The organism is Sphingobium salicis subsp. salicis (genome assembly GCF_049472635.1).
Classification (GTDB): domain Bacteria; phylum Pseudomonadota; class Alphaproteobacteria; order Sphingomonadales; family Sphingomonadaceae; genus Sphingobium; species Sphingobium yanoikuyae_A.
Genome location: NZ_JAYRCS010000001.1, coordinates 3,239,822 through 3,970,000 on the forward strand (window position 1 = coordinate 3,239,822; position 730,179 = coordinate 3,970,000).

Below are 730,179 nucleotides of genomic sequence, written 5' to 3' on the forward strand. Positions count from 1 at the left end.
CTGTCCCGGTCATAATGCTGGGAACAGAAGATCACGGCGCCGGCCAGCGGCTCCGTGCCGAGTTGATCCACCAGATCCGCCATCGCCTCGAACGGATCGTCGGCATGGGAGGACGCAAATCCTATCCCTGCCCTTACCCCTGCGCCTGTCGCCATTGTCTCTCCCCATCGCCCATTTTCTTATGCTTTGGGGCATTATCATGTAGCGGGTTCCGCTGGCCTGTCACGCGAAACAAGCCGGCTTTTGGCGCCGTGGATCAGGTGGAAGACCAGCAATGCGACGAATGGCATGGCAAGACCCAGCAGCAGCGTCGCGGACAGGCGCGGCCAGTGCTTTTCCACGGCCTTGAGCGGATAGGAGAGCAGGCCAAGCGCATAATAGCTGACGGCAACCGTCGACAGCCCCTCAACCAGTTGCTGAAGCTGGAGCTGCATCCGCGCGCTGCGGTCCATCGAGGCGAGCAGGCGGCCATTCTGGTTCTCGATATGGGTTTCGATCCGGGTGCGCAGCAGGGCGGTGAACTGCGCCGCGCGGCCGTTGAGCAGCGCCAGCCGATCGGTCAGCGCCGCGCAGGTGCGCACGGCAGGCCAGAGCCGCCTTTCGGTGAAGTCGGCGAGCGAGCGATGACCGGCGATCGGCACGACATCCAGTTCAGCGAGGCGACTGGCGACGATCCGGCCATAGGCGGCGGTCGCGCTCATCCGATAGGCGCAGCCGCTGTCGATCGACAATATGTCGGCGGACAACTGGATCAGTCGGCCCAGCAGCACATCGTCGCGCACCTCGCCGGCGGCCAGCGCCCGGCCGACCTGCTCCAGCGCCTGTTCCAGCCAGTCGAGATCGGCCCAGGCCGTGCGCGCGGGCGGCAGGCCGAGCAGCGCCAGATTGCGATAATTGCCCAGTTCCTGCAGCCGCTGGACGCAGCGGGCAAGATCGCCGGGCAGCAGGCCATTGGCGGCCACCACCATCCGGCCATAGCCATCATCATGGATGCGGAAATCGGTCCAGATGCGCGCGCCGCCACCGACATGGCAGGTGACGAGCTGGCCCGCCGGGAACCCGGCACTGGCCACCAGCTCAGCGGCGGCGCCCTCATCCGCGACGATCGCCAGCCGCACGGCGCGGATCACCGCACCCGGCAGATATTCGGCCCAGGCGATCGCGGCACGGGCGTCGGCCGCGTCGGGAAAATCCCAGCCGACCGGATCGTTGCCGCCGCGCACCAGGGTGACCGTGCTGGCCTCGCTATGCTGTTCCCAGTGGAGGTGGATGTCGGCGCCCAGCCGGGTTTCGCGATGGCGGCTGTCATGCCCTGGACGCAGATCGCCCGGCATGGCGGGCAAGGCCGCCAGTTCCGCCGTGCGCGCGTCCGCATCGAGCAGGCGGACAAGCTGGATCATCCGTGCCGGGACCGTCAGCCCAGGCTCGCGGCGCAACTGCATCTCGCCCACCAGCTGCGGGCGCAGCGCATGCTCGGTGAAGCGCCGCTCAGCCACCACGCGCCGGCTCTCCAGCGGCTTCCAGCAGATCGACCTCCGCATCGGTGAAGACGCGCGAGCGGACGATGAAGCGCTGCCCTTCCGGGCTTTCGAGCGACATGCCGGCGCCCCGCCCCGGCACCAGGTCGATCGTCACCTGGGTATGGCGCCAATATTCGAACTGGGCCGCGCCGATCCACACCGGCACATCGCCCGCAACATGGCCCAGCAGCACATCCTGCGGGCCGACCCGGAATTCGCCGCGCGGGAAGCACATCGGCGCCGAACCGTCGCAGCAGCCGCCCGACTGGTGGAACATCAGCGGGCCATGCTGGTCGGTCAGGCGCGCGATCAGCGCGTCGGCCGCGGGCGTGGCGAGAATGCGGGCAGGACAATCGGCCATCGATCCGATCCTTCAGAACCAAAACCGCCAAAGGCAAAACTGGCAGAAGCAAAGCTGGCGGGCATCCGGGGGAGGATGCCCGCCAAAGGTGCGGAGCGCCAAGAAAGGAGAGAGAAGGGGCGCTCCGCGGTGGATCCGTCAGAAGAAGCCCAGCGCCTTGGGGCTGTAGCTGACCAGCAGATTCTTGGTCTGCTGATAATGGTCGAGCATCATCTTGTGATTTTCGCGGCCGATGCCCGACTGCTTGTAGCCGCCAAAGGCCGCATGGGCCGGATAGGCGTGGTAGCAGTTGGTCCAGACGCGACCGGCCTGGATGCCCCGTCCCATGCGATAGGCACGGGCGCCGTCGCGGGTCCACACGCCCGCGCCCAGGCCGTAGAGCGTGTCATTGGCGATGGCGAGCGCCTCCGCCTCGTCCTTGAAGGTGGTGACGGCCAGCACCGGGCCGAAAATCTCCTCCTGGAAGATGCGCATCCTGTTATGGCCCTTGAGCACGGTGGGCGTCACATAGAAGCCATCGGCCAGTTCGCCGTCATGGGTGGCGCGATCGCCGCCGGTCAGCACTTGCGCGCCCTCTTCCTTGCCGATCGCGATGTAGGAGAGGATCTTTTCGAGCTGGTCGTTCGACGCCTGGGCGCCGATCATCGTCGAGGGATCGAGCGGGCTGCCCTGCTTGATCGCCTTCACCCGCGCGATCGCCCGTTCGATGAACTTCTCGTAGATCGATTCCTGGATCAGCGCGCGGCTGGGACAGGTGCAGACCTCGCCCTGGTTGAGCGCGAACATGGCGAAGCCTTCGAGGCATTTGTCGAAATAATCATCGTCCGCATCCATCACATCCTCGAAAAAGATGTTGGGCGACTTGCCGCCCAGTTCCAGCGTGACGGGGATCAGGTTTTCCGACGCATATTGCATGATCAGGCGGCCGGTCGTGGTCTCGCCGGTGAAGGCGATCTTGCTGATCCGCTTGTTCGACGCCAGCGGCTTGCCCGCTTCCACGCCGAAGCCGTTGACGATGTTGAGCACGCCCGGTGGCAGCAGGTCGCCGATGATCTCCGCCAGCACCAGCACCGACATCGGCGTCTGCTCGGCAGGCTTGAGCACGATGCAGTTGCCGGCGGCGAGCGCGGGCGCCAGCTTCCACACCGCCATCAGGATCGGGAAGTTCCAGGGGATGATCTGGCCGACGACGCCCAGCGGCTCGTGGAAATGATAGGCGATGGTGTCATGGTCGATCTCGCTGATCGATCCTTCCTGGGCGCGGGCGCAGCCGGCGAAATAGCGGAAATGGTCGATCGCGAGCGGAATGTCGGCATGGGTGGTTTCGCGGATCGGCTTGCCATTGTCGATCGTCTCGGCGAGCGCGATGAGGTCAAGATTGGCCTCCATGCGATCGGCCATCTTGAGCAGGATGTTGGACCGCTGCGTCGACGACATCTTGCCCCAGGCATCCTTGGCGGCATGGGCGGCGTCGAGCGCGACCTCGATATCCTCCGCCGTGCCGCGCGCGACCTGGCACACGACCTGGCCGGTGACCGGCGAGATATTGTCGAAATACTGGCCTTTGGCCGGTGCCGTCCACTGGCCGCCGATATAATTGTCGTAGCGGTCGCGGATCAGGGTCTGGCCGGCGAATTTATCCAGCGCCTGTTGCAGCATCATCTTGTCTCCTGGGTCGATTTTGTGATCGTCTTTCAGCCTTCAGAAGATGGCAAAGCAGGCCGCCGGTGCAATTGGACCTTCGGTCGGATCGCCCCGTCTGCGGGACGAGGCGGGCATGAGACGCGACCTGTGCCGCCCCCTCGACAGCGACCCGACGGGCTGCTCTATCTGGCAGGCCCCTTCCCTGCCCGGAGAGATTTCCCCCATGTTCCAAGTTTCCCACCTGGTCATCGTCGGTGGCGGGTTCAGCGGCACGCTGCTGGCGATCAACCTGCTGCGCTACGGGACGATGCGGGTGACATTGGTCGAGCGGCGGCCCGAACGGCTGGGCAAGGGTGTCGCGTTCGGCAGCGCCCTGCCCGACCATATCCTCAATGTCCGCGCCGGCAACATGAGCGCCTTTCCCGACCAGCCGGGCCATTTCGCGCAATGGCTGGCGGAGACGAGTGGCGGATCGGACGCCAGCTTCGCGACACGGGCGACCTATGGCCGCTATCTTTCCGCGCTGCTGGACAAGACCCGCGCCGAGGCAGGCGACCGGCTGGACGTGATCGATGACGCAGCGGTCGACATCCGCATGACCGGCGATGGCTGTATCGTCGAACTGGCTTCAGGCAAGACGCTGGCGGCCGATGCGGTGGCGCTGGCGCCGGGCAATCTGCCGCCGCATGACCTGCCGCCATTCCGGGATAAGACGCCCCCGCTCTATGTATCCGAACCCTGGGGCGCGGACATTGCCGAGGGGCTGAGGCCGAGCGACAAGATACTACTATTGGGCACGGGCCTGACCGCGGTGGATTGCGCGCAGACGCTGGACAGCGCGGGCTTTCGCGGATCGATCCTGGCGCTGTCGCGGCGCGGACTGGTGCCGCACAGCCATGCGCCGGCCATGCCCTTCCCCGCCCTGCGCGAGCGGCCCGCCGCCCATTGCGCCGGGCTGGTCCGCACCATCCGCCAGCGCGCCGAGGCGGTCGGCTGGCGCCGCGCGGTCGATGAACTGCGCCCCTTTACCCAGGATATATGGCGGGCGGCCTCCCCGGTCGAACGGGCGCGCTTCCTGCGCCATGCCCGGCCCTATTGGGACGTGCATCGCCACCGCATCGCGCCGCAGGTGGCCGAACGGATCGCCGCGATGCAGGCAAGCGGACGGCTGCGGATCGCGGCGGGCCGAATCATCGGCGCGCAGGACGCCGACCAGGGACTGATCGTGCAATGGCGGCCGCGCGGCGGCGAACAGGTGCAGGAAATCCGGGTGGCGCGGGTGGTCAATTGCACCGGGCCGCTGGCCGATCTGGGCCGGGCGGACGATGTGCTGCTGCGCCGGCTGGCGGATCGCGGCGCAATCCGGCCGGACGCGCTGGCGATCGGCATCGACACCAACCGGCAGGGCCATGCCATCGCACGCGACGGCAGCGCGCAAGAGCGACTGCTGGTGGTCGGGCCGATGACGCGCGGCGCCCATTGGGAAATCGTCGCCGTGCCCGATATCCGCCGCCATAGCTGGGACATGGCGCGCGCGCTGACCGGCGCGCAATGGGTGGAGGCGGAAGGGCTTTAGAGCAAATTCCGATCCGACTGCGTCAGATCGGTTGCTCTAAGTTTTTGGTTTAACGCGTTTTCCGAGTCATCAGGTGATTCCACCTGATCAGAAAACGCTCTAAACCGGCAGCTCAACCTGCGCGCGCAGCCCGCCATCGAGCGCGCGCGCCAGCGACACCTGGCCCTGATGCGCCTGCGCCGCCGACTGGACGATCGACAGGCCGAGGCCGACGCCGCCGGTGCTCCGATTGCGCGAGGGTTCGCCGCGATAGAAGCGCTCGAAGGCGCGGGCGATATCGGCCTGTTCCATGCCCGGCCCGTCATCCTCGATCGTGACGATCGCTCGCCCCTCGTCGCGCATCACCCGTACCCGCGCGCGATCGCCATATTTGATCGCATTGTCGATCAGGTTGGTGAACAACCGCTTGAGCAGGATCATGTCACCCGCGATGATGACAGGCTCCGCGCCCAGCAGGGTCACGTCGCGGCCCATGTCGGCGAAATCGTCGACCAGCCCCTCGACCAGCAGGCCAAGGTCGAGCGGTTCCTTGAGCCGGGGGCGATTTTCATTGTCGACGAAATCCAGCATCGTGCCGATCAGCGCCTCCATCTGGCGGATTTCCTCCTCGGCCGCGATCCGGACCGGCGCGGGCGCGGCGGTGAGGTGGAAATGGAGGCGCGACAGCGGCGTGCGTAGATCATGGGCGATCGCGCCGACGACCGAGGTGCGTTCGCGCACATAGCGGGCGATGCGCGCCTGCATCTCGTTGATCGATTGCGCCGCCAGCCGAATCTCGCTCGGCCCGTCGAGCGGGATCGGCTGTTCCTCCTGCCCTGCCCCCATCCGTTCGGCCGAGGCGGCGAAGGCGCGGATCGGGCGAGTCAGCCGCGCGCTGAACCAGAGGCTGAGCGGCACCACCAGTAGGATGCCGACTAGGAAGGCATATTGGCCGAGCAGCCGCCAGAGCGACCGCCCGCCCCGCGCTTCCCGCGTGATCATCCGCCATTGGCCGTCGGGCTGGCGGATCGCGGCGGTGAAGGTGCCCAGGATGAAGGGGTCGGCGACCCCATCGGGGCCATAAAGCTGCATCTCCGCCACAAACTGGCCGATGCGCTCGCGATCGCCGGGGTCGAGGCGGATGCGCGCATCGGCCGCAGGCAGAGCAAGGCGTCGGGCCAGCAGCGCGGCGATCAGCCGATCGGCCGGGTCGATCGATGCCGGCGGCGCGGCGGCCTGCCGCACCTCATGCACCACCGGCTCGTCGCGCAGCAGGGGCTGGCCATGGACGATGCGGGCAATCTCATAGACCGACAGCGGCACCCGTTCGGGCGGAATGAAATAGAGCAGCAGGGTGAGGCTGAAGGCGGTCAGCGTCAGGATCACGACCAGGGCCAGCGCCAGCAGATGGGCGTGGATCGAATTGGCCCAGCGCAGGAAACCCGCCTTCATCCGCGCTGCACCGGCGCCTGGAAGATATAGCCTTCGGACCGGACGGTGTGGATCAGTTCGCCGCGTGCGCGGGTGCCAAGCTTGCGGCGCAAGCGGCTGACCTGGGTGTCGATCGCCCGGTCGAACACATCGGCATCCTCGCCGCGCGCCAGTTCGACCAGCGCGTCGCGGTTCAATATCTGCTGGGGATGTTCGATGAAGGCGAGCAGCAGGGCGAACTCTCCCTCCGACAGGCTGATGATGATGCCGGCGGGATCGCGCAGCACCCGGCGCACCGGATCGAGCTGCCACCCTTCGAAATGATAATGGGCCAGCACCGGCTGGCGGGTGTCGGCGACCGGGCGACGGCGGCGCTGCAGCGCACGGATGCGGGCGAGCAACTCGCGCGGCGACAGCGGCTTTGGCAGATAATCGTCGGCGCCCATCTCCAGGCCGGTGATCCGGTCGCCTTCCGTCCCCAGCGCCGACACCATGATGATGCCGGCATCCTGCTGTCCCGCGAGCGAACGGGCGATCGACAGCCCGTCCTCGCCCGGCATCATGACGTCGAGGACGATGATATCGACCGGCTGATGGGCGAGGATGGCGCGCATCGCCGGGCCATCGGCCGCTTCGCTGACGACATAGCCTTCCTGCATCAGGAAAGCACGGACCAGCGCGCGCAGCGACGGATCGTCATCGACGATCAGGATATGCGTGTCGCCCGGCGCGCTGTCGCCTGTCAGCTTCGCTGTCACCCTCATCCCTCCTCTTCCCATTCCGCCCCTTCTAGCCGCCGGCCCGCGCCGGATTTTGTCAGGCCCGACACAAAGGGCGGAATAAGCGCCTGCATTCTGCGCCGATTTTGTCGGCGCTGACAAATTAATCCGCCGCCCCCCTGCTAGAAGGATCGCACAAGAGGACCGGAGCAACCGGGCCGGCAGGGAAGAGGAGTGGGCCGCATGGCGGCAAGCCATCATCATGTCCGTCACTGGAGCCGTCGATCGGCGCTGGGCCTGATCGCCTGCGTGCCGCTGGGGATGGCGAGCATCGCCCAGGCCGCCGAATGCGTCGATCCGGCCAGCCTGTCCGCCGCGCAGAAGAGCATGCGCAAGTCGCTGGGCTTTCGCACGTCGAACGATGCGACCAAGCGCTGCGGCCTGTGCGCCTTCTTCACCGCCGCCCAGCCGGGTTGCGGCAAATGCGCGCTGCTGAGCGGCGGCATCGTGCCGGCCGAGGGCGTGTGCGACAGCTGGGCGAAGAAGAGCTGATGGCGAACCATGCCCGCCAATATGTCTGGGACTTGCCCATCCGCCTGTTTCACTGGGCGCTGGTCGGCCTGATCGGCTTTTCCTGGTGGAGCGTGGAAACCTATCACATGGACTGGCATCGCCTGTCGGGTCAGGCCGTGCTGTTCCTGATTGTCTTTCGCCTGATCTGGGGCCTGATCGGGTCCGGCCCAGCGCGCTTTGCCCAGTTCCTGCGCGGGCCGCGCGCGATATTCGCCTATCTGACCGGCCGTGCGCCCGCGGCGCCCGGCCATAATCCGCTCGGTGGCTGGAGCGTGGTGGCGATGCTGCTGGCGCTGTCGGTGCAGGTCGGCACCGGCCTGTTCGCGGTCGATATCGACGGCATCGAATCCGGGCCGCTGTCGCATCTGGTCGATTTCGATCAGGGCCGGCTCGCCTCCGACATCCATGGCATCAGCTTCACCATCCTGCAGGTGCTGATCGGCCTGCATGTCCTGGCGGTGCTGTTCTACCTGCTGGTGCGACGGCGCAACCTGATCGGGCCGATGGTCAGCGGCCGGGCGAAAGTGACCGGCGAGCCGGTGGCGGTGCGGCGCGCGTCGCCTGTCGCCTTCGCCGTCGCGATCCTGCTGGCGGGCAGCCTCGCCTGGTGGGTCTTTGCCGATCCGATGCTGTGACAGACATGAAAGGGACGAGGATGAGGATGCACGATAGAGCCCGGATGAAGCGGCCGATCGCGATGCTGGCACTGCTCTGCGCGGCGCCGCTGGCGGCGGCACCCGGCGATATCGTCGCCACCCGGATCGCGGGTTTCCGCGAGGTCGGCGCGGCATTCAAGAATATCAATGACGAGCTGAAATCGGCCACGCCGCAAACCTATGTGATCCAGATTTCGGCGCGGCAGATCCGCGACTATGCCCGCCAGCAACAGGGCTGGTTCCCGGCCGGCAGCGGCCCGAAACCCGGCGTCAAGACGGCGGCCAAGCCCGAAATCTGGAGCCAGCCGGCCGCATTCAAGGCGGCGCAGGACGGCTTCACCGCGCAGGCCAACAGCTTCGCCACCGTGGCGGCGAGCGGCGGCGTGGCGAAGATGCGCGCGGCGGCCAAGACACTGGGGCAAAGCTGTGGCACCTGCCACCGCAGCTTCCGCGTCGAGGAGAAGCGCTGATGTGGCGCCGGGCGGCCGCGATCCTGTGGCTGGCGCAGCCGGCCGCGCTCTGGGCGCAGGCCGCCGACCTGCCGCCCGAGGCAGCAAGTGGCGAGCCGCTGCCGGCCGGTGTCAGCATCCGCAAGGTCGGTGACCAAAACGTCTATGTCGATGCCCATGGCCGCACCCTCTATGGCATGGATATGCGCGCGGTGACCGGGCGGACCGGGCATCAGCCGCTCTGGTGTTCGGGCGACTGCCTGACGCAATGGGCGCCGCTCGCCGCGCCCGCCAAGGCGGAGATCGTGCCCGCACCGCCCGAGTTCGGTGGCGATCGCAAGGCGCCCCGGCTGAAGCAGGACGGCCCCGACTGGATCGTGATGCAGGGGCCGAGCGGGCCGCAATGGGTCTATAAGCGGGTCAATCTGGTCTTCACCCATGTTGGTGAGCGGCCCGGCACGATCGACCATGAGGGCGAGGACGGCCTCGTCTGGAACAGCCTCAAATATATGCCGGCCGCGCCCAAGATCGACGCGCCGGCCGATGTGACGGCGCGGCTGGTGGACGGGCGCTATCTGCTGGTCGATGGCCAGGGCAATTTGCTGGTGACGCATAAGGGCAAGGCTTGCGGTTCGGCCTGCGCCAACTGGCGCGTCTTCCCGGCGGGCATGGCGCGACGGGGCATGGGCGCCTGGACCGTGCGGCCCGATGGCGACCGCGCCCAATGGGCCTATCGCGACCGGCCGGTCTTCACCATCGAGGGCGACGACCCGGCCGATATTCCGGCCGATGCCGAGCCGCTGATCCCATGATATTTCGCAAGGAGAGGATGATCGTGCAGAATCATCGCAAACTATTCCTGCTGCTGGGCGCACTGCCACTCGCGGCGTCGGTTTCGGCGCAGGGTGATGCCCCCGCGAAGTCCGCCGCCCCTGCCGCGTTGCCCGCGCCGCCGGCCAATGGCGAGATGGGCTTCGTTGTCAGCCATTTCGCGCCCGCCATCTATCAGGGCAAGGAGGATTGCCCGCAGGGCCTGGCCGCCACCCTGCGCGAAAATTATCTCCAGACCCAGCCGACGGGCGAGCGGACGCGGCTGCTGGAAAAGGCGAACGAGAAGGAACTGACCGCGCGCTGGACCGGCTATGCCTTTGGTCCCGACAATCTCAACATCTGCACCCATCCCGACAAGTTCGACCGGCCGCCCCAGCGCATGGTTCAAGGCAAGGTCGCGCAGGGGCTGAACCTGGACGATGATACGGGCGGCGCGGCGGCGGACGACAGCTGCGGCCATGCCAATTTTACCGGGCCAGCCGGCGAGCAAGGTGTCGACAACCAGATGTGGCGGGCGATGGGCTGCGTGCGGACCTGGCGCGGGGTCGATGGCACGGGCGGCGACATCGTCAAGGGCCTGACCCAGTTCCTGGTGAGCGGCGAACATAGCCAGCTGCTGTTGCTGACCGGCGTCGACAGTCTGGAGAATGATCCCGAGGTGACGGTGATCTACGCCAATACCGAGGATCGGGCGGTGGTGGATTCGCGCCAGAATTTAATCCCCGGCGCCAGCTACAGCGTCACCGCCAATGCCGCCCATCGCAATGTGCTGAAAGGGCGGATCGTCAATGGCGTGCTGACCACCGAGCCGGCCCATATCCGCCTGAAGCAGAATTGGGGCCAGGGATCGGAGCGGGACATTCGCGGCCGGCGCAACGAATATGATTTCACCAAGGCGCGGCTGCGCTTCACCTTCCAGCCGGACGGATCGATCAAGGGCATCGTCGGCGGCTATCAGCCGATCTGGAACGTGATGGCCAGCGCCTCGGTCGGTGGCGAGGGCGCGGCGACCACGGCCGGCTATGACTGCGCCGCCATGTATGCCGCCTTGAAGGCGATGGCCGATGGCGATCGCGATCCGGCGACCGGCCAGTGCCGCCGCATTTCCAGCGGCATGGAGGCCTGGGCCGTGCCCGCCTTCATCACCGACCGCCTGCCCCAGCCCAAGGTGGCGCAGCGATGAGCCGGCCGTTTCGCCACAGGGCGCGCTGGGCGCTGCTCGCCGGGTTGCTGCTGAGCGCCTGCACGGTCGAAAAGGCGCCACAGACCGCTGCCACGCCCGAAGCCAGCTTCGCCCCCTTGAAGACGCCGCTGGGTCAGGTGGCGGGGATGCGCCGCCTGACCGAAGCGCAATATCGCAACAGCATCGCCGATATCTTCGGCCCGGACATCAAGGTGGCAGGCCGGTTCGAGCCGATCGTCCGGCCAGTGCATGAGCTGATCGCGACCGGCGCCAGCGCATCGACCATCTCGCCCGCCGGGCTCGAGCAGTTCGACGCGATGGCGCGCAATATCGCCGCGCAGGTGTTCGCGCCGGATCGCCGCGCCCAGTTCATGCCCTGCGCCCCGCGCGATGCGGCCGCGCCCGACGCCGATTGCGCCGCACGGACGCTGATGCCGATCGGTCGCTACCTGTTTCGCCGGCCGATGACTCAGGAGGAGATCGGCGCCTTCGTCATGATGGCCGGCAAGGGTGCTGGCGATGGCCAGGGCTTCTATGACGGGATGCAGCTGGCGCTCGCCGCCATGCTGGTATCGCCGCAATTCCTCTACATCATCGAGAGCGCGGAGCCCGACCCGGAAGCGCCCGGCAGCCTGCGGCTCGACAATCATGCCCGCGCCGCGCGGCTGAGCTATCTGCTGTGGAACACGACGCCCAATGAGGCGCTGCTGCGCGCGGCCGATGAGGGCAAGCTCACCGATCCGGCCCAGCTCGCGGCGATCGCGCAGAAGATGGTGCGTTCGCCCCGGCTGGAGGATGGCGTGCGCGCCTTCTTCGCCGACATGCTGTTGTTCGAGAAGTTCGACGAGATGGCCAAGGACCAGATCGTCTATCCCCGCTTCAACCCCGATGTGGCGTCGGCCCTGTCCGAACAGATGCTGCGCATGATCGTCGACCAACTGGTGACGCGGCAGGGCGATTATCGCGACCTGTTCACCACCCGGCGGACCTTCATCAACCGGGCGCTGGGGCCACTCTATCAGGCCAAGGTGTCCAGCATGCAGGGCTGGGTGCCCTATGAATTTGCCGATGGCGACGATCGCGCCGGGCTGCTGGGCCAGGCCGGTTTCCTGGCGCTCTATTCCCATTCGGGGCGCAGTTCGCCGACCCTGCGCGGCCGGGCGATCCGCGAACTGCTGCTGTGTCAGCCGGTGCCCAACCCGCCGGGCAACGTCAATTTCACCGCCGTGCAGGATGTCGGCAACAAGGCGATGCCGACCGCGCGCATTCGCCTGAACGCCCATAACAGCGATCCGGTCTGTGCCGCCTGTCACAAGATCACCGATCCGCTGGGCCTGCCGCTGGAGCGGTTCGACGGCATCGGCGCCTTCCGCCGGACCGAGAATGACGCGCCGATCGATACCGCCGGCGTGTTCGAGGGCACGGCCTTCCAGGGCAATGTCGGCCTGGGCCAGGCGCTGGCGGCGAGCAAATCGACCACCGAATGCGTTGCCGGTCGCGCCTTCCAATATGCGACCGGGCGCATGCCCGAAGATGAGGAAGCGACCGCCATGGCGCTGGAACAGGGCTTTGCTGCCGACGGCTATCGCATCCAGGCGCTGTTCCTGCGGGTCGCGACCATGGCCGATGCCTATCGCGTCAGCACCCCACCGCTGGCCAAGCCGCAGGTCGCGATGATGACCAGCCCGCATATCCGTGAAGGAGACCGTCCATGAGCTTCACCCTCGATCGCCGCACCGCGCTGCGCGGCATGGTCAACGGCATGGCCGTGGCCGTCGGCCTGCCGCTGCTCGACATCTTCCTCGACGGCAACGGCACCGCCATGGCGGCGACCGGCGCGCCGATGCCGATCCGATTCGGCACCTGGTTCTGGGGGCTGGGCGTCAATCCGCCGCGCTGGTTCCCCAGCGCCGCCGGCAAGGATTATGAGCTCAAGGTCGAGCTGGCCTCGATCGAAGCGCTCAAGCACAAGGTCAATATCCTGGGCGATTTCACCCTGCCGCTCGACGGCAAGCCCAACCTACCACACATCAGCGGCGGCATCGGCATCCGCACCGGCATGGCGATCGATTCCGACCGTGGCCTGCCGGGGCCGTCCTTCGACGTGTCGATCGGCGATGTGATCGGCACCCGCACCCGCTTCCGCTCGATCGAGCTGTCGGCAACCGGCGATCCGCGCAATTCGCTGTCCGGGCGCGGCAATGGCAATCTCAACCCGGCGGAAGTGTCGCCCGCCGCCCTTTATACAAGGCTGTTCGGCGCCGGCTTCCATGATCCCAACAGCGCGACCTTCACCCCCGATCCGGCGGTCATGGCTCGGCGCAGCGTCCTGTCCGGCGTGTCCGACCAGCGGCAGGCGCTGGAGGCGCGGCTGGGCGCGGCCGACAGGCAGCGGCTCGACCAATATTTCACCTCGCTGCGGCAGCTGGAAAACCAGCTCGACGTGCAACTGACCAAGCCGGCGCCGATGCAGGCCTGTGTCGTTCCGCCCAAGGTGCCCGACCTGCCGGTCAATGCCGAGATCGAGAATGTCATGCGCAATCACGAGATCATGACCGATCTGCTGGTAATGGCGATGGCGTGCGACAATGTCCGCCTGTTCAACATGAACTTCAACAATGGCGCATCGTCGCTGACGCGGGTGGGCAGCACCATCACCCATCATCAGCTGACCCATGAGGAGGTGCTGGACAACCGGCTGGGCTATCAACCCGAAGTCACCTTCTATGTCGACAAGTGCATGGAGGCCTGGACCTATTTCATCAAGGCGATGGACGCAGTGAAGGAAGGCGACCGCACCCTGCTGGATAACAGCCTGGTCTTTGCCCATAGCGAGACCGAGTTCGCCAAATTCCACACCATCGACAATATCCCGATGATGACGGCGGGGTCGGCCGGCGGACGCATCCATACCGGCCAATATATCACCGGCGACGGATCGCCGGTCAGCCGGGTCGGCCTGACCCTGCAACAGGCGATGGGCGTGCCGGTCGACCGTTGGGGCACGGGCAGCCTGGAGACGAACAAGATCATCCCCGGACTGATCGTCTGATCCCCTACTCGACCCGCGCCGCGTAGAGGCCGTGATGCGACAGCATGAACAGGGTCTTGCCGTCCGGGCCACCGAACAGCAGCTGTAGCGGCCGTTCGGGCACGTCGATCCGACCGATCGGCTTGCCGTCGGGCGCGTAGACGAAGACCTGGCCATTGGCGACATAGACCCGCCCCTGCGCGTCGCTCACCACGCCCTCCCCGCCACGATCGGCGAAGGGCTTGAGGTCGGTCAGCGTGCCGTTGCCGGCGACCAGCGCGCTGTAGGTGCGGTTTTCCGATCCGTTGGTGACATAGATGCGCTGGCCCGGCTTGCCCTGGACGAAGCCATAGCTGTCGAGCGTGTGGGAAAAGCGCAGGCCGCGATGGTCGACAGGTCCCTGGGCAAAGACGCGCCAGGCTGGCAGGGCGATGCTGCCATCGGGTGAGACATAGGCTTGGGCATTGGACTGCGCGGCGTCGCGGGCGAACATCTCGGCAAGCGTGGTGAACGCATAAGTCTTGGGATCGATCTGGTCCCTGAACTCGCCATTCACCCACCAGTTGACCGGGAAGATGGTGGCGGCAGCGCCCTGTGCAGCAGGCGTCGCCGGGATGACGCTGATCTGCGTGTCGGGCGCGCCGGGGGTGACGCTGTAGACCGTGCCGTTGCGGCCATAGGAAGAGAGGACGAGCAGGTTGCCCGACTTGTCGATGGTCAGGTTCACCGGATCGAGCGCGGCGTCGCGGATCATCTCCAGCCGGCCCGCGTCGGACCAGCGCCAGATGCGCTGGAAGAAACGGTCGACGAAATAGAGCCGGCCCTGTGCATCCACCGCGCCACCGCCCAACCCATAGAAGCCGTCAGCGAGCTTCCGAACGCTGGCGCCGCCGAAGGTCGAGGGGGCGACCGGATCGGGTTTCGCCGACACGTCCAGCACCGCGAACTCGCGTTCGCGTACTTCCAGGCCATGGGTGATATCCTGAATGGCGTTTTCGAACGGATATTTGGTGAGGCGCAGGAAGGTGCCACAGCCATTTTCGTCGCAGGTGCCGACCCCGCTTTCCGCGTTCACATGGACGTTGCGGAAGCGGATGTCGTGCGAATTATAGAGCGACACGGCGGTCGGCGCGGGCTTGCGCGTGCGGGTGACGCGATAGCCGTGGAAATTGGCGACCAGGATATTGTGGGAATCCCGGATTTCGAGCGCGACGGCATCGCCGCTCTCGCCTGCCTCCCCCTCGGTCTGGGGCGCCAGCAATTCCCAGTTGGCGACACGGTTGAGGCCGATTTCGGTGCGGACATGATGTTCGACTGATGCCTGGATCAACCGGCCCGGCGTTTCCGTATCGGAGATCAATATGCCCGGATGACCGAATGTGCTGGGGCTCCAGATATTGGCGAAGGTGCCCCCGCCCCCCTGCGTCACCCAGAGGCTGGCATATTGGCCGCCCCAGCGGCGCGATGCGTCGGGATCGGCGGTGGCGTTGTTGTTATAGGGATTGCGCCGGCTGCCATCGAAGGCATCGGTGCCATGGCCGCCCTGGAACTTGACGTCGTTGACCATGGAACTGGCGCCGGCCTTCCACAACAGGCCGGTCGCGCGCGGATTGGCGCCATTGGTGTCGAGCGCCAGGCCGGCGACGATCGCATCGCCGCCCTGCGCGCTTTCAACGAGCGCCTTGGGTGCGCCGCCCCCCTGGAAGGCGGGCGTGCCATCGGGCAGGACGATCTGGGTCAGGCTGGGGTGGAGGCCGATCAGCACCGTGTCGGAACGCAGGCGCAGCGTGTCGCTGACCTTGTAGAAGCCGGCGGGGAGGTAGACGACACGATGGCTGTCGATCGCCTTTTGCAACACGGCGGTGTCGTCCGTGACATTGTCGCCTTTCGCCCCCAGCGCTCGAACATTCACCCATTCGGCGACGGGCGGCAGCGGGCGGATGGCCGGCGCGCCGGGCGCCGGCAGGCTGGCGATCGGCTGCGCCTGCATGTCGGTCTTGTAGTCGCCGATCCGGCCAAGCCCCGGCAGGGTCAGGCCATGGGTGAAGGAGGAGACCTTGTAAGCCTTCCCCTGTCCCGCCACCGTCCGGCCGCTTTCGCGGAAGCGGGCGAAGGTCGGGGTGTTGGCGGCCAGCACATTCTGGAAGCCGACCTGCGTATAGACATTCTTCTCGTTGGAGATGATGACGCCCGCCTTCGACACATTTTCGAAGCGGACATCCTGGCCCCAGAGCCAGTCGCCATAGCCCCGGTCGATCTCGATCCCGACCGGCACGTTGCGGAAGGCGACATTGAGCAGGGTCAGGCCCGCTTCATGCTCGCGAATGGCGGCGTCGCGCTGTCCCTCGAAGGTCGCATCGATCAGGGCGAAGGGCCAGGCCGGCGAGGTCTTTTCCGCGAGGATGCCATAGCGGCCGCCCTTGAAGTGCAGATCCTCCGCCTCGTTGGCGACATGGTAGAGGCCCGCGAGGCCCGATCCGATGTCGAAATCGACATGGCTGACGAAACTGTGCTGGGCGGAATGGAAGCGGATCGCGGTCGCCGCCGGATTGCCGTCCATGATGCGGAAATCGATATTGCCGAGCGCAGAATAGAAGGTGCCCGGATTGGCGTCGGCAATTGTCTTGTCGAACGGGACGCTGCCGGCCGGCGGGAAAGCGGCGGGCCAGCTGTCCTTGTCGGTCTGGCGCTTGCCGCCAGTGAAGATCAGCATATGGGCAACGCCGCGCTGGAAACCGGGCGTGTTGGCGCCGAGCAGGATCACCGGGCGCTGGGCGCCGATGCCGAAGATGCGCACGCCCGGCCACAGGAAAAGAGTGCGGCTGATGCGGTAGGTGCCCTGGGGCAGGAAGACGATGCCGCCGCTGGGCGTCGCGGCGGCGGCGTCGAGCGCCTGCTGAATCGCGGCGCTGTCATCGGCGCGGCCATCGCCCACGCCCTTCACCGTCACGGCCCGCGCATCGTCGGGCATGGCGGTATAGACGGACGGGGACGCGGCGGCGGGCTGTGCTGCGGCAAGGCACAGCAGGACGGATGCGCAGGCTCCGCTCAATCCACGATAGGTCAGGCCACGATACATCTATCAGGCTCCGTAAAAAGAAGATGTCCCGGCCGTGCAGGACCGGGACAAGTTTGGGGGGAGAGATGTTATGTTTTATCAGAAATTGAAGCGGACACCGGCGCGGTAGATGCGGCCCAGCGTGTCGTAGAGCGCCGGGTTGATATCGAGACCGGTGTTGGTCTGGGGCGAGGCGACCGGATCCTTGTCGAACAGATTGTCGACCTTGCCATAGAGGGACACACGGTCGCTGAACTTGAAGGTGGCGCCGATGTCGACATAGAAGGCCCCCTTCATCTTGTTGTAATCGATGGTCGGGTGGTTCGCGGTCGAGGTCGGGCAGGACGACTGGCAGACGACATATTGATTGCCGAACGTGCCGTCGCTGATCCAGCGTTCCTGCACCGTCAGGCTGAACTTGCCGCTGTCATAAGTCTGCACCGCCAGCCATTTCCAGTCGGGGGTGTTGCCGTTGTTGGCGCCGGCCTGATCGACCGGATCGACACCGGCAATGCCCGCCTCTACAATGAACTTGCGGATATGGGTGCCCAGCGCGCGGACGGTGAAGCTGCCCGGCAGGCCGAGCGGCTGCTGCCACTGATAGCTCGCCTCGATATCGAAGCCGCTGGTCCGCCAGGAGGCAAGGTTGAACGGCTGGACATTGATATAGTTGAGGCTGGGATTGGCATTGTCGAGGCTGAAGCCGCCACAGAAGGCCTGATTGCCGTCATAGCAGAACTGGACGATCTGCTGCGCCGACAGGCTGGACACGACGCCCTTCAGCTTGATGTCATAATAGTCGAACGACAGGCTGAGCCCCGGCAGCCAGGAGGGACGCGCCAGCACGATGCCGATTTCGGTGTTGCGGGCGATTTCCGGCTTCAGGTTGGGATTGCCGATGGTGTTCTGGAATGCCTGAACCGCTGCGCCCTGGAAGGGATCGCTGAAGTTCGGCAGGGTCGTGACGGTCGGCGCGGCGAACAGTTCCGACAGGTTGGGCGCCCGGACGTCGCGCGAGGTAACGGCGCGCAGGCGGATGCCGTCGAGCGGTGTGTCCCAGGTGCCGCCGACCTTCCACGCCCAGACCGTGCCCGACGTGCTGTAATGGGTGCCACGGCCCGCGGCGTTCAAATTGGCGCGGCCGACCGCTTCGCTGTCGAACAGCGGCATGTCGATTTCCACAAAGCCTTCATAGACTTCATATTTGCCACGACCGTTCTTGTAGTTGCCGGCTGCCCAGTTGCTGCCCTGTGCGCCATTGAGCAGCGGGTCGGCCGGATAATCGGCGCTGTTCGGACTGAGATCGGACACGCCCGCGCCATAGGGATCGGCGTTCACGCGGTAGAATTCGCGGCGATATTCCGCACCGAAGGCGACCGAAAGCGGCCCTGCCCACAATTCCACCGGATTGCCCGAGAAATTGAGGCTGGCGACGTCCTGGGTCAGCTTGGTGTGCTGGAACGGACCATTGTCATGCGGCGCGACATAGGCGAGCGCGGCCGCCGAGGGGGTGAAGCCGCCGAAGATGTTGATCGGCTGGCAACCCAGCGCGCGAGCGGCCGGATCGGCGCAGACGATCGCGCCGTTGAGGGTGATCGCATTGGCCGCCGCAGCATAGCGGTTCTGCAGCACGATATCCTTCACTCGGATGTCCGAGATGGTGATGCCATGTTCATAATAGGCGTCATAATTCCAGTCGGTGCCGGCCGCGCCGAACTTGCCCTTGGCACCGGCGACGAAGCGATATTGCTTGCGATCGGTATAGACCTGCGGATCGGGGAAGGCGGCGTTGGACGAACCGAAGCCGAAGGAGGTGATGCCGGCGGTGGCGCAACGATCACGCACCAGCTGCGGCAGATAGGGGTTGGAGCATTGGACGGTCAGGTTGGCGCGGCCATAGCCGGGGCTGGGCTGGTTGTTGGTCTTCACCTGCGCGACATTGACCGTGACATAGGCTTCGTTGTTGTCGGCGAAATCATAGCCGATCCGGCCATAGCCGTTGATGCGCTCCAGCGAGGATTTGAGCGAGGCGCCCGAGCCGGGCGCGGCCGACAGGTCGCCGCCCTCGCAGAAGCTGTTGCCGCGATAGCAGTTGGTGACCGCGCCGGTCCCGGTCGGCGTGCCGTTCGAGCCATAGTTGAACTGGTAGGGATTGCCATTCTGGTCGAAGGCGATGCCCTGCAACGGGCCATTATTGATCAGGCCGTAGCGGGCATATTGATAGGGCTGGGCATAATCGCGGTAATTATATTGCGGCAGGCCGTTGTTGGTCTGGCCGGTGTTCATCAGCGTGGTGGCGCGATACCAGTTGCGGCTGCCGGCCAGGTCGGTGCCGAAGTCGCCGGCGCCCACGCCGCCTTCATGGTCATATTCGCCGCTGACCACGACATGCAGGCGATCGTCCATGAAGGATTTGCCATAAGCGGCCTGGACCAGCGCGGTTTCGTCATCGCCATATTTGGTGATGCTGCCCAGGACATTGCCCTTGAAGCCTTCGAAATGGGTGTCGGTGATGAAGTTGACCACGCCGCCAACCGCATCCGAGCCGTAGGAGGCCGAGGCACCGCCGGTGACGACGTCGACGCGCTTCACCAGCAGTTGCGGGAACATCGAGATGTCGGGCACGCCGGTGACATTGGCGCCGACGACGCGCTGGCCGTCGAGCAGGGTCAGGGTGCGGATCGCGCCCAGGCCACGCAGCGAGAAGGAGCTGAGGCCCTGCTGGCCGCTGGAGGTGGAGAAGGTGCCGGTGGCGGCGCCGGTCGAACCCTGGAGCGAGGGCAACTGGGCGATGGTGTTGAAGATGTTCGGCTGGGCATTGTTGGCGATCTGCTCCTCACCGATGACGGTGGTGGGCGTCGGCGCATTGAAGCCGCTGGTGGTGATGCGCGATCCGGTGACGATGATGTCGGCGCTCTGTGCGGCAGGCGCATCGCTCGTCTGGGCCTGCGGCGCGGGTTCGGCCGCCGGTTCGGTCTGGGCCTGGGCGGTGCCGGCCAGCGCCATGATGGCGACGGCGGCCAGGCTGACGCCCGCCATATGCCGATGGATTGCGATCTGCACGTTCATTCCTCTTCCCCTCTTGTCACCAGGCGCCCTCCCGGCGTCGGCGCGCCCATGGCGGGCTATTGTGTGAGTATTAATCCCGAGCGGTCGCCACCGCACTTACGACATAGGTCGTAGGCGGCGGCGAACCGTCGCTTTTTCAGGGCTTTGCGGCGTAGAGCGCGTGGTGCGTCAGGATGAAAAGCGTGCGCTTGTCGGGACCGCCGAACAGGATCTGGAGCGGCCGGTCGGGCACGTCGATGCGGCCGGCTTCCTTGCCGTCCGCGCCATAGACGAAGATCTGGCCATTGGCGACGAACACCCGGCCCTGCCCGTCCACCGCAACGCTCTCGCCGCCGCGATTGGCGAAGGGCTTCAGCGCCGTCAGCGTACCGCCCGGCCCCACCGTTCCGCTATAGGTGATATTTTCCGACGCATTGGTGACGAACAGGCGATCGCCGATCTTGCCGGAAACGAAGCCATTGGCGTTGAGGCCATCGGACCAGCGCCAGCCGGTATGATCGATCGGCCCCTGCTGCCAGACGCGGAAGGCGGGCAGGGACAGGCTGCCGTCCGGGGAGAGATATTCCTTGGCCTTGGGCGTACCGACGTCGCGGGCGAACATCTCGGCGAGGGTAGTGAATTCATAGCTCTTATGGTCGAGCTGATCCTTGAACTCGCCATTATTCCACCAGTTGACCGGCAGCAGCGTCTTGCCCGCGCCAGTGCTGCGCACCGGGGTCGGCTGAATCAGCGTCAGCGCGTCCTTGGGGCCGGCCGGGTCGAACGAATAGGCGCCCCCCTTCGCGCCGAGCGAGGACAGGACCATGACATGGCCCGAAGCGTCGATGGCGAGATTGACCGGATCGAGCGCATGGTCGCGGACGATCTCCAGCCCCTTGCCCTCGCTCCAACGGTGGATGCGCTGGAAGCGGCGGTCGATGAAGTAGAGCTGCCCCTGTGCGTCAACAGCCGCGCCGGAGATCGACCAGAAGCCATCCTCCAGCTTCTCGACCTTCGTGCCGGACGGTGCGAGCGCCGGGACCGCGCTGCCGGCCGGGCCGATATCCAGCGCGGCGAACTCGCGTTCGCGCACCAGCAGCTTGCGGCTGACATCCTCGATCGCATTGTCGAACGGATATTTGCTGGCGCGCAGGAAGGTGCCGCAGCCTTCATCGTCGCAGGTGGCAAAGCCGCTTTCGCCATTCACATGGACGTTGCGGAAGCGGATATTGCCCGAATTGGTGATCTTCACCGCGCTCTTTTCCGGCGCATAGGTGCGAGTGACGCGATAGCCATGATAATTGGCGAACAGCAGGTTGCTGGAGTTGCGGATATCGAGCGAGATGGCGTCGGGGCCGTCATCCACTTCCTGCTCGGTCTGGGGCGCCAGGAACTCCCAGTTGCGCACATTGTCGAGCACAATCTCGTTGCGGGCATGATGTTCGACCGACATTTCATAGACATGGCCGGGCGTATCGGTGTCGGTGATGTAGAAGCCCGCCTGGGCAAAGCTGTTGGGGCTCCACACGTCAGCGAAGGTGCCGCCGCCGCCGTCCGTCACCCAGATGCTGGGATATTGGGCGTCGAGCCGGCTGTCGGTGACCGGATCGCCGGTGTTGACGCGCAGCGTGCCGAGCATCTTGCCATCGGCAGTGGGCGTGCCGCCACCGCCCATTATCTTGACGTCCTCGACCAGGCTCTGTTCGCCCGATCGCCAGAGCAGGGCGGAGGCGCGCGGGTTCACCCGGCCGGTGAAGAGGCCGAGGCCGGAGAGGATATTGTCGCCGCCCTTGCGGCTTTCGAGGATCGGCAGGACCGCGCCGAGGCCGGCATGTTTGGGGTTGTTGTCGGGGATGAAGAGCTGGGTGATGGCCGGGTGCAGGCCGATCAGGATGCTGTCCGGGCGCAGGGTCAGCCTGTCCGTCACCTTGTAGAAGCCGGTCGGGAAATAGAGAATGCGGTTGGCGTCGATCGCCTTTTGCAGCGCGGCGGTGGCGTCCGCCTTCCCGTCGCCGACCGCGCCCAGCGTGCGGACATTGACCCACTGGTCCATCGGCGGCAGGTCGCGGATCGCGGGCGCACGCGGCGCCGGCATGGCGGAGAGCGGCTGGATGTCGGCGGTGGTGGCATAGCCGCCCGTGTGGCCGAGTGCGGGGACGGCGAGGCCATAGGAGAAATTGGCGACCTTATAGGCCTTGCCCTTGCCGTCGACCGTCCTGCCGCTGTCGCGGAAGCGGGCGAAGACCGGGCTGTTGACCGCCAGCGCATTATCGAAGCCGACCTGGGTGAAGACATTCTTCTCGTTCGAGATGACGACGCCGGCCTTCGACACATTTTCGAACCGGACATCCTTGCCCCAGAGGCTGTCGCTGTAGCCGCGGTCGATCTCGATCCCGACCGGCGTGTTTTTGATCGCAACGTTGACGAGGGTAAGGTCGACCTCATGCTCGCGGATCGCCGCGTCGCGCTGGCCGTCGAAGCTGGAATCGAGCAGGGTGAACTGCCAGGCGGGCGAGGTCTTTTCGGTGACGATGCCATAGCGGCCGCCCTGAAAATGGACATTCTCGATCACGTTGCCGGCCTGATAGACGCCGGCAAAGGCGGTGCCGAGACGGAATTCCATATGGCTGAGGAAGGCATGCTGGGCCATGCGGAAGCGCACGCCGGCGGCGGCCGGATTGCCCGCGCCGATCTCGATATCGACATTGCTCATCGACGAATAGAAGGTGCCCGAATTGGCGTCGCGAACGATCTTGTCGCGCGGCACGACGGTCGGCACCGGGACCGGCACCTTGCCGACCTGATATTGATCGCCGCCAGCGAAGATCACCATGGTCGACACGCCCTGCTGGAAGCCCGGTGTGTTGGCGCCGAGCAACAGCACCGGCCGGGTCGGGCCGACACCATAGACGCGCACGCCCGCCGGCACGATCAGCGAGCGGGTGATGCGATAGGTGCCCGATGGCAGGAAGACGATGCCATGGCCGGTCGCGTCGCGGGCCTGGTCGAGCGCCTGCTGGATCGCGGCGCTGTCGTCGGCACGGCCGTCGCCGACCGCCTTTACCGTCACCGCATGGGGCTCGGCCGGCGCGACCGGGAAGACCGAGGTCGTCGCGGCGAAGGCCGGTGCCCCAAGGGTTGTTGCCGCCAGCAAAACCGCGATCATGCTGCGTCCGATCATGTCCGCCTCCCATCCTCATTTTTATAGATGGTGCATGGCTAGGGGAGCGGTCGCGGCTTGGCACTTGCGACAAAGGTCGTAGTTTTCCTGTGGGGTGGCGCGGCCTTATAGCAGGAAAACCAATCCCCCTGCCCCAGCGACCAAGGACGCCCGCTTGCCGATTTCCGCCGACCCTGCCCCCGTTTCGCCCAAAGCCGTGGGACGCGCCGTCATCGTCATGGGGGTGAGCGGCTGTGGCAAGTCGACGCTGGGCGCGATGCTGGCGCAGGCGCTGGACTGCCCCTTCCTGGAGGGCGACAGCTATCATTCGGCGGCGGCGGTGGAAAAGATGCGCGGCGGGGAAGCGCTGACCGACGCGGATCGCTGGCCCTGGCTCGACCGGCTGGGCGCGGCGATCGCGGGCACGGTGGCGGCGCAGGGCGTGGCGGTGGCTGCCTGCTCGGCATTGAAGCGCACCTATCGCGACCGGCTGCGCGCGGCGATCGGCGTGCCGGTGCATTTCATCCTGCTCGACAATGACCGCGACGAACTGCTGGCGCGGCTGGGCAATAGGCCGGGCCATTATATGCCCGCCAGCCTGCTCGACAGCCAGCTCGCCACGCTGGAACCGCCGCTGCCCGAAGAAGGGGCGATGATCCTGACCACCAATGTGCCGGCGACCGAGTTGCGCGACCGGGCGCTGGCCTGGCTGGGATAGGGTCACACCGACGCGACAGTTGAAAGTTCATAGTGTCGATAGCCAGCAATGGCGGGTCGAAAATAGGCGTAATGCGCCTGCCACGCGCCGATGAAGCGACAGTGACGCGACACTGGCGCACTTTCCAAGCGACAGTGAAACGACAGCAAGGCGACAGTTGGACCGGCACCGAGCGGCGCGCGCGACGCCGAATAGCGAACCGGCGAAAGGCGTGATGTCGGAAGAATGGCCTGTTCCATCCGACAGGATAGATCAGAGAAAGACCGAGTAGGAAAGCGCCGCCAGACGACCGCAGGCGATCAATGTCGGACATTCCTCCCCGGAACGGGGAGGTGGCAGCGCGAAGCGCTGACGGAGGGGCAGGTGCCTCTTAGTGCTGCGCTATTGGGCCTGTGCCCCTCCACCGCCTGCGGCGGTCCCCCTCCCCAAGCAAGCTTGGGGAGGAATTGGGTCGCGTACGGTTCAGCGATAGCGGCCCATCGTCACCTTGAGCCAGACTGGCTTGTCGATGATGTTGAGGCCATAATCGGTCTGGTCGCCGTTCCAGATCCGGTCGAAGACCCAGTTGTCGCCTTCGAAATGGCCTTCCTCGACCTTGACGATCATGCCGTTGGCCGGGGCGCCTTCGCGCGAGCCGAACTGGACGCGGACATGGTCGCCGGTGAAGAGAAATTCATTGGCCGACAGCTGCGCCACGACCATGCCGCCGACCATCGCCTTGTCCCAGGCCGGGGTGTCGGCATTGGGGAACCATTCGCGCTGGCCGAACTGCCACTGGCCAAAGCTGGCCGTCACCGTCCAGTCGCCCATGGTGGTGCTGAGCGGCGTGCCGTCGTCCGGCCGCGCCGCGCCCCAGGTTGGGTGGGCGAAGGCGATCTTGGCCCAGGGACGCATGGCCGCGCCGAGTACGCCGAATTTCGAGGCGAAGGCGTGGATGGTCGCGTCGTCGAAGCTCTTGGCGCCGAGCGGATAGTTGAAATAGTCGGCATCATCCATGCCGAAGGGCGAGAAGCCGATCGCGCCGCGCCCCAGCGCCGACCAGAAATAGCGGGCATATTCGGCGGCATTGCCGATTTCCGGCACCATCAGCGCGTTGTCGGGCCGGGTATAGAGGTCGAGATGCTTGAAGACGTTGCGGCTGCCCCGGTCATAAATGTCGGGCGCGGCCAAATCGAGCGAGGGGGCCGCTGCCTTCCAGATGTCGATCACGTCGCCCTGCGGCCCGCCGCTCGACACGGTCATCGGGTCGACCGGCTTATAGGGATCGGTCAGCGAAGCGTTCACATACATGGGCAGCGGCTTGATCGCCTTGCCGGCCTTGGCCAGTTCCTCGATATAGCGGGCGGTGTACCAGGTATTGAAGGTGCGATCGGCGGTGTCGCCGAACACGCTCTTCCAGTTGCCCGCCGGCTTCTTGAGGGCACGGGTCAGTTCGGCCGGGACCGGACCATCGAACAGTTTCTGCGCGGTGGCGCTGAAGTCGCGGGGATTCTGGTAGCTGCCGACCTCATTTTCGGGCTGCACCATGATGACCGTATTCTGCGCATCATGATCGCGCACATAGGTCATGAGCTTGAGGAACGCGCGCTTGTCCGCCGCCAGCGTTGCCGCGCCATGGGGCGAAAGCACGCCATGATCCTTGCCATCGGCGGTCTTCATGCGCGGGAAGCGGCGATTGTCGAGCTTCACCCAGTCGGGGGTATAGGCAAGGCCGGTATTCTTCCAGGCGCCGAACCAGAGGAGGACGATGCGCTTGTCATGGGCGCGCGCCTCGTCGAGCAGGGTCTGGACGAAGCTATAGTCGAACTGGCCTTCCTTGGGCTCAAGCTGTTCCCAGGCGACCGGCACTTCGACGGTATTGGCATGGATGCTGTCGAGCCGGTCCCAGACCTGCTTCAGGGGGGCGGCATAATTGCTGCTGTTATTGACCTGGCCACCCAGCATCAGGAAGGGCACACCATCGACGATCAGGGCGTGGCGGCCATTCTTGCTCTCGATATGCGGCACCTGTCCGCCATTCTGGGCGAGCGCGGGGGTTGCGAGCAGCATGGCGCCCGTGAGCAGGGGAAGAAGATTGCGCATCAGATCGGGTCTCTCAGGGCTGTTCGTCTAGGGAAAATATGCGGGTGGCGGCGGTCCATTTGGCGCCGGGAACGGACCAGGGCAATGGCCGCTGGACGCCGTCCATCTGCGCTTCCCAGGCCTGCACCGCCGGATCGGCGGCGTCGGCCGCCGCCTTGGCCGCCGGGTCGAAATCCGGGCCGGTCTCCATCAGCATGACCAGCCGGTTGCCGCTGCGATAGATATCCATCGCCCGGACATCGGCGGCGCGGATGCTGGCGCCGATGTCCGCCGGCAGTGCGCCGGACGCATGCCATGCCTCATATTGGGCGATGGCGGCCGCATCGTCGGCCAGGTCAATCAGCAACACATGACGCATCACATCACCCAGCCGCCGTCGATCACATGGACCGCGCCGGTGGTGAAGGCGGCATCGTCGCTGGCGAGATAGAGGACCAGGCCGGCAATCTCCTGCGCCTTGCCCAGGCGTCCCATCGGCTGGCGCGCGACGAAGGCGGTCTGGGCGGCTTCATAATCGCCGGTATCGTGCAGACGTTGTTGCAGTGAAGGCGTGTCGACGGTGCCGGGGCAGATGCAGTTGCAGCGAATGCCCTGTCCGACGAAATCGGCGGCAACCGCCTTGGTCAGGCCGATCACGCCCGCCTTGGTCGCGCCATAGGCGAAGCGGTTGGGGATGCCCTTCACCGAACTGGCGATGGAGGACATGTTGACGATCGCGCCCGCGCCCTTTTCCACCATGCCCGGCAGGAAGGCCGAAATGGTGTGATATTGGGCGGTCATGTTGAGCGCGACGGCAAAGTCCCAGTCGGACTGGCTGCATTCGAGGATATTGCCGGCATGAACGACGCCGGCGATGTTGGCGAGGATGTCGACCGGGCCGATTTCCGCGGCCAAAGCGCGCACGGCGGCGCCGTCAGTGACGTCGAGGGCAAGGCGCTCGCAGCCCTCCAGCCCGTCGAGCGCATCGAAATCGCGGTCGGTGGCGAAGACGCGAGCGCCCTCCGCCACGAAACGCTCGACCGAGGCGCGGCCGATGCCGCGGGCGGCAGCGGTGATGAGCGCGGTCTTGCCGGCGAGGCGGCCGTTCTGCAGGGCGCTCATGCGCGCGCCACCATCGGCAGACATTCGGGACCGATGGGATCGAAAGCCTTGTAGGTCAAAATAAACTCCTGATGGCCCAGTTGTTCGGAAAGGCTGCGCTCGCCCGCCGCGACGGCGAGGATGGCATCATAGATTTCCTGGCCGACCTGATCGAGGGTCGCTTCCCCCTCCAGGATGCGGCCGGCATTGACGTCCATGTCGGCGGCCAGGCGGCGGCCGGTTTCGGGATTGGCGCAGATCTTGATGACCGGCGAGATCGCCGATCCGACCACCGATCCGCGCCCGGTGGTGAACAGGGTGACATGCGCGCCGCAGGCGATCAGCTCGACGATCTCGGCATTGTCGGAGATATTGGGGAAGCCGAAGCGCGGCTCGCCATCGGGCACGACGTCGAGCAGATAGAGGCCGCCCATCGGGGGAATATCGCCCGGCTTCAATATGCCGTCGATCCGCGAGCTGCCCGACTTGCTGTAGGCGCCCATGGATTTTTCCTCCTGGGTGGTGAGGCCGCCTTCGGCATTGCCCGGCGCGAAGCTGCCAAAGCCCATGACGGTATAATAGGCCTCCGCCTTCTGCACGCAGGCCTCGATAGCGGCGGCGAGTTCGGGCGTGGCGGCGCGGTCGGCCATGATCTTCTCGCAGCCGACCAGTTCGCCGGTCTCCTCGAAGATGCAGGCCGCCCCTTCCGTCACCAGCCGGTCGAAGGCGCGGCCGACCGCCGGATTGGCGGTGATGCCGCTGGTGCCGTCCGACCCGCCGCAGATGGTGGCGACGACCAGTTCCTCGACCCCCATCGGCACGCGCTCGACCGATGCGATCTGCGCCCGCACCCGATCGACCGCTTCCAGCCCGGCGGCGATGGTGGCGGCAGTGCCACCCTTCTCCTGGATCACCAGCAGCTCGGCCGGGCGGCCGCTGGCCTCCACGACGGCGCGCAATTTCTCGCGGTTGAAGCTTTCGCAGCCGAGCGAGACGATGACCAGGCCGCCGACATTGGGATGGGTGGCGATCGCCTCCATCACCTTGGCCGCATAGGCATTGGGATAGCAGCCGGGGAAGCCGATCAGCTGGACATCGGGATCATCGGCCTTGTCGACGATGCGGCGCGCGACATGGTGCGCACATTCGACCAGATAGGCGACGGCGACGACATTGCGGATGCCCTTGCGCCCGTCGGATCGGAGCCAGCCCTGGATCATGCGCCCTGCTCCAGCGCGGTGCGGGTGTGGCTGCTGATATAATCGCTCTTCATATTGTGCATATGGACCCATTGGCCGGCGACGACCGGCGCGGTCATCGACCCGATCGGCGCGCCATATTTGATGACCTTGTCCCCCTGCGCCAGCGCCACGCGGGCGATCTTGTGGCCGATCGCGATGCCTTCGCGCGCGGGGATGGTGCCACCGGCGACGGGCAGGATATCGCCCGCTTCGATCGCGCTGACGCAGATCAGCACATTGTCGTCGGGGTGCAGCAGGATGAGGCGGCTGTCATGTTCAAGCATGGCTGTGGGCCTTGGCAAGAGGATGGGCACGGGCGGCGGCGTCGAGCGCCGGCCAGAGCGTGTCGGTTATGGGGGCGCCCAAGCGGGCGATCGTGTCATGGACCTGATCCGCGCCGACCAGGCCGGGGATGACGGCCATGACCTGCGGGTGGCGCAGCGGATATTGCAGCGCGGCGGCGGGCAGCGCGACGCCGGCATCGCGGCAGAGCGCCGCCATGGCATGAGCGCGGGCGAGGATCGCCGGGTCCGGTGCGGCATAATCGAAATGGAGCGGGCCGCTGAGATCGCGGGCGAGGATGCCGCTATTATAGGGTCCGCCGACGATGACCTGCACGTCGGCGCTGGCGCAGCGGTCGAGCAGTTCCTCCGCACCGCGATCGAGCAAGGTGTAGCGGCCGGCGATCAGGATCGCGTCCAGTTCCACCCGGTCGAGCAGTTCATTGCAGATCGCGACCTCGTTCACGCCGATGCCGATCGCGCCGATCGCGCCGGCGTCCCGCAGGTCGCGCATCGCCCGATAGCCGCCGTCGAGGAAGGCGGCGAGATGATCGGCATGCGCGTCGCCATGGGTCAGGCGGCCGATATCATGGGCGAGCAGCAGGTCGATGCGGTCGCGGCGCAGGCGCTTCTGGCTGCTCTCGAAGGAGCGCAGCACGGCATCATGACCATAGTCGAAATGCGGCTCGAACGGGTCCGCGTCGACGAAGCCATGGCGTTCGCCCTGCGCTTCGATGGGCCGCAGCAGGCGGCCGACCTTCGTCGAAACACGCGCCCTGCCGTGCGGGTCATGCTCGGCGAGCGCCGCGCCCAGACGCCGTTCGGCGAGGCCAAAGCCATAATGGGGCGCGGTGTCGAAATAGGCGATGCCGGCAGCGAAGGCGGCGTCGAGGGTCGCGCGCGCCTCCGCATCGCTGACGACGCGATAGAGATTGCCGATGGGCGCGGTGCCCATGCCCAGGGTCGGGAAATCGATCATGCGGCGGCTCCCTGCGTGACGCGATAGAGGCGTGCAGCATTGTCGGCGAAGATGGCGCGATGGGCCGCGACCGGCAGCGATGTGCGCGCGAGATCGAGCCAGGCGGCATAATCGGACGCGAGGGTCAGCACCGGCCAGTCGCTGCCCCAGAGCAGGCGATCCGGGCCGAACAGGGCGAGCAGTTCGGTGATGAAGGGAGCGGCAGCGCCCTCCCCTGCTCCCGGCGCCAGCTCTGTCAGCAGGCCCGACAGCTTGCAGGCGACATTCGGGCAAGCGGCGAGATCGGCCATGGCGGCGCGCCAGTCCGTCGGGACCGCGTCGCCGACCAGCGGTTTGGCGGCGTGATCGATGATGATGCTGAGGTCGGGCTGGCGCCGGGCCAGCCGGGCAAGCGAGGCGAGATGCTGCGGCCGCACCAATGCGTCGAGCACCAGCCCGTGGCGGGCGAGCGCCGCGAAGCCGGGCGCCAGCGCCGCATCGTCGAAACAATCGGGTGCGCGGCCCTGCATCATCGGACGGATGCCGACCAGTGGGCCGGCGACCTGCATCGCGGCGACGCGGGCAGCGACATCGCCGGTCAGGTCGACCCAGCCGACGACGCCGGCGATGCGATCGGTTTCGGCGGCGAGTGACAGCAGCCAATGGGTGTCGGCATCCGATTCCTGGCTCTGCACCAGGATCGCGGCGTCGACCTTGTTGGCATCGAGCTGCGCGAGCAGATCATCCAGCCCATAGTCGCGATGGATCGCCGGCAGGTCTTCGCCGGGCCAGCTGCAATCGTTGCGGCCGAGCTGCCAGAGATGGACATGAGCGTCGATCATGCCGCCCCGCCCTTGCCGCGCATGCGATGGGCATAGGCCGCGACCACCAGGAAGCAGAGCGCGGGCACCACCATTGCCGCGTTGATCGTGCCGGCAATGTCGGAAATCAGGCCCATGAGCGCGGTCAGCACCGCGCCGCCGATGATGGCCATGACGATCATCGACGCGCCCGGCTTGGTCAGCGGGCCGAGACCGTCGAGCGAGAGGACGAAGATGGTCGGATACATGATCGACATGAAGAAGCTGGCCGCCACCAGCGCGACGACGCCGGGCAGGCCGAGCCAGACCGAGCCGACCAGCGCGAGGCCGAGATTGACGAGCGCGAACAGCCGCATCAGCCGCGCGCCATCGAAGCGGGAGAGCAGCGCCGCACCGGCAAAGCGGCCCGCCATGAACAGGCCGAGCGACAGGGTCAGCAGCCAGGCGGCATGCTGGGCGGTGATGCCCGGCAGCGCGGCCTGCGCGTAGCGGATGAGATAGCTCCAGATGCCGACCTGGGCGCCGACATAGAAGAATTGGGCTGCGACCCCGGCCAGATAGCGCGGACGACGCAGCAACTGGCGATAGCCGGCCAGCGGCGAGGCGGCGCCGGCATGGCCCTCCACCGCCGCCTTCGGGAAAGAGGTGCGCGCGAGCAGAGCCGCCCAGGCCAGCACGACCAGCGCGATCAGCAGATAGGGCAGGCGCACGGCCGCGGCAGCAGCGGCGCCCTGTGCCGGGGCATCGGACAGGATCAGCGTCGCGCCCAGCGCCACGCCGGTGATCGAGCCGAGCGGATTGAACGCCTGGGCGAGATTGAGGCGGCGGGCGGCGCCGGCGGCATCGCCCAGCACCGCGACCATCGGGTTGGCGGCGGTTTCGAGGAAAGCCAGGCCACTGGCGATCACGAACAGGGCGAACAGGAAGAAGGGATAGCTGACCGCGGCGGAGGCCGGCAGGAACAGCAAGGCGCCAAGCGCGAACAGCAGCAGGCCCAAGATCACCGTCGCCTTGTAGCCGAAGCGCTGCGCCGTCAGCGCAGCGGGAATGGCGAAGCAGAAATAGCCGAGATAGAAGGCCGACTGGACCAGGCCCGAGGCGAAATCCGAAAGGGCGAAGGCGTGCCGGAAATGGGCGATCAGCACGTCGTTGAGATTATTGGCAAGGCCCCAGAGGAAGAAGAGGCCGATCGTCAGCATGACCGCCATCCTTGTGGCGCCGCTATCTTCCTGTCTGTCTACCCTGGCATCTGCCTGCATCACCCATCCTCTCTATTGGCGAACATGGCAGGCCCGTCCCTGTTGGGATCGGGCCTGCGCAGTCGGGGGAGGTTATACGCCTCCCATGCGGATCAGTAGGTGATCCGGGCCGTCAGGCTGATGCGACGGTCATTGACCACCACGTCACGCGGACGGCTGTCGATGCCGAAATAGGTCGCACGACGGGTATTGGTCAGGTTGGTGCCGTCCAGCGCCAGCGCGAACTGCGGCGTCACATTATAGCTGATCGACGCGTCGAGCTGACCGAAGGGCTTGTTGAAGATCGGCAAGCTGCCGGTGCCGTTGCCCGCCGTGGTCACGACATATTTGCTGCGCCAGTTATAGGCGACGCGAGCCGACAGGCCGCCCTTCTCGTAGATGCCGACGATATTGTAGTTATATTTCGACAGCAGTTCGAGCGGAACGTTGGTGACCGGGCCGCTGGTGGCGGGCGACGGTGCCTGCGAGTCCACATAGGTGAAGTTCGCCTGCATGCCGAGGCCGTCGAACGGACCGGGCAGGAAGTCGAAGAACTGCTGATAGGCGAGTTCGAAGCCCTTCACCTTGCCCTTGGCGACATTATTGTAGGACGTCACTTCATATTCATAGCTGTTGCCATTGTCGAAGGTGACGTCGCGATAGGACACGGCGGTCTGGATGTAGTTCTTGATATTCTTGTAGAAGGCAGCTGCGGTCAGCGAGCCGGTCCGCGAGAAATACCATTCCAGCGTCGCGTCCAGATTGTCCGACTTCATCGGCTTGAGATACGGATTGCCGCCGCTGGCCGTGTGGATCTGATCCTGCTGCGCGGCGCCCGGTTCGCTGATCGTCAGGCTGGGGTTGAGCTGCGTGAAGGTCGGACGCGAGATGTTCTTCGCGGCGGCGAAACGCAGCTGCAGATTGTCGGTCAGGTGAACGCGCAGGTTCAGGCTCGGCAGGACCGAGGTATAATCCTGGGACACGGCGATCGGGTTGAACACGGTCGGACCGCTGACTTCATTGCCATTTTCGTCCAGCACGATCGGGGTCTGCTGATAATAGCCCGACACGTCGAGATTGGTGCGGACCACGCGGACGCCGATATTGCCGTCGATCGGATCGGCCTTGAAGAAGGCGGTGGCATAGCCGGTGAAGGTCTTCTGCCGCTGCTGGTTGGTGCCGCTCTGGGTATAGGCCGGCGCGCTGGCAATGCCCAGCGTGTCGAGCGTGTTCTGATAGTTGCGGATGATGCCGCGGTTGAAGGCGATGATGTTGCCGAACAGGTCGGCGTCGCCACGGAAGAAGTCGCCCAGGTCAACCGTTTCCAGTTCGCTGGGGATGCCCGACAGGCCGGTATAGCGATAGCCGGTGTCGATCGTGCGGTTCTTGCGGTCGGCATAGCGGAAGCCGGCCTTGATCGACGACAGGATGCCGGCATCGAAACGATATTCGGCGTCGAGGCGGGCGGTCTTGTCCGACGCCTTCGATTCATTGAGGTTATCGAGATAGAAGGCGCTGGTGTAGGTCGCCGGGTTGGTGAGACCGGTTTCCGAACCGATGTTCACGACCGGGACCGAACCCGAAATATCCTGATAGAGGGTGTCGGCAACGCCGTTCAGGCCGAAGATCGAGCGCAGATTCTTGGTCTTGGCATCGACATACTGGCCATCGGCGGTAACGGTCAGCTGGTCCGTCGGCTTCCACTTCAGGTTCAGCGAATAGTCCGTCGTGGTCGAATGACGGGTCTGGGCGCTGGTGTTGTTGCCGACCGGCACGTCGATGAAGGTGCCGCTCTCGAAATCGCCATTGTCGGCATAGGTGAAGGCCGCGCCGGGCTGCGGAATGATCGCGCTGCCCGAGCTGTAGGCGAAGAAGCTATAGTCGTCGAAACGGAACTTATAGTCCGAACGGAAGACTTCGGCAGTCAGTTCCAGCGTATCGCTGGGGCGCCACTGGAGCGCGACATCGGTGCCGAGGCGACGACGATCGCCATAGACTTCGCCGATACCGGTACCATGCGGCAGGGTCGTGGTCTGGCCGGTGCGGCCCAGGCTCGCCAGCACTTCGGCGTCGGTCGCGTTGGTCGGATCGAGCGTATAGAAGGGCTCGGTCGAGATCGTGTCCTGACGGAAGGCGGTCTTCTGGAAGGAGACGCTGGCGAGGATGCCGATTTCACCGATGCCGGTGTCCCAGCGGTCGCTGACCATCAGCGAGGCCGAGGGCTTGAACTTGTCGGTCAGGTCGAAATAGCTCTGGGTCGCGGTGGCGGCGACCTTCAGGCCATCGAAATCGAACGGCTTGCGGGTGCGGAAGTTGATCGTGCCCGACAGCTGATCCTCGATCAGGTCGGCCGACGGATTCTTGTAGACGTCGATGCCCGACAGCAGTTCGGACGGGATGTCTTCCAGGTTGAGCTGGTTGGCGCCCGAGGCGGTGAAGATGTCGCGGCCGTTGAGTTCGGTGCGGACCTGCGTCAGGCCGCGGATCGCGACCGAGCTGCCTTCGCCATATTGGCGCTGGACCTGGATGCCGGTGATGCGCTGCAGCGCTTCGGCGACGTTCCGGTCGGGCAGCTTGCCAATGTCTTCGGCGACGATCGAGTCGACGATCACGTCGCTGTTGCGCTTGATCGACTGGGCGCTGGAAAGGCTGGCGCGGACACCGGTGACAACGATGCCATCTTCGGACGCAGGAGCATCGCTCGACTGTTCCGCAGCCAAATCCTGGGCGTGCGCCTGGACGCTGCACCCCAGCATGACGCTGGCGAGCGAGATACCGGCGAGCAATTCCGCACGCGACGGCACGTTAAAATTCTTGAACATTTGGTCCCTTCCTCTCCCCTGGCCCCTGGTCGGAGCACTGATCGATTCGGCTCCGCGATGTCGCGGCAAAAACATATTCCCCTGCCGTGATATTTCCCTATTGGGAGCGATACCAACGCGGCGCCCTATTACTCTCCGTTTCCAATTTGTGAAATATAAAAATTGATTTCACCTGTAGATGGTGTGTAGGGAAGGACCAACAGATGATGGCGCTACCAAAGGCGAGATAGCGCCCGATTGGTGAGGGGATCGGGATGGAAGGCAAGGCGCGCTACCAAGCGCCGGCCCTGAAGAAAGGGCTGGAAATTCTGGAGCTTCTGGCCGGTTCCAGCGAGCCGCTGATCATGTCCGACATCTCCGCCGCGCTCGGCCGGTCGGTCAGCGAGATTTTCCGCATGCTCCAGGTGCTGGAGGAACATGGCTATATCGCCCGCGCCGAGGATGGCTATCGCCTGACTAACCGGCTGTTCACCCTGGGCATGAGCCAGCCGCCGATTCGCGACCTTGCTTCGACTGCCCTGCCGGTCATGCAGGAACTGGCGCGGCAGGCCGGGCAAAGCTGTCATATGGCGGTGGTGTCGGGCGCGGAAATGGTCGTCATCATCGCGATCGAGGCGCCAGGCCTGTCCGGCTTTGCCGTGCGCGTGGGCTATCGCCGACCGCTGCATCGCTCCAATTCCGGCCGCATCCTGCTCGCCTTCCAGTCGCCCGAAAATCGCGAGGCGATGCTGAAGGACATCCGGGCCAGTGATCCGCAGTTCGAGGAAGACGATCTGGTCGCGCGGCTGGACGCCGCCGTCGCGACGGGCGGCGCGGTGTCGCCCAGCCCGATGCTGACCGGCATCACCGACCTGTCGGCGCCGATCCTGGTCGGCGGGATCGCCCGTGCATCGCTGACCATGCCCTTTGTCGACGGCGCCGCCAACCGGGCGAGCATCGAGCAGTGCAATGACCTGGTGCGCGCCGCCGCGCAGGCGATCGGCGCGGCCATGTCGCCGATCAAGGATGCGCCGTCCCGCGCCAACGCCATGGAGGAAGAGCAATGACCCTGCTGGATCGCCGCAGCGCGCTGATCGCCGCCGCCGGCCTTGCCGCCCTGCCCGGCCTTGCCGCCGCGCAGACGACGACGGCCGACGAGGTGATCGAACTATGGCCCGGCCCGCCGCCCGGCAACACGGGCGCGCGGATCGTCCGCAAGATCGACGATCAGTCGAAAGACCCGGCCAAGCCCGATCGCTGGGTGACGGGGATCGCCCGCCCGGTGCTGGTGGTGCGCCGCCCTGCCCGCCCCAATGGCGCGGCGATGCTGGTAGTGCCGGGCGGCGGCTATGGCTTCCTGTCCTATGACAATGAGGGCACGAGCCAGGCCGCCTGGCTCAACGAACAGGGCATCACCGCCTTCATCCTGCTCTATCGCCTGCCCGGCGAAGGCTGGGCGCAGCGACAGGATGTACCGTTGCAGGACGCCCAGCGCGCGATGCGGCTGATCCGCGCGCGGGCTGTCAACTTCGCTGTCGACAAGGGCCGCGTCGGCGTGCTCGGCTTTTCGGCCGGCGGCCATCTGGCGGGATCGCTGGCGACGCGGCATGGCGAGCGCGTCTATGCCCCGGTCGATGCCGCCGATCGCGAAAGCGCGCGCCCCGATGTCGCCGGCCTCATCTATCCGGTAGTCAGCCTCGACGCGCCGTTCACCCATGGCGGATCGCGCGACATGCTGCTGGGGGAAGGCGCCAGCGCCGATATGCGCCGGGCGCGATCGGTGGAGATGCGGGTGGACGGCGATACGTCACCCATCTTCCTGGTCCATGCCAGCGACGACGGGCTGGTGCCGCCGGCCAACAGCATCGCCCTGTTCCAGGCGATGGAAGCCGCCAGGCGGCCGGTCGCGCTCCATATCTTCGAGGATGGCGGCCATGGTTTCGGCACGCGCCTGCCCAAGACGATGCAGGCGTCGGCCTGGCCCGGCCTGTTCATGACATTCGCCGCCAAGCAGGGATTGCTGGCGCAATGAAGACAGCGCTGTCGATAGGCCTGCTCGCGCTTGTCGCCAGCGCTGCGTCCGCGGCACCGGACTCCTATCAAAGTTCGCCCGAACGCCGCACCGTCGCGGAAAAGGATTGGGGGCCATGGCTCGGCCCGTTCCGCGCCAGGCTGGTGCCCAGCCTGATGCAGGATTTTGGCGAACGCTATCTCTACGCCCCGGCCAATGCCGCCCTGCCCGCGCCAAAGCCGGGCGAGCAGCGTGTCGTGTTCCTGGGCGATTCCATCACCGATCGCTGGAACCTGGCCGCCAGCTTCCCCGGCAAGCCCTATGTCAATCGCGGCATCGGCAGCCAGGTGACGGCGCAGATGCTGCTGCGCTTCCATCAGGATGTCGTGGCGCTGAAGCCGAAGGTGGTGGTGATCCTGTCGGGCATCAATGATGTCCAGGGCTTCCTGCAGCAGGAAACACCTGAACAGATCGAGGCCAATTGGGAAGCGATGGCCGACATCGCCACCGCCCATCATATCAGGGTCGTGTTCGGATCGATCCTGCCGGTCAACAACTACACGGATGCGGCGAAGGATGTGGTGGCGGAGCGCAAGCCGGCCGAACTGGTCGCGCTCAACCAGTGGCTGCGCGCCTATTGCGCGCAGCATGGCCATGTCTTTGCCGATTATCATGCCGCGATGGTCGACCAGAATGGCCTGATGGCCGCCGCCTATACCCAGGACGGCGTGCATCCGCTGGACAATGGCTATGCCGTGATGGCGCCGATCGCCGCCAGGGCGATCGCGCAGGCGCTAGGAACAAGGAAATGAGGACGACGATGCTGCGTTTCACCGCCCCCCTTCTCGCCGCCGCCTGCGCAATGGCGCTGGCCGTGCCGGCCTTCGCCGAAACCAAGGTGCCGGGCGATCCGCATGCCAATGATCCGGTCGGCATCGTCGCCGATCCCTGCCCCACCCACGAGAAGCCGAGCGACGAGGCCGGCTGGAAGCTGTGGAACCTGCACATGCTGACCCGCGATTTCGGGCAACTGTGCCGCTATGCCGCCGCCAACAAGGCAATCGAGGGCCAGAAAGTGCGCGTCGTCTTCATGGGCGATTCCATCACCGACAACTGGATCAACCTGGACCCGACCATGTTCCAGAACGGGCTGGTCGATCGCGGCATCAGCGGCCAGACGACGCAGCAGATGCTGGTGCGCTTCCGCAATGACGTGATCGCGCTGAAACCGCAGGCCGTCCACATCATGGCGATGACCAATGATATCGCCGGCAATACCGGCGCGGCGACGATGGAGACGGTGCTGGGCAATATCCAGACCATGGCCGACCTTGCCCGTGCCCATGGCATCAAGGTCATCATCGCCTCCGTCCCGCCCGCCGCCGCCTTTCCCTGGAGCCCCGGCATGACGCCCGCACCGCAGGTCGCCGCGATCAACAAGTGGCTGGCCGACTATGCCCGCGCCAATGGCTTCACCTTCGTCGACTATCACAAGGCGATGGCGCAGCCCGATGGCGCGATGAAGCCGGGCCTGTCGAGCGACGGCGTCCATCCGACCAGGGAAGGCTATGCCATCATGCGTCCGCTGGCCGAGGCCGCGATCGCCAAGACTTTGGGGGAAAAGTGATGCAGGATTTCGGACGCCGATCCTTCCTGGCGGGCGCGGCTGCGCTGGGCCTGGCCAATGCTGCCCGCGCGGCCAGCCCTATGGGCACCGCCAAAGGCCCGGTGCAGGCAAGCTGGCCCTCTCTGGTCGACAATTACCGCTATCCCGACTGGTTCCGCGACGCGAAGCTGGGCATGTGGTCGCACTGGGGTCCGCAATCGGTGCCGGCGCAGGGCGACTGGTATGGCCGCTTCATGTATATGCAGGGCCACCCGATGTACGAACATCACCTCAAGACCTACGGCCATCCGTCGGTCGCGGGGATGAAGGACATCCAGAATCTGTGGACCGCCGACAAGTGGGATCCCGATGCGCTGATGGCCAAATATCAGAAGGCCGGCGCCAAATATTTCATGGCGCTGGCCTGCCATCACGACAATCTCGATTGCTATGACAGCCGCTATCACGCCTGGAACAGCCTGCGCGTCGGGCCGAAGAAGGACATCGTCGGCATCTGGGAAAAGGCGGCGCGCAAGGCCGGCCTGAAATTCGGCGTGTCGAACCATGCCGCCCATGCCTGGCACTGGTATCAGCCCGCTTACGGCTATGATCCGGTCGGCCCGCAGAAGGGCGTGCGGTATGACGCGTTCCGGCTGCGCAAGGAAGACGGCAAGGGCCAATGGTGGGACGGCCTCGACCCCCGCGAACTCTATACCGGCGGCCATGCCGTGCTGCCCGACGGCATCGACACGATCGAGGCGATGGACAAGTGGCATGACGCGAATAACGGCCAGTGGATCGAGACCGGGCCGAAGGACGATCCGGCCTATGTCACCCGCTGGCTGCTGCGCCAGACCGACCTGGTGGCGAAATACAAGCCCGACATGGTCTATATGGACGATCATGAACTGCCCTTCGGACCCGTAGGGCTGGAAGCGGCAGCGGACTATTATAACCGCTCGATCGAATGGCACGGCAAGATCGACGTGGTCATGACCGGCAAGCAGCTCAAGCCCTATGCCCGGTTCGGCATCGTCCAGGATGTCGAGCGCGGCTATACCGACCATATCTGGGACGAGCCCTGGCAGACCGACACCTGCATCGGCGACTGGTTCTACAATATCGCCCGACTGACCGACAAAAGCTACAAGAGCGCCGAACAGGTGATCCAGCGGCTGGCCGATGTCGTGTCGAAGAACGGCAATCTGATGCTGTCCATTCCGCAGCCCGGCGACGGCTCGATCGACAGCGAGGCGGAGAAGATACTGGACGCGATGGCCGGATGGATGGTGCATGGCGGCGAGGCGATCTTCGGTTCGCGCCCGTGGAAGCGCTATGGCGAAGGGCCGACCCAGGCGATCGTGGGCATGCAGAATGAGGAGAAGGCCAAGCCCTTCACCGCGCAGGACATCCGCTTCACCACCAACAAGGGCGCGCTCTATGCGCTGTTCCTGGGCAAGCCGGCCGGATCTACGACCATCCGCTCACTGGCGCGCGGCCAAGGGACTGGCACAATCGAGCGGGTAACGCTGCTCGGCGGCGGCCAGCTTGCCTTCCGTCAGGATGGCGCGGGCCTCCACTTCACCATGCCGCACGGCATCGATTTCGTCCCCGCCGTCCGCATCGACGGCCGGGGTCTGGTTTAATGCAAGTACAGGGAATGACTGGGATGATCGCAAAGGGCTTCAAGGCAAGACTGGCGGGGATCGCATTGGGTGCATCCTGCATCGCCATCGCCGCACCGGCGCTGGCCGCGCCGATGGCGCTGCTGGATCGCAATGGCAGCCGGGTCGCGATCGAACCCTATGCCCCCAATATCGTGCGCGTCACCATCGCCGTCGATCCCGATCTGGCGCAGGCGGCACCGGGCGAAGGCCCCAATGCCAAGGCCGATGCCACCGGCTGGACTCATAGCAGCGACGCGACCGGCGATATCTTCACCTCCTCGGCGATTTCGCTGACGATCGATGCCCAGCCCTGGCCCGGCGCGCCGACCCAGATGCAGCGCTATTTCGCGCCGGCCCTGCCGCCGGTCAGCCTGTCGGTGAAGGATGCCAGCGGCACCGTCCTGACCAAAATGACCGGCTGGGAAATGGCGCCCGTGACCGTCAATGGCGAGAAGACCTTCAAGGTCGGCGCCAGCTTCGACGCGCCGCTGGACGAACATTATTACGGCCTGGGCCAGAACCAGGAAGGCTATATGGATCTGCGCGGCAAGCAGATCGACTGTTCGCACAGCTATGACGCGCCGGCCGGCGAGACCGTCTGCGTCCCCTTCCTGGTCACCAACAAGGGCTATGGCATCGTCTGGGACAATCCGGCGCGCACTTTGGTGTGGCCGGGCCTGCACAATTCGACCCGCTTCCAGAGCCAGGTCGGCGAACGCGTGTCCTTCTTCGTCATCACCGGCAAGACCACCGATGACCTCTATGCCGGCTATGCCAAGCTGACCGGCGCGACGCCGCTGCCGCCCAAGGCCGGTTTCGGCCTGATCCAGAGCAAGGCGCGCTACGAGAGCCAGAAGGAGTTGCTCGACGTCGCCAATGGCTATCGCCAGCGCAATCTGCCGCTCGATATCATGGTACTCGACTGGTTCTACTGGACCCGCATGGGCCAGCTCGACATCGACCGCACCTATTATCCCGACCCCAAGGGGATGAACGACCAGCTCAACGCCATGGGCATGCGGTCGATCATCAGCGTGTGGCCGCGGTTCGAGCGCGAAGGCCGCTATTTCGAGTATCTCAAGTCCAAGGGCTGGTTCCTGAAAGACAAGGACGGCAATCCGGTCGACGGCCTGCCGATGCGGTCCGACCGGGCCGGCGCGCTGATCGACAGCACCAACCCGCAAGCGCGGGAATGGTTCTGGGGCAAGTTGCGCGACAATATCGCTAGCCAGGGCTTCGACTGGTTCTGGCTGGACGAGACCGAGCCGGATCTGGTGCCGGACGGCTATTTCTACTCGATCGGTTCGGGCGACCGCTATCATAACCTGTTCCCGCTGGTGCATACGTTGGGCGTGGCCGAAGGCTCGGAGCGCGACCGTCCCAATTTCCGCAACATGATCCTGGCGCGCGCCGCCTATCTGGGCTCGCAGCGCAATGGCGGCCTGTTCTGGTCGTCGGACATCAAGTCGACCTGGGAAGCGCTCGACCGGCAGGTGCCCGCCGGCCTCAACTTCACCGCGTCGGGCCTGGCCTATTGGGGCAGCGACATTGGCGGCTGGCAGTGGCCGAGCGGCCCCAAGGCGCAGCATCCGGTGCTGCTCGATCCGGCCGGCATGACGGCGGCGGGTGCGGACTATACCGATTATCCCGAACTGTTCGTGCGCTGGTTCGAATATAGTGTGTTCACGCCGACGCTGCGTATCCATGGCCAGCGTCCCGGCACCGCGCTGTGGGAATATGGCAAGGCGGCCGAGCCGATCCTGGCTGACTGGCTGCGCCTGCGCTACACGCTGATGCCCTATATCTATGCGCTGGGCCGTCACACCTATGACACCGGCGCGCCGTTCATGCGCGGCCTGTTCATGGACTTCCCGAACGATCCCAAGGTGTCGGACATCGGCGACCAATATATGTTCGGCCCCGCCTTCCTGGTCGCCCCGGTGACCAAGCAGGGCCAGACCAAGCGGTCGGTCTATCTGCCCGCCGGCACCGCCTGGTATGATTATTGGACCAACCAGAAATATGAGGGCGGCCAGACGATCGAGGTGGATGCGCCGATCAACCGCATGCCGCTGTTCGTGAAGGCCGGTTCGATTGTGCCGATGGGCGTGCAGGTGAAGAGCACGGCCGAGAAGCAGGCCTTGGAAAGCATCCGGGTTTATCCGGGTGCCGACGCGCGCTTCACCCTTTATGACGATGACGGCAAGACCAATGATTATCGCAAGGGTGGCATGAAGGCCGAGCTGGTCTGGGACGACAAGGCAAAGACGCTGACGAGCAAGACGAAGCTGCCCACCGGCCAGGCCATCGGCGGCCTGGTGCAGATCGTCGGTCAATAAGGAGACAAAGAAGATGACGGGTATCAATCGCCGCGAACTGGGCCTGGGCCTAGGTGCCGCCGCGCTGGGCGCGGGCCTGGCCGGCAGCACCGGCGCGAACGCGCAGGCCGCAGCCGCGGCCGCCGGCGCGCCGCAGGGCAGCCTCGCCTTCCCTTCCGACTTCCTGTGGGGCTGCGCCACCGCATCCTATCAGATCGAGGGCGCCGTGAACGCCGATGGTCGTGGTCAGACCAACTGGGACGTGTTTTCCCACACGCCCGGCAAGGTCGCCAATGGCGACACCGGCGACATCGCCTGCGACAGCTATAACCGCTATCAGGACGATATCGCCCTGCTGAAGGCGCTGGGCGTCAAGGCCTATCGCTTCTCGATCGCCTGGTCGCGCATCTTCCCCAATGGCCGGGGCAAGCCCAATGCCAAGGGGCTGGACTATTATAACCGCCTGGTCGACGGGCTGCTGGCGGCGGGCATCACCCCGCATGTCACCATGTTCCACTGGGATCTGCCCCATGCCCTGCCGGGCGGCTGGCAGAATCGCGACACCAGCTATGCTTTCGCCGACTATGCCGGCTACACCGCCGGCAAGCTGGGCGACCGCGTCAATCACTTCATGACGGTCAACGAACTGCGCTGCTTCACCGATTTGAGCTACATGACCGGCGGCAAGGCGCCGGGCCTGAAGCTGCCGATGAAGGAAGTCAATCAGGTGCGCCACCATGGCGTGCTGGCCCATGGCCTGGGCGTACAGGCGATCCGCGCCGCGACCAAGTCGGGCACGCAGGTCGGCATTGCCGACAATCCCAACATCTATGTCCCCGCGATTGAGACGCCCGAGCATATCGAGGCGGTGAAGAAGGCCGTGCGCGAAGAGAACGCCATGTTCCTGACCGCGATCATGGAAGGCCGCTATATCGACAGCTACCTGACCGCGCAGGGCAAGGATGCGCCGGTGGTCAAGGAAGGCGACATGAAGCTGATCGGCGCGCCGCTCGATTTCCTGTCGGTCAATGTCTATACCGGCAACACCGTCCGCGCCGACGAGAGCGCGCCGTCGGGCTACAAGATCCTGCCCCATCCCGGTCAGGCGCCGCGCATGCCCTCCCCCTGGCTCTATGTCACGCCGGAGGTCATTTATTGGGGGATGCGCGCCATCAGCGAAAACTGGAAGCCCAAGGGCCTCTATATCTCCGAAAATGGCTGTTCGGCGGATGACAAGGTGGCCGAAGACGGCAAGGTCTATGACACCGACCGTGTCATGTATCTGCGCAATTACCTGACCCACCTGCAGCGCGCGACCCGCGAGGGGCTGCCGGTGAAGGGCTATTTCGTCTGGAGCCTGATGGACAATTTCGAGTGGGAGGATGGCTATACCAAGCTGTTCGGCATCCACCATGTCGACTTCAAGACCCAGAAGCGCACGCCCAAGCTCAGCGCCGACTGGTATCGCGAACTGGTGCGCACCAACAAGCTGGTGTGACCCGAGCGCCGCCGCCGTCCCCTTGCGGATGGCGGCGGCGACCTAAAATTCCACGCCATATCGACATATGGCGTCGCATGGGCATTATCCCCTCGCATTGCCGGCCGCTGACTCGCGCCGCGCAATATTCAAGAGAGATAAGGAGTTACCCATGACGATGTCGCCGCTGTCCCGTGCCTCCCGCGCCGCCTGGCGGACGCTGGCCTGTGCCGGGCTGCTGTCCGCTTCCGCCCTGGCCGTGGCGGCCACGACCGCGCCGCAGTTCGACGTCGCGCGCATCGTCAACGACATCAAGATTCTGGCCAGCGACGAGTTTGAAGGCCGTGGCCCGGCGACCCGCGCCGAGACCAAGACGATCGACTATATTGCCAAGCAGATGGCGGCAGCCGGGCTGAAGCCCGCCGGCGACAAGGGCACATGGTTCCAGGACGTGCCGCTGCGCATGTCGAACATCACCGGCACGCCCAGCCTGTCGATGACCGTGGGCGGCGCGGCCCAGCCGCTGACCCAGGGCACGGAAATCGCCGTGCGCGCGGCCGAGACCGGCCAGTCGGCGGTCAAGTTCGCCAACCTGCCGCTGGTCTTCGTCGGCTATGGCGTGAAGGCGCCCGAGCGCAGCTGGGACGATTTCAAGGGCGTGGACCTCAAGGGCAAGATCATGGTCGTGCTGGTCAACGACCCCGATTTCGAGGGGGGCGAAGGCGATTTCGGCGGCAAGCTGATGACCTATTATGGCCGCTGGACCTACAAGTACGAAGAAGCCGCGCGCCAGGGCGCCGCCGGCGTGCTGGTGGTGCATGAGAGCGAGCCCGCCTCCTATGGCTGGGCGACGGTCAAGAACAGCAACACCAACACCATGTTCGACATCGTCCGCGCCGATCCCAAGAGCGCGCACACCCAGATGGAAGGCTGGATCCAGAAGGATCTGGCGGCCAAGCTGCTGGCCGCATCGGGCGTCGATTTCGAGGCGGCCAAGGCGGCCGCGCGCAAGAAGGACTTCAAGCCCATTCCCCTGAAGGCAACGATGAGCGCCGACTATGCGGTGAAGTCGGAAATCATCACCTCGCACAATGTCGCGGGCATCCTGCCGGGCAGCAAATATCCCGACGAGACCGTCATCTATTCGGCCCATTGGGACCATCTGGGCATCGGCGCGCCGGATGCGAAGGGCGACACCATCTATAATGGCGCGCGCGACAATGCGTCGGGCACCGCCGCCCTGCTGGAACTGGCCCGCGCCTATGCCAAGGGCCCCAAGCCCGAACGCAGCGTGCTGTTCCTGGCGGTGACGGCCGAGGAAAAGGGCCTGCTGGGATCGGAATATTATGCCGACAATCCACTGCGCCCGCTGGCGACCACGGCCGGCGTCATCAACATGGACGGCCCCTTCGCCGCCGAGAAGACGGTCAATTTCTCCATCTCCGGCGCGGCGAAGCTGGACCTGCTGACCCTGCTGACGCAGGAAGGCGAGAAGCTGGGCCGCCATTATACGCCGGATGCGCGCCCCGAAGCAGGCAGCTTCTACCGTTCCGACCATTTCCCGATGGCCAAGCGCGGCGTGCCCGCCATCTCGTTCAATCCGGGCCGCGAACTGGTGAATGGCGGCGCGGCGCGCGGCAAGGAACTGGGCGATATCTATACCCGCGATCGCTATCACCAGCCGGCCGACCAGTATGACGACAGCTGGAACACCAGCAGCTGGGAGGGCGACATGACCCTGCTCTACAATGTCGGTCGCCGCGTGGCCGACGGCCATGACTGGCCCAACTGGTCGAGCGACAGCGAATTCCGCGCGGCCCGCGACGCCAGCCAGGCACAGCGCAAGTAAGATGTGAGGCGTGGCGGCCGGTGCCTACCGGCCGCCATGTCATATCGGCAGTTCGTGGGTCGACTTGATTTCGGACAGGGCGACGGTCGAGTTGATTTCCTGGACGCCGGGCAGCTTGCTCAACCGTTCGAAGAAGAAGCGTTCATAGGCCTCGATATCCTTGGCCACGATGCGCAGCATGAAATCCATCGTGCCCAGCAGCACGAACGCCTCCAGCACTTCAGGAAAGCCGCCGATCGCGGCGCTAAATTCGTCCAGATTGGCGCGGCCATGGGCGTTGAGCTTTACCTGGGCGAAGACCTGGGCATTGAGGCCGACCTTGCGCCGGTCGAGCAAGGCCACCCGCTTGCGGATCAGCCCTTCCTTTTCCAGCCGGTCGATGCGGCGCCAGCAGGGCGACGGGGTCAGCCCGACCTTGTCCGCGATCTCCGCCGTGGTCTGGCTGGCATCGCGCTGCAATTCGCGGAGAATCTTCCGCTCGAAATGGTCGAGTTCGATCATATTTTCCTACATATCCCCGATGATGGGATAATTCATCCTCATATTGGCGATATCGGGCTTCAAATCAGGCAAGATTCTTCTCTGGCGACCAGCGATAAGGCGGCATCATCCCGAGGAGAAGAATATGGTTTCCCGTCCTGCCCGCCTGAACCCGCCGATGCAGTCGGTGCGGCTGCTTGATCCCGCCAGCGGGCTGGACGGCGTGATTGCCATCCACAGTACCGCGATCGGGCCGGGCGCCGGCGGCTGCCGCTTCTGGCATTATGCCGATATCGGCGCGGCGCTGGACGATGCCTGCCGCCTGGCCGAGGGCATGAGCTACAAGAATGCCATGGCCGGCCTGCCCTTCGGCGGCGCCAAGGCGGTGCTGCGCCGGCCCGAAGGCGAGTTCGACCGGGTCGCGCTGTTCCAGGCGTTCGGCCGCGCGGTCGAGGAACTGGGTGGCACCTATGTCACGGCCGAAGATGTCGGCACCAGCGTCGCCGACATGCAGGCGGTCGCCAGCCAGACCCGTCATGTTGCCGGGCTGGATGTCGCCGAGGGCGCAGCCGGTGGCGATCCGTCTCCCTGGACCGCGCTGGGCGTGTTCGAGGCGATGCAGGCGGCCGCCCGCCAGTCGCTGGGCGCCGAACTGTCCGACCTGACGGTCGCGGTGCAGGGCACCGGCTATGTCGGCGCGGCGCTGTGCCGTCGCCTGGCCGATGCCGGCGCCCGTCTGGTGATTGCCGACATCGATCCGCGCCGCCGCAACACGCTGGCCGCCGTGCTGAACGCGAATGTGGTGGACGTGGCCGACATCGCCGCGGTCGAGGCGGACATCTTTGCCCCCTGCGCGCTGGGCGGCGCGCTCGATCCGCAGAGCGTGGTGGCGATGCAGGCGCGCCTGGTCTGCGGTGCGGCCAACAACCAGCTGGCGACGCCCGATGTGGCGGAGCTGCTGCGGACGCGCGGCATCGTCTATGTGCCCGATTATGTCGCCAATGCCGGCGGCATCATCAGCGTGTCGGCCGAATATCTGGGCGAGGACCGCGCCAGCGTCGCCGCCCGCGTCGACCAGATCGGCGGCCGGGTCGCCCAGATACTGGACCAGGCCAAGCGCGAGGAGCGCTCCCCCGCGCTGGTCGCCGACGAAATGGCCGAGGCCATCATCGGCGAAGCGGAACGCCAGGCGGCGTGATTGCAAGCCGCAGTGATGCTACGCATCAGCGGCTTGATAGTCCCCCTTCCCCCCTGTGCTGCCGGTCAGTCCCGGCAGCGCAGGGTGGCGAGCGCCGCCAGCAGCATGACGGTGCCGGCAAAGGCCATGGTCCAGATCGGTTCGGTCGGGAAGAAATGGCGCATGATCGTGCCCATCACCGTCGCCACCAGCAATTGCGGGAGGACGACGAAGGCGTTGAACAGCCCCATATAGATGCCGAGCTTGGTCTGCGGCACGCTGGAGGCGAGCATCGCATAGGGCATGGCGAGGGTCGAGGCCCAGGCGATGCCGATCGCCACTTCCGACAATAGCAATGCGTGAGCGTCGCGCAGGACAAGGAAGGACAGGAAGCCGAGCGCGCCGAGCGTGAGCGCCAGCGCATGGGTCCGGGCCTGGCCGATGCGGCGGGCGAGCGGCTGGAGCAGGAAGGGCGCGGCGAAAGCGGCGACGCCATTATAGGTGGCGAAGAGGATGCCGACCCAATTGCCCCCTTCATTATAGGCGGCACTGGTCGGGTCGGCCGATCCGAACACATATTGGGCGACCACCGGCGTGGTATAGATCCACATGATGAAGAGCGCCGACCAGGTGAAGAACTGGACCAGCGCCAGCTTCTTCATCATCGCCGGCATGGTCGCGAAATTGCCGACCACATGGCTGAGCAGATTGTCGGTCCGCCCCTGCGCATGGAGGCCGCGCGCGACGATGCGGGCGATGCCATAGGCGGCGAGGAGCCCGCCCAGCAGATAGAGTTCCTTTTCCAGCGCCCAGCCCCAGACGGCGGCGATGATGGCAAGGCCGGCGACGATCCAGAGCGGACCACCGGCGGGGACCGGCGGCGCTTCCTCCCGGCTTGCCGCTTCGCTGGCCTGGGCAAAGCGGGCCATCTGCTCGGGCGAATATTCGCGGGTGGTGAGCACGGTCCACAGCACGGCGAGGAACAGCGCGGCACCGCCGATATAGAAGCTGATGTGCACCGTATCGGGGATCATGCCGGCGGGGGCGACATTGGAGACGCCCATCTGGTCGAGCAGCCAGGGGGTGGAGGAGCCGATCACCGCGCCGGTGCCGATGAAGGCGGTCTGGATCGCATAGCCGGCCATATGCTGTTCCTTCGCCAGCATGTCGCCGACAAAGGCCCGAAACGGCTCCATCGAGACATTGAGCGAGGCGTCGAGAATCCAGAGCATCAGCGCGGCGGCCATCAGGCCCGGCGCATTGGGCATGCCGAAAAGCGCAAGCGCCGCGAACAGCGCACCGGCGAAGAAATAGGGCCGGCGCCGGCCGAGGCGGCACCAGGTGCGGTCGCTATAATGGCCGATCACAGGCTGGACCAGCAGGCCGGTCAGCGGCGCGGCGATCCACAGCAAGGCGAGATTGTCGAGATTTTCCCCCAGCGACTGGAAGATGCGCGACATGTTGGCGTTCTGCAGCGCGAAGCCGATCTGGATGCCGAAGAAGCCGAAGCTGATATTCCACAGCCCCCAGAAGCCCTGGCGCGGCCGACCGTCGGACGTCGTCGCGCCCGTTTCCAGCCCCATCTCACTCATTCCGGCCATACCCATCCTTCGCCTTAACTTCGCACATTTCCCGCACATTTTGACATTAAGTTGCGAGCGCCTGATCCTATCGGAAAGTCTGCGTGCATGCGGTCACGCAGCCTATCAAGCGCTGGCGGAATAGGACAGCCGGGGGCTGTTGATCGCGCCCTTCGATCCTGCGTCATCCTGACGAAAGTCAGGATCCATTCGGCGCGACATCTGCGAGCGAGCGCTGAATGGATCCCGGATCAAGTCCGGGATGACGGTAGGAACAGAAGAGGCGTCAGCCTTCACCGCTTGCGCTTGCCGCCGCTGGCGACGAAGCGGATCGCCTGGCCGCCGCCGGGCGCTAGGTCGAGGCTGAGGACATCGCCCTTCTTCACCTGCTTCTTTTCGATCACGATCGCGTGGCGTGCCTCGGTGCGATAGTCGGCGCCGGGGCCGTCGCGGTAGATTTCGGCGGTGTAGCTGCGGCCGGCATCGAGGAAGTCGAGCGTTACCTTGGACGAGCGCGCCTGTTCATCGCCAACCGCGCCCAGATACCAGTCGTCGCTGCCCTTCGCCTTGCGCGCGATGGTGACATAGTCGCCGACCTCGCCATTCAAGGCGCGGGTATCGGACCAGTCGGTCGGCACATCCTTGATGAACTGGAATGGGCCGGGATATTTGGCGTAATTTTCCGGCGTGTCGGCCGCCATCACCACCGGCGAATAGAGGACGACATAGAGGGCAAGCTGCTTGGCGATGGTCGAGTGGATGGTGCTGCCTTCCGAACCCGACAGGCTGAGCACGCCCGGCGTGAAGTCCATCGGACCGCCCAGCAGCTGGGTGAAGACCAGGTTCGCCTCATGCTCGGGCGGGTTCTTGCCGCCGACCCAGGCATTATACTCCATGCCCCGGCCGCCTTCGCGCGCGACCCAGTTGGGATAGGTGCGGCGCAGGCCGGTGTCCTTGACCGGTTCATGGCTGTCGATGCTGACATGATATTTGGCGGCGGTCTGCACGACGCGCAGATAATGGTTCACCATCCACTGGCCTTCATGCCATTCGCGATGCTTCACGCCATCGGCATCGACCCGCTCGATCTGGCCGGCGTCGGTGACATAGCCGGTCTTCACCACCTGCTCGCCATGGTCGGCCGCCCATTTGAAGGCACTGTCGAGCTGGCCGTCATAATGGCTGGCCGATCCGCCGGTTTCATGATGGCCGATCAGGGTGACGCCCTTGGACCTGGCATAGGCGGCCAGGCCGTCTGCGTCGAAATCCTGCGTCGGCTGCGAGAAGTTCATATCCTTGCCGTTGCCGAACCAGTTGCCGTCCCAGCCGACATTCCAGCCCTCGACCAGCACGGCGGGGATGCCGCTGGCGGCGGCGAAATCGATATAGCGGCGGACATTGGCGGTGGTGGCGCCATGTTTGGGACCGCGCGCCCAGCTCCATTCGCCCTTGATCATGTTCCACCAGACGCCGACGAACTTGCCCGGCTTGATCCAGCTGGAAACATCGCCCAGCTTGTTCGGCTCGTTCAAGTTCAGGATCATGTGGTTCATGTAGAGGCCGGCGGCATCGTCGGCGACGGCGATGGTGCGCCAGGGGGTGGAGAAGCCGGCGTCGCGCGACACCTTGGGCGCGCCCGCCCCCGGCGTCAGATCGGCTCGGAACGTATTGCCCTCGGCGCGGGCGAGATTCATGCCGGCATAATCGACCAGCGCGGCTTCATGCAGGGCGACATGGGTGCCGTCGGCCAGCTTCACCGTCATCACCGTCTGGGCGGTGCCGACCGCGTCGAGCGGGGTGCGGTTGTAGAGATATTCCTCGCGGTTCCACTCATAGGCGGGCTTCCACCAGGCCGTGCCGCCCTGCGCGAAGGCGAACTGGGTCAGTTCCTCGGCGATGTTGGCGTGATGGAGATTGGCCTGATCGGGCAGGCTGTAGCGGAAGGCGACGCCATCATCGAACAGGCGGAAGGTCATATCCATCTCGCGCTGGAGATCGCCCTTTTCGCGGAAAGTGAGCTTCAACTCATTATGATGGTCGCGGATCCTGGTCCATTCGCCCCAGGGCTGGGTCCAGCTCGTGTCGCTGCTCGCTTGCTTGGCATCGGCCAGCGTCAGGTTGCGCTCGATCTTGGGCGCGTCGGTGAACATGAAGCCGAGGCGGCTATCGGCGATCAGCGGCTTGCCATTGCGCTGCACGGCATAGCTGGGGCGCCCCTCGCCATCGAGGCTGATGGTGAGGGTGATATGGCCATCGGGCGAGGCGGCCCTGGCCACCACATCGGCGCGCGCGGCGCTGGGCGCGAGCGCCAGAGCGATGAGAGGCAAGGTGAGCGCGGTCAGTCGCGTCATGGGAACGTCCTTAAACTTGGAAGGCGGCGACGAGGCCGGATGCGGGGGCGAAATTCCAGTCGGCGATGCGGCCAGTCGACAGTTCGACCTGCCAGCGGTCCGCATCGGCCGGGCGCCAGGCGACGGGGCTGGTGCCGAGGTTGAAGACGCAAAGGCGCTGCTGCCCGTCCTGCGTCCGTTCGAAAGCGAGCAGATCGTCCGGCGTATCGAGAAAGGTGATCGTGCCGCTGCGCAGCGCCGGGGTGGCGTTGCGCAGGGCCAGCACCGCGCGCGTCCAGTGGAGCAGCGAGACGGGGTCGGCTTCCTGCACATCGACGGCGAGCGGGCGATGCGCCTCCCCCACCGGCAGCCAGGGCCTGGCATCGGAGAAGCCGAGCCACGGGGCCGCGCCGGTCCAGGGCATGGGCGTGCGGGCGCCGTCGCGCGACAGGGTCAGCGGCCAGTTGGCGATCGCTTCGGGATCCTGCAAATCCTCGAACGCGATATCGACCTGCGGCAGGCCCAGTTCCTCGCCATAATAGAGGAAGATATTGCCGCGCAGGCAGGCCAGCAGCAGCATCTTCATCCGGCAATAGGCATGGGCGTCGATGTCGCCGGCCCAGCGCGAAACGGCGCGCGGCGCGTCATGATTTTCGAACGCCCAGCTCGGCCAACCAATCCCCTGCTCCGCCGGCCAGCGCGACAGCGCGTCTTTGAGGAACGGCGCGGTCAATTTGGGGGCATAGAGGAAGTCGAAGCCATAGGCGGTGTTGAGGCGATGATCGCCCTGGGTGAAGGCCTTCATTTCCGCATCGCTGTCATCCCCGCCGACTTCGGCGACGGTGAAGCGATCGGGATATTCGTCGAACACCGAACGCACCTTTTCCAGGAACAGCGGAATATCCGGGTGGCTCTGGCTGTAGCGCTTGATCTGGAAATCATAGGGGCGCGTGCGGATGCGGCCGTCTTCGGGCGCGGGCGGATTGTCGCGCAGTTGCGGGTCGGGCATCGAATGGTTGATCGCATCGATGCGGAAGCCGTCGACGCCGCGGTCGAGCCAGAAGCGGACAATATCCAGCACCGCCGCCTGCACCTTTCCATTGTGCAGGTTGATCTGTGGCTGCTCCTTCAGGAAATTGTGCATATAGTACTGGCCGCGCCGCGCGTCCCAGGTCCAGGCCGGGCCGCCAAATACCGACTGCCAGTTGTTGGGCGGCGTGCCGTCGGGCTTGGCATCGGCCCAGACATACCAGTCGGCATGGTCGTTCTGGCGGCTGGAGCGGCTTTCGATGAACCAGGGATGTTCGTCGGAGGTATGGGCCCAGACCTGATCGACGATGATGCGCAGGCCGAGGTCATGAGCGCGGGCGATCAGCGCGTCGAAATCAGCGAGCGTGCCGAAGATCGGATCGACATCGCAATAATCCGACACGTCATAGCCGAAGTCGCGCATCGGGCTCTTGAAGAAGGGCGAGAGCCAGATGGCGTCGACGCCGAGCGAGGCGACATAGGGAAGATGGGCGGTGATGCCGGCCAGATCGCCAATGCCGTCGCCATTAGAGTCGGCGAAGCTGCGCGGGTAGATCTGGTAGATGGTGGCGCCGCGCCACCAGGGAGTCAGTGCGTCGGTCATTGCGGATTAGCGCTCCGTACAGCGCAGACGCTGTAGCCAAGGGGAGGAAGGTCGAGGGCGAGGCTGCCGGGCGCGGACGCGCGCGGGGCACAGGCCGCGCCGGCGAGAGTGTCGAAGGCGGTGGAGGCGGTATCCACCTGAACCTGCGCCCTGATCGGCGCGGTCGATGTGTTGAAGGCGATCAGATATTCCGCGCCCGTGTCGGGATCGAAGCGGGAGACGGCGAACAGGCCGGGCTCGTCGCCGCGCGCGCGGATCGTCTCGCTGCCTCGGCGGAGCGCGGCATGGCCAGTGCGCAGGCGGGCGAGCGCTGAGATCTCGCGATAGAGCGGATGGGCGGGGTCGAAGCGCGCGGTGGCGGTGGTGGCAGTGCTGCCGAGCAGGCGATTGTCGTTATAGCTCGCCACCTGGCTGCCGAACATATCCTCGCGCGCGTCCTGATCGCCGCCATCGCCGACAAAACCCTGTTCATCGCCATAATAGATGGTCGGCACGCCGCGCAGCGTCAGCAGCATGGCGTTGGCGAGCATCACCCGGCGCAGCACCTCATCCTCGCCAGCCTGCGGGAAGGCGCGGCGGACGAAGGTGGCGAAACGGCCGGCGTCATGATTGCTGACGAAGGTCGGCAACTGGCGCGCGGTGGCGGCGCCACCCTGATAGAGGGCGTCGCCGGTCAGCATGCGTTCCCAGGTCGCGGTCGCCGCCTTGCCTGCGACGGTTTCCAGCGCGGCCTGGCGGAAGGCGAAGTCGAGCACGGCGGGAAAGCCGCCTGCACGGGTGTGCCAGGCGAGCGGGCCGGCATCGACCGTCTCGACATAGACTTCGCCGAAGACATGGAAATTGGGGATGCCGCGCGCTTTGGCCCGCGCCTGCATGGCGGGGACGAACTGCTGCCAGAAATGCGGGTCGACATGGCGGGCGGTGTCGATGCGAAAGCCGTCAATGCCGAAGCGGTCGATCCAGCCGCCGAAAATGTCGATCATGCCGGCGATCACGCGCGGATGTTCGGTCATCAGATCGTCGAGCCCGGCAAAATCGCCCATGGTCGCGCTCTCGCCCGAATAGGTCGTCTCGCCGCGATTATGATAATAGCGCACATCGTCGAGCCAGGCCGGGTTCTTCACCGCCTGCTCGCCCTTCGGCACGAAGGGGGTATAGGCATAGGCGGGGTCGGTGAGCTTGCCGAAATTGTCCTCGCTATGATCGGCGTCGCCGGCAAAGCCCGGATTGATCGCCGCCCCGGCCACGCCGCCGCGCCGCTGATAGGGATAGTCGGCGCGCGAGCGATAGGGACAGGGCCGGTCGGCGCATTCGCGATAGCGGATCACGTCGGCCGTATGGTTGGCGATGATGTCCATATAGACCTTCATCCCCCGGCCATGGGCGGCCTTCACCAGCGCGGCAAAATCCGCGTCGGTGCCGAAATGCAGATCGACATGCTCGAAATCGGTGATCCAATAACCGTGATAGCCGGCGCTTTCCTGCCCCTTGGGCCCCTGCACCGGCTTGTTGCGGAAGATCGGCCCGACCCAGATGGCGGTGGCGCCCAGCCCCTGAATATAGTCGAGCCGGCGGATCAGCCCCTGGATGTCGCCGCCATGGTAGAAACCCTTGGACGCGGGATCATAGCCGGTCTGGAGCCGGTCGCCCTTGAGGCCGCCCTTGTCATTGGCGGGATCGGCATTGTCGAACCGGTCGGGCAGGACGAAATAGATGACTTCATCTTCGGGCAGGCGGGCGCGGAAACCGTCATCCTGTGCCAACGCCGGAGCGGGAAGCGCGCAGAGCGCAGCCAGCAGCATTGCCGTTCGTCCGCGCATGGCCTTCATCCCTCCCATTGCCGCTTGTGCCCGATTGCCGCGGCTTGGCCCCTTCTTAGTCGGCGGGGACAGGGCGGGCCAAGGGAGCGGCATACGTATTCAGACCGGTTTCAAACCCTTCTATTCCCAATGGAGACTCGCTGGCGTAGGGTCGCGCCATGGCCGCCAACGACAAAGTGACATCCTTCGACATCGCCACGCTGGCCGGCGTGTCCCAGCCGACCGTCTCGCGCGCGCTGCGCGGCGACAAGACGGTGAGCGAGGCGACGCGGTTGCGGGTCGAGGCGATCGCCCGGCAGCTCAACTATACGGTGGACAAGAATGCGTCCTCGCTGCGGCGGGGCAAGAGCAATACGCTGGCCCTTCTCTTCTTCGAGGATCTGCTGCCCGACGAAAGCTGGATCAACCCCTTCTTCCTGTCGATGCTGGGGCCGATCCTGCAGACCTGCGCCAAGCGCGGCTATGATTTGCTGACCAGTTTCCAGCAGCTCTCGACCGACTGGCATGTCGATTATGAGGATAGCCGCAAGGCCGACGGCATCATCCTGCTGGGCTATGGCGACTATGAAATCTATCGCACCCGGCTGGAGCAGCTGGTGGCGCAGGGCACGCATTTCGTGCGCTGGGGATCGGTCGACCAGCATGCGCTGGGGATGACGATCGGCTGCGACAACCGGCGCGGCGGGCGGGACGCGGGCGCCCACCTGATCGCGCGCGGATGCAGCCGGATCGCCTTTCTGGGCGACGCATCGAGCCATTATCCCGAATTTCGCGACCGTTATGCCGGCCTGTCCGATGTGCTGCGCGAAGCCGGCCATGCGGTCGACCCCGGCCTGCATGTCGACGCGCTGTCGACCGAGCAGTCGGGTTATGAGGCGGCGAGCCGCCTGATCGCGCGCGGCGTGACGTTCGACGCGATCTTCGCCGGGTCCGACCTGATCGCGATCGGCGCGATGCGGGCGCTGGACGAACATGGGCTGTCGGTACCGGGCGACGTCGCCCTGATCGGCTTCGACGATATCCCCGCCGCCAGCCTGACGCGGCAACCGCTAACCACCGTGGCGCAGGATTATCTGCACGCGGGCGAGGTGCTGGTCGACGCGCTGATCGGCCAGATCGACCGCAAGCCGGTAACGCCGACCTTGCTGGCGCCCCGACTGATCACGCGGATGACGGCTTAATATTCTCGCCCCTCCCTCCTTCTCCCGCAGGCGGGAGAAGGATACGGAGCCTTGGCGGCGCAGCCGGCTAGGCGCAGTTGGATGAGGGCCCTGCGCTCATCGCGAAACAGACCCTCACTCTCCCACCGCTACGCGGCGGGCCCCTCCCTCTCCCGCAAGCGGGCGAGGGAATAACGGTGCCGTTTCCACTCCCTCTCCCCCAAAGAAAAACGGACCGCCCTCCCCTCTAAGGGGCGGCGGTCCGGGGAGGGGGATTACCCGCGTGCAGTCGGGCAATCCGGGGAGGAATTTCAGAACTTGCCCGACCGGCGCAAAGGCCGGTCAGAACGTGCCCGGTCGGCCGCAGGCCGATCAGAACTTGTAGGTCAGGCCCAGATAATAATCGCGGCCGTAGCGCTGATAGTCGATGACCTGGCGCTTATCGCCATTCTGATAGGTGACGAAGGGCTGGTCGGTGAGGTTCTTGCCCTGCAGCAGGATCGACAGGCCGGTGAGCGGCCCCGACTGGAATTCATAGCCGATCTGCGCGTCGAGAATGCCCTCGGCCTTGGCGGTGCGGAAGGTCGGCGCGGCCGAGAGGCCGGCGACTTCGCCCAGGAAGGAGGAGCGATAGCGATAGGAGACGCGCGCCTGGAAACCGCTCTTTTCATAATAGGCCGTGCCGCTGGCGACCCATTTGGACAGGCCCGGCAGGGTGACGACATCGGTCGGGTTGCTGCCATATTTGACTTCGCTGTGGGTGTAGGAGCCGCTGGCGAAGATGCCGAAGCCGTCGAGCGTTTCGCTAAACACCTTGAACGGCAGCGAGACGGTGCCTTCCGCACCCATGATCGTGCCCTTGCCGGTGTTGGCCGGAGCCTTCAGCAGGCCGATATAGCTGCCGTCGGCGATGATCTGGTTGCGGATGTCGGCAGGCAGCGAGGCCAGCACGTCCGAGAAATCATAGGCGATATTGTTGTTGGGATCGACGAAGTCGGTCAGATTCTTGAAATAGCCCGCGAGCGAGACATAGCCGCCGCCCGGAAAATATTTCTCGATCGACAGGTCGATATTGGTCGACTGATAGGGACGCAGCGCGATGTTGCCGCCGTTCGAGCTGAACGGGCTATATTGCGGGTCGGAGCCGAGGCCGACATTGGCCAGGTTGAAATTATACTCCTGGTTGATGCGTTCCTGGTCCATGCGCGGACGCACCATGGTCTGGGCCGCGCCCATCTTCACGAAGAAGCCGGGTTCCAGCTCGACCGAGAACTGCGCGCTGGGCAGGAAATTGGTGAAGCTTTCCTTGCCCGAGGCCGGGACGACGGTGACGACGCCGTTGGAGAAGTTGGAGATGGTGCCGGTCGACGCCTGGCGGGTGTGGATCACCTGCACGCCGATCGCGCCCTTGAGCGGCTTGCCGCCCAGATCGCCGTCCAGCGTCATCTTCGCATAGCCGGTGAAGACATCTTCCTTCACGACATTGTCGCGCACCAGCGACGAGGGACGATTGTCGAACACGGCGTCGAGCGTGTTGTTGTAGAGATAGAGCGGATCGAGCGTCAGCATCGCCGGCACGCCCAGATAGTCGAGCGAGACATTCTTGCCGAGCAGTGCTTCCTGCGGCACCGGCGCCGAACCGGGCGTGCCATTGGCGATGGTGCAATCCGTGCCGCCGGTGGGGCAGAGGAAATAGCTGGTATAGGCGCTGGTCTTCTTGCGCCGGCTGTAATTGCCGCCGACTTCCCAGTTGCTGAAGATGCTGCCGGAAATGTCGCCGACCAGGTTGGCGCGGAACGACTTCATGTCGTCGATGAACTTGGGCCGGTTGAGGAAGCCCGCCTGCACGACGGCGGTGGTGCCGTTATAGCCCCAGCCATTGGGGTCGGTCAGGCTGATGACGTTGGTGTCGGTATAGTCGAGCGTCGGCACGATGCTGAACAGGCCGTTCGACTGGCGCTCCACACGCACCGTGTCGGACACGCCCGACCGCAGATAGCCGGTGCCCGAATAGGTTTCGAGCAGGAAGTCGGTGCGCTTGGCGCGCGACCAGCTGGCGTCGACATTGAGCTTGAGGCGATCGTTCAGGCGGATGTCGTTGTTCCAGCCGAGCGAAATGGTGTCGGCCTTGCGCTTGTTATAGTCGTTGCGCTGGACGCCATAGACGTTGGAGAAGGTGGCGCCGGTGACGAAGCCATTTTCGACCGTCACGTCGCTGACGCCGACGTCCGTGCCCCAGACGAGCGGGAATTCGATGCCGCGCAGGCGCTGTTCTTCCTCGAAATGTGAGGCGAGAACATCGAAGGTCGAGTGGAAATTGTCGCTCGGCTGCCATTCCAGCGTGCCGACCATGCCGTAGCGCTTGAGCAGGTTCGACTGCACATAGGGCTTGGCACCGCCGATGATCAGATTGCCGTCGGCATCGGTGGGATAACCCCAGGCGTTGAAGCGCTCATTCTGCGACGGGGTCTGCGAGGCGGCGAAGCCCAGCGACAGGCCCAGCGTGTCGTCGGCGAACTGATCGACATAGGTGGCCGAGGCGCGATAGCCATAGCGTTCGCCATCGGGATTGAGCTTGTCCATGCCATTCATCTGGCCGCGCAGCGACACGGCGAGGATGCGGTCATTCTTGTCGAGCGGACGCAGCATGCGCAGGTCGACCGTGCCGGAGATGCCGGCGGCGATCAGCGCGGCGTCGGCGCTCTTGTAGACATTGACGTTCTGGAAGAATTCCGAGGGATACTGGTCATATTCGACGCCGCGATTGTCGCCGACAGTGACCTGTTCGCGGCCGTTGAGCAGGGTGGTCGAGAAGTCCGGGCCAAGGCCACGGATCGACAGGCGCTGGTCGCGGCCTTCGAGGCGCTGGGCGGTGACGCCGGGCAGACGGGCGAGCGAGTCCGCGATCGACACGTCGGGCAGCTTGCCGACATCTTCGGCCGAGATGGAATCGACGATCAGCACGGAATCGCGCTTCACCTTGGCGGCGGAGGCGAGCGAGGCGCGGATGCCGGTGACGACGATGCCTTCGGATTCGCCGGCGGCGGGTGCGGCGGGCGTCGCGGTTTCGGCGTCGGTCTGCGCATGGGCGACCGCGGCGAACGAGAAGGAAGCCCCTGCCAGCAGCGCAGCGCGCAGGACGGTATGACGGAATTGATGCATGACAGTGATCCTCCCCAGGACGCATCTTGAGCGTTTCTTGCCGACATGTGTCGGTCTGGTTCAAATAGCGCCGCCCCCGACCCTCTGCACAGATTCCAGCATACGTATTCAGCCATATTCACGACATGGCCGGTTACCGTAGCGGAAATGACCAAAATAGCGGGTTCAGCCGTGCGATAAGGCCGGTGACATGGGCGCTGCCGCCGACAAAAATATGCGGTTGATGCTTGAAAGGGACGCGCGCTTTCCTAGATTGGTCCTGTCACTCTTCCCCCCCTTTGGAGTGACACCTCCCTGAACCTGGCCCCGTCGTAGAGCTTGCTCCGGCGGGGTTTTCTTTTGCCCGCCAGAGCCGGTCAGGACGCGGGCAGGAAGCCGGCCCGTTGCAGCCGGGCGACCGAATCGCGCGCGACGGGGACGCTGAGCCCGCCATCCAGGGTGATGAGCCAGCTGCGCCCGGCCGGATCGCAGCGCAGGATGGCGCGATGGGCGATCCACCAGCTGCGATGCACCTGCGCGCCGGCCACCCCCTCCATCTCCGCAATCGCGTCGCGCAGCCGCATCAGCAGCAATTCGCTGCCGCCTGCGCCATGGACGCGGACATAATGATCCTCGCTCTGCAGCGCCAGGATCGGCCCGGCAAAGCCGGCCGACAGGCGATTGCGCAGGGCGGGTTCGGCCGGGGATGTGGCGGCGGCGCCTTCGGGGTGCGGGGCATCGGCGGGCGGCGGCAGGATACCTCGCTGGGCCAGCCGCCGGTCGGTCTGTTCGGCCCAGTGGGTGACGACCAGCACGGTGAGCGCGCAGAGGAAGGAAAAGGGCAGCAGGCCGGTAAAGCCGTCCAGGTCGCGAAAGGCGGTGCGGCCGACATTGCGCCAGAGGAAGGCCAACGGCACGACGCAGAGCGACACGCCGGAAAAGACGGTGATCGACACCGAAAGGTCGATCCGCAGCGCCAGCCGGCGCAGCAGCCAGATCACCGGCCGGACGAGGATATAGGCCCCCATCAGCAGCAGCCACCAATGGCCGATCCGCCCCGGCAGACCGTCGCGCATATAGGTGCCGAACGGCCCCATGAAGCCGATGATGCCGGCCAGCAGCAGCATCGCCCATAGCTCCAGCAAGATGCGTCGGTTGAAAATCGGTTATTCCCCTCTCCGTCCCGCTTGTCGCCCTGCCCGTTCGCGAAGCGCCGGCTGGAAAATGCCCGGTTTTGCGGGACATTGGCAAGCCCCCTTTCCGCGTAACGGATTGGCGCTTGCCGGCCGACGGGCTGGTGCCATCAGCAGAGTGGACGGCCGCCCGGTGCCCCTGGGCCAAGGCCGAGACGAGGAGAGAATTTGGTGACCAAGCCCCCTTCCCGCCGGCTGCCTATCTTGGCCATGCTGCCCATCCTGATTGGCGGACTGGCGCTGGATGGCGGCCCGTCCCTGGCGCGGCCCAGGGCGGATGGCGCGCTGTTCGGCCAGCCGGTGATCCGCACCCTGACATTGCCCGCCGACATGCGGCCGCAAAGCGCCACCTACACGCCGTCGGGCCGGATATTGCTGACCTATGCCAAACCGGGCGAGAGCGATCCGCGGCAGATCAACCTCGCCATCATGGACGATGATGGCAGCCATATCCGTCCGATCTTCAGCGGGACGATTCCCGCCCGGCCGAAGGATAATGGCATCCGCTACATGGTGTTTGCCGACAATAAGCGCATTTTCCTGGGCGATTTCGTGATCGAATGCCCGACCAGCCTGGACGATTGCACGCAGGCGCAACTGGTGCCCGTCACCTATCCGCCGCAGGTGGCCGATGGCGCGCATATCTGGCATCGCTGGTCGGAAATGGTGGTGGCGCCGGACAATCGCCATATCGCCTGGACGACCCTGCTCGCCAATTATTCCGCCGCGGTGCTGACCGGCGAACTGACGCGCGGCCCGGATGGCTATGTCGTCACCCGGCCGCAGATCATCAGCAGCAGCGATCCCTTCCGCCCCGATCCCGCCCATGCCGATGGCGTCATCCCGTCGCCGATCCGCGGTGGCGAGGTGAAGCAGTTCGTCCATGGCGGCAGCGCCCTGTCGCTGGTCGGCGCGGTGAAGCGCGACTTACCCGATTCGGTGGTGATGGACCTGGCGAGCGGCAAGGTGACGCCGATCACCGACACGCCGGGCTATACCGAAACGACGATCTTCTCGCCGGACGAGCGGTTGGGCATGGTGATGACCACCCGCTTTTCGCAGACCGACCCGGCGATATTGGGGCTGATGCCCCGCCCCTATCCCGACAGCCTGAACATGGGGCTGAGCATGTTCGCCTATACTTATGCCGTCACCGGCGTGCGCACGGCCCGGCCAGGCAATGTCGGGCCGGCGCTGATCGACATCGCCCGGTCGCAGCGCGAGGCGGGCTATCTGGGCGCGAACCTCAGCAGCCAGGCCGACTGGGTGTTTCATTCGCCCATGTCCTGGCATCCCGACAGCCGCCGGGCGACATGGATCGAGGGGCTGCGCGGCAGCGAGAGCAAGCGGGTCCAGATCGTCACCCTGCCCGGATACAAGGCCGGGCCGGCGGTCGCCCCGCATGCCGTGCCCGACAGCCTGCCCTACGGCGATACCGACCTGTCCACCCTGTCGGCGCTGGCGGGCAAGAGCCAGAATATCGACGTGAAGGTCTATGGCCGGCGGTCGGGCCATATCCAATATCGGCGCACGAGCGGCGCCATCGAGAAAATCTATGTCGATTTCAGCGACGACGGGAAGCAGGTCTATAGCGGGCGCGAGACGACGCAGATCAATATGCGCGGCCAGTCCAGCTACGAAGCGGACATACGCCTGACCGGTCCCAAGCCCGGCATCATGAAGCTGCAGATCACGTTCGGGCCGCTGGGCGGCCCCAAGCCTGCCGCGATCGACTTCACGCCCCAAGCCGATGGCCAGCCACGCAGCCGGGGCTTTGCCGAATATGGCGGCCAGCGCCTGAGCGTGGACCGGCTCGCGCCGTGAGGTCGAGGCGGTTTGTATTGATTTGACAGGATTGTTATCCTCTTCCCTGTCCGGTTGACTGCGTCCGGGCGGACCAACTGGCCAGGGATAGAAGATGATCGATCGCCTTTTCGCGCGCGCCTGCCGCGCGCGTGTCCATCTGCTGCTGATTGCCGGCACCGCGCTTTGCCCGACGATGCTGCGGGCGCAGGCGCCGGTCGAGACGCTGATCGGCCGGGTCGGTGCGACCGATGCGCAAGGCATGGCCGCGATCGAACTGCGCTTCCTCAACATGGGCGCGGCGCCCGCCACCATGCCGCTGCCCGACCGGGTCGAGGCGCTGGTGGAACAGGATGGCGCGGCGCGCCGGCTGTGGCTGCGCCGGGCGCCGGGCGTGCCGGAGACGGTGGAGATTGCGCCGGGCGGCTTTGCCCAGGCGCGCTATCAATTGGCCGCGAGCGACATGGCCGAGGGCGCGTTGCTGTCGATCCCGGCGTGGAATTCGCCGCAGGTGGCGCTGCATGGCGCGGCGGCCTCGCGGATGGCGGCCGCTTCGCCGGTGCCTGTCCCACCGCCGCCGCCGCCGCCCGGAACCCCGGTGCCGCCGCCGGTCGCGCCGCCGGCCGATCGCAGCGCCGGCAATGCCTTCATCGGCAATCTGGCGCCCTATGAGCCGATCTATGCGGTCTATGGCCCCGGCACCAATACCGATGCCCGGTTGCAGTTGAGCTTCGAATATCGGTTGTTCGGGTCGCGCGATGCCGCGCATTTGCCCAGTTCCTGGCGGGATGGCCTGCATTTCGCCTATACCCAGCGCATGTTCTGGGATCTGGGCGCCAATTCCATGCCCTTCCGCAACATCGATTATCAGCCCGAGATCATCTATGTGACGCCGACCCGGATGCTGAAAAACGGCATGTCGCTGGCGCTGCAGGGCGGGCTTCGGCACGAATCCAACGGCCGGGACGGCGATGCGTCGCGCAGCATCAACAGCGTCTATGTCGCACCGATGGCGGCCTTCTCGCTGGGCGAGGAGCGGCGGCTGCTGGTGGCGCCGCGCCTGACCTTCTATGTCGGCGACAAGTCCGACAATCCCGATATCGTCCGCTATCGCGGCCATGCCGGCCTGTTCCTGCAGGTCGGCGATGATGACGGGCTGCGCCTGTCCACCAATAGCCGATTCAATTTCGGATCGGGCAAGGGCGCGATCAACGCCGACCTGTCCTATCCGCTGCCGCGCCTGCTGGGCGGCGGCCCCGATCTCTATTTGTTCGCTCAGGGATTTGCCGGATATGGCGAGAACCTGTTGGACTATAATCGTTCCATAACAAGATTGCGGATCGGCTTCGCGCTGGTGCGCTGACCGCCGGGTGGCTTGCCCCCGGCCGCTCGACGCGACTGAAAGGGAAGCCGATGTCCTCTGCCCCGCCCGTTGCCTGGCATGCGCTGCCGCCCGAAGAGGCGCTGGCAACGCTGTCCGTCGAAGCGACCGGGCTGGACCAGCGCGATGCCGAGGCCCGGCTGCGGCGTTATGGCCCCAATGCCCTGCCCGAAGCGCCGCGCCAGCATCCGCTGCTGCGATTCCTGGCGCATTTCAACAGCGTGCTGATCTATTTCCTGCTGGGTGCGGCGCTGATCGCGCTGCTGCTGAATCACGGCATCGATGCTGCCGTGATCCTGGCCGTGGTGCTGGTGAACGCGGTCGTCGGCTTCATCCAGGAGGGCAAGGCCGAGGAAGCGCTGGGCGCGATCCAGGACATGATCGCGCCGCATGCCATGGTGCTGCGCAGCGGCGAACGGCGGGTGGTGGCGGTGCCCGATCTGGTGCCCGGTGACATCGTGCTGCTGGAAGCGGGTGACCGGGTGCCGGCCGACATCCGGCTGCTGCGCGCCCGCGGCCTGCTGATCGACGAGGCGGCGCTGACCGGAGAATCGGTCGCCGCGGAAAAGCATCAGACGCTGATCGCCGCCGACGCCGGCATCGCCGACCAGAGCAACATGGCCTTTTCCGGCACGCTGGTGGCCGCCGGCCAGGCGACCGGGCTGGTGGTCGAGACCGGCAACCACACCCAGATCGGCCGGATCAGCGGCATGCTGAAGGCGGTCGAGGCCGGCAAGACGCCGCTGGTGCGGCAGATCGACGATTTCGCCCGGCTGATGACCTGGTCGGTGCTGGCCGGCGCGGTGATCCTGTTCCTGTTTTCGGTGCTGGCGCGCGGCTTCCACTGGATCGATGCGCTGATCGCGATCGTCGCCCTGTCGGTCGGCGTGGTGCCGGAGGGGCTGCCGGCCGTCATCACCATCACGCTGGCGATCGGCGTGCAGCGCATGGCCGCCCGCCAGGCGGTGATCCGGCGCCTGCCGGCGGTCGAGACGCTGGGCGCCACATCGGTGATCTGCACCGACAAGACCGGCACGCTGACCCGCAACGAGATGACCGTGCGCCACCTGCTGCTGCCCGGCGGCGACCTGCATGTCAGCGGATCGGGCTATGCGCCGACGGGCACCATCAGTGTGGCCGAGGGCGGCGACGATGCCGCGGCGCTGGCTGATGCCGCGCCAATCCTGCGCTGCGGCCTGTTGTGTAACGATGCCCTGCTGCGCCAAGCGGATGACGGCTGGACCGTGCAGGGCGACCCGATGGAGGGCGCGCTGGTCGCGCTGGCGATGAAGGCGGGGCTGAGCGCTGACCATGTGCGCGACGAGTGGCCGCGGATCGACGAAATCCCGTTCGATGCCGCCTATCGCTTCATGGCGACGCTGCACCGCGCGCCCGATGGCAGCAGCGCCATCTTCATCAAGGGTGCGCCCGAAGCGGTGCTGGCGATGACCGGCGCGGATGCCGCCGCCTGGGACGCGCGGCTGTCGGCCGCCGCCGACCGGGGCGAGCGCCTGCTGGGCTTTGCCGTCAAGCGGATCGCCGGAGCGCCCGACCGGATCGGCTTCGACGATCTGAAGAGCGGGGTCGAGCTGCTGGGGCTTATGGGCTTCATCGATCCGCCACGCGACGAGGCACGCCAGGCGATCGCCCAGTGCCGGTCGGCCGGCATCGCGGTCAAGATGATCACCGGCGACCATGTCGGCACCGCCATCGCCATCGCCCGCCAACTGGCGCTGGACGATGATCCCCAGGCGATGAGCGGCGCCGAGGTCGAGGCGCTGGATGATGAGGCGCTGGCGGCGCGGGTGCGCGATGTCGACGTGTTCGCCCGCTCCTCCCCCGAGCACAAGCTGCGCATCGTCCGCGCGCTTCAGTCGCACGGGCTGGTCGTCGCCATGACCGGCGACGGCGTCAACGACGCGCCCTCGCTGAAACAGGCCGATGTCGGCACGGCGATGGGGATCAAGGGCACGGAGGCCGCCAAGGAGGCGGCCGAGATGGTGCTGCTGGACGATAATTTCGCGTCGATCGTGGCGGCCGTGCGCGAAGGGCGCACCGTCTATGACAATATCCGCAAGGTCATCAGCTGGACGCTGCCGACCAATGGCGGCGAGACGCTGGCGGTGGTGATCGCGATCATTGCCGGCTTTGCCCTGCCGATGACGGCGACGCAGATATTGTGGATCAACCTGGTGCTGACGGTGACGCTGGGGCTGGTACTGGCGTTCGAGCCGACCGAGCCGGGAACGATGGAGCGGCGACCGCGTGCCGCCGGCGCGCCGCTGCTTTCCCCCTTCCTGCTGTGGCGCATCATGCTGGTATCGGTGCTGATGGGGGCGATGGCGCTGGGGATATTCTTCTATGCCCAGCATGTCGGCCACGACATCGACACCGCCCGGACCATGGTGGTCAACATGCTGATCGTGGGCGAGATATTCTATCTGTTCAATGTCCGCTTCCTGCACATGCGATCGCTGACGCTGCGCGGCGCGATGGGCACGCCGGTCGTGCTGGCGGCGATCGTGGCGGTGGTGATCGCCCAGCTGCTCTTCACCTATGCGCCGTTCATGCACGATATTTTCGACAGCCGGCCGCTGTCGCTGACCGACGGGCTGATGATCATCGGCCTGGGCGCGGCGATGTTCGCCGTGCTGGAACTCGAAAAGCTGGCCGCCCATCGGCTCGCCTGGTTCGAGGATATCTGACCGCCATTATCCACAGTCCAACAGCCGCAGAAGAAGGAGGAAATCATGCCGACGACCATGCGAGCCGCGATTGCCAGGACGTTCAAGGCGCCGCTGACGATCGAGGAGATAGCGATACCCGAGCCGGGGCCTGGCGAGGTGCTGGTGAAGATCGTCGCCAGTGGCGTATGCCATACCGATCTGCACGCAATCGATGGCGACTGGCCGGTGAAGCCGACCCTGCCGCTGATCCCCGGCCATGAGGGCGTGGGCCATGTCGTGGCACTGGGTGCGGGTGTCACCGACCTGAAGGAAGGCGACGCCGTCGGCATCCCCTGGCTGCACGACGCCTGCCGCGCCTGCGAATATTGCGAGACCGGCTGGGAAACGCTGTGCGAGCGGCAGCATAATACCGGCTACAGCGTCAACGGCACCTATGCCGAATATGCGATCGCCAGCGCGCCCTTTGCCGGCCGCCTGCCCGACAGTGTCGATTTCGTGACGATGGCGCCGATCCTGTGCGCGGGCGTCACCGTCTACAAGGGGCTGAAGGAAACCGAGGCGAAGCCGGGTGAATGGGTGACCATTTCCGGCGTCGGCGGGCTGGGTCATGTCGCCGTGCAATATGCCAAGGCGATGGGCCTGCATGTCGTGGCGCTGGACATTGGCGAGAGCAAGCTGGAGCTGGCCCGGTCGCTGGGCGCGGACCTGGCGCTGGATGCGCGGGCCGACAATGTCGTGGCGGAAGTGCAGAATGCGACCGGCGGCGGCGCCCATGGCGTGCTGGTGACGGCGGTGTCGCCCCCCGCCTTTGCCCAGGCGATCGCCTGCGCCCGCCGGCGCGCGACCGTCAGCCTGGTCGGCCTGCCGCCGGGCGATTTCCCGACGCCGATCTTCGACGTGGTGCTCAAGCGCGTGACCGTGCGCGGATCGATCGTCGGCACCCGGCGCGACCTGGCCGAAGCGATCGCCTTCGCGGTCGAGGGCAAGGTGAAGGCGCATGTGACGCCCCGGCCGTTCGATGATGTGAACGCCGTGCTGGACGAACTGCGCGCCGGCAAGGTGGACGGGCGCATCTCGCTCACCCTGTAACGGGCGGGTGACGGCCGGGCACGGGCGGTGCATGCCGCCCGCGCCAGCGGTCAACGGCGCGCTTCGAAGATGGAGATGCGGCGCGGCTGGCGCGGCTGCACCGCCTGGCCCAGTTCGCGTTGCAACATGGCCAGCATCCAGGCGCGGTGCCGGGCCATGAATTCGGGAAAGCCCTCTGCCCTGGCCGGGTCGAACACCGGCACCTGCCAGTCGGCGGGCTGATCGAGATAGGGCGGGATCACGTCGCCCGCCGCCTCGGCCGGCAGGTCGACATGGCTGCCCCAGTAGCGATTGTCGCGGAAGCGGATAAATTGGGCCGGGGCGAAGCCCGCCTTGATGAGATAATCGGGGCCGGACCGGCCGCTCTCGCTGCCATAGCGGGCGGTGCCGGCGACCTTGAAGTCATTTTCGACGATGCGGACATCCTGTGCCCAACCATCCCAGTTGGTCGCCACCACCATCTGCACATCCATGCCCTTGCCGACATGGATCACATTCTTCTCCACCAGCACGTCGGAGACATTGCCGGCGAGCTGGAAGATGCGCAGCGCGTCGTTGCGGCTGACATTGTAGCGCGCGACGGTGCCGCGATTGCCCAGATTATCCTTGTCGTTGCGGCCGGGCGAACAGATCAGCAGGAAGCCGCCGGCATTGTCGTGGCTGTAATTGTAGAGCAATGTCGTGCGGCGCGAATTGAAGTCGCTGTCGAAGCCCTGCCCGTCATAGCGGGTGCGGGTATAGGCGGCCTCGTTGAGCTGGATCAGGCTGTTGTCGGTGCTCCACTGCCAGATGCCGGCATTATAGCCGGGTGCTCGGGCACCGGCATAGCGCACGATATTATGTTCGATCAGCGCGCCGTCGGTGCCGCGCGGGACGATGCCGTCGCCGCCAATATCCTCGACCAGATTGTCGCGGATCACGATCTTTTCGCTGGGGAACCAGTCCCTGGCGCTGATCCGGTCGGCAATGCCGGCAATGCCGGACCGGTCGACCTTCCAGACGATATTGCGTTCGATCACCAGATCCTGAAAGCGGGTCGGCAGCTTCTTGCCGGTCGCGCTGAAGACGATGCCGCCATTATCCTTGCGATCATTCACGCCGCGCACGTCGTGGATATACATGTCGCTGATGCGGATGCCGCGCGTCACGCCCCGGTCGACCGCCGAGACCAGCACGCCGAAGCGTTGGGCCGGGGCGGGATTGTCGTTGGTGACTTCCAGCCCGCTGACGCTGACATATTCGGCGTTGATGACGCCCACGCCATGGGGCGAAACGCCGCCGGCGTCGATGCGCGGCCGTGCGCCAGCGCCGAAGGCGGCAACGCTGATCAGCGCGCCGGAGCGGCCCGAGCGGGTAATGGTGAGCGGCTCCTGCCAGCGCGATCCGGCCATCAGCAGCACCTGATCGCCGGGCATCAGCGGATAGTCGCGCACCCGCGCCAGACTGCGCCAGGGCTGGTCGGCAGTGGTGCCGGCGGCGCGATCATTGCCGGTGGCGCTGTTGACATAATAGGTCGTCGCCTGCGCCGCGGATGTCGCACCCGCGGTCAGGACCAGGAAAGGCAGGAAGATTGTCAGCGCCCGGCCATGCCGGCTTTTACCCATGATCATATTGCGCGCCATTCTATCGGTCGCGCGCTGAATGCAAGGTGAAGTCGCCTCAGCCGGGCGCGCGGCAGGCCTGGCGCAGGTCGATTTCGGATGCAGGCGCGCTATCGGCGGGGAGAGCGATGCCCTGCGCCTGCGCCACCCGTTCGATGATGCCGCCGCCGCCCGGCAGGGCTTCGGCCTGGGCATAGGCCGGGTCGGCCTCCGCCTGTGCCAGCGGAATATAGCGCGCGCCGGCGGCATCGAGCCGGGCCATGACATCGGGCAGGGTGTCGGCGGTCCAGGCGCCGACATGGAGCAGCAGCACATGCGGGATCGGGCTGCCATGGACGCGCTGGGCATTGGCCTTTGCCCGCGCGATCGCCTGATCGACGACAGCCAGATAGTGACGCTTCATCGCCGCGATCATGCGATCGTCGCCCTGCGCGCGGCAGCGGGCATAGGCGTCGCTATAATCCCAGTCCTCGAAAGCCAGGCTGACGCTGGCGATGCGATAGCCGCGCTGTTTCAGGAAGGCGGCGGCGCCGTCATGGCGGGTCGCATCCTTGCCGCTCGACAGGTTGGGGAAGCGCAGCCAGTGCCAGTCCCCCTTACCCATATGCTGTTCCAGCGCCGGCTCGCCAGCGATCACGTCCGCCTGCCAGGCATCGAGCGAGGGCGCGCCGTCGAGATTGAGGTGGCTGTAGCTATGGTTGGCGAGCGGATAGCCCGCCTGGCGCCACAGCGTCAGCACCGCGTCCGACGCCGGATCCTCCGCAAGCCCGCGTGCATTGACGAAGCCATAGGCCTCCGCGACATGATGCGCCTTCAGCGTCGCCAGGAAGCGGCGGGCGATATCGGCGCGGGTGGTGCCGGGCGGCAACTGGCCATGGGCGGGCAGATCATCGACCGTGATCGCGACATCGAACCGGGGCGGATCGCCCGCCTGTGCCGCCGCTGCGCTGCCCAGCAGCAGGCAAAGGGCCATGGCCCGCTTCATCATCTCCGCCTCTCCCGCTGAATGTCCGCAGCGGTCCTAGCCCGGCCGCGCGGATCATTCGAGCAGTTTCAGCACATCCTGTTGCCGGGCATTGGCCTGGGCCAGCATCGCCGTTGCCGCCTGCGACAGGATCTGGCTCTTGGCGAGGGCGGTGGATTCGGTGGAGAAGTCCGCATCCTCGATCCGCGAGCGAGCGTCGGTGAGGTTGACGATATTGGTGTCGAGCTGGCTGGAGATGGATTCCAGCCGGCTCTGCGCCGCGCCCAGATTGACGCGGGCGGTCGAAATCTGCGCCAGCGCCGCGTCGATCACCGCCAGCCCCTGCTGCGCGGTCACGCCGATCTGGGCGTAGGATTTATAGTCGGAATCGGTGAAGGCGACATAGCCTTCCGGGTCCATCCAGCCAAATCCACCAAGATCATTGGTGCGCTCCACAGCAGCCACACCGACATCATAGTCCAGGGTCAGGTCGATATTGCTGATTCCCACGAAGCGCATCGTGCCACCAACCGACAGGTCGGTGCCCAGCAGGGTGAAATCGTCGCTGTTGCTGCGCAGGGTCGGCAGGGTGATGGCGACATTGTCCGTCGCATTGGCGCCCGCCTGGACATTGATGACGGTGCTGCCGGCACTGTGGTCGAGTTCGTTGCGATAATTGTAGGGGCCGTGGATATCGAGCAGATCGCCATCCGCATTATAATCGCGGGCTGCGACACCCTGCGCGGTGTTGGAAAACAGGTTCACGCCGTTGAACTCGCTGTTCTGCAGCAGCGCGTTGATATGGGCGACAGTCTGGTCCATTTCGGTCTGGAGCGCGGCGCGATCCTCCGGCCGGTTGACGCCATTGGCCGCCTGGAGCGTCAATTCGCGCATCCGCTGCAGGCTGTTCTGGACCTCGCCCAATATGCCTTCGGCGGTCTGGGTCAGCGATATGGCGTCGGCGGCGTTGCGCTTGGCCACTTCCATGCCGCGCAACTGGCTGGTCATGGTCTGGGCGATGGCCATGCCGGCCGCATCATCCTTGGCCGAATTGATCCGCTTGCCGGTCGACAATTTCTCGCTTGCCTGGCCCTGGGCCTTGGTGGCCGCCTCGATCGCCCGCTGCGCGCGCAGCGCCGCGCTGTTGGTTCCGATCACGCTCATGGGATGTCCTCCATCCATGCCAGGCAGGAAGATGCCGGCGTCTGTGGGGCCGGGCGACACGGGTCGCAATGCGCCGCCCGGCAACCGAAAGGCGTTGCCCCCAAACGGTCGTCCCCGTGATGGCCGCGTCACAGCGCCCGGCCTATCCGGTTAATTCCCGGATAAGATTGAAACGGCAGGGAATTTCCCGGCTTGGCAGGCGGGTGATCCAGGCTAGGACAGGGCCATGGCCACCCTGTCCCCCATGAGCGCCCGGCCGCGCCCTTTTCGCCTGGAGGCACGCGCCATCGACTGGCGGCTGGTGGCGCTGCTGCTGGCCTATCCCTTCGCGTTCAAGCTGGCGCATATGGCGGCCAGCCCGTGGGGCGGCGCCCATTTCTTCAGCCTCTGGTATCCCGCCGCCGGCGTGCGGCTGGCGCTGCTGTGGCGGATCGGCGCGCGCTTCACGCCGGTCCTGATCGTCGAGGAATGCGTGATCCAGTTGCTGACCGGCACGGTCATGTGGGGCGGTCCCGAATTTCTCAACCAGCTGGGCGGGGTGGCGCGCGCGCCCGCCGCCTATGGCCTGATGATCGCGCTGGTGCGCTTCATCGAACGGCGCAGCCGGTCCGAACTGGCGATCGCGCCGATGCCCTTCGGCCTGGCCGCGGTGCTGGCGCCGACGCTGGTGTCCTTCACCGCGGGTTTCTGGGAATGGCTGTGGCCCGGCGTGTCCGGCACCCTGCCGACCCAGCCAGTCGCCACCACCATCGCCGCCTTCCTGGTCGGCGACCTGCTGGGCGTGCTGCTGGTCGCGCCGCCCCTGCTGTGGATCGGCACCCGCCATGAAGAAGCCCGGCGGCTGATGCAGATCGGGCGCGGGCGCGCGGTCGAGGCGGCCGCCGTCTTCGTCTTTGCCTGGCTGCTCGCCTGGGGGCTGGCGCGGGTCGAACCCCAGATCGCGGTCACGCCGGTGCTGATCGGTGCGATCTGGGTGGGGCTGCGCTGCGGCCGGCTGGGCGCCTGGATCGCGATCATCCTGTCGGCCGCGATCATCCTGCCCTGGTCGGCACCATTGTCGGCCAGCGCCACCCGCTTCGCGCTGCACATGGGTCTCGCCGCCATGGCGATCGCCACCTATCTGGCCGGCAGCTTTGCCGAGGCGCAGATCCGCGCCCGCGAGGATATCGCCCGGCGCGACCGCATCCTGTTCCAGGCCGAACGGCTCAAGACGCTGCGCGCCATGTCGGTGGCAATCATTCACGAGATCAGCCAGCCGCTGTCGACGCTGGCGATCGAGACCCGGCATCTGTCCGCCCTGTCGCGCGATCCGCAGCCCGACCTGGCCGAGATGCGCGAGAGCATCGAACTGGTCGATCGCAAGGCGGCTTTGCTGGCCGACATGGTGCGGCGGTTGCGCAGCTTTGGCGGGCGCGCGGTCGACGAGCCATCGCCGATCATCGTCGGCCAGATGCTGCGCGACTGTGCCGGCATGGTCGGCGGCGAGGCGCGCAGCCTGGGCTGCACCATCAGCCTGCCGCCGATGGATGCGCGCTTGCAGGTCACCGGGCATGAGATCGAACTGACACAGATATTGCTCAACCTGCTGCGCAACGCGATGCTGGCGGCGCCCGGATCGACCATCGAAATCGCCGTGGAAAGCCGGGCCGATCAGGTGACGATCCATGTCGCCAACCCGGTCCCGTCCCCCACCCCCGACTATGGCGGCATGGGCATCGGCCTGCTGGTGGCGCGCGCCATCGCCGACGCCCATGGCGGCACGCTGACCCGCGACATCGCGCAGGGCCGCGCGCGTGCCAGCCTGTCCCTGCCCCGCACGGAGCCCAGCCATGACTGACCCGGCCGATCCCGCCATCATCCATGTGGTCGATGACGACCCTGATCTGGGCCGGGCGGTGGCGCGGCTGCTGGGCCGGCATGGCTATCGCACCCAGGCGTTCGACACGCCCCGCGCGATGCTGCGCGCCCAGGCCGACGAGCCGGCCCATTGCCTGGTCACCGACGTGATGATGGCGGACATGGACGGCTTTGCCTTTGCCGAGCGGATGCGGGCGCAGGATCCGGCGGTGGCGATCATCTTCATGACCGCCTGGCCGACCACCAGCAGCGCGGTGGATTCGGTGCGCCGCTATGGCGGGCTCGACTATCTGGAAAAGCCGATCGACGAGGGGCGGCTGCTGGCCGCCGTGGCGGAGGGCGCACGCTGGAGCCGGCAGCGGCGCGGGGCGCTGGCTCGGCTGGCTCCGCTGACCCCGCGCGAGCGCGAGGTGCTGCACTGCCTGGCCCAGGGGATGAGCAACAAGATGGTCGCCGCCGCCCTGTCGCTGAGCCCCAAGACGATCGAGGATCATCGCGCCGCGATCGTCGCCAAGACCGGCGCCAGCAGTCCCGCCGCCCTGATTGCCCTGGTGCGGGAGGCAAGCGGCACCGAGGGCTAGATTGTCTTGTTGTGCGTGGCGATGGTCGGGCTATCTAGGCCGATGATCGATCCCCGCGCGCTTCGCACCTTCCTCGCCGTCTGCCGTGCCAACTCGATCAGCGGCGGCGCCCGGCTGCTCAACATCTCCCAGCCATCGGTGTCCAATGCGATCGCGCAGCTGGAACAGTCGGTCGGCGCGGCCCTGTTCGCCCGGTCGCGCAGCGGCATCAGCCTGACGCCGGAGGGCGAGGTGCTGCTGCGCCGGGCGGAGGCGGTCGACAGCCTGATCAGCGGCGCGGAAGAGGAATTGCGGCTGGCGCGCGCGGGCGTGACCGGCCCGCTCCGCGTCGGCGGCACGCCGGGTGCGCTCGTCAGCCTGCTGCCCGACGCGGTGCGACGGCTGGAGGACAAGATGGGCCATTTCGCGCTGCATGCGGTGGAACGGCCCGACCATGACCTGGCCGACATGCTGCACCGGGGCGAGATCGAACTGGCGTTCGTCACCACGGGGCTGGAGGAGCCGCCCGAGGGGATCGAGGAAATCACCTTTGCGCAGGATCCCTTCGCGCTGGTGGTCGGGCGCCGCAACGACCATCTGCCGGCCGAGGTGTCGCTGCGCGACATGATGGCCAAGCGCTGGGTGCTGCCGGAGGCGCGGGGCGCCTTTCGCCGGCAGATCGACGCGCTGTTCATGGCGGCGGGCGTGCCGGTGCCCCAGGATGTGATCCGATGCGACTCCCTGCTGACGACCAAAGCGATGGTGCGGAACAGCAGCCGGCTGACCATATTGCCGATGAAGGTGGCGGCGGCCGAACTGTCGATCGGCGTGCTGCGCGCGATCGCGATCCGCGAAGCGACCTTCCAGCGCAGCATCGGCATCCGCAAGCTGAAGGATGCCCGCCTGTCGCGACTGGGCGAGGCGCTGCTGGACATCATGATCCATAGCTCTAAGCTATGATGTTCCCAAAAATCATTATTATTCTTGCGTATAAATTCGGCGCATAAGGGCATTCAACAAGAGACTTCGGGAGAGCCCTCGTGCGGCAGCTGATCCGCAATATTGCGATTTTCGACGGGACCGGCAGTGCGCCCTTCCCCGGCGCGGTCATGATCGAGGGCGATCGCATCGCCGACATTCTGCGCGACGAAGCCGCGATCGACGCGGCGCAGGCCGACATGGTGATCGACGGCCATGGCGCGACGCTGATGCCCGGCATGGTCGACGCCCATACCCATCTGACCTGGGGCAGCTCGGTCGAGAAAATCTATCATCAGTTCATCCTGCCGCCCGAGGAACTGAAGGTCGCCGCCTGGCGCAATGCCCGCGTGCTGCTCGACCATGGCTATACCAGTCTCTATTCGGCCGGCGCGCTGGGCGACCAGATCGAACCGGAACTCGCCCGCGCCATAGCGGCCGGCGAAACCCCCGGCCCGCGCCTGGTGCCCTCCACGCTGGAGCGCAGCCCGGAAGGCGAGGAAGGGGTCGAAACCGGCGATGTGTTCAACGGGCGGGGGCCCGAAGCGATGCGCGCCTTCGTCGCCTATTGCGCGGCGGAGGGCGTCAAGTCGCTCAAGCTGGTGATTTCGGGCGAGGATGCGCTCAAGCCCGGATCGTCGCAGGACATTCTCTACACCGACGCGGAAATGATCGCGGCCGGCGAGGCGGCGAAGGAAGCGGGCCTGTGGATCGCCACCCATGCCTATAGCCCGCGCGCCATCAATCTGGCGCTCGAAGCCGGCGCCCGCATCCTCTATCATTGCTCCTTCGCCGATGACGCGGCGGTCGACGCCATGGCGGCGAAGAAGGACGCCATCTTCTACGCCCCCGGCCCCGGCGTATCGGTCGCCGCGCTGGAGGCCAATCCGCCGCCCCATATCAATATGGCGTCGATGAAGGCGAGCGCGGCCGAGCGGCTGGAACTGGAAAAGACATTGGTGCCCAAATTGAAGGCGCGCGGCGTGCGCGTCCTGCCCGGCGGCGACTATGGCTTTCCCTTCAACCCCCATGGCCGCAACGCCCGCGACCTGGAACATTTCGTCACCTATTATGGCTTCACCCCGGCCGAGGCGCTGCATGCCGCCACCATGCTGGGCGGCGAGCTGATGGACCAGCCCGTCGGCCAGGTGAAGCCGGGCTATCTCGCCGACCTGCTGCTGGTCGAGGGTGATCCGACCAAGGACGTCCGCCTGCTGCAGGATGCGGCCAACATCAAGATGATCATGCTGGGCGGGCGGATGCACAAATCCCCCGTGCCCGAGCCCCTGACGGTCTGACCGGAAAGACGCTTTCATGTTCGACGTTGCGATCATCGGCTGCGGGCCGGTGGGGGCCTTTGCGGCCAATTTACTTGGGAAAGCGGGCGTCTCGGTCCTGGTGATCGAGCGCGAGGCCAACCCCTATCCCCTGCCCCGCGCGGTCCATCTGGACCATGAGATGATGCGCCTGTTCCAGTCGGCCGGCGTCATCGACCGGGTCGTCCCGGACATGCGCGATACCGAGGGGCATCTGCATGTCGGCGCCGATCATGGCGTGATCCGCTACATGGGCACGGTCGGCCGCCCCCGCCCCTATAGCTGGTCCAACGACTATTTCTTCTACCAGCCCGAACTGGAAGATCATCTGCGCGATGCGCTGGACGTCTATCCCAATGTCGAGCTGTCGCTGGGCACCGCGTTCGAGGCGCTGGCGCAGGACGACGAGGGCGTCACGCTGACGCTGCGGTCGGACGCCGGCGAGGAGCAGGTCCGCGCCCGCTATGTCGTCGCCTGCGACGGCGCCCGCAGCGCGGTGCGCAAGGCGCTCGACATCGGCCTGGATGATCTGGACTTCGAGGAACCCTGGCTGGTGGTCGATGCCGAGGTCGATGGCCCGGTCCGCTTCCCCGACCTGTGGGGCGTGCCGCAAGCGGCCGACCTGCAGAAATTGTCGGTGATGATGTGCGATCCCAAGCGCCCGGCCACCATCGTGCCGGGGCGCGGCAATCATCGCCGCTGGGAATTCATGCTGCTGCCCGGCGAAGACGATCAGGCGATGATGCAGCCAGACGCCGTGGCCGCGCTGGTAGCCCCTTATCTCGACGGCGTGCCGCACCAGGTGGTGCGCGCCGCCACCTATCGTTTCCATGGCCTGATCGCCGAGCGGTGGCGGCAGGGCGGCGTCTTCCTGGCCGGCGATGCCGCGCACCAGACGCCGCCCTTTTTCGGCCAGGGCATGTGCCATGGCCTGCGCGATGCCGCGAACCTGGCCTGGAAGCTGGAGCTGGTGCTGGCGGGCAAGGCGCCCGAAACGCTGCTCGACAGCTATCAGCCCGAGCGAGATCCCCATGTCCGCGCCGTCATCTCCGCCGCCGTGGGCGCGGGCCGCTATATCTGCGTGCTCGACCCCGACGCCGCCGCCGCGCGCGACCATCAACTGCGTGAAGCCGCCAAGGGCGCCCAGAGCGGCACGGCCGCCGATCTGATCCCCGCCATCGCCACCGGCATCATCGCCACCGGCACGCCGGGTGCGGGCGAGCGCTTCATCCAGCCGCGCGTCGGCGACCGGCTGCTGGACGATGTGACCGGTGATGGCTGGCGCCTGTTCACCCGCCAGCCGGTTGCGGGCGGCGACGTGACCGTCGTCGATGTGGCGGAGCTGGGCGATGACGGCCATGTCGCCGACTGGCTCGAAGCGCGCGGCGCCGAGGCGGTGCTGGTCCGCCCCGACCATTATGTCTTCGGCACTGGCGCGCCCGCAGAGCTGATCGCCCGGCGCAACGCGCTGATCGCCGGCACCGCCCGGCAGGAGATTGCCGCATGACCCTCTCGCTCGCCCAGGCCCGTGCCATCATCGACGCCGCGCTTGCCAAGGCGCGCGCCGATGGTGCCCAGCCGCTGGCCGTCGTCGTGCTCGACGCCGGCGCCCATCCGGTCGCTTTTGCCCGCGAGGATGGCGCCAGCCTGTTCCGTTTCGACATCGCGAAGGCCAAAGCCTCGGGTGCGCTGGGGATGGGCGCGGATACGCGGGTGCTGGCCACCCGCGCCGCGTCCAACCCTGTCTTTTTCCAGAGCATCGCCGCCGCCACCGGCCAGATGGCCTTCTCGCCCGGCGGCGTGCTCATCCGCGATACAGACGGCGCGCTGATCGGCGCGGTCGGCATCAGCGGCGATACCGGCGAATGCGACGAGGCCTGCGCCATCGCCGGCATTCAGGCCGCCGGACTTTTCCACGGAGACAAAAAATGAAGCTGCGCAGCATCGAACTGGCGCTGCCCCATGCGGCAGAGGCCGCCGCCTTCCTGACCGACATCTGGGGCATGGCGCCGGCGGCGATCGAAGGCGAAACCCATTATCTGCGCGGGTCGGGCAGCTATCCCTATCTGGTCGCGCTGGCGGAATCGGCCGATGCCTATGTCCGCTCGACGACCTTCGTCTGCACCGCCGAGCGGCTGGAGCAGTTGAAGCGCAGCGTCAGCGCCGCCGGCCTGCCTGCGACGCCGGTCATTTCGGAAGATCCGGGCGGCGGCCATGGCATCATCGTCGAACTGGCCGAGGGCGAATTGCTCCGCTTCCTGGTCGATGCCGAGGAAGTCGCGCCGATCGCGGGCGCCGACCTGCCGGTGAAGCTGACCCATGTCGTCTTCAACAGCGCCGATGCGGAGGCAACCGGCCATCTGGTCGAGCAGGCGCTGGGCTTTCGCGTGTCGGACCGGACCAAGGGCATGGTGTTCGTGCGCTGCAACGACTCGCACCATTCGACCGCCTTCGCCCGCGCCGGCTTTTCCAGCCTCAACCATATTGCGTTCGAAATGGCGGACATGGACGCGGTGATGCGCGGTATCGGCCGGTTGCGCGACCATGGCATGGTGCCAGCCTGGGGGCCGGGCCGCCATGGTCCGGGCGCCAATGTCTTTGCCTATTTCATCGCCCCCTTTGGCCCGGTCATCGAATTTTCGACCGCCGTGGAAAAGGTGGCCGAGGATTATCAGCCCGGCGCGCCAGAGGACTGGACCTGGCCCGAGGGCCGGATCGACCAGTGGGGCATGTCCGACAAGGATTTCGCCGGCCTGCGCGCCGCCGAAGAGAAATTCCGCCATCGCCGCGACTGGGATGCCCAATCGATAGACCTGATCAACGAGGAACAAGCCTGATGCGCTATGTCAGTTTCCGCCGTCCCGACGGCACCCCCAGCTTCGGCCGGATCGAGGGCGAGACGATCGTCGAACTGGCGACCGATGCAGCGCCGAGCCTCAAGGCCGCGCTGACCGACGGCAGCCTGTCGGGCCTGGCCGATGGCGCATCCTATGCCGCCGCCGATGTCGTGCTGCTGCCGGTGATCCCCGATCCCGCCAAGATCCTGTGCGTCGGCCTCAACTATGCCGAGCATGTCAAGGAAACCGGCCGCGAGCAGAAGGCGCATCCGGCGATCTTCGTGCGCTATGCCGACAGCCTGATCGCCGATGGCCAGCCGATGATGAAGCCGGCCGTGACCGAGCGGTTCGACTATGAGGGCGAACTGGCTGTGGTGATCGGCAAGCCCGCGCACAAGGTCGCGGCCGCCGACGCCTGGGATTATGTCGCCGGCTATGCCGCCTTCAACGATGGCAGCGCACGCGACTGGCAGCGCCACAATATCCAGTTCACGCCGGGCAAGACCTTTCCCGGCACCGGCGGCTTCGGCCCGGCGCTGGTGACGCCCGACGAGATTGACGATCTTGCCGCGCTGCGCGTCCAGACCCGCCTCAATGGCGAACTGGTGCAGGACCAGCCGGTCAGCGACATGATCTGGGATATTCCCACGGTCATCGAATATGTGACCGCCTTCACGCCCTTGAGCCCCGGCGACGTGATCGCCACCGGCACGCCCGGCGGCGTCGGCGATAAGCGCACCCCGCCACTCTACATGAAAGCCGGCGACAAGGTCGAAGTGACCGTCGGCACCATCGGCACGCTCAGCAACCGCATCATCGACGAACAATAACAATCATCAACCCGCATACCGGGGGAGGACAGACCATGCGTAACATTCACATCACCATTGCGGCCCTCGCCAGCGCGAGCGCCATCGCGATCGCCGCGCCGGCCTTCGCACAGAACGCGCCCGCGCCCGAACAGGCGGCACAGCCGGCGGACGATTCCGACATCATCGTCACCGCCCAGCGCAAGGCGGAGAAGGTGACCGAGGTGCCGATCTCCATCACCGTGGCCAATGCCGCCCAGCTGGAACGGCAGCAGGTCAACACGATGAACGACCTCAACCGCGTCGCCCCGAGCCTGGAAATCCAGTCGGCGCCGGGCCAGAATACCGGCGGCGGCGGGTCGATCCGCGGCATCGGCACCCAGACCTTCTCGTCCGGCGCCGTCGCCTCGGTCGGCGTGGTCGTCGACCAGGTGAGCCAGGGCAATGCCAATATCTCCGACCTGTTCGACGTCAGCCGGATCGAAGTGCTGAAGGGGCCGCAGGGCACGTTGTTCGGCCTCACCACATCGGCCGGCGTCATCAACATCACCACCAATGCGCCCGATCCGACCGGCTTTGCCGCCCGCGTCCGCACCGAACTGTCCGACGCCGGCACCGCCGGGTCCAAGTTCGGCAACCAGATCGTGCAGGGCATGATCAACGTGCCGCTGGCCCCCAATGCCGCGCTGCGCCTGTCGGGCGTCACCAATTTCCGCCAGGGGCCGAACCGCAACGCCACCACCGGCGACTATAACGACACCAACCGTTATGGCGTGCGCGGCCGGCTGCTGTGGGAGCCGACCGACCGGATCACCGTCAACCTCAATGGCGATTATGCCAAGAGCAAGATCGTCAACGGCGGCGACTTCTTCACTTTCGTCAAGAGCGACTTCGCCGATGAACTGTCGAGTTGCGGCGTGACCGCAGGCGAAGGCAATCGCACCTATTGCACCAGCGACCATTATGTCGGCCATTCGGAAAGCTATGGCGGCTCGTTGCAGCTCGATTATGAGGCCGATCCTTTCACCCTGACGTCGGTGACCGCCTATCGCGGATCGACCGAGACCGGTTATGGCGCCGCCAGCAACGTGTTCCGTGCCGACTCCCATGCGCTGGAAGTCTACAACTCCCCGGTGAACCGCCGCACCAGCCTGTTCACGCAGGAATTGCGCATTAGTTCGCCCGCCGACCAGTTCTTCGAATATACCGCCGGCGCCTTCTATTCGAAGCAGGTGCAGAAGCGCGATGCGGAAACCGTGACGGTCCAGCTCGACCTGCCAGACTTCATCGTCCCGATCGCCAGCACGACCACCGACGCCAACAAGGTGGTGGATGAATCGCTCGCCTTCTTCGGCCAGGGTACCTTTCACCTGTCGCCGGCACTGCGCCTGATCGCGGGCGGCCGCTACACGGTCGACCGCCTGTCCCTCGACACTTTCGGCACGGTCGGCACCAGCACCGTGCTGGATGTCGCCAAGGCATCGTGGAAGTTTGGCGCGCAATATGACCTGGCACGCAACATGATGGTCTATGCGACTGCCGCGCGCGGCTTCAAGGGCGGCCAGATCGCTACGCCAACCGGCGCCAATCCCTATGTCGTGCTGCCCGAAATCCCGACCTCCTACGAAGCGGGGCTGAAGAGCACGCTGTTCGGCGGCTGGGTCGCGGATCTCAGCATCTTCTACAGCAAGATCGACAATTTCCAGGCGCAGCAATGCACCGTCGAGGATGTCGTCATTTCCTGCGCCCAGACGAATATCGACGGCGTGAAATCGCGCGGCGCGGAAGTCAGCTTCTTCGGCAAGGTCTTTGACGGCCTGTCGCTCAACACCGGCTTCATCTATTCCAAGGCGACCTATCCGGGCGGTTATCTGGGCACCGACGGCACCAATATCGGCGGCACCCAGCTCGCCTATGCGCCCAAATACAAGTTCACCCTGTCGGGCGAATATGAAGCGCCGGTCACGAGCCGCCTGAAGGGCTTCCTGGCAGCGGATACGGTGTGGAAGTCGCGCATCCGTTATGAAGCCAATTCGCGCGAGGAAACGACGTTCCGCCCGCACTGGCTGGTCGGTGGCCGCATCGGCCTGCGCACCGATGATGATCGCTACAGCGTCGCGATCTTCGGTCGCAACCTGTTCAACGTGCATGAGCCTTCGCTGATGCAGAGCGACTTCCCGTCCGACGGCACCGCCAATATCGGCGCCATCTATGGTCCGCAGTCCTTCCGTCAGATCGGCATCAGCCTGGACGCGAAATTCTGATCCTCCTGGGGCGGGGCGCCGCTGGTGGCGTCCCGTCTTTTTTCCTAATCCTTCTGGCCAGAGGGGACATATGAAGCCGATCAGGGACGCCATCGCCGCACTGGGCACCGATCTGGGACCGGACATACTCGGCCAGTGCCGGGCGCTGTTCGATGCCGAGCAGGCGGCGCTGGCGGCGGCGGTCCCGGTGACGCAGGCGGACATCGCCTATGGCCCGGACGCCCGCCACCGGCTCGACCTCTATGCCCCCAAGGGTGATGCCCCTGCCCCCATTCTGGTCTTCGTCCATGGCGGCGGTTTTCTGAAAGGCGACAAGGGCAGCGCCGACGCCTGGCCCAATGCCAATGTAGGCCGGATGGCGACGCAGGCCGGCTTCCTGGGCGTCGTCATCAATTATCGCCTCGCCCCCGACCATGGCTGGCCGGCCGGGGCGGAAGATGTTGCGGCCGTCGTCGGCTGGCTCAAGGATCATGCCGCCGAGCATGGCGGTGACCCCGATCGCATCGTCCTGATGGGCACGTCGGCCGGCGCCGTCCATGTCGCGGGCTATCTGAAACTCGCCGGATCGGACGCCGTGCGCGCTGCCGTGCTGCTGTCGGGTCTTTACGGCTATACCCCGCTCGATCCGCGCGACATGCTCTATTATGGCGAGGCTTCGCTCTACCCGGAGCGCATGCCGCTGGAAGCCATCGCTTCGACCGAGCTGCCGCTGCTGATCGCCTGCGCCGAGTTCGACCCGCCCCGCTTCCAGGCCGAGTTCCTGAGCCTGTTGCAGGACCGGCTGGCGCGCCACGGCGCCATGCCGCGCGCCTTCATCCAGTCGGGCCATAATCATTATAGCATGGCCGTGCATCTGGGCACCGCCGACCGGCGGCTGTCGCAAGAAATCTGCGCCTTCGTGCGCGAAACCACTGCCTGACAATTATAATAGGAGAGACGGAACATGCTGGATCGCCGCACCCTTCTGGCTACCGGCGCCGCGCTGATGGCCGCCCCCGCCATCGCCGCGCGCAAGAGCGCCAACCCCAATTTCCCCAAGAGCTTCTACTGGGGCGCGGCCACCGCGCCGCATCAGGTCGAGGGCAATAATATCGCCAGCGACCTGTGGTTCGTGGAAAATCAGCAGCCGACCGTCTTCTCCCAGCCGTCGGGCGATGCCTGCAACAGTTTCGCCCTGTGGGAAACCGACCTTGATCTGGTCAAGGCCATGGGCCTCAATGCCTATCGCTTCGGCATCGAATGGGCACGGATCGAGCCGGAAAAGGGGCTCTTCTCCCAGGCGATGCTCGATCATTACAAGGCGGTGATCGACGGCTGCCATGCCCGCGGCCTGGCGCCGATCGTCACCTTCAGCCATTTCACCGCGCCACGCTGGTTCAGCGCGCAGGGCGGCTGGACCAACCCGGAAAGCGCGCAGCTTTTCGCCCGCTATTGCGACAAGGCGATGCGCGCGCTGGGCCAGGGCATCGCCAGCGCCATCACCCTCAACGAACCCAATATCCTGCTACTCCTGAAGCCCATGCTGCCGCCGCAGGTGTGGGACATCCAGAAACTGACACTGGAAACCGCGGCCAAGCGGTTGGGCGTGCCCAAATATGTCTGCGCCAATGTCGCCGGCTTCGATGATCTGCCCGCGCTCCAGACCGGCCTCGAAGCGGCGCACAAGGCAGGCAAGGCCGCGATCAAGGCGGTCCGCGGCGACCTGCCGGTCGGTTTCTCGCTGGCGCTGATGGACGATCAGGCGGTCGGCGCCCATTCGGTGCGCGATGCCATGCGCAAGCAGCTTTACGGCAACTGGCTGGAGATCGCGAAGGCCGACGATTTCATCGGCGTCCAGAATTATGAGCGCGCCCTGTGGGGCGACAAGGGCCGCCTGCCCGCGCCCAAGGGATCGGCCGTCAACTGGTCCGGCACCGAAGTCTGGGCGCCCTCGCTCGGCGGCGCAGTGCGCTTTGCCCATGAAGCGACCGGCGTGCCGATCCTGGTGTCCGAGCATGGCGTGGGCAGCGACGATGACGCGGTTCGCGCGAAGTTCATTCCCGAAGCGCTGGCGGGGCTCAAGGCCGCGATCGACGATGGCGTGCCGGTGCTGGGTTATTGCCACTGGTCGCTGCTCGACAATTTCGAGTGGATCTTCGGCTACAAGCCCAAATTCGGGCTGCACAGCGTCGATCCGGTGACCTTCGCCCGCACGGCCAAGCCCAGCGCCGCCGTCTATGGCGCGATCGCCCGCCGCAACGCGCTCTGATCGATGGCCGCGCCGTCCCTGTCGCTCGGGCGCGAAGCCGCCATCGGCTTCGCCATCAACGCCGTGCTCAGCATCGCCTTCTTCCTGGGGATCTTCGGCCTGGCCGTCCGGCCGCTCAGCTGGGCAGCGCCCGACGCGCTGGCGATCGACTTCGTGCCGCAGAGCATCGCCGTCGCTTTGATGAGCGCGCTGGTGCCCGCCCTGCTCGTCCGCAAGCGGTTGGCGCTGGCCGTTCCGGTCCGGACGATTATCTTGCGGGCGCTGGGCAGCGCCCTCGTCGGGGCGGTGCTCGGCGGCGCGCTCGCGGCGCTGGCACAGGCCGGGGGCGATGCGTCGATCGCCTGGGGCGCGGCGCTCGTGCTCAAGCTGCTCTATGGCGGCCTGCTCGGCGCCGCGATCACGACCCTGGTACTGAAAAAGACAATGAGGAGGATGGCCTGATGATCCGATCGACGATCGCGCTGCTGGCGCTGCTGGCGGCCACGTCCGCCGCCGCGCAGGATGTCCGGATGGCGCCGGTCGCCCCGGTCGATCAGGCCGATGCCATCCCGCTCTGGCCCGATCAGCCCGTCCCGGCCAAGGGCGCTGACGAACAATGGTCGACCATGCATGTCCAGATCGGCGCCAACAGCATCGACAATATCATGGTCCGCAATGTCGTGCGGCCGACCATCACCCCCTATCTGCCCGATCCCGCCAAGGCGACCGGCGCGGCGGTGATCGTCGCTCCGGGCGGCGCCTTCCTCTCGCTGTCGATGACCGGTGAAGGCAGCGACGTCGCGCGCTGGCTGGCCGACCATGGCGTGGCCGCCTTCGTCCTCAAATATCGCCTCAATGCAACGCCCCGCGACGACCGCACCTTTCTGGGCGTCATGGGCCAGCGCTTCGCCGATGCCGCAAAGCCCGGCGCACAGGCCGAGGTGAAGGAACCGCGCGCCACCCAGGATGCGCTCAAGGCATTGGACATGGTCCGCGCCGATGCCGCCCGCTTCCATGTCGATCCCGCCCGGATCGGCATGATCGGCTTTTCCGCTGGCGCGATGACCACCCTGAACGCCGTGTTGGAGGGCAAACCCGCCCAGCGCCCCGCCTTCATCGGCTATATTTACGGCCCGATGCTGGCGCCCGCCGTCCCGGCCGATGCGCCGCCGATGTTCAACGCCATCGCCATGGATGACGGCCTGTTCAAGGGGCAGGGCTTCGCCATCGTCGAAGCCTGGCGCAAGGCCGGCCGTCCGGTTGAGTTCCACGCTTATGAACGGGGCGATCATGGCTTTGGCACCGGACGGCCCGGCACCACGACCGCGCTGCTGCTGCCCGAATTCCTCGCCTGGATGGATATGCGCGGCCTGCTCGCCGCCCGCTGATTGTCTCAAGGATAGCCCATGACCTGTAAAGCCCTGCGCCTCGCCGCCCTACTCACCTGCGCCTCGCTCGCCATGCCCGCCCAGGCCGACGATCTGGCCGACGGTTTCAACAATCCGCCGCAGTCGGCCCGGCCGCGCGTGTGGTGGCACTGGCTGAACGGCAATGTGACCAAGGACGGGATCGACAAGGATCTCGACTGGCTGGCGCGCATCGGCATTGGCGGGGTGCAGAATTTCGACGCCAATCTGCAGACGCCGCAGATCGTCAAGGAACGGCTGGTCTATATGACCGACGGCTGGAAGGACGCCTTCCGCCACGCCGTCCAGACCGCCGATGCCAAGGGGCTGGAATTCGCCATCGCGGCGTCGCCGGGCTGGAGCGAGACCGGCGGCCCCTGGGTCAAGCCGCAGGATGCGATGAAGAAGCTGGTCTGGACCGAAACCGAGGTCGAGGGCGGCCAGCGAGTCAAGGGCGCCCTGCCCGCCCCGTCCAATGTGACCGGCGCGTTCCAGAGCGCGAAGTTCAGCGATCCGCTGGCGGGCGACGCGGAGATACCGGACCAGCCGCGCGCCTATGGCGAGGCGCGGGTGCTGGCCTATCCGATTGCAGCGATGCCCTTGCCGACGCCCCGCATCCTCGACGCCAATGGCCAGCCGGTCGCGGGCGCCGCCGCGCTGGGCGACAGCGATCTGGAAACCGTGGCGCAGATGGCCAAGGGCGACGAAGCGCATCCCGGCACACTGATCCTCGACTATGGCAAGCCCGTCACGGTGCGATCGGCCAGCCTGTTCGTGCCCCATGCCCGGCCGCCCTTCGGTGACCCCGCCTATCGCCCGACGATCGAGGCGGAAACGGCGCAGGGCTGGCAGCCGCTCGGTCGCTTCTCGCTGACCGAAGTCGCCTCCACCACCAGCTTCGCGCCGGTCACGGCGCAGCGCTTCCGACTGGTCCTGTCGCCCAATGACGCCGCCAAGTCGCCGGGCCTGGGCGATGGCGCGCCCGGCGCGGTGATGATCGACGTATTCGGTCGCCCGGCCAACCCGACGCTGGGCATTGGCGACCTGCGCCTGTCGGCAGAGGCGCGGATCGACCAGTTTGAAGCGAAGGCCGGCTATGCCATCGCATCCGATTATAACCGCCTGAACATGGGTCCGGCCGATGCGCCGGCGATCGATCCGGCCAAGGTGATCGACCTGACCGACCGGCTGCGCCCCGACGGCACGCTCGACTGGACCGCGCCCAAGGGCACGCGCTGGCGCATCGTCCGCATGGGCTGGTCGCTGACCGGCAAGACCAACCATCCTGCCACGCCCGAAGCCACCGGGCTGGAGGTCGACAAATATGATGCGGCCGCCGTGCGCCGCTATCTCGAAACCTATCTCGCCATGTATCGCGATGCGGTCGGCGCCGACTGGATCGGCAAGAAGGGCATCAGCGCGCTGCTGACCGACAGTATCGAGGTCGGCGCGTCCAACTGGACACCGCGCATGGTGGAAGAGTTCAAGGCGCGGCGCGGCTATGATCCCGTCCCCTTCCTGCCGACCCTGACCGGCGCAGTCGTGGGATCGGCGGCGCGCAGCGACGCCTTCCTGCATGATTATCGCCAGACCCTGGCCGACCTGCTGGCCGATGCCCATTATGGCACGGTGGCGCAGGTCGCGCATGAGCATGGCCTGACCGTCTATGGCGAGGCGCTGGAAAATGGCCGGCCGGTGCTGGGCGACGACCTGGCGATGCGGTCGCATACCGATGTGCCGATGGCGGCGATGTGGACCTTCAATCGCGGCAGCGCACCGCGCCCGACGCTGATCGGCGACATGAAGGGCGCGGCGTCGGTGGCCCATATCTATGGCCAGAATATCGTGTCGGCCGAAAGCATGACGTCGGCCTTCGCCCCCTGGGCCTTCGCGCCGGCGGACCTCAAGCGCGTGATCGACCTGGAATTCGTGTCTGGCGTCAACCGGCCGATCGTCCACACCTCCGTCCACCAGCCGGTGGATGACAAGGTGCCGGGCCTCAGCCTCATGATTTTCGGCCAATATTTCAATCGCCACGAAAGCTGGGCCAATATGGCCAAGCCCTGGGTCGATTATATGGCGCGCACTGGTTTCCTGTTGCAGCAGGGCCGCGACCATGCCGACATCGCCTATTTCTATGGCGAGGATGCGCCGATCACCGCGCTGTTCGAGCATGGCGTGCCGGCCGACCTGCCCAGCGATTATGCCTATGACTTCGTCAATGCCGAGATTTTGGCGAGCAAGGCGTCGGTGCAGGATGGCGACCTGATCGCCGGCAAGGCGCGCTACAAGGCGCTGTATCTGGGCGGATCGAGCAAGGTGATGACGCTCGCCACCCTGCAGCGCATCGCCGCGCTGGTCGAGGCTGGCGCCACCCTGATCGGCACCGCGCCCGAACGCGCGCCCGGCCTGCAGGATGATCCCGCCGCCTTCCGCGCGCTGGTGGCGAAACTGTGGAGCGGCCAGCCGGTCGGCAAGGGCAAGGTGATCGCCAGCACCGATGTCGACGCCGCGCTCGCCGGCACGGGCATCGGCGCCGATTTCCGCGTGACCGGCAGCGGCGATGCCCGTGCCTATCGCTTTCTCCACCGCGCTTTGCCCGATGGTGACCTCTATTATGTGACCAATGGCAAGGCGCAGGCCGAGCATGTCGAAGCGCGTTTCCGCGTCACTGGCCGCCAGCCGGAAATCTGGCGCGCGATCGACGGCAGCGCCGCGCCGCTGTCCTATAGGACCGAGGGCAGCGACACGGTCGTCCCGCTCGATGTCGGGCCGGAGGATGCCTTCTTCATCCTGTTCCGCAAACCGGCGCAGGCCCCCAGCCGGACGATCGCGCCGGTGGCGGTGAAGCCGGTCGCCACCCTGTCGCAGCCCTGGACCGTGCGCTTCCAGCCGGGTCGCGGCGCGCCGGCCGAGATTGCGATGCCCACACTGACGGCGCTCGACAAGAGCAGCGATCCGGGCGTGCGCTATTTCTCGGGCGAGGCGACCTATGCCAGCAGCTTTACGTTGCCCAAGGGCGCCAAAGTCGGCGCACCGCTCTGGCTTGATCTGGGCAGTGTCGGCGATGTCGCGGAGGTGAGGGTCAATGGCCAGGTCGCGGGCACAAGCTGGTTCACCCCCTATCGCCTCAACGTCGGAAAGCTGGTGAAGCCCGGCCGCAACGCGATCGAAGTGAAGGTCGCGAACCTGTGGGTCAATCGCCTGATCGGCGACCAGCAGCCCGGCGCACAGAAGATCACCTTCACCGCCGCCCCCACCTATCGCCCCGATGCGCCGCTGCGTCCGTCGGGCCTGATCGGGCCGGTTACGCTGTCGGCGGAACAATAAGCAGGGGTCGCGCGGATGCTCGCTTGAACGCGGGAAAGTCGCCGCCTATCAGGCGGTCATCATGACCGACGATCAGCAGAGCATCCGCGCCATCCTCGACCGGCTGCGCGCGCCGGCGGGCAATCCCGTGGCCCGCGCCCGCTGGCTGGTGGAACGGCAGGTGCCCGAAGCGCGGCGCGGCCCCGGCTGGGACCGGCACTGGCGCGAGCTGGAAGCCTATCTGGACAGCCCGGTCAGCTGGTCGGGCAATCGCGATGCGGACGGGATCGAAGGGTGGGACGATGACGTCTGACCGGCTGATCGACATGATGATCGCGCGGCTGGTGATCGCCCATGGCAAGAGCAAGCATCATTGGCGCAAGGCGATCGGTCCGGTCCGAATCTATAGCCGCGCCACCCATCCCCATTGCAACTGGGCCTTCACGCCGAGCGGCACGGCGGGCGAGATATCGGTAATCGAGACACTGCTCGACGATCTGCACCTGCGCCATCCGCTGATCGATCGCTAACAACAAAGGGCGCGGACGGCCTGTCGCCATCCACGCCCCCTTGCGCCCCCGAAGGGATCGGAATCAGCCGGCGAGCTGCGTTTCCAGTTCGCCCAGCACGCGATAGCAGTCGAACACCTTGGCGACCGAGCTGTTGGGTTCGCGCCCCTCGCGGATCGCGCTGATGAACTCACGGTCCTGCAACTCGATGCCATTGTTCGAGATGGCGACGCCGGCAAGGTCGATCGGCTCTTCCTTGCCGTTCACCAGATCGTCGTAGCGCGCGATATAGGTGTCGGTATCGCCGATATAGCGGAAGAAGGTGCCAAGCGGCCCGTCATTGTTGAAGCTCAGCGACAGGGTGCAGATGGCGCCGGTCTCGCTCTTCAATTGGATCGACATGTCCATGGCGATGCCCAGTTCCGGATGGATCGGCCCCTGCATCGCGTGAGCGGCGACGATCTTGCCCGCCTGATAAGCGAACAGGTCGACCGTATGCGCGGCATGATGCCACAGAAGATGGTCGGTCCACGACCGCGGCTCGCCCTTGGCATTGATGTTCTTGCGGCGGAAGAAATAGGTCTGCACGTCCATCTGCTGGACGTTGAATTCGCCCGCCTGGATGCGGTTGTGGACGAACTGGTGCGACGGGTTGAAGCGGCGGGTATGGCCGACCATGCAGACAAGGCCGGTTTCCTGCTGCTTGGCGAGCACCGCCTGCGCATCGGCCCAGCTGTCGGCGAGCGGGATTTCCACCTCGACATGCTTGCCCGCATTCATGCAGGCGATCGCCTGTTCCGCGTGCATCTGGGTCGGCGTACACAGGATCACCGCGTCGACATCGTCGCGCGCCAGCGTCTCGTTGAGGTCGGTGGTCACATGGCCGATGCCATATTTCTCGGCGACCTTCTTCGTCGCCTCCAGTTCGCGGCCGATGATCGAGGTGACGGTGACGCCATCGATATTCTTGAGGCCATCAAGATGCTTTTCGCCAAAGGCGCCGGCACCGGCGAGTGCAATACGCATGGAATTTTCTCCATCTAAAGCCCCTCCCTTCCAGGGAGGGTTGAATAGAGACACCTGTCTCTATTCAAGGGTGGGTGCCTCCGAAGGAGGCTCGCTACGCTCGCCCCCCCCCCCCCCGGCCCCTCCCTGGAAGGGAGGGGAGGCAGGAGTGCGAACCGAAATTCAGTCCGTCGGTTCGAGCACGAGGTGCCCGACCGCGGTGTTGGAAGCGGGAACATGATAATGGCGGTGCAGCGGCCGGACCTTGTCGCCCAGCGCCCCGCGCATGATCAGCCACATGACCATCTCGATCCCTTCGGACCCGGTCTCGCGCAGATATTCGATATGCTCGATCGCGCGCAGCGCCTCGCCATCGTCGCTCTGGCTCATCAGGTCGAGGAAGCGGTTATCCCACTCGGCATTGATGAGGCCGGCGCGCGGCCCCTGAAGCTGGTGGCTCATGCCGCCCGTGCCCCAGATCTGGACGTTGAGATCCTCGGGGAAGCTCTCAACCGCGCGGGCGATCGCCTCGCCCAGTCGCCAGCAGCGATTGCCCGAAGGCGGCGGATAGGTGACGACATTGACCGCGACCGGGATCACCCGGCACGGCCAGGCGTCGGGCTGGCCGAACATCAGGCTCAACGGCACGGTCAGGCCATGGTCGACATCCATTTCGTTGATGATGGTCATGTCGAATTCGTCGAGGATCAGGCTCTGGGCGATGTGCCAGGCCAGGTCCGGCTCGCCGATCACGTCGGGCACCGGGCGCGGCCCCCAGCCCTCGTCGGCCGGCTTGTAGCGTTCGCCACAGCCGATCGCGAAGGTCGGGATGATCTTCATGTCGAAGGCGGAGGCATGGTCATTATAGACCAGGATCACGACATCGGGCTTTTCCTGCACGATCCATTGCCGCGACCAGTCATAGCCGGCGAACAAAGGCTGCCAATAAGGCTCGGCGGTCTTCTTGAGGTCCATGGCAGCGCCGATGGCGGGCACATGGCTGGTGGCGACGCCGGCAGTGATGCGGGCCATCAGCGTTTCTCCTTGATGGAGCGGACGCCCTGAGGCGAGCGGCCGCCGGCGATCATCATCGCCTGATAGTCTTCCGGGCTCATCCCGGTCATGGTGCCGACCGCCTGCAGGAAGCTGAGGCCGTCGGTCGAGAACACCTTGGCGAGGAAATAGATGTTCCCGCCCAGGTCCAGGCAACGATTATAGTCGCGGTCCAGGATCGCCTGTTTCTGCGCCTCGGTCATCGGCCATTCGTCGATATAGGCGCGCTCGCCGGCCAGCCAGCGGACGCGGTTTTCCGCCTTCATCAGGCTCATCGCGAACTGGTTCATCCAATAGCCCTGACGCGCCCGCGCCGCCGTATAGACGCGGGTGCCGGGGATATCGTCGAACTCGGCGAGATATTCGTGGATATCGATGCTCATCTCATCCTCTCTTGGCATCCATCCCCCGGCCCTTCCTTCCAACAAAGGACCGGGGGATGAACGCGCCCCTCCGCGGGGATTGGTTTACAGGCCGCGCGCCTTCAATTGCGCGTCGAGCCGGGGGAAGACCCGGCGGGCATTGCCCTCGAAGATCGCGGCACGCTCGCCCTCGCTGATGTCCAGCGCATCGACATAGCGCTTGGTATCGTCGAAATAATGGCCCGTGGTGGGATCGATGCCGCGCACCGCGCCGACCATTTCCGACCCGAACAGGATATTCTTGTTGTCGATCACGTCGGCCAGCAGGTCGACGCCGGGCTGATGATAGACGCAGGTGTCGAAGAAGATGTTGTTCATCAGATGGGTCGACAGGTCGGGCTTCTTCAACATGTCGGCCAGGCCGCGATAGCGACCCCAATGATAGGGCACGGCGCCGCCGCCATGCGGGATGATGAACTTGAGGGTCGGGAAGTCCCTGAACAGGTCGCCCTCCAGCAACTGCATGAAGGCGATGGTATCGGCGGCGATATAATAGCCGCCGGTCGCGTGCATCGCCGGATTGCAGCTGCCCGACACATGGATCATCGCCGGCACGTCCAGCTCGACCATCTTCTCGTAGAAGGGATACCAGTAACGGTCGGTGAGCGGCGGATGCTGGAAATGACCGCCGCCCGGATCGGGATTGAGGTTGCAGCCGATAAAGCCCATGTCGACGCAGCGTTCCAACTCGGCAATGCTGTTGGCCATGTCCGCCTTGGGCGACTGGGGCAGCATGCACACGCCGACGAAGGTTTCGGGGAACAGGCCGACGACGCGCGCGATCAGGTCGTTGCAGCGCATCGCCCATTCCTTCGCCACCGCCGCGTCGCCGACATGGGGGGCCATGGCCGAAGCGCGCGGCGAGAAGATGGTGAGGTCGGCGCCACGTTCCTTGATCAGGCGCAGCTGGTTCGCCTCGATCGTCTCGCGGATTTCGGCATCGCTGATGTCGGGATAGGCGGGGGCAGGCACGCCCGCCTTGAATGCCGCCTTCTGCTCCTCGCGCCAGGCGTCATGCCCCTTGGGCAGCACGGTATAATGGCCGTGGCAGTCGATAATCATGGTCATGCCGCGTCGGCCTTTCCTGTCTGTTCTGCTTTTGCTTGGATGATGCTGTCGATCTTGGCGCCCAGCCCTTCGGGCGGCGTCTTGAGGCCCAGCCTGCCAATCGCCTGCTGGCGCTCGACCGTGCCGCGCGTCATCGCGGAACCGGTGCCAAGGCCATCGAGCGTCTTGACCACCTCCTCCATCTCGGCCGCGCGGCGCAGCCCGTGGACCATCATGCGGTCGAGATTATAATCGGCGCGGATGTCCCAGGGCCGCGGCTTCTCGCTGGCGTCGAGCGATCCGATCACCTCGTCCAGCACGCCCGCCGCATCGGCCGCCAGCATGCATTCGGCGGTCAGCGCCTCCAGCCCCTTGACCATCACCGACCGGATCATCTTGATCGAAGACGCCCGGCCGACGGCCTCCCCGACGACGCGGATATTGGTGAAGCCCAGCCGCGCCAGCCCTGCCCGCGCGGCATCGGCATGGGCACCGCTGACCAGCAGCGGCACGTTCAGCCGGGCCGGATCGACCGGCGCCATGACGGCAACATCGACATAATGGCCACCGGCCGCCTCGATCGCGCGGGCCGCCGCCTGCTTGGTCTGCGGCGCCACGCTGTTGAGATCGCAATAGAGCGCGCCGGGCGCGATATGGGCGGCAGCGGCCTGCGCAACGGCCAGCGCCTGGTCGGCGGTGACGAGCGACAGGATGAAGGGGACGGGCGCGACGGCATCGGCCAGCGTCGGAACCGCCCGGACGCCGGCCCTGACACAGCGCGCCAGCATCGCATCGCGGGTGGCGCCGGCATCGGTCTGGATATCATAGACGCGAGCCGCGTCGATCCAGTCCCCCGCCATCGCAAAGGTGGACCCTGCCTCGCCAAATCCGATCAGACCGATTTCCTGCTCCATGGCGGGTTGGATGACGGATCCTGTCTGATGCCGCCAATCGAATCCGCTGGATCAGTATAAGATTTTACGAATTCATATGTGCTGCAGCCTGATCGATCGCAGCCATGAACTGTTGCTGCAACCGGGTCGGGCGCCAGTCGGCCCGCGTCGTGAGGCCAATGGTCCGGCTGATCGCGCCGGGTGCCGGGCCGATATCGATCAGCAGCCCCGCCTCCAGCTCCAGCGCCAGTTGATCGTGCGACAGCAAGGTCAGATACTCGCCGCCGACCAGCAATTGCCGGATCGTCATCACCGATCCGCACTCGATCGGCACTGCCGGCAGATCGCCGCCGAGCGCCGCGAACATCGCCTGCCACAATTGCCGCAGCGGCGTGCCTTCCGGCGGCAATATCCAGGGATAGCGGCGCAGCGCATCGGCGTCCCAGCCCGCCGCCAGCGCATGGCCGCGCCGCGCCAGGATGGTCGGTCGATCCTCGAACAAGGGTCGTTGCGTCAGGTCCAGCGCCATGGCGGGATCGCGCAGCGCGCCGACCATCATGTCGATCTCGCCATCGCGCAGCGGGCCGACCAGTTCGGCATGCGATCCTTCATGGACGCTGATGTCGACCAGCGGAAAATCGGTGCGGAACCGGGCGATCGCATCGGGGATCAGGCGCGCGCGCGACAGCGGCATCGCGCCGACCAGGATGCGCCCGCCCTCCTGCCCGCGCAGGTCGGCCAGATCCTCCAGCCCCTGCCGCAATTCCGCCAGCGCCAGCCGCAGCCGCTGCGCCAGCAGCGTCCCGGCCCTGGTCAGCATCACGCCGCGCCCGCGCCGGTCGACCAGCCTTTGCCCCAGGGCCAGCCCCAGATCGCCGACCGCCCGATGCAGCGAAGGTTCGGCCACGCCGGTCGCCACCGCCGCCGCCGCATAGCTGCCGCCGCGCGCCAGGGCGACGAAGGCGCGCACCTGCGCCGCCGTCACCCGATTGCTGCCGATCAGCCGCAGCGCCGCATCGATCCGGGGTTTCAGTCGTTCCGCCGGCTCCAGCGCGACCATGCCGCCGGGCTGGCGCGCGAACAGCGGCAGGCCCAGTTGCGCTTCCAGCTTGGCGATCCCCTGGGTCACCGCCGGCTGGGTCAGGTTCACCGCGCGCGCCGCCAGGCTGACGCTGCCAAGCTCCACCACGGCCGCCATCGCGGCGAGATGACGGATATTGAACTGGTCGGGGTTCATGTCCAACACTTAGCAAAAATTTATGCACTGGTTCCAGTTCGGATTTGAGCATCGCGCTGCACCTGTCCACATCGCTGTCAACTTATGCGCTAGGAGAAGGCTTGATGTCCGGCATTGTCGTCCAGAATATCGAACGGGCGGACCTCGCCGTCATCGATGGCCTCGCCAAGGCGGGCGTCGCCACCGTCCATGAAGCCCAGGGCCGCAAGGGCCTGCTCGCCCCCTATATGCGCCCCATCTATCCGGGCGCCCGCATCGCCGGCAGCGCGGTGACGATCTCCGCCCCGCCGGGCGACAACTGGATGGTCCATGTCGCGATCGAACAGTTGAAGGAAGGCGACATATTGCTGCTCGCCCCGACCAGCCCCTGCACCGACGGCTATTTCGGCGACCTGCTCGCCACCTCTGCCCAGGCACGCGGCTGCCGCGGCCTCATCATCGACGCGGGCGTCCGCGACGTGCGCGACCTTAGCCAAATGAACTTCCCGGTCTGGTCCAAGGCGGTCCATGCCCAGGGCACGATCAAGGGCACGCTGGGATCGGTCAATATCCCGGTCGTCTGCGCCAATGCGCTGGTCAATCCGGGCGACGTGATCATCGCCGACGATGATGGCGTGTGCATCGTGCCGCGCGCCGATGCCGCCGCCGTACTGGAAAAGGCGCAGGCCCGCGAAGCCGCCGAGGAAGCCAAGCGCGTCCGCCTGGCCGCCGGGGAACTGGGCCTCGACATCTACAATATGCGCCCGCGCCTGCAGGAAATGGGCCTGAAATATGTCTGACGTCCCGACCAGCGCCCGCGTCATGTGGATGCGCGGCGGCACGTCCAAGGGCGGCTATTTCCTTTCGGAAGACCTGCCCGCCGACAGCGCCGCGCGCGACGCCTTCCTGCTGCGGGTCATGGGATCGCCCGACCCGCGCCAGATCGATGGCATGGGCGGCGCCGATCCGCTGACCAGCAAGGTCGCGGTGGTGAAGAAATCCGATCGGGAGGGCGTCGATGTCGACTATCTCTTCCTCCAGGTCTTCGTCGATCAGGCGATCGTCAGCGATGCGCAGAATTGCGGCAATATCCTCGCCGGCATCGGCCCCTTCGCGATCGAGCGTGGCCTCGTTGCCGCGCAGGACGGCGAGACCCGCGTCGCCATCTTCATGGAAAATACCGGACAGATCGCGATCGCCACGGTGCAGACGCCCGGCGGCAAGGTCCGCTATGAGGGCGAGGCGAAGATAGACGGCGTGCCCGGCAGCACCGCGCCGATCCCGCTGGAATTTCGCGATACCGCCGGCTCCTCCTGCGGCGCGCTGCTGCCGACCGGCAATGCCTTTGACGAGGTGGAGGGCGTGCGCGTCACCCTGATCGACAATGGCATGCCCTGCGTCATCATGAAGGCGCAGGATGTCGGCATCACCGGCTATGAGGACCGCGACACGCTGGACGAGGACGTGGCGCTCAAGGCCCGGATCGAGGCGATCCGATTGGCTGTCGGCGAGCGGATGAACCTGGGCGACGTCAAGGAAAAGTCCGTGCCCAAGATGATGCTGGTCGCCCCGCCGCGCGATGGCGGCGCGGTCACGGTGCGCAGCTTCATCCCGCATCGCGCCCATGCCTCGATCGGCGTGCTAGGCGCGGTCAGCGTCGCCACCGCCTGCCTGATCGACGGATCGCCCGCAGCCGAAGTCGCCTCGATACCATCGGGCAACCGCAAGACACTCTCGGTCGAACATCCCACCGGCGAGACGACCTGTGTCATGGAACTGGACGAGAGTGGCGCGGTGATCAGCGCCGCCATGCTGCGCACCGCGCGCAAGCTGATGGATGGAGAGATTTTCGCATGACCGCCCCTGAACTTGGCCGCATCATCAGCTGGCACGGCAATCCGTCCAAACCGCGCTACACGCCGCCGGCCGGCGCGATCGACGCCCATTGCCATGTGTTCGGCCCGATGGCGCAATTTCCGTTCAGCGCGAAGGCGAAATATCTGCCGGAGGATGCCGGCCCGGACATGCTGTTCGCGCTGCGCGATCATCTGGGGTTCGCCCGTAACGTCATCGTGCAGGCAAGCTGCCACGGCACCGACAATGCCGCAACGCTGGACGCCATCGCCAAGTCGAACGGCAAGGCGCGCGGCGTCGCCGTGGTCGATCCGGCCATTTCGGAGGCCGATCTCGCCGCCCTGCATGAGGGCGGAATGCGCGGCATCCGCTTCAATTTCCTCAAGCGCCTGGTCGATGACGCGCCCAAGGACAAGTTCCTCGAAGTGGCCAAGCGCCTGCCCAAGGGCTGGCATGTGGTGATCTATTTCGAGGCCGACATATTGGAGGAACTGCGCCCCTTCATGGACGCGATCCCGGTGCCGCTGGTGATCGACCATATGGGTCGTCCGGACGTGACCCAGGGGCCGGATGGCGCCGACATGAAGGCGTTCCGCGCCTTCCTCGACAGCCGTGACGACATCTGGTTCAAAGCGACCTGCCCGGATCGGCTCGATCCGACCGGTGATCCGTGGAACGCCTTTGCCGAAGCCGTCGCGCCGCTGGTCGCCGACTATCAGGATCGCGTGTTGTGGGGCACCGACTGGCCGCACCCGAACATGCAGGATGCGGTCCCCGATGACGGCCATCTGGTCGACATGATCCCGCGCATCGCCCCGACGGTTGAATTGCAGCGCAAGCTGCTGATCGATAATCCGATGCGGCTCTACTGGCCCGAGGAATTATAAGGCCACAGCCGGTTTCCAATCAGCACGCGGCCGCTCCGGCTGGGGCGGCCGGTTGCATTTGCGCAACATCCCTTTCGCAAATGCAAGTCAACAGAATTGCGAACGAATATCAATATCGCTATGGGCGCCCCATAAACGAGTCACGGGGGATCCCATATGAAGAAGTTCATCGCATTGAGCGGCGCGGCCCTGATCGCGCTGTGCCATGGCACCGCCTGGTCGGCAGAGGCGGCCGCTGCGGACGCCCCCCGCACCGACGAAGACAGCATCGTCGTCACCGCCGCGACCACCGGGTCCAAGACCGACACCGCGCTGGTCGAACTGCCCCAGCCGATCAAGGTCATCACGTCCGAACAATATCTGTCGCAGGGTGCGATCAGCATCAGCGACACGGTGAAATATGCAGCCGGCGTGCTGGCCAATCCCTATGGCCGCGATACCCGCGTCGACGGCTTCAATGTGCGTGGCCTGGACGCGCTGCAGTTCCGCGACGGCATGCGCGACATCTTCAGCTATTATGCGTCGATCACGTCGGACCCCTATAATTTCTCGCGCGTGGAAATCCTGCGCGGCCCGGCATCGGTGCTGTTCGGCCAGGGGTCGATCGGCGGCCTGGTCAACCTGGTCAGCAAGACGCCCGATTTCACCACGCGCGGCGAACTCAACCTTGTCTATGGCAGCTATGACCGCAAGGAGGCGATGGGCGACGTCAATGTCGCGCTGGCCGACAATCTGGCAGTGCGCTTCGTCGGCCGCGTCCGCGACGCCGACACCTATGTCGACCATGTCCCCGACGACCGCGTGATGTTCGCGCCCTCGATCCGCTGGCAGCCGACGCCCGATACCGACATCGTGCTGACCGGCCTCTATCAGGAGGATGATACCGGTTCGACGTCGCAGTTCCTGCCGATCGTCGGCACCTTCATGCCCAACACTGTCGCGGGCGAGCAGCTCGATCGCTACACCTTCGTCGGCAAGGCCGGCTGGGATCGCTATGATGGCCGATCGCTGCAGGGTGGCGGCTCGATCACCCACCGCTTCTCCGACAATGTGAAGCTGAGCCTCAAGGCGCGCTATATCGACAGCGACCTAGAATATAACACCCATTATGCCGACAGCTATACCAACCCGCAGGATCCCTTCTCGGTCTATGGCACCGACGGGCGCACCATCGCGCTGACGGCCGATGCCAGCGACGCGCGGATGAACGTCTTTTCGACCGACAATAACGTCCAGTTCAATTTCAACACCGGCGCCAATATCGAGCACAAGCTGCTGGTCGGCATCGACTATAGCTGGAACAAGGTGTCCAAGCGTTATGCCGGCGGCTATGAACTGGTCGACCTGTACGACATCGATTATGATGCGCTGGCAACCTATGATCCGACCGGTCCGTTCACCAGCGACAGCCAGAAGCAGCTGGGCGTCTACGTCCAGGACCAGATCCGCTTCTATGACCGGGTATCGGTCGTGCTGGGCGCCCGCCGCGACCGCGTGACCGGTTCTTCGGGCCAGAAGGACAATGCCACCACCTTCCGCGCCGGCATCATCGGCGAAATCGGCGCCGGCATCTCGCCCTTCTTCAGCTACACCGAAAGCTTCCTGCCGGTCGCCGGCCGGATCGACAATGGCGATGGCAGCTATGGCGATGCCTACAAGCCGCAGACCGGCACCCAATATGAAGCCGGCGTGAAGTGGCAGCCCGCCCCCAGTACCCTGGTCACCGCCACCGTGTTCAAGATCAAGGAGCGCAACCGCGTCCTCTATCTCGCGGCCGGCGGCACCGAACAATCGGGCGTGCTCAACACCAAGGGCTTCGAGATCGAGGCGAGCCATACCCTGCCCGGCAATTTCGAACTGCTGGCCAATTATGGCTATTCGAAGCTGAAGTCGGAAACCAACACCAGCCTCGACTATATGCCGCGCCATACCGCGTCGCTCTGGTCCACCAAGACCTTCGGCCTGGCAGACGAGGCGCAGCTGCGCCTGGGCGGCGGCGTCGTCTATAGCGGCAAGAGCGTGTCGACCAGCGCGATCTGGTCGATCGTCACGCCGTCGCGCACCACCGTCGACGCGCTGGCGGAAATCACCTGGCAGGACTGGCGCTTCGCGCTCAATGCGACCAACCTGCTCAACAAGAAATTCTACGCGTCCTGCCTGGCGCGTGGCGACTGCTTCATGGGCGCGCCGCGCAACGTCATGGGCACGGTCGGCTTCCGTTTCTGAGGAGAGAGACTATGCTGAAATGGACTAGTGCGCTGCTGGCGATCGCCTGCCTGCCCGCAATGGCGCAGGCGCATGAAGTGTGGGTAGAACGGGACGGCGCCGGCCCGGCGCGCATCTATCTGGGCGAACCGGGCGACCCGCTGCCCGAGGGTGGCGATCCCGAGTTCGAGAAGCTGAAGGCGCCCAAGCTGGTGCCCGCATCCTCCGCCGCGCAGGTGCGCAAGGCCGGCTATATCGAGGTCGCCGTGCCCGCCGGCGACGTGCGCGTGATCGACGACAGCGTGTTCGATCCCTGGGGCGAAGAAGGCAAGAAGGAAGGCGTGATCTATTATGCGCGCGCCGGCCGCAGCGAGGCCAAGGCCGGGATGCCTCTGGAAATCGTGCCGACCGCTGCAGGCGCCAACAGCTTCACGCTGGTCCGCGACGGCAAGCCGCTGGCCGGGGTCAAGGTAACCGCGATCTCGCCCGACAAATGGTCGAAGGGCTTCGTCACCGACGCCCAGGGCCGCGTGACCCTGCCGATCAAGGAAAAGGGCCGCTACATCCTGACCGCGACGCAGGAGGAAAAGGGCGACCTCAGCCTGCGCGGCGCCAAGGTGGCGACGCTCTACAACATCGCCACGCTGACCTTCGTCAATAACTGACACTGGAGCGGCGCGGGCCATCGACCCGCGCCGCCGCCTCATGCGGCGAGCGCCGCCAGATCCGCGTCCAGCGCATCGAGCGCCGCATCGGTGAACTGCGACGGGGCAAAGGGCTGTATCGCGCGGAGCGTCATGCCCCTTGCCATTGCAATGCGCTGGTCATCCGCCACGCCGGGAAAATAGCGATCGAGCAGGCTGCGCGTCTGTGGATCGGCCAGCAGCACGCCGATCTTCGTGTGCGTGGTCGACAGCATTTCGTCCTGTGGTTCCGCCTGCGCTTGCGGCGCCTGCCCTGCAACAGGGAAAGCGCCCGCCTCACCCCGATCGGCCAATGCGGTGGTCGATGGCGTCAGCGTCAGGTGCAAGTCGGCCAGCCCGCGAATGATGAAGCTCGGCTCGAAATGCAGGTCGCGGGCACCGGGCGGGCCATGGCGGGCCGGGTCGAGTTCGATCGCGCTGCTATGCTCCAGAAACTTCTCCAGGATGATCCGCACCTCGACACGGGCGAGCGGCGCGCCGGCGCAGACATGCTTGCCCCGGCCGAAGGCGACATGCTCGCGGATGCGGGGGCGATCCAGTTGCAGGTCCGCAGGCGCGTCCCAGCGCGCAGGATCGCGATTGGCCGCCGCCAGCGCCAGCAATATACAGGTGCCCGCCGGCACCGCCCGATCGCCGATCCGGGTATCGCGCCGCGCGACCCGCGCTGTCTGCTTGCTCGATCCCTCGATCCGCAGCACTTCCTCGATCAAGGCCGGGATCAGCGCCGGATCGGCGCGCAGCTGGTCCTGAAGGCCCGGCTGATCGACAATATGGCGCATGGCGTTGCCCAGCAGCTTGGCGCTGGTGTCCTGCCCGGCGCCAAACAGGAAGGTGGCGAGGTTGACGATCTCCGCCACGCTGGGCGTCGTCCCGTCGGCATATTTGGCCAACGCCAACTCGGTCAATATATCCTCGCGCGGATGACGCCGCCGATCCTCGACATAGGCGGCGAAATAGGAGCCCATGACGATCAGCGGATGCCCCTCCCCCGCATAGTCATTGTCCGCCGCGTCCAGGCTGCCGGGCGGTGGCGCCGCATCGATCACATCCATGAAGCGCTGGCGATCCTCCGCCGGCACGCCCAGCAAGTCGGCGATCACCAGCGTGACGAAGGGGGTGGCGATGTCCCGGATCAGTTCGGTCCGCCCCCGCGCCATCGCCTGGCGCACCAGATGGTCTGAATAGTCCGATATGAAACGCTCATTCGCCTTCAGGCGGGAAGGCGTGAACAGCCGGTTGACCAGCCCGCGCAACATTGTGTGAGGCATGTCGTCCAGCCCGACCAGCATCGTGCCGCCGGGAAAATCGGGCCGATGCGCCTCCAACTGCGCGCTGATGTCGCTACCCTGCGGCAGAAAGGGCAAGGGCGCCGCAGCCCCCTGCAGCGCGTTGACGGCGGAAAAATCCTGGGCATTGGCGAGGACTTCGAGCGTTTCCTCAAAGCCCGTGACGATCAGATAGTCGCGGCCCGGCGGCTGATAGACCGGTCCATGCGCCCGGACCGCCTCGAAAAAGGCATAGGGATCCTGTAATATGCCGCGATCGGTGAAATAGTCGCGCGCCTCCTGTGCCACCATCGTCTCTCTCCCATGCTGCTGTCACGCGCGCAGGAGCGATCGCGCAACCACATATGATACACAGTAGATCATATGTGGTTGCGGTCAAGTCAGGGATGTCAGGCCGCCGCGCCCTTGAGGAAGCGGATCATGGAGGAGAAATCCATGGCCCCCGCGCCGGTGTTGACGAGCGCCTGATAGAGCGATTCCGCCGCCGCGCCCATCGGCACGCTGGCATCGACGCCATGGGCGGCCTCCACCGCGAGCTTCAGATCCTTGAGCATCAACGCATTGGCGAAGCCGCCTTCATAATCGCGGTCGGCCGGCGTTTCCGGGCCGACGCCGGGCACCGGGCAATAGCTGGTCATCGACCAGCTCTGCCCCGATGCCTTGGACGAGATGTCGAAGAAGGTCTGGAGATCGAGACCCAGTTTTTCGGCGAGGGCGAAGGCTTCGCAGGTGGCGACCATGGTGGCGCCCAGCAGCATGTTGTTGACGATTTTGGCAGCCTGCCCCGCCCCGGCCGCACCGGCATGGATCACCGCCTTGCCCATCGCCTGCAAGATCGGTTCGGCGCGGGCAAAGGCGGCATCCTCGCCGCCGACCATGAAGGTCAAGGTGCCGCCATTGGCCGCCGCGATGCCGCCCGACACCGGCGCATCGACCATGGCGAGGCCGTGTTCGACCGCCTGTTCGATAACGGCGCGGGCCGATGCGACGTCGATGGTCGAACAGTCGATCAGCAGCGTGTCCGGCCCGACCGCACCCAGCAATTGCTCGCCATAGACGGCGCGGACATGCTTGCCGGCGGGCAACATGGTGACAACGATGCTGACTCCTTTAACCGCTTCCGCGGCGGACGCGGCGCGGGTGCAACCGGCCGCCTCGGCGCGGGCCAGCGCGGCTTCGGACAGGTCGAAGGCGGTGACAGCGTGGCCCGCCTTCACCAGATTGGCGGCCATGCCGCCGCCCATATTGCCCAGGCCGATGAAGCCGATGCTGCTCATGTCCATCCTCTCCTTTTATTATGTCAGAGCCTGTTTGAAAAATGCGCGGAAGAGCGCATTTTCAGAGCCGCACCGGCCCGCACCCCCACCCGACCACCCAGACATGGTACCCTGATGGGCGGTCGGGTGGGGGTGCGAGCCGGTGCGGATGCGCCAGAGGCGCATTTCCAAATACACTCTCAGACCTCGACCGCCGCCTGGGGCAGCGGGGTCCAGCGCTCGCCTTCGGGCAGCGGCGCGAAGATCGCGTCGACCAGCTGGTCGGGCACCGCCTCCACCGTCGGCGGGTTCCAGCGCGGCTGGTTGTCCTTGTCGACGATCAGCGCGCGCACGCCTTCGACAATGTCCGGCCGGGCGATGATGCGGCAGGCGAGATCATATTCCATCGCCATATTGTCGACGAAGCGGGTCAGGCGGCTGGCCTGCGCCAGTTGCCGCAGCGCGACCTTCATCGTCTGGGGCGATTTGGTGTCGAGCGCGGCAAGCTGCGCCTGCGCCCAGTCCGATCCGTCGGCACGCAACGCGGCATAGATATCCTCCAGCCGGTCGCTGGCGAACAGCCGGTCGATATCCGGCAGGCGGGCGGCGAAATCGCTGTCGGGCGGGCTGACGGCAAAACGCGCCAGCACGTCGCCGATATCGGAGGGGTCGGCGATGATTGCCGCCTTCGCCTCCTCCAGCCGGTTGCTCGGCAGATAGTCGGTGGCAAGGCCGAGCGCGATCGCATCCGCGCCGTCGATGCGGGCGCCGGTGACGGCGAGATAGCGGCCCGATCGGCCCGGCAGGCGGGAAAGATACCAGCCGCCGCCGACGTCGGGGAACAGGCCGATGCCGGTTTCCGGCATGGCATAGACGGTGCGTTCGGTCGCGACGCGATAGCGCGCTGGCTGGGCGATGCCGACGCCGCCGCCCATGGTGATGCCGTCCATGAAGGCAATCACCGGCTTCCCATAGGTGAAGAGCAGATGGTTCAGGCGATATTCGGTCGCGAAGAAATCTCGCGCCGCCAGATTGTCGCCCGCCGCGCTCTCCGCGATCAGGCGGATGTCGCCGCCAGCACAGAAGCCGCGCCCTTCGGCATGGTCGATCATCACCGCGCTGATCGCCGGATCATCCTGCCAGGCGAGCAGTGCGTCGGTCATGGTCGCGCACATCGCGCGGCTCAGCGCATGGATCGCCTTGGGCCGGTTCAACCGCAGGCGGCCGACGCCGCCCTCCACCGCAATCAGCACATCGTCGGTCATGGTCTTCCCCTTCAGGCCTTGAGCAGTTCGCGGGCGGTGATCATGCGCATGATCTCGTTCGTGCCCTCCAGGATGCGGTGGACCCGCAGGTCGCGCCAGATGCGCTCGACCGGATAGTCCATCAGATAGCCATAGCCGCCATGGAGTTGCAGCGCGCGGTCGGCCACGGCCGAACCGGTGTCGGTCGCGAAGCGCTTGGCCATGGCGGCGAATTTGGTCTTGTCGGGCGCGCCCTCGCTCACCTTGGCGGCGGCGAGATAGAGCAGCGCGCGAGCGGCCTGAAGCTCCGTCTCCATATCGGCCAGGGTGAATTGGGTATTCTGGAAATCGGCGATCGCGCGGTCGAACTGGCGCCGCTCGCGGGTATAGCCGACCGCCTCGTCCAGCGCACGCTGGGCGCCGCCGAGCGAGCAGGCGCCGATATTGAGCCGGCCCCCATCAAGCCCGGCCATGGCGATGGCGAAGCCCTGCCCCTCCGCGCCCACGCGGTTGGCGACCGGCACACGGACGCCGTCGAAATTGACCTGGGCGGTGGGCTGCGAATGCCAGCCGAGCTTGCGCTCCTGCGCGCCGAAGCTGACGCCTTCCATGTCCTTTTCGATCACCAGGCAACTGATGCCCTTGGGACCATCCTCGCCGGTGCGGACCATCACGACATAGATGTCATTTTCGCCGCCGCCCGAAATGAACGCCTTGGAACCGGTGACGACATAATGGTCGCCGTCTCGCACCGCGCGGGTACGCAGCGACGCCGCATCGGAGCCGGCAGACGGTTCGGTGAGGCAATAGGAAGCGATCGTCTCGCAGGTGACGAGCGACGGGAGATAGCGCTGCTTCACCGCATCGTCCCCGAAGCGGTCGATCATCCAGGCGGCCATATTGTGGATCGAGATGAAGGCCGATGTGGAGGGGCATCCATAGGCCATCGCTTCCATGATGAGCGCCGATTCAAGCCGACCAAGACCGATGCCGCCGCTCTCTTCCGACACATAGATGGCGCCGAAGCCCAGTTCGGCCGCCTGGCGGATGGTGTCGCGGGGGAAATGATGCTCCTCGTCCCACTTGGCCGCATGGGGCGTGATCGCATCGGCAGTGAAGCGCTGCGCCAGTTCCTGCACGGCGCGCTGCTCGTCGGTGAGGTCGAACTGGGTCATGCGTCTGTCTTTTCCTTATTGGCGTCATGCCGGACTTGATCCGGCATCCATTAGCGCGACGAGGATATGAGGCGTCAACCTGAAGCACCATGACCGGGGAGGCATCATCGCCTCCCCGCTCCTCTCACCCCATGGTCGGGATGACGAAGGCGCTGTCGCCGGTGGCGCCGCCGTCGGGCCAGCGCTGGGTGACGGTCTTCACCTTGGTGAAGAACTTCACCCCTTCCATGCCATGCTGGTTGGTGTCGCCAAAGGCGCTGCGCTTCCAGCCGCCAAACGTATGATAGGCGACCGGCACCGGGATCGGCACGTTGATGCCGACCATGCCGACATTGACCCGCGCGGCAAATTCGCGCGCGGCATGGCCGTTGCGCGTGAAGATGGCGACGCCATTGCCATATTGGTGCTCGCTCGGCAGGCGCAGCGCGTCCTCGAAACTGTCGGCGCGCACCATCTGGAGCACGGGGCCGAAAATCTCCTCCTGATAGCTGCGCATCTGCGGCGTCACCCGGTCGAACAAAGTCGGGCCGACGAAGAAGCCCTGTTCATGGCCCTGCAGCGTGAAACCGCGGCCGTCGACCACCAGTTCGGCGCCTTCATCGACGCCCATCTGGATATAGGATTCAATCTTCGCCTTGTGCGCGGCGGTGACGACCGGGCCATAATGGGCGTCCGCATCGGTCGAGACGCCGACCCGCAGCGCGTCGATCGCCGGGATCAGCTTCTCGCGCAGGGCGATCGCCGTCGCCTCGCCCACCGGCACCACCACCGGCAGCGCCATGCAGCGCTCGCCGGCCGAACCGAAGGCCGCGCCGGCGAGGTCATTCACCACCTGGTCGAGATCGGCATCGGGCATGACTATGCCATGATTCTTGGCGCCGCCCATCGCCTGGACACGCTTGCCCGCCTCGACGCCGCGGCGATAGACATAATGGGCGATGTCGGAGGAGCCGACGAAGCTGACCGCCCGGATCTCCGGATGGTCGAGGATCGCATCGACCATTTCCTTGTCGCCATGGACGACCTGCAACACGCCGTCGGGCAGGCCCGCCTCGCGCATCAGTTCGGCGAGGCGCACGGGCACGCTGGGGTCGCGCTCGCTGGGCTTGAGGATGAAGGCATTGCCACAGGCGATGGCGACGCCGAACATCCACATCGGAATCATCGCCGGGAAATTGAACGGGGTGATGCCGGCGACCACGCCGAGCGGCTGGCGCATCGAGTATACGTCGATGCCGGGGCCGGCGCCCTGGGTATATTCGCCCTTGAGCAGATGAGGGATACCGCAGGCGAACTCGATCACCTCCAGCCCGCGCTGGATATCGCCCTTGGAGTCGGCAATCACCTTGCCATGTTCGGAACTGAGCAGATGGGCGAGTTCGTCCATATTCTGTTCGACCAGCGTCTTGAACGCGAACATGACACGGGCGCGGCGTTGCGGGTTGGTCGCGGCCCAGGCCGGCTGGGCGGCAAGTGCGGCGGCCATGGCAGCGTCAAGATCGCCCTGGGTGCCGAGGCGCAGTTGCGCCTGCACGGTGCCATTATTGGGGTCGAAGACGTCGCTGGTGCGGCCGCCGTCACCTGCCGAATGACCGCTGATGACATGATCGATGATACGCATGGCCCATCCTCTCCAATATAGTTTCACCCCGCCTTGCAGGATATCAGAAATGCAGGCAAGCTGACGGATATGCATATCCACCCTGCAAAAATGCCGCACCGATGAACTGGGACGATCTGCGCCTGTTCCTGGCGGTGGCGCGCACCGAGCGGCTGAGCGCGGCGGCGGCGATGACCAGGATGGACGCCACCACCATCTCGCGGCGAATCAAGCGGCTGGAGCACGCGCTGGAGCAACGCCTGTTCGAGCATACGCCGGCCGGCCATGTGCTGACCGACCATGGCACCCGCCTGCTGGAACAGGCCGAGCGGATGGAGGCGGCGGCGCTCGGCGTGCAGCGGAGCGGCAGCGCGGCGGGCGCGCAGATGGCCGGGACGATCCGCCTGAGCGCGTCGGAGGGCTTTGGCAGCCGGGTGATCGCACCGCATCTGCGCAGCTTCACCGCCGACCATCCCCGGATCGAGATCGACCTGGTGGCGTCGAGCGGCTTCCTCAACCCCTCCCGGCGCGAGGCGGATATTGCGGTGATGCTGGCCCGGCCCAAGACCGGCCCGCTGATCACCCGCAAGCTGACCGACTATCATCTGGGCCTTTATGCCACGCCCGCCTATCTGGAGGGTGCGCCGCCATTGAAGGCCAAGGGCGACCTGCTGCGTCATGTGCTGGTCGGCTATGTCCCCGACCAGATCTATGCGCCCGAACTGCGCTATCTGGCGGAGGTCGATGCCCGGCTGGAACCGGCGATCCGGTCGAGCAGCATCAACGCCCAGGCGGAAATCATCGCCAGCGGCGCGGGCTGCGGCATATTGCCCTGCTTCATCGGCGACGCCATGCCGGGGCTGGTCCGCGTGCTGCCCGAGGCGGTCGATATCCAGCGCAGCTTCTGGCTGGTGGTGCCCCGCGACCTGCGCGGCATTGCCCGGATCGACCAGTTTGTCGGCTGGCTGGTGGCGACCAGCGAGCGCCTGCGACCGGTGATGCTGGGCGTGGGTTAGGACTGCGGGATCGCCGTGCGGCCGATCCGGGACCGCTCGAACCACCAGAGCAGGGCGCTGGCGATCAGCCAGCCGATGAACCAGGGCCAGGACGGGCCGGGAACGGCGCGCCCGGCAGTGGCAAAATCGCTCTTCTGATCGGCGCCCTGTAGCAGTGTCATGGCCTGATGCATCTGCGCGATGCGCAGGGCTGGCAGGGCATTGGCGGGATAGATGTAGAAGGCTTCGGATGCGCCATCCGTCCAGCGCAATTGGTGCCAACCTGCGCGATCAGGCCACCAGGCGGCGCAATCGCCGGTCGCCGGATCGATCGCCAAGGGCGCGCCATCGATATGGGCGCCGGGCTTCAGGCCGCACAGGTTGATCCGCTCGCCGACCCAGGCCGGGCCAGTGAAGGCGGGAACAGAACCCGGTGCCGGGCGCACGACAGCGGCCATCATCCGCCCCCACCAGCCGCCGTAAAGATCGCCCCGGCCGCTCAGCACCAGACCAAAGCTGTCGAGCCCGGTCCAGACTGCGACCCGGCCTGCGCCGAGCGCGCGCCAGGCGGCGAGTGGTGTGCCGGCGGCATCCTGCACCAGCGGAACCGCGTCACGGCCGGCCGGGACGCCATCCATGCGGGTCGCTTCGGGCAGGATATCATCGCCGATATTGAGGTCGGCGGGGAGGTCGGCGCTGCCAATGCCGGCACGGGTGCGGGCGCGATCGGCGGCAAGCGGCGCCGGCAGTGCGATCGGCGCGACGCCATTGCCACTGGACAGATCGAAACCCAGCGCGCGCCACTGGTCGCGCAGCGCGCCGTCAGCCGGGCCGCCGCCGCGCAGGATCAGGCCCATGCCGCCCCGCACCGCTTCCAGCACCGCGCCGCGTCCGCCGCCAAGGCCGGCCCAGGCGCGGTCATCGGCAACCAGCAGGTCATAGCGGCGCAGGCTGGCGGCATTGATCGCCACCGGCGCGTCGCCCAGCGCAATGCCGCCGCCCGCGCTCATGTTGACGGTGACGGCATAGCCGGCGTCGGTCGCCCAGCGGCGCAGATATTTGACCTCCGGCCCCGGCGCGCCGGCCAGGATCAGCAGCCGCGGCGCAGCATCACCCTCGACCAGCATTGGCACCACGGCCTGTTCGACCAGCCCACCATCGGCGCGGCGCAGGCGCAGGGTGAATTCGGCGGTGCCGGCGGCGCGCGCGGTCCCGGTCAGGCTGAAACGGCCGTCTCCATCCACAGGAGCGGCATCGGTGACGCGCCCGGCGGGATCGAGCAGTTCGACCTGCGCCTTGGGCAGGCCGGCAACCTGTCCGCCGACGGCGAAGGTTGCGCCCGGCGCGATCCGGTCAGGCCGGGCTAGCGCGATCAGTCCTGCGGCGGCGGCCGGCGGCGTATAATCGATCGCGAGCCCCTTAGCCGCATCGCGGTCGCGGGCGACGAGGCCCTGCCCCAGGATGACGAGGCGGCGCGTGTCGGGATAGCGGCGCAGCGCGGTCGCCAGATCCGGCACCGCCTGCGCGCCCGCCATGTCCCGCGCTTCGGGCAGCGCGACCAGATGCGCACCCTTGCCGGCCGAGGCGAAGCGCGAACTGCCCTGGGTGGCGACGGTCAGCGTGCCGCCCGCCACGGGCAACGCGGGCGGGAAGAGGCCGAAATGGAGGAGCAGCGCGACGACCGGCTGGAGCAGCAGCAGGGCCGCAAGCCGCCAGAGGTGCGCCCCCAGATCGCCGGCCGTGCGCTGCCACAACAGCAGCCTTGCCCAGCCGACCAGCACGGCGACGCTGAGGAGCAGCGCGGTGATGATCTGCGCGCTCATGGCCGTCCCCCGATCGCGCCGAGATAGCGTGCGCCGGCAGCGTCGGCCGGGCGCCGCCGCGCCACGCCGCCCTGCGGCCGCTCCATCGCCATCCACAATTGCGCGCGCAGCTTGTCACGACAGGCGGCGCAGGCCGGATCGCGCCGCACGGCGTCGATCGCGCCGCTCAACGCCAGCGGATCGGGCAGGCGCGCGGCGTTGGCCCGAGACCAGCCCTCCAGCGCGTCGAGCGGCACCGGTCCCTGCGCCAGCCCGCGCCAGGCGGCGGCGGCCGGGCCGTCATCGCCCTCGACCGCGACCAGCGGCGCGAAACTGTCTGCTATCCCTTCACGCTTGCCGGTCATGCGGCGGGCGGGGTCGATCGGCGGCAGTTCCGGGCCGACGCGCGACAGGAAGATGCGGGTCGCCTGCTGCACTTCCTTGATGAAGCGCAGCGCCTTGTAGGCGAAGGGCAAGGCCAGGTCGGGTCGGCCCTGCTTCAACTGCATTTCCGACTGCCACATCTCGTCCACCGCCTGTTTCAGGATCGCGCGGGTTTCCGGGTCCAGGCTGGAGGCGGGCGATTCATCGTGGGGATGGCCGAACTCGGCGAGCACATCCTCCTTCTCGCCAAAGACATTGGGGGCCGCGACCGGCGGGCCATGATCATGGCCGTCACCCTCGCCATGGCCATCCGCATAGGCGGTCGGCAGGCTGGGTTCGCCTTCGCTCTCGCCCCCCAAGAACTGGCTGTAGCGGCCGCGCAGGATTTTCTGGTCGTTGCCGATGCCGTTGGATTGCGAGAGATATTTGTCGGCCGCCAGGCTGCGTTTGCGCTTCAGCAGCGCCTCGGCATCGATGATGATCTGGCGCTGGCTGCGGAAATAGGCCGGCAAAGTGGTATTGACCATGCCCTGCAGGCCGCCGCTTTCGGGTGCCTTGGCCGCGGGCCAGCGCAGGATGACGCTGGGCCCGCGCACCTCCTGCGGCGATGGCGCGCGATTGTCGCGCACGATGATCTGCACCACCAAGTCGCCGCCGGCCGAAAAACCGAGCGCGCCGAAATCGAGGCGCGGGGCAAAGCGCCGATCGCGCGCCGGGCCGGAGCCGGACACGGCGATCTCGCGCTCGGTGAAGCGGATATTCTCGCCCTCGCCGATCGCCAGGGTGATGCGCAGCCGGGCGGTGGCGGCGACGCCATAATCGTCGGTCGCGGCGAAGACCGGCGTCCAACTGCGCTGGCCGGGAGTCACCATGTTGAGGCTGGCGGCGGGCGCGATCAGCTTCACCTGCGGCGGCGCATCGGCCACGCCGTCGATCCGGTGCAGCGGCGGCAGCGGCCCGCGCCCGGATGCCGGATCGACGCGATAGAGGAACGAGGCGTCGAGCATGCGGCTGGCGATCCAGTGATCGCCATCGCGGCGCAGCGCAATGCCTGCACCGCCAAGCGGCAGCAGCGCCGGCGCGCTTGCCTGCGAATCGAAGCGGAAGGTCCATTCGAGCCGTGATCCAAGCGGCGCGCGCACATCAAGCTTGGCCTCATCACGGAGCGGCAGGCCGGTGTAGGCGGGCGGAATGATGCGCAGATTCTGCGCGACCAGGCGCGGGATGCCGGGCTTTGCGGCGATGCCCTCGGAAGCGGGGGCGAGCACGACGGGCCTATCGCTGCCGCGCGGCCAGAGCAGCAGGGCGGCGATGCCGAGCAGGGCCACGGTCCAGAGTGCCAGGATCGCGCGGCGCGACCAATCCGGCGCCAGATCCTGCGGCATGCCCTGCCCCAGCCGCTGGTCGAGCCGGGCGCGTTGCAGCCGTTGCAGCGGGCCCAGTGCCTGCGGATCGGCGAAGATCAGCGCGCTGCTATCCTCCAGATCGGCGCGGCTGGCATCGAGACGGCGGACCAACCAGCGCTGATCGAAGCGCTGGGCGCGGCGGATGGCGAGGGCGCCAAGCAGGCCAGCGCCGAGCAGCAGCAGGATGGCGGCCGGCACCAGTCCGGCGAAACGCCAGACCAGCGCGCCCGCCAGCAGCAGGATCGGCAGACCGAGCAGCAGCGTGTCGAACCGCGCGCGCCGGCGACTGGGCGTCAGCCAGGTGGAGAGCAGGGCGTCGGCGCTCATGGCGCGATCGCCCGCTTGCGGCTGGTGGCGAACCAGCGTTCGACCAGCAGCAGCACCGCGATCAGCAGCGCCAGCCAAGGGCGCAGATCGGCCGGCGATTGCGGATAGGCGCGTCCGCCGCTGAGTGGCGCATAGGCGGCGGCATCCGCGCGCTGCGGCGCGATGCTGGGCGGCTGGATCAACGCGCGCAGACGGGCGGGGAAATCCGCCTCCAGCAATTGCGGCATCTGCGCGGGCTGCAACGGGCGGGTGAAGCGGAGCAGGCGGCCCTTGCCGATCGGCATGACCTCCACCAGCGGTCGGGCAAGATCATCCTGCCACAGGGGTGCGGGCGTCGTGCCCTGGGGCAGCAGCGCATCGGAGGCGACGATCGCCTGCCCGCCCTGCGCGATCCAGCGTTGCAGCGCGTCCGGCACAGTGCCGGCGCTCATCCAGAACAACGCCTTGTCCGCCGGAGGCAGTGGCGCGTTGAGCGGGCCGCTGTCGACATCGGCCGGCTTGCCTGCGGGTTGCCAGGCAAGTGCAGCAGCATTGAGGTAACGCAGGCCGGCGGCATGCCCCGCATCGGCGCGGACGGCGATCGATGGCACCTTCACCGGCATCGGCTTGCCCGCCGGCATCGCGCCGGGGACGATGCGCCAGTCGATCTTGCGCGACAGGCGGGGCCGCTCGGCATCGGCGCCCTGGAGGATCTGCGGCACGATGATGGTCAGCGGCGCGCCCTGCGGCAGCTCGGCGTCAAGCTGGCGCACCAGACTGCCAATGGGGATGGCCTCGGCCGTGATCGGCTTGCCCGGCTCGACGCGGGGATAGCCGGGCGCCAGCCAGTGCGCCCTGCCCTCGGCCAACGTCTTGTCATCCACCGCCGCCGGATCGACGCCAGGCGTCAGCGCCACATAAGCCTGCTTGCTCGCCGCGCCGAACAGCACCGGATGGGCGAGCCACAGCGCGACCAGCGCCAGCAAAGCGAGGCGCAGGGCGAGCAACAGCCATTCGTCGAAACGCAGGCGGGACCGGGGCTTGGGCTTCTGCCGCAGCCAGCGCAGCGCGGCGAAATCGGTCGGCAATTGCTCGCTGCGCCGGGCGATATGGATCGCCAGCGGGATCAGCAGCGCCAGCAGGCCAGCCAGCGCGGCGGGGAGCAGCAAGGCGGGCGTCATGAATATTCGGCCGCGTCATGGGCGCCGAACAGGCGGCGCAGCGGCAGGTCGATCGGCTCGTCCAGCACATGGGTCGCACGGCGGATGCCGACCGCATCGAGCCGGGCATGCAGCTTCGCCCGTGCCTCGCCGAAGCGGCGCAGAAATTCGGCGCGCAGTGCGGCGCCGTCGCCCAGCAGTTCCTCGCCCGTCTCCGGATCACGGAAGCGATAGCCGCCGTCGAACGGGAAATCCCGCTCGCCTACGGTCAGCATCTCGATCACCAGAACCTCGCGCCCGGCGGCTGACAATTTCTCGACCAGCTCGATCGCGCCCGGCTCGAAACAGTCGCTGAGCAGGATCACCAGATCATGGGCACCGATCCGTTCCCACAGCGGCGCCAATTGGGTTTCAGCGGCAAAGCCGCCTTCGGCCCGCAGCGGCAGCATGTCGAGCAGCAGCCGGTCGCGCTGGCGCAGGCCGGTAGCGGGTGGCAACAGCCGCAGCCCGGTGTCGGACAGCGCCATCCAGCCGAAGCGATCGCCCTGCTGCATCGCCAATTCGGCGATACTGGCGGCGATCCCCTTGGCCGCGTCGAGCCGGCTATAATCGGGCCGGATCGCATCGGTCTGCGCCATCGACGCGCTGGCATCCATCACGATCCAGACCGCGACCGGGCTTTCCCGTTCCGCCTCGCGGACGAAGAACTTGTCCGACCGGGCATAGAGTTTCCAGTCGATCTGGCGCAACTCGTCGCCCGGCTCATAGGCGCGATATTGCGCAAATTCGAGGCCCGCGCCCCGGCTGTGGCTGTGATGGAGGCCGAGGCCATGCGATCCCACCGCCCGGCGCGTGAGCAGGCGCAGGCTTTTGAGCCGGCTCCGCACATCTGGGGGGATGAAATCGGCCATGACGTCGTGTCCGGATCAGCCGAGTGGCACGGCGCGGACGAGCGCGGCGACGACATCGTCGGCACTCTTCCCTTCCGCCTCGGCGGCGAAGGACAGCAGCAGGCGGTGGCGCATCACTGGCCCGGCCAGCGCAACGATATCCTCGCGCGTCGCCGCCAGACGGCCCTGCAGCAGCGCCCGCGCCTTGGCCGCCAGGATCAGCGACTGGCCGGCGCGCGGGCCGGCGCCCCATTTCACATATTTGCGGATATCGTCCGGCGCGCCTTCGCCGGGACGGCTCGCCCGCACGATCCGCGTCACCCAGCGCAGCAGATCCTCGCCAAAATGCACGTCGCGCACCAGCTTCTGCAGCGCCAGCACCTCCTCGCCCTGCATCACCGCCGGCACCGCACCCGGCTTGGCGCCGGTGGTCTGGGCCAGAATGTCATGCTCCTCCTGCTCGGTCGGATAATCGACCCGGATATGGAGGAGGAAACGATCGAGCTGCGCCTCGGGCAGCGGATAGGTGCCGGCCTGTTCCAGCGGGTTCTGCGTCGCCAGCACGAAGAAGGGCGAGGGTAGCTGATAGGTGGTGCCGCCATAGCTGACGGTGCGCTCCTGCATCGCCTCCAGCAGCGCCGCCTGCGTCTTGGGCGGGGTCCGGTTGAGTTCGTCGGCCAGCAGCAGGTTGGTGAAGATCGGCCCCTTCTGGAATCGGAAGCTCCGATGGCCGGTGCCATGATCCTCCTCCAGCAATTCGGTGCCGAGAATGTCGCTGGGCATCAGGTCGGGAGTGAACTGTACCCGGCGGAAGTCGAGCTTGAGCGCCTCGCCGAGCGAGCGGACCAGCAATGTCTTGCCCAGGCCCGGCACCCCTTCGAGCAGGCAATGGCCACCGGCGAGCAGGCCGATCAGCAACTGCTCGACCACGGCCCCCTGCCCCACGATCGCCTGGCCGATCGCCGCGCGCAATTCGCCCAGGCGCGCCAGTTTCTGCTGGATTTCCGCTTCGCTGATATCGGTCATGATATTTCCTAGCAAATGCCGTCATCCCCGCGCAGGCGGGGATCCATCTCCGACGCTCTCCACGGGTGCGAGGTTGGGAGATGGATTCCCGCTTTCGCGGGAATGACGAAAAAAAGACGGCGGACGGCAGGCATTACGACGACAGCGCGTACATCACGATATTGACCGCGAACTTGGTATTATCCTCGGCCAGGAAGCGCTTGTTGCGCCAGTCATAGTCCCACTCGCAGCCATAATCCTTGTTGCTGTAGAGAACGCCCAAGCGCCCGTTCACCTCTATCCCCTTGAGATAGTCGTGGACCAGATCGTCGCCCCAGCCGTTCAGTTCCAGCGCGGTATTGGGCGGCCCGTCAAACTTGAAGAAGCTGCGATAGACCGGATGGGTCTTGGGCAGCGTCTTCAAGCCCTTGGGGCCGAAAATCTTGGCCATCTGCGCCTCGAACGAGCGGGCGAACAGGCCGTCTATGTCATGGTTGCAATCGTCCACCAGGACGAAGCCGCCATTGCGGACATAGCGCTCGAAATTGCGCCGCTCGGCCTCCGAAAATTCGACCAGCTTGTGCCCTGCCATGTAGCAGAAGGGCGCGGTCAGCATCTTCGGGTCCGAAAGGGCAATGACATGCTCCTTCGGATCGACCCGCAGCGTCGTATAATCGATCAGCGAGGTGATGAGGTTGGACGGCATGCGCTGGTCGACGTCCCAGTCGCCCGAGTCATAGCGCAGCCGGGTGAACCAGAAATCATAGCCTCCCGCGGCGGCAAGGGGGCGGGCCAGCATTGCGCCAGCCAGACCGCCCGCCATGAACCGAAGAAACTCGCCGCGTGTCATCACATCCAATCACATAGGGATTTGCATGATCCTCCCCTGGAAGGGGAGGTGGCTGGCGAAGCCAGACGGAGGGGTGTCCCGCTATCGATAGGGTGACACCCCTCCACCATTGCTTCGCAATGGTCCCCCTCCCCTTCACAGGGGAGGATCATGCACAGCTCAAACCGTCACACCGCGTCCGAGAGCGAGGTGAAGGTGAAGTCGCGCAGCTTCATCGGCGGCACGACGATGTTCATCGACACTTCGTCCGGCGGCACGCGGACCGGGCGACCCAGCTCTTCGACATTGTTGAGCATGATCACCGGGCTCTCGTTGAACCGGAAATTCTTGATCGGATATTTGATCTGGCCGTTCTCGACATAGAAGGTGCCGTCGCGGGTCAGGCCCGTCAGCAGCACGGTCTGCGGGTCGACCATGCGGATGTACCAGGTGCGGGTGACGAGCACGCCGCGCTCGGTCGAGCGGACCAGGTCGGCGGTGGTCTTGGTGCCGCCGGTCATCAGGATATTGCCCATCTGACCGATCGCGGGCTTGCCCTGCTTGCTCGCCCAGTAGCGGCTGTAATTGAGGTTGGTGACCTTGCCGTCCTTGACCATGTCGACGCGCTGGCGCGCGAGGCCATCATCGTCCCAGGGCAGGCAGGGCGCGACCGGATCCCACGGGTCGGTGTAGAAATTGACCTGCGGCCCGAACACCTGTTCGCCGAGCTTGTTGCCGCCGCCCTTCTTCGACAGGAAGCTGCGGCCCTCGTCCGCCTCGCGCGCGCCGAAGAAGTAGAACATGAAACCGATCAGGCCTGCGGCCGCCATCGGTTCCAGGATCACGGTATATTTGCCCGGCTCCAGCGCCTTGGCCTCGGACGAGGCCGATGCCTTGCGCATCGCGATCTGGATGTCGCTGTCCGCCTTGAAGCGGGTGGCGTCCTGCGTGTCGGTGCCGACCCAGCCCGAACCCCGGCCATCCTCGGTGCGGACGGTGCAGGTATAATCCAGCATGGTCGAGCGCTGATAGCCGAAATTGCCCTTGCTGTTGGCGATCGCGACGAAGCTCTGATTATCCTCCAGATAGCCGGCCGCGATCAGCTTCTGCGACTTGCAGGCGGTGATCGAGGTCGACGCCATCTGGGCGCGATATTCGGGCGTGATGTCGGCGGTCGACTGGGCGAAGGTCGGGCTGGCCTTATAGGCCTGTCTGTCCACCGCCGGCATGAATTCCGGATTGTCCGGGGCCAGATTGGCCAGCGTTTCGGCGCGGCGCACCACCCGTTCGAGCGAGGCGTCATCAAACTGGTTGATGGTGGCGGTGCCGACCTTCTTGCCATAGGCGACCTGGACCGCCAGCTCGATATCGTCGGTCAGGCCCGCGGTCGACACGTCGTTGCGGGCAAAGCGGATATTGCCCTGGATCTTGCCGGTTAGTTGCGCGGTGCACTCGTCGGCCTTCGACAGGGCGACGACCTTGGTCAGGATGGCCTTGGCCTGCGCTTCGGTAAGGATGCTCATTTTTCTGTCTCCCTAAGCGATCAGCCGAGCGAACGCGCGGTGTTGATGACGTTGATACCGTTGAAGCGCGCGGTCGAAGACCCGTGCGACACGGCGGAGACCTGGGCCGGCTGGCCCTTGCCGTCGAAGAAGGAGCCCCCCAGGCGATAGTCGCTCTGGTCGCAGACGCCGACGCAGGCATTCCAGAATTCCGGGGTGCGGATCTGGTAGGCGACATCCTCGATCTGCTGGGTGATCTTGCCGTTCTTGATCTCGTAGAAGAGCTGGCCGCCAAACTGGGCGTTGTAGCGCTGCTGGTCGATCGAGAAGCTGCCGTCGCCGATGATGTAGATGCCATCCTCGACACCTGCGATCATGTCGGCAACGCTCTGCTTGGTCTTGCCCGGTTCCAGGCTGACATTGGCCATGCGCTGGAACTGCACATTGGACCAGCTGTCGGCATAGGCGCAGCCGTCCGATTCCTTCTTGCCCTCGATATGGGCCTGGTCACGGATCGCCTGGTAACCGACCAGCTTGCCGTCGCGGATCAGATCCCACTTCTTGGTCTTCACGCCCTCGTCATCATAGGCGACCGCGCCCAGGCTGCCGGGCTGGACCTTGTCGGCGACGATGTTCACCTTGTCGCTGCCATATTGGAAATGGGCCTGCAGCTTGTCCATCGTGGCGAAGCTGGTGCCGGCATAATTGGCTTCATAGCCCAGCACGCGGTCCAGTTCGAGCGGATGGCCGACGGATTCATGGATGGTCAGCCAGGTGTGCGACGGGTCGAGCACCAGGTCATATTTGCCCGGCTTGACCGACGGCGCCTTGAGCTTCGCGCGCGCCTGCTTGGCGGCGGCGATCGCGTCTTCCTTCATGTCATAGCTGTTGCCATAGACGGTGACGCCATTGGGCAGCACGGTCTTGCCGCTGGCGGCGCCGTCGAGATATTCGAAGCCCAGACCCATCGGCGAGGAGAGCCCCTCGCGCGTGCGGAACTTGCCGCTGGTCTTGTCGACCGCGGTGACCGTCATCGGTGCCCAGATGCGGTGGACATCCTGGTCGATATAGCTGCCATCGGTGCTGGCGAAATATTTCTGCTCATTGACCAGGAACAGGATCGAATTGACGAAGTCGGCGCCCGCCTCCATCGCGGCGGCGTTCACGCCCATCAGCAGCTCGACCTTGTCCTTGATCGGCACGGCCATGCTGTTCTTGACGATCGGCGTCTTCCAGCTGACCTCGCCCGCGCCCTTGACCGGGGCGAGCTGGACCGGGGCGCTCTGCTGCGGCGCATTGGCCTTGGCGATGGCGACCGCCTGCTGCGCAGCCTTGGCGACCGCTTCCTTGCTCAGTTCATTGGTGGCGGCAAAGCCCCAGGCGCCATTGGCGAGAACGCGGATGCCGACACCGGTGGATTCGGTGTTGACGATATTCTCGACATTCTTTTCGCGGGTGATGACGAACTGGCGCAGATAGCGGCCGACGCGCACGTCGCAATAGCTGGCGCCGGCGCTCTTGGCCGCGTTCATCGCGGCGTCGGCCAGCCCCTTCTTGAAACCGACGTCGAGCGCGCTGTTCAGATCCTCTGCTGCAATGACCTTGCCGAAAAAGGACGGCAGGACGAGCCCGCCGACACCCATGGTGCCAAAGGCCAGGAAGTCGCGTCTATGCAAGATAGCCTCCACTGGAATGCCCGCAGATCGCGGGTCTGTCTTGTCGCGAAGGCCACCCCCTTGGCACCCTCCGCGTGGATGGCGCGGATCATTGCGAGCCGGACAGATGAGGTCAAACGGCTTTTCCGGGCGACAGGGCGTGGCATGCGGGCTTTCGACCAAAGGGCAACCAGCGCCGACGAACGACATGTGCGGCGAGCCAGCGCCTGCACGCACGGCGTGACGACTATAGATTCGCTATAATTGCCAGTTAGTTAGCCATAGGCACAAGCTGACAGCAGGCTCAGGCATCGGCCCAGCGGCGCAGCAGATTATGATAGACGCCGGTCAGGCGGATCACCTGCGCATCGTCATGGCCGCGATCAAGCGCCAGTTGCTGGATCGAACTGTCGAGATCGAACAGCATCTGCCGCGCGGCATCGTCGCGGATCATCGACTGCATCCAGAAGAAGCTGGCGACGCGCCGGCCCTGCGTCACCGGTTCGACCCGATGCAGCGAGAAGGAGGGATAGAGCACCGCCTGCCCCGCCGGCAGCTTCACCTGCTGCACGCCGAAATGGGTCTCGATCGTCAGCTCGCCGCCCTCATAGCTTTCCGGCTCCTCCAGGAAGACGGTGATCGACAGGTCGGACCGGACGCGGAAGCCGGTGCCGGCCTGGATGCGCACGGCATTGTCGACATGGGTGCCGAACGCCTGCCCCCCGGCATAGCTGTTGAACAGGGGCGGAAAGATCTTGAGCGGCAGCGCGGCGGCGATGAACAGCGGCGATCGACCGAGTGCATCGAGGATCATCTGCCCCGCCTGGCGCGCTTCCGGCGCGCTTTCGGGCAATTGCAGGTTGCGCTTGGCGAGCGCCGACTGATGGCCGGAGGTGACATTGCCATCGACCCATTGCGCCGCATCGATCAGCGCGCGGATGTGGGCGACGCCGGCGGCGTCGATCAGGTCGGGAATGACGATCAGCATGAAGGATACTCCGGGGCGGGATGGCCTGGGCCTGCGGTCGGGCGAGGCGCGCCGGTGAGGCGCTGTCTGTCAGGCCTTGTCGGTGCGGATGACGAAGGGGATTTCGACCACGCCCTTCACCCGCACGGCCTGACCGTCACGGACGATCGGGCGCCAGCGCCAATGCTTGACCGCATCGCGCGCGGCATCATCCAGTCGCGCGAAGCCGCTGCTGCGGGCGATGCCGATGCTCTCGACGCCGCCGTCGGTGCCGACCACCAGCGCCAGCACGACCGTGCCCTGCTCGCGCTTGCGCCGGCTGTCGATCGGATAGCGGGGCGGCTTGCCCGACACCATCTGCGCGCCGATATCGCCGGCCTGCACGACCGAGGGCGCCGCAGCAGCCATGACCGGCGCGGCAGGTGCCGGCGGCGATGGCGGGGCCGACACCGCGACCGGCGATGGCGCGGGGACCGGATCGGGCGTGGTAGCGATCTGCACCGGCGGGACCGGCGTCTGGACGATCGGCGGCGGCGCCACGACCTGCGGCTGGGATGGCGGCGGCGGGGGCGCTTCGGCGGCAGGCGGTGGCGGGGGTGGCGACAGGTTCACCACCGTCAGCTTCGCCTCTTCGGCCCGGACGACATGATTGCGCACCTGGATCAGCGCGCCGATCAGCAGCGCATGCACGACCAGGATGGCGGCAATGGCGGGCAGGTTCGGACCGCGCCGGGCGCCATAGCGTTCGGCTGGAACAGCGATGGCACGCCCGCTGGCAACGGGCATCGGACGATCGTCACCGACATCGGCGAAATCGGTCGCATAGACCTCCGCCCTGCCCTGTGCCGCCTGCAGCATTGCCCGTCCTCCGTCCGTCAGCCTAAGTCCGCGATACAGCGGACCATAATGCGAATCAATTTCATTCGCAGGGCCCTAGCGCATTTCGCTCGGGCGCAGAAGTGCGGAAGAAACGCTATAGCAATAAGGGAAAGCGGCGGGAGACGCTCAGCCCGGCGGCGAATCCTGTGTCCGGACGCGGGCGAAAAGCCAGCAGCGGATCGCGCTGGCCAGATTGGGGGGATCGTCGGCCGCCATCCGCGTCACGTCGATCCGGGCGATCAGCGCATTGATCGGCAATTCGGCCTCGGCAGCGGCATCGCGCAGCGCCTGCCAGAAGATCGGCTCCAGGCTGATCGCGGTCTGGTGCCCGGCAATGGTCACGCTGCGCTTGACCGGAGGGGCAAAGGGCGACGCCCCGGACGCGGCTGCGCCATCGGAAGCGTCGCCCTTGGCCATCAATACATGTGCTGGCCGCCGTTGATCGACAGCGTGCTGCCAGTCACGAAGCCGCCTTCGTCGCTGCAGAAGAAGGCAACGCCACGAGCAATTTCATGCGCCTGACCCAGACGGCCGACCGGGATCTTGGCGACGATCTTTTCCAGCACCGGTGCCGGCACGGCGGCAACCATGTCGGTGTCGATATAGCCGGGCGCGATCGCATTGACGGTGACGCCATATTTGGCGCCTTCCTGTGCCAGCGCCTTGGTGAAGCCGTGAATGCCCGACTTGGCGGCGGCATAGTTGACCTGGCCATATTGGCCGGCCTGGCCGTTGATCGAACCGATATTGACGATCCGGCCCCAGCCGCGCTCACGCATGCCGCCAAAGGTCGCCTTGGCCATGTTGAAGCAACCGCCAAGGTTGATGCGCATGACCTCGTTCCAGTCGTCGAAGCTCATCTTGGCAAGCACGCCGTCACGGGTGATGCCGGCATTGTTGACGACGATGTCGACCGGGCCGAGCGCTTCCGCCACCGCAGCGCAACCGTCCAGGCAGGCCTGATGATCGCCAACATCCCATTTGAAGCTGGCAATGCCGGTGGCGTCGGTGAAGGCCTTGGCCTTTTCCTCGTTGCCGGCATAGTTGGCGGCAACCGTATATCCCATTTCCTTGAGTGCCAGGCTGATGGCTTCCCCGATACCGCGGGTTCCGCCGGTCACGATCGCTACTCTCGACATGCGCCTGTCCTCTCCTGTGCTAGACCCTCTGGTCGACCCATCCTGAAAGCTCGCGGCCGACCAGCCGCTGGTAGAGGGTGATAGCTTCGGGGGATGCGTTTAGACAGGGCAAAAAGGCAAATTTTTCGCCACCTTCCGCTAAAAAAACTTCTTTCGCGCGAAGTCCGATTTCCTCTAGGGTTTCCAGACAATCTGCCGAAAATCCGGGTGTCACGACAGCAATGTTCCGGACACCTTCCTTCACCAATCTGGTGAGCGTCGCCTCTGTCTCCGGTTCCAGCCATTTGGCCCGGCCGAAACGCGACTGGAAGCTCATATGGACGGGCAGGTCCATCGCCGCATCGAGCAGCCGGACTGTCTCCACCGACTGGTGATAATAGGGGTCGCCCAGCTTCAGCGTCCGTTCCGGCATGCCATGGAAACTGGCGAGCAGCGCATCGGGCCTGAAGTCGAGCTGCGCCAGATGGCCGTCGATCGACGCCTTCAACGCGGCGACATAGTCGGGATCGGCATAATAAGGCGGCAGGGTGCGGATCGCCGGTTGCAGCCGCATGTCGGCCAGCGCGGCAAAGGCCTTGTCCAGCGCGGTCGCGGTCGTCGCGCCGGAATATTGCGGATAGAGCGGCGCCAGCAGGATGCGGTCGCACCCCTGCGCCGTCATCGCCTGGAGCCGGCTGGCGATCGACGGATTGCCATAGCGCATCGCCCAGTCGACGATCAGGTCCGGCCCCATCGCCTGCTGCAACGCCTCCGCCGTCTCGCGGGTATAGACCGCCAGCGGCGATCCGCCGGGCATCCACACCTGCTGATAGGCATGGGCCGACTTTTTCGGCCGCGTCGTCAGCACCGCGCCGCGCAGGATCGGCTGCCAGATGATCTGCGGAATTTCCACCACGCGCGGGTCGGACAGGAATTCCGCCAGATAACGGCGCACCGATGTGGCATCCGGCGCGTCAGGCGTGCCGAGATTGATCAGCAGCACGCCGACGCGCGATGGCGTTCGAGTGTCAACTTCGCTGTCAGGCATCAGCCATTCCCCATGATCGGCAGGCTGCGGAATCGCTGCCCGGTGACGGTGAAGAGCGCATTGGCGATCGCCGGCGCGGCAAGCGGCGCGCCAAGATCGGTGACGCCGGCCGGATCGGCCGTGCTGCGGATCAGTTCCACGCTGATCTCTCCTATGTCGCCCAGCCGCGGCAGGTTCATCCGCCCCAGCATCGCGCGCGTCGGCATGCCACCGGCATAGGGCACCGACGCCCCCATGGCGAGCGCCAGGCCATGGATCAGCCCGCTTTCCATCTGCTGCCGCGCGATATCGGGATTGACCTGATCGCCGCAATCCACTGCCGCGACCATCCGCCGGACGCTGAGCTTGCTGCCCTCGATCCCCGCCTCGACCATCACGGCGGCATAGGCACCGTTCATCATATGCGCGGCGATCCCCTGTCCGCTCCCGGCAATGCCCCCCTGCCAGCCGCCCATGGCCGCTGCCGTGGAGAGGCAATGGGCGAGGCGCGGGTTCCCGCCCAGCATCTGGATGCGGAAGGACATCGCCTCGATCCCCGCCAGATGGGCGAGTTCGTCAAGGAAGCATTCGGTAAAGAAGGCGCCATGGAGATGCGCATTGCCGCGCATGAAACCGAGCGGCAGGCCAACGTCGGCGGGATAATGATCCACCGCCCAGTTCGGAATGGCATAGGGCGGCACCATGCCGGCCACCGCCAGCCGGGTCGCCTTGTCGCCCGCTTCGGCAGCAGCCTCATGCGGCAGCTTCCCATGGGCGATGCGCGACCAGGTCTGGGTCATGGCGCAGGGAGCCGCCACCTTGGCCAGCCAGCCTTCGACCATGCCGCCACGGCCCAGCTTGGCCGCCATGCGGGCATGGGCCGGCGCGCCCGGCCGATCCTGAATCACATCCTCCAGCCGCGACCAGAGCAGTTGCACCGGACGACCGACATCGCGCGCGATCAGCGCCGCCTGCACGCCCGCCTCCCAATCCATATGCCGTCCGGTCGCGCCGCCGGCATGGAGCGGATAGAGCGTCACCGCACTGTCCGACAGGCCCAGCGCATCGGCGATCGCGGCGCGGGCCAGCACGGGCGCCTGCGTCGCCATCCAGACTTCGGTGCCCTCCTCCGTCACCCGCGCCGTCGCGCACATCGGCTCCAATGCGAGATGCAGGCCGGGATCGACCTGATATTCGCTGGCCAGGATCGTCGCCTTCTCGAACACCGGCAGCAGGTCGCCCTGCACATAGAGACGCCGGCCGGCATCCCCGGAAAAGGCATCCTCCAGCGCAGCATCGATGCGGCCGCTGTCGACTGGCGCGCCGCGCAGGGTGAAGCTGGGATCGATCAGGTCGAGCGCCCGGTTCGCCGCCCACCAGTTGGTGCCGACCGCCGCGATCCAGCGCTCGGTGCGGACCAGTTTCAGGAAGCCCGTGACCTTCTGCGCCTCGGCATCGCGCGCATCCTTGAGCACGGCGTCGCCAATCGGCCCCTGCCGGATCGAGGCGAAGACCATGTCGGGCAGGCGGATGTCGGCGGCGAAATTATGGCTGCCGTCGATCTTTGACGGGGTGTCGAGCCGCGGCAAATCCTGCCCGGTCAGCCGACCGTCATTGCCCTGACGATAGGGCAGGATGTCGGGCAGGGTGAAACCGGCAGCATCTTCCACCACATCGCCCAGCCGCAGCTTGCGCTCGGCCCCGTCGGTGATGATGCCATTCTGGATGTCGCAGCTTTCCCAGGGCACGCCCCAGCGCGCCGCCGCCGCCTTGCACAGCAGCACGCGCGCCGCCGCACCCGCCCTACGATAGGCGTCATGGAACATCGGCACCGACGTGCCCGCCCCGGTCAGCATCAGCGCGCTGCGCGTCGCATATTGGTCGATTGCCCAGGTGCCGGCATCGCCCGCCACGCGGGTCCAGTCGCTTGCCAGCCAGTCACGCGCCAGCAGGCCGTTGGCATAGAGCGGGCTGATCGGCGCGCTCTGCACCGCGACGGTGCGCCAGTCGGCGCCCAGTTCGTCCGCCAAAATCTGCGGCAGGATGGTGGTCACCCCCTGCCCCATTTCGGTTTGCGGCACGATGGCGATCACCTGCCCGGCCCGATCGATCTTGAGGAAGGCGTCGAAAACCTGTTCGCCCGGCCCGACATTGAGGTTGGGGCGATAGCTACGCGGCCAGGCCGCCCAGGCCAGAACCAGTCCCGCTGCCGCGCCACCACCGACCAGCAGCGTGCGACGGCTCACACCTGTGTCGCTCAAACCTCTGTCTTTGCGTCGTTTCAACGGTGCCCGCGCCATGGCCTTGCTGATAGAGGCGCTGGGCCGTGCTGCCTAGGGCTAATCCGCCGCGATCGGCGCAAGGCCAAGCCGCCGGATCTCGATCGCAGGGCAATAGTCCATCACGACCTTGAGCCCCGCCGCTTCGGCCCGCGCCGCGGCATCGGCATCGATCACCCCCAACTGCATCCAGACCGACTTGGCGCCAGCGGCGATCGCCTGGTCCACCACCTCGCCCGCGGCCTCGCTGCGCCGGAAGATGTCGACCATGTCGATCCGCACGCCGATGTCCGACAGCCGATCCCAGACGAATTCGCCATGGACATGCTCACCGGCGATCTGCGGATTGACCGGCAGCACCCGATAGCCATGATCCTGCAGCGTCTTCATCACGCTGTAGCTCGGCCGGTCGGGGCGATCGGAAATGCCGACCAGCGCGATCGTCCGGGTTTCGTTGAGCAGATCGGCAATATCCTGCGCGGCGGTGAGCGGCATGGCGGTCCTCCTGTTCTGGCCCCCGATATGGGCAGGGCGAAGGCGCGAACAAGGGGCCTGGCGCTGGCCGCTCCTAACCAATTCCTAAGCAGCGTCCAGCTAGGTCCGGCAATGCGCGATTCGCGCCGGCCGGTGGGGACGGGCCGTATTCAGGGGGCCTGAGATGAAGTCTGTCGTCATTACCGCGCTTGCCATCATGTCCGCGACTGCCCAGCCGCTGCTGGCACAGGCCGATGCGCCGCTGCCCGTCATGCAGCCGCCCGAGGCCAGTCCGGCCATGGTCCTGCCCGCCAACACCGCCGTCATGCTGCGCATGAACAGCGAATTGTCCAGCAAAACCGCCAAGGAAGGGTCGATGTTCGACCTGTCGGTCGCCGACCCGGTGATGGTCGATGGCTATGTCGTCATCCCGATGAACGCCCGCGCCGTGGGTGAAGTGACCTGGCTGACCGGCAAGGGCGCGTTCGGCAAGTCGGGCAAGATGAATATCGAACTGCGCTATATCGAAGTGGCCGGGCGCCGCATCCCGATCAAGGGCAGCTTCCGCCAGGAGGGCGAAGGCAATACCGCCGCGACCATCGGCGGCGTGATCGCGGCCGGCGTGTTCGCAGGCTTCATCACCGGCAAGACGGCGATCATCCCGGCCGGCCGGGAACTGCAGGCCTTCACCCAGAATGAGATCGCGCTGGCACCGCCACGGCGTCCTGCACCCATGCTGGGCCAGGCGGCACCGATCCCCGCGAGCTACACGCCCGCGCCCCGCGCCGCGCCGCTGCCGGCCGCCCGGCCAGCACCGCGTCGGTCGATGGTCGACCCGTCGCTGGAGATCAACGTCAAATAAGCCGGACTTGGCCGTGGCGCACCGCACGCGCCACGGCTAGACCCAGCCCATGTTCGATATTCGCGAAGACGATCTGAGCGGCGCACCGACCCGCGCGCTATTGGCCATCCATCTGGCTGGCATGCAGGCGGAATCGCCGCCAGAAAGCGTCTTCGCGCTCGACCTGTCAGGATTGCAGCAGCCCGACATTTGCGTCTGGACCGCCTGGGATGGCGACAGCATCGCCGGCGTCGCCGCGCTGCGCGATCTGGGCGGAGGCCAGGGCGAACTCAAATCGATGCGCACCCATCCCGATCATCTGCGCCGGGGCGTGGCCGCAGCGCTGCTGCGCCATATCATCGGGCAGGCACGGCAGCGCGGCATGACCCGGCTCAGCCTGGAAACCGGCAGCGGCCCCGCCTTCGATCCGGCGCTGACGCTGTATCGCCGGCACGGCTTCGGCAATGGCGAGGCGTTCGGCGATTATCGCGCGAGCGCCTTCAACCAGTTCCTGCACCTCAGCCTCTGATCAGGCGGCCTTCGCCAGCCAGGCCGCGACCTTTTCGGCGACGGCGCGGAAGGCATCGGCATGCGGCCCTTCGCCGGCTGCCGGCGGATCGCCCGCGTCGGAGCGCTTGCGAATGTCGATCGCCAGCGGAATGCGGCCGATGAAGGACAGGCCAAGCTCACCCGCCGCCGCTTCCGCGCCACCGCAGCCGAACGGATCGGACACTTCGCCGCAATGCGGGCAGGCATAGCCGGCCATATTCTCGACCAGGCCGATCATCGGCACCTGCGCCTGCTCGAACAGGCTGATCGCGCGGGTCGCATCCATCAGCGCCAGGTCCTGCGGCGTCGAAACGATGACGGCGCCAGCCGGCTTGTGCTTCTGGAGCATGGTCAGCTGGATATCGCCGGTGCCCGGCGGCAGATCGATGACCAGCAGGTCGGTGTCGCCCCAGTCAGCGTCGATCAACTGCCCCAACGCATTGCCGACCATCGGCCCGCGCCAGGCCAGTGCCTTGCCCGGATCGACCAGATGCGCCATCGACAGCATCGGAATGCCGAGCGGGCTTTCGACCGGGAACAGGCGCTTTTCGCGCGCCTGCGGCTTCTGGTCCTCGCTGGCGAGCAGGCGCGCCTGCGACGGGCCATAGATATCGGCATCCACCAGACCGACCTTGTGCCCCAGCCGAGACAAAGCGATGGCGAGATTGGCCGACAGGGTCGACTTGCCCACCCCGCCCTTGCCCGACGCCACGGCGATGATGCGCGGCGCGCGTCGCTCGGCCGTCATGGCGATGCGCACATCGGTGACACCCGGCAGCATCAGGCCGCCCTCGCGGATGGCGGCCGCCACGGCATCGCGCCGTTCGGGCGCCAGACCGCCCACGTCTAGCGCCAGGGTCATGATGCCATCCTTCACCCGCGGCGCGCTGGCACGGCCATCGGTCAGCGTCTTCAGGCGGGCGGCAAAATCATCGATATCGGTCATGACTGGGGCCTCTAGGCAATAATCGTCGTTAAGGGCACTGTTTTTCGCGTGCAGCCATTCCTATAGAGATGACATGAGAAGATTATTCGGGTGGATGCCCGGCATCGCGAGCGCCATGGCCCAGGGTCCCTGGGGCGGCAAGGGTGACGGGCCTGAGGGCAATGACGGACCGGGCAAGAACGGGTCCGGCGGGGGCAGTGATGGCCCGCGCAATCCCTGGACCCAGCCCGGCAAGCCGGCCGGGAGCAAATCTCCCTCCGCGATCGAGGAATTGCTGCGCAAGAGCCGCGAAAGCTTTGGTCAGGGCGGCGGCTTCGGTGGCCTGCCGCCGCGTGCGAACGGCCGGGCGCTGTGGCCGATCGCCGTCGGCATTGTCGTCGTCCTGTGGCTGGTGCTGACCAGTTTCCACCGGGTCGGCCCGCAGGAACGCGGCGTCGTCACCCTGCTCGGCAAATATAGCCGCACCCTCTCGCCCGGCATCAGCCTGACCCTGCCCGCCCCGTTCGAGGCGGTGCGCACGGTCGATGTCGAAGAAATCCGCACGATCGACATCGGATCGGCCAGCGCGGAGAGCGAAAATCTGGTGCTGACCGGCGACCAGAATATCGTCGATCTGGCCTATTCGGTGCGCTGGAACATCCGAAATCCGGAACTCTATCTGTTCCAGCTGGCCGACCCGGACGCATCGATCCGCGAAGTGGCGGAAAGCGCGATGCGCTCGGTGGTCGCCAGCGTCAGCCTGGACGATGCACTGGGTGCGGGCCGCACCGAGATCGAGCAGCAGGTCGAACAGCGGATGCAGGAGATTCTCGACGGCTACAAGTCGGGCATCCGCGTCCAGGGCGTGGCGATCAAGCAGGCCGATCCGCCGGCTGCCGTCAACGACGCCTTCAAGGAAGTGTCGGCCGCGCAGCAGACCGCCCAGACCTATCTGAACGAGGCGCGCGCCGCCGCACAGCAGGTCACGGCCAAGGCGCAGGGCGAAGCCGCAGCCTTCGACAAGGTCTATGAACAATATCGGCTGGCACCCGACGTGACCCGCCGGCGCATGTATTACGAAACCATGGAGGGCGTCCTGTCCACCGTCGACAAGACGATCGTCGAAAGCGGCAACGTCACCCCCTTCCTGCCCCTTCCCGAACTCAAGCGGCGCGCTCAGGGGACACCCCAGTCGGCTGCCAATGCGACGGAGGAAGGCCAGTGAGCTTGCGCAATCCCATCGCCCTCGCCATCGGCGCGATCATCCTGCTGATCCTGGTCGGCAGCACCGTCACCATCGTGCCGGAAACCCGACAGGGCGTGATCGTCCGCTTCGGCGAGCCCAAGCAGATCATCAACCGCTATCGCCCGAACGAGGATTTCGGCAAGACCGGCGCCGGCGTCATCCTGCGCGTGCCCTTCTTCGACCAGATCGTCTGGATCGACAAGCGCGTGCTCTCGGTCGAGATGGAGCGCCAGCAGGTGCTTTCGACCGACCAGTTGCGCCTGCAGGTCGATGCCTTTGCCCGCTACCGCATCGTCGATCCGCTGCGCATGTATATTTCCGCCGGCAGCGAGGAGAAGGTGTCGGACGCGCTGCGCCCGATCCTGGGCTCGGCGCTGCGCAACGAACTGGGCAAGCGGCCCTTCGCCGCGCTGCTCAGCCCCGAGCGCGGCCAGGTGATGCAGAATATCGAGGCCGGGCTTGACCGGGTCGCGCGCCAATATGGCGCCGAGATCGTCGACGTGCGGATCAAGCGCGCCGACCTGCCCGATGGCACGCCGCTGGAAAGCGCCTTCACCCGCATGCGCACCGCGCGCCAGCAGGAAGCGCTGACGATCCGCGCCCAGGGCCTGAAGCAGGCACAGATCATTCGCGCCGAGGCCGACGCCAATGCCGCCCGCATCTATGCGGAAAGCTTTGGCAAGGACGCGAATTTCTATGACTTCTATCGCGCCATGCAGGCCTATCGTTATACCTTCGCCCCGGATCGGGCGGGCGGCACGACGATGGTATTGTCGAAGGACAATGAGTTCCTGAAGCAGTTCCAGGGCCGCTAACAGCAGGTTTCAGGATCATTACGGAACCAGTGTCATTCAATATCGGTTAAGGCAGGGCGGCGCATCGATAAGGCTCCCCGAGAGTCCCGCCCTTCCCGCTCCCGAATTTCTGAAGAGGACCGTCACGAGTGCGTTACGCTTATGCCATCACCGGCGCCCTGCTGCTCGGCGGCACCGCCATCGCCGTCACGACCAGTTCCAATGTCGGCGCGCAGACCGCCCAGAATGAAGGCCTGCAGGCCGCTGCACCCGCCGGCGCCCCGGCAAGCCTGGCCGACATGGTCGAAAAGCTGCAGCCGGCCGTGGTCAACATCTCGACCAAGCAGCGCGTCACCGTGCAGAATCCCTTCGCCGGCACGCCCTTTGGCGACCTGTTCGGCCAGGGTGGCGGCGGCAAGCCGCAGACCCGCCAGGCCCAGTCGCTTGGCTCGGGCTTCCTGATCTCGGCCGATGGCTATATCGTGACCAACAATCACGTCGTGTCGGCCGGTGCCGAAGGCGCAAGCGTCGACAGCATCACGGTCACCATGACCAACAAGGAAGAATATCCCGCCAAGCTGGTCGGCCGCGATCCCGCAACCGACCTCGCCGTGCTGAAGATCGACGCGAAGAAGCCCCTGCCCTTCGTCAAGTTCGGCGACAGCACCAAGGCGCGCGTGGGTGACTGGGTCGTCGCGATCGGCAACCCCTTCGCCCTGTCGGGCACAGTGACCGCCGGCATCATCTCCGCCGTGCATCGCGGCACCGGCGGCACCTATGACAAGTTCATCCAGACCGACGCATCGATCAACCAGGGCAATAGCGGCGGCCCGATGTTCGACATGCGCGGCAACGTGATCGGCATCAACAGCCAGATCCTGTCGCCCTCGGGCGGCAATGTCGGCATCGGCTTCGCCATCCCCTCGGAACAGGCAGCGCCGATCGTCGACACGCTGCGCCAGGGCCAAAGCATCAAGCGCGGCTATTTGGGTGTCCAAATCAGTCCGCTGGGCGAGGACATGGCGGATTCGCTCGGCCTTGCCAAGAATCGCGGCGAGTTCGTGCAGGGCGTCGAGCCTGGCAAGGGCGCCGAAAAGGCCGGCATCAAGGCAGGCGACGTGATCGTCAGCGTCGCCGGTCAGGAAGTCACGCCGGACCAGAATCTGTCGTCGATCGTCGCCAACAGCAAGATCGGGTCGAGCGTGCCGATCGTGCTGCTGCGCAACGGCCAGCGCATGACCCTGAACGCGGTCGTGGGCGAGCGCCCGAGCGAAGACGAACTCAATAATTTCGCCCAGCAGCAGGATGATGATTTCAGCCAGCAGGGCGACCAGGGCAGCGACACCCAGGCGGCGCAGAAGTCGCTGGGCATCTCTGCCATCCCGCTGACCCCCAGCATCACCCGCCAGTTGGGCGTTGCCGGCGACACCCGCGGCATCGTCATCACCGCCGTCGACGGATCGACCGACGCCGGCGCCAAGGGCCTGCGTCGCGGCGACGTGATCCTGTCGGCCAATAACCGGCCGGTGCTGACCCAGGCGGATCTGGATGCACAGGTGAAGGCGGTGTCGGCCCAGGGTCGCAACGCCATCCTGCTGCAGGTGCTGCGTCGCGGCCAGGCGCCGTTGTTCCTGCCCATCCGCCTGCGCGACAAGTAAGTCAGCGAAAGCGACAATCGTTACGGGCCGCGCTTGCCGGATTGCCTGCCTCCCTTCTAAGAAGGAGCAGACAGTCCGGCGGGCGCGGCCCGACCCGTTTTTGAGGAGCATAAGCCCATGAGCGACGGCATCTTCCTTGGTCTGGGCGCGCCCGAAAAGAACGGCGGCATCCCCCAATATCTGAACCTGCGCCGGGCCAATCGCCACGGCCTGATCGCGGGCGCCACCGGCACCGGCAAGACGGTGACGTTGCAGGGCATCGCCGAAAGCTTCTCGGCGCTCGGCGTTCCGGTGTTCGTGGCCGATGTGAAGGGCGACCTGTCGGGCATTTCGATGGCCGGTTCGCCGACCGCCAAAAATGCCGACAAGCTGGTATCGCGCGCCAAGGAAATCGGCATCGCCGATTACAGCTATGCCGACAATCCCGCGATCTTCTGGGATCTCTATGGCGAGCAGGGCCATGCGATCCGCACCACGGTCAGCGAGATGGGGCCACTGCTGCTGGCCCGGCTGATGGGCCTCAACGACACGCAGGAAGGCGTGCTCAACATCGCCTTCAAATATGCCGATGAGGAAGGGTTGCTGCTGCTCGACCTGGGCGATTTGCAGGCGATGCTCGCCTATTGCGCGGAGAATGCCGATACGCTCTCGGCCCGCTTCGGCAATGTGACCAAAGCCAGCGTCGGCGCTATTCAGCGCCAGTTGCTCCAGCTCGAAACCCAGGGCGGCGACCATTTCTTCGGCGAGCCCGCGCTCGACATCCACGACTTCCTGAAGGTGGACGACAAGGGGCGCGGCTATGTGAACATCCTCGCCGCCGACAAGCTGATGCGGAGCCCGAAGCTCTACGCCACCTTCCTGCTCTGGCTGCTGAGCGAGTTGTTCGAGACGCTGCCTGAAGTGGGCGATCCGGAAAAGCCGGTACTGGTCTTCTTCTTCGACGAGGCCCATCTGTTGTTCGATGACGCCCCGGCGGCATTGCAGGACAAGATCGAGCAGGTGGTGCGCCTGATCCGTTCCAAGGGCGTGGGCGTCTATTTCGTCACCCAGAACCCGATCGACATTCCCGAAGCCATTGCCGGCCAGCTCGGCAACCGGGTGCAGCATGCGCTCCGTGCCTTCACCCCGCGCGACCAGAAGGCGATCAAGGCCGCAGCGGACACCTTCCGCATCAACCCCGATCTCGACATCGAGACGGCGATCACCGAACTCAAGACCGGTGAAGCGTTGGTGTCCCTGTTGCAGGAGGATGGCGCGCCCGGCGTGGTCCAGCGCACACTGATCGCTCCGCCCCGCTCGCGCCTCGGCCCGGTCGATGCCAAGGAACGCGCGATCATTCAGTCGATCTCGCCCTGCGCAGGCAAATATGACACCGCCGTCGACCGCGAATCCGCCGAGGAAATCCTCGCCGCGCGCGGCGAGGCCGCCGCTGCCGCTGCGCAGGCTGCCAAGGCCAAGGCCGAAGCCGACAAGGCCGCCGCCGCCCAGGCCAAGGTCGAGGCCAAGCAGCGCGAACAGGAGTTGAAGGAGCAGGCCCGTCGCGACGCCGCCGCCGCGCGCGAGGCGGCCAAGCCCAGCAGCCTCGACAAGGCGGTGCAGTCGGCGACCCGCTCCGCCGCCTCCTCGGTCGGCCGCCAGGTCGCCAATGAACTGGGCCGTGCCGTGTTCGGCGGATCGAGCCGCAGATCCTCGGGCGGCGGCATCGCCGGCCAGCTGGTGCGCGGCATATTGGGCAGCCTGTTCAAATAAGGATAGGCCAGTAAGGATGAACAGGGGGCCGGTCGATTATGTCCGGCCCGTTGCTATCCGCCACGGGATAAGGCTAGAGCGCGGCCATGTCTTCCTCGGCTGCTGCACCCCACCCGCTCCATTTCGGCAATTTCCGCGCCTATCTGGTCGGCCGTTTCTGCGCCACGCTGGCGCAGTACAGCATGATGATCCTGCTTGCCTGGCAGGCCTATAATGTCGCGCGGGAGACGATGAGCACGGGCGAGGCGTCGGCGCAGCTTGGCCTCATCGGCCTGGCGCAGTTCCTGCCGCTCTTCTTCCTGACGCCGGTGACCGGTTGGGTGGCCGATCATTTCGACCGGCGGATCATCACCCGGCTGACGCTGGCGCTGCTGATGCTCGCCGCAACTGTGCTGGCCTTCGCCACCTATGAGGGCTGGGTCAGCCTGCCGCTGATCTTCGGCATCGCGGTCATCGTCGGCATCGCCCGCGCCTTCAACGGCCCGGCCTATGGGGCATTGGCGCCCAACCTGGTGCCACCCGCCGTGCTGCCGACCGCCATCGCCCTGTCATCGGTCGCCTGGCAGACCGGCGACATCCTCGGCAAGGCGGTGGGCGGCTATGCCTATGCGATCGAGCCCTGGGCCGCCTATGCGCTGTCGGCCGCCTTGTTCGGCGTCGGCCTCATATCGATGATGATGATCGGGCCGGTGCCCCAGCCGCCGCGCCAGCAGGGCCGCCATCCGATCCGCCAGATGATCGACGGCTTCACCTACCTCAAGAGCAACCGGCTGGTGCTGGCGACGATCACGCTGGACCTGTTCGCGGTATTGCTGGCCGGTGCGACCGCGCTGCTGCCCGTCTATGCCCGCGACATCCTGCATGTCGGGTCGACCGGCTATGGTCATCTGGCGATCGCGCCGGGGATCGGCGCGGCGCTGACCGCGCTCTGGTTCTCCTTCCGGCCGATGAAGACGCAGGTCGGCCTCAAGATGCTGGCGGCGGTCATCCTGTTCGGCCTGGCCACGATCGCTTTCGGCTGCACCGCCTTCCTGCCGAGCGACATCGCGGTGGAGGCCGGCATCGCCGCGCTGATCGTGCTGGGCGGCGCCGACATGGTGTCGGTGTTCGTGCGCCAGTCGCTGGTGCAGCTGCACACGCCCGATGCGATGCGCGGCCGCGTTTCCAGCCTGTCGCAACTGACCATATCCGCGTCCAATGAACTGGGCGAAGCGGAATCGGGCTTCCTTGCGGCGCTCGTTGGGCCTATCGCTGCGGTCATCGGGGGTGGCGTGGGCGCCATTCTCGTCACGATATTCTGGGCGCGACTCTTTCCCGAACTGCGCCTTGCACGCACTTTCGACCCACCCGACTTAAGGGAGGCGGACATCAGCCAGGAGACGGCCCAATGAAAGCTGCCACTATTCTCGATACCATCGGCAATACCCCCCATGTCCGGGTCAACCGGCTGTTCGGGGACGCTGAAGTGTGGATCAAGTCGGAACGGTCGAACCCCGGCGGGTCGATCAAGGACCGCATCGCGCTGGCCATGATCGAGGCGGCCGAGGCATCGGGCGACCTGAAGCCGGGCGGCACGATCATCGAGCCGACGTCGGGCAATACCGGCGTGGGCCTGGCCATGGTCGCCGCGGTCAAGGGTTACAAGCTGATCCTGGTCATGCCCGAAAGCATGTCGATCGAACGCCGCCGGCTGATGCTGGCCTATGGCGCCAGTTTCGACCTGACCCCGCGCGAAAAGGGCATGAAGGGCGCGATCGAACGGGCGCTGGAACTGGTGTCGCAGACGCCCGATAGCTGGATGCCGCAGCAGTTCGAGAATCCCGCCAATATCGACGTGCATGTCCGCACCACCGCGCAGGAAATCATCGCCGATTTCGCCGACGCGCCGATCGACGTGCTGATCAGCGGCGTGGGCACGGGCGGCCATATCACCGGCACCGCCGAGGTGCTGAAGAAGCAGTGGCCGAACCTCAAGGTCTATGCGGTCGAGCCGACCCTGTCGCCGGTCATCAGCGGCGGCCAGCCCGGCCCGCACCCGATCCAGGGCATTGGCGCGGGCTTCATCCCGGCGAACCTGCACACCCAGATTCTCGATGGCGTGATCCAGGTCGATCCGGCCGATGCGAAGGACTATGCCCGTCGCGCCGCCAGCCAGGAAGGCATGCTGGTCGGCATCTCGTCGGGCGCCACGCTCGCCGCGATCGCGCAGAAGCTGAAGGAACTGCCCGCAGGCAGCCGCGTTCTGGGCTTCAATTATGACACCGGCGAACGCTATCTCTCGGTGCCCGACTTCCTGCCCGAATAAACGGACGCACGCACTAGGCATGAGCAGCAACACTCCCTTCCCCCAGCCACATCCTGCGATGTGGCTGATATGGCTGTTGCTGTTCGTCGGCCTGCCCATGGCAGTGGCTGGCTGGGAAAGCCGGCCATACGCCGGAAATGGCCTACATTCCGGCACGATGGACGCAAATAAAGCGTCCCGACGAGATCGCCCTGTTCTGCCGCCGCCGACGGTCGAACCGGTCGAGATATTTACGCTTGACGCCAATCAGGCCCGTGATCTCAACGCCAAGATCCCCTTTTCGGCCGATCCCAATCCCGCCGCTCTGCCTTTCATCTTCCGCGGATCAGCGATCGACCTTGCTCGAGCAACAGATTGCCTTGCCGCCGCGCAGTTTTATGAAGCAGGAGACGACGCGAAGGGCGAACAAGCGGTCGCCCAGGTGGTTTTGAACCGCGTTCGCCACCCCGCCTTCCCTAAGACTGTATGCGGCGTTGTGTTTCAAGGACAGGAACGGGCTACAGGCTGCCAATTCACCTTCACCTGTGACGGTGCGCTGGCCCGGACCCCCTCCACCGCAGCTTGGGAAAGGGCGCGCGAGATCGCACAAGCGGCATTGGCGGGCAAGGTATTCCAGCCGATCGGCTACGCCACCCATTATCATACCGACTGGGTCGTGCCCTATTGGAGCGGCAGCCTCGACAAGATCACAGCAGTTGGTACGCACCTTTTCTTTCGCTGGCGCGGCTGGTGGGGCACTCCCCCGGCCTTTCGTCGCGGCGATGAAGGTACTGAGCCGTTGATCGCCAAGATCGCGCGGTTCTCCCCAGCACATCTGGGCGGCGCCCTGCCCCTGCCCGGCCGGCTAACACCCGTAGGCGACAGTGCCGAGGCGATTGTAGCGCAAGCTCGCCAGGCGATCGGGCTGGACCTGATCGGCAAAAGCATTGCTGGCGTACGCCTGATCGCTCTCGCCGACGCGCGCAGTTTCCTAGTTGAACTGCCGCGTGGTAGCCGCCCCGACAGTTGGCCGATGAGTGCGCAAACCTTTTGCGCAGGTCGTCCCCAATGCCGGATCATGGGTTGGGTCGGAAGCGACGCGCCCAAGCAACTGCCGCTGTCACTCGATAATCTGATGTCGATGCGCTTTTCCTATATCCATGATGTCCAGAATGGTTTGCAGCGCGCGCTATGGAATTGCACCGCCACCCCTCGCTCCAACAAAAGCGAATGCATGCGTGATCGGTTACCCGTCGTGATGCCGCCAACAGCAACCCAACTCCCGCAGCTTAGCGGCGTGCGACGCAAAGAGCGGTTTGAGACGGTAAAAATCACGCCGCCGCCGATTTCGACAAAGAGCGAGCGGGGACCAGCGTCAGAGACAACGATCGCGACCCATCCCCTCCCTTCTGGCTCGTGACTTGAGCGGAACAAAACATCGAATGGCGTTGCGGATTCTCATCTGAATAACGTTATGGTATAAAATACCACATTGCCCGAGGATATGATGGATACGCGGCGGGACTTTCTTGGACGAGCTAGAAACGCGCTGAGCGCTACCCTTGTGGCTGGAATCGCGCTCGACGGGGCAGTAGCATCTTCCGCCACCGCCGACAGATGGCCCGACGAGGCTCCCTTCCGCTTCACCGGCGACATGACGGATTTCGAGGCGGCACAGCGCGCACTGCTGCCCCTCTATGACGTGGAGCGGGATTTCGCGACCTTCGACGCGGCCTATTATGGCGCGATGACCCGGCCGGTCGCGGCCAGCTATCGCGCCTATTCGCAATGGGTGAACCGCAACAATTCGCTGTTCCTGCGCAATGCCGCGCCCGGCCATCCGCGCGACACCGAACTGGACCGGTCGCGCGCGGCTGTGGCAAAGCTGCTCGGCGCGCAGACCGAGGAGATCGCGCTGTCGGGCGGCGGCACCGAAGCGCTCTATGCGCTGATCGCCAATTACGCGCTGCTCAAGGCCGGCGACGCGGTGATCTATGCCGATGTCGACTATGACGAGATGCAATATGCCTGCGACTATCTGGAGCAGAGCCGGGGCGCCCGCATCGTCCGCTTCAGCCTGCCCGAGCCGCATACGGAAGCGAATATCCTGGCCGCCTATGACAGGATATTGAAGGAAACGCCGCGCGCGAAGCTGCTGCTGCTCACCCATTTGTCCAACCGCAACGGGCTGGTGCCGCCGGTCAAGGCGATCGTCGCCATGGCCAAGGCACGGGGCGTCGACGTGATCCTGGACAGCGCCCAGGCGGTCGGCCACCTGCCCTTTACAGTGGACGACACGGGCGCCGACTTCATCGGCTTCTCACTGCACAAATGGCTGGCCGCGCCGCTCGGCACCGGCGGCATCTATATCCGCAAGGACCGGCTGCAGGACATTTCCCCCTGGCTCGGCAACCGCATCCATGGGCCGGAGGATATTCGCGCGCGCATCCCGACCGGCACGGTCGACTTCGCCGCCCGCCTGACCATCCCGTGCGCCATCGCGGTGCAGGATGCGATCGGACTGGAGGCGAAATATCGCCATCTCGTCCGGCTGCGCGACTATTGGGTCGAGCGGGTCCGCGACATCGCCGGACTGGAGATATTGGTGCCACAGGAGGCCGGCCGCTTCGGCGCCGTCACCGGTTTCCGCCTGCCCGGCATGAAAGGCCCGGATGGCGCCAAACAGGCGGCCAAGCTGTTCCTCGACAAATATCGCCTGCTGGTGGTGGCCAAGGCCGGACTCGCATCCGGCCCGGTGCTGCGCGTGACGCCTGCCCTGTTCAACAGCAGCGCCGAGCTGGACCGACTGGTCGCCGCGATCAGGGCGGAGCGGAAACTGTTCAGCTAAGACGGTCCGCCGCCTGTGTGAGCAGGCGCCGCGCTTCGTCCGTCACCGCTATTGCGGCGGGTGAGAGCGACCGGCCGGCCCGTCGCACCAGCGCGATCTCGCTCTGTATGGGCGGGCGGTCAACCAGATCGAGCATGACCAGCGCACCGGCCGCGATATCGGCCTGCGCCGCCGCCGGCGCCCCAACCCAGACTGCGTCCGAGCGCAGGGTCAGATCCCGCAGGATATGGAAATTGTCGCAGATGAAAGCACCGGTCATGTCCGGCAAGCCGGCCAGAACCAGATCGGACGCGCTGGCAATGGCAAAAGGGCCCAGATCCGCCCGACCAAGCCCGGTCCGCCCGGCCAGCGGGTGCCCGCTGCGCACCAGCAGTCCGACCTCGATCGCCCCGACCGTCTGCACGCTAAGCCCCTGCACATCGGCCAGCGGCCAGCTATTGCCGAAGATCAGTTCGATCTGATCGTCCATCAGCGCCTGGACCAACTGGTCGGGCGTGCGGATCATCGTCCGCAGCAGCAGGCCGGGGCGGGTGCGCTGCACATAGGCGCCAAGATCGGGCAGCAGCAGACTGGCCATCAACGGGCCAAAGCCGATCGCGACCTCTCCCGCCTCACCGCGTGCCAGGAGCCGCAGGTCGCGATCCATACCTGATGCCAGCCCGACGAGATCGCGTGCCTGATCGATGATCTGGCGGCCGATCGCGGTCGGCATCACCCCGCTGCGGCTGCGATCGAACAGCCGCACGCCATAGCGCACCTCGAACGCGGCGATCGAGCGGCTGAGCGCCGGTTGGGTGATGTTGAGCTGCTCGGCGGCTCGCGAAAAGCTGCGGGTCTGCGCGACGGTCAGGATGTGGCGAAGGCGAAGGATATCCATGCATATATGTTATCCTAATCGCATCCAATATGCATTGGACGATATGCATCGCGCACAGCACCCTGAAGCCAACCGTTCCTGAACGGACGACAGGGAGAGACCATGCACGCATTCCTCTATGCCAGCGCCGGCGCCGCTGCGCTGATGATCGCCGCCGCCAGCCCGGCGCAGACGGTGCGCACCACCCTGCCGATTCCCCCCGCGCCCTTCGACGGGGTCATTGCGCCCGATGTCGCCAATTCACGCCCGATGCCGGTGCAGCCGGTTCGCGCGACAGCCGGCGCGCCCAATGTTTTGCTGTTCATGAGCGACGATGTCGGCTTTGCCATGTCCAGCGCCTTTGGCGGCCCGGTGCCCACACCCAATTTCGAGCGGCTGGCGGCGATGGGCCAGCGGTACAACCGCTTCCATACCACGGGCATCTGCTCGCCCTCCCGCGCGGCGCTGCTGACCGGGCGCAACCATCATGCCGCGGGCAATGGCTATCTGAGCGACCTGCCGGCGGGCTTCCCTGGCTATATGGGCCGGATGGGACCGGACACCGCCACGATTGCCCAGATGCTGCGCCTCAATGGCTATAACAGCGCAATGTTCGGCAAGGACCATAATGTGCCCAAGAGCGAGCAGAGCGAGGCCGGGCCGTTCGACAACTGGCCCACGGGCCGGGGTTTCGAATATTATTATGGCTTCATCGCCGGGGATAATGATCAATATTCCCCCACCCTGTTCCGGGGGATCAGCCGGGTCGCGCCGGAGGAGAATAAGGGCGACCTGCTCGACAAGCGCCTGGCCGACGAGATCATCCGCTATGTCCACAACCAGAAGGCAGCCGCGCCCGACAAGCCCTTCCTGATCTATTATGCGCCCGGCTCCACCCATGCCCCGCATCAGGCGCCCGCCGACTATATCGCCCGCTTCAAGGGCAGGTTCGACCAGGGGTGGGACCGGATGCGGGAGGAAAGCTATCGCCGGCAACTGACCATGGGCATCCATCCCAAGGGCACGCAATTGACCGCCCGGCCGGCCGAAATTCCCGCCTGGGACAGCCTCGATCCGCAACAAAGGGCGTTTGCCGCGCGGACGATGGAGGTCGCTGCTGCGCAATTGGTCTATCAGGACGAACAGTTCGGCCGGGTGCTCGACGAACTGGAGCGCATGGGCCTGCTGGAGACGACGCTGATCAGCGTGATACTGGGCGATAATGGCGCAGCCGCCGAAGCCGGTGTCGAAGGCACCGTCAACGAGATGCAGACCGTCGGCCGCCATAATGAAAGCCCGCAATGGCTGGCATCGAATATCGACCGCATGGGCGGCCCCATGACCTATGGCACCTATCCCGCCGGCTGGGCCTGGGCGATGGACACGCCGTTCCGCTGGACCAAGCAGGTGGCGTCGATGCTGGGCGGCATTCGCAACGGCATGATCATGGCCTGGAAGGGGCATGTCGCAAAGCCGGGCAGCATCTGTGCGCAGTTCGGCCATCTCAACGATATCGTGCCCACCGTGCTGGACGCCGCCGGCCTGTCCGCACCGACGAGCGTCAACGGAATCGCGCAAAAGCCGATCGATGGGAAAAGCCTGCTCCCCAGCCTGAGCCAGTGCCACCCCAAGGCGCCGCGCACCCAATATTTCGAGATCGGGGGCAAGGCTGCCCTCTATCAGGATGGCTGGTTTGCCAGCATGGACGATGGCCGTGCGCCCTGGGCCGCGATGCCACCGGGCGGCGCCAATCCCCCCGTCACCTGGACGCTCTATGATCTGGAGCGCGACTTTTCGCAGTCAACCGACCTGTCGACCTCTCAGCCCGACCGGCTCAAGGCGATGCAGGCCACATGGCAAGCGGAAGCCGAACGCAACCAGGTCTTTCCACTGGACCACCGTTTCGGCGCCGGCCGGGCGGAAGGCATGGCGGCCTTTATCGGCGGCGGCAGGCGCCATTATGAATATTGGGGCAAGGATATCAGCCTGCCAGCGGTCGGCCAGCCTTTCCTGGTCGGTCGATCCTTCACCATCACCGCCCAGTTGCACCTCGACAAGCCGGATGCATCGGGCGCCATCATGGCGCTGGGCAGCCATTTCGGCGGCTGGAGCCTCTATCTCGACCATGGTCGCCCCAGCTTCGTCTTCGCCCGGTCGACCAAGCCCGAAGAGGTTGCACGGGTCGCAGCGGCCAAGCCTCTTCCCGCCGGCAGCACGTCGATACGGCTGCGCTTTGCCACCAGCGGCTTTGGCAAGCCGGCAGAGGTGACCCTCAGTTCCGGCGAAACACAATTGGCGCAGCTTTCGCTGCCGGTCAGCTTCCTGATGCCGGCCGGCAACGGCGAGACGCTGGACATCGGCCAGGACATTGGCGTGGCCGTCACCGACTATGTGACACCCCATGGTCGGCTGGAAGGGGATGTCCGCCATCTGACGATCGACATGGATTGATCCTGCCCCCTTCACAAAGCCGCCCCCTTTTCCTATATGGGCGGTTCGAAATCGGTCCGTTCCTGTCCTCCCCGGATGGGATGGTCCGTCCCCCTCATCGCTCGGGGTCCGGTTCGCATGGCGCACGAAACCGGCGGAATTGGGCGAGTTTGGCGGGCAACAAGACGCTGACAGTGCGGATCGGACAGTCCCGGCCCGCACTTTTTTGCGTGGAATATGGGGTGCGAATCACCCCGGATTCCAGAGCATCCGGACTGAATTTCCGTTGCAATGCGGAAAAACACGACGAACAGACGACAGGCAGGAACCGCATGGCGACCAAGGCTCTCCCAACGATCAACACCGGCGCTAAGAAGCGCATCCGCAAGGTGTTCGGCGACATCCACGAAGTGGTGCAGATGCCGAACCTGATCGAAGTTCAAAGGGAGAGCTACGAACAGTTCCTCCGTTCCAACCCCGCGATCGGCTATGTATCGGGCCTGGAAAAGACCCTGCGCAGCGTCTTCCCGATCCGCGACTTCGCCGGCACCGCCGAAATGGACTTCGTCCATTATGAGCTGGAAGATCCCAAGTTCGACGTCGAGGAATGCCGCCAGCGTGGCATCACCTATGCCGCGCCGATGCGCGTCACCCTGCGCCTGATCGTGTTCGAGGTCGATGCCGACACCGAAACCCGTTCGGTCCTCGATATCAAGGAGCAGGACGTGTACATGGGCGACATGCCGCTCATGACGCAGAACGGCACCTTCATCGTCAACGGCACCGAGCGCGTCATCGTGTCGCAGATGCACCGCTCGCCGGGCGTCCTGTTCGACCATGACCGTGGCAAGACCCATTCGTCGGGCAAGTATCTGTTCGCTGCCCGCGTCATTCCGTACCGTGGCTCGTGGCTCGACTTCGAGTTCGACGCCAAGGACATCGTCAACGTGCGTATCGACCGCAAGCGCAAGCTGCCGGTCACCGCGCTGCTGTACGCGCTCGGCCTCACCGCCGAGGAAATCCTGGGCCAGTTCTACAACAAGGTGACCTTCGTCCGTGGCGAAGGCGGCTGGCAGATCCCCTACACCGCCGAAGCCTGGCGCGGCCTGAAGCCCGCGTTCGACATCGTCGACGCCAAGTCGGGCGAAGTCGTGTTCGCCGCCGGCCACAAGATCAGCCCGCGCGCTGCCAACAAGGCGGAGAAGGATGGCCTGGCCACCCTGCTGATCCCGACCGAGGAAGTCTATGGCCGCTACAGCGCCTATGACCTGATCAACGAGAAGACCGGCGAGATCTACATCGAGGCCGGCGACGAAGTGTCGCCCGAAAACCTCGAAAAGCTGGACAAGGCGGGCATCGACCGCCTGGAACTGCTCGACATCGACCATGTCACCACCGGCCCCTGGATCCGCAATACGCTCAAGGCCGACAAGGCCGAAGAGCGCGACCAGGCCCTGAGCGACATCTATCGCGTCATGCGCCCCGGCGAGCCGCCGACGAAGGAAACCGCCGAAGCGCTGTTCGCCGGCCTGTTCTTCGATCCGGAACGCTATGACCTCTCCGCGGTCGGCCGCGTGAAGATGAACATGCGCCTCGACCTGGATGCCGAGGACACCGTCACCACCCTGCGCGTCGAGGACATCCTGGCCGTCGTCAAGGAATTGGTGAACCTGAAGGACGGCAAGGGCGAGATCGACGATATCGACAATCTCGGCAACCGTCGCGTCCGCTCGGTCGGCGAACTGCTGGAGAACCAGTATCGCGTCGGCCTGCTGCGCATGGAACGTGCGGTCAAGGAACGCATGAGCTCGGTCGACGTGTCGACCGTGATGCCGAACGACCTGATCAACGCGAAGCCCGCCGTGGCCGCGGTGCGTGAATTTTTCGGCAGCTCGCAGCTGTCGCAGTTCATGGACCAGACCAACCCGCTGTCGGAAGTCACCCACAAGCGCCGCGTGTCGGCCCTTGGGCCGGGTGGTCTGACCCGTGAGCGCGCCGGCTTCGAAGTCCGCGACGTTCACCCGACCCATTATGGCCGTATCTGCCCGATTGAAACGCCCGAAGGCCCGAACATCGGTCTGATCAACTCGCTGGCCACCTTCAGCCGCGTGAACAAGTACGGCTTCATCGAAACGCCGTATCGCAAGGTGATCGACGGCAAGGTGACCAACGACGTCGTCTATCTGTCGGCGATGGAAGAGGCCAAGCACACGATCGCGCAGGCCAACGCCGAAACCAATGCCGACGGCACGCTGGCGGAAGACCTGATCTCCGCCCGTGAAGCCGGCGAATTCCTGATGGCGCCGCGCGACAACATCACCCTGATGGACGTCAGCCCCAAGCAGCTGGTGTCGGTCGCGGCCTCGCTCATTCCGTTCCTGGAAAATGACGACGCCAACCGCGCGCTCATGGGATCGAACATGCAGCGTCAGGCGGTGCCGCTGGTCCGTGCCGAGGCGCCGTTCGTCGGCACCGGCATGGAAGGCACCGTGGCCCGTGACTCGGGCGCGGCGATCGCTGCCAAGCGCGCCGGCATCATCGACCAGGTCGACGCGACCCGTATCGTGATCCGCGCCACCGGCGATGTCGAACCCGGCCAGTCGGGCGTCGACATCTACACGCTGCAGAAGTTCCAGCGCTCCAACCAGGACACCTGCATCAACCAGCGTCCGCTGGTGAAGGTGGGCGAACTGGTGCAGGCCGGCGACGTCATCGCCGACGGCCCGTCGACCGAGTTCGGCGAGCTGGCGCTGGGCCGCAACGTGCTTGTCGCGTTCATGCCCTGGAACGGCTACAACTACGAAGACTCCATCCTGATCTCCGAGCGGATCGTGAAGGATGACGTCTTCACCTCGATCCATATCGAGGAGTTCGAGGTCATGGCCCGCGACACCAAGCTGGGTCCGGAAGACATCACCCGCGACATTCCGAATGTCGGTGAAGAAGCGCTGCGCAACCTCGACGAGGCTGGCATCGTCTACATCGGCGCCGAAGTGGAGCCGGGCGACATTCTGGTTGGCAAGATCACCCCCAAGGGTGAATCGCCGATGACCCCGGAAGAAAAGCTGCTCCGTGCCATCTTCGGTGAGAAGGCAAGCGACGTGCGCGACACCTCGCTGCGCCTGCCGCCGGGCGTTGCTGGTACGGTCGTGGAAGTCCGCGTCTTCAACCGTCATGGCATCGACAAGGACGAACGCGCCATGGCGATCGAGCGGGAAGAAATCGACCGTCTCGCCAAGGACCGTGAAGACGAACGCGGCATCCTCAACCGTGCGACCTTCAACCGTCTGCAGGAAATGCTGATCGGCCAGACCGCCACCGCCGCCCCCAAGGGCGTCAAGAAGGGCGTTGTGATCGACGAGGCTCTGCTGGGCGAAGTCGAGCGCCACGAATGGTGGAAGTTCGCGGTCGAGGACGATGTCCGTCAGACCGGCATCGAAGCCGTCAAGGCGCAGTATGACGAAGCGGTGAAGCTGATCGTCGAGAAGTTCGAGGATCGCGTCGACAAGCTGCAGCGCGGCGACGAGCTGCCGCCGGGCGTGCTGAAGATGGTCAAGGTGTTCGTCGCGGTGAAGCGCAAGCTGCAGCCGGGCGACAAGATGGCTGGCCGCCACGGTAACAAGGGTATCATCAGCCGCATCCTGCCGGCCGAAGACATGCCCTTCCTGGAAGACGGCACCCCCGTCGACTTCGTGCTGAACCCGCTGGGCGTGCCGTCGCGCATGAACGTCGGTCAGATCTTCGAAACCCATCTGGGCTGGGCCGCACGCGGCCTGGGCGCCCAGATCGGCCAGGCTCTGGACGCATGGCGTGACGCCAATCCGAACCCCGAGGCGGGCCAGCCCCCCGAGGCGGTGAAGGAACTGCTCAAGACGATCTATGGCGACAATTATGTCGCCGAAATCGAGGCGCGCAGCCCCGAGCAGATCGTCGAGCTGGCGCAGAATGTCCGTGCAGGCGTGCCGATGGCGACGCCGGTGTTCGACGGTGCCGTCGAATCCGACGTGTCGGCGATGCTGAAGCTGGCAGGCCTGGACGAATCCGGCCAGGTTTCGCTGTTCGACGGCCGTACCGGCGACGTGTTCGACCGCAAGGTGACCGTTGGCTACAAGTATGTCCTGAAGCTGCATCACCTTGTCGATGACAAGATCCACGCACGTTCCATCGGCCCCTACTCGCTCGTCACCCAGCAGCCGCTGGGCGGTAAGGCGCAGTTCGGTGGCCAGCGCTTCGGTGAAATGGAAGTGTGGGCGCTCCAGGCTTATGGCGCCGCCTACACGCTGCAGGAAATGCTGACGGTGAAGTCGGACGACGTGGTCGGCCGCACCAAGGTCTATGAGGCGATCGTCAAGGGCGACGACACGTTCGAGGCCGGCATTCCCGAAAGCTTCAACGTGCTGGTCAAGGAAATGCGTTCGCTGGGCCTTAACGTCGAACTCGCCGCGATGGACGAGATTGACGACGACGGCATGGCGGCTGCGGCGGAATAAGGGATGCGCGGGCGCTGCTCCGGCAGCGCCCCCTCCCCTGCTTCGCCCGAAAATTACACCCTCTAGAGGGACTTGAGATATGAACGAACTGACGAACTTCGCCAATCCGATCCAGAAGCCGGAAACCTTCGACCAGATCCAGATTGGCCTCGCCTCCCCGGAGCGCATCCGCAGCTGGTCCTTCGGCGAAATCAAGAAGCCGGAAACCATCAACTATCGCACGTTCAAGCCCGAGCGTGACGGCCTGTTCTGCGCCCGCATCTTTGGTCCGATCAAGGACTATGAATGCCTGTGCGGCAAGTATAAGCGCATGAAGTACAAGGGCATCGTCTGCGAAAAGTGCGGCGTGGAAGTGACCGTGTCGAAGGTCCGCCGCGAGCGCATGGGCCATATCGAACTGGCCGCGCCGGTTGCCCATATCTGGTTCCTGAAGTCGCTGCCCTCGCGCATCGGCCTGCTGCTCGACATGCAGCTCAAGCAGCTTGAGCGCGTCCTCTATTTCGAAAGCTATATCGTCACCGAGCCGGGCCTGACCCCGCTGGAGAAGTATCAGCTGCTGACCGAGGACGAACTGCTCGACGCGCAGGACGAATATGGCGAGGACGCCTTCTCGGCCGGAATCGGCGCCGAAGCCGTCAAGCAGATGCTGATGGATCTCGACCTGGAAGGCGAGAAGCAGGCGCTGCTGGACGAACTGGCCGTCACCAAGTCGGAACTGAAGCCCAAGAAGATCATCAAGCGGCTGAAGGTCGTCGAGAGCTTCCTGGAATCGGGCAACCGCCCCGAATGGATGATCCTGGACGTCGTGCCGGTCATCCCGCCGGAACTGCGCCCGCTGGTGCCGCTGGACGGTGGCCGCTTCGCGACCTCGGATCTCAACGATCTGTATCGCCGCGTCATCAACCGCAATAACCGCCTGAAGCGGCTGATGGAGCTGCGTGCACCGGACATCATCGTCCGCAACGAAAAGCGCATGCTGCAGGAAGCCGTCGACGCCCTGTTCGATAACGGCCGTCGCGGCCGTGTCATCACCGGTGCCAACAAGCGTCCGCTCAAGTCGCTGTCCGACATGCTCAAGGGCAAGCAGGGCCGCTTCCGTCAGAACCTGCTCGGCAAGCGCGTCGACTATTCGGGCCGTTCGGTCATTGTGACCGGTCCGGAACTCAAGCTGCATCAGTGCGGCCTGCCCAAGAAGATGGCGCTCGAACTGTTCAAGCCGTTCATCTACGCCCGCCTCGACGCCAAGGGTCTGTCCATGACCCTGAAGCAGGCCAAGAAGTGGGTCGAAAAGGAGCGCAAGGAAGTCTGGGACATCCTCGACGAAGTCATTCGCGAGCACCCGGTCATGCTGAACCGCGCGCCGACGCTCCACCGTCTGGGCATCCAGGCGTTCGAACCCGTGCTGATCGAAGGCAAGGCGATCCAGCTGCACCCGCTCGTCTGCTCGGCCTTCAACGCCGACTTCGACGGTGACCAGATGGCCGTCCACGTGCCGCTCTCGCTGGAAGCCCAGCTGGAAGCGCGCGTGCTGATGATGTCGACCAACAACATCCTGTCGCCCGCCAACGGCAAGCCGATCATCGTTCCCTCGCAGGACATGGTCCTGGGTATCTATTACCTGTCGATGGAACGCGAAGGCGAGCCGGGCGAAGGCATGCTGCTGTCCGACATGCAGGAGGTCCATCAGGCCCTCTATGCCAAGGCGGTCACCCTGCACTCGAAGATCATCAGCCGCGTGCCGCAGACCGACGAAAATGGTCAGCAGTATATGAAGCGCTTCGAGACCACGCCGGGTCGCATGCTGCTGGGCGAATGCCTGCCCAAGTCGCACAAGGTGCCCTTCGACGTCGTCAACCGCCTTCTGACCAAGAAGGAAATCGGTGACGTCATCGACCAGGTCTATCGTCACACCGGCCAGAAGGACACGGTGCTGTTCGCCGACGCCATCATGTCGCTGGGCTTCCGCCACGCGTTCCAGGCCGGCATCAGCTTCGGCAAGGACGACATGGTCATCCCCGACAGCAAGGTGACGATGGTCGACGAGACCAAGGCACTGGTGGCGGACTATGAGCAGCAGTATCAGGACGGTCTGATCACGCAGCAGGAAAAGTACAACAAGGTGATCGACGCCTGGAGCCGTTGCGGCGACCAGGTCGCGAACGCCATGATGGACGAGATCCGTGCCCAGCCCAAGGATCCCAAGACCGGCCGTCTGGCGCCGATCAACTCGATCTACATGATGGCACACTCGGGTGCCCGTGGTTCGCAGGCCCAGATGAAGCAGCTGGCCGGCATGCGCGGCCTGATGGCCAAGCCGTCGGGCGAGATCATCGAAACGCCGATCATCTCGAACTTCAAGGAAGGTCTGACCGTCCTTGAATACTTCAACTCGACCCACGGTGCCCGTAAGGGTCTGGCCGACACCGCGCTCAAGACGGCGAACTCGGGTTACCTGACCCGCCGTCTGGTCGACGTGTCGCAGGACTGCACCATCGTCGAGGATGATTGCGGCACCGAAAAGGCGCTGGAGATGAAGGCCATCGTACAGGGTGGTTCGGTCATCGCCTCGCTGGGCGAGCGCATTCTGGGCCGTACCACGGCGCAGGATATCGTCGATAGCAAGGATGGCACCGTCATCATCCCGATCGGCACCCTGCTGGACGAAGCCATGATCACCCAGATCGAGGCGATCGGCACGCAGGCCGTGAAGATCCGCAGCCCGCTGATCTGCGAAAGCCGCATGGGCGTTTGCGGCAAGTGCTACGGCCGTGACCTCGCCCGTGGTACGCCGGTGAACATCGGTGAAGCCGTCGGCGTCATCGCGGCGCAGTCGATCGGTGAACCGGGCACGCAGCTGACCATGCGTACCTTCCACATCGGCGGCGCGGCGAACTTCAACGAAACGTCGAACCTGGAAGCCCTGTCGGACGGCACGATCGAGCTGCGCGACATGCCGACCATCACCGACAAGAATGGTCGCCGCCTGTCGCTCGCCCGTAACGGCGAAGTCGCGATCATCGACAGCGAAGGTCGCGAACGCGAAACCCACCGCCTGCCTTATGGCGCCACCATCCTGTTCGCAGATGGCGATGCCGTGAAGAAGGGCGACCGCTTCGCCGAGTGGGATCCGTTCACCATGCCGGTCATCACGGAAAAGCCGGGTATCGTTAAGTATGTCGACCTGATCGACAACAAGACGCTGACCGAACAGACCGACGAAGCCACCGGCATCGCCCAGCGCGTCGTCATCGAGCATCGTGGTGCCGCCCGGACGAAGGAAGATCTGCGTCCGCGCCTGACCCTGATGGACGACAATAGCGGTGAAGCCGCCCGCTACATGCTGGCGGTCGGTGCGACCCTGTCGGTCGACGATGGTGCCGAGGTTCAGGCCGGTGACGTGCTGGCGCGTGTCAGCCGTGAAGCGGCCAAGACCCGCGACATCACCGGTGGTCTGCCGCGCGTTGCCGAGTTGTTCGAAGCCCGCAAGCCCAAGGACAATGCGATCATTGCCAAGGTCTCGGGCCGCGTGCAGTTCCTCAAGGATTACAAGGCGAAGCGCAAGATCGCCATCAATCCCGAGGATGGCGGCGAGCCGGTCGAATATCTGATCCCCAAGAGCAAGGTGATCGACGTTCAGGAAGGCGACTACGTGAAGCGTGGCGACAACCTGATCGGTGGTTCGCCCGATCCGCACGACATTCTGGAAGTGCTCGGCATCGAGCCGCTGGCCGAATATCTGGTCGCCGAAATCCAGGAAGTCTATCGCTTGCAGGGCGTGAAGATCAACGACAAGCACATCGAGACGATCGTTCGTCAGATGCTGCAGAAGGTCGAGATCATCGAGTCCGGCGACACCACCCTGCTGGTGGGCGAGCAGGTCGACCGCGAGGAAATGGACGAGATCAACAGCAAGCTGCAGCCGGGCTTTGCCCCTGCTGCCGGCAAGCCGGTGCTGCTCGGCATCACCAAGGCCTCGCTGCAGACCCGTTCGTTCATCTCGGCAGCGTCCTTCCAGGAAACCACCCGCGTCCTCACGGAAGCGGCGGTCCAGGGCAAGAAGGACACGCTGGTTGGCCTGAAGGAAAACGTCATCGTCGGCCGCCTCATCCCGGCGGGCACCGGTGCCGGCATGAACCGCCTGCGCGTTGCCGCCTCGTCGCGTGACGCGGCGATGCGGGCCGCGCTGCGCGCTTCGGCCCAGGTCGACCTGATCGCGCCGAAGAGCGCGGCCGAGGAACATGCGGCCGAACTGGCCCAGGGTCCGGAAGCCGCGATCGGCGACGATCCGCTGGGTGCCGTGCAGGGTGATGATTTCACCACGCAGGACATGGACTGACTTTGAAAAGGCGGGAGCCGCTTCCTACATCGGGAGCGGCTCCCAGCCCGGTTTTGAGAGAGACCGACATATTGCCCGCCGGATCAGCGATGATCCGGCGGGCTTTTCTTTGTGCGGTAAAGGCAGCCAGTCGGCGATCGGGAGGATCGACAAAAAACTACGGAAAGGCTGCACAAAGCGCTTGACCGACTCTCAATCCCCGCCTATCTGCGGCCTCCCAAGCGGGGCAAGCCCTGCTGATGATGCCCGATCCTCTAATGGTAAGAGAGCGGACTCTGACTCCGTCAATCAAGGTTCGAATCCTTGTCGGGCATCCAATTCTTCCCCCATCAGATAAAAGCTGACTAGCGATGATGTCGCGCGCCCTATGGACGCAGGCGGCCATCATCCCTATATACCGGTCGGTATGGAAATCATGGCAACACAGAGTGGCAGGGGCCGCCCGCGGGAGTTCGATCCCGAGGAAGCCCTGGCGGCTGCGCTTCAGGTCTTCTGGCGGCGCGGCTATGAAGGTGCATCGCTGGCGGAACTGACCGAAGCGATGGGCATCACCAAGCCCAGCCTCTATGCCTGCTTCGGCAACAAGGAAGCCCTTTTCCGCAAGGCGCTCGACCTCTATGAGCGCGACAAGCTCTGCTATGTGAAGTCGTCGCTGGAGGCACCGACCGCCAAGGCCGTGGCCGAGCGCATGCTGCGCGGATCGCTGGCGATCCAGACCGGCAACAAAGATCCCCAGGGATGCATGGGCGTCATCAGTTCGGTCGGCGGCACCGCCCATTCCGAATGTATCCGTGATGAGGTATTGGCCCGCCGCGCCTCGTCCGACCGCGCCCTGCTCGACCGGTTCGAACGCGCCCAGGCAGAGGGCGACCTGCCCGCCGGAGTCGAGCCGCAGGCGCTCGCCTGTTATCTCTCGACCGTGATCCAGGGCATGGCCGTTCAGGCCGGTGCCGGTGTGCCGCGTGATCGGCTGGAACAGCTGATCGACACCACCCTCACCATGTGGCCCAGCAAATAGCGGAATTTATTTCGCTTTTGCGCGCGTCCCCCCTTGAAATTGCCGCACTGCAAATAAAATACCTCCCGGTACAAAAAGACGGTTGACGGGACAGCCCCCGTTAATATATACCGCATGGTACACAATGATGCTGGGTCTGTAGCCCAGGGAGGTCATCATGCAGCAATTCCACCATCGGCGCTGTCGACGATAGCGTCACCCAAAGGGGCGGTTTCCCGGTAACGGGTTCCTCCTGATTCACCATCTTTGCGCCCTCTTCGCGACGGTTTGTGCCGTTCGCGCCGCAAGGTCGCATGCCCGCATCTTCGGGCGCTTATTTCGGGACGTGATCCGCGCTCTTCCGCGCGCGGCCGTGTGCCCGCTTCAGATAGCAGGAAGGAACAGGCCATGGCTTTCCTTGATTTCGCCCAGGCACTTGCCGGTCCGCAGATGGCGGTCGGCGCCGCCCGCCCCGCCCCCGCCGTGCCCGCCATCAGTGTCGAGGCCCAGGCAACCAGCTTTTCCGCCCAGGAATGGCAGATCGTCGACCTTGCCCGCACCGACGGGTTGCGCTCGCTGCGCGGTCCCGGCCGCTTCGCGCGTCTGCGCAAGTGGATTTGGGGCGAGGAACATAGCCCCACCTTGGCCAGCGAACGGCTGGAGGCACTGCGTCGCCTAGCCGTCGAGGCCTGGCACAAGGGCTATGCCGTGTCGCTGTCCGCCCTCGCCGCCTTCCGTGCGGCCGGCTTTTCCACCGCGCAGCTCGAATTGCTGCTCGCCACCATCAGCGCGGGCCGCACCGCCCGCGTCCCCCGGAGCTAATCCATGAACCAGTTCACCAAGATCACAGCCGACGGCACCGCGTCGGACGTTCACGCGCCACCGGGCAACCGCTGGTCGCGCAAGCATGGCGGCATCGCCGCCGTCGCGCTCATCGCCCTGTTCGGCATCGGCTGGAAGCTGGTCGACCGCCCGTCGGCCCAGGCCGCGGCCGCGCCGCTGGCGGCGGTCGGCGTATCCGCGCCGCTCGCCCGCAGCGTGACGCAATGGGACGATTATGTCGGCCGCTTCGCCCCCAGCCAGACGGTCGAGATCCGCCCTCGCGTGTCGGGCGCGGTGACCGCCATCCATTTCCGTGACGGCGACTTCGTCCGTCAGGGGCAATTGCTCTTCACCATCGACCAGCGCCCCTTCCAGGCTGCCCTGGCCGAAGCCCGCGCCAGCGTCGCCTCCGCCCGCAGCGCGCTGCTGCTGGCCCAGAATGACTATGGCCGCGTCCAGCGGCTGACCGGCGACGAAGCCGTGTCGGCCAGCGAGGTGGATTCGCTCCGTTCGCGTCTGCAGGCGGCGCAGGCTGCCCTGGCCGGCGCGCAAGCCCGCGAACGCAGCCGGGCGCTGGACGTCGAGTTCACCCAGGTACGTGCGCCGATCTCCGGCCGCGTATCGGATCGCCGCATCGACATCGGCAATCTGGTGTCGGGCGGCGAAGGCAGCACCGCGTCGCTGCTGACCACGGTCAACAAGCTCGATCCCATCTATTTCAACTTCGATGCGTCCGAAGCGCTCTACCTCAAGTCGCAGCGCGACAAGGAGAATGGCGGCGCGGTGGAAGTGCGGTTGCAGGATGAGGCGGACTATAACCACAAGGGCCGGCTCGACTTCACCGACAATGGGCTAGATCCCCGGTCGGGCACGATCCGCATCCGCGCCGTGTTCGACAATCCGGGCAATTTCCTGACCCCCGGCCTGTTCGGCAATATGCGCCTGGCCAATGGCGGCAAGGCCAATGCCCTGCTGGTCCCGGACGAGGCGATCCAGTCCGACCAGGCGCGCAAGACCGTGCTGGTGGTCGACAAGGATGACAGCGTCGCGGTGAAGCCGGTCGAGCTTGGCCCGATCGTCGACGGGCTGCGCATCATCCGCAGCGGCCTCGATCCCAAGGACCGGGTGGTCGTCAGCAACCTGCAGGCGGCAATGCCGGGTGCCAAGGTTGCGGTGAAGCCGGCCCGGATCACCCCGACCCCGGCGCCGGTCACCCCGGTCGACAGCGCTGCCCCGGTCGCTGCCCAGGCCACCTTCGCCCGGTAATTACCCTCTCCTCCGTTCGGGCTGAGCGAAGTCGAAGCCTTCCACTGAGAGCCGCAGGCGAAGTGACTTCGCTTCGCTCAGCCGGGCCCTTCGACAAGCTCAGGGCGAACGGAATGAGAGGTCGACCTGATATTCCCTGCCCGTGATCCGGCCTAGCCGGATCGCGCGGTATCCCTTTCGCCTTTCGCAAAGGATGATCCGATGCGTTTCTCCCGTTTCTTCATCGACCGGCCGATCTTCGCCGCCGTCATCGCGGTGGTCATCACCGTGGTCGGTGCGCTCGCCTTTATCGGCCTGCCGGTGTCCCAATATCCCGACATCGTGCCCCCCACGGTCACGGTTTCCGCCCAATATCCCGGCGCATCCGCCGAAACGGTCGCGTCGACCGTGGCTGCGCCGATCGAACAGGAAATCAACGGCGTTGACGACATGCTCTATCAGAGCAGCCAGTCGACCGGCGACGGCAAGGTCGTCATCACCGTCACCTTCAAGATCGGCACCGACCTGGATGCCGCGCAGGTGCTGGTGCAGAACCGCGTCGCCGTCGCCATCCCCCGACTGCCCGAGGAAGTGCAGCGGCTGGGCGTCGTGACCCGCAAGACCACGCCCGAATTCCTGATGGTTGTGAACCTGCAGTCGCCCGACGGCACCTATGACCGCGACTATATTTCCAACTATGCCCTGACCCAGGTGCGCGACAGACTGGCTCGTCTGGATGGCGTGGGCGACGTGCAGCTGTTTGGTTCGCGCGACTATGCCATGCGCATCTGGATCGATCCCGATCGCGCCGCCGCGCTGGACCTGACCGCCGGCGAGATCGTCTCGGCGCTCCGGGCACAGAATGTCCAGGTGTCGGCCGGCTCGATCGGCCAGCCCCCCTATGATCGGGGCGAAGCCTTCCAGCTTGGCGTCGAGATGCAGGGCCGCCTGACCACGCCCGATCAATTCTCCGACATCGTCATCCGTTCCGACGCCGATGGCCATCAGGTGCGCGTGCGCGATGTCGCCCGCGTCGAGCTGGGCGCGCAGGATTATGGCACCAACACTTATCTGTCGAACAAGCCGACGGTCGTCATCGCGACGATGCAGCGGCCCGGCTCCAACGCGCTCGACGCGGCGGAGAAGGTCAAGGCAGAGATGGAGCAACTGTCCAAGCGTTTCCCCAAGGGCCTGGAATATAGCATCATCTACAACCCCACCGAATTCATCAGCCAGTCGATCGACGCCGTCTATCACACGCTGTTCGAAGCGGTGATCCTCGTCGTCATCGTCATCCTCATCTTCCTGCAGAACTGGCGTGCGGCGGTCATCCCGATCATCGCGATCCCGGTCTCGCTGATCGGCACGGCGACGATGCTGGCGGCGGTCGGATACTCGCTCAACAACCTGTCGCTGTTCGGCCTGGTGCTGGCGATCGGCATCGTCGTCGACGACGCGATCGTCGTGGTCGAGAATGTCGAACGCAATATCGAAAATGGCATGAGCCCGCTGCAGGCGGCCCGCGTGTCGATGGACGAAGTGTCGACCGCGCTGATCGCGATCGTGCTGGTGTTGTGCGCCGTGTTCGTGCCGACCCTGTTCATCACCGGCATTTCCGGTGCCTTCTACCAACAGTTCGCGGTCACCATCTCGACCGCGACGGTCATCTCGCTGATCCTTTCGCTCACCCTGTCGCCGGCTGCAGCCGCCCTGCTGCTGAAGCCCAAACATGGTGCCCATGACCTCGACAATGCGCCGCGCTGGCGCCAGGTCGCGGCCAAGGCAGCGGATCGCTTCAACCAGGGCTTTGATCGGATGAGCGCGGGCTATGCGCGCCTCACCCGCTTTCTCGTCGCTCGGCCCAAGAAGATGCTGCTGACCTATGCCGGCCTGATCGCCGCCACCATCGCCCTGTTCTGGGTAACGCCCGGCGGCTTTATCCCGGCACAGGACCAGGGTTATTTCCTGGCCGTCGTCCAGCTGCCTTCGGGCGCGTCGCTCGAGCGCACCGACAAGGTGACGCGCGAGGTCGCGGCGAAGATCCTGCCGATCAAGGGCCTGCGCGGTGCGGTGATGTTCGCCGGCTTCCACGGCCCGTCGCAGACGCAGGCGCCCAACAGCGCGGCGATCTACTTCCCGTTCAAGAGCTTTGCCGAGCGCAAGGCGGAAGGCGCCACCTATGCCGGGATCATGGATCAGGCGAACAAGGCAGTCGCGGGCTATGACAAGGCGCGCATCCTGCTGGTGCCGCCGCCGCTGATCCAGGGCATCGGCTCGGCCGGTGGTTATCGTCTGATGCTGGAGGACCGGGAGGATCGCGGCTATGCGGAACTCAACAAGGTCGCCGGCGAACTGATCGGCAAGGCCAATCAGAGCCCCAGCCTGGCGCAGGTCTACACCCTGTTCGACGTCGGCACCCCGCGCATCTTCGCGGATGTCGATCGCCGCAAGGCCGACCTGCTGGGCGTGCCGCCAGAACGCGTGTTCGAAGCGATGCAGGTCTATCTCGGCTCTGCCTTCGTCAACGACTTCAACCTGCTCGGCCGCACCTATCGCGTGACTGCCCAGGCCGATGCCGACCATCGCGGCACGGTGGCCGACATCGCCAATTTGAAGACCCGGTCGAACAGCGGCCAGATGGTGCCGATCGGTTCGGTCTCCACCTTCCGCGACAAGACCGGCCCCTATCGCGTGGTCCGCTACAATCTGCTGCCCGCGGTGGAAATCGATGGCGACACGGCACCGGGCTATTCGTCGGGCCAGTCGCTCAGCACGATGGAGAAGCTCGCCGACGCGGCCCCTGCCGGCTATGCCAGCGAGTGGACCGGCGTTGCCTATCAGCAGATCAGTGCTGGCAATACCGCAGGCATCGTCTTCGGCATGGCGGTCTTCTTCGTCTTCCTGGTGCTGGCGGCGCAATATGAAAGCCTGACGCTACCGCTGTCGATCATCCTGATCGTGCCGATGTGCCTGTTCGCGGCCATGCTGGGCGTGAACCTGCGCGGGATGGACAATAATATCCTGACGCAAATCGGTCTGGTCGTGCTGATCGCGCTCGCAGCGAAGAACGCCATCCTGGTGGTCGAATTCGCCAAGCAGGCGGAAGAGGAACAGGGACTGAATCCGGTCGAAGCCGCCGTCCAGGCTGCCCAGACCCGTCTGCGCCCGATCCTGATGACCAGCTTCGCCTTCATCCTGGGGGCAGTGCCGCTGGTGATCGCCAGCGGGGCCGGTGCGGAACTGCGCCAGGCGCTGGGCACGGCAGTCTTCTTCGGCATGACCGGCGTGACGGCCTTCGGCCTGCTCTTCACCCCCACCTTCTATGTCGTGTGCCGCGCGCTGGGCGATCGTTTCGCCCGCCGCCGGCGCCCGGAGGCTGACGATGCTGCGGCATTGCAGCCGGCCGAATGAGGACAAAAGCCATGACAAGGAACCTGATTGCCCTGTTCCTCGGCGCCAGTGCGCTGACGGCCTGCGCCGCCGGGCCGGATTACAAGGCGCCCGCCACCCCGACGACAGCCGCCGCCCCCTTCATCGGGGCGGCAAGCCCGGCGGTCGCCCAGAGCGCCGCCGACGACCATTGGTGGCGGCTCTATAATGACCCGCTGCTCGACGGACTGGTCGGCGATGCGCTGAAGGCCAATACCGACATCCGCGTCGCCGTCGCCCGGCTGGAACGCGCCCGCGCCCAGTTGCGCGGCGCCCGCTCCGACCGGCTGCCCAGCACCAATATCAGCGGCTCCCCGACCTATGGCCGGGTGTCGCAGGCCCAGACCCTGCCCGGCATGGACCGGGAAAACTGGACCGTCGATATGGGGCTGGACGTCGCCTATGAGGTCGACCTGTTCGGCCGGGTGAAGCGCAGCATAGAGGCCGCGCGCGGCGATGTCGGCGCGGCTGAGGCCGACGCCGATGCCGTCCGCGTTGCGGTGGTCGCCGATACGGTGCGCGCCTATGTCGACGCCACCGCATCGGCCCAGCGGCTTGCCGTCGCGAAGGAAACGGTCGACCTGCTCGACAAGTCGATCCACATCACCAGCGCCCGCTTCGACGCCGGCCGGTCCGACCGGCTGGACGTGATCCGGGTCACCACCCTGCGCGAACAGCAGCAGGCGCTGATCCCTAATCTGGTCGCCGATCGCAATGCCGCCCTGTTCCGGCTGGCGACGCTGACCGGCCGGACGCCGCAGGAGTTGCCCGCGTCCGTCCAGAATGCGACCGTGACACCGAATGTGACACAGCCGATCCCGGTCGGCGACGGCCAGGCACTGCTGGCGCGGCGGCCGGACGTGCGCGCGGCCGAACGGCGGCTGGCGGCCGACACAGCGCGGGTCGGCGTGGCCACCGCCGACCTCTATCCGCGCATCACGCTGGGCGGATCGATCGGCACCACGGCGGTCGGCGGCGGCAATCTGTTTGGCGCCGGACCGCTCAACTTCCTGCTGGGGCCGCTGATCAGTTGGGCCTTCCCCAATCAGGAAGCCAATCGGGCAAAGATCGCGGCGGCAAAGGCGGATGGCGACGCATCGCTTGCCGCCTTTGACGGCACGGTGCTGCAGGCGCTGGAGGAAACCGAGACGGCGCTGTCCACCTACGCCAATGCGCTGGAGCGGCGGGCGACGCTGCAATCGGCGCGGGACGAGGCGGCTCGGGCTGCACGGATCAGCCTGGCGCGCCAGCGCGAGGGGCAGATCGACTTCCTGACCGTGCTGGATGCGCTACGCACCCAGGCTTCGGCCGACGCGGACCTGGCGACCGCCAACCGCTCGGTCGCCTTTGCCCAGGTGGACCTGTTCCGCGCTTTGGGCGGCGGCTGGACCACGACCTGATACAGAAAGGGCGGCGTTTCAAAAAACGCCGCCCTTTTTTTTCAGACGATGAAATTGCCCTGATGGGCGAATGTCTCGATCTCGTGCCGACTGCTCGGCGCCTCGCGCGCCTGCAGCGCTTCGGGCAGGCTCGCCTTGTCGCCCTGCCGCCCGATCGCGATCGCCGCCTCGATCCGGAAACGATCCGGCACCGCCAGTTCGGCGCGGGCCTTGTCGAAATCGACGCCGGTCATGGCATGGGTATGATAGCCAAGCCGCGTCGCCTGTAGCGCCAGCGTCGCCCACGCGGCGCCTGCGTCGAAGCTGTGGCTGTGCGAAGGCTTGTAATCTTCCGATCCCGGCGCGGCCATCAGCGTGTCGGAAATGACGAAGACCAGCGCGCCCGCATGCTGCACCCAGCCCTGGTTGAACGGAAAGAGCAGGTCGAGGAAGCGCGCCCAGTCGGCGCTGTCGCGATGGGCATAGAGGAAGCGCCAGGGCTGGTAGTTGAAGGCCGAAGGCGCCCAGCGGGCGGCATCGAACAGCGTATCGATATCTGCCTGGGGGATCGCGGAGCCGTCAAAGGCGCGGGGCGACCAGCGCTCCAGGATCAGCGGATCGACGGGACGGGTAACTTCGCGCGGGCTGGTGACCATCTGGATCTCCTTCAAGGCGATGACGCGATCGGCGCGCCATGCTGTTGGAAATCTATCTAGCGGATGTTCCGCCGCTGCGAAGAGGCGTTGGACTTTCGCCCTGGAAACACAGGGTTTCCCCGATCAGGCGCAGGCATCCTGTGGCTGGCGTTCGCGGTCGACACGCGACCCCGGAGCATTACGGTCATCGGCATCGCGCTCGAACAGCACGACGGCAGGTTCCCTGAAAAGGGCCTGCGCCAGCCGATCGCGCAGGCGCGTCAACGGTCCGTCCTGATCCTGATAGGCCATATGTGCGTCCTCTCTGCCGACTCGGGCGGCTTATCTACCGATGGTATAGAGAATCGTCCCCCAAGCAATGCTGGCCATCGCGGTAGAAAAGCTATCCGTCCCGGCCCCTTCGGAAAATCATACGCAAATACTATGCAGCCGCCCCGGCCCGCGTCTCGCATTCAAACGGAAGAGGGGCCTAATCGGGCGCTCGCTAACGACCCTGTCCGCCTCCCGCGGCGGGCGTGATGCGGGAGTTACCCCCATGCAGGATCTCTTGTGGATCGGCATCATCCTGGCGCTCACGGCGGCTAGCCTCGGCTATGTCCGGCTGTGCGGCGACGCCTGAAGGAGGGATGCCATGACCATCGACCTCTGGCTCGCGGCGATCACCGCCGCCGGGCTTCTCATCTATCTCGTTGCCGTGCTCGCACGGCCTGAACGCTTTTAAGGGGGGCCGCACATGACCTTCCAGGGATGGCTGCTGATCGCAGCCTTTGTCGGCATCTTGCTGGCGCTCACAAAACCGATGGGCCTGTGGCTGTTCGCCCTTTATGAGGGCCGCCGCACGCCGCTCCATGCCGTGTTCGGCCCGGTCGAGCGGGGCTTCTACACATTGTCGGGGATCGATCCCGACGCCGAGCAGAGCTGGCGCCGCTACGCGGTTCACATGCTGCTCTTCAACGTCGCGCTGCTGCTCTTCACCTATGCGACGCTGCGCCTGCAGGGGCTGCTGCCGCTTAATCCGCAGGGCTTTGCCGGCACCAGCAGCGACCTCGCCTTCAATACGGCGATCAGCTTCACCACCAACACCAACTGGCAAAGCTATTCGGGCGAATCGACCATGTCGAACCTGGCCCAAATGCTGGGCCTCACCATCCACAATTTCCTGTCGGCCGCTACCGGCATTGCCCTGGCCTTCGCCCTGTTCCGCGGCTTTGCCCGGCGCAGCGCATCGACGATCGGCAATTTCTGGGCCGACGTCACCCGCGTGACCATCTATCTGCTGCTGCCGATCTGCATCGTCTATGCCCTGTTCCTGATCGCGAGCGGCGTGCCGCAGACGCTGGCCGGGTCGGTCGACGTAACCACGCTGGAAGGCGTCAAGCAGACCCTGGCGCTTGGCCCCGTCGCCAGCCAGGAAGCGATCAAGATGCTGGGCACCAATGGTGGCGGCTTCTTCAACGCCAACAGCGCCCATCCCTTCGAGAATCCGACCGCGCTCACCAATCTGGTGCAAATGCTGTCGATCTTCGTGATCGGCTTTGGCCTGACCTGGACCTTCGGCAAGGCCGTCGGCAACCCGCGCCAGGGCTGGGCCATCCTCGCCGCCATGCTGGTGATCTTCCTCGCCGGCGTCACCGTCACCTATTGGCAGGAAGCGGCCGGCAATCCGGTGCTCCACAATCTGGGCGTCGCCGGTGGCAATATGGAAGGCAAGGAAGTCCGCTTCGGCATGGCTGCCTCCGCCCTGTTCGCAGTCGTCACCACGGCGGCAAGCTGCGGCGCGGTCAACGCCATGCATGACAGCTTCACCGCACTGGGCGGCATGATCCCGTTGTTCAACATCCAGCTGGGCGAAGTCGTGATCGGCGGCGTCGGCGCAGGCATATACGGCTTCCTGCTGTTCGCCATCCTGGCCGTGTTTGTCGCGGGTCTGATGGTCGGCCGCACGCCGGAATATGTCGGCAAGAAGATCGAGAGCCGCGAAGTCAAGCTGGCCGTGCTCGCCATTGCCGTGCTGCCTTTGATCATCCTGGGCTTCACCGCCATCGCCAGCGTCACCGACGCGGGCCTGGCCGGGCCGCTCAACAAGGGACCGCATGGCTTCAGCGAGATCCTCTACGCCTTCACCAGCGCCGTCGGCAACAACGGCTCGGCCTTTGCCGGCCTGTCGGCCAACAGCCCCTTCTATAACGGAATGCTGGGCGTCGCGATGTGGATCGGCCGCTTCTTCATCATCATTCCCATGCTGGCCATCGCAGGCAGCCTGGCCGCGAAGAAATATACGCCCGAAACCGCCGGCAGCTTCCCCACCACCGGGGCGCTGTGGACCGGTCTGCTGGTCGGCATCGTGCTGATCGTGGGCGGCCTGACCTTCCTGCCCAGCCTCGCCCTTGGCCCCATCGCCGATCATCTCGCGATGATCCGTGGCCAGCTTTTCTAAGGATCCATGCACATGGCCCGATCCTCCGACAAATCCGAACAAAAATCGCTCTTCACGGCGGACCTGATCGTTCCGGCGATCGGCGACGCCTTCCGCAAACTCAATCCCAAGGAACTGATCCGCAACCCGGTGATGTTCACCACCGCGATCGTCGCGGTCCTGCTGACCGTCCTGCTTCTTGTCGGGCAGGACAGCCTGGCCACCGGCTTCAAGCTGCAGCTGGTGATCTGGCTCTGGCTCACGGTCCTCTTCGGCACCTTTGCCGAGGCGCTGGCCGAAGGCCGTGGCAAGGCGCAGGCCGCCTCGCTGCGCGCCACCAAGGCGGAACTGACCGCCAAGCGGCTGAAAGGCCATGGCGAAAGCTATGAAAATGTCGCCGCCAGCGCGCTGAAGCTGGGCGACGTGGTGCTGGTCCAGACCGGCGACCTGATCCCGTCCGATGGCGAGGTCGTCTCCGGCGTCGCCTCCGTCAACGAAGCGGCCATTACCGGCGAATCCGCGCCGGTGATCCGCGAGGCGGGCGGCGACCGTTCGGCCGTGACGGCGGGCACCCGCGTCATTTCCGACGAGATCCGCGTCCGCGTCACCGTCAATCCCGGCCAGGGCTTTCTCGATCGCATGATCGCGCTGGTCGAGGGTGCGGAGCGGCAGAAGACGCCGAACGAGATCGCCCTCACCCTGTTGCTGGTGGGCCTGACCATCATCTTCCTGATCGCGGTCGGCACCATCCCCAGCTTCGCCAGCTATGCCGGCGGCGCCATTCCGGTGGCGATCCTGGCGGCGCTGCTGATCACCCTGATCCCGACCACCATCGCTGCCCTTCTGTCGGCGATCGGCATTGCCGGCATGGACCGTCTGGTGCGCTTCAACGTGCTCGCCAAGTCGGGCCGCGCGGTCGAGGCGGCGGGCGACATCGACGTGCTGCTGCTGGACAAGACCGGCACCATCACCGTGGGTGATCGTCAGGCGACCGAATTCCGTCCGGTCGGCGGTGCCACCCCGGCCCAGCTCGCGCAAGCGGCTCTGCTCGCCAGCCTGGCCGACGAGACGCCCGAGGGCCGTTCGATCGTGCTGCTGGCCCGCGAAGGCTTCAACCAGTCGGTAGACGCCCTGCCCGCCAATGCGGAGATCATTCCCTTCACCGCCCAGACCCGGATTTCCGGCGTCACCATCGATGGATCGACGATCCAGAAGGGGGCGGTGGATTCGGTGCTGAAGGCCAATCCGGGCCTGGGCTCCACTCCGGTCGCCAACGAACTGCGCCGCATCACCGACGAGATCGCCCGTGCCGGCGGCACCCCGCTGGCGGTGGCCAAGGACGGCAAGCTGCTGGGCGCGATCTTCCTCAAGGATATCGTCAAGGCGGGCATCCGGGAACGGTTCGGCGAACTGCGCCAGATGGGCATCCGCACGGTGATGATCACCGGCGACAATCCGCTGACCGCCGCCAGCATCGCGGCCGAGGCCGGGGTCGACGACTTCCTGGCGCAAGCAACGCCGGAGGACAAGCTGGCCCTGATCCGCAAGGAACAGCAAGGCGGTCGCCTGGTCGCGATGTGCGGCGACGGCACCAACGACGCCCCTGCCCTGGCGCAGGCCGATGTCGGCGTTGCCATGAACACCGGCACCCAGGCTGCCCGCGAAGCCGGCAACATGGTCGACCTGGACAGCGATCCGACCAAGCTGATCGAGGTGGTGGGTCTGGGCAAGCAGTTGCTGATGACGCGCGGCGCGCTCACGACCTTCTCGGTCGCCAATGACGTGGCCAAATATTTCGCGATCATCCCGGCCATGTTCGTGGCGCTCTATCCGGGCCTTGGCATCCTCAACGTCATGGGGCTGGCCACGCCGGAAAGCGCAATCCTGTCGGCGATCATCTTCAACGCGCTGATCATTCCCTGTCTGGTGCCGCTGGCGCTGCGGGGCGTGACCTATCGCCCGATCGGCGCCGGTCCGCTGCTGGCCCGCAACCTCGCCATCTATGGCCTGGGTGGCCTGATCGCGCCGTTCGCCGGGATCAAGCTGATCGACCTTGCCGTCAACGGCCTTGGCCTCGCCTGAGGAAGGACAAATCCATGTTTACCGATTTTAAATCCGCCCTGCGTCCGGCCCTGACCATGACGCTGCTCTTCGCCCTGCTGCTGGGCATTGCCTACCCGCTGGCGCTGACCGGCATCGGCCAGGCGGTGTTCCCGTCCCAGGCCAATGGCAGCCTGGTCGAGGACCAGGGCAAGGTCGTCGGCTCGACCATCATCGGTCAGGCCTTCACCTCGGACATCTATTTCCACAGCCGTCCGTCGGCGGCGGGCAAGGGCTATGACGGCCTTGCCTCCTCCGGCTCCAACTATGGTCCGACCAGCCAGGCGCTGGCCGACCGCGTCAAGACCGACGTCGAGACCCTTCAAGCTGCTACACCTGGTCGTTTTGTTCCGTCCGATCTGGTGACCACCTCTGCCTCGGGGCTTGACCCCCATATCAGCCCCGAGGCAGCTTTTTATCAGGTCGATCGCGTCGCCGCCGCGCGCGGGATCGATGCGGCGCGCGTCCGCAGCCTGGTAGAACAGAGCGTCGAGCAGCCCCTGCTGGGCTTCATCGGCGAACCCCGCGTCAATCTGTTCGATCTCAATCGACGGCTGGATGCAATTGACGCTAAACGGACCAAGTGAACGAACAGCATCGCCCTGATCCAGAAGCCTTCCTGCGCGCCGCTGCGCAGGAAGGCCGTGGCCGCCTGAAGGTCTTTCTCGGCGCCGCGCCGGGGGTAGGCAAGACATGGGAGATGCTGACCGAAGGACGGCAGCGGCGCGAGGCAGGCGTCGATGTCGTCGTCGGCGTGGTGGAAACCCATGGCCGGCGCGAGACCGAAGCGTTGGTCCATGGCCATGAGATCATCCCCCGCCGCACCGTCGACCATCAGGGCCACAGCCTGGGCGAGATGGACATCGACGCGATCCTGGTGCGCCATCCCCAGCTGGTGCTGGTCGACGAGCTGGCGCACAGCAATGCGCCGGGCAGTCGCCACCCCAAACGCTATCAGGATGTCGAGGAATTGCTGGCCGCCGGCATCGACGTCTATTCGACGATCAACATCCAGCATGTCGAAAGCCTCAACGACGTCGTCGCCTCCTTCACCCGCGTCCGCGTGCGGGAGACCGTGCCCGATTCGATCCTGGAACATGCCGAGATCGAAGTGGTGGACATTCCGCCCGACGAGCTGATCGAGCGGCTGAAGGACGGCAAGGTCTATATCCCGCAGGAAGCCAGCCGCGCCCTCAACCATTTCTTTTCCAAGTCGAACCTGACCGCCCTGCGCGAACTGGCGCTGCGCCGCGCCGCCCAGGCGGTCGATGCCCAGATGCTCGACTATGTCCGCGCCCATGCGCTGGCGGGCAGCTTCGCCGCCGGCGAGCGGGTGATCGTGGCGGTGAGCGAACAGCCGAGCGCCGCCGGCCTGGTCCGTTCCGCCAAGCGGCTGGCCGATGCGCTGCGCGCGCCCTGGACCGCCATCCATATCGAAACCCCGCGTGGGCCGCAGCTGTCCGACGAGGACCGGCAGCGTCTGGCCGATACGCTTGCCCTCGCCTCCCGCCTGGGCGCCGAAACCGCCTCCATCCCCGCCCCCAGCGTCGCCGACGGGCTGCGCGGTTTCGCCGCCGACGCGCGCGCCACCCAGATCGTGATCGGCAAGTCGGCGCGCAGCTGGTGGTTCGAATTGCGCCATGGGTCGGTGGTCGACCGGCTGGTGCGCGACATCGGCCCGGTCGCCGTCCATGTCATGCCCGGCGAGGAAAGCGCGCCGCGCCCGCGCGTTGCCAGCAGCGGCCATTGGGGCGATCCGATCGGCTATGTCTGGTCGATGCTGGCGGTGATCGGCATGACCCTGCTCGGCCGGCTGATGCTGGAGGTGATCGACCTCGGCAATATCGCCCTTCTCTATCTGGTGCCGGTGATGTTCGCCGCGGCCAGTCATGGCCTGCGCACGGGTCTTGCCACCGGCCTCGCCTCCAGCCTTGCCTATAATTTCTTCTTCCTGCCGCCCACGGGCACGCTGACCGTCAGCAATCCGGAAAACGTCATCTCCATCCTCGTCTTCCTGGGCGTGGCGATGGTGACCAGCCAGTTTGCCGCGCGGATGCACGCCCAGTCGGTCCTTGCCCAGTCCAGCGCCCGGCAGAATGCGACGCTGGCCGGCTTCTCGCGCCAACTCACCGCCTCTCCCAGCCTGGAGGAAATCCGCCACGCCATCTGTGCCGAGATCGCCCGGCTGTTCGACGTGCGCACCGTGCTGATGATCCCGTCGGATGAAGGGCCGCAATTGCGCGCTGCCTATCCGCCCGAGGACCGGCTGGACGAGATCGAGCGCGCCGCCGCCCGCTGGGCGATGGAGCATGGCGAGCCAGCCGGCCGCGGCTCCTCCACCCTCACCGCGTCGGACTGGCTGTTCCTGCCAGTGACCGCCAAGGACGCGGTGCTGGCCGTGATCGGCCTGGCCCGCGAGGATGCCGGCGAACCGGTCCGATCCGATCAGTTCCCGCTGCTGATGAGCCTGATCGACCAGGCGGCGATCGCGCTCGACCGCATGGCGCTGGAGGAGGCGATGCTCGAAGCCGGCCAGATTCGCGAGCGCGACCGGCTGCGCTCCGCCCTGCTCTCCTCGGTCAGCCATGATCTGCGCACGCCGCTCACCACCATCATCTCGGCCACGCGCGAGCTGCGCACCCATCCCTCGCCCGAGCTGATCGATACGCTGGATGGCGAGGCCCAGCGCCTGTCCCGCTTCGTCGCCAATCTGCTCGACATGGCGCGGGTGGAGGCCGGCGCACTGCCGATGCGGGCGGAGGCGACCGACCTGTTCGATGCGGTCGCCAGCGCCGCCCATGACAGCCGCAGCGCGCTGGCCGATCGCCAGCTCGACGTACAGATCCCACCCGACATCCCGCTGGTCCGGGTCGATCCGGTGCTGCTGCACCACATCCTCATCAACCTGCTCGACAATGCCGGCCGCTATGGCGATCCCGGCACCCCCGTGACCGTGCGCAGCCTGCGCGAGCCCGACGCCATCAGCCTGTCGGTGATCGACCAGGGGCCGGGCATTCCGGCCGGCATGGAAGCGCGGGTGTTCGACACCTTCACCCGGCTGGAAGGATCGGATCGGTCGAAGACCGGCACCGGCCTGGGCCTGGCCATCGTCAAGGCCTTTGCGGAAGCAATGGGCCTTACCGTATCGGCCCGCACGGTGTCGGAACCTGCCGGCGCCTGTTTCACCCTGCACATTCCCCAATCCCTCATCCTCACCGACATCATGGAAAAGGACATCGCATGAAGCCGCGCCACAGCCTGCTGATCGTCGATGACGAACCGCAGATCCGCCGGCTGATCCAGGCCGCCCTCGCCCGCGCCGACTATGCCACGATCGAGGCGCAGACCGCGCGCGAGGCACTGGACAAGCTGCGCAGCGAACGGCCCGACATCACCCTGCTGGACCTGGGCCTGCCCGATCGTGACGGGCTGGAACTGGTGCCGATCATCAAGAAGGAAAGCGATACGACCCTCATCATCGTGTCGGCGCGCGACGCCACCGATGAGAAGGTCGCCGCGCTGGACCTGGGCGCCGACGATTATCTGACCAAGCCGTTCGACACCGACGAACTGCTTGCCCGCGTGCGGGTGGCGCTGCGCAACCGGATGACGAGGGACGGTGGATCGACCAGGGTGACGGCCGGCGACCTGACGATCGACCTGGTCGCCCATATCGTCACGAAGGGCGGGGTCGAAGTGCATCTGACGCCCAAGGAATATGGCGTGCTGGAGCAGCTGGCGCGCTTTCCCGGCCGGGTCATCACCCACAAGCAGATCATGGACCATGTCTGGCCCAACGAACATGCCCATCATGTCGAATATCTGCGCGTGCTGGTGCGCGGCCTGCGCCAGAAGCTGGAGGCCGACCCGCAGCGACCCCAGATCATCAGCAATGAACTGGGGATCGGCTACCGCCTGAAACAGGGCGCGGACTGACATCAAAATAGAGCCTGATTCACGCCATCGGTGAAAGCGCGGAACGCTTTCGCCTCAGACGATCAGGCTCTAGATCTCGATCTGCGACCCCAGCTCGACCACGCGGTTGGTCGGCAGGTTGAAGAAAGCCATCGGGCTTTCGGCATTGCGGATCATCCAGGCGAACAGCTTTTCGCGCCACATCGCCATGCCCGGCCGTTCCGACGGGATCAGCGTCTGGCGGCTGAGGAAATAGCTGGTGTCCTTGACGCTGATCGGCCCGCCACAGTCGTGGACCGACTTCATCGCCGCCGGAATGTCGACATCCTCCATGAAGCCATGGCGCAGGATCAGCCGGTAGAAGCCCGATCCATGATCCTCCACCGTCGTGCGGCCCTGCAGCGGCAGATGCGGCACGCCCTGAGTGCGCACGGTCAGGATGATGACCCGTTCGTGCAGCACCTTGTTATGCTTCACATTGTGCAGCAATGCCGGCGGTACGCCATCGGTGGTGGAGGACAGGAAGATCGCCGTCCCCGGCACGCGCTTGAGCGAGGCCAGCGTCGATCGCACGAACAGGTCCAGCTCCATCGCCCCTTCGCGCAGATAATGGCGCATGATCCGCCGCCCGGTCGCCCAGGTGGTCAGCACGGTGAAGACCACCGCCGCGACCAGCAATGGGAACCAGCCGCCATCGGGGATCTTGGTCACGTTCGACGCGAAATAGGCGCCGTCGATGATCAGGAACAGGCCGGTGACGCCCGCCGCCGCCGGCAGTGGCCAGCGCCATACGCTGAAGGTCAGCACGCCCAGCATGCAGGCGGTGATGACCATCGTGCCGGTCACTGCGATGCCATAGGCGGCCGCCAAATTGCTGCTGTTGCCAAAGCCCAGCACCAGCAGGATGACGAAGATCAGCAGCAGCCAGTTGATGAGCGGCACATAGATTTGCCCCGCCGCCGAAGCGCTGGTGTGCAGGATACGCAGGCGCGGCAGGAACCCCAGTTGCACCGCCTGCTGCGTGACGGAGAAGGCCCCGGAGATCACCGCCTGGCTGGCGATGATCGTCGCCATGGTGGCCAGGATCACCAGCGGCAGCCGTGCCCAGTCCGGCGCCATCAGGAAGAAGGGATTTTGCGCCGCCGCCGGATTGTCGAGCAGCAGCGCCCCCTGCCCCAGATAGTTGAGCATCAAGCAGGGGAAGGCAGCATAGAGCCAGGCGATGCTGATCGCCTTGCGCCCGAAATGGCCCATGTCGGCATAGAGCGCCTCCGCCCCGGTCACCGCCAGCACGACCGAGCCGAGCGCCAGGAAGGCGAGCCTGGGGTCGATCGCGAAGAAGCGGATCGCCCAGAGCGGATTGACGATGCCGATGATTTCGGGGTGCTGCACGACATTGACGATACCGAGCGCGGCGAGCGTGATGAAATAGATCGCCATGATCGGGCCAAAGGCCATGCCTACCATCGCCGTGCCGAAGCGCTGGATCAGGAATAGTGCGATCAGGATCAGGATCGCGATCGGCAGCACCATATCCGCCAGACTCGCTTGTACGATGGTCAGGCCCTCGACCGCCGACAGCACCGAAATGGCGGGCGTGATGATCGCGTCGCCATAGAAGAGCGCCGTCGCAATCACGCCCAGCATCGCGATCGCCGGCGTCCAGCGGGTCTCGCCCAGCCGCCGGCCGATCAGCGCCAGCAGCGCCATGCTGCCGCCTTCGCCATCATTATCGGCGCGCATGACGATGAACACATATTTGACGGTGACGATCAGCGTCATCGTCCAGAAGATCAGCGAGAGGACGCCATAGATATGCAGCGGATCGACCGCCAGCGGGTGATGGCCGACGAAGCTTTCCTTGAGCGCATAGAGCGGCGAGGTGCCGATGTCGCCGAACACCACGCCCAGCGCACCGAGCGCAAGCGCAGCCGGTCGGCCATGCGGCGTGCGATCCTGGCCTGCGGCCGGATCCCCCTGTTCAGTCATCTATGCGTGCCCTTCGTCTTTCTATCGGGCCGCCATGCCATGAAAGGCCATTTGAAAACCATAGGGGTCTGCCCTCCCCGGCATAGGATTCGTATATGATTCCGGCCCGGACGGCCCGTATGCGGGTCACGTCCGTCAATGTGGTGTAATTTCGGTGCTGGCCATCGGGCTGCATTTTCAGGCGGCCTTGGGTGTAATCTGTAGCGGCTGAACCTCCTCGGTTATGGGTGTGGCAAGGGCGGCCATGCCCTCGATCTGCATGTAGCGGTGCTGGAGCTGGTATTCATCGTTCTGCTCGAGCAGGACGGCACCGACGAGGCGGATGATGCTGTCCTCGTTCGGGAAGATGCCGACAACATCGGCGCGGCGCTTCACTTCCTTGTTCAGGCGTTCCAGCGGGTTGGTGCTGTGAAGCTTGACCCGGTGCTGCTCGGGGAAGGTCATGTAGGCGAGCACGTCGTGCTCGGCATCGTCCATGCAGGCGCCGAGCTTGGGCCATCTGGCGCGCAATTGATCGGCGACCTGACGCCAGACCTGAGTTGCGGCCGCATGATCGGGCTGGAGGAAGACTTGGCGGATCGCAGCAGCAACAACCGTGTTTTGGCCCTTGGGCACGTAGGCGAGCGCGTTCCTCATGAAGTGGACGCGGCAGCGCTGCCAGGTGGCGCTGAGCACGCGGGTGATCGCTGCCTTGAGGCCCTCGTGGGCATCGGAGATGACCAGCTTCACGCCGGTCAGGCCGCGGCGGGAGAGGTCCTTGAGGAAGCTCGACCAGAAGGGCTCGGCTTCGGAAGGGCCGATGTGCAGGCCGACGATCTCGCGCTTGCCCTCAGTGTTGACGGCGACGGCGATTATCGCGGCGACACTGACGATCCGTCCCCCCTCGCGCACCTTGAGGTAGGTGGCATCTAGCCAGAGGTAGGGCCAGTCACCGGCGAGCGGGCGCTTGAGGAAGGCATGGACGCGCTCGTCGATGTCTTTGCACAGCTTTGACACGGAGGACTTGGATATCCCGGTCATGCCCATCGCCTGCACCAGCTCATCGACGCGCCGGGTGCTGACCCCGGCAATCCACGCCTCCTGGATTACTGCGACCAGCGCCTTCTCAACAGTCTTGCGCGGCTCCAGGAAGCCGGGGAAGTAGGCGCCGGTCCGCAGCTTGGGGATCTTGAGGTTGAGCGTGCCGAGCCGGGTATCGAGACTGCGGTCGCGGTAGCCATTGCGCCAGGTCGTGCGTTCGCCCGATCGTTCATGGCGGCCAGCGCCGACCAGGCCGTCGACATCGGCCTCCATAATGATCTGCAATACGCTCTCGGCGATCGTACGCAGGAAATCTCCATCTCCGGTCTTCGCCATCAGTTCGGCAAGCGGTAGTCTGTCGTCGGTCATCGGGATCAACTCCTCGGTGGGCGTGTGAAGTGTGGTAACTCCACCTTACCGATGAGCCCGGTGGCCACCGAGTTCGAAATCGCATGGGGTTGGGCATGCCCAACCCCATGCGATCACCTCAATCTACACCGGAAATTACACCACGAGCGCGGACGCTAACCGTATGCGCCTCAAATGCTATGAAATCCCTACGCAATCTGCCGGTTCCCTGTCTCGCATCCCTATGCCCGTCCGCTTAATTGCGATGCCGCCGCAACGGAGGCGGCATGCGATGCAAGATTGGCGTCCCCGCTGGACCCTGAAGATCGGCCTGCGCCTGCTCGGCCTAGCCTTGCTGGCCACGCTCTGGCCCGAAGGGCGCGCCCTGGCTGCGCTCGCCCATGGCCATCCAGCGGTCACCATCGGCCAATTGTCGCTCGCCGCGCTGGCCTTTCTATGTGCCAGCGGCGGGATGGCGCTGCTGTTGATGGGCCCCGACCTGTGGAAGCCGGTGCGCCTGGCCGATCGCTGGACCGCGCGATGAGGTTCATGACCAAGATTTCATGATGGGATCATCCGGCGGGAAGCCGGGCCGGCCTATTGCCGCGTCATCGTCGCAGAGGAGTAGCGACGCGCGGACCACAGGCCATGACCAGACCCATTTTCTTCGATCCCACCGGCCGGCGCGGCATCTGGGCGCGGCGCGCCCTCGCCGCCCTGCTGTGCGCCATCATCGCCGCCACCATTGCCTTTGCGACGACGCTGATCGCCGTTCCGTCGGAAGGCGATCTGGCGCTGCCTTTGCCCCAGCCACGCGCCGCGCATCTGACCGGCATGTCGCGGCTGCGCCATGACCTGTCCAAATGGCTGCCGCGCTGGCCCGGCCATGTCGCACAGGCCCGTCCGCTCAATGTCGGCTTCTATGTCCCCGATGACGAAAGCAGCATCGCCTCGCTGCGCCGTCATGTCGGTCAGCTCGACTGGGTCGTGCCCGCCCTCGTAACCGTGCCGGGCAGCGACCCCACGCCCCAATTCCATGCCGACCCGCGCCTGGACCAGATGATCGCCAGCATGGGCCGACCGCCCAAGCTGCTGCCGATGGTCCAGAATCTCGACGCCCATGGCTGGAACGGGGCCGGCACCGCCCGCCTGCTCGCCAATCCTGCCGCCAGCCGCCAGCTCGCCCAGCGGCTCGCCGCCTCGGTCGCGGCGCATCATGATGCCGGGCTGGTGATGGACTTTGAATCGCTGCCGTCCGGCGCGCTGCCCGCCTATCTCCATTTCCTGCGCCAGTTGCGCAGCGACCTGCCCGCCCGCGCCAAGCTGGCGGTGACCGCCCCCGCTGGCGAGGAATGGCCGCTCGCCCGCCTCGGCCAAATTGCCGACCATGTCATCTTCATGGCCTATGACCAGCATTGGCAGGGCGGCACCCCCGGCCCGATCGCCGCGCAGGACTGGTTCGCCCGCGCGGTCGAGGATGCCAGCCGCCGCGTCGGCCGCGATCGCATCATCGTCGCCTTGGGCAGCTATGCCTATGACTGGCATGATGGCGGCGCCGACGCCCTGTCGCTGGACGAGGCCTGGCTCGCCGCCCATGACAGCGACGCCCCGGTCAGCTTCGACCCCGCCAGCGGCAATGCCGGCTTCGCCTATGATGATGACGGCCATCGCCATCAGGTCTGGATGCTTGATGCCGCCGCCAGCTGGAACGAGTTGCAGGCGCTCCGTCGCCTCGGCATCCAGGGCGTGGCGCTGTGGCGGCTGGGCAGCGAGGATCCGGGCATCTGGTCCGATCTCACCGCCTTCCGCAACGGCAGCCGGCCCGACCTGCGTCAGGTCGCGAGCAAGCTCGACACCGATGTCGAGGGATCGGGCGAGATATTGCGCATCACCGCCACGCCAACCGACGGCAGCCGCTCGATCGCCTTCGGCCCGCAGGGGACGATCCTGCGCGAAACCTATCATGTCCTGCCCACCCCCTATCAGGTGCGGCGGACCGGCGGCGGCCAGGCCAAGATGCTGGCGCTGACCTTCGATGACGGCCCGGACGCGACCTGGACGCCCAAGATCCTGTCGGTGCTGGAACAGCATCATGTGCCCGGCACCTTCTTCGTCATCGGCGAAAATGCGCTGGAGCATCCCGGCCTGTTGCAGCGGATCGTCGCCGACGGCGACGAGATCGGCAACCATAGCTACAGCCATCCCAACCTTGCCACCTGGTCGGACGAGAGCACCCGGCTGGAACTCAACGCCACCCAGCGGCTGGTCCAGGCCTATACCGGGCGCAGCATGAAGCTGTTCCGCGCGCCCTATTTCGGCGACGCCGAACCGACCACGGCGGACGAACTGGGTCCGGCACTGGCCGCGCAGAAGGCGGGCTATACCGTCGTCGGCCTGCACGTCGATCCCAATGACTGGCAGCGGCCCGGCACCGATACGATCGTCCGCCAGGTGATCGACCAGGTCCATGCCGCCGATGCCGAACGGTCCGGGAATATCATCCTGCTGCACGACGGTGGCGGCGAACGGTCACAGACGGTCGCCGCCCTGCCGCAGATCATCACCACCCTGCAGAAGGAAGGCTATCGCTTCGTACCGGTGTCGCGCCTTGCCGGCCTGTCGCGCGAAGCAGCAATGCCGCCGGTCCGTGCCGGCGACCTGACCGCCGTGCGCGTCGATGTCGGCATGTTCATCACGCTCGCCGTCATCTCTGCCCTGCTCGGCTGGATCTTCTATGTCGCCATCTCGCTCGGCATTGCCCGCGCGCTGCTGATGACCTTCCTCGCCTGGTTCCAGAGCCGGCGCGACCGCCCGGCCCCGCCCGTCTATCAGCCGACCGTCTCGGTCATCATTCCCGCCTATAATGAGGCGCGGGTGATCGAGGCGTCGGTGCGCCGCGTGCTGGCCAGCGACTATCCCGCCTTGCAACTAATCGTCGCCGACGACGGGTCGAAGGACGAGACCAGCGCCATCGTCGCCCGCGCCTTTGCCGACGATCCGCGCGTCACCCTGCTGACCTTGCAGAATGGCGGCAAGGCGGCGGCCCTCAACCGCGCCCTGGTGGAGGCGACCGGCGAGATATTGATCGCGCTCGACGCCGACACCCAGTTCGAGCCGCTGACGATCGCGCGGCTGGCGCGCTGGTTTGCCGATCCCGCCATCGGCGCGGTGGCCGGCGACGCCCGTGTCGGCAACCGGGTCAATCTCGTCACCCGCTGGCAGGCGCTGGAATATATTACTGCGCAGAATCTGGAGCGGCGCGCGCTCGCCGGCTTCGACGCCATGACGGTGGTGCCCGGCGCCGTCGGTGCCTGGCGCCGGGCGGCGCTGGATGCCGTGGGCGGCTATCCCGAAGACACGCTGGCCGAGGATCAGGATCTGACCATCGCGATCCAGCGCGCCGGCTGGCGCGTCACCTTCGATCCCGAAGCGATCGCCTGGACCGAGGCGCCCGAAAGCTTCAAGGCGCTGTCGAAGCAGCGCTATCGCTGGGCGTTCGGCACGCTGCAATGCCTGTGGAAACATGCCGCCATCCTGCGCAGCCGCAAGCCGACCGGCCTTGCGCTTGTAGGGATGCCCCAAGCCTGGCTGTTCCAGATCGCCTTCGCCGCCATTTCGCCGCTGATCGATCTGGCGCTGCTGCTGTCGATCGCCGGGACGATCCTGCGCGTGCAGCAGCATGGCTGGGCCCAGACCAGCGGCGACGTCGCGACCATGGCGCTCTACTGGCTGGTCTTCACCGGCATCGACATCGCCTGTGGTTGGATGGCCTATCGGCTCGACGGCAACAAGGTGCGCTACCCCGCCCATCTGCTGGTTGCCCAGCGCTTCGTCTATCGTCAGATCATGTATTGGGTGGTCGTCCGCGCGATCGCATCGGCCATTGGCGGCTGGGTCGTGGGATGGGGCAAGCTGGAGCGGTCGGGCCGTGTCTCGGTCGCGCCGGCTGCGGCGGCCCCAGGCATGAACAAAGTGTAACATGACACGCACCCCCGCCTCGCCCATTCTACCCGCAAAGACAGCTCAGGACATGGCCAGGAACATGGAGGCCCCGCGCATAGACAAGACCGCAACCAGCCGCCTGCTGATCGGCCTGGCGCTGTGTGCGGCGTTGATGAGCGGCGCCTTCTTCCTGCATGTCCGCCGCGATGCGGAGGATCATGGCTCCGTGTCGGGCGCCAGCGCCCAATTGCTGCCGGGGCTGACGCTGGAAAATGCCGAGCCGGCCGGCACCGGCCTGGTCGTCACCAGCATGGAATCGAGCGGCCCGGCGGCCCGCGCCGGCATCGCCGTGGGCGACGACCTCATCCGTATCGACGGCACGCCGATCGCCTCGCTGGACCAGGCCAATGCCTATCTCAGCCAGCATGGCAACGCCCATCTCATATTGGGCTTGCGGCATCAGGATGCCGTCCGCATGGTGGCGCTCGACCGTTCGCCAGATTAGGGGGCCGCGCGCATGAGCCACAAGATTCTGGTGGTGGAGGATGATGCCGCCACCGCCGCCTATATCGTCAAGGGCATGACCGAGGCGGGCTTTACCGTCGATCAGGCCGATAATGGCCGTGACGGCCTGTTCCTCGCCAGCGACGGCAGCTATGGCGCGATCATCCTCGACCGGATGATGCCGGCGATGGATGGCATGGCGATGCTGAAGGCGCTGCGTGCCGCCAGCATCGAAACCCCGGTCATCTTCCTCTCCGCGCTCGGCACGCCCGAGGATCGGGTCGAAGGCCTCACCAGCGGCTCCGACGATTATCTGACCAAGCCCTTCGCCTTTGCCGAACTGCTCGCGCGCGTGCAATTGCTGCTGCGCAAGGCCGGCGGCAATGCCGCGGTCGTCACCAGCCTGCGCTATGACGATCTCGACATGGACCTGCTTGCCCGCCGGGTGAAGCGCGCCGGCAAGGCGATCGACCTGCAACCGCGCGAATTTCGCCTGCTCGAATTCTTCCTGCGCCACCCCGACCAGGTCGTCACCCGCACCATGTTGCTGGAGGGCGTGTGGGACTATCATTTCGACCCCGGCACCAATGTGATCGACGTGCATATCAGCCGCCTGCGCCGCAAGCTGGACGATGGATCGGACCGGCCGCTGCTGCATACGGTGCGTGGCATGGGCTATCGCCTGGGCCTCGATGGCTGAGGCTGGGGCGCGGGCCGGGGCTGCGGCCGGCTGGCGCGGCTTTGCCCGGTCGACCATCGGCCGTTTCGTCGGGCTCGCCTTCCTCTGCCAGTTCCTGGTGACCGGCGGCGTGCTGCTGTTCGTGCAGCAGGCAAGCCAGCGCACCGTCGTCGCCGCCGACCGCGATGCCGTCCATGACCTGCGCGACGAATTGCTGCGGGTCGCGCGGGAGCGTGGGGCGGCCGGGCTGCGGCAGGATATCGAACGGCGCCTGCCAACCGTGCGCAGCGAACGCATCGTGCTGTTGCTGACCGATGCGCAGGGCCGGATCGTCGCCGGCAATCTGGGCGCCTGGCCGACGACAATTCCCGACAATACCCCCTGGCGCACGATCGAGTTGTACCGCATCGGCGGAGAGCAGCCCGAGCCGATCGGCGTCAGCACATCCCGCCTGCCCGATGGCGGCCGCCTGCTCGCCGGCATCGTCACGTCCCACAGCCTGCAACTGACCCGCATCTATGAGGAGGCGCTGACCATCGCCTTCCTGATGAGCCTGCTGCTCACCCTCATCATCGCGATCCTGCTCGGCCGGGTGCTGACGCGCCAGATTTCCGCGATCGCCGACACCGCCAATGCGGTCGCCGTCGGCGCCTTCCATCGCCGGGTCGCCACCGACGGCAGCGGCGACGCCTTCGATCGGCTGGGCCTGTCGATCAACGCCATGCTGGAACGGATCGACGCGCTGGTCAGCCAGTTGCGGATGATGACCGATGGCTTGGCCCATGACCTCAAATCCCCCGTCACCCGCCTGCTCTCGGTGGTCGAACAGGCCAGCACCCAGACCCGCGACGACCAGGCGCTCGACGCGCTGGAAAAGGTCCATCGCGAGGCGCAGACGCTGCAGGGGATGCTCTCGACCGCCCTGCTCATCAGCCGCACCGAGGCCGGTTTCGGCAGCGACCGGATGCGCGACACGACGATCGCCGAACTGCTGGAGGATCTGGCCGAAGTCTATGGCCCGCTGATCGAGGATAGCGGCTTCACCCTCCATGTCGCGGCGCCCGTCGGTCTCACCTTCCCGCTCCACCGCGAACTGGTTAGCCAGGCGATCGCCAATCTGATCGAGAATGCGCTGAAATATGCCGAGGGCGGCGATCGTATCGCGCTTGAAGCCGCGATGGATGGCGACGCGCTGACCATCAGCGTCAGCGACAATGGGCCGGGCATTCCCGCCGACCAGCATGAGGCGGCGATGAAACGCTTCGGCCGACTCGACCCGTCGCGCACCAAGCCCGGATCGGGACTGGGCCTGTCGCTGGTCGAGGCCGTGGCGCGGCTCCATCATGGCGCGCTGCTGCTGGGTGATGCCGCCCCTGGCCTGCGCGCGACATTGCGCCTGCGCCGCCCCGCCTGAGCGGCGCCCGATTTTCCAGCGATTTCAGGGGAAAGGCACATCCCGGCCGACAGCGTAGCGCGTGCAGTCGCCGGCCATCGACCGGGATGAAGCATTGCCACCCTTTTGGAGAGGGGAGTGACAACGTTGTCCTGCGCATTAGCGCGTAGCCGCAGGGGTTGCAACAGCGATTTGCCACGGCTCGTCGCAGGACATGAAAAAAGCCGCCAAGCCCTTGCAGGCCGGCGGCTTATTTCTGTCGGTCGGCTTGTATCAGCCGGCGTAGAGATTGGTCGGCAGGCCCTTCACGCCGCATTCCACCTCGAAAAAGGCGCCGTCATAGTCGGATTCGGGCAGACCGATCGCGGCCGAGCTGACAAACATGCGGTCGAGGTCGGGACCGGCGAAGGTGATGTTGGTCACTTGCTTGGCTGGCAATTCGATCGCCCGATCGAGCTTACCCTCGGGCGAAAAGCGGCTGATCCGCGAACCGCCCCAATGGGCTACCCACAAATAGCCGTCGGCATCCACCGTCATGCCGTCGGGATGGCCATCGGCTTCGGTGAAGGTGATGAAGGGCTGGCGATCGTGAATCGCGCCATCCGCGCCGCGGCGGAAGCGATACATGATCCGGCGGCCGGTATCGCTATGATAGAGATACTCGCCGCAGGCCGAGAAGGCCGGGCCGTTGGGCACGCGATAGCCATCGTCCATCACCGTGACCGAACCATCGGGATCGAGGCGATAGAGCGCGCCGACATCCTGCCCTTCAGCCATGTCCATCGTGCCGCACCAGATGCGGCCATCCTTGTCCGCCTTGCCATCGTTCATGCGATTGCCGGGCAGATGCGGTTCGGGATCATGGATCGGCGTGATCGCCAGCGGGTCCAGCGTGAAGCTGGCAAAGCCGCTCTGGAAACCGCCGATGAAGCCGCCCCGCGCCCGCTCGGCCACCCAGCCAAGCGGTTCGGGCATGGCCCAGCGCGACACCTGGCCATCGTCGAGCGACAGCCGGTTGAGCGCCGGGGCCAGGATATCGACCCAATAGACCGCATTTTCACGGGCGGACCAGAGCGTCCCCTCCCCCAGCGTGTCGCGGATCTCGCCGCGTTCGATCTTGCGCCAGGCGGTCATGTCAGCGCTTCACCGACAGGCGATAGACCATCTGATGATGATAGGGCTTGCCCGGATCGACCCGCGCCGAAACGAAGCTCGGCTGATTGGGCGAGTCGGGGAATTTCTGCGGTTCCAGCGCGATGCCGTCGCCCATGCGATACACATGGCTGTTCTTGCCGATGAAGGTGCCGTCCAGGAAATTGCCGGTATAGAATTGCACGCCCGGCTCGGTGGTCAGCACTTCGAGCACGCGGCCCGATGCCGGATCTTCCAGACGCGCGGCCAGGCCCGGCGTCTTGGTCAGCCCCTTATCGAGCGCGAAATTATGGTCATAGCCGCGGCCCGCGATGATCTGTGCATCATGGCCATCGCGGATGCCGTCGGCGACGCGGCGACCGTTGCGGAAGTCGAACACGCCACCTTCCACCGGCTTCAGTTCGCCGGTCGGGATCAGATTGGCATCGACCGGGGTATAGGCCTTGGCCGGAATCGTCAGCACATGGCCCAGCGCGCCGTCGGTCGAGCCTTCGCCGCCCAGGTCGAAGATCGCATGGTTGGTCATGTTGACGATGGTCGGCTTGTCGGTCTTCGCGTCAAACGCGATGCCCAGATTGCCGCTCTCGTCCAGCGTGTAGGTGACGGTGACGTCCAGCTTGCCTGGATAGCCCGAATCGCCATCGGGGCTGACCAGCGACAGCACCAGCGTCGCGATCGGGCCACTCTTGACCGACACGACCTTCCACACCTGCTTGTCGAAGCCCTTGCCGCCGCCATGCAGCGAATTGACCTTGTCGTTGAGCGGCAGCTGATAGGCCTTGCCATCAAGGCTGAACTTGCCGCCGGCGATGCGATTGGCATAGCGGCCCACGGTCACGCCGAAGAAGTTGGGATGGTCGACATAGCCGGCCAGATCGTCATAGCCCAGCAGCACGTCGGCGCTCTTGCCGTCCTTGTCCGGGCCGGACAGCGACTGGAGCGTCGCGCCATAGCTCAGGATCTTGGCCGACACGCCATGGCTGTTGCTCAGCGTGATCGTCTCGATCGCGGTGCCGTCCGCCAGCTTGCCGGCCGGCGCGCGGCTGGCATCCGCCGCCATCGCCGTGCCGCTTGCGAGCGACAGGGCCAGTGCGTATGACAGCGCTGTTTTCAAATCGACGACCTTTCGCATGGACTTCCTCTCGTGAAACCTACGCCCATTGACGGGCGGTTACGGGGGATATACTCCGACAAAATAAGCGGACGCAACCCTAGATCGGTCTCGTCAGCTAGTGGAACTGCACTGGAGAAGGATGAATGGCAGGACCGATTTCCTCAGGCGCTGCGCCGGTCGCAACGCATAACCCCGGCACGCGTTATGGGCCCGCGCTCGCGCTGCTGGCCAGCCTCTTCTTCATGTGGGGCTTCATCACCGTCATCAACAACACGCTGCTGCCGCATCTGCGCAGCGTGTTCGAGTTGAGCTATACCCAGACGACCTTGATCGAATCGGTCTGGTTCATCGCCTATTTCGTCGCCTCGATTCCCTCGGCCAAGCTGATCGAGCGGGTCGGCTATCAGAAGTCGCTGGTGATCGGCCTGCTGATCATGGCCGCCGGCGCGCTAGGCATGACGGTCGCCGCCTCCATCCCCTCCTATGGCGTGACCCTGGTCATGCTGTTCGTGATCGCCAGCGGCATCACCCTGCTGCAGGTCGCCGCCAACCCCTATGTCGCGGTCGTCGGCAAGCCGGAAACAGCCTCGTCGCGCCTCAACCTGGTGCAGGCGATGAACTCCGCCGGCACGATGCTGGCCCCGATGTTCGGCGCCTATCTGATCCTCGGCCGGTCGAAGGCCGGCACGGCGCAGGGTGAAGTCGTCCTGACCCAGGCCGAACGCCTGGCCGACGCCCAGTCGGTGATCCTGCCTTATGTGCTGGTCGCGATCGTGCTGGTGGTGCTGGCCTTCGTCATCGCCCGCTTCCCCCTGCCCGCCATGGGCAGCGCAACCTCGCGCCTCGCCAAGGAAGAGCGCAAGAAGCATTCGCTCTGGTCGCACCGCAACCTGGTGTTCGGCATCCCGGCGATCTTCATCTATCTGATCGCGGAAATCGGCGTCGCCAACCTGTTCGTCAATTTCGTCAGCCAGCCCACCATCGCCAACCTGACCCATGAGCAGGCCGGCAATTATCTGTCGCTGCTGTGGGGCGGCATGATGGTCGGCCGCTTCGCCGGTTCGGCGATCATGCAGAAGTTCGACGCGGGCCATGTCCTCGCCGCCTTCTCGGTCGGCGCCTTCATCGTGATGATGGTCACCGTCTTCACCACCGGCCCGGTCGCCATGTGGTCGCTGATCCTGGTCGGCCTGTTCCACTCGATCATGTTCCCGACCATCTTCACCCTGGGCATCAAGGGCCTTGGCCCGCTGACCGAAGAAGGTTCGGGCCTGCTGGTGATGGCGATTGCCGGTGGCGCACTGATCGTGGTGCAGGGCTGGATGGCCGACCATTATGGCCTGCAGACCAGCTTCCTGCTGACCGCCGCCTGCGAACTCTATGTCCTCTTCTACGCCCTGTGGGGATCGAAGACGACGCAGGCGCTGCCGGAGCCGGAACTGCACTAAGCGTCAGGCTTGGACCCAAACAGAAAAGGCCGGGGTGGTGATCCACCCCGGCCTTTTTCTTTGGGTTGTTTTGTTAGGCGCCTACGGCGCTTCCCCCTCAGCGCCCCATCGTGCTGGCCGTGTCCTCCAGCGCCAGGTCGACCAGCACGCCCATCGCCTCGGCCGCCGCGACCGGATCGCCGGCCGCGATCGCATCATAGACGCGCACATGATCGGGAATCGGGTTGCGCGGCAGGGCGCGGGCGCGCTGCTTGAACTGGGTGGTCCAGTTGACCGCCGCGCCGATGCTGGCAGTCAGCGTCAGCAAGGCATCATTGCGCGTCGCGTTCAGGATCGCATTGTGGAAATCGCGGTCGGCCGCGCGCCCTGCCTCGGTCGCCAGCGTATGGCGGCGCATCGCGGTCAGCGCATCCTTCATGATGCGCAGATCCTCCTTGTCGCGCCGCATCGCCGCCAGCCGTGCCGCTGCCGGCTCGACGATGGCGCGCAGCTCGAACAGGTCGCGCACGAACTGGATGTCGGGTTCGCCGGCAAAGGCCCAGGCCAGCACTTCGGGGTCCAGCAGGTTCCAGCGATTGCGCGGCAGCACGCGGGTGCCCGCCTTGGGCCGGCTTTCCACCAGCCCCTTGGCGGTCAGCACCTGGATCGCCTCGCGATAGGCGCTGCGCGATACTTCCAGTTCCTCGGCAAAGGCGACTTCGCCCGACAGCGTGTCGCCGGGCTGATATTGGCCGGACAAGATCGCCATGCCCAGCTTGTGTGCGATCGCGCCATGCAGCCGGCGACCGGGGCCACGCGTCGGCTTGGCCGCCCCTCCGCCATTGTCCGCCCCTGCCCCATTTCCGGGCGGCTTCCCCTGTTCCATTCACGCTCCTCTCGGCCTGCCCCTCATCAGGCATGGCTCTTCTTAAAAGACAATCATTGCCATTACCATCTTCCTGTAATATGTCGGAGTAATTAAGGGATGGAAAGGGAAAAGGCGGCCGCCATTCGGCTGATTGCCCGACCTTTCCAGGCAGCGCGCCAGCTTGGCGCAAAGCGGGATTGTCTAGCCAATACCAGCGCCATGGATCGGCGCGCGGGAGGAGAGTTTTTCATGACATTGCGTCTGTTGCAGCACCGCGCCGAAAACGGCGTCCGGTCCGTGATCGCGGCCGAAGGTGAAACCGCCCATTTCGTTCCCGGTTTCGACAGCATCCGCGCGCTCGCGCTGCATGCCATCGACCGCAAGATCAGCCTGGCCGAAGCGGTCGCCGCCGCAGGCAAGGGTGATGCTGTCAACATCGGTGTCGCTTTCGAGGCCGGCGAACTGCTCGCCCCGATCGACCATGAGGATGGCGCCCATATCCAGCTGACCGGCACCGGCCTCACCCATCTTGGCTCGGCCGAAGGTCGCGACAAGATGCACCGCGAAGCGGCCGCTGCCGAAAAGCAGACCGATTCGATGCGCATGTTCCTGGAAGGGCTGGAGGGCGGCAAGCCCGCCGCCGGCCAGACCGGCCAGCAGCCCGAATGGTTCTACAAGGGTGACGGCTCGCAGCTCGTCGGCCCGACCGATCCGCTGACCATGCCCGCCTTTGCCAAGGATGGTGGTGAGGAACCGGAAATCGCCGGCATCTACATCATCGGCCCCGACGGCATGCCCTATCGCCTCGGCCTCGCGCTCGCCAACGAGTTCAGCGACCATGTGACCGAGCGCCACAATTATCTGTGGCTTGCCCACTCCAAGCTGCGCCAGGCCTCGCTCGGCCCGGAACTGCTGGTCGGCACCCCGCCCGAGCATATCGAGGGCACCAGCCGCATCCTGCGCGACGGCCAGACCATCTGGGAAAAGCCGTTCCTGTCGGGCGAAGGCAATATGTCGCACAGCTTCGCCAACCTGGAACATCATCATTTCAAATATGACCTGTTCCGCCGACCCGGCGACGTCCATGTCCATTTCTTCGGCACCGCCACCCTGTCCTTCAGCGACGGCGTGCAGACGCAGGAAGGCGACGTGTTCGAAATCATCGCCGCGCCCTTCACCCTGCCGGTGCGCAATGCGCTCAAGCGCGCCGAACCTGTCGAAGTGACCGTACAGGCGCTCTGAAGCGATGGACCCGATCCGCATCGCGATCATCGGCATCGGCAAGATTGCACGCGACCAGCATGTCCCCGCCATCCGTGGGAACAGCGCGTTCAGTCTTGCCGCGACGGTCAGCCCGCATGATGCCGGGCTGGACGGCGTGCCGCACCATGCCAGCCTGGACGAATTGCTGGAACAGGGGCCGGCCGTCGATGCGGTCGCGCTCTGCACCCCGCCCCAGGTCCGTTACGACCTGGCGGCGCAGGCCCTGGCCAAGGGCATCCATGTCTTCCTGGAAAAGCCGCCCGGCGCGACCCTGGCCGAAGTGGCCGCGCTCAGCGCCCGTGCCGACAAGGTCGGGGCCAGCCTGTTCGCTGCCTGGCATTCGCGCTTTGCCGCCGGCGTCGCTCCGGCCCGCGCCTGGCTCGCCGAACGGCGGATCGACAAGGTGTCGATCATCTGGCGTGAGGATGTCCGCGTCTGGCATCCGGGCCAGGCCTGGATCTGGCAGCCCGGCGGCCTCGGCGTGTTCGACCCCGGCATCAACGCCCTGTCGATCGCAACCCATATCCTGCCGCGTCCCTTCTTCCTGAAGGACGCGACCCTGGTGCTGCCGGAAAACCGCGCAGCGCCGATCGCCGCCGACATGCTGTTCCGCGACACCGCCGGCGCCGAGATCCACATGGATCTCGACTGGCGCCAGACCGGCCCGCAAAGCTGGGACATCATCGTCGAGACCGATGCCGGCCCCTTGAAGCTCAGCCATGGCGGCGCCGTGCTGTCGCTGCCCAGCGGCACCGAGCATGGCGAGGATATCGAATATGCCGGCCTTTACAGCCGCTTCGCCACATTGATCCGCGGCGGCCGCAGCGATGTCGACACCGACCCGCTGCGCCTGGTTGCCGACGCCTTCCTGCGCGGCAAGCGGGAAACCACCGACGCATTTCACGACTGACATTCGAGAGGAGAGAGGAATGTTGAAAGCCCTGCGCCGTACCACGGCTGCGCTGCTGCTGTGCGCCACCGCGCTCGCGCCGGCCGCGCATGCCCAGACCGGCGGCAAGCCGACCACGGCAACGATCCACGCCGACCAGCCCGGCGCCGTCTATGACAAGCGCGTCTTCACCCAGTTTGCCGAACATCTGGGCAATGGCATCTATGGCGGCCTGTGGGTCGGCAACGACAAGTCCATCCCCAACACCAACGGTTTCCGCAACGACGTGGTCGCCGCGCTGCGCAACCTAGCGGTGCCGGTGATCCGCTGGCCCGGCGGCTGCTTCGCCGACGAATATCACTGGCGTGAAGGCATCGGCCCCAAGAAGGACCGCCCGGTCAAGGTCAACACCCATTGGGGCGGCGTGACCGAACCCAACACCGTCGGCACCCACGAATTTTTCGAGCTGCTGCGCCAGGTCGGCGCCGAAGCCTATATCGCCGGCAATGTCGGCAATGGCACGCCGCAGGAAATGGCCGAATGGGTCGAATATATGACCGCGCCCGCCGGCAGCCTTGCCGAACTGCGCGCCAAGAACGGGCATAAGGAACCCTGGGCCGTTCCCTATTTCGGCATCGGCAACGAGCTGTGGGGCTGCGGTGGCAACATGCGCCCCGAATTCGCCGCCGACGAAACCCGTCGCTACGCCACCTTCGTCAAGGCGCCTGCCGGCACCAAGATTATGAAGGTCGCCGCCGGCGCCAATGTCGACGACTATAACTGGACCGAAACCATGATGCGCGTCGCGGGCGACAAGCTCGATGGCGTCTCGCTCCATTATTATGTCCACCCCGCCGGTGGATGGCCGCCGCGCGCGCCCGCCGTCGACTTCGACGAAAATGGCTGGGCCGACGCGCTCAACGGCGCGATGCACATGGACGAACTGATCACCAAGCACAGCGCGATCATGGACAAATACGATCCCAAGAAGCGCGTCTTCCTGGCGGTCGACGAATGGGGCAGCTGGTATGCCCAGGATCCGGGCACGCATCCCGGCTTCCTGCGCCAGCAGAACACGCTGCGCGACGCGCTGATCGCCTCGATCCATCTCGACATCTTCGCCAAGCATGCCGACCGCGTCCGCATGACCGCGATCGCGCAGATGGTGAACGTGCTGCAGGCGATGATCCTGACCGACGGCAAGAAGATGGTGCTGACGCCCACCTATCATGTCTTCGAGATGTACAAGCCCTGGCAGGACGCCACCGTGCTGCCGATCGACATCCAGACCCCCTGGTATGCGAAGGATCAGTACACCATGCCGGCGGTCAGCGGCTCGGCGGTCAAGGGCAAGGACGGCAAGGTCCATGTCGGCCTGTCGAACCTCGACCCGAACCAGACCAACACCGTCACCGTGAAGCTCGATGGCCTGAGCGCCAGCGGCGTCACCGGTCGTATCCTGACGGCGTCGGCGATCAATTCGCACAACACGTTCGACGCGCCCGAAACCGTCAAGCCCGTCGCCTTCACCGGCGCACAGGTCAGCGGCGGCACGCTGACCGTCGCACTGCCGCCCAAGTCGGTGGTCGTGCTCGAACTGCAATAAGGCTTTTCGCCAACTGGGTGGGCGGCTCCTCGGGGCTGCCCACCCATTTTTCGTTTCCGATAATTTGGGGAGAGGCCGGCAGATGCGGCAGACCATCATCACCTTGGCAAGCCTTGCCCTGCTGGCCGGCAGCGCGATCGCGCAAGCGCCAACCGAGCAGCCCGCGACCACGCTCAACGATCGCCTGACCGGCGACCTCGTCCCCACCCATGACCCGGTCATCATTCGCGAAGGCAGCACCTATCATGTCTTCAGCACCGGCCATGGCGACCGGCTGATCGAGACGCGGACCTCGCCCGACCTTGTCCACTGGACCGCCGGCAAGCCCGTCTTCACCGCCCTGCCCGACTGGGCCAAGCAGGCGATCCCCGGCAGCAACGGCATGTGGGCGCCCGACATCAGCTTCGTGAACGGCCGCTACCGCCTCTATTATTCGGTTTCGACCTTCGGCTCGAACCGCTCGGCCATCGGCCTTGCCACCAGCCCGACGCTGGACCCCAAGGCGAAGAATTTCGGCTGGCGCGACGAGGGGCTGGTCGTCATGTCGACCAGGGAGGATGATTATAACGCGATCGATCCCAATTTCATCATCGACCGCGATGGTCGCCACTGGCTGAGCCTGGGCAGCTTCTGGACCGGGATCAAGCTGTTCGAGCTGGATCCCAGGACCGGCAAGCCCAAGGATCCCGAGGCCACGCCCTATTCGATCGCGCGTCGCCCGGCCCCCGCCGGCGGCCCGGCGCCGGTGGAAGCGCCCTTCATCGTCGACCATGGCGGCTATTATTGGCTGATGGTCAGCTATGACTATTGCTGCAAGGGCGTGAACAGCACCTATTACACCGTGATGGGCCGCTCCAAGGACATCACTGGCCCCTATCTGGGCAAGGACGGCAGCCCGCTGATGGAAGGCGGCGGCAGCATCTTCCTGCGCGCCGACCTGCAGGAAAAGCAGCGCTTCCGCGGCCCCGGCCATGCCGGCTGGCTGCATGATCGCGATGGCAAGGACTATGTCATCTACCATGCCTATGACAAACAGGCGAACGGCGCCCCGACCCTGCGCATCGCCCCGGTGCGCTGGGGGGCTGACGGCTGGCCGCAAGCCGATTATTGATCCAATTGTCTGACTATCGCCGCGTCCCGCCGCGGCATCAGGAGAGAGAAGAATGAATTTCGCCCTGTCCCGCCGTGGCTTCCTTGCCAGCACCGCCGCCTTGTCGGCCGCGCCGATCGCCGCCCGCGCCGGTGCCGCCGCTCCGGCCGTTGCCGCCCCGGTTCCGGTCAATCCGCTGGTCAAGCAGCGCGCCGACGCGCAGGTCTTCCTGCACGATGACGGCTATTATTACATGACCGGATCGGTGCCCGAATATGACCGTCTGGTGCTGCGCCGCTCCAAGACGCTGGCCGGTCTCGCCACGGCCGAGGAAGCGGTGCTGTGGCGCCATGAGGCAAGCGGCCCGCGCTCCGGCTTCATCTGGGCGCCCGAACTCCACCAGATCGACGGCAAATGGTATATGTATTTCGCCGCCGGCCCGAGCGGCGGTGGCGACGACGTGTTCCGCATCCGCACCTATGCCGTGGTGTGCGACGGCGCCGATCCGATGACCGGCAAATGGAGCGTGCTGGGTGAGTTCCAGGCCCCCTGGGACAGTTTCAACCTCGATTCCACCAGCTTCGTCCACAAGGGCGTGCGCTATTTCGCCTGGGCCCAGAAGGAACCGGGCATCAACACCAACAGCAACCTTTACATCGCCAAGCTCGAATCGCCGCTGAAGCTGGCCGGCAAGGCGACCCGCCTGACCGTGCCCACGCTCGACTGGGAAGTGCGCGGCTACAAGGTGGCCGAAGCCCCCGCCGTCCTGCATCGCAATGGCCGCCTGTTCATGACCTATTCGGCCAGCGCCACCGACGCGCGCTATTGCCTGGGCATGCTGACCGCGGACGAAAATGCCGACCTGCTCGATCCCAAGAGCTGGACCAAGTCCCCCCAGCCGGTGTTCAAGACCTGCACCGAAACCAGCGTCTATGGCCCCGGCCACAACAGCTTCACCGTGGACGAGAAGGGCCGCGACATCCTCGTCTATCATGGCCGCGACTATGAGGCGATCCAGGGCGACCCGCTGTTCAACCCGGACCGTCACACCCGCGTCCAGCGCCTCTATTTCCAGGCCGACGGCACACCGGACTTCGGCGTGCCCGTAGGCAACGGCGCCATGCCCGAACGGTTCGTCTCGGCTGCCGATCCCAAGGCGCTGCTGGCCCATCAGGGCACGGAGCTGATCGCGGGCAATCCCGCGCTCGCCCAGACCCAGTTCCGCCAGTCGCCCGGCCGCGCCGGCGCGAAGAGCGTGATGCTCTCCCCCATCCTGCTGCCCGATCATTATCTGGTCGCGGCGAAGGACGGCACGGTCAGCCTGATGAAGGATGATCGCAGTGCCGATTTCGCGCTGCGTAGCCAGTTCGTCCGGTTCGAGGATGCGGCCCAGGGAACGGTGCGCTTTGCGACCATCGCCGTCGCCGGCAAGCATCTCGCCGCAATCGACGGGCGCATCGGCCTCGCGCGCAGCAAGGACCCGCGCACGCAATGGTACGCCGACTGAGCGCGACTCGCCGAGTCTGACAAATAGGGCCATGGGCTCGCGCCGCCAAAAGCCGCGCAAGCCCATGGCCTTTCGGCTTTTTATGGCCTGAAACGCCCGAAAAACCGGGCAAGAATCGCTGCGGCAAATTTGCAACATGGGTGCCACGTAGCGCAACCCCGACCCAATATTTCACTTGCGCTTCTCAGCATGTGGAAATAATTAGTCCGAGTAATTCGTGGGCATGGCAACGGGCCAGCCCCTTGGGGAGGACTTGAAAATGGCTATCCGGCCGATCGCACTCTGTTCTGCGTCGCTTGTCGCGCTGACCCTGTCGGGCGCCGCCTTCGCGCAGACCGACGTCGCTCCGCAGACCGTTACTCAGGAAGCACCGACCGAAGATATCGTCGTCACCGGCGTGCGCGCATCGATCGTCGGCGCGCTGAACGTCCGCAAGAACTCGACCCAGATCGTCGACTCGATCGTCTCGGAAGATGTCGGCAAGTTGCCGGACAATAACGTCATCGAAGCGCTGCAGCGCGTGACCGGCATCCAGGTCACCAACCGCGCTGGCGGCGAAGCTGCCGGCATCTCGATCCGCGGCCTGCCCGACGCGCTGACCACCCTCAACGGTCGCAACATCTTCACCGCTGCCGGCCAGTCCTTCTCGCTGCAGGATATCTCGGCCAACCTCGTCAACCGCGTCGACGTCTACAAGACCCGCTCTGCCGACCAGATCGAAACCGGCCTTGCCGGTCAGGTCGACGTCCAGACCCGTCGCCCGTTCGATTTCGACGGCTTCGCCATTTCGGGCCTGGCCCGCGGCATCTATAACGAGCAGGCCGACACCTATAATCCGAACGTCGCACTGCTGGTCAGCGATCGCTGGGAAACCGGCATCGGCGACATCGGCATTCTGGTGAACGGCAGCTACACCCGCACCAAATATCGCGACCAGACCGTCACGGCCGGCGCGCTGGTGCCGTTCGCCGCCGAAGCCGGCAACGGCTTCTCGCGTCTGGAACGCATCTTCCCCGGCCCGGACAATGTGAACTGGCAGCCCGGCCTAGACCGCGGTCTGCCCACCGCCGCCGGCTCGACGCTCGACATCAACGGCGCGCAGGTTCCCTATCTCCTGTCGCGCGACGCCGTGTTCAGCTCCGACCTCTATGGCAAGCGCGAGCGCCCGTCCTTCAACGTCGCCCTGCAGTGGGCACCGAACAGCAGCTCGGTCTACACCGCCGAAGTCTTCTATGCCGGCTATCGCGGCGAAACCTTCAACAGCCTGCAGTTCAGCTTCGTCGACTGGTGGGGTAACCCCGGCACCGTCGAAACCTATGAAGGCACCAACATCGTCAAGTCGCGCACCGGCGTGGCCGACGTCTATGGCTTCAACAGCGGCGACTTCAACAAGTCGAAGACCGACAGCTTCGTCTATGCCCTGAACGGCAAGTGGGATCTGGGCGATCGCGGCAAGATCGTCGGCGACCTCGCCTACCAGACCAGCAAGGTGAAGTCGTCCTTCATCGCGATGCGCACCGACCGCGTCGCCAGCTCGATCGACGTCGATTTCAACGCTGGTGGCGGCATCCCCTCCTACCACTTCAGTGACGACAGCCTGCTGAACGACCCCAGCATCTGGAACGTCGTGCAGATGTACGACAATGCCAACCGCGACAAGGGCAGCGCCATCACCGGCACGCTCGATGGCTATTACACCTGGGACGAAGGCTTCATCCGCCAGCTGAAGGCTGGCATTCGTATCGACCAGCGCAAGGCATCGAACGCCGTGCGCACGCAGGATCGTGGCGCACCGCTGGTGGCGACCACCCTGGCCGATCTGGGCGAAGGCGCCGCCTTCACCAACAAGGACTTCTACCAGGGCCGCGCCGACGTGCCGTCCAGTTGGACGCTCGCCAACGGCTATTGGCTGCATGACAATGCAGATCTAGTGCGTGGCCTCTATGGCCTGCCGACCTCGGACCAGTTGTCGCTGCAGAAGACCTTCGACATCGATGAAAGCACCATCGCCATGTATGTGCAGGCCGATGGCGAGGTCTCGATCTTCGGCCGTCCGCTCAAGCTGCAGGCTGGTGTTCGCTACGTGACGGTCGACACCGACTACAACTTCTTCGACCGCTATAATGGTGGCGCGCATACTGGCGTGTCGCAGGGCTCGGACAAGTGGCTGCCCAGCTTCACCGCCCGCTACGAAATCTTCGACAATCTGCGCCTGCGCTTCAACTATGGCGAAACGCTGCGTCGTCCCAATTTCGGCGATATCAATCCGAACTATAACCTGACCGGTGACCTCACTAATGTCGGCTATGGCAGCGGCAGCGCCGGCACGGCCAGCCTGGCGCCGACCCATTCGAAAAATTTCGACCTGGCGCTGGAATGGTATTTCGAACGCAACAGCGCGATCACGCTGACGGGCTTCCGCCGCGAGATCAGCGGCCTGGTCGTTCCGCTGACCGTCATGGAATATATCCCGAACAACGGCATCGAAGCCGGCGCAACGGACTATTTCGCCATCACCCGCCCGGTCAATGCGTCGGACGGCGTGCTCAAGGGGCTGGAACTGGGCCTGACCTATTTCCCCAACTATCTGCCTGGCCCGCTCAACGGCCTGGGCTTCGTGGGCAGCGTCACGGTCCTCGACTCCAAGCAGAATATCCCGCTCACCAATTCGGCCGGCGAAGTGACCGGTCAGGCAAGCTCGTCCTTCTTCGGCGTGTCTGACCTCAGCTACAACGCCACCCTGGCCTACGACAACGGCCCGATCGGCGCGCGCCTGTCCTATATCTGGCGCAAGGAATTCCTCGCCAACAACGAGGCACGCCTGTTCGCCAACCCGATCGGCGTGTGGCGCAATCCCGAGGAAAGCCTGGACTTCCAGCTGACTTGGAACGTCAATGATCGCCTGGGTGTGACCTTCGACGCGGTGAACCTCACCAAGTCGAAGCAGCAGACCTACTATAAGTTCGAAGATGTCGGCGGCCCGGATCAGTTCAACCTGGGCACCACCCTGTTGTCGCGCACCTTTGCGCTGGGTGTCCGTTACACCTTCAAATAAGTGCCCGATGGGGCGTGGCGTCTCCTCGCTGCGCCCCATTTTCATGGCGGTCGTTCCGGGAAACCTCTCCAACTCCCCGGAACGGCCGCCATATTTGTTTCAGGATACAGGGAGACGGACGATGCACGCGATGAGGATGCTTCTGCTGGCAGGGGCTGCCATGATCGGCATGGGCGCCGCCTCTCCCCCTCCCCACTCCGCCGACCTCGATACCCATGCGATCGCGGTGCAGCGCTTCGGCAATGACGCGCCCTGGTATCAGGATCGCATCCCCTTCTTCGAATCCGCCGACCCGAAGATCGACGCCGTCTATTATTATCGCTGGCAGATCTTTCGCGGCCATCAGCGCGACCTGGGCGAAGAAGGCTATATCACCACCGAATTTTTCGACGATGTCGACTGGCAGCGCCATCCCTATGCCAGCCTCAACGACGCGACTGGTTTTCATCTGGCCGAAGGACGCTGGCTGAACGACCGGCGCTTTGCCGACGATTATATCCGCTTCATGTATCGCGGCGGCAATGACCGCCACTTCACCGACTATATGGCGGACTCGGTCTGGGGCCGGTACCTGATCGATGGCGACAAGGCGGGCGTGCTCGAACATCTGCCGGTGATGCGCCACATCTATCGCCTGTGGGACGAGAAGTTCGACTTCGACAAGGGGCTCTATTTCGTAGAACCCTTGCTCGACGCCACCGAATATACCGTCTCCTCGATCGACGCGTCGGGCGGCAAGGACGGGTTCCGTGGCGGCGACGCCTTCCGCCCCTCGGTCAACAGCTACATGTATGCCAATGCCCGCGCGCTGGCGAAGATGGCGACCATGGCCGGCGACACCGCCATGGCGCAGGAATATGAGGCCCGCGCGCAGGCGCTGAAGGATCATGTCCTGGCCGACCTGTGGAGCGAGAAGCTCGGCCATTTCATCGACCGGCACCAGAGCCGCAAGAATCCGCACGTCAAATATTGGGATCCGATCCGCAACCGCGAACTGGTCGGCTACCTCCCCTGGATGTTCGATCTGGTCCCGGACGAGGCGAAATATGCCGGCGCCTGGGCGCATCTGCTCGACCCCGCCTCGCTCGCCGGCAAGGCGGGCATGCGCACGGTCGAGGCCAATTACGAATATTATATGCGGCAATATCGCTATCTGGGCGACGCGCCCGAATGCCAGTGGAACGGCCCGATCTGGCCCTATCAGACGACTCAGGTGCTGATCGCCATGGCCAATCTGCTCGATCATCATGCCCAGCAGGGCCCGGTGACCCGCAGCGACTATATGCGCCTGCTGCGCCAATATACCGCGCTCCACTATCAGGGCGACCGGCTCGATCTGGAGGAGGATTATCATCCCGAAACCGGCAAGCCGATCGTCGGCCTGGACCGCAGCCATCATTATTTCCATTCGGGCTATAATGACCTGATCCTGGGCGGTCTGGTCGGCATCCGCCCCCGCGCCGACGACGTGCTGGAGGTGAACCCGCTGCTGCCCGACGCCGGCGATCCGCAGGCGCTGGCCTGGTTCCGGGCGCAGGACGTGCCCTATCATGGCCATCGCATCGCCGTGACCTGGGACGCGGACGGCAGCCATTATGGCCGGGGCAAGGGCCTGTCAGTCGAGGTCGACGGCAAGGAAGTCGCCCGGCGCGAAACGCTGGGCCGGATCGAACTGCCGGTGGCGCGCGTCGCCAATGCGCCGGTCGCCCGGCCGATCAACCGCGCCGTGCAACTGGTGCGCAGCCAGCTCCCGATGGGCAGCGCATCCAGCAACAGCGATCCTGAAAATGTCCATGACGCGATCGACGGCCGCACCTGGTTCTTCCCCGAACTGCCCAATGGCTGGTCTTCCGCCCCCGGCCAAGCCAACCAATGGTATGCCGTTGACCTGGGCAAGCCAGTATCCATCGGCCGCGCCGAACTCGCGTTCTTCGCCGACGGCAAGCAGTTTGCCGTGCCGCAATCCTATCGCCTGCAGGCCATGGTCGATGGCCAGTGGCGCGATGTCGCGACACCAAAGGGCGCGCCACTCGCCAATGGCGTGACCGACCTGCGCTTTGCGGGCCGCGCCGCGCGCCAGTGGCGGGTGCTGATGCGCCAGCCCCAGGGCAAGGCGATCCGGCTGGCGGAGATCAAGCTGTTCGACCGCTGAATTGGCTATGGCCCTGGATCGTGACGCAGCCTAAACGGACCGTCGCCCTGTTCAGCAAGCTGTGTTAGGGCGGATCGATCGGCGGCCCGGCACTGCAGGCCGCCAGCAATAAAGGGCATGATGGTGACAGCGGCTGGCGAGCTTCGGTTTCGCTTTCAATTGCTCGGCGATTTCCGCCTGATCGACGAGGCGGACGGACGCGACCATAGCCCGCGCAGCCGCAAGGCCTGTGCCCTGCTCGCCCATCTTGCGCTGGAGCCCGACCGCCGCGCCAGTCGCGACCGGCTGGTCGGCCTTCTATGGAGCGACCGGGGCGAGGTGCAGGCCCGCGCCAGCCTGCGCCAGGCGCTGACCGACCTGCGCGCGCATCCGGCCGCCCCGCTCATCCAAATCGAACGGCGCGACCTGCATCTGGCGGAGGGCGGCTTTTCCAGCGACCTGGGCGAGATACTGGCCTGCGCCGCCGCCAACGACCTGGCCGGACTGGCCCGTATCCTAGATGGCGCGGGCAGCGCGATACTGGATGGGCTGGAGGGGCTGGATCGTAGCTTCGACGACTGGCTGATGATCGAGCGGCAGCGCTGGCGCGAGCGCATCGTCCAGGATGTGCTGCACGCCGTCGAGCGCAATAGCCAGGACGATCTGCTCGACCTGCGCCGTGCGATCCTGACCCAGTTGCAGCGGCTCGACACCGGCGATGAACGGATCGCCCGGCTCGGCATGGCGCTCGACCAGAAGGCCGGCGACCATGTCGCGCTCCACCGCCGCTATCGCCAGTTGGAGACCGGGCTGCAACGCGATCTGGATGCCCGCGTGTCGCCCGACACCGAAAGGCTGCTGCGCGAACTGACGACGGTCGGATCGGTGATCGGCGCCGCCCCGCGCGCGGCCGCCGTGCCCGCTGTCGCCACCATCCCGCAGGCCAATGTCGAGCCGCCGATCCTGGTGATCGCCCCGTTCAGCCTGATCGGGGATGGCGGCCCGGACGGCGCCCTGCTCACCAGTATCTGCCATGACGATCTGCAGACCGCCCTGGGCGGCATGCGCGACCTGCGCATCCTGTCGGTCGACGCGCCATCAGCCGAGCGGATGAAGGCGGCCGCCCCCGCATCGATCGCCAGCTATGCGCTGGACGGGTCGGTTCGCGCCGACGGCGATGGCTGGCGCATCAACCTGCGCATGACGCGGATCGACAGCGGCTTCCTGGTCTGGACGCGCCAGTTGACCGTGCGCCAGGGCGAATTGCTCGCCGCGATCGACGATCTGGTCGCCCGGATCGCCGGCGCCATCCTGCCGGTGGTCGAACGCGATGTCGGCAAGCTGATGGAAGGACGCGTGCCCAGCGGGTCGGACGCCTATCCGCTCTATTTCACCGCCCGTGCCAAGATATTGGCCGCCGCCAGCCTGGTCGAGGTGCAGGAAGGTGCCAACCTGCTGGAGCGCGCGATCCTGCTGGAGCCGCGCCTGACCAACGCCTATCTGCAACTAGCGCGCCTCTACAACACCGATTTCATGCAATTGATGGCGGACCATGACGCCGCGCCGCTGCGCGCCCGCGCCTTCGATCTCTGCACCCGCGCGGTCGCGCTGGAACCCACCCATGGCGGCGTGCAGTCGCGCCTGGCCTGGTGCTATTTGCGCCGCGGCGACATGAAGCAGGCGATGCAGGGCTTCATGACCGCGCTCGACCTGACGCCCTTTCACGCCGATGGCATCAACGAGATCGGCTTCGGCCTCGTCCATCTGGGCGAGATGAAGGAAGCGCAGCGCCTGATCGCCCGCGCGTTCGAGCTGAACCCCTTCCCGTCGGACGAATATTTTTCCGATCTCGCAGTGCTCTACGCCCTGTCGGGCGAGCATGAGGCGGCGGAAACCCAGTTCGAGATCGGCCGCAATCGATCGATCCATTATCTGGCGGTGCGGGGCGCCAATCTGGGCATGCTGGGCGGCGCAAAGCGGGCCGCGCCGGTGATCGACGAGCTGCGCGAGCGTTTCGCCAGCCTGTGGCGGGGCGATGCCCCTGCCCGCGACGCCGATCTGGTCGACACCATGATCCAGTTCCTGCCGCTGCAGGGGCCGGCCGAACGCAGCCTGTTCCTGACCGGGCTGGAACAGGCCGGATTGCGCATCACGCCGCGCTGATCTCCGCGCGCAGGCTGCGCAGGAAGAAGCTTTGCGGCGGCGGCGCGACACGCGGCGCGACCACCGGGCCCGCAATCGTCCACAGCAACAGCTCCGCATCCTTGCGCTTGAGGCTAAGCCACTGATCGATCGGTGGCAGGTCGCGCCCGGTCGCCTGCCGGAAGGCGTCGCCGATCAGCGCCCAGCTGCGATCGCGGAAACTCATCCGCCGCGCCAGCCGCAGCAGAAGCGCACGGTCATCTGCCGCCATCTCCACCTGCGCGATCGCATGCTCGGCATCGACCAGCGCCAGCGTCATCGCGCGATGTCCCAATTCCGCCGGCGCATGGCTGACCATCACCGCATCGTCCCGCTCGATCTGCCCTGTCCTGTAAGCCTGCGCGATCGCGCCGATGCCGATCATGCCGAACGGCGCCAGTTCCGCCGCGCGCAATGCGCCCAGGCTGGCCGCACCGTAGACGGCGATCCCATCGGCCATCACCTGGATGATTTCCTTGTGCCAGACCGACGGCGTGGTTTCGAACAGTCCGTCGATCAGGCCGATCGCGGCCGGTCGTTCGATCGCGGCGCGCAGCACGTCGCCGCGCCGCGCCGGTCCGCGCAACGCGACGCCATCGGGCAAGGCCATCGTGGAACCGCCCAGGCTCGGCCCGGCAAAGACGATCGCATGCAGGCTCATGCCGGCTCCATCGCCGCCTGCATCGTGCCTGTGCGCGATGGCCGGTCATGATCGCCAAAGGCCGGCACCAGCAGCTTCACCACATCGATGCCGAGGTCGGGCCGGGTCAGGTCATGACAGGCGACCGGCCCTGCCCCCACCATCGCACAGCGATCGAGCAGCCAGGCCAGATCATCTTCCGCCCCGTCATGGGCAACGGAGGGGACCGCCGACCAGGGCCGGGTTGCCGGCGCGAAATCGAGCATCGCCAGCAGGAAGCCCTGCCGCTGCTGCCCGGCATCGCGATAGCGCGCCGGATCGATATCGTCGCGCGCGCCGGCGATCAGCGCGGCGCGGGTCTGCGCCGCCTCGCAAATGGCGCGGGCGAGTGCGACGCCGGCATCGAGATGGCATCCCGCCCCCATTGCCGGCGGCAATTGTACGCTGCGGGCGGCGCCGCGTTCCGTGATGGCGCAGCCGATCACCGCCGCGCCGATCGAACCAGTCATGTCCCACAAGGATAGCGACAGGCCCGCACGCCGCACCCGCGCGATCAGGCTGCGGCCCAGCCGGTCGGTCACGCTGTCCAGATCGATCGCGCTTGCCCGGCGCGCGCGCAGCCCCTGTTCCAGCCAGCGGGCATGATCCTCACGCTCGATCAGTTCGCACAGCGCCGAACATCGCGCCTCGGCCGGAGTGTTGCCGGATGCCAGCCCATTGCTGTTGGGCCACAGATCGGGTTCGGCCGGCACGGTGAAATCCATCGTCACCAGCCCATGGGGTATCCGCATGGGCCGGCCGCTCAGCAGGTCGATCGCCTCGACCCAGCCGCGTGGTCGGACCGGATCGAAGGAAGCGCCCTGCTGGTCGGCCCGCGCCATCTGGCTCCAGAGCTGGGCCTCTCCGGCATCCGCCACGCCATGACTGCTGGCGGAACAGGTTTCAGCATGATGCAGTTCGATCGCTTCCATCAGCGCGGAGACGCGCGCGGCATCGGGCGTGGCGCCCTTGCCCTGCGACACGGACAGCGACAGTGACAGGGGACGGACCGCCTGGAATACGGGGATGCCGATGCGATCCAGGCCGGTCACATCGGCAAGCCGCGTGACACCCAGCGCACGGGCGACAGGCGCGATCCGTGCGAGGGTGTCGGCAGGACGGCGGGAGCGATGCGCCCCGCGCCGGAACATCTTCATGGGCGCGATCGGCCTCAGGCGAAGTCGGCCTTGCCCGACCCAATCTCGGCAAAATAGGCGCGGGTGGCGCGCTGCTGTCCCGGCAGGGCGACCGCGTCCAGAACCGGACCGTCGGTGAACAGGCCGGCCACGCCGGCGATCGCCGCCTTGGCATCATCGCTGTCATCGTCGGCGGCCAGATAATGGACCTGCTCGACAAAGGCATAGCCAACGACCTTGGCCGGGTCGGCCGGGTCGGTCAGCTTGATGACATAATTGGCGTCGGTGTCGTAGGATTCAGCCATATATACCCCCATAGTTCGTGATGGATCAAAAGTAGGTTGCGGGACCGTAATGACAAGCAGGGCGAGGACAATGAGGGAAAACCCTATCAACGCCGCACGGAGCATATCAGACATAAGCGAAGGGCTCGACTGAGCGCTTCACATACATGGCCTTGCCGTTCGGGCTGACCGACACGCCCCAATAGCATGCCTCGCCCATCCCCGGCTCAATCGAGATGCGCACATCCTTGCTCGGCAATTCCACCTGCACCGGATCATTGCCGGCCGGCAGGCTGAGCTCCAGCGTGTGGGCGACGCCGATCTTGGCGCGGGTCTTCACATGGTCGAGCCAATGCACCAGCCGATCGCCGATCGAGATACGGACGCTGTCATCCTTGAATCCTTGTTCGAGTGCGATGGTGATTTTGCGAAATTCCGACATTGTTGGTCCCCTTTCGGAATGATGGGGCGCACCGCCATGACAGGCGATGCGCCTGCATGGATCAGATACTGAGGCCGTTCGCCTTGAGGGCCAGCATGCGCTGCATGTCCTGGCCGAGGTTAAAGCCAGCGATGACATCGCCCGCCCGCACCGCGTCGAAGCCCAGCCCCGTCTGGCGCAGCGCCGGGGCAACCCCGCCATCCAGCGCGCGAGCCAGCTTGCGCGCCTCGCGCAGGAAGCGGGTATGGCCAACGGCATTGACGGCGGCATCGGCGCTGCCCTCGGTCGCGATCGCCAGCAGGTGGCGTGCTTCCTTGAGATCGGCGTCATAGACCTCGATGCGGCGGGCGGCCGCAGCAGGGGTCTCACCGGGCCGTGCCCGCTCATCCACCTGCAGCAGCTTATACTCGTCGGCCAGCGGACCGGCGAGCGCGATCGCCGCCTGGCGCGCGAGCGGATGCTGGCGCATCCGCGTGGCCGCCCGCAGCGCATCGACCGCCGATTGGACGCCGCGCGTGCCGTTGACGGCCAGCACCTGGCCGACTTCCGGGGTGAAGATATCCTGCGCCAGCCGCTCTTCCTCGCGGCTTTCGGGCGGCTCCACCTTCACCTCCAGCGGGTTGGAAATGACGGCCCGGCCATCGACAACCAGCATCGCCTGGATGGTGTAGCGGCCCGGTTCGGTCATGTCCCAGCCATTGCGGCCGGCGCCGACCAGCACGCTGTCATACAGCGCCTCACCCTGACCCAGAATGATTTCCAGGCTCTCGCCGCAATGGCGCGAATAGGGCGACCATTGGCGCGCGGGCCGGCCATCCTTGCTGATGATCAGGGTCAGGCCGGCCCGTTCCGACAGGCGCGCCGCCGATGCCAGCTTGGGCCGGCCGCTGCGGTTGACCAGTGCCATCTCGACCACCGGCGGCAACAGATAGGGCAGGCGATTGTCGCGGGCATTGACCGACAGGGTCAGGCCGAACTCCTCATTGGGGTCCAACGCCACCTGCGAGAAGCCATGCTGGTCGAACCAGTCGGCATTGCCCATCTGCACGAAGCGTTCGGGGCCATGGCGCATGAACAGCAGTTCGGGATCGGAAAAGCGGAAGTCGAAATCGGCAAAGAAGGCCGCCTGGCCGCCCGCCACCGCATAGGGATAGTTCATGAAGCTGCGCGCTTCGGGATCGTCGGCCAGCGGAATCCAGGGCGTGCCCAGCGACTTCTGCCAGCTATGCGCCAGGTTGAAGGCGTGGCCGACCTCATGCGCGGCGGTCCAGAAGCGCATCCGCCGGACCCAGGCGTCGGGATCGGCATCGCCCGCCGGCGGATGGGCGATGAAGGCATCGGTGAAGATCGCCGTCCCCTGGCGATGGTTCGACCCGATATCGTCGAACATGATGCCACCCAGGCTGCTGCCCTGCACATGGAGCGAGGCGAACAGCACCCACAGCGACCATTGCGGCTTGTCGGCGAAGCGCGACCAGTAGATCTGCATCGCATCATGCATTTCCTGGTCGGTCCAGCGCTGGTCGGCGCCGGCCGCACCGAGCGGGATGGCGCCATTGCCGGGCGCATCGCTGACGTTAAAGCCCGCCCGCCGATAGACGCTATCCAGGCTCAGCGTCTCGCTGGCCATGGTCGCGGGATGATTGGGATGATCGTGCGTGCCGATTTCCGTCACGCGGGTCGCACCGGCCACCGTGTCATATTCGAACTCGGCCGGACGGAAGCTCGAAGAGCTGAAAATATAGGTGCGCACGAAGCTCGCTGCGCCGCCGCCGCTGAAGGTCGCCTCCACCTTGCGCTGGGCGGCGAGCAGGCTCTTCGTCACCTTCAGGCTGATCTGGGTATGGGGGATGGCGCCGACCTGGCCATCCTTGAACCAGATCTGGCCGCTATAATGATTGGCCCCGGTCCGGGTCACCGTCGCGACCCAGCTGACCACCGGCCCCAGCGGGCCGGCGCGCGTGCCGCTGACCGTCATCTGCGGATAGCGGCCATCGACGTCCAGCCGCAATTCCTCGCGCGTGTAGAGCGTCAGCGCATTGATATCGTCGTCGAAGCGATCGACCGCACCGGGCAGCGCGCGCGGCATCGGGAAGCGCGGCGAGCGCACGAAATTGTAGCGGCCACTGGCCTGTACCAACAGCGGCAGGTGCCGCACCGGCCGCAGCTTGGGGTCGATGTCGAAGCCGGCCATGTCGGTATCGAGCGCGCTGTCGCCGTCAAAATCGGCGGGATCGAAATCGGCAGTCATCATTCCCTCCTGTCGGCGCGCGTCGGATGCCCGCGCTCGCAGCATGGGGAATGGCATGGCCAGTGTGAGGCCAGGCGTCGGTCGAACGTGAAAAAAGCGTCAATCCGACCGGAAAATCGCTTTCCGTAGCGTCAATATCAGGAAAATCGCGCCACATCCCGCCGCAATCCCGGCATGCAGCAGCCAGAAGGCGGTCGCCGGCATGCGGGCGTAGAAGCCCCCCACCCAGCCGACCAGAATATTGCCCAGGAAGAAGACGAGATAATAGAGGCCGATCGCCAGCCCGGCCTGACGCGGCGGCGCGGCGCGGGTGAACAGCGACAGGCTGACCGGCAATATATGGGCGAAGCCGATGCCGTTCAGCAGATGGAAGGCGATCGCCCAGCCCAGCCCCGTCCTGCCGTCCGCACCCGCCAGCGCCGATCCGAGTGCCAGGCAGAGCATGCCTCCGGTCGCAAAGAGCGACCCGATCGTCAGCTTGGCAAGGTCGCCGGGCTCGGGCCGGTGGCGCGCATAGCGGCGATAGACGAAAGGCAGGGCGGCAAGGATGGTCAGCCCCAGCCCCGCGTCGAGGGTGATGAGCCAGCTCGTCGGCACGCGTAGCCCGCCCAGCGTCAGCTCCAGATGCGCGTCGCCCCAGATCAGATAGGCGTTGAATATCTGATTGTTGGGCAACAGCGCCACCGCCAGCAGCGGGATCAGCAGGACGATGCCCAGCAGGCCACGCAGATCCTGCCCGGTCATGCGCCCGCGTCCTTTCGATCTGGGGCGATAATCGTCAACCGGCAGATGCCTGCGTCCGGCAAGGTAGATGATCGTGGCGATCGCCATGCCGACCCCGGCGACGGCAAAGCCGACATGCCAGCCGCGCGTTTCCGCCAGCGTGCCGATCACCAGCGGCGCGGCGATCAGGCCGATATTGATGCCCAGATAATAAAGCTGGAACGCGCCGTCGCGGCGCGGATCGTCACGACCATAGAGCGCGCCGATCTGGCTGGCGAGATTGCCCTTGAACAGGCCGCTGCCCAGCACCAGCAAGCCGAGCGCGGGCAGGAAGGCGGCCTGGACCGCCATCAGGAAATGGCCCGCCATCATCGTCAATGCGCCCAGCAGCACCGTGCGATGCCGGCCAAGCAGCCGGTCCGCGACCAGCCCACCCAGGATCGGTGTCACATAGACGCTGGCAAAATAGGTGCCGACAATGGCGGAGGCGAGCGGCTGGCCGTCGAGCCCGCCATAGAGCTGGCGAAAGGCATCGAAGAAAAGCAGGCCGTCGGCCTGTCCCGGCTGCAGCAGATGCTTGACCAGATAGAGGGCCAGCAGCGACTGCATGCCATAATAGGAGAAACGCTCCCACGCTTCGGTGAACAGCAGATAGGCGAGGCCCCGCGGATGGCCCAGAAAAGCGCGATCGCCCTGGTTCATGGCTGCGCGCCCGGCCCCTTGTAGATGACGCCGTCCTTCATCACGAAGCCGACCTGGCGCAGCGCGTCGATGCTACGGGTCGGATCGCCCTCGACCGCGACCAGATCGGCCAGCAGGCCCGGCTTCACCGCGCCCAGCCGGTCGGCAATGCCGAACAGTGCCGCATTGCCGCTTGTCGCCGCGACCAGCACGTCGCGGGGCGCCATGCCGGCGGCCGCCATCAACTCCGCCTCGCGGGCATTGTCGCCATGGGCGAACACGCCGACATCCCCGCCCAGACAGATGGCGACGCCCGCCGCCCGCGCGCGATCCAGCGCCTGGCGCGCCTGCGTCACCGCCGCCGGCGCCGGTTCCGCCCCGGTCCAGCCACGATATCGCGCGGTGGCATCGGACGCCGCCAGGGTCGGGCAATAGCCGACATTGTGCGCCTTCATCAGCGCGAAGGTCGCGGCACTGCCCTCATAGCCATGCTCGATCGTGTCGATCCCGGCCAGGATCGCCCGGCGCATCCCTTCGTCGGTGGCGGCATGGGCCGCGACCTTGCGCCCGGCGCTGTGCGCAGCCTCCACTGCCGCTGCCATTTCCGCTTGGGTGAAGGTCGGGCGGCTCGGCTCGCCCTTGCCCCAGCGATAATCGGCATAGAGCTTCACGACATCGGCGCCGGCCGCGATCTGTCGCCGCACCGCCGTCACCAGATCGGGACCGCCGGCTTCCTCCGCGCCCAGCGGCACGGCGACGCCCGGCTCGAAACCACGCGGGCCATAAGCGCCGGGCGCCACCAGCGCGCGGGTCGCCACCAGCATGCGTGGCCCGGCGATGATACCCTGCTCGATCGCCTGCTTCAGGCCGACATCGGCATAGCCAGCCCCTTCGGTGCCCAGATCGCGCACGGTGGTGAAGCCCGCCATCAGCGTCGCCCGCGCCGACACCGTGGCCCGCACGGTGCGCAGCGCCAGCGGCTCGTGCAGCACCTGATCGTCCCAGCTCGTCTCGTTATAGGGGTGCAGGAAGAGGTGCGAATGACCCTCGATCAGGCCGGGGAGCAGGGTCTTGCCGGGCAGGTCGATCACCCTTGCCCCAGACGGCACCGCGATCCCCGGTCCCGCCGCCTCGATCCGGTTGCCACGCACCAGCACCGCCCATCCGCGATGCGACGTCGCGCCGTCGAACACCGCATCGGGGCGCAGCAGATAGAGCGTCGGCGCGGCCTCCTGCGCCCCGGTCGGCATCGGTGCGACGAACAGAAAGGCCAGCAGGATCAAAAGCCTGTGCATCGATATCTTCCCCCCTTGACGGAGGTTGCTTGCGCCGCCCCGCCCCCTTCATTACTCCCCCTCTCTATGACGAAATTCCTGCCGCGCGCCACCTCCCTTGCGGGGGCATTGGTCGCTCTTGCCGCCTGCCCTGCCCTTGCCCAATCGCCGACCGCGCTCTCGCCGGCCAAGGTCACCATCACCCGCGACCAGTGGGGCATCGCCCATGTCCATGGTGCGACCGACGCCGATGCCGTGTTCGGCATGGTCTATGCCCAGGCCGAAGACGACTTCAACCGGATCGAGACCAATTATCTGGTCAATCTCGGCCGCCTCGCCGAAGCCGAGGGCGAGAAGGCGATCTGGCAGGATCTGCGCCAGCGCCTGTTCATCGATCCTGCCCGGCTGCAGGCCGACTATGCCCGCAGCCCGGCCTGGCTCAAGAAGCTGATGCAGGCCTGGGCCGATGGCCTGAATTATTATCTATCGACCCATCCGATGGTGAAGCCGCGCGTCATCACCCGGTTCGAGCCCTGGATGGCGCTGAGCTTTACCGAAGGCAGCATCGGCGGCGATATCGAGCGGGTGCCGCTGACCCAGCTACAGGCCTTTTACGAGAAGAAGCCGGTGGCGCTGACCATGCTGGAACAGGGCCTCGTCTATCGCGAGCCGCAGGGGTCGAACGGCTTTGCCATCGCGCCGTCGCGGACGGAAGGCGGCCATGCGCTGCTGATGATCAACCCGCACACCAGCTTCTTCTTCCGATCCGAACTGCAGATGAGCAGCGACGAGGGGCTGGACGCCTATGGCGCGGTCACCTGGGGGCAATTCTTCATCTATCAGGGCTTCAACCGCCATATCGGCTGGATGCACACGTCGAGCGGCATCGACAATGTCGACGAATTTGCCGAAACGATCGTGCCGCAGGGTGATCGCCTCTTCTACCGCTATGGCAAGGAACTGCGCCCGGTCACCGAAAAGACCATCGCCATTTCCTACCGTACCGAAGACGGCAAGCTCGCCCAGCGCGCCTTCACCGGCTACTCCACCCATCATGGCCCGATCGTGCGGACCGAAGGCGACAAGTGGATCGCCTTCGCGCTGATGAACAAGCCGGTGCCGGCGCTGGAACAAAGCTATCTGCGCACCAAGACCAGCGATTATGCGAGCTTCCTCAAGGTCGCGGAGAATAAGGCGAACAGCAGCAACAACACGCTGCTGGCCGACGACAAGGGCGAGATCGCCTATCTCCACCCGCAATTCGTGCCGATCCGCGACGATCGCTTCGACTATACGAAGCCGGTGGACGGCAGCGATCCGGCGACCGACTGGCGCGGCCTGCATGACCTGTCCAGCCTGCCCCAGGCGGTGAACCCGAAGGGCGGCTGGGCGATGAACACCAATAACTGGCCCTGGACGGCGGCCGGCGCGGACAGCCCGCAGCGCGCGGCCTTCCCCCGCTACATGGACCAGGCCGGTGAAAATCCGCGCGGTCCCCATGCCCAGATCGTGCTGTCGGCCAATGCGCATTTCACCCTCGATGGCCTGATCGGCGCGGCCTATGATCCCTATCTGACCGGCTTCGCCCGGCTGATGCCCGGTCTGATCGCGGCCCAGGACAAGACCCCTGATCCGGCGCTGGCCGATGCGGTGCAGAGCCTGCGCGGCTGGGACTATAAATGGAGCCTGACCTCGACCCAGACCTCGCTCGCGGTCTTCTGGGGCGAGGCGCTGTGGAAGGCGGTGGCTCCGGCCGCCAAGGAAGCGGGCCTGTCCACCATCGACTATATGGCGACCCGCGCGACCGACGCGCAGAAGCTGGCGGCGCTGCGCGAGGCGGTCGAGCGGCTGACCGCCGATTTCGGCAGCATCGCCGTGCCCTGGGGCGAGATCAACCGCTATCAGCGCAATGACGGCGCGATCGTCCAGACCTTCGACGACGCCAAGCCCAGCACGCCCATTCCCTTCGCCTCGTCGCAATGGGGATCGCTCGCGGCCTTCGGCGCGGCGCGCTATCCGGGGACCAAGCGCTATTATGGCACGAAGGGCAACAGCTTCGTCGCAGCGGTCGAGTTCGGGCCGAAGGTCGTTGCCCGCGCGGTCAGCGCCGGCGGCGAGAGCGGCGATCCCCACTCGCCCCATTTCGCCGATCAGGTCGATCGCTATGCCAAGGGCGATCTGCGCCCGGTCTATTTCTACCCCGAAGACATAAAGGCCCATGCCGTGCGCACCTACCGGCCCGGCGAATAAGGATAGATGATGAGAAGCGCCCGCCTTGCTGCCCTGATCGCCTGCGCCCTGCCCTTCGCCACCTTCGCCCAGCCGCCCAAAGCGACGGAGGAAGTGGTGCTCTATAGCAGCGCGACCGTCATCGACGGCACCGGCGCGGCACCGCGCGGCAATCAGGACATGCTGGTGCGCGGCGAGCGGATCGTCGCGCTGGCGCCGCATGGCAGCCTGCCCGCCGCCGATGTCGCGGGCGCCAAGAAGGTCGATCTGGCCGGCCGCTATGTCATCCCCGGCCTGATCGACAGCCATGTCCATATGGCAACCCCGCCCAACGCCGTGCAGGCCAAGGCGATGCTGCGCCGCAATCTCTATGGCGGGGTGACGGCGGTGCGCGACATGGCCGACGATCTGCGCTCGGTCGGCGAGCTGGCGCGCGAGGCGCGCATGGCGGAAATCCCTGCGCCCGACATTTATTATGCCGCGATCATGGCCGGCCGCCCCTTCTTCGCCGATCCGCGCGTCGCCGCCGCCAGCCAGGGGGTGACGCCGGGCACCGCACCCTGGATGCAGGCGATCGACGACAGGACCGACCTCAAGGAAGCCATCACCCTGGCGCGTGGCACATCGGCCAGCGCGATCAAGGTCTATGCCGACCTCACTCCGCGGCAGGTCAAAGCCGTGACCGCCGCCGCCCATCGCCAGCATATGCTGGTCTGGGCGCATAGTTCGGTCTTCCCTACCCGCCCGGCCGACGTGATCGCCGCCGGGCCGGACGCGATCAGCCATGTCTGCTATCTCGCCTATCAGCGCGAGCCGGTGATGCTGGCGGCGTATGAAGACCGGACGCCGGTGCATGAAAATCTGCTGGCACCGGGCGACGATGACCCGGTGATAGCCGACCTGTTCCGCGCGATGCTGAAACAGGGAACGATCCTCGACGCGACCGGCGCGCTGTTCGTGAAATATGAGGCCAAGCGCAAGGCCGATCCCAAGGCGAAGCCGCTGCGCTGCACTGGCGACCTCACAACCCGCCTCACCCGTCAGGCGTGGAAGATGGGCGTTCCCATCTCCACCGGCACCGATTTCGTCGGTGAGGTCGAGGATCAGTGGCCCGCGGTTCATGAGGAACTGCTGTTCCTTGCCCGCAATGTCGGCATGCCCCCGGTCGAGGTGATCCGGTCCGCCACGCTGGTCGGCGCGCAGGCGGCGGGTCAGGGCAAGGAAATGGGCTCGATCGAACCGGGCAAGCTTGCCAATTTCGTGGTGCTGAAAGGCGATCCGGTCGCCGACATCGCCAATATCCAGACGATCGAGACGGTGGTGAAGCGCGGCAAGGCCTATGCCCGCACCGCCTATGTGCCGGTGACGAAGGAAGAAATGGGGGACGACAAATGAAGCTGGACCGGCGCAATTTCATGGGCGTGTCGGCCGCGATGCTGGCGGTAAGCAGCGCGCGGGCAGCGGGCGTTGACGCCGATCCAATCAAGGACATGATCGTCATCAATGCGCTGGGTGGCCTCGGCGATCCCAACCAGCCGGCCGATTCCCTTGTTCCGCAGTTCAGCCCACGCGTGCTGGCCGAAGCCCATGCCTCGGGCCTCACCGCCGTCAACATCACCATCGGCTATGTCTCCGGGTCGGACGACCCGTTCGTACAGAGCGTGCGCGAAGTCGCCGAGACCGATGCGCAGGTGCGCGCCAACAGCCGCGACCTGATGAAGATCCTGACCGCCGCCGACATAAGCCGCGCCAAGGCGGAGGGCAAGACCGGGCTGATCTACGGCTTCCAGAATGGCGCGATGATGGGCCAGGATGCCAGCCGGGTCGACATCTTCGCCAATCTGGGCGTGCGCATCTTCCAGCTGACCTATAATCCCGCCAATCAACTGGGCGACGGATCGATGGCACCGGGCAATCGCGGCCTGACCCCGTTCGGGCGCGAGGTGGTGGCGCGCTGCAATGCCCAGAGGGTGATGGTCGACCTGTCGCATAGCGGCGAGCAGACCTGCCTGGAGGCGGCGCGTATCTCGAAACAGCCGATCTCGATCAACCATACCGGTTGCCGCGCGGTCACCAACCTGCCGCGCAACAAGACCGATGCGGAACTCAAGCTGGTCGCAGATCGCGGCGGCTTCATCGGCATCTATTTCATGCCCTTCCTCGACATGTCCGGCCATGCCCGCGCCGAACATGTCGTCGCCCATATCGACCATGCGGTGAAGCTGTGCGGCGAGGATCATGTCGGCATCGGCACCGACGGCACGGCGACCCAGATCGACGACCTCAAGGCCTATGAGGCGGTGCTGGCCAAGGAAATCGCCGCGCGCCAGGCGGCTGGCATCAGCGCCAAGGGCGAACGGCCCGACACCTATCCCTTCGTCGTCGACCTGCGCGGCCCGGATCAGTTCCGCAAGCTGGCGACGTTACTGCGCGCCAAGGGCTATTCGACGGCCCGCATCGAGAAGATATTGGGCGGCAATTTCCTTGCCTATGCCGAGATGATCTGGGGAGCATGAACCAATGCTGGCAGGCGTAGAACTGGGCGGCACCAAGTGCATCTGCATCCTGGGCACCGGGCCGGACGATATCCAGGCGCAGGTGGAAATTCCGACCACCACGCCTGCCGAGACCCTGTCAGCGGTGGCCGCGACATTGGCCGGATGGGATTTCGCCGCGCTGGGCCTCGGCAGCTTCGGACCGCTTGATCTTGATCCGGCGTCGGCCAGCTTCGGCTCGATCGTCAGCACGCCCAAGCCGGGCTGGAGCGGGACGGACATCACCCACCTCGCGGCCGGACGCCCCTTCATGGTCGATACCGATGTCAATGGCGCGGCGCTGGCCGAGGGGCGCTGGGGCGCGGCGCAGGGGTTAACCAGTTGGGCCTATGTCACGGTCGGCACCGGCATCGGCGTGGGCAGCATCGTGTCCGGCATGCCCGTGCGCGGACTGGGCCATAGCGAGGCCGGGCATATGCGCGTGCCGCGCGCCGCCGGAGACGATTTTGCAGGCAATTGCCCCTTCCACGGCGATTGCCTGGAGGGACTGGCCAATGGTCCCGCGATCGAGGCGCGGACCGGCCAGCGCGGACGCGACGTGTCCGCTGATGATCCGCAATGGTCGTTCGTCGCCCATGCCCTGGCGGCGATGTGCCATAATCTGGCGCTGACCAGCCTGCCCCAGCGTATCCTGATCGGCGGTGGCGTCGCCATGGGCCAGCCCCAGTTGATGCCGATGATCCGCGATGGACTGACCGCCAGCCTGGCGGCCTATGGCGCGGCTGCGACGATTGCATCGATGGACGACTATGTCGCCCACCCGGCACTGGGCGACCGCGCCGGGCCGCTCGGGACGATCGCCCTTGCCGACATGGCCCTGGCGGCATCGCAGCGCTGATCGCCACACGGATGCTGCGCCCCTGGACCCTGCCGCTCAAGGAACGGGTGCGGATCGCGCCGGACAGCCCGCGCTACATGCAGATCGCCCATGGGCTGATCCACGAGATCGAGCGCGGCCGGCTGTTGCCCGGCGAGTTCCTGCCAAGCAGCCGGGAACTGGCGGTCGCGCTGGAGGTCAACCGCAAGACCATCGTCACCGCCTATGAGGAACTGATTGCGCAGGGCTGGCTGGTGAGCGCGGGCACGCGTGGCACGATCGTGTCGACCTCCCTGCCCAGCAGCGAGGATACCCCTGCCCCGCCGATCGCCCCCGACACCCGCCAGCCGGACGAAACCGAATATCCCTTCCTGGCCGCACCCGACCGGCTGATCGCCATCCCGGCGGGCAAATGGCGCAAGCTGGACGAGGGCGTCGCCGACGGACGCCTGTTTCCCGCCGACCTCCTCGCCCGCGCCTATCGCAAGGCGGCGGAAGGGGCCTCGCGGGCCAATGCGCTCCACTATCGCGATCCGCGCGGGTCGCCACGGCTGCGGCAGGAGATCGCCAGCATGTTGCGGCGCCAGCGCGGGCTGATGGTCGGCGCGGAAAATATCTGCATCACCCGCGGCAGCCAGATGGGCGTGTTCCTGACCGCGCGCATCCTGATCCGGCCGGGCGACGCGGTGCTGGTCGAACGGCTGACCTATGAGCCGGCGGTCGCTGCCTTCCGCGCCTGCGGCGCCAAGATCGTCACGGTCGGCCTGGACGAGGATGGGGTCGATGTCGCCGATGTCGAGCGCGCCTGCCGCAAGCATCGCGTCCGCGCCATCTTCGTGACGCCGCATCACCAGTTTCCGACCACCGTGTCGATGCGGCCCGAACGGCGGCTGCGCCTGCTGGAACTGGCACGGCAATTCGCCTTCGCGATCATCGAGGATGATTATGACCATGAGTTCCACTTCGGCGCGCAGCCGCTGCTGCCGATGGCGAGCTACGCCCCGGCGCGGGTGATCTATGCCGGGTCGATGTCCAAGCTGCTCGTGCCGGCGCTGCGCATCGGCTATATCGCCGCCGCGCCCAAGGTGGTCGACGCGCTGGCCTATCAGATCTCGCTGATCGACGGCATGGGCAATACCGTGACGGAGGAGGCCGCTGCCGAACTGCTGGAGAGCGGCGAGGTGCGGCGCCATGTGCGCAAGACCGCGCAGATCTACGCCCGGCGGCGCGACGCCTTCGCGCGCAATCTTGACAGCGAAATGGACAGGTTGATCGACTATCGCCTGCCCGATGGCGGCCTCGCCTTCTGGTTGCAGTTCAAGGACATGGCGGCGCTCGACCGGCTGGAAGCGCGGGCGCCCGAGATCGGCCTCAGCTTCGCCTCCTCGCACAGCTATGCGGCCGAGGAAGGGACCGAGCGGGGGCTGCGCATCGGCTTTGCCAGCCTGACCGAGGAGGAGGCGAAAGAGGTGTTGCAGGCGTTGCGCCGCTGCGCCGAACCCTGATCCTTACTTGGACCTCTTCACTTTCCTGAATTGGATGTTTCGGGCGGGTCCAATGCCGGCGCAGTGTCATGCATATGAAATATGCGCCCCGCTCCCCGGACGACATCGTCACCCTGATCGGCGACCATCCGCTCTGCTGGATCGTCTCCCATAGCGAAGCCGGCTTCGGCGCGACGCCGCTGCCGCTGCTGGCCGAATGCGACGCGGACGGCGCGCTGGTGTCGCTGCTGGGCCATTTTGCCCTGTCCAACCCGCAGGTCGCGCAACTGCGCACGGCTCCCCGCGCCACCGTGCTGGTGAACGGGCCGCAGGCCTATATCTCCCCCGAAATGCAGTCGAACCCGACATGGGTGCCGACCTGGAACTATGCGATGGCGGTGCTGACCGTCGATGTCGAGCTGTTGCCGGAAGCCACCCGCGAATCGATCGAGACGCTGACCGACCGGATGGAAGCGGGCCGCGCCGTCCCCTGGCATATCGACGATGCCGGCGCGCGGCTGGAACCGATGATGAAGCATATCATCGGCTTTCGCGCCCATGTCCGCGCGATCGACGGCCGGTTCAAGCTGGGCCGCGACGAAAGCCGCCAGGGCATCAACGAGATTGTTGGCAGCCTGGCCCCCGGCGGGCTGCGCGACTGGATGCAGATCTACAATGAGGACCGGCTGGACGAGACCAGCCACGAGGGAGCAGAGCAATGATGTTCAGCCGACGCGAAATGCTGGCCGGGGGTGCGACCGGCCTGGCCGGACTGGCATTGAGCAGCAGCCTTTGGGCGAAGGGACAGGTGCTCGACACCGCCTATGTCAACGCGACGGTCTGGACCGGCGAAGGCATGCCGACGGCGCGATCTGCGATCGGCATCGCCAGCGGACGCATCGCCGCGATCGGCGCGGCGGCGGTCAAGGCGCAGTCGGGCAAGACCACCCGCATCATCGATCTGGGCGGCGCCTTCATCATGCCCGGCTTCACCGACGCGCACACCCATTTCCTCACCGGATCCTATCTGCTGAGCCAGCCCAATCTGCGCGAGGCGAAGAGCCCGCAGGAATTTGCCCGCATCGTCGGCGAGGCGGCCAAGAGCCTGAAGCCCGGCCAATGGTTGCAGGGCGGCAGCTGGGACGCGGAACTATGGGGCGGCGAACTGCCCGATCGCAGCTGGATGGACCCGGTGACGCCCAATACCCCGGTCGCGGTACAGCGGCTGGACCTGCACATGCTGGCGCTCAATTCGCTGGCGCTGAAACTGGCCGGGATCGACCGCAACACGCCCGACGTGGCCGACGGCATGATCGTGCGCGACAAGGATGGCAACCCGACCGGAATCCTGAAGGATGCGGCGATGGATCTGGTCAAGCGCGCCATCCCCGCGCCGACCGACGCCGACAAGGAGGATGCCGCGCGCCAGGGCATCGCCCATGGCCTGTCCAAGGGCGTGGTGCAGGTCCACACCACCGAACTGGACTGGATCACCCATGACACGCTGCGCCGCCTGCGTGCCAAGGGCGAGACCGACATGCGCTTCTATTCCTTCGTGCCCCTGCAGGACTGGGCGAAGCTCAAGGCGCTGATCGAGGCCGAAGGGCGAGGCGACGACTGGGTGCGCTGGGGTGGCCTCAAGCTGCAATATGACGGCTCGCTGGGGTCGCGCACGGCGATGTTCTATCGCCCCTATGACGACGCGCCCGACAATGAAGGCTTCCCGATCCACAAGCGCGCGGATGTTCAGCAATGGACCAATGATGCCGATGCGGCGGGCCTGCAGATCACCATCCACGGCATCGGCGACAGGGCGAATGACGAGGCGCTGGACATCTTTGCCGCCGCTGCCGCGAAGAATGGCAAGCGCGACCGCCGTTTCCGCATCGAACATGCCCAGCATCTCGCGCCGGCCGCGATCCCTCGCTTCGCGCAGCAGCAAGTCATCGCGTCGGTCCAGCCCTATCATGCGATCGACGACGGACGCTGGGCGATCCAGCGCGTCGGCGCCGAACGGCTGAAGGGCACCTATGCGTTCAGGTCGCTGCTCGATGCCGGGGCGAAGGTCGCCTTCGGATCGGACTGGCCAGTGGCGCCGCTCGATCCGTTGACCGGGGTCGCCGCCGCCGTGCTGCGCCAGACGATCGACGGCGCAAACCCTGGCGGCTGGCTGCCCGAGCAGAAGATCAGCATGCTCCAGGCGCTGCACGCCTATACCGCGACCAACGCCTTTGCCGGTTTCAGCGATGACCGGATGGGCCTGCTGAAGCCCGGCATGCTGGCCGATTTCGCGGTGCTGGACGCCGATCTGTTCGCGATCAATCCGGCCAGGATCGGCGCGACCAAGGTGTTGCGCACGATCGTCGGCGGTCGCCAGCGCTTTGGCGAAGGGAGCGACATCTAACAACAGAGCAAGGGAGAAAGCCGGCCGGAACAAGGCCGGTTCTCACATTATAAGGGGAATGACAATGAACAGACTGACGCATCTCAAGACTGTGAGTTTCACCGCTATGGCGGCCGCGACGATCTTGTCCGGCACCGCCCTTGCCCAGGCCCCGGCCGCCAGCGACAGCGAGACGATCATCGTCACCGCCGGCAAGCGCGACGAGGATATCCGCCAGGTCGCCCTGCCGATCAGCGCCGTCACCGGCGAGCAGCTCAAGAAGATGAACGCCAACAGCCTGTCGGACTATATCGTCCGCCTGCCCGGCGTCGTGTTCAACGATTACCAGCCCGGCATTTCCGAAGTCGTGATCCGCGGCGTCGCCGCCACCACCTATCATGAGCAGGGCCAGACCACGGTCGGCTATTATCTCAACGAAGTGCCGGTGGTGGAGCCGGGCTTCCCGATCGGCATTCCCGACGTCGACACGTTCGACCTGCAGCGCGTCGAAGTGCTGCGTGGGCCGCAGGGCACGCTGTTCGGCTCCTCGACGCTGGGCGGCCTCGTCAACTATGTCGCCAATGTCGCCGATCCTTCCAAGGTCGACGCCGCCGCATCGGGCCTGGTCGGCACGACCAAGAATGCCTCGGGCGAACTCAACTATGCCGCCAAGGCGATGATCAATATCCCGCTGGTCGCCGATCAGCTGGCGCTGCGCCTGGTCGCGCTGCAGCGGTCGGACGCCGGCTATCTCGACAATCCCGGCATCGGCGTGAATGGCTCCAACGATTATCGCACCCGCGGCCTGCGCGGATCGATCGTCGCCAATCTGGGCGAGACGACCAAGGTCACCTATCTGTCTAGCTGGCAGGACAGCAAGCTGGACGACCAGACCTATCTCGACCTGCCAAATCCCTATGTCCGCAACCTGCCGCGCGCCGAAACCCAGAAGACGAAATTCTGGATGAACAGCCTGCGGCTGGACCAGGAAGTCAGCGACATCGCCAATCTGACCGTGCTGGGGTCGATCACCAAGAAGACCAACACCACCATCTTCTCCTACCCCTATGCCTATGTGACCGGCGTCACCACCGGCGACGGCGCCGCCTATTCGCTGGGCGAGGCCGACGCGCTCATCAAGACGGTGGAGGCCCGCCTCGCCTCGGCCGGCGACGGTCCGTTCAAATGGCTGGTCGGCGTCAGCTATTTGCAGGCCAAGAAGAACAGCTATGACCAGATCTTCCAGGCCGGTGCCGCCGACTATATCGACGCCAATCCCGACCTGTTCGGTGGCTATTCCGGTGCGCAGCTGACGCCGGGCGACCGCCTCTATGGCTATTTCACCAAGAGCACGAACGAGGATTTCGGCATCTTCGGCGAACTGTCCTACAAGCCGGTGGAGCAGATCGAGATCACGCTGGGCGGTCGCTATTATGACACCACCGCCAAGGCCGACGTGTTGAACCAGGCCGGTGCGCTGGGCGGCTATGAAGGCGGCTATACGCCGACCGACAGCAGCGGCAGCGTCAACCAGAAGGAAGACGGCTTCCTGCCCAAAGCGACGATCGCCTGGCGCCCATCGAAGGATGTCATGGTCTATGCCACCTATTCGCAGGGTTATCGCGTCGGCGGCATCAACCCCAATGCCGGCCTGCTGCCCAGCATTCCGGAGGCCTATGAGAGCGACAAGGTCAAGAATTACGAAATCGGCGTGAAGGCACAGACGCCCGACGGCCGCTTCGCCATCGACCTGACCGGCTTCCACCTCGACTGGAACAATATCCAGGCGCGTCTGTTCGGCCCGGCGCCCTCCTATTATTCCTATGTCGTCAATGCTGGCGGCGCGCGCGTCAACGGCGTGGAATTCTCCGGCACGGTGAATGTCAACAAGATCGTCCACTTCACCACCAACGTCACCTGGCAGGATGCGGAACTGACCGAATTCCTGCCCTATCCGTTCGACGTTGCGGGGCTGGGCGGCTATGCCAAGGGCACGACGCTGCCGGGTTCGTCCAAATGGTCGATCGCCAATAATCTGACGCTCAGCTTCGCCGATGTGACCGGCGCGCCCAGCTTCGACATCGCCCATCGCTACCTGTCGTCGGCGCCGACCAGCTTCGACGATGTCTCGCGCCGTGGCGATTTCAACGTGTTCGACCTGCGCGCCTCGGTCAGCCTGGGCGAGAAGGTCCGGCTGATGGCCTTCGCCAACAATGTGTTCGACAAATATGGCGTGCTGAACGCCCCGTTCGCGAACGATGCGGCGACGCCGCAGGGCTCGATCATCCGGCCGCGCACCATCGGCCTGCGCGCCGACTGGAGCCTCTAACCGCCTTGAAGAACGGGGCCGCATCCGCAAGGCTGCGGCCCCGTTCCCTATCTGCCTTCCTAGCCCCTGACCGAAAGGCCGCAATGCGTTCTCTTGCCTCCCTGCTGCTGGGTGCGTCCCTGCTTTGTGCCCATCCCGCGCTGGCGCAGGACAGCAAGGGGCTGAGCCTGACGCCCACGCGGACGCTGCGCTATGACGCGCATGAGGCGACGTGGATGCAGCCGGACATGTCGCCCGATGGCCGGACGATCCTGTTCGACCTGCTGGGCGACATCTATGCGCTGGACGCAGGCGGCGGCACGGCGCAGCCACTGCTGACCGGCATGGCGTTCGAGCGCAATCCGGTCTTCTCGCCCGACGGCAAGCAGTTCGCCTTCCTCTCCGACCGGTCGGGCGTCACCAATCTCTGGATCGCCAATGCCGATGGCACCGGCCTCAAGCAGCTGTCGCAGGACCAGTCGCTCGCCATCTATTCCTCGCCGGCCTGGTCGCCCGATGGCCGCTCTGTCTATGTCTCGCGCACGGTCCATTCGATCCTGGCGTTCGAGCTGTTCATGTATGACCGTGACGGCGGCAGCGGCATCCAGATTACCAAGGCAGGATCGCCCGACAATTGGGACGCGAAGATGAACGCCATGGGCGCGGTCGCGACGCCCGACGGCCGCTATCTCTATTATGCGACCAAGCGCGGCCATACCTGGACCGAGAATGACCTGCCCAACTGGTCGATCGCCCGCCGCGATCTCAAGAACGGGCAGGACGAGACGATCATCCAGTCGGCCGGCGGGGCGATGCGCCCGGCGCTGTCGCATGACGGCAAGCTGCTCGCTTATGCCAGCCGGCAGGGCCAGAAGGACGGCCTCAGGCTCCGCAATCTGGAGACCGGCGAGGACAAATGGATCGCCTTCCCGATTGATCGGGACGGCCAGGATGGTGGCTATTATGCCGACCTGCTGCCGCGCTTCAGCTTCATGCCGGGCGACAAGGCGATGCTGATGAGCGTCGGCGGCGGGATCCGGCGGCTCGACATTGCGTCGGGCAAGATCAGCGACATCCCCTTCACCGCGCCGGTGCAACTGGGCCTGGGCCCGCTGACCCGTGTGCGGCAGACGGAAGAGACCGGGCCGGTGCGCGTCCGCGTGGTGCAGGCGCCGCGCCAGTCGCCCGATGGCGGCAGCGTTGCCTTCACCGCTCTGGGCGGGCTGTATGTCCAGAAGCTGACAGCGAACATGACACCCAAACGCATTGTCGCGGCCGATGCCTTCCAGCCGAGCTGGTCGCCCGACGGCAAGAGCATCGCCTATGTCAGCTGGACCGCCAAGGATGGCGGGCATGTCTGGACGATCCCGGCGACGGGCGGCACGCCGCGCCGGCTGACCCAGTTCCCGGCCTTTTATAGCCAGCCCGTCTTTACCCCCGATGGCAAGGGCGTGGTGGCGTTGCGCGCGAACCAGTATGACCGGCTGCGCACCGCGTCGGAGATCGATCCTGCGCGCCCGACCGACATCATCCACATGCCCGTCGGCGGCGGCGCAGCGCGGCTTATCACCCATGCCATGGGCGCGCGCCAGCCGCAGTTCGGCAGCGAAAGTGACACCCTCTATTTCTATGGCGCCGGCGGCTTGTCGTCGGTGCCGCTGGCGGGGGGCGATCCGCAGCCGCTGCTGCGCGTGCTGGCCCATGGGCTGGGCCAATATTTCCCCGGCCCGGCGCCGGTCGAGGACGTGCGGATCAGCCCGGACGGCAGCCGCGCGCTCATCAAGTCGTTCAGCCAGGCCTATCTGGTGGATATCCCGCCGGCCAATGGCGGTGAGCCGGCGACCGTCAATCTCGACACGCCGGCGGTGGCGCGGCGCAAGCTGACACGGGTCGGCGCCGACTTCATCGACTGGGCCGACAAGGGCGCGACCGTCACCTGGTCGGTCGGATCGACCTTCCGCCGCTTGCCGATCGATCAGGCATTGAACGCGGCACCGGGCGCGGCCGAGACGGCGGCGCAGAGCTTCGCCCTGCCGGTCGAGCTGCCGCGCGATGTGCCCCACGGCAGCGTCGTGCTGCGCGGCGCGACCGTCATGCCGATGACCGGCGGACAGGATGTGATCCGCAATGCCGATATCGTCATCACCGACAATCGCATCGTCGCGGTCGGCGCCAGCGGATCGGTCGCCGTGCCGCAGGGCGCGACGATCCGCGATGTCGGCGGCAAATATATCGTCCCCGGCTTCGTCGACACCCATGCCCACTGGTTCGAGATACGACGCGGCATCCAGGAGCGCGGCCATTGGGACTTTGCCGCAAACCTCGCCTTCGGCGTCACGTCGGCGCTCGACCCGCAGCCCTTCACCACCGACATCTTCGCCTATCAGGACATGATCGATGCCGGGATGATGCGGGGGCCGCGCGCCTGGTCGACAGGGCCGGGCGTGTTCGTGAACGCGGAAATCCACAGCAAGCAGGATGCGGTCGACGTCCTCTCCCGCTATCGCGACCATTATCGCACCCGGAACATCAAGAGCTACATGATCGGCGACCGGGCCCAGCGCCAATATATGGTCGAGGCAGCGGCCGAGCTAGGCATGATGCCCACGACCGAGGGTGCGAGCGACATGGTGCTGAATCTGACCCACGCGATCGATGGCTTTTCCGGCAATGAGCACAGCATCCCGGTGTCGCCGCTGCGCGAGGATATCGTCCGCCTGTTCGCGCAGAGCCGCACCAGTTACACGCCGACCATCCTGGTCGCCTATGGCACCACCCCGGCGCTGTTCGACTTCATCATCAACAAGCGGCCGCAGGACGATGCGAAATGGGCCCATTTCGTGCCGGCCGGCATCGTCAGCGACAAGCTGCGCAACCGCCACTGGATGCCGCCCGAAGCGCAGAGCTGGCAGCAGATCGCGGCGGACGCGGTGAAGGTCCAGCGCGCCGGCAGCCTCGTCGGCCTTGGCAGCCATGGCGAGATCCAGGGGCTTGGCTATCAGTGGGAATTGCAGGCCTTTGCCGCTGGCGGCGCGACGCCGATGGAAGCGCTGAAGGCCGCGACGATCGGGTCGGCCGAGGTAATCGGCCATAGCGACGATGTCGGCAGCCTGGCGCCGGGCAAGTTTGCCGACCTGCTGATCCTGGACGCCGATCCGCTGGCCGACATCGCCAATGCGCAGAAGATCGGCGCGGTGATGAAGAATGGCCGGATTTACGATCCCGCCACGCTGGATGAAATCTGGCCGACGCCCGCGAGGCTGGACGAACCCTGGTTCGCGCAGGATGGTGCCACCCCGACGCCCTGAGCCATGTCAGCGCGCCGGGCTGTCTTCCAGCACGGTCGCGCGGAACGCCTCGGCCGGGGGCGACAAAGTGCGATGATGGATCATCCATAGCGAACTGGTGACGGGCGAGGTGAAGCGGCGGTTGACGACATTGTCGACATGCAGCCGCGCCATTGACCGCGCGATCACGGTCGGGCCGAAGCCGGCGGAAACGAGCCCCAGCAAGGTCGCCAGGCTGCGCGCCTCATGCGCGATCCGCGGCACGAACCCCGCCGCCTCGCACTGGGCGAAGAAATGCTCGGTAAAGCCCGCGCCGTTGGGCGCGCCATAGAGGACCAGCGGCTCGCCAGCGAGATCGGTGATGCTGGGATCTTCCGTGCGCAGCGCCAGCGGATGATCGTCGCGCAGCGCCAGCAGCATGTCCTCCGTCAACAGGCAGTGCGACACCATGTCCTCCGGCAGGACCGGCGGCAGGAAGTCGCGCACCAGGCCGATATCGAGCTGGCGGTTGCGCACATTCTCGATCTGCTCGTCGCGCCCCTGTTCGCGCAGGATCAGTTCGACATGGGGATAGGTCTGGCGAAAGCGATAGAGGGCGCTGGCGATCTGCGGCACGAACGGACCGGACGCGGTGAAGCCCAGGCCCAGATGGCCGATCTCGCCACGCTGCGCCCGGCGCGCGGTCTGGCTGGCACGATCCGCCTGCACCAATGTCGCCCGCGCCTCCGGCTCGAACAGCCGCCCCGCTTCGGTCAGGCGGACGCGGCGGCTGGTGCGGTCAAACAGGCGCACGCCCAGTTCCTCTTCCAGCGCCCTGATCTGCTGGCTGAGCGGCGGTTGCGATATGCCCAGGCGCAGCGCAGCCCGGCCGAAATGCATTTCCTCGGCAACAGTCAGGAAATAGCGGAGATGGCGGAGATCCATTGATCCATTCGTTAGAAATATCGATTATGCCATATTATATATTAGACGCAGAATGTCCAAGGGCGCATGGCCCATCGCGGATGTGGCGGTGGTCCTCATCGTCCCATGGCATTGTGCGCGGATTCGCCCCCGATCCCGCTGCGCGTGCCATATTGCGGCCGACCAGCGGATTGCCGTCACATTCATGAATGCCGTTCATAGGCTCATGCCGCCCGCCGCTCTGGCAACCCGGCTGCAGAACCCGTAAAATAAGGGCATTCCTTCTGGAGAGGCGCCAAATTTTCGCACCCCGGCATCGTTCCGCCGGGAGATGCGCCGGGAGTCGTGAATGATCGGTATCGTCAAGGTTGCCCTGCATCGCCCGCTGACCTTCATTGTCATGGCGATCCTGATCGCGATCGTGGGCATCCTGTCCGCCGCGCGCACACCGGTCGACATGTTCCCCAATATCCGCATCCCGGTGATCGCGGTCGCCTTCCAATATGCCGGCCTGTCGCCCGAGGACATGTCGGGCCGCATCGTCGGCCCCTATGAGCGCGTGCTGACCACCACGGTCAACGACATCGAACATATTGAAAGCCAGTCGCTGCAGGGCATTGGCGTCATCAAGATCTATTTCCAGCCCGGCGCCGACATCCGCACCGCCACTGCGCAGGTGACGTCGATCTCGCAAACCGTGCTGCGCCAGATGCCGCCGGGCGTCACCCCGCCGCTGATCCTGAACTACAGCGCATCGACGGTGCCGATCCTGCAGCTCGCTTTGTCGGGCAAGGGCCTGTCGGAACAGCAATTGTTCGACCTTGGCCAGAACCAGATCCGGCCGCAGCTGGTGACCATCCCCGGCCTCGCCATGCCCTTCCCCTCGGGCGGCAAGCAGCGCCAGGTGCAGATCGACCTCAATCCGCTGGCGCTCCAGTCCAAGGGGCTGTCGGCGCAGGATGTCGGCAACGCCATCGCCGCACAGAACCAGATCAACCCGGCCGGCTTCGTCAAGATCGGCGCAACCCAATATAGCGTCCGCCTGAACAATGCGCCGGAATCGATCGCCGCACTCAACGACCTGCCGGTCAAGGTGGTGAACGGCGCGACCATCTACATGCGCGACGTCGCCTATGTCCGCGACGGCGCCGGTCCGCAGCAGAATATCGTCCATGTGGAAGGCAGCCGTTCCGCCCTGCTGACCGTGCTCAAAAATGGCAGTACCTCCACCCTCGCCATTGTCGACGGCGTGAAGCAGGCGCTGCCGAAGATTTCGGCCACACTGCCCGACACGCTCAAGATCCTGCCGATCGGCGACCAGTCACTGTTCGTGAAGGCCGCAGTCGAGGGCGTCATCCATGAAGGCGCGATCGCCGCCGCGCTCACCTCGCTGATGATCCTGCTGTTCCTGGGCAGCTGGCGCTCGACCGTCATCATCGCGCTGTCGATCCCGCTCGCCATTCTGGCGGCGATCGCGGCGCTGGCAATGTTCGGCCAGACCCTCAACGTCATGACGCTGGGCGGCCTCGCGCTGGCGGTCGGCATCCTGGTCGACGACGCGACCGTGACGATCGAGAATATCAACTGGCACCTGGAACAGGGCAAGGGCGTGATCGAGGCGATCCTGGACGGCGCGGCACAGATCGTGACGCCGGCCTTCGTCTCGCTGCTCTGCATCTGCATCGTGTTCGTGCCGATGTTCTTCCTGCCCGGCGTTGCCGGCTTCCTGTTCGTGCCGATGGCGCTGTCGGTGGTGTTCGCGATGATCGCGTCGTTCATCCTGTCGCGCACGCTGGTGCCGACCATGGCCATGTATCTGCTGAAACCGCACCATGTCGGTGACGAGGACGAGCATCTGGCCGGCACCGCGACGTCCAGGAACCCGCTCGTCCGTTTCCAGCGCGGCTTCGAATATCGGTTCGAGAAGGTTCGCACCTCCTATGTCGGGATGCTTCACCGCGCGCTGGGCGCCCGCAAGCCCTTCCTGATCGGCTTCATGGCGGTCGTCGTCCTGTCCTTCGGCCTGCTGCCGTTCCTGGGCAGCAATTTCTTCCCGTCGGTCGATTCCGGCCAGATCGCCATGCATATCCGCGTGCCGGTCGGCGCCCGGATCGAGGATACGGCCGCCCGCTTCGACCAGATCGGGCGCGAAGTGCGCAAGATCATCCCGGCCGACCAGCTGGGATCGATCACCGACAATATCGGCCTGCCGGTCAGCTCCATCAATACCGTCTACAACAATAGCGGCACCATCGGTCCGCAGGACGGCGACATGCTGATCGCGCTCAACAAGGGGCATCGTCCGACCGACGAGTTCGTCTCGCAGCTGCGCCGTGAACTGCCGCGCCGCTTCCCCGGCACGACCTTCGCCTTCCTGCCCGCCGACATCACCAGCCAGATCCTGAACTTCGGCGCGCCCGCGCCGATCGACATCCAGATCGCGGGCAAGGATGCGGAGGCGAACCGCGCCTATGCGCAGAAGCTGCTGGCGAAGATCACCACCATTCCGGGCCTGGCCGACGCCCGCATCCAGCAGCCCGGCCGGGCGCCGCAGCTGGACGTCGATGTCGATCGCTCCCGCGTCGGCCAATATGGCCTGACCGAACGGGACGTGACCACCAGCCTTGCCAGCTCGCTGGCCGGCACCTCGCAGACCGCGCCGGTCTTCTTCGTGAACCCGCAGAATGGCGTCCAATATCCGGTCGTGGCGCAGGCACCCGAATATCTGGTCGGGTCGATGAGCGACCTGTCCAACGTGCCGGTGTCGGGTGCCGGTGCCAGCGCGGTGCAGCCGCTGGGCGGCCTGGCCACCATCGTCCGCTCCAACACCGTGCCGGTCGTGTCGCACTATAATATCGCGCCGGTGCTCGACATCTTCGCGACCACGCAGGGCCGTGACCTGGGCGCAGTGGCGGGCGACATCGACCGGGCGATCAAGTCGCTGAAGGCGGAGGAACCAAAGGGCGCCACCATCACCATTCGCGGCCAATATGCGACGATGAACACCGCCTTCTCGGGCCTTGGCTTCGGCCTCGCCGGCGCGATCGTGCTCATCTACCTGCTGATCGTCGTCAACTTCCAGAGCTGGGTCGATCCGTTCGTCATCATCACCGCCCTGCCCGCGGCGCTGGCCGGCATCATCTGGATGCTGTTCATGACCGGCACCACCCTGTCGGTGCCGGCGCTGACCGGCGCGATCATGTGCATGGGCGTGGCGACGGCCAACTCGATCCTGGTCGTCAGCTTCGCCCGCGAACGGCTCGCCGAACTGGGCGACGCGACCAAGGCCGCGCTGGAGGCGGGCATGGTCCGCTTCCGCCCGGTGCTGATGACCGCGCTTGCCATGATCATCGGCATGGGTCCGATGGCGCTCGGCCTGGGCGAAGGCGGCGAACAAAATGCCCCGCTGGGCCGCGCCGTCGTCGGCGGCCTGATCTGCGCCACCATCGCCACCCTCTTCTTCGTCCCCACCGTCTTCGCCTTCGTCCATAGCCGCAAGGCTGCGAAGGCCAACAACATGGAAATGCAGCCGAGCCATGTCTGACCATAACAGCATCGAAAATCCCGAGCAGGCCGGCCCCGACAGCGGCACGCTGAAGAAGATCGGCATCGGCGCGGCGGTCGTCGCGCTCGCCGTGGTCGGCGTGGGCGTCGCCTCGCGCATCAGCGCCACCAACGAACTGCGCGAAACCGCCGCCGACGCATCGGTGCCGACCGTCGCGGTCGTGAAGCCGACGATGAATGGCGAGGGCAACGACCTGGTCCTGCCCGGCAATGTGCAGGCCTATAACAGCGCCGCCATCTATGCCCGCACCAATGGCTATGTCCGCCGCTGGCTGGCCGATATCGGCGACCGGGTGCGCGCGGGCCAGCCGCTCGCGATCCTCGACGCGCCCGACCTCGACCAGCAGGTCGCCGCCGCCCAGGCTGATTATCAGACCGCGCTGGCCAACCAGCGCCTCGCCGAAACCACCTCGAAGCGCTGGAGCGCGATGCTGGCGCAGGACGCCGTCTCGCGCCAGGAAGCCGACGAGAAGGCCGGCGATCTTGCCGCCCGCACCGCCGTTTCCAACGCGGCGCTCGCCAACGTCAAGCGGCTGAAGGCCCAGCAGGGCTTCACCCGCCTCGCCGCGCCGTTCGACGGCGTCGTCACCAGCCGTTCGGCCCAGATCGGCGCGCTGGTGGTGTCCGGCAATGCCGCCGCCCAGCCGCTCTTCACCGTGTCCGACATCCATCGCATGCGCATCTATGTCCGCGTGCCGCAGGGCTATTCCGCCTCGGTGCGTCCCGGCATGGGCGCGACGCTGACCCTGCCCGAATATCCCGGCCGCAGCTTCAACGCGACCCTGACCAGCAGTTCCGGCGCGGTCGATGCGCAGTCGGGCGCAGTGCTGGTCCAGTTGCAGGCGGAAAATCCCGATGGCGCGCTGAAGCCGGGTGCCTTCGCCCAGGTCAGCTTCAAGGTCGGCGCCGGCCAGGGCAATGGCATGACCCTGCCGGGCAGCGCGATCCTCTACAGCAACAACGGCCCGAGCGTCGCCGTGGTGGGTGCGGACAATCGCATCACCATGAAGCCGGTCGCCATCGCCCGTGACGAGGGCGCCACTGTGCAGATCGCCAGCGGTCTCAGCCCCAATGACCGGATCGTCGACACCCCGCCCGATGCGATCCGCACCGGCGACACGGTGAAGGTGCAAGCGTCGGCGCCCGCCGGCGGAAAGGGCGCGACGCATGCGCGCTGACCGCCGGATCGGCGGCGCGGGCGTGACATTGGCGGCGGTCTTGCTGGCCGGTTGCTCGATGGCGCCGGCCTATCAGCCGCCCCAGACCAGCGCCCCCGCCGAATATAAGGAAGTGGCGGGCTGGACCGCCGCCCAGCCGGCCGACGCCACGCCGCGCGGCAACTGGTGGGAGGCGTTCAACGATCCCGTCCTCAATGACCTGGAATCCCGCGCCGAGCAGGCCAGCCCCACGCTGGCCGCCGCGCTGGCCCGCTATGACCAGGCGCGTGCCGCCGCGCGGGTGGAAAATGCCGACCTGTTCCCGCAGATCAACGCCGGCGCCGATGCCGGCCGCCGCCGCGTGTCGGGCAACCGCTTCCAGGGCAATGGCAGCGCCGTCACCTATAATGACTATGTGGTGGGTGGCAGCCTCGACTATGAACTCGACCTGTGGGGCCGCATCCGCAACAGCGTGAAGGCGGCGCGCGCCGACGCCGACGCCAGCAACGCCGATCTCGCCTCCGCCCGGCTCAGCCTGCAGGCCGCGGTCGCCGACGCCTATGCGCGGCTGCGCGGGCTGGATGCGCAGGCGGAACTGCTCAATCAGACGGTGGCGGCGTTCGGCAAGGCCTATGACCTGACCGACCGGCGCCACAAGGGCGGCGTGTCGTCGGGCATCGACGTCAATCGCGCCAAGACGGTGCTGGACAATGCCAAGGCGGACATCTCCGCCATCGCCAATGAACGCGCCGCGACCGAGCATGAGATCGCCGCGCTGGTCGGCGCAATCGCGTCGGACTTCAGCATCGCCGCCCGCACCCAGCCGCTTGCCGCGCCGGACGTGCCGACCGGTGCGCCCTCGCAATTGCTGGAGCGTCGCCCCGACATCGCGGCGGCCGAACGGCGCATGTTCGCCGCCAATGCGCGGATCGGCGTCGCCAAGGCGGCCTTCTTCCCGACGCTGACGCTGGGCCTGACCGGCGGGTGGGAAACCACCCATGGCGACCTGTTCTCCACCCCCAACAGCTTCTGGGGCCTTGGTCCAGCATCGGCACTGCTGAACCTGTTCGACGGCGGCAAGCGCCGCGCGCAGGTGAAGATGTCGCGCGCCGAATATGAGGAACTGGCCGCCGGCTATCGCGACACGGTGCTGACCGCCTTCCGCCAGGTCGAGGATGCGGTCGCCGCCAACCATCACCTGTCCGACCAGATCGGCCATCAGCGCAGCGCCGCCGACGCCGCCCAGCGCACCAGCGATCTGGCGCTAACCCGCTATCGCGACGGCGCGTCGGACTATCTGGAGGTGGTGACGGCCCAGACCGATGCGCTCGACGCCCAGCGCGCGGTGCTGATCGCCCAGACCCAGCGGATGCGCGCCAGCGTCGCACTGGTAAAGGCGCTGGGCGGGGCGGCCTGACCTCGCTATTGGGCTGACGACAAAAGACAGGAGCGCCCCATGACCAAGACCGTCCTCATCACCGGCGCGACCGCCGGCATTGGCGAAGCCGCCGTCCGCGCCTTTGCCGCCGATGGCTGGCAGGTGATCGGCACCGGCCGCCGCGCCGATCGGCTGGAAAAGCTGGCCGCCGAAATCGGCGACGCCTTCTGCCCGCTGGTGTTCGACATGCGCGACGAGGCCGCAATCGATGCAGCGCTGGCCAGCCTGCCCGAAGCTTTCCGTGCGATCGACATGCTGGTCAACAATGCCGGCCTGGCGCTCGGCACCGCGCCAGCCCAGTCGGCCGACCTCGCCCAGTGGCAGCAGATGATCGAGACCAATATCACCGGCCTCGTCACCGTCACCCACAAGCTGTTGCCGGGCCTCGTCGCGCGCAAGGGCGGGATCATCAATCTGAGTTCGGTGGCGGCGACCTATCCCTACACCGGCGGCAATGTCTATGGCGGCACCAAGGCGTTCGTGCGCCAATTCTCGCTCGGCCTGCGGTCGGACCTGCACGGCACCGGGGTGCGCGTGACCTCGATCGAGCCGGGCATGGTGGAGACCGAATTCACGCTGGTCCGCACCGGCAGCCAGCAGGCGTCCGACACCCTCTATGGCAATGCCAATCCGATGACCGCGGACGACATCGCCGCCACCCTGCTCTGGGTCGCGAACCAGCCCGCGCATCTCAACATCAACACGCTGGAACTGATGCCGGTGAGCCAGTCCTTCGCCGGCTTCCAGGTCGCGCGCGAGGGGTAAAGACTGCCGTTCGGGCTGGGCGAAACCGAAGCTCAGCCCGAACGGTTCAGGCTAAGCGCGCGCCTCACCCACCGGCGCCAGTTCGATCGCGTCATAGCCCTTCCAGCGATAGAAGAGCGCGCTGGCGATCCAGCAGGCGATGAACAGGCCGATGATCGCAAAGCCCAGATCATTGAAATGCTCGCCCAGCGTGGCGGCAACATCCCAGATGCCGCCGGAGAGCCCCAGCTTGTCGCCGAGCAGCGCCAGCGTCTCGATCGTGCCGATGCCGATCGCCACCGCCGCCGACAGGGCGGTGATGACGATATTATAGTAGAGCTTGCGCAGCGGCTTCACGAACGCCCATTGATAGGCGCCCATCATCAGCATGCCGTCGACCGTATCGACCAGCGCCATGCCCGCCGCGAACAGCAGGGGCAGCACCAGCACCGGGCCGAGCGCAAAGCCGTCGCTCGCCTGCGCGGCGGACAGGCCCAATATCGCCACTTCGGTCGCTGTATCGAAGCCCAGGCCAAAGAGGAAGCCGAGCGGCGCCATCTGCCACGGACGGGAAATGAGGCGGAAGACCGGGCGGAACAGGCGCGACAACGGCCCGCGCCCGCCGGTCAGCATGTCGAGATCCGCCTCGACATAGCTGCCGCCCGCCTGCACCCGGCGGAAGGTCGCCCAGACCTGGCGCAGGATCACCAGATTCATGATCGCGATGGCAAACAGGAAGGTGGCGGAAATCAGCGTCGCCACCACGCCGCCGGCGGCGCGGAACCGCTCCAGCCCGGCGAGCGCACTGACCGCATAGGCGAGGCCCAGCGCGGCGATCAGCACGATCGCGCTATGCCCGATCGCGAACCACAGGCCAACGGTCAGCGGCCGCTGCCCATCCTGCATCAGCTTGCGCGTCACATTGTCGATCGCGGCGATATGATCGGCATCGACCGCATGGCGCAGGCCCAGGCCCCAGGCGAGCAGGGCCGTGCCCATCATCACCGGCCGGTCGCCGAACAGGGCGAAGGCCCAGCCCCAGACAGCCAGATTGGCGAGGACGAGCGCCGCGATCAGCGGCACGCTGCGTCGCCGAAGCGACGCCTGCAAAGGGGTGGCAGTCATGCGGTTTCTCCGATCAGGGGCCGTAGGGCGCGGGCGCGCCGACGGCGATTGCGGACGCGGCGCAGATCGCGCCGCAGCTTGGAAAGGCCCATCCATGTCCCCGTCCCGCAAACGAGCGTGACCATGGCGAGCAGCGGCAGGACGATCAGATCCCACCAGGGACGGGTGCGCAGCAGCGGGAAGTCGAGCCGGTGCAGCCCGTCCTGCAGCCAGCGGAAGGCCCGGCCATTGCGGTCGAAGGCGCGGATCAGGCGGCCCGATGCCGGATCGACATAAAGGCGTGTCGCCTGGTCATCGGCCAGGATGACGCGCCACACCGGCAGGGCGACGCTGGCCTTGTGACCATAATAATAGGCATCCTCCTGGCCCAGCAGGACGATCGAGCCGATCGGCGGTCCATCCTGGAGCGCCGCGCGCAGCCCCGCTTCGGACAAAGCGGCAAAACGGCCAGCAGCGTCGAACCGCCGCGCCTTGCCCGCCCGATCGATCGCCACCAGATGGATGGCACCGGCAACAGGCACCACCTCCAGCCGGACGATACCCGTCGGCAGGGCGGGCAGCGCCGCGATCGCCCGGCGCACGTCGCCCCAGGCGAAGTCGCCGTTCAGCCGCTGGCGCTGCGTCATCATCGCTTCGCTGTCGAGCAGCCCCCAGGGGTTCATCGACAGCAGCCCGCTCGCCACCCAGGTCAAGGTGAGGATGCCGAAGAACAGTCCGGCCATATGATGCCACCACCACAGGCCGCGATAAGGCGATCCGATGCTGCCGTCGCGGCGGCGGCGCAGCCGGGCGATGCCGACCCACAGGCCGGTGATCGTCAGGAAGCAGCCGATCAGCGAGGTCCAGATGACGACCTGGCTCCACAGCGCGCCATCCTGCCGCAGGATCGTGGGATAGAGCCAATGCGGCACCGCCCCGAGCCAGCCCCAGAAGCGCTGGAAGCGGGTGGTCAGTTGCACTACTTCCCCGCTCCTGCCCGAGACATAGGCCTGCGTGCCGGCGGCATCGGCATAATCGACGCGGTAGAGCGGCGCATTGCGGCGGAAGGTCTGGACCGTCCACTGGTCCATCTCCGTCTGGGCGACCTGCCCGACCGGGCCGGCAATGGCGCTGTTCTGGCCGAACTCGGTCGCGATCCTGTGGATATTTTGCGGATCGACCTGCTCGACCGGTTTCCCCGACGCCCAGTCATGGGTGCCAGCGGATACTCGCATCTGGGGAATGGTGCGCGTCGGATCGAGCGCGGGCGTCACCCGCAATACGGGCCACCCCGCCATCATCTCGATCCGCGCGACGGACAGCATCATGGCATCGGGCAATATCCCCGCCCTTTCAGCCGACAGGTTGAGGGGCGTAAGCCCCCCAAGCTGCGCGGCCGGTGTCAGGCGCGGATAGTCGACATAGAGCATCACGAAGCCGGACAGGCACCACAGCGTCATGACGGCGCCGATGAGGATGCCCAGCCAGCGATGCAGCAGCAGGACCGGCCGCATCATGGTCAGAAGCTCAGGCCATAGCTGACCCGCAGCGTGCGCGGCACGCCCCGGTAGAAATAGAGGAAGCGGCTGTTGCTGCCGTCCAATACTCCTGCATCGCTGACCGCCGAGCGATAGCCGGTGGAGGCGTAATCGCGGTCGAACAGATTTTCGACATTGATGCCGAACCGGTTGCGCCGCGCCTGATCCAGCCACAGATGCGCGCCCGCATCGACCACAGCATAATTGCCATAGTTCATCCGGCCAAAGCCCGATGCGGTCGACCAGACATCGCCCACCCAATTGGCCGACAGATTGGCGCCGAAGCGGCTGGCTTCCGGCGCATAGACGATCGCGGCGCGGCCATATTGTTCCGGATTGCGATCGCGCTGCACCGAACTGCCCTGATTGCGGACGCGCGACCAGGTGTAGCTGGCCGACAGGCCCCAGCCACCGGTCAAATTCGCGTTCAGCTCCAGTTCGGCGCCCCTGGCCCGCACCTTGTCGCTGACGTTGATATAGGTGCCTTCCGGAAAGGCCGGATCATCATAGGTGGTGTCGATCAGGTCGGTGATGCGCCGGTTGAACCAGGTCGCCTTCCAGCGGATCGCCCCGCCGGCGAGCGCACCGCCCAGCGCGGCGTTGAGGTTCAGGCTTTCCTCCGGCTTCAGGTTCGGGTTGCCGACTTCGCAACAGGGATCATTGCCATAAAGCTGCGAGGCGTCGGGCAGCACGAAGGAGGTGCCGCCATTGGCCTCCACGAACAGCGCATCGCTGACATCATAGCGACCCGAGACGTTCCAGATCGTCTTTTCCGATCCCTTCGCCTTGTTGTAGCGCAGGCCGGCCGCGATCCGCGCCTTGCTCGACAATTCGTCGTTGGTGCGCAGCTGGAAGATGCCGGCATGGACCTGTTCATCGGTCGGCGCGATCAGCAGGACGTCGTCGCGGCCGTTGAAGCTCTGGAAATCATAGCCGATCAGCGTGTCGATGCCGCGCAGCATGTTGAGCTGCACCACCGCGCTGCCACCATAATCCTGATAGCCCCAGAAGGTGCCGGCAGGGTAGATGACCTGTGGCGGGCCGGCGGGCACGGGATTGCGGATCTGGACATAGGCAGTCTTCCAGTCGTGGAAATAGCCTTTGAGGAAGAATTGCACGCCATCCTCGCCGGTATAGTCGAGCCGCAGGCTGGCCACTTCCTCGTTGCGGTCGTTGCGGCTCTCCTTCGTCCGGGTCGCGCTGATATTGTCGAGATCGGCCTTGGTATGCTGGTAGAGCGCGTTGAGGCGCAGGTCCGGCGCGATATCATATTGATATTTGATGCCCGCCGACCAGAGATCATAGCCGCGCGCGCGATCGGTCGCGCTGGGCTGCATCACGTCATAGGGGCGATAGCCGTCCGACTGGCTGCGATTGGCCCAGACGACGAAGCGATGCTGGCCGATCGCGCCGCGAACATAGCCATCCAGGCTGGTGCCGGCGAAGCTGTCGAGGCTGGCATTGACCTGGCCGCCCAGATCGTCGCTGAAATCGCGGGTGACGACATTGATGACACCGGCCGCCGCCTGGGTGCCATAGAACAGGCTTTCGCCGCCTTTCAGCACCTCGATCCGCTCGATCATGCTGGCGGCCATGGTGTCATTGGGCGACGTGCCGCCATAGAGGCGGTTGTTCAGGCGAATGCCGTCCATCGTCCACAGCACATCCTTGGTGCGCGAACCCTGAAGCGCGATGTCGACATAGCTGAACGGCCCGGACTGCGACCGGATGAACAGGCCCGGCACCGCTTCGAGCGCGCGGGCGGTATCGATCGCGGCAGCATCGCGGATCTGCGTGTCGGTGACGATCTCGATGGCATGGCCATAGCGCGACAGCTGCTGCGGCAGCGTCTCTTCCAGGCTGGTGCCGGTGACGACGATGCTGTCGCCTTCCCCTTCATCGGCGAAAGCCGGCGATGCGATGGCAAGCGAAAGGGCCAGAGCGGCCCGCGAAACGATATTGGACTTCATATATTCCCCCATCCGGCGCCGCGTTCGACGGGCGGGGGCAACCTTCACGAGCGGCACGCGCGCGAACGTCCGACACACGCGCCGGCCGGGCGCCCAAGGGCAACCGACGCGCGTCGTCGCAGCGGCCCCAGCCGCTCGTTCGTCGCTCAGACGGAAGTTACCGTGCCGCGGCCATCCCCTGGACCAAGGCAAGAGCGACCAGACGCCGGCAGGTCTCCTGGCTCACGGGTCATCGCTTGATGCACGGCCTTCCCAGGCCTCGCAGGATTTAGCGTCCGGCCCAGTGGCTGGCGGATCGGTCATTCTGCCGTCCGCACATGTACATCGCGCTCACCGCTTACAGTTGCAGGGACAGCTGCGGATTTGGACGGTCACCCGTCCGCACCGCATTCCCTATTAAGCCCCTTTCGGGACACCGGCGCGATCATGATCCCATGCCGTGCGGCGCGGGATCGGCGGGATCGATAATCGAATATCGGGCGGCCTGCAAGCGCCTCTCAGAACCAGGCGCGCAGGCCGATCACCAGGCTGGTAGCCGACGGCTTGTCGCCGGCGGCACGGGCATAATCCGCCGTATCGCCCAGCTTGCGTTCCCAGTTCACGCCGACATAGGGGGCGAATTCGCGGGCAATTTCGTAGCGCAGCCGCAGCCCCAGCTCGATATCGGACGGGCCGGCGCCGATCCCCAGTTCGGGCACGTCCTGCGCCGCCAGATTGAACTCGGCGGCAGGCTGCAGGATCAGCCGCTGGGTGAGGCGCTGGTCATAGCTCGCCTCCAGCCGCAAATGGGCGTCGCCCCTGGTCGACAGGAAGGCTTCGGCCCCGACCTCGAACCAGTAGGGCGCCAGGCCATCGATGCCGATCACCGCATAGCTGCGGTCCGGCCCTTCGCCGAAATCCTGCCGCACGCCCGCCTGCAGGTTGAACCAGGGGTCGATCGCCCGGCTGTAGAGCGCCTGCAGTTCGGCCCGTTCGAGCGATCCTCCGACCGTCCCCTCGCCTTCGCTCTTGACCGCGAAGCGGTTGATGTCGCCGCCGATCCAGCCTTCGCCTTCCCAGGCATAGCCATCCGCGCCCTTGCCGGCGCGATGTTCCAGCCGATCGAGCATCCATTGCGAATAGGTCATGCCGCCCCCTTCCGCGATCATCGCCGCGCGGGCGCGGGCCATGGCAGCGGGGTCATAGAGCGCGTCGGCGGCATGATCGGTCGGCACCGGCGGGGCCGTGCCCTGTGGGATCGCAGCATCGGTGGTGGGCATACTGTGGCCCATCGCGCCATGGTCCATCTGGCTATGGTCCATGGTCTGGGCCTGCACCGGCGCAGCGGCGGCGAGCAGCAGGAGCGCGATCAGCTTCATGCCGCGTCCTCCCCATGGCGCACCGTCACGACCCGCATCATCCCGGCATGCATGTGCATCAGCATATGGCAGTGGAAGGCCCAGTCGCCCAGCGCATCGGCGGTGAAGTCGAAACTGACCTTGCCGCCCGGCAGCACATTCACCGTATGCTTGCGCGGATTATGCGCCGCCTCGCCGGTCACCAGTTCGAAGAAATGGCCGTGCAGATGGATGGGATGGGGCATCATCGTGTCGTTGATGAGCGTCACACGCACCCGTTCCATATGACGGAAGGCGATCGGCTCCGCCCCCTCCGACAGCTTCACCCCATCGAACGACCACATATATCGTTCCATGTTCGCGGTCAGGTGGATGTCGAGCGATCGGGTCGGGGTGCGCAGGTCCGTGTTCGGCGTCAGCGACCGCAGATCGGCATAGGTCAGCACCCGATGGTCGACATGCTCCAGCCCCGTCGGCCGGTCGGCGGTGCGATCGGCCGGCATCGGCGACAGGGTGGCGACACCCGGCCCCATTTTCACGCTGGGCGCGACCGACTTGTCGCGCATCTTCATGCTGTGGCCGGACATGCTTTCATTGGCCGGCTGGCTGAGGTCGATCACGCCGCCATGGCCCATATCCATGCCGCCCATGTCCATGCCCATATCCTTCATGCCCAGCAGCGGCCGGGCGCGCCGATCGGGCACCGGCGCGACCATGCCGATCTGCGGCGCCAGCGTGGCGCGGACCAGGCCGGACCGGTCGATCGCCTCGGCAATCAGGGCATAGGGCTTCGCCTCGCCGGGCTGGACGATCACGTCATAGGTTTCGGCAATGCCGATCTGGAACTCGTCGGTCTCGACCGGCTGGACATCCTGCCCGTCGCACTGGACCATAGTCATCGGCAGGCCGGGCAGGCGGATATTGAAATTGGTCATTGCCGACGCGTTGATGATGCGCAGCCGGACCCGCTCGCCCGGCGCGAACAGGCCGGTCCAGTTTTCGGCTGTGCCCATGCCGTTCACCAGATAACTGTAGGTGGCGCCGGTGACGTCGGAAATATCGGTCGGGTCCATGCGCATCGCGCCCCAGTCGATCCGGTCCTTGAGGCCCTGATCCTTCCCCGCCAGCAACCCCGCCAGCGTCTGGCGCTGCATGTTATAATAACCGCCCATCTGCTTGAGCCGTTGCAGCAACCTGTGCGGATGAACCGGGCTCCAGTCGGCGAGCAGGATCACATGTTCCCGGTCATAGGCCACCGGATCGGCGCCGGCGGGATCGATGATGATCGGGCCATAAAGGCCCATCGCCTCCTGCATGCCGGAATGGCTGTGATACCAGTAGGTGCCGGCCTGCCGCACCGGGAAGCGATAAGTGAAGGTTTCGCCCGGCGCGATACCGGGGAAGCTGATGCCCGGCACGCCATCCATCTGGAAGGGCAGGATCAGCCCGTGCCAGTGGATCGAACTATCCTCTTTCAGCCGGTTGGTGACGGCGATGTTGACACTCTGCCCCTCGCGCAGGCGGATGAGCGGCGCGGGCGTTCCGCCATTGACGCTGATCGCATGGGCCGATCGGCCGCCGGTCGCAAAATGCCCGTCGCCGATGCCGAGCGCGATCGTCTCGCCCGACAGCGCGCCCTGGGCCGCGCCATGCGTGCCGGTGGCAGCCCAGCCGGGCAAGGCCTGCGCCAGTGCAAGCGCGGCGCCCCCCCGGATCAGGCTGCGGCGGTCGAGAGGGAGGGAGGGCAGATCGATCATGCCCCTCTATACGCGCGCCGCGTCGCTTTCCCTCAACATCTCCTGCAATTGCTTGCGGGCGCGATAGAGGCGGGTTTCCACCGCCTTTTCGGTGACGCCCAATATCTGCGCGACCTCGGCCTGGGTCATGCCCTCGATCCCGCGCAGCAAAACCACCTCGCGCAGCGCCACCGGCAGCGCCGCCACTGCCGCCTCGATCCGGGCGACGCCGCCGCGGGACTGGGCCGCCTGCTCGGGATCGGGCGCGGCGTCCGCGACATGGGCGGCATCCTCGATCGGCCGGGCGAAGCTGAAGAAGCGACGGACCGCACGGCGGCGCGCCCAGTCATGGCATTTGTTGATCGTGATCCGCGCGATCCAGCCGCGAAAGGGCCTGCGTCCATCATAGCGGGCGAGCGAGGCAAAGGCGGCGACGAAGCTTTCCTGCACGATGTCCATTGCCGCGTCGGCATCGCCGACATGGCCACGCGCCAGCCGATAGACGGCATCGCGGTGCCGCCGCATCAGCGCGCCATAGGCCGCCTGCCGCCCGGCCAGCGCCTGCGCCGCCAGCGTGGCATCATCGGGATCGTCGGCTATCACCCGGCAGGCTGGGTCAGCGCCTTGACGACGGCGGCGTCGAACAGCGCGGCCTGATCGGGCCGCAGCACACCGCGCATCGCGAAGATGTGCTTCAATGTTTCCTTCTGCAATTCCCCCATCGCCTGGTGCGACCGGTCGACCGCCTGGGCGACGCGCGGGCCGTAGCCATGTTCGGCGGCGATCGCCGCGGCCAGCCGCTGATTGTCGGCGCGCATTTCCGCGTCGAGCGACGCCTTGCGCTGGGCGAAGGCGGCTTCCAGATCGGCGATGCGCTGTTTCTGGCCGGCGTCCAAGGTCAGCCGATCGTGGAGCAGGGCATGAACTTCATTCTCCACCGGCGGCGCGGGCGTGAGCCAGGTGCGCGCAACCAGCACGGCGGCCAGCGCCGCGGCAAAGGCGACCAGCGCCACCAGCCAATAACGTTTGCCCATGCCTATCGCTCCAGCAGGCGCGAGGGCGCATAGTCGGACATGCCGATCAGCAGCGGGCCGGGCGCCGCCTGCGCCGGCTGTGCGGGCACGCTACTGCCGATCCAGCCGATGCCGATCGCCATCACGCCGGCCAGCATCAGGCTGCGCCGAGCGACGCTGCGTTCGCGGCGGCGGTCCAGCCCCTGCATCACCGCCTCCTCCAGCCCGTCGAAGCGCGCCGCCGCCGGCGCGTCGCGCAGCCCGGCCAGCATGTCATCCAGATCGTCCATCGTTCCGTCCTTCATGTCCTGCCTGACGATACGCATCCGGCCGGCCCATCCCTCGCACAAAATAGCGTGAGGGGTGAGGGATGCGACAGGACAATGCGTATTCCCCTGCAAGACGCGCATTTTCCGGAGACATCTATGCCCCGCCTGCCCCTGTTCAAAAAATCCCTGATCGCCGCAGCCTTTGCCCTCACCGCCCTGTCCGGCGCCGCCTTCGCCAGGCCGCAGCTCGTTGCGGCCAGTCCCGCCGCCAATGCCAGCGTTGCCAAGCTGACCCGGCTGACCCTGGGCTTTTCCGAGGCGCTGCAGGCCGATCATAGCAGCATCACCCTGACCATGACCGGCATGCCGGGCATGGCCGATCATCCGCCAATGCCGATCAAGGGCTTCACCACAGCCGCGGCCGCCGACGGCAAGGGCCTGGTCATCACCCTGCCCCGCGCCCTGCCGACCGGCAGCTATGATCTTCAATGGACGGTGATGGGCAACGATCATCAGCCGGTCAGCGGCACATATAGTTTCAAGGTGCGCTGAAGACAGCGCCCCGCCGGGCCTTGCTGCCGGCGTCGAAGCCCCAAAAACGCCGCTCCCTTGTGCGCGAACTTGACCAGAGGGATGAAAATTGGCGCCCTTTGGCGATGATTCGATCGGATCACCGCCAGACTTTTCAAAGCATTGGCTGCGAAACATTCGGAAGTTTGCGCATGTGCGCGATATGGAATTTGCGCCGGGCCGGAAAAACCGGCGGAAACAGAATGGGTCGACGATATCAAGGAACCGACCGGAAGTTTATATCGGCAAGCCGCTGTAGGACAGAGGGTGTTGAGTAGGGCACCGCCCTATCGCGCCATGCCGGCTAGCGGTATGTGCCCCTTCAAGGACATCCCCTGCCGTTCGCAGAGATCACAAGAAGTGAAATCCCAGTCTTCGCTGGGGTGGCGGAATGGGGTGGCTAAGCGCCAGACTGCTTTCCAGTTCTTCATACCCCTTTCTCCGCGCTCTTCGCGGCTCCGCGTGACTCATTGTTCGCGCGGAGCCGCGAAGAGCGCGGAGGAGAAAGAAGGAAGGGCGGAATTGGGTGGATTGCGGAATGGCTGCTTACGATAGAGAACAGAGACAAGCTGACGCTTGGCACCAGGCGATAGGCGTTTTATGCCCTGCCCATGGCGCAGACCCAACATAGCTTCGTAAACCGCAAGGAAGGCCCGATTTATGTATCGGTCGAACCATGGCCAGAATGCTTTGAGTTGGAGCCGGGCGACAGGCTAACGCTTATATGGGATGCCTCCGAAAATGGGGACGCCATCACCATTGATTTCATCAACGATCAGGAACTCGTCGCCTGGCCGAACGGTGAAACCCATCAAATGCAATATCTCATCAACGGGGAGGAAGCCGAAGATCGAAGCTGGACCTTCAAACATCGATGATTTGCCGTGTCAGAGGCAATTAGGGGTGGTTTGCGAAATGGCGGGTTTTGCGCGAAAAGCTTAGAAAACGGACAAAAACACGGTGGCCCGCGCCTAATTTAGCCAGCAAAGGAATGGCTAGTGCATTATTTTTCTGTGTTTATTATGGTGTGCATGTCCATCGCGGCGGCCGGATATGGACTTTTTTCTCTTGCAGAAGGCAGGATTTATACGGCGGCTGGAACTATTGCCAGAGATGTGCAGCCGATAGGTTTTTACTTGTATGTCGGGATATGTTTTGCACTGGCGGTCGTTCCTTGGATTTTCATTTTTGCTTAGTTCTTCAATCAAATAAACATTGCGTTAGAAGGGAAGCTACTCGGCAAAAACTATTCCGATGAAACGGCAATTTTTTGTCGCTTTCAGAAAGACTTCCTATTCTGCCATCGTCGCTTGAGAAACCAGCGGATAGCCCGTCGAACGACTTCGAATAGCGTTAGCAAGATCAATAGGCTCATGGCCTGACGGTAGTCATGGAATAAATACCATGCCCAAAATACCAAGCCGATAATAAGCAATAAAAGGCCACGCCACATGCTATGCACGATATGTTCGCCATGGAGGCTCGGCAAGCGGAATGTCTGCTGTTGGATGAGCCTTAACGGCTTCTAAAAGGCAACTTCTGGTCGTCAGCCGTCACAGCCCGACATCATCATGGCGCGTTAGCCGCCACGGGCTATCAACGGCACCGCCGCCAGCCGGTCGGCCGATGTCAGGAACAATGTCTTGCCGTCCTCGCCGATGCAGCAATTGGCGATCGCCTTGCCGGTGCGGATCTTGCCGAGCAGCCTGCCGTCGGGCGCGCAGACATGGACGCCGCCGGGGCCGGTGGCAAAGACGGTGCCGTCGGGCGCGGTCTTGATCCCGTCGGGCAGGCCCGGCTCGCCGGCCGCCAGTTCCTTGCCCATGTCACGGAACAGGCGCTGCCCCGTAGGCAGGCCGTCGGCGCCCAGGCTATAGGCCAGCACCTGCGGCCGCTTCTCGTCCGACAGCGCCAGATACAGCGTGCGGCCGTCGGGCGAGAGCGTCACGCCATTGGGCCGGCGATGGCTGCCGTCGATCAGCGTCACCATGCCGTCGGGCGTCAGCCGGTAGAGGCCGTTGAAGCCGATCTCGCGCAGCGATGACGTGTCGCCATCGGTCAGGCCATAGGGCGGGTCGCTGAAATAGATGCTGCCATCGGCCGCGATGGTCAGGTCATTGGGGCTGTTGAAGCGCTTGCCCTGATAGCGGTCGGCGAGGATGGTCCGCGCCTTTGTCTTGAGGTCTACGCGCACGATCGCGCGCGTGCCGCTGTCGGCGCCGACCAGATGGCCGTCCCTGTCGATCGCGATGCCGTTGAGGCCGGCTTCGCGTATCTCCTTGGGGATCGCCGTCTGCAGGCCCGAGGGCGAGAGGAAGGGCGACACGCCATCCTTGCGGGTCCAGCGATAGACGATGTTGGACGGCGGATCGCCGAACAGCAAGGCGTCGATCGGCGCAGCCCAGGTCGGCCCCTCGGCCCAGCGATAGCCCTGCGCCAATATTGCCACCTGCGCGCCGGGCGCGATGATGCGGTCGAGCGCCGGGTCGATCCGGTCGATCCGCGCGGCCGGCAGGTCGGCAGCATGTGCGAAGGCGTGGGTGAGCGGAAGGGCGGCCATCCCGGCCAGCAGGGTGCGACGATCGATCATGCGGGCAGGCTAACCGAACGATGCTCCGCCGCCGAGCGATAGATCGCCTCGATCACGCGCAGGTCGGCCAGCCCCTCCTCGCCCGCGACGATCGGCGCGGTGCCGTTCGCGATACATTCGGGCAGATGGTCGAGCTGGGCGGCAAACTGGTTCTTTGCCGGCGCCGGCAGGCTGCGCGGCGCGGTCACGCCATCCTTGCGGATCATCATCGTCTGGCCGCTATATTGGGTCGCGGGTTCCATATCGATCCAGCCCTGGGTGCCGATCACCCGATAGCCATTATGGGCCGAGCTGTAGCTCGACACGCAATTGGCGATGATGCCCGACGGAAAGCGCAGCATGAAGTTTATCCGGTCCTCGACGGTGACAAAGCGCGGATCGCTGCGGTCGGTGCTGGCGATGGCGCTCACCTCCACCGGCTCCTCGCCGGTCAGGTAGCGCGCGGCGTTCAGGCTGTAGATGCCGATGTCCATCATCGATCCCCCGCCCGACAGGGGACGGTCGAGCCGCCATTGCCCCGCCTTGATCGGGAAGCCATGTTCGGCGGTGATGATCCGCGTCGGCCCGACATGGCCGCCGCGCGCCAACTCAATCGCCAGCCTGTTATAAGGCTCGAAGCGCGAGCGATAGCCGATCATCAGCTTGCGCCCGGCCTTGGCGCAGGCGGCGATCATCGCCTGGCATTCGGCCACCGACACCGCCATCGGCTTCTCGCACATCACATGCTTGCCGGCCTGCGCGGCGCGGATGCTGTACTCGGCATGCAGGCTGTTGGGCAGGACGATATAGACGATGTCGATATCGGGATTGTCGCGGATGCGGTCGAACTCGGCATAGCTGTAGCGATGCGTCTTGGGGATGCCGTATTGGTCGCCATATTGCGCCAGCTTGGCCGGTGTGCCACTGACCAGCGCGACCAGCTTCGCATGGTCGCAGCCGGCGAAATTGGGCATGATCTGCTGCGTCGCATAATAGCCCAGGCCGACAATGGCATAGCCCAGCTTGCGCTGTGGCGCGGCGCAGGCGGTCGTGCTGCCCATGCCGGCCAGCACCAGCCCGGCGCCGATGCCCCCCATCAACTCCCGTCGCGATCGATCCATGCGGCGTCTCCCGCCAAGAGGGTGGTGTTCAGTCCGCGGCGCGGCTCAGCGCCGAGCGCATCCAGCCGAAATGGCTGGCGGCGATGGCGACCTGGGTACGGTTGCGGACGTTGAGCTTGCGCATCAGCGCGGTCATATGGACCTTCACCGTCGCCTCGGCCATGCCCAGCTCATAGGCGATCTGCTTGTTGAGCAGGCCGGAGTGGACGCAGCGCATCACCTTCATCTGGGTTGGCGTGAGATGTGGGGCTTCGGGGACCATCTGGTCCTGGCGATCGAGAATATGCAGATCCTGCATCCTGCCTCTCCCTCTGATTGATCCGCGTTGGGGCCTGGACCGGCCCAAGGATTCGTTAGCGCTAACGATACTGGAATCAGTCAGACAGGTTCAAGCGAAAATTTGCAATATTCGGGAAATAACCTAGCGCATGGCCGAAATGCGGCTATAACCTGTCTAACAGATTTTCGGGATTCGCCCTGCGAATGACCGGCTACGCATAGGAAAGAGAGGGTGGGGATGGCGTTACCATATCGTCGATCGGTGCCATGTGGCCGGGCGTTCAGCCAGGGCGGACTACAGGGAGGCATTGGCCGATGACCCCCGCCGATTATCGCCTGCTGATCGCCGCCGTCATCGGCATTGCCCTCTCCATCGCGCTCATCATCCGCGGCCGGCTCCATCCCTTTGTCGGCCTGCTCTGCGGTGCCTTCACCGTCGGCCTGATCGCCGGCCTGCCGATGGAGGAAACCGCCAAGGCGGTCGAAAAGGGCGCGGGCACCATATTGGGCGGCACCGGCCTGGTTGTCGCGCTGGGCCTGGGCCTCGGCGCGATGCTGCAACTGTCGGATGGCGCCGGCGGCCTTGCCCGCTCGGCGCTGCGCATCTCCGGCGTGAAGGGTGCGCCCTGGGCCAGCCTGTTCACCGCCATCGTCATCGGCCTGCCGCTCTTCTTCGAGACTGGCCTCGTCCTGCTGCTGCCGATCGTCGCCTCCGCCGCCGCCGCGCTGCCGGCCGGACAGAATGGCGACACCGCCAAGCTCAAGCTGATGCTGCCCGCGCTGTCGGGCCTGTCGGTGGTCCATGCGCTGGTGCCGCCGCATCCGGGACCGCTGCTCGCGGTCAACGCGCTCGGCGCCAATCTCGGCCTCACCCTTCTTTATGGCCTGATCGTCGGCATCCCGACCGCGATCATCGCCGGCCCCGTGCTGGCCCGCTTCACCGCCCCCGGCGTGAAATTGAACCCGCCCTTGCTCGATCCGGTCAAGGTCGATGTCGCCACCCCCTCGGTCGGTCGCGCGCTCGCGGCCGTGCTGCTGCCGGTGGTGCTGATCGCCGCGGGACAGGCGGTGGCGCTACTACCTGCGTCGGTCGCGCCGCATTTCCACTGGCTCGGCTGGGTCAGCGATCCGGTGGTCGCGCTGCTGATTGCGGTGCTGGTGGCGCTGCCTTTGCTGTTCGGCCGCCGCATCACCGATGCCAAGATCCAGAACGCGATCTGGACCGAGGCGATGATCCCGGCCGGCGGCATCATCCTGGCGATCGGCGCGGGCGGGGCGCTCAAGCAGGTGCTGGTGACGGCGGGCCTTTCCGACCTGCTGGTCCGCTTTGCCGCTGGCGGCGCGATCTCGCCGATCCTGCTCGCCTGGGGCGTGTCGGTCTGCATCCGCCTGGCCACCGGTTCGGCCACCGTAGCCACCATCACCACCGCCGGCGTGATGCAGGGGCTGGTCGCGGCATCGGGCGTGGAGCCGGAATGGATGGTGCTGGCTATCGGCGCGGGCTCGCTCTTCTTCTCCCACGTCAATGATCCCGGCTTCTGGCTGGTCAAATCCTATCTCGGCACCGACATGCCGGGCACGTTCAAGACCTGGTCGATCATGGAAACCGTGGTCGCGGTGGTCGGCCTGCTGCTGGTGCTTGTCGCCAGCAGCATCTTCTGACCGGAGCGCTGCTGACGCTTGTCGTCGGCAGCCTCTCATGACTAGGAGGCACAGGATGTTGCCCAGCGATCCACAGGTGCGCCGATGAACCAGGCCCGATTGTCCGACCATGCCTATGCCGGCATCGTCGAGATCATCAACGACCAGGATCTGGCGGTCGGCGATCGCCTGCCGTCGGAAGCGGCGCTGGCGGAACGGTTCGGCGTCTCCCGCGCGATCGTGCGCGAGGCGCTGGTCCGCCTCGCCTCGGACGGCATTACCGAGGCGCGCCGGGGTGCCGGCTCCTTCGTGAAAAGCCGCCCGTCGCAGCGGCTCGCCGCCTTCATGCCGGCAACCGAACTGCCCGCGACGCTTGGCAGCTACGAGGTCCGCTTCGTGCTGGAGGCGGAGGCTGCACGCCTTGCCGCCACCCGCCGCAGCCCGATCGAAATGGCGCATGTCGAGGAAGGGATGGAGATGCTGCGCACCGCCCTGCTGTCGAGCGAGCCGGCCCATGCCGAGGATATGGAACTGCACCGCCGCATTGCCGAGGCGACCGGCAACCCGGCCTTCCTGATCGCCTTCGACGCGCTCCATGCCGATGTCGACAAGGTGATGCGCGCCGGCGTCGACATCAGCCGATCGCGCCCGCCCGAGGTGATCGCGACCATGCTGCGCGAACATGAACAGATCGTCGCCGCCATCCGCGCCCAGGACGCCGAAGGCGCGGCCCTCGCGATGCGCTGGCATTTGTGGGAAGGGCGGCGACGGCTGATGCCGTGAGGGTGGTCCATCAAGGCGTGGGATAGCGCATGGCGACATCGCACCGTTCATAGCGCGCGCCATAGCGGGCCATGATTTCGGCATCATGGCGAAAGCCCAGCTTTTCATAAAGATGGATCGCGGCCAAGCAGCGGCTGTTGGTGAGAAGATAGAAGGGACTACCGTCCATCGTTCGCGCCCGTTCGATCAGTGCCGACAGCAGGAACTCCCCCGCCTTCAATCCGCGGGCATTGGCCCGCACCCCCATCTTGGTCAGTTCAAGCCCGCCGTCGCCCGATGGCTGCAATGCGCCCGTGCCGACAATACCCAGTCCGCGCGCTTCGACGAACAGGATCGTGCCACCGGCGTCGATGATGCGTTCGCGGGGATTGTCCAGCACCGCCCGGTCTGCCGCTTCGAGATGAAACATGCCGTTGATCCATTCGGCGTTGATGGCGGCAAAATGATGGGCCAGATCATCGCTATATTCACAGATCGTCAGCACCGGCCGGTTTGACTGGGCTGCCAGCATGTCGAGCGGGGTTTCTGCAAGCGCCGTTTCCAGCGCGATGATCTGGGCCATGAAGGCGTCAGCCCCCTGGCCCAGCAGCGTGCGCACGGCATCCTCGACCGGCGGCCATACATGGACCCTGGCACGTGCCAACACCGCCACTCCTTCGGGTGTCAGCGAAATGGTCCTTTGCCGCTGATCCTCACCCTGTTCGGATCGGACAAGGCCCAGGTCCACCAACTGACCGATCGCGCGGGTAACGCCGGGCTGGCTGACGCCGATCGCCTGCACCAACTGGCCGACCGTGCGCGCTTCGCCGTCGAGTGCCGCCAGAAAGGCCATGTGCGCGGGTTGCACCGGCAGGCCGGCATCCGCCGTAACGCGCGCGGCACCGGCCTGCATCCGTTCGCCCAACCGCTTTAGCCGGCTACCCAGAAAGCCGATGCCGCCTTCGCGAATCACGTCCATCGCAGTATTTCCATAACTTGATATATATCGCGTTATGCATTTTTATCCACAGCGTCAATCGTGAGGCGGCTCGAATGATCCGCCGCAGTCCAGCGCCCGCTCGTCGCCGTTCCATCTTGCGGGATGGCCCGCCCCAGCAAGGCCAGCAAAGCCGCTTGGCATCGGCCCGCCACTCCTGTAGCCATATACCCACATAGGGCGCCATAGCGCCACATAGTGGACATATTCTGGAGAGGGGGCCGATATGGCGACGGGACGGACCGCACGGATGCGCAGGATGATCGGGCGGAGTGCCGCCGGCCTGGCGCTGGCGCTATTGATCGCCCTGCCCGCGCCCACCTTTGCCCAGCCGACCGGCGCGCAGAATTTCGATGCAGGCTGGCGCTTCCATCAGGGCGATGTCGCGACCGCGGAACAGCCCGGCTTTGCCGATGCAGACTGGCAGCCGGTCGACCTGCCGCATGACTGGGCGATCGCCGGGCCGTTCGACGAACATGCGCCCGCGACCGGATCGGGCGGCTTCCTGCCCACCGGCGTCGCCTGGTATCGCAAGCATTTCACCCTGCCGCCCGCCAGCGCCGGCCAGCGCGTCTTCGTCGAGTTCGACGGCGTGATGGAACGGTCGGGCGTGTGGATCAACGGCCAGCATGTCGGCCATCGGCCAAGCGGCTATGCCAGCTTCCGCTACGAGATCACCCAGCATCTGAAACCCGCCGGACAGGAGAATGTGCTGGCGGTGCGTGCCGACACCTCCGCCCAGCCCGCCTCGCGCTGGTATGCGGGCGGCGGCATATATCGCCATGTCCGCATCCTCACCCTGGGCGATGTCCATGCCGAAACCTGGGGCAGTAGCGTGCGGGTGGCGAAGCTGGACGCGAAGAGCGCGGAACTGACCATCGGCAGCAGCGTGATGAACCAGGGCAGTGCCCCGGTCGAGGCGCGGCTGGAGGCGGTGATCGAGGGGCCGGACGGCCGCAGCATCGCGACCTTCACCGGCCAGAGCATCAGCCTGCCCGCCGGTCGCGCGACCCAGATGGATGTCACCGGCACGCTGGCCGATCCGCGCCGCTGGGACATTGGCGACCCGGCGATGCACCAGGCGCTGCTGCGCGTGCGCGCGACCGACGGGCGGCTGCTCTATGAGGAACGCGTCCCCTTCGGCATTCGCGACGCCCGGTTCGAGGCGGCGAGCGGTTTCTGGCTGAATGGCCGCAACATCAAGCTGAAGGGCGTGGCGATCCACGCCGATGGCGGGCCGTTCGGAATGGCGGTGCCGCTGGCCGTCTATGAACGGCGGCTCAAGGGACTGATGGCGCTGGGCGTCAATGCGGTGCGCACCGCCCATCATCCCTTCTCGCCCGAATTTCTCGACCTGTGCGACCGGCTCGGCCTGATCGTCATGAACGAGGGCTTCGACATGTGGACGGTGGCGAAGAACCCGCAGGATTATCATCTCTATTTCACCGACTGGTCGTCGATCGACGCGCGCGATTTCGTGCGGCGCGATCGCAATCATCCCAGCATCGTCATCTGGTCGATCGGCAACGAGATTCACGACACGCCCTATCCGCTGGTGGCGCAGTCGATCATCACCCGCCTGCAGGACATCTTCCATGCCGAGGATCCGACCCGGCCGGTGACGATGGCGTTGTTCCGCCCCAACACCACCCATGATTATGACAATGGCACCGCCGACCTGCTGGACGTGGTGGGCCAGAATTATCGCGAGAATGAACTGGCCAAGGCGCATGCCGACAAGCCCAGCCGCAAGATCATCGGCACGGAGAACAGCAAGAACCGGTCAAGCTGGCTCGTGGTGCGCGACGACCCGGCCTATGCCGGTATGTTCCTGTGGACCGGCGTCGATTATCTGGGCGAGGCGGACCGGGCCGGCTGGCCGGCGATCAGCAACCCGTCGGGGCTGGTCGACCGGGTCGACGGGGTGAAGCCGATCGGCTGGGAACGGGCGAGCTGGTGGTCGGAGAAACCGGTGGTGAAGCTGGCCCGGCGCGTGACCGAAGTGATCGACATCAGCGAAATGCCGACCATGGTCGGCATCGCCCTGCCCCAGCCCAAGGGGCCGGGGGCGCTGGCCGACTGGTCGCCCGACAATCGCGCCGCGCACAAGGAAAAGGTCGAGGTCTACAGCAATAGCGACGAGGTCGAGCTGTTCCTCAACGGCCGGTCGCTGGGGCGCAAGCCGCGCAACGCGGACGACAGCGCGATCACATGGGACGTCGACTATGCGCCGGGCGAGTTGCGCGCGGTCGGCTATCGCGGCGGCGCAAAGGTGGCGGAGGACATGCTGCGCAGCGCCGGCACGCCCGCCGCGATCCGGCTGGTGCCCGAGGCCAAGGCGGTCGGCGGCGACTTCGACGATGTCGTCGCGGTGCGGGCCGAAGTGGTGGATGCGAAGGGTGTGCTGGTGCCCGGCGCCACGCCGCTGCTCAGCGCGACGGTGTCGGGGCCGGGCCGCGTCGTCGCCTTCGACAATGGCAGCGTCACCGACCATACCGCCTTTGCCTCGCCACAGCGCGCGGCGGTGGGCGGCAAGGCCGTCGCCTTCCTGCGCGGCACCGGCAAGCCCGGCGCGATCACGCTACAGGTCAGCGCACCGGGGCTGAAACCCGGCCGCATCAGCGTGCAGGGCGAGAAGGATTAGGCCGATCGTCGCCCGGTCGCGTCGATGCAGGGGACCGCGCCGCTGGACAGCGACAGGGCGCGAACCTTGTAGCGCAGCGCCAGTTCATTGTGCGCAGCAATCACGCACACCGCGTCGCCGCGCGCACGGGCTTCGTCGGCTTTGCGCGTTTCGTCGCGCGACCGGCTAAACAGATAGGCAGCATCCGTGATCACGTCCATCGAACCGACTCCGCTTGATTGCCATGCAACCTATCAGCCGCCGGAAGCGCCGTCCTAGACATGGATCAATTTTCGCAGTCGCCGGTGTCCGTTCATCCGCCGAAGCGGAAGCGCAGGCGCGCGCCATACATTTGCGGCTCGCCCAGCGTCGCCGTCTCGAAATTGACGCTGGGCGAACCCAGCCCGGCGATGAAGCTGTAATATTTTTCCCTGGTCACATTGGTCATGAACAGGCTGAGGTCGATGGGCGCGCCGGCGATATTGTTCCAGCTGGCGTTGAGGTTCAGCAGATCGAGCGGCGCCAGCGTGCTGAGCGCGGTGATCGACGGATCGGGATTGGTGCGGTCGGTATAGTTGACCAGCATCGAGGACCGATGGGTGAAGGTCGCGCCGAAGGAGATGCGGCCGATCTTCTCCTCGTCCAGCGGCAGGGTGTAGGTGCCGCTGACCGTGAATTTGTGGCGCGGCGACAGCACTTCGGGATCGCCGGGCTGGAACGGCGCGGCCAGGATATAATTGGGGTCGTTGAAGCTGGAGAAATCGGGCACCGATTTGATCTTGGTGCGCAGATAGGTGTAGCCGCCGGTCAGCGCCAGTCCCTGGAACGGGGTGAGCGAGGCATCGGCCTCCAGCCCCCATATCTCCGACTTGCCGGCATTGACCGGCGCGGCGGTGGACGCCTGCCCCGACAGCGGCCGCGCATTGAAGCCGACCTGCAATTGCTGGTTGGAAAAATCATTATAGAAGCCGGCCAGGTTGAAGGTGCCGCGCAGCGCCCCGCCAAAGCTGGTCTTGAGACCCAGCTCATAGCTGTCCACCTTCTCCGGCTCGACGATGTTGAGCGGCGCGGTGATATTGGGGACGATCGTGCCGGCGCGATAGCCGCGCGCATATTTGGCGTAGAGCAATATGTCCTGGGTCGGGTTGTAATCGAGATCGACCAGCCAGGTCGGCTTTTCCGACGACTGATAATAATGCGACACGCAATTGGTCGCCGCCGCCTGCGGATTGGTGCAGCGATAGGCCGCGGCCGGATTGAAGGCACCATATTGCGGCGGATAGGCGACGATATAGGTGCGCTGGTCGCTGACATTGCGCGAATGATCCCAGGTGTAGCGGAAACCACCCGTCAGTTTCAGCTGATCGGTCAGCGCATAGGTCGCCTGCGCATAAAGGCCGACATTGTGGAAATTGGTGCGCCCCGCCGTGTAATTGACGGTGCCGGCATGGATCGGCTTGGCGAACGCCGGAATGGTCGGATCGAGATTGGACAGGAAGCCCAGCGGATCGGTGCATTGCAGCGTGGCGGAATCGGTGCAGGACGCCAGGAAAGGCGACTGACTGCCGCTCATGCCCAGCGGTTCGCTGACCTCCAGATAGGCCCCTGCCTGCCAGTTGAGCCGGCCATCGCCCGAGCGCCCCTGCAATTGCAGCTCCTCGGTAAAGGTCGACTGGTTGGCGGTATAGCCGCCCGGAATCGACGTCACCGTGGTGAAGGGCAGATGATAGCTGCCCAGCGCGGCGAGGAAGGGATTGATCGCGGCGAAATCGACGACGAAATCGGTGCCGAACAGCGGCGCATTCATGCGCTGCTTCAACTGGGCATAGCTGACGATATTCTTGACCGTCAGCGTGTCGCTCGCCTGCCAGCTTGTGGTGTTGATCATCTGCCACTGCTCGGTCTTGGAATAGGGGTCTTCCAGGGACTGCATGACGTCATAGAAACCGCTGCCCTGGCGGAGCAACTGGCCATAGGCGAGCTGGCCCAGCCCCTCCGGCGCGGCCGCAACCAGCTTCTGGATCGGGCCGTTATTGCTGGAATCGCTGTAGGACAGAATGGTGTAGTTTTCGAGATCGGGGGTCAGATCGACGACCAGGCTGGCGCGCAGCGCGATATAATCGACATCGCCGAACCGATCGGGACCGATGCCGCTGCCGTTGCGCATATAACCGTCGCGCTTCTGCCGGTCGACCCCGATGCGCATCCGCGCCCGGTCGCCGAGCGGCGCGTTGACCACCGCCTGACCGCGCCACATGTCATAATTGCCCACCGATCCTTCGACATAGCCGGAAAATTCGTCGGTCGGCTTCTGCGGCACCAGCAGGATCGCGCCGCCGGTGGTGTTGCGGCCGAACAGGGTGCCCTGTGGCCCCTTCAATATCTGGACATTCTGGAGGTCGAAAAAGGCACCCGGCCCGGCGCCATCGCCCGAGGGCAGGCCGTTGGAGGCGCCGCGCGGCGCGACCACATCGGCGAAATAGACACCGACCGAGGGCGCGGTGCCGATATCCTGGGCAAAGCCACGGATGGCGAAACTGCTATTCTCGCTGCCGAAATTGCCATTGGCGGACAGCGAGGGGGTATAGGCGGCCAGATCCTGCGCATTGACGACATTGCGGTTGGCCAGTTCTTCCTGATCGAACACGGTGATCGAGATCGGCACGTCCTGCAGCCGTTCCTCGGTCCGACGGGCGGTGACGATGATGTCCTGGGTCACACTGGCCCTGTCCTGCGCCCTATCCTGCGCCTGGGCCTGGACCGGCAGGGTAGGCAGAGTCGCGCAGGCGCAGAAAAGCAACGTCCGGAAACGGCGTGTCATGGCATCCTCCCATCCAGACCGCGCGGCCCTTATATGCTGGATCGACCGTCACGGCGTCGAGCGCCGCACAGACGGCGCCCATCCCTTTCATCATCGTCGCAGCTGTTGCCCCGGACACAATGATTGCAGGCGCACAGGCTTTTGATCGACGAAGATGTGATACATGTTGTTTCATAAATCCGGAGGAAGGGGCCTGTCAATCGGCGCCGATCGCGCCGCGCAACAGTCCGGAAATGCAACGGGACTGGACCCTGACCACCCCTGAAGTTAAGAATGGTCCGCATTATCCTTAAGGAACGGACCGGTCTCTCTTGCTTGGCGGCGTGCATTTCGATCTCAACAGCCTGGTGATACTGGGGCTGTTGCTGCGCACGAAAAGCGTCACCCGCACGGCGCAGCAACTGGGCGTCAGCCAGCCGTCGGTCAGCCGGTCGCTGGCGCAGTTGCGCAGCCTGCTGGGAGACCCCCTGCTGGTGCGCACTGCCGGCGGCATGGAACTGACCCGGCGGGCGGAGGAACTGGCGCCGTCCTTGCAGGACTGGCTGGCGACGACCGCCGGCCTGCTGGAACCGCCCCGTTTCGATCCAGCGACGCTCGATCGCCGATTCCGCGTCGCATCGACCGATTTCGGCGTCGCCGCCGTGGTCGCGCCGACCCTGCCGCATATCGGGCGCGCGGCGCCGCTGGCGGCGATCGACATCGTGCCTTTGACCGGCGACATGGTGGCGCGGCTGACCGCGGGCGAGATCGACCTCATCATCAGCGGACTCGATCCCGATCCGGCCCAGACCTATGAGCGTTTCCTGTTCACCGAAACGTTCAGCTGCGTCGTCGATCGCCATCACAAGCTGGCGGCGCATCCGACCGACCGGTCCCTGTCGGTCGAGGATTTCCTGTCCTGCCCGCATATCAGCTTCGTCGTCAGCGACAGCGGCTTCGACCGGATCGAACTGCGCCTGGGCGATCTGGCGCCGCGCCGGCGGGTGATCGCCCGCCTGCCCTATTTCCAGGCGGCACCGCACATGATCCGGGGATCGGACGCGCTGATGACGCTGCCGACGCGCGCGGCCGAGGCAATCGCCCGGACCCATGACCTGGCCTGCCTGCCCGCGCCGGACCTGGTCGGCACCTTCGGCTATCGGCTGCTATGGAACGAACGGTCGCATCGCGACCCGGCCATCGCCTGGCTGTGCGACATGTTCGCCGACCATTGCGGCAGCGACGCAGCCCTGCCCCATAGCAAGGCCGCATAAGCCTTATCCGATATCGATATTTGGCGCCGCCCCGCGCTTCTGGCAACGGCCACTTGCAATTGACAATCGATCGCAAATGAACCCGCCATGATATTCGTTCCACCGATCGGGCCCGGCCCGCACCACTGATTTCCGGCACCCGTCCGGCCGGGTGGCTGGCGGGTGCCCGTCTATCCAGAACAGGGGATTTCCATGCCATCCATCCATTTGCTGCGGGCGACCGCGGCCCTTGTCGCGCTGACCAGCGCACAGCAGGCGCTGGCGGCCGAGGCCGACCAGGATTCCAACCAGATCGTCGTCACCGCCGCCGGCCGCGAACAGGAGGTCCGCGACGCGCCAGCCTCGATCAGCGTCATCACCCGCGAGACGCTGGACGCCATGCCCTATCGCGAAGTGACCGATGCGCTGATGGAAATCCCCGGCGTCACCGTCACGCCGGGCGAAGGCAATAGCCGCGACATCTCGATCCGCGGCATGGCGCCGCAATATACGCTGATCCTGGTCGACGGTAAGCGGCTGTCGTCGCGCGAATCCCGCACCAATGGCGGCAATGTCAGCGAAGGTGGCCTGCTGCCGCCGCTCGAAGCGATCGAGCGCATCGAGGTGGTGCGTGGCCCCATGTCCTCGCTCTACGGATCGGACGCGATGGGCGGCGTCGTCAACATCATCACCCGCCGCATCAGCGACCATTGGCGCGGCAGCGCACGCGTCAACGGCACGATGCAGCTGGCGGACAATTTCGGCAATTATACCGACGGCAATTTCTATCTGTCCGGCCCCGTCACCGACGGCATCGGCCTGCAATTGCAGGGATCGATGAACCGGCGCGAGGGCGACACGGAAATCGGCGGCACGCCCGAGCGGCATGATGACAGCCTGGCCGGCAAGCTGGGCTTCAACCTCAGCGCCAACCACCAGATCCTGCTGGAGGGCGGCTATTATCGGCAGAAGGTGATCGAGGTTGCCGGCGAGACGACCGAGACATCGGCGACCGCGCCGCTCGGCACCGAAACCACCCAGACCCAGAAGCGCAAGGTCGCATCGATCAGCCATAGCGGCCAATGGGGCTTCGCCAGTTCCGAATCCTATCTGCAATATGAGGATGCCGAACATGTCGAGGCGCAGAAGCGGATCAAGAACACGGTCGGCCAAAGCCTGTGGGTGATCCCGCTGCCGTCCAACACGCTGACCGTCGGCGGCTTTTATCGCTATGAGGATCTGTCGGACCTGACCGGCAACCTTTTGTCGGGATCGACCACCACCGGCACCACCCGCACCAGCTGGGCGCTGTTTGCCGAAAATGAGCTGAAGCTGCTCGACGGACTGGCGCTGACCGGCGGCATCCGCATGGACCATGACGAACAATATGGCGTCCACTGGACCCCGCGCGTCTATGCGGTGTGGAACATCACCCCGTCCCTGACGCTGAAGGGCGGTTATTCGCAGGGCTTCCGCGCGCCGAGCCTGCGCCAGACGATTCCCGACTGGGGCCAGACCAGCCGTGGCGGCACCATCTATGGCAATCCCGACCTAGAAGCCGAAACCTCCCGCACGATCGAGGCTGCCCTGCTCTTCTCGCGGAATGGCTTCAACGCCAGCGTCACTGCCTATGACACCCGCTTCAACGACAAGATCACGCGCGTGACCTGCGAAGTGGCGGGGGCCTGGTGCGTCGATGAACCGCTCAGCTCGATCGGCCGTCCTCCCACGACCTATGTCAATGTCGACAAGGCGCGGGTGCGCGGCGTCGAAGTCTCGGTCGACGTGCCGCTGACCCACACGCTGCGGCTCAACGCCACCGGCACGCTGACGGATTCGGAACAGCTGAGCGGCGCCAATATCGGCGCGGCACTCAACGACACGCCCAAGCAGCAGGCCAGCGCCTCGCTCAACTGGCGCCCGGATAAGCGCTTCTCCGCCTTCGTGCGCGCCGTCTATCGCGGCGAGGAAGCCGTCACCGAGGCGCAGATCAGCGGCAATAATATCGTGTCGCCCGACTATACGGTGGTGGACATGGGCGCATCCTACAAGATCACGCCCGCCTTCACCGTCCATGCCGGGGTGCAGAACCTGTTCGACAAGCGCCTCAACTATGACACGGCGGGCTATCTGATCGACCCGGCCCGTGTCTGGATGGGCGTGGGCGTGCGCTTCTGATCCGACGTGCGATCGCCGGCCCGGCGAGGTCCGGGCCGGCGATCAGACCGCGACGCTGAAGCGCGTTTCGGCCGGACGCAGATAGGCATCGAAACAGGCGGCGATGGACCGGGCGTAGGGTGCCGCACCGGGCTGCAGCAGCAACTCGCCACCCTCCCGCCGGAGCAGGCCGATCCGCTCGAACCGGTCGAGCAGCGCCGGCTCGGCAAGGTCGCCACAGGCCGCCCGACCATCGCACAGCAGTCGTTCGATCAACGCGCCCCGCCGCTGGTCGTCGGCACTGCGCCGCACCCCACGGGCCGCAGGCAGCCGATGGTCCGACAAGGCCTCGCGATAGGCGCCGGCATTCTTCTCATTCTGAACGATCAGGTCCGGAAACTGGCTGATCGCGCTCGCGCCCATGCCGATCAGCGCATCGCTGTCATCCTCGGTAAAGCCTTGGAAATTGCGGCGCAGCCTTCCTGATGCAGCAGCCACCGCCAGCGGATCGTCGGGCAGCGCGAAATGATCGAAGCCGATCGCCTGATATCCGGCCGCCGTCAGCATCGCATGGCCGAGCTTCGCCATCGCAAAGCGCTGTTCGACACCCGGCAATTCGGTCGCGTCGATCCGCCGCTGGCGCGGCAGCAGGCGCGGCATATGGGCATAGCCGAACAGCGCAATGCGCGAGGGGGACAGGCGAATGCTGTCCTCCAGCGTCTGCGCCAGATCCGCCTCGCTCTGCCCCGGCAGGCCATACATCAGGTCGAAACCCACCTGGATGCGCGCACGGGCCAACGCACCGACGGCCATCGCCACCGTCTCGGCCGGCTGCACCCGGCCGATCCGCTGCTGCACATGGGTGGCAAAGGTCTGCACCCCCAGATTGACGCGCGTCACCCCGACCTTGGCCATGGCGTCGATCCAGGCCCGGTCGATCCGGCGTGGGTCCAGTTCCACCGCCATCGCCGCCGCGCTGGCGTCGAAGCAGAGCAGCAACTGATGATTGAGCCGGACCCAGTCGATCAGCGGCAGAGAATTGGGACTGCCGCCGCCAAAGGCGACATGGGTGACGCGCCCCCGTCCGCCGAGCCGCGCAGAAACCAGCGCCATTTCCCGCTCCAGCGCATCGACATAGGCGGACAGGCGCCGGGGCCGGGTCGCCGCCCCGGTATTGCACCCGCAATACCAGCAAATGTCATGGCAATAGGGGATATGGACATAGAGCGACAGGCGCGCGTCCGCCGGCATCGCGTCCAGCCGCTGCGCCATGTCGGCCGCGCCGACATCCTCGCCAAACTGGGCGGCGGTCGGATAGCTGGTGTAGCGCGGCACCGGCGCGGCGAGCAGGTCGGGATGATAGCGGAACATGGCGTCCCGCCTGCCATGGCGCCCGATGCCGAACATTGCGCAGGATCAAATCGCCGATTGCGCCGCATCAAGGAAGGCCGCCCCGATCGGGAGCAGAGCGCCATCACTGACCCACGATCAGGGATGGAGAAAAGACATGCACTTGAAAAAGATGATGATTGTCGCCGCGATGGGCGCCATGGGCACGGCGCTGGCCGCTGCCCCGGCCCAGGCCAAGCAGGGCGACGTGCTGGTGCGCGTGCGCGGCATCATGGTCGCCCCCACCGAAAAGAGCGGCAGCATCCTGCCCGGCTTCCCCGGCGAGAAGGTGTCGGTGAACAACGGCATCGCGCCCGAAGTCGACGTCACCTACATGGCGACCGACCATATCGGCTTCGAACTGATCGCCGCGACCACCAAGCATAGCGCCAGTGGCCGCAGCGGCACCACCGGCGGGATCGGCAAGCTGGCCTCCACCTGGGTGCTGCCGCCGACGCTGACGATGCAATATCACCCGATCGTCGAGGGCCATGTCCGCCCCTATATCGGCGCCGGCGTCAACTATACGCTGTTCTATAACGAGGATGCGTCGAGCGGGCTGGAGGATGCGGTCGGCAAGACCAAGGTCCATATGTCCGACAGCTTCGGCTGGGCCGGCCAGGTCGGCGTCGACATCGACCTCAACGACAAGATCTTCCTCAACCTCGACGTCAAATATATCGACATCGACACCAGGGTGCGGCTGACCACCGCGGCGGCCGGCACCCAGAACGTCAAGGTATCGCTCGATCCCTTCGTGTTCGGCGTGGGTGTCGGCATGCGCTTCTGATCCTCCGGGGGGGGTGGACCAGAAGGAAGGGCCCGGAGCGGATCGCCGCTCCGGCCCCTTCATCATTTCACCAGCGATGCGATCAGAAACGCTTTTCCAGGATCAGCAGCGACGGCTCGTCATCGACGCTGCGGGCGACAAAGCCCTGTTCGCGCTCCAGCTCGATCGCGGCATGATTGGCGCGGCTCTCGATCGCCTGGAGCAGGCCCACGCCCATTTCCTGCGCGCGGTCGGTGGCGTGGCGCAGCATGCTCCAGCCCACGCCCTTACCGCGATGGTCGGCACGTACCGAAATCGCGACTTCGGCGCGGGTCCGGTCGGGATCGGCGGCCAGGGTCGCGGCGGCCAGGATGGCGCCCTTCTCGTCGGTCGCCAGGAAGGTCTCGCAATTGTCGGGGTCGCCATGGATCAGATCATGAATCTGCCCGGCGCTGACGCCCGGCGCGCTGCTGAGGAAGCGGAAGCGGCGATCATCATCGGACACGGCCGAAAAGAAATGGGCCAGCGCCTTGGCATCGCCATCCTGCGCCGGGCGCACCTGGACACGAATGCCGGTGCGGGTTTCCAGAATATCCTTGTCGGTCATGAAGAAGGCATCCCTTGCTATGATCGTTGCCCACCAAATGTGCCATCGGATCGGCGATCGAAATAGGGAAATTTGCGGATAGAGACGAGCCGAGCGGGCTACTAGTCAGGATGACGATCATGCGGCGCTGCATCGGCGCCCTCTTGTCGGGACATGTTCGATGAAGACCATCTTGCTGCACATCCGCGCGGACAACGGCATGGAAAGCCGCCTGCAGGCCGCGTTCGACCTGTCGCGCGCGACCGGCGCCCATATCAGTTGCCTGCAGATCGCGCCGCTGCCCGAACTGGTCGCCGCCGATCTCTATGGCAGCGGCTATCTGGTGCCCGAGGCGATCGATGCGGTGCGCCGCCAGGACGAGGAAATGCGGCGCGCCCTGGAGGAGCGGTTGCGGCGCGAGGGCATGGCGTGGGACTGGCATTATCGCAGCGGAGACCTGGTCCAGGGCCTGCTGGAAACCGGTCGCCTGGCCGACGCGATGCTCGTTTCCCTGCCGCCGCCGGGCCGCCGGCAGGCCGATGATCCAGCGCCGATCGTCGCCGACCTGGCGGTCAACAGCCGCGCCCCGGTGCTGGCGATCCCGAGCATGGCCAAGGGCTTTCGCTGCACCGGCCGGGCCATGGTCGCCTGGGACGGATCGCATGAGGCGGCGTCGGCGCTGACCGCGAGCCGCACCCTGTTGCGGGTGGCGAGCGAGGTCCATGTCGTCACCGTCGACGAGCGCACGAAGCGCGATTTCCCGCCGACCGACGCGGCCGAATATCTCTCGCGCCACGGCATTGCGGTCGAGATTCACGAATGGCCGCGCAAGGATCGCAGCGTGGAAGAAGCGCTGTCCCATGCCTGCCATGAACTGTCGATCGACTGGATGGTGATGGGTGCCTTTGGCCACAGCCGGCTGCGGGAAACCATTTTTGGCGGCGTAACCCGCTATATTCTGGCCGAAACACGGGTTCCGCTCTTGCTGGCGCACTGATTTACGGTCAGTGATCGGACATGGCGTTCAACGATGGCGATCCGCAGGATAATGCGACCAGCCGGGAACAGGCTCTGCTGGGATCGATCCTGGCAACGGTGCCCGATGCGCTGATCGTGATCGACGCGACCGGGCATATCGTCTCGTTCAGCCCGGCCGCCCAGCGCATGTTCCAATATGCCGAAGCCGATGTGCTGGGCCGCAATGTCGCGATGCTGATGCCCTCGCCCGATCGCGAGCGCCATGATTCCTACCTGCAACATTATCATGATACCGGCGAGAAGCGGATCATCGGCATCGGCCGACTGACCACCGCGCGCCGGCGCGATGGCTCCACCTTTCCAATCGAGCTGGCGGTCGGCGAAGTGCAGGACCATGGCGAAAAGCTGTTCACCGGCTTCGTGCGCGATCTGACCGATCGGCAGAAGGCCGAGCGACGCCTGCAGGATCTGCAGGCCGAACTCAGCCATGCCGCCCGCGTCACGGCGATGGGCACGCTGGCTGCGGCGCTGGCGCATGAACTGAACCAGCCGCTGACCGCGATCGCCAATTATATGGAGGCAGGCCGCGACCTGCTGCGCACCGATGCGCCGGTCGACCGCGACTTGCTGGGCGAGGCGATGGACGAAGCCGCGCGCCAGGCGATGCGCGCGGGCCAGATCATCCGGTCGCTGCGGGAGTTCATCCGTCGCGGCGAAGCCGATCGCCAGGCCGAACCGGCGGCCACGCTGCTGGCCGAGGGGGTCGCGCTGGCCTTCATCGGCATCGACAGCCGGGGCATCGACATGGACATCGTCGTCGACCCGCGCGTCGGCCGGGTGATCGCCAATCGCGTGCAGGTGCAGCAGGTCATCATCAACCTGGTGCGCAATGCGGTCGAGGCGATGGACGGCCGCAATCGCCGCATCCTGCGCCTGTCGGCAGTGCCGGCCGAGGACGGACAGGTCGAACTCATCATCGCCGACAGTGGCCCCGGCCTCGATCCGGCGGTCGCGCGATCGCTCTTCACCCCGTTCAGCACGACCAAACCCGCCGGCATGGGCGTGGGCCTGTCGATCAGCCGCACCATCGTCGAAGGGCATGGCGGACGGATCTGGGCCGACGCCTCGCACTGGGGCGGCGTCGCCTTCCACTTCACTCTCGATTCTGCGGACCGCCTGCCATGAGCCTGCCCACCGACCAGCCCATCCATGTCGTCGATGATGATGAGGCGATCCGCCGGTCGCTCTCTTTCATGCTCAAGACCAGCGGCTTTTCGGTGCGGCTTTTCTCGGGCGGCACCGAATTCCTCAAGGAAGTCGGGACGCTGGAGGGCGGCTGCGTGCTGCTGGACGTGCGCATGCCCGACATTGACGGGCTGGAAGTGCAGCGCGAACTGCGCGCGCGCGGCATGATGCTGCCGGTCATCATCATGACCGGCCATGGCGATGTCGGCATGGCGGTCGCCGCGATGAAGGCGGGCGCCACCGATTTCATCGAAAAGCCGTTCGAGAAGGCGGCATTGCTCGCCGCGATCGAAGCCGCCTGCGCGCAGGCAAGCGCCGACCAGGGCCGCAACAGCCAGCGCGAGACTGCCCGCGCCCGGCTCAACATCCTGACCGATCGGGAACGCGAAGTGCTCAAGGGGCTGGTCGACGGCCTGCCCAACAAGACGATCGCCTATGACCTGGGCATCAGCCCGCGCACGGTGGAGATTCATCGCGCCAATCTGATGCAGAAGCTGCAGGTCCACAGCCTGTCTGAAACGCTGCGCATCGCCTTCCAGGCTGGGCTCGAATAGGACAGAAAGTCCCATAGGGGATTTACGGATAGTGCCCGCCCCGCCGCCGCGCCAAGCAGCGATCATGAACATGCATTTTGATCTCGCGCAAACCCTGCCCGGCGGCATGCCCGTTCCTGCCCCCTGCTCCGACGCCAGCTTCTGCCAGCGCTGCGAGGTGCGCGACCGCGCCATCTGTGCCACGCTGGAAGAGGATGAGCGCGGCGCGCTCAATCGCCTGGGCCGGCGCGTCACGATCGCGGCGGGGCAGACGGTGATGTGGGAAGGCGACGACGCCACCATCGTCGCCAATGTGATCGACGGCACGCTCAAATTGTCGGCCTCGACCGGCGACGGGCGCGAACAGATTGTCGGCGTGGTCTATCCGTCCGACTTCATCGGCCGCCCCTTCGGCCGCAGCACGCCGCACAGCGTCACGGCGCTCACCGACGCGCGCCTCTGCCTCTTCACCCGTGGCGCCTTTGACGGCTTTGCCCGCGAGCATCCCGAGCTGGAGCATCGACTGCTGCAACGCACGCTCGACGATCTCGACCGGGCGCGCAGCTGGATGCTGCTGCTCGGCCGCAAGAATGCGCGCGAGAAGATCGCGACCTTCCTGCTCGACATGTCGCGCCGTCTGGCCCGTGAAGGCCTGCCCCCGCTCGACCGGTTCGACCTGCCACTATCGCGCCAGCAGATCGCCGACGTGCTGGGCCTGACGATCGAGACGGTGAGCCGGCAACTGACCGACCTCAAGCGCATCGGCATCATCGCCCTGCCCGGCCGCCGCATGGTGGAAATCCGGGATCGCGCGGCGCTGCTGGACTGTAGCGAAGCGGCCTGAGCCCGCCGCGCCGGGCATGCCCGGCCTATTTGCCCCGATCATCCTGCAATCGGGATCGCCCCTCTTCATCTTGCCGGCCGCTTGTTCTATGGCCGCAGGCCTGATTGCCGAGGGAATGCCATTTTGATCCTGGACCTTGTCGCCGCCGCTTCGAGCGCCATCCGCTTCGACCAGCTGGGGCTCAGCCCCGTCGCCCTGGACCTGGGCTTCTTCACGCTCAAATGGTATAGCCTGGCCTATCTGGCCGGCATCCTGATCGGCTACTGGTATCTCTTGAAGCTCATTGCCCAGCCCGGTTCGCCGATGGCCCGGCGCCACGCCGACGACATGATCTTCTATGCGACGCTGGGCATCATCATCGGCGGCCGGCTCGCCTATGTCTTCTTCTACCAGCCCGAAATCCTCCAGCACCCGCTGGACATCTTCAAGCTGTGGAATGGCGGCATGTCCTTCCATGGCGGCGCGGCCGGCGTGTCGCTCGGCATCCTCTACATGGCGCGCAAGGAGAAGCTGAGCTGGCTGCGCATCCATGACTATGTCGCCTGCGTCGTGCCCTTCGGCCTGTTCTTCGGCCGCCTCGCCAATTTCGTGAATGGCGAGCTATGGGGCAAGGAAACCGACGTGCCCTGGGCGATGCGCTTCCCCGAACAGATTGCCGGCGTCTGGACCATCGGCCCGCCGCGTCATCCGAGCCAGCTTTACGAAGCCTTTTTCGAAGGCATCATCCTGTTCTGCATCCTCGCCTTCGCCTTCTGGAAGACCAAGGCACGCTACAAGCCGGGCATGCTGGTCGGCCTGTTCGTCTTCTTCTATGGCGTGTTTCGCTTCGGCGTCGAATATTTCCGCGAGGCCGATGCCCAGCTGATGGAATTCGCCGCCCGCACCGGCCTGCACATGGGCCAGTGGCTGTGCGTGCCGATGATCCTGGGCGGCCTCTACCTGATCGTCACCGCCAAGGGCCGGCGCGTGCGCGTGGAACCGATCGCGGGCAGCGCCAGTGTCAGCTGACGCCCTGCCCGGCGCGATGGGCCTGCCCGAGCGCCTGGCCCGCCAGATCGATGCCGGCGGGCCGATCTCCGTCGCTCATTATATGGGCGAGGCGAACCAGCATTATTATGGCACGCGCGATCCGCTGGGGCTGGAGGGGGACTTCACCACCGCCCCGGAAATCAGTCAGATGTTCGGCGAACTGATCGGCCTGTGCCTGGCCGATGTCTGGCTGCGATCGGGCCGGCGCGCCGATCCGCTCTATGTCGAACTCGGGCCGGGTCGCGGCACGCTGGCCGGCGATGCGCTGCGCGCGATGGAAGGCGCCGACGTCACCTCGCGCATCCATTTCGTCGAAACCAGCCCGACCCTGCGCGAGCGGCAGCGCGCCCAGATTCCCCATGTCGTCCATCATGACAGCGTCGAAAGCCTGCCCGACCAGTCGCCACTGCTGGTGGTCGCCAATGAATTTTTCGATGCCCTGCCCGTGCGGCAGATGATCCGCGTCGGTGACGAATGGCGCGAACGGGTGGTGATCCGTCGCGAGGAAGAGGGCCGCTTCATGGCGGTGCCGGGCTATCGCCGGATCGAATCGGGCCTGCCGCCGATCGCCGCGCAGGCCCCCGAAGGCGCGATCATCGAAGTGGCGCAGGCCGGCGCCACCGCGGGCTATGCCCTTGCCAGCCGGATCGCGCGCCAGGGCGGCGTCGCGATCATCATCGACTATGGCTATGAAGGCCCAGCCCTGGGCGACACGCTGCAGGCGGTGAAGAACCACCAGTTCACCGATCCCTTCACCGATCCAGGCGAGAGCGACCTCACCACCCATGTCGATTTCACGATGCTGGCCAATGTCGCGCGCCAGGCCGGGCTGCGCGTCCATGGCGCGGTGACGCAGGGCCATTTCCTCCAGCATCTGGGCATCGACGTGCGCGCATCCGTGCTGGCCAAGGGCAGCCCGCAGCGCGCCGCCGAACTGGAGGCGCAACGCCACCGCCTCACCGACGAGGCGGAGATGGGGACATTGTTCAAGGTGATGGCCTGGGTCCACCCCGACTGGGCCGACCCGGCAGGATTCGAGAAATAGCGGCCCCGTCAGCCGCTAGTGGTCCGATTCTGACATTCGATACCGCTTGAGGCGATGTCGCACACGAATGTCAGAATCTGTTCGGACCACTAGAAATATTTGTTTCTAGTGGATTTTACGATTTTGACATTTGCAAATCCAGCCCATCGACAAGGGATGCAAATGTCAAAATCAATCCACTAGACCTCAATCTTCCTGATGATAACGGCTGAGGCGGCGGATGAAGCCGATCAGGCCGGTCTGGCGGCTGCGCTTCATCCGTTCGGCGTGCAGGATGGTGCGCACGCGCTCGAAACATTCCTCGACGTCGACATTGCACAGCACATAGTCATAGCCGTCCCAATGGGCGATTTCACCCGCGGCGCGCGCCATGCGGCCCTCGATCACTTCGTTGCTGTCGGTCGCGCGACCACGCAGACGCTTTTCCAGTTCCTCCATCGAGGGCGGCAGGATGAAGATGCGGACCACGTCGCCGCCGGCAATCTGATGCAGCTGCTGCGCGCCCTGCCAGTCGATGTCGAACAGCACATCCTTGCCGCTCTTGAGCATCGCCTCGACCGGCGCGCGTGGCGTGCCATAGCGCTGGCCGAAGACATGCGCCCATTCCAGAAACTCATGGTCGTTCGCCATGCGGCGAAACTCTTCCAGGTCGACGAAATGATAATCCTTGCCATCGACTTCGCCCGGCCGGATCGTCCGCGTCGTCGCCGACACCGACATCGACAGGTCCGGTTCGCAGGCCAGCAATTTGCGTGCAATCGTCGACTTGCCGGCGCCCGAGGGCGAGGACAGGACAAAGAGAACGCCGCGGCGCTTGAAATCGGGGGTGTCGGTGGGAATGTTGTCGGCCATGGCCGCTAGTGGCGTCGTGGACGGGATTTTGCAAGAGGTTGGGGGAGAAGAGGCTTGGCGCGATCGCGTAAAGGAATGAAACAGCGGGGCTTTATCCTCGCCCTGCTGATCGCGCTGGGGGCAGCGGCGATCCTCTATCTGATGGGGCGCCCGCCGATCTGCACCTGTGGCACGATCGCGCTATGGCATGGGCCGATCGACAGCGGCAACAGCCAGCATCTGTCCGACTGGTACAGCCTCAGCCACATCATCCACGGCTTCCTCTTCTATGGCGCGACCCATTTGCTGATGCGCCGCAGGCCGCTCGGCATCCGCCTGTCGGTGGCGGTGGCGATCGAGGCGGCGTGGGAGATCCTTGAAAATTCACCGATCATCATCGACCGTTACCGCACGGCGACGATCGCGCTCGGCTATTCGGGCGATTCCATCCTCAATTCGATGAGCGACATCGGCATGATGGCCCTGGGATTCCTGTTCGCGTCGCGCGCGCCCGTCTGGCTGACAGTCATCATCGCGATCGGCTTTGAACTGCTCGCACTGGCGGTGATCCGCGACAATCTGACGCTCAATGTCCTGATGCTCGCCTGGCCGGTCGACGCGATCAAGGAATGGCAGAGCGCGCTTTAGCCCGCCTTCTTGCGGGCGGCCCGTGCCTCGTCGATCAGGATCGGCTTGGCGCTGGCATCGGTCAGCAGCTTGGTCGCCATCTTGCGATCGGCTTGCCGCTTCGCCTCATAGAGCTTGCCCGCCAGATAAGCGCCGGTGAGGACCATGGCGCCGACCGGGTAGCGCATGATGAGGCGCTTGGCCCCGGCCCCGGCGATCAGGCCGATCACGCCCTTCTTACCCGTGTCGGCGGCGACCCGAGCGGCCACCACCGTCGCGCCGAGCCGTGCCGCCTTGCGAAACAGGCTCGACTTGCGAACGCGCGTCGCGGTGGACGGAAGCTTTGCGGCGGTCGGGGCGGGCGTTTTCTTCATAGGGGATTAATGTATCGCACCCGCCCCGGTTCCGCCAGTTGATCTGGATCAGACCATATTTTCCGGCCGCACCAGCCGGTCGAAGGTCGGCTCATCGACCAGCCCCAGTTCGAGGCCCGCCTGCTTGAGCGTCAGCCCCTTCTTGTGCGCATGCTTGGCGATGGTCGCGGCATTGTCATAACCAATCTCCGGCGCCAGCGCGGTCACCAGCATCAGCGAGCGTTCGACCAGTTCGGCGATCCGGCCCTCATTGGCCTGCATCCCTTCGACGCAGCGCTCGGCGAAGCTTTCCATGCCGACGCTGAGCAGATGGATCGAGCGCAGCACATTGGCGCCGATCAGCGGCATGAAGACATTGAGTTCGAAATGGCCCTGCATGCCGCCGACGGTCACTGCCTGATGATTGCCGATCACCTGCGCCGCCACCATGGTCAGCGATTCGCACTGGGTCGGGTTGACCTTGCCCGGCATGATCGAGCTGCCCGGCTCATTGGCGGGCAGGTCCAGCTCGCCCAGGCCCGAGCGCGGGCCGGAGCCCAGGAAGCGGATGTCGTTGGCGATCTTGGTCAGCGCCACCGCCAGCGTGTTGAGCGCGCCGGAGAAGAAGACCAGGCCATCCTTGGCGGCCAGCTGCTCGAACTTGTTGGGCGCGCTTTCGAACGGCGTGCCGGCAATGTCGCTGATCGCGGCCGTCATGTCGTCCGCCCAGCCATCGGGCGCGTTGAGGCCGGTGCCGACCGCCGTGCCGCCGATCGCCAGCTTGCGGATATTGCCGTTCAACGCGCCTTCGATCCGCGCCTTGCTGCTGACCAGCTGCGCGGCATAGCCGGAAAATTCCTGGCCCAAGGTCAGCGGCGTCGCATCCTGCGTATGGGTGCGGCCGATCTTGACGATATGACCCCAGCCTTCCGCCTTGGCGGTCAGCGCGCCGGTCAGCTTTTCGAGCGCCGGAATCAGCTTGTCGCGGGTCGCCAGCACGGTCGCGACATGCAGCGCGGTCGGGAAGCTGTCGTTGGACGACTGGCTCATGTTTACATGGTCGTTGGGGTGGACCGGGCTCTTGCCGCCGCGCGTGCCGGCCAGCTGCTCATTGGCATAGCCGGCAATCACCTCATTGACGTTCATGTTGGTCTGGGTGCCGCTGCCCGTCTGCCAGATGACGAGCGGGAACTGGTCGTCGAGCGCGCCGGAGACGATCTGCTGCGCGGCATTCTCGATGCCCGCGACGATCGTCGCGTCTAGGCCATGTTTCGCATTCACCCGCGCCGCCGCCTGCTTCACGATCGCCTGCGCATGGACGATGCCGATCGGCATCCGCTCGGTCGCGCCGAAGGGGAAATTCTCGATGCTGCGCTGGGTCTGGGCGCCCCAATAGGCGTCGGCCGGCACCTCGATGGCGCCAATGCTGTCGGTTTCGGTGCGGGTAGCGGACATTCAGAACTCCCAGTTAAGAATCAATCGCAAAACTGGTTCCGATGTAGGGCCGGGGCGGGAAATTCCAAGGCGAAACTTGCGAATATCGCATATCCCTATGGCCCATCCGCACGGCGGGCCACAGGCCGTCATGCAGAGGCAGGATCTGCGCCTTTACCGGGGTTTACCGCAATTGATCGGCGCACGCGGCCCGATATCCTGCCCGGCATCCAGGAGGAAAACCGCATGTCCGATCGTCCCGTCCTTGCCCTCCTCCTCTGCCTTGCCGCCACGACGGCTCCGGTCCACGCAGCAGAAGAAGAAAAATCGTCCGACGACCCCACCAAGATCGCGACCAAGGTCGGCATCACCCGCGCCTCCGACGAATTTTCGCTGTCCGGATCGGTCGCGGTCGGCCCCAAGCTGAAATTCAATGCCCGCGTGTCGGAATCGGGCCTCTGGTCGGTCGGCGCATCCTATCTGTTTCCGGTCGCGATCCTGACCTTCTCGGCCGGCAAAAGTCATTTCGATTCGGGCGTGGAACAGACGCGCTATTCGCTCGGCGGCTTCGTGCCGCTGTCGCAAGTCGGCCTCAAGACCGGCAAATTGCAGATGTTCGTGCCGTTCGGCTACAGCTATACCAAGGGGCATGGCCCGGTCAGCGATATCGACCAGAGCGATGGCCTGCCGATCGCGCTCAGCAGCAACAGCGGCTATGTCGGGCTGTTCCTGTTGCGGCCGCTGGGACCGAAGCTGACCGCGATGGCGGGCGGCAATGTGACCAAGGGCACCCATGATTTTTCGGGCGTGGCGCTGGGTGGTGGCCTGTCCTACCATCTTACGCGTCGCGACACGGTCGGCGCCAATATCAGCTATGTCGACAATAGTTTCGGGACGAGCCAGAAGCTGCGCTTCTCCTATCGCCACGAATTTTGAGCCTGCGGCCGATGCCGGCCGCCGGGCTCACTTCTTCTTGCCGAAATCCACCGTGACGACGTTGGAGCCATCCTCGGTCGTGACCAGCGGCGCGTCATTTTCGGCCACGTCATGGGGTTCGGGCTCTTCGTCGGCCTGAACCTGGAACTGCAGCGCGAAATTGACGGCGGGATCGACGAAGGCGGTGATCGCGCTGAAGGGAATGACCAGATGCGCCGCGACCTGGTTGAAGGTCAGGCTGACCTCGAAATGGCGGTCGCTGACCTTGAGATCCCAGAACTTGTTCTGGAGGACGATGGTCATCTCGTCCGGGAAACGTTCCGACAGATGCTTGGGGATATCCACCCCGGCGGCATGGGTCTTGAACGTGATGTAGAAATGATGCGCACCCGGCAGGCCGCCGGTCTGCTGCACTTCGCCCAGCACGCGGCCGACGACTGCACGCAGGGCCTCCTGCACGATTTCGTCATAGGGAATCAGGCTGTCGGGCAGGTCTTCACTCATGGGGCATATGTCCTAACGACGCGAAAGCGGCGGTCAACCCCCGCCCGAGAGGTACATCATCAGATTGCATGGCGCGCGCGACGCGCTATAGGGCGCGCATGCGCACGGCCGAGATTCACCGCAACACTGCGGAAACGCAGATCGACGTGACCGTCAACCTCGACGGCACCGGTCTTTACACCGTCTCCACCGGGATCGGTTTCCTCGACCATATGATCGAGCAGCTGTCGCGTCACTCGCTGATCGACATGACCGTCAAGACCGTCGGCGACCTGCATGTCGACCAGCATCATACCACCGAGGATACGGCGATCGCAATCGGCGAGGCGCTGGCCAAGGCGCTGGGCGACAAGCGCGGCATCAGCCGTTACGGCAGCGTCTATTCGCCAATGGACGAAACGCTGAGCCGCGTCGCGCTCGACATTTCCGGCCGCCCCTGGCTGGTGTGCAAGCTGCCCTTCACCGTCACCAAGGTTGGCGAATGGGACACGGAAATGGTGGAGCATTTCTTCCACAGCCTGGCCCAGGCCGCCGGTATCACCCTGCACATCGAGCTGCTCTATGGCAGCAACAATCATCATATCGTCGAAAGCGCGTTCAAGGGCCTGGCCCGCGCGCTGCGCCAGGCGGTGGAGATCGACCCGCGCAAGGCCGACGCCATCCCCTCGACCAAGGGCATGCTCTAAGCATCACTTCCATAGAAAGGCCGACCGCATGTTCATCATTTCGCTGACCTATACGGCGCCGATCGATGTGCTGGACGGCCATCTGGCCGATCATCGGGCCTGGCTGGACCAGGGCATTGCCGATGGCTGGCTGCTGCTCGCCGGCCGACGCGAACCGCGCACCGGCGGCATCCTGCTGGCGCGCGGCGAACGCGACGAGATCGCGGCGAAGGCAGCGACCGATCCCTTCGTCGTCAACGGCGCGGCATCGTTCGACCTGATCGAGTTCCTCCCGGCGCGCGCCGCCAGCGTCAATCTGGACACGCTGCTGCCATGACCATCGCCCTGATCGATTATGGCGCGGGCAATCTCCACTCGGTCCACAATGCGCTGCGCAAGGCGGGTGCCGATGATGTGACCATCACCGCCGATGCCGATGTCGTGGCCAGGGCCGACCGCATCGTGCTGCCCGGCGTCGGCGCCTTCCGCGCCTGCCGCGATGCCTTGGTCGCGATCCCCGGCATGGTCGACGCGATGAACGAGGCGGTGAACCAGCGCGGCGTCCCCTTTCTGGGTGTATGCGTCGGCATGCAATTGCTCGCCGACGCCGGCGAGGAGTTCGGCCGGCATGAGGGGCTGGGCTGGATTCCCGGCACGGTGCGCCTGATCGAACCGACCGATGCCGCGATCAAGGTGCCGCATATGGGCTGGAACGATGTGGTGCTGAACGGCAAGCCCCCCCTGATCGAGGCCGGCGAGGCCTATTTCCTGCACAGCTATCATTATGAGGCCGCCGACCCGGCCCATATCGCCGCCGTCACCGATCATGGCGGACCGCTGGTCGCCGCCGTCGCGCGCGACACCATCATCGGCTGCCAGTTCCACCCGGAAAAGAGCCAGCGCTACGGCCTGTCCTTCCTCTCCCGTTTTCTCGACTGGCGCCCCTGAGGCCCCGCTCGCGCAAAGGTTACGTCCATGTCCCTGATCGTCTTCCCCGCCATCGACCTCAAAGGCGGCCAGGTCGTCCGCCTGGCCGAGGGCGACATGGACCGCGCCACCGTCTATGGCGACGATCCCGCCGCGCAGGCGCTGATCTTTGCCGCGGCCGGCGCCCAGCATATCCATGTCGTCGATCTCGACGGCAGCTTTGCCGGCCATGCGGTCAATGCCGAAGCGGTCGAACGCATCGTCGAGGCCTTTCCCGGCCATGTCCAGCTGGGCGGTGGCATCCGCAATCGGGAATCGGTCGAACGCTGGTTTGACCTGGGCGTATCGCGCATCGTGATCGGCACCGCTGCGCTGAAAGACCCCGCCTTCGTCAAGGCGGCGGCGCGCGACTTTCCGGGCGGCATCGTCGTCGCGGTCGATGCGCGCGACGGCTTCGTCGCCACCGACGGCTGGGCGGAAAAGAGCGACATGCCGGTGATCGACCTCGCCCGCCGGTTCGAGGATGCCGGCGTCGCCAGCCTGCTCTTCACCGATGTCGGCCGCGACGGCCTGCTCAAGGGCGTGAATATCGATGCGACCGTCGATCTCGCCCGCGCCACCGACATGCCGGTGATCGCCAGCGGCGGCGTGGCGGGGATCGCGGATATCCGCGTCCTCAGCCTCCATGCCGATGACGGGATCGAGGGCGTCATCACCGGCCGCGCCATCTATGACGGCCGCCTCGACCTCAAGACCGCGCTCGCGGTCGCGCAGGCGGCAGCTTGAACATATTACCGTTCGGGCTGAGCGAAGTCGAAGCCCAGGCCTGAGCGGAGCGAAGGCCCTCACTATGTTCGGGCGAGCCCTTCGACTTCGCTCAGGGCGAACGGAAAAAGGAAAATTGTCATGACCGTCCGCACCCGCGTCATTCCCTGCCTCGACGTTGCCAATGGCCGCGTGGTGAAGGGCGTCAATTTCGTCGACCTCAAGGATGCCGGCGATCCGGTGGAGCAGGCCAAGCTCTATGACGCGGCCGGCGCCGACGAGCTCTGCTTCCTCGACATCACCGCAACTCATGAGGCGCGCGGCACCATATTGGACGTGGTGCGCCGCACCGCCGAAGTCTGCTTCATGCCCGTCACCGTCGGCGGCGGCGTGCGCAGCGCGGAGGACGCCCGCGCCCTGCTGCTGGCGGGCGCGGACAAGGTGGCGGTAAACAGCGCCGCCGTCGCCCGGCCCGAACTGGTGGCCGACATCGCCGACCGCTTCGGCGCGCAGTGCATCGTCGGCTCGGTCGATGCCCGCAAGGTGGGCGAAGGCAAGTGGGAAATCTTCACCCATGGCGGCCGCAAGCCGACCGGCATCGACGCGCTGGAGCATGCGCTGCGCCTGGCGGAGCTTGGCGCAGGGGAACTGCTCGTCACCTCGATGGACGGCGATGGCACCAAGCAGGGCTATGACCTGGCGCTGACCCGCATGATCGCCGATGCCGTGTCGATCCCGGTGATCGCCAGCGGCGGCGTCGGCACCCTCGACCATCTGGTCGCGGGCGTGGTCGAAGGCCATGCCAGCGCGGTGCTGGCCGCTTCGATATTTCACTTCGGTCAACATACTATTGCTGAAGCGCATCAGGCGCTGGCCCGCGCCGGCATCCCCGTTCGGGGCCATTAAAGCGCGAAAAAGCGCCAAAATGTCGGGTTAATTGACATTAACCATATGGGGCTTTTGGCGGCCATCGGTCGCCAACCGCAGAAAAACGTCACTTGGCAAAATTGGCACGGTTACTGCGTAGACAGGGCGCAGGGTCGTTTCGAAGCGATTTGTCCATTTTGAAACAGGGTGACTTTTATGCAGATCAGCAAACTTCTTCTCGTAGCGGGTTCGGCCAGCCTGATGGGCCTCGCCATCCCCGCCCCCGCCAACGCCACCTTCTGCTGGTTCAAGTGCGGCGGCTCCAGCGGCGGCGGCACCTCGTCGGGTGGCAGCAGCGGTGGCACGCCGACCCCGGTGCCTGAGCCCGAACAGATGGCGCTGTTCGGCATGGGCGCCGCCGTTCTGGCCGGCCGCGTCTTCTTCGCGCGCCGCAAGCAGAAGTAAAATTCATTTGACGGGTCGCGCGCGGGACGCTTGATGCAGCCCATGCGCGCGACCCTTCAAACCCTCGAACAGACCATCGCCGAGCGACGGAAGGCCGATCCATCGGCATCCTATGTGGCGAAGCTGACCGCCCGCGGCCGGGGCAAGATCGCCCAGAAGGTCGGCGAGGAAGCGGTCGAGGCGGTGATCGCCGCCATGGCCGACAATCGGGCTGAACTGGTCGGCGAAAGCGCGGACCTCCTCTTCCACCTGCTGGTGCTGCTGGCCGATTGCGGCATTCCCTTCGACGATGTGCTGAACGAACTGGACCGGCGCGAAGGCCTGTCGGGCCTGGTCGAAAAGGCCGCCCGTCCAAAGGATTGATCCGCTCCACGGAAAGACATTGCCTTCCCGGCGTTTGTAGATCAGCCTCCAGTGTCGGAGCGCGTTGGAACGGGGAGTGAAGGCATGATGCTGCGGACCATCCTGGGCGGACTGCTTGGCGGTTTCGCCATGTTCATCATCGGCTTCCTCTTCTGGGGCACGCCCCTGAGCGCGCTGGCGCTCAGCCGTGCCGATCCGCAGGCGGGCGCCAATCTCCAGGCCGCGATGGCGCAGGCGCTGGCCCGCAGCGGCACCGGCGTCTATGTCATCCCCGATCCCGCCACGGCGCAGGGCACCATCCTCTATGGCAAGGGGCCGGTGGCGATGCTTTTCTACAATAATGGCGGCTTCCCGGTGATGGACGGCTCCAGCCTGATCGGCGGGCTGCTGCTGGCGCTGGCCACCGGCGTGCTGATCGCGCTCGCGCTGCGCTTCGTCACCGGCGACTTCAACAGCCGGGCGCGTGTGTCGATCCTGTTCGCGCTCGCCACCGTGCTGTGGCTGCATATCGGCCAGGCTGTGTTCAACCATGCGCCCTGGGGCTACAGCCTCTATCTGGCGCTGAGCGATCTGGTTGCGCTGAGCGTGGCCGGGCTGATCGCCGCGAAGCTGATGGAAGGGCGCGCCGCGAGGCCCAGCGCGTCAGACAGCACGCTCCACTGACGCCATCCGCAACATGCAGGCGGCATGGCGCCGCGCGACCGCCATCCGGTCCGGGCCATAGCCGCCTCCCATGCAACTGGCGACCGGGATGGCGCGCGCCAGCGCCTGACGCATCACCAGCCCGTCGCGCGCGGCCAGCCCCTCGTCGCTGAGCGCCAGCCGGCCCAGCCGATCATCCGCATGACCGTCCACCCCGGCCTGATACAGGATCAGGTCCGGCGCGAAATCATCCAGCACGCGCGGCAGCATCTCGCCCAGCGCCGCCAGATAGTCCGCATCGCCGGTATCGTCGGCCAGGCCCAGATCCAGGCTCGAGCGCGCCTTGCGCACCGGGAAATTCTTCTCCGCATGGATCGACAGGGTGAAGACATCGCCCCGCCCCGCCATCAGCGACGCCGTGCCATCGCCCTGATGCACGTCAAGATCGAGGATCAGGATGCGGTTCGCATCCCCCTCCGCGATCAGTCGGTTGGCCGCGATCGCCAGATCGTTGAACACGCAATAGCCCGCACCGCTGTCGGCCAGCGCATGGTGGCTGCCCCCGGCGGCATTGGCGGCATAGCCATGGACCAGCGCCAGCTTCGCCGCCAGCCAGGTGCCGCCGGGGGACAGCAGCGCCCGGCGCATCACCCGCTCGGTTACCGGAAAGCCGATCCGCCGTTCCTTTTCGGGCGGCACGGCGAGCGCCAGCACCTCTTCGACATAGGCGGGATCATGCACCGCCGCGATCCAGGACGCGGGCATCGGATCGGGCGCATGAACGGTCATCGGCGCGCCACTGTCGGCCAGCGCGTCCATCACCAGGCCATATTTGTCGAAGCGCGCCTGCTGGCCGTCTGTGGCCGGGGAGACATAGGCGGGATGGTGAACGACGTGCAGCATGATCTTTTCCCGCTATCGCGATTTGATAGATGGCCGCTTTGCGCTATCTGGTCCAGCATGAACCGTCCCGATTTGATCCGTTTCCTCGCCCTGCCCCTGCTGGCCGCCACCGCCATCCCGGCCGTCGCGCAGCCGCCGGCCGTGACACCGACCCAGAGCGCGCCGCCGGCCGGCCAGGTCGTGCTGCCACCGCCGATGGCGGTGATGCCCCCGCCCGTGCCGTTGCCCGCCCTGTCGCAGGCGCAGGATGACTGGGCGAATGAATGGCTGAAAAGCGGCATGGCCGAAGGGCTGATGGCGCGCAGCAAGCCGACTGCACCGATGCACGGGCAGCAATTGCTGAACGCATTGCTGGATCGCGGTCGCGCCCTCAGCACCGGCCGGGTCGATACCGCCGATTTTCTGGAAGTCTGGGCGCTGCGCCCCGCCGCCTTCGATCCGCGCCCCTCACTCGCCAAGGCGATTGCCGAGGATCGGCTGCCGCAATGGGCCGCCAGCCTGACCCCGCCCTATTCGGGCTATGACGGGCTGCGCAAGGGCCTCGCCACCTATGAGAAGATCCGTGACACCGGCGGCTGGCCCAGCCTGTCGGCCGGCGCCTCGGCCGATGTCGTGCGCGCCCGCCTGGCGCTGGAGGACAAGAGCGTCACCGGCACCGAGCCGCTGACCGCCGCGCTGCAACGCGCGCAGCGCCGCTATGGCCTCAACCCCACCGGCCTGCTCGACGCGCGCACCCTGACCACGCTCAACGTGTCGGTGGATGATCGCATCGCCGCGATCATGGCCAATATGGAACGCTGGCGCTGGATGCCGCGCGAATTGCCGGTCAACCGCGTCCAGGTGAACATCGCCGCCGCCGTGCTGACCGTGTTCCAGGGCGACGAACCCGTCACATCGATGCGCGCCGTCACCGGCAGCCCGACCAACCAGACGCCGATGCTGTCGTCGAACATCCATTCCATCGTGGTCAATCCGCCCTGGAACGTGCCGATGTCGATCGCCAGGAAGGAACTGTTCCCCAAGGGCCGCGCAACCCTGGCCAAGCAGGGCTACAAGATCGTGAAGACGCCCGAGGGCGGCGAGCGCATCGTCCAGCCCGCCGGCCCCAACAGCGCGCTCGGCCGGCTGAAGTTCGATTTCAACAATCCCTTCGCCGTTTATCTGCACGATACGCCTTCGCGCGGAAAATTCTCCAGCTATGACCGGCTTGCCAGCCATGGCTGCATCCGCCTGGAAAAGCCGGTATCGCTGGCCGAACTGATGGTGGCGAGCGATCCCAGCCTGTCGGGCCAGATCCAGAGCCTGATCGACACCAACAAGACCCAGCGCGTGTCGCTGCCCTCGCAGGTCGCGGTCTATCTGCTTTACTGGACCGCCTTTGCCAGCAGCAACGGCACCATGAACTTCCGCGCCGATCCCTATGACTGGGACAAGCTGCTGGCCCAGAAGATCGAGGCCTCCAGCCGCCGCGTCGACCCCACTGCGGTCAATTCGACCGCCCCCGCAGCCAAGGACTGATCCCCATGCGCCATTTTGCCCGCCCCCTGACCTTCGCCGCCCTGTCGGGCGCGCTGCTTCTTGCCGCCTGCGGCCAGAAGGAAGAGGAAGCCCCGGCGACCAATAATCTGGTCGAACCGCCGGTCGAGAATGTCATCGTGAACGAGCCGGAAGCACTGCCGCCTGAGCCGGAAAATGTCGTTACCCCGACTCCGGCACCGCCGCCGTCCGTGTCGGAACAGCAACAGATTCTGGATGATGCCGAAGCCAGTGGCATGACCTCGCGCCTGCGCGAAAACGGCGAGGGGAGCCAGGGAGCGGACGAAGCGGGCAATAGCAGCCTGTGACGAAGGGCGCCCCCGTCTTGGAGCGGGGGCGTTGATTTGTTATAGACGGCACATGGATCGCCGCAAATTCACGAAGTTCGCTTTAAGCGGACTCGCCCTTTCGTTTTTGACCGACAGTGTTGGCAAGGCCGCACTTCCGGTAGCGCCTGAACCCGCGAACCGTCCTCCGGTTCCCGCGACTCCATCGGCCGCACCGATTTTTTCGCGCAAGCCCTATGCGCTGCTGCTGGAGGAGGCCAAGGCCGCACTCGACCAGCATGCGCGCGACTTCACTTTGCGCGACCGCATCGCCATTGCCGACTTCAATGCGCCGTCGAAGGAATTTCGGTTCCATATCGTCGACCTGATCGGTGGCCAGGCCAACAGCTATCTGGTGTCGCACGGTCGCGGGTCCGATCCGGGCCATTCGGGCTGGCTGCAGAGCTTTTCCAACGAGCCCAATTCGCTCGCAAGTTCGTCGGGCGCCTACAAGACGCTGACCGTCTATGATGGCCAGCATGGCCGTTCGATGCGGCTGGCTGGGCTCGATCCGCAGAACAACAATGCCGAAATGCGCGCCATCGTCATCCATGGCGCCGACTATGTCAGCGAGGACCATGTCGCCGCCTGGGGCAAGTGCGGCCGTAGCGAGGGCTGTTTCGCGCTCGCCCGCCACATGGTGCCGCAGGTATTGGGCATGCTGGGGCCGGGCCGCATGGTCTATGCCAACAAGATTACCGGCATGGTCGAAGCCTGACCGGCAAAGGCCCCGCCCGGATCACCGGGCGAGGCCTCTTCATGCTCAGCCGGCCTTGACGCCGCTCAGCGCCTGGGCGGCAGGCTTGTTCGACGCATCGACCGAACCGTCGGCCAGCATCGCCTTGCTCATCGTCGCCGCTTCGGTCTTGAGCGCGGCATCATCGGTCGCCTGGCTGGCGCCGATCAGCGCCGACAGCAGGATATTCTTCGTCACCGGATCGGCCGCATTGGCCGCCGCCGACTTGCGGGCCAGGCCCAGCGCTTCCTGATAGAGCGGCGCGGAGCCGGCCTTGTCCTGCGCGCCCAGCTTCTGGTTGCCCAGCTGGATCAGGATACCGGCCAGGATGTTGCGGCTGGTGGCATCGGCGGGCTTGGCCTCCACCACCTTGCGCCAGTGCGGCAGGGATTCGCCATAAAGCGCGATCACCTTGTCCATCTTGCCGAGCGCGCCCTGGGCAGCGGCATCGGCATAAAGCGCGTTGGCGAGGAAATTGACATTGTCGATCTTGGTCGGGTCGACCTCCACCGCGGTGCGGATGGCGGGCATCGCCGCCTCATATTTGGTTGCGGCGGTGGCATTGTCGCCCGCCTGCAGCGCGGTCTGGCCGGCGGTGAAATCGGTCACCGCCTGGTTGAAGGCGTTGATCTGTTCGGGGGTCATCTGGCCGGCGGCGGGGGCAGCGCTGGCTGCCGGGGCATCCTGTGCCAGGGCCGGTGCGGCGAGGGTGGAAAGGGCAAGAAAGGCAGGAACCAAAAGGCGGGACTGCAAGGTCAGGGTCTCCCTGGTCGTTGATCCAATGTGGCGGATGCAGTCAGGGCATCCGCCAACACAAGAATGAACGAACGAGCGGTCCCGTTCCCAGCCCCCTAGGCTCGTGCCATCCCGCAAAAGGCTCGACCCACGGCAAACTCGCCCGCGCGGCGCGCCGAACGGGCCAGCGCTTCGGCATCCTCGCCCCATTGTTCGGCCTGCCAGCGCTCGTCGATCTCGGCCGCTTCCCATACGGAATCTGCGTCGAACGCCTCTTCCAGCACCGCCAGGCCGCAGACCAGCGAGCCGCTCAAGGTCACCAGCCGCGACAAGCCGGCCAGGGTGAAGGGATCCAGTCCGTCCACCGCCGCCGCCAGCCGTTCCAGCGTCGCGTCGGGCTGGGCGACATGGATGATGCCCTGGGTGGTGACGAAGGCAACGTCGTAGCGGGCGCGCGCCCAGTCGAGCAGCGGATCCCAGGCCGCCGCCTGACGCGCGACGAACGCCTCAGGCCCCTCGGCCCGATAGCAGAGCATGTCGGTGCCGCCATATTCGGCGATGTCGGCCGCGAATTTCGCGCGGTTGCCGGCGATATGGTCGATCGCGGCATTGGCAAGGCCGGTGAAGGCCATCGTCGCGGGATCGACCGTCTCGCCCTGGTCGCGCCATTCCTGCGCCACCGCCTCTGCCAGCACCGCATTGGGCAGCGCCAGTTCAGCGCGGGCAGGCGTGCGCACCGGGCGGCCATCCAGCCGGATCGCGAAACCGGCTTCGACCGGCTCGACCGTCACATCCTTGTAGAAACGCTTCACGGGCGGCTCCGCTTGAACAGGGCCAGCATCAGGCGCGGCACGATGATGAACTGGAACAGGCCGGCGACGACCATGATCAGGCCGAACGCCTTGGCCTTGTCACCCTGTACCCAGGAAAAGCGCTGCATGATCGCCAGGAAACCGAACATGACGAGGAAGGCACCCGACAGGCGGAACAGGCCAAGCGCGAAATGGCGCTGGCGCGCGATCTTCTCCGGGTCGGCCGGCGGGATGGGAGGCATGTCGTTCATAGCGCGTCGATATGGCGGCGCAACTCGTCGCTGTCCATCGCCACCGCATGGGCGCCGGCCTGCACCAGTTCGGCCGGCGCATGATAGCCCCAGCCGACGCCGATCGCGCGGGTGCCGGCGGCCAGCCCCATGTCGATGTCGAAATGGGTATCCCCGATCATCACCGTGGTTTCGGGCACCGCGCCCGCCTCCGCCATCGCCTGCAACAGCATCGAAGGGTGCGGCTTGGACGGGTGGCGATCGGCGGTCTGCAGGGTCACGAAATGATGGGCCAGATCATGATGGGCAAGACACAGGTTGAGGCCGCGATCGGACTTGCCGGTGGCGACGCCCAGCAGCCAGCCATCGCCGTCCAGTGCCCGCACCAGGTCGGCCATGCCGGGATAGAGCGGTTCGGACACGGCATTGGCGCTGCGCAGGGCGTGGAAGGCCGCCTTGTAGCGATCGGTCAGCAACTGATGATAGTCCGGCTCCGCATCGGGCAGCAGCCGGGCCATCGCATGGGGCAGCGACAGGCCGACGATCGACAGGATCGCCAGCCGGTCGGGCGGTGCCAGCTTCTCGCCCTCGAAGGCATGGGCCATCGCGGTGCAGATGCTGTGCTGGCTATCGACCAGCGTGCCGTCGCAATCGAAGACGGCAAGGCGGTTGCTCATGCCCCCGCCCCTTATTTCTCGCCGCGACCGCGCCGTTCGCCGCGCCTGCCCTTGCGGATCTGCTTGGCATGGGCGCGGGCCGCTTTCTTCTCATCCTCGCGGGTCGGCGTCCGGTCGATCTCGTCATCCAGCGGCATATCGCCCAGCGACAGGTCGAAGCCGAGCGCGATCAGGCTGTTGAGGAAATGTTCGGGCAGTTCCGCCTTCATGTCGATGCGGCCGCCATCGGGATGGTCGACGCGGATGCGGCGGGCATGGAGGTGCATCTTGCGGCTGATCGATCCGGACAGGAAACTGTCCTTGCCGCCATATTTGCCGTCGCCAACCAGCGGGTGACCGATCGCCGCCATATGGACGCGCAACTGGTGGGTGCGACCGGTATAGGGCTGCAACTCGACCCAGGCGGCGCGATTGCCGGCGCGCTCGATCACGCGATAGCGGGTGCGGGCGGGCAGGCCCTCTTCCTCGTCCACATGCATCTTCTCGCCGCCGGTGCCCGGCTGCTTGGTGATCGGCAGTTCGATCATGCCATCGTCGATGCTGGGCACACCGATGACGATCGCCCAATAGACCTTCCGCGCGGTGCGGCTGGAAAAGGCCTTGGCGAAATGCGCGGCCGAACGGCTGGAGCGGGCGAGCAGCAGCGCGCCCGACGTGTCCTTGTCGAGGCGATGGACCAGCTTGGGCCGGGATTCCGCGTCGAAGATCAGCCCGTCGAGCAGCCGGTCGACATGCTCGTCGGTCTTGGTCCCGCCCTGGGTGGCGAGGCCCGGCGGCTTGTTGATGACGATCGCCTGCTTGTCGCGGTGGATCACCATGTCCTGGACATAGGCGATCTCGTCCTCGGTCAGGTCGATGACGCGGACGCGCTTGGGCTTGTCGGCCGCCGCCACCTTGGGCTCGGCCGGCGGCACGCGGATCATCTGGCCTTCGGCGATGCGGTCGCCGGGCGCGGCGCGGGCGCCATCGACACGCAACTGGCCGGTACGCGACCAGCGCGACACGATGTTGAAGCCGACATCGGGCAAATGCCGCTGGAACCAGCGGTCGAGGCGGATGCCATCGTCATCGGCCTGCACCCGATATTGCCGCACGTCCAGGCTGACGCCCTTGGCCGGATTGGGCTTGGCCGCGACTGCAGGGGCCGGTGCCGCCGCCTTGGCGACGGGGGCCTTGCTGCGGGGCTTACCCACTGACTTGGCGCCGGGCTTGAACGGCCGATCGCCATCCTGTTTGCGCGCGCTTGCCGCCTTGGCGCCGCCACGGGCGCGACCGGGCGCGCCGCTGCGCCCTGCGGGCTTGCTACCGCCGGGCTTGCCGCCCCGTGCCGGACCGCCGGATTTGCCGGGAGGACGCCCCTTCATGCCGCAACACTCCGCATAACCGTAAGACCCAGCGCCAGCGCGGCCACCGCGCCGACCAGCGAGAAGAGCGCATAGCCAAGCGCCAGGCCGATCTGGCCACGCTCGATCATCAGCATCGTCTCCAGGCTGAAGGAGGAAAAGGTGGTAAAGCCGCCCAGCACGCCGACGCCGAGCAGCAGCCGCATCGGTTCGCCCGACGCCGTGCTGCCACGCGCCAGCCATCCGGCGAGCAGCCCCATGGCGAAACCGCCGATCAGATTGGCGGCAAAAGTGCCCCAGGGCCAGGCCGCGCCGGGCGCCATCTGCCCGGCGAACCGCCCCAGCAGATAGCGCAGCGCCGCGCCAACCGCGCCGCCGCCCATAACAAGGAAGATATTGGTCATGATTGTCGCCCTATCGCGATTCCGCCAAAGGGGAAAGGACGCATTCAGGCGGCGATGCTGGCCTCCGCCGGGACGGGACGGCGATGGGCGGCGATGCAGCTCAGCACCGAGAGGATTACCAACACAAATGCCGTGCCCTCCAAGGGCGTCGGCAGCCGCGCTTCCCAGATGAAACCATAGAGCAGGGCAAAGCCGGTTTCGAACAGGATCATCTGTCCCACCATGGTGAGCGGCAGCAGCCGGGTCATGCGATTCCACAGCGCATTGCCGACGATCGATGCGAACAAGGCGACAGCGATCACGACAGCTGCAAAGCGGGTCCAGTCGGCCGCATCATGCGTGCCACTGCCCAGCCACGGCACCAACGGCAGGAACAGCAGCGCCTGCGCCCCGGTGGCAAGACCGATCAGGAAATTCCAATCCTGCGACGTGATCCCGTCCATCCGCCGCAGCCAATGGGCATTGCCGATCGCAAAGGCGGTCCAGGAAATGAGCGCCCCGACAGCGCAGGCGAAGCCGATGATCCGCGTCACCACCGCGCCCCCGCCCGGCATGACGATCGCCTGCCAGCCAATGCACAGGGCACCCGCGACACAGAGCAGCAGCGACGGCGCCAGGTGCCGCAGCGGCACCGCGCCGGCCTGCCGGCTGCCGACGATGGTCACCGCCACCGGCAGGAAGCCGACCACCAGTGAGGTCATGGCAATGCCCCCCATCTGCACCGCGCTCACCAGCAGCACATAATAAAAGAGGTTCCCCGCCAGTGCGAGCCAGGCCAGCGCCCACAGGATGCGCGGCGTCAGCAGCGGCCGGATCGCCCGCCAGCGCGGCGCAACCAGCAGCACGGACATCAGCCCATAGGCCAGATAACGGCCGATCGCCTGTTCAAGCGGGCTGAAGCCCGGCACGATCTCAGGCGCCAGGAAGACGAGGCCCCAGAGCGCCCCCGCCCCCATGCCGCAAAAGATTCCGGCCAGGATCGCGCCGGATGCTCGTGACTGGTTCATGCTCGCATTCCGCCTGTCGAAAATTCAGGTGACGGGAAATATCATCATCGACATGAGAAAGGCGCTCTTGATTGGCCGGTCAAATGCAACAATTACTCATTTCATGAGCCAGACCACCAAGATCGACCATTTCGACCGGGCGATTCTGCGCCTGATCCAGCGCGACACCCGCATGCCCCAGCGCGCGATTGCCGAAGCGGTCAACCTGTCGACCGCCGCCGTGCAGCGCCGCATCGCCGCGATGGAGCGCAGCGGCGTGATCGTGCGCAATGTCGCCATCGTCGATCCCGATCAGGTGGGCCTGGGCGTCACCTCCATCGTCGAGGTCAATCTGGTCGATGAAAAGGCGGCGCGCGTCGACAAGGCCAAGCAATTGTTCCGCGACGCGCCCGAAGTGCAGCAATGCTATTATGTCACCGGCGGCCGCAGCTTCATCATGCTGATCGTCGCGCCCGACATGCGCAGTTACGAAGCGATCACCCGCCGCCTGTTCGCGGAAAATGAATCGGTCGCCAGCTATCACAGCTATCTGGCGCTCAACCGGGTGAAGGCGGGCATGGAACTGGTCATTCCCTGATCCGTGCGCCCCTTCGGGTTACGGATTCGCCTCGACCGGAACCTGCTGCCGATCGGGACCACTGACCGCGGGCGGTGGCATCAGTTCCCGGATCACCCCCCAATAGCCCTGCGTAACGTGCGCATCGCGCGCATAGAGCGGATCGGACGCCATCAGATGCCGGTGCAAGCGGCGCAGATTATGCCAGGGCACCGACGGGAACAGATGATGTTCCAGATGATAGCTGACATTGAGCGGCCCGATCAGGATCCGGTCGATCAGGGTCGGGATAACGGTGCGCGTGCCGCGTATTTCCGTCTCGTCCGTGACGCCATTATGCTCCGCCATCGCCCGCAACCGGTTGAACACATTGGCCCAGATGAACTGGGGAATCATGAACAGCCCCAATATCTGCCAGCGCCAGGGCGACCACAGGATCGCGCCATAGACCAGCACCGCCCAGACGATGTAGCGGACGCGCAGCGCCAGCCGGAAATCGAAGCCGAAGCGCATCGGATTGTGGAAATTGGACAAGGGCGACCAGATTCGTGCCGCCCGCGCCGCCCGATAATAGTTCAGGCCGGACAGGCTGCGCAGCAGCAGCACGACCATGGCGCGCCCGCTTTTCGGGAAATGCTGGTCGGCATCCTTGCGCTGCACCCGATAATCATAGTCGCGCATCGTGTTGGTATGGCGATGATGCACCATATGGGCGACACGGTAGAGATCGATGCTCAGCGCGAGCGGATAGGCAACGAACAGGTCGCCGATCAGGTCGTTGACGCGCCGGTTGCTGAACAGCATCCCGTGACAGGCCTCATGCATCATCACCGCCAGAACCTGAATCCGCGTGCCGATGACGATGCCGGCGATCAGATAGGCCGGCCAGCGATCGGCCCGGATCGCGATCACGCAGGCGGCGATCATCACCGCCCATTGCAGCGCCAGCAGCAGCGCGTTGCGCCAGTTGGGCACGACCGACAATTGCCGGATCAACGGCAGGGTCGCACGCCGCGAATAGCGGTATCCGGCGCCACGTTCCTGGACATTTTCTTCCATGGAACCCAGTCTCCGAACGCTCCACCAAATTTGGCCCCAATGCTATGATCGGGACAAACAAGCGTCAAGCATCGTGCCGGGCGCCCCTCTTTCCCATCAGCATTAACGGCTTGTTAGGCGCATGGCCGCAGAAGGATCGCTTCCAATCGGTGGGGATCGATGATGGTTGATATTGTTTTCGAATTTTCGGCGCACATGCTGGCGCTCGGGCTGATCGTCGGCGGGCTGTACAGCCTGACCAAGGAAGCCGGCTTGCGCTGACGGCCATTCAGGCCAGCGGGCCGCTCGTCAGCGACGGAAAACTTTCCGCGACATAGTCGATGAACGCGCGCAGGGTCGGCGACATGCCGGTGCGCGCGGTGAAGAGGACGTGGACGATGCCCTCGCTGGTCCGCCAGTCGGGCAGGACATGCACCAGCCGTCCCTGTTGCAGCTCGACCGAACAGGCCGCTGACGACAGCAGCGCCACGCCCAGCCCGGCCACCGCCGCATCGCGCACCGTCGCTGAATCATTGCTGCAGAATCGGGGATGATGGGCGACGACATGCTGTCGCCCCTGCCCGTTCATCAACAGCCACTCATCATGTTCGACATGCTCGCCCACGCTCAGCGTCGGCAGGTCGGCAAGGCTGGCGATGGTCGTTGCCGCGACCTGCGCCGCCACCGCCGGCGCGGCAACCAATATGCGGTCCAGCCGTCCCAATTGATGCATCGTCAGCGCCTGATCATGCACGGTGTCGATATCCACGCGAAAGGCGGCATCGAACCGTTCCTGGATCAGGTCGATCCGCTGGCTGCTGATATGCATTTCCAGATGCACGTCGGGATAGAGCAGCAGGAACCGGGCAAAGACGTCGGTGCGCAGATAACGGGCCAGCCCCGGCGGGCAGGCGATGCGCAGATTGCCGCTGATCTGCGACCGGGCACGCGCGGCGATCGCCTGGGTGGCGTCGATCCCCTCGGCGATCATCTCGCACTGGCGATAGATTTCGCGGCCGACATCGGTCACGCGCAGATTGCGGGTCGATCGCTCGATCAGGCGGACACCCAGCACCTGTTCCAGCCGCGCAACCCGGCGACTGAGCTTCGCCTTGCGTTCGCCGGTGGCACGTTCCGCCGCGCTGAAGCCGCCATGGCGCACGACCTGGGCAAAGCTGCGCAAATCATCCAGATCCATGGCGCCGTCCCGTCCGCTCTCCTGCCGCGTCGGACCGGTGCTACACGCTCCGCCCGGCTGGCGCCAGCCGGGCGCGGCATCCACGATCACCGCGCCTGACCGCTGACCATCATCGGCAGGAACAAGAGCGACGCGGCCACCGTCGCCACGAAGGATACCAGCAGATCATCGACCATGCCGTTGATGCCGCTGAACAGGACGATCTCCACGAACAGGATCAGGAAGAACAGCGCCAGCCGCGTGACGACGCGCGGGTGCGCCAGATGGAATGCGCGCAGCATCTCCAGCGCCTGCATCGGCTGCTGGCGCAACGCGCTGCCGGAAGGATCAGGCCGCACGGACCACCGCCCGCCGGGCATCCCCGGTCATGTAGAGCACGCGCAGCAGGTCGAGCTGCTCGCGCGAGAAACCCGCCGCATCGAACGCGTCCAGTTCCTCGCCGGTCAGCGACCGGCCGGTGCGCAGGATGATCGCGCTCTGGCGCAGCGTTTCCAGCCGCGGATTGGCCAGGGTGTAGATCGGCTCCGGACCGCGCAGGAAGCTGCGCAAGCGGCCGAGCGGCGCACGGACCGAAGGCACGGAACTGGCCGGATCGCTATCGGCCAGCCAGAGCACCTGGCGCTCCTGCGCGTCAAAGGGTTCGCCAACATTGTCATTGGCCGTATCGGCCCGGTTGAAGACGGAGTGTTGCATCGCCTTGATCCCACCTGTTGTTGCAGGGGATGTAGCGATGCACGGGTCGGGCTTGTAGCCGGCAAAAGGACGACAGATCGTTTCCGTTTTGGAAACAAAGCGCCCCAGTTCAGCAAAGGGGGCGAAGCCCCCTCCCCCTTGTCCGTCCCTTTTATCGACCGTGGTCGGCGATCATGTCGACGCCCGTCTTGCCGCCCGGCGCATTGGTGAAGACGATGAAATAGGCGCTGCCATCGGCCTTGCGCGTGCCGCCCAGCACATTGTCGCCCTCGACGATGCGATGTTCCGCATCGAAGCCGGCGCGGCGCGCCTGGGTATAATAATAGTCGATCACGCCCTGCTTGGGCACCGGCGTCACGAAGCTCGCCGCGCGCAGGGTGCAGCCGTCCTTCTCCGCGCCCGCCGCCTCGGTCAGCTGCGCGCCGGGATAGAGGGTGAAGGGATCGGGCATGCGGCTGGCCCATTGCATGCCATAGACCAGCTTCTTGGCGCAGCCGGCATTGCCGCCGCCGCCCAGTTGCGCCTGTTCGCGCGCCAGCCCGCCCAGCGTCATCGGACTGTTCTTGATCGGCCCGCTGACCGGCGCCGGGGCGGAGAGCAGCTTGCCACCGACCAGCTTGGCCGCTTCCGCCTGCGCCTTGCCGGCGTCGCCGCTCAGCACCGGCAGCGCGCCATTGGCGGCACGATCGGCGCTGCGCACGGCATTGCGGTTCGACTGGCCGACCAGATTGGGATCGACGACGATATCATCGGCCAACGCGCCCTTGACCGCCGGGTCCGCGGCATTGTTGGTCAACTGGTCGTCCAGCGCGGCAAGATTGCCGTCCTTGCCGCCCTTGCCACAGGCCGCGAGCGCCAGCAGCAACGCTATCACACCAACTTGTCTGGAAATCGCCATCCGCCTCGCTCCTTCATAACCCGGCACATAGAACGGATAGCGGGACTTTCCGTTCGCATTCAGGGTGCGTAGACGCCCCTACCCCATCGCAGGGCCAGTTTCTGCCGGGTGGCATGGTCGCTTGTCTTGTTCCGGGACAGCAAAGCCGCCATCAGTCGGACTATGCTCAACCTTCTGTCAGCCCTGATCGGTCTTGTCACCCTTGTCCTGATGATCCCGGCGGCGTTTCCGCTGCTCGGCGCGCTCAACTGGCTGCTGGTGCCGATGGCCCTGTTCGGCGCCTTCATCGGCCTGATGTCGTCGAAAAAGGGCGGGCAGAATTTCTGCCTGATCGTCGCCGCCTTCGGCGCGCTGCGCCTGTTCCTGGGCGGCGGCATCCTGTGACCATGGCGGAAAGCGAAGCCCGCAAGGGCGTCATCGCCGCGATCGGCACCTACAGCATCTGGGGGATGCTGCCGCTCTTCTTCCGCCTGCTGCATCATGTCGACCCGATCGAGATCGTGACCCAGCGGGTGATCTGGTCGGTCATCCTGATCCTGGTGCTGCTGGCCGCGCGCAAGGGGCTGGCCGCCTTCATAACCGCCTTGCGGACGCCCCGGCTGGTCCTGCCGCTGATGGCATCGGCGGTGATGATCGCGATCAACTGGCTGGTCTATGTCTGGGCGGTCAATGACGGCCATGTCGTCGCCTGCAGCCTGGGCTATTTCCTCAACCCGCTGGTCAGCGTAGGCCTCGGCGTCGTCATACTCAAGGAAAGGCTGCGGCGCGGACAGATGCTGGCGATCGCGATCGCCGCCATCGGCGTCGCCATCCTCGCCGCCGCTGCGCTCACCACCTTGTGGATCAGCCTGGCGCTGGCGATCAGCTTCGCCCTTTATGGCCTGATCCGCAAGCTCACCCCGGTCGCGCCGATGACCGGCCTGGGGGTCGAGACGCTGCTGCTCGTCGCGCCCGCGATCGGCTACCTGATCTGGCTGGCGGGCCATGGCGGCATCAGCTTTGGCCAGGACGTGCCGACCACCGGCCTGTTGATCCTGGCCGGCGGCGTCACCACCGTGCCGCTGGTGCTGTTCGCCACCGCCGCCCAGCGCCTGCCGCTGGCGACGCTGGGGCTGCTGCAATATCTGGCGCCGACGCTGCAATTCCTGTGCGGCGTGGTGCTGCTGGGCGAGACGCTGAGCCAGGGCCAGATGCTGAGCTTCGGCCTGATCTGGCTGGGCCTCATCCTCTTCGCCAGCGACAGCTATGCCGCCGCCCGCCGCAACCGGCTGGCCACGGCATAAGCGCCGCATCCCCACCCGGCCGCCCAGCCATACTACCCTGATGAGCAGCCGAATGGGCGTGTCGGCCTGATCCCGATCAGTTGAATTCGGTGGCCTCGAACCGGACGGGCTCGCCGACCGCCTGATTGGCGAGGCTGTCTTCCCACATCACGCGGTTGCCGCGGATGATGGTGCCGATCGCCTTGCCGGTCAGGTCCATGCCGTCGAACGGCGACCAGTCGCAGCGCGAGGCGAGCCAATCCTTGCCGACGGTCCATTTCTTCTTGAGGTCGACCACGGTGAAGTCGGCATCATAGCCGAGCGCGATGCGGCCCTTGCAGGTGAGGCCGAACACGCGCTGCGGCCCCGACGAGGTCAGTTCGATGAAGCGGCGCAGCGTCAGCCGCCCTTCGGCGACATGGTTGAGCAGCAGCGGCACCAGCGTCTGCACGCCCGGCATGCCGCTGGGCGAGGCGGGATAGACCTTCGCCTTTTCCTCGATCGTGTGCGGCGCATGGTCGCTGCCCAGCACGTCGGGCACGCCCTGGTTGAGCCAGAACCACAGGCCGTCGCGATGCGCCGCGCTGCGGATCGGCGGGTTCATCTGGGCATAGGTGCCCAGACGCGGATAGGCGTCCTCGCCGGCCAGGGTCAGATGCTGCGGCGTGACTTCGCAGGTCGCGACATCCTTGTTCTGGCCGATATATTCCAGCTCCGCCGGGGTGGTGACGTGCAGGATGTGGATGCGGCGACGCGCCTTGCGGGCGAGCGCGATGATCCGCTTCGTCGCGATCATCGCGCTTTCATCGTCGCGCCAGACGGGGTGGGAGGATGGGTCGCCCTCGACCCGATAATCCTTGCGCGCGTTCATGCGCGTCTCATCCTCGGCATGGATGGCGACGCGGCGGGTGCCCGACGCCAGCACGCGGGCCAGCGCATTGTCATCATCGACCAGCAGGCTGCCGGTCGATGCGCCCATGAAGATCTTGACGCCCGAGGTGCCGGGAATGCGCTCCAGTTCCTTCAGCTGCTCGGCATTTTCCGCCGTCGCGCCGACATAGAAGGCATGGTCGCACCACATGCGGTGATGGGCGCGCTTCAGCTTGTCATGCACCCGCTCGGCGGTGTCGGTATTGGGATTGGTGTTGGGCATTTCGAACACGGCGGTGACGCCGCCCAGCACCGCGGCGCGACTGCCCGATTCCAGATCCTCCTTATATTCCAGCCCCGGCTCGCGGAAATGCACCTGGCTGTCGATGCAGCCGGGCAGCACGTCGAGGCCGGTACAGTCGACCACTTCGCCCGCATCGCCCAGGCTGGTGCCGATGGCGACGATCTTGCCGCCGCGCACGCCCACATCCACCTGCTCCGCGCCGCCCGGCGTATGGACGGTGCCGTTCTTGAGGATCATGTCGAAGGTCTGGGTCATGGCGATATTCCTGTCTGCTGTTCGCGCGAACCGCTTGGCGAAGTCGTGCCGCCGTCCTACCTAAAGCCGATGACCGATACCACCCTTACCGACCGCGCGGTGCTGCGCATTTCCGGCGAAGAGGCGCGTCCCTTCCTGCAGGGGCTGCTGACCCGCGACGTGCTGACGCTGAAAGACGGCGAAGCGCGCTGGACCGCGCTGCTGACGCCGCAGGGCAAGGCGCTGTTCGACTTCATCCTGTGGGGCGACGACGGCGATATATTGATCGATTGCGAGGCGGCGCAGGCCGATGCACTGGCCAAGCGGCTGACCATTTACCGGCTGCGGCGCAAAGTCGTGATCGCGAGCGACGAGTCGCTGGCGGTGCATTGGGCGATCGATGCCGCCGACAAGCCCCGCGACCCGCGCCTGCCAGAATTGGGCGCGCGCTGGCTGGCGTCGGCGAGCGATGGCGACGCCTCCGCCGCCTTCCGCGCGCATCGGCTGTCGCTCGGTGTGTTCGAGGGCGCGGCGGAACTGGGGCAGGACCAGACGCTGTGGCTCGAAACCAATGCCGAGGAACTGCACGGCGTCGATTATGACAAGGGCTGCTATGTCGGTCAGGAAAACACGGCCCGCATGCATTATCGCAACAAGGTGAACCGGCGACTGGTTGCCGTACCGCTGGAGCAGGCCGACGAGAAGCGCCAGCGCGCCGCCCTGCCCGACCTTGGCCTGTCGATCGAGCTGCAACGGGTGGAGGCAATCGATCCCGCCACCCTGCCCGCCTGGCTCGCCACCGCGATCGCCGCGCAGGCCGCCGAATGAGGCCATGGCTGCTGGCGCTCGCCTGCGCCCTCACCCTGGCTATGCCGGCGCGGGCGGAAACGCCCTGGACACTGGTCAAGGCTTATCCGCATGACCCGGCGGCCTTCACCGAGGGTCTCTTCTACCTCGACGGCGCGCTCTATGAGAGCACCGGCCTCGAAGGCCAGTCGGAGATTCGCAAGGTCGCGCTCAAGACCGGCAAGGTCGAGCAGCGCCGCGTGGTCGAGCAGCCCTATTTCGGCGAGGGCATCGTCAACTGGGGCGACAAGCTGGTCAGCCTGACCTGGCGCCACCGCCAGGGCTTCGTCTGGAAGCTGGACGATTTCTCGCCGCTCTCCACCTTTCGCTATGAAGGCGAAGGCTGGGGCCTGACCCAGGATGGCCGGTCGATCATCATGAGCGACGGCAGCGCGCAACTGCGCTTCCTCGACCCCGAGACACTGACCGAACAGCGCCGCATCACCGTCACCTGGAACGGCCGCGCGGTCGATCGGCTGAACGAACTGGAATGGGTCAAGGGCGAGATCTGGGCCAATGTCTGGTACGACACGAAGATCGCCCGGATCGACCCGCGTAGCGGCGGCGTGATCGACTGGATCGACGTCGCCCCGCTGCGCAAGCAGGCCGGCGTCACCGACAGCGAAGCCGTCGCCAACGGCATCGCCTATGACGCCAAGAGCGACCGCGTCTTCATCACCGGCAAGAACTGGCCCAAATTGTTCGAAATCAAGGTCGGGAAGTAAGGCGACGATCCCGTCTTACCGTTTCCAGCGTGCCCAGATGGCGGTGGGGAGCAGCAGGCCGCGGGCTTCCTCGCGCACGGTCAGTTCGCCCGCCTCGACCTCGCCGGGCAGGTCGGCAAAGGCCTGGCGCAGCAATTCGCCGATCGCCAGCGCCGACATGCGCACCGCATAGACGGTGAGGAACAGGAAGCGGCTGTCGGCGTCGAGCAACTGGCGGCAATTGGCGATCAGGCCGGGCAGATCCTCCTCCAGCCGCCAGACTTCGCCGTCGGGGCCGCGGCCATATTTGGGCGGGTCGAGCAATATGCCGTCATAGCGGCGGCCGCGCCGCACTTCGCGCGCGACGAACTTGGCCGCATCCTCGACGATCCAGCGGATCGGCCGGTCGCCCATGCCCGACAGGTCAGCGTTCGCCCGCGCCTGCGCCACCGATTTCTTCGACGCATCGACATGGACCATGCGCGCGCCGGCCGCCGACATGCCCAGCGTGCCGACGCCGGTATAGCCGAACAGGTTCATCACCTCGGCCTCGGGCTTGCCGGCCGTGCTGGCGCGCATGAAGTCCCACACCGGCGCCATGTCGGGGAAGAAGCCGAGATGGCGGAAGGGGGTGCAGCTCGACTGGAAGGTCACTTCCTTCCAGTGCAGCGGCCAGCCTTCGGCCGGGACCGGCTTGTCATAATACCAGCGGCCGCCACCATCCTCGTCAGAGCCGGGGATGAATTCGCCGTCGGCGCGCCAATCTTCGGTCGCCGGCGCCCACATCGCCTGCGGTTCGGGGCGGATGAAGCGGAAACGGCCATAGCGTTCGAGCTTGCGGCCGTTGCCCGAGTCGATCAGGCCATAGTCGGACCAGGGTTCGCCGATGAGAGTCTTGAGTTCCATGGGGGCCTCATCGTCTCTTGCGCCGCTCCTGTCGAGAGGGGATCAACCCGCGATCAGTCGCGCGGCGTCGCCCGCTCCGCGACATAGGCGGTCACCGCCTCGAACGTGCCGGGCAGCTTGGCATAGCTTTCCTCGCGCGCGAACAGGTCGCCGACCCGTGCGGGCAGCGGCGGCCGCGTGCCGGTCGCGCGCTCCACCGCGTCGCGGAACTTGGCGGCATGGGCGGTCGCCAGCGTCACCACGGGGATCGACGGGTCGATGTCCGCCTCACGCGCGGCGGCGAGGCCAATGGCACTGTGCGGATCGATCACCTGGCCGGCGGCGTCGAACGCCCAGCGCATCGCCATGGTCATGCCATCGGCATCGATCCGGGCGGAGGTGAACAGGTTGGCCGCGCCCTCGCGCTGCGCGTTGGTGAGGCGCATCGCCTTGCTCGCCTCGAAACCCTGCATCTGCTGGGCGAGCGCGATGCCGTCACGGCCGCCGGCATCGAACAGCAGCCGCTCGAAATTGGAGCTGACCTGGATGTCCATGCTGGGCGTCGCGGTCGGCACGACCTGGCCCTGGCTATAGTCGCCCTCCGACAGGGCGCGGTGCAATATGTCGTTGACGTTGGTGGCGACCACCAGCCTGGCGACCGGCAGACCCATTTTCGACGCGACATAGCCGGCGAAGACATCGCCGAAATTGCCGGTCGGCACCGAGAAGGCGATCGGGCGATCGGGCGCGCCCAGCCGCACGGCGGCGTAGAAATAATAGACGACCTGCGCCATCAGCCGAGCCCAGTTGATGCTGTTCACCGCCGACAGGTTGAAACGCTTCTTGAAGTCCGCGTCGTTGAACATGCGCTTCACCAGCGCCTGCGCATCGTCGAAGCTGCCGTCGATCGCGATGTTATACACGTTCGGCGCCAGCACCGTGGTCATCTGGCGGCGCTGCACGTCGGACACGCGGCCCTCGGGATGCAGCATGAAGATGTCGACCTTTTCGCGACCAGCCACCGCGTCGATCGCGGCCGAACCGGTGTCGCCCGAAGTCGCGCCGACGATGGTCAGATGGTCGTCGCGGCGCGACAGGAAGCGCTCGAACAGCTGGCCGAGCAGCTGGAGCGCGACATCCTTGAACGCCAAGGTCGGACCGTGGAACAGCTCCAGCATCCAGTGGCGATTGTCGAGCTGGACCAGCGGCGTCACCGCGTCATGGCTGAACCGGCCATAGGCGGCGGTGCAGAGGTCACGCAGTTCCTCTTCGTTCAGCGATCCGGCGACGAACGGCGCCATGACGCGCAAGGCGGTTTCGACATAGGAGAGGCCGGCGAGCGCGCGAATGTCGGCAGCGGAAAATTGCGGCCAGCTCTCCGGCACATAAAGCCCACCGTCGGACGCCAGGCCCGCCAGCGTGACATCTTCAAAACCGAGCGCCGGTGCGCTTCCCCTGGTGCTGACATATTGCATAATGGGAAAGCGCGGTAGCGACGCGGGCGCGCCGGGGCAAGCCTTTACGACGGCTTTGGCGGCTCCGCATTGCGTCGGCGCAGGACCAGCAGATAGATTATTGCCGCCAGCGCGGCAAAAATGAACCATTGCACCGCATAGGCGAGATGATTGTTGGGCACGTCGGCGGTGCTGGGCGGCGCCATGGGTTTCAGGCCCGGCGGCGCGGCGCGCGCAATCAGCATCGGCCGCAGCGGCATGGTCCTGCCGCCGGCGCGCGACAGGAGCGAGCGATGATCGGGCTCCTGCGAAATCCAGCCCTCGACCTGTCCGCCGGTCCAGGCCGGCTTGTCATCCGGCTTCTGGCCGACGCCGACCGCGACCAGCGCGCCCGGCCCTTCCGCGCCGGTCGTGCATTGGGCGATATGGCGATAGCCGGTCGATCCGTCGGCGGCGCGCCCGGCCTCCACCTGCCAGCCGACGACGCGCAGGCAATGGACCGAGGATGGGCGGAACAGAAGTTCATCGGGCACCGGCGGCATTTTGGGGAAGGCGACGGCCGGGCGCGACACATTGCTGGCCGCCAGCGCCAGCATGGTTTCCTTCTCGCCCCGGCGCTGCAACTGCCAGATGCCGAGCGCGATCATGACTACGATCGCGACACAAACCAGCAGGGTCGGGACAATCGGGATGCGCCGTCCGCTCATGCGTCCTTCTTCTCCACCACCCGCCCCTCGCGAGCATTTTTGCGATATTCGACCGTCAGCAGCGCGCCCTTGGCGATGCGCAGGCTGCCGACCACGGCGCCGGCGGTCAGCGGCGCCCACAGCAGCAGGTGCAACCACAGCGGCGGATGGACGGTCAGTTCCAGGGTCAGCGCCAGCGCGACCATGACCGCGCCGATGATCAGCGTCAGGAAAGCCGCCGGACCGTCGCCGACATTATATTGGCCATAGTCCAGCCCGCACTGGCGACAGGCCGACGCAAAACGCACCGGCCCATCAAACAGGGTCGGTGCGCTGCAACGGGGGCAAAGGCCGCGGGCGGAGGCCGCAAGCAGGTCCATGCCTGTCGCCTTCGCCGTCATGCTTGAATCATCAGCCGCCGTGGATCGGCGCGCCCCAGCCGCCCCAGACATAGATGGCGGCGAACAGGAACAGCCACACCACGTCGACGAAATGCCAGTACCAGGCGGCCGCTTCAAAGCCGAAATGCTGGCGCGGGGTGAAGTCGCCCTTATAGGCGCGGATCAGGTTCACCACCAGGAAGATGGTGCCGACCAGCACATGGAAGCCATGGAAGCCGGTCGCCATGTAGAAGGCCGAGCTATAGGGCGAACCGCCGAACGGGAACGGCGCGTGCATATATTCATAGGCCTGGATGCAGCTGAACAGCGCGCCCAGGATCACCGTACACCACAGGCCCTTCTTCAGCCCTTCGCGATCGCCGTGGATCAGCGCATGATGCGCCCAGGTAACGGTAGTGCCCGAGCAGAGCAGGATCAGCGTGTTGAGCAAGGGCAGCTCGAACGCGTTCATCACCTCGATGCCCTTGGAGGGGAACATGCCCTCGATCGGCGCCAGTTCGCTGGGGAAGAGGGAGAAGTCGAAAAAGGCCCAGAACCAGCCGACGAAGAACATGACTTCCGACGCGATGAACAGGATCATGCCATAGCGCAGATGCAGCTGGACCACCGGCGTATGATCGCCGGCATGCGCCTCGGCGATCACATTGCTCCACCAGCTGAACATGGTGAAGAGGACACCGGCCACACCGATCAGGAAGATCCAGCCACCGCCGGCGGGCATCGCGTCGGGATGCATCCACATGATCGCGCCCATCGCCATCACCAGCGCCGACATCGAGCCGAACAGCGGCCAGATGCTGGGCGGAAGGATATGATAATCGTGGTTCTTGGCGCCTGCCATGACGGTTTCTACCTCTTCCCTGTTTTTCGGTTATTCTCGTCAGCTTAGCTTGGCTGCTTCCCCTGCTCAACAGGATAGAAGGTGTAGCTGAGCGTTATCTGCTGCGTGTCCTTGTTGTCGGGATCCTGCAATATCTTGGGATCGACATAATAGATCACCGGCATGCGCACTTCTTCACCGGGCTGCAGCGTCTGCTGGGTGAAGCAGAAACACTGGATCTTGGTGAAATAGGCGCCGGCCTGGGTCGGCGTGACGTTGAAGCTGGCGGTGCCGGTCACCGGCTTGTCGGACAGGTTCTTGGCAATGAAAATCGCCATGTCGCGGGCGCCCACGGTCACCGTGTCGGTGCGATGTTCAGGCCGAAATTCCCAGGGCATGCCGGGCTGGACATTGGAATCGAAGCGGATCGACATGGTCCGCCCGGCCACCGGGGTCAGCTTCACATCGGCCGCCGCGCGCTGGGTCGTGCCGCCGAAACCGGTGGTCTGGCAGAAGATGCGATAGAGCGGAACCGAGGCGAAACCGAGGGCAAGCATCGCCAGGCCGATGCCCGCCATCGCCACCAGCGTCCGCCGGTTGCGGCGGTCGCGGTCAAAGGGCGAGGGCGGGAGCGAGGCCATCAGATATTATGGCTCGCGCCGATCTTCGCCAAAGTGATGGCGAAGAAGAGGATGGCGAGGAAGCCGAGCAGCAGCCCGGTCACCAGCGCACGGGACTTTTGCCGCGCGCGCACCTGATCCTGATCTTCCGGACTCATGCCAGCAGCCAGCGGTCGACGACCACTGCCCCGAACAGCAGGAAGAGATAGAGGATCGAATATTTGAACAGCCGCTTTTCCGGCGCCATGCGCGCGGGGTCGGTTTCGCGGCGCAGATAGACCTGGAAGGCCATGGCCGCGAAGATCGCGGTGCCGACCAGCGCCGCCGTGCCATAAATCGCGCCGGTCAGGTGCAGCGCGACCGGGGCGAGCGCGGCAACCGCCATGATGAAGGTGTAGAAGAGGATCTGGCGCCGGGTCACGACCTCGCCCGAAACGACCGGCAGCATCGGAATGCCGGCGGCGGCATAATCGGTCTTCACGAACAGCGCGAGCGCCCAGAAATGGGGCGGCGTCCAGAAGAAGATCAGCATGAACAGCGCGATCGGCAGCGCGGTGATGTCGCCCGTCACCGCCGCCCAGCCGATCACCGGCGGAAAGGCGCCGGCCGCGCCGCCGATGACGATATTCTGCGCCGTCCGGGGCTTCAGCCAGATGGTGTAGATGAAGACATAGAAGAGGATCGAGACGGTCAGCACGGCGGCGGCGAGCCAGTTGGTCGCCATCCCCATCAGGATCACCGAGAAGAAGGACAGGCCGACGCCGAAATGCAGCGCCGTCTGCCGTTCCATCCGCCCGGCGGGCAGCGGCCGGCTGGCGGTGCGCTTCATCTTGGCGTCGATATCGGCTTCCCACCACTGGTTGAGCGCGGCGGCCGCGCCGGCGCCCAGCGCGATGCACAATATCGCGGTAAAGCCCAGCACCGGATGGATATGACCGGGCGCGGCGAGCAGCCCGCACAGGCCCGTGAACACCACAAGCGTCATCACGCGCGGCTTGGTCAGCGCGACGAAATCGCGCCAATGAGCGGGCAGGACGGGGGCATTAGCCCCGGACGAAAGCGGCGAACTGGCCATAAACTCCTCTTCGATCAGCCGGCGCCCCATACAGGCCCTGACCGATTCCGGCAAATGGACAGACGGTCCTACCCTTCTGTCCTGCCGCAGGGGGACGGAGTGCCCGGTCCAGGCCGGGCACCCGCATGGCGATCAGTCGATGACCGGCAGGGTCTCGAACTGGTGATAGGGCGGCGGGCTGGTCAGCGTCCATTCCAGCGTCGTCGCGCCTTCGCCCCAGGGATTGCCCTCGGCGCGTCTGCCGGCGAACAGCGACCAGAAGACATTGACCAGGAAGATCAGCACGCCGACCGCCATGATCTCATAGCCGTGGGTCGCGATCTTGTTCCAATAGGCGAACGCCTCGGGATAGTCGGGATAACGGCGCGGCATGCCGCTCAGGCCCAGGAAGTGCATCGGGAAGAACAGCAGGTTCACGCCGATGAAGAAGACCCAGAAATGGAGCTGGCCCAGCACTTCATTATACATGCGCCCCGTCATTTTCGGGAACCAGTAATAGAAGCCCGCGAACAGCGAGAAGACCGCGCCCAGCGACAGGACATAGTGGAAGTGCGCGACCACATAATAGGTGTCGTGCAGCACGTCGTCGACGCCGCCATTGGCCAGCACCACGCCGGTCACCCCGCCCACGGTGAAGAGGAAGATGAAACCCAGCGCCCAGACCATCGGCGTCTTGAAGCTGATCGACCCGCCCCAGATGGTGGCGATCCACGAGAAGATCTTGATGCCCGTGGGGACGGCGATGACCATCGTCGCGGCGGTGAAATACATCTTCACATTCACCGACATGCCGGTGGTGAACATGTGGTGCGCCCAGACGACGAAGCCGACCACGCCGATCGCGACCATGGCATAGGCCATGCCGAGATAGCCGAACACCGGCTTGCGGCTGAAGGTCGAGACGATCTGGCTGACGATGCCGAAGCCCGGCAGGATCATGATATAGACTTCGGGATGGCCGAAGAACCAGAAGAGATGCTGGTAGAGTTCGGGATCGCCGCCACCGGCCGCATCATAGAAGGTGGTGCCGAAATTGCGATCGGTCAGCAGCATGGTGATCGCCGCGGCCAGCACCGGCAGCGCCAGCAACAGCAGGAAGGCGGTGACCAGCACCGACCAGACGAACAGCGGCATCTTGTGCAGGGTCATGCCCGGCGCACGCATGTTGAGGATGGTGGTGATGAAGTTGATCGCGCCCAGGATCGAGCTAGCGCCGGCGATGTGCAGCGACAGGATCGCCATGTCGACGGCCGGGCCGGCCGACCCGCTGGTCGACAGTGGCGCATAGACGGTCCAGCCGGTGCCCGCGCCATTGCCGGTGCCGCCGGGCACGAAGGTGGAGCCAAGCAGCAGTAGGAAGGCGGGGATGAGCAGCCAGAAGCTGATATTGTTCATCCGCGGGAAGGCCATGTCCGGCGCGCCGATCATGATCGGCACGAACCAATTGCCAAAGCCGCCGATGATCGCGGGCATCACCATGAAGAAGACCATGATCAGGCCATGGGCGGTGATCAGCACGTTCCACAGATGATAGGCCTGGTCCAGCGTCGCGGCGGGACCGTCGCTCCACTGCGCCCAGATATGCAGGAACTGGATGCCCGGCTCGCGCAATTCCATGCGCATCAGGCCGGAAATGGCGCCGCCGATCAGGCCGGCCATGATCGCGAAGATCAGATAGAGGGTGCCGATGTCCTTGTGGTTGGTGGACATGAACCAGCGCTGGAAGAAGGCCGGCTTGTGGTCGGCATCATGATGATCATGGGCATGGTCGCCATGATGATCGCCATGATGGTCGGCGGTGATGGTGGTCATGACGTTCCTACCCCTCAGATCTTCTTTTCGGCAGTAGCGGCAGCGGCTTCAGCCGTCTTCTCCGCCGCTGCGCCCTTCAGCGTGCCGCCCTGCGACTGGACCCACTGGTCGAACTGGGCCGGGGGCAGCGCCTCGATCGCAATCGGCATGAAGCCGTGGCGCGCGCCGCACAGTTCCGAACATTGGCCATAATAGACGCCCGGCTTCTCGATGGTGAAGCTCTTCTCGTTCAGGCGTCCGGGCACGGCGTCCATCTTCACCCAGAGCGAAGGCACGGCAAAGCTGTGGATCACGTCGGCGCCGGTGATGATCAGCTTGACCGGACGACCGACCGGCAGGACCAGGCGATTGTCGGGCGCGAGCAGATAGGGCTCGCCATTTTCCTTCGCCTTGTCCTCGGGCAGCATGTTCGACACGAATTCGGGGATGCCGTTGTCGGGATATTCATAGCCCCAATACCATTGATAGCCGGTGACCTTCACGGTCAGCGCATCCTTGGGCGCGGGCTTGTACTGGTCGGCCAGCAGGCCGATCGAGGGAATCGCGATCACCAGCAGGATGAGGACCGGAACCAGCGTCCACACCACTTCGATGACGGTGTTGTGGGAGGTCTTGGACGGCACCGGGTTGGCGGAGCGGCGATAGCGCACCATCACATAGAGCATCAGCAGCAGCACGAAGACCGAGATGATGGTGATGAGCGGCAGCAGCATCTTGTCGTGCAGCCAGCGCGCGGTGTGGCCGGTGGAGGTGAACTGCTCCTGCAGCGTGATCTCGCCGGGCTTGGGCATGCCGATGCCTTCGGTCGGCTTCATCCGCGGCGGCGCGGCGACCTTGGCGGCGGGCGCGGCTTCGGCCGCAGGGGCCGTCGCATTGTCGGGTGATTCGGTCGATATAGCTGCATTGTCAGCAGCGGGGGCGGCAGCGGCGGCATTCTCCTGCGCCAATGCCATCGGGCTCATCACCGTTGCCGGCGCCATTGCCAGCAAGCCGGCCAGAATGAGCGATCTCACCTTTTTCATAGCCTCATCTACCCCTAACCCCTTGTTGCCGCTGCAACGGGAACGTCCACTTTCGCGTCGTGCCCGCCCGTTCGGTCTATGTGGCGGCTTATAGGCAACGAATTTTTCTGCCTCAAGTCAGTGTGGACCAGATTTTCTTCGCTGTTGCAACGCCTCCCGCTCCCGCCTATCTCGCACCTCGCGCACAGGTGCGCGATCATGGGCATGTCATGCCCGTGCGATATGGGCGGGCCGGGCGCCGTTTTTGCGCGACCTCCCGCAACGGAATAGTGGAACAGGGCGGAATGACCGACGAAGAAGTATTGGCAGAATTCCGGGCAGCAGGTGCGCTGCTCGAAGGACATTTCATCCTGTCGTCGGGCCGCCGCAGCGCCAATTACCTGCAGTGCGCCCGCGTGCTGATGAATGCCGAACGCGCCGGCAAGCTGGCCCGCGCCACCGTGCAGCAGCTGCCGCGCGAGCTGCGCCAGGAGATCGACCTGGTCGTGTCGCCCGCCATGGGCGGCCTGATCATCGGCCATGAAGTCGGCCGCGCGCTCGACAAGGATGCGGTGTTCCTGGAACGGCCCGAGGGCGTGTTCGAACTGCGCCGCGGCTTTGCCATATCGCCGGGGCAGAAAGTGCTGATGGTGGAAGACGTCGTCACCACCGGCCTGTCCTCGCGCCAGGCGATCGAAGCGGTCGAGCGCGAAGGCGGCATCGTCGTCGCCGAAGTGGCGCTGGTCGATCGTTCGGCCGGCGAAGTGGACTTGGGCGTCCCCTTCTACCCGCTCGTGAGCATCAATTTCCCGGTCTATGACGCCGATCAGCTGCCGCCCGAACTGGAAGCGGTGCCGGCGATCAAGCCCGGCAGCCGGAAGCAGTAAGATGGCCGCCGTTCCGCTGCGCCTGGGGGTCAATATCGACCATGTGGCGACGATCCGCAACGCGCGGGGCGGCGAACATCCCGATCCGGTCAAGGCCGCGCTGCTGGCGGTGAAAGCCGGCGCCAACGGCATCACCGCGCATCTGCGCGAGGATCGCCGCCATATCCGCGACGAGGATATCGCGATGCTGATGGCGGCGCTCGACGTGCCGCTGAACCTGGAAATGGCGGCGACGCAGGAAATGCTGGGCATCGCCCTCAAGCACAAGCCGCATGCCGCATGCATCGTGCCGGAAAAGCGCGAGGAGCGCACGACCGAGGGCGGCCTGGACGCCGCCGGCCAGATCGCGGTGCTGCGCCCGATCGTCGCCGCACTCACCGAGGCCGGCATCCGCGTCAGCCTGTTCATCGAGGCCGACGCCGCCCAGATCGAGGCAGCGATCCAACTCGGCGCGCCCGTGGTCGAATTTCACACCGGCGCCTATGCCCATCTGACCGGCGAGGCCCGCGCGGTCGAGCTGCGCCGCATTGCCGACGCCGCCGCGCTCGCCGCCAAGAACGGCATCGAGCCGCATGCCGGCCATGGCCTCACCTTCGACAATGTCGCGCCGATCGCCGCCATCCCGCAGATCGCCGAACTCAATATCGGTCATTTCCTGATCGGCGAGGCGATCTTCGGCGGGCTGGAAGCCAGCATCCGCGAAATGCGGCGCCAGATGGACCTGGCGCGGTGACTGCCGCATGATCATCGGCCTCGGCTCCGACCTCTGCAATATCGAGCGGATCCAGAATTCGCTCGACCGCTTCGGGGACCGGTTCGTCCAGCGCGTCTTCACCGATGTCGAACAGGCCAAGGCGGAACGCCGGCCGTTTACCAAAGCCGGCACGCTGGCCAAGCGCTTCGCCGCCAAGGAGGCCTTTTCCAAGGCGGTCGGCACCGGCTTCAAGGCCGGGGTCTTCATGAAGGATATCGGCGTCGTCAACGCGCCCAGCGGCGCGCCCACGCTGGCGCTGACCGGCGGCGCGGCACAGCGGCTGGCATCGATGGTGCCGGCGGGCTACAAGCCGGTCATTCACCTGACGCTCACGGACGATCATCCATGGGCGCAGGCCTTCGTCATCATCGAGGCGCTGCCGCTTTGAGCGGGCCGCCCTCCCCATCCGAGCATAGCCCTTCCATGACGGCAGTCGACATGACCCAAACCGACCCCCTGCCCCCCGCCGCGCCCGAAACGGCAGCCGACGACCAGGAGGCAGACAACAGCGGGGCCGGCAACAGCGGGGTGAATTGGTGGCATGAGGTGAAGAGCATCGTGCTGCTCATCCTCGCCGTGCTGGCCTTCCACAGCTTCGTCGCCAAGCCCTTCTACATCCCGTCGGAATCGATGATGCCGGTGCTGCTGAAGGGCGACCGGCTGGTGGTCAGCAAATTCCCCTATGGCTGGTCCTATGTCAGCCCCAGCTTCCATCCGCTGCCCTTCCTGAAAGGGCGCATCCTGGGCCATCTGCCCGAGCGTGGCGACATCGTCATCGTCTCGCCCCAGAACCGGCGCGAGGATTATATCAAGCGGGTCATCGGCCTGCCCGGCGACATTGTCGAGGTGCGCGGCGGTCAGGTGATCCTGAACGGCGTGCCGGTGCCGCAGAAGGTGCTCAAGCCCCTGCGCATAGCGGTCGACGGCAATGCCCCCTGCCCGCCGATGCAGTTCCCCGGCGCGCTGGTGACCGACAAGGCGGGCAAGAGTTGGTGCGAACTGCCGGTGCGGCAGGAAGTGCTGCCCAACGGCAAGACCTATGTCACGATCGACATGGGGCCGAGCGCGCTCGACTGGTATGGCCCGGTCCGTGTGCCCGCCGACCATGTCTTCCTGATGGGCGACAATCGCGACAACAGCGCCGACAGCCGCGCACCGCTGGAAGAAAATGGGCTGGGCGGCCCGGTGCCGTGGGAAGCGATCGGCGGCCGCGCCGAATTCATCACCTTCAGCCTGGACGGCGATTCGAGCTGGAATCCGATCAGCTGGCTCCATGCCTTCCGTGGCGGCCGCGCCGGGAACAGCCTGCGCCCCCAGAGCGTTACCGGAGCGAAATAGTTCACGACAGCTAATTGGGGGTTCCGGGTTTGAGCGACGCGCAGCAGCATATCGAGCAACCCGGCCCCAGCGAATTGCGCAGCCCGCTGGTCCAGCATGAGATCAAGCGGGCGGGCGTCTGGTTCGCGATGGCGATCGGCATCGCGCTGATCGTGCTGCTGGCCCAGCCGATCATGCTGATCCTGGGCGCGCTGGTCTTTACCACCATGATGGATGGCGGCACCCGCCTGCTTGGCCGGGTGCTGCCGATCGGCCGGGGCTGGCGCCTGACGATCGTCCTGCTCGCCGTCGTCGCCTTCCTCGCCTATACTTTCTACCTCACCGGCTCCAGCCTGGCCGCCCAGGCGCAGGCGATGCGCACCATCGTCGAGGCGCAGGTGGAACGGGTCGGCGGCTGGATGCAGCAGCTGGGCATCACCACCACGCCCGAAGACCTCAAGGGCCTGGCCCAGCAGGCGATGAGTTCCATGGGCCGGGTCACCGCCGCCGTCGGCACCGCCGTCGGCGCGATCACCAGCGGCGTCATGATGCTGGTGCTGGCCATCTTCATCGCGGTCGAACCCAAGCTGTACGAGCGTGGCGTCGCCTGGATGCTGCCAATGGACAAGCGCGCCCATTTCTACACGGTCGCCGACAAGATGGCCTTCACCCTGCGCCGCCTGATGTTCGGCCGGTTGATCGGCATGGCGGTGGAGGGCGTGGGCGTATGGCTGCTGCTCTGGGCCGGCGGCGTGCCGATGGCGGGCCTGCTCGGCATCCTCACCGGCCTGCTCGCCTTCCTGCCCAATATCGGCGCGATCATCTCGGGCGTGCTGATCGTCCTCGTCGGCTTTTCCGGCGGCACCCATACCGGCCTTTATGCCTTTGGCGTCTATATGGCGGTGCAGATCATCGACGGCTATCTGATCGTGCCGATGGTGGCCAAGCGCGCAACCGACCTGGCCCCCGCGCTGGTGCTGGCGGCGCAGATCCTGCTCGGTGCGCTGTTCGGTATCCTCGGCCTGTTCCTGGCCGATCCGATCGTCGCCATGATCAAGGTCTATCTGGAGGAACGGTCCAAGGCTCTGGCAGGACAGACCATCCTGAAAAGCGACGATAAAAACGGCGATTGACGAATGCGTCCCGGAACGTAACGATTGCTCCTGCGCTTCTATCCTAAAGCGAAAGGAGAGAATGGCATGACCGTGGCAATGGAGCAGCAGAAGAAGCTGCATTTCGAATTGACCAATGTTGGCATGCGGGCCCAGGCAACCGCCGCCGGCATGGTCCAGCTCTGCCGGGAACTGCATCGGGCCGGCATCCTCGACAATGACGCGCTGGAACGGATCAAGTCGGCGATCGCCGACGATATCGACATCGGCGCGCCGCGTTCGGTGTCCTGCGTCGAATATCGGCGCGACGTGAAGGCGCGACTCGACCGCCTGTTCACCGGCGAGGAAAAGATTGGCAGCGCCGAAGGCCTCGCCTTCCCGCCATCGGCGTCCGGCGATCAGGCGAGCCTCTGAGCATTTGTCCGGACTGCGCCTCTGGCGCATCCGCACCGGTGGTCGGGTGGGGGTGTGGGCCGGTGCCGCATCAAAAATGCGCCCTTTCGCGCATTTTCAGACAGCCCTCTGACCACCAAAGAAAAAGGGCCCGGAAACCGGGCCCTTCTCTACTCTCGGATCGATCGGATCAGTTGCCCGGCACGCCCTGCGGAACGGCGCCCTGCGGCATGCCACCCTGCATCTGCTGCATCCGCTGCTGCATCTGCATGATTTCCGCGCGCGACTTGAAGTCGTGCAGCTGGACATCGAACACCAGCACCGAATTGGCCGGGATCGGGCCGGCGGCCTGTTCGCCATAGCCAAGCTGCGGCGGGATCCACAGGCGATACTTGCCACCCTTCTTCATCTTCTGCAGGCCTTCGGAGAAGCCTGGCACCACGCCATCGACCGGCATCGGCGTCTGCGGATTCTCGTCGAACACGGTGCCGTCGAGCAGCGTGCCCTTATAGCCCACCAGCGCAACGTCGGCGGTCGTCGGGCTCGGCCCGCTGCCTTCTTCCAGCACCTGGTACTGCAGGCCCGACTCGGTCGTGACCACGCCCTTGGCATGGGCGTTCTGCGTCAGGAAGGCGGCAGGCGATGCTTCCACGCCCTGCTGCCCTGCCCAGGCCAGACCACCGGCCGCCAGCGCGATCGCGGCGACACCGATCCAGAGTCGCGTCAGCGACCCCTTGGCGATAGGACGAAGGGGGACAGCCGTCGTGGACATGGGCGAACGCCTCGCAATGAAGAACGGGAAATCAGCAAAGAGTCAGGACGACCGCGAACCGGCCGTCCTGATATCGGCAGTCCTTAACGGACGCCGTCGCGCTCGGCGCGCTTGCGCTCCAGCTTGCGGGCGCGGCGGACAGCAGCCGCCTTTTCGCGCGCACGCTTTTCCGAGGGCTTCTCGTAGTGACGACGCAGCTTCATTTCGCGATACACGCCTTCACGCTGCAGCTTCTTCTTGAGCGCGCGGAGGGCCTGGTCGACATTGTTGTCGCGAACGATGATCTGCATAAGTCCGTCAATCTCCAATCGAAAACGGGCGGATCGCCAGGAATGAAACCCTCCCGACGGGCCGACCGAATATAAAAATCCGTGAGTCGCCACAGGTCACCCTGAGGCATGTGGGGCGCGCCCTACCAGCAGAGTCGGGCAAATTCAACCCCTGCAGGGCTTTCACGCCCTTTCCCTCGACAGAATGCGTCGAGCGGAGGATAGTGGCATCCATAATATAAAGGAGGATGGCCATGGCAAGTGCCGCCAGACAGCCCGACATGTCGCCTGCCGAATGGGAGGCGCGCCAGCAGCTCGCCGCCTGCTACCGCATCTTCGACCATTTGGGCTGGTCGGAACTGATCTACAATCATATCACCCTGCGCGTGCCCGATGAGGAAAACGCCTTCCTCATCAACCCGTTCGGCCTGCTCTACAGCGAGGTGACGGCGTCCAACCTGGTCAAGATCGACATTGACGGCCATGTGCTGGACGGCAGCCCCTATCCGGTCAATCGCGCCGGTTTCACCCAGCATAGCGTGTTCCACCGCCATCTGGCCGACGCCCATTGCATCATCCACACCCATACCACGGCGGGCATGGCCGTCAGCGCCACGCAGGAAGGGCTGCGGCCGATCAATTTCTACGCCGCCGCCTTTGCCGGGCGGATCGCCTATCATGAATTTGAAGGCGTCACGATCCGGCCGGAGGAAGGGGAAAGGCTGATCGCCAATCTGGGCGCGCGGCGAATCATGATGCTGCGCAACCATGGCACGCTGGTGATGGCCAAGACCCTGCCCGAAGCCTTCCTGATGCAATGGATGCTCCAGCGTGCCTGCGAGATCCAGGTCGCGGCCTGCGCCGCCGGCACGCCGGTGGAGATCCCCGCCGATGTCATCGCCGTGCATCAGCGCGATCTTGCCGGCGTGCAATTGCCGGTCGGCGTCGGCGTGCCGGATTTCCAGGCGATGGTCCGCCTGATCGACCGCACCGACAGGAGCTGGCGGGACTAGCGCCCCGCCTCCCGACCTCTGTTCGCGCCGCGCGGACGGAGGCGGATCAGCCTTTGCCGAATCCCCCACCACCGGGCGTCTCGATCACGAAGACGTCGCCCGGCGCCATGTCGGCCGATCCGGTCGCGCCCAGCATCTCGATCCGGCCATCGCCACGCTCGACCCAGTTGCGCCCGAGGCCGCCGGGCGCGCCGCCCTCCAGCCCGAACGGCGGCACGCTGCGCCGGTTGGCCAGGATGCCGGCGGTCATATCCTCCAGGAAGCGGATGCGGCGCAGCCCGCCATTGCCGCCATGATGCGCGCCCGCGCCGCCCGATCCGGGCCGGATGGAAAATTCCTCCAGCAGTACCGGGAATCGGCTTTCCAATATTTCGGGGTCGGTAAGGCGGCTGTTGGTCATGTGGGTCTGCACCACATCGGCGCCGTCGAAATCCGGCCCGGCGCCCGATCCGCCCGAGATCGTCTCATAATATTGGTGGCGCGCATTGCCGAAGGTGAAATTGTTCATCGTCCCCTGCGCGCCCGCCATCACGCCCAGCGCGCCGAACAAGGCGTCGGTGACGACCTGGCTGGTCTCGACATTGCCGGCGACCACCGCCGCGGGATAAAGCGGCCGCAGCAGCGATCCCTCTGGCACCACCAAAGTCATGGGCTTGAGGCAGCCGTCATTCATCGGCACGGCCTCGTCCACCAGCGTCCGCACGACATAGAGCAGGGCCGCACGCGCGACCGACAAAGGCGCGTTGAAATTGCCCGGCAACTGGTCCGACGTGCCGGTGAAATCCACCGTCGCGCCGCGCGCCGCCCGGTCGATCGTCACGTTGACGACCACCGCCGCGCCATTATCCATCGCATAGCGATAGTGCCCGTCGGACAGGCGATCGATCAGCCGGCGCACTGCCGCCTCGGCCTGATCCTGCACATGGCCCATATAGGCGGCCACGACATCGGCGCCATAATCGCCGCTGATCCGCTGCAGCTCGGCCGCGCCCTTGGCGCAGGCGGCGATCTGGGCGGACAGATCAGCGATATTCTGGTCGACATTGCGCGAGGGCCAGCGGCCCGAGGCGAGCAGCGTCCGTAGATCGCCCTCCAGAAAGCGACCCTGATCCACCACCAGCACATTATCGAGGACGATGCCCTCTTCCTCAATGCTGCGGCTGTCGGGCGGCATGGAGCCGGGCGAGATACCGCCAATATCGGCATGATGGCCGCGCGCCGCGACATAGAAGGCGGGCGCGTGCGCCGCCCCGTCGACGAACACCGGCATCACCACCGTCACGTCGGGCAGGTGGGTGCCGCCATCATAGGGCGCGTTGAGCGCATAGACGTCGCCCGGCAGCATGCCGCGCCCGTCAATCGCCCGGCCATCGGCGCCGATCCCGCGCCGGCGCATGACCGCGCGGATGCTTTCCCCCATGCTGCCGAGGTGAACCGGCATGTGCGGCGCATTGGCGACCAGATTGCCGGCCGCGTCGAACAGGGCGCAGGAGAAATCCAGCCGCTCGCGAATATTGACCGAGGAAGCGCTGTGCTGGAGCGCGGCGCCCATTTCCTCGGCGATCGCCATGAACAGGCCGCCCATCACCTCCAGCCGGACCGGATCGACGGCGGTGCCGTCATCGGCGGCGGGCGCCGGGCGCGGCGCATGACGGGTCAGCACCAGATTGCCGATCGCGTCGAGCCGCGCGCGCCAGCCCGGCTCGACCACCGTGGTCGACACCGGGTCGCTGATCAGTGCCGGGCCATCGACGACGCTGTCCAGCGCCAGTCCCGCCCGGTCGAACACCGGTGCCTGCGCGCCTGCCAGCATCACCTGCGCCAGCGGTGCGGCCGGCTGCGTCGCGATGGTCGCCACCTTGCCCATATCCTCGGCGGTCGGCGCGATCGCCTCGACCCGCACCATGTCGACCAATATGGTGCCGGTCCCGCCATAGCCGAAGCGCGCCTGATATTGCGCCTCGAAATCGGCCAGCATCGCCGCCCGATCGCCCAGCATCACGTCGAACAGGCTGTCGGTGCCATCATAGCGCAGCCGCAGCACCGTCTCGCTCCGCTCCGCCTCCGGCAGGTCGGCACGCGCCTGCTCCGCCAGCTCTGCGATCGCCGCCGTCAGCGCATCATTGCCCGCATCGTCGAGCGGCAGCGCCAGCGTCCGCTCGCGCACAGCGCGCCGGTCGGCCAGACCCATGCCATAAGCGGACAGGACGCCGCCCAGCGGATGGATCATCACCCGGTCCATGCCCAGCGCGTCGGCGACCAGACAGGCATGCTGCCCGCCCGCCCCGCCAAAGCTGGCCAGCGTATAGCGCGCAACATCATGGCCGCGCGCGACCGATATGCGCTTGATCGCATTGGCCATGCTGGCGACGGCGACGGCGATGAAGCCCTGCGCAGCCTCCTGCGCGGTCATCACCCGGCCGGTCTGCGCCTCCACCTGCGCACAGATGTCGGCAAAGCGCGCCGCGACCGCGTCCCGGTCCAGCGGCTGGTCGCCATTGGGGCCGAACAGGCTGGGGAAGAAATCGGGCTGCACCTTGCCCAGCATGACATTGCAGTCGGTAATGGTCAGCGGTCCGCCGCGCCGGTAGCAGGCCGGCCCCGGCACCGCGCCAGCCGATTCCGGGCCGACGCGAAAGCGCCCGTCGACCACCGAACAGATGGAGCCGCCGCCCGCCGCGATGGTGTGAATGCGCATCATCGGCGCGCGCAGCCGCACGCCCGCCACCCGCGCCTCATTGTCGCGTTCATAGCTGCCGGCATAATGGGACACGTCGGTCGACGTGCCGCCCATGTCGAAACCGATCACCTCGCCAAAGCCCGCCTGCTCGGCGGTGCGGGCCAGGCCGACGATGCCGCCGGCCGGGCCGGACAATACCGCATCCTTGCCGCGGAACAGGTCGCCGCGCGTCAGCCCGCCATTGGACTGCATGAACAGCATGTCGGCGTCCTCGCCCAGCGCCTCGCCCAGCCCGTCGACATAGGCGCGCAGCACCGGCGAGAGATAGGCGTCGGCCAGCACCGTGTCGCCCCGCCCGACCAGCTTTATGAGCGGCGCGACCTCATGGCTGACCGAAATCTGGGTGAAGCCGATCTGCCGGGCGATCCGCGCCAGCGCCTGCTCATGGGCGGGATAGCGATAGCCATGCATCAGCACGATCGCGACCGCGCGCAGCCCGGCATCATAGCCGCGCTGCAGCGCCGCCTGCGCCGCGACCTCGTCCAGCGGCGTCAGGATGGTGCCATCCTGCATCAGCCGCTCGTCCATCTCCACGACATCGGCATGGAGCGGCGGCGGCAGGTCGATCCGCCGCGCGAACAGGTCCGGCCGGTCCTGATAGCCGATGCGGATCGCGTCGCGGAAACCCTTCGTAATCGCCAGCAGCACCGGCTCGCCCTTGCGCTCCAGCAGCGCATTGGTGGCGATGGTCGTGCCGATCCGCAACGTGCAAGGCGGGATCGGCCCGGCGCCCGCGCCGGTCAGCCGCCGGATCGCCTCGACCGCCGCGTCGGCATAGCGCTCGGGGTCGCTCGACAGCAGCTTGGCGGTGTTAAGAACCCCTTGCGGGTCGCGTGCCACCACGTCGGTAAAGGTGCCGCCGCGGTCGATCCAGAATTGCCATTGCATACCCCGCCTGATGGCCGCGCCACAGGCGGTTGGCAAGCCGCTTGGCTCAATGGCCGGTCAGCGGCTCGATCGCCCCGGTCGCCAGCAGCGCGGCATAACGCTGGTCGAAATCCGCCGCGATCTGCGCCAGCGTCACCTGCCCCAGCCGGGCGATCAGCATCGCCTCTGCCTCCTGCATCGCTGCCGCCATGGAGGCGTTGACCGCCTGTTCGACCAGGCATTGCGGATTGGGGTCGGCAGGCCCGATCGAGAAGATGCGCGGCTCACCCACCGCGCGATAAATGTCGAGGATGCGGATCGCGTCGAGCGGACGGGCCAGGGTCCAGCCGCCGCCATGCCCCTTTTCCGATCGCACATAGCCCGCGTCGCGCAGGCCAGCCATGGTTCGCCGCACCACCACCGGATTGGTGCGCAGCATCTGCGCCGCCAGCTCCGACGTCATCGGGCCATCCAACCGATCCATATGGATCAGGATATGCAGCATTCTCGACAGGCGCGCATCCAGCTGCATCGCAGGCGTCTCCTTTCCTGCCCGCCTATCACGCAACATCAATTGTTGCAAATCAGGCTGACCGGATTATGTAACTTATCAAGTATCGTGATTCAACGCAGCCATTGAAAGGAAGACCCATGCATGACGTGATCGTGATCGGCGGCAGCTTTGCCGGCCAGTCGGCGGCGATGCAGCTCGCCCGCGCGCGGCAGGATGTGCTGCTGATCGATGCCGGCCTGCCGCGGAACCGCTTTGCCGACGCCGCCCATGGTTTCCTGGGGCAGGATGGCCGCACGCCCCGCGCCATCATCCGCGATGCCGAACGCCAGTTGCTTGCCTATCCCACCGCCCGGATGCTGGCCGGCGAAGTGCGCCATGCCATCAAGACCAGCGACGGCTTCGCCCTGACCCTGGCCAGCGGCGAAACCCGGCTGGCCCGGCGGCTGATATTGGCGACCGGCGTGAGCGACGAGCTACCGCCGATCCCCGGCATGGCCGAACGCTGGGGCGAGACCGTGCTGCACTGCCCCTATTGCCATGGCTATGAAGTGCGCGACCATCCGCTCGGCATCATCGCCAACCACCCGATGTCCGCGCATCAGGCCGCGCTGATCCCCGATTGGGGGCCATCCACCTATTTCACCCAGGGCCAATATGAGCCGGACGATGCCGAACGCGCCCGGCTGGAAGCGCGCGGCGTCGCGATCGAGCGGGTGCCCGTCGTCGCGCTGATCGGCGATGCGCCCGCGCTGAGCGCCGTGCAACTGGCCGACGGCCGGACGATCGAAGTGTCGGCCCTCTTCACCGCCCCGAGAACGCGGCTCAGCAGCGATGTCGCGGTCCAGCTCGGCTGCGCGCTGGAGGATGGCCCGACCGGCCCCTTCATCAGCATCGACGCCTGGGGCCTGACCTCGGTGCCCGGCGTCTATGCGGCCGGCGACGCCACCTCCCCCATGCACAATGCGACCTTTGCATCCGCATCCGGGGTCAAGGCCGGGGTCGGCGCGCACCAGTCGCTGGTCTTCGCCTGACGGGCGAGGGCGGGGCTGGATGGCGCCGCGCTATTTCCAGAAACCGGCCAGCTTGCGCACCGATGCCTCGGCAGCTTCGCGATCGGGGGCTTCGTTGGCGTCGCCATAGCCGAACCAGTCGTCCTCCCCGACCTCCTGCACCACGATGCCGTCGCGCCGCGCCAGCATCGCCAGCTTGTCATGATAGACACCATAGGTCGCGCCCGCCTGCGGGATCAGCCAGGCGATCTGGCCGCGCACCGGCACGATGCTCTCGTCCCGCCACAAGGCCCGCGCGCCATAGCCGGTGCAGTTGATGACCGTCTTCTGCTTCAGCCGCGTCACGTCCTGGGGTTCGTGCAACTCCATCGGCACGATCCGGCCGCCGCCGATCAGGAAATCGGTGGTCAGCTGATGGGCGAGATCGGCGACATTGAAGGTCAGCGAACTGCTGCGCCGGGCCCGCTCGGTGCGGAAGGGATGGGTGCCCGGCGCCAGCTCGATCGATCGCGGCATGATGTCATGCAGCCGCTCCTCCAGCCGGATGAAGCGATCGGGCCGCTCCGGCGTCACCCTCTCGACGGCGGGCGCCACGGTCGGACCGTCCGACAACATATAACGGTCGGTCCATTCCACCGGATCGCCCGGCAGGCCGAGCAGCCCCTGATAGAAAGCGAAGGAGCGCCGCGCCATCGCCTCCCAGCGATCGCCAAAGCCGGTATCGACGCCGCCCTCCATCGCGATCCGTGAATCGGGCGACCAGGTGCCGGTCGCCCGCGCCGACCGCACATCGGGAAATTGCTCCTTGGCATAGATGGTCACCTTCGCCCCGGCGCGCTGGGCGGTGAGCGCAGTGGTGAGGCCGATCGCGCCGGCGCCGATCACGGCAATATCCGTCATCCCCTCGGCCAGCGCCATGCCGACCGCAACCTCGGCCGATCCCCAGGACAGCGACCAGCCGCTGCCGCCATGGCCATAATGATGGACGACCCGCTTGCGCCCCACCTCTTCCACAGCGATGCGCGGCCCGGCGGCGCGGAAGGGCCGCAGGCAGACGGTGATGCGGAAGATGCGGTCGGGCGTGGCGCGGATCGGCTCCAGCCCGGCCAGCGGATCGAACAGAGTGGCTGCATCAGCCCCCGCCGCCAGCGACAAGGCACCCAGCCCGCCCAGGCCCCGCGCCAGAAAATCGCGTCTGTCCATCATCCCGCCCCCTATCTGCCGACCGGTTCAACGAAGTGCCCGGACATAACCGCAACGACCCGTCGCATGACAGACACAATCGGGTTGCCCCACCGTTGTTAATTGCCCATTAAGACCAGATGAATGCGCTCCGCCCCGAACGATCCATCGTCGTTCTGCTGCTCGCGCTTGCCACCGTCGTCGTTGCGGTGAGCGGCACCATCTGGCTCTACCGCAGCCAGCAAGCCGAAATCGGCTGGGTCAATCATACGCTGCGTGTCGAAAACCGCCTGTCGGTGATCCTGTCGCGGGTGCAGGCCGCCGAAAGCGCCCAGCGCGGCTATATGCTGACCCGGCAGGATCCTTTCCTGGGGCCGTTCGACACGTTCAAGGCGGACTGGCCGCGCGAGATCGCGCAATTGCGCGATGATGTGCAGGACAATGCGGACCAGGCTGCGGCCGTCGATGCGCTGGGCCGGATGCTCGGCCAGCGGCTGACCCTGCTGGAGGGCGGCATCGAACTGCGACGGCGCAACCGCCCGGTCGATCCCAACGCCTTCGCCCCCGGCCTGATGGCGATGGCGACGATTCACGCCCATATCGCCGGGATGAAGGCGCGCGAGGAGCAACTGCTGCGCCTGCGCAGTGTCGAGGCCAACCGCCTGACCACCATGGTGACGGCCAGCCTGGCGATCAGCGGCGCACTGGTCATCATCCTGGGCCTGCTGGCGCTGCGCAACGCCCGCCGCCGCATGGTGGAGGCGATCGCCGCCAAGCGCGCACTCGCCGACGCCAATGACCGGCTGGTCAGCGAAGCGGAACAGCGCACGGCGATGGAGGCGCAGGTCCGCCAGTTGCAGAAGATGGAATCGATCGGCCAGCTGACCGGCGGCATCGCCCATGACTTCAACAATATGCTCGCGGTCGTCATCGGCTCGCTCGACATGGCGCGGCGCCGCCTGCCCGCCGATATCGATCGGCGCATCAGCAACGGCCTCGACAATGCGACCGAGGGGGCGCAGCGCGCCGCGCAACTGACCGCGCGGCTGCTCGCCTTCTCGCGCCAGCAGCCGCTGGCGCCGCAATCGACCGACGTGAACAAGCTGGTGGGCGGCATGTCGGACATGCTGCGCCGGACGATCGGCGAGCGGGTGCGGGTGGAAAGCGTGCTGGCCGGCGGCCTGTGGCGGGCCAGCATCGATCCCGGCCAGCTGGAAGCGGCGATCCTGAACCTGTGCGTCAATGGCCGCGACGCCATGCCCGATGGTGGCCGGCTGACGGTCGAAACCGGCAATGCCTATCTCGACGATGCCTATGCCGCCGCCCATGCGGAGGTGATCCCCGGCCAATATGTGCTAGTGTCGGTCACCGACAGCGGCACCGGCATGACGCCCGACGTGGTCGAGCGCGCCTTCGACCCCTTCTTCACCACCAAGGGCGTGGGCAAGGGCACGGGCCTGGGCCTCAGCCAGGTGTTCGGCTTCGTCCGCCAGTCGCACGGTCATGTGAAAATCTATTCCGAACCCGGTCAGGGCAGCACGATCAAGATCTATCTGCCCCGCCATTATGGCGTGCCGGTCGCCGATCCGGTGGCGCCCGCCATCGCCCTCGACCTGCCCCGTGCCCAGGGGGACGAGATCATCCTGGTGGTCGAGGATGAGGACCGGGTGCGCCACATGTCGGTCGATTCCCTGCGCGAACTGGGCTACACCATCGTCCAGGCGGCCGATGGCGAACAGGCGCTGGCGATGCTGGCGATCGAACCGCGGGTCGACCTGCTCTTCACCGACATCGTCATGCCCGGCATCAACGGCCGCATCCTGGCCGACCGCGCCCGTGCCGACCGGCCGGAGCTGCGCGTCCTCTACACCACCGGCTATACCCGCAACGCCATCGTCCATAACGGCATGCTCGATCCCGGCGTCGCCTTCCTCGCCAAGCCCTTCACCATGGACCAGCTCGCCGGCAAGGTGCGCCAGGTGCTGGACGAGGAGCCGGCCTGATCTGGATTATGGACAAGGCGGCATCGGGAACGTAACATGAACACATGTCCGCCCTGTCCACCCGTGAAAAGCTCGAAATCCTTGCCGACGCCGCCAAATATGATGCCTCCTGCGCCTCGTCCGGCACGACCAAGCGGGATTCGCGCGATGGCAAGGGGATAGGCTCGACCGAAGGCATGGGCATTTGCCATGCCTATGCGCCCGACGGCCGCTGCATCTCGCTGCTGAAAATCCTGCTGACCAACAGCTGCATCTTCGACTGCCATTATTGCATCAACCGCCGGTCGAGCGATGTCCGCCGCGCCCGCTTCTCCGCGCGCGAAGTGGTCGACCTCACGCTCAGCTTCTATCGCCGCAACTATATCGAGGGACTATTCCTCTCCTCCGGCATCATCCGCTCGTCCGACTATACGATGGAGCAGATGGTCGAGGTCGCCCGCAGCCTGCGCGAGGATCATGATTTTCGCGGCTATATCCATCTGAAGACCATTCCCGACGCCGATCCGGAGCTGCTGCGTCAGGCCGGCCTCCATGCCGATCGGCTGTCGATCAATGTCGAGCTGCCGACCGAACCCGGCCTCAAGCGGCTGGCGCCGGAAAAGGATGGCCGTCGGATCGAGGGGGCAATGGCGCAGATGCGCAGCCAGATGGACGATATGGGCGACGCCCGCCGCAAATATCGCCACGCCCCGCGCTTTGCCCCGGCAGGCCAGTCGACCCAGATGATCGTCGGCGCCGATGCCGCCGACGATCGCGCCATCATCCAGCGGGCGAGCAGCCTCTATGACCGGCATCGGCTGCGCCGCGTCTATTACAGCGCCTTCTCCCCCATCCCCTCGCCCAGCAGCGTATTGCCGCTCAAGCGCCCGCCGCTGATGCGCGAACATCGGCTCTACCAGTCGGACTGGATGATGCGCTTCTATGGCTATTCCGCAGCCGAAGTCGCCGCCGCGACCGACCGGGACAGTGGCTACCTGCCGCTCGACATCGATCCCAAGCTGGCCTGGGCCTTGCAGCATCGCGCCAGCTTCCCGGTCGACGTCAACCATGCGCCGCGCGAAATGCTGCTGCGGGTGCCGGGCCTTGGGGTGAAGGCGGTCGACCGCATCCTGGCCAGTCGCCGCCATCGCCGGCTGCGGCTGGAGGATGTCGCGCGCCTGACCACATCCATCGTCAAGCTGCGCCCCTTCCTGATCGCCGCCGACTGGCGCCCGGTCCAGTTGGCCGACCGAGTCGATCTGTCCGCGCAGTTGCGGCGTCCCGCCGCCCAGCTCGAACTTTTTTAAGGGGAAGCGAGGCAATTTTGCGGTTGATCGCAAGCACGGTTCATGAAACTCTTGTAACACGATCAGCAAGGGGATCGGGACTTTGGCGACACTTTTCGACAATCAGGCCATGGAGCGGCAGGGCGCAGGCTTTGCCAAGCGCATCAGCACGCATCTTGCGGCCGCCCTTGTCGTCTTCTGCCTGCTTCAGATCTTCATCGTCGCCAAGATGGGCGGCTCGCTGGTCCTGCACCTTGGCGTCATCATCGCGATCGGCGGTTTCGCCATCGCCGCCCGCGCGCTCGAACATCGCTGGCAGATGCTCGACCATAGCGGCCTGTCCCATGCCGGTCTGCGCCTGCGCTTCCGGCGTGACCTGCTCCAGCTCTGGGGCACCAGCCTGCTGGGCGCGCTGCTCTGGGTGCCGGTCGCGATCATCTTCCACGCGCTGTTCGGCTAGACGCCGGACCCTTTTTACAGGGCTGTCGTTCTCCCCTTCATCGCATGAAGGAGGATTGCCCATGGCCAAGGCCAGCATTTTCGATCGCCTGAAACAAGATCATGACGCCCATCGCCAGCTGTTCGACAAGATGGCGGAGGCGACGCGCGAAAAGGATGACGACCGGCTGGAAAAGCTGTTCGACCAGTTCAAGGTCGAGGTGACGGCCCATGCCGCCGCCGAGGAAGAGACGCTCTACGCCACCATGCTGGCCCAGCCCGACCTGCGCGAGGATGCGCAGCACAGCGTGTCCGAACATAAGGAAATCGATGATTTTCTGGAGGAGCTGGACGGCCTCAAATTCAATGGCGATGCCTGGCGCCGCACCTTCGACCAGCTCAAGAAGCGCTACCTCCACCATATCGAGGAGGAAGAGGAAGAGATGTTCCCCGACGCCGCCAAGGAACTGAGCGCCGCCGAGGAGGAGAAGCTCGCGAAACTGTTCGCGCGCCGCAAGCCCGCCGAACTGGCCCGTGCCGAGGCGGAGGACTGACCGGACGGCCATGCATCGGGTGACGCTGGCGGGGCCGGATGATTTTGAGGGCTGGCGCGATGCGGCCCGCGCGCTGGCCTTGGCCGCCATTCCCGCTGACGCCATCCTCTGGGATGTCGCGGGCAGCGCCACGCCCGACCTGTTCGGCAGCGACGCAACACCCCTGCCCCCGGCTCCGGGGGATGCGGCCTTTTCCGTGCCGCGCACCTTTGTCGACCTGGCGCAAAGCGCGATCCTCCATCGCGACCCCGCCCGCTTCGCCCTGCTCTACAGCCTGTTGCTGGCTGTGCGCGCGGCGCCCGGCCGGATGGAGGATCGCGCCGATCCGCTGCTGCGCCGGGTCGAGGATCTGGCCAAGGCGGTGCGGCGCGATATCCACAAGATGCGCGCCTTCGTCCGCTTCCGCGAACTGGATGAAGGTGACGGCCCGCGCTTCATCGCCTGGTTCGAGCCGGACCATCATATCGTCCGCGCCAATGCCGGCTTCTTCACCCGCCGCTTCGCATCGATGCGCTGGTCGATCCTGACGCCGGAGGTCAGCATCCACTGGGACGGCGACATATTGACCGAAGGTCCCGGCGCGCAGCGCGGCGACGCCCCGGCCGAAGATCCCGTCGAAGATGTGTGGAAGGGCTATTATGCCGCCATCTTCAACCCGGCCCGCTTAAAGACCGGGGCGATGCTGTCGGAAATGCCGCGCAAATATTGGCGCAACCTGCCCGAAGCTGCCCTTATCCCCGATCTGGTCGCCGGTGCCCAGGCACGCGAGGCCGCGATGATCGCCACGGCCCCGCGCCCCGCGCACCGCACCGGCAATAGCCGCGCCGCCTGGCAGACGCTGCGCGACGAGGCGATGGCCTGCACCCGCTGCCCGCTGCACGGGCCAGCCACGCAGACCGTGTTCGGCGAAGGTCCGCTCGACGCATCTTTGCTCTTCATCGGCGAACAGCCGGGCGATCAGGAGGATCTGGCCGGTCGCCCCTTCGTCGGTCCCGCCGGGCAATTGTTCGATGCCGCCCTGGCCGAGGCCGGCGTGGATCGGGCACGCGCCTATGTCACCAACGCCGTCAAGCATTTCAAATATGAACAGCGCGGCAAGCGCCGCCTGCACCAGACGCCTGACGTGCCGGAGATCAAGGCCTGTCGCTGGTGGTTGGAACAGGAACTGGACCTGATCCGCCCGCGCATCATCGTCGCCCTGGGCGCCACCGCGGCCCGCGCCCTGCTGGGCAAGCCGGTGACGATCAGCCAGATGCGCGGCCGCCCCCTCCCGCTCGAAGACGGTGCCGAAGCCTGGATCACCGTCCATCCCAGCTACCTGCTGCGCCTGCCCGACCCCGATCGTCAGGCGCAGGAACAGGCCCGCTTCGTCGCTGACCTGCGGATGGTCGGTGAACGGCTCCACGCCCTCGCCTGATATAAATCCGTTGACGGCCGGCTCGCTGCGCGCGACGCTGCCGCCATCAAATTAAACAGGGGGTTACATGATCTGGGGGAAGGCAGCGGCGCTGGCCGCATGCAGCATGGTCGCGATGTCCGCACCGGCCGTGATGGCCAAGGATGTCGTGGTCCATGCCGGACGGATGATCGACGGCACCGGCGCTGCCGCGCGCGAGAAAGTGTCGATCCTGATCCATGACGATCGCATCACCGCGATCCAGTCGGGCTTCGTCACGCCTGCCGGCGCGGAGGTGATCGACCTGTCGGCCAAGACCGTGCTGCCGGGCCTGATCGACACCCATTACCATATCACCGCCGGCTGGCACGCGGGCGACCCGATCCGCAATGCGGTGACGCGCAGCGCCTATGAGGATGCGATCGAAGCGACCGGCTTCGTGCGCAACACGCTGCTCGCCGGCTTCACCTCGGTCCGCGACTGCGGCGCCGATACGCAGGTAATCGTCGCGCTCAAGAAATCGATCGACGGCGCCGTCATCCCCGGCCCGCGCCTGTGGGTGGCGGGCACGCCGCTCGGCCCGACCGGCGGCCATGGCGACGCGGTCAACGGCCTGCGCGTCGAATTTGCCGACATTCCGCACATCAGCGACAATGTGATCGACAGCCCGGAAGCCGCCCGCATCGCCGTGCGCCGGCTGAAGCGCGAGGGCGCCGACCTCATCAAGATCATGCCCTCGGGCGGGGTCATGTCGATCGGCGACGATCCCAAGCATCAGCTGATGACCGACGAGGAGATCAAGGCGGTGATCGACACCGCCCATAGCCTGGGCATGAAGGTCGCGGCCCATGCCCATGGCAAGGAGGCGATCGACCATACGATTGCGCTGGGTGTCGATTCGATCGAGCATGGCTCCTATGCCGACGCCGGCAGCTACAAGATCTTCAAGCAATATGGCGCCTATCTGGTGCCGACCATGCTGGTGGGCGAGCGCGTCTATCAGCGCGCCAAGGAGCATCCCGAACAGCTTAATCCCTCGACCGCCGAAAAGGCGCTGGTGATCGGCCCGCTGCTGCAGAAGAATCTGCGCGATGCCTATGCCGCCGGGGTCAAGATCGCCTTTGGCACCGACACGTTCGGCCTGTCCGACCATGGCGAGAATGCCCAGGAATTCGCGCTGATGGTGCGGGCGGGCATGCCGGCGATGGAGGCGATCAAGGCCGCCACCGCCCATGCCGCCGACCTGCTGGGCAGCGCCGATGTCGGCACGTTGCAGGCCGGCCGCTATGCCGACCTGATCGCGGTCGACGGCGACCCGCTGGCCGATGTCCGCCAGCTCGAAAAGGTCGGCTTCGTGATGAAGGGCGGCGCCGTGGTCAAAGCCGACGGCAAGCCGATGATCTGAACCGCGCCTGGGGCTGGCGTCAGACCAGCCCCAGCCGCGCCAGTTCGTTCAGCATGGCGGGCGGCATCGCTTCCAGATCGTCCGCCTCGCCCCCGCCCAGATCGGGCGGCGCGTCCTTGTCCTCCAGATAGCGCCAGCCCTGATGCGCGCGCTTGGGCGCCGTCCGCACCGGGATCAGCCGCGGCGCCAGCCGGATCGAGTAGCGCCCCTGCCCGGTCTCCTGAAATCCCAGGATCGGGCTGCGGCCGACCAGCGCATGGCCGTGAATCCAGTAGAGCGATCCGCCGTCCATCTCCTCCAGCCGCTTGGGCAGGTAGCGGGTGGTCAGGCGCGCCTCGTCCACATGGCTTTCCAGCCAGGCCTTGAGGGTCGCGGGGCTTTCGCTCTGGAAGGCGATCTTGGTCAGGTGCAGCGGCATTGGCGTCTAGATGGGGCGGCGGTTCAGCCGGTCAATCCCGCCGCCGTCGCCAGCCCCAGAAAAGCGAAGAAGCCCATCGAATCCGTGATCATGGTGACGAAGATGGAGGATGCCACCGCCGGGTCGAGGTTCATCCGGTCGAACGCCAGCGGCACCGCCGCGCCGGCCAGTCCGGCCGTCACGATATTGGTCATCATCGCCACGGCAATGACGCCGCCCAACTGGACATTGTGGAACACCAGCCCCACGCCCAGCCCCAGCACCAGCGCCACGGTGCAGCCGTTGAGCAACGCCACGCGAATTTCGCGCAAGATAGTGCGGCGGGCGTTGGACCCGGTAATCTGGTTGGTGGCGAGCGCGCGCACCGTCACCGCCATGGTCTGGCTGCCGGCATTGCCGCCCACCCCCGCGACGATCGGCATCAGTGTGGCGAGCGCCACCATCTTCTCGATCGTATTCTCGAAAATGCCGATGATGGTGGATGCCACCAGCGCGGTCAGCAAATTGGTCAGCAGCCAGCGCACGCGCGCGCGATAGCTGTCCATCACCGGCTCGTTGATGTCGCCTTCGCCCGCACCCGACAGGCGGAGAATATCCTCGCCCGCTTCCTCGGAAATGATGTGGACGATGTCGTCGACCGTGATCATGCCGACCAGCCGGCCGCTGCCATCGACCACCGCGGCGGAAATCAGCGCATATTTCTGGAAGCGCAGCGCCACTTCTTCCTGGTCCATGTCGACCGGGATCAGCGTCTGCTCGCGCTTCATCAGGTCGGCCATGGCGATGCCGCGCGGACAGGTCAGCACCCAGCTGAGCTGACAGGTGCCGATCGGCTTATGCCCTTCATCGACGACGAAGATTTCCCAGAAATCACGGGTCAGGTCGCCATTGTCGCGCAGATAGTCGATCACCTGGCCGACCGTCATATGCTCGGGCACCGCGACCAGGTCGCGCTGCATCATGCGGCCGGCGGATTCTTCGGGATAGGACAGCGCGGACTCGATCGCGGCGCGATCCTCCGGCTCCATCGCCTCCAGCACCGCCTGCTGGTCGGCCTCCTCCATGTCCTCGATGATCGCAACGGCGTCGTCGGTATCGAGTTCGGAGGCGAATTCGGCGACCTGCTCGGGCGCCAGCGCGCCGATCAGATCGTCGCGCACATAATCATTGAGTTCGGACAGAACCTCCGCGCCGACCAGATCGCCCAGCGCGGCGGCCACTTCGCCACGCTGCTCGGCGGGCGTCAGTTCCAGAAGGTCGGCAATGTCTGCGGGGTGCAGCGGCGAGACCAGCTCGCGCGCATGGTCGATGTCGCCTTCGTCCACCGCATCCAGCACGGCGGACAGGAATTCGGGCTTCAGCCGGTCATCCTCGTCCAGGCTCGACTCGGCCTGCTCCATACCGGCCGAGATCAGAGTCTCGTCAGCAAGTTCCTCGTGCGGCCGCGGCTCGGCCAAATCGCCACGTTCGGTCATGGCGCGCGCAACTGTCCGGTTCCTGTAACATTTCGATGCTTTCGCCGATGCACAATATAATTGCAATGGGGTTGGACGCGCTTTGGCAACAGATGGGACAGGCTTTGCCAAACAGCCGCTTCCATCCCCATCCCAAGCCTCTATATGAGGCGATCAACGCCTTCCCCAATGAGAGGATCTTTCATGGCCGACGAAACCCTTACCCTTTCCCTCGACAGCGGCGGCGACGTCGTGATCAAGCTGCGCCCGGACCTGGCGCCCGGCCATGTCGAACGCATCACCACCCTTGCCAAGGACGGCTTCTATGACGGCGTGGTCTTCCACCGCGTCATCCCCGGCTTCATGGCGCAGGGCGGCGATCCGACCGGCACCGGCATGGGCGGTTCCAAGCTGCCCGACATCAAGGCCGAATTCAGCCGCGAACCGCATGTCCGCGGCGTGTGCTCGATGGCCCGCGCGATGAACCCGAACAGCGCCAACAGCCAGTTCTTCATCTGCTTCGACGACGCCACCTTCCTCGACGGCCAGTACACCGTCTGGGGCGAAGTCACCTCGGGCATGGAACATGTCGACGCGCTGCCCAAGGGCGAGCCGCCCAAGACGCCGGGCAAGATCGTCAAGGCGACCGTCGCCTAAGCGATACGCCATCAAGGCCACCGCCAGCCCTCATGGGCATGGCGGCAGGCCAAGCCCCGACACCGGTGCGGCCCCGCCGCGCCGGTGTCAGTGTTTCCGGGCCAGCCCGTCGGTCGCGGAAATCAGCTGCGCGGTCTGGGTCGCATTGTCCGCCTCGTCCGCCGGCGGCGCGACATAGGCGCCGATCGATTCGATATGCCAGCGCCGATCCGCCTCGCTCGCGCCCGGCACCGCATCGACCCGGCGCAGCACCACCTGGCGCAGCCGATACCAGGGCTTGCCGTTCGCCTTCAGCCGGCCATAGACCTGCACCGGCACCGTCACGAAGCTTGATCCGGCCGCGCCCTCGATCTCGGCCGGGCTGCCGATATTGGCATGAATCTCGCTGAAGCCGCGGAAACGCGCGGCGAAATGCGCATCATCCTGCGCGCCGATCGCGCTCTTGTCGTTCCACAGATCCTGCGCGTCGCTGAAGCGTTTTTCCTCCAGCAAGCCATAATAGCCCTGCACCACCTGGGCTGCGCCCTGCGCGCTGTCGGGGTCGATCGCCCCTTCCTCGGCCGGCGCCGGTTCGCCCGGCAGACCGCCGGGCGTGCCGGGTGCCGGCGGTGCAAGTGGCTCCATCAGCGCCTGCGCCTCGGCCCGGACATTATTCTCGACCTGGCTGGCATTGGCGCCATTGGCCAGATTGTCGATCGCGCTTTCCTCCCGCCCGTCACAGGCGGCCAGACTCACCAAACCCAGCAGCAATGCAGCGCCGGTCATCCCCCTCATGAACGTCTCCCGCATTATTGGGGCCGGGTCCGAACCGGATCGCGACCACTGCCTCTTGTCCCGGCGTCCGACCGCATGCGCGGTGCCGGACGGGCGCTGCCGCCGATGTCGCGCGACGGGCGGCTCGCCTGGGGCGGGCGCTGGCCGGGCTGCGGCACATAGCGCTGGTCGCCGCCGCTGGCGCCGGGACGCCCGCGGCCGGGCGTGTCATTGTCGCGCGGCGGACGCGGGCGGCTCCAATTGCCGTCATTGGGCCGACCATCGCCGCCATTCCAGCCGGGGCGACCGCCAGGGCGTCCGTCGCCCGGCCGATTGCCATCGGGGCGCCCATCACCCGGACGATCCCAGCCCGGACGTCCATCACCGGGTCGCCCATAACCGGGCCTGCCATCACCGGGCCGACCATTGCCCGGCCGGTCCTTGCGACGCGCTTCCCAATAACGGCGCTGGCTGTCATTCCAGCGATGCCGCGCACCGGCGCGGTCATAGACATAATAGCCGCGCCCCGGATAATAATAGTCATTGTACCAGCCGCCATAGCCGCCCGGCGCATAGCCATAAGGTCCGTAATAGCCGTCGCCATAATAGCCGCCACCGCCATAATAGCCGGTGCCGACGCTCACGCCGCCATAACCATAGCCGTCATCATAGGCGCAGCCCCCCAGGGCCATCGCGCTTGCGAGACCAAGCGCAGCCAGGAATCGTGATCCGGTCCGCGTCATTGCCTGTCTCCTCATATGCTTCATGACCCCGGTTAACGCCGCGCGGTTGAATTGGTGGTGAATGAAAAGCGGTTCAAGATCGGGCATTTATCTGCGGTTCAGAAAAGGCGACTTTCGTTCATCCCCCTGACAGAAACCGTGTCGTTTCCAACACATAATCATGGCTCGGGCAATATTTCGCATTTCGTTCAGGAAACCTTCCGCCGGCCCCGACCATTGATGCCCCATGTCCTCGCAGACGCTTGCAGCGCACGGGACATGCCGGCGGGTCCACACCCCGGCCCAATTTCAGAAACAGATAAAGGGTCACCCCCATGAAGACACTGCTTTTCACGGCAGTTGCTGCCGCCACCCTGTTGCCTGCCGCCGCGATGGCGCAGGAAGACAGCAGCTCCACCCGCCGCATCGAACCCTATGTCGGCGTGATGGCGGGCGTGCATAATTATGACAGCGAGACCAGCAAGGAGGGCATTCCCCCCGTGGGCTACAAGGGCCGCATGGTCGAAGGCGTCGCGGGCGTGAACTATAATGTTGCCGGCCCGCTCGTGCTCGGCGTCGAAGGCACCGTGTCCAAGGGCGTCAGCGGCGACATCGACTGGGAATATGGCGCCGCCGGCCGCGTCGGCGTGAAGGCCGGCAAGGACAGCATGTTCTTCGGCAAGGTCGGCTATCAGTGGACCAATTTCGACGCGCTGGGCAAGGATAGCCGTGACTATCATGGCATGACCTATGGCGCGGGCCTTGAACTGTCGCCCGCCGATCTTGGCAGCTCGGCCGAGCGCAGCAATGTCCGCCTGCGCGTCCAGGCCGACACGACCGGCAATTTCCATTCGATCCGCCCGATGGCCGGCGTCGTCGTCAAATATTGATCGCATGAACGGGTGGGCCGGTCATTGATCGGCCCGCCCGCCAGGCCTTCGTCCCTTTCCAGAAAGGGATTTGGGGTGCGGGACGGCCATGGACTGCGGCCGTCCCGCATTCGCCTGCTCCAATATAGTTGCCAATATAGTTGACTCCGTCAACATTCCATGCTGAAGCGTCGGCATGGAACAGGCCATTGCAACCATCCGCACCTTCAACCGCTTCTTCACCCGCCATGTGGGGGCAATCGACGCGCGCTTCCTCGACAGCGACGCCAACCTGCCCGAGGCGCGGCTGCTGTTCGAAATCGCCCGGCTGGAACCGGTGCTGGCCAGCACGCTCCAGGCCGAACTGGACCTGGATCGCGGCTATTTGAGCCGCATGATCGCCCGCTTCGAGAAGAAGGACTGGATCGTCCGCGACCAGGAAGCGGCCGATGCCCGCGCCCGTCCGATCCGCCTCACCACCGCCGGCCGCGCCGCCTTCGACCAGATCGACAGCCGCCAGCGCGCCGTCGTCGCCCAGGATCTGGACCGGCTCGACAGCGTCGAGCAGCAGGATCTGCTCCAGGCGCTCACCCGCGCCCGGCTGTTGCTCGATCCCGCCAGCGGCGGCCCCTTCACCATCCGCCCCTTCCGCACCGGCGAGGTCAGCCAGGTCGTCACCCGCCAGTCGATCCTCTACGCCGCCAGCCATGGCTGGGGCCGGCCGCTCGAAACGCTGGAGGCCGAAACCGTCGCCGCCTTCCTGCGCGACTTCAAGCCGGACCGTGAACAATGCTGGATCGCGGAGATTGACGGCGTGATGGCCGGCGCGGTGTTCCTGACCGACGAGGGCGATGGCCTCGCCCGGCTGCGCCTGCTCCATGTCGAGCCCTTTGCCCGGCGGCGCGGCATCGGCGACGCGCTGGTCGCCACCTGCCTGCAATTCGCCCGCGACAAACGCTATCGCGCCGTCACGCTCTGGACGCACAAGATATTGGAACCCGCCCGCCGCATCTATGCCCGGCATGGCTTCGCCTGCGTGTCGAGCGACGTCCACACCGTCTTCGGCGACCCGATCGAGGGCGAGACCTGGCGCATCGCCCTCCTCCCCTGACCGCGCCTGTCCTACCCAGCGGAGCGATGCTATAAGGGGGGATGGACCGGCTGGCCGCTCGCAACATGATTTCCCACAATTGATCGATACGATCAAAATGTGCGGGAAATGTGCGAAGTTAAGCGCGGCAAATCCTACAGAGCGGGTCGGCCATCCCCAACCCGTTCCGTAGCATTCCAGTTCAACCGCTGTTGCGCAGCGCGGTCGCGATCGCGTTGATCGACAGTTCGATGCCTTCCTTGATCCGGGCATCATCCTCGCCGGCGCGATAGCGCTTGAGCAGTTCGACCTGCAGCAGATTGAGCGGCTCGATATAGGGAAGCCGCAGCCGGATCGACGTCTCGGTCGTCGGGCTCCGTTCCAGCAGGCGCGACTGGCCGGTGGCCGCCAGCAGCCCGTCATGGGTCAGCGACCAGCCTTCGCGGATACGCCCGAACAGCGTTTCCGCCTTGGCCTGGTCCTCGACCAGCGGCAAATATCGCGCCGCAATGCCCAGGTCCGACTTCGCCAGCACCATCTCCAGATTGGCCAGCGCCGACTGCAGGAAGGACCAATGCTGCGCCATGTCCGCCAGCAGCGCCTTGTCCTCGAACGCGGCGATCGCATGGCCGAAACCATACCAGCCCGGCAGCATGACGCGGGCCTGTGCCCAGCTGAACACCCAGGGAATGGCGCGCAGATCCTCGATCGCGGTGCTCTTGGTCCGGCTCGCCGGACGCGACCCGATCTTGAGGCCGGAGATTTCCTGGATCGGGGTCAGTTGGCGGAAGAATTCCTTGAACCCCTCGGTGCCGTAGACCAGGTCGCGATAGGCGGTGAAGGCGTTCTTCGACAGTTCATCCATCGCCGCGGCAAAGCGGGCGGCATCCTTCGCCGACACGCCTTCGGGTTCCAGGCTGGCAAGCAGGGTCGCGCTGGTCATCGCCTCCAAATTGGTCATCGCCACGTCGCGCGTGCCGAACTTGGCCGCGATCACCTCGCCCTGTTCGGTGATGCGGATGCGCCCCTGCACGCTGCCGCGCGGCTGCGCCTGGATCGCCTTGAACGCCGAACCACCGCCACGCCCGACCGCGCCGCCGCGACCATGGAACAGCTGCATCGCCGCCCCGGCCTCGGCAAAGACCGGCTCCAGCGCCTGGCTCGCCTTGTAGAGGCTCCAGGTCGAGGTGATGTAGCCGCCATCCTTGTTGCTGTCGGAATAGCCGATCATCACTTCCTGATGGCCGCGCGCCTGCACCACCCCGGCAATTTCGGGCAGGCCGAAATAGGCGGTCATGATCTTGGGCGCGGCCTCAAGGTCGCCGATCGTCTCGAACAGCGGGATCGACATGATCGCCGCCTTGGCCGGGTCGCCATTTTCCGGCGCGCGCCACAGCCCCGCTTCCTTCAGCAGGATATTGACCTCCAGCATGTCGGACACGCTTTCGGCCTTGGAAATGATATAATGGGTGATGCACTGCGGCCCATAGGTGCGGTGCGCCTCAGCGGCGGCATGGACGATCGCCAGCTCCGACGCCGTTTCCTCGGAATATTCCGAAAAGCGCGTGCCGAGCGGCCGGTTGGTCGCCAACTCCCTGCGCAACAGGGCGATGCGGGCAAATTCGTCCAGCCCAGCATAATCCGCCTCGACCCCGGCGACCTTCAGCAGTTCGGCGACCACGCGCTGATGCACGTCGCTATTCTGCCGCATGTCGAGCGTGGCGAGATGGAAGCCGAAGGTTTCGACCGCGCGGATCAGCCGGCCGAGCGCGCCGCCGGTCGACAGCGCGCCATCGCCCTCGCTCGCCAGCCCCTGCGCCACGGTGACAAGGTCGCGGCGGAAATCGCCCGGCGCAGCGTAAGGCTCGCCCTTCAGTGCCGACGGGCGCGGCGGCGCCTTGCCGACCAGATGGACATAGGTGGTCGCCAGCCGCGCATAAATGCCGGAAATGGCCCGGCGATAGGGTTCGTCCTGCCGGCTGGGCGACGCGTCGCCGCTCGCCTCCGCCAGCGCCAGCACCGCTTCGGGCACATGGGCGAGTTCGGTCGAGACCGACAATTCCGCGCCCAGCGCATGAATCGATTCCATATAATAGGCCAGCGCCGCCTCGCAGCCGCGGCCCAGCGCCGATCGCAGCTGCGGCGCCTGGACGAACGGATTGCCGTCGCGATCGCCGCCAATCCAGTTGCCGACCCGCAGGAAGCTGTGCGGCCGTGCGCCCAGCACCCGTTCCCACCGGCCATAGAGCGCCGGCAGCGTCGGCAGGAAGATGTCGCGGAAATAGGTCAGGACATTGTCGATCTCGTCCTGCACGAACAATTTTTCGCGGCGCAGCGGGCGCGTCTGCCACAACAGCGCGATCTGGCGGAAGATCGCCTCGTCCAGATTCTCGCCATCATCCGTCTCGGTCCGTCCGGCATCCTTGAGCTGCATCAGGTCGGCGATGCGATTCTTGTGATCGATCATGCTCTTGCGCCGCACCTCGGTCGGGTGCGCGGTCAGCACCGGCACGATCAGGCTGTGCGACAGCAATTCCAGCACCGCATCCTTGCCGATGCCATGCGATTCGAGCTTGGCCACCGCCGATGCGACATCGGCGCCGGGTTCCGCCGCCACCCCCTGTCGATCCTCGGCCAGATTGGCGAGCATCGAGAACAGCATGAAGCCGCGGGTGAAGTTGAGCGTGTCGTCGAGATTGAGGGCATCGAGGCCCGTGTCGGTCAGGTCGGCGCCCTGTAGCCCGCGCGCGCGGTCGACCGAGGCGGAGCGGATATATTCGGTCTGCTTGTAGAGTTTCTCCCCGCCATAGGCCCGAATGACATCGCCCAGCAGGCGTCCCAGATAACGGATGTCGGGATTCTGCGTGATCGCAGGCGCGGATTGGGCGGGGTTTATGCTCTCCATGATGGATCGATGCTGCATCGCAACAATGCGATGGTCAAGATATTACGCGGCCAACGCTGGCAAACTGCCCAATACGGGTTGCGCGCAGGCCACAGGCTGGGCCAAAGGACGTTCGTGACCGCCAGCATCAGCATAGGAAATGACGGCACGGGCAATCCCGTGCTGGTCGATGTCGAGGAACTGCTTGCCACCCGTCTGCTCGTCCAGGGCAATTCCGGGTCCGGCAAGTCGCATCTTCTGCGCCGCCTGCTGGAGGAAAGCGCGCCGATGGTGCAGCAGGTGGTGATCGACCCGGAAGGCGATTTCGTCACCTTGGCCGACGAATATGGCCATGTCGTGATCGACGCCGGCGACTATAATGAGCGCGAGATCGTCAAGATGGCGGCCCGCATCCGCGAACATCGCGCGTCGGTGGTGCTGAGCCTCGAGTCGCTGGAGCTGGAAGCGCAGATGCGCTGCGCCGCGACATTCCTGTCGACCCTGTTCGATGCGCCGCGCGACCATTGGTATCCCGCGTTGGTGGTGGTGGACGAGGCGCAGATGTTCGCCCCGGTCGCCGCCGGCGACGTGTCGGACGAGGCCCGGCGCCTGTCGCTCGCGGCCATGACCAACCTGATGTGTCGTGGCCGCAAGCGCGGCCTGGCCGGCGTCATCGCTACCCAGCGCCTGGCCAAGCTCGCCAAGAATGTCGCGGCCGAAGCCTCCAACTTCCTGATGGGCCGCACCTTCCTCGATATCGACATGGCCCGCGCCGCCGACCTGCTGGGCATGGAACGGCGCCAGGCAGAGCAGATCCGCGATCTGGAGCGTGGTCGTTTCCTGGGGCTTGGTCCGGCGATCGCCCGCCGCCCGGTCGCGGTGAAGATCGGGTCGGTCAAGACCGGCACGCGCGGCGGCACGCACAAGCTGATGCCGCCGCCGATCACCACCGGCGAGGATTTTCAGGAATTGCTGTTCGCGCGGGTCGAGGAAGAATCGATGCCGCCGCCCCCGCCCCGCGCCGAACCGCAGGCACGCCCGGCCGAGGAGATCATGCGCCAGCTTGCCGATGTGCCGTCGGCCAAGCCGGCCGCGCCGGAACTGGATTTCGGCGAGAATGAGCCGATCGTGATCGCCGTGCTGGACGAGATCGTCGCCGATCTGGGCGAAGCCGTCCCCAGCGTCGCCGCCCTGTTCCAGGATTTCGGCGTCCGCTGCCGGATGAAGGGGCTGCGCAAGCCGCCGCTCGACCTGCCCGCCTTCCGCAAGCGCTTCGCCATGGCGCTCGCCGGCATGAGCGATTCGGCCGACCCGCGCTGGGAAGAACCGATCCGCGCCGCCGATCCGGTGCCCGAGGACATGCTGGCGCCCTTCCTGCTGATCGCCCGCGCGGCGATGGAGGGCGAGCCCTGCCCGGAGGATACGGTGCTGGCCCGCGCCTATGGCACCAGCTCGCCCGGCCGTGTGCGCCGGCTGATCGAATATATGGAGAAGCTGGGCGTGATCGTGGCGCGGACCGATTTTGGCGGCCGTCGCTCGATCGGCATTCCCGCGCTTGGCCTCAGCACGGCCGCCGCCGAATGACGCAGGCGTCGGTCCTGTTCGTCTGCCTCGGCAATATCTGCCGTTCCCCGCTTGCCGAAGCCGCGCTGCGGGCGGAGGCCGAACAGGCCGGGCTGGACATAGTGGTGGATTCGGCCGGCACCGGCGACTGGCATGTCGGCGATGCGCCCGATCCACGCGCGCAGGCGGTGGCGCGGCGCCATGGCATCGACATCAGTGGCTATCGCGGGCGGCAGGCGAAGCCAGCGGATTTCCACCGCTTCACCCATATCTTTGCGCTCGACAGCGACAATCTCGCCAATCTGCGCCGCATCCGCCCCGCCGACGGCACCGCCAGCCTGTCGCTGCTGATGGACCTGGTGCCGGGGCGCGAGGGCAGCGGGGTCACCGACCCCTATTATGGCAATGATGCCGGCTTCGACATCAGCTGGGACGATGTCACCCGCGCCGCCAGGGTGATCGTGGCCAGGCTTCAGGCCTGACCACCAACGCGGTCAGGCCAGCGTCGTCGCGATCGGCAGCCCCTGTTTCAAGGTCAATGTGACCGGGGTCCGCTCGGCGACATCGGCCAGGCGCGCCCGCTGCTCCGCGTCCAGCCCGACGATCGTCAGCGTCCGGTCGATCCGCTTCTCCTCCTTGCCCGACAGGCGCAGCGCCACGTCGAGCGATTCCAACGGCCAGTCCTTCTTTTCCGCATACATGCGCAGCGTGATCGCGGTGCAGGCACCCAGCGCCGCCAGCAGCAGATCATAGGGCGCCGGGCCGAGATTGGCGCCGCCCAGCGCCTCCGGCTCGTCGGCGGTGATGGCATGACCGCCGACGACGATCTCCGTGTGATACCGGTCCTTGCCGATATGGGCGCTACCCTGGGCCATGATGCTGCTCCTTATGCCGGGAGGGGGATGAATTCATGCTCGTCCGGCACCGGGGCGAAGCGCTGGGCCTGCCAGTCGGCCTTGGCCTGCTCGATCCGATCGGGCGAGGAAGAGACGAAATTCCAGAAGATGTGGCGCTTTTCGGGCAGCGGTTCGCCACCCATCAGCATCAGCCGGGTCGCACCTTTGGCCCGCAGGATGATCTCCGCGCCGGGCTTGAACACGATCAACTCGCCGGTCGTAAAGCCGCCGGTCTGGCCGATCACCTCGACTTCGCCCTGCACCACATAGATGGCGCGTTCGACATGTTCGGCCTTGAGCTGATAGCGGGCGCCGTCCTGCAGCACGATATCGGCATAGACCATGTCGGAGAAGGTCTTCACCGGCGACACCAGACCGTCAGAACTGCCGGCGATCAGGGTCAGGCGGGTGCCCGCATCCTCGATCGTCGGGATTTCGTCGGCCTTGTGATGGGCGAAACCCGGATCGACTTCCTCCGCCTGCGTCGGCAGCGCAACCCAGGTCTGCAGACCGAACAGCTTGCCGCCCTTGGCGCGATTCTCGTCACTGGTCCGCTCGCTATGGACGATACCGCTGCCGGCGGTCATCCAGTTGACCTCGCCGGGGCGGATCGACTGGACCGATCCGACGCTGTCGCGGTGCAGGATTTCGCCCTCCAGCAGATAGGTGACGGTGGCGAGGCCGATATGCGGGTGCGGGCGCACGTCCAGCCCCTCGCCGCTGTTGAAGGTCGCCTCGCCCATCTGGTCGAAGAAGATGAAGGGGCCGACCATGCGGCGATGCGCGGACGGCAGCGCGCGCCGGACCGAGAAGCCATCGCCCAGATCGCGGACCGGGGGCAGGATGACCAGATCGACGCCGTCGACCTCTGAAGTGCGGATGGACATGGGACTTATCCTCTTTTCGGAAAATGGGGTTCAGGCGCCGAGCAGCGCCAGCGCCTCGATCTGGGCGCGGCTATAACCCTGCGCGGCGAGTGTGGGGACATGGCGTTCGGCAATCGCGCGGGTGCGGCCGGATTCGCAGAGAAATTCGCGCACATCGTGCAGATGCGGGGCCAGCGTGACCGGCTGGGCCTTTTTCGGTCCCAGGATCGCGTCGAGCGCATGGCCAATCCGCGAGCGGACCGGGCCGGCCGCCGCCGGTTCGCCACAGCCGCAATCGGCAACGGCGCTCAAGGTGGCCTTCACGTCCTGCCATTCGGCGGAGCTGAGGCGCGGGGTGGCGATGTTCAGCATGAGAAGGCTCCCTGTTCGTCTGGACCGTTTCCTTGCCTTCCTTCTAGCGCGATAGTGCTTTCAGGATCAGCCGGATAAAATCGGTCACTCTGTTCTATATTCTGGAAAAGAAGGGGCGCATCACCCGCGCCCCTCCCCTCTAATCGTCAGGCCGCGTCGACCAGCACGATCTCGCTATCCTCGATCGCCGTCACGCGGATGACATCCAGATCCTGGATCGCCACGCCGTCACGGGCATTGGCCCGCACATCGTCGATCTGGATCGCGCCGGTGGCCGGGACCAGATAGGCCTTGCGATCCTTGCCGATCGGATATTCGGCGCTCTCGCCCGCCTTGAGCGTCGCGGCGACAACCCGCGCATCGGTGCGGATCGGCAGCGCGTCATTATCATTCCCGTAACCCGACGCCAGCGTCACGAACTGGCCGCTGCGCTCGCCCTTGGGGAAGGGCCGCGAGCCCCAGCTGGGCGCTTCGCCGTCGCGGGTCGGGATGATCCAGATCTGGAAGATCTGCGTCGTCACATCCTCGCGATTATATTCCGAATGGGTGATGCCGGTGCCGGCCGACATGACCTGCACATCGCCAGCCTCGGTCCGACCCTTGTTGCCCAGATTGTCCTGATGGGTGATCGCACCTTCGCGGACATAGGTGATGATTTCCATGTCGCGGTGCGGGTGCGGCGGGAAACCGGTGCCCGGCGCGATCGTGTCGTCATTCCAGACGCGCAGATTGCCCCAATGGACGCGGGCGGGATCATGATAGCCGGCGAACGAAAAATGATGCTTGGCATCCAGCCAGCCATGATTGGCACCACCCAGGCTGTCGAAAGGACGAAGTTCGATCATCTTGTGTCTCCTGCGGGCGGCACATCCATGATGGGGCCGCCCTGTCGAAGACCCAATTAGCGCTTGAACGCATTTCCGTTCAGATGGATAAAATCCATCGAAACGTTCCAGGAAATCGAACAGTGAACAATCCCGGCACCCCGACCTTCGACCAGCTGCGCATCTTCCTCACCATCGTCGACACGGGCAGCTTCGCCGCTGCCGGGCGCAAGCTCAATCGTGCCGTGTCGGTCATCAGCTATGGCATCGCCAATCTGGAGGCGCAGCTGGGCGTGCTGCTGTTCGAGCGTGAAGGCACGCGCAAGCCGCAGCTCACCGTCGCCGGCCGCGCCCTGCTGGCGGAGGCCCGCAGCATCGCCCATGGCATGGACGGGCTGCGCGCCAAGGTGAAGGGCCTGCTCGACGGGCTGGAGGCGGAGGTCAATCTGGCCGTCGACGTAATGCTGCCGGCCGAACGGCTGGGCAAGGTGCTCCGCGCCTTCGCCAAGGAATTTCCCACGGTGCAGCTCCGCCTTCATGCCGAGGCGCTGGGCGCGATCGTGGCGATGGTGCTGGATCGGGGCGCGGTGATCGGCATTTCCGGGCCGCTGTCGGCCGGGGTCGAGGGGATTGAGAGCATGTCCGCCGGACTGGTGCCGATGGTCCCGGTCGCCGCGCCCGATCATCCGCTCGGCCGGATGGAGGTGATCGCACCGGGCGCCGGTCGCGACTATACCCAGCTGGTGCTGACCGACCGGTCGCGCTTTACCGAAGGCCGCGATTTCTCGGTCGCCAGCCCCAAGACCTGGCGCCTTGCCGATCTGGGCGCGAAGCATGCGCTGCTGCGCGAAGGCATTGGCTGGGGCAATATGCCGCTGCCGATGATCGAGGCGGATCTGGTCGCGGGCACATTGGTGCGGCTCGCCATGCCCGATCATCCCGGCGGCACCTATCGCTTCTCGGGCATCTGGCGCCGCGACACCCCGCCCGGCCCGGCCGCCTCCTGGCTGATCGAACAATTCGTTGCGCTGGGCGCCGACGATCGCGAGGCGGCCGGGATGAGCGACGTCTAGGCGTCCGCCAAAGACCGCGTCATCCCGACGATACGACGCTTCCCCTTGATGAATCATGTTTTTCTGGCAAACCCCAAGGAGATTGCGGCGGGGTCCGACAAGATGGCGACCATGTATCGCCGACCGGGCTCACGTCGACAATGACAGGTGGGGGACAATGGAGTGAGTGCGGGTCGCGCATGAACAAGGTCAAGGAGGCGCCTGCCACGGTCGGCGCGCGCCAATATCGTGCTTTTCTGAGCTACAGCCATGCCGACGAGCGCGCGGCGGGAAAACTACATCATTGGCTGGAAACCTATCGGATGCCCAGGCGCCTGGTCGGCATACAGGCCGGCCGGGCGGCGGTCCCGCGCCGGCTGACCCCGATCTTTCGCGATCGCGCCGAATTGCCGGCCGCTTCCAGCCTCGACGAACAGGTGCGCCTGGCCCTGTCCCAGTCGGACGCCCTGCTGGTGCTCTGCTCGCCAGCGGCGAAGGCCTCGCGCTGGGTCAATGCGGAAATCGCGCTGTTCCGCGAACTTCATCCCGACCGGCCGATCATCGCCGCGCTGGTCGCGGGTGAGCCGGCCGACAGCTTTCCCGCCGCGCTGATCGCGCGCGATGCCGATGGCATAGAGCGTGAACCGATCGCCGCCGATTTCCGCGCCGACAGCGACGGCCCCAAACTGGCCCGGTTGAAGATTGTCGCCGGCCTGACCGGCGTGCCGCTCGACCAGATCATCCAGCGCGACGCCCAGCGTCAGTTGCGCCGTGTGATAGCCGTCACATTTGTTGCGCTTTTTCTTGTCCTATTGATGGCGGCGATGCTGGTCTTTGTCGCGCGGGCAAGGAGCGAGGCAGAAAGCCAGCGCCAGCAGGCAGAGGGACTGATCGAATTCATGCTGACCGATCTGCGGGAAAAGCTGGAGGGCGTTGGCCGGCTCGACGTGCTGCAGACGGTGAACAAGCGTGCGCTCGCTTATTATGCCGACCAGCCCGACCTGGAGACATTGCCGAGCGATTCGCTCGAACGGCGCGCCCGTATCCTGCAGGCCATGGGCGAGGATGATTTCAAGCGCGGCGACACGCCAGAGGCCATCGCCCAATTCCGCGAGGCCTATCGCGTCACTTCAACCCTGCTGGCCGCCGCACCGAACGATCCGCAACGCCTGTTCGCCCATGCCCAGAGCGAATTCTGGCTCGGCTATGTCGATTTCCTGCGCGACCGGAACGACGCCGCCCTGACACGCTTCCAATCCTATCAGGCGCTGGCCGAAAGGCTGGTGCAGTTGCGTCCGGCGAACAGCGCCTATTGGCGAGAACTGGGCTATGCGCAGGGCAATATCTGCACCATCGCCCTCGCCAGGAAGAATCCCGACAGAACATTGCAAAGCTGCAAGGGCGCGCTCGACACCATGAAGCGGGTCCAGCGCCTGGCGCCCGGCGATCCGGCGATCGCCGCGGACCTCGCCAATCGCCATGCCTGGATGGCGGACGCGCTGCGCCTGCAGGGGGATGACCGGGCGGCACTGGCGCAGCGCGAAAAGCAGGATACGATCCTGCGGTCGCTGCTCCGGCGCGATCCAAAAAATGCCGGCTATCTGCAGGACTGGATGCTGGCGCGCTATTCCATGTCGAACCTGCTCTATGATCTGGGTGAAACCGATCGCGCCAAGGCGCTGCGCGCCGAAGCCCGCGCCGACGTCGCCGACCTGGTGGCGCGCGATCCGGCCAACAAGGACTGGCAGGTCTGGCAGGGCAAGCTGGCCAAACCATTGACGAAGGGGAGCAAATAAGATGTCGACGCTGAATTATACCCAATATGGCCTGGCGCCATTGATCGAGGTCGAACTGGAAGATGGCGTCGCGCCGCTGCAGTTTAACGTCGCTCTGAAGGGCGAGGAGGGCTGGGTTTCGCTGCGCTATGAACAGCCCGGCGTGACCGACCACGACTATATCGCGATCACCGAAAATTCGATCGTGGAAATCAACCTGATCGGCGATCAGCTGTTCTTCTCGAAAAATTACGACGCCATCACGACCGAGGAGCCGCTGTCTTCCTTTTACGGCGGCTTGATCTATGATGATTATCGCGCCGAACAGGACCGCTACAAGACCGTCCGGTTCCAGGCACGCTACAACCAGGGCGGCAAATATGGCACGCGGCACGGCTTCAACATCAATATCGACCTGCTGCAAAATCCCAGTGCCACAGAACCCAAATGGATCCCGCTGTCGATCGACCCCGACATCAAGAATCCGCCGCCCAAGGAAGACTGAGCGCAGCGACGGGGTGGTGGCGACATGATCCTTCCGATCCTTGCGCAGATCCGCAGGGTTGCACGCAGCGGCGACACCGTTCGCGCCTGGACGATGTTCGGCGCGGCGGGCCTGCTGCCGTCACGCGACAGCGATGCGCTGACCCTCAAGGGCCGACTGCTCAAGGATCGGGCGCTGCGCAGCGAGGGCGCCGAACGCGCCGCGCTGCTGGACGAGGCGCGGCAGGCCTATCTCCAGGCGGCCAGCGACTGCCGCGCCACCTATCCACTGATCAATGCCGCCACCCTCGCCTTCCTGAACGATCGCCCCGCCGACGCGGCCGACCTCGCCCGCCAGGTGCTGGCGCTGCTCGACAGCGGCGATCATGTGCAGGAGACGCGCTACTGGCTGGCGGCGACATCGGCCGAAGCCCATCTGCTGCTGGGTGACGAGGCCGCAGCCCAGGCCGCCCTGGCACAGGCCATGGCGGCCGCGCCGGATGCCTGGGAAGATCATGCCGCGACGCTGCGGCAATTCCACGAGATATTGACCAGGCAGGGGCGCTCGACCGCGATCCTCGATCCGCTGCGCCCGCCACCCAGCCTCTATTTCAGCGGCATCATCGGCCTGCCGGACAATGAGGAGGAAGCGCGCGGCAAGATCGAGGAGGCGCTCGACCAGATTGCGCCGGGTGCCGCCTTCGGGGCGCTCGCCGCGGGGGCCGATATCCTGATCGCCGAATGCGCCCTTTTCCGGGGCATCCAGTTGCATATCGTCCTGCCGACAAGTCTCGACGTCTTTCGGCAAAGTTCGGTCGGCCGGTTCGGTGACCATTGGCTCGCCCGCTTCGATCGCCTGATCGACATGGCCGACAGCCTGGACGCTCCCGACGCCATCACCAGCCTGTCCAACGCGGCGATCGACAAGGGGTGCGAGATCGCCATGGGACTGGCGCTGCGCCGTGCCGACGCCTTTGCGACACAGGCCATCGCGCTGCATATTGGGCGCGCCTCGGATCAGCCTGCCCCCGCCTATCGGCTGTGGCAGTCACGCACATTGCCCGTGCGCAAGATCATCCTCGAACAATCAATGCCTCCCTCTGGCGATGCGCTGCCCATGGCCGCCAACAAGGCTGTGCTGGCATCGACGACGCGCCTCGCGCCAACCATGCGCGAAAGCGCCAATGGCCTGCATTTCCAGGCATTCGACGATATGGCCACCGCCATGCTCCAGGCCAGCCTGATCCTGAGGGACTGGCCGGACCATGGGCTGGCGCTGGAATATCAAACGGTCATGCCGAATGATCCGATCGATGGCGAGGAATGCCTGGCGTTGCTCCTGGCGCCAGCCGCACCGGCCGGCAGCATCTGCATGCCCTGGCCACAGGCCGCCGCCATGTCACTGCAAGGCCCCGGCTATCGGTTCGAGATTGCCGGCGAAGTGATGACTCGCCAGGGCGATTGCCCGGTCGGCCATTATTATCCGCCGTCCAGCTGACGGCGCGCGCCTTCAGACGACCATGTCCGCCAGCATGCGCGGCGCATGGATCTGCATCTGACCATCTTCCCGACTGACGATGCCGCGCCGGATCAGCACGGCGATCGCGCGCGACGCGGTCTCGCGGGTCGTGTTCGCGCTCAGCGCCAGGGTGGTGACCTGCGGCGCGGGCACGATATGGTCGCGACCATCGGCCAGCGCGAGCAATTCGCTATAGACCCGCCCGGCCGCGCTATAGGTGGACCGGGTCGCCATTCGATCCAGCGCCCGGTCGAGCTGGCGCGCCAGCAGCCAGGCCATGCCCGCGCCGATCTGCGCATCGCCCGCCACCAGCGCGGCCAGCGATTGTGCCTCCGCGCGCAACAGGCGGCTTTCGACCAGCACCTCTATCTCCGCCCGGTGCGTCGTGGGCGCTGGATAGGCGCCGAAAAATTCCCCCGGCCCATGACGCGCCAATTGCTGGCGCTGGCCATCGATTCCAAAGGTCTGCACCGCCACGCAGCCGTCGACGATCAGCCAGCAATGGTGCGACGCCTCCCCTTGCCGGGCCAATATCTGCTTGGCGCCGACCTGCTGCGGAACCAGCACGCGGCGCAACGGCTCTGCCGCCTTCCGATCACATCGGAAAACCGCTGCCAGCACCTCGACCTGTTCCTCGACCTGCAATCCTTCACTCCTCGGTGACGATCGATCGTTCCGTTACCGGCATAGCCTATGCGCTCCGGATGAACAGGAGGGCAGCATGATTCTCGGAAAATATGTGATCTGCATCACGGCCATGCCGAGGAGATTTCCCTAGGGAATCAGCGCGACCCGAAGGAGGCCCCGGTGGGGCAACCTTTTCTTGGCCCGGAGCTTCATATGGCTTCGGGCCTTTTTTTTTCGCAATCTCCATACGGTTCGGTCATAAACCACAAGAGGGCGCGCCGCGCGTGGAACCCAGATGCCGGTGCGCGAACCGATCGACAATATCTGCTGCTGGATGGTGCCTGACATGGACAGGTTCGCTATCAAAGCGATGCACCACCTTGTCATGAAGGTGGTGACCCCTACGGGAGGGGGCGGCGTTTAAGATAATATCTATTAAACAGTAGGTTATGAGATTGGTCAATAGGCAATTTCGATGCCTCATGGACCAGTTAAATGGACCACAAGATTTCCGACATGCCTACGCGCAGCACACCGGCCGACGGTCTGTTTGTCGGCCATCATTGGGACTTTCGCGACTGTCGCCTTCGGAGAAGCCCACCCAGGAAAGCGGTCATTCACGGACCTGTAGAATCCTTCTGACGGAAGGCAGCAACGCGCCCGACCTAAGACCTTCCGTAGCAAACTTGCCTGATCCGAAAGCGGCCGTAGATTGTGCCAGCTAATGATGCGGCTATCCGCTGCCGATTCATGAAACCGCGCCGCATATTGCCCCGCGCAAGCTTGAATGCCTGCGGTGGGGAGTCATCGGTCGGACCGATGATCAGATCGCTCTTATCATGCGGGCCAAGGTGTCGACGATCCGCTCACATGGCCGACTTGCGCGCCGCTTTCGGCGTGTGTTCTCGAACAGAACTCGCCCGTGCTGCACAGCGCGCCGGACTCATCGGAAGTCGCTGTCACGTGCGTCGAGAGCGCAAATGCCTTTGCGATCGAGGAAGACAAGGCGGAGGCGATCGCGAGCTGCGTCTCGTGCGGGCGCGCGATCCCGATTAGGGTCGGTCCGGCGATTAGCGAGATTTCAGACGCCATGGCGTCGGCGGGATTTTCGGTGACGAAGCTCATTGTCGAGGCCGCCGGCCGGCGCCGCGACTGCCAGCAATTGTTCCGAAATGGACCTGTCACTTGATCGTTAACAGGGCGTAACTACATAGCATCGATCAGCCTAAATTCCCAGCGGGCGGCGGGGACAGAAACAGAGAAAAGACCATGGCGACGAATGCGACGTCGATTGCGAAAACCTATCTCGAATCTCTGGCGGAGGAACTCGAGATCAGCGACACGCGCTACGAGCAGGCGCAGGAGAGCTACGCGTCGCTCGGGCGCTGGTTAAGCCGCCCCGCATCGACGCTTCGCGACTATGATCCCGCGGTCTATGTGCAAGGGTCGTTCGGCCTTGGCACCGTCATCAAACCCCTCCACGCCGAAGAGGAATATGATGTCGATGCCGTGTGCGAGCTCAAGGCGCTCAACAAGGCCCAGCTCTCGCAAGAGACGCTGAAGACCATGGTCGGCGCCGAGATCGAGAGCTATCGGCGCTCGCAGGCGATGACCAAGCCGCTTCGCGAGGGCCGACGCTGCTGGACGCTGAATTATGCCGACGGGGCGCAGTTTCACATGGATGTCGTGCCCGCGCTGCCGAACGCGCGCGACGTCAGGATATTGCTCGACAGCAAGGGGCTCGACTCGACCCGGGTGGCAACGGCCATCGCGATTACCGACAATGAGCGGTTCGGCTATGCCAATATTTCGGACGACTGGCCGCGGTCGAACCCCAAGGGCTACCTCGAATGGTTCAAATCGCGGATGCGCGTGATCCTCGAGAAACGCCGGCGCGCGATGGCGGACGCCGCCAAGGCCAGCGTCGAGGCGATTCCGGACTATAAGGTCCGGACGCCCTTGCAATCGTCGATCATGATCCTGAAACGCCATCGCGACATCATGTTCGTCAAGGACGAACTCAACACCTGTCCGATCTCGATCATCATCACGACCCTGGCGGCGCATTCCTATCGCGGCGAAGAAGAGATCGCGGACGCGTTGCTTTCGATCCTGACCGGCATGGAAGCGCATATCGCGCGCGATGCGCGCGGGCGGGCTATCATTGCGAATCCAAGCGATCCGCTCGAAAATTTCGCGGACAAATGGTCCATCATCGAAGGTCGCCCTTCAACTGCGACGCTACTTGAACGGTGGCGATTAAGGCAGGTGAGCCAGTTCGCTTGGGAGCGCGTAGATCGTGGCCCGTGGAAAACTCCGTCGGAAATGCTCCGAAACTGGAATGCAATAGTGAAGAGATGCGGCATTGAAAGATGTGTGCCTTATGCGCTTCGGCATTCATCGATTGTGCGCGGTCTTGTAGCCGGACAACCTATCCGTATGGTCGCCGCCGCACATGACACAAGCGTGGCGATGATCGAGAAGCATTATGCCCGATATATCATCGACGCCCATGAGGAACTGAGAGCAAAATCAGTCATCAGATTAGCTTGAATGGCCATTTCTGGCCGTTTGCTGACCGGCAGGTTTCGAGTTAAGAATGTGAAAAGCTGCCAACCGGGTGATCGCCGAGTGACACCAACCTACATTGCCTGAATCACGTGTGATTTCCAAGGCGGTGAAAATCTGAATCTACCGGGCAGGAAGCCGGATTTCGGGATAGTAGAAGGTTGCAATCGTGGGCTACCTCGGATGCAGACCTAGCTGCTATCCATTCAGCGGTAGCGGTCGCCCCTCGATCACGCTTTTCATCACTAGTGTTGATGTCAGCCTCTGAACGCCAGGCAGAGCCGACAGCGTCTCATCATAGAGCACCCTGAATGTCTCGACATCGCGACTGACAACCTGAAGCATATAGTCCGGTATGCCGAATAGCCGCTGCGCCTGGGTAATCTCGGGAACGTCTTCTACCGCAGCTTCGAATGCTGAAACGGCATGCCTGTCGCCTTCTCGCAGCGTCACAAAGACCACTGCAGAAAACTTCAGGCCAATCGCAGCAGGGTCGAGCTGCGCCCTGTAGCTTGTGATGACCCCTGCCTGCTCCAGCGCTCTCAGGCGCCGGTGGCATGGAGACAAACTCAGCCCGATCCGTTCAGCTACCTCAGTAATCGTCAAGCGACCGTCAATCTGAAGTTGCGCAAGAATCTTTCGATCGTATTCATCCATGAGGGAGATATTGCCTCATTATGCCTCGTAGAGGCAAGCATATGGAAGCACTTCCTCGACCGAATATAGTATATAACCGAAGGCAGGGACCGAGCCTGACGCTCGGGTGCGCCATCACAGCAAATGAGGCTCGATGCCTCGGCAGTCACTTGGGGAGCGGTGTATCCGGCTTCTCAATCGACGAACCGGGGCAACGTCGCTGATTTCGGTCCAGAGAAAAAATGTCGAAGCAAGCCAGATTGACCCGCACTACCCCGCCCTCCCTGCTCAGGCGCAAGGGAGGAGACAAGATTGTCTGTCTCACCGCCTACACGGCACCGATGGCGCAATTGCTCGATTCTTACTGCGACATCCTGCTGGTCGGCGACAGTCTGGGCATGGTCGTCCATGGCCTGCCGACGACCGTGGGCGTCACGCTTGAGATGATGATACTGCACGGTCGGGCCGTCGTTCGGGGAAGCAGCCAGGCCATGGTCGCAGTGGACCTGCCATTCGGCAGCTATGAACGATCGCCCGAGCAGGCGTTCGACGCCGCCTCGCGTCTTTTGGCGGAAACCGGGGCGCAGGCCGTGAAGGTCGAAGCGGCGCAAGGCGTTGCCGAAAGTATCGCATTCCTCACAGGACGCGGGATACCCGTTATTGGTCATGTTGGCCTGAGGCCGCAGGCGGTTCATCTCGATGGCGGCTTCAAGGCGCGGGGACGGACCGATGTCGAACGTGACCGTGTTCTGGCCGAAGCGCGCGCAACCGATGAAGCGGGCGCCATGGCGATGGTCGTTGAAGGCGTCACCCCGGAACTCGCGGCGGACATCACCGCTGCCGTTGCTTGCCCCACGATAGGGATAGGCGCCTCCAACGCGTGTGACGGCCAGATTCTTGTCACCGAAGACATGCTTGGCCTGTTTGACTGGACGCCGAAATTCGTCCGTCGCTACGCCGACCTTCGCGGCACGATCACAGCGGCGATCGCCGCCTATGCCTCCGACGTCAAGGCGGGGACTTTCCCTGCCGAGGCGGAAGAATATCGTCTGGGAGCTCGCGCATGAACGCGGCGCTGTTTACGGCCTTCTGGGCCGTCTCCATGCTGTTCGTCGTCACGCCCGGCGTGGATTGGGCCTATACCATTTCCGCCGGGATGCGGGAGCGCGTGTTGCTTCCGGCCATCGGCGGATTGCTGCTGGGGCACCTGGTCGCCACGCTGATTGTCGCGGCGGGCGTTGGCGCCCTGATTGCCGGTGTGCCGCTGGCGATGGCGGTGCTCACAGTTTTTGGCGCGGCCTATCTTTTCTGGCTGGGCGTCGGGCTGCTGAGGAACCCGCCGGTTCCCCAGATGGCGGGAGAAGAGGATATCCAATCCGCCACAAGCTGGGTGCTTCGCGGGTTCTGCGTCAGCGGCCTCAATCCCAAAGTGCTGCTGTTGTTTCTGGCGCTGTTGCCGCAATTTACCGAAAGAAGTGCAGGCTGGCCCATATCCGCACAGATCGCCGCGCTGGGAGGCACCCATGTCCTGAACTGCGGCGTGGTGTATCTGATCGTAGGCTATAGCTCGCGCGCGGTCCTGCGAGCCCGGCCGCAGGCGGCAAAAATCGTAGGGCGCGTTTCGGGCGTCATTATGATCGTTCTTGCCATCGTCCTGATCTTGGAGCGCTTCTTCGGAGCACTATGACGAATGGGATCGATAAAATGGCGTCGGCAACTTAGCGTAGTCCTGGCCGTCAAATGGTTGGCAGGCGGCATGGCGACACGACAGGTCGTCGCCGACCTTGGTTATGAAAGCGTCCCGAGCTTTGTCACAATGTTCCGGAAGGTGCTCGGCGCCTCGCGAGCGCGCAACATTGCTGAGCGCCACTCCGGCTGAACGGGCCAAACGGCGGCTTTCAGGGGCAGCGCTTATCGTTGCGAATAACCACATTGAGGCGCAAAGCCGCTGAGCGGATGTTCCCATCGCAGCAGGACGTCTCGCTCATTGCCTTCAGAGGCGTCAAGCACCGCGACGATATTCTGGAAGCTGACGATGTCGGCTGACGGCTGTCACAGACGCCGACAAGGATCTTTGCAAGTCACTTCATTTTTTGTAGTTAGTGGTAATGAGCTGGTCTGATGTCGCCGATACCGCCTGCCCGATTGCACGTACGCTCGCCGTGGTCGGCGACCGCTGGACGCTTCTGGTGCTGCGTGAACTGTTTCTGGGCGGGCGCCGCTTTGATGAGTTGCAGGCCCAGACCGGCATGTCGCCCCATCTGCTATCGGTGCGTCTCAAGCGCCTTGAAGCGGATGGTGTGCTGGCGCGCCATCCCTACAGCGAACGCCCCGTGCGCCACGAATACCGCCTGACGGAGAAGGGGCTCGCCTTCTATCCCATATTACTTGCGCTCAAAGGCTGGGGTGAGACTTGGGGTGGCCAGCCGCTCGAAGCCGAGCCGGCGCTGACGATCGCGCACCGTGATTGCGGCGGCGAGGTCGGTGTGACGGTGCGCTGTTCCGCCTGCGACGATGAGGTTGAGGCGCGTGCCGCAACCGTCACCATGGGACCGGACTACTCGGCGGAACGGCAGGCAAGGCGGGACGCAGCATGACCGCCACTCTCCATTTTTCTCTCCATTTCAGCACTGATTGAGGCTCGAATGTTCGATACCAAGATTGCGATCGTCGTCCGCGACGATCTTGCCACCTGGCAGAAGCTCAACGTCACCGCCTTCCTGATGAGCGGGATCGTTGGTGCCGCCCCCGACGTCATGGGCGAGCCCTACCGCGATGCCGATGGCAACAGCTATCACAGTCTGTGCGTGCAGCCGGTCATCGTCCTGTCCGCGAGCGGCGACACGCTCAAGACCATCCATCGCCGGGCGACCGACCGCGCCGTGCCGCACGGCCTCTATATCGAAGAGATGTTCTCCACTGGCCATGACGAAGCCAACCGGGCCGTCTTCTCCGAACATGGGGCGGACGCCGCGAAGGTCGTCGGGATCGCACTGCGCGAGGACAAGAAGCTGGTCGACAAGATAACCAAGGGAGCAAAAATGCATGGATAAGCCAGGCGTTGTCGTCGTCGCCTTCGAGCCGCGCCATGCAGCGGCGTTCGTAGCGCTCAATGTCGAGTGGCTGGAACGTTTCTTCACTGTGGAGGCCAAGGACCGCGCACAAATTGAGGATGCACAGACCAGCATCATCGGCAAGGGCGGCGCCATCCTCATTGCCGAAGACGAGACAGGCGCAGCGATAGGTTGCGTCGCGCTGGTGCCTTATGGCGAAGGAGAGCTTGAACTGGCGAAGATGGCTGTTTCGTCCGCTGCGCAGGGGCGTGGGGTCGGCCGCAAGTTGATGGATGCCGCTATCGCTCAGGCGCGTGGTATGGGTGCCCGTTCCATCTATCTTGAATCCAACAGCAGCTTGACGCCGGCGGTGACGCTCTACGAGCGCAGCGGCTTTCTCCATCTGGAGCCCGGGGAGCGACCTGCGTCGCCTTACGCCCGCTGCGACGTGTATATGCGTCGCCCGCTGTGACGGGCATGGACAAGCTCTATCTCGACGACCTGCATGTCGGCGACACATTCGAAAGCCGCGAGATCCAGATCAGCGAGGAGCAGATCATCGAGTTTGCCTCGCTCTATGATCCGCAGCCCTTTCATATCGACCCGGATGCCGCCCGGGCAACTTTCTTCGGAGAGTTGGCCGCGAGCGGGTGGCACACGATGGGGATCACGATGCGGCTGATCGTCGAGAGCGTCCCTATCGCAGGTGGCATCATTGGCGCGGGGGCCGAGGTAACTTGGCCTCGCCCAACCCGGCCCGGCGACGTTCTGCGCGTACGTAGCCAAGTGACTGCCGTTACCCCCTCAAAATCGCGCGAGGATCGCGGGATGGTTATCCTGCGTAGCCTAACCTTCGGTGGCGACGGCGAAGTTCGGCAAGATTTCACGGCACGCTTGATGGTCTTCAAAAAAAGCTAACTTCGGAAACGGCGCCTACGACGTTATCCAAGATATCCTTGGTCAGGTCTCTTGGAATTTAATGTGTGAATGGCCACTTTCGGGTTTAGCCTTTTGCACTTTGAATGGCTCAAAAGGGCGCAGTCCCGTCAAGTAGCTCACGCCATTCTTGGCCGGTAGGCAAATGTCCGGTCTGTAGTCGGGTTGCGAGGATAGATTACGCCCACGTCGGGTCGGCTGCCGACCAGAAATTGCCTTTTATGAGCGGGAACGCGAACGGCCGGGTTCCCCAAAAGCGGCCAACGCTTAAAAATGGGCAGATTGTCTCACCATCAATGGCACATGACAGAAGCGCGTCTCGTAGCTAAGAGCGCAATCGGTGCATCGACTTCGCAAACTTGTCCTTGCCAATCGGCCCCTTGCCTGCGCGGTGCTTGTACTCGCGCTGATGATGAAGATCGTCATGCCGGCGGGGTTCATGCCAACCGTTTCGAACGGGCGGATCGTGGTCAGCATTTGCTCGGGTACCGGGCCGATGACGATGGTCATTACGATCCCCGGCCTTGAACATGGGAAATCCGGTAGCGACGGTCATCAGGGCAAGGCAGAACAGCCTTGCGCCTTCTCAGGCTTGTCGGCGCCGTCCCTCGCTGCTGCGGACCCAATTCTGTTGGCGGCTGCGATTCTGTTCGTGCTGGCGCTCGGCACGCGCCCTCTGGTGCTGCGAGCTTCGACAGCGCCACCCTATCTGCGTCCACCCCTGAGGGGGCTTCCGGCAATCTGATCGTTCGTCGTCGCATGAGGGGCTGAGGGGACGGGTGCGTGTATCGCGTCCGCCTCCTTCGCTGTCATGCACCTGCGTCCGATTTGGCTTGGCTCAATGCGCGCTCTTGCGGCTGCCAGGCCTGCCGAGGATTACCATCATGATAATCGCTGCCTGGTTTTGCCGGGTTCGCCACTTCGCATGACTGCGCGAAGTCGCATCCTCCTGCGCCAGTTCCATTTGTGGCTGGGCGATCGTCAAGCGGACCCGTCCCTGGTATGAAGCGGGAGCGGCGGCATGACGCAGGTATATTTCTCGGAGGCTCGCCACGCCGATGATGTCCTGCGGCTCGCGCTCGGCGCCGCGCAGCTCCCGACCGACGATCTCGGCGGTCCCGACCAGATGTTCTTCAGCCTGTCCGACGATGAAGAGCTGATCGGGTTCATCGGCCTGGAAGGTAGCGGCACCGACCGGCTGCTCCGCTCGCTGGTCGTGCTGCCGACCCGGCGCGGCAAAGGATATGGCCGGATGCTGGTCGAACGCCTTGAAGGCGTTGCTGATGGCGCGGTCGAGCGGCTGCACCTCCTGACCAGCGGCACCGGGGAGTTCTTTCGCAGGCTTGGTTACACCGATGCCGATCGCGACGCCGCGCCGGCCTTCATCGCAGCGACCGCGCAGTTCACGTCGCTGTGCAGTCCGCGCGCGACCTATCTCGTCAAGGATCTTGGATGACGCGCCTTCGTGACGTACCCGACGCCGACCATCTGCCAGCACTCGATCGCGGCATCGCGATCACCCGGCCCGCCGCCGGCATGGGCGACGATCAGCCGCCGCCTCGCATCCTGCTGCTGTACGGGTCGCTGCGCGAACGCTCGTTCAGCCGACTCGCGGCTGAGGAAGCGGCACGACTGCTGATCCTCTTCGGCGCGGAGGTGCGGATATTCGATCCCAGCGACCTGCCGCTCCCAGATCAGGTGAAGGGTGACGATCATCCGGCGGTCCATGAGCTGCGCCAGCACGCGCTCTGGTCCGAAGGCATGGTTTGGTGCAGCCCCGAGCGGCACGGCCAGATCACCGGCATCATGAAGGCGCAGATCGACCATCCGCCGCTGGAGTTCGGCGGCATGCGGCCGACCCAGGGTCGCACGCTCGCGGTCATGCAGGTGTCGGGCGGCTCGCAGTCGTTCAACGCGGTCAACACGCTGCGCCTGCTTGGCCGCTGGATGCGCATGATCACGATCCCCAACCAGTCGAGCGTGGCGATGGCGTTCAAGGAATTCGACGAGGCCGGCCGCATGAAGCCGTCGAGCTATTATGACCGCATCGTCGACGTGATGGAGGAACTGGTGCGGTTCACGATCCTGACCCGCCCGCACGCCGGCCAGCTCGTCAACCGCTATTCCGAACGGAAGGCTGTACAGGCAAAGCGTAACGCTGCCACCGATCTTGCGGTCCAAGCCGTTCTGTAGGCCAGCACATCAATCATCGACTAATCGGAAAGCCGAGCCGCCATCGCCACGTTGCAGCATCACCTCCATCCTATTGTGCTCGGCCGGGAAGCATCGCTGTAAGGATATACTTCCCACTCCTCCTCGTTTCGAAAACAACTCCGGCAAGGTGGAGGGCAATCAGAACGTACAGCAAATTTACCGCTGACTCGTGCACTTCCTTCAAGGGCTCGTCCTCTGCGTCATCGACTGTCTCTTTCCGCTCAGAACCTTTGAGTAAGACGCTGTCCCTGTTATCTGTGCCTCGACCAACGGCGTGGGACGGAGCCTCGCTAATCCATTTCGTGGAGGGCAGACCAGCCATGCCAATGCCGGTCGCTATGATGATGCTAAGCGTTCCCCAAATAGCGTAGACCATCAATGCACCTAACGGATTGTGCGATGGATGGATTTCATTGTGTCCGGCTCTAATCTCCCGGATATGGGCAAGCGCTTTACGCGGGCTCGGTGGGAACGCTGTGAACCGTGCCTCTTTGGGTCCAACGAAACCCCAGAGCAGTCTAAACGCCAAAACGGTTGCGAGGGCGTATCCCACCCAGACGTGCGGCCCCGAACCCTCTTCCGTGAAAATTGCATTCCCGATGACAGCAAGAACGATTGACCAATGGGTCACCTTAACAACGGGGTCCCATTTCGCCTTTGCTCGGGCTGAGTCTTTTAGGGGCCGGACTGGGATTCCAGGTTTTGAACTCTGCATTTCAGATTCCTCCGCGTGAATGGGAAGATGACTTCATTCTCTACAGCGATTGCCAACCTACGCCCTCATGGCTCCTTCTCGTTACCTTGCCATATCGTATGAGAATCGATGAGTAATTTCACGATAGCTCGTGTCGCAGAGCTGCGTGCGTCTATGGCCAGCCGGTCCGCATCATGTGCTTGCCGTCGGGAATAGAGCAGATCGGACAGGTCGATAATGCCCCCTTCGTACCCGCGCTCCGTCCGTGTGGCGGCGTCGAGCGAACTTCTGGCAGCACCCTGAAGCCGCTGCCAAGCGACGTAGCGGCCAGAGGCGTTCGCCATATCAGTATCGGCCATCGCCAGCACCATCCGGCGCGCTTGCGCGAGATCCATAGAGGCAGCGGAGGCATTGGCTTCCGCCTGATCCTGCTGGAATTTCCGGTATCGTCCTCCCAATGGGATCGAGAAGACGACACCGACACCGCGTTCAATGCCAGAACGCTCGCTAAAGGCCCGGACGCCCAGCTGTGGGTCCGGCAAGCGATCAGCCTTCGCCCGCCGTGCGACGACTTCAAGACGCAGAGCTTCGCGATCAGCAGCCCCAATTTCATGACTGCGCTGGATCACCAGATCATGAAGTGCAGTCAGGTCCTGAGAAGGCAGGACTGGATCAGCCAAGGATGGTGCGTCCGACGGCAGGGCCAGATCGGGGAAGTTCGATTGCAGCAGCGCTCGCGCCTGTTTCATATCAGCCAGGCTGGCTGCCGCGACACCCTTGGCCTGATCGAGCGCCGCCTGGGCCTGGTCGGTGTCAAGCATCGATGCATCGCGTAACTGCACTCGCCTCTTCACGGCAGCGAGACCGCGTTCGAGTAATGCGACGTTCGATTGATCCGTGCGGTTGAGCTCGCTTGCCGTCAGCCAGTCGTACCAGAGCTGCGACAGATACAGGGCCGCCTGATGGCGCGTATCTTCCATCCGGTTTTGCGCGACCTCGACACCAAGCTGGCCTGCCTCGCGATCCAGGGCAGCCTTCCCGGGCAAGCGAAAAGATCGGCTGACCGTGCCATCGAACTCCGTATAATTCCGCTCCAGCCGCACGTCGCGATTGATGTAGCTTCCGGTGAGCTGGACCTCGTGAGGGCCAACGCGGAGCATATCGCTCGCCGCCGATGCAGCGCCGACGCGCTTGCCCGCTGCCTCGACGGTCGGATGACCGTCAAGCGCCTTCACCACCTGCTCCTCAGGCGGCAAGGACCATTGAAGACCAGTCGCTTGCGCGTGCGCGGCAGTTGCGAGCGCAGTCGCTATCGAGATGGATAGCGGCAAGAGGGCAGTCAGCTTCTTCATGAAATCCTCCCGCGCTCGATGATCGGCAAGGAGTGCCAGCGCACAGGTTGTTTGCGGCGCGATGAGGCAACCGCAGCGATTATGGCGGGGATCATGGAATCCTCGACGACGAGCTCGAATGCGATCCGATGGAGGACTCCTCTTACCTGCTCATGCGTTCCGGCGTCGCTGAAGTCGCGACCGAGAACGGCTTCCTCACGGCGATGGATCGGCGCGGACGCAACGGTTCGAATAGCCTCCACCAGAGTTCCCGCATCCGGAGGGGAACAGTGGAGGACCAGCAGAAGCTCAGCCATTGGCCAGCACCTCTTCGAAATCCTGCTCGCCGCGGCCCTCTCCGAACCTTTCGAAAAGGATCGGGAGAAGTACCAGAGTGAGCAACGTGGACGTGACCAGCCCGCCGATGACCACAATGGCAAGCGGGCGCTGTATTTCGGATCCCGGACCGGTCGCGAACAGCAGGGGGACCAGGCCGAAAGCGGTAATACTCGCGGTCATTAGGACGGGGCGGAGGCGTCGCTCGGCACCCAGGCGCACCGTCTGCGTCATGCTCTGCCCCTCCTGACGGAGTTGGCGGAAATAGGAGACCAGCACCAAGCCGTTCAGCACCGCGATGCCAAGCAGAGCAATGAAGCCGACGGAAGCAGGCACTGACAGATACTCTCCCGATGCCCAGAGCGAGATCAGGCCGCCGACCATGGCGAAGGGAATGTTGACCAGGATCAGCGTGGCGGCCCGCAGCGAACGCAAGGTGGCGAGCAGGACGAAGAAGATAAGGAGCAGCGCGACGGGAATGACCATCATGAGCCGAGCCGATGCACGCTGCTGATTTTCGAACTGGCCACCCCACACGATGCGATAGCCGGGCGGGAGCGGCACCTTGCTCGCGACTGCGGCCTTCGCCTCGTCCACATAGCCCACCAGATCACGACCAGAGACGAAGGCCTGGACCAGAGCGAAGCGGGAACCATTCTCATGGTCGAGCTTCACCGGACCCTGCGTATGCTTCACCTGCGCCATGTCGCTGACCCGGGCGAGCGTTCCACCCGGCGTCATGATCTGCAGGTCTTCAAACCGGGTCGCATCATTGCGGATGCTTTCGTCACCGCGGATGACGATCGGGATCCGCTTCTGACCTTCGGCGACGATACCGGACCGAACGCCTTCCACCTGTGCGCGCAAGGTGTCCTGTAACTGATCGATCGGCATGCCAAACCGGCCTGCGGCTGCTCGGTCGATGTCGAGCTGCAGGTAGTCCACGCTGTCGTTCGCGACCGTCAACACTTCCGTCGCGCCGCGCACCTGGCCCAACTCATGCTGCACGCGACCTGCAAGATCCGCGAGGACCGCCGAATCCGGTCCGAAAATCTTGACAGCCAGGTCGCCCCGGGCGCCGGTCAGCATTTCCGAGACACGCATTTCGATCGGCTGGGTGAAACTGGGCTGGATGCCAGGCAGGCCGTCGACGGCCTTGCGGATCTGCTCCAGGACGAACTCCTTGCTGCCGCGCCACTCGGACTGCGGCTTCAGACGGACGAAGGTGTCGGTCTCATTAGGTCCCATCGGATCAAGCCCGATTTCGTCAGCACCAACCCGCGCGATGACTTCCTGCACCTCGGGGACACCCATCAAGGCGCGCTCGACCGCCTTGTCGCCCTCGACGGACTGGGCCAAGCTGATGGAGGGAAGTTTCGTCAGCTGCACGATGACCGACCCCTCATCCATCGTCGGCATGAAGGTTTTGCCCACCGCTCCATAGGCCAATCCGGCGAGGACCAGTCCGAGAGCCGAAAGGCCGTAGACCAGGCTCTTGCGCGCAAACGCGCCATTCAGAAGCGCACGGTAGCGAGGCGTTAGCCAGCGCATCACCCATGGGTCTCCATGATGTCCGCTTTTCAAGCCGAACGAAGCAAGGACGGGGACGAGCGTCAGCGCCAGCAGGAGTGATCCCGCAAGGGCGAAGACAATGGTGAGGGCAACCGGCGCGAACAGCTTGCCTTCCAGCCCCTGCAGCGCGAGCAGAGGAAGGAACACAAGTGCGATGATGATGATGCCCGCCGATACCGGCACAGTCACGTCGCTGGTTGCGCGGAAGACTTGGTGAAGGCGCGGATGGGAGTCATCCTGTTGGTGCGACAGACGCTCTACGACGTTCTCCACCACAACGACCGCACCATCCACGAGCATGCCGATAGCAATGGCCAGTCCACCGAGGCTCATGAGATTCGCGGACAACCCGGCCATGCTCATGAACAGGAACGTCACCAGCGCGGCCATCGGCAGTGTGACCGCAACGATCGCGGCGGCTCGCCAGTCACCGAGGAAAACGATCAGAAGGATCACGACCAGGACGGTCGCTTCCAGCAACGCTTCCTCAACCGTTCCAATCGCTCGGCCGATCAGATCGGACCGATCGTAGAAGACCGCGATGTGCGTTCCGGCTGGAAGGCCACGCTCGACCTCTGCCAGACGGTCTTTGACGCCGGTCACAACCTGCCGTGCATCGGCACCGCGAAGAGCGATCACAAGGCCCTCGACCGCCTCTGCCTTGCCGTTCTTGGACACCGCGCCATAGCGCGTCAGGCTTCCGGTCCCGACACTCGCTACATCTCCCAGGCGGACGATACGGCCGTCACGGCTCGTTATGACCAGCGACTGAAGATCGGCGACGGACCGGATCGCGCCGACAGCCCGAACGATCAGGGATTCTTCGCCAGTGACGAGGCGGCCGGCTCCGTCGTTGCGATTGCCACTGTCGATGGCCGTCTTGATGTCGGCAACGGAGAGGTGGGCTCCGGCCAAGGCGAGAGGATCGGGCCGGACCTCGAATGTACGGACATATCCACCAAGCGCGTTGACGTCGGCGACGCCGGGCACAGTCCGCAGAGCGGGACGGATGGTCCAGTCGAGAAGCTCCCGCTTCTGCTGGAGGCTGAGCGGCCCCTCGATCGTGAACATGAAGATATCGGACAGAGGCGTGGAAATCGGCGCCAGGCCGCCCGACACGCTCGCCGGCAGATCCGCCATCACTCCGGAAAGGCGCTCCGCGACTTGCTGGCGCGCCCAATAGATATCTGTGCCGTCGGTGAAGTCGATGGTGATATCGGCGATCGCATATTTGGCGGACGAACGCAGGATAGACTGCCGGGGAATGCCCAGCATCTCCATCTCGATCGGGGCAATTACGCGGCTCTCAACCTCCTCCGGCGTCATGCCGGGAGCCTTGAGAATGATCTTGACCTGCGTCTGCGCTATATTGGGATACGCATCCACGGGTAGCTGAACGAAGGCCCATGCGCCGAGGCCGGCGACAGCCAGTGCAAGCGCTACGACGAGCAGGCGATAGGACAGAGCCTTCGCGACGAGTGACTGAAGCATGGGCCCGACCTATTTCGAGATGGCGAGCGCTTTGAGCGCGCTTGTGCCCGTAGTGACGACGTTCTCACCGATGCTGACGCCGGTCAGGAGGAGGACTTGGCCATCCACCGCGCCGCCCTTTGTCACCTCGCGCTGAACATAACCGCCCCGGACCGCGACGAAGACCACCGACTTGCCGTCTGTATCTACTACGGCCGCGGCAGGCAGGACGACTGCGCCTTTCGGTGCAGGCCCGAATATCGTGACATTGCCGGTGGCGCCTGCAATGACCCCTGGAGCAGCGGGAAGGCTCGCCTTCAGCGAGGCAGATCGCGTCATCGCGTCGATGGTGCTGCCGACAGATGTGACGGTGCCAGAAAGCGCGCCGAGTTTGACCGTCATGCCGGGTCTGATCTGTCCAACAAGCCGCTCGGGAACCTGGGCGACGACTTCGTAACGGCCATTCGCATCGATCACATAGGGAGCAGTCGTCCCGTCCAACGGGTCGCCTGTCTGGATCTTGGCACGCGTGATTCTGCCCGCGATCGGAGCTGTCAGCGTGTAGGTGCCGCTGCTCCCATGCCCGCCGACAAGGCTGAGAATGCGGCTTTTCTCGCGAACGTCCGCACGCGCCTCCATGGCCACTGCGCGGGCTTCGTCGGCTCGCGCTCCGGCTATCACCCCTTCCTTGTCCAGCTGGGAGAGCCTGGCTGCACTCGTCTGCGCGACGCCCAACCGTGCATTTGCACGCGCGAGATCGGCGCCCAGCGTCAGAATGTCGCGGCTCGAAACCACGGCCAGTGGTTGCCCGGCCCGTACGCTGTCGCCTTCCACGACCATGGTGCGCATCACCACACCCGGAAGTGTCGCGGTCACCGCCACACGCGCATTAGCGGGCGGACTGATCGTGGCGGGGAGATCGGCGATCGGCGCTTCTGATGCAGGCAATGCCGGAGAGGCCTTGATGCCGAGCAATCTCGCCCTGTCCGGCAGCACGGCAAGCATGCCGGCAGCTTTCTCGGTCTTGACCTGCGTTCCCGCCGAGACGGTTTCCGAGCGAGGAAACATAGTCCAGCCCAAGCCCGCGACTGCGACGGCTACAATGGCGCCGCCCACCAGATATTTGCGTCCGTTTTCCATTTCGCCGCGATATCGGGTTCAACCTGACGGCGTCTTGACGATGGGAAATTACTGCAGGCGGAAATCCAGGATGAGTTCTCTCAAGGTCTCGCTCGTTCGAATATGACCGTTATGTGCGCTCATAATCCGATGGGTTATGGAGAGGCCGAGACCCGCGCCATGGGGGCTGGCATGGTCTGCTCGCTGATGGCGGCGGATGAGTTGCGCCAGCTTCTCTTCGCTGAGGCCGGCGCCTTGGTCGCGCACCCTGATGATCGCTCCGGGCCCGGATATGATCGTCACGGTGCCACCCATGGGCGTCGCGCGGACGGCATTTTCAATAAGGTTTCGGATTCCCGCCCCGATCGCTTCCCTGTGGCCGTATATCTTTGGCACCTGGCCTTCGGACTCTATCGCGATCTCGCGTCCTTGCGCGATGACGGTCGCTGCCAGGGACGAGACACTGTCTTCAGCCAATGTCTCGAGATCGAGTGGCTCAGGCGTCATGGGCATGGTGGCGTCCGCGTCGATCTGCGCCAGTAGCAGGAGCTGATCCACAAGACGGCGCATGGCGCTGACCTGCGCCTTCAGAGGATCTCCATCCGATCCCTCGCGTCGATCAAGCTCTAGAGACAAAATGGCCAACGGCGTCCGCAATTCGTGGGCGACGTCAGACGCAAAATCCGCCTGTTGCTGAGCTGAGGTGTCGAGTCGGTGAAGCAGGTTGTTGATGGATCGCACGAACGGTTTCGCTTCAGCAGGCATATCGGCTTCATCGATCTGCATCCCGCGTTCGGTCGGTGCGGTTTCGATATGACGCGCCGCTTTGCTCAGGGGCTCGAACGCCGTTCTGATGACCCATGTGGTTGCAAGGCCCATTGGCAGGATCAGCACCACCAGTGGGATGAGAACATGATCGAACAGTTCCGTCGATGCCGCGTCGCGCATGGTCGGATCGAGCAAGGCGCTAAACGGTATGCCATATTCCGAGAGGACAGCGTAGATCAGCGACACCGTACCGATGGCGCCAACCAGCAGCAGGCCACCGATGAGCCGATGGCCAACCGAAAGTCGCTTCAGCACGGTTCCCGGTCTTCTAGCAAGTAGCCTAGCCCCTTGATCGTATGGAGCATGTTGCGAGCTCCGCATTCCTCAAGTCGACGACGCAGCCGCGAGATTGCGGCATCCACTGCATTAGGGGATATCTCGTCTCGAAAACTATACAGTGCATTTTCGATACGAGATCGACGAACGACTGCACCAGCCTCCCGCATGAGTAACTCAAGCAGGCTGGTCTCGCGAGGTGACAGATCGATGGCCTTACCCTGATACCGCGCGCGATGAGCGCTCGTGTCATAGGATAGGCTGCCCACCTCCAACACGGGCGCTGCCCGAGCTCCCGGACGGCGAAGTAGTGCCCGAATCCTCGCTGCCAGCTCATCCGCCTCTACCGGTTTGACGACATAGTCGTCAGCGCCGCCGTCCAGTCCATCGACCCGCTGCTGGAGCGAACTGCGGGCTGTCAGCATCAGGACCGGCACCGCAAGGCCCGCGTCACGCCTCTTCTTGATCCAATGTACGCCGTCACCATCGGGCAAGCCCAGATCGAGGATGAGTGCATCATACTGAGCCGACCCAAGAGCCAGATCCGCCTCCGCTGCCGAATAGGCACAATCGCATACGAATTTCCGACGCGTAAGGCCCTCCGCCGTCAGATCTGCCAGGTGGCGATTGTCTTCAATGATCAGAATGCGCATGCTCTCATCCGGCGATGGTTTTACCCGGCATATTACCGAACCGATCTGACATCGTCCTGACCATATGAATTTCTTCTGACGCTTGTGATCCGATACGGCGTCGCGCCTCCAAATTTGTGCGGATCGAGCTTGCCGGACTGGCACGAGATAGCGAACAGGCTATAATGCGGGTCAAAGAAATGGCTTGGCTTCAAAGGGGATTACGATGCGCAGCCACCGGGAAACCCATCTCGTCTCTCGTATCGGATGGCTTCGTGCCGCGGTGCTAGGCGCCAACGACGGCATCGTATCCACGGCTAGCCTGATGATCGGCGTCGCTGCGTCCGGTGCCTCCCGTTCTTCCATGTTGATATCTGGTATAGCGGGTCTGGTGGCCGGCGCGATGTCGATGGCGGCGGGCGAATATGTGTCGGTAAGCTCTCAGTCTGACACCGAAGCGGCGGACTTGCGCCGGGAGCAGCAGGAAATCGCTGACAATCCCGATGCGGAATTGGCAGAGTTGGCTGGTTTCTATGTTCAGCGAGGGGTCGACGAAAAGACCTCGCATGAGGTTGCGAAACAACTCATGGAGCATGATGCACTGGGTGCTCATGCTCGCGAAGAACTCCACATCACCGAGATGACTGCCGCACGCCCGATCACAGCGGCATTGACGTCTGCCTCGACGTTCACGGCCGGAGCCCTGCTGCCTCTCATCCTTGCGGCTTTGCTGCCGGCGTCGCTCACCGTAACAGGCGAAGCGCTGGGATCGCTCCTGTTCCTGGCGCTCCTGGGATGGGTGGGAGCTGCCGCTGGCGGTGCAAACCCGCTCAAACCTGTCGGTCGTGTGGTGTTCTGGGGGGCGTTGGCCATGGGTTTGACCGCTGGCATTGGCAGCTTGGTCGGGAAAGCAATTTAGGACAAAGGCCCAAAAGCTGCGCACATGAAACTTCTTCTACGACGTTAAGAGCGTGTCGCTTGCAGCGACCACCGCAGCACTCGCTACAAAGCCAAACGAGGCAAACAGCGCGTAAATATCTTAATCAAGCACTTGAGCAAATCCGGCCACCCCTTCAGGTAATGATGGACGACGCTCCGGTTTGGCAGACGGCCGGATTTCTTCGACCTTACCCAGGCCTCCGAAAATCGCTTCCATTGTTCGGACGCACAAAGCGACCCCCTCGTCAGCAAGCGCGTACCAAACGAGTTTGGCCTCCTTTCTCGTTTGAACGAGATTGGCCCGGCGTAACTCCCCTAGCTGCTGGCTGAGTGCTGGTTGGACAATGTCTGTCGCTTCGCCGATCTCCGATACGTTGCGCTCCCCGCGTAACAGGCAAGAGAGGATCATGAGGCGCTGTGGTTGCGCAAAGACCTTGAGCTTTTCGGACGCGACGGTCGCAGCTTCGCGGTCCTCGTAAAATGCCTCGTTCATAGCGCGTCCGCAAAGCGGCAAAACCAGTCCTGGCGATCTTCTGCGATGTCAGATGGTGGGCAGAGCAAAGGCTGTCCTTCCCGCCATCCTTCAGGCGCAAGTTTCTGGGCACTGCCCACCACTTGCAGTGCTTTAAGCAACCGCAGCATCTCATCGACCGATCGCCCAACATTATGGGGGTAGCATGTGATCGCCCTTATGACCCCTTCGGGATCGATGAAGAATGTCGAACGCATAGCCATGCTGTCAGCAGATTGCTCGTCAACCATGCCATAGGCATGCCCAATCGCCATGCTCGGATCCTCGATTATCGGGAAGCGGACATCCGCTCCGAGCGTCTCTCGGATCGCTCTGACCCACGCCATGTGCGAGTAAAGGCTGTCGACTGACAGTCCCAACAGCGACGTTTCAAGGGCATCAAATTCCGACTGCCGACGGGCGAGTTCAGCGAATTCGGTGCTGCAAACTGGCGTGAAGTCAGCGGGATGGGAAAAAAAGATCACCCATCGTCCACGCAACTTTGAAAGCTGAATTTCGCCCCCGGTCGAACGGGCGCGAAAGTCTGGCGCGGGCTCTCCAATGCGCGGTGAGCGAGATTCAATTCTTTGGGCCATTTCCATGACGTCTCCTTCGACGCTCCTCCCTCTTGACGCAACAAGATTATTCGATTACACGATATATGTAAATGTGAATTTGTGAGGTTTTCCGTGGCCGACTCCGCTCTTGCAGCCGCCTCATCGCAGATCTCAGCCGCTCAAACGGACACCCCCCAGATCAAGGCGTTCTTTGACGAGCCGACCTTCACGGTGACCTATGTTGTTCATGATCCCGAGAGCCGCCACGCTGCGATCATCGACAGCGTGCTGGACTATGACCCCGCCTCGGGTCGCACCTCCTTCTCCTCGGCAAACGCGCTTGTCGCTTTTGTCGAGGAGAAGGGGCTTGCTATCGACTGGCACCTGGAGACGCACGCTCACGCGGATCACCTGTCAGCTGCGCCATATCTGAAGGAGAAGTTGGGCGGGCAAATCGCCATCGGCGAGCAAATCATCACGGTGCAGCAGGCATTTGGTAAGCTTTTCAACGCGGGCACCGATTTCGAGCGCAACGGTTCCGACTTCGATCATTTGTGGAAAGACGGTGATCACTTCCGGATCGGCAATCTTGATGTAACCGTGCTGCATGTGCCGGGGCACACGCCGGCCTGTATCGCCTATGTGATCGGCGACGCCGTGTTTGTCGGCGATACCATGTTCATGCCCGACTACGGCACGGCACGTGCTGATTTTCCCGGTGGCGATGCCCGAACCCTCTATCAATCTGCGATGCGGCTTCTGTCGCTCCCGCCGGAAACGCGGCTGTTCATGTGCCACGATTATCTTCCGGAAGGGCGCAAGGACTATGTCTGGGAAACGACCGTAGAGGCCGAGCGCCAAGCCAACGTCCATATCCATGACGGGGTAAGCGAAGACGAATTTGTCGCGATGCGCGAGGCCCGCGACAAGACGCTCGCGATGCCGCGCCTCATTCTGCCTTCTGTCCAGGTGAACATGCGCGCCGGTCATTTCCCGCCTGCCGAGGACAATGGCGTCACGTACCTCAAGATTCCGGTCAACGCAGTATGATGCTGCCCGGCTTCCCCAATGCCACCCCCGTCGCGGGGTTGGTTGGCGGCCTGCTGATCGGGCTTGCGGCAGCGATCATGCTGCTCGGACTTGGTCGCATCGCTGGTGTAAGCGGTATGTTGGCCCGCGCGTCGGGAATTTCCGATACGGGCACACCGCGCGCCATAGCGCTCGCGTTCATCGCCGGACTGCCGCTTGGTGCGCTCCTCGTCATACTGTCTTCCAGCAGTATCAGACCGCTTTTTACAGGATCAGTCCTGCAACTGGTCATTGCCGGACTGCTCGTAGGTTTCGGCACGCGCCTTGGTTCAGGCTGCACGAGCGGTCACGGGGTCTGCGGTCTCTCCCGACTTTCGCGCCGGTCGATGGTCGCAACGCTGACCTTCATGGTCAGCGGCTTCGCCACCGTTGGGCTGATGCGCGCTTTCGGTTTCATCAACGGATAGTCGGAGGACACCGGACATGAAGAGGAATATGGGAACGGTCGATCGGATGCTGCGCACCATCGCAGCCTTGGCGATCGGTTATCTCTGGTGGACCGGAACGATCAGCGGGGACCTCGGTGTCGGCTTGGCGATCGTCGCAGTTATATTCCTTCTGACAAGCGCGGTCAGCTTCTGTCCGCTCTACCGCCCGCTCGGCCTTTCAACCTGCGGCACTGGGAAGTGAAGGTCCCTGCCATCTCGTTGCTAGCGGGCACCTTGTTCGGAGCTGGGCTCACCATATCCGGCATGGCTGACCCCGCGCGGGTGCGCGCCTTCCTCGATCTGTTCGGGGCCTGGGATCCCACGCTTGCCTTCGTGATGGTCGGTGCGATGGTGCCGATGGCGATCGCCTGGTTGGTCCAGAAGCGGATGCCGCGACCGATCGTCTGCGAGGCGTTCGACTTGCCCGGTACAAGCTTGCTGGATGCCAAGTTGCTTGGCGGAGCGTCATTGTTCGGGATCGGTTGGGCGATCGGGGGACTATGTCCCGGCCCCGCACTCGCCGACCTTGCCATCGCACCAATTGAAGCCGGAATTTTCGTCGCCGCCATGCTCGCCGGCATGACCGCGCACCGCATCATTACAAAATGAAAAGAGGCCCGCTTCAGAGCGGGATCGAGGAGAAGCCATGGACATCAAGCCGCTCAATCGGGACTTTGCAATCTCCCCGCAGATTGATCTCGCCGACCTTCCGGCAATCGCCGCCCAAGGTTACAAGGCGATCATCTGCAATCGACCTGATAACGAGGAGAAGGGTCAGATTGCCGCTACGGAGCTTCGTGAAGCTGCCGAACGACTGGGCTTAGAGTTCGCGCATGCGCCCGCAGTCTCGGGGGCGATTACCGATGCGAATGTTGAGGCCATGGCAAGTGCGCTAGCGCGCCTTCCTAGGCCGATTCTCGCCTTTTGCCGCTCCGGCGCGAGGTCGACGAAGTTGTATGACCTCTCCTCCTCTCGGAGCCAATCGGCCCCTGTAGTCCATATTCACGATGTCGTGATTGTCGGCGGCGGTGCAGCGGGGATTGCGACGGCAGCAAGCCTTCTAAAGCGCAATCCGAAGCTCGATATTGCAGTTATCGAGCCATCTGAGGAGCATTATTATCAGCCCGGTTGGACTATGGTCGGCGCCGGTGTCTTCGAGAGAGAGTTCACACGACGCACTGAAGCGCAGGTCATGCCGAGCCGAGTGAACTGGATCCGCGCAGCAGCCTCGGATTTTGCCCCCGACGAAAACAAGGTGATCCTCAGTGATGGCGGCGAAGTCCGCTACCGTGTTCTCGTTGCCTGTCCGGGTATCAAATTGGATTGGAACGCTATTCCGGGCTTGGCCGATACGATCGGCAAGAACGGCGTGACGTCCAACTATGGCTATGATCTTGCGCCCTACACCAACAGACTGGTGAAGCAATTCAAGGGCGGACGGGCGCTGTTCACCCAGCCCGCAATGCCGATCAAGTGTGCCGGCGCGCCGCAAAAAGCGATGTACCTTTCCTGTCATCGCTGGGAAAAGGCAGGCGTCCTGAAAGACATCGACGTCCAGTTCCACACCGCCGGCGCGGTGCTGTTCGGCGTTGCCGCCTATGTCCCGGCACTGATGGAATATGTCGAGCGCTATGGCGCGCACCTCAACTTCGAATCGAAGCTCGTCGCGATCGATGGCGCCGCAAAAGTGGCGACTTTCGAACGCAAGGATAGCGACGGCACCGGACGCGTCGAAGAGCGCTTCGACATGATTCACGTCGTGCCGCCACAGGTCGCGCCGGATTTCGTGCGCACCAGTTCCCTCGCAGCAGCCTCCGGCTTCATCGAAGTCAACGAGGCGACGCTTCGACATGTGCGCTATCCTAATGTATTTGCATTGGGCGACGCCTGCTCCGCCTCGAATGCCAAGACCGCCGCTGCGGCGCGCAAGCAGGCGCCGGTTGTCGCGGTCAATGTACTTGCCGTGCTCGAGGGCAAGCCGCCGACCGCTGACTATGACGGCTATGGCTCCTGTCCGCTAACGGTCGAGGCTGGCAAGATCGTGCTCGCCGAGTTCGGCTATGGCGGCAAATTGCTGCCCAGCTTTCCCAATTGGCTGATCGACGGAACGCGGCCCTCGCGCCTGTCCTGGCTCCTCAAGGACACCATCCTGCCGCCGGTTTACTGGCATGGCATGCTCAAGGGCCGGGAATGGATGGTCGCGCCGCACGCGATCGAAGCGGCGCACTGAGCCATGCTTGAGCCGCTTCAATATGCCCTCGGCGGACTGTCAGGCGCGCTGGTGGGCTTTGTCCTCGGGCTTGTCGGGGGCGGCGGGTCGATCCTCGCCGTGCCGCTGCTGCTCTATCTCGTAGGCGTCCGCAATCCGCATGAGGCGATCGGCACCAGTGCATTGGCCGTCGCGGCCAATGCGCTTACTGGCCTCTGGAACCATGCCCATGCCCGCACCGTGAACTGGCGGTGCGGGGGGATCTATGCTGCTGCCGGCGTCGTCGGTGCGCTCGGCGGTTCAACGCTTGGCAAGAGCATCGATGGGCACAAGCTGCTGTTCCTGTTCGCGATCCTGATGATCGTTGTGGCAGTCTTGATGTTTCGCGGTCGCGGCGACCAGGGCGTCGAGGGCGCGCAATGCAATCGGGAGAATGTCGGCAAGGTTGTCAGCTATGGTCTCGGGACCGGCGCCTTTTCCGGCTTCTTCGGGATCGGCGGCGGTTTCCTCATTGTGCCGGGGCTGATCGCCTCGACCCACATGCCCATCCTGCGCGCGATCGGCACCTCGCTCGTCGCGGTCGCGGCCTTCGGTCTGACGACAGCGCTCAACTATGCGCTTTCGGGCTACGTCCTTTGGGGTCTGGCCGGCGTGTTCATCGTGGGCGGCATTGTCGGGAGCGTCATCGGCACGCGTGCATCGCAGGTACTGGCCGCCGAAAAGGGCCGGTTGAACAGCCTCTTCGCAGTCTTCGTGCTCGTCGTTGCCATCTACATGCTATTCAAGAGCTGGTCCGAACTCGCCAGCTGAACGGGGATATTCATGGACGCCATCATTCTCGCAAGGGCGCAATTCGCCTTCACGGTGAGCTTTCACTTCCTCTTCCCGGCCTTTTCCATCGGGCTGGCAAGCTATCTGGCCGTGCTCGAAGCTCTGTGGCTGAAGACCGGCAAGGGCGTCTATGCGAACCTGTTTCGCTACTGGCTGAAGATCTTCGCCGTCGTGTTCGCGATGGGCGTCGTCTCGGGCATTGTCATGTCCTACCAGTTCGGCACCAACTGGTCAGTGTTCTCGGACAAGGCGGGACCTGTCATCGGACCGCTGATGGCCTATGAGGTGCTGACCGCCTTCTTCTTAGAAGCCGGATTCCTCGGGGTCATGTTGTTCGGGATCAACAAGGTTGGGCGCAAGCTGCACTTCGTCGCGACGCTTGCAGTCGCGCTGGGGACTTTTATTTCCGCATTCTGGATCCTGTCGGTCAACAGCTGGATGCAAACGCCCGTTGGCTATGAGGTCGGCGCCAACGGCCAGTTCCTGCCGGGGCCAAGCTGGCTGACAATCATCTTCAATCCCAGCTTCCCCTATCGGCTCTTTCACACGGTCCTTGCCGCCTATCTGACGACCGCTTTTATCGTGGGTGCCGTCGGAGGATGGCATCTCTTAAAGGACCGCACCAATCCCGGCGCACGCAAGATGTTCTCTATGGCGATGTGGATGGCGGCGCTCGTTGCTCCGATCCAGATCTTCGCCGGCGACATGCACGGGCTCAATACTCTCAAGCACCAGCCGGTGAAGGTGATGGCGATGGAAGGCCATTTTCAGAGCCACCCGCACGGTGCGCCTTTGATCCTGTTCGGCATCCCCAACAGCGCTGAACAGCGGGTGTATTATGCCATCGAGATACCCAAGGCGTCGTCGCTGATTCTCAAACACGAACTCGATGCGCCCTTGAGTGGCCTGGACACCGTGCCACCAGCTGATCGTCCTCCCGTCGGTATCGTCTTCTGGGCCTTTCGCGTAATGGTCGGGATCGGTTTCGCGATGCTCGGGATCGGGATCCTGAGCCTCATCGCGCGCTGGCGCAAGGCGCTCTACGACTGGCCGCTGCTGCATCGCTTCGCTGTGCTGATGGGGCCGTCGGGACTGATCGCAGTGCTGTCCGGCTGGATCGTGACGGAAGTCGGACGGCAACCCTTCACAATCTATGGTCTGCTGAGGACCGCCCAAAGCGCTTCACCGCTGGATGCTCCTGCGGTCGCCTCGTCGCTGCTGGCCTTCGTGGTCGTCTATTTCGCCGTCTTCGGGATGGGCATCTGGTATCTGCTTCAACTCATGAAGAAGCCGCCTGAAGCACATGAACCGCCGCCCAGTGATGCGCCCATTCGCAGTGCGGGGATCACCCCGGCGCCGGCTATCATCGAGGGAGCTTCGTCATGATCGATCTCACCGTCATCTGGGCCTGTATCATCGGCTTTGCTATCATCGCCTATGTCGTGATGGACGGCTTCGATCTCGGCATCGGCATCCTGTTTCCGTTCTTCAAGGTCGGGCAGGATCGGGACACCGCGATGAACAGCATCGCTCCGGTCTGGGACGGAAACGAAACCTGGCTGGTTATGGGCGTGGGCGGCCTGTTTGCCGCATTCCCGCTGGCCTATGCCATCATCCTTCCCGCGCTTTACGCGCCGATGATCGCAATGCTGCTTGGCCTTGTATTCCGCGGCGTGGCATTCGAGTTCCGCTGGCGCGACCCGGCGCACCGTGCTTTCTGGGACAAGGCGTTCACGACAGGGTCGGTCGTCGCCACCTTCGCGCAAGGCATTGCGCTCGGCGCGCTGCTACAGGGCATCACGGTCGAGGGGCGCAGCTATGCCGGGGGTTGGTGGGAATGGCTGTCGCCGTTCAGTCTGCTGACGGGTGTCGGGCTGCTAGTCGGCTATGCCCTGCTCGGGGCTTGTTGGCTCAACTGGAAGACTGAAGGCGGGTTGCGACGGCAGACGGTGACCTATGCCGGGCGGCTTGGCATCGGCCTGCTCATCATGATCGGCGTGATCAGCCTCGCAACGCTGCGGCTCGAAACGCAATACTTTCAGCGCTGGCTGAGTTTCCCGGGCGTGGTCGCGACAGCGCAGGTGCCGCTCGCCACGCTCGTCGTAACATTCCTGTTTTATCGTAGCCTCCGATTGAAGCGCGATGCGCAGCCTTTCTTCTGGGCGTTGGCCCTGTTCGGGCTATGCTTGGTCGGCCTTGGTGTCTCGATCTGGCCCGATGTCGTTCCGGCGCGGGTGACGATCTGGGAAGCTGCAGCGCCCGTCCGCAGTCAGTTGTTCATGCTGGTTGGAGCCTCGATCATGGTGCCCGTGATCCTGGCATATACGGCCTGGTCCTATTGGGTTTTCCGGGGCAAGGTTGGCATTGAGGGGTATCATTGATGCCGCTCTGGCTGAGTCGCCTTGGATGGTTTTTCGGCATTTGGGCTGCTAGCGTTTCCGCATTGGCGCTTGTGGGCGGAATGCTCCGCTGGTGGCTACGCTAAATGGCCCCTCGCCATAGGTGAGAGGCCAACACTCAAATTTCGGTATTTTTGGGCGTCTTCTACGTCGATCCCGAGATAGCTAACCATATTCTCGATCTTGCTATGGCCGAGCAGGATCTGGACAACCCGTAGATTGCCGGTCGCCCTGTATATGATCGATGCCTTCGCTCGGCGGAGTGAGCGGGTGCCGTATTCGCTCCGCATCAGGCCAACTCCTGTCAACCATTCATCTACAAGCCGAGCATAATGCCGAGGCCGTTCGTCGGGAGGTGCGGGAACGTCGGCTTGTAATCAGGGCTGCCGTTTAACATGTCACAGGCGAACGTCGGGAATGTCCCAGCGCCCGTGCCCGGCACGCCCTGGGCACGGGCGCCAGCAGATTCAGATCTCCGTGTTTTCTGCAAGGGCAAGCGCGTCCTCTACGTCGATCCCTAGATAGCGCACCGTGTTCTCAATCTTGCTATGGCCGAGCAGTATCTGAACGGCGCGAAGGTTGCCCGTCGCCCTGTAGATGATCGATGCCTTCGTTCGGCGAAGTGAGTGCGTGCCATACTCGCTCCGCATCAAGCCGACACCTGTCACCCATTCGTCGACAAGCCGAGCATACTGCCGTGTGCTCAGGTGCCCATTGTGATCAACCCGGCTTGGGAAAACATAATCGTCCACTGTTCCGCCCCGGCGTTCGAGCCATGCCAGCAAGCTCGCTCGAGCATCTGGCAGCAGCTCAAATTGAACGGGCCGACCTGTTTTCTGCTGCATGACGATTGCCCGCGTTCGGACCTGCCCGCCGCTTACAAGGTCGCCGATCTTGATCTGCACGAGGTCGCAGCCCCGAAGCTTGCTGTCGATCGCCAGATCGAACAGCGCCCGATCTCGTAGGCGGCGGCGCTGATTGAGGTAGAAACGGATTTCCCAAATCTGCTTCGGTTTCAGCGCCCGCTTGGCGCCCACGGTCCTTCCTGCATTCCAAACCGGGCGCTTGGTGGCGATGAGTTCTGTTTCAGGCATCTCCATGATCGTTCTCCTTTGGCCACATTGGCCTTCTGCAGAACGCTTGCCGACGAGGATGCGCAGGACTTGCTATAGGGCTCGTGCCGACCAACTCAAGACATTTGGCGTCATTGATGTGACCGACAGCTTTTGCCAGGATCCGCCATGCCATGGCTGCTGCCAATATAAAGTCGCCGCCCACCATGCGGAGCTTTGCCATCTGAGCGACATACCCAGAAGGTCAGCACTCTTTCCAGCATTCCTCTCGAGGACATTGCCTGGGCTGCGCATGCCGCGCGCCAGGCCATGGAGCGTGACCAGACGCCGCGGCTCTGGTTCCAGCTCTATTTCCAGGCTGATCGAGGGCATTCGCTTGAACTGGTGCGACGCGCCGAGGCTGCTGGCTATTGCGTCCTCATGGTAACGATCGATGCGGCCATGAAGCGATCCGAATTCGCACTGCCGGAAGGGGTCGAGGTTGCCAATCTCCGTGGAATGCCCCGCAGCGTCCAGAACAGCGCGGCTGCGGGCGGGCAGATCATCTTTGGAACGGCGCTGGCCGACGCCGCACCAACCTGGGACGATATCGCGTGGCTGCGCAAGCAGACCAGTTTGCCGATCATATTGAAAGGCATCCTTTCTCCTGCTGACGCTCGCATGGCACTTGATCATGGCGTTGATGCCATTGTCGTGTCGAACCATGGCGGACGCGTCACCGACGGTCTCATCACGCCCATGAAAGCGCTTCCATCGATCGCGCGTACGATCGATGGAAAATGCGTACCCATCCGGTGAGGCCCGCCTTGTCCGGTGGGTGAACGACCGGTCTTAAGAGCGCTCGTATGAGCGAGCTTAGGAGCGCAGCATGGGGCAGATCACGGTGATGACGGGGCCGGAGCGGCGGCGTCAGTGGCGAGACGAGGAACGGCTCCAGATCCTGGCCGAAGCCTTCGCGCCGGGCGCATGTGTCGCCGACGTAGCCCGGCGGCGGGACGTATCGACCAGCCTCATCTACACCTGGCGGCGCAATCTGCGACGCGAACAAGCCGAACGGACTGCTCTCCCGATGGCAGACATGACCTTTGCCCGGGCGGTCCTCGCCGAGGACGAGAAGGTGGACGGTTGCGATCGCTGCGCCGTGATCACCGTCGAACTAAGCGACGGCCGGCTCGTTCGCATTTCGGCCGAGGCGCCCGCCGGACTGGTAGCGGCGACCTTGAAGGCGCTGCGGTGATCCCAGCGGGCGCGCGGGTGTGGATCGCCATGGGTCACACGGATATGCGCAAAGGGATGCAAGGGCTGGCCTTGCAGGTCCAGCAGGGTCTGAAGCGCGACCCGCACGGAGGCGACCTGTTCGTGTTTCGCGGACGGACCGGATCACTGATTAAGATCATTTGGCACGACGGGATCGGCATGTCCCTCTATTCCAAGCGGCTCGAGAAGGGACGCTTCGTGTGGCCCTCGGCGAAGGACGGGATCGTCTCGCTGACCAACGCGCAATTGTCCTGCCTGCTGGAGGGGATAGACTGGCGTAACCCGCAGTACTCCTGGCGCCCGCAGAGCGCGGGATAGGCCGCGCACTTTCTTCGCTTCCCGAGGCATTTTCGGCTTCAACCCTGGGATGATCTGTGATTCCATGCCCGTCATGGACACGGCCGTATCGCCCCTCCCGGACGACGTCGAAGCGCTCAGGGCGCTGCTGTCCGCCGCGCTCGAACGCGCCGACGATGCCGAAGCGCGCCTCGCCAATGCCATGGCCCGCGAGAGCGCGACCGAGGCGATGATCGCCCACCTCAAGCTGCAGATCGCCAAGCTGCGCCGCGAGCAATATGGCGCCAGCGCTGAGCGCAGCCGCCGGTTACTCGACCAACTTGAGCTACAGTTGGAAGACCTTGAGGCCGATGCCTGCGAGGATGACCTGGCCGCCGAAGTCGCCGCGGCCAGGACCGCCGATGTCGCCGCCTTTGCGCGCAAGCGGCCGAGCCGCAAGCCGTTCCCCGAACATCTCCCGCGCGAGCGTGTCGTCATTCCTGCGCCATGTTCGTGCCCGGCTTGCGGTGGCGCGCGCCTGTCGAAGCTGGGCGAGGACGTGACCGAGACTCTCGAGGTGATCCCGCGCCAGTGGAAGGTGATCCAGACGGTGCGCGAGAAGTTCTCGTGCCGGGATTGCGAGGCGATCACACAGCCCCCGGCGCCGTTCCATGTCGTGCCGCGCGGATGGGCCGGGCCCAGCTTCCTCGCCATGCTGCTGTTCGAGAAGTATGGCCAGCACCAGCCCCTCAACCGCCAGGCCGAGCGCTTCGCCCGCGAAGGCGTCCCGCTCAGCACCTCGACGCTGGCCGACCAAGTGGGCGCGGCGAGCTTCGCCCTGATGCCGCTCTATCTAAGGATCGAGGCCCATGTCCTGGCCGCCCGGCGTTTGCATGGCGACGATACGACTGTGCCGGTCCTGGCCACGGGCAAGACGGATACCGCGCGCCTGTGGGTCTACGTTCGCGATGACCGGCCCTTCGCCGGCAGCGATCCGCCCGCAGCCCTGTTCCACTATTCCCGCGACCGGCGCGGCGAGCATCCTCGGGCGCACCTGGCGTCATGGGCAGGGATTCTGCAAGCCGATGCCTATGGCGGCTACAACGAGCTCTACGCGCCCGGCCGTCAGCCTGCCCCCGTGATCGAGGCGGGCTGCTTTGCACACGCACGGCGCAAGTTCTTCGAACTGGCCGACGTCGAGGCTGCCGCGCGCCGGAAGAGCCGCGGTCAGCGTACCGGCATGATCTATCCGATTGCGCTGGAAGCCGTGCAGCGCCTTGATGCCCTGTTCGAGATCGAGCGTGGCATCAACGGCAAGGCGGCCGAAGAGCGTGTCGCCGTCCGGCAGGACTTCAGCGCGCCACTGATGACGGACCTGCACGCCTGGCTCACTGCCCAGCTCGCGAAGCTGTCGCGCAGCCACGATCTGGCTAAGGCGATAAACTACATGCTCCGGCGCTGGGATGCCTTCACCCGGTTCTTGGGCGATGGCCGGATCTGCCTCACGAACAACGCGGCCGAACGGGCGCTGCGCTGCGTGCCCCTCGGGCGCAAGGCCTGGCTGTTCTGCGGCTCCGATCGCGGTGGACAGCGCGCCGCCGTGCTTTACTCGCTGATCCAGACCGCCCGTCTTAACGATGTCGATCCGCAGGCCTGGCTGGCCGATGTCCTTGCGCGCATCGCAGAGCATCCGGTCAACCGGATCGACGAACTGCTGCCATGTTGGGGTGGACGGCTCCCAACGGCATCGCAATGTGCCAGAGTGAGTACGTTGCAAGACTCAATCAAGGGAGCCGCCCGTGGAGCAAATTACCCGCATAGGCATGGATACGTCAAAGAACGTTTTTCAACTGCATGGCGTCGATGCAGCGGAGAAGGCAGTGCTGCGCAAGAAGTTGATGCGCCGGGAAATGGTTCGGTTTTTCGAAAAGCTGCCACCCACCGTCGTCGCTATCGAGGCATGCGGCAGTTCACATCATTGGGCTCGTCTTCTCGGATCGCTCGGGCATGACGTAAGGTTGATCGCGCCGCAATTAGCGAAGCCCTACGTCAAGCGCGGCAAGAACGACGCGGCGGATGCCGAAGCTCTCTGCGAAGCGGTGAGCCGCCCAACAATGCGCTTCGTTCCAGTAAAGACTGCAGAACAACAGGCGGCGCTCATGTTGGTCGGGGTGCGCGAAAGGCTCATCCAGAAGCGCACCCAGCTCGTCAACGCTATACGAGGGTATGGCGCGGAGTTCGGCATCACTGCGGCGACGGGTGCATGTCGCGTCGTACCGCTTCTCGAGCGCATCGCGGCAGATGAAACGATACCCGAATTGGCGCGCGAACTTTTTGCCCTGCAGGGAAAGGAATATGCGCAGCTCCAGTGCGAGATCGAACGGATCGACGCGAAGCTGATGGAATGGCATCGCAACGACGAATGTAGTCAGCGACTGGCCAAAATTCCCGGCGTTGGGCCTATCGGCGCGACCTTGCTCATGATGAAAACGCCCGATCCGCATCTATTCAAATCCGGTCGGGATTTTGCGGCATGGATGGGCCTGACCCCTAAAGATCACTCGACCGCCGGCAAGACAAGACACGGCGTTATCACTCGCGCTGGTGATGAACTTCTCAGAAGCACGCTCGTGGTCGGAGCTACCGCAGTCGTTCAGCACGCCCGCAATGGGCGAGGTAGGAATCTCACACCATGGCTTATCGGCTTGATTGGACGAAAATCACCTAAGCTCGTTGCGGTTGCCGTTGCTAACAAAGCCGCACGTGTCGCGTGGAAACTCATGGTGAGCGGCGAGCGATACCAATGCGTCGCGCCGCCCGCCCTTACTGCGGTAGCAGCATAAGAATTAGCCAGGAGCGATGAGCAGAATATCAATGCTATCGTACTGAGCTGATCCGTGATCTTGCATGAAGAGAGCAGATGGTGCGATCGATCGATCCGAGGCGTGTGACACTCCGTCAGTTCCAGTGGCCATCACAGGCCGCTGCCGTGTTGGGAACACACACCGCGGAAACCATCTTGGCCAGCGGTCACGTGCGACCGCACCGAAAGGCCGGACATATGGAAGCAAGCGATCCGATCAAATTTTCCGTTCAGCCCTTGCAAGAGGGAGCCGTCCACATATGGAACTGGAAACATTGAGCCAAACCATTAGAAAGCACTCCTTGACGCAAAGAGCCGTACTTGGCGTCTACGTCGCATGCTTTGCCGTTGGCGCTTTCAATCATGGCAGGGATTTTCTCAGCTACGGCGCGCGGCCCTACAACTGGGCTCCGGCCCTGTTGGAAGCATTCTGGTCTGCGCTGCTCTTCCTCGACCTGGCCACTATAGGCCTGCTGCTGCTCGGCAAACTTCGGGTTGGTCTGGCGCTTGCCGTAGCGATTATGATCTCCGACGTCGCTGCAAATTCTTACGGATTCTTCGTGCTTGGCATTCCGGGCTTCAAAGTCGCATTACCACTCCAGGCCGCGTTTCTGGGTTTCGTTCTCGGTTCTGCACCGTTCCTTTGGCCAAACCGCGAAACTGCTTGAGCGCCTGCGGCTCTCACCGGATGCTTACGAAAATGCCCGATCCTTCTCGACAGCGGTGTGCGTACCGGCACGGATGTCCTCAAGGCGATTAGCCTTGGTGCCAGCGCGGTCATGATTGGTAGGCCGCAACTTCATGCCCTCGCGGTGGCAGGCATGGCCGGCGTTGCCCATATGCTTCACATGATACGGGCAGAGTTCGAACTCGCCATGGCGCAAGTCGGCGTGAAATCGCTGGACGAACTTGGTCCTGCTTATGTCACCTCTTCAGACTGATGTGTGAGGCCGGACGAATGTCCGGCCGCATGTTCCTCTAGGCGCGACATATGCACTATCCTCGGCGCTTCGAGGCCGGCGAGGCATAAACGCCGTAGCCCACCCTCTCGATCAAGCCACGCTTGGTCATCTTGCTGACGACCGAGCGAGACACGCCCATTCGGCCGAGATCGGCGATTGTTGCCGTGTCACGATCGCGCAAAACCGCAAAGACAACTGCCTGTTTGGGGGCGCCATATGTGCGATTTATGAGCCGGATCGAACGATCCTGTCGCTTCTTTGCCCGTTGTTCAGGAAGACCTGGGCACCGGGCGACATTACGAAAATCAAGTTTGCCGCCACGCCGGGTCAGGCCTGCTGCGCACGCGTCCAGCAATGCGTGCAGGTGCGCCGGCAGCCCGATGTCCATCGGCGGTATCTGGCGCTGGAATGCTGCTATGCCCCCAAGAAGCCGGATCTCATCCTGGTTCACAAATGGGCTGGACAATGTCGCTATCACGAAGCCTCGCTCGGTGGCGTGTTCACCCAGTGCTGCGAATGCCCGGATAGCGGCCTCTCCGACTTTGGCACTGCTGCCACCACGCAGAAGGCAAATTGCCAGCCGCTCCTCCCTTGTGAAGCGCTTCAAAGGAAGGAAGCGGCTGGACATGGTCAGAACTTCGCGCTGAGGCCGACCTTCACCGCAGTCGGTGAACCTGGCGTGATGTTGTTGTTGCTATGGGCATAGAGATAGTAACGCTTGCCAAGGATATTCTCGACATTCACCTGCAGGCTCAGCTCTGGCGCGATGTCGAAATAGACGGCGCCATCGAGCCGCGTATAGCCGGGCATCGCGACGAAATTGTCGGTCGAGGCGTAGCGCTTGCCCTGGTAGATCACGCCCAGCGCAGCGCCGAGCTGTTCGATCGGATCGAAGCGGGTCCAGAGCGAGGCGCTGTGCTTGGGCATGTTGGGCAGGATGTTCCCTGCCTGGACAGTGCCCGAGACATTGTCGAGGAAGGTGCCGTCGGAATAGGTGTAGGCGCCGACCATGCTGAGCTGCTTGGTAATGCTGCCCGCAGCACTGAGTTCGATGCCCTTGGTGCGCTGCCGTCCGATCGGCACCGTCGGCGAGGCCGCATTATTGGGATCGCTCAGCGCCAGAACATTGTCGCGATCCAGTTGATAGATGGCGGCGGCAAGGTTGAACGTGGGGAGAATGTCCCACTTCGCACCGATTTCGTAGTTCTGGAACTTCTCCGGCGCCAGGCTGGCGTTGGAAAGCGAAAGGCCGGTCAACTGGTCGCCACCACGCGGCTGGTAGGTACGCGAGTAGCTTGCATAGATGGAGGCATTCTCGGCCGGCTTGAAGATGAGGCCGGCGCGCGGAGACCAGAGATTGTCGGTCACGTCATAATATTCGGGAGATATGGTGCTGCCGCTCGTCCGGAAGGCGAGGCTGCGCCGATCGTGCAGCGTGGTCTTGAAATGCTCGTAGCGCACGCCCACGACGATATCGAACATGGGCGAGATGGCGATCTGGTCCTGGACATAGCCGGCCGCGACCTCCGCCACGCCGTTGCTGTTCGTGCTGCTCGAAATCATGGTCCAGCTGGTGGGCAAACGAACATTAGACGCCGAGATCGGCACGGTCACCGAGCTTGCATTGCCTGCAAAACGCCCTTCTTCCCGAATATTGTCGGATTTTTGGTGACCATATTCAGCGCCCACGAGCAGGGTATGCTCAATGGAGCCGGTATTGAAGATCGCATTGAAATCGGTCTGGTTGATGAAATTCTTGCGTTGCGTGGTGGCACGATAGGCCGAGATGCTCACGCTCGTTTCAGCTGCGTTGACCGCGCCGGGGAAGACGTTGGAATAATATTTGTCATAGTCGGCATAGCGGGTGCGGTTGCGGATCGAGACCGTGTCGCTGAACTTATGTTCGATGAACAGCGAACCGGCGTCGGTATTCGTACCGGTAGGGCTCTGGGTCGGATCGCCGAAGAACTGACCGCGCGGCGTGCGAAGCGGGCCAACGATATTGGTCGCCGAAGCGCCGAACCGAGCGGGAACGCCACGATCGGCGACGCGCTCATCCTCGAAATGCTCATATCCAAGCGAAATGGTCGTATCGGGACCAATTTTGAATGAGCCGGTCGGGTTGAAGCCCCAGCGGTTATAGTTGACGCCATCGCGATAGCTGTCGCTGTCCTGATAGACACCGGTCAGTCGGACAGCTGCAAAATCGCTGATCGGCGTGCCCAGATCAAACTGGGCGCGCTTATGCTCGAAGCTTCCGCCTTCCAGTCGGAAGGCACGATGAAGATTCCAGTCCGCAACCTTGGTAACGCGATTGACCACGCCGCCTACGCCGCCCCGGCCGAAGATCATCGCGTTCGGTCCTTTGAAGATTTCCAGCTTCTCGATGTTATAGAGGTCGCGATAGGTCTGGATATCGTCGCGCATGCCATCGACGAAGAAGTCGCCGGTGGTCGAATTGCCGCGGATCACCAGCGTTTCGCGATTACCCTCGCCCTGGGCCGAGAAAACGCCCGGGACATAGCGTATGGCGTCACCGATGCTGTTGGCTGCCTGATCCTCGATCTGCTTGACCGACACCACATTGACCGACTGGGGTACATCGATCAGCGGCGTATCCGTGCGCGTCGCGCTGATGCTGCGGCTGACCTTGTAGGAGCTTTCGGCTTCCCGATCATCGATCGCGGTGTCCGTGACCGTTACGGACCCGAGAACCTGCTCCTGGGCTATTGCGAGTGAGGGGGAGACCAGCGAAAGGAGGATGCCGGGCGCAGTCGACGCAAGCAGCGCCGATCGGAAAATCGCTGAATATTGCAAGGTTAGATCCCCTTCATTTAATGCGAATAGTTATCATTCGCGAGGGGGGTTAGCGCTTCGGTCGGGACGTGCAACTGGCCCAGGGATAAGGTTGGGATGTTGTATATGCCCCCCAATGTTCCGGTAACTTATCGCGCGAGACGAACCTCTACAGCAAAACCGGGCTTGTCCAGAACGGTCGCACAGCCCCCATGGATTTGCGCGACAGCAGAGACAAGGGCCAGGCCCAGACCATGTCCGTCGGTGGTGCGGCTGGCTTCGGTCCGCGTAAAACGGCTGAACAGTCGATCACGCTCGGTTGCCGGAACACCGGGACCATCATCGCAGACTTCAAGAATAACGAAAGCCTCGCTGGCAGTCAGATTGAGCGCGACCGTCGTGCCAGCCGGCGTATGCCGCAGCGCATTATCCAGCAGGTTGGTGATGAGTTGGGACAGCAATCGGGCATCGCCCCGGATGCGAAGCCCCATATGGATGGTGGAATGCAGCGCATGACCTGAAAGCTCGAAATCGGGCGCATAGGTTTCGACCACATCCTCGACCAGATCTCCAAGCGCCAGTTCCTGAAAATCTCGCTTGAGCGTGCCCGCCTCGATTTCGGATATGCGAAGGATGGCCGAGAAGACCTCGAGCAGTTCATGGGATTCTGCTATTGCCGCCTCGATCGCGCGCGTGCGCTTGTCTCCGCTGAAGGCGAGTGCTTCATCCAGACGATTATTCAGGCGCGTCAGTGGCGTTCGAAGGTCATGCGCAACATCGCTCGACACCTGTCGAAGATTCTCGACCAGGGCAGCATTGCGGTCCAGCATATGATTGAGCGACTTGGCGACGCCGTCGAACTCGTTGTCAGATCCGTCCAGCGGCATGCGCTGGGTCAGGTCTCCTCCGATAATGGCCTGGGCCGCATCGTCGAATCGGCGCAATCGACTGCGCGTTACAGCGCCAACGGTCCAGGCGCCCCCGACAGCCAGAAGAAGCATGGCGGCAAATGAGGCCGAAAACAGCTTCAGGATCGTGATGTCCATCTCGTCAATCACCGTGCGATCTGCTGCCACCAGAAGGCGGCTGCCGTCGGGCAGATCGGTGATGAGTGCCTGGGCTATGGCGCAATCCTTCCCGTAGTGCAGTAATTCGAAATATCCTGCCTTTGCCGGAATTTGCGCATCCAGTGCGCCGGCCAGCCGTCGTCCTTGGGGATCGACCAGAATATATCCGAGGCTTGCCGTGCTGTGCCCGGCATCGCGCTGATGAATGAGTTCGGCCAGTGCCGGGGTTCCGCCAGCACCCGCCCGCTCCAGCAAGGCGCTCGTCTCGGTGGCGGTTCGATGGTCCAGTTGCACCTCCATCGCCTCATGGGTCAGCGCATAGGCCAAGAGCCCGATCACAAGCGTCGCCAGAACGAAGGCCAGGCTAACCAGTGCCGTAAGGCCAAAGGTCGTTTTCCATGGGCGGGGCATTAATTGCTCCTGATCATGTAACCCGCGCCGCGAACCGTCTCGATCGCATCGACATCGAAGCCCGCATTCAGCTTCGAGCGAAGCCGACTGAGATGGGTCTCCACGATATTGGTCTTGGGCTCGAAGTCGAAGTCCCATACGCGTTCGAGCAGCATCGTTCGGGTAACCACGCGATGAGAATTGCGCATGAGTTCGGCGAGCAGCGAGAATTCCCGCGGTTGCAAAATGACCTTCTTTCCTCCGCGATGCACTGTGCGCCTGTGAAAGTCGATATCGATGTCGCCAACGGTCAGCCGGGACTGTTCGACTTGCGGTGCCTGCCGTCGACCAAGGGCATTCAAGCGGGCGAGGAGCTCGGAAAAGGCGAAGGGCTTGACCAGATAGTCGTCGGCGCCTGCCTCGAGCCCCTCTACCCGATCCGCTATTCGACCAATTGCGGTCAACATGAGAACGGGCGTGAGGTCGCCGGTCGCGCGCAGCATCTTGAGCAGGGATAGACCGTCCAGTCCTGGCAGCATGCGATCAACGATGATCGCGTCATAATTGCTGTCCGTTGCCTGGAACAGTCCCTCTCGTCCTTCCTCCACAAGGGTCACGGCATGCCCCACTTCCTTGAGGCCTCGGCTGAGGAATTCGCGTGTTTCCCCATCGTCTTCGATAATCAGGATATGCATGCGTTCTTCTACTCCATCACCCTGACCGGATCGAGCGGCTCAGGTGCTCGCTGCCATCCACCGCCCAGCGCACGGAACAGGGAGATATAGGATTGTGCCAGCAGATGATCCGACTGTCCCTTTTGAAGAGCAGCCGTTGCAAGGGTTCGTTCGGCATCGATCACCAGCAATGGCGACGCGTCGCCAATCCTGGCCCGGGCACTGGTTCGACGGGCGTAAAGCCCTGCTGCCTCTCTTGCCCGATCAAGCGCCTGGTTCCGGATGGCTTCGCTTTGTAGGCCTGCAAGTCCGGTTTCGACTTCCCTGAGGGCGCGCAGAACGGCGTTGTCGAACGAAGCCAGCGCAGCGCGTTCGGCTGCCTGCGCCTGCGCGATCTTGGCGCGCGCCGGCGCCTGGTTGGGGAAGGACCAGGAAATTAGCGGTGAGGCACTGGCAGAAAAAGCGCCGGACAGAAGTCCCAATGCGCCGCCCAGCGTGATCCTGGGATAGAGTTCGGCCCGCGCGATGGTGATCTTGGCTGTTGCCGAAGCAAGCTTGCGCTCTGCTTCGCGAATATCGGGCCGACGTGCCAGCAGTGCAGCACCGTCGCCTATTGGCACTTCGCTGCTCGCTCTGGGCAGCAGCGTGCAATCAACCTTGGCCATCTGGGGGGTGGTAGGCGGCAAGCCCTGAAGCGTTGCGAGCCGGAATCTTGCGCTGGCGGCAGCGGCATCGAAAGCCGGGATCGTAGCTCTCGATGCTTCAAGCAGGCTGGCGGCTTGCGCGACCTCAAGGGGAGACACTTCCCCTGCCGACAATTGTTCGCGAACGGCCTTGAGATTGCGTTCCTGCGCATCGACAATCTTGTAGGCCACCGCCCCATTCTGACGCGCCGCACATAGATCGATGTAAGCGAGCACGGTATCTGCCGCCACGGCCACGCGCACACCATCCAGCGCGGCCGCTTGCGCCTGCGCGTCAGCGCGGGCGGCCAGCGCTCCCGCACGCAGCCGACCGAACAGATCGATATCCCAGCTTATGGTTGCTGCGGCATCATAATCACTGCTCGACACATTGGCTGCGCTTGGCTGCCCTGCAGGATTGTCGATCGCTGCGCTGCTTTCGAGGATCGGTTGCGGAAGTCGCGCTGCGTCCGCCTGCCGGGTCGCAGCGCGCGCTGCTTCGAGATTGGCAAAGGCTGCGCGAAGATCGGCATTAGCTGCGAGGCTCGCTTCAACAAGCGCATCGAGTTGGCTGTCATTGAAAAGCTGCCACCAGTTTTCCGGCAAGGGTCGGTCGATCACATGTTCGCCACGCGAAAAGGGAGGCGGAGCCTGGGTAAGGCCCGATGCGGGTGGCGCGCCTTGCTGGGAGACACAGCCGCTTGCCAGGAGTCCAGCAGTCATCAGGCACGCGTGAAGGATGGCCGTTTTCATATTGCTGCTCCCTTCATGCGAGCATCTTGGGGCGAGGGCTCGGCCGGCCCAGCCGCATCCTCGCCGTACCGAGCGTAGAGGGCAGGCATCAGGAAAAGATTGAGGAGCGTGGATGATACAAGTCCACCAAGAATGACGATCGCCATGGGATGTTCGATTTCATGGCCCGGCGCGTTCCCCGCCACGATCAGCGGCACAAGCGCAAGGCCCGCGCAGGCTGCAGTCATGAGGATGGGAACCAGCCGCTCTTCTGCTCCGCGCAGAACAAGCGATGGACCAAAAGCCTCTCCCTCATGAACACGCAAATGGTGATAATGCGACAGGAGCATGATGCCGTTGCGTGCCGCGATGCCGATGACGGTGACGAAGCCGACGAGTGATCCCAGCGACAAGAGGCTGCCGGTGAACGCCACCGCCACAACGCCACCGACCAGCGCGAAAGGAAGGCTGACCGCAACCAGCGCAGTGATCCGGTGAGAGCGGAACTCCATCCACACCAGCACCAATATCCCGACAAGACAGAATAGGCCGGTCGTCCAAAGTCGCTGGCGCGACTCCTTGAGTGCTGCATATTCGCCAAGGACCTTGGCATGATAGCCTTGAGCAAAGCGGGTCCTGGCCACGATGGACTCAACCGCCTGGGCGACTGTGCCCAGGTCCGCACCACTGACGTTGAGCGTCACATCGAGGCGTCGTTGACCATCCTCGCGCTTGATTTCATTGGGAGCAGGCACCACTGCCACGTCCGCCACATCGCGCAGGCGTACCGCACCGCCGTTGGGCGTCTGGATCATCAGATCAGCGAGGGCATGCATGTCGCCTCTGGTCGCTGCCTCTCCCCAGAGCGCCACGTCAAAGGCTTTCTGATCGCGGTAAATCTCGCCAAGCTTCTGTCCGGCAACGAGGGATTGTGCCTGGCGGCGCACCTCGCCCGGCGTCAGGCCGAAGGTTGCCAGATCGCCGCTGCGGGGACGGATGCGGATCTGCGGGACCAGAACCTGCTGCTCGACCTTGAGGTCCGCTACGCCTTCCACTCCGGCTACCTGTTGCTTGATCCGGTCCGCAGCAGCACGAAGCTCATTCTGATCGGGGCCAAAGATCCGCACCACAACCGTCGCGCTTGCACCGGACAGAACTTCCTTGATCCGTTCGCGCAGATAGGTGAGCACATCCCGGAAGAGCCCAGGATAGCCTTCTATCACCTCCTTGATCCTGGCCACGCTGCCGTCATAGTCCGCCTTCTCGTCGAGACTTATCCACAACTCGGTGAAGTTCGGGCCGACCACCTCGTCGGCCGCTTCCGCCCGCCCGATATGTGCGCCGAAATTACGGACGCCCGGGATCGCACGAAGCTCCTTGGAAACCCGGATGGTGATCCGATCCATGGCTTCGATGGAGGCTCCGGGTTTTTCGAGCCAGTGCATGAGGAAATCGGTTTCGCGGAATTCCGGCAGGAACTGATCCTTGAAAGTCGCATAGCCAACACCCGCCAGAAGCAGGCCCGCTCCGATCACGATCATAACCGCACGCGGTGCGGCAATGATACGAGGCAGCATTGCTCCATAACGCCCCTTGAGCGCTCGTACGAAACGCGTGTCACCTTCATGTTTGACCGGAGCATTGGGTAGCAGAAACAGGCAAAGGGCAGGGGTTACGACGAGCGCAACCAGCAGCGATGCTGCGATCGCCAGGACATAGGCAATGGCGAGCGGCTGGAAGAATGTGCCCGCGACCCCGCCCAGGAAGAAGATGGGGAGAAAGACCAACATCACGATCAGCGACGCGAAAACCACCGCAGAGCGCACCTCTAGCGACGCTGCCAGTACGACTTCGAATGGCGTCCTGGGATTATCGGCCTCGCGGTTGAGGCGGAGCCGCCGGGCAATATTCTCGACGTCGATGATGGCATCGTCGACGACCTCTCCAAGCGCGATCACCAGACCGGCAATAACCATGGTATTGATGGTCGCCCCGCTCCAGAGCAGGACGAGCCCGGCACCGAGCAACGACAGGGGAATGGCGACCAGACTGATAATCGCCTGCCGCCAGTCCCGGGTAAAAAGAAACAGAACGACCGCCACGAGGAAGCAACCAATCGCGAGTGCGCGGGTGAGATTGTCGATCGAGCGTTCGATGAAGGTCGCAGGTCGGAAGATGCTGCTGTCGACCTTGACGTCCTGCAAACCGGGCTTGAGCTCCTCCAGGGCAGCTTCGACCGAGCGCGTGAGTTCGAGAGTGTTGCCTGTCGGCTGCTTCTCTACGATGAGCATGATGCCTGGCCCATCATCAATGATCGCGTTCCCGATCGGCGCGGCATAGCTCTCGGTCACCCGGGCAACATCGCCTACGCGGATCGGTGCATCGCCGGTCAATTTGACGACAGTCCGAGCAAGGTCGTCGGCTGTTTGAACGGCGCTTGGCTGCTGCACCGCGAGGCGCTGATTGGCGTTGTCGACAAAGCCGCCGCCTCCCACCAGGACGGCATCACCGGTTGCCAGGCGCAGTTCGTTGAGAGTGACCCCAGCCGCACGTAGCTTGTCAGGGTCGACGAGAACCTGAAGCTGACGATCGCGCATGCCCCACATGGCGACATTGGCGACGCCAGGCACGAACATCAGCCTGGGTCGAATAGTCCAGCGAACCAGTTCGGACAGTTCCATCTGATCGAGCTTTTTCGAGGAAATGCCGATCTTCATGGCGCGGCTGGTCGACGAAAGCGGGGCCAGCATGATCGGAGGGCGTGCGGCAGCAGGCAGTCGAGCCTGTGCCTGGGTAACCCGCTCCTGCACCATCTGCCTTGCACGGAAGACATCCGCGCCGCGCTCCAGGAGAAGGACCACGGACGAAAGACCCAGGACCGACTTGGACCTCAGCGTGGCTATACCAGGCACGCCATTCACCTGGGTTTCGATCGGAACGGTAATGAGGCTTTCGACTTCCTCCGTCGAGAGCCCTGGCGCTTCGGTCTGAATCTCCACGATCGGCGGCGCAAATTCTGGAAAGACATCCAGCGGCACATCGGTCGATGCCCGCAGTCCGAGCACGACCAGGATAGCGGCAAGAACAAGAACGATGACGCGCTGCTGAAGTGCGCTGCGGACGAGCCAGGCGAGCATCAGTGCGCCACTCCGAATTCGGTGCCGAACAGTTCCATGGCGCCGACCGAAACTACCTGTGCTTCAGGCGCCAGGCCGCGGATGACGACAGCGCCATCCTGCCCGCTCGACAGGGCTTCGATGCGCTGCCGGATGAAATTGCCCGGCGCCGTCTGGAGATAGACCCATTCTCCGCCGTAAATGTCCCGCACGATCGCACTGGCTGGGACGGAAAGCCCTTCCTGGGTCTTGCCGAGGGGAAGTCGAATGCCGACGCGCTGTCCCACGCGCCAGAATTGGTCGCTATTATCGAGCGCATAATAGAGGTCGACCGTACCAGCTACTGCATTGGCCGACGGCGGGGCTTGAACCGGTGTCCCTTTGCGTCCTCCCTGCGTTGTTCCCAGGGGCGCGACGATGATGGATGCATTGCGGTTGATGGCAGCAACATCTGTGCCGGCGACGGAAACGCGGACCCAGAGACGTGACTGGTTGCCCAACGACGCAACCGCGGGCCCGAGCAAGCGTCGTTGCTCGATCGCAACCTGGGCCTGGGCCTGGGCTGTTGCGAGCGCTGCCGCAGCCTCGTCCCGCGCCCTGACGCTTCCAGCTTCTTCTGCAACGAGCCTGCTGGCGCGTTCCAGCGCAATGCGCGCGAGCCGAACCTGCGCGCGCGTCCGCTCGACCTCGCCGTCGGCGCTCGCCTGGCTGGCACCAATTTGTGCCAGATTGCTGAGAGCACCGGTGGGTACGCCACCAGTCCCATTGGGAACGACGATTTCGCCGCTCGTTTCTCGCGCCAGCGCAGCCGTTCCCGCACCAACCCTGGTCGTCTCGATGCCGAGCCTTTTTACAGCTTCGGGCTTCAGCGTCAGCCTGACCAGTTCGGTCTCATGCGCGACAACCTCACCATGGGATGGAGGCGAAGAAGACTGCTTGCCCTGCTGACTGCAGGCGCCGAGCATTACGAGCGCGCTCAATGGCAGAAATAGGAGAGAGGTCGTTCGGATCATGCTGCTCACCGATAAATGGATCGGTTCGAGCCCTATCGAACTTGTCTGGCGTCCAAATCTCGCCAACTATACCATTTGTCCATCTTTGCTGGAAAAGTGGCTACAGCCCTCAAAATCGCAAAGCCATTGCAATCCCGCCCCCCTGCCCATCGCTCCAGGGAAGCATTCGAATATTGTTGTTGCGCCTGGTCGTGAGAAGCAGGCCTGATGCTTCGCCCAGAAGGGCCCCGGCAGCGACATCATACCAGTGATGTTTGGTACCCTGGACACGAGAGATTCCGACGATGGTCGCAACCAGATGGGCTGGAAGCCCGACTTTCCAGCCGTAGCGGTTCTGGAGCGTTGCAGCTGCCGCAAAGGAAGTGGCGGTATGGGTGGACGGAAAGCTCCGCCGGTCGCTGCCATCCGGGCGGGTTTCGGGAAAGATAGGTCACGTCCGTCAATGTGGTGTAATTTCGGTGCTGGCCATCGGGCTGCATTTTCAGGCGGCCTTGGGTGTAATCTGTAGCGGCTGAACCTCCTCGGTTATGGGTGTGGCAAGGGCGGCCATGCCCTCGATCTGCATGTAGCGGTGCTGGAGCTGGTATTCATCGTTCTGCTCGAGCAGGACGGCACCGACGAGGCGGATGATGCTGTCCTCGTTCGGGAAGATGCCGACAACATCGGCGCGGCGCTTCACTTCCTTGTTCAGGCGTTCCAGCGGGTTGGTGCTGTGAAGCTTGACCCGGTGCTGCTCGGGGAAGGTCATGTAGGCGAGCACGTCGTGCTCGGCATCGTCCATGCAGGCGCCGAGCTTGGGCCATCTGGCGCGCAATTGATCGGCGACCTGACGCCAGACCTGAGTTGCGGCCGCATGATCGGGCTGGAGGAAGACTTGGCGGATCGCAGCAGCAACAACCGTGTTTTGGCCCTTGGGCACGTAGGCGAGCGCGTTCCTCATGAAGTGGACGCGGCAGCGCTGCCAGGTGGCGCTGAGCACGCGGGTGATCGCTGCCTTGAGGCCCTCGTGGGCATCGGAGATGACCAGCTTCACGCCGGTCAGGCCGCGGCGGGAGAGGTCCTTGAGGAAGCTCGACCAGAAGGGCTCGGCTTCGGAAGGGCCGATGTGCAGGCCGACGATCTCGCGCTTGCCCTCAGTGTTGACGGCGACGGCGATTATCGCGGCGACACTGACGATCCGTCCCCCCTCGCGCACCTTGAGGTAGGTGGCATCTAGCCAGAGGTAGGGCCAGTCACCGGCGAGCGGGCGCTTGAGGAAGGCATGGACGCGCTCGTCGATGTCTTTGCACAGCTTTGACACGGAGGACTTGGATATCCCGGTCATGCCCATCGCCTGCACCAGCTCATCGACGCGCCGGGTGCTGACCCCGGCAATCCACGCCTCCTGGATTACTGCGACCAGCGCCTTCTCAACAGTCTTGCGCGGCTCCAGGAAGCCGGGGAAGTAGGCGCCGGTCCGCAGCTTGGGGATCTTGAGGTTGAGCGTGCCGAGCCGGGTATCGAGACTGCGGTCGCGGTAGCCATTGCGCCAGGTCGTGCGTTCGCCCGATCGTTCATGGCGGCCAGCGCCGACCAGGCCGTCGACATCGGCCTCCATAATGATCTGCAATACGCTCTCGGCGATCGTACGCAGGAAATCTCCATCTCCGGTCTTCGCCATCAGTTCGGCAAGCGGTAGTCTGTCGTCGGTCATCGGGATCAACTCCTCGGTGGGCGTGTGAAGTGTGGTAACTCCACCTTACCGATGAGCCCGGTGGCCACCGAGTTCGAAATCGCATGGGGTTGGGCATGCCCAACCCCATGCGATCACCTCAATCTACACCGGAAATTACACCACGAGCGCGGACGCTAACTTGCGGGCAGGCCCTTCGATGGTTTTGTGGAATATCGCAAACGGGTATCGCCGACCTGCCTCATCCACTTTGAGCGCAATCGCTACAGCGTACCGGCCTCTTTCGCCAATCGCACTGTCAGCCTGCGCGTCTATCCTGATCGCTTCCAGGTCGTCGCCGAGGGGCAGCCAATCTGCGCACATCAGCGCATCATCAACCGCTCTCACGACGGTCCAGGTCATACGGTTTATGACTGGCGCCATTATCTGGCGGTCGTGCAGCGCAAACCCGGCGCCCTGCGCAACGGAGCGCCCTTCCTTGAGCTACCCGATGCGTTCCAGCGTCTGCAGCGACATCTGTTGCGCAATCCCGGCGGCGACAGGGAAATGGTCGAAATACTGGCGCTGGTTCTTCATCATGATGAGCAACTGGTGCTGACGGCGGTCACCATGGCGCTGGAGGCTGGCGTTCCGACCAAGACCCATATCCTCAATCTGCTCTATAGGCTGGTCGACGGAAAACCGATCTCCACGCCGCCGGTGACGGCGCCCCAGGCGCTCAAACTGGTCAGCGAGCCGATGGCCAATGTCGAACGCTATGATGATCTGCGCAAGGAGAAGCGTCATGCGTCATGACCCTGCCAGCGGCGCCATCGTCGTCATGCTCCGCAGCCTCAAGATGCATGGCATGGCGCAGGCCGTCACCGATCTCATGGAACAGGGATCTCCAGCCTTCGAAGCCGCCATCCCGATCCTCTCCCAGTTGCTCAAAGCCGAGACAGCAGAACGGGAGGTTCGGTCTGTGGCCTATCAGCTCAAGATCGCGCGCTTCCCTGTCTATCGCGATCTGGCCGGCTTCGACTTTACCAGTAGCGAGGTCAATGAAGCTCTAGTGCGTCAGTTGCATCGCTGCGACTTCATCGACATCGCCGACAATATCGTGCTGGTCGGCGGTCCTGGCACCGGCAAGAGCCATGTGGCAACGGCGCTGGGCATCCAGGCCATCGAACATCATCGAAAGCGCGTCCGCTTCTTCTCGACGGTCGAACTGGTCAATGCGCTCGAGCAGGAAAAAGCACAGGGCAAGGCCGGTCAGATCGCCAATCGCCTCCTGCACTCCGATCTCGTTATCCTGGATGAGCTTGGATATCTGCCGTTCAGTGCTTCAGGTGGCGCGCTGCTCTTCCATCTGCTGAGCAAACTCTACGAGCGCACCAGCGTCATCATCACCACAAACCTGAGCTTCAGCGAATGGGCCACCGTGTTCGGCGACGCCAAAATGACCACGGCGCTTCTCGATCGGCTTACCCATCACTGCCACATCCTGGAGACCGGCAACGATAGCTTCCGCTTCAAAAACAGCTCTGCCAAGCAGGCCAGAACCCAAAGGAGAAAACCACGGGTTGACCCACCCATGACACCCGAAACATAATCCGCAGACGGGTCACTTCTCGATGGAAAACCCGGGTCACTTCTCAGTGGAAATCAACAGATCGATGTTGGTGAACTTTCTGCGCGCGGCAATCGCTGGACGGAAACTCCGAACACCGAGCGCACGTTCGGGCTGATCGCGAAGAAGGAGACGGACGCACTCTACCTCGAGCTTCTGAATTTCGATCAGCGCCTGACGCTCGATCGCGTAGCACGCAAAGGCGATTTCAGTCATCTTCCGACACGTGCGGCTGCTATTAGCGCGACGCAGATTCTGGTTCAGAAGGCCGCACTCGATCTCGACGTCGCGTCCGATGAGTTCGAGGCGCTTGAGCCGCGATTGCGCGAAGGCAAGCCGATGCTGCAGATTGCGGATTCCCTGATCAATGGCTCGGGTCTGAGCCGACGTCTGGGAGACGACCGGAGCGACGGAACGCCCCATGTCGTGCATTTGATTCGGGAGACGTTGAAGGACGAGACCACCTGGCCTCTGGTCGACTTTCTTCGTGTCGATGAGGACGGCAACCACGCTGCCCGATGTCAGACGTCATGCTATCGTTGCATCCAGCGGTATGGCAACCGTTCCTATCATGGTTTGCTCGACTGGCGTCTTGGCCTTTCCTACCTCCGGGCGTTGGTGGATCCCAGCTACAGCGCCGGTCTCGACGCCAAGGATCAAAGCTATCCTGAGACGGTCGGTTGGCACGATCGGGCATTCGCGCTCGCCAAGGCGGTGGCGGGAATGCGGCCAGACTCGCTTGTGGCCGAGATACACGCTCCGTCCAAACTTCCTGCGTTGCGGGAGCGGCACAAGGGCGGGGATACATTTCTCATCGTCCACCCGTTGTGGCGGGTCGATGGTGCCTTCGGGGAAAAGCTAGCATCAGGGTGCGAAGTGAAGTTCCTCGATACGTTCAACCTTGAGCGTCGTCCGCTTCGTGCGATCGAAATGGCTCAGGCTGCTGCGACTGCACCATCGAGCTGATGAATGTTGATACGACGGTGCGCAAACACCGTCGTATCGTCTCATATGAGCTGGGTACGTTATGGCGGATAAGTCAAAGTATTATTATCAGGCACGCGGCTTCAGCATTTATTATTTCGCGAACGCAGCCTTTAATATCGTGCGCGACAGTCATTCATACATTCGCGGCATCGAATACATGCTGGGAGATATGCGAACCCTCGCTTTGATGAGACCGTTCCAAAAATTTACGAATCTTCATAATTTCTTGTCGGATCTCATCCGTGAGATTGTGGAGGAGGATGTAGGTCAGCTTGATGAAGGCGAGCCACGCCTGCTTGTGCAGTTTCTTTCCACCTATGACGTTCCGTTCGCCTCCATTGACGTCGTGGACGAGGACAAATTTTACGACTTCACATCAGGGTGCGCCTTTGCTCTTCCAGAGCATGCGTAGCATTTTCGAGCCTGCTCCGACTGGGCTTTGGTTTGGGCTTCGCTCGCACCAGGCTGGGAGCCACGCTGTTCCCGTCCTGCCCTTTTCGCCCCGACTTGGCGCGGCGCGGCCGAGGGGCGCCCGCAGCCGCGAGGTGCTGCGCTGGCGTGCCGCGAGGCGCCCGGATGACCTTGCCTGGCTGTGCGAGCGCCGCCTTGGTGAGTTGCGGATCCGTGACTATCTCAGCCATGCCGCTGGCGAACAGGTTCGACCTCGCTCCCCATGCCTCCAGCGCAGCCTTCTGGCTTTTAGCAGCGACATAGGCATCCTCAAATCCGGCCGAGGTTCGAAAGACTTTGAAAGGACGCTGGGCCATCCCCGCACAACGCAGGTCGAGGGCTGCCGGTCCCACGCTCAAAAGGCATTATCACAATCACAGTCTGACGCATGAGGACCGGGATCGACCTGCAAATAGCCCATGACCCTCCGATCATCGGCAAGATCGCATGACAACGCAGTTGATCGATGGCGGAACATCCTGAAGCACAAGCCGTCTCCTTGGTACCCCTCACAAGGAGAAGCCATGATGTCGATGACCGTTGCCGAACTTTTGGTGCAGACCCTCGGCCAGATTGGCGCCCATCAGGTCTTCGGCATCGTAGGGGACGCGCTTAATCCCTTTACTGACGCTATCCGCCGCCAGGAGGTCGTCCGGTGGATTGGTGTCAGGCATGAGGAAGGTGCCGCTCTGGCGGCTACCGGCCAGGCGAAGTTGACTGGCAGGCTCGGGGTATGTTGCGGCACGACTGGTCCCGGCGCCAATCATCTGGTGTCCGGGCTATATGAAGCGCGCAAGGATCACGCGCCGGTGCTCGCCATTTCCGGCGGCGTCGCATCTGCCAAGCGTGGTACGGATTATTTGCAGGAGGATGATCCTGTAGCGCTGTTTGGCGACGTCGCGGTTTATAGCGAGATCATTGCGTCTCCCCAGCAGGCAGCCTCCGTGATCCACCAGGCTATAGCGCAGGCCTATGGCAATCGGGGCGTCGCGCATATCTCGATTCCGCCGGACATTTTTTCTGCGAAGGTCACCGCGTCCGTGCCGAGCATCGCCACGCTGCGGCCGCGGCCCGAAGTAGCGCCGGCAGCCGAGGACGTCGCAGGAATAGCTGCGCAAATCGGCGAGGCGACCAAGGTCGCCGTCCTGTGCGGCCATGGCTGCCATGGCGCCGCAGCCGAACTCAGCGCCTTGTCGGACAGGCTCCACGCTCCCCTTGTCCACACCTATCGTGGCAAGGACATTCTCCCCTATGATGACCCGCGCTGGATCGGTGGTGTCGGTCTCATCGGAGGTCGTCCCGGTGTCGATGCTCTTGCCGATGCGGATCTTCTACTCATGCTGGGGACCGACTATCCCTATTCGGAATTTCTCCCCAAGGACGTAAAAACCATCCAGATCGACGAGCGCGCCTTTGCCCTTGGACGGCGGACGCCGGTCACGCTCGGCGTGGTGGGTTCGGTCAGGCCCGCTTTGCGCCTGTTGCTCGACCGCCTGCCGCAACGGTCCGACACGCATTTCCTGGATAAGGTCAACGCCGACCGCGCAGCCTGGAACAGGATGCTCGATGAAAAGGCTGCTCTCGACCGGTCACATGACAAGCTTCATCCGCAGGTCGTCGCCCGGGCGATCAGCGACCGGGCAAGCGACAATGCCATCTGGGTGACAGATACTGGAGAGGTGACCTTGTGGGCGTCGAACTGGTTGCGCCAGTCGGGCCGTCAGCAAATTACCGGCTCATTCAACAATGCGGCGGTCGGCACAGGGCTTGGCATTGCCAATGGCGCGCAGGCGCTGGACCTGCAACGCCAGGTGATATTGCATGTGGGCGATGGCGGTTTCACCATGCTACTCGGCGAATTCATGACCGCGGTAGAGCATGCGCTTCCAGTCAAGATCGTCGTCTATGACAACAGCGGCTGGGGCCTTGTCCATCTGGAAATGGAGGGGGCTGGCGTGCCCCCATCGCCTGGCTCCGTTTTCCCGAACATGGATTACGCCGCCTTTGCGCAGGCGTGTGGCGTTCAGGGATTTCGCGTTGAAAAGCCTGCCGAGCTTCCGGCTGCGGTCGACCGCTGGCTAGGGGCAGAGGGGCCGGCCATCCTTCATGCCATCGTCAATCCTGATGAGATACCCGCGATGCCCCACATTGAGCCGGGCCAGGCGGCGCGCTTTGGCATTTCCAAGCTCAAGCAGGCCATCAATAGCCTTTCACCATTTAGGCGCTCACCGCCGCAATAGCCGCTATGATGAAGATGCCTACATCGGTTTCTTGGCAGACTCGGCGGCATCAGGAGAGGAAGCTATTTCCCTGATTTCGATCAATGTGCCATTTGTTGACACACTCCTGTGCTGTCGCCATCCCCGCTGCCATGCCCAATCGCCTTTCCCGGAATGTCTCCCTCACCGCCGAGCTTGATCGCTTCATCGAAGCCCGACTTGAAGCTGGCGAATATGGCAATGCCAGTGAAGTAGTCCGCACTGCGCTCAAGCTCCTGCGAGAACGGGAAGACGTTGCATCCACCGACCCATTCTGGTGGCTGAAGGGCCGCGGAGAATCGATCGACCTTATGCGTCGGGTGGACTGGGCGTCAACGCAGCTTGGCACTCCGTCGCGCTGGTCGGCACAGTTGCGCGCTACGGTCAACAATGTGCTGAACTCGCCAGTGCCAAAAGTCCTCATGTGGGGACCCGAGCATGTCATGATCTACAATGACGGCTATGTCGCCATTGCAGGCGATTATCACCCTAAGGCGATGGGCGGGACCGTTCCGGGGATCTGGCCGGAAATCTGGGACTTTAATAGACAGATTCTGGCGTCCGGCTTTGGCGGTGAGGTGGTTTCCCACCTTGACCAGCCCATGATTCTCAATCGCTACGGCACGCCTGAAGAAGTGATCTTCGATCTCTTCTACACGCCAATCTATGATGAGGACGGCAAGGTCGGCGGGGTGATGTGCACCGTCATCGAGAATACCGAAAAGGTCGAAGCGCAGCGGGCGCTGGCCAAGAGCGAGTCCGAGTTGCGCATCATCACGGATTCGCTGCCGGTTCTTATCTCTTATGTTGATGCGGATCATGTCTATCGCTTCGCCAACAGCTTCTACGAGGATTGGGTTGGCAAACCGCCATCCGAAGTCATTGGTCGCCATGTGAGGGACGTCGTTGGCGAAAAGACATATGTGGCCCGCCTGCCGCTGATCGAGCGGGCGATGGCGGGCGAATGGGTGGTGGCCGATACCACCATGCCCCATCGTTCCGGCGAGGACCGGGCAGCAGAAGTGCGTTATATCCCCCGGATCGAGGCAGACGGCTCGGTTGCGGGCTTCCATGTGCTGGTCTTCGATATCGAGGATCGCGTCCGGCGCGAAGCGGCCCTTGAACGTCAGGTCCAGCATCGTGAACGGGCGGAGGAGCAACTGCGCCATCTCAACGAGACGCTCGAAACCCGTGTGGTCGAAGAGATGGCAGAGCGGCGCCAGGCCGAGGCGATCCTGGCGCAATCGCAGAAGATGGAGACGATCGGCCAGTTGACCGGCGGCGTCGCCCACGATTTCAACAATCTTCTCCAGGTCGTCTCCGGCAATCTTCAGCTGCTGGCGCGCGACATTGCCGGCAACGAAAAAGCCGAGACCCGGGTTGCCAACGCCATGGCTGGCGTAACCCGCGGCGCCAAGCTCGCTGCCCAATTACTCGCGTTTGGACGTCGGCAGGCACTTGAACCCAAGGTCGTCAACGTGACGCGCTTCGTGCGCGACATGGATGACATGCTCCGCCGTGCAATCGGCGAGGGCATCGAAGTCGAAACGATCGTGGGCGGCGGGCTCTGGAACACGTTCGTCGATCCTGCGCAGGTCGAAAATGCCTTGCTCAACCTTGCCATCAACGCCCGCGATGCGATGGAAGGCCAGGGCAAGCTTACGATAGAATTGGGCAATGCCAGCCTCGATGACGAATATGCCCGCAGCCATAGCGAGGTCGCACCCGGCCAATATGTGATGCTGGCCGTCACCGATACTGGCAGCGGCATACCGCCGGAAATCATCGAAAAAGTTTTCGATCCATTCTTTTCAACCAAAAGCGAGGGCAAGGGCTCGGGTCTTGGCCTCTCCATGGTCTATGGCTTCGTCAAACAGTCGGGCGGACATGTCAAAATCTACTCGGAGGTCGGCGAAGGCACGACCATAAAGCTCTATTTCCCTCGTTCCGTCGAAAATGAGGATCTCGAGGTCGAATTGGACAGCGGTCCGATCCGCGGCGGCAGCGAGACAGTTCTGGTCGTCGAGGATGACGACGCCGTCCGTGCCACGGTCGTCGAGATGCTGAATGATCTTGGCTATGGCGTCCTCAAAGCAGTCGATGCTTCGAGCGCGCTCAGCGTGATCGAGAGCGGCATCCAGATCGACATGCTGTTCACCGACGTCGTCATGCCGGGCCGGCTCAAGAGCGCGGAACTCGCCCGCATGGCGCGCGAACGGCAGCCGGACATCGCCGTGCTGTTCACCTCGGGCTATACGGAAAATTCCATCGTCCATGGCGGTCGCCTCGACGCAGGCGTGGAATTGCTCTCAAAGCCCTATTCGCGCGACGCGCTCGCACGGAAGTTCCGCCATGTGCTGGCCAACCAGCGTCAGCGCAACCTCGCCCGCACGATGTCCGCTCGCCCGGCGCCGGACGACAAGCCGGAGCGCCGCAATGCGCTTGCGCTGATCGTGGAAGATGATGCGATCATCCTGGCAAACACCGCCGAACTGGTAAAGGATCTCGGCCTGACTGTCATCGAGGCGCTGAGCGCTGAGGATGCTGTTTCAGCGCTTCAGACGACCCATGTCGATGTGCTGATCACCGATGCGAACCTGCCGGGAATGACAGGCCCCGATCTTGCGGCGATAGCTCGTCAGATGTTGCCTCATATCGGCATCATCTTCGCAACAGGTGACACGCAGCTCGACTATGATCGGTCCGCGCCAAAAACGGTGCTGCTCGCCAAGCCCTATGATGGCAAGGCGCTTTCGCAGGCTATTGCGGAGGTGGGTATCGACCCGATTTCGGTCCACATTCGAACCTCAAAAAGCAGTTCGAGCGACTGAACAAGCACAGGGCGCTGATCTCGATCAAGACGAAAGCCGTCGTTCATCCGCGGGACAAATGCTATGTCTGCTGACAGGATCAAAAGCCCCTTCGATCTGCGTCATGACAAATCGAAGGGGCAGGGAGCCGGGTCATTGGCGATCAGCACCATGGCCCGTCCGTACATGCATAGATTCTGAAAAAGGAACGTTCGCTCAGGATTTGAGGCCCTTCGCCATGTTGAGATGGGCGGTCACGATGGGAACAAGCTTGGTGGCGAATTCCTTCAAAGAAGGAACGTCCCCATTGGCCGAATAGGCTTTGAGCGTCTCGAGCGTCTCCTGATGTCCCCTGGTCTGCGCTTCGATATAGGCGGCATCGAAGTCGGCGCCGTTCTTGCCCTTGAGCGCGTCGAGCGACTGTTGCTGAGCGCTGGACAGGAGCGGCTTGGGCACGATGGCTGGCGACGCAGCGCTCGCAGCTTGGCCGAGCTTTGCCGTTGAATCGGTATGGGCCTTGATCATCGACTCCGCGAATTTCTTTACGGACGCCGACTGGCTGTTGGCTTGCGCCAATCTCGAGCTTTCGATTTCGAATGTATCGCTCGCCGCTGCCGCATTGGCGAACATCTGGCCTGCGCTCTCCGCGACGGGCGCCGGTTCGATGGCGTTGACGCTGTTCATCGGCGCTGCCGCGGCGTTGTTGGACGTCGTATCGACATTCTTGCCGCATCCGCCAAGTGTCAGCGCTGCCAATGATATCGCCACCGTCGCGAACTGCATCTTCATCGATCGTCTCCCGGATAATCCTCTGTCGGAACGTCAACCCGCCGCGTCCAAGCTCGTTCCCATGGGAGCCTTCTTTGCCACCCGCCGTTTGGTGATGATTGAACCATCAAACGGAGGACAGGCACATGGGCATCTTCAGCAAGATCAGGGACAAGATTTTTGGTCATGACGACCAGAAGGCAAGCAATGGCGCTCCTGCACCCGCCACGAATGTCCAGACGGCCAGCCCGACGCCGCCAGCCACTACGCCCCCTGCGTCGCCCGCCGCGGCCACCGCGTCACCTGAGGCAGCCTCGCTGGCGCAGGTCGATGTCGGCGCCGTTCTCTTGGCCATGGCCGACGCCAAGGGAGGCGGGGGAAATTATCAAAGTTCGATCGTCGATCTGCTGAAGCTGCTCGATCTTGATTCCAGCCTTGCGGCGCGCAAGGAACTGGCCGACGAACTGGCTGTCCATGAGGGCGCAGATGGCAGCGCCGAGCAGAATATCGCGCTGCACAGGGCGGTGATGACGAAACTCGCTGAAAATGGCGGCGTGGTTCCCGATAGCCTTCGCGACTAAGGCCTTTGGCCGTGCCGCTCCTTCTTGAGATTACGGCTCGGCGTTATCCTGTCAAAACCATATCTGTTGGTACGGTGGCCCCGCGGTGACGCGGGGCCATCCTTGCGTCAGGCGATCCCTGCACCGCCGGTCACGCTATAGACTTCACCGGTGATATAGCTGCCCTCCTGCGAGGCCAGCAGCACATCGACGGGCGCGATCTTGACTCACGAGCTTTAGGTTGGGGAAGCCCTGCCATTTGGGGTTAAAGCTTCTGGTAGATCGTGAATTGAATGGGACGGCCTCCAAGGCGTTCCATGTGCTTGTCAATCAAGGCCGTGACGGTTGCAGTTAGGTTAGCCGACGGTCCGCTCCTGGAGAGCAAAATCTGACCGCTGTATGTCTTGAATGGGTCGACAGCGGAGATGGCCGCTACGCGCTCTTTCCAGTCATTCGATGGTCAGGGCGAAAATCAGGATTGAGGCATGATTGCAATTGCGGAGTGGTCCGCTGCGTTATCAACCGGGAGCCCAGCCTCCTTCCGTTCGGAGTATCGGTCAACGAGCTGCACCCCGTGCGGCCTCATCAGCACGGTGAAGCGGACCAGTTCCTCCATCACATCGACGATGCGCTCGTAGTAGCTCGATGCCCGCATCCGGCCGTCTTCGTCGAACTCCTTGTAGGCCATCGCCACTGACGACTGATTAGGAATCGTGAACATCCGCATCCAGCGGCCCAGCAAGCGCAGCGAATTGACGGCATTGAACGATTGCGAACCGCCGGACACCTGCATGACCGCAAGCGTTCTTCCCTGCGTCGGCCGCATCCCGCGCATCTGAAGTGGCAGATGATCGATCTGCGTCTTCATGATGCCGCTGATCTGGCCGTGCCGCTCAGGACTGCACCAGACCATGCCCTCCGACCATAGCGCGTGCTCCCGCAGTTCATGCACCGCCGGGTGATCATCTCCCGCTATCTGATCGGGCAGCGGCAGGTCGCTGGGATCGAAGATCCGCGTCTCGGCGCCGAAGAACTGTAGCAGGCGCGCCGCCTCTTCCACGGCGAGGCGCGAAAACGAGCGTTCCCGCAGAGAGCCGTAGAGCAGCAGAATACGCGGAGGCGGTTGATCCGGGCCAAGGCCGCTGGCGGGACGAGCCAGCGCAAAAGCTTTGTCTAGCGCAGGAAGGTGATCGGGGGCGGCGAGTTCGCGCAGTCTCATGCGGAAATACCTTTCTCGTACCAGGGACGGGTCCGCTTCACCAAGGCGACGATCGATAGCATCACCGGCACTTCGACCAGCACGCCCACGACCGTTGCCAGCGCGGCGCCGGAACTGAGGCCAAAAAGGCTGATGGCGGCGGCCACAGCCAGTTCAAAGAAATTGGAGGCACCGATCAGCGCCGAAGGGCCAGCGACGCACCATGCCACGCCAAAACGGCGGCTGAGCCAATAGGCGATGCCGGCATTAAGATAGACCTGAAACAGGATCGGCACGGCAATCAGCGCGATTACCAGCGGTTGCCGGATGATCTGCTCGCCCTGAAAGCCGAACAGCAGCACCAGTGTCAGCAGCAGGCTGGCAAGGCTGATCGGGCCAATGGCGGACAGGAAATGCTGGAGCTGCTTCTCGCCCCCGCGAAGTAGGACTCGGCGGAGCAGTTGCGAGATGACCACCGGGACGACGATGTAGAGTCCCACCGACAGCGCCAACGTGCTCCACGGCACGGTAATCGATGCCACGCCCAGCAGCAATCCTACGAGCGGCGCGAAGGCAAGGACCATGATCAGGTCGTTCAGTGCCACCTGGCTCAAGGTGTAGTTCGGCTCACCATCGACGAGGTTGGACCAGACGAAGACCATCGCCGTGCAAGGCGCAGCAGCCAGCAGGATCAGCCCGGCAATGTAGGACGACGATACGCCTTCAGGCAGCATCGGCGCGAACAGGTGGCCCAGGAAGAAGGTGCCGAGCAATGCCATGGAGAATGGCTTGATCGCCCAGTTCACTACGAGGGTAATGCCGATACCACGCCAGTGCTGCCGAAGGCTATGGAGGGCGCCGAAATCGACCCGTAGCAGCATCGGGATGATCATGAGCCAGATCAGGCCCGCCACCACGAGGTTGACGTTGGCGATCTCCAGCGCTGCGATCGCCTCGAAGGCGCCGGGAAGCAAATGGCCGAGACCGATCCCGACTACGATGCACAGGGCCACCCACAGCGAGAGATAGCGTTCGAACAGCGACATGATCGTCAGTCCTTCCCGGAAGCGATAGGCGCGGTCGCGGTGCCGCCACCCAAGGCGATCTGCATGTAAACTGTGTCGAGCCAGCGACCGGCCTTCCAGCCCATGCCGGTCAGGCAGCCGACCTGCTCAAAGCCGCAAGAGCCGTGCAGTGCGACGGAGGCCGGTTCACCGCCACCGATGACAGCGACCATCTGCCGGAAGCCATAGGCATCGGCGGCCTCCAGCAAGGCCTTGAGCAACAGCTTGCCGATGCCGCCACCGCGCCGGTCGTGCGCTACGTAGATGCTGTTCTCGCAAGCATAGGCATAGGCCGGTCTATCCCGGAACTGCGTGGCGTAGGCATAGCCCACCAGCTCAGATCCATCGCAGGCGACAAGGAACGGCCAACTCCGCCCGGTGATCATCAAAATCTTCTCGACGGTCTCGTCCGCGGTCGGCGGCACGACTTCGTAGGTTGCCGTGCCGTGAAGAACATGATGCGCATAAATGGTGGCAATGGCGTCCGCGTCGTCGACCTCAGCCCGGCGAACCGAAAGACTCATCGCCGGGTCGCTTCCACGACTTCGCCGTCTTCCTTGACGAAAGTTCTGCGCTGCTCGGCCGGCAGCAGGTCTAGCACTGCTTCGGAAGGCCGGCAGAGCTTCACGCCCAGTGGCGACACGACCAGCGGCCGGTTGATGAGGATAGGATGCTCCATCATCGCGTCGACGAGGGCCTCGTCCGTCAAGGTCTCGTCGCGGAGGCCCAGTTCGGCATAAGGCGTCCCCTTCTCGCGCAGCAGAGCGCGCGGGGTGATGCCGGCGCGGTCGATGAGTTCCAGGAGCAGCGCACGGCTCGGCGGCGTCTTCAGGTACTCGATAACATGAGGCTCTATACCCGCATTGCGGATCATGGCCAGGGCATTACGAGAGGTCCCGCAAAGCGGGTTATGGTAGATCACGATATCGGTCATTGTTGCCTCTTCAGCAGCAGGTAAGTTCGGCCAGAAGCGGCTCGCACAGTTCGGCGCGCCCCTGGCAGCAATCCTTGGCCAGATAGACCATGAGGCCGCGCAGCGCGTCGAGGTTGGCGCGCTGGAACTGTTGGCGACCACGCTTCTCGGACAGCACCAGGCCGGCCTTCACCATCACGGCCAGATGCGTCGAAAATGTGCTCTGGGTCAGCCCCGACGCTTCGACCAGTTCGCCGGTCGACAAGCCATCCGGCTCATGTCGGATCAGCAGCCGAAACGCATTGAGCCGCGTGGGATGGCCAAGGGTGGAGAGAATGGCAAGGGCGTCATCGGTGTCCATGCATCGGAATTATCCGATGCGATATGGTCCGTCAATGAGATATCGGATATTCCCGATTCTTTATTCGTCAGTCAGGCTTGAGGGCAGCTTGGGACCAATTGCTAGATGGAAGCTGACATTCCGAGATCGGCTCGACGCGCGGTTGGAAGGGAAAACCTGACCGTCTGCTCCTGGGGATCAAAAATCGCCCCTTGAACGGCAAATTTGGGTCGCTGTTAGGCGAAGAGCTTTGGGAAAAGCGTATCCTGGGTGTCACTTGGGAAACGAAGCGATACGGGCCCCTTCGGGGTATCCGACGCCAGCAATCCAGCATCGGTTAGCTCCTTTAGGACGCGTCGCGCGCTGCGCTCGGGCAGACCCGTAAGGCGCGGAGCAGCACCCCGCTCGAATTCTCCTCGAATAAGGGCTTCCTGGAGTAGCCAGTTACCCTCCGGAGACAAGCCATCTGTGATCAACACATGGCGCTCAAGCCGCTTCGATAGAGTGTCGAGTTCGAAGAGGCTCGACACGTAGCTGATTTGATCGAGACAGACTTTGAGAAACCACTCAGCAAATCCCACCAGATGCGCTTCGGAAAGGTTTCCCCGGCCATCGCGATCTCCCTGACGCGGTGCATCGGCCGAGGCCATGTACTTGCGATATTCTGTCCGGCCAGCATCTCCGGGCTCCAGCCCGCGTGCAAGCCCTCGAGATACCGACCATAGCCCGTGCGCGCCGATCCCTGCCTTGAGCGCCATGGCGTGGCTCATCAACCGACTAATCCGGCCATTGCCATCGGGAAAGGGGTGAATCCAATTGAACCGGTGGTGTGCTGTTGCCAGTGCCAGTATGCGCTTTGCTTTCCCGGCTCCCACTGCGGTCAAGCGCATTCCATCCTTGGGTTCAAAGGCAAACCGCGAGAAGAAATAGCTCATGAAATCGGCCACTCTGGCCGACGATGGCGGAGTGTGGCGGCCGATCTGGACATCGTGCTCGGCCCTTGATCGCCATTCGCCCGGCGTCATGACAAAGCTTCGCTCCCCACCGCGCACGGTGAGCATGTCGATCGAGGCATCCGCGTAGAAATCGCGGTGCAGTTGCAGGATAAAATTTGGGTCGGCAGGATCGGGAAGTTCGCCATGAATGGCAGCGCGATCGATGGCTTCCTGTACGCGGTAATGCGCGGCAGCTTCGGCCATGAGATCTCGTTGATCGTCATCGCGTTCGCCGGCCAACGCGCGCTCGATATCCCGTGGACGGGTGCGGTGCCCCTCGATGAGGTTACTGTAGTAGGTGTTCATCACTCGCACGAGGCTGGCTAGATGGAGTGCGGTCTGCGGATGAAGTGCTCGCCCGAGACCTTCGGCCCTGGCTGCTATTTCGACGACGAGATCCGGCAAATCACCGGCCGGTGCATCGATCCGTGCAGGCTCGATCTGTGTGGGGGATTCGACGTTCACTGCCACAGTTTTGGCCGATCCTTCTAGGTTTCGTGGACAAAGGTTGACAGCAGGATCGGGCGTTGATTCAAGGCTGCCTTTTGGAGGTGGCGTTGGGCGAGCGTATTGGGCTGACGGAGGACGAGTGGGGGATCATCGGCACATTACTGCCATCTGAGCGTGGTCGTGGCTGTCGTCCAGCACAGGACAACCGGCTGTATTTCGAAGGCATGATGTGGATCGCCCGCACAGGTTCGCAATGGCGCCACTTGCCGGATGAATATGGCAAGTGGAACAGCGTTTTCCGCCGCTACCGGCGCTGGGTTACGACCGGGGTGTTCGAGGCGATGCTCGAGACACTGGGCGAAATGGTGGCTCGTGATGCCACTGCGGACATGATCGACAGCACCGTGGTCCGAGCACATCATTGTGCCGTCGGCATAAAAAAGGAACTCAGGAAACCGAGGCGCTTGGCCGATCGCGAGGCGGATTCAGCACAAAGCTCCACGCCCGCTGCGATGCCAAAGGCCGACCGCTCGGCTTTGTCCTGACGCCGGGCCAGAGCCACGATATCCAAGGCTTTGGCCCGCTGTTCCGTTTGATTGCTCATAAGATCGAGGCATTGTTGGCGGACAAGGGCTACGATGCAGATGCCATCCGCGAGGAATTGGCCAATGCTGACGTTGAGGCTGTCATTCCCGCCAAAAGCAATCGGCGCGATCCAATCCCACACGATCGCGAAAAATACCGTTGGCGCAATCTTGTCGAACGCCTCTTCAACAAACTCAAGAACTGGCGGCGTATCGCAACTCGATACGACAAAACCAAAGAGTCCTACCTCGGCTTCGTCAATCTCGTCTCAGCCCTGCAATGGATACCCTTTGTCCACGAAACCTAGCCGGTTCTCTTATGCTCACATTAGCCCAAGAATAGCCGTTTTTCCACCCTTTATGCTTTACTTTCAGCACTGCCTGATGGGCTATGGAGTGGCAATTTGGCCGATCTTCTTGCCGAAGTTCGCCCTCCGTTACTGGGCCCCGTTCCGAAAGTCCTAGCGTCGGATCCAATACAGGCGTCCCCCCCTGATGCCGGATAGAGACCTCCGACTATTCGAGACGCTGCAACATTATCTTCCGGAATTCGACGGGATGCCCTTCACTCTGCAAGGCGACATAGCCTCTGCCGAGATGAAGCGTGCCACCCGCAGTCGCAATCAAGGGGCGAGCGTCATCATCTTCGGGATCCAGTTGCGCCCCGGAATAACGCAATACTGGCTTCCCATCGATGAAATGCGTAATCTGACCAGAGGGAAGGACTTCGACTTCCGCCTCGGTCCAGCGGCCGATGGGAATAAGAGGCGAGGTGGAGGCGATGCAATGCGGCAGGTCGCGATTGCCATCGACGACGACGGTCGTTCCCGGTGTACACAGATTGCCGCTGGGTTCCTCCGAGGGGCGAGGGACGCCAAGCAACTGCATTTCCAGGCTCACCGGAAACGCCTGATCCTTTCGCATCGTTTCTGGCGCTTGAGCAAGAAGCATAAGCCCGGAGTTGGTGGCCTGCCACGGCTTGATACCCGCGATGGACTGACCAGTGAAACGATATTCAAAACGAATCCGAAATGACTTGAGTTGCGTGTGCCAGAACAGGTGGCCGAACTCTCCGTTGAAGGCCTCATATTCGTCGTAGGAGACGTGGATAGCGCCATCTTTTACGATGAAAGTGTGTCGAGGATCCTCGCCCAGGGCATGGCCCGTGATTTTCGGAACCCAGCCGGACAAATCCTTCCCGTCGAATATGGGCTCCCATTTGGTGGCAGGGGCCGCCGCCCCAGACGACAGGCCTATACCAAAGAGCGCAGCGATTTGTCGCAATGGCCTGGTCGATCCTGCTCCGAGCATGCGCTTCTTCTCCTTGTTGCCGTTGTGCCGATCCACCGGTCAGCCAAACTCATCGCCAGAAAGGGAGGTGAAAACAATGCTCCCCACTAACGCTCCGCATTCCCCCACAGTGAAATTTCAGATCATCCATCCAGAACGGTCTTCATATCTTCAAGGGCGAGGGCGATGAGAATTTCCATGCTCGTTCGGGCTTTGCGCGGATCGCGCCGCGCGATTGCGTCCACCACCCTCGCATGATCCGGTACAGGATCGCCCAAAGGTTGGATCGCTGCCGATGACATCGATTTTGGTTCAATTTTAAAGCGCCATGGCTCAATTTTGCCGATCACCGACAGCGAGTATCGTGCAATTCTGGAGTCCTTTGGGCGAAGCAATTATTCGCGTGATTGCAGACCACACTGAGATGTAAAAGCCCTCATCATTTCTGATCCGCACACGCTGACATCGCCGATCCGGCTCTTATCGATCGCAAGTGCCATTGCCTCATTCGAGCGATTGCGGATTCGATAAAATCGGCCTGATCGGGCTTCAGGCAGAAAACAGCCACACAAATTGTCTTAAGGGCTTGAAGAGCAGCAGGTGGCTGCAATTATTGAAATGAAAATCTCATCCTCACCCTGACGGCTGCAGCCGCCGCAGGGTGGGGAGAAAGAACCCACCTCAAATGATCTATGTCAGTGAAGAAGACCGCAAGCGCATCGCGCTTGCGAAGGAGGCCGCTCGCGCATTCGCCGGGATGGTCGGCTGGATGGTCGAGCCTTGCACATCGCCAATGCCGTCCGTGCTAGCGGACTTCGAATATGCCGACCGCGCCAACATCGTGATGGCGCACTGGCAAAAGAAGCTCTCGCTCACCGCCCTCATCAAAGCCGTTGCCGAGTGTCGAACTGATCTTCTCCTGGTCGAGCCGAGCCACGTCTCAGGAAAGCAGGCCGGCAACTACATCACGCTGTTGCTGTGGCGCGATGGTGAGGTTCAGATCATCACGAGCCTCGGGATGTGGCTTCAGGAACCCGGCGGGCCGATCCACCTGGTCACAAATCCTGATGGCGGCGACGAGATGCGCGCATTCATGGTCGATCGCGGCGGCATCTGTCCGCTGCCAACTCTGCCCTGGTCAACCGCAGAAGCAGAAAGGCTCGGCTTCTGGACCGCTAGGCGCCACTGGGAATTGACCATCGGAGGACATTACGCATGAGCGGGAACGACAATCTCCTATGGCTGGACCACCTGCCGGTTGGCTGGGCGCAGCTCTACCGCGACCTCCTGTCTGATCTCGCGGCGGCCGGCCTCAATGTCAGCGTGGACGAGGCGAAGGAAAAATTCGGATCGCTCCGGATTCATCTCGAGCCCATGGTTCCCGAAGCAAGACCCTATATCGCCGCGGCCGAAGAGCAGTCCAAGTTTACCTGCCAAAAATGCGGCGATCCGGGTGAAATGCTGATGCGGAATCGCATCGTTGCCACTCTCTGCCCGGTCCACGGCCACGGCTTTTCCAAGCCAGTCAGGCCGCCGGTGGTCACGGTTTACATGAAGCCGGGGAACATCTCGGACGAGTAGGCGCCGCTGCTGCGGCGAAGGCCAAGTTTGAAGTGGCTCAGGCAGCTGAGCAAAAATGGAATGAAAAAGGGGCAAGGCGCGGCACCGCTCGGCTGCCGCGCGCCTTCAACGCGAAAGTCTTACAAATGCAGAATAATGTTACACCGCGCTCCTTCGGGAGCGCGAACGGCTTGCCGTGGATCAAAGCCGCGACCTATCGCGGCATCATGATGCTGGCGGCGGATATTGGCGGGCCGATCGACTTCAGCCCGGAGCAGCGCTTCCCGGGCGCGCGGCATGGCGTGCTACTGGAAGGCGCCAATCTCCTGATCGTCGGGACCCGGACCGGTCCGAACATTGGGCTGTATGACGTTAGCGCAGTCACCCGGCAGTATGGCATGGACCTGCTGCTCGCGCGCTTCTCTGGTCCAGTCGCGAAATACGACATTTATCGCTGCAAAGACGATCAGTGGTTTACCGGCTATCAGCGCGCATGGTTTGAGGACCGCTACTGGTTCTGCCCGCCCGATGAAGTCGATCAGCCATTCATCCTGGCACACCGGCGCGGCCTGCAATTCTCCACCCATGCGCCTTGCCCCGATGCCCGGCGCTTTGAAGCCGGTCTCTCGCTGGCGGCGCAGACCAGCACGCAGTGGCAGGAGGCGGCATGAGCAAAGCCAAATTAAAGCCTGCCACGGCTGATCAGCCGGAGATGCTGTCCTGCTTCACGCTGGATCCTGCCGATGACGGCAGCTTCAAATATATCCGCTACTTCTACAAGCAGGATGTCCATCGTGCCGGAATAGCCGACATGGTTATGGCAAAGCTGACGCCTGCCGGGCACCAGGCATCGCGTCATGACCTGCTGCTGCCTGATGCAGCCAGCGGTGAGTATATGGACCTCAGCTATCTGCTGCAGCGCTACGATGCGATGCTGCCTGCGGCTGAGCGAACCGGCTAAGCCCAGTTCACCCTGACACTGCCATCAGACCAGCCGCCGCATGTGGGGTGGGAGCAGGTGCGGGCGTGAGTGCGAAGCTACTTTGTCCGTCAGGAGCAGCTGGCCGCGCTGATGGTTCTCCATCTGCCCTACCTGGCGGGTTCATCAAATGCCGCTCACATCCATATCCTGCTCCCGGCCCGCCGACTTTCGATGAATGGGTTCACCGGCCAGGCCCGCGACGTCTGTTCGGACAGTGGCTGCCATGATGCATGGAACGCCTGGCTCAGCTTTCAGAAGGAGGGTGGCTCATGCGTAAAGTGACGATGATCGATCCGCCCCATGGCTGGCGCTATGGCTTTCCCAAGCCCCTCACTCTTGGTGAGGGGCAGAGTCTGCAGGATTGGCTGATAGAAAATGGATACCCCCAGGCCGAGATCAACGCCTTCGGGATCGCTCATCTGCCTTGCCGGTACTGGACGCGGGAAATCGAGGAGCCGCCGCCCTATGAGCTGAACGCGCACGACATAGGCGAGAGGCGGAAGCTCATCCTTGCCCGCCGTCATGTCGCCGCGCTTCGGGCCAATCCGGACCTCATCATTCAGGCGAAGGCGGAGAATGACCGGCAGCTGGCAAGCCATCGCGCGACCATCGGGAATAGGGCATGGCGCTTTCTATTGAGGCGATCCATCGATGAGATCATCGCCTATATGCTTCAGAAGTCCCCGACCGGGAGAACTCTACGTTCAACCAGTCCATTCTCCATGATCCTGCCGCCCGAGCCGGAGCCAGAACGGCGAAGGATGTGGCGTGCGGCCAAGGCAGAGTTGCTCGCCGATTACCTGAGCGGAGGAAAGGGAATCAGAAATTTCCAGCTCAGACCAAGCGCAGACCGAGACACTACCGATAGGGAAAATTGAAAAAGGAAATCCACAGGCGTGTCAGATTTTCCCAGCATGCTCCTGCATGCTTATTTGACCTATATTTGACAACTTTCTCAGGCGGTCGCCTAAGTCATTGAAAAATATGGTGACCCCTACGGGAATCGAACCCGTGTTTCAGCCGTGAAAGGGCCGCGTCCTAACCGCTAGACGAAGGGGCCGTTCGTTGTCGCCGCCGTGGCAGCGCTGCGAAGCGAGGGCGCAATTAGGCGGGACCGGCGAAAGGGTCAACCCCCTTTGCGCAAGAAAATTGCAATCTTTCTCAATCCGCCCAGGCGGCGTCCTCCAGATGCAGCTCTGCAGCGGGTCGGCTGCCCCAGTCATCGATCTTCGCACGGCCCGCCACCCACAGGCGGCGGTCGCGCGGCGCACCCAGAATCGCCTGCCCCAGTTCCGATTCGGCCTGGCGGAACGCGATCGTCTTGATCGACCGGCCATCATCGCCCGCCATGATCGCCCGCAAATGGCCATTGCCGACCACATCGGCGCGAATCACCCGCATCGGCCCGGCGGCGATCAACGGCGCGGGCCAGCCTGCGCCATAGGGGCCACCCGCCTCGATCGCGGCGACAAAGTCGGGATTGACCCCGGCCGGCGCCAGCACCGCGTCGATCAGCAGCGCCCGCTCGTCCCGCGCACGGGCAACGGCGGCCGACAGGCGATCGTCCAGGAACTCGGCCAGCGCATCGACCTTGTCCTCCATCACGGTAAGGCCCGCCGCCATCGCATGGCCGCCGCCCGCGACCAGCAGGCCGCTATCCTTGGCCGCCAGCACCGCCGCGCCCAGATCGACGCCGGAAATGGAGCGGCCCGATCCCTTGCCCACGCCATCCTCGTCCAGCGCGACGACGATGGCGGGACGGCCGGCCCGTTCCTTGAGCCGCCCGGCAACGATGCCGATGACGCCCGGATGCCAGCCCGGCCCCGCGACCAGCGCCACGGCGCGATTGTCCTGCGCCGCCAGCAAGGCCTCCGCCTGTTCCTGCACGATCGATTCGATCGCGCGCCGTTCCTCGTTCAGTCGATCCAGTTCGGCGGCGATTCGCGCGGCCTCGGCCGGATCTTCGGTGGTCAGCAGCCGCACCCCCAGATCCGCCTTGCCGACGCGACCGCCGGCATTGATCCGCGGCCCGAGCGCGAAGCCCAGATCATGGCAGAGCGGCGCACGATTGAGGCGGCTGGCGTCCATCAGCGCGGCGAGACCGATATTGCGCCGCTTGGCCATGATCTTGAGCCCCTGCGCCACGAAGGCGCGGTTGAGCCCCTTGAGCTGCGCGACGTCGGCGACGGTGCCCAGCGCGACGATGTCGAGCAATTCCATGATCGCCGGCTCCGGCCGGGTCGCGAACCAGCCGCGCGCACGCAGCGTCCGCAGCAGGGCCGCGCCCAGCAGGAAGGCCATGCCGACGGCGGCAAGATGGCCATGGACGGCCGCAGCATCATTTTCGTCCAGCCGGTTGGGATTGACCAGGGCCAGCGCCACCGGCAGCGCCGCCGCGCATTTATGATGGTCGACGACGACGACATCGACCCCGGCCGCCTTAGCCATGTCGAGCGCCTCGAACGCCTGCGCGCCGCAATCGACGGTGACGATCAGTTGCGCGCCATCCCCCGCAAGCCGCACCAGCGCCTCACCCGACGGGCCATAGCCTTCCATCAAGCGGTCGGGGATATAGGGCCGGGCATCCAGGCCAATGTCGCGCAGCAACCGGATCAGCAGCGCCGCGCTGGTCGCGCCATCGACGTCATAATCACCAAAGATGCGCACATCCTCGCCGCGCTGGACCGCATCGGCCAGCCGCTCGGCCGCCGCATCCATGTCGCGGAACAGGCTGGGGTCGGGCATGAAATGGCGGATGGTCGGGTTGCGATGCGCCTCCACCCCGTCGGGCGGACAGCCGCGCGCCAGCAGCAGCTGTGCCACCAGATCGTCGGGCTGATAGCCGGGCGAACGCGCGTCCGCCCCCAGGCCACGCCAGCGCCAGGGCTGGCCAGTGATCGAACGGGTGATGTTGAGCGCAAATGTCATGATGCGGCTCTAGACCGGCAGGGGCACCGATGGAAGCGCCGCGCCGCCAGGCGAAATCGTCACGCAGGCGGAACCGTTGCAAGTCATTGGGCGTATTGCCTGTTTGCCGGACATATGGGATGCCCGGTGCGAAAGGGGCATCGCAGACAGATGAAGAAGCGGCAGGCGAGATATGTTCGGCATGCGCTGGGCATGATCATGGCAGCCGCCTCTCCCCTGCCCCTGATGGCGCAGACAGTTCCGGCCAGCGCCCCCAGCAGCACAGCGCCCGCCGACGAAGAACCGATCCTGCCCGACGACGAGTTCAACGCGCGCCTGCCCGGCGCCGGCAGCGTCGACGACAAGGCCAGCAATAGCGGGACCGACAGCAAGGCCCTCTTGCCCTCGATCGACGACTGGCTGGACCAGCAGATGCCGGCGCAGGGCAGTGCCCAGGGCAGCGCGCCGGCCAGTGGCACGGCGCCCGCGACCGGCGCCGAACTGCCCCCCGCCACCGAACCGCCGGTCGAAACCGAACTGGCCCAGCCGCTGCCCGCGCTCGACAGCGTGACCGTGCCGGAAAATATCGCCGATGATGACAGCGATGAAAAGACGCCCGAGGTCCGCTACGCGACCCAGCTCGACGGCTTCGGCAAGACCGGTCTGGAGGATGAATTCCGCGCCGCATCCGCCCTGGTCGATGGCAAGGGCAAGGCCGAGACCGCATCGATGGTGCAGCAGCGCGCCCAGGCCGACGAGCAACTGGCGGTGCGGCTGTTCCATTCGGAGGGCTATTATGATGCGACCGCCCTCGCCTCGCTCGACCAGCAGCAGGATGGCACGCTGAAGGCGATCCTGTCGGTAACGCCGGGCAAGCGCTACAAGATCAACGAGATCGTCATCCATGCGCCCGAGACCATCCCGCCCGGCCTGATCCGCGACAGCCTGACGTTGAAGACCGGCGACTATATCGTCGCCACCGCGGTCGAGGCGGCGGAGGCCAATGTCGCGCTCAAGCTGCCGGAGCATGGTTATGCCTTCGCCAGGATCGGCGACCGCGACATCTTGCTCGATCCCGCGACCGTGACCGGCGACTATACGCTGCCGGTCGAGCCGGGCCCGCGCGGCACATTCCGCACCATCACCACCAGCGGCGAGAAGCAGGCGTTCGGCGCCGATCATATGGCGGTGATCGCTCGCTTCGACAAAGGCGACCTCTATGACAGCCGCAAGGTCGACGATCTGCGCAAGGCGCTGGTCGCGACCGGCCTGTTCGCCAGCGTCGCCGTCGATCCGGTCCAGACCGGCGAGCCCGGCCCGGATGGCACCGAATATGTCGACCTGCATGTCGATCAGGAAGCCGGCCCGGCCCGGCGGCTGGCCGGCGAACTGGGCTATGGCACCGGACAGGGCTTCCGCGCCGAAGGCAGCTGGACCCACCGCAACCTGTTCCCGCCCGAAGGCGCGCTAATCGCCAGCGTCATCGCCGGCACCCAGGAACAGGGCGTATCGGGCACCTTCCGCCGGTCCAATGCGGGCAAGCGCGACAAGACTTTCCAGGCCGGCGCCGGCGTCAACCATCAGAAATATGACGCCTATGAAGCCTTCACCCTGGGCCTCAATGCCAGCTGGTCGCGCCAGTCCACACCGATCTTCCAGAAGCGCTGGACCTATACCTATGGCGGCGAAATCCTGCTTTCGAACGAAAATACCACGATCGACGAAAGCGGTGAAAACAAGCGGCTGACCTATTTCATCGGCGCACTGCCGGTGCAGGTCGGCTATGACCGCTCCAACGACCTGCTCAACCCCACCAGCGGCTTCCGCGCCAATCTGCGCGTATCGCCCGAGGCGTCGTTGCAGGGCAATGTCTCGCCCTATGTCCGCGCCAGCTTCGACCTGGCCGGCTATTATCCGATTTCCGACAGTTTCGTGCTGGCGGCGCGGACCAAGATCGGCACGATCAACGGCGTCGCCCGCGACGATGTCGCCCCTTCGCGGCGCATCTATGCTGGCGGTGGCGGGTCGGTGCGCGGCTATGGCTATCAGGAACTGGGGCCAAAGGACGCGAACAATGATCCGATCGGCGGCCGATCAGTCAATGAATTCGCGGTCGAGGGCCGCTATCGCTTCGGCAATTATGGCGTCGTCGCCTTCGTCGATGCGGGTCAGGTCTATGAAAGCCAGATCCCGCAATTTTCCGACATCCGCTATGGCGTGGGCCTGGGCGGACGTTTCTACACCAATTTCGGACCCTTCCGCGCAGATATAGCCATGCCGATCAACCGCCAGCCCGGCGAATCCAAATTCGCCCTCTACATCGGTATCGGACAGGCCTTCTGATGGCGGAAGATACCCCTCCCCCCGCGCCCGAAGCGACCGAGACCGTGGTAATCCGCCAGGGCCGCCCGCTGTGGCAGAAGATCGCCATCGGCCTGGCCGGCCTGATCGTCGGGCTGGTGGTGCTGGTCGCGGGCCTGCTGCTGTTCCTAGATACCCAGCCGGGCAAGCGCTTCCTCATCAAGCAGATCGCCGCGCTCAAGATGGAATCGGGCATGGGGATCGAGGTCGGCCGGATCGAGGGATCGATCTATAGCGACATGACCATCCACGACCTGATCCTGCGCGATCCCAAGGGCGTGTTCGCGGTCAGCCCCAGGGTCCATGTCGTCTGGCGCCCGTTCCGCTATCTGCAAAATCACATCTCGGTCCAGAATCTGGAAAGCCCACTGGTGGTGCTGGCGCGCAGCCCGCAATTCAACCAGACCCCGACCGATCCCAATGCGCCGATCCTGCCCGACCTCGACATCGACGTCGACCGGATGCGGCTCGACCGTTTCCTGCTCGCCAAGCCGGTGATCGGCCAGAAGCGCGAAATCGCGATCGACAGCATCGTCCATATCGCCGACGGCCGTGCCCAGCTGTCCGCCAATGCGGTGGTCGACAGCGGCGACCGGCTGGAAGCCAAACTGGATGCGGTGCCGGCACAGAATCGCCTGGCGATGAGCGGCACGCTGACCGCGCCCAAGGGCGGCGTGATCGCGGCGATGAGCGGCCTGCCCGACGGCATGACCGCCTCGCTCGACGGCAAGGGCACCTGGCAGGCCTGGAACGGCAAGCTGATCGCCACCACGCCCAGGGGCGAACTGGCCAATATCGCGCTCGCCGCCCGCGACGGCAGCTTCACCGCCAAGGGGCCGCTGCGCCCCGGCCTCGTCTATGGCGACATTGCCGACCGGCTGACCCGGCCGCAGCTTGACGTCGATCTGTTCGCCGGCCTCAACGAACGGCGCGTCAACCTCAAGGGGTCGCTGCGCTCGCCGGCCATGTCGGCCGATGCGCAAGGTCTGGTGGACCTTGGCAAAAGCACATTCAGCGCGCTCAAGATCAACGCCGCGCTGCTGCAACCAGGCGCCTTCATGGACAAGGTGAAGGGCAAGGATGTCCGCGCCTCGATCATCCTCGACGGGCCGATGGCGACGCCCTTCATCGATTATGACATCAGCGCCACATCCCTCGCCTTCGACGCCACCGGCATCGAGAATCTGAAGGCCAGCGGCCGCGCCGTGATCGATGCCGACCGCATCCGCATCCCGGTCAATGCGACCGCGAAGCGCGTCACCGGCCTCAATGCCGCCGCCGGCGGCCTGATGACCAATTTGCGGGTGAAGGGCGACTTTGCCTATGCCGGCGGCAAGCTGATCAGCGACAATCTCAAGCTCGACAGCGACAAGATCGACGCCACCGCCATCATCCTCGCCGATCTCGACAACGCCATCTATCGCGGTGCGCTGAAAGGTCGCGTCAACGATTATCGGATCGACGGCGTCGGCATCGTCAACCTCAACACCGACGTCAAGCTGATCCCCGGTCCCAAGGGCGGCTTCGGCCTGTCGGGCATGTTCGGCGTGCGCACCGCGCGCTGGGAAAATGCCTCGGTCCGCGACTTCCTGGGCGGCAATGCGGTGATGTCCGGCCGGATCGGCATGACGCCGGAGGGCAGGTTCACCCTGGCTGGGCTCAAGGGCGCCGCACCCAATTTCCAGATCAAGTCCGGTTCGGGCAGCTATGACACCAACGGCCAGCTCGCCTTCGACACCGAAGCCTATTCGAAACAATATGGCCCGCTGTTCCTGACCGTGCGCGGCACGGCGGACCGGCCGCAGGCGGTGCTGCGCGCGCCGCGTCCCAATGTCGGGGTGCAGCTGACCGATGTCGTTGCCAAGCTGAATGGCGAACCGGCCGGCTATCGCCTCGATGCCACCGGCGGATCGCCCTATGGCCCCTTCTTCGCCAATGTGCTGATCCGCACCGCACAAGGGCCGCTGACGATCGACGTGACCAAGGCGCGCTTCGCCGGGGTCGACATGAACGGCCGCATCCAGCAGTCCAATGCCGGCCCCTTCACCGGCCAGCTGGCGATGAACGGGTCGGGCATCACCGGTGCGGTGAAACTCAATGCCGTCGGCAAGCTACAGGGCGTCGACGTCAACGCGACCGCCAGCAATGCCAAGCTGCCGGGCGAGGCCGACATCGTCATCGGCCGCGCCGTCGTCACCGCCTCCATGCTGCTGAGCGACCAGCCCAAGGTGATCGCCGACGTGCAGATGGCGAACGCCGCCTATGGCGACTATGTCGTGCGCAAGGCGCGGGCAAAGCTCGATTATCAGGGCGGCCGGGGCAAGGCCCAGCTGGTCGCCGATGGTTCCAGCGGCGTACCCTTCTCGGTCGCGGTCAACGCCGCACTGCGCCCCGACCTCTATGCCGTCGCGCTGCAGGGCAAGGCCAGCAATGTCGATTTCCGCCTGAACCAGCCGGCGATCATCCGCGCGGAAAAGACCGGCTATCGGCTGGAACCGGTCAGCCTGGTGCTGCCGCAGGGCAAGGTCGATCTGGCTGGCCATTTCGGCACGGACACCGCGCTGCAGGCCCGCTTCAAGGATTTCGACCTCGCCATCGCCAATGTCGCCAATCCGGGCCTGGGCATCGGCGGCAAGGCGACCGGCATGGTCGATTACAGCCAGAGCGGAACCGCCTTCCCGACCGCGACCACGCGCCTGGCGATCAGCGATTTCCGCCGGTCGAGCCTGGCCGCCGTGTCCGACGCGGTGTCGATGAATGTCGAGGGCAAGCTGTCCTCCGCCGGCGGCGACATGCGCGGCCTCATCCGCAGGGGCAACAGCACGATCGGCCGCTTCGTCGCCACCATGGCCCCGCCGGGACCGGGCGCCAACTGGTCGGAACAGCTGATGGCTGCGCCGCTGGGCGGCGGCATCCGCTATGCCGGCCCGGCCGACGTGCTCTTCTCCTTCGCCGGCCTTGCCGATCAGCGGCTGAGCGGCGGCATCGCGGTCGCAGCCGATTTCGGCGGCCGACTGACCGCGCCGCAGCTCAACGGCCTGGTCCGCGCCAATGCGCTGACCTATGACAATACGAGCTTCGGCACCCGCGTCACCCAGATGAAGCTCGACGGCCGCTTCACCAACGACCGGCTCGACATTCGCGACTTTTCCGGCCGCGCCGGCAACGGCACGGTTCAGGCCAGCGGCACGGTGGGCCTGGCCGCCGACAGCGGCTTCCCGATGAACATCGCGGTCAAGATGGACCATGCCCGCCTCGCCCGCAGCGAAGCGATCACCAGCGTGGTCAGCGGCACCCTCGCTATCACCAACAGCGCGGAAAATGGCGGCTTGATCAAGGGCGACCTGTCGCTCCCCGAGACCCGCTATCGCGTCGCCTGGCAGGGCGGCACCGAGATTCGCGAATTGCAGGGCGTCCGCCGCAAGGGCGAGGGCCAGGATGTGCTGGCGCAGCGCATCGCCGACCGCAAGGCCGCCGCTGCATCGCCGACCAACTGGAAACTCGACATCCGCCTGCGCGCCGACAACCAGATCTATGTCACCGGCATGGGCCTCGATTCCGAATGGAAGACCGACATGCGCGTCACCGGCACCGCGACCAAGCCGCGCGTCAGCGGCAAGATCGAGGTGATCCGCGGCCGCTACAGCTTCTCGGGCCATCAGTTCGACCTGGATCAAGGCGTCATCACCTTCAACGGCGACATGATGAACCCGACGCTGGCAATCAAGGCGCTGACCGAGATTGACGATGTCAGCGCCGGCATCGCCGTCGCCGGCACCGCGCAGCAGCCGGACATCACCTTCGTGTCGACGCCGACATTGCCGCAGGACGAGATTCTCTCGCGCATCCTGTTCGGCGACAATGTCGCCAATCTGTCCGCCACCCAGGCGATCCAGTTGGCGGCCGCGCTCAACGGCCTGCGCGGCGGCAGCGGCGGGCTCAACCCGATGGGCAAGCTGCAGGGCGCATCGGGCCTCGACCGGATCGGCATCGTCGGCGGTGATGAGGATACCGGGCGCGGCACGTCGCTCGCCGTCGGCCAGCATATCTCCAACAATATCTATGTGGAGGTGGTGACGGACTCGAAGGGCTTCACCGCCACCCAGCTGGAAGTCGCCCTGTCGAAGACGCTGAGCATCCTGTCGAAGACCGGCACCAATGCGGGATCTTCCGCCGCACTTCGTTATTCCAGGGACTATTGATCCGGCGCCAGGGTGGCGCCGCCATAACAGGAGAATATGTGCCCTTCGCTCCGTCGCTCTGCCGCCCGCTCATCTGTGTCGTCGCCCTCTCCGCAGCGCCGGCCGCGCTGGCGGAAACCCCGCGCGAGCTGCTGACTGCGGCGGCCTTCCAGACCAGCGACAAGGCACGCGCGCTGAGCCTCATCGGCCAGGCCATCAGCGCCGCCGACCGCATATTGATGACCGCCCCCAATGATCATGAGGCGGTGCTGCAACGCGCGGTCGCGATCGGCTATCGCGCCAAGCTGACCCGCAGCCGAGCCGATGCGCGCAGCTCGCTTTCCGCGTTCGAGGCGCTGGCCGCGCGCAATCCGCGCGATGCCGAGGCACAGATGGTGATCGCCGGCTGGCATCTCGACGCGATCGACCAGCTTGGCAGCTTCATCGCCCGCACCGTGCTGGGGGCCAAGGAACAGGTGGGCGAGGCCGCCCTGGGCAAGGCGGTCGCCTTGGGCGGCAACCGCGCCTTCTATTCGGGCCTGGCCGCATTGATGCGCATCCGCGCCGATCATAATGATGTCGCCGGCGCGCTGGCGCTGGCCGAACGGGCGGCCAATGCGCCTGCCCCCGCCCCGCTCGACCAGTTGATGAAGCGCAATGCCGCCGCCATCCTGCCCGCCCTGCGCGCCGGCAACGGCAAGGCGGCCGCCGCCCAGGCGCGCAAGCTGCTGCCGTTCGGGAAGCTGCCGGAATAGCGCGACAGCGGCCTGCAGCATCGGCAGGATGACATCTTGCCGAATCTCTCCTGAAGGATGGCCATGCGTCTCGCGATCGAAGCGACCCTCGACTATGAATTTACCGGGCCGACCGACGTATTGATGGCCGTCGAGGCCGCCGCCATGGCCGACCAGCGCATCGTCGAACAATCGCATATCATCGACAATGCCGGGCCGCTGACCAATTTGATGGGCGGCAGCGCGATCGGCCGGCGCACCTGGACGCGCAGCGGCACCGGCCGGATGCTCAGCCGCTACAAGGCGCTGGTCGATGTCGATCGGCCCGCGCCCGATCTCTTCTCGCTCGCCCGCTCGCCATTGCCCAGCCTGCCGCAGGATGTGCTGCCCTTCATCTGGCCCAGCCGCTATTGCGAGGCGGACAGGTTCGTCAGCTTCGTCTGCGGCCATTTCGAAGGGCTGGACGGCGGCCCGCTGGTGCAGGCGCTGGTCGGCTGGGTGCATGACAATCTGCAATATGTGCCGGGCAGTTCGGATATCACCACCACCGCTGCCGATACTTTCGTCGCCCAGCGTGGCGTGTGCCGCGACTTCGCGCACCTCACCGCCGCGCTGATCCGCGCGCGCGACATTCCCGCCCGGCTGGTGTCGGTCTATGCCGCCGATCTCGACCCGCCCGATTTCCATGCGGTGGTGGAAGTGTGGCTGGACGGCGCCTGGCATATGGTCGACGCGACCGGTCTCGCCCCGATCGAGGGCATGGTCCGCATCGCCGTCGGCCGCGACGCCACCGACATCGCCTTCATGACCATCTTCGGCAGCGCCCAGATGAACGAACAGGCGATCCATGTGACGCGGATGGAAGAACCCAAGGACGTTACGGCCCCTTGACCCCGGCCCTGCCGCCCGCCTAGCCTATACTCAGACAAATTGAGGAAGGGGATGGCATGGGCGTGCAGCTTTCGGGACGGGCTTGGGTGCGGACGCGACGGGCGCTGCTGGCGGCAACGGCGGGCCTGCTCGCCGGCCTTGCCGGCGCATCGGCCCCGGCGGCTGCGCCCGGCGACAGCGCCGTCCTGACCGTCGACACCGGCAAGCCCGGCGCCACCATCGATCCCAATATCTATGGCCAGTTCGTCGAGCATCTTGGCCGCGGAGTCTATGAAGGCATATGGGTCGGGCCAGGCAGCCCCATCCCCAATGTGCGCGGCATCCGCAGCGATGTGGTCGCCGCGCTGCGCCAGGTGAAGGTGCCGGTGATCCGCTGGCCGGGCGGCTGCTTTGCCGATGGCTATCATTGGCGCGACGGCATCGGCCCGGCCGCACAGCGCCCCGCCGGTATCAACGCCGCCTGGGACAAGTCGGCCGAAACCAATGCGTTCGGCACCCATGAATATATGGATTTCCTGGACCAGATCGGCGCCAAGGCCTTCGTGTCGGTCAATGTCGGGTCAGGCAGCGTGCGCGAGGCGGACGACTGGATGCGCTACATGACCGCGCCGACCGACAGCCAGCCGGGCAAGGAGCGCGCCGCCAATGGCCATGCCGCGCCCTGGGCCGTACCCTTCGTCGGTGTGGGCAATGAAAGCTGGGGCTGTGGCGGCAACATGACCGCCGACACCTATGCCACTGCCTTCCGCCATTATGCCGCCTTCCTGCGCGCCTATTCGGGCGAGCGAGCGAAGCTGATCGCGGTGGGCGCGGATACCGACGATTATGAATGGACCGAAAAGGTCATGGCGCAGGCGATGAAATGGCGCCCCAATCCCACGCCGCTCGCCTACAATACCGAACGCCCGCTGATGTGGGGCCTCTCGCTCCATTTCTACAGCTTCGCCGGCAATGACTGGCGCAACAAGGGGCGCAATATCGGCTTTGGCACCGACCAATGGGCGGCCGCGCTGGCCCGCGCCCATCTGACCGACGAACTGATCCGCCGCCATGCCGCGATCATGGACCGCTATGATCCCAAGAAGCAGGTGGCGATCGCGGTCGATGAATGGGGCGCCTGGTTCGACAGCGAGAAGGACGCGCCCTCGCAGCTCTACCTCGAAAGCACGCTGCGCGACGCGGTGATTGCGGGGATGAGCCTCAACATCTTCAACAATCATGCCGACCGGGTGCGCATGGCCAATGTCGCGCAGATGGTGAACGTCATCCAGTCGCTGGTGCTGACACAGGGCGCCAAGATGGTGGTGACGCCGACCTGGCATGTGTTCGACCTCTACAAAGTCCATCAGAATGCGACGATGATCCCGGTCGATGTGCAGGCGCCCGACTATGTCGAGGGCACGGTGCGGCTGCCGGGGCTCAGCGTGTCGGCGTCGAAAGATGCGGCGGGCGCGCTGCATCTCAGCATCGTCAATCTCGACCCCGCCGCCGCCCGGCCGGTGCGCATCGACCTGAAAGGGGGCGCCTGGCGCAAGGCGAGCGCCCGGACGCTGACCGCCGCGACCATCGACACCCGCATCCGCTTCGAGGGCGCCGATCCCTTCGTGCCCGGCCCGCTGCCGGCGCGGCTGGCGCAGGGCCAGGTGGCGCTGACCCTGCCGTCCAAGTCGGTGACATTGGTGACGGTGGAGTAAGGGCGCCTAGCCCCTTATCCACCGCCGGAGCCTTACCCCTCGGCCGCCTTCAACCGTGCGGCCGCATCGTCGAACGCCGCCCAGCTGATCTGGGCCAGGCTGGCGCCGATGCTGCAACGGCGCACGCCCAGCGCCGCCAGCGCGGCGATGCCGGCCGCGTCATAGTCATGGATGACGACATTGACCGGCCTGGGCGCGACCGCCGCGACCAGTTCGGCGACGGCGCCGTGATCCAATAGGAAAGGCACGAACAAGCAGTCGGCGCCCGCCTCCGCATAGGCGACGGCGCGGGCGATGCTCTCGCTCGGCGCCATGCCGGGCACACGGAAATTCTCGCTGCGCCCGACCAGCATCAGCGCCGGATCGACCCGGTCGATCGCCTCGCGCGCGGCCGCGATCCGCTCCACCGCCAGCGGCAGGTCATATAGCGCGCTGCCCGACCAGTCCTCAATCGACAGGGCCGCAATGCCGGTCTGCGCCGCCAGCGTCACATTGGCGGCGACATCCTCGGGCGCATCGGCAAAGCCATTTTCGAAATCCGCGTTGACCGGCAGGTCGGTCGCCGCGACCAGCATCTCCAGATGCGCCAGCACCGCGTCGCAGCCCAGTTCGCCATCATCCTTGCCCGCCGCCCAGGCCGCGCCGGCACTGGTCGACGCGATCGCGCGAAAGCCCTTCTTCGCCAGCCGCACCGCGCTGCCCGCGTCCCAGGCATTGGGCAGCAGGAAAAAGCCATTCTGATGCAGGGCACGGAAATCGGCGCGTTTGCGGGCGGTGTCGGTCATCAGGAAATCCTTCTTTGTCCTCTGGATTGGCAAGCGGATTGACTCGGGCAGCCAATGAAGTGAAATAAGAACATATCAGGAACAAATGCAATGAGCGAGTCGATCAAAAGTCTCGCCGCGCTGAAGCGGCATATCGCGGCGCTGGACCGGACGCCAGCGCCGACGGTCGGCTGTGCCCGGCTTGCGACCGGTCATGCCGGGCTGGACGCGGCGCTCGACGGCGGCCTCCTGCGCGGGCGGGTGCATGAACTGTTCGGCGCGGCCGAGGAGGAAGGAGCGGCGGCCGGCCTGGCGCTGATCCTCGCCCGGCTGGCGGCGGATGACGCGCCGCTGCTCTGGCTGCGCACTATCGCATCGGCCAAGGTCGGCGGATCGCCCTATGGCCCCGGTCTCGCCGCGCTGGGGCTGGATCCGGCCCGGCTGCTGATCGGGCTGATGGCCGATGACGCAATGCTGCTGCGCGCCGCGGTGGAGGGGCTGCGTTGCCCCGCCCTCGGCGCGCTGCTGATCGAATTGCGCGGGCGGGCGCCGCTGCTGGACCTCACTGCCAGCCGGCGATTGGCGCTGGCGGCCGAACAATCGGGCGTCACCGCCTTCCTGCTGCGGGTCGGCGGCGATCCGGTGCCCAGCGCAGCGGAAACCCGCTGGCAGGTAGCGGCCGCCCCATCCGATCCGCTGCCCGGCAATGCGCCGGGGCACAGTGCCTTCGCCCTCAGCCTGCTGCGGCGACGGGCGGGGCCGGACGGGCTGGCCTGGCGGCTGATATGGGATAGCGAGAAGGGGGCTTTTGGAGACGGACGGCATGAACGCCATGAGCATGGACAGGACGGACAGCAGGACGGCGCGCCGCTATCTGGCGCTCTGGTTTCCCTTCCTGCCGATCGATCGGCTGCGGATCGCGCGGCCTGACCTCTGGGCCGCGCAGGGCGATGCGCCCGCGGTGGTGGTGGAAAATGTCCGCGGCGCGATGCGGCTCGCGACGCTGGATGCCGATGCGCTGGCGGCGGGCCTCACCCCCGGCATGACGCTCGCCGATGCGCGCGCCCGCGAGCCGGAGTTGCGCGTGTTCGAGGCCGATCCCCATGGCGACCAGGATTGGCTGGAGCGGCTATGCGACGGCTGCGCCCGCTACACCCCCAATGCCGCGCTCGATTCCGGCCATGGCCTGATGCTCGACATCAGCGGATGCGCCCATCTGTGGGATGGCGAAGCGGAACTGGCGCAGGCCGCGACCGACCGGCTGGAACGGCATGGCATGCGCGTGCGCCACGCCATCGCCGCATCGCCCGAGGCCGCCCATGCGCTCGCCCGTTTCCCCGCCGCTCCCGCGCCGGACGAGGATGCGGCGGTACGCCGCCTGCCGGTCGAGGCGCTGGAGCTGGAGGCGGAGAGCGCGGTGGCGCTCCGCCGGGCGGGACTGCGCACCGTCGGCGATCTCGCCGCGCGCCCGGCCGCCGCGCTTGCCGCCCGCTTCGGCGAGGAGGCTGTCGATGCGCTCCACGCGCTGCTGGGCCTGGGCCATCGCCCGCTTGCCCCGCGCCGTCCGCGCCCGGCGATCCGGGTCGAACGGCGCTTCGCCGAACCGATGGGCAGCAGCGCCCATGCGATCAAGGTCGTGGCGGAGATGGCAGCGGAAGCCGGCGAACAACTGGCCGAGCGCGGCCAGGGCGGCCGCCGGTTCGAAGCCGTCTTCTTCCGCAGCGACGGCCTCGCCTTCCCGATCCGGGTCGAAACCAGCCTGCCGATCCGCGACGCGCCGGCGATCATGCGCCTGTTCCAGGAACGGATCGACAGCCTGTCCGATCCGCTCGATCCCGGTTTCGGCTTCGACATGCTGCGCCTCACCGTGCCGCGCGCCGACCCGATGGCGCCGACCCAGCTCGCGCTCGAAGGGGGCGAGGCGCGCAAGAGCGAGGGCGTGGAGGCGCTGGTCGATCGCCTGTCGATCCGCGCCGGGCGCGCCCGCATCCAGCGGCTGGAACCACGCGACAGCCATATTCCCGAACAGGCACAGCTGGCGCTGCCGGCGGTCGAGCATCGCGCGCCCGAAGGCTGGGCGCCGGTCGGCGAACCCAGCGATCCGCCGATGCGCCCGCTCCATCTGTTCGATCCGCCCCAGCCGATCGATGTGATCGCGGAAGTACCCGACGGTCCGCCTCACCGCTTCCGCTGGCGCCGCACCCTGCATGAAGTCACCCGGTTCGAGGGGCCGGAACGGATCGCACCGGAGTGGTGGCAGGCCAAGGACGGCGCGATCGAAGGCGAAAGCACCGGCCGCACCCGCGACTATTACCGGGTCGAGGATGCGCGCGGCCGCCGCTACTGGATCTTCCGCCACGGCCTCTATGGCGCGGAGACCGTCCATCCCGGCTGGTATATCCACGGCCTGTTCGCATGAGCGGCCGGCGCCCGCCGCCCGATCCCGCCAAACCCCGATCGATCGACCGGCGCGAATTGAACGCGATCGAGGCAGCCCGAGAAAAAACAAAACCCGCCCCGCCGCGCCCGGCACCGGCCGAGCCCCCCTTCGCCGAACTGGTTTCGATCAGCAATTACAGCTTCCTCCATGGCGCATCCCATCCCGCCGATCTGGTAGGGGAAGCGATCGCCCTGGGCCTCAAGGCAATCGGCCTTGCCGATCGCAACAGCGTCGCCGGGGTGGTCCGCGCCTATGTCGCGCTACGTGATGCGCCAGAAAAGGCGCGCGCCAAGCTGCTGGAGGACAAGAAGGCGCGGGGCGAACCCGAAAGCCTGACGCCCGAAGAGGAAGCAGGCTGCGAAACCGACCTGCGCCTGATCGTCGGCGCCCGGTTGATCTTTGTCGACGGCACTCCCGACATCATCGTCTATCCCGCATCGCGGCAAGGCTGGGGGAAGCTGACCCGATTGCTGACCAAGGGCAATATCAAGGCGATCAAGGGCGACTGCATCCTGCATTTTGCCGACCTGCTCGATTATCTCGACGACTGGCGGATGATCATCCTGCCCTTGTCTACGGCGCAGGCGCAGCAGGAGCATGACGCCCCGCCCGATTACGCCTTCGAGGATGAGGCTATCCCCGTGCCATCTCGGCATTTGCGGCTGGTCCCGCCCGCCTCGCCACCCAGTTGGCAGGAGGCCGCGCGGCAATTGCAGGACAGGATGCCGGGTCGCGTCTGGCTGGGGCTGTCGATGCGCTATCAGGGGCGAGACGCCCGCCATGTGGCGATGATGCAGGCGGTGTCCCGCGACATCGGCATCCCGCTGATCGCGACCAACGATATTCTCTATGCGACGTCCGGCACCCGTCCGCTGCAGGACGTGCTGTCCTGCATCCGCGAAGGGGTAACGCTCAAGACGGCCGGCACCCGATTGCAGGCCAATGCCGAACGTCACATGAAATCGCCGACGGAAATGGCCCGGCTATTTGCCGACTGTCCCGATGCCCTGGCGGAAACGATCCGCTTCATCGACGGGATCGACTTCACGCTGAAGGATCTCGCTTATGAATATCCGCATGAGCCGGTGCCGGCGGGCTGGTCGCCGGACGCCTGGCTGGAGGATATGGTGCGGCGACGTGCCCGGCGGCGCTATGGCCGCCAGCTTCCGCCCAAGGTGCGCGCGCTCATCGGTCAGGAATTGCGCCTGATCCGACGCCAGAACTACGCTTATTATTTCCTGACGGTGCATGACTTGGTGCGCTTCGCCCGCGCGCAGAAGCCGCCAATCCTGTGCCAGGGACGCGGATCGGCCGCCAATTCCATCGTCTGCTTCCTGCTCGGGGTCACGTCGATCGATCCGATGGAGCATGACCTGCTCTTTTCCCGCTTCGTATCGGAGGAGCGCAACGAACCGCCCGATATCGACGTCGATTTCGAACATGAGCGGCGCGAGGAGGTGATGCAATATATCTATCGCCGCTATGGCCGGGCCCGTGCCGGCATCGCGGCGACCGTCATCCATTATCGCTCGCGCAGCGCGCTGCGCGAAGTCGCCAAGGTGTTGGGCCTCAGCGAAGATGTAGTGATGCGCCTGTCGGCGACCGTGTGGGGCAGCTATTCGGGCGATCTTGGCGATGCCCGCTTCGTGGATGCCGGCTTTGCCCTCGACAATGGTGAAATCCAGCGGCTGCGCACCCTGGTCCAGCAATTGATCAGAGCGCCTTTCCCCCGTCATCTGTCCCAGCATGTCGGCGGCTTCGTCCTCACTCAGGATCGGCTGGACGAGACCGTGCCGATCCATAATGCGGCCATGGCCGACCGCAGTTTCATCGAATGGGACAAGGATGATATCGACGCGCTGAACCTGATGAAGGTCGATGTGCTGGCGCTGGGAATGCTCAGCTGCATTCGCCGGGCCTATGCGCTGATGAACCAGCACGGGCTAGGTCGCCATGACCTGACCGTCGATCTGCAATCCAGGGATCCGGCCGTCTATGACATGCTCTGCAAGGGCGACAGCATCGGTGTCTTCCAGGTCGAGAGCCGGGCGCAGATCAACATGTTGCCCCGTCTCAAACCGCGCAACCTTTATGACCTGACGGTGCAGGTGGCGATCGTGCGGCCGGGGCCGATCGAAGGGGATATGGTGCATCCCTATCTGCGACGTCGGTGCGGCGAGGAGAAGGTCGACTATCCCAGCCCCGGTACCGACTTCGGCCCGCCAGACGAGTTGGAGAAGTTGCTCAAGGACACTTATGGCGTCCCCCTGTTCCAGGAACAGGCGATGAAGCTGGCCATCGTCGCGGCCGGCTTTTCCTCATCCGAAGCCAATCAGCTCCGCCGCGCGATGGCGACCTTCCGCAATGTCGGCACCATCCATCATTTCCGCGAGAAGATGATCAACGGCATGACCGCGCGCGGTTATGAGGCGGAGTTTGCCGCGCGCTGCTTCAAGCAGATCGAAGGGTTCGGCAGCTATGGCTTTCCCGAAAGCCATGCCCTGTCCTTCGCCCGGCTGGTCTATGTCTCGGCCTGGATCAAATGCCACCAGCCCGCCATCTTCGCCTGCGCCCTGCTCAATTCCCAGCCGATGGGCTTCTATGCCCCGGCCCAGTTGGTCCGCGACGCGCGCGAGCATGGCGTCGCCATCCATGATGTCGACGTTAATATGAGCGGCTGGGACAATGGCCTGGAACCGCTGTTGCGCAGCCGCCACGCGGACAAGGGCGAAGGCACCGGCCGAGCGCTGGCGCTGCGCCTTGGCCTGCGCCAGGTCGACGGTTTCCGCGAACAATGGGCGGCGCAGATGGCGGCGGCGCGGGCGCAGGGGGGCCTCTTCACCAGTATCGAGGACATGGCCCGGCGTGCCGGCCTACCCGCGCGGGCGCTGCGGCTGCTGGCCGATGCCGATGCCTGCCGCTCGCTGGGGCAGGACCGGCGCACCGCTTTATGGGAGGCGCGCCGCACCCCCTCGGACGAACTGCCCCTGTTCGCCGCCGCCCGCCGGCACGACCGCGCCGCCCGCGAACTGGGGGAGGAGGCGGACGCGATGCTGCCCGCCATGCCGCTCGCCGAACAGGTGATGGACGATTATGCGGTGACCCGCCTCTCGCTCAAGGGCCATCCGATGCAGTTCCTGCGCCCGGTGTTCGCGGCCGAAGGCGTGCTGAGCTGCGCCCAGACCAGCGCGGCGAAGAATGGCGCGCGCGTCCGCACCGCCGGCGTGGTGCTGGTGCGCCAGCGGCCGGGCAAGGGCAATGCCGTCTTCATCACCATCGAGGATGAGACCGGCATCACCAATATCCTGCTCTGGGCGCGCCTGTTCGAGCTGCAGCGCCGCCCGGTCATGGCCAGCCGTCTGATGCTGGTCGAGGGCGAGGTGCAGCGCAGCAAGGAAGGCGTCGTCCATCTGATGGCCAGCCGCATCCACGACCGCACCGCCGACCTCAACCGATTGTCGCAATCCGAACCGCCGATACAGGCCGCCCCCGCCGCCCGTCACCCCCGCGACGTGCGCATTCTACCCAAATCGCGCGACTTCCATTGAGATTGCAAGGACGGCTAGCGGCGATTCACTATCGTCGGCTTGTTCGATCGTCGGTCAGAAAAGCGGACCTCGCCGGTTCCGTCATCCCGGACTTGATTCGGGATCCATTCAGCGCTCCCCATCCGCCATAGCGCAGAATGGATCCTGACTTTCGTCAGGATGACGCCGGCTAGAACTTGCAAGAAACGACCAGAAGCGGGCGTTTCCAGTTCCTCCCCAAGCTTGCTTGGGGAGGATTTTCGGACAGTCCGCTTCCCACCCATACTACACCACCGGCGTCAGCAGCGCCTCCCCTGCAAACCAGGCGTCCAGATTGGCGACGACCAGGTCGGCCATCGCCTTGCGGGTGTGGACGGTGGCGCTGCCCTGATGGGGTTGCAGCACGACATGGTCCATCGCGAACAGCGCTTCGGGCACATGCGGTTCGTGCGCGAACACGTCCAGCCCCGCGCCGGCGATGCGCCGGTCGGCCAGCCGCTCGACCATCGCCGCCTCGTCGATCACGCCGCCCCGGCTGATATTGACGATGACGCCGTCCGGCCCCAGCGCGTCCAGCATCGCGCCGTCGACCAGCTTGGCCGCTTCCGGCCCGCCCGATGTGGCGACGATGATGACCTCGCTCTGGCGCGCAAAGTCGATCGCGTCGGCGACATAGCGATAGGCGGTGTCGGCTGCCGGCTTGCGGTTATGGTAGAGGATCTCGCCGGCCACCGGCTCCAGCCGCTTTGCGATCGCCCGGCCGATCCGGCCCAGTCCCAATATGCCGATGGTCGCGCCGGTCACCCGGCCCGCCAGCGCCGGCTTTTCGCCCCGCGCCCAGCCGCCCGACCGCACCAGCCGGTCATTGGCGGCGATGTTGCGCACCGTCGCATAGAGAAGGCCGACGGCCAGGTCGGCGACATCGTCGGTCAGCACGTCGGGCGTGTTGGTGACGCGGATGCCCTTGGCGCGGGCATGGTCGACATCGACCTTGTCATAGCCGACCGAGAATAGCCCGATCATCTCCAGCTTCGGCAGCGCGTCCATGATGGCGGCGGGCGCCCCGACCGATCCGAAGCTGACCAGCGCGCGCGCCTCCAGCACCTCCGCCGGCAGCGCGGACATATCCGCGTCCGCCGTCACATTATGGACGGTGAAGCGCTGCTCCAGCTGGTCGGTCAGATAGGGATAGAGCGGGCCATAGGCGACGATGGTCGGACGGGTCTGATCGGTCATGTTCTCCATCTAGGGACGGCGCAGGCCGATCGCCACCCCGCCCGCCAATTGACAGCCTCTTTCCCTCGTCTTAGCCCGATGTCATGGCCAGCGTTTCCCCTGACACACGTTTCGGCCTGCGCCGCCAGGCCCGCCTTCCCGGTCCGCTACCGCTGTCGAGCGGCGCCAGCCTGTCCCCGGTCGACATCGCCTATGAAAGCTATGGGCAGATGAATGCGGACAAATCCAACGTCATCCTGATCTGCCACGCGCTGACCGGCGACCAATATGTCGCGTCGGACCATCCCGTCACCGGCAAGCCGGGCTGGTGGTGGCGGATGGTGGGCGAGGGCAAGCCGGTCGACCCGGCGCGCCATTTCATCATCTGCTCCAACGTCATCGGCAGCTGCATGGGATCGTCCGGCCCGGCCAGCATCGACCCCGCGCTGGGCGATCCTTACGCGATGCGCTTCCCGGTGCTGACCATCGCCGACATGGTGCGGGCGCAGGCGATGCTGCTCGACCATCTGGGCGTCGATCGGCTGGCGGCGGTGATCGGCGGGTCGATGGGCGGCATGCAGGCGCTGACCTGGCCCACCCTGTTCCCCGACCGGGTCGAACGCTGCGTCGTCATCGCCTCGACCGCGCGCCACAGCGCGCAGAATATCGCCTTTCACGAAGTCGGGCGCCAGGCGATCATGGCCGATCCGCTCTGGCGCGGCGGCGACTATTATGCCGATGGCAAGGTGCCGAGCGCGGGCCTCGCCGTGGCGCGCATGGCGGCCCATATCACCTATCTTTCCGAAGCAGGCCTGACCGAGAAATTCGGCCGCCGGCTGCAGGGGCGTGACGCCAAGACCTTCGGCTTCGACGCGGATTTCCAGGTAGAGTCCTATCTGCGCCATCAGGGGTTGAGCTTCGTCGAGCGGTTCGATGCCAACTCCTATCTCTACATCACCCGTGCCATGGACTATTATGACATAGCCGAGGATCATGGCGGATCGCTGGCGCGGGCCTTCACCGCGACGCGGGCGCGCTTCTGCCTGGTCAGCTTCGACACCGACTGGCTCTATCCCACCGCCGAATCCCGCGCGATCGTCCATGCGCTCAACGCCTCGGGCGCGCAGGCCAGCTTCGTCGAACTGTCGAGCCCCTTCGGCCATGACGCGTTCCTGCTTGAAAGCCCGGAACTCAATCGCGTGGTCGATGGCTTCCTGCGCGGTGGCCGGGCATGAGCGATCTTCTCCGCCCCGATCTCGCGCTGATCGCCCGCACCGTGCGGCCGGGCACGCGGGTGCTGGATGTCGGCTGTGGCGACGGCGCGCTGATGGCGGCATTGCGCGACACTAGCCAGGTCGATGCCCGCGGGCTGGAGATTGACGGCTCCAATGTCGCCGCCGCGGTCGGCCGTGGCCTGTCTGTGGTGCAGGGCGACGCCGACACCGACCTTGCCTATTATCCCGACGCCAGTTTCGACTATGCGATCCTCAGCCAGACGTTGCAGACAACCCGGCGCCCGGACCTGGTGGTGGAGGAATTGCTGCGCATCGGCCGCCAGGCCTTCGTCTCCTTCCCCAATTTCGCTCATTGGCGCGGGCGCCTGTCGCTGCTGTGGGGCGGTCGCATGCCGGTGACGCGGCTATTGCCCGACACCTGGTATGACACGCTCAACATCCATCATGTGACGGTCGATGATTTCCGCGCGCTGGTGAAGGATCGCGGCTGGACCATCGATGGCCAGTGGTTCCTGAAAGGGGACAAGGAAACCACCCATGCGAACGCCAATATGTTCGCCGAACATGCGGTGTTCCTGCTGCGCAGATAGGCGCCCGTCAGGCCGGCACCGCTTCCACGAACGGCGCGATCACCGCCCGCGCCCGTGCGACATAGTCGGCCTTCTCGCCCACCGGCGCGACATAATGGAGCGCCGCTTCTGCATCCGCCATAGATCCGCCCCGCGCGATCATCCAGGCGGCGAGATAGGGCGCCGACAGGCATCCGCCGGCCGTCGCGACATTGCCATGGGCGATGAAGGGCGCATCGATCACCCGCACCCCCGCCTCCACCACCCAGGGCTTGGTGGTCAGGTCGGTGCAGGCCGGCAGGTCGCCGACCAGGCCCAGCTTCGCCAGCAGCAGCGTCCCCGAACATTGCGCCCCGATCAGCTGGCGCGCCGGGTCGAGCGTGATCCGCCCCAGCATCGCCGCATCGGTCGCAATCTCGCGCGTGCGGATGCCGCTGCCGATCAGCACCGCGTCCGCTTGCGCCGCAAAGTCCAGCGGCCGCTGCCGCTGCACCGTCACCCCGTTCATCGACGTCACCGTCTCGTCGGGCGCGGTGATATGGGCGGCCCAGCCCTGCGGCTTCATCCGGTTGAGGATGGCGGCGGCGATGAAACTGTCCAGTTCGTTGAACCCTTCGAACGTCAGTATCGCAATCTGCATGGGCCATCCTCCTGCGCCGTCACCCGCCTGCCATAGCCCCTTGCCCGCCCGCGCCCATGGCCAGTTTGCAGGCCATGGCCCGGCCAGATATCGCCACCGCGCCCGCCCCGCCCCTTTACGCCGCCGCCCCCGCCGGGCCATGTTCCACGCACAAGAGGAGAGGCGATGGACCGGGATTATGGCCGCTGGGATTATATCATCCTGGGCGCAGGCAGCGCGGGATGCGTGCTGGCCAACCGGCTGAGCGCCGATCCGCGCAACCGCGTGCTGCTGCTGGAGGCCGGCGGCAAGGACGACTGGCTGTGGATAAAGATCCCGGTCGGCTATCTTTATTGCATGGGCAATCCGCGCACCGACTGGTGCCTGAAGACCGAGGCGGAGGCTGGCCTTGCCGCCCGCGCCATCGCCTATCCGCGCGGCCGGGTGATCGGCGGCAGCAGTTCGATCAACGGCATGATCTACATGCGTGGTCAGGCGGCCGATTATGATGGCTGGCGCCAGGCCGGCAATATCGGGTGGGGCTGGGACGATGTCCTGCCCTATTTCCTGCGGGCGGAGGATCATCAGGACGGGGCCAGCGCCACCCATGGCGCAGGCGGCGAGATACGGGTCGAGCGGCAAAGACTGCGCTGGGATCTGCTCGACCGCTTCCGTCAGGCCGCCAGCCAATATGGCGTGCCCGAAACCGCAGACTTCAACGGCGGCGACAATCTGGGCTCGGGCTATTTTCAGGTGACGCAGCGGCGCGGCCGGCGCTGGAGCGCCGCCGACGCCTTCCTGCGTCCGGCCATGAACCGCCCCAATCTGCGCATCGTCACCGGCGCGACGATCGACCGGGTGACGATCGCGCAGGGCCGCGCCACCGGCGTGCGCTTCCTGCTGGATGGCGACGCCTGCACCGCGCAGGCTGATGGCGAAGTCATCCTGTCGGCCGGGTCGATCGGCAGCCCCGCCATCCTCCAGCGATCGGGCATCGGCGACGGCGCCCGGCTGGCCGCACTCGGCATCGACGTGCTGGCCGACCGGCCGGGCGTCGGCGAAAATCTGCAGGATCATCTCCAGATACGCTGCGCCTATCGGGTGACCGGAATCGCCACCCTCAACGGCCGGGCCGGATCATGGCTGGGCAAGGCGTGGATGGGCCTGCACTATCTCGCCAGCCGCTCCGGGCCGCTGTCGATGGCGCCCAGCCAGCTTGGCATGTTCGTCAAATCCGATCCGCGCCATGCCACCGCCAATCTCGAATATCATGTCCAGCCCTTGAGCCTGGCCGCGTTCGGCGGCGCGCTCGACGCCTTTCCCGCTTTCACCGCCAGCGTCTGCAACCTGCGCCCGCACAGCCGCGGCGATGTGTGGATCCATTCCGCCGATCCGCTCGCCCCGCCCGCCATCCGCCCCAATTATCTCTCCGCCGCCGAGGACCGTCAGGTCGCGATCGAGGCGGTGCGCGTCACCCGCGTGATCGTCGGCCAGCCGGCCCTCGCCCCCTATGCGCCGCAGGAGTTCCGGCCCGGCCCGGAGCGGCAGGATGATGCCGCCCTGCTCGAAGGAATCGGCGCGATCGCCAGCAGCATCTTCCATCCGGTCGGCACCGCCGCCATGGGCAGCGGACCGCGCGCGGTGGTCGACCCGCAATTGCGCGTCCATGGCATTGCCGGGCTGCGCGTCATCGACGCATCGGTGATGCCGACGATCACGTCGGGCAACACCAATGCGCCGACCATGATGATCGCGGAAAAGGGGGCGGAGATGATCCTCGCCGCCGCCCGTTCCTGAACTATCGGGCCTGAGCTTGCGGGCCTGAGCTTTCGCGCCTCAGTCAGCGCCCGGTCGCCGACGCCCCCGTGCGATAGCCCGGCTGGGCCGGTTCGCCGAACGCCGCCAGGATCGTATCGAACCGGCGGGCCAGGTCGTCGCGATATTCGGGATGGGTGATGATATAGGGCTGGTCCTGCTCGACCGCGCGCACCACCGCCCGGCCCAGCCAGATCGGCTCCATCATGTTGGCGCGAATCTGCGCCAGCCGCGCCGGGTCCATCGCGCCCGGCCCGACCGTGTCGGATTCCGACATGCGGCTGCGGGTCAGGCCGGGGAACAGGGTGGAGACGCCGACGCCATGGGGCGCCAGTTCCTGCCGCAGCGAATCCGACAGGCCCAGCACGCCGAACTTGCTGGCCGAATAGGCGGCGAACAGGCCGAAGGGGTTGAGCCCGTTCATCGACGATGTGTTGACGATATGCCCCGCGCCCCGGTCGACCATCGCCCGCGCGAAACAGGCGATGCCATTATAGACGCCGGTCAGGTTGACCGCGACCAGCCGGTCGAAATCGGCCGGGTCCATGTCGATCAGCGGCGCGAAACCGGACGCGATCCCGGCATTGTTGCAGAGGATATCCACAGGCCCGAAGCGCGCCTCCGCCGCCGCTTTCGCCTGCGCCCAGCTGTCGCGGCTGGTGACGTCGATCGGCAGCGCCATCGCGTCCGTCCCCGCCGGCAGCTTCGCCGCCTCCGCTTCGGCGAAACCCGCGTCGATATCGGCCAGGATGATGCGCCCGCCCTGCTCGGCAAAGGCTTGAGCCATCCCTGCGCCAATGCCGCCGCCACCCCCGGTGATGAATATCGTTCTGCCTGCGATCTGCATCCTGCCCTCCTTTATATTTACAACAATAGTGTTGCAAATTAAGACCAGCAGGGAAAGGGGCTATTGGCCCCGGCTGTAACTGCGCGTTTCCCCTTCCGCCGCCAGCTTCTTGTCCAGCATCCCGGCGGCGCGGTCGGCATAGCGACGGCAGGCGGTCGGATCGATGAAGGCATTGGGCACGCGCTTCGCCCGCAGGCGCGCCAGCTTCGCCGGGTCGGCTGGATCGGGATGGGCCGTGATCAACAGGTCGCAGTCCATTGCGCCCACCTTGGCAAAGGTCGCGCGAAAGGCATCGACCACCGGCCGGTGCGCCGGATCGGAAAACGCATAGCCATCGGCCGCGATCGGATTGAGGCTGGAGCCGAAGACCATGGTCGCGCATTGCCGCCCCTCGCAGCTTTTCCAGCGCCAGCTCATGCTGCCCATCGTATGGCCCGGCGTCGCGACGGCGGTGATGACCGTGTCGCCCAGCCGGATCTCCTCGCCATCCTTGACCGTGCGCAGCCGGCGGACGGCGGGGAAACGCTCCAGCCAGGCCGCCTGCGGATCGTCCGGATCGATGCCGCCGGTGCGCAGCACGGCCGCTGCCGGCGCGCTCGCCACCACCGTCGCGCCGCTGTCGCGGGCCAGCGCGGCCAGCCCGCCGGCATGGTCGAAATGCGGTTCGGTGCTCAGGATCAGCTTCACGTCGCGGATCGAAAAGCCCAGCGCCCTGATGTTCGCCTCCACGTCGCGCACCGCCTGCGGCACCGCGCCGTCGATCAGGATCAGGCCCGCGTTGGTCTTGATAAGCGCGACATTGAGGCCGCCAAACCCGACCAGATAGGTCTGGCCATGCAGCCGGATCGGCGCCTGTGGGGCCAGCCAGCGCTTGGACGAGGCGAGCGCGATCGGCCGCAGCAGCGGATCGTCCACCGCCTTCGTCCAGGCCGGGCCACCCAGAAACATCGCAGCCATGCTGATACCTACGCCCATCCAGTTGCGCATCGCTTTACCCCTATATGCTTGGTGATGGGCAGAGATTGCGGGAGATAGGGGCTTGCGACAAAGCATCAATTCTCGACACAGCCATTAGCTGATCTTATGCAAAGATCATGGATCGCGCCCAATTGCCGCTCAATGCCCTGCGCGCCTTCGAGGCGGCGGCCCGGCATCTCAGCTTCACCCGCGCCGGTCTCGAACTCTGCGTCAGCCAGGGCGCGGTCAGCCAGCAGGTCGCGCAGCTTGAGGCGCGGATCGGCGCACCACTGTTCCGCCGCCTGCCGCGCGGCCTCGCTCTGACCGACGAGGGGCTGGCGCTGCTCCCGGTGCTGGCCGATGCGTTTGACCGGGTCGGCGGCACGCTGGAGCGGATCGAGGGCGGCCGGCTGCATGAAGTGCTGACGCTGGGCGTGGTCGGCACCTTTGCCGGCGGCTGGCTGCTGCCGCGCCTTGCCGATTTCGCCCGTGCCTGCCCCCATGTCGATCTGCGGCTGATGACCAACAATAACCGGGTCGACCTGGCCGGCGAGGGGCTGGACCTGGCGATCCGCTTTGGCGAGGGTGCCTGGCACGGCACCCATGCCCAGCCGATCCTGCGCGCGCCGCTCGCCCCGCTCTGCACGCCCGCCCTCGCCGCCCGCCTGGCCGATCCCGCCGCGCTCGCGCGCGAACCCCTGCTGCGCTCCTATCGTGCCGACGAATGGCCGCGCTGGTTCGCCGCCGTCGGAGCGCCCTGCCCGCCGCTGCGCGGGCCGATGTTCGATACCTCGCTGCTGATGGTGGAGGCGGCACGGGCCGGCCTTGGTGTCGCCCTCGCCCCGGTCGCGATGTTCGCCGCCGATCTGCAGGCCGGGCGGCTGGTCCAGCCTTTTCCTGAGAGCGTCGATGTCGGCGGCTATTGGCTTACCCGCCTGCTGTCCCGCCCCGACAGCCCCGCCATGGCCGCCTTCCGCGCCTGGCTGCAGGATGCTGTCCTACAGGGCTGATCGCCCCTATAATGGAGATGGCCCGCGCAAGGATGTTACGGAGGTTGGAAATTCCATGTCGAAATGTGCGAGAAATGTGGGAAATTAAGCGATCGAAATCCTATTGCGGATAGCTGATCGCCATCACCTCATATTCCTTTTCCCCGGCGGGCAGATGCACCCGGCGCAGGTCGCCGATGGCCGCCCCGCGCAGCGCACGGGCGATCGGTGATCCCCAGCCGATCCGGCCGGCGTCCACATCGGTCTCGTCATTGCCGACGATCGTCACGGTGCGATGATTGTCATCCTCGTCGGCGATGGTGACGGTCGCGCCGAAATAGACCCGCCCCTTATCGGGCTGTTGGCGCGGGTCGACGACCTTGGCGTCCTTCATCTTCTTCGACAGACGCTTCAATTGCCCGTCGATCTCGCGCATCCGCTTGCGGCCATAAAGATAGTCGCCATTTTCGCTGCGGTCGCCATTGCCCGCGGCCCAGCTCACCACCTCGACGATGCGCGGCCGCTCGACACCCAGCAGATGGTCATATTCGGCGCGCAGCTTCGCAAAGCCCTCGGGGCTGATATAATTGGGATAGGGACCGCTCATGCCGCCCCTTATCCACAGCCTTGGCCGACGCGCAAACCGGAAAGATCAGCCCGGCGTCTGCTTGCCCAGATAGCGGCTCAGCACCGCATTGCTGCCCTTGAACTTGGCGCGCTCCGGATTCATCGCTTCATAGACGACAGCATTTTCCAGCACCCGCTGGACATAGTTGCGCGTCTCGAAGATCGGGATCTGCTCGATCCAGCGCAGCATGTCGGCGCCCGGCAGGCGCGGGTCGCCATTGGCCTTGACCCAGCGATTCACATTGCCCGGCCCGGCATTATAGGCGGCCACGGCCAGCGGATAGCTGCCGCCATAATAGTCCAGCATGCGCTGAAAATAGCCCGACCCCAGCATGATGTTGTAGCTGGGATCATTGAGCGAGCCTGCGTCATAGCTCAGGCCCAGCTTGCCCGCCTGCTCCCGCGCCGTGCCCGGCATCAGCTGCATCAGGCCGCGCGCGCCGGCATGGCTGACGATCTGCTTGTCGAACTGGCTTTCCTGCCGCGCGATCGCATGGACCATGGTCCAGTTATATTGCGCCGTCGGCGGCACCGGCACGCGCGGAAAGGCGCTGGCGCCATAGCCGGTCAGGCCGTTGGACACCGCCCGGCGGCCGACCATCACGCCCATGTCCGGGCGGCCCAGATTCTGCGCCAGCTCGGCGGCCAGGAAATGATCGCCATCGCTGTCGGCGCCATTGGCAATGGCGCGCACGAATTTGCTCTGGTCTTCCCAATAGCCCATCTGGCCCAGCGCTCTGGCGGCGCGCACCACCGACCGGTTGTTGAACTCGCTGCGTTCGGCAGCCGAGATCGACACCGCCCGTTCGGGCGGCGGCGGCACCGGCCGGCCCAGCCGCTCCAGCGCCAGCTGGCCATAATATTGGTCGGGGAACTGTGCCGACTGGTTGAAATAGCTGTTGGCGCTGGCGGCATCGCCCGCCTGCAGCGCCGCGCGCCCGGCCCAATAATAGCCCTTGGCCTGGACCTGGGGCGACTTGCCGCCGGTCGCATAGCGGCGGAACATCGCCACCGCATCGGTCGGACGGTTGAGATTGTAGAAGGCGGTCGTGCCCGCCAGCCAGGCAAGGCTGGTATAATCGTCGCGCTCGCCGATCGGCCGGGTCGACACGTCCGTGCCCGGCGCATAGGCGTCGTCCAGCTGGCTGGCGATGCCATAGGCAAAGCTCCACTGGCTGTCGTTCGCCGACGACCGTGCCTGGGTCAGCAGCGTCTCATACCATTTTTCGGCATTGCCGGGGCGGAAGGTCAGCGGCTGGCGATTGGCCAGATATTGGCGCCCGGCGATCCAGTTGCCGCTGTTGAGCAGCCAGGTCGCCTTGTCGGCGATGAAGCCCGCATCGCTCGCCCCGCCGGCCGGCTCGGCCGTCTGCATCTTGATCGCGGCGTCCGGCGACTTCTGGCGAAAGGCGATGCGCGCATCATAGATCGCCCGCCGCGCCGGGCTGACATAGGCCAGCATCCGCATCGCGCCGATCGTGTCATTGCTCCACAGCAGCACGTCGGCGCGCTGGTCATGGTCGGCCACGGTAAAGCCCGATCCGAACAGCGACAGCAGCCGCGCCTCGTCGGTCGGGCTCAGCGTGCCGGTGATCCAGGCGGTGCGCGCGGCCACCCGCGCCTCGTCCATCCGGCCGGTCTGCATCAGCGCCACGGCATTGCGGGCATGGCCGGTCGCGGTGCGCGCCGGGAAGCGGGCGAAGAAGGCGATCACCTGGCGCGGATCAAAGCTGTCGGGATTGATCCCGGTCTCGGCCAGCCGCCGCATCCGGTCCTCGCCCGGCCAGCCGGGATTGGCCATGATGAAGCTGGCATAGGTGGAAAAGCCGAGGCCATCGCTCTGCTGCAAGGCGCGCCACTGGCTGATCGTGCCGGCGATCGAGGGATCGGACGGCATGCCGACGCGGCTCGCCGCCTGGTTCCAGGCGCTGGGCTGAGTCGAGCCCGGCTGGCCCGGCAGGGGCTGCACCATCGCCTGGGCATAGACGGTGGGGGTTTCGGTCTGGGCGCCGGCACCGGCGGTTGCGAGCAATAAAGCAATGACAGGCATGCGGATCAGGTAACTTTCGACAGTTCCGGGCTTCGGCATGCTGGACATAATCGCTATTGCATCCTTATCAGGCCCTGAATGACGCGCTATAGCGCGCCGCTTGCCCGATCATGCCCCGGTCGCCCGGAGAATTGAAGGAGTTTAATGATGTTTTCCGGGTCGATTCCAGCCCTGGTGACCACTTTCCGCGACGGAGCGGTGGATGAGGCCGCCTTCCGCGCCCTGGTCGACTGGCAGATCGAGGAAGGGTCGAGCGCGCTGGTCCCCTGCGGCACCACCGGCGAAAGCGCGACCATGACGGTCGAGGAGCATAATCGCGTCATCGCCATCTGCGTCGACCAGGCGGCCGGCCGCGTGCCGGTGATCGCCGGCTGCGGATCGAACGACACCCGCATCGCGCTGGAACATATGTATGCGGCGCAGGCCGCCGGCGCCGACGCGGCGCTGGTCGTCGCGCCCTATTACAACAAGCCGAATCAGGACGGCGTCTACCAGCATTTCGCCTATCTGGCGCAGCGCTGCGACCTGCCGATCGTCCTCTACAACGTCCCCTCCCGCACCATCACCGACATCGGCGTGCCGGTGATGCACCGGCTGAGCCAGGAATATCAGTCGATCGTCGGGGTGAAGGACGCCACCGGGAATCTGGGGCGGGTCACCGCGCAGCGCCTCGCCTGCGGCCCGGACTTCTGCCAGCTTTCGGGGAATGACGAAACCGCACTCGGCTTCAACGCGATGGGCGGCCGGGGCTGTATTTCGGTCACCGCCAATGTCGCCCCGCGCCTGGTCGCCGATTTCCAGGCGGCCTGCGCCGCGCAGGATTGGGATGGTGCCCTGGCGCTGCAGGATCGTCTCTATCCCCTGCATGATGCCCTGTTCAGCGATTCTTCACCCGGCCCTGTCAAATATGCGCTTACCCGCGTGCGGCCCGACATGCCCGGCGAGCTTCGGCTGCCGATTACCTGGCCGTCGGAATCGAGCCGCGCCGCGGTCGATCGCGCGCTGGAGATCGCCGGTCTGGTTTGACGCGCCGGCGTCCCTATATGATGAATTGAGTTAAGCAGCAGAATATGGCCCGCCCCCGCCCCGCAACCTTCGACAAGAAGAAGATCGTCGCCGAGAACCGGCGCGCCCGTTTCGATTATTTCATCGAGGACGTGTTCGAGGCCGGCATCGCGCTGCAGGGCACCGAGGTGAAGGCCCTGCGCGGCGGCGAGGGCAATATCGCCGAAAGCTATGCCGAGGTGAAGGGCAACCAGGTGTTCCTGGTGAACAGCAACATCCCCGAATATAGCCATGGCAACCGCGAAAATCACGAGCCCAAGCGGGTGCGCAAGCTGCTGCTGCACGAGCGTGAGATCGAGAAGATGCACAGCGCGGTGTCGCGCAAGGGCATGACGCTGGTGCCGCTGATGGTCTATTTCAACAGCCAGGGCCGGGCCAAGGTCGAACTGGCGCTGGCCAAGGGCAAGCAGAATCACGACAAGCGCGACACGATCAAGGAACGCGACTGGAAGCGCGATCAGCAGCGCATCATGAAGGCGCATAGCTGATCCATGGACAATCGCTTCTCCCGCTGGTGGCACGCCAACGCGCCAACCCGTGAATCGCTGGAGAAGAGCCGCGTCCTTGCCCCCGTCGCCCATCGCGTGCTGGAACCTTCGCTGTGGCGCTTCACCCGTCGGTCGGTGCCGCGCGGCGTCGCGCTCGGCCTGTTCGTCGGCATCTTCCTGCTGATCCCCGGCGTCCAGATCGCCGGCGCCGCGATCTTCGCCCTGCCCTTCCGCGCCAATATCCCGGTGGCGGCGGCAATGACCTTCCTGTCCAACCCAGCCACCACGCCGCTGATCCTGATGGCATCGGTATGGCTCGGCAACTGGATGCTCGGCCGCAGCGCCGACGCCTCGGGCTTCATGGCGCTGGTCGATGGCCATGCCTCGATCGGCCAATGGTGCGCCTGGCTCTTTTCCGAAGCCGCCCCGGCCATGCTGCTCGGCCTCTTCCTCATCTCGCTCGCCAGCGCGGTGCTCGGCTATGTCGGCGCCGACTGGTTCTGGCGCCGTCGCATGGGGCGCAAGTGGCAGGCGCGCAAATTGAGGATTGGCAAGCGCAATGAAAGCAGCGCATTGGAAGAGATCGCCCGGATCTGATCCGTGGCGTCATGGTTCCATTGTAAGGGCTTAAGGGGACGGCGCCGATGGTCGCGCGGGTAAACAGGGATGATGAGGCGTGGATGGGGCAGGCCCCGTCGCGCAGCTTCGTGCCCCTGCTTGCGCTCGCCGCGGCCGCCTCCGCCGCGATCGTCCTCTATGCCATTGGCGACTGGGCGCTGGCCGCCGGCTTTGCCGCCACGGTCATCACCATCGCCGCGCTGCTCGCCTGGTATCGCCACCTCTATCCCCCGCCGCTGTCCGCCGGCGATGCCGTGCCCGACTGGACCGTGGCGCGCGCCGCCGCCGACGCCTCCAGCATGGCGATCGCCGTCACCGACCGCGCCGGCCGACTGGTCTGCGCCAGCGACCTGTTCGGCGAATGGTTCCCCGGCTATCCCTCCCCGCCGGCCGTCAATGCCGATGCCTCGCTGATCGAGAGCCTGACCGCCGCCGCCCGCGCCGCCTGGCGCGATGGTGAGGCCAAGGTGGAGGCGATCGCCCATGCGACCCTGCGCCTCGACGTCGACATCACCCGCACCGGCCGCTCGGAAGATTATCTGCTCTGGCGCTTCACCCCGATGCGCCAGCCTAGCGCGCTTGACGATGTCCATCGCGTCCTGACGGGCGAGGCCGGGCGGCAACTGGGCGAAGCCGGCATCATGGCCGTGATGATCGGCGGCGAAGGCCGCATCCGCGCCGCCAACGGCGCCTTCCTGCTGCGCGCCGCCGGCCGGATCGACGCCAACATCACCGGCCGCGATTTCGCCGCCCATATGCGGGTCGATGACAAGGGCCGGCTGTTCCTGGCGCGCGAGGAAAGCGGCGGGCTGCCGCTGCGCCTGCTGCAGGTGCCGCTGCGCCGTGCGTCGCAGCCGGGCGGCGTCCAGAATGGGACGCAGGACGGCCCGATGCTGCTGCTGCTGATCGACGAGCCGGCCGGCGGCGGCGGCACCTCGGCCCTTTCCTATATCGAAACCCTGCTCTCGCTGCTGCCCTTCGGCCTCGCCATGGCCGATCGCGACGGCCGGGTGCTATTCGTCAACAAGGCGTTTGCCCGCGCCGCCGGCATCAAGGACGCCGAAACGCCCAGCTATCCCGGCGATCTTGTCGTGCGCGAGGATCAGGCGGCGGTGGCCGACGCGGTGCGCCGCTTTGCCGTCGGCCCGCAAATGTCGGGCGACATCGCCGTGCGCATGCGCGAACAGCCCGAGGAACCGATCGCGCTCAGCCTTGCCGGCGTCCGCGGCCTGGGCGAGGCCGCCGTGCTGCTCAGCCTCAAGGACAATAGCGAGGAATCGAAGCTCAAGCGTCAGGTCGCGCAGGCGACCAAGATGCAGGCGATCGGCCAGCTGGCCGGCGGCGTCGCCCATGACTTCAACAATATCCTGACCGCCATCATCGGCCATTGCGACCTGATGCTGATGCGCCATACGCCGGGCGACAGCGACTATGACGACATCACCCAGATCAAGTCGAACAGCAATCGCGCGGCGGGCCTCACCCGCCAGCTCCTCGCCTTCTCGCGCCAGCAGACGCTGCGCCCCCAGATATTGCAGCTGCCCGACATCGTCGCCGACGTCTCCAACCTGCTGAAGCGGCTGCTCGGCGAGAATGTGAAGCTCGACGTCAGCCATGGCCGCAACCTCGGCGCAGTGCGTGCCGACCCCGGCCAGCTGGAACAGGTCATCATCAACCTGGCGGTCAATGCCCGCGATGCCATGCCCGAAGGCGGCACGCTCAATATCCAGACCTATGGCGTGCCGGCGAACCGCGTGCGCGAGATGCGGCAGCAAATTCTGCCGATCAGCGACTATACCGCGTTGCGCGTGTCCGACACGGGGCTGGGCATCCCGCCCGACATCTTGTCCAAGATCTTCGAGCCCTTCTTCACCACCAAGGAACTGGGCAAGGGCACGGGCCTTGGCCTCTCCACCGTCTACGGCATCGTCAAGCAGTCGGGCGGCTATATCTTCGCCGAATCCGAACTGGGCCGGGGCGCCAGCTTCGTCATCTATCTGCCGGTCTATGCCGGCGGCGATATCGAACAGGCCAAGCCCAAGACGCCGATCAAGCGCAGCGAAACCTGGGGCACCGGCACGGTGCTGCTGGTCGAGGATGAGGATATGGTCCGCGCCGTGGCCGAACGCGCCCTCACCCGCCAGGGCTACAAGGTGCTGACCGCCAGCGACGGCGAACAGGGGCTGGAAGTGCTGGGCGGCAGCGAGAAGATCGACCTGCTGATCTCCGACGTGGTGATGCCCAATATGGACGGCCCGGCGATGGTGGCGCAGGCGCGGCGCAGCTTCCCGGACCTCCCCGTGCTGTTCATGTCCGGCTATGCCGAGGAGCAGCTGCGCAAGTCGATCGACATCGCCAATGTCGCCTTCCTGCCCAAGCCCTTTTCCGTCAACCAGTTGGCTGAAGCGGCGCGCGACGCGCTGGCGATGCGACCGGCGGTGGAATGAACTTGCCCGCCGGCAAACGATTATGCTGGGCATCGCCTGCCCCTTTGGCTAGCGATGGGAAGCAAGAACAAGGGACAAGGGCGCATGGCTGACGGCAAGTCCATCCTCATCGTCGAGGATGAAGCGATGATCGGCATGATGCTGGAAGATTATCTCGACGCGCTCGGTTATCGCCTCCACGCGACCGCCGCGTCGGTGGACGAGGCGTGCGCCCTGGCGCGCGAGGGCGGGTTCGACGCCGCCCTGCTCGACTGCAATCTCCAGGGTGAAAAAAGCTGGCCGGTCGCCGACATATTGGCCCAGCAGTCGATCCCCTTCCTGTTCGCCACCGGCGGCATGGCGGATGATCTGCCGCAGGGTCATGCCGATCGGCCGACGCTCGCCAAGCCCTTCACCATCGGCGCCGTGGAACGCGCGCTGGAGAAGATTCTCGCCGACTGAATAGGCAGGATAGGAAATTTCCGTTCCCCTCTTGTTCCACCGGAACAAACAGGATACATCATTGGCAGGCGCCGAGTGACTCGACGCGATCCGCTTGACAGGGGATAGGCCGATGACCGCTATGCTCTCACTCATCGATTCCAAGAAGACAGGCACAATGGACAGACAGAAAGCATTGGAGGCGGCGCTCGCCCAGATTGATCGCGCCTTCGGCAAGGGCAGCGCGATGAAGCTCGGCAGCCGTGAGAAGATCGAGATTGAATCGATCTCGACCGGCTCGCTCGGCCTCGACATCGCGCTCGGCATCGGCGGCCTGCCCAAGGGCCGCATCATCGAGATTTACGGCCCCGAAAGCTCGGGCAAGACCACGCTGACGCTGCATGCGATCGCAGAAGCCCAGAAGGCCGGCGGCACCGCCGCCTTCGTCGACGCGGAACATGCGCTCGACCCCATCTATGCCAAGAAGCTGGGCGTCGACATTGACGAACTGATCGTGTCGCAGCCCGACACCGGCGAACAGGCGCTGGAAATCGTCGACACGCTGGTCCGTTCCAACGCCATCGACATCCTCGTCGTCGACTCGGTCGCCGCGCTGGTGCCGCGCGCCGAGATCGAGGGCGAGATGGGCGACAGCCATGTCGGCCTGCAGGCGCGCCTCATGTCCCAGGCGCTGCGCAAGCTGACCGGGTCGATCGCCCGCTCCAAGTGCATGGTGATCTTCATCAACCAGGTGCGCATGAAGATCGGCGTGATGTACGGCAATCCGGAAACCACCACCGGCGGCAACGCGCTCAAATTCTACGCCTCGGTCCGTCTCGACATCCGTCGCACCGGCCAGATCAAGGATCGCGACGATATCGTCGGCAACGCGACCCGCGTGAAGGTGGTGAAGAACAAGGTCGCCCCGCCCTTCAAGCAGGTCGAATTCGACATCATGTATGGCGAGGGCATTTCCAAGATCGGCGAGATGCTCGACATCGGCGTCAAGGCCGGGCTGGTCGAGAAGTCGGGCTCCTGGTTCTCCTATGACTCGGTCCGCATCGGCCAGGGTCGCGAAAACGCCAAGACCTTCCTCAAGGAAAATCCCGAAATGGCAGACCGCCTGGAAAAGGCGATCCGCGGCAAGACCGAGGAAGTCGCCGAAGGGATGATGGCCGGACCCGAAGCGGGGGATGACGACTAAGCAGGACGACCGCGCCCGACCGGATCAACCGGGCGCCTGATCCTGGCTTTCGTCCACCTCTGGCTTCACGCTCTGAAAAGGCCCGTTGCGCGATGGCGCGGCGGGCCTTTTACCTGCCGGGCGCGCGACAGGGCTGTCGCCATGCAGGCGCAACGGAGGGGAAGAGGGAAAAGACCGCTATTCGTGCGGCCGCAGGGCGCGGTTGAGCGAATCCAGCACCTCGGCGATCGGTTCGGTCACGGTGACGCTGCGGCCTTCGCCAAAGCGGATGCGGGTGCCGTCGGTCACGGATGAGACGAAGGTCACCTGGGTAGGGTTGACCGCGGTTTCGGTGCGATCGACGCCGACGAACATGACGAGCATGATCTTCTCTCCCATTTTCGGCCCGTGCCGGACCCATTGGGTGCAAGACTAGCTGCTTTTTGCGCCGTTACCAGAGGCTTTGTGCGGTTCAGCCTGCCTGGATCGCCTGCAGGAACCGACTCGCCCGATCGTCCAGCCGGTGCGCGACCGTCGCCAGTTGCCCCGCCGCAACACCGATATCATGGGCGCCTGCTGCCGCCGCGCTTGCATTGTCACTGATCTGGCGCGCACTCTGGCGGATATGGTCGCTCGACGATCCGGCTTCCGACAGGCTCGCGGCGATCGACCGGCTGAAGGCACCATGGCGCGCCACCGCCGAGAAGACCGATGCCGACACCTCGTTCGCGGTCGCCATCGCCGCGTCCATGTGCATATGTCCCTGCGCCACCGTCTCCACCGCCAGCCGGACATGGCCGATGCGCTGGCCGATCTCGGCCGCCGCCTCGCGCGTCTGGCTCGCCAGCAGCTTCACCTCGCGCGCCACCACGGCAAAGCCCTGCCCCGCCTCGCCGGCCCGTGCCGCCTCGATGCTGGCATTGAGCGCCAGCATGCTGGTCGCCCGCGCAATATCGTCGATCAGGGTGATGACCGCGCCGATCCCGTCCGCCTCGACCCGCAGCGCCGCCGTCTGCTCGGCGCCGACCTGCGTCTGCGCCACCGCCGCGCGGATCGCCTCGCCCGCCGCGCGCACCTGGCTTTCCATTGCCTGGAACAGCCCGCCCAGTTCCTGCCCGCCGCTGGCAATGCCGTGCAGGCTGTCGGCCGTCTGTTCCGCCGCGACCGCCATGCCGGCCGCCGCCTCGCCATTGCCCGATGCCCGCTCCACCGCCTGTGCAGCGCGCGCGGACAGCATATCGGCCATGCCGACCAGATCGGCGATCAGCGCCTCGACATCCGCGCGAAATGCGCCGCTCTCGCGCGTCACATGTTCCAGCCGCCGTGTGCGGGCCAGCGCATCGCGCGTATCCCGCTCCGCCGCCAGCCGCAGCAGCAGCGGACCGCCCACCACGCCGGCATAATGGCCGCCCTGCGTCACGATCAGCCCCTCGCAATCGCTCCCCTGCGCCGCATAAAGGTCGATCAGCCGTTCGATGCTGGCGCTCTGCTCCACCGTCGCGCACGGCCGCACATGCTCGTCCAGCCGCCCGCCGAAACTGGGATTGCGCAGCAGCGCATGCCCGAAGGGGTTGAACAGGATGCGCCGCATGTCGCGCTCATAAATGGCCCCCACCGGCCGATCGGCGGCGTCCACCACCGGCAGCAGCCGCAGCGCCGCATCGTCCTGGAAGCGGTCGACCGCCTGGCTGAGCGGCTGGCCCAGCCGGACCGCAGCGCAGCCCTGCGCAAAGGGCAAGGCGGTGCCGGCGGCAACATGCGGCTCCGGGTCGGGCCGATCGAGCATCTGGGGCGAGTACATGGCGCCCGGCCTAGAAGAAAAGGGTAAATGACCGCTTAGTATTTGATGACGCTTTTGTTACATATCGTTGTTTTTGCGGAATTATTTGGCCGACTTATAGCCAAATGCTTCGCGCGCCAGCTTGACCACCTCGGGATCGGCCGCCGGGAAATCCATCGGCACCAGTTTCTCCAGCCGCTCCGCGACATAGGTCAGCGCCGCGATTCGTCCGGCCTTGCGGTTATTATTGTCGATCACCTTCCAGGGCGCCTGCCTGGTGTCGGTCTTCTCGAACATGTCGTGCATCGCATCCCAATATTCGGCGCGCCTGGCCCGGTTGCGATAATCGTCGGTGCCGGTCTTCCACCGCTTCCACGGCGTATCCAGCCGCTGCGCCAGTTGCTCGTCCTGCGTCTCCTGGGTGATGTGGACGAACAGCTTGATGATGTTGGTGCCGGTCTCGACCTGCTGCGCCTCGAACGCGTTGATATCCTTGTATCCGCGCTTCCATTCCGCCTTGGTGGCATATTTCTCCACCCGCTCGACCAGCACCCGGCCATACCAGCTGCGGTCGAACAGGCCGATATTCTGACTGGCGGGTAACCGGGTCCAGAAGCGCCAGAGGAAATGATGGTCCAGTTCCTCGCGTGTCGGCGCGGCGATCGGGTGAACCTGATAGTAACGCGGGTCCCAGTCCGCCGTCATCCGCTTGATGATGCCGCCCTTGCCCGCGCCATCCCAGCCTTCCAGCATGATGACGGTCCGGCGGCGATGCAGGATATGGGCGACCTGAATCTTCGACAGGCGACGCTGCAGCGCCAGCAGCGCCGCATCATAATCGCCTTTATACTTCGCCCCGGTTTCATAGTCCGACAGATTGATCGTCATGCGCCGCTCTCCTGCAAGGGGACGGCTGATTAGATCGAACCGCGCCGCCAAGAGCAAGCGCGGCCTCAGTGCAGTATGGCGTCGGTATCGACCAGCCGCACATCGTGCATCAAGTCGAGATAGGCCTGGAGATAGAATTTGTGCGAGGCGCCGACGATCACCAGCATGCGCTGGCCCGGCGCGGCGGCGAAGACGTCGCGAATATTGGCCGCCATGCGCAGGTTGCGCACCTCCCAATAGCCGGCATAGCCGCGCCCGAAACGCTCGGGCGAAGGCTCCTTGAGCGCCGCGCCGAAATCGCTGTCATAGATGGTCTGCGCCTGATCCGGCGCATTATAGGCGCGATAGAGCGCCAGCACGCCGGCCCCCGTCCGGATGCCGGGCTGCAGCGCCGCATCGGCCGCCTTGCGCCGCGCCGTCGCTTCATTGTCCCACGCCTTCATGATCGCCGCGCCCGCTGCCTTCTCCTCCTCGGCATTGCGATAGGGCCGGTCGGCGCTGTGGTCGTCCATCGGTTCCAGCCGCTCCAGCCCCAGCCTGGCAGCCAGCGGCGCGGCAATCAGGAACTCCTCGTTGCGACGCTGGCGCAGCGTTTCGAGGCGCGCCACCAGCACAGTATCCAGCTCGTCCCCGACATGCCGGTCGGCCGCGTCCAGTCGCAGCCATTGCACCAGCGCCGATCCCTGATCCTCCGCCGCCAGGAACAAGGCCGCCATATGGCGCCGGTCCGATGCCGTCGGCCGCTCCGGCCAGGCGGCCAGACGCCGCTCGACCTCGGCCGTGGCGGCCGGCACGTCCAGCCCGGTCGCCTGGCGCGCCGGCGTCGCGTCCCAGCAATAGGTTTCCACCGTCTCCGCATAGCGGAACGGCGCGCGGCGCAACGCATCGCATTGCAGACCAGACAGGGACTCGACCGCGATCGATTGCGGCTTCCACGCCGCCAGCCGGTCGATCAGCGGCCCCAGCGCCTTTGCATCGAAATCCTTTGGCCAGCCCGACAGATGGGGCGTGCCCAGCACCATCACCTCATTGGGCGGCCCGGCAACCGCCTTCAAAGCGCGCGGATCGAAACCGGGACCAGTCGCCTGCACAGACACCGCCGCAAGCCCCGCCGCCACCATTGCCATGATCGTCCGCATCATCCGCCCTGCTCCCTTGCCGCGACGTGTATTATCACAACAATACAGCAAGGCAAGACGGCAAAGAAAAAGGCCCCCGCCAGATGGCGGAAGCCCTGTTCTTTCCGGCCGATGGAAGGGCTTATGCCTTCGCCTGCGGCTCCACGACACGAACATGCAGTTCGCGTAGCTGCTTGAACTCGGCGGCGCTCGGCGCGCCCATCAGCAGGTCTTCGGCCCGCTGGTTCATCGGGAACAGCGTGATCTCGCGCAGATTCTGCGCGCCGCACAGCAGCATCACGATGCGGTCGACGCCGGCGGCCATGCCACCATGGGGCGGGGCGCCGTACTGGAACGCGCGATAGAGACCACCGAACCGCTCTTCCACATCCGCCTGGCTAAGGCCCACCAGTTCGAACGCCTTGACCATCGCCTCGGGCGACTGGTTACGGATCGAGCCCGACGCGATCTCATAGCCGTTGCAGACCATGTCATACTGATAGGCCTTGAGGCTCAGCGGATCCTGGTTGTTGAGCGCGTCCAGCCCGCCCTGCGGCATCGAGAAGGGGTTGTGGGCGAAGTCGACCTTCTTCTCGTCTTCATCATATTCATAGAAGGGGAAGTCGACGATCCAGCACAGGTCGAACCGGTCCTTGTCGATCAGGTCGAGCGTCTCGCCGACGCGGATGCGCGCCAGGCCCGCCAGCTTGGCCGCCTGGCCTTCCTTGCCGGCGGCGAAGAACACGCCGTCGTTCGGGCCAAGCCCCAGCGCCGCGATCAGCTTGGCGGTCGCTTCCTCGCCATGATTCTTGGCGATCGGGCCGCCGGGGACGCCATCCTTGATGTTGATATAGCCAAGGCCCGAATAGCCTTCGCCGCGCGCCCAGTTGTTCATGTCGTCGAAGAATTTGCGGCTGCCCGCGCCTGCGCCCGGCGCCGGGATCGCGCGGATGACATTGCCGCTCTCGACCAGGCTGGCGAAGATGCCGAAGCCCGAGCCATGGAAATGCTCGGTCACGTCCTGGATGATGATCGGGTTGCGCAGGTCCGGCTTGTCGCTGCCATACTTGAGCATGGCTTCGGCATGCGGGATGCGCGGGAAGCTGCCGGCCGGGGTGACCGGCTTGCCCTGCGCAAATTCCTCGAACACCGATGCGATCACCGGCTCCATCGTGTTCCAGACATCTTCCTGGGTGACGAAGCTCATTTCCAGGTCGAGCTGGTAGAATTCGCCCGGCAGGCGGTCGGCGCGCGGATCTTCGTCGCGGAAACAGGGGGCGATCTGGAAATAGCGGTCGAAACCGGCGACCATCAGCAGCTGCTTATATTGCTGCGGCGCCTGCGGCAGGGCGTAGAACTTGCCGGCATGGATGCGGCTGGGCACCAGGAAGTCGCGCGCGCCTTCGGGCGAGGACGCGGTCAGGATCGGCGTCGAATATTCGGTGAAGCCGGCATCTTCCATGCGGCGACGCATGTCGCGGATGATCTTGGTGCGGGTGACGATATTGGCGTGCAGCGTTTCGCGGCGCAGGTCCAGGAAGCGATAGCGCAGGCGGATATCCTCGGGATATTCCTGCTCGCCCGCCACCGGCAGCGGCAGTTCGGCGGCGGTCGACAGCACGGTCACCTTGTCGGCCACGACTTCGATCGTGCCGGTCGCCATCTTCGGGTTGGTCGCTTCCGGGCCGCGCGCGACCACGGTGCCGTCGATCGTCACGACCGATTCCGCACGCAGGCCGTCCAGGATGCGCAGTGGCTCGCTGTCCGCCTTGGCGACGATCTGGGTCAGGCCATAATGGTCGCGCAGATCGATGAAGAGAACGCCGCCATGATCGCGCTTGCGATGCACCCAGCCGGACAGGCGCACATTCGCGCCGACATCGGCTTCACGAAGGGCGCCGCAATTGTGGGTGCGATAGGCGTGCATGGCGTTTCGATCTTTCAAATTCGTTTTACGGAAATGACAAATTGTTGCGGCCCGGCTATGGGCTTGCCTTGTCGACTATCGACCAGCCCGCAGGACGCGGGCCAGCCCATAATAAGATCGAAGACCATATGCAAATTCATCCGCTGATTACCGACAGCAAGACGCTTTCCGATTTCTGCGCCCGCATGGCCAAATCCCCCTATGTCGCGGTGGATACCGAGTTCATGCGCGAGAATAGCTACTGGCCCGAACTCTGCCTGGTCCAGGTCGCCGACTCCAGCGAGGCCGCGGCGATCGACCCCAAGGCGCCGGGCATCGACCTTACGCCCCTGCTCGACCTGCTGGTCAATAATGAGGACGTGCTCAAGGTCTTCCATGCCGGCGGCCAGGACATCGAGATCGTCCATAATCTGACCGGCAAGACGCCACATCCGATGTTCGACACCCAGATCGCCGCCATGGCGCTCGGCCTTGGCGAACAGATCGGCTATGGCAACCTCGTCGACGCCTGGCTCGGCGTGCAACTCGACAAGGGCGCACGGTTCACCGACTGGGCGCGCCGCCCGCTCGACAAGCGCCAGATCGACTATGCGATCGGCGACGTCACCTATCTGATCGAAATCTTCCCCAAGATGCTGGAAGAACTGCGCAAGACCGGACGCGGCGACTGGCTCGACCAGGAAATGGAGCGGATCAGCGATCCGTCCAATTACGAAAATGATCCGTCCGAAGCCTGGAAGCGCGTCCGCATCGCCAGCCGCAAGGCCGATGTTCTGGGTCGCCTCAAGGCGCTGGCCGCCTGGCGCGAGAAGGAAGCGCAGGACAAGAATCTGCCGCGCGGCCGCATCGTCAAGGACGAGACGCTGGCCGACATCGCCAGCCACCCGCCGCGCGCGCAGGAGGATCTGGGCAAGGTGCGCGGCCTGTCCGCCACCTGGAAGAGCAACGACATTGGCGGCCGGCTGATGGCCGCGCTGGGCGCGCACAAGCCGCTCGGCAAGGACGAGATGCCCGAGCGCGATCCCAAGCGTCCGGGCCTGGGCAAGGATGGCGCACTGGTCGCCGACCTGTTGAAGCTGTTGCTCAAGATTCGCTCGCGCGACATCAATGTCGCCCCGCGCCTGCTCGCCCGCACCGACGATATCGAGGCGCTGGCTGCCGGCGTGCGCGACGATCTCGCGATCCTGGAGGGCTGGCGCTATGACCAGTTCGGCCGGGACGCGGTGGACCTGGTCGAAGGGCGCCTGGCCTTCGCAGTCAAGAATGGCCGGCTCAAGATGACGCGGACCGAATAAGGAGACGGACGATGCGGATGGCGATGATGGCGATGATATTCCTGCCCCTGGCCGCCTGTGCCGGGACCGGCAGTGAAGGCCCCGGCTCCGCATCGCCACCAGCCATGGCGCAAGGGCCGTGCAAGAATGACGGGCTCGACCGCTTCACCGGGCAGAAGGCGACGGCCGATCTGGGCGCGGAATTGCTCAAGGCGTCGGGCGCGAAGACGCTGCGCTGGGGCGGCCCCAATATGGCCATGACCATGGACTTCCGCCCCGACCGGCTGACCGTCAGCTATGACGATCAGATGGTCGTCACCAGCGCCCGCTGCGGCTGACCCGCGCCCGCCTCATTCGGCGGCGCGCGGCAGCTCCACCACTGTGCTCCCATCGAGCGCGGTGATCAGCACCACCGCTCCCTCGGCGCCATAGGCGCCGTGCAGGGCGACGATGGAGGCCTTCACCGCCACCGCCTCGCCGCGATTGCTCAGCAGCATGGTCTGCACGCATTGCGCGCCCTGTCCCTGCATCGCCCGCTCCAGCGCCTGACGGAATGCCGCGCGGCCATGGGTCAGCACCAGATCGGTCAGTTGCACGCCCATCACCCGCTCGCGCGGCAGGCTCAGCATGTCGGTGAAGGGCACATCGACCGCGTCGATCGTGCCGCGCACCGACAGGCGGACATAGCCGACATCACCATGAGCGGTCATCGCCTCGATGATCGCGGCCTTGGCATCGGCCAGCCGATGGCGGCGCACATCCTCGGTAATGTCGCGGAACATGATGACGGTTGACCTTCCAAGGGGAAAACTCTGCAGCCGCAGCCAGGCGCCGTCGGCAAAGGGGGAGGGAATATCGGCCGCGCTCGGCTCGCCGCCGCTCACGGTGCGGCGCACATGCACTTCCATCAGGCTGCCACTGATCGACGGCAGGACGACGTCCAGCTTGGGGCCGACCATCTGTCCCACCGGCTTGCGACAGATGGCGCTGGCGACCCGATTGACGAAGTCGACGCGCATATCCTGGTCGCAGATGATCACCGCCTGATCGACCCAGTCGGCCAGCGCGAACAATTTCTCCTCGGCGCTTTCTCCATGGGCGCTGCCCGACTGCTCCTTGAGCGCCCGAAACTCGTTAACGCCCAGCAAGACATGGGTCGCCCGGCCATGATGGGTGATGTAAAGCGGCGTCCGTGTCGCCATGTCGCGACATTCGGAAAAGCCGCGGACTAGATCGGCCGCGGTAACGACCGGGCTCTCGGTCGGACAGATACCCTCTCCCTCCATTCCATCACTCCCTACTGGGTTCAGATGGCGCGTAACGCGCTGGGTCATGTCCCTTGATGCCATAATTATCGGCCCTCCATCAATCGGACAAAAACAGAAACAACATGCCTCCCTCGGGACGGCACGGCTTCAAGAGGGAATGATGGGCATTTCCGCATCCTGTTTCCTTTGCTCAGGCCGGAAACGCGTGTTTCCGGTCCATCTGCGTGCCCATGGCCATCACGACCAGCACCGGCACCGCCCAGATTGTCGACATGGCGTAGAAGAATTTGGTGAGGTAGGCGGGTGACACGATCACCGCGACCTGAACCGCCGCCACATTCAGCTGGAAGGCGGCAACGATGATCGGCCAGCGCCGGCTGCTCAGCATCGAAATGATGATCTTGAACAGCAGCGACGCGCATTCGATCGCCAGGATCGTGCGGATCAGCACCGCCTCCGGCCGGATGGTCAGGACCGCCGTCTGGGCCAGGATGAACCCCGCCCAGACGCCGGCGATGCTCCAGCGCCCGGTCGCGCCGCCATAGCGCACCACGAAGATCGAGGTGGCGATCAGCGCGATCGTATAGGCGAGGAAGATCTGCACGATCCTGCCTTCCGGTCCGGTCGCGTCAGGCGACCAGGCGCAGGGCGTCGGCCTGCTTTTCTTCCAGCGCGCTCCACGGGCTGTAGCAGCCGTCGGCGCGTTCGGCCTGGTTGGTCTTCATGCGGATCTTGGTCGCCTCCAGATGGGCGCCCAGCAGCTGCTCGCGGCTCTGCATCATCGTGTCGATGCAGCCATGGAAGCGCTTGAACAGCTTCTGTCCCTGTTCGGGGGCGAGGCCGATGGTGCGGGCGGTATCGATCATGTCGGCGCTCATCCGCAGCGTGTGTGCCAGAACATCGTCCAGCTTCACATAGGCATCACGGACCTGGCCGCTCAGATTGAAGAAGGTGTCGTCCGACATGTGCATTTCGCTCTTGGCGGCGCGCTCGGCGCGGCGGGCATTGGACATGGCAAGGCTCCCTTTTCAGGCCAGCGCTCGCTGGCCCATCAGATGGTTGGATTGTTGGAGACCGTCAGCCGAACAGATGATTGAGCCAATATCCCATCGTGATCAGCGCGGCCAGGGCCCCCCCTGCCCATAACGCGACCCGGAAGATGGTCGTCAGGATCTGCCATCGATTCAGCCCATGCGGTTCCCCTCCCATGGTTGCCAGAATCCGGTTACCCAATTGGCGCAAGCGACCCTTTTCCTGCCGCTCTGCACCAGCCGGGATGTCGCCGGTCCGGGTCGGCTTGCTTGGTGCCGACACCGCCTTCTCACCCGCCATCGCCGGTTCAACAAGCGGCTCCGGCTTTAATTCAAATTGCTTGAATTGCGCGTTTTTCTCGGCCTCTACCAATATCCGGGCGGCTTCGCGCCGATCCTTGGCGCCCAGCGCCACGGTCGCGCGATAGACATATTGGTCGACCGTGCCGGGGGTCAGCGATGTGCGCTGCGCGATCTGCTTGGAGGTATAGCCCTGTGCCACCAGCCGCAGGCATGCCCGCTGATTATCGTCCAGACTGGCAACCGCATTCGACATTCCAACCCCTCTGATCGCCCACAGGGAATCATGCCCCGGAACGGATGTAAACTTCTTCTATGATCAATTTTTTATGATGCCGGCCAAGCGATTGATTTATATCAGATACACTTCATCCATATCGGTGAGACGAAAAAGGCGACGCCTGTGGGCATCGCCTTTTTCCGTTACGGAATCCAGTCATGACATGACTCGATCCGCAATAGCTGCAATCGGGAACCCGGATAGCGCCCCGAAAGGCGCCGTCTACAGTTCCAGGCCGATCAGCGTGCCACTGCCGATCCGGTCGACATAGCGCTTGCCATCGACCTCCAGCCAGTCCGGCGTCACTTCCAGCCGGCGCCCGTTGATCGTGGTCCGCAGATGCTCGACCGCGATCCGGTTGCGCGCAACGATACGCAAAACGCACAATCCGTCGCCCCGCGCCGCCATCATCGAATAGCGGTCGCCGCGCAACAGGAAATGCCAGCTGCCGTCATGCGGCTTCCATTCATTGCCATCGATCACCTGCATCGGCGTACCGTCCACTGCCCCCAGCCGCACACTGATCCGCGTCGCCCCCATGGATCGGCGCGGCGGCGCGAAGATCAGGATCGGTTCACCGTCCAGAGTGATGGGAATCGGCGTATCGCGCAGCAGTCGCGATCCACCGACGATGAGTTGTGGCAATTCGTTGGAGAAGGGCAGGCGATCGCGCGCGAAATGGCGCTGGCGCACCACCGGATTGGCATGGAAGCTGTGGACCTGATTCGCGGTCAGCCGCCCCTCTTCCACCAGTCCATGACAGGTCGGGCAGAGCAGCGTCGCCCCCGGCCCGTCTGGCAGCCCCAGATAACGATAGATGGTGACCCCGCAGCGCACGCAGGCAAAGCCGCAGGACTGCCGAATCTCGGCCCGCTGATCGGCCGTCAGTTCCGGCAACAGCGGCATTACGCGCAAACCCACCATCAAGGCGCCCCCTTTTTCCCGCCGTCCGCCTGATGCGGATCGACGTTGCTTGTTCCTGGCGTCCTCGTGCGGGTGGAAAGCTCTGCCGGCCCCTGGGCTCCTATTGGTTAAAATAAATGCGCCCAAGTCAAGGGCCTAGACATTATGTTCGACAAGAAACTGCGGATAGTCGCGCCTTTTCCTTGCGCGCGGCCCCGCATCGGCCGGTCAACGCTGGGGCAGAAGGTCCAGGTTGCGGGCCGCCGCAATCGCCCGAATCCGGCCCGGTCGCGGCATGTTACGGATCGCGATTTCCGCTACGTCACCGGCGCTGAACAGCTCGACATTGCCGACGTCGAACAGCCGTTGGCCGAGCGTCTGGGTGATGCGCACGCTGCGAATGCTGCTCAGTGCGATCTCGGTCCGCTGCTTGGCCAGCAGCCCGCGCTCCAGCAGCACCTCGCGCTCGCTCAGCGCCAGCCGCTCGCCCTTGTGCATCACCCACCACACGCCGATCGCCAGGATGCCAACCACGGAAACCAGCAGCAGCAGGAACAGGAAGGGATGCGCCCGGACCATCGCCGGATGCTCGTCATATAGCCATGCTTCGCTCACGCCGCCTCCCTCGTCTGGCTCCAGCGGTTTTTCACCATGCCCCCGGCGCGGCGTCAAGGCGCCGTCCGCCGCCCCATGCGCAACCACCATGGTTAACCAAAAATTTCCCAATATTTACTAGCGATGGCCTCCGATTGGGGATGAATCATGGCCTATAGCCTGCATGATATTGGTGACGAAGACCGGGACCGGTCCGGCCATTGGCTGAATGACAAGCAGGATCAGCGCCGCGCCATCGTGCCGCTGCGCCTCATCCTCATCGCCCTGTTGATGGGGGCGCTTCTGCTGGTCCTGATGCGCCATGTGCTGCCCGCGTCGACGACGGCTTCGGCGCCATCCGTCGACGCCCCCGCCACCATATCCACCCGTTTTGCCGCCTGTGACGATCTGGACGGCCAGGCCTGCGTCCTTGCCACCGACGCCTATGCCTATCAGGGCCGTCGCTACCATCTCGCCGACATCAGCGCGCCGCGACTCGAAGGCGCTGCCTGCCCGCAGGAAGCCGCCCTTGCCCACGCCGGTCGCACCGCGTTGCAGGGCATGCTGAACGGCGGCAGCTTCGAAGCCCATGCCGATCCCGCCGACAGTGATCCGACCGCCCGCATCCTGCTGCGCGACGGTGTCTCGCTGGGCCAGCTCCTCATTCTCAAACGCTATGCCCGCCCTTGGTCGACCAAGCCAATCGACTGGTGCGCGGCCGGCTAAGACCGCGATCCCGCACGGGGGCAAAGGCGGGACGTTCCAGATTGGGACCGACAGCGCCCGTATCCGCCATTTGCGCATTGCGCGTTAACCAAGAAAATATCCCATTCGTTGCTCCATCATTGCTATGAAGCATCATGGTCGAAACGAAGCCGAAACGGACAAGGCTGACGGGGCTGGACGCGTTGCGCGGGATCGGCGCCTTGTGCGTGCTGGTCTTCCATTATTCGACCCGCTTCCATGAGTTGTTCCCGCAGGCCAGCCATGTGCCCTTCAGCTTTCCCGGCGGCAATTACCGCGTGCTGCTGTTCTTCACCATTTCCGGCTTTGCGATCTTCTTCACGCTGGACCGGATCGGCACGGTGGCCGACTTCATCGTCAACCGTTTCGCCCGCCTCTATCCCGCCTATCTGGTGGCGATGCTGGTGACGCTGTCGATCGAATATCTGGCCCAGGCGACCCAGTTGCTGGTCGGCCCCTTTGCGATTCTCGCCAATCTGACGATGCTTCAGGGCTTTGCCTTCATTCCTGAAGTGGATGGCGCCTATTGGACGCTGACGGTGGAGATCGCCTTCTATTTCTGCATGGTCTCGATCTGGAAATGGATCGGCCTGCGGCATCTGGAACCGACGCTGGTGGCCTGGCTGATCCTGCGCTGGGTGATGCAGCTCTGGCCCGACATCGTGCCCGAACGGGTCGTGATGCTGCTGGTGCTGCGCTACACGCCCTTCTTCATCATCGGCATGCTGGCCTACCGCATCTGGGCGGGACAGCGCAGCTGGCAGCAGCAGGCGCCCTATGCCACGCTGGCGCTGCTGTCGATCGCGACCATGGAAACATGGGACGTGACGATTGTCGGCCTAGTGCTGATGGCGACCTTCGCAGCGCTGGTCCGCAATCATCTGCGCTTCCTGTCGATCCGGCCGCTCGTCTGGATGGGCGGGATCAGCTACAGCTTCTACCTGATCCACCAGCATGTCGGTTTCGTCATCATGCTGGAAATCGCCAGGGCCGGCTACAGCCCCTGGATCGGCTTTGCCGTCGCCTTCCTCGTCGCGCTGACGCTTGGCACGCTCATCAACCGCCTGGTCGAGCGACCGGCGGGAGAGATCATCCTGCGCTGGTGGAAGAAGCGGCGACGGGCGCCCGGCCCGCTCGCGGAAATCGCGCAGAGCGGATGAGGGCGCTGCCGCAGCGGCAGCGCCCCCTTGCCATCAGGGCTGCGCGACCGGCGCGGCCGCCGCCGCATTTTCGGGCAGGCCACCCAGCTGCGTCACCAGTTTCGTATAGGCGTCGAGATAGGCGAGCACGATCACCTGGCCGATCTCGGTATTCTGATAGCCGCCGCCGCCTGCACCGGCAAAGCCGCCCCACCAACTCGCCCCGCCGCTGGCGTTGAAGCTCAGATCAGACTTGCGGGCATAGCCTTCGGTCAGCGCCTCTTCCTCGGTGGTGCGGGCATTGACGACCGAGAGCGTGACATTGGCCTCGCTCTTCTTGACGTTGATGCCGCCGGCGATCCGGCCCCAGGTGCTGCCACCCATGAAGCCGCCGAGCACGCCGCCCAGCGAATTGCCGCCGCTGTTGCGGTTGGACGAGACGATATCCGGCTCCAGGAAATAATCCGCCGCCTTCACCTGGCCACGGCCCAGATTGCTGTTCGCCTGCAACTCGCCATTGTCAGCCATGGCGCGTTCCATGTTGCGGCTCGCCATCGACCGGCCGCGATTGACGAGGCCGAAGCAGCCCGACTGCTGCACGAAGATCTTCAGGATCGCCTCGGGGCTGCCCAGATTGAGTTCGCGCCACCACTGATTGTCGGGCTCGACGATCGCGACGGTGCCAAGGCGGCGGGTGCAGCGCGGGATTTCCGCCTGCTTTCGCGACTGTTCCTGACGGGCCGACGAACCCTTTTCGGCAGCCATCGCCATCGGCGCGGCCGAACCAAGGCAGACCGCAGCCGCAGTCAGCATCTTCAATACACGCATTTTCAAAAACCCCGTTTCCTGTCTGGTCGAGAGAAATTGGTGCGCCCCGGATATTTTTCTGGAACGTAACACAGCCGCAAGGGGCTTCCAAGCAAAGGGGGTTAATGACGATGCTTGTCATCGCACGGCAATTTCGCATGCCCTGCACTACGTGATCCTGCTGACAGCGCCCGCAACTGCTGCTATCGGGCGCCGATGACCGACCTGTCCCATATCCGAAACTTTTCGATCATTGCGCATATCGACCATGGCAAGTCGACGCTGGCCGATCGCCTAATCCAGCGCACCGGCGGCCTGACCGACCGTGAGATGAGCGCGCAAATCCTTGATAACATGGACATCGAAAAGGAACGCGGGATCACCATCAAGGCGCAGACCGTGCGCCTCGACTATACCGCCAAGAATGGCGAGACCTATGAGCTCAATCTCATGGACACGCCGGGCCATGTCGACTTCGCCTATGAAGTGTCGCGGTCGCTGGCCGCGTGCGAGGGCGCTCTGCTGGTCGTCGACGCCGCGCAGGGCGTGGAAGCGCAGACGCTGGCCAACGTCTATCAGTCGATCGAGCATGATCATGAGATCGTGCCGGTGCTGAACAAGATCGACCTGCCCGCCGCCGAGCCGGAAAAGGTGCGCGCGGAGATCGAGGAGGTGATCGGCCTCGACGCGTCGGAAGCGGTGCTGGCCAGCGCCAAGTCCGGCATCGGCATCGACGATATCCTGGAAGCGATCGTCACCAAGATCCCGGCGCCCAAGGGCGATCGCAACGCTCCGCTGGAAGCGATGCTGGTCGACAGCTGGTACGACCCCTATCTGGGCGTCGTCATCCTGGTGCGCGTCGTCAACGGCGTGATCAAGAAGGGCCAGGCGATCAAGTTCATGATCGGCGGCACCGAGCATCTGATCGATCGCGTCGGCTGCATGCGCCCCAAGATCGAGGCGCTGCCCGAACTCGCCGCCGGCGAGATCGGCTTCATCACCGCCCAGATCAAGGAAATCGCCCAGACCCGCGTCGGCGATACCATCACGACCGTGAAGAATGGCGCTGCCAAGCCGCTGCCGGGCTTCAAGGAAGTGCAGCCGGTGGTGTTCTGCGGCCTGTTCCCGGTCGATGCCAATGATTTCGAGAAGCTGCGCGAGTCGATCTCGAAGCTGCGGCTCAACGACGCCAGCTTCTCGTTCGAGATGGAAACCTCGGCCGCGCTCGGTTTCGGCTTCCGCTGCGGTTTCCTGGGCCTGCTACATCTGGAAATCATCCAGGAGCGCCTCAGCCGCGAATATGATCTGGACCTGATCACGACGGCACCGTCGGTCGTCTATGACATGCACATGAAGGATGGTCGCACCCTTCACCTGCACAATCCGGCCGACATGCCCGATCCCAATCATATCGAGATGATCGAGGAGCCCTGGATCGAGGCGGTGATCTACTGCCCCGACGAATATCTGGGATCGATCCTGAAGCTTTGCCAGGACCGTCGCGGCATCCAGAAGAACCTCACCTATGTCGGTGGCCGCGCCCAGGTGACCTATGAACTGCCGCTCAACGAAGTGGTGTTCGACTTCTATGATCGCCTGAAGAGCATCAGCCGCGGCTATGCCAGCTTCGACTATCACCAGATCGGCACGCGTGAGGGCGACCTCGTCAAGATGAGCATCCTCGTCAACAACGAGCCGGTCGATGCGCTGTCGATGATCGTCCACCGCTCCGCCGCCGAAGCGCGCGGCCGCCACATGTGCGAGCGCCTCAAGGATCTGATCCCCCGCCACCTGTTCAAGATCCCGATTCAGGCGGCGATCGGCGGCAAGGTGATCGCGCGCGAGACGATCGCGGCGATGCGCAAGGACGTCACGGCGAAATGCTATGGCGGCGACATCACCCGCAAGAAGAAGCTGCTGGAGAAGCAGAAGGAAGGCAAGAAGCGGATGCGCGAATATGGCAGCGTCCAGATTCCGCAGGAAGCCTTCATCGCCGCCCTGCGCATGGGCGACGAGAATTAAGCATCATCCATCGGGGTGGAGGCCATCGGGCTTCCACCCCGATTTGCTATTGCCTGCCGGCGCGGTCGTGCTTCAGCCCTTGCTGTCGGCCGCCCGCTTATACCCGTCGAGCTGCTCTACCAGCACCGTGTCGACGATCGGCGCAATCGGCGCCAGGCCACCGCGCATGTAACCGCCCACCGAATAGGTCAGCGTTACCTGGCTGCCGCCCGGTGCTGCCGCGATGGCGAAGTCCAGCACACCGTTCACCGCTTCGCTCTGTAGTGGCCCCAGAGCGCCGCTCAGCCGCAATCGCTGGCCCGGCACGGCATAGATGACCCGCGCATGTTCGATGCTGCCGGAGCCCCCTTTGCCGCTCTTGTCGGGAAGGGTCTCGCAGAAGCAGCCTCCGGCCTTCGGCTCCAGCACCATGTTGCGCGCATCGCCGCTATAGGTGTGGGCGCTGTTCCACCAGCGCCCCGGCTCTGCCAGCAGCGCATAGGCCGCGTCGGGCGCCGCCGCCACGTCCACGCTCGCCTGCACGACAAAGCCGGCATCGCTGCTGGCAACCACCCCACCCTGTCCGGGCGCGGCCGCCAGCGCCATGCCGGCGCCTGTCAATATCGATCTGATTGGATAGGCCATGTCCCCTCCCCGCCTTGTCGTCGGGGAGGGAGAATAGCTCAGGCCGGAACGCCGTCCAAGATGGCGACGATCGCGCCGCTGACATCGTTCATGTCGGCCATGCCGTCGACGCGGCTGACGATGCCGCGCGCTTCGTAGATCGGCAGGATCGGTGCGGTCTTGGCGCGATATTCGGCCATGCGGGTGCGCACCGTTTCCTCATTGTCGTCCGGACGACGCTTGAACTCGTGCCCGCCGCACTTGTCGCACGTGCCCTCGACCTTGGGCTGCTTGAAGGCATCATGATAGCCCTCGCCGCAGGTCGCGCAGGTGAAGCGACCGGTGATGCGCTCGACCAGCGCATCCTCGTCCACTTCCAGCTCGATCACATGATCGAGCGTGCGGCCGCGATCGGCCAGGATGGTATCGAGCGAATGGGCCTGGGCCTCGGTCCGCGGATAGCCGTCGAAGATCACGCCGGTATCGGCCGCCAACGCATCAAGCGCTTCGCCGATGATGCCCGAGACGACCTCGTCCGGCACCAGCGAACCCGATTCCATCAGCGCCTTGGCCTGCAGGCCGACCGGAGTCCCCGCCTTGACCGCAGCCCGCAGCATGTCGCCGGTCGACAGCTGAACCATGCCACGGCTGTCGACGAGCCGCGTGGCCTGGGTGCCCTTGCCGGCACCCGGAGGACCAAGCAGAATGATATTCATTGCGCGCATTCTCCCCTTGTACTTGCGCTTGCCTGTCTGCGCCCCCTTAGCGCAGACGGCCCTTCAGCTTCGCCTTCTTGATCAGATCCCCATATTGATGGGCAAGCAGATGGCTCTGGATCTGGGTCACGGTATCGACCGTAACATTGACGACGATCAGCAGGCTAGTCCCACCAAGGTAGAAGGGAATTCCCGCCCGAGCGATGGCAAACTCCGGCACCAGACAGATGAAGGCCAGGTAAGCGGCACCGATCACGGTGATCCGGGTCAGGACATAATCGAGATAATTCTCGGTATTCTTGCCCGGACGGATGCCCGGAATGAAGCCGCCATTGCGCTTCAGATTGTCGGCCGTCTCTTCCGGATTGAACACCACGGCGGTGTAGAAGAAGCAGAAGAAGACGATGCCCAGGCCATAAAGGGCCATGTAGAAGGGGCTGCCGTGCGACAGATACTGGTTGATCGTCAGCACGATGCTGCTCCAGCGGCTGTCATCGTCCGCCTTCACGCCCATGAACTGCGAGATGGTCAGCGGCAGCAGCAGAAGCGAGCTGGCGAAGATCGGCGGGATCACGCCCGCGGTGTTGACCTTCAGCGGCAGATGGCTGCGATCGGCCTGCATCAGCCCCTGGCGCGTCTGGCGCTTGGGATACTGGATCAGCACCCGGCGCTGCGCCCGTTCCATGAAGCAGATGAAGGCAATCAGACCAAAGCCCAGCACCACGACCAGGAAAATGACCAGGCCCGAGATCGAGCCTTCGCTGCCCGACTTGAACAGGTTGCTCAGCGTCACCGGCAGCTGCGCGACGATACCGGCCATGATGATCAGGCTGGTGCCGTTGCCGATGCCGCGCGAGGTGATCTGCTCACCCAGCCACAGCAGGAACATGGTGCCGCCGATCAGCGAGATGATCGCCGAGACGACGAACAGCATGCCGGGGTCCACGACCACGCCCTGCGCCTGCCAGTTGGCGGCGGCGGCATAGCCCTGCACGGCGGTCAGGCCGACGGTGCCATAGCGGGTATATTGGTTCAGCTTCTTGCGGCCGCTCTCGCCTTCCTTCTTGATCGCCGCGAGCTGCGGCGAGAGGGAGGCGGCCAGCTGCACCACGATCGACGCGGTGATATAGGGCATGATGCCGAGCGTGATGAGGCTCGCGCGCGACAATGCACCACCCGAGAAGGTGTTGAAGATGTCGAGGATGCCACCGGCCGACTTCTGCGACCAGGCCGCGAGCGCGGTGGGATCGATACCCGGCAGCGGCACGAAGCTGAGGAAGCGGAAGACGATCAGCGCGCCGAGGGTGAACCACAGGCGCTTCTTGAGGTCGGTCGCCTGGCTGAACTTCGCGAGGCTGAGATTGGATGCGAGCTGGTCGGCTCTCGATGCCATTGTGGCTGCCCTTCAAATCATTCTTGCCGGAGCCGTCGGGCTCCGTGGCGGAATCGCTACCCCCTTAGCGGGGCGGGAAGACCATGTCGAACGGGAGTTGCCGCCGTTGCGACGAACATATGCTCCCCCCGATACACATAGCCCCGCCAACCCATATCGGGCAGCGGGGCCGTGCTTGCAAGTCTCGGGCGAGACTTAGGCCTTGGCGGCCTTCTTGGCGGCAAGGGCGGTGCCCTTCTTCGCCTTGGCCTTCTCGGCTGCCGGGACGACTTCGATCACGTCCAGCTTGCCACCGGCCTTGGCGACCGCTTCGACGGCGCTCTTCGAGGCACCGGCGACCAGGAAGCTGACCTTGGCGGTCAGTTCGCCCTTGGCGAGAACGCGGACGCCATCCTTGCCACCACGGGCCAGGTTGGCTGCCTTCAGCGCAGCATGGTCGATGACGGCAGCGGCGTCCAGCTTGCCGGCGTCGATCGCGGCCTGCACTTCACCCAGGTTCACGATCGCATAATCGTTGGCGAAGATGTTGTTGAAGCCGCGCTTCGGGATGCGCATGTGGAGCGGCATCTGGCCACCCTCGAAGCCGTTGATGCTGACGCCCGAGCGTGCCTTGGCACCCTTCTGGCCGCGACCGGCGGTCTTGCCCTTGCCCGAGCCGATACCGCGGCCGACGCGCATACGACCCTTGCGGGCACCGGCATTGTCGTTGATTTCGTTCAGTTTCATGTTCGCACTCGCTTTCGCTTTTGTCGCGCCGATCCCGTGCGGGATCATCTAAAGGAAGCGCCCGTTAGCGCTTCCGCTGAAAAAACGAAAGAGGGGTTTCCCCCTCTTTCGCTTCATTTCGTCGGATCGAAAAGGCTTAGCCCTCGACCACTTCCACCATGTGGGGGAGCTTCTTGATGGCACCGCGGACTTCCGCCGTGTCTTCCAGCTCGACCACGCGATGCATCTTGCCAAGGCCCAGGCCGATCAGAATCTTCTTCTGGCTTTCGGGGCGACGGATCGGCGAACCGATCTGCTTGATCTTGATCTTCGCCATGTCAGTTACTCCGCAATCGCTTCGGCGTCAGCCTGCGCGACTTCGGCCGAGGCACCACCGCGACGCAGAAGGTCAGCGACCTTCTTGCCACGACGCTGCGCCACCGACTTGGGGCTGGTCTGCTCGCCCAGCGCCGCGAAGGTCGCACGGATCATGTTGTAGGGGTTCGAGGTGCCGTTCGACTTGGTCACGACGTCAGCGACGCCGAGGCTTTCGAACACGGCGCGCATCGGACCGCCGGCGATGATGCCGGTACCGGCCGGAGCCGAACGGACAGTCACCTTGCCAGCACCGAAGTGGCCGAGGCCGTCATGGTGCAGGGTGCGGCCTTCCTTCAGCGGAACGCGAACCATGGCCTTCTTGGCCGAAGCGGTCGCCTTGCTGATGGCTTCAGGCACTTCGCGCGCCTTGCCATGACCGAAACCGGCGCGGCCCTTGCCGTCGCCGACGACGACCAGAGCAGCGAAACCGAAGCGCTTACCGCCCTTGACGGTCTTCGAGACGCGGTTGATGTGAACCAGCTTCTCGATCAGCTCTTCGCCCTGTTCCTCGTCACGGTTGCCGCCACGGCGGTCGTCGCGACGGCCACGGCCGCCACGCTCGCCACGGTTGCGGTCACCGCCACGGCCACGGCCACGGCCGGGACCACGACCTTCGGTCTGAGCCTCGGCACCCTCGACGGGCGCGACGACTTCGTTGGTGTTTTCGTCAGCCATGATCAGAACTCCAGCCCGCCTTCACGGGCGGCATCGGCCAGCGCCTTGACGCGGCCATGGAACAGGAAGCCACCGCGGTCGAACACGACCTTGGTGACGCCGGCCGCCGTAGCAGCGGCAGCGACGCGCTTGCCGACATCGGCAGCGGCTTCGGAAGAGGCGCCGGTCTTGCCCAGAGCCTTCGAGCCAACATCCTTGTCCAGGGTCGAAGCGGCGGCGACGGTGGTACCGGCGACGTCGTCGATGATCTGGGCGTAGATGTGACGGCCCGAACGATGGACGCTGAGGCGCGGGCGGGTGCCCGAAACAGCCTTGAGCGCGGTGCGAACGCGGCGACGACGCCGCGCGAAGAGGGAAAGCTTAGCCATCTTACTTCTTCTTCCCTTCCTTGCGGAAGATGAATTCGCCGGCGTACTTGATACCCTTGCCCTTATAGGGTTCGGGCTTGCGCCAGCGGCGGATCTCGGCGGCGACCTGGCCTACCTGCTGCTTGTCGATGCCGCTGATCTCGACCGTGGTGTTATCCGGGGTCTTGATCTCGATGCCTTCCGGAATCTCGAAATCGACGTCGTGGCTGTAGCCGAGCTGCAACTTCAGGGTCTTGCCCTGCGAGTTCGCACGGTAGCCGACACCGGTGATCAGCAGCTTCTTCGAGAAGCCCTGGGTCACGCCGGTGATCAGGTTCTGGATCAGGGTACGCTGCATGCCCCAGAAAGCGCGCGCGCGCTTACCGTTGTTGGCGGGCTTTACAGCGATGCTGCCTTCTTCGACGGTGTAGGTCACTTCGTCGGCCAGCGGCATGGCGAGGGTGCCCTTGGGGCCCTTCACCGACAGCTGACCGTCAGCGATCGACGCGGTCACGCCCGCAGGCACGGTGACCGGCTTCTTGCCAGTGCGGCTCATCAGAACACCTCCGCCAGCACTTCGCCGCCGACATTCTGTTCACGCGCTTCGGCGTCGGACAGAACGCCCTTGGGCGTCGAGACAATGGTGATGCCCAGGCCGTTGCGGATCACCGGCAGTTCCTTGGAACCGGAATAGACGCGGCGACCAGGCTTGGACACGCGGGCAACATGCTTGATCGCAGGCTGGCCCTCGAAATACTTCAGCTCGATGCGCAGGCCGGGGTGATTGCCGAGGGTTTCCTCGGAATAACCACGGATATAGCCTTCGCGCTGCAGCACGTCGAGCACGCGGGCACGGAGCTTGCTGGCGGGGGACACAACGCTGTCCTTCTTCGCCTGCTGCCCGTTACGGATGCGGGTGAGCATATCACCCAGGGGATCGGTCAATGCCATCTCAAATGATCCTTACCAGCTCGACTTGGTGACGCCGGGGATCAGGCCCTTGTTGGCCAGATCACGCAGCTGCACGCGGCAGAGACGGAATTTGCGGTAGTAAGCGCGCGGGCGGCCCGTCAGTTCGCAGCGGTTGCGAATGCGGGTCGGGTTGCCGTTGCGGGGGACTTCCGCCATCTTCAGACGCGCAATCAGACGCTCGGTGTCGTCGAGAGCGGTATCGGCTGCGATCGCCTTGAGCTTCGCATAGCGGCCGGCATACTTCTTCACCAGCTTCTTGCGGCGCTCGTTCTTGTTGATCGAACTCAGTTTCGCCATGACTTAAGTTCTCTTCCTTAGCTTAAGCGTTGGGAGAGAAGCGGGGCCTGTTAGGCCGCCTGCTTCTCTTCAATCGGGAAGGGGAAGCCGAAGAGGCGCAGCAGTTCGCGCGCTTCGTCGTCAGTCTTCGCCGTGGTGGTCACGATGATGTCCATGCCACGCACCTTGTCGATGCGGTCATAGTTGATCTCGGGGAAGATGATCTGCTCCTTGATGCCGAAGGCATAGTTGCCACGGCCGTCGAAGCTCTTCGGGTTGAGACCACGGAAGTCGCGCACGCGCGGCAGGGCAATGTTGATCAGGCGATCAAGGAATTCATACATGCGCTCGCGGCGCAGCGTGACCTTGGCACCGATCGGCATGCCTTCACGCAGCTTGAACTGCGCGATCGACTTCTTCGCCTTGGTGATGACCGGCTTCTGGCCGGCGATCAGTTCCATTTCCTCGGCGGCCGAAGTGACCTTCTTCTTGTCCTGCGTGGCTTCACCGACGCCCATGTTGAGCGTGATCTTCTCGATCTTCGGGATTTCCATCACATTCTTGTAGCCGAACTTCTCGACCATCGCCTTCACGATGGCGTCGTCGTAGATCGACTTCGAGCGCGGAATATACTTGTCGGCCATTACAGCACCTCACCGGACTTGACGGCGACGCGGACCTTCTTGCCGTCGCGGTCCTCGAAACGGACGCGGGTCGGCTTGCCATCCTTGTCGGCGACAGCGACGTTCGAAATGTGCATCGGGGCCGGCTTGCGGTCGATGCCACCCTGCGGGTTCGACTGGTCGGGCTTGCGATGCTTCGCATGCACGTTGATGCCTTCGACCAGGACCTTGTCGTCCTTGGGCATCACCTGGAGGACGGCGCCGGTACGGCCCTTGTCCTTGCCAGCCAGGACGACGACCTTGTCGCCCTTCTTGATCTTAGCAGCGCTCATTACAGCACCTCGGGAGCGAGCGAGATGATCTTCATGTGCTTCTTGGCACGCAGCTCGCGAACGACCGGGCCAAAGATACGGGTGCCGATCGGCTCCTCGTTCTTGTTGATAAGCACAGCGGCATTGCCGTCGAAGCGAATCACGCTGCCATCAGCGCGACGCACGTCCTTGGCGGTGCGCACGATGACGGCGCGATGCACGTCACCCTTCTTCACCTTACCGCGCGGAGCAGCTTCCTTGACGGAGACGACAATGATGTCGCCCACGCCGGCGAAACGCCGCTTCGAGCCGCCCAGCACCTTGATGCACTGGACGCGCTTGGCGCCGCTGTTGTCCGCGACGTCAAGATTGGATTGCATCTGGATCATGGATCCGGTTCCTTCTTATTTGGCCTACCGGGACTATCCCGGCGGTTCCGAATTTCGTGAGTCGACCCGGTGAATCGAAATGCACGAAGCGCGGGCCTGTACCTCCCCCCGAAGGAAAAGGCCAGCCCCGCGTCCGAACTTTTTCGACTCTAGAGTCGGTGACTGCCCTTAGGCCGCCGATTCCGGCGACTTGTGGGTGTCCACACGCTCGATGACCTTCCAGGTCTTGAGCTTGGAAATCGGAGCGGTCTCTTCGATACGGACCGTTTCGCCTTCCTTGTAGACATTGCCCTCGTCATGGGCATGGTACTTCTTCGACCGGCGGATGATCTTGCCGTAGAGCGCATGCTTAACCTTGCGCTCCACGCGAACCACCACCGTCTTGTCGGTCTTGTCGGAAACCACCGTTCCCGTCAGCACGCGCTTGGGCATCGTGTGTTTCCTTTACTTCGCGGCCGAGCGCGAACGCTCGGTCTGCAGGGTCTTGATCTGCGCGATCGAACGACGGACTTCACGAACGCGGCTGGGCTTTTCCAGCTGGTTGGTGGCCGCCTGGAAACGCAGATTGAACTGCTCGCGCTTCAGGTTGTTCAGCTCGGTCGACAGCTCGTCGTCCGACTTGGTCTTGAGGTCTGCAACGTTGGCCACAGCTTAACCCTCCAGGTGCGAGGTGTCGCCGAGGCGGGCAACGACCTTCGTCTTGATGGGCAGCTTCATCGCGGCGCGCGAGAAGGCCTCTGCTGCGAGCGGACCGGGAACGCCGTCCAGTTCGAACAGGATACGGCCGGGAGCGACGCGAGCCGCCCAATATTCGACCGAACCCTTGCCCTTGCCCTGGCGGACTTCAGCCGGCTTCTTGGTGACCGGAACGTCGGGGAACACGCGGATCCACAGACGACCCTGACGGCGCAGGTGGCGCTGGATCGCGCGGCGAGCCGCTTCGATCTGGCGCGCGGTGATCCGCTCGGGCTCCAGAGCCTTGAGACCATAGGCGCCGAAGTTCAGCGCAGTGCCGCCCTTCGCATCGCCCTTGATCCGACCCTTGAAGGTCTTGCGGAACTTCATCTTCTTCGGTTGCAGCATGACGCTATTACCTTCTTATTCTCAGCGCGCCGGGCGCACGCCGGAGGTCTGAGCCTCCAGCATCAGCCGGTCGGTAGCCATCGGATCATGGCCGAGGATCTCGCCCTTGAAGATCCAGACCTTGATGCCGCAAACGCCATAGGCGGTGTGCGCCGTGGCTTCGGCATAGTCGACGTTCGCACGCAGGGTGTGCAGCGGAACGCGGCCTTCACGATACCATTCGACACGCGCGATCTCCGCGCCGCCCAGACGGCCGCCGCAGGTGATCTTGATGCCTTCGGCGCCCAGACGAAGAGCCGACTGCACCGCACGCTTCATGGCGCGACGGAAGGCAACGCGGCGTTCCAGCTGGTCAGCGATGCCCTGTGCGACGAGCTTCGAATCGATTTCCGGCTTGCGGATTTCGACGATGTTCAGCGACACGTCCGACGAGGTGAAGGCACCCAGCTTCTTGCGAAGCTTTTCGATGTCTGCACCCTTCTTGCCGATGATGACACCGGGACGGGCAGCGTAGATCGACACGCGGCACAGCTTGGCCGGACGCTCGATCACGACCTTCGAGATCGCGGCCTGCGGCAGGTTCTTCATGATGTACTGGCGGATCTTGAGATCTTCCAGCAGCAGGCGACCATAGTCGGCGCCTTCGGCGAACCAGCGGCTGTCCCAGGTACGGTTGATCTGCAGACGCAGACCGATCGGGTTGCTCTTGTGACCCATGTGCTTACGCCTCCGCTTCTTCGCCAGCTTCACGCACGACGATGCGCACGCGGCTGAAGGGCTTGAGGATCCGGGTCGACTTGCCGCGGCCGCGAGCGTGGAAGCGCTTCAGGGTGAAGCTCTTGCCCACCGATGCTTCCGCGACGACCAGGGCGTCGACGTCCAGATTGTGGTTGTTTTCCGCATTGGCGATGGCCGAAGCCAGCACCTTGCGCACGTCGACAGCCATCGCCTTCTTCGAGAAGGCGAGGATGTTGAGCGCGTCCTCGACCTTGCGGCCGCGGATCAGCGTGGCGACCAGGTTCAGCTTCTGGGCCGAACCACGGATCTGCGTGCCGACGGCGAGCGCTTCATTGTCGGCGACGCGACGGGGAGCCTTTTCCTTGCTCATTAGCGCTTGCCCTTCTTGTCGGCAGCGTGACCGGGGAAGAAGCGGGTCGGAGCGAATTCGCCCAGCTTGTGACCCACCATATCCTCGTTCACGAGAACCGGAACATGCTTGCGGCCGTTATAGACGTTGAACGTCAGGCCAACGAACTGCGGCAGGATGGTCGAACGGCGCGACCAGGTCTTGATCGGACCCGAGCGGCCATTGCTTTCCTGCGCGACTTCCGCCTTCTTCAGAAGGCTGAGGTCCACGAACGGACCTTTCCAGACGGAACGAGCCATCTCGCTTACCTCTTCTTCTTCGCGTGGCGGCTACGGATGATGAACTTGTCCGTTGCCTTGTTGTGACGGGTGCGCGCACCCTTGGTCGGCTTGCCCCACGGGGTGACCGGGTGACGGCCGCCCGAGGTCCGGCCTTCACCACCACCATGCGGGTGATCGACCGGGTTCTTCGCAACACCGCGCGTCAGAGGACGGATGCCGTTCCAACGGTTGCGGCCAGCCTTGGCAAGGTTGGTGTTGCCATTGTCGGGGTTCGACACGGCGCCAACGGTGCCCATGCAGTCCGAACGGATGTAGCGCTGCTCACCCGACGACAGACGCACCATGACCATGCCACGGTCGCGACCGACCAGCTGGGCATAGGTGCCTGCCGAACGGCAAAGCTGCGCGCCCTTGCCCGGCTTCATCTCGATGTTGTGGATGATCGTGCCGACCGGCATCTGACCCAGTTCCATCGCATTGCCCGGCTTCACGTCGGTCTTCTTGCCCGCGATGACCTTGTCACCGGGCGCCAGACGCTGCGGCGCAATGATGTACGCCTGCGTGCCGTCGGGATAGTTGACCAGCGCGATGAAGGCGGTGCGGTTGGGGTCATATTCCAGACGCTCGACCGTACCTTCAACGTCCCACAGGCGACGCTTGAAGTCGATGATACGATAGCGCTGCTTGTGACCGCCACCGATACCACGCGAAGTGACATGGCCCTTGTTGTTACGACCACCGGTCTTGCGCTTGCCTTCGGTCAGCGCCTTGACGGGCTTGCCCTTGTGCAGGCTCGACTTGTCGACGAGGATCAGGCCGCGCTGGGCCGGGCTCGTCGGATTATAGTGCTTGAGTGCCATCTATCTCGCCTCAAATACCGGTGGTGACGTCGATGGACTGACCTTCGGCCAGCGTGACGATCGCCTTCTTCACGTCGTTGCGCTTGTAGGGCTTGCCCTTCCAGCGCTTGACCTTGCCCTTCTGCACCAGCGTGTTGACCGCCTTGACGGTCACGCCGAACAGCGCCTCGACGGCAGCCTTGATCTCAGGCTTCGATGCGTCGTTGGCGACCTGGAAAACAACGGCGTTGTTTTCCGAGAGAAGGGTCGACTTCTCGGTGATGACCGGCGCGACAACGACGTCGAAGTGACGGTTGTCCACGGTCGCGGCTTCTTTCTTAGCCATTGAAACGGGCCTCCAGCTTTTCGACCGCGGCGCGGGTGAGCACCAGCGAGTCGGCCTTCAGGATGTCGTAGACGTTGGCACCAACGGCCGGCAGCAGGTTGACGCCGACGATGTTGGCCGAAGCCTTGGCGAAACTGACGTTCACGGCGTCGCCGTCGATGAACAGAACCTTGTTCAGGTTCAGCTTGGCCAGGTTGGCGACCAGCGCCTTGGTCTTGCCTTCGGCAACGTCGAGATTGTCGAGAATGATCAGCGAACCATCCTTGACCTTCGACGACAGCGCCATCTTCAGACCCAGCGCGCGAACCTTCTTGTTCAGCGAGGGGTTGAAGTCGCGAACGCGGGCACCGTGAGCCTTACCACCGCCGATGAAGACGGGAGCGCGGCGATCGCCGTGACGAGCGGTACCGCCGCCCTTCTGGCGACCGAACTTCTTGCCGGTGCGAGCGACATCCGAACGCTCGCGCGTGCCGCGGGCAGTGCCACGACGCTTTTCGAGCTGCCAGGTGACGACGCGGTGCAGAATGTCGGCGCGGGGCTCGAGGCCGAAAATGGCATCGTTGAGCTCCAGCTCACCGGCAGCTGCGGCGTCGAGGGTCTGTACATTGACCTTCATGGTTTAACCCTCCTGGCCTTCGGTCGCTTCGGGAGCGGCCGCTTCCGCGGGCGTCTCGGCCGGCGCGGCATTGCTGTTTGCAGCCTGCTTCAGGCTGGCGGGATAGGGCGCGTCGGCGTGACGGGGAACCTTCACGGCGTCGCTGACGGTCAGCCAGGTGCCCTTGGCGCCCGGAACCGAACCCTTGACGAACAGCAGACCACGCTCGACGTCCGTGCGGACGATCTCGAGATTCTGCTGGGTCCGCTCACGATCACCCATGTGGCCGGCCATCTTCTTGTTCTTGAAGACGCGGCCCGGATCCTGACGGTTACCGGTCGAACCATGCGCACGGTGGCTGATCGACACGCCGTGGGTGGCGCGCATACCGCCGAAGCCCCAGCGCTTCATAGCACCGGCAAAGCCCTTACCCTGGGTGTGACCGGCAACGTCGACCAGCTGGCCAGCGACGAAGTGGTCAGCGGCGATTTCGGCGCCGACGTCGAGGAGCGCATCCTCGGCGACGCGGAATTCGACCAGACGCGCCTTGGGTTCAACTTCCGCCTTGGCGAAGTGACCGCGCTGCGGCTTGGCGACATTCTTGGCCTTGGCAACGCCAGCGCCCAGCTGAAGGGCGACATAACCGTCGCGCTCGACTTCCTTACGTGCGACGACCTGCGTACCCTCAAGGCTGAGGACCGTGACGGGGACATGACGTCCGTCGTCCTGGAACAGGCGGGTCATCCCGACTTTCTTAGCGATCACGCCAGTGCGCATCACTGATTACTCCCATAGAGGCCCGCCATAGCAGCGGGCGTATCCAACGAAAAAACCGCTCAGCATCTCTGCTTCGCGGCCCAACCCAATGTATAGATCACCCCGTCCGGGTTGGATGCCGACCCCTCTCGGGAAAGGCGACGGGGGACCAGGACCACGCGCCTTGGCCGGTTCACCGGCGGGCCGTGCGGTATCCCTTGTGTCGTTTGAGCCTCCGCCTCTCCAGAGAAGAGGAACAGAATACCCGATACCCCGCCTACCTTGCGGAAGGCGGGGACTTGCCGACCTTAGGCCAGCTTGATTTCGACGTTCACGCCGGCAGCCAGGTCCAGCTTCATCAGCGCGTCGACCGTCTGCGGCGTCGGCTGCACAATGTCAAGCATACGCTTGTAGGTGCGGACTTCGAACTGCTCGCGCGACTTCTTGTCGATGTGCGGACCACGGTTGACCGTGAACTTTTCGATGCGCGTCGGAAGAGGAATCGGACCGCGAATGAGGGCGCCGGTGCGGCGGGCGGTTTCGGCGATGTCGCCGGTCGCCTGATCGAGCACGCGATGATCGAACGCCTTGAGGCGAATGCGGATGTTGCTGTCCATTGTTCCTGTACCGATGCGAAAGAGCCAATAACCAGCGCATTTTCATGAATCAGCCGGAGCAGCCGTTGATTTACAAAAACACGCCAACAAAAAAATATCCGCCCCGTTTTGCCCTTCTAGCTCATGCGAGCCGGAGAAAGGCGATCCGGGGCGGGTAAAAAACTTCAGCGGCGCGAATCGGGCGATTCGCGCCGCTGCGGTCCTATATTACTTCGAGATCGTGCCGACAACCCCTGCGCCGACGGTACGACCGCCTTCACGGATTGCGAAGCGCAGACCCGAGTCCATGGCGATCGGAGCGATCAGCTTGACGCCGAGCTTCACGTTGTCGCCAGGCATGACCATCTCAGTGCCCTCGGGGAGGATCACTTCGCCGGTCACGTCGGTGGTGCGGAAGTAGAACTGCGGACGATAGTTCGCGAAGAACGGGGTGTGACGGCCGCCTTCTTCCTTCGACAGCACGTAGACTTCGGCGTCGAATTCGGTGTGCGGGGTGACCGAACCGGGCTTGGCCAGAACCTGACCACGCTCAACTTCTTCACGGCCCACGCCACGGATCAGCGCACCGATGTTGTCGCCGGCCTGACCCTGGTCGAGCAGCTTGCGGAACATTTCGACGCCGGTGACGGTGGTCTTCTTGGTGGGCTTGATGCCGACGATTTCGACTTCTTCACCAACCTTGACGATGCCGGTTTCGACGCGGCCGGTCACGACGGTACCACGACCCGAGATCGAGAACACGTCTTCGATCGGCATCAGGAAGGGCTTGTCGACCGGACGGTCGGGCTGCGGGATCCAGCTGTCGACGGCAGCCATCAGCTTCAGAACGGCGTCGTGGCCGATTTCCGGGGTCTTGTCCTGCAGGGCAGCGACAGCCGAACCGGCGATGACGGGGATGTTGTCGCCGTCGAAGTCGTACGAGCTCAGCAGCTCGCGGATTTCCAGCTCGACCAGCTCGAGGATTTCAGCGTCGTCGACCAGGTCGACCTTGTTCATGAACACGACCAGCTGGGGAACGCCGACCTGCTTGGCGAGCAGGATGTGCTCACGGGTCTGCGGCATCGGGCCGTCGGTGGCCGAAACGACCAGGATCGCGCCGTCCATCTGGGCGGCACCGGTGATCATGTTCTTGACGTAGTCAGCGTGACCCGGGCAGTCGACGTGAGCGTAGTGACGGGCTTCGGTCTCATACTCGACGTGGGCGGTCGAGATGGTGATGCCGCGCTCGCGCTCTTCGGGAGCCTTGTCGATGTTGTCGTACGAGGTGAAGGTCGCACCGCCGGTTTCGGCGAGAACCTTGGTGATCGCCGCGGTCAGCGAGGTCTTACCATGGTCAACGTGACCGATGGTGCCGATGTTGCAGTGCGGCTTATTCCGCTCAAACTTAGCCTTAGCCATTTTATCCTACCTTCTAATCAAAATCAGCTTGGGTCTGACCGCTCGGCCGCGCCTCGCGAAGGCGCGTCCATAGCAGCATATTCACAGATTACCAGCCCCTATCCGAGCCGATTGAACGGCCCGGACAGGGAAACTCGTCAGGCCATCTTCGCCTTGACTTCGTCCGCAACATTCTGCGGCACTTCGTCATAGTGCGAGAAGATCATCGAGTAGTTCGCGCGGCCCTGGGTGAAGGAACGCAGCGAGTTCACATAGCCGAACATGTTGGCCAGTGGGACCATCGCCTCGACCACCTGCGCGTTGCCGCGCGTATCGGTGCCCTGGATCTGGCCACGACGGCTGTTCATGTCGCCGATGACGTCGCCCAGATATTCTTCCGGGGTCACGACTTCGACCTTCATGACCGGCTCGAGCAGGGTGATGCCCGACTTCTGCGCCGCTTCGCGCATCGCGGCGCGGCCGGTGATTTCGAACGCCAGCGCCGACGAGTCGACGTCATGGTACGCACCGTCATAGAGCAGCACTTCGAAGTCGATGATCGGGAAGCCGATCAGCGAACCGGTGGCAGCGGTTTCGCGCATGCCCTTTTCGATCGCGGGGATATATTCCTTGGGAATGTTACCGCCCTTGATCTCGTCCTTGAAGACGAAGCCCGAACCACGCTCGCCGGGGGTCAGCTTGACCTTGATACGGCCGAACTGACCGGTACCGCCCGACTGCTTCTTGTGGGTGTAGTCGACGTCGACGGCCTTCTTGAGATACTCGCGATAGGCCACCTGCGGCGCACCGACATTCGCCTCGACCTTGAACTCGCGCTTCATGCGGTCGACCAGGATTTCGAGGTGAAGTTCGCCCATGCCCTTGATGATGGTCTGGCCCGATTCGTGATCGGTCGAGACGCGGAACGAGGGATCTTCGGCGGCCAGGCGGTTGAGGGCGACGCCCATCTTTTCCTGGTCGGCCTTGGTCTTGGGCTCCACCGACAGTTCGATGACCGGCTCGGGGAATTCCATCCGCTCCAGGATGATCGGCTGGCGCTCGGCGCACAGCGTATCACCGGTGGTGGTTTCCTTCATGCCGGCCAGCGCGACGATGTCGCCGGCATAGGCGGTGTCGATGTCTTCACGGCTGTTCGCATGCATGAGGAGCATACGGCCGATCTTTTCCTTCTTGTCCTTCACCGAGTTCAGGTAGGTGCCCTTGGTCAGGGTGCCCGAATAGATGCGCAGGAAGGTCAGCGAGCCGACGAACGGGTCGTTCATGATCTTGAACGCCAGGCCCGAGAAGGGCGCGTCGTCCGAGGTCGGACGGCTGTCGGGGGTTTCGCCGTCCATCTTGACGCCCTGGACGTCTTCGATGTCGAGCGGGCTCGGCAGATAGTCGACGACGGCGTCGAGCAGCGGCTGAACGCCCTTGTTCTTGAACGCCGAACCGCACAGCACCGGCACGAAGGCATGACCCAGCGTACCCTTGCGGATCAGCTTCTTGAGGGTCGCGGTGTCGGGCAGATTGCCTTCCAGATAGGCTTCCATCGCGGCATCGTCCTGCTCGACGGCAAGTTCGATCAGCTTTTCGCGATATTCGGCAGCCTTGTCGGCGAGGTCGGCCGGAATTTCTTCATAGTAGAATTCGGCGCCCAGGCTCTCATCCTTCCAGATGATCGCGCGGTTTTCGACCAGGTCGACCAGGCCCTTGAAGTCCGACTCTGCGCCGATGGGCAGATACAGGACGGCCGGGGTCGCGCCCAGACGGTCGATGATCGTCTGCACGCAATAATAGAAGTCGGCACCGGTGCGGTCGAGCTTGTTGATGAAGCACATCCGCGGAACCTTGTACTTGTCCGCCTGGCGCCACACGGTTTCCGACTGCGGCTCAACGCCGGCAACGCCGTCGAACGCGGCAACCGCACCGTCGAGCACGCGCAGCGAGCGTTCGACTTCGATGGTGAAGTCGACGTGGCCGGGGGTGTCGATGATGTTCAGGCGGTGGTCGTTCCAGATGCAGGTCGTTGCAGCCGAGGTGATGGTGATACCACGCTCCTGCTCCTGCTCCATCCAGTCCATGGTCGCGGCGCCGTCATGGACTTCGCCGATCTTGTAGGACTTGCCGGTGTAGTAAAGGATACGCTCGGTCGTGGTGGTCTTGCCGGCGTCGATATGCGCCATGATACCGAAATTGCGATAGCGTTCGAGCGGATGGCTGCGGGCCATGATGCTTCTCCGTTGCCGGCGCGCCGGCGGTTGGGGATTCGTTAATTCTGCGCGTGGCCCCTAAACCAATCCGTTCGCCATGGGTAGCCACCCACGGCGAACGGACCGATTTTGGAAACCAAATAACAAGGCGGGCACATAAGCGCCCGCCCTGCTGTTACCAGCGGTAGTGCGAGAAGGCGCGGTTCGCTTCCGCCATGCGGTGCGTATCTTCGCGCTTCTTGACGGCATTGCCGCGGTTGTTGGCAGCGTCCAGCAACTCACCCGACAGACGGGCAGCCATGGTGGTTTCGCTGCGGTTGCGCGAAGCCGTGATCAGCCAGCGGATCGCCAGCGCCTGGGCGCGCTCGGGGCGCACTTCGACGGGGACCTGGTAAGTCGCACCGCCGACGCGGCGGCTGCGGACTTCGATGCCGGGCTTCACATTGTTCAGCGCGTCATGGAACATGCCGATCGGGTCCTTCTTGGACTTCGCTTCGACAGTGTCGAGCGCACCGTACACGATGGACTCGGCGACGGCCTTCTTGCCGTCCTGCATGATGCTGTTCATGAACTTCGACAGCACGATATCACCGAACTTGGGATCCGGCAGGATAACGCGCTTTTCGGGGCGACGACGACGTGACATATTACTGTTCTCCCCTTACTTCGGACGCTTGGCGCCGTACTTCGAACGGCTCTGCTTGCGATCCTTGACGCCCTGGGTATCCAGAACGCCGCGAAGAACGTGATAGCGCACGCCCGGAAGATCTCGCACACGGCCGCCACGGATCAGCACGACGCTGTGTTCCTGGAGGTTGTGGCCTTCACCCGGGATGTAGGTGATGACTTCGCGCTGGTTGACCAGACGCACCTTCGCCACCTTACGGAGAGCCGAGTTCGGCTTCTTCGGGGTCGTCGTGTAGACACGGGTGCAAACGCCACGCTTCTGCGGGTTCGCATCCATCGCAGGGACCTTGGACTTGGTCTTCTGCAGTTCGCGGCCCTTGCGGACCAGCTGGTTAATTGTTGGCATGAAGCCCTTCACCTTTTCAGTTACTTTACCGGACGCCACCTGCGTTCCTGACCGGCCGGAATCACGAAAATTCCGAACGGCAAAGGCCCCCGACGGACAAGATCCGCCCGGAGCCGCAGGGACAGCCGATAATGTTCAGCTCTAGTGCTTGCCCCGGAAAGCGGCGGGAAAACGAGTCTTCCAGACGCAGAACGCGGGGCAGCGGCCCTATAGCGACGGGGGACGGAAGGGTCAAGCACGGCGCCCGAAGGCGCGCGGAGATGCACGCGCCACATAGTGAATGACATTTTATCATTTTGCTAACATGCTGCAGATTATGGGATCTTTCCCCGCAGCCCCCATATCCAGATGGACCAGTCGTGATTGCACTTTCCCGCATTAGCGGCGAGTTCCACAGCCCGGAACGGGAGGCCGCCTTCCAGGCCGATCGACTGCCCGAATCGCGGCGCCACGCCCATCTGCTCTTCGCCTTGTCGGCGCTGCTCAACACCCTCTTCCTGCTGAGCGACTGGCGCTTTGCCGGCACGGCCCATTTCTGGGTCGCGGTGCCCGCCCGCCTGGTCGTGGTGTTCTGGTCACTCGTCAGCCTGGGCCTGTGCCGCTACATGCACAGCTTCAAGGCGGTCGAGCGCATCTGTTTCGTCTGGCAATGCGTCACCGCCATCGGCGTCGCCTTCCTCGTCTCCTCGCGCAGCGACATCGCCATCTTCGTTCTGGTGATGCTGCCGCTCGTCTTCTACCTGGTGGTGCCAACCAGCTTCCGCGGCAATGTCGGCGGCGGCCTGGGCTGCGGCGTCGCATTGCTGATCGGCTATCTGGCCCCTGCCCCTCTATCGCCGACCATGCCCGGCATGATCATGGCGGTGCTGATGCTTCATTGCGGCATGTGGATCGCGATCGCCCGCACCAACCGGTTGCAGCGTATGGAATGGACCGCCAGCCAGGATGCGCAGGCCGCCCGCGTCGCGCTCGCCGCCAATGGCGAAGCGCTCGAACGGCTGTTCATGACCGTGCCGCTGCCGCTGATCGTCATCCGCGACGACGGCACCGTCCTGCGCATGAACGATTCCGCCACACGCAATCTGGGCACCGCGGACGATGTCGCCCGGCTGGCACTGATCGTCGACCATGCCCCGCCGCTGCGTCTGCTCGATCGGCTGACGCGGGGCGACAGCATCGACAATGACGAATGCTGCCTCGCCAATGACGAAGGCATTATCCGCGATGTCCTGCTGGGCGCCCGCCCGATCCTGCTCGCCGGCGAACAGTGCATCCTTGCCAGCATCGTCGACATCACCGACCGCAAGCAGGCCGAACGCCATCTTGCCCATCTGGCGATGACCGACGCCCTTACCGGCCTCGCCAACCGATCCCATTTCATGGCCAGCCTGATGCAGGCGGCCCAGTCGACCGAACGATCCGGCGGCCAGATGGCGGTCGTGCTGATCGACGTCGACGAATTCAAGCGGATCAACGACAGCGCCGGCCATGATGCCGGCGACGCCCTGCTGTGCGCCGTGGCGGAACGGCTGCGCGACTCGGTGCGCCCCGCCGACATGATCGCCCGCATGGGCGGCGACGAGTTCGCCGTCATCCTCACCCGCCTGCGCGGTCTGGCCGACCTCGACACCATCCTCAGCCGCATGATCGCGCGCCTGCACATGCCGCTGCGCCATGGCGGGCGGGACATTGATTGCCGCGTCAGCATGGGCGTAGCCCTCTATCCCGACCATGCCGGCGACATGATCGACCTAATGAAGCATGCCGACATCGCCCTGTATGAGGCGAAAAATAGCGGGCGCGGACGTGCCTGCCTGTTCGAGCCCGGCCTGCTGGAAAGCTGGCAGACCGAGGCGCGCATGCTGGAACGGGCACGCGATGCGCTCGCCCATGCCCAGCCCGTGCCCTGGTATCAGCCCAAGGTCGACCTGCAGGATGGCCGCGTCATCGGTTTCGAGGCGCTGCTGCGCTGCGTCCGGCCGGACGGCACGCTGATGATGCCCGACCAGATATTGGCCGCCTTCGAACATCCCGAACTGGGCCGCAAGATCACCGAGCGGATGATCGATCAGGTGCTGGCCGATTGCCGGGCCTGGACCAGCGCTGGCATCGATTTCGGCCATGTCGCGGTCAATGTCCCCGGCGTCGAACTGCACGACCGCGCCTTCCCCGACCGGTTGCTCGCCCGCCTCGCCCATGCCGATGTCGAACCGCGCCGGATCGAACTGGAAGTCACCGAATCCGTCTTTCTCGGCCGCAATGTCGATGTGGTGGAACGCAATCTTCAGCGCCTCAGCCAGGCGGGCATGGCCATCGCCCTCGACGATTTCGGCACCGGCTACGCCTCGCTGTCCCACCTCAAGCAGTTTCCGATCGACGTCATCAAGATCGACAAGGGCTTCGTGCGCGACCTGGAAACCGACCCGGATGATGCCGCCATCGTGCGCACCGTGCTCAACCTCGCCTACAGCCTGGGCGTGAAGACCGTCGCCGAAGGCGTCGAAACGATTGAACAACTGGAATATTTGCGATCAGGTGGTTGCCATTATGGCCAGGGCTATTATTGGAGCGCTGCCGTTCCGGCATCGCAATTACCCAGCTTTCTTGAGCCCTCCCGCTTCACCCGCCGAAGCTGAAGCGGATCGCGAAAAATATTTTCGAAGCCAGGGAACCAAATGGAACGAAGATCATTTCGTCCCGGTTTAGCTTCGACTCGTCACGAGTCCGCGGCTGTGGATTCGCGCGTCCGATCTTCTTTTGCTACCGGCCCGACTCACCGAAATAAATAGTTACGGGGTCGCAATTGTCGCAGCGCAAGAAGAAGGGGGTCGCCACCCTCTGGGCCAGGCTCAGTGCCTTGTGCCCGGAGCGGGAAATCTTCCTGCGCTCGGGCGGCCAGGTAAAGTTCATCCGCATTTCCAAGCGCGCCCAGTTGCTGGCGCTCGGCATCCTGTCGACCGGCCTGGTCGGCTGGGGCGCGGTCACCATATCGATGCTCGCCAGCAGCGCCGCCGTCGCCCATGACCGGGCGATGCTGGACGCCAAGGGTGCGGCCGTCGCCAGCAAGGCACGCAAGGTCGACGGCTATCGCAAGTCGGTGAACGACCTCGCCCATGACCTGGAAGCGCGCCAGGATTTCATCGACGATCTCTACAAGACCCATTTCGGCGAACCCGGCGATGCCGCGGCCAATGCCCCGGTCGGCAAGGCGGACGCCGCCACCGAAAAGGCCGGTCAGGGCAAGCTCGACGCCAAGATCAGCATGGCGCCCGAAGCTGCGCCGCTGATGCAGGTCGATGCCCGCCAGCGCCGGTTCGCCGCCCTGCTGACCGGCGCGGTGGAGGCCCGCGCGCAGAAGGCCGCCGCCGCAATCCGCAGCTTCGGCCTCAATCCCGACGCGCTCGCCCGCAATGCGGCCCGAGCCCAGGGTGGCCCGTTCGTGCCCTGGCATGGCGATGAAGATGCTATGCCGGCCGAGCTGGAAAGGCTCGCCACCGCGCTTTCCCGCATGGAATTTCTGGAAACCAGCCTGCTGCGCATCCCGTCGGGCCAGCCGACCGGCACGCCGATGCTCAGCAGCTCCTATGGCTATCGCCGCGACCCGTTCAACGGCCACGCCGCCTTCCATGCCGGACTCGACTTTCCCGGCCGCTATGGCCAGCCGATTCTGGCCGCCGCCCCCGGCAAGGTCAGCTATGTCGGCCAGCGCAGCGGATACGGCAATGTCGTGGAAGTCACCCATGGCAATGGCATCATGACCCGCTACGCCCACCTGTCCGGCTTCAATGCCCGTGTCGGCCAGCAGGTCGCGCGCGGTGACCAGATCGCCCGCATGGGCTCCACCGGCCGCTCGACCGGCACGCATCTTCATTTCGAGGTGCGCGTCAACGGCGATCCCATCAATCCCCGCCGTTTCCTCGAGGCCCGCAAAGATGTTCTCCAAGTCCAGCAAATCGCCACGGCCCGTCTCGCCGATGTCGGCAACCGGGGCTAAGCACACCCCCTTCTCGCTGATCGGCAGCGATGTGACGATCACCGGCAATCTCGCCGCGACCGTCGACCTGCATGTCGATGGCGTGATCGACGGCGACATTCGTTGCGCCGCGCTGGTCCAGGGCCCCGACAGCCGCATCATCGGCCATGTCACCGCGCAGAGCGCGCGCCTCGCGGGCCTCGTCGACGGATCGATCAGCGCCGAGGAACTGGTGGTCGAAAGCACTGCCCGCATCACCGGCGACGTGACCTACGAGCGGATCACGATCGAGGCCGGCAGCCGGGTCGAAGGCCGCTTCGCCCACAAGGATAATGGCCCGGTCGCGGCCGCCGACCTCAAGCTCATCACCAGCGACAGCGCAGCCTGAGCGCTCAGTTGACCGGCGCGCGCCGCCGGTAGCTCAGCGCCTCGGCCACATGCACCCGGCCGACCTGCTCCGCACCGGCCAGGTCGGCGATCGTCCGCGCCACCCGCAACACCCGCGTATAGCCGCGCGCCGACAGCTTCATCGCGGCGGCGGCCTGCGCCAATAATTGCCGCCCGGCCTCGTCCGGCCCGGCCACATCCTCCAGCCGCTCGCCATCCACCTCGGCATTGGTCCGCACCTTGCTGCCGGCATAGCGCCGTGTCTGCAGCGTGCGCGCCGCCGCGACGCGCGCCGCCACCTCCGCCGATCCCTCGGCCGGCGGCGGCAGCACCAGATCGGCCGCCGTCACCGCCTGCACCTCGACATGCAGGTCGATGCGATCGAGCAGCGGCCCGGACACTTTCGCCTGATAATCGCTGGCGCAGCGCGGTGCGCGGGAACAGGCCTGCGCCGGGTCGGACAGATGGCCGCAGCGACAGGGATTCATCGCCGCGATCAACTGGACCCGCGCCGGGAAGGTGACATGGGCGTTGGCCCGCGCCACGCTGACCTCGCCGCTCTCCAGCGGCTGGCGCAGCGAATCCAGCACCACCCGCTGAAACTCCGGCAGCTCATCCAGGAACAGCACGCCCAGATGGGCCATGCTGACCTCGCCAGGCCGCGCCTTGAGGCCACCACCGACCAGGGCCGCCATCGATGCGCTATGATGCGGATTGCGGAACGGCCGGGCGCGGCTGATCCGTCCGCCCTCCAGCGTGCCGGCGACGCTCGCGACCATCGATGTCTCCAGCGCCTCGGTCGGCGTCAGCTCGGGCAATATGCCGGGCAGGCAGCTCGCCATCAGCGACTTGCCTGCCCCCGGCGGCCCGACCATCAACAGATTATGGCCGCCTGCCGCCGCGATCTCCAGCGCCCGCTTGGCGCTTTCCTGCCCCTTCACCTGGCGCAGGTCGGCCGTGCGCAGCGGCGGCTCGACCGCGCCGGGCTGGGGCGGCGACAATGCCGCCGTGCCCTTGAAATGATTGAGCAGGCTCAGAAGATCGGGCGTCGCGACAACTTCCACCTGCCCCGCCCAGGCCGCCTCGCTTCCCTGCGCGGCGGGACAGACCAGCCCCAGATCCTGCTCGCCGGCATGCAGCGCCGCCAGCAATACGCCGGGCGACGGCGCGGTGCGCCCGTCCAGCCCCAGTTCGCCAACAACGATATAGCCCGCCAGCGTTTCGGCATCGATCACCCCCATCGCGCCCAGCAGCGCGATCGCGATCGGCAGGTCGAAATGCGATCCTTCCTTGGGCAGGTCGGCGGGCGAAAGATTGACGGTGATCCGCTTGGGCGGCAGCGACAGGCCGATCGCGGCGATCGCATTGCGCACCCGCTCGCGGCTTTCGGCCACCGCCTTGTCGGGCAGGCCGACGACGATGAAGGCGGGCAATCCCGGAACAAGCTGGCACTGCACTTCGACCGTGCGCGCCTCCAGGCCCAGATAGGCCACCGTCGAAACCGTCGCTACCAAAGGCCCCGCCCCCTTCTTCCCCCGTGAAGGCGGCCGATCGCTTGTCCCTGTTATTCCTGCGCGTCCGGCCGTCCCTTGAATCCCTGCGCCACGACATACCATTCGACGCTGCCCTTGCGGCTCGCCGGCGGCTTGGCATGCTTGATCGTGGTGAAATGCTTCTTGAGCACCGCCAGCAGCTCCGCATCGGTGCCGCCGGCAAAGACCTTGGCGACGAAGGTGCCGCCCTTGCGCAGATTCTGCACGGCGAAATCCGCGGCCGCCTCGACCAGCCCCATGGTGCGCAGATGGTCGGTCTGGGCATGGCCCACCGTATTGGCCGCCATGTCGGAAATCACCAGGTCCGGCTCCTGCCCCAGCGCTTCGCGCAGCAGGTCGGGCGCCTTGTCGTCCATGAAGTCCATTTCGAACAGGGTGACGCCGGGAATCGGATCGACCGGCAGCAGGTCGATGCCGACCACCGCCGCCTTGGGCGCCATCTTGCGGATCACCTGTGCCCAGCCGCCCGGTGCCACGCCCAGGTCGACGACCGCACGCGATCCCTTCACGAAATGGAATTTCTCGTCCAGCTCGATCAGCTTGAAGGCGGCGCGGCTGCGCCAGCCTTCCTGCTTGGCCTTGTGGACATAGGGGTCGTTCAGGTGTCGCTCCAGCCAGCGCACCGACTGCGCGGTGCGCCCCTTGGCGGATTTCACCCGCACCTTGCCTGCGCCAGAACCCCTCACGTCGTTGCTCCATGGCGGTCCATCAGGCCGCGCAATATGCCCTCGCGAATGCCACGGTCGGCGACGCCCAGTCGCTCGGCCGGCCAGATGTCGAGGATCGATTCCAAAATGGCACAGCCCGCGACCACCAGGTCGGCGCGCTCCGTGCCGATGCAGGGCAATCGTTGCCGATCCGCCAGCGCCATGGTCGACAGCCGTTCGGAAATCGCGCGCATCGAACTGCTCGGCACGATCAGCCCATCGATCGCCTGCCTGTCATAGCGCGGCAGGTCAAGGTGCAGGCTGGCCAAAGTCGTCACCGTGCCCGACGTGCCCAACAGCCTGATGCCCGCTTCGCCCTGCGGCAGGCGCCGGGCGAGCGGCGCGAACGCCTCGGCCACGCGCGCGCGCATCCGACCATAGGCAGCCAGCCGCTCGGCCGGATTGGCATGGTCGAACAATTCGCTCTCGGTCAGCGACACTACACCCCAGGGGGCGCTCACCCAATCGACGATGCGCGGCGCGCCGTCGCAATGGGAATCGACCAGCACCAGTTCGGTCGATCCACCGCCAATATCGAAGATCAGCGCCGGGCCATTGCCCTCTTCCAGCAGCGCATGGCACCCCAGCACCGCCAGCCGCGCCTCTTCCTGTGCGCTGATGATGTCGAGCGCGATCCCGGTCTCGCGATAGACGCGCTGGATGAACTCGGCGCCGTTGCTCGCCCGCCGACAGGCCTCGGTCGCGACCGACCGCGCCAGCGTCACATGGCGGCGGCGCAGCTTGTCGGCACAGACCGACAGCGCAGCGATGGCCCGGTCGATCGCCGCATCGCTGATCCGGCCGGTGGCTGCCAGCCCCTCGCCCAGACGCACGATCCGGGAAAAGGCATCGACCACGATGAACCCGTCCGCTGACGGCTTGGCGATCAGCAGACGGCAATTATTGGTACCCAGATCGATTGCCGCATAGGATCGGCGGTCACGCGCCGTGTAGGGATAAAGGCCCCGTTGCTTCGACGGGGGCGTAATGGCCGCAGCCTTGCTCCCATTACCCGAACCGGAACGGGCGGACTTGCCCGAAACGCGGCCAACCGGGCCGGAACTCTGCGGCGATGGGCGGCTATGCTGCACCAAGGCCGTATCTCACTTCATCAATCGCCGATCGCGCAAATCCGATCGGAACTTGCCTTCATGCTTAAGCGGAACCGCCCGCTTCCGCAAGTGGGCGGGAAACAAGCCGAAAATCCCCGGCATTTCTTCAACCCATTACATTTGCATAAATTACATAAACGATACCGTTAACATAGAAAACGGCATGACCGCCGGATCAGTCAATCAACGCTGGATATTCATAACGCAAAGATAACATTGTGTCTTTTTGGATACATGACAGAAACTTTCATTTTTGGGCAATTGTCTTGCGCCGAATAGCTGCATAGCCTCGCCAACGGTCTTTGGGGAGTTAACATCATGCGCATTCGTAAGAATGGCGCGGGCCTGTTGGCACGCGCCGGTCGTTCTGCCCTTTTGGCATCGGCCGCTCTGTCCGCTCTGAGCATCGCACCGGCAGCCCATGCCGTCGTGCCGAACGACAATAATACGCCGGCCGACATCGTCGATGGCACCGATGTGAACGGCGTCGGCATCATGTATCGCGCCGACGGCTATGTCTGCACCGGCACGCTGATCAATCCGCGCACCGTCATTTTCGCCGCCCACTGCGTCAATGACTATGACCCCAGCACCTACAGCACGGTGAATGACGGCATTCCGGTTGCCTTCGCCTTCCAGAGCAACGCCCGCCCCGGCCTCGTCAACTGGATCAACAACGGCTATCGCACCAACACCGCGCTCAGCGTCTATAACGTCAACAATATCGCCTATAATCCGGACTCGCTCGATCCGCCGGCGCTCAGCTTCCTCTATGGCGACACGGCGATGGCCACGCTCGACACGCCGGCCAGCGACGTGCCGACCTGGGCGATGCTCTTTTCCGCCCTGCCCGCGCCGGAAAGCATCAGCGACACGACCGGCACCGGCTATCATGTGACGATCACCGGCTATGGCCGCAGCGGCAGCGGCACCACCGGCAACAGCTATGGCATCGATTATCGCCGCAAGGTGGCCGAGAATTTCCTCGGCATGCTCGGCTCGCTCGACGATATCGACATCTTCCTGTTCGGCGAAGGCGGTGGCTACACCCAGAATCTCTACCAGACCGACTTCGACGATCCGACCCGGACCAACGAATTCGACTTCAACGTCTTCAAAGACGATGCGCTTCCCAATGAAGGCAATACCGCCGGCGGCGATTCCGGCGGCCCGCTGATCCTCGACCAGACCTTTGACCAGAAGGTGGTTCTGGGCGTCCTGTCGGGTGGCAGTCGCTACTTCCTGGAACAGCCGCAAAGTTCCTATGGCGGCTCCGCCTTCTATCAGCCGCTCTATCTCTTCTGGGACTGGATCGCGCAGAATAATCCCTATCGCTACGCCACCGCGAATGCTGGCGACGGCAAGTGGAGCGACCCCAGCCACTGGGTGACGGCGCTCGATCCCAATTACATGATCATCGACAGCAACGGATCCTTGGTGAACGGCGTGCCGACCACACCGGGCGCCGGCGCCTTTGGCGAGGATGATGCGCAGAAGTTCGGTCAGGTCTGCTACCAGCCCAATGATGGCTCGGACGACGCCTGTTACGACGTCGGCACCGACACGCTGCTGATCAATGGCGAGCCGGTCGAGGCGACCGATGCGACCACCACCAGCGGCAGCAAGACCGTCGCCAACAACAAGGGCAAGGTCGAGATCGCCGAGCGCAGCCCGTCCGATGGTGCCGCCAGCCTAGCGGACGAGGCTATCGTCGAGGCCCAGGCGGAGGGCGATGCCGTCCTGCCCGCCGCGACCCTGGCCAATGGCCTGCCCGGCGCCACCAATTTCGTGCCGAACAATATTGACCCGGTCGCCGCGCAGGGCGTCGTCGGTCGCTATTATGACGTCACGCTGAGCGCCGCCGGCAAGACCACGCTCGACATCGACGCCACCGTCGATCGCTTCACCATCTCGGGCAGCGGTTCGACGCTCGACGTCACCAGCGCCGGATCGCTCACCAGCCTGATGGACATCAATCATCTCGCCGGCATGGTGAACGTCGATGGCGCAGTCGAGACGCCGGGCGACTATCTGCTGCTCTCGGGCCTGCTCTCGGGCAAGGGCACGCTGCGCACCCCCTATTTCACCAACATCATGGGCGTGGTCGCGCCTGGCGGCATCGGCACGGTCGGCACGCTCACGGTCGAGGGTAATGCCATCCTCTCCTCGGGCAGCACGCTGCATGTCGACCTTGGCAGCAGCGGTTCCGATCTGCTCGCGGTCAAGGCCACCGATGATGTCGAAGGCGTCGCGGCGGTCGATGGCAAGGTCGTCTTCGGCGCGGCGACCGGCGCCAAGCTGCGCTATGGCAGCCGCTACACTTTCCTGAACGCGGAAGGCGGCGTCGAAGGCACGTTCGACACGCCGACCAACATCAGCGCCATCCTGAAGCCCGTCCTGACCTATGGCGCCAACAGTGTCAGCGTCACGATCGATGCCGGCACCTATGCCGGCGTCGTCAATGGCGGCTCGCAGGTGCAGACCAGCTTTGCCCGCCTGCTCGATCAGAACCGCGCCCTCTACGGCAATTATGCCACCCTCTATGGCGAGGCCGACCTGCTGAGCGTCGCCGCGATCCAGGCGTCGCTCGAAGCCATGGCGCCGCGCACCGAAGCGCTCCGCACCTCCATGTCCGAAGTGCTGAACGACAATATGGCCCGCTTCTATCGCGATCGCCTGGCACGCGTCAGCGGCGGCAGCATGGGCGGCACGCTGACCATGACCGGGCAGCCGCTCCAGCTCGCCGCGCTCAGCATGAACAATCTGAACCTGGGCATGGATCAGGGCGGCGGCAACGAAACCGTCACCCAGGAAAATGCCCTGCCTGAAGACGTCAGCGCCTTCATCGCCGGCGGCTATATCGACGGCAAGAGCGATCCGATGCGGGGCGCCATCACCACCGGCCGCGACAAGTTCGACGGCTGGTATGGTGCGGCCGGCATCGAAAAGATGATCGGCGACGATGCCGTGATCGGCCTGGCCGCCTCCTTCAGCGAGCTCAAGGGCAATACCGGCATCGGCGACACCGCCCGTGCCCGCCTGTACCAGGCCACCGTTTATGGCAATTGGGATCTGGGCGGCGTCGTTCTGGATGGCGTCGGCAGCGCCGGCACCCTCACCAGCAAGACCAAGCGCGCCTTTGCGGTGGGCACCACCCCCTACACACTGCGCGGCAGCGACCAGCAACTGGCCCTGTCGGGTGAGATCGGCATCGGCGCGCCGCTGGGTGGCGACGCCTTCACCATCACGCCGCGCGCCTCGCTGCGCGGCGCCTATATCAGCGGCGGCAACCTCGCTGAATATGGCGGCGACACCGCGCTGGTGATCCATCGCCATGCGATCCAGAGCGCGCAGGGGCGCCTGGGGGCCACGGCGAAGATCGATGTCGGCGGGTTCAAGCCCTATCTGACCGCCAATTATGTCCATGAGTTCCGCGACCAGCCGGCCTATTTCCTGGCCAATTTCGTCGGCGGCACCGGATCGCTCGCGCCCTTCGCGCTGGGTGGCTCGGACAAGAATTGGGGCGAAGTGGGCGGCGGCCTGACCCTCAGCACCGGCAATGTCGACATCAGCCTGTCGGCCGACACCACCGCCTGGCGCGGCAACCTCAGCTATCAGAGCTATCGCGCCGCGCTCAAATTCCGCTTCTGACAGCAGCTCCCCGGCAACAGAAGCATTGGGCCGTCCCGCATGGGGCGGCCCTTTTTTTGCGGGCAGCCCCCTCCGGCCAATTACCGATTGCCTCTGCGCCTCTCCGCTCGGACAAATGCAGCATGAAAGACCATGGCCCGCCCCTGTCCCGCCGGCACATGCTGTCGCTGACGGCGGGCGCCATCCCGGCCCTGTCCTGCGCGCCCGGCCTGGCCGTCGCGCCGCCTTCCGGTCTCGACGCCATCGCCCGCAGCCGGGGCCTGCGCTTTGGCACCGCCGTATCGCCCACCCATCTGGACGATTCTGCCTTTGCCCAGTTGATCGTCCGGGAATGTTCGGTGCTGACCGCCGAGAATAATTTCAAATGGAAATATCTCGAAGCCAAGGAGGGTCAGCGCAACCCGGCAAAGGCGCTGCGCGTCCTGCGCTTCGCCAGCCGCCATCGCATGTCGCCGCGGGGCCATACATTCGTCTGGAACCAGGATGATCGGGTGCCCGGCTGGCTGATCGCCAATGAGGCTGCGCTGGCGCAGAAGGGGGGCGCGCCGCTCATCGCCCTGATGAACGACCATGCCCGCTATCTTGCGACCACCTTCCCCCAGATCGAATCATGGGACTGCGTGAACGAGGCGTTCGTCGTCCAGAGCGGACAATTGAAGAACTCGATCTACACCCGCATCCTCGGCATGGGCTTCTTCGACCTCGCCTTTCAACTGATGGCGCAATATGCCCCCCATGCGCAGCGCGTCTATAATGGCAATATGAGCTGGGAGCAGAATCCCGATCATCGCGACGCCGTGCTGCGCGTGCTGGAACAGGCGCTCAAGCGCGGCGTCCCGGTCGATGCCATCGGCATACAGAGCCATCTGGGCAATACGCTCGGCCGCGGCCGCGACGAACGGGCCTGGAATCGCTTCCTTGCCGAACTGGACGCCATGGGCATGACGGTGCTGATCACCGAACTGGATTGCGCCGACCGCCATCTGAGCGACCAGGACCCGGCCAGACGCGATGCCGAAATTGCGGCCTTTGTGAAGGGCTATCTCGACATCACGCTCAGCCATCGCAATGTCTCCCAGATCATCTGCTGGGGCCTCAGCGATCGCTATTCCAATCTCAATCGCGACAGCTATCCGACCCGGAGCCGCCGGCCCGACGGCCTGCCTATGCGCGGCAACCCCTTTGACGATGCGCTGCGGCCCAAACCCTTTTATGATGCCATCGCCACCGCCCTCGCCGCCTGTCCGGTGCGATGATCGGGCGGACCGCTGGACAGGATCGGCGACCCTATTAGGGTAGGGCGATCGACAGACAGGGGCCAGGCCGATGCATCCGGTGGAATTGTTCGAACTGCTGGTGGCCATGCTGCTGGCGATCATCGCGCTTCATTATGCCGCGCATCGGCTGGGCCTGCCGCCGGCGGTCGCGTTGCTGACCGGCGGCACCTTGCTCGCCTTCGTGCCCGGCCTGCCGGTCATCTCGCTTGACCCCGAACTGGTCCTGGTCATCTTCCTGCCGCCGCTGCTGATGGACGGCGCCTGGTTCATTGCGCTCGGCCATCTGCGCCGCCACCTGATCGGCATCATGTCGCTGGCGATCGGCGCGGTGATCTTCACTACCCTCGTTGTGGCCGCCGTCGCCCATGCCCTGATGCCGTCCCTGCCCTCGGCCGCCTGCGCCGCGCTGGGCGCGATCGTCTCGCCGCCCGACGCCATTGCCGCGCGCGCTGTGCTGCAACGCGTGCATCTCCCCCGCCGCCTGTCGGTCCATGCTTTTTCACCCTCTAAATTTATCGAAGGGATCTGGTTGAGCCGGTCACGGTTCGCTCTGTGACGGTTTGGCCCCTTGCTTCGGCGAAGCATGTTCCCACTGCCGAATAAAGGGTGCGGGCGCTTCATAAGTTTGGCGATCAAGTCAGCTGAAGGAACTCCTCCCGCACGGCTAGGGCTTCTTAAAATCGGGATCGCTGAGGAGGACGTCCAGAACTGCGCCAAACTCGAGGTCAGAGTCGGCAAGGCGCTTGATCACGATCATTATCCGCTCAAAATCGACCTTCGACAAACTGTTCTGATTTTCTGCAATGGTATTAGCAGCCTTTCGCAAAAGGCTGAGTGACCTCTTATCCTTAAGTCCAAGAGAACGGATCAGCTCTCTGTCCAGGTATGAGCGCACCGTAGTGCTTACCTTCACATGCCCCATTGCTCTTGCAAGGTCGTGCAAGACAGCATTCTCGACGGTTTGATCCCATTTGAACCCGTTGAGAGCGAAAGCCTCGTCCCAAAGCCGCGCGCAGGTTTCTGAGGCCCAATAGGCCCGTAGTCGATGCCCGCTTCCCAGCACGCCCGCGCCATGAAACGCTGATTTCAAGATGTTGCCAATTGTCTTCCTACTTAGGCCTTCCATGGGCGCTACGCCAAATGGCAAGAAAATTGAGTTTGATAGCGGATCGGAGCCTAGCTTTGTAGCATGCCCCACAAGGATCGCTTTTCGGACTAGCCAGATGCCAATGGTCAAAAGGTCAAGGAAAACGTCATTGGCTAGCGGGACGTCACGGCGTTTCCCTCCTTTGCCATCAACAGGCATCCAGATATTGCTATAACCTTGGCGCGCTCTCAGTTCAATTTCTCGAAGAAGCGCCGTCTGACCCATCTTGCTATAGGCGAGGAGGTCAAGGGGATGCCTAACTCTTGTTCCAGGCGCTTCGAAATCGGGCATCGACCGAGCATCCGGAATCTGAATATTCGAATTATTTAATGCGATCCCGGCTGAAATTACCGACGCCGCTTCTATCTCAAGTGCGCGGAATCCTCCCTTAACAGCACAGATGCCTACCAACCAGTTCCTCTCTGAAGTTAAAGGATCTGTTGGCCGACCTCGGCTTTGGGCGTCAGTCTCAGAAGTGGCTCGGTTTGTCTGAACAGCCTTTGACGTTTGATAAGTGGATCGTCTGCGGTTTGGTTGTTCAAGCTGCTGCCTGCGGGGCGTCATGGAGGTCGGGCGTAGCCCGGCCGGAGTGACGCCCCGCAAGTCGCGGCCAATTCACGCTGCCACGGCCTGTGGCAGATTGTCAAAGTAGGTTTGATCGGGCGTACGTCCGCCGAGGCTCGAGTGAGGTCTCCGGGCGTTGTAGAAGCCCAGGTATCGGCCGATCGAACTGCGCGCTTCGCTGACGCATGCGTAGGCGTGCAGGTAGACTTCCTCGTACTTCACTGAGCGCCACAGCCGCTCGACCACGACATTGTCGCGCCAGGCGCCGCGGCCGTCCATGCTGATGGCAATCTTTTCTCGCATCAGCACACTGGTGAAGGCCTGGCTCGTGAATTGGCTGCCTTGGTCCGTATTGAAAATCTCCGGTTTGCCATAGCGCGCCAGGGCTTCCTCGAGCGCTTCCACGCAAAAGTCGGCCTCCAGCGTGATCGAGATCCGGTGGCTGAGAACCTTGCGGCTGAACCAGTCGACGATGGCGACGAGATAGACGAACCCCTTGGCCATGGGGATGTAGCTGATGTCTGTCGCCCAAACCTGATTGGGCCTCACGATCGGAAGCTTGCGCAGGAGATAGGGGTAGATCTTGTGTCCTGGTGCCGGCTTGGAAGTGCTGGGACGGCGATAGACCGCCTCGATCGCCATCTTCTTCATCAGGCTCGCGACATGGCAGCGGCCGATCGTGATGCCCTCCTGACGAAGAAAGTCGCGCATCATCCGGCTTCCTGCGAACGGGAACTCCAGATGCAACGCGTCGATGCGACGCATGATTGCGAGGTCTTCGGATGAAACCGGCCGCGGCAGATAATAGACACTGCCCCGGCTGATCCCCAGTTCCTTCGCCTGCCGCTTCACCGGCAAGGTGTGCGTTCGATCGATCATCGCTTTGCGCTCGGCAACAGACCTGCCTTGCCGAGCGCGCCTTCCAAAAAATCATTGGCCAGCGTCAGTTCGCCGATCTTGGCGTGAAGCGTCTTCACGTCGACGGCCGGTTCGTCCGACGCCTTCTCCGAGCCGAACACGCCCGCCGCCCCTTCGAGCAACTGCGTGCGCCACGTCGTGATCTGGTTGGGATGCAGATCATAGTCGTGCGCCAGCTCTGCCAGCGTCTTCTCGCCCTTGATCGCGGCAAGCGCCACCTTCGCCTTAAATGCCGGGCTGTGGTTGCGCCGGGGTCGTCTGCTCATTCTCTGCTCCTGTCTCGCAGCCTTCCTGGCTGCTCCGAGGCAGAAAATCCAATTATCTCAGTGTGCAGATTCTCCAGGCCACCTCTCTCATCGGTCTGACGAGGGGTCCTCAAATAACTGAGAACCTTAGCAACAGCGGCTTGGTCGGGGGTTGGTTCTTGGGTGACCTTCTGCTTCGATTGCTCAGCTAAAGCCCACCGTACATTCTTCGCGCCGTCATCAATATGGAAGGTGCCGTTCTGAGAAATCCAACGGCTCCCAAGATTCCTGCGCTGAAGCGTAATCGGCCCGATGAGGTCGACAAGCAGACAATCCATAATTCCGTAGTCATCCGGTCCACACAAGAAATAGAAAGTGAAAACGACATCGATTTTTCGGTTGATGCGATTTTTCGAATCTATTTCGATCCGATCTCCATCCTGTATAGATTTTCTATCAGCCTCGTTGAGATGAGAACGCCAATCTACAATAGTCTGATCGCGAACACGCTTCCAGTCTATGTTATTGTCATTGAGATATGTGAACCAATCTTTCAGTATGTAGGCCTCGACGAGCATCGATGATATCTGTACTCGTCTATAACGGAATGACTCTCCAAAATATTTCACAAGTGGCTCAAACAAAGATCCATCTGGCGCCTGAATGAGAGGAAGTTTTGGCGCTTTCTCTCCTCGCCATTTGAAATCTTTCCCGGCTTTCTTGATAGAATATCCGTGATCAGTGCTGACGGGCATGAATTCACGCGCTCTACGTCTTGGGAGATCTAGCGTTTGAAGCCCTGATATCCGCGTCTGCGCCCGCCATTTCTTTCAGCGCCATGATCTCACCGATTAACTGTCCATTCTGGTCCACCAGAGCGGCGACCTCGCGTTTCAGTCGAGTCAACTCCTGCGCAAGCGTTTCTTCCTTGCCCTTCTGCTTTTTTATTGCATCGCGAGCTGCCAGAAAACGACGTGTAAGATCAGGGTATTTACCAACCACTGGACGATCAATCATTGGATCTGCCCAAGTTCCGAGAGCGGTTCCATCCTCTAGGTTGACTGCTGAAGGGCCGACCCACTGCCGGAGGGCAGTATTATCCTTTGGGCTACGCTCTCCTGCGGGGACGCCGTGCTTCGCCCACTCTTCAAGCAGCGACACCTTGGCCTCAAAAGCCGCCTTAGTATTGCGCGCTCGCTCGGCCGGGGATTGTCCCATTCAGGCAACTCCGCGCTCGGCGGCGACCCGCGCTTCTCGAATGACCGTCTTCGCACGGTCGACCTTGGCGGCCGCAGCTTCGCGGTAGGCCGGGTGTTGCTGCGCATCGACCGCAGCGACGGCCACGTTCACGCGATCTTCTATGACGCGCTGATTTTCAGAGAATGCAACGCCATATATGCATGCCAGACAAGTGGAAATGCTGGAGTAGGCGTAGTCAGGCCGGTCGGCCGATCCAGTCTTGTACGCTTTACCGTATTTCCGAATGATACACGCGCACTGTGCGACATCGTCGCCCTTTAGCGGACTAAAGCCGCAATGCGTAAAGGCTCCAGGCACCGGTTCGAGGTTTTTTGACGATGCATACGCCTTGCACGCCTTGAGAAAGCATGCCCCGGCCAGGTCGCTCGTGTCGTTTGCAAGCGGACTCTGGATACGCACATCCACAGCAACCGCTTCGACGATTTCTTCCAGGTCTCGGTATAGAGCAGCAGCGCCGTGGCCAATGGGCCGCTCATCGCCTGCGTCCATATCAATCAAGCGCTCTACAATTGCCCCCTCCTTCACTTCAATAAAGTCCTTATTGCGGTCGATTAGCCGCAGGTGGGCTTCTCGCAATCCACGCGCAGCTTCCTCATCGGTTGGCTGGCGAGTCTTTTCAGCAAGCCGTATCGCCGCGTCTCTTCTCTCGCGGATTTGCGCGATGAGCCGTGGAACAACTTCGGACAAGTAGCGACGTGTCATTTCCGGATCAAAATGACGAAGGAAGCGGCTCAGCGCATCAAGGTTAGAATGCCTATCCCCGTAATAGAAATAAACCGAGAAAGACTTTCTTATTTGATGATTTGCCAACGATATATCATCACGTGATAGTGAAATATCCAAATTGCACATCAATGCAAAGTCTTTAATAAGGATTCTTGGTTCAAAGTGAAAATATGGCTGCGTCCTCTTGCCATCTTTATCAGCATCTTTATTAAATACAGAAGGCCTGTAAATCAAACTGATCCACGGTTGATCTGCATCACTGCGCGCCTTTTCACTCAATTCCTCCAGAATATTGACGGCTCGCACCAAGCTTGGTGGAACCGGTATCTGGTCATAGTCACGAAGCGTTTTCAGGATGTATGTCGATAGCCACCAGTGCCCCTCAGCATCGCGCTCGGCAGATCCAGCTTGGAGAGCCAAGAGTTCGCCGCGGCGTCGAGCAGAGAATCCGCCTGTCAACAAGCAGCAGGCACAAATTAAATAGTAATGCAGATCGTTCAAAGTGAGCCGATTGTCACCATCCCGCGGCAACGTGCTTGGCCATGACCAGTACGGGATTACTCTCGGTAGAGCGGGATCATCCGGCCAATTCTTATCAATAGCTACCTGAACAATTTCCTTAAACTCGCTCCTCATACCATTCTGAGTAGGGGTCATTCCTCCATAATTTCTGTAAACGGAAAGTGCCGCAGAACGCGCGGCATCAACGATCGTTCGCGCTGGCCCCGCAAGATCCAGAACCCATTTGGCCGCGTGGTTAAGTAATGCGAGCCAACTGGACGGCTCGATGATAGCTGTCTGTCCGTCAGGCCGGCCAACGGCCTCAGCTCTCTTGGTCCGTGATGACTTCCTGAATGGATCGAAACTGAGCGGATCGGTGATAGCCTTACATTGCGAAAGCGTCCAAAGCGCTTCCAATCCCTTGAAGGTCTGCCCCGCACTCCCAGCAGTCAATTGCGTCGGTTTCTCGGCATCCCGATTTGGAACTTGCTTGCCGGCCCGCAGAAATTTCTTATTGAACTCAAGGTTAGGATTGATCGAAAGCAAGCCACCACGCAGCATCGCGCTGGCATCAGGTGGCAAATGCTTCGACGCCAAGCCGAGCTCTGCATGAACCTGCATCATTTCAACGGTAACTACGCCATTTACGACCTTTCCAGGGATCGGAAGACCGTCTGCCACTCGGCGCAAATACTGTTCGATCCTTGGTTCCAGAGAAATCAGGCCAAACTGTCCCTCCCGAGCATAACGATCGAAATAGCGCTCAAGAACTCTTGGCGTTATATCCTGATTGTAGACCAGTCCTTCATCAAGGCGCCACCTGACGAAACCGGCATAGTTTGTTAACAGATTAAGCGCCGATTTTGGCCCTCTTCCCGGAAGTATTCCTCTTCCGAACATTGTCTCCACCACGATAATTTTCGATGTAATTAGGTCATCTATATAGTCGCTCAGCGGGATTTTCCCTGGCATAACTGGAGCAGAAAAATCAAAGGTGTATTCGGCGGGTCGACCTTTTGTAACATGTGCATCGGTCACGACCCAACAATCGTGAAGCAAGGAAGGCTGCCCGTCGCGCTTTGGCTTTCCCTTAGGGCGATTCAGAGCTGAAGACAGCAACCAAGGAGGAGCCTCCTCATAACCTTGCATAATCTTATCGTGCTTGTCTCGTAGGTTCATGACCTAAATCTCATCAATAAATGGGAGGGAAATCGCCTTATTCCGAAGCTTGGCTGCCGCTGCCCTCGCTGCTTTCCAGTAAAATTTAGAAAGACCTTTCGCGCAGACCTGCCGTCCAATTGCTTTGACGATACCGAGCGCAGGGAGATGGAGGACGGTGAACTGAGGAAGATTACGCGTCTCAGCACGTTCCTTCGTAAGCGCCCAATGAGCTAAAAAGAGCTCCTCCAGATTGGCCTGACTTGGCACGAATGACAAAGTAATCCCATCGGGAGATGGTCGTTGGGGCTCAAGTCCGAGAGCAGCGAAAAGACCGCTTTCTTTTGTGAATTGGTAGGACTTCATCAGTTCCTCGCTTGACCTATCAAGGTGCAGCGAGAGGGATGCCAGTGTCCGCGATCGATTTACGATCGCCTCAATGCCGTACTGAAAATCTCTGATAGCGGCATCGAGTTTCGCATTTACGATGCTGCTGTTCAGATAGTGCGGCATCAAGACGCCGTAACCGTTGTGCTGTGCAATGGCCCTGACGTTAGAGACCGTAGAAAGCTCTCCTAGCGTTAGTTGTAGGCCTGTAATCCGGATTGCAGGATAGGTGCATTCTGAGCGTGAAGCGAGAGATGCCAGACCATAATCTTTCTGACGTTCGAGAGTGGATCCCGTAAATGCACGAGGCGGGATGACTTGACCCACATTGTTTATCGCTAGCCAGAACGATCCCGAATCCGGATGCACGATGCCACCAATATCTTTGTGGCGATCCAGCAAAACCTGCCGCATATACGCAAACTTGTTGAGTACAAATGCTAAGTTCATGCCTCCTGATGAAGCAGGGCTTCTTATAATCGCATGACCATCATTGTTTTGATCGGGATCATAATCTTGAACCGTCTCCCTATAAATTTCTCGCGCCACTTCTAGCTTTTTATCTGAAGATTCATCTCCTTCTGAAATATAGGCATAAACATGAGCATTACGCCTAGACTTGAAGCTGACCAAAAAATTGTCTGTTCCGATATACCAATTATCGGATGAATTGAACAAAAGTGGATCAGCTGGAAGATCTATTATCGGCTGCTTGTTCCAGTATGTTTCGCAAGCGAAAAATCCCATTGCTGCTGACACGGATGCCAACGGGGGGCCAAGGCAAGCGTGAAGGAGCCTACGAACTAGGTTTCGTGGACAAAGGGTATCCATTGCAGGGCTGAGACGAGATTGACGAAGCCGAGGTAGGACTCTTTGGTTTTGTCGTATCGAGTTGCGATACGCCGCCAGTTCTTGAGTTTGTTGAAGAGGCGTTCGACAAGATTGCGCCAACGGTATTTTTCGCGATCGTGTGGGATTGGATCGCGCCGATTGCTTTTGGCGGGAATGACAGCCTCAACGTCAGCATTGGCCAATTCCTCGCGGATGGCATCTGCATCGTAGCCCTTGTCCGCCAACAATGCCTCGATCTTATGAGCAATCAAACGGAACAGCGGGCCAAAGCCTTGGATATCGTGGCTCTGGCCCGGCGTCAGGACAAAGCCGAGCGGTCGGCCTTTGGCATCGCAGCGGGCGTGGAGCTTTGTGCTGAATCCGCCTCGCGATCGGCCAAGCGCCTCGGTTTCCTGAGTCCCTTTTTTATGCCGACGGCACAATGATGTGCTCGGACCACGGTGCTGTCGATCATGTCCGCAGTGGCATCACGAGCCACCATTTCGCCCAGTGTCTCGAGCATCGCCTCGAACACCCCGGTCGTAACCCAGCGCCGGTAGCGGCGGAAAACGCTGTTCCACTTGCCATATTCATCCGGCAAGTGGCGCCATTGCGAACCTGTGCGGGCGATCCACATCATGCCTTCGAAATACAGCCGGTTGTCCTGTGCTGGACGACAGCCACGACCACGCTCAGATGGCAGTAATGTGCCGATGATCCCCCACTCGTCCTCCGTCAGCCCAATACGCTCGCCCAACGCCACCTCCAAAAGGCAGCCTTGAATCAACGCCCGATCCTGCTGTCAACCTTTGTCCACGAAACCTAAATACTTGTCTTTCACCCCGAATTCGTTGAGATCGACTTCTGCCTCTCTCATCCACAATCCGCGAGAGCGGAGCTCAGGTACCATTTTATTTCGGAAGTGCGATGATACTCCTGGGGAGTTTCGCTCGTTGGGGATAGAATATGCACCATTTTGCCAATGCAAATTGAGCGACATTTGTAGGGCAGTCCTGATGAGATCAGCGCCTTCCTTGGAACGAGAATAAAACTCTTCATCCGCAAGTATTTTCTGGCCGTAGTCGAATAGTTTGAAGTAAAACTCTAAAATGCGAATATATTCTTCCCTAAGCAATTCAAGCGCAATTTTATTTCGGCCTTCCGGCGGGATGTCTTTTAGTTCGCACCACGCTGCTTCGCCTAAGGGCCGATACCCTTCATCATCACCAGGCCTATATGCCGGTACGCGCAATTGACCATCGGCTATGTAAGGTATGCAGGAAACCCCTGATTGAGACAGGCGCCGGAGGGCCGTGCAACCGATGGCGATCATGGAGCGCCGAGTTATCGCAGATTGTGTGTCGGTCGGATGGAGGCCGTTGGCAATCCATTGACTAGCGGCTTGATGAAATGCGAGCGAGTAAGCCTGCACCGAAGTATCGTCCAAGGCATTTGTGTTGCCTTGCATCGCTGCCAGAACTCTCGTGCTACTTGCATCTTTTCGGGAGGTTAGGAAGCAGATGAAGTCTTTCAAGCCATCGAGTTTTGACACGACCAAGTCGGCGATCGCACTAGAAAACTCTGGGCTCAGTGTCGGAGAGACGTTTGCCCAGCTCTCCCGCAATACATCCGAACTCATAGGTTCCGCACACCAAGCCCACCGAGTTGACCGCCCACCCGACCGCGACGGATGGGCATCGACGGGCCGATAATTCCACTGCCCGCACTCGCTCTCGCTTGCTTGGCCATTGCGTTCTATTAGATGGTAAAATCGAAAAGATCATACCACGAAATGCAATTAATTGATAAAATATGACAATGTTAAGTTTTTGATCGAGGCTACGGACGTCTATTAATTCACCGATTATGCGTGAATTAATTCATATGAATTACAAATAATATTCCTATAATTTTTGCCATAATCGGACATGCATGTCCGATTTACGGAAAAAGTTATTTTGAGATGTAATTTTTTGAATTCATCAATCGGACACCATCTCCGATTGAGCTTTTATGATCCATCGGAAATCTCGCGCCTTGATCTTGATGCCTTTAGCCGTCATGCGCCTGAGGCGCAGGTAGCGCCTAACCTCGCTGAAGGCCGACTGACGTGATTTGGCGACGAAACCAGTCCATCGGCAACCGACCAGCTAAAGACATTCCCGTCGCACCTGTGAGCGACCGCATATTCTAGAACTGGCCATTCGCGCCCTAACTCACGAATGGCATCATCTTTGCCATCTTGAATTTCCAGCGGCGCACGATCTGGAATAGAATGCGCTGCATGAGCGATTTCCTGCTTCCTGGTGCGATTGCCATCACTGCCCTGTTTTATGCGGCCGTGGGCCAAGCCGGCGCCACTGGCTATCTTGCCCTGTTCGGGCTTGTCGGCCTCGCTTCGGCCGAAATGAAGGTCTCGGCACTCGCTCTCAATATTCTGGTCGCCGCGATCGAGACATGGCAGTTCCGGCGCGCGGGATTGCTCGATTGGCGCAGCTTCTATCCCTTCGGCGTGCTCGGTATCCCCTTCTCTCTGCTTGGGGGCGCACTGCATCTGCCGGGGACCGTCTATGGCCCGGTCGTCGGATGCCTGCTTTGCCTTGCGGCAGCGCAGATGGCGTTGCGCTCTATCAGGCACGTCCCTGAAGCGGGTCTGCCGCATCATCCACCGTTTCTGCCAGCCCTCTTCGCCGGTGCCATCGTCGGTTTCGTGTCCGGACTGACGGGATCGGGGTTAGCGTCCGCGCTCGTGGTGTAATTTCCGGTGTAGATTGAGGTGATCGCATGGGGTTGGGCATGCCCAACCCCATGCGATTTCGAACTCGGTGGCCACCGGGCTCATCGGTAAGGTGGAGTTACCACACTTCACACGCCCACCGAGGAGTTGATCCCGATGACCGACGACAGACTACCGCTTGCCGAACTGATGGCGAAGACCGGAGATGGAGATTTCCTGCGTACGATCGCCGAGAGCGTATTGCAGATCATTATGGAGGCCGATGTCGACGGCCTGGTCGGCGCTGGCCGCCATGAACGATCGGGCGAACGCACGACCTGGCGCAATGGCTACCGCGACCGCAGTCTCGATACCCGGCTCGGCACGCTCAACCTCAAGATCCCCAAGCTGCGGACCGGCGCCTACTTCCCCGGCTTCCTGGAGCCGCGCAAGACTGTTGAGAAGGCGCTGGTCGCAGTAATCCAGGAGGCGTGGATTGCCGGGGTCAGCACCCGGCGCGTCGATGAGCTGGTGCAGGCGATGGGCATGACCGGGATATCCAAGTCCTCCGTGTCAAAGCTGTGCAAAGACATCGACGAGCGCGTCCATGCCTTCCTCAAGCGCCCGCTCGCCGGTGACTGGCCCTACCTCTGGCTAGATGCCACCTACCTCAAGGTGCGCGAGGGGGGACGGATCGTCAGTGTCGCCGCGATAATCGCCGTCGCCGTCAACACTGAGGGCAAGCGCGAGATCGTCGGCCTGCACATCGGCCCTTCCGAAGCCGAGCCCTTCTGGTCGAGCTTCCTCAAGGACCTCTCCCGCCGCGGCCTGACCGGCGTGAAGCTGGTCATCTCCGATGCCCACGAGGGCCTCAAGGCAGCGATCACCCGCGTGCTCAGCGCCACCTGGCAGCGCTGCCGCGTCCACTTCATGAGGAACGCGCTCGCCTACGTGCCCAAGGGCCAAAACACGGTTGTTGCTGCTGCGATCCGCCAAGTCTTCCTCCAGCCCGATCATGCGGCCGCAACTCAGGTCTGGCGTCAGGTCGCCGATCAATTGCGCGCCAGATGGCCCAAGCTCGGCGCCTGCATGGACGATGCCGAGCACGACGTGCTCGCCTACATGACCTTCCCCGAGCAGCACCGGGTCAAGCTTCACAGCACCAACCCGCTGGAACGCCTGAACAAGGAAGTGAAGCGCCGCGCCGATGTTGTCGGCATCTTCCCGAACGAGGACAGCATCATCCGCCTCGTCGGTGCCGTCCTGCTCGAGCAGAACGATGAATACCAGCTCCAGCACCGCTACATGCAGATCGAGGGCATGGCCGCCCTTGCCACACCCATAACCGAGGAGGTTCAGCCGCTACAGATTACACCCAAGGCCGCCTGAAAATGCAGCCCGATGGCCAGCACCGAAATTACACCACATTGACGGACGTGACCGGATCGGGCGGAGGCATCTTCCTTGCGCCGATCATCCTGCATTTCGGATGGGTGGAGCCACGCAGGGCCGCTGGCGTCACCGCAGCCTATAATCTCCTCAACAGTGCAGCTGCGCTGGCCGGCAGCGTCGCGACGATCGGCCGCCTGCCTCCCGCCCTGCCACTTTGGCTGGCAGCAGCCGGCATCGGCGGCCTGCTAGGAAGTGCGATCGGTGTGCGCTTGCTGCCGGCAAGTGCGATGCGCGCCCTGCTGGCTGGCCTGCTACTGATCGCCGGAGCCAAGCTTATATTGACCTGAACGATTGACATGTAACGACGGTAACATTATTCATGTCCGCATGGATAAGCCGTCATGGATTCTGCTCACGTACAAAGTGCCCGCCGAGCCGGCCAAGGGCCGTATAGGGGTGTGGCGCAAGATCAAGGCGATGGGCGCAGTCTATCTCCAGAACGGCGTCTGTCTGCTGCCGCGCAATGACGATCATATGCGTCGTCTCAAGATGCTCGAAAATGAGATCGCCGCGCTCGGTGGCGAAGCCGTGCTTCTCGAAACCGTAGGGCTCGACAAAGGGCAAGAGGAAAAGGTTATCGCCCGTTTCCGAGCCGATCGCGACGAGGAATATCGAGAGTTCCTCGGCAAATGCGCGGACTTCGAGGCGGAAATCGCCAAGGAAACGGCAGACAAGCATTTCACTTATGCCGAACTCGAAGAGAATGACGAAGACTTGAAGAAACTGCGGTCATGGCTCGCCAAGATCGCGAAGCTCGATTTCTACAAAGGCAATCTCAGCGGCGAGGCGGCGGAACGCCTCTCCGGCTGCGAAGCCCTGCTCGATCAATACTCCCGGCAGGTCTTCGAGGCACAGGAAGAAAACCGCGACGCGCCCTGACAGCGCCGCTCGCACGAAAGGAAAATATCATGACTGAAACGGACGCGCGACTGCGCGGCGCCGTGGCTATCGTTGCGCTTGCCAACTTCGCCTATTTCGGCGTCGAGTTCATCGTCGCCCGCTCGATCGGATCGGTATCGCTGCTCGCGGACAGCGCCGACTTCTTTGAAGATGCCGCTGTCAATTTCCTGATTTTCGCTGCCCTGGGCTGGACGGCACGAAAGCGGGCGAAGGTTGGCATGGTCCTTTCGGCGGTGCTGCTGGCCCCCGCGCTCGCCTTTCTCTGGACGCTCTGGCAGAAATTCGCGGCACCCGTTCCACCGGAACCAATAGCTCTCACCATCACAGGGTCTGGGGCGCTTATCGTCAACTTGTGCTGTGCCTTCGTGCTCGCGCGATTCCGCGATCACTCGGGAAGCCTGACGCGCGCTGCCTTTCTCTCGGCGCGGAACGACGCACTCGCCAATATCGGGATCATTGGCGCCGGCCTCGTGACGGTTGCGGCCCCCTCAATCTGGCCCGACATCATCGTCGGGATCGGCATCGCATGGATGAACCTCGATGCGGCGCGCGAGGTCTGGTCGGCCGCGCGCAGCGAGCATCGTGAAGCGGAGGCCTGAGCCATGCGGATCATGACCTACAATACACTGTTTGGGGGCTATGACGGGGCGGACGATCGCCGTGCGCGCATCCAGGCCGAGATTGTTCGCGATTCCGATCCCGACATCCTGCTGATCCAGGAACTCAAAGGGTTTCTCGATCAGGGCGCAAGGCGGCTCTATGAGCTGGAACGGATGCTTGGCCTTCGTGCGCTGCTCGCCCCGTCGCCCCACACCGGACAGAATGTCGGGATCATGGTGCGCGAAGGCATCGAAATCCTTTCGTTCGAGGCAGACAGCGCACATTTCCACCACGCCGCCGCTATCGCCACTCTTGGCGTTCCGGGTCTGCCGTCTCCGCTTACGGCGGTCAGCGTACACCTCTGTCCGAATGGGACGCCTGTCCGTCTCCGCGAGGTCAGCTATCTTTACGGACACGCTGCACCGCAAGGGTTTGCAATCGTCGGAGGCGACTTCAACAGCCTCGCACCCGGCGATCCCGAGCCTGACGACCTAGATAGCCTCGCTCCGCATTTCCGGGCTCGCTATGTCGATGCCAACGGTCGTATGGACCGGCGGCCGATTGCCTCACTGCTTCAGGCCGGCTTCGTCGATCTCGGCGCGCAGCTTGGGGATCGGCGCCGCACAGTGCCCGGCTCGGCGTTTCCCGACACTGAGTTTCCCACCTTCCGCTCGGACTATCTCCTCGCATCCGACGCTTTGGCTCAGCGAACGTCTGGCTTTACGACAGCCGATGCGGGCAATGCCGGTGCTGCATCCGACCATTATGCAATCTATGCTGATTTCGATTTTGGGACGGCAAGCTCTCGCCCTTAATGTCCCGCTCTCTAATTGCTTGGTAATCTGTGAGGGTACGGGCGCTTCTGTTACTCAAAAGCGCCCACGGCAAAAAGGGATGCAACGGTAAGCGCTGCCGATGCGATGATGCTCCAGATGTACCCGCTGTCAAATTGCATCTTCAATTCAATGTCCTCGACATGATTACGCGGCGAAAGATCCGGCGCCGCGCCGAACCGACGCGGAACTTTTCTCACGGTGGATGGCCATCAAGATGCCGAGCAGGATCAGCACGGTCATCATGGCTGAGCCTCCGTAAGACATGAGCGGCAGCGGAATGCCGACCACGGGTGCCAGTCCCATCACCATAGCAAGGTTGATGGACACGTAGAGGAAGATGGTGAAGGCTAGGCCGCAAGCCGTCAGGCGGGTGAAGATCGTGTCACCGGCAACGCCCAGGCGCCAGCCCCAGCGAATGAGATAGCCATAGGTGAACACAACGAAGAGACCGCCAATGACGCCCCACTCTTCCGCCATTGTCGCGAAGATGAAATCGGTATGGGCTTCGGGCAGATAGGCCAGGTGACTTTGAGTGCCATCAAGGAAGCCCTTGCCGAAGAGTCCGCCTGATCCGATCGCGATTTTCGATTGGGTGATGTGATAGCCTGTGCCCAATGGATCGCCTTCCGGATCCATGAACACCAGCACCCGGTTCTTCTGATAATCGTGCAGCATGCTCCATGCGACGGGGAGTGCGGCGAGAAGAGCGGCACCCGCTGTCACGAACCAGCGTATTCCGACACCGGCGAGGAAGATCACGAGCACGCTCGCCATGGAAATCATCATGGCGGTGCCAAGATCGGGCTGTAGCATGACCAACGCAGCGGGGACGGCGAAAAGGGCGATCGGCGCAACAAGCACCGATGGCGTGCTGACATAGATCGCCGGCAGCCGGTGGAAAAACTTGGCGAGGCTGAGCACGACGGCGATCTTCATGAACTCGGACGGCTGCAACCGTATGAAACCAAGGTCGATCCAGCGTTGCGCACCCATACCGATTTTGCCGAACAGTTCGACGATCAGCAGCAGAACGAGCGTGATGCCGTATAGCGGATAGGCAATGTCCATCCACCGAGCCACGGGGATCCGCGAAAGAGCGAACATCAACCCGGACAGCAGCACAAAGCGAAGGCCCTGGTTGGACGCCCAAGGCGAAACCGAGCCGCCGGCTGCGGAATAGAGGGTAGCAAGACCGAACAGCACGATCGCGGTCAGTGTTGCCAGCATCCCCCAGGGAAGGATGCGGATGGCTGCGGGGACGAGCGACAATGTGGTAATGCTCCAGATATTATCCTGTAGGGCGGCGGTGCCGCGCCTCTCAGGGGTGGGTCAGGCTGCCGGCTTCGCTCGCTCCGGCTGCGCCCATCGTAGGATGGCGTAACCGATGATCCCGGACAGGAACGACCCTGCCAGGATGCCGATCTTGGCTTCCGACTGGAGCAGGGCTTCGCCGGGAAATGCCAAAAGCGTGATGAACAAGCTCATCGTGAAGCCGATGCCGCACAGGAAGGCGACGCCGAGCATCTGTAGCCGGCTTGCATGGGCGGGCAGGTCCGCGAACCCCAACCGGATCGCGAGCATGGACAGTCCGAAGACGCCGATCACCTTGCCGATCAGCAAGCCGAGCGCCACGCCCAGCGTGACCGGCGCAGCAAGTGCTTCGGCGGGTAGGCTCAAGACCGGGACGCCCGCATTGGCGAGACCGAAGATCGGCACGATCAGGAAGCCAACCGGCAAATGCAGGAAATGCTCAAGCCGGTGCAGCGGACTTTTCGTTTCGCTGTCTGGACGCGCAGGGGTCCGGTCCATCGGGATAGTCAAAGCCAGGACGACACCAGCCAGCGTTGCATGAATGCCGGATCGGTAGACCAGCACCCATAGCAATATACCCAGTAGCAGGTAGGGGCTGAGACGGCGCACCTTGAACCGATTGAGGGCGATCAGCGCGGCGACCACACCTCCCGCTGCGGCAAGGTCGATGACCGACAGGTCAGCCGTGTAGAAAAAGGCAATGATAACCACGGCGCCCAGATCATCGATAATCGCCAGGGCCGTCAGGAATATGCGGAGCGAGGCCGGCACACGGCTGCCAAGCAACGAGATAACGCCAAGTGCGAAGGCGATGTCGGTGGCTGCCGGAATAGCCCAGCCACGCATCGACGCGCTTTGATTGAAAGCAACATACACAAGGGCCGGAGCGATCATGCCTCCGGCTGCTGCGATCCCTGGCAGAACACGCCTCGACCAACTCGAAAGCTGGCCATCGAGCATCTCGCGTTTGATCTCCAGGCCGACAAGCAGGAAAAAGACCGCCATCAGCGCATCGTTGATCCAGTGTCCCAGCGACAATGGCCCGATGTAGACATGAAGCAGTGCTTCATATCCCGGCCCAAGCGGAGAGTTGGCAATGATGAGCGCTGCCGCTGCCGCGCCCATCAGGACGAGGCCAGCAGAAGATTGCGCATCCAGAAATCGGCGCAGGGCACTTGGATGGATGCGGTGATGGTCCGTCATGGGTCGGCCTTGGTTGAGGGTTGCTGGCCGCCCAAAAACACCCGCTAACGCGAGCGACACAAACTGCCGAAGCCGCTGATATTCACAACACTGGTTGCGAGGGAAATTGGAAGTTTCGTTGCCGCTTATAGCTACAAGCTATAAGGCGTAGACATGCCGACGTTACAGCAGCTCCGTTACCTGGTCGCAGTCGCCGACACGCTCAATTTCAGCCGTGCTGCTCATGCATGCCACGTCACACAACCGACGCTCAGCCTTCAGCTGAAAGAGCTGGAAGGGAGGCTCAATGCGCGCCTCGTGGAGCGGACGCGGGCACGGGTGCTCCTGACCCCAGCGGGGATCGAGATCGCCCATCGGGCAAGACGCGTGCTGGCGGATGTCGATGACATAAAGGAAGTTGCCCGGCGCGACGAACAGGGTGGCCTTCAAGGCACGCTGCAAATGGGCGTGGTCCAAACCGTCGGCGCCTATGTCTTGTCCGTGGCGATGCCATCGCTTCGCGCCCGTTACCCGACCTTGCGAATTTTCGTTCGCGAGGATCGTCTGGAAAATCTCCCATCGAAGCTGTCCGATGGCACCCATGACCTGCTGCTTTTGCCCGAAACGATCGATCATCCGGATTTTATCAGCGTTCCCCTGATCCGCGAACCGCTCCAATTGGTCATGCCGACCGATCACCGGCTCGCCCAGCAAGCGGTGATAGATCCCGACGCCATCGCCGGTGAGACGATATTGGTTATGGAGCGTGGACGTCGGCTCCATGATGAGATCGCGGCGCTTTGCAATGATTTCGGCGCGGTGCAGGCGCAGGATTACGCCGGGACGACGCTCGACACTCTGCGCCTCATGGTGACCACCGGAATGGGACTGTCGCTGCTGCCAGCGCTCTATGTCCGCTCGGATGTCCTGAGGGAGAAGCTGATTGTCGCACGGCCGTTGTCGCGGCGCGCGCCTGTGCGTCAGGTCACGATGGCATGGCGCAGTTCTTCGCCGCGCAGCGACGCCTATCACCGCCTCGCTGCCGTGATAACAGAAACCTTGCTACCGTGGGCGCAGAAGGAGGCATAACCCCAAACGCGCGGCATCCCTTGATCTTTTTCGCTTCGCCTATCATAGGGCGAACGACGGTAATGGATTTCTGCCGGACCTTCGGGTCGAACCGCCCTGACAAGGGACGATGATTCCTACTTGGCGCCGCAAGGCAGCAAGGAGGAATCGTGCGCGCAACTTTTCGCAACCTGTACAATATACTCAATCTAACAGCCTTCTTTCGCGATCGACACGATCATGCGATGTCGGTCATGCGCTGGACACTGATCCTCGTCCCCATGGCCGCGCTGATCGGCACGTTGTGCGCCGCATTCCTGTGGAGCCTGGATGCGGCAACACAGGCCCGTTTCGACCATCCCTGGCTGCTCTATCTTTTGCCGGCAGGTGGCGCGGCAATCGCCCTGCTCTACCATCGCACCGGCAAGTCGGTTGAAGCGGGCAACAATCTGATCGTCGAGCAAATCCATGAGCCGGGGGGCGGGATTCCCCTGAGAATGGCCCCTTTGGTCTTCATCGGCACCATCGCAACACATCTGTTCGGTGGATCGGCAGGCCGCGAAGGCACAGCGGTGCAGCTCGGCGGCAGCCTTGCAAGCGCTGCCGCCCGACTGTTCAAACTCGACGCTCCCAGCATTCGCATTGTTTTGATGGCGGGGGTCGCTGCCGGCTTCGGGGCTGTTTTCGGCACGCCGCTTGCGGGCGCTGTGTTCGCGCTCGAAGTGCTGGCTGTAGGCCGCATCGAGTATCGCGGGATCTTGCCATGTCTGCTTGCCGCGCTGGTGGGCGACTGGACGTGCCATGCCTGGGGCATCCATCACACGCCCTACCATATCAGTAGCCTGACCAGCGGTGGGGGTGCGCTGGTTGTCGAACCACTCATTCTTGCCAAGGCGGCCATAGCAGGGGTGGCGTTCGGCCTGGCGGGGCTGGTCTTTGCCGAAGCCAATCACGCGCTCGGTGGATTCCTGAAGACGCGCATTCCCTATGGCCCTCTGCGGGCGGCCTTTGGCGGCATATTGGTCATCGCGCTGGTCTGGATTTTTGGCACACGCGCCTATCTCGGGCTTGGCGTCTGGTCTGCCATCCCCGGAGATCCGACCATAGCTGGCTTCTTCACCGGTCCTGCCGATCGGTGGAGCTGGGCGCTCAAGATGGTCTTTACGGTCGTGACCCTCAGCGCAGGCTTCAAGGGCGGGGAAGTGACGCCGCTGTTCTTCATCGGAGCCGCACTCGGCAACGCGCTGGGCTGGCTGCTCGGCGCGCCGCTCGATCTGTTCGCCGGCCTTGGTTTCGTCGCCGTGTTCGCCGGCGCGGCTAATACGCCGCTTGCTTGTACCATCATGGGTATCGAGCTGTTCGGTGCAACCCACGCCGTTCCGATCGCGGTGGCCTGTTTCGTCGCCTACATCTGCTCGGGTCATAACGGCATCTACCTGTCGCAGCGTATCGCCGTTCCTAAGCGGCTTACACGCGACCATTCCCATGGCGCTACCCTGCGCGAAGCGCGTGCCTCGCGGCGAACACGCGGGGAGAATAGCTCTTCCAACAAGAAGGAACACTGATGTCTCACAAGGTCACGCCCAGCGAGATCGGCATGATCCGCATCTACATGAAGCCATCGGACAAGGCGACCGACGGCTCGCGCAGCTTCTGGACCCGAAAGCCGCTCTACCGGCAGTTGGTCGTGCAGGCGAAGCGCGACGGCATCATGAATGCCGTCGCCCATCATACCCATTACGGTTTCAGCAACCATGGGCCAGTGATGGAGGACGGTGCTGAATTCTCTAATCCGCACCTGACGATGTGCGTCGAGCTGATCGGCCAGCGTCACGAACTGGAGCGCTTTTGCGAGGCTCATGGCGATCTGCTCGGCGGCAAAGTCATCGTCTACAAGCATCTTGAACATTGGAGCATCGGGCTAGGCGGAGTGCGGCATGAGGACGCAGCGCCCGAGGAACTTGCGTCAAGAGCTAGATGAGCGTCGGGTTTTGGCGAGGGCCGTCGGCCACAGATGCGCTTGGGAACGGCAGAATTGTCCCACGATGCGGCATTCGCTGCTGGCAGGTCGCGACCAGACCTCGCCGTTCAGCAGGACGCGCTTGAATGTCCGACCACGTCGAAACCTGATGGGGTGGACGCCCCCCGACAGCCTTTATGGCAAAGTGGAGGTGTTGAAGCACCACTGAGGAGGCGTCCGTGTCACAGGTTACCACAATCGGTCTGGATATCGCCAAGAACGTTTTCCATGCGCATGGCGCTGACGAGCGGGGTGCGATGGTGTTCAGCCGCAAGCTGACGAGAGCAAAGCTGCTCGAGTTCTTTGCAGGTCAGCCGGTATGCATAGTAGCGCTCGAGGCGTGCGGCGGCGCCCATCATTGGGCGCGTCAGTTACAGACGATGGGGCACGATGTGCGGCTGATCCCACCATCTTACGTGAAGCCATTCGTGAAGCGGAACAAGAACGATGCGATTGATGCTGAAGCGATTGCCGAGGCTGCGCAGCGCCCAGGCATGCGCTTCGTGGCGGTGAAAAGCGAAGAGCAACAGGCCGCAGGGCTCGTGTTCCGCACACGTGACCTAGCGGTGCGGCAGCGCACTCAGCTGATCAACGCCATTCGCGGGCACCTAGCGGAGTATGGTTGGGTAGCACCGCGCGGCACAGCGCATATGACAATGCTCGCCGACCTGCTCGAGGATGAGGAAATGACTTCAAGTCTGCCTGCAGCGGCACGGCCCATGTTCAAGCTCATGGTCGACATGCTGGCCGATCTCGACAAGCAGATTGCCGTGCTGGACCGTGAGATCGCACGGCGTGCTAAGGAGGATGAAGCGGCCAGGCGGCTAATGACCATTCCAGGGATCGGTCCTATCGCTGCGACCGCCATCATCGCGCTGGCCCCGCCGGTCGAGACGTTCCGTAAGGGGCGCGACTTCGCGGCTTGGCTTGGCCTCGCCCCCCGTCAGCACTCGACCGGCGGCAAACAGCGGCTCGGCAGCATATCGAAGATGGGCGAGCGGACGATCAGGCGACTACTGATTATCGGAGGTAGCTCGATGGTGCGTCAGGCCTGCCGGTTCGGCGCGCCGGCCGGCTCGTGGCTGGAGCGGATGCTCGCGCGCAAACCGCGCATGCTCGTCTCGGTGGCGCTCGCCAACAAGATGGCGCGCATGGTCTGGGCACTGCTCACCAGAAATGAAGATTACAGAGCTCCGGCAGCAGTTGCGGCGTAAGCCAAGGCAGCGGCCAGAGGCGTCGGGGACGTAGGCGGTCGAAGGAGGGTATGGCACAACAGTCGGCGAGACGGGGCTGGAAGAACCAGGGAATGGCAGAGCGCTAACCAAGCGCGTAAACCTGTAATGGATCCGGTCCGCGAACTCCCATACTGGCCCGCAGCATATGGCGCTGCTCATCGAGGCCGGACAGATGACAGCATCCGACTACGTGCCAACAAACCCCGATTTACTGCTTGCATCCGAAGGGGCGTCCACAGATGCCATTGGTATACGTCTGATCATCCGGGCAGCAGGCGCAACAAAACGGTCATTCAAGGTCGGAGCCGCTCCTTGCGAAAGCAGTCAGTTATTCAGGTTTATCCGCACGCCCTGCGGGTAATAGCCAAGGCGTGGAGTTGGCGGCGCAAGCTCGACAGCGGCCAGGTGGCGACCATTCAGGACATCGCGACTGTCGAGGATGTGACGCCCGTTTACGTCGGCCGTGTGCTGAAGCTGGCCTATTTGGCGCCAGCCGTGTTGGAGCGGCTGCTCATTGAGCGCAGGTCTCCAGCGATTTCGCTGAAGGACTTGATAATGGCTGTCGATTTGCCTTGGCTTGAGCAGGCTAACGAAGTGTTTGGACGGGAAATCACTGCGGGTGGCAATTGCGCTGAGATGCACAATTGACGGCAGCCGCAGTGATCCAAGTCAACTACCTTCAGCCCTCGTGATTAGAGGACTTCGAAGACCTCAAGTTCAACGGCATCTTTCGTCCTGCGTCCGACACCCAACGCCATGATGCGGTTGAGCCAAGCCAGTCTGGGAGATGAAGTTTCGAAGGTGATCGCCTCCCGGAAATAATAGGATGCAGGATCAACCGGGACTCCAAGAGCGATCTTCTTGGCTGCATCTTCAGACATGTGGCGCACAGCGTGACCCTTGAACAGGATCGTCTCGCCTTCGTCGGTGCGCAGCACTACGTGAACCTGTAGTTCTGATACGCCGTCATCCCGCACACGCTGTACATCATTTCCGCCCGGCAGGATCGAACCTGAGATCCGTTCGCCAGCAAAACGACCGCCATTCACGGGGACGACCCGCCGAGTGCCACCTCCGCAATGGCCTAGATCGACCGCCGGGGCGACATCTGCAACAAGGGTAAAAAGTGGTGTCGATTGAATCATGTCATGTCCTCAAAAAGGCGCGCCCGAATGCGAACGTCAGGCTCTTCACCCGATCCAGCGTGGTAATTACGTTCACAAGGGCGCAGTTGGCCACGACTGTTAAGCGGATTGGTGGCGTGGGCGCAGAAGTGGGTGCGACCTGGAACTATCAAAGCCGGAAAAGCCCGAGGCCGGTGACGACCTCATCTTTGGTGTGCTCCGTAATCTGCCGCCCACGCTGAGCACCGGCTCGCAGAATATCGACTATCGTGTCTGGGTCTCGAGCCAAGGCTGCCCGCCGTTCGCGGATCGGCGCGATCAGGGCCTGGAGAATTCCCGTCAAACGCCGCTTGAGGACCATGTCTCCTAGACCACCGCGTCGATACTGCGCCTTCAGATCAGCCACGGCGTCAAGGTCGGGGTCAAAGGCATCGAGGTAGGTAAAGACGACGTTGCCTTCCACACGCCCGGGATCCGCCGCGCGAAGATGATCGGGGTCGGTGTACATGCGCTGCACTGCCGTCGCGATTTCCTCGTCGCTGGCTGACAGGGGGACTGCGTTCCCCTGGGACTTGCTCATCTTCGCCTTGCCATCGACGCCCGGAAGGCGGCCCATCGGCGGAATCAGTGCCTGCGCTTCGGGGAGCAGTGTATGACCAATCTGCCGGTTGATGCGGCGAACAAGCTCATTGGTCTGCTCGATAAGGGGAACCTGATCCTCCCCTACGGGCACGACGGTAGCTTTGAACGCCGTAATGTCCGCGGCTTGCGCCGCCGGGTAGCACAGGAAACCGGCCGGAATATCGCGGCCAAAACCTCGTGCCTGGATCTCCTCCCTGATGGTCGGATTGCGCTCGAGGCGCGCGACGGTCACGAAGTTCAGATAGAGCAAGGTGAGTTCGGCCAAGGCTGGCAGCGCCGATTGCAGGCAGATCGTAGACAGGTTCGGATCGATCCCGACTGCCAGGTAATCCAGAGCCACTTCCAGGACATTACGACGCACTTTGCCGGGATCGTCGGCATTGTCCGTCAGAGCCTGGGTATCGGCAAGCAGCACATATTGCTGATGGGTATGCTGCAACTCAACCCGACTGCGCAGCGAGCCGACATAATGACCCAGATGCAGCGGACCGGTAGGACGATCACCGGTGAGTATAACCGGACGGGAAGCAGGTGACATAGACAAATTCTCCGAGAGATTGCCGCTGCTGTCGATGGATTGGAAAACCGAGAACCTAGCCGCCGAAAGCAGCGGCTTAGGTCATGGGTGTATGACTGGCCGCGCTTAAGTCGCGGGCCACCAGCGTTGAGCAGAAATCAAAAGCCGGTTGATCATAGGCGGACCCTAGCAGCTCTGTGCCGACTAGCCAACCCGATTTGGCTGGCAGATCCTACGGCGATGACGCAGCAAGAACATGATCCGGTTTAACTCGTACTCTCAGTCCGTATTGCCTGTCGGGTTTGCGCCAAAGAGTATAGATGTGCGCGTGGGCAAAAACACGGAAAATCCGTAATTTATAGGGACATACCTTTTCGGCCGAGGTTTAGGTGAAAAGAGATGGAAGCGAGGGCTTAATTGCCATTGCCAAAAGGACGCCGAATCTAGGGATTTTCGGGCTTCGCGAGGAGCATCTCACTGGTTCGCCTCCCAAATCTGCTTCGGCTTCAGAGCGCGCTTCGCACCGACGGTTCTTCCCGCATTCCACACCGGACGCTTGGTGGCGGTGAGTTCAGTTTCAGCCTTCTCCATGATCATTCTCCGATGGCCAGATCGGTCGTCTGAAGAACGCTTTCGAACCCGATATGAAAGACGGTTGCGAGGCTCCTGCCGACCAGAATACGCATTTCCGCCACTGGCGCTTGAACGACTAGTTTCGTCGGAATCCGACATGGCGAAATTCCCCCGTTTTCGCGCCATAGATTTAGAGACGGCTTTTCCGACGCCAGAGCCGGAAATAGCGGATCTCAGTCCCAATCGAACCTGCGGCATCAAAAGGCAGGATTTTTCGGACGGAACAGGACAGGCCAGAAACACCATCAGCTGCCGACCAGCATAAACCATGCCATAGCTGTTCCGGGAACAGCTACCGTTGTCAGTGACTACCGTTCGGCAGCGATCAGTGCAAACTTCCTTTCAAATTGCGGTGACAGCTATTGCCGCGCTCCGGCGTCTCCATGGTCAATGTGTCCAAAGCAAAAGAAGTGTCAGCATCGTCATGTTACCCACCACCGCCAGCGCGGCCGCGAAGCATAGCTGGGCGGCGACGGTCCGGAATCCTTCTCCCGCAATCCGCGTCGCGAAGAAAAGCCCTGGCAACTGGAGCGCGGCATAGCCCAGCAGCGCGGCCTGATAATCACCCGGATCGGTGTAGCCCATGACAGGGGCGATCACAGGATCGGCGACCCGGAAATAATAGAAGGCGACCGCACAAAATCCTCCCCAGATGATGAGGGCCAGGACGCTGCTGTGGAAGAGGCCCTGCATCCGGCCGCCGGTCACGATCTTTCCGCCCAGCCAAAGGACTACGCTGCCACACAGGGCGGTCGATCCGAACAGACCCGCCATCCAGGGAACGTACCGCTCCGGTGGCGTCGGCAAGGCTTCACCGAATGTGCGCAGCATCGCGAATGTCAGGAGGGACAGCAGCACACCCGCAGCCACGCTCACCACACAGCGCAGCAGGACCGGCCCGATGGCATTGCCCACGCCAACCGCACCATGCGCCGCTATCAGGCGCAGGGTATATGCCATGGCGAGAAAGGGCGGAGCGAGCAGAAGCATGACGGAGGCGGCACGCAAATGCAGCCCCGGCGGCTCCATGACGAGGCCACGAAAAGCAATCCCGTTGCGTGGATCGACGCCGCTCCACCAGGTGACAAGGTCCATGATCACCCAGTGCAGCGCGCGTAACAGCGCATTGCCCCGCAAGGCGTCCGGCACGAAGCCGATCAGGATGTTCAGGGCAATGAGAACCAGCAGAAGGACGAAAAGCTCTTTTGCCATCGCGATGAAAGCAGGTGCGAAAGGCGGCAACTGCCCATCCGTGCGCTGCATGAACAGAAGAAAAGGGGTCGCAAAGAACGCCAGGAATATGGCCGGAAGCCCGACGGAGACGACTATCAGGAATATCGGAATGGCGGCGATGACCAGTCCACCGCCACCGCCCGAACCTGCCCCATTGCCTCTCGCAAAATCCTGCCCAGCCCGCTCGCCGCCTGTCGCAAAGGGATTCTCGAAGGGAGTGCCGGCCCGCATCGTGCCTCGATTGAAACCGTCGATCCAGCTTATCGGCCCCTCCCTATCCTGACGCGGGAACGCATATCCTATGCCCCGGCGCGTAAAAATACAGCGGCTTGCGTCAATAAAATCTATGATAAATCTGCCAGCCTATCTCTAATTTCGACAGAGAAACTTATAATCAGGATCGCTGTTCAGAAATGCTTCAGCTCACTAAGAACACCATGCATAATATCTGTTGTCCGGGATGCTGTCTCGGCTGACCATATTTCAGGGGGTTCATATGGTTCGGATTTCCTATGTTTCCGCTTTGTGTCTTGCAGCGACATCCGGAGCGGCAATTGCCAATGATTCCACGATACCTCCGGAGATTTACGGCAACTATGCGCCGGGGGGTGATTGCACCAAACAGCCGCGGGTAACGGCAGGCAAAGGCGGGGTCTCTATCGACACGGCCGCAGGAAAGGCTGGCCCCTTGCCGATCAGCGTTTGCTATAGCTGCGCGGGTGGCGCGCGATATGAAGGCATACAGCGCTGGGTCTATGTCAAATATGGCAAGGATAAATGGGGCGGCGACAACATGCCGGTCACCTTCATGTTCAACGCAGCGGAAAAAACCGGCGCGTTGGATATCGTCCATGACGACACGCTCAGGACGCCTCTGGGGGCGCCGATGAACCAGGTGGTTCAGGCCCGGTCGCTGAAGCTTTGCAAAGTCGGCGCGCTCGTTCCCGTCGCCAGGCCTGCCGCGCCTGATCCGTCACCAAGGCAAGCGTCGTCGGTTACCCCAGGGGCGGCTTTTGCCAATGCGCTGGTGGGGTTGCTCCGCCCTGCCGCGTTGCCCGCAAACAGCTATTATGACTGGCGTCATCTGGAAACGGCTCCGGCCATCACCTGGGCGGCGTTGCCGCCCCAGATGCTGGAGAAGCCGATGTCCAACGGCGAGTATTTTCGTCGCGCCGGCATGGCCAGCCTGGCCGGGCAGCCGATGAAGGTGCTCGCGGGCGGCGCGCGGTCGATGGTCATGAACCTCTATTTCCGCAACGACGGTAATCCGATCGGAGAGGCGGCACTTTTGGCCGCCCTGCGCGACGCCGGTAAAAGCGTCGTTCCGATCCGCTGTCCGAAGGTCAGGACGGCGCGGGCACCCACATGGTACCGGTTGTCGGCTTCAGGCAAGCAGCCTGCCATCCTGTGGGTAGCCTCGGCGCTCGGACCACAGCAGCCCTGGGAGGGGTTCAGCCTGCAACTGGACGGGACGCTGCCAGCGATGACGGCGCAGGAAGCGGCAGTCTACACGGATCGCTGCTAAACAGATTTTTTCGCGCCACCGACATCGATACGATAGCTATTCTCCGCGACCCAACTGGAAAAAGAGCCTGAGCGGCACGCCCCACCTGGGCAAGGCCTGGATATCCACCTTATAGCCTTCCTCATTCGCCCAAAGCTGGTTCTGCGCCACGCCCTCACGCATACCGCGTCTTACCGCCTCTTGCGCTGAGAGAGACTGGGCGGCTACAGGCTGTCCGGTTCCGGCGGCAAGAGCGTCAGCGATCTCTTCCATGGTCAGCGCCTCGGCGGCGAGGTCGATCTCCGCGCCGTGGAAACGATCCGGACCCGCAAACGCCGCCAGGGCGAAAGCACCGATATCCGCCGCACCAATCAGGTGTATCCGCGTATCGGGCAGATAGGCCGTGTCGAGCCGACCCTGTGCGAGGGAGAGGAACATGCCGGTCGATCGCGGCAGGGCAAAATTCTCCATCATGAAGGCGGGCTTGAGAATGACGTAACGCTTGAATCCACGCTCGCGAACGGCCTCGTTCACCGCCGCCTTGTTCTCCCAATAGGCTTTGCCCCAACGCCCCTCGTCCCATCCGGTGAAAGCGGTATGGTCGCCTGCGCGCGCCACGGACGTGTGAACGAACATGTCCACATCCGCTTCATAGGCTGCATCGATGATCGCGCGGCCCGTGCGCAGTTCATAATCGCTGTCGATGCTGGCGACCTGAACCGAAAATGCGCCCTTTGCTCCGGCAACCGCCCTGTCCAGGCTTGCCCGGTCATCCATGTCACCTTCGCACAGGATGGCTCCGGCAGCCTCCAGCGCCTTTGCGTCGGCGGACGTCGCATCCCGCACGAACGCTCTCACGCTCGTGCCTGCGCCGAGCAGCGCCCGAACGACGCCGCCGCCTTGCGCGCCGGTTGCGCCGAGGACGAGAATGGGCCTTGTATCAAAAGTCATGATCAAATTGTCCTGGTTGAAAGAGGAAAAATATCGTCGGTCATCGGCGTCATGGCGCCAGCCCATATCGCAGCAGCGCCAGGGCACGCGCGCCGGCTGCTTTCGCCTCCGCGGGCGTGTCGCCGCGCCATGCCGCGCCCAGCATATTGAGGATGTGAGGCACATCTCCGCTCGTCATGTTGTTCCGACATTCGCCTTCGGCCTGCGCCTTGGCGAGCAATGGCGCGAACATACGCTCCACCCGTTCGCGGGCGCGCATCCGGGCCTCGCCGCCCGTCGGGGCGGAGCGCCAATATTCGGAGAGAAGCGCATAGGATGTGAGTTGCGCGACCGCAGCCTCTATGGCCCTGAAGAAGCCGCCGCTCCTGTCCCCATGATACTCGGCGGTCAGTTGCTCCAGAAGGGCGAAGGATTCCTCGTAAAGCGCTTCAAGGAGCGCAAACCGGTCAGGAAAATTGCGATAGAGCGTCGCACGCCCGACGCCGGACAGCTCAATCACATGGTCGAGCGGTGCCTCGACGCCCGCCCGGGCAAACACCGTGCGCGCCGCGTTGAGGAGCTTCTGTCGATTGACGAGGGAGCGTTCCTGTCAAGCATAGTATGTGATCTCTTTTGGGGCTCGAACAGATGATGATATTCGGCGGCATGGCCGCGATCCGCTGCTCACGCCCGTGGTGGCAGCCGGGCCGAGTGCGCGCTTGGGTACCCATGTTCTGGCAAGCCATGCTGGTCTGCATCAGGCCTGACTTGCCGATTATTAAATGATGATTTAATAAAATCCACATGTCGCGTCGATCACTCACACAGCCAGTCCGATCGCGGGGCCGCCCGCCAGGCGATCGCCTCGTGCCCGCGCGCGACATTTGTCAGGTCGCGCTCCATGTGTTTGCCGACAAGGCTTATGAGGCGGCGACATTGAAGGAGATCGCCGATGAGGCGGGTGTCGATCCGTCGCTCATCTCCTACCAGTTCGGTTCGAAACTCAATCTGTGGAAGGCCGTGATCGAAGACCTTGGCCGGCAATTGCAGGCCCTCCTTGCAGGCCTTTGTTCTGCGGCAGATGACGAGGATCCGGAAGGCTCGCTCCGGTACGCGCTAAGCGAGATCACGCAGTTCATGTGCGAAAATCCGCATATTCCGCATTTTGTCGCGCGCGACGTGTTTCGCGATGACGAACGCACCGAATGGGTGAATGGGAAATTTGTGGCCCCCTTGCTGGAACATCTGGGAGGCCGCATGAAGAAAGCGCAGGCGATCGGCCGATTGCGCCCAGGCCCACCACAAATGCTGATCTTCCAGTTCGGTTATGGCATGGCCATCAACATCATCCGTCGCGAGCAGTTGGTTCACTCCGTGCCGGAGCTTGCGGATGACGAGATTTTCCGTAGCCAGCTGACCGACATGCTGATCGGATCGGTCCTTCGTGATGGCTAGTCGCACATCCGCTTCAGCAGGCGGTAACAGCGGTCATGTGTTCAGGCCTCACGAGCAGCCCTTCATGCCGGGCTCGCCGGCTACCCCCGATCATCCCGCCCCGCGCAAGGTCGCTTATCTGCTGATCGGCCTCTTTCTTGCTATCGTCGGAGGATTTCAGAACGGACTGCTGATCGCGAACCTCGCTATCGTCCAGAGCAATCTTGCCCTGACGCCCGTCGAAGGAGGATGGGTAACCGTTGCGTTCAACCTGACCAACGCCTGCATGAGCATGCTGCTGTTCAAGGCGCGGCAGCAATTCGGCATACAGCGGTTCGTACGGGTGGCCATGTCGGCGCTGCTGCTCGCCAATTTCGTGCAGTTGTTCGATGCGGGCTATCATGTCGAACTGCTCTCGCGCGGCATCGCCGGCATCGCGGGAAGCTGCGTCAGCACGCTGGCCATCTTCTATCTCATGCAGGGGATGCCAGCCAAGGCAAAGATCGTTGCCGTCCTGATCGGCATCGGGCTGGCTCAAGTCGCAATTCCACTAGCGCGCGCTATTTCTCCCGCCCTGCTCGCATCGGGAGATATCAGCCATCTTTTCCAGCTTCAGTTCGGTCTTTCGCTGGTCGCCGTGGGATTGGTCAACATACTCCATTTGCCGCCCGGCGAAACAGTGCGCTCGTTCGAAAGACTGGACCTCTTGTCATTTCCGCTGCTCGCGTCTGGCATCGGTCTGCTTTGCGCCTTTCTCGTCCAGGGCCGCATTGCGTGGTGGGACAAGCCATGGCTGGGCCTCGCGCTGGCCGGAGCTATACTGCTTATCGGGCTGGCCTTCCTGGTCGAGCATAACCGCGCCAATCCCATGCTGCATACGCGATGGATGAGAAGCGGCAATATCCTCGCTTTCGCCTTGACCGCCGCGATGGTGCGCGTCCTGCTTTCAGAGCAAAATTTCGGCGCGACTGGCCTGCTTTCGACGGTCGGCATGGTGAACGACCAGCTCGTCAGCTATTACTGGGTACTTAGTCTGGCGACTCTCCTCGGCTCAGCCGTCTCCATCGTGCGCCTGGACCCGACCGATCTCACGCGTCCGATCATGGTCGCGCTGGGCATTATCACGCTCGCCGCTTTCCTCGATACCAGGTCCGGCATGCTGACCCGTCCGTCCGAGCTCTACTGGACCCAGGCGCTTCTCGCCTTCGCTTCGGTTTATGTAATGGCATCGCTGATGATGCAGGGCATCTTGCGCGCGTTGTCGCGCGGCCCGGATTATATCATCAGCTTCGTAGCCGTTTTCGGTCTCTCGCAGACGATCGGCGGCCTCGCTGGAGTAGCCGCGCTTTCGGCATTCCACAGCTTTCGCGTCAAGGCGCATCTGATGACGATGGGCCAGAGCCTGTCCCTTGCCGATCCGGCGGTTGCCCAGGCCATTGGACAACTCTCCGCCGGGCAAAGCGCAACGCTCGGTGACACCGCTTTGCGGCAGGCGACGGGGGCATCACGCCTGATACAACAGGTGAATCAGCAGGCCTCCATCATGGCGTTCAACGATGTCTTCTTCGTTATCGGCTGCCTTGCCGGCGTCGCCTTCGCAATCACCTTCACCCGCTGGGCCTACCTGCGGCACAAAGGCATCAACCCGTTGGCCGATGAGATGGCTGCACTCCAGACAATGATGAGCCGTAATGCATGAGCACAGACAATAGAGCCAATCCCGACGAGCCGCAGGAACCGGTCGCAGCAGGCACCGTCGCACCGCCCGCGGATCCTGCGTTCAACGACGCCGAGCAGCAGGGTAGCGGGTGGGCGCCGAACCGCTCACGCCGCACCATCATTATCTTCGCCCTTGTCATCATCGCCGGCGTGCTGACCGTCCTCTACGCCTGGGGCCTGCCGCCTTTCCGGTCCGGCAATGCGACCACGGACAATGCCTATGTGCGCGGACAGACAACGATCATCAGTCCACAGGTCACCGGATATGTGACGGCGGTCAACGTCCGCGACTTCGCCGATGTGCGCAAGGGCGCCGTGCTGGTCACGATCGACGACCGCATCTATCGCGCACGCGTGACGCAGGGGGCGGCCAATATCGCCGCACAGATAGCCACGCTCGATAACGCGCAGCAGAACCAGCGATCGAGCGAGGCGCAGGTCCGGTTGCAGGATGCCGCTGTCGCCAATGCCAGGGCGCAACTGGTTCGGGCGCGCGCCGACATGGCCCGGGTCAACGATCTTGTCGGTGAGGGATCGGTATCGCGGCGCGAGCGGGATCAGACGCTGGCGGCGTTGCGCCAGGCGGAGGCCGCCGTGCAGCAAGCCCAGGCGCAGCGGGCTATCGCAATTGAGCAGGTTCGCTCGGTCGATGTCGGGCGCGGTGGCCTGCGCGCACAGGTCGACAATGCCTCGGCCGCGCGCGACCTCGCGCGGGTCGATCTGGACAACACCGTCATAAGGGCGCCGCGTGACGGCCGCCTGAGCGAGGTGGCGGTCCGCGTCGGTCAGCTGGTGTCTCCGGGCACGCAACTCATGTACCTTGTTCCGACCGAGCATTGGGTGGTCGCCAATTTCAAGGAAGCGCAGACCGCGGATATTAAGGTCGGCCAGAAGGCCACATTGCGGATCGACGCTTTCAACGGCGCCCGGCTGACTGGGGTGGTCGAGCGGGTATCACCGGCAGCCGGCAGCGAGTTCAGCGTGATACGTCCTGATACCGGGTCCGGCAATTTCGTGAAGGTGCCCCAGCGGATAGCCGTTCGCATCCGCATCGATCCGAACCAGGACCTTGCCAGGCGCCTGGGGCCAGGCATGTCGGTTGTCGCGACCGTCCACACCCGGGGGGAGTGATGGTGATGAGGCCCGACTTTTTCAGGACAGTGGCGACGATCGCGCTTGCATCGGGGCTTGCAGGCTGTGTGCCCGGCATACCAGCTCCGCCCGCCACCTCGGCGGTCGCGCCGCCGGAGAACTGGCGCACCGCCTTTTCCGATGGCGCGACAGTCGATGGCGAGTGGTGGCAGGCATTTGGCGATCCCCAGCTTGCGGCGCTGGTGGATCTGGCCCGCACGCGCAACAGCGACATCGGCATCGCCATTGCCCGGGTGCAGGAAGCGCGCGCGCAGGAGCGGGCCTCCCGTGCGCTGCTCCTGCCCAGTCTCAACGCTTCGGCGCCCGCCAGCCATGGCCGCTCGCTGACGGCGCTCGGCACGGTGGTGGAGACGACCGTGGCGCAGCCGCAATTCCAGGCCAGCTATGAACTGGACCTGTTCGGCCGCAATCGGGCACAGATCGATGCGGCAGCGTCCGCGACGCGGGCCAGCGACGCCGCGAGGCAAGCGACGATCCTGTCGGTGTCGGCGGCCACTGCGACGGGCTATGTCACATTGCTGGCGCTGGACGAGCGGTTGCATGTGCTGCGCGGGACGCTGACCTCCCGGGAAGCTGCCCTGCGCATCGCCCGCAGCCGGGCAGAAGCAGGATATACGTCTGATCTTGAGTTAAGGCAGGCGGAAGCCGAGTACCGCGCTACGCAGCAGCAGATTCCTGTCGTGGAGAGCGCCATAGCCCGACAGGAAAACGCCCTGTCCCTGCTGACTGCGAGCACGCCACAGGCCATAGCGCGTGATGGGCGGTTTGCAGCACTGCGCAGCCCTGTCGTGCCGGCAGTCGTTCCGTCCGAACTCACCCGCCGCCGCCCCGATATCGTCCAGGCGGAATATGCCCTGGCCGCGACGGACGCCAGACTCCGCTCCGCCCAGCGGCAGTTCCTCCCGCAAATACAGTTAAGCGCAACCGTGGGTGAAATCATCGGCTCGTCGCTGCCGGACAATGTCGACGTCTGGTCGGTTGGCGGGTCGGTGCTGGCGCCGATCTTCGCGGGTGGTCGCCTGAGGGGCCAGTTTGATGCCGCCGCCGCGCAGCGCGATCAGGCGGCATTCGGGTATCAGCGGGCTGTGCTGGGCGCTTTTCGCGAGGTGGAGGACCAGCTCGCGGTCATTGCGCGGCTCGACGATCAGGAGGAGGCCCTGTCGGCCCAGCGCGTGGCCGTGGCTGATAGCTTGCGGCATGCGACGAACCGCTATCGTGCCGGTTACTCCACCTATCTGGAACAGGTAGACGCGCAGCGCGCCTTGCTGTCGGTCGATCTATCGTTGATCCAGTTGCGCAGCGACCGGTTGACGGCGATGATAGCCCTGTACCAGGCTGTGGGGGGCTCACCTCAGCCGTGAAGATGTTCATCCATTGTCGGCAGCCGGACCCGGACGCCAGCCATGCGTATAGGCCTCGCACTTCTATCCTGGTTGGGCTGCCGGCGAGAGGATGGATGAAAACATACGCCGGGCATCGCCCCATGTCGGCAGGCGCCATGACCTGACCGACCGGGGTTTGTCGATTTTGCTGCGTCAGATCGTTGCCGGCAGGGACGAGATATCCGTTCTGGCTGGGCAATCGCTGCGACCCTGCACGCACTTCAATCCAGCGGAATTTGCAGGTCAGGATCGGCCTTCGCCATTGCGGTTCGGAAAGCGGGGCGGTCTGCCACGCGCCGCAAATAGGCGCGCAGGTTCGGATATGGCAAGAGATCGAGCGCGATAAAGCTACGCACCGTCGTCAGCGGGAACATGATCATGATGTCGGCCACTGTGAACATGTCGCCGGCCAGCCATTGGTGGCTTTCCGCGAAATGCGCTTCAAGCGCCGCCAGACTGCGATCCGCCCGATCCCGCATGACCTGGACCATGCCACCGTCATCCATCAGCATCATCATGCACGGCATGAGCGAGCCGTTGGCGAAATGATACCAGTATAGGAACCGCGCGAAATCCGCATGATCGGCATTGAGGGTCAGCCGCCCCCCGCCATGTCTGGCGACGACATAGTCGATGATGGCGCCGGACTCGGCGAGCGTCAGGCCATCGTCGGTGATGACCGGCGCGGTGCCGGAGGGATGCAGCGCCTTGTAGGCCGCCGGTGCGAGCCGCGTCACAGGGTCGCGGTCGTAGCGCACCAGATCATAGGGAATGTCCAGTTCCTCGCAGAGCCAAACGATCCGGTCGGATTGCGAAATGCCAAGATGATGTACGGTCAGCATAATATTCTCCCGGTGACGTGTGTATCAAGGCCGCGCCTGCTGAAGCACCGCGACAAGCGAGCGCACCTGATCGCGCAGTTCCGCGATCGCCGCCTCGTCGATCACCAGTCCGGACGACAATATCGCCGGTACTTTCTCGGCCTCCGAACGAAGGGCGCGGCCTTTGGGTGTCAAGCCGATCAAAACGCGCCGCTCGTCCTGCGCGTCGCGGGTGCGGCTGATCAACCCGGCGACTTCCATGCGTTTGAGAAGCGGCGTCAATGTACCGCTGTCCAGGTGGAGCATGTCGCCAAGCGAGCCGACCGTCTGGGGCTCCTGTTTCCATAACACCAACATCACCAGATACTGGGGGTAGGTGAGGCCTAACTTGCCGAGGATCGGCCTATACAGCCGATTCAACAGATTGGAGGCCGCATAAAGCGGGAAGCAGACCTGCCGGTCGAGATCGAGCGGATCGTCGTCGTTCGGCAGGTCCATCGCTTTCCTTCTCAGTTGACCGACACCGTGATAGCAACGTCGATATTGCCTTTGACGGCGTTCGAGTAGGGGCAGACTGCATGAGCCTTTGCAACGACGTCTTCCGCCGCTGCCTGGTCGAGGCCGGTGATGGTGACATCGAGCGCCACGGTCAGTGCGAAACCACCTGTATCGTTCGGGAGCATGCCGACATCGGCGATAACAACGATATCATCGTCCTTCACCTTGTCCGAGCCGGTCCGCGTCACATGGATCACCGCGTTCCCGAAGCATGCAGCATAGCCGGCGGCAAACAGTTGTTCAGGGTTGGTCGCGTCGCCTTTTCCACCAAGCGCCCTGGGAAGCGCCAACGACAGGTCGAGCAGGCCGTCATCGCTCCTGACCGTGCCGGCGCGACCACCGACCGCCCTGACTTTCGTGCTGTAAAGTGCGCTCATCGCTAACTCCATACTTTATGATAGACACAATAATATTGTGTACAATATGATTATGTCAACCCTGCCGGGGCATGGGCTTGGTGTAACTTCAGGCTCAAGGCTTTGCGCGGGCTTTTCGTGCGAGAAGCTTCTGGCCATCAGGCCGGACTGCAATCTTGCTGGTTGATCGGCAAAGGGGGGCAGCACAGCCGTCGCAGTGCGGATTGAACCGCGATGACAGATTTCTCCAAAAACCCCGTTTCGTACGATCGGTCTTCACAAAATTCGGTCCGAAAAACGCTCGTTTTCTAACCAGCCAATGGCGGGTATCGGACGAAACAGTCATTCAGGCTATTCGTCGGAACGGCAGAAATGTCCCACGACGCGGCGTTCAGCTTCCGGCAGCACGCGACCAACGCACGACGTTCCAGACAAGACGGTGAACGTCAGCTCAGGCCCGCAAAGCCGACATTTGCTGCATTCAGAATGACGCGGTTAGGTTGAACGAGCCATAGCGCGTCCAGCGTTCCGCAGGCGCATTCGGGGCATCACGCAGGAAACGCCCTTTGGCCAGTAACACTCCATCAAACTCGAACCGCAGTTGTTGAGGCACGATCCAGTAGCGGAGGCGCGCCTCCAGCTGATGGCCTGCAAAGTCCCCCGACCTCCCCGATGCGTCGCGCACGCCTGTCGATGAGAAGCTGTCCTCTGGGGCTGCCAACCACATCGCCCGATAGACGGCGAACCAGTCGAACCTCTTGCTCGGCGTCGCTTCGACCCGAAAACCCTGGGTCATCAGGTTCGTCCGCGAGATAGCATTGTAGAGGCCAGCGGGTGCAAGCTCCGCGCGCCGCATTCCGAAAAGCGTGTCGAACCTGCCATAGGAACCGCCGGGCCGGTCGCCACTGGCCCGATCGAATTCCAGAGACACCCGAGGCTTCCACCCTCCAGTAAAGGTATAGCCCATGTCGACATGGACGAAGCTGGCGCTCACCGATTGTCGCAGCGCCGTTGACGCGAGGGATGTGCTGAGGTGCCCCGTCTGATAGAAGGCCTCAACCTCATAGTCGAAGGCACCGGGGCGGGGCTCGGCAATCACACGGCCACCGAATGTATCGAGCGACCGGTCGCGGGTCGGCCGATGGGGGGAATCCCGCTCGCCAAGATGGAAGTAGGTCAGTTCAACGGTCGCCTGACCGAGAACCTTGGCCTTGCTGACCTGTCCGCCCCACAGGACAAGGTCGAATCTCTCGCGATCCAACCTTACGCGCGCGGCCCGGATACCAGCGTCATCTTCCGGCTGACGGACCTGCGGCAGCGTGTAGATCAGGATCGCCTTCCATCCCTGCGGCGCAGCGAAATCGGCCCGGACCCCGGTATAACCGTTGGTGGTGTTGCGATAATCGTCAGCGGCCACGAGACGACGCGATCCCAGGTTCAAGGTCATGCGTCCAGCAGTCAGCGTCAGCTTGGTTCCCCTGCCCAGGGCACCATCAAGTCCGGCAGCCACATAGGCCTGCACTGGCTCCAGCGTGTTCACCTCGTTCGTTGTGACCGGCGTGCCGGAATTGTCGCCCCAGACCCGGCTGTCGAACAGCTCCACCCCCAACCGGATGTCATCACGCCGATACTCGGCCAGGACGTTCGTCCGCAGGTTTACCAGCTGATCGTTTTCGTTGAACCCCGCTCGGGCCTGGCCATCGATAAGCTCGTATCGCAGGCGCATGGTGCCCGTCACGGTCAGTCCATCTGCCGCTACCGAAGTGACCGGCGTTACCTGCTGTGCCCAACCCGCGTGAGGAACGACGGCCGTAACGCCAAGCGTCGCCATGAGATATATATGTTTCACCGAATCAATCATGATGATACATATGCGATATGAATAGCGATGACGCATCAGAATTCTGGCTGGCCCTGCTTCACCAGCTTCCGGCCAAGCCTCCTTATCTGCGAGTGAAGATCTGGCGGCGACTACAGGCGATCGGCGCCGTGCCGCTCAAGAATGCCGTCCACGTCCTGCCTCGCCGGGAGGGGACGGAGAGCGCCTTTCGCGACCTCCTCGCCGAGATTATCTCAAGCGGCGGAGAGGCCGTGCTCATTGAGGCGCGGATGATCGAGGGGCAGAACGACGCGGATCTGCGCGCTCTGTTCGATACTGCCCGCGACAGCGATTATGAGGAACTTGCTCAGGCGGCGCGCTCGCTGCTTGATACGGGTCCGCCTTCCGGTGCCGACATTGGCAAGCTGCAGCGGCGCCTCGCTGAGATCGTCAAGCTGGACTTCTTCGATGCCCATGGGCGACAAGCGGCCGAAGCCGCGATGCGGGAGTTGGATGAAAAGCGCTACGCGCATCCAGATGTTGGCCGCACGTGCGAACCGGCGCAGCTCTCTCCCGCCGATCTCCGGAACCGCGTCTGGGTCACGCGGCGGGGCGTCCACGTCGACCGCATCGCCTGCGCGTGGCTGATCCGGCGCTTCATCGATCCGCAAGCCAGCTTCAGGTTCGTGGATGCGAAGACCCATCAACCGCAGGAGGGCGAATTGCGCTTCGACATGGTCGATGCCGAATTCACCCATGAGGGGGATTGGTGCAGCTTCGAAACGCTGCTGGCACGCGCAGAGCTGACGGGTGACCCCGGTCTCACCGCCATCGGGGAAATCATCCACGATCTCGACATCGGCGACGGCAAATATGGGCGACCGGAGACACCCGGCCTTGGGGCGATGCTGTCGGGCGTCTGCGCGTCAACCGACGATGACCTCCAGCGCATCGCCAGTGCCGGTGACGCTCTCAACCAGTTCCACGCCTATTTCAGTTCGCGAAAGGCCGAGCGATGACCGCGATAACGACCGATACCCAGGAGCTGCCGGATGCCGCTGCAAAGGATCATGGCATCCCGTTCGGCGAGGCGGTGAAGGTCTGGGCGCGCATCGCCTCGCTCAGTTTCGGCGGTCCCGCTGGGCAGATCGCGGTGATGCACCGCATCCTTGTCGACGAGAAGCGGTGGATCGGGGAGGAGCGTTTTCTTCATGCCCTGAACTACTGCATGCTCCTGCCCGGCCCGGAGGCACAGCAACTTGCCGCCTATATTGGCTGGCTGCTGCACAAGACCAAGGGTGGGCTGGTCGCTGGCGCGCTGTTCGTCTTGCCGGGCTTCATCTCCATCCTCGCCCTCAGCTATCTCTACGTGCTGCTTGGACATTCGCCGGTGATCATGGGGCTGTTCTTCGGCCTGAAGGCGGCGGTGCTGGCGGTGGTGATCCAGGCGGTGGTTCGCGTTGGCTCCCGCGCGCTCAAGAATAATGTGATGCGTGGGATCGCGGCTGCGGCCTTCGTGGCCATCTTCTTCCTCGATGCCCCTTTTCCCGTGATCGTCCTGTCCGCCGCGCTCGCCGGATACATCGGTGGACGCATGAGACTGCCCGCGTTCAAAGGTGGTGGAGGACACGGACCCGCGGACGGCAATATCGTTCATGACCGTGATACCGCACTCGGCGAGGGCCTGCCTGCTCATGCCCGCCCCGACCTGGGCTGGTCGTTGAAAATCTCCGGCGCACTTCTGGTCCTCTGGCTCGCCCCGGTCGGACTGTTGCTTGCCATCTTCGGTCCGGACGATGTCTATTCCCGAATCGCTACCTTCTTCAGCCAGATGGCAGTCGTGACCTTTGGCGGGGCCTATGCCGTGCTGGCTTATGTCGGACAGGAGGCCGTCGGCACCTATAGCTGGCTCCAGCCGGGGGAGATGCTCGACGGCCTCGGCCTGGCGGAGAGCACGCCGGGTCCCCTCATTATGGTGACCCAGTTCGTCGGCTTCCTTGCCGCCTTCCGGGAATCAGGCGCCTTGCATCCTCTGATCGCAGCGACGCTGGGCGCCATTCTCACGACCTGGGTGACGTTCGTCCCGTGCTTCCTGTGGATCTTCGCAGGCGCCCCCTTCGTCGAACGGCTGCGGGGCAATCCAGCGCTGTCCGCTTCGCTCGGTGCGATCACGGCAGCGGTCGTCGGTGTCATCCTGAATCTCGCCCTCTGGTTCGCCATCCACGCGCTGTTCCGCGAAGTTCGCAGGATCGACCTTGGCGCGATCTCCTTCGATCTGCCGGTCCTGACTTCGCTGCACCTGCCAGCCCTGGTTCTGGCCGCCGCCGCCGCTGTGGCGGTGTTTCGCTTCAAGATTGGCATGATACCAACGCTGGCAGCCACCTCCGCCGCCGGCATCGCGATCTACATGCTTGGCCTTATTTCCTGACGTCGACCTTTCGAGAGGAGACCCTAATGAAGTCCATGCGTTTGTTGAGCCTGCTCGGCCTGTTTGCGCTGAGTGCCCCCGCCTATGCAGCCGAACCGTGGGAGCAGGCGATCGCCACATCCTTCGGCAAGGCCGGGACGGAGATGCCTGGAGGCGTCTATCGCATCGCGCTGCCGCGCAGTGACCTGAAGGTGACGCTGGACGGCGTGGGCATCAAGCCTGCGCTGGCGCTTGGCTCATGGCTTGCCTTCATGAGCCATGGCAGTGGCGAGGTCATGGTGATGGGCGACCTCGTGCTGACCGATACCGAGGTCAATCCGGTGATGGCGAAGCTCGTCTCCAACGGCTTCGAGATCACGGCCCTCCATAATCACCTGCTGCGCAACACGCCGCACACCATGTATATGCATATCGGCGCCACTGGAGATCCGGCGAAACTCGGCAAAATTCTCCACGACGCGCTGGCGCTGAGCCAGACGCCCCTGACGGCGGCACTAGCACCGGCTCCAGCACCGGCTGATACGATCGATCTGGACACGGCGGCTATCGACAAGATCATGGGACGCAAGGGCAAGATCGGCGGCGGTGTGTACGCCTTCGGCATCCCCCGTGCCGAAGCGCCGCGCGATGGCGGCATGGCGCTCCCGCCTGCCATGGGATCAGCCATCGCGATCAACTTCCAGCCGACGGGCGGTGGCAAGGCTGCAATCACGGGCGACTTCGTCCTGGCCGCTTCCGAGGTCAATCCTGTGCTGCGCGCCCTTCGCGAGAACGGCATCGAGGTGACGGCGCTCCACAACCACATGCTCAATGATGAGCCGCGCATGTTCTTCATGCACTTCTGGGCGAATGATGACGCGCAGAGGCTCGCGAAGGGCTTGGCCGCTGCGCTTCGCCATGTGTCCGTCGCGCCGAGTGCGAACTGACGCGAAGCCGCCCGCAATATGTAGTTCGACACGGACGCTGTCATATCCTCAGGATGGAACAGCGTCCGCCCTCTTGCCGAGATGCCCGATGCAGCAAAGCCGCAAAAGGCTTAATCGCGCTGGCAGCTGTCCAAGTAAGAGATAGCGGGTTTCGGCGAGAACTGACATTTAACGGATCGAACGAGAACGGCGGGAAAGTCCCACGATCTTCCGGCAGCCCCCGACCAAATCGTGCCATTCAGATGAGGTCGCTGGAGTGTCCGCTGACACCGAAACCGGTCTTTCTCAAGCGAGACAACGGCTGGTCTGCTACGCGCCCGGTCCAAGTCGTAGAACCGAGATTTCACCACGCCTAGGAGCGGACATTCAGATCATGCGCAACGGGCTGTCGGCCGGCGTTGCCGTGAGAGGCTGACGAAAGCCGGTCTCGCGTTCGATGATTCGATTAACCGCGGGAACCCGCTGAATATGCGAGAGGAGCATGTGCGTAATCGTGATCTCGCGCTCAGCGAGCCCCCCTAGAGTTTGCGCATGTTTCAATAAGAAAGACGATATGTCGCTCGAACCGTACGCCCGAATTCTGGCCGGGCCAGGAAATAGCGCGCGTTCATGCCCCCGGCATCAAAGGAACCCATGCGTGGATTGCCTTCGGTCAGCCCAAGGCTGTTGGTCAGGTTGGTGCCATTCAAAGTCAGCGTCGCATGATCGCTGATCTGTGTGCTTACCTCGACATTGATCATCGAAAAGGGAGGCAGGCGCTGCGAGTTCGCGATGTCAGCGAAACGCGCGGAATAACGCGTGAAATCAGCGCTGAGATGCAGGCGGCCCGAGATGAGATCGACGCTAGGGCTTGCGCGCAGGGCGATGCGCGGCACCCGAATAAGCTGATTGCCCGTCACGTCATGGACCGCGACCGTGCCGCCCGACAGTTCGCTGTAGCGAAAATCTCCATAGCGTAAGTCTTGCACCGTCGCCTGCATGTCGATGCTGAGCGGGCCGATCAGCCGAGCATGGGCTGAAACTTCCATGCCAGTTGCGGTTGTGTCGGCAACTGAGGTCTGGCTGACATAGATGCTGGTGGCAGGATCGAAGCGATAGTCGGTGAAGGGCAGCCGCTTGAAATGGGTCCGGAAAAGGACGGCGGAGAAGTTCCAGTTGCGCCGCTGCACGATCAGGCCGGCCTCCGCCATGGCGATCGGGACGATGGCCTCGTCCGTGCGATCGGGGTCGGCATAGAATTCCGACGCGCTCGGCAGGCGGGAAATGCGGGTGGCGCGCAGGAACAGGCCGGTCCCCGGATCGGGATTGAAATTGATGCCCGCCGTCATGCTGAAGCCTGAGAAGTGCCGATCGATAGGTTGGAAAAGACCCGTGCCGGCCAGCACGCTATCGTCCGCCAGGGTCGTCGGATCGCCCAGATCGACCGCCGAGGACAGTTCCATCCTGCCGCCGATCCGCGTCCGTTCCCACCGTCCGCCAAGGTCGATGCGCCAATGCTCGCCCAGCTTCCATTCGTCAGCCGCATACACGGCCAGATTGGCGGTCTTCAGGGTCACGCCGTCGAACAGCGAGCCATAGCGGACGAAGCCGTTGTCAGTCAGCGATCCGACCCGCCGCCCATCCGCATCGACCGCCCCGACATCCAGCCGCCGCGCCTGTCCCCGCACGTCGAGCAGCACCGTCCCCATCGTGCGATCATAGTCGAGGCGGCTGTCGGCATAAGTCAGGCCCAGCGCCAGATCATGCTGTCCCCACTGGCTGACCTGCCCGGTCAGGCGCGCGTCGCCGATGAATTCGCGCATCGGCAAGGCGACGGACAGCAGGTTCGCGCCCACGACCAGCCCGTTGCCATTGCTGTCGGGCAGGAAGGCGCGGCCGGTCCCGGCGTCGCGTATCTCGACTTTGGTTGCCATGGGAAAGGCGGCCGCAAGTTGGGGCCAAATGGTCGAGACATAGCTGTCGCCCGATTGCGGGCGGCCGATCGGGAACAGGCCGTCGCGGGAGGTGTCGCCCGTGCGCAGGCGCACCTTCACCTCCAGCGCGGCACCTCCACCAAGCGCCCGCCGCCCGAACAGCGTGTAGAAATCGATGCGGCTGCGCGTTCCCTTCGACAGGTCGAAAAGGCGAGAACCTGAGGGCGTCTTGAACGCGACGCTGGCATTATCGGGGCCTGCCAGCGTGTCGTACAGGGGATCGAAGCCGGGAACGGCGTTGACCCGCCCGGCGCCGTCCACCTGCAAAGGTACCGGCAGGTAAAGGATGACGCGGTCGTCGAGATGCTTGACGTTGAAGGACAGGCGCGTCGTCCCATCGTCATACTGGACCCCGGCCCGAATCTGCCCGCCCCGGTCGGCGGGATAGCCCGGATCGCGCAGGCCGTCGTCGCGGCGGTAGAAGCCGCCGATCGCAATGCCGAGTTCGGGCGTCAGGCGCATCCCCGCATAGCCGTCGATCCGCGCATAGCCGAAATTCCCGCCCGTCGCCGCCAGCGTCACGCCCGGCTTCTGCAGCGGATTGCGGGTCAGGAAATCGATGCTGCCGCCCGGCGCATTGCCGGCGAAGATGGCGGAAGGCCCGCCGCGCACCGCTTCGATATGGTCGATGGTCGCGTCGCTGCGGAAAATCTGGTCGGTGTTGAGATAGCCGAGACCGCCGTCATATTGCACCGGCAGCCCGTCCTCCAGCAACGCGACGGAGGAATAGCCGTCGGTCGGGATGCCGCGCGACCGGATATTGTTGCTCGCTTCGCCGCCGGTGCTTTCCACCCAGAAACCGGGGATCTGCTTGAACAGGTCGGCGGTCGATAGCGGTCCGGCGCGAGCCAGCGTCTCGGGGTCGATCCGGGTCAGCGCATAGCTGAGCTGGGTCGCGGTGACGGGCGTCTGCAGCGCGCGGCCGGTGACGACGATCTCGGCAGGAACAGCAACCGGCGGCGGGGCAGGCGACGGGATGGGGGCAGGCTGCGGACTGCGCCGGGCGCGGGCGGGTGGAGCCGGTTGCGCCGCCCGCAGCGTGACAATCCCTTCGCCGAAGCGCGCGACCGCAAGGCCGCTGCCGCGCAGCAGCCGGTCGAGCGCGCGCCGCGACGGCATTCTGCCCTTCACCAGCGGGCTGCGCAGCGCGGCGGCGCGCGCATAGGGATAGAGGATCTGCACGCCTGCCTGACGCGCAAACTGGTCGAGCGCATCGGCAAGGCTTTGCGCGGGAATGTCGAAACGGGGCTGCGGGGTGGCGGATCGGCTACCCGGCGGCGGCGCTGCCTGCGCGGGCGCGACCATGACCATCGCCATGACAAAGAAAAGGCCGCGACTCCGACGCATCACGCTCCAGTGGCGTTCCTACGCGACAGCTTCGTGTCAGGCGCGGAAAGCGCCCCGGTTTCCGCCTGTCCGGAACAGCATCATCCTGTCTCCTTCCCTGCGGTGACCGATGCCGAAGCCGTCCTGCAGCGCTGTGAGGAAGGATTGCGGATCGGCGGTGCGGAAGGTGCCGCCGAGGCGTGTCGCGCCCAGCCCCTGATCCTGCACGACCAGCTTGACCTTGAGATAGCGGTTGAACTCGCTGATCGCCTGGTCGAGCGCCATGCCCTGGAACATGATCTCGCCCCGCTCCCAGGCCGTCGCGCGCGACAGTGCTTCGGGCGACAGCGCTTCGACATGCACGTCGGCGTTGCTGACGGCGAGCATGCTGCCGGCATTCACAGTCTGAGCCGATGTGCCGCGCGTGATCGTCGCCGCCTGTCCCGAGAGCACCAGCAGCCGCGCGAGCGCCGGATCGATCCGCAGGCTGAACTTGCCGCCGCTCAGCCGCCCGTCGATCGGATCGCTGTAGAGGCGAAAGGGCTTTTCGGCGTCCTTCACCAGAAGGGTCGCTTCCCCGCGCTCGATCCAGAAATCGCGCCTGTCATCGTCGAACCGCCACGCCACGCGCGTATCGGTGTTGAGCATCGCCTGACTGCCATTCTGCAGGCGCAGGATGCGCCGCTCGCCCACCGCCGTTTCGGCATAGGCCCGGCGCGGCCAGGCGAGGAAGGTTCCGGCTCCGCCCACGGCCAGCAGCCCGGCGACGCCGCCCGCGACCGCGCGGCGCGACAGCATCGCGGAGGGTGCGGGCACGATCTCTTCCTCCGCTTCTGTCTCTTCCAGCGAGACTGGGTCCAGCATCGCGGGCAGGCGCGGATCGGTCGTCCGCCGCCACGTCGCCGCAACTTGCGCGAAGGCAGCTGTATGGCGCGGGTCCGCGCTGCGCCAGGCTTCAAATGCTTCGGTGTCGGCGGAACCACAGTCGAGCGCGATCAGCCATTGAATGGCCTCGTCGCTCAGACCTGTTCCAACCTGTTCCTGCTCTCGCATTGAGGTGCCTGCTCCGCCTTCGCCGGTCTGTCCGCCTGATTCCGCCGCTCTACCAACAGGCGGAGGGCTCTGACCAGATGGGTTTCCACGGTGGAGACGGAAATATTCATCTTCTCCGCTACAAGCGCCGGAGAAAGTCCTTCAATTCTCCGCAGATACAGCGCCTCACGCATCCGGGGCGGCATGTCCTGCATGACCCGGGCGATATGGTTCAGTTCCGATCGATCCATCGCAACCACGTCGGGTGTCGGCTCCTGATCCGCGATCTCCAGCGACAGCAGCACGGCGCCCTGGTCGATCCGCACCACGTCGGCGCGCCGGAACCGCTCGATGGCCAGGTTGCGGATGATGCGTATGGTGAAGGCGTGCGGGCTGGCGATGGCCGCCCATTTTTCCAGTGCGAACAGCCGGGCATAGGCTTCCTGGACCAGTTCCTCCGCTTCCTCCTGCTGGCGCACGAGGCTCAGCGCATAGCGGCGATGCTCCTGGTGGAAGACGAAGACATGGTCGGCAAACCAGATGTCGATGTCGCGAAGCATGGACATTTCTCGATGCGCTCCATCGGAATCGGCGGGTGGAGCGCGTCACCTAAGGCGCGGTTGTTACATTCGGTTGACACTGCACCGGGCAGGACGATTCGCCGCCATCGGGAAAAATATTTTCGGGTGGAGTAGCGGCGGTGCTCCCCTCCACCGTCTGCGCCCCGACAGTTCAACGCATGGCCATTCGCCCATGCCGGCAGCGCGACACGCTTCCGGCAACGGGGACCGCTGCGCCTGCGCCGGGACTTTCAGGAACGGACATGAAGGGGACATCGACCATGAAATCTTTGCGCATCACCACATCGCTCATCGCTTTATTGTGCGCTGGCGCAACGCCCGCATTGGCGCAGGAGCCGGCCCCCGCCGACAATGCCGTCGATACGCAGGGCGGCAATATCGACGACATCATCGTTACCGGCCGCGCGGGCACCGATGTGCGGACCAAGGCGGAAACCAGCTATTCGGTCACCAACATCAACGAGGAAAATCTGCGCCTCCAAGCCCCGACCAGCGTTACTGAAGCGCTGAAATCCGTGCCCGGCTTCTGGGTTGAGGCGTCGGGCGGCGAAGCGTCGGGCAACGTCCGCGCTCGTGGCGTACCGGTCGACGGCTTCGGCTCGGTCCAGCTTCTGGAAGACGGCATCCCGGTCCAGCATGATCCCGCGCTCGGCTATCTCAACGCGGACCAGGCATTCCGCATCGACGAGACGATCGAACGCATCGAAGTGGTGCGCGGCGGCCCGTCCTCGCTCTTCTATTCCAACGCACCCGCAGGCGCGATCAACTTCATTCCGCGCAAGGTCGGCGACTGGGCCGAGGGTCTTGTCAAGGTGACGCTCGGCGCGGACAGCCTCTATCGCGCCGACTTCTGGATCGGTGCGCCGGTGGGCGACTGGAAGGTCGCGGTCGGCGGCTTCTACCGCTCGGAGGGCGGTGTGCGCGATCCCGGCTTCACCGCGAACAAGGGCGGCCAGATCCGCGCCACCGTCTCGCGCGAGTGGGAGAATGCGAAGTTCAGCGTCGACGTGAAGCGCGTGGACGATATCGTCGCCTTCTACACCGGCATTCCGATGCGGACCTATCCTGATGGCGATATCCGCGCGGTTCCCGGTTTCGACGGGCACAAGGGCACGGTCGCCGGGCCGGAGACGGCGCATATCAAGATGCGTCAGGGCGATGGCAGCATCTATGATTTCGACAACACCGTCGGCACGCAGATCAAGCGCACGCAGATCACCACCAATTTCGAGATCGAGCCGATGGACGGCTGGAAGATCACCAACACCTCGCGCTACAACGACACGACGACGCGCCGCAACGGCGTGTATCCCAACAGCCTGCAGAGCGCCGCGAGCCTGCTGACCGCCAATGCCGGCCTGCTGGCCCAGGCGCCCGGCGCGACCGCGCTGCAGCTGCGCTACACCAATGGAGGCCAAGTCTTCGACACTGCCAACCAGAACGGCAACGGCCTGATCATCAACGGCGGCCTGCGCGGTATCACAATGCCGGTGAAGGAGTTCATGAGCGACACGCGCATTGCCCATCGCTTCGAAATGGGATCGACTACGCACGACGTCACCTTCGGCTATTATTTCGCGACGATCGACCAGTATTTCAGCCGCTATTCCTCCACCGCGCTGCTCGACGTTCAGGACAATGCCCGACTGCTCAGCCTCGTTGCGGTCAACGCGGCGGGCTCTGTGGTGCGCAGCTTCTCCGACACCAACGGCATCTACAAATATGGCTATGAGTGGGAGGACGCGCATGGCGAGCAGACGACGCACGCCCTCTATCTCACCGACGAATGGCAGATCACGCCGAAATTCCGGCTGGACGGCGGCGTCCGCTGGGAAAGCATGAACGCACGCGGATCCGTGGCGCTCAAGCAGACGGTCAATCTGGGCACGCCCTCGACCTCGTCGATCATCACCGGCAGCGGCCTCACCGCCAATTATGACCGGACCTTTAAGCATGCGACGGCGACGGCGGGCGCGAACTATCAGTTCACCGATCGCGCCGGCATGTTCGCGCGCTACACTTATGCCAACCGCATGCCTGGTCTCGGCAATTATATCACCAGCCCGACCGCGACGCCGATCACCCAGACCATGCACCTGGGCGAGGCTGGCCTGAAGTATAACAGCCGGTTCTTCGACGTATATGCCACCGGCTTCTGGACCAAGTACAACAATGTCGGCTTCACCAATTACCGGTTCGACATCAACACCGGCGCGTCGCGGACCGAGGCACTGTTCGCCAATACGCAGACCTTCGGCGTCGAACTGGAAGGCACGGTGCGTCCGGCGCGCTTCTTCGACATGTCGGCCACGCTGACCCTGCAGGACCCGAAGTATAAGGGGCTGGTCTATACGGACTCGGCACAGCGCGTGAACGACTATGACGGCAACCGCCTGATCCGCGTGCCGACCGTCAGCGTGCGCGTCGTGCCCGCAGTCAACCTGCTCGACGATCGGCTGCGCATCCAGGCCGCCTATGAATATCAGGGGCCGCGCTTCGTCGACACGGCCAACTCGGTGCGCCTGCCGGGCTATTCCGCGATCAATCTCAGCGCCCGCGCGCAGCTGACCGAAAGCCTGTCGCTCTATGGCTATGTCGACAATCTCACCAACTCGCTGGGCCTGACCGAAGGCAATCCGCGCGCGGGCGAAGTGCAGAATGCCGATGCCGGCGCGAACACCTTCATCGCGCGTCCGCTGATCGGCCGGAACTTCCGCGCCGCCCTCATGTACAAGTTCTGATCATGAGGAAGGGGATCGCATCGCTCGCCGCCTTCGCTCTTGCTCTGTCGCTGTCCGTGCCTGCATGGGCCGGAGCGCCGGAACCGGCCACGGCCGAGGCGGCAAAGGAAGCGGTCCCCTATCAGACGCTCACCGGCACGATCACCCGATCGGACTATGAGCAGTATCGGCAGGTTCCCTTCGATCTGCCGGCGGGCGTCACGCGCGTCACCATCCGTTTCAGCTATGGCGGCAAGGACAAGAAATCGGTCATCGACCTGGGCCTTGCCGACCCTGAGCGGTTTCGCGGATGGAGCGGCGGGTCGCGCGACCATATGACCTTGAGTACCGAGGATGCCACGCCGGGCTATCTTCCGGGGCCGTTGCCGGCCGGGCGCTGGAACCTGATCCTTGGCGTCCCAAATATCCGTGAAGGCGCGCAGGCGCCGTTCGAGGCCCGCATCTTCATCGATCGCGCTCCGGCGGTGACGGCGTTCGAGGACGCCCCGCTCAACCCTGCGCCGGGCTGGTATCGCGGCGATCTGCACATGCACAGCGGCAACAGCGACGGCAAATGCCTGTCGCAAAAGGGCGAGAAGGTACCATGCCCGGTCTATCGCACGGTCGAGGCAGCGGCAGCGCGCGGCCTCGATTTCATCGCGCTCACCGACCATAATACAACCGCGCATTTCGATGCCCTGCGCGGGTTGCAGGGCGCGTTCGACAGGATGCTGCTGCTGCCGGGGCGGGAGGTCACGACCTTCTTCGGCCATAGCAATGTGTTCGGCCCGACCGACTTTCTCGATTTCCGCACGCTCGCATCCACCTATGCCGAAGCGGCCAAATGGATGGACGCGGTGAAGGCGCAGGGCGGCATCGTCTCGCTCAACCATGCCGGCGCGCCCTCGGGCGAGATCTGCATGGGCTGTGGCTGGCGCATCGCCGACCTGCCCCCCGGCACGGTGCAGGCGGTCGAGGTGGTGAACGGCGGCACGATGGCGGAAACCGGATCGGCAGAAAGTCCGCTGCAGGGGCTCGGCCTGTGGCGCAAGCTGCTCGACAGCGGCCAGCACGTCACGGCGATCGGTGGCAGCGACAATCACAATGCCGACATTCCTGCCGATAAGCCTGGAGCCATCGGAACGCCGACCACCGTCATCTATATGCGCAACCTGTCGACACAGGGATTTATCGATGGCATTCGATCCGGCAGGGCATTTGTCGACATTGACGGGACGCGCAACCGGATGATCGATATTTGGGCGGAGAGCGAAAGCAACAAGATCGCCATGGGCGGCACATTGTTTGCCTGCAGGGGAGCGTCGGTGAGGCTGGTAATCTCTGTTAAGGGCGTATCGGCCGGCATCATCGATCTGCTTATCGATGGTCAGAAACATCAGCTTCGAGTCAATCAGGATCGTCGCGAAAATGTGTTTGACTGGGTGTCCGACGGCGCACAACACTGGATCAGCGCAAACGTTCGCACAAGTGATGGTCGTCTGCTCCTTGTTGGCAATCCGATCTATGTGGATGTTTGTCCGTCGTCACAACATTTAGGCTCAGATTTCATTGATTGATCCAGAAAATCACGGTTGCAGCGATGCAAATTGCGGACAGACTGAGGTGATTTCCAGCAGCCGCATCTGATGGCAACCATCTTGGGCTGCCCGCCACAAACCTGCCAGTCTCTTCTCGGCCAGTCCCGCGCATCCCGGGAACGATCATCAGGGCTTCAGGAATGGCAGGTGTTAGATGGGGACCTGCCATTGCCGGCCCGGCTCGCGAACGACCGTTTTGTCCCAGGTGCCGTATCCGGCTCACTGCCGGACACGGCACCCAAGGCTTCAGATCTCCGTGTTTTCTGCAAGGGCAAGCGCGTCCTCCACGTCGATCCCGAGATAGCGCACCGTATTCTCGATCTTGCTGTGACCAAGAAGAATCTGGACGGCACGAAGGTTGCCAGTGGCCCTGTAGATGATCGATGCCTTCGTTCGGCGAAGTGAGTGCGTGCCATACTCGCTCCGCATCAGGCCGACACCTGTCACCCATTCGTCGACCAGCCGAGCATACTGCCGTGTGCTCAGGTGCCCATTGTGATCAACCCGGCTTGGGAAAACATAGTCGTCTACCGTGCCGCCTCGGCGTTCGAGCCATGCCAGCAAGCTGGCCCGAGCATCTGGCAGAAGTTCGAATTGAACCGGCCGGCCTGTTTTCTGCTGCATGACGATTGCCCGCGTTCGGATCTGTCCGCCGCTGACAAGGTCGCCGATCTTCATTTGCACCAAGTCGCAGCCCCGAAGCTTGCTGTCGATCGCCAGATCGAACAGCGCTCGGTCTCGTAGGCGGCGGCGCTGGTTGAGGTAGAAGCGGATTTCCCAGATCTGTTTCGGTTTCAGGGCACGCTTTGCACCCACGGTCCTTCCGGCATTCCAGACCGGGCGCTTGGTGGCGTTGAGTTCTGTTTCAGGCATCTCCATGATCGTTCTCCTATGGCCACATTGGCCATTTGCAGAACGCTTGCCGACGTGGATGCGCAAGACATGCTGTGGGCTCGTGCCGACCATAATACGTCGTTCCGCATCGACCCAACAAACGTCCGTTTCTGATGACAGTTGCCGCTCGATTTCGATCGGTAGTCTTCTGAAGCGAGCTTGCCGCTACCCTCAGTTGGAACCTACAGTTATTCAGCGGCTATGAGCCGCCGCGGATCGCAGCCGCAGCATGATCTTCAGCCGCACCGCTCCGGCCTCCCGCTTTCCGCTCGGAATAGCGGTCAACAAGTTGCTCAGCATGGGGACGGAGCAGCCCGGTGAACCGCACCAGCTCCTCCATCACGTCCACGATGCGGTCATAGTAGCTGGAGGGCCTCATCCGGCCGGCCTCGTCAAACTCCTTGTATGCCATGGCGACCGAAGACTGGTTCGGAATGGTGACCATCCGCATCCATCGCCCGAGCAGGCGCAGCGTGTTCACGGCGTTGAACGACTGCGACCCACCGGACACCTGCATCACGGCCAATGTGCGGCCTTGCGTCGGGCGCATGCCCTTCATCTCGAGCGGCAAGTGGTCGATCTGCGCCTTCATGATGCCGGTGATCGCGCCGTGGCGCTCGGGGCTGCACCACACCATACCCTCCGACCACATCGCATGCTCACGCAACTCATGAACAGCCGGGTGGTCATCGCCCGCCACCTGGTCCGGCAAGGGCAGATCTGCAGGATCGAAGATGCGCGTCTCGCAGCCGAACAGCTGAAGCAGGCGAGCGGCCTCTTCCGTCGCCAGTCGCGAAAAGGACCGCTCGCGCAGCGATCCATAGAGGAGCGGGATGCGCGGCGGTGGCTGCTCGGCGCCGAGGCCTTCCGCCGGCCGGCTCTGCACATACGCAGGATCTAGCGCCGGCAGGAGATCGGGATCGCGAAGCGTGCGCAGGCGGCTCATGCTGTCGCTCCCCGTTCATACCATCCGCGCGTTCGCTTCACGATCGCAACCACCGAGAGCATGACCGGCACCTCCACCAGCACGCCGACGACGGTAGCAAGCGCCGCGCCGGACTGAAGGCCGAACAGCGAGATCGCCGCGGCGACTGCCAACTCGAAGAAGTTGGAGGCACCGATCAGCGCCGCCGGTGCTGCCACGCACCAGGCGACACCGAAGCGGCGCGACAGCCAGTAGGCGATGCCGGCATTGAGATAGACCTGGATAAGGATCGGTACGGCGATCAGCGCGATGACCAGAGGCTGGCTCAAGATCTGCTCGCCCTGGAAGCCGAACAGCAGGACCAGGGTCGCGAGTAGCGCGAGAAGCGACGCCGGACCAAGCCGTGCCAGCAGCCGGTCGAGCGTCGGCTGACCGCCCGAGGCAAGCACCATCCGGCGGATGATCTGCGCGACGATCACCGGGACGACGATGTAGAGCACGACTGACAGCAGCAGCGTGTCCCACGGAACGGTGATCGACGCGACCCCGAGCAGCAGCCCGACGAGCGGCGCAAACAGGAACACCATCAGCACGTCGTTGAGCGCGACCTGGCTCAGCGTATAGGCAGGCTCGCCATCGCACAGGTTCGACCAGACGAAGACCATGGCTGTGCATGGCGCAGCGGCCAGCAGGATCAACCCGGCGATATAGGAAGGGGTCTCCCCCGCCGGCAGCAGCGGCGCGAACAGCCATCCGAGGAACAGGGTGCCGAGCGCCGCCATCGAGAACGGCTTGACCGCCCAGTTGACGAACAGCGTCACGCCCACGCCTTTCCAGTGCTGGCGCACCGAGCCGAGCGCCGCGAAGTCGATTTTGAGCAGCATGGGTACGATCATCAGCCAGATGAGCACCGCCACCACGAGGTTCACTCGGGCGACTTCAGCGGCTGCGATGGCAGCGAATGCGCCGGGGAGCATCTGCCCCAGCCCAATGCCGACGACGATGCAAAGCGCTACCCAGAGGCTCAGGTAGCGCTCGAACCTGCTCATCGCGGGCCGCTGCGCCTCGGAGGCAAGCGTCGCCATCAGCCCACCCGGCGGCCGGCAGCGTCGACCACCTGCTCGCCGTCCTCCTTGACGAAGGCGCCGCGCTGCGGCTCCGGCAGGATGTCGAGCACCGCCTCGGACGGGCGGCAAAGGCGGACGCCGAGTGGGCTCACCACCAGCGGGCGGTTGATCAGGACGGGGTGCGCCATCATCGCGTCGACTAGCGCGTCGTCCGACACGCTCTCGTCGCCCAAGCCGAGTTCGGCACAGGGCGTGCCTTTCTCGCGCAGCAGCTGGCGCGCGGTGAGGCCGGCACGCTCGATGAGCTGGAGCAGCAGCGCGCGCGAGGGCGGTGTCTTCAGATATTCGACGACATGCGGCTCGATGCCGGCGTTGCGGATCATCGCGAGCGTATTGCGCGACGTGCCGCAATCAGGATTGTGATAGATGACGATGTCGGTGGGCATGGCTTTCGGCTCCGATCAGCAGCAGGTGAGTTCAGCCAGCAGCGGCTCGCACAGCTCGGCGCGGCCTTCGCAGCAATCCTTGGCGAGGAAGAGCATGAGCTCGCGCAAGCCATCGATGCTGGCGCGCTGAATCATTTGGCGGCCGCGCTTTTCCGGAACGACGAGACCTGCCTTCACCAGCACGGCGAGATGCGTCGAGAAGGTGCTCTGTGTCAGACCGGCGAGCTCGACGAGTTCCCCGGTCGAGAGCCCTTCCGGCTCATGCTTCACGAGCATGCGAAAGGTCAGCAGACGGGTGGGATGGGAGAGCGCAGCGAGCGCTGCGAGTGCTTTGTCCGAGTCCATTCATCGTCTTTTACCGATGTGACAGGTCAAAACAACCCATCGTCTTCTGCCGATGGTTTACGCATGTTCCAAGTGGGCCTAAAGGTCTGTGCGACGGCGGCAGACGAGGAAGCTATCGATGCGAACAGCTGGTGAGTGGTGGCGAAGTCCGGGCAAGCTCGATTGGGCGATCCTGATCCGCCTGAGCCTGGCCTTCGTATTCATCCTTGAGGGCTATCAGAAGCTGGTCTTCCCGGAGATCCTGGGGGCTGGTCGGTTCACCAAGATCGGGATTCCCTATGCCGAGGTGATGGGGCCCTTCGTCGGCGTGGTCGAGCTTGTATGCGGCGCATTGATATTGGCGGGTTGGTTCACGCGCGCGGCGGCTGTGCCGCTGATCATCATCATGCTGGTCGCGATCATGACGACCAAGGTGCCGATTCTGCTCGGCCATGATTGGGGCATGTTCAAGGTCCGCGATCTGGACCGTTATGGCTTTCTGAGCATGACGCACGAGACGCGCACCGACTTTGCGATGGTGATGGAGTCGATCTTCATTCTTCTCTCCGGCGCTGGGCGATGGTCGATCGATGCCGCGCGCTGGCAGACGCGGCGGGTTCCGGATTCCGGGCGTGGATGATGGCCATCCGCGACGAGGTGAGGCACCAGAAAAGGCGGGCAGCGCGGGCGAAGTCTTTCGCGCCTTCCTGAAACTAGGCGTCACCTCTTTCGGCGGCCCTGTCGCCCATCTCGGCTACTTCCGGGACGAACTCGTGCTGCGCCGCCGCTGGCTGGATGAGCGCTCCTATGCGGAGACCGTGGCGCTGTGCCAGTTCCTTCCGGGGCCGGCATCCAGCCAAGTCGGTTTCGCGCTCGGTCTGCAGCGCGCTGGTTTCGCCGGAGCGCTCGCCGCCTGGTCCGCCTTCACGCTGCCATCGGCAATTATCCTGTTCGTCTTCGCGTACGGCGCGGGGGCGCTCAACGGACCGCTCGGGCAGGCGCTGGTTCACGGACTGAAGCTCGTGGCGGTCCCGATCGTCGCCCACGCGATCTGGGGCATGGCGCGCAGTCTCACGCCGGACCTGCAACGCGCTACCATCGCCGTTGCAGCGCTGGTCTTGGCTACCTTCGTGCCGACCGCCCTCGGGCAAGTCGGCGCCATTGCGGCGGGCGGCGCAGTCGGTTTGTGGCTCTGCAGGAATGGGAACGCGACCGTTCGGCCCACCATCGTCTCGGGCGTCGGCCGCCGCGTCGGTCTGCTATGCCTCGCCGCGTTCGCAGCTCTCCTTGTCGGCCTCCCGCTCGCGGCTTCGTCAAACGGTGCGCATGGGCTGGCCCTGTTCGACTCATTCTATCGCGCTGGCGCTTTGGTCTTCGGCGGCGGGCACGTCGTTCTGCCTCTGTTGGAAGCTGAAGTGGTGACATCAGGCTGGATCAGCGAGGACGGGTTCCTTGCTGGCTATGGCGCTGCTCAGGCGATCCCGGGGCCGCTCTTCACGTTCGCATCCTATCTAGGCGCGGTGAGCGGGCCGGAGCCGAACGGGGCTGCCGGCGCTACCATTGCGCTCGTCGCCATCTTCCTGCCCGGCCTTCTGCTGCTGGTCGGTGCGCTGCCTTTCTGGACTGTACTGCGCGGGCGAAGCTGGGCTCAGGCTGCGCTCGCGGGCACGAACGCAGCCGTTGTCGGGATTCTCTCGAGCGCGTTTCTGGATCCCGTGTGGTCCAGCGCGATCGAAGCACCTTCCGACGTCGTGATCGCCGCGGCGGGGCTTGTTGCGCTTTCCTTCGCAAAGATACCCGCGTGGGGAGTCGTGGCGGGTGTCAGCGGCGCATCGGTCCTACAGACGCTTATCTGACCGCGTCTTCCGTCGGTCTCGGCACCAGACAATGCGATCCAGGTACAAGGGGCAGCGTTCAATAAGATCTGTCGCTGTCGACGTCTGCTTCAGACAACAGCAGTCGTTCACCGCGATCAGCACAAACGGCGGGAAAGTCCCAAGCCAAGGCGTTACGCGCCCAACGAAACCGACCCATCCTTGCCATTCAGCCGTCGAATTTCCGTTGTCAGGTGCGGCCCTTCCGCTTTCCAATTTAGGATGCTTATCGCTGGCCCAATCGGGTCTCGTCCGCGGCGAGCGCACCGGCACCTATCACCTGCTCGGCAACCGGTCACCCAAGTCGCGCGCTCCTTGCGAGACATCACGGACGAATAATGTCCTGACGGGGCCTACCGTGCTGCAGTTAAGTCGTTTTTGCACTTCATATACGCAACAGTTTATGCAATTCAGGAGTATGACCCGTCCCGCACGCATCGAGGATACTTATCTTGCTGACCAGGTGCGTTCACACATGGACGTGCAAGGGCTAAGCATCGGACAGGTCGCCGACATGATCGCCATCGACAAGTCGACCCTTAGCCGGTCGCTTAAGGCGAGCGCCTTTTCGAGAAATGTGCGCCAACAGCTGAAGAACATCGTCGATCCGGTCAAACCGAATGAATCCGTTTCCGATCTAGTGCGTAAAGCGTTGTGTTTAATGTCAGCGTCAGATAGACTGCGCGAACGCGCAGACCAGCTGCTGATCAAAGCCCTCGACCAATCCGCCGCGAGCAAATAGGAGCACCCGCATGGCCAACAGCAAGCAGCTTATCGCGATGATTCGCAGCCATGCTGCCGGCGACGATGAGCGTTTCCTCGCAATTGCGGACCACATCGCGTCCGACGCGCGCAAGGCCGGCCACCACCGCATGGCGGACGAGATCGATACGCTGGTCGGATCCCTGCGCGAGGAGACCGATGAGCGGCGGGTAGCGTCGCGGCCGACGATGATCGCGGCGCCAAGAGGCGAGCTCGCCTCCCTGGTCCGCGCCTCCTATCCCGAGACGCGTCTATCCGACGTGGTGCTCGCCGACGACGTCGAAAAGCGACTGCGCAAGATCGTGCGCGAACACCGCGAGCGTGGACTCCTTGCCGCGAGCGGACTACTGCCACGGCGCAAGGTGCTGCTGTCGGGTCCGCCGGGCACCGGCAAAAGCCTGACGGCCGCGGCGATCGCCGGCGAGTTGGGACTGCCGCTGTTCACAGTTCAGCTCGACGGCGTCATCACCAAATATATGGGCGAGACCGCGGCTAAGCTGCGCATCGTGTTCGATGCCATGCAGGGCGCGCGGGGAGTCTACTTCTTTGACGAAGTAGACGCGCTGGCGACTAAGCGCGGTGCCGACAACGACATCGGCGAGGCGCGCCGGATGCTGAACTCGTTCCTCCAGTTCCTCGACGAGGAATCGTCGGGCAGCCTCATCCTCGCGGCGACCAATCATCAGGAGCTGCTCGACCGCGCGTTCTTCCGCCGCTTCGAGGCGATCGTGCGCTACGACCTACCACCGCCCGACCACGTTCGGCGGCTCCTCACCCAGCGCCTGCCGCAGTTCGACCTGTCCGGCGTACCGTGGAACGAGGTGTCCGCCATCGCCCAGGGGCTCAGCCAAGCGGACATCGTCGCCGCAGCCGACGACGCGGCGCGCGACGCGGTCTTGGAAGAGGGCGGGCACCTGACCGGCGCGACGATCCTACAGGCGATCTCAGACCGGAAGCATCTGGATCGATAGAACTCCATCTGGCACTCGATTCAGACGAATGCTAGTCAACTCAAATGGCTCGACACCGTCACATCATCGTTCAAGGAATTGGACGCGCGTCCGACAACTTCCAACCGCACGGCGGCGGCTCCAACCATCCGCCCTCGGCGGTCGAGAATAGGGCGGCCCACGCAGGCCGCCTGCGGGGCGATCTCGCAGATCTTTCTGACAGCCTGCGCGACGCCCGGATTGAGCAGGCCGCGACAGGCGTCCCGCTGCGAAAGCGCGGCCTCACGGTGGCGGTAACGTCTCGCGAAGGCGAGGAGCTGGTCACCGGCACCTCCAGGCGCGCGACCAGCACCGGCATGCAGCTCCTCAACGTGCAGAGGCATGCAAAAGTTGAGGAGAACCGTGGGCACGACCGCGCCATCTACTTCCTCACCGGCAGCGCGATTGAATCGCTTAGCAAATCGCTCACTGCCTACGAGGAATGGACCCCCGACGGCGACGACCGCCGCAACGAGGAATTCGATCCTGACACGGGGGACTCCATCAAGCGGCCGCGCAACTTCTGGCTGTTCGAGAGCGCCGACAAGTTCAGGCGCGCGACGATCGAGGACCTCTGGACCGACACGCTCGAGAACTTCCCCGGCGGCCGCGGGGAGGCCGAATGGGAAATCTGGGTACGCGCGCCGATGGTGGACGCCTTCGAGGTCGCGGTGGACGAGCTCGGCATCGAGACATCGGGGCGCCGCTCCGAGTTCGTCGACATAATGGTCTACAACGTCATTGCAACCAAGGCGGCGCTCGACCGCCTCATTGGGAGCAGCGCGGCGGTCGTCGAGCTGCGCGGCGCATCCAGTTTCATCGCCGAGCATGCCGACCTTCCGCCGCCGGCGCGCCTCGCGCAGTATCAGGCCATCGCCAGCCGGGTGGTGCCCGCGCCGCCCGCCGCGCCGTGGGTCACGCTACTCGACACCGGCGTCAACCGGGAGAACGCGCTGATCTCGCCGGCCCTGCCGGCGGAGCGCTGCCGCGCCGTGGCCCGCGCGTGGAACGCTTTCGATCCGGACGGACACGGGACGAAGATGGCCGGCGTGGCGCTCTACGGCGATCTCGCCGACGTTGCCGGTGGCACCGACGCCGTCAGGCTCGACATCGGCCTCGAGTCTATCGCCGTGTTCAATCCTGGCAGCCCCGTCCGCATCCCAGCGCGCGACGCGATCGCCCGCGGAGTCCGTGCCGCCGAGGCCCAGGACGAACACCGGCGCATCTATTGTCTCGCGGCCACTGCAGTCGGCGAACCTGAGGACGGCCGCCCCACCTCGACGTCGTCTACGCTCGACAAGCTCGCGTTCAACGATAGGCGCAACACAAGGCTGTTCTGCGTCGCGGTCGGCAACGTCGAGACCTCCGCCACCGAGCCCTATTTGGTCTCGTCCTACGCGACGCTCAACGGGGACCACGGCATCCAGTCGCCCGCGCAGGCGCTGAACGTGCTTTCGGTCGGCGCGCTCACTCACAAGTGCACGGGTCCGTCGCCGCTGGCCGACACCGGCGGTCTGTCGCCGCGATCGCGCACTGCCCAGCCGTGGCGCTTCCGGCCGAAGCACCACAAGCCCGACATCGTCATGGAGGGCGGCAACCACGGCATCGACCCGGGCGGGCGCACCTCGCGTCCGCATGCCCCCGACATGATCGCGACCACGTCCAACGATCCGACCCGGAGGCCGATCACCTTCACGGGCGACACCAGCGCGGCGTGCGCCGCGGCGTCGCGGCTCGCTGGCCGCGTCCTCGCGCGATATCCAGCCATGCGACCAGAAACTATCCGTGGCCTTCTCGTCCACTGCGCAGAGTGGACCGACGTCATGCAAGCCCGACGGCAGGACCTGATCGACGCCGGCGCCACCGATGAGGAGGCGACCCTCGCGACGCTCGATTGCTTCGGCTGGGGTGTTCCCGATGAGGAGCGCATCTTCTGGAGCGCGAACAATGCACTGACGCTCATCGCGCAGGACACTCTCAGACCATTTAAGCAGGACGAGGGCCGCGGTGTCACCCTGAAGGAGATGAAGTCCTTCCGCCTGCCGTGGCCGGACCAGGCCCTCAGCGCTCTCGGCGCAACCGAGGTTGAGATGCGGTGCACGCTGTCATACTTCATCGAGCCGGACCTTCACAGCGCTGGACTGCAGCGTCCGCAGCTCTACTCTTCGCACGGCCTCAGCTTCGACTTCCAGCGCTTCGAGGAAAGTGAAGCGCGTGCGGAGCGACGCGTCAACCGCGCGGTCTTCGCGTCGGAATCCCGCGCCGCCGACAGCGGCTGGGCCCTGGGCTGGCGCAAGCGCAACCGAGGCACGCTCCACCACGACGTCTGGCGCGGCCCAGCCTACCAGCTCGTCGGGCGGCGGCTGCTCAACGTGGCGCCGAGCCGGGGGTGGTGGGCGACCAACGCCGAGACTCCACCGGCTAACCTCTCGGTCCCCTTCAGCCTCATTGTATCGATCAGAACGCCCGAGACCACCAACGACCTCGTGTCGGAGGTGCGGGCGCTCGTTCCCGCCTCGGCGCTGGTCGACGTCCCTAGCTTGGTCAGGACGTAGCGAACCGCGCCATCACGTCGCCGTGCGTCAGATAGGCGAGCGCCGCGACCGATGTCTCGGCGTTCTTCCGGCGCGCGTCACGTACCGCGGCACCGAGGGTGGCGCGCCCACTCAAGAGCTGGGGAAGGCTGTCTTGGGCCATCTGGAAGGCTATCGCGTCCTGCACGGCCCAGAGCGGCGCGATCAAGCCACCGAAGCCGGTGGCGGCGACCGCCGCCCCCCAGCCAGTGTTCATCCCCAACATCTCGGCGCCGGCTGAGGCCTCACAGGCGTTCAGCACGATGAGCGGCCCGTCCCGATGCCCAATCTGGGTCGAGGACTGGTATACCTCCATCAATCCGACCGTTGCGTCCTGAAGCTCGATGCCGCCATCGTTCGAGCCGGTGTCGGCCATGCCGTGCCCTGCGAAATGGATCAGCCGCACGGGATCAGAATGCTTACCGTCTAGCAGATCTAGGAACGCGCTGCGCGTCGGGGCCATGCGAATGCCGCCCAAGGTCGAGCAGATCCACACGCTCTCTTCCGCCGCCGAAGCCAGCTTCTGCAGGGGATAGTCCGGCACGAACGACAGGATGTCCCCCGCTATGAACGTCGGCCGCAGCGCACCGCTGGTGTTCAGCGGCCAACGGGCGACGGGGTGCTCGATATAGAGGTGGTCCACCGTTCCGCCGTCGACGTCGGGCTTCATCATCTCCCAGGGCACGTGCGGGTCGTCGCTGCTGAACTGGATCGGAAAGTCACTGCCTAGGGCCTTGCGGCAGCCGAGATAGGCATCGCGAAAGCCATCCGGCGCCTTGCGCCAGATCGCCTCCCCGATTCCGCGCATCATGCGCCGGAAGCTGTCGGCCGGTAGATCCGGACATGACGCCAGAAGCGTGTCCGCGAACGCCTTCGCAGTGCAGCCGAGCTGCACGGTCCCGCTGCCGGTCCTGTATCCGTCCGGCCCGTAGCGCTTCCAGATCCACTGCTGCTCGCCGTCCACCCCCGCGATCATGACCACGAGCGCAGGACCCGACGCGTCGGGCACCACAGTGACCACGCCCGCCGCCGCGGGAGCGGCTCTCGGCGGCTCCGGCTTCGCCCGCTCCTCGGCATCGGCGCCCTTCTGCGGCGCCTCGTGGACCGCTAGGTCCCGGAGCGTGGACCCGCAGATGCGCGTGCCGTGCAGGTAGTAGACCTGCAGCACGGCCGGCGATCCCAGCACGTAGTTCGGGGAAACGGTGCAGGCGAACCTGGCCGCAGTTGTTGGCCCATCCCGGCGAAGCGTGATCGAACCGGTCTCGGGTGTCACAGACTTCAGCCAGTCGCCGACGATCTGGACTGACAGCTCGATCTCGGTCCAATCGGCTGCGAAGCTGCCGACGTCGATCGGATTCTCTCTGCCATTCGAATCCGTCGTCAGGCCCACCGTGACGTCGATGACTGCGCCGGACGACAGCTCGCCCGAACTCTCGATTGTCGGATAGCGGCTGACCTCGACGGAATTTGGCTCGTCATCCCCGTCGTAGGACGCATATTCGACCCCAGGGCCCTCGATCCGGCCGCTGCCGCTGCCCTTATAGACCTCGTCCCAAACCGGATTGAAGCTCTTGCGACGCCGGCCCCCGGTGCTTGGGCGGTCTCCGTCGCCGTCGGAACGCACCCCCTGCTTGCTCGGCCGCTTGTCGAAGTAATCGTCCTCGGTCGAGGAATCGCTCGCAGCCTCGAGGAAAGCGGCGACCTCGAGCCGGTTGGAGACCTTGAACACGCCGTCGAAGGCGAGAAGCTGGCGCTTGGCATCGCCACGGCAGGCCTCGCTCGCCACTTCCCCGGACAGGACGACCGTGTCGCCTTCGATCGAGACGTCCAGCTCGGTCACCTCGCCGGGATACCGCGCCAACAGGATCTCTGCGAGCTTGTGCTCAAGCTCGCCGACGCTCGTCCAACCGTAGTCCATCGTCTTCCCCACTGCGCCTCTCTCGCCAGCCCTGACGCCATTCGCCTTGCCGATTGTCGACCCGGCGGACGTCCGGTTCAATAAGATCCATCCGTTTGGGAACCATCCCGTCTCAGAGCGGCGGATCAACCATCAGGTCAATCTCCATGCCTCCCTGCTGATCTGGAGGCGGAAAGTGGGTCCGGTAGCCGTATTTCGCCATCGTGTCTGCATCGGCCCACGGCTGCGTCCAGTCCGATCCGTAGTTGAACCAGAGATTCTTGGCACCCGCCGTGCCGTAGTGGATGAAGCGGGCGATCGCTTCCGGATCGGGATGCTGGTGCAGCGAGCCGTTGGTGGAGACCGCGATCTGACGGCAGTCGATGATCTCGATGAGCTCGCGCGACGTGTTCTTCCTGCTGCCGTGGTGGGACGCCTTGAGAAGATCGAGGCGGTAGCGCCCGCCCTCCTCCTTCGCCAGAGGCGCCAGCGACGACGTCAGCAGGTTTGGATGCGCGTCACCCCCGAGCAGGACGCGCCGGTCCCGCCACTCCGCGACGAACGCGATGCTAGTCCCGTTCGGGAGCTCGGTGTCGATCTCGCCGTCGGCCACGTAGTCCTCGACGACGATGGGCGGCTCCACCGGCGGCCGAGCCGCTTTTGCCCCGCGGCGCACGCCGGTCCGCGCGGTCGCGACCGTCTTGCGGTAGGCCTCCCACTTGAGACGCATCGCCGCCAGATGCGCCGCGTCCGGCGACAGCATCGTAACCTTCAGACCTTCGACGTCGATCGGACCGGGCACTTTCTCGATTGCCGCCACGCCGTCCTCGAAAGACGTGTTGAGCGGCAGGCGCAGCCGCGCGATCGCCTTCGACCAGTCATCGCCCTGGCGCATGCTGCGGACGCCCGCGCCCGCGCGCCCCATCTCCTCGAAGCCGTTATACCAGACCTGCTCCGGCAGCAGTGGACGGTTGACGTCGTCGAAGTAGGCGAGGGAGCCCTCGATGTGGTCGGCGTCTACGTGCGAGAGCACGTAGAGGTCCAGCTTCTCGCCGGCCTTCTTGATGACGGCCAACTCGTCTTGGAGGTAGGCGTAGGCGCCCTTCCTGCCGCCATCGAATACCATGTGATGGAGCGGACCCTCATCGCCCCAGGATAGGAGCAGGCAATCGCCGTCCAGCGCAGGCAGCATCTTCAGTCTGAACGTCACCATCTCTTCCTCTTCCCCCACTAGTCAGCGCCATTCATCCCTTCCAGCGAAAAATTGCCCTCTCGCCGAAGCGTCATGAGCAGATTTCCCCCCGCCACTTCAATCGCGCTCGGCGACCAGCTCTAGCGTCATACGGTTAATGCACTGGTGCGAGGAAACGCCGAGCCGCTCCGCCGCGCAGCTGTCGCACACGAGATGCGGCAATACCGCCGGCTCGACTCCCTGAACTTGCAATGTCCGCTATCTTAATATCGGCGTTCCAAAGCCGACCGTCGCAAAGGTCCCAGCCCCGGTCATAGGCAGAACGTCCGTCAATAGGCGCACTGATTTCCCGCCTGAGCGACTTGGATGGGCGCTTGCTGCTCGGCAGTTGTCAATGTTACAAATAACCACCTTCGGCGAAAGCGGACATTTCGGCGCGGGTCGGAACAACATGAACTGGTCGTAAGTCACCGGAATGGCAGTCAGCCGAACCTAAGAGCCTTCTCTGATTGGGGCCTTTTGGGTCAAGCTGCTTCCTCGATTACGTGATCGTTCCCATGGATCACTCGCTTCTCTCCGCGGTCGGCGCAAGGCCGCCGCATAATGGGGTCATGGAGAGCAAGGCGTCTCAATCTGTTTCGCGACCTTCAGCTGGGCTGAGGTTCCGGACTCTAAGCGAGATCGTCTTGCCCTTCGTCCCCATGGGAACGACGCTACCCGTCTTCTCAGACGGGATCTTGTTCGGGCCTCCTCATGCGATCTGGCCTGCTGGAACCTTCCCCCAGCGAAACTCAGTCTGATCGCTCCACATGCGATGCAAAATCACCGCGAGCTTGCGGGCGACAGCGACGCGGGCCTTTGCCATCCCCCGCCGCTTGGCAATGCCCATGCCCCAGGCTTTGAGCGCCGACCATTTCTTGCATCGGGTCAGTAACGTATGGGCCGCCTCGTAAAGCAATGTGCGCGCGAGTTCGTCTCCGCACCGGCTGACGCGTCCCTGCACATCTGTTTCACCCGATTGATATCGCCTTGGAGTCAGGCCCAGATGGGCGCCGACATCGCGAGATCGTCGGAAGCGTTCAGGTCGATCCACGGTCGCGCGAAAGGCGAGCGCCGTCAGCGGCCCCACGCCAGGCACAGACATCAACTGCCGGCAGATGGGTTCAACTCGAACGGTCTCAAGAACACGGCGTGTCAGCCGTTCAAGTTGGCAGTGCATGGCGGCGACGATGGCCAGCAAGGGTTCTGTAATATCCGCCAGCGAAGGGTCGGTTTCAGCGAGTTCGCGCACCCGCGTGGCGAACAGCTTGCGGCCTGGAGCTCCAACTTTGAGCCCACTTTCGCGTAGTACGGCGCGCACCGCATTCTCCATGTCCCGCACTTTACAGAGCACCGTCCGGCGCGCCACAAGTAATGAGCGCGACATCCGTGACGGGGCACTCTTGACGTGAACCTGCCGATACCAGCCCGTTCGGATGATTTGCGCTAATCCCCGCGCGTCATTGCGGTCAGTCTTGTTCGGCATTGCTCCCATGGCCGCTTTTGCCTGTCGTGTTTCAATGCACAACACCGGCAAGCCGGACCGAGCCATACCCTGGTGAAGCCACGCCGATTGCGAACAGGCCTCCAGTCCGATCCGCACCATCGGCAAAGCAACCCCGTTGAACGCCGATATCAAGCTTTCAGGATCGCTGGGCGCGCGTAGCTCGCGTACGATCGCGCCCGTCTCATCGACAATACAGATGGCCGTCTCTTCCAACGAAACATCCAATCCGGCATAGTAGTTCACGGTTGCTTCTCCTCATGGTTGTGGCCGCTCGATACGGACCACGTTCTACCATTTGCGAGGAGCAGCCACCTCTCCGACTCGGTGGCGAGCCCCAATCACCCCATCTGTCTTGAATCTCATGCGTAACGAGCGATGCGCCTGATGAGGACCACGGCAGCAGCGGCATATAGAAGTGCAGTTGCGGATTTGATGGTTCGCTCGAAGTCCTTTGCCAAGCGTCGATTTCGATTGAGCCATGCGAAGGTTCGTTCGACCACCCATCGTCTGGGATGGACGACGAACCCGGTCTGGTCGGCTAATTTCCGAACGATCTCTATCGTGATGGATGTGGCTTCCCGGACGCGATCGCTGTTGTAGGCGCTGTCGGCATAGGCATGCTCGACCAAGGGGTGCCGCTGGCGTGACTGCCGGAGCAAAGGCACTGCGCCGTCTCGGTCCTGCACGTCAGCGCCATGGACCAGCAGTTCGAGCGCACGACCATCGGTATCGACCATGGCGTGGCGCTTTCGGCCCATGATCTTTTTCCCTGCGTCATAGCCGCGCGGACCACCCGCTTCAGTGGTCTTGACGCTCTGGCTGTCGATGGCCGCCGCTGACGGCATCGGTTCTCGCCCCGTTCGGACGCGGTCGATCTGGACGAGATGGTGGTTGAGACTTTCGAATGTCCCATCGTCACGCAGAGTGCAGAACCAACGGTAGACCGTGCGCCATGGCGGAAAGCTGTCAGGCAAAAGCCGCCAGGGACAACCTGCCCGCAGCAAATAGAAAATGGCCTCGATGATTTCCCGCATCGGCCAACGCCTTCGCCGTCCGCATTGGCACGGCGCGGGCAAATACGGCTCAATCAAATGCCATTCTGCATCGGTAAGATCGCTTCCATAGCGAAGCTGTGCGCGGCTATGATGCGCGCGGGCGGTCGGTTTCCACATGATGCCTTCCAAGGTTGGTGTCGCAACCCCTCGGAATCATATCGAAACTCGGCCGTCCACCGTTACGTCAGCGTTCTGACACAGCCTCTAAGCAGCGACAACTGGTCAGTAGGACCACTCCTGACTGTTAGTCGTCCTATTCTAGAGGAGTAACACCTGCCGCACGCAAACGTTCGGCAATCCGCGCGAGAGCTGCGCGTTTTCGCGCCGTTCGCCGAAGCCCTGAGTTGCGCATCGCTTCGGTGCGCTCGGGGCTATCAACGATACCAAGCTCGACTTTGCGAGCGCGGATGCGCGACAAATGTTCGAGGAGAGTAATGATCATTTTTGTTCCTGCCGCATCACCAGCTCGCGTTGTCCTCGACATCATCGTCGGGTTTGGGAATCAGCACCCTGACGTGGCGCATGGGAGAGAAATTAGCAGGTTCAAACCCTTCCGAGTGTTGTGAGCAAACGGTCGCGTAAAACCCATCAGCCGATCGTGAAAGAACCGCCGGCTCGCCACATTGCTGACAGAGGGTGCGCGAACTAGCGGTAGCAGAATCGGTAAGGGCAAAAGCCGGCTCGCTGTAAGCCTTCAGATAAACCCGCATCTCTCCGAACTTTTCCTTGGTTTGAACGACCGTCGCCGTTCCATCCACTTTCGCTAACTCGTGGATCAATTTCTGGTAAAGAGCGCGCCATCCGTCGGGTAGACCGATAGCCAAATCGAGGTTCTTCTGAAGAATTTCATCCTCAGTCATCTCGACCCGCTCCTATATTGAACATGCTGAATTCCATGTCCTCAGGCCGATCGCGGAACGTGATAGTCTCCGGCGCTTGAAGTTGTACAACGGTTGGGATGGCAGCCAATTCTTCGCCTAGTATCGTCAACGTTGCCATGTACCCGTCGCTATCAACTGCTTGCCGTCGTTCTCCTTCGGCACCCCAGGCGAGAAAATCGAGGGTGACACTACTTATCTTCGCGACGCCCTCGTCCGCGAGCACGCCCATAGCGGCTGCTACAACCCGATCAAAATCCTCGGGCTTAATGTGACCCGTAAACTCGATACGCATGCTCAGTCCTCCAACGCTGCAAGCAGGGGGCGGACCGGCAGAGCCGGGTGTTGGTAACTTAGGCTGATGCTCCAAGCGCCGTCGCCTTTAGGCGAGCCTTGGACATGCGCGACGGCCACCCGGCCGCAACACTTTGCGACCGGCCATCAGCTAGAGAGGTTACCACGCCCCATCGTCGGGCTTACCACCAACGACGTCCGCTCAGTCGCAGATTGGATTCTCCTCTGCAAGAACAGAGAGGAGAAAATTTGGCTGCGTTTTCGCTTTCCTTGCTTCACCCTCTTCGCCAGGAATTGCACGTCTCAAGTGCTTGACCGGGCCTCCGGCAGAGCCGTCGGCAGGTGCTCAAACGCCCGGAACGGCCGCTTCGCTTCGCGTAGCTGATAGCTACGCTACGCGGCCGCACCTCCCTTCGGTTTTGGGGGGCTAGGAATTAAAGGGGGAAAACTGCTGGAGGGCGAAAGCCTGTTCAACGACGCCAGTGGCCTGGTCCTCTTCCGCTTCGCCATCGCCGCCGTCGCCACCGGCAGCTTCAGCGCGGTCGCGGGCCTCGAAAGCTTCATTCTGCTCGCCGTCAGCGGCCTGATCGTCGGCGGCGCGATCGGTGCCATCTGGGTGCTGCTGGTCCGGCGGCTGGGCGACGATTATCTGATGATCGCCTCCTCCATGCTGGTGCCCTGGTCGGCCTATCTGCTGGGCGAAGCCTTCCATGTCTCCGGCGTCATCGCCACCGTGGCCGCCGGCCTCATCTGCGGCTGGTATCAGCATATCGTCTGGTCTGCCTCGGTGCGGATGCGCGGCACCGCCTTCTGGGCGGTGATGATCTTCCTCATGGAAGCGACCGTGTTCATGCTGATCGGCTCCTCGCTGCGCGGGGTGGTCGACCGGGTCGGCGGCTTTGCCGTCGTGCTCGACAATATGGCGGTGCCCGTGCTGCTCATCCTGCTCGCCCTCACCGCCGCCCGCTTCGTCTGGGTGTTCGGCTCGGACGCCATCATCCTGCTGCTGCGCGCGCTGGGCCTGCGCCGTTACAGCCCGGTCGGCCCGCGCGGCGCTACCGTGCTCGGCTGGGCCGGCATGCGCGGCGTGGTGACGCTGGCGGTCGCACTCTCCGTGCCGGAGGGCTTTCCGGGGCGCGACTTCCTGCTGGTCGCGGCCTTTGGCGTGATTCTCGGCACCGTCCTCATCCAGGGCACGACGCTCGGCCTGCTGATCCGCTGGGCGGGCCTCTCCGACCCGATTCATGATCGCCCCCGCCTCAGCATGAGCGATGCCGAAGCCGCCATCGCCAGGGTCCAGGCCGTGCGCGTCGAACAGCTCGCCTATGATGCGGCGGGTGAACTCATCCACCCGCAACTGCTCGAACGCTATCAGCGCCGCGCCGTCCTCTCGAAAAACTATGCCGGGCAGGAAGAACAGTTCGCCGACCGGCTCCACGCCCATTTCGACCTGGTGCTGGAGGCGATCGCCGCCGGCCGCGCCGAACTGCTGCGCCTGCACCGCGCCGGCGACATCGACGAACATGTGCTGCATGAACTGGAGCGCGACCTCGACCTGGAGGAACTGACCGCCTGGTCGATGAAGTCGTAATCCGCATGGAAGCGCGGTTGCGCGACCTGCTGAACGCCGATCCCTGGCGGATGGCGATCCTGCATCTGCTCCGCGCGCTCGACCTGCCCGATGGCTGGGTCGCCGCCGGCTTCGTGCGCGATGCGGTCTGGGACCATCTCCACGGCCACGCCCCGTCGATCCCCGTCGGCGATATCGACATCATCTGGTTCGATCCCGCCCGGACCGATCCTGCGCTCGACCGGCAGATCGAGCGGCAACTGGCCACGCTGCGCCCGGACGTCGACTGGTCTGTCAAGAATCAGGCGCGGATGCACCTGCGCAATCGGGACGCACCCTATGCCGATGCTGCCGATGCGATGCGCCACTGGACCGAAACGGCGACCGCCGTCGGCGTCCGTCTGACGCCCGACGACCGGCTGGAGGTCAACGCCCCCTTCGGCCTTGATGATCTGTTCGGCTTGCGGCTGGTGCCCGGCCCCGCCTTTCTCGGCGCAAGGCGGGCGATCTTCGATGCGCGGGTGTGCGCCAAGCGGTGGCTGGCGCGTTATCCCCGGCTCCAGCCCGGCTGATCAGAGCGGCAGCAGCGCGCCCACGATCCAGCGTTCCTCGGCGCGCAGCACGCCCCAGGCACGGGCGGCGGCGCGGCTGTCCATCGCCTCGACGCCGATGCCGCGTGCTTCCAGTTCCCGCACGAAGGCGCGGGGCGGCTGTTGCAACCCGCTGCCGGTGCCCAGCAGCAGGAATTCGGGCTTCAGTTCCAGATGGTCGAACAGGTCGCCCAACGCAGCGACGCTCATCGCCGACACCGCCGGCGCCTGCATCCAGGCCAGTGCCCGGACGGGGCTGAGCAACAGCCCGTCCGGGAAGACATCGTCCTTCACCCGGAAGCCCCGGCCCTGGAAGCCGGTGACAATCGGACCCTGGCCGCTATCGTCGCGGCGCAGTTCGATTCCGGTTTGACGGTCGCTCAGGGCTGGGCTCCGTCGCGCGGGCCCATGCGCTCGGCCTGGGCGGCGATGCCGCCCTTCTTGGCCTTCTTCTCGGCCGTCTGCGGGCTCAGGCCCAGCGTGATCAGCAGCGAGGAGGAGACATAGACCGACGAATAGGTGCCGACGATGATGCCCAGCATCATGGCCGCGGTGAAGCCGCGCAGCACATGGCCGCCCAGCAGCAGCAGCGCGCCCAGCGCCAGCAGGATGGTGACCGAGGTCATGACCGTGCGCGGCAGCGTCTCGTTGACCGACAGATCGATCAGCGACTTCATGTCCATCTTGCGATATTTGCGCATATTCTCGCGGATACGGTCGTCGATCACCATCTTGTCGTTGATCGAATAGCCCACGATGGTCAGCACGGCGGCGATAATGTTGAGGTCGAACTCCAGCTGGGTGATCGCGAAGAAGCCCAGCGTCATCAGCACGTCGTGGACGATCGCGACGAAGGTCGATACGCCGAACTGCCATTCGTAGCGGAACCAGGAGAAGATCGCGATGCCGATGATAGCCAGCACGACCGCCAGCACGCCATTCTGGATCAGTTCGCCCGACACCTTGCCCGACACCGTATCATAGCGCGAGAAGGTGACGCCGGGGAACTGCGCCTCCATCGCCTTGCGGGTCTTTTCGACCACGGCATTGGCCGCGCCGGCGCCGCCCTGTTCGGGCAGCGGCAGGCGGATCTGCACCGTCTTGGGATCGCCGAACTGCTGCAGCGAGCTTTCGCCCACGCGCAGCCCCGCGATCGTGTCGCGGACCTTGTCGGTCTCGACCGCCTGCGGGAACTTCGCCTCGATCATCAGGCCGCCGACAAAGTCGACGCCCAGGTTCAGGCCCTTGTAGAAGGTCGCGCCGACCGCCAGCACAGTCAGCAGCAGCGTCAGGCCAAAGGCCCAGTGGCGCAGCTTGACGAAGCCGATATTGGTGTTGTCGGGGACGAGCTTGAGAAGTTTCATGGGTTGTTCCTCCCGCCCCTCTTAAATGTGGATGTCCGTGGGACGAGTGCGACGCACCCAGCCCGACACGAGAACGCGCGTGAAGGTCACGGCGGTGAACACGCTGGTCGCGATACCGATCAGCAGCACGATGGCGAAGCCCTTGACCGGGCCGGAGCCCAGCGCGAGCATGATGCCACCGGCGATCGCGTGGGTCACGTTTGCTTCGAAAATGGTGCGACTGGCTTCCTTGTAGCCGAACTCGATCGCCTGCACGACCCCGCGCCCGCGTCGCCGCTCTTCGCGGATACGCTCATAGATCAGCACGTTGGCGTCGACCGCGGTGCCGATGGTCAGCACGAAGCCGGCAATGCCCGGCAGGGTCAGCGTCGCGCCCAAAATGCCCATCACGCCCAGGATCACCAGCACGTTGATGGCCACGGCCAGATTCGCATACATGCCGAACCGGCCATAGCTCACGAACATGAAGGCAGCGACCGCGACGACCGCGACGATCGACGCGACCAGGCCGGCGCGGATCGAATCGGCGCCCAGGCCCGGACCGACGGTGCGTTCCTCGACCACGACGAAGTTGACCGGCAGCTTGCCCGACCGCAGCGCGATCGCCAGCTGGTTGGCGCCTTCGACGGTGAAGCTGCCCGAAATCGTCGCCGACCCGCCCAAGATCGGCTCATTGATGTTCGGCGCCGACAGCACCTTGCCATCCAGGATGATGGCGAAGGGGCGGTTGACATTCTGCGACGTCACCTTGGCGAACTTGTTGCCGCCCGATCCGTTGAAGCGGATGGTGACATTGGGTTCGTTGGTCTGCTGGTCATAGGTCTGCTGCGCGTCAGTCAGCTCCTCGCCCGACACCATCACCTGGCGGTGGACGGCGATCATCGGCGGCCCGGCCGGATTGGTCGGATAGGGCAGGACTTCGCTGCCCACCGGCGCGCGGCCCTGGGCCACCTCGCTCGGATTGGCGCTCATGTCGACCAGCTTGAATTCCAGCTTCGCGGTCTGGCCCAGCAGCGCCTTCAGCGCCTTGGGATCCTGCAGGCCCGGCACCTGCACGACGATGCGATTGGCGCCCTGCTGCTGGATGGTCGGCTCGCGCGTGCCCATTTCGTCGATGCGCTTGCGGATGACTTCGGTCGCGACCTGCATCGCGCTCTTGACCGCATTGTCGATTCCCGCCTGGGTCGGCGTGATGACGATGGTGGAGCTGTTGACCACCTCGACATTGAAGTCGCGCTGGCCGGTCAGGCCCGCCCCCTGGGTCAGCGGGCGGATGCGCTCGACGGCGGCATCCACTTCGCTGGGGTTGCGGACCATGAAGCTGAGCTTCCCGTCACGGCTGGAGATATCGCCGATCGCGATCTTCGTCTCGCCCCGGCGCAGCTCCGTGCGGACCTGCTCCTCCATATTGGCGAGCCGCTGCTTGGCCACATCCTGGGTCGACGCTTCCAGCAGCAGATGGCTGCCGCCGGCAAGGTCGAGGCCCGGATTGACCCGCGTCTGCATGAAGGGGGGCAGCTTCGCCACCGTCGAATCGGGCAGGAAGCTCGGGACGGCGCAGAAGATGCCGATGATCAGCGGCAACAGGATGCCGGCGATGGCCCAGCGCGAGAAGTTCAGCATGGTTGGATCAGTCGTTCGCGGGCTTGGCGGTGGTCGGGTCGATCACGTCGGCCAGGGTCGACTTGACCGCCTTGACCTTCATGTTCGGCGCCAGCTCGATATCGACATAGATGTCGTCGACGCGCGCGACCTTACCGACCAGGCCACCGCCGGTCACGACCTGGTCGCCCTTCTTCACGGCGTCGATCTTGCCCTTATGCTCCTTCATCTTCTTCTGCTGCGGACGGATCAGCAGGAAGTAGAAGACGACGAAGATGAGGACCAGCGGTGCCATCTGCACCAGGATACCGGCGCCGGAGGCTTGCCCGCCCGCGGTCTGGGCAAAGGCTGGAGTAATGAACATGGTGGGACTTTCGCCTTGTTTTTCGGTCTCCCCAACCCGCAGGGCGCGGGCATGGGATCAAGCGCGGGCGGCTAACACAGATGGCCGGGGCAAGGCAACATGCTTGGCTTTTCGCGCCCGGAACGGCGGGCTTTGAATGCATCGGGCAACGGACGGAAAAGCCGGTCATTTGCACGCCCCGCAAAAAGCCTGCATCGAATCCCTTGCAACTTCCAATTCATCCCTCTATTGGGCGCCCTCCGGTCGGGACGTAGCGCAGCCTGGTAGCGCATCACACTGGGGGTGTGGGGGTCGGAGGTTCGAATCCTCTCGTCCCGACCAAAATTACCAGCAAAAACAATGGTTTAGTGGCAATCCACTGGCAGCGCCAGTGGCATATCCTCACGTCATCTAGCGCATGTCTAGCAGCCTCACTAAAAGCCGGCGACAGAACATCTGTCTGCGGTTAAATGCCTGCGGCTTCATCAGATTCGACTAGGGGGGATATAATGGACAACCACATTGGCAGGGTAGTTTTGCCTCTTGGCAGGATCATAAACGGCGGAGCCATCCAGCCTCTCGGAACCTGCTTTGCTGTAGGCCCTCGGAAATTCGCGACTGCCGCCCATGTAACCGGCCCCAGCGATGAAGGGCTGCTGGCAATTTTTGGACGTGCTGATGCGCTGTCGGATTACCAAGATACCACTAATCAACAGGTCAACGGAACGACGCTGAAGATTGTCAATTACAGCCCGCTACACGACATAGCCATTTTGGAGTTTGCTGACACTTCAAACAACATGTCATTTGGCTATGGCTTGGGCAGTTCAGACATGATTTCCACGGGTGCGCCTGTCCAAAGTCTAGGCTACCCTCACGCCGATCATGGTCGCTTGGTGCTCACCCAGCAATCAAGCATGGTTGGCGCTCGCATCCTTCTCGGTGCTGACAGCCTAAAAATCAAACATGTGGTGCTGAATACACAAACGCGCCCTGGCCAATCTGGCGGACCAGTTTTTTCCGCTGATGGACGATTTGTGTGCGCCATGATTGTTGGTGGCTATGTGCCGGGTGGGCCAAGCGGCATATCACTAGGCGGGATTGATCCGCAGGCGCTGCACCAGACAACGCACGCCGTTTCCGCTGAATATATTGCAGGGTTGCTCTGATGCTTGCTATCGCACTCACAACGGACGGATGGCTTGATGGCCTGCCTAAAAGCCAGTCCGAATCTATCGAACAATTAGTCGCATCGGGAAAATCCGAAGAAGAAGTTGGAGAGCTTTGGCTTTCTAGAACCGGATCAAACAACACCCTAGGCTTTGGTGTCGGCGGACCAATCCAGAGCTTTTACGCGAACGTGAAGAAAGAATTCGTCGCATTCGTCTGTGGTGACGAAAAATATAACGACGAACGTGCTCAAGCTGTACAGATTTGGAATGGCCAAGGAAAAGTTGGTTTAGTGAGTATGGTTGCCGCAGTAGTCGCCAGCACGGTAGGATTGGCAGCTGCCGCTGTAGTGCCTGTGATAGCGTTGCTATTTTCTCTCGCCTCAAAGATTGGCCTGAACGCCTTCTGTGCGGCCTGCAACCTAGATACGGCTGCCCCTTGATCGGTGCACATATCTAATAACGCGCAAGTGCCCATGTCCCGCCCCGCTCCCAGCGACGGAGGGCAGCCACCACGTTAATCATGTCGCGCTGGTCCAGCGCCCCGCTCTCCACCCCCGGTAGCACTTCGCGCTCAACCCATGCGTCAAACGACCCGAACCACTGCACGAACGGCGATGGTGTCGGCATGTCCGCCTTCTCCAGCTTCGCCGCTCGCTTCTGCAAAGCCCGGATGCCCGCCATTACGACTATTGCAACCCGAGGCGCTGGCGCAGACCGTCAGGCGGAGCAGGACGAGATGCTACCGGCACCGGAAGGGACTGCGCTGCTGACGCTGGCTCAAGGGAGACCACGGGAGCGGGCACGGGGACCGTCACCTGTTCCGTGTGCCCCATAATCGCATAGATGGCAGGCGCGGCCTCAAGGAGGGCTTCGCGCTCCAACCGGGCCAGCGTGGCGTCAATTGCCATCTGCTCCATCATGGTAGCGAAGTGACGCGGTGCCAGCATGGCGCGAATCTCGGCCTGCTGCTCGCGTTCAATACGGCGGCGCTCCGCCAGCGAAATGTCAGCTTTCAGGTTCTTCGTCGTCATGCCCGTGCCCCTATGATGGGATCGGTCGGGCGGGTCGGTCGCATCGCCGCTCTTTCCAACCGAAGTCCAAATAATTGCATTTTACGCTCTCCCATCACGCGCCTCTTCCAAGGCAACGATGCGGGCTTCCAAATCTTCCTGCATTCGGATGGAACCGAGATTTGAGATGGCGTCGATGATCTGCCTGCCGATGTCAGCGGGCACGCTTCCGTCCGCGATTGCCGCAATCACCATTTCCACCTGACGGGACACAGGCGCATCCGGGTCGAAATCAAATTCGACCGGGCGCGCTACCGCCTTGAGCGAGGGCGTGACGCGGCTGAGAATCAGGCTGGCGCTGTTCGTGTCCCCCTCCATCGCCTTGGCAATCAGCATGTCGACGATACCGTCCGCGTTCTCCAGCATCCGCTTGAGGAGGATGGTTTGAGCGGTGCTACCGGGGGGACGGCCAGCCGGGTTGGGACTTTTCATGCCTTTTACCCATTTTGGGTTCCCCGGCGGTCCCGGCGTCGGCTTCGGTTTCGGCTCCGGGGGCGGAGCTGGCTGCCAGTCGTTGCCCCACGGAGGGGGGATTTTCGTTTCCATGATAGAGCAGCCTCAAATCAATCCGACCGGATGCATCAAACGACGAACGACTTTTCAGCCGCCGCCTTTGCTGCACGAAGTTGCTGCACTTTTGCTTGTTTCGCCCCGACCGCCTTCTCCATCTCCTTGAAGATGAGGCCGCCGCGCTCACCGAGCAATTCCAGACCGGCTTTCGCTGCCCGCAGTTGCTTCGCCGCACGGGGATTGGATTTTTCGTGATGCAGCCGGAGCAGGATGTTCTGCATTTCGGGGGTGATGCCCGACAGGTAGGGAACCCCTCCCAGCACAGCGCCAACGGTGCGCTCGTCGCCCGCCTCAATCGCGTTGCGGATGAAACTCATGCGCTGACCTTCCGGCAGCGAATGGACATACGAGCGAATCTCGCCCGCCATTGCACCAACGCCCCGGCTCTCAATAGGCTGGGACAGGTCGCGTTCCAGACCCTCAATCACGCGATTCAGGCCCGTCGTGGCGCTGTCGAACCGCTTGAGCAGGCCGGTAGCGATCTTGTCCGCGAAGTTCTGCGTTTCGATGAGCGCCGCCGCTTCGTTCCATGCGGGGTTCCGCTTCGACGCGGCGCTGGCATCATGGACGCGCCCGACCCCGATATAGGCTTCGTTGAACGCGGCTTCGGCCCCCGCAAGGATGCTGGAGGTGTCGTCGTCGTATTCGTCAATCGCTCGCACAGTCTGCGGGTGGAAAGACGGCGTAACGCGAATATCGGCGTCTTGGATTTCATCGGCCATTTATCGAACTCCAATGTCGGATACTGTTAGACATTGGCTACAGGCTAGGGACGCCGCCTTAATTCATGCAAGTGATTATTTTGTTAAAACAATGTCTTAGCTCAATTCTGGGACGACAGGCTGTGACATACCATATGTGTGGGTCGATGGACTTATGGTATGCGCGGCAGCGATTTGGGGCGATTACAGCCCCGGCCCGCGCTCGCTGGCATATGGGTGGCGACGGGCACCGTTTGCGCACCAGTGCCCGGCGCTACCGTGCCTATGCCGCAACCGCCATCGCCCGCTCCCGCGCTGCCCACCGCATTTCCCGGTCCAGCATCAGCACAGCGAACAATTGGTTCAGGAACTCCTTCAGCGGGTAAGGCATGAACGGGTTCTCCGCATAGACCTTCGGGTCCCACGCTTCTCCGGGCGTGAACAGGTCCATCAGGTCGAACGTAATCTTGCCGAGCTTCACGGCAGGCAGTTCGCCCTCCACGAAGAACAGCGATGCCTCGTTAGGAAGATTACCAGCACCGGGAGACAGGCTGAATGAGGTAATGCTCAAATTCCATGACGGGGAATGGCGCACATACCAATGCCCGAGTTGCCCAACCCGGTTCAGCATAGTCAGGAACTGGCCCGGTTCGACCGGGTAATGATACCGAATTTCGTCTGTCACTTTCATTCTCCTTACAACATGATGCGATACGTTGGCGCGCGCAGGCTACACGCGGGCGCGTATGCACGGGGGCGCCGGTCGGGTGGTAAACTCGGGGAAGTGGGGTCGGTGGCGGCCTAAGGGCTTGGTTTTGCTCACTCACCCCACATTCCCCACCTTCCCCCCCCCCCACCCACTTTACCCAGTTTGTGCATGGGCCTCTTTCGGTCGGCACCTCCACGTTCCATCCGGGTTTTGCTTGTCTAGATGGTCCGCGCTGTGCTTGTTCCACCAGCTCTCCGAGACGACGTTCTCGCGCACGGCGGTCCATTTCACTTCATCCACGGTCAGCCACGTGCCCGCAGGCTTGTTGGCGAACAGGCCTTTCAGCCACATCGCGAATTGCGGTTGCTGCCTGCTCTTGGGGCCGCGTGCTGGACCCACGGCGGTCTTCGGTGTCAGCGCGGTGTCCAACTCATCCCAGTTTGGGCGAGTGGCCGTGATGGGCTTGCCGTTCCGTTCGTCGATGCCGACCGTCACCTTCTCGGTGCTGAACTTCCATGCTCCGCCCGGATGCTCGGGCAGGTTCACCTTCACCTGTATCATTGCCTTCTCATGCGGCCCCGGTTCGTAATCCTCGGTCGAGGGAGGCTCGATGACGGCGCACAGGCTGCGGCACGTTTGAGCGAATGCTGCTGAACCCATGACGCGGTGAAGCATGGCGCGGCTGGTGTCCTTCGCGAAATGCGTCACGCAGACGATGGCGATGTTATGCTCTTGCGCGAGCCGCAACCAAGGTTCGAGGATTGTGCGAAGCTGCCCCGCGTCCGCGAGGTCCACCTTCCGCAGCTTCTGCCCCGGCAGATAGCTGGTCACGGGGTCAATGACGAGCATGGCGAACGGCAACCCTTCGGCCCGTGCCGACCGGAGCCATTCGCTAACCGCCTCCAAGTCGTCCTGCATGGAGAAAGTGTTGCGCTTCCCTTGTTGGGTGACGCCCTGAATCTCAATTACATTCTCAAGGTTGGCACCGCACGCCATCAGGCGCGGGACCGTCATTTCCTCGATGCTGTCCTCGCTGCCCAGCCACAGCACCCGTTCCGGTTTCCGCCATGCGTCCGGGCACTCATACTCACCGGGCCAAGGCCTGCCGGTAGTGATTCGTGCAGTCACATCACCGATGACTGTGGATTTACCCGCACCAGCCTCACCGGCAAAAATGGTGATGTATCCTTTTGGAATCCAACCGACCCAAAGCCATTCGATGGAGCGCATGGCAACCCCGGCGAGCGAGCGCCCAACGAGCTTCCGGGTGGTGGACGGTTCTCCGAGGTCGATGGTGACGGTATCAGTCTGCGCGGCATTGCTGGCCGGGTTCAGCCAACCATGCTTCTTCGCCTCTGCGAACACGGCGCGGTAGCCAGTGTCGCGCGGAGCGAAGCCTTCCCATTTCTTTGCGGCCTTCTTAATGTCGAATTTGTCGGAAGCGGCGGACCAGTTCATCCACAAGCCGCGCCCGGTTTCGCCAAGCTCTTTCAGGGCCAGTCCCATGCGATACCAAACGTCATAATCGTCGGAGCGCATGTGCAGGAGCGCGGAGCGAAGTTCCGTCACCACTTTATCATCGACGCGGACCTGCTCCGTGCTGGCTGATGCGGTGCGTCCAATGCCGTGGCGGGGTGCAAGCACCTGCTCAACATGGCCTGCAAGGCAGACCAATCCACCATCGCGAATGAGCCGTTCGGTGACGGTGAAGTATCGACCGGCAGCGTAGGCCTCAATGCCCGTGCCGTTGGAACCGAGCGTGACGAAGTGGCGACCATACCCAATGGCATGAGCGCCCGTCCCGCTGGGACTCATCTCGACATAGCCAGGGACGGTGTTCGCCAAGTCGGCGAGCGCCTTTTCCTGCACATGGTCAAAGTCGATACCCTGCCAGTGCCCTCCAGACCCATCCGGCCCAAGTGCGAAACCGAGGTGCCAGCCGGGGTGAGCGGCAAGCGTGGCTATCGCCTCCTCATAGCTGGCTAGTTGGGCAAGGTCGTCTGGACCGTCCAGCACGCCATGTCGCTTCTGGCCGCTGGTATAGTGCGGCACCTTATCCGGGCTGGCGACCAGCCAACGGCGCTGCGCCTGCATGACGCTCATCACCGAGTCAGACATGAAGCGCCTCCTGTCGGGATTCGGGGTAATGCGGGATTTCGCACGCGCCCCAATCCATCGGGCCTTTTTTGACACGAGGGGGCATTTTGCCGGAAAAACGCTCGGCTTGCGGACCGAAGGCGGCCTGTCGTTTAATGCTGGTGTTCATTCGATACTCCGGCGGCAGGGTTCACGCCCTGCCGTTTTTGTGACGGAAAGGTCGGGAGGGGGTCAGGCTGCCGCCTGTTCGCTGGTGCTGTAGCGGGCACCTGCCGCCAGCCATGCGAGAACGTCGCGTTCCGCATACCGAATGATGCGCGAACCGGGCGGGCTGAAATGGCGCAGGGGAACGCCGCGCGTGCGGTATCCCTCCAGCGTATCCACCGACAGCGCCAGAATCTCAGCCGTTTCTTTGGGGTCGAGGGGACGTCCCTTGGGGACGTAATTGAACAGCTCGCAAAGCTGGTCGAAAGTCATATTCGTCATAGTCGAGCCTCATCACAAGACCGACTATTAATCGGGGAACAAGATGGCCGCTGCCGCATGTGCGGTGTCTCGGTTGCAGCCCGTCAATGACAGACTGGAAGCGACCAATGCTAACCCGCAAATGGATTAGCCATACATTTACCTTATGCTGCACGCTGCCGCGCGTGCAAGCACTTATTTTTACGCGATAAGCACATGCTTAGTGCTTTGCTCCATCTTGGAACAATCGCAGAATTTTTGATCTTCAAAACCGAGGGAGGGGATGGCGCGTAGGATCGGCCCTCTTGACCGATTTTGCCTGAAATGCGCAATATGGAGGTGGCGGGACCGACCTTCGCTACGGGGCCGGCACAGGGGCGATCGCCGCGCTGCCGTCCCTACCCCGGCGGCGCGCTGGTGCCGCCCCTGTAGCCCCGGCGCAGCCGCGTAATACAGTGCATCACGCACGAAGAGCCACCACATTTGCACCGCCCGCCTTTGCCGCCTGCTGTTCAATCCAGTCGCTGATTTGCTGGGTTTCTGGCAGCAAATACTGGAGCTTCTGCGTGCGAGCATAGTGTTTGAGCGTGATCGACTGAGGCACGTGATTCGTCAGAAGCTCCATTTTATGAATGGCGATGTCCAGCGTTGCCGCGCCGGTTGAGACGTAGGTGCGCCGCAGGTCATGCGCGGAAATGGGCTGGTCGATCAGCTTGGCGATGCGTTCCAACGGTGCGCGGGTGTCGGTGACGAACCCACCCTTGGCGCGTGACGGGAAGCAATAGGGACTGGCATCCTTATCGTCGTCCTTGGGCTTCCGTGCCCGGAGCAGTTCAACCGCCTGCAACGACAGCGGAAGCCAAACCGGATTGCCGTTCTTGGTGTTGGGCAGGTGGAACCATGCCTCGTCCAGATTTACGTTGCACCACTCAAGGCTTGCGCCCTCGGACCGGCGGCAACCCGTGAGCATCAAAAAGCGCACAAGGTCGATACCGGCAAGAGCGTCCTGATTCTTCGGATGTGCCCGCATTTCCGTGAGCAGGTTCCACGCCGCGCCAATATGCTTCTCGTCAATATCGCGGGTCCGCGCCTTAAATCCCGGCCAGTCACCCTTCATCGCTGCGACCGGGTTGTGGGTGATGAGCGGCGTCCCGTCAGCGCGCTTATACCGGCGCATGGCGAAATTAATCAGGACCGAGAGCGTCGTCATAGCGATCTGCGCCTGCCCCGGTGCCGGGGTGCCGCGCAACCCCTTGGTCGCCATTTCCGTGTAGCGCTTCCGCACGTCTGCCTCGGTGATGGACGCGATGGGCTTGTCCTTCCACGCGGCGAACACCTGCTCAACGTGGCGGTTCTTCTCCACGATGGTGGTTTCCCGCAACATGCCGGGACGCTCGTAGAAATATGCATCCGCCACCTCGCGCAATGTGACCTTGGCGGCGGCGTCCTCCTTTTGAGCGTCGCGAGGGTCAATGCCTTCCCGCATCTGCTGCAACACCTTCTGCGCCTTCTTGCGCGCCGTGTCCTCCGTGTAGGTGCCGTAATTGCCAAGGGTGTATTGGACTTGCTTACCCTTCACCCGACCCATGACCATGAACACCCGCTTGCCCGTCGAAGTAACGCGCAATCCATATCCGCGGACAGAATCGTCCCAATGCATTTCATATGCGACTGCCGGAGGATTCACTTTATCAATGAAGCTTTTTGTGAGTTTCACCATAACAAACCTCGTCTAACAAGTTTCTAACACGTAAATACGTGCTACGACATGCTGTCAGCGGCTTGCAAGTAATTCAATTTTTCATCTTAATGAGCATTTACAGGTAATTGCGTGCAACTACCGGCAACTAAGTAATTACCTGTCCCATACTGGGGGTGTGGGGGTCGGAGGTTCGAATCCTCTCGTCCCGACCAAAATTCTCCGAACATCGCCATAATCCATGATTTTCGCCGCTTCGGCGGAGGGCCTGCCCCTGCGTGTCAGACGCTGCCGGCCCGGATCTTGGCAAACATGTCCGCAAAGGTCAGCCGGCTATCGATCCGGGTGAAGACGCGCATCGGCCGCCCAGCCGGATGTGCGACATAGCCCGCCTGATCGTTGATCCGCGGCGTCGGCCGGATCAGATAATCGCTCGACGTCGCATCGGGATCGAAGGAGGATTGCAGCGCGGTCAGCGTGACCAGCGGACTGTCCCCCAATATATAGGTTTCGCCGAGCGGCGCATCGATCCGCCTGATTGCCCGCTCCAGCTGATCCAGCAGATAACGGCCCAGCCGCCCCGCCCCTGCCAGTTCCCGGTCGAGTTCGGCATGACTGATCATCAGCGTGCGATAGACGTTGCGCGGCACCTGCCAGATCTCGACCGCCGAATCGTTGAACAATGTCTGCGCGGCGGCCAGATCGATGGTCAGATTATATTCCTTGCTTGCCCGAACATGGACGGTGGGATCGATATTGCCCTGCTCGGGGCCATGTTCCGGCCCGCCGATCCAGACCAGGATGATCCGCCGTGCGATCTCCGGCCGCAGGCGCACCGCCTCGGCCAGATCGGTCAGGCCAGCCCCCGCGACATAGAAGAGGGGCAATTTGCTATCGGTCCGTTGCGCTTCGGCGATGATCGCGGTCACCGCCGGGGTGGCCGATGGCGGCGTGCCGGGCGCCGGCGCGGCATTGCGCCCCGCCAGCACCGGCGGTCGATGCGGCAGCCGCATGCAATCCATCATGTCGCTGACGCATTGCACGGCGTTGTCGGCTTGCCGGTCCGACCCGTCGAGGAAATCCCTGGGATGAATATGCGATCCGATGACCAGCGGGATCTGCACCGAAGGCGACAACAGATGATGCGCCAGTTGGAACAGCCCATCGGGATCGCCGGAAAAATCATTGTCGATGATCACCCGGCTGCGGACCCGTGCGGTCAGGGCGTGAGCCGGCCCGGTCAGTGATGCCTGGCCGGCCAGCCCCACAAGCCCCGCCAGCCATGTTCGCCGATCGATGATTAGCCTGTTCTGCACGACCTGACCCTCCCCATGTCGCCCCATTGGACATGCGGCCACATTGCGGGACCATGACCCACAATGTCAAACAAGACCCGGAAATGCCGGAAGATCAGCCCGCCGCCCCTGCCATATCCTCCCTCTCGCCCGCCATCGCCAGCAGCAGGTCGATCTTGTCGTGCAGGCTGGCAATCTGCGCTTCCGATCGCAAATTGGTCTCATAGTCGAGCCGCGCCTCCAGCCGGTCCTTTGCCGCCTGGCGATTCTGGCTCATCATGATGATCGGCGCCTGCAGCGCGGCCAGCATCGACAGCATCAGGTTCAAAAAGATGAAGGGAAAGGGATCGAAGGCGTGGCGCGCCAGCACCAGCGTGTTCAGCAGCGCCCAGGCGACCAGGAACAGGCTGAAGCCGATGATGAAGCGCCAGGAGCCGCCGATCGCCGCGACGCGGTCGGCCAGTCGCTCGCCATAGGTCTGGCCGTCATCGAACAGGCGGTTGAGATCAGGGGCCTGGGGCCCGCGGCGCAGGGAGCCGACGAGAAAACGGATGGCTGCATTCATGGATCACCTCGTGCGACCGCGCCTTCGGGGCGGACGGGTGATCCGAACCTGTCAGTTCGCCCCCATGCCCGAACGCGCGGTCTTTCGACTATGGTCGTTGTCGGGCATGATTTCCTCGAAAGGATGGGCGGAATATTCCGGCTGGAACAGCATGGCCGCTAGACCCCGCACCGCGCCGGATCAATCCGCGCAATCATGAAATCTTGGTCATGTTGGGGAGGGGGGGCGGACTGTCAGCCTACCCTCTCCCGTTCACGGGAGAGGGAGGGGCCCGCGCCGAAGGCGTGGGAGGGTGAGGGTCTTCTGAAACAAGCCGCCCTCATCCAACTTCGCCTAACCGGCTTTGCCGGCAAGGCTTCGTATCCTTCTCCCGCCAACGGGAGAAGGAATGAGCGCTCCTGCTCGCTTCGCGCCAGACAGCCTTCCGCCCGGAAGCGGACCGAGCGCTATCCGGGCAGCGCCATGCTGGCCCCGCCCCGACATCCCCTTTCCTACGCTCTCTCTCCCTGCTCTACACTTGGTGGTGCGAGTGAATGCGCCCGCGCCAGTCGACCGGTGCGTGCCGCGTGCAAGCAAGGCGCGTGGGTGTCGCGTCCGGGGCGCGTGCCGCGCGCGGCGCTAACGCGGCACGATGGCCCAGCCCCTGTTGGACGGGGCGCGTTTCAGTGCATGACCGACGCGCAGCAGAGGCGTTGCCGACGCGGTTCAGGCGCGAACGACCCCAAAAGCCCGTTTACACTGTGAACTTCGACAGACGCGCCCATGCCATTCCACCCTGTCCTACAGATAACCATATGGGATAAATGATTCGCCATCCACGAACCATGGAAGGGCCGATCATGACCATCGACACATTGCTGGACGAACTGATCGCGCGGGAGGGTGGCTATGTCGACCATCCGGCCGATCGCGGCGGGCCGACCAATATGGGCATCACGCTGAGCGTGGCACGGGCGAACGGTTTTGCCGGCGACATGCGCCGCCTGCCACCCGCGACCGCGCGCACCATCTATCGCCAGCTTTACTGGGACGGACCGGGCTATGCCGCGGTCGCGCAGCAGAGCATGGCGCTCGCCGCCGAACTGTTCGACACCGCCGTCAACATGGGGCCGGGGGTCGCCAGCACCTTTCTCCAGCGGGCGCTGAACGCCCTCAACCGCAACCAGCGCGACTATCCCGACCTCAGGGCCGATGGCGCGATCGGCGCCCGCACGCTCGCCGCGCTGCGCGCCTTCCGCACCCTGCGCGGCGCGGCTGGCGACGCGGTGCTGATCAAGGCGATCGAGGCCTTGCAGGGCGAACACTATCTGGCGCTGGCCGAAAGCCGCCCGGCCAACGAGGCCTTTCTCTATGGCTGGCTCGCCAACCGCATCGGCTGAAGGGAGACGCGATCATGTTGAAGACCGACGATATTCCTCTCCCCTCCGAGCCGACCGACCTGTGGACCCAGCGGTCGCGGCCGGCCTTTCTCTACGTCATCTATGCACTGCTGCTCTGGTCGATCCCGATGGGGCTGATCTCGGGCTGGCAGCCGGAGGTGGCGGGCGCGATCATCGCGGGCATGCGCGCCTATCTCGACGCCCTTCCCGAGCCGCTCTACGCGCTCTTCGGCACCGCCTATCTTGGCTATACCGCCGCCCATGCCTGGGGCAAGGCGAGGGGCACGGAGCGCTGAGAGCCTGTTTGAAAAATCGCGAAAGAGCGATTTTTCAGCGCGGTTCCGGCCCGCTCCCCCGCCCAACCACCGATCCAGTGTCATCCTGTCGGGCGGTTGGGCGGGGGAGCGGGCCGGAACCGACTTTCTCAAACAGTCTCTGAGAGCCAGAGGCGGTGCGCAACACCGCCCCTTTCGACTCAATTATTGACGTAGAAGTCGCGCAGTGCCCGCGCATCATGCAGGGCATTATGCGGCACCCGGCTGTTGGCCGCCGCGCTGAAGCCCGCCGCGTTGATCAGTTCCAGCCGCAGCCCATAGTCGACCGCCGCCATCTGCCCCGGCCCGGTGGTCAGCAGCGCGCAGAAATGGGCCAGATCCTCGGGCCAGTCGGCGATGATCACCGGATCGGAATCGCCATCCAGATAGGCGGCGATATGGTCCGCCGCCTCGATCCGGCTGAGTTCATGGTCCAGCCCCGGCGGCACATGGCGCAGATAGGGGATGACATGGCGCTCGACCCAGGGTTCGATCACATCGGGCAGCGGCAGCGACGCATAGAAATCATCGTCGCCATGTTCGGGCACCAGCGCCACGCTGATCAGCGCGCCGCCAAAGCCGTTGAATTCGGTATCGAGAAAATAACGCATGATGGGGGTGCCGATAGACCCCTGCGCCGCCGCTGGCCAGCCCATAGGCGGCGAACCGTCCGATGGGCCGCCATTGCGCAGCGGCGCGCGACCTGTCATGCGGCCGCTTTCCCCGCCCTGTTTGAGGACCATTGCCATGACACCGCGCGAATTGCTGGGCACCGCCGCCGTTCCGGGCGGACAGGAACTGCGCCTCTATCGCCGCGGCGGCGACTTCATGATCGTGCTCGACCGCAATGAGCTGATGAGCAGCCGGATGAGCGGGTCGGAAAAGGCGCTGGCGCTGATGACGCTGGAGCGACTGGGCAAGCGCGCCGGCCTCCACATGCTGATCGGCGGCTATGGCATGGGCTTCACCCTGCGCGCCGCGCTCGCGGAAATGGACACCAAGGCACAGATCACGCTGGCCGAACTGGTGCCCGAGATCATCGAATGGGCGCGCGGCCCGATGGTCGACCTGGCCGCCGGCTGCCTCGACGATCCGCGCGTGCGGCTGGTGATGGACGATGTCGCCCATGTGATCGCCGCCGGCCATGGCAGCTATGACGCGATCCTGCTCGACGTCGACAATGGCCCGGACGGCCTGACCGCCGACGCCAATGACCGGCTCTATACCAATGCCGGCCTCTCCAGCGCGATGCGCGCGCTCAAGCCCGGCGGCATATTGGCGATCTGGTCGGCGGGATCGGACGCCGCCTTCACCCGGCGGCTGCAGAATGCGGGCTTCGCGGTCGAGGAAGTCGCGGTCAAGGCGCGCGACAATGGCAAGGGCCCCCGCCACGTCATCTGGTTCGCAACCCGCCGGCGGTAAGAATCCCGTTTTAGAAAGCCGGTTCCAGCCCGCTCCCCCGCACTCCGGACATGAGAGGGGCCGCCGGGACGCAATGCCCGACGGCCCATCATGTGCATGGTCAGCGGCCGGAAACCGCCCAGAAGGAAGACAAGTTCGCGCTAAAGCCCCTGGCGGAGACGGCCTGTATGTCGGCGCTCTTGGTCTCTACACCATGAAGGGTTTGTACCGACGCTCCGGCGTCGTCAGCGGCGCGTTTCCCGAATGGACTTGACCGACCCCATTGCTGAACCATGAGACATCGGATCACCTCCTTTCGCTAATTAAGCCCGCGTGACCGGCTTTGAGCTACCCCTCGATCGGCCACGAGACGGACTGTGAATCAGACGGATTGCAGGATCAAGACTTGTAATATTCTTTTTTGGAATCATACTCGACCGTCGGCCCGAAAAGCCTGGGCCGGCTGATTTTCAGCCCCGACACTCCTCGATCACGCGCGATATTTCGGCCCAGACCGGCACGATCAGCGTCTCCTGCCCCTGCACCTCGACCGCGAAACGGCCCCGGCTATAGGCGAGCTGGTCCAGCACCGCGTCGCTCGCGCCACGCACGGCAGTGAGTTGCGGCACCTGCGTCCCCGCCATCACCGCCGGCCAGCTGCTCGCGCCATAGCTTGTCCGCACCGTGATCGCCCCCTGCCCGCCGCCGGCCCGGCCGAGGCTGATCCGCCGCGTCGCCCGGTCGCAGCGCAGCGTCAGGCGCGGGGCAGAAGCCGACTCGCCAAACAGTGCGACCGGCCCGGCCGGATCGGCGCGATAGGTCCAGTTGCCCGGCGTTGCGGGCCGATATTGCCACTCGACTGCCGCAGGCGGTGCGGGCTGCGCCGGTGGCAAAGGCGCAGGCCGGGATGCGGGCGCCGGACGCGACGCCGCTGTCGAAGGCGGCGCGGAGGGCGGCGCGACGCAGCCGGCCACCAACAGGGTCAGCGGCGCTGCAAGGGCCGGGGCGGACACAAGAAATCGGGTCAGACGCATCGCGCTTCCATGCCCGAGCCGGCCGGAGCGCTCAACCCGAAAAGGGGCAAGGCGACGGCAGAGGCGGATGGCCGGCCACGGCCATTGCCACCAGCATGGATGGACCACCCTCCGTTCATCGCACGGAGAGCCTCAAAAAAGCGCCGGATATTGACAGTTTTGGGGCGAATCGATAAAGGCCGCCGTTCCCTACACGCGTAACAGCGGCAGTGCTTCCTGCACTGGCCGTCTTTTTTGCGTCTCGGGAAGCAACATCATGGCCTGTTTTTCCTTGCCAGGAAAGAGGCCCGAACGCTTTGAGATGGGGCGGCGCCAACTGCCCCGTGGAGCAGGAGATTTAAGTACCATGGCACGTATTGCGGGTGTTAACATCCCGACCAACAAGCGCGTAATCATCGCGCTCACCTACATCCACGGCATCGGTCGCAAGACCGCCGTTGACCTCGCCGACAAGCTGGGCATCGACCATGCGCGCCGCGTTCAGGACCTGTCGGACGCCGAAGTCCTGCAGATCCGCGAAGCCATCGACGCCGACCTGACCGTCGAAGGCGATCTGCGTCGCGAAACCGCGATGAACATCAAGCGCCTGATGGATCTGGCCTGCTATCGCGGCCTGCGTCATCGCAAGGGCCTGCCGGTCCGCGGTCAGCGCACGCACACCAATGCGCGCACCCGCAAGGGCAAGGCGAAGCCGATCGCCGGCAAGAAGAAGTAATCGTCGAGGGTCATGTCCTCTGGACCGACCCTCCGGTGACTTCTGCTTTTGAACGATTTTTGTAGGATTAGAGCAAAATGGCACGCGAACCCCAGCGCATTAAGCGCCGCGAACGCAAGAACATCTCGGCCGGCGTCGCGCACGTCAACGCCAGCTTCAACAACACCATGGTGACCATCACCGACGCCCAGGGCAACGCGATCTCGTGGTCCTCGGCCGGCATGATGGGCTTCAAGGGCAGCCGCAAGTCGACTCCGTACGCCGCTCAGGTGTGCGCCGAAGACGCCGGCCGCAAGGCCGCCGAGCACGGCGTCCGCACCCTCGAAGTCGAAGTCAAGGGCCCCGGTTCGGGCCGTGAATCGGCTCTGCGCGCGCTGCAGGCCGTCGGCTTCCACATCACCTCGATCCGCGACGTCACGCCGATCCCGCACAATGGTGTGCGTCCGTCGAAGCGCCGCCGCGTCTAATTAAGCTTCGCTAGAGGCTTGAAGGCGGGCGGCGGACGCGTCGCCCGCTTACCCGTTTGCATCGGCCGGAACGTCCTGATGGGTCCAGGATCTACCCGTTACGGCCACATCCCCAGGGGAAGTACATGACTGTCAACATGAAGAACTGGCAGGAATTGAAGAAGCCCAACGCCCTCGAGATCAAGCCGACCGGCGACGGCAAGCGCAAGGCGACCTTCGTTGCCGAACCGCTTGAGCGCGGTTTCGGCCTGACGCTCGGCAACGCGCTGCGCCGGGTTCTTCTCTCCTCGCTCCAGGGCGCGGCGGTCACCTCGATCAAGATCGAGAATGTCCTGCACGAATTCTCGTCGCTCGCCGGCGTGCGTGAGGACGTCACCGACATCGTCCTGAACATCAAGCAGGTCGCGCTGAAGATGGAAGGCGAAGGCCCCAAGCGTCTGCAGCTGTCCGCCACCGGCCCGGCCGTGGTGAAGGCAGGCGACATTGCCGTCGTCGGCGACATCGAAGTGATGAACCCCGATCTGGTGATCTGTCACCTCGATCAGGGCGCGACGCTGAACATGGAACTGACGGCTGACATCGGCAAGGGCTATGTCCCCGCCGTCGCCAACCGCCCGGCAGACGCACCGATCGGCCTGATCCCGGTCGACGCGCTCTACTCGCCGGTCCGCCAGGTCGCCTACAAGGTGGATAACACCCGCGTCGGCCAGGAACTGGACTATGACAAGCTCTCGCTGACGCTGGAAACCGACGGCACCGTGACGCCGGAAGATGCGATTGCCTATGCAGCCCGCATCCTGCAGGACCAGCTCCAGCTGTTCGTCCACTTCGAGGACGCGCTGCCCGCCGCTGCCCCGGCTGCCGGCCATGCCGCTGCCGCTGCGTCGGAAGGCGAAAGCGACACCAACCAGATCAACCGCTATCTGCTCAAGAAGGTGGACGAACTGGAACTGTCGGTCCGCTCGGCCAACTGCCTCAAGAACGACAACATCATCTATATCGGCGATCTGGTCCAGAAGACCGAAGCCGAGATGCTGCGCACCCCGAATTTCGGCCGCAAGTCGCTGAACGAAATCAAGGAAGTGCTGTCGTCCATGGGCCTGCGCCTGGGCATGGACATCCCCGGCTGGCCGCCGGAAAATATCGAGGAAATGGCCAAGAAGCTCGAACAGGAGCTGCTGGGCTAATCCTCCCCGAGCTTGCTCGGGGAGGGGGACCGCTCGCGAAGCGAGTGGTGGAGGGGCACGGGCCTCCAGGCGGAATGCCGGTCGAATCTTGCATTTGACGGCACCTGCCCCTCCACCGGCCGATGGCCGGTCCCCCTCCCCGTTCCGGGGAGGAACAGGGGCAATGGGCGGCTCCCCTTAATCGCTGCCTGGTCTGGGGTACCTCATCCGGCCCCTTAACGAACGAAGGAATGAGACATGCGTCATAAAGTTGGTCATCGTAAGCTTCAGCGCAGCACCGGTCATCGTACCGCCCTGCTTCGCAACCTGGCTGCCTCGCTCATCAAGCATGAGCAGATCCTGACCACCACGCCGAAGGCGAAGGAACTGCGTCCCTACGTCGAGAAGCTGATCACCCTCGCCAAGAAGGGTGGCCTGTCCAACCGTCGTCTGGCCGACGCCCGCCTGAAGGACGATGCGCAGCTGACCAAGCTGTTCGAAGTCCTGGCCGAGCGTTACAAGGATCGCAACGGTGGCTACACCCGCGTGATCAAGGCCGGTTTCCGCGCTTCGGACGCCGCGCCGATCGCCATCATCGAGCTGGTCGACCGTGACGTCGATGCCAAGGGCCAGGACTCCGGTCCGGTCAACACCGTCGACGAAGACGAATTCGAAGCCGCCTGATCGCGGTTCCACCGGTAACGGTGGATAGACGATAGTCGAACAGGCCGCGGCTTCATCCGAAGCTGCGGCCTGTTTTCTTTTCAAGGACAATAGGGTCGAGAGGATGCGCGCGCTTCGCCGCCTGATCTGGCCGCTGCCGGCCCTGCTGGCAGTGATCGCCGCCGCGCCGGCCTCTGCTGTGGCGGCCGCTGCCTCAGGCGATGCCACCCCCGCCGCGATTGACGCGACGCCGCCGGACAACGGCCTTCATTACCCGCTCACCCGTCGCCAGGATCTGGTCGAGGATCATTTCGGCGTGAAGGTGACCGATCCCTATCGCTGGCTGGAAAATGACGTCCGCACCGACCCCGCCGTGCGCGACTGGGTGGGCCGCGAGAACGACCTGACCCGCCGCTATATCGATGACCTGCCCGGCCGCGACGCGCTCAAGACGCGGATGCAGGCGCTCTTCGCCCATGGCCGCTTCACCGTGCCGCGCAAGGCCGGCACTCGCTATTTCTACGGCTATAACAAGGGGCTGCAGAACCAGACCCCGCTCTATGTCCGCGAAGGACTGGCCGGTGAACAAAGGCTGCTGCTCGATCCCAATCGCTGGGCCAGGGACGGCGCGAGCGCGCTGGCCGAATGGACGCCCTCGCCCGACGGCCGCTTCCTCGCCTATGGCGTGCAGGATGCCGGCAGCGACTGGCGCACCCTGCGCGTGCTGGACGTCGACAGTGGCAAGATCCTCGACGACAAGGTCGAATGGGTCAAATTCTCGCAAACCGCCTGGGACGGCCGGGGCGAGGGCTTCTTCTACTCCCGCTACGCCGCCCCGGTCGACGGCGAAGCCTATCAGTCGACCAACAGCGACCAGCAGCTTTATTATCATCGCATCGGCACGCCTCAGGCGCAGGACCAGCTCATCTATGCGACGCCCGATCGCCCCGGCCTCAGCCACACCGCCCAGGTGACGAGCGATGGCCGCTGGCTGATCGTCAGCAGCTTTGCCGGCATGGACCCGCGCCGCGAACTGCATGTCGCCGCGCTCGACGGTGGCCCCGTCAAGCTGCGGACGCTGGTCAAGGGCCTCGCCAATGACTGGCGCCTGATCGGCAGCCGGGGATCGACCCTCTATTTCGTCACCGACCGCAAGGCCGCCCATATGCGGCTGGTGACGCTCGACGCCCTGCGGCCGGGGCGCAGCGAAAAGCCGCTGGTGGCCGAACGCGCCGATACGCTGGCTGGCGGATCGCTGGTCGGCAACCGCTTCATCCTGGCCTATATGACGCAATCGGAAACCGTCGCCGAACTGGTCGAGCTGGACGGCCGCAAGGTCGGCGACGTGCCGCTGCCGGGCATGGGCACCGCCGCCGGCTTTGGTGGGCGCGATGGCGACCCGGAGACCTTCTTCTCCTTCTCCGGCTTCGTGACGCCGGCCAGCATCTATCGCTTCGACACGGCGAGCCAGCAGACCCAGCTCTTCGCCCAGCCCGACCTGCCCTTCAATCCCGCCGATTATGGCGTCGAACAGGTCAGCTACCCCTCGAAGGACGGTACGCTGATCCCGATGACGATCCTGCGCAAGAAAGTGCTGGCCGACCATGCACAAGCGGTTCCGACCATCCTCTATGGCTATGGCGGCTTCAACATCGCGCTGACGCCGGGCTATTCGGCGACCCGCATGGCCTGGCTGGAACAGGGCGGCGCCTATGCGATCGCCAATCTGCGCGGCGGCGGCGAGTTCGGCAAGGCCTGGCACGATGCCGGGCGCGGGGCCAACAAGCAGAATGTGTTCGACGATTTCATCGCCGCCGCCGAATATCTCAAGGCGCAGGGCTATACCCCGAAGGACGGCCTGGCGATCGAGGGCCGCTCCAATGGCGGCCTGCTGGTCGGCGCGGTGGTCAACCAGCGGCCCGACCTGTTCGCCGCCGCGCTGCCCGCCGTCGGCGTCATGGACATGCTGCGCTTCGATCGCTTCACCGCCGGCCGCTATTGGGTCGACGATTATGGATCGCCCGACAATGAACGCGACTTCCCCCTGCTCTATGGCTATTCGCCCTATCACAACATCTTGAGCGGCAAGGAGTATCCGGCGATCCTGGTGACCACGGCGGACACCGACGACCGGGTCGTGCCGGCGCACAGCTTCAAATATGCCGCCGCGCTGCAGGCCGCATCGATCGGCGACAAGCCGCATCTGCTGCGGGTGGAAAATCGCGCGGGCCATGGCGCGGGCAAGCCGATCGACAAGCTGATCGAGGAATATGCCGACAGCTATGCCTTCGCCGCCCATTTCACCAGGCTCGACATCCGACGCAAGCCGGACTGAGCCCATTCAGCCTCTGGACAGCCCGACGCGGCTATGGCTCTTTCCATCGCAGGAGACAGGCAGATGATCGGGAACAGGACGCGGTGGATGACGGGTGCGCTGGTCGGCGCAGGGCTGCTGCTGGGCAGCGTCGCCCCGGCACAGGCCCGGCCCCGCTATGACGATCGCTACTGGCATCACCGCCATGATCGCGGCAATGGCTTCGGCTTTGGCGACGCGGTCGGCATTGCCGCGCTGCTCGGCGCCGCCGTGGTGGTCGCCAATTCCGTCTCCAAGGACCGCAAGGACGCACGCGGCGCCGATACCGACAACCGTCCCTATGCCGATAATGACGCCCCGCCCCCGACCGGCGGCACCGATTATGGTGCGGATGCCGGCAACGCGGAACCGCCCGCGCGCGCGGATGATTTTTCCGACGTCGCCGCCACCAACCAGAGCAATGACCAGCTGACCGACGCCTGCGCCCTTGCCGCGCGGGACGAGGCGCAGGGCCAGGCCGGCTATGCCGAAATCCGCCACATCGACGAGCCGCGCGCGACCGCCGACGGCTATAATATCGATGGCGAGGTCGAAACCCGCGCCAGCTATCGCGCCGCCGAAGGCACCACCCGCCGCTTCACCTGCGCGATGAAGGACGGCCGCGTGGCAGAGGTCTATCTCAGCCGCGACGTGGCGATGCACTGAGGCATAGCCACCGGATTGTCTCGCATGGCGAGACAGTCTGGTGCGCTGCCGCCGGCTTATCATGTCCGCCCATTTCCCTATTTCGAGCCCATCTCGAACAAATGGGAAAAGGGATAGACATGATGAGAAACATGATCAGCACGGCGGTAGCCATCGGCCTTGCCCTCGCCTGCGGCACCGCCCATGCCGAAAGCTTCCAGGGCCCCTATGTCGGCGTCCAGGCCGGCTGGAACCGCGACAGCATCGGCAGCGCCAACAGCGATGTCGGCCGTCTCGACATGCATGAATCGCGCGACGCCTTCTTCGGTGGCGGCTTTGCCGGTTATGATCATCAGCTTACCGACAGGATCGTGGTCGGCATGGAGGCCGGTTTCGACATCGCCGCCGATGACGCATCGCGCGTCGGCGGAGCGCTGATCGATCCCAATTACAGCTTCGATATCGGCGCCCGCGCCGGCTATGTCGTCGGCGGCAACACCCTGCTCTATGTCCGGGGCAGCTACGAGAATATGCGCGCCCGTATCGCGCTCAGCGACGCCAGCGGCACCCTGTCGGGCCATGACAGTTTCGACGGCTGGGGCGTGGGTGCCGGCGTCGAGCGCTTCGTCGCCGACAAGGTGACCGCGCGTATCGAATATCGATATAGTGACCTTGGCGACGGCGGCAAGTTCGACCGGCACCAGACCCTGGTCGGCCTCGCCTATCATTTCTGATCGTCAGCCGGGACGGGCAGGCGCAAGGCAGCCCTGCCCGTCCAGAGGCCAGAGTCATCCATTCCAGCGGATCAGCGCTCCGCCAGATAATCGCCGCTGGCGATCACCCGATGTCCGGTAACGGACAGGGCGTACAGATAGACCCAGGCCGAGACCGGGCCATCCGTCGTTTCCACCATGCGGCGTTCGCGCCGATATTCATGGGGCAGTGGATCGTCGGGCGAGCATTCCTCATAGGCGTCGAGCTGCGCCAGCAGCGCCTCCGCTTCGGGCAGCGCGAACAGGTCGCCATATACGCGCCCCGCCTCCCCCGGCACGAAACCGGGATAATCCGCCACCTGATAGAGTTTCCCGCCGATCCAGCCTGCCCCGATCCACTCGGCGCGATCGGTAAGCCAATGCGCCATCGGCCCGCCAAAGCCCGGCCGCAGCGTGCCGTAAACGAAAAGCAACGGCCTATTCATTGCTCACCTGCAACTTTCACCGATTGGCGGCAATTTTTCCCAATCATCGGATTTTTTCGCATTGCGGAAAAATGAGCAATTGAAGAGAACCGACGGATTTCCGCCAAAAATCGAAACTGGCACGCCGCCTGCAATATCGTCTGGCATCAAGGCCGGACGGTCCGGCCAAGGAATATCTAGGGAGTGAGTATCATGTCCATCGCCAAGTTCCAGAGCGTCGCCCTTGCCTTTGTCGGCGCCGTCATCTTCGCCAGCCTGTTCGTCGGCGCGGCGGTTCCGGTTGCCCCGATCGCCTGATCGGGCAACCGCCCCTTTCCCATCACAGATATTATTGAAGGCCAGATCCATGAACAACAGCTTCACCCTCGACCGCCGCAACGCGAAGATCATGGGCGTGTGCGCCGGCATCGCCAACCGCACCGGGCTGGATGTCACGCTGATCCGCGTTGCCCTGGTGCTGCTGACCCTGTGCGCCCTAGGCCCGATCGGCGTCGTGGCCTATCTGCTCGCCGGCTGGCTGGCCGAGGGTTGATCCCTCGCCGCCACCGGAAGGCAGGGTTTCCGGATACAAAAGCGCCGCCCCGGCATATGCCCTGGGCGGCCTTTTTATGCCCCGCATCGACGGGACAAGGATGAGCGCGATTTGCGCTTAAGCGTACAGCACCGAGTAGAAGGTCAGCATCTGGACGCTGACCGCAACCACCAGCGCAGTCGCCTGAAAGGCCTGACGCATATTGGACTCCATCATTGGAACGACATCCCGGATCGGGATGCAGCGCCATATGATGATTTCGCATCATTGTAACAATCGCAAAGCCTGACATACCAATTGCATCAAGCGCAATTATGTCACAGCTGTTGCTCCAGAGCCATGATGGTCGCACGCGCCGCTGCCGGGTTCCGGACCTTGGCGCCGCCGATGTAGAAGAGATAGGCGTCGCCCTGCGCCGCCTGCGCCTTCGCCCGATCGGCCCAGCCGGCGATGTCCGCCCTGCCATAGCCGGTCTCCTCGTCCTCTCGGCTGCGCATCAGCCGGCTGTAGGCAAAACCGACATCATGGCCGGTGATTGCCGGATAGTCGTCATGGTCGGCCAGCACCACCGCCGCGCCTGCGTCGCGTGCCAGCGCCAGGAAGGCCGGGTCATCGAAGCTTTCGTGCCGCACCTCCAGCGCATGGCGCAGCGCCACGCCATCGACACTGGCCGGCAATAGTTTCAGGAAGGCGCCGAAATCATCGGGATCGAATCTCTTGGTCGGCATGAACTGCCACAGGATCGGCCCCAGCCGGTCGCCCAGTTCGACGATCCCCTGATGGACGAATTTCTGGATCGACTCGCCCGCCTCTGCCAGCACGCGTCTATTGGTGCAGAATCGCGACGCCTTGACCGCGAACTGGAAGCCGTCGGGCACCGCCTGCGCCCAACCGGCAAAGGTCGCCGGCTTCTGGCTGCTATAATAGGTCGCGTTGATCTCCGTCGCGGTCAGTTGCACGCCGACATAGGCCAGCTCATCCTTCTGGCGCATGCCGACGGGATAGAAGCTGCCGCGCCAGGGTTCATAGACCCATCCGCCGATGCCGACCCTGATCCGTCCCGTCATGAAGATCCTCCCTGCGCCATATTGATCGCCCGGAACGATCAGAGCCAGCGGGAAAAGCCATTGGCGATTATTGCGAACAATTCTTAATTATCGGGCAACAGATTTCAAAGGGGTTCCGCCATGTCGCTCGATCTCATCAAGACCGCCACCTATTTGTCAATCCACCTGACCGTGGGCTTCACCGTCGCCTATCTGATGACCGGATCGGTCGCGCTGGCCGGCGGCATCGCGCTCGTCGAACCGATGGTCAACGCGGTCGCCTTCTTCTTCCACGAACAGGCCTGGAAGCGCTTCACCGCCCGGCCGCCACGCAATGCCGGACGCGACTGGATGCGCGGTCAGGCGGCGATCGCCTGATCCCTCACTTCTTCAGGCGCGGCTTGGGGCGCGGGATCAGCCAGGGCTTCACCTTGCCGGTCGGCCGCGCCTTTCCGTCCAGCCGTCGCACATGCCGGATGGTGATTGGCTTGACGATCATCTGCCCACGCATCGGCCCGGTGCCGCAACAGGTCGGCACCGCCAGGATGCGGCGCACCACGTCCATGCCGGCCACCACATGGCCAAAGGCGGCATAACCGATCGAACTGCCCTGTGCGTCCATCCTCGGCGTCGGGCCTACCGTGATGAAGAAATTGCCCGATGCCGAATTGGGCCGGTCGGGCCGGGCCATCGACAAGGTCGCGTCGAGATGCCTGATCCCGGTCTGGCTGGTCGGCTCATGCCGGACCGGCGGCAGGGCCCGGCGCAGGTCGGTATCGATCCCGCCCTGGATCAGCCCGAACTTGGGATCGCTCTTGCGCCGCGCAGCGCGGTAGAAAACCGTGCCGTCAAGCCGCTGGTCGTCGGCATAGGCCAGGAAATTGGCGCTGGTCAGGGGAGCGCGACGCTGGTCGAGGGCCACGATGATGGTCCCGACCGACGTATCGATCGCCACCCGCGTGTAGCCGGGGGTCGGCCGATTGGCGGGTTGGGCGTTGGCCAGACCGGGTAACAGGGCGAACAGGAAAACGGCAAGACGGCAGGCAACAGAAGGCATCGACACGGGAACACTCGTCGGGAAGAGAGGATGCCGAGGCTATCGACCGCGCATCGCGGACGCAACCGAGCAACAGGGCACAGGGCACGCTGCCCTTTGCCGATATGGCGCTTATGCTGTCCTACAGCATGTCATCACCCTATATTGCCCGGCCTCGGCGATCGAACAGCTTTGTAACGAAATTTCCCACATTTGAATGAAGATGACAAAATGTGCGGGAAATGTGCGGGAAATGTGCGAAGTTAAGCGCTTGCTTGCCGGGCTCGGGGTGGGGGCCTATAGCCCGCGGCCATGAGCAGCGAACCCTTCCGCACGCAACTCGCCGCGCTTGAATCGCGGGGGCGCCTGCGCCACCTGATCCCGCGCGCCGGGCGTGATTTTGCCTCCAACGACTATCTTGGCCTCGCGTCCGATCCGATGATCGGCCAGGCCGTGGCGGACGCGGTCGCGCGTGGCGTGCCGGTCGGTTCGGGCGGCTCGCGCCTGCTGCGCGGCAACGCCCCCGAACATGAAGGGCTGGAGGCCAAGGCCGCGGAATTTTTCCGCACCCAGGCGTCGCTGTTCTTGGCCAATGGCTTTCTCGCCAACATGGCGCTGTTCGCGACCCTGCCTCAGCGCGGCGACCTGATCGTCGCGGACGAACTGATCCATGCCAGCGTCCATGACGGCATCCGCCTGTCGAAGGCGACCGCGGTCTTCGCCCGTCACAACGACCTGCAAAGCTTCGCCGACCTTATCACCGCCTTCCGCGCCGAAGGGGGCAAGGGGCGGATCTGGATTGCGGTCGAGACGCTCTATTCGATGGACGGCGACATGGCGCCGCTCGGCGATCTCGCCAAGCTGGCCGCCACCCATGATGCGATGCTGCTGCTGGACGAAGCGCACGGCACCGGCGTCTTCGGTCCCGGCGGGCGTGGCCTGTCGGCTGGCCTCGACGGGCTGCACAATGTCATCACCCTCCACACCTGCGGCAAGGCGATGGGCGTGGAGGGCGCGCTGATCTGCGGCCCGCGCATTCATATCGACTATCTCATCAACCGCGCCCGGCCCTTCATCTTCTCGACCGCGCCCTCGCCGCTGATGGCGGTCGCCGCCTCCGCCGCGATCGACCGGATCGAGACCGCCGACAATCGCCGCGACCGGCTGGCCACATTGCGCCAGGATGCGGTCGAGGCGATCTGCGCGCCGCTCGGCCTGCCCCGTCCGCGCAGCCAGATCATCCCGCTGATCCTGGGCGAGGACGCGCGCACCATGGCCGCTGCCGCCGCCTTGCAGGAGGCCGGCTTCGACGTGCGTGGCATCCGCCCGCCGACCGTGCCCGCCGGCACCAGCCGGCTGCGCATCTCGCTCTCGCTCAATGTCGGGCGCGCCGACGTGATTGCGCTGGGCGACGTGCTGCGCCGGGTCGCCCGATGACCCGTCTGATCGTCACCGGCACCGATACCGACATTGGCAAGACCGTCTTCGCCGCCGGCCTCGCCGCGGCGCTCGGCGCTTATTATTGGAAGCCGATCCAGGCCGGCGTCGATCCGCAAGGCGACAAGGAACGGGTTGCCACCCTGTCCGGCCTGTCGCCCGAACGCATCCTGCCCGAAGCCTATCGCCTCGCCACCTCCGCCTCGCCGCATCTTGCCGCGCGGATCGATGGCGTCGACATCTCGCTCGATCGCCTGGCCCTGCCCAGGGTCGACGGGCCGCTGGTGGTCGAAGGCGCGGGCGGCGTGCTGGTGCCGGTCAGCGAAAGCCTGCTGATGGCGGACCTGTTCGCCTATTGGGGCCAGCCCGCGATCCTGTGCGCTCGCACCGGCCTTGGCACGATCAACCACAGCCTGCTCAGCATAGAGGCGCTGCGCGCGCGCGGTGTCCATGTCGTCGGCATCGCCTTCATCGGCGAAGCGCATGAGGAGAATGAGCGGATCATCCCGCACATTGCCGGCGTGCCCAGCCTGGGGCGCCTGCCACTGCTCGATCCGCTCGACCAGGACAGCCTGGCGGCGGCCTTCAGGGCGCACATCCATCTTCCCGATAATTTCAACGGCCGATAATTTTCGACCAACGACATGGACATGCCGCTTTGACGGGCGTTGAACTGCCCGCCAGAACGGACAGAGTGAATGACGTCCGATCCAGACGAAGCAAGGGAATAGCCTTCATGAAGTTCCTCCTGATGGGCGCTGCCGCCACCGGCCTCGCGCTCGCCGCGACCGTGGCCCATGCCGACCAGCCCGCCACCACGACCGCCGCTGCCCCGGCCGCAAAGCCGACCTATGGCACCTACGGCTTCGACACGGCCGGCATGGACAGCACGGTCAAGCCCGGCGACGATTTCTATGAATATGCCAATGGCACCTGGCTGAAGAACACGCCGATCCCGGCGGACAAGTCCAACTATGGCGCCTTCACCGTGCTGGATGAACTGTCGCAGAAGCGCACCCGCGAAATATTGGACGGTGCCAAGACCGATCCCAACAGCAAGATCGGCGTCGCCTATGCGACCTATCTGGATTCGGCCGCGGTCGAGGCGAAGGGCCTTGCCCCCATCAAGCCCTGGCTCGCCGAGATCGGCGCGGTCAAGGATCTGAAGGCCTATGCCGCCCTGTCCGGCAAGGCGGCGCGCGCCGGCGTGCGCGGCCCGTTCCGCTTCTATGTCGGTCAGGACGACAAGGATCCCGAAACCTACATCCTCTCGATGATGCAGGGTGGCCTGGGCCTGCCCGACCGCGACTATTATCTCGACCAGGGCGAGAAGATGGCGGCGATCCGCACCGCCTATGTTGCCCATCTCGAACAGATGCTCACCCTCCTGGGTGAACCCAATGCCAAGGCCCGCGCCGCCGCGCTGATGGCGTTCGAGACCGAGATCGCCAAGGTCCACTGGACCCAGGTCGACAGCCGCGACGCGGACAAGACCTATAACAAGATGACCCTCGCCGCGCTGCAGAAGGCTGCGCCCGGTTTCGACTTCGCCGCCTATTTCGGCGCCGTCGGCCTCAAGCCCACGGACCTGCTGGTTGCCCAGCCCTCCGCCGTTACCGGCGAAGCCGCGCTGATCGCCAAGGCGCCGATCGGCGTGCTGAAGGACAGCCTGCTGCTGCGCAGCGTCCACAGCTATGCCGACTATCTGCCCGACAATATCGCCAGCGCCGATTTCGCCTTTTTCGGCACCACCCTGTCGGGCACGCCCGAGCGCGAGGAACGCTGGAAGCGCGGCGTGACCTTCCTCAAGGAGTCGCTGGGCGAGGAAGTCGGCAAGGTCTATGTCGCCAAATATTTCCCGCCCGAAACCAAGGCGGCGATGGACCAGCTGGTCAAGAATGTCCTGTCGGCCATGGGTCGCCGCATCGATGGCCTGCCGTGGATGAGCGACGAGGCCAAGGCACGCGCTCACAAGAAGCTGGCCGCCTTCACGCCCAAGATCGGCTATCCCGATCGCTGGCGCGACTATAGCGGCCTGACCATCAAATCGGGCGACCTGTTCGGCAATGCGATGCGCGCGAACCAGTTCGACTTCGACTATAATATCGGCAAGCTGGGCAAGCCCATCTATCGCTGGGAATGGGGCATGACCCCGATGGAGATCAACGCCTATGCCAATTTCGGCATGGTCGAGATCGTCTTCCCGGCCGCCATCCTGCAGCCGCCCTTCTTTGACCCCAATGCCGACCCGGCGGTCAATTATGGCGGTATCGGCGCGGTGATAGGCCATGAACTCAGCCATCATTTCGACGACCAGGGCGCGAAATATGACGAGACCGGCAAGCTCAACCAGTGGTGGACCGATCAGGATGTCGCCAATTTCAAGGCGCTGACCGCCAAGCTCGGCGCCCAATATGACGCCTATGAACCCTTCCCCGGCGCGCATGTGAAGGGCGCCTTCACCATGGGCGAGAATATCGGCGATCTGGGCGGCCTGGCCGTTGCGCTCGACGCCTATCATGCCTCGCTGGGCGGCAAGGCCGCGCCGGTGATCGACGGCATGACCGGCGACCAGCGCTTCTTCCTGGGCTGGGCGCAGGTGTGGCGCCGCAACTATCGCGAGGCCAATCTGCGCCAGCGCCTGGTCACCGATCCGCACGCGCCGTCGCAATATCGCGCCGACATCGTGCGCAATTTCGACGCCTGGTATGATGCGTTCAAGCCAGCGCCGGGTGGCAAGATCTATCTCGACCCCAAGGATCGGGTGAAGATCTGGTAAGCAGAATCGGGAAGGGCCGCTCATCGGGCGGCCCTTTTTCGTTGCGGCATGGAAATGAGGCCCGCGACCGATCGTTTCCCCTTCGCGGCAGGCTGACGGGAACTTTTCCGCCATCTTTCTAATGCCACGCTTCATCCTGTCCGGACTTTTCCCCGGCCTGCTTTGTCCACAGCTTTGGGCGGTAGCAAAGCCAAGGAGAAGCACATGACGGGTCTCAACCTTTCGAACATCATCAAGACCGGTGTCGCGTCCGTCGCGCTGCTGGCAGCCTATTCCGTGTCGGCCCAGACGCCCGCTGCCCCGGCCGCGTCGGCCCCTGCCGCCGGCGCCAGCAACTTCAGCGACGCCGACATCAAGCAGTTTGCGGCCGCCGCCGTGGAAGTGACCAAGATTCAGTCGGACAATGCGATTGCCGCCGCCGAAAAGCAGCCCAAGATGCTGGCTGCGCTGCAGTCGAAGGGCATTCCGCCCGAAAAGTTCAACGCCATCGGCCAGGCTGCGGCCGCCGACCCGGCCCTGCAGCAGCGGATTCAGGCTGCCGCCGGCACGCCGGCACCGGCCGCGCCCGCCAGCCCGGCGACCCCGGCTGATCCGGCAACCCCGCCGCAGCAATAAGCATATTTGCCATGGGAATGGCGGGTTCTCCCTTGCCCGTCATTCCCGCTCTACGATCCGGTTCCCCAGATCGTTGAAAATAAAGGGGGTGACCATGGCGGCCCCGCCTGTCTATGGTCCCGGCCATGCATGAACAGGCCCTTGTAATCGCGCTGATCGGCATATTGGGCATCGGCGCCCAATGGATTGCCTGGCGCACCGGCTGGCCCGCCATCGCCCTGATGCTCGCCGCCGGCGTCATCGGTGGTCCGGTGACCGGCCTTATCGATCCCAAGCTCACTTTTGGCGAACTGCTCGAACCCATGGTGTCGGTGGCGGTCGCCCTGATCCTGTTCGAAGGCGGGCTCAGCCTCAATTTCCGCGAATTGCGCAAGACCGACGGCGCCGTCACCCGGCTGGTGGTGCTGGGCGCGCCGATCGGATGGATATTGGGCGCGCTCGCCCTTTATTATGTCGCGGGCCTCGTCTGGCCGGTGGCGATCCTGTTCGCGGGCATCCTTGTGGTGACCGGGCCGACCGTGGTGCTGCCGCTGCTGCGCCAGTCTAACGTCGCCGCCCGGCCGCGCGCGATCCTTAAATGGGAAGCGATCGTCAACGATCCGGTTGGCGCGCTGCTCGGCCTTGCCACCTATGAATATCTGCGCCGGTCGAGCGAGGGCAGCACGCTGGCGGCGGTCATCCTGTCGCTCGTCGCCGCCGCCATCATCGCCGGCCTGATCGGCTGGCTCGCCGCCCGAGCGATCGGCTGGGCGTTTCAGCGCGGCCATGTGCCGGAATATCTGAAAGCGCCAATCCTGCTGGTCGCAGTGATCGGTGTGTTCGTCCTCTCCAACCTCATCCAGGCGGAAACCGGCCTTGTCACCGTGACGGTGATGGGCGTCGCGCTCGCCAACATGAAATTTGATTCCCTGCGCGACATTCAGCCGTTCAAGGAAAATGTCACCGTCCTGCTGATCTCGGGCGTGTTCGTGATCCTGTCGGCTTCGCTCGACCTTGATGTGCTGCGCCAGTTCGAATGGCGCTTCCTGGCTTATCTGCTGGTGCTGCTGTTCGTCGTCCGCCCGGCGACGGTGTTGCTCAGCCTCGCTTTCTCGCCGGTGCCCTGGAACGAACGGCTGCTCGTCGCCTGGATCGCGCCGCGCGGTATCGTCGCGGTCGCCATTTCCGGCCTGTTCGCGCTGCGGCTTGATCGACTGGGTTATGGCGATGGCGCGATCCTCGTGACCCTGTCCTTCTCCATCGTGGTCGCGACGATCCTGTTCCATGGCTTCTCGATCAAGCCGGTCGCCCGGTTGCTCAAGGTCACCGGCGCGCAGGACAAGGGGCTGCTGCTGGTCGGCGCCACGCCTTTCAGCCTCAGCCTTGCCGCCCAACTGCGCCAGTTGGAGGTGCCGGTGATGATCGCCGACAATAGCTGGCAGCGTCTGGCGCCCGCCCGCCATGGCGGTATCCCGACCTATCATGGCGAGATATTGGCGGAGGCGACCGAGGAGCGGCTGGACCTGACCCAGTTCCAGGTGCTCGCCGCCACGTCGGAGAACGAGGCCTATAACGCGCTTGTCTGCAACGAGTTCGCGCCCGAAGTGGGCCGCGACAATGTCTATCAGCTGGGCGACGCCAGCGACGATCATGATCCGCGCGCGCTGCCAGAATCGCTGCGCGGCCGCGCGCTGTTCGATTCCGGCCTCGGCGTCGAGGAAATCATGATCCGCGAGGATGCCGGCTGGACCTTCCGCAAGACGCGGATCAGCGACCAGTTCGATTTCGAGGCGGCCAAGGCCGACCTGCCGGCCGATGCCGACATGCTGCTGCTGCTCCGCAAGAACGGCACGATGCGCTTCTTCACCCATGCGTCGCGACCGACGCCACAGCCGGGCGACACCATCCTGTCCTATGTGCCGCCCGCATCAAAGACCCGCAAGAAACCGGAAGGAGAGGAGGAATGAGGAGGCTCGCCCCCGCGCTAGCCCTGTGCGTCATGCTGGCTGCCTGTGATCGGCCCGCAGGCAATGCCGTCGATAATGCCGCCAACGCAGCCAATGCCGCCGATAATGAGATTGCGGCCAACGAATCTGGCAATGCCGCAGAGCCGGTCCGCTCGATCCTGCGCCCCGAAGTGGCCGAACCCGAAGCGCCGAAGATCGAACCGCTCGACGCCACCGTCGCTTTTGGCACGTCCGGGCTGAAGCTGGACGATGCCGCCCGCGCCGCGCTCGATACGCTGGTCGAAACCCCGGCGATCAAGACCGGCGGGGCGATCACCCTGCGCGGTCATAGCGACAGCAAGGGCAATGATGGCGACAATCGCGTGGCATCGCGCATCCGGGCCGAGGCGGTTGAGGCCTATCTTGTCGAAAAGGGCATCGCCAAGGATCGCATCAGCCTGATCGCGCTGGGGGAAGCCCGGCCGGTCGCCCCCAATGCCAAGGAAGATGGCAGCGACGATCCCGAAGGTCGGGCGAAGAATCGCCGGGTGGACATCCATGTCGCGGTGCCCACGGTCGTGGTGCCGACGGCGGCCGTGTTGCCCAGCATCTCGCCGGTGGATCGCAAGGACAAGCCATAGCCTTGGCCGCCGATCGGGCGTAGGGGACGCCGATGACCTCTCCTGTCTGGCACCCCTTCACCCAGCACGGCCTCAACGAGCCCATCCCCCATGTCGTTCGGGCGGAGGGCGCGACCCTCCATCTGGCCGATGGCAGCAGCCTGATCGATGGCATTTCCAGCTGGTGGGTGACGACCCATGGCCATTGCCATCCGCGCATCGCCGCGGCCATCGCGCGCCAGGCCGGGCAGCTCGATCAGCTGATCTTCGCGGGCTATACCCATGAACCGGCCGAAGCGGTGGCACGGGGCCTGGTCGATCTCATGCCACAGGCGCCGGGGCGCGATCCCCTGGCCCATGTCTTCTTTTCCGACAGCGGGTCGACCGCGGTGGAAGTCGCGCTCAAGATGGCGCTTGGCTATTGGCATAATCGCGCGCTCGACGGGCTGGGCGAGGCGCGCAGCCGCATCCTGGTGCTGGAACATAGCTATCATGGCGACACGATCGGGGCGATGTCGATCGGTGAGCGCGGTGTCTATAATGCCGCCTGGACGCCGTTGCTGTTCGATGTCGGCACTATCCCTTTCCCGCATCCCGGTCGCGAGCAGGAGACGCTTGCTGCACTGGAGACGGCTTGTTCGCAGCGTCCAGCCGCCTTCATCGTCGAGCCGCTGATCCTGGGAGCCGGGGGGATGCTGATCTATCCGCCGCACCTGTTGCGGGCGATGGCCGATATCTGCGCGCGCCACGATGTGCTGTTCATCGCCGATGAAGTGATGACCGGCTGGGGCCGCACCGGCACGCTGTTCGCCTGCGAGCAGGCCGGCGTCGTGCCCGACATTATGGCCGTGGCCAAGGGGATTACCGGCGGCGCCATCCCGCTCGCCGCGACGCTGGCGACCCCGCGCATCTTCGAGGCGCATCGCTCGACCGACCGGGCGCGTCTCTTCTACCATTCCTCCAGCTACACCGCGAACGCGATCGCTTGCGCTGCTGCTGCTGAAAATCTCGCCATCTGGGCCGAGGAAGATGTGCGCGGACGGATTGCTGCACTGGCGCAGGGCATCGCCGATCGGCTGACCTTGCTGGCCGGCCACCCCGCCTTCGCCAACCCGCGCCAGATCGGCACGATCATGGCAATCGACCTGATTGCGGCCGATGCCGGCTACCTCTCTGACCTCGCGCCGCGCCTGCGTGCCTTCTTCCTGGAACGGGGCCTCTTGCTAAGGCCGCTCGGCAACACCATCTATCTCATGCCGCCCTATTGCATTGATGCGCAGCAGCTCGATGCCGTCTTCGCGGCCCTCGTCGCAGCCGGTGATTATTTCGGTTCTGCGTCCTGACTTCCATTTTCCACGTTTTGGCGCTATGGCGGCGCGATTTTTCGATTCTGGGATATTATGGCCAAAGAAGAACTGCTTGAAATGCGCGGACAGGTTGTGGAGCTGCTCCCCAACGCCATGTTCCGCGTGCGCCTTGAGAATGATCATGAAATTCTCGGCCACACCGCTGGCAAGATGCGCAAGAACCGCATCCGCGTGCTGGTCGGTGACGAAGTGCTGGTCGAACTGACCCCCTACGACCTGACCAAGGGTCGGATCACCTACCGCTTCAAATAAGCCGCATTTTCGATGCGACTCATTCTAGCTTCGGCTTCCCCCAGACGGCGTGACCTTCTGGGGCAGATTGGCGTGCTTCCTGATGCCGTCGATCCTGCGGACATTGACGAAACGCCGCGCAAGGCCGAACTGCCGGCCGCCTATGCTGCGCGTGTCGCCGCGGAAAAGGGCGCGCTGGTCGCTGCCCGTCATCCCGGCGCGCTGATCCTGTCGGGCGATACCGTGGTGGCCGCCGGCCGCCGCATCCTGCCCAAGGCGGAAAGCGAGGCGGAGGTGCGCGCCTGCCTCGACCTGCTGTCGGGGCGCCGGCATCGCGTCTACAGCGCCATCACCCTGATCGACGCTGCGGGCGTGGCACGGCACCGCCTGTCCACCAGCATCGTGATCTTCAAGCGGCTGGAGCGCAGCGAGATCGACCGCTATATTGCCAGCGGCGAAGGGCTGGGCAAGGCGGGCGGCTATGCCATTCAGGGGCGTGCAGCGGGCCTCATCCGCAGCATCCAGGGCAGCCATAGCGCGATCATGGGCCTGCCGCTTTACGAAACCCGCACGCTGCTTGAGGCAGCGGGCTATCCACTGGACCGTCGGGATTTCGAGTGAAATGGTACATTTCACGGCTCGGAAATCACGACAAGTAGGTAACTGAACGATGGCCGAATGGCTTTATGAAGAAGGCATTGGCGAGGCCCGTGCCGCGCTGATCGAAAAAGGGCGCATCGTCGAGGCGCTGATCGAGCGCGAGGGCGAGGTCGCCCGCGCCGGTGCCATCCTTCAGGGCCGTCTGGTCCAGACCATCATTCCGCGCAAGCGCGGCGTGGTGCGCCTGATCTCGGGCGAGGAAGTGCTGATCGAGCCGATCCCGCCCAAGGTGGCCGAGGGCGCCAATGTGCTGGTCGAGATTTTCCGCGAGGCGATCGCCGAGGAAGGCCGGGGCAAGCGCGCCAAGGGCCGCATCGCCCAGCCCGGTTCCAAGGTGCACCCCGGCCCCAGCCTGCTGCAGCGGCTGCGCGCCACCGATGTCGCCATCCGTCCCTGTCCCGCCCATGAGGAGGACCGGCTCGAAGCCCTTGGCTGGAGCGAGCTGATGGAAGAGGCGGTCAGCGGCGAAGTCGGCGCCGAGGATGCGGCGCTGCGCATCTTCCTGACCCCCGCGATGATCCTGATCGACATCGACGGCAGCCTGCCGCCGGCACAGCTCGGCCCCAAGGGCGCGAAGCTGTCGGTCCAGGCGATCCGCCGCATGGGGCTGGCTGGCTCGATCGGCATCGACCTGCCGACCATGAACAACAAGGACGAGCGCATCGTCGCGGCCGCGCAGATCGACAAATATCTGCCGCTGCCGTTCGAGCGGACGGCGGTCAACGGCTTCGGCTTCGTCCAGATCATCCGCCGCCGCGAACGCGCCAATCTGATGGAACTGCTGCGCGAGGATCCGGTGCTGACCGCCGCGCTGGCGCTGCTGCGCCGTGCCGAACGGCATGGCACCGGCGGCGCGGCGACGATCACCGCCGCGCCGGCGATCATCGACCTGCTGCACAAGCGTGCCGACTGGATCGAACAGCTTGCTCGCCGTCGGGGTGGCGAGGTGACGCTGCGCGCCGATTCCGCGCTGTCGCTGGCGGCCGGTCATGTCGCCTAAGGCCGGCGCCTGCCCGGTCTGCGGCCAGCCAGCGCAGCCGGAAATCCGCCCCTTCTGCGGCAAGGGATGCCGCGATCGCGACCTGCTGCAATGGCTGGGCGAGGGCTATCGCGTGCCCGGCATGCCGGGCGACGAAGCCCTGCAAAAAAATGATAATTATGGGCTGGACAGCGAGCCGGATTGACGCCTATAGGCACGCCTCCATCCGGCGGTCACCTCCGCCGAGACCCGATGCCCGGGTAGCTCAGTTGGTAGAGCATGCGATTGAAAATCGCAGTGTCGGCGGTTCGAATCCGTCCCCGGGCACCATTTCCCGAAGCATCGCAATTTCTTTCCTGCCAAAGGGCGGCGTTGATTATTTCAGCAGTCGCCGCAGGACTCCCTCGACTCAATACAGCGATCAGAAGCTGAAGCTGAGCGAGAGCGAGGCGACATTGTCGTTGCTGTCATCGGCGTCGGGGCGGAAGCCATGCTGGTGGAGATAGCCGATCTCCGCATTCACATTCTTCGCCAGCGGCGTGGTGATCGCGATGAGGTTGCGCGTCCGCTCCTCGCCCTGGACACGCTGGAAATTGGTCTTGTTGAGATCGATGAAGCTTTCATGACTGAGGATCAGCGCGGTCTTGCCGCCTTCCTTGAAGGGCATTGTCAGCTTCACATAGGGACGCAGGCGCCAGGCGGTGCCGTCAATTCCTTCGCGCCACCGCTGCTCCATCCGCATCCGCGCGCTGACCGCCACAGGGCCGAGCTTGAGGATATTGTCGACCGTCACCTGCTCGCGGACGCGATGCTCCATCACGGTGAAATCGCCGCCATCATATTGCGGGTCATGGGTGTAGCCCGCCCAGACCGTCACCTGCTTATTGAGCTTGTAGCCCACCAGCGTGTTGCTTTCGACCTCGTACAGTCCGTCGCGATCATTGCTGAAGCGAGCGACGATCTCCTGCTGGAGGCGCCAATGGTCGGACAGTTTCACCGTCGCGCTGGTGGTGGTCCAGAGTTGCTCATCCTCGCTGGCATGGGCGGTCGCGGGCAGCGCCATCAGGGCGAAAAGGCAGAGGGACAGGCGGCGCATCGGGCATTGCTCTCCAACAGGGTTGGCGGGCCTCTATGACGATTCGATTACATGGCAGCGTCAATCTGATTGCCATTTTGTGACAATGGCAGTCCGGATGATTGCTGATGCGCACATCCTCCGTCCGGCATTCGGCGGACCGGAACATGTCGCGCTAAATCAGCCTGTTACATATTGCAATATAGTCGCAATATCATTAGCCGGGCGACATCGAGGAGAGGCCAGAAGGAGCGAACGGGCTCCATTCTTCGTCCATTTCAACGGGATCGCCGCCTTGCCCAGCCTCCGCCTCGCGCGTCTTTGCGCCCTGCCCTTCCTGTTTGCACCGCTGCCCGTGCTGGCGCAGGCCCCGCTCGATGCGGCCGCCGGCGACAGCGACATCCTGGTTACCGCCCGCGCACAAAAACTCTATCGCGTCGAGGATAGCGAGATCGGCAAGATCCCGGCCGATCCCATGGACATTCCCCAATCCGTCCAAGTCATCACCAGCGAACTGATCCGCGATCAGGGCGCCCGCGACATCACCGACCTTTATCGCAATGTCGCGGGCGTCAGCGCCAACCAATATGCCACCGTTACCTATCGCGGTTTCCGACAGGAATCGATGTTCTATGACGGGCTGCGCGGCGACCCGTTCCAGGGCTTCGCCGTGCCGAACCTGTTCAGCATCGACCGGGTCGAGTTTCTGAAGGGGCCGGTCGGCATGCTTTACGGCGCCAGTTCGCCCGGCGGCATGGTCAATTATGTGACGAAGAAGCCGCAGGACAAGTTCGCCGCATCGGTGCGCGCGGTGGTCGGCAATTATGATCGCTATGGCGCGTCGGGCGAAGTGACCGGGCCGATCGACGCTAATGGCGTGGTCGCCGGGCGGGCCGGCCTGTTCTATGAAAGCTTCGACACGGTGCAGCGCTTTTCCGGCAGCCGCAGCTTGGTCGCGGACGGCGGGCTGAAGTTCAATCTGGCGCCCGACACCAGCCTGACGGTGCAGGCGACCCGTTATGACCAGGATCTGCCCGGCAACCGGCTGCGTGGCGTGGCGATCGATGCGGACGGCAATTTCCTGGCCGACCGGAGCTGGACCCATAATGAAAAGAACGACAGACTGGACCTGAAGGGCACCGTGCTGCAGGCGCGGCTCGACAGCCGGCTGTCGGATGCGGTCAGCATCAATGCATCGGGCCGCTGGTTCCGCTACACCGAATATCAGCGCTATCATGAGCCGCTGGGGCCGATCGACACCGACGGCGATGGCGTGGTCGATACCCAGCCGCGCGAATTCCGATCGCAGCATCGCACGATCGAGGGCGCGAGCCTGGCGAGCAACATGATCGCCAGGCTGGAAACCGGCGGGATCAAGCATACAATATTGGTCGGCGCCGACTGGTATCGCGAGACGCAGGATTTCAGCGGCGTGACGATCAAGGGCGTGCCGGGCCTGTCGCTGAGCAATCCCGTCTATGGCCTGAGCAACCCGACCGAGGCGGACCTAGCCGGCCTGACGCCGGAAGTGAATGCGTCGCGCGCCCATCGCTATGGCGTCTATGCCCAGGAACAGGCAGATATCGGCGAGCATGTCATCCTGGTCGGCGGCGTGCGCCATGACTGGTTCGACGACAAGGACGAGATCGGTGGCGCCTATGCCGATGGCGGTCGCTGGAGCTGGCGCGTCGGCGGCATCTACAAGCCGGTCCAATCCGTCTCCCTCTATGGCAGCTATGCCCAGAGCTTCGAGCCGCAAAGCCCCGACAACCAGAACCCGGCCGTCGGCGGCCCCTTCGCCCCGATCGCCAGCCGCCAGTTCGAGGTCGGCGCCAAGGGCGAACTGATGCAGGGCAAATTACAGCCGACGATCGCGCTCTATCATATCGTGCGCAACGGCATCGTGCAGGTCGATCCCGATCTGGAACCGGTCAATGGCCTGGACCAGCTGTCGCCGGTCGGCGAAGTCACCAGCAAGGGGATCGAGCTGACGGTGGCGGCGGATATCAGCAAGAATTGGGTGCTAACCGCCAATTACGCCTATAATGATGCGCGCATCACCGACAGTGCGGAAGGCGCCACGATCGACAATGCGGTCGGCGGCCGCTTCCCCAACGCCCCGCATCATCAGGCCGGGCTATGGTCCCGCTATCAGATCCCCGCCTGGGGCACGGCGCTGGCGCTGGGCGGCCAATATGTGTCGGGGCAGATCGACCGGCGCGGCGCGCATATTCCCGGCTTTACCGTGTTCGACGGCAGCATCACCCAGGATCTGGGTTTTGCCGAGGCGATGATCCGGGTCGAGAATATCTTCGACAAGACCTATGCCGTCGCCACCTTCGACGCGCGCAAGGGCGCCTTTGTCGGCCGGCCGCGTACCGTCTTCCTGGAATTGCGGCGCGACTTCTGACGGTCGCGCCGCGCCCCGATCAGGCGGGGTTATGCGCTTTCAGAAAGGCTTCGAGCTGCTGGAGAAATTCCAGCCGGTCGGCCTGGCGCGAGAAGAAATGGTCGGCCAGCGGCTGTTCGACATAGATATAGTCGCGGCCATCCACCTTGCCGGCAGTCTTGAGCTTTTCCGCCATCTCGCGGGATTGGCCGACCGGTACGCGCCGGTCCTTCTTGCCATGCATCAGCAGGATCGGCGTCGAGAAGCCGGCAGCATAATTGATCGGCGAGACGACAGCAAAATCGGGCGCCTGCTCCTTCAGCCAGTCGCCACTGGCACCGGAATTCAGGAAGCGCCGATCATAGCGCATCATCGCGCCGAGATCCGACACGCCGGCATAGGAGACGGCGCAGCGATATTTGCCGCCATCGCGCTGGGCCGCGCGCATCGCGGCATAGCCACCATAGGAGGCGCCGACGACGCAGACTCGCTTGGCGTCCGCAATGCCCTGCTTCACCGTCCAGTCGACCGCGTCATTGAGGTCATCCTGCATGGCACGGCCCCATTGGCCCTCGCCCTTGGCCGCGAATTCCGTGCCATAGCCCGATGAGCCGCGATAATTGGGCTGGATCACCGCATAGCCGCGATTGGCCAGGAACTGCACCCACCAGTCCCAGGTCTCCGCGTCGCGGGCGAAGGGGCCGCCATGAGGCATGAGGATGAGCGGGAGATCCTTCGCCTCCTTGCCATAAGGCAGGGTCAGCACCGCCGCGATCTCCAGACCGTCACGCGCCTTGTAACGGATCGTCTTGACCGGCGAGAGTTGAGGCCGGACGCCCAGCGTCTCGCTGACCTTCGATAGCAGCGACATGGCGCCATAATCGGTGTCGTAATAATAATAGGCCCCCGGTTGGCTGGCCGCACCGACATGGACGATCAGTTTCTTCAAATCCTGGCTGGTCGAGATGATGCGCGCGCGGCGATCGCCCACGGCCTTGTCGATATCCGCCTGAATCTTCGCCAAAGTCGGGTCGAACCAGTGAACGGCTGGCGCGTCGGCCGTGTAGCGCACGCCCGCCATGCCGGTGCCAGCGGCATCAACCTCCAGCCCGCCAAGATCGAAGCCGGGCGCTTCATAGAGCTTTTTGCCCAATTCAAGCGTGCCTAGGTCCAGTTCATAGAAGGCATCGGTGCCGTCGCGATCGTCGCTGGCGATCGCCTTGCCCGGATCGGCAGTGAACAGCATCGGCACGATCAGCGATTCATGGCGGCGCCGATTGGCTTTGTCGGCCACGCGGAAGCTGCCGCGACCATCGGGGCGGTAGAGCAGTTTCGAGGAACGGGTCGTGTCATTATAGCCCACCCCCATGCGCACCGCGCCAGTCGCATCGGCATACCAGCTGCGCACATATTGGCGCGACGCAACGACGGTGCGCATCTTGCCGGTGCTGACGTCCACCTCGCTGACCTGCGGCCAGAAACCAAGATCATCATAATAGATGGAGGTCTGGTAGGAGAGCAGGATGCGCGGGCTGCCATCACGGGCGACCCAGATGACATCGTCGCCATTTTGCGCGGCGACAGCCTTGGCAAGGATGCTGGCCTTGGTGCCGTCCGCCTTGATGCTGGCGACGCGGCTGATCGACCAGGGCATACCCTGCACATTGGTTTCCGCGCCGATGCCGACGATCAGCCAGTCATTATTGACCCAGCGCCACCAGTTGAGGTCATTTTCGCCCAGGCCCATGGTGCGAACATTGCCGCCTTTCACTTCGGCGATCACCAATTGCTGCACACCCTTGATCGCGATCCGCGCGGCGACGCGCGCGCCATCAGGCGAGAGTTCGGGTGAATCCATTGCCGGCAGTTCGGCGAAGGCCTCGATCGGCCAGGTCTTGGCGGTTGTCGCGGACACCTTGGCAGCGTCGGCCTTGATCGCATCGGTTTGCGCAGAGACAGCAGGTGCAAAAGCCGCGAGCGCGCAGGCTGCGGCGGATAGAAACAGTTTCAAACATACCCCCCAGTCAAACATGACCCCGCCTGTTGCCGGGCGGGGTCATCGTCAGTCCGGCAATTTAAAACCGGGTTAAGCGCCGTGCGCAAGCGCCGCGAGCAACAAGAGCGCCACGATATTGGTGATCTTGATCATGGGATTGACCGCCGGGCCGGCGGTATCCTTGTAGGGGTCACCCACCGTGTCGCCGGTCACCGCAGCCTTGTGCGCCTCGCTACCCTTGCCGCCATGATGGCCATCCTCGATATATTTCTTGGCATTGTCCCAGGCGCCGCCGCCCGACGTCATCGACAGGGCGACGAACAGGCCCGAGACGATGACGCCCAGCAGCAAAGCGCCCAGCGCGGCAAAGCCGTTGGGTACGCCCGCGACCGCCGCGATGATGAAATAGACCGCGATCGGCGCCAGCACCGGCAGCAGCGAGGGGATGATCATTTCCTTGATCGCGGCGCGGGTGACGAGGTCGACGGTGCGGGCATAATTGGGGCGCGACGTCCCTTCCATGATGCCCTTGTTGGTGGCGAACTGGTCACGCACATCCTTGACCACGTCGCCGGCCGCGCGGCCGACCGCCGTCATACCCATCGCGCCGAACAGATAGGGCAGCAGCGCGCCCAGCAGCAGGCCGACGATGACATAGGGGTTGGACAGGCTGAAATCGACCGGCTCGGTGAGGCCGAGCGCCGAGTTGTAGAATTTGAGATCCTCCGTATAGGCGCCGAACAGCACCAGAGCCGCCAGGCCGGCCGAGCCGATGGCATAGCCCTTCGTCACCGCCTTGGTGGTGTTGCCGACCGCGTCGAGCGCATCGGTCTTCACCCGGACGCTGTCATCGAGATGGGCCATTTCGGCGATGCCGCCGGCATTGTCGGTGACCGGGCCATAGGCGTCGAGCGCGACCACCATACCCGCCAGCGCCAGCATCGCGGTGGCGGCAAAGGCGATGCCGATCAGGCCCGCCAGCTGATAGGCGACGATGATACCGACCACGATCACGATCGTCGGCAGCGCGGTCGATTCCAGGCTGATCGCCAGACCCTGGATGACATTGGTGCCATGGCCGGTTTCCGATGCCTTGGCGATCGAGCGGACCGGGCGGTAATTGGTGCCGGTATAATATTCGGTGATGACGACCAGCAGGCCGGTGACGGCAAGGCCCACCATCATCGACCAGAACAGCGCCATGCCGGTATAACCGCCGACGCCATCCAGATCGGTGCCGAACGAGGTATTGAGATCACCCAGCGTATAATGGGTGACGAACCAGAGCGCCGGGATCGACAGAAGCGCAGTGGTCCAGAAACCCTTGTAGAGCGCGCCCATGATCGACTGGCTGGCGCCGAGACGGACCATATAGGTGCCGATGATCGAGGTGATGATGCACACCCCGCCGACGATCAGCGGCAAGGCCATCAAGCGCATCAGGAAGGCGTTGTCGACGCCGGTTACCAGCAATGCGGTCAGCACCATGGTGGCGCCGACGGTGACGACATAGGTTTCGAACAGGTCGGCCGCCATGCCGGCGCAGTCGCCGACATTGTCGCCGACATTGTCCGCGATCACTGCCGGGTTGCGTGGGTCATCCTCCGGAATGCCAGCCTCCACCTTGCCGACCAGATCAGCACCGACATCGGCCGCCTTGGTGAAAATGCCGCCGCCCAGCCGCGCGAAAATCGAAATGAGGCTGGCGCCGAAGGCCAGCGCGACCAGGCTGTCGATCACCAAACGATCATCGGGCGCATGGCCGGCCGGGCCGGTCAGATACCAGAAGAAGACACTGATCGCGAGCAAGGCAAGGCCCGCCACCAGCATGCCGGTGATCGCGCCGGCGCGGAAGGCGACGGTAAGGCCGCTCTGCAGCGTGCCGCGCGACGCCTCTGCCGTGCGCACATTGGCGCGGACCGAGATGTTCATGCCGATGAAACCGGCCGCGCCCGACAGGATCGCGCCGATCAGGAAGCCGACGGCAGAAGTTATCCCCAGGAAAAGGAAGACAAGGACGGCGACGACGATGCCGACCACCGCGATGGTGGTATATTGACGGCCAAGATAGGCTTTTGCCCCCTCCTGGATCGCCCCCGCGATCGCCTGCATCGTATCGTTGCCCGCCGGTGCGGCAAGCACCTGGCGACTGGTGAAAAGCCCGTAGAGCACGGCCAGCAGGCCGCACCCTATGGCGATATGGACTATCTGCATGCTTGTTCCTCTCCCCCTATTGTTGCTGTCATCGATCGCTCCGCAGGGAATGACGGGCGGGCGAAGGGCGCAACAGCGGGCGGCCGGACGGGGGAACGCCGGCATCGGGCACCGCGTCAATCAGCAACAGGACGATGCGCATCGGGCGCTCCAACCGGCTGAGAATAGGGTGATAGGAAGCTACAGGTCAGGCGCCGCGCGTCAAGCCGGTAGCGCAATGATCCAGATCAGCCATGTTCCCAGCCAAGCCGGTCGGGCAGCGGCATGACCGCGCCGTCGATCAGCAGGGTCAGGCCCGCCCCTTCTGCGAAACGGCCGATCGGGATTGCGCGCACCGGCGGCGACACGCCGGGTGGCAGCGCGAAAAGCAGTTCATAATCGTCGCCGGCGCGGGCGGCGGCGAGCTGGATCGCGGTGCTGGCACCGCGCACGCTTTCGAGCGCCGGGGATAGCGGGATATGGTCGATGGTGACGGCGAGGTTGCTGGCCGCGCCCATCCGCGCGGCATCGATCAGCAGGCCGTCGGACAGGTCCATCATGGTGGTCGCGAGGCGGGCGAGCAAGGTCCCCTCTGCCAGGCGCGGGCGCGGTCGGCGATAGGCGGCGACCAGCGGGCCGGATGCGGCAGGATCGGCGCGGGCAAGGTCGAGACCAATGCCGGCATCGCCGACCGGCCCAGTGACATAGAGGCGATCCCCCGCACGCGCGCCGGCGCGGCTGGGGACCGGCATGCTGGTCGCTTCTCCGATCGCGGTCAGGCTGTAGCTGCGCGGTGCGCCGGCCGGCATGCTGACCGTGTCGCCACCGAGCAGCGGCATGGCGTAGCGCTCCAGCGCCTCGCCCAGACCTTCGAGGAAGGCGGCGTCCCAGCCATCGTCGCCCGACAGGCTGTAGTTGAGCAGGCAGCCCACCGGTTTCGCGCCCTTGGCGGCAAGGTCCGACAGATTCACCGCCGCCAGTTTCCAGCCGATATCGGCCGGCGGATCGGTGGGAAGATAATGGACGCCCTCCACCATCGTGTCGCTGGTAAGGATGAGGCGCGTGTTACCGACCGGCAGCACCGCGACATCGTCCTGCAAACCCTGCGCAGCGGGATCATGGGCGAGCAGGCGCAACAGTGTGAGGAAGCGGGATTCGGCGGACATGATATAATCTCTATCCCAGCACCCGCTTCTACAGAAATCACCCGTCATCCCCGCGGACGCGGGGATCCATTGCGCGCTATGTTGGCGAGGAAGCGCTGAATGGATCCCGGATCAAGTCCGGGATGACGTCCATTACAGAACGCGTCCGTGCAACCTTATTTCCGCACGTCCTTCGACACGCCGTCGAGCAGGCCGTTGACGAAGCCGGCTTCGCGCTTGTCGTAGAAGGCGTGGGCGACGTCGACATATTCGCTGATGACGGTGCCGGTCGCGACGTCCTGACGGGCGAGCAGTTCATAGGTGCCCGCGCGCAGGATCTGGCGCATCGGCTTGTCGAGGCGGTCGAGGGTCCAGCCGCTCGACAGGCGCGCGCTGATCAGCCCGTCAATCTCGGCGCGACGGCGATCGACGCCCGACACGACGTCATCGAAGAAATTCTGCTCAGCCTCGGCATAGGTCACATCCTCGATCGTCGCGCCCAGGCGATGTTCGTGGAATTCATGCAGCAGCAAATGGAGCGGCGTGCCCTCCATTTCGAGCTGGTAAAGCGCCTGGACCGCGGCAAGGCGCGCGGCGGAGCGGGATTTGGAGCGGTCGTTCATGCGGCTTTCTAATCCGTGAATATCATGCCTGTCGAGAAGCCCGCATAACCGGTTCTCGACAGGCTCGAACCGAACGGGAAGAAATCAAAGCCGCAGCGCGACCGATGCGGCGTGAGCGGGCAACCCTTCCGCCTCCGCAAGAGCCACGGCCGCGGGGCCGATCGCCTGGATCGCGTCGGGGGTAAGGCCAAGAAAACTGGTGCGCTTCATGAAATCGAGCACCGAAAGGCCCGAGGAAAAGCGCGCCCGGCGACCGGTCGGCAGCACATGGTTGGGGCCAGCGACATAATCGCCCACCGCCTCCGGCGTCATACGGCCGAGGAAGACCGAACCGGCATGGCGGACCTGCGCGAAATAGCGGTCGGGATCGTCGACAGCGAGTTCAAGATGCTCGGGCGCGAGTCGATCGACCAGCGGCATCGCCTCGTCCAGATCGCGCACCAGGATGATCGCGCCATTGGCGGCCCAGCTGGTGGTGGCGACGGCCTGCGTCGACAGCAACGGCAGGCGGCGCATGACGGCCTGTTCGACGGCGTCGGCAAAGGCGGCATCGTCGGTGAACAGGATCGACTGGCTGGTCGGATCATGTTCCGACTGACTCAGGAGATCGGCGGCGATCCAGTCGGCATCGTTCTGGCCATCGGCGACGACGACGATTTCGGACGGGCCGGCGACCATGTCGATACCGACCACGCCATAGAGCTGGCGCTTGGCTTCGGCGACCCAGGCGTTGCCAGGACCGGTGATGACGTCGACCGGCTTGATCCGATCGGTGCCATAGGCCAGCGCGGCGACGGCCTGCGCGCCACCGACGCGCCAGATTTCCTCGATCCCTGCAATCTGGGCAGCGGCCAGCACCAGCGGATTGATCTCGCCCTTGGGCGTCGGCGTGACCATGGCGATGCGCTGTACGCCCGCGACCTTGGCCGGGATGACATTCATCAGCAGCGAGCTGGGATAGGCGGCGCGACCACCGGGCACATAGAGGCCGGCGGCGTCCACCGCAGTCCAGCGCGCGCCAAGGCGCACACCGGTGCTGTCGACGCCGTCGCTATCCACCGGCCTTTGCTTTTCATGATAGGCGGTGATGCGCGCGGCGGCGAGTTCGAGCGCGTCGCGCAGCGGCGTCGACAGGCCATCGAGCGCGGCGCGGCAATCCGCCGGGTCGACCGCCCAGCCGCTGACGTCCAGATCATGATGGTCGAAGCGGCTGGTATAATCGGCGAGCGCCGTGTCGCCATGGGCACGCACAGCCTTCAGGATGGCGCCGACGTCGCGCGACACATCCTCGTCCGCCTCGCGCCGGGCATCGACCAGAGCGGTGAAATCGGCCGCGAAACCGGCGACCTTGCTGTCGAGCCTAAGCGGCATCGCGCACCTCCACGGCCTTGCGGAACGCCTCCACCAGCGTGGTGAGATCGGCCGAACGCATCTTGTAGGCGGCGCGATTGACGATCAGCCGCGCCGAGACGGGCATGATGATCGCGGTCTCGACCAGGCCATTGGCCTTGAGCGTGGCGCCCGAGGACACAAGGTCGACGATGCGGCGCGACAGGCCAAGCGAAGGCGCCAGTTCCATCGCGCCATTCAATTTCACGCATTCGGCCTGAAGCCCGCGCGCCTCATAATATTTGCGGGTGAGATGCGGATATTTGGTGGCGACGCGGACATGGCTCATCGCCGCCTGATCCTCGTCGCCCGCATCCGCCGGCTCGGCGACCGACAGGCGGCAATGGCCGATATTGAGGTCCACCGGCGCGTAAAGTTCGGAATAATCGAACTCATCGACTACGTCGGAACCGACGATGCCGATCTGGGCTGCGCCATGGGCGACGAAGGTCGCCACGTCGAAGGCGCGCACGCGGATGATCGACACATCGGGCCGGTTGGTGGCGAAGCGCAGCGCCCGGCTCTTCTTGTCATGAAATTCCGCCTCCGGTTCGATACCGGCTTTGGCGAGCAGGGGCAGCGCCTCTTCGAGGATGCGGCCCTTGGGGATGGCGAAGGTGATCGGGCGAGTCATGACCGGCGGGCCTTAGCCATCGACGCGCCAAAGCACAAGATTTTCGGGCTAGGAGAACGGGAAGCTCAGTCCCAGAAGCGCCTGGTGTCGAGCAGAGCGGCATAGGCCTTTTCGGCGCGGCGCAGCAGACGGCGCTGCGCCTTGTCATCCGGCGCGGGCAAATCGAAGCCGATGCCGGCCGCCGCGAGGGTGGCGGGCGCGGTCGCCAGATCGTTGAGCGCGCCCAGATCATCCTGCAGCTTTTCCAGCATGGCGGAGAAGGCAGCATGGCGTCGCTGCTGCTTGTTCTTGGGGAAAAGCGGCGCGAAAAATTCGCTGGCGTAGCGCAGCTTCTTGGCGGCGATGCGAGCCTGGTGGCGCCGCTCGTCACTGCGCCTGGCAAGATGCTTCCCCTTGCGCTTCAGCCGCTTGCGTCGATCCGACAGGATTTCCTCAGCAAAGGGCCTGACAGGCGCATGCAGCAACGCGGCATCGGCCGGTCGGCTACACCAGTCGCCCAGCGCCAGCCATTCGGCGAGATCCAGCATCAGGATGCGGGTCTCGCGCGCCTGCAGGCGCAGTTCGGCATCGGCCAGCGCTTCGGCCCGGACAAGCGCGAGGCGGGCGGCGGCATCGTCGGGCAGACTGGGCAGCAGCACGTCGATATTGCGGACCCGGCCAAGCGTGGCAGCCAGTGCGCGCAGACCATCCTTGAGCGGCGCGAGTGCCGGATCGCCCGCCAGTACCGGCGCAAAGATCGACAGCGCCGAGCGCAGCCGACGCAGCCCCACCCGCGCCTGATGCAGCGCGCCGGGCGCGCCAGTGGTGAACAGCAGATCCTCGTTCAGGCGGAATTGGCGGATGCAGCCTTGAGCGATGGCACGAAAGGCCTGTTCGACGGTTGCGTCGGGTGCGATCGCAATGGGTTCGGCCTTTGCCGGCTTGCGCCGTTCCTTCGCGAGCAGGGCATAGCCGCGGTCCGACTTGGAACGCATGCCCAGGCGCAACGGCACCAGGTCGTTGAGCTGGCGGGCCATCGAAAAAAGCAGGGCCGGTTCACCCGACAATAATTCCAGTTCCACCTCTGCCAGCGGGGTGGCACGACGGCCGACCCGAACCCGGCCAATGTCGATCGCGCATTCGACCCGCTGTCCGTCCCGATCGAGCCGATGCACGGTGCGTTCGATATCGGTGACGAAAATCTTGTCGGCGGTCGCGACAGTGGCGGCGCCGACGGCCCGATCGAGCGAACCGGGAATCGAATCGAACAGCGGGACATTGCCCTCGACCGGCTTTTCCCATTCCGAGCGGGCGAACAGGCCAGCCGCCCTGCCGCCATCGGCCTTGATCGTCTGGACATGGGCCCGCCCCTTGCGCCGGACGCGCAGAGAAAAGCCGGCACGATGCAGATCGAGCGCGGGCGTATCGAAATAGGTCGCAACCAGATGAGCCGCCTGCCCCTTCTGCCCCGCGAACAGCGGTGCATCGGCCAGCAAGGCGTGATCGGCCGGATCAAATTCCAGCTTCAGCTCGACTTCGCGGTTGTCCATCCGTGCGCCCCTTGTTGCGAGCGGTGCCGTCAGGGCGGGGACGCTAGATCGAATCGGGCGCGAAAGGAAATATAATTGTCATAATTGGCCGTGCCGCCGGCTCAGGCGGCCTCGGCCAGCGCAGCCTCGGTCGCGGCGATCCAGCCGCCGCCCAACACCTGATCGCCGGCATAAAGAACCGCCGCCTGCCCCGGCGCGACGCCATATTCGGGCGCGTCGAAGATTAGCCGATCGCCTTCCAGACGCGCTGGAACAGGCTTAGCCATCGAGCGGACCTTGGCTGTCAGAGGTCCGGTGAAATCCCGACCGAGCCAGTTGATGTCGCTGAGGCGTGCGCCCGACACGGCCAGCGCAACCTTCGGCCCGACGATCACCCGCCGTCCTTCGGCATCGAGCCGCACGACATAGAGCGGTTCTGCCTGGCCGCCGATCTCCAGCCCCTTGCGCTGGCCGACCGTATAATGGATCAGCCCCTTGTGCCGGCCCAGCACCCGGCCGTCGACATGGACGATGTCGCCGCCCTCGTCAGCATCGGGGCGCAGCTTGCGCACGATCTTGGCATAATCGCCATCGGGCACGAAGCAGATGTCCTGGCTGTCGGGCTTCAACGCCACCGACAGGCCGAGTTCGGCGGCGATTTCGCGCACCTGCGGCTTGGGCAAACCACCCAGCGGGAAACGCAGATAGTCGAGCTGCGCCTGAGTCGTGGCGAACAGGAAATAGCTCTGGTCGCGCGCGGGATCGGCGGCGCGGTGCAGTTCGGCGCCCTGCGGCCCTTCAACCCGGCGGACATAATGGCCGGTCGCCAGACAGTCGGCCCCTAGGTCGCGCGCGATCTGGAACAGGTCGGTGAACTTCACCCCCATATTGCATTTGACGCAAGGGATCGGGGTGCGCCCGGCCATATATTCATCGGCAAAGTCGGCGATCACCGAATCGCGAAACTGGCTTTCATAATCAAAGACATAATGCGCAATGCCGATGCGGTCGGCGACGGCGCGCGCATCGCGGATATCCTGGCCCGCGCAACAGCTGCCGGTACGGCCGACGGCGGCGCCATGATCATAAAGCTGGAGCGTCACGCCGATCACTTCCGCGCCGGTTTTCGCGGCGAGCGCGGCGACGACGCTGCTGTCCACGCCACCGGACATGGCAACGACAATGCGCCGCTGCGAGAGCGGCTCTGGGAGCTGAAATTCGGGCTGCATGGCCGCCCATATAGTCGCAGGCGGCGCCGCGTTCCAGCACCTTCCCCAAGAGGCGCATCGTTTCGATGACGAAAATGTGTCCGGCATTTACCGGACCTTATCGATTAGCCCGGTAGAAGGCTGGTCATGGATCTGAGTTTTCTCCGGACAGGCGGGCTGAAACCCGCTCTGACAAGGCCGACAGGCCGGGCACGCGTCCCGGCCTGGCCTTTCCTGCGGGCAGCTTCGGCTGCGGCGCAGGCGGCCAGTCCCACGGCCCTGGCGGTCGCGGGCGTCCTGCGGGGGCAGGACGGGATGGAGGATTGGATTCAGGAACTGGCCGAGATTTTCGCGCCACGTTCCGACGGCAAGATCGAAGCCGTTCGTCTCGCAGGAAGCTTTAACCCGCTGATCGCGAGCCATTTAGGGGTGGGGCAAGGATGATGAAGCCTGTGTTTACCTTGGGGCTTTAGCCGATCTTCAGGGCTGATGTGACAACGAGGTTTCGCTGCTGAATTCGGCAACGCCAATGCCGCTAATTGAGGGTAAAGATGATAGAGAACCAGAAAATCAGGCCTGCACAGGTCGTAGGACCGCTCGGCGAACCCCTGACGCTGGAAAATCTGCCGCCCGTGAACACCACCCGCTGGGTCGTGCGTCGCAAGGCGGAGGTCGTCGCTGCCGTCAATGGGGGCCTGCTGACCGTGGACGAGGCCTGCGCCCGCTACAGCCTGACGCTGGAAGAATTTGCCAGCTGGCAGCGGGCGGTGGACCGTTCGGGCATGCATGGCCTGCGCGTGACGCGCATCCAATATTATAAGTCACTCTACGAGCGACAGCAGAAATATTGAAGGATCGGGTGCCGCCGACGGGCGGGCACAGAGACGAATGATGCGGGGGCCGCCGGACAGACCGTCCGGCGGCCCCTTTCGCGTTACGGGTCGGGGATGGTTTCCAAGGCGGAATCATTTTCTGCGGGAACGCGAAGTCATGTTCCGGGTTGAATAGCCAGCAAACCCGTTGGGGGTGTGGTCAAGGAGAGTAACATGGGCATCATCTTGTGGCTTATCGTCGGCGGCATCATTGGCTGGCTCGCCAGCATGATCATGCGCACCGATGCGCAGCAGGGCATCCTGCTGAACATCGTCGTCGGCATCGTCGGCGCCTTCATCGGCGGCCTGATCTTCAGTGGCGGCTCGATCAACAATGCCGGACTGACGCTCTACAGCTTCCTCGTTTCGCTGCTGGGCGCAGTCATCCTGCTGGCGATCGTCAACCTGGTACGGCGTGGATCGGTCCGCTAACGACCGGACATTCCATATCAAAGGCCGTGTCCTTCCCAGGGAGGACGCGGCCTTTTTGCGTCAGCGCCGGACGCTGAACCAGCGATAGAGCGCCAGAACCGCGATCGCACCCAGCACGGCGGCGATGAAGCTGGCACGCTGACCCGGTGCATAAAAGCCCATGATCTGCCCGACAAAGGCCGCCAGCAAGGCCCCGGCCATGCCCAACAGGATGGTGACGACGCAGCCCCCCGGATCGCGCCCCGGCATGACCAGACGCGCCAATGCCCCCGCGAGCAGGCCCGTCATGATCCATCCCAGCAATTCCATGGCGCGTATCCTCTTGCACTGTCCAACCCGCCCCAAGGCGCGGCATAGCGACATAGTCCGATCCCTTTGGCAAGAGACGCACGAGGCGGAAGAGCCCGCCAGGCCCTTCGCAAGGGCACAATTGGCTTTGCGAAGGCCCGTCCAAGCGTGATATTGGGGCTTGAGGGCGGTGATATATTCATATAACACAGTTCCGAGTTTGGGCGGAACCCGCCGGAGAGATGGAAACGGCATGAATTACGAAACTACGCTGACGGGCGAATCGTCCGCGATCCTGATCGATGACGAAGACCGGATTCGCCGTCGCCGGCGTCTGCTGATCATCGGTGGCGTTGTTGCCGTTGTGCTGGTGGCGGCGGCTGCCGCGCTGTCGATGCGTGGCAAGGATGCCGCCGCGCCCGACGCGGCACCGCAGGCGCCGGTCGTGACCGTGCTGACCCCCGGCCAGACGATGGTCGCCCGCACCGTGAGCAGCACCGGATCGCTGGCCGCCCGTGTCGACATGCCGGTCGGCGTGGTCGGCGAAGGCGGCATGGTGACGCGCGTGCTGGTGCAACCAGGCGATTGGGTCCGCGCCGGTCAGGTGCTGGCCACCGTCGAACGGTCGGTCCAGAGCGAGCAGGTCAATTCGCTGGCCGCCCAGGTCGAGGTGCAGCGCGCCAATGCCAAGCTGGCCCAGGCCCAGTTGGAACGCGCCAAGGCGCTGGTCGGCCGCGGCTTCATCAGCGCCGCCGACATCGACCAGCGCACCGCCACCCGCGATCAGGCCGTCGCCCAGGTCCGTGTGGCCGAAGCGCAACTGGCCGAGCAGCGCGCCCGTACTGGCCGGCTGGACATCCGCGCCCCGGCATCGGGCCTGGTGCTGACCCGCACGGTCGAACCCGGCCAGATCGTCCAGGCCGGCGGCGGCACATTGTTCCGCATGGCCAAGGATGGCGAGATGGAAATGCAGGCACAGGTGGCCGAAGCCGATCTGGCAACGCTGCGCGCCGGCAACAGCGCGACCGTGACCCCGGTCGGTAGCAACCAGCATTTCAGCGGCCGCGTCTGGCAAGTATCGCCGGTCGTCGACCCGCAGACCCGCCAGGGCATCGCCCGCATCGCAGTCGCCTATAATGACGCGATCCGCCCCGGCGGTTTCGCGTCGGCGACGATCACCAGCGGTTCGGGCAATGCCCCGCTGCTGCCGGAATCGGCGGTGCAGAGCGACGCCAAGGGCAGCTATGTCTATATCGTCAACGGCAAGAACCAAGTCGAACGGCGCGACGTGAAGGTGGGCCAGGTGTCCGACACGGGCGTCGCCATCACCAGCGGCATCACCGGCGCCGAGCGCATCGTGACGTCGGCCGGCGCCTTCCTGACCGTGGGGCAGAAGGTGAAGCCGGAAGCGCTCAAGGCGCGCTGACGCAATGGTCCCGGCCGGGTCACCATGCCCGGACCGGCAGGACTGACTATATTGGAAGCGGGCGCGGTGGCGTCCGGTGAGGGAAGCCCGTCATGAGTTTTCGCAATATCTCCGCATGGGCGATCCGCAATCCGGTGCCGCCGCTGGTCCTGTTCGCCGCGCTGATGCTGGCCGGTGTAGTCAGCTTCCTGCGGATGGACATCAACCAGAATCCCGACATCAGCTTTCCCATGGTCAGCGTCACCGTGTCCCAACCGGGCGCCGCGCCGACCGAACTGGAAACCCAGGTGACCCAGCGGGTCGAGGCCGCCGTGCGCGGCATCAGCGGGGTCGAGGACATCACCTCCTTCGCATCCGAAGGCCAGTCGCTGACCAATGTCCAATTCAAGATCGGCACGCCGGTCGATCGCGCAGTCAATGACGTCAAGAATGCCGTCGACCAGATTCGCAGCGACCTGCCCGACGGCATCCTGGAACCACAGGTCCAGCGCATCGACGTGGATGGCGGCCCGATCGCCTATTTCAGCGCCGAAGCGACCGACATGACGCTGGAGGAACTGTCCTGGTATGTCGACAATACGGTCGCCAAGCGATTGCTGTCGGTCAGCGGCATGGCAGCGGTGCGGCGCGGCGGCGGCGTCAGCCGCGAAATCCGTGTCATTCTGGATCCTGCTCGCCTGCAGGCCTATGGCGTCACTGCGGCGCAGGTGAATGCACAGCTGAGCCAGGTCAATATCAACGCGGCCGGCGGCCGCACCGAGATTGCCGGCGCCGAACAGTCGATCCGCGTGCTGGGCAATGCCCGCAACGCCCATGATCTGGGCCAGACCCAGATCGCCATTTCCGGCGGTCGCACGGTCAAGCTGGCCGATATTGCCGATGTTCGCGACATGTATGCCGAACAGCGCAGCCTGGCCCTGATGAACGGCCGGCAGGTGACCAGCTTCAGCCTGGAAAAGGCCAAGGGATCGTCCGACGTCACCGTCTATGATGATGCCATGAAGGTGCTGGACAAGCTGAAGAAGGAAAATCCCAAGGTCCAGTTCAAGCAGCTCTATTCGAGCGTCGAATATACACGCGGCCAGTACCACAGCGCCATGTCCGCGATGATCGAGGGCGCGGTGCTGGCAGTCGTCATCGTCTTCCTGTTCCTGCGCGACTGGCGCGCGACGATGATCTCTGCCCTCGCCATCCCGCTGTCGGCGATCCCGTCCTTCTGGTTCATGGACATGCTGGGCTTCACCTTGAACGGCATTTCGCTGCTGGCATTGAGCCTGGTGGCGGGCGTGCTGGTCGACGACGCGATCGTGGAGATCGAGAATATCGTGCGCCACATGCGCATGGGCAAATCGGCCTATCAGGCGTCGATCGACGCAGCCGACGAAATCGGCCTGGCCGTGCTGGCGACCACCATGGCGATCGTCGCGGTGTTCCTTCCGGTCGCACTGATGCCGGGCATTTCGGGCCAGTTCTTCATCCAGTTCGGCATGACCGTGGTCGTGTCGGTGCTGATGAGCCTGGCCGTGGCGCGCCTGATCACGCCGATGATCGCCGCCTATTTCCTGAAGGCCCATGGCGAGGCAAGCCATGGCGAAGGCTGGCTGATGGACCGCTATATGAGCGTGCTCCACTGGTCGCTGGACCAGCGCAGGGCGAAGGCGCGGCGCGCGCGCGGCGGTTTCCGCAACCGCTTCGTCGCCTTCTTCGTCGACCATCGCGTGTGGACGCTGGGCATCGGCATGCTCGCCTTCGTGGCGACCCTGTTCGCTTTTGGCACTTTGCCCATGACCTTTCAGCCGACGATCAACACTGATTTCAGCCAGGTGAAGATCGAGACCGTGCCGGGCAGCACGCTGGAGCAGACCACCGCCATCACCCGCAAGGTTGCCGACATGCTGGCCGCCGACACGGATGTGGTCGAGGCCGCCTTTGCCGATATCGAGCCGACCAGCGCCGACATCTTCCTGACTCTCAAGAAGACCCGGCCGATGTCATCGGTGGATTGGGAACGCAAGATCGCACCCAAGTTCCAGACGATCGCCGACGCACGGGTCAATTTCCAGTCGCAGTCGGGTGGTGGCTTCGGCCGCGACATCATCATGATGTATGGTTCGGACGATCCGGAGCTGCTGGAAAAGACTGCCAATCAGCTGGTGCATGAAATGGCCGGCATCCGCGAACTGCGCGCGCCGCGCGTGCAGGGCGACATGCAGCGGCCCGAGATCATCATCAAGCCGCGCCTGGACCTCGCCGCCAGCATGGGCGTGACGACCGCTGCGCTCAGCCAGTCGATCCGCATCGCGACGATCGGCGACATCGACCAGAATGTCGCCAAATTCTCGCTGTCCGATCGCCAGATCCCGATCCGCGTCGCCCTGGCCGAGGATAGCCGCAAGGATATCGCCACGATCGAGAATATGCCGGTGCCGACGGTGTCGGGCGGTTCCGTGCCGCTCAAGGTAGTAGCCGACATCAGCTTTGGCGCAGGCCCGACGCAGATCCGCCGCTATAACCAGATCCGCCGCGTCGTTGTCGGCGCGGATCTGGCGCCCGGCATCGTCACCAGCCAGGCCAATCAGAAGATCAACGAACTGCCGACGATGAAGGCCATCAAGGAAGGCCGCATCCAGGGCGTGCAGAAGATCGAGGCAGGCGACAGCAAGTTCCAGGCGGAAATGCTGACCAACTTCGTGATCGCCGTCTTCTCCGGCATCATGCTGGTGCTGGCGGTGCTGGTGCTGCTCTACAAGCGGATCATGCCGCCCTTCGTGAATCTGGGGTCGCTGCTGCTGGCGCCGCTGGGCGGGGCGATCGCGCTGCACATTTCCGGCCAGCCCATGTCGCTGCCGGTGTTCATCGGCCTGCTGATGCTGCTGGGCATCGTCGCCAAGAACTCGATCCTGGTGATCGACTTCGCGCTGGAGGAGATGGAGAAGGGCGTGCCCAAGCAGGAGGCGATTCTCGACGCCGGTCACAAGCGTGCGCAGCCGATCGTGATGACCACGGTCGCCATGGTCGCGGGCATGGTGCCGACCGCCCTTTCGCTGTCGGGTGACGCCGCCTGGCGCGCGCCGATGGGCATCACGGTGATCGGCGGCTTGCTGCTGTCGACGGTGCTGACGCTGGTGATCGTGCCGGCCGTGTTCAGCCTGGCGCTGGGCGTCGAGCAATGGGCCGGGCCGCGGCTGAGCCGCCGCTTCCTGACCCACAAGTCGCATGATGGCCATGCGGGCAGCCATGCCCAGCCGGCGGAATAAGGAGCCGGGATCGCGCGAGCAGCCCCATGGCAAAATATGGGGCTTGCCTGAACGAAACGGGCGCGTAACCGTTTCACCGTCATGAAGCTGCTGCGCATGCCCCGTTCGCCCCTCGACGCCGCCGCCCATCCCGCGCGGCGCATGCGGCTGGTGGCGACGGGGATGTTGCTGGCGATGGCGGCGATCTTCATAGCGGCGCGCGCCACCGTCCATCTCCACCCCGCGATCGGCTTCGTCCAGGCCTTTGGCGAAGCGGCGATGGTAGGCGGCCTGGCCGACTGGTTCGCGGTCACCGCCCTGTTCCGCCATCCGCTTGGCCTGCCGATCCCGCATACGGCGATCATTCCGCGCAACAAGGACCGGATCGGCGACACGCTGGCGGTGTTCCTGCGCGACAATTTCCTGACCCCGGCCGTCGTCGCGCGGCGGATGCGCGGCATGGACGTGGCCGGTGCGGCCGGTCGCTTCCTCGCCAGCCCGTCCGCCGGCGACGGGCGACTGCGTGTCGGCGCGTCCCGGCTGCTCGCCGACATGCTGGAGGCGCTGGACCAGGAACGGCTGGGCGGGATGGTGAAGGGTGCGATCGGCCAGCGGCTGCGCGCGATCAATGTCGGCCCGCTGGTGGGGCAAGCAATTGAGGCGGCGATGCGCGACGGCCGCCATGCGCCGGTGATGGATGGCATCATCCAGTGGGCAGACAGGGCGCTGGAGGCGAACGACCATCTGATCCGCCAGATGGTGCATGAGCGCGCGGGCACGGTGCTGCGCTGGACCGGCCTGGACGAGAACCTGGCCAATGCCATCGTCAACGGCCTGCGCAAGTTGCTGGCGGACATGGCCGCCGATCCCGGTCACAGCCTGCGCCTCAAGGCCGAGGAAGGCATGGCCAAACTCGCCTTCGACCTGCAGTTCGACATCGAGATGCAGGCGAAGGCGGCCAAGATCCGCGACGAGATACTCGACAATCCGGCGATGCAGCGCTGGATCGAGGGGATGTGGGAACAGGCCCGCACCGGCCTGCTGCGTGCGGTGCGCGATCCCGGCAAGGCGATGGCGGGGCGGCTGGGCGAGGCGTTGCAGCAACTGGGCGGCACCCTGCAGGAGGATGCCCGGCTCAAACTGGTGATCAATCGCTTCGTACGGCGCGGCGCGGTCGGGGCCACGGCGACCTATGGCGATTCGATCGTCAAGCTGGTGAGCGAGACGGTCCGCGGATGGGATGCCGGCACGGTCACCAGCCGGCTGGAGAATGCGGTCGGCCGCGACCTGCAATATATCCGCATCAACGGCACGCTGGTCGGCGGGCTGGTTGGCCTAGCGATCCACGCGATCGACACATTCTTCTGAGAAATGGTCGGGGCGCATCGGGCCAAAAACGACGCGCCCCGACCGGAACCGGTCGCACAGAGGAGACGGCTTCCGGTTCCTAGCTGAACATCAGTCTTCGAGACCGCCCTCTCCCCCCGGTGGCGGCGGCGATGGCGGCAACTCGTCGGCGCTCAGTACGCCGTCGCCATTGCGGTCTAGATCATGGAACATGGCGAGCGACGGGGCGGAAAATTCGGCGCGATCGATCACGCCATCCTCATTGCCATCCTCGGGATAGGGCATGGCGCGACCCGGAGGTGGGGGTGGAGCGGTCTCGCCACGCTGGCCGCCCGGTCGCGGGCCGGGTGGCGGACCACCGGGCGGGGGGCCGCCGGCGCCACCGGGGCGGCCGCCAGGGCCATGCCGGCGTTCGCCCTGCCCTTCCTGCCGCGAGGTGCGCTGATGGCCCAGCATCTGCTGCATGGCGTCCGCTGAAATCGCCCCGTCGCCGTCCGAATCCATCGCCGAAAAGCGGCGGTCGAGCCAGGCCTGCATCTCGTCCCGCGTGATCCGGCCATCACCGTCGGCATCGGCAGCCCAGGGCCCATCGGGTCGTGCCCCGCCGTCATGCGGACCTTCCGTCCGCGCAGGCTGATGGCCCAGCATCTGCTGCATGGCGTCCGCTGAAATCGCCCCGTCGCCGTCCGAATCCATCGCCGAAAAGCGGCGGTCGAGCCAGGCCTGCATCTCGTCCCGCGTGATCCGGCCATCACCGTCGGCATCGGCAGCCCAGGGCCCATCGGGTCGTGCCCCGCCGTCATGCGGACCTTCCGTCCGCGCAGACAGATCGGCTGGCTGCTGGGCGAACAGTGGCACCGGCAGCAACAGGGTCGACAATAGCAGCATCGTGGGAAGGCGCATCGGAGTTCCTGGATTTGCGTTGCCCCAGTGTCTCGCATCGCCGCATTGCCCCGATATGTCCCGAGGCAACGCGAATATTTCAGGCGCACCGCATCCATAAAATTGATGTTGCAACATATCATGTTTTGATGTTGTATCATTCCATGGGCGCCAGAGAGTTGGCGCCACGAGAGGAGGGTGCAGTCCATGTATATGACGATGCAACCGACACAGGATGCGACCCGGTCGGGCTATGCCGCGCGGCGCAAATCACCGATCGGGATCGGCGGGGCAGTTGCGGTCCATGCCGTGGTGGTCGGCGCCTTCCTGCTGATGCCCAAGGAGGTCATCGACTGGGTCCGCCCGACACCGCCGATCACCGGCTATCCCGTACCGCTGCCCCCACCGCCTGAACCGGCACCACCAGAACCGACCACCCAGACGGTCCAGACCAACCCGCTGCCGCAAAAGCCGACCACCACCGATCCGATCATACCGATGCCCGTTCCGGCCGGCCCGACGGTCGAAACCGGCCCATCCTCGCCCTTTGACGGCTCCGGAACCGGGACGGTCATCGATCCGCCCCTGCCCCCGCCACATATTCCGGTGCTTGTCGAAGCCAGCATAGCGCCCAATGCGCTGGGGTCCTTTCAGCCCGATTATCCCGGCGCAATGATCCGCCAGGGGCTGGAAGGCAACGTCACCGTGCGCGTCACCATCAGCCCGGAAGGGCGCGTCAGCGACATCGTCAAGATTTCGGCGACCGACGAGAGTTTCTGGCTCGCGACCCAGAAGCATGCGCTGCGCAAATGGCGCTTCCGCCCGGCGACGCGCGACGGCGTCGCGATGAGCAGCGTCAAGACGCTGACCGTGCGCTTCACCCTGACCGATCGCTGAGCAAAGGACGGGCGGGCATAATCCGCCCGTTCCTTCATGGAGGGATGTTCGATGGATCATTTTGCATCCGCGCCCGCCCTGCCCTATAAGCGCGGCATGGCGATATTTCCCCGTCCCGTTTCTCCCAAGAGCGCCTTTGGTGATTTCTGGAGCTATTTCCGGCAGCAGCGCCAGCATAAATGGCCGCTGCTCGGCGTGTCCGCGGCCTTCACCTATGTGATCGTCTGGGCCTTCATCGTCGACGCAAACACCAACACGATGCCGCCCCGCAACAAGATCATCTATGTTCAGAGCTGGGATGCGAACCGGTCCGACGCGGCGGTGATCCTGCAGCAGAAGATCGACTTCGCCAAGCGCGAGGCGGCGCTCGTCAAGCAGCAGAAGAAGATGCAGGGCTTTGCCGACGCCTTCGGCATCGAATGGCGCGACGAAGAGGCCCGCAACACCGCACGGCGCAAGGAAGCCGTCCGCCAGATCAATGGCTTGCTGGACCAGCGGCTGGCCAAGGCGGAGGCCGAACAGAAGGTCGACGCGGCGACTGCCAAACCCTGATCATGATCACCGACGTCGCCGCTGACCGTCGCTACATGGCGGCGGCGATCGCCCTGTCGGAACGCGGCCGGGGCCTGTCCACGCCCAACCCCAATGTCGGCTGCCTGATCGTGCGCGACGGCCATGTCGTCGGCCGCGGCTGGACCCAGAAGGGCGGCCGCCCCCATGCCGAGGCACAGGCGCTGGACGAGGCGATGGACCGGGCCGAGGGTGCCACCGCCTATGTGACGCTGGAACCCTGTTTTCACCTGAGCCCGCGCGGACCGCGCTGCGCCGACCTGATGGCGCGGGCGGGTATTGCCCGAGTCGTGATTGCGCTGCGCGATCCCGATCCGCGCACCGATGGCCAGGGCGCCGCCTGGCTGCGCGAGCGTGGCGTTGTGGTCGAGATGGGGCTGATGGCGGCCGAGGCCGCCGAGGCGATGCGCGGCTTCGTACTGCGCCAGACGCTGGGGCGCCCGGCAGTGACGCTGAAGCTGGGCCTCTCGCTCGACGGGCGGATCGCGCTGGCCGACGGGTCGAGTCGCTGGATCACCGGGCCGGATGCCCGTGCCCATGCCCATCTGGAGCGGGCGCGGCACGACGCCATATTGGTCGGCGGTGGCACGCTGCGCGTCGATGCGCCGAGTCTGGACGTGCGCCTGCCAGGGCTGGAGGATCGATCGCCCCGCCGGCTGCTGCTGAGCCGTGGCCCGGCGCCCGAAGGCTGGAGCGCGATTGCAGACCCGGCGGATATCGCAACGCTCGACCGGGTCGACCATCTGATGATCGAGGGCGGGGCCGAGGCCGCCGCCGCTTTCCTGCGCGCCGATCTGGTCGACCGACTGCTGCTCTATCGCGCACCGATCCTGATCGGGTCGGGTCTGGCCGGGATCGGCGACATTGGCCTGACCGATCTGGCCGATGCCCATGGGCGCTGGCGCCAGACCGACCAGCGCCGGTTCGGCCCGGACCGGCTGGAGGTTTACGCGCGGACGCGCAGCGCCTAGATCAGCGCAAATTTCTTTCCCAAGGATCTGGGCACCATGTTCACCGGCATCATCACCGACATCGGCACCATCCGCACCCATGAGCAGCGCGGCGACCTGCGGCTGGTCATCGAAAGCGGCTATGACATGGAGACGGTCGCGATCGGCGCATCGATCGCCTGTTCGGGCGCCTGCCTGACGGTGGTGGAAAAGGGGCCGGGCTGGTTCGCGGTCGACCTGTCGGCCGAGACCGTCGCCCGCACCGCGCCGGGCCTGTGGGCACAGGGCGGCAAGCTTAACCTGGAGCGCGCGTTGAAGGTCGGCGACGAACTGGGCGGCCATATCGTCACCGGCCATGTCGATGGCATCGGCCATCTGGTGTCGGCCAGCCGCGAGGGCGATTCGATCCGTCTGGTTATCAGCGCGCCGGCCGAACTGGCCGCCGCGCTGGCCGCCAAGGGGTCGATCACATTGGACGGCATCTCGCTGACCGTGAACAGCGTCGAGGACCAGCCCGACGGCAGCGTGCATTTCGGCCTCAACATCATCCCGCACACCGCGATCGCCACCACGCTGGACAGCCTGCCCGACGGCCGGGCGTTCAATCTGGAGATCGATGTGCTGGCTCGTTATCTCGACCGGATGCAGAGCCTCCGCAGCAAATGATGTGATTTCACCCTTGAAGAAATCACATTGCAGTGTGATATAACCCTCATACCCGATCCGGGAAGGAGTGTTTATGTCGTCCTCGCTCATCGATTCCGTCCGCGCCCTCGTCACCGATGGCGGCATGTCCCGATCGGGCCTGGCGCGCGCCGCCGGACTGCACGCCAACAGCCTGCGCAAGCTGGGCGAAGGCGACTGGAACCCGACGGCCGAGACGCTGGGCAAGCTGGAAGCCTATCTGCTCAAGCGCGAGGGCGGCACCGCACTTGCCAGCCCCGAGGAAATCATCAACGAGGCCCGCAACGGCCGCATGTTCATCCTGGTCGATGACGAGGATCGCGAAAATGAGGGCGATCTGGTCATCCCTGCCCAGATGGCGACCCCGGACGCGATCAACTTCATGGCCACCCATGGCCGCGGCCTCATCTGCCTGGCGCTGACCAAGGGCCGGGTCGAGGAACTGGGCCTGGACCTGATGAGCCGCAACAACGGCACCCGTCATGAGACCGCCTTCACCGTGTCGATCGAGGCGCGCGAAGGCGTCACCACGGGCATCAGCGCCGCCGACCGCGCCCGTACCGTTTCGGTCGCGATCGATTCCGGCAAGAGCAAGCAGGACATCGTCACACCGGGCCATATCTTCCCGCTGATCGCCAAGGACGGCGGGGTGCTGGTGCGCACCGGCCATACCGAGGCTGCCGTCGACGTTGCCCGCCTGGCCGGCCTCAACCCGTCCGGCGTCATCTGCGAGGTGATGAAGGATGACGGCACGATGGCGCGCCTCGACGACCTCATCCCCTTCGCCGCCAAGCACAAGATGAAGATCGGCACGATCCGCGACCTGATCGCCTACCGCCGCCGCCACGACCATGTGGTCGAGCGCCGCGCCGAAACCGTCTTTGAAAGCAAGTGGGGCGGCGAATGGAAGGCGATCACCTTCTTCAACAAGGCGACCAAGTCGGAACAGCTGGTGCTGCAGAAGGGCAAGGTCGACTCCGACCAGCCGACCCTGGTGCGCATGCATCAGCTGGCCCCGCTGAGCGACATTTTCGGCGGCGAAGGGCCGCGCGGCGACGTGCTGGCCCGGTCGATGGACATCATCGCCAAGGAAGGCGCCGGTGTGGTCGTGCTGCTGCGTGACGGCGAACCCGACATGCTGACCCGGATGATCCAGGCCCATGCCGGCAAGCAGCCCGGCGGCATGGACGAACTGCGCGACTATGGCGTAGGCGCGCAGATCCTGGCGGAACTGGGCGTGCATGACATGATCCTGCTCAGCAACACTCAGCACAGCCTGATCGCCCTTGACGGCTATGACCTGGCCGTGGTTGGGCAGCGTCCGATCGAGCTCTGAAGGATATTCGCATGGCCAAGTTTCTCATCGTCGAAGCCCGCTTCTACGACCATCTCAACGACCTGCTGATCGAAGGCGCAAAGGCTGCGCTGGATGAAGCCGGCCACAAATATGAGGTGGTGACCGTTCCGGGCGCGCTGGAAATCCCCGGCGCGATCGCACTGGCGGCCGAAACCGGCCGCTATGACGGCTTCGTCGCGATCGGCGTGGTGATCCGCGGCGAAACCTATCATTTCGAAGTGGTGTCGAACGAAAGCGCGCGCGGCCTGATGGCACTGAGCATGGACGCGATCGCAATCGGTAACGGCATCCTGACCGTCGAGAATGAGGAGCAGGCCCTGGTCCGCGCCCGTCCCGACCAGAAGGACAAGGGTGGCGAAGCGGCGAAGGCAGCGATCGCCATGTTGGGCCTGCGCGAGCGTTTCGCGATCTGATCCGCGGCCTTTTGGCAGACACAAGGAAGGGCGCGCTCCGCGAGGAACGCGCCCTTCTTCATGGGTGACGAGGGATCAGGCGGCCGCCTTTTCCTCGGCAAGAGTCGGGTAATCGGTATAGCCTTCCGCGCCCTGGCTATAGAAGGTCGCCATCTGCGCCTGGGTCAGCGGCGCGCCTTCGCGCAGGCGATCGACCAGATCGGGATTGGCGAGGAAGGGACGGCCAAAGCTGATCGCATCGGCCAGGCCAGAGGCGAGGTCGGCCTGCGCACGATCCAGCCCATAATCGCTGTTGAGGACCAGCGCCCCCTTGAAATGCTGGCGGATCAGCGGCGACAGGCGCGGCACGTCGGTGGCGCCGAAGGTGCCGTCCGGGCCGGGCTCGCGCAGTTCGAGGAAGGCGATGCCGATCTGATTCAGCACCTCGGCAGCGGCGGCAAACAGCGGCTCGGGATTGCTGTCATTGACGCCCTGGGTATCGCCATTGGGCGACAGGCGCACGGACACGCGATCGGCGCCGATCGCATCGACCACCGCCTGCGTCACTTCACGCAGCAGGCGGACGCGATTTTCGATGCTGCCGCCATAGATATCATCGCGGAAATTGCTGTTGTCGCGCAGGAATTGGTCGATCAGATAGCCATTCGCGGCGTGGATCTGGACCCCGTCGAAGCCGGCGGCGATCGCATTGTTGGCCGCCTTCACATAGTCGGCGATGATGCCGGGGATTTCGTCGATCGCCAGTGGACGGGCGACTTCATAGGGCTTCTTGCCCTCATAGGTATGGGCGTCGCCCGGCGTCGCGGTGGCACTGGAGGAAACCGGCTGCTCGCCAGTCACGGCCGAATGGACGGCACGGCCCATATGCCAGAGCTGGGCGACGATCAGCCCGCCCTTGTCATGCACGGTCTGGGTGATCGGCTTCCAGGCGGCAACCTGTTCGTCGGACCAGAGGCCCGGCGCATAGGGCCAGCCCAAACCCTGGTGCGAAATGCCGGTCGCCTCGCTGATGATGAGGCCGGCCGAGGCGCGCTGCGCATAATAATCGACCATGATCGGGGTCGGGACATGATCGCGGGTGGCGCGGCCGCGGGTGAGCGGCGCCATGATGGCGCGGTTGGCGGCGGTATCGGCGCCGAGCTTTATCGGATCGAAAATAGTGGTCATGAAACCTCCCTCATGAACGTTGCAATTTGCAACGGGACTTGATGCAGCAAGCCAGCTAGGGAGCCGCCATGGCCGCTTCAACCCCCATGGCGCATATCGCAACGCCCAAACTCGCTTTTCCAGCGCTGATCCTGGCCAATATCATTCTGGCGCTGGGACCGGTGCTGGTACGGCTGGCCGATGTCGGGCCGGTGGCTGCCGCCTTCTGGCGGCTGGCGATCGCCATGCCCTTCCTGTTCATCCTGGCATTGCCGAAGCTGCGCAAGAGCCGCTTGTCGCGCGGCCAGTGGACGATCGTGATTCTGGCCGGCGTCTGCTTTGCTGCCGATCTGGCTGCCTGGCATCTGGGCATCGGCCATACCAAGGTCGCCAACGCGACGCTGTTCGGCAATATGAGCGCACTGATGCTGCCGCTCTGGGGCCTCATCGTGCTGCGCGAACATGTATCGAAGCTGCAGATCGGCGCGCTGATCCTGGCCGCGATCGGCGCGGCCATATTGATGGGCAGCAGCTATGAGCTGTCGCCTGTCAACCTGAAGGGCGACCTGTTCTGCCTGCTCGCCGGGCTGCTCTACACCACCTATCTTTTGCTGATCCAGGGCGCGCGCAAGCGGCTGGACAGCTGGTCGGTGCTGGCGATCGTCAGTGCGGCCGGGGCCTTGCCGCTGCTGCTCGCCGCCAATGCGATGGGCGAAACGGTGATGCCGCAGGACTGGACGCCGCTCATCATCCTTGCCCTGTCCAGCCAGATCGTCGGCCAGGGGTTGCTCACCTATGCGCTCGGCTGTTTTTCGCCACTGGTGCTGGGGCTCAGCCTGTTGCTGCAACCCGCCGTTGCCGCGCTGGCCGGATGGCTGCTGTTCGGCGAGACATTGAGCGTGACCGACATTGTCGGCGGCGTGGCCGTGGCGGTCGCACTGGTGCTTGTGCGCCTGCCCCGACGGGCCTAGGTTACGACCATGAGCGACCAGACCCAAGACCTGACCCTGGACGAAATCCGCGCGCTGCTAGCGCCGATCCTGCCGCGCCACGCCGCCTTTGACGGCTGGCGGCCCGAAGCGGTGGCGATGGCGGCGGCGGAAAAGAACATCGATGCCGATGTCGCAGCACTGGCCTTCGACGGCGGCGCCATGGGCATGATCGAGGCCTGGTTCGCCAGCATCGACGCCCGGATGCTGGAGGTGCTGCCTCCCGAAAAGCTCGCCGCCATGTCGATCCGCAAGAAGATCAGCGCGCTGATCGAGACCCGCCTGGCCCTGCTGGCGCCCGACCGCGAAGCGCTGCGCCGGGCGCAGGCGATCCTGGCGATGCCGGCCAATGCCGTGCGCGCCGCCAAGCTGGGCTGGCACGCCGCCGATATCATGTGGCGCGCGGCGGGCGACACCGCCACCGACCTCAACCATTATAGCAAGCGGGCAACGCTGGGCAGCATCTATGCTGCGACGCTGCTGACCTTCGTCAATGACGAGAGCGAGGATCATGCCGATAGCCGCGCCTTCCTGGCGCGACGGATCGAGGGGATCATGCGCTTCGAGAAGATGAAGGCCCGGTTCAAGGGCGTGGGCGATGGCGAGCATCTCAGCCTGTCGCGCTTCATCGGCCGGCTGCGCTACCCGGCGGTGTGAAGTTCGGGCTGGCCTTCACCAGACGTAATTGATAGTCAGTCGCAAATCTGATTTCTGGTTAAGAGTCCATCCTCCTTGCGCCTGACCGATCTGCCCCTGCGCCAACCCGCTTTTGTTGAAACCATCGACTGGGAATCGCTGTCGTCCGTGGAAGGACAGCGCCTGCGCGAGTTCGGCCTGTGCGAAGGCGCCAGTGTCGAGGCGCTGCATCATGGCGGCCTGCTGGGTCGTGGACCGCTGGCGGTGAAGATCGGGCGGATGACGGTGGCTATGCGGCGTGCCCATGCCGCCGCCGTGGAGGTCAGTACTGGCCCGCAGGAGGCGCAGGCATGAGCGGCCTTCCCCTTGTCGCGCTGGTCGGCAATCCCAATGCGGGCAAGTCCGCCCTGTTCAACGCGCTGACCGGCGCACGGCAGAAGCTGGGCAATTATCCGGGCGTCACGGTGGAGCGCAAGGCGGGCCGTCTGTCGCTGGCCGACGGCCGGCCGGTTGAACTGGTCGACCTGCCTGGCACCTATAGCCTGTCGCCCGCCAGCCCCGACGAGCAGGTGACGCGCGACTTCGTGCTGGGCAAACAGACCGGCGAGAAGCTGCCCGACGCGCTGGTGATCGTGGTCGACGCGTCGAACCTCGACAATCATCTGCGCTTCGCGCTGGAGCTGATCGCGCTGGGCCTGCCCACCGTGGTCGCGCTCAACATGGTCGACCTCGCCACCCGCGACGGGCTGGAACTGGACGCCAATATCCTGTCGCGCGAACTGGGCGTGCCGGTGGTGTCCACCGTGGCGGTGCGCAAGCGCGGCCTGGATCATCTCAAGACCGAGCTGGAAACGCTGCTCGGCGCGCAGACGGGCATGCTGCGCGCCTCCGCCGGTGAACCGGATTTCGACGCCGTGCGCCGCGAGGCCCGCCGCATCGCCCGCGCCGCGATCGTGCGCGAAACCCCGTCGCGCCGGCTGACGGCGGCGGTCGACCGGGTCGCGCTGCACCCGGTGCTGGGCCTCGCCCTACTGCTGGGCCTGCTATTCGTGATGTTCCAGGCGGTCTTCTCCTGGGCATCGGTGCCCGCCGACATGCTGGAAGGTTGGGTCACGGCGCTGGGCGAGGCGGTGACGAACACTTTGCCGCCCGGCATCATCCACGACTTCCTGCTGCAGGGCGTGGTCGGCGGCGTCGGCGCGGTGATCGTATTCCTGCCGCAGATCCTGATCCTCTTCTTCTTCATCCTGATGCTGGAGGCGACCGGCTATATGGCCCGCGCCGCCTTCCTGATGGACGGCATCATGGCGAAGGTCGGCCTGTCGGGCCGGGCCTTCATCCCGCTCCTCTCCTCTTTCGCCTGCGCCGTGCCGGGCATCATGGCGACGCGCACGATCAGCGATCCCAAGGACCGGCTGACCACCATATTGATTGCGCCGCTGATGACCTGTTCGGCGCGGCTGCCGGTCTATGGCCTGATCATCGCCGCCTTCATCCCGGCGCGCAGCGTGGGGCCGGGCATCGGCCTGCAGGGGCTGGTGCTGTTCCTGCTCTATGTCGCCGGCATCGTCGGTGCCATGCTGGCCGCCTGGGCGCTGCGCCTGACCGTGGCCAAGGGCCGCAGCGGCGGATTCCTGATGGAAATGCCGAAATATCAGTGGCCCCGGCCGCAGGATATCTTGATCGGCCTGTGGCAGCGCGGCGTCATTTTCCTCAAGCGCGCCGGCACCATCATCCTGGCCACCAATATCGTGCTATGGGTGCTCGCCAGCTTCCCCCATGCGCCCGAAGGCGTGAAGCAGAGCGAATATTCGATCGCCGGGCGGATTGCGGGCGGCATCAACGTGCTGGTCGAGCCGATCGGCTTCAACCGCGACATTTCGCTCGCCCTGCTGCCCAGCATGGCGGCACGCGAAGTCGCCGTGTCCGCCATCGCGACCGTCTATGCGATCGATGCCGAGGATGATGCCGAGGCGCTGGAACAAGGGTTGGGCGACCGGCTGGCGGGCCGCTGGAGCCTGGCCACCGCCCTCGCCTTCCTGGCCTGGTTCGTGTTCGCGCCGCAGTGCATTTCGACCATTGCCGTTACCCGGCGCGAGACCAATGGCTGGAAATGGCCATTGTTCATGATCGGCTATCTGTTCGTGCTGGCCTATGCCGCGGCAGGCGTGACATATTGGGCGGCAGTCGCGATGGGACTCGGCTGATCCCAAGCCCCGGACATTTGGCCTAGCTTTGTTCTTTACCGCCAAGGCGAGGCTTCTATAACGGCGCCTTTAGTGCTTTCGGAGGAATCATGGCAGGCTCGGTCAACAAGGTCATTCTCATCGGGAATCTGGGGGCCGACCCGGAAGTGAAGAGCTTCCAGAATGGCGGCAAGATCTGCAACCTGCGGATTGCGACCTCGGAAAGCTGGAAGGACCGCATGTCGGGGGAGCGCAAGGAGCGCACCGAATGGCATAGCGTCGTCATCAATTCCGAAGGCCTGGTCGGCGTCGCCGAACGCTTCCTGCGCAAGGGATCGAAGATCTACATCGAGGGCCAGCTGCGCACTCGCAAGTGGCAGGACAATAACGGCAATGACCGTTACACCACCGAAGTCGCCCTGTCCGGCCCCGGCGCGGTGCTGACCATGCTGGACGGCGCGCCGGGTGGCGGTGGTGGCCAGGGCGGCGGCTATGGCGGTGGTCGCTCGTCGGGCGGCGGCAACCAGGGCGTCAGCGACTGGGGCGCAAGCAGCGGCGGCTTCGGCGGCGGCGATTATGACGATTTCGGCGGCGGCAACAGCGGTGGCGGCTTTGGTGGCGGGCGCTCCTCGGGCGGCGGCAACCAGGGTGGCGGCTTTGGCGGCGGACGCGCCTCGGGCGGCGGTCAGGGCGGCCCGAACTTCGACAACGACCTGGACGACGAAGTTCCCTTCTGATCGGTCCTTTCCACAGGGATTGAACTGACATGCATGTCCTGCTGACCGGATCGTCGGGCTGGCTGGGCCGTTTCCTGGCGCCGATGCTGCGCAAGGCGGGACATGCAGTGACCGGCCTGGACGTCGCGCCGGGCCGGGACACCGACATCATCGGATCGGTCGCCGACCGGGCGCTGGTCGATCGGATCTTTGCCGAACGCGGCATCGAGGCGGTGATCCATGGCGGCGCGCTGCACAAGCCGGACATCGCCCGCTACCCCGCCCAGGCCTTCATCGACGTCAATGTCACCGGCACGCGCAACCTGCTGGAGGCGGCGGTCGCGGCGGGGCATGACCGCTTCGTCATGACATCCACCACGTCGCTGATGATCAGCCAGGCGGTGCGCGACGAGGCCGGCGACGCGGCAGTGTGGCTCGACGAGCAGAGCGGGCCGCTGGAGCCGCGCAACATCTATGGCGTGACCAAGCTGGCGGCCGAGGGGCTGTGCCGGGTGCAGCAACTGGAACGCGGCATCGGCTGCACCATCTTGCGCACTGCCCGCTTCTTCCCGGAAGATGACGACACGGACGCCAGCCTGTCAGGGCAGAATCTGAAGGCCAATGAATTTCTCCATCGCCGGCTAACGGTCGAGGATGCGGCGCGGGCGCATCTGGTCGCGCTGGAACGGACGCCGCCGGCGCGCTGCGAAACCTATCTGGTTTCCGCGCCAACCCCCTTCGTTCGGGAAGAAGCCGTCGAACTGAAACGCGATGCGGCGGCGGTGATCGCGCGGCATTTTCCCGAAGCCGCAGAGCTATATGCCCGGCGCGGCTGGCAACTGCCGGCTTCGATCGGCCGGGTCTATGACGCGCGACTGGCAGAGCGGCAGATGGGTTTTCGCTGCGCGACGGACTTTGCCGCGATCCTGACCGCGCTGGCGAATGATGCGGCGCTGCCGTTCATCCACGACGCCGATTATGTGTCGCCCGCTGTGCAAAGTTGACAGCGAAGCTGACAGTTTGAGCATGATGTTGCGTTACTGATTTGAGCGCGGTCATGCCGATCATTCATTACTTCTAATCACGAATGATGATCGATCCGCTGCATCAGTGTGAGTGAAGAGATGGATGTGACTCTCCGCTCGCGTTATGCGATAATGATTTGCATGAGCAAGATTGAAGCTGCCATCGGTGTGCCAATCCGGCAGTTAGTCCGCCCGTTGCAGCTGGCAATCGGGGGCACCATCACCCTGTCGGGCATCGGGATTCTGCTGGCACAGGCCGTCCGCCTGCTCTGACGGTCAGCAGGGGCGACCAGCGGCCACCCCTGCGGATCGATGATGCCCTAGTTGGCCAGTTCGGCCTTCGCGAAGTCGCGGATATGGGCACCGATATCCTCGCGCTCCAGCGCCAGGGCAAGGTTCGCCTCGATATAGCCGGCCTTGGAACCGCAATCGAAGCGACGGCCGTCGAAGGTGACACCGTGGAACGGCTGCTTGCCGATCAGCGATGCCATGGCATCGGTCAGCTGGATCTCGCCGCCGGCACCCTTTTCCTGGGTTTCCAGGATCTTCATGACGTCGGGCTGCAGGATATAGCGGCCAGGCAGGATGAGGTTGGAGGGGGCGGTGCCAAGCTTGGGCTTTTCCACCAGGCCCTTCACTTCGGTCAGGGCGCCATCGCGGGCACCCGGATCGATCACACCATAGCTGGGCGTCTGGTCCATCGGGATTTCGAGCGCACAGACCAGATTGCCACCGACCTTTTCATAGGCCTCGACCATCTGCTTCATGCAGCCATTGCCTGGCGCCCCCTTCATGAACTCGTCGGGCAGGATGATGGCGAACGGCTCGTCGCCGACGATGTCACGGGCGCACCAGATGGCGTGGCCCAGGCCCAGCGGCTCCTGCTGACGCAGGAACACCGCATCGCCGGGCGCCAGGCGCGTCCCTTCCAGCGCCGACAGATCCTTGCCGCGCTCGCGCTGGGTGATCTCGCATTCGAAGGCGATGTCGAAATAATCCTCGATCGCGCCCTTGCCGCGTCCGGTGACGAAGATCATCTGCTCGATCCCGGCTTCGCGCGCTTCATCCACGGCATATTGGATCAGCGGACGGTCGACCACGGGCAGCAATTCCTTGGGCACCGACTTGGTCGCGGGCAGAAAGCGCGTGCCAAGACCGGCAACAGGAAAGACGGCTTTGCGAATCGGCTTGTTCGACATGGGACTCCGTTCTCGATGGATACCGGTCCGCTGGGGATCGCGAACCGGGAGGAAAAGGTCAAGTGGTGCGACTACTTGTCTTTTATCTGTCAGATATTCAGCAGGCGCTGCGCCACTTGTTCAAGCGCGGCGATTTCTTCGTCCAAATGTTCCAGACTGACGTGCTGAGCATTATTACGTAGGTCGCGACAAAGAAAGCCGTCCGGTGCGGGTTGCTGAAAGCCGCCGATGATCAAGGCGCGAAACCGGTCGATCCGCTGGAGATCGCGTTCGACCTCCGCAATTTCGGTCAGCCCGGCCGCGTTGCGCCTGTCCCGCATGGCGACGGTCGTGCGCAATTCGGTCATCAGCTTCGTCATCGTAGGCCGGGTGCGTGCCCCCACGGTGCGGACATCGCCCATGGTCTCGCGCAACTCGGCCAGCCGTGCTTCCAGACTGTGCTCCAACATCGTCCAAGCACAAACCAATCGCCCGATACCGCACAATAATGCCGCATCTTCCGGCGCATAGGCCGTAACCGGCTTCGTCACCTTGTCGTCCTGCGCCAATTCCGCGCTCACGCCCCGCATACTCCTCATGCCCCTGAATCTGCGCAGACCCAGCCGGAAAGGCCAGAGCAAGGGGTCGCGCTCGCCCGCTAGCCGGGCACGGGCCAGCGGAATATGTGCTGAAACGTCGGCAAGCCGAACAAGTTGCGTTCAGCGCTGGCCGATTAGAAGGCGCCAGATCAGAAATCGATGGCGATGCCCTTGCGCTCCCAGTCGCCATAGCGGACCGGGCTCAGTTCCTCGTCCAGCACCGGTTGCTGGTCGACCGGGTCGGGCTGGGGCACGGGCGGGCTCTTGGAGAGATGCTCGGGCGCCTTCACATGCGCCGGGCGCTTGCCGTTGAAATGTCCCATGTCGGGCCTTTCGATTGCGGAGCGCGCGCGGCAACCCCATATTCAGTAGAAGGCCCGCTATCTGGGCCGCAAAGGAGCGATGTGCAAGTGAGTGGTTTTCGCACGGTGATGCTGTTGTCGGCGCTGACGGCGCTGTTCATGGCGCTGGGCTATACGCTGGGTGGCAGCGGCGGCGCGGTGATCGCCCTGCTGGTGGCGGCGGGGATGAACCTGTTCACCTTCTGGAACGCCGACAAGATCGTGCTGTCCATGCACAATGCGCGCGAGGTGGATGCGCAGAGCGCGCCCGAATTTTACGGCCTGGTCCAGGCGCTGAGCCAGCGCGCCGGCCTGCCGATGCCGCGCGTCCATGTGATCGACCAGGACGCGCCCAACGCCTTTGCCACCGGCCGCAATCCGGAAAATGCCGCCGTGGCGGCGACCACCGGCTTGCTCAACATGCTGACCCGCGACGAGGTGGCAGGCGTGATGGCGCATGAACTGGGCCATGTGAAGAATCGCGACACCCTGATCATGACGATGGTGGCAACCATTGCCGGCGCCATTTCGATGCTGGCCAATTTCGGCCTCTTCTTCCGGGGCGGCGGTAACAATGAAAATGGCCATGGCAACATGATCGCGACCTTGCTGGCGGTGATCGTCGCCCCCTTTGCCGCGATGATCGTGCAGATGGCGATCAGCCGCACCCGCGAATATGGCGCGGACCAGGCCGGCGCGGAGATCAGCGGCAATCCGCGCGCGCTCGCCTCCGCCCTCGCCAAGATTTCCGGCCGGGCCGAGCTGATCCCCAACCCGGTGGCCGAGCGCAATCCCGCCGCCGCGCAGCTCTATATCGTGCCGGTGCATGTGAGCGAGTTGTTCTCCACCCATCCGGCGACCGAGAAGCGCATCGCCGCGCTGGAGGAAATCGCGCAGGATATGGGGCAGAAGGACGGCCCGCCGCCCATGACTATGCCGTCGCAGACTTCGACGCGCGCATCGGCGCTGTCTCCGGTGGCAGCGCCCAAGCCGCGCCGCAGCGCCCTTGACCCGCACGGACGCGACTGAGTTTTTGCGCGCGGAGCGGAAAGCGCGTAGGGGCCGCTGATGTCCCGTCGTCCCAACGCTCGTTCCGGTGCCCCGCGCGCCGATGATGTCCCCGGCCTGCCCGCGCGCCGCGCTGCCCTGAAGCTGCTGGACGCCGTCTTGCGTCGGGGCGACCCGCTGGAAATCGCGCTGCATGGCGCGACCCAGGGGCTGACAGATCGGGCCGACCGCGCACTGGTCCATGCCATCGTCGCCGAGACGTTGCGCCATTTGCCCGATCTCGACGCGCTGATCGACGGCGCGACCAAGCAGCCCCTGCCCGACGATGCCAAGGCGCGCATGGTGCTGCGCATCGCGCTTATCCAGGTGCTGGCGCTGGGCACCGCGCCCCATGCGGCGATCGCCACCGCGCTGCCGCTGGTCGATGGCGGACCGCGCAAGCTGGTCCATGGCGTGTTCGGCACCGTGACCCGCGCCGAGCCGAGCCTGCCCGTGCCGCCCACCCTGCCCGCCGAGGTCGCCGAACGCTGGGCCGGACAATGGGGCGAGGCGATGCCGCTGGCCGCCGCCCATGCCTATGCCGTGCGCCCGCCGGTCGATGTCAGCCTGCGCGATCCGGCCGAGACCGGCAAATGGGTCGAGGCGATGGGCGGCACCAGCTTTGCGCCCGGCCATGTCCGCCTGCCCGAGGGGGCGGTCGTGCCCGAGCTGCCCGGCTTTGCCGAGGGCGCCTGGTGGGTGCAGGATATCGCAGCCTCCTGCCCGGCCCGACTGCTCGGTGCGGGCGAAGGCCGTACCGTGCTGGACCTGTGCGCCGCGCCGGGCGGCAAGACGATGCAACTGGCGGCCGCCGGCTGGACCGTCACCGCGGTCGACCAGTCGAAAAAGCGACTGGAGCGGCTGAGCGAAAATCTGGCGCGCACCGGCCTGTCGGCCGATGTCGTGCAGGCGGATCTGCGCCAATGGGCGCCCGAGGCGCCGGTCGATGCGCTGCTGCTCGATGCGCCCTGCACCGCCACCGGCATCTATCGCCGTCATCCCGACGTTTTGCACCGCATCGGCCCGCGCCAGATCGCGGAACTGGCCGACCTGCAGGGCGAACTGCTGGCCCGCGTCGCCGATTGGGTGAAGCCGGGCGGGACGATCCTCTATGCCACCTGCTCGCTGGAACAGGCCGAAGGCGAGGCGCAGATGGCCCGTTTCCTGGCGGTGCGCCCCGATTTTCAGGTCCGGCCAGTGCAGGCAGGCGAACTGCCCACAGGCATGGCGCCCAGCGCCGACGGCTGGCTGCGCACCCTGCCCGACACGCTGGCGGAGCAGGGCGGCACCGACGGCTTTTTCGTTGCAAGGATCGTGCGCATCGGGAACTAAGGCTTAACCATGAGGGGCTTAAGGTGAGGCCCTTCGCTGGAAAGGCCCGTCTTGCGTCCGACCGAACCCCTGCCCCTGCATCATAGCTGGCCACTCTACGACCTGCGCGAGCATCTCGCGCCGGTGGTTCTGGACCAGGATATTGCGGGGAATGAGGCGGCGCTGGCCGACCGGGGGCTGGGCCTGTGGCATTGCAATCTGGCCGACAACAGCATCAGCTGGACCCAAGGCGTCTATGACATATTCGGGCTGGAGCCGGGCAGCATCGTGCCCCGGCCATTGTCAGTGTCGCTCTATGCCCATGACAGCCGCGAGGCGATGGAGCGGCTACGCGCCTATGCCATCCGCCACCAGCGCGGCTTCACCCTGGACGTCGACATTCGCCGCCCGGACGGCAGCGATTGCGCGATGCGGCTGATCGCCGCGCCGGTGCTGCTGGACGGCGAAACGGTGGCGCTGCACGGGGTCAAGCAATGGCTGCCCAAGGATGTCGGCGCGCCGGTCCGACTGGAACCCACGACCTTCTTCATCCCCTGATGCGACTCATCGCCGCACCGCGCAAATCATGCGTTGCCCTCGCCCCAAGGGAGGGCTAATGCGGGCGGTCAAATGACCCATCCCATTCTAATCTCTCCGTCCATCCTGTCCGCCGATTTCGCACGGCTGGGCGAGGAAGTCCGCGCCATCGACGAAGCCGGTTGCGACTGGATCCATATCGACGTGATGGACGGGCATTTCGTGCCCAACATCACCATCGGCCCGGCTGTGGTGAAGGCGCTGCGCCCGCACACGAAAAAGCCGTTCGACGTGCATCTGATGATCTCGCCGGTGGACCAGTATCTCGACGCCTTCGCCCAGGCCGGCGCCGACATCATCACCGTCCACCCCGAGGCCGGCCCACACATCCACCGCACCGTGCAGCATATCAAGTCGCTGGGCGTGAAGGCCGGCGTGGTGCTGAACCCCGGCACCCCGGCCAAGATGCTGGACTATCTGATCGACGATATCGACCTGATCCTGGTGATGAGCGTCAATCCCGGTTTCGGCGGCCAGAGCTTCATCGAGAATCAGCTGCGCAAGATCGAGGCGTGCCGCAAGATGATCGAGAAGAGCGGCCGCGACATCCGCCTGCAGGTCGATGGCGGCATCGACATCACCACCGCGCCCAAGGCGATCGCGGCGGGCGCCGACGTGCTGGTGGCCGGCACCGCGACCTTCCGTGGCGGCCCGGCCGCCTATGCCGACAATATCAGGACGCTGCGGGGCGGGTGACGAACCAGCGGCGCCAGTCCTCCCCTGTCGCGGTCGAGGCCGGTCATGACCCGGCCGACGACGGCATCGAACAGGGCAAGCGGCTCATCCGCGTCGCGGATGACAAGGGCCTGTCGCTGGCCGAGCGGATCGCCAATCATTTCTATCGGCTGAGCTGGAAGACGCCGCTGCACAGCCGGCGGCTGAAGGGCAAATATCCGCTCAAGCTGCTGGCGGTGCCGGACGATGTCGTGCCCGGCGACCCGCGCGCCGGCCAGGCGATTCGTGCCGGCTATTTCCTGTTCCGGGGCCAGAAGCTGGCGATCGACACGGTCGATTTCGGCAAATTGGCGGTCGGCCCGGCCTTCACCGACTATCTGCACAGCTTCCGCTGGCTGCGCGACCTGTCGACCGCCGCGACGCGCGAGCAGGGCGCGCCGGTGGCCGAGGCGCTGATGCGCAAATGGCTGGCCGCCCATGCCGAAACGCCGAGCGACCCGGCCTGGCGCGCCGACAATGCGGCCTGGCGGCTGCTGTTCTGGACCGCCCATGCCCCGCTGATCCTGTCGTCGAGCGACCTGGTCTATCGGTCGCTGGTGCTCAACTGCATCGCCCGCACCGCGCGCCATCTGGACCAGAGCGCGGACAAGGCCGCGCCGGGCCTGCCGCGCCTGGTCGCCTGGGGCGGGATCGTCGCGGCGTCGATGCTGATGCCCGGCGGCAATCCGCGCAAGCTGTTCGGCGAAGCGGGCCTGAAGCGCGCGATCGACAGCGCCTTCCATGCCGATGGCGGCATTATTTCCCGGTCACCGCTGGCGCAGCTGGAAGGCGTGATGCTGCTGGCGATGGTGGTCGCGGTCTATGAGGTGCGGCGCGAACAGGTGCCCGGCTTCCTGATCGACGGACTGAGCCGCGCGGTGCCGGCCTTGCTGGGCCTGACCCATGGCGACGGGGGGCTGGGAAACTGGCAGGGCGCGGGTGCGGTCGACCCCGACATGGTCGAGGCGCTGGTGCAGGCCAGCCGGGTGCGGACCCGGCCGCTGCGCCAGGCGCGCGACTGGGGCTATCAGCGGATCAGCGCGGGCAATACGGTGGTGCAGATCGATGCGGCGCCGCCGCCGGTCGCGCGCCTGGCGGCCGCCGGCTGCGCCTCCACCGGCGCGATCGAGATCAGCGACGGGCGGCTGCGGCTGGTGATCAATTGCGGCGGCGCAGCGCTGGAAGGCGCCTATATCCCGCGCGATCTGGCCCAGGCGCTACGCTCCACCGCGGCGCACAGCACATTGGTGCTGGACGACAGCAATTCGACCGCGCTGATGCCCGACGGCACGCTAGGCAAGGGCGTGACCGAGGTCGAGCTGAACCGGCAGGAGCTGGACAATGGCAGCCGCGTGGAACTGAGCCATGACGGCTATGTCCGCCGCATGGGCTATGTCCACCGCCGGCTGCTGATGATGAGCGGCGATGGCAAGGAAGTGCGCGGCGAGGATATGCTGACCCCGGCGACGCGCGGCAAGAAGCCGGTCAAGCGGCCGGTGCAGCTGCGCTTCCATCTGGCGCCCGGCGTGGAACCGACCCTGACCGCCGACAGCCAGGGCGCGCTGCTGCGGATCGAGCTGGGCGCGCTGTGGCAGTTCCGGACCGGCGCCGGCGTGCTGAGCGTCGAGGATAGCCTGTGGATCGATGGCGATGGCCGCCCCCACCCCACAAGGCAGTTGGTGGTCACGAGCGAAGCGCTGCCGGGCGGCTCCAGCATCGGCTGGCTGTTCAAGCGGGTCGGCTGACCCGCATCGCATTGGCCATCACGCGGGCGCTATTGTTCGGCCGGCTATCGATGTCCGTTTTTTCCTATGAACGGCCCGGACAAGGGCGCATGCAAGAGGGGCGACCCGAGGCCTGTTTGCTACCAATCAACGACCTCGCTCTCAGGCCCGGCCACTTTCAGCGGCCGGGCCGCTAGCCCTTTCAGCGGACAGGCGACGACTTCAGATAAGTATCGAACCAGGCGACGGTGCGGGTCAGCGAATCGAGCTGATTCTCCTTCTTCTGGAAGCCATGGCCCTCGGCCGGGTAGAAGATCGTCTCCACCACATTGCCCTTGGCCTTGAGGATGTCATGCACCTCCTGCGCCTGGCCGCGCGGCACGCGAATGTCGTTTTCGCCCTGGATGGTCAGCAACGGCGCCTTCGCCGCGCGGATATAGGTGAGCGGCGAGGCGGCGTCATAGACCTGGGGATCGCTGTCGGGCGTGCCCAGCAGGCTACGCTGATAGGCTTTCAGCTCCTCATCCTGGTCGCGATACATGGTGCGCCAGTTGATGATGCCGAACCACTGGACGGCGGCGGCGAACTCGTCGGGCGCCCGGCCGATCGCCATCAGGGTCATGAAACCGCCATAACTGCCGCCGAAGATGCCGACCCGCTTGGCATCGACATAGCCGCTATCGACCAGGAAATGCTTGGCCGCGACCGTGTCCTTGAGGTCGGCGCCGCCCAGATCCTTGACGTTGCCGTCCTGGAATGCCTTGCCATAGCCGGTCGAGCCGCGGAAATTGGGCTGGATCACGACATAGCCGCGGCTGGCAAAGGCGGTGGCGTAGCGGCTGTAACCATCCTGCGCCTGACCGGTGGGGCCGCCATGGGGCAGGACGATGGCGGGGTTGCTGCCGTCGCGCTTCAGATTGGCGGGCATGGTCACGATCGCGCTGATCAGCGTACCGTCAAAGCTCTTGTAGGTGACGACATCCGACTTGGGCAGCGCAGCGGGCTGGAGGCTGGCGATGGCAAGCTGCGTCGCGGGGCGCGCAGCGCCGGCCGCAAGGTCATAGAGATAGAGATTGGCCGGCGCGTCGGCACCCGAATGATTGAGCATCAGCAGGGCGCCGTCGGGCGAGCGCGGCTCGCTGCCGACCAGATAATTGACGCCCGGCGGGATGGCGAGCGGGGTTTCGGCGCCACTCGCGAGGTCGAAGCGATAGAGCGTGCTGCGCGCGTCGGCGTTGATGCGGAAGATGAGCGCCCTGCCGTCGCGGGTGAAGCTGGCCGGCACCTGTTCCCAGGGCGTGGATTTGAGCCAGCGCCATTTGCCGGTGGCGGCTTCGAGCAGGCCGCCATGAATCTGGCCGCTGCCCTCATCGGTGGAGACGGCGATCCATTGGCCGTCCGCACTCGCATCGGTCGCGGCATAGACGGTGTCGGCCTTGCCGAGCAATTTCGCCGCCTTGCCGCTGGCGACGTCGATGCGCCAGATTTCGCTGACCTTGGAATCGATCCGCATACGGTTGGCGATCAGCGCCTTGCCATCCGCGATCCAGGCGACCGGTGACCAGCTGAACTGCGGGTCGGCCTCCTGCGTGAGGTCGCGTACCCTGCCCGCCCCGTCCATCACCGCGACATTGGACTGGCCCTGGGTCTTGAGCTTGGTGACGAGTGCGACCAGGCCGCCGCTGGGGCCGACCAGCAGGTCACTTTCGCGCCGGTCGGGCGTGTTGGTGAGATTCTCGACTGCGCCGCCGCTCACCGGCACGCGGTAGATGTCGCTATATTCGTTGCCGCCGACATCCTGCTGGAACAGCAGGTAGCGGCCGTCGGCGGAGGCGGCGAGGCCGGTCTGGGCATCGTCCGACTGGGTCAGTTGCACCGGCCAGCTGCCGGCGGTGTCGGTGCGCCAGATATTGGTGCGGCCGGTGAGGTTGGTGGCGACGAAAATCTGTTTGCCGTCGGCGCTCCACGCCGCGCTCGACAGGCTGCGCGAGGCGCCGATATCGGCGAGTGGCACGGCGCGGGCATCAGGATTGACCGGTGAGGTCAGGCTCTTGGGATCGGTAACTGCCCGTTCCGGCGTCGGAATTTGCGCCAGCGCCGGAAAGGCGGCGAGCAAGGGCAAGGCGGTGGCGGCGAGCAGATAGTGCATGTCAGATCCCCCAACTGTTATGCAATCACAATACAGTAGCGGCAAAAGCCCGCAAGATCGGGAAATTCCCTGCGCGTGAGGACTGTATTTTTGCGCCGCGCGCGACTAGAGGGCTGCGGCAAGCCTGAAGCGGCATCCCGAACAGCAGGAAGCATCCCCATGACCACCGACGTCACCATCAAGCGCGCCCTCCTTTCCGTATCGGACAAGACCGGCCTCATCGAACTGGGTCAGGCACTGGGCCAGCATGGCGTCGAACTGGTGTCGACCGGCGGCACCGCCAAGGCGCTGCGCGAGGCGGGCCTGGCCGTGAAGGATATTTCCGAACTGACCGGCTTCCCCGAAATGATGGACGGCCGCGTCAAGACGCTGCACCCCAAGGTCCATGGCGGCCTGCTGGCCGTGCGCAACAATGCCGAGCATGTCGCGTCGATGGACGAGCATGAAATCGGCGCGATCGACCTGGTGGTTGTCAACCTCTATCCCTTCGCCGCGACCGTGGCCAAGGGCGCCGACCGCGACGAGATCATCGAGAATATCGACATCGGTGGCCCGTCGATGGTCCGTTCGGCCGCGAAGAATCATGAGAGTGTCGCGATCGTTACCGATCCGACCGACTATGCCCGCCTTATCGCCGAAATGGCCGAAAAGGGCGGCGCCACCAGCTATGAATTCCGCCGGATGCTGGCGGCCAAGGCCTATGCCGCCACCGCCGCCTATGATTCGATGATCGCCAGCTGGTTCGCCTTCGCCGACCAGGGCGTCGCCTTCCCCGAGAGCCTGTCGCTGTCGAGCAAGCTCAGCACCACGCTGCGCTATGGCGAAAACCCGCACCAGTCGGCCGCGCTCTACCTGCCCAACGGCCCGACCGCGAACGGCATCGCCCAGGCCAGGCAGATCCAGGGCAAGGAACTGAGCTACAATAATTATAACGACGCCGACGCGGCGCTGGAGCTGGTCAGCGAATTCCGCGACGGCCCGCCGACCGTCGTCATCGTGAAGCATGCCAATCCGTGCGGCGTCGCCACCGGCGAGACGCTGATCGAAGCCTATGAAGCCGCGCTCGCCTGCGACAGCGTATCGGCCTTTGGCGGCATCATCGCCGTCAACCGCCCGCTCGACGGCCCGACCGCCGAGGCAATCAGCGGCATCTTCACCGAAGTCGTCGCCGCGCCCGACGCCGATGACGAAGCCAAGGCGATCTTTGCCAAGAAGAAGAATCTGCGCCTGCTGCTGACCGGCGAACTGCCCGATCCGGCCCGTCCCGGCCTGATGGTCAAGAGCATCGCCGGCGGCCTGCTGGTCCAGAGCCGCGACAATGGCAAGGTCGACCGCGATGCCCTCAAGGTCGTGACCAAGCGCGCGCCGACCGAGCAGGAACTGAAGGACTGCCTGTTCGCCTGGACCGTAGCCAAGCATGTGAAGTCGAACGCGATCGTCTATGCCAAGGGCGGCAGCACCGCCGGCGTCGGCGCGGGCCAGATGAACCGTCTGGAATCCGCCCGCATCGCCGCCTGGAAGGCGAAGGATGCCGCTGAGAAGGCGGGCTGGAGCGAACCGCGCACCATCGGTTCGGCGGTCGCCTCCGACGCCTTCTTCCCCTTCGCCGACGGCCTGCTGGCGGCAGTGGAAGCCGGCGCGACGGCGGTGATCCAGCCGGGCGGCTCCATCCGTGACGAGGAAGTCATTGCCGCAGCAGACGAAGCGGGCCTGGCGATGGTCTTCACCGGCATGCGCCACTTCCGCCATTAAGGCTTGTTTCCCAACGCGCTAGATGGCGCGTCGGGACAATATCTCGATCAGGTTTATGCGGGTGCGAAACGATCCTGTTCGCACCCGCAAAATCGCAGAAAACTGCCATTTTTTGGCAATTGGCCTCTTTTCAATGTCACCGGGCAATCCTATTTAGGATGACGACCCCGCACCCACGTCAGGCGTTGGGCACGACATAAGAAAAAGCATGTTCGACAGGAGAATAGGATGACCAAGAAGACGCTGGTGGCGATGGCCGCCACCATGGCCCTTGCGCTGCCTGGCATGGCTATCGCCGGCAACAGCAGCAACGAAGTCGTCGTTGACGGCACCACCGGCCTCACCACCCGCACCATAGCCGTATCGGTGGCCGACCTGAACCTGGCCAGCAACAATGGCCTGCGCCGCGCCGATTATCGCATCAGCCGCGCCGCCAAGCAGGTGTGCGGCTGGGTCAATGGATCGATCCTGCCGGCGACGCCCGACTATCGCGACTGTGTCGGTAGCGCTCTGGACGGCGCACGCAGCGACCTCAACGCGCTGGCCCAGCGCCAGGGCTGATCTTCACCCATCCCGCAAGGGAAGCCTTCCCCGTCACGGGGACTGCAGGGGGCCGTTCCGCACATGCGGGGCGGCCCTTTGTCATGTCCGCGACCACTTCATGCTTACCGGCGATTAACCACTCCTTAGATGATTTCCTTCACTCAGCGAGACACGAAGGACCATCCAGGGGATATAGAGCATGTCGCGTGTCGACCAAAGTGTGGACGTCGCCATCATCGGGGCAGGCCCGGCCGGCCTGACCGCCGCCTATCTGCTGACGAAAAAAGGCTTTTCCGTCACCGTCATCGAGAAAGACCCGGTCTATGTCGGCGGCATCAGCCGCACGGTCGAGCTGGATGGCTATCGATTCGATATTGGCGGCCACCGCTTCTTTTCCAAGTCGAAGGAAGTGGTCGATCTGTGGAACGAGATCCTGCCGGACGACTTCATCCAGCGCCCGCGCATGAGCCGCATCTATTATGAGGGGAAATTCTACTCCTATCCCCTACGCGCGTTCGAGGCATTGTGGAATCTGGGCATCTGGCGTTCGACCCTGTGCATGGCGAGCTTTGCCAAGGCCAGGCTGTTCCCCAACCGCAATGTCCGCTCCTTCCAGGACTGGACCGTCAACGCGTTCGGCCACAAGCTGTTCTCGATCTTCTTCAAGACCTATACCGAAAAGGTCTGGGGCATGCCGTGCGACGAGATGTCGGCCGACTGGGCCGCGCAGCGGATCAAGGGCCTGTCGCTGTGGGGTGCGGTGGTCGATGGGCTGAAGCGCTCGCTGGGCCTCAACAAGAAGCCCAATGACGGCATGGCGACCAAGACTCTGCTGGAAACCTTCCGCTATCCGCGCCTTGGCCCCGGCATGATGTGGGAAGCCGCGCGCGATCGGGTGATCGAGGGCGGCAACCAGATATTGATGGCGCACAGCCTGAAGCAACTGGCGCAGGATCAGGGCACGGAGCGCTGGCGCGTAGTGGCGGACGGCCCAGACGGCGATGTCATCATCAACGCCGCGCATGTGATTTCGTCCGCGCCGATGCGCGAACTGGCCGCGCGCATCCATCCGCTGCCCGAAACCCTGCCCGAGGCGATGGAACTCAAATATCGCGATTTCCTGACCGTGGCGCTAATGATCAAGTCGGAGGATCTGTTCCCCGACAACTGGATCTATATCCACGACAGCAAGGTGCAGGTCGGCCGCATCCAGAATTTCCGCAGCTGGTCGCCCGAAATGGTGCCCGATGAATCGGTCGCCTGCGTGGGCCTGGAATATTTCTGCTTCGAGGGCGACGGGCTGTGGGCGTCGGCCGACGCCGACCTGATCGACCTGGCCAAGAAGGAAATGGCGATCCTCGGCCTGTGCAATCCCGATGATGTCGTCGGCGGCGCGGTGGTGCGGCAGGAAAAGGCCTATCCGGTCTATGACGACGCCTATGCCGACCATGTGCTGGCGATGCGCACCGAGTTGGAAGCCGTCGCCCCGACGCTCCATCTGGTCGGCCGCAACGGCATGCACCGCTATAACAACCAGGATCATGCTATGATGACGGCGATGTTGACGGTGCGCAACATCGAGGCCGGCACCCGCGTCTATGACGTCTGGGGCGTCAACGAGGACGCCGAATATCATGAATCGGGTGAGGAAGGGCAGGATGTCGAAGGACAACGCGCCGCCCTTGCCAGCGAACGGTTGGTGCCCTCTCGCCTGAAGGCCGCATGAGCCGATGGGCGAGCCGTTGCGCGCCCTGACGGCCCGGCTGGGCAGCATCGCCGCGCGCTTCATGTTCGCCCGCTACCTGCTGGCCAGCATCTGCGCGCTGTCGAGCGACATGGCGACCTTCCTCATGCTGAGCCGAGCCGGTGCGACGCCGACGCTGGCCGCGTTCGGGGGCTATGCGGTCGGCCTGGTCGTGCATTGGGTGATCAGCATCCGCTTCGTGTTCGATACGGGCACCGGCCCCAGTCACGCCCAGCGGTTCGGCTTCGTGGCCAGTGCGCTGGTCGGCATGGGGATCACCATGGTCCTGGTCGGCGGGCTGAGCGCCGTCGGCATTGCTCCGGCGATCGCCAAGCTGATATCGGTGCCGGCCAGTTTCCTGAGCGTCTATGCGATCCGCAAATATGGCATTTTCGCGCGCAGTTGAGCGTCATGGCCGCTGGCTGATCCTGCTCGCCTGGCTGGCGTGCAGTGCGGTCATGCTGTGGCTGTTCCATGGCGATTTCGCCGCGCTGGGCTTTCGCGATCCCGACGATGCGATGCGGCTGGTGCAGGTGCGCGACTGGATCGGCGGACAGGGCTTCTGGGACGTCAGCCAGCATCGGGTGACCCCGCCGCTGGGCGGACCGATGCACTGGTCGCGCATCGTCGACATGCCGGTGGCAGGGCTGATCCTGCTGGCGCGGCCGCTATTGGGGCCTGCGACTGCAGAGCTGGTCGCCTGCATCACCGTGCCGCTGCTGTTGCTGGGCGGGTTGGCCGGCACCTTGCATCTGGCGGCCCGGCGGCTTGGCGATCCTGTTCTGGCGCTGGTGACCGTGGCCTTGCTGCTGACGACACCGTCGATCCTGGTGCAGTTCACGCCGCTGCGGATCGACCATCATGGCTGGCAGATCTGGATGGCGACGATCGCGCTGGCCGGCGCACTGGATAGCGGCCGGGTGCGTGGCGGCGTGACGAGCGCGCTGGCGCTGGCGGTCTGGTTGCAGATTTCGAGTGAAGCCCTGCCTTATGTCGCGCTGTTCGCCGGGCTGTTCGCGTTGCGCCAATGGCTCGACGGCCGGGAAGCATCGCGCTTCATAGCCTTTGCGGCGACGCTGGGCGGGGCGGCGGTTGCGCTGCTGGCTTTGCTGCGCGGTAAGGCGGCCTTGCTGCATGACCAATGCGACGCGCTGTCGGCTGCTTATGCCTGGCCGCTCGTCGCGCTGGCCGTGCTGGTGCCGCTGACTGGTAAGCTGATCGGCACGGCCAGCATGACCCGGCGCTTCCTGATAGCCGCGATCGGCGGCGGGGCCGCCATCGCGATCCTGCTGGCGATCGGTGGCCCCTGCCTGTCAGGCGATCCGTTCCAGGCGCTCGGGCCACTGGCCTATAAATATTGGTATTTGCAGGTGATGGAGGGCCGGCCGATCTGGGACCAGAGCCTGTCATTGCGCGGCGTCATCCTGTTGCCCGCGCTGGTTGGGCTGGCCGGCGCAATGGTCGCCGCGCGGCAAACCGTAAACCGCGATGCGTGCATGCGCTGGCTGGCGTTGACCCTGTTACTGCTGGGGGCGATGGCGGTATCGCTGCTGGTTATGCGCGCCGTGTCGGTCGCCCATGTCTATGCTCTGCCCGGTGTCGCCTGGTTGCTGATCGCCCTGTTCCGCAAGGTACAGGCATCATCGCAGGCGCTGGTGCGCGTATTGGGATCGGTGGCGCTGATCCTGCTGACTCCCGCCGGGATCAGCGCGCTATGGATTGCCCTGATCCCCGAAGCTCCGTCGGCCAAGACGAGCGCCGTCAATTGCCGGGCCGCCGCCACGCTTGCGCCGCTGCACGCCCTGCCCCCGTCCACCCTGTTCGCGCCGCTGGACCTTGGCCCCGACATATTGGTGCAGACACCGCACCGCGTGATCGGCACCGCCCATCATCGCAATGCCGCCGGCATCACCGCCGTGATCGAAGGATTCATGGCGACGCCGGAAAAGGCGCGCGCGGTGATCCGGTCGGTCAATGGCGGGCGTGGCGCCGACTATGTCGTGACCTGCGCGGGCCTGACAGAATATGCGCTCTATGCCAAGGAGCATCCCCAGAGCCTGTCGGCGCACCTGATGCGGAGCAATGTGCCCGACTGGTTGCAGCCGCTGCCGACCAAGGGACCGCTGCGCATCTACAAGGTCAGGCGGGACTGAAGGCCAGGGCCACGCCGTTCATGCAGTAACGCAGGCCCGTGGGCTTTGGCCCGTCGTCGAACACATGGCCCAGATGCCCGCCGCAGCGGGCGCAATGGACTTCGGTCCGGGGCACGCCCAGACTGAAGTCGCGCGACGTGCCGATGGCGCGGGGCAAGGGCGCATAGAAGCTGGGCCAGCCGGTGCCGCTGTCGAACTTGGTCTTCGAACTGAACAGATTCTGGGCGCAGCCGGCGCAGGTGAAGGTGCCGGCGCGATGTTCGCGGTTGAGCGGGCTGCTGTCGGGAAATTCGGTCGCGCCCTGGCGCAGCACCTTATAGGCCCAAGGGCTGAGCCTGCTGCGCCATTGCGCGTCAGTCAGGCGATAGGGATAGGCGGCTTCCGCCGCGTCCGGCCGGAATTGCCACAGGGCCAGTGCAGAGGCGCCGGTCGCGACGCCATAGAGAAAATGCCGCCGGTTCATTCCATCTCCCTAGCCTGTTCAGCCTGTCGAGCTCCTGAACAACTGCTTCCACCAGCGGCCGCCCGATTTGAGCACATGGCGGCGGAACAGCAGCACACCGATGCGGATGATGAGCGCCACCCAGACGCCCTGCCACAGGATCGCCACCAGATGCGGCCAGAGCGCCGCATCCTGCGCCGCCCGCGCGATCATCGCGAAGGGCGAGGAGAAGGGAAAGACCACCGACGCCACTTCCAGCGGCGATCCCATATGGTCGACCGTGTAGGAGACGAAGAAGAAGATCATCATCTGGCCCATGGTGATGGGCATGTTGAGCGTCTGCACCTCGCGCACGGTCGCCGCCTGTGCGCCGATGCCCAGGAACAGCGAGCCGAGCAAAGTATAGGCCATGGCGAAATAGATGATGCCGAGCGTGATGAAGGCGGGCCAGCCCACCGCCGGATCGGGCAGGACCGTGCCGGGCGCCTTCAACGCCATGAAGATGGTGAAGGCGGTGGCGCCCCAGAAGGCGATGCCGACGAAGCTCATCCCCAGCATGGCGATCAGCTTGCCGAGGAAGATCGCGTCCACCGGTACGGCGGCGGCCAATATCTCGATGATCTTGTTCGTCTTTTCCTCGACCAGATTGGACAGGATCATGCCCGCCAGCAAAATGGTGAGGAAGAAGATGACGATCTGGCCGGTGCGGCCGATCAGCAGACGGGCCTGAGACTGGGCGCCGAGACTGGTCGCCACTTCCTGCCGTTCGACCTTGACCATGTGCAGCACCTTTTCGGCCTGCGCCGCGCTGGCGATCAGGCTGAGATCGCCCTGCAGCCGGTCCAGATCCTCCGGCTTGCCGGTCAGGACCGGGCGGGAGACCGTGCCCGAGAGAATGGCGACGACGTCGGAATCGGGCCGGGCCAGCTGGGTGCGCGGCGGGGTGCCGAGCGGCACGGCGTGGAGTCGCGGCAGTGCCTGCGGCCCCATGCGTTCGGTCAGGCGCTTGTGGGCCCGTTCAAGCGCGCCAACATCAGCCGGCGCCATGGCGATGCCCACGACCGGGCGCAGGTCGGTGCTGGAAATCTTCTGGGTGAAACCGGCAAAGACCATGCCGATGACGATCGGCACCAAAGGCCCGATCAGGAACAGGATGAAGGTGCGTGACAGGACGACGGCGGTGAAATCCCGCCGGGCGATGACGCTGGCGGCGCGCAGCAATTCCTTCATGCCCCGGCCTCCTGCGTGGCGTCATCGCGCATCTGGCGCGCAGCAGCCTCCCCCGCGATCGCGACGAAGGCATCATGCAGGCCCGGCCGTTCGATCGACAGGCTTTCGATGCCGGCCTGACCGTCGAGCAGGGCGCGCAGCAGCGGTTCGATGCCGTCATCGGGCAGCGCGAAATGCCAGGCGCCATCCTGCGCCAGCGTGTCGGTCGGCAAGGCGCGGCGCCAGGCGCCGTCGCTCAGCCGCGTGCGCAATGTCACCTGGGGCGGCAGACGGTCGCGCGCGTCGCTGACCGATCCTTCAAACCGGATGCGGCCGCCCGCGACGATGGCGATGCGCTCGCACAATCGTTCGGCATGGGCGATGACATGGGTGGAAAAGAGGATGGTTACGCCCTTGCGCGCCTGATCGCGGATCAGCGCCTCCAGCTTTTCCTGGTTCATCGCGTCGAGGCCGGAGAAGGGTTCGTCGAGGACGATGAGGCGCGGTTCATGGACGATGGTGCCGAACAGTTGCACCGTCTGGGCCATGCCCTTGGAGAGCTGGCGGATCGGCTTTTCGACCGAGGCACCCATGCCATAGTCCTGCAGCATGGCGCGCGCCCGTTCGCGCCCGACATGGAGCGGCAGGCCGCGTAGCGCCCCCATGAAGGCGATCGCCTCATAGGCCTTCATCGACGGGTAGAGGCCGCGCTCCTCGGGCAGATAGCCGACCTGCTTGGCCATGCGCAGCGGCGCGCTATCGCCCAGCAGGGTGCGATGGCCCTCGTCAGGGTCGATGATGCCGAGCAGGGTGCGCAGCAAGGTCGTCTTGCCCGCGCCATTCGGCCCCAAAATGCCATAGATGGTGCCGGCGGGCACGGCGATATCGACGCCATCCACCGCGCGAAAATCGCCGAACGCCTTGACAAGGGCATGGCCTTCGACGGCATAGGGGGGGGCAGGAGCCGGAGTGTCACCGATCATCCGCCCCTGATAATCCCGGACCATGCCAGTGCAAAACGAAACATTGGAGCAGCGCCTGAAAGCGCAGGCCGCGCAGCTGGGCTTTGCCGCCTGTGCGATCGCGCGCGCCGACGCCGCGCCGCGCACGGCCGAGCGGCTGCGCCAATGGCTGGAGGCCGGCCATCATGGCGACATGCTGTGGATGGAGGAGCGGGCCGAGCAGCGCGGATCGCCCACGGGCCTGTGGCCCGAAGCGCGGAGCGTCATCATGCTGGGGATGAGCTATGCCCCCGGCCGCGATCCGCTGGCGCTGGCCGAAGTCGGCGATCGGGGCCGCATTTCCGTCTATGCGCAGGGCCGCGACTATCATGATGTGGTCAAGAAGGCGCTGAAGGCGCTGGCCCGCTGGCTGGTCGATCAGCAGCCGACCGCGCTCAAGGTATTCGTCGATACCGCACCCGTGATGGAAAAGCCGCTGGCGCAGGGCGCGGGGCTGGGCTGGCAGGGCAAGCACAGCAATCTGGTGAGCCGTCAGCATGGCAGCTGGCTGTTCCTGGGCGCCATCTATACCGAGATCGCGCTGGAGCCTGATGCGCCGGAAGTGGACCATTGCGGCAGTTGCACGGCCTGTCTGTCATCCTGCCCGACCGATGCCTTTCCCGCGCCTTATATTGTCGATGCGCGGCGCTGTATTTCCTATCTGACGATCGAGCATAAGGGGCCGATCCCGGAGGTGTTCCGGGCACGGATGGGCAATCGCATCTATGGCTGCGACGATTGCCTGGCGGCCTGCCCCTGGAACAAATTTGCGCAAGGGGCGGCGGCCAACCGCGCCTTCATCGGCCGGGCGGAGCTGGCGGCGCCGGCGCTGGGCGACCTGCTGGACCTCGACGATGCGGGCTTTCGCGAGATTTTTTCCGGGTCGCCGATCAAGCGGATCGGGCGCGACCGGATGGTGCGCAACGCGGCGATCGCGGCGGGCAATAGCGGCGACCTGGGGCTGGTCGACCGGCTGCGGCCGCTGACCTCCGATCCCGATCCGGTGGTGGCGGAAGCGGCCGAATGGGCGCTAGGCCAGTTGCTCAGCGCTGCTGGAGCGTAGCCGCGCAGGAAGCGTGGTCGACGTCTGTGCCGGCGGGCGTGCGGGCATCGACATGGGTCACCACCGGCTCCTTCCCCTTGCCGGGCGAATAGAGATAGGCGTCGAGCACGCAGCGACCATTGGCGAATTGCAGCTTGCGCACGGTCGTTTCGCGAATGTCGAGGCGCGGCGTGCCGAACATCTGGGTCAGGCGTTTGGCATCCATGCCCATCAGCGGTCCGGTCTTGGTGAAGGCGCTGGCCGGCGGACCCGCGGGCGGCGGGGTGTAGCTGGTGGCGGGCGGGACAACGCCGCCACAGGCCGCGAGCGGCAGCGACAGGAGCGCGGCGAGCGCAAAACGGGGCGACATCAGACCGGCTTCCTCCTGGACCCTAGCAACATGTGGACCGCCATAGCCGCGCTCCAGATCGGCGCAAGCAGGTTGACCAGGGGAATGAGGAAGAGAAGCGCCGAAACGAGGCCCATGAGCCACCGGTTGCCACGGCCGATCGGCGGCAGGCCGGGATGGCGCGGCTCGACCATGTCGGCAAGGTCGCGGCCGAGCAGATAGGCATTCACCGCCAGGAACAGCCCGATCGTGCCGACCCCCGTGACCAGCAGCAGCACATAGCCGGGCAGCGCCACCAGGTTCCAGCCCAAGGTGCGACCAACCGACTGCAACGCATAATGGAGGCTGCGCGCATAGCCGACCGGGCGGCCCAGAGCCTGTGGATAAGTATCGCGCTCCACCGCTTCGATCACATCGTCGGCGAACAGGCCCATGACCAGCATGGCGATGGTGCGGAACAGCAGCCAGCTTGCCGCAATGAGGGCAAGACCCGTCGCCGCCGCCTCCGCCATGCCGCCCCAACCGTCGCCTTCACCCCAGCCGAAATGCAGGCGCGTGGCGTGAAAGGCCGCCCATAGGCCGACACCCAGCAGGGCGAAGAGCAACAGGGTCAGCGCCAGCGTCTTGACCAGCAGCCGGCGCGCGGCGGCGTGGAAGATCAGGGGGAAGGCGCGCAGCGCCGCGGTGATGATCATGGCCCGATATCCTGCGCCCCGGCGGCTCCGTCAATCAGCAGCGTTGCGCCAGCGCCCCCGGACCGGTAGAGACGGCCCAATTTACCGCTATTTTCCCATCATCTTTCACAGGAGCCCGCGTGACTTCTTCCCCCACGCTTGACGTTGTCGCGATCGGCAATGCCATTGTCGACGTTCTGGCCCGCAGCGACGACGCATTTCTGGCGCAGCATGCGCTGACCAAGGGCGGCATGCAGCTGATCGACGCCGAAATGGCCGAGACCCTTTATGCCGACATGCCCCAGGCCAAGGAAATCAGCGGCGGTTCGGCCGCCAACACGCTGGCAGGCCTCGCCGCGCTGGGCGCCAAGTGCGGCTTCATCGGCCAGGTCAATGACGACCAGCTGGGCGCGGTCTTCGCCCATGACGTGCGCGCGCTGGGCATCAAGTTCGACACGCCGGTGATGCAGGGCGACATTCCGACCGCCCGCTGCCTGATCCTGGTGACGCCGGACGCGCAGCGCACCATGAACACCTTCCTGGGCGCCTCGCAGTTCCTGCCCGAAGCGGCGCTGGACCTGGAACTGATCCAGTCGGCCCGCATCCTGTATCTGGAAGGCTATCTGTGGGATCCCGAGCAGCCGCGCGCCGCGATGCGCGCCGCGATCGACGCCGCCCGCAATGCCGGCCGCAAGGTCGCCTTCACCCTGTCCGACAATTTCGTGATCGACCGCCATCGCGCCGACTTCATCGACCTGATCGAACAGGGGCTGATCGACATCCTCTTCTCGAACGAGGGCGAGATCCAGTCGCTGGCGCAGGTCGATGATTTCGATGCAGCGCTGGCCCGCTTCGCCGACAAGGTGCCGGTGCTGGTGTCGACCCGCAGCGAAAAGGGCGCGGTCGCCATCGTCGATGGCGTGCGTCACGAGGCCCCGGCTGCGCCCGTCAGCCAGATCATCGACACGACCGGCGCGGGCGACCTGTTCGCCGCCGGCTATCTGGCCGCACATCTGGAAGCGCGCAGCGTCGAGGATTGCCTGGCGCTGGGCGCGGCGGCCGCCGCCGAAGTGATCTCGCACTGGGGCGCGCGTCCCGAGGAAGATCTGAACCTGATCCGCGCCAAGCTGTTCGCCTGATCGCGACAGACACTGACAAAAAAGCCCGCCTCTCCGGTCGAGAGGCGGGCTTTTTTATTGGGTGGATCAGGCCGGGGCCTTCTGCTTGCGGAACAGGGCGCGGTCGTCAGGTCCGAAGCCCCAGCGCCAGATGACGAAGCCATAGGCGCCCAGGATCGCCCAGACGCCGACCGCCAGTTCGACCCATTCGAAGCGCGCCGGCAGGGCGACAAAGGCCGCGCCAACGATGCAGGCGACGCCCGAGGCGCTGAGCAGGGGCCAGCGCCAGGCATTGACGCGGGCGTGGAGCAGGCTGGAGAGCAGCCGCGCCTTGACGAAAGCGCCAGCGCCGAGCGCGATGCAGAGGCCCAAAGCGGGCGCCGCGGCCAGTTCCTGCGGCGTGAGGCCGAACCGCTTGCCGAGCAGGATCAGCCCGAAGCTGAGCGCCGCCTGCAACGCGATCATGCTGAGCGAGATCATCAGATTGCGGTGGCGGGCGATATAGACCAGCGCGGATTCGCTGACCACGGCGGTCGCGGCCACCACTTCGGCCAGCAGCAGGAAGGCGAGCGCGCCGGTGCCGCCGACGAAATGCGGACCGACCAGGCCCATGACGGCCTCACCCGGAATGCCGAGCGCAAGGGCGATGCCGGCCTGCGCGGCGATGATCCAGAAGCCGACCTGGCTGACCTGGCGCGCGATCGCCGCCAGATTGCCTTCGGCCAGGTTGCGGGTGATGACCGGCCCCAGGATCGGGTCGAAGCTGGTCTTGAGTTTCTGCGGCAGCGAGGCGACCTGCTGCGCGACATAATAGATGCCGACGATCGCCGGGCTGACGAACAGGCCCAGGATCGCCATGTCGAGCCGGCGCGAGCCCCATTCGACACCGTCCGCCGCGGCGAGCGGCAGGTTGCGACGGGCAAGGCGCCAGAGCCGCCCGGCATCGGGACGCCAGCCATGCGGCCGGCCATAATGGCGCCACATCGGGATGATCGAGGCGATCATCGCCGCGACCATCGACACGACATAGGAGAGGATCAGGCCGTCGCGCAGCGAATAATAAGCGAAACCGAAGGCGCCGATGCTGATCGCCCAGGGTTCAATGATCGAGCGCGCGCGGACCGTCGCGCCGATGTCGAAGCGATAGGCGCAGGCGGCGAGCGCAACGTCGGAGGTGGCAACCGCGATGACGATCAGCGCCAGCAAGCGGTCGAGTCCGTTGATGCCGCTATTGGGGAACATCGCCTGGGGGAAGGCGATCAGCAGGCCCGCGCCGAGCAGCGACGCGATCAGCGTCACCACCATCGCGTCGGTCACGACATGGCTGTGCGGCCGTTCGGTCTGGGCGAGCGCGCCGGCAAGACCGCGCTTGAGACCCAGCGTCGCGATCTGGGCGACGAATTCCACCACCAGCACGGCATAGGCGAAGCGCCCCAGCGCATCGGCGCCATACCAGCGGCCGGCGATGAACAGGAAAGGCAGGCGCGCCGCCAGGCGCAGCAGGAAGCCGAAGACGTTGGTCCGTCCGCCCTTGGCCAGGGCGGCGATATCATCCTTCTGTTCGGCAGGGGTCGCCTGCGCGGTCACAGGACCCTGGTCCCCCTCGATTGTCATGCTCATGTCTATAGGCGATCTATTGTGTCGCGGCGATGCTTATTCAGGCCGCAGCGGACGCGCCAGCAGCGCGTCGATGACCTGTGCCAGCGGTGCGGCGTCGGCAAGCAGGGCACAGACGGCTTCCACCACCGGCATTTCGACGCCGGCCGCGCGGGCCGCATCGCGCAGCACCGGCGCGGTGTGCGCCCCTTCGGCCACGGTGCGACGGTTGGAGAGGAGGTCGGCGGCGCTCTGCCCCTCGCCCAGCCCCTTGCCGAGCGAGAAGTTGCGCGAATTGGTGGAGGAACAGGTGAGGACAAGGTCGCCCAGGCCCGACAGGCCGCCCAGCGTTTCGGCACGGGCGCCACGCGCCAGGCCGAAGCGGGTCATTTCGGCAAAGCCCCGGCTGATGAGCGAGGCGCGCGCATTGAGGCCGAGGCCGGCCCCTTCCGACACGCCGCAGGCGATGGCGAGCACATTCTTGACCGCGCCGCCGATTTCCGCGCCGACGACATCATCCGACAAATAGGGGCGGAAGGTTGGGCGGGCGATACGCGCCGCCAGCTTTTCGGCCAGCGCCTGGTCGGCGCAGGCGAAGGTGACGGCGGTCGGCAGGCCCTTTGCCACTTCATGGGCGAAGGTCGGGCCGGAGAGGACGGCGATCGGCGAGGTCGGCTGCGCCTGCGCCGCGACTTCCGACATCAACAGGCCGGTGCCCGCCTCTATCCCCTTGGAACAGAGAACCAGCGGCACGCCGGCCGGCGCCTGCGCCACGACGCTGCGCAGATGCTGGGCCGGGCTGACCACCAGAATCAGGTCGCGATCAGCCAGGTCCGACAGGACGCCGGTCGCCCGGATCGAGGGCGAAAGCGGCAGGCCGGGCAGATAGAGCGGATTTTCATGGGCGCCGTTGATCGCATCGACCACATCGGCTTCCAGCGCCCAGAGGCGCACATCCTGCCCGTCGGCGGCCAGCAATTGCGCCAGCGCGGTGCCCCAGGCGCCTGCTCCGATGACTCCCGCCTTCATGCCTTCACTCCTGCTCCACGCGCCTTTTCCGCCGTCGGATCGAGCGGCCAGCGCGGCCGGGCGGGGATGGTGAGATCGTCGGTCATGCCGGCCGCATAGCGCTCCGCGCCGGCCCAGGCGATCATCGCCGCATTATCGGTGCAGAGCCACAAGGGCGGCGCGACGAAGGGCAGGCCATGGTCCCCGGCCAGCGCAGTGAGCGCGCCGCGCACCGACTGGTTGGCGGCGACGCCGCCGGCGACGACCAGCGCGGTCACGCCTTCACTCGCGGCGAGCGCACGGCGAGTGCGGTCGAGCAGGCAGTCGATCACCGCCTGCTGGAAACTGGCAGCGATATCCTCGACCGCATATTGGCCCGACTGGGCAGCGCGCATCACCGCGCTCTTGAGGCCAGCGAAGGAGAAATGGGGTTCGTCGGTGCCGACCAGCGGGCGCGGCAGCGGCACGGCGCGCGGATTGCCCTGCGCCGCCGCCTTTTCCACCGCCGGGCCGCCGGGGAAGCCGAGGCCGAGCAGCTTGGCAGTCTTGTCGAAGGCTTCCCCCGCGGCATCGTCGATCGTGGTGGCAAGGCGGCGATACTGGCCGACGCCCTCGACCCTGAGCAGCTGGCAATGGCCGCCCGACACCAGCAGCAGCAGATAGGGGAATTGCAGATTCTGGTCGGCGAGGCGCGGCGAGAGCGCATGCCCCTCCAGATGATTGACCGCGACCAGCGGCTTGCCGCTGGCATGGGCGAGCGCCTTGCCGGTGACAAGGCCGACCATCACGCCGCCGATCAGGCCGGGGCCGGCGGTGGCGGCGATGACATCGACATCGGCCAAAGTCATCTTTGCGTCGGCCAGTGCTGCCTCGACCAGCGGGGCCAAAGCCTCGACATGGGCGCGGGCCGCGATTTCGGGCACGACGCCGCCATAGGGACGGTGCGCGTCTTCCTGCGTGGCGAGACGATGGGCCAATATCTGCCCGTCGGCCGTCACCAGCGCCGCCGCGGTTTCGTCGCAGCTTGATTCCAGGCCGAGGATGATGGTCATTGCCGCTTCCATCTAGTGCCCGTGGCCATTAGAGCAAGCCGCTTATGAAAAGACCCGAACGACCGTTGCGCCTTGGCACCAGGGGATCGCCGCTTGCGCTGGCCCAGGCCCATATGACCGCGCAGGCGCTGCGCGACGCCCATGGCTGGGATCAGGACGCCATCACCACCGTCATCGTCCAGACCAGCGGCGACCGGATCCAGGACCGGGCGCTGGCGGAAATCGGCGGAAAAGCGCTGTGGACCAAGGAGCTGGACCGGGCGCTGGCAGAGGGCGAGATCGACTGCGCCGTCCACAGCATGAAGGATGTCGAGACGATCCGGCCCGATGCGATCCGGATTGCCGCGATGTTGTCGCGCGCCGATGTGCGCGACCGGCTGGTGGGCGCGGAAAATTTTGCCGCCCTGCCGCCGCAACCGATTGTCGGCACCAGTTCGCCGCGCCGTGCAGCGCAAGTGAAACGGCTGCGCCCCGATGCGCAGATCATATTGTTCCGGGGGAATGTCGCCACCCGGCTGACCAAGCTGGAAGCCGGCGAGGCCCATGCGACTTTGCTCGCCGCCGCCGGGCTCGACCGGTTGGGGCAGGCGGACATTGGCGCCACGGTCGAGATCGACACCATGTTGCCGGCGCCGTCGCAGGGCGCGGTCGGCATCGAGACGCTGGCCGACAATGACGCCATGCTGGGCTGGCTGGCGGCGATCAACCATCGCGACACGTTCGATTGCGTGATGGCCGAGCGCGCGGTGCTGCGGGGCCTGGGCGGCACATGCCATTCGCCGATCGCCGCGCTGGCGCTGCTGGAGGGCGGACAGATTCATCTGCGCGCTGAGATCATCAGCCCGGAAGGGGACGAGACGGTGCGGGACGAGGCACGGCTGGCGCGCGGCGATTTCGACGCGGCCGAGGCGATCGGCCGGGGCCTGCTGGAGCGGGCAAGCCCGGCGCTGCGCAGCCTGTTCGAGGGGTGAGACCGCTCATCATCCTGCGGCCCGCGCCCGGCGCCGGCAGGACGGCGGACAAGGCGATGGCCATGGGGCTGGCAGTGCGGCTGTGTCCGCTGTTCGCGGCCGAGGCGCTGGCCTGGACGCCGCCACCCGCCGGGGATTTCGACGCCCTGCTGGTGACGAGTGCGCAGACGGTGCGATCCGGCGGGGCCGTGCTGCAGGCCTATCGCGCCTTGCCGACCTATGCCGTGGGCGCGGCGACGGCTGAGGCGCTGCGGGCGGCGGGATTTGTCGATCCGGTCGCGGGGGATGGCGATGCCAGCGCGATCGCCGCGCGGATCGCGGCCGACGGGCACCGGGCCGTGTTGCATCTGTCGGGCGAGACGGCGGCGCCGATGGACGCGGGGCCGCTGCGGGTGACGCGCATCCCAGTCTATCGGATGATGCCCCTGCCCTGCGATCCGCTGGAGCTGAGCGGTGGCGTGCTGCTGGTCCATTCTGCGGCGGCCGGCGGCCGGCTGGCGGAGATATTAGCCGAAAATCAACGCGCGACGTGCGAGGTCGTGGCGATAAGTCCGGCCGCGCTTGCCGCCTGCGGCAGCGGATGGGGCAGCGCGCAGGCCGCCGATGCGCCCAATGATGCGGCGGTACTGGCCCTCGCCCGTCGATTGTGCGAATGAAACCGCGGTCGCAAACGAGAGAGACTTGATGAACGAGCAGGAGAGTGTGGAAATTCAGCAGGAAACGCCGCCGCCCGCGCGCCGACGCACATCCTGGCTGACGCCCGTGCTGCTGCTGTTCGCGTTTCTGATCGGCATCGGCGTCACCATCTGGGCGATGCCGCAGATCGAACGGCGCTGGGGCCAGGACGAGGCGGCGGCGCCCGCCCTGCCCGCGCCACTGCTGGGCAGCAATACCATCCCGTCGGGCCGTCCGCTGACGGCGGATGCCGCGCAGATGCTCGACGCCCGCGTGATCCAGCTGGAGGAGCGGCTCAACCGCATCACTGTCGAGGCGCAGGCCGCGTCGGGCAATGCCGCGCGCGCCGAAGGGCTGCTGGTCGCCTTTGCCGCGCGCCGCGCACTCGATACCGGCGCCCCGCTCGGCTATGTCGAGGGGCAGCTGCGGCTGCGTTTCGGCCAGGCCCAGCCCCGCGCCGTCGCCACCATCATCAATGCCGCGCGCGAGCCGGTGACGCTGGCCGACCTGCGCGCCGGCCTGGTCGATGTCGCCGATCGCGTCACCTCGCCGCCGGCCGATGCCAGCTGGTGGGACAGTTTCGAGCATGAGGCGCGCGAGCTGATCATCATCCGCAAATCCTCCACCCCCTCGCCGCGGCCGCAAATGGCGATGCAGCGGGCTCTGCGCTATATCGACGCCAGCCGCGTCGGCGCGGCGCTGGCCGAGGTGGAGCGCATGCCCGATCGCGCTGCGGCCGATCGCTGGATGCAATATGCCCGCCGCTATCTGGAGGCGCGTCGGGCGCTCGACCTCATCGAGACGGCGGCGATATTGGAGCCGCGCCAGCTGCGCACGACCGAGGGCGCCAGCGTCGCCCAGACATCGCCCCTCGCCCCCTGAGCTTCATTTCCTGAGACATACCGTTCATCGCTTGCGATGAAACCCATGGACGCACCCTGCGTTTGTCACGAGAATGTCACCTTTTCCGCCCGGTTCAGGACAATATCTCTCGTGCCACCCTATGCCGATGCCATTGCCAGCTTCTGGAAGGGCCGCCTTGCCAGCGGTCCGCGCGCGTCCGCGCGCCCGTCGCTGTCGCATCTGCTGGGCAATGCCTCGGTGCCGTTCGACATCAGCCGCACCAGGGCCCAGGCCGAACAACTGAGCCGCGCGATTCGCGGCGACGGGCGACATATATTGCTGGTGCCCGGCCTGATGGCGTCGGAACATCGGATGGAACCGCTGCGCGCGATCCTGAACGCGGCGGGCTATCAGGCGCATGGCTGGGACATGGGTCGCAATTTCGGACCGCGCGCCGATACGCTGGAGAAGATCGACGCCCGCGTCGATGCGATCCGCCGGATAAGCGGCAAGCCGGTGACTTTGGTCGGCTGGAGCCTCGGCGGCCTTTACGCGCGCGAATATGCCAAGTTCGCGCGATCCAAGGTTGGCGGCGTGGTAACGATGGGCACGCCCTTTTCCGGCGACCCGCGCGCCAACCATGCCTGGCGCCTCTATCAGCTGGTGTCGGGCTTCCCGGTCGATACCCCGCCCTTCCCCTGCACCCGCGAGGAGAAGCCGCCGGTGCCGACCGTCGCGCTCTGGTCGCAGCGCGACGGCGTGATCCTGCCCGAATGCGCAAGAGGCCGCGCCGGCGAGCGCGACCGCGCAATCGAGGTCGATTGCACCCATATGGGCTTCGCCGCAGCGCCGGAGGGGATCTTGGCCGTCGGCAAGGCGCTGGAGATGATGGCCGGCTGAGCGGTCAGTAACGGACTGGTTCGCCCTCCACCGTCAGCAGGCTGGGATCGGTCAGCCGCACATGGGTTTGATAATAATATTTTTCGGTCGGCCGGCCATCCGTCAGAAAATGAATTTTCACCCGCTTCGCTTCGCCGCGGACCGCGATTGTCTTGCCCGTCAGATATTGATCGAGTTCCGCGCCGAAACGCTGTGCCAGTGCATCGGCCATGGCGCCGGGAATGGCGATCGTCAGGTTGCGGGGATCGCGATAATCCTGCTGAGAATTAAGATAGAACCAGCCGCCCTGGCGCCCAGTGGCGCGGACGGGCAGCTCGAACACCCCCTTCACCCCATCGGGGGCGACAGCCGCGGCATTCATCACCGCCTGTTCGGGAAAGATATTATAGGAAGCAGACGGCGCTGCGGCTCCCATGAGCAGCAGGCCGGACGACAGGATGAGAGCATAACGCATCAGGCTGGCCTCCAGAATGGTCCGGTCCGGCCAGCCTAACCCGATCAACCGGCCACCGCCAGCCTCTTCAACGCTTCTTCCCGGCCGATCAGCGGCAGGAGCTGGCCCATGTCGGGGCCGTGGTCCAGGCCGGTAAGGGCGCGGCGCAGGGGTTGGAACAGGGTCTTGCCCTTGCGGCCGGTTTCGTCCTTGAGCGCGCCGGTCAGCGTGCGCCAGATGTCGGCGTCGAAGGGGACGGCGGACAGGATGCGATGGGCGGCGGCGAGGAAATCGCGGTCCTCATCGGCCACCTCCGGCCCGTTGATCGGGCCGGTGACGATCTGCCACCAGTCGGCGGCGCCTGCCACTGTTTCCAGATTGGGGCGGATCGCGGCCCATGCGGCGGCATCCATGCCGGCGGGCAGGCGGTCGGCGACCGCCTCATAGGGCAGTTGATGGACGATCTTCTGGTTGAGGCTGGCCAGTTCGGCTTCGTCGAAGCGCGCGGGGGCGCGGCCGAAATGGGCGAAGTCGAACGTTTCGATCAGCGGCGCACGGTCGGCGAAGGGCTCGATCGGCTGCGAGCTCCCGAGGCGGGCGAGCAGCGACGCGATCGCGGCGGGCTCCAGCCCGATCTCGCGGAAATGGGCGACGCCGAGCGAGCCGAGCCGCTTGGACAGCTTGCCCTCGCTGCCGGTCAGCAGCGCTTCATGCGCGAAGGCGGGCAGCGCCGCACCGAGCGCGCCGAACATCTGGATCTGGGTCGCGGTGTTGGAGACATGATCCTCACCGCGCAGCACATGGGTGACGCCCATGTCGACATCGTCGATGACCGAGGGGAGCATGTAGAGCCATGAGCCGTCGGCGCGGCGGATCACCGGGTCGGACAGCAATTTGGGGTCGAAGCGCTGCTCGCCCCGGATCAGGTCGGTCCAGACGATCGGCTGGTCATGATCGAGCTTGAAGCGCCAGTGCGGCGTGCGCCCTTCGGCTTCATAAGCGGCGATCTGATCCGGGGTCAGCGCCAGGGCGGCGCGATCATAGACCGGCGGCAGGCCGCGGCCCAGCAGCACCTTGCGGCGCAGTTCCAGTTCCTGCTGGGTTTCATAGGCGGGGTAGACATGGCCCGAGGCCTTGAGCGCCGCGAACCGCGCTTCATAGAGAGCGAAGCGTTCGGACTGTTTTTCCTCGCCGTCCCAGTCGAGGCCGAGCCACTTCAGATCGGCCTTGATCGAGTCCGCATATTCGGGGCGTGAGCGCTCCAGGTCGGTGTCGTCGAGGCGCAGCAGGAATTGGCCACCGGACTTGCGCGCCCATAGCCAGTTGTGGAGCGCGGCGCGGATATTGCCGACATGGAGATGGCCGGTCGGCGACGGGGCGAAGCGGGTGATGACGGTCATATCTTTACTTCCAAACCCATTCGCCCCGAGCGGACGAAGTGGCTTCGCCATGCTCAGCCTGCCCTTCGACTTCGCTCAGGGCGAACGGATGTTACTTATACGCTGCGGAAGGCGTTGGTGATCGGGTAGCGGCGGTCGCGGCCGAAGTTGCGGATGCCGAGCTTCACGCCGGGCGGCGACTGGCGGCGCTTATATTCGGCGATGTAGAGCAGATGCTCGATCCGGGTGACGACCGCCTTGTCAAAGCCGCGCTCGACCAGCTGGACCACCGACAATTCCTCCTCGACCAGGCCATAGAGGATCGGGTCCAGCACCTCATAGGGCGGCAGGCTGTCCTCATCCTTCTGATTGTCGCGCAATTCGGCGCTGGGCGGCTTGGTGATGACGCGTTCGGGCATCACCGGGCCGGCGGGGCCAAAGCCTTCGCCGAGCGAGGGCATATTGTCGTTGCGCCAGCGGCAAAGGTCGAACACCGTCGTCTTGTAAGCGTCCTTCAGCACCGAATAGCCGCCCGCCATGTCGCCATAGATGGTGGCATAGCCGACCGACATCTCGCTCTTGTTGCCGGTGGTCAGCAGCATATGACCGAACTTGTTGGAGAGGGCCATCAGGGTGAGGCCGCGAATGCGCGACTGGATATTCTCTTCGCTGAGGTCGCGCGCCTTGCCCTCGAACACCGGGGCCAGCATCGTGTCGAAGGCGGCAACCGCCGGCTCGATCGGGATGGTGTCGTAGCGGACGCCGAGCAGGCGGGCGCATTCGACTGCGTCATCCAGGCTTTCCTGGCTGGTGAAGCGCGAGGGCATCATCACGCACCAGACCCGGTCGGCGCCCAGCGCATCGACCGCGACGGCGGCGGACAAAGCGGAATCGATGCCGCCCGACAGGCCAAGGACGACGCCGGGGAAGCGGTTGCGGTTCACATAGTCGCGCAGGCCCAGCACCATCGCATTATAGATGTCGGCCGGGCGCGGATCGAGCGCATGACGCTCGCCGGGCAGGCAGACCCACTGGCCGTCCCATTTTTCCCACTGCGTCAGCACCAGCTTTTCCTCCCAGTCGGGCAGTTGCTGGGCGATGGAGAGGTCGCCGTTCATCACGAAGGAGGCGCCGTCGAACACCAGTTCGTCCTGGCCGCCGACGCGATTGAGATAGACGAGCGGCAGGCCGGTTTCGCGCACGCGGGTGCCCGCGACGACGTTCAGGCGGCGATCATCCTTGTCTACCTCGAACGGGCTGCCATTAGGGCTGATGAGAATTTCCGCGCCCTCGGCCCGCAGATGGGCGGTGACGAAGGGGAACCAGATATCCTCGCAGATAGGCACGCCGATCTTCACGCCGCGAAAATCGATCGGCGCGGGCAGCGGGCCGGGCGCGAACAGGCGCTTTTCGTCGAACGTGCCGTAATTGGGCAGTTCGCGCTTCTGGCGGATCGCGGTGACGGCGCCATTCTCGATCAGGGCGACGACGTTGAACAGCACGCCCTGCGAGGCGACGACGGTGCCGACCAGCATCGCCGGGCCGCCATCGGCGCTTTCCTGCGCCAGCCGGTCGAGATGATAATTGGCCTGGTCGAGCAGCGCGGGCTTGAGCACCAGATCTTCGGGCGGATAGCCGATCAGCTGCAGTTCGGGATAGACGATCAGGTCCGCGCCCTTGGCGCGTGCGCGCCATTCCAGCATGGCGTCGGCATTGGCCCGCGGGTCGCCCATGGTCTGGGTCATCTGGGCGAGCGCGATCACGAGTTTGTCGGTCATGCACCGCGCCCTAGAGCATTTTGCCTATTTGCGAAAATGCTCTGTTTTCCGATGCCGCATTTTCGAACCGAATACCCGCTTCGCGGTCATCCTGAAAATGCTCCGGCCATTTTGTCGCAGGGCGCAAAAGCGCCTTTCCACATGGGACATGCGCCGCTAAAGGGGCCGCGTTCGCGCATCGTCATCAATTCGTCACGCCAATTAGCCTGGGGATTTTCGCCATGAAACTCATGACCGGCAATTCGAACAAGCCGCTTGCGGCCGCCATCGCCGACTATATCGAAATCCCCCTGACCGAGGCCAGCGTCCGTCGCTTTGCCGACGAAGAAGTTTTCGTGGAAATTCATGAGAATGTCCGCGGCGAAGACGTGTTCGTGATCCAGTCGACGGCCTATCCGACCAACGACAATCTGATGGAATTGCTGATCATGATCGATGCGCTCAAGCGCGCGTCGGCCAAGCGAATCACTGCCGTCGTCCCCTATTTCGGCTACGCCCGCCAGGACCGTAAGCCCGGCCCGCGCACGCCGATCAGCGCCAAGCTGGTCGCCAACCTGATCACCACCGCCGGCGCCGACCGCGTCCTCTCGGTCGATCTCCACGCCGGCCAGATCCAGGGCTTCTTCGACATCCCGACCGACAATCTGTTCGGCGCCCCGGTGATGTCGGCCGATATCCAGGCCCGCTTCGGCGACAAGAATATCATGGTCGTGTCGCCCGACGTCGGCGGCGTGGTGCGCGCCCGTGCGCTCGCCAAGCGCCTCGACAACGCCCCGCTGGCGATCGTCGACAAGCGCCGCGAGCGCGCCGGCGAGTCGGAAGTGATGAACATCATCGGCGACGTGAAGGGCCGTTTCTGCATCCTGATCGACGATATCGTCGATTCGGCCGGCACTTTGTGCAACGCCGCCGCCGCGCTAAAGGCACAGGGCGCCGAGGAAGTCGTCGCCTATGTCAGCCATGGCGTGCTGTCGGGCGGTGCGGTCGCCCGCGTCGAGGCGTCGGAACTGCTGGAACTGGTCATCACCGACTCGATCCAGGGCACCGATGCGGTGAACGATGCCAAGCGCATCCGCCACCTGCCGATCGCCCCGCTGCTGGGTGAAGCGATCAAGCGCATCGCCGACGAAAGCTCCGTTTCCAGCCTGTTCGACTAAGACGCGCATGCGCATCCTGCTGGTTGGGGCCTATGGCTTCATCGGCAGCGGGATTGCGCGCGCGCTGATCGCGGCGGGGCATGAGGTCATCGGCTTGGGCCGGTCCGAACGGACCGCCCGCCGCCTCTTCCCCGCCCTGTCATGGCATTTCGCCGACCTCAACCACATGACCCGGCCGGCCGACTGGACGGTCGCGCTCCACGGCGTCGACGCCGTGGTCAATGCCAGCGGCGCGTTGCAGAGCGGCGGCGGCGAACGGCCGGAGGCGATCCAGGGTGCGAGCATTGCCGCTCTGATCGACGCCTGCACCGCGCAGGGCGTTGCTCGCTTCATCCAGATTTCCGCGCCCGGCGCCACGGCAAAGGACGCCAGCCCCTTCCTGACGACCAAGGCGGTGGCCGACGATCATCTGCGCGCGTCCGCGCTGCACTGGGCGATCCTGCGCCCCGGTCTGGTGATCGGCCGCAATGCCTATGGCGGCACGTTGCTGATCCGGGCGCTGGCGGCGATGCCGCTGCGGCTGTTCAGCGTCCATGGCGACAGCCGCATCCAGAGCGTCGCGCTGGACGATGTGGCGCAGGCGGTGGTCTGCTGCCTGGCGCCCGACGCGCCGCGCGCAATCGACATCGACCTGGTCGAGCGTGAGGCATCGACGCTGGACGCCATTATCGTCGCCCATCGCCGCTGGCTGGGGATTGCGCCCGTTCCGGTTATCGCCCTGCCCGGCCGGATCGCCACGCCGGTCAGCGCGGTCGCCGACCTGCTTGGCCATCTGGGCTGGCGATCGCCGCTGCGCAGCACCGCCATGGCCATGATCGCGCGCGACGTGACCGGCGCGCCGGAAGGCGGCGAGGCGCTGCTGGGCCGGCCGCTGCTGACGCTGGACCAGATATTGGCGCGCCACCCATCGGGGCTGCAGGATCGCTCGCAGGCGCGGCTGATGCTGCTGATGCCGTGCCTAGTGGCGGCGCTGTCGCTGCTGCTCCTGCTGTCGGGGCTGGCCGGCCTCGCCCGGCTGGACGCGGTGGCCGGCGAATTGCAGGGGACGCCGGTCGCAGGCGTCGCCATGGCGCTGAGTATCGCCGGCAGCGTCGCCGACCTGCTGCTGGGCGCGGCAATCCTGGTGCGGCGTTGGGCGCAGCGCGCGGCGCTGGGCATGGCTGGACTGACTGCCGCCTATCTGGTCATGGGCAGCTGGGTGCGGCCGGACATGTGGGTCGATCCGCTGGCGCCGCTGGCCAAGGCACTGGTGGTGATGGTCGCCGCGCTGATCGCCCATATACTGCTGGAGGAACGATGAGCGATGTCCTGATCCTCGCGCTGCGCTGGGCCCATGTGCTGGGCGCCTGCGTACTGATCGGCACCGGGGCGGGCATCGCCTTCTTCATGTTGATGGCACACCGCACCGGCGACGCGCGAGTGATCGCGGCGGTCGCACGAATCGTGGTGATCGCCGACATGCTCTTCACCGCCAGCACAGTGGTGGTGCAGCCGATTACCGGGCTGGCGCTGGCCAAGGGGCTCGGCTGGCCGCTCGACACGCCCTGGCTGCTGCTGTCGGTTGCGCTCTATCTGCTGATCGGCGCCTTCTGGCTGCCGGTGCTGTGGATGCAGGCGCGGATGCGCGACCTGGCCGCGGCCGCCGTCGCCAGCGGCAACCCGCTACCGCCGGCCTATTATCGGCTGTATCGCTGGTGGTTCGCCTTCGGCTTTCCCGCCTTTGGCGCGATCCTGGCGATCGTTTGGCTGATGCTGGCGCGCCCGGCGCTTTAATGCGTCGGGAACAGGATGATCGGCAGGGCAAAGACCAGCGCCAGGCCGGACACGATGCGCTGGCCGCGCGATACGCCCAGCGGCAGTTCGCGCCACACCATCGGGCAGGCGAGCAGGGCGAAGACGACGAGGATGTTGGAGATCGCCACCGATCCGCCGATCGGCATGTCCTGCCGCAGCGCGAGGCCCGCGAACAAGCAGATGAAGCTCAAGATCCAGCCAACCAGCGCCATGACGGCCCCCTTTCCCCTGGGAGGCTAGAACGGCACGGTTTCCAAAAGCTTAATCGTCCTCTTCGGGGATCGGCTCCCAGGGGTCATAGCTGCCGAAGCTCCAGACATTTCCTTCAGGGTCGAGCGCGGTATAGCCGCGCCCCGGATAGCCCGGATTGTCATGCGGCTCGTCCACCACCACCGCGCCCTCGTTGCGGGCATGGAGGCAATGGGCATCGACATCGGGCACGACCATATAGACGCAGGCGGTGATGCCGCCGAGGTCGCGCACCGTCGACCAGGTATAGAGCGATTCGCCCTCCATATCCTTGACGCTGCCCAGCATCACCATCCCCTCGCCCAGGACAAGCTGGGCATGATGGATGATGCTGTTGTCGAGATCGTCGGGATAGACGGCGTGCCGCTCGAAACCGAAGGCGGCGCACAGGAAATCGATGGCGGCGGGCGCATCGGCATAGCGCAGGCACGGGATGACGGGTGAACCGGGCATCTTTCCTCTCCCCTTCGGTGAATCGGGTCGCTCCTGTCTAGCCTATCGCGCCCCGACCGGCTAGGCGAAGGGGCATGACGACCCGCGATGATCTGGCCCTTGCCAACCGCCTTGCCGACGCCGCCGGCGCCGCCATCCGTCCCTTTTTCCGCGCGCGCTACGATCTGGAGATCAAGGCCGACAAGTCGCCGGTGACGGAGGCCGATCGCGCCGCCGAAGCCGCGATCCGCGCGATCCTCGAAAAGGAACGGCCGGACGATGGCATCATCGGCGAGGAATATGGTTCGGTGCGCACCGATGCCGAACGGGTGTGGATTCTCGATCCGATCGACGGCACGCGCAGCTTCATCGCCGGGCGGCCGATCTTCGGCACGCTGATCGCGCTGACGCAGGCGGGTTGGCCGACGATCGGCATCATCGACCAGCCGATCGCCCAGGAACGCTGGGCCGGGATGAGTGGTCAGCCCACCACCTTCAACGGCAAGCCGGTACGCACCCGCGCGTGCAAGGCGCTGGAGGGTGCCGGCATCGCCACCACCAGCCCGCATCTGTTCGCGGAAAGCGACGTGCCCCATTATATGGCGTTGGTCGGCGCGGTATCGGGCGGATCGCCGCGCCAGGGGCCGGTCTATGGCGGCGACTGCTACAATTACGGCCTGCTGGCGTCGGGCTTCCTCGACATCGTCATCGAATCCGGGCTGCAAAGCTATGACTTCGCCGCTTTGGTGCCGGTGGTCGAGGGCGCGGGCGGCCTGATGTGCGACTGGAATGGCGAACCGCTGACCGCCGACAGCGAAGGCCATGTGCTGGCGCTGGGCGATCCGGCACGGCTGGAGGATGTGCTGGAGGCGATCCACGGCGCGGGTGATGGGCATGACCATGGGCATCATCACGATCATTGAGGGTAGAGGCGGATGGTCTAAAATCCGCCATTTTCGTCGTTGTTTAGGAGGATGACGCTTGCCGATCGCGGACATTGCGCCCTTCTGGAATCAAGGCCGCTAGCGAACCAGGGAAGCTACGGAGTGAAGTGGTCGGACCTGACAACGATGCCAGATAGCGATGCAATGACGACATTGCGGTCGAAGTGGCACTGGCTTCTTGATGCTAAATGAACGGGCAGGTGCAGTGGCTTAACACGGGCACGGGCAAGATCATTCCCGTCGCTAACGAGCGAGGCGAATTTCAGCACAAGCTTGGCGGCGATGACGCAAATGACTGGTAATGCCAGGGTTGGTGGCAGCCCTTCACGATGCCGGCAAATAGCTGACCGAAGGCCAGTGCTTCAACTACCCAATCCCCCCGTTTTTGCAGAAGGAAAATATGACGTCGGCAACTTTGCTTCGGTGCCGATAAAGGAGCATTTTGGATTATCCCGCGACCTGCACCGTCAAATTGCCAGCCTGCCGGAAGGCGCAACCCTTCGGTTGCAATGGAGCCATGACGTCGGTTTTTTTGTAGCGCTCGCCGCAACCGGCATGTCAACAAACCACCCACCCCGGCCATTTGGCGGGCGCCGAATTTACCCATGCGGTCTGGGACCAATAGACGGTCTATCAGTGGCAGCTTTATATAAGCCGCGTTGAAACGAGGTGCGTGACTCGTTTCGAGGATTGTGGACAGCCAGCATGGTTGCCACATCGACATTCGAATGGCGATCGCCTCCAAGCACATGGCCCCAAATACGTTCGGGCGAAGCCTGTTGCCAGACCCCGCCTGATACGCATGTTCTTCGATGTCGCGGCGCCGCTTATTTCGGCGACAGCACCATCAGCATCTGGCGGCCTTCCATGCGCGGATAGGCTTCGACCTTGGCGATCTCGGCGACATTTTCCGCCACGCGCTGGAGCAGGTTCATGCCCAGCTGCTGGTGGCTGAGTTCACGGCCGCGGAAGCGCAGGGTGATCTTCACCTTGTCGCCGTCGCCGATGAAATCATGGACCTTCTTCATCTTCGTATCATAATCATGATCGTCGATGTTCGGACGCATCTTGATCTCTTTGAGTTCCTGCGTCTTCTGGGTCTTGCGGGCGATGTTCGCCTTCTTCTGGGCTTCGTACTTGAACTTGCCGATGTCCAGGAACTTGCAGACTGGCGGATCGGCGTTCGGCGACACTTCGACCAGGTCCAGGCCAACGTCGGCGGCCTGTTCGATCGCCTCCTGCGTAAACATCACGCCCAGATTCTCGCCTTCGTCGTCGATCACCCGCACCTTGGGTACGGTGATGAACTCATTATACCGGGGACCGGACTTCGGCGGCGGCGCCAGCGGGCGGCGCATCATTGGGGGACGTATAGCGGCTTCTCCTGTGACTGTGACAACAAACGGCTCTTCGCGGCCCTTTAGCGCAAAGCCGAAAAGGGCGGCAAGCCCGTCGTAACGGAATCGCCAGCCCATGTGGCATTGCTGCCGCACCCACTATATCGTGTGAATGCGGGCTTTTTGCAAGGGGCTGAGAGTCCGTTGGAGAAAGCCGGTTCCAGCCCGCGCGCCCGCCCAACCACCCGACGGGATGACATTGGATCGGGTGGCTGGGCGGGCGCGCGGGCTGGAACCGTATTGGAAATCGTCCCTTCGCGATTTTTCAAACAGGCTCTGAGCGCCGTCACAGCGCGCGCAGCATGCTCTTGGCCGGCGCGAAGAAATATTCGCCACCCTTGTGGACGACAAATTCGGCCAGACTGGCCGGCGTCGTGCCGGCGGTTGCGTCGTTCCAGCCATTGGGCACGGCCAGCGCCACATCCGCTTCGCTGCCGCGCTGGCCTATGATCGGATCGCGGCCGACCGGATCGCCAGGCGATCCATTGATGCGGGCCACGAAGGGCGGCGAATTGGCCCAGCTTTGCTGGGTGAATTCGAACTGATCCTCGATGCTGCTCTGGAACGCCATGAACATGAGGCCGACGCCGCCTTCCGGCTGGTCGCTGGGGTCGGTCACCTGGTTGCGCGTGCCATAGGGCATGCCGCGCCGGGCCATGATGACGCGGCGTTCGCCGTCATCCAGTTCGCGGATGCGATCGAAATCGGCCGCGCTCTGCGGGTTCGGCACCAATGTCCGGCCGACATCGCCGCGCGGATTGGTCTTGCGGATATGGGCGAAGAAGGGGCAGCGGGCGCCGGCCCTGTCGGCGGCATAGCTGAAATTGTTCGGCACCGGATGGTCGAGCCCTTCCGTGCCCTGCAGCGTGACGGGCGTGCCATCCTCGAACCGGCCGACCAAGAAGGCGCCGGCCAGTTCGCCGATCCCCAGCTCTGTGCCCAGCTCCTCTTCCCGCGCCTTGAAGGCCTTCACCTGTTGCTCCAGCTTGCGGAAGACGAAATAGCTGCCGAAGGCGGTGCCGGCATCGGGCGATCCCGGATCGGGCACAAGCACCTGCGACAGCGGGAAGGCGGCATTCCACTGGTCGATGCCGCCGCCGGCCGCCTCGCGATCGACCAGTTCCTGCAGCAGCAGCGGCTGGCTGCGCCCGTCGACATAGCCGAAATGCTCGATCCCCTCGGCCTCACCCGCGCTGTTGCTGCGGAAGATCGCGCGGCCGCTCTCGGTAGCGACCAGGCTGATGGCGCTGCCCAATCCGCTCATGATCATATCCGCCAGATGCTGCGCTGCCTGCGACGTCCATTGGTCCGGTCCGTCAGGATCGGCGCCGATCAGGATCATCGCGTCGATGCGGTCCCGATAAGGGGCTTCCAGGTCCGGCGCGGCGGGGTCGTTGAGAATGGCGCTGCGGGCGAGCATGCCGCTGGCAAAGGCGCCGTCCGCAGGTCCGTCGGGCATGCGGTCGGCGATGCCTAGTCGCGCATAGCCGGAGGAGGAGGAGAGGAGCAATCCGACAAAGGGGCCGCCCGACTGGCCGGTGTTGCGATAGGCACGGGCCGCTTCCAGCTGGGCGAGGGCTGATGTCACCTGCGGTTCCAGCGCGCGGAGCGCCGCGCGCGCGGCGGCCGCATCCGCGCCGAAGCGCAGCATCAGGTGCAAGGTCGCCTTGCGTCCATGACCATCGAGGATATTGCCCTGCAGATCTTCCAGCAGGGCGGTTTCATCGGCGTCGGCGCTGGTCCAGCGCAGCGGTTCGGACAGGTTGATCGGCATGGTGGCTCTCCCCCGGTCAGGTGATGCCGCCATGCTATCAGGGGTCGGTCAGGCCGGGGGGAGAGATGGCTCCATTACGGTGCCATCTCTCCCGCGCAGGTCAGGCCAGATCGGGCGCCAGTGCGTCCTTCGCCAGCCGGGCGATCAACTCGCTCACCGACAACATGGTCTGGCCATCCTTGCCCAGTTCACGCAGAGCCACCGTGCCTTCTTCCGCTTCGCGGCGGCCGACGACCAGCAGGTTGGGCACCTTGCCCAGCGAATGTTCGCGCACCTTGTAGTTGATCTTCTCGTTGCGCACGTCGGCCTCGGCGCGGATGCCGGCGGCGCGCAGCTTCTCGACCACGTCGAGCGCATAATTGTCCGCATCCGACACGATCGTCGCGACCACCGCCTGCACCGGCGCCAGCCATAGCGGGAACTTGCCGGCATAATGTTCGATCAGGATGCCGATGAAGCGCTCATAGCTGCCGAAGATCGCACGGTGCAGCATCACCGGCCGGTGACGCTCGCCATCCTCGGCAATGTAGCTCGCGTCGAGCCGCTCGGGCAGCACGCGGTCCGACTGGATCGTGCCGACCTGCCAGGTGCGGCCGATCGCGTCGGTCAGGTGCCATTCCAGCTTGGGCGCATAGAAGGCGCCTTCGCCGGGCAGTTCTTCCCAGCCATATTCCGGCGTGTTGAGGCCGGCGGCGGCAACTGCGTTGCGCAGTTCCTCTTCCGCCTTATCCCACATTTCCTCGGTGCCGAAGCGCTTTTCCGGGCGCAGCGCCAGCTTGATCGAATAGGTGAAGCCGAAATCCCGGTAGATCCGGTCGGCCAGCGCGCAGAAGGCACGCACTTCCTCGACGATCTGGTCCTCGCGGCAGAAGATATGGGCGTCGTCCTGGGTGAACTGGCGCACGCGCATCAGGCCGTGCAGCGCGCCATGCGGCTCGTTGCGGTGGCAGCAGCCATTTTCGTAGAAGCGTAAGGGGAGGTCGCGATAGCTCTTGATCCCCTGCTTGAAGATCAGGATGTGCGCCGGGCAGTTCATCGGCTTCAGCGCCATCCAGTCGACATCGTCCGACACCAGCGGGCCTTCGTCCGCCACATTGGGCACTTCGTCGGGGATGACGAACATATTCTCGCGATATTTGCCCCAATGGCCCGACTGCTCCCACTGGCGCGCGTCCATCACCTGCGGGGTCTTCACCTCGCGATAGCCGGCATCGTCAATCGCGCGACGCATATAGGCTTCCAGCTCGCGCCAGATCAGATAGCCCTTGGGGTGCCAGAAGACGCTGCCATGTGCTTCCTGCTGCAGGTGGAACAGATCCATCTCCGCGCCCAGCTTGCGATGGTCGCGCTTGCCGGCCTCTTCCAGCCGCGTCAGATGCTCATTGAGCTGCTTCTTGTTCAGCCAGCCGGTGCCATAGATGCGGCTCAGCATCGCATTCTTCTGGTCGCCACGCCAATAGGCGCCCGACACGCGGGTCAGCTTGAACGCGGCCGGGTCTAGCTTGCCGGTGGACGCCAGATGCGGGCCGCGGCACATGTCGTACCAGCCGTCGCCACTATGATAGACGGTCAGTTCCTCGCCCTGCGGCAGTTCGGAGGCCCATTGCGCCTTGAACGTCTCGCCGGCCGCTTCCCACTGGGCGATCAGCGTGTCGCGGGCGATCACTTCGCGGCGCAGCGGCTTGTTGGCGGTGATGATCTTGCGCATCTCCGCCTCGATCGCGGGCAGGTCTTCCTCGGTGAAGGGGCGATCCTTGGGCGCGAAGTCATAATAGAAACCATCGTCGGTCGCCGGGCCGAAGGTGATCTGCGTGCCGGGGAACAGCGCCTGCACCGCTTCGGCCAGCACATGGGCGAAATCGTGGCGCGCCAGTTCCAGCGCGTCGGCCTCGTCCTTCACCGTCACCAGCGCGAGCTGCGAATCCTGTTCCAGCGGGCGCATGATGTCGCGCAGCTCGCCGTCGACCTTCGCGGCGATCGCCGCCTTGGCCAGGCCCGGCCCGATCGCCGCTGCAATGTCTGCCGGGGTAGTGCCGGGCGCGACTTCACGCACGGAACCATCGGGCAGGGTGATCTTGAGCATGGCGGACACGGGGGGTCTTTCTGTGAAATTTGCGGGTTGCGCAGCCCAAAAAGCCGCGCCTTCCCCATAAATGGGCGGTCTGCCCTGTCAATAGAAGGCCTCTTGCCAAGAGTCACCCATGGGCGCATGTTTTATGTGCTGATATATCATTATCAGTGCAGGAGGGACTTATGGCTTTGAGCTTTGCAAAATCCCGTGGCGCACAGGATGACGCGCCGATGAGCGAGATGAACACGACGCCGCTGATCGACGTGATGCTCGTGCTGCTGATCATGTTCATCATCACCATCCCGATCCAGACCCACAGCGTCGGCATCAACCTGCCCCAGGCGCCGGTCGATACCAGCCTGCCCCAAGCCGATCCGATCAAGAACAAGGTGACGATCGACGCATCGGGCGTGGTCCGCTGGAACGGCATGGCGGTCGATGCCCTGACACTGCGCCGCTATCTCGCCCAGACGCTCGCCATGCCGGTTGAACCGGAACTGCAATTCCAGCCCGACGCTGCCGCCCGCTATCTGGTGGTCGACCAGACGCTGGCCGACATCCGCCGCTCCGGCGTCACCAAGCTCGGCTTTGTCGGCAATGAGCGCTATGGCCAGTTCTGACAAGCGTGCACGATAAAATGTAAAGGTAAGTTGACTCATTGCTTCCTGCTTATGTAAAGGGCGCTTGACCCTTTCAGAGCAGGAGGCACGAGTCATGATCGCCCCGGAACCTATCCATCCCTTTCCCTGGCGCATCTGCGCGGCGGCCGCGCTGTTCACGGTGCTGATGGTGGCCGCGGCCGTCGCCGCCAATATCTTCACCATCAGCGGCAATGGCAAATTGCCGCTGATGGTGCCGGGCCTGCTGGCGCTGGGCTGGCTCATCTGGGAAGCGATGCGGCTGGCGCGGGGCGTGCCCGGATCAGCGATCGCCCGCTATATCGGCCGGGTCGTGCCGCTGATGATCGCCAATATCGTCACCGTGGTCGCGGCCATCACCATCCAGCGCGAATGGCATCCGGCGGGCGTATGGGCCGTGCTCGTCGCCTTGCTGCCGGCGCCGCCGCTGATCGGCTTCATCTGGGCGATGGGCCGGCTGCTGGTGGAGGAGGCCGACGAATATCTGCGCATGGTCCATGCCCAGCGCGCGCTGATCGCCGCCGGCTTCATGTTGGTGATCACCACCGTCTGGGGCCTGCTCGAAGGTTCCGGCCTTGCCCCCCATGCGCCCGCCTATGCCGCCTTCATCCTGTGGAATCTGGGGCTGTTGCTGGCGCCGATCCTACCGGGCGGCCGCGCATGAAGAACCGGCTCAAGATCTTGCGGGCGGAGCGCGACTGGAACCAGAGCGATCTCGCCGCCCAGCTCGGCATCTCGCGCCAGAGCGTCAACGCGATCGAGACCGGCAAATATGATCCCTCGCTCCCGCTCGCCTTCCGCATCGCCGACCTGTTTGGCTTGAAGATCGAGGATATCTTCCTGCGCGACTGAGGCCAAGGCGCTGGCGTCATGCAAATGCCATAGCGCTCATCCCGCGCTTATGGCCGGCAGCGACCAGAAGCGTAGAAAGGGAATGAGAGCCAAACACTCTAATCCGCCGCGACAGCATCCCTGACGGCAGCGTCGTAGAGGGCGCGATTATCCTCGTCGAAACAGACGAAGAGGATATGGTCGAAGGCGTCGGGGTCGCGGCCGAGCGCTTCCGCCACGGCGCGGGCGGCGACCTTGGCGGCCTGGGCCCTGGGATAGCCATAGAGGCCGGTCGAGATCGCCGGGAAGGCGACCGCGCGCAGGCCGTGGTGGCGGGCGAGCGACAGGCTGTGGCTATAGCAGCTGGCGAGCAGGTCGCGCTCGCCCTGATTGCCGCCCTGCCAGACCGGGCCGACGGTGTGGATGACGTAGCGGGCCGGCAACCGGTAGCCGCGCGTGATCCGCGCCTCCCCGGTCGGGCAGCAGCCAATGCCCCGGCATTCCTCCAGCAGTTCCGGCCCGGCGGCGCGGTGGATCGCGCCATCGACCCCGCCGCCGCCGAGCAGGCTGTTATTGGCGGCGTTGACGATCGCGTCGACCGCGCAACGGGTGATGTCGCCCGTCACCACGTCCCAGCGCGTCGTCCCGACCATCATCGCATCAGTCCCTGATCGGCCCGCCGATCGACCAGACATGGCCGAAGGGATCGGTGAGCTGGCCATAGCGGGCGCCCCAGAACTGGTTGTCGATCGGGAAGCGGATTGCCGCGCCGGCGGCCACCGCCCGGTCCCACCAGCGATCGGCATCGTCCACTTCCAGATGCAGCGTGACCGCCGCCGGCTTTTCCGCCGTGGCACCGCCGCACATTTCGGGAAAATGATCGTTCAGCATCAGCCCGCCATCATTGACCGTCAGATGGGCGTGCATGATCCGCGTGCCATCCTCTTCCAGATGGCGGCTCTGCTCGCTGGCGCCGAACGCAGCCGTGTAGAAGGCGATGGCGTCGGCGGCCTTGCCGTCGGCGATGGTCAGATGGGGCGTGACCCCCGGCAGGACGAACGGCGTGTCGCTCATGATCCTCTCCTTCGCGCCGACCCATGGGCCGAGTCGGCTGGGCCACAGAATAGGCCCGACGCATGACCTTCAGAAGATGCCGAGGAACTTCTTGTCCTGCGTCTTCTTTTCAGCCTTGCTGCCCTTGCCCGCTTCATCCTTTGCGGTGGTGCCGCGGCCGACATCGTCGCGCGGCTTGCCGCCACGGGTGCGCTGGGCTGCGGCATCGGCGCCGGCCAGCACCGGGCCGCAGGCCGCCGCCTTGGCGTCACCCACATCGACAAAGGCGAGCGTCGCGGCGATCGGCGTGGCGACGATGCCCAGCGCCGCCGCCGCGCCGCCGCGCGCGATCAGGTCCGGGCTGATGACATTGATCGAGGGCCGGGCAAAATAGCCGCCAATGCCGACCGGCGACTGGCCGGAGAAGAGGCTGATCTTCTTGCCGTCGGCGCGGAAGGCGAGGTCGAGGCTCTCATTCCTGAACGAGAAGCCGCCCCGCCCGACCATCACATTCTTGCGCGTGTCGATCAGGATCGGGTCGGCCGCCGCCACGCCGTTGCGCACGGTGAAGGCGATCAGGCCGCAATTGATCTGCACCGGGTCCTTCAGCTTCTTTTCGAACATCTTGGTGATGAAGGTGCCGACATCGATTTCGGAAAGCTGGACATTGCGCGCCCACATGCTGCCCGCCGGCAGGATGACGGCGATGCGGCCATTGGCGGTGGCAAGCGAGTCATGGACGGTATCGCCCAGGCCCGTCATCTGCATCCGCCCCTTGACCATGCCGGTCGTGCCCGATTGCTCGACACCCCATCGGGCGAGCAGCGTGCCCATCGGCGTGGGCGCCAGGCGGACGTCATAGCTCGTGCGCACCGGCTGGTTGCGGGCGTTGATCTCTATGTCCGACGCGACATGGCCGCCCGCCATGTCGAAGGTCAAAGGCGAGAGCGTCAGCAGGCTATGGTCGAGCTTCAGCGTCATAGCGGCGTTGGCAATCGGCACGTTGGGCGCGCGGATGGTCTTCACGCTGTAGCGGACATTGGCGTCGAAATTGCGGATCGCCTCGATCCGCAGCGGTGCGTCGGGCAGCAGGCGCGGGGTGCCCTGCACGGTCGTGATCGCGCCGGCCCCGCCCTGCGCATCCAGCCGTTGCGGATCATAGCCGATGAAGGGGCCGACATCGATGATGTCGAGCCGCTGCGTCGCCAGATCGGCGTCGAGCAGCAGCCGGTTGTTCGGCAGCGACACGGTGAAACGCCCGGCCAGGTCGGAAGCGCCGAACCGGCCCTTCAAATGGGTGAAGCGCCACTCCTCGCCCGCCTTGGTCAGGGCCGCGGTGAAGCGATAATGGCGGGTGCCGGGAATGGCCACGCCCAGGAAATCGAACAAATGGCTGAGATTGGGGCCCTGCGCCACGACGCGCAGGTCGCTGCCCTCCAACTCGGTCGCGCCGGGCAGCGTGCCGGTTATCTCCAGCACGGTCGCGCCCGCCTGTGCCCGCAGCACCAGGCTGTTCTTGCCGCCGGTGACGGTGGCGTTGGGCGACAGCAGGCCGCCCTTGAGGGTAAAGGGCTTGCCGCGCATCGTGCCCGTGCCCGACAGGCGAACATCGCTGGCAAAGCGGGTGTCCTGCGCCTTCACCGTCTCGAAGCCGATATCGGTCGAGAGCATGAGCACCGGATCGCGATAGCGCATGGTCGTGCCAGCGAGCAGCGCGCGGCGGACGAGCGGCAGGGTCATCGGCTCGCCCTTCCGGTCGGGGTCGCCCAGCGTCCATGTATTATGCTGCCGGTCGCGCGACCATTCGAGGTCGGCGGCGGCGCCCCGCAGTTCCAGCCAGGGGATGCGATATCTGCTGCCGAAGATCAGGCTCAAGGGCGCGATCCGTGCATCGATCAGGTCGGCGCGCAGCAGGTCGGGCCGGCTGGCCCAGGGCAGGTTGGCGATGCGCATGCCCTCCGCCCGGAACTTGATCGCGATCGGCGCGAAATAGAGCTGGAAGTCGCCGCCGACCTCTACCTGCCGCGCCAGCCGGGCGGACAGGATGCGCTCGAACGGCCCTTTCAGGAACCGCCCCTTGGTGACGAAGAGGATCAGCCACAGGGCAAGGATGATGCCGACGATCCATAGCAGGATGCGGGCCGGCAGCGGCAGACGGCGCCAGCGATCGCGCGCACGGCGCAGATGGACAGCCGCGCCGCCCGGTTGGGCGGGCTTGGACGCGCTGGGCGGCACAGGTTCGACATCGGCCATGGCGGGGTCAACGCGGGCATGCCGCCTTTGGGTCCGAATCGCTTGCTTTTACGGGCGCGGCCGACTATGGGCCGCCCTTCGCGATATTCAGTGAGACCGCCCGGCTAACTAGGGCTGCCGTGGCTGTCTGTAATCGTCGCGCCAAACAAGGAGACGAAAATGCCCAAGCTCAAGACCAAGAGCGGTGTGAAGAAGCGCTTCAAGTTCACCGCTTCCGGCAAGGTCAAGCACGGCGTCGCTGGCAAGCGTCACCGCCTGATCTCGCACAACGCCAAGTATATTCGCCAGAACCGTGGCACTTCCGTGCTGTCCGATGCCGACGTGGCTCACGTCCGCCTCTGGGCACCCTACGGCCTGAAGTAAGGAGTAGAGGACAATGGCACGCGTAAAACGTGGTGTAACCACCAAGGCGAAGCATAAGAGGATTTTGGTTCAGGCGAAGGGCTATTATGGCCGTCGCAAGAACACGATCCGCGTCGCTCGCCAGGCTGTCGAAAAGGCCGGCCAGTACGCTTATCGCGACCGCAAGGTCAAGAAGCGCACCTTCCGTGGCCTGTGGATCCAGCGCATCAACGCGGGTGTCCGCGCTGAAGGCCTGACCTATTCGCAGTTCATGCACGGCCTGAAGCTGGCCGGCGTCGAGCTGGACCGCAAGGTCCTGGCCGACATCGCGATGCACGAAGGCGAGGCGTTCAGCGCCATCATCGCCCAGGCCAAGGCTGCGCTGCCCGCAGCCTGACGCTGATCGATCGTAAAGATCGTCAAAGGGGCGCCGGGGCAGATGCCTTCGGCGCCCTTTTTGTTTTTTCCATCCCCTTCCGTTCGCTTCGAGCGAAGTCGAGAAGTCGATAGGATGGCGCTGCCGTTTCTCGACGTGGTTTATCCTGAGCACCTGCCTTGCAGGCAGTCGAAGGGCTCGAAACGAACGGCGGTGGTGCGCGAGAAAACAGGAGTAAGTGATCCCATGTCGCTGCATCTCTGGTGGTTGTACGTTACGGCGGTCTTCCTGATCTCGGCCACGCCGGGGCCAAACATGCTGCATGTGATGACGCAGAGCATCGCCCATGGGCCGCGCAAGGCGCTGGTGACGATGGCGGGGCTGATGAGCACCGTGCTGCTGTGCCTGATCGCGTCGGCGCTGGGCCTTGGCGCGCTGCTGAAAGCCTCGCCGCGCCTGTTCGACATATTGCGCTATGCCGGCGTCGCCTATCTCATCTGGCTGGGAATCAAGGCCTGGCGCGCGCCGGTCGGCACTGCCGACGGCGGCGATGCCGGCCCGGTCCGCTCGGCCCGTGCGCTCTATGCTACCGGTCTGCTGACTGGCCTGTCGAACCCCAAGCTCATCATCTTCGCCGCCGCGCTCTTCCCCCAGTTCATCGACCTGGCCCGCCCCTTCTGGCTTCAGCTCGCGATCCTGATCGTCAGCTTCGTGGTGATCGAAAGCTTCTGGTATTGCGTCTATGCGCTCGGCGGCGTGCGCCTCGCCAAATGGCTGGCCCCCGCCAACCGGCAGAAACTGTTCAACCGCGGCACGGGCCTGATGTTCATCGGCTTTGGCGGCGCGCTGCTGGGGGCTAGAGCTTAAAGCTAAGTCATTCCCGCGAAAGCGGGAATCCATCTCCAGGCGGGGCCGATGCAACGCGAGCTCGATCCGACAGTCTACATATTGGCCAGCCATAAAAATGGCACACTCTACGTCGGTGTCACATCAAACCTCGTGCAACGCCTGTATCAGCACCGTTCTGGCTTGATCGAAGGCTTCACCAGCGACTACGGGGTCAAGCGACTGGTCTGGTTCGAATGCGACGCATCCATGGAGGAAGCGATCCGGAGCGAGAAGCAGATCAAGAAGTGGAACAGGCAATGGAAGATCGATCTGATCGAACGGAGCAATCCCGATTGGCGCGATCTGGCTATCGATTTGGGCTTTGAGCCATTGGACAGTCGGCGCATCGATTGAGCGTCAGGATGATTGGATAGTGCGGGAGATGGATTCCCGCCTTCGCGGGAATGACGAATGATATGACCGAAATTAGCGCACTGAAAGCCGGCCTGATCGCCGACATCGAGGCTGCCGACACGCTGGACGCGCTGGAAGGGCTGCGCGTGGGCGCGCTGGGCAAGAATGGGGTCGTCACCGGCCTATTGAAGACGCTGGGCGGCATGTCGCCCGAGGAGCGTCTGGAGAAGGGCCCGCCGATCCAGGATCTGCGCGAAAGCGTGACCGCCGCGATTGCCGACCGCAAGGCCGCGCTGGAGCAGGCCGCGCTCGACGCCCGCCTCGCCTCGGAAAAGGTCGACATGACCCTGCCCGCCGATCTGGGGCCGCAGGGCAGCGTCCACGCCGTCAGCCAGGTGATGGACGAGCTGGCGGAGATCTTCGCCGACCTGGGCTTCTCGGTCGCGACGGGTCCGGAGATCGAGGACGACTGGCATAATTTCACCGCGCTCAATATCCCGGAGACGCACCCGGCACGCGCGATGCACGACACCTTCTACTTCCCGGACGAGGAAGGGCAGAAGAAGATGCTGCTGCGCACCCACACCTCGCCGGTGCAGATCCGCACCATGATGACGCAGGAGCCGCCGATCCGCATCATCGCGCCCGGCCGCGTCTATCGCAGCGACTCCGACGCGACCCACACGCCGATGTTCCACCAGATCGAGGGTCTGGTGATCGACAAGAGCATCACGCTTGGTCATCTGAAGTGGACGCTGGAGACCTTCCTCAAGGCCTTTTTCGAGCGCGAAGATATCGTCCTGCGCCTGCGCCCGAGCTATTTCCCCTTCACCGAACCCTCGGTGGAAGTCGATGTCGGCTACACGCTGACCAATGGCCAGCGCGTGATCGGCGGCGACGGCGATGCACCCGGTGGCGGCTGGCTGGAAGTGCTGGGCAGCGGCATGGTCAACCGCCGCGTGATCGAGGCATGCGGGCTTGATCCCGACGAATGGCAGGGCTTTGCCTTCGGCACCGGCGTCGATCGCCTCGCCATGCTGAAATATGGCATGAACGACCTGCGCGCCTTCTTCGACGGCGATCTGCGCTGGCTGAAACATTATGGATTCTCGGCACTCGACGTGCCCACGCTGTCGGGAGGAGTCGGCGCATGAAGTTCACCCTGAGCTGGCTCAAGACGCACCTCAAGACCGACGCGGACCTGGCCACCATTCTCAAGACGCTGAACGCCATCGGGCTGGAAGTCGAGGATGTGGAGAACCCGGCGGAGAAGCTGGGCGCGTTCAAGATCGCCAAGATCCTGACCGCCGAGCGTCATCCGCAGGCCGACAAGCTGCAGGTGCTGAGCGTCGACCATGGCGACGGCAATCCGTTGCAGGTCGTGTGCGGCGCGCCCAATGCCCGCGCCGGCCTGATCGGCGTGTTCGGCGTCGAGGGCGCGGTGGTGCCGGTCAACGGCATGGTGCTCAAGAAGACCGCCATTCGCGGCGTCGAATCCAACGGCATGATGTGCTCCACCCGCGAACTGGAGCTGGGCGACGACCATGACGGCATCATCGAACTGGCCGGCGACGCGCCGGTGGGTGAGGTCTATGCCAATTGGGCCGGCCTCAACGATCCGGTCATCGATGTGTCGATCACGCCGAACCGTCAGGACTGCATGGGCGTGCGCGGCATCGCCCGCGATCTGGCGGCGGCGGGCCTAGGTACGCTCAACGCCATCATCGTGCCGGAGATTGCCGGCGTGGGTCCGGGACCGGACGTGCGCACCGACGATATCGACGGCTGCCCCGCCTTCTTCGCCCGCTCGGTCAAGGGCGTGACCAACGGCGCCTCGCCCGAATGGATGGCGCGTCGGCTCAAGGCGATCGGCCAGAAGCCGATCAGCGCGCTGGTGGACATCACCAACTACATCATGATCGACCTGGGCCGGCCGCTCCATGTCTATGACATGGCGACGCTCAAGGGCGGGCTGGTCGCGCGCAAGGGCAAGGCCGGCGAGGAAGTGCTGGCCCTGAACGGCAAGACCTATGCCATTGACGAGACGATGACCGTCATCGCCGACGACGAGGCCGTGCATGACATTGGCGGCATCATGGGCGGCGAACATTCGGGCGCGCAGGACGGCACCACCGACGTGCTGATCGAATGCGCCTATTTCACGCCGGAGCGGATCGCGGTGACCGGCCAGAAGCTGGCGCTGACCTCCGACGCGCGCGGCCGGTTCGAGCGCGGCGTCGACCCCGCCTTCCTGGACGATGGCCTGTCGATCGCCACCAGCCTGGTCATGACCCTGTGCGGCGGCACCGCATCGGAAGCGACTCGCGCCGGCACCCCGCCCGCGACGCCCAGGACGGTCGCCTATGCGCCTGACCAGTGCCTGGCGCTGGCCGGCGTCGATGTGCCGCATGATGTGCAGAAGCGCATTCTGGAAAGCCTGGGCTTCGGCGTCAGCGGCGAAGGCGCCAGCATCGAATATCAGGATGGCGTGCCGGTGAGCGTGCCGGGCCACTGGACGATCAGCGTGCCGACCTGGCGCCGCGACGTCGATGGCTGGCCCGACATCGTCGAGGAAGTGGTGCGTATCGTCGGTCTGGACCATGTGCCGTCCACCCCGCTGCCACGCGTGCCGGGCGTTGCCCGCCCGACCGCCACGGCCGAGCAGCTGGTCGAGCGTCGCGTGCGCCGCACCGCCGCTGCCCGCGGCCTCGCCGAAGCGATCAACTGGTCCTTCATTTCCGAGAAGGAAGCCGCGAGCGTTGGCGGTGGCGACTGGACGCTGGCCAATCCGATCTCGGAGGATCTGAAGGTCATGCGGCCCTCGCTGCTGCCCGGCCTGCTGTCGGCGACCAAGCGCAATGTCGATCGCAGCGCCACGTCGATCCGACTGTTTGAACTCGGCCGGCGCTATTTCAAGCAGGGCGAGCGCGCCACGGTCGGCTTCGTGCTGGCCAGCGAGAAGACCGCGCGCAGCTGGCAGAGCGGCAAGGCCCAGCCCTTCGACGCGTTCGATGCCAAGGGCGAAGTGATCGCGCTGCTGGCGGCGGCCGGCGCGCCGGTCGGCAATCTGCAGAGCATGGGCGAGGCATCGGCGGCCTATCATCCCGGCCAGTCGGGCACGCTGCGCCTTGGCCCCAAGGTGGTGCTGGCCGAATATGGCGTGCTGCACCCGAGCCTGGCCAAGCAGTTCGGCCTGTCCGGCACCGTGGTTGCGGGCGAGATCTTCCTTGATGCCATTCCGGCCAAGCGCAAGAGCGGCTTCATGCGCGCGCCTTACGCGCCGCCGGCGCTGCAGGCGGTGAAGCGCGATTTCGCCTTCCTGGTGCCGGAAGCGGTCGAGGCCGATGCGCTGGTGCGCGCGGTCAAGGGCGCGGACAAGAAGGCGATCGTCGACGCGCGCCTGTTCGACGTCTTCACCGGCCCCGGCGTGGATGAAGGCCACAAGTCGCTGGCGGTGGAGATCACGCTGCAGCCGGGCGAAAAGAGCTTCGCCCAGGAAGAGCTGGACGCGATCAGCGCGGCGGTGGTCAAGGCCGCCCAGAAGCTGGGCGCGAGCCTGCGCGGCTAAGACAGGAAAGGCCGGCGATGGACGGGAAGGCTGAACGATTTCAGGCCCGCCTCGCCGGCCTCTTCTACATCGGCACCATTGGCTGCGGCATGTTTGCCGAAGCGGTGGTGCGCGCGGCCCTGATCGTGCCGGGCAACGGGCGCGAGACGATGCGCAACATCGCCGACTATCCCTGGCTCTATCGCGCCGGCGGGGCGAGCGATGTCGCCATGCTCTGCTGCTATCTGGCGGTCACGGCCCTGCTCTATGGCCTGTTCGCGCCGACCGGGCGGGTGCTGGCGCGCATAGCCGCCTTGTTCAGCCTGACCGGCATTGCCGTGCTGGCGGGCAACAGTCTGCTGCATCTGCTGCCGCTTGCGCTGATCGATGGTGCGCCGCATCCCGGCATTCCGATGGCGGAGGTGCAGTCGCTGGTGCGGATCAGCCTCAGCCTCCACAATGATCTCTACGGCATCAGCCTGATCTTCTTCGGCATCTATTGCCTGTTGATAGGCTGGCTGGCGATCCGTTCGCGGCGGTTGCCGGTGGTGGTCGGTGCGCTGCTGATGGCGGGCGGCGCGGTCCATCTGGTCGCGCGCAGCCTGGCGCTGCTGTCGCCGGCAATCGGCGAGGCGATCCCCGGCCAGCTCGATTTCGTGCCGCTACTGGGCGAAGGCGTCTTTGCCATATGGCTGCTGCTGTTCGGGGCGCCGCGCCCGGCGGCGCCGGAAATCAACCCGTAATCTTGCAGCCCTTGGCCGATGCCATGCCGCGTAGATAGCCGCGCCGGGCGAGACCGGCGGCAATCGCGGCGCGCAGTCGACGTTCCGCCGGGGCGGCACCGCTGATTTCCCGCACCACGCCGCGGAACGGGATCAGCGAATTGACCAGCGACTTGCCGACACCCTCGGCGATCTTGCTGGTGCGATCCTCATTGGCTTCGCGGCCGATGGTGAAATCGGGACCAAGCACCTTATTGAGCGCCGCCATGTCACCATTTAGCGCCTTGCAGGTCTTGCCCGATGGCGCGGCATAGGGATTTTCCTCGGCCGCGACGAGGATCGGCGGCACCTGCGTCTTTTCGATGCCGACATCGCGCGCCGGCTGGGACGCGATTTCGCCCGCCTTATCGAGCGTGTCGTCCCTCTTCTTGCCCTGTTCCTGGGCGAGCGCCGACGTGCCGAGCAGCAACAGGATCGTGGCGGTCGATACGGCAATTTTCATCATTGGTCCTCCCGCTGGCTCAACCCGCCAGCCCCCATGTCGGTTCCGCAACGTAACGATTGCGCGGCGGGCGAGACAGTCGGGATTTGCCGCGCCGGACCTTGGAATAGAGCCTGATCCACGTCATCTGTGGAAGCCCAAGGCGCTTCCACAGATGACGATCCGGCTCTATGTCGCTGGGCAAACAGGAGTGTTTCGCCATGAACGACCGCATCGCCATCGTCTCCGACCAGCTGTCCGCCAGCATATCGCCGCTGGGCGCCGAACTCTGGTCGCTGACCGATGCGCAGGGGCGCGAGCTGATGACCGATGCCGACCCGCAATGGTGGACCGGCCATGCGCCCCTGCTCTTCCCCTTCGTCGGCCGGTCGCGCGGCGACGTCTATCGGCTGAACGATGTCGACTATCCGATCGGCCAGCATGGCTTTGCCCGGACCAGCCCCTTCACCCTGGTCCATCGCAATGAGGAAGCCGTGCTGTTCCGGCTGGAAGCGGATCGGGAGACGCGCACCGTCTATCCGTTCGACTTCCGGCTCGACATGGGGTTCGTGCTGGAGGGGCCGAGCCTGCGCATGACGGCCACCGTCATGAACCGGGGCGAGACGGCGATGCCCTTCTGCTTTGGCTATCACCCCGCCTTCGCCTGGCCTTTGCCCTATGGTGGCAGCGTCGAGGAGCACCGCATCCGCTTCGCGCAGGCCGAACCCGCGCCGATCCGCAAGGTCGGCAGCGAGCCGGGGCTGATCGCGCTGGAGAGCGTGCCCTCCCCGGTCGAGGGGAAGGAACTGGCGCCGACCCATGCCATGTTCGCCGGTGACGCGCTGATCTGGGACGATCTCGCCAGTCGATCGCTGACCTGGGGCGTGCCCGGCAGGCCGCACCTGAAGATCGATTTCCCCGATACGCCCTGGCTCGGCCTGTGGCAGAAGCCGGGCGCTCATTATCTGTGCGTCGAACCCTGGGCCGGCATGGCCGACCCGGTCGGCTTCACCGGCGATGTCTGGGACAAGCAGGGTGTCATGACCCTGCTGCCGGGCGACAGCCGATCCTTCCGCATGGACGTGACGCTGGTCCAGGAATGAAATCGTCGTTTCGGGAAATAGTGAGGCAATCACCACCGCTGGCTGTGTCCCTAATCTGGGCGGCCTTGATATTCGCTTTGATCGCATTTCTCTTCTGGGTGAATCGTCATGCTGCGCGTGAGGAGGATCGCCGGGCGGCTTTGGCTTACCAAATTGAAGGCGCGTTAAACCGCCCAGCAGTTGCTGACTGCTTGACTCACCAACTGCCTCTTACAGGACGAAATTGGCATCTGTGGACGCCCCTTCGGATGCAAGCAGTAAATCGGGGTTTGTTGGCACGTAGTCGGATGCTGTCATCTGTCCGGCCTCGATGAGCAGCGCCATATGCTGCGGGCCAGTATGGGAGTTCGCGGACCGGATCCATTACAGGTTTACGCGCTTGGTTAGCGCTCTGCCATTCCCTGGTTCTTCCAGCCCCGTCTCGCCGACTGTTGTGCCATACCCTCCTTCGACCGCCTACGTCTCCGACGCCTCTGGCCGCTGCCTTGGCTTACGCCGCAACTGCTGCCGGAGCTCTGTAATCTTCATTTCTGGTGAGCAGTGCCCAGACCATGCGCGCCATCTTGTTGGCGAGCGCCACCGAGACGAGCATGCGCGGTTTGCGCGCGAGCATCCGCTCCAGCCACGAGCCGGCCGGCGCGCCGAACCGGCAGGCCTGACGCACCATCGAGCTACCTCCGATAATCAGTAGTCGCCTGATCGTCCGCTCGCCCATCTTCGATATGCTGCCGAGCCGCTGTTTGCCGCCGGTCGAGTGCTGACGGGGGGCGAGGCCAAGCCAAGCCGCGAAGTCGCGCCCCTTACGGAACGTCTCGACCGGCGGGGCCAGCGCGATGATGGCGGTCGCAGCGATAGGACCGATCCCTGGAATGGTCATTAGCCGCCTGGCCGCTTCATCCTCCTTAGCACGCCGTGCGATCTCACGGTCCAGCACGGCAATCTGCTTGTCGAGATCGGCCAGCATGTCGACCATGAGCTTGAACATGGGCCGTGCCGCTGCAGGCAGACTTGAAGTCATTTCCTCATCCTCGAGCAGGTCGGCGAGCATTGTCATATGCGCTGTGCCGCGCGGTGCTACCCAACCATACTCCGCTAGGTGCCCGCGAATGGCGTTGATCAGCTGAGTGCGCTGCCGCACCGCTAGGTCACGTGTGCGGAACACGAGCCCTGCGGCCTGTTGCTCTTCGCTTTTCACCGCCACGAAGCGCATGCCTGGGCGCTGCGCAGCCTCGGCAATCGCTTCAGCATCAATCGCATCGTTCTTGTTCCGCTTCACGAATGGCTTCACGTAAGATGGTGGGATCAGCCGCACATCGTGCCCCATCGTCTGTAACTGACGCGCCCAATGATGGGCGCCGCCGCACGCCTCGAGCGCTACTATGCATACCGGCTGACCTGCAAAGAACTCGAGCAGCTTTGCTCTCGTCAGCTTGCGGCTGAACACCATCGCACCCCGCTCGTCAGCGCCATGCGCATGGAAAACGTTCTTGGCGATATCCAGACCGATTGTGGTAACCTGTGACACGGACGCCTCCTCAGTGGTGCTTCAACACCTCCACTTTGCCATAAAGGCTGTCGGGGGGCGTCCACCCCATCAGGTTTTGGAGCGATCGCCCGAGATCTTGCGGAGAGAGAATGCCGCCCGGCATCTCAGGGTTGATATGGTGAATTTGGGCGATCGCTATCGGATCGATGTTTTCACACGGGATAGCCGGCAACTGAGGCCACAAGAAATCAACGCAGTAAAGCGCTGCCTCGGCCTTCCGGCCACGCAAAAATAGATCGGGCTGGGAACTTGGCCAAGATTCGCTATATGCGCGCGCATGAGCATCCCATCCCGCCGCACCTTCGCGATCATTTCCCACCCGGACGCCGGTAAGACCACGCTGACCGAAAAGCTGCTGCTGGAAGGCGGCGCGATTCACCTGGCCGGCGAGGTCAAGGCGCGCGGCGCGAACCGGCGCGCCCGTTCGGACTGGATGAAGATCGAGCAGCAGCGCGGCATCTCCGTCACCTCTTCGGTCATGACGTTCGAGCGGACGCGCGATGGCGAGACCATCACCTTCAACCTGCTCGACACGCCGGGTCACGAGGATTTCAGCGAGGATACCTATCGCACCCTGACCGCCGTGGACTCCGCCGTGATGGTGATCGACGCGGCCAAGGGCATCGAGCCGCAGACCCGCAAGCTGTTCGAGGTCTGCCGCCTGCGCAACGTGCCGATCATCACCTTCGTCAACAAGGTCGACCGCGAGGGCCGCGAACTGTTCGGCCTGCTCGACGAGGTCGCCGACCAGTTGCAGCTCGACGTCTGCCCGATGAGCTGGCCGGTCGGCATGGGCGGCGAGTTCGAGGGCATTTACGACTTCGCCACCAACCGGCTGATGCAGCCCACTGGCCCGTCCAAGGAATTTGACGGCACCCGTCACCAGTTCAGCGGCCTGGATGATCCCAAGCTGGCCGATTATCTGTCCGAGCGCGGCCTGGAAAAGCTGCGCGAGGAGGCCGAGCTGGCCCAGGGCGGCTATGCCGAGTTCGACCTGGAACGTTACCGCCATGGCGACCTGACCCCGGTCTATTTCGGGTCGGCGCTCAAGCTGTTCGGCGTGACCGAGCTGATCGACGCGCTGTCCGCCCATGCGCCGCCGCCGCGCGCCCAGCCGGCCGAGCCGGCCCCGGTCGAGCCCGAAGGCAGCGAAGTCACCGGCTTCATCTTCAAGGTGCAGGCCAATATGGACCCGATGCATCGCGACCGCATCGCCTTCATGCGGCTGGTGTCGGGCAAGTTCCGCCGCGGCATGAAATTGACGCCGAGCGGCAGCGGCAAGGCGCTGGCGGTCCATTCGCCGATCCTGTTCTTCGCGCAGGACCGTGAACTGGCGGACGAGGCCTTCCCCGGCGACATCATCGGCATCCCCAATCATGGCGCGCTGCGCGTGGGCGACACGCTGAGCGAGAAGCCCGGCCTGCGCTTTACTGGCCTGCCCAATTTCGCGCCAGAAATCCTGCGCCGCGTGCAACTGAAAGACCCGACCAAGACCAAGCAGCTGCGCAAGGCGCTGGATGACCTGTCCGAAGAGGGCGTGATCCAGGTCTTCTATCCCGAAATCGGCAGCAACTGGATCGTCGGCGTCGTCGGCCAGCTGCAGCTGGAAGTGCTGATCAGCCGGCTGGAGGCCGAATATAAGGTCGCGGCGGTGCTGGAACCTTCACCCTTCGACACCGCCCGCTGGATCAGCGGCGACGATCAGGCGATCAAGGATCTGGTCGCCTATAATGGCGCCAACATGGCCAAGGACCGCGACGGCAATCTGGTGTTCATGGCGCGCAGTGCCTGGGACATCGGCTATCAGCAGGAACGCCATCCCAAGGTGAAGTTCAGCGCCACCAAGGAGCGCTGAGCCGACAGCGAAAGTGACAGGGCAATGCCCTGTCACTTCATGGGTCAGGCCGTCACCCAATCCTTGCGCAGCGCCTTGCCGGCGAGCGCCATGAACAGGCCGGCGAGCAGGTAGAAGCCGAGCGCCGCGACGATGGCGTAGCGCAGCGCTTCCTGGCCATAGGTCGGGGTCAGCGCATCGGACAGGGCGCCGACGCTCCAGCTGCCAAGGCCGAGGCCGACGAGATTGTTGATCAGCAGGAAGGTCGCCGAGGCGCTGGCCCGCATATGCGGCGGCACCAGATGCTGCACGGCGGTCAGCACCGGGCCGAGCCAGACATAGACCAAGGCCTGCGGTATCAGGAACAGGGCGAAGGCGAAGCCGACGCTGGACGAGAGCACCCCGACCACGAACAAAGGCATGCCGATCACATAGCTGATCGCGGGCACCCAGGCGAACCAGGCCTTGTCGCGATTGCCCATGGCGTCGCCCAGGAAGCCGCCGAGCAGCACGCCCGCGACCCCGCCCAGCAGCAGCAGCCCGCCCAGAAACTGGCCCGCGCCCAGCAGGTCGAGGCCGAAGCTGCGCATCAACAGGCTGGGCAGCCAGAAGGCGACGCCATAGCCGCACATCGAGCTGCACGCGGCGCCCAATGCCAGGAACCAGAAGCTGCGTTTGGCCGCGAGAATGCCGAACACCGCGCTGACCGGCACGGGCGTGCCCAACTGCACCGGCCGCGCGGGTTCGCGCACCACCAGGCGGAAGAGCGGCGCGATGAGGATGCCCATGATGCCGACCGCGATGAAGGCCGTGCGCCATTCGACGGTCTGGGCGATATAGCCGCCCAGCAGCACGCCGCCGGCCGAACCCAGCGGAATGCCGAGCGAATAGATGGAGAGGGCGCGGGCGCGCTGATGCTGCGGGAAATAGTCGGAGATGACCGCATAGGAGGGGGCGACGCCGCCCGCCTCCCCCACGCCGACGCCGATGCGGAACAGGAACATCTGCATGAAATTGCCGGCCATGCCGCACAGCGCGGTGAAGCCGCTCCACACCGCCAGACTGACGGTGATGACCCAGGTGCGGCTGGTCCGGTCGGCCAGCAGCGCCAGCGGGATCGCCAGCGTCGAATAGAGCAGCGCGAAGGCAATGCCGCCCAGCGCGCCGAGCTGGGTATCGGTCAGTCCCAGCTCCGCCTTGATCGGCCCGGCGAGGATGCCGAGAATCTGCCGGTCGAGGAAGTTGAAGGTATAGACCAGCAGCAGCATCGCCAGCACGACGCCGCGATAGGCGGGGGAAGAGGTTCGGTCGGTCATGCGGGCCTGATACCAAATTTTCCGTTCGCTTCGAGCCTAGCCGAGAAGCCGGTTATGCAATGGTTCTCGACAGGCTCGAACCGAACGGATGGGAAACGCAGCTTAGAACTTGACCGACCCGGTCACGAACACCTGGCGCGGGTTGCCGTAGAAGGCGGTGAGCGTGCCTTCCTTGCCCAGCGAGGGGGTGGGATAGCCGGCCGCATTGTTGATGATCGCACCGGTCACCGGATTGGCCGCGACGAAGGTATAGCCCGAGGTCTTATATTCCTTGTCGAGCAGGTTCTTGCCATGGACGCCGATGCTCCAGCGATCGCTGGGCGCGGTATAGACCAGACTCGCATCCCACAGCGCATAGCCCTTCTGGTCGATATAGGGGTTGGGGATTTCAAACTGATAGGTCTTGGAGCGCCAGGAGACGGTGCTACCGAAATAGAGGCTGCCATCGCCCACCGGGACATTATAGCTGAGCGTGCCGCTGGCGGTCCATTTCGGCGTGTTCTGGACCCGACGATAGTCGGCGACATCGGTCGGCACGCTGGCAATATTGGCGATATATTCGCGATAATCGGCATCGATGAAGCCGATCGCGGTCTGCAGGTTCAGACGGTCGCCGCCGCTGAAGATGTCGCGGCCAAGGCGGGCATTGCTTTCGAACTCCAGCCCCTTGAAGCGCGCCTTGCCGGCGTTGGACACGACACCGCAGAAGGAGGGCGTCGCCACGCCACCGACATTGACGGTACAGGCGACCGAGCCGGGGATCTGCACATCCTTGTAATCGGCATAGAAGCCGGCGACCGCGACATAGAGGGCGCCATCCATCAGATTGCCCTTGTAGCCGACTTCATAGCTGTCGACCTGTTCGGGCGCGAAGCTGAGGAAGGAGGCTATTTCGCTGTCCTGACGAATGCCGTCGCCATTGAGGTCCGGCGCGTTGGTGCCGACCCCGCGCGGGTCGAAGCCGCCGCCCTTGAAGCCCTTGGAATAGCTGGCGTAGATATTGTGATCGGCGGTCGGCTTGTAGCTGACCGAGAAGCGCGGCGTGAACTTCTTGAACTCGCGCTCGCCCCGGAAATTGGTGCTGGGCGCGCCGAAGGGGATACCGGCGCCGTCGAACACCGGCGAGCCGCCACCCAGATAGCTTTGCCGCAGGATATTGGCCCGGCGCGTGTCCCAGGTATAGCGACCACCGGCCGACAGGCTGAACTGATCGGTCAGGTCGAAGCTCATGTCGCCGAACACGGCATAGGTTTCGGTATCGACATTGGCCTGGGTGAAGGCGGTCAGCCCGGCCACGGTGGTGAAGATGCGGGTATCGAACTGGGTGTCGGCGCTGGCATCGAGATAATAGAAGCCGACCATGCCGTGCAGCCGGCCCTTGTCATAGAGAAGCTGGAATTCCTGGCTGAGCTGCTCATTCTTGTAATAGGCCGGCACATCGACATCGACAGCGGGCAGCGCGTCAAAGTCGATCGGCGAGGCGCTGTCATCCTTGCGCCAGGCGCTGATCGAGCGCAGCGTCACCGCATCATTGAGTTCGGCCGTCAGGTTCATCGACAGGCCGTAGGACTTCACATATTGCTTGGGATCGACCAGCCCGCCACGGGTGTCGAACACATCGTCCAGCACCGGCGCGCCCGATGCCTGCCCCGGAATCAGGCGATGGCCGCCACGCGGGTTGCTGTTATCCTTGGTATAGTCGCCGGTGATGCGCATCAGCACCGGCGCGCCATAGCCGCCCATTTCGAAGGTGGCGCGGCCGGCCCAGATATCCTTGTTATAATTGTCCTGCCCGGTGGTGAGATTCTTGCCGAAGCCGCCGCGCGACAGGCGGGCAAAGGCACCACCCACGCGCATCAGGTCGCCGATCGGCGCCGACACGCTGATGATGCCATCGGCCTGATCATAGCTGCCATAGCTGCCCTTGAGCTTGAGCGAGAAGTCCTGCGGCAGCATCTTCGTGACATATTTGACCGCGCCGCCGATCGTGTTGCGGCCATAGAGCGTGCCCTGCGGCCCGCGCAGCACCTCGATCCGTTCGACATCATAGATGTCGAGCAGCGCGCCCTGCGGCCGGTTGAGATAGACATCGTCGAGATAGATGCCGACGCCCTGTTCGAAGCCGGAAACCGGATCCTGCTGGCCGACGCCGCGGATGAAGGCGGTCAGCGTCGAATTGGTGCCGCGCGACGCCTCCAGCGTGGTGTTGGGGGTGACATTGGCGAGGTCGCTGATGTCGATCGCCCCGCCCCGTTCCAGATCGGCGCCAGAGAAGGCGCTGACCGCAATCGGCACCGACACCAGCGTTTCCTCACGCCGGCGGGCGGTGACGATGATGCCGGCCTCTTCGGTGTCGGCGGCGGGCGCCGACGCGTCCTGCGCGAAGGCGGGGAATGCCATCGCGCCGGTCCAGGCGGCGGATGCGAGGGCAAGGGCACGAATGCTGTGATGGGCCTTCATCGGCGTTTCCTCTCCTGAAGCGGCCCCCGGTCATCCGGGTAGCCAATCTGCTTGCCCTTTGAATAATGAAAGTTGAACCAGCTTTCAACTTCAAATATGAGGGACGGTGAACAAGGCCACCAGACGTCCTCAAATGATTGAAAAGGCACGTATTGGCAGGCAGAGGGAGAGAGCATGACCGATCCGGCTTCCCCACGGGATGAGAGACGCGATGACAAGGCGCCACGCACCGCGCGGGGTGAACGCACGCTTCGCGCGCTGCTGTCGGCGGCGGCCGAGGAGTTTGGCGAAAAGGGATTTCACGACGGATCGATCAGCGGCATCACCCGCCGGGCGGGCTGCGCACTGGGCAGTTTCTACACCTATTTCGACAGCAAGGACGACATTTTCCGCGCGCTGGTCAACGACATGTCGGGCCAGGTGCGCGACTATGTCTCGCCGCGCATCGCCGATGCGCGCAACGGGATCGAGGCGGAGCGGATCGGCCTGCTGAGCTTTCTGGAGTTCGCCCGCGCTCACAAGGAAATCTACCGCATCATCGACGAGGCCGAGTTCGTCGACCAGGCCGCCTATCGCGCCCATTATGAGAATACCGCCACCCGCATGGCCGCGCGCCTGAAGAAAGCCGCGCAGCAGGGCGACGTGCGCGCGGACGTGGAAGAGGTCCATGCCTGGGCGATCATGGGGATGAACGTGTTCCTGGGGCTGCGCTATGGCGTGTGGGACGACAGCCGCCCCGCACAGGAGATTGCCGACATCGCCAACGCGTTGATCGAGAAGGGGATCGGCAAGCGCGCTTGAGGGTTGCACCGCTGCCGCCTATCGGGACAAGCACCGATGGTCGCGCCCTGCCTCTGCTGATAGGGCCGGGCGTCAGGCCCCAAAGCAAAAGGCGGACAGGCGATGCGCACACTCCATAAACAGACATTCCTTCTGGCATCGATCCTGCTGGTCAGCGGCTGTGCGACCACCGCCACGCCGCCGTCGGCCAGCGCCCCGGTGCCGCCGACCACGATCGAGGCAGTCGGGCAACTGACCAAGGCCATCCCCTTTCCGCGCGGCTATCTCGACCCCGCCGCCCTGCCCAACAGCCTGACCCTGCTGCCGCCCCCGCCCGCCCCCGGCACCGCCGCCAAGGCGGCCGACGAGGAAGCCTATCGCGCCGCGCTCGCCGCGCCGGCCGATCGCCAGGCGCTGGCCGCGTCGGACGCAGACCTGGGCTGGCCGCACATGGTCCAGTCATTCGAGCCGATCGCCGGCCTGTCGCTGTCGGACGGCACCCACCCGCACCTCACCATGTTGCTGCGCCGCGCGGCGGCGGACGCCGCCTTCTCCACCTCGCGCGCCAAGGGCCATTATCAGCGGGTGCGCCCGTTCGTGGAGCATGACGGCAATACCTGCCGCCCGCAGGACGAGCCGATGCTGCGCAAGGATGGCTCCTATCCATCAGGCCATACTGCGATCGGCTGGATGCTGGCGCTGGTCCTGACCGATGTCATGCCCGACAAGCAGGATGCCCTGCTCAAGCGCGGTTATGAATTTGGCGAGAGCCGGGTCATCTGTCGCGCCCATTGGCTGAGCGACACGCTGGCAGGGCGGGTCGTGGCATCGGCCACCTATGCGCGGTTGCAGTCCGATCCGGTGTTCCGTGCCCAGCGCGAACTGGCCCGGCAGGAATTGGCAGCGCCGCGCTGATCCAGCCGCTTTGCCTTTGGCGCGGAAGCCGCTAAAGCCGCGCTCCATGAGCGACGCTGCAGCAAAACCCGCCCCCAAGGACTGGATTCTCGGCATTCATGCCTATGTGCCGGGCAAGTCCTCCGCCGATGACGGCCGGCCGCTGATCAAGCTGTCCGCCAACGAGAACCCGCTCGGCACCGGTGCGGCCGCCCGCGCGGCACTGGTGGCGGCGACGGCGGACCTGGCCACCTATCCCGATCCGGGCGCGGCCAGGCTGCGCGAGGCGATCGGTGCGGTCCATGGGCTTGATCCGGCGCGCATCATCTATGGCACCGGGTCGGACGAACTGCTGCACATCGCCGCCAGCGCCTATGCCGGGCCGGGCGACGAGGTGCTCTACGTCCGCTACGGCTTTTCGGTCTATGACATCGCCGCCCGCCGCGTCGGCGCGACGCCGATCGAGGCGCCCGACGCCGATTATGCGACCGATGTCGATGCGCTGCTGGCTGCCGTGACGGAGAAGACCAAGGTCGTCTTCCTTGCCAATCCCAACAACCCGACCGGCACCATGACCAGCCGGGAAGAGATTGCGCGGCTGCACGCCGGGCTGCGCCCCGATATCCTGTTCGTGCTGGACCAGGCCTATGCCGAATATCTGGACGCGGACGAGGATGATGCGGGGCTGGAACTGGCGAAGACCGCCAGCAACGTGTTCGTCACCCGCACCTTCTCGAAAATCTATGGCCTGGCGGCCGAACGGATCGGCTGGGGCTATGCCAGCCAGGACGTCATCGACATCCTCCATCGTATCCGCGCGCCGTTCAACGTGACCACCGCCGGCCAGGCCGCTGCGGTCGCCGCGATCCAGGATAATGAATGGGTCGAGGCGAGCCGCGCCCATAATGCGCAATGGCGCGAATGGCTGGCGGGCGAGATCGCGTCGCTGTCCAACCACGGCCTGCGCGCCGTGCCCAGCCGGACCAATTTCCTGCTGATCCTGTTCGACGGCAAGCTAACCGCCGAGGCGGCGATGAAGGGGCTGTGGGACGAGGGCTATGCCACGCGCTGGCTGCCCGGCCAGGGCCTGCCCAACGGGTTGCGCATCACCATCGGCACCGAGGAACAGACCCGCGCCGTCGCGGCCAAGCTGCGCGCCATGGCGGAGGCGGCCTGACGCGATGCTGCCCTTTTCCCGTGTCACCATCATCGGCCTTGGCCTGATCGGATCCTCGCTGGCGCGGGCGATCCGCGAATATATGCCGACCGTCCGCGTCACCGGCCATGATGCCGATCCGGACGTGCGCGAAACCGCCCGCCGCATCGACCTGTGCGATGACATCACCGATACCGCCGGCGCATCCGTCACCGACGCCGAACTGGTGATATTGTGCGTGCCGGTGCGCGCCATGGGCGCGGCGGCGGCAGAGATTGCCGACGAACTGCCGGCCGACGCGATCATCAGCGATGTGGGTTCATGCAAGGCGGACGTGCTGGCGCAGCTCAATGCCGCCCTGCCCGGCCGCATCATCATCCCGGCGCACCCGGTGGCCGGCACCGAAAATAGCGGGCCGGAAGCGGGCTTTGCCACCCTGTTCAAGGGGCGCTGGTCGATCGTCACCCCGCCCGCCGATGCCGATCCGGCGGCGGTCGAGCGGGTGTCGGAACTGTGGCGCCGGGTCGGCGCCGATGTCGAGACGATGGACCCGGCGCATCATGACCTGGTGCTGGCGGTGACCAGCCATTTGCCGCATCTGATCGCCTATACGATCGTCGGCACGGCCAGTGATCTGGAGAATGTCACCCAGAGCGAGGTGATCAAATATTCGGCCGGCGGTTTCCGCGACTTTACCCGCATTGCCGCGTCGGACCCGACCATGTGGCGCGACGTGTTCCTGGCGAACAAGGACGCGGTGCTGGAAATGCTGCAGCGTTTCTCGGAGGATCTGTCAGCCCTGCAGCGGGCGATCCGCTGGAATGACGGTGACACGCTGTTCAACCTGTTCACCCGCACCCGCGCCATCCGCCGGTCGATCATCGAACAGGGCCAGGACGACGCCAAGCCCGACTTCGGCCGGTCTCACTGACCGATAAGGGCTGAAGCCGGGTTGAGCGCGTTGATCGCGGCGTGGACGCGGACCTCGGCTTCCTTGCGGTCGAGGCCGGTGGGGACGATCTCACCCACCTTGTAGGTGATGGTGCCGGGGCGCTTGAGGAACTTGCCGCGCGGTGAGACGACGCCGCTGTCGATCGCGATCGGCACCACCGGCAGGCCGAGCAGGCTGTAGAGGCCGGCAAAGCCCGACTTGAGCGGCGGCGCTTCGCCATGGGGCACGCGCGTCCCTTCGGGGAACAGACAGACCGCCCGCCCCTGCGCCACGGCATCCTTGGCGGAAGCGCGCAGGCTGCGCAGCGCACTGGCGCCGGCAGTCCGCTCGATCGGGATCAGGCCATAGCGGCGCGCGATGCCGCCCCAGAAGGGAATGTCGAGCAGTTCGCGCTTCGCGCCGATCACCGGCCGGTCGAACAGGCAGAGCAGGTCGATCGTCTCGAACATCGATTCATGCTTGATGATGTAGAGATAGGGACCGATCGGCAGGTCGCCATCGACCACGATCCGCTGCCCCAATATCCAGCGCACGCAAAGGCGATGAAAACGGCTCCAGCCGGTCGCCGCCGACTGGACATGCGCGGGCTTGAACATCCCGCCGATGACGGCCGCCAGCACGAAGAAGGCCGTGCCGACATAGAAGGCCAGCATGAAGATAAGCGAGCGAAGGGCAGTGAACAGGGTCATGGATCAGATACCAAAGAGCGCGGCCACGCGGCGCGCGAGATATTTATTATATTCCCGCACCAATATGGTGAGGCTGGGACGGCTGGGCACCGCGTCATAGACAAGGTTGATGCGGCCCGGAAGCGCCTGACGCAGTTCGAGCGCGGAACGGCGCATATGCCAGTCGGTGGTGATGAGGCGGACGCTCTTATAATCGCGCCGTTCCAGCCAGCGCGCCGTCTCGATCGCGTTGGAGCGGGTGTCGATCGCCTCGCGCCCCAGGGTGATGCAGCAGGTGAAGAGCGACAGGCGCGTCTTATATTCGGCCGCCAGTTCGACCGGGCGGACCGAGCGGTCGACCCCCGAAATCAGCATGCGCTTGGCCGCGCCTTCCTGCAGCAGGGCCAGCCCCCGGTCGATCCGGCCGGCACCGCCGGTCAGCACGACGATCGCATCGGTCTGTCGCCCGTCGAGCGGCTGGGGCAGGAACATCGCGAACCAGGCAAAGCCCAGCATCCAGCCGAGCAGCGTAACGGCGATCAGGCGGACGATCATAGCGAGCGCCCGAGTGCGCGCAGCACGGTCCAGCGGCCGGTGAGCGTCGACAGGAGAATGCCGGCAATCGGCAGCGCCGCAAGCAGCGCCCAACTGGTCCAGGGCAAGGCGACCGCACCCATCAGCTGCGATCCGGTGGCCGACAGGCGTGCGCCGATCAGCAGGATCACCAGCACGGCGAAGGAAAAGCCCAATGCGCCGCCCGTGGTGGCGTCGAGCGCGATCCGGCGCTGGAACAGGCGGGCGATCTGCACATCGGTCGCGCCCATCAGGTGCAGCACCTCGATCGTGGTGCGATGACTGTCATGCGCGCCGCGCGCGGCGAGCACGACGACGGCCCCGGTGGCGAGGCCCATCAGCAGCACCAACCCGCCCGACAACCAGCCCAGCGCCGTGAGCAGGCCGGCCAACGGCGCAAGGAAGGCGGCATGAGGTTCGACCCGCAGGCTGGGCGACAGGGTGGCGAGCGACCGGCGCAACCGGTCGACCTTGGCCGCCGCATTGCCCGGCGTCAGGCTGACGTCGATCAGCGCCGGGATCGGCAGGTCGCCGCTGGTCACATCGGCGCCGAGCCAGGGACGCAGTTGCTGCGCCAGCGTCGCGGCCGGGACCGGTGCGATCTGGCGCACATCGCGATTGCCGCGCAGCGCCTGTTGCACGCGGGCGGAGAGACGGTCGCGCTGCTGTGCATCGGCCTCCACCACCTGAACCGTGGCGCGGCCGGCCAGATCGGCGCTCATCGCGCGGACGGCGGTGCCAAGGCCGAGGCCAGCCGCAGCGGCCAGCACGGTCAGGAACATCATGATCGCGATGATCCAGGGCATCGGCCCCGCCACCCGACCGGCGGGCAGCAGGCGATGGCGCGCGGCCGCGGCGCTGCGACGATTGCCCCCGGCCATCAGACGCCACCCTGCGGGCGGGGCGGATAGCGCAGCGCGCCGGTGGGATCGGCCAGCCGGCCCTTGTCCAGCCGCATCATCTGCGCACTCGCCACCTGGGCCATCAGCGGCAGGTCATGGGTGGCCACGACGATGGTCGTGCCGAGGCGGTTGAGCGCTTCGAACAGGGTCATCAGGCGGCGGGCCATGTCCGCGTCGACGTTACCGGTCGGTTCGTCGGCGACCAGAATCTCCGGCCGGCCGATCACCGCACGGGCGATGGCGACGCGCTGCTGCTCCCCGCCCGACAGGGTGGCGGGCCGCGCCTGACCGCGATCGCCCAGCCCCACCCAGTTCAGCATTTCACTGACCGGCGCGTCGATCTCGCTTTCCTCCATGCCCGCGACCCGCAGCGGCAGGGCGATATTGTCATAGGCGGACAGATGCGGGACCAGCCGGAAATCCTGGAACACGACGCCGATGCGGCGGCGGAAGCCGGGCAGGCGCTTGCGGGGGAGTGTCACCACATCCTCGCCGAACAGGCGGATCACGCCGCGACTGGGCCGCTGGGCGAGATAAAGGAGCTTCAGCAGGGATGTCTTGCCCGCGCCCGAGCTGCCGGTGAGGAAATAAAAATCGCCGCTGTTGAGCGAGAAGCTGACGTCGGACAGGGTCTCGCTGTCCAGACCATAGCGCAGGCCGACATTTTCGAACTGGACGATGGCCGACATAAGTGACGTGTGGCGCCGATGCGCTCCCTGCTTCCCCGAAGCCCTGCCATGGCACAGGCGGCGGGGACGCGTAAAGGGCAGGCCGACAAACTATCCCGCGCAATGCCGCGAGTCGCGCTCATGAGCGGGTCTGTGTTTCAGACTCTTGCCCTAGAGTCCCTGCCATGCCTATGAAGCAGAATGATCCTGGTGTGCCCCAATTGCGCGACGCGCTACATCGTGCCCGACACCGCCGTCGGCCCGGACGGACGCCAGGTGCGGTGCGCCGCCTGCAAGCATAGCTGGTTCCAGGAAGGCCCCACTCCCGCGCCGCGCGAAGAGGTGCCCGAAACGGTCGCTCCCGCGCCGGTCGCGCCGCCCCCGCCACCCGCTCCTCCGCCACCGCCGCCGCCGCCCGTGGAAGCCGCGCCCGCCGAAGCGCCGATGCGATTCACGCCGGCGCCCGAGCCGGAACCGGTCGCCCCCGTGCAGCCGGAGGCCGCTGCCCCGCCGCCGGTCGAACCTGCGGCCGAGCCGACGCCGGCGATCGCGCCCGATTACCGGTTCGACGACATTTATGCCGGCGTATCGCAGCCGGCCGAAGAGGTGCCACCGCCGCCGTCACTGCCGGCCAAGCGTCGGCGCAATGGCGCCAAGCTGCTGACCTGGGCCGCCGTCCTCTTCTTCCTGCTGGTCGCGGCCGCAGGTGCTGCGCTCCATTATTTCGGGCCGCCGGCCTGGGCGGTGAATATGGGCCTGGTCGCCGAAGAGGGCGATCCGGACCTGCTCTTCTATCTCTCCAAGCCTGCCGAGCGGCGCAAGCTGCCGACCGGGGAGGAATATTTCGCCTTTGGCGCGCGGATCGTGAACAGCGGCAAGCAGGCGCTGCCGGTGCCGCCGGTGCTGGTGCAGCTGCGCGACCGGCAGAACCGACTGGTGTTCAGCTGGACCACCAAGGCGGACAAGGCCCGGCTGAAGCCCGGCGAGGAAGCGTCGATCAACGAAAGCCGGATCGACATTCCCAAGAATGCCGAGAATCTCTCGCTGACCTTCGTGGAGTAAGAAGATCCGGGGCGACCCGAACCGTCAGGGGTAACTGACGGTCTTGGGCCGGCCCTGCGGGATCGGGATAAATTCCTGATCATCGCCCGGTATCAGCGGGAAGCGCATCGCTTCCCAATCCTCGCGCGCCTGCATCAGCCGCTCCTTGGTCGAGGACACGAAATTCCACCAGACATGGCGCGGGGTCGCGAACGCCTCGCCACCACACAGGACCAGATTGGCGCCCTGATCGCTGTGCAGCGTCGCGGGCACGCCGGGGCGCAGCACATAGAGGGTCTGGGGCAGCAGCTCGACGCCGTCGAGCGTGGCCGCCCCCTGCCAGAGATAGAGCGCCCGTTCTTCCGCGATCGCATCGACCGGGATCGAGCCGCCGGGACGCAGCTGGATGTCGGCATAGATGGTGTCGGCATAGGTCGAGACCTGTGCCGTCTCGCCCCAGAGCGTGCCCATGATGACCCGCGCCCAGGAGGCATGATCCTCCAGCACCGGCAGGCCGCCGCCCTCGACATGCTCGAAGGCCGGGTCGCATTCCTCGTCACGGTCCGGCAAGGCGAGCCAGGTCTGGATCGCCAGCAATTTCTTGTCATGGCCGCGATCGGCAGGCGGGGTGCGTTCCGAATGGACGATGCCCCTGCCCGCGGTCATCAGATTGACCGCGCCGGGGCCGATCAACTGCTGCGTGCCCAGCGAATCGCGATGGAGGAACGTCCCGTCCAGCATGTAGGTGACGGTGGCGAGGTTGATGTGCGGATGGGGGCGGACGTCCACCCCCTGCCCCGTCGGCAACAGCGCCGGCCCTGCCTGGTCGAAGAAGATGAAGGGGCCGACCATGGTCCGCTCCTTCGCCGGGAGCGCGCGATGCACCTTGAAGTCACCCAGATCATGGGTCGTTGGCGTGATCGTCTGCAGCAGCAAATTGTCGCTCGACATGGGACGGCTCCTGTCGTTGGGGTCAGGCTTCTCCGGGCGCGCGGGCCTTGATCGCGAGGGCGTGGACCTTGTCGCGCAGTAGGTCGGCGAGCGCGGCATTGACCAGGCGCTGGCGGGCGACGCGGCTCTGGCCGACGAACCGTTCGGCGACGATCTCAACGGTGAAATGGCTTTCGCCCGAGCCGTCATGGCCGGCATGGCCGCGATGCTTTTCGCTGTCGTCGATGACGGCGAGATGGGCAGGAGTCAGGGCGGCGCGCAGCCGCGCCTCGATTTCGGTGGCGACAGGGCCTTTGAGGTCGGTGGTCATGCGCCCTATATAGGCTGCTTTGCCAGCCATTCCATCAGGACAATCTTGAGCAGCGATCCCTTCTCGACCCGTCGTTTCAACCGTTTCCATGGCCGCGTGGAAAGCGACCGCCCCTGCGCCGTGCCCGGTTGCCCGGAACCGGGCGAATTTCGCGCGCCATTGCAGGAAGGCCACCGGTCGCATCACGAGGGGCCGCAATGGCGCTGGCTGTGCCTAGACCATGTCCGCGCCTTCAACCAGGGCTATAATTTCTTCACCGGCATGAGTCCGGAGGAAATTGCCGCTGCCCAGCGCCCCTATGCCGGCTGGGAGCGGGAGACCCGCGCCTTTTCCAGCAATGCCGCCAGCCCGCCGCCCAAATGGTCGGACTTCCAGGATCCGCTCGACGCGATCGGCGCCAAATTCAAGGAACGGGTGGCCAAGGCGCGGGCCGATGCGCAGGTGCGGCAGGATGGGCAATTTCTGTCATCCGAGGATCGCAAGGCGCTGTCGGTGATGGGCCTGCCGATCGACGCCGACCGCAAGGCGCTGCGCACCCGCTATACCGAATTGCTGCGCCGCTATCATCCCGACCATAATGGCGGCGACCGCACCAAGGAGGGGCAGCTGCAGAATGTGATCGAGGCCTATGGCCATCTGCGCAAGGCGCCGGTGTTCGCTTAGGCAGGTTCGCCGCTAGAGCGTCTTCCAATCAGGTGAATCACCTGATGACTCGGAAAACGCGCCGAAAAGGGAGCTTAGAGCAGTCGAGCCGACGCAGTCGGATCGGAATCTGCTCTAGAACAGGAACCAGCCGATCAGGACGCCGACCTGCACCACCGCGATGACCATCAACTGGGTGGAGAAGGGTTCCTTGCGCGTCTTGTGACGGAACAGACGACGGGCAGCAAAGGCGCCAGGCGTGCCGCCAATGAAGGCCAGCATCAGGAGGTTCGCCTCCGGCACGCGCCGTTCGCCGGCGATCGCCTGCATCTTGTTCGCCTTGAACATCAGCATGGTCCAGCCGTTGATCGCGAGGAAGAGGATGGTGAGGATGACAATAAGCATCGAGCATTCATGGCCGACCCGTTTTAACAAGCGGTTTCCGTCCAATTGCCGATGGTTCAAAATAGGAAGAGATTGCGCTTAACTTCGCATATTTCCCGCACATTTTGACATTTAAATTCCAACATCCGTAATTTCATTACAATAAACTGTTGACGATCGACGATGGGAAAGAGCTGTTTTCGGCATAGCATCCTGGCCGACCTGTAGGACAGTCACGGGACCGAAATCGGCCGCAGCCGCGCCAGGGAAGCATTTGGCTCGCTATTGCAGCAAGGCTGTAGCCCTGCCATAGGCGCCGCCCCCTTCCCCCGGAGACATATATGCAGACCCTGCCCCGCGCCCTGGGCCTTGATTTCGGCACGACCAACAGCGTCGCCGCCATCGCCGATGCCGGCCAATCGGAGCTGGTCGAATTTGTCGGCGAACAGGCGAGCGGCGCGGTTTTCCGGTCTGCCCTGTGCTTCTGGCACGACAGCCATGTGAAGGGCGGCATGGCGCATGAGGCTGGCCCCTGGGCGATCAGTGAATATCTGGAATTTCCCGAGGACAGCCGGTTCCTGCAATCCTTCAAGTCGGTGGCGGCCAGCCCGATCTTCGAAAGCGCCAGCATCTTCGAGAAACGCTATCGCTTCGAGGAGCTGGGGCAGATGTTCCTGGGGAAGATGATCGGCCATGCCGGCGGCACACTGGACAAGAGACCGGAACGGATCGTCGTCGGCCGGCCGGTCGAATATGCCGGCGCCCGGCCCGACGAGGCGCTGGCGCGGCAGCGCTATGACGCGATGTTCGCCGGCTTCGGCAGCGAGATCCATTATGTCTATGAGCCGCTGGGCGCGGCGTTCAGCTATGCCAGCCGGCTCGACAGCGCGGCGACCATCCTGGTCGCGGATTTCGGCGGCGGCACCAGCGACTTTTCGCTGGTACGGGTCGAGGCGCCGGGCGCGGCGCGCCGCTGCGTGCCGCTGGGATCGGCGGGCATTGGCCTGGCCGGTGACCGGTTCGACTATCGCATCATGGACCAGCTGGTGCTGCCGATGCTGGGCAAGGGCGGCGCCTACACCTCCTTCGGCAAGGAACTGGAGATACCGCGCAGCTATTTCGCCGATTTCGCCGACTGGTCGCGCCTGGCGCTGATGCGCAACCGGCGGACGATGGACGAGCTGGCCAAATTGCAGAAGGCGGCGCGCGATCCCGCCGCGATCGGCCGGATGATCACCGTGATCGAGAAGGAACTGGGCTATCCACTCTATGATGCGGTCGGCGCGCTGAAGCGGGCCTTGTCGGACGCCGACAATGCCACCTTCCGCTTCGAAGGCGGCGGCATCAGAATCGAGACCGAGGTCGCTCGCGCCGATTTCGAGCGCTGGATCGCGGCCGACATCGCCGCGATCGAGGCGACCGTCGACAAGGCGCTGGCCAAGGCCAATGTCGCCCCGGAAAGCATCGACCGGGTGTTCCTGACCGGCGGATCGTCGCTGATCCCGGCGATCCGCGACATCTTCTTCCGCCGCTTCGGCCGCGACCGGATCGCCACCGGCGGCGAGCTGACATCGATCGCCCATGGGCTGGCATTGGTCGGACAGGAGGCCAATCTGACCGAATGGGCCGCTTGATCGCCGGCCACCTAGCCCCCACTGTCTCGACACACCCTTGCCCGATCGTTTAGGGCGAGAGTGACTCGCAGGAAGATGATGACGACATGACCGACATTTCCAACATCCAGCCCGATGCCCGTTCCGAGACGCTGATGGAGGCGCCCGACCGCGAAGTCGATGTGCGCGAGATGTTCGGCATCGACATCGACATGAAGGTTCCGGCCTTTTCCCAGGCCGACGAGCGCGTGCCCGACCTCGACCCCGCCTATGTGTTCGACCCGGACACCACGTTGGCGATCCTGGCCGGTTTCGCCTTCAACCGCCGCGTCATGGTGCAGGGCTATCATGGCACCGGCAAGTCGAGCCATATCGAGCAGATCGCCGCGCGCCTGAAATGGCCGTGCATCCGCATCAACCTGGACGCGCATATCAGCCGCATCGATCTGGTCGGGCGCGACGCGATCGTGCTGAAGGACGGTCAGCAGGTCACCGAGTTCAAGGAAGGCCTGCTGCCCTGGTCGCTGCAGCGCCCGGTCGCCCTGGTGTTCGACGAATATGATGCCGGCCGCCCGGACGTGATGTTCGTGATCCAGCGCGTGCTGGAAACCGACGGCAAGATGACGCTGCTCGATCAGAATCGGGTGATCCGGCCGAACCCGCATTTCCGCCTGTTCGCGACCGCCAACACGGTCGGCCTGGGCGACACGACCGGCCTCTATCATGGCACGCAGCAGATCAACCAGGGCCAGATGGACCGCTGGAACCTGGTGGTGGCGCTCAATTACCTGCCCGCCGCGACCGAGGCGCAGGTGGTGCTGGCCAAGTCGGGCGAATATGATCATGAGGGCGGCCGCAAGGAAGTCGAGAGCATGATCAAGGTGGCGGAACTGACCCGCCAGGGCTTCATCAACGGCGATATCTCGACCGTGATGTCGCCCCGCACCGTGATCAGCTGGGCGCAGAATGCGCTGATCTTCAAGGATGTCGGCTTCGCCTTCCGCCTCTCCTTCCTCAACAAGTGCGATGAGGCGGAACGGCCGCTGGTGGCGGAATATTATCAGCGCGTCTTTGGCAAGGATCTGCCCGAGAGCGTGGCGAGCCGCGCGAACTGAACCTTCGCACGGCCCCTTGAACGAGAGGGCAGACCCATGATCGTCGTCGAACGGATCGACCCCAATGGCGGCAGTGCGCACCGGATCAGCATCCGGGGCCATGAGATCGTCGCCGACATGTCGGCACCCGACGGCCATGACGCCGGGCCGGACCCGCATGACCTGTATGATTCGGCGCTGGGTGCGTGCAAGGCGATGACCATGCTCTGGTATGCCCAGCGCAACGACATTCCGGTCGAGAATATCCATGTCGGCGTGGTGCGCGATGCGAGCCAGGAGCGGGCCGGCATCTACAAGCTGACCACCCGCATCGCCGTGACCGGCCCGATGAGCGACGAGCAGCATGAAAAGCTGATCGCGGTCGCGGCCAAATGCCCGGTCCACAAGCTGATGAGCGAGGTCGAGACCCAGATCGAGACCGTCGCCGTGCCGCGCGTGCGCGATCCGGAGGGCCGGTGAACGCTGGCCCGCGCCCGCGCTTGGCATTATGATGGATATATGGACAGGAACACCGCCATCGATCGCCTGAAAGCCCATGAAGCCCAATTGCGGGCCATGGGGGTGGTGAGCCTGTCCTTGTTCGGATCGACCGCGCGGGGCGAACAGCGGCCGGATTCCGATGTCGATGTCGCGGCCAAGCTGGTCGATGATGGCCGGATCGGCCTGTTCGAGGTGGCCGCGATCGGCGAAGCGGTGCGCGAGGCGCTGGGCGTCGCCGTCGACATGGTGACCGAACCGGCCCGCAAGGCACGACTGCAACACGAGATCGATCGGGATCGCGTCTGTGTCTTCTAGCCGCGAAGCCCAGAGGTTGCAGGATATTGTCGAGAATATCGACGCGGCCCGTTCCTATGTCGGCGACATGGCGATCGAGGCCTTCATCGCCGATCGCAAGACGGTGGATGCCTGCGAACGCTGCCTGCAACGGATCACCGAGGCGGTGATCAAGATCGGCGAGGATCGGATGGAGGAAATTGCGCCTGCAATCCCCGCCAGAGCCATTCGCGGCCTGGGCAATGTCCTGCGGCATGAGTATGATTCGATCGACCTCCGCTATATTCTCATCACGATCCAGCGTGACCTGCCGCCGCTGCGTGCGGCCTGCATCGCCGCGCTGAAGGACTTGCCATGACCGAACGTTCCCCCCTCGACGCCTTCAAGGATGTGCTGGCCGGTACTGCGCGGGCGATGACGCGCGACATGGAGGTGGAGGTGAGCTTCACCGCCGACACGCCGCACATGGTGGGCAAGGCGATCAAGGTGCCGACGCCCAGCCGCGCGTTGCCCGCCGATCAGGTGGCACTGGCGCGCGGCTTTGCCGACGCCAATGCGCTGAAGCTGCGCCATCATAATGTCAGGCTGCACAATGCGATGGCGCCGGGCGAAGCGGTGGCGCGCGCGGTGTTCGACGCGGTCGAGCAGGCGCGGGTCGAGGCGATCGGATCGCGGGCGCTGGACGGCGTGCGCGCGAACCTCAATGAGGCGCTGGCGATGCGCCTGAAGTCCGATCCGATCCGCCGGGCGCGGGCGGCGGACGAGGTGCCGCTGTCGACCGCGCTGGCGCTCAAGGTGCGCGAACGGCTGACCGGCCAGGCGGTGCCCGAGGAATTGCAGCCGGCGATGAAGCTGGTCGACCAGTGGATCGAGGACAAGGCGGGCACCGATCTCGACGCGCTGGGCCTCGCCATCGACGACCAGCGCGCTTTCCAGAAGCTGACCCAGGCGATGCTGGAGCATCTGCAGCTGGTCGATGCCGACGTGCCGCCCGAAACCGACGACCCCGAGCCCGAGGATGAGGGCGAGGACAAGGAGGAAGAGCAGGAAGAAGGCGATTCTGGCCAGGAGGAATCGGGCGACAGCGACATGAACGCCGAGGCCCGGTCCGAGGATCAGGGCGGCGAGACAGAAGAGGGCGACACCGACTATAGCGAGGAGTTCGACGCCGACGCGGAAGACGGCGCCGACGACATGGGCGAGGAAGGCATGATGCCGGTGCGGCCCAATCGGCCGACGTCCGACCTGCCCCCCGGTTTCGATTATAAATCCTACACGCTCAAGCATGACGAGGTCGTCACCGCCGACGACCTGTGCGACGAGGATGAGCTGAATCGTCTGCGCGGTTTTCTGGACCAGCAACTCGTGTCCTTGCAGGGCGCGGTCACCAAGCTCGCCAACCGGTTGCAGCGCCGGTTGATGGCGCAGCAGCTTCGCTCGTGGGATTTCGACCAGGAGGAAGGGATTCTGGACGCGGCGCGGCTGGCGCGGATCGTGATCGATCCGACCCGGTCGCTGACCTACAAGATCGAGCGTGACACCGAGTTCCGCGATACCGTCGTCACCCTGTTGATCGACAATTCAGGATCGATGCGCGGCCGGCCGATCAGCATCGCCGCGATCAGCGCCGACATCATGGCCCGCACGCTGGAACGGTGCGGCGTGAAGACCGAAATCCTCGGCTTCACCACGCGCGCCTGGAAGGGCGGGCAGAGCCGCGAGGACTGGTTGGCGGCGGGCCGTCCGCCCATGCCGGGGCGCCTGAACGACCTGCGCCATATCATCTACAAGAAAGCCGACGAGCCCTGGCGCCGGGCGCGCAAGAATCTGGGCCTGATGATGCGCGAAGGGCTGCTCAAGGAAAATATCGACGGCGAGGCGCTGCTGTGGGCGCATGCGCGGTTGATCGCACGGCCCGAGGAACGGCGCATATTGATGGTGATTTCCGACGGTGCGCCGGTCGACGACAGCACCCTGTCGGTCAATAGCGGCACCTATCTGGAGCGGCATCTGCGCCAGGTGATCGACTGGATCGAGAACCGGTCGCCGGTGCAACTGGTGGCGATCGGCATCGGCCATGATGTCACCCGCTATTATCGCCGCGCCGTGACCATCATGGACGCCGAACAATTGGGCGGCACGATGGTTGAACAGCTTGCAGGGCTGTTCGACGAGGATTGACCGGCCAGTTCGGTCCCGTCGTCCCGCATTATTGGAATTCTGGAGAGGCAAGATGAGTGTCGCCTTTCGTCGCGAAAGCGACGATGAGCATATGGAGCCCAAGTTCGAGCTGCCGATCCCGCCCGGCCCCAATTGGGTCACGGCGCGCGGATTGCGGCTGACGCAGGAACAGGTAGCAGCGCTGGAAGCGATCGACACCGCTGCGATGGACGAGGAAGCCGCCAAGAAGCACAAGCGGGTGCTGCGCTACTGGCGCACGCGGCTGGCGACGGCGGAACTGCGCCCGGCGGCCGATGGCGAAGCGGTCGCGTTCGGGACGCGGGTGACCTATCGGTTGAACCGCCAGGAAAAGACCGTGGCGATCGTGGGCGATGACGAGGCCGATCCGCATGAGGGGCGGATCAGCTTTTCCGCGCCGCTGGCCCGCGCGATGATGGACGCCGAGATCGGCGAGACCGTAGATTTTTCCGGCAAGGAAGGCGCGATCGAGATCATGGCGATCGGGGTGGTGGACGAAGCGTAAGCCCCCTCACCGATTGCGATCATGAAAAGGGCCTCCCGGTGACGTGCCGGGAGGCCCTTTTCGGATTCAGGCGCCGCGGGCGGCTTCGAACAGGAACCAGGCGCGCTGTTCGGCCTGGTCGGTCCAGTCGTCGACGATGCCTTCGGTCGCATTGTCGCCTGCCTCGGTGGCGGCGGCCTTCACTGCGCGGAAGGTTTCGACCAGCGCCAGATTGTCGTCGCGCAGTTCCTTGAGCATGTCGGCCGGGCTGACGAAATCGGCGTCATTGTCCTTCACGCTCTGGTGACGGGCGACGTCGCCGATCGAGCGCAGCGTGGTGTTGCCGGTCTTGCGCACGCGCTCGGCAATCAGGTCGGTCACGCCCAGAATCTCGGTCGCCTGCTCATCGAACATCAGATGATAGTCGCGGAAATGCGGGCCGGAGACGTGCCAGTGGAAATTCTTGGTCTTAAGATAGAGGGCAAAGCTGTCGGCCAGGGCGCCGTTCAGGGCCTCGGCGACCGACTTGGTGGCATTGCTCTTGAGGTCGGTGGGCGTCTTGAGATCGGGGGCGGTCATGCATTGTCCTCCTGTTGGGGCGGAATTGATTTCGGACATATAATGATTGTCCGTCAATAAGGTGCCCCCGCAAGTCGGAAATCTTTGGGCAATTTATCGGTCAGGCTGATGAAGGGAATCGATCAGAGCCGGCCGATCGCGCTCATCGCCATGCCGGCGCCCGCCAATATGGCGATGCCGCCGCCGACCAGGCGAATCGCGCGCACCGGCAGCACGGAGAGGAACCGGTCGCGCATCAGGATCACCGGCACGCTGGCGGCGATCACGCCGATCGCGCCGCCGATCGCGGCCAGCGCCGGGTCGGCCGTGCGGGTGGCGATGCCCAGGATCAGGAATTGCGGGCCGTCGCCAAAGCCCAGGATGAAGACGCCCAGCGCAGTGGTGAGGAACGGCCCGATGCGCCAGTCGTCGAGCGTGTCGGGCATCTTCACCGGCCAGAGCAGGCCGACGCCCAGGAACAGGACCGACAGCGCCATGAACAACAGCCGTGCGTCATGGCCGAGCATCGGCCCGATCCAGGCCCCCGCTGCCGCGGAAAGGGCAGCATTGGCGATGGCGGCAACGGCAACGCCGGCGATGATCGCCCCGTCACGCTGGTAACGATGGGCGAGCGCCAGCACGAGCAACTGCCCCTTGTCGCCAATTTCCCCGAACAGGCAGCCCAGCAGGGCGATCAACAAGGCGTCCATTCCAAATCCCGTCAGGCGTGCAGGCGATGCACCGTAGCGGGCGCGGCGGCCGGCGGCAAAATATTGTCGAGCGGCGGCAGTTCGTCGGCGATCGCGTCCCGCATCCGGTCGAGATAGGAGAGGACGACCGAATCGAGCCCATCGAGCGAGAGGACCGACTGGAGCGTGGCGGCCAGGTCGCCGACGCTGTCGACGCGAAAGGCGCGTGCGATATGGCGGATCTGGTCGACCTCGTCATGCAGGCGCGGCACCGACACATGGCCGCGCTGGGCGGCGAGTCCGTCGACCCGCCGCAGCAGGTCCGCCAGAATCGCCAGTTTCGGATCATGTCGCATGGAGCCATCTCCCTTCATCCGTGCCCCGCCTGACAGCATGCGCGCATAGGGTTAAAGGGCCGTAAAGCCTGTTGCACAGCCTCCATTGGGCGCGCGAGCCTTGACATCGGGGCGAATCTGCCCCAAGGGGCACCGCTGAAACGGGGCGGTCCGACAGGGCCGCTTTTCTTTTTACGCTATTTCAAGACCAGGGACCAAGCCATGGCCAAGCCGGCAACTGTCAAGATCCGCCTCGTCAGCACGGCTGACACTGGCTTCTTCTACGTCACCAAGAAGAACCCGCGCACCACGACCGAAAAGCTGAGCTTCAGCAAGTATGACCCGGTCGTGCGCAAGCATGTCGAGTTCAAGGAAGCCAAGATCAAGTAAGCCGCTGCGGGCTTCGCGCCCGCGCGCCTGATCTTTCGGCACCGAAAAAGGCCCGTCCCTGTTGGGAGCGGGCCTTTTCCTGTTGGCATTCGCGCCGGCTAGGCCCCCGATCCGAAGATCGGGAGCCCGATGTCGTCAGTTGCCGACCGGCTGGCCGTCGGTACGACGCACCACGATGGTCGAGGAGCGCGGCTGCTGCCCCGCCACCGGCCAGTTGCCGGTCGGATGCTGGATGTTGATGAAAAAGTTCTTGAGGTCCGGCGTATAGGCAATGCCGGTGATCTCGCAGCCCGCAGGGCCGACCAGGAAGCGCTTCGACTGCTTGCTGGTCTGATCGATATAATACATCGAATTATTGCCGAAGGCGCCGGTCATGTTGGTGGCAGCGCCGTTCAGCGTGCCGGCATTGCCGGTCAGATTATGGTCGGTCTGAACCCACAGGCGGCCCTGGGGATCGATGCGGATGCCATCGGGGCTGGAGAAATAGTCGCCGCTGATATTGCCCTTGAGATTATCCTCCGCGAGCGCGGGGTTGCCTGCCAGCAGGAAGATTTCCCAAGTGAAGGCGGTCGCCAGCGGCGAGTCGCCATTTTCGCGGAACTTGAGGATATGGCCATGCAGGTTGGTCACGCGCGGATCGGCAGCGTCGGTGACGCGGCGACCGCTATTGTTGGTCAGCGTGACGAAGATCGCCTGCTTGTTGGGCGCAACCGTGATCCATTCCGGACGGTCCATGATGGTGCCGCCAGCGACGCGGGCGGCCGACTGGGTGTTGACCAGCACATCGGCCTGGTTGGTGAAATTGACCGTCGTCGGGGTCGGCGGCGTGGTCGACTGGCTGACGTTGCCCGGATCCTGGGCCCCCGCGACCAGACCATTCTGGCCCTGGACCAGCGGACGCCATTCGCCCGTGCCGTCGGCATTGAAGCGCGCGACATAGAGGGTGCCATAATCGAGCAGGTCGGTGTTGGCGGCACGATTGCTGCTGCTGAAGGCACGGTCCGGCACGAACTTGTAGACGCAGCCCGGCGTCGAATCGTCACCCATGTAGAAGGCGACGCGGTTGTTGGCGTCGGTCATGTGGGCGACATTTTCATGGCTGAAACGGCCGAGCGCGGTGCGCTTGGTCGCGGGCGCCAGTTCCTGGAACGGATCAATCTCGACCACCCAGCCATAGCTGGTGTTGGGCTGGGTCGGGTCGAGATAGTTGTTCGTCGTTTCCTCGCAGGTGAGGTAGGTGCCCCAGGGGGTGCGGCCCGACGAGCAGTTGTTGAGCATGCCGCGGATCGTGCCGGGCAGGACGCCCGCAGCAGGGCCGCCGACGCGATAGTCGGTGTTGCCGCTGTAGCGCTTGTTATATTTCGAGCCGGCCTTGACCGCGAACTTGCCGTCCGTGCCCTTGGTCACTTCGACCACGGCGATGCCGACGGCCGAGAGTGCGATCGCCTTCTGATCGGCGGTGGCGGTCGACGCGTTATAGCTGCCGCTGGAGAAGAGGATGTTGTAGTCGGGCAGTTCGAAGTTGATCGCGAGCAGGCCGCCGCTGTTGGCGTCGGTGCCGGTCAGTTCGAAATATTCCATGCCGTCATGATTGCCGCCGGCCCAGGCCGCGGTCTGGCTGACGCTGGTCGGGAAGGTGCCATTGGCAAAGGCGGTGCCGGCTTCGACCAGATCGCCGGCCTTGAGCAGCACATCGACAGTATAGCCCGACGGCACGGTCACGGTGTCGTTGGTGTTGATCGCAACCGAGGTGAAGTTGATGCCATAGCTGGGCGTCGGAGTCGGCGTGGGGGAGGGTGTCGGCGTCGGCGTGGGTGCCGGCGTGCTGTCGTCGTCATCATCGTCACAGGCGGCGAGCGCGCCGAGCATCGGCAGCACGGACAGGCCCAGCAGGCCGTTCTTCAGGACGGAGCGGCGGCCCGGATTGGCCGCGACGATGGCTTCCAGGCTATCTTCGCCCGAAACAATCTTGGGCTGCGCATCGCGGAAGGCCGCGCGCGCCTCGTCGGTCAGATGAGACATGATAAAATACCCCTGTGCATCCGAGCGTCGGCATGACCGCCGCGCCCTTGGCGCGCATGACGTGACAGAGGAGGATGACGCGCAAACTGCGCTATGATGTCAGAGCAGCGACCGAATGATGACGCATAAGTGACGCTGTTTCCGGCCGGTTACAGCAGCGCGTTCACCTGCTCGACGAACCGCAGCACCGAAATCGGCTTGGACACATAGGCGTCGGCCCCGGCCGCGCGGATACGATCCTCATCGCCCTTCCCGGCATAGGCGGTGACCGCCATGATCGGCACCGCCGACAGGCTGTCATCGCCCTTGAGCGACACGATCAGGTCATAGCCGCTGACATGGGGCAGATGGATGTCGGTGATCACCAGGTCCGGCGCGAATTCGCGCGCCTGCGCCAGCACGTCGCGGCCATCGCGCAGCGGCAGCACGTCATGCCCGTGCGCGCGCAGCAGGTCGCAAAAAAGTTTCAGATTGAGTTCGTTGTCCTCGACAACGAGCACGCGCTTTGCCACGAGTCACCCGCGTTCCAGAGAAGCCCCTTGGTGCGCGCCTATAGCCGCCCATTCCGCGAGAGCCAATCATGCGACCCGAGACCCAGAATGGCAAGCCGGATAGCGCCGCCGATGCCGAAATTTTGGCATTGATGGCAATGGGATGGACGCTGAGCGATGGTCGCCGGGCCGATCGACTGCTGGCGCTGACCGGTCTGGATGCCGATGCGCTGCGCGCAGGCGTCGGCAATCGTGCGATCCTGGGCGCCGTGCTGGCCTTCCTGGCCGACCATGAACCCGATCTGGTTGCCTGTGCCGAGGCGATCGACAGCAGCCCGGCGGCCCTGATCGCCGCGAAGGAGAATCTGAGCCGATGAGCCGCCCGCTGATCATCACCGACTGCGACGAGGTATTGCTGCACATGGTCGTGCCGTTCCGCCACTGGCTGGACGAGACGCATGATGTGCATTTCGACATGCGCGAACAGGGGTTTGCCGAGGCACTGCGCCACAAGGACAGTGGCGTCCCGCTGGAACGCGAACTGGTGTGGGAGTTGCTGATCGCCTTTTTCGATACCGAAATGGCGCGCCAGACCCCGATCAGCGGCGCGGTCGAGGCGCTGCATCGGCTGGCACAGATCGCCGACATCGAAGTGCTGACCAATATCGGCGAGCGCCACCACCAGCTGCGCATCGAGCAACTGGCGAGCCATGGCCTGCACCTGCCGGTCCACTGGAACCATGGCGGCAAGGGGCACAAGCTGGCCAATATCCTGGCCGAACGCCAGCCGAGCTGCGCCGTCTTCATCGACGATCTGGGCGAGCATCATGCGTCGGTCGCGCGTCATGCGCCCGGCGTATGGCGGCTGCACATGGTCGGTGAGCCCGAGATCGCGGGCGACATCCCGGTCGCGGACAAGGCCCATGCCCGGATCGACGATTGGGCCAGCGCCGAAAAATGGATCATCGCCCGCCTGGCCGAAGGGCCGGCACCCGCTATTTCAACGCCCCTGAATGGAGCCATTGCATGAGCATCGACGCCCGCCTTGCCGAACTCGGCATCACCCTGCCCGCCGCCGCCGCCCCGGTCGCAGCCTATGTCGCCGCGGTAGAGGCCAACGGCCTGCTGCATATTTCCGGCCAGATCGCGCTGAACAATGGCGAACTGATGACCGGCCGGCTGGGCGAGGACCGCGACCTGGACTATGGCGTCGAAGCCGCGCGCGCCTGTGGCCTGAACCTCATCGCCCAGATGAAGGCGGCGCTGGGCGGCAACCTCAACCGGGTCGAACGCATCGTCAAGCTGGGTGCCTTCATCGCCAGCGCACCCGGCTTCACCGACCAGCCCAAGGTTGCCAATGGCGCGTCGGAACTGATGGTCGCGGTGTTCGGTGAAGCCGGCAAGCATGCCCGCAGCGCCGTCGGCGTGCCGGTGCTGCCGCTGGGCGCGGCCGTCGAGATCGACGCGATCGTGCAGGTTCGCCCCGCTGCATAAGCGGCCCGACTGGCTGACCGCCCGCCCCTTCGCCCATCGCGGGCTGCATCGGACGGGCATCAGCGAAAATGGCATGGCGGCGTTCGATGCCGCCATCGCCAGGGGACTGGGCATCGAATGCGATGTCCGGCTGAGCCGCGACGGCCGGCCCATCGTCTTTCATGACGCCAGCCTGATGCGAATGGCCGGGCAAGCGGGCGCCGTAGCGGATCGCGATGCGACAGAACTGGACGCACTGCGCCTGCCCGATGGCGGCGCGATCCCGCGCCTAACCGCACTGCTGGACGCCTGTATCACGACGCCGCTGCTGATCGAGATAAAGGTCGAGGGGCGCGATGTCGCGCCAATCTGCACTGCGGTGGCAAGGACGCTCGACGGCCGCGACCAGCCGGTGGCGGTGATGTCGTTCAACCCGCTGGCGATGCGCTGGTTCGCGCGACATCGGCCGGACATGGTGCGCGGACTGGTGAGCAGCAGCCAGAACAAGGGGCGGCTGCGCGCGCTTTTCGACCGCACCCTTGCACTTTGGCTGGCCAATCCCGATTTTCTGGCCTGTGATATCCGTGACTTGCCCTTCCGCTTCGCCGATGCCGCCCGTCGCCGGGGGCTGCCGGTGTTGAGCTGGACGGTGCGCAGCACGGCGCAGCGGGCGATCGCCGCTGCCCATGTCGACCAGATCATCTTCGAGGGACCAGCATGAGCGAATTTGTCGCGCGCATCGCCGGTGGCGTCGCCGACCTGCCCAAAGCGCAATGGGATGCCTGTGCCGGCAGCGCCAATCCGTTCGTCAGCTGGGATTTCCTGACCGCACTGGAACAGTCCGGAAGCGTCGGGCCGGGCACCGGATGGCAACCCTTGCCGATCGTCATCGACGGGCCGGACGGGACGATCGCGGCCGCTGCGCCGCTCTATGCCAAGACCCACAGCCAGGGCGAATATGTGTTCGACCATGGCTGGGCCGATGCCTGGGAGCGGGCGGGCGGCCAATATTATCCGAAAATACAGATCGCCGCGCCCTTCTCGCCCGTGCCCGGCCCCCGATTGCTGGTGCGCGATTCGACGCTGGGGCCGGCGCTGATCGCGGGAATCGAGACTTTGGTCGAGCGCAACGACCTGTCATCGGCGCATGCGACCTTCGTCGATCCCGACCAGATCGCCCTGTTCGAGGCGGCGGGCTGGCTGATTCGCGAGGACAGCCAGTTTCACTGGCACAACAGGGGCTATGCCGGGTTCGAGGATTTCCTGGCCGAGCTGTCGAGCGAGAAGCGCAAGAATATCCGCAAGGAAAGGCGGCGCGCGGTCGAGGGGCTGGAGATCGTCCACCTTTCCGGACGCGACCTGACCGAAGCGCATTGGGACATATTCTGGGATTTCTATCAGGATACCGGCGCGCGCAAATGGGGCAGGCCCTATCTGACCCGGTCCTTCTTCTCGATCCTGGGCGAGACGATGGCGGACAGCATATTGCTGATGCTGGCGCTGCGCGAGGGCCAGGCGATTGCAGGCGCACTGAACCTGATCGGCGAAGACACGCTCTATGGCCGCTATTGGGGATGCCGCGAGGACGTGCCCAACCTGCATTTCGAGCTATGCTATTATCAGGCGATCGATGCGGCGATCGCGCGCGGGCTCGACCGGGTCGAGGCGGGCGCGCAGGGCGGCCACAAGCTGGCGCGCGGCTATGCGCCGCAGCCCACCTATTCGGCGCATCATATTCCCAATGCGAGCTTTCGCCGGGCGGTGGCGGGTTTCCTCGACGCCGAGCGGGAGGAAGTGCAGCGCGACCGTCTGTGGCTCAATGAAAGAACGCCCTTCCGCAAGGAAGGCTGATCAGGCGGCGCGAACTTCGGTCGCGACGATCCAGGCACGGGCCTGGCGCTGGGCCTCGGCAATCTCGCGCGCGGTCATTTCCTCGGCGATTTCGGCGCGCATGCTCTGGCCGGCTTCGCTGCCGCCACGGGCCGCAAGGTTGAACCATTTATGGGCCTCGACCAGGTCGATCGGCATGCCCCCGGTGCCGCAGCTATAGGCGACGCCCAGTTCGAAACAGGCCTCTGCCGAGCCGTGGGCCGCGCCGGCCAGACGACTATCCATCAAAAACTGCGCACTTTTGAGACTATTTGCCATGATCTTCCCCTGTATCCCTAACCCAATGTTCCAACCTTTGGTTTGCGAGTGGGGGCAGAATGCCCGGCAGGCCGTAAAAAATGGTTAACGGCCAAATCGGCATATTTGCGCAGTTTGCCCGAAGCTGCTGGATGCGGCAGGGTTAATGCCCGGTGGGCGATGACAGGTGGGCGATGAGGGGCGGAAATAAGCGCGTTGGGGCTGGCGCCGCCGGGCGATTGTCCGCATAGGCCAGTGATGGCCGAAAATTCCCCCATGGGCGCGCAGCCTGCCGCAAAGGATATTCATTTCCGCGAGTTCGTGCTGCTGTGTGCGTGCCTGATGGCGATGAACGCGCTGTCGATCGATCCGATGCTGCCGGCCCTGCCCGACATTGGCCGCGACCTGCATATCGCAAATCCCAATGACCGGCAGCTGATCATCAGCTTCTATTTCATGGGGCTGGGCGTGGGATCGCTGCTGTTCGGCGTGCTGTCGGACCAGTTCGGGCGCAAGAAGGTGCTGGGCGGGGCGATGATATTGTTCATCCTGTCCTCGATCGCCTGTGCCGGGGCGCACAGCTTCACCATGTTGCTGATCGCGCGCACCAGCGCCGGATTCTTTGCCGGGGCGAGCCGCGTCATCACCGTCGGCATCATCCGCGACCGGTTCAAGGGCGACGCGATGGCGCGGGTCATGTCGCTGATCTTCGCGGTGTTCATGCTGATCCCGGTGATGGCACCCAGTTTCGGCCAGGCGATATTGTGGATCGCGCCGTGGCGCTGGATCTTCTGGGTGCTGGCGATCCTGGCGACCGCGATCCTGGGCTGGATGGCGATCCGCCTGCCCGAGACGCTGCATCCCGACAATCGCATCCGCATCAACCCGCGCACCATCCTCCAGACGGTCGGCACGATCTTCCGCACGCGCAGCTCGATCGGTTACATGCTGGCGAGCGGCGTGGTGATGAGCGGCCTGATCGGCTTCATCCTGTCGGTGCAGCAGATCTTCTTCGACGTGTTCCATGCGCAGAAGATCTTCCCCCTCGCCTTTGCGACGATCGCCGGCAGCATGGGGATAGGCAGCCTGGTCAACAGCCGGCTGGTCTCGCGCTTCGGCGCGCGGCGGCTGAGCCAGAGCGCGCTGATCGCCTTCATCCTGATTGCGGCGGTGCATCTGGCGGTGATCCTGGCCGGGCAGGAAACCATCGTCACCTTCATGGTGCTGCAGGCGATGACGATGATGACGGTGGCGTTCACCGCATCCAATTTCAGCGCGATCTCGATGGAGCCCTTCTCCAAGGGAGCGGGCGTCGCCTCCTCCTTCCAGGCCTTCCTGACGACCGCGGTGTCGAGCGCGCTGGGCAGCCTGGTCGGTCGCGCCTTCGACGGGACCACCCTGCCCTTCACGCTGGGGCTGCTGGTGTTCGGATCGGGATCGCTGCTGATCGTCTTCTGGGCGGAGCGCGGCAAGCTGTTCACCCGGCCGCACCTCAATGCCCTGCGCGAGGATTATGAGGCAATGCACTGACTTTCTGGTTGGAAAGTCCGCGCCGGCCCACGCCCCCACCCGACCGCCCACAGAGTGTATCCTGATTGGGAGGCCGGGCGCGCCGATGAGGCACACCCGGCCGGTTCGTCAGAAGCGCGTGCTGAGGCCCAGATTGATCGAGCGGCCCATGCCCGGCACCGGACGCAGCGTGCCGGTCGCGCCATAATCGCCCAGTGACATGCCGCCAAGCGGCAGGTCATAGCCGGCGTCGAAGAGATTCTTCGCCTCGACCGTCAGCTTCAGCCCCTTGGCCCAAAGCGGCAGCGTATAGCCGGCACGCAGGTCGACCAGCGCATAGCCGCGCGTGCGCGGTTCGTTGCGGGTGGCGTCGACGCGATTCTTGTCGGCGACAAATTCGACATCGGCGCCCAGTTCCAGCGCGTCGATGCGATGGGCGAGGCCCATCTTCAGGTCGAGCGGCATCTGGCGATAGAGCGGGCCGCCATCCGACAGATTCTGGCCATGGACATAGGAAGCGCTGGCAGTGAAGCTGGTTTCGACATGGGCGCTGCGCTGGAGCGGCACGCTGGCGCTGACATCGACGCCGTAAAATTGGGCATCCTGATTGGCGAATTGCAGCTGCACGAAGCCGCTGGGCATGCCCATCATGTCGGTCAGATCCTGGAGATGGGCCGCGTCGATATAGTCGTTCACGCGGGTATAATAGGGCGAGATCTTCAGCGTCGCACCGCCCTTCGCGGTCAGGCGCAGCGCGGCGCTGACCGTGTCGGCCTGTTCCGACTTGAGGTCGAGATTGCCGACATAGCCATTGCCGTCGCCATACCAGCCGATCATCTGGCTGGCCATCGCGCCCCGGCCCCAGGCATAGCGCTCGTAGAGATTGGGCGCGCGGCTCTTGTGCGCATAGCCCAGTTCAAAGGCGAGTAGGTCGGACGCCTGCCAGCTCGCCAGTGCGGTCGCGCTCCAGTTGTTGTCGGTGCGGCGATGGCTGCGCGCATTGAAGGCTTCTGCCGCCATGGCGTCGGCCATGTTCATCATGCCGGTGCCATAGGGCTGAACGTCGCCCGTATTCATCCGCACCCGATCGAAGCGCGCGCCGATCGAGGTGGAGAGCCGATCGGTCCAGTGCGATTCCCATTCGCCGAACAGGCCCAGCCGGTCGCGCCGGCCATTGTTGATGTTGATAAAGGGATTGGGGCCCATCATCATCGATCCGGCGACCGGCGGCCACCAGTCGTCCATGCCCTGATGCTGATAATCGCCGCCCACGCGCAGCGTGTCGTGCGGGCTGAGCGGCAGGCTCAGCTTCATCGCCGAGGTGAAGCTGTGAATTTGCGTATTCATCGGCATGGAGCCGGGCTGCTTGTCGGCGAGGAAGTCCATCCGATGGGCGGTGTCGCGATAGCCGACGCTGGCATCGACATCGCCCCAGGCGAAGGTGCCGCGATATCGGCCGTTGAGGAACCAGGACCTGTTCGAGGTCATGTCCATATATTGGTTCGGGAAGCCCTCATAGGGCGAGAAATGATAGCCGCCCTTCAGCTCGAACAGGCCGAGACGGGTCTGAGCGGCGAGCGCCAGCTGATGATCGGTCTTGGCATATTCGGTCGAACGCACCACGCCCCGGTTGCCGCCACCGTCATAGTTGTCCGACTGGGTGTAGGAGCCGCTATAGGTAGCGCTGATCCGCTTGCCCGCGACCGTCAGCGTGACGCCGCCGCCAAAGGCGTCGCCATTGCTGCGATAGAAGCTGGATGCTTCCCCCGTAACCAGGGTGCCGCCATCGACGGCGAAGCGCGGCATCGCGCTTTCGACAGCGATGATACCGGCAATATTGTCACCGCCCATGCTGACCGGCGAGACGCCCGGCACCACCGCGATGCTGCCGACCGTCTGCGGATCGGTATAGGAAAGCGGCGTATTCATGTCGTTGGGACAGGCAATGTCGACCGGGATGCCGTCAAGCGTGATGCGAATCCGCTGTTCGGTCAGGCCGCGCAGCGCCGGCATGGAGGAAAAGCCGCCGCCGCCATTGGCCGCGACGCCGGGCAGGCTGGCGAGGATGGCGGCGGTGTCGCTGCTCGACAGGGCGCGACGGCGCAATGTGCCGCTGCCGAGCCGGGCGCCGTTGAGCGGCGCGCTGCCGATATCGGGCGCCGCCCCGTCGAAGCGGGTCTGGAGCGGCGGGGCCGCGTCATCGGTGGTGGGGGTATCGGCCGGCAGGCTGTCCTGCGCGGCGACATGGGTGGGGAGCAATGCCAGCGATGCGGCGATTGCGACGAGAGATGTCTTCATCGGAAACCCTGTTTGCGCGCGCCCGCCTTCCCGGCAGGGGCGCTTGATCTGAAAGAAAGGCCGCGCGGCGGCACGGCCATGGTCAGATCAGGCGGGTGGTCCGCGCAAAGGGGGGCGCAGATGGCCGATGCGCACGAGCGCAGGCGGCCGCACCGGCGCGAAGCCGAGCAGCAGGGCGAAGGCGATCGCCAGCATTACTATCAGCGGATCAGCGCCGCCGAGCGAGGCCATCGACAGCGCGCCATAGGGGCATGTGCGCTTGGCGGCATCGGCCGGCTGATGATCGGGATCGGCCTGCAAGGGCACGATCAGCTGCGAGGCGGTGCTGCCGATCGCGGCGTCATGGCAGAACTGGATGACCAGGGTGCGCTGTTGTTGCGCCAGCATGAAGCCGCCGGGCAGCAAGGCCTTCATGCACAGCGCCAGCAGGACAAGCGCCAGCGCTTGCCCTCGATGCTGTTGAAGATAGGCGCGCAGGCTCCCCATGAGGACGGCCTAGCCCGACCCCTGCCCCCTGTCACCAAGACAAAAGGTCGCAGGGGTCGGGCCGGCAGCGGCACCCAAGAAAAAAGGGGCGGTTTCCCGCCCCTTCCTTCCATCGATCGTCAGGCCGATCAGGCGTCCTGGCCGCCCGGCGTGTGCGCGCCCGGCAGCGGCGGCACCGGCTGGGGCGGGATGCCCGCGCCAGCCTCCGCCACATCGACAATCCCGCGGCCGACATGGCTGCGGCTGCGGCTATAGGCGAAATAGACGATCAGGCCGAGCGTCGCCCAGCCAACGAACATCAGCTTGGTTTCGACGCCCAGGCTCCAGAAGAGATAGGCGCAGCCGGCAATGGCGATCGGCGCGGTGATATAGATGGCCGGGGTGCGGAACGGACGCTTGCGGTCGGCATCGGTCTTGCGCAGGCGCATCACCGCGATCGACACGGCGGCGAAGGCGAAGAGCGTACCCGAGTTGGAGATGTCCGCCAGGATGCCGACCGGGAAGAAGGCCGCGAACAGCGCCACGAAGATGCCGGTCAGGATGGTGATGACGTGCGGCGTCTTGTAGGTCGGATGCACCTTCGAGAAGAGTTCCGGCAGCAGGCCGTCGCGGCTCATGACGAAGAAGATGCGGGTCTGGCCGAACATCATCATCAGGATGACCGAAGGCAGGGCCAGGCCGGCGGCGAGGCCGAGCAGGTTGCCGATCTGGGGCCAGCCGATTTCACGCAGGGTCCAGGCCAGCGCTTCCTTCGAGCAGGTGACGGCTTCGGTGCCGGCAGCGGCCAGCGCGGCGCACTGCTGCGACAGGGCGGTCGAACCGGGGGCGAGGACTTCGCCGGCCGGGCCATAGACCGGCTGTGCGCCGACGGTGCCGATCACGCCGGCGGCCACCAGCATGTAGAAGATGGTGCAGATGGCGAGCGAGCCGATCAGGCCGATCGGCATGTTGCGCTGCGGATTCTTGGTTTCCTCCGCTGCGGTCGAAACCGCGTCGAAGCCGACATAGGCGAAGAAGATCGAGGCGGCAGCGGCCGACACGCCCGAGAAGCCGAGCGGCATGAACGGGGTGAAGCCCTTCATGTTCATGACCGGCACCGACAGGACGATGAACAGGGTCAGCGCCGACACCTTGATCGCGACCAGCACCGCGTTGACGGTGGCGCTTTCCTTGGTGCCGATGACCAGCAGCCAGGTGACGAGCGACGCGATCAGCATCGCCGGCAGGTTGACCATGCCGCCATCGAACGGCCCGCGCGTCAGCAGATCGGGTATGTCGAGATGGAAGGTATGTTCGATCAGGCCGACCACATAACCGGACCAGCCCACCGACACGGCGCCGGCAGCCACCGCATATTCGAGGATCAGCGCCCAGCCGACCATCCAGGCGATCAGTTCGCCCATCACCGCATAGCTGTAGGTATAGGCCGAACCCGAGACCGGGACCATGGCGGCCATTTCGGCGTAGCAGAGCGCGGCGACCGCGCAGACGAAGCCGGCAATGACGAAGGAGAGCATCATGCCCGGCCCCGCCTTTTGCGCGGCCTCGGCCGTCAGCACGAAAATGCCGGTGCCGATGACGGCGCCGATGCCCAGCATGGTGAGTTGGAATGCGCCCAGTGAGCGATGCAGTGATTTTTTCTCTGCCGTCGCCAATATGGCGTCGAGAGGCTTAACGCGCCCGAAAATCATCAATGAAACCCTTTATTGGAGTCTTCTGCCCGGGCGACGCGTTAGCCGCCCCCCCTTTTCTGTGGGACGGGAGACTATCGCCTAATCCGCCATGCGCAAGTATGTTGCGCTTCTGAGACATGCTTCTTCACTGAACGCGCGAAGGAAATTTTATGATCGAGTTGCTGCGGGCGCCCGCGCTGGGCGATGTCCCGCATGGCTTTGCCGGACGACAGGGGGGCGTATCGACCGGGGTGTGCGCCGGTTTGAATGTCGGGCTGGGGTCGGAGGATGACCGGCTGGCGATCCTGCGCAACCGCGATCTGGCGCGTGACGCGCTGCTGCCCGGCGCCACGCTGGTGACGGTGCGACAGGTCCATTCGCCCGATGTCGTGACCGTGACCGCGCCGATCGCCGAGGATGAACGGCCCGAGGCGGATGCGATGGTCACCCGCACGCCGGGGCTGATCCTGGGCATATTGACCGCCGACTGCGTGCCGGTGCTGTTCGCCGACCGGGAAGCCGGCGTGATCGGAGCGGCCCATGCCGGCTGGAAGGGCGCGATCAGCGGCGTCACCGACCGGACGATCGCGGCGATGGAGATGCTGGGCGCGACGCGTGCGGGCATTGCCTGCGCCATCGGCCCGTGCATCGGGCGCGCTTCCTATGAGGTGACTTTGGACTTTGCCGAGCGGTTCGAGCGGGACGACGCGGACAATGCGCGATTCTTCAGCGCCGGGCGGGCGGGCCACTGCCAGTTCGACATTGCCGCCTATGTCGCGTCGCGGCTGCAGGCGGCGGGGATCGGGCGGATCAGCCTGCTGGACGAGGACACCTATAGCCAGGCCGATCGCTTCTTCAGCTATCGCCGGTCCTGCCATGCGCAGGAAGGTGATTATGGCCGGCAGATATCGATGATCGCCTTACCCAGCTGAACCCGGCTGAGGGGCTTCAAAAGCGGGACGGAGTAGCGCATGAGAGGGGCTGACATGACCAGTTCTTCCCAGACCCTGCCGGACGTCGGCGATGGCAGCCGCCTTTATCAGCAACTGGCCCGGCGGTTGCTCGCGGACCTGGCGGGTGGCCGCTATGCCGTGGGCGACCGGCTGCCGCCCGAGCGCGAGCTGGCGATCGAGCATGATGTCAGCCGGCCGACCGTGCGCGAGGCGATCATCGCGCTGGAGGTGCAGGGACTGGTCGAGGTGCGGGTCGGATCGGGCGCCTATGTGGTGCGCATTCCCGGTGCCGATCGCCAGGCGGCCGAGGCGCCCCGGTTCAGCATAACCGCCTTCGAGCTGATGGAGGCGCGACTGGCGATCGAGGGCGAGGCCGCGGCGCTGGCGGCACTGCATGCCCGACCGGACGAACTGGACGAACTGGACCGGCTGGTCGAACAAATCGCCAGCGAGAATCTGCGCGATGGCGATGCCTATGCCGTCGACCAGCAGTTTCACATGCTGATCGCGCAGGCGACGCGCAACGCGGCGCTGGTCGACAGTGTCGCGCGGCTGTGGGAAATGCGGGCGAGCGCGCCGGAATCGCGGCTGCTGCTCGCCAAGGCCCGTGCCGCCAAGGTGACGCCGGTTGTCGAGGAGCATCGCGTCATCGCCCAGGCGATCCGGGCGCGCGATCCGGCAGCGGCGCGCGCGGCGATGCGCGGCCATCTGGCGGCGGTGATCGACCATCTGCTGTTCGCGACCGAGGAGGCCGCGGTCGAGGAAGCGCGCAAAGCGGCGCAATCGACCCGCGCCCGCTTCGCCCCCGGCGCGGACTGATCCCGACACGGCAAAATTGACAGCGATGATGACAGCACCGGGGCGATGCCCGCGGGCGATGGCCTGCGCCTGCTTGACCGGCTGACCCACAAAAACTAAACACCTGTTCAGTCAAACAGGCATCGCGGCAAGCGGGCAGGACGGGAGAGAGCGGATGCGGGGGACGCGCGGGCTGTTTCTGGTACGGACGGTGGCGGGACTGGCGCTGGCGGCGTCGGCCGCCGGGCTGGTGGCGCAGCAGGTGGTGCAGACCGGCACGGGGGCCGACTGGCCCGGTGTCGGCGGCAGCGCCGACGAGAGCGGCTATAGCCAGCTGAGCGCGATCAACACCGCCAATATCCGCAAGCTGGGCCTGGCCTGGTCACTCGATCTGGAGGGCGAGGTATCGCTGGAGGCGACCCCGCTGGCGGTGAACGGCATCCTCTATTTCAGCGGCAGCTATGGCGCGGTCTATGCCGTCGACGGGGCGAGCGGCAGGCTGATCTGGAAATATGATCCGGAAATCTGGAAGGTCAATCCGACCCGGCAGGCGATGGGCATGGGGGTCAATCGCGGTGTCGCTTACGACAATGGCCGCATCTTCATCGGCGTGCTGGACGGCCGGCTGATCGCGCTGGATGCCAGGACCGGCGCGGTCGCCTGGAGCGTCAACACCCTGCCGCCCGGCACGATGCACAGCCTGACCGGCGCGCCGCGCACCTTCAACGGCAAGGTCATCATCGGCAATGGCGGCGCCGATATCGGCCAGCGCGGCTTCGTCACCGCCTATGACCAGAAGACCGGGGCGCAGGTCTGGCGTTTCTGGACGGTGCCGGGCAGCCCGGAGCAGAATGCCGGCGACCCGGTGATGGAAATGGCGGCCAGGAGCTGGAACGGTTCCTACTGGAAGACCGGCACCGGCGGCACGGTGTGGAACGGCATGACCTTCGACCCGGAGCTCAACCGCATCTATCTGGGCGTCGGCAATGCCGGCCCCTATGACCCGGAAAAGCGCAGTCCGGGCGGCGGCGACAATCTGTTGGTCGCCTCGATCGTCGCGCTGGACGCCGATAGCGGCCAATATATCTGGCATTATCAGCAAAACCCCCGCGAAAGCTGGGATTACAAGGCGACCGCCAACATGATCGCCGCGACCGTGACGATCGACGGCCGGCCGCGCAAAGTGCTGATGCAGCAGCCGACCAACGGCTTCTTCTATGTGCTGGACCGCGAGACCGGAAAACTCATCTCCGCCGAGAAGGTCGGCAAGGTGAGCTGGGCCAGCCATATCGACATGGCGACGGGACGCCCGGTGGAAACCGCCAATGCCCATTATCAGGACGGGCCGGTCGACATCTATCCCAGCACATTGGGCAGCCATAACTGGCAGGCGATGAGCTACAGTCCGCAGACAGGTCTGGCCTATATCCCCTATATGCAGGCCGGCGCCCGCTACGCGAAGGCGGACAAGGGGTTCCTGGCCAGCATCACCGGGGCCAGCGCCAGCTTCATCACGCAAAAGCGCGACAAGGACGACCTGACCGGCGCGTTGCTGGCGTGGGATCCGGTGGCGCAGAAGGCGCGCTGGCGCATGGCGCGGTCCCATCTGTGGAATGGCGGGACGCTGGCGACGGCAGGCGGGCTTGTGTTCCAGGGGACGGCCGACGGCTATGTCCGCGCGCATGACGCGGCGAGCGGCAAGGAAGTGTGGCGCTTCAATGCGGGACTGGGGATCATCGGCGCGCCGATGAGCTATGCCATCGGCGACACCCAATATGTGTCGCTGCTGGTCGGCTGGGGCGGCACCACGGCGGCGGCGAGCGAGATATTGAATGTCGGCTGGAAATATGGCGCCCAGCCCCGCCGGCTGCTGAGCTTCGCGATCGGCGGCAAGGCGCGGCTGGCGCCATCGCCGCCGCGCGACATGGCGGTCCATGCGCTCGACGATCCCGGCATCGTGCTGGACGAAAAGGCGGTGGCCGCGGGCAAGGAGATGGGCTTCATCTGCGGCGCATGCCACGGCATGGCGTTCAAGGGCGCCGGCGCACCGGGGCCGGATCTGCGCGAATCCGCCCTGTCGCTGTCGGAGGAGAATTTCTACCAGGTGGTGCAGGAAGGCGCGCTGGCCGAACGGGGCATGCCGCGCTTCCCGCTGGGCAAGGCGCAAATCCACAATATCTGGTCCTATCTGCGCGCCACCGCGCGCGAGGCGCTGGGCACGCGCAAGCCCGACACCGACACACCGACGGCGGCGCGCTTCTGATGCGGATGACCGGCGAGGAGCGGATCGCCGCGCCGCGCGACGCGGTATGGCAGGCGCTCAATGATCCGGCGATGCTGCGCCAGTGCATTCCCGGCTGCCAGTCGCTGGAGCGTGACGGCGAGGACCGGTTGCGGGCCGAGATCGCGGTGAAGATCGGGCCGATCGGCGCGCGCTTTGCCGGCACCGTCACCCTGTCGGAGATCGACGCCCCCAATGGTTATCGCATCAGCGGTGAGGGCCAGGGCGGGACGGTGGGCCATGCCAAGGGCGGCGCGAAGGTGACGCTGGCCGACGACGGCTCCCAAACGCGCCTGTCCTATGCGGTCGAAGCGGAGGTCGGCGGCCGGCTGGCGCAGCTGGGCGGGCCGATCATCGACGCGACGGCAAAGCAGCTTGTGGGACAATTTTTCCGCAACTTCAACGCGGTGGTCAGCGGTGGTGGCATGCCGGCGGAGGATGGACCGGTCGCGGCGGTGACGGCGCCGGTGCAGGCTCCGCCATCGGCGGGCGGCCATCCCTGGGGCTGGATCATCGCGCTATTGCTGGCGCTGGCGACCGGGGTGCTGCTGGAGCGCAGCGGCGTGGCGGGCACCGGCATGGTGGCGATCGGCCTGTTGCTGGCGGTGACGGCGCTGGCCGGGTTCGAGGCCGGGCGCAGGGGGCGGCGATGAAGCCCGCGCCGTTCGACTATGTCCGCGCCACCAGCATCGACCATGGCTGCGCGCTGCTGGCCGAGGCCGGCGGCGGCGCGCAATTGCTGGCGGGCGGCCAGACGCTGATGCCGTTGCTGGCGCTGCGCATGAGCCAGCCCTTCATCCTGATCGACATCGGCCATCTGCCCGAATTGCAGGGCATCGCCCCCCATGCCGGCGGCCTGCGGATCGGCGCGGCGACGCGGCAGGCCGATGCGCTGGCCAATCCGCTGCTGGTACAGGCCTTGCCGGTCTTCGTCACGGCGCTGGCCCATGTCGGCCATCACCAGACCCGCAATCGCGGGACGATCGGCGGGTCGATCGCGCTCGGCGAACCGGCGGCCGAGATGCCGGCGACAGCGGTGGCGCTGGGGGCGTCCATGACCCTGCGGTCGGTGCGCGGCGCGCGGACCATGGCCGCCGACGACCTCTATCTTGGCCCCTATGCAACCGCGATCGCGCAGGACGAACTGCTGGTGGCGATCGATTATCCCGCCTGGCCGGCGGATGCGGTGCCGCTGTTCCGTGAAGTGGCGCGGCGGCCCGGCGATTTCGCGCTGGTCGGGCTGGTCGGCGCGCTGGCGATCGTGGAGGGACGGATTGAGCGGGCGGGCATCGCCTGGTTCGGCATGGGACCGACACCGATGCGCGCGCGGCAGGCAGAGCAGGCGCTGATCGGCCAGGCGATCGACCGGATCGATGTGCAGGCCATTGCCGATCTGGCGATCGCCGACAGCGCGCCATTTGACGACGGCCATGCCAGCGCCGCCTATCGACGCAGCGTCGGCCGGCGAATCTTCGCCAGCGCCCTGGCGCAGGCGCTCGACCGGAGGCTGGCAGCATGAGCGAGCATCCCATCGCCCTGACCGTAAACGGCCAGCAGCATCGCGGGCTGGTGGACGGGCGGCTGACGCTGAGCGACTGGCTGCGCGATCGGGCCGGCTATACTGGCGTCCATGTCGGCTGCGAGCAGGGGGTGTGCGGCGCCTGCACGGTGATCGTAGACGGGCGCGCGGTGCGGTCCTGCCTGATGCTGGCGGTGCAGGCCGATGGATGCAGCCTGACCACGGTGGAGGGGCTGGCCGCGGCCGACGGCACACTCCACCCGGTGCAGCAGGCGCTCAAGGATTGCCATGGCCTGCAATGCGGTTTCTGCACGCCCGGCATCGTCATGACCCTGGCCGCGCTGCGGGCAGACGGCGCCCGCCCCGACGAAGCGGCGATGACCGAGGCCATGTCCGGTCATCTGTGCCGCTGCACCGGCTATCAGGGGATACGCCGCGCGATCCGGCAACTGGCGGCGGAGGATGGCACGCCATGAACGCGCCGCCGATTTCCGCCCAGCGCTTCATCGGCCAGCGCGTGCCGCGCAAGGAGGATGGCCGGCTGCTGACCGGGCGCGGCAGCTTCGTCGACGATATCATCCTGCCCGGCATGCTGCACGCCGCCTTCGTCCGCAGCCCGATCGCGCGCGGCAGGATCCGGTCGATCGACACCGATGTCGCACGCGCCCAGCCCGGCGTCCATGCGGTGCTGACCCAGGCGGACCTGGCGCCGTTCGGCGTCACCATGCTGAGTTTCTTCCTCGGCCCGGTGGAGGTGGCGATGACCCCGCTGGCGGACGGGCGGGTCGCCTATGTCGGCCATCCGGTCGCGCTGGTGATCGCCGACGACCGTTATCTGGCCGAGGATGCCGCCAGCCTGGTCCTGGTCGATTATGCCGAGGAAACCGCCGTCGTCACGCTGGACGATGCGCGCCTTGGCCCACGGGTGCATCCCGATACCGACGACAATGTCGCCGCGCTGATGGGCGAGGAGGACGCCGATGCCGCGCTGGAGGCGCTGCTGGCGGGCGCGCCGCATCTGGTCAGCCAGTCGATTCGCCATCAGCGCATCGCCCAGTCGCCGATGGAGACGCGCGGCGTGGTGGCGAGCCTGCAGGGCGAGAGCGAACTGCTGGTCCATATCACCTGTGCCGGGCCGCAGTTGGTGGCGCGCTGGCTGACGCTGGCGCTCGACCGGCCGGGGCTGAGCGTGCGGGTGGTGGCCAAGGATGTCGGCGGCTCCTTCGGCCTCAAGAGCCATCCCTGGATGGAGGAGGTGTCCGCCATCCTTGCCGCCATGCTGCTGCGCCGGCCGGTCAAGTGGATCGAGGACCGGATCGAGAATCTGACCGCCGCCAACCAGGCGCGCGAGCAGGAAATGACATTGCGCGCCGCCTTCGACACGGACGGGCGGCTGATCGCCAGCCATGCCGATTATGCGCTCAACAATGGCGCCTATCCGATGGGGGCGGACGCCAATATCGCGGTCCATATGTTCCTGTGGGCGGCCTATAATATCCCCGCCTACAGCTTCGTATCGCGCGGCTGGTACAGCAATACGCCGGGGCTGGCCGCCTATCGTGGCCCCTGGGCGATCGAGACGCTGGCGCGCGAGACTTTGCTCGACCGGGCGGCGCGCCAGATCGGCGTCGATCCGGTGGAGATTCGCCGGCGCAACCTCTGCACCGCTGCTGACCAGCCGTCGGTCACGCCGCTCGGCATCCCGCGCGAGGACATCACGCCAGCGCAATGTCTGGAAAAGCTGCTGGAGGTGGTGGACGTGCCCGCCTTCCGCGCGGAGCAGGCGGCGGCGCGGGCACAGGGGCGCTATCTGGGCCTTGGCTTTGCCGCCTATATCGAGCCGACCGGCGCGGCGGGCAGCATCGCGGTGATGACCGGCGAACTGGCGCAGCTGCGGATCGAACCGACCGGACGGGTGGTCGCGGTGATGAGCGTCCATTCGCAGGGCCATGGCACCCAGACGACGATGGCGCAGTGCATTGCCGATCAGTTGGGCGTGCCAATCGAGGACGTCACCATCTTCGACGGCGACAGTTCGCGCGGCGGCTTTGGCCCCGGCGCGGGCGGCAGTCGACAAGGGGTGATCGGCGGCGGCGCGGCGATCCGGGCCGGCCGCCTGCTCGCCGACAAGGTGAAGGTGGTGGCCGCCCATCTGCTCAACGCCAGTCCGGAGGCGATCAGCCTGGCGGGTGGGATGGTCCATGTCGCCGGTGCGCCGGAGATGCGGCGGACGCTGCGCGAGATTGCCGAGATCGCCTATGGCGAGCCGGGGCGATTGCCGCCGGGCATGGAGACGGGGCTGGAAGCACAATATCGCTATGATCCGCCGCCCATGACCTTCACCAGCGCGGCCCATGCCTGCATCGTCGAGGTCGATGCCGATACCGGCTTCGTGACGATCCGCCGCTGGGTCAGCAGCGAGGATTGCGGGGTGATGATCAACCCGGCGGTGGTAGAGGGGCAGATTGCCGGCGGCCTTGCCCAGGCGATCGGCAGCGTGCTACTGGAGGATGCCGCGCGCGATGCGCAGGGCAATCCGACGGCGGCGACCTTCAAGGATTATGCGCTGCCGACAATCTTCGACGTGCCCGATTTCGAATATGTCCATGCCGATACGCCGTCGCAGGCCGAAGGCGGCTTTCGCGGCGTTGGCGAGGGCGGCTGCATCATCGGCCCGCCAACCCTGGTCAATGCTATCGCGGATGCGCTTTCGCCGTTCGGCGAGGTGCCGGTGGACCTGCCGCTGACGCCGGACAAGCTGATGACCGTGATCGAAGGGCAGCCCTGGCCCGAACGTCCGGTCAGTCGCTTCCATCCCGATCATCGGGCGCCGGAGGTCGATGCCCCTGCCCCGGTAGCGCCCCCTCCTCCGCCGATCGCGCCTGTCGCCCCGGTTGGCATTGACGGCGCATGGCAGCTGGTGCTCGCGACGCCGATGGGGCCGCAGCCGATGGTGGCGCATTTCGAGGTTTCGGGCGAGCGGGTGACGGGACGGCTGGAGGCCGATCAGGGCTCGCAGGCGTTTTCCGGCACGCTGAGCGGCAATCAGCTGTCCTGGGAGATGAAGGTCACCAGGCCGATGGCGATCAGTAAGCATCCGGTGAGAGCCGCAGGCGCTCAGGCAGTTTCGCGGTTTGGCCAAAGGAACGGTGCAGAACCGAGAACAAAACCGAGAAACGCGGCCTGGAGTGGTAATGCGACTTTGAAGCCCGGAATGCCAAGCACGAAGAATCCGTAAGAATTTGCAGCGACGTCGGAGATCATAATCGCTACGGCAAGCGCCAGACCAACCCGAAGTTTGCCGAGCAGCAGCAGGCCTATAGTGGCTAGGTCGAGGAAGAGCAGCGCAGACCAGAATGCTTCCAACAGGGCCGGAGCCCAGTTGTAGGGCCGCGCGCCGTAGCTGAGAAAATCCCTGCCATGATTGAAAGCGCCAACGGCAAAGCATGCGACGTAGACGCCAAGTACGGCTTTTTGCGTCAAGGAGTGCTTTCGAATGGTTTGGCTCAATCTTTCCAGTTCCATATGTGGACGGCTCCCTCTTGCAAGGGCTGAACGGAAAATTTGATCGGATCGCTTGCTTCCATATGTCCGGCCTTTCGGTGCGGTCGCACGTGACCGCTGGCCAAGATGGTTTCCGCGGTGTGTGTTCCCAACACGGCAGCGGCCTGTGATGGCCACTGGAACTGACGGAGTGTCACACGCCTCGGATCGATCGATCGCACCATCTGCTCTCTTCATGCAAGATCACGGATCAGCTCAGTACGATAGCATTGATATTCTGCTCATCGCTCCTGGCTAATTCTTATGCTGCTACCGCAGTAAGGGCGGGCGGCGCGACGCATTGGTATCGCTCGCCGCTCACCATGAGTTTCCACGCGACACGTGCGGCTTTGTTAGCAACGGCAACCGCAACGAGCTTAGGTGATTTTCGTCCAATCAAGCCGATAAGCCATGGTGTGAGATTCCTACCTCGCCCATTGCGGGCGTGCTGAACGACTGCGGTAGCTCCGACCACGAGCGTGCTTCTGAGAAGTTCATCACCAGCGCGAGTGATAACGCCGTGTCTTGTCTTGCCGGCGGTCGAGTGATCTTTAGGGGTCAGGCCCATCCATGCCGCAAAATCCCGACCGGATTTGAATAGATGCGGATCGGGCGTTTTCATCATGAGCAAGGTCGCGCCGATAGGCCCAACGCCGGGAATTTTGGCCAGTCGCTGACTACATTCGTCGTTGCGATGCCATTCCATCAGCTTCGCGTCGATCCGTTCGATCTCGCACTGGAGCTGCGCATATTCCTTTCCCTGCAGGGCAAAAAGTTCGCGCGCCAATTCGGGTATCGTTTCATCTGCCGCGATGCGCTCGAGAAGCGGTACGACGCGACATGCACCCGTCGCCGCAGTGATGCCGAACTCCGCGCCATACCCTCGTATAGCGTTGACGAGCTGGGTGCGCTTCTGGATGAGCCTTTCGCGCACCCCGACCAACATGAGCGCCGCCTGTTGTTCTGCAGTCTTTACTGGAACGAAGCGCATTGTTGGGCGGCTCACCGCTTCGCAGAGAGCTTCGGCATCCGCCGCGTCGTTCTTGCCGCGCTTGACGTAGGGCTTCGCTAATTGCGGCGCGATCAACCTTACGTCATGCCCGAGCGATCCGAGAAGACGAGCCCAATGATGTGAACTGCCGCATGCCTCGATAGCGACGACGGTGGGTGGCAGCTTTTCGAAAAACCGAACCATTTCCCGGCGCATCAACTTCTTGCGCAGCACTGCCTTCTCCGCTGCATCGACGCCATGCAGTTGAAAAACGTTCTTTGACGTATCCATGCCTATGCGGGTAATTTGCTCCACGGGCGGCTCCCTTGATTAAGTCTTGCAACGTACTCACTCTGGCACATTGCGATGCCGTTGGGAGCCGTCCACCCCAACATGGCAGCAGTTCGTCGATCCGGTTGACCGGATGCTCTGCGATGCGCGCAAGGACATCGGCCAGCCAAGCCTGCGGATCGACATCGTTAAGACGGGCGGTCTGGATCAGCGAGTAAAGCACGGCGGCGCGCTGTCCACCGCGATCGGAGCCGCAGAACAGCCAGGCCTTGCGCCCGAGGGGCACGCAGCGCAGCGCCCGTTCGGCCGCGTTGTTCGTGAGGCAGATCCGGCCATCGCCCAAGAACCGGGTGAAGGCATCCCAGCGCCGGAGCATGTAGTTTATCGCCTTAGCCAGATCGTGGCTGCGCGACAGCTTCGCGAGCTGGGCAGTGAGCCAAGCGTGCAGGTCCGTCATCAGTGGCGCGCTGAAGTCCTGCCGGACGGCGACACGCTCTTCGGCCGCCTTGCCGTTGATGCCACGCTCGATCTCGAACAGGGCATCAACGCGCTGCACGGCTTCCAGCGCAATCGGATAGATCATGCCGGTACGCTCACCGCGGCTCTTCCGGCGCGCGGCAGCCTCGACGTCGGCCAGTTCGAAGAACTTGCGCCGTGCGTGTGCAAAGCAGCCCGCCTCGATCACGGGTGCAGGCTGACGGCCGGGCGCGTAGAGCTCGTTGTAGCCGCCATAGGCATCGGCCTGCAGAATCCCTGCCCATGACGCCAGGTGCGCCCGAGGATGCTCGCCGCGCCGGTCGCGGGAATAGTGGAACAGGGCTGCGGGCGGATCGCTGCCGGCGAAGGGCCGGTCATCGCGAACGTAGACCCACAGGCGCGCGGTATCCGTCTTGCCCTTGGCTAGGACCGGCACAGTCGTATCGTCGCCATGCAAACGCCGGGCGGCCAGGACATGGGCCTCGATCCTTAGATAGAGCGGCATTAGGGCAAAGGCCGCCGCGCCGACCTGGTCGGCCAGCGTCGAGGTGCTGAGCGCCACGCCTTCGCGCGCGAAGCGCTCGGCCTGGCGGTTGAGGGGCTGGTGCTGGCCAAACTTCTCGAACAGCAGCATGGCGAGGAAACTGGGGCCGGCCCATCCGCGCGGCACGACATGGAACGGCGCCGGGGGCTGTGTGATCGTCTCGCAATCCCGGCACGAAAACTTCTCGCGCACCGTCTGGATCACCTTCCACTGGCGCGGGATCACCTCGAGAGTCTCGGTCACGTCCTCGCCCAGCTTCGACAGACGCGCGCCGCCGCAAGCCGGGCACGAACATGGAGCAGGAATGACGACGCGCTCGCGCGGGAGATGTTCGGGGAACGGCTTGCGGCTCGGCCGCTTGCGCCCAAAGGCGGCGACATCGGCGGTCCTGGCCGCGGCGACTTCGGCGGCCAGGTCATCCTCGCAGGCATCGGCCTCAAGGTCTTCCAACTGTAGCTCAAGTTGGTCGAGTAACCGGCGGCTGCGCTCGGCGCTGGCGCCATATTGCTCGCGGCGCAGCTTGGCGATCTGCAGCTTGAGGTGGGCGATCATCGCCTCGGTCGCGCTCTCGCGGGCTCTGGCATTGGCGAGGCGCGCTTCGGCATCGTCGGCGCGTTCGAGCGCGGCGGACAGCAGCGCCCTGAGCGCTTCGACGTCGTCCGGGAGGGGCGATACGGCCGTGTCCATGACGGGCATGGAATCACAGATCATCCCAGGGTTGAAGCCGAAAATGCCTCGGGAAGCGAAGAAAGTGCTCGGCCTATCCCGCGCTCTGCGGGCGCCAGGAGTACTGCGGGTTACGCCAGTCTATCCCCTCCAGCAGGCAGGACAATTGCGCGTTGGTCAGCGAGACGATCCCGTCCTTCGCCGAAGGCCACACGAAGCGTCCCTGCTCGAGCCGCTTGGAATAGAGGGACATGCCGATCCCGTCGTGCCAAATGATCTTAATCAGTGATCCGGTCCGTCCGCGAAACACGAACAGGTCGCCTCCGTGCGGATCGCGCTTCAGACCCTGCTGGACCTGCAAGGCCAGCCCTTGCATCCCTTTGCGCATATCCGTGTGACCCATGGCGATCCACACCCGCGCGCCCGCTGGGATCACCGCAGCGCCTTCAAGGTCGCCGCTACCAGTCCGGCGGGCGCCTCGGCCGAAATGCGAACGAGCCGGCCGTCGCTCAGTTCGACGGTGATCACGCCGCAGCGATCGCAACCGTCCACCTTCTCGTCCTCGGCGAGGACCGCCCGGGCAAAGGTCATGTCTGCCATCGGGAGAGCAGTCCCTTCGGCTTGTTCGCGTCGCAGATTGCGCCGCCAGGTGTAGATGAGGCTGGTCGATACGTCCCGCCGCCGGGCTACGTCGGCGACACATGCGCCCGGCGCGAAGGCTTCGGTCAGGATCTGGAGCCGTTCCTCGTCTCGCCACCGACGCCGCCGCTCCGGCCCCGTCATCACCGTGATCTGCCCCATGCTGCGCTCCTAAGCTCGCTCATACGAGCGCTCTTAAGACCGGTCGTTCACTCGCCGTACAAGGCGGGCCTCACCGGATGGGTACGGCGATCACGCTTAAATATGCGCTGCTGTTCGATGGCGATGTCGTGAGCGGCAAGTGCAGGATGGGGCTGTTCGGCACGGCGAAGGTGCGAGGCGCTCGGGTGCGATGATTTGCGGCCACAAAAAAGCCGCCTTGGGGAGATCCGAGGCGGCGTGTGCGTGTGTTGTGTTGGTTGCGGGAGTAGGATTTGAACCTACGACCTTCAGGTTATGAGCCTGACGAGCTACCGGGCTGCTCCATCCCGCGACACTGGGCTTTTGTGTGGCCCTGACATGCAAAAAGGGCGGCTTTGCGGGCCGCCCTGTTTTGTAACATTGTGATGGGTTTTTGATCCGTTGCTATGCGCGTGCTTCAATGCCTGGCGACGCCCTACTCTTCCAGTGCTTGAGCAATAGTACCATCGGCGCAGACTGGTTTCACGGCCGAGTTCGGGATGGGATCGGGTGGGTCACAGACGCTATGGTCACCAAGCAATGAAGCAGGCGCATAACTGCGGGTTTTTAATCGATACCGTGCACTATTCACTTTCACTTGGGAAAGTGAACAACAAGAACTTTGTGTGTTTGATGTTCGTATATCTGGGCTGGCTTAACACCACGCCATCAGCGTTTTTGCTGTTTCCAGCATTGTCGTTGATGGTGGGACTCTTAAGCGCGAACAGAGCAATTAGGACTGGTTAGCTCCATGCGTTACCGCACTTCCACATCCAGCCTATCAACGTCGTGGTCTACGACGGCTCGATGAAATCTTATCTTGAGGGAGGCTTCCCGCTTAGATGCTTTCAGCGGTTATCCCGTCCATACATAGCTACCCTGCTGCGCCACTGGCGTGACGACAGGTACACCAGAGGTATGTTCAACCCGGTCCTCTCGTACTAGGGTCAACTCCTCTCAAATTTCGACGCCCACGGCAGATAGGGACCAAACTGTCTCGCGACGTTCTGAACCCAGCTCACGTACCACTTTAATTGGCGAACAGCCAAACCCTTGGGACCTGCTCCAGCCCCAGGATGTGATGAGCCGACATCGAGGTGCCAAACGATTCCGTCGATATGAGCTCTTGGGAATCATCAGCCTGTTATCCCCGGCGTACCTTTTATCCGTTGAGCGATGGCCCTTCCACGAGGGACCACCGGATCACTATGACCGACTTTCGTCTCTGCTCGACTTGTCAGTCTCGCAGTCAGGCGGGCTTATGCCATTGCACTCTAACAGACGGTTTCCAACCGTCCTGAGCCCACCATCGCGCGCCTCCGTTACTCTTTAGGAGGCGACCGCCCCAGTCAAACTACCCGCCACAGAGGGTCCCTGCACCGGATAACGGTGCGAGGTTAGACATCAGAAAACAACAGGGTGGTATTTCACCTATGGCTCCACATCAACTGGCGTCAATGCTTCAAAGCCTCCCACCTATGCTACACAGTTCTTTCCTAATGCCACTCTGAAGCTGCAGTAAAGGTGCACGGGGTCTTTCCGTCTAACCGCGGGTACTCCGCATCTTCACGGAGAATTCAATTTCGCTGAGCATATCCTGGAGACAGTGGGGAAGTCGTTACGCCATTCGTGCAGGTCGGAACTTACCCGACAAGGAATTTCGCTACCTTAGGACCGTTATAGTTACGGCCGCCGTTTACCTGGGCTTCAATTCAGAGCTTGCACTCCTCCTCTTAACCTTCAGGCACCGGGCAGGCGTCAGGCCCTATACGTCGTCTTGAAGCCGACTTAGCAGAGCCCTGTGTTTTTGCTAAACAGTCGCTACCCCCTGGCCTGTGCCCCCCATCAAAAGTTGCCTTAAGATGGGGCCTCCTTCTTCCGAAGGTACGGAGGCAATTTGCCGAGTTCCTTCAGGATACTTCTCTCAAACGCCTTGGTATACTCTACCATTCCACCTGTGTCGGTTTAGGGTACGGTCTATACGGTGGGGCTATTTCCTGGGACCCCTTCACTGCCCGGAGCAATCCAATAAGCCCGAACAATTTACGGCATCCGTCACACACCACCAGGCCCACGAATATTAACGTGGTTCCCATCGACTACCCCCTTCGGGCTCGTCTTAGGGGCCGGCTTACCCTGCTCAGATTAGCTTTAAGCAGGAACCCTTGGAATTTCGGCGAGAGGGCATCTCACCCTCTTAATCGCTACTCATGTCTGCATTCGCACTTCCGATACCTCCACGGTCGGTTACCCTTCCGCTTCAACGGCCTACGGAACGCTCCGCTACCGCTCAGTCAAAGACTGAACCCTAAGCTTCGGTGCATCACTTTAGCCCCGTTACATCTTCGCCGCAGGATCTCTTATTTAGACCAGTGAGCTGTTACGCTTTCTTTAAAGGATGGCTGCTTCTAAGCCAACCTCCTGGTTGTTTTGGAAATCCCACATGCTTTCCCACTTAGTGATGACTTGGGGACCTTAGCTGTAGGTTAGGGCTGTTTCCCTTTTGACGACGGACCTTAGCACCCGCCGTCTGTCTGCCGAACTAAACTCGTTGGTATTCGGAGTTTGGTTAGAATTGGTAGATCTCGCGACCCCCGCATCCATCCAGTGCTCTACCCCCAACGGCAAATATTCGACGCTCTACCTCAATAGATTTCGCGGAGAACCAGCTATTTCCCGGCTTGATTGGCCTTTCACCCCTAAGCACAACTCATCCGACAATTTTTCAACATTGAACGGTTCGGTCCTCCAGTGCGTGTTACCGCACCTTCAACCTGGTCATGCATAGATCGCCGGGTTTCGGGTCTAATGCATCAAACTATGGCGCCCTATTCAGACTCGCTTTCGCTGCGCCTACACCTAACGGCTTAAGCTTGCTTGATACACTAAGTCACAGACCCATTATGCAAGAGGTACGCGGTCAGGTCTCAAGGACCCTCCCACTGCTTGTAGGCATCCGGTTTCAGGTACTGTTTCACTCCCCTCATCGGGGTGCTTTTCACCTTTCCCTCACGGTACTGGTTCACTATCGGTCATGTACGAGTATTTAGGCTTGGAGGGTGGTCCCCCCATGTTCAGACAGAGTTTCACGTGCTCCGCCCTACTCAAGTCCTGATGTTTCATTTTCGCATACGGGGCTGTCACCCGCTATGGCCGAACTTTCCAGATCGTTCTGCTAATTAAACATCAGGCACTGGCCTGGTCCGCGTTCGCTCGCCACTACTAACGGAATCTCGGTTGATGTCTTTTCCTCCGGGTACTGAGATGTTTCAGTTCTCCGGGTTCGCTTCACCAAAGCCTATTTTATTCAGCTTAGTGATACCTCTCCCATTTAACTACGCGCCTGGAAAACCAAGAACGGAATTAAATGGTGAAGGTGGGTTGTCCCATTCGGAAATCGCGGGATCAAAGCCTGCTCACGGCTCCCCCACGCTTATCGCAGCGTGCCACGTCCTTCATCGCCTGTACATGCCAAGGCATTCACCAGATGCCCTTACCTCACGCTTGAGAGTCCACACCACCAACGACAA

At 64.7% G+C, this 730,179-nt stretch carries 675 protein-coding genes, 5 tRNA genes, 2 rRNA genes, 7 pseudogenes and 2 riboswitches (1 of these 691 running past the window's edge); of the genes and pseudogenes, 357 read left to right on the forward strand and 332 right to left on the reverse strand.

Annotation, left to right across the window (positions count from 1 at the left end):
• The 4 genes from VHN57_RS15780 to adh all read right to left on the reverse strand — a co-directional run.
• On the reverse strand, nt 1–155 hold the 5' portion of the coding sequence (locus VHN57_RS15780) for an FIST N-terminal domain-containing protein (RefSeq protein WP_278986158.1). It extends 997 nt beyond the left edge of the window; only the first 155 of its 1,152 coding nucleotides appear in the window; it begins with the start codon at nt 153–155; its stop codon lies off the left edge, out of view.
• A gap of 42 nt (nt 156–197) precedes the next feature.
• Nucleotides 198–1,499, reverse strand: coding sequence for a DUF3422 domain-containing protein (locus VHN57_RS15785; protein WP_278986159.1), 1,302 nt, complete (start codon nt 1,497–1,499; stop codon nt 198–200).
• On the reverse strand, nt 1,489–1,881 hold the full coding sequence (locus tag VHN57_RS15790) for a DUF779 domain-containing protein (protein ID WP_278986160.1): 393 nt from the start codon (nt 1,879–1,881) through the stop codon (nt 1,489–1,491). Before VHN57_RS15790 ends, VHN57_RS15785 begins: the two co-directional genes overlap by 11 nt.
• Nucleotides 1,882–2,019: 138 nt before the next feature.
• Nucleotides 2,020–3,540: an aldehyde dehydrogenase gene (gene adh / locus VHN57_RS15795; protein ID WP_278986169.1), complete on the reverse strand. Its 1,521-nt coding sequence runs from the start codon at nt 3,538–3,540 to the stop codon at nt 2,020–2,022.
• Nucleotides 3,541–3,748: 208 nt separating this feature from the next.
• On the opposite strand from adh, the gene VHN57_RS15800 reads away from it, so the two are divergent.
• A complete protein-coding gene (locus VHN57_RS15800; RefSeq protein WP_278986161.1) occupies nt 3,749–5,101 on the forward strand; it encodes an FAD/NAD(P)-binding protein in 1,353 nt (450 codons plus the stop codon).
• A 99-nt stretch (nt 5,102–5,200) separates the two neighbouring features.
• Here the strand turns inward: VHN57_RS15800 and VHN57_RS15805 are convergent, their stop codons facing one another.
• Both VHN57_RS15805 and VHN57_RS15810 read right to left on the reverse strand, forming a co-directional pair.
• The gene (locus VHN57_RS15805; RefSeq protein ID WP_423284476.1) at nt 5,201–6,532 is read right to left on the reverse strand and encodes a sensor histidine kinase; all 1,332 of its coding nucleotides are present in this window, start codon (nt 6,530–6,532) and stop codon (nt 5,201–5,203) included.
• Nucleotides 6,529–7,275, reverse strand: coding sequence for a response regulator (locus VHN57_RS15810; protein WP_037490491.1), 747 nt, complete (start codon nt 7,273–7,275; stop codon nt 6,529–6,531). Before VHN57_RS15810 ends, VHN57_RS15805 begins: the two co-directional genes overlap by 4 nt.
• Before the next feature lie 198 nt (nt 7,276–7,473).
• Here VHN57_RS15810 and VHN57_RS15815 point away from each other — a divergent pair, with 198 nt between their 5' ends.
• From VHN57_RS15815 to VHN57_RS15845, 7 genes are read left to right on the forward strand one after another with little or no spacing between them, the layout of a single operon-like run.
• Nucleotides 7,474–7,782, forward strand: coding sequence for a high-potential iron-sulfur protein (locus VHN57_RS15815; RefSeq protein ID WP_037520194.1), 309 nt, complete (start codon nt 7,474–7,476; stop codon nt 7,780–7,782).
• A complete protein-coding gene (locus VHN57_RS15820) occupies nt 7,782–8,438 on the forward strand; it encodes a cytochrome b/b6 domain-containing protein (protein ID WP_278986163.1) in 657 nt (218 codons plus the stop codon). The genes VHN57_RS15815 and VHN57_RS15820 overlap by 1 nt, the downstream gene beginning before the upstream one ends.
• Before the next feature lie 26 nt (nt 8,439–8,464).
• Nucleotides 8,465–8,929, forward strand: a complete 465-nt coding sequence (locus VHN57_RS15825) for a c-type cytochrome (RefSeq protein ID WP_423284480.1) — start codon at nt 8,465–8,467, stop codon at nt 8,927–8,929.
• A complete protein-coding gene (locus VHN57_RS15830) occupies nt 8,929–9,720 on the forward strand; it encodes a hypothetical protein (protein WP_423284482.1) in 792 nt (263 codons plus the stop codon). The genes VHN57_RS15825 and VHN57_RS15830 overlap by 1 nt, the downstream gene beginning before the upstream one ends.
• 17 nt (nt 9,721–9,737) lie before the next feature.
• Nucleotides 9,738–10,922 (forward strand): hypothetical protein, encoded by a 1,185-nt coding sequence (locus VHN57_RS15835; RefSeq protein ID WP_423284484.1) that lies wholly within the window; start codon nt 9,738–9,740, stop codon nt 10,920–10,922.
• Nucleotides 10,919–12,637 carry a DUF1592 domain-containing protein gene (locus VHN57_RS15840; RefSeq protein WP_278986759.1) on the forward strand — a complete coding sequence of 573 codons (1,719 nt, stop codon included), beginning with the start codon at nt 10,919–10,921 and terminating at the stop codon, nt 12,635–12,637. The genes VHN57_RS15835 and VHN57_RS15840 overlap by 4 nt, the downstream gene beginning before the upstream one ends.
• On the forward strand, nt 12,634–13,974 hold the full coding sequence (locus VHN57_RS15845; RefSeq protein ID WP_010338474.1) for a DUF1552 domain-containing protein: 1,341 nt from the start codon (nt 12,634–12,636) through the stop codon (nt 13,972–13,974). The genes VHN57_RS15840 and VHN57_RS15845 overlap by 4 nt, the downstream gene beginning before the upstream one ends.
• Nucleotides 13,975–13,978: 4 nt before the next feature.
• Here VHN57_RS15845 and VHN57_RS15850 read toward each other — a convergent pair whose 3' ends face one another.
• The 3 genes from VHN57_RS15850 to VHN57_RS15860 all read right to left on the reverse strand — a co-directional run bounded on the left by VHN57_RS15850 (nt 13,979) and on the right by VHN57_RS15860 (nt 23,240).
• Nucleotides 13,979–17,032, reverse strand: coding sequence for a glycosyl hydrolase family 28-related protein (locus tag VHN57_RS15850; RefSeq protein WP_278986760.1), 3,054 nt, complete (start codon nt 17,030–17,032; stop codon nt 13,979–13,981).
• A gap of 78 nt (nt 17,033–17,110) precedes the next feature.
• Complete coding sequence (locus VHN57_RS15855; protein ID WP_278986762.1) at nt 17,111–20,080, reverse strand: TonB-dependent receptor plug domain-containing protein; 2,970 nt, start codon at nt 20,078–20,080, stop codon at nt 17,111–17,113.
• Nucleotides 20,081–20,216: 136 nt separating this feature from the next.
• The gene (locus VHN57_RS15860) at nt 20,217–23,240 is read right to left on the reverse strand and encodes a glycosyl hydrolase family 28-related protein (protein WP_423284487.1); all 3,024 of its coding nucleotides are present in this window, start codon (nt 23,238–23,240) and stop codon (nt 20,217–20,219) included.
• Between the two features lie 154 nt (nt 23,241–23,394).
• Here VHN57_RS15860 and VHN57_RS15865 point away from each other — a divergent pair, with 154 nt between their 5' ends.
• Nucleotides 23,395–23,937 carry a gluconokinase gene (locus VHN57_RS15865; protein ID WP_278985177.1) on the forward strand — a complete coding sequence of 181 codons (543 nt, stop codon included), beginning with the start codon at nt 23,395–23,397 and terminating at the stop codon, nt 23,935–23,937.
• 462 nt (nt 23,938–24,399) lie between these two features.
• On the opposite strand, the gene VHN57_RS15870 is transcribed toward VHN57_RS15865, so the two are convergent.
• The 9 genes from VHN57_RS15870 to VHN57_RS15910 form a co-directional block, all read right to left on the reverse strand.
• Entirely contained in the window at nt 24,400–26,019 is a 1,620-nt protein-coding gene (locus VHN57_RS15870; protein ID WP_278985181.1) for a DUF5597 domain-containing protein, read from the reverse strand.
• 13 nt (nt 26,020–26,032) lie between these two features.
• Nucleotides 26,033–26,377 carry an L-rhamnose mutarotase gene (locus tag VHN57_RS15875; protein WP_159367061.1) on the reverse strand — a complete coding sequence of 115 codons (345 nt, stop codon included), beginning with the start codon at nt 26,375–26,377 and terminating at the stop codon, nt 26,033–26,035.
• The gene (locus VHN57_RS15880) at nt 26,377–27,144 is read right to left on the reverse strand and encodes an SDR family oxidoreductase (protein ID WP_278985183.1); all 768 of its coding nucleotides are present in this window, start codon (nt 27,142–27,144) and stop codon (nt 26,377–26,379) included. The genes VHN57_RS15875 and VHN57_RS15880 overlap by 1 nt, the downstream gene beginning before the upstream one ends.
• A complete protein-coding gene (locus tag VHN57_RS15885; RefSeq protein WP_169861797.1) occupies nt 27,117–28,319 on the reverse strand; it encodes a UxaA family hydrolase in 1,203 nt (400 codons plus the stop codon). The genes VHN57_RS15880 and VHN57_RS15885 overlap by 28 nt, the downstream gene beginning before the upstream one ends.
• A complete protein-coding gene (locus VHN57_RS15890; protein WP_048937601.1) occupies nt 28,316–28,624 on the reverse strand; it encodes a UxaA family hydrolase in 309 nt (102 codons plus the stop codon). The genes VHN57_RS15885 and VHN57_RS15890 overlap by 4 nt, the downstream gene beginning before the upstream one ends.
• Complete coding sequence (locus VHN57_RS15895) at nt 28,617–29,600, reverse strand: aldo/keto reductase (RefSeq protein ID WP_278985186.1); 984 nt, start codon at nt 29,598–29,600, stop codon at nt 28,617–28,619. The genes VHN57_RS15890 and VHN57_RS15895 overlap by 8 nt, the downstream gene beginning before the upstream one ends.
• Nucleotides 29,597–30,421 carry an amidohydrolase family protein gene (locus tag VHN57_RS15900; protein WP_278985188.1) on the reverse strand — a complete coding sequence of 275 codons (825 nt, stop codon included), beginning with the start codon at nt 30,419–30,421 and terminating at the stop codon, nt 29,597–29,599. Before VHN57_RS15900 ends, VHN57_RS15895 begins: the two co-directional genes overlap by 4 nt.
• Nucleotides 30,418–31,599, reverse strand: coding sequence for an L-fucose:H+ symporter permease (gene fucP, locus VHN57_RS15905; protein WP_278985189.1), 1,182 nt, complete (start codon nt 31,597–31,599; stop codon nt 30,418–30,420). The genes VHN57_RS15900 and fucP overlap by 4 nt, the downstream gene beginning before the upstream one ends.
• A 152-nt stretch (nt 31,600–31,751) precedes the next feature.
• Entirely contained in the window at nt 31,752–34,460 is a 2,709-nt protein-coding gene (locus tag VHN57_RS15910) for a TonB-dependent receptor (RefSeq protein ID WP_278985191.1), read from the reverse strand.
• 254 nt (nt 34,461–34,714) lie between these two features.
• Here VHN57_RS15910 and VHN57_RS15915 point away from each other — a divergent pair, with 254 nt between their 5' ends.
• The 8 genes from VHN57_RS15915 (at nt 34,715) to VHN57_RS15950 (ending at nt 45,367) form a co-directional block, all read left to right on the forward strand.
• Nucleotides 34,715–35,506, forward strand: coding sequence for an IclR family transcriptional regulator (locus VHN57_RS15915; RefSeq protein ID WP_278985193.1), 792 nt, complete (start codon nt 34,715–34,717; stop codon nt 35,504–35,506).
• Nucleotides 35,503–36,471 carry an alpha/beta hydrolase gene (locus tag VHN57_RS15920; RefSeq protein ID WP_278985194.1) on the forward strand — a complete coding sequence of 323 codons (969 nt, stop codon included), beginning with the start codon at nt 35,503–35,505 and terminating at the stop codon, nt 36,469–36,471. The genes VHN57_RS15915 and VHN57_RS15920 overlap by 4 nt, the downstream gene beginning before the upstream one ends.
• On the forward strand, nt 36,468–37,262 hold the full coding sequence (locus tag VHN57_RS15925) for a GDSL-type esterase/lipase family protein (protein WP_423284493.1): 795 nt from the start codon (nt 36,468–36,470) through the stop codon (nt 37,260–37,262). The genes VHN57_RS15920 and VHN57_RS15925 overlap by 4 nt, the downstream gene beginning before the upstream one ends.
• A gap of 8 nt (nt 37,263–37,270) precedes the next feature.
• Complete coding sequence (locus VHN57_RS15930; RefSeq protein ID WP_278985205.1) at nt 37,271–38,077, forward strand: SGNH/GDSL hydrolase family protein; 807 nt, start codon at nt 37,271–37,273, stop codon at nt 38,075–38,077.
• Nucleotides 38,077–39,702, forward strand: a complete 1,626-nt coding sequence (locus VHN57_RS15935; RefSeq protein ID WP_017500715.1) for an alpha-L-fucosidase — start codon at nt 38,077–38,079, stop codon at nt 39,700–39,702. The genes VHN57_RS15930 and VHN57_RS15935 overlap by 1 nt, the downstream gene beginning before the upstream one ends.
• A 23-nt stretch (nt 39,703–39,725) precedes the next feature.
• Nucleotides 39,726–42,062, forward strand: a complete 2,337-nt coding sequence (locus VHN57_RS15940; protein WP_278985197.1) for a glycoside hydrolase family 31 protein — start codon at nt 39,726–39,728, stop codon at nt 42,060–42,062.
• Between the two features lie 13 nt (nt 42,063–42,075).
• On the forward strand, nt 42,076–43,539 hold the full coding sequence (locus VHN57_RS15945) for a GH1 family beta-glucosidase (protein ID WP_278985198.1): 1,464 nt from the start codon (nt 42,076–42,078) through the stop codon (nt 43,537–43,539).
• Between the two features lie 151 nt (nt 43,540–43,690).
• Nucleotides 43,691–45,367, forward strand: coding sequence for a M28 family metallopeptidase (locus tag VHN57_RS15950; RefSeq protein WP_278985200.1), 1,677 nt, complete (start codon nt 43,691–43,693; stop codon nt 45,365–45,367).
• Nucleotides 45,368–45,406: 39 nt separating this feature from the next.
• Here VHN57_RS15950 and VHN57_RS15955 read toward each other — a convergent pair whose 3' ends face one another.
• Complete coding sequence (locus VHN57_RS15955) at nt 45,407–45,868, reverse strand: Lrp/AsnC family transcriptional regulator (RefSeq protein WP_004208390.1); 462 nt, start codon at nt 45,866–45,868, stop codon at nt 45,407–45,409.
• Nucleotides 45,869–45,992: 124 nt separating this feature from the next.
• Here VHN57_RS15955 and VHN57_RS15960 point away from each other — a divergent pair, with 124 nt between their 5' ends.
• A complete protein-coding gene (locus tag VHN57_RS15960) occupies nt 45,993–47,045 on the forward strand; it encodes a Leu/Phe/Val dehydrogenase (RefSeq protein ID WP_423284497.1) in 1,053 nt (350 codons plus the stop codon).
• A 65-nt stretch (nt 47,046–47,110) separates the two neighbouring features.
• Here VHN57_RS15960 and VHN57_RS15965 read toward each other — a convergent pair whose 3' ends face one another.
• From VHN57_RS15965 to VHN57_RS15980, 4 genes are all read right to left on the reverse strand, one after another.
• Nucleotides 47,111–48,616 (reverse strand): MFS transporter, encoded by a 1,506-nt coding sequence (locus VHN57_RS15965; protein WP_278985207.1) that lies wholly within the window; start codon nt 48,614–48,616, stop codon nt 47,111–47,113.
• Between the two features lie 281 nt (nt 48,617–48,897).
• Nucleotides 48,898–50,955: a glycoside hydrolase family 97 protein gene (locus VHN57_RS15970; protein WP_423284499.1), complete on the reverse strand. Its 2,058-nt coding sequence runs from the start codon at nt 50,953–50,955 to the stop codon at nt 48,898–48,900.
• Nucleotides 50,956–50,965: 10 nt separating this feature from the next.
• Nucleotides 50,966–52,567, reverse strand: a complete 1,602-nt coding sequence (locus tag VHN57_RS15975) for an alpha-glucosidase (RefSeq protein ID WP_423284501.1) — start codon at nt 52,565–52,567, stop codon at nt 50,966–50,968.
• The gene (locus VHN57_RS15980) at nt 52,564–54,387 is read right to left on the reverse strand and encodes an alpha-amylase family glycosyl hydrolase (RefSeq protein WP_278987411.1); all 1,824 of its coding nucleotides are present in this window, start codon (nt 54,385–54,387) and stop codon (nt 52,564–52,566) included. The genes VHN57_RS15975 and VHN57_RS15980 overlap by 4 nt, the downstream gene beginning before the upstream one ends.
• A 158-nt stretch (nt 54,388–54,545) precedes the next feature.
• Between VHN57_RS15980 and VHN57_RS15985 the strand changes: the two genes are divergently transcribed.
• Nucleotides 54,546–55,568, forward strand: a complete 1,023-nt coding sequence (locus tag VHN57_RS15985; protein WP_069337408.1) for a LacI family DNA-binding transcriptional regulator — start codon at nt 54,546–54,548, stop codon at nt 55,566–55,568.
• A gap of 351 nt (nt 55,569–55,919) precedes the next feature.
• Here VHN57_RS15985 and VHN57_RS15990 read toward each other — a convergent pair whose 3' ends face one another.
• Together VHN57_RS15990 and VHN57_RS15995 are read right to left on the reverse strand one after the other, a co-directional pair.
• A complete protein-coding gene (locus VHN57_RS15990; RefSeq protein ID WP_010338929.1) occupies nt 55,920–58,709 on the reverse strand; it encodes a TonB-dependent receptor in 2,790 nt (929 codons plus the stop codon).
• A 356-nt stretch (nt 58,710–59,065) separates the two neighbouring features.
• Entirely contained in the window at nt 59,066–59,815 is a 750-nt protein-coding gene (locus VHN57_RS15995) for a LytTR family DNA-binding domain-containing protein (protein ID WP_423284504.1), read from the reverse strand.
• A gap of 237 nt (nt 59,816–60,052) precedes the next feature.
• On the opposite strand from VHN57_RS15995, the gene VHN57_RS16000 reads away from it, so the two are divergent.
• The 4 genes from VHN57_RS16000 to VHN57_RS16015 all read left to right on the forward strand — a co-directional run bounded on the left by VHN57_RS16000 (nt 60,053) and on the right by VHN57_RS16015 (nt 66,841).
• Complete coding sequence (locus VHN57_RS16000) at nt 60,053–61,705, forward strand: hypothetical protein (protein ID WP_423284506.1); 1,653 nt, start codon at nt 60,053–60,055, stop codon at nt 61,703–61,705.
• A gap of 94 nt (nt 61,706–61,799) precedes the next feature.
• A complete protein-coding gene (locus VHN57_RS16005) occupies nt 61,800–63,047 on the forward strand; it encodes a phospholipase A (protein ID WP_423284508.1) in 1,248 nt (415 codons plus the stop codon).
• A gap of 50 nt (nt 63,048–63,097) precedes the next feature.
• Nucleotides 63,098–65,770: an HAD-IC family P-type ATPase gene (locus VHN57_RS16010; protein WP_423284510.1), complete on the forward strand. Its 2,673-nt coding sequence runs from the start codon at nt 63,098–63,100 to the stop codon at nt 65,768–65,770.
• 45 nt (nt 65,771–65,815) lie between these two features.
• Nucleotides 65,816–66,841 (forward strand): zinc-dependent alcohol dehydrogenase, encoded by a 1,026-nt coding sequence (locus VHN57_RS16015; RefSeq protein WP_017500695.1) that lies wholly within the window; start codon nt 65,816–65,818, stop codon nt 66,839–66,841.
• 50 nt (nt 66,842–66,891) lie between these two features.
• Here VHN57_RS16015 and VHN57_RS16020 read toward each other — a convergent pair whose 3' ends face one another.
• Genes VHN57_RS16020 through VHN57_RS16030 form a run of 3 tightly spaced genes read right to left on the reverse strand, consistent with a single transcriptional unit; the run spans nt 66,892 to nt 70,570 of the window.
• Entirely contained in the window at nt 66,892–68,451 is a 1,560-nt protein-coding gene (locus VHN57_RS16020) for a right-handed parallel beta-helix repeat-containing protein (protein WP_278986832.1), read from the reverse strand.
• 49 nt (nt 68,452–68,500) lie between these two features.
• Nucleotides 68,501–69,430, reverse strand: a complete 930-nt coding sequence (locus VHN57_RS16025) for a polysaccharide deacetylase family protein (RefSeq protein WP_278986834.1) — start codon at nt 69,428–69,430, stop codon at nt 68,501–68,503.
• Nucleotides 69,431–69,481: 51 nt separating this feature from the next.
• A complete protein-coding gene (locus VHN57_RS16030) occupies nt 69,482–70,570 on the reverse strand; it encodes a flagellin N-terminal helical domain-containing protein (protein WP_169861823.1) in 1,089 nt (362 codons plus the stop codon).
• A 226-nt stretch (nt 70,571–70,796) separates the two neighbouring features.
• Between VHN57_RS16030 and VHN57_RS16035 the strand changes: the two genes are divergently transcribed.
• The 16 genes from VHN57_RS16035 to VHN57_RS16110 all read left to right on the forward strand — a co-directional run bounded on the left by VHN57_RS16035 (nt 70,797) and on the right by VHN57_RS16110 (nt 88,663).
• Entirely contained in the window at nt 70,797–72,407 is a 1,611-nt protein-coding gene (locus VHN57_RS16035) for a sensor histidine kinase (RefSeq protein WP_423284513.1), read from the forward strand.
• On the forward strand, nt 72,400–73,008 hold the full coding sequence (locus VHN57_RS16040; protein ID WP_122928315.1) for a response regulator transcription factor: 609 nt from the start codon (nt 72,400–72,402) through the stop codon (nt 73,006–73,008). Before VHN57_RS16035 ends, VHN57_RS16040 begins: the two co-directional genes overlap by 8 nt.
• A 42-nt stretch (nt 73,009–73,050) precedes the next feature.
• Entirely contained in the window at nt 73,051–73,947 is an 897-nt protein-coding gene (locus tag VHN57_RS16045) for a LysR family transcriptional regulator (RefSeq protein WP_010338918.1), read from the forward strand.
• Between the two features lie 80 nt (nt 73,948–74,027).
• On the forward strand, nt 74,028–75,263 hold the full coding sequence (locus VHN57_RS16050; RefSeq protein WP_278986839.1) for an amidohydrolase family protein: 1,236 nt from the start codon (nt 74,028–74,030) through the stop codon (nt 75,261–75,263).
• Between the two features lie 16 nt (nt 75,264–75,279).
• The gene (locus tag VHN57_RS16055) at nt 75,280–76,788 is read left to right on the forward strand and encodes a bifunctional 3-(3-hydroxy-phenyl)propionate/3-hydroxycinnamic acid hydroxylase (RefSeq protein ID WP_423284516.1); all 1,509 of its coding nucleotides are present in this window, start codon (nt 75,280–75,282) and stop codon (nt 76,786–76,788) included.
• Nucleotides 76,785–77,213, forward strand: a complete 429-nt coding sequence (locus tag VHN57_RS16060) for a GlcG/HbpS family heme-binding protein (RefSeq protein ID WP_423284518.1) — start codon at nt 76,785–76,787, stop codon at nt 77,211–77,213. The genes VHN57_RS16055 and VHN57_RS16060 overlap by 4 nt, the downstream gene beginning before the upstream one ends.
• A complete protein-coding gene (locus VHN57_RS16065) occupies nt 77,210–78,118 on the forward strand; it encodes a VOC family protein (RefSeq protein WP_278988554.1) in 909 nt (302 codons plus the stop codon). The genes VHN57_RS16060 and VHN57_RS16065 overlap by 4 nt, the downstream gene beginning before the upstream one ends.
• Entirely contained in the window at nt 78,118–78,948 is an 831-nt protein-coding gene (locus tag VHN57_RS16070; RefSeq protein ID WP_278988552.1) for a fumarylacetoacetate hydrolase family protein, read from the forward strand. Before VHN57_RS16065 ends, VHN57_RS16070 begins: the two co-directional genes overlap by 1 nt.
• A 35-nt stretch (nt 78,949–78,983) precedes the next feature.
• The gene (locus tag VHN57_RS16075; protein WP_423284521.1) at nt 78,984–81,191 is read left to right on the forward strand and encodes a TonB-dependent receptor; all 2,208 of its coding nucleotides are present in this window, start codon (nt 78,984–78,986) and stop codon (nt 81,189–81,191) included.
• 70 nt (nt 81,192–81,261) lie between these two features.
• Nucleotides 81,262–82,110, forward strand: coding sequence for an alpha/beta hydrolase (locus VHN57_RS16080; protein WP_278988313.1), 849 nt, complete (start codon nt 81,262–81,264; stop codon nt 82,108–82,110).
• A 24-nt stretch (nt 82,111–82,134) separates the two neighbouring features.
• Nucleotides 82,135–83,439, forward strand: a complete 1,305-nt coding sequence (locus tag VHN57_RS16085) for a family 1 glycosylhydrolase (protein ID WP_423284523.1) — start codon at nt 82,135–82,137, stop codon at nt 83,437–83,439.
• A gap of 3 nt (nt 83,440–83,442) precedes the next feature.
• A complete protein-coding gene (locus tag VHN57_RS16090; protein WP_125997445.1) occupies nt 83,443–83,880 on the forward strand; it encodes a hypothetical protein in 438 nt (145 codons plus the stop codon).
• The gene (locus VHN57_RS16095) at nt 83,880–84,806 is read left to right on the forward strand and encodes an alpha/beta hydrolase (protein ID WP_278988632.1); all 927 of its coding nucleotides are present in this window, start codon (nt 83,880–83,882) and stop codon (nt 84,804–84,806) included. The genes VHN57_RS16090 and VHN57_RS16095 overlap by 1 nt, the downstream gene beginning before the upstream one ends.
• A gap of 18 nt (nt 84,807–84,824) precedes the next feature.
• Nucleotides 84,825–88,154 carry a glycosyl hydrolase gene (locus VHN57_RS16100; RefSeq protein WP_423284526.1) on the forward strand — a complete coding sequence of 1,110 codons (3,330 nt, stop codon included), beginning with the start codon at nt 84,825–84,827 and terminating at the stop codon, nt 88,152–88,154.
• A gap of 61 nt (nt 88,155–88,215) precedes the next feature.
• On the forward strand, nt 88,216–88,446 hold the full coding sequence (locus tag VHN57_RS16105; RefSeq protein WP_004208426.1) for a hypothetical protein: 231 nt from the start codon (nt 88,216–88,218) through the stop codon (nt 88,444–88,446).
• Nucleotides 88,436–88,663 (forward strand): hypothetical protein, encoded by a 228-nt coding sequence (locus VHN57_RS16110; protein ID WP_010338905.1) that lies wholly within the window; start codon nt 88,436–88,438, stop codon nt 88,661–88,663. The genes VHN57_RS16105 and VHN57_RS16110 overlap by 11 nt, the downstream gene beginning before the upstream one ends.
• A 63-nt stretch (nt 88,664–88,726) precedes the next feature.
• On the opposite strand, the gene VHN57_RS16115 is transcribed toward VHN57_RS16110, so the two are convergent.
• The 6 genes from VHN57_RS16115 to VHN57_RS16140 all read right to left on the reverse strand — a co-directional run bounded on the left by VHN57_RS16115 (nt 88,727) and on the right by VHN57_RS16140 (nt 94,299).
• Complete coding sequence (locus VHN57_RS16115) at nt 88,727–89,668, reverse strand: Gfo/Idh/MocA family oxidoreductase (protein ID WP_097384488.1); 942 nt, start codon at nt 89,666–89,668, stop codon at nt 88,727–88,729.
• 162 nt (nt 89,669–89,830) lie between these two features.
• Nucleotides 89,831–90,679, reverse strand: a complete 849-nt coding sequence (locus VHN57_RS16120) for a class III extradiol dioxygenase subunit beta (RefSeq protein ID WP_278986421.1) — start codon at nt 90,677–90,679, stop codon at nt 89,831–89,833.
• Entirely contained in the window at nt 90,679–91,083 is a 405-nt protein-coding gene (gene ligA, locus VHN57_RS16125) for a protocatechuate 4,5-dioxygenase subunit alpha (RefSeq protein WP_004208430.1), read from the reverse strand. Before ligA ends, VHN57_RS16120 begins: the two co-directional genes overlap by 1 nt.
• An 84-nt stretch (nt 91,084–91,167) precedes the next feature.
• On the reverse strand, nt 91,168–92,190 hold the full coding sequence (locus VHN57_RS16130; protein WP_004208431.1) for an amidohydrolase family protein: 1,023 nt from the start codon (nt 92,188–92,190) through the stop codon (nt 91,168–91,170).
• Complete coding sequence (locus tag VHN57_RS16135; protein WP_278986419.1) at nt 92,187–93,083, reverse strand: NAD(P)-dependent oxidoreductase; 897 nt, start codon at nt 93,081–93,083, stop codon at nt 92,187–92,189. Before VHN57_RS16135 ends, VHN57_RS16130 begins: the two co-directional genes overlap by 4 nt.
• 64 nt (nt 93,084–93,147) lie before the next feature.
• Entirely contained in the window at nt 93,148–94,299 is a 1,152-nt protein-coding gene (locus VHN57_RS16140; RefSeq protein ID WP_278986429.1) for a LysR substrate-binding domain-containing protein, read from the reverse strand.
• Nucleotides 94,300–94,403: 104 nt separating this feature from the next.
• On the opposite strand from VHN57_RS16140, the gene ligK reads away from it, so the two are divergent.
• The 5 genes from ligK to VHN57_RS16165 all read left to right on the forward strand — a co-directional run bounded on the left by ligK (nt 94,404) and on the right by VHN57_RS16165 (nt 99,889).
• A complete protein-coding gene (gene ligK, locus VHN57_RS16145) occupies nt 94,404–95,078 on the forward strand; it encodes a 4-carboxy-4-hydroxy-2-oxoadipate aldolase/oxaloacetate decarboxylase (RefSeq protein ID WP_125997440.1) in 675 nt (224 codons plus the stop codon).
• On the forward strand, nt 95,071–96,135 hold the full coding sequence (locus VHN57_RS16150; RefSeq protein ID WP_423284533.1) for a 4-oxalomesaconate tautomerase: 1,065 nt from the start codon (nt 95,071–95,073) through the stop codon (nt 96,133–96,135). Before ligK ends, VHN57_RS16150 begins: the two co-directional genes overlap by 8 nt.
• Nucleotides 96,132–97,019, forward strand: coding sequence for an amidohydrolase family protein (locus VHN57_RS16155; RefSeq protein ID WP_278986414.1), 888 nt, complete (start codon nt 96,132–96,134; stop codon nt 97,017–97,019). The genes VHN57_RS16150 and VHN57_RS16155 overlap by 4 nt, the downstream gene beginning before the upstream one ends.
• 156 nt (nt 97,020–97,175) lie before the next feature.
• Nucleotides 97,176–99,245, forward strand: a complete 2,070-nt coding sequence (locus VHN57_RS16160; protein ID WP_278986412.1) for a TonB-dependent siderophore receptor — start codon at nt 97,176–97,178, stop codon at nt 99,243–99,245.
• An 11-nt stretch (nt 99,246–99,256) separates the two neighbouring features.
• On the forward strand, nt 99,257–99,889 hold the full coding sequence (locus VHN57_RS16165) for a DUF4198 domain-containing protein (protein ID WP_010337688.1): 633 nt from the start codon (nt 99,257–99,259) through the stop codon (nt 99,887–99,889).
• A gap of 38 nt (nt 99,890–99,927) precedes the next feature.
• Here VHN57_RS16165 and VHN57_RS16170 read toward each other — a convergent pair whose 3' ends face one another.
• The 5 genes from VHN57_RS16170 to VHN57_RS16190 form a co-directional block, all read right to left on the reverse strand.
• Nucleotides 99,928–101,505, reverse strand: a complete 1,578-nt coding sequence (locus VHN57_RS16170) for a cytochrome P450 (RefSeq protein WP_278986409.1) — start codon at nt 101,503–101,505, stop codon at nt 99,928–99,930.
• Between the two features lie 98 nt (nt 101,506–101,603).
• On the reverse strand, nt 101,604–102,491 hold the full coding sequence (gene mmsB, locus VHN57_RS16175) for a 3-hydroxyisobutyrate dehydrogenase (protein ID WP_278986427.1): 888 nt from the start codon (nt 102,489–102,491) through the stop codon (nt 101,604–101,606).
• Between the two features lie 179 nt (nt 102,492–102,670).
• Complete coding sequence (locus VHN57_RS16180) at nt 102,671–103,735, reverse strand: enoyl-CoA hydratase/isomerase family protein (RefSeq protein WP_278988044.1); 1,065 nt, start codon at nt 103,733–103,735, stop codon at nt 102,671–102,673.
• 11 nt (nt 103,736–103,746) lie between these two features.
• Nucleotides 103,747–104,889, reverse strand: coding sequence for an acyl-CoA dehydrogenase family protein (locus VHN57_RS16185; protein ID WP_278988046.1), 1,143 nt, complete (start codon nt 104,887–104,889; stop codon nt 103,747–103,749).
• 124 nt (nt 104,890–105,013) lie between these two features.
• On the reverse strand, nt 105,014–106,510 hold the full coding sequence (locus VHN57_RS16190) for a CoA-acylating methylmalonate-semialdehyde dehydrogenase (RefSeq protein WP_097384498.1): 1,497 nt from the start codon (nt 106,508–106,510) through the stop codon (nt 105,014–105,016).
• Nucleotides 106,511–106,611: 101 nt separating this feature from the next.
• Between VHN57_RS16190 and VHN57_RS16195 the strand changes: the two genes are divergently transcribed.
• Nucleotides 106,612–107,505: a LysR family transcriptional regulator gene (locus tag VHN57_RS16195; RefSeq protein ID WP_423284540.1), complete on the forward strand. Its 894-nt coding sequence runs from the start codon at nt 106,612–106,614 to the stop codon at nt 107,503–107,505.
• Here VHN57_RS16195 and VHN57_RS16200 read toward each other — a convergent pair.
• The 15 genes from VHN57_RS16200 to VHN57_RS16270 form a co-directional block, all read right to left on the reverse strand.
• A complete protein-coding gene (locus VHN57_RS16200) occupies nt 107,502–109,307 on the reverse strand; it encodes a carboxypeptidase regulatory-like domain-containing protein (protein WP_423284542.1) in 1,806 nt (601 codons plus the stop codon). The two genes, VHN57_RS16195 and VHN57_RS16200, sit on opposite strands and share 4 nt — an antisense overlap.
• Entirely contained in the window at nt 109,304–111,403 is a 2,100-nt protein-coding gene (locus VHN57_RS16205; RefSeq protein ID WP_423284544.1) for a DUF4175 domain-containing protein, read from the reverse strand. The genes VHN57_RS16200 and VHN57_RS16205 overlap by 4 nt, the downstream gene beginning before the upstream one ends.
• Nucleotides 111,400–112,563 (reverse strand): BatA domain-containing protein, encoded by a 1,164-nt coding sequence (locus VHN57_RS16210; RefSeq protein WP_278988405.1) that lies wholly within the window; start codon nt 112,561–112,563, stop codon nt 111,400–111,402. Before VHN57_RS16210 ends, VHN57_RS16205 begins: the two co-directional genes overlap by 4 nt.
• Entirely contained in the window at nt 112,560–113,453 is an 894-nt protein-coding gene (locus tag VHN57_RS16215) for a DUF58 domain-containing protein (protein ID WP_278988407.1), read from the reverse strand. The genes VHN57_RS16210 and VHN57_RS16215 overlap by 4 nt, the downstream gene beginning before the upstream one ends.
• 15 nt (nt 113,454–113,468) lie before the next feature.
• Nucleotides 113,469–114,458 (reverse strand): AAA family ATPase, encoded by a 990-nt coding sequence (locus tag VHN57_RS16220; protein WP_313336067.1) that lies wholly within the window; start codon nt 114,456–114,458, stop codon nt 113,469–113,471.
• Nucleotides 114,459–114,591: 133 nt separating this feature from the next.
• Entirely contained in the window at nt 114,592–115,287 is a 696-nt protein-coding gene (locus tag VHN57_RS16225) for a DUF4159 domain-containing protein (RefSeq protein ID WP_423284547.1), read from the reverse strand.
• A gap of 167 nt (nt 115,288–115,454) precedes the next feature.
• Nucleotides 115,455–116,789 carry a TldD/PmbA family protein gene (locus VHN57_RS16230; protein WP_423284549.1) on the reverse strand — a complete coding sequence of 445 codons (1,335 nt, stop codon included), beginning with the start codon at nt 116,787–116,789 and terminating at the stop codon, nt 115,455–115,457.
• Between the two features lie 20 nt (nt 116,790–116,809).
• Nucleotides 116,810–118,444, reverse strand: coding sequence for a TldD/PmbA family protein (locus VHN57_RS16235; RefSeq protein WP_004208452.1), 1,635 nt, complete (start codon nt 118,442–118,444; stop codon nt 116,810–116,812).
• A 283-nt stretch (nt 118,445–118,727) separates the two neighbouring features.
• Nucleotides 118,728–119,411, reverse strand: a complete 684-nt coding sequence (locus tag VHN57_RS16240; protein WP_423284551.1) for a Fe2+-dependent dioxygenase — start codon at nt 119,409–119,411, stop codon at nt 118,728–118,730.
• Nucleotides 119,412–119,480: 69 nt separating this feature from the next.
• On the reverse strand, nt 119,481–120,248 hold the full coding sequence (locus VHN57_RS16245; RefSeq protein ID WP_048937656.1) for an energy transducer TonB: 768 nt from the start codon (nt 120,246–120,248) through the stop codon (nt 119,481–119,483).
• 147 nt (nt 120,249–120,395) lie between these two features.
• On the reverse strand, nt 120,396–120,686 hold the full coding sequence (locus VHN57_RS16250; RefSeq protein ID WP_004208455.1) for a ribbon-helix-helix domain-containing protein: 291 nt from the start codon (nt 120,684–120,686) through the stop codon (nt 120,396–120,398).
• Complete coding sequence (gene phbB, locus VHN57_RS16255) at nt 120,686–121,408, reverse strand: acetoacetyl-CoA reductase (RefSeq protein WP_004208456.1); 723 nt, start codon at nt 121,406–121,408, stop codon at nt 120,686–120,688. Before phbB ends, VHN57_RS16250 begins: the two co-directional genes overlap by 1 nt.
• A gap of 19 nt (nt 121,409–121,427) precedes the next feature.
• Nucleotides 121,428–122,435: a ferrochelatase gene (gene hemH / locus VHN57_RS16260; RefSeq protein WP_278986805.1), complete on the reverse strand. Its 1,008-nt coding sequence runs from the start codon at nt 122,433–122,435 to the stop codon at nt 121,428–121,430.
• Nucleotides 122,435–124,714, reverse strand: coding sequence for a xanthine dehydrogenase family protein molybdopterin-binding subunit (locus tag VHN57_RS16265; protein ID WP_278986806.1), 2,280 nt, complete (start codon nt 124,712–124,714; stop codon nt 122,435–122,437). Before VHN57_RS16265 ends, hemH begins: the two co-directional genes overlap by 1 nt.
• A gap of 39 nt (nt 124,715–124,753) precedes the next feature.
• Nucleotides 124,754–125,188 carry a CoA-binding protein gene (locus VHN57_RS16270; RefSeq protein WP_017500408.1) on the reverse strand — a complete coding sequence of 145 codons (435 nt, stop codon included), beginning with the start codon at nt 125,186–125,188 and terminating at the stop codon, nt 124,754–124,756.
• A 163-nt stretch (nt 125,189–125,351) separates the two neighbouring features.
• Between VHN57_RS16270 and VHN57_RS16275 the strand changes: the two genes are divergently transcribed.
• Together VHN57_RS16275 and VHN57_RS16280 are read left to right on the forward strand one after the other, a co-directional pair.
• Nucleotides 125,352–126,029: a hypothetical protein gene (locus tag VHN57_RS16275; protein ID WP_010335914.1), complete on the forward strand. Its 678-nt coding sequence runs from the start codon at nt 125,352–125,354 to the stop codon at nt 126,027–126,029.
• 49 nt (nt 126,030–126,078) lie between these two features.
• A complete protein-coding gene (locus tag VHN57_RS16280) occupies nt 126,079–126,537 on the forward strand; it encodes a GNAT family N-acetyltransferase (RefSeq protein ID WP_169861860.1) in 459 nt (152 codons plus the stop codon).
• Here the strand turns inward: VHN57_RS16280 and VHN57_RS16285 are convergent, their stop codons facing one another.
• Nucleotides 126,538–127,503, reverse strand: coding sequence for an Mrp/NBP35 family ATP-binding protein (locus VHN57_RS16285; protein ID WP_017500405.1), 966 nt, complete (start codon nt 127,501–127,503; stop codon nt 126,538–126,540).
• Between the two features lie 73 nt (nt 127,504–127,576).
• Between VHN57_RS16285 and hflK the strand changes: the two genes are divergently transcribed.
• The 8 genes from hflK (at nt 127,577) to VHN57_RS16325 (ending at nt 138,061) form a co-directional block, all read left to right on the forward strand.
• Nucleotides 127,577–128,707 carry an FtsH protease activity modulator HflK gene (hflK, locus tag VHN57_RS16290; RefSeq protein ID WP_172438714.1) on the forward strand — a complete coding sequence of 377 codons (1,131 nt, stop codon included), beginning with the start codon at nt 127,577–127,579 and terminating at the stop codon, nt 128,705–128,707.
• The gene (gene hflC / locus VHN57_RS16295; RefSeq protein ID WP_004208464.1) at nt 128,704–129,543 is read left to right on the forward strand and encodes a protease modulator HflC; all 840 of its coding nucleotides are present in this window, start codon (nt 128,704–128,706) and stop codon (nt 129,541–129,543) included. Before hflK ends, hflC begins: the two co-directional genes overlap by 4 nt.
• A 128-nt stretch (nt 129,544–129,671) precedes the next feature.
• A complete protein-coding gene (locus VHN57_RS16300) occupies nt 129,672–131,180 on the forward strand; it encodes a Do family serine endopeptidase (protein ID WP_017500403.1) in 1,509 nt (502 codons plus the stop codon).
• 117 nt (nt 131,181–131,297) lie between these two features.
• Nucleotides 131,298–132,929, forward strand: coding sequence for a helicase HerA-like domain-containing protein (locus VHN57_RS16305; protein WP_423284557.1), 1,632 nt, complete (start codon nt 131,298–131,300; stop codon nt 132,927–132,929).
• Between the two features lie 86 nt (nt 132,930–133,015).
• Nucleotides 133,016–134,320: an MFS transporter gene (locus VHN57_RS16310; protein WP_278985650.1), complete on the forward strand. Its 1,305-nt coding sequence runs from the start codon at nt 133,016–133,018 to the stop codon at nt 134,318–134,320.
• Nucleotides 134,317–135,234 (forward strand): cysteine synthase A, encoded by a 918-nt coding sequence (gene cysK / locus VHN57_RS16315; protein ID WP_010338110.1) that lies wholly within the window; start codon nt 134,317–134,319, stop codon nt 135,232–135,234. Before VHN57_RS16310 ends, cysK begins: the two co-directional genes overlap by 4 nt.
• 19 nt (nt 135,235–135,253) lie before the next feature.
• Nucleotides 135,254–136,633, forward strand: coding sequence for a cell wall hydrolase (locus VHN57_RS16320; RefSeq protein WP_278985649.1), 1,380 nt, complete (start codon nt 135,254–135,256; stop codon nt 136,631–136,633).
• 87 nt (nt 136,634–136,720) lie between these two features.
• Nucleotides 136,721–138,061, forward strand: coding sequence for an aminotransferase class V-fold PLP-dependent enzyme (locus VHN57_RS16325; protein ID WP_423286044.1), 1,341 nt, complete (start codon nt 136,721–136,723; stop codon nt 138,059–138,061).
• On the opposite strand, the gene VHN57_RS16330 is transcribed toward VHN57_RS16325, so the two are convergent.
• Nucleotides 138,054–138,938 carry a LysR family transcriptional regulator gene (locus VHN57_RS16330; RefSeq protein WP_278985648.1) on the reverse strand — a complete coding sequence of 295 codons (885 nt, stop codon included), beginning with the start codon at nt 138,936–138,938 and terminating at the stop codon, nt 138,054–138,056. The genes VHN57_RS16325 and VHN57_RS16330 overlap by 8 nt on opposite strands.
• 102 nt (nt 138,939–139,040) lie before the next feature.
• Between VHN57_RS16330 and VHN57_RS16335 the strand changes: the two genes are divergently transcribed.
• From VHN57_RS16335 to VHN57_RS16375, 9 genes are all read left to right on the forward strand, one after another.
• Nucleotides 139,041–141,368: an arylsulfatase gene (locus VHN57_RS16335; protein WP_278985647.1), complete on the forward strand. Its 2,328-nt coding sequence runs from the start codon at nt 139,041–139,043 to the stop codon at nt 141,366–141,368.
• A gap of 311 nt (nt 141,369–141,679) precedes the next feature.
• Nucleotides 141,680–145,837 carry a DNA-directed RNA polymerase subunit beta gene (gene rpoB, locus VHN57_RS16340; protein WP_037508426.1) on the forward strand — a complete coding sequence of 1,386 codons (4,158 nt, stop codon included), beginning with the start codon at nt 141,680–141,682 and terminating at the stop codon, nt 145,835–145,837.
• Between the two features lie 79 nt (nt 145,838–145,916).
• Nucleotides 145,917–150,173 (forward strand): DNA-directed RNA polymerase subunit beta', encoded by a 4,257-nt coding sequence (gene rpoC, locus VHN57_RS16345; RefSeq protein WP_004208472.1) that lies wholly within the window; start codon nt 145,917–145,919, stop codon nt 150,171–150,173.
• Between the two features lie 243 nt (nt 150,174–150,416).
• Nucleotides 150,417–150,490: transfer RNA gene (locus VHN57_RS16350), tRNA-Gln, on the forward strand.
• An 89-nt stretch (nt 150,491–150,579) separates the two neighbouring features.
• A complete protein-coding gene (locus VHN57_RS16355; RefSeq protein WP_423286046.1) occupies nt 150,580–151,191 on the forward strand; it encodes a TetR/AcrR family transcriptional regulator in 612 nt (203 codons plus the stop codon).
• A gap of 387 nt (nt 151,192–151,578) precedes the next feature.
• On the forward strand, nt 151,579–151,992 hold the full coding sequence (locus tag VHN57_RS16360; protein ID WP_026109005.1) for a hypothetical protein: 414 nt from the start codon (nt 151,579–151,581) through the stop codon (nt 151,990–151,992).
• A 3-nt stretch (nt 151,993–151,995) separates the two neighbouring features.
• Nucleotides 151,996–153,258 (forward strand): efflux RND transporter periplasmic adaptor subunit, encoded by a 1,263-nt coding sequence (locus VHN57_RS16365; protein WP_278985645.1) that lies wholly within the window; start codon nt 151,996–151,998, stop codon nt 153,256–153,258.
• Between the two features lie 201 nt (nt 153,259–153,459).
• Entirely contained in the window at nt 153,460–156,648 is a 3,189-nt protein-coding gene (locus VHN57_RS16370) for an efflux RND transporter permease subunit (protein WP_423284564.1), read from the forward strand.
• Nucleotides 156,649–156,659: 11 nt separating this feature from the next.
• Nucleotides 156,660–158,066 carry an efflux transporter outer membrane subunit gene (locus VHN57_RS16375; RefSeq protein ID WP_423284566.1) on the forward strand — a complete coding sequence of 469 codons (1,407 nt, stop codon included), beginning with the start codon at nt 156,660–156,662 and terminating at the stop codon, nt 158,064–158,066.
• Nucleotides 158,067–158,107: 41 nt separating this feature from the next.
• Here VHN57_RS16375 and VHN57_RS16380 read toward each other — a convergent pair whose 3' ends face one another.
• Both VHN57_RS16380 and VHN57_RS16385 read right to left on the reverse strand, forming a co-directional pair.
• The gene (locus VHN57_RS16380; protein WP_278987752.1) at nt 158,108–158,701 is read right to left on the reverse strand and encodes a nitroreductase family protein; all 594 of its coding nucleotides are present in this window, start codon (nt 158,699–158,701) and stop codon (nt 158,108–158,110) included.
• Nucleotides 158,702–158,824: 123 nt separating this feature from the next.
• Nucleotides 158,825–158,992 (reverse strand): hypothetical protein, encoded by a 168-nt coding sequence (locus VHN57_RS16385; RefSeq protein ID WP_201450207.1) that lies wholly within the window; start codon nt 158,990–158,992, stop codon nt 158,825–158,827.
• Nucleotides 158,993–159,332: 340 nt separating this feature from the next.
• On the opposite strand from VHN57_RS16385, the gene kdpF reads away from it, so the two are divergent.
• The 6 genes from kdpF to VHN57_RS16415 are packed head-to-tail and all read left to right on the forward strand — an operon-like array spanning nt 159,333 to nt 167,153.
• Nucleotides 159,333–159,422 (forward strand): K(+)-transporting ATPase subunit F, encoded by a 90-nt coding sequence (kdpF, locus tag VHN57_RS16390; RefSeq protein WP_007710670.1) that lies wholly within the window; start codon nt 159,333–159,335, stop codon nt 159,420–159,422.
• A gap of 12 nt (nt 159,423–159,434) precedes the next feature.
• Entirely contained in the window at nt 159,435–161,138 is a 1,704-nt protein-coding gene (gene kdpA / locus VHN57_RS16395; protein ID WP_423284570.1) for a potassium-transporting ATPase subunit KdpA, read from the forward strand.
• Between the two features lie 12 nt (nt 161,139–161,150).
• Nucleotides 161,151–163,199 (forward strand): potassium-transporting ATPase subunit KdpB, encoded by a 2,049-nt coding sequence (gene kdpB / locus VHN57_RS16400; RefSeq protein WP_423284573.1) that lies wholly within the window; start codon nt 161,151–161,153, stop codon nt 163,197–163,199.
• A 14-nt stretch (nt 163,200–163,213) separates the two neighbouring features.
• Nucleotides 163,214–163,804 (forward strand): potassium-transporting ATPase subunit KdpC, encoded by a 591-nt coding sequence (kdpC, locus tag VHN57_RS16405; protein WP_136188122.1) that lies wholly within the window; start codon nt 163,214–163,216, stop codon nt 163,802–163,804.
• A complete protein-coding gene (locus tag VHN57_RS16410) occupies nt 163,801–166,461 on the forward strand; it encodes a sensor histidine kinase (protein ID WP_278988274.1) in 2,661 nt (886 codons plus the stop codon). The genes kdpC and VHN57_RS16410 overlap by 4 nt, the downstream gene beginning before the upstream one ends.
• Nucleotides 166,458–167,153 carry a response regulator gene (locus VHN57_RS16415; RefSeq protein ID WP_069337949.1) on the forward strand — a complete coding sequence of 232 codons (696 nt, stop codon included), beginning with the start codon at nt 166,458–166,460 and terminating at the stop codon, nt 167,151–167,153. Before VHN57_RS16410 ends, VHN57_RS16415 begins: the two co-directional genes overlap by 4 nt.
• A gap of 69 nt (nt 167,154–167,222) precedes the next feature.
• Here the strand turns inward: VHN57_RS16415 and VHN57_RS16420 are convergent, their stop codons facing one another.
• Nucleotides 167,223–169,121: a potassium transporter Kup gene (locus VHN57_RS16420; protein ID WP_278988756.1), complete on the reverse strand. Its 1,899-nt coding sequence runs from the start codon at nt 169,119–169,121 to the stop codon at nt 167,223–167,225.
• Nucleotides 169,122–169,298: 177 nt separating this feature from the next.
• Nucleotides 169,299–170,510 (reverse strand): IS256 family transposase, encoded by a 1,212-nt coding sequence (locus VHN57_RS16425; RefSeq protein ID WP_099231114.1) that lies wholly within the window; start codon nt 170,508–170,510, stop codon nt 169,299–169,301.
• 271 nt (nt 170,511–170,781) lie between these two features.
• Here VHN57_RS16425 and VHN57_RS16430 point away from each other — a divergent pair, with 271 nt between their 5' ends.
• From VHN57_RS16430 to VHN57_RS16450, 5 genes are all read left to right on the forward strand, one after another.
• Nucleotides 170,782–171,033 carry a hypothetical protein gene (locus tag VHN57_RS16430; protein WP_048937399.1) on the forward strand — a complete coding sequence of 84 codons (252 nt, stop codon included), beginning with the start codon at nt 170,782–170,784 and terminating at the stop codon, nt 171,031–171,033.
• A 104-nt stretch (nt 171,034–171,137) separates the two neighbouring features.
• Nucleotides 171,138–174,467, forward strand: a complete 3,330-nt coding sequence (locus tag VHN57_RS16435; RefSeq protein ID WP_423284577.1) for a glycosyltransferase — start codon at nt 171,138–171,140, stop codon at nt 174,465–174,467.
• Nucleotides 174,468–174,519: 52 nt separating this feature from the next.
• On the forward strand, nt 174,520–174,936 hold the full coding sequence (locus VHN57_RS16440; RefSeq protein WP_230588519.1) for a PDZ domain-containing protein: 417 nt from the start codon (nt 174,520–174,522) through the stop codon (nt 174,934–174,936).
• A 12-nt stretch (nt 174,937–174,948) separates the two neighbouring features.
• The gene (locus VHN57_RS16445; protein ID WP_037508266.1) at nt 174,949–175,635 is read left to right on the forward strand and encodes a winged helix-turn-helix domain-containing protein; all 687 of its coding nucleotides are present in this window, start codon (nt 174,949–174,951) and stop codon (nt 175,633–175,635) included.
• Nucleotides 175,628–177,028, forward strand: a complete 1,401-nt coding sequence (locus tag VHN57_RS16450; RefSeq protein ID WP_278988022.1) for a sensor histidine kinase — start codon at nt 175,628–175,630, stop codon at nt 177,026–177,028. Before VHN57_RS16445 ends, VHN57_RS16450 begins: the two co-directional genes overlap by 8 nt.
• A 252-nt stretch (nt 177,029–177,280) precedes the next feature.
• On the opposite strand, the gene VHN57_RS16455 is transcribed toward VHN57_RS16450, so the two are convergent.
• Nucleotides 177,281–178,141 (reverse strand): SMP-30/gluconolactonase/LRE family protein, encoded by an 861-nt coding sequence (locus VHN57_RS16455; RefSeq protein WP_313393988.1) that lies wholly within the window; start codon nt 178,139–178,141, stop codon nt 177,281–177,283.
• Between the two features lies 1 nt (nt 178,142).
• A complete protein-coding gene (locus VHN57_RS16460) occupies nt 178,143–179,291 on the reverse strand; it encodes an aldose epimerase family protein (protein ID WP_278985867.1) in 1,149 nt (382 codons plus the stop codon).
• 125 nt (nt 179,292–179,416) lie between these two features.
• Between VHN57_RS16460 and VHN57_RS16465 the strand changes: the two genes are divergently transcribed.
• The gene (locus VHN57_RS16465) at nt 179,417–180,721 is read left to right on the forward strand and encodes a sugar MFS transporter (RefSeq protein ID WP_423284581.1); all 1,305 of its coding nucleotides are present in this window, start codon (nt 179,417–179,419) and stop codon (nt 180,719–180,721) included.
• Between the two features lie 97 nt (nt 180,722–180,818).
• Here VHN57_RS16465 and VHN57_RS16470 read toward each other — a convergent pair whose 3' ends face one another.
• Entirely contained in the window at nt 180,819–181,586 is a 768-nt protein-coding gene (locus VHN57_RS16470) for a FadR/GntR family transcriptional regulator (RefSeq protein ID WP_010338088.1), read from the reverse strand.
• Nucleotides 181,587–181,817: 231 nt separating this feature from the next.
• Between VHN57_RS16470 and araD1 the strand changes: the two genes are divergently transcribed.
• The 8 genes from araD1 (at nt 181,818) to VHN57_RS16510 (ending at nt 195,272) form a co-directional block, all read left to right on the forward strand.
• The gene (gene araD1, locus VHN57_RS16475; protein WP_037508429.1) at nt 181,818–182,810 is read left to right on the forward strand and encodes an AraD1 family protein; all 993 of its coding nucleotides are present in this window, start codon (nt 181,818–181,820) and stop codon (nt 182,808–182,810) included.
• Nucleotides 182,811–182,814: 4 nt separating this feature from the next.
• Nucleotides 182,815–183,741 carry a Gfo/Idh/MocA family protein gene (locus tag VHN57_RS16480; RefSeq protein WP_004208497.1) on the forward strand — a complete coding sequence of 309 codons (927 nt, stop codon included), beginning with the start codon at nt 182,815–182,817 and terminating at the stop codon, nt 183,739–183,741.
• 19 nt (nt 183,742–183,760) lie between these two features.
• Nucleotides 183,761–185,326 carry an alpha-N-arabinofuranosidase gene (locus VHN57_RS16485; protein WP_278985871.1) on the forward strand — a complete coding sequence of 522 codons (1,566 nt, stop codon included), beginning with the start codon at nt 183,761–183,763 and terminating at the stop codon, nt 185,324–185,326.
• 82 nt (nt 185,327–185,408) lie between these two features.
• Complete coding sequence (locus tag VHN57_RS16490; RefSeq protein WP_278985874.1) at nt 185,409–186,437, forward strand: arabinan endo-1,5-alpha-L-arabinosidase; 1,029 nt, start codon at nt 185,409–185,411, stop codon at nt 186,435–186,437.
• A gap of 52 nt (nt 186,438–186,489) precedes the next feature.
• The gene (locus VHN57_RS16495) at nt 186,490–187,923 is read left to right on the forward strand and encodes a glycoside hydrolase family 43 protein (RefSeq protein ID WP_278985876.1); all 1,434 of its coding nucleotides are present in this window, start codon (nt 186,490–186,492) and stop codon (nt 187,921–187,923) included.
• Between the two features lie 259 nt (nt 187,924–188,182).
• On the forward strand, nt 188,183–190,978 hold the full coding sequence (locus VHN57_RS16500) for a TonB-dependent receptor (protein WP_278985878.1): 2,796 nt from the start codon (nt 188,183–188,185) through the stop codon (nt 190,976–190,978).
• A gap of 121 nt (nt 190,979–191,099) precedes the next feature.
• Entirely contained in the window at nt 191,100–193,130 is a 2,031-nt protein-coding gene (locus VHN57_RS16505) for an MGH1-like glycoside hydrolase domain-containing protein (protein ID WP_423284587.1), read from the forward strand.
• Nucleotides 193,131–193,247: 117 nt separating this feature from the next.
• The gene (locus VHN57_RS16510) at nt 193,248–195,272 is read left to right on the forward strand and encodes a trifolitoxin synthesis, TfuA (protein WP_423284589.1); all 2,025 of its coding nucleotides are present in this window, start codon (nt 193,248–193,250) and stop codon (nt 195,270–195,272) included.
• Here the strand turns inward: VHN57_RS16510 and VHN57_RS16515 are convergent.
• The 7 genes from VHN57_RS16515 to VHN57_RS16545 form a co-directional block, all read right to left on the reverse strand.
• Entirely contained in the window at nt 195,259–195,951 is a 693-nt protein-coding gene (locus VHN57_RS16515) for a TfuA-like protein (protein ID WP_423284591.1), read from the reverse strand. The two genes, VHN57_RS16510 and VHN57_RS16515, sit on opposite strands and share 14 nt — an antisense overlap.
• Entirely contained in the window at nt 195,948–197,126 is a 1,179-nt protein-coding gene (locus tag VHN57_RS16520; RefSeq protein ID WP_278985466.1) for a YcaO-like family protein, read from the reverse strand. The genes VHN57_RS16515 and VHN57_RS16520 overlap by 4 nt, the downstream gene beginning before the upstream one ends.
• Nucleotides 197,127–197,140: 14 nt before the next feature.
• Nucleotides 197,141–197,410: a hypothetical protein gene (locus tag VHN57_RS16525; RefSeq protein ID WP_004208506.1), complete on the reverse strand. Its 270-nt coding sequence runs from the start codon at nt 197,408–197,410 to the stop codon at nt 197,141–197,143.
• 106 nt (nt 197,411–197,516) lie between these two features.
• Nucleotides 197,517–197,831: a hypothetical protein gene (locus VHN57_RS16530; protein ID WP_004208507.1), complete on the reverse strand. Its 315-nt coding sequence runs from the start codon at nt 197,829–197,831 to the stop codon at nt 197,517–197,519.
• A 61-nt stretch (nt 197,832–197,892) separates the two neighbouring features.
• The gene (locus VHN57_RS16535) at nt 197,893–200,085 is read right to left on the reverse strand and encodes a zinc metalloprotease (RefSeq protein WP_423284594.1); all 2,193 of its coding nucleotides are present in this window, start codon (nt 200,083–200,085) and stop codon (nt 197,893–197,895) included.
• Between the two features lie 96 nt (nt 200,086–200,181).
• A complete protein-coding gene (locus VHN57_RS16540; RefSeq protein ID WP_017500932.1) occupies nt 200,182–201,507 on the reverse strand; it encodes a peptide MFS transporter in 1,326 nt (441 codons plus the stop codon).
• Complete coding sequence (locus tag VHN57_RS16545; RefSeq protein ID WP_278985469.1) at nt 201,504–202,781, reverse strand: metal-dependent hydrolase family protein; 1,278 nt, start codon at nt 202,779–202,781, stop codon at nt 201,504–201,506. The genes VHN57_RS16540 and VHN57_RS16545 overlap by 4 nt, the downstream gene beginning before the upstream one ends.
• A gap of 66 nt (nt 202,782–202,847) precedes the next feature.
• On the opposite strand from VHN57_RS16545, the gene VHN57_RS16550 reads away from it, so the two are divergent.
• From VHN57_RS16550 to VHN57_RS16590, 9 genes are all read left to right on the forward strand, one after another.
• On the forward strand, nt 202,848–205,010 hold the full coding sequence (locus tag VHN57_RS16550; RefSeq protein WP_278985470.1) for a penicillin acylase family protein: 2,163 nt from the start codon (nt 202,848–202,850) through the stop codon (nt 205,008–205,010).
• A gap of 9 nt (nt 205,011–205,019) precedes the next feature.
• Nucleotides 205,020–206,384 (forward strand): amidohydrolase family protein, encoded by a 1,365-nt coding sequence (locus tag VHN57_RS16555; protein ID WP_278985471.1) that lies wholly within the window; start codon nt 205,020–205,022, stop codon nt 206,382–206,384.
• A complete protein-coding gene (locus VHN57_RS16560) occupies nt 206,381–207,505 on the forward strand; it encodes a dipeptidase (protein ID WP_278985472.1) in 1,125 nt (374 codons plus the stop codon). Before VHN57_RS16555 ends, VHN57_RS16560 begins: the two co-directional genes overlap by 4 nt.
• 4 nt (nt 207,506–207,509) lie before the next feature.
• A complete protein-coding gene (locus VHN57_RS16565) occupies nt 207,510–208,382 on the forward strand; it encodes an ROK family protein (protein ID WP_278985473.1) in 873 nt (290 codons plus the stop codon).
• An 11-nt stretch (nt 208,383–208,393) separates the two neighbouring features.
• On the forward strand, nt 208,394–209,866 hold the full coding sequence (gene pdxR, locus VHN57_RS16570) for a MocR-like pyridoxine biosynthesis transcription factor PdxR (RefSeq protein ID WP_097384542.1): 1,473 nt from the start codon (nt 208,394–208,396) through the stop codon (nt 209,864–209,866).
• A 68-nt stretch (nt 209,867–209,934) separates the two neighbouring features.
• Nucleotides 209,935–210,567 carry an FMN-binding negative transcriptional regulator gene (locus tag VHN57_RS16575; RefSeq protein WP_423284598.1) on the forward strand — a complete coding sequence of 211 codons (633 nt, stop codon included), beginning with the start codon at nt 209,935–209,937 and terminating at the stop codon, nt 210,565–210,567.
• Complete coding sequence (locus VHN57_RS16580) at nt 210,564–212,249, forward strand: amidohydrolase (RefSeq protein WP_423284600.1); 1,686 nt, start codon at nt 210,564–210,566, stop codon at nt 212,247–212,249. Before VHN57_RS16575 ends, VHN57_RS16580 begins: the two co-directional genes overlap by 4 nt.
• Before the next feature lie 64 nt (nt 212,250–212,313).
• Nucleotides 212,314–214,557, forward strand: a complete 2,244-nt coding sequence (locus VHN57_RS16585) for a TonB-dependent receptor (protein WP_214866253.1) — start codon at nt 212,314–212,316, stop codon at nt 214,555–214,557.
• 83 nt (nt 214,558–214,640) lie between these two features.
• Nucleotides 214,641–217,844, forward strand: a complete 3,204-nt coding sequence (locus VHN57_RS16590) for an amidohydrolase family protein (RefSeq protein WP_278985476.1) — start codon at nt 214,641–214,643, stop codon at nt 217,842–217,844.
• 6 nt (nt 217,845–217,850) lie between these two features.
• On the opposite strand, the gene VHN57_RS16595 is transcribed toward VHN57_RS16590, so the two are convergent.
• Entirely contained in the window at nt 217,851–218,747 is an 897-nt protein-coding gene (locus VHN57_RS16595; RefSeq protein WP_278985477.1) for a LysR substrate-binding domain-containing protein, read from the reverse strand.
• A 328-nt stretch (nt 218,748–219,075) separates the two neighbouring features.
• On the opposite strand from VHN57_RS16595, the gene VHN57_RS16600 reads away from it, so the two are divergent.
• From VHN57_RS16600 to VHN57_RS16615, 4 genes are read left to right on the forward strand one after another with little or no spacing between them, the layout of a single operon-like run.
• The gene (locus VHN57_RS16600) at nt 219,076–222,270 is read left to right on the forward strand and encodes an efflux RND transporter permease subunit (RefSeq protein ID WP_017500943.1); all 3,195 of its coding nucleotides are present in this window, start codon (nt 219,076–219,078) and stop codon (nt 222,268–222,270) included.
• Nucleotides 222,263–223,468, forward strand: coding sequence for an efflux RND transporter periplasmic adaptor subunit (locus VHN57_RS16605; RefSeq protein WP_125985327.1), 1,206 nt, complete (start codon nt 222,263–222,265; stop codon nt 223,466–223,468). Before VHN57_RS16600 ends, VHN57_RS16605 begins: the two co-directional genes overlap by 8 nt.
• A complete protein-coding gene (locus VHN57_RS16610) occupies nt 223,458–224,864 on the forward strand; it encodes an efflux transporter outer membrane subunit (RefSeq protein WP_278988009.1) in 1,407 nt (468 codons plus the stop codon). The genes VHN57_RS16605 and VHN57_RS16610 overlap by 11 nt, the downstream gene beginning before the upstream one ends.
• A gap of 39 nt (nt 224,865–224,903) precedes the next feature.
• Nucleotides 224,904–225,650 (forward strand): SDR family NAD(P)-dependent oxidoreductase, encoded by a 747-nt coding sequence (locus VHN57_RS16615; protein WP_004208528.1) that lies wholly within the window; start codon nt 224,904–224,906, stop codon nt 225,648–225,650.
• A 51-nt stretch (nt 225,651–225,701) separates the two neighbouring features.
• Here the strand turns inward: VHN57_RS16615 and VHN57_RS16620 are convergent, their stop codons facing one another.
• From VHN57_RS16620 to VHN57_RS16655, 8 genes are all read right to left on the reverse strand, one after another.
• The gene (locus VHN57_RS16620; RefSeq protein ID WP_423284606.1) at nt 225,702–226,754 is read right to left on the reverse strand and encodes a HoxN/HupN/NixA family nickel/cobalt transporter; all 1,053 of its coding nucleotides are present in this window, start codon (nt 226,752–226,754) and stop codon (nt 225,702–225,704) included.
• Nucleotides 226,751–228,250 (reverse strand): peptidase, encoded by a 1,500-nt coding sequence (locus VHN57_RS16625; RefSeq protein WP_278987526.1) that lies wholly within the window; start codon nt 228,248–228,250, stop codon nt 226,751–226,753. The genes VHN57_RS16620 and VHN57_RS16625 overlap by 4 nt, the downstream gene beginning before the upstream one ends.
• A gap of 2 nt (nt 228,251–228,252) precedes the next feature.
• Nucleotides 228,253–230,241 carry a TonB-dependent receptor plug domain-containing protein gene (locus tag VHN57_RS16630; protein WP_278987528.1) on the reverse strand — a complete coding sequence of 663 codons (1,989 nt, stop codon included), beginning with the start codon at nt 230,239–230,241 and terminating at the stop codon, nt 228,253–228,255.
• 190 nt (nt 230,242–230,431) lie between these two features.
• Nucleotides 230,432–230,676, reverse strand: a riboswitch (cobalamin riboswitch).
• Between the two features lie 62 nt (nt 230,677–230,738).
• Nucleotides 230,739–231,599, reverse strand: a complete 861-nt coding sequence (locus VHN57_RS16635; protein ID WP_278987529.1) for a copper resistance protein B — start codon at nt 231,597–231,599, stop codon at nt 230,739–230,741.
• Nucleotides 231,596–233,335 (reverse strand): copper resistance system multicopper oxidase, encoded by a 1,740-nt coding sequence (locus VHN57_RS16640; protein WP_423284610.1) that lies wholly within the window; start codon nt 233,333–233,335, stop codon nt 231,596–231,598. Before VHN57_RS16640 ends, VHN57_RS16635 begins: the two co-directional genes overlap by 4 nt.
• A gap of 6 nt (nt 233,336–233,341) precedes the next feature.
• On the reverse strand, nt 233,342–233,917 hold the full coding sequence (locus tag VHN57_RS16645; RefSeq protein ID WP_278988191.1) for an RNA polymerase sigma factor: 576 nt from the start codon (nt 233,915–233,917) through the stop codon (nt 233,342–233,344).
• Complete coding sequence (locus VHN57_RS16650) at nt 233,914–234,348, reverse strand: periplasmic heavy metal sensor (RefSeq protein ID WP_278988193.1); 435 nt, start codon at nt 234,346–234,348, stop codon at nt 233,914–233,916. Before VHN57_RS16650 ends, VHN57_RS16645 begins: the two co-directional genes overlap by 4 nt.
• 2 nt (nt 234,349–234,350) lie before the next feature.
• Nucleotides 234,351–234,653, reverse strand: coding sequence for a hypothetical protein (locus tag VHN57_RS16655; RefSeq protein WP_278988196.1), 303 nt, complete (start codon nt 234,651–234,653; stop codon nt 234,351–234,353).
• Nucleotides 234,654–234,752: 99 nt separating this feature from the next.
• On the opposite strand from VHN57_RS16655, the gene VHN57_RS16660 reads away from it, so the two are divergent.
• The 3 genes from VHN57_RS16660 to VHN57_RS16670 all read left to right on the forward strand — a co-directional run bounded on the left by VHN57_RS16660 (nt 234,753) and on the right by VHN57_RS16670 (nt 236,362).
• Entirely contained in the window at nt 234,753–235,148 is a 396-nt protein-coding gene (locus VHN57_RS16660) for a copper resistance protein CopC (protein WP_278988198.1), read from the forward strand.
• Between the two features lie 629 nt (nt 235,149–235,777).
• Complete coding sequence (locus tag VHN57_RS16665; RefSeq protein ID WP_278988201.1) at nt 235,778–236,044, forward strand: hypothetical protein; 267 nt, start codon at nt 235,778–235,780, stop codon at nt 236,042–236,044.
• A gap of 120 nt (nt 236,045–236,164) precedes the next feature.
• Nucleotides 236,165–236,362: a hypothetical protein gene (locus VHN57_RS16670; RefSeq protein WP_278988204.1), complete on the forward strand. Its 198-nt coding sequence runs from the start codon at nt 236,165–236,167 to the stop codon at nt 236,360–236,362.
• A 383-nt stretch (nt 236,363–236,745) separates the two neighbouring features.
• Here the strand turns inward: VHN57_RS16670 and VHN57_RS16675 are convergent, their stop codons facing one another.
• From VHN57_RS16675 to VHN57_RS16685, 3 genes are read right to left on the reverse strand one after another with little or no spacing between them, the layout of a single operon-like run.
• Nucleotides 236,746–237,756, reverse strand: coding sequence for an SMP-30/gluconolactonase/LRE family protein (locus tag VHN57_RS16675; RefSeq protein WP_423284615.1), 1,011 nt, complete (start codon nt 237,754–237,756; stop codon nt 236,746–236,748).
• Nucleotides 237,753–238,856, reverse strand: a complete 1,104-nt coding sequence (locus VHN57_RS16680; protein WP_278988136.1) for a Gfo/Idh/MocA family protein — start codon at nt 238,854–238,856, stop codon at nt 237,753–237,755. The genes VHN57_RS16675 and VHN57_RS16680 overlap by 4 nt, the downstream gene beginning before the upstream one ends.
• A 28-nt stretch (nt 238,857–238,884) precedes the next feature.
• Nucleotides 238,885–239,154, reverse strand: a complete 270-nt coding sequence (locus VHN57_RS16685; RefSeq protein WP_278988138.1) for a helix-turn-helix domain-containing protein — start codon at nt 239,152–239,154, stop codon at nt 238,885–238,887.
• A gap of 296 nt (nt 239,155–239,450) precedes the next feature.
• On the opposite strand from VHN57_RS16685, the gene VHN57_RS16690 reads away from it, so the two are divergent.
• Together VHN57_RS16690 and VHN57_RS16695 are read left to right on the forward strand one after the other, a co-directional pair.
• Nucleotides 239,451–240,797 carry a GntT/GntP/DsdX family permease gene (locus VHN57_RS16690; RefSeq protein ID WP_125987538.1) on the forward strand — a complete coding sequence of 449 codons (1,347 nt, stop codon included), beginning with the start codon at nt 239,451–239,453 and terminating at the stop codon, nt 240,795–240,797.
• A gap of 84 nt (nt 240,798–240,881) precedes the next feature.
• Complete coding sequence (locus VHN57_RS16695) at nt 240,882–241,559, forward strand: FadR/GntR family transcriptional regulator (RefSeq protein WP_017501752.1); 678 nt, start codon at nt 240,882–240,884, stop codon at nt 241,557–241,559.
• A gap of 10 nt (nt 241,560–241,569) precedes the next feature.
• Here the strand turns inward: VHN57_RS16695 and VHN57_RS16700 are convergent, their stop codons facing one another.
• On the reverse strand, nt 241,570–242,517 hold the full coding sequence (locus VHN57_RS16700) for a bifunctional helix-turn-helix transcriptional regulator/GNAT family N-acetyltransferase (RefSeq protein ID WP_278988625.1): 948 nt from the start codon (nt 242,515–242,517) through the stop codon (nt 241,570–241,572).
• 277 nt (nt 242,518–242,794) lie between these two features.
• On the opposite strand from VHN57_RS16700, the gene VHN57_RS16705 reads away from it, so the two are divergent.
• Nucleotides 242,795–245,179 carry a glycoside hydrolase family 2 TIM barrel-domain containing protein gene (locus VHN57_RS16705; protein ID WP_423284619.1) on the forward strand — a complete coding sequence of 795 codons (2,385 nt, stop codon included), beginning with the start codon at nt 242,795–242,797 and terminating at the stop codon, nt 245,177–245,179.
• Here the strand turns inward: VHN57_RS16705 and VHN57_RS16710 are convergent.
• Both VHN57_RS16710 and VHN57_RS16715 read right to left on the reverse strand, forming a co-directional pair.
• A complete protein-coding gene (locus VHN57_RS16710) occupies nt 245,176–245,379 on the reverse strand; it encodes a hypothetical protein (protein ID WP_423284621.1) in 204 nt (67 codons plus the stop codon). The genes VHN57_RS16705 and VHN57_RS16710 overlap by 4 nt on opposite strands.
• A gap of 92 nt (nt 245,380–245,471) precedes the next feature.
• Nucleotides 245,472–247,979, reverse strand: coding sequence for a TonB-dependent receptor (locus VHN57_RS16715; RefSeq protein ID WP_423284623.1), 2,508 nt, complete (start codon nt 247,977–247,979; stop codon nt 245,472–245,474).
• 311 nt (nt 247,980–248,290) lie between these two features.
• On the opposite strand from VHN57_RS16715, the gene VHN57_RS16720 reads away from it, so the two are divergent.
• Together VHN57_RS16720 and VHN57_RS16725 are read left to right on the forward strand one after the other, a co-directional pair.
• Nucleotides 248,291–249,232, forward strand: coding sequence for a LysR family transcriptional regulator (locus tag VHN57_RS16720; RefSeq protein ID WP_037521147.1), 942 nt, complete (start codon nt 248,291–248,293; stop codon nt 249,230–249,232).
• Nucleotides 249,233–249,424: 192 nt separating this feature from the next.
• Complete coding sequence (locus VHN57_RS16725) at nt 249,425–251,389, forward strand: TonB-dependent receptor domain-containing protein (RefSeq protein ID WP_278986448.1); 1,965 nt, start codon at nt 249,425–249,427, stop codon at nt 251,387–251,389.
• A 42-nt stretch (nt 251,390–251,431) separates the two neighbouring features.
• Here VHN57_RS16725 and hemN read toward each other — a convergent pair whose 3' ends face one another.
• Nucleotides 251,432–252,739 carry an oxygen-independent coproporphyrinogen III oxidase gene (gene hemN, locus VHN57_RS16730; protein ID WP_037521231.1) on the reverse strand — a complete coding sequence of 436 codons (1,308 nt, stop codon included), beginning with the start codon at nt 252,737–252,739 and terminating at the stop codon, nt 251,432–251,434.
• A 136-nt stretch (nt 252,740–252,875) separates the two neighbouring features.
• Here hemN and VHN57_RS16735 point away from each other — a divergent pair, with 136 nt between their 5' ends.
• The gene (locus VHN57_RS16735; RefSeq protein ID WP_278986447.1) at nt 252,876–253,547 is read left to right on the forward strand and encodes an OmpW/AlkL family protein; all 672 of its coding nucleotides are present in this window, start codon (nt 252,876–252,878) and stop codon (nt 253,545–253,547) included.
• Between the two features lie 82 nt (nt 253,548–253,629).
• On the opposite strand, the gene VHN57_RS16740 is transcribed toward VHN57_RS16735, so the two are convergent.
• Complete coding sequence (locus VHN57_RS16740; protein WP_010339656.1) at nt 253,630–254,133, reverse strand: GNAT family N-acetyltransferase; 504 nt, start codon at nt 254,131–254,133, stop codon at nt 253,630–253,632.
• Nucleotides 254,134–254,293: 160 nt separating this feature from the next.
• On the opposite strand from VHN57_RS16740, the gene VHN57_RS16745 reads away from it, so the two are divergent.
• The 6 genes from VHN57_RS16745 to VHN57_RS16770 all read left to right on the forward strand — a co-directional run bounded on the left by VHN57_RS16745 (nt 254,294) and on the right by VHN57_RS16770 (nt 259,786).
• A complete protein-coding gene (locus tag VHN57_RS16745; RefSeq protein ID WP_278986445.1) occupies nt 254,294–255,109 on the forward strand; it encodes a universal stress protein in 816 nt (271 codons plus the stop codon).
• Nucleotides 255,110–255,129: 20 nt separating this feature from the next.
• A complete protein-coding gene (locus tag VHN57_RS16750) occupies nt 255,130–256,275 on the forward strand; it encodes a sensor histidine kinase (protein ID WP_004208555.1) in 1,146 nt (381 codons plus the stop codon).
• Nucleotides 256,272–256,889 carry a response regulator FixJ gene (fixJ, locus tag VHN57_RS16755; protein WP_017500116.1) on the forward strand — a complete coding sequence of 206 codons (618 nt, stop codon included), beginning with the start codon at nt 256,272–256,274 and terminating at the stop codon, nt 256,887–256,889. Before VHN57_RS16750 ends, fixJ begins: the two co-directional genes overlap by 4 nt.
• Before the next feature lie 64 nt (nt 256,890–256,953).
• Nucleotides 256,954–257,712 carry a Crp/Fnr family transcriptional regulator gene (locus VHN57_RS16760; protein WP_423284628.1) on the forward strand — a complete coding sequence of 253 codons (759 nt, stop codon included), beginning with the start codon at nt 256,954–256,956 and terminating at the stop codon, nt 257,710–257,712.
• Nucleotides 257,713–257,835: 123 nt separating this feature from the next.
• On the forward strand, nt 257,836–258,720 hold the full coding sequence (lgt, locus tag VHN57_RS16765) for a prolipoprotein diacylglyceryl transferase (protein WP_069338000.1): 885 nt from the start codon (nt 257,836–257,838) through the stop codon (nt 258,718–258,720).
• Nucleotides 258,710–259,786: a class I SAM-dependent methyltransferase gene (locus VHN57_RS16770; RefSeq protein ID WP_017500115.1), complete on the forward strand. Its 1,077-nt coding sequence runs from the start codon at nt 258,710–258,712 to the stop codon at nt 259,784–259,786. Before lgt ends, VHN57_RS16770 begins: the two co-directional genes overlap by 11 nt.
• 186 nt (nt 259,787–259,972) lie before the next feature.
• Here VHN57_RS16770 and gmk read toward each other — a convergent pair whose 3' ends face one another.
• The gene (gmk, locus tag VHN57_RS16775) at nt 259,973–260,638 is read right to left on the reverse strand and encodes a guanylate kinase (RefSeq protein WP_004208560.1); all 666 of its coding nucleotides are present in this window, start codon (nt 260,636–260,638) and stop codon (nt 259,973–259,975) included.
• Nucleotides 260,639–260,713: 75 nt separating this feature from the next.
• On the opposite strand from gmk, the gene VHN57_RS16780 reads away from it, so the two are divergent.
• Nucleotides 260,714–261,265 (forward strand): DUF2585 domain-containing protein, encoded by a 552-nt coding sequence (locus VHN57_RS16780; protein WP_278985731.1) that lies wholly within the window; start codon nt 260,714–260,716, stop codon nt 261,263–261,265.
• Here VHN57_RS16780 and VHN57_RS16785 read toward each other — a convergent pair.
• Both VHN57_RS16785 and fumC read right to left on the reverse strand, forming a co-directional pair.
• Complete coding sequence (locus VHN57_RS16785) at nt 261,262–261,618, reverse strand: hypothetical protein (RefSeq protein ID WP_278985730.1); 357 nt, start codon at nt 261,616–261,618, stop codon at nt 261,262–261,264. The genes VHN57_RS16780 and VHN57_RS16785 overlap by 4 nt on opposite strands.
• A gap of 48 nt (nt 261,619–261,666) precedes the next feature.
• The gene (gene fumC, locus VHN57_RS16790; protein WP_037521156.1) at nt 261,667–263,052 is read right to left on the reverse strand and encodes a class II fumarate hydratase; all 1,386 of its coding nucleotides are present in this window, start codon (nt 263,050–263,052) and stop codon (nt 261,667–261,669) included.
• Between the two features lie 225 nt (nt 263,053–263,277).
• Between fumC and VHN57_RS16795 the strand changes: the two genes are divergently transcribed.
• Nucleotides 263,278–263,967: a hypothetical protein gene (locus VHN57_RS16795; protein WP_037521157.1), complete on the forward strand. Its 690-nt coding sequence runs from the start codon at nt 263,278–263,280 to the stop codon at nt 263,965–263,967.
• Between the two features lie 27 nt (nt 263,968–263,994).
• Here the strand turns inward: VHN57_RS16795 and VHN57_RS16800 are convergent, their stop codons facing one another.
• Complete coding sequence (locus tag VHN57_RS16800) at nt 263,995–264,471, reverse strand: SspB family protein (protein WP_004208566.1); 477 nt, start codon at nt 264,469–264,471, stop codon at nt 263,995–263,997.
• 98 nt (nt 264,472–264,569) lie between these two features.
• Between VHN57_RS16800 and hisB the strand changes: the two genes are divergently transcribed.
• From hisB to VHN57_RS16840, 8 genes are all read left to right on the forward strand, one after another.
• Nucleotides 264,570–265,157 (forward strand): imidazoleglycerol-phosphate dehydratase HisB, encoded by a 588-nt coding sequence (hisB, locus tag VHN57_RS16805; RefSeq protein ID WP_007710360.1) that lies wholly within the window; start codon nt 264,570–264,572, stop codon nt 265,155–265,157.
• Nucleotides 265,158–265,185: 28 nt separating this feature from the next.
• Nucleotides 265,186–265,473, forward strand: coding sequence for a YciI family protein (locus tag VHN57_RS16810; protein WP_004208568.1), 288 nt, complete (start codon nt 265,186–265,188; stop codon nt 265,471–265,473).
• The gene (gene hisH / locus VHN57_RS16815) at nt 265,470–266,084 is read left to right on the forward strand and encodes an imidazole glycerol phosphate synthase subunit HisH (RefSeq protein ID WP_278985729.1); all 615 of its coding nucleotides are present in this window, start codon (nt 265,470–265,472) and stop codon (nt 266,082–266,084) included. Before VHN57_RS16810 ends, hisH begins: the two co-directional genes overlap by 4 nt.
• A 27-nt stretch (nt 266,085–266,111) precedes the next feature.
• Nucleotides 266,112–266,849, forward strand: coding sequence for a 1-(5-phosphoribosyl)-5-[(5-phosphoribosylamino)methylideneamino]imidazole-4-carboxamide isomerase (gene hisA, locus VHN57_RS16820; protein WP_004208570.1), 738 nt, complete (start codon nt 266,112–266,114; stop codon nt 266,847–266,849).
• 120 nt (nt 266,850–266,969) lie between these two features.
• Nucleotides 266,970–267,734 carry an imidazole glycerol phosphate synthase subunit HisF gene (gene hisF / locus VHN57_RS16825; protein ID WP_278985728.1) on the forward strand — a complete coding sequence of 255 codons (765 nt, stop codon included), beginning with the start codon at nt 266,970–266,972 and terminating at the stop codon, nt 267,732–267,734.
• 177 nt (nt 267,735–267,911) lie between these two features.
• Nucleotides 267,912–268,160, forward strand: a complete 249-nt coding sequence (locus tag VHN57_RS16830; protein ID WP_004208572.1) for a PEP-CTERM sorting domain-containing protein — start codon at nt 267,912–267,914, stop codon at nt 268,158–268,160.
• A 42-nt stretch (nt 268,161–268,202) separates the two neighbouring features.
• Complete coding sequence (locus VHN57_RS16835) at nt 268,203–268,523, forward strand: phosphoribosyl-ATP diphosphatase (protein ID WP_069338017.1); 321 nt, start codon at nt 268,203–268,205, stop codon at nt 268,521–268,523.
• 84 nt (nt 268,524–268,607) lie between these two features.
• Nucleotides 268,608–269,186 carry a hypothetical protein gene (locus VHN57_RS16840; protein WP_125997359.1) on the forward strand — a complete coding sequence of 193 codons (579 nt, stop codon included), beginning with the start codon at nt 268,608–268,610 and terminating at the stop codon, nt 269,184–269,186.
• Here VHN57_RS16840 and VHN57_RS16845 read toward each other — a convergent pair.
• Nucleotides 269,166–270,068, reverse strand: a complete 903-nt coding sequence (locus tag VHN57_RS16845) for a histone deacetylase family protein (RefSeq protein WP_125997358.1) — start codon at nt 270,066–270,068, stop codon at nt 269,166–269,168. The genes VHN57_RS16840 and VHN57_RS16845 overlap by 21 nt on opposite strands.
• Before the next feature lie 57 nt (nt 270,069–270,125).
• Between VHN57_RS16845 and VHN57_RS16850 the strand changes: the two genes are divergently transcribed.
• The 3 genes from VHN57_RS16850 to VHN57_RS16860 are packed head-to-tail and all read left to right on the forward strand — an operon-like array spanning nt 270,126 to nt 272,648.
• Complete coding sequence (locus VHN57_RS16850; RefSeq protein ID WP_278985727.1) at nt 270,126–271,586, forward strand: L,D-transpeptidase family protein; 1,461 nt, start codon at nt 270,126–270,128, stop codon at nt 271,584–271,586.
• 5 nt (nt 271,587–271,591) lie between these two features.
• Nucleotides 271,592–271,912 (forward strand): hypothetical protein, encoded by a 321-nt coding sequence (locus VHN57_RS16855; RefSeq protein WP_010339642.1) that lies wholly within the window; start codon nt 271,592–271,594, stop codon nt 271,910–271,912.
• Nucleotides 271,913–271,964: 52 nt separating this feature from the next.
• A complete protein-coding gene (locus tag VHN57_RS16860) occupies nt 271,965–272,648 on the forward strand; it encodes a murein L,D-transpeptidase catalytic domain family protein (RefSeq protein WP_037521167.1) in 684 nt (227 codons plus the stop codon).
• A gap of 45 nt (nt 272,649–272,693) precedes the next feature.
• Here VHN57_RS16860 and VHN57_RS16865 read toward each other — a convergent pair whose 3' ends face one another.
• The 7 genes from VHN57_RS16865 to VHN57_RS16895 all read right to left on the reverse strand — a co-directional run bounded on the left by VHN57_RS16865 (nt 272,694) and on the right by VHN57_RS16895 (nt 277,874).
• Entirely contained in the window at nt 272,694–273,419 is a 726-nt protein-coding gene (locus VHN57_RS16865; protein ID WP_010339640.1) for a hypothetical protein, read from the reverse strand.
• A 98-nt stretch (nt 273,420–273,517) separates the two neighbouring features.
• On the reverse strand, nt 273,518–274,213 hold the full coding sequence (locus VHN57_RS16870; RefSeq protein ID WP_004208581.1) for an ATP12 family chaperone protein: 696 nt from the start codon (nt 274,211–274,213) through the stop codon (nt 273,518–273,520).
• Nucleotides 274,210–274,464 carry a hypothetical protein gene (locus VHN57_RS16875; protein ID WP_278395485.1) on the reverse strand — a complete coding sequence of 85 codons (255 nt, stop codon included), beginning with the start codon at nt 274,462–274,464 and terminating at the stop codon, nt 274,210–274,212. The genes VHN57_RS16870 and VHN57_RS16875 overlap by 4 nt, the downstream gene beginning before the upstream one ends.
• Nucleotides 274,461–275,120 carry an HAD-IA family hydrolase gene (locus VHN57_RS16880; RefSeq protein ID WP_278395487.1) on the reverse strand — a complete coding sequence of 220 codons (660 nt, stop codon included), beginning with the start codon at nt 275,118–275,120 and terminating at the stop codon, nt 274,461–274,463. The genes VHN57_RS16875 and VHN57_RS16880 overlap by 4 nt, the downstream gene beginning before the upstream one ends.
• A gap of 11 nt (nt 275,121–275,131) precedes the next feature.
• Nucleotides 275,132–276,484: an RluA family pseudouridine synthase gene (locus VHN57_RS16885; RefSeq protein ID WP_278985725.1), complete on the reverse strand. Its 1,353-nt coding sequence runs from the start codon at nt 276,482–276,484 to the stop codon at nt 275,132–275,134.
• Nucleotides 276,481–276,867 carry a fluoride efflux transporter CrcB gene (gene crcB, locus VHN57_RS16890; protein ID WP_010339636.1) on the reverse strand — a complete coding sequence of 129 codons (387 nt, stop codon included), beginning with the start codon at nt 276,865–276,867 and terminating at the stop codon, nt 276,481–276,483. The genes VHN57_RS16885 and crcB overlap by 4 nt, the downstream gene beginning before the upstream one ends.
• A gap of 44 nt (nt 276,868–276,911) precedes the next feature.
• Nucleotides 276,912–277,874 (reverse strand): DMT family transporter, encoded by a 963-nt coding sequence (locus tag VHN57_RS16895; protein WP_278985724.1) that lies wholly within the window; start codon nt 277,872–277,874, stop codon nt 276,912–276,914.
• Here VHN57_RS16895 and VHN57_RS16900 point away from each other — a divergent pair.
• Nucleotides 277,873–278,451 carry an Lrp/AsnC family transcriptional regulator gene (locus VHN57_RS16900; protein ID WP_010339634.1) on the forward strand — a complete coding sequence of 193 codons (579 nt, stop codon included), beginning with the start codon at nt 277,873–277,875 and terminating at the stop codon, nt 278,449–278,451. The genes VHN57_RS16895 and VHN57_RS16900 overlap by 2 nt on opposite strands.
• 18 nt (nt 278,452–278,469) lie before the next feature.
• Here VHN57_RS16900 and VHN57_RS16905 read toward each other — a convergent pair whose 3' ends face one another.
• The 5 genes from VHN57_RS16905 to VHN57_RS16925 form a co-directional block, all read right to left on the reverse strand.
• Entirely contained in the window at nt 278,470–279,489 is a 1,020-nt protein-coding gene (locus tag VHN57_RS16905; RefSeq protein ID WP_037521183.1) for a fatty acid desaturase family protein, read from the reverse strand.
• A 268-nt stretch (nt 279,490–279,757) separates the two neighbouring features.
• A complete protein-coding gene (locus tag VHN57_RS16910; protein WP_037521184.1) occupies nt 279,758–280,666 on the reverse strand; it encodes a LysR substrate-binding domain-containing protein in 909 nt (302 codons plus the stop codon).
• An 86-nt stretch (nt 280,667–280,752) separates the two neighbouring features.
• Nucleotides 280,753–281,004 (reverse strand): hypothetical protein, encoded by a 252-nt coding sequence (locus VHN57_RS16915; RefSeq protein WP_247594339.1) that lies wholly within the window; start codon nt 281,002–281,004, stop codon nt 280,753–280,755.
• Complete coding sequence (locus VHN57_RS16920) at nt 280,994–281,359, reverse strand: hypothetical protein (RefSeq protein WP_278988694.1); 366 nt, start codon at nt 281,357–281,359, stop codon at nt 280,994–280,996. The genes VHN57_RS16915 and VHN57_RS16920 overlap by 11 nt, the downstream gene beginning before the upstream one ends.
• Before the next feature lie 151 nt (nt 281,360–281,510).
• Entirely contained in the window at nt 281,511–282,257 is a 747-nt protein-coding gene (locus tag VHN57_RS16925; RefSeq protein ID WP_423284641.1) for a hypothetical protein, read from the reverse strand.
• Between the two features lie 162 nt (nt 282,258–282,419).
• Here VHN57_RS16925 and VHN57_RS16930 point away from each other — a divergent pair, with 162 nt between their 5' ends.
• Together VHN57_RS16930 and rarD are read left to right on the forward strand one after the other, a co-directional pair.
• Complete coding sequence (locus VHN57_RS16930) at nt 282,420–282,641, forward strand: hypothetical protein (protein ID WP_423284643.1); 222 nt, start codon at nt 282,420–282,422, stop codon at nt 282,639–282,641.
• 2 nt (nt 282,642–282,643) lie between these two features.
• A complete protein-coding gene (gene rarD / locus VHN57_RS16935) occupies nt 282,644–283,540 on the forward strand; it encodes an EamA family transporter RarD (protein WP_423286048.1) in 897 nt (298 codons plus the stop codon).
• 76 nt (nt 283,541–283,616) lie between these two features.
• On the opposite strand, the gene VHN57_RS16940 is transcribed toward rarD, so the two are convergent.
• Entirely contained in the window at nt 283,617–284,948 is a 1,332-nt protein-coding gene (locus tag VHN57_RS16940; RefSeq protein ID WP_125985291.1) for a dihydroorotase, read from the reverse strand.
• A gap of 69 nt (nt 284,949–285,017) precedes the next feature.
• Here VHN57_RS16940 and ygfZ point away from each other — a divergent pair, with 69 nt between their 5' ends.
• On the forward strand, nt 285,018–285,755 hold the full coding sequence (gene ygfZ, locus VHN57_RS16945; protein WP_278988728.1) for a CAF17-like 4Fe-4S cluster assembly/insertion protein YgfZ: 738 nt from the start codon (nt 285,018–285,020) through the stop codon (nt 285,753–285,755).
• Nucleotides 285,752–286,498, forward strand: coding sequence for a glutaminyl-peptide cyclotransferase (locus VHN57_RS16950; protein ID WP_278987478.1), 747 nt, complete (start codon nt 285,752–285,754; stop codon nt 286,496–286,498). The genes ygfZ and VHN57_RS16950 overlap by 4 nt, the downstream gene beginning before the upstream one ends.
• 15 nt (nt 286,499–286,513) lie before the next feature.
• Here the strand turns inward: VHN57_RS16950 and VHN57_RS16955 are convergent, their stop codons facing one another.
• From VHN57_RS16955 to coxB, 10 genes are all read right to left on the reverse strand, one after another.
• Nucleotides 286,514–287,383 (reverse strand): class I SAM-dependent methyltransferase, encoded by an 870-nt coding sequence (locus tag VHN57_RS16955; RefSeq protein ID WP_278987471.1) that lies wholly within the window; start codon nt 287,381–287,383, stop codon nt 286,514–286,516.
• A gap of 53 nt (nt 287,384–287,436) precedes the next feature.
• Entirely contained in the window at nt 287,437–288,837 is a 1,401-nt protein-coding gene (gene thrC / locus VHN57_RS16960; RefSeq protein ID WP_278987472.1) for a threonine synthase, read from the reverse strand.
• Between the two features lie 44 nt (nt 288,838–288,881).
• Nucleotides 288,882–289,523, reverse strand: coding sequence for an SURF1 family protein (locus VHN57_RS16965; protein WP_278987473.1), 642 nt, complete (start codon nt 289,521–289,523; stop codon nt 288,882–288,884).
• Nucleotides 289,520–289,903 carry a DUF983 domain-containing protein gene (locus VHN57_RS16970; protein ID WP_278987475.1) on the reverse strand — a complete coding sequence of 128 codons (384 nt, stop codon included), beginning with the start codon at nt 289,901–289,903 and terminating at the stop codon, nt 289,520–289,522. The genes VHN57_RS16965 and VHN57_RS16970 overlap by 4 nt, the downstream gene beginning before the upstream one ends.
• 10 nt (nt 289,904–289,913) lie before the next feature.
• Nucleotides 289,914–290,744, reverse strand: coding sequence for a cytochrome c oxidase subunit 3 (locus tag VHN57_RS16975; protein ID WP_004208605.1), 831 nt, complete (start codon nt 290,742–290,744; stop codon nt 289,914–289,916).
• Between the two features lie 44 nt (nt 290,745–290,788).
• Nucleotides 290,789–291,364, reverse strand: coding sequence for a cytochrome c oxidase assembly protein (locus VHN57_RS16980; protein ID WP_004208606.1), 576 nt, complete (start codon nt 291,362–291,364; stop codon nt 290,789–290,791).
• Nucleotides 291,364–291,501 (reverse strand): hypothetical protein, encoded by a 138-nt coding sequence (locus VHN57_RS16985; protein ID WP_010339616.1) that lies wholly within the window; start codon nt 291,499–291,501, stop codon nt 291,364–291,366. Before VHN57_RS16985 ends, VHN57_RS16980 begins: the two co-directional genes overlap by 1 nt.
• Nucleotides 291,498–292,418, reverse strand: a complete 921-nt coding sequence (locus tag VHN57_RS16990; protein ID WP_026108937.1) for a heme o synthase — start codon at nt 292,416–292,418, stop codon at nt 291,498–291,500. The genes VHN57_RS16985 and VHN57_RS16990 overlap by 4 nt, the downstream gene beginning before the upstream one ends.
• Before the next feature lie 132 nt (nt 292,419–292,550).
• On the reverse strand, nt 292,551–294,230 hold the full coding sequence (gene ctaD / locus VHN57_RS16995) for a cytochrome c oxidase subunit I (RefSeq protein ID WP_004208609.1): 1,680 nt from the start codon (nt 294,228–294,230) through the stop codon (nt 292,551–292,553).
• Nucleotides 294,231–294,244: 14 nt separating this feature from the next.
• Nucleotides 294,245–295,252 (reverse strand): cytochrome c oxidase subunit II, encoded by a 1,008-nt coding sequence (gene coxB, locus VHN57_RS17000; RefSeq protein WP_004208610.1) that lies wholly within the window; start codon nt 295,250–295,252, stop codon nt 294,245–294,247.
• A 284-nt stretch (nt 295,253–295,536) separates the two neighbouring features.
• On the opposite strand from coxB, the gene pyrE reads away from it, so the two are divergent.
• From pyrE to VHN57_RS17030, 6 genes are all read left to right on the forward strand, one after another.
• On the forward strand, nt 295,537–296,118 hold the full coding sequence (pyrE, locus tag VHN57_RS17005; protein WP_004208611.1) for an orotate phosphoribosyltransferase: 582 nt from the start codon (nt 295,537–295,539) through the stop codon (nt 296,116–296,118).
• A 1-nt stretch (nt 296,119) separates the two neighbouring features.
• Nucleotides 296,120–296,851, forward strand: coding sequence for a pyridoxine 5'-phosphate synthase (locus VHN57_RS17010; protein ID WP_099231678.1), 732 nt, complete (start codon nt 296,120–296,122; stop codon nt 296,849–296,851).
• A gap of 7 nt (nt 296,852–296,858) precedes the next feature.
• Entirely contained in the window at nt 296,859–297,260 is a 402-nt protein-coding gene (gene acpS / locus VHN57_RS17015) for a holo-ACP synthase (RefSeq protein WP_004208613.1), read from the forward strand.
• A 35-nt stretch (nt 297,261–297,295) separates the two neighbouring features.
• The gene (gene lepB, locus VHN57_RS17020; RefSeq protein ID WP_278985630.1) at nt 297,296–298,210 is read left to right on the forward strand and encodes a signal peptidase I; all 915 of its coding nucleotides are present in this window, start codon (nt 297,296–297,298) and stop codon (nt 298,208–298,210) included.
• Nucleotides 298,211–298,239: 29 nt separating this feature from the next.
• A complete protein-coding gene (locus VHN57_RS17025) occupies nt 298,240–299,322 on the forward strand; it encodes an AI-2E family transporter (protein ID WP_099231676.1) in 1,083 nt (360 codons plus the stop codon).
• 66 nt (nt 299,323–299,388) lie between these two features.
• On the forward strand, nt 299,389–299,715 hold the full coding sequence (locus VHN57_RS17030) for a hypothetical protein (protein ID WP_159367201.1): 327 nt from the start codon (nt 299,389–299,391) through the stop codon (nt 299,713–299,715).
• 169 nt (nt 299,716–299,884) lie between these two features.
• Here VHN57_RS17030 and VHN57_RS17035 read toward each other — a convergent pair whose 3' ends face one another.
• Together VHN57_RS17035 and rpsU are read right to left on the reverse strand one after the other, a co-directional pair.
• Complete coding sequence (locus tag VHN57_RS17035) at nt 299,885–300,466, reverse strand: FKBP-type peptidyl-prolyl cis-trans isomerase (protein WP_004208617.1); 582 nt, start codon at nt 300,464–300,466, stop codon at nt 299,885–299,887.
• An 83-nt stretch (nt 300,467–300,549) separates the two neighbouring features.
• Entirely contained in the window at nt 300,550–300,756 is a 207-nt protein-coding gene (gene rpsU / locus VHN57_RS17040) for a 30S ribosomal protein S21 (RefSeq protein WP_004208618.1), read from the reverse strand.
• A gap of 233 nt (nt 300,757–300,989) precedes the next feature.
• Here rpsU and VHN57_RS17045 point away from each other — a divergent pair, with 233 nt between their 5' ends.
• Complete coding sequence (locus tag VHN57_RS17045) at nt 300,990–301,748, forward strand: class II aldolase/adducin family protein (protein ID WP_278985631.1); 759 nt, start codon at nt 300,990–300,992, stop codon at nt 301,746–301,748.
• Nucleotides 301,749–301,794: 46 nt separating this feature from the next.
• Here VHN57_RS17045 and VHN57_RS17050 read toward each other — a convergent pair whose 3' ends face one another.
• The gene (locus VHN57_RS17050; protein WP_278985632.1) at nt 301,795–305,376 is read right to left on the reverse strand and encodes a hydantoinase B/oxoprolinase family protein; all 3,582 of its coding nucleotides are present in this window, start codon (nt 305,374–305,376) and stop codon (nt 301,795–301,797) included.
• Nucleotides 305,377–305,422: 46 nt separating this feature from the next.
• A complete protein-coding gene (locus VHN57_RS17055; protein ID WP_004208622.1) occupies nt 305,423–305,887 on the reverse strand; it encodes an Rrf2 family transcriptional regulator in 465 nt (154 codons plus the stop codon).
• Nucleotides 305,888–306,006: 119 nt separating this feature from the next.
• Between VHN57_RS17055 and VHN57_RS17060 the strand changes: the two genes are divergently transcribed.
• A complete protein-coding gene (locus VHN57_RS17060; protein WP_169861944.1) occupies nt 306,007–306,900 on the forward strand; it encodes an NAD(P)/FAD-dependent oxidoreductase in 894 nt (297 codons plus the stop codon).
• A 30-nt stretch (nt 306,901–306,930) separates the two neighbouring features.
• Here the strand turns inward: VHN57_RS17060 and VHN57_RS17065 are convergent, their stop codons facing one another.
• The gene (locus VHN57_RS17065) at nt 306,931–308,085 is read right to left on the reverse strand and encodes an FAD-dependent oxidoreductase (protein WP_278985633.1); all 1,155 of its coding nucleotides are present in this window, start codon (nt 308,083–308,085) and stop codon (nt 306,931–306,933) included.
• A gap of 116 nt (nt 308,086–308,201) precedes the next feature.
• Between VHN57_RS17065 and VHN57_RS17070 the strand changes: the two genes are divergently transcribed.
• The 6 genes from VHN57_RS17070 to VHN57_RS17095 all read left to right on the forward strand — a co-directional run bounded on the left by VHN57_RS17070 (nt 308,202) and on the right by VHN57_RS17095 (nt 315,122).
• Nucleotides 308,202–310,064: a CHASE3 domain-containing protein gene (locus VHN57_RS17070; RefSeq protein ID WP_278985634.1), complete on the forward strand. Its 1,863-nt coding sequence runs from the start codon at nt 308,202–308,204 to the stop codon at nt 310,062–310,064.
• A gap of 44 nt (nt 310,065–310,108) precedes the next feature.
• Nucleotides 310,109–311,350 carry a putative DNA modification/repair radical SAM protein gene (locus VHN57_RS17075; RefSeq protein WP_278985635.1) on the forward strand — a complete coding sequence of 414 codons (1,242 nt, stop codon included), beginning with the start codon at nt 310,109–310,111 and terminating at the stop codon, nt 311,348–311,350.
• An 82-nt stretch (nt 311,351–311,432) separates the two neighbouring features.
• Nucleotides 311,433–311,789: a hypothetical protein gene (locus tag VHN57_RS17080; RefSeq protein WP_010339604.1), complete on the forward strand. Its 357-nt coding sequence runs from the start codon at nt 311,433–311,435 to the stop codon at nt 311,787–311,789.
• Nucleotides 311,790–311,850: 61 nt separating this feature from the next.
• Nucleotides 311,851–312,321: a hemerythrin domain-containing protein gene (locus VHN57_RS17085; protein WP_017500069.1), complete on the forward strand. Its 471-nt coding sequence runs from the start codon at nt 311,851–311,853 to the stop codon at nt 312,319–312,321.
• A 10-nt stretch (nt 312,322–312,331) separates the two neighbouring features.
• Entirely contained in the window at nt 312,332–313,738 is a 1,407-nt protein-coding gene (locus tag VHN57_RS17090; protein WP_278985636.1) for a UdgX family uracil-DNA binding protein, read from the forward strand.
• 67 nt (nt 313,739–313,805) lie between these two features.
• The gene (locus VHN57_RS17095; RefSeq protein WP_423284657.1) at nt 313,806–315,122 is read left to right on the forward strand and encodes a metal-dependent hydrolase family protein; all 1,317 of its coding nucleotides are present in this window, start codon (nt 313,806–313,808) and stop codon (nt 315,120–315,122) included.
• Between the two features lie 19 nt (nt 315,123–315,141).
• Here VHN57_RS17095 and VHN57_RS17100 read toward each other — a convergent pair whose 3' ends face one another.
• Together VHN57_RS17100 and mgtE are read right to left on the reverse strand one after the other, a co-directional pair.
• On the reverse strand, nt 315,142–315,540 hold the full coding sequence (locus tag VHN57_RS17100; protein ID WP_423284659.1) for a DUF1489 family protein: 399 nt from the start codon (nt 315,538–315,540) through the stop codon (nt 315,142–315,144).
• Between the two features lie 23 nt (nt 315,541–315,563).
• Entirely contained in the window at nt 315,564–317,015 is a 1,452-nt protein-coding gene (gene mgtE, locus VHN57_RS17105) for a magnesium transporter (RefSeq protein ID WP_423284661.1), read from the reverse strand.
• A 183-nt stretch (nt 317,016–317,198) separates the two neighbouring features.
• On the opposite strand from mgtE, the gene VHN57_RS17110 reads away from it, so the two are divergent.
• On the forward strand, nt 317,199–317,651 hold the full coding sequence (locus tag VHN57_RS17110) for a peptidylprolyl isomerase (RefSeq protein ID WP_004208636.1): 453 nt from the start codon (nt 317,199–317,201) through the stop codon (nt 317,649–317,651).
• A gap of 87 nt (nt 317,652–317,738) precedes the next feature.
• Here the strand turns inward: VHN57_RS17110 and VHN57_RS17115 are convergent, their stop codons facing one another.
• Nucleotides 317,739–318,425, reverse strand: coding sequence for a hypothetical protein (locus tag VHN57_RS17115; protein WP_278986770.1), 687 nt, complete (start codon nt 318,423–318,425; stop codon nt 317,739–317,741).
• A gap of 14 nt (nt 318,426–318,439) precedes the next feature.
• Nucleotides 318,440–319,147 carry a peptidase gene (locus VHN57_RS17120; RefSeq protein WP_278986769.1) on the reverse strand — a complete coding sequence of 236 codons (708 nt, stop codon included), beginning with the start codon at nt 319,145–319,147 and terminating at the stop codon, nt 318,440–318,442.
• Between the two features lie 314 nt (nt 319,148–319,461).
• On the opposite strand from VHN57_RS17120, the gene VHN57_RS17125 reads away from it, so the two are divergent.
• Together VHN57_RS17125 and VHN57_RS17130 are read left to right on the forward strand one after the other, a co-directional pair.
• The gene (locus tag VHN57_RS17125) at nt 319,462–320,016 is read left to right on the forward strand and encodes an outer membrane protein (RefSeq protein ID WP_004208639.1); all 555 of its coding nucleotides are present in this window, start codon (nt 319,462–319,464) and stop codon (nt 320,014–320,016) included.
• A 175-nt stretch (nt 320,017–320,191) separates the two neighbouring features.
• Nucleotides 320,192–321,106 (forward strand): bifunctional helix-turn-helix transcriptional regulator/GNAT family N-acetyltransferase, encoded by a 915-nt coding sequence (locus tag VHN57_RS17130; protein ID WP_278986768.1) that lies wholly within the window; start codon nt 320,192–320,194, stop codon nt 321,104–321,106.
• A gap of 181 nt (nt 321,107–321,287) precedes the next feature.
• Here the strand turns inward: VHN57_RS17130 and ppc are convergent, their stop codons facing one another.
• A complete protein-coding gene (gene ppc / locus VHN57_RS17135) occupies nt 321,288–323,990 on the reverse strand; it encodes a phosphoenolpyruvate carboxylase (RefSeq protein ID WP_169861953.1) in 2,703 nt (900 codons plus the stop codon).
• Between the two features lie 114 nt (nt 323,991–324,104).
• Between ppc and VHN57_RS17140 the strand changes: the two genes are divergently transcribed.
• Both VHN57_RS17140 and VHN57_RS17145 read left to right on the forward strand, forming a co-directional pair.
• The gene (locus tag VHN57_RS17140; RefSeq protein WP_278986766.1) at nt 324,105–325,553 is read left to right on the forward strand and encodes a helicase HerA domain-containing protein; all 1,449 of its coding nucleotides are present in this window, start codon (nt 324,105–324,107) and stop codon (nt 325,551–325,553) included.
• On the forward strand, nt 325,550–326,014 hold the full coding sequence (locus VHN57_RS17145) for a low molecular weight protein-tyrosine-phosphatase (RefSeq protein ID WP_278986764.1): 465 nt from the start codon (nt 325,550–325,552) through the stop codon (nt 326,012–326,014). The genes VHN57_RS17140 and VHN57_RS17145 overlap by 4 nt, the downstream gene beginning before the upstream one ends.
• A gap of 12 nt (nt 326,015–326,026) precedes the next feature.
• Here VHN57_RS17145 and VHN57_RS17150 read toward each other — a convergent pair whose 3' ends face one another.
• The 4 genes from VHN57_RS17150 to VHN57_RS17165 all read right to left on the reverse strand — a co-directional run bounded on the left by VHN57_RS17150 (nt 326,027) and on the right by VHN57_RS17165 (nt 328,511).
• Nucleotides 326,027–326,407 (reverse strand): OsmC family protein, encoded by a 381-nt coding sequence (locus tag VHN57_RS17150; RefSeq protein WP_423284665.1) that lies wholly within the window; start codon nt 326,405–326,407, stop codon nt 326,027–326,029.
• Nucleotides 326,408–326,418: 11 nt separating this feature from the next.
• Nucleotides 326,419–327,315, reverse strand: coding sequence for a pirin family protein (locus tag VHN57_RS17155; protein WP_278987397.1), 897 nt, complete (start codon nt 327,313–327,315; stop codon nt 326,419–326,421).
• A 30-nt stretch (nt 327,316–327,345) separates the two neighbouring features.
• Entirely contained in the window at nt 327,346–327,666 is a 321-nt protein-coding gene (locus tag VHN57_RS17160) for a hypothetical protein (protein WP_010339590.1), read from the reverse strand.
• Between the two features lie 146 nt (nt 327,667–327,812).
• On the reverse strand, nt 327,813–328,511 hold the full coding sequence (locus VHN57_RS17165) for a pirin family protein (RefSeq protein WP_004208647.1): 699 nt from the start codon (nt 328,509–328,511) through the stop codon (nt 327,813–327,815).
• 122 nt (nt 328,512–328,633) lie between these two features.
• On the opposite strand from VHN57_RS17165, the gene VHN57_RS17170 reads away from it, so the two are divergent.
• The 4 genes from VHN57_RS17170 to VHN57_RS17185 all read left to right on the forward strand — a co-directional run bounded on the left by VHN57_RS17170 (nt 328,634) and on the right by VHN57_RS17185 (nt 333,298).
• Nucleotides 328,634–329,563 carry a LysR family transcriptional regulator gene (locus tag VHN57_RS17170; RefSeq protein ID WP_278987396.1) on the forward strand — a complete coding sequence of 310 codons (930 nt, stop codon included), beginning with the start codon at nt 328,634–328,636 and terminating at the stop codon, nt 329,561–329,563.
• A 179-nt stretch (nt 329,564–329,742) separates the two neighbouring features.
• Entirely contained in the window at nt 329,743–331,338 is a 1,596-nt protein-coding gene (locus tag VHN57_RS17175) for a TIR domain-containing protein (RefSeq protein WP_423284668.1), read from the forward strand.
• A 1-nt stretch (nt 331,339) separates the two neighbouring features.
• Entirely contained in the window at nt 331,340–331,822 is a 483-nt protein-coding gene (locus tag VHN57_RS17180; RefSeq protein WP_069336112.1) for a nucleotide synthetase, read from the forward strand.
• Nucleotides 331,823–331,846: 24 nt separating this feature from the next.
• On the forward strand, nt 331,847–333,298 hold the full coding sequence (locus VHN57_RS17185) for a TRAFs-binding domain-containing protein (RefSeq protein WP_423284670.1): 1,452 nt from the start codon (nt 331,847–331,849) through the stop codon (nt 333,296–333,298).
• A 12-nt stretch (nt 333,299–333,310) separates the two neighbouring features.
• Here the strand turns inward: VHN57_RS17185 and VHN57_RS17190 are convergent, their stop codons facing one another.
• Both VHN57_RS17190 and VHN57_RS17195 read right to left on the reverse strand, forming a co-directional pair.
• Entirely contained in the window at nt 333,311–333,964 is a 654-nt protein-coding gene (locus VHN57_RS17190; RefSeq protein ID WP_423284672.1) for a Crp/Fnr family transcriptional regulator, read from the reverse strand.
• An 819-nt stretch (nt 333,965–334,783) separates the two neighbouring features.
• Nucleotides 334,784–335,071 (reverse strand): hypothetical protein, encoded by a 288-nt coding sequence (locus tag VHN57_RS17195; RefSeq protein WP_423284674.1) that lies wholly within the window; start codon nt 335,069–335,071, stop codon nt 334,784–334,786.
• A 144-nt stretch (nt 335,072–335,215) separates the two neighbouring features.
• On the opposite strand from VHN57_RS17195, the gene VHN57_RS17200 reads away from it, so the two are divergent.
• Entirely contained in the window at nt 335,216–336,499 is a 1,284-nt protein-coding gene (locus VHN57_RS17200) for a cyclic GMP-AMP synthase DncV-like nucleotidyltransferase (RefSeq protein ID WP_423284676.1), read from the forward strand.
• Nucleotides 336,500–336,712: 213 nt separating this feature from the next.
• Here the strand turns inward: VHN57_RS17200 and VHN57_RS17205 are convergent, their stop codons facing one another.
• Nucleotides 336,713–337,171, reverse strand: a complete 459-nt coding sequence (locus VHN57_RS17205) for an Lrp/AsnC family transcriptional regulator (protein WP_037521608.1) — start codon at nt 337,169–337,171, stop codon at nt 336,713–336,715.
• Between the two features lie 221 nt (nt 337,172–337,392).
• Here VHN57_RS17205 and panB point away from each other — a divergent pair, with 221 nt between their 5' ends.
• From panB to VHN57_RS17240, 7 genes are all read left to right on the forward strand, one after another.
• On the forward strand, nt 337,393–338,217 hold the full coding sequence (gene panB / locus VHN57_RS17210) for a 3-methyl-2-oxobutanoate hydroxymethyltransferase (RefSeq protein WP_037521606.1): 825 nt from the start codon (nt 337,393–337,395) through the stop codon (nt 338,215–338,217).
• The gene (locus VHN57_RS17215) at nt 338,214–338,837 is read left to right on the forward strand and encodes a LysE family translocator (RefSeq protein WP_037521603.1); all 624 of its coding nucleotides are present in this window, start codon (nt 338,214–338,216) and stop codon (nt 338,835–338,837) included. The genes panB and VHN57_RS17215 overlap by 4 nt, the downstream gene beginning before the upstream one ends.
• A 421-nt stretch (nt 338,838–339,258) precedes the next feature.
• Nucleotides 339,259–339,747, forward strand: a complete 489-nt coding sequence (locus VHN57_RS17220; protein ID WP_037521681.1) for a winged helix-turn-helix transcriptional regulator — start codon at nt 339,259–339,261, stop codon at nt 339,745–339,747.
• 48 nt (nt 339,748–339,795) lie between these two features.
• Complete coding sequence (locus VHN57_RS17225; RefSeq protein ID WP_037521602.1) at nt 339,796–340,203, forward strand: DUF2000 family protein; 408 nt, start codon at nt 339,796–339,798, stop codon at nt 340,201–340,203.
• On the forward strand, nt 340,196–340,675 hold the full coding sequence (locus VHN57_RS17230; protein WP_037521601.1) for a GNAT family N-acetyltransferase: 480 nt from the start codon (nt 340,196–340,198) through the stop codon (nt 340,673–340,675). Before VHN57_RS17225 ends, VHN57_RS17230 begins: the two co-directional genes overlap by 8 nt.
• Before the next feature lie 5 nt (nt 340,676–340,680).
• Nucleotides 340,681–341,121, forward strand: coding sequence for a MaoC family dehydratase (locus VHN57_RS17235; protein WP_037521679.1), 441 nt, complete (start codon nt 340,681–340,683; stop codon nt 341,119–341,121).
• A gap of 358 nt (nt 341,122–341,479) precedes the next feature.
• Nucleotides 341,480–341,884 (forward strand): hypothetical protein, encoded by a 405-nt coding sequence (locus tag VHN57_RS17240; protein WP_037509348.1) that lies wholly within the window; start codon nt 341,480–341,482, stop codon nt 341,882–341,884.
• Between the two features lie 93 nt (nt 341,885–341,977).
• Here the strand turns inward: VHN57_RS17240 and VHN57_RS17245 are convergent, their stop codons facing one another.
• Nucleotides 341,978–342,124 (reverse strand): hypothetical protein, encoded by a 147-nt coding sequence (locus VHN57_RS17245; protein WP_155276474.1) that lies wholly within the window; start codon nt 342,122–342,124, stop codon nt 341,978–341,980.
• A 36-nt stretch (nt 342,125–342,160) separates the two neighbouring features.
• Here VHN57_RS17245 and VHN57_RS17250 point away from each other — a divergent pair, with 36 nt between their 5' ends.
• Nucleotides 342,161–342,595: a GNAT family N-acetyltransferase gene (locus VHN57_RS17250; protein WP_423284681.1), complete on the forward strand. Its 435-nt coding sequence runs from the start codon at nt 342,161–342,163 to the stop codon at nt 342,593–342,595.
• Nucleotides 342,592–343,332, forward strand: a complete 741-nt coding sequence (gene arsH, locus VHN57_RS17255; protein ID WP_010338400.1) for an arsenical resistance protein ArsH — start codon at nt 342,592–342,594, stop codon at nt 343,330–343,332. The genes VHN57_RS17250 and arsH (VHN57_RS17255) overlap by 4 nt, the downstream gene beginning before the upstream one ends.
• Before the next feature lie 70 nt (nt 343,333–343,402).
• Here the strand turns inward: arsH (VHN57_RS17255) and VHN57_RS17260 are convergent, their stop codons facing one another.
• The 7 genes from VHN57_RS17260 to VHN57_RS17290 form a co-directional block, all read right to left on the reverse strand.
• Entirely contained in the window at nt 343,403–344,068 is a 666-nt protein-coding gene (locus VHN57_RS17260; protein ID WP_029547841.1) for a cytochrome b/b6 domain-containing protein, read from the reverse strand.
• Nucleotides 344,069–344,133: 65 nt separating this feature from the next.
• Entirely contained in the window at nt 344,134–345,399 is a 1,266-nt protein-coding gene (locus tag VHN57_RS17265) for a TolC family protein (protein WP_010338398.1), read from the reverse strand.
• Complete coding sequence (locus VHN57_RS17270) at nt 345,396–345,695, reverse strand: DUF3240 family protein (protein ID WP_010338397.1); 300 nt, start codon at nt 345,693–345,695, stop codon at nt 345,396–345,398. Before VHN57_RS17270 ends, VHN57_RS17265 begins: the two co-directional genes overlap by 4 nt.
• Entirely contained in the window at nt 345,688–348,777 is a 3,090-nt protein-coding gene (locus tag VHN57_RS17275) for an efflux RND transporter permease subunit (protein WP_037509346.1), read from the reverse strand. The genes VHN57_RS17270 and VHN57_RS17275 overlap by 8 nt, the downstream gene beginning before the upstream one ends.
• A gap of 9 nt (nt 348,778–348,786) precedes the next feature.
• Nucleotides 348,787–349,896: an efflux RND transporter periplasmic adaptor subunit gene (locus VHN57_RS17280; RefSeq protein WP_010338395.1), complete on the reverse strand. Its 1,110-nt coding sequence runs from the start codon at nt 349,894–349,896 to the stop codon at nt 348,787–348,789.
• Nucleotides 349,897–349,944: 48 nt separating this feature from the next.
• A complete protein-coding gene (locus tag VHN57_RS17285; protein WP_010338394.1) occupies nt 349,945–350,958 on the reverse strand; it encodes a sensor histidine kinase in 1,014 nt (337 codons plus the stop codon).
• A complete protein-coding gene (locus VHN57_RS17290; protein ID WP_010338393.1) occupies nt 350,952–351,632 on the reverse strand; it encodes a response regulator in 681 nt (226 codons plus the stop codon). Before VHN57_RS17290 ends, VHN57_RS17285 begins: the two co-directional genes overlap by 7 nt.
• A 205-nt stretch (nt 351,633–351,837) precedes the next feature.
• Between VHN57_RS17290 and VHN57_RS17295 the strand changes: the two genes are divergently transcribed.
• Nucleotides 351,838–352,530 carry a VIT1/CCC1 transporter family protein gene (locus VHN57_RS17295; RefSeq protein WP_010338392.1) on the forward strand — a complete coding sequence of 231 codons (693 nt, stop codon included), beginning with the start codon at nt 351,838–351,840 and terminating at the stop codon, nt 352,528–352,530.
• Nucleotides 352,531–352,650: 120 nt separating this feature from the next.
• On the opposite strand, the gene VHN57_RS17300 is transcribed toward VHN57_RS17295, so the two are convergent.
• Nucleotides 352,651–353,043 carry an ArsR/SmtB family transcription factor gene (locus tag VHN57_RS17300; RefSeq protein ID WP_010338391.1) on the reverse strand — a complete coding sequence of 131 codons (393 nt, stop codon included), beginning with the start codon at nt 353,041–353,043 and terminating at the stop codon, nt 352,651–352,653.
• Nucleotides 353,040–353,663 (reverse strand): peroxiredoxin, encoded by a 624-nt coding sequence (locus VHN57_RS17305; RefSeq protein ID WP_010338390.1) that lies wholly within the window; start codon nt 353,661–353,663, stop codon nt 353,040–353,042. The genes VHN57_RS17300 and VHN57_RS17305 overlap by 4 nt, the downstream gene beginning before the upstream one ends.
• Before the next feature lie 87 nt (nt 353,664–353,750).
• Here VHN57_RS17305 and VHN57_RS17310 point away from each other — a divergent pair, with 87 nt between their 5' ends.
• From VHN57_RS17310 to VHN57_RS17350, 9 genes are read left to right on the forward strand one after another with little or no spacing between them, the layout of a single operon-like run.
• Nucleotides 353,751–354,668, forward strand: coding sequence for an MBL fold metallo-hydrolase (locus VHN57_RS17310; protein ID WP_010338389.1), 918 nt, complete (start codon nt 353,751–353,753; stop codon nt 354,666–354,668).
• A complete protein-coding gene (locus VHN57_RS17315; protein ID WP_010338387.1) occupies nt 354,665–355,114 on the forward strand; it encodes a YeeE/YedE family protein in 450 nt (149 codons plus the stop codon). The genes VHN57_RS17310 and VHN57_RS17315 overlap by 4 nt, the downstream gene beginning before the upstream one ends.
• 16 nt (nt 355,115–355,130) lie before the next feature.
• Nucleotides 355,131–355,337, forward strand: a complete 207-nt coding sequence (locus tag VHN57_RS17320) for a YgaP family membrane protein (protein ID WP_010338386.1) — start codon at nt 355,131–355,133, stop codon at nt 355,335–355,337.
• On the forward strand, nt 355,334–355,744 hold the full coding sequence (locus VHN57_RS17325) for a DUF6691 family protein (protein ID WP_010338385.1): 411 nt from the start codon (nt 355,334–355,336) through the stop codon (nt 355,742–355,744). Before VHN57_RS17320 ends, VHN57_RS17325 begins: the two co-directional genes overlap by 4 nt.
• A gap of 37 nt (nt 355,745–355,781) precedes the next feature.
• The gene (locus VHN57_RS17330) at nt 355,782–357,365 is read left to right on the forward strand and encodes a bifunctional protein tyrosine phosphatase family protein/NAD(P)/FAD-dependent oxidoreductase (protein ID WP_029547838.1); all 1,584 of its coding nucleotides are present in this window, start codon (nt 355,782–355,784) and stop codon (nt 357,363–357,365) included.
• A 3-nt stretch (nt 357,366–357,368) separates the two neighbouring features.
• Nucleotides 357,369–358,154 carry a sulfite exporter TauE/SafE family protein gene (locus tag VHN57_RS17335; protein WP_010338383.1) on the forward strand — a complete coding sequence of 262 codons (786 nt, stop codon included), beginning with the start codon at nt 357,369–357,371 and terminating at the stop codon, nt 358,152–358,154.
• A gap of 12 nt (nt 358,155–358,166) precedes the next feature.
• On the forward strand, nt 358,167–359,561 hold the full coding sequence (locus tag VHN57_RS17340) for a cytochrome ubiquinol oxidase subunit I (protein ID WP_010338382.1): 1,395 nt from the start codon (nt 358,167–358,169) through the stop codon (nt 359,559–359,561).
• Nucleotides 359,558–360,556, forward strand: coding sequence for a cytochrome d ubiquinol oxidase subunit II (gene cydB / locus VHN57_RS17345; protein WP_010338381.1), 999 nt, complete (start codon nt 359,558–359,560; stop codon nt 360,554–360,556). The genes VHN57_RS17340 and cydB overlap by 4 nt, the downstream gene beginning before the upstream one ends.
• The gene (locus VHN57_RS17350) at nt 360,556–360,660 is read left to right on the forward strand and encodes a DUF2474 family protein (RefSeq protein ID WP_423284690.1); all 105 of its coding nucleotides are present in this window, start codon (nt 360,556–360,558) and stop codon (nt 360,658–360,660) included. Before cydB ends, VHN57_RS17350 begins: the two co-directional genes overlap by 1 nt.
• Here VHN57_RS17350 and VHN57_RS17355 read toward each other — a convergent pair.
• Nucleotides 360,652–360,912 (reverse strand): annotated as a pseudogene (locus tag VHN57_RS17355) (site-specific integrase); the annotation flags it as partial. The gene VHN57_RS17350 and the pseudogene VHN57_RS17355 overlap by 9 nt on opposite strands.
• A 129-nt stretch (nt 360,913–361,041) precedes the next feature.
• Nucleotides 361,042–361,674: a tyrosine-type recombinase/integrase gene (locus VHN57_RS17360; protein WP_010338379.1), complete on the reverse strand. Its 633-nt coding sequence runs from the start codon at nt 361,672–361,674 to the stop codon at nt 361,042–361,044.
• 189 nt (nt 361,675–361,863) lie between these two features.
• On the opposite strand from VHN57_RS17360, the gene VHN57_RS17365 reads away from it, so the two are divergent.
• The 7 genes and pseudogenes from VHN57_RS17365 (at nt 361,864) to VHN57_RS17395 (ending at nt 366,984) form a co-directional block, all read left to right on the forward strand.
• Nucleotides 361,864–362,445, forward strand: a complete 582-nt coding sequence (locus VHN57_RS17365; RefSeq protein ID WP_423284693.1) for an alpha-hydroxy acid oxidase — start codon at nt 361,864–361,866, stop codon at nt 362,443–362,445.
• A gap of 70 nt (nt 362,446–362,515) precedes the next feature.
• Entirely contained in the window at nt 362,516–362,884 is a 369-nt protein-coding gene (tnpA, locus tag VHN57_RS17370) for an IS66-like element accessory protein TnpA (RefSeq protein WP_270094171.1), read from the forward strand.
• Nucleotides 362,881–363,222, forward strand: coding sequence for an IS66 family insertion sequence element accessory protein TnpB (gene tnpB / locus VHN57_RS17375; protein WP_079731921.1), 342 nt, complete (start codon nt 362,881–362,883; stop codon nt 363,220–363,222). Before tnpA (VHN57_RS17370) ends, tnpB (VHN57_RS17375) begins: the two co-directional genes overlap by 4 nt.
• Nucleotides 363,223–363,295: 73 nt before the next feature.
• Nucleotides 363,296–364,927: pseudogene (gene tnpC, locus VHN57_RS17380) on the forward strand (IS66 family transposase); the annotation flags it as partial.
• A gap of 52 nt (nt 364,928–364,979) precedes the next feature.
• Nucleotides 364,980–366,023, forward strand: coding sequence for an IS110-like element ISShsp1 family transposase (locus VHN57_RS17385; protein ID WP_423283350.1), 1,044 nt, complete (start codon nt 364,980–364,982; stop codon nt 366,021–366,023).
• 280 nt (nt 366,024–366,303) lie between these two features.
• Nucleotides 366,304–366,711, forward strand: a complete 408-nt coding sequence (locus tag VHN57_RS17390) for a hypothetical protein (RefSeq protein ID WP_270094172.1) — start codon at nt 366,304–366,306, stop codon at nt 366,709–366,711.
• A gap of 39 nt (nt 366,712–366,750) precedes the next feature.
• Nucleotides 366,751–366,984, forward strand: a complete 234-nt coding sequence (locus tag VHN57_RS17395; RefSeq protein ID WP_423286050.1) for an alpha-hydroxy-acid oxidizing protein — start codon at nt 366,751–366,753, stop codon at nt 366,982–366,984.
• A gap of 55 nt (nt 366,985–367,039) precedes the next feature.
• Here the strand turns inward: VHN57_RS17395 and VHN57_RS17400 are convergent, their stop codons facing one another.
• The 7 genes from VHN57_RS17400 to VHN57_RS17430 all read right to left on the reverse strand — a co-directional run bounded on the left by VHN57_RS17400 (nt 367,040) and on the right by VHN57_RS17430 (nt 377,476).
• Complete coding sequence (locus VHN57_RS17400; protein ID WP_037509343.1) at nt 367,040–367,633, reverse strand: type IV toxin-antitoxin system AbiEi family antitoxin domain-containing protein; 594 nt, start codon at nt 367,631–367,633, stop codon at nt 367,040–367,042.
• Nucleotides 367,634–367,635: 2 nt separating this feature from the next.
• Nucleotides 367,636–369,822 carry a TonB-dependent receptor gene (locus tag VHN57_RS17405; protein ID WP_037509342.1) on the reverse strand — a complete coding sequence of 729 codons (2,187 nt, stop codon included), beginning with the start codon at nt 369,820–369,822 and terminating at the stop codon, nt 367,636–367,638.
• A gap of 128 nt (nt 369,823–369,950) precedes the next feature.
• Nucleotides 369,951–371,279: a sensor histidine kinase gene (locus VHN57_RS17410; RefSeq protein WP_423284698.1), complete on the reverse strand. Its 1,329-nt coding sequence runs from the start codon at nt 371,277–371,279 to the stop codon at nt 369,951–369,953.
• Entirely contained in the window at nt 371,279–371,953 is a 675-nt protein-coding gene (locus VHN57_RS17415) for a response regulator transcription factor (RefSeq protein ID WP_010338372.1), read from the reverse strand. The genes VHN57_RS17410 and VHN57_RS17415 overlap by 1 nt, the downstream gene beginning before the upstream one ends.
• 8 nt (nt 371,954–371,961) lie before the next feature.
• Nucleotides 371,962–373,368, reverse strand: coding sequence for an efflux transporter outer membrane subunit (locus VHN57_RS17420; RefSeq protein ID WP_029547837.1), 1,407 nt, complete (start codon nt 373,366–373,368; stop codon nt 371,962–371,964).
• Nucleotides 373,365–376,484: an efflux RND transporter permease subunit gene (locus VHN57_RS17425; protein WP_037509340.1), complete on the reverse strand. Its 3,120-nt coding sequence runs from the start codon at nt 376,482–376,484 to the stop codon at nt 373,365–373,367. Before VHN57_RS17425 ends, VHN57_RS17420 begins: the two co-directional genes overlap by 4 nt.
• Entirely contained in the window at nt 376,484–377,476 is a 993-nt protein-coding gene (locus tag VHN57_RS17430; protein ID WP_010338369.1) for an efflux RND transporter periplasmic adaptor subunit, read from the reverse strand. Before VHN57_RS17430 ends, VHN57_RS17425 begins: the two co-directional genes overlap by 1 nt.
• On the opposite strand from VHN57_RS17430, the gene VHN57_RS17435 reads away from it, so the two are divergent.
• Nucleotides 377,475–377,684, forward strand: a complete 210-nt coding sequence (locus VHN57_RS17435) for a hypothetical protein (protein ID WP_375188707.1) — start codon at nt 377,475–377,477, stop codon at nt 377,682–377,684. The genes VHN57_RS17430 and VHN57_RS17435 overlap by 2 nt on opposite strands.
• On the opposite strand, the gene VHN57_RS17440 is transcribed toward VHN57_RS17435, so the two are convergent.
• Both VHN57_RS17440 and VHN57_RS17445 read right to left on the reverse strand, forming a co-directional pair.
• Nucleotides 377,586–377,903, reverse strand: a complete 318-nt coding sequence (locus tag VHN57_RS17440; RefSeq protein WP_423286052.1) for a phosphatase PAP2 family protein — start codon at nt 377,901–377,903, stop codon at nt 377,586–377,588. The genes VHN57_RS17435 and VHN57_RS17440 overlap by 99 nt on opposite strands.
• 54 nt (nt 377,904–377,957) lie before the next feature.
• Nucleotides 377,958–379,169, reverse strand: a complete 1,212-nt coding sequence (locus VHN57_RS17445) for an IS256 family transposase (protein WP_099231114.1) — start codon at nt 379,167–379,169, stop codon at nt 377,958–377,960.
• A gap of 165 nt (nt 379,170–379,334) precedes the next feature.
• Here VHN57_RS17445 and VHN57_RS17450 point away from each other — a divergent pair.
• Both VHN57_RS17450 and istB read left to right on the forward strand, forming a co-directional pair.
• Nucleotides 379,335–379,943 (forward strand): annotated as a pseudogene (locus VHN57_RS17450) (Mu transposase domain-containing protein); the annotation flags it as partial.
• Nucleotides 379,933–380,739 carry an IS21-like element helper ATPase IstB gene (gene istB, locus VHN57_RS17455; RefSeq protein ID WP_069338825.1) on the forward strand — a complete coding sequence of 269 codons (807 nt, stop codon included), beginning with the start codon at nt 379,933–379,935 and terminating at the stop codon, nt 380,737–380,739. The pseudogene VHN57_RS17450 and the gene istB, both read left to right, overlap by 11 nt.
• A gap of 36 nt (nt 380,740–380,775) precedes the next feature.
• Here the strand turns inward: istB and VHN57_RS17460 are convergent, their stop codons facing one another.
• Nucleotides 380,776–381,180, reverse strand: a complete 405-nt coding sequence (locus VHN57_RS17460; protein WP_423284704.1) for a hypothetical protein — start codon at nt 381,178–381,180, stop codon at nt 380,776–380,778.
• Nucleotides 381,181–381,204: 24 nt separating this feature from the next.
• On the opposite strand from VHN57_RS17460, the gene VHN57_RS17465 reads away from it, so the two are divergent.
• The 4 genes from VHN57_RS17465 (at nt 381,205) to VHN57_RS17480 (ending at nt 387,283) form a co-directional block, all read left to right on the forward strand.
• The gene (locus VHN57_RS17465) at nt 381,205–381,723 is read left to right on the forward strand and encodes a hypothetical protein (protein WP_423284706.1); all 519 of its coding nucleotides are present in this window, start codon (nt 381,205–381,207) and stop codon (nt 381,721–381,723) included.
• Between the two features lie 61 nt (nt 381,724–381,784).
• Nucleotides 381,785–382,156, forward strand: a complete 372-nt coding sequence (locus VHN57_RS17470) for a hypothetical protein (RefSeq protein WP_423284708.1) — start codon at nt 381,785–381,787, stop codon at nt 382,154–382,156.
• Between the two features lie 457 nt (nt 382,157–382,613).
• A complete protein-coding gene (locus VHN57_RS17475; RefSeq protein ID WP_423284710.1) occupies nt 382,614–384,434 on the forward strand; it encodes a thiamine pyrophosphate-binding protein in 1,821 nt (606 codons plus the stop codon).
• Nucleotides 384,435–384,529: 95 nt separating this feature from the next.
• The gene (locus VHN57_RS17480) at nt 384,530–387,283 is read left to right on the forward strand and encodes a type II toxin-antitoxin system ParD family antitoxin (RefSeq protein ID WP_423284712.1); all 2,754 of its coding nucleotides are present in this window, start codon (nt 384,530–384,532) and stop codon (nt 387,281–387,283) included.
• A gap of 195 nt (nt 387,284–387,478) precedes the next feature.
• On the opposite strand, the gene VHN57_RS17485 is transcribed toward VHN57_RS17480, so the two are convergent.
• Nucleotides 387,479–388,051, reverse strand: coding sequence for a DUF4142 domain-containing protein (locus tag VHN57_RS17485; protein ID WP_063142235.1), 573 nt, complete (start codon nt 388,049–388,051; stop codon nt 387,479–387,481).
• A 125-nt stretch (nt 388,052–388,176) separates the two neighbouring features.
• Here VHN57_RS17485 and VHN57_RS17490 point away from each other — a divergent pair, with 125 nt between their 5' ends.
• Nucleotides 388,177–388,611, forward strand: coding sequence for a DUF3597 family protein (locus VHN57_RS17490; RefSeq protein ID WP_063142233.1), 435 nt, complete (start codon nt 388,177–388,179; stop codon nt 388,609–388,611).
• Between the two features lie 451 nt (nt 388,612–389,062).
• Here the strand turns inward: VHN57_RS17490 and arsH (VHN57_RS17495) are convergent, their stop codons facing one another.
• The 6 genes from arsH (VHN57_RS17495) to VHN57_RS17520 all read right to left on the reverse strand — a co-directional run bounded on the left by arsH (VHN57_RS17495) (nt 389,063) and on the right by VHN57_RS17520 (nt 393,571).
• Nucleotides 389,063–389,809 carry an arsenical resistance protein ArsH gene (gene arsH / locus VHN57_RS17495; protein WP_063142231.1) on the reverse strand — a complete coding sequence of 249 codons (747 nt, stop codon included), beginning with the start codon at nt 389,807–389,809 and terminating at the stop codon, nt 389,063–389,065.
• Complete coding sequence (gene arsB / locus VHN57_RS17500) at nt 389,806–390,834, reverse strand: ACR3 family arsenite efflux transporter (protein WP_063142229.1); 1,029 nt, start codon at nt 390,832–390,834, stop codon at nt 389,806–389,808. Before arsB (VHN57_RS17500) ends, arsH (VHN57_RS17495) begins: the two co-directional genes overlap by 4 nt.
• Nucleotides 390,835–390,839: 5 nt before the next feature.
• Nucleotides 390,840–391,376 (reverse strand): GNAT family N-acetyltransferase, encoded by a 537-nt coding sequence (locus VHN57_RS17505; protein ID WP_037523024.1) that lies wholly within the window; start codon nt 391,374–391,376, stop codon nt 390,840–390,842.
• Nucleotides 391,373–391,786 (reverse strand): arsenate reductase (glutaredoxin), encoded by a 414-nt coding sequence (gene arsC / locus VHN57_RS17510; RefSeq protein WP_037523022.1) that lies wholly within the window; start codon nt 391,784–391,786, stop codon nt 391,373–391,375. Before arsC (VHN57_RS17510) ends, VHN57_RS17505 begins: the two co-directional genes overlap by 4 nt.
• 10 nt (nt 391,787–391,796) lie before the next feature.
• Nucleotides 391,797–392,126: an ArsR/SmtB family transcription factor gene (locus tag VHN57_RS17515; protein ID WP_037523020.1), complete on the reverse strand. Its 330-nt coding sequence runs from the start codon at nt 392,124–392,126 to the stop codon at nt 391,797–391,799.
• 215 nt (nt 392,127–392,341) lie between these two features.
• Nucleotides 392,342–393,571: a Fic family protein gene (locus VHN57_RS17520; RefSeq protein ID WP_201039034.1), complete on the reverse strand. Its 1,230-nt coding sequence runs from the start codon at nt 393,569–393,571 to the stop codon at nt 392,342–392,344.
• Between the two features lie 80 nt (nt 393,572–393,651).
• On the opposite strand from VHN57_RS17520, the pseudogene VHN57_RS17525 reads away from it, so the two are divergent.
• Nucleotides 393,652–394,442: pseudogene (locus tag VHN57_RS17525) on the forward strand (IS5 family transposase).
• A gap of 208 nt (nt 394,443–394,650) precedes the next feature.
• On the opposite strand, the gene VHN57_RS17530 reads toward VHN57_RS17525, so the two are convergent.
• Together VHN57_RS17530 and VHN57_RS17535 are read right to left on the reverse strand one after the other, a co-directional pair.
• A complete protein-coding gene (locus tag VHN57_RS17530) occupies nt 394,651–395,481 on the reverse strand; it encodes a 3-keto-disaccharide hydrolase (protein WP_423284718.1) in 831 nt (276 codons plus the stop codon).
• Between the two features lie 86 nt (nt 395,482–395,567).
• Nucleotides 395,568–395,774 carry a hypothetical protein gene (locus VHN57_RS17535; RefSeq protein WP_153039521.1) on the reverse strand — a complete coding sequence of 69 codons (207 nt, stop codon included), beginning with the start codon at nt 395,772–395,774 and terminating at the stop codon, nt 395,568–395,570.
• A 335-nt stretch (nt 395,775–396,109) separates the two neighbouring features.
• Between VHN57_RS17535 and VHN57_RS17540 the strand changes: the two genes are divergently transcribed.
• From VHN57_RS17540 to VHN57_RS17560, 5 genes are all read left to right on the forward strand, one after another.
• Nucleotides 396,110–396,643 (forward strand): hypothetical protein, encoded by a 534-nt coding sequence (locus VHN57_RS17540; protein ID WP_017182820.1) that lies wholly within the window; start codon nt 396,110–396,112, stop codon nt 396,641–396,643.
• Nucleotides 396,640–397,005, forward strand: a complete 366-nt coding sequence (locus VHN57_RS17545; protein WP_017182821.1) for a hypothetical protein — start codon at nt 396,640–396,642, stop codon at nt 397,003–397,005. Before VHN57_RS17540 ends, VHN57_RS17545 begins: the two co-directional genes overlap by 4 nt.
• Nucleotides 397,006–397,037: 32 nt before the next feature.
• Nucleotides 397,038–397,655, forward strand: a complete 618-nt coding sequence (locus VHN57_RS17550) for a hypothetical protein (protein ID WP_198430266.1) — start codon at nt 397,038–397,040, stop codon at nt 397,653–397,655.
• Nucleotides 397,652–397,945, forward strand: a complete 294-nt coding sequence (locus VHN57_RS17555; protein WP_423284721.1) for a hypothetical protein — start codon at nt 397,652–397,654, stop codon at nt 397,943–397,945. Before VHN57_RS17550 ends, VHN57_RS17555 begins: the two co-directional genes overlap by 4 nt.
• A 290-nt stretch (nt 397,946–398,235) precedes the next feature.
• Nucleotides 398,236–398,844 carry a hypothetical protein gene (locus VHN57_RS17560; RefSeq protein ID WP_278983676.1) on the forward strand — a complete coding sequence of 203 codons (609 nt, stop codon included), beginning with the start codon at nt 398,236–398,238 and terminating at the stop codon, nt 398,842–398,844.
• A gap of 107 nt (nt 398,845–398,951) precedes the next feature.
• Here VHN57_RS17560 and VHN57_RS17565 read toward each other — a convergent pair.
• Both VHN57_RS17565 and recJ read right to left on the reverse strand, forming a co-directional pair.
• Nucleotides 398,952–399,026, reverse strand: a tRNA-Glu gene (locus VHN57_RS17565).
• A 101-nt stretch (nt 399,027–399,127) separates the two neighbouring features.
• Entirely contained in the window at nt 399,128–400,894 is a 1,767-nt protein-coding gene (recJ, locus tag VHN57_RS17570) for a single-stranded-DNA-specific exonuclease RecJ (protein ID WP_278983656.1), read from the reverse strand.
• Between the two features lie 150 nt (nt 400,895–401,044).
• Between recJ and VHN57_RS17575 the strand changes: the two genes are divergently transcribed.
• From VHN57_RS17575 to VHN57_RS17595, 5 genes are all read left to right on the forward strand, one after another.
• Complete coding sequence (locus tag VHN57_RS17575) at nt 401,045–403,216, forward strand: autotransporter assembly complex protein TamA (RefSeq protein WP_423284724.1); 2,172 nt, start codon at nt 401,045–401,047, stop codon at nt 403,214–403,216.
• Nucleotides 403,216–407,436: a translocation/assembly module TamB domain-containing protein gene (locus VHN57_RS17580; RefSeq protein WP_423284725.1), complete on the forward strand. Its 4,221-nt coding sequence runs from the start codon at nt 403,216–403,218 to the stop codon at nt 407,434–407,436. Before VHN57_RS17575 ends, VHN57_RS17580 begins: the two co-directional genes overlap by 1 nt.
• A gap of 38 nt (nt 407,437–407,474) precedes the next feature.
• Nucleotides 407,475–408,170, forward strand: a complete 696-nt coding sequence (locus VHN57_RS17585; RefSeq protein WP_097385742.1) for a hypothetical protein — start codon at nt 407,475–407,477, stop codon at nt 408,168–408,170.
• 63 nt (nt 408,171–408,233) lie between these two features.
• Nucleotides 408,234–409,040 (forward strand): transglutaminase-like domain-containing protein, encoded by an 807-nt coding sequence (locus tag VHN57_RS17590; protein WP_037510941.1) that lies wholly within the window; start codon nt 408,234–408,236, stop codon nt 409,038–409,040.
• A gap of 56 nt (nt 409,041–409,096) precedes the next feature.
• The gene (locus VHN57_RS17595; protein WP_423284726.1) at nt 409,097–410,734 is read left to right on the forward strand and encodes an alpha-N-arabinofuranosidase; all 1,638 of its coding nucleotides are present in this window, start codon (nt 409,097–409,099) and stop codon (nt 410,732–410,734) included.
• A gap of 32 nt (nt 410,735–410,766) precedes the next feature.
• Here VHN57_RS17595 and VHN57_RS17600 read toward each other — a convergent pair whose 3' ends face one another.
• On the reverse strand, nt 410,767–411,519 hold the full coding sequence (locus VHN57_RS17600; protein ID WP_423284727.1) for an isocitrate lyase/PEP mutase family protein: 753 nt from the start codon (nt 411,517–411,519) through the stop codon (nt 410,767–410,769).
• Between the two features lie 90 nt (nt 411,520–411,609).
• Here VHN57_RS17600 and VHN57_RS17605 point away from each other — a divergent pair, with 90 nt between their 5' ends.
• From VHN57_RS17605 to VHN57_RS17615, 3 genes are read left to right on the forward strand one after another with little or no spacing between them, the layout of a single operon-like run.
• Nucleotides 411,610–412,428 carry an ImuA family protein gene (locus tag VHN57_RS17605; RefSeq protein ID WP_423284728.1) on the forward strand — a complete coding sequence of 273 codons (819 nt, stop codon included), beginning with the start codon at nt 411,610–411,612 and terminating at the stop codon, nt 412,426–412,428.
• Nucleotides 412,322–413,917: a Y-family DNA polymerase gene (locus tag VHN57_RS17610; protein ID WP_423284729.1), complete on the forward strand. Its 1,596-nt coding sequence runs from the start codon at nt 412,322–412,324 to the stop codon at nt 413,915–413,917. The genes VHN57_RS17605 and VHN57_RS17610 overlap by 107 nt, the downstream gene beginning before the upstream one ends.
• Nucleotides 413,914–417,486, forward strand: coding sequence for an error-prone DNA polymerase (locus VHN57_RS17615; RefSeq protein WP_423284730.1), 3,573 nt, complete (start codon nt 413,914–413,916; stop codon nt 417,484–417,486). The genes VHN57_RS17610 and VHN57_RS17615 overlap by 4 nt, the downstream gene beginning before the upstream one ends.
• A gap of 264 nt (nt 417,487–417,750) precedes the next feature.
• Here the strand turns inward: VHN57_RS17615 and VHN57_RS17620 are convergent, their stop codons facing one another.
• Nucleotides 417,751–418,710, reverse strand: coding sequence for a 2-hydroxyacid dehydrogenase (locus VHN57_RS17620; protein WP_278983643.1), 960 nt, complete (start codon nt 418,708–418,710; stop codon nt 417,751–417,753).
• 74 nt (nt 418,711–418,784) lie between these two features.
• On the opposite strand from VHN57_RS17620, the gene metX reads away from it, so the two are divergent.
• The gene (gene metX / locus VHN57_RS17625; RefSeq protein WP_136185624.1) at nt 418,785–419,915 is read left to right on the forward strand and encodes a homoserine O-acetyltransferase MetX; all 1,131 of its coding nucleotides are present in this window, start codon (nt 418,785–418,787) and stop codon (nt 419,913–419,915) included.
• A complete protein-coding gene (gene metW, locus VHN57_RS17630) occupies nt 419,912–420,505 on the forward strand; it encodes a methionine biosynthesis protein MetW (RefSeq protein WP_278983641.1) in 594 nt (197 codons plus the stop codon). Before metX ends, metW begins: the two co-directional genes overlap by 4 nt.
• 7 nt (nt 420,506–420,512) lie before the next feature.
• Here the strand turns inward: metW and VHN57_RS17635 are convergent, their stop codons facing one another.
• A complete protein-coding gene (locus VHN57_RS17635) occupies nt 420,513–421,124 on the reverse strand; it encodes a DJ-1/PfpI family protein (RefSeq protein ID WP_278983640.1) in 612 nt (203 codons plus the stop codon).
• A 165-nt stretch (nt 421,125–421,289) separates the two neighbouring features.
• Between VHN57_RS17635 and VHN57_RS17640 the strand changes: the two genes are divergently transcribed.
• Nucleotides 421,290–422,900 (forward strand): GMC family oxidoreductase, encoded by a 1,611-nt coding sequence (locus VHN57_RS17640; RefSeq protein ID WP_278983638.1) that lies wholly within the window; start codon nt 421,290–421,292, stop codon nt 422,898–422,900.
• Nucleotides 422,901–422,943: 43 nt separating this feature from the next.
• Here VHN57_RS17640 and VHN57_RS17645 read toward each other — a convergent pair whose 3' ends face one another.
• Together VHN57_RS17645 and bla are read right to left on the reverse strand one after the other, a co-directional pair.
• Nucleotides 422,944–423,765 carry an SDR family oxidoreductase gene (locus tag VHN57_RS17645; protein ID WP_278983637.1) on the reverse strand — a complete coding sequence of 274 codons (822 nt, stop codon included), beginning with the start codon at nt 423,763–423,765 and terminating at the stop codon, nt 422,944–422,946.
• 60 nt (nt 423,766–423,825) lie between these two features.
• Nucleotides 423,826–424,752: a subclass B3 metallo-beta-lactamase gene (bla, locus tag VHN57_RS17650; protein WP_278983635.1), complete on the reverse strand. Its 927-nt coding sequence runs from the start codon at nt 424,750–424,752 to the stop codon at nt 423,826–423,828.
• 107 nt (nt 424,753–424,859) lie between these two features.
• On the opposite strand from bla, the gene VHN57_RS17655 reads away from it, so the two are divergent.
• A complete protein-coding gene (locus VHN57_RS17655) occupies nt 424,860–425,732 on the forward strand; it encodes a LysR family transcriptional regulator (RefSeq protein WP_423284734.1) in 873 nt (290 codons plus the stop codon).
• Between the two features lie 100 nt (nt 425,733–425,832).
• On the opposite strand, the gene greB is transcribed toward VHN57_RS17655, so the two are convergent.
• Both greB and VHN57_RS17665 read right to left on the reverse strand, forming a co-directional pair.
• The gene (gene greB, locus VHN57_RS17660) at nt 425,833–426,318 is read right to left on the reverse strand and encodes a transcription elongation factor GreB (protein ID WP_010337318.1); all 486 of its coding nucleotides are present in this window, start codon (nt 426,316–426,318) and stop codon (nt 425,833–425,835) included.
• A gap of 45 nt (nt 426,319–426,363) precedes the next feature.
• Entirely contained in the window at nt 426,364–428,436 is a 2,073-nt protein-coding gene (locus VHN57_RS17665; protein WP_278983631.1) for a lytic transglycosylase domain-containing protein, read from the reverse strand.
• A gap of 99 nt (nt 428,437–428,535) precedes the next feature.
• Here VHN57_RS17665 and dapA point away from each other — a divergent pair, with 99 nt between their 5' ends.
• The 6 genes from dapA (at nt 428,536) to recA (ending at nt 434,630) form a co-directional block, all read left to right on the forward strand.
• Nucleotides 428,536–429,414 (forward strand): 4-hydroxy-tetrahydrodipicolinate synthase, encoded by an 879-nt coding sequence (gene dapA / locus VHN57_RS17670; protein WP_278983693.1) that lies wholly within the window; start codon nt 428,536–428,538, stop codon nt 429,412–429,414.
• Between the two features lie 44 nt (nt 429,415–429,458).
• A complete protein-coding gene (gene smpB / locus VHN57_RS17675) occupies nt 429,459–429,941 on the forward strand; it encodes an SsrA-binding protein SmpB (protein WP_010337314.1) in 483 nt (160 codons plus the stop codon).
• A 3-nt stretch (nt 429,942–429,944) separates the two neighbouring features.
• Nucleotides 429,945–430,538: a DUF2062 domain-containing protein gene (locus tag VHN57_RS17680; RefSeq protein WP_004208676.1), complete on the forward strand. Its 594-nt coding sequence runs from the start codon at nt 429,945–429,947 to the stop codon at nt 430,536–430,538.
• A 47-nt stretch (nt 430,539–430,585) separates the two neighbouring features.
• Nucleotides 430,586–433,006, forward strand: a complete 2,421-nt coding sequence (locus VHN57_RS17685; protein WP_423284737.1) for a hybrid sensor histidine kinase/response regulator — start codon at nt 430,586–430,588, stop codon at nt 433,004–433,006.
• A gap of 84 nt (nt 433,007–433,090) precedes the next feature.
• Nucleotides 433,091–433,447: a response regulator gene (locus VHN57_RS17690; protein ID WP_004208678.1), complete on the forward strand. Its 357-nt coding sequence runs from the start codon at nt 433,091–433,093 to the stop codon at nt 433,445–433,447.
• Nucleotides 433,448–433,559: 112 nt separating this feature from the next.
• A complete protein-coding gene (gene recA / locus VHN57_RS17695) occupies nt 433,560–434,630 on the forward strand; it encodes a recombinase RecA (protein WP_004208679.1) in 1,071 nt (356 codons plus the stop codon).
• A 177-nt stretch (nt 434,631–434,807) separates the two neighbouring features.
• Here the strand turns inward: recA and VHN57_RS17700 are convergent, their stop codons facing one another.
• From VHN57_RS17700 to aspS, 5 genes are all read right to left on the reverse strand, one after another.
• Nucleotides 434,808–434,993, reverse strand: a complete 186-nt coding sequence (locus tag VHN57_RS17700; RefSeq protein ID WP_004208680.1) for a hypothetical protein — start codon at nt 434,991–434,993, stop codon at nt 434,808–434,810.
• Nucleotides 434,994–435,081: 88 nt separating this feature from the next.
• A complete protein-coding gene (locus tag VHN57_RS17705; RefSeq protein ID WP_278983628.1) occupies nt 435,082–436,410 on the reverse strand; it encodes a methyl-accepting chemotaxis protein in 1,329 nt (442 codons plus the stop codon).
• Nucleotides 436,411–436,491: 81 nt separating this feature from the next.
• Nucleotides 436,492–437,277: a polyphosphate kinase 2 family protein gene (locus VHN57_RS17710; protein ID WP_278983627.1), complete on the reverse strand. Its 786-nt coding sequence runs from the start codon at nt 437,275–437,277 to the stop codon at nt 436,492–436,494.
• Nucleotides 437,278–437,342: 65 nt separating this feature from the next.
• Nucleotides 437,343–438,419 (reverse strand): DUF5694 domain-containing protein, encoded by a 1,077-nt coding sequence (locus VHN57_RS17715; RefSeq protein ID WP_278983625.1) that lies wholly within the window; start codon nt 438,417–438,419, stop codon nt 437,343–437,345.
• A 118-nt stretch (nt 438,420–438,537) separates the two neighbouring features.
• Complete coding sequence (gene aspS / locus VHN57_RS17720) at nt 438,538–440,322, reverse strand: aspartate--tRNA ligase (protein WP_010337306.1); 1,785 nt, start codon at nt 440,320–440,322, stop codon at nt 438,538–438,540.
• 128 nt (nt 440,323–440,450) lie between these two features.
• On the opposite strand from aspS, the gene rnd reads away from it, so the two are divergent.
• The gene (gene rnd, locus VHN57_RS17725; RefSeq protein ID WP_010337305.1) at nt 440,451–441,617 is read left to right on the forward strand and encodes a ribonuclease D; all 1,167 of its coding nucleotides are present in this window, start codon (nt 440,451–440,453) and stop codon (nt 441,615–441,617) included.
• A gap of 11 nt (nt 441,618–441,628) precedes the next feature.
• Nucleotides 441,629–441,934 (forward strand): I78 family peptidase inhibitor, encoded by a 306-nt coding sequence (locus VHN57_RS17730; RefSeq protein WP_202600300.1) that lies wholly within the window; start codon nt 441,629–441,631, stop codon nt 441,932–441,934.
• A 12-nt stretch (nt 441,935–441,946) separates the two neighbouring features.
• On the opposite strand, the gene VHN57_RS17735 is transcribed toward VHN57_RS17730, so the two are convergent.
• The 6 genes from VHN57_RS17735 to VHN57_RS17760 all read right to left on the reverse strand — a co-directional run bounded on the left by VHN57_RS17735 (nt 441,947) and on the right by VHN57_RS17760 (nt 445,993).
• The gene (locus VHN57_RS17735; RefSeq protein ID WP_423284739.1) at nt 441,947–442,882 is read right to left on the reverse strand and encodes a PAS domain-containing protein; all 936 of its coding nucleotides are present in this window, start codon (nt 442,880–442,882) and stop codon (nt 441,947–441,949) included.
• Between the two features lie 172 nt (nt 442,883–443,054).
• The gene (locus tag VHN57_RS17740) at nt 443,055–443,468 is read right to left on the reverse strand and encodes a hypothetical protein (RefSeq protein ID WP_278983620.1); all 414 of its coding nucleotides are present in this window, start codon (nt 443,466–443,468) and stop codon (nt 443,055–443,057) included.
• A 25-nt stretch (nt 443,469–443,493) separates the two neighbouring features.
• A complete protein-coding gene (locus VHN57_RS17745) occupies nt 443,494–443,877 on the reverse strand; it encodes a hypothetical protein (protein ID WP_004208690.1) in 384 nt (127 codons plus the stop codon).
• Between the two features lie 64 nt (nt 443,878–443,941).
• Nucleotides 443,942–444,451 (reverse strand): helix-turn-helix domain-containing protein, encoded by a 510-nt coding sequence (locus VHN57_RS17750; RefSeq protein WP_278983618.1) that lies wholly within the window; start codon nt 444,449–444,451, stop codon nt 443,942–443,944.
• A 246-nt stretch (nt 444,452–444,697) separates the two neighbouring features.
• Complete coding sequence (locus VHN57_RS17755) at nt 444,698–445,381, reverse strand: hypothetical protein (protein ID WP_278983690.1); 684 nt, start codon at nt 445,379–445,381, stop codon at nt 444,698–444,700.
• A gap of 225 nt (nt 445,382–445,606) precedes the next feature.
• Complete coding sequence (locus tag VHN57_RS17760; RefSeq protein ID WP_278983616.1) at nt 445,607–445,993, reverse strand: PH domain-containing protein; 387 nt, start codon at nt 445,991–445,993, stop codon at nt 445,607–445,609.
• A gap of 147 nt (nt 445,994–446,140) precedes the next feature.
• Here VHN57_RS17760 and VHN57_RS17765 point away from each other — a divergent pair, with 147 nt between their 5' ends.
• Nucleotides 446,141–446,698: a nuclease gene (locus VHN57_RS17765; RefSeq protein WP_097384634.1), complete on the forward strand. Its 558-nt coding sequence runs from the start codon at nt 446,141–446,143 to the stop codon at nt 446,696–446,698.
• A 134-nt stretch (nt 446,699–446,832) separates the two neighbouring features.
• Complete coding sequence (locus tag VHN57_RS17770) at nt 446,833–447,876, forward strand: acyltransferase family protein (protein ID WP_278983614.1); 1,044 nt, start codon at nt 446,833–446,835, stop codon at nt 447,874–447,876.
• A gap of 33 nt (nt 447,877–447,909) precedes the next feature.
• On the opposite strand, the gene VHN57_RS17775 is transcribed toward VHN57_RS17770, so the two are convergent.
• Complete coding sequence (locus VHN57_RS17775) at nt 447,910–448,683, reverse strand: CsgG/HfaB family protein (protein WP_278983612.1); 774 nt, start codon at nt 448,681–448,683, stop codon at nt 447,910–447,912.
• Between the two features lie 195 nt (nt 448,684–448,878).
• Here VHN57_RS17775 and lepA point away from each other — a divergent pair, with 195 nt between their 5' ends.
• A complete protein-coding gene (gene lepA / locus VHN57_RS17780) occupies nt 448,879–450,684 on the forward strand; it encodes a translation elongation factor 4 (RefSeq protein WP_278983611.1) in 1,806 nt (601 codons plus the stop codon).
• Nucleotides 450,685–450,756: 72 nt separating this feature from the next.
• Here lepA and VHN57_RS17785 read toward each other — a convergent pair whose 3' ends face one another.
• From VHN57_RS17785 to rpsL, 28 genes are all read right to left on the reverse strand, one after another.
• Nucleotides 450,757–451,308, reverse strand: coding sequence for an SRPBCC family protein (locus VHN57_RS17785; RefSeq protein ID WP_278983610.1), 552 nt, complete (start codon nt 451,306–451,308; stop codon nt 450,757–450,759).
• Between the two features lie 38 nt (nt 451,309–451,346).
• On the reverse strand, nt 451,347–452,003 hold the full coding sequence (locus tag VHN57_RS17790; RefSeq protein ID WP_099231028.1) for an adenylate kinase: 657 nt from the start codon (nt 452,001–452,003) through the stop codon (nt 451,347–451,349).
• Nucleotides 452,004–452,049: 46 nt separating this feature from the next.
• Entirely contained in the window at nt 452,050–453,396 is a 1,347-nt protein-coding gene (gene secY / locus VHN57_RS17795; protein WP_125988488.1) for a preprotein translocase subunit SecY, read from the reverse strand.
• A 195-nt stretch (nt 453,397–453,591) separates the two neighbouring features.
• Nucleotides 453,592–454,122, reverse strand: coding sequence for a 50S ribosomal protein L15 (gene rplO / locus VHN57_RS17800; RefSeq protein WP_004208702.1), 531 nt, complete (start codon nt 454,120–454,122; stop codon nt 453,592–453,594).
• A gap of 136 nt (nt 454,123–454,258) precedes the next feature.
• Nucleotides 454,259–454,438, reverse strand: a complete 180-nt coding sequence (gene rpmD, locus VHN57_RS17805) for a 50S ribosomal protein L30 (protein ID WP_010337294.1) — start codon at nt 454,436–454,438, stop codon at nt 454,259–454,261.
• Nucleotides 454,439–454,443: 5 nt separating this feature from the next.
• Entirely contained in the window at nt 454,444–455,154 is a 711-nt protein-coding gene (rpsE, locus tag VHN57_RS17810; RefSeq protein ID WP_004208704.1) for a 30S ribosomal protein S5, read from the reverse strand.
• Nucleotides 455,155–455,156: 2 nt separating this feature from the next.
• The gene (gene rplR / locus VHN57_RS17815; RefSeq protein ID WP_004208705.1) at nt 455,157–455,522 is read right to left on the reverse strand and encodes a 50S ribosomal protein L18; all 366 of its coding nucleotides are present in this window, start codon (nt 455,520–455,522) and stop codon (nt 455,157–455,159) included.
• 1 nt (nt 455,523) lies between these two features.
• Entirely contained in the window at nt 455,524–456,057 is a 534-nt protein-coding gene (rplF, locus tag VHN57_RS17820; protein WP_004208706.1) for a 50S ribosomal protein L6, read from the reverse strand.
• Nucleotides 456,057–456,452: a 30S ribosomal protein S8 gene (gene rpsH, locus VHN57_RS17825; RefSeq protein ID WP_004208707.1), complete on the reverse strand. Its 396-nt coding sequence runs from the start codon at nt 456,450–456,452 to the stop codon at nt 456,057–456,059. The genes rplF and rpsH overlap by 1 nt, the downstream gene beginning before the upstream one ends.
• Before the next feature lie 12 nt (nt 456,453–456,464).
• Entirely contained in the window at nt 456,465–456,770 is a 306-nt protein-coding gene (gene rpsN / locus VHN57_RS17830; protein WP_004208708.1) for a 30S ribosomal protein S14, read from the reverse strand.
• Between the two features lie 50 nt (nt 456,771–456,820).
• Complete coding sequence (rplE, locus tag VHN57_RS17835) at nt 456,821–457,393, reverse strand: 50S ribosomal protein L5 (protein WP_004208709.1); 573 nt, start codon at nt 457,391–457,393, stop codon at nt 456,821–456,823.
• Nucleotides 457,393–457,704 (reverse strand): 50S ribosomal protein L24, encoded by a 312-nt coding sequence (rplX, locus tag VHN57_RS17840; RefSeq protein WP_004208710.1) that lies wholly within the window; start codon nt 457,702–457,704, stop codon nt 457,393–457,395. The genes rplE and rplX overlap by 1 nt, the downstream gene beginning before the upstream one ends.
• Nucleotides 457,704–458,072 carry a 50S ribosomal protein L14 gene (gene rplN, locus VHN57_RS17845; RefSeq protein ID WP_004208712.1) on the reverse strand — a complete coding sequence of 123 codons (369 nt, stop codon included), beginning with the start codon at nt 458,070–458,072 and terminating at the stop codon, nt 457,704–457,706. The genes rplX and rplN overlap by 1 nt, the downstream gene beginning before the upstream one ends.
• 168 nt (nt 458,073–458,240) lie before the next feature.
• Complete coding sequence (gene rpsQ / locus VHN57_RS17850; RefSeq protein ID WP_004208713.1) at nt 458,241–458,504, reverse strand: 30S ribosomal protein S17; 264 nt, start codon at nt 458,502–458,504, stop codon at nt 458,241–458,243.
• Nucleotides 458,505–458,516: 12 nt separating this feature from the next.
• A complete protein-coding gene (gene rpmC / locus VHN57_RS17855) occupies nt 458,517–458,720 on the reverse strand; it encodes a 50S ribosomal protein L29 (RefSeq protein ID WP_004208714.1) in 204 nt (67 codons plus the stop codon).
• Nucleotides 458,721–458,723: 3 nt separating this feature from the next.
• Nucleotides 458,724–459,155 (reverse strand): 50S ribosomal protein L16, encoded by a 432-nt coding sequence (gene rplP, locus VHN57_RS17860; RefSeq protein ID WP_004208715.1) that lies wholly within the window; start codon nt 459,153–459,155, stop codon nt 458,724–458,726.
• 21 nt (nt 459,156–459,176) lie between these two features.
• The gene (gene rpsC, locus VHN57_RS17865) at nt 459,177–459,872 is read right to left on the reverse strand and encodes a 30S ribosomal protein S3 (RefSeq protein WP_004208716.1); all 696 of its coding nucleotides are present in this window, start codon (nt 459,870–459,872) and stop codon (nt 459,177–459,179) included.
• A 4-nt stretch (nt 459,873–459,876) separates the two neighbouring features.
• Nucleotides 459,877–460,263 carry a 50S ribosomal protein L22 gene (gene rplV, locus VHN57_RS17870; RefSeq protein ID WP_004208717.1) on the reverse strand — a complete coding sequence of 129 codons (387 nt, stop codon included), beginning with the start codon at nt 460,261–460,263 and terminating at the stop codon, nt 459,877–459,879.
• On the reverse strand, nt 460,263–460,541 hold the full coding sequence (gene rpsS / locus VHN57_RS17875) for a 30S ribosomal protein S19 (protein ID WP_004208718.1): 279 nt from the start codon (nt 460,539–460,541) through the stop codon (nt 460,263–460,265). Before rpsS ends, rplV begins: the two co-directional genes overlap by 1 nt.
• 5 nt (nt 460,542–460,546) lie before the next feature.
• Nucleotides 460,547–461,383, reverse strand: coding sequence for a 50S ribosomal protein L2 (rplB, locus tag VHN57_RS17880; protein ID WP_004208720.1), 837 nt, complete (start codon nt 461,381–461,383; stop codon nt 460,547–460,549).
• A 10-nt stretch (nt 461,384–461,393) separates the two neighbouring features.
• Complete coding sequence (locus VHN57_RS17885; protein ID WP_004208721.1) at nt 461,394–461,708, reverse strand: 50S ribosomal protein L23; 315 nt, start codon at nt 461,706–461,708, stop codon at nt 461,394–461,396.
• A complete protein-coding gene (gene rplD, locus VHN57_RS17890; protein ID WP_278983604.1) occupies nt 461,701–462,324 on the reverse strand; it encodes a 50S ribosomal protein L4 in 624 nt (207 codons plus the stop codon). The genes VHN57_RS17885 and rplD overlap by 8 nt, the downstream gene beginning before the upstream one ends.
• Before the next feature lie 3 nt (nt 462,325–462,327).
• Nucleotides 462,328–463,080, reverse strand: coding sequence for a 50S ribosomal protein L3 (rplC, locus tag VHN57_RS17895; protein WP_004208723.1), 753 nt, complete (start codon nt 463,078–463,080; stop codon nt 462,328–462,330).
• A gap of 287 nt (nt 463,081–463,367) precedes the next feature.
• The gene (gene rpsJ, locus VHN57_RS17900) at nt 463,368–463,676 is read right to left on the reverse strand and encodes a 30S ribosomal protein S10 (protein ID WP_004208724.1); all 309 of its coding nucleotides are present in this window, start codon (nt 463,674–463,676) and stop codon (nt 463,368–463,370) included.
• Between the two features lie 207 nt (nt 463,677–463,883).
• The gene (gene tuf, locus VHN57_RS17905) at nt 463,884–465,074 is read right to left on the reverse strand and encodes an elongation factor Tu (protein WP_004208725.1); all 1,191 of its coding nucleotides are present in this window, start codon (nt 465,072–465,074) and stop codon (nt 463,884–463,886) included.
• A 137-nt stretch (nt 465,075–465,211) separates the two neighbouring features.
• Entirely contained in the window at nt 465,212–467,284 is a 2,073-nt protein-coding gene (gene fusA / locus VHN57_RS17910; RefSeq protein WP_004208726.1) for an elongation factor G, read from the reverse strand.
• Nucleotides 467,285–467,441: 157 nt separating this feature from the next.
• A complete protein-coding gene (gene rpsG / locus VHN57_RS17915; protein ID WP_004208727.1) occupies nt 467,442–467,912 on the reverse strand; it encodes a 30S ribosomal protein S7 in 471 nt (156 codons plus the stop codon).
• A gap of 15 nt (nt 467,913–467,927) precedes the next feature.
• Complete coding sequence (rpsL, locus tag VHN57_RS17920; RefSeq protein ID WP_004208728.1) at nt 467,928–468,299, reverse strand: 30S ribosomal protein S12; 372 nt, start codon at nt 468,297–468,299, stop codon at nt 467,928–467,930.
• A 359-nt stretch (nt 468,300–468,658) separates the two neighbouring features.
• On the opposite strand from rpsL, the gene VHN57_RS17925 reads away from it, so the two are divergent.
• From VHN57_RS17925 to VHN57_RS17935, 3 genes are all read left to right on the forward strand, one after another.
• Nucleotides 468,659–470,935, forward strand: coding sequence for a putative bifunctional diguanylate cyclase/phosphodiesterase (locus VHN57_RS17925; RefSeq protein ID WP_278983601.1), 2,277 nt, complete (start codon nt 468,659–468,661; stop codon nt 470,933–470,935).
• Between the two features lie 167 nt (nt 470,936–471,102).
• Nucleotides 471,103–472,293 carry a M23 family metallopeptidase gene (locus VHN57_RS17930; RefSeq protein ID WP_278983599.1) on the forward strand — a complete coding sequence of 397 codons (1,191 nt, stop codon included), beginning with the start codon at nt 471,103–471,105 and terminating at the stop codon, nt 472,291–472,293.
• Nucleotides 472,274–472,660 (forward strand): bactofilin family protein, encoded by a 387-nt coding sequence (locus VHN57_RS17935; protein WP_010337288.1) that lies wholly within the window; start codon nt 472,274–472,276, stop codon nt 472,658–472,660. Before VHN57_RS17930 ends, VHN57_RS17935 begins: the two co-directional genes overlap by 20 nt.
• Before the next feature lie 4 nt (nt 472,661–472,664).
• On the opposite strand, the gene VHN57_RS17940 is transcribed toward VHN57_RS17935, so the two are convergent.
• Genes VHN57_RS17940 through VHN57_RS17950 form a run of 3 tightly spaced genes read right to left on the reverse strand, consistent with a single transcriptional unit; the run spans nt 472,665 to nt 476,013 of the window.
• Nucleotides 472,665–474,173 (reverse strand): YifB family Mg chelatase-like AAA ATPase, encoded by a 1,509-nt coding sequence (locus VHN57_RS17940; RefSeq protein ID WP_423284751.1) that lies wholly within the window; start codon nt 474,171–474,173, stop codon nt 472,665–472,667.
• Nucleotides 474,174–474,223: 50 nt separating this feature from the next.
• Nucleotides 474,224–474,898 (reverse strand): RlmE family RNA methyltransferase, encoded by a 675-nt coding sequence (locus VHN57_RS17945; RefSeq protein ID WP_004208734.1) that lies wholly within the window; start codon nt 474,896–474,898, stop codon nt 474,224–474,226.
• Nucleotides 474,895–476,013, reverse strand: coding sequence for a Ppx/GppA phosphatase family protein (locus VHN57_RS17950; RefSeq protein ID WP_010337284.1), 1,119 nt, complete (start codon nt 476,011–476,013; stop codon nt 474,895–474,897). Before VHN57_RS17950 ends, VHN57_RS17945 begins: the two co-directional genes overlap by 4 nt.
• Before the next feature lie 336 nt (nt 476,014–476,349).
• Between VHN57_RS17950 and VHN57_RS17955 the strand changes: the two genes are divergently transcribed.
• The 3 genes from VHN57_RS17955 to VHN57_RS17965 all read left to right on the forward strand — a co-directional run bounded on the left by VHN57_RS17955 (nt 476,350) and on the right by VHN57_RS17965 (nt 481,515).
• Nucleotides 476,350–479,682, forward strand: coding sequence for an autotransporter domain-containing protein (locus tag VHN57_RS17955; protein ID WP_278984317.1), 3,333 nt, complete (start codon nt 476,350–476,352; stop codon nt 479,680–479,682).
• 122 nt (nt 479,683–479,804) lie between these two features.
• Entirely contained in the window at nt 479,805–480,938 is a 1,134-nt protein-coding gene (locus VHN57_RS17960; protein ID WP_278984318.1) for an endo-1,4-beta-xylanase, read from the forward strand.
• Between the two features lie 70 nt (nt 480,939–481,008).
• Nucleotides 481,009–481,515, forward strand: coding sequence for a cation:proton antiporter domain-containing protein (locus VHN57_RS17965; protein WP_278984319.1), 507 nt, complete (start codon nt 481,009–481,011; stop codon nt 481,513–481,515).
• A 108-nt stretch (nt 481,516–481,623) separates the two neighbouring features.
• Here the strand turns inward: VHN57_RS17965 and VHN57_RS17970 are convergent, their stop codons facing one another.
• The 8 genes and pseudogenes from VHN57_RS17970 to VHN57_RS18005 form a co-directional block, all read right to left on the reverse strand.
• Nucleotides 481,624–482,397 carry a site-specific integrase gene (locus tag VHN57_RS17970; RefSeq protein ID WP_423284752.1) on the reverse strand — a complete coding sequence of 258 codons (774 nt, stop codon included), beginning with the start codon at nt 482,395–482,397 and terminating at the stop codon, nt 481,624–481,626.
• A 324-nt stretch (nt 482,398–482,721) separates the two neighbouring features.
• Nucleotides 482,722–483,854 (reverse strand): IS3 family transposase gene (locus VHN57_RS17975; protein WP_148564904.1). Its coding sequence is split into 2 segments (ribosomal slippage): nt 482,722–483,593 and nt 483,593–483,854, totalling 1,134 coding nucleotides; the frame shifts between segments, so codons are not numbered across the junction.
• Complete coding sequence (locus VHN57_RS17980) at nt 483,851–484,588, reverse strand: hypothetical protein (RefSeq protein ID WP_423284753.1); 738 nt, start codon at nt 484,586–484,588, stop codon at nt 483,851–483,853. The genes VHN57_RS17975 and VHN57_RS17980 overlap by 4 nt, the downstream gene beginning before the upstream one ends.
• Nucleotides 484,589–484,601: 13 nt before the next feature.
• Nucleotides 484,602–485,051, reverse strand: coding sequence for a hypothetical protein (locus VHN57_RS17985; RefSeq protein ID WP_423284755.1), 450 nt, complete (start codon nt 485,049–485,051; stop codon nt 484,602–484,604).
• Nucleotides 485,052–487,499 carry a site-specific integrase gene (locus VHN57_RS17990; RefSeq protein ID WP_313039270.1) on the reverse strand — a complete coding sequence of 816 codons (2,448 nt, stop codon included), beginning with the start codon at nt 487,497–487,499 and terminating at the stop codon, nt 485,052–485,054.
• 3 nt (nt 487,500–487,502) lie between these two features.
• A complete protein-coding gene (locus VHN57_RS17995) occupies nt 487,503–488,624 on the reverse strand; it encodes a hypothetical protein (RefSeq protein WP_423284757.1) in 1,122 nt (373 codons plus the stop codon).
• Nucleotides 488,625–488,668: 44 nt separating this feature from the next.
• Nucleotides 488,669–489,459: pseudogene (locus tag VHN57_RS18000) on the reverse strand (IS5 family transposase).
• A 39-nt stretch (nt 489,460–489,498) separates the two neighbouring features.
• Nucleotides 489,499–490,335 (reverse strand): hypothetical protein, encoded by an 837-nt coding sequence (locus VHN57_RS18005; RefSeq protein ID WP_423284758.1) that lies wholly within the window; start codon nt 490,333–490,335, stop codon nt 489,499–489,501.
• A 645-nt stretch (nt 490,336–490,980) separates the two neighbouring features.
• On the opposite strand from VHN57_RS18005, the gene VHN57_RS18010 reads away from it, so the two are divergent.
• From VHN57_RS18010 to VHN57_RS18035, 6 genes are all read left to right on the forward strand, one after another.
• On the forward strand, nt 490,981–491,454 hold the full coding sequence (locus VHN57_RS18010) for a sulfite exporter TauE/SafE family protein (RefSeq protein WP_099231116.1): 474 nt from the start codon (nt 490,981–490,983) through the stop codon (nt 491,452–491,454).
• Nucleotides 491,455–491,589: 135 nt separating this feature from the next.
• On the forward strand, nt 491,590–492,801 hold the full coding sequence (locus tag VHN57_RS18015) for an IS256 family transposase (RefSeq protein WP_099231114.1): 1,212 nt from the start codon (nt 491,590–491,592) through the stop codon (nt 492,799–492,801).
• Nucleotides 492,802–492,803: 2 nt separating this feature from the next.
• A complete protein-coding gene (locus VHN57_RS18020) occupies nt 492,804–493,151 on the forward strand; it encodes a TSUP family transporter (protein WP_099231111.1) in 348 nt (115 codons plus the stop codon).
• A gap of 40 nt (nt 493,152–493,191) precedes the next feature.
• The gene (locus VHN57_RS18025) at nt 493,192–493,743 is read left to right on the forward strand and encodes a Chromate resistance protein ChrB (protein WP_099231109.1); all 552 of its coding nucleotides are present in this window, start codon (nt 493,192–493,194) and stop codon (nt 493,741–493,743) included.
• Nucleotides 493,744–493,772: 29 nt separating this feature from the next.
• Nucleotides 493,773–494,363, forward strand: a complete 591-nt coding sequence (locus VHN57_RS18030) for a cation transporter (RefSeq protein WP_099231107.1) — start codon at nt 493,773–493,775, stop codon at nt 494,361–494,363.
• Nucleotides 494,364–494,366: 3 nt separating this feature from the next.
• Nucleotides 494,367–495,179: an endonuclease/exonuclease/phosphatase family protein gene (locus tag VHN57_RS18035; RefSeq protein ID WP_161731669.1), complete on the forward strand. Its 813-nt coding sequence runs from the start codon at nt 494,367–494,369 to the stop codon at nt 495,177–495,179.
• A 165-nt stretch (nt 495,180–495,344) separates the two neighbouring features.
• Here the strand turns inward: VHN57_RS18035 and rodA are convergent, their stop codons facing one another.
• On the reverse strand, nt 495,345–496,469 hold the full coding sequence (gene rodA, locus VHN57_RS18040) for a rod shape-determining protein RodA (protein ID WP_099231103.1): 1,125 nt from the start codon (nt 496,467–496,469) through the stop codon (nt 495,345–495,347).
• 60 nt (nt 496,470–496,529) lie between these two features.
• Nucleotides 496,530–497,714, reverse strand: a complete 1,185-nt coding sequence (gene nhaA / locus VHN57_RS18045) for a Na+/H+ antiporter NhaA (RefSeq protein ID WP_099231101.1) — start codon at nt 497,712–497,714, stop codon at nt 496,530–496,532.
• Between the two features lie 153 nt (nt 497,715–497,867).
• Between nhaA and VHN57_RS18050 the strand changes: the two genes are divergently transcribed.
• From VHN57_RS18050 to VHN57_RS18070, 5 genes are all read left to right on the forward strand, one after another.
• Complete coding sequence (locus VHN57_RS18050; RefSeq protein ID WP_099231099.1) at nt 497,868–498,782, forward strand: LysR substrate-binding domain-containing protein; 915 nt, start codon at nt 497,868–497,870, stop codon at nt 498,780–498,782.
• A 49-nt stretch (nt 498,783–498,831) separates the two neighbouring features.
• Nucleotides 498,832–498,908, forward strand: a riboswitch (Fluoride riboswitch).
• A 23-nt stretch (nt 498,909–498,931) separates the two neighbouring features.
• A complete protein-coding gene (locus VHN57_RS18055) occupies nt 498,932–500,326 on the forward strand; it encodes a voltage-gated chloride channel family protein (RefSeq protein WP_099231097.1) in 1,395 nt (464 codons plus the stop codon).
• Nucleotides 500,326–500,742 (forward strand): DUF190 domain-containing protein, encoded by a 417-nt coding sequence (locus VHN57_RS18060; protein WP_099231095.1) that lies wholly within the window; start codon nt 500,326–500,328, stop codon nt 500,740–500,742. Before VHN57_RS18055 ends, VHN57_RS18060 begins: the two co-directional genes overlap by 1 nt.
• A 218-nt stretch (nt 500,743–500,960) precedes the next feature.
• Nucleotides 500,961–501,995, forward strand: coding sequence for an IS110 family RNA-guided transposase (locus VHN57_RS18065; protein WP_423283039.1), 1,035 nt, complete (start codon nt 500,961–500,963; stop codon nt 501,993–501,995).
• 333 nt (nt 501,996–502,328) lie between these two features.
• Nucleotides 502,329–502,664, forward strand: a complete 336-nt coding sequence (locus tag VHN57_RS18070; protein ID WP_423284765.1) for a hypothetical protein — start codon at nt 502,329–502,331, stop codon at nt 502,662–502,664.
• Nucleotides 502,665–502,708: 44 nt separating this feature from the next.
• Here VHN57_RS18070 and VHN57_RS18075 read toward each other — a convergent pair whose 3' ends face one another.
• The 3 genes from VHN57_RS18075 to VHN57_RS18085 form a co-directional block, all read right to left on the reverse strand.
• Entirely contained in the window at nt 502,709–503,161 is a 453-nt protein-coding gene (locus VHN57_RS18075; RefSeq protein WP_423284767.1) for a DUF3237 domain-containing protein, read from the reverse strand.
• Nucleotides 503,162–503,309: 148 nt separating this feature from the next.
• On the reverse strand, nt 503,310–504,320 hold the full coding sequence (gene trpS, locus VHN57_RS18080; RefSeq protein WP_423284769.1) for a tryptophan--tRNA ligase: 1,011 nt from the start codon (nt 504,318–504,320) through the stop codon (nt 503,310–503,312).
• Nucleotides 504,321–505,319: 999 nt separating this feature from the next.
• Nucleotides 505,320–506,396 carry a hypothetical protein gene (locus VHN57_RS18085; RefSeq protein ID WP_423284771.1) on the reverse strand — a complete coding sequence of 359 codons (1,077 nt, stop codon included), beginning with the start codon at nt 506,394–506,396 and terminating at the stop codon, nt 505,320–505,322.
• Between the two features lie 265 nt (nt 506,397–506,661).
• Between VHN57_RS18085 and VHN57_RS18090 the strand changes: the two genes are divergently transcribed.
• On the forward strand, nt 506,662–507,690 hold the full coding sequence (locus tag VHN57_RS18090) for a hypothetical protein (RefSeq protein ID WP_423284773.1): 1,029 nt from the start codon (nt 506,662–506,664) through the stop codon (nt 507,688–507,690).
• Between the two features lie 36 nt (nt 507,691–507,726).
• Here the strand turns inward: VHN57_RS18090 and VHN57_RS18095 are convergent, their stop codons facing one another.
• Together VHN57_RS18095 and VHN57_RS18100 are read right to left on the reverse strand one after the other, a co-directional pair.
• Nucleotides 507,727–508,686, reverse strand: coding sequence for an NmrA family NAD(P)-binding protein (locus VHN57_RS18095; protein WP_423284775.1), 960 nt, complete (start codon nt 508,684–508,686; stop codon nt 507,727–507,729).
• Nucleotides 508,670–509,167: pseudogene (locus VHN57_RS18100) on the reverse strand (TetR/AcrR family transcriptional regulator); the annotation flags it as partial. The gene VHN57_RS18095 and the pseudogene VHN57_RS18100, both read right to left, overlap by 17 nt.
• Nucleotides 509,168–509,466: 299 nt before the next feature.
• On the opposite strand from VHN57_RS18100, the gene VHN57_RS18105 reads away from it, so the two are divergent.
• The 4 genes from VHN57_RS18105 to VHN57_RS18120 all read left to right on the forward strand — a co-directional run bounded on the left by VHN57_RS18105 (nt 509,467) and on the right by VHN57_RS18120 (nt 514,265).
• The gene (locus VHN57_RS18105) at nt 509,467–510,054 is read left to right on the forward strand and encodes a TetR/AcrR family transcriptional regulator (RefSeq protein ID WP_278984295.1); all 588 of its coding nucleotides are present in this window, start codon (nt 509,467–509,469) and stop codon (nt 510,052–510,054) included.
• Between the two features lie 64 nt (nt 510,055–510,118).
• On the forward strand, nt 510,119–511,732 hold the full coding sequence (locus VHN57_RS18110) for an MFS transporter (RefSeq protein WP_278984293.1): 1,614 nt from the start codon (nt 510,119–510,121) through the stop codon (nt 511,730–511,732).
• Complete coding sequence (locus VHN57_RS18115; RefSeq protein ID WP_278984291.1) at nt 511,729–512,883, forward strand: HlyD family secretion protein; 1,155 nt, start codon at nt 511,729–511,731, stop codon at nt 512,881–512,883. Before VHN57_RS18110 ends, VHN57_RS18115 begins: the two co-directional genes overlap by 4 nt.
• 5 nt (nt 512,884–512,888) lie before the next feature.
• Nucleotides 512,889–514,265 (forward strand): efflux transporter outer membrane subunit, encoded by a 1,377-nt coding sequence (locus tag VHN57_RS18120; protein WP_278984289.1) that lies wholly within the window; start codon nt 512,889–512,891, stop codon nt 514,263–514,265.
• Between the two features lie 242 nt (nt 514,266–514,507).
• On the opposite strand, the gene VHN57_RS18125 is transcribed toward VHN57_RS18120, so the two are convergent.
• From VHN57_RS18125 to VHN57_RS18140, 4 genes are all read right to left on the reverse strand, one after another.
• Nucleotides 514,508–515,128, reverse strand: coding sequence for a glutathione S-transferase family protein (locus tag VHN57_RS18125; RefSeq protein WP_278984287.1), 621 nt, complete (start codon nt 515,126–515,128; stop codon nt 514,508–514,510).
• Nucleotides 515,129–515,152: 24 nt separating this feature from the next.
• On the reverse strand, nt 515,153–515,605 hold the full coding sequence (locus VHN57_RS18130; RefSeq protein WP_278984285.1) for a MarR family winged helix-turn-helix transcriptional regulator: 453 nt from the start codon (nt 515,603–515,605) through the stop codon (nt 515,153–515,155).
• A gap of 11 nt (nt 515,606–515,616) precedes the next feature.
• A complete protein-coding gene (locus tag VHN57_RS18135; RefSeq protein WP_278984284.1) occupies nt 515,617–516,042 on the reverse strand; it encodes an organic hydroperoxide resistance protein in 426 nt (141 codons plus the stop codon).
• A gap of 460 nt (nt 516,043–516,502) precedes the next feature.
• On the reverse strand, nt 516,503–517,918 hold the full coding sequence (locus tag VHN57_RS18140; RefSeq protein ID WP_313041666.1) for an alginate export family protein: 1,416 nt from the start codon (nt 517,916–517,918) through the stop codon (nt 516,503–516,505).
• Here VHN57_RS18140 and VHN57_RS18145 point away from each other — a divergent pair.
• Genes VHN57_RS18145 through VHN57_RS18155 form a run of 3 tightly spaced genes read left to right on the forward strand, consistent with a single transcriptional unit; the run spans nt 517,900 to nt 521,194 of the window.
• Nucleotides 517,900–518,859 (forward strand): chromate resistance protein ChrB domain-containing protein, encoded by a 960-nt coding sequence (locus tag VHN57_RS18145; RefSeq protein ID WP_161731679.1) that lies wholly within the window; start codon nt 517,900–517,902, stop codon nt 518,857–518,859. The genes VHN57_RS18140 and VHN57_RS18145 overlap by 19 nt on opposite strands.
• Nucleotides 518,856–520,268, forward strand: coding sequence for a chromate efflux transporter (gene chrA, locus VHN57_RS18150; protein ID WP_125986714.1), 1,413 nt, complete (start codon nt 518,856–518,858; stop codon nt 520,266–520,268). The genes VHN57_RS18145 and chrA (VHN57_RS18150) overlap by 4 nt, the downstream gene beginning before the upstream one ends.
• 26 nt (nt 520,269–520,294) lie before the next feature.
• On the forward strand, nt 520,295–521,194 hold the full coding sequence (locus VHN57_RS18155) for a DUF1259 domain-containing protein (RefSeq protein ID WP_202600302.1): 900 nt from the start codon (nt 520,295–520,297) through the stop codon (nt 521,192–521,194).
• Nucleotides 521,195–521,730: 536 nt separating this feature from the next.
• On the opposite strand, the gene VHN57_RS18160 is transcribed toward VHN57_RS18155, so the two are convergent.
• The 3 genes from VHN57_RS18160 to VHN57_RS18170 are packed head-to-tail and all read right to left on the reverse strand — an operon-like array spanning nt 521,731 to nt 526,091.
• A complete protein-coding gene (locus VHN57_RS18160) occupies nt 521,731–524,514 on the reverse strand; it encodes a TonB-dependent receptor (protein WP_313041667.1) in 2,784 nt (927 codons plus the stop codon).
• Nucleotides 524,515–524,550: 36 nt separating this feature from the next.
• A complete protein-coding gene (locus VHN57_RS18165) occupies nt 524,551–525,546 on the reverse strand; it encodes a FecR family protein (protein WP_010335855.1) in 996 nt (331 codons plus the stop codon).
• Entirely contained in the window at nt 525,513–526,091 is a 579-nt protein-coding gene (locus VHN57_RS18170; protein ID WP_010335854.1) for an RNA polymerase sigma factor, read from the reverse strand. The genes VHN57_RS18165 and VHN57_RS18170 overlap by 34 nt, the downstream gene beginning before the upstream one ends.
• Nucleotides 526,092–526,366: 275 nt before the next feature.
• Here VHN57_RS18170 and VHN57_RS18175 point away from each other — a divergent pair, with 275 nt between their 5' ends.
• Both VHN57_RS18175 and VHN57_RS18180 read left to right on the forward strand, forming a co-directional pair.
• On the forward strand, nt 526,367–528,847 hold the full coding sequence (locus VHN57_RS18175) for a TonB-dependent receptor (protein WP_029547435.1): 2,481 nt from the start codon (nt 526,367–526,369) through the stop codon (nt 528,845–528,847).
• Between the two features lie 2 nt (nt 528,848–528,849).
• Nucleotides 528,850–530,403 carry a CehA/McbA family metallohydrolase gene (locus tag VHN57_RS18180; protein ID WP_010335852.1) on the forward strand — a complete coding sequence of 518 codons (1,554 nt, stop codon included), beginning with the start codon at nt 528,850–528,852 and terminating at the stop codon, nt 530,401–530,403.
• Nucleotides 530,404–530,670: 267 nt separating this feature from the next.
• On the opposite strand, the gene VHN57_RS18185 is transcribed toward VHN57_RS18180, so the two are convergent.
• From VHN57_RS18185 to VHN57_RS18205, 5 genes are all read right to left on the reverse strand, one after another.
• Nucleotides 530,671–531,303, reverse strand: a complete 633-nt coding sequence (locus VHN57_RS18185; RefSeq protein WP_137406106.1) for a tyrosine-type recombinase/integrase — start codon at nt 531,301–531,303, stop codon at nt 530,671–530,673.
• A gap of 214 nt (nt 531,304–531,517) precedes the next feature.
• The gene (gene arsH / locus VHN57_RS18190) at nt 531,518–532,264 is read right to left on the reverse strand and encodes an arsenical resistance protein ArsH (protein WP_161730783.1); all 747 of its coding nucleotides are present in this window, start codon (nt 532,262–532,264) and stop codon (nt 531,518–531,520) included.
• Nucleotides 532,261–533,328, reverse strand: a complete 1,068-nt coding sequence (arsB, locus tag VHN57_RS18195; protein WP_202600196.1) for an ACR3 family arsenite efflux transporter — start codon at nt 533,326–533,328, stop codon at nt 532,261–532,263. The genes arsH (VHN57_RS18190) and arsB (VHN57_RS18195) overlap by 4 nt, the downstream gene beginning before the upstream one ends.
• Nucleotides 533,328–533,756: an arsenate reductase (glutaredoxin) gene (gene arsC / locus VHN57_RS18200; RefSeq protein ID WP_161730782.1), complete on the reverse strand. Its 429-nt coding sequence runs from the start codon at nt 533,754–533,756 to the stop codon at nt 533,328–533,330. The genes arsB (VHN57_RS18195) and arsC (VHN57_RS18200) overlap by 1 nt, the downstream gene beginning before the upstream one ends.
• A gap of 15 nt (nt 533,757–533,771) precedes the next feature.
• Nucleotides 533,772–534,101, reverse strand: coding sequence for an ArsR/SmtB family transcription factor (locus tag VHN57_RS18205; RefSeq protein WP_161730781.1), 330 nt, complete (start codon nt 534,099–534,101; stop codon nt 533,772–533,774).
• A gap of 88 nt (nt 534,102–534,189) precedes the next feature.
• Here VHN57_RS18205 and VHN57_RS18210 point away from each other — a divergent pair, with 88 nt between their 5' ends.
• The 5 genes from VHN57_RS18210 to VHN57_RS18230 all read left to right on the forward strand — a co-directional run bounded on the left by VHN57_RS18210 (nt 534,190) and on the right by VHN57_RS18230 (nt 540,260).
• Nucleotides 534,190–534,720 (forward strand): DoxX family protein, encoded by a 531-nt coding sequence (locus VHN57_RS18210; protein WP_336508277.1) that lies wholly within the window; start codon nt 534,190–534,192, stop codon nt 534,718–534,720.
• Entirely contained in the window at nt 534,713–535,936 is a 1,224-nt protein-coding gene (gene chrA, locus VHN57_RS18215) for a chromate efflux transporter (protein ID WP_313041668.1), read from the forward strand. The genes VHN57_RS18210 and chrA (VHN57_RS18215) overlap by 8 nt, the downstream gene beginning before the upstream one ends.
• A gap of 436 nt (nt 535,937–536,372) precedes the next feature.
• The gene (locus tag VHN57_RS18220; RefSeq protein ID WP_214646904.1) at nt 536,373–536,696 is read left to right on the forward strand and encodes a hypothetical protein; all 324 of its coding nucleotides are present in this window, start codon (nt 536,373–536,375) and stop codon (nt 536,694–536,696) included.
• A 10-nt stretch (nt 536,697–536,706) separates the two neighbouring features.
• Complete coding sequence (locus VHN57_RS18225; RefSeq protein WP_161730778.1) at nt 536,707–537,687, forward strand: AAA family ATPase; 981 nt, start codon at nt 536,707–536,709, stop codon at nt 537,685–537,687.
• A gap of 44 nt (nt 537,688–537,731) precedes the next feature.
• Nucleotides 537,732–540,260 (forward strand): S8 family peptidase, encoded by a 2,529-nt coding sequence (locus VHN57_RS18230; RefSeq protein WP_423284788.1) that lies wholly within the window; start codon nt 537,732–537,734, stop codon nt 540,258–540,260.
• Here the strand turns inward: VHN57_RS18230 and VHN57_RS18235 are convergent.
• From VHN57_RS18235 to VHN57_RS18265, 7 genes are all read right to left on the reverse strand, one after another.
• Nucleotides 540,250–542,196: a CHAT domain-containing protein gene (locus VHN57_RS18235; protein WP_161730776.1), complete on the reverse strand. Its 1,947-nt coding sequence runs from the start codon at nt 542,194–542,196 to the stop codon at nt 540,250–540,252. The two genes, VHN57_RS18230 and VHN57_RS18235, sit on opposite strands and share 11 nt — an antisense overlap.
• Nucleotides 542,197–542,308: 112 nt before the next feature.
• On the reverse strand, nt 542,309–543,388 hold the full coding sequence (locus VHN57_RS18240) for a ComEC/Rec2 family competence protein (protein WP_161730775.1): 1,080 nt from the start codon (nt 543,386–543,388) through the stop codon (nt 542,309–542,311).
• Nucleotides 543,389–544,118: 730 nt separating this feature from the next.
• On the reverse strand, nt 544,119–545,156 hold the full coding sequence (locus VHN57_RS18245; protein ID WP_161730774.1) for an IS110 family RNA-guided transposase: 1,038 nt from the start codon (nt 545,154–545,156) through the stop codon (nt 544,119–544,121).
• Between the two features lie 116 nt (nt 545,157–545,272).
• Nucleotides 545,273–546,085 carry an IS5 family transposase gene (locus VHN57_RS18250; RefSeq protein WP_161730788.1) on the reverse strand — a complete coding sequence of 271 codons (813 nt, stop codon included), beginning with the start codon at nt 546,083–546,085 and terminating at the stop codon, nt 545,273–545,275.
• 136 nt (nt 546,086–546,221) lie between these two features.
• Nucleotides 546,222–546,410 (reverse strand): hypothetical protein, encoded by a 189-nt coding sequence (locus VHN57_RS18255; protein ID WP_161730773.1) that lies wholly within the window; start codon nt 546,408–546,410, stop codon nt 546,222–546,224.
• 16 nt (nt 546,411–546,426) lie between these two features.
• The gene (locus tag VHN57_RS18260; RefSeq protein WP_161730772.1) at nt 546,427–546,828 is read right to left on the reverse strand and encodes a hypothetical protein; all 402 of its coding nucleotides are present in this window, start codon (nt 546,826–546,828) and stop codon (nt 546,427–546,429) included.
• The gene (locus tag VHN57_RS18265) at nt 546,821–547,141 is read right to left on the reverse strand and encodes a hypothetical protein (RefSeq protein ID WP_161730771.1); all 321 of its coding nucleotides are present in this window, start codon (nt 547,139–547,141) and stop codon (nt 546,821–546,823) included. The genes VHN57_RS18260 and VHN57_RS18265 overlap by 8 nt, the downstream gene beginning before the upstream one ends.
• A 450-nt stretch (nt 547,142–547,591) precedes the next feature.
• Between VHN57_RS18265 and VHN57_RS18270 the strand changes: the two genes are divergently transcribed.
• Both VHN57_RS18270 and VHN57_RS18275 read left to right on the forward strand, forming a co-directional pair.
• Nucleotides 547,592–548,731 carry a cation:proton antiporter gene (locus VHN57_RS18270; RefSeq protein WP_423286056.1) on the forward strand — a complete coding sequence of 380 codons (1,140 nt, stop codon included), beginning with the start codon at nt 547,592–547,594 and terminating at the stop codon, nt 548,729–548,731.
• Nucleotides 548,732–548,736: 5 nt separating this feature from the next.
• The gene (locus VHN57_RS18275) at nt 548,737–549,282 is read left to right on the forward strand and encodes a nucleotidyltransferase family protein (RefSeq protein WP_278986365.1); all 546 of its coding nucleotides are present in this window, start codon (nt 548,737–548,739) and stop codon (nt 549,280–549,282) included.
• On the opposite strand, the gene VHN57_RS18280 is transcribed toward VHN57_RS18275, so the two are convergent.
• The 4 genes from VHN57_RS18280 to yajC all read right to left on the reverse strand — a co-directional run bounded on the left by VHN57_RS18280 (nt 549,283) and on the right by yajC (nt 552,630).
• Entirely contained in the window at nt 549,283–549,594 is a 312-nt protein-coding gene (locus VHN57_RS18280) for an MTH938/NDUFAF3 family protein (RefSeq protein WP_017499639.1), read from the reverse strand. It lies immediately after the preceding gene.
• 86 nt (nt 549,595–549,680) lie between these two features.
• On the reverse strand, nt 549,681–550,664 hold the full coding sequence (secF, locus tag VHN57_RS18285) for a protein translocase subunit SecF (RefSeq protein WP_010338409.1): 984 nt from the start codon (nt 550,662–550,664) through the stop codon (nt 549,681–549,683).
• Between the two features lie 21 nt (nt 550,665–550,685).
• A complete protein-coding gene (secD, locus tag VHN57_RS18290) occupies nt 550,686–552,287 on the reverse strand; it encodes a protein translocase subunit SecD (protein WP_423284793.1) in 1,602 nt (533 codons plus the stop codon).
• A 7-nt stretch (nt 552,288–552,294) separates the two neighbouring features.
• Complete coding sequence (yajC, locus tag VHN57_RS18295) at nt 552,295–552,630, reverse strand: preprotein translocase subunit YajC (protein WP_004208743.1); 336 nt, start codon at nt 552,628–552,630, stop codon at nt 552,295–552,297.
• Between the two features lie 244 nt (nt 552,631–552,874).
• On the opposite strand from yajC, the gene VHN57_RS18300 reads away from it, so the two are divergent.
• From VHN57_RS18300 to VHN57_RS18310, 3 genes are all read left to right on the forward strand, one after another.
• A tRNA-Pro gene (locus tag VHN57_RS18300) sits at nt 552,875–552,951 on the forward strand.
• 167 nt (nt 552,952–553,118) lie between these two features.
• Nucleotides 553,119–553,778, forward strand: a complete 660-nt coding sequence (locus VHN57_RS18305) for a trypsin-like serine peptidase (RefSeq protein WP_278986364.1) — start codon at nt 553,119–553,121, stop codon at nt 553,776–553,778.
• On the forward strand, nt 553,778–554,221 hold the full coding sequence (locus VHN57_RS18310) for a hypothetical protein (protein ID WP_278986363.1): 444 nt from the start codon (nt 553,778–553,780) through the stop codon (nt 554,219–554,221). The genes VHN57_RS18305 and VHN57_RS18310 overlap by 1 nt, the downstream gene beginning before the upstream one ends.
• Nucleotides 554,222–554,467: 246 nt before the next feature.
• Here VHN57_RS18310 and VHN57_RS18315 read toward each other — a convergent pair whose 3' ends face one another.
• The 10 genes from VHN57_RS18315 to VHN57_RS18360 form a co-directional block, all read right to left on the reverse strand.
• Nucleotides 554,468–554,812: a hypothetical protein gene (locus VHN57_RS18315; RefSeq protein WP_278986361.1), complete on the reverse strand. Its 345-nt coding sequence runs from the start codon at nt 554,810–554,812 to the stop codon at nt 554,468–554,470.
• Between the two features lie 81 nt (nt 554,813–554,893).
• Nucleotides 554,894–555,397: a DUF5681 domain-containing protein gene (locus VHN57_RS18320; RefSeq protein WP_341462719.1), complete on the reverse strand. Its 504-nt coding sequence runs from the start codon at nt 555,395–555,397 to the stop codon at nt 554,894–554,896.
• A 35-nt stretch (nt 555,398–555,432) separates the two neighbouring features.
• Nucleotides 555,433–556,143 (reverse strand): hypothetical protein, encoded by a 711-nt coding sequence (locus VHN57_RS18325; protein ID WP_278986359.1) that lies wholly within the window; start codon nt 556,141–556,143, stop codon nt 555,433–555,435.
• Nucleotides 556,144–556,405: 262 nt separating this feature from the next.
• Nucleotides 556,406–556,807 (reverse strand): hypothetical protein, encoded by a 402-nt coding sequence (locus VHN57_RS18330; protein ID WP_278986358.1) that lies wholly within the window; start codon nt 556,805–556,807, stop codon nt 556,406–556,408.
• A 177-nt stretch (nt 556,808–556,984) separates the two neighbouring features.
• Nucleotides 556,985–558,949: an AAA family ATPase gene (locus VHN57_RS18335; RefSeq protein WP_423284797.1), complete on the reverse strand. Its 1,965-nt coding sequence runs from the start codon at nt 558,947–558,949 to the stop codon at nt 556,985–556,987.
• Nucleotides 558,942–559,097: a hypothetical protein gene (locus tag VHN57_RS18340; protein ID WP_423284799.1), complete on the reverse strand. Its 156-nt coding sequence runs from the start codon at nt 559,095–559,097 to the stop codon at nt 558,942–558,944. Before VHN57_RS18340 ends, VHN57_RS18335 begins: the two co-directional genes overlap by 8 nt.
• 62 nt (nt 559,098–559,159) lie before the next feature.
• Nucleotides 559,160–559,414, reverse strand: a complete 255-nt coding sequence (locus VHN57_RS18345; protein WP_423284801.1) for a helix-turn-helix transcriptional regulator — start codon at nt 559,412–559,414, stop codon at nt 559,160–559,162.
• A 439-nt stretch (nt 559,415–559,853) separates the two neighbouring features.
• Nucleotides 559,854–561,113, reverse strand: a complete 1,260-nt coding sequence (locus tag VHN57_RS18350; RefSeq protein ID WP_423284803.1) for a tyrosine-type recombinase/integrase — start codon at nt 561,111–561,113, stop codon at nt 559,854–559,856.
• Between the two features lie 260 nt (nt 561,114–561,373).
• Nucleotides 561,374–562,408, reverse strand: a complete 1,035-nt coding sequence (locus tag VHN57_RS18355) for a nucleoside hydrolase (RefSeq protein WP_423284806.1) — start codon at nt 562,406–562,408, stop codon at nt 561,374–561,376.
• A 94-nt stretch (nt 562,409–562,502) separates the two neighbouring features.
• Nucleotides 562,503–562,952, reverse strand: a complete 450-nt coding sequence (locus VHN57_RS18360) for a DUF1003 domain-containing protein (RefSeq protein WP_423284809.1) — start codon at nt 562,950–562,952, stop codon at nt 562,503–562,505.
• A gap of 839 nt (nt 562,953–563,791) precedes the next feature.
• Here VHN57_RS18360 and VHN57_RS18365 point away from each other — a divergent pair.
• Nucleotides 563,792–564,331: a glycoside hydrolase family 108 protein gene (locus VHN57_RS18365; protein WP_278987007.1), complete on the forward strand. Its 540-nt coding sequence runs from the start codon at nt 563,792–563,794 to the stop codon at nt 564,329–564,331.
• A 14-nt stretch (nt 564,332–564,345) separates the two neighbouring features.
• Nucleotides 564,346–564,627 (forward strand): 3TM-type holin, encoded by a 282-nt coding sequence (locus tag VHN57_RS18370; RefSeq protein ID WP_278987005.1) that lies wholly within the window; start codon nt 564,346–564,348, stop codon nt 564,625–564,627.
• 179 nt (nt 564,628–564,806) lie between these two features.
• Here VHN57_RS18370 and VHN57_RS18375 read toward each other — a convergent pair whose 3' ends face one another.
• Nucleotides 564,807–565,256, reverse strand: a complete 450-nt coding sequence (locus VHN57_RS18375) for a hypothetical protein (protein WP_026108855.1) — start codon at nt 565,254–565,256, stop codon at nt 564,807–564,809.
• A 136-nt stretch (nt 565,257–565,392) separates the two neighbouring features.
• Between VHN57_RS18375 and VHN57_RS18380 the strand changes: the two genes are divergently transcribed.
• Entirely contained in the window at nt 565,393–566,067 is a 675-nt protein-coding gene (locus tag VHN57_RS18380) for a spermine/spermidine synthase domain-containing protein (protein WP_037510794.1), read from the forward strand.
• A gap of 449 nt (nt 566,068–566,516) precedes the next feature.
• Here the strand turns inward: VHN57_RS18380 and VHN57_RS18385 are convergent, their stop codons facing one another.
• The gene (locus tag VHN57_RS18385) at nt 566,517–567,080 is read right to left on the reverse strand and encodes a hypothetical protein (RefSeq protein WP_278987003.1); all 564 of its coding nucleotides are present in this window, start codon (nt 567,078–567,080) and stop codon (nt 566,517–566,519) included.
• 346 nt (nt 567,081–567,426) lie between these two features.
• Between VHN57_RS18385 and rpsM the strand changes: the two genes are divergently transcribed.
• From rpsM to VHN57_RS18420, 7 genes are all read left to right on the forward strand, one after another.
• The gene (gene rpsM / locus VHN57_RS18390; protein WP_004208751.1) at nt 567,427–567,795 is read left to right on the forward strand and encodes a 30S ribosomal protein S13; all 369 of its coding nucleotides are present in this window, start codon (nt 567,427–567,429) and stop codon (nt 567,793–567,795) included.
• A 77-nt stretch (nt 567,796–567,872) separates the two neighbouring features.
• Nucleotides 567,873–568,262 carry a 30S ribosomal protein S11 gene (gene rpsK / locus VHN57_RS18395; RefSeq protein WP_004208752.1) on the forward strand — a complete coding sequence of 130 codons (390 nt, stop codon included), beginning with the start codon at nt 567,873–567,875 and terminating at the stop codon, nt 568,260–568,262.
• Nucleotides 568,263–568,387: 125 nt separating this feature from the next.
• Nucleotides 568,388–569,449: a DNA-directed RNA polymerase subunit alpha gene (locus VHN57_RS18400; protein WP_004208753.1), complete on the forward strand. Its 1,062-nt coding sequence runs from the start codon at nt 568,388–568,390 to the stop codon at nt 569,447–569,449.
• A gap of 237 nt (nt 569,450–569,686) precedes the next feature.
• Nucleotides 569,687–570,112, forward strand: coding sequence for a 50S ribosomal protein L17 (gene rplQ, locus VHN57_RS18405; protein WP_004208754.1), 426 nt, complete (start codon nt 569,687–569,689; stop codon nt 570,110–570,112).
• A gap of 103 nt (nt 570,113–570,215) precedes the next feature.
• On the forward strand, nt 570,216–572,426 hold the full coding sequence (locus tag VHN57_RS18410) for a prolyl oligopeptidase family serine peptidase (RefSeq protein WP_278987002.1): 2,211 nt from the start codon (nt 570,216–570,218) through the stop codon (nt 572,424–572,426).
• A 63-nt stretch (nt 572,427–572,489) separates the two neighbouring features.
• Nucleotides 572,490–573,110: a hypothetical protein gene (locus VHN57_RS18415; protein ID WP_278987001.1), complete on the forward strand. Its 621-nt coding sequence runs from the start codon at nt 572,490–572,492 to the stop codon at nt 573,108–573,110.
• A gap of 119 nt (nt 573,111–573,229) precedes the next feature.
• Nucleotides 573,230–573,823, forward strand: coding sequence for an outer membrane protein (locus tag VHN57_RS18420; protein ID WP_278988263.1), 594 nt, complete (start codon nt 573,230–573,232; stop codon nt 573,821–573,823).
• Between the two features lie 71 nt (nt 573,824–573,894).
• On the opposite strand, the gene VHN57_RS18425 is transcribed toward VHN57_RS18420, so the two are convergent.
• Both VHN57_RS18425 and VHN57_RS18430 read right to left on the reverse strand, forming a co-directional pair.
• Entirely contained in the window at nt 573,895–574,287 is a 393-nt protein-coding gene (locus VHN57_RS18425; protein ID WP_017499655.1) for a gamma-glutamylcyclotransferase family protein, read from the reverse strand.
• Nucleotides 574,288–574,290: 3 nt separating this feature from the next.
• Nucleotides 574,291–574,635, reverse strand: coding sequence for a hypothetical protein (locus tag VHN57_RS18430; protein ID WP_162272331.1), 345 nt, complete (start codon nt 574,633–574,635; stop codon nt 574,291–574,293).
• On the opposite strand from VHN57_RS18430, the gene VHN57_RS18435 reads away from it, so the two are divergent.
• Nucleotides 574,634–574,819 (forward strand): PspC domain-containing protein, encoded by a 186-nt coding sequence (locus tag VHN57_RS18435; protein ID WP_004208760.1) that lies wholly within the window; start codon nt 574,634–574,636, stop codon nt 574,817–574,819. The two genes, VHN57_RS18430 and VHN57_RS18435, sit on opposite strands and share 2 nt — an antisense overlap.
• Before the next feature lie 317 nt (nt 574,820–575,136).
• Here VHN57_RS18435 and VHN57_RS18440 read toward each other — a convergent pair whose 3' ends face one another.
• Entirely contained in the window at nt 575,137–575,886 is a 750-nt protein-coding gene (locus VHN57_RS18440) for a DUF72 domain-containing protein (RefSeq protein WP_278988260.1), read from the reverse strand.
• A gap of 120 nt (nt 575,887–576,006) precedes the next feature.
• Between VHN57_RS18440 and VHN57_RS18445 the strand changes: the two genes are divergently transcribed.
• Nucleotides 576,007–576,243 (forward strand): DUF2061 domain-containing protein, encoded by a 237-nt coding sequence (locus tag VHN57_RS18445; protein WP_017499658.1) that lies wholly within the window; start codon nt 576,007–576,009, stop codon nt 576,241–576,243.
• Between the two features lie 4 nt (nt 576,244–576,247).
• On the opposite strand, the gene VHN57_RS18450 is transcribed toward VHN57_RS18445, so the two are convergent.
• Nucleotides 576,248–576,922, reverse strand: a complete 675-nt coding sequence (locus VHN57_RS18450) for a peptidylprolyl isomerase (protein ID WP_278988259.1) — start codon at nt 576,920–576,922, stop codon at nt 576,248–576,250.
• Between the two features lie 291 nt (nt 576,923–577,213).
• On the opposite strand from VHN57_RS18450, the gene VHN57_RS18455 reads away from it, so the two are divergent.
• From VHN57_RS18455 to VHN57_RS18510, 12 genes are all read left to right on the forward strand, one after another.
• Nucleotides 577,214–578,338 carry an 8-amino-7-oxononanoate synthase gene (locus VHN57_RS18455; RefSeq protein ID WP_017499660.1) on the forward strand — a complete coding sequence of 375 codons (1,125 nt, stop codon included), beginning with the start codon at nt 577,214–577,216 and terminating at the stop codon, nt 578,336–578,338.
• Nucleotides 578,335–578,967, forward strand: coding sequence for a dethiobiotin synthase (gene bioD, locus VHN57_RS18460; protein WP_278988731.1), 633 nt, complete (start codon nt 578,335–578,337; stop codon nt 578,965–578,967). The genes VHN57_RS18455 and bioD overlap by 4 nt, the downstream gene beginning before the upstream one ends.
• Nucleotides 578,968–579,074: 107 nt before the next feature.
• Nucleotides 579,075–581,117 (forward strand): M13 family metallopeptidase, encoded by a 2,043-nt coding sequence (locus VHN57_RS18465; protein WP_423284819.1) that lies wholly within the window; start codon nt 579,075–579,077, stop codon nt 581,115–581,117.
• A gap of 204 nt (nt 581,118–581,321) precedes the next feature.
• Nucleotides 581,322–581,732 carry a DUF4168 domain-containing protein gene (locus tag VHN57_RS18470; RefSeq protein WP_004208769.1) on the forward strand — a complete coding sequence of 137 codons (411 nt, stop codon included), beginning with the start codon at nt 581,322–581,324 and terminating at the stop codon, nt 581,730–581,732.
• 113 nt (nt 581,733–581,845) lie between these two features.
• Nucleotides 581,846–583,678: a cation:proton antiporter gene (locus tag VHN57_RS18475; RefSeq protein WP_010339535.1), complete on the forward strand. Its 1,833-nt coding sequence runs from the start codon at nt 581,846–581,848 to the stop codon at nt 583,676–583,678.
• The gene (locus VHN57_RS18480; RefSeq protein ID WP_278988416.1) at nt 583,675–584,298 is read left to right on the forward strand and encodes an OmpA family protein; all 624 of its coding nucleotides are present in this window, start codon (nt 583,675–583,677) and stop codon (nt 584,296–584,298) included. Before VHN57_RS18475 ends, VHN57_RS18480 begins: the two co-directional genes overlap by 4 nt.
• 32 nt (nt 584,299–584,330) lie before the next feature.
• On the forward strand, nt 584,331–585,620 hold the full coding sequence (locus VHN57_RS18485; protein WP_278988415.1) for an adenosylmethionine--8-amino-7-oxononanoate transaminase: 1,290 nt from the start codon (nt 584,331–584,333) through the stop codon (nt 585,618–585,620).
• Nucleotides 585,621–585,677: 57 nt separating this feature from the next.
• Nucleotides 585,678–585,896, forward strand: coding sequence for a translation initiation factor IF-1 (gene infA / locus VHN57_RS18490; protein WP_003049127.1), 219 nt, complete (start codon nt 585,678–585,680; stop codon nt 585,894–585,896).
• 12 nt (nt 585,897–585,908) lie between these two features.
• Nucleotides 585,909–586,496 carry a Maf family protein gene (locus VHN57_RS18495; RefSeq protein WP_037513085.1) on the forward strand — a complete coding sequence of 196 codons (588 nt, stop codon included), beginning with the start codon at nt 585,909–585,911 and terminating at the stop codon, nt 586,494–586,496.
• A gap of 49 nt (nt 586,497–586,545) precedes the next feature.
• Nucleotides 586,546–587,535 carry a ribonuclease gene (locus tag VHN57_RS18500; RefSeq protein WP_423284830.1) on the forward strand — a complete coding sequence of 330 codons (990 nt, stop codon included), beginning with the start codon at nt 586,546–586,548 and terminating at the stop codon, nt 587,533–587,535.
• Nucleotides 587,525–587,719 (forward strand): DNA gyrase inhibitor YacG, encoded by a 195-nt coding sequence (locus VHN57_RS18505; RefSeq protein WP_287428998.1) that lies wholly within the window; start codon nt 587,525–587,527, stop codon nt 587,717–587,719. The genes VHN57_RS18500 and VHN57_RS18505 overlap by 11 nt, the downstream gene beginning before the upstream one ends.
• A 49-nt stretch (nt 587,720–587,768) precedes the next feature.
• Nucleotides 587,769–587,844: transfer RNA gene (locus VHN57_RS18510), tRNA-Phe, on the forward strand.
• Nucleotides 587,845–587,935: 91 nt separating this feature from the next.
• On the opposite strand, the gene VHN57_RS18515 is transcribed toward VHN57_RS18510, so the two are convergent.
• Nucleotides 587,936–588,610: a DUF2490 domain-containing protein gene (locus tag VHN57_RS18515; protein ID WP_423284832.1), complete on the reverse strand. Its 675-nt coding sequence runs from the start codon at nt 588,608–588,610 to the stop codon at nt 587,936–587,938.
• 274 nt (nt 588,611–588,884) lie between these two features.
• On the opposite strand from VHN57_RS18515, the gene VHN57_RS18520 reads away from it, so the two are divergent.
• The gene (locus VHN57_RS18520) at nt 588,885–590,999 is read left to right on the forward strand and encodes a TonB-dependent siderophore receptor (protein ID WP_423284834.1); all 2,115 of its coding nucleotides are present in this window, start codon (nt 588,885–588,887) and stop codon (nt 590,997–590,999) included.
• A gap of 19 nt (nt 591,000–591,018) precedes the next feature.
• Here the strand turns inward: VHN57_RS18520 and VHN57_RS18525 are convergent, their stop codons facing one another.
• From VHN57_RS18525 to mnmA, 8 genes are all read right to left on the reverse strand, one after another.
• Nucleotides 591,019–593,010 carry an alpha/beta hydrolase family protein gene (locus VHN57_RS18525; protein ID WP_423284836.1) on the reverse strand — a complete coding sequence of 664 codons (1,992 nt, stop codon included), beginning with the start codon at nt 593,008–593,010 and terminating at the stop codon, nt 591,019–591,021.
• A 54-nt stretch (nt 593,011–593,064) separates the two neighbouring features.
• The gene (locus VHN57_RS18530) at nt 593,065–595,188 is read right to left on the reverse strand and encodes a sodium-translocating pyrophosphatase (protein ID WP_278986328.1); all 2,124 of its coding nucleotides are present in this window, start codon (nt 595,186–595,188) and stop codon (nt 593,065–593,067) included.
• Nucleotides 595,189–595,415: 227 nt separating this feature from the next.
• Nucleotides 595,416–596,333: a thiamine-phosphate kinase gene (thiL, locus tag VHN57_RS18535; RefSeq protein WP_278986327.1), complete on the reverse strand. Its 918-nt coding sequence runs from the start codon at nt 596,331–596,333 to the stop codon at nt 595,416–595,418.
• Nucleotides 596,334–596,488: 155 nt separating this feature from the next.
• A complete protein-coding gene (nusB, locus tag VHN57_RS18540; protein ID WP_004208836.1) occupies nt 596,489–596,935 on the reverse strand; it encodes a transcription antitermination factor NusB in 447 nt (148 codons plus the stop codon).
• A gap of 84 nt (nt 596,936–597,019) precedes the next feature.
• Complete coding sequence (gene hisD / locus VHN57_RS18545) at nt 597,020–598,306, reverse strand: histidinol dehydrogenase (protein ID WP_278986326.1); 1,287 nt, start codon at nt 598,304–598,306, stop codon at nt 597,020–597,022.
• Complete coding sequence (hisG, locus tag VHN57_RS18550) at nt 598,296–598,958, reverse strand: ATP phosphoribosyltransferase (RefSeq protein WP_004208839.1); 663 nt, start codon at nt 598,956–598,958, stop codon at nt 598,296–598,298. The genes hisD and hisG overlap by 11 nt, the downstream gene beginning before the upstream one ends.
• 65 nt (nt 598,959–599,023) lie before the next feature.
• Nucleotides 599,024–600,487, reverse strand: coding sequence for a CYTH and CHAD domain-containing protein (locus tag VHN57_RS18555; protein WP_278986325.1), 1,464 nt, complete (start codon nt 600,485–600,487; stop codon nt 599,024–599,026).
• A gap of 101 nt (nt 600,488–600,588) precedes the next feature.
• Nucleotides 600,589–601,695: a tRNA 2-thiouridine(34) synthase MnmA gene (mnmA, locus tag VHN57_RS18560; RefSeq protein WP_010336936.1), complete on the reverse strand. Its 1,107-nt coding sequence runs from the start codon at nt 601,693–601,695 to the stop codon at nt 600,589–600,591.
• Between the two features lie 126 nt (nt 601,696–601,821).
• On the opposite strand from mnmA, the gene VHN57_RS18565 reads away from it, so the two are divergent.
• The 3 genes from VHN57_RS18565 to VHN57_RS18575 all read left to right on the forward strand — a co-directional run bounded on the left by VHN57_RS18565 (nt 601,822) and on the right by VHN57_RS18575 (nt 602,978).
• On the forward strand, nt 601,822–602,118 hold the full coding sequence (locus VHN57_RS18565) for a hypothetical protein (RefSeq protein WP_010339876.1): 297 nt from the start codon (nt 601,822–601,824) through the stop codon (nt 602,116–602,118).
• Between the two features lie 107 nt (nt 602,119–602,225).
• Complete coding sequence (gene sciP / locus VHN57_RS18570; RefSeq protein ID WP_004208844.1) at nt 602,226–602,525, forward strand: CtrA inhibitor SciP; 300 nt, start codon at nt 602,226–602,228, stop codon at nt 602,523–602,525.
• Between the two features lie 195 nt (nt 602,526–602,720).
• Complete coding sequence (locus VHN57_RS18575; RefSeq protein ID WP_004208845.1) at nt 602,721–602,978, forward strand: GlsB/YeaQ/YmgE family stress response membrane protein; 258 nt, start codon at nt 602,721–602,723, stop codon at nt 602,976–602,978.
• A 60-nt stretch (nt 602,979–603,038) separates the two neighbouring features.
• On the opposite strand, the gene VHN57_RS18580 is transcribed toward VHN57_RS18575, so the two are convergent.
• A complete protein-coding gene (locus tag VHN57_RS18580) occupies nt 603,039–603,287 on the reverse strand; it encodes a GlsB/YeaQ/YmgE family stress response membrane protein (RefSeq protein ID WP_069336366.1) in 249 nt (82 codons plus the stop codon).
• 232 nt (nt 603,288–603,519) lie between these two features.
• Between VHN57_RS18580 and VHN57_RS18585 the strand changes: the two genes are divergently transcribed.
• The 3 genes from VHN57_RS18585 to VHN57_RS18595 all read left to right on the forward strand — a co-directional run bounded on the left by VHN57_RS18585 (nt 603,520) and on the right by VHN57_RS18595 (nt 609,296).
• Nucleotides 603,520–604,692, forward strand: coding sequence for an efflux RND transporter periplasmic adaptor subunit (locus VHN57_RS18585; protein WP_278987617.1), 1,173 nt, complete (start codon nt 603,520–603,522; stop codon nt 604,690–604,692).
• Between the two features lie 92 nt (nt 604,693–604,784).
• On the forward strand, nt 604,785–607,949 hold the full coding sequence (locus tag VHN57_RS18590; RefSeq protein WP_278987615.1) for an efflux RND transporter permease subunit: 3,165 nt from the start codon (nt 604,785–604,787) through the stop codon (nt 607,947–607,949).
• 81 nt (nt 607,950–608,030) lie between these two features.
• Entirely contained in the window at nt 608,031–609,296 is a 1,266-nt protein-coding gene (locus VHN57_RS18595; RefSeq protein ID WP_423284844.1) for a DUF445 domain-containing protein, read from the forward strand.
• Nucleotides 609,297–609,386: 90 nt separating this feature from the next.
• On the opposite strand, the gene VHN57_RS18600 is transcribed toward VHN57_RS18595, so the two are convergent.
• Complete coding sequence (locus VHN57_RS18600; RefSeq protein ID WP_423284847.1) at nt 609,387–610,178, reverse strand: hypothetical protein; 792 nt, start codon at nt 610,176–610,178, stop codon at nt 609,387–609,389.
• Between the two features lie 186 nt (nt 610,179–610,364).
• Between VHN57_RS18600 and VHN57_RS18605 the strand changes: the two genes are divergently transcribed.
• The 6 genes from VHN57_RS18605 to ribH all read left to right on the forward strand — a co-directional run bounded on the left by VHN57_RS18605 (nt 610,365) and on the right by ribH (nt 615,028).
• Entirely contained in the window at nt 610,365–611,054 is a 690-nt protein-coding gene (locus VHN57_RS18605) for an energy transducer TonB (protein ID WP_423284850.1), read from the forward strand.
• Between the two features lie 51 nt (nt 611,055–611,105).
• Nucleotides 611,106–611,606: a hypothetical protein gene (locus tag VHN57_RS18610; RefSeq protein WP_278988038.1), complete on the forward strand. Its 501-nt coding sequence runs from the start codon at nt 611,106–611,108 to the stop codon at nt 611,604–611,606.
• Between the two features lie 35 nt (nt 611,607–611,641).
• Nucleotides 611,642–612,595 (forward strand): bifunctional diaminohydroxyphosphoribosylaminopyrimidine deaminase/5-amino-6-(5-phosphoribosylamino)uracil reductase RibD, encoded by a 954-nt coding sequence (ribD, locus tag VHN57_RS18615; RefSeq protein ID WP_278988043.1) that lies wholly within the window; start codon nt 611,642–611,644, stop codon nt 612,593–612,595.
• Between the two features lie 36 nt (nt 612,596–612,631).
• Entirely contained in the window at nt 612,632–613,240 is a 609-nt protein-coding gene (locus VHN57_RS18620) for a riboflavin synthase (protein ID WP_017501107.1), read from the forward strand.
• 73 nt (nt 613,241–613,313) lie between these two features.
• Complete coding sequence (gene ribB / locus VHN57_RS18625; protein ID WP_423284853.1) at nt 613,314–614,594, forward strand: 3,4-dihydroxy-2-butanone-4-phosphate synthase; 1,281 nt, start codon at nt 613,314–613,316, stop codon at nt 614,592–614,594.
• Nucleotides 614,595–614,605: 11 nt separating this feature from the next.
• Nucleotides 614,606–615,028, forward strand: a complete 423-nt coding sequence (gene ribH, locus VHN57_RS18630; protein ID WP_017501105.1) for a 6,7-dimethyl-8-ribityllumazine synthase — start codon at nt 614,606–614,608, stop codon at nt 615,026–615,028.
• A 75-nt stretch (nt 615,029–615,103) separates the two neighbouring features.
• Here ribH and VHN57_RS18635 read toward each other — a convergent pair whose 3' ends face one another.
• A complete protein-coding gene (locus VHN57_RS18635) occupies nt 615,104–616,195 on the reverse strand; it encodes an alkene reductase (RefSeq protein WP_278987204.1) in 1,092 nt (363 codons plus the stop codon).
• Between the two features lie 68 nt (nt 616,196–616,263).
• On the opposite strand from VHN57_RS18635, the gene VHN57_RS18640 reads away from it, so the two are divergent.
• From VHN57_RS18640 to VHN57_RS18670, 7 genes are all read left to right on the forward strand, one after another.
• A complete protein-coding gene (locus tag VHN57_RS18640; RefSeq protein WP_278987202.1) occupies nt 616,264–617,145 on the forward strand; it encodes a DMT family transporter in 882 nt (293 codons plus the stop codon).
• Between the two features lie 9 nt (nt 617,146–617,154).
• Nucleotides 617,155–617,820, forward strand: a complete 666-nt coding sequence (locus VHN57_RS18645; protein ID WP_097384724.1) for a COQ9 family protein — start codon at nt 617,155–617,157, stop codon at nt 617,818–617,820.
• A gap of 75 nt (nt 617,821–617,895) precedes the next feature.
• Complete coding sequence (locus tag VHN57_RS18650) at nt 617,896–618,153, forward strand: FeoA family protein (RefSeq protein ID WP_037521316.1); 258 nt, start codon at nt 617,896–617,898, stop codon at nt 618,151–618,153.
• On the forward strand, nt 618,150–620,006 hold the full coding sequence (gene feoB / locus VHN57_RS18655) for a ferrous iron transporter B (RefSeq protein WP_278987201.1): 1,857 nt from the start codon (nt 618,150–618,152) through the stop codon (nt 620,004–620,006). The genes VHN57_RS18650 and feoB overlap by 4 nt, the downstream gene beginning before the upstream one ends.
• Nucleotides 620,007–620,095: 89 nt before the next feature.
• Complete coding sequence (gene ssb / locus VHN57_RS18660; RefSeq protein ID WP_048938122.1) at nt 620,096–620,722, forward strand: single-stranded DNA-binding protein; 627 nt, start codon at nt 620,096–620,098, stop codon at nt 620,720–620,722.
• Between the two features lie 29 nt (nt 620,723–620,751).
• Nucleotides 620,752–621,705, forward strand: a complete 954-nt coding sequence (locus VHN57_RS18665) for an NAD-dependent epimerase/dehydratase family protein (protein ID WP_278987199.1) — start codon at nt 620,752–620,754, stop codon at nt 621,703–621,705.
• Nucleotides 621,706–621,867: 162 nt separating this feature from the next.
• The gene (locus VHN57_RS18670; protein WP_268746431.1) at nt 621,868–621,999 is read left to right on the forward strand and encodes a hypothetical protein; all 132 of its coding nucleotides are present in this window, start codon (nt 621,868–621,870) and stop codon (nt 621,997–621,999) included.
• 47 nt (nt 622,000–622,046) lie between these two features.
• Here the strand turns inward: VHN57_RS18670 and VHN57_RS18675 are convergent, their stop codons facing one another.
• The 3 genes from VHN57_RS18675 to VHN57_RS18685 form a co-directional block, all read right to left on the reverse strand.
• A complete protein-coding gene (locus VHN57_RS18675) occupies nt 622,047–622,925 on the reverse strand; it encodes a UTP--glucose-1-phosphate uridylyltransferase (protein ID WP_010338699.1) in 879 nt (292 codons plus the stop codon).
• Between the two features lie 89 nt (nt 622,926–623,014).
• Nucleotides 623,015–623,494, reverse strand: a complete 480-nt coding sequence (locus VHN57_RS18680; protein ID WP_159367291.1) for a hypothetical protein — start codon at nt 623,492–623,494, stop codon at nt 623,015–623,017.
• A 158-nt stretch (nt 623,495–623,652) separates the two neighbouring features.
• Entirely contained in the window at nt 623,653–623,826 is a 174-nt protein-coding gene (locus tag VHN57_RS18685) for a DUF1674 domain-containing protein (RefSeq protein WP_010338697.1), read from the reverse strand.
• Nucleotides 623,827–623,934: 108 nt separating this feature from the next.
• Here VHN57_RS18685 and htpX point away from each other — a divergent pair, with 108 nt between their 5' ends.
• The 5 genes from htpX to VHN57_RS18710 all read left to right on the forward strand — a co-directional run bounded on the left by htpX (nt 623,935) and on the right by VHN57_RS18710 (nt 629,258).
• The gene (gene htpX / locus VHN57_RS18690; RefSeq protein ID WP_423286059.1) at nt 623,935–624,873 is read left to right on the forward strand and encodes a zinc metalloprotease HtpX; all 939 of its coding nucleotides are present in this window, start codon (nt 623,935–623,937) and stop codon (nt 624,871–624,873) included.
• A 39-nt stretch (nt 624,874–624,912) separates the two neighbouring features.
• On the forward strand, nt 624,913–626,223 hold the full coding sequence (locus VHN57_RS18695) for an RsmB/NOP family class I SAM-dependent RNA methyltransferase (protein ID WP_278986266.1): 1,311 nt from the start codon (nt 624,913–624,915) through the stop codon (nt 626,221–626,223).
• A gap of 51 nt (nt 626,224–626,274) precedes the next feature.
• The gene (locus VHN57_RS18700; RefSeq protein ID WP_004208871.1) at nt 626,275–626,760 is read left to right on the forward strand and encodes a hypothetical protein; all 486 of its coding nucleotides are present in this window, start codon (nt 626,275–626,277) and stop codon (nt 626,758–626,760) included.
• 72 nt (nt 626,761–626,832) lie between these two features.
• Complete coding sequence (gene rpe / locus VHN57_RS18705; RefSeq protein ID WP_278986268.1) at nt 626,833–627,495, forward strand: ribulose-phosphate 3-epimerase; 663 nt, start codon at nt 626,833–626,835, stop codon at nt 627,493–627,495.
• A complete protein-coding gene (locus tag VHN57_RS18710; protein ID WP_278986270.1) occupies nt 627,492–629,258 on the forward strand; it encodes a heparinase II/III family protein in 1,767 nt (588 codons plus the stop codon). Before rpe ends, VHN57_RS18710 begins: the two co-directional genes overlap by 4 nt.
• A gap of 181 nt (nt 629,259–629,439) precedes the next feature.
• On the opposite strand, the gene VHN57_RS18715 is transcribed toward VHN57_RS18710, so the two are convergent.
• On the reverse strand, nt 629,440–631,386 hold the full coding sequence (locus VHN57_RS18715) for a S9 family peptidase (RefSeq protein WP_278986272.1): 1,947 nt from the start codon (nt 631,384–631,386) through the stop codon (nt 629,440–629,442).
• A gap of 159 nt (nt 631,387–631,545) precedes the next feature.
• Between VHN57_RS18715 and purH the strand changes: the two genes are divergently transcribed.
• From purH to VHN57_RS18740, 5 genes are all read left to right on the forward strand, one after another.
• Nucleotides 631,546–633,138, forward strand: coding sequence for a bifunctional phosphoribosylaminoimidazolecarboxamide formyltransferase/IMP cyclohydrolase (gene purH, locus VHN57_RS18720; RefSeq protein ID WP_278986274.1), 1,593 nt, complete (start codon nt 631,546–631,548; stop codon nt 633,136–633,138).
• Nucleotides 633,139–633,366: 228 nt separating this feature from the next.
• On the forward strand, nt 633,367–633,699 hold the full coding sequence (locus VHN57_RS18725; protein ID WP_278986275.1) for a UrcA family protein: 333 nt from the start codon (nt 633,367–633,369) through the stop codon (nt 633,697–633,699).
• A gap of 181 nt (nt 633,700–633,880) precedes the next feature.
• Nucleotides 633,881–635,407, forward strand: a complete 1,527-nt coding sequence (locus VHN57_RS18730; protein ID WP_214865877.1) for an NAD(P)/FAD-dependent oxidoreductase — start codon at nt 633,881–633,883, stop codon at nt 635,405–635,407.
• Between the two features lie 4 nt (nt 635,408–635,411).
• The gene (locus VHN57_RS18735; protein WP_278986278.1) at nt 635,412–635,831 is read left to right on the forward strand and encodes a GtrA family protein; all 420 of its coding nucleotides are present in this window, start codon (nt 635,412–635,414) and stop codon (nt 635,829–635,831) included.
• Nucleotides 635,809–637,578, forward strand: coding sequence for a hypothetical protein (locus VHN57_RS18740; RefSeq protein ID WP_278986280.1), 1,770 nt, complete (start codon nt 635,809–635,811; stop codon nt 637,576–637,578). The genes VHN57_RS18735 and VHN57_RS18740 overlap by 23 nt, the downstream gene beginning before the upstream one ends.
• Here the strand turns inward: VHN57_RS18740 and msrB are convergent.
• From msrB to VHN57_RS18755, 3 genes are read right to left on the reverse strand one after another with little or no spacing between them, the layout of a single operon-like run.
• Nucleotides 637,565–638,041 carry a peptide-methionine (R)-S-oxide reductase MsrB gene (msrB, locus tag VHN57_RS18745; protein ID WP_004208881.1) on the reverse strand — a complete coding sequence of 159 codons (477 nt, stop codon included), beginning with the start codon at nt 638,039–638,041 and terminating at the stop codon, nt 637,565–637,567. The genes VHN57_RS18740 and msrB overlap by 14 nt on opposite strands.
• Before the next feature lie 18 nt (nt 638,042–638,059).
• Nucleotides 638,060–639,250, reverse strand: coding sequence for an ABC transporter permease (locus VHN57_RS18750; protein WP_423284864.1), 1,191 nt, complete (start codon nt 639,248–639,250; stop codon nt 638,060–638,062).
• Nucleotides 639,247–640,212: an ABC transporter ATP-binding protein gene (locus VHN57_RS18755; RefSeq protein ID WP_278986566.1), complete on the reverse strand. Its 966-nt coding sequence runs from the start codon at nt 640,210–640,212 to the stop codon at nt 639,247–639,249. Before VHN57_RS18755 ends, VHN57_RS18750 begins: the two co-directional genes overlap by 4 nt.
• Nucleotides 640,213–640,234: 22 nt before the next feature.
• On the opposite strand from VHN57_RS18755, the gene queG reads away from it, so the two are divergent.
• Nucleotides 640,235–641,293 carry a tRNA epoxyqueuosine(34) reductase QueG gene (queG, locus tag VHN57_RS18760; protein ID WP_423284867.1) on the forward strand — a complete coding sequence of 353 codons (1,059 nt, stop codon included), beginning with the start codon at nt 640,235–640,237 and terminating at the stop codon, nt 641,291–641,293.
• Here the strand turns inward: queG and VHN57_RS18765 are convergent.
• Nucleotides 641,274–641,642: a hypothetical protein gene (locus VHN57_RS18765; RefSeq protein ID WP_004208885.1), complete on the reverse strand. Its 369-nt coding sequence runs from the start codon at nt 641,640–641,642 to the stop codon at nt 641,274–641,276. The genes queG and VHN57_RS18765 overlap by 20 nt on opposite strands.
• Nucleotides 641,642–642,316: an EI24 domain-containing protein gene (locus VHN57_RS18770; protein WP_278986561.1), complete on the reverse strand. Its 675-nt coding sequence runs from the start codon at nt 642,314–642,316 to the stop codon at nt 641,642–641,644. The genes VHN57_RS18765 and VHN57_RS18770 overlap by 1 nt, the downstream gene beginning before the upstream one ends.
• Nucleotides 642,317–642,435: 119 nt before the next feature.
• Here VHN57_RS18770 and VHN57_RS18775 point away from each other — a divergent pair, with 119 nt between their 5' ends.
• On the forward strand, nt 642,436–643,434 hold the full coding sequence (locus VHN57_RS18775; protein ID WP_048938140.1) for an adenosine kinase: 999 nt from the start codon (nt 642,436–642,438) through the stop codon (nt 643,432–643,434).
• 66 nt (nt 643,435–643,500) lie between these two features.
• On the opposite strand, the gene VHN57_RS18780 is transcribed toward VHN57_RS18775, so the two are convergent.
• From VHN57_RS18780 to tsaD, 3 genes are read right to left on the reverse strand one after another with little or no spacing between them, the layout of a single operon-like run.
• On the reverse strand, nt 643,501–645,033 hold the full coding sequence (locus tag VHN57_RS18780) for a lipopolysaccharide biosynthesis protein (RefSeq protein ID WP_017502654.1): 1,533 nt from the start codon (nt 645,031–645,033) through the stop codon (nt 643,501–643,503).
• Between the two features lie 33 nt (nt 645,034–645,066).
• Nucleotides 645,067–646,038: an NAD(P)H-dependent glycerol-3-phosphate dehydrogenase gene (locus VHN57_RS18785; protein ID WP_278986560.1), complete on the reverse strand. Its 972-nt coding sequence runs from the start codon at nt 646,036–646,038 to the stop codon at nt 645,067–645,069.
• Nucleotides 646,035–647,069 carry a tRNA (adenosine(37)-N6)-threonylcarbamoyltransferase complex transferase subunit TsaD gene (gene tsaD, locus VHN57_RS18790; RefSeq protein ID WP_026109496.1) on the reverse strand — a complete coding sequence of 345 codons (1,035 nt, stop codon included), beginning with the start codon at nt 647,067–647,069 and terminating at the stop codon, nt 646,035–646,037. Before tsaD ends, VHN57_RS18785 begins: the two co-directional genes overlap by 4 nt.
• 44 nt (nt 647,070–647,113) lie before the next feature.
• On the opposite strand from tsaD, the gene hemC reads away from it, so the two are divergent.
• From hemC to VHN57_RS18810, 4 genes are all read left to right on the forward strand, one after another.
• Complete coding sequence (gene hemC, locus VHN57_RS18795; RefSeq protein WP_026109495.1) at nt 647,114–648,040, forward strand: hydroxymethylbilane synthase; 927 nt, start codon at nt 647,114–647,116, stop codon at nt 648,038–648,040.
• On the forward strand, nt 648,037–648,696 hold the full coding sequence (locus tag VHN57_RS18800) for a uroporphyrinogen-III synthase (RefSeq protein ID WP_017502650.1): 660 nt from the start codon (nt 648,037–648,039) through the stop codon (nt 648,694–648,696). Before hemC ends, VHN57_RS18800 begins: the two co-directional genes overlap by 4 nt.
• A gap of 28 nt (nt 648,697–648,724) precedes the next feature.
• Nucleotides 648,725–649,597 (forward strand): hypothetical protein, encoded by an 873-nt coding sequence (locus VHN57_RS18805; protein WP_278986557.1) that lies wholly within the window; start codon nt 648,725–648,727, stop codon nt 649,595–649,597.
• Between the two features lie 111 nt (nt 649,598–649,708).
• Complete coding sequence (locus VHN57_RS18810; protein ID WP_423284872.1) at nt 649,709–650,458, forward strand: esterase/lipase family protein; 750 nt, start codon at nt 649,709–649,711, stop codon at nt 650,456–650,458.
• Between the two features lie 4 nt (nt 650,459–650,462).
• Here the strand turns inward: VHN57_RS18810 and VHN57_RS18815 are convergent, their stop codons facing one another.
• The 3 genes from VHN57_RS18815 to VHN57_RS18825 all read right to left on the reverse strand — a co-directional run bounded on the left by VHN57_RS18815 (nt 650,463) and on the right by VHN57_RS18825 (nt 654,048).
• A complete protein-coding gene (locus VHN57_RS18815; protein ID WP_069336405.1) occupies nt 650,463–650,912 on the reverse strand; it encodes a hypothetical protein in 450 nt (149 codons plus the stop codon).
• A gap of 44 nt (nt 650,913–650,956) precedes the next feature.
• Nucleotides 650,957–652,291, reverse strand: coding sequence for a glutamate--tRNA ligase (gltX, locus tag VHN57_RS18820; RefSeq protein WP_278987669.1), 1,335 nt, complete (start codon nt 652,289–652,291; stop codon nt 650,957–650,959).
• A gap of 95 nt (nt 652,292–652,386) precedes the next feature.
• Nucleotides 652,387–654,048 (reverse strand): NAD+ synthase, encoded by a 1,662-nt coding sequence (locus VHN57_RS18825; RefSeq protein ID WP_278987667.1) that lies wholly within the window; start codon nt 654,046–654,048, stop codon nt 652,387–652,389.
• A 221-nt stretch (nt 654,049–654,269) separates the two neighbouring features.
• Here VHN57_RS18825 and VHN57_RS18830 point away from each other — a divergent pair, with 221 nt between their 5' ends.
• The 3 genes from VHN57_RS18830 to VHN57_RS18840 are packed head-to-tail and all read left to right on the forward strand — an operon-like array spanning nt 654,270 to nt 656,978.
• A complete protein-coding gene (locus VHN57_RS18830) occupies nt 654,270–655,205 on the forward strand; it encodes a ribose-phosphate pyrophosphokinase (protein ID WP_010338670.1) in 936 nt (311 codons plus the stop codon).
• Nucleotides 655,206–655,212: 7 nt separating this feature from the next.
• Nucleotides 655,213–656,505: an SDR family oxidoreductase gene (locus VHN57_RS18835; protein ID WP_278987665.1), complete on the forward strand. Its 1,293-nt coding sequence runs from the start codon at nt 655,213–655,215 to the stop codon at nt 656,503–656,505.
• Entirely contained in the window at nt 656,502–656,978 is a 477-nt protein-coding gene (locus tag VHN57_RS18840) for a DUF2269 family protein (protein ID WP_278987663.1), read from the forward strand. Before VHN57_RS18835 ends, VHN57_RS18840 begins: the two co-directional genes overlap by 4 nt.
• On the opposite strand, the gene VHN57_RS18845 is transcribed toward VHN57_RS18840, so the two are convergent.
• Both VHN57_RS18845 and VHN57_RS18850 read right to left on the reverse strand, forming a co-directional pair.
• Nucleotides 656,975–657,211 carry a hypothetical protein gene (locus VHN57_RS18845; protein ID WP_037509997.1) on the reverse strand — a complete coding sequence of 79 codons (237 nt, stop codon included), beginning with the start codon at nt 657,209–657,211 and terminating at the stop codon, nt 656,975–656,977. The two genes, VHN57_RS18840 and VHN57_RS18845, sit on opposite strands and share 4 nt — an antisense overlap.
• A gap of 49 nt (nt 657,212–657,260) precedes the next feature.
• On the reverse strand, nt 657,261–657,701 hold the full coding sequence (locus tag VHN57_RS18850) for a VOC family protein (protein WP_278988531.1): 441 nt from the start codon (nt 657,699–657,701) through the stop codon (nt 657,261–657,263).
• 74 nt (nt 657,702–657,775) lie between these two features.
• On the opposite strand from VHN57_RS18850, the gene hisN reads away from it, so the two are divergent.
• Nucleotides 657,776–658,603, forward strand: coding sequence for a histidinol-phosphatase (hisN, locus tag VHN57_RS18855; protein ID WP_278988530.1), 828 nt, complete (start codon nt 657,776–657,778; stop codon nt 658,601–658,603).
• Nucleotides 658,604–658,886: 283 nt separating this feature from the next.
• Here hisN and VHN57_RS18860 read toward each other — a convergent pair whose 3' ends face one another.
• The 4 genes from VHN57_RS18860 to thrS form a co-directional block, all read right to left on the reverse strand.
• Nucleotides 658,887–659,369: a hypothetical protein gene (locus VHN57_RS18860; RefSeq protein WP_423284877.1), complete on the reverse strand. Its 483-nt coding sequence runs from the start codon at nt 659,367–659,369 to the stop codon at nt 658,887–658,889.
• A gap of 82 nt (nt 659,370–659,451) precedes the next feature.
• Complete coding sequence (infC, locus tag VHN57_RS18865; RefSeq protein ID WP_029547879.1) at nt 659,452–659,985, reverse strand: translation initiation factor IF-3; 534 nt, start codon at nt 659,983–659,985, stop codon at nt 659,452–659,454.
• Between the two features lie 322 nt (nt 659,986–660,307).
• The gene (locus tag VHN57_RS18870; RefSeq protein ID WP_278987890.1) at nt 660,308–661,795 is read right to left on the reverse strand and encodes a Dyp-type peroxidase; all 1,488 of its coding nucleotides are present in this window, start codon (nt 661,793–661,795) and stop codon (nt 660,308–660,310) included.
• Between the two features lie 100 nt (nt 661,796–661,895).
• On the reverse strand, nt 661,896–663,878 hold the full coding sequence (gene thrS, locus VHN57_RS18875) for a threonine--tRNA ligase (protein ID WP_278987896.1): 1,983 nt from the start codon (nt 663,876–663,878) through the stop codon (nt 661,896–661,898).
• 170 nt (nt 663,879–664,048) lie between these two features.
• Here thrS and VHN57_RS18880 point away from each other — a divergent pair, with 170 nt between their 5' ends.
• The 3 genes from VHN57_RS18880 to VHN57_RS18890 all read left to right on the forward strand — a co-directional run bounded on the left by VHN57_RS18880 (nt 664,049) and on the right by VHN57_RS18890 (nt 665,356).
• Nucleotides 664,049–664,486 (forward strand): ExbD/TolR family protein, encoded by a 438-nt coding sequence (locus VHN57_RS18880; RefSeq protein WP_278987892.1) that lies wholly within the window; start codon nt 664,049–664,051, stop codon nt 664,484–664,486.
• 94 nt (nt 664,487–664,580) lie between these two features.
• Nucleotides 664,581–665,168, forward strand: a complete 588-nt coding sequence (locus tag VHN57_RS18885; RefSeq protein WP_423284880.1) for a hypothetical protein — start codon at nt 664,581–664,583, stop codon at nt 665,166–665,168.
• Complete coding sequence (locus VHN57_RS18890) at nt 665,165–665,356, forward strand: helix-turn-helix transcriptional regulator (RefSeq protein WP_004208912.1); 192 nt, start codon at nt 665,165–665,167, stop codon at nt 665,354–665,356. Before VHN57_RS18885 ends, VHN57_RS18890 begins: the two co-directional genes overlap by 4 nt.
• A 98-nt stretch (nt 665,357–665,454) precedes the next feature.
• Here VHN57_RS18890 and VHN57_RS18895 read toward each other — a convergent pair whose 3' ends face one another.
• From VHN57_RS18895 to VHN57_RS18905, 3 genes are all read right to left on the reverse strand, one after another.
• Nucleotides 665,455–665,991, reverse strand: coding sequence for an O-acetyl-ADP-ribose deacetylase (locus VHN57_RS18895; protein WP_278988604.1), 537 nt, complete (start codon nt 665,989–665,991; stop codon nt 665,455–665,457).
• 4 nt (nt 665,992–665,995) lie between these two features.
• Nucleotides 665,996–666,409, reverse strand: coding sequence for a VOC family protein (locus tag VHN57_RS18900; RefSeq protein ID WP_278988606.1), 414 nt, complete (start codon nt 666,407–666,409; stop codon nt 665,996–665,998).
• A gap of 69 nt (nt 666,410–666,478) precedes the next feature.
• Nucleotides 666,479–668,641: an AsmA family protein gene (locus VHN57_RS18905; RefSeq protein WP_423284883.1), complete on the reverse strand. Its 2,163-nt coding sequence runs from the start codon at nt 668,639–668,641 to the stop codon at nt 666,479–666,481.
• Nucleotides 668,642–668,800: 159 nt separating this feature from the next.
• On the opposite strand from VHN57_RS18905, the gene rpmI reads away from it, so the two are divergent.
• The 7 genes from rpmI to VHN57_RS18940 all read left to right on the forward strand — a co-directional run bounded on the left by rpmI (nt 668,801) and on the right by VHN57_RS18940 (nt 674,891).
• Nucleotides 668,801–669,004: a 50S ribosomal protein L35 gene (gene rpmI / locus VHN57_RS18910; RefSeq protein WP_004208916.1), complete on the forward strand. Its 204-nt coding sequence runs from the start codon at nt 668,801–668,803 to the stop codon at nt 669,002–669,004.
• 13 nt (nt 669,005–669,017) lie between these two features.
• On the forward strand, nt 669,018–669,380 hold the full coding sequence (gene rplT, locus VHN57_RS18915; protein ID WP_004208917.1) for a 50S ribosomal protein L20: 363 nt from the start codon (nt 669,018–669,020) through the stop codon (nt 669,378–669,380).
• Between the two features lie 225 nt (nt 669,381–669,605).
• Entirely contained in the window at nt 669,606–670,226 is a 621-nt protein-coding gene (locus VHN57_RS18920) for a LysE family translocator (protein ID WP_423284886.1), read from the forward strand.
• A 48-nt stretch (nt 670,227–670,274) separates the two neighbouring features.
• Complete coding sequence (locus VHN57_RS18925) at nt 670,275–670,601, forward strand: GIY-YIG nuclease family protein (RefSeq protein WP_278988780.1); 327 nt, start codon at nt 670,275–670,277, stop codon at nt 670,599–670,601.
• A 62-nt stretch (nt 670,602–670,663) separates the two neighbouring features.
• A complete protein-coding gene (gene pheS / locus VHN57_RS18930) occupies nt 670,664–671,755 on the forward strand; it encodes a phenylalanine--tRNA ligase subunit alpha (protein WP_423284888.1) in 1,092 nt (363 codons plus the stop codon).
• Nucleotides 671,752–674,169, forward strand: a complete 2,418-nt coding sequence (gene pheT, locus VHN57_RS18935) for a phenylalanine--tRNA ligase subunit beta (RefSeq protein WP_278987947.1) — start codon at nt 671,752–671,754, stop codon at nt 674,167–674,169. Before pheS ends, pheT begins: the two co-directional genes overlap by 4 nt.
• A 17-nt stretch (nt 674,170–674,186) precedes the next feature.
• Nucleotides 674,187–674,891 (forward strand): DUF4386 domain-containing protein, encoded by a 705-nt coding sequence (locus tag VHN57_RS18940; protein WP_278987949.1) that lies wholly within the window; start codon nt 674,187–674,189, stop codon nt 674,889–674,891.
• Here VHN57_RS18940 and VHN57_RS18945 read toward each other — a convergent pair.
• A complete protein-coding gene (locus VHN57_RS18945) occupies nt 674,881–675,375 on the reverse strand; it encodes a hypothetical protein (protein WP_004208924.1) in 495 nt (164 codons plus the stop codon). The two genes, VHN57_RS18940 and VHN57_RS18945, sit on opposite strands and share 11 nt — an antisense overlap.
• A 197-nt stretch (nt 675,376–675,572) precedes the next feature.
• Between VHN57_RS18945 and VHN57_RS18950 the strand changes: the two genes are divergently transcribed.
• Nucleotides 675,573–676,454 (forward strand): aldose 1-epimerase family protein, encoded by an 882-nt coding sequence (locus VHN57_RS18950; RefSeq protein ID WP_278987951.1) that lies wholly within the window; start codon nt 675,573–675,575, stop codon nt 676,452–676,454.
• A 490-nt stretch (nt 676,455–676,944) separates the two neighbouring features.
• Here VHN57_RS18950 and VHN57_RS18955 read toward each other — a convergent pair whose 3' ends face one another.
• Nucleotides 676,945–677,979 (reverse strand): IS110 family RNA-guided transposase, encoded by a 1,035-nt coding sequence (locus tag VHN57_RS18955; protein ID WP_423283039.1) that lies wholly within the window; start codon nt 677,977–677,979, stop codon nt 676,945–676,947.
• A gap of 298 nt (nt 677,980–678,277) precedes the next feature.
• Between VHN57_RS18955 and VHN57_RS18960 the strand changes: the two genes are divergently transcribed.
• Nucleotides 678,278–679,855 carry a peptide chain release factor 3 gene (locus VHN57_RS18960; protein WP_017502740.1) on the forward strand — a complete coding sequence of 526 codons (1,578 nt, stop codon included), beginning with the start codon at nt 678,278–678,280 and terminating at the stop codon, nt 679,853–679,855.
• 44 nt (nt 679,856–679,899) lie between these two features.
• On the opposite strand, the gene VHN57_RS18965 is transcribed toward VHN57_RS18960, so the two are convergent.
• The gene (locus VHN57_RS18965; RefSeq protein ID WP_278988350.1) at nt 679,900–681,150 is read right to left on the reverse strand and encodes a spinster family MFS transporter; all 1,251 of its coding nucleotides are present in this window, start codon (nt 681,148–681,150) and stop codon (nt 679,900–679,902) included.
• 102 nt (nt 681,151–681,252) lie between these two features.
• The gene (locus VHN57_RS18970) at nt 681,253–683,610 is read right to left on the reverse strand and encodes a TonB-dependent receptor (protein WP_278985919.1); all 2,358 of its coding nucleotides are present in this window, start codon (nt 683,608–683,610) and stop codon (nt 681,253–681,255) included.
• Between the two features lie 174 nt (nt 683,611–683,784).
• Here VHN57_RS18970 and VHN57_RS18975 point away from each other — a divergent pair, with 174 nt between their 5' ends.
• The 4 genes from VHN57_RS18975 (at nt 683,785) to VHN57_RS18990 (ending at nt 687,371) form a co-directional block, all read left to right on the forward strand.
• Nucleotides 683,785–684,411 carry a TetR/AcrR family transcriptional regulator gene (locus VHN57_RS18975; RefSeq protein ID WP_125988648.1) on the forward strand — a complete coding sequence of 209 codons (627 nt, stop codon included), beginning with the start codon at nt 683,785–683,787 and terminating at the stop codon, nt 684,409–684,411.
• Between the two features lie 102 nt (nt 684,412–684,513).
• On the forward strand, nt 684,514–685,305 hold the full coding sequence (locus VHN57_RS18980; protein ID WP_072895136.1) for an acid phosphatase: 792 nt from the start codon (nt 684,514–684,516) through the stop codon (nt 685,303–685,305).
• 46 nt (nt 685,306–685,351) lie between these two features.
• A complete protein-coding gene (gene hisC, locus VHN57_RS18985) occupies nt 685,352–686,461 on the forward strand; it encodes a histidinol-phosphate transaminase (RefSeq protein ID WP_278985913.1) in 1,110 nt (369 codons plus the stop codon).
• A gap of 4 nt (nt 686,462–686,465) precedes the next feature.
• Complete coding sequence (locus VHN57_RS18990) at nt 686,466–687,371, forward strand: prephenate/arogenate dehydrogenase family protein (RefSeq protein WP_278985911.1); 906 nt, start codon at nt 686,466–686,468, stop codon at nt 687,369–687,371.
• On the opposite strand, the gene VHN57_RS18995 is transcribed toward VHN57_RS18990, so the two are convergent.
• The 4 genes from VHN57_RS18995 to ftsE are packed head-to-tail and all read right to left on the reverse strand — an operon-like array spanning nt 687,365 to nt 690,224.
• The gene (locus VHN57_RS18995) at nt 687,365–688,081 is read right to left on the reverse strand and encodes a lysophospholipid acyltransferase family protein (protein ID WP_278985909.1); all 717 of its coding nucleotides are present in this window, start codon (nt 688,079–688,081) and stop codon (nt 687,365–687,367) included. The genes VHN57_RS18990 and VHN57_RS18995 overlap by 7 nt on opposite strands.
• Nucleotides 688,082–688,084: 3 nt before the next feature.
• A complete protein-coding gene (locus VHN57_RS19000) occupies nt 688,085–688,615 on the reverse strand; it encodes a YdcF family protein (protein ID WP_004208935.1) in 531 nt (176 codons plus the stop codon).
• On the reverse strand, nt 688,612–689,514 hold the full coding sequence (locus VHN57_RS19005; RefSeq protein WP_278985906.1) for a cell division protein FtsX: 903 nt from the start codon (nt 689,512–689,514) through the stop codon (nt 688,612–688,614). Before VHN57_RS19005 ends, VHN57_RS19000 begins: the two co-directional genes overlap by 4 nt.
• Nucleotides 689,514–690,224 (reverse strand): cell division ATP-binding protein FtsE, encoded by a 711-nt coding sequence (gene ftsE, locus VHN57_RS19010; protein ID WP_010338642.1) that lies wholly within the window; start codon nt 690,222–690,224, stop codon nt 689,514–689,516. The genes VHN57_RS19005 and ftsE overlap by 1 nt, the downstream gene beginning before the upstream one ends.
• A 180-nt stretch (nt 690,225–690,404) precedes the next feature.
• On the opposite strand from ftsE, the gene VHN57_RS19015 reads away from it, so the two are divergent.
• Nucleotides 690,405–691,265 carry an MJ0042-type zinc finger domain-containing protein gene (locus VHN57_RS19015; RefSeq protein WP_423284895.1) on the forward strand — a complete coding sequence of 287 codons (861 nt, stop codon included), beginning with the start codon at nt 690,405–690,407 and terminating at the stop codon, nt 691,263–691,265.
• A gap of 24 nt (nt 691,266–691,289) precedes the next feature.
• On the opposite strand, the gene VHN57_RS19020 is transcribed toward VHN57_RS19015, so the two are convergent.
• Both VHN57_RS19020 and VHN57_RS19025 read right to left on the reverse strand, forming a co-directional pair.
• Nucleotides 691,290–692,195 (reverse strand): pirin family protein, encoded by a 906-nt coding sequence (locus VHN57_RS19020; protein WP_278985899.1) that lies wholly within the window; start codon nt 692,193–692,195, stop codon nt 691,290–691,292.
• A gap of 22 nt (nt 692,196–692,217) precedes the next feature.
• The gene (locus VHN57_RS19025) at nt 692,218–692,505 is read right to left on the reverse strand and encodes a BolA family protein (RefSeq protein ID WP_004208941.1); all 288 of its coding nucleotides are present in this window, start codon (nt 692,503–692,505) and stop codon (nt 692,218–692,220) included.
• 45 nt (nt 692,506–692,550) lie between these two features.
• Here VHN57_RS19025 and VHN57_RS19030 point away from each other — a divergent pair, with 45 nt between their 5' ends.
• Nucleotides 692,551–693,168 carry a J domain-containing protein gene (locus VHN57_RS19030; protein ID WP_010338638.1) on the forward strand — a complete coding sequence of 206 codons (618 nt, stop codon included), beginning with the start codon at nt 692,551–692,553 and terminating at the stop codon, nt 693,166–693,168.
• A gap of 114 nt (nt 693,169–693,282) precedes the next feature.
• Here the strand turns inward: VHN57_RS19030 and VHN57_RS19035 are convergent, their stop codons facing one another.
• Nucleotides 693,283–693,552, reverse strand: a complete 270-nt coding sequence (locus VHN57_RS19035) for a DUF1294 domain-containing protein (RefSeq protein WP_278985897.1) — start codon at nt 693,550–693,552, stop codon at nt 693,283–693,285.
• Nucleotides 693,553–693,872: 320 nt separating this feature from the next.
• Here VHN57_RS19035 and VHN57_RS19040 point away from each other — a divergent pair, with 320 nt between their 5' ends.
• The 7 genes from VHN57_RS19040 (at nt 693,873) to VHN57_RS19070 (ending at nt 699,737) form a co-directional block, all read left to right on the forward strand.
• Entirely contained in the window at nt 693,873–695,165 is a 1,293-nt protein-coding gene (locus tag VHN57_RS19040; protein WP_278985895.1) for an Hsp70 family protein, read from the forward strand.
• A gap of 86 nt (nt 695,166–695,251) precedes the next feature.
• On the forward strand, nt 695,252–696,259 hold the full coding sequence (gene cobS / locus VHN57_RS19045; protein WP_004208944.1) for a cobaltochelatase subunit CobS: 1,008 nt from the start codon (nt 695,252–695,254) through the stop codon (nt 696,257–696,259).
• A 36-nt stretch (nt 696,260–696,295) separates the two neighbouring features.
• Nucleotides 696,296–696,718 (forward strand): OsmC family protein, encoded by a 423-nt coding sequence (locus tag VHN57_RS19050; RefSeq protein ID WP_423284899.1) that lies wholly within the window; start codon nt 696,296–696,298, stop codon nt 696,716–696,718.
• A gap of 39 nt (nt 696,719–696,757) precedes the next feature.
• A complete protein-coding gene (locus tag VHN57_RS19055) occupies nt 696,758–697,054 on the forward strand; it encodes a nucleotidyltransferase family protein (RefSeq protein WP_004208946.1) in 297 nt (98 codons plus the stop codon).
• Nucleotides 697,044–697,391, forward strand: coding sequence for a HepT-like ribonuclease domain-containing protein (locus VHN57_RS19060; protein WP_026109340.1), 348 nt, complete (start codon nt 697,044–697,046; stop codon nt 697,389–697,391). The genes VHN57_RS19055 and VHN57_RS19060 overlap by 11 nt, the downstream gene beginning before the upstream one ends.
• Entirely contained in the window at nt 697,388–699,214 is a 1,827-nt protein-coding gene (gene cobT, locus VHN57_RS19065; RefSeq protein ID WP_278985889.1) for a cobaltochelatase subunit CobT, read from the forward strand. Before VHN57_RS19060 ends, cobT begins: the two co-directional genes overlap by 4 nt.
• A gap of 52 nt (nt 699,215–699,266) precedes the next feature.
• Complete coding sequence (locus tag VHN57_RS19070; RefSeq protein ID WP_423284902.1) at nt 699,267–699,737, forward strand: GreA/GreB family elongation factor; 471 nt, start codon at nt 699,267–699,269, stop codon at nt 699,735–699,737.
• Nucleotides 699,738–699,803: 66 nt separating this feature from the next.
• Here the strand turns inward: VHN57_RS19070 and VHN57_RS19075 are convergent, their stop codons facing one another.
• The 3 genes from VHN57_RS19075 to VHN57_RS19085 all read right to left on the reverse strand — a co-directional run bounded on the left by VHN57_RS19075 (nt 699,804) and on the right by VHN57_RS19085 (nt 701,319).
• A complete protein-coding gene (locus VHN57_RS19075; protein ID WP_004208950.1) occupies nt 699,804–700,295 on the reverse strand; it encodes a Dps family protein in 492 nt (163 codons plus the stop codon).
• A 122-nt stretch (nt 700,296–700,417) separates the two neighbouring features.
• Nucleotides 700,418–700,984 carry a TMEM165/GDT1 family protein gene (locus VHN57_RS19080; protein ID WP_037522168.1) on the reverse strand — a complete coding sequence of 189 codons (567 nt, stop codon included), beginning with the start codon at nt 700,982–700,984 and terminating at the stop codon, nt 700,418–700,420.
• Between the two features lie 11 nt (nt 700,985–700,995).
• Complete coding sequence (locus tag VHN57_RS19085) at nt 700,996–701,319, reverse strand: hypothetical protein (protein WP_004208952.1); 324 nt, start codon at nt 701,317–701,319, stop codon at nt 700,996–700,998.
• A gap of 201 nt (nt 701,320–701,520) precedes the next feature.
• Here VHN57_RS19085 and rpmG point away from each other — a divergent pair, with 201 nt between their 5' ends.
• Nucleotides 701,521–701,688 carry a 50S ribosomal protein L33 gene (gene rpmG / locus VHN57_RS19090; protein WP_004208953.1) on the forward strand — a complete coding sequence of 56 codons (168 nt, stop codon included), beginning with the start codon at nt 701,521–701,523 and terminating at the stop codon, nt 701,686–701,688.
• A 135-nt stretch (nt 701,689–701,823) separates the two neighbouring features.
• Here rpmG and VHN57_RS19095 read toward each other — a convergent pair whose 3' ends face one another.
• Both VHN57_RS19095 and VHN57_RS19100 read right to left on the reverse strand, forming a co-directional pair.
• Nucleotides 701,824–703,710, reverse strand: a complete 1,887-nt coding sequence (locus VHN57_RS19095; protein ID WP_278985664.1) for a PhoX family protein — start codon at nt 703,708–703,710, stop codon at nt 701,824–701,826.
• Nucleotides 703,711–703,859: 149 nt separating this feature from the next.
• Nucleotides 703,860–704,222 carry a response regulator gene (locus VHN57_RS19100; RefSeq protein WP_004208955.1) on the reverse strand — a complete coding sequence of 121 codons (363 nt, stop codon included), beginning with the start codon at nt 704,220–704,222 and terminating at the stop codon, nt 703,860–703,862.
• A gap of 68 nt (nt 704,223–704,290) precedes the next feature.
• Between VHN57_RS19100 and VHN57_RS19105 the strand changes: the two genes are divergently transcribed.
• Genes VHN57_RS19105 through VHN57_RS19125 form a run of 5 tightly spaced genes read left to right on the forward strand, consistent with a single transcriptional unit; the run spans nt 704,291 to nt 707,525 of the window.
• A complete protein-coding gene (locus tag VHN57_RS19105) occupies nt 704,291–704,578 on the forward strand; it encodes a DUF3572 domain-containing protein (RefSeq protein ID WP_037509952.1) in 288 nt (95 codons plus the stop codon).
• A complete protein-coding gene (locus VHN57_RS19110) occupies nt 704,575–705,231 on the forward strand; it encodes an HAD family hydrolase (RefSeq protein ID WP_278985665.1) in 657 nt (218 codons plus the stop codon). Before VHN57_RS19105 ends, VHN57_RS19110 begins: the two co-directional genes overlap by 4 nt.
• The gene (locus VHN57_RS19115) at nt 705,228–705,695 is read left to right on the forward strand and encodes a RidA family protein (RefSeq protein ID WP_278985666.1); all 468 of its coding nucleotides are present in this window, start codon (nt 705,228–705,230) and stop codon (nt 705,693–705,695) included. Before VHN57_RS19110 ends, VHN57_RS19115 begins: the two co-directional genes overlap by 4 nt.
• Nucleotides 705,696–705,738: 43 nt before the next feature.
• Nucleotides 705,739–706,395 carry a glycerophosphodiester phosphodiesterase family protein gene (locus VHN57_RS19120; protein WP_423286062.1) on the forward strand — a complete coding sequence of 219 codons (657 nt, stop codon included), beginning with the start codon at nt 705,739–705,741 and terminating at the stop codon, nt 706,393–706,395.
• Complete coding sequence (locus tag VHN57_RS19125; protein ID WP_423284907.1) at nt 706,392–707,525, forward strand: GNAT family N-acetyltransferase; 1,134 nt, start codon at nt 706,392–706,394, stop codon at nt 707,523–707,525. Before VHN57_RS19120 ends, VHN57_RS19125 begins: the two co-directional genes overlap by 4 nt.
• Here VHN57_RS19125 and VHN57_RS19130 read toward each other — a convergent pair whose 3' ends face one another.
• Nucleotides 707,526–707,822 carry an SEL1-like repeat protein gene (locus VHN57_RS19130; RefSeq protein ID WP_004208961.1) on the reverse strand — a complete coding sequence of 99 codons (297 nt, stop codon included), beginning with the start codon at nt 707,820–707,822 and terminating at the stop codon, nt 707,526–707,528.
• Nucleotides 707,823–708,059: 237 nt separating this feature from the next.
• Between VHN57_RS19130 and VHN57_RS19135 the strand changes: the two genes are divergently transcribed.
• Nucleotides 708,060–709,331 carry a multidrug effflux MFS transporter gene (locus VHN57_RS19135; RefSeq protein WP_029547873.1) on the forward strand — a complete coding sequence of 424 codons (1,272 nt, stop codon included), beginning with the start codon at nt 708,060–708,062 and terminating at the stop codon, nt 709,329–709,331.
• Nucleotides 709,332–709,439: 108 nt separating this feature from the next.
• On the opposite strand, the gene VHN57_RS19140 is transcribed toward VHN57_RS19135, so the two are convergent.
• From VHN57_RS19140 to VHN57_RS19150, 3 genes are all read right to left on the reverse strand, one after another.
• Nucleotides 709,440–711,608 (reverse strand): TonB-dependent receptor, encoded by a 2,169-nt coding sequence (locus VHN57_RS19140; RefSeq protein ID WP_278985669.1) that lies wholly within the window; start codon nt 711,606–711,608, stop codon nt 709,440–709,442.
• Nucleotides 711,609–711,695: 87 nt separating this feature from the next.
• Nucleotides 711,696–712,094, reverse strand: coding sequence for a DUF2946 family protein (locus VHN57_RS19145; protein ID WP_278985670.1), 399 nt, complete (start codon nt 712,092–712,094; stop codon nt 711,696–711,698).
• A 128-nt stretch (nt 712,095–712,222) separates the two neighbouring features.
• Nucleotides 712,223–713,785 (reverse strand): amino acid permease, encoded by a 1,563-nt coding sequence (locus tag VHN57_RS19150; protein WP_069336445.1) that lies wholly within the window; start codon nt 713,783–713,785, stop codon nt 712,223–712,225.
• A gap of 152 nt (nt 713,786–713,937) precedes the next feature.
• Here VHN57_RS19150 and pgeF point away from each other — a divergent pair, with 152 nt between their 5' ends.
• From pgeF to VHN57_RS19185, 7 genes are all read left to right on the forward strand, one after another.
• Nucleotides 713,938–714,699 carry a peptidoglycan editing factor PgeF gene (pgeF, locus tag VHN57_RS19155; RefSeq protein ID WP_125989191.1) on the forward strand — a complete coding sequence of 254 codons (762 nt, stop codon included), beginning with the start codon at nt 713,938–713,940 and terminating at the stop codon, nt 714,697–714,699.
• Nucleotides 714,700–714,753: 54 nt separating this feature from the next.
• Nucleotides 714,754–715,539, forward strand: a complete 786-nt coding sequence (locus tag VHN57_RS19160) for a FadR/GntR family transcriptional regulator (RefSeq protein WP_048938538.1) — start codon at nt 714,754–714,756, stop codon at nt 715,537–715,539.
• 154 nt (nt 715,540–715,693) lie between these two features.
• Nucleotides 715,694–717,781: a PQQ-dependent dehydrogenase, methanol/ethanol family gene (locus VHN57_RS19165; protein WP_423284911.1), complete on the forward strand. Its 2,088-nt coding sequence runs from the start codon at nt 715,694–715,696 to the stop codon at nt 717,779–717,781.
• A complete protein-coding gene (locus tag VHN57_RS19170) occupies nt 717,781–718,452 on the forward strand; it encodes a CoxG family protein (RefSeq protein ID WP_278985672.1) in 672 nt (223 codons plus the stop codon). Before VHN57_RS19165 ends, VHN57_RS19170 begins: the two co-directional genes overlap by 1 nt.
• Entirely contained in the window at nt 718,449–719,318 is an 870-nt protein-coding gene (locus tag VHN57_RS19175) for an FAD binding domain-containing protein (RefSeq protein WP_278985673.1), read from the forward strand. Before VHN57_RS19170 ends, VHN57_RS19175 begins: the two co-directional genes overlap by 4 nt.
• Nucleotides 719,315–719,794, forward strand: coding sequence for a (2Fe-2S)-binding protein (locus VHN57_RS19180; RefSeq protein ID WP_423284914.1), 480 nt, complete (start codon nt 719,315–719,317; stop codon nt 719,792–719,794). The genes VHN57_RS19175 and VHN57_RS19180 overlap by 4 nt, the downstream gene beginning before the upstream one ends.
• The gene (locus VHN57_RS19185; RefSeq protein ID WP_423284916.1) at nt 719,791–722,556 is read left to right on the forward strand and encodes a xanthine dehydrogenase family protein molybdopterin-binding subunit; all 2,766 of its coding nucleotides are present in this window, start codon (nt 719,791–719,793) and stop codon (nt 722,554–722,556) included. The genes VHN57_RS19180 and VHN57_RS19185 overlap by 4 nt, the downstream gene beginning before the upstream one ends.
• Nucleotides 722,557–723,123: 567 nt before the next feature.
• Here VHN57_RS19185 and VHN57_RS19190 read toward each other — a convergent pair.
• The 7 genes and pseudogenes from VHN57_RS19190 to VHN57_RS19220 all read right to left on the reverse strand — a co-directional run bounded on the left by VHN57_RS19190 (nt 723,124) and on the right by VHN57_RS19220 (nt 730,155).
• On the reverse strand, nt 723,124–724,167 hold the full coding sequence (locus VHN57_RS19190; RefSeq protein ID WP_423283350.1) for an IS110-like element ISShsp1 family transposase: 1,044 nt from the start codon (nt 724,165–724,167) through the stop codon (nt 723,124–723,126).
• A gap of 52 nt (nt 724,168–724,219) precedes the next feature.
• Nucleotides 724,220–725,851, reverse strand: a pseudogene (tnpC, locus tag VHN57_RS19195) (IS66 family transposase); the annotation flags it as partial.
• A gap of 73 nt (nt 725,852–725,924) precedes the next feature.
• Nucleotides 725,925–726,266 (reverse strand): IS66 family insertion sequence element accessory protein TnpB, encoded by a 342-nt coding sequence (gene tnpB, locus VHN57_RS19200; RefSeq protein WP_423284918.1) that lies wholly within the window; start codon nt 726,264–726,266, stop codon nt 725,925–725,927.
• Nucleotides 726,263–726,631 (reverse strand): IS66-like element accessory protein TnpA, encoded by a 369-nt coding sequence (gene tnpA / locus VHN57_RS19205; protein ID WP_423284920.1) that lies wholly within the window; start codon nt 726,629–726,631, stop codon nt 726,263–726,265. The genes tnpB (VHN57_RS19200) and tnpA (VHN57_RS19205) overlap by 4 nt, the downstream gene beginning before the upstream one ends.
• A 254-nt stretch (nt 726,632–726,885) precedes the next feature.
• Nucleotides 726,886–726,962, reverse strand: a tRNA-Met gene (locus VHN57_RS19210).
• 110 nt (nt 726,963–727,072) lie between these two features.
• Nucleotides 727,073–727,187, reverse strand: a 5S ribosomal RNA gene (gene rrf / locus VHN57_RS19215).
• A 176-nt stretch (nt 727,188–727,363) separates the two neighbouring features.
• Nucleotides 727,364–730,155: ribosomal RNA gene (locus VHN57_RS19220) — 23S ribosomal RNA — on the reverse strand.
• Between the last annotated feature and the right edge of the window lie 24 nt (nt 730,156–730,179).

Excerpts from the sequence above, each read along its gene's own strand:
- rplB (WP_004208720.1), bottom strand. The coding sequence starts at position 461,383 with ATGGCACTCAAGCACTATAATCCGACGAGCCCGGCCCAGCGCGGCCTG.
- VHN57_RS18885 (WP_423284880.1), top strand. The coding sequence starts at position 664,581 with ATGATCGCCCCGGAACCTATCCATCCCTTTCCCTGGCGCATCTGCGCG.
- rplC (WP_004208723.1), bottom strand. The coding sequence starts at position 463,080 with ATGCGCACTGGCGTGATCGCTAAGAAAGTCGGGATGACCCGCCTGTTC.
- cysK (WP_010338110.1), top strand. The coding sequence starts at position 134,317 with ATGAAAGCTGCCACTATTCTCGATACCATCGGCAATACCCCCCATGTC.
- VHN57_RS17540 (WP_017182820.1), top strand. The coding sequence starts at position 396,110 with ATGATCTATGTCAGTGAAGAAGACCGCAAGCGCATCGCGCTTGCGAAG.
- hflK (WP_172438714.1), top strand. The coding sequence starts at position 127,577 with ATGAGAAGATTATTCGGGTGGATGCCCGGCATCGCGAGCGCCATGGCC.
- VHN57_RS16490 (WP_278985874.1), top strand. The coding sequence starts at position 185,409 with ATGCGGCAGACCATCATCACCTTGGCAAGCCTTGCCCTGCTGGCCGGC.
- VHN57_RS17560 (WP_278983676.1), top strand. The coding sequence starts at position 398,236 with ATGCGTAAAGTGACGATGATCGATCCGCCCCATGGCTGGCGCTATGGC.
- hemH (WP_278986805.1), bottom strand. The coding sequence starts at position 122,435 with ATGCCTGACAGCGAAGTTGACACTCGAACGCCATCGCGCGTCGGCGTG.
- VHN57_RS18015 (WP_099231114.1), top strand. The coding sequence starts at position 491,590 with ATGACCGACGACAGACTACCGCTTGCCGAACTGATGGCGAAGACCGGA.
- VHN57_RS17295 (WP_010338392.1), top strand. The coding sequence starts at position 351,838 with ATGCGCAGCCACCGGGAAACCCATCTCGTCTCTCGTATCGGATGGCTT.
- VHN57_RS18305 (WP_278986364.1), top strand. The coding sequence starts at position 553,119 with ATGGACAACCACATTGGCAGGGTAGTTTTGCCTCTTGGCAGGATCATA.
- VHN57_RS18470 (WP_004208769.1), top strand. The coding sequence starts at position 581,322 with ATGACGGGTCTCAACCTTTCGAACATCATCAAGACCGGTGTCGCGTCC.
- VHN57_RS17350 (WP_423284690.1), top strand. The coding sequence starts at position 360,556 with ATGCCGCTCTGGCTGAGTCGCCTTGGATGGTTTTTCGGCATTTGGGCT.
- VHN57_RS16930 (WP_423284643.1), top strand. The coding sequence starts at position 282,420 with ATGCTCAACCTTCTGTCAGCCCTGATCGGTCTTGTCACCCTTGTCCTG.
- VHN57_RS16835 (WP_069338017.1), top strand. The coding sequence starts at position 268,203 with ATGCGCGCGACCCTTCAAACCCTCGAACAGACCATCGCCGAGCGACGG.
- rpsS (WP_004208718.1), bottom strand. The coding sequence starts at position 460,541 with ATGGCTCGTTCCGTCTGGAAAGGTCCGTTCGTGGACCTCAGCCTTCTG.
- VHN57_RS18455 (WP_017499660.1), top strand. The coding sequence starts at position 577,214 with ATGAGCAGCGAACCCTTCCGCACGCAACTCGCCGCGCTTGAATCGCGG.
- VHN57_RS16325 (WP_423286044.1), top strand. The coding sequence starts at position 136,721 with ATGGATACGCGGCGGGACTTTCTTGGACGAGCTAGAAACGCGCTGAGC.
- VHN57_RS17175 (WP_423284668.1), top strand. The coding sequence starts at position 329,743 with ATGAACAAGGTCAAGGAGGCGCCTGCCACGGTCGGCGCGCGCCAATAT.
- VHN57_RS16030 (WP_169861823.1), bottom strand. The coding sequence starts at position 70,570 with ATGAGCGTGATCGGAACCAACAGCGCGGCGCTGCGCGCGCAGCGGGCG.
- VHN57_RS17045 (WP_278985631.1), top strand. The coding sequence starts at position 300,990 with ATGGCAAGTGCCGCCAGACAGCCCGACATGTCGCCTGCCGAATGGGAG.
- VHN57_RS15930 (WP_278985205.1), top strand. The coding sequence starts at position 37,271 with ATGCTGCGTTTCACCGCCCCCCTTCTCGCCGCCGCCTGCGCAATGGCG.
- hemC (WP_026109495.1), top strand. The coding sequence starts at position 647,114 with ATGAAAAGACCCGAACGACCGTTGCGCCTTGGCACCAGGGGATCGCCG.
- VHN57_RS16375 (WP_423284566.1), top strand. The coding sequence starts at position 156,660 with ATGACAAGGAACCTGATTGCCCTGTTCCTCGGCGCCAGTGCGCTGACG.
- VHN57_RS17055 (WP_004208622.1), bottom strand. The coding sequence starts at position 305,887 with ATGCAGCTGGATGCGCGCCTGTCGAGAATGCTGCATATCCTGATCCAT.
- rpmI (WP_004208916.1), top strand. The coding sequence starts at position 668,801 with ATGCCCAAGCTCAAGACCAAGAGCGGTGTGAAGAAGCGCTTCAAGTTC.
- secY (WP_125988488.1), bottom strand. The coding sequence starts at position 453,396 with ATGGCATCGAGAGCCGACCAGCTCGCATCCAATCTCAGCCTCGCGAAG.
- VHN57_RS16310 (WP_278985650.1), top strand. The coding sequence starts at position 133,016 with ATGTCTTCCTCGGCTGCTGCACCCCACCCGCTCCATTTCGGCAATTTC.
- sciP (WP_004208844.1), top strand. The coding sequence starts at position 602,226 with ATGATAGAGAACCAGAAAATCAGGCCTGCACAGGTCGTAGGACCGCTC.
- arsB (WP_063142229.1), bottom strand. The coding sequence starts at position 390,834 with ATGTCGCTGTTCGAACGCTATCTCTCGCTGTGGGTGGCCCTGTGCATC.
- VHN57_RS16610 (WP_278988009.1), top strand. The coding sequence starts at position 223,458 with ATGCGCGCTGACCGCCGGATCGGCGGCGCGGGCGTGACATTGGCGGCG.
- VHN57_RS16445 (WP_037508266.1), top strand. The coding sequence starts at position 174,949 with ATGAGCCACAAGATTCTGGTGGTGGAGGATGATGCCGCCACCGCCGCC.
- mmsB (WP_278986427.1), bottom strand. The coding sequence starts at position 102,491 with ATGAGCAGCATCGGCTTCATCGGCCTGGGCAATATGGGCGGCGGCATG.
- VHN57_RS16715 (WP_423284623.1), bottom strand. The coding sequence starts at position 247,979 with ATGACACGCCGTTTCCGGACGTTGCTTTTCTGCGCCTGCGCGACTCTG.
- VHN57_RS17645 (WP_278983637.1), bottom strand. The coding sequence starts at position 423,765 with ATGCAGATCGCAGGCAGAACGATATTCATCACCGGGGGTGGCGGCGGC.
- VHN57_RS16275 (WP_010335914.1), top strand. The coding sequence starts at position 125,352 with ATGAAGTCTGTCGTCATTACCGCGCTTGCCATCATGTCCGCGACTGCC.
- rplV (WP_004208717.1), bottom strand. The coding sequence starts at position 460,263 with ATGAGCAAGGAAAAGGCTCCCCGTCGCGTCGCCGACAATGAAGCGCTC.
- VHN57_RS17690 (WP_004208678.1), top strand. The coding sequence starts at position 433,091 with ATGGCTGACGGCAAGTCCATCCTCATCGTCGAGGATGAAGCGATGATC.
- VHN57_RS16680 (WP_278988136.1), bottom strand. The coding sequence starts at position 238,856 with ATGGATCGATCGCGACGGGAGTTGATGGGGGGCATCGGCGCCGGGCTG.
- VHN57_RS16565 (WP_278985473.1), top strand. The coding sequence starts at position 207,510 with ATGCTGGCAGGCGTAGAACTGGGCGGCACCAAGTGCATCTGCATCCTG.
- VHN57_RS16380 (WP_278987752.1), bottom strand. The coding sequence starts at position 158,701 with ATGGTCACCAGCCCGCGCGAAGTTACCCGTCCCGTCGATCCGCTGATC.
- VHN57_RS18555 (WP_278986325.1), bottom strand. The coding sequence starts at position 600,487 with ATGGACAACCGCGAAGTCGAGCTGAAGCTGGAATTTGATCCGGCCGAT.
- VHN57_RS17390 (WP_270094172.1), top strand. The coding sequence starts at position 366,304 with ATGGAACTGGAAACATTGAGCCAAACCATTAGAAAGCACTCCTTGACG.
- VHN57_RS16160 (WP_278986412.1), top strand. The coding sequence starts at position 97,176 with ATGAAGAAGTTCATCGCATTGAGCGGCGCGGCCCTGATCGCGCTGTGC.
- VHN57_RS16370 (WP_423284564.1), top strand. The coding sequence starts at position 153,460 with ATGCGTTTCTCCCGTTTCTTCATCGACCGGCCGATCTTCGCCGCCGTC.
- VHN57_RS15825 (WP_423284480.1), top strand. The coding sequence starts at position 8,465 with ATGCACGATAGAGCCCGGATGAAGCGGCCGATCGCGATGCTGGCACTG.
- kdpC (WP_136188122.1), top strand. The coding sequence starts at position 163,214 with ATGTTTACCGATTTTAAATCCGCCCTGCGTCCGGCCCTGACCATGACG.
- VHN57_RS16975 (WP_004208605.1), bottom strand. The coding sequence starts at position 290,744 with ATGGCAGGCGCCAAGAACCACGATTATCATATCCTTCCGCCCAGCATC.
- gltX (WP_278987669.1), bottom strand. The coding sequence starts at position 652,291 with ATGACCGTCATCACCCGCTTCGCCCCGTCGCCGACCGGCCATCTCCAT.
- rpsN (WP_004208708.1), bottom strand. The coding sequence starts at position 456,770 with ATGGCGAAACTGAGTTCGATCAACAAGAACGAGCGCCGCAAGAAGCTG.
- VHN57_RS16080 (WP_278988313.1), top strand. The coding sequence starts at position 81,262 with ATGAAGCCGATCAGGGACGCCATCGCCGCACTGGGCACCGATCTGGGA.
- aspS (WP_010337306.1), bottom strand. The coding sequence starts at position 440,322 with ATGCACGCCTATCGCACCCACAATTGCGGCGCCCTTCGTGAAGCCGAT.
- VHN57_RS19000 (WP_004208935.1), bottom strand. The coding sequence starts at position 688,615 with ATGATCGTCCGCCTGATCGCCGTTACGCTGCTCGGCTGGATGCTGGGC.
- VHN57_RS16470 (WP_010338088.1), bottom strand. The coding sequence starts at position 181,586 with ATGGAACAGGGGAAGCCGCCCGGAAATGGGGCAGGGGCGGACAATGGC.
- VHN57_RS19160 (WP_048938538.1), top strand. The coding sequence starts at position 714,754 with ATGACCAGTTCTTCCCAGACCCTGCCGGACGTCGGCGATGGCAGCCGC.
- VHN57_RS17360 (WP_010338379.1), bottom strand. The coding sequence starts at position 361,674 with ATGGAGATGCCTGAAACAGAACTCATCGCCACCAAGCGCCCGGTTTGG.
- VHN57_RS17615 (WP_423284730.1), top strand. The coding sequence starts at position 413,914 with ATGAGCGGCCGGCGCCCGCCGCCCGATCCCGCCAAACCCCGATCGATC.
- greB (WP_010337318.1), bottom strand. The coding sequence starts at position 426,318 with ATGAGCGGTCCCTATCCCAATTATATCAGCCCCGAGGGCTTTGCGAAG.
- kdpB (WP_423284573.1), top strand. The coding sequence starts at position 161,151 with ATGGCCCGATCCTCCGACAAATCCGAACAAAAATCGCTCTTCACGGCG.
- VHN57_RS16705 (WP_423284619.1), top strand. The coding sequence starts at position 242,795 with ATGATCGGGCGGAGTGCCGCCGGCCTGGCGCTGGCGCTATTGATCGCC.
- VHN57_RS16355 (WP_423286046.1), top strand. The coding sequence starts at position 150,580 with ATGGAAATCATGGCAACACAGAGTGGCAGGGGCCGCCCGCGGGAGTTC.
- bla (WP_278983635.1), bottom strand. The coding sequence starts at position 424,752 with ATGCGCAACTGGATGGGCGTAGGTATCAGCATGGCTGCGATGTTTCTG.
- VHN57_RS16185 (WP_278988046.1), bottom strand. The coding sequence starts at position 104,889 with ATGACCCAGTTCGACCTCACCGACGAGCAGCGCGCCGTGCAGGAACTG.
- VHN57_RS18830 (WP_010338670.1), top strand. The coding sequence starts at position 654,270 with ATGAAACTCATGACCGGCAATTCGAACAAGCCGCTTGCGGCCGCCATC.
- VHN57_RS16595 (WP_278985477.1), bottom strand. The coding sequence starts at position 218,747 with ATGGATCTCCGCCATCTCCGCTATTTCCTGACTGTTGCCGAGGAAATG.
- VHN57_RS16045 (WP_010338918.1), top strand. The coding sequence starts at position 73,051 with ATGATCGATCCCCGCGCGCTTCGCACCTTCCTCGCCGTCTGCCGTGCC.
- VHN57_RS19175 (WP_278985673.1), top strand. The coding sequence starts at position 718,449 with ATGAAGCCCGCGCCGTTCGACTATGTCCGCGCCACCAGCATCGACCAT.
- VHN57_RS18670 (WP_268746431.1), top strand. The coding sequence starts at position 621,868 with ATGAGCAAGATTGAAGCTGCCATCGGTGTGCCAATCCGGCAGTTAGTC.
- VHN57_RS17735 (WP_423284739.1), bottom strand. The coding sequence starts at position 442,882 with ATGGAGGGAGAGGGTATCTGTCCGACCGAGAGCCCGGTCGTTACCGCG.
- VHN57_RS19185 (WP_423284916.1), top strand. The coding sequence starts at position 719,791 with ATGAACGCGCCGCCGATTTCCGCCCAGCGCTTCATCGGCCAGCGCGTG.
- pdxR (WP_097384542.1), top strand. The coding sequence starts at position 208,394 with ATGCTGCGCCCCTGGACCCTGCCGCTCAAGGAACGGGTGCGGATCGCG.
- VHN57_RS16230 (WP_423284549.1), bottom strand. The coding sequence starts at position 116,789 with ATGAGCATCCTTACCGAAGCGCAGGCCAAGGCCATCCTGACCAAGGTC.
- hemN (WP_037521231.1), bottom strand. The coding sequence starts at position 252,739 with ATGTTCCGCTATCATCCCGACCTGCTCGCCGCGCCGGTGCCGCGCTAC.
- VHN57_RS16005 (WP_423284508.1), top strand. The coding sequence starts at position 61,800 with ATGATCGATCGCCTTTTCGCGCGCGCCTGCCGCGCGCGTGTCCATCTG.
- arsC (WP_037523022.1), bottom strand. The coding sequence starts at position 391,786 with ATGACCGATATCGTGATCTACCATAACCCGCTTTGCGGGACCTCTCGT.
- rplR (WP_004208705.1), bottom strand. The coding sequence starts at position 455,522 with ATGGCTAAGCTTTCCCTCTTCGCGCGGCGTCGTCGCCGCGTTCGCACC.
- VHN57_RS18965 (WP_278988350.1), bottom strand. The coding sequence starts at position 681,150 with ATGACCGACCGAACCTCTTCCCCCGCCTATCGCGGCGTCGTGCTGGCG.
- VHN57_RS18185 (WP_137406106.1), bottom strand. The coding sequence starts at position 531,303 with ATGGAGATGCCTGAAACAGAACTCAACGCCACCAAGCGCCCGGTCTGG.
- VHN57_RS19105 (WP_037509952.1), top strand. The coding sequence starts at position 704,291 with ATGCGACCCGAGACCCAGAATGGCAAGCCGGATAGCGCCGCCGATGCC.
- VHN57_RS18255 (WP_161730773.1), bottom strand. The coding sequence starts at position 546,410 with ATGATCATTACTCTCCTCGAACATTTGTCGCGCATCCGCGCTCGCAAA.
- rpmG (WP_004208953.1), top strand. The coding sequence starts at position 701,521 with ATGGCCAAGCCGGCAACTGTCAAGATCCGCCTCGTCAGCACGGCTGAC.
- VHN57_RS18345 (WP_423284801.1), bottom strand. The coding sequence starts at position 559,414 with ATGACGAATATGACTTTCGACCAGCTTTGCGAGCTGTTCAATTACGTC.
- VHN57_RS18685 (WP_010338697.1), bottom strand. The coding sequence starts at position 623,826 with ATGGGACATTTCAACGGCAAGCGCCCGGCGCATGTGAAGGCGCCCGAG.
- rpsL (WP_004208728.1), bottom strand. The coding sequence starts at position 468,299 with ATGCCAACAATTAACCAGCTGGTCCGCAAGGGCCGCGAACTGCAGAAG.
- rpoC (WP_004208472.1), top strand. The coding sequence starts at position 145,917 with ATGAACGAACTGACGAACTTCGCCAATCCGATCCAGAAGCCGGAAACC.
- VHN57_RS16725 (WP_278986448.1), top strand. The coding sequence starts at position 249,425 with ATGCCATCCATCCATTTGCTGCGGGCGACCGCGGCCCTTGTCGCGCTG.
- VHN57_RS18845 (WP_037509997.1), bottom strand. The coding sequence starts at position 657,211 with ATGGCGCTGGTTGGCTGGATCTTGAGCTTCATCTGCTTGTTCGCGGGC.
- VHN57_RS18905 (WP_423284883.1), bottom strand. The coding sequence starts at position 668,641 with ATGGCCGATGTCGAACCTGTGCCGCCCAGCGCGTCCAAGCCCGCCCAA.
- VHN57_RS16270 (WP_017500408.1), bottom strand. The coding sequence starts at position 125,188 with ATGCCGCTCACCGCCGCGCAGGATATTGCCGATCTGCTCAACGAAACC.
- VHN57_RS16990 (WP_026108937.1), bottom strand. The coding sequence starts at position 292,418 with ATGGCCAGTTCGCCGCTTTCGTCCGGGGCTAATGCCCCCGTCCTGCCC.
- VHN57_RS18005 (WP_423284758.1), bottom strand. The coding sequence starts at position 490,335 with ATGAGTTCGGATGTATTGCGGGAGAGCTGGGCAAACGTCTCTCCGACA.
- ctaD (WP_004208609.1), bottom strand. The coding sequence starts at position 294,230 with ATGACCACCATCACCGCCGACCATCATGGCGATCATCATGGCGACCAT.
- VHN57_RS17130 (WP_278986768.1), top strand. The coding sequence starts at position 320,192 with ATGGAACAGGCCATTGCAACCATCCGCACCTTCAACCGCTTCTTCACC.
- VHN57_RS15805 (WP_423284476.1), bottom strand. The coding sequence starts at position 6,532 with ATGAAGGCGGGTTTCCTGCGCTGGGCCAATTCGATCCACGCCCATCTG.
- VHN57_RS16435 (WP_423284577.1), top strand. The coding sequence starts at position 171,138 with ATGACCAGACCCATTTTCTTCGATCCCACCGGCCGGCGCGGCATCTGG.
- VHN57_RS16205 (WP_423284544.1), bottom strand. The coding sequence starts at position 111,403 with ATGAGCGCCGACGCCCTGCTCTCCACCTGGCTGACGCCCAGTCGCCGG.
- metW (WP_278983641.1), top strand. The coding sequence starts at position 419,912 with ATGAGCGATCTTCTCCGCCCCGATCTCGCGCTGATCGCCCGCACCGTG.
- VHN57_RS17415 (WP_010338372.1), bottom strand. The coding sequence starts at position 371,953 with ATGCATATCCTGATTATCGAAGACGATGGGGAAACACGCGAATTCCTC.
- VHN57_RS18230 (WP_423284788.1), top strand. The coding sequence starts at position 537,732 with ATGGCTCGACACCGTCACATCATCGTTCAAGGAATTGGACGCGCGTCC.
- VHN57_RS18370 (WP_278987005.1), top strand. The coding sequence starts at position 564,346 with ATGTTGAAGACCGACGATATTCCTCTCCCCTCCGAGCCGACCGACCTG.
- VHN57_RS18715 (WP_278986272.1), bottom strand. The coding sequence starts at position 631,386 with ATGCACTATCTGCTCGCCGCCACCGCCTTGCCCTTGCTCGCCGCCTTT.
- rpe (WP_278986268.1), top strand. The coding sequence starts at position 626,833 with ATGACCCATCCCATTCTAATCTCTCCGTCCATCCTGTCCGCCGATTTC.
- VHN57_RS18725 (WP_278986275.1), top strand. The coding sequence starts at position 633,367 with ATGACCAAGAAGACGCTGGTGGCGATGGCCGCCACCATGGCCCTTGCG.
- VHN57_RS17095 (WP_423284657.1), top strand. The coding sequence starts at position 313,806 with ATGATCTGGGGGAAGGCAGCGGCGCTGGCCGCATGCAGCATGGTCGCG.
- VHN57_RS16840 (WP_125997359.1), top strand. The coding sequence starts at position 268,608 with ATGATGCTGCGGACCATCCTGGGCGGACTGCTTGGCGGTTTCGCCATG.
- VHN57_RS17205 (WP_037521608.1), bottom strand. The coding sequence starts at position 337,171 with ATGGATGAATACGATCGAAAGATTCTTGCGCAACTTCAGATTGACGGT.
- VHN57_RS17115 (WP_278986770.1), bottom strand. The coding sequence starts at position 318,425 with ATGAGGGGGATGACCGGCGCTGCATTGCTGCTGGGTTTGGTGAGTCTG.
- VHN57_RS18085 (WP_423284771.1), bottom strand. The coding sequence starts at position 506,396 with ATGCGGGCCGGCACTCCCTTCGAGAATCCCTTTGCGACAGGCGGCGAG.
- VHN57_RS18095 (WP_423284775.1), bottom strand. The coding sequence starts at position 508,686 with ATGGGCTGGCGCCATGACGCCGATGACCGACGATATTTTTCCTCTTTC.
- VHN57_RS16980 (WP_004208606.1), bottom strand. The coding sequence starts at position 291,364 with ATGGCCTCGCTCCCGCCCTCGCCCTTTGACCGCGACCGCCGCAACCGG.
- crcB (WP_010339636.1), bottom strand. The coding sequence starts at position 276,867 with ATGACCAATATCTTCCTTGTTATGGGCGGCGGCGCGGTTGGCGCGGCG.
- ygfZ (WP_278988728.1), top strand. The coding sequence starts at position 285,018 with ATGACCGATACCACCCTTACCGACCGCGCGGTGCTGCGCATTTCCGGC.
- VHN57_RS15935 (WP_017500715.1), top strand. The coding sequence starts at position 38,077 with ATGCAGGATTTCGGACGCCGATCCTTCCTGGCGGGCGCGGCTGCGCTG.
- coxB (WP_004208610.1), bottom strand. The coding sequence starts at position 295,252 with ATGAAAAAGGTGAGATCGCTCATTCTGGCCGGCTTGCTGGCAATGGCG.
- hisA (WP_004208570.1), top strand. The coding sequence starts at position 266,112 with ATGTCCCTGATCGTCTTCCCCGCCATCGACCTCAAAGGCGGCCAGGTC.
- VHN57_RS18020 (WP_099231111.1), top strand. The coding sequence starts at position 492,804 with ATGCAGCCCGATGGCCAGCACCGAAATTACACCACATTGACGGACGTG.
- VHN57_RS16245 (WP_048937656.1), bottom strand. The coding sequence starts at position 120,248 with ATGCTGCAGGCGGCACAGGGCAGGGCGGAGGTCTATGCGACCGATTTC.
- VHN57_RS18025 (WP_099231109.1), top strand. The coding sequence starts at position 493,192 with ATGGATAAGCCGTCATGGATTCTGCTCACGTACAAAGTGCCCGCCGAG.
- VHN57_RS17575 (WP_423284724.1), top strand. The coding sequence starts at position 401,045 with ATGAAGAAGCGGCAGGCGAGATATGTTCGGCATGCGCTGGGCATGATC.
- VHN57_RS15815 (WP_037520194.1), top strand. The coding sequence starts at position 7,474 with ATGGCGGCAAGCCATCATCATGTCCGTCACTGGAGCCGTCGATCGGCG.
- VHN57_RS18030 (WP_099231107.1), top strand. The coding sequence starts at position 493,773 with ATGACTGAAACGGACGCGCGACTGCGCGGCGCCGTGGCTATCGTTGCG.
- hisD (WP_278986326.1), bottom strand. The coding sequence starts at position 598,306 with ATGCCGCTTAGGCTCGACAGCAAGGTCGCCGGTTTCGCGGCCGATTTC.
- VHN57_RS15870 (WP_278985181.1), bottom strand. The coding sequence starts at position 26,019 with ATGCGCAATCTTCTTCCCCTGCTCACGGGCGCCATGCTGCTCGCAACC.
- yajC (WP_004208743.1), bottom strand. The coding sequence starts at position 552,630 with ATGTTCATTACTCCAGCCTTTGCCCAGACCGCGGGCGGGCAAGCCTCC.
- hisB (WP_007710360.1), top strand. The coding sequence starts at position 264,570 with ATGCGCACGGCCGAGATTCACCGCAACACTGCGGAAACGCAGATCGAC.
- VHN57_RS16950 (WP_278987478.1), top strand. The coding sequence starts at position 285,752 with ATGAGGCCATGGCTGCTGGCGCTCGCCTGCGCCCTCACCCTGGCTATG.
- rplN (WP_004208712.1), bottom strand. The coding sequence starts at position 458,072 with ATGATCCAGATGCAATCCAATCTTGACGTCGCGGACAACAGCGGCGCC.
- VHN57_RS15920 (WP_278985194.1), top strand. The coding sequence starts at position 35,503 with ATGACCCTGCTGGATCGCCGCAGCGCGCTGATCGCCGCCGCCGGCCTT.
- VHN57_RS17705 (WP_278983628.1), bottom strand. The coding sequence starts at position 436,410 with ATGTACTCGCCCCAGATGCTCGATCGGCCCGACCCGGAGCCGCATGTT.
- kdpA (WP_423284570.1), top strand. The coding sequence starts at position 159,435 with ATGACCTTCCAGGGATGGCTGCTGATCGCAGCCTTTGTCGGCATCTTG.
- VHN57_RS16575 (WP_423284598.1), top strand. The coding sequence starts at position 209,935 with ATGCATATGAAATATGCGCCCCGCTCCCCGGACGACATCGTCACCCTG.
- VHN57_RS19085 (WP_004208952.1), bottom strand. The coding sequence starts at position 701,319 with ATGCGACATGATCCGAAACTGGCGATTCTGGCGGACCTGCTGCGGCGG.
- VHN57_RS18605 (WP_423284850.1), top strand. The coding sequence starts at position 610,365 with ATGTATATGACGATGCAACCGACACAGGATGCGACCCGGTCGGGCTAT.
- VHN57_RS16040 (WP_122928315.1), top strand. The coding sequence starts at position 72,400 with ATGACTGACCCGGCCGATCCCGCCATCATCCATGTGGTCGATGACGAC.
- VHN57_RS16440 (WP_230588519.1), top strand. The coding sequence starts at position 174,520 with ATGGCCAGGAACATGGAGGCCCCGCGCATAGACAAGACCGCAACCAGC.
- VHN57_RS16620 (WP_423284606.1), bottom strand. The coding sequence starts at position 226,754 with ATGACTGCCACCCCTTTGCAGGCGTCGCTTCGGCGACGCAGCGTGCCG.
- VHN57_RS16985 (WP_010339616.1), bottom strand. The coding sequence starts at position 291,501 with ATGAGTCCGGAAGATCAGGATCAGGTGCGCGCGCGGCAAAAGTCCCGT.
- VHN57_RS18505 (WP_287428998.1), top strand. The coding sequence starts at position 587,525 with ATGTCGCCTAAGGCCGGCGCCTGCCCGGTCTGCGGCCAGCCAGCGCAG.
- smpB (WP_010337314.1), top strand. The coding sequence starts at position 429,459 with ATGGCCCGCCCCCGCCCCGCAACCTTCGACAAGAAGAAGATCGTCGCC.
- VHN57_RS16910 (WP_037521184.1), bottom strand. The coding sequence starts at position 280,666 with ATGGATCTGGATGATTTGCGCAGCTTTGCCCAGGTCGTGCGCCATGGC.
- VHN57_RS17505 (WP_037523024.1), bottom strand. The coding sequence starts at position 391,376 with ATGAGTCTTTCGGTTCGCCGGGCTGAGGTCGACGACGCGGACGCCATT.
- VHN57_RS16115 (WP_097384488.1), bottom strand. The coding sequence starts at position 89,668 with ATGCGTATTGCACTCGCCGGTGCCGGCGCCTTTGGCGAAAAGCATCTT.
- VHN57_RS18755 (WP_278986566.1), bottom strand. The coding sequence starts at position 640,212 with ATGATCGGTGACACTCCGGCTCCTGCCCCCCCCTATGCCGTCGAAGGC.
- VHN57_RS16830 (WP_004208572.1), top strand. The coding sequence starts at position 267,912 with ATGCAGATCAGCAAACTTCTTCTCGTAGCGGGTTCGGCCAGCCTGATG.
- VHN57_RS18170 (WP_010335854.1), bottom strand. The coding sequence starts at position 526,091 with ATGTCCATGCTTCGCGACATCGACATCTGGTTTGCCGACCATGTCTTC.
- VHN57_RS16140 (WP_278986429.1), bottom strand. The coding sequence starts at position 94,299 with ATGAACCCCGACCAGTTCAATATCCGTCATCTCGCCGCGATGGCGGCC.
- VHN57_RS15945 (WP_278985198.1), top strand. The coding sequence starts at position 42,076 with ATGACGGGTATCAATCGCCGCGAACTGGGCCTGGGCCTAGGTGCCGCC.
- VHN57_RS18730 (WP_214865877.1), top strand. The coding sequence starts at position 633,881 with ATGTCGCGTGTCGACCAAAGTGTGGACGTCGCCATCATCGGGGCAGGC.
- VHN57_RS17235 (WP_037521679.1), top strand. The coding sequence starts at position 340,681 with ATGGACAAGCTCTATCTCGACGACCTGCATGTCGGCGACACATTCGAA.
- VHN57_RS17215 (WP_037521603.1), top strand. The coding sequence starts at position 338,214 with ATGAACGCGGCGCTGTTTACGGCCTTCTGGGCCGTCTCCATGCTGTTC.
- VHN57_RS18610 (WP_278988038.1), top strand. The coding sequence starts at position 611,106 with ATGGATCATTTTGCATCCGCGCCCGCCCTGCCCTATAAGCGCGGCATG.
- VHN57_RS18645 (WP_097384724.1), top strand. The coding sequence starts at position 617,155 with ATGAGCGACCAGACCCAAGACCTGACCCTGGACGAAATCCGCGCGCTG.
- VHN57_RS16150 (WP_423284533.1), top strand. The coding sequence starts at position 95,071 with ATGTCTGACGTCCCGACCAGCGCCCGCGTCATGTGGATGCGCGGCGGC.
- VHN57_RS17730 (WP_202600300.1), top strand. The coding sequence starts at position 441,629 with ATGCGGATGGCGATGATGGCGATGATATTCCTGCCCCTGGCCGCCTGT.
- arsB (WP_202600196.1), bottom strand. The coding sequence starts at position 533,328 with ATGGCGACGCTTGCCTCCGAGGCGCAGCGGCCCGCGATGAGCAGGTTC.
- VHN57_RS18320 (WP_341462719.1), bottom strand. The coding sequence starts at position 555,397 with ATGGAAACGAAAATCCCCCCTCCGTGGGGCAACGACTGGCAGCCAGCT.
- tnpA (WP_270094171.1), top strand. The coding sequence starts at position 362,516 with ATGGGGCAGATCACGGTGATGACGGGGCCGGAGCGGCGGCGTCAGTGG.
- VHN57_RS17085 (WP_017500069.1), top strand. The coding sequence starts at position 311,851 with ATGGCCAAGGCCAGCATTTTCGATCGCCTGAAACAAGATCATGACGCC.
- VHN57_RS16660 (WP_278988198.1), top strand. The coding sequence starts at position 234,753 with ATGCCCCGCCTGCCCCTGTTCAAAAAATCCCTGATCGCCGCAGCCTTT.
- VHN57_RS16075 (WP_423284521.1), top strand. The coding sequence starts at position 78,984 with ATGCGTAACATTCACATCACCATTGCGGCCCTCGCCAGCGCGAGCGCC.
- VHN57_RS18995 (WP_278985909.1), bottom strand. The coding sequence starts at position 688,081 with ATGACCCTGTTCACTGCCCTTCGCTCGCTTATCTTCATGCTGGCCTTC.
- VHN57_RS17290 (WP_010338393.1), bottom strand. The coding sequence starts at position 351,632 with ATGCGCATTCTGATCATTGAAGACAATCGCCACCTGGCAGATCTGACG.
- VHN57_RS16880 (WP_278395487.1), bottom strand. The coding sequence starts at position 275,120 with ATGAGCAACCGCCTTGCCGTCTTCGATTGCGACGGCACGCTGGTCGAT.
- VHN57_RS17965 (WP_278984319.1), top strand. The coding sequence starts at position 481,009 with ATGCATCCGGTGGAATTGTTCGAACTGCTGGTGGCCATGCTGCTGGCG.
- VHN57_RS17610 (WP_423284729.1), top strand. The coding sequence starts at position 412,322 with ATGAACGCCATGAGCATGGACAGGACGGACAGCAGGACGGCGCGCCGC.
- VHN57_RS17980 (WP_423284753.1), bottom strand. The coding sequence starts at position 484,588 with ATGCCCGTCAGCACTGATCACGGATATTCTATCAAGAAAGCCGGGAAA.
- infC (WP_029547879.1), bottom strand. The coding sequence starts at position 659,985 with ATGATGCGCCGCCCGCTGGCGCCGCCGCCGAAGTCCGGTCCCCGGTAT.
- VHN57_RS16810 (WP_004208568.1), top strand. The coding sequence starts at position 265,186 with ATGTTCATCATTTCGCTGACCTATACGGCGCCGATCGATGTGCTGGAC.
- VHN57_RS16105 (WP_004208426.1), top strand. The coding sequence starts at position 88,216 with ATGACCGACGATCAGCAGAGCATCCGCGCCATCCTCGACCGGCTGCGC.
- VHN57_RS16700 (WP_278988625.1), bottom strand. The coding sequence starts at position 242,517 with ATGGACGTGATTCGCGAAGGCGGCATCGGCTTTCTGGGTAGCCGGCTA.
- kdpF (WP_007710670.1), top strand. The coding sequence starts at position 159,333 with ATGACCATCGACCTCTGGCTCGCGGCGATCACCGCCGCCGGGCTTCTC.
- VHN57_RS16085 (WP_423284523.1), top strand. The coding sequence starts at position 82,135 with ATGCTGGATCGCCGCACCCTTCTGGCTACCGGCGCCGCGCTGATGGCC.
- VHN57_RS18945 (WP_004208924.1), bottom strand. The coding sequence starts at position 675,375 with ATGATGAAAATTGCCGTATCGACCGCCACGATCCTGTTGCTGCTCGGC.
- VHN57_RS17590 (WP_037510941.1), top strand. The coding sequence starts at position 408,234 with ATGCGTCTCGCGATCGAAGCGACCCTCGACTATGAATTTACCGGGCCG.
- VHN57_RS17060 (WP_169861944.1), top strand. The coding sequence starts at position 306,007 with ATGCATGACGTGATCGTGATCGGCGGCAGCTTTGCCGGCCAGTCGGCG.
- VHN57_RS15855 (WP_278986762.1), bottom strand. The coding sequence starts at position 20,080 with ATGAACGTGCAGATCGCAATCCATCGGCATATGGCGGGCGTCAGCCTG.
- VHN57_RS17685 (WP_423284737.1), top strand. The coding sequence starts at position 430,586 with ATGGTCGCGCGGGTAAACAGGGATGATGAGGCGTGGATGGGGCAGGCC.
- VHN57_RS18515 (WP_423284832.1), bottom strand. The coding sequence starts at position 588,610 with ATGCGCCGCCTGTCCCTCTGCCTTTTCGCCCTGATGGCGCTGCCCGCG.
- VHN57_RS18165 (WP_010335855.1), bottom strand. The coding sequence starts at position 525,546 with ATGCGAGAGCAGGAACAGGTTGGAACAGGTCTGAGCGACGAGGCCATT.
- rpmD (WP_010337294.1), bottom strand. The coding sequence starts at position 454,438 with ATGGCGAAGATCAAGATCAAGCAGATCGGTTCGCCGATCCGTCGCCCC.
- VHN57_RS18340 (WP_423284799.1), bottom strand. The coding sequence starts at position 559,097 with ATGAACACCAGCATTAAACGACAGGCCGCCTTCGGTCCGCAAGCCGAG.
- VHN57_RS15880 (WP_278985183.1), bottom strand. The coding sequence starts at position 27,144 with ATGTCTGCCGATGGTGGCGCGCGCATGAGCGCCCTGCAGAACGGCCGC.
- VHN57_RS16210 (WP_278988405.1), bottom strand. The coding sequence starts at position 112,563 with ATGACGCCCGCCTTGCTGCTCCCCGCCGCGCTGGCTGGCCTGCTGGCG.
- VHN57_RS15900 (WP_278985188.1), bottom strand. The coding sequence starts at position 30,421 with ATGATCGACGCTCATGTCCATCTCTGGCAGCTCGGCCGCAACGATTGC.
- infA (WP_003049127.1), top strand. The coding sequence starts at position 585,678 with ATGGCCAAAGAAGAACTGCTTGAAATGCGCGGACAGGTTGTGGAGCTG.
- VHN57_RS17990 (WP_313039270.1), bottom strand. The coding sequence starts at position 487,499 with ATGAACCTACGAGACAAGCACGATAAGATTATGCAAGGTTATGAGGAG.
- VHN57_RS15970 (WP_423284499.1), bottom strand. The coding sequence starts at position 50,955 with ATGACGCGACTGACCGCGCTCACCTTGCCTCTCATCGCTCTGGCGCTC.
- VHN57_RS16520 (WP_278985466.1), bottom strand. The coding sequence starts at position 197,126 with ATGAAGATGTTCCGGCGCGGGGCGCATCGCTCCCGCCGTCCTGCCGAC.
- VHN57_RS16215 (WP_278988407.1), bottom strand. The coding sequence starts at position 113,453 with ATGGCCGATTTCATCCCCCCAGATGTGCGGAGCCGGCTCAAAAGCCTG.
- VHN57_RS18010 (WP_099231116.1), top strand. The coding sequence starts at position 490,981 with ATGAGCGATTTCCTGCTTCCTGGTGCGATTGCCATCACTGCCCTGTTT.
- araD1 (WP_037508429.1), top strand. The coding sequence starts at position 181,818 with ATGACATTGCGTCTGTTGCAGCACCGCGCCGAAAACGGCGTCCGGTCC.
- VHN57_RS15910 (WP_278985191.1), bottom strand. The coding sequence starts at position 34,460 with ATGTTCAAGAATTTTAACGTGCCGTCGCGTGCGGAATTGCTCGCCGGT.
- VHN57_RS15875 (WP_159367061.1), bottom strand. The coding sequence starts at position 26,377 with ATGCGTCATGTGTTGCTGATTGACCTGGCCGACGATGCGGCCGCCATC.
- VHN57_RS17340 (WP_010338382.1), top strand. The coding sequence starts at position 358,167 with ATGGACGCCATCATTCTCGCAAGGGCGCAATTCGCCTTCACGGTGAGC.
- metX (WP_136185624.1), top strand. The coding sequence starts at position 418,785 with ATGGCCAGCGTTTCCCCTGACACACGTTTCGGCCTGCGCCGCCAGGCC.
- VHN57_RS16010 (WP_423284510.1), top strand. The coding sequence starts at position 63,098 with ATGTCCTCTGCCCCGCCCGTTGCCTGGCATGCGCTGCCGCCCGAAGAG.
- rpsH (WP_004208707.1), bottom strand. The coding sequence starts at position 456,452 with ATGGCATTGACCGATCCCCTGGGTGATATGCTCACCCGCATCCGTAAC.
- VHN57_RS18315 (WP_278986361.1), bottom strand. The coding sequence starts at position 554,812 with ATGACGACGAAGAACCTGAAAGCTGACATTTCGCTGGCGGAGCGCCGC.
- VHN57_RS15925 (WP_423284493.1), top strand. The coding sequence starts at position 36,468 with ATGAAGACAGCGCTGTCGATAGGCCTGCTCGCGCTTGTCGCCAGCGCT.
- VHN57_RS18530 (WP_278986328.1), bottom strand. The coding sequence starts at position 595,188 with ATGCAGATAGTCCATATCGCCATAGGGTGCGGCCTGCTGGCCGTGCTC.
- VHN57_RS17125 (WP_004208639.1), top strand. The coding sequence starts at position 319,462 with ATGAAGACACTGCTTTTCACGGCAGTTGCTGCCGCCACCCTGTTGCCT.
- VHN57_RS17220 (WP_037521681.1), top strand. The coding sequence starts at position 339,259 with ATGAGCTGGTCTGATGTCGCCGATACCGCCTGCCCGATTGCACGTACG.
- nhaA (WP_099231101.1), bottom strand. The coding sequence starts at position 497,714 with ATGACGGACCATCACCGCATCCATCCAAGTGCCCTGCGCCGATTTCTG.
- VHN57_RS19165 (WP_423284911.1), top strand. The coding sequence starts at position 715,694 with ATGCGGGGGACGCGCGGGCTGTTTCTGGTACGGACGGTGGCGGGACTG.
- VHN57_RS17010 (WP_099231678.1), top strand. The coding sequence starts at position 296,120 with ATGGCCGCCGTTCCGCTGCGCCTGGGGGTCAATATCGACCATGTGGCG.
- VHN57_RS18815 (WP_069336405.1), bottom strand. The coding sequence starts at position 650,912 with ATGCGTTATGCTCTCATCCTGTCGTCCGGCCTGCTGCTCATGGGAGCC.
- fucP (WP_278985189.1), bottom strand. The coding sequence starts at position 31,599 with ATGCTGACGATCGGCCTCTTCTTCCTCTGGGGCCTTGCCAATAATCTC.
- VHN57_RS18920 (WP_423284886.1), top strand. The coding sequence starts at position 669,606 with ATGTCGCTGCATCTCTGGTGGTTGTACGTTACGGCGGTCTTCCTGATC.
- msrB (WP_004208881.1), bottom strand. The coding sequence starts at position 638,041 with ATGAACCGGCGGCATTTTCTCTATGGCGTCGCGACCGGCGCCTCTGCA.
- VHN57_RS17305 (WP_010338390.1), bottom strand. The coding sequence starts at position 353,663 with ATGGAAATGGCCCAAAGAATTGAATCTCGCTCACCGCGCATTGGAGAG.
- VHN57_RS16165 (WP_010337688.1), top strand. The coding sequence starts at position 99,257 with ATGCTGAAATGGACTAGTGCGCTGCTGGCGATCGCCTGCCTGCCCGCA.
- VHN57_RS16850 (WP_278985727.1), top strand. The coding sequence starts at position 270,126 with ATGAACCGTCCCGATTTGATCCGTTTCCTCGCCCTGCCCCTGCTGGCC.
- VHN57_RS18265 (WP_161730771.1), bottom strand. The coding sequence starts at position 547,141 with ATGCGTATCGAGTTTACGGGTCACATTAAGCCCGAGGATTTTGATCGG.
- VHN57_RS18205 (WP_161730781.1), bottom strand. The coding sequence starts at position 534,101 with ATGGACTCGGACAAAGCACTCGCAGCGCTCGCTGCGCTCTCCCATCCC.
- VHN57_RS18110 (WP_278984293.1), top strand. The coding sequence starts at position 510,119 with ATGCCGGGCTCGCCGGCTACCCCCGATCATCCCGCCCCGCGCAAGGTC.
- VHN57_RS16735 (WP_278986447.1), top strand. The coding sequence starts at position 252,876 with ATGCACTTGAAAAAGATGATGATTGTCGCCGCGATGGGCGCCATGGGC.
- VHN57_RS18980 (WP_072895136.1), top strand. The coding sequence starts at position 684,514 with ATGCGCACACTCCATAAACAGACATTCCTTCTGGCATCGATCCTGCTG.
- secD (WP_423284793.1), bottom strand. The coding sequence starts at position 552,287 with ATGCTGAACTTCTCGCGCTGGGCCATCGCCGGCATCCTGTTGCCGCTG.
- VHN57_RS16750 (WP_004208555.1), top strand. The coding sequence starts at position 255,130 with ATGGCGTTCAACGATGGCGATCCGCAGGATAATGCGACCAGCCGGGAA.
- VHN57_RS18970 (WP_278985919.1), bottom strand. The coding sequence starts at position 683,610 with ATGAAGGCCCATCACAGCATTCGTGCCCTTGCCCTCGCATCCGCCGCC.
- VHN57_RS17545 (WP_017182821.1), top strand. The coding sequence starts at position 396,640 with ATGAGCGGGAACGACAATCTCCTATGGCTGGACCACCTGCCGGTTGGC.
- VHN57_RS15845 (WP_010338474.1), top strand. The coding sequence starts at position 12,634 with ATGAGCTTCACCCTCGATCGCCGCACCGCGCTGCGCGGCATGGTCAAC.
- ribH (WP_017501105.1), top strand. The coding sequence starts at position 614,606 with ATGGCCAAGTTTCTCATCGTCGAAGCCCGCTTCTACGACCATCTCAAC.
- VHN57_RS16200 (WP_423284542.1), bottom strand. The coding sequence starts at position 109,307 with ATGAGCGCGCAGATCATCACCGCGCTGCTCCTCAGCGTCGCCGTGCTG.
- istB (WP_069338825.1), top strand. The coding sequence starts at position 379,933 with ATGCGTCATGACCCTGCCAGCGGCGCCATCGTCGTCATGCTCCGCAGC.
- VHN57_RS17640 (WP_278983638.1), top strand. The coding sequence starts at position 421,290 with ATGGACCGGGATTATGGCCGCTGGGATTATATCATCCTGGGCGCAGGC.
- VHN57_RS18310 (WP_278986363.1), top strand. The coding sequence starts at position 553,778 with ATGCTTGCTATCGCACTCACAACGGACGGATGGCTTGATGGCCTGCCT.
- VHN57_RS17970 (WP_423284752.1), bottom strand. The coding sequence starts at position 482,397 with ATGCCCGATTTCGAAGCGCCTGGAACAAGAGTTAGGCATCCCCTTGAC.
- VHN57_RS16615 (WP_004208528.1), top strand. The coding sequence starts at position 224,904 with ATGACCAAGACCGTCCTCATCACCGGCGCGACCGCCGGCATTGGCGAA.
- VHN57_RS15990 (WP_010338929.1), bottom strand. The coding sequence starts at position 58,709 with ATGCATCAATTCCGTCATACCGTCCTGCGCGCTGCGCTGCTGGCAGGG.
- VHN57_RS17765 (WP_097384634.1), top strand. The coding sequence starts at position 446,141 with ATGGCCTATAGCCTGCATGATATTGGTGACGAAGACCGGGACCGGTCC.
- recJ (WP_278983656.1), bottom strand. The coding sequence starts at position 400,894 with ATGACATTTGCGCTCAACATCACCCGTTCGATCACTGGCCAGCCCTGG.
- pheT (WP_278987947.1), top strand. The coding sequence starts at position 671,752 with ATGAAGTTCACCCTGAGCTGGCTCAAGACGCACCTCAAGACCGACGCG.
- VHN57_RS17955 (WP_278984317.1), top strand. The coding sequence starts at position 476,350 with ATGCGCATTCGTAAGAATGGCGCGGGCCTGTTGGCACGCGCCGGTCGT.
- rplP (WP_004208715.1), bottom strand. The coding sequence starts at position 459,155 with ATGCTGCAACCGAAGAAGATGAAGTTCCGCAAGACCTTCAAGGGTCGG.
- VHN57_RS18665 (WP_278987199.1), top strand. The coding sequence starts at position 620,752 with ATGCATGTCCTGCTGACCGGATCGTCGGGCTGGCTGGGCCGTTTCCTG.
- VHN57_RS15830 (WP_423284482.1), top strand. The coding sequence starts at position 8,929 with ATGTGGCGCCGGGCGGCCGCGATCCTGTGGCTGGCGCAGCCGGCCGCG.
- VHN57_RS18835 (WP_278987665.1), top strand. The coding sequence starts at position 655,213 with ATGCGCATCCTGCTGGTTGGGGCCTATGGCTTCATCGGCAGCGGGATT.
- VHN57_RS15950 (WP_278985200.1), top strand. The coding sequence starts at position 43,691 with ATGACGATGTCGCCGCTGTCCCGTGCCTCCCGCGCCGCCTGGCGGACG.
- VHN57_RS16920 (WP_278988694.1), bottom strand. The coding sequence starts at position 281,359 with ATGCAACACTCCGTCTTCAACCGGGCCGATACGGCCAATGACAATGTT.
- VHN57_RS18495 (WP_037513085.1), top strand. The coding sequence starts at position 585,909 with ATGCGACTCATTCTAGCTTCGGCTTCCCCCAGACGGCGTGACCTTCTG.
- VHN57_RS17035 (WP_004208617.1), bottom strand. The coding sequence starts at position 300,466 with ATGTCCACGACGGCTGTCCCCCTTCGTCCTATCGCCAAGGGGTCGCTG.
- VHN57_RS18135 (WP_278984284.1), bottom strand. The coding sequence starts at position 516,042 with ATGAGCGCACTTTACAGCACGAAAGTCAGGGCGGTCGGTGGTCGCGCC.
- VHN57_RS18160 (WP_313041667.1), bottom strand. The coding sequence starts at position 524,514 with ATGCGTCGGAGTCGCGGCCTTTTCTTTGTCATGGCGATGGTCATGGTC.
- VHN57_RS18580 (WP_069336366.1), bottom strand. The coding sequence starts at position 603,287 with ATGGAATTGCTGGGATGGATCATGACGGGCCTGCTCGCGGGGGCATTG.
- VHN57_RS15975 (WP_423284501.1), bottom strand. The coding sequence starts at position 52,567 with ATGACCGACGCACTGACTCCCTGGTGGCGCGGCGCCACCATCTACCAG.
- VHN57_RS17160 (WP_010339590.1), bottom strand. The coding sequence starts at position 327,666 with ATGCTGAACATCGCCACCCCGCGCCTCAGCTCCGCCGAATGGCAGGAC.
- VHN57_RS17195 (WP_423284674.1), bottom strand. The coding sequence starts at position 335,071 with ATGAGCTTCGTCACCGAAAATCCCGCCGACGCCATGGCGTCTGAAATC.
- VHN57_RS17110 (WP_004208636.1), top strand. The coding sequence starts at position 317,199 with ATGGCCGACGAAACCCTTACCCTTTCCCTCGACAGCGGCGGCGACGTC.
- VHN57_RS16530 (WP_004208507.1), bottom strand. The coding sequence starts at position 197,831 with ATGTCGGAATTTCGCAAAATCACCATCGCACTCGAACAAGGATTCAAG.
- VHN57_RS19015 (WP_423284895.1), top strand. The coding sequence starts at position 690,405 with ATGATCCTGGTGTGCCCCAATTGCGCGACGCGCTACATCGTGCCCGAC.
- VHN57_RS17165 (WP_004208647.1), bottom strand. The coding sequence starts at position 328,511 with ATGATCGAACTTCGTCCTTTCGACAGCCTGGGTGGTGCCAATCATGGC.
- VHN57_RS16845 (WP_125997358.1), bottom strand. The coding sequence starts at position 270,068 with ATGCTGCACGTCGTTCACCATCCCGCCTATGTCTCCCCGGCCACAGAC.
- VHN57_RS15895 (WP_278985186.1), bottom strand. The coding sequence starts at position 29,600 with ATGATCGATTTCCCGACCCTGGGCATGGGCACCGCGCCCATCGGCAAT.
- VHN57_RS19145 (WP_278985670.1), bottom strand. The coding sequence starts at position 712,094 with ATGGGGAGCCTGCGCGCCTATCTTCAACAGCATCGAGGGCAAGCGCTG.
- VHN57_RS16560 (WP_278985472.1), top strand. The coding sequence starts at position 206,381 with ATGAAGCTGGACCGGCGCAATTTCATGGGCGTGTCGGCCGCGATGCTG.
- VHN57_RS17410 (WP_423284698.1), bottom strand. The coding sequence starts at position 371,279 with ATGCCCCGCCCATGGAAAACGACCTTTGGCCTTACGGCACTGGTTAGC.
- VHN57_RS18960 (WP_017502740.1), top strand. The coding sequence starts at position 678,278 with ATGAGCATCCCATCCCGCCGCACCTTCGCGATCATTTCCCACCCGGAC.
- secF (WP_010338409.1), bottom strand. The coding sequence starts at position 550,664 with ATGAAACTTCTCAAGCTCGTCCCCGACAACACCAATATCGGCTTCGTC.
- rplE (WP_004208709.1), bottom strand. The coding sequence starts at position 457,393 with ATGGCCGACAAGTATATTCCGCGCTCGAAGTCGATCTACGACGACGCC.
- cobS (WP_004208944.1), top strand. The coding sequence starts at position 695,252 with ATGACCGACATTTCCAACATCCAGCCCGATGCCCGTTCCGAGACGCTG.
- VHN57_RS18235 (WP_161730776.1), bottom strand. The coding sequence starts at position 542,196 with ATGGACTACGGTTGGACGAGCGTCGGCGAGCTTGAGCACAAGCTCGCA.
- VHN57_RS16485 (WP_278985871.1), top strand. The coding sequence starts at position 183,761 with ATGTTGAAAGCCCTGCGCCGTACCACGGCTGCGCTGCTGCTGTGCGCC.
- VHN57_RS17985 (WP_423284755.1), bottom strand. The coding sequence starts at position 485,051 with ATGGGACAATCCCCGGCCGAGCGAGCGCGCAATACTAAGGCGGCTTTT.
- VHN57_RS16305 (WP_423284557.1), top strand. The coding sequence starts at position 131,298 with ATGAGCGACGGCATCTTCCTTGGTCTGGGCGCGCCCGAAAAGAACGGC.
- VHN57_RS17555 (WP_423284721.1), top strand. The coding sequence starts at position 397,652 with ATGAGCAAAGCCAAATTAAAGCCTGCCACGGCTGATCAGCCGGAGATG.
- ligA (WP_004208430.1), bottom strand. The coding sequence starts at position 91,083 with ATGAGCATCGATATCCACGAATATCTCGCCGAGTTCGACGATATCCCC.
- VHN57_RS15790 (WP_278986160.1), bottom strand. The coding sequence starts at position 1,881 with ATGGCCGATTGTCCTGCCCGCATTCTCGCCACGCCCGCGGCCGACGCG.
- VHN57_RS16335 (WP_278985647.1), top strand. The coding sequence starts at position 139,041 with ATGCACGCATTCCTCTATGCCAGCGCCGGCGCCGCTGCGCTGATGATC.
- VHN57_RS19020 (WP_278985899.1), bottom strand. The coding sequence starts at position 692,195 with ATGTCGAGCGACAATTTGCTGCTGCAGACGATCACGCCAACGACCCAT.
- VHN57_RS17710 (WP_278983627.1), bottom strand. The coding sequence starts at position 437,277 with ATGACGATCAATCTGTCGGACTATGAAACCGGGGCGAAGTATAAAGGC.
- VHN57_RS16745 (WP_278986445.1), top strand. The coding sequence starts at position 254,294 with ATGAAGACCATCTTGCTGCACATCCGCGCGGACAACGGCATGGAAAGC.
- VHN57_RS18420 (WP_278988263.1), top strand. The coding sequence starts at position 573,230 with ATGATGAGAAACATGATCAGCACGGCGGTAGCCATCGGCCTTGCCCTC.
- VHN57_RS16535 (WP_423284594.1), bottom strand. The coding sequence starts at position 200,085 with ATGATGACTGCCGATTTCGATCCCGCCGATTTTGACGGCGACAGCGCG.
- VHN57_RS16550 (WP_278985470.1), top strand. The coding sequence starts at position 202,848 with ATGACGAAATTCCTGCCGCGCGCCACCTCCCTTGCGGGGGCATTGGTC.
- VHN57_RS18060 (WP_099231095.1), top strand. The coding sequence starts at position 500,326 with ATGTCTCACAAGGTCACGCCCAGCGAGATCGGCATGATCCGCATCTAC.
- VHN57_RS17750 (WP_278983618.1), bottom strand. The coding sequence starts at position 444,451 with ATGTCGAATGCGGTTGCCAGTCTGGACGATAATCAGCGGGCATGCCTG.
- VHN57_RS16970 (WP_278987475.1), bottom strand. The coding sequence starts at position 289,903 with ATGACGGCGAAGGCGACAGGCATGGACCTGCTTGCGGCCTCCGCCCGC.
- VHN57_RS17250 (WP_423284681.1), top strand. The coding sequence starts at position 342,161 with ATGACGCAGGTATATTTCTCGGAGGCTCGCCACGCCGATGATGTCCTG.
- VHN57_RS18445 (WP_017499658.1), top strand. The coding sequence starts at position 576,007 with ATGTCGCTCGATCTCATCAAGACCGCCACCTATTTGTCAATCCACCTG.
- VHN57_RS18500 (WP_423284830.1), top strand. The coding sequence starts at position 586,546 with ATGGCCGAATGGCTTTATGAAGAAGGCATTGGCGAGGCCCGTGCCGCG.
- VHN57_RS18275 (WP_278986365.1), top strand. The coding sequence starts at position 548,737 with ATGGAAGCGCGGTTGCGCGACCTGCTGAACGCCGATCCCTGGCGGATG.
- cobT (WP_278985889.1), top strand. The coding sequence starts at position 697,388 with ATGACCGAACGTTCCCCCCTCGACGCCTTCAAGGATGTGCTGGCCGGT.
- VHN57_RS17155 (WP_278987397.1), bottom strand. The coding sequence starts at position 327,315 with ATGTCCATCCGCACTTCAGAGGTCGACGGCGTCGATCTGGTCATCCTG.
- feoB (WP_278987201.1), top strand. The coding sequence starts at position 618,150 with ATGAGCGGCCTTCCCCTTGTCGCGCTGGTCGGCAATCCCAATGCGGGC.
- dapA (WP_278983693.1), top strand. The coding sequence starts at position 428,536 with ATGTTTTCCGGGTCGATTCCAGCCCTGGTGACCACTTTCCGCGACGGA.
- htpX (WP_423286059.1), top strand. The coding sequence starts at position 623,935 with ATGCTGTTGTCGGCGCTGACGGCGCTGTTCATGGCGCTGGGCTATACG.
- panB (WP_037521606.1), top strand. The coding sequence starts at position 337,393 with ATGTCGAAGCAAGCCAGATTGACCCGCACTACCCCGCCCTCCCTGCTC.
- VHN57_RS18680 (WP_159367291.1), bottom strand. The coding sequence starts at position 623,494 with ATGCGGGGCGTGAGCGCGGAATTGGCGCAGGACGACAAGGTGACGAAG.
- recA (WP_004208679.1), top strand. The coding sequence starts at position 433,560 with ATGACCGCTATGCTCTCACTCATCGATTCCAAGAAGACAGGCACAATG.
- rplX (WP_004208710.1), bottom strand. The coding sequence starts at position 457,704 with ATGAGCGCTGCTAAGATCAAGAAGGGCGACAAGGTCGTCGTCCTGGCT.
- VHN57_RS18740 (WP_278986280.1), top strand. The coding sequence starts at position 635,809 with ATGGCATTTTCGCGCGCAGTTGAGCGTCATGGCCGCTGGCTGATCCTG.
- VHN57_RS19135 (WP_029547873.1), top strand. The coding sequence starts at position 708,060 with ATGGCCGAAAATTCCCCCATGGGCGCGCAGCCTGCCGCAAAGGATATT.
- VHN57_RS16525 (WP_004208506.1), bottom strand. The coding sequence starts at position 197,410 with ATGGCTGAATCCTACGACACCGACGCCAATTATGTCATCAAGCTGACC.
- VHN57_RS18585 (WP_278987617.1), top strand. The coding sequence starts at position 603,520 with ATGAATTACGAAACTACGCTGACGGGCGAATCGTCCGCGATCCTGATC.
- VHN57_RS16855 (WP_010339642.1), top strand. The coding sequence starts at position 271,592 with ATGCGCCATTTTGCCCGCCCCCTGACCTTCGCCGCCCTGTCGGGCGCG.
- VHN57_RS16515 (WP_423284591.1), bottom strand. The coding sequence starts at position 195,951 with ATGAGCCTGCATGCGATCGTCTTTGCCGGGCCGAGCCTGGGCGGTTCC.
- VHN57_RS18695 (WP_278986266.1), top strand. The coding sequence starts at position 624,913 with ATGTCCCGTCGTCCCAACGCTCGTTCCGGTGCCCCGCGCGCCGATGAT.
- VHN57_RS17490 (WP_063142233.1), top strand. The coding sequence starts at position 388,177 with ATGGGCATCTTCAGCAAGATCAGGGACAAGATTTTTGGTCATGACGAC.
- VHN57_RS19050 (WP_423284899.1), top strand. The coding sequence starts at position 696,296 with ATGATCGTCGTCGAACGGATCGACCCCAATGGCGGCAGTGCGCACCGG.
- VHN57_RS16540 (WP_017500932.1), bottom strand. The coding sequence starts at position 201,507 with ATGAACCAGGGCGATCGCGCTTTTCTGGGCCATCCGCGGGGCCTCGCC.
- VHN57_RS18325 (WP_278986359.1), bottom strand. The coding sequence starts at position 556,143 with ATGGCCGATGAAATCCAAGACGCCGATATTCGCGTTACGCCGTCTTTC.
- rplF (WP_004208706.1), bottom strand. The coding sequence starts at position 456,057 with ATGAGCCGCACTGGCAAGAAGCCGGTCACCGTGCCTGCGGGCGTGACC.
- VHN57_RS16655 (WP_278988196.1), bottom strand. The coding sequence starts at position 234,653 with ATGCGTATCGTCAGGCAGGACATGAAGGACGGAACGATGGACGATCTG.
- VHN57_RS18765 (WP_004208885.1), bottom strand. The coding sequence starts at position 641,642 with ATGTCGCCCCGTTTTGCGCTCGCCGCGCTCCTGTCGCTGCCGCTCGCG.
- VHN57_RS18575 (WP_004208845.1), top strand. The coding sequence starts at position 602,721 with ATGGGCATCATCTTGTGGCTTATCGTCGGCGGCATCATTGGCTGGCTC.
- VHN57_RS18415 (WP_278987001.1), top strand. The coding sequence starts at position 572,490 with ATGATCGGGAACAGGACGCGGTGGATGACGGGTGCGCTGGTCGGCGCA.
- VHN57_RS17335 (WP_010338383.1), top strand. The coding sequence starts at position 357,369 with ATGCTTGAGCCGCTTCAATATGCCCTCGGCGGACTGTCAGGCGCGCTG.
- VHN57_RS17595 (WP_423284726.1), top strand. The coding sequence starts at position 409,097 with ATGGGCGTGCAGCTTTCGGGACGGGCTTGGGTGCGGACGCGACGGGCG.
- adh (WP_278986169.1), bottom strand. The coding sequence starts at position 3,540 with ATGCTGCAACAGGCGCTGGATAAATTCGCCGGCCAGACCCTGATCCGC.
- VHN57_RS19130 (WP_004208961.1), bottom strand. The coding sequence starts at position 707,822 with ATGGCAAATAGTCTCAAAAGTGCGCAGTTTTTGATGGATAGTCGTCTG.
- VHN57_RS17330 (WP_029547838.1), top strand. The coding sequence starts at position 355,782 with ATGGACATCAAGCCGCTCAATCGGGACTTTGCAATCTCCCCGCAGATT.
- VHN57_RS18380 (WP_037510794.1), top strand. The coding sequence starts at position 565,393 with ATGACACCGCGCGAATTGCTGGGCACCGCCGCCGTTCCGGGCGGACAG.
- VHN57_RS16195 (WP_423284540.1), top strand. The coding sequence starts at position 106,612 with ATGAACTGGGACGATCTGCGCCTGTTCCTGGCGGTGGCGCGCACCGAG.
- VHN57_RS15835 (WP_423284484.1), top strand. The coding sequence starts at position 9,738 with ATGATCGTGCAGAATCATCGCAAACTATTCCTGCTGCTGGGCGCACTG.
- VHN57_RS17420 (WP_029547837.1), bottom strand. The coding sequence starts at position 373,368 with ATGAAAACGGCCATCCTTCACGCGTGCCTGATGACTGCTGGACTCCTG.
- tsaD (WP_026109496.1), bottom strand. The coding sequence starts at position 647,069 with ATGACCATCATCCTCGGCCTGGAATCAAGCTGCGACGAAACCGCGGCG.
- hisN (WP_278988530.1), top strand. The coding sequence starts at position 657,776 with ATGACGACCCGCGATGATCTGGCCCTTGCCAACCGCCTTGCCGACGCC.
- VHN57_RS16095 (WP_278988632.1), top strand. The coding sequence starts at position 83,880 with ATGATCCGATCGACGATCGCGCTGCTGGCGCTGCTGGCGGCCACGTCC.
- VHN57_RS16495 (WP_278985876.1), top strand. The coding sequence starts at position 186,490 with ATGAATTTCGCCCTGTCCCGCCGTGGCTTCCTTGCCAGCACCGCCGCC.
- VHN57_RS16480 (WP_004208497.1), top strand. The coding sequence starts at position 182,815 with ATGGACCCGATCCGCATCGCGATCATCGGCATCGGCAAGATTGCACGC.
- VHN57_RS15995 (WP_423284504.1), bottom strand. The coding sequence starts at position 59,815 with ATGCTGCTGCTGGCCGGCATCATCGGCTTCATGGGGCCGTTCGGCACC.
- arsH (WP_010338400.1), top strand. The coding sequence starts at position 342,592 with ATGACGCGCCTTCGTGACGTACCCGACGCCGACCATCTGCCAGCACTC.
- VHN57_RS16430 (WP_048937399.1), top strand. The coding sequence starts at position 170,782 with ATGCAAGATTGGCGTCCCCGCTGGACCCTGAAGATCGGCCTGCGCCTG.
- VHN57_RS16925 (WP_423284641.1), bottom strand. The coding sequence starts at position 282,257 with ATGGCGATTTCCAGACAAGTTGGTGTGATAGCGTTGCTGCTGGCGCTC.
- VHN57_RS19170 (WP_278985672.1), top strand. The coding sequence starts at position 717,781 with ATGCGGATGACCGGCGAGGAGCGGATCGCCGCGCCGCGCGACGCGGTA.
- VHN57_RS16500 (WP_278985878.1), top strand. The coding sequence starts at position 188,183 with ATGGCTATCCGGCCGATCGCACTCTGTTCTGCGTCGCTTGTCGCGCTG.
- VHN57_RS16220 (WP_313336067.1), bottom strand. The coding sequence starts at position 114,458 with ATGACCGATATCAGCGAAGCGGAAATCCAGCAGAAACTGGCGCGCCTG.
- VHN57_RS16330 (WP_278985648.1), bottom strand. The coding sequence starts at position 138,938 with ATGGATATCCTTCGCCTTCGCCACATCCTGACCGTCGCGCAGACCCGC.
- VHN57_RS18635 (WP_278987204.1), bottom strand. The coding sequence starts at position 616,195 with ATGACCACTATTTTCGATCCGATAAAGCTCGGCGCCGATACCGCCGCC.
- VHN57_RS16650 (WP_278988193.1), bottom strand. The coding sequence starts at position 234,348 with ATGGGCAAACGTTATTGGCTGGTGGCGCTGGTCGCCTTTGCCGCGGCG.
- VHN57_RS19080 (WP_037522168.1), bottom strand. The coding sequence starts at position 700,984 with ATGGACGCCTTGTTGATCGCCCTGCTGGGCTGCCTGTTCGGGGAAATT.
- VHN57_RS16070 (WP_278988552.1), top strand. The coding sequence starts at position 78,118 with ATGCGCTATGTCAGTTTCCGCCGTCCCGACGGCACCCCCAGCTTCGGC.
- VHN57_RS18430 (WP_162272331.1), bottom strand. The coding sequence starts at position 574,635 with ATGGATCTGGCCTTCAATAATATCTGTGATGGGAAAGGGGCGGTTGCC.
- VHN57_RS18250 (WP_161730788.1), bottom strand. The coding sequence starts at position 546,085 with ATGTGGAAACCGACCGCCCGCGCGCATCATAGCCGCGCACAGCTTCGC.
- VHN57_RS18365 (WP_278987007.1), top strand. The coding sequence starts at position 563,792 with ATGACCATCGACACATTGCTGGACGAACTGATCGCGCGGGAGGGTGGC.
- VHN57_RS17515 (WP_037523020.1), bottom strand. The coding sequence starts at position 392,126 with ATGGACACCGATGACGCCCTTGCCATTCTCTCCACCCTTGGCCATCCC.
- VHN57_RS17275 (WP_037509346.1), bottom strand. The coding sequence starts at position 348,777 with ATGCTTCAGTCACTCGTCGCGAAGGCTCTGTCCTATCGCCTGCTCGTC.
- VHN57_RS17280 (WP_010338395.1), bottom strand. The coding sequence starts at position 349,896 with ATGGAAAACGGACGCAAATATCTGGTGGGCGGCGCCATTGTAGCCGTC.
- VHN57_RS18050 (WP_099231099.1), top strand. The coding sequence starts at position 497,868 with ATGCCGACGTTACAGCAGCTCCGTTACCTGGTCGCAGTCGCCGACACG.
- rpsM (WP_004208751.1), top strand. The coding sequence starts at position 567,427 with ATGGCACGTATTGCGGGTGTTAACATCCCGACCAACAAGCGCGTAATC.
- VHN57_RS16035 (WP_423284513.1), top strand. The coding sequence starts at position 70,797 with ATGGCCACCCTGTCCCCCATGAGCGCCCGGCCGCGCCCTTTTCGCCTG.
- VHN57_RS18990 (WP_278985911.1), top strand. The coding sequence starts at position 686,466 with ATGCTGCCCTTTTCCCGTGTCACCATCATCGGCCTTGGCCTGATCGGA.
- VHN57_RS18975 (WP_125988648.1), top strand. The coding sequence starts at position 683,785 with ATGACCGATCCGGCTTCCCCACGGGATGAGAGACGCGATGACAAGGCG.
- pgeF (WP_125989191.1), top strand. The coding sequence starts at position 713,938 with ATGATCGAGTTGCTGCGGGCGCCCGCGCTGGGCGATGTCCCGCATGGC.
- VHN57_RS16425 (WP_099231114.1), bottom strand. The coding sequence starts at position 170,510 with ATGACCGACGACAGACTACCGCTTGCCGAACTGATGGCGAAGACCGGA.
- VHN57_RS17620 (WP_278983643.1), bottom strand. The coding sequence starts at position 418,710 with ATGGAGAACATGACCGATCAGACCCGTCCGACCATCGTCGCCTATGGC.
- VHN57_RS17260 (WP_029547841.1), bottom strand. The coding sequence starts at position 344,068 with ATGCAGAGTTCAAAACCTGGAATCCCAGTCCGGCCCCTAAAAGACTCA.
- VHN57_RS17070 (WP_278985634.1), top strand. The coding sequence starts at position 308,202 with ATGAATGCGCTCCGCCCCGAACGATCCATCGTCGTTCTGCTGCTCGCG.
- VHN57_RS18140 (WP_313041666.1), bottom strand. The coding sequence starts at position 517,918 with ATGCGTCATCGCTATTCATATCGCATATGTATCATCATGATTGATTCG.
- rplO (WP_004208702.1), bottom strand. The coding sequence starts at position 454,122 with ATGAAACTGAACGAAATCAACGACAATGCCGGTGCCCGCAAGGGTCGT.
- fixJ (WP_017500116.1), top strand. The coding sequence starts at position 256,272 with ATGAGCCTGCCCACCGACCAGCCCATCCATGTCGTCGATGATGATGAG.
- VHN57_RS18435 (WP_004208760.1), top strand. The coding sequence starts at position 574,634 with ATGAACAACAGCTTCACCCTCGACCGCCGCAACGCGAAGATCATGGGC.
- thiL (WP_278986327.1), bottom strand. The coding sequence starts at position 596,333 with ATGTCCGCCGAATCCCGCTTCCTCACACTGTTGCGCCTGCTCGCCCAT.
- VHN57_RS15980 (WP_278987411.1), bottom strand. The coding sequence starts at position 54,387 with ATGCGCGGACGAACGGCAATGCTGCTGGCTGCGCTCTGCGCGCTTCCC.
- VHN57_RS16190 (WP_097384498.1), bottom strand. The coding sequence starts at position 106,510 with ATGCGTATCATCGATCATGTCATCAGCGGTCATTCGGCAGGTGACGGC.
- VHN57_RS18410 (WP_278987002.1), top strand. The coding sequence starts at position 570,216 with ATGCGCGCGCTTCGCCGCCTGATCTGGCCGCTGCCGGCCCTGCTGGCA.
- tnpA (WP_423284920.1), bottom strand. The coding sequence starts at position 726,631 with ATGGGGCAGATCACGGTGATGACGGGGCCGGAGCGGCGGCGTCGGTGG.
- hisF (WP_278985728.1), top strand. The coding sequence starts at position 266,970 with ATGACCGTCCGCACCCGCGTCATTCCCTGCCTCGACGTTGCCAATGGC.
- VHN57_RS16020 (WP_278986832.1), bottom strand. The coding sequence starts at position 68,451 with ATGATCATGGGTAAAAGCCGGCATGGCCGGGCGCTGACAATCTTCCTG.
- VHN57_RS18225 (WP_161730778.1), top strand. The coding sequence starts at position 536,707 with ATGGCCAACAGCAAGCAGCTTATCGCGATGATTCGCAGCCATGCTGCC.
- rpsK (WP_004208752.1), top strand. The coding sequence starts at position 567,873 with ATGGCACGCGAACCCCAGCGCATTAAGCGCCGCGAACGCAAGAACATC.
- VHN57_RS18260 (WP_161730772.1), bottom strand. The coding sequence starts at position 546,828 with ATGACTGAGGATGAAATTCTTCAGAAGAACCTCGATTTGGCTATCGGT.
- VHN57_RS16940 (WP_125985291.1), bottom strand. The coding sequence starts at position 284,948 with ATGACCCAGACCTTCGACATGATCCTCAAGAACGGCACCGTCCATACG.
- VHN57_RS19075 (WP_004208950.1), bottom strand. The coding sequence starts at position 700,295 with ATGACCGCCCCCGATCTCAAGACGCCCACCGACCTCAAGAGCAATGCC.
- VHN57_RS18890 (WP_004208912.1), top strand. The coding sequence starts at position 665,165 with ATGAAGAACCGGCTCAAGATCTTGCGGGCGGAGCGCGACTGGAACCAG.
- VHN57_RS17665 (WP_278983631.1), bottom strand. The coding sequence starts at position 428,436 with ATGTCCAGCATGCCGAAGCCCGGAACTGTCGAAAGTTACCTGATCCGC.
- VHN57_RS19125 (WP_423284907.1), top strand. The coding sequence starts at position 706,392 with ATGAGCGAATTTGTCGCGCGCATCGCCGGTGGCGTCGCCGACCTGCCC.
- VHN57_RS16100 (WP_423284526.1), top strand. The coding sequence starts at position 84,825 with ATGACCTGTAAAGCCCTGCGCCTCGCCGCCCTACTCACCTGCGCCTCG.
- VHN57_RS18590 (WP_278987615.1), top strand. The coding sequence starts at position 604,785 with ATGAGTTTTCGCAATATCTCCGCATGGGCGATCCGCAATCCGGTGCCG.
- VHN57_RS16465 (WP_423284581.1), top strand. The coding sequence starts at position 179,417 with ATGGCAGGACCGATTTCCTCAGGCGCTGCGCCGGTCGCAACGCATAAC.
- VHN57_RS16630 (WP_278987528.1), bottom strand. The coding sequence starts at position 230,241 with ATGAAGTCCAATATCGTTTCGCGGGCCGCTCTGGCCCTTTCGCTTGCC.
- VHN57_RS16025 (WP_278986834.1), bottom strand. The coding sequence starts at position 69,430 with ATGATGAAGCGGGCCATGGCCCTTTGCCTGCTGCTGGGCAGCGCAGCG.
- VHN57_RS18425 (WP_017499655.1), bottom strand. The coding sequence starts at position 574,287 with ATGAATAGGCCGTTGCTTTTCGTTTACGGCACGCTGCGGCCGGGCTTT.
- bioD (WP_278988731.1), top strand. The coding sequence starts at position 578,335 with ATGACCCGTCTGATCGTCACCGGCACCGATACCGACATTGGCAAGACC.
- VHN57_RS16695 (WP_017501752.1), top strand. The coding sequence starts at position 240,882 with ATGAACCAGGCCCGATTGTCCGACCATGCCTATGCCGGCATCGTCGAG.
- VHN57_RS18565 (WP_010339876.1), top strand. The coding sequence starts at position 601,822 with ATGGATCTGAGTTTTCTCCGGACAGGCGGGCTGAAACCCGCTCTGACA.
- VHN57_RS18175 (WP_029547435.1), top strand. The coding sequence starts at position 526,367 with ATGAAATCTTTGCGCATCACCACATCGCTCATCGCTTTATTGTGCGCT.
- arsC (WP_161730782.1), bottom strand. The coding sequence starts at position 533,756 with ATGCCCACCGACATCGTCATCTATCACAATCCTGATTGCGGCACGTCG.
- VHN57_RS16120 (WP_278986421.1), bottom strand. The coding sequence starts at position 90,679 with ATGGCCCGCATCACTGCCGGCGTCGCCACCAGCCATGTGCCCGCCATC.
- lepB (WP_278985630.1), top strand. The coding sequence starts at position 297,296 with ATGACGGCAGTCGACATGACCCAAACCGACCCCCTGCCCCCCGCCGCG.
- VHN57_RS17935 (WP_010337288.1), top strand. The coding sequence starts at position 472,274 with ATGTCGGCAACCGGGGCTAAGCACACCCCCTTCTCGCTGATCGGCAGC.
- VHN57_RS16895 (WP_278985724.1), bottom strand. The coding sequence starts at position 277,874 with ATGAACCAGTCACGAGCATCCGGCGCGATCCTGGCCGGAATCTTTTGC.
- VHN57_RS16360 (WP_026109005.1), top strand. The coding sequence starts at position 151,579 with ATGGCTTTCCTTGATTTCGCCCAGGCACTTGCCGGTCCGCAGATGGCG.
- VHN57_RS17030 (WP_159367201.1), top strand. The coding sequence starts at position 299,389 with ATGACCGTGGCAATGGAGCAGCAGAAGAAGCTGCATTTCGAATTGACC.
- hisG (WP_004208839.1), bottom strand. The coding sequence starts at position 598,958 with ATGACTCGCCCGATCACCTTCGCCATCCCCAAGGGCCGCATCCTCGAA.
- VHN57_RS17090 (WP_278985636.1), top strand. The coding sequence starts at position 312,332 with ATGCATCGGGTGACGCTGGCGGGGCCGGATGATTTTGAGGGCTGGCGC.
- VHN57_RS18130 (WP_278984285.1), bottom strand. The coding sequence starts at position 515,605 with ATGGACCTGCCGAACGACGACGATCCGCTCGATCTCGACCGGCAGGTC.
- ftsE (WP_010338642.1), bottom strand. The coding sequence starts at position 690,224 with ATGTCGGCCATCGTCCAGTTCGAAAATGTCGGCCTGCGCTATGGTCTG.
- ligK (WP_125997440.1), top strand. The coding sequence starts at position 94,404 with ATGTCCGGCATTGTCGTCCAGAATATCGAACGGGCGGACCTCGCCGTC.
- VHN57_RS16225 (WP_423284547.1), bottom strand. The coding sequence starts at position 115,287 with ATGACACGCGGCGAGTTTCTTCGGTTCATGGCGGGCGGTCTGGCTGGC.
- VHN57_RS16640 (WP_423284610.1), bottom strand. The coding sequence starts at position 233,335 with ATGATCGATCTGCCCTCCCTCCCTCTCGACCGCCGCAGCCTGATCCGG.
- VHN57_RS16510 (WP_423284589.1), top strand. The coding sequence starts at position 193,248 with ATGATGGTGACAGCGGCTGGCGAGCTTCGGTTTCGCTTTCAATTGCTC.
- VHN57_RS16385 (WP_201450207.1), bottom strand. The coding sequence starts at position 158,992 with ATGGCCTATCAGGATCAGGACGGACCGTTGACGCGCCTGCGCGATCGG.
- VHN57_RS18145 (WP_161731679.1), top strand. The coding sequence starts at position 517,900 with ATGAATAGCGATGACGCATCAGAATTCTGGCTGGCCCTGCTTCACCAG.
- VHN57_RS18750 (WP_423284864.1), bottom strand. The coding sequence starts at position 639,250 with ATGAAGGAATTGCTGCGCGCCGCCAGCGTCATCGCCCGGCGGGATTTC.
- rplD (WP_278983604.1), bottom strand. The coding sequence starts at position 462,324 with ATGAAGGTCAATGTACAGACCCTCGACGCCGCAGCTGCCGGTGAGCTG.
- rplQ (WP_004208754.1), top strand. The coding sequence starts at position 569,687 with ATGCGTCATAAAGTTGGTCATCGTAAGCTTCAGCGCAGCACCGGTCAT.
- VHN57_RS18675 (WP_010338699.1), bottom strand. The coding sequence starts at position 622,925 with ATGTCGAACAAGCCGATTCGCAAAGCCGTCTTTCCTGTTGCCGGTCTT.
- VHN57_RS17655 (WP_423284734.1), top strand. The coding sequence starts at position 424,860 with ATGGATCGCGCCCAATTGCCGCTCAATGCCCTGCGCGCCTTCGAGGCG.
- VHN57_RS17755 (WP_278983690.1), bottom strand. The coding sequence starts at position 445,381 with ATGCCGCTGTTGCCGGAACTGACGGCCGATCAGCGGGCCGAGATTCGG.
- rplT (WP_004208917.1), top strand. The coding sequence starts at position 669,018 with ATGGCACGCGTAAAACGTGGTGTAACCACCAAGGCGAAGCATAAGAGG.
- VHN57_RS18780 (WP_017502654.1), bottom strand. The coding sequence starts at position 645,033 with ATGAGCATGACAATCGAGGGGGACCAGGGTCCTGTGACCGCGCAGGCG.
- VHN57_RS18385 (WP_278987003.1), bottom strand. The coding sequence starts at position 567,080 with ATGCGTCTGACCCGATTTCTTGTGTCCGCCCCGGCCCTTGCAGCGCCG.
- VHN57_RS16965 (WP_278987473.1), bottom strand. The coding sequence starts at position 289,523 with ATGAGCGGACGGCGCATCCCGATTGTCCCGACCCTGCTGGTTTGTGTC.
- VHN57_RS16635 (WP_278987529.1), bottom strand. The coding sequence starts at position 231,599 with ATGAAGCTGATCGCGCTCCTGCTGCTCGCCGCCGCTGCGCCGGTGCAG.
- VHN57_RS16800 (WP_004208566.1), bottom strand. The coding sequence starts at position 264,471 with ATGAGTGAAGACCTGCCCGACAGCCTGATTCCCTATGACGAAATCGTG.
- VHN57_RS17435 (WP_375188707.1), top strand. The coding sequence starts at position 377,475 with ATGCTGCTCACCGATAAATGGATCGGTTCGAGCCCTATCGAACTTGTC.
- VHN57_RS18825 (WP_278987667.1), bottom strand. The coding sequence starts at position 654,048 with ATGACCGACAAACTCGTGATCGCGCTCGCCCAGATGACCCAGACCATG.
- queG (WP_423284867.1), top strand. The coding sequence starts at position 640,235 with ATGCCAGTGCAAAACGAAACATTGGAGCAGCGCCTGAAAGCGCAGGCC.
- ribB (WP_423284853.1), top strand. The coding sequence starts at position 613,314 with ATGTCGTCCTCGCTCATCGATTCCGTCCGCGCCCTCGTCACCGATGGC.
- VHN57_RS16605 (WP_125985327.1), top strand. The coding sequence starts at position 222,263 with ATGTCTGACCATAACAGCATCGAAAATCCCGAGCAGGCCGGCCCCGAC.
- VHN57_RS17475 (WP_423284710.1), top strand. The coding sequence starts at position 382,614 with ATGACCCTCCGATCATCGGCAAGATCGCATGACAACGCAGTTGATCGA.
- VHN57_RS18360 (WP_423284809.1), bottom strand. The coding sequence starts at position 562,952 with ATGAATGCAGCCATCCGTTTTCTCGTCGGCTCCCTGCGCCGCGGGCCC.
- hisC (WP_278985913.1), top strand. The coding sequence starts at position 685,352 with ATGAGCGACGCTGCAGCAAAACCCGCCCCCAAGGACTGGATTCTCGGC.
- VHN57_RS17715 (WP_278983625.1), bottom strand. The coding sequence starts at position 438,419 with ATGATGCGGACGATCATGGCAATGGTGGCGGCGGGGCTTGCGGCGGTG.
- VHN57_RS18485 (WP_278988415.1), top strand. The coding sequence starts at position 584,331 with ATGACCTCTCCTGTCTGGCACCCCTTCACCCAGCACGGCCTCAACGAG.
- VHN57_RS16905 (WP_037521183.1), bottom strand. The coding sequence starts at position 279,489 with ATGGAAGAAAATGTCCAGGAACGTGGCGCCGGATACCGCTATTCGCGG.
- VHN57_RS15890 (WP_048937601.1), bottom strand. The coding sequence starts at position 28,624 with ATGCTTGAACATGACAGCCGCCTCATCCTGCTGCACCCCGACGACAAT.
- VHN57_RS17445 (WP_099231114.1), bottom strand. The coding sequence starts at position 379,169 with ATGACCGACGACAGACTACCGCTTGCCGAACTGATGGCGAAGACCGGA.
- tuf (WP_004208725.1), bottom strand. The coding sequence starts at position 465,074 with ATGGCTAAGGCTAAGTTTGAGCGGAATAAGCCGCACTGCAACATCGGC.
- VHN57_RS16450 (WP_278988022.1), top strand. The coding sequence starts at position 175,628 with ATGGCTGAGGCTGGGGCGCGGGCCGGGGCTGCGGCCGGCTGGCGCGGC.
- ribD (WP_278988043.1), top strand. The coding sequence starts at position 611,642 with ATGGCGGCGGCGATCGCCCTGTCGGAACGCGGCCGGGGCCTGTCCACG.
- rpsJ (WP_004208724.1), bottom strand. The coding sequence starts at position 463,676 with ATGGACAGCAACATCCGCATTCGCCTCAAGGCGTTCGATCATCGCGTG.
- VHN57_RS17320 (WP_010338386.1), top strand. The coding sequence starts at position 355,131 with ATGAAGAGGAATATGGGAACGGTCGATCGGATGCTGCGCACCATCGCA.
- VHN57_RS16460 (WP_278985867.1), bottom strand. The coding sequence starts at position 179,291 with ATGCGAAAGGTCGTCGATTTGAAAACAGCGCTGTCATACGCACTGGCC.
- rpsU (WP_004208618.1), bottom strand. The coding sequence starts at position 300,756 with ATGCAGATCATCGTTCGCGACAACAATGTCGACCAGGCCCTCCGCGCG.
- VHN57_RS18350 (WP_423284803.1), bottom strand. The coding sequence starts at position 561,113 with ATGGTGAAACTCACAAAAAGCTTCATTGATAAAGTGAATCCTCCGGCA.
- phbB (WP_004208456.1), bottom strand. The coding sequence starts at position 121,408 with ATGTCGAGAGTAGCGATCGTGACCGGCGGAACCCGCGGTATCGGGGAA.
- VHN57_RS19055 (WP_004208946.1), top strand. The coding sequence starts at position 696,758 with ATGGACAGGAACACCGCCATCGATCGCCTGAAAGCCCATGAAGCCCAA.
- VHN57_RS17120 (WP_278986769.1), bottom strand. The coding sequence starts at position 319,147 with ATGACGCGGACCGGATCACGATTCCTGGCTGCGCTTGGTCTCGCAAGC.
- rpsQ (WP_004208713.1), bottom strand. The coding sequence starts at position 458,504 with ATGCCCAAGCGCGTGCTGACGGGAACGGTGGTTTCCGACAAGACCGAC.
- VHN57_RS18595 (WP_423284844.1), top strand. The coding sequence starts at position 608,031 with ATGAAGCTGCTGCGCATGCCCCGTTCGCCCCTCGACGCCGCCGCCCAT.
- rpsC (WP_004208716.1), bottom strand. The coding sequence starts at position 459,872 with ATGGGTCACAAGAGCAACCCGATCGGTCTGCGTCTGCAGATCAACCGT.
- chrA (WP_125986714.1), top strand. The coding sequence starts at position 518,856 with ATGACCGCGATAACGACCGATACCCAGGAGCTGCCGGATGCCGCTGCA.
- VHN57_RS18480 (WP_278988416.1), top strand. The coding sequence starts at position 583,675 with ATGAGGAGGCTCGCCCCCGCGCTAGCCCTGTGCGTCATGCTGGCTGCC.
- VHN57_RS17885 (WP_004208721.1), bottom strand. The coding sequence starts at position 461,708 with ATGGCTAAGAAAGAAGCCGCGACCGTGGACAACCGTCACTTCGACGTC.
- VHN57_RS17785 (WP_278983610.1), bottom strand. The coding sequence starts at position 451,308 with ATGGCCTATCCAATCAGATCGATATTGACAGGCGCCGGCATGGCGCTG.
- VHN57_RS15810 (WP_037490491.1), bottom strand. The coding sequence starts at position 7,275 with ATGAGGGTGACAGCGAAGCTGACAGGCGACAGCGCGCCGGGCGACACG.
- VHN57_RS16780 (WP_278985731.1), top strand. The coding sequence starts at position 260,714 with ATGAAACAGCGGGGCTTTATCCTCGCCCTGCTGATCGCGCTGGGGGCA.
- VHN57_RS18895 (WP_278988604.1), bottom strand. The coding sequence starts at position 665,991 with ATGATGGTCGGGACGACGCGCTGGGACGTGGTGACGGGCGACATCACC.
- trpS (WP_423284769.1), bottom strand. The coding sequence starts at position 504,320 with ATGTCACCTGCTTCCCGTCCGGTTATACTCACCGGTGATCGTCCTACC.
- VHN57_RS17775 (WP_278983612.1), bottom strand. The coding sequence starts at position 448,683 with ATGCGTGTATTGAAGATGCTGACTGCGGCTGCGGTCTGCCTTGGTTCG.
- VHN57_RS15800 (WP_278986161.1), top strand. The coding sequence starts at position 3,749 with ATGTTCCAAGTTTCCCACCTGGTCATCGTCGGTGGCGGGTTCAGCGGC.
- VHN57_RS18220 (WP_214646904.1), top strand. The coding sequence starts at position 536,373 with ATGACCCGTCCCGCACGCATCGAGGATACTTATCTTGCTGACCAGGTG.
- VHN57_RS16505 (WP_423284587.1), top strand. The coding sequence starts at position 191,100 with ATGCACGCGATGAGGATGCTTCTGCTGGCAGGGGCTGCCATGATCGGC.
- VHN57_RS16170 (WP_278986409.1), bottom strand. The coding sequence starts at position 101,505 with ATGGTGGCACAGGAGGCGCGCGACTATTTCACCGATCGCGGCATATTA.
- VHN57_RS19035 (WP_278985897.1), bottom strand. The coding sequence starts at position 693,552 with ATGCTTATTGTCATCCTCACCATCCTCTTCCTCGCGATCAACGGCTGG.
- VHN57_RS18180 (WP_010335852.1), top strand. The coding sequence starts at position 528,850 with ATGAGGAAGGGGATCGCATCGCTCGCCGCCTTCGCTCTTGCTCTGTCG.
- arsH (WP_063142231.1), bottom strand. The coding sequence starts at position 389,809 with ATGAGACTGCGCGAACTCGCCGCCCCCGATCACCTTCCTGCGCTAGAC.
- pyrE (WP_004208611.1), top strand. The coding sequence starts at position 295,537 with ATGACCGACGAAGAAGTATTGGCAGAATTCCGGGCAGCAGGTGCGCTG.
- VHN57_RS15985 (WP_069337408.1), top strand. The coding sequence starts at position 54,546 with ATGGCCGCCAACGACAAAGTGACATCCTTCGACATCGCCACGCTGGCC.
- VHN57_RS16015 (WP_017500695.1), top strand. The coding sequence starts at position 65,816 with ATGCCGACGACCATGCGAGCCGCGATTGCCAGGACGTTCAAGGCGCCG.
- VHN57_RS18640 (WP_278987202.1), top strand. The coding sequence starts at position 616,264 with ATGGCCGCTTCAACCCCCATGGCGCATATCGCAACGCCCAAACTCGCT.
- VHN57_RS16665 (WP_278988201.1), top strand. The coding sequence starts at position 235,778 with ATGGCGCAGACCCAACATAGCTTCGTAAACCGCAAGGAAGGCCCGATT.
- purH (WP_278986274.1), top strand. The coding sequence starts at position 631,546 with ATGACCACCGACGTCACCATCAAGCGCGCCCTCCTTTCCGTATCGGAC.
- VHN57_RS18620 (WP_017501107.1), top strand. The coding sequence starts at position 612,632 with ATGTTCACCGGCATCATCACCGACATCGGCACCATCCGCACCCATGAG.
- VHN57_RS17300 (WP_010338391.1), bottom strand. The coding sequence starts at position 353,043 with ATGAACGAGGCATTTTACGAGGACCGCGAAGCTGCGACCGTCGCGTCC.
- VHN57_RS18870 (WP_278987890.1), bottom strand. The coding sequence starts at position 661,795 with ATGCCGATCAACCTGTCCGAACCGCTGCGCTGGACCAGCGCCGACGCC.
- VHN57_RS18770 (WP_278986561.1), bottom strand. The coding sequence starts at position 642,316 with ATGATCATCACCGCGGCGCTGCGCGCCTTCCCCCTGATCTTCCACGCC.
- VHN57_RS17100 (WP_423284659.1), bottom strand. The coding sequence starts at position 315,540 with ATGCCGCTGCACCTGACCAAGATCGCCTTCCAGAGCGAAAGCCCCGCG.
- VHN57_RS16585 (WP_214866253.1), top strand. The coding sequence starts at position 212,314 with ATGAACAGACTGACGCATCTCAAGACTGTGAGTTTCACCGCTATGGCG.
- rpoB (WP_037508426.1), top strand. The coding sequence starts at position 141,680 with ATGGCGACCAAGGCTCTCCCAACGATCAACACCGGCGCTAAGAAGCGC.
- VHN57_RS17700 (WP_004208680.1), bottom strand. The coding sequence starts at position 434,993 with ATGCTCGTCATGTTCGTCGGCGTCGATCGCACCGAAACCGCGGTCAAC.
- VHN57_RS15840 (WP_278986759.1), top strand. The coding sequence starts at position 10,919 with ATGAGCCGGCCGTTTCGCCACAGGGCGCGCTGGGCGCTGCTCGCCGGG.
- VHN57_RS16795 (WP_037521157.1), top strand. The coding sequence starts at position 263,278 with ATGTCCGATCGTCCCGTCCTTGCCCTCCTCCTCTGCCTTGCCGCCACG.
- VHN57_RS15850 (WP_278986760.1), bottom strand. The coding sequence starts at position 17,032 with ATGTATCGTGGCCTGACCTATCGTGGATTGAGCGGAGCCTGCGCATCC.
- VHN57_RS16415 (WP_069337949.1), top strand. The coding sequence starts at position 166,458 with ATGAAGCCGCGCCACAGCCTGCTGATCGTCGATGACGAACCGCAGATC.
- VHN57_RS18450 (WP_278988259.1), bottom strand. The coding sequence starts at position 576,922 with ATGCCTTCTGTTGCCTGCCGTCTTGCCGTTTTCCTGTTCGCCCTGTTA.
- VHN57_RS17485 (WP_063142235.1), bottom strand. The coding sequence starts at position 388,051 with ATGAAGATGCAGTTCGCGACGGTGGCGATATCATTGGCAGCGCTGACA.
- VHN57_RS15820 (WP_278986163.1), top strand. The coding sequence starts at position 7,782 with ATGGCGAACCATGCCCGCCAATATGTCTGGGACTTGCCCATCCGCCTG.
- VHN57_RS19110 (WP_278985665.1), top strand. The coding sequence starts at position 704,575 with ATGAGCCGCCCGCTGATCATCACCGACTGCGACGAGGTATTGCTGCAC.
- VHN57_RS16710 (WP_423284621.1), bottom strand. The coding sequence starts at position 245,379 with ATGGACGTGATCACGGATGCTGCCTATCTGTTTAGCCGGTCGCGCGAC.
- VHN57_RS16240 (WP_423284551.1), bottom strand. The coding sequence starts at position 119,411 with ATGCTGATCGTCATTCCCGACCTGATCGACGCCGCCGGCGTCGCCCAC.
- VHN57_RS19140 (WP_278985669.1), bottom strand. The coding sequence starts at position 711,608 with ATGAAGACATCTCTCGTCGCAATCGCCGCATCGCTGGCATTGCTCCCC.
- VHN57_RS16590 (WP_278985476.1), top strand. The coding sequence starts at position 214,641 with ATGCGTTCTCTTGCCTCCCTGCTGCTGGGTGCGTCCCTGCTTTGTGCC.
- VHN57_RS16420 (WP_278988756.1), bottom strand. The coding sequence starts at position 169,121 with ATGACTGAACAGGGGGATCCGGCCGCAGGCCAGGATCGCACGCCGCAT.
- VHN57_RS16955 (WP_278987471.1), bottom strand. The coding sequence starts at position 287,383 with ATGGAACTCAAGACTCTCATCGGCGAACCCTGGTCCGACTATGGCCTG.
- VHN57_RS16455 (WP_313393988.1), bottom strand. The coding sequence starts at position 178,141 with ATGACCGCCTGGCGCAAGATCGAACGCGGCGAGATCCGCGACACGCTG.
- VHN57_RS16060 (WP_423284518.1), top strand. The coding sequence starts at position 76,785 with ATGACCCTCTCGCTCGCCCAGGCCCGTGCCATCATCGACGCCGCGCTT.
- mnmA (WP_010336936.1), bottom strand. The coding sequence starts at position 601,695 with ATGCAGCCCGAATTTCAGCTCCCAGAGCCGCTCTCGCAGCGGCGCATT.
- VHN57_RS16690 (WP_125987538.1), top strand. The coding sequence starts at position 239,451 with ATGACCCCCGCCGATTATCGCCTGCTGATCGCCGCCGTCATCGGCATT.
- rpsE (WP_004208704.1), bottom strand. The coding sequence starts at position 455,154 with ATGGCTGACGAAAACACCAACGAAGTCGTCGCGCCCGTCGAGGGTGCC.
- VHN57_RS18940 (WP_278987949.1), top strand. The coding sequence starts at position 674,187 with ATGGACGGGAAGGCTGAACGATTTCAGGCCCGCCTCGCCGGCCTCTTC.
- VHN57_RS18840 (WP_278987663.1), top strand. The coding sequence starts at position 656,502 with ATGAGCGATGTCCTGATCCTCGCGCTGCGCTGGGCCCATGTGCTGGGC.
- VHN57_RS19095 (WP_278985664.1), bottom strand. The coding sequence starts at position 703,710 with ATGTCTCATCTGACCGACGAGGCGCGCGCGGCCTTCCGCGATGCGCAG.
- VHN57_RS18600 (WP_423284847.1), bottom strand. The coding sequence starts at position 610,178 with ATGCGCCTTCCCACGATGCTGCTATTGTCGACCCTGTTGCTGCCGGTG.
- VHN57_RS16740 (WP_010339656.1), bottom strand. The coding sequence starts at position 254,133 with ATGACCGACAAGGATATTCTGGAAACCCGCACCGGCATTCGTGTCCAG.
- VHN57_RS16250 (WP_004208455.1), bottom strand. The coding sequence starts at position 120,686 with ATGGCCAAGGGCGACGCTTCCGATGGCGCAGCCGCGTCCGGGGCGTCG.
- VHN57_RS17265 (WP_010338398.1), bottom strand. The coding sequence starts at position 345,399 with ATGAAGAAGCTGACTGCCCTCTTGCCGCTATCCATCTCGATAGCGACT.
- rarD (WP_423286048.1), top strand. The coding sequence starts at position 282,644 with ATGGCGGAAAGCGAAGCCCGCAAGGGCGTCATCGCCGCGATCGGCACC.
- VHN57_RS18125 (WP_278984287.1), bottom strand. The coding sequence starts at position 515,128 with ATGCTGACCGTACATCATCTTGGCATTTCGCAATCCGACCGGATCGTT.
- VHN57_RS16580 (WP_423284600.1), top strand. The coding sequence starts at position 210,564 with ATGATGTTCAGCCGACGCGAAATGCTGGCCGGGGGTGCGACCGGCCTG.
- VHN57_RS18115 (WP_278984291.1), top strand. The coding sequence starts at position 511,729 with ATGAGCACAGACAATAGAGCCAATCCCGACGAGCCGCAGGAACCGGTC.
- VHN57_RS17430 (WP_010338369.1), bottom strand. The coding sequence starts at position 377,476 with ATGATCCGAACGACCTCTCTCCTATTTCTGCCATTGAGCGCGCTCGTA.
- thrS (WP_278987896.1), bottom strand. The coding sequence starts at position 663,878 with ATGCTCAAGATCACCCTGCCCGATGGTTCCGTGCGTGAAGTCGCGCCC.
- VHN57_RS18850 (WP_278988531.1), bottom strand. The coding sequence starts at position 657,701 with ATGCCCGGTTCACCCGTCATCCCGTGCCTGCGCTATGCCGATGCGCCC.
- VHN57_RS15965 (WP_278985207.1), bottom strand. The coding sequence starts at position 48,616 with ATGAGTGAGATGGGGCTGGAAACGGGCGCGACGACGTCCGACGGTCGG.
- VHN57_RS19150 (WP_069336445.1), bottom strand. The coding sequence starts at position 713,785 with ATGATTTTCGGGCGCGTTAAGCCTCTCGACGCCATATTGGCGACGGCA.
- VHN57_RS16760 (WP_423284628.1), top strand. The coding sequence starts at position 256,954 with ATGAACATGCATTTTGATCTCGCGCAAACCCTGCCCGGCGGCATGCCC.
- VHN57_RS18735 (WP_278986278.1), top strand. The coding sequence starts at position 635,412 with ATGGGCGAGCCGTTGCGCGCCCTGACGGCCCGGCTGGGCAGCATCGCC.
- VHN57_RS18035 (WP_161731669.1), top strand. The coding sequence starts at position 494,367 with ATGCGGATCATGACCTACAATACACTGTTTGGGGGCTATGACGGGGCG.
- VHN57_RS18525 (WP_423284836.1), bottom strand. The coding sequence starts at position 593,010 with ATGTTTGACTGGGGGGTATGTTTGAAACTGTTTCTATCCGCCGCAGCC.
- VHN57_RS17065 (WP_278985633.1), bottom strand. The coding sequence starts at position 308,085 with ATGATGGACAGACGCGATTTTCTGGCGCGGGGCCTGGGCGGGCTGGGT.
- VHN57_RS17230 (WP_037521601.1), top strand. The coding sequence starts at position 340,196 with ATGGATAAGCCAGGCGTTGTCGTCGTCGCCTTCGAGCCGCGCCATGCA.
- VHN57_RS17745 (WP_004208690.1), bottom strand. The coding sequence starts at position 443,877 with ATGTCCAATGCCCGCCGCGCCGAGCGCGCCGCCAAGAGCGAAATGCAC.
- VHN57_RS18785 (WP_278986560.1), bottom strand. The coding sequence starts at position 646,038 with ATGAAGGCGGGAGTCATCGGAGCAGGCGCCTGGGGCACCGCGCTGGCG.
- VHN57_RS17225 (WP_037521602.1), top strand. The coding sequence starts at position 339,796 with ATGTTCGATACCAAGATTGCGATCGTCGTCCGCGACGATCTTGCCACC.
- lepA (WP_278983611.1), top strand. The coding sequence starts at position 448,879 with ATGACCGACCTGTCCCATATCCGAAACTTTTCGATCATTGCGCATATC.
- VHN57_RS16130 (WP_004208431.1), bottom strand. The coding sequence starts at position 92,190 with ATGACCATGATTATCGACTGCCACGGCCATTATACCGTGCTGCCCAAG.
- VHN57_RS16285 (WP_017500405.1), bottom strand. The coding sequence starts at position 127,503 with ATGACCGATATCGATGATTTTGCCGCCCGCCTGAAGACGCTGACCGAT.
- fumC (WP_037521156.1), bottom strand. The coding sequence starts at position 263,052 with ATGTCCGCTACCCGCACCGAAACCGACAGCATTGGCGCCATCGAGGTG.
- VHN57_RS16675 (WP_423284615.1), bottom strand. The coding sequence starts at position 237,756 with ATGATCGATCGTCGCACCCTGCTGGCCGGGATGGCCGCCCTTCCGCTC.
- VHN57_RS17960 (WP_278984318.1), top strand. The coding sequence starts at position 479,805 with ATGAAAGACCATGGCCCGCCCCTGTCCCGCCGGCACATGCTGTCGCTG.
- VHN57_RS16860 (WP_037521167.1), top strand. The coding sequence starts at position 271,965 with ATGGATCGCCGCAAATTCACGAAGTTCGCTTTAAGCGGACTCGCCCTT.
- VHN57_RS18090 (WP_423284773.1), top strand. The coding sequence starts at position 506,662 with ATGGTTCGGATTTCCTATGTTTCCGCTTTGTGTCTTGCAGCGACATCC.
- VHN57_RS17460 (WP_423284704.1), bottom strand. The coding sequence starts at position 381,180 with ATGGGGCGTTCCGTCGCTCCGGTCGTCTCCCAGACGTCGGCTCAGACC.
- VHN57_RS16885 (WP_278985725.1), bottom strand. The coding sequence starts at position 276,484 with ATGAAGGGGCGTCCTCCCGGCAAATCCGGCGGTCCGGCACGGGGCGGC.
- VHN57_RS18075 (WP_423284767.1), bottom strand. The coding sequence starts at position 503,161 with ATGATTCAATCGACACCACTTTTTACCCTTGTTGCAGATGTCGCCCCG.
- gmk (WP_004208560.1), bottom strand. The coding sequence starts at position 260,638 with ATGGCCGACAACATTCCCACCGACACCCCCGATTTCAAGCGCCGCGGC.
- VHN57_RS19025 (WP_004208941.1), bottom strand. The coding sequence starts at position 692,505 with ATGACCACCGACCTCAAAGGCCCTGTCGCCACCGAAATCGAGGCGCGG.
- VHN57_RS17600 (WP_423284727.1), bottom strand. The coding sequence starts at position 411,519 with ATGACCGACACCGCCCGCAAACGCGCCGATTTCCGTGCCCTGCATCAG.
- nusB (WP_004208836.1), bottom strand. The coding sequence starts at position 596,935 with ATGAACGACCGCTCCAAATCCCGCTCCGCCGCGCGCCTTGCCGCGGTC.
- rpsG (WP_004208727.1), bottom strand. The coding sequence starts at position 467,912 with ATGTCACGTCGTCGTCGCCCCGAAAAGCGCGTTATCCTGCCGGATCCC.
- VHN57_RS17145 (WP_278986764.1), top strand. The coding sequence starts at position 325,550 with ATGACGCAGGCGTCGGTCCTGTTCGTCTGCCTCGGCAATATCTGCCGT.
- VHN57_RS18120 (WP_278984289.1), top strand. The coding sequence starts at position 512,889 with ATGAGGCCCGACTTTTTCAGGACAGTGGCGACGATCGCGCTTGCATCG.
- cydB (WP_010338381.1), top strand. The coding sequence starts at position 359,558 with ATGATCGATCTCACCGTCATCTGGGCCTGTATCATCGGCTTTGCTATC.
- VHN57_RS17075 (WP_278985635.1), top strand. The coding sequence starts at position 310,109 with ATGTCCGCCCTGTCCACCCGTGAAAAGCTCGAAATCCTTGCCGACGCC.
- VHN57_RS18950 (WP_278987951.1), top strand. The coding sequence starts at position 675,573 with ATGAACGACCGCATCGCCATCGTCTCCGACCAGCTGTCCGCCAGCATA.
- VHN57_RS18465 (WP_423284819.1), top strand. The coding sequence starts at position 579,075 with ATGAAGTTCCTCCTGATGGGCGCTGCCGCCACCGGCCTCGCGCTCGCC.
- VHN57_RS16365 (WP_278985645.1), top strand. The coding sequence starts at position 151,996 with ATGAACCAGTTCACCAAGATCACAGCCGACGGCACCGCGTCGGACGTT.
- VHN57_RS19005 (WP_278985906.1), bottom strand. The coding sequence starts at position 689,514 with ATGGCCGGGGGCAATCGTCGCAGCGCCGCGGCCGCGCGCCATCGCCTG.
- VHN57_RS18440 (WP_278988260.1), bottom strand. The coding sequence starts at position 575,886 with ATGACGGGACGGATCAGGGTCGGCATCGGCGGATGGGTCTATGAACCC.
- ssb (WP_048938122.1), top strand. The coding sequence starts at position 620,096 with ATGGCAGGCTCGGTCAACAAGGTCATTCTCATCGGGAATCTGGGGGCC.
- VHN57_RS19070 (WP_423284902.1), top strand. The coding sequence starts at position 699,267 with ATGAGTGTCGCCTTTCGTCGCGAAAGCGACGATGAGCATATGGAGCCC.
- VHN57_RS18240 (WP_161730775.1), bottom strand. The coding sequence starts at position 543,388 with ATGGTGACGTTCAGACTGAAGATGCTGCCTGCGCTGGACGGCGATTGC.
- VHN57_RS16545 (WP_278985469.1), bottom strand. The coding sequence starts at position 202,781 with ATGCACAGGCTTTTGATCCTGCTGGCCTTTCTGTTCGTCGCACCGATG.
- VHN57_RS17790 (WP_099231028.1), bottom strand. The coding sequence starts at position 452,003 with ATGAATATCATTCTGCTTGGTCCTCCGGGTGCCGGCAAGGGCACCCAG.
- VHN57_RS17200 (WP_423284676.1), top strand. The coding sequence starts at position 335,216 with ATGGCGACGAATGCGACGTCGATTGCGAAAACCTATCTCGAATCTCTG.
- acpS (WP_004208613.1), top strand. The coding sequence starts at position 296,859 with ATGATCATCGGCCTCGGCTCCGACCTCTGCAATATCGAGCGGATCCAG.
- VHN57_RS18925 (WP_278988780.1), top strand. The coding sequence starts at position 670,275 with ATGCAACGCGAGCTCGATCCGACAGTCTACATATTGGCCAGCCATAAA.
- VHN57_RS16155 (WP_278986414.1), top strand. The coding sequence starts at position 96,132 with ATGACCGCCCCTGAACTTGGCCGCATCATCAGCTGGCACGGCAATCCG.
- VHN57_RS18335 (WP_423284797.1), bottom strand. The coding sequence starts at position 558,949 with ATGTCTGACTCGGTGATGAGCGTCATGCAGGCGCAGCGCCGTTGGCTG.
- VHN57_RS16900 (WP_010339634.1), top strand. The coding sequence starts at position 277,873 with ATGCTCGCATTCCGCCTGTCGAAAATTCAGGTGACGGGAAATATCATC.
- VHN57_RS19115 (WP_278985666.1), top strand. The coding sequence starts at position 705,228 with ATGAGCATCGACGCCCGCCTTGCCGAACTCGGCATCACCCTGCCCGCC.
- VHN57_RS16785 (WP_278985730.1), bottom strand. The coding sequence starts at position 261,618 with ATGAAGAAAACGCCCGCCCCGACCGCCGCAAAGCTTCCGTCCACCGCG.
- VHN57_RS16055 (WP_423284516.1), top strand. The coding sequence starts at position 75,280 with ATGTTCGACGTTGCGATCATCGGCTGCGGGCCGGTGGGGGCCTTTGCG.
- VHN57_RS17180 (WP_069336112.1), top strand. The coding sequence starts at position 331,340 with ATGTCGACGCTGAATTATACCCAATATGGCCTGGCGCCATTGATCGAG.
- pheS (WP_423284888.1), top strand. The coding sequence starts at position 670,664 with ATGACCGAAATTAGCGCACTGAAAGCCGGCCTGATCGCCGACATCGAG.
- thrC (WP_278987472.1), bottom strand. The coding sequence starts at position 288,837 with ATGCAATATGTCAGCACCAGGGGAAGCGCACCGGCGCTCGGTTTTGAA.
- VHN57_RS17470 (WP_423284708.1), top strand. The coding sequence starts at position 381,785 with ATGGCGGATAAGTCAAAGTATTATTATCAGGCACGCGGCTTCAGCATT.
- VHN57_RS16685 (WP_278988138.1), bottom strand. The coding sequence starts at position 239,154 with ATGCAGGATCTGCATATTCTCGATCGCCAGGACCAGATGGTCCCCGAA.
- ppc (WP_169861953.1), bottom strand. The coding sequence starts at position 323,990 with ATGGAGAGCATAAACCCCGCCCAATCCGCGCCTGCGATCACGCAGAAT.
- VHN57_RS19040 (WP_278985895.1), top strand. The coding sequence starts at position 693,873 with ATGCAGACCCTGCCCCGCGCCCTGGGCCTTGATTTCGGCACGACCAAC.
- VHN57_RS18880 (WP_278987892.1), top strand. The coding sequence starts at position 664,049 with ATGGCTTTGAGCTTTGCAAAATCCCGTGGCGCACAGGATGACGCGCCG.
- VHN57_RS17770 (WP_278983614.1), top strand. The coding sequence starts at position 446,833 with ATGGTCGAAACGAAGCCGAAACGGACAAGGCTGACGGGGCTGGACGCG.
- mgtE (WP_423284661.1), bottom strand. The coding sequence starts at position 317,015 with ATGACCGAACGTGGCGATTTGGCCGAGCCGCGGCCGCACGAGGAACTT.
- VHN57_RS18805 (WP_278986557.1), top strand. The coding sequence starts at position 648,725 with ATGAACGAGCAGGAGAGTGTGGAAATTCAGCAGGAAACGCCGCCGCCC.
- VHN57_RS18155 (WP_202600302.1), top strand. The coding sequence starts at position 520,295 with ATGAAGTCCATGCGTTTGTTGAGCCTGCTCGGCCTGTTTGCGCTGAGT.
- fusA (WP_004208726.1), bottom strand. The coding sequence starts at position 467,284 with ATGGCCCGCAGCCATCCGCTCGAACGCTATCGCAATTTCGGTATCATG.
- VHN57_RS16280 (WP_169861860.1), top strand. The coding sequence starts at position 126,079 with ATGTTCGATATTCGCGAAGACGATCTGAGCGGCGCACCGACCCGCGCG.
- VHN57_RS18400 (WP_004208753.1), top strand. The coding sequence starts at position 568,388 with ATGACTGTCAACATGAAGAACTGGCAGGAATTGAAGAAGCCCAACGCC.
- VHN57_RS16625 (WP_278987526.1), bottom strand. The coding sequence starts at position 228,250 with ATGATGCGGCCGGTCCTGCTGCTGCATCGCTGGCTGGGCATCCTCATC.
- VHN57_RS17580 (WP_423284725.1), top strand. The coding sequence starts at position 403,216 with ATGGCGGAAGATACCCCTCCCCCCGCGCCCGAAGCGACCGAGACCGTG.
- VHN57_RS16875 (WP_278395485.1), bottom strand. The coding sequence starts at position 274,464 with ATGAACGACATGCCTCCCATCCCGCCGGCCGACCCGGAGAAGATCGCG.
- VHN57_RS16135 (WP_278986419.1), bottom strand. The coding sequence starts at position 93,083 with ATGGAGCAGGAAATCGGTCTGATCGGATTTGGCGAGGCAGGGTCCACC.
- VHN57_RS15860 (WP_423284487.1), bottom strand. The coding sequence starts at position 23,240 with ATGATCGGACGCAGCATGATCGCGGTTTTGCTGGCGGCAACAACCCTT.
- VHN57_RS16180 (WP_278988044.1), bottom strand. The coding sequence starts at position 103,735 with ATGACCGACGATGTGCTGATTGCGGTGGAGGGCGGCGTCGGCCGCCTG.
- VHN57_RS19180 (WP_423284914.1), top strand. The coding sequence starts at position 719,315 with ATGAGCGAGCATCCCATCGCCCTGACCGTAAACGGCCAGCAGCATCGC.
- hisH (WP_278985729.1), top strand. The coding sequence starts at position 265,470 with ATGACCATCGCCCTGATCGATTATGGCGCGGGCAATCTCCACTCGGTC.
- VHN57_RS16555 (WP_278985471.1), top strand. The coding sequence starts at position 205,020 with ATGAGAAGCGCCCGCCTTGCTGCCCTGATCGCCTGCGCCCTGCCCTTC.
- VHN57_RS16090 (WP_125997445.1), top strand. The coding sequence starts at position 83,443 with ATGGCCGCGCCGTCCCTGTCGCTCGGGCGCGAAGCCGCCATCGGCTTC.
- VHN57_RS17150 (WP_423284665.1), bottom strand. The coding sequence starts at position 326,407 with ATGGCCCAGGGTAGCGCCCATATCGGCAAGGACCGGTATCACACGGAG.
- VHN57_RS15915 (WP_278985193.1), top strand. The coding sequence starts at position 34,715 with ATGGAAGGCAAGGCGCGCTACCAAGCGCCGGCCCTGAAGAAAGGGCTG.
- VHN57_RS17050 (WP_278985632.1), bottom strand. The coding sequence starts at position 305,376 with ATGCAATGGCAATTCTGGATCGACCGCGGCGGCACCTTTACCGACGTG.
- VHN57_RS18900 (WP_278988606.1), bottom strand. The coding sequence starts at position 666,409 with ATGAGCGACACGCCGTTCGTCCTGCCGGGGGTCACGCCCCATCTGACC.
- VHN57_RS16065 (WP_278988554.1), top strand. The coding sequence starts at position 77,210 with ATGAAGCTGCGCAGCATCGAACTGGCGCTGCCCCATGCGGCAGAGGCC.
- VHN57_RS15960 (WP_423284497.1), top strand. The coding sequence starts at position 45,993 with ATGGTTTCCCGTCCTGCCCGCCTGAACCCGCCGATGCAGTCGGTGCGG.
- VHN57_RS16600 (WP_017500943.1), top strand. The coding sequence starts at position 219,076 with ATGATCGGTATCGTCAAGGTTGCCCTGCATCGCCCGCTGACCTTCATT.
- VHN57_RS17605 (WP_423284728.1), top strand. The coding sequence starts at position 411,610 with ATGAGCGAGTCGATCAAAAGTCTCGCCGCGCTGAAGCGGCATATCGCG.
- VHN57_RS18475 (WP_010339535.1), top strand. The coding sequence starts at position 581,846 with ATGGTCCCGGCCATGCATGAACAGGCCCTTGTAATCGCGCTGATCGGC.
- arsH (WP_161730783.1), bottom strand. The coding sequence starts at position 532,264 with ATGAGCCGCCTGCGCACGCTTCGCGATCCCGATCTCCTGCCGGCGCTA.
- VHN57_RS17315 (WP_010338387.1), top strand. The coding sequence starts at position 354,665 with ATGATGCTGCCCGGCTTCCCCAATGCCACCCCCGTCGCGGGGTTGGTT.
- VHN57_RS17185 (WP_423284670.1), top strand. The coding sequence starts at position 331,847 with ATGATCCTTCCGATCCTTGCGCAGATCCGCAGGGTTGCACGCAGCGGC.
- rnd (WP_010337305.1), top strand. The coding sequence starts at position 440,451 with ATGCAAATTCATCCGCTGATTACCGACAGCAAGACGCTTTCCGATTTC.
- VHN57_RS15940 (WP_278985197.1), top strand. The coding sequence starts at position 39,726 with ATGATCGCAAAGGGCTTCAAGGCAAGACTGGCGGGGATCGCATTGGGT.
- VHN57_RS17425 (WP_037509340.1), bottom strand. The coding sequence starts at position 376,484 with ATGCTCGCCTGGCTCGTCCGCAGCGCACTTCAGCAGCGCGTCATCGTT.
- VHN57_RS17680 (WP_004208676.1), top strand. The coding sequence starts at position 429,945 with ATGGACAATCGCTTCTCCCGCTGGTGGCACGCCAACGCGCCAACCCGT.
- VHN57_RS16320 (WP_278985649.1), top strand. The coding sequence starts at position 135,254 with ATGAGCAGCAACACTCCCTTCCCCCAGCCACATCCTGCGATGTGGCTG.
- VHN57_RS18375 (WP_026108855.1), bottom strand. The coding sequence starts at position 565,256 with ATGCGTTATTTTCTCGATACCGAATTCAACGGCTTTGGCGGCGCGCTG.
- VHN57_RS15885 (WP_169861797.1), bottom strand. The coding sequence starts at position 28,319 with ATGATCCAGGGCTGGCTCCGATCCGACGGGCGCAAGGGCATCCGCAAT.
- VHN57_RS16265 (WP_278986806.1), bottom strand. The coding sequence starts at position 124,714 with ATGGCGCGGGCACCGTTGAAACGACGCAAAGACAGAGGTTTGAGCGAC.
- VHN57_RS16110 (WP_010338905.1), top strand. The coding sequence starts at position 88,436 with ATGACGTCTGACCGGCTGATCGACATGATGATCGCGCGGCTGGTGATC.
- VHN57_RS17270 (WP_010338397.1), bottom strand. The coding sequence starts at position 345,695 with ATGGCTGAGCTTCTGCTGGTCCTCCACTGTTCCCCTCCGGATGCGGGA.
- VHN57_RS17635 (WP_278983640.1), bottom strand. The coding sequence starts at position 421,124 with ATGCAGATTGCGATACTGACGTTCGAAGGGTTCAACGAACTGGACAGT.
- VHN57_RS17400 (WP_037509343.1), bottom strand. The coding sequence starts at position 367,633 with ATGTCCAGCCGCTTCCTTCCTTTGAAGCGCTTCACAAGGGAGGAGCGG.
- VHN57_RS15955 (WP_004208390.1), bottom strand. The coding sequence starts at position 45,868 with ATGATCGAACTCGACCATTTCGAGCGGAAGATTCTCCGCGAATTGCAG.